Here is a 913,306-nt window from a genome sequence, read left to right as displayed (position 1 = left end):
TGACTCCCGAGCTGTACGCGCAGATCGGCGCCTACGAACAGAACCCTTCCAACCTTGATCGCGGCAACGGCTTCAAGCTCAGCGGCAGCGGCACCCAGGGCGCGGTGATTCCGGTCGAACTGGTGTGGAGCCCGGCGGCCAATGGCCTGAAAGGGGAATATCGCGCCGGTTACTACTACAGTAATGCCAAGGCAAGCGATGTCTACAAGGACAGCAACGATCAACCGGCAGCACTGAGCGGCCAGGCTTACCGCAGCAGTTCGAGCAAGCACGGCTTCTGGCTCGGTGCCCAGCAACAGGTGACGTCGCTGGCATCTGACCATTCGCGTGGTTTGAGCGTATTCGCCAACGCCACGCTGCACGACAAGAAGACCAATGCCATCGACAACTATGTTCAGGCAGGTGTGGTGTACAAGGGGCCCTTCGATGCCCGCGCCAAGGACGACATCGGTTTCGCCCTGGCACGCGTGCACGTCAACCCTGCCTACCGCAAGAACGCCCAGGCCATCAACCAGGCCCGCGACGTCAGCGACTTCAACGACTCCCTGTTCCGTCCGATCCAGGACACCGAATACAGCGCCGAGCTGTACTACGGCATCCACCTGGCCGACTGGCTGACCGTGCGCCCGAACCTGCAATACATCCGCCACCCCGGTGGCGTGAGCCAGGTCGATGACGCGCTGATCGGCGGGATCAAGATCCAGAGCAGTTTCTAACCACCCTTTTCACCTAACGGAGAACACACGATGAGCACTGATGGTGCCTTGAGTAGAACCCGCTGGCTGCCGCGACTGATCGGTGTGCTGTTGTTGCTGATGGGCCTGGCCCTGCTGGCTGGCGGTATCAAACTGAGCCAGCTGGGCGGTTCGCTGTATTACCTGATCGCCGGCATCGGCTTTGCCCTGTCCGGCATCCTCTTGCTGGCCCTGCGCCGCAACGCCCTGGGCCTGTATGGCCTGGTGCTGCTCGGTAGCACGCTGTGGGCCTTGTGGGAAGTCGGCCTGGACTGGTGGCAGCTGGTGCCGCGCCTGGCCCTGTGGTTCGCCCTGGGTGTGGTGTTGCTGCTGCCGTGGGCACGCCGCCCGCTGCTGGGCAACCCGTCCAAGGTCAACAGCGGCCTGCTGAGCCTGGCCGTAGTGCTGTCGGGCGCTACTGCAGTGGCCAGCCAGTTCACCCACCCGGGTGAAATCAAGGGCGAGCTGGGCCGTGAAAGCGCCGAGATGAGCAGCACTGCGCCACAGATGCCGGATGGCGAGTGGCAGGCCTACGGCCGTACCGAATTCGGCGACCGCTACTCGCCGCTGCGCCAGATCACCCCGCAGAACGTGCACAAGCTGCAGGAAGCCTGGCGCATCCGCACTGGCGACCTGCCGACCGACAACGACCCGGTCGAGCTGACCAACCAGAACACCCCGCTGAAGGTCAACGGCAAGCTGTACGCCTGCACCGCCCACAGCAAGGTGCTGGCCCTGGACCCGGACACCGGTGCCGAAATCTGGCGTTTCGACCCGCAGATCAAGAGCCCGGTGGGCTTCAAGGGCTTCGCCCACATGACCTGCCGTGGTGTGTCGTATTACGACGAAAACAACTACGTCAACGTTGACGGCAGCCCGGCGCCGAAAATCAGCGATGCCGGCCAGGCCGTTGCCGTCGCCTGCCCGCGTCGCCTCTACCTGCCGACTGCCGACGCCCGTCTGATCGCCCTCAACGCCGACACCGGCAAGGTCTGTGAAGGTTTCGGCAACCAGGGCGTGATCGACCTGACCACCGGCATCGGCCCGTTCACCGCCGGCGGTTACTACTCCACCTCGCCTGCGGCGATCACCCGCGAACTGGTGATCATCGGCGGCCATGTCACCGACAACGAGTCGACCAACGAGCCGTCCGGGGTGATCCGCGCCTACGACGTGCACGATGGCCGCCTGGTATGGAACTGGGACAGCAACAACCCGGACGACACCGCACCATTGGCGCCGGGCAAGACCTACAGCCGCAACTCGGCGAACATGTGGTCGCTGGCCAGTGTCGACGAGAAACTGGGCATGGTCTTCCTCCCGCTGGGCAACCAGACCCCCGACCAGTGGGGCGCTGATCGCACCCCGGGCGCCGAGAAGTACAGCGCCGGTATCGTTGCGCTGGACCTTGCCAACGGCAAAGTCCGCTGGAACTACCAGTTCACCCACCACGACCTGTGGGACATGGACGTCGGCAGCCAGCCAACCCTGCTCGACCTGAAGACCGCAGACGGCGTCAAACCTGCGCTGATCGCCCCGACCAAGCAGGGCAGCCTGTACGTGCTCGACCGTCGCGACGGTACGCCGATCGTGCCGATCCGCGAAATCCCGGTACCGCAAGGTGCGGTCGAAGGCGATCATACCGCGCCGACCCAGGCCCGTTCGGACCTCAACCTGCTCGGCCCGGACCTGACCGAACAGGCCATGTGGGGCGCCAGCCCGTTCGACCAGATGCTTTGCCGCATCCAGTTCCGCGAACTGCGTTACGAAGGCCAGTACACCCCACCGTCAGTGCAGGGCAGCCTGGTCTACCCGGGTAACGTCGGCGTGTTCAACTGGGGCAGCGTCTCGGTCGACCCGGTCCGCCAGTTGCTGTTCACCAGCCCCAACTACATGGCCTTCGTTTCGAAAATGGTGCCGCGCGCCGAAGTCGCCGCCGGCAGCAAGCGCGAGAGCGAAACCAGCGGTGTGCAGCCGAACACCGGCGCACCCTATGCGGTGATCATGCACCCGTTCATGTCGCCACTGGGCGTACCGTGCCAGGCGCCAGCCTGGGGTTACGTGGCCGGTATCGACCTGACCACCAACCAGGTGGTGTGGAAGCATAAGAACGGCACCAGCCGCGACAGCTCGCCGATCCCGATCGGCCTGCCGATTGGCGTGCCAAGCATGGGCGGCTCGATCGTCACCGCCGGCGGCCTGGGCTTCCTCAGCGGCACCCTGGACCAGTACCTGCGTGCCTATGACAGCAACACCGGCAAGGAGCTGTGGAAATCGCGCCTGCCGGCCGGTGGCCAGGCCACGCCGATGACCTACACCGGTAAGGACGGCAAGCAGTACGTGCTGGTGACCGCCGGTGGTCACGGCTCGCTGGGTACCAAGATGGGCGATTACGTAATCGCTTACAAACTGGCTGAGTAGGCCTGAGCTGCCAGCTACAAGCTTCAAGCTGCAAGCACCGCGCTCCTCACGTGCGGCTTGTAGCTTGAAGCTTGAATCTTTGCTCCACCCGCCCCATCTAAGCACCATAGTCATTGAGCAGGTGCGCCATGAGCGATCAGCAGGATCTACCGGAACGTCCCGAGGAAAACGCCGAAGTCGAGCATCTCGAAGCCGCCGAAAACAGCGGCCATAACCTTGCTTTGCCGGGCCAACAGCTGCCGGACAAGGTCTATATCATCCCGATCCACAACCGCCCGTTCTTCCCCGCGCAAGTATTGCCGGTGATCGTCAACGAAGAACCCTGGGCCGAAACCCTGGACCTGGTCGCCAAGACCCCGCACCACTCCCTGGCTCTGTTCTTCATGGACACGCCGCCGGAAGACCACCGTCATTTCGACACCTCGGCCCTGCCGCTGTACGGCACCCTGGTCAAGGTTCACCACGCCAGCCGCGAGAACGGCAAGTTGCAGTTCGTCGCCCAGGGCCTGACCCGGGTGCGCATCCGTACCTGGCTCAAGCACCATCGCCCGCCTTACCTGGTCGAGGTCGAGTACCCGCATCAACCCAGCGAGCCGACCGACGAGGTCAAGGCCTACGGCATGGCCCTGATCAACGCGATCAAGGAGCTGCTGCCGCTCAACCCGCTTTACAGCGAAGAGCTGAAGAACTACCTCAACCGCTTCAGTCCCAACGATCCGTCGCCGCTGACCGACTTTGCCGCGGCGCTGACCTCGGCCACCGGCAATCAGCTGCAGGAAGTGCTCGACTGCGTACCGATGCTCAAGCGCATGGAAAAAGTCCTGCCGATGCTGCGTAAAGAGGTCGAAGTCGCGCACCTGCAGAACGAGATCTCCGCCGAGGTCAACCGGCAGATCGGCGAGCACCAGCGCGAGTTTTTCCTCAAGGAGCAGCTCAAGGTCATTCAGCAGGAGCTGGGCCTGACCAAAGACGACCGCAGTGCCGACCTCGAACAATTCGAGCAGCGCCTGCAAGGCAAGACCCTGCCCGCAGCCGCACAAAAGCGCATCGACGAAGAGCTGGGCAAGCTGTCGATCCTCGAGACCGGCTCGCCCGAGTACGCCGTCACCCGCAACTACCTGGACTGGGCCACCGCCCTGCCCTGGGGTGTCTACGGCAAGGACAAGCTCGACCTCAAGCACGCGCGCAAGGTGCTCGACCAGCATCACGCCGGCCTCGATGACATCAAGGAACGCATCCTCGAGTTCCTCGCCGTGGGTGCCTACAAAGGCGAGATCAGCGGCTCCATCGTGCTGTTGGTAGGCCCGCCGGGGGTTGGCAAGACCAGCATCGGCAAGTCGATTGCCGAATCCCTGGGCCGACCGTTCTACCGTTTCAGCGTCGGCGGTATGCGCGACGAGGCCGAGATCAAGGGCCATCGCCGCACCTACATCGGCGCCCAGCCGGGCAAACTGGTGCAGGCGCTGAAAGACGTCGAGGTGATGAACCCGGTGATCATGCTCGACGAGATCGACAAGATGGGCCAGAGCTACCAGGGCGACCCGGCCTCGGCGCTGCTGGAAACCCTCGACCCGGAGCAGAACGTCGACTTCCTCGACCATTACCTGGACCTGCGCCTGGACCTGTCCAAGGTGCTGTTCGTGTGCACCGCCAACACCCTCGACTCGATCCCCGGGCCGTTGCTCGACCGCATGGAAGTGATCCGCCTGTCCGGCTATATCACTGAAGAAAAACTGGCCATCGCCAAGCGCCACCTGTGGCCCAAGCAGTTGCAAAAGGCCGGGGTGGCCAAGACCAGCCTGAGCATCAGCGACAGCGCCTTGCGCACGGTGATCGAGGGTTATGCCCGCGAAGCCGGGGTACGCCAGCTGGAAAAACAGCTGGGCAAGCTGGTGCGCAAGGCCGTGGTGCAACTGCTCGAAGATCCCGAGAAAAAGATCAAGATCGGCCCCAAGGACCTCGAAACGTCACTGGGCATGCCGGTGTTTCGCAGCGAACAGGTGCTGACCGGCAAAGGCGTGATCACCGGCCTTGCCTGGACCAGCATGGGCGGCGCCACCCTGCCGATCGAGGCGACGCGCATCCACACCCTCAATCGTGGTTTCAAGCTCACCGGCCAGTTGGGTGAGGTGATGAAAGAGTCCGCTGAAATTGCCTACAGCTACGTCAGCGCCAACCTCAAGCAATATGGCGGTGATCCGAGCTTCTTCAACGAGGCCTTCATTCATCTGCACGTACCCGAAGGCGCCACGCCCAAGGACGGCCCCAGCGCCGGGGTGACCATGGCCAGTGCGCTGCTGTCGCTGGCGCGCGACCAGGCGCCGAAGAAAGGCGTGGCCATGACCGGCGAGCTGACCCTGACCGGCAAGGTCCTGCCGATTGGCGGGGTGCGCGAGAAGGTGATTGCGGCGCGGCGGCAGAAAATTTTCGAGCTGATCCTGCCGGAAGCCAACCGCGGTGATTTCGAAGAATTGCCGGATTACCTCAAGGAGGGTTTGAGCGTGCACTTTGCCAAGCGCTTCAGTGATGTGGCGAAGGTGCTGTTCTAACCCCGGACCATAGATGTGGGAGCGGGCTTGCCCCGCGATCGGGCGCGCAGCGGGCGCAATTCAGGCTTCACCTGGAGTGCTGGCTGTACCGGCCTCATCGCGGGTCAAGCCCGCTCCCACAGACGATGCAGGCCCTTGCCCTGCGATCATCTTCGGTTATGCTGCGCTATCGTCGCCTATCCGGAGCTTTCATGACTGCCGCCCGCCTGCTCGTTCCCCTGGGCCTTGCCCTGCTAGCTGCCTGCGCACAAAAACCTGTGCACAACGTCGAACTGGACAACCAGGCCGACTGCCCGCTGCAACTGCAAAACGGCCAGAACCTCACCCTGACCCTACCGAGCAACCCCAGCACCGGCTATCGCTGGCTGGTGCAGAACCCGGCCGCAGGCATCCTGCGTAGCCTCGGCCCCGAGGTCTACAGCCACCCGGAAGATGCCGGCATCGTCGGTAGCGCCGGGCAATCGGTGTGGCGTTTCCAGGCCCAGGGCGCCGGTGAAGGCCATCTGCTGTTGGTCTACCAGCAACCCTGGGCCCCGGAAGTGCGCCCGGTGCAGACCTTCGACTGCGCAATCACGGTCAAGTAGGCCGCGCTGGTCAGCGGGCCATGCATCCTGGCGCCAGTTTGGCTAAAATGCCGGCCTTTTACCGCCCAACGCCTGGATTGCCCCCGTGAGCAAAGAACCCGACCGCCTTTTCGCCCAGCCCCTTGGCCAGGTGCCCGACTTCGCCTTCAACGAAGACGTGGTGCGGGTGTTCCCGGACATGATCAAGCGTTCGGTGCCCGGTTACCCGACCATTGTCGAGAACCTCGGCGTGCTCGCCGCCCAGTTTGCCCAGCCCAACACCGCCCTGTATGACCTGGGCAGCTCGCTCGGCGCGGTGACCCAGGCGCTGCGCCGGCATGTGCGCAGCGATGGTTGCCGGGTGATTGCCATCGACAACTCGGCGGCCATGGTCGAGCGCTGCCGGCAGTACCTCAATGCCCAGGACTCGATGTTCCAGGAGCTGTTGCCGGTCGAGGTGATCGAAGGCGACATCCTTGCCCTCGAGTTCCAGCCGGCCTCGGTGGTGGCGATGAACTTCACCCTGCAGTTCATCGCCCCCGAACAACGCCTGGAGCTGCTCACACGTATTCGCCAGGCGCTGCTGCCGGGCGGTGCGCTGATCCTTTCGGAGAAGCTGCGCTTCGAAGACGCTGATGAACACGCGCTGCTCACTGACCTGCACGTGGCCTTCAAGCGCGCCAATGGCTACAGCGAACTGGAAATTGCCCAGAAGCGCAGCGCCATCGAGAACGTGATGAAGCCCGACAGCCTCGAAGAACACCGCCAGCGCCTGCTGGCGGCTGGTTTCTCCAAGGTTGTGCCCTGGTTCCAATGCCTTAACTTTGCCTCGTTGATTGCCCTGCCATGATTGATCTGTCCCCCCTGGTCCGCCGCTTGGCGGGCACCCCCCTGGCGCAATGGGCGCAAGGCCTGCAAGCGCAACTCGACGCCAAGATGGCAAAAGGTCATGGCGACCTGGAACGCTGGCAAGCGGCGCTGGATGCCTTGCCAGTGCTGGAACCCACGCGCATCGATCTGCAGAACGGCCTCAACCTCGATTGCGACTGCGACGACGACACCCGCGCGCGCATGCAGCAGGCACTGATGGGCCTGTCGCCGTGGCGCAAGGGGCCGTTCGACCTGTTCGGCGTGCACGTCGACACCGAATGGCGCTCGGACTGGAAGTGGTCGCGCGTCGCCCCGCACCTGGACCTCAAGGGCAAGCGGGTGCTGGATGTCGGTTGCGGTAATGGTTACTACCAGTGGCGCATGCTCGGCGCCGGAGCCGACAGCGTCATCGGCGTCGACCCCAACTGGCTGTTCTTCTGCCAGTTCCAGGCGGTGCAGCGCTACCTGCCGCAGCTGCCGGCCTGGCACCTGCCCTTCGCCCTGGAGGACCTGCCGGCCAACCTCGAAGGTTTCGACACGGTGTTCTCCATGGGCGTGTTCTACCATCGCCGCTCGCCCATCGAGCACCTGCTGGCGCTCAAGGACTGCCTGGTCAAGGGCGGTGAACTGGTGCTGGAAACCCTGGTGATCGAAGGTGACGAAAACCAGGTGCTGGTGCCGGAAGACCGCTACGCGCAAATGCGCAACGTCTGGTTCCTGCCATCGGTACCGGCCCTGGAGCGCTGGTTGCGCCGCGCCGGTTTCAGCGATGTGCGCTGCGTCGATGTCAGCACCACCAGCATCGAAGAACAACGCAGCACCGAGTGGATGCGCTATCAGTCGCTCAGCGACTTCCTCGACCCCGACGACCACAGCCGCACCATCGAAGGCCTGCCAGCGCCGCGCCGCGCCGTACTGGTGGCGCGCAAATAAAACAGGCGCCCGTAACGGGCGCCGAAGATTCACCTTTCCAAAGGAGCTGGGGAGCTTCCAAGGTGAACGGAGCTACTCTTTGGCGACCTGCTTCTGTTTGCTCTCACGCTCGGACTCCGCCACGGCCTGGTCCTTCTTGCCGTGAATCTGCTCCTGGCTGAGGCGGAAGTTTTCCCAGAACTGCCTGGAACGCTCCGCCCCGCCTTCGGCCAGTGCCGCGCTACTGCCCAGGGCCAATACGGCCATCAGCACATACTTGTTCAGGCTCATGTTGCTCACCTCGTGATTGAATTTCAGGACAGTTCAATCTTACGGGGGGCAAGCTAACGCCAAGGTGAGGCGGACATTACAGTGCTGCAAGATTCGCCTTACAGCACGCTCAGCGGATACTCGACAATCAGGCGCACCTCATCGAGGTCCGATTCGAATGCCGTGGCCCGGGTCGTGGCCTGGCGCACGCGCAGCGACAGGTCCTTGAGGCTGCCGGACTGCACCACATACTTCGCCTCGATATCGCGCTCCCAGCGCTTCTGCCCGGTCAGCGGGTTGCCCTCGGCATCGCGGCGCATGTACACGCCGTTGGCATCGGAGTAATCAATGCCGCTGCCGCGCCCGTAGCGGCTCATGAACGACAGGCCCGGCACGCCATAGGCGGCCATGTCGAGGTCGTAACGGAGCATCCACGAGCGCTCTTTCGGCGAGTTGAAGTCGCTGTACTGGATCGAGTTGTCGAGGTAGATCGAGTCGGACTGGCGCAGGTAGTCAAAATCGTTGTCACCCTGGTTGCGCTGGTGCGACAGCGCCAGGGTGTGGGCGCCGTAGCTGACACCGACGCGGGCGCTCCAGATGTCGTTGTCAAACGTGCCGAGCAGTTGCTGGCCCTCGTCCTTGGCCTTGTAGTAGTTGAAGCTGGTAAAGCCGGTGAGGTCGCGGGTGATCGGGTACTTGTAGCTGACTCCGGCGTAGTACTGGTCCCAGGCGTCCTTCAGGCGGCTGCTGTAGAGGCTCAGGCTGAGGTTGTCGGTGGCCTGGTAATCGCCGCCGAAATAGCCCAGCCAGGGCGAATCCACGGGGCCGGCGTAGAAAGTCACGAAACCGTCGCGGTTGTTGCTCGACAGCGGCTGGCTCATGGCATGCAGGCGCCCGCCCTGCACTTTCAGGCCAGCCAGGCTGGTGTTCTCCAGGGTCCAGCCGGTGAAGCTTTCCGGCAACAGCCGCGAGTCGCCGAAATGCACCACCGGGGTGGTCGGGAACACGTCGCCGAACTTGAGCTCGGTGTCGAACAAACGCGCCTTGATCGCGCCACCGAGCTTGCTGAAGTTGCTGGCGGTATCGCCATTGCGGTCCACCGGCAGCATGTCGAACGAACTGCGCCCGCCGCTGCGGCCATCGCCGCTGTCGAGCTTGAGGGCGAGCATGGCGTGGGCATCCAGGCCAAAGCCGACCGTGCCCTCGGTGTAACCTGACTCAAAGCGGGCGATAAAGGCCTGGGCCCAGGCTTCGGCGTAACCGGCCTTGCCGGTAGGCGATTGCTCACCGTTACGGTAGTCGCGGTTGAAATAGAAGTTACGGCTGAGCACCGTCAGGCTGCTGTCTTCGACAAAGCCTCCGCCTGCGGGCTGGCTGACGGCATTGGCGGTCGCACAACTGGCCAGGGCCAGGGCGCCGGTAAAACAGGCTGTGGATTTGTTCCCCATCTTCAACTCCTGATTATTGGCAGAGATACGCAAGGCGCCCGCAATGCGGGCGCCTTGGGTATCCTGACAAGGGCTGAATAACCCGAAGATGAGCGGCGAATTACAGTTTCGTCACCTCGGATGCGACCTCCTGCTCTTCATCCTTGCGGTGCGCCCAGTAATACAACGCCGGCAGTACCAGCAGGGTCAGCGCCGTCGACGAGAGAATGCCGCCGATCACCACAGTGGCCAGCGGTCGCTGCACTTCAGCACCGGTGCCGGTGGCCAGGGCCATGGGAATAAAGCCCAGGGATGCCACCAGGGCAGTCATCAGCACCGGGCGCAAACGCGTCAGTGCGCCTTCGTCGATCGCCTGGTGCAGCGAACGACCTTGCTCGCGCAGGCCGCGGATAAAGGCAATCATCACCAGGCCGTTGAGCACCGCGACCCCAGACAGGGCAATAAAGCCCACGCCCGCCGAGATCGACAGGGGGATATCCCGCAGCCACAGGGCAACCACCCCGCCGGTCAGGGCAAACGGAATGCCGGTGAACACCAGCAGCCCGTCCTTGAGGTTGTTGAACATCATGAACAACAGGCCGAACACCAGCAGCAACGCCACCGGCACCACCACTTGCAGGCGCTGCGCCGCCGACTGCAACTGCTCGAACTGACCGCCCCAGCGGGTCCAGTAACCGGCCGGAATGCTCACCTGGCTGTCGATGCGCGCCGCCGCCTCGTCGACGAACGAGCCGATATCGCGACCGCGCACGTTGGCGCTGACCACCACCAGGCGCTTGCCATCTTCACGGCTGACCTGGTTGGGGCCTTGCACCAGCTCAAGGCTGGCGACATCGCCAAGGGTGATAAAGCCGATCTGGCCGCCACTGCCGCTGCTGGCCGGCACCGGTATCAACAACTGCGACAGGCCGTCGATATCGGTACGCAGGGTGTCGGACAAACGCACCACCATGTCGAAACGCCGATCGCCTTCATACAAGGTCCCGGCCTGGCGGCCGCCGACGGCCACGGCGATGGTGTCCTGCACATCGCCGACGTTGAGGCCATAGCGCGCGGCTTTGTCGCGGTCGACGTCGATGGTCAGCACCGGCAGCCCCGAGGTCTGCTCGACCTTCACTTCCGAGGCGCCCGGCACCGCCTGCAAGGTACTGGCGATCTTCGCCGCAGTGCTGTTGAGCACCGCCATGTCGTCGCCAAACACCTTCACCGCGACATCACTGCGCACCCCGGAAATCAGCTCGTTGAAGCGCAACTGGATCGGCTGCGACAGTTCATAGTTGCTGCCCGGCACCCGCGCGCTGGCACGCTGGATATCGGCGATCAGTTGCTCGCGGCTCTTGCCCGGATCGGGCCATTGCTCTTGTGGCTTGAGCATCACGTAACTATCGGAAATGTTCGGCGGCATCGGGTCCGAGGCGATTTCAGCGGTACCGGTGCGGGCGAACACCCGCTCTACCTCCGGCACCTGGCTGAGCACGCTTTGCTCCAGGCGCTGCTGCAACTGCACCGACTGGCTCAGGCTGGTGCCGGGCACGCGCAGGGCCTGCAGGGCAAAGTCGCCCTCGCTCAGGCTCGGCACGAACTCGCTGCCCATGCGGCTGGCCAGCACACCCGAAAGCAGCACGGTAATCGCGGCAAGGGAGAACGCCAGCGGGCGATGGCTCATGACCCATTTGAGCAGCGGCGCATAGCCACGCTTGGCGCTGCGCATCAGCAGGTTTTCGTCTTCCTTGACCTTGCCGGTGACGAACAGGGCGATGGCCGCCGGCACGAAGGTCACCGACAGCAGCATGGCGCCGAACAAGGCGATGACCACGGTGAAGGCCATCGGGTGGAACATCTTGCCCTCGACCCCGCTCAGGGCAAAGATCGGCAAGTACACCACCATGATGATCAGCTGGCCGAAAATCAGCGGCCGGCGCGCTTCGCGGGCGGCATTGAAGACTTCGTGCAAGCGCTCGGAGCGGGTCAGCAGGCGGCCGTGATGCTGCTGGGCATGAGCCAGGCGCCTGATCGCGTTTTCAACGATCACCACTGCACCATCGACGATGATGCCGAAGTCCAGCGCGCCCAGGCTCATCAGGTTGGCACTGACCTTGTTGCTGAACATGCCGGTGAAGGTGAACAGCATCGACAACGGGATGACCATGGCGGTGATCAGCGCCGCACGGATGTTACCGAGGAACAGGAATAGAATGACGATGACCAGGATCGCGCCTTCGATGAGGTTCTTCTTCACCGTGGCGATGGCCTTGTCGACCAGGTTGGTGCGGTCGTAGACGGTGACCGCACTCACCCCTGGCGGCAGCGAGCGGTTGATCTCCACCAGCTTTTGCGCCACCGCCTGGGACACCGTGCGGCTGTTCTCGCCGATCAGCATGAACACCGTGCCGAGCACCACTTCGCGGCCGTTCTCGGTCGCCGCGCCGCTGCGCAGCTCACGGCCGATACCGACCTCGGCGACATTGCGCACGCGGATCGGCGTGCCGTCGACGTTGGCCAGGACGATATTGGCAATGTCATCGAGACCGGCCAGTTGCCCCGGCGCGCGGATCAGCAACTGCTCGCCACGGCGCTCGATATAGCCGGCGCCAACGTTGGCGTTGTTGCGTTCAAGGGCGGTGAGCAGGTCGCCCAGGGTCAGCTTGTAGGACGCCAGCCGTTTTGGGTCTGGGGCAATCTGGTATTCCTTGGCGAAACCGCCGATGGTGTTGATCTCCGCCACCCCGCGCACGTTGCGCAGTTGCGGCTTGATGATCCAGTCCTGGATCTCGCGCAGGTCGGTCGGCGTGTACGGGCTGCCATCGGCCTTGCGCGCATCGTCAGCCGCTTCGACGGTCCACAGGAAAATCTCGCCAAGGCCGGTGGAGATCGGCCCCATGGCCGCTTCAACGCCTTCGGGCAATTGTTCACGTGCCTGCTGTAGGCGCTCGTTGACCAGTTGCCGGGCAAAGAACAGGTCGGTGCCTTCTTCGAAAATCACCGTCACCTGCGACAGGCCCGAACGCGACAGCGAACGGGTCTGTTCCAGCCCCGGCAAGCCGGCCATGGCGGTTTCGATGGCGAAGGTAATGCGTTGCTCGGTTTCCAGCGGCGAAAAGCCCGCGGCCTGGGTGTTGATCTGCACCTGGACGTTGGTGATGTCCGGCACGGCGTCGATCGGCAGCTTCTGGTAGCTGGCAACCCCAAGCCCAGCCATCAGCAGCACCGCCAGCAGCACCATCAGGCGCTGTTCGATGGCAAATTGTATGAGGCGTTCGAACATGTGAGCTTCCCGGTCAGTGGGCGTGTTCGGCGCTGGCCTTGCCCAGCTCCGACTTGAGGATGAAGCTGCCCTGCGCCGCTACTTGCTGGCCGGCTTGCAGGCCCTTGCGAATCTCGACGAAACCGTTGGCACTGGCGCCCGGCTCAACCGCCTGGGCGATAAAGCCTTCGGCAGTGCGCACGAACACCGTGGGCTTTTCTTCCAGGGTCTGCAGGGCTTGGTCCGGTACGCTGAGGGCGGCGGCATACTGCTCGGTGGGCACCTGCACGGCGACAAACAAGCCGGGGCGCCAGGCCCCTTGCGGGTTGTCGAGGGTGACGCGCACCGCAGCGGTACGGGTCTGTTCGCCGAGCAGGCTGCCGACATGAGTAACCGTGCCACTCACCTGCTGGCCCAGCTCGCTGGCAACGATGGTCACCGGCATGCCGGCGCGCACCTTGGGCAGGTCACGGGGCGCCACGCCGAAAGTCGCCCAGACCCGCGACAGGTCCGAAAGGGTGAAGGCGGCGCTGGTTTCGTTGACCACCTCGCCCGGCACCAAGTGCTTCTCGACGATTTGCCCGGCAAACGGTGCGCGCAACTCGTAGCGGTTGCCGCCGGCCAGCACCACACTGCCGCTCAGGGCGCTGATCTTCTGCCGGGCATTGGCCTGGGCGATTTCTGCCTCTTGCAGGGTCTGGCGCGCCTGCTGGTAATCCTGCTCGGCGGAAATGCCCTCTTGCCACAGGTCCTTCTCGCGTTGGTAGCTGCTGCGCGCCAGTTCCAGGCGGCGCTGGCTGGCGGCCAGTTCACTGCGCTGCTCGGAGATCTGCGGGCTGGCGATCACCGCCAACAGATCGCCGGCCTTGACCTGCTGGCCGAGCACCACGGCGACCGACTCGACCACCCCGGCTGCGCGCGGCACCAGGTGCGCGGTGCGGTCTTCGTCGAAACGGATCTCGCCGGGCAGTGCCAGGCTGCGCTGCAGTTGGCGCGGGGCAACGGCGGCCAGCTCGATACCGGCGAGATCTATCTGCTCCTGGCTTAGGGTCAGCGCGCCCTCCTCTTCATGACCTTCTTCGGCTTGTTCCGCTTGGCCATGCTCCTCTTCTTCATGATCGCCTTCGGCATGGGCGTGGGCCGCGGCAGGGGCGGCGGCAACCGGGCCGCCCTGGCGCGCCAGCAGCACGCCCAGGCCCAGGCCGAGCAGCAGGGCCGCGACCAGCAGCGTGATGGACTTGTTGTTCATGCAGGTTCCTCAGCAAAGTGTCGGGTGATGGTCGCGATCAGCGACTGGCGAGGCTCAGGTCGCCAAAGATCCGTTCCAGGCGCACCCGTGCCTCGCTGCTCTGGGCCTGGGCCTGCAGGTATTGCAGGCGCGCAGCCACCAGGGTGCGTTGGGCGTCGAGTACATCAAGGAAGGCAAACTTGCCGCGCTCAAAGCCGCGGGTGGCGGCATCCAGCGCCTGCTGCGCCGAAGGCAGGATCGAGCGGTCGAAGGTCTGCACCTCGCTGGCCGCCGTGCTCCACTGCGCCAGGGCCTGGACCACTTCGCTGCGCAGGCGCAGTTCGGCGCCATTACGCTGGTCACGGGCCTGGTCGGCGCGCCGGGCAGCGGCCAGCACATTGCCCTGGTTGCGGTCGAACAAAGGAATCGGCACCGACAAGCCGACCACATTGATGCGCTCGCGGTCGGTTTCGCTGTACTGGCTGCCGACACTGACCGTCAGGTCGGGAATACGCTGGCTGCGGGCCAGGCCCAGGGCGGCTTCGCGCTGGTCGATCTGCAGGCGGGCAAGGCGCAAGTCGGCCGTCTGCTCCAGGCGATCGAGCAGCAGTGTGCGGCTGGGGATGTCGTTGTTCGCCTGCAGGCCGCCGTCAACGCGGCTGAACTGCACCCTGGCGGCGCCGGTGACGGCGGCCAGTTGCTGGTAGGCAACGGTCAGCGCCTGCTCGGCGCGGCCCTGCTCCAGGCGCACTTCTGACAGTTGCACCTGGGCGCGGGTAGCCTCGACCGGCGAGGCGCTGCCGGCCCTGACCCGGCCTTGCACCACTTGCAGCGCACGCTCGCTCAGGCGCAGCGACTGCTCGGCCAGTTGCAAGCCTTCCTGGGCTTGGGCAGCGGCCTGGAAGGCAGCAATAACCTCAGCCCGCAGCACGTTGCGCTGGCGCTCCAGTTCCAGCGCCGCCAGCTCGGCATCGCGGCCGGCAACGTCCAGGCGCGCCCCCCGTTTGCCGCCCAGCTCGAACAGCTGGCTGACGCCAACGGTGGTGGTCTGCGAGCCCTTGCGGGTGTCTTCCACTTCCCAGCTCAGTTGCGGGTTGGGCAGTACACCGGCCTGGCGCCGCTCGCCTTCGGCAATGTCGATGCCCCAACGCGCCGCAGCCAGCTCGGGGTTGTTGTCACGGGCCGTCTGCAGCGCCGATTCCAGCGTTAATACGGGCTCCTGCGCCAGGGCCAGCGACGGCAAGGCCAGTAACAACAGGGCCAGCAATAGTCGGCCAGGGCCTGTGCCTGGCCGCTCCAGGGTGCAAAACATGGCGGACTCCTGCGCCGTGATCGGAGCCCGCACTCTAGTAATCGGGGTTTATCGCCAGGATGACTCAAGTATTACAAATCTGTAATCCAGGCAAACCGCAGGCGCGGATGGCTTAGTATCCGCCGCTCAATGCACTCCAGCGCTTGACCTTACAGTTACTACAGGGTTGAGAATCAGCGCCTTTCACTGCCAACGAGTCATCCCATGCGTCTACTGATTGTCGAGGACGAACTGCGCACCGCCGAATACCTGCAACAGGGCCTGCGCGAAAACGGCTACATCGTCGATTGCGCCCACACTGGCGCCGACGGCCTGCACCTGGCGCGCCAGCAGGCCTATGACCTGGTGATTCTCGACGTCAACCTGCCCGAGCTCGATGGCTGGACCGTGCTGCAGCGCCTGCGCGCCGAGTCCAGCACGCGGATCATGATGCTCACCGCCCACGGCCGCCTGGCCGATCGGGTCAAGGGCCTGGACCTGGGCGCCGACGATTACCTGCTCAAGCCCTTCGAGTTCCCCGAACTGCTGGCGCGCATCCGCAGCCTGTTGCGGCGCAACGACCAGGCCCTGCAACCGAATACCCTCAAGGTCGCCGACCTGGAGCTGGACCCCAGCCGCCACCGCGCCTACCGCAGCGGCCAGCGCATCGACCTGACCGCCAAGGAGTTCGCCCTGCTGCACCTGCTGATGCGCCAGAGCGGCGAGGTACTGTCGCGCACACAGATCATTTCGCTGGTCTGGGATATGAATTTCGATTGCGACACCAACGTGGTGGAAGTGTCGATCCGCCGCCTGCGGGCGAAAATCGACGATCCTTTCGACAACAAGCTGATCCACACCCTGCGCGGCGTCGGCTACGTACTTGAGGCCCGCGAATGAAACCTGCGCGCCTGTCGCTGCGCCTGGGCCTGAGCGTCAGCCTGATGGGCGCGGCGCTGGTGCTGCTGCTCGCATGCCTCGCGGTATTTGCCCTCGACCATGAGCTGGACAGCCGTGCACGCAAGCACCTGGCCAACAAGATGGCGCAGATCGAACACAGCCTGACGATTGACCTCAAGGCCGCCGACCTCGGCACGCCGGTGCATCCGTTGCTGGATGTGGTCATGGGCCACGACAACCTGAGCCTGAGCGTCATTGCCCTGACCGGCCGTCACTCAGCCCTGCTCACTCTGGGCCCGGCCCTGGAAGCCAACGCCTTGCTGCAGATCGAAAGCGGCCCGCACCTGGCTTTCAGCCCCTGGCGCGACCAGGACGGCGAACACCTGCTCACCGCCTCGCGGCTTATGCGCCTGCAGGACGGCACCCTGGTGCGGGTGCTGCTGACGGTCAATCGTGCCGACGACCATGCCCTGCTCCAGGCCTACCTGGGCTCGACCCTGTGGGCCTTGCCGCTGCTGCTGGTGCTGATCGGCCTGGGCGCCTGGAAGCTGGTCCAGCGCGGGCTGCTGCCATTGCGCCGTTTTCGCCGGGTGGCCGAACAGGTCTCGGCGCAAACCCTCAGCCACCGCCTGCCGGAAACCGGCCTGCCGCAAGAACTGGGCGATCTGGCCGGTGGTATCAACATCATGCTCGACCGCCTGGACGACGGCGTGCAGCGGTTGTCGCAGTTTTCCGACGACCTTGCCCATGAACTGCGCACGCCCATCGGCAACCTGATGGGCAAGGCCCAGGTCACCCTGACCCGCGAGCGCTCCAACGAGCAATACCGTGAAGCGCTGGAAAACAGCATCGAAGAGCTGACCCGGTTGAATCGCATCATCAACGACATGCTGTTCCTCGCCCAGGTCAGCCAGCCGCAGGCGCAGGTGCCGCTCAAGCCGGTGGTGCTGGCCGACGAGGTGCAGCGGGTTTGCGAACTGTTCGAATGCAACGCCGAGCAAAAAGGTATTGCCCTGCGCGTACAGGGCTGGGGCACGGTGCTGGGTGATCGCTTGATGGTGCAGCGGGCGCTGTCGAATCTGCTCAGCAATGCGATTCGCCATGGCGATGAGGGCCAGCCGATCAACATCGCGATTGAACGCCGCGACGGCTCGGTGTGGGTATCAGTGGAAAATCGCGGTCCCGGTATTGCCGCGATGCATTTGCCGCACCTGTTCGAGCGCTTTTACCGCGTGGGCTCGGGGCGCTCGCGCCTGGAAGGCGGTACCGGGCTGGGGCTGGCAATCGTGCGCTCGATCATGCAGGTGCATGGCGGGCGGGTTGAGGTGCAGAGCGAGCTGCAGGGGGTGACGCGGTTTAGCCTGGTGTTTGCCGATCAGGTTGGCTGATCGGGCCGGCTCCCACAGGGTTGCTTACTTTGTGGGAGCTGGCCTTGCCGGCGATGGGCTGCAAAGCAGCCCCGGACAATCTCAGTGCCGGCTGGCCGCCAGAATCAGCGCCTTCATCTCCGCTACCGCCGACTTGAAGCCAACGAACAGCGCATGGGCCACCAGCGCATGGCCGATGTTCAGTTCGTTGATGCCCTTGATCGCCGCCACCGCTTCAACGTTGTGGTAATGCAGGCCGTGACCGGCATTGACGATCAGGCCCTGGCCGAGCCCAAAGGCTACGCCGTCGGCCACGCGCTTGAGCTCTTCAGCCACTTCGCTCGGGGTTTGCGCATCGGCATAACGGCCGGTGTGCAGCTCGATGGCCGGCGCACCGACACGGCGCGAGGCTTCGATCTGGCGCTCGTCAGCATCGATGAACAAGGACACTTCCGCGCCCAGACGCGACAGGCGCTCAACCGCAGCCTTGATCCGTGCTTCCTGGCCGGCGACGTCCAGGCCGCCTTCGGTGGTCAGCTCCTGACGGGTTTCCGGAACCAGGCAGATGTGCGCCGGGCGAATGCGCTCGGCAAACACCATCATTTCTTCGGTGACGCCCATTTCGAAGTTCATGCGCGTCTGCAACACATCCTTGAGCAGCAGCACGTCACGCTCCTGGATGTGCCGGCGGTCTTCGCGCAAGTGCACGGTAATGCCATCGGCACCGGCTTCTTCGGCGTCCAGCGCGGCTTTGACCGGGTCCGGGTAGCGGGTACCACGCGCCTGGCGCAGGGTCGCCACGTGGTCGATGTTCACGCCGAGCAGCATGCGGTTGCTTTGAGTCACGAAGAGGCTCTCCTGAAGATTGAGCCCCACAGCATACGACGTTGTTCAGCGCTTGCGAAACAGTTCGCGACTGACCAGCGGCCGACCGCCCAGGTGTACGGCCAGGGCCTGGCGCATCAGGCGCTTGGCGGCGCCCAGAGCACCGGGGATTTCCCAGGCGGCTTCAGCCATGGCCAATAGCTCGGCACCGTTGAACAGCCCCGGCTGCAACAGGTAGACGCGCTCGAGCCCGGCATCGACCTGCAAGCGGTACAGGCCATCGACCGCAAGGGGATCGCCGTTGACATCGTGATCGAGAGCGAAGGCATAACCCAGTTCGTCCAGCAGGCGCCACTCGAACGCCCTCAGCAGCGGCTCCAGCGGGCGACCGGCGGCCAGCGCCTGCAAGGTCGCCGCATAGTGCTCGAATACCACCGGATGCGGGTCTTCAGCCGGCAGCAGGCGAATCAGCAGCTCGTTGAGGTACAGCCCGCTGAACAGCGCATCGCCGTGCAGCCAGGCAGCGACACCGACGCTGTCCAGACGGCCGACGTTCTTCAGCTCGCCGCGGCCGCGAAACTCGACTTCAAGCGGGACGAACGGCCGCACCTGGCTGCCGCCTTTGCCACGGGCACGGCGCATGACCGCGCGCAGGCGTCCTTGCGGGGTGAGGAAATCCACCAGCGCGCTGGTTTCACGGTAGGCCCGGCTGTGCAGCACGTAGGCCGGTTGGCCAACTGGCAGTTCCATGAGCGGCGCTTCAGAAAAGGTTCGACCCGGCAGCGGACGCTACCGGGCCTGGAGCGATCAGAGGTCGCCGTAGCCCAGCGAACGCAGGGCGCGCTCGTCGTCGGACCAGCCACCCTTGACCTTGACCCAGAGGTTGAGCATGACCTTGGCGTCGAACAGCACTTCCATGTCCTTGCGCGCCTCGGAGCCGATGCGTTTGATCCGCTCGCCCTTGTCGCCAATGATGATCTTCTTCTGGCCGTCACGCTCGACCAGGATCAGCGCATGGATGTGCAGGATCTTGCCCTGCTGCTTGAACTCTTCGATCTCGACGGTGATCTGGTACGGCAGCTCGGCGCCGAGCTGGCGCATGATCTTCTCGCGCACCAGTTCCGCGGCCAGGAAGCGGCTGCTGCGGTCGGTGATCTGGTCTTCCGGGAAGAAGTGCTCGTTTTCCGGCAGGTGTTTGGCGATCAGCCCTTCCAGTGCTTCGAGGTTGTGCCCCTGCTGGGCCGAGATCGGCACGATTTCGGCGTTCGGCAGTTGCTCCTGCAGCCATTGCAGGTGCGGGATCAGGTCGGCTTTCTCTTCGATCCGGTCGGTCTTGTTGATCGCCAGGATCACCGGGCCCTGCACGTACTGCACGCGCTCGAGCACCAATTGGTCTTCGTCGGTCCACTTGGTGCGGTCAACCACGAAGATCACCACGTCGACGTCCTTGAGGGCGGCCGAAGCGGTCTTGTTCATGTAACGGTTGAGCGCCTTTTCGTTGCTCTTGTGCATGCCCGGGGTATCGACGTAGATCGCCTGCACATCACCTTCGGTCTTGATCCCGAGCATGTTGTGGCGGGTGGTCTGCGGCTTGCGCGAGGTGATTGCGAGCTTTTGCCCGAGGATGTGGTTGAGCAGGGTCGACTTGCCGACGTTCGGGCGGCCGACAATGGCGACATAGCCGCAGCGGGTAGTGTTGGTATCAGTCATTGCCATTCTCCACGCCCAGGGCGATCAGTGCTGCGGCGGCCGCGACTTGCTCGGCGATACGCCGGCTGACGCCTTGCCCTCGGCTTTTTTCAGTCAAAAGGGTCACTTCGCATTCGACGAAAAACGTCCGGCAATGGGGTTCACCTTGAATATCCACCACTTCGTAGCGCGGCAGTTCGCAGGCCCGCGACTGCAGGAATTCCTGCAGACGGGTTTTCGGGTCCTTGTTGGTATCGACCAGGGTCAGGCTTTCGAATTCACCCGCCAGCCATGCCAGTACCCGCTCGCGAGCGGTCTGCATGTCCGAATCCAGGTAGATGGCGCCAATCAGCGCCTCCAGGGCATCGGCCAGGATCGACTCGCGGCGAAAACCGCCGCTTTTCAGCTCGCCCGAACCCAGGCGCAGGTATTCGCCCAGGTCAAAGCCCCGGGCCAGTACCGCCAGGGTCTCGCCCTTGACCAGCCGCGCACGCAGGCGCGACAGCTGGCCTTCGCGGGCCTGGGGGAAGCGCTCGAACAGCGCTTCACCGGCGACGAAGTTGAGGATCGCATCGCCGAGGAACTCGAGGCGTTCGTTGTTGCGCCCGGCAAAACTGCGGTGCGTCAGGGCCAGCAGCATCAGCTCCTGGTTCTTGAAGGTGTAGCCGAGCTGGCGCTCGAGGCGGCTCAAGGAAACGCTCACAGTGTACCCACGCGCAGTTCGTGGCCGAAATTCAGCCCGCACGCCTGGGCGCGGGGCTCACACTTTGCAACTCGGTACGCCGCCATCGGGGCTACCGTCGGATTTAACGCATTGTTCAAATCAACATCCTGAAAGACTGTTTGGCTCATGCTCGCTGGCCGGGGTGATCGGTTGCATCCAGGCTTCCCTGAACACAGCCTATGCCAGAAACGCATTCGGCGCTGTCCCAGGACAGCGCCGTTGTAGTGTTACTTGATCAGGCCGACCCGCGACAGGTTCGGGAAGTGGCTCAGTTTAGGCTCTGGCCAGCTCATCCAGACCGCAAAGGCCTTGCCGACGATGTTCTGGTCCGGGACCATGCCGTGCAGTTCCTTGGGAATGTTGGGATCATCCCAGTAACGGCTGTCGTTGGAGTTGTCGCGGTTGTCGCCCATCATGAAGTAATGGCCGGCCGGGACTGTCCATTGCTGGTCAGGCGGCATGCGGTAGCGGCTCATTTCCTTGCGGATCAGGTGCTCGGCTTCACCGAGCTTTTCCTTGTACAGCTCGGCGCTGCCCAGGGTACCCGGCTCGGTGCCGACCAGCTGCTCGGCGATCGCCTGACCGTTGACGAACAGCTTCTTGTCGCTGGTGTAGCGAATCTGATCGCCCGGCAGGCCAACCACACGCTTGATGTAGTTGACGTTCGGGTCGCTCGGGTAGCGGAACACCATGACATCGCCGCGCTGCGGATCACCCACCTCGATGACCTTCTTGTCGATCACCGGCAGGCGGATCCCGTAAGAGAACTTGTTCACCAGGATGAAGTCGCCCACTTCCAGGGTCGGCTTCATCGACCCCGAAGGGATCTGGAACGGCTCGATCAGGAACGAGCGCAGCACCAGGACAATGAACAGCACCGGGAAGAACGATTTACCGTACTCGACCAGCAACGGTTCCTTGTTCAGGCGCTCGACCACTGCCATTTCTGGCTGGCTGACGCTGCCCTGATAGTTGGCGATCGCCGAACGCCGGCGCGGGGCCAGGAACAGCAGGTCGACCAGGGCCAACAGACCGCAGACGGCGACGGCGATGACAAGCAACAGCGGGAAATTTAGCGACATAGGACCTAACTATCCAACCTGAGCACGGCGAGGAAGGCTTCTTGTGGGATTTCCACGTTACCGACCTGTTTCATGCGTTTCTTACCGGCCTTCTGCTTCTCCAACAGCTTGCGCTTACGGCTAACGTCACCACCGTAGCATTTGGCCAGTACGTTCTTTCTGAGCGCCTTGACAGTCGTACGCGCAACAATCTGCCCGCCAATGGCGGCCTGGATTGCCACATCGAACATCTGCCGAGGAATCAGTTCCTTCATCTTCTCGGTCAATGCGCGGCCCTTGTAGTGCGCATTGTCGCGGTGCACGATCAGCGCCAGGGCGTCGACCTTGTCACCGTTGATCAGTACATCGAGCTTGACCAGGTTAGCCGACTGGTAGCGGTCGAAATGATAGTCCAGCGAGGCGTAGCCGCGGCTTGTGGACTTCAGGCGGTCGAAGAAGTCCAGTACCACTTCGTTCATCGGCAGGTCGTAGCGTACTTGCACCTGCGAGCCGAGGAACTGCATGTCGCGCTGTACGCCACGCTTCTCGATGCACAGGGTAATGACGTTGCCCAGGTGCTCCTGCGGCACCAGGATGGTGGCCGATACGATCGGCTCACGGAAGTCTTCGACCGAGGACACGTCCGGCAGCTTCGACGGGTTGTCGACGTAGATGGTTTCGCCGGTCTTGAGCTTGACCTCGAAGATTACGCTCGGCGCGGTGGTGATCAGGTCCAGGTCGTACTCGCGCTCCAGGCGCTCCTGGATGATCTCCATGTGCAGCATGCCGAGGAAGCCGCAACGGAAGCCGAAGCCCAGGGCGTCGGAGCTTTCCGGCAGGTACTGCAGCGACGAGTCGTTCAGGGTCAGTTTCTGCAATGCATCACGAAAATCTTCGAAATCATCGGAACTGACCGGGAACAGACCGGCATACACCTGCGGTTGAATACGTTTGAAGCCTGGCAGCACCTCGACCTCGGGGGTCGTGCTCAGGGTCAGGGTGTCACCCACCGGCGCGCCGTGAATGTCCTTGATGCTGGCGATGATGAAGCCTACTTCGCCGGCCTTGAGATCAGCGGTCTGGGTGTGCTTGGGGGTGAACACACCGACGCTGTCGACCAGGTGGACCTTGCCGGTGGACTTGACCAGGATCTTGTCGCCCTTCTTCACCCGGCCGTGACGGACACGCACCAGGGAGACAACGCCCAGGTAGTTGTCGAACCAGGAGTCGATGATCAGCGCCTGCAGCGGCGCCTCGATGTCACCGGTAGGCGCCGGGATGGTGTGCACCAGGCGCTCGAGCACCTCGTCGACGCCCATGCCGCTCTTGGCACTGCAGGCCACGGCGTCGGTGGCGTCGATACCGATGATCTTCTCGATCTCGTCCTTGACCTTGTCCGGGTCGGCCTGGGGCAGGTCCATCTTGTTCAGTACCGGCATGACCTCAAGGCCCTGCTCGATGGCGGTGTAGCAGTTGGCGACCGACTGGGCTTCTACACCCTGGCCGGCGTCGACCACCAGCAAGGCACCTTCACAGGCCGCCAGCGAGCGGCTGACTTCGTAGGTGAAGTCAACGTGGCCGGGGGTGTCGATGAAGTTCAGCTGATAGGTTTTGCCGTCTTGCGCCTTGTAGTGCAGGGTGACGCTGTGGGCTTTGATGGTGATACCGCGTTCACGCTCCAGGTCCATGGAATCGAGTACCTGGGCCTCCATTTCACGCGCAGTCAGGCCACCGCACATCTGAATGAAGCGGTCGGCCAGGGTCGACTTGCCATGGTCAATGTGGGCGATGATGGAGAAATTGCGGATATGACTCAAATCACTCACGGGTCAACACTCAAAAAGGCTGCGGGCCGGACGCCCACCGAAAAATAGCCGGGAATTGTACCTGAAGCTTGACGTTGGCGTCACGTGAACTGTGGGTACCGCGATTGTGGGAAATCGGTGCATGCCCCGGGAAACCTGCGCGGCGCCCAGAAAAAAGGGCAGCCGAGGCTGCCCTTTTCTGCTCAAGCCGGCTTATTCAGCCAGTTTGAAGGTGATGAAGCTGGCGCGGCCCTGACGCAGGACGCGCATCGACACCGAACGGTTCTTCGGCAGCTCTTTGGCGATTTCGGTGAACTGCTTGGCCGAAAGGATCGCCTGGTTGTTCAGATGACTGATGACGTCGCCCGGACGCAGGCCGATCAGCGCTGCCGGACCGTCCTGGACTTCCTTGATGACCACGCCGCCCTTGAGCTCGAGGGACTTCTTCTGCTCGGCGGTCAGGTCGGCCACCGACACACCCAGGCGGTTGCTGCTGCGCTCGACGCCGCCATTGGCGTTGGTGGTGATGTCGGCATCTTCATCCGGCAGTGCGCCGATGGTGATGTCCAGCGACTGGCGTTTGCCATTGCGGATGATGTCGAGCTTGGCCTTGGCGCCATCCTTGAGGCCACCGACCAGGTGCGGCAGGTCGGCAGACATGACGATCGGCTGACCGTTCATGCTCAGGATCACGTCACCGACCTGCAGGCCACCCTTGGCGGCCGGGCCATCTTCCAGCACCTGGGCGACCAGGGCACCGGCCGGCTTGTCGAGACCGAAGGACTCAGCCAGGTCCTTGTTGACCTCCTGAATCACCACGCCCAGCCAGCCGCGGCTGACCTTGCCGTCTTTCTTCAGCTGATTGGAAACATCCAGCGCGACATCGATCGGGATGGCGAACGACAGGCCCATGAAGCCACCGGAACGGGTGAAGATCTGCGAGTTGATACCCACCACTTCGCCGTTCATGTTGAACAGCGGGCCACCGGAGTTACCCGGGTTGATCGCCACGTCGGTCTGGATGAATGGCACGTAGGTGTCGTTGGGCAGGGTGCGGCCCTTGGCACTGACGATACCTTTGGTCACCGAATGGTCGAAGCCGAACGGCGAACCGATGGCCAGCACCCACTCACCGACCTTGAGCTTCTCGGAGTCACCCAGCTTGACGGTCGGCAGGTCCTTGCCTTCGACCTTGAGCAGGGCCACGTCGGTGCGCGGGTCGGTGCCGACCAGCTTGGCCTGCAGCTCGCTGCGGTCCGACAGGCGGACGATGATCTCATCGGCGTCGGCGACCACATGGTTGTTGGTCAGCACGTAACCGTCGCTGGAGATGATGAAGCCCGAACCCAGCGATTGCGCTTCACGCTGGCGGTCACCGCGCGGCGAACGCGGCGTCTGCGGCATGTTGCGCTCGAAGAATTCGCGGAACATCGGCGGCAGGCCTTCAAGATCAGGCATCTGCCCGGCGGCGTACTTGCGGTCCGGCAGTTTCTGCTTGGTACTGATGTTCACCACCGCAGGCGAGGCCTGCTCGACCAGGGTGGTGAAGTCCGGCAGGGCTTCGGCCTGGGCGGTGAGCACCTGACCGAGCATGAACACGGCGGCGACCATCGATAGGTAGGTTTTCAAGCGTGGTATTGACATACGGCTCCCGTCACAACGAGCGTGGTTAGCAGTAGGGACCTGCAGAAGCAGGAAAGGCCAGCCCCCGAAAGGACTGACCTATAGAAAAATTCTGGAGTTTTTGCAAACTGCAAAGCTTGCCAATCATGTCAGCCAAGCAATCCTCGACCTGTCAGCCTCATTGCCTGCGCCTCATTTTTTAGCCTGGGCATCCTGGGCGCGCATGGACAGCGCAATGCGTTCGGCGGTGCCGATAGGGATCTCGCCCACCACAGTCACCATCATTTCGCCCTGGGGCGTGGTCAGGCGCCGCGAGACGGCGACCGTCGGGCCCAGCTGCGTGCGGATATCGGCGGCCGAGCCTTTGTCGAGGGCTTCGACGAACACCGAAAAGCGCGCCAGGCCGTCGTCGTACATCAGGCTGCTGACGGCATTCTTGCTTTGCGGGTCCTTGCGCACGGAGCTGGTGATCAGCTCGAATCCAGGTGGCAACCAGTCCGATCGCCAGCCGGTGACAGGCTGTGCAGCCTGCGCGGTCAGTTGGGCAACCGGCTTGCAGATGCCACTGGCCTTGAGCTGTTCATCGCTTGGTGCGACGGCGGTATTCAGGCGAGTGAACTGGAAACGCTCGAGCAATCGCCCACCGTCGTCGAGCATCAACGACTTGAGCGGCAGCCCGGTGTCTTTATCCAGGTGCAGCTCGAAGGCATAGCGGTGTTGATCACGCGGGGTAAGGGTGACGATTACCGCTTCACGGTCGGCCACCCGCGATTTGCCGGCGACCCCGAGGTCGTACCAGCTCATCAGTTTCAGAGGATCAAGCACTCGCGCCGCAGACTCCGGCGTGTTGGCCACTCCCGGTACCAGGGCCCCGCTTACGCACTGGGTCTGCCCGTCGACACGCACGACTTCCTGGGCCGAGCCATCGAGCTGCAACAGCCGCTCGCTGACTTTGCCGCTCTGGACGCGATGCCAGATGTCGTGGGTGGAGAAGCTACCGTTACGCTCGTAAACGAAAGTACCCTGATAACTCTGCTGTTGCTCGGCCTGGGCCAGACGCTTGAGCCAGTCACCTGCCTGCGCAGAGGAGTTGGCGGCAAGGGCCGGTAGCGTCAACCAGCCACCCAGCAGCAGCGGTATGAGAGGTAGCGCGCGCATGATCCTCCTTACTTAGCGATTTTCCAGGCTGGCTGCACGTGCATACGGCAGAGCGCTCTCGGTACCCTTGAGGGCTGCTTCCTGAGCATGCTGACGCAGGTAGCCAGGCAGACGCTGGTCGTGCCAGCCGGTTTGCCCCTGCAGCACGCCATTGGCCATCGGGCCTGGCTGTTCTGCACTTTCACTATAGCCTGCCAATACGGCCGGGCCCTGTGCTTGTGGCAAGCTCAGGCCTTGCTGCGCCGGTTGTTGGGCAGCCAGCTGGGCACCGCTGATTTCGTCCTGGTTGTACAGGCGTACACCGGCCAGTACCGCGACAGTCACCGAAGCGGCAACGGCCAGGCGGCCCAGGCTGCGCCAGGGTCCACGGGAGACCTTGGCGGGAGCGGCTTCATCGGCCAGGGCTGCGGATACGGCCGAGGCGATATCCAGCTGTGGCAGTACCAGCTCTTTGTGCATGGCTGCACGGGCTACCTGGTAACGCGACCAGGTGGCACGGGTTTCGGGATCATCGACGGCATTCAACACCCGTCGTAATTCCAGTTCGTCCGCTTCGTTATCCATCACCGCGGACAGCGATTCCTGCAAAGCTTCACGACTCATGGCGGTTCCTCTCTTGGCTGTCGCCGCTGTCTCAGGTTTCCTGCAACAACGGCTGCAGGGCTTTGTCTATGGCCTCCCGAGCGCGGAAGATTCGAGAGCGCACGGTACCCACCGGACACTGCATGACGCTCGCAATGTCCTCGTAACTCAGACCATCGAATTCACGTAAAGTTAACGCCGTACGCAAATCTTCTGGCAGTTGCTGGATGGTCCGATGGACGGTGCCTTCGATCTCATCTCGCAACAACGCGCGCTCGGGGGACTCCAGATCCTTGAGGCCATGATCGCCGTCGTAAAATTCCGCATCCTCGGAACTTACATCGCTGTCTGGTGGCCGCCGACCGCGGGACACCAGATAGTTTTTTGCCGTGTTGATGGCAATGCGGTACAGCCAGGTATAAAAGGCGCTGTCCCCGCGAAAATTACCAAGCGCCCGGTAAGCCTTGATGAAAGCTTCCTGCGCCACATCCTGGGCTTCATGGGTGTCGTGGACAAAACGCACGATCAACCCGAGAATCTTGTGCTGATACTTCAGCACCAACAGATCGAACGCTCGCCTGTCGCCACGCTGCACGCGCTCGACAAGCTGCTGATCCTCTTCCTGGGTTAGCATGAACACTCCTCAGTGAACTCGAAGGAGCGTTGCACCTGCCATCGTTCAGGCTTGCAACCATAGACTCGGGCTTTGCGCAAAAGTTCTCCCCTCCAAGCAAGTTTCCTGCGGCCCTTGGTCGGCTCGCACGAAAAACGCAGCGCGGTCACGGCCGGCTGCGTCGATAATCGGGTCTCGAATACGCAAACAGTGCCTTCAAGGGGCGCCTGCCATGCGTCGCCGCGGCATTGTGGCGTGCGGGCATCCTTCTATGGATATCCGTACATCACGGAAAGTTCCCACAAAAGGCTCCCTGGACTGCACAAGCGCCATTGGAAATCAGGGCCTTGGGGCTGCTATAAAGGCAGCCGGTCCAGATTCACGATAGTTTCACAATGCCATAAGCGCCTGACTATTGTGCCGATCCCCCCCTTCAGATACTAGTGTCCTGACATGAGCCAACAATTCCAACATGATGTTCTCGTGATCGGCAGCGGCGCCGCCGGCCTCAGCCTGGCCCTGACCCTCCCCGGTCACCTGCGCGTCGCCGTGCTCAGCAAGGGCGACCTCGCCAATGGCTCGACCTTCTGGGCCCAGGGCGGCGTGGCCGCGGTGCTGGACGACACCGACACGGTGCAGTCCCACGTCGAAGACACCCTCAATGCCGGTGGCGGCCTGTGTCACGAAGACGCCGTGCGCTTCACCGTTGAGCATAGCCGCGAAGCGATCCAGTGGCTGATTGACCAGGGCGTGCCCTTTACCCGCGACGAACACGCCGGCGATGAAGAAAGCGGCTTCGAGTTCCACCTGACCCGCGAAGGCGGCCACAGCCATCGGCGCATCATCCACGCCGCTGATGCCACCGGCGCGGCGATCTTCACCACCCTGCTGGCGCAAGCGCGGCTGCGGCCGAACATCGAGCTGCTGGAACAGCGAGTAGCGGTCGACCTGATTACCGAACGGCGCCTGGGCCTGGACGGCGATCGCTGCCTGGGGGCGTATGTGCTGGACCGCACCAGCGGCGAAGTCGACACCTTCGGCGCGCGCTTTACCGTGCTCGCCACCGGCGGCGCAGCCAAGGTCTACCTCTACACCAGCAACCCCGACGGCGCCTGTGGCGACGGCATTGCCATGGCCTGGCGCGCCGGTTGCCGGGTGGCCAACCTTGAGTTCAACCAGTTCCACCCGACTTGCCTGTACCACCCGCAGGCCAAGAGCTTTTTGATCACCGAAGCCCTGCGCGGCGAAGGCGGCCTGCTCAAGCTGCCCAATGGCGAGCGTTTCATGCCGCGCTTCGACCCGCGCGAAGAACTGGCCCCGCGCGACATCGTCGCCCGCGCCATCGACCATGAAATGAAGCGCCTGGGGGTGGACTGCGTCTACCTGGACATCAGCCACAAGCCGGCCGAATTCGTCAAAAGCCACTTCCCCACCGTTTACGAGCGCTGCCTGGGCTTTGGCATCGATATCACCCGCCAGCCGATCCCGGTAGTACCGGCCGCCCATTACACCTGCGGCGGGGTGATGGTCGATGAACAAGGCCTGACCGACGTGCCGGGCCTGTACGCCATCGGCGAAACCAGTTTTACCGGCCTGCACGGCGCCAACCGCATGGCCAGCAACTCGCTGCTCGAATGTTTCGTCTACGGGCGTTCAGCGGCCAACGACATCGTCGCTCGCCTGGACCAGACCGCAATGCCCCGGGCGCTGCCGTGCTGGGATGCCAGCCAGGTGACCGATTCGGACGAAGACGTGATCATCGCGCACAACTGGGACGAACTGCGGCGCTTCATGTGGGACTACGTCGGTATCGTGCGCACCAACAAGCGCCTGCAGCGCGCCGAACACCGGGTGCGTCTGCTGCTCGATGAGATCGACGAGTTTTACAGCAACTACAAAGTCAGCCGCGACCTGATTGAGTTGAGGAACCTTGCCCAGGTCGCCGAACTGATGATCCGCTCGGCCATGCAACGCAAGGAAAGCCGCGGCCTGCACTACACCCTGGATTACCCGGGCATGCTCACAGAGGCCCGCGACACTATCCTGCAGCCGCCCACCTACGCCGACTAAATTTCAGGCGCAAACGCAGGCGCCGGTGCTGCACCGGCTCCAGCGCGTCGAAGGCGATGCACTGGCCCTCGTTGAAACGCCGCCCGGCCCGGCGAAAGCGCAATACCACGCATCCGGGCAAGGCCAGGCTGTCGGGCTTGAGCTGCACCGCCTGCCAGCCCTGGGCGCGGCTGAACAACTGCCAGCCGTGGGCATCGCGGCGCAGGGCGGTAATGGCGTTGGGGTGGGTCAGCAGGATGCACCGGGGAATGACCCAGGCGCCATGCAGCAGGCACAAGGCAATGGCCGCCAGGCGCAACCACAGGGGCACCTGCAGCAGGCTCAGGGCCAGCAAGGCCAGCAGCAGGCTGGCCAGGTATGCCGCCAACAGTGCCCTTGAGCCCTGCCAGCGACATTCGAAACGCTCACTTGGGCTGGACACGGTCCAGGATGATGCGAACCATGCGTTGCAGCTCCGGGTCTTCGGACTCGCTGCGCTCCATGAACCAGCCGAACATGTCCTGGTCTTCGCAGCCGAGCAAGCGCCAGTACAGTTCCCGGTCTTCCGGGCTCAGGGTTGGAAAAACGTCCTGGCTGAAAGGAACCAGCAACACGTCCAGCTCGAGCATGCCACGGCGGCTGTGCCAAAAGAGCTTGTTGAGTTCAATTTGTTCGACCATGAAGCCCTCCAAAAATAGGCCGCCAGTATACAGAGCCAGCGCCCGAGGGACACGCGACGTTGGTCCGGACATGTGAGCAAATAATGACAGAGGCCTGTACTCAACTACCTATTTTGCCGACAGCGCTCTATCATGGGCCCCAGTCCTATCACCTTGCGATAAACCATGGCCGATTCCGCTTTTTTCTGCACCCTTTCCCACGAAGGCGTTCTCGCCGTCCGCGGCTCGGACGCCGGCAAGTTCCTGCAAGGCCAGCTGACCTGCAACATCAGTTACCTCAACGAGCATACCGCCAGCCTCGGCGCCCGCTGCATGGTCAAGGGCCGCATGCAGTCGAGCTTTCGCATCCTCTCCGAGGGCGATGGCTACTTGCTGGCGATGACCCGCGAACTGCTCGAACCGCAACTGGCCGACCTTAAAAAGTACGCAGTGTTCTCCAAGGCCAAGCTGACCGACGACAGCGCTGCCTGGGTGCGTTTCGGCCTGCACGACGGTGCAGCCGCGCTGCCGGCCCTGGGCCTGGAAGTGCCGGTGCAGACTGACGCGGTCACCCGTCAAAACGGCTTGGTCGCCATTGCCGTATCGGCTGGGCGCATCGAGTTGTGGGTACCTGCCGAGCAGGCCCCGGCGGTGCAAGCGCAACTGGCGGCGCAGTTGGCCGAGGCCGGGCTCAACGACTGGCTGCTCGGACAGATCCGCGCCGGTATCGGCCAGGTCATGCTGCAAACCCGCGAGCTGTTCATTCCGCAGATGATCAACCTGCAGGCCGTGGGTGGCGTGAGCTTCAAGAAAGGCTGCTACACCGGCCAGGAAATCGTCGCGCGCATGCAGTACCTGGGCAAGCTCAAGCGTCGCCAATACCGCCTGGCCCTAGCCGAGGGCGACCTGCCGCAGCCCGGTACCGAAGTGTTCTCGCCCACCCACAACTCCTCCGTTGGTGAAGTGGTACTGGCGGCCCGCAGTGAACAGGGCTGCGAACTGCTGGCCGTGCTGACCGCCGACGCGGTTGCCGACAACAACCTGCACCTGGGCAGCGCCGAAGGTCCGCGCCTGGAGCTGCTGACGCTTCCTTACGAACTGGACCGCGATCGCGAAATCCAGCGCTGAGCCTGCGCCCGCCCTGCACGGGCGGGGCACTCGTCAATTGCGGTAGAGAATCACCATGAACAAGATGGCCGAGATGATCCAGGCCCACCTGCTGAGCGCCATCGACAACGATGACCTGGTGCTGCCGACCCTGCCGGAAGTGGCCTTGAGCATTCGCGAAGCCGCCGAAGACAGCGAGATCAGCGTCAGTACCCTAAGCAAGGTGATCGGTCGCGATGCAGCGTTGTCGGCGCGCCTGATCAAGGTGGTCAACAGCCCCTTGCTGCGCGCCGCCACCGAGGTCACCGACCTGCAAACGGCCATCACCCGCCTGGGCATCAACTACAGCTGCAACCTGGCGATCGGCCTGGTGATCGAGCAGATCTTCCATGCCCGCTCGGATGTGGTTGAGCAAAAAATGCGCGAGATCTGGTCAAAAAGCCTCGAAGTGGCTGGCATCAGCTATGAGCTGTGCCTGCGATTCACCCAGCTCAAGCCGGACCAGGCAGCCCTCGCTGGCCTGGTTCATCAGATTGGCGCGCTGCCGATCCTGCTGTATGCCGAAGAGCACAACGAGCTGCTCTCCGACCCGGTCAGCCTGAACTATGTAATCGAACAGATTCACCCGGCACTGGGCGACAAGATCCTCAGCGTCTGGGAGTTCCCCGAGCAACTGGTGCACCTGCCCGGGCTGATCCAGGACCTGGATCGCGGCACCGACAAGGTCGACTACGTCGATATTGTGCAGATCGCCCAGGTACTCAGCAGCAACAGCAAGGAGCGACCGCTGGCCGCCCTGCCCGCCTACCGCCACCTTGGCCTGCCCACCGGCACTGAGCTGCAGGCCAGCGACCTGCTAAATGCCAAGGCGATGTTCCGCTAGTCAGCGCTGAAGCTGACCCGCACCTTCAAGCCGCCACGCTCACCATCGTGCAGGCTGATCTGCGCCAGGTGCGCGCGGCAGATCTCGCCGACAATCGCCAGGCCCAGGCCAGTGCCCTGGGCGCCGCGCCGGTAGAAGCGCTCGAAGACCTTTTCGCGCTCGCTTTCAGGAATCCCCGGGCCGTCGTCTTCGACTTCGAGAATGCCCGGCTCAACCACGCGCAGAATCACATCGCCGCCCTTGGGCGTATACGCCATGGCGTTATCGACCAGGTTGCTCAGCAGCTCATTGAGCAGCGTCGGCTCGCCGCGCACCCACACCGGCCCCTCGGTCTCCAGCGCCAGGGCGACGCCACGCGCATGGGCCAGCGGCGCCATGGCCATGCCCAGCTCACGGGCCAATTGGCTGAGGTCGAGCAATTGCGCGCCGCCTTCGGCAATCGCCCGGGCGCCGTTTTCGACCCGCGCCAGCGACAGCAACTGGTTGGCCAGGTGGGTCAGGCGATCGGTGCCTTGCGCGGCGGCCTCAAGGGTTTCGCGCCAGACTTGCGGCTCGGTGGAGCGCAAGCCCAGTTCGACCCGCGCCTTTAGCGCTGCCAGCGGCGTGCGCAGTTCATGGGCGGCCTCGGCGATAAACTGTGCCTGGCGCTCGAACTGGCCGCGCAAGCGTTCGGTAAAGTGGTTCAGGGCGCGCACCAGCGGGCTCAGCTCGCGCTGCACCTGGACCACCGGCAAGGCCCGCAGGTCATCGGGCTGGCGCTCCTCCACAGCGCTGCGCAAGCGCTCTAGCGGGCGCAGGGCGGCGCTGACGGCAAACCACACCAGCATCAGCGCGCCGAGGGCGAGCATGCCCAGGCGCAGCAGGGTATCGGCCATCAGGCTGCGGGCCATGCGCACCCGCGCCTCTTCGGTTTCGGCCACGCGGATTTCGGCCATGCCGTTCATGTTCGGCTCGCTAACCGCCTTGAGCAGGCTGACCACGCGCACGTCCTGACCCAGATAACGGGCGTTGTAAAAGCGCGCCAGGGCCGGGTAATCGTCGGTGCGCGGAGTATTGGGCGGCGGCGCCGGGAGGTTTTCGTAGCCGGAGATCAAGCGCTGGTGAATATCGTTGACCTGGTAGTAGATGCGCCCGGCGCTGTCGTAGGCGAAAGTGTCCAGGGCCACGTAGGGCACATCGGCGCTGAGGGTGCCGTCGCGTTGCGACAGGCCCGCGGCGATGGTCCGTGCCGAGGCCAGCAAGGTACGGTCGTAGGCGGTGTCGGCGGCTTCACGGCCGTTCCAGTAAGCGCTCAGGCCGCTGGCCAGCATCAGCACCACCAGCAGGATTGCCAGGTTCCATAGCAGTCGCCCGCGCAGGCTGTCGCTGTTACGCATCTTTGTGCTCGAGCAGGTAGCCGAGCCCCCTGAAGGTGACGATCGCCACGGCATGGCCGTCGAGCTTCTTGCGCAAGCGGTGCACGTAGATTTCGATAGCATCGGCGCTGGCTTCTTCGTCCAGGCCGAACACCTGGGCGGCCAGTTGCTCCTTGCTCATCACCCGCCCGGGCCGCGCAATCAGTGCTTCGAGCACCGCCTGCTCGCGGGAGGTCAGGGTCAGCAGTTCTTCGCCGAGGGTGAAGCGCCGGGTATCGAGGTCGTAAACCAGTGGCCCGCAGCGCTGCTGGCGCTCTCCACCGAGCACGCTACGGCGCAGCAGGGCCTTGACCCGCGCCTCAAGCTCGGTCAGCTCGAACGGCTTGGCCAGGTAATCGTCGGCGCCCAGGTTCAGGCCATGGACCCGGTCCTTGACGTCGCTGCGCGCGGTCAGCATCAGCACCGGCACGGTCTTGCCGCGGGCCCGCAGGCGCGCCAGCACCTCGAATCCGTCCATCCGCGGCAGGCCGACATCGAGCACCGCCACGGCGTATTCCTCGCTGGCCAGGGCCAGGTCGGCGGCCACGCCATCATGCAGCACATCCACGGTCAGGCCGGTGCTTTTCAGGGCCTGGGCCACGCTTTCGGCCAGTTGCAGATGGTCTTCGACGAGCAGCACACGCATCGATTTCTCCCCTTTGCGTCGCGTTCAATGGCGCGGAGTGTACAGCCGACAGCCCGCCTGTGAAGCCTTCGGCGCAATCAAAAGCTGCTGAAAGGTTAGCGAAAGGTTCACGCCCTAGCATCCTCTCACGGCTCACTCTGCTTGCCGTAAAACCGGACCCAAGGTCCGAACTAATAAGAACAATAACGGAGTCACTCCACGATGCTGTCCATGCAGCCGCAGGCGTACGCGCCTACCCGACGTCTACCTTCCCGCCAGACCGCAGTTGCCAGCGCCCTCGCCCTTGCCGGCGTCGCCCCGTTGAGCCAGGCCGCCTTCTTCGATGACAGCAAGGCGAGCTTCGAAACCCGCAACATGTACTTCAACCGCGACTTTCGCGATGGCACCAGCGCCCAGCAATCCAAGCGTGACGAATGGGCCCAGGGCTTCATGCTCAATTTCGAGTCAGGTTATACCGACGGCACTGTAGGCTTCGGCCTGGATGCCCTGGGGATGCTCGGTATAAAGCTCGACTCAAGCCCCGACCGCACCGGCACCGGCCTGCTGCCAACCCACGACGATGGCCGCGCCGCCGACGAGTATTCCAAACTCGGCCTGACCGGCAAGGTGAAGATTTCCGCGACCGAACTCAAGATCGGCACGCTGATCCCGGAGCTGCCGACCCTGCAGCCCAACGACGGGCGCATCCTGCCGCAGACCTTCGAGGGCGGCCTGCTGACCTCGGGCGAGATCAAAAACCTGACATTTACCGGCGGGCGCCTGGAAAAAGCCCGCGACCGCGACAGCACCAACAACGAGGACATCGCCCTCAACAACAAGAACAGCCGATTTCTTGGCACCGTCGCCGGCAACCATTTCGACATGGCCGGCCTGGACTACAGGTTCACCGACAAGATTACCGGCAGCTACCACTGGGCCCAGCTCGATGACGTCTACCGCCAGCACTTCGTCGGCCTGATCGCCTCCCAGCCGTGGGGCCCGGGCACCTTCGGCGCCGACCTGCGCATGGCCTTCAGTGACGACCAGGGCCAGGCCCGCGGTGGCAACATCGACAACACCGCGCTCAACGGCATGCTCAGCTACGGCCTGAACGGCCACAAGCTCAGCGCCGGCTACCAGCACCTGTCCGGCGACACCGCCTTCCCCTATGTCGATGGCGCCGACCCGTACCTGGTCAACTTCGTACAGATCAACGACTTCGCCGGCGCCGACGAGCGCTCCTGGCAAGCCCGTTACGACTACGACTTCAGCAAGCTCGGCATCCCCGGCCTGACCTTCATGAGCCGCTACATCAGCGGCGATAATGTCAGCCTGGCCGATGGTGGCGAGGGCAAGGAGTGGGAACGCAACACCGAGTTCAAGTACGTGGTGCAAAGTGGCGCCCTGAAAAACGTCGCCGTGCGCCTGCGCAACGCCACCTTCCGCTCCAACTTCGCCCGCGATGCCGACGAAGTGCGACTGCTGGTGAGTTACAGCCTTGCGCTGTGGTAATCCCTGATAACAATAACGTTCACGGAGAGACACGATGACTTTTTCACTGCGCCGCATTGCCCTCGCCACCGGTTGCCTGCTGCTGGCCGGCAACGTTCTGGCGGGCGAACCGAAACGCCCTGAATGCATCGCCCCGGCTTCGCCCGGCGGCGGTTTCGACCTGACCTGCAAACTGGTGCAAAGCGCCCTGGTCAACGAAAAGATCCTCAGCAAACCGATGCGCGTCACCTACATGCCCGGCGGTGTCGGCGCGGTGGCCTATAACGCGGTGGTCGCCCAGCGTCCGGCCGATGCCGGCACCCTGGTGGCCTGGTCCAGTGGTTCGTTGCTGAACCTGGCCCAGGGCAAGTTCGGCCGTTTCGATGAAAACGCCGTGCGCTGGCTGGCGGCGGTAGGCACCAGCTATGGTGCCATTGCCGTGAAAAGCGATTCGCCCTACAAGACCCTCGACGACCTGGTCGCGGCGCTGAAAAAAGACCCGAGCAAGGTGGTGATCGGCTCCGGCGGCACCGTCGGCAGCCAGGACTGGATGCAGACCGCGCTGATCGCCAAGGCCGCCGGGATCAACCCGCGCGACCTGCGCTACGTGGCCCTGGAAGGCGGCGGCGAAATCGCCACGGCGCTGCTCGGCGGGCACATTCAGGTCGGCAGTACCGACATCTCCGACTCCATGCCGCACATCCAGAGCGGTGACATGCGCCTGCTTGCGGTGTTCGCCGAAACCCGCCTGGACGAGCCGGAAATGAAGGACATCCCCACCGCCAAGGAACAAGGCTACGACATCGTCTGGCCGGTGGTGCGCGGTTTCTACCTCGGGCCGAAAGTCACCGATGAAGAGTACGACTGGTGGAAAGCCTCGTTCGACAAGCTGCTGGCCTCCGAAGAGTTCGCCAAGCTGCGCGATCAGCGCGAGCTGTTCCCCTTCGCCATGACCGGTGTCGAACTGGACACCTACGTCAAGAAGCAGGTGGCTGACTACAAGGCCCTGGCCAAGGAATTTGGCTTGATTCAATAAGCCTCTCCCCTTTCGAACGCATCGCGGGGCAAGCCCGCTCCCACTTGCCCCGCGAAAAGAGGATTCCGCAATGATCCTGCAACGTCTCTTCGCCCTGTTTTTGCTGGCGCTGTGCGCCGCCCTGGCCGTCATGGCCTGGCCCTACCAGGCAGCCTTTTCCTACGAACCGGTCGGGCCACGTGCCTATCCCTTGCTGATGCTCGGCCTGATGGCCGCCGGCCTGCTGTACCTGGCCTTTCGTCCCACGCCGATCGTGCACAAGGACGACGAACCCGAACTGGACCGCGAAACCCTGAACAAGATCGGCCTCTGCGTCGCCTTGCTGCTGGTCTTTGCCGCCACCTTCGAGCCACTGGGCTTCATTGTCAGCAGCATCCTCATCGGCGTGCCGATGGCGCGCCTGTATGGCGGGCGCTGGTTGCCCAGCGTGGTGATCATCGGCCTGATGAGCATCGCCCTGTACTGGCTGTTCGACCGTGTGATGGATGTGCCCCTGCCCCTCGGCCTGCTCGACGTTCTGGAGAACTGACATGGATACGCTTGGTTATCTCGGCCAGGGCTTCGGCGTCGCCCTGAGCCCCTACAACCTGGTTACCGCCCTCGCCGGCACTCTGATCGGCACCGTGGTCGGCCTGCTGCCGGGCCTGGGCCCGATCAACGGCGTGGCGCTGCTGATCCCGATTGCCTTCGCTCTCGGCCTGCCGCCGGAGTCGGCGTTGATTTTGCTGGCAGCGGTGTACCTGGGGTGCGAATACGGCGGGCGGATCAGCTCGATCCTGCTCAATATCCCCGGTGAAGCGTCGACGGTCATGACTACCCTCGACGGCTACCCCATGGCCCGCCAGGGCCTGGCCGGGGTGGCGCTGTCGCTGTCGGCCTGGAGTTCGTTCATCGGCGCCTTTATCGCTACCTGCGGCATGGTGCTGTTCGCGCCGCTATTGGCGAAATGGGCGATCGCCTTCGGCCCGGCGGAGTATTTCGTGCTGATGGTGTTCGCCATTGTCTGCCTGGGTGGCATGGCCGGCGACCGGCCGTTGAAGACCTTCATCGCCGCGCTGATCGGGCTGTTTCTTTCCAGTGTCGGCATCGACGCCAACAGCGGCGTGTACCGCTTCACCGGTGACAGCGTGCACCTGGCCGATGGCATTCAGTTCGTGGTGCTGGTGCTGGGGCTGTTCTCCATCAGCGAGATTCTCCTGCTGCTGGAAAAAACCCACCATGGCCACGAAGCGGTGAAAGCCACCGGGCGCATGCTGTTCAACTTCAAGGAAGCGGCCTCGGTATTCGTCGTCAACATTCGCTGCGGCCTGCTCGGTTTCATCATGGGCGTGCTGCCCGGTGCCGGCGCAACCCTGGCCAGCGCCGTGGCCTACATGACCGAAAAGCGCATCGCCGGTGCCAGCGGCACCTTCGGCAAGGGCGACAAGCGCGGCCTGGCCGCACCGGAAACCGCCATCGGCGCCTCCTGCTGCGGCGCCCTGGTGCCAATGCTGACCCTCGGCGTACCCGGCTCGGGCACCACCGCCGTGATGATCGGCGCCCTGACTCTGTACAACATCACCCCGGGGCCGATGCTGTTCGCCCAGCAACCGGACATCGTCTGGGGCCTGATCGCGTCGTTGTTCATCGCCAACATCATGCTGGTGATCCTCAACATCCCGATGATCCGCATCTTCACCCGCATCCTCGCCGTGCCGAACTGGGCGCTGGTGCCGGTGATCGCGATCATCACCGCGATCGGCGTGTACGCGGTGCATGCCACCACCTTCGACCTGTTCCTGATGATCGGCATCGGTATCTTCGGCTACATCCTGCGCAAGCTGGACTTCCCGCTGTCGCCAATCTTGCTGGGCTTCATCCTCGGCGGGTTGATGGAGCAGAACCTGCGCCGGGCGCTGTCGATTTCCAATGGTGCCCTGGACATCCTCTGGTCGAGCCCGATCAGCATGAGCGTGTGGGCCCTGACCATCGCCATGATGCTTTTGCCGCTGCTGCGCATCTGGCGCAAGCGCAGCCTTCAGCGTCGTGCCCTGGCCGATGTCTGATGGCCGCTTGAAACTGTACTGGGCCACCGGCCTGGTCGGCCTGGCCGGCGGTTACCTCGCCAGCAGGGTCGGCTGGCCGCTGCCGTGGATGGTCGGCTCGTTGCTGGCGATCATCCTCGTGCGTTGCCTGACGCCCTGGCAATTGAGCGAGATCCCCGGCGGGCGCAAATGCGGGCAGTGGATCATCGGTATCGGGATCGGCCTGCACTTCACCCCGGCGGTGGTCGAGCAGGTGGCGAGCAACTTCGGCCTGATTTTCTGCGGGGCGCTGATCACCAGTGTTTCCAGTGTGGTCGGGGTGTGGTTGCTGCGCCGTACTGGCGAAGACCGGGCCACAGCGTTCTTTTCCAGCATGCCCGGTGGCTCCGGGGAGATGGTCAACCTCGGCGCCCGTAACGGTGCGGTGCTCAGCCAGGTGGCGGCAGCGCAGAGTTTGCGGGTGCTGGCGGTGGTGCTGTGTGTGCCGGCGCTGTTCAAGTTTTTGCTCGGCAATGGCGTGCCGCTGACCCACGCCGGGAGCGTGCACTGGGGCTGGCTGGTTGTGATCTGCCCGCTGGGGGTGTTGCTGGCCCTGGGCTGGCAGCGTTTGAAACAACCCAACCCGTGGCTGTTCGGGCCGTTGCTGGTGGCGGCGGTGGCCAGTGTCAGCGCCAACCTGCAGGTGGCCCTGCCCGATGGCGCCAGCCAGATCGGCCAATGGCTGATCGGCAGCGGTCTGGGTTGTCACTTCAACCGCGCGTTCTTTCGCCGGGCACCGTCGTTTCTCGGCCGCACCTTGATTGCCACGGCGCTGACCATGTTGATCGCAGGCCTTGCGGCGGGTGTGCTCAGTGTCATGACCAACCTCGACCTGCGCTCGCTGACCCTGGGCATGATGCCCGGCGGCATCGCCGAAATGAGCCTGACCGCCGAAACCCTGCAACTGTCGGTGCCACTGGTCACGGCGCTACAGGTGATGCGTTTGCTGTTCGTGCTGTTTCTGGCCGAACCGTTATTCAGGCACTGGGACAAACGCTGCGACTGAAACAAAAAAAGAGGAAGCCAAGGCGTCCTCTTTTCAGTTACGCGCTTACCAGGTGAAACGCACGCCGACGTTGGCACCGAACGGCTTTTCGATCTTGTCGCCGTTGCTGTAATCGATATCGGCATGCAACTGCAGGCGCTCGGACAGCGACACGGCAATACCGGCACCGACCTCGGCACGCGAGCCGGACAGGTCGTTGTTGAACACGTTGTCGTTGACCTTGACCTGGTTGTTCTTGGCGAACTCGTGCACCGCGGCAGCGCGCAGGTACGGCTGGGCAAAGCGCCCCTCGCCAAGATCAAAGTTGCGACCTACCGTGGCACCGGCCTTGCCGAGTACCGACATGGTGCGGTCACCTTCAGCCTTCAGGCCGCTGTCCAGGTCGTAGGATGCACCCTGGATGCTCACTGCCGACACTTGGGCGAAAGGTTCAACGAAGTAGCCGTCATCGAGCTTGATGTGACGACCGAACTCGGCCGACGCACCGACGCCGTTGGTCTTGTAGTTGCCCTTGGCCTGGCTGCCGTCGCTCATGGCCACCTTGGACTTGTTGTCGAAGCGGTTGACCTTGGCCACCGCGTCAAAGTAGTAACCGCTGTCCTGGTCCAGCCAGGTGGTGTAGGCACCGGCGTAGTAGCTGTCGACCGTACCGGTAGTACCGCGGCTCAGGTCCAGGTCGGACTTGCTATGACCGGCCAGCACACCCACCAGCCACTGGCTGTCGCCCACCTGGGCATCGGCACCCAGGGTGAAGCCCTGCTGGGTTTGCTTGTAGGCGGTGCCAGACGACTCGGCAACGTTGTACTTGCTGCCATAGGCACGGCCCCAGGCGCCGCTTTTACCTTCGTTGTAGCGCAACTCGCCCATGCGGGTGCGCAGCGACGACAGCTCGCCATACCACACGGTCGGTGCGGTATTGAACAGCGCCAGGACCGAACGGGTGCCGGGGCTGATGACTTTCTTCTCGGTGTCCAGGTGCCAGTCGTTGCCTTCCTTGGTCAGGTCATAGGAAAACGCGCCCAGGTCGACAGGACCGTTCACCAGGCTGAACTCGGCATCGCCGCCGCCGGTAGTGACCACGGTGATCCGCTCGACAGCGGCCGGGTCGTGACCACTGGCACTGATGGCGAGGGTGTGCTGACCGTTGGCCTGACCGCTGACATTGAGCAGGTCGCCTTCGCCAGTGGCGAAGTCAGCCGACATATGAAAGGTGCCGTTGCCAGACAGCTCTCCCAGGTCCAGGCGATAGAACTGGCCAGGCTCGCCAAACTGCACATGGCCGCCCTGCAGGCTCAATTGTTCAACCTGGCTGTCACCCACCAGCGCCCAGGTACTGTCGCCGTTGAGCGCCAGTGCGTCGACGTTTTCCAGGCGCCCCTTGAACAGCGATTGATCGTTCAGGGTCAGTTGCGCAGTGCTGCCATCGCCTACCTGAATATTGCCGACCAGGTCGCTGCGGCCAATCTGCATCTCTGCCGAACCACCGTTCTTGAGCTCAAGCAGGGTGCCATTGGCGCCTTCCAGGCTCGAACCATTGAGTACGTCGATACGGGCGGTGGTTGCAGAATCCACCACCAGGGCCGGCCCTGCTTCCCCGATCACTTTGCTGTTGTCCAGCAGCAAAGTCGGCGCCTGCTCGTTGGCTTCAGAGCCATAGTATTCATGAGACAAACGCACACCGCTCTCGGCGCCCTTGATCACGCTGTTGTGCGCCTGGGCCTGGCCGCCGATCATCAACAGACCATCAGCCGTAGCACCGGTCAGGCTCGAGTCTTTGAGCGACAAATTGCTATAGGCGCTGAGGGTTGCACCGAATCGGCCACCGTTGATTTCGCTGCTCTGGACCTGGACCTCGGACCCGGTCGCCGAACCATCGAGCAATCGGCCAACCGTCAGGCCGTTGCCCTGGGCGCTATCGATACGTGCGTTGGCGATACGGGCGGTACTGCTCACCAGGGCAACAGCGTTGTTCGAGCCGACGGCAGTGACGGTGCCACCCTCGATGTTCAGTTGGCCCTTGCGCACTTGAATGTGCTCGGTCCGCGCACCCTGGACATTCAGAGTGGCATTTTCCAATACGCCATAGTTGTAGGACGGCGTCCCCGAGGTAGCGGTAAAGGTCTGGTTGCTTTCGACAACCTTGGTGATAGCCAGGGCCTGAGCCGATGCCATCACCAAAGGTGCGACAAGGGCTGCCTGCAAGGCGCACGAAAGCGCCGAGGGTTTGAAGATGCTTGGTTTGGTCATGAGATTCTACTCCGCAGCATTGAGACTATTCAGTTCCGGATTAAACAGAGCCAACTAGTTCAAGCCCCGTTTGTTCGGAGCGCAGAATAGAAACTTCTGACAGAATCTTATGTAGGAATATTCCTCATAAGAAGTAGGCGTAATCAACAGGCAGTGTCGCGCCCATATAGATAAAATGAAGCCGAGCATTGCTCGGCCTCATTCATTATCAAACACTCAGCTTATGGCCTTCCTGGGCAAAGCCCGGTCCCCTGTTCTCCAAAGTAGTAGTAAGACTTCACTGGAGAACGGCCAATATCCTCGCCACCACGTTCCTGAATCCAATACAGCTCGACAAAACCGCTGCGCAGCGGCTCCATGCAAGGAATCCATGGGATCGTAAGATTTACCCCGGTGTCCACTTCGTTTTGATTGAGCACTTCCCGTGGGAAAGATGAACGCGTTTCTTCGACAGGCTGCGAATTGGTAAAACCTTCAAGGCCCAGCCAGTGCAAAGTAACGATGTCGCCCACTTGAAGATTTTGAGCATCAACAACCCTGGCATTAACGCCTCGCCATGGAAAATCGGAACAACTGATACCCGCTTGGGTTTCGAGCAAATTCAACTCAGGCGCGTTGACCTCTGCCAATGGAATGGCCCTGACATCCACCAATTGACTGCCCGACGACTGGAAGTTGGTGGTGGTCGCATTGGCAAAAATTTTATAGAACAGCGGAATGTCCGTTCCATTGCCGACTTTGACAATATCGTCCCAGCTGATTTGCAACTCGATCGGGTCACCGGGATTGTCTGTGCTCTGCACTGTATAGGTGGCCACCAACAGGTTTTCCGGGCCATAGTAAAGCCGAATAACCTCCCCGGTTTGCGCAGGATCATAGAGGGTAAAACTGACGTCGGCAGGCTGGCCTGCATCCTCTGGGCGCAAAAGATTCAGCTCCCCCGTCGACGAGGTCAGGAGTGGAACATCAAGCGCCGGGTTGACCGGATCGGGTTCGCCCGGGTTAGGTGGCCCAATCAACTCCAGGTCTACTTCCACGTCCAGTACTGGGGAGGGATAGGCCTTGCTACGGATGACTTCATAGCGCACCTGGGCCATATGCGCAGTCCCTTCGACGCCACTGGAGATGACTGCCCATGGTGCGGTAAACGGTAAAGGCCAGTTAGGCGTGGGCGGCAGGAAGACCCGATCCACATAAATATCATTCCAGTAAACGCGCACTTCGTCACCCGACGCCGCATTGGTATACTCATCCACCTCGATCAGCACGCCCTCACGTGCTTCGACAATGTCAATGGGCGCAGCGTCAACCCTGGGCGCCAGCAAGTCGATAGGTGTTGGCTCAAGGATAACGAACACTTGCTGGCGGTATGCCAGCTTGGTCGGATTGCCGGCCCGGTCTTCCAGTATATAGGTCACCTGCTTGGTGCCAGGCCCGGCAAGGAGCAGCTCGTCCTTTGTCAGCACTACATTGATAGGCCTTTCGCTAACCAGCCCGCCTTTATTCGGCTGGGACTGCTCATCACCAAAGAGAATCGCCCAGTAGTCACCCACTTGCGGGTCAAGGTAATCTGGAATCTGCAACACCAGCTCATCGTCGTGCGCTTCCAGATACTCCGGCGTCACCGTGGCATCCGGCAGGTCCTCCGGAAGAATGATGGCCGTTGGGAAAGCACCAAGATTGGGATCAAGCCTGTCGACTGTTACCGTAAGATTCTGCGAAACTCCATCATTGGGATTTATCGAGTTGACGACGTCAAAATAAACAACTTTCTCACCATGCGACTCAAGCACTGGGTCTTGCAGCGTCACCGGAATGGGAAATGTGATCACATGAGGGACCGGCAACTCAACGCTGTGAACCGGCCTTTCGTTAATATAAACGGTTACCGTATCGATTGTGCCGGGCGGCCCCACTGTAGTGAAAGCCGGAATTTCCACCTCGAGTCCTTCCGGGATTTTCGGTGTACGCAGCAGATTAATCTGTCCCCCGGGAATATTTTGCTCAGTATTAATAGGCACCGGTGGATTAAACAAGTTTCTAAAACTTCTAGGCTGTGGGGCCCGTGTTTTGGCTTTTTCGGCTGACGCCTTGGTTGTCGCTTCAAACTTGGTCATCTTGGTATCTCCTGCAAATAGAAATAGGCTTGGAACACCATCAGCACCTCAGTCGACCCAGCCGCCGTCCTGCCAAGCAACGGCATTGCGGGGGCGAAGCCAAACCTTTTTTCAGAGCAAAACGTCGTCTTGTTTATCGCAACTGCGCAATCACTTCAGCGTATTGAGTCAACATCCTTGAACACAGTATTCACGCCTCTAGATCACAATACAGGCCCGTACTCAGATCGATGACTGACAACCTCGCACGGGCCAACCCCGACTCCCCCACACCACTACCGTCGCCTTTCTCCAGCCGATAACGGACATTACCGCCCCCCCACCCGGCGCACTTCGAGCCGCCAACTTGATCAGCGGGTCGTAGGGCAATACGGTGAACCTGTAGCCATGCTCGGCTTCGAGGTCTTCGCGGGTCAGAACATGCTCGAAACGTCCCTGGGTTCCAGGGATCGGGTTATTGCCCGATTGGTTGTAGTCGCCCTCCCAAAGCAGGATGAGCTTGTCATCCACCTGCAGTTGCGGGTCTTTGGGGATCTCTACCCGAACGCCCAACCATGGCTGTTCTTCGCAACGTATCCATTGATTGGTCTTGGCATCTGGAAAGGTGGCGGGCGCCAGGCCTTCGATGACTCGCACCTCGACACGCACGGATGTTACGGGTGACCGCTGCCGGTTAACCCCATTGAACGTGGTGTACTGCATCGGCAAGGCAGGTGAATTGCCGACACTATGGATAATCGCCCAAGGAACCCTCAGCACGATCAATTGCCCGCCAACATCCTCAGCCTTCACCTCGTAGCGATCCACCGCCTGCGGATGACTGCCCCAGAACAACTCCAGCACTTGACCGAATTGCGAGTTGTCATACAGAAGGATCTCGACGCGCGCGTCCTGCCCGGCATCGGCGCCTGTGAGCACATTATCGGCTGTCGTGCCCTTGACTACAGCCGGTAGCAACAAGGGGTTGACCGGATCCGGACCGGGAGGCGGACCGGCCACCGTCAGGTCGATGTCTACCCATAAGGTCGAAGAGGTGAGCGAAGCCCCACCGCGTCGCCAGGTGTAGTGCACCCGATCAACAAAAGGTGCAGCAAAGCCTCCCGCCGCTAGAATTGCCCAACTGACCGGGGCCCTCAAAGGCCATTGCTGGTTCTCGGCAATGGTGATGAGGCGAAGCGCCAGCCCGCGCCAGTAGACCTGAACCTGATCGCCTTGCAGTGCGTCGCTGATGACGTCGATGTGAACCTCGACACCTGCACGGGCATCTTCCAGGTCAATCAGCCCATCGACATCGAACCTGGGCACCCGAGGGTCAGGCAGGTCGCCCGGCAATTCATCCAGCACTACCTCAATTGGCTGGACCTCGGACGTTGGCCCGCGATTACCGGTTCGATCTTCCAGGCGATAGTAGGCGTTATGCGGGCCTGAACCGCTCTCTCGGACCAGCATCGCATCGTATTGCACAATGATCGGCGCATTGACATCGGTGATGTGCAACTCACCGGCATAGGGCAGTTCGCGTGGTTGCTCATCCGTATCGATAACGGGCAACTTTTCCCAGTAGTAGGTCAGCAGGTCGCCCACCCTGATATCTGGCCAAGGCTCGACCCGGGCATCGACCGTGTCGTGCCGGCTGAGATAATCCTCTGTAACGCCGCTGATCAGGACTTCCTGGTCAAACTGCAGGGGTGTACCTTCTTCGTCGCCATTGGGCGCCTGTTTATCGATGAACAGGTGCGTTGCGTGCGAAGTGGACGGGTTCACCGATACCGTAACGCGGTACTCGACCCGGGCGGGGCCAGGCGCCGCCATGTACTCCGAGGGCATCTTGCAGACAACCGGGATCACATCATCCGGGATCACTGGCTGAGAAAAGGTAAATGTTTCAACTACATCGCCTCGCCAGAGAAATTCGACTGTCGTATCGAGGCCCGGAGGAGCGGCATTGTAATCCGCCCAGATCTCCCTGATGCTGATTTCCAATGGGCGTAACTGGTCTTCCCTGCGGACCAAATGCCCCAGCACGTCATCTTCTGTCAACTCCATAGCGGCCGGAACGAACGGCGCGGCGTAGCGCTCCCGGGGATTTACCGGTTCATCAGTAGCATCAGAATCGTCCGAACCCATGGCGACAGTTCCTTCCAGCGAAGAAGACCGTGGCAGCGAGCCTGTAGCTGACTGCCGTGGAAAACCTGGAAGTATTAGATGCCTATTTCAAATCGGCCGAAACTGACAAAAATGCTAGGTACCCGGCGTTAAACCGGCGGCAAACGCCAGTCGATCGGGGTCAACCCGCGCTGCTCGAGGAAACGGTTGGTCTGGCTGAAATGGCCGCAACCGAGAAAGCCCCGGTAGGCCGACAACGGCGATGGATGCACCGACTTGAGCACCAGGTGCTTGGTGGCATCGATCAGTTTCTGCTTGCTCTGGGCATGGGCGCCCCAGAGCAGGAACACGCTGTTGGGCTGGTGTTCGCTGACCACCTCGATGATGCGGTCGGTGAAGAACTGCCAGCCTTTGTTGGCATGAGACGCGGCATTGGCGCGCTCGACGGTCATGGTGGTGTTGAGCAGCAACACGCCCTGCTCGGCCCAGGACTGCAGGCAGCCGTGCTTGGGGATCTCGATGTTCAGATCACGCTGCAACTCTTTGTAGATGTTCACCAGCGACGGCGGCGTCGCTACCCCCGGTTGCACCGAAAAGCACAGGCCATGGGCCTGGCCGGGGCCGTGGTATGGGTCCTGACCGAGGATCACCACCTTGACCTGGTCCAGCGGTGTAGAGTTGAGGGCGTTGAAAATCAGCGGGCCCGGCGGGTAGATCTCTTTGCCGGCAGCGTGCTCTTCGCGCAGGAACTCGCGCAACTGGTGCATGTAGGGCTGGTCGAATTCGGCGCGCAGGGCCTCTTTCCAGCTCGGTTCAAGTTTGATGCGATCGTCGTCAGTCATGGTCGGGTCCGTAAAACAATGGCGCGACACTAGGAAAGCCGCCTGCGCTTGTCAATCGATCCGACCGGCGACCGCCGAAATCGCCAGCAGCGGCCATACTTGTGCGGATCAACCAAGAGGTCGCCCATGGCTGCAGTACAGTGCGAAGAACTCACCGGCGTCGACGGCGCGCGCATCGGCGTCGCCACCCTCAATACGCCGCAAACCCTCAATGCCTTGTCGCTGCCGATGATCGAGGTGCTCGACGAACAGCTCAAGGCCTGGGCCGATGACCCGGATGTGGTCTGCGTGCTGCTGCGCGGCGAAGGCGCCAAGGCCTTCTGCGCCGGTGGCGAGGTGCGCAGCCTGGCCCAGGCCTGCCTTGACCATCCCGGCCGGGTACCGCCCCTGGCGGCGCAGTTCTTTGCCGCCGAATACCGCTTCGACTACCGCCTGCATACCTACCCCAAGCCGCTGATCTGCTGGGGCCACGGCCATGTGCTGGGTGGCGGCATGGGTTTGTTGCAGGGGGCCAATGTACGCGTGGTCACTCCCAGCAGCCGCCTGGCCATGCCGGAGATCAGCATCGGCCTGTATCCGGATGTCGGCGGCAGTTGGTTCTTGTCGCGCCTGCCCGGCAAACTGGGCTTGTTCCTCGGCCTTACCGGCGCGCCGATCAACGCCAGCGATGCCCTCGACCTGGGCCTGGCCGACCGTCTGCTGGGCGAAAGCCAGCAGGAAGAGTTGCTCGATGACCTGCTGCAATTGAACTGGCAGGAGCAGACCGCCCTGCAGCTCAACAGCCTGCTCAAGGCCCAGCAGAACGGCGCCCAGGCGCAAAGGCCAGAAGCCCAGTGGCTGCCCAGGCGCCAGCAGATCGACGCGTTGCTCGATGTCGCCGACCCGGTGTGCGCCTGGCGTGCCATCGCCCAGCTGCGCAACCACGCCGACCCGTTGCTGGCCAAGGCCGCGCAGACCATGCTCGAAGGCTGCCCGCTGACCGCGCACCTGGTCTGGGAGCAAATCCAGCGTGCCAAGTACCTGTCGCTGGCCCAGGTGTTCCAGATGGAATACACCCTGAGCCTCAATTGCTGCCAGCATCCGGAGTTCAGCGAAGGGGTGCGCGCGCGGCTGATCGACAAGGACCAGAAACCGCGCTGGCACTGGGCAGATATCGCCCAGGTGCCAACGGCGGTGGTTGAAGCGCATTTCAGCAAGGCGTGGGAAGGTCGTCACCCCTTGGCGGACCTGGCCTGAATGGCGCCTCAGCGGCGCCAGTTGCGATCCGGCCAGCCGTCACGGCTGCGCTCGTGACGTGACGATCCTTGGCGGTAGCGGTCATGGCCGCGCCCCGGGTAAGGCTTGTAGTAGTTATGCGGCGTTTCCCGGTAATAGCCGTGGGGCGCCGGACGGTAGTAATGCGGTGGCGGCGCGTAGTAACGCGGCGGTGGTGCCACGTAGTAGCGCGGCTGCGGCGCTACGTAATAGCCGCGGCTGTAGGGATACGACGGCCGGTAGTAACCCGGATAGCCATAGCGATCGGCGGTGTAGACCTCGGTGCGGTAGTAACCGTTACCTCCATAGGGGACACAGGCGGTGGTCAGCAAACCCAACACTGCAAGCAGCAAAAGTCGGCGATACATGGCGGCCTCCCGGACCGCGAAACTGCCCATCCCAGCGGCGCTGGTCGGCGTCGATCGGCAAGTGTTCATCGACATTGAATAAGACTGTCAAAACCAGGTCCGGTGCCATTGCTGCAATAAATTGATACAAGGCCGATACCCTTAAAAATCGTAAAGTTATTTTTCTGCCACACCACTAGAATGAAGGCCATTGGCCTACAGACCGGGAATGTCATGCCGCCTCGTTCCGCCCTGTTTTCGCAGCGCTCGCTGATCCTGACATTACTGCTGTTGCTCGCCTGCGGCTTCTTGGCGACCTCCCTGCTCAGCTACTTCGCCTCACGCAGCTCGATTCGCGACAACATCGTCAACACCGAGCTGCCGCTGACCTCCGATACGGTCTATTCGGAAATCCAGAAAGACCTGGTACGTCCGATCCTGATCTCGTCGATGATGGCTCACGACACTTTCTTGCGCGACTGGGCCCTGGGCGGCGAGCGCGACACCGCCCAGGTCACCCGTTACCTGGACGAAATCATGCGCCAGCACCACGCCTATACGGCGTTCTTCGTCTCCAGCAACAACGGTATCTATTACCAGACCAAAGGCGTTCTGAAGAAAATCGACCCGCAAGAACCCCGTGATGCCTGGTACCAGCGGGTACTGAAAATGAACACGCCCTACGAGATCAACGTCGACCTCGACATGGCCAACCAGGACCGCCTCACGGTGTTCATCAACTACCGGGTGTTCGATTACGACGGCAAGTTCATCGGCGTTGCCGGCATCGGCCTGACGGTCGAGGCGGTGATCCGCCTGATCGACGATTACCAGCAGCGCTACCAGCGCCAGGTGTTCTTCGTCGATCCGCAGGGGCGTATCGTACTTACCGGCTCCAATGGCGGTCCCCATGGCGCCAGGACCGGGCAGCCGCTGGTCGAACTGGACGGGCTCGGGCAAATGCCACAACCGGTCAGCGGCAGCCATGAATACAACAGCAGCGATGGCCATAGTCATTTCCTCAACGTGCGCCTGGTGCCGGAGCTGAACTGGTACCTGTTCGTCGACAAGCGCGAAGACGGCGCCATGGATGCCATTCGCCAGTCGCTGTACCTGAACCTGGCGATCTGCGCGATGATCACCCTGGTGGTGTTGTCGCTGCTCAATGCCATGGTCAAGCGCCATCAGGACAACATCGAAGCCCTGGCCACCCTCGACAGCCTCACCGGCCTGCCCAACCGCCGTGGCTTCGACCTGCTGGCCGCGCAAGCGCTGCAAGAAGCCCAGCGCGAACCCAAGCCGCTGATCGCCCTGCTGATCGACCTCGACCACTTCAAGGCGCTCAACGACACCCATGGCCACCTGGCCGGCGACGAAGTGCTACGCCAGTTCGCCCAGGTGCTGGAGGAATGCCTGCGCCATGCTGATATCATCTGCCGCTGGGGTGGTGAGGAATTCATCGTGCTGCTCAAGGACACCGACAGCCAGAACGCCGCGGCGGTGGCCGAAAAAATTCGCAGCAAGACCGAGGCCCTGGCCTTTACCTATGCCGAGCAGCCGATCCACCTGACCGCCAGCATCGGCTTGAGCAACCTGCAGGCCGACGATACCCTGCACAGCCTGATCGCCCGCGCCGACCGTGCCCTGTACCGGGCCAAACAAAGTGGGCGCAACCGTGTCTGCAGCGAGATACCCCGAACCGACCATGAACAGCCCCGATCATGAATGACAGCCGCCGCTGCCCCGCCTGCGGCGCCAGCAACGATTGCAGCCTGGCCAACCCGCGCACGGCCGCCCAGGCCTGCTGGTGCTACGGCGTGAGCATCGACCCCAAGGTACTCGAAGCCCTGCCCGCCGAACTGCGCAACCAGGCCTGCCTGTGCCCGCGCTGCGCCGAGGTCGAGGCGCAATTGCAGGCAGCCAAGGCCACGCCAGCCGGTTAAACTGTCGCGCCCTGCACCTGGTTTTGTATGCGTCTCGATCGCTTCCTCAGCAACCTGCCCTGCTTCAGCCGTCAGCACGTGCGTTTGCTGCTGGTCGAACGGCGCGTGCGCGTGGATGGCCAGCAGGTCAGCGATCCACGCTTCGAGGTGCGCGAATTCAGCCGCATCGAGGTCGACGAGCAACTGCTGCAGGCCGGGCGCCCATTGCGCTACCTGATGCTGCACAAGCCCCAGGGCTGCGTCAGCGCCACCCAGGACCCGCAGCACCCCACGGTGATCGAGTTGATCGACCAAGCCGACACCGAAGATTTGCACATCGCCGGGCGCCTGGACTTCAACACCACCGGGCTGATGCTGCTGACCAACGATGGCCTGTGGTCGCGGCGCCTGACCCAGCCGCAGACCAAGCTGCCCAAGGTTTACTACGTCGAGACCGAGCAGGAGATCGGCGAGCACTACATCGAGAAATTCCGCCAGGGTTTCTACTTCGCCTTTGAAGACCTCACCACCCTGCCTGCCGAATTGACCTTGCTCGGCCCACGCAGCGCGCGCCTGAGCATCGTCGAAGGCCGCTACCACCAGGTCAAGCGCATGTTCGGCCACTTCGACAACAAGGTCGTGCGCCTGCACCGCGAACGCATGGGCCCGTTGCAGCTGGACCCCGACCTGCAGCCCGGTCAGTACCGCGCGCTCTACCCTGAAGAAATCCGGGCAATCTGAGCCTGCGACCGCCTGGCGGAAAATTTTCGTCAATTGCCCGAAAGGCACTTGCGGGTTGGCCGGGTGCCTGCTTGAATCCAATCGTCGGTCTGCATGTGACCAGCCAGTCACGATCGTAGTCCAAGACACCTTTTTGCCAGCGACCAGTGCCTCGAAGCCCCGGCGTCCGGCAGATTGCCCTCCTAGAACAATACCGGTCGACCAACGTGCCACATGGATCGACCAGGGCCCTCAGCTTCTCTTCAAGGCGTATGCCTACCTGTCATAAAGAACGCGCATCCTTGCATGTGCGAACACCCTTTTTGCGCCAGGAGTCGACGACATGAGGCCAGAAATCGCTGTGCTTGATATACAAGGTCAGTATCGGGTTTACACGGAGTTCTATCGCGCAGATGCCGCTGAGAAGACGATCATCCTGATCAATGGCTCGCTGGCCACGACGGCCTCGTTTGCCCAGACGGTGCGCAACCTGCACCCGCAATTCAACGTGGTGCTTTATGACCAGCCCTACGCCGGCAAGTCCAAGGCGCACAACCGCAACGAACACTTGCTGACCAAGGAAACCGAAGGGCAGATCCTCCTGGAGCTGATCGACCACTTTGGCGCCGATCATGTCATGTCCTTCTCCTGGGGCGGCGCCTGCACCCTGCTGGCCCTGGCGCACAAGCCGCGGCGCATCGAAAAGGCGGTGGTCAGCTCGTTCTCGCCGGTAATCAACGAACCGATGCGCGACTACCTCGAACGCGGCTGCCAGTACCTGAGCGCTTGCGATCGTTACCGGGTCGGCAACCTGGTCAACGACACCATCGGCAAGCACCTGCCGTCGCTGTTCAAGCGCTTCAACTACCGCCACGTCAGCAGCCTGGACAACCACGAATACGCGCAGATGCACTTTCACATCAACCAGGTGCTCGACCACGACCTGGGCAATGCCCTGCGGGCGGCACGGGTGATCGACATTCCGGTGCTGTTCATGAATGGCGAGTGGGACGAATACACCACCACCGAAGATGCCCGCCAGTTCGGCCAACACGTGCGCAACAGCCACTTTCGCGAGATCCGCGCCACCGGCCACTTCCTCGACATGGAACACAAGGCCGCCTGCCGCGATACCCGCGAAGCCCTGCTGGGTTTTCTCAAACCTGCCCTGAAGGAATCGCGCCCGCGTTACAGCTACACCCAGGAGCATCATGCACTGGCTATCTGAGCGACACGGTCGCCGGTAGCGCAGCCTCCTGCATCAACGGCCCAAAAGGCCAAACAGAAGATGCACGACCTCGCGCTACTGGCCACCGGCAGATGACGCTTAAGCAACATAGGGCTTCAAATCGCGACGAAGTTCTGGTACAAAGTCAGCCCTGAAAGCGGGTGTCGTATAATGGCATTACTCCAGCTTCCCAAGCTGATAACGAGGGTTCGATTCCCTTCACCCGCTCCAGCTTCCTTCAGGTTTCAGCGCCGCTGAGGCCTTGGCCACCGCCCTGGTGGCTGTTTCGCTAGATCCCCTTCGCTTCGGCTGCTGCCAGCACCAGTATTCCCTGGGCCAGGTCGCGATCCGTTGCGCCTGGCGCACGCCCTTCGCTACGCAACCAGTTCAACGCCGATTCCAGATAGACACCCCGGTAAGCCCCGTCGCTGGCAATGAACGCCGCAGCATCGTCGCGAGCCTGCGCCATCACGCGTTTGCCATCTTTGCCGGAACTGGCCTCAGAGGCCATGGTGGGTCCATAAGTGGTTGCGCCAGTGAGCATGAAGGGCAGATAAAACGTGGCTCCAAGGGTCAACATGCCATCGACGTCGCCGCCGCTACCAAAGATGTCGCCCTGGCCCTGGGCGCTACAGCACCAGGCCAGGCTCAGCAACATTGCGCGCTTTTTCCAGCGATTGATCCTGCGTTCCATCGGTATCCATTCACTGTCCCTGTAATCGGCCGGCATTCTCCACGGCTTGAGCCAGACTTAACAGCAGTGTTTTTGACTTGGCGCCCTGCCCAGGCGCCGCGCGCTGCGCTTTAATAGCCCACCGCGAAACACTCGAAAGGATCCGTGCATGTTTCTCTCCCGCTGGCTGCCTGGCCTGGCCAATCTGTTGCAGTACCGCCGCGAATGGTTTCGTCATGACCTGCAGGCCGGCCTGTCGGTGGCGGCGATCCAGATTCCCATCGCCATCGCCTATGCGCAGATCGTCGGCCTGCCACCGCAGTACGGGCTGTACGCGTGCATCCTGCCGATGATGGTCTATGCGCTGATCGGCAGTTCGCGGCAGTTGATGGTCGGCCCGGATGCCGCCACCTGCGCCATGGTCGCCGGGGCCATTGCGCCACTGGCCATGGGCGACCCGGCGCGGCTGGCGCAGTTGTCGGTGATTGTCACCATCCTCGTTGGCCTGATGCTGATCGGTGCCGGGCTGGCGCGAGCCGGGTTCATTGCCAGTTTCTTCTCGCGACCGATCCTTATCGGTTACCTCAACGGTATCGGCCTGAGCCTGCTGGCCGGGCAACTGGGCAAGGTGCTGGGCTTTCAGATCGAGGGCAACGGCTTTGTCCTCAGCCTGATCAACCTGCTGCAGCGCCTGGGCGAAATCCACTGGCTGACCCTGGTGATCGGCGTTGCCGGGCTGGGTTTGCTGATCTGGTTGCCGCGCCGCTACCCGCGCCTGCCGGCGGCGTTGGTCACCGTGGCAGTGGCCACCCTGGTAGTCGGGCTGTTTGGCCTCGACCGCTTTGGCGTGGCGATCCTCGGCCCGGTGCCGGCCGGCATGCCGGAACTGGCCTGGCCGCAAACCAATCTGGAAGAAATGAAAAGCCTGTTGCGCGACGCCCTGGGTATCGCCACCGTGAGCTTTTGCAGCGCCATGCTGACTGCCCGCAGCTTTGCTGCCCGCCATGGCTATGCGATCAACGCCAACCATGAGTTCCTTGCTCTCGGGGTCACCAATATCGCCGCTGGGGTTTCCCAAGGCTTTGCCATCAGCGGCGCCGACTCGCGCACCGCGGTCAACGACATGGTCGGCGGCAAAAGCCAGTTGGTCGGCATTATTGCCGCCCTGGTCATCGCCCTGATCCTGCTGGCCTTCACCACGCCCATGGCCTGGATTCCCCAGGCTGCCCTCGGTGCGGTTTTGCTGATGGCCGGCTGGGGGCTGATCGATGTGCAGTCGCTGAAAAAAATCTACCGCCTCAGCCGCTTCGAGTTCTGGCTGTGCGTGCTGACTACCGTCGGCGTGCTCGGCGTCGGTGTGCTGCCGGGCATCATCATCGCTGTGACCCTGGCGATCCTGCGTTTGCTCTACAGCATCTACCAGCCTACCGATGCGGTGCTCGGCTGGGTGCCGGGCATCGAGGGCCAGGTCGACATCCGCCGCCACCAGGATGCGCGCACGGTGCAGGGGCTGGTGGTGTATCGCTTTGACGATGCGATCCTGTTCTTCAATGCCGACTACTTCAAGATGCGTTTGCTCGAGGCGGTGCAGCGCGAGGAGCAGCCGCGCGCGGTGCTGTTCGATGCCGAAGCGGTCAGTTCCATCGATGTCAGCGGCATTGCTGCCCTGCGCGAAGTGCGCGATACCCTGACAGCCCGCGGCATCTACTTCGGTATCGCCCGGGCACGCGGGCGCTTCTTGCGCATGCTGGTGCGCTCGGGGATCGCCCGGGAGATGGAGAACGGCTTGTTGTTTGGCTCGGTACGCTCGGGGATCCGGGCGTATCGGTTGTGGCGCAATCGCAGTCGTAAGGAAGAGAACAAATGAAGATCCGTCCCACATCTTTTCAGGATGCACGCCTCTGACGTGTCCGACCTGGAGCTATTAGCCTTGGGGCTCCTGGTGAACGCTGAAACACGACGGTATCGAAAGATGAAGTCATAGCTACGGGTCATCTACTACCACTTTGTTTCGGCGTCACAAATTGCAATGCTGTTCATCTACTCCAAGAACGAACAACAGGACCTCGACCCGAACCAACGAAAAGCACTGAAGGCCGTTATCGAGAACTGGAGGTAAGCGTGAGTGCATTCTTTGACGAACTGATGGAGAGCGTAAAGCAGATGGACGAAATCGTCCGCGGCGAACGCCAGCCGTCACGCGAGTTCTCTATCGATGCTGTTCAGGTCAAAACCATCCGCAAGGCAACCGGCCTGTCGCAGGCCAAGTTTGCCGCCATGATCGACGTCCAAGTTGGCACGTTGCGCAATTGGGAACAGGGCCGCAGGGAGCCCACAGGTCCGGCCAAAGCCTTGCTGAGGGCGATACACAACGACCCTGAACATGTTCTTGAGGCGCTTTCTCGCTGAGCCCCGCCGTCAGCCTGGCTGACAGGCTTTCGGCAACTGCTGCACCTCGCCGATCAAGCTGATCAAGCCACACGGCAGGCTGCCCCGCCACTGCAAATAATCATGCCCGGCCGGGTACTCGACCTGCTCCACCGCATACCCCTTGGCCAGCAGCACGTCACGCAGATGGCGGTTGGTGTCGAGGATTTTCGGCCCTTCGAACAGGCCCGACTGCAGGTAAAAGCGCAGCGCTTGCCTGGGCGCCTTGACGTATTCGCGGGTGAGCCAGCCCGGCTCTTCGCCCTCACGTCCCCACCAGTAGGAACCGGACATGCTCAAGACATTGCCGAACAGCTGCGGGTGCTTGAGACCCAGGTAGGCCGACGCCAGGCCGCCGTAGCTGGAACCGGCCACCACCGTGCGTTCTGACGCTGCCGCAAGACCTTGCCGGCGCGCCCAGGGCATCAGTTCTTCAGCCATGAAGCGGGCGAACTGCGGGTTGGGCGGCAGTTCCTGCTGGCGGCTGAGGTCACTGGGGTTGGCGATGATCAACGCCGCGGTCGGCGCGATCAGGCCATCGGCGATCAGGTTGTCGAGAATCGTCGGGGTCGGCACCTGGCGGGTATAGGCGTGGGCATCGAACAGCACCAGCAAACCCTGGCCCTTGGCGCCCGGCTGCCACTGCGCCGGGCGGTACAGGTAAACGTCACGCTCGTTGCCGAGCAATTTACTGCTCAACACCTTGCGTTCCAGGCTGCCCCGAGCAATGCCGGGACGCTCGGCAACCCAGGGTTGCGCAGGCGCTGCCGCCAATTCCAGGCGTGAGCGCGAGAGGAACGGGTCGCCGCTGCCATCGGCAAAGCCGTTGGGGTTGAGTGGATCGCGGCGGGTGCTGGCGAGGATCATCCGCCGATCATCCGAGGCCGGCACGTCCGGGGCCATCTGGTAGCTCAAGCGCGCAGACGCCGGCAGCAGATAGCTGCGAAACCACACGTCGCTGTCGCCCAGGCGTTGCAGTTCATCATGATTGCCCGAGGGCGCGCCGAACACTCGCACGTTGTCCCGCGCACCGCGCCAGAGGAAGGTCACCAGGGCCATGCCGGGCTGGTCTGCCACGCTTTCGACCATCGGCGTGCCCTGCTGCTGACGGGCCTGCCAGAAGGCTTCGGTACTCGCGCCCTGAGCCAGCTGTTGCTGCAACTCGCGCAGGGTCGGGCTTGGCAACGGGGCGGCCGTGCGCTTCTGCTCGCTGGCCGCGATTACTTGCTTCAGGGTCAGTGCATAAGTGGCTTGCGCGCGGCTGGCCAGCGCCTCGGCGCGCAGGCCATAAGCGCCATCGCGCTCGGCGATGAAAATGAACTCGCGCGGCTGGTCCTGGCCATCGATGAGCAGCCGTACAGGTTGGCCCTGGGCATCGAGCAGGCGCAGGCTGGCATCGCCCAGCAGCCGCCCCTGAACCAGGTCGCCGGCTTTGAGCTGCAAGGTCCAGACCGATTGCTGGCCCTGGGCAAAGCTGGCGCTGACGGTTTGCCCAGGTTGCAGAAGGTTGCCGCTACTGGCCATCGCGCTGCCACTCATGCACAGGGCCAGCGCCAGGGCGCAGCGCCATTGATTGAACATTTGCATGGTCACCTCAGAAATCGATGCTGGCGGAGAGTTTCAGCGTGCGCGGCTCGCTGACCGTGGCGTAACCGTCGTTGAACACTCCGGCCCAGTAGGCGCGGTTCTCGACGTTCTCCAGGCTTGCGCGCAGTACCACGTCCTTGCTGAGGATACGCGTGCTGTAGCGACCGCCGAGGTCATAGCGGGTCCATTGCGGGATCTTCAGGTCGTTGGCGCTATCGAGGTATTGCGAGCTGCTGTGGATGCCCAGCGCGGTCAGGGTCAGGCCCTCGATCCAGGGGGTGTCCCACTCGGCGCCGAGGTTGGCCGACCAGGCCGGCACGCCACGGGCGGTGTTGCCGTCAAAGCTGCCGCCAGCGGTGCGGGTCAGTTCGGCGCGGGTGTAGGTGACGCCACCGAGCAGGCGCACACTCGGGGTCAGCGAGCCGAACAGGTTCCATTCCACGCCACGGTTACGCTGCTCGCCATCGTCGGTGTAACGGTTGCTGGCGCGGTCCAGAAGCATGCTCGGCTTCTCGATCTGGAACACGCTGAGGGTGTGGGTGAAGTCGCCCAGGTCCCACTTGACCCCGGCCTCCATCTGCTTGGCCTTGTACGGGGCGAACTGCTCGCCGTAGTTGGCAGCGGCAAGGTCGGTGACCATGCCGCCCTGGGTCAGGCCTTCGATGTAGTTGGCGTACAGCGACACCGGCGCGTCCCAGGGCTTGAGCACCAGGCCCAGGGCCGGGGTCAGGGCGCGTTCGTCGTAGGCCGGGTTGCTCATCTTCTGCCGCACCCGTTGCGAGCGCACGCCCAGGGTCAGCAGCACCTTGTCATCGATAAAGCCCAGGGTGTCGGCGACGGCGAAGCTGGACAGGGTGTTGTCGCCGGTCTTGTCGCTGGAGCCGATATCGCCGGCAATGATCGGCTTGCCCGGGTGGTAGATGTTGGTCACGTATTTCTTGCTGGTGACGGTGGCGGCGCGGCCGATGTCCTGGTGCAGCAAAGTGGTGCTCAACACCACCTGGTGGTTCACCGGGCCGGTGACGAAGTTGCCACGTACCCCGGCTTCGGTGGACAGGCTGTGGGTGTAGCCGGCCTGGTTGTAGGTCTCGCCGCTGGCATCGCCGTTGGCGCCGGTGACGATCACCCGGGTGCCATTGAGAAAGCCCTTGTAGCGGGTGCGGGCGCTGCCGACGCTGGCGTAGGCGGTCCAGTCATCGTTGAGGTCGTATTCGCCGCGCAGCACCACGGCCTTGCTGACTTGCTTGGCGTAGATGCCGTCGAGGATGTTGGTGTCCGGTTTCGGCGCCTTGGTGACATGCCCCAGCTTGCTGAAGCCGGCCATCATCGGGCTGCCGTCTTCGAGCTTTTCATGGCTTTCGTAAGCGTCCAGCTCGAGCTTCCAGCCATCGCCGCGATAGTCCATGCCCAGCGACGCCAGGGTGCGGTCCTTGGACTGCTGGTCGACACCGGTTTCGCCGCTGCCGTAGACGCCGTTGAAGCGGATGCCGAAACGCTGCTCATCGCCCAGGCGCCGGCCCAGGTCGATATGGTTGGCGATATAACCGTCGGACATGTAGCTGCTGGTCAGGCGCGTCAGCGGTGCTTCGCCGGCGCGCTTGGGCACCAGGTTGATCACCCCGCCGACACCGCCGTTGGGCGCCATGCCGTTGAGCAAGGCGCCGGGCCCCTTGAGCACCTCGACACGTTCCAGAAACTCGGTCGCAACGTGGCCGTCCGGGGCCAGGCCGTACAGGCCGTTCAGCGCAAGCTCGGTGGAATCGAGGGAGTAGCCACGAATCATGAAGTTCTCGTAGGCGTGGCCTTCGCCGGTACTGAAGCGGATCGACGGGTCGTTGCGCAGCACCGCGCCAACCGTGCCGCTTTGCTGGTTTTCCATGTGCTGGGCGGTGTAGGCGGTGACGTTGAACGGCGTCTCCATCACCTCGCGATTGCCCAGCATGCCCAGCCGCGCGCCACGGGCGACCTGGCCACCGCTGTAGGCCTCGGGGATGCCGTTGGCGTTGCTGTTGGCGTTGATGTTCAGCTCGCCAAGGGTCAGGGCGCCATCGCTGTCGAGGCTGCGCAGAATGATCACGCCGTTCTCTTCGCTGGCCACCAGGCCACTGTTGGCCAGCAAGCGCTGCAAGGCCTGCTGCAAGGTGAACCGACCCTGCAAGGCCGGGGCACTACGGCCAGCCAGCAACTGGCTGTCGGCGGCGATGGCCACCCCGGCTTCGCGGGCCAGGGCATGCACCGCGGCTTCCAGGGACTGGCCCGGCAGGTTCAGGCTCAAGGCCTGCGCATCGGCGGCCAGAGCGCCGGCATGGGCCGCGCTCAACGGCAACAGGCTGGCGCTGCCCAGGGCACAGGCCAGCGCCAATCGACGCAGGGTGCCGGGAAAAGCCACAGGGTGTGCCGGGCGGGCATGGGGAAGCGACATGATCTGTCCTTGCAGAGGTGGGTTCAGCGATGAAGACGGGCCACCTCGGCGTTACCCCTCAAAATTATTTTCAGCGCCGTTGCAGGGTGCGCTGCTGCCCCTGGTTGACCAGGCTCACCGGGAGGATTTTCGGCAGCGCCTGCAGGAGCATTTCCGGCTGGTTGCTGGGGAAGCTACCGGTCAGGTGCAACTGGGCGGCGCTAGCCGCGAGGGTCACCGGTTGCAGGGCATAGGCGTTGACCTCGGCGATTACCTCGGCCAGCGGCGTATCGGTAAACGACCACCAGCCCCGCTGCCAATGCTCAAGACTCGCTGCAGCATGCGCATCAGCCCTGCGCGCGAGCAGGCGCCCGTATGCGTCGAGGTTGATGCGCTCACCCGCCTGCAACACCTGCGAGCCCTCACGCAGGCCACGCACCTCGACCCGCCCGCGAGCCACCGCGACCTGAATCTCGCCACCGCGATCGCTGACGCTGAAGGCCGTGCCCAGCACTTCCACCTCGCCCAGGCGGGTGCTGATCAGAAACGGTCGCAAGCGCTCGCGCGCCACATCGAAATAGACATTGCCCTGCAGCAGGCGCACCTGGCGCAAGCCGTTGCTGTACTCGATGCGCAAGCTGGTTTCGGCCGCCAGCAACAATTGGCTGCCATCGGGCAGAATCTCCTGCCGCGGCGGCTCGGCATGCACGGTTTGCAGCAGGCGATCGAACTGCGGCGCACGCCGCCACAACCAGCCCAGCCAACTGGCCCCGGCCACCGCCACCAGCAAGCCGCCGCCCTGGCGCAGCAGACGCCGACGACTGAGATTAACCGGCTCCGGGGTTACTGCCGTGCGCAGTTGCGGGGTCAGCCGATGCACCAGTTGCCAGCGTTGTTCGGCCTCTTGCCAGGCCCGTTCGTGCTCACTGCTTTTGCCGCGCCAACGCTCCAGCTGGCCACGTGTCTGCTGCACCCGCTGCGGGTCGTCGCTGTTCAGCGCGGCCAGGTAGGTCAGGGCTTGCTGCACCTTGCGTGGAGAAACCGGCGACGACTCAGACATGCCGTGCCGCCAGGCTCAGCTCGGACAAATCGAACACCGCCCGGGCGATGTGCAGCTCTACGGCCTTGGCCGACAGCTCAAGTTCAGCACATACCTGGCGATGGGGCTGGCCGTGCAGACGCACACGGACGAACACCTCGCGGCGCAGGCGCGGCATGCGCTCGATACGCTCGATCAATTGCTGCAGCTGCTCGCGGGCGATGATGATGTCTTCGACGCTGGGGCTCAGCACATCGACGCGGGTCAGCCAGTCTTCCAGCGCCGCCAGCTCGTTGCTGCGCCGCCGGTACTGATCAATGCACAGATTGCGCGCGGCCTGGAACAGTAACGCCCGGGCGTTGACCACTGGCGCGTTCAGAGCATGGGCGTAAGCCTGGGCAAAGCTTGACTGGGCAATGTCGGCGGCATCATCCGGGTTGCGCAGACGGCCGCACAGGTAACGGCGCAGGTCGCTGTAATTGGCCAGCAGATCGTCGACGACCGCCTGCAGGGCCGGAGCAGCGGCGGTCCAGGGCATGGAGAGCGAAGTCATGAAGGTCCGGCGTGGAAGATGAACATGAATAGGAATTCATATCATTCTCACATACCTGTGCGGCCTTCTGCCAGCCCTCAGCTGTTGCGCGGCAGCAGCCCCGGCAAGGCGTGGGCCAGGGCATTGACGGCAAAGCCAATGAACATCACCCCGCAGGCGCGGGTGATCCACAGCTCGTAGCGGGTGTACAGGGTGCGCACATGACGGGCACCGACCACGCCGATCAGAATCAGGTAGGCCAGCAAGCCGCCAACAAAGCTCAGGGCGATCAAGGCTGGCAGCATCGACCAGTCCAGCGCTTCGGCGCGGCTCGAGAGCAAGGCGGTGAACGTCGCCACCGCCACCGGGTAGGCCTTGGGGTTGGTCAGGCCAAATACCACGCCATGCCAGAACGGCTTGCGCACCGGCCCCTGCTCGCCGTCGCCACTGCCCGGGCGGCTGCGCAAGGCGCGCATGCCCAGCCAGAACAGGTACAGGCCGCTGATCACACCGAGGATGTCGAACACCGAACTGCCGATTTGCCGGGCACCGACGATCGCCACCAATGCGGTACTGCACCACAGCACATCGCCGAGCAAGTGCCCGCAAAGAAACCCCGCGCCGGCGCGGCGCCCGCGGGTGGCGCCAATGCCGAGCACCGCCAGCACGCCGGGGCCCGGGGTAATACCGTAGATAAAACCGGAAGCGATTACCGCGAGCAGCAGCGAAAAGGTCATCGGGGCAGTATCCTGAAAGTCCGTGCAAGGCGCGAAGTCTACGGCAGCCGCGCGGCGCCAGCCAGCCTCTCAGTAGCCCTCGGCACGCAGGATCTGCGCCTCGCTGCGGGCACTGGGGCGGCCCAGATAGCGCAGCAGCTGGCCGCTGCGGTTGCTGAAGATGCCGTCCACACCCGCCTCCAGCACCTGGCGAAAATCCACCGGTTCATCGACGGTGTACACGTGCACCAGCAGGCCCTTGTCGTGGCTGAGCTGGTTCATCCACGGCTGCACCAGGTCGGCGTAACTCTGCGCGCCGCCCCCGGCCAGCGCCGCCGAAGGTCCGGTGCCGATGGCGCCGGCGGCCTTGGCGTAATCCAGCCAGCGCACGAACTCGGCCTTGTCCCGGGGTTGCTGACGGGCATAGAAGGCGGCCTTGTCGGTTTCACCGGATTCGGCGAAGGTCTGCTGCGAGGCGGGCTCGATGCTGCCCTTGCCGATCCACAGCAACAGCACCTTGGGCACCTGGGGCATGTGCTGGTGCAGCAGCGCCAGGCTGTTGCGGTCAAAGCTCTGCAGCACCACCCTGCCCGGCCGCTCGAGCCAGCCACGGGCCTGCAGGGCTTTGTTCAGGTCGGCTTCGATACCGGGAAACAGGTTCGGCACCTTGGTTTCGATGTACAAGCCGGGCTGGCGCTGCGGATTGGCCGCGGCGATGCCCATGACTTCATCGAGGGTCTGGATTTTCAAACCCTTGAAGCTTGCCCGGGCACGTTCGGGGTAGGCCTTGTTGAACCAGCTGCCGACGTCCAGGGATTTCAGCTCGGCCAGGGTGAAGGCACTCACCGGCTGGTCCTGGCGTTCGGGAAAGCGCTCGGCCACGTCGCTGGTGCGCAGCAGGTTATCGTCATGCACAGCAACCAGCACGCCGTCGCTGGAGCGTTGCAGGTCCAGCTCCAGGTAATCGGCGCCCAGCTCCCGTGCCAGCCGGTAGGCCGGCGCCGTGGACTCCGGTGCATCATACGAGGCGCCGCGATGGGCGATCACCGCCGGGTAGGCAATGCCCTGCGCCCTGGCCAATTCAGTGCCCGGCCCGGCCTCGGCCAGCGCCGCCAGCGGCAATAGCGCCAGGCAACATACATGTTTAACGGTTTTGAACATCTTCAGGCTTCCTTTGCTGCGCAGCGAATCCAGCATAGTCGCCAACGCTGATGACAGACCGGTTGCATGCTAAAGTCGCCGGCGATTGCCTGCCCTGCCACAGAGATGCCCGATGCCCCACGCCGACCTCGACGCCAGCCTCAACCACTGGCCAGACCTGAACGCCAGTCACCCCTGCAGCGGCCTGCTGCTGGGCAATGGCGCCAGCCGTGCACTGTGGCGGCCGTTCAGCTACTTCTCGCTGTTCGAGGAGGCCCAGCGGGTGCGGCACAAGCCCCTGAACCTGAGCGATCAGGCGCTGTTCAAGTCGCTGGGCAGCGAGCTGTTCGAACCGGTGCTCAGTGCCCTGAACACCACGGTGCGGATCAACGCCGCGCTGGCGATCAGTTCCTCGGCGCCGCTGAACCGCTACTACGCGATCAAGGAAGCGCTGATCCACGCCATCCGCAGCGTGCACATCCCCTGGCGCATGCTGCCAAGCCAGACCTTGCAACAGATCAACCGCGAGCTGGGCAACTACCAGAGCGTCTACTCCAGCAACTACGACCTGATCTGCCATTGGGCCGCCAGCCAGAAGCCGGAAGGTTTCCAGCAGTTGTTCGACGAAGACGGCAACTTCGATATCCGCCGCACTCGCGGCCCGGGCACGCGCCTGCTGTACCTGCACGGCGGCCTGCACCTGCTCAAGCAGCAGGACGGCAGCACCCGCCAGCGCAGCGCCAGCGACGGCCAGTTGCTCGACGGCTTTGCCGTCAACACCCCCGGTGATGTGCCGCTGTTCGTCAACGAAAGCAGCAGCGACGACAAGCTCAAGGCCATCCGCAGTTCCGATTACTTAAGCTGGGCGCTTGGTGAACTGGCCGGCCATCAAGGCGGCCTGTGCATTTTCGGCCAGCACCTGGACAGCACCGACCGCCACCTGCTGGAGGCGATCAAGCAAGCACGCCCGGCGCACCTGACCATCGCCATCCGGCCGTTAAGCGCAGCCTCGATCATCAGCCAGAAGCAGCACTACGTGCAGCGCTTTGCCGATATGCCCACGCTGCAATTGCACTTCTTCGATGCCAGCAGCCACCCGCTGGGAGCGCCCGGGCTGGAAGTGCCGGTGCCGGTGCCGATCCGCAAGCGGCATTGAGCGGCGACAAAAACAGGCATGGTAAATAACAATTATTCTCGATACCATTCGCAACCTTTCTCTCCGGTCCGTCCTGGAAAGCTTGCATGCCGCGCCCCAAACCCGACCCTTTTGCCCACGACACCTGCCGCGGGTTCTATGCCGACATCCTGCATTTTTTGCGCAAGCGCATGGACAATGCCAACGATGCGGCAGACATGACCCAGGACGTGTTCACCCAGTGGCTGGGCTATCGCGACCGGGCGCGGGTCGAGCAACCACGGGCGTTTCTGTTCCAGATGGCGCGCAACCTGCTCAGCGATCACTGGCGTCGGCAGAAGGTGCGCCACAGCGTGCTCGACGAGGATGCCCAGGCCAGCGAACAGACACCGGCCGGCACCGCCAGCGACCCGCTCAAGCATGCCCAGCAGCAACAACGCCTGGAACAATTGAAACTTGTCCTCGCCGAACTCTCGCCGCGCCGCCGCGAAGCCCTTATGCTGCACCGCTTCGAAGGTTTGACGCAGGCGCAGATCAGCACGCGCATGGGCATTTCCGTAAGCATGGTGGAAAAGCACATCGCCGCGGCCCTGCTGCATTGCAAGCATCGCCTGGACAGTGACAACGGCATGGAGCAGCCAGAATGACCCCCACTCCTGAAATCGATAAGCGCAGCATCGATGCCCAGGCGGCCAGCTGGTTTACCCGTAACCGCAACGACAACTCGCGCACAGCCCGCAAGGCCTTCGCCCAGTGGCTGCAAAACCCCGAGCATGCCCGCGCCTATGCCCAGTTCGAACAGCTCTGGGACGACCTGGCTGCGCTCAAGAGCCTGAACAAACCGGTCGCCCTGCCCAGCCGCCAACCGTTGCGCTGGCGCCCGGCCCTGGCCATCGCCGCCGGGCTGGTGTGTGCGCTGCTGGCGGCCAACCTGGGCCTGCCGAACCGCCATCACCAGCAACAACTGGCCGCGCAGAGCGAACGCCCACAACACCTGGCCCTGCCCGATGGCAGCCAGCTGGACGTCAACGCCCGCACCCGGCTGAGCCTGAGTTTTGACAACGAACGCCGGCTGATTCGCCTCGACCAGGGCCAGCTGTACATCGAAGTGGCGCCCGACAAGGAGCGGCCGCTGTTCGTCGATGCCGGCAACGCCCGGGTACGCGTGGTGGGTACCGGTTTCGACCTGCGCCGCGGCCAGCAGGAGCTGGTGCTCAGCGTCGCCCACGGCCAGGTAGCGCTGGAAACCCCCGGCGAGAATCGCCCGCCGCTGCTACTGAGCGCCGGCCAGCGAGCGGTTTATGACCTGGCCCGCGGCAGCCTCAACGTGCACAACCTGAGCGCAGCAGAAATCGCCGACTGGCGCAGCGGCCACGTGAGTTTTCGCAACCGCGAACTGGCCAGCCTGATCGACGAACTGTCGCTTTACCGTACGGCACCGGTGCTGCTCGCCGATCCCTCGTTGGGCCGCTACAAGGTCTCGGGCAATCTCGACGTCAACGACCCTGACGCCCTGCTCACTGCGCTGCCAGTGCTGCTGCCGATCAAGGCGGTGAACCTTGCCGACGGTCGGGTGCGGATCGAACGCAAACAATAATTTGAGAATATTTTTCATTCGCATGTGAGGGTTTTCCGCAGCCCTGCGTCTTCCTCCCGTCTGCGTAATCACTGCAGGCCTTTTCTGGCCTTTGTTGCCGTATTGGGGGTTTTATCTTGCGTGCGTTTGCTCCTTTCAAGCCGTTGTCTGTTCGTCCTTCGCTGCTGGCCGCGTGCCTGGCCCTGAGCCTGCAGGCCCAGGCCGCACCGGTGCAACTGAACCTGCCGGCGCAGCCGCTGGCGACGTCGCTGAGCCAGCTGGCGCAGCAGGCCAAGCTGCAGCTGCTGTTTGACGAATCCTTGCTCAACAGCGTCCAGGCCCCGGCGCTGCAAGGTGCTTACGAACCGCTCGAAGCAATCAGCCAGTTGCTGCACAACAGCCGCTTTGCCCTGGTCAAGGTCGGCAACACCTATGTGGTGCGCCTGCGTGAAGACAACGATGCTACCGCCGACAACAGCATCCAGCTTGGCGCGGTGAGCGTGGTGGGTAACGGCCAGCAGGTCGACCCGAGCACCGTCGGCCGCTCGACCCTGACCCAGGAAGACATCGACCGCTATCAGCCGAGCAACATCCCCAGCGTGCTCGCGACCCTGCCCGGGGTGAACATGGGCGGTTCGGCCAAGCCCGGCGGCCAGACCATCAACATCTGGGGCCTGGGCGATGCCGAAGACGTGCCGATGACCGTCGACGGCGCGACCAAGAGCGGCTTTGAGCGCTATCAGCAAGGCACCATCTTCATCGAGCCGGAGCTGATCAAGAACATCGAAGTAGAAAAGGGCCCGCACTCGATCTACACCGGCAACGGCGGCTTCGGCGGCAGCGTCAACATGACCACCAAGGACGCCCCCGACCTGCTCCAGGAAGGTCGCAACAGCGGCGCCATGCTCAAGTATGGTTATGCCAGCAACGACCATCAGCAGGTCTACAGCTCGGCATTGTTCGGTCGCACCGACGATGGCCGCATGGACGCCCTGGTGTACCTGACCAAGCGCGACGGCGATGACATGAAACTGGCCGGTACCCTGCCCGACCCCGAGGGCCGCTACCCGATCAACCCCCAGCGCCTGCCCAACAGTGCCCTGGACCTGGACGGCGCGCTGCTCAAGGCCAACATGCACTTTACCGACGAGCACAGCCTGGGCTTCTCCTGGTCGCGCTCGGAAAGTGAGCGCTGGGCGCCGTTCTCTTCCACCGCCTACCCGACGCCGCCGACCCAGTCGGACATCAACAGGTTCGGCTACAAGGATGCCCTCAAGCGCTTCCTGGCCAATCGCACGACCACCGACACCACCTGGTCGACCACCTACAAGTACCAGCCGGTGAACAACCCGCTGATCGACCTGCAGGTCAAATACTCCGAGTCCGACACCAAGCAGACCGACGAGCGCGATGCCACGGCGTTCTTCCAGCCGTCCACCGGCGGGCGCAAGATGGACACCGAATACCAGGACCAGATGCTCGATGTGCGCAACACCAGCCTGTTTACCACCGGCCCGCTGGAGCACGCCTTCACCAGCGGCTTTCAGATCCGCCACCACGACCGTGACACACAGATGTGGATGCCCGGCAAAAGCTACGAGATTCCCAAGTACAACAACGGCCACTACCAGCCGTACTTCATGCCCAGCGGCACCGTCGACAGCCAGGGCTATTTCATCCAGGACGCCATCACCCTCGGTGACGTGACCATCACCCCGTCGCTGCGCTACGACCATGTTGCCAACAAGGGCAAGCCGAACCAGGCGCCGTACTACAACGTTGCCGAGAATGGCCACGACTACAGCGAAAAAACCTACACCGGTTGGTCGCCACGCCTGTCAGTGTTCTGGAAAGCCACCGCCAACACCGCCTTCTTTGCCGACTACAGCAAGACCTGGCGCGCTCCGGTGCTTGATGAGCAATACGAAGTCCAGGGCATCGGCAGCCGCACCGCCAGCAGCCGCAACCTCGACCCGGAACGCATCACCGCCCTGCGTGCCGGTAACGTCACCGACTTTGCCAACGTCTTCACCGCTGACGACAGCATGCAGATCCGCACCACGCTGTTTCGTAACGAGATCAAGGACGAGATCTTCAAGGCCACCGGCATCGGCTGCGAAGCACAGCTGGCCAAGGGCGAAAGCATCTCCGACGCCTGCGGTAAAGGCCTGATGTCCAACTACCGCAACCTCAAGGGTGTGACCATCAAGGGCTTCGAGGTCGAAAGCTTCTACGACTCGACCTACCTGTTCGGTTCGGTGTCCTACTCGTGGATGACCGGCCGCCATGAAGGCGCCTACACCAACCCTTGGGGGCCGGACGTCTGGGCCAAGGACATTCCGGCACCGAAATGGATCACCACCCTGGGTGTGAAGATCCCCAGCTGGGACGCCAAGGTCGGCTGGCAGGCGCAGTTCGTGCGCAAGACCGACCGCCTGCCGAGCGACAACTACCGCGAAGGCCCGGCCAGCGCCCTGGGTGATCGCTATTACGACCACTATGCCAACGACGACTATCAGATCCATGGCCTGTTCGCCAACTGGAAGCCGCAGCAGCCTTACCTGAAAGGCACCGAGGTGAACCTGACGGTGGACAACCTGTTCAACAAGGACTACCGCTCCGAGCTCAGTGGCGAGTACGCCTACAGCCAGGGCCGGAACGCCAAGGTCAGCATCACCCGCTTCTTCTGAGGCAACTGTACGGATGAACTTGTCAGCAACTGTAACAAGATCATCCGTCCGCCCTGTGGCTCAATGAAAGCACTTATCTGCCACAGGCGCTCCGTATGTCCAGCCGCGAAAACACCGGGATGGCCCTTGGCCTTCTCGGTGTGATTATTTTCAGCCTGACCCTGCCCATGACGCGCATCGTCGTACAGGAGCTACACCCCTTGCTCAACGGCCTGGGGCGGGCCTTGCTGGCGGCGATCCCGGCTGCGGCGCTGCTGCTCTGGCGCCGGGAAAAATGGCCAACCTGGGCGCAGATCAAGGGCCTGAGCCTGGTGGCGCTGGGGGTGATCCTCGGCTTTCCGGTGTTCTCGGCCTGGGCCATGCAAAGCGTGCCGGCGTCCCACGGAGCACTGGTCAACGGCCTGCAGCCTTTATGCGTGGCGGTGTACGCCGCCTGGTTGTCCCATGAGCGGCCATCGAAAGCCTTCTGGGCCTGCGCCGCGCTGGGCAGTGCGCTGGTGCTGGCCTACGCGATGATCATGGGCGCCGGGCAGATCCAGGCCGGCGACCTGCTGATGCTCGCGGCGATTGCCGTGGGCGGCCTGGGGTATGCCGAAGGCGGCCGGCTGGCGCGGGAAATGGGCGGTTGGCAGGTGATCTGCTGGGCGCTGGTGCTGTCGGCGCCGCTGTTGCTCGGACCGGTGATCTACCTGGCCCTGCAGCACCAGGGGCCGGTAAGTGCCAAGGCCTGGTGGGCGTTCGGCTATGTGTCGCTGTTCTCGCAGTTCATCGGCTTCTTTGCCTGGTACGCCGGGCTGGCCTTGGGCGGCATTGCCCGGGTAAGCCAGATCCAGCTGCTGCAGATCTTCTTCACCATCGCCTTTTCGGCGCTGTTCTTTGGCGAGCAGGTCGAGCCGATTACCTGGCTGTTTGCCGCCGGGGTGATTGCCACGGTGGTGCTGGGGCGCAAGACCCGGGTGCAGCCTGCGCCTGTGCGGGGCCTGGGCTGACGCCTCGACTTGCCCCGCGATGATTCAGGCAGGAATCAAGCCATCGGCGCGCAACAAGGTCTCCAGGCAATGCTCCTTGACCCCGTAGAAGTCCTTGAGCTGCTGGATCTTCTCCAACAATGCTGAAGCCTCAACCGGTGCCTGGCGCTTGACCGCCAGGATCATCTTGTTCTTGTTGGTGTGCTCCAGGGAAATGAACTCGAAAACCTTGGTTTCGTAACCGCAGGCTTCCAGGTACAAGGCGCGCAAGCTGTCGGTGAGCATCTCGGCCTGCTGGCCCAGGTGCAATCCGTACTGCAGCATCGGCTTGAGCAAGCCTGGGCTGTGCAGTTGCGGGCGGATCTGCTTGTGGCAGCACGGCGAGCACATGATGATCGCCGCGCCGCAACGAATGCCGGTATGAATCGCGTAATCGGTGGCGATATCGCAGGCATGCAAGGCGATCATCACCTCGATGGCGCTGGGCACCACACTGCGCACGTCACCGCATTCGAACACCAGGCCCGGGTGCTCCAGGCGCGAGGCCGCGGCGTTGCACAGCTCGACCATGTCCGCGCGCAGTTCGACGCCGGTAACCTGCGCCTCGCGCTGCAGGGTATTGCGCAGGTAATCGTGGATGGCGAAAGTCAGGTAGCCCTTGCCCGAGCCGAAGTCGGCCACCCGCAGCGTCTGGTCGGCGGCCAGCGGCGCCGAATTCAGGGCATGGGAAAACACTTCGATGAACTTGTTGATCTGCTTCCACTTGCGCGACATCGCCGGGATCAGCGCCTGCTGCTTGTCGGTCACGCCCAGGTCGTGCAAGAACGGCCGGCTCAGCTCCAGGTAGCGCTTTTTCTCGCGGTCATGCTCCCCGGCCGGCGCCTGGCGCGCCTGCTGCACGGCGCTGCGATGGAGCATCGGCTTGCCCTTCTTGCTGAATTCCAGCTGCGCTTCGTCGCTGAGGCTGAGCAGATGGGCGTTGCGAAACGACGCCGGCAGCAGCTCATCGACCAGCGCCAGGGCTTCATCGTTGCCCAGGTTGCGGGTGATGTCGCGGGTCTTGTAGCGGTAGACGAACGACACGCAAGCCTGGCCCTTGACTGTCAGCGGCTTGGCGATGATGCGCTGCAGGGTTTCTTCGTTGCCGACATGGCGCGCCAGCACCAGCTTGATCAGGGCGTTCTGTTCCAGGCTGGTGGCGAGCAGGCTCAGAAACTGCGCACGCGCATCCGGCGCGGCCTGGGCGGTGGGGGAATCGGACATCGGGAAAGGGTGCCTCGGGTTGCGGAGGGGGCGCAGGGATGCGCAGTGCCGGGAATTTTACGTGGATGCGCTTTCCCTGCACAGCTTTTGTCGACCGATGCCGCCGCGGCTAACCGAGCACCACCAGGCGGTTGGGCAGCTCGTTGCGCTCGTGAGTCTGCGGCACATGGGTGCGCAGCAGCTCGCCGCAGGCCTCGATGCAACTGACGAACCCCTGCAGCGTCTGGCCCTGGCGCACCTGTGCGGTAAAGCGCTTGACGATCGCGTCCCAGACCTTGTTGTCCAGGTGCCGGGAGATGCCTTCATCGACGAGAATCTCGACATAGCGCTCGGCCTCGCTGACAAAGATCAGCATGCCGGTGCCACCCACGGTGTGGTGCAGGTTCTGTTCGAGAAACTGCCGGCGGGCCAGGTTCGCCGCGCGCCAGTGGCGCACCGAGCGCGGAATCAGGCGGGTGGTCAGCGACGGGATGCGAAACAGCAGGCACAAGGCAATAAAGGTCAGCCACTGCACGATCAGCAAACTGTGCACGCTCATCCAGCCGCTGAGGTAATGGACGACGCCCGGCACCACCAGGGCCAGCAGGCTGGCCCACAGCAAGGGGATATAGGCATAGTCGTCGGCGCGGCTGGCCAGCACCGTGACCAGTTCGGCATCGGTATGCCGCTCGACCCGGGCAATGGCTTCAGCGACCTGGCGCTGTTGTTGTTCAGTGAGCAAAGTCATGCGCTGCGCTACCCGTTGTTGTTCATTTACCAGCCCCCCGACGACCCACCGCCGCCGAAGCTGCCCCCGCCACCGCTGAAGCCCCCTCCGCCACCGCCGCCGCCAAAACCACCGCCGCCGTAGCCACCGCCGAAACCGCCGCCCATGCCGCCGCGCCCGCTGCCGCCAAGGCCCAGCGACTGCAGGGCGAACACCACCAGGATCAGCAGGATGAACAAACCGATGCCCCAGGCCGGCGCACCGTCCTGGCCATCGTTGCCCAGCGCCCGCGAAGGCTCGGCCAAGGGGTTGCCGCCCAGCACCTGGAGTATCGCCGCCGTGCCCTGGACGATGCCCTGACTGTACTCGCCACGACGAAACGCCGGGGTGATGATGCGGTTGATGATCACCGACGACTGCGCATCGGTCAGGCGCTCTTCCAGGCCATAGCCGACTTCGATGCGCAGCTTGCGCTCCTGGGGGGCGACGATCAACAGCGCGCCGTTGTCCTTGCCTTTCTGGCCAATGCCCCAGTGACGGCCGAGCTGGTAGCCGTAGTCTTCGATGCTCTGCCCCTGCAGGTCGGCCAGGGTCACCACCACGACCTGTTCGCCGGTGCCCTGCTCATGGGCCTTGAGCATGTTGTCGAGCTGGCTGCGGCTGGCACCGTCGAGCAGGCCGGCGTTGTCCACCACCCGCCCGCTCAGCGCCGGGAAGCTGAGCTCGGCGCGCAGCGGCGTAGCGATCAGCAGCGCTAGCAGCAGCGCAAGCTTGAACAGGCGCATCAGAATTTCACTTCAGGCGCTTTTTCGGCATCGGCGCTGGTGGCCTCGAAGTTCTCGCGGATCGGCAGGTCGCTGTACATTACGCTGTGCCAGAGGCGCCCGGGAAAGGTGCGAATCTCGGTGTTGTAGCGCTGCACGGCGGCGATGAAATCCTTGCGCGCCACGGCGATGCGGTTCTCGGTGCCTTCCAGTTGCGACTGCAAGGCCAGGAAGTTCTGGTTCGACTTGAGGTCCGGGTAACGCTCGGACACCACCATCAAGCGGCTCAAGGCCCCGGTCAGCTGCGACTGCGCCTGCTGAAATTGTTGCAACTTTTGTGGATCGTCCAGCGTACTGGCATCGACCTGGATCGAGGTCGCCTTGGCCCGGGCTTCTATGACCGCGGTCAGGGTTTCCTGCTCCTGCCTGGCGTAGCCTTTGACCGTTTCGACCAGGTTGGGAATCAGGTCGGCGCGGCGCTGGTACTGGTTCTGCACCTGAGCCCAGGCGGCCTTTACCTGCTCGTCGTAGTTGGGGATGTTGTTGATCCCGCAACCGGCCAGCAGGCTGCCAAGCATCAGCAGCAGCCACAGGCGTACGCCCTTGAATTGAATTACCTGCATGTCGCTACGCTCCTTGATCGCCGTGATTCACCGGACTTGAGGCATAATCCGTCATCGCCGCTGGATCGGGATCGCCCAATCGGCTAAAAGATGCCCCAGCAAACTACAACAATAGCCGCTTCCCCAACTTCGGCTGGGCAGTATCACCGTGAATACTGCCGCAAGCCTTGAGAACAGAATTCATGAACAAGCTGTGTTTGCTGGGTCTGGTTGTCAGCCTGGCCAGTCAATCGGCCTTTGCCGACACCTCTGCCGCCCCGCTGCAGGACAAACAGGCGTTCATCGCCAACCTGATCAAGCAGATGACCCTGGATGAAAAGATCGGCCAGTTGCGCCTGATCAGCATCGGCCCGGAAATGCCCCGCGAGATGATCCGCAAGGAAATCGCTGCCGGCCGCATCGGCGGTACCTTCAACTCGATCACCCGCGCAGAAAACCGGCCGATGCAGGATGCCGCCGCCAAGAGCCGGCTGAAGATCCCGATGTTCTTCGCCTACGACGTGATCCACGGCCACCGCACGATCTTCCCGATCAGCCTGGGCCTGGCCGCCAGCTGGGACATGGAAGCGATCGCCAAGGTTGGCCGGGTGTCCGCCGCCGAGGCCGCCTCCGACGGCATCGACATGACCTTCGCACCGATGGTCGACATCGCCCGCGACCCGCGCTGGGGCCGTACCAGTGAAGGCTTCGGCGAAGACACCTACCTGGTCTCGCGCATCTCCAAGGTGATGGTCGAATCCTTCCAGGGCCCGAGCCCGGCGGCGGCAACCAGCCTGATGGCCGCGGTCAAGCACTTCGCCCTGTACGGCGCGGTGGAAGGCGGGCGCGACTACAACACGGTCGACATGAGCCCGACCAAGATGTTCAACGACTACCTGCCACCCTACCGCGCCGCCATCGATGCCGGCGCCGGTGGGGTCATGGTGGCGCTGAACTCGATCAACGGCGTACCGGCGACCTCCAACACCTGGTTGATGAACGACCTGCTGCGCAAGGACTGGGGCTTCAAAGGCGTGACCGTCAGCGACCACGGGGCGATCACCGAACTGGTGCGTCACGGTGTCGCCCGCGATGGCCGCGAAGCCGCCAAGCTGGCGATCAAGGCCGGCATCGACCTGAGCATGAACGACTCGCTGTACGGCGAAGAGCTGGCCAGCCTGCTCAAGGCCGGTGAAATCCAGCAGGCCGATATCGACAACGCCGTGCGCGAAGTGCTCGGTGCCAAGTACGACATGGGCCTGTTCGAAGACCCCTACCGGCGCATCGGCAAGGCCAGCGACGACCCGGCCGACACCTATGCCGACAGCCGCCTGCACCGCGCCGAGGCCCGTGACGTCGCGCGCCGCAGCCTGGTCTTGCTGGAAAACCGCCAGCAGACCCTGCCGCTGGCAAAAGCCGGCACCATCGCCCTGGTCGGCCCGCTGGCCGATGCCCCGATCGACATGATGGGCAGCTGGGCCGCCGCCGGCCGCCCGCAGCAATCGATCACTGTGCGCGAAGGCATGCGCCAGGCGCTCGGTGACAAGGCCAAGGTGATCTACGCCAAAGGCTCCAACATCACCCACGACAAGGCCATCCTCGACTACCTGAACTTCCTCAACTTCGATGCCCCGGAAATCATCGACGATCCGCGCCCTGCCGCGGTGCTGATCGATGAAGCGGTCAAGACTGCCAGGCAGTCCGACGTGGTGGTGGCGGTGGTGGGCGAGTCCCGTGGCATGTCCCACGAATCGTCCAGCCGCACCACCCTGGAAATCCCCGCCGCCCAGCGCGAGCTGATCAAGGCCCTGAAAGCCACCGGCAAACCGCTGGTGCTGGTGCTGATGAACGGCCGGCCGCTGTCGCTGGCCTGGGAACGCGAGCAGGCCGATGCGATTCTGGAAACCTGGTTCAGCGGCACCGAAGGCGGCAACGCCATTGCCGACGTGCTGTTCGGCGACTACAACCCGTCGGGCAAGCTGGCGATCACCTTCCCGCGCTCGGTCGGGCAGATCCCGATGTACTACAACCACCTGAGCATCGGCCGCCCGTTCACCCCAGGCAAGCCAGGCAACTACACCTCGCAGTACTTTGAAGAGCCAAACGGCCCGCTGTACCCCTTCGGCTACGGCCTGAGCTACAGCGACTTCAGCCTGGCGAACCTGAAGCTTTCGAGCAAGACGGTCAAACAGGGCCAGGACCTGGAAGCCAGCATCGTGGTCAAGAACACCGGCAAGCGTGATGGCGAAACCGTGGTGCAGCTGTACCTGCAGGACGTCACCGCGTCCATGAGCCGCCCGGTCAAGGAGCTGAAGAACTTCCAGAAAGTCATGCTCAAGGCTGGCGAAGAACGCACCCTGCGCTTCACCATCAAAGCCGACGACCTGAAGTTCTACAACGGCCAGCTGCAATGGGCGGCGGAACCGGGCGAGTTCCGGGTCCAGGTCGGCCTCGATTCGCAGGCCGTGCAACAACAGAGCTTCGAGCTGCTGTAACAACGTTGCCATGCTCCAAGGGAAGGCCAGGAGGCCTTCCCCACTGCCGGGACTTGCACCATGCCTTCTTCCTTTCGCGCCCTGCGTCTGGGCCTGATTCTGTTCTTCATCCTTGCCGGTACCCTGCTGACCGCAGGCTGGGCCATGCACCATGCCAAGCGCCAGTCGATGGTCGAGGATGCCCGCCGGGCCAATGAGCAACTGGGGCTGTATGCCACGTCGCTGCACACCCTGATCGAGCGCTACCGCGCCTTGCCCGCCGTGCTGGCACTCGACCCGGAACTGATCAGCGCCTTGCGCGGGCCAGTCGCAGGCCCGGTGCAGGACGCCCTGAACCGCAAACTGGAACGCATCAACGGCGCGGCCAATTCCTCGACCCTGGAACTGCTCGACCGCACCGGCCTGGCCGTGGCCGCCAGCAACTGGCGCCTGCCCAGCACCTATGTCGGCTCCAACTATGGCTTTCGCCCGTACTTCAAGCAGACCCGCAGCCAGGGCAGCGGCCGCTTCTATGCGGTGGGCGTGACCAGCGGCGTGCCGGGGTATTTCTTGTCCAGTGCCGTGCATGATGAAAACAGCCGCTTTCTCGGCGCCATGGTGGTCAAGCTGGAGTTCCCCGAGCTTGAGCGCGAATGGCGCCAGGGCAGCGATATCCTCCTGGTCAGCGACGCCCGCGGGATCATCTTCATCGCCAACCAGGACGGCTGGCGCTACCGCGAACTGCAACCATTGAGCAGCGCCGACCGCGCGGAACTGGCCGCTACCCGCCAGTACGACAAGCAACCGCTGGTGCCATTGCAGCACCATATCCTCAGCAGCTTCGACGCCAACAGCCACCTGATGCGCGTGCAGGGCCCCGAGGGCAGCACCGATTACCTGTGGGAAAGCCTGCCGCTGGAGGCCGAAGGCTGGACCCTGCACCTGCTGCGCAAGCCGCAGGTCAGCGATGACGGGCGCAACGCCGCGCTGGCCGCCGCTGCCGTGTGGCTAAGCCTGGTGTTCGCCCTGTTGTTCATCAGCCAGCGCCTGCGCCTGGCGCGCTTGCGCCAACGCAGCCGCGAAGAGCTCGAACGCCTGGTCGAGGCCCGCACCCGCGACCTGCGCACCGCCCAGGAAGGCCTGGTGCAATCGGCCAAACTGGCGGCGCTGGGGCAGATGTCGGCGGCCCTGGCCCACGAAATCAACCAACCCTTGACCACCCAGCGCATGCAACTGGCAACCCTGCGCCTGCTGCTCGACAACCAGCGCCTGGACGAAGCGCGCCAGGCCCTGGAGCCGCTGGAGCAGATGCTGACGCGCATGGCGGCGCTCACCGGGCACCTGAAGACCTTCGCCCGCAACAGCCCCAGCGGCCTGCGCGAACGCCTGGACCTGGCCACCGTGGTCGACCAGGCGCTGCAGTTGCTCGATGCGCGGATCCGCGCCGAAGACGTCAGCGTCGCCCTGTACCTGGCCCGCCCGGCCTGGGTGCGCGGCGATGCGATCCGCCTTGAGCAGGTGCTGATCAACCTGCTGCGTAACGCCCTGGATGCCATGGCCGAAAAGAGCTACAAACGCCTTGAGGTGCGCATCGATGCCGAGCAGGAGCACTGGCGCCTGAGCGTGCTCGACAGCGGTGGCGGTATCCCCGCCGAACACCTGGGCAGTGTCTTCGACCCGTTCTTCACCACCAAGCCGGTGGGCGAAGGATTGGGCCTGGGCCTGGCGATTTCCTATGGCATCATTCACGAAGCCGGTGGCCGCCTGCAGGTTGAAAACCAGCCCGGCGGCGCCCGTTTCAGCCTGACCCTGCCTATGGACCCGGAACCTGCATGTTGAACTCAGTAATGGTCGTCGACGATGAAGCCAGCATCCGCACCGCCGTAGAGCAGTGGCTGAGCCTGTCGGGCTTCAACGTGCAACTGTTCAGCCGCGCCGAAGACTGCCTTGAGCAACTGCCCGGGCACTTCCCCGGGGTGATCCTCAGTGACGTGCGCATGCCAGGGATGGACGGCCTGCAGTTGCTTGGAAAGCTGCAGGCCAGCGATGCCGACCTGCCGGTGATTCTGCTCACCGGGCACGGCGATGTGCCGATGGCGGTCGAGGCCATGCGCAACGGCGCCTACGACTTTCTGGAAAAACCCTTCAGCCCCGAAGCCCTGCTCGGCAGCCTGCGCCGCGCCCTGGAAAAACGCCAGCTGGTGCTGGAGAACCGCCGCCTGCATGAGCAGGCCGATTTCAAGGTGCGCCTGGAGGCGAACCTGCTGGGTGTGTCCCTGGGCATGCAGCAGTTGCGCAAGCAGGTGCTGGACCTCGCCAGCCTGCCGGTCAATGTGCTGATTCGCGGCGAAACCGGCAGCGGCAAGGAGCAGGTCGCACGCTGCCTGCACGACTTCGGCCCGCGCGCCGGCAAGCCTTTCGTTGCCCTCAACTGCGCGGCAATCCCAGAGCAACTGTTCGAGGCCGAGCTGTTCGGCCATGAAAGCGGCGCCTTCACCGGCGCCCAGGGCAAGCGCATCGGCAAGCTTGAATACGCCAACGGCGGCACGGTGTTCCTCGACGAAATCGAAAGCATGCCGCTGGCCCAGCAGGCCAAGCTGCTGCGCGTGCTGCAGGAGCAGAAGCTCGAACGCCTGGGCGCCAACCAGAGCATCAGCGTCGACCTGCGGATCATCGCCGCAACCAAGCCCGACCTGCTTGAAGAAGCCCGCGCCGGACGCTTTCGCGAAGACCTCGCGTACCGCCTGAACGTCGCCGAATTGCGCCTGGCGCCGTTGCGCGAGCGCCGTGAAGACATTCCGCTGCTGTTCAACCACTTTGCCCGTCTGGCCGCCGAGCGCGTTGGCCGCAACGCGCCGCTACTCAGTGGCGCGCACCTGGGCAAGCTGCTGGGGCACGACTGGCCGGGCAACGTCCGTGAACTGGCCAACGCCGCCGAACGCCATGCCCTGGGCCTGGGCGAGCCGGCAGCGGCGCCCATCGAAGCCGGGCAGTCGCTGGCCGCCCAGCAGGAGGCCTTCGAGGCCCAGTGCCTGCGCGCCGCCTTGAGCCGGCACAAGGGCGAGATCAAGGCGGTCATGGAAGAGCTGCAACTGCCGCGGCGCACCCTCAACGAGAAGATGCAACGCCACGGCCTGTTGCGTGAAGATTTTCTCGGCCCTGCTTGATCGAAACGCCGATCAACATAAGCGGATTTTCGCCGACCCACCCGTTTGAATAGGCGGATTTCCGCTCACCACATCCATACAACCCTTCTAGACCGGGCTTCCAGCACCTGGCACAGCTTCTGCTATAGCCCTGGCAGGCTGCGTTTCGGCGCGCTCCACAAAAACAACTATGAAGGTCCCTTCGATGGATAACTCCACCACCCTGCCCGCCGGGGCGGCCGTTGCGCCCGCCGCGGAAAAAACCACCCGAAGCCGACTCAAGTCGATTTTCAGCGGTTCGATCGGCAACATGGTCGAATGGTACGACTGGTACGTTTACGCCGCGTTTTCCCTGTACTTCGCCAAAGCCTTCTTCCCTGCTGGCGACACCACTGCCCAGTTGCTCAACACCGCTGCGATCTTCGCCGTGGGCTTTTTGATGCGCCCGATCGGCGGCTGGCTGATGGGTATCTACGCCGACCGCAAGGGCCGCAAGGCCGCACTGATGGCCTCGGTACTGCTGATGTGCGCAGGCTCGCTGGTCATCGCCCTGACCCCGGGCTATGAAACCATCGGCGTCGCCGCACCGGTACTGCTGGTCATCGCCCGCCTGATGCAAGGCCTGTCGGTAGGCGGTGAGTACGGCACCTCCGCCACCTACCTCAGCGAGATGGCCACCAAGGAACGCCGTGGCTTCTTCTCCAGCTTCCAGTACGTGACGCTGATTTCCGGCCAGCTCATCGCCCTGGCGGTGCTGATCATCTTGCAGCAGACCCTGACCACCGAGCAGCTGTATGCCTGGGGCTGGCGCGTACCCTTCGTGATCGGCGCACTGTGCGCGGTGGTTGCCCTGTACCTGCGTCGCGGCATGGAAGAAACCGCCTCCTTCACCAAGAAGGAAAAGTCCAAGGAAAGCCTGATGCGCACCCTGATGCGCCATCCGAAAGAGCTGGCTACCGTGGTCGGCCTGACCATGGGCGGCACCCTGGCCTTCTACACCTACACCACCTACATGCAGAAGTACCTGGTGAACACGGTGGGCATGAGCATCTCCGACTCGACCACCATTTCGGCGGCCACCCTGTTCCTGTTCATGTGCCTGCAGCCGGTCATCGGCAGCCTCTCCGACAAGATCGGCCGACGCCCGATCCTGATCGCCTTCGGCGTGCTCGGCACCCTGTGCACGGTCCCGATCCTGACCACCCTGCACACCATCGAAACCTGGTGGGGCGCGTTCTTCCTGATCATGGCGGCGCTGATCATCGTCAGCGGCTACACATCGATCAACGCCGTGGTCAAAGCCGAGCTGTTCCCGACCGAAATCCGCGCCCTGGGCGTTGGCCTGCCGTACGCCCTGACCGTGTCGATCTTCGGCGGTACCGCTGAATACGTCGCGCTGTGGTTCAAGAGCATCGGCATGGAGACCGGCTACTACTGGTATGTGACCGCCTGTATCGCCTGCTCGTTGCTGGTGTATGTATTCATGAAGGACACCCGCAAGCATTCGCGGATCACCACTGACTGACAGCCAACTTTGCGCTGTAAATGAAAAGGGGCGTCCAGCAATGGACGCCCCTTTTTTGCATGACCCGGTTCAGGACAACTCGGCCAGTGCCTGGCGCTGATTGCGATTGTTGTAGTAATAGGCCAGGCCGATCATCGCCAGCAAGATACCGCCCAATACCGCCGATGAGCCTACCGTGCCGAAGTCCAGGCCGCCCTTTTCATGGGGTTTGGTGAGGAAGTCGCCCAAAGTCGCACCAAAGGGCCGGGTCAGCACGAAGGCGATCCAGAACAACACCACGCCGGACAGCCGGGTCCAGTACCGGGCCAGCACCACCAAACCGATGGCACTGCCGATCAGCAAGGCGCCACCGGCAAAGCCCAGGCCCGAATCGTCTGCCAGGTAGTCGCCCAGCGCCGTGCCCAGGGTGTTGGAGAACAGGATCGCCACCCAGTAAAACAGCTCGCCCTTGCGCGTCTTGATGTGATTGACGTTGAGCGGATTGCCGCTAAGGCGCCAGAGGGCAAAGGTCAGCAACAGAATGCCGATCAGGATCGCCGAGCCGGTGGCGTAGCCCAGGCCCAGCGTGCGGTCCATGAAGTCGGACATGGTCGTGCCGGCGGTGCTGGTAGAAAGGATTACCAGCCAGTACAGCACTGGGTGGTAGGCCCTGGAAAACAGTTGGGTGACCAGGGTGGCGAGAAACACGCTGATCAGGATCAGCGAGCTCATGGCGTAGCCCACGTTCAATGTCATTGAAAGCAGGTCGCCGGCGGTCTCGCCGAGGGTGGTGGCGCAGATCTTCATGACCCAGAAGGCCAAGGTGATCTGGGGGAGTTTATTCATCGGGTAGCGCTCCAGTGTCAGGTGCGGCAGAGACTGCGCAAGCGCCGATGAAAAATCGGTAGTGGGCTGATGAAAAAAGTGTTTTGGCCGGTTTAACGACTGATTAATCCTGGGGGGGCATTGTTCACCCATGGGAGATCGGGTTGCCTGCATCGCGGGTCAAGCCCGCTCCCACAGGTGCGCGATAAAGGCGGGACTGTCGCCAAACACATCTAGTTATTCGATTTTTATACGCTATTTTTTGCGCTTTTTAATCAATTTAATCGGCGTAGCATTAAACCCATAGAAACAAACAACCCCTCACCACCTCGGAGCAACGACCATGAAAAGCAAACTGATCCTGACCCTGGCCTTCTCGGTACTGGCTGCCAATGCATTCGCCGAAGACGGCTTCGACCGCACCAACGGCCACAACTTCAGCGCCATGCAAAGCCAGTCGGCCACTTATGCAGAAGATGGTTTTGATCGCACTGGCGCGGCCAAATTTGCCGAAGACGGCTTCGATCGCACTGGCGGCGCCAAATTCGCTGAAGACGGTTTCGATCGCACCCAGGCCCACCGCATCAGCTAACCCCTGCTGCGACGCAGTCAGCCCGGCTTCGGCCGGGCTTAGTCATTTTCAGCAAGGCCAAGCCTTGGCACACTAGAGGCTTACTCACAGGGAAGGCCTTCGGGCCAGCGCAGATGTATTACTACGAACCGGCAAAAGGCCACGGCCTGCCCCACGATCCGTTCAATGCCATCGTCGGCCCCCGCCCGATTGGCTGGATTTCCTCCCAGGACGCCGAAGGTCGCCTGAACCTTGCGCCCTACAGCTTCTTCAACGCCTTCAACTACATTCCGCCGATCATTGGTTTTTCCAGCGTCGGGCGTAAAGACAGCTTGAACAACATCGAGCAGACCGGCGAGTTCGCCTGGAACCTGGCCACCCTGCCGCTGGCCGAGGCCATGAACCAGAGCTGCGCTGCGGTTGCGCCGCAGATCGACGAATTCGCCCTGAGCGGGCTGACGCCCGTCGCATCAAAGGTGATTGCGGTGCCGCGGGTGCAAGAAAGCCCGGTGTCGTTCGAGTGCAAGGTGACCCAGATTATCCAGCTGCAAAGTGCCGACCAGGCACTGGTGCCTAGCTGGCTGGTGCTGGGTGAAGTGGTGGCGGTGCATATCGCCGAGCACCTGCTCAAGGACGGTATCTACGATACCGCTGCGGGCCAGCCGATCCTGCGTGGCGGTGGCCCGGCGGATTACTTCGAGCTGGGCAACCTGTTCAAAATGGCCCGCCCGCAGGTCAACAGCTGAGTTGCCAGAGCAGCTCGGCGTCGTCATCGACGCCCTGCAGGCGTTCAAGTTCGGCGCAGGCTGCTTCATCAGCGGCCAATGCGGTCTTGAAGGTCTGCTCCAGCAAGACCTTGTGAAAGCGCGGCGCCCCGGAGGCGCCCAGGCCTTTGACGGCGATGGCGGCGTGGTAACCGTCGTCGCCGCGTACGGCTGCCGATACTGCTTCGAACTGCGAAAACTCTTTACGTGCCATGTGCCTTGAATCCACATCAATTGCCGAAAGCCGCCATTCTAACCTGCAGATGGTTCGCCGAAGGTATGCAGGTCGAGGCTGTCGACCACCCGCGCCTGTACCAACTCACCGAACAGCTCGAGGGTCGGTGAAGCGAAGTAGCCACTCATCGATTGCTGATCGCGCCAGAAGCCGCTGAGCAGCCACAGGTCGGCGTCGGCCTGGGAGCGTTGCAGGCTGAATTTCAGGCAGCCGGGGGCCTGGCGCGAGGGTTCCAGCAGATCACGCAGGCGCTCGCCCAGTTCGTCTGAACGACCACTGCTGGCGCGGATAAAAGCAAGGTGGGTGACCGATTGTGCCGAGGTCATGAGCGTTTCTCCATGTGCAGCCAGATGAAATTGCCAGGCTGCACAGGTTAGGCCACGCGCCTGCGCGGCGGTTAGGCGATTCCTGTCGAGCGCTTGCCTGATCCTGCGCGCCTTGCAGGATCAGGCAAGCAGGCGGCAGCTTTCGACTAGCGCCGTGGCTTGCACAAACCTATCCTGCAGTCGTTCTCCGAGGAGTCGCTCCCATGTCCGCTACCGACCCCAACCGCTTGATCCTCGACCCTGCCCTGGAGCGCCAGCGCCAGGAGCTGGCGGATCTCATCCAGCGCCATGCACCACGCCAGGCTGGCGTCGAGTCGGCGGTTGAAGACCTGTTTCTGGTGCGCTACGAAGAAAGCGTGCGCTCCATGCCGGCCCTGGCGGAACCTGCGCTGTGCATCCTGGCCCATGGCAGCAAGGAGGTGTGCCTGGGCGACGAGCGCTATATGTACGACCCGTTGCATTACATGGTGGTGTCGGTGGCACTACCGATCAGCGGCGTGCTGCTCGAGGCCAGCCCGGAAAACCCCAGCCTGGGCGTGCGCCTGAACATCGACCCGGCGCAGATCAACAACCTGCTGGCCGATGCCGGCCCGCTGGGCGTACCGAGCTTGCCATCGGGGCGCGGGCTGTATGTGGAACGGACCGATCCGCTGTTGCTCGATGCGTTGCTGCGGCTGATTCGTTTGCTCGATTCACCCAAGGACATCCCGATCCTCGCACCGCTGATCCAGCGCGAGATTCTCTATCGGCTGCTCCGAGGCCCGCAGGGTTACCGGCTGTATGAAATTGCCATGGCCAACAGCCAGACCCACCGGGTGTGCCAGGCCATCGAATGGCTCAACCAGCACTTTGATCGGCCATTGCGCATCGACGAGCTGGCGCGCGAGGTCAACCTCAGTACTTCGACCCTGCATCACCGGTTCAAGGCGGTGACGTCCATGAGCCCGCTGCAGTACCAGAAGCAGTTGCGCCTGCAGGAAGCGCGGCGGCTGATGCTTAATGACGGGCTGGAGGCGGCAGTGGCGGGTTATCGGGTGGGCTATGAAAGCCCCTCGCAGTTCAGCCGCGAGTACAGCCGCTTGTATGGGGCGCCGCCGGTGCGCGACCTGGCAAGGTTGCGCAGCGCGCTCTAGATAGCTATCGCGGGTCAAGTCGGATCGCCGCACCGCCGCTCCCACTCAGGGCATAGCACCCAACCTGTGGGAGCGGCGGTGCGACGACTCGACTTGACCCGCGATGAAGTCTACACCGCCCTGACTACGTGCTTGATCTCCTGAAACGCACTCAAGCCCCAAGGCCCCAGCTCCCGTCCCAGGCTGCTCTGCTTGTAGCCACCCCAGGCCGTCTGCGGGAAGATCACCTGCGGCGCGTTGATCCACACCAGCCCGGCCTGCAAGGCATTGGCAACCCGCTCGGCAGCCTGCAAGTCACGGCTGAGCACGCTGGCCACCAAGCCGAACTCGGTGTCGTTGGCCAGCGCCAGCGCCTCGGCTTCGGTGGCAAACGAACGCACACACAGCACCGGACCGAAGATTTCCTCTCGCCACAAGGCGCTGTCCACTGGCACCTCGGTGAACACCGTCGGGCTGACAAAATAGCCGCAAGGCAGCTGCGCCGGCCGTGAGCCGCCACACAGCAACTGCGCCCCTGCTTGCAGGCCTGCGGCGATATGCGCCTGCACCCTTTGGTACTGGGCCTGGTTGACCAGCGGCCCCATTTCGCTGTCGCCGCTGAACGGCTCGCCGACGCGAATCCCTTCGGCGCGGGCCTTCAGGGCATCGATAAATGCCGGGTACAGGGCTTCGGCCACCAACACCCGGCTGGTCGCCGAACACATCTGCCCGGCATTGAAGAAGCCACCCAGGCAAGCCAGCTCCACTGCCAGTTCGAGGTCGGCGTCCTCGAGCACCAGCAACGGCGACTTGCCGCCCAGCTCAAGGCTCACGCCCTTGACCGTTTCCGCCGCTCGCTGCATGACCTGCACACCCACCGCATTGCTGCCGGTGAAGGAAATCTTGGCAACACGCGGATCGGCCGCCAGCGGCGCGCCCACTGCAAGGCCAGTACCACAGACCAGGTTGAACACCCCGTGCGGTAGCCCCGCTTCGGCGATGATTGCCGCCAGTTCCAGCTCGGCCAGCGGCGTGACTTCCGACGGTTTGAGCACCACGCAGCAGCCGGCCGCCAGGGCTGGCGCGAGCTTCCAGGCGGTAGTGACCATGGGGAAGTTCCACGGCACGATCAAGCCGACCACGCCGCACGGTTCACGGCGCACCCGGGCGACAAAGTCTTCGCTGGGCAGCGCCACCGAGCGGTCACGCCCGAGGTTATCGGCAAGCTCCGCGTAATAGCGGAAAGTGGCGACGACATCATCGACATCGATATGGGCTTCAGCCAGCGGCTTGCCGTTGTTGCTGGCTTGCAACTGCACCAGGCGCTCGCGGCGCGCTTCGACGCCCTCGGCAATGGCCCGCAAGATCGCCGCACGGGTCGGCCCGCTGGAGGTGGACCACTCAACAAACGCAGCCTGGGCAGCCAGCGTTGCCCGTTCGACGGCTTCAGTGTCACCCCCGGCAACTTCCGCCAGCACCTGCTCGTTGCTCGGGTTGATTACCGCCAGCGCTTGCGGGCCATGCTGCCAGACGCCTTCGATATAGATGCCAGGCAGCTTGATCATGCGGGCACCGCCTGCATCCAGGTGGCCTGGTCGATTTCGATCAGGCTCGGGCCTTTGCGATCGCAAGCCTGGCGCAAGGCTTCACGCAACCGGGCAAGGTCACCCACCGATTCGGCGCTGCAGCCCAGGGCCTTGGCCACGCCAATAAAGTCAGGGGTGTAGATGTCGACACCGACCGGTTCGATGGCGCGGTTGACCATGTAGCGCTTGATCTCTTCGTAGCCCTGGTTGTTCCACAACAGCACGATCAGCGGCACCTGCGCCTCACGGGCACTGGCCAGCTCCGGCAGGGTGAACTGCAAGCCACCGTCACCGATCAGGCACACCACCGGCGCGCGCTCGGCCGCCACTTCAGCGCTACCCAGCCAGGCGCCCATGGCTGCCGGCAGGGCGTAACCGAGGGTACCGTAGCCGGTCGAGGCGTTGAACCAACGCCGCGGTTGGTCCATGTCCAGGGTCAGGTTGCCGGTGTACACCGGCTGTGTCGAATCGCCGACCAGCACTGCGCCGGGCAGGGTTTCGAGGAGGGTTGTGAGCATGCGCGTCTGGCTGCGCATCGGCAGGTCGCGCTCGGCTTGCAGCACCTCACGCAGGTGCGCGGCACGGGCCGCACCCCATTCGGCGCCGCGCACCGGGGCCGGTTGCTCGGCCAGGGCGACCAGCAGGGCCTGGGTGGCGATGGTCGAATCGGCGACCAAAGCGACCTTCGGCGGGTAGTTGCGCACGGTCTGGTCGGGGTCGATGTCGATGCGCAGCAGCTCACCGGGGATCTCGAAACCGCCCTTGAAGGTCACGTCGTAGTCGGTCTCGGCAAGCTCGGTACCGATCGCCAGCACCACATCGGCCTCGGCGACCAGGGCGCGGGTGGCCACCAGCGACTGGGTCGAGCCGATCTGCAGCGGGTGGCTGGCCGGCAGTACGCCCTTGGCGTTGATGGTCAGCGCTACCGGGGCCTGCAGGTATTCAGCCAGGCGAGTCAGCGCGGCGCTGGCGTCAATGGCGCCACCTCCGGCGAGAATCAGTGGCCGCCGGGCGGCAGCGAGCATGGCGGCCATTTGCGCAACCGGCGCAGGCGCGGCGCCAGCACGGGCGATGCGCACCGGGGCACAGGCCAGCAGGTGATCGGCGTCTTCGACCAGTACATCCAGCGGAATCTCGATATGCACCGGGCGTGGCCGGGCGCCATCGAACACGGCAAAGGCACGGGCCAGCACCGACGGCAGGTCATCGGCGCTCATCAGCGTGTGGGAAAACGCCGCCACACCGGCCACCAGGTTGCCCTGCGCCGGCAACTCGTGCAGCTTGCCGCGCCCACCACCCAGCTGGTCGCGCGACTGCACGCTGGAGATCACCAGCATCGGGATCGAATCGGCATAGGCCTGGCCCATGGCGGTGGTGATGTTGGTCATGCCCGGGCCGGTGATGATGAAGCACACACCCGGCTTGCCACGGGTACGGGCATAGCCGTCAGCCATGAAACCGGCGCCTTGCTCGTGGCGCGGAGTGATGTGGCGGATGCTCGAGCCTGCCAGCCCGCGATAGAGTTCCACGGTATGCACGCCGGGAATTCCAAAGACATGGTCTACGCCATAGCCTTCAAGGAGTTTGACCAGTACTTCGCCGCAAGTCGCCATGATCGTGTGCCTGTAATTGTTCGGGAAACAGCCTGTATTGGACCGCCCGACGGCTACCTGCACAATGCAAAAAAGCTCATACTAGCCATGTTCCCAAGTCATGGCTCAAGCTGATGAAACGCCTGCCTCCATTGCCTGCGCTGCACACCTTTCTGGTCACCGCCCAGTGCTGCAACTTCACCCGCGCCGCGCAATTGCTGCACATCACCCAGGGTGCGGTGAGCCGGCAGATTGCCGGCCTTGAAGAGCACCTGGGTTATCCGCTGTTCCTGCGTCAGGCCCGCGGCCTGAGCCTGACCCGCGAAGGCCAGGACTGGCTGCCGCGGGTGCAGCAGGTGTTCGCCCTGATCGAGGAAGGCGTGCAGCAGGTCGGGGCGCGCAGTACCACCTTGCAGCTCAAAGCCCCGACCTGCGTGATGCGCTGGCTGCTGCCACGGCTGATGGAATGGCAGGCGCTGCGCCCGGACGTGCCGGTGGAGCTGACCACCACGGTGCAGCACGGGGTGGATTTTCGTCGGGAAGTGTTCGATGCGGGGGTGGTCTATGGCGCCCGGCCCAACCATGGCCTACAGACCCAGAAGCTCTTTGATGAACAACTGACGCCGGTGTGCGCGCCGCAACTGCTGAGCGGCGCCCTGCCCTTGCAACAGGTCGCCGACCTTGATCAGCACATGCTCCTGCACCCGACCCGCGACCAGCGCGACTGGAATGCCTGGCTCGATGCCGCCGGGGCGAACCTGCCCCGGCAGGGCAAGGGCCAGCATTTCGAAACCCTGGACATGGCCATGTCCATGGCCTCTCAGGGCACCGGGGTGGCCATCGGCGACTGGTCGCTGATCGGTGATGACCTCAAGTGCGGACGGCTGGTGATGCCGTTCCCGCTCAAGGTCAGCACTGGCCAGGCCTATTACCTGGTGCGACCGCAAGGGTCGGCTTCAGCGGCTTTGCTGGAGCTGCTCGCCTGGTTGTGCGAGCAGGCCCAGGTGCCTCAGTAACCGACGGTGAAGCGCTGGCGCGAGTGTGCCGGTTTCTCTACTTCATCGAGCATGGCGATAGCGTAGTCGGCAAAGCTGATCCAGCTCTTGCCGTCGGCGCCGATCAGCAGGTGATCCTTGCCCAGTTTGTAAGCGCCGCGGCGCTCACCTTCGACGAACTCGGCCGAAGGCGAGAGGAAGCTCCAGTCCAGTTCCTGTTCCTGACGCAGAGTGTCAAGGTAGTGGCCGCCGGCGGTGGCTTCAGCCTTGTAGGCCTCGGGAAAGTCCGGGCTGTCTATGACCTTGTGCCCCGACGGCAGCAACAGGCTGCCGGCCCCGCCTACTACCAGCAGGCGCTTGACCCCGGCGCGCTTGACCGGCTCGATGATGGCCTGCGGCTTGATGCTGGAAAAGTGTGCGGCGCTCAGTACCACGTCGTGGCCAGCGACTGCCTGTTCAAGGGCGGCGGCATCGCTGACGTCCAGCGCCACGCTTTTCACCCTCTCACGCCCCTGCAGTTTCGACGGGTCTCGGGCAATGGCGGTAACGCTGTGGCCGCGGCGCAGGGCCTCTTCCAGCAACTGGGTGCCAGCACGGCCGGTAGCCCCAATGATTGCGATCTTGCTCATGGACATTCTCCAGTCAGGATTGAACAACGCTTACCACTTCATCTCGCCCTTGGCGACCTTGGCGCCGAGCTCCAGCGAGCTCTCTTCGCCCAGGTCCGGGTAACGTTTTTTCATCGCCGCGATCAGTTCGGCGGCGTTGCCAGCCTTGGCGGTTTCTTCGTCGAAGGCCCGGATATAGTCCGCAGTGAACTGCACCGCCTTGAGCGAACGGCTGCTCTGGCCCAGGTAGTGGCCAGGAATCACGGTGTCGGGCTTGAGCTGCTCGATACGCTTGAGGGTCGCCAGCCAGTCCTTGTGCGATTGCGCCGACTGCGTGTCGGCCATCCACACGTGCAGGTTCTCGGCGACTACCACGCCACCGACCACCGCCTTGATCGACGGAATCCACACGAAACTGCGGTCCGGTTGCGGGCCGTCGAGGCCAACCACTTGCAGGCGCTGGCCTTCAAGCTTGAGCTCGGTACCTTGCAGCACTTGCGGCACGATCAGCTTCGCCGGCTTGTCGGCGCCCATCTGCGGGCCCCAGTAGGCCAGCTTGCCATCCATGGTCTGCTTGATATGGGCGACGGTCGCCGCCGAGGCCACGACTTTGGCCTTGGGGTAGGCGTCGGTCAGGGTCGGCAGGCCGAAGTAGTAGTCCGGGTCACCGTGGCTGATATAGATAGTGGTCAGTTGCTTGCCGCTCGCTTGCAGCTTGGCCAGTACCTGTTCGGCCTGGGCCTTGCCGAACTGGGCGTCAACGAGGATGGCGTCATGCTTGCCGCTGACGATCACCGAACTGACCGGAAACAGGGCATTGCTACCCGGATTGTAGACATCCAGGTTCAGCGGCTCGGCGGCCGAAGCCTGGGCCATGACCCCAAGGGTGGCAAAGGCGAGCAACAAGCGGCGCAGGGAGAACGAACGAGGCATCAAGGTGATTCCTGTGAAGTGGGCAATGAGCAACAGCTTAGTTGCACGATCCGTCACAAAAAATGCGATGCTTAGGATTAGTTTGTTTCTGAAAGCGGGCAAATCATGGATCGTCTGACAGCAATGCGGGTCTTCGTCAGCGTGGTCGACCTGGGCAGCCAATCGGCTGCCGCCGACCACCTGGAACTCTCCCGGCCGGTGGTTTCCCGCTACCTGGCCGAGCTTGAGGACTGGGTCGGCGCGCGCCTGATGCAGCGCACCACCAGGCGCCTGAGCCTGACCGCCGCCGGCCAGGAAACCCTGCCGCGCTGCCGGCAGATGCTCGAGCTTGCCGGCGACCTGCAGGCCGCGGTCAGTACCCCCAACGATGCGCCGCGCGGCGAGTTGCGCATCAGCGTCAGCACCTCGTTCGGCCAGGCACAGTTGATGGACGCCGTAGCCGACTACGTCAAACGCTATCCCGGGGTAAAGATCGACCTGCAGATGCTCGACCGCACGGTGAACCTGGTGGATGAGCGCATCGACCTGGCGATCCGCACCAGCAACGACCTGGACCCGAACCTGATCGCCCGGCGCCTGAGCGTATGCCGCTCGGTGATCTGCGCCTCGCCCGCCTACCTGCGCCAGCACCCGGCGCCGCAGCAGGTGCAGGAGCTCAGCCAGCACAACTGCCTGACCCATTCTTACTTCGGTCGCAGCCTGTGGCATTTCGACGTGGCTGGCGAGGTGGTGTCGGTACCGGTGCAAGGCAACATCAGCGCCAACGAAGCCATGACCCTGCAACGGGCGGCGCTGGCTGGCGCCGGTGTGGCCATGCTGCCGACCTACCAGGCTGCCGGCGCCCTGCGCAGTGGCGAGCTGGTTCGCCTGCTGCCCCGGGCCAAGCCGCGCGAGCTGAACCTCAACGCTGTGTACACCTCGCGCAAGCACATGCCGGCGACCCTGCGCAGCATGCTCGACTTTCTCGCCGAGCGCTTTACCGCCGAGCCTATCTGGGACCAGGACCTGCTCTAGACGGGCACACCCGGCCAAGCTGACCTATGCTTTGAATAGCACCTGTAGGTGGTTGGCAGGAGGTGAGCATCATGGGCGTCAAATCCAGAAAATGCGCCGTTATCTGTGCCATGGCCGCTGTGGTCGGCTTGTATGCCACCGCCGCCTGGCGGGTTGAACAGATCCGCAATCAGCCCTACTCCGCCGCCAGTTGCAGCCTGGCGCACTGCGTGCCGCACACCGCGACGCTGAGCGCACTCAAGTAGGTGATTGCCCGGGCTGGTGACGAAAGTCACTGGGCGCCTTGCCGGTCAGGCGGCGGAAGAACCGCGAGAAATACGCAGGGTCGGCAAAGCCCAGGCTGTCGGCCAGTTGCTTGATGCTCAGGCTGGTGTAGATCAGCTCGCGCTTGGCTTCAAGCAACAGGCGTTGATGGATGATCTGCAAGGCCGACTGCCCGGCCAGTTCGCGGCAGATGCTGTTCAGGTGCGCCACCGAAATCCCCACCTCATGGGCCAGCGCCTCGACGCTCGGCTGCTGACGAAACTGCTGCTCGACCAGCGCGTTGAAGCGCTCCAGATACTCACGTCCGCGTGCCACCGCCAGGCCTTGGCCATGACGCTGCAAACATTGGCGACTGATCCACACCACCAACAGGTTTATCAATGAGCGCAACTGCAAATCGCGCCCGGGCAGGTCCCGCTGGTACTCCTGCTGCAAGGCGCTGAACAGGCTGTAGAGATAGTTGCGATCGTCGCCTGCCAGGTAGGTGCCGGCCTGGGCCAGGGCCGCTGGTGCGCCGGCCAGTTGCGTGTGCAGCAGGTTGACCAGCGGCGCCGCCAGCGTCACCACGTAGCCGTCGACATCGCTGGAAAAACGAAAGCCGTGCACGCACAGCGCCGGTACCACCTGGATCGCCGCCTGCTCCAGACGCCGCACCTGGCCTTCGACTTCGATCTCGGCCTGGCCGGCATAAAGGAACAGCAGTTGGCACAGATCGGCGTGCCGATGGGGCTCGATTTCCCAGTCGTGCAAGCGGCTGCGCGCCGGGATCGACTCGCAGTGCAGCAGGTCCGGGGTCGGCCACTGCAACTGTTCGCCATACAGTTTGAATACCGGTATCGACGCCTTGCTCATTGATCAACTGGCTCCAGGGCAATGCCCGATAATCGCACTGATTAGTGAAAAGTCCTGCTTCCTGCGGTTTTTATCCCTTCTTCGCCCGTCTTTCCAAGCGAAAAATGCAAGCACAACAATCATAAGCTGCTTTCGGCCCTGCGCTGAAGCTTGCCTGGGATAACAACCATGAAGACTCAAGTCGCCATTATCGGTGCCGGCCCTGCCGGACTGCTGCTCGGCCAGTTGCTGCACAAGGCCGGGATTGCCAACGTCATCGTCGAGCGCCAGAGCGCCGACTACGTGCTCGGGCGCATCCGTGCCGGGGTGCTGGAACAAGGCATGGTCCAATTGCTGCGCGAAGCCGGCGTCGGTGCGCGCATGGACGCCGAAGGCCTGCCCCACAGCGGTTTTGAACTGGCCTTCGACGGGCGCCGCGAACACATCGACCTCAAGGGCCTGACCGGCGGCAAAGGGGTGATGATCTACGGCCAGACCGAAGTCACCCGTGACCTGATGCAAGCGCGCCAGGCCTGCGGCGCCGTGACGGTCTATCAAGCCGACAACGTCCGGCCCCATGATCTGAAGTCCGAGCACCCTTACCTGACCTTCGAAAAAAACGGCGAAGTGCTTCGCCTGGACTGCGACTACATTGCTGGCTGCGACGGCTACCACGGCATCGCCCGGCAATCGATTCCCGCCGAGGCGCTGAAGATTTTCGAGCGGGTCTACCCGTTCGGCTGGCTCGGCGTGCTGGCCGATACCCCGCCGGTCAGCGACGAACTGGTGTACGCCCGCCACGAGCGCGGCTTCGCCCTGTGCAGCATGCGCTCACCGACACGCACTCGCTATTACGTGCAGGTGGCGGCTGAAGAAAAGGTCGAGGACTGGTCCGATGAGCGCTTCTGGACTGAACTGAAATCGCGCCTGCCCACGGATCTTGCCGAGCGCCTGGTGACCGGCCCGTCAATCGAGAAAAGCATCGCGCCGCTGCGCAGCTTCGTCGTCGAACCCATGCAGTACGGCAAGCTGTTCCTGCTCGGAGACGCCGCGCACATCGTCCCGCCCACCGGCGCCAAGGGCCTGAACCTGGCGGCCAGCGATGTCAGCACCTTGTACAACATCCTGCGCAAGGTCTACGGCGAAGGTCGCACCGATCTGCTCGAGCGCTACTCGCAGATCTGCCTGCGGCGGATCTGGAAAGCCGAACGGTTTTCCTGGTGGATGACCTCCATGCTGCATCGATTCCCGGACAGCGACGCCTTCAGCCAGCGTATCCAGCAAACCGAGCTTGAGTATTACGTGAGCTCCGCAGCCGGTCGCACAACACTGGCAGAAAACTACGTCGGCCTGCCCTACGAGCCAATCGAAGAAGACGCTTAGCAAGCTATCGAGTAGACTGGTCAGCACCTGTTCCCGCAGCGTAACGGCTGCGGGCTTCACCTGCCCCCGAGCTGGCCCGTGACTCAACTGAACACTCCGCAACCGGTGCTGCGCAGCGTGCTCGTCGCGCTGATGCTGGCGATCTTCCTCGGCGCCCTCGACCAGACCATCGTCGCCGTGTCGATGCCGGCGATTTCGGCGCAATTCAACGACGTCGGCCTGCTCGCCTGGGTGATTTCCGGCTACATGGTGGCCATGACCGTAGCGGTGCCGATCTACGGCAAGCTCGGCGACTTGTACGGCCGGCGGCGGATGATTCTTACCGGCACTGCGCTGTTTACCCTGGCGTCGATCTTCTGCGCACTGGCGCAGAACATGGAGCAACTGGTGCTGGCGCGGGTGCTGCAGGGTATCGGCGCCGGCGGCATGGTCTCGGTCAGCCAGGCGATCATCGGCGACTTCGTGCCGCCGCGCGAACGCGGCCGTTACCAGGGCTATTTCAGCAGCATGTACGCCCTGGCCAGTGTCGCCGGGCCGGTGCTGGGCGGAATACTCACCGAATACCTGTCGTGGCGCTGGGTGTTCTGGCTCAACCTGCCGCTGGGCCTGACCGCCTGGTGGGTGACCCGCCGAGCCCTGCGCAGCCTGCAGGTGCCTACACGCAAGGCGCAGGTCGATTACCTCGGCGCCGCGCTGCTGATTCTTGGCCTGGGCAGCCTGCTGCTGGGCATCACCCTGATCGGCCAGGGCCAGCCCTGGGATTCTGCGCAAGTGGCCAGCCTGCTCGGCTGTGCGCTGATCGGCCTGCTGCTGTTCGTACTGCATGAACAGCGAACCGCCGAACCGCTGCTGCCGCTCAAGCTGTTCGCCAATCGCATCGCCACCCTGTGCTGGTGCACGATTTTCTTTACCAGCTTCCAGGCCATCTCGCTGACCATGCTGATGCCGCTGCGCTACCAGAGCATCACCGGTGCCGGCGCCGACAGCGCCGCGTTGCACCTGCTGCCGCTGGCCATCGGCTTGCCCATCGGCGCTTATTGTGGCGGCCGCATGACTTCGCACACAGGGCGCTACAAACCGCAGATTCTCGGCGGCGCACTGCTGATGCCGTTTGCCATCGTCGGCATGGCCTTCAGCCCGCCGCAGGCAGCCTGGTTCAGTGGCGTGTTCATGTTGTTGACCGGCATTGCCTCGGGCCTGCAGTTCCCCACCTCGCTGGTGGCAACCCAGAGTGCGGTAGAACCGCGAGATATCGGCGTGGCCACCAGTACCACCAACCTGTTCCGCTCACTGGGCGGGGCCATGGGCGTGGCTATCATGTCCACCCTGTTGCTGGCGATGCTGGCCCGGGGCGGCTTGAGCCTGGCCGGCGATGCCCTGCTTGGCAGCCTGCAGGCCGGCGAACCGACCGCGGCAATGCAGGCTGAATTGCTGCTGACCTTTCGCAACCTGCTGCTCGGCAGCGCGGCAGTTTCACTGCTGGGGCTGACGGCGGCGCTGGCCTTGCCTGACAGACAATTGCGCGGCCGCCCGTAAGACCTTATAACTGACGTGGAAACAAATGATCACAAAGCTTCACAAAGTCTCATTTGCGCAAGGCGGGGCTCAAGCGCAGCATATCCAGCCCGGTATCGATCCACTGCTCGGCCTGGTTGAGCAGGTCGAAGCTGTCGGGCAGCAGTAGCCAGCGGCGAATCAGTCCGTCTATATAGGCATAGATGGCCAGCGCTGCGCGCTCTGGGTCCACGTCGGCGGGCAGTTGCCCGCGCTTGACTGCATTGCCCAGCGACAACGCAATATGGGCATGACATTCGATCGTCGAGGCCTGCCGTTGCTGGCGGATCTCGCACATATCATCGGTGAACTCGCATTTGTGATGCAGAATTTCATTGATTCGCCGGGTCTTCGGATCGAGCACCATCTGGTGCATCAAGCGTACCAGCAGCTTGCGCATGCAGCCGAGCGGGTCGAGTTCATCCTCGCTTTCGCTGGCCCGGGCCAGGGCGTCCAGCGGCTCGTGCAGGCTGTCGAGCATGGCCTGCACCAGTTCGGCCTTGTCGTTGAAGTGCCAGTAGATAGCACCGCGGGTCACACCCGCCTCCTTGGCGATATCGGCCAGGGTGGTACGCGCTACCCCGCGCTTGTAGAAGGCCTTTTCCGCAGCTTCGAGAATCTGGGCGCGGGTTTCCTGGGCTTCTTCTTTGGTTCGACGGACCATGGCAGTACAACCTCATCAGGCCCGGGCACGCACGCAGGGTGCCTGGGAGTCGGGCCGGGTCAGCCTCTGCAGGCTGTTACCGGCTGTATTAATTTGGGGGCTCGCATTGGCTGAGCACGTCGCCTGCGAGGTATTTACAAACAACCATGAATGTAAGTATATTCCTTAGCAAGCTATTTATCCACTCGACAGCATTTTTTATAGCGCACCCTTTCCATTATTCTTGAGCGTCTTCAGCTCTTGCGACCCGAGGATCTTCATGCAATTCAAGCCAGCTGTTACCGCTCTGGTTTCCGCCGTCGCCCTGGCAACACTGCTCAGCGGCTGTAAAAAGGAAGAGGCGGCGCCTGCGGCGCAAGCTCCTCAGGTCGGCGTCGTAACCCTGCAAACCCAGGCCTATACCCTGACATCCGACCTCCCCGGCCGTACCACTGCGTACCGCATCGCCGAGGTTCGCCCACAGGTCAACGGCATCATTCTCAAACGTCTGTTCAAGGAAGGCAGCGAGGTCAAAGACGGCCAGCAGCTGTACCAGATCGACCCGTCGGTGTACGAGGCGACCCTGAACAGCGCCCAGGCCAACCTGCAATCGACCCGTTCGCTGTCCGAGCGTTACAAGCAGCTGGTCAACGAACAGGCTGTCAGCCGCCAGGAATACGACGACGCCCAAGCCAAACGTTTGCAGGCTGAAGCCTCGCTGCGCAGTGCCCAGATCGACCTGCGCTACACCAAGGTCCTGGCGCCTATCAGCGGCCGTATCGGCCGCTCTTCGGTAACCGAAGGCGCGCTGGTCAACAACGGCCAGGCCGAAGCCATGGCCGTTATCCAGCAGCTCGACCCGATCTATGTCGACGTCACCCAGTCCTCGGCCGAGCTGCTCAAACTGCGCCGCGAGCTGGAAAGCGGCCAGTTGCAGAAGGTCGGCGACAACGCCGCCAAGGTCACCCTGACCCTGGAAGACGGCAGCACCTACGCCAAGGAAGGTCGCCTGGAGTTCTCCGAAGTCTCGGTTGACCAGACCACCGGCTCCGTGACCCTGCGCGCCGTGTTCCCCAACCCCGAGCACAACCTGCTGCCGGGCATGTTCGTGCATGCGCGCCTGGCTGCCGGGGTCAACAGCGCCGCCATCCTCGCGCCACAGCAAGGCGTGACCCGCGACCTCAAGGGCCAGCCGACCGCGTTGATCGTCAACAAGGACAACAAGGTCGAGCTGCGTCAGCTCAAGGCCAGCCGTACCGTCGGTAGCGACTGGCTGATCGAGGAAGGCCTGAACCCGGGCGACCGCCTGATCACCGAAGGCCTGCAGTTCGTCAAGCCGGGCGTCGAGGTCAAGGTCAGCGAAGCCACCAACGTCAAGCCTGCCCAGCCAACCCAGGCCAATGCAACGACTGCAGGGGCCAAAGGGGAGTAAACCATGTCGAGATTCTTTATCGATCGCCCGATCTTTGCCTGGGTGATCGCCTTGGTGATCATGCTGGTCGGCGCCTTGTCGATCCTCAAGTTGCCGATCAACCAGTACCCGAGCATCGCGCCGCCGGCCATCGCCATCGCCGTGACCTACCCGGGCGCTTCGGCGCAGACCGTGCAGGACACCGTGGTGCAGGTGATCGAGCAGCAGCTCAACGGTATCGACAACCTGCGTTATGTGTCGTCGGAAAGTAACTCCGACGGCAGCATGACCATTACCGCGACCTTCGAGCAGGGTACCAACCCCGATACCGCGCAGGTCCAGGTGCAGAACAAGCTCAACCTGGCCACCCCGCTGCTGCCGCAAGAAGTGCAGCAACAGGGTATCCGCGTGACCAAGGCGGTGAAGAACTTCCTGCTGGTGATCGGCCTGGTGTCCGAAGACGGCAGCATGTCCAAGGACGACCTGGCCAACTACATCGTCTCCAACATGCAGGACCCGATCTCGCGCACTGCCGGTGTCGGTGACTTCCAGGTATTCGGTGCGCAGTACGCCATGCGCATCTGGCTCGATCCGGCCAAGCTGAACAAGTATCAGCTGACTCCGGTCGATGTGCGTACCGCCGTGGCCGCGCAGAACGTCCAGGTGTCCTCCGGCCAGCTCGGCGGCCTGCCTGCCCTGCCGGGTACCCAGCTGAACGCCACGATCATCGGCAAGACCCGCCTGCAGACCGCCGAGCAGTTCGAGAAGATCCTGCTCAAGGTCAACCGTGACGGCTCCCAGGTGCGCCTGAGCGATGTCGCCGAGGTCGGCCTGGGTGGTGAAAACTACGCAATCAGCGCCCAGTTCAACGGCAAGCCGGCCTCTGGCCTTGCGGTGAAACTGGCCACCGGCGCCAACGCCCTGGATACCGCCAAGGCCCTGCGCCAGACCATCACCGACCTGGAACCGTTCTTCCCGGAAGGCATGAAGGCGGTGTTCCCGTATGACACCACGCCAGTGGTGACCGAGTCGATCAGCGGGGTAATCCACACCCTGATCGAAGCGATCGTGCTGGTGTTCCTGGTGATGTACCTGTTCCTGCAGAACTTCCGCGCCACCATCATCACCACCATGACCGTACCGGTGGTATTGCTGGGTACGTTCGGGATTCTTGCGGCGTTCGATTTCAGCATCAACACCCTGACCATGTTCGGCATGGTACTGGCCATCGGCTTGCTGGTGGACGATGCCATCGTCGTGGTGGAGAACGTCGAGCGGGTAATGTCCGAAGAAGGGCTGTCACCCAAGGAAGCGACCAAGAAGTCCATGGGCCAGATCCAGGGCGCCCTGGTCGGTATCGCCCTGGTGCTGTCGGCGGTACTGCTGCCCATGGCCTTCTTCGGCGGCTCCACCGGTGTGATTTATAAACAGTTCTCCATCACTATCGTCTCGGCCATGGCCCTGTCGGTACTGGTGGCACTGATCTTCACCCCGGCACTGTGCGCGACCATGCTCAAGCCGATTGCCAAGGGCGAGCACCACGTTGCCAAGCGCGGCTTCTTCGGCTGGTTCAACCGCAACTTCGACCGCAGCGTGCGCAGCTACGAGCGCGGCGTCGGCAACATGCTGCGGCACAAGGCCCCGTACCTGCTGGCCTACCTGCTGATCGTGGTCGGCATGATCTGGCTGTTCACCCGCATTCCGACGGCGTTCCTGCCTGAAGAAGACCAGGGCGTACTGTTTGCCCAGGTGCAGACCCCGGCCGGTTCCAGCGCCGAGCGCACCCAGGTGGTGATCGACGAGATGCGCAGCTACCTGCTCGACAAGGAAGCCGATACCGTTGCCTCGGTGTTCACCGTCAACGGCTTCAACTTCGCCGGTCGCGGCCAGAGCTCGGGCATGGCCTTCATCATGCTCAAGCCATGGGGCGAACGTTCGGCCGAGAACAACGTGTTCAACCTGGCCAACCGTGCCCAGCAGCATTTCTTCAGCTTCCGCGACGCGATGGTGTTCGCCTTTGCCCCGCCTGCAGTACTGGAGCTGGGTAACGCCACCGGTTTCGACGTGTTCCTGCAAGACCGTGCCGGTGTCGGCCACGAAAAACTGATGCAAGCGCGTAACCAGTTCCTCGGCATGGCTGCGCAAAGCAAGATCCTCTCGGCAGTGCGCCCGAACGGCCTGAACGATGAACCGCAGTACCAGCTGACCGTCGACGACGAGCGCGCCAGTGCCCTGGGCGTGACCATCGCCGACATCAACAACACCCTGTCGATTGCCCTGGGTGCCAGCTACGTCAACGACTTCATCGACCGCGGCCGGGTCAAGAAGGTCTACATCCAGGGTGAAGCCGGTGCACGGATGAGCCCGGAAGACCTGCAGAAGTGGTTCGTGCGCAACGCCGCCGGCGAGATGGTGCCGTTCTCCTCCTTCGCCAAGGGCGAGTGGATCTACGGTGCACCGAAGCTGTCGCGTTACAACGGTGTCGAAGCCATGGAAATCCTCGGTGCACCAGCCCCTGGCTACAGTACCGGTGAAGCCATGCTTGAGGTCGAGCGCCTGGCCGCGCAACTGCCGGCGGGTATCGGTTACTCATGGACGGGCCTGTCGTACGAGGAGCGGCTGTCCGGCTCCCAGGCGCCAGCGCTGTACGCCCTGTCGCTGCTGATGGTGTTCCTCTGTCTGGCAGCGCTGTATGAAAGCTGGTCGATCCCGATCGCGGTCATGCTCGTGGTACCGCTGGGGATCATCGGTGCGCTGCTGGCCACCAGCCTGCGCGGGTTGTCCAACGACGTGTATTTCCAGGTGGGTCTGTTGACCACCATCGGCCTGGCGGCGAAGAACGCGATCCTGATCGTCGAATTCGCCAAAGAGCTGCACGAGCAGGGCCGCAGCCTGATCGACGCGGCCATCGAAGCCTGCCGGATGCGTCTGCGGCCGATCATCATGACCTCGCTGGCGTTCATCCTCGGCGTGGTACCGTTGGCCATTTCCAGCGGTGCAGGCTCGGGTAGCCAGCATGCGATCGGTACCGGGGTGATCGGCGGCATGATCACCGCCACGGTACTGGCGATCTTCTGGGTGCCATTGTTCTTCGTAAGTGTGTCGTCGCTGTTCGGTAGCAAGAAGCCCGAAGAGGACGCCACCCCTGAAACTCCACGCTATGAGGCCGGGCAATGAGTAAGTCCCTGTTGTCCCTGGCAGTAACCGCTTTCATTCTTGGCGGCTGCTCGCTGATCCCTGACTACCAGACCCCGGAATCGCCGGTGGCCGCGCAGTGGCCGCAAGGCCCTGCCTACTCGCCGACCGAGTCGGCCGAGGTGGCCGCCGCCGAACAGGGCTGGCGTCAGTTCTTCCATGACCCGGCGCTGCAGCAATTGATCCAGACCGCGCTGGTCAACAACCGCGACCTCAAGGTCGCGGCGCTGAACATCGATGCCTACCGTGCGCAATACCGCATCCAGCGTGCCGACCTGTTCCCGGCGGTTTCGGCCAATGGCAGCGGCAGCCGCCAGCGGATGCCGGCGAACATGTCGCAAACCGGCGAATCGGGCATCACCAGCCAGTACTCGGCGACCCTCGGGGTCAGCGCCTATGAGCTGGACCTGTTCGGCCGGGTGCGCAGCCTGACCGAACAACAGCTGGAGAACTACCTGTCCAGCGAAGAAGCCCGGCGCTCGACGCAGATCAGCCTGGTGGCCAGTGTGGCCAACGCCTACTTCACCTGGCAGGCCGACCAGGCACTGCTCAAGCTGACCGAAGACACCCTCAAGACCTACGAGGAAAGCTATCAGCTGACCGCGCGTAGCAATGAAGTGGGGGTGGCCTCGGCTCTGGACCTGAGCCAGGCACGCACCTCGGTTGAGGGCGCGCGGGTCAAGCTGGCGCAGTTCCAGCGCCAGGTTGCTCAGGACCTCAACAGCCTGACCGTGCTGCTCGGCACCGGCGTGCCGGCCAACCTGCCGACCGCGCAGAAGCTCGACAGCGACCTGCTGGCCGAAGTGCCGGCGGGCCTGCCGTCCGACCTGCTGCAACGCCGGCCGGACATCCAGGAAGCCGAACACCTGCTCAAGGCCGCCAATGCCAACATTGGCGCCGCCCGCGCAGCGTTCTTCCCGAGCATCAGCCTGACCGCCAATGCCGGCACCCTGAGCCCGGACATGGGCGGCCTGTTCAAGGGTGGTTCGGGCACCTGGCTGTTCCAGCCGCAGATCAACCTGCCGATCTTCAACGCCGGTGCCCTGCGCGCCAGCCTCGACTACTCGAAGATCCAGAAGGACATCAACGTCGCGAAATACGAGAAAACCATCCAGACCGCCTTCCAGGAAGTCTCCGATGGCCTCGCCGCGCGCCAGACCTTCAACCAGCAGTTGCAGGCCCAGCGTGATCTGGTTGCCGCCAACCAGGACTACTACCGCCTGGCCGAGCGTCGCTACCGCATCGGTATCGACAGCAACCTGACCTTCCTCGACGCCCAGCGTCAGCTGTTCAACACCCAGCAGTCGTTGATCAGCGATCGCCTGTCGCAGCTGGTCAGCGAGGTCAACCTGTACAAGGCCCTCGGTGGCGGCTGGTACGAGCAGACCGGTCAGGCGCAGCAGCAGGCAGCGGTCCAGACGCCGAAAGGCTGAGTCCCTGTGCTGTAGAAGAGCCCACCCTTGGCGGTGGGCTTTTTATTATGGTTATTTGGGGAGTTCCGGGTGTAGGGTTTAGATGTGGGTTTGCGAGCTTATCCATTCGTTGTGGCGCTGCTGCTTGCCCCTTCCGCCTTTACGGCGGCCTACTTTTCTCTTGGGAAGAAGTAGGCAAAACCGCTTGCTCCTGCATACGGCCCTACGCTGCGCTTCGGGTCCCCTCGCTACGGCACCTTCCGGGGCATCGCGGCCTACGACTTGCTGCGCCAAGTCTACATCTCGCGTCTTCGGCTGCCGCCGAAGGTGCTGCGCACCGCCCCTACAGGCACCTACGCTCGGCCTCCTGAAGTCGCTTTTCGCGGCGCCTGGAAGTACGTGCATGAAGATCAAGACCAAAACCAAAACCAAGCAAGTCGTTCCTAGCTTTGGCTTCAGTATGACCGCGCCAGAATCTGATTTCGCAGATACGCCAGTGCAGGCACCGCCCGTAACTTCGCGACTTCAGGAGGCTGAGCGTAGGTGTCTGGAGGGGGCTGGTGCGCAGCACCCTTCGGCCTGAGCCGAAGTCGCGAGACGTAGACTTGGCGCAGCAAGTCGTAGGCCGCGATGCCCCTGGAAGGCACCGTAGCGAAGGAACCCGGAGCGCAGCGTAGGGCCGTATGCTGGAGCGAGCGGTTTTGGTTCCTTTTGCCAAGAACAAAAGGGACCCGCCGTAAGGGCGGAAGGGGCCGGCAGCCGCGCCACATCAAATGGATAAGCTTGCAAACCCAACCACAAAAATCATAGATCTCAGGATTGCATGAAGAGCCTTTTGTAACCCCGGGCCAAGGAATTAACCAAACAGTTACCGTTCGATTATCGCCCAATTCCGCCCGTAACGAATTGATTCATCCCCGCCCGCCGCCGCACCATCGCTTCGCAGCTTTTCCAAAGCGTACTCCCAAAGATCGTAGCCCGGCCTGTGACCTCCAAGCGTCGCAGCGGATGGCTTCGGCTTACATAAAAACAAGAGACAACTGACGATGACCACACCCGCACGACACCTGCTTCCCGGCTTGCTGGCCATGACTTGCGCCCTGCCCGCCCTCGCGGCCGAAGGCGGCTTTGTCGAGGACGCCAAGGCCAGCCTCAACCTGCGCAACTTTTACATCAACCGCAACTTCGTCGACCCGGCCAACCCCCAGGGCAAGGGCGAGGAATGGACCCAGAGTTTCATCCTCGACGCCCGCTCCGGCTTTACTCAGGGCCTGGTCGGTTTTGGCGTGGATGTATTGGGCCTGTACTCGGTCAAGCTCGATGGCGGCAAGGGCACGGCGGGTACCCACCTGCTGCCGGTGCACGATGATGGCCGCCCGGCCGACGACTTCGGCCGCCTGGGGGTGGCGCTGAAGGCGAAGATCTCCAACACTGAGCTTAAGGTTGGCGAATGGATGCCGGTGCTGCCGATCCTGCGCTCCGACGACGGCCGCTCGCTGCCGCAGACCTTCCGTGGCGGCCAGCTCACCTCGCAGGAAATCGCCGGCCTGACCCTGTATGCCGGGCAGTTTCGCGGCAACAGCCCGCGTAACGATGCGAGCATGGAAGACATGTCGATGAACGGCCGCGCGGCCTTCACCTCCGACCGTTTCAACTTTGCCGGTGGCGAATACAGCTTCAACGACAAGCGCACGATGATCGGTTTGTGGAACGCCGAGCTCAAGGACATCTACAACCAGCAGTACCTCAACCTGGTGCACAGCCAGCCGCTGGGCGACTGGACCCTGGGCGCCAACCTCGGCTACTTCATCGGCAAGGAAGACGGCGCCGAACGCGCAGGCAAACTGGACAACCGCACTGCCTCGGCAATGCTCTCGGCCAAGTACGGCGCCAGTACCTTCTATGTCGGCCTGCAGAAAGTCAGCGGCGACGATGCCTGGATGCGGGTAAATGGCACCAGTGGTGGCACCCTGGCCAACGACAGCTACAACTCAAGCTTCGACAACGCCCAGGAGCGCTCCTGGCAGTTGCGTCACGACTACAACTTCGCCGCCCTCGGCGTGCCCGGGCTGACCCTGATGAACCGCTACATCAGCGGCGACAACGTGCATACCGGCGCCATCACCGATGGCAAGGAATGGGCGCGGGAATCGGAGCTGGCTTATGTAATCCAGTCCGGGACCTTGAAGAGCCTGTCGCTGAAATGGCGCAACTCGACCATGCGCCGGGACTACAGCACCAACGCCTTTGACGAGAACCGGCTGATCATCAGTTATCCGATCGGTATTCTCTGAATCTGCTGCTACGCCAGTTCCCACAGGTATTTGGGACACCTGTGGGAGCGGCGGTGCGACGACTCGACTTGACCCGCGATGGCTTCAAGCCCCGCGAGTCGTGCGGCTGCGCTGCCCGGCAACCCCCACCGGCACATCGCCCTGCAAAGTCACCCGGCGCACCACCCGGCCCTGGGTGCCATAGTCGTCCACTGCGTAATGCTGGGTCGCGCGGTTGTCCCAGATCGCTACGTCACCGGCCTGCCAGCGCCAGCGTACGGTGTTTTCCAACCGGGTGACATGGCTTTGCAGCAGGTTGAACAAGTGCGCGGAGTCGCTCTGCGAGTAGCCCTTGATGCGTTTGACGAAGTGCCCCAGCAGCAGGTTTTTCTCGCCGCTGACCGGGTGCACGCGCACTACTGGATGCTCGGTTTCGTACACCGTCGAGGTGAAGACCTTGCGGTAGTTTTCCAGCTGCTCAAGGCTCACGTTGGGTTTGGCGGCGGCGTAGTCGTACTCGTTGCTGTGCACCGCCCAGAGCTGGTCCGCCAAGGCCTGCAGCTCAGCGGAAAGGTCCTGGTAAGCCGTGGCGGTGTTAGCCCAGACGGTATCGCCGCCGGATTCAGGTGCCACCACCGAGCGCAGGATCGACGCCTTGGGGTAGGCATCGACGAAAGTCACGTCGGTGTGCCAGGAATTGGCCCGGCGCCCTTCGCCACCATCAAGCTCAAGCAGGTAGCGGGTGCCTTCGCGCACCGGCACGGTCGGGTGGGCGATCGGCTCGCCGAGCAGGTGCGCGAAGGCCTCCTGCCCCTGGTCATCAAGGTGGGTCTGGGCGCGGAAGAACACCACCTTGTACTGCACCAGCGCAGCCTGGATGGCCTCGATCACGGCCGGTTCAAGGTCGGCGCTCAACTGGACGCCACGAATCTCGGCACCGATGCGCCCGGCCACCGGGTGAATCTCCAGGGTATGGGTGACAGGTACTACGGCGCGTGCGGCATTGCTCATGGTTTGACCCTCATCTGGCTAGGTTGCGCTAAGTGCCGATGAAAGCTCTGCTCTATTGATATGCAAATAAGCTCTAACAAATAAGCAGATGCTTCATTGACGGAATAAGAGCTTGCATTTAAAACCTGAGCCTGCGCGGCGGCAAATACCTTCGCCGTATTTTTGGAATGCCGGGAAAGCATATGGATCTTCGCCAACTGCGTTACTTCATCGCCCTCACCGAACACCGCAGTTTTGTCCGCGCCGCCGATGCCATGGGCATCACCCAGCCGGCTTTCAGCCGCAGTATCCAGGGGCTGGAACAAGAGTTTGGCTGCGTGCTGATCGATCGCGGCAACAAGGACCTGCGCCCCACCCCCGAAGGCCAGGTGGTGCTGCAACACGCCCTGCGCCTGGTGCAAGGCGCAGCGCAGCTCAACAGCGAGGTGCAGCAGATGACCAAGCTCGATGCCGGCGAGCTGCGCTTTGGCTGCGGCCCGGCGCCGGCAGTGCACCTGGTGCCGCAGGCGGTGGCGCGCTTTCTCGCCGCCCACCCTAAGGTGCGCACCTGCTTCGACGTGGATAACTGGGAAAAACTCAGCCGCGCGCTAAACCGTGAAGAGATCGAATTCTTCGTCGCCGATATCCGCCACTTCGAGGCCGACCCGAACTTCCAGACCCAAGCGCTGAGCCCGCGCCGCGGCCTGTTCTTCTGCCGCCCGGGGCACCCGCTGCTGGCCAAGGACAGCCTGTCGACCAACGACATGTTCGACTACCCGCTGGCCACCACCCTGATCCCGCCGGGGGTGCGCAAGCTGCTGGCCAACCTCAGCGGCAAGACCGACTTCGCCCCACAGGTGCAAACCGAGCACCTGCCGACCCTGGTGAAAATCGTGCTGGGTACCGATGCCATTGGCATCGGCACCGAAGAAGCCTTTGCCGAGGACATCGACCACGGCCGCCTGGTGCGCCTGCACTGGCGCAACCTGCCGGCCAACCTTGATAGCCTCAACGCCCGCTGCGGCATCGTCAGCCGCAGCGGATACCGCCTCTCGCCCGCCGCCCGGGCAATGATCGAAACCCTGGTCAGCCTCGATCGGCAGCCAGAGGTGCAGGTGCTGGCCGGATAGCCTGCGGTGCCAGCCACTGATCGACCTTGAACCCTTTGCGGATCAGCCGCTGCTCGGCGGCCAGGTCCACTGACGCCTGCAATTTGCTCAGGAAGTCGGCATCCAGGGTCGAGGGGAAGATCTTGCTCAGTTGCTCATCCTGCAAGTCTTGCTGGAGGATCGCCGGCGGGTAGCTGGCCAGCCCCGAAACCAGCTGGATATAAGCGTCCTTGTTGTCGTCCTGGGTCAGCCAGTGCACGGCCTGCTGCTGGGCGGCCAGCAGTTTTTCCACCAGCTCGGGATGCTCGTCGACAAAGCGCCCGGAGCCCACCAGCACCGCCTGGACATTGCCGGCGCCGCCCAGGTCGCGGGTATTCAACGGCAGCTCGGCCAGGCCGCGTTGCTTGAGGGCGCTGATGCCGGTCGAGCCCCAAGTGGCGTCGATCTGCCTGGCGGCCAGGGCGGCAATCGCCGCGTTGAAATCCAGGTTGATGACCTTCAGGTCCTTCTCGCTCAGGCCCTGGCTGGCCAGGGCGGCGTCGAACGACAGCTGGGTGGCGGTGCCGCGGAACACCGCCACGCGCTTGCCCTTGAGGTCTTGCAGGGTCTTGATGTTGCTGCCCGGCGCCACCCCCAGGTAGTGCTTGATGCCGCGCCCGGTGGCGGCCAGCAGGCGGGTGTCGAGGCCATTGGCCTTGCCGATGATCGCCGCCAGGTCGCCAAGGTAGGCGAAGTCGACCTGGCCGTTGGCAAAGGCCTCGTTGATCACCGGGCCGGCGCCCTTGAAGTAGTTCCATTGAATGTGGATGCCATCGGCGGCGAAGGCTTTTTCCAGCAGTTGCTGGTCGCGCAGCACGTCGGTCACACCGCCACCGGAATGCTGGGTGCCGGCGCTCAGGTCAGGCACGGCAATGCGGATTTCCTTGACCTCGCCAGCCAGGGCCAGCGGCGGCAGCCAGCCGACCACCGCGGCCAGGGCGGGAACGGCAAACAGGTTAAACACACGGTTGATCGACAGGTTCATGGCACGCGACTCCTGGTAATGGTGCGCCCACGCTACCGACAACCCAAACCATTAAATAAATACTAATAAATTACATTTTAATAACCTGTAAGCATAAATACCGCAGCACGTGCCTTGCAGCGTGCCATGCATCAGACACAAAAAAAATATGCTTCGAATGCATTGGCTACGGGTTATGGCAGCGGCTTTAAATGCAGGTTCTTATCACCTAAACGCATTGAAACTCACCGAATAATTCAATTTAAGAATAAGCAAATAGCCAATGTGCGGAGGTTTTCCATGGCCCGAGCTTCACTTTCCAGCCTGCCACTGGCAAGCCCCCCAGGCCGGACGCGACGGTTCGGCGGCCTGCCCCTGCGCCGCCTGCAAGCCTGGTATCTGCCGCTGTCATTGGCCGCCCTGTGGTGGCTGGCCAGTCGCAACCAGTGGATGAGCGAACAGATACTGCCAGCGCCGAGCCTGGTCTGGCAGAGCGGCCTGGAACTGGCCCAGGGCGAGCTGTGGACACACCTGGCGATCAGCCTGCAACGCCTGGCCCTGGGCCTGCTGCTGGGGGTTGCCAGCGGCGCCTTGCTCGGCGCCTGGCTGGGGTTCAGCCGTCGCGCCGAACGCCTGGTGCTGCCGACCTTCAATGCCCTGGCGCAGATCCCGACCCTGGCCTGGGTGCCGCTGTTCATGGTGCTGTTCGGTATCGGCGAGGTGCTCAAGCTGGTGGTGCTGGTCAAGGCGATCATCGTCCCGGTGACCCTGCACACCCTGGTCGGCGTGCGCGATGCCCAGCCACGCCTGCGCGAAGCGGCGACGGTACTGCGCCTGCCGCCGCGCCTGTTGATCAGCCGGCTGATTTTTCCGGCGGCCCTGCCGGCCTTTCTCGCCGGCGTGCGCCTGGCCCTGGCCACAGGCTGGACTTCATTGCTGGCGGTAGAGCTGCTGGCCTCCAGTGAAGGCATCGGCTACCTGATGGTCTGGGCCCGGCAGCTGTTCATGCTCGATATCGTCTTCGTCTGCATCCTGGTCATCGGCCTGCTGGGTTTTGTCATGGACCGTGGCTTGGCTTGGCTCGACCGGCGCCTGGTGCACTGGCCGCACCCGCCCAGCGCCGAGCTGCGGGTGTCGCGCTTGCAAGGTGGCCAGCGCCTGCAGGCGTTGCTGCTACCGTTGGCGCTGCTGGTGCTGTGGCAACTGGCCAATCAGCTGGACTGGGTCGACACGCAGATCCTGGTCGCCCCGCTGCAGGTCTTGCAGACCACCTGGGACGGCCTGCTTGACGGCTCGCTCAGCGGCGCACTGGCCATCAGTGTCGGCCGGGCACTGGGCGGTTTGCTGCTCGGCGGTGGCCTGGGCTTCGCCCTGGGCCTGTGGCTGGGGCTGTCGACGCCTGCCGAACGCCTGCTCGGGCCCAGCCTGGCCGGCTTGCGGCAGATCGCAATCTTCGCCTGGGTGCCGCTGCTGACCGCCTGGTTCGGCCTTGGTGAACTGGCCAAGTGGGTGTTCGTTGGCCTGGCGGCGTTCTTCCCGCTGTTCATTGCCACCCAGCGGGCGGTGGCCAGCCGTTCGCCACAGCTGGAGGAAGCCGCCCGCGTACTGCACCTCGATCTGCCCCAGCGCTTGCGCCGGCTGGTGCTGCCGGGCGCGGCGCCGGGGATTTTCGCCGGCCTGCGTATCAGCCTGATCTACGCCTGGCTGGGCACCATCGGCGCCGAGTACTTCATGCCTTCGGGCGGCGGTATCGGCAGCTTGATGATCGGCGCCCAGCAACTGCTGCGCATGGACATCATCATGGCCGGGATGCTCCTGGTCGGCCTCACCGGCGCCCTGCTGGGCGCCCTCGGACAACACCTCGAATTGCGCGCCACGCGCTGGAGACGAGCATGAACGCCATCGCCCCTGCCCTGGTCAGTTTCAATCAGGTCGGCAAACACTTCGCCGTTGCTGGCGGCGAACTGGAAGCCATCCGCGACTTCAACCTGCAGATCGCCGACGGTGAATTCGTCGCCATCGTCGGCGCCAGCGGCTGCGGCAAATCCACCCTGCTGCGCCTGCTGATCGGCCTGGACAACGACTACCAGGGGCAGATTCTGATCGATGGCAAGCCGCTCGATGGCATCGGCAGCGAACGCGGCATCGTCTTTCAGGAGCACCGGCTGTTCCCCTGGCTAACCGTTTCGCAAAACATCGCCCTGGGCCTGGTCAACGACCCCTTGAACAACGAGCAGCGCCAGCAACGCATCAACCAGTACATCGCCCTGGTGGGCCTTGAGGACTTCAGCCAGGCCTACCCGCACCAGCTTTCCGGTGGCATGGCCCAGCGCGTGGCGATTGCCCGCGGCCTGGTGGCCAGCCCGCGCATTCTTCTGCTCGATGAACCCTTCGGCGCCCTCGACGCGCTGACCCGCCAGCAGATGCAGGACGAGCTGCTGGCGATTCGCGAGCGCGCGCGCATCACCACCCTGCTGGTGACCCACGATGTCGAGGAAGCGCTGTTTCTCGCCGACCGCGTGGTGGTGCTGGAGCCGCGCCCGGGGCGGATCAAGCGCATCGTCGAGATCGACCTGGCGCACCCGCGCCAACGCGCAAGCCTGGCCTTCCACCGCCTGCGCGAAGACCTGCTGCACGAACTGACCGCCGACGCGCGCTACCTGCCACCGGCGCAGGAACAGATCCGCGACCTGCCCTTGACCTACCTTGCCTACTGAGAACCGACCATGAGCCAACGCCCCAACTTTCTGGTCATCGTTGCCGACGACCTGGGTTTCTCCGATATCGGCGCCTTCGGCGGCGAAATCGCCACGCCGAACCTCGACGCGCTGGCCACCGCCGGCCTGCGCCTGACCGACTTTCATACCGCGCCGACCTGCTCGCCCACCCGCTCGATGCTGCTCACCGGCACCGATCACCATATCGCCGGCATCGGCACCATGGCCGAGGCGCTGACCCCGGAGCTGATCGGCAAGCCGGGCTACGAAGGCTACCTCAACGACCGCGTGGTGGCCTTGCCGGAGCTGCTGCGCGATGCCGGATACCAGACCCTGATGAGCGGCAAATGGCACCTGGGCCTGACCGCCGAGCTGGCGCCCCAGGCCCGCGGCTTCGAGCGCTCCTTCGCCCTGCTGCCGGGCGCGGCCAACCACTATGGCTTTGAACCGACCTACGACGAACACACCCCGGGCCTGCTCAAATCAACGCCGGCGTTGTACATCGAAGACCAGACCTTCATCGACGAACTGCCCAAGGATTTCTATTCTTCCGACGCCTTCGGCGACAAGCTGCTGCAGTACCTGAAGGAGCGCGACCAGAGCCGGCCGTTCTTCGCCTACCTGCCGTTCTCGGCGCCGCACTGGCCGTTGCAGGCGCCGGCCGAAGTGGTGGCGCGCTACCAGGGCCGCTACGACGCCGGCCCCGAAGTGCTGCGCCAGGAGCGCCTGGAAAAACTGCGCACGCTCGGCCTGATCGCCGCCGACACCCAGGCCCACCCGGTCGACAACCACTGGCACAGCCTCAGCGACGAGCAACGCCAGCGCTCGGCGCGGGCCATGGAGGTGTACGCGGCGATGGTCGAGCGCATGGACTGGAACATCGGCCGGGTGCTCGACTACCTGCGCAACCAGGGCCTGCTCGACAACACCCTGGTGCTGTTCATGTCCGACAACGGCGCCGAAGGTGCGCTGCTCGAAGCCTTCCCCAAGTTCGGCCCGCAACTGGCCAGCTACCTCGACCAACATTATGACAACAGCCTGGACAACATCGGCCGGGCCAACTCCTATGTTTGGTATGGCCCGCACTGGGCCCAGGCGGCCACCGCACCGTCGCGGCTGTACAAGGCCTTTACCAGCGAAGGCGGGATTCGCGTACCGGCGCTGGTGCATTACCCGGCATTGGCACGCCAGGGTCAGATCAGCCAGCAGTTCAGCACGGTGATGGACATCACCCCGACCCTGCTCGATCTTGCCGGCGTGCGCCACCCCGGCAAGCGCTGGCGCGGCCGTGAGGTAGCGCCGCTGCGCGGTAAATCCTGGCTGGGTTACCTGTCGGGCGAGACCGAGCAAGTGCACGACGAAAACACCGTCACCGGCTGGGAGCTGTTCGGCCGCCGGGCCATTCGCCAGGGCCATTGGAAAGCGCTGTACATTCCCGGCCCGGTCGGCCCGGCCACCTGGCAGTTGTACGACCTGGCCAGCGACCCGGGCGAAATCAACGACCTGGCCGCAGTACAACCGGCGAAGCTGCAGGCGCTGCTGGGCGAATGGCAGAAGTATGTCGAGGAGACCGGAGTGATCCTCAGTCAGTCGCCGTTCCAGCCGGACTAGCCAGGGCCTGCAGGCGTGCCGGGTCGAGGATCTCGATCTCGCCATAGCCCAGGCGCAAGGCGCCTTCCTGCTGCAGCGACTTGAGGATCTGGTTGGTGGTCTGGCGCGACAGCGAGAGCATCAGCGCCAGTTGCTCCTGGGACAGTTGCAGCACGCGCCGGCTGCCAAGCAACTCGCCATAGCCGGCGGCGATCTGCAACAGCCTGTGGGCCACCCTCGGTGCGGCGGCCAGCAGGCTCTGCTGCTCCAGCGCAACAAACACCACGCGCAGTTTATGGCTCATCAACAAGGCCACGTCGCGCCAGTGCCGGGGCTGTTGATCGAGCAACTTCAACAGCGGCGCCTGGGGGATCCACAGCAACTGGGTCAGTCCTTCGGCCTGGGCGTCGTGGGTGCGCGGCTGGCCGTCGAACAGGCTGATCTCGCCGAACCAGTGCGGCGCTTCGATCAGGGTCAGCAGCGCCTCCTTGCCATCGGTGGCCACCGCGCCCACGCGCATCGCCCCGTCGAGCACCGCATACAGCCCGCACGGCGCATCGCCGCGCTGGAACAGGTATTGCCCGGCCGCCAGCTGACGCGGCCGGGCCAGTGCCAGCAGGCTATCCTGAAAGCTGGGAGGCAATGCCTGGAACCAGTGACCTTGCAGCAGGGTTTCGCGCATAGCGCCTCAAAGCTGAACTCTGTCGGCTAGCCGACAGACAGGTGGATATCTGTAGGACATGCTCACGTTACCTACAGGAGGAACAACAATGAAAAACCTGGTCGAACACCTGAGTCAATACGCCGCCTACCACCGCGACCCGCGCAACATCGCCACCCACTTCATCGGCATACCGCTGATCGTGCTGGCGGTAACGGTTTTGCTGTCACGCCCGGGCACCGAACTAGCTGGCGTCTGGCTGTCGCCAGCACTGCTGGTGGCGCTGGTTACCGGCTGGTTCTACCTGCGCCTGGACCAACGCCTGGGCCTGCTGATGGCGTTGTTGCTGGGCTTGTGCCTGTGGGCCGGGCAGGCGCTGGCGGTGCAAAGCACCCTGGTCTGGCTGAGTGCCGGGCTGGCGTTGTTCGTGATCGGCTGGGTGATCCAGTTTGTCGGCCACCACTATGAAGGCCGCAAACCGGCGTTTGTCGATGATCTGATGGGCTTGATCATCGGGCCGTTGTTCGTGGTGGTGGAGCTGGGGTTCTTGCTGGGGCTGCGCCCGGAGCTGAAGAAGGTCATCGAGGAGAATGTCGGGCCGGTGGCGGTTCGGCAGAAGAAGGCAGCGGTCTGAGCGGGGCTGCTTTGCAGCCCTGCGCTTACACCAAACCTGTGGGAGCGGGCTTGCCCCGCGATGAGGCCCTGAGGGTCAGCCCCTGGACTCAACCCCCAACTCATCCCACACCGACTCGGCCAGGTGGAAGGTGGCATTGGCCGCCGGAATGCCGCAGTAGATCGCGCTCTGCATCAGCACTTCCTTGATCTCCTCACGGGTCACGCCATTGTTGGCCGCCGCGCGCAGGTGCAACTTCAGCTCCTCGTTGCGGTTCATGCCAATCAGCATGGCGATGGTGATCAGGCTGCGGGTATGCCGCGGCAGGCCCGGGCGGGTCCAGATGTCACCCCAGGCGTGGCGGGTGATCATCTCCTGGAACTCGCTGTTGAACTCGCTCAGGTTGCTCAGGCTACGGTCGACATGGGCATCGCCGAGCACCGCGCGGCGCACTTGCATGCCGGCGTCATAACGTTGTTTCTCGTCCATGGTCAGCCCTCTCGGCCCAGCAGAAAATCAATTACCCGGCGGCTGAACGGCGCACCGACTTCGACGTTGGAAAGGTGCGCAGCGTGGAATTCGGCGTACTGCGCGCCCGCCACGTTCTCCTGGATGAAACGCCCACCGGCCGGCGGCGTCACTGCGTCGTGGCTGCCGGAGATCACCAGCAGCGGCACCTTGATCTGGCCCAGTTGCTCACGAAAATCAGCATCGCGCACCGCCCCGCAGTTGGCCGCATAGCCTTCAGGCGAGGTGGCGGCGAGCATATCGGTAATCCGCTTGGCCTGGTCGGGATTGCCCTCGGCATAGGTTTTGGTGAACCAGCGCTCGATCGAGGCATCACGCAAGCCGACCATCGCGTCTTGACGATCACGCAATACCAGCTCGATGCGCGGGTTCCAGGTGTCCGGCGCGCCGATCTTGGCCGCGGTGTTGCACACGATCAGGCGGTTCAGCCGCTCGCCGGCGTTGATCCCCAGCCACTGGCCGATCAGCCCGCCCATCGACAGACCGCAGAAATGCGCCTGTTCGATATGCAAGGCATCGAGCAACGCCACTACATCCTGCCCCAGTTGTTCGATGCTGTACGGCCCCGGGGTCACCAGCGAACCGCCATGGCCGCGGGTGTCGTAGCGCAGCACGCGAAAATGCGCAGTCAAAGCCGGCACCTGGGTGTCCCACATGTGCAGGTCAGTACCCAGAGAATTGGACAGCACCAGCACCGGCAGGTGTTCCGGGCCTTCGAGTTGATAGTTGAGTACGCCATCGGTGAGTTGTACCTGTGCCACTGCAGCCTCCTTCAGGCATTGACGCGGTGATGTTCAGCCAGCGCCCGCTCGACCCAGGCACGAGCCTGGCCGAGGTAGTGGGCTGGGTCGAGCAGACGATCGAGCTCGTCTGGCGAAAGTTCGGCACTGACCTGCGGCTCGTCGCCCAGCACGGCGCGCAGATGGCGCTGCTCGGCCACGGCCCGCTTGCAGCAGGTTTCCAGCAGATGGTGGGCATGGTCACGGCCCAGGCGCTGGGCCAGGACGATACTCACCGCTTCCGCCAGCACCAGGCCCTGGGTCAGGTCGAGGTTGCGGCGCATGCGCTCGGCGTCCACTTCCAGGCCATCGGCGATGATCTGTGCCTGGCGCAGCGCCCCGGAGACCAGGCAGCAGATCTCCGGCAGGGTTTCCCATTCGGCATGCCACAGGCCGAGGCTGCGCTCGTGCTCCTGGGGCATGGCGGCATACAGCGTGGCCAGCAGGCCCGGGACCCGGGTGGCGGCGCCGATCAGCACCGCAGCGCCGACCGGGTTGCGCTTGTGCGGCATGGTCGAGGAACCGCCCTTGCCCGGCGCCGAAGGCTCGAACACCTCAGCCGCTTCAGTCTGCATCAGCAGGCTGACGTCACGGCCGAGCTTGCCAAGGCTGCCGGCAATCATGCCGAGCACCGCCGCGAACTCCACCAGACGGTCGCGCTGGGTGTGCCAGGGTTGTTCAGGCAGCGTCAGCTGCAAATCTGCGGCCAAGGCTTCGGCGACCGGCAAGGCCTTGTCGCCCAACGCCGCCAGGGTCCCGGAGGCGCCGCCAAACTGCAGGGTCAGCAGGCGCGGCTTGAGTTCCTGCAGGCGCTGGCGATGGCGATTCAAGGCGCCCAGCCAGCTGGCAATCTTCATGCCCAAGGTGACCGGCGTAGCATGTTGCAGCCAGGTGCGCCCGGCCAGGGGCGTCTCGGCGTGAATCTCGGCCTGGCGCGCCAGGGCGTTGGTCAGTTGCGCCAGGTCGGCCTCGATCAAGGCCAGCGCCGCCCGCAGTTGCAACACCAGGCCGGTGTCCATGGCATCCTGGCTGGTGGCGCCCAGGTGCACATAACGCTCGGCCTCCGGTACGCCACTGGCAATCACCTTGCCCAGCGCCTTGACCAGCGGGATCGCCGAGTTGCCGGCCACGGCAATCGCCTCGGCCAGCGCGGCAAAGTCGTAGCGCTCGGCATGGCAGGCGGTTTCGATCGCCGCCACCGCCACCTGGGGGATCACCCCGGTGGCCGCTTCGGCACGAGCCAGGGCCGCTTCGAAATCAAGCATGCCCTGCACCCGGCCACGGTCAGAGAAAATCTCGCGCATTCCCTGCGCGGTGAAATAGGCATCGAACAGCTGATTGCCCGGACGCGGGTTCATTGGCAGGTCCTTGAACAGGTCAATGGTCGTGGTGCAGGTACGCAGCCTGCTTCGGCAAGCGCAGGCTGAACAGGAAGGCAATCGCCATCATCGCCGTAACGTACCAGTAAAAGGTGTTTTCCATGCCCATGGATTTCAGCCCCAAGGCGACGTACTCGGCCGAGCCGCCAAACAGCGCGTTGGCCACCGCATACGCCAGGCCGACGCCCAGGGCGCGTACCTGCGGCGGGAACATTTCGGCTTTGACCAGACCGCTGATCGAGGTGTAGAAGCTGACGATGCACAGCGCCAGGGTAATCAGCACGAAGGCCAGGAACGGGCTGGTGACGGTTTTCAGCGCCAGCAGGATCGGCACGGTGAACAGCGTGCCCAACGCGCCGAACAGCAGCATCGAATTACGCCGGCCGATACGGTCCGAGAGCATGCCGAACAACGGCTGCATGCACATGTACAAAAACAATGCGCCGGTCATGATGAAGCTTGCGGTCTTGGCGCTCATGCCGGCGGTGTTGACCAGGTACTTCTGCATGTAAGTGGTGAAGGTGTAGAAGATCAGCGAGCCGCCGGCGGTGTAGCCGAGCACGGTGATGAACGCCGCCTTGTGGTTGCGAAACAGCCCGGCGATGCTGCCGGCGTCCTTGTCGTTGCGGGTTTCGGCGCTGCTGGTTTCTTCCAGCGAGCGGCGCAGAAACAACGAGATCAGCGCAGCAATCGCACCGACCACAAACGGGATGCGCCAGCCCCAGGCGCGCAGTTCGTCTTCACTGAGCAACTGCTGGAGGATCACCACCACCAGCACCGCCAGCAACTGCCCGCCGATCAGGGTCACGTACTGGAACGAGGCAAAAAAACCGCGCTGGCCGCGCAGCGCCACTTCACTCATGTAGGTGGCGGTAGTGCCATATTCACCGCCCACCGACAGGCCCTGGAACAGCCGCGCCAGCAACAGCAGCGCCGGCGCCCAGGCGCCGATCGAGGCATAGGTGGGCAGGCAGGCGATGACCAGCGATCCGGCGCACATCATCAGCACCGAGATCATCATCGAATTCTTGCGGCCATGACGGTCGGCGACGCGGCCGAACAGCCAGCCGCCAATCGGTCGCATCAGAAAGCCGGCGGCGAACACTCCGGCGGTGTTGAGCAACTGTACCGTCGGATCGTCGGAGGGGAAAAAGGCCGGGGCGAAATAGATGGCGCAGAAGGCATAGACGTAAAAGTCGAACCATTCGACCAGGTTGCCCGAGGACGCACCGACAATGGCAAAGATGCGTTTACTACGCTCCTCACCGGTGTAATAGGCTGAAGTCATGGCTGCTTACTCTTGGTGGGTTCTGAGAGTCTAGACACACTCAGTAACACTCACGTTCCACAGAACAATCACGCCGGCCGCGCCGCCTTGCGTGGAGGCGGCGCGGCCGGGCCATTGGTTTACACCCGCTCGATGGCCAGGGCCAGGCCCTGGCCGACGCCGACACACATGGTCGCCAGGCCTTTGCGTCCGCCGGATTTCTCCAGGTGGTGCAAAGCGGTAAGGACCAGGCGCGCGCCGCTCATACCCAGCGGATGGCCAAGGGCAATGGCGCCGCCGTTGGGATTGACCTGCGGCGCATCGTCGGCCAGGCCGAGTTCGCGCAGCACGGCCAGGCCCTGGCTGGCAAAGGCTTCGTTGAGTTCGATGACATCAAAATCAGCCACCGCCACGCCCAGGCGCTCGGTCAGTTTGCGCACCGCCGGCACCGGGCCGATGCCCATTACCCGCGGCGCCACACCGGCACTGGCCATGCCAAGCACCCGCGCCCGCGGGGTCAGGCCATGCTTTTTCACTGCGTCTGCCGAGGCCAGGATCAGCGCCGCAGCACCGTCGTTGACCCCCGAGGCATTGCCGGCGGTGACGGTCTTGTCCGCGCCGTTGACTGGCTTGAGCCGGGCCAGGGCTTCGAGGGTGGTGTCGGCGCGCGGGTGCTCGTCGTGCTCAACGACCGTCTCGCCCTTTTTATGGGCGATGCGCACCGGCACGATCTCTTCGGCAAAGAAGCCCGCAGCCTGGGCGGCAGCCGTGCGTTGCTGGCTGCGCAGGGCAAAGGCGTCCTGGTCGGCACGCGAGACCTGGTAATCGTCGGCAACGTTGTCGGCGGTCTGCGGCATGGCATCGACGCCGTACTGGGCCTTCACCAGCGGGTTGATGAAGCGCCAGCCGATGGTGGTGTCTTCCAGCTTCATGTTGCGCGAGTAGGCGTTGTCGGCCTTGCCCATGACGAACGGCGCCCGGGACATCGACTCGACGCCGCCGGCAATCGCCAGCTCCATCTCGCCGCTGGCGATGGCGCGAAAGGCCGTGCCCACCGCGTCCATGCCCGAGGCGCAGAGGCGGTTGAGGGTCACCCCCGGCACGCTGTCCGGCAAGCCGGCCAGCAGCAGCGCCATGCGCGCGACGTTACGGTTGTCTTCACCGGCCTGGTTGGCGCAGCCGAGGAACACCTCGTCGAGCTGATCCCACTGTACCTGCGGGTTACGCTCGATCAATGCCTTGAGCGGCACTGCCGCCAGGTCGTCGGCGCGCACGCTGGCCAGGGCGCCGCCAAAGCGGCCAATGGGGGTGCGAATGGCATCGCAGATAAATACGTCACGCATCAGGCTTCTCCTGGCGCTTGGCCGTGGGCGGCGGCGGTGCGCGCTTCAAGGTCGCGCAGGGCGTTGAGCTCGACATCGCTCGGTGCGACGGTGGTTTGCACGTTGTCGGCAAAACGGATGGCCCAGCCGGTGGCAGCGATGATCTGCTCGCGGGTCACACCCGGGTGGATCGAGGTCACCACGAACTCATGAGTACCGGCTTCCGGCTCCATGATGCACAGGTCGGTAATAATGCCTACCGGCCCCTCGCCTGGCAGGCCCAGGCGCTTGCGTGAATCACCGCCTTCGCCGTGGCCGACCGAGGTAATGAAGTCGAGCTTGTCGACAAAGGCACGGTTCGACTGCTTGAGGATGATCAGCACCTGCTTGGCGGAACCGGCGATCTCCGGCGCGCCACCGGCACCTGGCAGGCGAACTTTGGGCTGGTGATAGTCACCGACCACGGTGGTGTTGATGTTGCCGAAGCGGTCGACCTGGGCCGCGCCGAGAAAGCCCACATCGATGCGCCCGCCCTGCAGCCAGTAGCGAAAGATCTCGCCGGTCGGCACCACGGTGTCGGCGGTTTCCGCTAGCTCACCGTCACCGATCGACAGCGGCAGCACGCTTGGCTTGGCGCCGATCGGGCCGGACTCGTAAATCAGCACGACATCGGGCGACGAGGTCAGGCGCGCCAGGTTGGCGGCCTTGGACGGCAGGCCGATGCCGACGAAGCAGACGGCGCCATTGCGCAGGCGACGGGCTGCGGCAACGGTCATCATTTCATTGGTGGAGTAGCTCATTGTGCAGCCTCCGCGCTGGCCAGTTTTGCCTTGAATTCAGTGAAGTCGGCGGTGCCGCGAATGTACTGGTCGACCCACGCCGTGAAGCTTTCGCGGCTGCGGGCAATCGGGTCCCAGGCCTGGTAGAAGCGATTGTCCCGCTCGTAGTAACCATGGGCGTAGGACGGATGCGCGCCGCCCGGCACCAGGCACACCGCAGACAGCGCCCAGGTCGGCAGCACGCAGGCGTTCATCGGCGCCTGGAGGTCGTCGACAATTTCCTCGACGGTGACGATGCAGCGCTTGGCCGCCAGGGCTGCTTCCTTCTGCACACCGAGAATGCCCCAGAGCAGCACGTTGCCCTTGCGGTCGGCCTTTTGCGCGTGAATCACGGTGACGTCCGGGCGTACCGAAGGCACGGCGGCGAGGACTTCACCGGTGAACGGGCAAGTCACGCTCTTGATCAGTGGGTTGACCTTCGGCAGGTCGGAACCTGCGTAGGCACGCAGCACCGCGAAGGGCAGGCCCGAGGCGCCGGCGACGTAGGCGTTGGCCAGGTCGGCGTGGCTGTGTTCTTCGATCTCGATAGCGTGCGGCCAGTGTTTTTCAACCGCGTCGCGCAGGCGATGGAGGGAACCGACACCCGGGTTGCCGCCCCAGGAGAAAATCAGCTTGCGGGCGCAACCGGCGCCGATCAGCTGGTCGTAGATCAGGTCAGGCGTCATGCGTACCAGGGTCAGATCTTTCTTGCCCTGACGAATGATTTCATGCCCGGCGGCAGTCGGAATCAAGTGCGTGAAGCCTTCGAGGGCGACGCTGTCTCCGTCGTTGACGAACTGCTTCACGGCGTCGTGGAGCGAGAGGATTTCAGCCATTGCAGACTCCTGGATATGCTGAGTCGGGGTCGGTTTCAAGGCGCCTCGGGCGGCGCCGGTCATGGGTTCAGATTAAGATGGGCTGGGGGGCTGTTCAATCCGATAATCGACTAACCGTTCGATTATCGAACTGATTGTTACCTTGCTAACAACACGTGCGAGGGCTGTCAGGTCGCATCTGCGTGACTGACCATGCCCTTGATAATCACCGCCGTGGTGGCCAGTGCCGCCGGGATCACCAGCGCGGTCAGCACCTGTTCGAAATTCCAGCCCAGGCCCAACAGGGTTGCGCCCATCCACGCCCCGAGAATCGCCCCGAAACGGCCGATACCGAGCATCCACGACACCCCGGTGGCGCGCCCCTGGGTCGGGTAGAAGCGGGCCGCCAGCGACGGCATCGCCGACTGCGCACCGTTGACGCACATACCGGCAATCAGCACCAGGGTCGCGAGAAGGGTGATGTTGCCCAGGCTCTGCCCTACCGCGTAGGCAAACACCCCGGCCAGCAAGTAGAAGGTGCCGATAACCTTGTGCGGGTTGTAACGGTCCATGGCCCAGCCCACCGCCACGGCGCTGAGCACCCCGCCAAACTGGAACAGCGCACCGATGAAGGCGGCCTGCTCCATGCTCGCGCCACTGTCGCGCATCAGGGTTGGCAGCCAGCTGGTCAGCAGGTAGACGATCACCAGGCCCATGAAATAGGTCAGCCACAAGAGCAGAGTGCCGACGCTGTAAGTCCCGGAGAAGATCACCGCAAACACGTTGCGGGCTTTGACTGTCTTTTGCTCCGGCACGCTGAAGCTCGATGCCTGGCCGACGATGGCCGGCTCGATCGGCGCCAGGGTCTTGCGTACCTTGTCGGTGCCGCGGTTGCGCACTACCAGGTAACGCGCCGACTCCGGCAGCCAGAACACCAGCACCACCGCCAGCACCAGTGGCAGAACCCCGCCGATCAGCAGCAGGCTGTGCCAGCCGAACGCCGGGATCAGCTTGGCAGAAATGAAGCCACCCCCGGCCATGCCCAGGTTGAAGCCGCAGAACATGCTGGTCACCAGCAGCGACTTGTGCCGCTCCGGGGTGTATTCGGACAGCAGCGTCGTGGCATTGGGCATGCCCGCGCCCAGGCCCAGCCCGGTGAGAAAACGCAGCACCAGCAACTGGTCAACATTGGTGCTGTAGGCCGACGCCAGGCTGAACGCGCCGAACAGCAGCACTGCCCCCACCAGTACGACTTTGCGCCCGAAACGATCGGCCAGCGGCCCGGACCCCAGCGCACCGAAGACCATGCCGATCAACGCAGCGCTCATCACCGGGCCGAGGCTGGCCCGGTCAATGCCCCAGTCCTGGGACAGGGCCGGGGCGATAAAGCCCATGGCCGCCGTATCGAGGCCGTCGAGGAAGACGATCAGAAAGCACAGGATCACCACCCGCCATTGGTAGCGCGACAGCGGTTGGCTATTGATAAAGGACTGCACATCAAGGCAGTTTCCGACAGCAGCTTGAGGACTATTCATTATTTTTATCCAGAAGAAGCGCGCGCGTGTGCGGGTGCGCGCGTGAACGGCACGGACGAACAGGTACGGGATCGAAAAACTGGATCAGCTGCCGCGCAGTCCCGCGTAGGACAGGTGCAAACCGTGCAGGGACAGGAAGTCGGTCATGGGGCGTTTGCCTCTCGCTCATTATTATGGGCGGTCAGGGCAGGCTGACCGCTGCGAGGGACATTAATAAGCAGGCGGGCGCGGCGCAATTCGATAAACGCATCTCTGTGCGTTTATCGAACAGGAACGTTCAGGCGAACAATTGCGCGCTGAGGTCACGACTGGCGGCAAGCATGATCGGCAGGAAGCGCTGTTCAAGCTCGGTGCGGCTGACCCGTCCGGCATGGGTACTGACGTTGAGCGCCGCCAGCACCTGGCCGGAGGCGTCGTAGACCGGTACGGCAATCGAGCGCAAGCCCTGCTCCAGCTCCTGGTCGACCACGCACCAGCCCTGCTGGCGAACCAGCTGCAGGCACTCGAGCAAGGCCACCGGGTCATGGAGGGTGCGGCTGGTCTTGGCCTGCAGGTCGGCGTGCTCGAGGTATTCGTGCAGGGTTGCGTCGTCCAGCGCCGCCAACAGGATACGGCCCATGGAGGTGCAATAAGCCGGCAGGCGCCCGCCAACCGACAGGTCGACCGAAATCAGGCGCTGCACCGTGGCCGAGCGGGCGATATAGAGAATGTCGTCGCCCTCCAGGGTGGCCATGTTGCAAGCCTCGTGCAACTGGTCGCTCATGCGGTCCAGATAAGGCTGCGCTGATACCGCCAGCGGCGTCGACGACAAGTAGGCGTGACCCAGGGTCAGCACCTTGGGCAGCAGCGAATAGGTGCGCCCGTCGGTGGTGGCGTAACCGAGCTTGATCAGCGTATGCAGGCAGCGGCGTACCGCGGCGCGGGGGATTTCCGTGCGGTGGCTGATCTGGGCGATGGTCAGGTGGCGCTTGCGCTCCTGGAACGCCTGAACTACCGCCAGGCCCCGGGCCAGCGAGGTCATGAAATCGGGGTCACCGGTAAAGGCCTGGATACGCTTGGCCGGCGAGGCAACGATAGGCGGCGCCAGGGACGCAAACGAGCTACGCACGTTGTCGTTCAATCCTGGCCCTTTGGGCGTGGTTTCTTCTGTCATGGCTAGCCTCGGCAACACGGTCACTGGGGCGATTATCGAACCATCGACCGATAATCGCAATTGACCGCTACCCTCAATTGCTTATACCTTTCTCCCGCCACCATGTGGCTTCTTGGAGAGACTGGTCAGGTACCCACCGTAGAAGTCCCAGGCACGGCCTTGCCCACGAAGCGAGGCCGTTTTTCCTTCCTCCGTAAAAGACGGGGTCGGTGGCCAGAGAACTTTTTCTCGGCGCCCGGTTCAAATTTCATACTCGGCGGACTGAGCGCATTCATAACTTGGTAACAAAACCGCCGCTCTATTGTTCTTATCAACAATAGAGAGTACTAGTGTCAGACAATCTGCTTGCTATAATAAAACTTCGTATCCACGCCCTTGGGCGGGGATAGTGCGGATCCAATCCGCTGCTGCCCCCAGGCAGACACAACCGGATCGCTGCAAGTGCCATTAACGTGAACACCTCGATGTTCACTTTCGCTTGCACCACCACAACCTACTGTTGCTGCGACAGTTATGCCGCTCTGGCCGCGTAGCCGTGTGCATGTTGTGCCCCGCGCACTCAATTGCCCGCGTAAACGCCAGGGTTTATATCCATACAGGTAATACTGTGACCAAAGATGAACTGCGCGCCGAACTAGAGCGCCAGGAACAACGTTACAAGGACGTCTATGGCGGTGAAGTCACCACTTATGCCGCGCAACCCGACCCGGAACGCAAGCCATGGCGCAAACGCGCAAGCGTGCTAGACCAGGCCTTCGCCCAGGAACTGGAAAAAATCGAGAAAGAACTCAAGGACCCGGCGCCCTGAGCCACGCCTGATGGCGATCGCAACACGCCGCGCCACGGCGTGCGGGGATGCTTTTAGCTGAGCACGATGCAGCTGATTTTTGCGCCGTCATACGCATGCGGTAACGGAATTTCACAAATTTCATACGGCCGTTTGATTTTTTTCTGACACACATGAAATCATGCAAATGTTTAATTTTTCTCGATTTTTTTCGATTTTAGCCGACGATCACCGAAGCATCGCCGACTCAGCGGCTTGGGCAATGGGGTAGAAAAGTCGTCGAGCGGTCCGTCGCAGGGGCATCGATTACCGGGGATTTCTGGCATAATCGCGCCCCCTTATGACCGGGTCAGAATTCCTTCATGATCGATTTATTCAGCGGACTTGATGCCTGGGTACTGGTGAGCTTGCTGCTCGCTCTGACCTTCGTACTCGCCTTCGAGTTCATCAATGGCTTTCATGACACCGCTAACGCGGTAGCTACAGTCATCTATACCAAAGCCATGCCGCCGCACCTGGCCGTGTTCTTCTCCGGCGTGTTCAACTTCCTCGGGGTTCTGCTCGGCGGTGTCGGCGTGGCGTATGCCATCGTTCACCTGCTGCCGGTCGAACTGCTGATCAACGTGAACACCGGCCACGGCCTGGCGATGGTCTTCTCTCTATTGGCTGCCGCCATCACCTGGAACCTGGGTACCTGGTACTTCGGGATCCCGGCGTCCAGTTCGCACACGTTGATCGGCTCGATCCTCGGCGTGGGCCTGGCCAACGCCCTGATCAGCGACATTCCGCTGGGTGACGGGGTCAACTGGCAGAAGGCAATCGATATCGGCATGTCGCTGGTACTGTCGCCGATGGCCGGTTTCGCTGTCGCCGCGCTGGTGCTGCTCGGCCTGAAATGGTGGCGACCACTGTCGAAGATGCACAAGACGCCGGAACAGCGCCGCAAACTCGACGACAAGAAGCACCCGCCATTCTGGAACCGCCTGGTGCTGGTAATTTCGGCGATGGGTGTGAGCTTCGTGCACGGTTCCAACGACGGTCAGAAAGGTATCGGCCTGATCATGCTGGTACTGATCGGTATCGTTCCATCGGCGTTCGTTCTCGACCTCAACAGCACCACCTACCAGATCGAGCGGACCCGCGACGCCACGCTGCACCTGAACCAGTTCTACCAGCGCAACGAAGCGACCCTGGGCGAATTCCTGGCCCTGGGCAAAGCCAAAGAAGGCGACCTGCCAGAACAGTTCAGTTGCAACCCGCAGCAGACCGAGCCGACCATCAATGCCTTGCTCGATTCGCTCAAAGGCGTGGCCGACTACCGTTCGCTGACGCCGGAAAAACGCATTGAAGTACGTCGTTACCTGCTCTGCCTGGACGACACGGCCAAGAAGGTCGGCAAGCTGCCAGGCCTGCAGGCACGCGAGAAGGCGGACCTGGACAAACTGCGCAAGGACCTCACCGCCACCACCGAGTACGCACCGTTCTGGGTGATTCTCGCGGTCGCCCTGGCCCTGGGCCTGGGTACCATGGTCGGCTGGAAACGCGTAGTGCTGACCATCGGCGAGAAGATCGGCAAGCAGGGCATGACCTATGCCCAGGGCATGTCGGCGCAGATCACCGCAGCCTGCGCCATCGGCATGGCCAACATCTTCAGCCTGCCGGTCTCGACCACCCACGTACTGTCCTCGGGTGTGGCCGGTACCATGGTGGCGAACAAGAGCGGCCTGCAAGGTGGCACCGTGCGCACCATCCTGCTGGCCTGGGTACTGACCCTTCCGGCTACCGTGGGCTTGTCGGCAGCTTTGTTCTGGCTGGCGACCAAAGCCATCGGCTAACCCCCCCGCAGTAAAAAGGCGCCCCGAGGGGCGCCTTTTTTATGCCTGATGCAATCAGCGGCGCTTGCTGCCGCCGAGCAACGAACCCATCAGGCCCCGTACCAACTGGCGCCCGAACTGGTTGGCCGCCTGGCGTACCGCCGACTTGATCGCCTGCCCTGCTGCGCTTTGCAGGAACTCGCCGGCTTTGTCGGCCAAGCTCTCTTCAGCCGCAGCCGGCGCCTGCTCAGGCTCAGCGGCGCCGCCTTTACGGGCATTGAGCATTTCATAGGCCGATTCACGGTCGATCGGTTTGTCATAACGCCCGACCAAGGGCGAAGCGGCAATCAGCGCTGCCCGTTCGGCGGCGCTCAGCGGCCCGATGCGCGACTGCGGCGGGGCAATCAGTACACGCTGGACCATACCCGGCGTGCCCTTTTCCTGCAGGGTACCGACCAGGGCCTCACCGATGCCCAGCTCGGTTAGCACGCTCAAGGTGTCGAATTGCGGGTTGGGGCGGAAACCATCGGCCACGGCCTTGAGGGATTTCTGCTCCTTGGCGGTGAATGCCCGCAGGCCGTGCTGGACGCGCAGGCCCAACTGCGCGAGGACATCATCCGGCAGATCGCCCGGCGACTGGGTGACAAAGTACACACCTACGCCCTTGGAACGGATCAGCCGCACCACCTGCTCCAGCCGGTCCTGCAGGGCCTTGGGGGTGCCATTGAACAGCAAGTGGGCCTCATCAAAGAACAGGGCCAGCAACGGTTTTTCGGCATCGCCACGCTCGGGCAATTGCTCGAACAGTTCGGCCAACAGCCACAGCAGGAAGGTCGCATAGACCTTCGGCGCCTCATGCACCAGGCGGCTGGCGTCGAGCAGGTGAATGCGTCCGCGACCATCGACATCCGGCTGCAGAATGTCTTCCAGTTGCAAGGCCGGCTCGCCAAACAGCGCCTCAGCGCCCTGCTGCTCGAGGGTTGCCAGGCGCCGCAACAGGGCCTGGCTGGAGCCGGTGGTCATCAGCGCACTGTCTTCACCGAGCAGTTGCGGGTTGTCCTTCAGGTGCGCCAGCAGCGCCTTGAGGTCCTTGATGTCGAGTAGCAACAGGCCTTCGCGGTCGGCGACCTTGAACGCGGCATACAACGCCGCCTGCTGGCTGTCGGTCAGCTCCAGCAAATTGCCCAACAACAACGGGCCCATTTCGCTGAGGGTAGTGCGCAGCGGGTGACCAGACTGACCGTGAATATCCCACAAGCTGACCGGATAAGCCTGAGGCCGATGGTTAAGCCAGGGCATGCCGGCAATGCGCTCGGCCACCTTGCCCTGGGGGTTGCCCGCCGCGCCCAGGCCGCACAGATCGCCTTTGACATCAGCGGCAAACACCGCCACGCCAGCGTCGCTGAAGGCTTCGGCCATGTGTTGCAGGGTTACGGTCTTGCCGGTACCGGTCGCCCCGGCCACCAGGCCGTGACGGTTGGCCAGGCGCATGGCCTGGGCCACCGGCTGCCCGGCGAGGTCGGCGCCGAGCACGAATTGCGAAGAGTCAGGCATGTTTTTTCACCCTCTGTTTAAAGCTTTGGCTTGAAACGGCCGATATTAAATAGCGATAGACCACCAGGAAGACAGGAATAGCCCGACAAGGAATTGGGACCTGCACTGCTTTCACGCTGTTCTTTGTGCGAACGACCCGGATAACAAGACCTTAGCGGACCGACACGTTATGAACAAAAGCCTCCGATTCAGCCACAAGATCCTATTGGCCGCCTCGCTGATCGTCATGATCGCCTTTACCCTGTTTACCTTGTACAACGATTTCTTGCAGCGTAATGCCATTCGCGAGGATCTGGAAAACTATCTTGAAGAAATGGGCGAAACCACTTCGACCAATATCAAGAACCTGTTTGACGGTCGTATTCTGCTGGTACAAAACGTTGCACAAAACATTGCCGCGTTTCCCGAGGCTGACAAAGTCGGCACGCTGCTCGGCCAACAAGCGCTGGTCTCAAGTTTCCTGACCATTTACCTGGGTGACGTCAATGGCGGTTTCACCATCCGCCCACAGACCAAGATGCCCGACGGCTACGACCCGCGCGTACGCCCCTGGTATAAAGACGGCATGGCCGCCAACGGGCCGATCCTGACCGAACCTTATATTGATGTCAGCACCGGCAAGATGGTCATTTCGGTGGTGGCGACCGCTGCGCGCAACGTTGGCGTGGTCGGTGGCGACCTGGCCCTCGACGGCCTGACCGAGATCATCAACTCGCTGAACTTCGGCGGCATGGGCTACGCCTTCCTGATCAACGATCAAGGCAAGATCCTCGTGCACCCGGATAAAAACCTGGTGATGAAGTCGCTGTCGGACCTGTTCCCACAGAACACCCCGCGCATCAGCAAGGAACCGAGCGAGGTCGAACTTGACGGCAAGACCCGGATCCTCAGCTTCGCCCCGGTCAAGGGCCTGCCTTCGGCTAACTGGTACATCGGCCTGTCGGTAGACAAGGACGAGGCCTACTCGATGCTGAGCAAGTTCCGCACCTCGGCGGTGATTGCCACCCTGGTCGCCGTGGTCATCATCATTGCCCTGCTCGGCCTGCTGATCCGCGTACTGATGCAACCGCTGCACACCATGACCCGGGCCATGGAGGACATCGCCGAAGGTGAGGGCGACCTGACCAAGCGTCTGGCGATCCATAACCACGACGAATTCGGCATCCTCGGCACCGCCTTCAACCGCTTCGTCGAGCGCATCCACGGCTCGATCCGCGAAGTGTCCTCGGCCACCGAGCAGGTCAACGAAGTGGCCCTGCGGGTAGTCAGCGCCTCCAACTCGTCGATGGTCAACTCCGACGAGCAGTCCAACCGCACCAACAGCGTTGCCGCGGCGATCAACCAGTTGGGCGCCGCCGCCCAGGAAATCGCCCACAACGCCGCGCAAGCCTCGCAACAGGCAAGCTCGGCACGGCATCTGGCTGAAGAAGGCCAGCAGGTGGTCGATCGCAGCATCCAGGCGATGAACCGTCTGTCGGACCTGATCTGCACTTCCAGCGCACACATCGAGACGCTCAACAGCAAAACGGTGAACATCGGCCAGATCCTCGAAGTGATCACCAGCATCTCGCAGCAGACCAACCTGCTGGCGCTCAACGCCGCCATCGAGGCGGCACGCGCAGGGGAAGCCGGTCGCGGTTTTGCTGTGGTCGCCGATGAAGTACGCAACCTGGCGCACCGCACCCAGGAGTCGGCGCAGCAAGTGCAGAACATGATCGAAGAGCTGCAGGTCGGCGCCCGTGAATCGGTCGACACCATGGGCCAAAGCCAGCGCCACAGCCAGGACAGCGTCGAGATCGCCAACCAGGCCGGTGAGCGCCTGGGCAGCGTAACCCTGCGCATCGGCGAGATCGACGGCATGAACCAGTCGGTGGCCACCGCCACCGAGGAACAGACCGCCGTGGTCGATTCGATCAACATGGACATCAACGAAATCAACATGCTCAACCAGGAAGGGGTCGAGAACCTGCAGTCGACCCTGCGCGCCTGCGCCGACCTGGAGCAACAAGCCAGCCGCCTGAAACAACTGGTGGGCAGCTTCCGTATTTGAGCTTGAGCGGCAAGCTACAAGCTGTAAGGTGCAAGAAGAAACAGAGCCTAGTGCGCTCTGCTTTTTCTTGCAGCTTGTAGCTTACCGCTAGCCGCTACCGAACCCAATCGAACAAACTATCCTTCATAGAGGTCAACCTTAGGGCGCGTCTCCAGCGGCGAAAAGCCGCCTGGTGACACACTCTGGAGACGATCTCGGAGGGATGCTGATCGTGCACATCGCTGACATCACCATGTTCTACGCGCCCGCCAGCGGCGGCGTGCGTACCTATCTTGATGCCAAACACCGCCGCCTGGGCCTTACTCCCGGTGTTCGTCACAGCCTGTTGATTCCCGGCGCCAGCGCCAGCCACGATAACGGCATCTACAAGGTGCCGGCCCCGGCCCTGCCATTCGGCAACGGCTATCGCTTCCCCCTGCGCCTGGCACCTTGGCGCAATGTCCTGCACGATCTTCAGCCGGACCTGATCGAGGTCGGTGACCCCTACCTGACCGCCTGGGCGGCGCTGGATGCCCGGCGCCAGCTGGATGTGCCGGTGATCGGCTTCTATCACTCCGACCTGCCGTTGCTGGTGAGCAACCGCATGGGCAACTGGTTCACGCCCAACGTCGAAGCCTATGTCAGCAAACTCTATGGCAATTTCGACCGGGTGCTGGCGCCGAGCCAGGTAATGGCCGACAAGTTGCGCGGCCTGGGTATCGACAATGTCCATGTGCAGCGCCTGGGCGTCGACCTGGCAACCTTCCACCCGCAGCACCGTGACCTGTCGCTGCGCCGGCAACTGGGTCTCGCCGATACCACGCGCCTGCTGGTGTTCGCCGGACGCGGCTCGCGGGAGAAGAACCTGCCGGTACTGCTCGACTGCATGAAACGTCTGGGCAAGCACTATCACCTGCTGCTGGTGGGCTCGCACATGCCGGCCACCGTGCCGGCCAACGTCAGCGTCATCGATCACTTCTGCCCGGCCGCTGAAGTCGCCCGCCTGCTGGCCAGCGCCGATGCCCTGCTGCACGCAGGCGACCAGGAGACCTTCGGCCTGGTGATTCTCGAAGCCATGGCCAGTGCCATTCCGGTCATTGCCGTGGCCGCCGGGGCCTTCAGCGAAATCGTCAACGAGCACTGCGGGCGCCTGTGCCCGCCCAACGATGGCCAGGCCATGGCCCGCACGGTGCGCGAGGTGTTCGAGGCCGGTGCCCGGCAAATGGGCCTGCAGGCCCGCGCCCATGTCGAGCAGCACTACGGATGGGACAGCGTAGTCAATGGCCTGCTCGAGCATTACCGGGCGGTGCTCGGCCACCCGATGCCGGTACGCGCTCATGCCTGAGCCTGCCGATCGCCCGAGCCTGCTGCTGGTGCTGCATGATGTCGCGCCGGAAACCTGGCCGGACTACCAACCCTTCGTCGAAGCCATCGACGCTCTGGGCAACATTCCCATGACCTGGCTGGTGGTGCCGGACTTTCACAAGCGCAATGCCCTGGAGCAGGCCCCCGGATTTCGCCTGATGCTCGACCGGCGCTTGCAGCGTGGCGACGAAATGGCCCTGCATGGCTACTTTCATGCCGATGACAGCCCGCCACCGCGCTCGCCGCGGGACTACTTCATGCGCCGCATCTATACCTGGGAAGGCGAGTTCTACAGCCTCGACCAGCCCCAGGCGCGGCAACGCCTTGAAGCCGGTATCGACCTGTTCCGCCGCTATGACTGGCCCCTGGCGGGTTTTGTCGCCCCGGCCTGGCTGATGAGCGACGGCACCCGCCAGGCCTTGCGCCAACTCCCGCTGCGTTACACCAGCGACCCGCAGCACATCTTTCAATTGCCCGACTTCAGCCCGATCGCGGCCCCCGGCCTGGTCTGGAGCGCCCGCAGCCGTTGGCGCCGCGGGCTGTCGAAAGTGTTGTGCGACGTACGTGAGGCGCGCCTGCGCCAAGCGCCGGTGATCCGCCTGGGCCTGCACCCGGTGGACATGCGCCATGGCTTTTCCCGCCGCTACTGGCTGCAAACGGTCCAGCGCTTGCTGCGCCAGGGCCGCGAGCCGATGACCAAATCCGCCTGGCTGGCCAGCAGGCACCCTCGGTGAACCGCCTGCCCTGGCTGCTGATGGCGCTGATCGGGGCGCTGCTGGTGCCAGCCCTGCTCGGAGGCAGCGAGCTGTTGCCGCGCCTGCGTGGTTTTGCCCCGCAACTGCTGCTGGGCCTGTTCGCCATGATTGTAGTGTGCTGGATCATCAACGCCATGCGCCTGCGTCTGCTGCTCGGCAGCCAGGGCGCGGCGCTGGGGCGCTTGCGCAGCCTGGGGGTGATCATGGCCACCGAGTTTGCCATCTGTACAACGCCGGGCGGCAGCGGCGGGCCGCTGGCACTGATGGCCTTGCTGGCCCGCGATCGCATCGGGCCGGCGCGCAGCAGCGCGGTATTTGCTGCCGACCAGCTCAATGATCTGCTGTTCTTTTTCTGCGCCATGCTGGGGATCGCCGGCTACGCGCTGTTCCACAGTCTCAACCGCAGCCTGGAGGGCCTGCTGCTCAGCAGCGCGCTGTTGATGTTCACCGCCTTCGCCACCCTGCTCGGCTTGCTGCGATACCGTCGCGCGCTACTGCGCCTCAATGGCCGGTTGCTGCACAGGCTCAAGGTGTCCGCCCGCAGGCGCCGACGCTGGACGCGCAAGCTGCTGCACTTCTTTCGCGCCCTGGGCGAAACCTGGCGGCTACCCAAACGCACCCTGGCGCTGGTGTTTGCCCTGACCTGCGTGCACTGGGGGCTGCGCTACAGCGTGCTGTACCTGGCGTTGCGCGGGCTTGGGGTCGATCTGCAGTGGATACCGAGCTTCCTGGTGCAGATGCTGTCGCTCAGCGCCGGGCAATTCAGCCTGCTGCCGGGCGGTGCAGGCGCGGCTGAAATGACCTCGGCCGCATTGCTTTCGCCTTTGGTGGGCACATCGACCGCGGCGGCGGCCATCCTGATCTGGCGGCTGGTGACCTACTATTTCTACCTGGTCGCCGGTGGCCCGGTGTTCCTCTGCCTGCTGGGTCGGCCGCTGCTGGAGCGCTGGCGGCTCAGTCAGGCGCGGGTTCGTCGCTAGCCGGCTTGAGCTGCTCCCAGAGCTCGGCGGCACCGGGAAAATCGGTGCCGTCTTCGCTGTCCAGCGCATCCGGGTCGTAGCGGCTCAGGCAGCCCTCGCCGAGGGTCGGCGGGGCCTTGGAGGTAGCCTTGTCGAGTGGATCGGCCATTGGCCAACCTCCGGCACTGAGGCTTAGTTGAACACCACGGTCTTGTTGCCGTGGACCAGCACGCGGTCTTCCAGGTGATAACGCAGGCCGCGGGCCAGGACCATTTTCTCGACGTCACGGCCGAAACGCACCATGTCTTCGATGCTGTCGCTATGGCTGACGCGAACCACGTCCTGCTCGATGATCGGGCCGGCATCGAGTTCTTCGGTGACGTAGTGGCAGGTCGCGCCGATCAGCTTGACGCCGCGCAGCGACGCCTGGTGGTACGGTTTGGCGCCGACGAACGAAGGCAGGAAGCTGTGGTGGATGTTGATCACCTGCTGGGCGTATTCCTGGCACAGTTGCGGCGGCAGGATCTGCATGTAGCGCGCCAGTACCACCACGTCGGCACCGTGCTCCTTGACCAAGCGCGAGACTTCGGCAAAGGCCGGCTGCTTGTTCTGCGGATCGACCGGCACATGGAAGAACGGGATGCCGTGCCACTCGACCATGCTGCGCAGGTCGTTGTGGTTGGAAATCACACAGGGAATGTCGCAGTCCAGTTCCTTGGCATGCCAGCGGTGCAGCAGGTCGGCCAGGCAGTGGGACTCGCGGCTGGCCATCAATACTACGCGCTTCTTCTGGTCGGTATCGGTGATGCGCCAGACCATCGAGAACTCTTCGGCGATCGGTGCGAAGGCTTCACGAAATTCCTCGATACCGAACGGCAGGGTTTCGGCGCGGATTTCGTGGCGCATGAAGAACCAGCCGCTCTGCTCGTCGGAGTGGTGGTTGGCTTCGTTGATCCAGCCGTTATAGGACGCCAGGAAATTACTGACTTTGGCGACGATGCCAACGCGGTCGGGGCAGGCAATCACCAGCCGGTAGGTGCGCATGAAATGGACTCCAGAAACTTTCGCAAAGGCGCACATTCTAGCGAGTGCCCGGCAAAACTGCAGTACTCATTGCACGCGCCCTGTCGCCTGCCCGGGTGGCGCGGTAGAGGGCACTGCCGTGTAGCGCTGCGGGCTGGCGATCAAGTTAACTATTGGAAAAACCACTTAGTTTGTAAATTTTTCTTAACCTAATCCCTCAAGGTGTTTAAGCATTCATTGAGCTAATTGCCTGCTTAAATGTTTACTTGGGGGTACTGTCTGATTATTATTGCCGCACTGTCTGTCCAAAATCCTTCATTTCCAAGGAACGCCTCATGTCCCTGATCAACGAATATCGCGCTACCGAAGAAGCCATCAAAGAACTGCAAGCGCGTCTGCAGAACCTGTCGCAAGACGACAAGCTGCAAACCGAGCTGGAATTCGAAGGCAAACTGCGTGCACTGATGGGCGAATATTCGAAGTCCCTGCGTGACATCATTGCGCTGCTGGATCCAGAAGCCAAACTGAACAAAGCCCCGCGCGGCGCGGTTAAAACCACCGGCACCAAACGTGCGCGCAAGGTCAAGCAATACAAAAACCCGCACAACGGTGAAGTCATCGAAACCAAAGGCGGCAACCACAAAACCCTGAAAGAATGGAAAGCCAAATGGGGTGGTGACGTGGTTGAAGGCTGGGCAACCCTGCTGGGTTAATAAGCCCGCTGGTAACCTTGTGTTACTCGCTAAAAACGCCAGCCTTGCTGGCGTTTTTTATTTTCAACGTTTGCTTACATTCCCAATTGCAACTTAAGCGCCTGCACATGGTTACGCCACTGGCCGAGCAACAGTTGTTGCTGGGCGTCGGCGTCCAGCCAGCATTCCTGCAGGGCCCGCTCGAAATCCCCAAGGGTATTGGGCGCGCCCATCAACGGGTCGCTCAGGCGTTGCTGGCAGAAGGTTTGCCAACGCTGGCGTTCCTCGGCATTCAAGGTTTCGCTGAAATTGCGTGCGCGATAACGAAACAACAATTCTGGCAAACGTTCATCATCGAACATCCACTGCCCCTGCCCTAGTTGCTGCGGATCGACACTGCGCACTTGCTCGCACAAACGCCGATCACGATCGCCAAGAAAGCCATCATACAACTGCTGTTCCGGGTCTTCGCTGGGAGCAAACTCCTCGGCGCTATAAACCAGCGGCAATTTCTCCTGCCATTGCCCGGCGGCGGCAATCAGACTCGCCGCGCGCGCCTGATAAACAGCCATATCCAGTTGCAAACGCTGCTGATCTTCGCCACGCAATACACTCAACGGGGCGACCACCGGGCAGCGATTGATATGGATTAATTTCAACGGCACCGGCAATTGTCCGTCAGGCATTTCCTCACGACGAGTGTATAAACGCTGACGCAGTGAATCAGCATCCTCATCTATCAAGGGCTGAACATCCAGGTGCAGGTCACAGACAATCAAGGCATTGCGATTGCGCGGGTGCCAGGCCAGAGGTAATACCACCCCCAGATAATTGCGTGCCGCAGAGAAACGGCCAGAGATATGCACCATCGGTTGTAATAATCGAATCTGGTCGAGGACTTTCTGCTTGCTGCGCAGTTGAAACAACCAGTCATAAAGCTTGGGCTGTTTCTGTCGGATCAATCGCGCAAGTGCAATGGTGGCGCGCACGTCAGACAACGCTTCATGGGCCTGGCCATGGTCGATGCCATTGGCGGCAGTGAGCAACTCCAGGCGCAAACTGGTGCGCCCGTCCTGTTGTGGCCACTCGATACCGTCCGGGCGCAGGGCATAAGCAGTGCGTACGATGTCGATCAAGTCCCAGCGGCTGTTGCCGCCCTGCCACTCGCGGGCATAGGGATCAAAAAAGTTGCGATACAGGCTGTAGCGGGTGACTTCGTCGTCGAACCGCAAGCTGTTGTAGCCGGCGCCACAGGTGCCGGGGCGGGCCAGTTCGGCATGCACCCGGGTCATGAACTCGGCTTCGCTCAAGCCGTTGGCGGCCAGTTGCTGCGGAGTGATGCCGGTGACCAGGCAAGCCTTGGGATGCGGCAGGATATCGGCGCTGGGCTGGCAATAGAAGTTGATCGGCGCCTCGATCTCGTTGAGGTCAAGGTCGGTGCGCACCCCGGCGACCTGCAAGGGCCGGTCGTTGCGCGGGTTGATACCGGTGGTTTCGTAGTCGTGCCAGAAAATGCTGGAGCTCACGGGGTCGTCCTGAACAGAAGGTCGCCCAGAGTCTAGGGCCAGCAGCCCGTCACGGCCAGCGTCAGGCCGAAGCGTTCAACGGATGGAAGCTGAAATAGTTGCGCAGGGCACGCACCAGTTGCTCGTAGTCACGTGGCGCCTGCAGCAGCATGAAACCCGAGTCGTAATGCCCGGGCGTCTGGTCTTCATGGCTCCACAGGCAACTGGCGGTGAGGTTGATCAGGTGCACTGCGCCATCGCGGCCCGGGACTTTGAGCTGCAACTCGAAATCCGGGCCGACCAGCATCGGCAGCTGGCTGATCAGCATCAGGCCGTCTTCGGACACATTTCCCAGGTAGCCGATGGGCTGGTCGGTGAAGCGGTTGAAGACTTTGAGAAAATAAGGGAGCTGGTGACGCTCGATGCGGCGCTCGTCAAACATGGTCGGGATCGCTGTCGAAGACCCTTTTAGCAGGGCCGCGCTAGGGCTGCTGTTTTTCATTCATTTCAGCAACAAGATTAGCGCACCCTGACCCGCGCGTCACAATCAGACCTGCTGACTTTAGTATTAACGCCAAGGCGTGGTGGTTGCCGGGCGGGCAATCGCCGCTTCGCCGCTGCGGTAGTGGCCCAGTTGTTCGAGGGTCTGCAGCCGGGCACGGGCACGGAACGCGTACTCGCTCTGCGGGTAGCGCTGAAGAATGAACTGGTAGGTCTGCGCCGCATCGACGAACAATTTCTGCCGTTCCAGGCACTGGCCACGCAGCAGCGACACTTCCGGCTGGATGAACGGTCGGGCACGGCTGGTGCGCTCGACCTGGGACAGCTCGAGCATGACCTTCTCGCAGTTGCCCCGGTCATAGGCGCGGTAGGCGTTGTTCAAATGATGGTCCATCGACCAGCGGGTGCAACCGACGACGCTGGTGGCCAGGGCTAAAACGATCAAGGCTCGCATGGGGGATCTCCTGTATTGAGCAGTGTATCGGCTTTGTGCGGAAAATCTGTAGACATGGCTGGCTGCACTGGCCTCATCGCGGGTCAAGCCCGCTCCCACACCAGCGGCGCTCGGGCCCTGTAGCCGTTCAAACGCCACCCGCGCTAACCGCCAGGTAGTGCAAAGGAACAATGACTACAGCGATTTTCCGGAGTAGCCTTTCGCTGCGCTTCACTATAGGAGTCTGTGCATGACCATCCGCCGTACCAAAATCGTCGCCACCCTTGGCCCCGCCAGCAACTCGCCGGAAGTGATCGAGCAACTGATCCTCGCCGGCCTGGATGTCGCTCGCCTGAACTTCTCCCACGGCACGCCTGACGAGCACAAGGCTCGCGCGCGCCTGATCCGCGATATCGCTGCCCGCCTGGGCCGCCACGTGGCGCTGCTCGGTGACCTGCAAGGGCCGAAGATCCGTATCGCCAAGTTCAGCAACAAGCGTATCGAACTCAAGGTCGGTGACCGCTTCACCTTCTCCACCGCCCATCCGCTGACCGAAGGCACCCAGGATATCGTCGGCATCGACTATCCGGACCTGGTCAAGGACTGCGGCGTCGGCGATGAGCTGCTGCTCGACGACGGCCGCGTGGTCATGCGCGTAACCAGCGCCACCGCCGACGCCCTGCACTGCGAAGTGCTGATCGGCGGCCCGCTGTCCGACCATAAAGGCATCAACCGTCGCGGCGGCGGCCTGACAGCTCCGGCGCTGACCGAAAAAGACAAGGCCGACATCAAGCTGGCAGCCGAAATGGACCTGGACTACCTGGCCGTTTCCTTCCCGCGCGACGCCTCCGACATGGAATACGCCCGTCGCCTGCGCGACGAAGCCGGCGGTAGCGCCTGGCTGGTGGCCAAGATCGAGCGCGCCGAAGCGGTCGCCGATGACGAGACCCTCGACGGCCTGATCGCCGCCAGTGACGCGGTCATGGTGGCCCGTGGCGACCTGGGCGTGGAAATCGGCGATGCCGAGCTGATCGCGATCCAGAAGAAGATCATCCAGCACGCCCGCCGCAACAACAAGGCGGTGATCGTGGCGACCCAGATGATGGAGTCGATGATCCAGAACCCGATGCCGACCCGCGCCGAAGTGTCCGACGTGGCCAACGCCGTGCTGGACAACACCGATGCGGTGATGCTCTCGGCCGAAAGCGCCGCCGGCGCCTACCCGATCGAAGCGGTACAGGCCATGGCGCGCATCTGCCTGGGCGCGGAAAAGCACCCGACCAGCCAGAAGTCCAGCCACCGTCTGCACACCCGCTTCGAGCGCTGCGACGAAAGCATCGCCCTGGCGGCCATGTACACCGCCAACCACTTCCCCGGCGTCAAGGCAATCATCGCCCTCACCGAAAGTGGCTACACCCCGCTGATCATGTCGCGCCTGCGTTCCTCGGTGCCGATCTACGCGTTCTCGCCGCACCGCGCCACCCTGGCTCGCGCTGCGATGTTCCGTGGCGTGTACCCGGTGGCTTTCGATCCGGCAGCCCTGCCGGCGGAGAAAGTCAGCCAGGCGGCAGTCGACGAGTTGCTGCAGCGCGGCGCGGTCGAGCCAGGTGACTGGGCGATCCTGACCAAAGGCGACAGCTACCACACCATCGGTGGTACCAACGGCATGAAGATCCTGCACGTCGGTGATTCGCTGGTCTGATGCTCAGCCCCTGCTGAACAAAGCCCCGTAGCCTGTGCTGCGGGGCTTTTTTTTGCCTGCTGGAATCAGGCATGACCGGTGAACACATCGGCAAGCAACTGATTGCGCGGCAGGCCGGCGAGAAACATGCGCCGGGCAAACTGCTCGACACTGGCCGCCGAGCCACAGGCCAGGGTCACGGTCTGGCGTGACGGCAGGCGTAGCGCCGCCAGAGCCTGGGGCAACTGCTGCGGGGTCAGCAGCTCGACCTGCAATTGCGGATGCTGGCTGGCAAGCGCCGTCAGTGCGGGCGCCAGGTAATGTTCCTGCGGGTCATGGGCCAGGTGCAGCAGGCGAATCGGGCCGTGGTGTTCCTGGCGCAAGGCTTCGCGCACAATCCCCCATAACGGCGCCAGGCCAGTGCCGGCGGCCAGCAGCCACAACGGGCGCTCCTGCCAGTCCGGATCGTAATGCAAGGCGCCGCCGCGCAACTCGCCCAAGCGCAACGTCGAACCGATAGTCAGTTGCCGGGCGGCATCGCAGAAGGCACCGGGTTGCCGGCAATCGAGGTGAAACTCGAGAAAGCCGTCCTCCCCCGGCAGGCTCGCCAGCGAATAAGGCCGGGCGACCCCGTTCGGGCTCCACAACACCAGGTGCTGGCCGGCCTGGTAGCGTAGTGCCCTTTGCGGCTCAAGCCGCAGGCGCAGCACCGTCGGGCTCAGCCAGTCGAGGCCGCTGACTTCGGCCGGCAGGCCATCTGCGAGCGGGTCGAACAAGGCCACCTGCAAATCTTCTTCGACACTGCACTGGCACGCCAGGCGCCAACCTTGCTGGCGTTTGTCCGCCGCCAGGGCATCGGGCCGGGCATCTGCGGGCTGGCCTTGCAGGCAGCGCACCAGGCAGGCGTGGCAACTGCCGGCACGGCAACTGTAGGGCACCGCCAGCCCGACATCATTAAGGGCATCGAGCAGGTTGCTGCCCGCGGCCACCTGCCATTGTCGCTCAGCGACCCGCAACTCAGGCATCGACGGCCTCCCAGGCGGCCAGGCAGCGGTTGCGCCCACAGTGTTTGGCCCGGTACAAGGCCTGATCGGCACGTTGCAAGGCGTCATCGAGATCATCGCCAGGCGCCAACAGGGTCAGCCCGGCCGACAGGCTTAACGGTTCGACGCGCAAGCCGACCGCTGGCGGCTGGGCCAGGGCAAAGGCCTTGCGCAAGCGTTCACAACAGCTGAACAGCTGCGCTTGGCTGCAATCGGGCAGCAACAGCACGAACTCTTCGCCACCGTAACGGGCCAGCACCGCAGTGTCGCCCAGGCAATCGCTGGCGATCGAGGCGAAGGCTTGCAGCACCTGGTCGCCGGCGGCATGCCCATAGACATCGTTGATGCGCTTGAAATGATCGAGGTCGATCAACGCCAGGCCGTGGCTGCTGTCTGCGCGCATGTGCGCAAGCTCGCGGCTGGCCAGACTGAGAAAATGCCGACGGTTGAACAGCCCGGTCAGTTCGTCGGTGGCCACCAGGTCTTCAAGCTGGCGCATCATGCCGCGCAAGGTGTCCTGATGGGCTTGCAAGGCATAGCGGCGTTGGCGCATGCGCTGGCGAGCGGCCTGCACATAGCGGGCATACAGGCACAACCAGCACAGCACCACCAGCAAGGCACTGGCCTGCAACGCCAGCAGCGAACCGGCGAAATGCGGCACCTGCCAGGCCTCCCAGGCAATCAGGCCGAAGAAGCTGCACAGCACCAGCAGCGCGCAGCGCACGAACACCCGCCCCCTCAGGTGAAACAGGCCGAACATCAGAATCAACGGATAAAACATCAGAAAAGTACCGCGGCCCTGGTCAAGCTGGGCCAGCAGCCAGGTTTGCCAGGCAATCGCCAGCAACACCTGGAATTCGGTCAGGCTCGGGTCGCCAAAGCGCAGGTTGCGGCCACTGGCAAACACCCAGCCGAGCAGCAACTGGCTCATCAGCAACAAGCCGCTGCCCAGCAACAAGACATCCAGGGAGGCTTGCAGATGGCCATTCAACAGCGCAACCCAGACCAGCGCCAGCACCAACAGATAGGTGCCGGCCGCCATGAGAAAACGTTTGAGGAGAAGCTTCTGCAGCGCTGTTTCGGTCACAGGTGGCTCACCGTGCTCTGGCCAGGGCAGAGGAATAAGGCATGGCCAACCGCCACTTTAGGGTGTGTGAAGAATAATTGCCATGTTTCCACATATCGGCCCTGGCAGGCATTCAGGCAAGAACAGTGCCCGGCCACTGCCGACCTTGGTGGGGACCTTTGGTACGTGTGCCAACCGCGGATGCGCGCTATACTGCCGCGCCTTTTTTGCGCCGACAGCCTTGCGTTGGCGCCTGTTGAAGGTCGTTTCGACACCTCGGCCAGTCCGCGTCGGAATACCTTAATGAATGTTCCCGTCTTTAAGAGGAGCGCGCTGCATGACCGTGATCAAGCAAGACGACCTGATTCAGAGCGTTGCCGACGCCCTGCAGTTCATTTCGTACTACCACCCCGTTGATTTCATCCAGGCCATGCATGAGGCCTATCTGCGTGAAGAGTCGCCGGCTGCGCGCGATTCCATCGCCCAGATCCTGATCAACTCGCGCATGTGCGCCACCGGCCACCGGCCGATCTGCCAGGACACCGGTATCGTTACCGTGTTCGTGCGCGTCGGTATGGATGTGCGCTGGGACGGCGCGACCATGAGCCTGGACGACATGATCAACGAAGGCGTGCGCCGCGCCTATAACCTGCCGGAAAACGTCCTGCGTGCATCCATCCTGGCCGACCCGGCCGGCGCGCGTAAGAACACCAAGGACAACACCCCGGCGGTCATCCACTACTCCATCGTCCCGGGCAACACCGTGGAAGTGGACGTAGCGGCCAAGGGCGGCGGCTCCGAGAACAAGTCGAAGATGGCCATGCTCAACCCGTCCGACTCGATTGTCGACTGGGTACTCAAGACCGTTCCGACCATGGGTGCCGGCTGGTGCCCACCGGGCATGCTCGGTATCGGCATCGGCGGTACCGCCGAGAAAGCCGCGGTGATGGCCAAGGAAGTCTTGATGGAGTCCATCGACATCCACGAGCTCAAGGCCCGTGGCCCGCAGAACCGCATCGAAGAGATCCGCCTGGAACTGTTCGACAAGGTCAACCAGCTGGGTATCGGCGCCCAGGGCCTGGGCGGCCTGACCACCGTGCTCGACGTCAAGATCATGGATTACCCGACCCACGCCGCCTCGTTGCCGGTGTGCATGATCCCCAACTGCGCCGCCACCCGTCACGCCCATTTCGTGCTCGACGGTTCCGGCCCGGCCGACCTGGAAGCGCCATCGCTGGACGCCTACCCGGAGATCGTCTGGGAAGCCGGCCCATCGGCCCGCCGCGTCAACCTCGACACCCTGACCCCGGAAGACGTGCAGAGCTGGAAGCCGGGCGAGACCATCCTGCTCAACGGCAAGATGCTCACCGGTCGCGACGCTGCGCACAAGCGCATGGTCGAGATGCTCAACAAGGGCGAAGAATTGCCGGTCGACCTCAAGGGTCGCTTCATCTACTACGTCGGCCCGGTTGATCCGGTCGGTGACGAAGTGGTTGGCCCGGCCGGCCCGACCACCGCAACGCGGATGGACAAGTTCACCCGGCAGATCCTCGAGCAGACCGGCCTGTTGGGCATGATCGGCAAATCCGAGCGCGGCCCGACCGCCATCGAAGCGATCAAGGACAACAAGGCCGTGTACCTGATGGCCGTCGGCGGCGCTGCCTACCTGGTGGCCCAGGCGATCAAGAAGTCCAAGGTCCTGGCCTTTGCCGAACTGGGCATGGAAGCGATCTACGAGTTCGAGGTCAAGGACATGCCGGTCACCGTCGCGGTCGACAGCAACGGCGAGTCGGTACACATCACCGGCCCTGCGATCTGGCAGCACAAGATCGCTGAAAGCCTGGCGGTGGAAGTGAAGTAAGCCTCAGGGTTTGCTGGTACAAGAAAGCGGCAGGTGGATTATTCCCCTGCCGCTTTTTTATTGCCTGTACGGGCCTCATCGCTGGCGAACAAGGACACCATAGACCGCCAACCGGCCTCAGGCTCAATCGCGCCGATCGAGCAGGTTGACCACCAGCCGGTCGAGCCAGCCCCACAAGCGTTGCTGCACCCGCTTCCACAACGGTCGCGCATGCCAGTGGGCAAGGTCCACGGCCAGGCTCTGGGCAAAGTCGCGCTCAAAGCTCGCCGCCACGTCGGCGGTCAGGGGTGGGTCGATGGCTTCGACGTTGGCTTCGAGGTTGAAGCGCAGGTTCCAGTGGTCGAAGTTGCACGAGCCGATGCTCACCCAGTCATCCACCAGCACCATCTTCAGGTGCAGGAAGCACGGCTGGTACTCGAAGATCTTCACCCCGGCGCGCAACAGCCGCGGGTAATAGCGATGGCCGGCATAGCGCACCGACGGGTGATCGGTACGCGGCCCGGTCAGCAGCAAACGCACATCGACGCCGCGGGAAGCAGCACGGCGCAGGGAACGGCGCACTTTCCAGGTCGGCAAGAAGTACGGCGTGGCCAGCCAGATGCGCCGCTGGCCGCTGTTCAGCGCACGCACCAGCGACTGCAGAATGTCCCGGTGCTGGCGGGCGTCGGCATAGGCCACGCGGCCCAGGCCGGCGCCACTGAGCGGGATCGGCGGCAAACGCGGCAGGCCGAAGTGGGTTGGCGGCCGCCAGGCGGTGCGGCGCAGGTTGGCCCGCCACTGACGGTCGAAGAGCATCTGCCAGTCGGCCACCAGCGGGCCTTGCATCTGCACCATCACTTCGTGCCACTCGCTGACGTCTTCAGTGGGCGTCCAGAACTGGTCGGTAACGCCGGTGCCACCCACCACCGCCCAATGCTGGTCGACCAGCAGCAGCTTGCGGTGATCGCGATACAGGTTGCGCAAGCCCCGGCGCCAGCGCAGGCGGTTGTACCAGCGCAGCTCGACACCAGCGGCCAGCAAGCGCTGGCGCAGGCTCAGGGTAAAAGCCAGCGAGCCGTAGTCATCGAACAGGCAACGCACTTGCACACCGCGCTCGGCGGCCTGCACCAGGGCCTGGACCATGGTTTCGGCGCAGGCGCCCGCCTCCACCAGGTACAGCTCTAGGTCCACCTGGTGCTCGGCGCGCACGATCGCGGTAAGCATGCGCGGGAAAAACTCGGGACCGTCGATCAATAGCTCGAACTGATTGCCATCGCGCCAGGGAAAGACCGGTCCGGCCATCTCAGCGCGCCGTAAAAATCAGCACCGCAGCCACCGGCACCGACGGGCTGATGGACTTGAGCCCGGCCAGCTTGCGCAGGGTGGCAAGGCCTGGGAGCAGATCGAAATCATCGGCGCGCAGCATCAACGGCTCCAGGGTGACCACCTGAAAGCGCCGCTCATCCAGGCGGGTCGCCAGCAACAGGGCGCTGTAGCTGTGCTGCTTGCCATGCAGGCTGACCGTCACCGGCAGGCGCAGTTCGACCTGGGCGCCATTGGCCAGGTCGTTGATCGGACGCAGGTCGATCTGTGCGTTGACCTTGGCCTCGGGGAATTTGCTGAACTCGAACAGCTCCTTGCGCATGCGCTCGTCACGCAGCGGTACGCTGCTGCTGTTGGAGTCCATCTCGATCAGCAGCTCGGCGGCGCCCTTGCGATCGACCTTGCCATGCAGGACGAGGAAGCGATGCACCTCGGCGGTGTCGCCATTCTTGCTGGAGACGAACGACAGGCGCGACGATTCGCCGTCCAGGTGCCAGTTGGCCTGGGCAGGGAGACTCAAGACGACCAGCAGGGCAAGCAGAAGACGCGGCAGACTGAACATGTGAAATCCTGTAACACAATGGTCGTCAACCTTACCCGGCTGCCTTCACGGCAGCAAGCGACAGCCCTCGCGCGGCCCCAGCCACTGCGCATGATTCTCCACCCCCAGGCCGGCAGCGCTGATCAGCCGCTGCTGCGCGTCTTCGTCCAGGCGGCTGAGCGGCAGGTACTGCTGCACGTAGCTGCGACAGTACTGCGGATCGAAACCCATGACATAACGGCACGAGCAGTACTCCTTGGCCGAGTAGGCACTGAGAATGCCTGGGAAATCCATCAGTGCCTGGCGCTCATACCAGGCCCAGGCGCCAGCCAGCAGCACCAGCACCAGCAACACGCGCTTCATGGCCGCACCTCATCGACCGCAGGCAGTACCCGCTTGAGCAGTTCGTTGTGGGCGTAACTGGCATCGCGATCATCGGCGTAGCGCACGATCACCAGCTTCTGCGCCGGCAGCACATACAGCGCCTGCCCCCAGTGCCCGAGGGCTGCGTAGGTATCGGCCGGCGCATCCGGCCAGGGTCGCGGACTGCCGGGCAGCGGCTGGTTGAGCCACCAGTGCCCACCCGGGTTGGCTTCACCCGGCTGGGCGGTGACCGGCAGGAATGGCTGGCGATTGAACGCCACCCAGTCGCTGGACAGTAGCTGGCGCGACTGCCAGCGGCCTTCGCGCAGCATCAACAGGCCGATACGGGCCAGGTCGCGGGCGCTCATGTACAGGTAGGAGGAACCCACAAGGGTGTTTTTAGCGTCACGCTCCCAGACCGCACTGCTGATGCCCAGGGGCTCGAACAAGGCGTGCCAGGGATAATTCGCATAGTCAGCTTCGCCGAGCATGCCGCGCAAGGCCGCCGCCAGCACATTGCTGTCGCCACTGGAGTAAAGAAAACGCTGCCCGGCGCTGGCCGCTTCGGGTCTGGCTGCGGTGTAGCCGGCCATGTCGCCGCGCCCGCGGGTGTAGAGCATTGCCACCACCGAGGACTTGAGCGGCGCGTACTCGTAGTCTTCCTGCCAGTCCAGGCCGCTGGCCCAGTGCAGCAGGTCTTCGATGCGCACCTGGGGATGGGCGCGCATCGGCGGGTAGAAACGCGCCAGCGGATCGTGCAGGTCAAAGCGGCCTTCGCCGTGGGCGACGCCGAGCAGGGTCGCCAGCACGCTCTTGCTGATCGACCAGGTCAGGTGCGCGGTTGCAGCGCTGCTGGGCGCGGCATAGCGTTCATAGACAATGCGCCCGTCGGCGATCACCAGCAGCGCGTCGGTGCGTACGCCCTGGCGCTGCTGATCATCGCGAGGGGCGAAGGCATAACGCTCCACCGCCTGCCAGGCGCTACGGTTGGCCACGGGCGCAACGGTCCAGTCAGGTACAGGCCACAACTCCTGCGCTGGCACGGCCTTGCTCAAGGCCAACAGCGCCAGCATCCACCACGCCACGTTGCTCATGCCGCTTACTCAAGGCCAGGGTTTGCCCAGCCTGCCAGCGTTTCATGACAGTCCGGCGGCAGCCCAGGCCTTGGCCAAACGCTTGGCCCGGGCGGCGCTGGCGATTTCCAGCAGGCCCTGGTCGCGCTGCCACAGGCTTGCCCATTCACCAGGGCTGGCCAGCAGCGCCTGGTTGATCTCCTCCTTCATGGCGTTGAACTGCGCGAACAGGCCGCCCAGCAATAAATGGCTGGCTGAAGCCTCCGCGCATTGGCGGGTGCTTTCGGCACAGGCGCCGAGCAAGCCGATCAGGCGCAGTTGCAGGTTTTGCGCCCAGCCCGATTCCTGGCCGACGCCATACAGCCAGGCGCACAGGGCACTGAGCACGTAGAGGTCTTCCAAGGAGCGGAAGGGTTTGACGTAGGCATCCCAACCATCGCCCGCCAGCCGTTCGCACAACGCCCCTTGCAGGTGCAGGCGGGCATGGCCGACCTCCGGCATCAATGGCAAGGCCGGCAGCGGTTCGAGGCGCACCCCGGGCTCGCCGGCATAAACCACCGCCAGGCTCAGCTCAGGCGCCTGCCCTTGTGGCTCGCAGCGCGCCGCCACCAGCAGCCATTCGGCATCCAGCCCGGCGGTGACGAAGTCCTTGCTGCCGCTCAGGCGCAGGTCATCCAGGCGCACCTGCATGTCGGCCGGACGCACGCTGCGCCGCTCGCTGGCGCACAGGGCGCCGAGGCTCGGCGGCGCGCTCGGCCACAGTACCCGCAGGGCCGCCTGGTAGCCGAGCAGAAACGCCAGGCCCGGGGTGGCCATGGCGCGTGCGCCGAGCACCGCCAGCTCGAACGGGCTGACCGTGCCCAGGCGTGCCAGCAAGGTGGAATAGGTATCGGCCAGCGTGGCCGCCTGGGGGTGTCGCTGTCGGTCGTTGAGTCGTTGCAGCCAGGCCATCGAAGCGCTCCTTGGGGGCTGTCATACAAGCATCACCAATTGTTCACGGGGGTGACACCGCATCTACCTAGGCTGACTTTGCACAACAAAGTCGACCGGCCGCAACCCCATGGCTGGCTTATGGAGACACGCAATGACTCGGATCGCTCGCTCTGGCGACAACAGCACTGAACGCCGTCTGCAAGCCGAACGCCTGGTCGGCCCGGCAGCCCTGCAGGAAGCCCAGGCCCTGAGGTTCAGCGTATTCAGCGGTGAATTCAAGGCCAAGCTCAAAGGCGCCGAACTGGGCCTGGACATGGATGACTACGACATTCATTGCCGCCACATCGGCGTGCGCGACTTGACCAGCGGGCGCCTGGTCGCCACCACCCGCCTGCTCGACCATCAGGCTGCCAGCAGCCTGGGGCGCTTCTACAGCGAAGAGGAATTCAGCCTGCACGGCCTCGGCCACCTGCAAGGGCCAATCCTCGAACTGGGGCGCACCTGCGTCGACCCGGCCTACCGCAACGGCGGCACCATCGCCGTGCTCTGGGCGGAACTCGCCGAAGTGCTCAACGAGGGCCGCTACAGCTACCTCATGGGTTGCGCCAGCATCCCCATGCAGGATGGCGGCGTGCAGGCCCATGCGATCATGCAACGCCTGCGCGAACGTTACCTGTGCACCGAGCACCTGCGCGCCGAACCGAAAAACCCGCTGCCAAGCCTGGCCCTGCCGGGTAACGTCATCGCCGAGATGCCGCCGCTGCTCAAGGCGTATATGCGCCTGGGGGCGAAGATCTGCGGCGAGCCGTGCTGGGACGAAGACTTCCAGGTCGCCGACGTGTTCATCCTGCTCAAGCGCGACGAGCTGTGCCCGCGCTATGCCCGGCACTTCAAGGCGGCGGTCTGATGCAGCGCCTGCGCGTCTATGGGCGCGTGGTCCGGGTGCTGCTGGTGGTGCTGTTCGGCCTGGCCATGGCCGCGCTGTTCACCCTCTACGAGCGCCTGCGCGTACCGGCCTCGACCGAGCGTCGGCAGCGCTGGTCGCAGCTGTTCATGGGCAGGCTGAGCAACGCCCTGCCGTTCAAGGTGCGGGTGGTGGGCCAGGTGCCGCAGCAACCGATGCTGTGGGTCAGCAACCATGTGTCCTGGACCGACATCCCGTTGCTGGGCATGCTTGCGCCGCTGTCGTTCCTGTCCAAGGCCGAAGTGCGCACCTGGCCGATTGCCGGCTGGCTGGCGCTCAAGGCCGGCACTCTATTTATCCGCCGCGGTGGTAACGACAGCCAGCTGCTGCGCCAGCAGATCAGCCAGCACCTGCAACAAGGCAGTGCATTGTTGATTTTCCCCGAAGGCACCACCACCGACGGGCGCAGCCTGCGCACCTTTCATGGGCGCCTGCTGGCCAGTGCCATCGATACACAAACCCCGTTGCAGCCGGTCGCCCTGCGCTACCTGCGCAACGGCCAGAGCGATGCGATCGCACCGTTTATCGGTAATGACGATTTGCTCTCGCACCTGTTCCGGCTGTTTGCCAATGATTGCGCCGAGGTCGAGATCCATCTGCTCGCGCCAATTGCCAGCGCCGGCGAAGAACGCGCCGCCCTGGCGTTCAAGGCGCAGCAGGTAATCCAGCAGGCACTGTTCGGCAGCGAACCGGTTGCCCAGCCACAACGCCGGGCCAGGGCCGCCTAGGTATTGGCCCTGGCAAAGCGCTGAAGCTCTGGGTAGAAATTGCGAAAGTCATTCAGCAATGGCTGGTACAGCGCCGTCACCTCCTCTATCGCACCGTCCATGCCTTCGGGCCGTGACAGGCGCCGGGCAATGCCGCGAAACACTTGTTCGAGCACCGCGAATTCGCGGTAAGACCCCAGCCAGTCATCGGCGGCCATGTACGGCGCGATTTGCGCCAGGCGCCCGGGCAAGGCCGGCTCGGCGGCGAGGACCTGGTACACGCGGTCGGTGAACTGGCCCAATGGCTGCTCAGCGTAGTCCTGCCAGTGCAAGGCCAGGCAGTGGTCGAAAAACACATCGAGGATGATCCCGGCATAACGCCGCCGCTGCCGCGGAAAACGCGCCAGCGCCGCCAGCACCAGTGGATGGCTGTCGGTGTAGACGTCGATCTGCCGGTGCAAACGAATCGCCGCTTCCAGCGACGGGGCAAAGCGCCCCTGCAACGGCCCTTTGACGAAATCGCCATAGAGGCTGCCGAGCAATTGCTCGGGCTGCTGACCGCCGAGGTGAAGGTGTGCGAGGTAGTTCATGGACTGGGATTCTAGCACCCCGGCATCTATATCGTTATAACCCGATATAGCGATTTACGCTGAACTCAGAACCACATCATATTTGTATATCGCGAAATACCGATTTATATTTCGCCACATCGCGATATACCGCTACACAACCACGAGCCCAACCATGCCTCTCGATCTCGACGAAATAATAAAAGCCCTGGCCCACCCAGTACGGCGAGAAATCCTCAACTGGCTGAAGGACCCCGACGCGCAGTTCCCCGACCAGCACCACAGCACCGAACACGGTGTGTGTGCCGGGCAGATCGATCAACGCTGCGGCCTGTCGCAGTCGACCGTTTCTGCCCACCTGGCGACCCTGCAGCGCGCGGGCCTGATCAGCAGCCAGAAGATTGGCCAGTGGCATTTTTTCAAACGCAACGAGGAAACCATCCAGGCCTTCCTCCAGCAGATGAGCCAAGAGCTCTGACAAGGACCTTGCAATGCCCCTTTCGCTGATAATCCTGGCGCTCAGCGCCTTCGCCATCGGTACCACCGAGTTCGTCATCATGGGTCTGCTGCCCGACGTGGCGGCAGACCTGGGTGTGTCGATTCCCGGGGCCGGCTGGCTGGTCACCGGTTACGCCCTGGGCGTGGCCATCGGTGCGCCGTTCATGGCTCTGGCCACCTCGCGCCTGCCGCGTAAAGCGGCGCTGATTGCGCTGATGGGCGTGTTCATCGTCGGCAACCTGCTGTGTGCGGTGGCCAGCGACTACAACCTGCTGATGTTCGCCCGGGTGGTGACCGCCCTGTGCCACGGTGCCTTCTTCGGAATCGGCTCGGTGGTCGCGGCCAGCCTGGTGCCGGCCAACCGCCGCGCCTCGGCCGTGGCCTTGATGTTCACCGGCCTGACCCTGGCCAACGTGCTGGGTGTGCCGCTGGGCACCGCGCTGGGCCAGGAATACGGCTGGCGCTCGACTTTCTGGGCGGTAACCGTGATCGGCGTGATTGCCTTGATCGGCCTGATCCGCTTCCTGCCGTTTCGCCATGACGAAGAAAAACTCGACATGCGCGCCGAACTGGCTGCGCTCAAAGGCGCCGGCATCTGGCTGTCGCTGTCGATGACCGTACTGTTCTCAGCCTCGATGTTCGCCTTGTTCACCTATGTCGCGCCGCTGCTTGGCGACGTCACCGGCGTTTCGCCACGGGGCGTGACCTGGACCCTGCTGCTGATCGGCGTCGGCCTGACCCTGGGCAATATCGTCGGCGGCAAGCTGGCCGACAAGCGCCTGGGCGCCACCCTGGTCGGCGTGTTCGCCAGCATGGCGGTGGTCTCCACCGTGCTGAGCTGGACCAGCGTCGCGCTGATTCCGGCCGAAATCACCCTGTTCCTCTGGGCCACCGCCGCCTTTGCCGCCGTGCCTGCCCTGCAAGTCAACGTGGTGACCTTCGGCAAGGCCGCGCCGAACCTGGTCTCGACCCTGAACATCGGCGCCTTCAACCTGGGCAACGCCCTTGGCGCCTGGGTCGGCGGCACCGTCATCGCCCAGGGCCTGGGCCTGACCCGCGTGCCCCTGGCCGCCGCAGCGCTGGCGGTACTGGCGCTGATCGTCACCCTGATCACCTTCAGCCAGAGCGGCAAAAAAGCCGAACTGGCACCTGCCACTCACTGATAAGCCTTGAGGTATTTATGACGACGCTTTTTGATCCGATCACCCTCGGCGACCTCGTGCTGCCGAACCGCATCATCATGGCCCCACTGACCCGCTGCCGCGCCGATGAAGGCCGGGTGCCCAACGCACTGATGGCCGAGTACTACGTGCAGCGCGCCAGCGCCGGGCTGATTCTCAGCGAAGCGACCTCGGTGACGCCCATGGGCGTCGGCTACCCGGACACCCCGGGCATCTGGTCCAACGACCAGGTGCGCGGCTGGACCAACGTGACCAAGGCCGTGCATGGCGCCGGCGGGCGGATTTTCCTGCAGCTGTGGCACGTAGGGCGGATCTCCCACCCCAGCTACCTCAATGGTGAAACCCCGGTCGCGCCGAGCGCCATCCAGCCCAAAGGCCATGTCAGCCTGGTGCGCCCACTGGCCGATTACCCGACCCCGCGGGCACTGGAAACCGCAGAAATCGCCGACATTGTCGAGGCTTACCGTACCGGCGCCGAGAATGCCAAGGCGGCCGGTTTCGATGGCGTTGAAGTGCACGCGGCCAACGGCTACCTGATCGACCAGTTCCTGCAGAGCAGCACCAACCAGCGCGATGACCAGTACGGCGGTTCGCTGGAGAACCGTGCTCGGCTGTTGCTGGAAGTGACTGACGCGGTGAGCGAAGTCTGGGGCGCGCAACGGGTGGGTGTACACCTGGCACCGCGCGCCGACTCCCATGACATGGGCGACGCCAACCGCGCCGAGACTTTCACTTATGTGGCGCGCGAACTGGGCAAGCGCGGCATCGCCTTCATCTGCTCGCGGGAGAAGGAAGCCGACGACAGCATCGGCGCACTGATCAAAGAAGCCTTTGGCGGCCCGTATATCGTCAACGAGCGCTTCACCAAGGCCAGCGCCAACACAGCGCTGGCCAGCGGTAAAGCCGATGCGGTGGCCTTCGGCATTCCGTTCATTGCCAACCCGGACCTGCCGGCGCGGCTGGCGGCGGATGCGCCACTGAACGAAGCGCATCCGGAGACCTTCTATGGCAAGGGGCCAGTGGGTTACATCGATTATCCGCGGCTGTAGGTGCTGAACGCGATGAGGCCCTCAAGGCCGGGCGTTGATCTGCTGTTGCAGGTTCTGCACCTGGCTTTGCAGGGTATTGATATTGCGCGTCACCTGGCCACGAAACGCATCAAACTCCGCCGTCGAGGCACCGCTGCTGGCCGCCGGCGCCGGGCGGTTCTCCTGCTCGCTCTTGAGCACGATCAGGTCCTGCTCCAGGCGCTGAATCGCCGCTGAAGGGTTGCCCTGCTTCTTCAAGGCTGCCACATCAGCGTTCAGGCTCTTGAGCTCACCTTCAAGCTTGCCGCCATCCACCTGGGCCGTCTTCAATGCGGCCAGCTCCTCGTTCACACGCTTGAGCTGGGCCTGCAACTGCTCCTGCAATTTGGCATTGGCCGCTTGCTGTTCGCTGGCCTGCGCCAGCACTTGCTCCAGGCGTTTACCCAGGTCACCGGTCTGCCCGGCTACACCCTGCTGTTGCTTGCCCTGCTCGGTCAGGCTCGCCTGCAACTGCCTGATCTGCAGCTTCAGGGCTTCGCTGTCGGTGCTGACACTGCTCTCGCTGGCCGCCACCTTGCCGCTGATCGCCTGCAGGCGCCCCGCCGCTTCTTCACTGATGCGGGCAAAGCTCTCCTGGGTGGCAACCAGTTGCTGCTCCATCAGCGAAATCTGCTGAAAGCTCCACCAACCAAGGCCCGCCAGGGCAATGAACGAGGCGCCGAGCAACGCCCACAACGGGCCGCTGCTGGCCACCTTGGGCTGGGCATGCGCGGCCGCCGCACCGCCACGACGCACGCCGGCAACCGGGACAACATCATCGTCGTCACGGCTACCGGCACTCAAGGTCGGTACGTTATCGAAATCATCTGGGGCATTGTTACGCATGGGATCCCTTCAACCACGGTGATAGCAAATGGTCATTAGTATAAAGCCTGATCTGCGCACTGATCGACCGCAAAGCCGTGATCGGGTTCAGTGCTGGCCGGACGCAAGGTCCTGGGCTTTCCACCAGCCGCAGAACTCATCCAGTGCCGACCACAGGCTGACGCTGGGGCGGTAATCAAGAAACTGCCGGGCGCGGCTGATGTCGAGGGTGAAGTCCTTGCTCATCACCTGCATCCCCAAGCGTGACAGGGTCGGCTGCGGGCGGCCCGGCCAGAGCAGGCAGGCGCCTTCGTTCAAGGCTGCAAGGCTGTAGGCCAGGCCGTAGGAACGGTAGCGGGTGACTTGCGGCAGGTGCATTTGCCGCATCACATAATTGACCACATCCCACAGCGGCAAGGGATGACCGTTGCTGATGTTGTAGGCCTGGCCAAGCGCCGCGTTATCGGCGAGCAAGGCACTGATCAGCGCTTCGTTGAGGTTCTGCACGCTGGTGAAGTCGACCTTGTTCAGGCCATTGCCGATGATCGCCAGGCGCCGCTTGCGTTGCATCTGCAGCAAGCGCGGGAAGATGCTCACATCACCCGCGCCGGTGACAAAGCGCGGACGCAGGGCCAGCACTTCGAGGCCAAACTCCTGGGCGCCGAAGACCTTCTGTTCGGCCAGGTGCTTGGTGGCCCCGTAATGGTCATGAAAGCGCCGTGGCACCTGGTCTTCAGTAATGCCCAGCTGCGAGCGGCCATTGAAATAGATCGACGGCGAAGACAGGTGCACCAAGCGCCGTACATGCTCCTTCAGGCAAGCCTCGACAACGTTTTCAGTGACCACCACGTTGCCTTGGTAAAAGTCCTGGTAACGCCCCCAGTTGCCCACCGCACCGGCGCAATGCACCACCGCCTCGACGCCCTGGCACAGGCGTCGGGCCAGGTCCGGATCGCCAAGGTCACCCGGGATGAACTGCGCGCCGCGTCGCACCAGGTGCTCGACGCCTTCGGCGCGGCGGCCGTTGACCCGAACGTCAAAGCCCTGCTCCAGGGCAAAGCGCGCAAAGCGCCCGCCTATGAAGCCGCTCGCGCCGGTGACCAGAATTTGCATGTAGCACTCCGCCTAAAACAGGTTTTTCAGATACTGCTGACGCCGCCAATGCCTACAAGGGCACCAGCCACTGCCCGGCCGTCAGGCGCAGGTGATCCGTCAGTTGGCCGAGCAACTGCCCACCATTGCGCCAATGATGCCAGTACAAGGGCACGTCGATGGGTTTATCCGCGGATATTTCTACCAGGCGCCCGCTGGCCAGCTGATCGCGCACCTGCAGTTCCGGCACCAGGCCCCAGCCCAGGCCCGCTTCGGTCATGCGCAAGAAGCCTTCGGATGACGGGCACAGGTGATGGAGGAAACCGTCCTGAATACCTAACGAGGCCAGGTAACGGTGCTGAAGAAAGTCATCCGGCCCGAACACCAGCGCCGGCGTGCGCGACAGCCGCGCGGCAGCGAAACCGGCTGGAAAGTAGCGGGCCATGAACGCCGGGCTGGCCAGCGCCCGGTAGCGCATGGCGCCGAGCAACAGGCTGCGTGCGCCGGCCACCGGCCGCTCGCTGCCGCACAGGCAGGCTGCCACTTCGCCGGCACGCATGCGTTTGAGGCCGACTTCCTGGTCTTCGACCACCAGGTCGAGCAACACCTGCTGATCGGCACAGAATTCGCCCACAGCGCCTGCCCACCAGGTCGCCAGGCTGTCGGCATTGAGGGCGATGCGCAGGCGCTCGGGCATGCCCTCTGCATCCAGCGCTGGCACCTGGCTCTGCAGATCGCGCTCAAGCAGGCGCACCTGTTGCACATGGTTGAGCAGGCGCCGGCCGACATCGGTGGGGCTCGGCGGATTGGCGCGCACCAGCACCGGCTGGCCAACGCGCGCCTCGAGCAACTTGATGCGCTGGGAAATCGCCGACTGCGACAAGCCCAGCACCTGGGCGGCGCGCTCGAAACCGGCCTGTTCAATCACGGCGGCGAGGGCAGACAACAGTTTGTAATCGAACATTATTTTTCCTAATGCCAGATCAGCTTTATTTGTTTTTCTTATACAGAGGAAATCCCCACAATGGCCAGCATCTTCTTTGTATTTGCGCCCGCGCCCTGCGGGTGTCTTGTGGAGTTCCTCTTATGTGGCAAAGCTACCTGAACGGCCTGTTGGTCGCCTTCGGCCTGATCATGGCGATCGGCACGCAAAACGCCTTTGTCCTGGCACAGAGCCTGCGCCGCGAACATCACCTGCCGGTGGCGGCGCTGTGCGTGGTCTGCGATGCCATCCTGGTGGCGGCGGGCGTGTTCGGCCTGGCCACGGTGCTGGCGCAAAACCCGACCCTGCTGGCGGTGGCGCGCTGGGGTGGCGCGGTGTTTCTGATCTGGTACGGCGGCAAGGCGCTGCTGCGCGCCTGCTCGCAACAAAGCCTGCAACAGGGCGAAGGCCAGGGCTTGCGTTCGCGTCGGGCGGTGCTGCTCAGCGCCCTGGCGGTGACCCTGCTCAACCCCCACGTATACCTCGACACGGTATTGCTGATCGGCTCGCTGGGCGCCCAGCAGACCGTGCCCGGCGCTTACGTGGCCGGCGCCGCCAGCGCCTCGCTGCTGTGGTTTTTCACCCTCGCCCTGGGCGCCGCCTGGCTGGCCCCGTGGCTGGCGCGCCCAGGCACCTGGCGGCTGCTCGACCTGATGGTGGCGGTGATGATGTTTGCCGTGGCGGCGCAGCTGATCTTTACCTGAGGCGCCGCTCGTCCGACACCGGCAAAGGCTCTGGAACCTCTTTCCCGTACACTTGTTGCGTGGTTATGCACCGGGCCCGGTGCTATGATCCAGCCCTTGCGTCGCAAAGAGTACAAACTCGCCGACGCACACCGGCCGCCCGTGATCGGCCTTGCGCTCACCGCAACAGACCTGATTAGGAGAATCACCATGGCTTTTGAATTGCCGCCGCTGCCTTACGCCCACGACGCCCTGCAGCCGCACATTTCCAAGGAAACCCTGGAATACCACCACGACAAGCACCACAACACCTATGTCGTGAACCTGAACAACCTGGTGCCAGGCACCGAGTTCGAAGGCAAGACCCTGGAAGAGATCGTCAAGACTTCCTCGGGCGGTATCTTCAACAACGCCGCTCAGGTCTGGAACCACACCTTCTACTGGAACTGCCTGGCGCCAAACGCCGGCGGCCAACCAACCGGCGCCCTGGCTGAAGCCATCAACGCCGCGTTCGGTTCGTTCGACAAGTTCAAGGAAGAGTTCACCAAGACTTCGGTCGGCACCTTCGGTTCCGGTTGGGGCTGGCTGGTGAAAAAATCCGACGGTTCCCTGGCCCTGGCCAGCACCATCGGCGCCGGCAACCCGCTGACCAACGGCGACACCCCGCTGCTGACCTGCGACGTCTGGGAACACGCCTACTACATCGACTACCGTAACGTGCGTCCGAAGTACGTCGAGGCGTTCTGGAACCTGGTCAACTGGAAGTTCGTCGCCGAGCAGTTCGAAGGCAAAACCTTCACTGCCTGAGCCGGCTGCTGAGCAATACCTTGCACAAGGTATTGAGCGCGCGAAAAGCCCACCCTAGCGGTGGGCTTTTTTATGCGCGTCTGCGCTGCAACATTTTTCATCCTATTCAGGCGCCGTGCATCTTGCCGCGCACGCAGAGCACGCTAACATCAAACGTTGGGAAACTCGTTGCCACGGATTAAAGTCGCGAGGCCGGGCAACCGATACAGTGACGGCAGGCAGCCAACCTGCTCCTGGTGCAAAATGCACCGTCAAGGAGCTGGAGAAGTCCTGTTGACGGCCGATAGTGGATTGCCAAGTTTGATGGCAAAATGATGCCATGCGCATGGATTAAGGAAACCCCATTGAAGCTGGAACTCAAGAACAGCTTATCGGTCAAGTTGCTCAGGGTAGTACTGCTCTCGGCGTTGGTCGTCGGTGTAGTTCTCAGTTGTGCGCAGATCGTCTTTGATGCCTACAAGACCCGCCAGGCCGTCGCCAATGACGCCCAACGGATCCTCGACATGTTCCGCGACCCTTCGACCCAGGCGGTGTACAGCCTGGACAAGGAAATGGGCATGCAGGTCATGGAGGGCTTGTTCCAGGACGAGTCCGTGCGCATGGCCTCCATCGGCCATCCCAACGAGACCATGCTGGCGGAAAAATCCCGCCCGCTGCAGGAGGTTTCCAGCCGCTGGCTGACCGACCTGATTCTCGGCCAGGAGCGCAACTTCACCACCCAGCTGGTCGGCCGTGGCCCCTATAGCGAATATTACGGCGACCTGAGCATCACCCTCGACACCGCCTCCTACGGCGAGGGCTTCCTGGTCAGTTCAGTGATCATCTTCATTTCCGGCGTGCTGCGCGCCCTGGCCATGGGCCTGGTGCTGTACCTGGTCTATCACTGGATGCTGACCAAGCCGCTGTCGAAGATCATCGAGCACCTCACCCAGATCAACCCCGACCGTCCCAGCCAGCACCAGTTGCCGCTGATCAAGGGCCACGAAAAGAACGAGCTGGGCCTGAGGGTCAATACCGCCAACCAGTTGCTGGCCTCGATCGAGCGCAATACCCACCTGCGCCATGAAGCCGAGAACAGCCTGTTGCGCATGGCCCAGTACGACTTTCTCACCGGCCTGCCGAACCGCCAGCAACTGCAGCAGCAACTGGACAAGATCCTCGTCGACGCCGGGCGCCTGCAACGCCGGGTGGCGGTACTGTGCGTGGGCCTTGACGACTTCAAGGGCATCAACGAGCAGTTCAGCTACCAGGCCGGCGACCAGTTGCTGCTGGCCCTGGCCGACCGCCTGCGCGCCCACAGTGGCCGCCTCGGTGCCCTGGCCCGCCTGGGCGGCGACCAGTTCGCCCTGGTCCAGGCCGATATCGAGCAGCCCTACGAAGCGGCGGAGCTGGCCCAGAGCATTCTCGATGACCTCGAAGCACCGTTCGCCCTCGACCATCAGGAAATCCGCCTGCGCGCGACCATCGGCATCACCCTGTTCCCCGAAGACGGCGACAGCACCGAGAAGCTGCTGCAAAAGGCCGAGCAGACCATGACCCTGGCCAAGGCCCGCTCGCGCAACCGCTACCAGTTCTACATCGCCAGTGTCGACAGCGAGATGCGCCGGCGCCGCGAGCTGGAAAAAGACCTGCGCGAAGCGCTGCCGCGCAACCAGCTGTTCCTGGTCTACCAGCCACAGATCAGCTACCGCGACCATCGCGTGGTCGGTGTCGAGGCGCTGCTGCGCTGGCAGCATCCGGAACTGGGCATGGTCCCGCCGGACCAGTTCATCCCCCTGGCCGAGCAGAACGGCAACATCATCAGCATCGGCGAATGGGTGCTCGACCAGGCTTGCCGGCAACTACGCGACTGGCACGATCAGGGCTTCAGCGAACTGCGCATGGCGGTCAACCTGTCGACCGTGCAACTGCACCACAACGAGTTGCCGCGAGTGGTCAACAACCTGCTGCAGATCTACCGCCTGCCGCCGCGCAGCCTGGAGCTGGAAGTCACCGAGACCGGCCTGATGGAAGACATCAGCACCGCTGCCCAGCACCTGCTGAGCCTGCGCCGATCCGGGGCGCTGATTGCCATTGACGACTTCGGCACCGGCTACTCGTCGCTCAGCTACCTGAAGTCGCTGCCGCTGGACAAGATCAAGATCGACAAGAGCTTCGTCCAGGACCTGCTCGATGACGACGACGATGCCACCATCGTCCGCGCCATCATCCAGCTGGGCAAGAGCCTGGGCATGCAAGTCATTGCCGAAGGGGTCGAGACGGCGGAACAGGAAGCCTACATCATCGCCCAGGGTTGCCATGAAGGTCAGGGCTACCACTACAGCAAACCCTTGCCGGCCCGGGAGCTGACTGCGTTCCTCAAACAGGCCCAGCGCAACCAGGTTTCGATTCTCTAACCCCTGTACGCATTGCTCGAAGCGGTCAACCCACGCATTTGAATATTTACGTGACTGCCCCTTTACACAAAATGCAAATCTTTCGCATTATGTTGCAGTTTTGCGTGCCCCCGGTACGCCTGTCCAACCTCTCGACGCAGGAATTCGCCATGATTCGTATGCCTCTGGCCACCGCCAGTCTGTTGGCCATTGCCATCTCTCTCGCCGGTTGCGGCGACAGCAAGGACAAGGACAAAGCCGCCGCACCGCAAGCCCCGGCCACCACCTCGGCTACCGCCCCTGCTGCCGCTGGCGCCGTCGACGAGGCAGCGGCCAAGGCCGTGGTCAAGCATTACGCCGACATGGTCCACGCCGTCTACAGCGACTCGCTGAGCACCGCCAAGACCCTGCAAACCGCGATCGACGCCTTCCTTGCCAAGCCCAGCGACGAAACCCTGAACGCTGCCAAAGCCGCCTGGGTCGCTGCCCGTGTGCCATACCTGCAGAGCGAAGTGTTCCGCTTCGGCAACACCATCATCGACGACTGGGAAGGCCAGGTGAATGCCTGGCCGCTGGACGAAGGCCTGATCGACTATGTCGACAAGAGCTACGAGCATGCTCTGGGCAACCCTGGCGCGACCGCCAACATCATCGCCAATACCCAGGTTCAGGTCGGCGAAGACAAGGTTGACGTCAAGGACATCACCCCGGAGAAGCTCGCCAGCCTGAACGAGCTGGGCGGCTCCGAAGCCAACGTTGCCACCGGTTACCACGCCATCGAATTCCTGCTCTGGGGCCAGGACCTCAACGGCACCGGCCCGGGCGCCGGCGCCCGTCCTGCCTCCGACTACCTGGAAGGCCAGGGCGCTACCGGCGGCCACAACGAGCGCCGCCGTGCCTACCTCAAAGCCGTGACCCAACTGCTGGTCAACGACCTCGAGGAAATGGTCGGCAACTGGGCACCGAACGTTGCCACCAACTACCGTGCCACCCTCGAAGCCGAGCCAGTGGCCGACGGCCTGCGCAAGATGCTGTTCGGCATGGGCAGCCTGTCGCTGGGCGAACTGGCTGGCGAGCGCATGAAGGTTTCCCTGGAAGCCAATTCGCCTGAAGACGAGCAGGACTGCTTCAGCGACAACACCCACAACTCGCACTTCTATGACGCCAAGGGCATCCGCAACGTCTACCTGGGCGAGTACACCCGCACCGACGGCACCAAGCTGAGCGGCCCGAGCCTGTCGTCGCTGGTGGCCAAGATCGACGCCGCCACCGACACCACCCTCAAGGCCGACCTGCAAGCAACCGAAGCCAAGATTCAGGTGATGGTCGACCATGCCGCCAAAGGCGAGCACTACGACCAGCTGATCGCGGCCGACAACGCTGCCGGCAACCAGATCGTGCGTGACGCCATCGCCGCCCTGGTCAAGCAGACCGGTGCGATCGAACAGGCCGCAAGCAAACTGGGCATCGCCAACCTGGCACCGGACACCGCTGATCACGAGTTCTGATTCAGCGGCGGCTTGATAGAGGCGACCTTCGGGTCGCCTTCTTTATGCGCATCATCGCGGGTCGAGCCCGCTCCCACAGGATTGGTGCAGGCAGGTCCACTGGAGGAGCCGGCTTGCCCCGCGATAGATTTCATCGAGCAAACGCAAATCCCTCTTATTCAATTACCCCGAGCCTGCTAAGCTTGCACGCCGGTTTTTTGCCCAAGCCCCAGGATTATTGATGTCCTCGTTGCTTCCCCGTCTCAGCCCCCTGCTTCTGGTCGCCGTTCTGGCCGGTTGCGACGACGCCCCGCGATTCACCCAGGCCGAGCCCGGTGAAGCGCTGGCCGGTGGCAAGGCGACGGTGAACAAGCGCGACCAGAACGCCTATTCCATGCCTTCGGCCAACCTGCCGCCGAGCCGGCGCCTGGACTTCAGTGTCGGCAACAGCTTTTTCCGCAGCCCCTGGGTGATTGCCCCGTCGACCACCACCGCCCGCGACGGCCTGGGCCCGCTGTTCAATACCAATGCCTGCCAGAACTGCCACATCAAGGACGGCCGCGGCCACCCGCCCGGGCCCAACGCCGCCAACGCGGTGTCGATGCTGGTGCGCCTGTCGATCCCCGATCTGCCGCAGTACGCCAAGGTTATCGAGCAACTGGGCATCGTCCCGGAGCCGGTGTATGGCGGTCAGTTGCAGGACATGGCGGTGCCGGGTGTCGCCCCCGAAGGCAAGGTGCGGGTTGAGTACGATACGCAACAGGTCACCTTCAAGGACGGCACCCAGGTCGAGCTGCGCAAGCCGCGCCTGCAGATCACCCAGCTGGGCTACGGGCCGATGCACCCCGATACGCGCTTCTCGGCCCGGGTCGCCCCGCCGATGATCGGCCTGGGTCTGCTCGAGGCCATCCCCGAGGCGGCGCTGCTGGCTAATGCCGACCCTGACGACCGCAACGGCGATGGCATCCGCGGCCGCGCCAACCGGGTCTGGGACGATGCCCAGGGCAAGACCGTGGTCGGCCGCTTCGGCTGGAAGGCCGGGCAGCCGAACCTCAATCAGCAGAACGTCCATGCGTTTTCCGGTGACATGGGCCTGACCACCAGCCTGCGGCCAATGGACGACTGCACCCCGGCGCAGACCGACTGCCTCAACGCCGCCAACGGCAACGGTGCCAACGGCGAGCAGGAAGTCAGCGACAACATCCTGCGCCTGGTGCTGTTCTATACCCGCAACCTGGCAGTGCCGGTGCGCAAGGACGTCGATTCGCCCCAGGTGCTGGCCGGCAAGAACCTGTTCCACCAGGCCGGCTGCCAAGGCTGCCACACGCCACAGTTCACCACCGCCAGCGACGCCGCCGAGCCGGAGCTGGCCAACCAGCTGATCCGCCCCTACAGCGACCTGCTGCTGCATGACATGGGCCCGGGCCTGGCCGACAACCGCAGCGAGTTCGCCGCCAGCGGCCAGGACTGGCGCACCGCGCCGCTGTGGGGTATCGGCCTGAACGAGACCGTCAGCGGTCACACCCAGTTTCTTCACGATGGCCGCGCCCGCAACCTGCTCGAAGCTGTGCTCTGGCACGGTGGCGAAGCCGAAGCGGCCAAACAGTACGTCTTGAGCTTCAACGCCGGGCAACGCACCGCGTTGCTGGCTTTCCTGAATTCACTTTAAGCAAAGGAGCCGGGCATGTTCCGTCCCAAACTGTTGTTCACCAGCCTTGCCGCCCTCGCCCTCGGCGCCTGCTCGCCGCAAGACCCGCAAGCGGTGACCTCGGCGGCGATCGCCAAACAGGTAATCCTGCCGACCTACAGCCGCTGGGTCGAAGCCGACCGCCAGCTGGCCGTCAGCGCCCTGGCCTTCTGTGAAGGCAAGGCGGACCTGGCCACTGCCCGCGCCGATTTTCTCCATGCGCAAAAAGCCTGGGCCGAGTTGCAGCCCCTGTTGATCGGCCCGCTGGCCGAAGGCAACCGTGCCTGGCAGGTGCAGTTCTGGCCCGACAAGAAGAACCTGGTCGGCCGTCAGGTCGAGCAACTGGTCAACGGTGACAAGCCACTCGACGCCGAAACCCTGGGCAAATCCAGTGTCGTCGTGCGCGGCCTGTCGGCCTACGAGTACATCCTCTTCGATAGCAAGCCGGATGCCGCCAACGCCGAACAGAAAGCCCGCTACTGCCCGCTGCTGGTGGCCATCGGCGAGCACCAGAAGGCCCTGGCCGAGGAAATCCTCAAAGGCTGGAACAGCACCGACGGCATGCTCGCGCAGATGACCAAGTTCCCCAACCAGCGCTACGCCGATTCCCACGAGGCCATCGCCGACCTGCTGCGGGCCCAGGTTACCGCCCTGGATACCCTGAAGAAGAAACTCGGCGCGCCCATGGGCCGCCTGAGCAAGGGTATCCCGCAGCCGCTGCAGGCCGAGGCCTGGCGCAGCCACTCCTCGCTGAAAAGCCTGGAAGCCAGCCTCAATGCTGCCCAGACCGTCTGGGTCGGGGTCGACAACAAAGGCCTGCGCGGCCTGCTGGGCAAAGACCAGCAAGCCTTGGCGGACAAGATCGACGCCGCCTACGCCAACGCCTCCAAGCTGCTGGCCGGCAACCAGAAAACCCTCGGCGAGTTGCTCGACGACGAAGCCGGCCGCCAGCAGCTGAACACTATTTACGACAGCCTCAACGCCGTTCACCGCCTGCACGAAGGCGAGCTGGCCAAGGCGCTGGGCATCCAGCTGGGCTTCAACGCCAACGACGGTGACTGATCATGTTGCGACGCCAGGCTCTCAAACTCGGTAGCGTTGTGCTCAGCGCCCTCACCCTCGGCGGCTGGACCCTGTTTCGCAACAAGGCCGGCACGCCGCTGCTGCTCTCGGCGCGTGACGATGGCGACGGCAAGCACTACGCCGTCGGCTACCGCCTGGACGGCACCCAGGTGTTCGCCACCGAGGTGGGCCAGCGTTGCCATGACATCATCAACCATCCCGAACAGCCAATTGCCCTGTTCGTCGCCCGCCGCCCCGGCACCGAGAGCTACCTGATCGACCTGCGCGATGGCCGCTTGCTGCAGACCATCACCTCGCAGCCGAACCGGCATTTCTACGGCCATGCGGTGATCCACAAGAGCGGCGAATGGCTCTACGCCACCGAGAACGACACCACCGACCCTGGCCGTGGCGTACTCGGTGTCTACCGTTTCGACGGCGAGCGCCTGAGCCATGCTGGCGAAATCTCGACCCACGGCATCGGCCCGCACCAGGTGTCGTGGATGCCCGATGGCGAAACCCTGGTGGTGGCCAACGGCGGCATTCGCACCGAGGCCGAAAGCCGGGTGGAGATGAACCTCGATGCCATGCAGCCGAGCCTGGTGCTGATGCAGCGCGACGGCACACTGCTGAGCAAAGAAGTGCTCAGCCAGCAGATGAACAGCGTGCGCCATTTGGCGATTGCCGCCGACGGCACCATCGTCGCCGGCCAGCAGTTCATGGGCGCCAGCCACGAGACTGCCGAGCTGCTGGCGATCAAGCGCCCGGGCCAGGCCTTTGAAGCCTTCCCGGTGCCCGAGCAGCAATTGCAGTCCATGGCCCACTACACCGCCAGCGTCGCCATTCACAACGAGCTGCGCCTGGTGGCCCTGACCGCGCCACGGGCCAACCGGCTGTTTATCTGGGACCTGGACAGCGCTCAGGTACGCCTTGACGCACCGATGCCCGATTGCGCCGGTGTCGGCGCGGTGGCCGACGGTTTTGTCGTGACCTCAGGCCAAGGCCGTTGCCGCCTGTACGATTGCCGCAAGCCCGAACTGATCGGCCAGCCCCTGCAATTGCCGTCCGGGCTCTGGGACAACCACCTGCACCTGGCCTGAAAATAGCCGGGAACACAGGCTTCCCAGGCCCGGTCAACAGAGTAATATTCGGCTACATCGCACGTGGGCAGGATCGCCCGTCGTCGTGCCAAGCGAACAACAATTCGTCTCCAAGGAACTGGACTATGCTGCGCCGCCGCATGCTGATCATGTTGGGTGTTGTCTTGCTGCTCGTGCTGATCCTGGGGGGCTACAAGGCCTTTGCCATCTATCAGCAGATCCAGATGTTCTCGGCCCCCAAGCCGCCGATCAGCGTGGCGGCGACCGAGGCCAGCGAACGTGCCTGGCAGAACCGCCTGCCGGCCGTGGGCAGCCTCAAGGCGCTGCAAGGGGTCGACCTGAGCCTGGAGATCGCCGGCACGGTCAAGGCCCTGCAGTTCGAGTCCGGGCAGAAAGTCAGCAAGGGCCAGTTGTTGTTGCAACTGGACAGCGATGTCGAAACCGCATTGCTGGGGACCGCCCTCGCCGACCTGGGCCTGGCCCAGGTCGACTACAACCGCGGCAGCCAGCTGGTCGGCAGCCAGGCGATTTCCAAGGGTGAGTTCGATCGCTTGAGCGCCCAGTTCAAGCGCAACAAGGCAGTGGTCGATCAACTCAAGGCGGCGCTGGCAAAAAAGAGCATCAATGCGCCCTTCAGCGGCACCATCGGCATCCGCCAGGTGGACGTTGGCGACTACCTGGCCAGCGGCACGGTGATCGCCACCTTGCAAGACCTGAGCAGCCTCTACGTCGATTTCTTCGTCCCCGAGCAATCGATTCCCAAGCTGAGCATTGGCCAGCAAGTGCTGGTCAGCGTCGCCGCCTACCCGCAAGAGCACTTCCCCGGCAGCATCAGCGCGATCAACCCCAAGGTCGAGGACAGCACCCGCAACGTGCAGGTCCGCGCCACCCTGGCCAACCCCGACGGCAAGCTGCTGCCCGGCATGTTCACCAGCCTGCAGGTTTTGCTGCCCGACCCGCAGCCACAGGTGGTGGTGCCGGAAAGCGCGGTGACCTACACCCTGTATGGCAACTCGGTGTATGTCGCCACGGCGAAAAAGCCTGAAGACGGCAAAGTGCCAGACAACGCCGACGCCCAGCCAACCCTGATTGCCGAACGCCGCTTCGTCGAGACCGGCGAGCGCCGCGATGGCCTGGTGATCATCAGCAAGGGGCTCAAGGCCGGCGAAACGGTAGTCACCGCCGGCCAGTTGAAACTCACCCACGGCGCGCCGATCAGCATCAGCCCGGACAAAGCCCTGCAAGCCCCCGACAGCCCGCCGCGCAGCAACTGATCAAGGAACCGTCATGGCCTTTACCGATCCGTTCATCCGCCGCCCGGTGCTGGCCAGCGTGGTCAGCCTGCTGATCGTGCTGCTGGGCTTCCAGGCCTGGAGCAAGTTGCCGATCCGCCAATACCCGCAAATGGAAAACGCCCTGATCACGGTGACCACCGCCTACCCCGGGGCCAACGCCGAAACCATCCAGGGCTACATCACCCAGCCGCTGCAGCAAAGCCTGGCCAGCGCCGAAGGCATCGACTACATGACCTCGGTGAGCCGGCAGAACTTCTCGGTGATTTCGATCTATGCGCGCATCGGCTCGGACAGCGACCGGCTGTTCACCGAGTTGCTGGCCAAGGCCAACGAGGTCAAGAACAAGCTGCCCCAGGACGCCGAAGACCCGGTGCTGAGCAAGGAGGCCGCCGACGCCTCGGCGCTGATGTACGTAAGCTTCTACAGCAGCGAGTTGAGCAACCCGCAGATCACCGATTACCTGTCGCGGGTCATCCAGCCCAAGCTTGCGACCCTGCCGGGCATGGCCGAAGCCGAGATCCTCGGCAACCAGCTGTTCGCCATGCGCCTGTGGATCGACCCGGTAAAGCTTGCCGGCTACGGCCTGAGCGCCAACGACGTGACCCAGGCGGTGCGCGGCTACAACTTCCTTTCGGCGGCCGGCGAGCTCAAGGGCGAGTACATCGTCACCAGTATCAACGCCACCACCGAACTGAAGAGCGCCGAAGCCTTCGCCAATATCCCGCTCAAGACCAGTGGTGACAGCCGGGTGCTGCTCGGCGACGTGGCGCGGGTTGAAATGGGCGCCGAGAACTACGACACCGTGAGCTCCTTCGACGGCACGCCGTCGGTGTACATCGGCATCAAGGCCACCCCCGGGGCCAACCCGCTGGAAGTGATCAAGGAGGTGCGCAAGCTCATGCCCGAGCTTGAAAGCCAGCTACCGCCGAACCTGAAATCCTCGATCGCCTACGACGCCACGCTGTTCATCCAGGCCTCGATCGACGAAGTGGTCAAGACCCTGGTCGAAGCGGTGCTGATCGTCATCGTCGTGGTCTTCCTGTTCCTCGGCGCCTTGCGCTCGGTGCTGATCCCGGTCATTACCATCCCGCTGTCGATGATCGGCGTGCTGTTTTTCATGCAGTTGATGGGCTATTCGCTGAACTTGCTCACCTTGTTGGCCATGGTCCTGGCCATCGGCCTGGTGGTCGATGACGCTATCGTCGTGGTGGAAAACATCCACCGTCATATCGAAGAAGGTAAATCGCCCTACGACGCGGCCCTGGAAGGCGCTCGCGAAATTGCCATGCCGGTGGTGTCGATGACCATCACCCTGGCGGCGGTGTACGCCCCTATCGGCTTTCTGCAGGGGCTCACCGGCGCGCTGTTCAAGGAGTTCGCCCTGACCCTGGCCGGCGCCGTGGTGATTTCCGGGATCGTCGCCCTGACCCTGTCACCGATGATGTGCGCCCTGCTGTTGCGGCACGAGCAGAACCCCAGCGGCCTGGCCCACCGTCTGGATGTACTCTTCGAACGGCTCAAACTGCGCTACCAGAAAACCCTCCATGGCACCCTCAACACCCGGCCGGTGGTGCTGGTGTTCGCGCTGATCGTGCTGTGCCTGATTCCGGTGTTTCTGATGTTCACCAAGAACGAGCTGGCGCCCGATGAAGACCAGGGCATCATCTTCATGATGGCCACCGCCCCACAGCCAACCAACCTCGATTACCTGAACAGCTACACCGACGAGTTCATCAAGATCTTCAAGGACTTCCCCGAGTACTATTCGTCGTTCCAGATCAACGGCTTCAACGGCGTGCAATCGGGCATCGGCGGCTTTTTGCTCAAGCCGTGGAACGAACGCGAGCGCACCCAGATGCAGCTGCTGCCATTGGTACAGGCCAAGCTCGAAGGCATCAGCGGCCTGCAGATCTTCGGCTTCAACCTGCCCTCGCTACCGGGCACCGGTGAAGGCTTGCCGTTCGCCTTCGTGATCAACACCGCCAACGACTACGCCTCGTTGCTGGAGGTGGCCGAACGGGTCAAGGCGCGTGCCCAGGCGTCGGGCAAGTTCGCCTTCCTCGACATCGACCTGGCCTTCGACAAGCCCGAGGTGGTGGTCGATATCGACCGCGCCAAGGCGGCGCAGATGGGCGTGTCCATGGACGCCCTGGGCGGCACCCTGGCGACCCTGCTAGGCGAGGCGGAGATCAACCGCTTCACTATCGACGGGCGCAGCTACAAGGTCATTGCCCAGGTCGAGCGGCCCTACCGCGACAACCCCGACTGGCTGAACAACTACTACGTGAAGAACCAGCAGGGGCAGATGCTGGCGCTGTCGACCCTGATCAGCATCAGCGACCGCGCCCGCCCGCGTCAGCTCAACCAGTTCCAGCAACTGAACTCGGCGATCATCCAGGGCTTCCCGATGGTCAGCATGGGCGAGGCGCTGGATACCGTGCGCACGATTGCCCGTGAGGAAGCGCCGGAGGGCTACGGCTTTGACTATGGCGGCGCGGCGCGTCAGTTCGTTCAGGAAGGCAGCGCCCTGTGGGTAACCTTCGGCCTGGCGCTGGCGATCATCTTCCTGGTACTGGCGGCGCAATTCGAAAGCTTGCGCGACCCGCTGGTGATCCTGGTGACTGTGCCGCTGTCGATCTGCGGGGCGTTGATTCCCCTGTTCCTGGGGATCTCGAGCATGAACATCTATACCCAGGTGGGCCTGGTGACCCTGATCGGGCTGATCAGCAAGCACGGCATCCTGATCGTCGAGTTCGCCAACCAGTTGCGCCAGCAAAAAGGCCTGAGCGCCCGCGAAGCGGTGGAAGAAGCCGCAGCCATCCGCCTGCGCCCGGTGCTGATGACCACTGCGGCGATGGTATTTGGCATGGTGCCGCTGATCCTTGCCACCGGCGCCGGCGCGGTCAGCCGCTTCGACATCGGCACGGTGATCGCCACCGGCATGTCGGTGGGCACCTTGTTCACCCTGTTCGTGCTGCCGTGCATCTATACCTTGCTGGCCAAGGCCGATGCGCCGCAAGCCGCCACGCAAACGGTATGAAATGCAAAGGCCTCGTCGATGACGAGGCCTTTGCCCGAACGCCTTGCAAGGTTTCAGCCGCTGGCGCGTACGCCCTGGCTCAACCCGAACAGCAACAACAGCAGATCGTGATCGGGTTTGGCATCGACCTGGGGCTTGACCACCCGGGGCAACGGACATTGCGCACCGGCGTCGACCTTGCTGACTATTTGCGGGCGTGGCTCTTCCCACGCGGCCACGGCGACAGTTGCCACGCCCAGCGCCATCAGCAGGAACACACCTCGAGCTATTTCTAGTTTCATTACTCTAAACCTTTGACAGCGCTGCCAAACGCCATCTGGTAAAAATAGAGCAGTTTTTGCCACTCTGCGTCAGTGAAAGACGAATGGCGGCGCAATTGTTTAAGGTCATTGGCGGCAGCGCGCTGGCAACTGATGCGCCGGCGGCATTTTTCCAGGTCCAGCAATGCCACCTCGGCCCTGGCTTCGGCGCCCTCGCCGACGACCTTGACGAACACGTGCTTGCCATACAGGCAACCATGCTGCCAGTGACCACGGTGCATACGCACCAGGTTCTGCGCCAGGTCCAGCAGGACCCGCTCGTGCAATGCCGGGTGATAGCGCTCACGGGCGCCGGCAGCGAACCAGCTGTCGATGTCCTCGAAACCTTCCAGCGCCTCGCTGACCAGCAACGCGCGCCACTGGTGCTCGGCATCGCGCTCGACGCCGCAATAGACGATATGCGGCACCCGCACGCCAAGCTGCTCGAAACTGTTCAGGGCCTCGTACTCACGGAGCACGGTGGGCCGGCCGAAGGGGTGCAAAAGGCTGCGGTAGATATGGCCGATCTGACGCTTGGCATAGAACGTATGGCCCGTGTCGTCGCTCAGGCGTTGTACACCACTCTCGCCGCCGCGACGCTGATTGGGCTCCTCGACCCATTCACCCTGCTGCTGCCAGAAATGATCGAACTGATCCTTGTTCGTCGTTGCTGCTGCTGTGCGCTCAAACCCCATGCCCCGCTCACCCCTTACGCAATAGATAGACTCGCCACATGGCATAGAACGGCAAGAAGTCCAATCGTTCCTGAATGCGGAACCCTGCGGCTTCGAATTCTTCTTCAACCGTAGCAGCTGGTAACACAAAACGATTCTGGTAACTGCCCTGCCCGCTTTCGGCGTAACGCCGTTGCTCGAGCTTTTTGCGCCGCCAGGCTTTGAAGTTGCCATCCACCCACAGCGAAACGATCACGCTGTCGCGGGTAACTCGTTGAAATTCCGAGAGTAATGTCTTGCGATGGGCGGCTTCACCGATGTGATGCATCAGCCGCATGCAAAAAATACTGTCGACCGAGTTATCCGGTAAATCGATGGCGAAGGCAGATGTCTGCAAGGTACGTACCCGTTCCACCACATGGGCCGGCTGCGAGGCGCGTGCAGTTTCGAGCATGGCTTCGGAGTTGTCGGCGCCGATGATCACCCGGTTGGGTTTTTCTGCCAGCAACGGCCAGAAACGCCCGGCGCCGCACGGCAGGTCGAGGACCAGCCCGGGCTCGCCAGCCAGCGCCAGGGCGCGACGGGCCAGTTGCTCGTCACGCTGGTGGGACATCCGCCGCGCCAGGCCATCCTGGTGCTTGAGGAAGTATTCCTGGGCGTGCTGCTGGTCGTACTTTTCCGAAAACTCGAGTTTGATAGGGCTACGCATTGTGCATCTCCTGACTCCAATGCACTCACCTTAGGCAGGCAAGCGTTGGCGTCAGGTCATGCTGGTGTGAAAAATTTGTTAGTTTTCACGGTAAAGGTTTCAACAAATTACAAACTTTCACACCGGCCAATGCCCTGTTACCCCTCGAGCGGCCGCTCGGGTGCCAGGCTCAGGTCGACATGGAAGCGGCAGCCATGGGGCACCATAGCGCTAAGGCTGACCGACCAGCCCTGATCGTCACAGATCCGCTGCACCAGCGACAAACCCAGGCCCAGGCCTTCGCCACGCCGTTCGTCGCCGCGCACGAACGGCCGGAACATGGCTTCGCGCTGCTCTTCGGGAATCCCCACGCCACTGTCCTCGACCAGAAACCCGGCAGGCTCCAGGGTCAGGCGGATAAAGCCTTGGTCGGTGTAGTGCGCGGCGTTGCGCAGCAGGTTGCCCATCACCGCCTGCAGAAAGGTGGCGTTGTACAAGGTCGAGGTTGCGGCCTTGGGGTCGTACAGCAAGGTCAGGCCTTTCTGCTCGATGGTGTCGCGCCAGACGCCAATCAGGTCATCGGCGACTTCCTTCATGGTTGCCTGCGAGGCCACTGCGCCTTCGTCGCGCTGGGCACGGGCAAGCATCAGGAAGGTTTTCACCAGTTCCTGCATCTCTTCAGTGGCGCGGGCGATACGTTCGACCTGGGAGCGCGCCCGGGGCTCCATGTTGGGGTTGACCAGCAATAGCTCGCAGGAGCTGGCCAGCACCATCAGCGGCGTACGCAGCTCGTGGCTGACGTCGCTGGTAAACAGGCGTTCACGGGTCAGGGCATCGCGCAGACGCCCAAGGGTGTCGTCGAAGGCCACCGCCAGCTGGCCGACTTCATCCGCGGCGTAATCTGGTGCCAAAGGTGGTGCCAGGCCGAGCAACTGGTCGCGGTGACGAACCTGGCGCGCCAGGCGGATCACCGGCGCCATAACCCGGCGGGCCAGGACCCAGCCGAGGAACACTGCCAGCGCCAGGCTCAACACGAAGCCGACCACCACGACGGCGAACAGCACCCGCTCGCGTTCTTCGAAATCGCTCTGGTCCTGGAGCAGGACATAGCGCCGGCCATCAACGATTTCGACCATCGCGTGGTAGGACAAGTCTTCGCGAAACACTTCGTGAAAGCCTCGTTCGAGATGGCGCAAATCCTTGGGCAGTTCGAATTCGTCGCGCCCGCCGCTGAAATAGAACAGTTGGTCCGGCCGTGGCCGGTGGCTCCAGTCGCCGACGCTGTCCATGCGCAGCAAGCGCTGCAGATCGCCGCCCAGTACCGCGGAAATCAGCCGCTCTTCGACCAGGTGCACGGTGGCAACAATGCCAAAGGCAAACGCCCCGGCCACCAGTGCGCTCATCAGGGCAAAAGCAATGATGATGCGCTGGGCAAGGCTCTGTCTAAACTCCATCACGGCCCTCGGCCAGACGATAGCCGACGCCGTGGACGGTATGCAGCAGGGGTTTTTCGAAGGGTTTGTCGATCACCTGGCGCAACTGGTGAACATGGCTGCGCAGGCTGTCGCTGTCCGGGCAGTCATCGCCCCACAGCGCCTCTTCGAGCACTTCGCGGCGCAGTACGTGCGGGCTCTTCTGCATCAGCACAGCCAGCAGCTTGAGGCCCACCGGGTTGAGTTTGAGCAGCTTGCCTTCGCGGGTCACTTCCAGGGTGTCCAGGTCGTAGATCAGGTCGCTGATCTGCAAGGTCCGGCGACCGCCGCCCTGGGCCCGGCGCAGTACTGCCTCGATGCGCGCGGCCAGCTCCGACAGCGCGAACGGCTTGAGCAGGTAATCGTCAGCGCCAGAACGAAAACCCTGCAAGCGGTCATCGAGCTGGTCTCGGGCGGTGAGCATGATCACCGGGGTATCACGCCGGGCATCTTCGCGCAGACGCTTGCACAGGGTGTAGCCGTCGATGCCGGGCAGCATGATGTCGAGCACGATCAGGTCGTAGTGCTCGGTAGCGGCCAGGTGCAGGCCGGACAGGCCATCCTGGGCACAATCCACCGTGTAGCCCTTCAGGCCCAGGTAGTCGGCCAGGTTGGCCAGGATATCGCGGTTGTCTTCAACCAGTAGAATTCGCATTGGGGTGTCTCCGGTCCGACGCTTTTGCCTGCTTGGCAGGCGCAGCTTAAGGCCATCAGCGCCGCCAGGCTAGGTCGGCGCGACTTTATTGCAGGTTAACGTTTTTTTCACCGAGCCTTCACGGACAGGTGATGGCGGCTGCCCGAGAATTGCCGGTCGGACTCCCCTTTGACCTGCCTGGACTTGCCATGTCACTACCCGCCTACTCCCGTCCGCTGAATTTCTGGATCGCCCTGGGCATTCCCGCCATTACCGCAATCATATTGATCCTGCTGGAACTGACCTCGCTGGACATGGACCTGGCCAAGATGGCGTTCGATCCGGTAGCCGGGCAGTTCATCGGCCGGCACAGCTATTTTCTCGAAGATATCCTGCACGACCGGGCCAAACAGGCGGTAATCGCCCTCGGTTTGCTGGCGATTGTCGCCTTCGCCGTGAGTTTCTTCTGGTCGCGGCTGTTCAGCTGGCGGCGGGAACTGGGTTGCCTGGTGCTGGCCATGGGTTTGTCGACCAGCTTTGTCACCCCGGTCAAGGCAGTAACTGCGGTGCAGTGCCCGTGGAGCCTGAGCGAGTTTGGTGGCAAGGAAACCTACAGCGAGCTGCTCAGCCCGCGCCCGGCTACCGACAAGCCCGGACGCTGCTGGCCAGGCGGCCATGCGGCAACCGGTTTTACCCTGTTTGCACTGTTTTTTGTTTTGCGTGATCGGCGCCCGCGCCTGGCCAGGGCCGCGCTGGTATTCGCCTTTGGCCTGGGTACGCTGTTTTCGGTGGGGCGCATGCTGCAGGGCGCGCACTTCTTTTCGCACAACGTATGGACGGCGGTGTTTTGCTGGCTGATCAGCCTTGGCTGTTACTACTGGGTGCTGTACCGCCGGCCGGTTGAGGTCAAGCAGGACGCGCTGGTTGCTGCAAAGTAAAAACGCAAGCATAAAAAAGCCCCGCACAAGGCGGGGCTTTTTATCGAGCGGGTAAGGCTGGCTTACATCATGCCGCCCATGCCACCCATACCACCCATGCCGCCCATGTCTGGCATGCCGCCGCCAGCACCAGCTTCCACTGGAGCGTCAGCAACCATGGCTTCGGTGGTGATCATCAGACCGCCAATCGAAGCTGCAGCTTGCAGGGCCGAACGGGTTACTTTGGCAGGGTCGAGGATACCCATCTCGATCATGTCGCCGTACTCGCCGGTCGCAGCGTTGTAACCGAAGTTGCCGGAACCTTGCTTGACCTTGTCGACAACCACGCTTGGCTCGTCGCCGGCGTTGGCAACGATCTGACGCAGTGGCGCTTCAACAGCGCGACGCAGCAGCTGAATACCGACGTTCTGGTCTTCGTTGTCGCCTTTGAGCTCGGAGATAGCTTGCAGCGAGCGAACCAGGGCAACACCACCGCCAGGCACCACGCCTTCTTCGACGGCTGCACGGGTAGCGTGCAGGGCGTCTTCAACGCGGGCTTTCTTCTCTTTCATTTCGACTTCGGTGCCAGCACCGACCTTGATCACGGCAACACCGCCAGCCAGCTTGGCCAGACGCTCTTGCAGTTTTTCACGGTCGTAGTCCGAGGAAGTCTCGGCAACCTGAGCGCGGATCTGGGTGATGCGCGCTTCGATATCGCCTTGAACACCAGCGCCGTCGACGATGATGGTGTTTTCCTTGGACAGGGTCACACGCTTGGCGTTACCCAGGTGCTCCAGGGTAGCGGATTCCAGGCTCAGGCCGATTTCTTCGGAGATCACGGTACCGCCGGTCAGGACGGCGATGTCCTGCAGCATGGCCTTGCGGCGGTCGCCGAAGCCAGGGGCCTTGACTGCAGCAACCTTGACGATGCCGCGCATGTTGTTGACCACCAGGGTGGCCAGCGCTTCGCCTTCGACGTCTTCAGCCACGATCAGCAGCGGACGGCCGGCCTTGGCAACGGCTTCCAGAACTGGCAGCAGTTCGCGGATGTTGGAGATTTTCTTGTCAACCAGCAGCAGCAGCGGGCCATCCAGCTCGGCGACCATGGTGTCTGGCTTGTTGACGAAGTAAGGGGACAGGTAGCCGCGGTCGAACTGCATGCCTTCTACGACCGACAGTTCGTTTTCCAGGCCCGAGCCTTCTTCGACGGTAATCACGCCTTCTTTACCGACTTTTTCCATGGCTTCGGCGATGATGTCACCGATGGAGTTGTCGGAGTTGGCCGAGATGGTGCCGACCTGAGCGATGGCCTTGGAGTCGGCGCATGGCTTGGACAGGGACTTCAGCTCTTTGACGATGGCGATGGTGGCTTTGTCGATACCACGCTTGAGGTCCATCGGGTTCATGCCGGCAGCAACGGCTTTCAGGCCTTCGCTGACAATGGCCTGAGCCAGAACGGTAGCGGTGGTGGTGCCGTCACCAGCTTCGTCGTTGGCCTTGGAGGCAACGTCTTTCAGCAGCTGGGCGCCCATGTTTTCAAAGGCGTCTTTGAGCTCGATTTCTTTGGCAACCGACACACCGTCTTTGGTGATGGTTGGAGCGCCGAAGCTCTTGGCCAGAACAACGTTACGGCCTTTCGGGCCCAGGGTGGCTTTTACAGCGTCAGCCAGAACGTTGACACCAACGAGCATTTTCTTACGGGCGGAGTCGCCGAATTTTACGTCTTTAGCAGCCATGATCGTTTAATCCTTGAATACTTTGGAGTAACGGGAAACCAGCGGAATCAGCCTTCGATGACAGCGAGAATTTCGTTCTCAGCCATCACCAGCAGGTCTTCGCCGTCAACTTTCACAGTGTTGCTGCCCGAGTAAGGGCCGAAAACCACCTTGTCACCCACTTTCACGGCCAGCGCACGCACTTCACCGTTGTCCAGGATGCGACCGGTACCTACAGCGACGACTTCGCCACGGTTAGGTTTTTCAGCGGCCGAACCTGGCAGAACGATACCGCCAGCGGTTTTCGATTCTTCTTCGCTGCGACGGATAACGACGCGGTCATGCAGAGGACGAAGCTTCATTGTCGATCTCTCCTAATTGTGGTTTTCATCGGCCGGTATCGACACCGGCGGGTTGATGCTTGCGGCGTAGCCGCTCGTAGCCCGCGGGGCGGACCACACATGTAATGTCTGGTGCAAATCACCAGAAACCTTGCGGTGACCCATACATGAGGTCGCCAAGAGCAATTACAAGGCTTGGCTGTGAAAATTTTTAGCGATCGGCGCTGCACAAAGCAAAACGGCCCCGATAGGGGCCGTTGGCAAAGCACAGGTAACCTTTACAAGTCCCGTGGATTGCGCAGGTTAGGCTGAGCAGGATCTTCACGACCGACCACTTCACCTTCGATCACCGTTGGCTGGTGGCCACCGGGCTGGCCCGGCCGCGCCATGAACGGATCATCGCCAAAGGCGCGCTGGCGCATGGCCTGGGCCTCGGCGCGCTCGCGCATCTTGCGCCCGAGCAGGCGACGGGTGAACGGCAGCAGGCAGACCAGGCCGATCACGTCACTGATGAAGCCGGGCAACAGCAGCAGGCCGCCACCGAGCGCCAGCATCAGGCCGTGGAACATGTCCTCGGCCGGCAGCTCGCCGCGCTGCAGGCTCTCGCGGGCACGCAGGGCGGTGGCCAGGCCCGCCACCCGCACCACCAGCACGCCCAGGGCGGAGCCGGCGATGATCAGCAGCAGCGCGGGAAAGAAGCCGATCGCGGTGCTGACCTTGAAAAACACATACAGCTCCAGCACCGGAAAAATCAGAAACAGCAATAGAAAAGCACGCATCAACGGTTCCTCTGCGCAAGATGTCCTTGCAGTAGACCTTTAATGGATGCGATCCCTCGCCATTTCAAGCCTCGGCGGCTTGCCGTTGAGGCCATTGATCGGCGCGGGCCAGAAAAACCAGGGCTTCGCGCACTTGTATCGGCGTATTGCAAGGCGCTGCGAACGGCAACCAGTGCAGGGCCTGGCCAATGCGCAGGTGCATGCCCTCGCTGTCGATGCCGACCATCTGCGCCGCCGCGCCCTGGGGCAGGCCGCTGAGCTGGACGTAGTGCTCGATGGCGTTGGCGTGATCGCTGTTCATGTGCTCGATCATGCTCTGTTCGGCCTTGCCGGCAAAGGGGTTGGCCAGGTTCAGGTGATCGATCCAGTGGATTGCGCCGAAGCCGCCGATGTAGCGATGGCGCACCGGCTTGAGCACCCAGAAGTCGAAATCGTGGGCTTTATGGTAGTTGGCCGATTCGGGGAAGTAACGGTAATAGCGCTCGGCAGCGGCTTCGACTGCCTCGGTCTCGACCAGCTGTTGCGCCTCGGCCAGCACGGTCAGGCGGCCCACCGCCTGGACGTCCTCGGCGTCGCGCTCGCCCACCAGCAACGAGCACTTGGGGTCTTTTTGCAGGTTGTGGGTGTGCTGGGCAATGCGGCTGATCAGGATCAGCGGATTGCCGTCGGCATCCAGGCAATAGGGCACCACCGATCCGAACGGAAAGCCCGGCATCGATTTGGAATGGGTCGACAGCACCCCGCGGTATTCCTTGAGCAGCAGCTCCCGTGCCTGTGTTGCGGCTTTAGCGCTCACTGTATGACTCCCCGCTCGATAATCGTCGTAATGCCGAGCGTGCATGCGCGCACGCCCAGGCTAGTTAACCGACAAAATAATCATTATCGCTCGGTGTTGCCAGCGTGCTTACCAGGCCACACCGAAACCTGCGGTATAGCGGGTCTTGTCCAGGTCGCTGTCGCGGGTGCCGCTGATGATGTCTTTCTCGGCCTTGAGGTTGAGCGAGGCCCACTCGGTAACCTTGTAGCGCAGGCCGACCTCGGCATCCAGAGCGTACTCGGCGACGCCGCCCAGCGGTTTGCCGACTTCGCCGTTGGTGAAGAACTCGACGCGCTTGCCAATCAGGTAGCGGTTGTAGTCCCACTTCATGGCCAGCGAGTAGAAGTTGTCCTTGCCGCCGTCGGCGTATTCATAGTCGGTACGGTTGACCAGCGAACCGAGCGAGAACGCGCCCAGTTCGTCATCCCAGAACTGGTAGCCCGGGCCGGTACCCACGGTGCGCTGGCGAGCGAGGTCTTCGATGTGGTCACGCTTGTATTCCAGACGGCCCTGCCAGAACCACTTCTCGGTGATGAAGCGGTCCAGCGCGTATTCGGCGCTCCAGTTGTTGGTGGTGGTGACCTCGTCCTTGCTTTCGCGGTTGTATTCGCCTTCGGCCTGATGGCGCCAGCGGCCGTGACGGGCGGTGGTCTTGAAGTCGATGTCGTAGTCGTCGCTGTCGGTTTCGGCGCGCTTATAGTCCATGGCCAGGTCGACATTGCCCTTCCACGACAGGTCCTCGACCACAGGCTTTGGCTTCATGATCTGCTGGATGCTGGCCAGTTCGACAGTCTTGGGGGCCTCGCCGTTGGCCAGAACGACCTTGCCGTCTTCGGCAGCCTGCAGCGACTTGGCTTTTTCGCCGCTGTAGGCGTCTTGCTTGACCAGCAACTCCTGATCGCTTTCCAGGGTCTGCACCTGCTTCCAGTCCAGGGCGATGGAGCCGCCATAAGGCGTTTCGAGCAACAGTTTGCCGCCATCGAAAACCTTGATCTTGCCGCTCAGCTTGTCACCGTTTTTCATCCACACGGTGTCGGCAAGGGCGGGGGAACAGGCAGCAGCGAGGGCAACGCACAACAAGGCTCTAGGAAACATAAGCGGCAACGGACTCGGGTTCGCGAAAAAAGTCGGGCATTATCCAGATACCCGCCATCAGAGCAAGGACTGACCTGCCCCATGTCGATGAGTTCAATTCTTATTTGCTCGAACAAACCTGCGCGTGCAGCGCGCAATAAGCGAATCCCGCGATGAACGGGATTCCCGGCGATCCGACCGAAAGCGCCGAAGCCCGACGAATGGCACTCTACCTGGTGCTTGGCCAGGTGCCCGCGGGCAAGGTGATCAGCTACGGCGAACTGGCGCAACTGGCAGGTTTAGGCCGTGCGGCGCGCTGGGTCGGGCGTACCCTCAGCCAGTTGCCCAGCGATACCCAGTTGCCCTGGCACCGGGTGCTGGGCGCCGGCGGACGCCTGAGCCTGGCCCTGGGCACCCCTTCAGGCGATGAACAGCGGGCCCGGCTGCGCGCAGAAGGCATCACCTTGCACAATAATCGTGTGGATATGTTGCGCCATGGCTGGCGCCCGATGGAGCACAGCGGTTAGAGTGCGCGCTTTGTTTTCGTAAACTTGAGGCAGATGTTGGCCCATGCCCCGTAAAACCTGGCGCGCTGCGCTCGCTGCCTATGCCAGCCCGTCGACACTGGTGCTGTTGTTGCTCGGCTTTGCCGCCGGCCTGCCTTACATGCTGGTGTTTTCGACCCTGTCGGTATGGCTGCGCGAGGCCGGCGTGGCCCGTGAAACCATCGGCTATGCCAGCCTGATCGGCCTGGCCTATGCCTTCAAATGGGTGTGGTCGCCGCTGCTCGACCAATGGCGCCTGCCGTTGCTCGGCAAACTCGGGCGCCGCCGCTCCTGGCTGGTGCTGTCGCAAATCCTGGTGGTTATCGGCCTGATCGGCATGGGCTTTTGCGACCCGCAAAAGCACCTGTCCTGGCTGATTGCCCTGGCGGTGCTGGTGGCCTTTGCCTCGGCCACCCAGGACATTGCTGTCGACGCCTACCGCCTGGAAATCGCCGATGACCAGCGCCAGGCCGCGCTGGCCGCCAGCTACATGGCCGGCTACCGGGTTGCCGCGCTGCTGGCTACCGCCGGTGCCTTGTTCTTCGCCGAAGGCTTCGGCTCAACCGGCTTCAGCTACCTGCACAAGGCCTGGACCGGCACCTACGTGCTGTTCGGCGTGATGATGCTGCCGGCGCTGATCACCACCCTGCTGATGCGCGAACCGCCGGTGCCACTGCGCACCCAGCTGTCGGCGGCGCGCTACGGCCTGGCCCACCAGCTGGTGTCGGTGTTCGTGCTGATCATCCTGCTGGTGTCGGTACCGGCTACCTTCACCCAGCTGTACAACACCGATTTCGCCAGCGTGCTGTTCGAAGGCGTGAGCCTGCTCGACTTGCTGCTCGAAGACCGCGCCTTCCTGCGCGCAATCCTCTATATCACCCTCACCGCCCTGTGCCTGTCGTCCATGGGCCGCCGCGGCCTGGCACCGGTGCTGACGCCGGTCAACGACTTCATCACCCGCTATCGCTGGCAGGCCCTGCTGCTGCTCGGGTTGATCGCCACCTACCGGATGTCCGACACGGTGATGGGCGTGATGGCCAACGTGTTCTATATCGACCAGGGCTTCACCAAGGACCAGATCGCCAGCGTCAGCAAGATCTTCGGCCTGATCATGACCCTGGTGGGTGCCGGTTTCGGCGGCTTGCTGATTGTGCGCTTCGGCATCTTGCCGATCCTGTTCATCGGCGGCGTGGCGTCGGCGGCGACCAACATCCTGTTCCTGATGCTCGCCGACATGGGCGCCAACCTGCAGATGCTGATCGTCACCATCTCGCTGGACAACTTCAGCTCGGGCCTGGCCACCTCGGCGTTTGTCGCCTACCTGTCGAGCCTGACCAACCTCAAGTTCTCGGCAACCCAATATGCCCTGCTCAGCTCGATCATGCTGCTGTTGCCGCGGCTGATCGGCGGTTACTCGGGGGTCATGGTCGAGAAATTCGGCTATCACGACTTCTTCCTGATCACCGCCCTGCTTGGCGTGCCGACCCTGATCCTGATCGCCCTGCAATGGCGTCAGGAGCGCGGCAAGCCAGAGCCGGTCGAGCACCAGGTTGCAGAACGCCCCTGAACCGCGCTGAGGCTATCGCCGGGATTACTCCGGGATAGCCTCTGGCAGGTTGCTGGAAGCGCTCAGAACGACCCTCAGCGGCCATAGCGCAAGAATCCCTGCAGCGCCCGCCGCCAGGGCGAAGTGCACCAGGCTGGCGCCAGCACCGAGCATCGCCAGCAACGCCCCGCCAAGGCCCAGCAGGGCAATGGTGATCATCCCCAGCATCGCCGACACCAGGCCCTTGCTCTGCTCGCTGGAAAACAGCGTCATGCGGTACAGCACCGCGTTGGCGATGCCCAGGCCCAGAGCATACACCGACAGGCCGGCCACCAGGCTCAGCACCGAAGGCAGCAGCCAGGTGCCGAGCATCATGCCCAGCAAACCGATCAGAAACGGCCACAGCGCCCGCCGTACCAGGGTAGTCAGCGCGTAGCGATCGGCGATGCGGTTGATGATCAGGTTGCCGAGGATCAACCCGCCGAACACTGGCAATTGCCACAGGGCGTAATCCAGGGTGCTCAGGCCCTCGTCATGGATCAGCAGCACCGGCGACAGGCCGATCCAGCCGATCAGCGGCAAGCCGACCAGGCCCAGAGCGGCACTGCCGGCGACAAAGCGGCGGTTGGCCAATAGTTGCCCGTAGCCGGCCAGCAACGGCAACAAGTGGATCGGCTGGAACGCCAGGCGCGAGCCGTCGCGGCGCTCGACGCCAAGGGTTTCCGGCATGAGCCGATACAGGGCAAACCAGGCCAGCACCGCCGCCGCGCCGAACAGCACGAACAGCCAGCGCCAGGACACCCACTCCAGCAGCAGGGTGCCGACCAATGGCCCGAGCAGCGGCGAGAGCAAGGCAATATTGGCCAGCAAGGCCATCATCCGCACCGCGTCGGCCTCGCTGAACGCCTCGTTGAGCGCCGGGTAGCTGACGGTCACGACAAAGCCCAGGCCGATGCCCTGCAGCAGGCGCAGCAGGTTGAACAACTCGATGCCCTGCACCCAGAAGGTAGCGATGCAGGCCAGGCAGAAGAACGCGCAGCCACCCAGCAGCAGCGGTCGCCGCCCGTAACGGTCGGCCAGCGGGCCGATCAGCCATTGCAGGACAACGCCGCCAAGCAGGTAGAGGTTCAGCGCGTGGGGAATGAATTCGGGGCTGGCGTTCAGGTCACCGACCACCACCGGCATCGCCGGCATTACCACGTCACTGGCGAGGTAAGTGAGCAGTTCGAACAGCGCCAGGGTCATGGCGAAACAAAACGCCCGCAACGGCGTGATGTTGATCAGGGGGGTAAGCATGATAAGACCGGGCAAACAAAAGTAAGCGAGCCTATATGCCAGAAAGCACCGGGCGCAGGTAGCGCGAAGACGTGAACAAGTGTAATGACTGCTGAAAGCATCGCGGGGCAAGCCCGCTCCTGCAGCATTGTGCAGGAGCGGGCTTGCCCCGCGATGGCGTCGGTCGTTACTGCACCGCCGCTTCCTGCACCACGCGGATTACCCGCTGCGGAAAGGGAATGTCGATGCCTTCGGCCTTGAGGCGGTCACGGGCATGCTCGTTGAGCATGAACAGCACGTCCCAGTAGTCGGCGGTGTTGACCCAGATGCGCAGCGATACCGTGATCGAGCTGTCGCCCAGGGTCGAAATCACTGCCTGTGGCGCCGGGTCCTGGTGCACCCGCGGGTCCTGGGCCAGTTCCAGCAGCACGTTGCGGGCCTTTTGCAGGTCGGCGTCGTAGTCCACGCCCACATCGAACACCACCTTGCGCGTCGGCTGGCGGTTGGTGTTGGTGATGATGCCGTTGGACAGGCTGCCATTAGGCAGGATCACGGTCTTGTTGTCGCCGGTGCGCAGCACGGTGTGGAAGATCTGGATGCTGTCGACGGTACCCGCAACCCCCTGGGCTTCGATCCAGTCACCGATGCGGAACGGGCGGAACAGCAAAATCAATACGCCACCGGCGAAGTTGGCCAGGCTGCCCTGCAGCGCCAGGCCGATGGCCAGGCCTGCGGCACCGATGGCGGCGACGAAGGAGGTGGTTTCGATGCCGATCATCGAGGCCACGCTGACAATCAGCAGGATCTTCAGGATGATGTTGGCCAGGCTGCTGATGAAGCCTTGCAGGGCCTGGTCGGCATTGCGCAGGGCCAGCAGTTTGCCCAGGCGGAAAGTGACTTTGTTGATCAGCCACCAGCCGATGGCCAGGGTCAGCAGCGCCAGCAACAGGCGGCTGCCGTATTCCATGATCAGCGGAAGCCAGGTTTGCGAAGCCTTGACCAGCTGGTCGACCTCAGCGTTGAAATCCATCGTATGTTCTCCTGATGCCGAGCGGCAAAGAGCTGAAAAAGACCTGCCGCAAACGTTTCAGCGGCACCTCGGCCCTCGGACGCCAAAAAGGCGCCAAGGTTCCGGGCTCCGCGACTTCAGTCGCGGAAATTGTTGAACTGCAGGGGCATGCCGAACTCTTTGGCGCGCAGGGCGGCGATCGCTTCTTGCAGGTCGTCGCGCTTCTTGCCGGTGACGCGCACCTGCTCGCCCTGGATGGCGGCCTGGACCTTGAGCTTGGCGTCCTTGATGTGGGCGACGATCTTCTTCGCCAGTTCTTTATCGATACCCTCTTTGAGCACCGCTTCCTGCTTCATGACCTTGCCCGAAGCGAAGGCGTCCTTCACTTCCAGGCACTGCACGTCGATCTTGCGCTTGACCAGGGCCAGCTTGAGGATCTCGATCATCGCTTCGAGCTGGAACTCGGCCTCGGCGGTCAGGTTGACGGTCAGTTCCTTTTCCTTGAACTCGAAGCTGCCCTTGCCCTTGAGGTCATAGCGACGGTCCAGGTCCTTGACCGCGTTTTCCACGGCGTTGGTGACTTCGTGCTTGTCCAGTTCCGATACCACGTCGAACGACGGCATACCTTTTCTCCAAAAAATAAAGGCACCCTCGCGGCTCTGCTGAAAGAGCGCGATGGAGCGCGCAGGGTTTGACGGTTAAAATACCGGATCATTATAACGGTTGCGAAACGCTGATGAGCAGCACCTGGCATATTCTCGGCGCCGGCAGTCTGGGCAGCCTCTGGGCCTGCCGGCTGGCCCGCGCCGGCAAACCGGTCCGGCTGATCCTGCGCGACAAGGCGCGGCTGCAGGCCTATGAAGCCGCAGGCGGCCTGACCCTGGTCGAACAGGACAAGGCGCAACTGCAGGCGATCCCCGCACAACTGGCCGACGACCACACGCCGATCCACCGCTTGCTGGTGGCCTGCAAGGCCTACGACGCCGAACAGGCGGTGGCGCAACTGGCGCCGCGCCTGGCTAAAGATGCCGAGCTGATCCTGCTGCAGAACGGTCTGGGCAGCCAGGAAGCTGTGGCCAACCGCGTACCCCACGCCCGCTGCGTGTCCGCCTCGAGCACCGAAGGCGCGTTCCGCGAGCAGGACTGGCAGGTTAATTTCGCCGGGCACGGCTTCAACTGGCTAGGCGATCCGGCCAACCCCGGCGCCCCGGACTGGCTCGATGACCTGAGCGAAGCCGGCATTCCCCACCAGTGGACCCCGGACATCCTCACCCGCCTGTGGCGCAAACTGGCGCTCAATTGTGCGATCAACCCGCTGACCGTGCTGCATGACTGTCGCAATGGCGGCCTGCAGGCGCATCAGTGCGAAGTCGCGACCCTGTGCGCCGAACTTGCCGAGCTGCTGCAATACTGCGGCCAGCCGCAAGCGGCCGAGGGCCTGGTCGATGAAGTGGAACGGGTGATCCATGCCACGGCGGCCAACTACTCTTCCATGTACCAGGATGTTCGCCACGGCCGGCGCACCGAAATCCACTACCTGCTCGGCCATGCCTGCCGCACCGCCAGCCGCCACGGCCGGCAGCTGCCGCACCTGGAACGGCTGTACCGGCGCCTGGTCGAACACCTGAACACGCGCGGATTGCCCAGCGACTGAGCACGGCGCTACCCTGCCCCTTCACCTACAGACCGGGACTACGCCTTTCACATGACTTTGCGCGAACGCCTGGAGAACCTGCCGGTCGGCCAGAAGTTGCTGGCCGCCCTGCTGGTGCTGCTGATCACTATCCTGCTGGTGGCCAACCTGACTTTTATCAGCGCCGCCTACTGGATTTCCCAGGAGAGCATGGCCCCGCAAGCCCTGCAGACCATTGGCCGGCTGGTGTCCAACCCGCAACTGGCGCAACAGGCCAGCGATTCGCCGGAGGCCGCCAAGGCCCTGCTCAAGGAACTCGACAGCTACACCCCGCTGCGCGCCGCCGCCCTGTACGGCAGCGACGGCAAGATGCTTGCGCAATTGCAGCACGGCGAAGCCCTGCCGTTGCCCAAGCGCTACCGCAACATCGACAACTGGCGCCTGACCGAATTTCGCAGCACGCAACTGGTGAGCCTGCCGCGCGCGGGCGGCCCGCCCGGCCATCTGCTGCTGGTGGCCAGCAGCGAGCTGCCGATGGCCTTCTACACCGGCACCCTGACCGCCAGCCTGGGCATCCTGGTGTTCAGCATCCTGCTGTGGATGATCATCGCCCGGCAGATCAAACGCCTGATCACCCAGCCGATCTACCAGCTCGAAGAACTCTCGCGCCAGGTCACCCGCGAAGAAAACTACGCCCTGCGCGCCAAGCGCGGCAACGATGACGAGATCGGCAGCCTGGCCGACGCCTTCAACACCATGCTCTCGCGCATCGAAGCCCGCGAGCAGCAGCTCAAGCGCACCCGCGACGAATTCCAGGACGCCTACGACCAGGCCCAGGGCCTGGCCGAAGAAACCCGTCATACCAACCGCAAGCTGGAGCTGGAAGTCCAGGTGCGCAGCAAGATCGAGAAAAAACTCACCGGTTTTCAGAACTATCTCAACAGCATCATCGACTCCATGCCCTCGGCGCTGATCGCCCTCGATGAGCAGCTCTATGTCACCCAGTGGAACCAGGAAGCCAGTGCGCTCTCTGGAACGCCGCTAGACGAAGCGCTGAACCAGCCGATCTTCCTTGCCTTCGAACCCCTCAAGCCGTTTTTGCCGCAGCTCAAGGAGAGCGTCGAGAAGCACCGGGTGGCGAAGATCGAGCGGGTAACCTGGACCAAGGACGACGACGCCCGCCACTATGCCCTGACCTTTTACCCGCTGATGGGCGGTGGCGGCCGCGGCGTGGTGATCCGCATCGACGACATCACCCAGCGCCTGTCGCTGGAAGAGATGATGGTGCAGTCGGAGAAGATGCTCTCGGTCGGCGGCCTGGCGGCGGGCATGGCCCACGAGATCAACAACCCGCTGGGCGCCATCCTGCACAACGTGCAGAACATTCGCCGGCGGCTATCGCCGGACCTTGCCAGGAACCTCGAACAGGCCGACGAGATCGGCATCGACCTGCCGACCGTCAACCGCTACCTGCAAAGCCGCGAAGTGCCGCAGTTGCTCGACGGCATCCAGCAGGCCGGCGCCCGCGCGGCAAAAATAGTGACCCACATGCTCAGCTTCAGCCGGCGCAGCAACCGCCAGTTGGCGCCTTGCGATTTGCCAGCGCTGATCGACCAGGCGGTGGAAATTGCCGGCAACGACTTTGACCTGACCATCGGCTTCGACTTCAAGGGCCAGGCCATCGTCCGCCAGTTCGACCCCAACCTGGGCCCGGTGCCGTGCACCGCCAACGAACTGGAACAGGTGTTGCTCAACCTGCTGAAAAACGCCGCCCAGGCCATTCACCTGCGCCACGACGACAGTGAGCCCGGGCGCATCACCCTGCGCACCCGGCTCAACCCGCCGTGGGCGGAGATCCAGGTCGAAGACAACGGCATCGGCATGCCCGAAGCGGTGCGCAAACGCACCTTCGAGCCGTTCTTCACCACCAAGGAAATCGGCCAGGGCACGGGCCTGGGCCTGTCGGTGTCGTATTTCATCATCACCAACAATCACAAGGGGCAGATGGAAGTGCAATCGGCACCGGGCCAGGGTACTTGCTTCACCTTGCGCCTGCCGCTTGCCCCAAGCAAAACGGAGTCTTGAGCATGGGTTTTCGTTTGTCGAAGATTTACACCCGCACCGGCGACAAAGGTGAAACCGGGCTGGGCGATGGCCGCCGCGTGCCAAAGGACCATCCGCGAATCGAAGCGATTGGCGAGGTCGACAGCCTCAACAGCCAGTTGGGCCTGTTGCTGGCCGGGTTGGCCGAACAGCGGCTGGATGAGCTCACTGAGGTACTCGCACCTTGTCAGCACCGGCTGTTCGATCTGGGCGGGGAACTGGCGATGCCAGCGTATCAAGCACTGAACAGCGCTGAAGTGGAGCGCCTGGAGGCGGCGATCGACCGCTGGAACGAAGAGCTGGGGCCGCTGGAGAACTTCATTCTGCCCAGTGGTTCGGCGCTGATCGCCCAGGCCCACGTGTGCCGCAGCCTGGCCCGCAGTGCCGAGCGGCGCTGCCAGCAGTTGAACAGCATCGAGCCGCTGGCCGGGGTGGGCCTGGCGTATATCAATCGGTTGTCGGATTTGCTGTTTGTCGCGGCACGCTTGATAGCACGGCGTCAGGGAGTGGCCGAGGTGTTGTGGCAGGCTGCGGCCAAACCCTGAGGGCCTCATCGCGGGTCAAGCCCGCTCCTACAGGTGGCGATCCTGTAGGAGCGGACTTGCCCCGCGATCAATTCAGAGCTCAGGCCAGAACGCGCGGATCCCCGCCACACCCTGAGCGCCATGCTGCCAGGCCTTTTCCTGCTCGGCAGCGCCCACGCCACCAAGCAGATACACAGGCTTGCTGAAGCCTTCGATCAGTTGCTGCGCCTGGTCCCAGCCCAGTGGCACGGCATCCGGATGGGTCTGGGTCGCCTGCACCGGTGACAGGGTGACGAAATCCACGCCCATCTGCTCGGCCAGTGCCAGTTCTTCAGCGTTATGACACGACGCCGCCAGCCAGCGCTGCCTGGGGAACGGCCGGCCTTTGCTGGCGTACTTGCGCAGCTGCTCAGAGGTCAGGTGCCAACCGGCCGCCGGGAAGTCGCCCAGCCATTCCAGCGGGCCCTTGAGCATCAACTGCGCCTTGCCCGCGCACAGACCGACCGCATCTACCGCGACATCGCGGTATTTGGGGTCGTACATGTTCGGCGCACGTAGTTGTACCAGCTTGATTCCGTCGGCAATGGCCTTCTGGATGCCTCGCAACATCTGCGGGACTTCCAGCCCCTCGGGAGTAATCAGGTATTGCCCCGGCAAACGCGCGGCGGCAACGATTGGCTGGTTGGCTTCAGGGAAGTCGTAGTCCGGCAACTCCCGCGCAGTCACCCAGGCCAGCGGCTGGCCTTCGGCGCCATGGGGTTCGCCGCTAAAGCCGTTAACGTCCCAGACATCCAGCAGTACCTGTTTGTCCGGGTAATCGTGCTTGACCTTGATCAGCGGCCGCGCCGCAGTGACAACGATGCCCAGCTCTTCATGAAGCTCACGAGCCAGGGCCACTTCGACCGCTTCGCCGTCTTCGACCTTGCCACCGGGAAATTCCCACAGGCCGCCCTGGTGCTGGCTGTCAGCGCGGCGGGCAATCAGGATGCGTCCGTCGGTGCCGCGGATGACCGCGGCGGCTACATGCACACGTTTCACCCTTCACGCTCCGCCAGGCCAGCTTGTTGCCAGGCCTGGAAGGCTGGCCACTGGTAGATGGTCTCGATATAGGCCGCCGCATCTGCCGGCACTTCGACCCGGTAGGTGCGCAGGCGCACGGCGATCGGGGCAAAGAAGGCGTCGGCCAGGCTCAGGCTGCCGAACAGGTAAGGGCCAGCCTCTTTGGCTGCCAGGCGGCATTCGGACCACAGCGCGACGATGCGGTCGATATCGACCTGCACGTCCAGCGGCATGCTTTCCAGCGCTTGATCGCGAGACAGGTCGAACGGCATGTTGCCACGCAGGGCGAAGAAGCCGCTGTGCATCTGTGCGCAAGCCGAACGGGCCTGGGCACGGGCAGCGACGTCGGTAGGCCAGAGGTTGGCTTGCGGGTGACGCTCGGCCAGGTATTCGGCAATCGCCAGGGAGTCGGCAATCACCCCGTGCTCGCTTTTGAGCAGCGGTACCTTGGCAGTGGGCGAATGCTCGAGCAGGCGCTGGCGGGTGTCAGGCTGGTTGAGCTTGATCAGGGTTTCATCGTAAGTAGCACCGGCCAGCTCAAGGGCCAGGGCGGCGCGCAGCGACCAGGAGGAGTACAGCTTGTCGCCGATGATCAGGTGGTAGCTCATGGTTCGGCTCCATCAGGGGCTTTTCGCGGGTCAAGCCCGCTCCTACAGGTTTGGTAGGAGCGGGCTTGCCCGGCGATGAGGTTAAGTACGGTATTCAGCGTTGATTTTCACGTACTCGTGGGACAGGTCGGTGGTCCAGATGGTTTCGCTGCACTGGCCACGGCCCAGCTCGATACGGATGGTGATTTCTTCACGGGCCATGACTGCCGAGCCCTGGGCTTCGGTGTAGCTGGCGCTGCGCCCGCCCTGGCTGGCGATGCACACATCACCCAGGTAGACGTCGATCAGGCTGACGTCCAGGTCCGGTACACCGGCCCGGCCGACCGCGGCGAGGATCCGGCCCCAGTTCGGGTCGGAGGCGAACAGTGCGGTCTTGATCAGCGGCGAGTGGGCCACGGCATAGCCGACGTCCAGGCACTCCTGATGGTTGCCGCCGCCGTTGACTTCAACAGTGACGAATTTGGTCGCACCTTCGCCGTCGCGGACGATGGCCTGGGCGACTTCCATGCACACTTCGAACACGGCTTTTTTCAGCGCTTCGAACAGCGGGCCACTGGCTTCGCTGACTTCGGCGACATCGGCCTTGCCGGTGGCAATCAGCATGCAGCAGTCGTTGGTGGAGGTATCGCCGTCGATGGTAATTCGGTTGAACGACTTGTTGGCGCCGTCGAGGATCAGGTCCTTGAGCACCGCCGGGGCCACCTTGGCGTCGGTGGCGATGTAACCGAGCATGGTCGCCATGTTCGGGCGGATCATGCCCGCGCCTTTGCTGATGCCGGTGACGGTGATGGTCACGCCGTCATGCTGGAACTGGCGGCTGGCGCCTTTAGGCAGGGTGTCGGTGGTCATGATGCCGGTGGCGGCAGCGGCCCAGTTGTTTTCCGACAAGTCATCGATGGCTGCCTGCAGGGCGCCTTCGATCTTCTCGACCGGCAGCGGCTCGCCGATCACGCCGGTGGAGAATGGCAGCACGGCACTGGCGTCGACGCCAGTCAGCTCGGCCAGCTTGGCGCAGGTGCGCTCGGCCGCAGCCAGGCCTGGCGCGCCGGTGCCGGCGTTGGCGTTGCCGGTGTTGGTCAGCAGGTAGCGCACGGTACCCTGTACGCGCTGTTTGGCGAGGATCACCGGGGCGGCGCAAAAGGCGTTCAGGGTAAACACGCCGGCGACGCTGGAGCCTTCGGCGCAGCGCATTACCACCACGTCCTTGCGCCCGGGGCGCTTGATGCCCGCAGAGGCGATGCCGAGTTCGAAACCTGGAACCGGGTGCAACGTTGGCAAAGGACCAAGACCAACAGCCATGAAAGCGCTCCTAGAAAAAAGGCACCGGGACGAGATTACCGGCGCTTGAGATGGAACAACGCCGCGACGGTCAGGACCAGTCGCGGCGCGGTGTTCAGATGTCAGCGAGGTACTACGGCGTGATGATCAGTCGATCTTGCCGTGGCACTGCTTGAACTTCTTGCCCGAACCGCACCAGCATGGCTCGTTGCGGCCTAGCTTCTGCTCGTTGCGCACAGGCGCGGCGGCCACGGCAACGTCAGCACCGTCTTCCTGCGGTTCAGCTTCAAGGCCCGGGGCCTCGGCGTGCTGGAACTGCATGCGCGCAGCCAGCTCTTCGGCTTCGCGGCGCAGACGGGCCTCTTCCTCGACCGGATCTTCGCGGCGCACCTGAACGTGCGAGAGCACGCGGATGGTGTCGCGCTTGATCGAATCGAGCAGCTCCTGGAACAGGTTGAACGACTCGCGCTTGTACTCCTGCTTCGGGTTCTTCTGCGCATAGCCGCGCAGGTGGATACCGTGGCGCAGATGGTCCATGGTCGACAGGTGGTCTTTCCACAGGTCGTCGAGCACACGCAGCAGGATCTGCTTCTCGAAGGTACGCAGGGCTTCGGCGCTGGCCTGCTCTTCCTTCTCGTTGTAGGCCGCCAGCAGCTCGGTCATGAGCTTGGCACGCAGGGTTTCTTCGTACAGGTGGTCGTCTTCGTCGAGCCATTGCTGAATCGGCAGCTTGACCCCGAAATCGCTGGCCAGGGCCGCTTCCAGGCCGGCCACGTCCCACTGCTCGGGCAGCGATTGCGGCGGAATGTGCTGGGCGACGGTGACGTCGAGCACTTCCTGGCGGAAGTCGGCGATGGTGTCGCCAATGTTGTCGGCTGCCAGCAGGCTGTTACGCATGTGGTAGATGACTTTACGCTGTTCGTTGGCGACGTCGTCGAACTCGAGCAACTGCTTGCGAATGTCGAAGTTGCGGCCTTCGACCTTGCGCTGGGCTTTTTCGATGGCGTTGGTGACCATGCGGTGTTCGATGGCTTCACCGGACTGCATGCCCAGGGCCTTCATGAAGTTCTTCACCCGGTCAGAGGCGAAGATACGCATCAGGCTGTCTTCCAGCGACAGGTAGAAACGGCTCGAACCCGGGTCGCCCTGACGACCGGAACGGCCACGCAGCTGGTTGTCGATACGGCGCGATTCGTGACGCTCGGAAGCAATCACGTGCAGGCCACCGGACTCGATCACCTGCTGGTGACGCTTCTGCCAGTCGGCCTTGATCTGCGCGACCTGCTCGGCGGTCGGGCTGTCCATGGCGGCGACTTCGACTTCCCAGTTACCGCCCAGGAGGATGTCGGTACCGCGACCGGCCATGTTGGTGGCGATGGTCAGCGCACCCGGGCGACCGGCCTGGGCAATGATCTCGGCTTCTTTTTCGTGGTACTTGGCGTTCAGGACCTTGTGATCGATGCCTTCCTTCTGCAGCAGGTTGGACATGTGCTCGGAGGTTTCGATGGTCGCGGTGCCCACCAGGACCGGACGGCCCTGGGTCATGCTTTCCTTGATGTCGGCGATGATAGCCTGGTACTTCTCGTCGGCGGTCAGGTACACCAGGTCGTTGAAGTCCTTACGGGCCAACGGCTTGTTCGGCGGGATCACCATCACGTTGAGGCCGTAGATCGACTGGAACTCGAACGCTTCGGTGTCGGCGGTACCGGTCATGCCCGACAGTTTGTTGTACAGGCGGAAGTAGTTCTGGAAGGTGGTCGAGGCCAGGGTCTGGCTCTCGGCCTGAATGTTCAGGTTCTCTTTCGCTTCGATCGCCTGGTGCAGGCCTTCGGACAGACGACGGCCCGGCATGGTACGCCCGGTGTGTTCGTCGATCAGCAGGATCTGGCCGTCCTGGACGATGTACTCGATGTTGCGATGGAACAGCTTGTGCGCGCGCAGGCCGGCGTAGACGTGGGTCAGCAGGCCCAGGTTGTGCGCCGAGTAGAGGCTCTCGCCCTCGGCCAGCAGGCCGACCTGGGTGAGCATCTCTTCGATGAACTGGTGGCCGGCTTCGTTGAGTTCAACCTGACGGCTCTTCTCGTCGATGCTGTAGTGGCCTTCCTGGGTAACCTGGCCCTCGACTTCCTCGATGTGCTGCTTGAGGCGCGGGATCAGCTTGTTGATCTCGATGTACAGCTTGGAGCTGTCTTCGGCCTGGCCGGAGATGATCAGCGGGGTACGGGCTTCATCGATGAGGATGGAGTCGACTTCGTCGATCACGGCGAAATTCAGCTCGCGCTGGAATTTCTCTTCCATGCTGAAGGCCATGTTGTCGCGCAGGTAGTCGAAACCGAATTCGTTGTTGGTGCCGTAGGTGATGTCGGCGGCATAGGCAATGCGCTTCTCTTCCGGCGGCTGGAACGGTGTGACGACACCGACGGTCAGGCCGAGGAATTCGTACAGCGGACGCATCCAGTTGGCGTCGCGGCGGGCCAGGTAGTCGTTCACCGTGACCACGTGCACGCCTTTGCCCGACAAGGCATTGAGGTACACGCCCAGGGTTGCGACCAAGGTCTTGCCTTCACCGGTACGCATTTCTGCGATCATGCCTTCGTGCAAGGTCATGCCGCCGATCAGCTGCACATCGAAGTGACGCATGCCCATGACCCGCTTGCCCGCTTCACGGGCGACCGCGAAGGCTTCAGGCAACAGCTGGTCGAGGGTCTCGCCTTTGGCCAGGCGCTCTTTGAACGCTGCGGTCTTGGCGCGCAGCTGCTCGTCCGAGAGGGCCACCATCTGCTCTTCGAAGGCATTGACGATCTGTACCGTCTTGAGCATGCGTTTGACTTCACGCTCGTTCTTGCTTCCAAAAAGTTTTTTTAACAAAGGCGCAAACATATCGGCAGGATCTTCCACACGTGGGGATGGAGGGCGGCCCCGTAAGTCGCCCGTGCAGCCCTAATGGCCGCATGCGAACGAGCATTCTACCCGGAAACGATGGTGAGGAAAGTGGCGGATTTCCACGATGCTGGCACAGCGCTTTGACGGGGCATGGTTAAAATAAGGCCTTTTTCGCCAACTTCAAGCCATTGCAACATGAAGTTTTACCCTCGCAGCGCAAACAGGGCCTGCCTGTGGCGATCTGCTAAGATGGCAGCTCTGTAACTTCAGGTGTCCCTTCATGGCTTTTCGCCCCTCGCCAGCCCGCGCTCCCGCTGTCCTTCTGCGCGAAGCCCGGCCGCTCAAAGCCCTGTTCAGCCAGGCCCAGCGCCTGGCGCAACTGCAGAAGCTGCTCGACAGCCAGCTGCAGCCGGCGGCCCGCGAACATTGCCACCTCGCTTCCTGGCGCGAGGGCACGCTGTTGTTGATCGTCACCGACGGCCACTGGGCCACCCGCCTGCGTTACCAGCAAAAACGCCTGCAACGCCAGTTGCAGACCCTGGAAGCCTTTGCCAGCCTGACGCGGATTGTGTTCAAGGTACAGCCACCGACCACCCAGAGCCGCGCGGCCGGGCACACCGCCGACCTGTCGAGCCGGGCGGCCGAAAGTATTCAGGCGACGGCTGAAGGCATCAGCGATCCGAAGCTGCGGGCGGCGCTGGAGCGGTTGGCCAGCCATGCGCGGGATAAGGATGCGGCGGACTCTTGAGGGTATGACTCGACTTGCCCCCGATGCGCCTGCTATCGCGGGGCATGCCCGCTCCTACAGGGGCTTCAGGCATAAAAAAGGCCACCCGAAGGTGGCCGAAAAAAACTAAAGAAGAGAGTGTTCGTACTTACACTGCCGCAACCGGACGCATGTAAGAGATCGGTGCCGTGCTGGCATCTTCGAAAGTCACCACTTCCCAGGCGTCTGTTTCCTCGATCAGCTTGCGCAGCAGCTGGTTGTTCAGCGCGTGTCCGGACTTGTAGCCCTTGAACTCGCCGATCAGGCTGTTGCCCAGCAGGTAGAGGTCGCCGATGGCGTCGAGGATCTTGTGCTTGACGAATTCGTCTTCGTAGCGAAGACCGTCTTCGTTGAGCACGCCGTCCTTGTCGACCACGATGGCGTTTTCCACACTGCCACCGAGTGCGAGGTTGTGCTTGCGCAGGTACTCGATGTCACTCATGAACCCGAAGGTACGGGCGCGGCTGACTTCCTTCACAAACGAGGTGCTGGAAAAGTCCACGCTGGCGCTTTGGGTCCGGTTGCGGAACACCGGGTGATCGAAATCGATCTCGAAACTCACCTTGAACCCGTCGAATGGCAGGAAAGTAGCGCGCTTGTCGCCGTCTTCCACTGTCACCTCGCGCAGGATGCGGATGAACTTCTTGGCTGCGTCCTGTTCTTCCAGGCCGGCAGATTGAATCAGGAATACAAAGGGCCCAGCGCTACCGTCCATGATCGGCACTTCGGACGCGGAGAGCTCGACGTAGGCGTTATCGATGCCCAGGCCAGCCATGGCCGAGAGCAAGTGCTCAACCGTGTCTACCTTGGTATCGCCGTTGACCAGTGTCGTCGACATGGTGGTCTCGCCGACGTTGGCCGCGCGGGCGGGAATTTCCACCACGGGGTCGAGGTCGGCACGGCGAAATACGATGCCGGTATCCACAGGTGCAGGTTTGAGGGTCAGGTAAACCTTTTCCCCGGAGTGCAGGCCGACACCTGTGGCACGGATAATATTCTTCAGGGTGCGTTGTTTAATCATGGCATTGGCCGCTTCAGCGCAAATTGCGAACTGGTATCAACAAAGGCTGAGGATAATACCAGACCCGGCCTTTGCTGAACACCAATCACCCTTATACCCCTGATAAATTTCATTAATCGGCCTGACGACGCAGGAATGCCGGGATGTCCAGGTAGTCCAGATCGTCTTGCGGATTAAGTTTTGCAGCAGCCGCAGCACCGGCGTGGGCCTGGTTGCGCATCACGGTCGGACGCTCCAGGTCACGGTAGTTAACCGACGACTCGTTGCGTACAGGGGCCGGAGCCGGGGTCTGCGCCGCAGCGGTCTGCATGGTGTTGTCGATAACCTTGACCGGCTTCTCGATTTTCGCACCCAGGCCAGTGGCAACCACGGTAACGTGCAGCTCGTCGCGCATGTCCGGATCGATAACGGTACCGACCTTGACCATGGCGTGATCGGATGCGAAGGCCTCGATGATGCTACCGACGTCCGAGTACTCACCCAGCGACAGGTCAGGACCTGCGGTGATGTTCACCAGGATGCCGCGAGCGCCCTGCAGGTTGACGTCTTCGAGCAGCGGGTTGCGGATGGCTGCCTCGGTCGCTTCACGTGCACGGTTAGGACCGCTGGCACAGCCGGTACCCATCATGGCCATGCCCATCTCGCTCATCACGGTACGCACGTCGGCGAAGTCGACGTTGATCATGCCCGGGCGCTTGATGATGTCGGAGATACCGCGAACGGCACCGGCCAGTACGTCGTCAGCCTTGGCAAACGCCGACAGCAGGCTGGCGTCCTTGCCGAGGATGGTCAGCAGCTTCTCGTTGGGGATGGTGATCAGCGAGTCGACGCTGTCAGCCAGTGCACGGATGCCCTCGTCGGCAATCTGCATGCGCTTGCGGCCTTCGAACGGGAACGGCCGGGTCACCACGGCAACGGTGAGGATGCCCAGTTCCTTGGCCACTTCGGCGATGATTGGCGCCGCACCGGTACCGGTACCGCCGCCCATGCCGGTGGTGATGAACACCATGTTGGTGCCTTGCAGCACTTCAGCGATGCGCTCACGGTCTTCCAGCGCGGCCTGGCGGCCGACTTCCGGATTGGCCCCGGCACCCAGGCCCTTGGTCACGCCGGTACCCAGTTGCAGGATGGTGCGCGCGCCGATGTTTTTCAGCGCTTGAGCATCGGTGTTGGCGCAGATGAATTCGACGCCTTCGATGTTGCTCTTGACCATGTGATTGACGGCGTTGCCACCGCCGCCACCGACGCCGATCACTTTGATGACCGGACTTTGCGGGACGTTGTCTACGAGCTCGAACATTTTCCCTCTCCTTACAGTTCTCTAGTTTTTGCGCCTACTACTACTGCTTTGAAACTTTAAAAGTTGCCCTGGACCCAGCGTTTGAAGCGTTCGAACGCTGGAGCCTTCGGTTCATCGCCATAGCCGTTGTTGCTGCTGCTGATACCGGTCAGGGTCAAGCCGTCGGACTGCTTCTGCAGGCCGTAGGTCAAAAGGCCCACACCGGTGGAATAAATCGGGTTGCGCACCACATCGCTAAGGCCGCGAACACTGTGCGGCACGCCCAGGCGTACCGGCATGTGGAAGATTTCCTCGGCAAGTTCTACCGCGCCTTCCATTTTCGAGGTACCGCCGGTCAGGACGATGCCCGCCGGTACCAGGTCTTCGTAGCCGCTGCGACGCAGTTCGGCCTGGATCAGGGTAAAGAGCTCGTCGTAACGCGGCTCGACCACTTCGGCCAGGGCCTGGCGCGACAGTTCGCGCGGCGGACGGTCGCCGACGCTCGGCACCTTGATGGTTTCACCGGCGCCGGCCAGCTTGGCCAGGGCGCAGGCGTAACGGATCTTGATCTCTTCGGCGTATTGGGTCGGGGTACGCAGGGCCATGGCGATGTCGTTGGTCACCTGGTCGCCGGCAATCGGGATCACCGCGGTGTGACGGATTGCGCCTTCAGTGAAGATGGCGATGTCGGTGGTGCCGCCACCGATGTCGACCAGGCACACGCCGAGCTCTTTCTCGTCATCGGTCAGCACCGAGTAGGCCGAGGCCAGTTGCTCGAGGATGATGTCGTCGATTTCCAGGCCGCAGCGACGCACGCACTTTTCGATGTTCTGCGCGGCATTGACGGCGCAGGTGACCACGTGGACCTTGGCTTCCAGACGCACGCCGGACATGCCCAGTGGCTCGCGCACGCCTTCCTGGTTGTCGATCACGTAGTCCTGCGGCAGGGTGTGCAGGACCCGCTGGTCGGCCGGAATGGCCACGGCCTGGGCGGCGTCGAGCACGCGCTCAAGGTCGGCGGCGCTGACTTCACGGTCGCGGATGGCGACGATGCCGTGGGAGTTCAGGCTGCGGATGTGATTGCCGGCAACACCGACGAACGCCGAGTGGATCCGGCAGCCAGCCATCAGCTGGGCCTCTTCGACCGCACGCTGGATCGACTGCACGGTGGACTCGATATTGACCACCACGCCCTTCTTCAGCCCGCGCGATGGGTGGGTGCCGATACCGACGATTTCCAGGGTGCCGTCGGCGGCGACTTCGCCCACCAGTGCCACGACCTTGGAGGTGCCGATATCCAGCCCGACGATCATTTTGCCGCTATGCGCATTTGCCATGGGTCCTGCCTCTCTCTAATTCTTCGCAACGGCGGGTTGGGCCGTCGTCGGTGCATTCGGTTCCCGCCAGCCAACAGCCAGGCCATTGGCATAACGCAGATCGATGCGGGCGATGTTCGTGATCTGTTCTTTGAGTGTCTTGTCGTAAATGGCAATGAAGCGGCGCATCTTTTCCACCAGATGATCGCGTCCCAGCAGCAGTTCGATACCTGGCCCGGCGCTACCGGCACCGGTGGTCAGGAACCAGCTGCCGCGCTCGCGCAACTCCAGCCGGGCAATCGAAAAGCCCATCGGCCGCAACATCTGGCTCAGGACCTGATATTGCTGCATTACTTTTTGCTGCGCCCGCTGCGGCCCGAACAGCTGCGGCAGGTGCTCGTAGTTGGCCAGTTCACGCGGGGTAAAGGCCTGGCCCTGGTTATTGAGCAAGGCTTCGTCACCCCAGCGCGCGACCGGCAACTGTTCTTCCAGGCGGATCACCACTTCATCCGGCCACACCCGGCGCACTTCGGCGTGGGCGATCCAGGGCATCTGCTCCAGTTCCGCGCGCATGCTCGCCAGGTCGACGGTGAAGAAGCTCGCCGCTACGTAGGGGGCGATCCGCTGCTGCACCGCCTGCTGGCTGATGTAGCTGAGGTCGCCCTGTACGGCGATCTTGGTAATCGGCCGATCGGCGTACGGCATCAGGCGCTGGGCACCTTCGTAGGCGCCAAAACCTGCGACGACCAGCAGCACCGGCCACAGCAGGCGCTTGAACACGCTGAAGTTGGCCTTGGGCAGGCGCGCCGACAGTGGCTCCTTGGCCACCATCCGGCTGGCACCACGCGGCACCGGCTTGTTACGGCCGGGGGCGGGTTGCTGATGACGTAACATCGCGCCTTGCATGGGCTTAACCTCGCGCCGGGGCGCTTGCCGCCAGGATCGCCAGCACCAACTGCTGGAAGTCCAGGCCGGCCGCGCGTGCCGCCATCGGGACCAGGCTGTGATCAGTCATGCCTGGTGCGGTGTTGACCTCGAGCAGCCAGAAACGCCCCTGCTCGTCCTGCATCACGTCCAGGCGGCCCCAGCCGGCGATGCCGATGGCGTCGCAGGCACGGGCAGTCAGGTCGATCAGCTCTTGTTCCTTGGCCGCGTCCAGGCCGCACGGGATGCGGTACTGGGTATCGTTGGCAATGTACTTGGCGTCGTAGTCATAGAAGGTGTGCGGCGTGCCCAGGGCAATCGGCGGCAACACCTGGCCACGCAGGGTCGCGACGGTGAACTCCGGACCATGAATCCATTGTTCGACCAACACTTGCGAATCGTAGGTAGCGGCGTCCTTCCAGGCGGCGATCAATTCGTCGACACCCTGCACTTTCGCCATACCGATACTGGAACCTTCATGGGCCGGTTTGACGATCAAAGGGAAGCCCAGTTCCGCACCTGCAGAAATACAGTCGGCTTCGCTGCTCAGCACCGCGTGGCGCGGGGTCGGAATCCCCAGGCTGTGCCAGACCTGCTTGGTCCGCAGCTTGTCCATGGCCAGTGCCGACGCGAGGATGCCGCTGCCGGTATAAGGGATGCCCAGGCACTCCAGCAGGCCCTGCATGCTGCCGTCTTCACCGCCACGGCCGTGGAGGATGATGAAGGCGCGGTCGATCTTCTCGCTCAGCAGGCGCTGCAGCAGATCGTCACCGACATCGATGGCGACCACGTCGACACCGGCGCTGGTCAGCGCCTGGATGACTGCGGCGCCGGATTTCAGCGAAACCTCGCGCTCGGCGCTCTTGCCGCCGTACAGCACGGCAACGCGGCCGAAGGCTTTCGGGTCGATGGTCGAGTGCAAAGTGGCGTATGCGTTATCAGTCATTTCGACTTCCCCTGACTGGCAACAGCACCAGCGAACAACGGACTCTTGAGTAATTGCGGGGCCAGGCCACCGATGTCACCGGCGCCCTGGCACAGCAGGATGTCGCCAGCGCGCAGCAGCGGCTTGACCAGCGGCGCCAGCTCGATGCCGCGCTCGATGTAGATCGGGTCGAGCTGGCCGCGCTGGCGGATGCTGTGGCACAGCTGACGGCTGTCGGCACCGGGGATCGGCTCTTCGCCGGCCGGATAGACTTCCATCAGCAACAGTACGTTGGCGTCGGCCAGGACCTGGACGAAATCGTCGTAGAGGTCGCGGGTGCGGCTGTAACGGTGCGGCTGGTAAACCATCACCAGGCGCCGCTCAGGCCAGCCACCGCGCACGGCCTTGATCACCGCCGCGACTTCGGTCGGGTGGTGGCCGTAGTCGTCGACCAGCATCACGCTGCCGCCCTCTACCGGCAGTTCGCCGTAGACCTGGAAGCGCCGCCCTACCCCCTGGAACCCCGAAAGGCCCTGGACAATGGCTTCATCGCTGATGCCCTCGTCGGTGGCAATGGCGATGGTCGCCAGGGCGTTGAGCACGTTGTGATTGCCCGGCATGTTGACCGACACGTCCAGCGGCTCGCGATCGCGGCGCAGCACGGTGAAGTGGGTCTGCATGCCCGACTGGCGGACATTGATCGCGCGCACGTCGGCTTCTTCGCTGAAGCCATAGGTGACCGCCGGCCGCTTGACCTGCGGGAGGATCTCGCGCACCACCGGATCGTCCAGGCACATCACCGCCAGCCCGTAGAACGGCAGGTTGTGGAGGAACTCGACGAAGGTTTTCTTCAGTTTGTTGAAGTCGCCTTCGTAGGTCGCCATATGGTCGGCGTCGATGTTGGTGACCACCGCCACCAGCGGCTGCAGGTGCAGGAAGCTGGCGTCGCTTTCATCGGCTTCGGCGATCAGGTAGCGGCTGGTGCCGAGCTGGGCATTGGTGCCGGCTGCATTGAGGCGGCCACCGATGACGAAGGTCGGGTCCAGGCCACCGGCGGCGAACACCGAGGCCAGCAGGCTGGTGGTGGTGGTCTTGCCATGGGTACCGGCAACGGCGATGCCGTGGCGGTAGCGCATCAGCTCGGCGAGCATCTCGGCCCGCGGCACCACCGGAATGCGCCGCTCAAGGGCGGTGGCGACTTCCGGGTTGGCGGTGTTGATGGCGCTCGAGACCACCAGCACATCGGCGCTGGCGGCGTTCTCGGCACGGTGACCGATGAAGATCTGCGCACCGAAGGATTCCAGACGCTCGGTGACCGGCGAGGTCTTGAGGTCGGAGCCCGACACCTGGTAACCCAGGTTCAGCAGCACTTCGGCAATACCGCACATGCCCACGCCGCCGATACCGACGAAGTGGATGCGACGGATACGGCGCATTTCCGGTTGTGGCATGGCTTTTTGATTCTCAACCATGGGCCACCTCCAGACAGATATCGACCACGGTGCGGGTGGCAGCGGGCTTGGCCAGGCGCCGGGCAGTGGCGGCCATGGTGGTGAGTTTTTCCGGTTGCATCAGCACCTCGTTCAGGCGTTCAGCGAGTTGCGCTGCGCCAGTTGTCGCTTGTGGCATCAGGAAGGCAGCGCCTTCACGGGCCAGATAATGGGCGTTGTGGGTCTGGTGGTCGTCGATGGCATGGGGCAAGGGCACCAGCATCGAGGGCAAGCCGGCCGCAGCCAGCTCGCTGACAGTCAGCGCACCCGCGCGGCAGACCACCAGATCAGCCCAGCCATAGGCATGGGCCATGTCCTTGATGAACGGCTCTACCTGAGCCTCGACACCCGCCTGGCGATAACGCTCGGCGGTAATCTGGTCGTGCTGCTTGCCAGCCTGGTGGAACACCTCGGGACGAATCTCCTGAGGCACCTGGGCCAGGGCCTGGGGCAGCAGCTTGTTCAGCGGTTCGGCACCCAGGCTTCCGCCGAGTACCAGCAAGCGAGGCCTGCGCGCGCCCAGGGGCTCGCGCAGGGTTTCCATGAACAGTTCGCTGCGCACCGGGTTACCGGTGGTGCGCAGTTTGTCCGACGCCGCGAAGGTGTCGGGGAAAGCTTCGCAGACTCGGCCAGCCAAGGGCACCAGCAGCCGATTGGCGGTACCGGCGCGGGCGTTCTGCTCGTGAATCACCACCGGCACGCCGCAGAGCTTGGCGGCTACGCCACCGGGGCCGGTCACGTAGCCACCGAAGCCGACCACGCACACCGGCTTGAGCTGACGAATGATCCGCCGCGCCTGCAGCACCGCCTTGACCAGGGTGAACGGCGCCTTGAGCAACGACAGCTTGCTCTTGCCGCGCAGGCCGGTGACCTGGATCAGGTGCAATTGCAGGCCTGCCTGGGGCACCAGTTCATTCTCGATACCGCGAGGGGTGCCCAGCCAGTGCACGCTGAAGCCGCGCGCCTGGAACTCACGGGCGCAGGCCAGCGCCGGGAACACGTGGCCCCCGGTGCCGCCGGCCATGATCAATACGTTCTTGCCGTTAGCGGCCATGATTCGGCTCCTCGGCAAAATCGCTTTCATCGAATTCGTGTTCTTCACTGCCCAGGTGCGTGCGGCTCTCCCACTCGATCCGTAGCAGCAAACCGACGCAGGCGCAGCAGATCACCAGCGAGCTACCGCCGTAACTGAGGAACGGCAGGGTCAGGCCCTTGGTCGGCAGCAGGCCGACGTTCACGCCGATGTTGATCAGGAACTGACCAATCCACAGAAAGGCCAGGCCGAAAGCCATGTAGGCGGCAAAGAACTGCTTGGCTTTTTCAGCCCACAGGCCGATGTACAGCGCGCGCACAGTGACAAACACAAACAGCGCCACGGTGACCAGCGAGCCGACCACGCCCAGTTCTTCGGCAAGCACCGAGAAGACGAAGTCGGTGTGCGCTTCGGGCAGGTAGAACTGCTTCTGCACGCTGTTGCCCAGGCCGACACCCAGCCACTCGCCGCGACCGAAGGCGATCAGCGCCTGGGTCAGCTGGTAGCCGGAGCCGAACTGATCCGACCAGGGGTCGGTAAAGGTAATCAAACGTGCCATCCGGTAGGGCTGGGCCTGGACCAGGATGAACACCGCCGCCACCGCCAGCACCACCATCAAGCTGAAACGGAACAGACCGACGCCACCAAGGAACAGCATCGCTGCCGCCGCGCCCATCATGACCACCGTGGCACCGAAGTCCGGCTCCATCAGCAGCAGGCCGGCCATTGGCAACAGCACGATGAACGGCTTGAAGAAGCCCATCCAGCTTTCGCGCACTTCCTGCTGGCGACGCACCAGGTAACCGGCCAGGTAAATGACCACGAAGACCTTGGCGATTTCCGAGGGCTGGACGTTGAAGAAGCTGAAGCCGATCCAGCGCATCGAGCCGTTCACTTCGCGGCCGATGCCCGGCACCAGTACCAGCACCAGCAGGCCGAAGGCGCCGACCAGCATGGTGAAGCCCATCTTCTGCCAGGTGGCGATCGGCACCATCATGGTGACGATGCAGGCAAAGACGCCGATGGCCACGTACACCAGGTGGCGAAACATGTGATACAGCGGGTTGCCCGACTGCGCCGCGGCGACTTCCGAGGACGCCGAGGTGATCATCACCAGGCCGAGGCCGAGCAGCGCCAGGCAACCGGCGAGCATGGCGAAATCGAGGTCGATGCCGCGACCGCTGATCAGCGGCGATGGATAAGGCTTGATGATGCCGAAGATCATGCCAGCCCTCCTGCGGCCTGGGCGAACAGGCGCCCACGCTCTTCGAAGTTTTTGAACATGTCCAGGCTCGCGCAGGCCGGCGACAACAGCACGGCATCGCCAGGCTGGGCCAGTTCGGCGCATTGCTGCACGGCTTCATCGAGGGTGTTCACCCGGATCTGCGGCACGTCGTCGCCCAGGGCTTGCGCCAGGCGCTCGGCATCGCGGCCAAGCAGCACAACGGCGCGGCAGTTGGCTGCAACCGGTGCGCGCAGGGCGCTGAAGTCGGCACCTTTGCCATCGCCGCCGGCGACCAGCACCAGCTTGCCGTCGATATCGGCGCCCAGGCCTTCGATCGCCGCCAGGGCGGCACCGACGTTGGTCGCCTTGGAGTCGTCATACCAGTTCACGCCGTTACGCTCGCGGATCCACTGGCAACGGTGGGCAAGGCCTGCGAAGGTGCGCAGGCTGGAGAGCATGGCGTCCATCGGCAAACCGACCGCATGGCCCAGGGCCAGGGCCGCCAGGGCGTTGGACTGGTTGTGGGCGCCGCGAATCTTCAGCTCGCGCACCGGCATCAGATTCTGGAATTCGAACGCCAGGTACTTCTCGCCGCTCTCTTCGCGCAGACCGAAGGCTTTGAAGTCGGGGGCGTTCAGACCAAAGGTCCATACCGGTTGGCCTTCAGACAACAGAGGCCGGCTCAGGGCATCCTGGCGGTTGACCACCACCTGGCGCGCACCACGGAAGATCCGGTGCTTGGCCAGATGATAGGCCGGCAGGCCGCTGTAGCGGTCCATGTGGTCTTCGCTGACGTTGAGCACGGTGGCCACTTCGGCGTTGAGCTGGTCGGTGGTCTCCAACTGAAAGCTCGACAGCTCCATCACGTACAGCTCGACGTCGTCGCTGAGCAAATCCAGCGCCGGGGTACCGAGGTTGCCGCCGACCGCCACACGTTTGCCTGCCGCGGCGGCCATTTCGCCAACCAGGGTGGTGACGGTGCTTTTGGCGTTGGAGCCGCTGATGGCAATGATCGGCGCCTTGGCGTTGCGGGCGAACAGTTCGATATCGCCCGACAGCTTCACGCCACGGGCAGCGGCCTGTTGCAGGGCCGGGGTGGCCAGGGCCAGGCCGGGGCTGACATACAGCTCGTCGGCGCGGCAGAGAAACTCGACGTCCAGCTCGCCACAGCGCACTTCCACCTGCGGGAAATCACGGCGCAGGGTGTCCAGTTCCGGCGGGTTGTCACGGGTGTCGGCAACCGCAAAGGCAATGCCCCGGTTCGCCAGGAAGCGAACCAGGGACATGCCGCTCTTGCCGAGGCCGACAACGATGCGGAAGTGGTCAGAAGCGATCAAGGACACGCGTTTCTACCTCAGTTTCAGGGTGGCAAGGCCGATCAGCACCAGAATCACGGTGATGATCCAGAAGCGGACGATCACCCGAGGCTCGGGCCAACCCTTGAGTTCAAAGTGGTGGTGGATCGGCGCCATGCGGAACACGCGCTTGCCGGTCAACTTGAAGGAGGCCACCTGGATCACCACCGACAGGGTCTCCATGACGAACACACCGCCCATGATGAACAGGACGATTTCCTGGCGCACGATCACCGCGATCGTGCCCAGTGCGGCGCCCAGTGCCAGGGCACCGACGTCGCCCATGAACACCTGGGCCGGATAGGTGTTGAACCACAAAAAGCCCAGGCCGGCACCGATCAGCGCGCCACAGAACACGATCAGTTCGCCTGCGCCCGGTACATAAGGGATCAGCAGGTATTCAGCGAATTTCACGTTACCCGACAGGTAGCAGAAGATGCCCAGGGCGCCGCCGACCATGACTGTTGGCATGATCGCCAGGCCATCGAGGCCGTCGGTGAGGTTCACCGCGTTGCTCGAGCCAACGATGACGAAGTAGGTCAGGACGACGAAACCGATACCCAACGGGATGGTGACATCCTTGAGCATCGGCACGATCAGGGTGGTTTCGACGCTGGTCGGCGCGGTCATGTAAAGGAAGATCGCCGCGCCCAGGCCGAACACCGACTGCCAGAAATACTTCCAGCGACTCGGCAGGCCGCGCGAGTTCTTCTCGATCACCTTGCGGTAGTCATCGACCCAGCCGATAGCGCCGAACAGCAGGGTGACGATCAACACCACCCAGACATAACGGTTGGTCAGGTCGGCCCACAGCAGGGTGCTGATGCCGATGGCCGACAGGATCAGTGCGCCACCCATGGTCGGGGTGCCGGATTTGGACAGGTGCGATTGCGGGCCGTCGTTACGAACGGCTTGACCGATCTGGCGAATCTGCAGGGTACGAATCATCCATGGGCCCAGCCACAGGGCCAGCGACAACGCGGTCAGTACACCCAGAATCCCGCGCAGGGACAGGTACTGAAAGACCGCGAAGCCTTTGTAGAACTGTTGCAGATACTCAGCCAGCAGCAGCAGCATTAATGTTTCTCCCCGCTGGAACCGCACAAAGCCGCCACGACGTTCTCCATCGCAGCGCTGCGCGAACCCTTGATCAAAATAGTGGTGTTGGTGGCCTGCTCGGCGGCGCGAACGGCGTCGATCAGGTCAGCTTGATTAGCGAAATGTCGGGCATTGGTACCGAACGCAGCTACCGCGTGGGCCATGTTGGTGCCCACCGCATAGAGTGCCGAAACCTTGTCTTTGGCGTACTCGCCTACCTGCCGATGCCCTTCCTCAGCCCACTGGCCCAATTCGCCGATATCCCCGAGCACCAGGACGGTGCGGCCGGAAAAGCCGGCGAGTATATCAACGGCAGCGCACATCGAGGTGGGGTTTGCGTTGTAAGTGTCATCAATCACCCGCACACCGTTGGCCGTCATCTGCACCACAGTGCGGCCCTTGACCGGTTGCACGGCATTGAGGCCCTGGACGATACCGTCCAGGGTCAGACCAAAGGCATGCGCGGCAGCCGCGGCCGCCAGTGCGTTGGCCACGTTGTGAGTGCCCAGCAGGTTGAGCTGGACCCGCGCCACGCCCAGCGGGCTGTGCAGGTCGAACGACGGGCAACCGCGCGGGTCGTGGGCGATGTTGGCAGCGTGGAAATCGGCGTCGGCGTTGTTCAGGGCGAAGGTCAGCAGCGGGCGATTGCCGGCGCGCTTTTTCCAGATGGCGAAGGCCTTGTCATCAAGGTTCAATACGGCCACGCCATCCTGACCCAGACCTTCGAGGATCTCGCCCTTGGCTTCGACAATCTTCTCTGGCCCGCCGAACTCGCCGACATGAGCAGTTCCGGCATTGTTGATCAACGCGACCTGTGGCTTGGTCAGGCCGACGGTGTAGGCAATTTCGCCGATGCGCGAGGCGCCCAGCTCGATCACCGCCGCGGTGTGTTCCGGAGCCAGTTCGAGCAGGGTCAGCGGTGCGCCAAAATCGTTGTTGAGGTTGCCACGGGTGGCCAGCACCGGGCCACGGGTGCGCAGGATGCTGGCAAGCATCTCCTTGACCGTGGTCTTGCCGCTGGAGCCGGTAATGGCGGCGACCGGCTTGTCGAAAGCGGCGCGGTTCAACGCGCCGAGCTGGCCCAGGGCCAGGCGGGTATCGGCAACCACCAACTGCGCCAGGCTGCTGCCCGGCACTTCGCGCTGCACCAGGGCGGCGACCGCGCCTTTGCCAGCAACGTCGTTCAAGTAATCATGGCCGTCAAAACGCGGCCCGGCCAGGGCAACGAAAAGCTGCCCGGCGGTGATGGCACGGCTGTCGATGCTGACGCCATTGAAGGTTGCATCCTGACCGTGCAGGCGGCCGTTGAGCGGCGCCGTCAGTTGGCTGAGGGACAATGGCTTAAGCATGGGCAGCCTCCCACACGGCCAGGGCCTTCTCAGCTTCAACCAGGTCGGAGAAGTCGTGGCGCTCGCCGTTGATTTCCTGATAGTCCTCATGCCCCTTGCCGGCCAGGACGATGACATCGTCAACGCCGGCGCTGGCAATCAGCTGAGCGATGGCGGCACCGCGGCCGGCAACGAATTCGACCGCATCGGCCTGGGCAAAACCCGGGCGGATGTCGGCGAAGATCTGCTGCGGGTCTTCAGTGCGCGGGTTGTCGTCGGTAACCAGCACGCGGTCAGCCAGGCGCTCGGCAACTTCGGCCATCAGCGGCCGCTTGCCGCGATCGCGATCGCCGCCGCAACCGAACAAGCACAGCAACTGGCCCTTGGCGTGCGGGCGCAACGCTTGCAGCACCTGCTCCAGGGCATCGGGGGTATGCGCGTAATCGACCACCACCAGCGGCTTGCTGCCGCCGCCCAGGCGCTGCATGCGCCCGACCGGGCCTTCCAGCGCCGGGGTAACCTTGAGAATTTCGTCCAGCGGGAAATCCAGCGCCAGCAAGGTGCCGACCGCCGCGAGCATGTTGCTCAGGTTGAAGCGCCCGAGCAGGCGGCTGCGCAGCGCGTGCTCACCCTGGGCGGTGACGATCACGGCGCGCACGCCATCATCATCGAAATGCGCTTCGCGGCAGTACAGCGACGCGGCCGGATCCTTGAGGCTGTAGCTGATCAGGCGCGACTCGCCCTGCCCGGCTGCCAGGCGCCGGCCAAAATCGTCATCGAGGTTGACCACCCGGCAACGCAGGTTCGGCCAGGCGAACAGGCGCGCCTTGGCGTCTTCGTAAGCCTGCATGCTGCCGTGGTAGTCGAGGTGATCACGGGACAGGTTGGTCATCACCGCAATATCGAATGCCAGAGCCGCGACCCGGCCCTGGTCCAGGGCATGGGAAGAGACTTCCATGGCCACGGCCTTGGCCCCGGCCTTTTTCAGGTCACTCAGGGTTGCCTGCACGGCGATCGGGTCCGGCGTGGTCAGGCGACCGCTTTGCAGGGCGCCATAGAAACCGGTCCCGAGGGTGCCGATCAGGCCACAGTGCTGGCCGAGCTGGTCCAGCGCCTGGGCTACCAGCTGGGTGACGCTGGTCTTGCCGTTGGTGCCGGTGACGCCGACCAGGTCGAGCAGGCGGCTCGGCTCGCCGTAGAAACGCCCGGCGATGTCCGACAGTTGCGCGGCCAGGCCCTTGACCGGGATCAACGGCACCTCGGCGATCGGCAGCACGGTAGCGCCTTCGGCTTCATAGGCGACCGCCGCCGCACCGCGCTTGAGCGCGTCGGCAATGTGTTCACGGCCATCCATGCGCGTACCCGGCACCGCCAGGAACAGGTCGCCCGGGCGCACGTTGCGGCTGTCCAGGGTCAGTTCGCGGATCGACGGATCGCGGCTGGCCTGGGTAAAAAGCTTGCTCAATGGCATTGTCATCAACCGCGTCCTCCCTTGACCGGTGCAGCGTTGACTTGCTGCGTAGGTGTTGCCGGCGGCAGGTTGTCCGGCGGAATGTTCATCAGGCGCAGGGTGCCGGACATGACTTTGCTGAACACCGGCGCCGATACCAGGCCACCGAAGTAGCCGCCCTTGCTCGGCTCATCGATGACCACGACCACGGCATAGCGCGGGTCGCTCATCGGCCCGAAGCCGGCGAACAGCGAACGGTACGAATTCTCGGTGTAACCCTTGGAACCGATAGTGGCTTTACGCGCGGTGCCCGACTTGCCACCCACGTGGTAGAACGGCACCTGGGCGCGGAACACCCCGCGCGGCGCCTCGATAACCTGCTGGACCATGCCCTGGATGGTCTCGGCGACTTCCTTGGGCACGACCTGGGTAGACTCCGGCGCCTTGTCGACCTTGAGGATGCTCAGCGGCACCATCTTGCCGTCGTTGGCCAGCGCGGCGTAGGCATGCACCAGTTGCAGCGCGGTCACCGACAGGCCGTAGCCGTAGGACAGGGTCGCGGTCTCGGCCTTGCGCCACTCGCGGTGGTTGGGCAGGTTGCCGACGCGCTCGCCCGGGAAGCCCAGGCCGGTGTACTGGCCAAGCCCCAGCTGGGACATGACCCGGTAGATCGATTCGCCACCGATATCGAAGGCGATCTTGCTCATGCCGACGTTACTGGAGTTGATCAGGATGCCGGTCAGGTCAAGGATCGGCCCTTCGCTGCGCGATACGTCGCGAATGGTGTAGCGGCCCAGTTGCAGGGTGCCCGGGTAGACCTCGACCTTGTCGGTCGGCTTCCAGCGCCCGCTCTGCAGGGCCGCGCTCATGGACAGCGGCTTGACCGTCGAACCTGGCTCGAACACGTCGATGATCGCCCGGTTACGCATGGCCGCCGGGAACATGCTGCGACGGTTGTTGGGGTTGTAGGTCGGCTGGTTGACCATGGCCAGCACTTCGCCGGTCTTGACGTCGAGGATCACCAGGCTGCCGGCCTTGGCTTCCTGTTCGGCAATGGCGTTGCGCAACTCGCGGGTGGCCAGGTATTGCAGGCGCAGGTCGATCGACAACGCCAAGGTCTTTCCGGCCTTGGCGTTTTTGGTTACCTGGATGTCCTTGATCAGCCGGCCGCGCCGGTCCTTGATCACCTGTCGCTTGCCGGGCACGCCGGCCAGCCATTCATCGTAGGCCAGCTCCACGCCTTCGCGGCCATGGTCGTCGAGGTCGGTAAAGCCGACCATGTGCGCGGCGACATCGCCGGCCGGGTAGAAACGACGGAATTCCTCGATGCCATAGACACCGGGGACTTTAAGATCGAGCACCACCTGGCCCTGCTCCGGGGTCAGGCCGCGGACCAGGTAGATGAACTCCTTGCTGGCCTGCTGTTCCAGGCGCGCTGCCAGTTGCTGCGGGTTCTGCTTGAGCGCGGCAGCCAGGGCCGGCCAGCGGTCCTTGGCAGCCTGCATTTCTTTCGGGTTGGCCCACAGGGTGGTCACCGGGGTACTGACGGCCAGCGGCTCGCCATTACGGTCGGTGATCAGCCCGCGGTGCGCAGGAATAGGAATATGTCGCAGGCTGCGGGCATCGCCCTGGCCCTTGAGGAAGTCACGGTCGACCACCTGCAGGTCGATGATGCGCCAGGCAATCGCGCCGACCATCAGTGCCAGCAGGGCGATGACCACGCGGAACCGCCATGGGTAGAGTGCGCCTTCAAGTTTCATCATGGCGCCACCATCCGTACTTCGTCAGCGGCCGGAATACGCATTTTCAGCTGTTCGCTGGCAAGGTTCTCGATACGGCTGTGGGCCGTCCAGGTGCTCTGCTCGAGAATCAGTCGGCCCCACTCGGCCTGGGCCTTGTCGCGCTCGCTGAGTTCGCCGTACAGGGTGTTGAGCAACTGACGGTTCCAGTGCGCGCTGTAGGACACCGCCACCGAAGAAACGAGCACGCCAATGAACAGCAGAAGCATCAGGAAGCTTCCGCCTGGCAAAGGCTTGGCGAACAAACGGCTCACCGCAGTTTCTCGGCGACGCGCATGACCGCGCTACGCGAACGTGGGTTGGCCTTGAGCTCGGCTTCGGAAGCGAACTGGGCCTTGCCGTGGACCTTGATCTTCGGCTCGAAGTGCTTGTGCTGGACCGGCAGGTTGCGCGGCAGGTTGTCGGCCTCACCCTTGACCAGCTTGCGCATGAACAGTTTGACGATGCGGTCTTCCAGCGAATGGAAGCTGATCACCACCAGGCGCCCGCCGACTTCCAGCGCTTCGAGCGCAGCCTCAAGGCCGGCCTCAAGGTCACCGAGTTCGTTGTTGACGTGGATGCGCAGGCCCTGGAAGGCACGGGTTGCCGGGTTCTTGCCCTTTTCCCAGGCCGGGTTGGCAACCTTGAGCACTTCGGCAAGGTCGGCGGTGCGGGTAAACGGAGTTTCTTCACGGCGCAGCACCACGGCACGGGCCATGCGCTTGGCAAAGCGCTCTTCGCCGTATTCCTTGAACACCCGGGCGATTTCTTCTTCCGGCGCAGTGGCGATGAACTCTGCAGCGCTGACGCCGCGAGTCGGGTCCATGCGCATGTCCAGCGGGCCGTCGTTGAGGAAGCTGAAGCCGCGCTCAGGGTCGTCCAGCTGTGGCGACGAGACGCCCAGGTCGAGCAGGATGCCGCTGACCTTGCCGGCCAGGCCGCGCTCGGCAACTTCGGCGCCCAGCTCGGCAAAACTGCGCTGCACAATGACAAAGCGGCCGTCTTCGGCCGCCAGCGCTTGCCCGGTGGCAATCGCTTGTGGGTCCTTGTCAAAACCCAGCAGCCGGCCCTGCGGCCCGAGCTTGCTGAGGACTAGCCGGCTATGCCCGCCGCGCCCGAAGGTGCCATCCAGATAGCAGCCATCGGCGCGTACGGCGAGAGCCTCGACGGCTTCGTCAAGCAGTACGGTGATGTGGTTAAAGCCGCTATCTATAGTCACAGGATCAAATCACGCAGTTCATCAGGCATGGCGCCCGGTTGTTGGATAGCTGCGAGGTCGGCTGCCGAAACCGCGTTCCAGGCATCCTCGTCCCACAGCTGAAATTTGTTCAGTTGCCCCACCAGCATTGCCTTCTTGTCGAGCTTGGCGTACTCGCGCAAACGCGGCGGCACCAGGAAACGCCCACTGCCATCAAGCTCAAGATCCACCGCATTGCCGATCAGCAAACGCTGCAGGCGGCGGTTCTCTTCACGCAATGACGGCAAGGCGCGCAACTTGGCTTCAATCAGCTCCCACTCATCGAGCGGGTACACACATAAACAGGGATCAACCGCATCGATGGTCACGATCAACTGCCCGGAACTACGCGAATCGAGCTCGTCACGGTACCGGCTCGGCATTGCGAGACGGCCCTTTGCGTCGAGGTTGATGGCGTTGGCTCCGCGGAACACGGCTGCGATTCCCCACAATGTTAGCGTTTTTGTGTCAGAAAACCCACTTCATGCCACTTTCTGCCACTTGCGCACACTATAGGAATCCGCCTACCACACCGTCAAGGCACGCTTATAAGGAAATCCCTTACAGATCGGAGATTTAGCGCGCACAGAGAAGATAGAAGGACAATTCGGAAGGGATTTTGACGAAAAAACTCAAACCCACTCAGATGGATAGAGAGCGAAGTTAAAGTAATTTATTAAGAGTAAGATTTTTTCGGTATTACCAGCACGCATCTGCTATCGATTCAAGCAGGAGGGGAAGAGGTGGAGAGTCGATCTGTAAGCCGGGTTCTGTCGAGGACAGTCATTCCTCTACGACGGCCATCACTGGACGCCTTTAGCAACCTACCCGGTTCCAACGCGGGCCGCGCCATATGGAACCCTATTTGGTCTTGCTCCGAGTGGGGTTTACCTAGCCATGAACTGTTGCCAGTCATGCGGTGCGCTCTTACCGCACCTTTTCACCCTTACCGGCACCGAAGTGCTTAGGCGGTTATTTTCTGTGGCACTTTCCGTAGGCTCGCGCCCCCCAGGCATTACCTGGCACTCTGCCCTATGGAGCCCGGACTTTCCTCCCCCCTCTATTGCGGAACAATAGAAGGCAGCGACTGTCCAATCGACTCTCCGCCGCAAAGGTTAACGGTAGCGGGCGCCAAGAACAAGCGATAAAACTGATAATAGCACTATAACATCAGTGGGCTTTCTGTTTTTCCAGTGCCGCCTGGTACAGCAGGTTCTTGCGCACCCCGGTGATTTCCGCCGCCAGCGCAGCGGCGCGCTTGAGCGGCATTTCCGCCAGCAGCAGGTCGAGAATACGCATTGCCTCGCTGCTGACCGCCTGCTCATCTTCCGGCGCGGTATAGCCCGCCACCAGCACCACACACTCGCCACGCTGCTGATTGCTGTCAGCCTCGACGAAGGCGCGCAGCTCGGCCAGCGGCAAACCCTTGAGGGTCTCGAAGGTTTTGGTCAGCTCGCGGGCCAGCAACGCCGGGCGCTCGCCACCGAATACCTCTTCCATGTCCTGCAAGCACTCGAGAATCCGGTGCGGTGCTTCGTAGAAGATCAGCGTACGCGGCTCTTCCTTTACCTGACTCAGGCGCGCGCGACGTCCTACAGCCTTGGCTGGCAGGAAGCCTTCGAAGATGAACCGGTCCGACGGCAGGCCAGCGGCCGACAGCGCCGCGATCAGCGCGCAGGCACCGGGCACCGGCACCACTGCGATGCCGGCGGCGCGGGCCTGGCGTACCAGGTGATAGCCAGGATCGGAAATCAGCGGCGTACCGGCGTCGGAAATCAGCGCGACGTTGTCGCCCGCCAGCAAACGGGTGATAAAACGACTGCCCTCATCACGCTCGTTGTGCTCGTGGCAGGCAGCCAGCGGCGTGTTGATACCAAAGTGTTGCATCAGACGAATGGAGTGACGTGTGTCTTCGGCGGCGATCAGCGCCACATCACCGAGTATTTTCAGTGCCCGGGCACTCATGTCATCCAGGTTGCCGATCGGCGTGGCCACCACGTAAAGCGTGCCCGAAGTGGATTGGGAAGCCCCTGGAACATCAGTCACTGCACACACCTGTCGTCATGATCAAAGCGCCATTGTAGCCCGAGACTCGGCAACATTGGGCAATCAGGATTGCCGCAAAGCGGCGTTCCAGCACCTATATTGAAGGATTAACGCCAGCAAGATCGCGCCCCGGCCAGCGCTTGGGTACAATTGCCAGTTAATTTGATCGAGTAACAGGACCCTTACATGATCGCTTGCCTGCGGCTGTTCACAGCCCTTTGCCTCGCCGCCCTGCTGGCAGCCTGCGCCAGCTCGCCCTCGTCGAGCCTCGGCGAACTGCCGCGCACACCGGATGCCAGCATCGAGCAACTGCTTGAACAGGCCACCACCAGCAAGACGCCGGAGCAAGCTGCACTGTTGCGCCTGAGCGCCGCCGACCTGGCCTACAAGCAAAAGGACAATGCCCGCGCCGCGCGCATCCTCGAGCAGGTGCCGCTGGAGCAGCTCAAACCGGCCCAGCAGATCTTCGCCAGCACCCTGGCGGCAGAACTGGCCATGAGCCGCAACCAGCCGAAAATGGCCCTGACCGCCTTGAGCCACCCAAGCCTGGCGCGCCTCAACGAGCTGCCGGAAGATCAACAGATCCGTACCCGCAGCGTGCATGCCGCAGTGCTGGAAGCCAACGGCCAGCCACTGGCCGCCGCCCAGGAGCGCGCGCAATTGACGCCGCTGCTCAAGGGCGATGCTGCCAACGCCAACAACGACGCGATCTGGAACCTGGTAGCCGCCACCCCGCGCGATCAGCTCAATAACCTCAGCAGCGGCACCGACACCATGGCCGGCTGGGCCAGCCTGGCCCTGGCGGTAAAAGGCGCCGGCACCGTCGAGCAGCAACAAGCCGCCATCGACGCCTGGCGCGCCCAGCACGCCGATCACCCGGCCGCCGCCCAGCTGCCACCGTCGCTGATCAAGCTGATGGAGCTGACCAGCCAGCCGCTGACCAAAATCGCCCTGCTGCTGCCACAGGAAGGCCAGCTGGCCGGCGTTGCCCGCGCCCTGCGTGACGGTTTCATGGCCGCGCACTTCCAGGCCCAGCAAGCCGGCCAGAAGCCGCCGACCATCGAAGTCTTCGACAGCTCGCGACTGACCTCGCTGGACGACTTCTACCGCCAGGCCCAGGCCTCTGGCGTGCAACTGGTGGTTGGCCCGCTGGAAAAACCGCTGGTGAAAAAGCTCGCCGCCTACCCGCAATTGCCGATCACCACCCTCGCCCTGAACTACAGCGACGCCGGCCAGAAAGGCCCGGAGCAGCTGTATCAGTTCGGCCTCGCCGCCGAAGACGAAGCCCGTGAAGTGTCGCGCCGCGCCCGCGCCGACGGCATGGTGCGCGCCGTCGCCCTGGTGCCGAAAGGCGAATGGGGCGACCGCGTGCTCAAGGCCTTCCGCCAGGACTGGGAAGCCAACGGTGGCAGCCTGCTGGCTGCCCAGCACATCGACCAGCCGGTAGCCCTGGCCCAGCAGATCGCCGAGCTGTTCCAGCTGCGCCAGAGCGAAGGCCGCGCCAAGAGCCTGCAAAGCACCGTCGGTGGCGCCGTATCGGCCCAGCCGTCGCGCCGCCAGGACATCGACTTCATCTTCCTTGCCGCCACCCCGCAGCAAGGCCAGCAGATCAAGCCGACCCTGAACTTCCAGTACGCTGGCGACGTACCGGTGTATGCCACCTCGCACGTTTACAGCGCCAGCGGCGACGTCAACCAGTACCGCGACCTCACCGGCGTGCGCTTTTGCGATACTCCATGGCTGCTCGACAGCGGCAACCCGTTGCGCCAGCAGGTAGAACGTCAGTGGCCACAAGCGGCCGGCAGCCTCGGCCGCCTGTACGCCATGGGCATCGACGCCTTCAGCCTGGCACCACGCCTGGGCCAGCTGCGCGCGCTGCCGGAAAACCGCATTGACGGCCTGTCCGGCAGCCTGAGCATGAACGAGAACCAGCGCATCGAGCGGCAACTGCCGTGGGCCGAGTTCACCGGCGGCCAAATCAAACGCCTGCCCGACACCCCACGCTGATGCCCGACAGTTCGCGCCAACAGGCCGGCCAGGCCGCCGAACGGCAAGCTCTTGAATACCTTCAAGGGCAAGGCCTGCGGCTGCTGGCGCAGAACTGGCGATGCAAACGCGGCGAGCTTGATCTGGTCATGCTCGACAGCGATACAGTAGTATTCGTCGAAGTCCGCTACCGGCTGCACGCGGATTTTGGCGGTGCGCTCGCCAGTATCGACGGGCGCAAGCAGGACAAACTGGTGCTAGCCGCCGAGTCTTTTCTGCAAAAGGAAACACGCTGGGCCAACCACCCCTGCCGTTTCGATGTCATCGCCTTGCAAGGCAGAGGCCATTCGGGCCCACCGCTGGACTGGCTGAAAAATGCCTTCGAGTGCTGAACCCGCCACTGCCCTGCGCCATTACCCCTACAACTTTTTTGCTCTTTGCTTCACGGGCTGCACAGTCATGTGCCGGGACCTTTTTTGTATACTCCCGACGCGCCCGGCCAGCCGCCCTACTTAAGGTCACACTGATGGACATGCAATCCCGAATTCGCCAGCTTTTTCAGGCCAGCATCAACACCAAGCAACAGGCGATGGAAGTCCTTGCACCACACATCGAGCAAGCCAGTCAGGTCATGGTCAATGCGCTGCTCAACGAGGGCAAGATGCTTGCCTGCGGCAACGGCGGCTCGGCCGGCGATGCCCAGCACTTTTCTTCCGAACTGCTCAACCGCTTCGAGCGTGAGCGCCCGAGCCTGCCGGCCATCGCCCTGACCACCGACAGCTCGACCATCACCTCGATCGCCAACGACTACAGCTACAACGAAATATTCTCCAAGCAGATCCGCGCCCTGGGCCAGCCCGGCGATGTGCTGCTGGCGATTTCGACCAGCGGTAACTCGGCGAACATTATTCAGGCGATCCAGGCCGCACATGATCGCGAAATGATTGTCGTAGCTCTGACCGGGCGCGATGGCGGCGGCATGGCCTCGCTGCTGCTGCCTGAAGACGTCGAGATTCGCGTACCGGCCAACGTCACCGCACGTATCCAGGAAGTCCACCTGCTGGCGATCCACTGCCTCTGCGACCTGATCGACAGCCAACTGTTCGGGAGTGAAGAATGACCCCTAACCGCCTCGGCCTGATGGCCCTGACCCTGTGCCTGAGCCTCACCGGTTGCAGCTCGGTGCTCACCGCCACCCGCGACAAGCCGATCGAGGACGACCGCGGCACCCGCACCTTCGGCAGCAAGATCGATGACTCGCTGATCGAAACCAAAGTCGCGGTGAACGTCGCCAAGGCCAGCCCTGACCTGGACAAGAACTCGCACATTGTCGTCAGCAGCTTCAACGGCATCGTCCTGCTCGCCGGGCAAACCCCGCGCGTCGACCTCAAGGGCCTGGCCGAACAGGCTGCCGGCCAGGTCCAGCGGGTGAAAAAGGTGCATAACGAGCTGCAGGTGCTGCCGCCCTCCTCGATCCTGGCGCGCAACAACGACGCCTGGCTGACCACCAAGATCAAGACCCAGATGCTCACCGACAGCAACATTCCCGGTTCGCGCATCAAGGTCATCACCGAAAACGGCATCGTCTACATGCTCGGCCTGCTGACCCAGCAGGAAGCCTCGCGCGCCACCAACCTGGTGCAGGGCGTGTCGGGCGTGCAGAAGATCGTCAAGCTGTTCGAATACATCGACTGATAAACCCATCGCGGGGCAAGCGCCCCGCGATCCAACCATCCTTAGGAAGTCCCCATGAAAAACGGCCTGCTGCCAACCTTGCTGATTGGCGCCTTCGCCACCCTGGCCGGCTGCTCCACCCCAACCCAGATCACCCTCAACGACGGCCGCGAATTCCAGGCAGTCGACGCGCCGCACTACGACCGCGCAGCCGGCTTCTACGAGTTCAAGCAGCTCGATGGCAAGGTGATCAAGGTCAACAAGGACCAGGTCCGCACCATCACCGACCTGTAATCCAGGCCGGCAGACACAAAAAAGGCGATCCATGCGGATCGCCTTTTTTGTTACTTGACCACCTTCAAGCTCGGACGCCCGCTTGGCCGCGGCGGCTGGCCGCCGGCAGGCGGACCGTCGTCATCCGGCTCGACGCTGTCGTCTTCTTCATCTTCATCATCGAGCAGCGGCGGCTCGAGTTCGAAGACCATACCCTGGCCGTTTTCCCGGGCATAAATACCGAGGATGGCACCGGCAGGCACGAACAGGGTGTGAGCAACGCCGCCAAAGCGGCCCTCGAAGCTCACAGCCTCGTTATCCATGTGCAGGTGACGTACGGCACTGGGTGAGATGTTGAGGACGATCTGGCCGTCACTGGCGAAGCTCTGGGGTACCTGGACGGCCGGGTATTCGGCGTTGACCAGCATATGCGGTGTGCAGTCGTTGTCCACGATCCACTCATAGAGTGCACGTACCAAATAGGGGCGACTGGAGTTCATCGACAGCTCCTTAAAACCTAGCGCATTTCACGTTCAGCAGCGGACAGGCTTGCCTGGAAGGCTTCGCGGGCAAACTGTCGCTCCATGTAGTCGAGCAACGGCTTGGCCGGCCGCGGCAGTTCGATACCCAACACCGGCAAACGCCAGAGTATGGGCAATAGACAACAATCGACCAGACTTTGCTCCTCACTCAAGAAACAAGGCTTGTCGGCAAACAACGGCGACACTCCGGTCAGGCTCTCGCGCAGCTCCTTGCGCGCCTGTACCCGTGCCGGCTCCTTGCTGCGCGGGTCGAGTATCAGGTCGACCAGCGCACACCAGTCGCGCTGGATACGGTGGATCAGCAGGCGACTGTTGGCCCGCGCCACCGGATACACCGGCAACAATGGCGGGTGCGGGTAACGTTCATCGAGGTATTCCATCACCACGGTCGACTCGTACAACGCCAGGTCGCGATCGACCAGGGTTGGCACGCTGCCATAGGGGTTCACTTCAACCAGCTTGGGCGGAAGGCGACCAGGATCGACGTTGATGATCTCGACACTGACACCCTTCTCGGCGAGAACGATGCGCACCCGATGAGAATAATGGTCAGCGGGGTCGGAGTAGCAGGCTAACCGGTTGGTCACGCCCATAGTGGTCCTCCTCGCGTATGAATTTATAAATGCTGCAAATGCAAACGCGCCCTGCGAGCGCCCCTGTGATTCCAGAGGCGCCCCAGGGCGCGTTCAACTACCAGAAACTACTGCGTGATCAGTGCACGTCCTTCCAGTATTCGCGCTTGAGCAGATAAGCGAATACGAAGAAGAAGGCCAGATACAGCAGCACATAGGTACCGATGCGCTGGCTTTCCAGTTTGACCGGGTTAGCCGAGTAGGCCAGGAAGGTCACCAGGTTCTTGACCTTCTCGTCGAACTGCTCTGGCGTCAGGGTACCGGATTTCGGCTCCACGGTCAGCTGGTCGCATGCTTCATGAGTCAAAGGCGAGCCGGTCAGCGGGTCGTATTGCTTCTTGCCATCGACCACGGTCTGCACTTGCTTGCAGCCAATCACCTGGTTGCCCTGCAGGCCAACCAGCACGTTAGGCATGCCGACGTTGGGGAAAACCTTGTTGTTCACCCCGTACGGACGCGACTTGTCCTCATAGAAACTACGCAGGTAGCTGTACAGCCAGTCGGTACCACGGACCCGGGCAACCAGGGTCAGGTCAGGCGGCGCAGCACCGAACCAGGTCTTGGCATCTTCAGGCTTCATGCCGATCTTCATGTGGTCGCCAATCTTGGCGCCGGTGAACACCAGCTTCTCGAGCATCAGCTCGTGAGGAATGCCCAGGTCGTCAGCCACGCGCTCGTAACGCTGGAACTTGGCGCTATGGCAACCCATGCAATAGTTGGCGAAGGTGCGTGCGCCGTCCTGCATGGCGGCCTTGTCGGTTAGGTCGATATCGACCTTGTCCAGCTCCAGGCCGTGTTCGGCGGCGAAGGTGAACGCGGGCATCACTGCCAGAATCAATACTGCAAATAGCTTTTTCATCAGCCAGTCACCCTTTCCGGAACCGGTTTGGTCTTCTCGAGCCGGGTGTAGAACGGCATCAGAAGGAAGTAGGCGAAATACAGGAAGGTGCATACCTGCGACAGCAGCGTACGGCCCGGGGTAGGCGCCAGAACGCCGAGCACACCGAGGATCACGAACGAGATGCAGAACACCAGCAGCCAGACCTTGCTCATCCAGCCCTTGTAGCGCATGGACTTGACCGGGCTGCGATCCAGCCACGGCAGGACGAACAGCACGGCGATCGCGGCGCCCATGGCTATTACACCGAGCAGCTTGTCCGGAACGGCGCGCAAGATCGCGTAGAACGGAGTGAAGTACCAGACCGGGGCAATGTGCTCAGGGGTCTTGAAGGCGTTGGCCTGTTCGAAGTTCGGTTTTTCCAGGAAGTAACCGCCCATTTCCGGGAAGAAAAACACGATGGCGCAGAACACGAAGAGGAACACGACGACGCCGACGATATCCTTCACGGTGTAGTAAGGGTGGAACGCGATACCGTCCAGCGGCACGCCGTTCTCGTCCTTGTGCTTCTTGATGTCGACACCGTCAGGGTTGTTCGAACCGACTTCGTGCAGCGCCAGGATATGCAGCACCACCAGGCCGAGAATGACGATCGGCAGGGCCACCACGTGCAGGGCGAAGAAGCGGTTCAGGGTGATGCCGGAGATCAGGTAGTCACCGCGGATCCACTGGGTCAGGTCGTCGCCGATCACCGGAATGGCGCCGAACAGCGAGATGATCACCTGGGCACCCCAGTAGGACATCTGGCCCCATGGCAGCAGGTAGCCCATGAACGCTTCGGCCATCAGCGCCAGGTAGATCAGCATGCCGAACACCCAGACCAGTTCGCGAGGCTTCTGGTACGAGCCGTACAGCAGGCCGCGGAACATGTGCAGGTAGACGACGATGAAGAACGCCGAGGCGCCGGTGGAGTGCAGGTAGCGCAGGATCCAGCCGTATTCGACGTCACGCATGATGTATTCGACCGAGGCGAACGCCTCTTCGGCCGAAGGGGTGAAGCTCATGGTCAGCCACACGCCGGTGACGATCTGGTTGACCAGGACCAGCAGGGCCAGGGAGCCGAAGAAATAGAAGAAGTTGAAGTTCTTCGGTGCGTAATACTTGCTGAGATGGTCTTCCCACATCTTGGTCGCGGGGAAGCGGGCGTCAACCCAATCCATGAACTTACTCATCACGCGTTCTCCTGATCGACGCCGACGACAATGATGTCGTCCGACTCATAAGAGTGCGGCGGCACTGGCAGATTGAGCGGCGCCGGCTGGGATTTGTAGACGCGGCCAGCCAGGTCGTAGTGGGAGCCGTGGCACGGGCAGAAGTAGCCACCGACCCACTTCGGACCCAGGTCGACAGGTGCCACTTCCGGACGGAAGGTCGGCGAGCAGCCCAGGTGGGTGCACAGGCCGACCAGCACGAGGATTTCCGGCTTGATCGAGCGGTTCGACGGATCGACGTAAGTGGGTTGAACCGAAGCCTTGGACTCTGGGTCGGAGAGGTCGCCGGTGATCTTCTTGAGGTTACCGAGGATCTCCTCGGTACGACGGACGATGAACACCGGTTGGCCGCGCCACTCAGCAATCATCTGCTGACCAGGCTCTACCTTGGCGATATTGACCTTCACCGGTGCACCCGCGGCTTTCGCCTTGGCACTGGGGAACCATGACCCTACGAACGGGACCGCAGCCCCCACCGCTCCTGCAGCACCCACCACGGACGTGGCTGCTACGAGGAAGCGACGCCGGCCTGCATTGACGCCGTCATTGCTCATTCAGTCCTCTCCCATCAGCTTTATGGCCTGTTGCAACAGGCATCTACTAAGTAATTTCTGAACTGCTAAAAATTTGCCGCATGGTAATGAAAAGACCCTTCTCTGACAAGGTGATTAGCCTTGTGCCACCCCGCTATCCCTTGTAACTCTTGACTTGCGTCTATGCGGCAAGTTGTCACAGTAAACAACAGCATAGTTATTCAAGACATAAAAAAAGCCCGGTTCCACCAGGAACCGGGCTTTTTTTGAACGCCGAAGCGAAATTAACGCTTGGAGTACTGAGGACGCTTACGTGCTTTACGCAGACCCACTTTCTTACGCTCGACTTCACGGGCGTCGCGGGTGACGTAGCCAGCTTTGCGCAGAGCGCCACGCAGGGTTTCGTCGTAGTCCATCAGTGCACGGGTGATACCGTGACGGATTGCACCGGCCTGGCCGCTGACACCACCACCGATAACGGTGACGTAGATGTCGAACTTTTCGGTGGTCTCGGTCAGTTCCAGCGGCTGGCGTACTACCATGCGCGCGGTTTCACGACCGAAGAACACGTCCAGAGAACGGTTGTTGATGGAGATGTTACCGGTACCTGGACGCAGGAAAACGCGAGCGGTTGCGGTCTTGCGACGGCCAGTGCCGTAATTTTGAGTCGCCGACATAATGAACTATTCCGTTAAATCTTCAGTTCTTGGGGCTGCTGAGCAGTATGAGGGTGAGTAGCGCCCGCATAGACTTTCAGCTTACGGTACATGTCGCGACCCAGTGGGTTCTTAGGCAGCATGCCTTTAACCGCGGTCTCGATCACGCGCTCTGGGGCCTTGGCGATCAACTTCTCGAAGTTGATTTCCTTGATACCGCCCGGGAAGCCGGAGTGGGAGTAGTACATTTTGTCCGAAGTCTTGGCACCAGTGACACGAACCTGCTCGGCGTTGATGACGACGATGTAGTCGCCGGTGTCAACGTGAGGAGTGTACTCTGGCTTGTGCTTGCCACGCAGACGGCTCGCGATCTCAGTGGCCAGACGACCCAGGGTCTTGCCAGCAGCGTCAACGACGAACCAGTCGCGCTTTACTGTTTCCGGTTTAGCAGTAAAAGTTTTCATTCTTTATAGCCTCAGGGGCCGCCCAGCGAAAATAAGACGGCAGATCTTACTGGATAGTGCGCACCTTGACAAGTCAAGGACACAGCCGCACACGGACGCTATCGGGGGCTCGGGTCAGCGCGTCCAATATTCGGCAGGGTTCTTCTATGGAGCGGGGCATCACTCCCGCTGCACGGAGAGGGGCTGAATTATCCAGATTGCGAAAAAAAATTCAACCTGCTTTTATGCTTCTTTTAGACAGGAAGCAGTCGAATGGACTATCGCCAGCTGGGCCGAACCGACCTCAACGTCAGCGCCCTGTGCCTTGGCAGCATGACCTGGGGCGAGCAGAACGACCAGACCCAGGCCTTCGCCCAGATCGAACGGGCCAAGGCCGCCGGGATCAATTTCATCGATACCGCCGAGATGTACCCCGTCCCTCCCCGCCCGGAAACCTACGCCGCCACCGAGCGCATGATCGGTAACGGGTTCAAGCAGCGCGGCGATCGCGCCCAGTGGATCCTGGCCAGCAAGGTGGCCGGCCCCGGCAACGGCATCAACCATATCCGCGACGGCCTGCTCAAGCACAACCGCCAGCACATCGTCGCCGCCCTGGACGACAGCCTCAAGCGCCTGCAGACCGACTGGATCGACCTCTACCAGTTGCACTGGCCAGAGCGCAGCACCAACTTCTTCGGCAAGCTGGGTTACCAGCATGCGCCGCAAGACCTGTTCACCCCGCTGGAAGAAACCCTCGAAGTGCTCGACGAGCAGGTCAAGGCCGGCAAGATCCGCCACATCGGCCTGTCCAACGAAACCCCGTGGGGCACCATGAAGTTCCTGCAGCTGGCCGAAAGCCGCGGCTGGAGCCGCGCGGTGTCGATCCAGAACCCCTACAACCTGCTCAACCGCAGCTTCGAAGTGGGCCTGGCGGAAATCGCCATCCGCGAACAGTGCGGCCTGCTGGCCTACTCGCCCCTGGCTTTCGGCATGCTCTCGGGCAAGTACGAAAACGGCGCACGCCCGGCCGCGGGCCGCCTGACCCTGTTCAGCCGCTTCTCGCGCTACTCCAACCCGCAAACCGTGGCTGCCTGCAGCCGCTACGTGAAGCTGGCCCGCGACCATGGCCTGGACCCGGCGCAAATGGCCCTGGCCTTCGTCACCCGCCAGCCGTTCGTGACCAGCAACATCATCGGTGCCACCACCCTCGAGCAACTGGACAGCAACCTGGCAAGCGCCGACCTCAAGCTCAGCGACGAGCTGCTGGCGGCCATCGAGGCCATCCATCAGGACCAGCCCAACCCCGCGCCCTGAGACGCAATCCCGGTTCCCATCAACAAGGTGGGAACCGAGGGTAGACACAATCGCCAAAAAATAAGACGATCCAGCCGGTGATTGACCACTCTACCCTATAAGAATAAAGAAAATGATGTTTACCCAACCCACGGCGTCCTTGCGGCGCGTCAGTATCCTGGCCATCGACAATGTCTTCGCATCGACCCTGATGCAGGCCAAGGATTTCTTCCATCTCGCCAGCCTGCGCTACAGCAAGCAGTTGGGCCTGGGCCTGCAGCCGATGTTCGAAACCCGCCTGGTGAGCCCTGACGGCCAGCCTGTGCGCAGCTTCAGCGAAGTGATGCTGCCGGTCGACAGCGGCCTGGAGCAGGCCGACATCATCATCCTGCCGGCGTTCTGGGACGATTTCGATGCCCTCTGCCAGCGCTACCCGCAAGTATTGCCCTGGCTACGCGAGCAACACGCCCGCGGCGCCGTGCTCTGCGGCGAGGCCAGCGGCGTGTTCTGGCTGGCCGAAGCCGGGTTGCTCGACGGCAAGGAGGCGACCACCTACTGGCGCTTCTTCAGCCAGTTCGAAGAGCGCTTCCCCAAGGTCGGCCTCAACCAGGACAAGCACCTGACCGACGCCGACAACCTCTATTGCGCCGGCGGCACCACCTCGGCCTGCGACCTGTACATCTACCTGATCGAGCGTTTCTGCGGGGCAAACGTCGCGCAAGCGGTGGCCCGTGACATCCTCTACGAAGTACAGCGCAACTACACCCCGGGGCGCATGGGCTTTGGCGGGCAGAAACTGCACCAGGACCTGATCATCCTGCAGATCCAGCACTGGCTCGAAGAGCATTTCGCCGACAAGTTCCGCTTCGAGGACGTGGCCCGCAACCACGGCATGAGCATCCGCAACTTCATGCGCCGCTTCCAGAGCGCCACCGGCGACAAGCCGCTGCACTACCTGCAACGGCTGCGGATCGAAACGGCCAAGGGCTTGCTGTCGGGCACACGCAAAAGCATCAAGACCATCAGCTATGAAGTTGGTTATGACGATGCGAGTTTCTTTGCCCGGTTGTTCAGGCAGCACACAGAGTTGTCGCCGAATCAGTATCGGCAGCAGTTTATGCAGGAGGCCTGAAAGGCCTCCTCAGCTTCAAGCCTCAAGCTTCAAGCGGCAAGCAAGAGCAAGAGCAGGATCAAAAGCAGCACGCGGTCGGCTCTTGATCCTGCTTGCAGCTTGAAGCTTGAAACTTGCAGCTGCTTTTAAGGCTTATGCGCCCGCGACAGGAATTCGTGGGACTGCATTTCCAGCAGGCGGCTCAGGGTGCGCTGGAACTCGAAGGTCAGCCGACCACCGGTGTACAGGTCCTTGAGTTCAACCTCGGCCGAGATGATCAGCTTGACGTTGCGGTCATAGAACTCGTCGACCATGTTGATGAAGCGTCGGGCGATGTCGTCGGTGGCGACGCTCATCTGCTCGACGCCGCTGAGCAGCACGGCATGGAAGATCTTGCCCAGTTCGATGTAGTCGTTCTGGCTGCGCGGGCCGTCGCACAGTTCGCGGAATTCGAACCAGGCCACGTCGTCACAGGTACGCAGGGCGCGGATTTCGCGGTTCTCGATCACCAGCACATCGTTCTCGACCGCCTGGGTGCACTCCGGGGTCAGTGCCTTGAAGCTTTTGCGCAGGCTTTCGTGGGCCGCTTCGTCGAGCGGGAAGTGGAACAGCTCGGCTTGTTCCAGGTGCCGCAGGCGATAGTCGACGCCGCTGTCGACGTTGACGATCTCGGTGTTCTGCTTGATCAGGGCAATCGCCGGCAGGAAGCGTGCGCGCTGCAGGCCGTCCTTGTACAGGCCGTCAGGGACGATGTTGGAGGTGGCCACCAGGGTCACGCCGTTCTTGAACAGCTCCTCCATCAGGGTGCCGAGGATCATCGCATCGGTAATGTCGGAGACGAAGAACTCGTCGAAGCAGATCACCCGGGCCTCGTCGGAGAAGCGCTTGGCGATGATGGTCAGCGGGTTCTTCTCGCCCTTGAGGGTTTTCATTTCCTCGTGGACGCGCTTCATGAAGCGGTGGAAGTGCGTGCGCACCTTCTGCTTGAACGGCAGCGCTTCAAAGAAGGTATCGACCAGGTAGGTCTTGCCGCGGCCTACCCCACCCCAGAAGTACAAGCCCTTGACCGGTGCCTGGTCCTTCTTGCCGAACAACTTGCCGAACACACCCGGCTTGTTGTTCTGCGCCGCGATCAGATCGTCGTACAGGCGCTGCAGATGACGCACTGCAGTTTCCTGCGCCGCGTCATGGAAGAATTCGGGACGTTTCAGATCTGCTTGATATCGTTCTAGGGGCGTCATAATTCGTTAGCAAGGTAACAAAAACGGGCCGTCACTGTAGCGACGGCCCGGGATAATGGCAATCAGACTTCCGATAAGCCGTTCAGTCCTGCTGGGGCACCAGGGCCGCGCGCAGGGTTTCGATGGCGCTGTCGCGGGCGGCGCCGTCGGCAAACTGCGGGCCGTCGCCAACGCACTCACCTTCCAGCCACAGGCTGAAGCCCAGGCCTTCGTGGCGCACGTCAAGCTCGCCGCCCTGTTGCAATTGCTTGCTCACAGCACCTGCGGTCTTGCCGTCGGCGAAGTTGCGCGACAACAGCAGTTGCTCGCCATCGGCCGCCAGCAGGCGGAAGCGGAAGCTGCCGTCGTCTTCGCGGAAGCTGACAAAGCGCGCGGTCTTGGCCGCCTTCTTCTTGACCTGGGCAGTGGCCTGCTCGACGTTACGGAACGAGCGCAGGCCGACCGCTTCGCGCAGCTCCTCAAGGAACGGCGTGGCCACCTTGCGGGCTTTTTGCGCGCCGGCCAGGAGGATGTCCTCAAGGTCGGCCGGGCGGCTGATCAACTGGTGATAACGCTCGCGCGGCTCGCTCAGCTGGCCATCGAGCAACTGGAACAGGCGCTGCTTGGCTTCGCCCCAACCCAGGCCCTGGAGCAGTTCGCTGCGAAACTCATCGGCCTGGGAGGCAGTGGCGAAGGCCTGGAACAGGGTGAACAGGTGCGCGTTGTCCGGATCCTTGGCTTCGCCCGGGGCGCGGGAGTCGGTGACGATGCGCGAGATGGCATCCTTCATGTCCTTGGCGCTGGTGAACAACGGGATGGTGTTGTCGTAGCTCTTGGACATCTTGCGCCCGTCCAGGCCCGGCAGGGTGGCGACGCTTTCTTCGATCAGCGCTTCGGGCATGGCGAAGAATTCCTTGCCCTGGCCGAACAGGTGGTTGAAGCGCTGGCCGATGTCGCGGGCCATTTCCACGTGCTGGATCTGGTCACGGCCGACTGGCACCTTGTTGGCGTTGAACATCAGGATGTCGGCGGCCATCAGTACCGGGTAGCTGTACAGGCCCATGCTGATGCCGGCATCCGGGTCTTCGCCGTTCTCGACGTTCTTGTCCACCGACGCCTTGTAGGCGTGCGCGCGGTTGAGCAGGCCCTTGGCCGCAACGCAGGTCAGCAGCCAGGTCAGCTCGGGAATCTCGGGGATGTCGGACTGACGATAGAAAGTCACTCGCTCCGGGTCCAGGCCACCGGCCAGCCAGGTCGCGGCGATTTCCAGGCGCGAGCGCTGGATGCGCTGCGGGTCGTCGCATTTGATCAGGGCGTGGTAGTCGGCCAGAAAATAGAACGAGTCGACACCCGGCTCACGGCTGGCGAGGATCGCCGGGCGGATGGCACCGGCGTAGTTGCCCAGGTGAGGCGTGCCCGTGGTGGTGATACCGGTAAGGATGCGCGTAGTCATGGGTAATCGCTTATCAGGCTTGTATCAGTTCGAAAGGCGTGGCAGCACCAGTTCCTTGAGGTCGGTGAGCTTGCCATGGAAAAAGTGTCCGCATTCTGCCACTTTCAGCAGCTCATGGGGGCGTGGCAGTGCGCCGGACCAAGCGTAGACGATCTGCGGATCGATCACTTCGTCGGTTTGCGGCTGGATCACGCTCAGCGCGCAGCCTTGTGGCAAGGTGTCGTGATCCTGCAGGCGCATCACCGCTGGCGCAACCATGAACAGGTGCTTCAATTCGATACCGTTTGCTTCCAGACGCCCGCCGAGGCTGGCCGCAACAAAGCCGCCGAATGAAAAACCCATCAGGGTCAGGGGCAGCTGTGGATGTTGTTCCAGCAGCCAGGTCGCCGCCGCCTGAGCATCGTCCACTTCGCCGCTGCCCATGTCATGGTTACCGGCGCTGGCACCGACACCACGGTAGTTGAATCGCAAGGTGATGTAACCGGCATCGCGGGCGGTGCGCTGCAGCATCGACACCACCTTGTTGGTCATGGTCCCGCCCTGCACCGGGTTAGGGTGACACAGCAACACCACGCCACGGGCGTCGGCAACATCAAGGTACAAGGCTTCCAGTTGGCCGACCGGGCCATCGATGAATACGGGGGTTTCGCGGATAAGCAAGGATAAACTCCGTGACCTCGGAAAGGGTCGACTCGTCTAGCTGAATGATTCTGTCTGAGATATTTGCGATCGTTCGCGGTATACAGCGCAGGTCCGAGCCGTTAACGTAAAGCAAAGCCGTTTATAGAGGAAGGACTCGTGGAACTCTCGCTCTTAGTTTGGTTGTTGCCGACCCTGGCCCTCGTCGTGGGTGTCGTCGTTGGTTTCCTGGTCGCCCGCCTGCTGCCCAATGCCGCACCGAGCAGCACCCAGCGTCAGCTGGATGATATCCAGGAACGTTTCGACAGCTACCAGAATGAGGTGGTTACTCACTTCAACAGTACGGCTGCGCTGGTCAAAAAGCTGACCCAAAGTTACCAGGACGTCCAGGATCACCTGGCCGAGGGCGCCAACCGCCTGGCCCTCGACGAACTCACCCGCCAGCGCCTGCTGGCCGCCCTGCACTCCGAAGCCGTGCAGCCTGCGCGTGATCGCCTGACCCCGCCGAAGGACACCGAGGTGCCGCGCGACTACGCACCGAAAGCGCCCAACGCACCGGGCATGCTCGATGAGCATTACGGGCTCAAGCGTTAAAAATACAAACCCCGCCAACTGGCGGGGTTTTTTATTATGGCTGCTGTTGCAGCCTGCAGGAGCGGGCTTGCCCCGTGATGAGCCTCAGCAATACCAAGGCGCCTCCCCCTCCCGGTAGCCGTACTTCTCCCGCGCCTCATCCAGCACCCGCCGCTCAACTCCACCCTGGCGCACCAGGCTGTGCAGGCTTGCCAGAACGATACTGAAGCGATCGACCTCGAAGAAGCGCCGCAGCTGCTGGCGGGTATCGCTTCGGCCAAAGCCATCAGTGCCAAGCGTCACATAAGGTGCCTGTACATATTCAGCAATCAATTGTGGCCAGGCCCGCACGTAATCGGTTGCGGCAATCACCGGCGCGTCACCGTCCAGGCAGCGCTGCACATGGCTCAGATCAGCACTGCCCTGCCCCAACCGGCCGGCGCGATCTACATCCCGCGCCTCACGCGCCAGCTCGCTGAAGCTGGTGACACTGAACACTTCACTGGCAACCTGCCAGTCGCTGGCCAGCAGTTCACTGGCAGCAATCACCTCGCGCAGAATCGCCCCGGAGCCCAGCAGGCGCACCCGCCCCTGGGCAGCCGGCAGCTGCTGTTCGACATAACGGTACATGCCGCGCAAAACCTCTTCATGCACCTGCGCCGGCAGGGACGGCTGTGGATAGTTTTCGTTCATCACCGCGACATAATGAAATTCATCGCACTGTTCAGTGAGCATGCGCCGCGCCGCGTACTCGAGGATCACCGCCAGCTCGCCAGCAAAGCACGGCTCCCAGGCCCGGCAGTTGGGCACCATCGAGGCCATCACCAGGCTTGAACCGTCCTGGTGCTGCAGCCCCTCTCCGCCCAACGTGGTGCGCCCGGCAGTGGCGCCCAGCAGCAGGCCACGGGCGCGCTGGTCGGCGGCGGCCCAGATCAGGTCACCGACGCGTTGAAAGCCGAACATCGAGTAATAGATGTACACCGGCAGCATCGGTTCGCCATGCACCGCGTAGGACGTTGCCGCCGCCACCCAGGAAGAAATCGCCCCGGCTTCGGTAATACCTTCCTCCAGCAACTGGCCATCGCGCGCTTCCTTGTAGGACAGCAACGACCCTGCGTCTTCCGGCTCGTAGCATTGCCCCTGGGGCGAGTAGATGCCGATCTGCCGGAACAGGCTGGCCATGCCGAAGGTGCGCGCCTCGTCGGCGACTATCGGCACCACCCGCGGCCCCAGCTGTGGCGCCTTGAGCCAGGCGCTGAGCATGCGCACGGCGGCCATGGTGGTGGACATTTCCTTGCCGTCGGCCTGCAGGGCGAAGCCGCCCATGGCTTCCAGCGCTGGCACCGGCACCGGGCGTACGTCGCTGCGCCGAGCAGGCAGCGGCCCACCCAGAGCTTCCCGCCGCTCGCGCAGGTAGCGCATTTCTGCGCTGTCTTGGTCCGGTCGATAGAACTGCAACTGTTCGACCTGCGCGTCCGACAGCGGCAAATGAAAACGATCACGAAAGGCTAGCAAGGCCTGCACGTCGAGCTTCTTGGCCTGGTGCGCGGTCATTCGCGATTCACCGGCGGCGCTCATGCCGTAGCCCTTCTTGGTCTTGGCCAGAATAACCGTTGGCCGGCCCTTGCAGGCCTTGGCGGCGGCGAAGGCGGCGTACAGTTTGCGAAAATCGTGGCCACCGCGTTTCAACGCATTGATCTCGGCCGAGCTCATGTGCTCCACCAGCTTTTGCAAGGCCGGTTGCTGGTTGAAAAAGTGCTCGAGGTTGTAGGCGCCATCTTTGGCCCCAAGGTTCTGGAACTGCCCGTCCGGGGTCGCCGCCAACTGGCGCAACAGCACGTGCTCGGTGTCACGAGCGAACAATGCGTCCCACTCCGAGCCCCAGAGCACCTTGATCACGTTCCAGCCGGCGCCACTGAACAGCGCCTCCAGTTCCTGGATGATCTGGCCGTTGCCGCGCACCGGGCCGTCCAGGCGCTGCAGGTTGCAGTTGACCACGAAGGTCAGGTTGTCCAGTTGCTCGCGGGCGGCCAGGGTCAGGCCGGCAATCGACTCCGGCTCGTCCATCTCGCCATCGCCAAACACCCCCCAGACGTGCCGGGCACTGGTATCGAGCAACTGGCGGTTGTGCAGGTAGCGCATGAACCGCGCCTGGTAGATCGCGTTGAGTGGGCCGATGCCCATGGATCCTGTCGGAAACTGCCAGAAGTCCGGCATCAGCCACGGATGTGGGTAGGAGCACAGGCCCTTGCCAGCCACTTCCTGGCGATAGCTGGCCAGTTGCTCTTCGCTCAAACGTCCTTCAAGGAAGGCCCGGGCATAAATGCCCGGCGCCGAATGCGGCTGGAAGAACACCAGGTCAGCGCTGCGTTGCTCGCCACCGGCCTCACCGCGAAAAAAGTGCTGGAAACCGACTTCGAAAATCTCTGCGGCCGAGGCATAACTGGCGATGTGCCCGCCGAGGTCGCCATAAGCGTGGTTGGCCCGCATGACCATGGCCAGGGCGTTCCAGCGCAGGATGCTGGTGATGCGCTCATCGAGCTCCAGATCACCCGGATAGACGCCCTGCTGCTCCACCGACAAGCTATTGCGATAGGCCGAAAAGGCCTGGGCCCCGCGCTCCAGGCCCAACTCGCGGGCATGGGTTTGCAGTTGCTGCAGCAGAAACCGCGCACGCTCCGGGCCGCAGTGCAGCAGGGTCGAATCCAGTGCGTCCAGCCATTCGGCGGTTTCCCCCGGATCGCTGTCCTGCTGTGGATCGCCCGGGCGCCGCGGCACACCTTCGCCAGGCACAAGGTTCATCATTGCCACCATTGCATTGACCTCGTCCGTGAAAGGTTAGGCGCAGGCCTTGAGCGCTTGTTGAATATCCGCCAGCAGGTCGTCGATGTCCTCCAGGCCCACCGACAGGCGTACCAGCCCTTCGGAAATGCCGTACTGCGCACGCTCCTCTGGGGTATAGCTGGAGTGGGTCATGCTTGCCGGGTGTTGGGCCAGCGATTCGGCATCGCCAAGGCTGACGGCACGGCTGAACAACTGCAGGGCATTCATGAAACGCCTGCCGGCAGTGATGCCGCCCTTGAGTTCAAAGGCGATCATGCCGCCCGGCAAACGCATCTGCCGCTGGGCCAGCTCATATTGAGCAAAGCCGGGCAGGCCGGGGTAATTGAGCATTTCAACTTCCGGCTGTTGCTCGAGGTATTCGGCAATGGCCTGGGCATTGCTGCAGTGGCGCTCCATGCGCAAGTTCAGGGTTTTCATCCCGCGCATCAGCAAGGCGGCGTCATGGGGCGACATCACTGCACCGGTCATGTCCTTCAAGCCTTCCAGGCGAATCCTGTCCACCAGCGCCTTGCGCCCCACCACCAGGCCGGCAGTGATATCGCCATGGCCACTGAGGTACTTGGTCGCCGAATGCACCACCAGGTCGGCGCCCAGCTCCAGGGGTCGCTGCAGGTACGGCGTGCAGTAGGTGTTGTCGACCACCACGCTGATATCGTGCTGGTGCGCAAGCGCGGCCACGGCAGCGATATCGGTCATCTGCATATTGGGGTTGGCCGGGGTTTCGAAATAAATAACCCGGGTATTGCCGTTAATCGCCGCGGCGACAGCCTGCAGGTCGCTCATGTCGACATGCCGGACCTTGACCCCGAACTCGCCGATACCATGGTGTAAAAAGGCAAAGGTGCAGCCGTACAGGGTGCGCCCCACCAGCACCTCGTCGCCGGGGCGCAGCAGGGTCCACAGGGTCGCGGTAATCGCGCCCATCCCCGAGGCCAGCGCCAGGCCAGCTTCGCCGCCTTCGAGCGAGGCCATGCGTTGTTCCAGCAAGGCCAGGGTAGGGTTGGAAATCCGGCTGTAGAAATGTCCGGCCTGTTCACCGGCGAAGCAGGCAGCGCCGTACTCGACGGTCGGAAAAGCAAAGGTCGCGGTCTGGTAGATCGGTGGCACCAGGGCACCACTGTGTTCCAGTGGATCGTAACCGTGGTGAATGGCGCGGGTGGCAAAACCTGAATTGTTATTGGAGCCGCTCATGGCAAACAGCCTCTAGTGGTTTGTTATAAGCTTATGCCACTGAGGTGCTGATTTTTTTCCAAATGTAGCCGTCCTTGCGGAAGGTTATTGACATAAAAACAACGATTTCAGACCACGGAGGGTAAAACATGCCTACAACCATCGATCGCACCGATCGAGCGTTGCTCGCGGCCTTGCAAGACAACGCGCGCTTGACGGTTTCCGAGCTGGCCGACCAGGTCGCACTGACCACCTCGCCGTGCTGGCGACGGATCAAGCTACTGGAAGAAGCCGGCTACATCATCGGCTACCAGGCCATCCTCTCGCCCAAGTCGCTGGGCTTTGGCGTAACCGCTTTCGTCAGCATCATGATGGACTCGCACAGCAAGGAAATGGCCCGCGCCTTCGAGCAGCGACTGATGGAAATCCCCGAAATCGTCGCCTGCCACAACATCTCCGGGCGTTATGACTTCCTGCTGGAAATCCTTGCCCGCGACCTTGAGTCATTCGGTGAGTTTGCCCGCGAAGTGCTGCAGACCTTGCCCGGGGTGAAAGAGATTTACTCGAGCTTCTCGTTCAAGGCAGTGAAGGAGAAGCGGGTGATTCCGGTGTCGGAAAAGCACATCTGAATTCAAATCCCGTTCCTACAATGTGGGAGCGGGCTTGCCCCGCGATTTTCCCACTGCATCGCCCTGTAGGAAGCAAATTTCTCGCTGCTCAGAAAATCCTGACTCCAACTCCCACCCCGCGCGCCATTTTCAGAAACGGTCAAGAATCGCCGTTCTTATGAAATGCGCCATATCGTACCAACGAGCGAGGGCGGTGCACTGTATGACCTGGACAACCTGCCGGGGCCGCTGGCACCGAGCTCTATCAGGACACCTTGCTTGAGCACTTCATCGCAGTGACGCAACATCCAGAGGGCTCGGACCTGATTTTTTACCCGGCTGGCGATCAGGAACCAACGCCGCAGAAGATTATGAAGCAGATCCTGGAGTGGCGAGTAGCCAACGGCAGGCCTGGACTGAAGGTGGGCTGAATGAGGGCCCATCGCGGGGCAAGCCCGCTCCTACCGTGCGGTGAATTCGACCAACAAAAAGCCCCACCGAAGTGGGGCTTCTTGTTCAGCGCCAGCGCTTAGATCGCGCCACGCTTGCGCAGCAGCTCCAGCACCTGCTTGACGCCGTCTTCCAGGCTGACGTTCTGGGTGTCGATCACCAGGTCCGCATCCAGCGGTACGTCATACGGGAAGCTCTCGCCCGGGATGTTGTCGCCGCCGGCGGCATACAGGCCCTGCGGGTCACGCTCGCGGCACGCCAGAGGCGAAGCCTGGACGTAGACCGTGAGCAGGCGTTCCTTGCCGATCAGCGCCTTGGCCTGTTCGCGGCCTTCGGCGTCCGGGGCGACGAAGGCGGCCAGGGTCAGCAGGCCGGCTTCGTTGAACTGACGCGCAACGTGCGCGGCACGGCGCCAGTTCTCGGTGCGCCCGGCGCGGTCCTGCGGCAAGCCTTTGTTCAGGTCGTGGCGCAGGTTCTGGCCATCGAGCACATACACCGCACGGCCCATGTCGAACAGCTTGCGCTCCACGGCATAGGCCAGGGTGCTCTTGCCCGCGCCCGAGAGGCCGCTGAACAGCACGGTGGCTGGCTGCTGACCGAAACGCAGGGCACGTTCTGCGGTGTCCACGTGGGCCAGTTTGCCGTGCTGGCCAACGCTGCCATGGGGCACAACCGGTGGCGCGATGATCATGCCGGCGCCAACGGTGCCGTTGGTCAGGCGGTCGATGACAATAAAGGCACCGGTGGTGCGGTTGCTGTCATAGCCGTCCAGCGCGATCGGCGCATCGAGGCTGACCTTGACCTTGCCGATCTCGTTGAGCTGCAGGGCACTGGCGGCGCCCTGCTCCAGGGTGTTGACATCGACCTTGTGGGCGATGCTGGCAATCGAGCCCGGCACATAGCTGGTGGCGCGCTTGATGTCGTATTTTTTGCCCGGCAGCATCGGCTCTTCAGCCATCCATACCAGCATGGCGTCGAACTGGTCGGTCACCGGCGGGACGTTGTCGGCATGCACCAGCAGGTCGCCACGGGAGATGTCGATCTCGTCTTCCATGGTCAGGGTCACGGCCTGGCCGGGGCCGGCGTTTTCCAGCTCGCCTTCGAAGGTGACGATGGACTTGACCCGGCTGCTCTTGCCCGACGGCAGCACGACGATTTCATCGCCCTTGTGCACCACGCCGCTGGCCAGGGTACCGGCGAAGCCGCGGAAGTTCAGGTTCGGCCGGTTGACGTACTGCACCGGGAAGCGCAGGTCGGTGAAGTTGCGGTCGGCCGCGACTTCGACGGTTTCGAGGATTTCCATTAACGCCGGGCCCGTGTACCACGGCGAACGCTCGCTGCGGTTGACCACGTTGTCGCCCTTGAGCGCTGACATCGGCACGAAATGCAGGCTGCTCGGGCTCATGTTGATGGCATCGGCGAACTTCAGGTAGTCGGCCTTGATGCTCTCGAACACGCCCTCGTCAAAGCCTTTGAGGTCCATCTTGTTGACCGCGACGACGATGTGCTTGATGCCCAGCAACGAGGCAATGTAGCTGTGCCGGCGGGTCTGGGTCTGCACACCGTAGCGGGCATCGACCAGGATGATCGCCAGGTCGCAAGTCGACGCACCGGTGGCCATGTTGCGGGTGTACTGCTCGTGGCCCGGGGTGTCGGCGATGATGAACTTACGCTTGGCGGTCGAGAAGTAGCGGTAGGCCACATCGATGGTGATGCCTTGCTCGCGCTCGGCCTGCAGGCCGTCGACCAGCAGCGCCAGGTCGATGTCGTCACCGGTGGTGCCGACTTTCTTCGAGTCGCGGGTGATGGCTTCCAGATGGTCTTCGTAGATCATCTTCGAGTCGTGCAGCAGGCGCCCGATCAGCGTGCTCTTGCCGTCGTCGACGTTACCGCAGGTAAGGAAGCGCAGCAGCTCTTTACGTTCGTGCTGGGCCAGGTAAGCGAGGATGTCCTCGCTGATCAGATCAGATTGGTGGCTCATTACATTCAAGCTCCAAGCTGTAAGCTTCAAGCGGCAAGCTTGTCGGCATACAACTAGTCAGAAATTTTGTTGATCAACCCGCTCAGCATTCTTGAAAGCTCACGAGTCTCTGTAATCCACTCATTCGACAAAGGCTTTGGCAGATAGCCTACCTCTCCCCCGATGATGATCTGCGTACGCAACTCACCGCAGGACGCCTTGGCAATACACAGATAGCGAACCTTTTCTTTTGCCGTTCTGCGCTCCATGCCTTCGGCGATATTCGACGGAACGGAAAGTGCCGCCCGGGTGATCTGATCCTTGAATCCAAGATCCCGGCACACCCTCTGCTGCGTGTAAATCGCTACCGCCAAATCTTTGCTTCTCTGCCAAACAGCAAGCTTCTCAAAGTCCATTGTTAAGCACTCTCACGCACCCACAATGGGGCGGCAGCCGACAAAACCCAGAAGCTACGCACTTTGCTTCTAACTTGCAGCTTGCCGCTTGTAACTTGAAGCTTAGAAGTACCCTTGACGTTTTTTGTCTTCCATGGAGCCGGCGCCATCGTGGTCGATGACCCGGCCCTGGCGCTCGGAAGTGCGCGTCAGGAGCATTTCCTGAATGATGTCGGTGAGGCTTTCGGCCTCCGACTCCACCGCGCCCGTCAACGGGTAGCAGCCAAGGGTACGGAAACGCACCTTCTTCTTGACGATACGGGCCTTTTCTTCCTCCGAGAGGTGCTCGAGGATGCGCGCGTCGTCGATCATGATCAGGGTGCCGTTCTTCTCGATCACTTCACGCTCGGCGGCGAAGTACAGCGGCACGATCGGGATGCCTTCGAGGTAGATGTACTGCCAGATGTCCAGCTCGGTCCAGTTCGACAGCGGGAACACGCGAATCGACTCGCCCTTGTTGACCTTGCCGTTGTAGACGTTCCACAGCTCCGGACGCTGGTTCTTCGGGTCCCAGCGGTGCTTGCTGTCACGGAACGAGTAGACCCGCTCCTTGGCCCGCGACTTCTCTTCGTCGCGGCGCGCGCCACCGAAGGCGGCATCGAAGCCGTACTTGTCGAGCGCCTGCTTGAGGCCCTCGGTCTTCATGATGTCGGTGTGCTTGGCACTGCCGTGGGTGAACGGGTTGATGCCCTGGGCGACGCCGTCCGGGTTGACGTGGGTGATCAGCTCCAGGCCCATTTCCTCGACCATCTTGTCGCGGAAGCTGTACATCTCCTGGAATTTCCACTGGGTGTCGACGTGCATCACCGGAAACGGCAGCTTGCCCGGGAAGAAGGCCTTGCGCGCCAGGTGCAGCATCACGGCCGAGTCCTTGCCAATCGAGTACAGCATCACCGGGTTATCGAACTCGGCGGCCACCTCACGAATGATGTGGATGCTTTCCGCCTCCAACTGTTTCAAATGCGTCAGTTTGTCGACCATGGCTACTCACGGAAATACGATCTTATGGACGGCCAGCGGGCCGTGTTCGAGCGGGCCACTTTATCACAGCGCCCGATTCTATTTAGGCAGCCAACTAGAACGAAACAGTATAAGAATATGCCCTGCCGTTTTAGCTTTATATAGGGTTCGGGCAGTCGATGAACAGGTGTTCCAGGGCAAACCGTCGGGCCAGGTAATCGCCCAGCGCCTGCACGCCGTAACGCTCGGTGGCGTGGTGGCCGGCGGCGATGAAGCTGATGCCGTTCTCGCGGGCGCTGTGGAAGGTCTGCTCGGAGGCTTCGCCGCTCAGGTACAGGTCGACACCGGCAGCAATCGCCTGGTCGATATAGCCCTGGCCGCCGCCGGTACACCAGCCGACCCGGCGGATGATCTGCTCGCCTTCGATCAACAGCGGCTCACGGCCCATCACCTCCTGCACCTTGCGGGCAAAATCGCGCGCCGACATGGGTTCGGCGAGCGAGCCGACCAATCCGACAATGCGCGGGTTCTGCGGGTCCAGCGGGCCTTCGACAGTGATGTCGAGCTGGCGCGCCAGCTGCACGTTGTTGCCCACTTCCGCGTGCAGGTCCAGCGGCAGGTGGTAGGACAACAGGCTCAGGTCGTTTTTCAGCAGGGTTTTCAGCCGGCGCTGCTTCATGCCGGTGATGCACGGATTCTCGCCCTTCCAGAAATAGCCGTGGTGCACCAGTACCAGGTCGGCGTCGGCTTCGACTGCAGCGTCGAGCAACGCCTGGCTTGCGGTCACGCCACTGACGATGCGGGTCACTTGCGGGCGGCCCTCGACCTGCAGGCCGTTGGGGCAGTAGTCCTGGATTTTGGCGCTACCGAGGTAGCGTTCGGCTTCCTCGACCAGGGTACTCAAGGCAACAGCCATGGAAAGACTCCTCAATTTCGCAGTTCAGCGCGGCCCAAGGCCCCGTATAATGAGCGGCATTATGGGCCGTCGCCGGGTTTGGGGAAACCGACGGCAGTTGCCTGGGGGCTGGCATTGTTGGTTTTCGTGACGATTTAACAGTTCCTGCACAAGCCGCAGCGCAGTATGATCGCGCGCGTTTACGCTCCCAGCTGTCATCGGCCCTCTGCCAACTCCCAGGATTCGTTCAATGTTCAAGGCTTTGCGTTACTTTGGCTGGCCGCTGCTGGTCGGCGTGCTGATCGCCCTGTTGGTCATCCAGCGCTTTCCGCAGTGGGTCGGCCTGCCCAGCCAGGACGTCAACCTGCAGCAAGCCCCGCAAACCACGCGGATCATGCAGGGGCCGGTGTCCTACGCCGACGCCGTGAGCATCGCCGCCCCCGCGGTGGCCAACCTGTACACCACCAAGGTGGTCAACAAGACCGCCCACCCGCTGTTCGAAGACCCGCAGTTCCGCCGCTTCTTTGGCGACAACCTGCCCAAGCAGCGCCGCTGGGAGTCGAGCCTGGGGTCGGCAGTGATCATGAGCCCGGAAGGCTACCTGCTGACCAACAACCACGTGACCTCCGGTGCCGACCAGATCGTGGTGGCGCTCAAGGACGGCCGCGAAACCCTGGCACGGGTGATCGGCAGCGACCCGGAAACCGACCTCGCGGTGCTGAAGATCGACCTGAAGAACCTGCCGTCGATCACCATCGGCCGCTCCGACAACATCCATATCGGCGACGTCGCCCTGGCCATCGGCAACCCCTTCGGTGTCGGCCAGACCGTGACCATGGGCATCATCAGCGCCACCGGCCGCAACCAGCTGGGCCTGAACAACTACGAAGACTTCATCCAGACCGACGCCGCAATCAACCCGGGCAACTCCGGTGGCGCGCTGGTCGACGCCAACGGCAACCTCACCGGCATCAACACGGCGATCTTCTCCAAGTCCGGCGGCTCGCAAGGCATCGGCTTTGCCATCCCGACCAAGCTGGCTCTGGAGGTGATGAAGTCGATCATCGAGCACGGCCAGGTGATTCGGGGCTGGCTGGGGATCGAGGTGCAGCCGCTGAGCCAGGAACTGGCCGAGTCGTTCGGCATGCAGGGACGCCCGGGCATTGTCGTGGCAGGGATTTTCCGTGATGGCCCGGCACAGAAGGCCGGCCTGGAGCTGGGTGACGTGATCCTCAGCATCAACGGCGAACCGGCCGGCGATGGCCGCCGCTCGATGAACCAGGTGGCGCGGATCAAGCCCAATGACAAGGTGGCGATCCAGGTCATGCGCAACGGCAAGGAGCTCAAGCTGACCGCCGAGATCGGCTTGCGTCCACCGCCGGCACCGGCAGCCAAAGAAGAAAACTGATGGGTTAACATCATCGCGGGGCAAGCCCGCTCCCACAGGTTTTGTGGTTTACCTGTGGGAGCGGGCTTGCCCCGCGATGGGGTCAGTGCAGAATCTGGCTCAAGAACAGCTTGGTCCGCTCATTCTGCGGCCGGTCGAAGAAATCGTCCGGCGCCGCCTGCTCTACAATCTCGCCTTTATCCATGAAGATCACCCGGTTCGCCACGGTGCGGGCAAAGCCCATTTCGTGGGTCACGCAGAGCATGGTCATGCCGTCTTCGGCAAGGCCAACCATGGTATCGAGCACTTCCTTGACCATCTCAGGGTCGAGCGCCGAGGTCGGTTCGTCGAACAGCATGATCTTCGGCTTCATGCACAGCGCCCGGGCAATCGCTACCCGTTGTTGCTGGCCACCCGATAGCTGCCCGGGAAACTTGTTGGCCTGCTCCGGAATTCGCACCCGCTCCAGATAGTGCATGGCAATTTCCTCGGCCTTGCGCTTGGGCATCTTGCGCACCCACATCGGCGCCAGGGTGCAGTTCTGCAGGATGGTCAGGTGCGGGAACAGGTTGAAGTGCTGGAACACCATGCCGACTTCGCGGCGGATCGCTTCGATCTGCTTGAGGTCGTTGGTCAGCTCCACGCCATCGACGACGATGCGCCCTTGCTGGTGCTCCTCAAGACGGTTGAGGCAGCGGATGGTGGTCGACTTGCCCGAGCCCGACGGCCCGCACAGCACGATACGCTCGCCCTGGCGCACGTTCAGGTTGATGTCCTTGAGCACGTGGAACTGGCCGTACCACTTGTTCACGCCCTGCATCTGAATAATGCCTTCAGGGCTCACAGGCTGTTTGATCGCTTCACTCATGGGAACACTCCTAACGCTTGTGGCCTGTGTCCAGCTTGCGCTCCAGATGCATGGAGTAGCGGGACATACCGAAACAGAAAATCCAGAAAACCAGGGCGGCAAATACATAGCCCTCGGTCGCCATGCCCAGCCAGGTCGGGTCGGCAGCTGCCTGCTTGACGCTGTTGAGCAGGTCGAAGAGGCCGATGATGATTACAAGGCTGGTGTCCTTGAACAGGGCAATGAAGGTGTTGACGATGCCGGGGATTACCAGCTTCAGGGCTTGCGGCAGAATCACCAGGCCCATCGAGCGCCAGTAGCCCAGGCCCATCGCCGCAGCGGCTTCGTACTGGCCCTTGGGAATAGCCTGCAGGCCGCCACGTACCACTTCGGCGATATACGCCGACTGGAACAGGATCACCCCGATCATGGCCCGCAGCAGCTTGTCGAAGCTCATGCCCTCAGGCAGGAACAACGGCAGCATCACCGAGGACATGAACAGCACGGTAATCAGCGGCACGCCGCGCCAGAACTCGATGAAGGCCACGCAGACCACCTTCACCGCCGGCATGTTCGAACGCCGCCCCAGCGCCAGCAGGATGCCCAGCGGCAAGGCCCCGACGATGCCCACGGTGGCGATCACCAGGGTCAGCATCAGCCCGCCCCACTGGTTGGTCGGTACCGTGGCCAGGCCCAGGTAGCCGCCGTGCAGCAGGGTGTAGGCGATGATCGGGTACAGCACCAGAAAGCCCAGGCCGTAAACCGCCTTGCGCGGGAAGCGCGAGATGAACAACGGCGCGGCGCCGATTACCGCCAGCCAGACGGTCAAATCGACACGCCAGCGCAGCTCGCTCGGGTAGTAACCGTACATGAACTGGCCGAAGCGCTGCTGGATGAACACCCAGCAGGCGCCCTCCTTGGTGCAGTCGGCGCGGGTGGTGCCCACCCAGTTGGCGTCGAAGATCGACCACTGCAGCAGCGGCGGCACGATCAGCCACACCAGGTACACGGCAAACAGCGTCAGCAGGGTGTTGAGCCAGCTGGAGAACAGGTTGGCGCGCATCCAGGCCATTACGCCGACGGCTTTGACCGGTGGCGGCATATCAGGTTTGAAAACATGGGTACTCATGCGCTTGTCCTCACCGCTCGATCAGCGCAATGCGCTTGTTGTACCAGTTCATCAGCAGGGAAATGCTGATGCTGATGGCCAGATAGACGCTCATGGTGATGGCGATCACCTCGATGGCCTGGCCGGTCTGGTTAAGCACGGTACCGGCGAACAGCGAGACCATTTCCGGGTAGCCGATACCGGCCGCCAGCGAAGAGTTCTTCGCCAGGTTCAGGTACTGGCTGGTCAGCGGCGGGATGATCACCCGCAGCGCCTGGGGAATGATCACCTTGCGCAGCGTCGGCCCTTCGCGCAGGCCCAGGGAGCGAGCCGCCTCGGTCTGGCCGTAGCTCACCGAACGGATGCCGGAACGCACGATTTCGGCGATGAACGCTGCGGTATAGATGGTCAGTGCCAGGGTCAGCGCCAGCAGTTCCGGGATCAATACCCAGCCGCCGACGAAGTTGAAGCCCTTGAGCTGCGGCATCTCCCAGTGCACCGGCGCGCCGAACAGCAGCACGCACAACGCCGGAATGCCGAAGAACAGGAACAGGCCGACCCAGAATTTGTGGAACGGCTCGCCGGTGGCCTCAAAGCGCCGGTTGGCCAGGCGCACCATTACCACAATGGCAAGGATTGCCAGTGCGACGGCGACGACGAATGGCCAGAATCCATCGGCCATGGCAGCACCGGGCATGTTCAGGCCCCGGTTGCTGATGAAGAAGGTGTCGTTGAGATTGATGCTACCCCGCGGTCCCGGCAGGGTCAGGAACACCGCGAAGTACCAGAACAGGATCTGCAGCAGCGGTGGGATGTTACGGAAAGTCTCGACATACACAGTGGCCAGCTTGCTGATCATCCAGTTCGGTGACAGTCGTGCCACACCGATGATGAAGCCCAGCAGGGTCGCGAGAATGATGCCGATGAAGGTTACCAGCAGGGTGTTGAGCAGGCCGATAACGAACACCCGCGCATAACTGTCCTGTTCGGTATAGGGGATCAGGTGCTGGGCGATGCCGAAACCGGCACTGCGTTCGAGAAAGTCGAAGCCCGAAGTGATCCCGCGGTGTTGCAGGTTGGTCTGGGTATTGTGAAACAGGTACCAGCCCAGACCGACCACCGCGACCACGATGATAATCTGGAACAGCCACGCACGCACACGTGGATCGCTCAGGGATAGTCCCTTGGGTGCGCCGATATTATTTTGCATGTAATGCCCCGCAAGGAAGGGAACCGAACAGCCTGCGGCGGCCGGATGCCGCCGCAGGCCGCAACCGTCAGCGCACCGGTGGCGCGTACTGGATGCCGCCGTTGTTCCACAGGGCGTTCAGACCGCGGTCGATTTGCAGTGGGGTTTCCTTGCCCAGGTTTTTCTCGAAGACTTCGCCGTAGTTGCCGACCTGCTTGACGATCTGCACTACCCAGTCCTTCGGCAGTTTCAGGTCTTTGCCGTACTCGCCGTCGGCGCCGAGCATGCGGGCCACGTCAGGGTTCTTGGTGGCCTTGGCTTCGGCTTCGACGTTTTTCGAGCTGATGCCCATCTCTTCGGCGTTGAGCATGGCGAACAGGGTCCACTTGACGATGCTGAACCACTCTTCATCGCCTTTGCGCACCACCGGGCCCAGCGGCTCCTTGGAGATGGTCTCTGGCAGCACCACGTAATCGGCCGGGGCGGCCAGCTTGGAGCGTTGTGCGTAGAGCTGCGATTTGTCCGAGGTGAGCACGTCGCAACGGCCGGATTCCAGCGACTTGGCGCTCTCGTCGGAGGTGTCGAAGGTGATCGGGGTGTATTTCAGGCCGTTGGCGCGGAAGTAGTCGGAGACGTTGAGTTCGGTGGTGGTACCGGCCTGGATGCAGATGGTTGCACCGTCCAGTTCCTTGGCGCTGGAAACGCCGAGCTTCTTGTTGACCAGAAAACCGATGCCGTCGTAGTAGGTAACACCGGCGAACACCAGGCCCATGCCGGCGTCGCGCGAGCTGGTCCAGGTGGTATTGCGCGACAGCACGTCGACTTCGCCCGATTGCAGCGCGGTGAAGCGCTCCTTGGCGTTGAGCTGGCTGAACTTGACCTTCTTGGCGTCGCCGAACACCGCAGCGGCGACCGCGCGGCAGACGTCGGCGTCGATACCGACGATGTTGCCCTTGGCATCCGGTACCGAGAAGCCCGGCAAGCCGTCACTGACGCCACATTGAACGAATCCCTTCTTCTGTACTGCGTCCAGGGTCGCACCTGCCTGTGCGAAACCGCTGATACCCAACGCGGTAGCAGCGGTAACCACTGCCAGTGTGGATTTCAACATCTTCATTCAAACCTCCAGTTTTGCTCTTGTTGTGTGAGCCGGGATTGCACCGCACCCTTATGAGGCGCATCCGACCCGTGTTGGCTTGTTTTTGGGTCAATTGGCGCAATGCGCTGTTCTGTGACAGCCTTGGGGACCGCTAACGGGTGTTACCGTCCAAAACGTGTAACCTCGCATCTGGAGTTTCATAGCAAAGCGCGTACCACACTGAAGGGCTAAAGCGTTTCAGTTAACGTCAATAGGAAAACTTGCAACCTTGCGACAGGTTTTTCCCGGATTTACCCGACGCGCCTTCATTTCATGCACGCAAACAAGAGCGCGCGCACACTTTCGGAGCAGTCATGACCCACCCGCTGATTCTCGAACCACAAAAAACCGCAGACGCCTGTGTGATCTGGTTGCACGGCCTGGGGGCCGATCGTTACGACTTCATGCCGGTGGCTGAGGCCCTGCAGGAAGTTCTGCTGACCACCCGCTTCGTCATGCCCCAGGCACCCACCCGTCCGGTGACCATCAACGGCGGCTATGCAATGCCCAGCTGGTACGACATCAAGGCCATGAGCCCGGCGCGGGCCATCGATGAAGACCAGTTGCACGAATCGGCGGAACAGGTGATCGAACTGATCAAGGCCGAGCAGGCCAAGGGTGTGGCCCTGTCGCGGATCATCCTCGCCGGCTTTTCCCAGGGCGGCGCCGTGGTGCTGCACACTGCCTATATAAAGTGGCAAGAAGCCCTGGGCGGCGTACTGGCGCTTTCGACCTATGCCCCGACTTTCACCGAGGCACGCGAACTGAGCGCCTGCCAGCAACGCACCCCGGCCCTGTGCCTGCACGGTGTGTACGACCCGGTTGTGCTACCGGCCATGGGGCGCAGCGCCTACGAGCACCTGAAGAATTGGGGCGTCAGCGCCAAGTGGGCCGAGTACCCGATGGAGCACGAAGTGCTGCAGGAAGAAATTCGCGATATCGCCGACTGGCTGGCCGAGCGCCTGCGCTAAAAGAAGCGTTCCCTGTAGTTGTCAGTGCAATCCACTACGCCGCGCCCGATTCTTGCATTACACTGCCCGGCGTACATTCCTTAACCAATTGATGAGATGACCGTGCTCAAAGCACTCAAGAAGATGTTCGGCAAGAGCGAGGTTGAGCAACTCGCCACCGAAACCGCTGCCCCCGTGAAGCAGCCGCCCGCAGCACCCCAGGCCCCTGCCCCGTCGGCACCGCTCAAGACCGAAGCCGTGGACCCTGCCCCGGCACGCGCCGAAAAACCGGCCGAGGCCAAGCCGCGCCGTGAGCGCAAGCCAAAGCCCGCCGCCTCCACCTGGAAGCTCGAAGACTTCGCCGTCGAGCCGCAGGAAGGCAAGACCCGCTTCCATGACTTCAAGCTCTCGCCCGAGCTGATGCATGCGATCCACGACCTAGGGTTCCCGTACTGCACGCCAATCCAGGCCCAGGTGCTGGGCTACACCCTGCGTGGCAAAGACGCCATTGGCCGGGCCCAGACCGGTACCGGCAAGACCGCAGCCTTCCTGATTTCGATCATCACCCAGCTGCAGCAGACCCCGCCGCCGAAAGAGCGCTACATGGGCGAGCCACGGGCGCTGATCATCGCCCCGACCCGCGAGCTGGTGGTGCAGATCGCCAAGGACGCCGCGGCGCTGACCAAATACACCGGCCTCAACGTCATGACCTTCGTCGGCGGCATGGACTTCGACAAGCAGCTCAAGGCCCTCGAAGCCCGCCACTGCGACATCCTGGTCGCCACCCCGGGCCGCCTGCTGGACTTCAACCAGCGCGGCGAAGCACACCTGGACATGGTCGAGGTGCTGGTACTGGACGAAGCCGACCGCATGCTCGACATGGGCTTCATCCCCCAGGTGCGGCAGATCATCCGCCAGACCCCGCCCAAGAGCGAGCGCCAGACCCTGCTGTTCTCGGCAACCTTCACCGAAGACGTGATGAACCTGGCCAAGCAGTGGACCACCGACCCTGCCATCGTCGAGATCGAGCCGGAGAACGTCGCCAGCGAGACCGTCGAGCAGCACGTCTATGCCGTGGCCGGCAGCGACAAGTACAAGCTGCTGTACAACCTGGTGACCGAGAACAAGTGGGAACGGGTGATGGTCTTTGCCAACCGCAAGGACGAAGTACGACGCATCGAAGAGCGCCTGGTGCGCGATGGCGTCAACGCCGCCCAGCTGTCGGGCGACGTGCCGCAGCACAAGCGGATCAAGACCCTCGAGAGTTTTCGCGAAGGGCGCATCACCGTGCTGGTAGCCACTGACGTGGCTGGCCGCGGTATCCACATCGACGGCATCAGCCACGTGATCAACTTCACCCTGCCGGAAGACCCGGACGACTACGTGCACCGCATTGGTCGTACCGGTCGTGCCGGCACCAGCGGCGTGTCGATCAGCTTCGCCGGTGAGGATGACTCCTACCAGCTGCCAGCCATCGAAGAACTGCTGGGGCGCAAGATCAGCTGCGAGATGCCACCGACCGAGTTGCTCAAGCCGGTACCGCGCAAGCATCACTGAGTGCAGTAACACCAATCGCGGGGCAAGCCCGCTCCTACACCACCCTGTAGGAGCGGGCTTGCCCCGCGATGCTTTTTACACCTCGGCATATTGCCCAAATAAACTAAAAGTCCATAATAGACTAAATAGTTCATTTGGAGCTTCGCATGTCTGCGCCTCTCGTCATCGATCAACAGCACGCTCGCCAACTGCTCGCCCAGGTGGATGTTCCGCAGATCCTGCGCAACCTGTTCCGTGACCTGGCGGCCGGGCAAGCGGTGCAACCGCCCCAGCAACTGGTGGAATTCCCGGCCGGCAAAGGCGACTTCATCAACTACGGTGGCGTGCTGGCCGAACAGCGCGTGTACGGGGTCAAGACCTCGCCCTATATCGTCCGCGAGCAGGGACCGCTGGTCACCGCCTGGACCCTGCTGATGTCCATGGACAGCGGCCAGCCGCTGCTGCTGTGCGATGCCGGTGAACTGACTACCGCGCGCACCGCCGCCACTACCGCCGTTGCCGTCGATGCCCTGGCAGCCAGCGAGGCCCGGCGCCTGACCATCATCGGCAGCGGCCCGATTGCCCGCGCCCACCTGCATTACGCCCGCAGCCTGCGTCCATGGCAGGACATCCGCCTGTACTCGCCAAGCCTGGGCCGGCAATCGACCGAACAGCGTCAGGCCCTGAGTAATCTCGACCCGCGCCTGGTGCTCAGCGAAAGTCTGGAGCAGGCGGTGCTGGATGCCGACGTGATCATGCTCTGCACCTCATGCGCCACGCCGGTGCTCGACCCGCGCCAATTGAGCAAGCCCGCGCTGATCACCTCCATCAGCACCAATGCGGTGCGTGCCCACGAAGTGCCACCAGCGACCTTAAGCGAGATGGACGTTTACTGCGACTACCGCGTAACCACCCCGGGCAGCGCCGGCGAGATGCGCATCGCCGCCGAACAACATGGCTGGCAAGCCGATGCGATCGTCGGCGATCTGGCGCAATTGATCAGTGGTGCGGCGCACAAGCCGGGCTACCAGCGCCACGCTTTTTTCCGCTCCATCGGCCTGGGCCTGGAAGACATCGCCCTGGCCAACGCCCTGTACCGCCTGCAACGCGCCGACTGAGGAAACCTTCATGCAACAGGCTGATTTCATCATCATCGGCGCCGGTATTGCCGGTGCCTCCACCGGTTTCTGGCTGGCCGGCCACGGCCGGGTACTGCTGCTTGAGCGCGAGTCGCAGCCGGGCTACCACTCCACCGGCCGCTCGGCAGCGCTGTACACCGCCGCCTATGGCACCCCGCAAGTGCGCGCACTGACCCTGGCCAGCCGGGCGTTTTTCGACCAGCCGCCAGCGGGTTTTACCGAGCACCCGCTGCTCAGCCCGCGCGGGGAAATGACCGTCGATCTCAATGGCGACCCTGAAGAGCTGCAGCGTCAGTACCAGAGCGCCAAGGCCTGCGTGCCAGAGGTCGAGCTGCTCAGCGCCGAGCAAGCCTGCGCGCGCCTGCCGGTGCTGCGCCGCGACAAGGTGCATGGCGCCCTGTACGACCCGAGTGCCAGCGACATCGACACCGACGCCCTGCACCAGGGTTACCTGCGCGGCATTCGTCGCCAGCAGGGTGAAGTGCACAGCGACTGCGAAGTACAACACCTGAGCCGCGACGCCGACGGCCTCTGGCACGTGCAGACCAGCCGCGGCACCTTCACCGCCCCGGTGCTGATCAACGCTGCCGGTGCCTGGGCCGACAAAGTCGGCGAACTGGCCGGCGCCCAACCCCTGGGCCTGCAGCCAAAGCGCCGCGCCGCGTTCATCTTCGCCGGCCCCGAAGGCATCGACAGCCATGCCTGGCCGATGCTGGTCAGCCTCGATGAGTCGTTCTACATGAAGCCTGACGCCGGCATGCTGCTCGGCTCACCGGCCAATGCCGACCCGGTCGAGCCCCACGACGTGCAGGCCGAAGAGCTGGACATCGCCATGGGCATCTACCAGATCGAAGAAGCCACCACCCTGAGCATTCGTCGCCCGACCCGTACCTGGGCCGGCTTGCGCAGCTTCGTCGCTGACGGCGACCTGGTGGCCGGCTTCGATCCGCAGGTGCCCGGGCTGTTCTGGGTGGCCGCGCAAGGCGGCTATGGTATCCAGACCTCGCCGGCCATGGGCCAGGCCAGCGCCGCCCTGGTGCGCGGTGAAGACTTGCCTGACACCCTCAAGGGCTTTGGCCTCAACGCTGCGATGCTGTCGCCGCGCCGCCTGCAAGGGTGACGCCCGGCCGCGATTGCGGCACACTCCCAGCGCCCTGTCGCAAGGGCGCTGACACCGCCTGGAGCCCGTCCGAATGCCCACACCCCAAGCCGATCCCGTCCTGCACAACTACCGGGCCATCGCCGACGCCATCGCCACCCTGTTCTTCCCCCACGCCGAAGTGGTGCTGCACGATTTGCGCAGCCAGAAGATCGACTACATTGCCAACAACCTGTCCAAGCGCGAGATTGGCGATGATGCGGCGCTGGAGGACATGTTCGAGGAAGGTACTGACGAGACCAACATCGGACCGTACGAAAAGCTCAACTGGGACGGTCAGAAGATCCGCTCGCTGAGCACCGTACTGCGCGACCCGGCCGGCAAGCCGCTGGCGGTGCTGTGCATCAACCTGAATATTTCCCTGTTCGAAAACGCCAAGGCGGCGCTCGACCTGTTCTTGTCGCCGAGCAAGCTGATCCCGCAGCCCGATGCGCTGTTTCGCGATGACTGGCAGGAGCGCATCAACACCTTCCTCAACAGCTGGCTGCGCCAACGTCAACTGAGCCTCAACCTGCTCAGCCGCGACCATAAGCGCGAACTGGTACTGGCCCTGCACGCCGAGGGCGCGTTCAAGGGCAAGAGTGCCGCCAACTATGTGGCCAATGTGCTGGGGATGGGACGGGCGACGGTGTACAAGCACCTGAAGGAACTCAAGGCCTGATCACGCTCAGGCCTTGAGTAAAGCGACGATCAGTCGCCGTAGATATCAGACTTGAAGTACTTGGCCTGGATCTTCTGGTATTCGCCGTTGGCGCGAATGGCGTCGATGGCCTGGTTCAGCTCGGTCACCAGTTGTGTGTTGCCCTTGCGCACCGCGATACCCGCGCCTTCACCCACATAGCTCGGGTCTTTCAGCTCTGGGCCGACGAAAGCGTAGCCTTTGCCCTTCTCGGTATTCAGAAAACCCTGCTCCAGCGGAATGGTGTCGGCGAAAACGCCGTCCAGACGCCCGGAAACCAGGTCCATGAAGATCTCTTCGTTACTGGTGTAGCGCACCACCTCGATACCCTTGGGGGCCAGCACCTCGGTGACGTAACGGTCAGTGGTAGTTGCCCGCTGCACACCGATGCGCTTGCCCTTGAGGCTGACGAACTGGTCGTCGACCTGGCTGCCTTCCTTCATCGCCAGGCGCGCGGAGGTGAAGTAGTACTTGTGGGTGAAGTCCACCGAGCGCTTGCGCTCTTCGGTGATGGTGATCGACGACAGCGCCGCATCGATCTTCTTGACCTTCAGCGACGGGATCAAGCCGTCATACTCCTGCTCGGTCCACTGGCATTTGACCTGCATCTGCGCGCACAGGGCATTGCCGATGTCGTAGTCGAAGCCGCTGATATTGCCGTCAGGGGTCTTGAATGCGAACGGCGGGTACGCGGCTTCGATGCCAATGCGCAATGTCTTCTCGGCGGCAAACAGACTGCTGCTGGCCATCAGGCTCAGGGCCAGGCCGCTGATCAGGGTGAACTTGTTCATGACGGGGCTCTCTCGCTCGTTGTTGGAGGTGTGGTGCCAGACAGAGGGAAAGGGGCAGGCGCGGGTCGGCCTGGAATTATTTTGTACTTATAATTCCATACTGGACTTTTTGGTATGAAAATTCAACAAGCAAAAGCATCGCGGGACAAGCCCGCTCCTACCTTGATCCCTGTAGGAGCGGGCTTGCCCCGCGATCAGATTTACCAGCGCCCGGCAGCCTCTTCATCACTCTGCTTGCCCTCGACCCAGCGCGGGCCGTCGCCGGTCTGTTCCTTCTTCCAGAACGGCGCGCGGGTTTTCAGGTAGTCCATGATGAAATTGCAGGCATCGAATGCGGCCTGACGATGGGCACTGGCAACACCGACAAAAACGATCGGCTCACCGGGCTCCAGGCCGCCGATGCGGTGCAGCACCTCGACCTTGAGCAACGGCCAGCGCTGCTGGGCTTCAACCACGATCTTGGCCAGGGCCTTTTCGGTCATGCCCGGATAATGCTCGAGGAACATCCCTGCTACGTCCTGGCCATCATTGAAGTCGCGCACGTAGCCGATAAAACCGACCACCGCCCCGACACCGACGTTGGCCGCGTGCATCGCATTGACTTCAGCCCCCGGGTCAAAGGGCTCGCTCTGGACTCGAACGCTCATGCTCAGCCTCCAGTCACGGGCGGAAAGAACGCCACTTCGTCACCGTCTTCAAGCGGCTCGTCCAGCTTGCACAGCTCTTCATTGCGCGCGCACATCAGGTTCTGTTCGCGCAGCACATCATGCTTGTCACCTTTTGCAACCAGCGCCTTGCGTACGTCATCCAGGGTAGCGAACGAACCCTCGAGCTTTTCGGCATCAACCCCCAGTAACTCCCGGTAACGGGCGAAATACATCACCTTGATTTTCATTTCACTTCATCCGCCTGGTAATGGCCGCTCTTGCCGCCGAGCTTTTCCAGCACGCGCACGCCGTCGATGATCATGCCGCGGTCGACCGCCTTGCACATGTCATAGATGGTCAGGGCCGCGACGCTGGCAGCGGTCAGCGCTTCCATTTCTACCCCGGTCTGCCCGGCCAGCTTGCAACGGGCGACGATATAGACAGTGTCGTTGCCTTCGGCGCTGAGCTCGACCTTGACGCTGGTCAGCAGCAACGGGTGGCACAACGGAATCAGGTCACTGGTCTTCTTCGCCGCCTGGATACCGGCAATGCGCGCCACGGCAAACACGTCACCCTTGGGGTGTTCGCCTTCGACGATCATCTGCAGGGTTTGCGGGAGCATGCGCACCCGCGCTTCGGCCACCGCCTCACGCGACGTCACGGCTTTATCGGTGACGTCGACCATGTTGGCGCGACCTTGGGAATCGAGATGGGTCAGCACAGCTTTCCTCCTATTCAGGAGCAAAGAGTGTAAACCCTGGGGTCAGGTCTTCGAAGCGAAAAATAGCCTGGGCCGGCGTCAAGGCGCTTTATTGGGGTGTATGGCTGAATATAGGTTTTACAGTGCAAAAACTAGAAAGCTCCATACTCATGATCATTTGAAACCATTCAGCCTGAAGACAAAGTAATACACCAAAATTCATTAGACCAATAAACACCAAACCCACGAATATTCTTACAGCATTATAAGACCCCCCTTACCCGCATTAGCCTTGACATTGCCCAGAGCAAAATTACCCTCACACATCAAGCCTAAGAACTTCACCAGCCACAATGAAAAACCCTTGTTGAAGATAGTCATGCCGCGCCAAATTAATAAACCACCGAACAACACCTATCGACCGACCGAATGCCAAACAGAGACTTTTGCACCAAACACAAAACAATAACATTTGTGATAAACAATACAACGCACATCAAGCCAGGAGACCGTTGAAGTGCAACAGATCAGCACCAAGAACTACTTCTCTCTGTGTGGAATCCGGTTCTGCAGCTCTGTTGTACTATGGCTCGACTTCATACTCATTTTTTCGACGCTAACTTTCATTTTCGATGCCTCGGCACAAACGCTAGCATTAGCAGCTTCCTTGTATGGGATTCCGGCGCTTCTCTTTGGCCCTTATCTAGGATCATTGGCAGACCGATTCAACCCCTGCATAATAATCTCGGTCAGTTTCTGTATTCGTTTCATTGCATCTTGCGCTCTGTTTGCAGCCCCTTCCGTTGAGTTGTTTTTGGCATTTACAATGCTAAAGGGCTTATCTAACCTTGGCTCAACAGCGGCCGAAGTCGTTCTCACAAGAAACTTGCTGACCGCACCGCAGATTATCCGAAACACTTCATTAATTATGATAATAGATCAAACCGTAAAAATCGTATCCCCCCTTGCAGCTGGGATTCTCACAGGATTGAGTTTTAAGTCAGCCGGTTTTTTACTTTCCGCTTTTGTGTGTTTGTGTGGTTTACTATTCGTAACTTTATTATCTGCAAGGATCATGAGAAGCGAGGCCACATGTCCTTTAATTCCAAAAACCAGCAACCGACAAATCTATAGTTTTTTCAAAAAACAATTGACCGCACGTATTTTTTTAATGTGCATACTTTCCCAGTCAGCCGCCTTGGGTCTATACGACTCCCTATTGAGCTTGCTGTTGAAGGGGAACGGACAAAGTGCAACGTCTTTCGGCGTTATCGTCAGTGCAACTGCACTGGGCGGCATTTTTGCAGGCTTCTTGTTTCCACGCCTTTATCGTAGTGGTTCGCGTATCTGCTCCACAATAGCGTCGATGTGTTTTGGTCTCGCAGTACTCGCAGTCGGATCTCTCAGCTTTTTTCCTGCGTATTTCGAGCTTAATCTCTTGTCGCTACTTTTTCTTCTCGCCGGATTCGCCTATGGTCTGACAACTCAGGGCCTCACAACCACTTTGCAACTCACTTGCCCCCCTAACAAATTGGGTACGACATTTGCGACTGTGCGCACTCTATCCATCGCTCTGTTCATCAGTTTCCCCATACTGGGTGGTTGGCTAGCGGAATTGGCCAACATCGCCAGCGTTCTCTTAGCAGCAGGTATCTCCACCACCTTGATCGCTTGTACGCTACATGTTACCCATCGGACGAATCATTCAGAAAGCACCAGCATACGAGATAGCGCAACCATAGACTGAAACACTGCAAGCCTGCGAAAGCGCAGGCTTGCAGTTAAAGGTTTGCGGGAGCATGCGCACCCGCGCTTCGGCCACCGCCTCACGCGACGTCACGGCTTTATCGGTGACGTCGACCATGTTGGCGCGACCTTGGGAATCGAGATGGGTCAGCACAGCGTTACTCCTGTTTCAGGACAGTCGATTGTAAACCCTTGAGTCAGACCTTAGCGACAAGCGCGGACACTGCCTGGGGCTTTAAACATGCGATATCCATCTACTACACACTGATGCGTCTGCAGGTAGAAGCTGCCAATGCAACAACCTTGCACGCACCCTAACCTGATGCCAGGAGGCACCGATATGGTCATGAACGCGAAAGACTACGAAAAAATGCAACCCGTCTTTGCTCCCTACATTGGCAAGACATTCAGCAAGGAGTTAGCCGACGAGATCTGCAAAAATGCGGGTGGAGGTGAAGTCAGCGAGATTCGGCCGGGAGTCATTGGTTATACCGGGCAGAGCCCTTACCTGCTGATTCTCGACAAGGACGACAGCATAGTGAGCGTAATTTTCACCGGTTGGGGTGCTTTTGGCCGCGGTTGGAAATGAAATTACCAGCAATGAAAAAGCCCGCATCGGCTGATGCGGGCTTTTTGCAACCTCCGTACCGGGTTACAGGTGCGATTCGGCGTATTCGGCCAGAATCGAGCGCGGTACGCCCTGCAGGGTGATGTGCACGCCGTTGGGGAAGTCCTTGAAGCGCTCGGTCAGGTAGGTCAGGCCGGAGCTGGTGGCGGACAGGTAAGGGGTGTCGATCTGCGCCAGGTTGCCCAGGCAGATCACTTTGGAACCGGCGCCGGCACGGGTGATGATGGTTTTCATCTGGTGCGGGGTGAGGTTCTGGCATTCATCGATCAGGATCAGGCTCTGCTGGAAGCTGCGACCGCGAATGTAGTTCAGCGATTTGAACTGCAGCGGCACCCGCTCAAGGATGTACTCGACGCTGCCATGGGTGTTTTCGTCATCCATGTGCAGGGCTTCGAGGTTGTCGGTGATTGCCCCGAGCCAGGGCTCCATTTTTTCTGCTTCAGTGCCCGGCAGGAAGCCGATCTCCTGGTCCAGCCCCTGCACGCTTCGGGTGGCGATGATGCGCCGGTAGCGCTTGCTGACCATGGTCTGCTCGATGGCGGCGGCCAGGGCCAGGATGGTCTTGCCGGAACCGGCCGCGCCGGTCAGGTTGACCAGGTGAATGTCCGGGTCGAGCAAGGCGAACAGCGCCAGGCTCTGGTGGATGTCACGCGGCTTGAGGCCCCAGGCTTCCTGGTGCAGCAGCGGCTCCTGGTGCAGGTCGAGCAGCACCAGCTCGCCATCCTTGATGCCCTTGATCCAGCCGACGAAGCCCTGCTCGTCAATGATGAACTCGTTGATGTGCACGGCCGGCAGGTTGTCGATCATCTGCACCCGGTGCCAGGTGCGGCCATGGTCCTGGCGGGTCTCGACCTTGCTGACGCGGTCCCAGAACGAGCCGGTGACGCTGTGGTAACCCTTGGACAGCAGGGAGACGTCGTCCACCAGCTGGTCGGTGCTGTAGTCCTCGGCCGCGATCCCGCAGGCGCGGGCCTTGAGGCGCATGTTGATGTCTTTGGTCACCAGCACCACGTCCAGTTCCTTGCGCCGGCTACGCAGCTCGAGCAACTGGTTGATGATGATGTTGTCGTTGAGGTTCTCCGGCAGCAGGCGGTTGGGCTCGTTGCGCGGGCTCATGAGAATCGACAGGAAGCCCTTGGGGCCACTCTTGCCGCGCTGGATCGGCACGCCCTGCTCGACATCGGCCGGCGAGGCATCGCCCAGGGTCTGGTCGATCAGGCGGATGGCCTGGCGACATTCGGCGGCAATCGTATGTTTGCCCGTCTTGAGTTTGTCGAGCTCCTCCAGCACCGTCATCGGGATGGCGACGTGGTGCTCCTCGAAGTTGAGCAAAGCGTTGGGATCGTGAATCAGTACATTGGTATCGAGCACATAAAGGATTGGCTGGTTGGAGGAAGTGCTGCGTCCTTGATCATCCATACTCGGTCACCTTTGTGGGAGCCAGACGACGCAATACCTGAGCGGTGCTGCGCCGCGAAGTGGCCGCCGGTTCTCCCCTGGTCCGCGTCGTTACGGGTAGGGAGCTGCGAACAAAGAATGGGCCGTAGGACGCCACCTGTGCTGCAGGGTTCGGCGGTCTGTCTTCGTAATACCGCAAAACCCATGACCGGAAAAAGCGTTTTTACGTTTTTTTGAAGTTTATTTTTCGATCGGCCAATTAGCCCTTGGCGCAGGGGCAAAGCACCGCTACAGTCATAAATCCAGTCATGTGAAATGCCTGCGATCTTTCCTTCCCGCCTCTTAGCGAAACTTTACACTTTCAACGCTTTTCGCCGAAATTACGGCAATCTTCCCAGCCAATTCCACTCTGAGCCGTTTGCTTGAGCAACCAGGCCACTGCCTCCTGCGCCTTGGGCTGGGCGTCGTGAAACTGGATCAGCCCCTTGCGCCACAGCAACATCAAGGTCAGCACCCGCTGGGCCGCCTGTTCGCTGTTCAACGCGCCCTGATCCTGGGCGTCGATATCCCACAACACCACCTGCAAATGCTGGCCGGCGAAGAATGCCTGGCTGTCGGCACGGCGCTGGCCATAAGGCGGCCGGAACAACGGCACATACTGCTGCGGCAAGTCGCCCTGCACCCGCGCCTGGCTGCGCAGCACCGAGTCCTGCCAGCCCTGCCACTGCCCGTGGGAGCGGTACTGCCAGCCTTGCAAGCCCACGCACTGGCCCTGGTAGAGCGCCCGCAGATCGCTAAGCGAGGTCTTGTCGCGCCGGTTCTGCAGGCTGTTACCCAGCACAAAAAAGGTCGCAGACAGCCGTTGCCGGCGCAGGAACTCGGCCAGGCCGTCGGTACTGCCGCCCGCCAAGGATGGGCCGCCATCGAAGGTCAGCATGAATAGCCGGTCGTTGAGCTCGTCGCCATTGCGCTCAAGGTCGGAGAAGCGCTCGATTTCGCTGGCGGTCTGCGGGAACAGCGCGGCCTTGCGCAGCAGCTCGTCCAGGTAGCGCTCGTGAAAGGCCCGGCTGGGCTCGGCCCAGCTCGCGTAGAACGAGTCGGCGGCGACTTCGAAGGTTGCCGTCTGCTTGCGAAAATCGCCCAGGTCGTCGATGGCATAACAGAACGAGGCATCCTGCTCGCAGCTCTTCTGCGCCAGGTCGTAGTTGCGCCATAAGCGCTGCCACAGGCGCTGGCGCAGCGTGTTGATCGACAGCAGATTGACCTGGCGCAGGTTCAGCCGCGCCGCCAGGGCGTTCTGATCAAGCATTTCGCTTTCAGCCAGCACCCGGGCAAACCCGAGGATTTCGGCGCGCGAGGCGACATCGAACAGCGCCGGGCTGTCGAGCTGCTCTGGCCAGTGGCTGCGGTCGAAAGTGGCGACCGGGGCTGGCGCGGCCTGGGCCGTGAAGCTGAACAGGCCAGCCAGTAAAACAAGGGCAATGCGCACGATCGGGCTCTCCGTTTTCCTCGCCGCGCACTATAGCGCCAAGTGTCGGGATGGTCTGTGGCTATTGCCTTGATAGCTGGAGATCGCCGCCCCCGCCCCGTAGAATCGGCGCCACGAATAAAGGAGCCGACCTGATGCTGACGGTGATTTCCCCCGCCAAGACCCTCGACTACGACACCCCGCCGGTAACCCAGCGCTACACCCAGCCGCAGTACCTGGATGATTCCCAGGAACTGATCGTGCAGTTGCGCGAGCTGTCGCCGGCGCAGATCAGCGAGCTGATGCACCTCTCCGACAAGCTCGCCGGGCTCAACGCCGCGCGCTTCGGCAGCTGGACGCCAGCCTTCACCCCGGACAACGCCAAGCAGGCGCTGCTGGCGTTCAAGGGCGACGTGTATACCGGGCTCGACGCGCAAAGCCTCAGCGAAGACGACTTCAGCTACGCCCAGGAGCACCTGCGCATGCTCTCCGGGCTGTACGGCCTGCTGCGCCCGCTGGACCTGATGCAACCGTACCGTCTGGAGATGGGCACCAAGCTTGCCAACGCCCGCGGCAAGGACCTGTATGCCTTCTGGGGCACGCGCATCAGCGAGTGGCTGAACCAGGCCCTGGCCGAGCAAGGCGACGACCTGCTGCTGAACCTGGCCAGCAACGAGTACTTCAGCGCGGTCAAGCGCAATGCCCTCAAAGCGCGGGTGATCAACACCGAGTTCCGCGACTTCAAGAACGGCCAGTACAAGATCATCAGCTTCTACGCCAAAAAGGCCCGCGGCATGATGAGCCGCTTCGTGATCCAGGAACGCATCAACGATCCCGAGCAGCTCAAGCAGTTCGATGTGCAGGGCTACTACTACAGTGCCGAGCTGTCGAAGGCCGACAACCTGGTGTTTCTGCGCGATCACGCGGACGAGTAAAAGCTTTCGCGGGGCAAGTCGGGCCGCCGCATCGCCGCTCCTACCCGTCGGAGTGGGAGCGGCGATGCGGCCCGACTTGTCCCGCGATAAATACGCCACAATCCTGGCGCCAAAAAACCACCCTTCTAGCTTTATCGCAAAACGCCATAAGACCGTTCGTAATTTTTTGACGAATTTTGAAAAAAAAATTTCCGGTACTGGCATAAAAACATCCCACCTCGAGTTCGTCCTTTATATACAGGGACGAAACTGACAAGTGCTATCAAAGTGAAAGTATGGCCATCAGATAAAATATTAAAAAATCTTTCACGGCCCCTGAACCGCCCCCGGAACTTATCCCTTCAGCCATCGCTCATACCACCCGTAACGATTCTCGAGCATTATGTGAGAGATGACCTACAGCATTGATTGGAGTGCACAGTCATTGTGCATCCAGACAACTTTGACTTGAGTGTCGGTCACCCGACCCACAGTTGAACCCAGGAGAAACGCGCCCCTAAAAATCGTCCTTGTGGTTGATTTCAAAGGATTTTATTCACTTGAAAGAACAAGCACTGCAGTTTCGGGTAACCGATCTGCAATAAAGACGGCTGCATAACAGGGCACGCCCATAATTATTGGCCTTTGGCTGCCAACTTTAAGTGCAACGACTTTTGCACTTGATATTTATATGCCTGCACACGGTGAAGTGACATCTTTCTGCCACGCCTCCGTGTGCCCGATAACTGCTGGTTAATCAACCCGGTCTGGCTCTATTTATTGAGCCGGCGTGATAAACACATGAGGTGAATGCGATGCGTATCAGCATCTTTGGTTTGGGTTATGTGGGTGCAGTCTGTGCTGGCTGCCTGTCGGCACGTGGCCATGAAGTGATTGGCGTCGATGTATCCACCACCAAGATCGACCTGATCAACCAAGGCAAATCGCCGATTGTCGAACCGGGGCTCGAAGCCCTGTTGCAACAGGGTATCGACAATGGCCGCCTGCGTGGCACCACCGATTTTGCCGCGGCAATTCGCGACAGCGACCTGTCGATGATCTGCGTCGGCACGCCAAGCAAGAAGAACGGCGACCTGGGCCTGGAATACATCGAGTCGGTGTGCCGCGAAATCGGCTTCGTACTGCGGGAAAAATCCAGCCGCCACACCATCGTGGTACGCAGCACCGTGCTGCCGGGCACGGTGAAGAACGTGGTGATCCCGATCCTCGAAGACTGCTCGGGGAAAAAAGCCGGCGTCGACTTCGGCGTAGCGGTCAACCCGGAATTCCTGCGCGAAAGCACCGCGATCAAGGACTACGACCAGCCACCCATGACCGTCATCGGCGAACTGGACAAGACCAGTGGCGACCTTCTGCAATCGCTGTACGAAGAACTCGACGCGCCGATCATCCGCAAGGACATCGAAGTGGCCGAGATGATCAAGTACACCTGCAACGTCTGGCACGCCACCAAAGTTACCTTCGCCAACGAGATCGGCAACATTGCCAAGGCGGTCGGCGTCGATGGTCGTGACGTGATGGATGTGGTCTGCCAGGACAAGGCCCTGAACCTTTCGCAGTACTACATGCGCCCGGGCTTTGCCTTCGGCGGTTCGTGCCTGCCCAAGGACGTGCGCGCGCTGACCTATCGCGCCGGCAGCCTGGACGTCAAGGCGCCACTGCTCAACTCGCTGATGACCAGCAACGAGTCGCAGGTACAGAACGCCTTCGACATCATCGAAAGCCACGACAAGCGCAAGGTCGCCCTGCTCGGCCTGAGCTTCAAGGCCGGTACCGACGACCTGCGCGAAAGCCCGCTGGTGGAGCTTGCCGAACGCCTGATCGGCAAGGGCTACGAGCTGAACATCTACGACAGCAACGTCGAGTATGCGCGGGTCAACGGCGCCAACAAGGAATACATCGAGTCGAAAATCCCTCACGTGTCGTCGCTGCTCAATGCTGACTTCGAGCAGGTGATCAACCACGCCGACGTCATCGTGCTGGGCAACCGCGACGAGAAGTTTCGCGCCCTGGCCCAGCAGGCGCCCGCCGGCAAGCAGGTCATCGACCTGGTCGGTTTCATGAGCAAGGCCTCCTGCCCGAGCAGCCGTACCGAAGGTATCTGCTGGTAACCCGCAGGTTGCGCGGGGCCGCCCGGCCCCGCGCGCCATCAACGCCCCTTCCATTCGATACGGATGCAGAACATGCACAGGCTCAAGCACGGCCTGCTACAGGTCGCCGGTTGGCTGTTCTACGTGAGCCTGCTCATGTTGATCGCCCTGGCCTTGCCCAACTCCATTTTCGACCCCGACTCGAAGGACTTCATTTTCCTGGTCGGCGCCGTCGGCATCTGGCGCTATTCCATGGGTGCCACGCACTTTGTCCGCGGCATGCTGTTTCTCTACGTGGTCTACCCCTACCTGCGGCGCAAGGTGCGCAAGCTCGGTAGCGCGGCCGACCCATCTCATGTGTACCTGATGGTCACCAGTTTTCGCATCGATGCCCTGACCACCGCCCAGGTCTACAGCTCGGTGATCCGCGAAGCGATCGACTGCGGCTACCCGACCACTGTGGTCTGTTCGCTGGTGGAAATGTCCGACGAACTGCTGGTGAAAAGCCTGTGGGAGAAATACAACCCGCCGCAGCGCGTGACCCTCGATTTCGTGCGCATTGCCGGTACCGGCAAGCGCGACGGCCTGGCCTACGGCTTTCGGGCCATCTCCCGCCACCTGCCGGATGAAAACGCCGTGGTCGCGGTGATCGATGGCGACACCGTGCTCGGCGAAGGCGTGGTGCGCAAGACCGTGCCCTGGTTCAAGCTGTTCAGCAATGTCGGCGGCCTGACCACCAACGAATTCTGTGAAGTACGTGGCGGCTACATCATGAGCGAGTGGCACAAGCTGCGCTTCGCCCAGCGCCACATCAACATGTGCTCGATGGCCCTGTCCAAGCGCGTGCTGACCATGACCGGACGCATGTCGGTGTTCCGCGCCGCCGTGGTGACCAACCCCGAGTTCATCGCCGACGTCGAGAACGACTCGCTGCAGCACTGGCGCCTGGGCCGCTTCAAGTTCCTCACCGGCGACGACAAGTCGAGCTGGTTCAGCCTCATGCGCCTGGGCTACGACACCTTCTACGTGCCGGACGCGGCGATCAACACGGTCGAGCACCCGCCGGAAAAGAGCTTCATCAAGGCCAGCCGCAAACTGATGTACCGCTGGTACGGCAACAACCTGCGGCAGAACTCCCGCGCCCTGGGCCTGGGCATCCGCCGCCTGGGCCTGTTCACCAGCGTGGTGCTGTTCGACCAGCGCGTGTCGATGTGGACCAGCCTGCTGGGCCTGACCGTCGCGGTGATCGCCAGCCTCAAGTTCGGCCCGGCGTTCCTGCTGGTGTACCTGCTGTGGATCGGCATCACCCGGCTGATCCTGACCCTGATGCTGTTGTGCTCGGGCCACAACATCGGCCCGGCCTACCCGCTGATTCTTTATTACAACCAGATCGTCGGCGCGATCATGAAGATCTACGTGTTCTTCCGCCTCGACAAGCAGTCCTGGACCCGCCAGCCCACTGCCCTCAAGCGCGACCTCGCCAGCTTTCAACAATGGTTCAACACCTGGTCCTCCCGGACCATGACCTTCTCGGCGGCCAGCATCTTCATTGCTGTGCTGTTCATGGTCGTGTGAGCCGGAACCCGATTGGATTAAACAGGAACAAATCGCCATGAATACCGCCGTGAACGTCAATGTCGTGCATGAGTCCGAAGCCCAGCGCCAGCACGCCCGGGTACGCATCCCGGCCAAGCTGCGCTACCTGGGGGAGAACCGCGAAACCCTCGAAGTGAAGGTCGACGACCTTTCCGCCGGCGGCCTGAGCTTCCATGCCAAGCACCCGTTGAAAGTCGGCGAAGTGCTGCGCGGGCGCTTGCAGTTCACCGTCGACAAGCTCGGCCTGGCGATGGACATCGAGTTCCAGGTGCGCTCCTTCGACCCCTCCAGCGGCCGCGCCGGCGTGCAGTTCCAGAACCTCGAACCCCGCGACATCGCCACCCTGCGCCACATCATCACCTCGCACCTGTCGGGCGAACTGATCACCATCGGCGACGTACTCAGTACCCTGCAGCGCGACAACTTCACCAAGGCGCGCAAACAGAAAGACGCCAGCGGCGGCATGAGCGCCTTCGGCCGCTTGCGGGCGGTGACCTTCAGCCTCGGCGTGTTCGTGGTTGGCGTTGCCGCCTTCGGCTTTATCGCCAAGTCGGTATACGGCCTGTACTTCGTCAGCCATGCCCAGGCCGGGGTGGTCAGCGTGCCGACCAGCAACGTCACCATGCCCCGCGACGGTACCGTGCAGGGCCTGGTGGAGAGCGGCGGCCAGGTGGTCAAGGGCGCGCCATTGGCCTCGTTCAGCACCAGCATGCTGGACATGCTCAAGGGCCACCTGGATGACCAGCAACTGGAGCCGGCCAAGGTCGAGGAGCTGTTCGGCAAACAGATGAGCGGCACCCTGACCAGCCCCTGCGATTGCGTGGTCGCCCGCCAGCTGGTGGATGACGGCCAGTATGCAAGCAAGGGCCAGGTGATCTTCCAGCTGGTCCCGCGCACCACCATTCCCACGGTCGAAGCGCGCTTCAGCTACCGCCAGTTCGACGACGTCAAACCAGGCTCGCGCGTGCACTTCACCGTCGCTGGCGAAGAGCAGACCCGTACCGGGCAGATCGTCAGCAGTAGCAGCCTGAACAGCGAAGACCTGTCCTCGGACATCCGCGTGCAGATCAAGCCGGACGAATCGCTGCCCAGCGAACTGGCCGGCCGCCCGGTGGCGGTAGACAGCAATCGAGGCCCGTCGCTGGACTGGCTGATCGATAAAGCCGTGGCCCGTGGGCTCTAAGAGGATCTGCCCATGAATATGCTCAACACCCCAACTGTGGGAGCGGGCTTGCCCCGCGATGAAGCCCCTCAATTCCCCAAAGCGTTGTGCTCGATCGCGGGGCAAGCCCGCTCCCACAGTGGCACCCTTCTCGGCCTGGCCCTGGCCATCAGCCTGGCCGGTTGTGCCGGCCTGCCCGACCAGCGCCTGGCCAATGAAGCGCTCAAGCGCGGCGACACCGCCCTGGCCGAACAGAACTACCGCCAGCTCGCCGACCTCGGTTACAGCGAAGCCCAGGTGGGCCTCGCCGATATCCAGGTGGAAACCCGCGACCCGGCCAAGCTCAAGGAGGCCGAAGCCACCTACCGCGCCGCCGCTGATATCTCGCCGCGCGCCCAGGCCCGCCTCGGCCGTTTGCTGGCGGCCAAGCCGGACGCCAGCGAAGCCGAGCGCCAGGAAGCCGAAACCCTATTGAAAAAAGCCTTCGCCAATGGCGAGGGCAACACCCTGATCCCGCTGGCGATGCTCTACCTGCAATACCCGCAGAGCTTCCCCGGCACCAACGCCCAGCAGCAGATCGACACGTGGCGCAGCGCCGGCTACGCCGAAGCCGGCCTGGCCCAGATCCTGCTGTACCGCACCCAGGACAGCTACGACCAGCACCTGGACGAGGTCGAGCGCATCTGCAAAGCGGCGCTGAGCAGCACTGACATCTGCTACGTGGAACTGGCCACCGTCTACCAGAAGCGCGCCCAGCCCGAGCAGCAAGCGGCGCTGCTCGAGCAAGTCAAAAGCGCCTACCAGCGCGGTGCAATCCCGGCCACCCGGGTCGACAGCGTGGCCCGCGTCCTGGCCGACCGCAGCCTCGGCCAGACTGACGAGAAAACCGCCCAGGCCCTGCTTGAGCAGGTGGCGCCGGTCAACCCCGGTTCCTGGGTCAGCCTGGCGCAGTTGCTCAACGACTTCCCGGAGCTTGGCGACACCGACAAGCTGATGGAATACATCGACAAGGGCCGCGCCGCCGAACAACCGCGCGCCGAACTGCTGCTAGGCCGCCTGTACTACGAAGGCAAGACCGTGCCGGCCGATGCGCAGCAGGCCGAAACTCATTTGCTCAGCGCCGCCAACGCCGGCGAAGTCAGCGCCCATTACTACCTGGGCCAGCTGTATCGCCGCGGTTACCTGGGCAGCGTTGACCCGCAAAAGGCCGTCGATCATCTGCTCAGCGCTGCCCGCGGCGGCCAGCTCAGCGCCGACTACGCCCTGGCCCAGTTGTTCAGCGAAGGCCACGGCATTCGCCAGGACCTGGTCAACGCCTGGGTGTTCAGCCAACTGGCGCAAGCCAACCCCAGCGATCAGTCGCGCGAGCTGGCCGCCCAGCTTGACCAGCAACTCACTCCCGCGCAAAAAGCCCAGGCCGAGCGCCTGCTGCAGCAAGAGCGCCAGGCCCGTGGCGCCATGGGCCCGGGTGCCGATGCCCTGGCCCTGCAGGCCCAAGCGCAACCCGAACAAGGCGAGGACTCCCTATGACACTCAATCCGTGGATGAAAGCAGGCGTAGGCCTGGGCTTCGCCCTGCTCTGGTCGTGCCCGACCCTGGCGGCAATGACCGCTGAAAAGAACTTCGGCCTGGACGTGAAGATCACCGGCCAGTCCGAAGACGACCGCGACCTGGGTACCCGCTCCGGCGGCGACGTCAACGGCCTGGGCCTGGACCTGCGCCCCTGGGTGTACGGCGAGCGCGGCAACTGGAGCGCCTTTGCCATGGGCCAGGCGGTGGCCGCCAGCGACATCATCGAGACCGACACCCTGCGCCAGTCCGGCGATGAGGCCGAGTCCGACAGCGGCCGCGCCCATGGCCGCGAAGCCGATAAAAGCTACCTGGCCATGCGCGAGTTCTGGGTCGGCTACAGCGGCCTGACCGCCTACCCCGGCGAGCAACTGCGTTTTGGCCGCCAACGCCTGCGCAACGACGACGGCATGTGGCGCGACACCAACATCGAAGCGCTGAACTGGACCTTCGACACCACCCTGCTGCGCGCCAACCTGGGCGTGGCCGAGCGCTTCAGCGAGTACCGTACCGACCTCACCGAGCTGGCGCCGGAAGACAAGGACCGCCTGCACATTTACGGCGACGTTGCCACGCAGTGGACGCCCGGGCACTGGGTCGGCCTGCGCGCCCACCACACCCACGACGACGGCAAGCTGAAAAATCCCGGCGAAACCGTCGACGCCCTGGACAAGACCCGCACCGGCGACCTCACCTGGCTGGGACTGGAAGCCAACAGCGACGCCTATAACTGGCGCAACCAGAACCGCGTCAACTACTGGGGCAGCCTGACCTGGCTGAGCGGCGATCGCGACAGCCTCAACACCACCACGGTCAACGGCGAGCAAGTGGCCAGCGGTAAGCAGAGCGGCGACGTCAATGCCTGGGCCACCGACCTCGGTATCCGCCTGCGCCTCGATCCCAACTGGCAGGTCGGCGCCGCTTATGCCCGCGGCAGCGGCGGCGGTGGTAGCGACGGTTCAGGCAACTACGAGCAGACCGGCCTTGAGAGCAACCGCTCCAACTTCACCGGCACCCGCTCGCGCGTACACCGCTTCGGCGAGGCCTTCCGTGGCGAACTGGGCAATGTCCAGGCGGCGACCCTGTTCACCTCCTGGCAACTGCGCGACGACTACGACGCCAGCCTGATCTACCACAAGTTCTGGCGCGTCGATGGCGACCAGAACATCGGCAGCAGCGGCATCAACGCCGTGGTCGAGGACAACGGCATCAACCGGCCGCTGATCCAGGGCGAGAAAGACCTCGGCCAGGAGATGGACCTGGTGGTCACCAAGTACTTCAAGCAGGGCCTGTTGCCCGCCGCGCTGAGCCAGTCGATCGACGAGCCGTCGGCACTGGTGCGCTTTCGTGGCGGCGTGTTCAAGCCCGGTGATGCCTATGGCAAGGAAGCGGACTCCTACATGCACCGCGCTTTCGTCGACGTGATCTGGCGCTTCTGACGCCTGGGGTGCAATCAAATGAGCCATCAACCGAACAAGCTCCACGCCTTATTGGCCGGCACCCTGCTGCTGGCCAGCAGCATCGCCCTGGCCAACGGCCAGGCGCCGACGCCGGTGGCCAAGGAGCTGCAGCAGGCCAAGACCTACACGGTCAGCAGCGCGCCGATCGAGCCGCTGCAGATCCCGGCGCCGACCCTGCCCGACCTGTCCGGCTATAGCGCGCAAGCGGTGCAGAAAAAGATCGACCGCTCGCACAAGGGCAAGGTCTCGGTGCGGCGCATGCTCCAGGAAAACAGCCTCAAGGAGTTCATCGGCGGCGACAACAAGATGGCCGAATGGGTGGCGCGCCAGCATGGCATTCCCCAGGCGATCTTCATCGACGACGGCCATGTGAACTTCACCGAGCTGAGCAAGCAGGTGCCCGCCCAGTACCTGCGCGAAACCGCGCCGGGCGTGTACCTGGCGCGCCTGCCGATCGTGGTCGGGCAAAAAGGCGTGCTCGAGATCGACGCCAAGGTCAAGGAACTGCGCCTGTCCCAGGAGGGTGGCGCGTTCATCGTCAACGACGGCAAATTGTTCGTCAGCGACACCCGGGTGACTGGCTGGCGCGAGAAAGACAACGGCCCGGCGACCTTCCGCTCGCCGAAGGAATTCCGCCCGTTCCTGCTGTCGTGGGGCGGCACCGAGACCTACATCGTCAACAGCAAGATGGCCAGCTTCGGCTATGCCAAGAGCAAGTCCTACGGCGTGAGCATTTCTCAGTACACGCCGAACATGGCCAAGCAGATGGGCCGCCCGGAACCCACCGGCTGGATCATCGGCTCCGAGTTCAGCGACATGTGGTACGGCTTCTACTGCTACGAAACCAGCGACTTCGTGGTCAAGGACAGCACCTACCGCGACAACATCGTCTACGGCATCGACCCCCACGACCGCTCGCACCGATTGATCATCGCCGGCAACACCGTGTACGGGACCAAGAAGAAGCACGGCATCATCGTTTCACGCGAGGTCAACGACAGCTGGATCATCAACAACAAGAGCTACGACAACAAGCTCTCGGGCGTGGTCATCGACCGTAACAGCGTCAACAACCTGATCGCCTACAACGAGATCTACCGCAACCACACCGACGGCATCACCCTGTACGAGAGCGGTGACAACCTGATCTGGGGCAACAAGCTGATCAGTAACCGCCGCCACGGCATTCGCGTGCGCAACAGCGTCAACATCCGCCTGTACGAGAACGTCGCCATGGCCAACGGCCTGGTAGGCGTCTACGGGCACATCAAGGACTTGTCCGAGACCGACCGCGACATCGCCCTCGACCCGTTCGACACCAAGGTCTCGCTAATCGTCGTCGGCGGTGAGCTGGCGGCCAACGGCAGCGGCCCGCTGTCGATCGATTCGCCGCTGAGCGTGGAGCTGTACCGGGTGTCGATGCTGGCGCCGAGCAAGGCCAGCGGCATCAGTTTTTCCGGAGTACTGGGCGATCGCCAGGACGAGATTCTCGACCTGATGGTGCGCCAGGGCAAAGCCGTGCTGATCGATCCGGTCGAGCGCCAGACCGAAATGCTGGACTGAGGAAGCCAATCCTATGCAACCACAACTGACCAAGCTGCTGAGCCTTTGCGGCCTCGCCACTGCCCTGCTGGCCATCAGCGCCGGCGCCTCGGCCGAACAGGTCCAGGCACCGGACTTCACCGCCGAGCCGTGCTGCCAACTGTGCCCGCAGGCCCACGACGCCAGCCGCTACACCACCCGCTACCAGCAGAACTTCACCACCCTGGTGCAAGCCCAGGGCGACTGGCTGTTTCGCACCCGCGAAGACCTGCGCACCGAATTCGACACCTCCCCGGCCGGCTACCGGCGCCTGCAGCAGTTGCACGATGCGTTCAAGGCCAAGGGCGTGGAACTGGTGATCGTCTACCAGCCGACCCGCGGCCTGGTGAACCGCAACATGCTCAAGCCGGCCGAAAAGGCCGCGTTCAATTACGCCAAGGCGCTGCACAACTACCAGGCCATGCTCGGGCGCTTCAGCCAGATGGGCTACACCGTGCCCGACCTGTCGCCGCTGACCAACGAACAACTGGCTGCGGCCGACCAGGGCAAGGACTTCTACTTCCGTGGCGACCAGCACTGGACCCCGTACGGCGCCGAGCGCGCGGCAAAAATCGTCGCCGACAGCGTGCACAAGATGCCGGCCTTCGCCGACGTACCCAAGCGTGAGTTCGAGAGCCACAAGTCCGGGCGCATGGGCAAGACCGGCACCCTGCACAACGTCGCCGGGCAGCTGTGCGGCACCAGCTATGCGGTGCAGTACATGGACCAGTTCGTCACCGAGCCCAAGGGCGAGAGCGGCAGCGACGACCTGTTCGGCGACTCCGGCAACCCGCAGATCACCCTGGTCGGCACCAGCCACAGCGGCAAGAACTACAACTTCTCGGGCTTCCTTGAGCAGTACATCGGCGCCGACGTGCTCAACGTCGCCTTCCCCGGCGGCGGCCTGGAAGGCTCGATGATCCAGTACCTGGGTAGCGAAGACTTCCAGAACAACCCGCCGAAGATCCTCATCTGGGAATTCTCGCCGCTGTACCGCCTCGACCAGGAAACCATCTGGCGACAGATGCTCGCCCTGGTCGACAACGGCTGCGAAGGCAAGCCTGCGCAGATGAGCGCCAGCACCGCGCTCAAGCCGGGCAAGAACGAGCTGATGGTCAACGGCCGTAACGGCGTGATCAAGGACCTGACCAATGGCCGCCACCAATTGGATATCCAGTTCGAAGACAAGTCGGTCAAGACCCTGCAAGCCACCCTCTGGTACATGAACGGCCGCCACGAAGACCTGAAGATCGAGAAGCCGGAAACCGCCGACACCGATGGCCGCTTTGCCTTCGAGCTGCGCGAGGATGAGGACTGGGCCGCCCAGACCCTGCTCGCCGTCGAAATCCAGGGGCCGGAAAGCGGCAGCCAGAAAGTCGAAGCCACGCTGTGCAAACGAAAGTGAGGCGCCTATGAAAAATTTCAGCACATCCCCTGTAGCAGCGCTCGCACTGGCGCTGGCCCTGTACGGCCCGGCCGCGCACGCCGCCGGGCTGGTCCCTCCCCAGGGCTATTACGCCGGGATCGAAAAACTCAAGACCGGCGACAGTGACTTCAAATGCGCAGCCATCCCCACGCCCTACACCGACAAGCTGCAGTTTCGCAGCAAGTACGAAGGCTCGGACAAGGCCCGCGCAACCCTGAACAAAGCCTCGGAAAAGGCCTTCCGCGACTCCACCGCGAGCATCACCACCCTCGAGCGCGGGGTCAGTAAACAGGTCATGCAGTACATGCGCGATGGCCGCCCGCAACAGCTCGATTGCACCCTGGAGTGGCTGAGCAGTTGGGCCAGCGCCAATGCGCTGATGTCCACCGACTACAACCACACCGGCAAGTCGATGCGCAAATGGGCGCTGGGCAGCCTCAGCTCGGCCTGGCTGCGCCTGAAGTTCTCCAACTCCCAGCCGCTGGCGGCGCACCAACAACAGGCCGAACTGATCGAGAAATGGTTCGGGCGCCTGGCCGACCAGGTGATCAAGGACTGGAGCGACCTGCCGCTGGAGAAGATCAACAACCACTCCTACTGGGCGGCCTGGTCGGTGATGGCCACCGCCGTCGCCACCGACCGCCGCGACCTGTTCGACTGGTCGATCAAGGAATACCGCGTGGCCGCCAACCAGGTCGACGCCCAGGGCTTCTTGCCCAACGAGCTCAAGCGCAAGCAGCGCGCCCTGGCCTACCACAACTACGCCCTGCCGCCGCTGGCGATGATCGCAAGCTTCGCCCAGGCCAATGGTGTCGATGTGCGCCCGGAAAACAACGGCGCGCTCAAGCGCCTGGGTGAGCGGGTGCTGTCGGGCTCGAAAGACCCGAGCCCGTTCAAGGCAAAGAACGGCGAGAAACAGGACATGGACGACCTCAAGATCGACAGCAAATACGCCTGGCTCGAGCCCTGGTGCAGCCTCTACAGCTGCAACAGCGACGTGCTCGGGCGCAAGCACGACATGCAGCCGTTCAAGAGCTTCCGCCTGGGCGGCGACCTGACCCGGGTCTATGACCCGCAGGCCGAACAGAAAAAATGAGCTAGGACCTATCGCGGGTCAAGCCCGCTCCCACAGGAGCGCGGCGAACCCGCAATGCTTTAAACACTGCCCCCCGCGTTCCGACATGGGGGGGTTGGGGGGCTGCTGCCCCGGTTGCTAACGACAAGGAGAGATCGGGATGGTGTTTTCATCCAACGTGTTTCTGTTCCTGTTCCTGCCGATCTTTCTCGGCTTGTACTACCTGAGCGGGCAACGCTATCGCAACGCCCTGTTGCTGCTGGCCAGCTACGTGTTCTATGCCTGGTGGCGGGTGGACTTCCTGGCGCTGTTTGCCGGGGTCACCCTGTGGAACTACTGGATCGGCCTGAAAGTCGGCGCCGCCGGCGTGCGCAGCAAGCCGGCCCAGCGCTGGCTGCTGCTGGGGGTTGCGGTCGACCTGGGCATCCTCGGCTACTTCAAGTACGCCAACTTCGGCGTCGACAGCATCAACGCGATCATGACCTCGTTCGGCCTTGAGCCGTTCATCCTCACCCATGTGCTGCTGCCGATCGGTATCTCGTTCTACATCTTCGAGTCGATCAGCTACATCATCGACGTGTACCGCGGCGACACCCCGGCGACCCGCAACCTGATCGACTTCGCCGCCTTCGTGGCGATATTCCCGCACCTGATCGCCGGCCCTGTGCTGCGCTTCAAGGACCTGGCCGACCAGTTCAACCACCGCACCCACACCCTCGACAAGTTCTCCGAAGGCTGCACGCGCTTCATGCAGGGCTTCATCAAGAAGGTGTTCATCGCCGACACCCTGGCGGTGGTCGCCGACCATTGCTTCGCCCTGCAGAACCCGAGCACCGGCGACGCCTGGCTCGGCGCCCTGGCCTACACCGCGCAGCTGTACTTCGACTTCTCCGGCTACAGCGACATGGCCATCGGCCTGGGCCTGATGATGGGCTTTCGCTTCATGGAGAACTTCAAGCAGCCGTACATCAGCCAGTCGATCACCGAGTTCTGGCGGCGCTGGCATATCAGCCTGTCGACCTGGCTGCGCGACTACCTGTACATCACCCTGGGCGGCAACCGCGGCGGCACCTTCGCCACCTACCGCAACCTGTTCCTGACCATGTTGCTGGGCGGCCTGTGGCACGGCGCCAACTTCACCTACATCGTCTGGGGTGCCTGGCATGGCATGTGGCTGGCGATCGAGCGGGCCCTGGGCATCAACGCCGCGCCGCAGCGATTCAACCTGGTGCGCTGGGCCTTCACCTTCCTGCTGGTGGTGATGGGCTGGGTGATCTTCCGCGCCGAAAACCTGCACGTCGCCGCACGCATGTACGGCGCCATGTTCAGCTTCGGTGACTGGCAACTGTCGGAGCTCAACCGCGCCAGCCTCACCGGCCTGCAAGTGGCAACCCTGGTGCTGGCCTACGTGACTCTGGCGTACTTCGGCCTGCGCGACTTCTATCGCAACGCCAGGCCCGCGCCCAAGACCAGCCCGGTGGCCGTGCATGCCGACGGCAGCCTGAGCCTGGACTGGGGCCTGTACGCCACCCGCGCGTTGGTGCTGCTGCTGTTCGTGGCCTCGATCCTCAAGCTCTCGGCGCAAAGCTACTCGCCGTTCCTCTACTTCCAGTTCTGAGCGAGCCGACCATGACCCGACATTTACGCAAACTCTACGCCCTGCTGTTCCTCGCCCTGTTGCTGGGCCTGGGCCTGTGGTCGCTGGGCGGCCTGGGCAGCTTCCAGCGCACTGCGCAGATGAGCGCCCTCGACGGCAAACTGGCCAAGGCCGCCGAAACCCACTACGACGAGCAGTTCCCGCTCAAGCGCATCGGCACCAACCTGTGGGCGGCGCTGGACTTCAAACTGTTCAACGAAGGCCGCCCGGGCGTGGTGCTGGGCCGCGAGCACTGGCTGTTCAGTGACGAGGAGTTCAAGCCGGTGGCCAACAGCGACCAGTACGAACAAGAGAACCTGGCGCTGATCCGCGGTGTGCGCGACACCCTGCAGCAACACGGCGTGCAACTGGTGCTGGCGATTGTGCCGGCCAAGGCGCGGCTGTATCCGGAGTATGTCGGCGAACAGACCCCGGCCAGCCTGCACACCGACCTGTACAACGAGTTCCACGCCCAGGCCCGCCAGGCCGGCGTGTTCGCCCCCGACCTGCTGGCGCCGCTGCAAGAGGCCAAAGCCCGTGGCCAGGTGTTCCTGCGCACCGACACCCACTGGACGCCGATGGGCGCCGAAGTGGTTGCCCAGCACCTGGCCGCCGCCGTGGCGCGCCAGACCCTGCTCAACGGCGAGCCCCAGCAGTTCGTCACCGAACAACGCCAGAGCGCGCCATACAAGGGCGATTTGACCAACTTCCTGCCGCTCGACCCGCTGTTCAGCAACCTGCTGCCGCCGCCGGACAGCCTGCAAAAACGCAGCACCCGCCCGGCCGAGGCTGAAGGTGAAAGCGGCGATGCATTGTTCGCCGACAGTGAAATCCCGGTGGCGCTGATCGGCACCAGCTACAGCGCCAACCCCAACTGGAACTTCCTCGGAGCCCTGCAGCAAGCGCTGCGCAGCGACGTGGTCAATTACGCCGAAGACGGCCATGGCCCACTGCTGCCGATGCTCAAGTACCTGCAAACCGACGCCTTCAAGAACAGCGCGCCGCAAGTGCTGATCTGGGAGTTCCCGGAACGTTATCTGCCAATGAAAAACGACCTCAGCGCATTCGATCCGCAGTGGATCGCGCAGCTGAAAAAAACCCGCAATGCCAATCAAGACCTGGCCCTGTCGTCCCATCGGACGGAAAACTGAAGAGGAAACGCACATGACCTTGCATACCCAAAAGCTGCGCATCGCCAAAGCCTGCGCCCTGGCCGCCGGCCTCAGCCTGCTCTCGCTGCAAGCCCTGGCCGGCGCCGACGCCGCGCTGTATGGCCCGACCGCGCCGAAAGGCTCGACCTTCGTGCGCATCTACAACGCCGGCGCCCAGCCAGTGAGCGCCAGCGTCGGCAACACCCAGATCAGCGAAGTGGCGGCCCAGGGCAGCAGTGACTTCAGCTTCATGCCCCAGGGCGATTACAGCGCCAAGGTCGGCAGCCAGAGCCTGCCGGTCAAGCTCGCCGCCGATCACTACTACACCCTGGTCAACAACGCCTCGGGCCAGCCGCAACTGGTCGAGGAGCCACCGTTCAAGAACAAGCAGAAATCCCTGGTGCGGGTACAGAACCTCAGTAGCCAGGCCCTGACCCTGAAGACCGCCGACGGCAAGACCGAAGTGGTCAAGCCGGTGGCCGCCAAGGCCCGTGGCGAGCGCGAGATCAACCCGGTCAAGGTCAGCCTGGCGCTGTATGAAGGCGATAAAAAAGTCAGCGATCTGAAGCCTGTGGCTCTGGAGCGCGGCGAAGCGGCGGTGCTGTATGTCACCGGTTCCGGCAGCAGCCTGTCGCCGGTCTGGGTCAAGCGCCCGGTATCCACCCGTTAACCACCTGCCTATTTCTATTTTTGGAGAACACCCATGATTCCAGTCATTCTGTCCGGTGGTAGCGGTTCGCGTCTGTGGCCGCTGTCGCGCAAGCAGTTTCCCAAGCAGTTCCTGGCCCTGACCGGTGAACACACCCTGTTCCAGCAAACCCTCTCGCGCCTGGTGTTCGACGGCATGGACGCGCCCATCGTGGTCTGCAACAAAGACCACAAGTTCATCGTCAGCGAGCAGCTGCAAAGCCTCAAACTTCAAACCCAGGGCATCCTCATGGAGCCCTTCGGCCGCAACACCGCGCCGGCAGTGGCACTGACCGCGATGAAGCTGGTTAACGAAGGCCGTGACGAGCTGATGCTGGTGCTCCCGGCCGATCATGTGATCGACGACCAGAAAGCCCTGCAACGGGCCCTGGCCCTGGCCACCGTGGCCGCCGAGCGCGGCGAGATGGTGCTGTTCGGGGTGCCGGCGACCAAGCCGGAAACCGGCTACGGCTACATCAAGTCGAGCCAGGACGTGCTGCTGCCCGAAGGCGTCAGCCGGGTGGCGCAGTTCGTCGAGAAACCGGATGAAAAACGCGCCGCCGAGTTCGTCCGGGCCGGTGGCTACTTCTGGAACAGCGGCATGTTCCTGTTCCGCGCCAGCCGCTTCCTCGAAGAGCTGAAAAAGCACGACGCCGATATCTACGACACCTGTCTGCTGACCCTGGAGCGCAGCGAGGAAGACGGCGATAACCTGAGCATCGACGAAGCCACCTTCGCCTGCTGCCCGGACAACTCCATCGACTACGCGGTGATGGAAAAGACCCAGCGCGCCTGCGTGGTGCCGCTGTCGGCGGGCTGGAGCGATGTCGGCTGCTGGTCGTCGCTGTGGGATGTGCATGAAAAAGACCACAACGGCAACGTCACCAAGGGCGACGTGGTGGTCCAGGACAGCCACAACTGCATGATCCACGGCAACGGCAAGCTGGTATCGGTGATCGGCCTTGAGAACATCGTCGTGGTCGAGACCAAGGACGCCATGATGATTGCCCACAAGGACAAGGTCCAGGGCGTCAAGCAACTGGTCAACACCCTCAACGAACAAGGCCGCAGCGAAACCCAGAACCACTGCGAGGTGTACCGACCGTGGGGCTCGTACGACTCGGTGGACATGGGCGGGCGTTTCCAGGTCAAGCACATCACCGTCAAGCCCGGTGCCAGCCTGTCGCTGCAGATGCACCACCACCGCGCCGAGCACTGGATCGTGGTGTCCGGCACTGCCGAGGTGACCTGCGACGAGAACGTGTTCCTGCTCACCGAAAACCAGTCCACCTACATCCCGATCGCTTCGGTGCACCGCCTGCGTAACCCGGGCAAGATCCCCCTGGAGATCATCGAAGTGCAGTCGGGCAGCTACCTGGGCGAGGACGATATCGAGCGCTTTGAAGATATCTACGGACGCTCGACGCCGATCGAGCGCGGGATCTCGATCAAGACCATCGCGCAGTAAAACCCCAATCGCGGGGCAAGCCCGCTCCTACACATTGTGGGAGCGGGCTTGCCCCGCGATGCTTTTTGGTTAGGATGAAAGCACCCCCACCCACAAGGTTCGCTCCATGTTCATCGGCGCCCTGCTCATCCTCACCTGGCTGGTCCTGCTGCTGCGCTACCCGGCCAAAGCCCTGCCGATTTCGCTGGCGGCACTGTTCGGCCTGGGCCTGGTGGCGTTGTGGGTGGTCTGGCTGGACAACCGCGAAGCCAGGCAACTGGCCCACCTGGAGCTGCGCCTGACCTACGCCCCGGAGCAATGCCCGGCCGATCGCCCGCTGCAGGTGCACATCAACAACGGCAACCCGGTGCCACTGGTGGAGCTGCGCTGGCGGGTCGCGGCCTATGCCCCGGGCGATACTGTCAACCTCGCTGAGAACACCTACGCCGCCCCGCGCTACCGCGGCCCCGGCGAGCTGCAGCCCGGCGCCAGCTGGCAGGAGTGCCTGCCGTTGCCGCCACTGCGTTCCGGCTACCGGCCACAGAGCGTCGACTACCGCGCCGAGCACCTGCAAGGCAGCTTCGCCGACTGAGCACCTGGTATTTTTGCCAGGTTACCCAAGCGGCAAAATCCTGTTGAATGACTCCGCGTACTTCACTGCCTAGCGGAGTAAGGTCATGGTCGATACATCGCCAGCGGTTCAGGACCAGTTCAAGCAACTGTTCGAACGGATCAATCATCATCAACCGCTGGCCAGGCCCGTGGTGATCCTGGTGTATTCGGACACCTGCCCGGCATGTGCCGATGCCAAGCGCAACGTGACAACCCTGGCCGATAACGGCTATCGGGACCGGGTTGACTTCTACCAGCTGACATTCGCTGCCTTTCAAACGTTGTCCCTCGACACCCAGGTCACCCACGTGCCCACTCAACTGCTGTATGACAGGGCAAGCCAACGCCAGCTCTGGACCGGCATTTGCACCGATCGGTTGGAAAATGCATTGAAAACGCTGATTGCTGAACTATGATCCAGTACCCCCACTGCTCAAGGACAGCAGCTCATGCCCAGCGTGTTGATCACCGGATGCTCCAGCGGTATCGGTCTGGCTTTGGCCGAGACCTTCAAGAATGCCGGTTTCGAGGTCTGGGCCACGGCGCGCAAGGCCGAGGACGTAGACCGCCTGGCCGCCAGCGGCTTCAATGCCCGCCAACTGGACGTCAATGACCAGCAGGCGCTGACGCAGCTGGCCGGTGAACTGGAACAGCACGGCCAGGGCCTCGATGTACTGATCAACAACGCCGGCTACGGCGCCATGGGGCCGCTGCTCGATGGCGGCGCCGAGGCGATGCGCCGGCAATTCGAAACCAATGTGTTCGCCGTGGTCGGGGTCACCCGCGCATTGTTCCCGGCGCTACGCCGCAACAAAGGCCTGGTGGTGAATATCGGTAGTGTTTCCGGGGTACTGGTCACGCCGTTCGCCGGCGCCTACTGCGCCTCCAAGGCGGCCGTGCACGCCCTGAGCGAAGCCTTGCGCCTGGAAGTGGCGCCCTTTGGCATACGGGTCATGGAAGTACAGCCTGGCGCAATTGCCTCGCAATTCGCCAGCAACGCCGGGCACGAAGCCGAACAACTGATCGGTGAACAATCGCCGTGGTGGCCGCTGCGCGAAGGCATCCGTGCCCGCTCACGCGCCTCCCAGGACAAACCGACCCCAGCGGCCGACTTCGCCCGCGATGTCCTCAAGGCCGTGCGCCAGCCAGAGCCGGCGGCGCTGGTACGCCTGGGCAATGGCAGCCGCGCCTTGCCGCTGCTGCAAAACTGGCTGCCGCGGGGCTTGCTGCAGCGCGTGCTGAAAAAACGCTTCGGCCTGGACCGCGCGCTCTAGGCGATCGAGCGCAGCACGCCGGGTGCATGACCGCGCAACGATCACCCCTGGGCGGCGGTCTGCAACGGCTCGCTGAACGGCTGCCATCCACCGCCCAGCGACTTGTACAAGCCAACCAGGGCCTGGGACACCGCCGCCGAACTTTCGACCCACTGCTCCTGGCTGGCCAGCAAGGCGCCCTGCACGCTGAGTACATTGAGAAAGTCCACGGCGCCCTCGACATACTGCTGCTGCGCGGTCTGCAGGGCGATGCGGTTCTGGCGCACGGCCTCTTCGAGCAGGTCACGACGCAACTGGCTGGCGTTGTACAGGCGCAGCACATCGTCGATTTCGTGCCAGGCGCGCAGTACCACCTGCTGGTAGCGCAGAGCCGCTTCCTGCTGCTGGGCTTCGCGCAACTTGAGCACGCCGCGCAGGCGCCCGCCTTCGAAAATCGGCAAGTTCAGTTGCGGGCCGATGGCGAATCGACGCGCATCCCAGCTGCCGGAATCCGACAACTGCAGTGACTGCAGACCGACATTGCCCGACAAGCGGATGCTCGGATAAAAATCCGCCTTGGCCACCCCGATACTGGCGGTGGCGGCATGCAGCTGGGCCTCGGCCTGAAGAATGTCCGGGCGCCGCTCGGCCAGCTCCGACGGCACGCCGATGGCAAAGCGTTGCTGCGGCGTCGGCATCGCGCCTGGCTCCAGCAATTCGGCCTGCAGGCTGCGTGGCGGCTCGGCCAGCAACAGGCCGAGGGCGTTGATCAATTGTGCCTGGCGCTCTTCCAGGGTCGGCAGGCGGGCCTCGACCGAGGCGACCTGGGCACTGGCCTGGGCCACATCGAGGGCGGTGGCTACCCCGTCGCGCAGGCGCATTTGCGACAGGCGCAGGCTGTGCCGCGAAACCTCAAGGTTCTCCCGGGTGACGGCCAGGGTGCTCTGCACCGCTCGCAGCTGGATGTAGTTGCCGGCGGTCTCGGCCAGCAGCGACAACAGCACGCCACGGCGGTCGTTCTCGGCGACTTCGACCACCGCGTCGGCGGCTTCGACCTGGCGGCGTACGCGGCCCCAGAGGTCAAGCTCCCAACTGGCGGTAAAGTCGCCCTGCCAGAGGCTGAAGGCCGACTTGCCGCCGTTGCCGGACGGGTCGTTGAGGCCTTCGGCACTGTTGCGCGCCCGGCTGTATCCGCCGCCCAGATCAACCGACGGGGTTTGCTCGGAAGCGATGCTCATGCGCAGCGCGCGGCTTTGCAGCAAGCGCGCGCTGGCGATCTGCAGGTCGAGGTTGCGCTGGCTGGCGCGCTCGATCAGGGCACTGAGCTTGGGGTCGTGAAAGCTTTCCCACCAGCGCTGCTCCAGCGGTGTGGCCTGGGCCTGACTGGCGGCGGGGGTTTCCTGCAGCGCCGGCCATGCGGCCGGGGCATGGCTGTCAGGCGCGCTGAAATCCGGGCCCAGGCTGCAGCCGGCCAGCAGGCTCAGCAGCAGCGGGCAAAGGGCGAATGCAGGTTTCATCGGGCGCTGACCTCTTTACCGGTACTCAGGCTCGCGCCGGTATCGATCGTGGCCACCACCGACATGCCGACCCGCAGGCGATCCAGCAATGGCTGGTTGGCGTCGAAGACAATTTTCACCGGAATGCGCTGCACCACCTTGGTGAAGTTGCCGGTGGCGTTGTCCGGCTTGACCGCCGCGAAGGTGACACCGGTAGCCGGGGCGATGCTCTCGACCCGCCCGTGCAGGTATTCATCGGCGAAGGTGTCCACGCGGATCTGCACCGGCTGCCCGGGTTGCACGTGGGTCAGTTGGGTTTCCTGGAAGTTGCCGAGCACATAGGCGTGCTCCAGCGGCACCACCGACAGCAACCGCGCCCCCGGGTTGACGTAGGCGCCAACGCGCAGCGCGCGCTCGCCGACCATGCCGTCGATGGGTGCGACGATGCGCGTGTACGACAGGTCCAGTTGCGCCCGCTCAAGGCTTGCCTGGGCATGCTTGAGGCCACCTTCAGCGCTGTCGACCTGGGCGCTGAGGATATCCACCTGCTTGCGCGCCGCCGCCAGCGCCGCCTGCGAGTTGGCCAGCCGCGCCCGCGCCTGATCAACCCGGCTGCGCGCCTGCTGGGCGTTCTGCACGGTACCGGCGCCCTGCTCGGCCAGGCGGCTGTGGCGGGTCAGTTCGTGATTGGCGAAGGCCAGCTCAGCCTGGTCGGCACTGACCGCGGCCTGGGCCTGGTCGATCAGCGAGGCCTGGCGCTCGAGGGTCGCCCGGGCGTTGTGGCTTTGCGCGCTGGACACCAGCAGTTGCGCCTGCGCCGCCGCCAGCGCCGCCTGGTAGTCGCGGTCGTCGATCTGCGCCAGCAACTGGCCGGCCTTGACCTGCTGGTTGTCCTCCACCAGTACCTGCTTGATAAAGCCGGCCACCTTCGGTGCGATCACCGTGTAGTCGGCAGACACGTAGGCGTCGTTGGTGCTCTGCGCGCTGTCGTGGCCCAGCAGCATCGGGCCGAACACGCCGGCAATCCCTGCCACCACCAGGGCGGCGACGATCAAGGCGGTTTTTCGGTGAGTTGTTGTCGTGGTCATGTCTTTCTCTCAAATCCGCAAACCTAGGCCACCGCGCGCGGTGGGTAGATCCGGGTAGGCACAAAAGGAATCAGTACAATCAGCGCCGCAGCCAGCAGTGCCATGCACAGGTAAAGATCGGCCGAGGTCAGCACCAGGGCTTGTTCATGGATGCGCCTGGCCAGGCCCGGGGCGCTGCTGTCGGCCAGCGGCGAATTGCCCAGGCTGTCGACCAGCGCATTGGAGTGAAAATGCCGGCGCACGGTGGTCAGCGCCTCGATCAAGCCGGCCGCAACCACCGAAGCCAGGCCCTTGACCGTGTTGAACCAGGCCGAGGCAAACGGCCCGTCCTGTGGGGTCATGCCGCCGGTGGCCAGCATCAGCAAGGGGATCACCGACATCGGCTGGCCGAAGATGTGCAGCAGTTGCAGCAGGTAGAAGTTGTCGCGAATCCACACGCTGGTGAGCTGGCTGCCCAGCGCGCACGACAGCGACAACATGCCCAGCCCCGCCGCCAGCACCCAGCGGCAATCCACTGCGCGAATGTTGCACAGCGCCGCCACCAGCGGCAGCGCCAGCAACTGCGGCAAGGCCACCAGCAGCATCAGCGGGCCGGTCTGCGCCGGGCGGTAACCCTGGATCTGCGCCAGGTAGCTGGAGGGGATGATGATCACTGCCGTCAGCACGATCAGCACGCCGAACAGGGTCACCAGGGCGTGGGTCAGGTTGCGCACCTTGAGCATCTGCAGCTTGAAGAACGGCAGCGGCTCGGACCACTCGTTGCACAGGAACAGCACCAGCAGCACCAGGCCGCCGCCGAGCAGCCAGCAGATCAGCGGTGAATCGAACCAGCCCATGCGATCCCCCAGGGTCAGGCCGATCACCAGCGTGCAGATGGCCGGCAGGCCGAGCAGCAGCCCGCGCCAGTCGAACTGCCTGAAACGCTCCAGGCGCAGCGGGTCCTGGGGCAGGCCCCAGGCAACACAGGCCATTGCCAGCAATGACGGCAGAATGATCTGCCAGAACGCCCACTGCCAGCCGACATATTCAGTCCACAACCCGGCCAGCGGCGTGCCCAGGTTGGGCCCGAAGGTCGCGGTCAAGGCATAGCCGGCCAGGCCGTAGACCTTGATCCCCGGCGGCAGGAAACGCAGGGCGACGCTCATCAGCATCGGCGGCAACGCCCCCGATGCCAGGCCCTGCAAGGTGCGCAGCAGCATCAGGCTGGACAGGTTGGGCGCATACGGCTGCACCAGCCCGAGCAGGGCAAACACGGCAATGGCGCACAGGGTAAAACGGCGCAGGGAAAAGGTCGCCGCCAGCCACGGCGAAAAGGCCATGGCCGAGACCGACGCCGCCGAATACACCGCGATCAGCCAGGCGCCCTCATCGGCGCCGATGAACATGCCACCACGGATATCGGCCAGCGAGGCTTTGGTGACCATCTCGTTGAGGCCGGCGCAGAGCACCGCCAGCAGTACCCCGAGCAGGCCGACCAGAATGCGCGTGCCAAAAGCTGCCGGCGCTGCCGTAGCGGCAACCGGTCGGGGCAGCACAGGTAAAGGAGTCGCGGTCAGCGAACTCATCACAGACATCTCCGGACAAACAAAAGAACCGGCGCAAGTCTATGAAGGGGCAATGCTTACGAAAACTGACATATTGGCAGTTTACTAGTGCAGCAAACGCAATCGACTGGTTCAGCGTTGCTCGCTGCAGCACGCCTTGAGGGTCTGGCGCAGCCAGCGGTGGGCCGGGTCGTTGTCAAAACGCGGGTGCCAGGCCTGCATCACCGTCACCCGCTCGAGTGGCAACGGGATGTGGAACGAGCGCAGCGGCAGGCCGAGCTTGGTCACGCTGCTGAGGATATTGGCCGGCATCGGCAGCAACAGGTCAGAGTCAGGCAAGGAGAACATCGCCGAATGAAAGCTCGGGGTGATCAGCGCCACCCGCCGCTGCACCTTGTAGTTGGCCAGTTCGACATCGATCGGGCCGTTGGCGCGGCCGCGGCGCGAGACGCTGATCTGCGGGTAGGCGGCAAAGCGCTGGGGGGTGATTTCGGCCTCGAAGATCGGGTGATCCTGGCGCGCCAGGCCGACGTAGATGGTGTTGAACAGGCTCTGCATCTTGATCTCGGGGCCCAGGTCGATGGTCGAGCTGACGATCAGGTCAGTGCCGCCGTCGCGCAGCACCGCATCATCGTCACCACCGCCTTCCGGGACAAAACGCAGCACGGTGTGCGGCGCCTGCTCGTGCATCATCTGCAGCAGTTGCGCGCCATACAGGGCGATGAACAGGTCGTTGGTGCGGATGTTGAAGGCCCGGTCGAGGGTTGCCAGGTCGACTTCTTCGCGGCTGCGAAACACCAGCCCGGCCTGCTCGACCAGGGCCCGCACCTGCTCGTGCAGGGCCAGCGCCCGCGGCGTCGGCACCAGGCCACGGCCGGCGCGGACCAGGATCGGGTCGCCGATGGCCTCGCGGATTCGCCCCAGGGTCCGGCTCATGGCCGCCGGGCTGAGGTTCATGCGCCGCGCTGCGCCGACCACGCTGCCCTCATCAAGCAGGGCATCGAGAGCGACCAACAGGTTCATATCCGGGATCTGCATTGCCAGGCATCCATGACGGGTAAACAAGGGCCGATCTTAACAGCTCGGCAGCGGCCATCGGGTTGCGCGTCACGCAACTACACAGTGCATGCCAGGCCATTTATCCGCAGGCCGCCGATCCTCAACAATAGCCGGCTCGACTGCCGCCCAGAGAAGCCGCCCATGCTCAGCCCCGTATTGATTGCCATCGATGGATCGCCCGCCTCCCAGGGCCTGGTCGAGCTCGCGCAACAGTACTGTTTGCCCAACTGCCATCGCCTGCAGGTGGTGCTGGCCATCGACAGCGCCTTCGCCCTGAGCGACGGCCCGGGGGCGATCAGCCTGTACGAGCAGCAGGAATACCCGGCGGCCACCGATGAGCAGCGCCATGCCGTCCAGGCCGTGCGCCAGGCCCTGGAGAACCTGCGGGCGCTGGGCTTCGAGAGCGAAGGCAGGCTGGTGCCGGGCGAGCCGGTGGCGGCCATCGTCGCTGCCGCCCGCGCGCTTGAGTGCGAGCTGATCATCATCGGCCACCGACATTTGAACCGCCTCGGGCGGTTGCTCGATCCGTCGATCAGCAACAAGGTGATCGATCAGGTCAGTTGCCCGGTGCTGGTGGATTCGCGCCAGGCTTGAGGCGCTTTTAGCCTTCTTTCCGAGCCGGCTTGACCACCACTGTGCAGGTGGTCCCCGCCGCCAGCAAAAAGCCTTCCGGCACTTCATCGATGTGAATCCGCACCGGCACCCGCTGGGCCAGGCGCACCCAGTTGAAGGTCGGGTTGACGTCGGCGATCAGTTCGCGGCTTTCAGGGTTGTCGCGGTCATAGATACCGCGCGAGATGCTCTCGACGTGGCCCTTGAGCCGCTCGCCGCTCATCATCTGCAGCTCGGCCTGGTCACCCACGCGCACGTGCGGCAGCTTGGTTTCTTCGAAAAAGCCATAAACCCAGAACGAGTCCTTGTCGACCACCGCCATCTTCGCCTCGCCGGTGCGCGCGTAATCGCCGCGATGAACGTTGAGGTTGGTGACATAGCCATCGACCGTGGCGAGGATCCGGGTTCGCTTGAGGTCCAGCTCGGCCGCCGCCAGCTGGGCCTGGGCCTGCTGGTAATCGGCCAGCGCCGAGTTGGCGATGTTGCTGGCATCGTCACGGTTCTCCCGCGAGATCACCAGGTTGTCCATGTCGGCGCGGCGATGGGCGTTGACCTTGCGCATCTCCCAGGTGGCCTTGCGCGAGGCGACCAGCGCCTGGGCCTGGCGGACCGCTACCTGGTAGTGCTCGGGGTCGATCTGCAGCAGCACGTCGCCCTTCTTCACCAACTGGTTGTCGCGCACCGGCACATCGACCACATAACCCGGCACGTCGGCGGCGACGTTGATGATATCGGCGCGCACCCGCCCGTCGCGGGTCCAGGGCGTGTTCATGTAATGCACCCAGAGCTGGCGACCGATCACCACGGCAGCGGCCAGCACGAGCAAGGTGGCGATCAGGCTGAAAAACTTTTTCATCAACAGGGGTCTCAACGGTAGAGAGTCAGGGCCATGGATCCGAACAGGCAGATAAACAGGCACAGGCGCAGCAGCGCCGGGTGCCAGAAAAAGCGGTAGCCGTCGTGGCTGGCGATGAACCGGTCCAGCCCCCAGGCAAGCCCGGCGGCGAACAGGAACATCAAGGTCATGGTTGGCATGTAGACGCCATGGAAGGCGATTTCACGAGGCATGGGGCAGTCCTTTGGCCGGGGCCAGTTCGGCCAGCGGCGACTGAGGGTCGAGCAACGAAGTACGGATGAAGTGCAGGTAGCTCTGCACCCGGCGCAGGGCCGAGGTGTCGAAGTGGCGGGCGAACGGCTCGTCGGTGGCCTGTACGCGGCTGATGGCGTGATCCACCGCCACCAGGGCGCGCTCGTGGTTGCTGGCGCTCGGTTGCATGAACAGCCGCGCCAACGCCCGGCCCATGACCCGGATGGCCTGGCGCCAGGGCTGCGATTCGGCATAGCACGGGTGCACTGGCAAGATTGCCTGTTCCTTGCGCAGCTCGATGATCGCGTGGCCAACCTCAAGCACCACGAACATCCAGCGCAGCAGCTTGCTCTGCACCAACGGCTGGCCGACCGCCAGGCCATAGGCCTGGTGCAGCAGGTCGCGGGTGCGGCTTTCGAAGCTCGAACCCAGGCCGCGCAGGCGCCCGGTAATTGCATACAGCACCTGGGCGCGCAGGTCCTGCTCCAGGCGGCTCCACAACCAGCGGCTGTTGGGCGGCAGGATGATCGCCCCGGCAGCGGCGCAGACCAGCATGCCGATGACCATGGCGATGTAGTCGTTGATGAAGTTGTAGGGGTTGTAGATGGTCAGGTTGTCGGGCACGGAACCGGTGGCAAAAAAGATCAGCAGGCCCAGGCCATAACCGGCATAGGCCGGGCGCGAGGCGAGGAACGCACCGAACACGAACACCGGCGCCAGCACCAGGCACAGCAACGGGAAACCGTCGATCCAGGGGAACACGAAGAAGGTTTCGAAGAAGCCGACAAAGGCGCCGAACAAAGTGCCGCAGGCCATCTGGAACGACATGCGCTTGGGGTTCGGCGTCGCCGCCGAGAGGCCGACGGTGGCGGCGGCGATCAATGTCATCATCGCCCCGCTCGGCCAGGCGGTAAGAATCCAGAAACTGCCCAGCACCAGCAAAATGAACGAAGCGCGCACACCGGCGGCCAGCGAAGCCATCCAGTTGGTCTGCGCGACATAGGGCTCATCCCACTGCTCGCGGGCATGGTTGTGTTCGGTCAGCGAGGCGTGGGTCTGGGCGTAGCTGTGCATGTCGTCGACGAAGCGGTACAGCAGCTCATAGGCGGTGTGAAAATCCAGCAGGTCGGCGTCGCTCGGGCCGCTTTCGACATAGGCCGCGCGCAGCGTGCGCACGCGCTCCGGCAAGCCTTCCTTGTAGGCCGCCAGTTGCTCGGCCAGGCGCGCCGCATCGCGCTCGGTGAGGCCGCGCCCGGCATAACCGTCGAGCAGCTCGGCCAGGGCGGTGAGCCCGGGTTCGATGGCGGTGACGATCTGCAGCGGCCCACGCAAACGCAAGCGCTCAAGCAACTGGTGCAAGGCGTTGAAGCGCGTGGTGATGGCCATGAATTCGCTGTTCATCCGCCCCAGGCGACCGTTACGCCGGCGCATGTGCGGGTCTTCGAAGGCGGTAACGCTGCGCAGGCTCTCCAGGCCCACGGCCTCGGCGATAAAACGCACGTTGCTGCTTTCGAAGCGGTCGCGCTGGCTGTCGCCGCGCAGGCCCTCGGCAACGAAACCGGCGAACACGCCGAAGCGCTGGTACAGGGCGTTGCGCATCGAAGCACTGGCCGACTGCGGCAGAATCGCGGCGCTGACCAGGGTCGAGACCAGAATCCCCAGGGAGATCTCCAGCACCCGCCACACGGCGGCCATGAACGCGCCGTCGGGGTGCTGCAGGGCCGGCAAGCCGACCATCGCCGCGGTATAACCGGCGAGCACGAAACCATAGGCGCGGAAGGTGCGGTAGCGCATGGCACCGGCCGAACACAGGCCGACCCAGATCGCCAGGCTCGGCAGGAACAGCTCGGTGTTTTGCGGAAACAAGGCGATCAGCGCGACCATCATCGAAGAGCCGGCCAGGGTGCCGAGCAGCCGGTAGAAGCTCTTGGCGAACACATGGCCGCTCTGCGGCTGCATGACGATGAACACGGTGATCATCGCCGTGCGCGGTTGCGGCAACTCCAGGCGCATGGCCAGCCACAGGGTCAGGAAGGCGGCGCTGAGGACCTTGAAGATGTACACCCAGGTCACCCCGTCGGTGCGCAGCCATTCAAAGAACCCGCGACGCCACTCCAGGGTGGCCAGCCAGCGAAACGGCAGGGTCAGCGCGCTCATTGGGCGTGAACCGGCTTATCGAAAATCGCCAGGGTCGCCGGGGTCTTCGGCGCCTGCTGACGGTCTTCGCCGGGCACATCGCTACCCGCGCCCAGGCCGCCGCCCAGGGCCGTAACCAGCTCGGCATGGGCACTCAGGCGCGCAGCCTGGACCTGCTGCTGGATCTGCTGCTGGCGGAACAACTGGGTTTGCGCGTTGAGCACATTGAGGTAATCGGTCAGGCCGCGCTGAAAAGCGATCATGGCGATGTCGTAGGTTTTTTGCGCCGAAGCCACCGACTCGGCGGCAAAGTGCTGCTGCTCGTTCATCGACTCACGGCGAATCAGCTGGTCGGAAATGCCCTTGAGCGCCTCGACCACGGTCTGGTTGTAGTGCGCCACGGCGATGTCGTAACCGGCCGAGGCAACCCCCAGTTGCGAGCGCAGGCGGCCGCCGTCGAACACCGGCAGGCTGATCGCCGGGCCGACGTTGTAGTTGAATTTGCGCCCGGTCAGAAACTCCAGCGCGCCGCCACCGGTGGCCATGAAGCCGAGGCCACCGACCAGGTCGACATTGGGGAAGAAACCGGCATGGGCGACATCGATACCACGGGCTTGAGCCGCCACCTGCCAGCGGCTGGCGACCACGTCCGGGCGCTGGCCGACCAGTTCGGCGGGCAACGCCGAGGGCAGCTTCAACGCGGTACCCAGGGCCAGTTGCGGACGCTGCAACTGCGCGCCCTGCCCCGGCCCTTTGCCGGCCAACGCCGCCAGTTGATTACGCGCCAGGGCGATTTCTTCATTCAGGGCATCGAGCTGGCGGTGGGTTTCCGGCAGCGGCGTCTGCGCCTGGCTGACTTCGAAATGGGTGCCGATACCGCCGGCCAGGCGCCGTTCGGCCAGGGCCAGGATCTGCTCCTGCTGCTCAAGCTCGGCCTTGACGATATCGCGCTGGGCAAAGTGCAGCGACAGCTGGATATAGACCTTGATGATGTTGTTCTGCAGCTCGAGCTGGGCCTGACGGGCCTGGGCCACGCTCATGTGGGCCATGTCCACGGCCTGCTCGCTGGCATTACGCTCGCGGCCCCAGAGGTCGAGGGCATAACTGAAGCCCAATGCCGCATTGTTGTCCCAGGTGTTGGAACCCGACAGTGCGCCAGGGCCATAGAACTGGTCTTCCGGCCAGTTGTGGCGCTTGAGCGTCGACTGGCCGTTGACCTGCAGTTTCTCCGCCGACTCGACCACCCCGGCCATGGCCCTGGCTTCGCGCACACGGGCGGCGGCCATGGCCATGCTGGGGCTGTCGTGTACGGCCAGGGCGATCCAGCGATCGAGTTGCGGGTCGCCGTAGGCCCGCCACCATTGCTGCTCGGGCCAGTGGGCGTCGAGGGCGGCTTCACGGATGGCCGCGTCGGTGGTCAGGGTATTGGCTTGCAGCGTCTTGCTTTGCGGGGCAATGCCCCAGGTTCCGATACAGCCGCTCAAGGTCAAGCTAAAGGCACAGGCACTGAGCGCATTGAGCGCTCTGATAATGCGACGCGGCACAGCTGCGAATTCCCGACGTAGAAGGTGGATGACGCTTGGAGAGGCAATTCTAGGGGGCCGCCGCACTGGCGATAAGCGTGCATTACTGCGAATCTTTGTTACGAAAACAGCGATAATCCGGCTTTAGTCTGAAGACCGCCCCGGTTACTTCATGTCACAATTTGTCGTCTACTTTGAGAGCGACCCATGGACACCCTGCAAAACATGCGTGCTTTTAGTTGCGTCGCGCAAGTCGGCAGCTTCACTGCCGCGGCCGTGCAACTGGATACGACCACCGCCAACGTATCGCGGGCGGTCTCCAATCTTGAAGCCCATCTGCAAACCCGCCTGCTCAACCGCACCACCCGGCGCATTGCCCTGACCGAAGCCGGCAAGCGCTACCTGATGCGCTGCGAACAGATTCTTACCTACGTCGAAGAAGCCGAAGCCGAAGCCAGCGACGCCCATGCGCGCCCGGCCGGGCAGCTCAAGGTGCATTCAATGACCGGGGTCGGCCAGCATTTCGTCATCGATGCCATCGCCCGCTACCGCGAAACCCACCCGGACGTAACCTTCGACCTGACCATGGCCAACCGCGTGCCGGACCTGCTCGACGAGGGCTACGACGTGTCGATCGTGCTGGCCAGCGAGCTGCCGGACTCGGGCTTCGTCTCCCAGCGCCTGGGCATTACCTACAGCATCGTCTGCGCATCGCCCGAATACGTGAAGCGCCACGGCATCGCCCACAAGCCCAGTGACCTGCTCAACCACGCCTGCCTGCGCATGGTCAGCCCGGTGATCCCGCTGGAAAAATGGCTGTTCGACGGCCCCGAAGGCCAGGAAGTGGTGAACATTACCCAGGCGCCGTTCCAGGTGAACTCCGCCGATGCGATGAAAACCGCGATCCGCAGCGGCATGGGCGTTGGCGTGCTGCCGATCTACTCGGCCATAGAGGGCCTGCGCGATGGCTCGCTGGTGCGGGTAATGCCCGAGTACCGCCTGCAGGAGCTGAACCTGTACGCGATCTACCCGTCGCGCCAGTACCTGGATGCCAAGATCAAGACCTGGGTCGAGTACCTGCGCAACTCGCTGCCGGAAATTCTCGCCGCCCATGAAGCGGACCTGAAAACCCACGAACTGCGCATCGCCACCTGAAATCTTGCTGCACAGCGGTGGTGGAGAATGATAGCGTGCTACCCATTCTCCACCGCCCGCAGAGATTTCGCCGATGAAAAAGACCGTCCTTGCCTTCAGCCGCATCACCCCGGCGATGGTCGAACGCCTGCAGCAAGACTTCAACGTGATCGTGCCGAACCCCAAGCTCGGCGACATCAGCGCCCAGTTCAACCAAGCCCTGCCCCAAGCGCATGGCCTGATCGGCGTCGGCCGCAAACTCGGCCAGGCGCAGCTGGAAAACGCCAGCAAGCTGGAAGTGGTCGCCAGCGTCTCGGTGGGCTATGACAACTATGACCTGGCCTACTTCAACCAGCGCGGCATCGCCCTGACCAACACCCCCGACGTGCTTACCGAAAGTACTGCCGACCTCGGTTTTGCCCTGCTCATGGGTGCGGCGCGGCGGGTCGCCGAGCTGGATGCCTGGACCAAGGCCGGGCAATGGCAAGCCACCGTCGGCCCGGCGCAGTTTGGCAGCGACGTGCACGGCAAGACCCTGGGCATCGTCGGCCTGGGCAATATCGGCGCGGCCATCGCCCGGCGCGGGCGCTTCGGTTTCAACATGCCGGTGATCTACAGCGGCAACAGCCGCAAGCCAGCGCTGGAGCAGGAACTCGGCGCGCAGTACCGCAGCCTTGATGAACTGCTGGCTGAAGCTGATTTCGTCTGCCTGGTGGTGCCACTGGGCGCGCAGACCAAACACCTGATCAGCAGTCGCGAGCTGCAGTTAATGAAACCCAGCGCGTTTCTGATCAACGTCTCCCGTGGGCCGGTGGTCGATGAAGCGGCGCTGGTCGAAGCCTTGCAGGCCGGCACTATTCGCGGCGCCGGGCTGGATGTCTACGAGAAGGAGCCGCTGGCCGAATCACCGCTGTTCCAGCTGAAAAACGCCCTGACCTTGCCGCATGTAGGTTCGGCTACCGCTGAAACCCGCGAGGCCATGGCCAATCGGGCGATTGATAACCTGCGCAGCGCCTTGCTCGGTGAACGGCCACGGGATCTGGTCAATCCGCAGGTGTGGAAGTCGGCCTAATCAACCACCCTTACCGTTACCAGTGGTGAAATCTGCGACGGCAGGCTGAGCACCGAGAGATCGAAAAACAGCACACCAGTACCGCCCAGCGCGCTTTGCAAATAGCGCCTGGGCAGTACGAAGTCGTGCCCTCGGTAATCTTCCCAACGCTCGATCGCAAGCGAGTCACCGTAGGTTTCCGGCGCCCCTCCCGGTGGAAAGCCAATCCAGCCAAGCAGCAAGGTTGCCCCTTGAGAGCCCTGCAAGCCTGGCAAGGCGTAACCACTGAGCGTCAGCCCCGCCTCGTCCACCTGGGAAAGGCTGACCGTCCAGCTCGCATCTTTGAGCGTGGGCGGCGCGACCAACGGTTTATTGGACTTACCCATCATCACTTCCATGACCGTTGCCTCGAACGCGGCGGATATGTTGTGCAAGCTACGCCTTTGGCACGCCCTTGAAACCTGGCATTTTTGCCAGGTACCGCTAATCAGCTGCAACGGCTACATCGCTGTAACGAACCTGAAATTTCAGACTCCATAAGCGTGTTTAGCCTAAGGTCACCAACAGCATGGAAACCTTCTCGACTCACGGATTGATCCGCCTCGGCAAAATACTGCTCACAGCGTTCATCGGGATCTTCGGTGCGCTAGTGGTATTCGGCAACCTCACCGACTACGCCAGCAACTTTGTCTTCGTCCAACACACCTTGAGCATGGACACGACCTTCCCGGGCAATGCCCTGCTCTACCGCTCAATCACCTCGCCGCCTCTGCACCACCTGTTCTACTGGTTGATCATTGCCGCCCAGGTCCTCTGTACCTTGTGCTTCGTAGTCGGTGCCTGGCAGATGTTCAAACACCGATGTGCCGACGCCCGACACTTTCACAAGGCCAAGCGCTTCGCCGTTGCCGGTTGCCTGCTGGGGCTGCTGATCTGGTACCTGTTCTTCCAGGTGGTAGGCGGTGAATGGTTTGCCATGTGGCAATCCACGCAGTGGAACGCCCTGGCCACTGCGGGGCGGATCGTCGACTTTCTGTTCGCCACGCTGATTTTCATCAGCCTCAAAATAGATGATTGAGGCCGGTTGCCAACAATGCTCCTGCTTGAGCCGGCTCCTGTGGGCTGGCTATACCGGCCTCATCGCGGGTCAAGCCCGCTCCCACAGGTTCGGTGCGATAGCTACCGCAAGGCCACCACCGGCTCGACCACCTTGGGCCGGGGTTTGCGAAACACCAGCACATTGCCCAGCATCACCAGCACCAGGCCTGCCAGCGCCGGTGCCGTCCATTGATAACCCTCATAGAACGCCGAGACGTTCAGCGCCACCAGCGGGAACAACACCGTGCAGTAAGCGGCCCGCTCCGGGCCCATGCGCCCGACCAGAGTCAGGTAGGCGGTAAAGCCGATCACCGAGCCCGGAATCACCAGGTACATCAGCGAACCGATGTAGCGCGTGTTCCATTCCATGGCGAACGGAATACCGCTGACCAGGCAATACAGGCCAAGCATGCTGGCGCCATAGAGCATGCCCCAGGCATTGGTGGTCAGCGGGCGCAAACCGGCTTTTTGTTGCAGGCTGGAGAGCATGTTGCCGGCCGAAAAGCACAGGGTTCCCAGCAGCGCCAGGCCCAGGCCGATGATGGTTTCACGGCTGGCGGCATGCCCGGACAGCTCGGGCCAGAACAACAGGCCCAGCCCGGCCAAGCCGAGGGCGCCACCGGCCAGCACATTGGCGGCCACCTTCTGGCCGAAGAACACCCGCGCATTCAGCGCGTTCCACAAGGTCGCGGTAGAGAACACCACGGCGATCAGGCCGCTGGGAATCCACTGGCTGGCGGTCAGAAAGCACATGAAGTTGACGCAGAACAGGCACAAGCCCTGAGCCAGGCAGATCATGTGACCGCGACGGTTCATCGGTTGCAGGCGGCGGCTGAGCAGCAGAATGACAAACAGCACCAGCGCCGCCAGGGCAAAGCGGTAGACGATCGACACCGGGATGGCGACCACCCCCAGTTGCAGCTTCAAGGCAATCCAGGTGGTGCCCCAGATCAGCACAGTGAGCAGGTATAACGACAGGTTCATGGCGGCACTCCTCAATTCCAGGCCACCAGTGTGCAGCCGTCCCCGCCAGTGGCACTTGCACATTCTTGCGCTTTTGCGCAGGCAGCAGCTGTCAGCCCGGACGTGGCGGAGTAGGATGGCCAACAGAGGTAGCGACCATGACGCCGTTGGACCAGCTGCAAGTTTTCAAAGCCATGCACGACTCACCCCATGCCCGCCTGGAACACAGCGCGCACCTGGGGGACGGCCTGGCGGCAGCCCTGTGGAACAACCGCCACGACGCCCGCGACTACGAAGCGCCCAGCCATCACACCCTGTCGTGCTACATCGCCGACGGCACCGGCACCTTTCGCCGCGACCGCCCCGGCCACACCGGCTCGCCCGACAAACTGTGCATCATGCCCGCCGGTTCCGCCTCGCACTGGGTGGTCAACGGCTCGATCCGCCTGGCGCACCTGTACATCAGCCAGGAGCAGTTCGCCCTCGGCTGCGTCAGCCTGCTGGACCGCGAACCGCGCGAGCTGCAATTGCAGGAAGCGACCTTTCTCGACGATCCCGAGCAGGCCCGGCGCTTTCGTCAGTTGATTGCCCTGGACTGGGACGAGCCCGCCGAACGCCTGCTGACCAGCAGCCTGGCTCACGAGATTCTCGACCACGCCTTGCTCAGCCAGGTCGGCCTGCGCCAGGGCCTGCGCCTGAAGGGCGGGCTGGCCGCGCACCAGCGCCGGCAACTGAGTGAATATGTCGAAGGCCACCTGGATCAGCCGCTGAGCCTTGGTGAGCTGGCGACGCTGTGCAACCTTTCCGAGTACCACTTCGCGCGAATGTTTCGTCAAAGCTTCGGCCTGCCGCCGCACCAGTACCTGCTGGCCCGACGCCTGGCCAAAGCGCGGCAATTGCTCCGCCATGGCCAACTGCCGCTGGGCGAAGTGGCGCTGCTGTGCGGCTTTGCCAGCGCCAGCCATTTCAGCAACCGCTTCCGCCAGGCCCTGGGAGCAACGCCCGGCGCCTACCGGACGGCCTTCAACAGTTAAAATTCGAGGGTGCTGGACAGGCTGACCTGGCGCGCATCGCCCACCGAGACAAAGTTGCGGTTCACCGCCGAGCTGTAATAGGTGCGGTCGAACACGTTCTTGACGTTCAATTGCAAGCGCACCTTGTGTTCGTCCAGGCGGGTTTCGTAACTGGCGAAGGCATCGGCGACGGTGTAGCCCGGCAGCTCGAAATCGTTCTCGGCGTTGCCGGCCCGCTCGCCGACATAGCGCGCCCCGGCGCCCAGGCGCAGGCGGTCGCCACCGAACAGGCTGCCGGCGTCATACACCGCCGACAGCGAGCCGCTGTGGCGCGCCACGTTCTGCAGGCGATTGCCTTCAAGCGTCGGGTCCTGGGTGACCTCGGCGTCGGTGAAGGCATAGTTGCCGATCAGGCTCCAGCGCTCGCTCAACTGCCCGGTCAGGTCCAGCTCAATGCCGCGCGAGCGCACCTCGCCGGCGTTGCTGTAGAGCGTGTCGCCGGTAGCGGAATCGAAGTTGGCCACCAGCACGTTGCGCTTGCGGATGTCGAACAGCGCCAGGGTGCCGGTCAGCGCCCCCGGCATGTCGAGCTTGGCGCCCAGTTCCCAGGATTTACCCTCCTCCGGTTCGATCCCCGAATCCAGAACCAGGCCGCCGGTCAGCGGGGCGATGCTGGAGTTGGGCTTGAACGATTCGCTGTAGCTGCCGTACAACGACAGCTGCTCGTCAACCTTGTACACCAGCCCCACCCGCGGCACCCAGGCCTGTCCGTTGGTGTTGGTATTGGCCTTGAACGGCCGCCCGCGCCCGGCGAGCTGGTCGTACATCTGGTAGCGCGCACCGGCGACCAGAATCCAGTGTTCATCGAGGTGGATAGAATCCTGGAAGAACAACGAGTCGCTGCGCAGCTTGTCGGTCTGTGCGCTGTCGCTGTCGCGCACGCTGGTGCCCTCAACTTCGCGGCTATACACCGGGTCGAGGTAACTGAAAGTGCTGAGGCTGCCCTGGCGGATCAGGTCGGCGCGGTAGACTTTGCGGTACTCATTGTCGAGGCCGAGCAGCAGGTCATGCTGCATGCCCGCCAGTTGCACCTTGCCCTCCAGGCTTGCGGTGGCGAAACGGTCGCTGCTGAGCGCGCCACGGGTGCCGTCCATGCTTCGGCTCAGGGTGCCGCGGGCGGCGTTGACGGCGGTTACCCGCACCTGGCTGGCGTCGTAGGTTTCGCGGTTGTAGCTGAAGCCGAAGTGGGCTTTCCAGTCGTCCGCAAGCTGATGATCGACCTCCAGGCGGTAAAGGTCCGAGCGCCCTTGCATGTCGTTGAACGGCTCGTCCAGGCGCCGGGTGCTGGGGATGTCCAGCGGGTGGTTGGTGCGCGGGTCGATGGCCGTGCCGCGGTCGAACGGGTAGAGAAACTCGCGGTGCTCGTAGGCCAGCAGCACCTGGGTGTCTTCGCCGAACCAGGCCAGCGACGGCGCCACCAGCGATTCACGGTGGGTACCAAAGTTGCGCCAGTAGTCTTCGTCTTCATGGTCGAGCACCAGGCGGTAGGCGAAGTTGCTCTGGCCCAGGGCACCCGTGCTGTCCAGGCCGCCACCGATGCCGTTCTTGCCGCTGCCATAGGTCGAGCCGCGCAGGTTCAGGGCGTTGTATTGCTGCAGTTGCGGGCGCTTGCTGACCACGTTGATCACCCCGCCCGGGTCCTGGATGCCATACAGCAACGAAGCCGGGCCCTTGAGCACTTCGACCCGCTCAGTGCTGGCATTGAGGCTGCGGCCCTGCACGATCGGCATGCCGTCACGCATGATCGAGCCGTCACGGTTGTCGCCAAAGCCGCGCTTCATCACCGTGTCCTGGGTGCCGCCGAAGTTGTTGCCCTGGGTCACGCCGCTGACATTGGCCAGGGCGTCGTCGAGGTTGCGCGGGGTCTGGTCCTTGAGCACCTGGGCCGGCACCACGTTGATCGCCTGGGGCGTCTGCATGATCAAAGCCTGGCTGCGCATCACCGAGCTGCTGGCTGGCGGCTGGTAGCTGTAGTCGGCATCGGCTTGCGAGTTCACCGTGGTCGCCTCGAGCTTGAGCGCAGCGCCGACATCGAGTGGTTCGAGGGTCAGGGTGCGGGCATCGACCCGGCGTGCGGCAAAACCGGAATTGCCCAGCAGTTGCTGCAGGGCCTGCTCGGCGCTGAGGCTGCCGTGCAGGGCCGGGGCGTTGAGCGCCGGCAGGTCGGTGGTATAGATCACGCTTTGCCCGGTCAGCCGGCTGAAGTCATTGAGTGCCTGCACCAGCGGCTTGCTCGGCTGGGCAAACACATAGACCTGCTGCGCGGCCACCGCGCCCAGGGGGAATGCGCCCGCTGTGGCCAGGGCCGAGACACTGAGCCAGATTGAAAAGCTGCGCGCTGCCGAGGGGGTGAACTTCATGACCGGTAACCTATGAAGGAGTGACGTTTATGCGAATGAATCGCACTTTCACTCACTACACGGTTGTCGCGCGAACTTACCTCATCAGTTTTCTGAAAATATTTTTCAGCGGATCAGCGTCACCCGCTCCAGCAGGGTATTGCGCTTGAAGCCCAGCACCGCGCCGAGCGAATCCAGCGCCGCCAGCGGCTGGCTGGCCGGGAAGCTGCCGCTGACCTTGCGTTTGCCCAGTTCGCTGTCGAGCACGATGATGCGCCCTGGATAGTAGCGGGCCAGGTCGTCGATCACCGTGCTCAGCGGCACCTGGTAGTAATTGAGCCAGCCTTGGCGCCAGGCCAGGCGCGATTCGCTGTCCACCGCTTCGACGGCGCTGGCGGTGCCGTGGCGGTAGGCCACCTGCTGGCCGCCGCTCAGCTGTTGCTGCAAGCGCCCGGGCTCGGCGGTCACCGCCACCCGGCCATCGAGCACGGTGACCCGCGCGCCGCCATTGTGCTTGCGCACCTCGAAGCGGGTGCCGAGTACCCGCGTCTCGCCCTTTGCCGCCTCGACCACGAACGGCGCGCCGGTGTGGGTGACATGAAAGAACGCCGCGCCACGGCGGATCGTCACCTGGCGCTGACCCTCGCTGAAATCTACCGACACGGCGCTGCCAGCATCCAGAGTCATGTGCGAGTTGTCGGCCAGCACCACTTCCTCGACTTGCCCCGGCGCCGTGACGTAATCCGCCTGCAGGTCATCCAGCCAGTAGGCCGGATGCCAGCCGGCAGCGGTGCCCAGCGCCAACACCAGGCAGGCAGCGGCAGCCAAGGTGGCGACACGGCGCCAGGTGCGCCCCGCTGGCGGTTGCTGCATGGCGCGCAAATAGCCTTGCAAGGCCGGGTCGTCCTCGGCTGCCAACAGGCTCGCCGGCGCTTCGCTCAGGCGCCACAACGCCTGGGCCTGGGCATAGGCGCGGCCATGGGCCGGATGGGCGAGCAACCAGCGCTTGAACTCGGCGCGCTCGGCCAGTTGCGGTTGCTCGTTGATCCGGCTCAGCCAGCCCAGTGCGGCCTGGTGCTGCGCGGCGGTGATGTCAGTCATGGTGCTTTCCCTGGCTTGCGGGTGCTGGCCGGCGGCAGCTCGATACTCGCCTTGCACGCCTCCAGTGCGCGCATCATATGTTTTTCCACCGCACTCTGGGACAGGCCCATGGCCTTGGCGATCTCGGCGTACTTGCGCCCGTGAATGCGGTTGAGCAAGAAGATCTGCCGGGTACGCTCGGGCAGCAGGCGCAGCGCCGCCTCGATGCGCTGCAGGTCGCTGTTTACCTCCAGGGCCACTTGCGGTGCGCTGACATGCTCGTCGGCCACCTCCAGTTGCAGGCTGTCGTTGACCCGCTCGCGGGCACCTTCGCTGCGCAGGTGATCGATGGCGATATTGCCGGCGCAGCGCAGCAGGTAGGTATCGAGCGCCTCGACCTTGACCTGCGGCCGGCGCCAGAAGCGCAGGAACAACTCCTGGATCAAGTCCGAGGCGGTGGCCCGGCAGCCGATGCGGCGGCTGACCAGGGCTTCCATCTGCGCCCGTTGGGCGAGAAACACCTGCACAAATCGCGCGCGCCCGCTGGCCCCGTCGGTGTCGTTGCCACCTTCGGCGGGTAGGTCGAGCGGCTCGTTGACCAAGCTACAGCGACGCCAGGGCAGTCAATGGCGCCAGCACCACGCTGGCCGCCGCCAGGCCCAGCAGCAGGCGCGGCTGGTAAGGCAGGAGGAACACCCACAGGGTGACGCCGGCCATCAGCACCGCGAACAGCTCGACCAGGCCCATGGCCCAGCCGCTGTGGCGCACCGCCAACAACAGCGCCAGGGCCAGCAGCGCCCAGCCCGCCACCCGCAGCGCCGCACGCCGCGCATTGCTCGGTGGCTGTCCGAGCAGGTCCTTGTAGTGCTTGTCCATGGCCAGGCACAGGGCGGCGAAGCCGGCAAAACCAAACAGGGCAATGGCCAGCATCAGTTCACCTCGCTTTCAATCAACGTGCCAGGCGCGGCCTTGGGCTTGCGCTTGGGCGCGACTAGCGGCGCCCGCCACATCTTGCTGGCAGCCCAGGCCAGGAACAGGCCGCTGGCCAAGGCGGTCAGGTCGAAACCAGCCATGGCCCAGTCGCCGACGGCGAGCGAGTGGTTCAGGCCCTGGCCGGTGGTCAGGCCGTTGAGCAGCGGCAAGCCCGCCCACATCAGCGCGCCGAGGCCCAGTTGCTCGGCCCAGGCTCGGCGGCCGCGGCGCAGCATGGCGTGCACCAGTGACAAAGCCCAGAGCAGGAAGAAGCAGTTGGTCTCCCAGTCGGCACGGCCTTCAAGGTCGATCGGCAACAAGCGGTTGGCCCAGAAGAACGCCGCCACACCCAGCAGCAAGCCGCTCATGCTGGCGATGTTGAGCACCTCGACCAGGCGCAGCTCGAACGGCTGGGTGCCGCTCTTGGCATGCTTGAGCTGGCGCTTGCCCAGCCACATGACCAGGCCGGTGCCGATCACTGCGGTGCCGGCCAGGCCAAAGAAGAAGTACAGCCAGCGCAGCCACGGCCCGGCGAAAATGCCCATGTGCAGGCCGTACATGCCGCCGGAAATCAGCACCGGCGTGGCCTCGATCTGGCTGCCGCCCTCAAGCGTGCCGTTAACCCCGTCAAACAGCCAGCCACCGCCGCGCTGGTGAGCAATGCGGTCACCGGCATGGCGGGCGAACCGGACCCGGGCGTTCTGGTCACCGGGGTTCTGTACCTCGACCCAGGCAAGATTGGCCCCGGGCGCCTGCTCCTGGACCTTGGCGTACAGCTGCGGCAAGGGCAGCAACGGCGCCGCGGTGCCGGCGGCCTGGACCTGGCTCTGGCCGCCGAACAGGTCGTTGAAAAAGCCACGGGTGTTGTCGCCATAGCTGGCGATGATGCTGGCCGGCATGACCATGGCCATGAAGATCACCAGGCTGCTGTAGCTGATCATCAGGTGAAACGGCAGCACCAATACGCCGATGGCGTTATGCCCGTCGAGCCAGGAACGCTGGCCCTTGCCCGGGCGGAAGGTGAAGAACTCCTTGAAGATCTTCTTGTGGGTAATGATCCCGGTCACCAGGCCCAGGAGCATGATGAACGCGGCAAAGGTCGACAGCCAGCGGCCCCAGGGGTGAGGCATCTCCAGCTGGAAATGGAAACGGTAGAAAAAATTGCCGCCACGGGTCTCGCGCGCCTGCAATTCGGCGCCGGTGGCAGGGTCGAGGGTTTTGGAAGTGAAGTCGCGGCGCCCGCCTCCAGCCTTGGGCCAGCTCACGCTCAGCGCCGATTCGCGAGCGTTGGGCAACTCGATGAACCAGCTGCCCGCAGTCGGCGCATGCTCTTGCAGGTAGCGTTGGGCCAGGTCCAGGCTGGCCGCCGGATCCAGCGCCCGGCTGGGTACTTCCGGCTGGGTCCAGTGGCTGATTTCTTCCTTGAAGTAGGACATGGTCCCGGTCAGGAAAATCGCAAACAGCAACCAGCCGAAGATCAGCCCGGTCCAGGTATGCAGCCAGGCCATGGCCTGGCGAAAGCCCTCTTTCATGGGTTTTTCATCCAGTAGGCCAGGCCGCTGATCATCGCCAGCACCAGGCTCGGCACCAGTACTCCCAGCCAGGCCTGCCAGGCACTACGACAGGCGAAGCACCAGAGAAAAGCCACCAGGTAGAACAGGAACGACAGCATCATGCCGCTGATCACCGCCTCGGCACGCGGAACCGGCAACAGCAGGGTGATACAGACGCTGGCCATGGCCGCCAGCAGGTAGCCACCGAACACGGCAGCCAGGCTGCGGGAAGTCACGGCCAGGCGATAGCTGATGGGCAGCCCGGCGGCTTTGCTTTTCATGGCATCGGTCCATTACGAGAAGCGCACAATAATAATGATTTATATTCTCATAAGCAAAACCGCAGGCCGGCCGATCAGAACGACAGGTCGACGCCCATGGTGTAGCGGCGGCCGTCCAGCACGGTCTGGTAGTTGTCGTAGTCCACTTCCTTGTTGAAGACGTTGTACATACCGGCCAGCAGCTTGACGTTCTTGGTCACCCGGTAGGTGCCGCCGAAGTCGACGAAGGTGTACGACGGCGTGCCGTCGGACATGGTGGTGCGGCCCAGGTAGTCCGAGGTCTTGCCGCGATAGTTCAGGCGCGCCCAGGTGCCCAGCTGGTCGGTGGCCTGCCAGTCGAGGGTGGCGTTGAACATGTGCCGCGGCATCTGGTTCAGGGCCTTGCCTTTCTGCGGGCCGCTCTTCTGCTCGGAGGCGGTGAAGGTGTAGTTGGTGGCCAGCGACACGGTCTGGGTGATGTCCCAGTCCAGGGTCGCTTCGATGCCGCGCATCTGCGCCTCGTCAACGTTGACCCGGTCACTGATGAACTTGTACGAGGTACCGCCGATCTGGCACTGGCCCGAGGCATTGCCGGTGCTGTCGGTGCAGCGGCGGGTCTCGGTGATCTTGTCTTTGAAGTCGGTGTTGAACAGGGTCAGGCCGGTGGAGAATCCTTCGAGGTTGTCCCAGATAAAGCCGATTTCCTGGCTCAGGCTCTTCTCCGGCTTGAGGCTGGAGTTGCCGACGATGATCGCCGGGTCGCCACCGCCACCGGTGATCTGGCCCCAGTCATCGACGGCGGCGCGGATGTCCGGCGAGCGGTAGCCGCTGGATACACCCCCCTTGATGGTCCACTGCTCGGTCGGGTGGTAGACCCCGTACAGGCGTGGCGACCAGTGCGTGCCGTAGTTTTCGTCGCGGTCCATGCGCAGGCCACCGGTCAGGGCGAAGGCTTCGGTCAGGCGCCATTCGTCTTCGGCAAACAGGGCCCACGACCAGCGGGTCAGCTGGTTGACGCTGGCCGCCGAGGCCAGTTGGTTGCCTTCGTCGCTGAGGTCCTCGTACTTGTACTGGCCACCGAAGGTGGTGATGTGCGAATCGCTGAAGAACGACACCTGCGAATTAAGCACAGTGTTTTCCAGCTCCATGCGCCGACCCGGGTTCTCGATCTTTTCGCGCTGCAGGTAGCTTTCGCTGGTTAGGCTGTCCCAGCGCCCGGAATGGGTGATGGAAAAGTTGGTACGGTCGTAGTCGTTACGGCTGGCGGAACGACTGGCCGAACGGCCGACGTGGGAGTTGCGCTCCTGCTCGGACTTGCCCGCTTCGAGGGTGATGTCGTTGTGTTCATCCGGGGTGAACGACAGCTTGGCCGTAGCGCTGTCGGTGCTCTGCTCGTTGAAGCCGTTGACGATATGGTCTTCGTCGCGGCGCGAGCGCTGGCCGTACAGCTGCAGGCCGACCAGGTTGTCGACCAGGGGCCCGGAGATGAAGGCGTTGGTGCTGTTGTAGTTGCCCGAGTCGGAGCGGTCCTGGAAGGTTGCTTCGGTGCGCACGCCGCCGTACCACTGCGGGGTGACCTTGCGGGTGATGATGTTGATCACCCCACCCATGGCGTCGGAGCCATACAGCGAAGACATCGGCCCGCGCACCACTTCGATGCGCTCGATGGCTTCCAGCGGCGGCATCCAGCCCTGTTCGATACCGGCGCCGTCACTGTTCGGGCGGGTGGCACGCGAGTCCTGGCGTTTGCCGTCGACCAACATCAGGGTGTACTTGGAGGCCATGCCGCGAATGCTGATGTCGCTGGAGCTGGCGCCACCGGTGACCACCACGCCCGGCACATCGCGCAGGGCATCGGTGACGTCACGGTAGGACTTGTTCTCGATCTGCTCGCGGGTAATCACCGAAATCGATGCCGGCGCATCCTTGATCTGCTGGGAGAAACCCGACGCAGTCACCACCATGTTGTCCAGCTCCAGCGGCTGGTTCTGAGCTGTGGCTTGCGCGGTGTAGAGCGAGCAGAGGGTAAGCGCGAGGCAGGATTTACTGAAAGTCGGGGACACGAGGACCTCTCCCTGAGAAATGTAAAGGTTGCGTAAATTCATCTAGGGAGCGAATGCTATTCATTCTCAAATGTGAGTAAAGCGTATTTACGTTTTTTACATTTCCCCGATCCTCTGCTACGCCCGTCAGTCAGGCACCGATTGCCGAGTAGTGGCACCTTTCACTACAATGCGAACAATTCTTATTCTGTTGCGCATCCCGGCGCCGGAGTGTTCACGGTGCCCAGCGCTCCCCCTTCCTCGCTCGAAGGCCTCTACCTCGACCATCACAACTGGCTCACTGGCTGGTTGCGCCGGCGTCTGGGCTGCCCCGACAGCGCCGCCGACCTGGCCCAGGACACCTTCATGCGCCTGCTCCAGGGCCGCGAAACGCCGCTGCTCAACGAGCCGCGGGCGTTCCTCACCACCGTCGCCAAACGCGTGCTGTGCAACCATTACCGCCGCCAGGACCTGGAGCGCGCCTACCTCCAGGCGCTGGCGCAGTTGCCCGAGGCACTGGCACCGTCGGAAGAACACCGGGCAATCATTTTCGAAACCCTGCTGGAGCTCGACCGCCTGCTCGACGGCTTGCCACTGGTGGTCAAGCGCGCTTTCCTGATGGCCCAGGTCGACGGCCTGAGTTACGCCGAGATCGGCGCGCAACTGGGCATCTCCCTGGCCACGGTCAAGCGCTACCTGAACAAGGCGGCCATGCGCTGTTACTTCGCCCTGTGAACGGCCATCAGGAGTTTTCCCCGCAGGTGGCCGAACAGGCCGTGCACTGGCTGATCGAGCTGCAGGGCGGCGCCCTCGATGCGCGTCAGCAACAGGCCCTGCAGCAATGGTTGCAGGCCGACGACAACCACCAACGCGCCTGGGAGCACATCCAGCGGGTCAACCAGCGTTTGCGCGGCTTATCCTCGCCCCTGGCCCACGCCGCGTTGCAGGCGCCACGTTCGGCCAGCCGCCGCCGGGCGCTGAAAACCCTGCTGATCCTCGGGGTCGGCAGCGCCAGTGGCCTGGCCTTGCAGCAGCACACCCCGTTGCCGACATTGCTCGCCGATTACCGCAGCCCGGTCGGCGAACGCCGGCGCCTGGCTCTGGACGACGGCAGCCTGCTGCAGCTCAACACCCGCAGCGCCGCCGACGTGCGTTTCGATGCCAGCCAGCGCCTGGTGCACCTGCTCGAAGGTGAACTGCAACTGACCGTGGCCGGCGATAGCCGACCGCTGCAACTGCGCAGCGAACACGGCCTGCTGAACCTGGGCAACGGCCGCTACAACCTGCGCCAGTTCGCCGGCTACAGCCAGTTGGCGGTGTTCGAAGGCAGCGCCAGCCTGGCCGGCAATCGCCTGGGGGCGGGCCAGCAAGCGCGCTTCAACGGCCCGCATTGGCAGGCCAGCCAGGCCCTGGACAGCAACCTCGGGGCCTGGGTCGACGGCATGCTGGTGGCTGCGCACATGCCCCTTGGCGCGTTTCTCGACGAGCTCGGCCGCTACCGCCGCGGCCAGCTCAACTGTGCACCCGAGGTGGCCAGTTTGCTGATCTCCGGCAGTTATCCGCTGGCCGACAGCGAACGCATTCTCGACCTGCTCGAGGTGGCACTGCCGGTGCGCGTGCGGCGCTTTACCCGCTACTGGGTGACGGTCGAAGCGCGGGCCTGAAGGTTTTTTCCACTGACCTGAGCCGTTTTCACCTCTCGCGTGACAGAGAAGGCAGAACCCTTTGCTTCGACCTTCTCAAGGATCTTCTGCATGCCCCTTCGACCGAGTCCACTTGCCCAGGCCCTGCGCACCCTGCTGCTGGGTGCCAGCCTGAGTTTCAGCGCCGTTGCCGTCCAGGCAGCCGAGGCCCCGGCGCGCACTTACCAGATCGCCCCGAGCACGCTGGAAAACGCCCTGAACCAGTTCGGCCGTGAAAGCGGCGTGCTGATCTCGTTTGGCTCGCAGCTCACTCGCGGTGTGCATAGCCCCGGCCTGCAGGGCCAGTACAGCCCGCAGCAGGGTCTCGATGCATTGCTGCAAGGCACCGGCCTGCACGCCCGCGCCGAAGGTGACAACGCCTTCAGCCTGCAACCGCTCGCGGCCGCCAGCGCGCCGGTCGAGCTCGGCGCCTCTACCGTGGTCGGCGACTGGCTGGGCGCGGCGCAGCAAGACAACGTCTTCGAACATGCCGGTGCCCGCGATGTAATCCGCCGCGAAGAATTCGAGCGCAGCGGCGCTACCACCGCGCGCGAAGTGCTCAACCGCATCCCCGGGGTCAACGCCCCGGAAAACAACGGCACCGGCAGCCACGACATGGCGCTGAACTTCGGCATTCGCGGGCTCAACCCGCGCCTGGCCTCGCGCTCGACGGTGCTGATGGACGGCATTCCGGTGCCGTTCGCACCCTATGGCCAGCCACAGCTGTCGTTCGCTCCGATCAGCATGGGCAACATGGACGCGGTGGACGTCGTGCGCGGCGGCGGCGCGGTGCGCTACGGCCCGCAGAACGTCGGCGGCATCGTCAACTTCGTGACCCGGGCGATCCCCGACGAGCCGACGGTGAAAGCCGGTTTCCAGACCCAGACCAGCCCGTCGTCCAGCCACGACGGCTTCAAGACCAGCGCCAACCTGCTCGCCGGCGGCACCAACGCCAACGGCCTGGGCGGCGCCCTGCTGTACTCCGGCAGCCGTGGCGGTGACTGGCGCGAGCACAGCGACACGCAGATCGACGACCTGATCCTCAAGGGCAAATACCAGCTCGACGAGGCCAACAGCCTGCACGCCATGGCCCAGTACTACGAAGGCGAAGCGCAGATGCCCGGCGGCCTGAGCGTTGCCGACTACGATGCCGACCCGTACCAGTCGACCCGCCTGCAGGACAAGTTCTGGGGCCGGCGAACGATGTTCAACTTCGGCTATGACTACAAGGAAGACGCCCGCCAGTTCAGCGTCAACAGCTTCTTCACCAAGACCCTGCGCAGCGGCTATCTGGACCAGGGCAGCTTCGTCTCGCTGTCGCCGCGCGAGTACTGGGTACGCGGCATCGAAACACGCTTCTCCCAGGGCTTTGCCCTCGGCGAGAGCTGGCATGAAGTGGGCGTCGGTTACCGTTACGTCAACGAAGCCGGCCACGAGCTGCGCTACCGCGAGCCGATCGCTGCCAACCAGTTGCCGACCAGCGCCAGCCGCAACGACCGCGACACCCGTGGCAGCACCGAAGCCCACGCGCTGTTCCTCGATGACCGCATCGACATCGGCCAGTGGACCATCACCCCGGGCATCCGCTACGAAATGATCGATTCCGAGCAGTCGAACAAACTCAACGGCCAGCGCTACCAGGGCGACTACAACACCGCGCTGCCGGCGCTCAATGTCATGTACCACCTGACTGACAGCTGGAACCTGTACGCCAACACTGAAGGCTCGTTCGGCAGCGTGCAATACAGCCAGATGCCCAACCGGGTCAGCAGTGGCGAAGTGAAACCGGAAAAAGCCCGCACCTGGGAACTGGGAACCCGCTACGACAACGGCAACCTGCAGGCCGAGATCGGCGCCTTCCTGATCAACTTCGACAACCAGTACGAAAGCAACCAGACCAACGATTCGGTGATCGCCCGCGGCGAAACCCGACACCAGGGCATCGAGACCAGCGTCAAGTACGCCCTCAAAGGCCTCAACCCGGCGCTGGCAGGTTTCGACGTGTATGCCACCTACGCCTTCGTCGACGCTAAAATCCGCGAAGACGGGCCGAACAAGGGCAATCGTGTGCCCTTCTCCTCGCGCCACAAAGGCACCTTGGGCATCGGTTATACCGAAGGCCAGTGGCGGCTCAACCTCGACAGCAGCTACCAGAGCGACCAGTTCGCCGACAACGCCAATACCGCGGCCGAAAGCGCTGACGGCAGCACCGGGCGCATCCCCGGCTACATGCTGTTCAGTAGCCGCGCGGCCTACGATTTCGGCCCGCAACTGTCGAACCTCAACGTCGCCGTGGGGGTGAAAAACATCTTCAATCACCAGTACTACACCCGCTCGTTCGACGACAACAACAAGGGCAAGTACGTGGGTGAACCCCGTACGGTATACCTGCAGACCTCCGTCGCGTTCTGATCCAGCGCATGCAAAAGCCCGGCCTGTGCCGGGCTATTTGCTACAAGATATTTTTATTTCAAAAGGGCTTGAATTGTTTGGCCAAGTGCCTGACCTTGTAGTCAAGAGGCGATGGTTGTCACAGGCCGCCAAGGCCCCATCGATTCTCTTGCGAGCTAGCTGAATAAGGGATTGAACTATGCAAATCCAGGTCAATAGCGACAACCATATTCAAGGCAACATCCGGCTGGAAGAGTGGGTCCGCAGCACGGTAGAAAGCACGCTCGAACGATATGACGAAGACCTCACCCGCATCGAGGTCCACCTGCGCGACGAGAACGGCGACAAGCCAGGTCCGCACGACAAACGCTGCCAGATGGAGGCACGCCCAAAAGGCCATCAACCGATTTCCGTAAGCCACAAGTCCGCATCCCTCGACCAGGCTGTCGAAGGCGCCGCAATCAAACTGAACCACGCCCTGGAGCATTTCTACGGCAAACTGCGCAGCAAACGCGCAGTCACCCAGCAAAGCGACAGCGGTGCCCAGAATGATGGGCTGATGCAGCAAGAGTTTCTGGAGAACGAGCAAGCTCGCAGCAACGGATAATCAGCAACGCAGACGGTAAAAAGGCGAGCCCATGGGGCTCGCTTTTTTTATGCTCAGGTTTTTGAAAGCTTGATCAGGCCTACACCGATAAACAGCCATGCCGAGCCAATGATGATCAGCCAGGAAGCAATCAACAAGCGTCGGCGAAGCCGTGGCGGAAAGTTGCGCAAGTCCTCTGCATCCATCATTCCCAGGCGGATGCAAAGCTTTGGATAAAGCATTGCACCGCAAATCGTGCTGAGCAAATAGCAGCGTGATTTCAACCTTGTGGTCCCCCAGAACGGTATCTGCTGCTTGAGCCAGAGGCTGTTTGGAAGGCTGGCAATGATGAGGTCGAAGTCACGGCTTCGGGCGATGTGGGTTTCCATGGCTACGCCAGATAAGAGGATGCCAAAGGGTGCAAAACCGAAAGCGATCGCAACGCTCGGCGGCCAAGTGTTTATGTCAATCATGGTTCACCTGATAAATCTTGTCTCCTAGCCATTCTCCGATGGTGTTGAAGTCGCGGCTGCAGGCGATATGCGCGCCTATCGCCACGCCGGAAAGACTGAACACGAAAGGAGTCAGCATGAAAGTAAATGCCCACCAGGAGCTCCAAAATCCCGTCATGAATTGACCTTTTTATAAATGAATTCCCTGAGCCATTCGCCACCTGCTTCAACTCCTGGCCCGCCCGCAAGCGACCCACCAGAAAAGCTTCCGGCCTCAGCAAATCGAATCTTTTTACACCCATCCGTCTCCTCTGCCCTGCAAACTTCCAAGGCGAGCCCATGGGGCTCGCTTTGGAATGCTCAGGTTGCTGAAAGTTTGAGAAGGCATACACTTAGGAGCATTCCTATGCACCCCAAAATCGTGAGCCAGAACGATGCGATCAACCACCGTCGAAGGTAAGGTGGAAAGTTACGTAAGTCTTCTGCATTCAGCCTCCCGGTGCGAACACTGAAGCTCGGGAACACAAGAAAGCCCGAGATACCGGCAACCAGATTGACTCGAGCCGTCGGAAGGATCAGCCCTCCCTTTAATATCTGCTGCTCTGGCCAACGACTGTTCTTAAGGGCTGCAAGCATGACGTTCAAGTGTCGACTACTGGCCACGTATCGGTTGATAAATACGCCTGTCACACCAGTTACAATGGGGGTGAGCAGGAATGAAATCTGGATATCAGAATGCCAAGTGTAGTAATCAAATGTCATGGTTCCATCCGGTTGTAAAGTGCTTCTCCCATAGACTCCCCGCCCGTTTCTCCCGCTAATCCGAATGCAACGGACCCTCCTCCGACTAATACGATGCCGCAAACGGCACCGCCTGCCCCGGCTGTCACGGCACCAACAGCACCACAAGCAAAACCAGCCAGCAGACGTCCGGCCAACGCTCCTACAGCACCACCCGCCAACCCCCCAGAAAAACTCCCAGCCTCAGTAAATCGAATCTTCTTACACTCCTCCGTCTCCCCCGCTCTACACACTTCCTGCACTTTGAGAACCGACGCGCCACCCCCCAGGGCAATACCGACATACCCACCGTGCTTAAGGTATTTCGCGGTCCGGGATACCTGCTCAAGGTGTGTGGCATAACCCGGGATCTCTCCCGGCGCACCGGCACGGCTCCAGTGGTGAACCAGGCTTTTGGTCGAGATGCCGAGGTCTCGACGCAGGCTGTCGTAACTGCCCAGGTTCAATGGCTTGTTGAGAAACGCCGTCTTCAACTGGGCATCCAGCTGGCGGTACAGCTGTTGGCGGGAGGCGAAAAACTGCGGGCTGTTCAGATGCCCGTAGGTGCTGAACGAGCGCTGATGCAGCTGTTCAAGCGCGCGCAGGCTGTTTTCAACCTGGCTCAAACCATGACCGAGCATGTCTTTGCCGACGCCCATCGACTGGCTGGCGCCGCTGAACAAGCCGGCGATTTCACCCTGGTAGCGGACCATGAAGTTGGCCTCTTCCTCGGTCAGCGGCGCCAGTGCCTCGCGCACCTGGGCGGCAGCGGCCATCAATTGCGCTTCCTCGCGGGTGCAACTCATGCCGTTGTCGGGGTCGCCGAGAACGAACAGCTCGCCTGCCTTGAATCCTTCGGCGAAGGTGGGGTTAAGCCGCTGCAGCCGGGCGCTGAGGTAGCGGTTTTCGCCGCCAAGCCGGGCCAGCACCTGCTGACCCGACATACTGCGTGGCACCACATAGAAGCCCGGCTCCAGCGCGCCAGGCGCACTGGACATGGCTGAAGCGGGATTAGTCGTGGCGATGGCGGCTGGCCTGGGCGTCGCCGCAGGCGGCTTGAAGGCCTGGCCAGCCGGCGCGGCAAAGCCGCCCGCTACCGGCGCCGCTCTGGCGCCGCTACCATCCAGCGGCGCGACCAGGCGGTTGCTGCCGGCCGGGCAGCCGCAGTCGATCTGCGCACCATCAAAGGCGATCGGCAGCCCGTTGATGGTCCAGTCAGCATACCCTTCGGCAATCTTGCCGGCCTGGCCGCACTCCGGGCATGGCGTGGTGGCATCCCCCAGGCGCAGGCTGCCGACCCCGTTCTGCAGGTGACTGGACTGGCTGCTGAGGCAGGTCGCCCCGCTGGTGGTCGGGTCGCCATGCTGCCCGGCGCCGCGACCATTGAGGCTCAGGCGATAGACCATCGCTCACCTCGCGCTCGTGAGGAAATCGTCCGCCATGGGTACACCTTGCTGCTTGCTGATCAGCACGGTGTTTTGTGGGGTATCGATGATTTCATCACCGTTGCTCAAGGCACTGCCGACCAGGGCAATGGCCTGATCCTGCAGTTGCCCTTGGGCTCCGGCGCCGCTAATGATGTGCGCGCGGCTGCCGTCCGGATACTCGGCATAGTCACCGGTCTGCGCCACGCGCACCACCTGGCCATCGTCCAGGGTGATGGTCAGTGGGGCACTGGCCTGGCGAATGACACCCCCTTGCGCGTGCGGCTGCCTTGGGTTGCCAGACGATAGATGGCTTCGGTAACAGAGGATGAAACGGCTGCGCACTGTTGCGAAGTCAGCGCGTTGGTGAAGGAAGAGGTGGCGGGTTGATTATTCCGTGTCATGTGTAGCTTCCTTGGGCAAATGAAGCCCGGAACCTAGCACGGTAAAGGTGGCCTTCTGCCTGGGCAGAGGCAATTCAGAAGCATCCCACTCGGTCGTAGGATTTAGCTGTCAGATATCGCAAAAGACCGTGAGAAAAATCACCTGAACCAACCCTCCCCCTCCCGGTCAATCACTGCATGTCTTTGCCAGGTGAAGCACCATGATCAACCCTTTCGAACAGATCAACGACGCTTTTGCCCCCGAGTACCGGGTCAACCTGAGTATCGAGCGACTCGACGGCAGCATCATGCTGACCCTCTCCAACGACACCGGCATCGTCGCCAAGCGGCTGATCAGCCCGGCCCAGCGCAACGACCCGCAGCGCCTGCAGCGCTTGATCGAGAGCGTCCAGTTCGGTATCGCCATCGAACAGGGCCACAGCGCCGTGGAAATCCTCGCCGCCATGACCCGCAACGGTGCAAAAGCCGGCCAGGTTACTTGGCTTCCTCGATCTCCTTGCCACTAGCATCGATGGCTTTGGTCGACGGGTAGCGGTACGAGGCGTAGCGCACCACCAGGATCGAGAACGCCAGCAGCAGGATGCCGCCGCACACGTACAGCAAACCGGCGTCCGGCGCCTTGTGGTGCGACACGTCGCCAATCAGCAGGCGGGTCAGCGCGGTGATCGCTACATACAGCAGGAAGCGGATCGGCATGTGGTTGGTCTTGAAGTAGATCCCGACCATGGCGCCGAGCTCGAGGTAGATGAACAGCAGCAGGATGTCGTCGACGCTGACGCCCTTGCCGAGCATCTCGATGAAGGTGACCACGGCCGCGTAGGCGGTGATGCCACCGATGCCGAACAGGGCCAGGTAGTGGAACGCCTCGACGCACAGGTTGCCCAGCGAGTCGGCCGAGCCATGCAGGCTCTTGCGCAGTTTGTCAGCCCAATTGATGCTCACGATACGGTTTCCTTGATACGGCTGGAAGGATGATGCGCCAGGCGCATGACGCTTTGTCTGCATGCAGTAAAAAGGCCAGGCCCCCTGCTTGAGAAGGCGACCGATTGCCGCAAGGCACAGCCATCGCTGGCCGTGCCCCTATCCTTTCAGTTCGCGGTTACCGAAACGTGTTTACTCCAGCGCCGAAGCCGGGCCGAAGAATTCGTAGCGGCTCTGCTGCTCGGGCACGCCCAGGCCCTTGAGGTGGCGCTTGACGCTGGCCATGAAGGCTTTCGGGCCGAGGAAGTAGGCGTCCACATCACGCTCTTGCGGCAACCACTGGCCAAGCTGATCGGCGCTGAGCAAACCCACGGCGTCCGCCGGCTGGCTGACGCCATCGTCCTCGGCATAGCAGTAGAAGCGCTTGACCTGCGGGTGGCGCGCCGCCAGTTCATCGACCCAGTCGCGGAAGGCGTGCACCGCGCCGTTGCGCGCGCAGTGAATGAAGTGCACCAAACGGCCGCTGTCCAGCGCCGCTTCGAGCATCGGCAAGGTCGGGGTGATGCCGACGCCGCCGCTGATCAGCACCAGCGGCTTGTCGCTGGCACTCAAGGTGAACTCGCCCGATGGCGGGAACAGGTTGATGCTGTCGCCTACCGCCAGTTGCTGGTGCAGGTAGTTGGAGACTTTGCCGCCGGCTTCGCGCTTGACGCTGATGCGGTACTGGCCGGCATTGCTCAGGGCCGACAGCGAATAGTTGCGGCGCTGTTCGACGCCGTCGATCAGCAGTTGCAACCCGATGTACTGGCCAGGCTCAGCCTGCAGGATCGCGCCGCCATCAACCGGGGCGAAGTAGAACGAGACGATTTCGCTGCTCTCCTCGACCCGCTCGACCAGCTTGAATGCGCGCGCGCCACGCCAGCCACCAGGGGCCGCAGCTTTTTGTGCATAGACCTCGCCTTCGGCACCGATGAGGATATCGGCCAGTTGCTGATAGGCCGCGCCCCAGGCGGCGATCACTTCAGGGGTGGCGATGTCTTTGCCGAGGACTTCTTCGATGGCGCGCAGCAGGCAGCTACCGACAATCGGGTAATGTTCCGGCAGGATCTGCAAAGCCACATGCTTGTTGATGATCTGCCCGACCAGGCCACCCAGTTGTTCGAGCTGGTCGATGTGCCGGGCGTACATCAGCACGCCATTGGCCAGGGCCCGTGGCTGGTCGCCGCTGGCCTGGTGGGCCTGGTTGAACAGCGGGCGCACTTCGGGGTACTCGCTGAGCATCAGCTTGTAAAAATGGGTGGTCAGCGCTTCACCGCCGCTTTCCAGCAGGGGTACGGTGGCTTTGACGATTGCACGATCCTGGGCATTGAGCATGGATGACTCCTGAGCCTGTGGCTTCTTGATGAATGCCTGAGTTATTACAGCTTTCGTGCCAACTATTTAATTCATATAAATTAATAACTTATAAATTAAAGAGTCATAACGACAACATCTGCGATATAGTCATTTTGACCCACAGGAGTCTTTATGACCGCAAAATCCCTGCTCACCGCCTTGCTGCCGCTGGTCAGCGACCTGTCCCGCGAATTGCCCGAACGCGAGCGCTACCGGCGCCTGCTCCAAGCCATGCGCAGCCTACTGCCGTGCGATGCCGCGGCGCTGTTGCGCCTGGACGGCGAATGGCTGGTGCCCCTGGCGGTGGACGGCTTGAGCACCGATACTCTCGGGCGGCGCTTCAAGGTCGATGAACATCCACGCTTTGCCGCCATCCTCAGCCGCGAAGAGCCCACCCGCTTCGCCAGCGACAGCGACTTGCCCGACCCTTATGACGGCCTGGTCGAAGGCCTGCATCATCAGCTTGAGGTCCACGACTGCATGGGCTGCCCGCTGTTTGTCGACGAACAGCCCTGGGGCCTGATCACCCTCGATGCGCTCGACCCGGAGCAGTTCCAGCAGGTCGAGCTCGATGCCCTGCAGGCCTTTGCCAGCCTGGCCGCGGCTACGGTCAGTGTTGCCGAGCGCATCGAACAACTGGCCTTGCGCGCCGAAGACGAACACCAGCGCGCCGAGGTGTATCGCCAGGCCAGCGGCCAACAGCACAAGGAACTGATCGGCCAGAGCAAGGCGCACAAACGCCTGCTGGAAGAAATCCGCCTGGTCGGCAGCAGCGACCTGACGGTGTTGATCACCGGCGAAACCGGGGTCGGCAAGGAGTTGGTGGCCCAGGCCATCCACCAGGCCTCGAGCCGCGCCGAGCGGCCGATGATCAGCCTCAACTGTGCGGCGCTGCCCGACACTCTGGTCGAGAGCGAGCTGTTCGGCCATGTGCGTGGCGCCTTTACCGGCGCGGTCGGCGAGCGCCGTGGCAAGTTCGAGCTGGCCAATGGCGGCACGTTGTTTCTCGATGAAGTCGGCGAGTTGTCTCTGAGCGTGCAGGCCAAGCTGTTGCGCGTGCTGCAAAGCGGCCAGTTGCAACGCCTGGGCTCGGACCAGGAGCACCGCGTCGATGTGCGCCTGATCGCCGCCACCAACCGCGACCTCGCCGAAGAAGTGCGCGCCGGGCGTTACCGCGCCGATTTCTACCACCGCCTGAGTGTGTATCCGCTGCTGGTACCGTCGCTGCGTGAGCGCGGGCGCGATGTGCTGCTGCTCAGCGGCTACTTTCTGGAACAGAACCGCTCGCGCATGGGCCTCGGTAGCCTGCGCCTGAGCGCCGAAGCCCAGGCCGCACTGCTTGCCTACAGCTGGCCGGGCAACGTGCGCGAGCTGGAGCACCTGATCGGCCGCTCGGCGCTCAAGGCCCTGGGGCAACATGCACAGCGGCCGAAAATCCTCACCCTGGAGGCCGCTGACCTGGACCTGCGCCCGCTCGAGGCGCTGCCGACACAAGCCGAAACACAGCCGCTGGTCGAAGCGCCGCTGCCCGTTGGCGACCTTCGCCAGGCCCTGGATGACTACCAGCGCCAGCTGATCCAGGCCTGCCTGGAGCGCCACCAGCACAACTGGGCCAGCACCGCCCGCGAGCTGGGCCTGGACCGGGCCAATCTCAGTCGCCTGGCGCGGCGCTTGGGTCTACGCTGATTTCACCGAGTGATTAAAGCCACGGGCTGCCGGGTCGATAACCTGGCATCTCCCCCTATTACTCTGCCCTGAAGGTGCCTATGGCGTCGCAAAATGCCCGCGCGGACTCGCTGTCGCTGCTGCTGTTTACCCTGCGCAGCGGCAAGCTGATGGCGATCAACCTGCTCAAGGTCAGTGAAATCATCCCCTGCCCGCCGCTGACCAAGCTGCCGGAGTCGCACCCGCACGTCAAAGGCGTGGCCACCCTGCGCGGCAACTCGCTGTCGGTCATCGACCTGTCCCGGGCCATCGGCGAACGGCCGCTGGCAGACCCGGACGGCGGCTGCCTGATCGTCACCGACATCAGCCGCTCCAAACAGGGCCTGCACGTGCAGGCGGTGAGCAAGATCGTCCATTGCCTGAGCACCGACATCAAGCCGCCGCCCTACGGCTCGGGGAGCAAGTCGTTCATCACCGGCGTGACCCGGGTCGACAACACCCTGGTGCAGGTACTGGATATCGAGAAGGTCATCCACGGCATCGCCCCGCCGCCCCACGAGGTGGCCAGCTCCGAGCTCAATGCAGAAGATGCTGCGGTACTGGCCGCCACCAACATTCTGGTGGTCGATGACAGCCAGGTGGCCCTGCAGCAGTCGGTGCACACCCTGCGCAACCTCGGCATCGAGTGCCACACCGCGCGCAGCGCCAAGGATGCAATCAACACCCTGCTGGAACTGCAAGGCACCGAGCGCGAGATCAACGTAGTGGTATCGGACATCGAGATGTCAGAGATGGACGGCTACGCCTTCACCCGCACCCTGCGCGAAACCCCGGACTTCCAGCACCTCTATGTGCTGCTGCATACCTCGCTGGACAGCGCCATGAACAGCGACAAAGCCAAGGATGCCGGGGCCAACGCGGTGCTGACCAAGTTCTCCTCGCCGGAGCTGACCGACTGCCTGATCGTCGCCGCGCGCACCGTGGCCTTCGAAGAACGCTGACACATACCCGCGAAGCGCTGCGCTTGAATGTGCCTGAGGCTCAGGCACAATTGTGCGCACACCTTTGCGAGTACCCGCCATGAAAGCCCTCCTCTTCACCCTGCTCGGCTGCGCTGTGTTCAGTGCCGGCGCCCAGGCTTCCAGCAGCCAGGCCTGGAGCGAGCATGAACAGCAGGTCCTGAAAAGCTGCATCGCCGCCAGCCAGCTCAAACAGGTCAAGGCCCTGGGCAAGGCCGCCGAGTTCGACGACCGCGTCGGTTACAGCGCCTTGCTGCTCGAAGGCCGCTACCCGCAAAAACACATGAACAACCGCAAAGGCACCGAGCTGTGCCTGTTCGATAAAAAACGCAAGGCGGCTTTCGTCACCGAGTGGGCACCCGGCCAACCGTGAACAGCGCACCTGCCTCCGATATCCGTTTCGACTGCACCGGCTGTGGCAAATGCTGCACCGGGCATCATGTGCCCCTGACCTTGAGCGAAGCCCGCCACTGGGCTGGCTCTGGCGGCCAGGTCATCGTCCTGGTCGAAGCCTTCCTCGCCAACGGCCTGGGCCTGCCGGCCGAGCAGCGCGAGCACGCCATGCGCCGCTCCTGGCCGGTGCCCTGCGGCAGCAGCGAAGCCTGGGTGACCATCACCTTCGCCGCCTTCAATCCCGGCCGCTGCCGCAACCTGAATGACGACAACCGCTGCGGCATCTACGAGATCCGCCCGCTGGTGTGCCGCATCTACCCGATGGAAATCAACCCGCACATCCCGCTGCGCCCCGAAGCCAAGGACTGCCCGGGCGAAGCCTGGCAAAGCGGCCCGGCGCTGATCCACGGCAATCAATTGGTCGATAAGCGCCTGGCGGAGCTGATCGAGCGTTCACGCCAGGCCGACCGCGATGATATCCGTGCCAAGGTTGCCATCTGCCAGGCGCTGGGCATCGATGTCAGCGCGCTCAAGGGCAATGGCTTTACCGCATACCTGCCCGACACTGCCGCGCTTGCCCAGGCCCTGCAACAACCGGCGCTGGAGCAGCCGCTGGCGCCGTGGACGCTGCATGTGGTCGATCCGCAACTGAGCGCCGAGCTTGAAGCCTGCGGCGCGCAGGTGTGCAGCGAACCGGGCTTGTACTACAGCTTCATCGGTTTTTGAATCACCCTACTGGCAGCGCCGCCAGAACTCATCGGCCAGCCGGCGCAGGTCTTGCGCCAGCCCGGCCACGTCGGTGGCGCTCAGGTGGCTCTGCTGGCCGACCTGCACCGTGGCTTCGCTGGCCTGGCGAATGCTGATGATGTTGCGGTTGATGCTCTCGCTGACCTGGCTTTGCTGCTCGACTGCCGCGGCAATCTGCAGGCTCATTTCACTGATCTGGTTGACCCGCAGGCTGATGCCGTCCAGGGCGCTGGCGGCGCGCTGGGCCTGTTCGACACTGTGCCCGGCATGTTCGCTGCTCTGCTGCATGACCTGCACCGCTTCGCGCGCACCATTTTGCAGAGCGCTGATCATCCGCTGGATCTCGTGGGTCGACTGCGCGGTGCGCTGGGCCAGGCCGCGTACTTCGTCGGCAACCACGGCAAAACCACGGCCCTGGTCACCGGCTCGCGCCGCTTCGATGGCAGCGTTGAGGGCCAGTAGGTTGGTCTGCTCGGCGATGCCGCGAATCACCTCGAGCACCCCGGTGATCTCGCTGCTGTGGCTTTCCAGATTGTGGATAACTTCGGTGGCCGAATTCAGCGAGTTGGCCAGGTTCTGGATGGCGCTGCGGTTGAGGTCGACCAGTTGATGCCCGGCCTGGGTTTCCCCTTCGGCCTGGTCGGCAGCCTGCGAGGCTTGCTGGGCGCTGCTGGCAACCTGGGCGACGCTGGCGGCCATCTGGTTGATCGCGGTGGCCACCTGGTCGGCTTCGCTTTGTTGCTCCAGGCTGTTGCTGTGGCTGCTTTGCAGCGACTGGGCAAGGCTGCCGGTATGCCCGGCCAGGCGCCGCGAGGTATCGCCGATACGCCCGACCACCGCACCCAACTGGCCCTTGAGCATGCGCAGGGCGAAGTCGATCTGGCCGATGCCGTCGCGCCGGCCGGTGTACAGCTGCTGGCTCAAGGGGTTGTCGGCAATCGCCTGGGCCTGCACGCGCAGGCGCTCCAGCGGGCGCAGGGCAATGAAGATCATCAACGCCGCCAGGCCGCTGGCCACAATCAGCTCCAGCGCACCTTGCCATGGCAGCACCGGCAGCAGCAGGCGACTGATGGCAAACACCGCCGCCAGCGCCAGGGTCACCCCGCCCCACAACTGCCAGCCCAACCCCAGCACCGGCAGACGCTGCCACCAGCGGTTGCGGCCACTGCGCAGGTGGGCGTAACAACGCTCAGCGGCCTCGACCTGCTCGGCACTGGGCTTGGTCCGCACCGACTGGTACTCCATGGCCTGACCGTTGCTGGAGATGGGCGTAACAAAGGCGCTGACCCAGTAATGGTCGCCGTTCTTGCAACGGTTTTTCACCAGGCCCATCCATGAGCGGCCGCTCTTCAGCGTTTGCCACATCTGCGCAAAGGCCTGGGGCGGCATGTCCGGGTGGCGGACGATATGGTGGGGGTTGCCGATCAACTCTTCGCGGGTAAAGCCACTGATCTTGATGAAATCGTCATTGGCGTAGGTGATCTGGCTGGTCAGGTCAGTGGTGGAAAGGATATTGGCGTCACCGGGATAATCCACATTGCGACCGGTCACAGGCAAATTGCTCTTCATCGGAGGCACTCGTTTTTGTCGGGGAGAATCGGCAGGGCGTACGACTCTAGTGGCAAATTTTTGCGCAATCTTGATCCAGCTCAGGATATTGGCACTTGGCCATTACCGAGCTGAAATACACAGAATCTGCTGTGTTGGCAGGTCGGGCCTCATCGCGGGTCAAGCCCGCTCCCACAAAGGAGCGGTGTACGCCAAACCTGTCAGCGCTGTCAGTTAGCGGTCACGCTGCTGACCTGATTGAGCGGCTATAACGCTACATACCGATCCCTGCGCCCGCGGTGCCCTGCAAGCATGTCAATCAAGCCTCGTTCCGTCGTTATCTGCGCCCTGCTCATCGCCCTGGCAGGCATCGCCCTGTGGCTGGTCAACCGCCCCGGCAAGGAACAATCCACCACCAGTAGCGCCATCCCGGTGCGCGTGGTCAGCGTCAAGCAGCAGGACGTGCCGCGCTTTGTCAGCGGCATCGGTTCGGTGCTGTCGCTGCACAGCGTGGTGATTCGCCCGCAGGTCGAAGGGCTGCTGACGCAGTTGCTGGTCAAGGAAGGCCAGGCGGTCAAGCAAGGCGACCTGCTGGCCACCATCGACGACCGTTCGATCCGCGCCACCCTCGAACAGGCCAAGGCCCAACTGGGCCAGAGCCAGGCGCAGTTGCAGGTGGCCGAGGTCGACCTCAAGCGCTACCGCCTGCTGAGCACCGACAACAGCGTCTCAAAACAGACCCTCGACCAGCAGCAGGCGCTGTTCAACCAGCTCAAGGCCACGGTACTCGGCAACCAGGCCGCGATTGCCGCCGCCCAGGTGCAGCTGTCTTACACGCAGATTCGCTCGCCGGTGACCGGCCGGGTCGGTATTCGCAATGTCGATGAAGGCAACTTCCTGCGCGTGGCCGACACCCAGGGGCTGTTCAGCGTGACCCAGATCGACCCGATCGGTGTCGAATTCTCGCTGCCGCAGCAACAGCTGCCAACCCTGCAGGGCCTGCTCACCGCGCCAACCCCGGCGGTGGTGCAAGCCTACCTGGAAGGCGACGGCGACAGCGGCGGCACGCTGCTGGGCGAGGGCAGGCTTAGCCTGATCGACAACCAGGTGGCGGCCAACACCGGCACCATCCGGGTCAAGGCCGAGTTCGCCAACCCGGATGCGCGGCTGTGGCCCGGGCAACTGGTGACCCTCAAGCTGCAGACCGCGCTGGATCAAAAAGCCCTGGTGGTGCCGCCGCAAGTGGTACAGTGCGGCATCGACGGCCATTACGTGTACCGCCTCAATGGCGACAAGGTCGACAGCGTGCCGGTCAAGGTGCTTTACCAGGACAGCGTGCTGAACATCATTGCCGGGGTCGCAGCTGGCGACCGGTTGGTGTCCGACGGCCAGTCGCGGCTCAAGCCCGGCGCCCATGTCGAAATCGCCCCTGAGGCGCCGCCGCCAGAAGACGTGACCAGCGCCAAGGTGCAGCCATGAACCCGCGCGGCTCGATCAGCGCCTGGTGCATCGACCGCCCGATCGCCACCCTGCTGCTGACCTTCGCCCTGGTGCTGCTCGGGGTCATCGCCTTTCCGCGCCTGCCGGTGGCGCCATTGCCCGAAGCCGATTTCCCGACCATCCAGGTTACCGCGCAACTGCCCGGCGCCAGCCCGGAAACCATGGCCTCGTCGGTGGCCACGCCGCTGGAGGTGCAGTTCAGCGCCATCCCCGGCATGACCCAGATGACCTCCAGCAGCGCCCTGGGCTCGACCAACCTGATCTTGCAGTTCACCCTCGACAAGAGCATCGACACCGCCGCCCAGGAAGTCCAGGCGGCAATCAACACCGCCACCGCGCGCCTGCCCCAGGACATGCCCAGCCCGCCGACCTGGCGCAAGGTCAACCCGGCCGACAGCCCGGTGCTGATTCTTACCGTAAGCTCGGCGCAGATGCCGGCCAACGAGCTCAGTGATTACGCCGAAACCCTGCTGGCCCGCCAGTTGAGCCAGATCGACGGGGTCGGCCTGATCAACATCACCGGGCAGTTGCGCCCGGCCATCCGCGTGCAGGCCCAGCCAGAAAAACTCGCCGCCCTGGGCCTGACCCTGGCCGACCTGCGCCAGGCCATCCAGCAGACCAGCCTGAACCTGGCCAAGGGCGCGCTGTACGGGCAGAACAGCGTGTCGACCATCGCCACCAACGACCAGTTGTTCCACCCCGAGGAATACGCCCAGCTGATCGTCTCGTACCGCGACGGCGCGCCGGTGCACCTGCAGGATGTTGCCAAGGTCATCAATGGCGCCGAAAACGCTTACGTCAAAGCCTGGTCCGGCGAGCAGCAGGGCCTGAACCTGGTGGTGTTCCGCCAGCCCGGGGCGAACATCGTCGATACCGTCGACGGCATCATGGCGGCCTTGCCGGGGCTTGAGCAGATGCTGCCGGCATCCGTGCAGGTGTCGGTGCTCAACGACCGCACCCAGACCATCCGCGCCTCGCTGCACGAGGTGGAGATCACCCTGATGATCGCCGTGCTGCTGGTGATCGGGGTAATGGCGCTGTTCCTGCGCCAATGGTCGGCAACCCTGATCGTGTCGAGCGTGCTCGGTGTGTCGCTGGTGGCCAGCTTCGCCCTGATGTACCTGTTCGGCTTCAGCCTGAACAACCTGACTCTGGTGGCCATCGTCATCTCCGTGGGCTTTGTGGTCGATGACGCGATCGTGGTAGTGGAGAACATCCACCGTCACCTGGAAGCCGGTGACGGCATGCGCGAGGCGGCGATCAAGGGCTCGGGCGAAATCGGCTTTACCGTGGTGTCGATCAGTTTTTCGCTGATTGCCGCGTTCATTCCGCTGCTGTTCATGGGCGGCGTGGTCGGGCGGCTGTTCAAGGAATTCGCCCTCACCGCCACCTCGACCATCCTGATTTCCGTGGTAGTGTCGCTGACCCTGGCGCCGACCCTTTGCGCCCTGTTCATGCGCCGCCCGCAGCACAACGCGCAGGACACCCCGAGCCGCCTGCTCGGCTGGTACGAGCGCGGGCTGGTCAAGGCCCTGGCCCACCAGCGGCTGATGCTGGGCCTGTTCGGCCTGACCTTCGCCCTGACGGTGGTCGGCTACATTGCCATCCCCAAAGGCTTCTTCCCGGTGCAGGACACCGGCTTCGTGCTCGGCACCAGCGAGGCGGCGGCCGATGTCTCCTACCCGGACATGCTCGAAAAACATAAGGCGCTGGCCAGGATCGTCGAGGCCGACCCGGCCGTGCGAGCCTTCTCCCATGCTGTCGGAGTGACCGGCAGCAACCAGACCATCGCCAACGGCCGCTTCTGGATCGCCCTCAAGGACCGCGGCGATCGCGACGTCTCGGCCAGCGAATTCATCGACCGCCTGCGGCCGAAGCTGGCCAAGGTGCCGGGCGTGGTCCTGTACCTGCGCGCCGGCCAGGACATCAACCTCAGCTCCGGGCCAAGCCGCAGCCAGTACCAGTACGTGCTCAAGAGCAACGACGGCCCGGCCCTGAACCTCTGGACCCAGCGCCTGACCGAGCGGCTGAAGGCCAACCCGGCCTTTCGCGACCTGTCCAACGACCTGCAACTGGGCGCCAGCGTTACCCGCATCGACATCGACCGCAAGGCCGCGGCGCGCTTCGGCCTGACCACCACCGACGTCGACCAGGCGCTCTACGATGCCTTCGGCCAGCGGCAGATCAGCGAGTTCCAGACCGAGACCAACCAGTACAAGGTGATCCTCGAACTCGACGCCCGCCAGCGCGGCAAGGCCGAGAGCCTCAACTACTTCTACCTGCGCTCGCCCTTGAGCGGCGAGATGGTGCCGTTGTCGGTGCTGGCCAAGGTCGCGGCGCCGAGCACCGGGCCGTTGTCGATTGCCCATGACGGCCTGTTCCCGGCCGCCAACCTGTCGTTCAACCTGGCCCCCGGCGTCGCCTTGGGCGACGCGGTGCAGATTCTTGAACGCACCCAGCGCGAACTGGGCATGCCCGATTCGATCATCGGCACCTTCCAGGGTGCGGCCCAGGCCTTCCAGAGTTCGCTGTCGAGCCAGCCGTGGCTGATCCTCGCGGCGCTGGTGGCGGTATACATAATCCTCGGCGTGCTCTACGAGAGCTTCGTCCATCCGCTGACCATCATCTCCACCCTGCCCTCGGCCGGGCTCGGCGCCCTGGCGCTGTTGTGGCTGTCGGGCGAGGATTTTTCGATCATGGGCTTGATCGGCATCGTGCTGCTGATTGGCATCGTCAAGAAGAACGGCATCCTGCTCATCGATTTTGCCCTCGACGCCCAGCGCCACCAGGGCCTGAGCGCCGAAGAGGCGATCCACAAGGCCTGCCTGACGCGCTTTCGGCCGATCATGATGACCACCCTCGCCGCCCTGCTTGGCGCCGTGCCGCTGATGTTCGGCATGGGCGCCGGCGCCGAGCTGCGCCAGCCACTGGGCATTGCTGTGGTCGGCGGGCTGCTGGTCAGCCAGGCGCTGACACTGTTCACCACACCGGTCATATACTTGGCCCTGGAACGCCTGTTCCACCGGCGCCAGACGGCCGTGACCATGGCGCAAACCGATGCCAGTTGAGAGCCGACCATGCGTGTGCTGATTATCGAAGACGAACAAAAGACCGCCGACTACCTGCACCGCGGCCTCAGCGAGCAAGGCTTTACCGTGGACCTGGCGCGCGACGGTATCGATGGCCTGCACATGGCCCTGGAAGGCGACTATGCGGTGATCGTCCTCGATGTGATGCTCCCGGGCCTGGACGGCTACGGTGTGCTGCGCGCCCTGCGTGCGCGCAAGCAGACGCCGGTGATCATGCTCACCGCCCGCGAGCGGGTCGAAGACCGCATCCACGGACTGCGCGAAGGCGCCGACGACTACCTTGGCAAGCCGTTCTCGTTCCTCGAACTGGTCGCCCGCCTGCAAGCCCTGACCCGCCGTGGCGGCGGCCATGAGCCGGTGCAGATCCAGGTCGCCGACCTCTGGGTCGACCTGATCAGCCGCAAGGCCAGCCGCGCCGGGCAGCGCCTGGAGCTGACCGCCAAGGAGTTCTCGCTGCTCAGCGTGCTGGCCCGCCGGCATGGCGAAATTCTGTCGAAAACGGCGATTGCCGAGCTGGTCTGGGATATCAATTTCGACAGCGACGCCAACGTCGTCGAGGTAGCGATCAAGCGCCTGCGCGCCAAGCTCGACGGGCCTTTCGAAACCAAACTGCTGCACACCATCCGAGGCATGGGCTATGTTCTGGAAAACCGTGCCGACTAACTCCATCGCCCTGCGCCTGAGCGCGCTGTTCACCCTGGTGGCACTGGGTGTGTTCCTGGTGATCGGTACCGCGCTGTACAAGCAGGTCGACCGCAGCCTCGACCTGCTGCCCACCGCCGAGCTTGAAGCGCGCTTCAGCGTGCTGGAGTCGTCGCTGACCCGCTACGACACCCGCGAGCACTGGCAGAAGATCACCAACAAGCTCAATTTGCTCAGCGAAGAAGACCGGCGCATCCGCTTCTGGGTGGTCAGCGACGGTAGTCCGTTCGAGTATGGCCAGCCAGACGCCAGCATCCGCACCTTTGCCCAGGGCCGGCTGGGCATGCGCGACCTGCACCTGGCCGCCAGCCCCTACCCTTACAAGGTACTGGTCAGCGAACTGCCGGCCATGGGCAAGCGCCCGGCCCTGCGCTTTTTGATCGGCATCGACACCGAGACTTTCTGGCACACCCAGCACACCTTGCTGGTGGCGATCATCAGCCTGTCGGTGCTGGGCGTGGTGCTGGCCTCGTTGCTCGGTTACTGGGTGGCGCGCTATGGCTTGCGGCCGTTGCTGGCACTCTCGGCGGAAGCTCAAAAGCTGGCGCCGCCGCGCCTGAGCGGGCGCCTGCAACTGGCCGACCTGCCCCCGGAGCTGGCGCAGTTCGCCAGCGCCTTCAACTCGACCCTGGAGCGCGTCGACCAGGCCTACAGCCGCCTGGAAGCCTTCAACGCCGACGTCGCCCATGAACTGCGCTCGCCGCTGACCAACCTGATCGGCCAGACCCAGGTCGCCCTGACCCGTGGGCGCAGCGCCGAGCACTACTTCGAGGTGCTGCAATCGAACCTTGAAGAACTCGAGCGCCTGCGCAGCATCATCAACGACATGCTCTTCCTTGCCAGCGCCGACCAGGGCAGCAAAGCCACGGCGCTGACCAGCACCTCGCTGGCCGAAGAAGTGGCGACCACTCTCGACTACCTGGACTACATCCTCGAGGACGCGCGCATCAGTGTGCAGGTCAGCGGCGATGCCCAGGCGCGCATCGAAAAGGCCCAGCTGCGCCGGGCGCTGATCAACCTGCTGAACAACGCGGTGCAGCACACCTTGCCCGAGCAGGTGATCCAGGTGCGCATCGAGGAACAGGACGGCCAGGTGAGCATCGCCGTGAGCAACCCGGGGCCGGCGATTGGCGAGGAACACCTGGCGATGCTGTTCGAGCGCTTCTACCGGGTGGATGCGGCGCGCAGCAACAGCGGCGCCGGCAACCACGGGCTGGGGCTCGCGATCGTCAAGGCGATTGCGTTGATGCATGGCGGCAGCGTGTTCGTGCGCAGCCAGGCGGGGGCCAATACCTTCGGGATCCTGTTGCCGGCCTGAGGGCCTCATCGCGGGTCAAGTCGAGGCGTCGCACCGCCGCTCCTACAGGTCCGGTGTACACAGATCCATTGTGGGAGCGGGCTTGACCCGCGATGACTATTACCTTTGACGCAACAGTGCTTATCCTAAAAGTAACTGTTTCTATCACCCATTTCCGACTAATTTAGTCAAACCTAATCCACACTTGCCAAGCAAGAAGGTTGTTGCAAATGTCCAACAGTATGGGTGTTGCCAGCGTATTCGTCCTGTCGTCCCTGTTGCTGTCGCCACTGGCCATGGCTGAAGAATCCCCGGCCTTTGTTGCCCGTAATGCCGAGCGCGCCGCCGTCGTTCAGGAGGCCATCGCCGCACACAAGGCCGAGCAGGCCAAAGGCCTGGAACAGACCGCTTCCAAGGCTCAAGCGAGTGACGCTTCCGATAGCTGATAGCGCCACGCTCCACTCCTTCGACTCCCTCGATGGCCGTACAGGTGACTTGAGCGCCTGTGCGGTTGTCTTTCAAAGCCGCTGCCGATCAGCGGCTTTTTTTCGTGTGTCGAAAAATGCCAGCGCGCTGGCTCGTTTGTTCATAACAAGACCGTCTTTCACACAATAAAAACTGCCGTACATTCACCCCAAGGAGTCCACACCGGTGAACACTGCTTTACGCTTCACTCCACTGTTCGTTGCATTGGCTGCAACGATGCCCTGCAGCGCCCAGGCCGACGAGGAAAAAGCCGAAGGCTTCATCGAAGGGTCGAGCCTCAATGTGCACGCTCGCAACTACTACCTGAACCGCAACCAGCTGCTGCCAGGCGTGCGTGACAACCGCGAATGGGGCCAGGGTTTTCTCGGCAAATTCGAATCGGGCTACACCCCGGGCACGGTCGGTTTCGGCCTCGATGCCCACGCCATGCTCGGGCTGAAACTCGACGGCGGTGGCGGTACCTCCGGCTCGAGTATTTTGCCCATCAACACCAAGGGCGATGGCGAACCGGGCAAGGCCCACGATTCGTTCTCCACTGCCGGCGCTGCGCTGAAGATGAAAGCCTTCGACACCGAGCTCAAGGCCGGCGACCTGTTCCTCACCAACCCGGTGATCGCCGGCGGCGAGTCGCGCATGCTGCCGCAGACCTTCCGTGGCGTCAGCGTCACCAACAACAGCTTTGACGGGGTGATGCTCGAAGCCGGCCAGGCCAGCTTCACCAAGCCCTACAACCAGAGCGGCCATCGGCGCATCGACACCTTCTACGGCAAGTTGCAGGACGAGCGCGACAGCCGCCACCTGAACTGGGCCGGGGTGGCCTGGAGCGGCGTACCGAACCTGACCTCGAGCGTGTATGCCGCCGAGCTCAAGGACATCTGGAACCAGTACTACTTCGATCTGGACTACACCTGGCAGCTCAACGAGCTGGTCAGCCTCAACCCCGGCCTGCACTTCTACCACACCCAGGACACCGGCCAGGCGCTGCTCGGGCACATCGACAACAACACCTACAGCCTGCATTTCACCGTCAACGTCGGCTACAACAGCCTCACCGCGGTGTACCAGCGGGTCAACGGCAACACCCCGTTCGACTACATCAACCAGGGCGACAGCGTCTTTCTCGACAATTCGCAGATTTACTCGGACTTCAACGGCCCCAACGAGCGCTCGTGGAAGCTCAAGTACGCCTACGACTTCGCCGGTGCCGGCATCCCCGGCCTGACCTCGATTGTGTCCTACTCGCGCGGTGAGCTGGACATGAGCAAGGTCGACCCCAACAGCGTCGGCTACGGCCACTGGTACAACGCCGACGGCGAGAATGCCCAGCACTGGGAACGTGACGTCGACCTGCAGTACGTGTTCCAGCAAGGCCAGCTCAAGGACCTCTCGGTACTGCTGCGCTGGGCCTCGCACCGTGGCACCCAGGGCTACTCGCACATCGACAACGATGTCGACGAGTACCGGGTGATCGTTGACTACCCGCTGAACATTTTCTGATCGAACCTGTAGGCACGAGCTTGACTCGCGATGCGATGGGTCTGACCCGTTGCAATCGCGGGGCAAGCCCGCTCCCACATTCGTCAGAATGTCACCATTAAATCCTTGTCCGACAATCCGCGCGCCCCTAGAATACGGCCGCCGCGCAGTAATACCGCACTTTCCAGACGGTCTTCGGCATCAGTGACCATGACGTTGCCCACCCGATCCCAGCGATCCGCCCTGTACAAGTCTCATCCGGAGCTGATCCTCAACCTGGGCAGTTGCCTCGCGGTGCTCGCCATCGTCGCCATCGTCACCTTCCTGTTGATGCGCGAACGCAGCAGCGTCGAACAGGCTGCCGCACGCTCGGCCAGCAACATAGTGCAGCTGATCGAAAGCGACATCGTGCGCAATGTCGAACTCTATGACCTTTCCCTGCAAGGCCTGATCTGGGCCGTGCAGCGCCCGGAACTGCTCGCCGTGCCGGTCGAGTTGCGCCAGCAGATTCTCTTCAACCAGGCCGTTACCGCACCGGTACGTGGCGATATCCTCTGGCTCGATGCCAAGGGCGACGTGGTTGCAGACTCCACCAGCGCCATCCCGCGCCAGGCCAACTTCGCCGACAGCAAGGACTTCCAGCAGCATCGCGACAACCCTGACCTGGGGCTGGTCATCGGCCAACCGTTCAAGGCGCGGCTGGGCGACCTGGACTGGTGCATCAGCTTCAGCCGGCGCATCTCCGGGCCACACGGCGAGTTTCTCGGCGTGGCTGCCGGGGCCTTGCGCCTGTCGTACTTCAGCACGCTGTTCCAGCGCCTGGACATCGGCACCGACAGCAGCATCAACCTGATGAACACCGACGGCGCCCTGCTGGTACGCCAGCCGGGCAGCCCGGATGAACCAAAAATCGGCCAGAACTACAGCGACCGGCCGAACTTCCAGCGCATGCGCGCCGATGTCAGCGGCACCTTTGCCGGGGTTTCCACCCGCACCGGTAAAGAACGGCTGTTTACCTTCGCCCGGGTTGGCGACTTGCCGCTGATCGTCATCGTCGCCCACTCCGCCGACGAAGTCTTCGAGTCGTGGCGGCGCACCGCCGTGCTGGTCAGCGTCGCCACCGGCGTACTGTGCATCGGCATTCTCTGGCTGACCCTGCTATTGGGTCGCGAATTACGCCGCCGACAGAGCGCCGAACAAGGCCTGGCGGCGCTGGCCGCCACCGACAGCCTGACCGGCCTTGCCAACCGCCGGCGCCTCGACCAGGTGCTGCGCCAGGAATGGGCGCGAAGCCTGCGCAATGCCCGGCCGCTGGCGGTGCTGATGGTCGATGTCGATCACTTCAAGGCCTTCAACGATCGCCATGGCCACCCGGGTGGCGATGCCGCCTTGCGCCAGGTGGCCGCAGCGATTGCCAGCAGCATTCGCCGCCCGGCCGACCTGGCCGCACGCTATGGGGGTGAGGAATTTCTGGTGGTGTTGCCGGAGACTGAACTGCCGGGGGCACTGCTGCTGGCCGAACGCATTCGCGCAGCCGTCGAGGCGTTGCCGCCGTTTGGCGCTGACACAGCGCCGGTGACCGTCAGTATCGGCATCGGTTGCCACACGCCAGGCGCCCAGCAAGATCTCGCGACCTTGCTGGGCGATGCCGACGAGGCGCTTTACCGTGCCAAGGGCAACGGCCGCAACCGGGTCGAGGCTGCGCGTTAAGAGCTGGCGCGAGCCTGGTTGCGCAGGGCCTTGACCTGGTCATGGTTGCGCTGCACACCGTGGTACTGGCGTTCAACCAGGGCGTACACCTCGCTGCTTGGCAGGGTGTTGAGGCGAGCCAGTTTTTCCAGGGCGTCCTTGTAGGCTTTCAGGGCGTGGTCCTCGCCGCGCTCGACTTCGTTGAGCACCGCTTCTTCATCCTTGCCGGTGAGCATCGACTTCAGGTTAACCCAGCCACGGTGCAGGTCACCGCTGACGCTGGTCGAGGTTTCCGGGTCGCCGCCCAGGCTGCGCACTTGCTGTTGCAGTTCGGCGGCGGCGCTACCGCACTCACCGGCACGCTGGATGAAGTAGCTTTTGAGCTGCGGATTTTTCACATCCTCGGCAGAGGTTTTGAAACCCTTTTCGCCATCCTTGCTGAACTCGATCAGTTCGTTGAGAACCGAGACCACTTCTTTGTTGGGGGTAGTCATGACGTTGCTCCTTTGCATGAGGGAAGTGCAATAGATCGGAGCAGGGTTCGTGCCAGCCGGTGAACATAAAAAATATCGTTAACTTTCAATGACTTGTAATTAAATGAACTTATCACTTGCACGCGTTCTGCATGAACTGTCCTTTGGCCTTCATGCAGATTGCATGTATGTTGGCCCACCTCTTCAAAGAACAGCCTTGCCATGAACCCGGAAGCCCTCGTCCTGCTGGTCACCCGCGAAATGCCCTACGGCAAATACCAGGGCCGGCTGATCGCCGACCTGCCTGGTCACTACCTCAACTGGTTCGCCCGCCAGGGCTTTCCCAAGGGCGAGCTGGGTAGCCTGCTGGCACTGATGCACGAGGTCGATCACAACGGCCTGAGCGACCTGCTGGTCCCCCTGCGCAAGAAGTACCCGCGCCCGCGCAACTGATCAGGCCTTGGCCGGCTGCACTGTCAGCTCCACCCCTTCACCACGCTTGAGCACGGCATACACCACTGCCGTCAGCAGGCTGCCGGCGACGATCGCCAGCAAGTACAACAAGGCATGGTTGATCGCATTGGGGATCAGCATGACGAACAGGCCGCCATGGGGCGCCATCAGCTTGCAGCCGAAGTACATCGACAAGGCGCCGGTCAGCGCACCGCCGACGACACTGGCCGGGATCACCCGCAGCGGGTCTTTGGCGGCAAACGGAATCGCCCCCTCGGAAATAAAACACAGGCCCAGCACCAGCGCCGCCTTGCCGGCTTCGCGCTCGCTCTGGGCGAACTTGCGCCGGGCAATGAAGCTGGCGATGCCCAGGCCGATCGGCGGCACCATGCCGGCGGCCATGGTCGCGGCCATCGGTGCATAACTCTGTGACGCCAGCAGCCCGACCGAGAATGCATAGGCCGCCTTGTTGATCGGCCCGCCGAGGTCGACGCACATCATCCCGCCGAGCAGCACGCCGAGCAGAATCGCGTTGGTGGTGCCCATACTGTCGAGAAAATGGGTCAGGCCTTCGAGCATGCCGGCCACCGGCTTGCCGACCACGTAAATCATCACCAGGCCGGTGAACAGGCTGGCCAGCAGCGGGATGATCAGGATCGGCTTGAGCGCCTCAAGGCTGCTGGGCAGGCGCGCCCAGCGGCTGATGGCCTTGGCGCTGTAACCGGCGAGAAAGCCTGCGACGATACCGCCGATAAACCCCGCGCCCAAGGTACTGGCGAGCAAGCCGCCAATCATCCCCGGCGCCAACCCCGGGCGGTCGGCGATCGAATAAGCGATGTAACCGGCCAGCAGCGGCACCATCAGTTTGAACGCCGCGTCACCGCCAATTTGCATCAATGCCGCAGGCAGGGTGCCGGGCTCTTTGTAAGCCTCGATACCGAACACGAACGACAGCGCGATCAGCAAACCGCCGGCCACCACCATCGGCAGCATGAACGACACGCCGGTGAGCAGGTGCTTGTACACCCCGGTTTTTTCGCTGCGCGCAGGCGCTGCGTTTGCACCTTGCACGGCAGCTTCTTCGCGGCCTTCGGCCAGGGCTTTTTTCAGTGTCGCCTGGGCCTGCTTGAGGGCAACGCCGGTGCCGCAGCGGTAGATGCGCTTGCCGGCAAAGCGCGCGGTGGGCACCTCGATATCAGCGGCCAGCAGCACCACGTCGGCGTCGGCAATGGCCGCTGCCGACAAGGGGTTACGCGCGCCCACCGAGCCCTGGGTCTCGACGCTGAGCTGGTAGCCCAGTTGCTGCGCCGCCTGCTGCAAGGCCTCGGCGGCCATGAAGGTATGGGCGACGCCAGTCGGGCAGGCAGTGACCGCGACAATCTTCGCGCCGCGCTCTACCGGCGCTGCAACCGGCTCGGCCTCGGGCTGATAAACCACAGCCTTTTCGGCCGCTTCACGGAGAAAGTTTTCGACATCCGCCAGGGCTTGCGCCGGGGTGCTCTGGTACAGGCGCTTGCCGGCGAAACGGCGCAGCTCCAGCGGGCCGGTGTTGACCACCAGCACCCAGTCGGCGGCAGCGATCGCCGCCGCCGATAACTGCCGCTCGGGTTGCTGCGGGTCGTGCACTTCAACGCTGGTGCTCCAGCCCTGGCGCAGCGCGGCCGCTTCCAGCAGGCGCGCACTGAGCACACTGGAGACCTGGCCATTGGGGCAGGCGGTGACGATGGCAATGTTCATCTGCAAGCCTCTTGTTGTTCTTCTGTCAGCTGCACCTGGCTTTCCAGTTGCGCCAGTTGCGCCCGGTCGTTGATGCCGAAACCGATCTGGGTCACCGCCTGGGCGGCAATCGCCGTGGCCCGGCGCAGGGTTTGCGCCGGCGTGTCGGCGCTCAGCAGGCCATGGACCATGCCTGCCAGCAGCGAATCGCCGGCGCCGACGGTACTGGCTACCGTGACCTTGGGCGGCACGGCGCTGAGGACGCTGCCCTGGCGGAACCAGTTGACGCCCTGCTCGCCCTGGGACACCACCACATGTTCGACACCCTGGCCGATCAACCGGGATGCAGCTTGTTGCTGCTGGGCAACATCATGCACCGCAGTGCCAAGCACTTCGCTCAGCTCATCGGTGTTCGGCTTGACCAGCCACGGCCCGCAGGCAAGCCCGGCCCGCAAGGCTTCACCGCTAGTGTCCAGAGCCACTTTCAGGCCCATGGCCTTGAGCCGGGCCAGGAGCATCTGCAACCACTGCGGGCTGATGCCCTGCGGCAGGCTGCCGGCGACCACCACCGCAGCGTGACCGGGGGCGATCTGCTCCAGGCGGGTCAGCAGTTCCAGACGCGCCTGCTCATCGACCTGCGGGCCGGGGCCGTTGATATCGGTGACCTGGCCGCAGGCTTCGACCAGCTTGATGTTGCAGCGGGTCTCGCCGGCTACCCGCACGAAGCAATCGGCAAAGCCACGGCGGCCGATCAGGGCCTCGAACGGCGCCAGGTTGTCGCGACCGAGAAAGCCGCCCACCGTCACGCTATGGCCAAGATCGGCCAGTACCTGGGCAACGTTCAGGCCCTTGCCGGCGGCATGGCTGTGCTGCGCCTGGCTGCGGTTGACCTGGCCGGCCTGCAGGCTGTCGAGGCGGACGGTAAGGTCCAGCGCTGGGTTCAGGGTCAGGGTCAGTATCTTGGCCATCAACGGGTCTCCAGCAGTGCCCGCACTGCACCGGCACTGCCCTGCAGCAAGGCTTGGCGCGCAAGCTTTTGGGCATGTTCAAAGTTCAGTTCACGTACTTCGGCTTTCACCTCGGCGATGCTGCGCGCAGCAACGCTCAGCTCATCGACGCCAAGGCCGAGCAGCAGCGCCACCGCCTGCGGATCGGCCGCCAGCTCGCCGCACACGCCGACCCATTTGCCATGGGCATGGGCGGCGCGCACGGTGATGTCGATCAGTTGCAGCACCGCCGGGTGCAGGCCGTCGGCTTGCGCCGAAAGGCTCGGGTGGCCGCGGTCGATGGCCAGGGTGTACTGGGTCAGGTCGTTGGTGCCGACGCTGAAAAAGTCCACTTCCTGGGCCAGCACCGGCGCCAGCAAGGCGGCCGATGGCACCTCGATCATGATCCCCAGTTGCAGGTCGCTGACGCTGATTTCCTCGCGCAGGCGCTCGACCATGGCCCGCGCCTGGCGCCACTCTTCGAGCTGGCCGACCATCGGGAACATGATCCGCAGCGGCCGGTCGCCAGCAGCGCGCAGCAAGGCGCGCAGCTGGCTTTCCATCACCTGCGGGCGTTGCAGGGTCAGGCGAATGCCGCGCACGCCGAGGAAGGGGTTTTCTTCCTTGGCGATCGGCCAGTAAGGCAAGGGTTTGTCGCCGCCGACATCGAGGGTGCGCACCACCAGCGGCCGGCCAGCAAGGCCATCGAGCACGCGGCGGTACTCGGCCTCTTGCACGGCTTCGTCGGGGGCTTGCGGGTGAGCCATGAAGATCAGTTCGGTGCGCAGCAGGCCAACGCCTTCGGCGCCCTGATCAACCACCGCTTCGATCCCGGCGCTTTCGCCGATATTGGCGAACACCTCGATGGCATGGCCGTCGCGGGTGATTGCAGGCTCCAGGCGCCGGGCCTTGGCGGCCTGCAGGCGTTGCTCGCGGCGGTCGCGTTCGGCCAGGGCCCGTTCGAGTTGGTCAGCGGCGGGGGCGACGGTCAGGCGCCCGCGTTGGCCGTCAAGCAGCAGCGGCGTACCCGGGGCAATCAGCAGCACGGCATCGCCGGCACCCACCACAGTGGGGATGCCCAGGGCACGAGCGACGATGGCGCTGTGGGCGGTGGCGCCGCCCCGAGCGGTCAGAATTCCGGCTACCCGTTGCGGGTCGAGGCGCGCCACATCGGAGGGGCCGACCTCTTCCATCACCAACACATAGGGTTGCTCCGGCGCCGGCACGTCGGCTTCGCCACACAGTTGGGCCAATACCCGCCGGCCGATATCGCGCAGGTCGGCGGCACGTTCGGCGAGCAACGCATCGTGCAAGGACTCCTGCTGGCGCGCGGCGGCATCGATCACCGCCATCCACGCAGCGGCGGCGCTTTCGCCCTGGCGCAGGCGCTGGTCGACTTCGTCGGTAAGGTCCGGGTCGGCGAGCATTTCCTGGTGGGTGACGAAAATCTCGCGGATGGCCTTGGCCGGGCTGCGCTGGGTCAGCGCTGCGATCTCCTGGTTCACATTGCTAAGCGCTTGCTGCAAGCGCTGGCGTTCAATCGGCAGCGATTCACCGCGCAGCGGGTAGTCGAACTCGCGCAGCACCTGGATATGCGCCGGGCCGCTGGCAATGCCCGGCGCGGCGGCAACGCCGTGGATCAGCGCGCCCGCTGCCGGTGGCACAAGCTCTGGCTCGGCGATCACCTCGATGACCGCCTCGACGACGGGCGCCAGCGCCTCCACCTCTTCGCCCAGGCCCGCTTCAATCGCGGCCAGCAACGCCGGCAAGGCATCGCCGGCAATGGCGGGTTCGGCGATGATTTCCAGCATCTGCCCACGCCGGGCGCCGAGGCTCAGCAGCTTGCTCAGGCTCTTGGCCGACACCGCCGGCTGGCCGCTGTCGACCAGGCGCAGGCGAATCTCGCCATCAAAGTTTTTCGCCAGTTGCGCCAGCTCCTTGGCCGGCCGCGCATGCAGGCCGTGGGCGTTGGCCAGGCCGATACGCGCGCTGGGCCAGTCGGCAGGCAGCTCGCCGCCCAGCACTTCCAGCACGGTGCGGCTGTTGGTGGCGCGGCACAGCTCCTGGCCGCGGCCTTCGATCAACAGCGTGCACAGGCGCTCAAGCAAGGCCTGATGCGCAGCGCCAAGGCTGGCCAGGCAGAACAGGCCCTGCACCGGCTGGCCATTGTGGCGCAGCGGTTGCTGCGGGGTGACGAAGGCCAGGCCCGGCTGGCGCACCGCCTGCTCGCTGTGCAGCCACCACAGGCCCTCGCCCAGCGGCAGCGGGTCGAGCTGCTGCAACACCCCGGCAAAGCCGCCGCCGACACACTGCGCGCGGGTCAGCAGGCGTGCGGCGCGCCATACCAGCTCGTCAAAATCTTCGGCGGGCACGCCCAGGCCGATCATCTGCGCATCCAGCGCCAACTCCTGCGGCGCGCCTTGCAGCAACTTCAGCAATGCCTCGGCAGAGCTGGCACGGCGCAGGGCTTCGGCCAAGTCCGTCTCGCCCAGGGCGCGGGTCAGTAGTTGCAGCAGGCGCAGGTGCTCATCGGAGCGGGCGGCGATGCCAATGGCCAGGTAGACGATCTGGCCATCGCCCCAGTCCACGCCTTCGGGGAACTGCAGCAGGCGCACCCCGGTGGCATGCACCAGCTCGCGGGTTGCGGGGGTGCCATGGGGGATGGCAATACCTTGGCCGAGGAAGGTCGAGCCTTGCGCTTCACGGGCTTGCAGGCCGGCCAGATAGCCTTCGGCAACCAGGCCGTCGCTGACCAGGCGCTCAGCCAACAGGTGCAGCGCCGCCGACTTATCCACAGCCGACTGGCCCATGGATATCTGCTCCACGGTGAGCTCGAGCATGACCTTCTCCTTTGCAGCACCAGGGCGGTGCTGAGGTATTGTTGTGAATTGTTCAGCTAAGGGCCAGTTGCAATGGCCCTGTCCAGGCGAAAGGATCGGCAGTAAATCGCCTGCTGAAACGTTTAATCTAGATTCACGAGCACGTTACTCGATAATGTGGGATGAATGAAGCCCTGCTTGTCGTATTGCTATAGGAGCGGGCTTGCCCTGCGATCGAATGCGAAGCGGTCGTAATGATGTGTGGGCTGTACTTGCCTCATCGCGGGGCAAGCCCGCTCCTACAGGTACTGCGCTCCAACTGTGAACAACATTGCCCATGTTGTAGGACAATTGCGACAATGGTCGTCTGCGCCATCCTTCCAGGATCGGCGACAATACCCGGTCAGGCTTTGCAGCCAGTCTCGGTAATAACAAGGAAAATGCGGTGAAACTCAGCGATATCGCGCGTCTGGCCGGTGTGTCCGTCACCACCGCCAGCTACGTCATCAATGGCAAGGCCGAACAGCAACGCATCAGCAAAAGCACTGTCGAGCGGGTGCAGGCGGTGGTCGAAGCCCACGGCTTTACCCCTAACCCCCAGGCTGCAGGTTTGCGCAGCCGGCACACGCGTACCCTCGGCTTCATCCTCCCCGACCTGGAAAACCCCAGCTACGCGCGTATCGCCAAGCAACTGGAACAACGCGCCCGGGCCCAGGGTTACCAACTGCTGATCGCCAGCAGCGACGACCAGCCCGACAGCGAGCGCCAGCTGCAGCAGCTGTTTCGCGCCCGCCGTTGCGACGCCCTGTTCGTCGCCAGCTGCCTGCCGCCAGAAGACGACAGCTACCGCGAACTGCAAGCCAAGGGCATGCCGATCATCGCCATCGACCGCAGCCTCGACCCCGCGCACTTCTGCTCGATCGTCAGCGACGACCGCAACGCCAGCCAGCAACTGACCCGCAGCCTGCTGGCCACCCAGCCTGCGCACATCGCCCTGATCGGCGCCCGCCCGGAGCTGAGCGTCAGCCAGGCCCGCGCCGGCGGCTTCGACCAGGCCCTGGAAGGCTTCGGCGGTAACGTCAGCCGCCTGCAAGGCGAAGCCTTCAGCCGCGAGTGCGGCCAGCGCCTGATGAACCAGTTGCTCGAAGACCTCGGCCGCTTGCCCGACGCCTTGGTGACCACCTCCTACGTGCTGCTGCAAGGCGTGTTCGACGTACTGCAAGCACGCCCGGCCGACTCGCGCCGCCTGCAACTGGGCACCTTCGGTGACAACCAACTGCTCGACTTCCTGCCGCTGCCGGTCAACGCCATGGCCCAGCAACACGGCCTGATTGCCGAAACCGCGCTCAAGCTGGCCCTCGCCGCCGTTGAACAGAAGCAATACCAACCTGGCGTGCACGCCATCGGTCGAACCTTCAAACAGCGAATCTTCCCGGCCTGAACATGCGCCTGATCGACACCCACACCCACCTGGACTTTCCAGACTTCGACCCCGACCGCCCGGCCCTGCTGGCCAACGCCCGGGCCGGCGGCGTCGAGCGCATGGTGGTGCTGGGGGTGCATCAGGATAATTGGCAGCGGGTCTGGGACCTGGTGCGCAGCGACTCGCAACTTTATGCCGCGTTCGGCCTGCACCCGGTCTACCTAGACCAGCACCGCCCCGAGCACCTTGTCGAATTGGGCGATTGGCTGACCCGCCTGCAAGGCGAGCGTCAGCTGTGCGCCGTCGGTGAATTCGGCCTGGACTACTACCTGCCCGAACTCGACCGCGAGCGTCAGCAAGCGCTGTTCGAAGCCCAGCTGCAACTGGCCGCGGACTGCAACCTGCCCGCCCTGCTGCACGTGCGCCGCAGCCACGCCGTGGTGATCGCCACGCTCAAGCGCTACAAACTCAAGCGCGGCGGCATCATCCACGCCTTCGCCGGCAGCGTCGAAGAAGCCCGCGAGTACCACAAGCTCGGCTTCAAACTCGGCCTCGGCGGCGCCGCGACCTGGCCGCAGGCGCTGCGCTTGCACAAGGTGCTGCCACAGTTACCGCTCGACAGCGTGGTGCTGGAAACCGACGCGCCAGACATGGCCCCGGTGATGTTCCCCGGCGTGCGCAACAGCCCGGAGCACCTACCGCAGATTGCCCAGGCGCTGGCCGCGATCATGGGGATTGAGGTTGAGCGGTTGGCGGAGGTGAGTACGGGTAATGCTTGTGAGTTGTTTGGCTGGGCGTAAATCTTTCAGGCCAAAGCAACAATTTTCGGAAACGACCTACATACCCATCTGCTTATTCGAATCTAGGCTGCGCTCTCTGACTACAGGGAGTAACGCTTATGGCCAATCATGGATACATGACCATCACCGGCAGGCAGCAAGGGTTGATCTCGGCTGGCTGCTCCACCGCAGATTCAATGGGCAACAAGTATCAGTCCGGGCATTGCGACGAGATCATGGTGCTGGCGTACAGTCATAACCTTTCCAACCTCGGCAACACCCAGAACGCTACCCACCGCCCGATTGTCATCACTAAAAACATAGACAAGGCATCACCGTTACTGGCTCAGGCGCTGGCCAATCGAGAGGAGCTGAAGTGCCTGATCAACTTCTTTCGAATCTCTTCCAGCGGCCACCATGAGAAGTACTACACCATAGAACTCAGGGGCGGGATGGTCGTCGATTTGAGAATCGATGTACCCCACGCGGTTCTCCAGCACGACATGAATGCCCAGGAACACCTTGCCATCCGCTATCGCGACATTTTCTGGACTCATCACCTGGCAGGCACCAGCGGTCATGCCTTTTGGGGGGACGAGCAATGGAGCGAATGAAGAAAAAACCTGAACTGCGCTCACACGATCTATGGGAAGTCAGTAGCGCCGCCGCACGCCTGACCAGCTACGCCTGCTCGATCAGTGCCCGACATCTTCAGGATGATGGTGTACGCATGCAATTCAACCGCGAGCTGGCGTACTACGCCAAGCGCGTGGTCGATGATGTCGAGCAGCGACGCTTGAGCCCTGAGGAAGGGCTTAGAGAAATCCAGGAAGAGCAGCGGAGTTTGCTTAGCCAGTCGGGCGAAATTTTCAACAAAGGGTTGGGCCTGGCAGCGGGTACGGCTCAAGTAGCCGCAGGGGGAGGCATTTGCTACGCCTCGGTGGGAACCCTGTGCGTACTATTTGGCGTACCGCTTATGGCCCATGGAGCGAACAACATTTATGAAAACAGTCAAAACTTATTATTGAGCAGAAACGATACGCAGGGGCCGGTCAGAAAAGGGTACCAGCATGCAGCAAAAATGCTGGGCCATCAGAGCCGGGAGGGCAATATAGCTTATGGTAGTGTTGATTTAGGTCTTTCCGTATATGGCCTTAGCCGGTACGTTCTAAAGAAAGACAGCTGGCGATTGTTTCGATACTTGAAATCAGACTATGAGCGCGGATTCAAAAATTTGGGAAGCGTATCACTAGGCACTGAGATTATAAGCGATGTAATTACAGGCACGCGAATCTATGAGGAAATTAAAAAATGATAATTACTGCTTTTTTCGCGTTTGCAACCCTGGGCATTTCATTAGCACTTCTATTAAAGAAGCGCTTCACCGGGGCTGACCTAGGCTGGACAAAGTTCCTTATCTGCTTGACCTGCAATGTCTTTTTCGGCAGTTGCTACCTCTATCTAGTGAACCATGAAAAATACACCTACCTTAGAATTCAAAACTACTCATCGGATGATTACCCGCTCATAGGTTGGCTCTCCATGGCACTAGTACTATTTCATGGATGGGCTTATCCGCGAAAGCTATAAAACCCGAGTACGAGCCCAGCGAGAAATGATCCCACCAGCTTTCATCGGGTTTTCGCTTTCTGCAGGGACTCAGCCACCCCACAAAAGGACATCAGCCAACACACCGCTACCGTGGCCACTTACTCAACCACGCCTTGCCCGCAATCCGCTCCTCATAAACCTGCCGCTTATCCACCACAAAGCGCCGGCTCGGCCTGAGCAGCAGCGCGAACAAGTCATCAAGCCCCAAAGGCGCCGACACTTCACACATATCCTCAGCAGTGCGTCGAATCGCAATAGCGGTAGCCGTTTCACACCAGAAGGACATCGCTTCGGCGGATGAACCATAGGGCGCATCGCCGTTGCGGCTGTGCATGCGCGCCATGATTCATAGCGCATCCTTGCTGAAATACCGACTCGGCGCCGCTCCCAGCACCTTGCGAAACACACTGGTGAACGCACTCGGGCTGCTATAGCCCAGGTCCACCGCCACCCGGGTGATCGGCTCGCCATTGCCCAGGCGCACTACCGCTGCCAACAGGCATGCCTGCTGGCGCCATTCAACATAGCTGATACCGGTTTGCTGACGAAACAGCCGGGTAAACGTACGCCGGCTCCGGCCCACCTGCCGGGCCATGTCATCGATGCTCACCTCAAGCGAGGGTTGCTGCAACAGCCGCTGGCACGCCTGGGCCAGGCGCGGATCATCCGGCAGCGGCGCATTCAGCGACAGCGGCGCCATGCTGGCGATTTCGTGCAGCAGCAAGGCCATCAAATGACCGTCGCGCTGTTCTTGCGCATACAGCGCCGGCACGGCTGCTGCCTGAATCAGCAACTGGCGCAAAAACGCCGACACATCAAACACCTGACACAACCCCGGCAGCGCCAAACGTGCCGCCGCCTCGTTGCTGATATAGGTGTTGAGCATGGTCACCGGCCCGCTCATGACCATCTCATGGGGCACCTGCGCCGGCACCCAGATCGCCCGTTGCGGCGGCACCACCCAGTTGCCCTGGCGGGTGAACACGGTAATCACCCCACAGGCCGCGTAGGCGAACTGCCCGCGCTGGTGGGTATGCAGCGCGAAGTGATGGCCATCGGCATAGTCAACGGCGGTCACCACCGCATCGCGGGGAATGTGTTCAGACGGGTCAATTTCAATCATGGCCCGAATCTACCGATATGCGACCCGATAGCGCAAGCGGGCCAAACTTACATTGCGCATAGTTGCGCCCTGCCCGCCTGTGGATAACAACACCATGCAACCAAAACACTTGCTGCTCGCCGTGCTGGTGACCGCCGTCTGGGGCCTGAACTTCCCCATCAGCAAACTGGCCCTGGCCGAGATCGACCCGCTGTTGCTTACCGCCCTGCGCTTCAGCCTCGCCGCCCTGCCCTGGGTGTTGTTCATCAAACGCCCGCCCGTGGCCCTGGGCTGGCTGGCCGCCTACGGCTTGATTTTCGGCGTGGCGATGTGGGCGCTGATCAACTTAGGGATCAGCCTGGGCGTGCCACCCGGCACCGCTGCCCTGCTGATTCAGTTCAGTGCCTTCTTCACCTTGGGTTGGGGCGTGCTGCTGTTTCGCGAAGGCATGAGCCTTGGCCAGTGCGTTGGCGTGCTACTCGCCGCCCTCGGCTTGCTCTGCATTATCACCAGCAGCCCCGGCCAGGCGACGACCGTTGGGTACAGCGTATTGCTGGTCAGCGCCTTCAGCTGGAGCGTTGGCAACGTCATCATCAAACGCTCGAAAGTGCGTGAGATGTTTGCCTTTGTAGTGTGGGCCAGCCTCTTCCCGCCGATCCCCTTGCTGCTGCTCACCTGGCTCAGCCAGGGCAGCGCGCCGTTCACCGCCCTGGCCAGCCACCTTGAGGGCATCGCCCTGCTATCGCTGGTGTTCCAGGTCTACGCGGCGACGCACTTCTGCTACTGGGGCTGGAACCTGTTGCTGCGCGAATACCCGGTTTCAACCGTTGCGCCGCTGTCGTTGCTGATCCCGATATTCGGCATCGCCGGCTCCATCGTCATGCTCGGCCACCACATCGAGCGCAACGAAGGCATCGCCATTGCCCTGATTCTGGCGGCCCTTGCGGCGGGGCTGATCAAGACCCGCCCGCTGCTGCGCCGAACGGTCTAAAACCAACCGCGATCATCTTCCAGCTCCTGGCGACAGGCCTTGAGCTGGGCGCCATAGACCCGCGACTGCGCCTCCACCTTGCGCGCCACCTGCATCAGCCACGGCTTGCTGCGATAAGTCCCACGACTAAAACCGCCGCGCCCTTCGTGATAGGCCAGGTACTGGTTGTAGGTATCCCACTTGGAAATCCCCAACTGGCGCTGGGTGCCGGCGGTGTACCAGCCGATGAACATCACCGCGTCATCGAAGTTATCGCGCGAGCCGCCATTGCCGGTGCCGGATTTGTACTCACCCCAGACCGGGTCCTGAGCCTGGGCATAACCATAGGCCGAACTCACCCGCCCCCACGGAATTACCCACAGCAAGTAGTCGCGGGGCGGCAGCGCATCGGAGACGAAGCTGCTTTCCTGCTTCATGATCGCCATCGCCACATGTTGCGGCGTGCCGAACTGCTGCTGCATCTTCAGCGAATCTTCGTACCAGTCCGGGTACTGGCGGTAGATATTGCACAGATTGTTCTGATCCCTCGGCGGCGCCGTGGCGCAGCCCGACAAGACCGCAACCATCAACATCAGCGCCCACACTCGCCCTTGTTTCATCCATCGCCCCAGCAGAAAAAGAGGGCTTTCGTTGCCCTTCGTATAAAACGCAGCGCCTGGACAGGCCAGGTTGCGGTGACCTCCTATGATGGCGTGGGTGATGGCAGGGTCACCAGCGTGGAACGTGGATTTGTAACGAATAGTCGCGAGAACGGTACGTTAACGGCGGAAATCTTCAGAATTTCCTGATTCCATGTAGTCCATTTCCCAATCATACTTTTGCCGCGCGTAAACCATTGCGATGGCATTGGCCTCACTCTAGTCTCGACCGGTCGTTGACCTTTAACGACAGGCTTTGACAGGCCTCCAGATCTCTAGAACACGTGCACGCTTTATGGCGGCAGTACGTGGGGCACCTCGTGTGCGCCGAGTTTCTAGAGTCCTCGGTCTGTCAACCCGCGTACCGCTGCCACCTACTTGTTTGACAGCAGGTCTGTAGCAGCCTCGATGACTCTAGAGGTTCGCATGCTCAAAATCGTCCCCGACCCACCGCATCATCCCAACCAATCCCTTGAAGACCTTCTCGTCCAGACTTCCGGATATTTGGTCCGCGCGCTGACTATTGCTCAGCAGACAGTGCTGCTCCATCCCAGGCCGCCTGAGCAAGTACTGACCTTGGCCACCATGCATGAGATCGAACACGCCCGAAGCTTGATTGAAGTGGCTTTGAGCAAGGTTCAGTTGAAGCACTGAGGTCAATTTCAGAAGAGCGCCAGTGTTGCCTGGGCAATGCTGGCTGCCTGCTTTGGGAGGTATTGATGAACGAAGATCGTGCTTCAATTGTGAAAACGATAGGCGTCGGCACCTTCGGCGAAGGCCCGAGCGGGAAGACCACCGAACGACTGTTTCGGGTTGAGCCAGGGCACAGTGTGGAATTTGTGCTGGAGCAGGCAGCTTTGTTGATGGGCTGCGTGAACAAGCTGACTCATCACGTGATGATTGAAGAGAATGAAGCGATGACTTGTGCGGCTCATTTTCTCAGTGGGATGGCGAAGGCATTGATCGAGGATTTGGCGACGGCAAATGAATCGCCTAGTCTCGCAGAAACCTCTTTGCCTTAACATGGTCTACTAACCTGCAGCGCCGTGGCTTGCGTAAATCTGAAACCCACTGAACGAAGTCCAATGAGTATGAATAAATCACCTCTACTGTTCTCTTTGGCGCTGCTGCTGGCCGTGGGCGTGATGCCCGCACAGGCCAAACAGCGAGCCGCACTGAAAACGCCAGAGTCGGGCGTGCTCTGCGACCGTTACGTGTGCGCCAACGACAAAGGCATCTCCCGCGAGCTAACGGAAAAGTACCTAGGCAAGAAAGCAGCGACGACCGACGTATTCACATCGAGTGACGTTGACCTGACCGAATTCACCTTCGCCAACGGGATATTCTGCGACGTGAAAGAGCGGTTATGTCGCGAAGATCGCTACTACGGCGCGAACGGAGAGCGATCCGGAGCCGTCTCCAAAAAATACACCAAGGCGCTGTTTGGCGAATGACCGAAAGGTAGCGGGCGAGGTTGAACGCGTCTGGTTATCCTCGCCAACACCGCCTCCCTGTTGCACTCAGCCTGCCGCTGTTCCCTTTCTCAAGCAAGCCCCTGCCTTCCCGAGTTCGAAAAATCTTCTCAAATTATCAAGAACATCGTACTCGGTTACTTTCTCGTCCCGAACCATGATGGCCTTTTGTTTTGTTAGCCATAGATGGTTTTCCTTGTTCTTATTAGGAACTACAGAAATTTCGAAGCTCATCTTTGAGCTCCCCGGCACGGCGCCTGATACCTTAGCGTGAGTGAAGGTGAACGTGAGTTCATTGTCTTTGCTTGGCGAGGCGTTTTGCACGCTAATAATGGGCATTTCGGCTTTTGCAACTGATGGGAGCTTGGCGGAGTACGACACGCTTCCAGTGTGTACGTGCCTGGTTATTTCTAAAAAATAATTCTTGTTGTCTTCCGCACTTGCCGGAATCGTGCAGTTTTCACCTTCAGTTATGAAGTATGTGCCCTCGAACTCATAAGAGGGTGCTTTCTCACAGGCTACGAGGAACAGCGAAACTGTACCGATTAATACTAACCTCCATTTTTTCACACTGGACACTCCATGAATTCCATTATCCGTAATACTTATCTATGGTACCACCTGAACATCCATACTCAATCCCTGGACCAGCAGAGAGACAACAAGACATCAGAAACAACCAGAAACAACAAAGCCCACACAAGGCAGGATTTGTTGGGTATTTCGTAGAGGCCTCAGACAGCTAGAAATCAGATATCTGGTGCGGAGACAGACGGACGGTTGTTGGCCGTGAGGGCCCGGTTTTCGCGGGGCTGGAATTTGGTGGATTTTTTGATGTACCTCATAGAGTGTCTATAAACAAATCAGCTAGTTATGGCTTTCGGTGGAATCGAAGCGGGAATTGGTGAACACCCAGTAAGAGCTGCGCCTGCCTGCTTCAAATGCGAGGTTGGGAACGACAGAAACGACCCACAGCGGCCTTTAGTAGAAGGCAGAAAACGGCAAAAGTGGCCATTCCCGAGGGACAGCTTTCGACCCCATATAGCTGCCCGTCATTGGAACATCAGTCGGGAAAGGAGACGTTTCGTGCTTTAAATCCTGAGTCGTAACTTTCAGTTTGGTCAGGTGCGGGATCAACTAGGCTCTGTACGAAATCCCGAGAAACCTAATCGTCGCTCCTCCAGCGCTGAGATTTTGTAGAGTCACGCGCCATTAACGGAAAGGAATTCTGTGATGGCAAGGCGCTACGAACTCACGGACGAGGCCTGGGATGTGGTCTCCGATCTCTTCATCGAAACCCATGGCCGGGGCCGGCAGCGACTGAGCGACCGACTGATGCTCGATGGCGTGCTGTGAGTACTTTGCTCGGGGGCTGCATGGCGAGATATGCCTGAGCGCTTCGGCCCATGGTCAACGGTGTATCAACGGTTTCGGGGCTGGCGAAACCAAGGGACTTTCGATCAGATGCTCAAACGTCTGCATCTGAGATTGAATGAGCAGGGCTTGATCGATCTGCAAACCTGGATGATCGACTCTACTGCAGTACGCGCAACCCGAGCCTCATCTGGCGCCGGGGAAAAAGGGGGCCTGACGAGCCTGCCGATCATGCATTAGGCCGCAGTCGCGGCGGCCTGACTACCTAAATCCACATGCTCTGCGACGCCAACGGAACACCGCTGCGCTTTCTCCTCTCTGGCGGTCAAGCCAGTGACATCAGCTACGCACAACCACTGTTGGACGAGGTCAGCATTCCATCGAGCCAACGTGGCCGCCCGCGCAAGCGCTGCAAATGGCTACTCGCCGACAAGGGCTACGACGCGGAAGCGCTACGCCGCTACTGCGACCAATATCGAATGCAACCCGTCATCCCGCTGCGCTCGATGAAGCGCAAGCCCAAGCCTGGCTTACCCAGACTGTTCGACCGGCCCAAATACCGACAGCGCAACATCATCGAACGCATGTTTGGCTGGTTGAAAGAGAACCGCCGAATCGTTACGCGCTTCGACAAGCTCGCAAAAAGTTATGCCGCGATGGTCTCGCTGGCTTGTGTCATGCGGTGTATGCGACGGCTTTTTTCAGACAGAGCCTAGCCGGAATGTTGAAGCGCTTGCCTGCCCCATTCGGATCATCGAACTCCACAAGCAGGCCTCAGCCTTGGCCCTTTTCGTCACGGGTGCGAGTCAATATCGCTAGTCATGAACAAACTGGGCGTGCTTCGCCATCCTCAGAGGCATAGAACACCCTGGGCGGCTTGACGCTTGTGCTACCTGGCTCGACGCAGAGAAAGGCCGCGAGTTTGTTGCAGGCGTCTATGTCAGTGACGCGATCCAGGTAGCGGACCAGGTCGATCAGATCGCCGCCTTTGTCACCCGTGGCAAGGGGCGGCGCGATCATCAGTGCTAGCATTTTCGCAGAGGAAAAGTTATAGGTAAGAAAATCAAGGAGGTTCTCATGCCAGGTATTGTTCAGTTTTTAAGCAAAAACGATTTGTTAGAAGCTCGCCGGAATTGGCGATTGCAGGTCACAGAAGTGCACGTCAAAGCTCACTCGCTGACTTGGAACTATGTTTTGTTCGCTGAGAATGGACGTTTTGTTTGCGCTGCGAAAGTTTTGAGCGTTACTGAATACCCTAATCACGATGAACGCCGTTGGACGCTTGAGTTTTCCAGCTTCAAAAACGATCCTAGACTTAGTTTTTCGGCAGAAGGATACGGAGGTCGGACGGAGTGGCTCGACTCTGATAAGGATGATGAGGTTCTTGCTATTTTCGAACAATCCGAAAACATTCGTACGAAAGAAGATCCCAAACTGAATATTTCAATCGATGAAGCGGTCGAGGCGCTAAGTCTCAGATATGACATTGATAGAGACAATATTAAAATCTCGCTTCACAACTAGCATGTAAATATACTCGTTTAATCTACACTTTCACAAACCGCCTCCGGGCGGTTTTTATTGCCCAGCGGAAAGCAAAGCGTCAGAGGATGCTGGGCTTCGTATACCGTCTGTACTCAACTTGAGAACGAGAAATGCACAGGAACATGCAAGCGGTAGCCGCCACCGCACCTATTACAGGCTGCACCAGTAAGCCCATTGACTCGACCAAAGCAAGGGCGATACCGCATCAACGGCTCTACTCCCACTAGGTCGAGTTTGAGCCTGGCGCAAAACCGGTCATTACCAGGTAGAGCGGCTACTGGGCATCTGGCGGATGTATCGCCCAAGTGCTCATTGATGGCAAGAAAGCGGCCCGGATGGCGACCGGAGAGGTCGCAACGTTTGAGGTCAAGCCTGGTCGGCATTTAATAGGTATATATGGTGACGATTAGCGGCAAGTATCAGGGGCGCCCGGTGGATGAAGAGCTGCACAAGCGGGTCAAGGAGCTGCTAGGCGCTGGCATTGGTATCAGGGCAACTGCCCGCCACGCGCAGTGCTCTACAACCACTGTGCTTTGAATCAAAGAAACGCTCAACTAGAACGAGACTTGCTTACCATGATCTGCTGCTCCATTTCTTGAGCTTGCTTCAGAGCTGCGTCGCTGAAGCTTTTTCCTGTAAGGAGGGTGTCGATTGCCTTAAACAACAGAATGTCGAATTGCCCACTGAGCCACTGGTATCGCCCTACCTGCAGGGTCATGAATTCCGCCAAACCTTCAGTACCAAATGCGGACCCAACCAGCCGCTGGATGTTGGAATCCTCATGCCAAGCGAGCTTCGACGGCTCATCCTTTCCTTTTTTTATCAAGTAAATAGATCTCCCTAAAACCGCTCTGTAGGTCACATAAAGCGCCCAGGTGTACTCACCTAAATGGGGGCGCATCAACTGAACCGAGTCGAAACCGGCTTGGAAGAAATCGTACTCATTAATGCGATCCATTTTCTCTGAATACTTGCTCATCCTCGGATCGGAATAGAACAGCTTCATCTCCTCATCTGTAAAAATGTCGGTAATAGAGACTTCACTCGGGAAGGCCTCGCGAGACTCGATAATGCCCCGCCACAGAGCATCCACCGCATCGATTTTTTTGGCGATCGTAGCCTTCTGCACCTCGGAGAATGAGGCGGATGCAATCCGTAGCTTATCTGCCTGGCGATCCAGTTCTGATTTCATCGAAGTCAGGTGAGCATCTGACTGCGCCTTCAGTTCAACCCTGATTATCTCCAGTCGGGCATCATACTCATGCTTGATGCTGGCGCGCAGACGCTCGCTTATCCAATTCCTTAATAGCCACCCTAAAGCCGCGAGCAAAACAGCAGAAGCACCAGCAGTAGAGATTGTGGTGAGTACAAAGCTCTTAAAATCAAACTTAGCGCGCAGGGTGTTCAACTGCCAGAACTGAAAACGGCAACTTAACGGCATAGAATTGCGGGACTACCGCCGAGCCTGGCTTTCTGGTTTCAGAGGCAGGCCAACAAAGGGATGGCAGTCCGACGAAGGCAGCAACCTAGATTAGGACCTCCACAAAATGATCGCCGTGCTTTGGATAATGAGTACTATAGAAAGGCCAGCCTGCAGGGCGCTGCTTCCACTTCCCTGACCACCCAGTGTCGTAATTAAATATAATTTCCGGACTTCGGCCATTTGCAACGAGACGCTCTATCAACTCATGGTCGGGGTGCTTGTGCGATTTCCCATTGGTACTGATCAAAAAACGTTTGCACCCTATTAGCGCTAACAGATTCATGTGAGTATTTCCTTTACTGCCATGATGAGAAACCTTCAAAAGGTCGAAGTTCTCGACGCTCGGACCATTCAGTTGAAGACCCGCCGTCACCACGTCTGCAAATGCGTCCCCGGCGAGAAGCACATGCTTACTATCAAAGGTTATATGTAAGGCAATGCTGCTCTGGTTTGATACTGAGCGATCTGACGTAAACAAGTGAACGCGTGTTGCAGAAAATTCACCCGGCGGCCATGAGTCGTCACGGCCGAGAACATCTCTTGGCATATCTTCTGGCTCGGGAGGCGGTATCGCCGGATTTTTCCAAACCCTGTTAAGTGCAGACAGCCCGCTCTGATCAGGCGACAGAACCCGGATTTCGAGCCCGCCTGGCAGATTGACGGCATCTGAATTTTGCATAACAGCTCGACCTACATTATCGGCCCCGCCCTTTTTAAAGTACTTGTTCCATGGCAACCCAAGGTTGCGTATGAGGGCGGACAACGCATCCCCCTCTTTTGCCCCTAAAGCGTCTGAGGCGCCCAGGTGATGGTAACCGTTGAACCAAACATCTTCGATTTGCAGCCACGGAGGTAGTTTTTCAAGCAATTCAATCACGCCCTGAATGTGGTCAAGATCATAATGAGTGACCACTAATGCTTCTAGCTTCAAGATACCGTCCACGCATGCTTTTTCTAGCACGCTCAACAATGTCTTGCTTGATTCGGATGGCCCACCGTCGACGAGCAGGTGGCGCGGATGTTCAGCCGTGCCATAGCTCACCAATAGCGCGTCTCCATGTTCAACTTGTATTGCCCGAACTCTAAACATTCTAGCCTCTTCTAATCATCCCTTACCGAGCACCACGTCTGCATCACCAAATGCTACTACCGCCAAGCCAAGAGCCAAGCCATCGGCGAGCAGTTTTCTGCGGATGCCACTCATGATATTGCCTACATAGGAGGAAGTAGGTGCGTGAGCCGCATCGCGCAAGGCCGCTGACAGGTCTCTTGCTACCCGGTTAGCATGGCGGCCCAGCACAGTTGTCATTGCCGCAATTACTACACGAGCTCCGTTTCTCTGGAGGATTGCTGGCAAGCTCCCGCCACGCGCGTCCCCTAGCCCGGTTGAACAACCAATGGCAATGACGACCTGCGCATCGCGAATATGTCTGTGATCGATCGCGCCTTGGTTAAGGTCGGAGTTCGCCCCCACATAAAGAACCTTATCTTCGACGTGGACCAGTAGCAGTAACAGCTCAGGTGAGGGTTGGGAGGCGTCGAGATGGGCTTTCCAAACCTTCCAGTCTGTAATGCTATTAACTCCCAAAGCAGCCTCAATGCCTGCAATTCTTACTACCTCATGAGGCAACACGTCTTTATCTTCGAATTCGTCCGCCCGATTACTGGCTGCGAATGCAATATTCGACAAATCCTTGATTCGGTGCCGCTCGAATTGCTGTCCTCCTGATGTCCGCCATACTCGCGCAGCCCGCCCTAGCTGCCAACTATGGCGCTCGATAACTGCAGATACGCCCAAAAAACCCATAGGGCATAACGCTTCGCCAGACGCGCGAATAATACAATCTGAAATCGCCTGACCTGAATTCAAGCACCCGGCTCGCTTTGCGCATAGCGGGGCCTGAGAAGAATCCGGCAAAGTACCCTCGAACAAGTATTCGATGGGAAAGAAAGCATCGCTCTGAGTGACTAACTGCACTCTATCTAGATTATTGGGCAGCTGGGAAATGACTTCTCGCAACCCATCCATTATAATCTTTCCACGGTTTGCCAACTTGACCATCAGCGGGGCAAGTGGCGCGTTCGGGTTGGCCACAGCTTCGTCGAGCACGTTTAGCAACTGCTGTCTCGCTGTTGTCAGATCGTACTCTTCGAGCGCGATATGCACAGCCCTTCCATCCGCGGTTATAGCGGTCAGGCTTGGCTGCTTTCCTAGGCTGTCGTTCACAAGCAGTGCAACGTCAAATCCTGTTTTTTCTCGGTCCAGCGGAGTTACGATCGCTTCGATAAAGAAGCTGATAGTCCCCCCCCGCTGCGCTTGAAGCCGGGCTGTTTGAAGAAGTTGGGCCCCGTCGCTAATGATAAAGCGCACATCTATTTCATCAACGTCGACGTCATGGCTGAAGGTTATAACTTCGGAACTTCCTACTCTGGGCAGTAGCAGCGTTTTACTAACCGGCTTCTGCCCCAATTCAAACATATGAACCTGAAGAAGCTTACTCTCTCCTTGCCACTCAATTCGGTCTTCGGGAAATGCTGGGCTGCCCGCATGCAGTGGTGTTTTCAGCTCAATACCCACGTTGATATCTACTGGGCCGCTTGTTGGCCATGACTGTAACTGTCGGGCGCCTTGGACAACGGTAGCGGTCAATATTCGTTCGGTTGGAGGCGCAGACAGCGGAAGCACCTCAGGTGGAACATCTACTTCATAGTCCTTGAGAAACATACGACGGCCTGAATAGCCGACGTATTCTGTCTGGATTTTGAAGCGAGCGTAAGATCCGCTTGCGCTGTCTATGAATGACTGGGTAGACGATAGAACCAATGTCTTCAAGCCCAGATTATCGCTAGCGGCCCGTAGAGCGTACCGCAGAGGAACTCCCAGGGAGACCCACAGCCCGACGACTTCTTGCAACCAAACCGCAGCGTGTTCTCCGTCCGCCTGTACGTGAACGACACTTTGCGCGTATAAGTTTCGGCGCAGCACACTTACTTTGGCGAACGCATCTTGGGCGGGCTGACCGTAGATAATGATCAACTTCGCCGCCCTGATTTGCTGAACTGCCTCGACGGAACCGGCGATGACGATGTCTACCGCCTGGCCGTTATCGCTCCACTCAACATCCTCATCCTCTTTTAAACCGAAGGCTTCACGGCCAAGAGTAGGGCTGGTTATCACGCATCGTCCCGTCGACGATGCCCTTTGCTCAGGAAAGCGCGGCCGCGCCCTGCTTTCCCATTCCGGGAACACTTGCTGTGATCCTAGTAACTTGGACAGTTCCAAAACTGCAGCGTGCACCGCCCCACTTCCGCCAGGCCAGCTCCACACGGATCTGGCCACCTTGATGGTTAGATTACGCCTGCGTTTCAGACTTTCAAAAGCTCGGGCCAGCGCTAGAGCCCGCAGCGGATCGACCCATTGATCAGCATCCAACAGACTGGCATCGCCGCCCCACACAGAGGGCCTGTACCGAGGCGCTGCGTCATTGAGACAATCGAATGTCTTGGATGGGTCATGCCACCATGCCCAATCCCTTGTCTCCAATAAAATCCCCAATGCTGCCCGGGCTGCCGGTCCCAGGTGTGCATCCTCTTCGCCCAGCCACTGGATGTCCTTTTCCTGCTTGCTCATCTCGAGTTTCCTACTACGTGGCCAGCCTAGTGATACGTGGCAACTGGCATCAGGTATATATCGGTGAGCACCCCAGTGGCCGCATCACCAGTCCCGGGCAAAATGCTTCGTAATCAATGCTCTTGGTGCCCCCTCTCTATTTTAAGGCTTGCTACGATGTGTTGTCTGCCATGAGGCAGGTTCTTTGCTCAACATCAGAGGGTATTGTCATACGTCGGTGGTCCTCGATCACAGGCCTTCTTCAAAACTCCATTAGCCCCGATCACATCCCCTGATTGATTCATCTGAAAAAGCCTACGCTCAACGTCGACTACCCGAGCGGTTGGTAAATCGTCTCGAGCGATGTGACCAAGACGATCGCAGCATAGCTCCTAAGCATTCAAGTTAATGATGCTTGTAGGAATACTGATGGAGTCGTCTTTGGTTTCACCTAGCACCTTATCGTTTTGAACTCGATGCGTTTGCATGATTTGTCGACCCCGTGTCGCTGAGCGGACTGGGTCGAGACACATGCGAATCTTGCTTACAGACGATACTTTTGAAAACTAAGGCAGCTTCAAGTCAGCATTTCGTATAGTGCTGGCCGCTGGTTTTGTGCAAAAAACGCCAAAGCCTCGTTAAGCTGTGCTGCGGTGAGATCAGCCCAGAAGCGATTCACCATAGAGGCGGACGCCCCCGTATTAGCCTAATGACATAGTAATCGTTCAGGCAATCAATCGGGAGTGAGCCGTTAAATCGAAACGGATCAGAGCAAAGAACAGCAGTACAAAAAAGTTAAATCGATAAGTTATCAGCACAAAGACAGCGACTTCACGACCATCTTCTTCAAGCGTTAGGTGAGGAGCGGGACAAATCGGTCAATAGCGTGCAAAATCCGCTAACAACAACCACGTCGTGTCAAACTAACCAACCCCAACCACCTAGCAGGCCTCAGTTCTTCGCCCCCAAAAGTAATGCAGCCAAGAGTTTACCACCACAAACTGAAACACCAGAATCAAATTTAAATTCATAAACCACTAGAGAACTTGAGAGATTATGCCCGCAACTGTTTTCCGAACATCTTTACCCAACCTGCCCAAGTCACTCTCAACCAGAGAAAGGTAACGTCCCCCTCCATGTGACTTATTTACACACTCCAGGATTTTAGCGACATCACTGCATCGATACGCCGTCAAAGCAAGATCTCCAGGTCTCCAGGATGACGAAATAAAAGCTTCAACTAATTCACGGCGGGCAGCTTTGCAGCGGTCCCAGTCGAAAAAAGGGACAAATTTTAGAAGCTCGGGCACATCATCGGAGCTCGCCAACTCGTTATACAGTGGAGGAAATAAGGCCGCGATTATGGGAGATACCGGAAGGTGCCGCGCCTTAAGTAGCGATGGCATCAACACCCCAGCAGCTATCAGTAGAGCTTGTCGAGATTTTTTTTCTGCATCCGACATGATTTTTGCACATGCATCAACAGCCATCTCATCTAGATCAATTGCATCACGTGAATTTAAGGCAAATGCGACTTCATCTACAGCGCCAATAATGCACTCTCTCGCTGGAGAGGGAGCCATATTGAAAGCAATTAGATTTCGACTTGCGACATCTGAATCGACCCACCGTCTAAGTCCCGCACTAACAGCTCCGACAGCATTAAGCCTCATGCCAATTACCTCAAGCAACATGAGCAGAAATTTGTTTTCATCACCTTCGAAGCGGCTGCGCAAGCACCGCATTAATGCTCGACTAGCGATCTCGAATTTCTGCGATTCACTGACCCTTGGAATCAGAGAGCAAACAACCTTGACTTGAAGGTTGATTGGCAGGTCATCCTGTATGGCAATTCGCACCAACATCTCAATAGAGTCTTTCGGCAAGCACGTTAAAATGCACTCGCTTATTTCGCTGTCTGAAATAAGCTGCGCAAACTGATCTTCGCTTGCCTGTTCAAGCACGCCGATGAGAAGCTTTGAGAAAGTAGTTCTGGTCAGTCGCTTTTCACCCAACAACCAAAGCACATCAGCCTTGGTAGGCTCAATTGACTGTGCTATCAGCGAGTTACGTTGCGCAGAAGCCTCTGACAAAACTAGCACCTCACGGATATTGGGTAACCCGCCTACCTTACGTGCTCGGTCTACCAGCAGTGTGTTCAGACGCTTAGCTTTAAACCCATTTACCTTTCCTAACCAGCTGAATTCCTCAGCCAACGCCGAGGAATCCATTCTATTGACTATCGGTTTAGCAACAGGCAATTGCCGATCATCAGTAAGATATGGAAGCAGAATCTTTCCTGCCCTATCTGCCAGCTGCGGATCGACGCTGCTTAGAGCTTTCCCCATCCGCTCAATGAGCATATCGTCGTTGACAACACGGCGGCCAAGATCACCATCTTGCGCCACAAGACCCGCGAGAATCTCCTTAGGTGCGTCGTAAAGCGCCTGCTCGACGACAGGATCAGCCCCTTTTGCGAGACCAGCTGCGATGCTCGGGATTAAGCCTACAATAGCCCCATTATGATCTGACTGGAGCAGAAAACTAACCGCGCCCAAAGGTGCACGCTCTGCAAGTTGCTCAGCAAGGTGTTGTGCTGCTGCCTTGCCAGCAGGCATTATCTGGCCTTGCATCTTTCTCGTGAGCGCACCTACGAAGTCCCATGCATCTTTATTGGATAAGGTGCTGGCTGCCCGACTAATTGCCTCGGCCAATAGTGGCTGAAGGGAATTGATGGCTACGGCGTTGCTTACCATGCCTGAGTTAGCAATATCCAGTAGCCCTAGAACTGCGGTAGGCGACTGCTTCAGTTTGACCAGCAGCTCGTCCCAAAGCAATGCGATACGGAGAGCTGCGGCACTATTCGCATCACGGTCTCCTAGCAAACTGATTTCTCGTTCTGATAATAGCCTCGGCAGAGGATCTTCAAAGACACGCTTCACAATCGCCCCAGTCCATCTGTGCCGATCGCTTTGTAGAGATCTGCCATCTACACGGCGGCCTGGCCAGTCGCTAAATTTTGCCTTGGCGGTCATCGGAGCAAAGACAAGATCGAGGTCGCGCCCACCTATCTTTCTCGGCGAAAGTGCAAACGTGGAAAGCGCAAAGCGCCGCCGTATATCTGGCCATAACGCGGTAAGTAGACGTAAGGCAATGAGCTCGGGATCCGGGGCGTCAAACACTACTACCGGCTTCGCATCTTCGAGGAAAAGCGCTTCGAGCATCTCACTGGCACTGAAGGATGGGGCGGAGGGCAATCTGTCTTCAGTGCACTCGTTCAGGTCGGTCCGAACTGCATGCTGCTCACTAGGAAGCTCAGTCAGCTTGAGTAGATTAAGCAGAGGTATAAGTGGCGCCTCGGTTGCCCAAACTTTGACATCAATCAGAACGCTCATCGTTCGAACGCAGCCCGCCCTAGCAACAGTGTGATCCTGCCATGTCCTAGCAATGACGTAGTAACTACCGCTCGGTAACGGATAGGCTGATAGATAAGGCGCAAACTTTTCCTTAGGACGAAGCGGCCCCGCTACATCCGAGAGGCGGTCAACAACCGCTTGATCCTCTTTGGACAGCACAGTCGAAGAGGCGATTAGTTGGTGCCCCTTGCGATAGCCGTGGATTTGAATTTCCGCAGTAATCACCGATTCATAGCCCCACAGCCCAGGCAATTGGGAGAGTGATATCGGAGTCTCTCCTCCACCCATCCTGATCCTTTAATACAACCCATCCCTTACCATTAGGGCCTGCCTCAAGAAATTCTTTCCGGTAAGCTGCGTCATTTTTTAGATCGCCACCTAAGCTACTGAGGCCAAATATCTGGATATCAAGCCCCTCTAAATCCATCAGTTTTCCTGCGACCAGAGGATACTCAGCCTCCAAGTATACAAAGGGGCCCTGTTGGAGTTTTTGAGAGTCAACCAGATCCCAGGCGGTGACGACCACAGACAACCGCGGACGGCTACCATCCTCACGACGGGCAAGTGAAAGCTCTAAAAAACGGATTAACTCGCAGAGCATGACCTGCGTGGGGAGAGCAGTCTCTCCATCATCCCCCAATCGCTCTAGTAACGTACGCGACGTTACCCAATCGAGTGGCCGTACATCTTGATCAGAACCAACCCTCACGAATAGCAAAGCGCCATCTGACCGCTCCAGCTCCTCCATCCAGTCGGAATCAATCTCGCTATTAATGACTGCGTTGCGCCAAAGCTCCCCCGATACATCCGGCACAATGATCCTGGCTTGTGGCCCACCTTTCGTCGCAGCGACCGCCACCTCAAAGTCTCGCCGTGCATCGCTATGCTCAGAACGTGGAGCGAACTCTCCAGCAAAAATGTGCGCAGTGATGTCGAGTACAAAATTGATATCATCAGGCTGCTCGGCAGCATGCAGCGCCCCACCCTCAGCATCGAGCGCTTGCCATAGAGGGCCAATGTAGTTGGTCTTCCCAGAGTCAGGACCACCCAGCAACACAATTGAACGGCTCATTAGTCCCTCCTGTATTTTAGATACGCACGACTACCCTCGGCAGGCTCGGTCGAACGCCAGAAGGTTGGCCGATCAGGTAAAGCGCCAATGGTTAAATTGATTAGCTCCGCCAGACCAAATCCTGCAGGCACACTTTTCGGATTATCAGAAAACGGGGCCACACCTACAATCTCAATCTCGGCATCCCGTCTGATGAACTCGGCTCTCAGACGTTGAGCCAACTGGTCATCAAGGACATGCACATCGTGGTGGGTAACTACGACCACCAAACGAGGTTTGCGGCCCTCCAACATGGTTTTCAACCGAGCGGCAAGCTGTCCTACACGGGCAATAAGCCCGTTTCGCTTCTCGATATCCGCGAGAGAACGCCCGTCGAGAACGACCCAAATTACTTCCGCTGATTTCAGGAAGTCCAGCCGATCCGCTCTTGCTGAGCTGACGAGTTCCTGGGTCCATTCCCCAGGTATGTCCGGTAGGGCTAGATCGACACGCCTCCCGTCCTCGGGGCGCACAAGCCGAAGGTGCAAAAAACCAGGGCGACGATCATCCGCCATCTCGGTATGCACCGTCATTTGCTCTGGAGCCCGACCTTCGTTCCAGTCCCTTGCACCACGTGCGATATCTTCGAAGCCTGCGAGACTTCTGCTATCAGCAAAACACCAGCCGTTCAATTTAGCGTGCGAGATCAGCAGATACAGGCTCGCCAGACATGCTGTCTTACCGGACTCTGGGTCGCCCAGAATGCCCACTACATTAACGTATCGCTTCCCCATCATCATGTTCAGCTCATCCAGCCCAAGCGTACGACTGGAGGGGAATGAGCGAGTTCGGGCGGGCTGAACAAGTACAGCGGCGCCAAGCCGATCGCTAAGTGGGGATGAGACTTCGGAGTCGCCCTGACCGTCGTCCACTGGCTGACTACCAACCTGGACTGGGGATCGGTTGGAGCACGTTGCCGGATCGCGCTCAAGTGCACATACCCCTGTCTCGTCAACAGTACACCCTTCAAATCCGCACGATCCACTCATAGCTTAGCCGGACCATTCAGTATTAGATTAAGTAAACCTGCCTCCAACAGTGCGCGCTCACCCCACTCCGATGCACGCCGCTTAACGGCTGCGCCGACGACATCCGCCTCTCCAGTTACCAATGCATGCAAAAGCGGAAAGACGGAAGGATGATCGGCGACCCAATTTTTATCGACTGCGCTACCGAGTTTTTCCCTGTCATCCTCAAGTGCCGCTAGCAGCTCTACTAGATCAAGTTCTGGATCATCCTCCACTGTTCGGAGAACGATCTCACGGTGCACCTCGCAAGGAAGACGACGAAGCATTTTTGAGCCTTCTATACCGGCAGTGACCACCCGTGTCGGCTCATTTATCGCGGAGGGTAGCCTTTTAAGTAAGCGACTACGACCAGCTTGCGCCCACCAAAGGAAATCTAACTCCTCTCTATCCAAGGCGGCGTTACGGCGTAAAGCCTCAACTGTTTTGGCCATGGATTCGACTGTGTTATAGGTAATCTCGCTTTCGGCAGAGATGGTGATTTTGGCAATGGAGGGGTCAGGAACAGCCCCTCGCTCCCTCGCTGCCTCAGCACCCTTCGAGCTCCAGTCAGCAGCGGCCTTGAGAACCTCGCAACGCAGGCTTTCTCTCCGAGTTGCCTCCAAGGCCGGTTGAAATGCCAGCGAAGACCAAAGCGCCGCAGCATATACATCAGTGGTCGACCACCCTCCCGACCCAACGTTTGTGCCGAGCATGGAGACCATCGCCATACCCGCGCAAACACTGACGTCTAGCGGCCGCTCCTTGTGTAAGTACGAGGAAGACTTCTTCTGAATTGCTGCCTGAACCTCACTCCCTAGCGTCTCGGGAGGAACCCCGTCACCACCAAGTGCACCGGCGACATCAGATGCCCTAGAGATGATCTTTTCTACGTTCCTTTCCTTAACCCAACTGCTTGCAAGGCTGGTCGCAGCCGAGCGCCGGGAGTTCACATCATCGTCAGTTACACTGACGCTGCAAACCCGCATATGAGCCGCAAAATTCTCCATTACTGCATTCCATCCTTTCGCTCGCGAATCAACCGATCAATCATGTGCTCGACCTGCTCCAGCTTGCCCTCTCGTGCAAGCCACTCCAATAGCTTGCGCTCTAGCCCCTGCGACATTGGCTCATCAAGATCTTCCGGAACTGCATCCAACTCAACGAGGATGCGCAAACGCTCCCCCTCCAGCAGATCACGGAAAAACCGGAGGCGGACGACCTCATAGCCTTCTAAAGGAGGTGGCATGAGCTTTAGCTCCTCGACCGAGGATGCCATTGGAACCATTTCAATAGTCGGCCCCGCCGAGCATGAGGCTTGCTCTCCTGGAGGCATACTACTGGTGTGCTGTACCGAAGGCACATCAGGCCGCTTTGCTTTGCGGAACGAAGGGCATCCCAGCCGATAGTTAGGATTTGCTCCACCCAGGCGTTGATCGTCCGCTTCAAACTGCGTTCGCTCTGGATTCCATGCTCTAGGATGAATGGTCACCGACAGGCTATCTGTCTCTGCATCCCAGTCGAACTCAATGACGTTGTAGGTGAAGGTGTATTCCGCATTAGATTTGAAAGGGACAGTCGCGCCGGCAGCCAGCATCATCAGGTCACAGCCCGGCTCAACACTGTCGACCGACACCTTGGGGTCGTGTTCATGGCCGGAGATGAAGACGCGTGCCCGGTTTCGTACGTATGTTTGTACTTGCTCTCTGTCTTTGTACCAACCCAGAGGGTGGTGAACGAGGATGATGTTCTCTACGCCATCCTCACGAGGTATGGTGAACTGCCTAGCACCTATCATCAACTCAGGATGCTCATCTCTCTCTTTGCCATGGCATAGCAGGGATGAGTTGAGCCTGATGAAGCGGATCGCACGTCCAGGTGCGAGAGTGACCACCATCTCAGAAGCATAAACTCCATCGTTATTGAGCGGACAGTTGTAGCCGAAGCTGAAGCTCCCATAATCCTTGAATCGAGCGAAGAGCGCTTCCCGAATCGACGCGTCATTTAGGAACTCCCCAAACTCTGCGGCTCCCCCGTCCCTAATCCGATCCAGAATCAATCTAACGCCCGCAGTAAGCTTTGACCTATCAAGATCATGGTTGCCCGGCACCATCTGTACGCAGTCGATCCCTACCCCTATGCTACCTGCCAGCTCATCCAGCCATTTCGCGGCTTCATCGTACTCGGCCTTCACACCAGACTGAGCAATGTCACCAGTCACCAAAATTCCATGAGCGGCACCACCTGGAATTTTTGAGACTACTTCTTTGGCATCTAGGATCAATTGCTGCTTTACATCGCCATGAATCTGGACACGGTCATCCTTTTCTTGGCCGAAGTGGATGTCGGACACATGAACAAATACTGCAGACATTCGCTCTCCCTTCTCTGTGGCCAGCTTGAACGCCTAAATTACTAACATTTTCAGCTAAGCTTTGCGATGGCTCATCGGCAAAATGCCATCAGTCTCTCAGCGCCTATCCATACCTATGGAGGCTAGGGGCTAGCTGTGGAATCCCCACCCATCCTTGACCTATGCCTAGAGCGTAGAAGGAAAAATAAAAGCGCCCATCGGTTTCCTGAGGCGGAATGCGTCAATTTCGTTTGGTATTGGTTCCATCCCGCCCCACCTGCTCATGATATAAATTCTCATTTGCACTTTGAGTTCTCAACCTTCTGCTCACTTGCTGTCAATCTCAACTATCTACATGAAATCCTTGCTAAAGGTTGAACACCCATCTTTTCTGTAGCCGGCGAGAGAGCAGCCGTACAGTCAGCAAATAGTAATACCGAGTTGCCTCGCTGCGTCGATCTAGGCGATGCTCAAGAAACCAAGCCACATGCTTCCTCTGCCAAGACCAAGGCGTCTCTCGCTGCCAGCGTTCAGTGATTTCGGCTTGGATGATTTTCGCCTGCCGCAAATGACGTTGCCTCGTGACGTGCGATCCGGTCAACACGCCAGCCAAGAACAATTCCATATCGAATGGCTTACTCATGTGCGCCCTCCAATGTAGGTGGCGACCACATCGATCCGACCGTGCCCCAGCTCATAGCTGATTCGCCTCCGGGCCTCACGATCAAGATGCCTGTCTACCTGGCAACATTGGCCACCGTTAATAGGCGCACGGTGCAGGGTGATGTGCTCATAGCGCTCACATGCATACGCCGCTCGTAGCTCATGGAAGCCTTTGAGGTTGTGTGCATGCAGGGTGTCCCGTGCAGAGCGGCTGATTTCCTGCAGAACATTGAGGTAGTTTTCGTCTGGCGCAATTAGGTTGCGGCTACCCGTAGGCGAAACCTGCCGCGCAAACCCAAGTGCACCTCGGACATGGTCGTCCACCAAAATCCAGCGTGGTGCCGAGGCGCCGGCGCGGCCACCTTTGGTGCCATCCTGAATGTTAATCCTGCCTAGCTCTTTAGCCTCGCGGCTTAGCCGTGGCAGGTCAGCCAAGATTGCCTCACGCAAGCGCATGCCGGTGGCTCGCGCCAGCAGGATGATCGCTGCGACCCGTCCCTGGTCAAGGCTGCAAAGCGCATCGACGATCTGATTAACCTCTTCGCGGTCTTGGCCCTGCGGCACCGACTGACGTACCCCGCTGCGCTGCATACCCAATGCCTTGCTCGGGCTTGGCAACTTCACGTACTGATCACCGCGAAGCGCCGCCATGGCCCTGTTAACGCTGGAGAGCCGATTTTGTGCGGTGCTGACAGCGAGATCACCGCGCCTAACCATGTCGCACAGATACGCCGCATAGTCGGCCAGCACCTCCCGATCAATCAGCCGCGCATCATTGATACCGGGCCCTAGTTCGGAGCGGCACCACTTCACGAATGCCTGCCACCGATTACAGTGTGCCCTCACCGTGCCGTAGTGACCGCCGCCGAACATGTCTTTGAGCGCCTGCGGACCTGCGTAGCTCAATTGCCTGCCGTAGCCGAAATTACGGCCATCGCGTCTACCCACCAATGCCATGTCGGTCACCTCATCGTCCCGCTCTTCGATCCTCGCCCCACGTCATCCCGCCAAGAATGCTGAGTGTTATCAGGGATCAAGGCCCCTGCGACCTGTGGGGAATGTCCACTACGCGGAACTGGCGGCTCCTTACGTCCGGGAGCAAGGGCATCTCATGATCTGGCCTCCTGAGCACCGTTACCGGTGGGCGGGTGGAGGCTGCATTGGCTGACGAGACCAGTGCCGCGAGATCCTGAGCCAGGTGCAAGCAGCAATGCGATGACCGGGGAATACCTGACTGTCAGTCAGGTGCAGTCCATTCCCTGGTCTGCGGCACCATCATCTACATGGCTGTTGCTGGTGACATCGGCGTTTGTCACGCCGATTGTCACGAGGAGAGTTGTCGCAAAGCCAAGTGCGATGGGGGCTGCAGCAGTGTTAGAAGCGCCCGTCTCTTTCCAGAGAAAGAGACGGGCACAGGTTGGCGCAATAGTCGGCCAAGCGGATAGGTTGCTGCAGGGCAGCACAGTACGGTGTAGCTGGCGCACGAGGGCCATGAGATTAGATAGCATCCATCACCGGGAAGGTGACCGGGCGAGCTGCCGGATGCGAATCGCCCTTGGGGAGAACCACCGCGGGAGCGGCGTGACCTTGAAGGTTCGGGTCACCTGGGGTGCTGTCATCGACAGCGCTTGCATGGCCAGTTCTACGCCTGTGGATAAACCCGGTCAAGGGCCGAAACTCAGCGTTCTTGGGGACCTGAAAAGCGGTCATCCATCGGTGGAATTCCGTGGTAAACCCCGGACAACGTAGTGGCTTTTAGCTCTTCAAAGTGAGGTCCATCCAAACAGGGCGGCTTTGCAGCCCTGTTTGGATGGACCCGTGTGAAAGAGCAGCCAGCGCCGATCTTGCAGGCTCACCCGCGATTGAATGCGCCATGGCCATTTGGCAAGGCGGTGACGTTATCGCCTACCGGGTGGGCAAACTCATGCGGGGTCACATGCCCCGATCTGTTGGCATCGATATAATTGCTCCACCACGCCATGATCAACCGACGCTGCTCCAGAAACTGGGCCTTGTGGATATACGCGGCGCGCACGCGGTTACGCTCCTGATGGCTCATCTGCCGCTCAATCGCCGCGTCCGTCCATAGCCCTGATTCGAGCAAGGCACTACAAGCCATGGTCCTGAAACCATGCCCGCACACGTCCTTGGTGGTGTCGTAGCCCATATTGCGCAGCACCTGGTTAACCGTATTCTCCGACAAGGGTTTCCAATACCTGTGGTCACCGGGCAAAACCAGTTCAGAGAAGCGATTCAAGCTGCGTAGCCGCTCAAGGATCTCGATGACTTGAGGCGACAGCGGCACTATCTGAATGTCCCCACTCATCTTGGTCCCGCGCGTGGAATAGCGGACGCCTTCAATCGGCCTACGGGTATCGGGGATTTCCCACATCGCCCGTTGCAGGTCGAATTCATCCCACCGCGCAAAGCGCAGTTCGCTGGAGCGCACGAACACATGCAGCGTCAGCAGCACTGCGAGCCGGGTCAGCTCGCGACCGGTGTAGTTGTCGATCCGATCCAACAGTTCAGGAAGGCGGTTCAGCGAGAGCGCAGGACGGTGCACGGTACGTGGCGCTTGAATCGAACCCGCCAGATCGAGCGCCGGATTCTGAGTGATCTGTCGCGCCCGCTTCGCACCCCGCATGATCGTGGATAGATAGTTCTGCACACGCAGCGCTACATCCATGGTGCCGCGATCCTTGATCCGCTGAGTGACCTCAAGCAGATCGTGGGTGTCGAGTTCAGCGATAGGCCGCTGGCCAATCAGTGGAAAGACATGGGTGCGCAACCTGCTCAGCACCGTCTTGGCGTGGCCCTCGGTCCAGCGCCGGGACATTTCGACGTGCCACTCCAGGGCAACGGTTTCAAAGAGAAGACTCGCCCGCTGGGCAGCGATCTTAGCCTTCTGCTTTTCTTCCATCGGATCAAGGTTATCGAGCAACAGAGCCTTGGCCTCATCACGCTTGGTCCTCGCGACGGCCAACGAAACGATGGGGTACTTGCCTATGATCAGCGTGCCTTCCTTGCCGTTGGGTTTGAAATACCGCAGCCGCCAAGTCTTCGAGCCACAGGGCGTGACGTAAAGATACATACCCCCGCCGTCGAACAGTTTGTAGGCGCGATCACGCGGTTTCGCCGTGCGACATTTCAGGTCGCTGAGCGGAATGGCTAGACGTGGCATAGGGGTACGTTCTCCATTCAGGAAAGACGCTGTACCCCAAAAATACCCCCGGTTATTGGGGATTTTATTGGTTCCCGACGGAGGGTCGTGGAAACAAAAAAACGGCCAAAAGGCCGTTTTAGAGGGCTTCCAAAGCATTCAGCGGAATGCAGTGGAGCTGGATGTGGTGCCGGAGACAGGAATCGAACCTGCGACCTTCGCGTTACGAGTGCGCTGCTCTACCGACTGAGCTACACCGGCGTGGCGATAACGCTACCACTGCCGGATCGCTTACGCAAATCACTGTTTATTAACAGCAATTGCGTCTGTTTCAGAGGGCTTTGCAGCCTGCCGGGGCGAGGTCTTCGTTGAGGGTGCTGGTGCAGGCCCAGCCGCTTGCGGCGCGGGTCAGGGTGATGGTTTTGTCGGTGGCGATGGCCGGGGCGTCGATCAGGGTGCAGACGATGCTGCCCACGCCCGTGGCCGCGGTGCCGCTGGCGGCAATGGCGCAGTGGGCGGTGCGCTCCTGGCCGCCCAGGGCGGCGACGTTGGCGATGTCTTTGCCTTCGTTCAGGCGCAGGTCGAAGGCGGTCTTGAGCGCAGAAATTTCTACCAGGGCCGCCGTGGCTTTGGTGCGTACCTGGCTGTTGGTGTAAATCGGTAAGGCGATGGTCGCCAGAATGCCGATGATCGCCACCACGATCATCAGTTCGATCAAGGTAATACCGCGTTGCCCTTTCATGGACACTCTCCCTCACAAAATCAGTTCATGCCGGCCGCAGTGGTGCGGCGCCAGCAGGCGCGCCAGTAGGCCCGAACAGACACCTTTTGTCACCCTGTGACGGTCATTCGGTCGCTCTGGCTCGACTACTCTAGTGGGCGGCGGGCAACCCTGCTCGCCACTCGGGGCCTGGAGCTGTTACCAGGCTTGTGCAAGGCAGCGCAACAAGGATGTGGCGATGACCGAAAGCAACCGGATGTACAGCTGGCAAGGCACCAACGCCCAGGGTGCCTTGATCAGCGGCCAGAGTGCGGCGCGCAGCCCGGCGTTGATCAGGGCGCAGTTGCGCCAGCGCGGGATTCGCCCGGGGCGTATCGCCAGTGTGCGCCCGCCGTTGTGGCAATGGCGGCGGCCACTGGATGGCAAGGCGTTGAGCCAGTTCAGCCGCCAGCTGGCCACCCTGGTCAAGGCCGGGGTGGCGCTGTTGCAGGCGCTGGATGTAGTGGCCCAGAGCAGCACTAACCCGGCGCTGGCCAGCCTGCTGGGGGCGATCAAGGCCGATATCGCCGCCGGCAGCAGCCTGGCCACTGCCCTGCGCAGCCACCCGCAGTACTTCGATCGGCTGTACTGCAACCTGGTGGACGCCGGTGAGCAGTCCGGCAGCCTGGAGACGGTGCTGGCCCAGGTGGCGGCGCTGCAGGAGCAACGCCAGGCCCTGCGCATGCGGCTGAAAAAGGCCATGACCTATCCTCTGCTGGTGTTGCTGGTGGGCTTTGGGGTGTCGGCGTTGTTATTGCTGGAGGTGGTGCCGCGCTTTCAGTCGTTGTTCGGCGGTTTTGGTGCCGAGCTGCCGGCCTTTACTCAACAGGTGATTGGCTTGTCGCAGTGGTTGGGCGCGCACCTTGGGTGGCTGTTGATAACGTTTGGCGGCGCTTGTAGTGCGCTGGTTTGGGCTTATCGGCACAAGCCTGGGGTGCGTTTGTGGCTGGTGCGCGTGGCGCTGCGCTTGCCGGTGCTTGGCAGCCTGCTCCGGCATGCCGCCCTCGCCCGCTTTGCCCGCACCCTGTCGACCTCGTTTGCCGCCGGGGTGCCGCTGGTGGAGGCGCTGGGGCCGGTTGCCGGGGCCTGCGGCAATCCGTTGTATGAGCAGGCGGTGCACAAGGTGCGCGACGACCTTGCCAGTGGCCTGGCCTTGAACGTGGCGTTGCGTACCAGCGGGCTGTTCCCGGCGCTGGTGGTGCAGATGTGCGCCATTGGCGAGACAGCCGGCACGCTGGACGATATGCTCGCCAGGATCGCCAGCCACTATGAACAGGCCATCGACCACCTGCTCGACACCCTCACGGCCCTGATTGAGCCGTTGATCGTGCTGATCCTGGGGTTGCTGGTGGGCAGCCTGGTGATCGCCATGTACCTGCCAATCTTCCAGCTGGGCAATGTGATCTGACCATGAACCTGTTGAACACCCTGGCCAGCCAGCCACTGATGTACCTGAGCTTCGCCCTGTTGCTCGGGCTGATTGTCGGCAGCTTTCTCAATGTGCTGGTGCATCGCCTGCCGATCATGCTCGAACGCCAATGGCAGGCCGAGGCCCGTGAGGTACTGGCGTTGCCCAGCGAGGCACAAGCGCCGCGCTTCGACCTGTTTTTACCGCCCTCGCAATGCCCGCATTGCGCCCACCGCATTCGCCCGTGGGAAAACATACCGGTGGTGAGTTACCTGGCCTTGCGCGGGCGCTGTTCCGCTTGCCAGGCGCGCATCAGCCCGCGCTACCCGCTGGTGGAAATTGCCTGCGGGGCGCTGACGCTGTTTGCCGCCTGGCATCTGGGTTTTACCGTCGCGGCCCTGGCGTTGATGGTGCTGAGTTGGGGCCTGCTGGCCATGAGCTTGATCGATATCGAGCACCATCTGCTGCCCGATGCCCTGGTGCTGCCGTTGTTGTGGCTGGGGCTGATCGCCAATGCCTTTGAACTGTTCGTCCCGCTGGAGGATGCCTTGTGGGGCACGGTGGCCGGTTACCTGAGCCTGTGGTCGGTGTTCTGGGTGTTCAAGCTGGTCACCGGCAAAGAGGGCATGGGCTATGGCGATTTCAAGTTGCTGGCCATGCTCGGCGCCTGGGGCGGCTGGCAGATTTTGCCGCTGACCTTGCTGTTGTCGTCGCTGCTGGGGGCGGTGATCGGCCTGGTTATGCTGCGCCTGCAGCGCAAGCAGGCGAGCACGCCGATCCCCTTTGGTCCCTATCTGGCCATTGCGGGCTGGATCGCGCTGCTCTGGGGTGGTCAAATAACCACTTCCTATCTGAAATATTCCGGATTCTGATGACCACCGCTGCTTTCACCCCCTGGATTCTCGGCCTTACCGGCGGCATCGGCAGTGGCAAGAGCGCCGCCGCGCAGCGCTTTGTCGAGCTGGGTGTGCACCTGGTCGACGCCGACCAGGCCGCGCGCTGGGTGGTCGAGCCGGGCCGCCCGGCGCTGGCGAGTATCGTCGAGCGTTTCGGCCCGGGGGTGCTGCTCGAAGACGGCCAGCTCAACCGCGCGGCCCTGCGCGAGCTGATCTTCGCCGACCCGCAGCAACGGCTGTGGCTCGAAGCGCTGCTGCATCCCTTGATCGGCCAGGAGATCTTCAGCTACCTGGCCAAGGCCGAGTCGCCCTATGCGGTGTTTGTTTCGCCGTTGATGGTCGAGTCTGGCCAGTACAAACGCACCGACCGCCTGCTGGTGATCGATGCGCCGCAGGCACTGCAGGTGCAACGCACCCTGCTGCGCGACCAGACCAGCACTGAGCAGGTGCAGGCCATCCTCAAGGCCCAGGCCAGCCGTGAACAACGCCTTAGCCACGCCCACGACGTGATCGTCAACGACCGCGACCTGGCCTGGCTGCATTCGGAGGTCGACCGCCTGCACCACTTTTACCTGACTTTGCGAGGAGGCCAAGCATGAGCCAACCAACGACCGTAGATTGCCCGACCTGTGGCGCCCCTGTGGAATGGAGCGCGGCCAGCGCGTTTAGGCCGTTCTGTTCCGACCGCTGCAAGCTGATCGACCTGGGTGCCTGGGCCTCGGAAGAGCACAAGATTCCGGTCGCTCCGGATGCCGAAGACGAGCTGTTCTCCGGCGAGCTCGACCCGCGTCACTGAGGCCTCAGCGCTCGGGGTCGTCATCCTTCCACGGGGCCTGCAGGTAGCGGGTCCGGTTGAAGGTCTCCAGCCACTCCGGGCAGAACACCACCAGGGCGCTGACCACCATGCCGTTGATGAAGGCTTCGGGGAAGATGATCAGCCACAGGTAGCCGATAAAGTCCTCGATCCACTCCGGCATGACGAACCGCCCGTCCATCCACAGCAACCCCAGCCCACCGAGCAGGCACAAGAGTGCCGACAGCGCCGCGGCAAAAAAGCCTGAACAGAAGATATAGACGAACAGGTTGCGCGGCTGGGCTCGCTCCACCAGGATCGCGCACACCTCGGTAACCAGCACCGGCAGGCCGATCAGCAGCAGGCCATTGACCCCCATCGCCGCCAGGTCCTGACGCCCCAGCGCCAGCAGGCCGAGCTGCGCCAGCAAGCCACCGACAATCGCCAGCGGCCAGTCCAGCAGCAGGGTGACGGCGGTCATGCCGATAAAGTGATACGACACCCCGGTGTCGAAGTCGCGGCGCACCAGCCACAGGGCAAACAAGGCGAACACCGTGCCAAACAGCAAGTGCTGGCGCCGGCTGTCAGCGAACAGTTCCAGCCAGCGGGTACGCGCCACCGCCCAGATCAGCACGGGTACGTAGGCGACCCAGGCGATGGTCAGGGTCTGGCTGGAAAGTACGGCGGCACTGATCACGGCAAATAACCCTTGTGCGAGTAAGGCAATAGACCTGGGGGCAGTCTACACCTCGGGGCTGGCTTGATCAGCCTCCGCCGGTGCTTTGGGTGCCTCGAACAGGCGGAACACTGCGCCTTCAACCAGCCAGTCTGCTGGCTGGCAACTCGGGTTGCGCTGCAGCTCGACCACGCTGACGGTGGTCGCCGACACCTGCACATCGGCCCAGGCGCCGTAGCAAGCGAACTCGTTCAGGGTCAGACGCAAGCGGTAATCGCCGGGCATGACGCTGAGCACCTTGGGGTTGAACTCGGCGTAGCTGCGCACGATTTCATCTTCTGCGCCGCGATGGTCGATGAGTTTGACGCTGTAGGGCGCTGAATCGCCCTCCTTGAGCACTATATAGCGGCCATCCGGGGTGTCGTAGGGCACGGTAGGCGTCCAGAACAAAAAGCCCACGCCGTACACCACCAGGGCACAAACCACCGTGCCGGAACCGAATATGCCGCCCATCTTCACTACGCTCATGTTTCTTCCCTGATATTCACTGAGCCCACAACGGGTGCGCAGTCTAGGCGCTGGCCCGGCGTTGCAGCAATGGCTTGCAGACATTTCCTGCAAAGCTCAATTGAACGCTAAGCTTGTGCCCATGGACGACTCAGACTACTTGCGCCTGCTCACCATTCAGGCCGAACAAGCCAATGCGTTTCTATCCAATGCCCGTAAATGGGAACGTGAGCGTTGGGTCTGCCAGCGCCTGCTGCAAGGCCTGAATATTCCTTACCGCAGCGAAGATTTTGCTGCCGCCGGGCAAGAGCCGCCTGACGTGCTGTTTCGCGATGCCGCCTTCGAGGTGTTTTTTGTCCTCGATGAGGGCCGGCGCCTGAACGACGAGTGGCGCGAAGAGCTGCAGCGCCGGCGCAGTGCTTTCTCCTTGAGCCAGCTGGTGCGCCGCGAAGCCCGGCCACGGCGGATCAGCGCCCAGGAGCTGCTGCAGCGCCTGGCGCCTACCCTGCGGAAAAAATCGCACAACTATCAGGAGCGCGGCCTCGACCTGAGCGAGCTGGACATCATTGCCTTCGCCAGCCTCAAGCGCGAAGTGCTCGACCTCAATAGCCACTTCCCGCCACCCACCGAATACCTGCGCCAGGGCTGGCGCTCGTTGTCGCTGGTGGGCCCGACCTTCGCCCGGGTGTTGTTTGCCCACCCCGATGCACCGGACTTCTTGCGTGGCAATCTGGGCCGCAGCATCGTTTTTGATGTCGGAATCAGCCTCTGAGCTGGCCCCCTGCCAAAGCCCGATGGCATAAATTCTGCGCCGGTGATACAAAGCGCAATCATTCGTTATAAAGACAGCCAAGTGACTGAAAGATGGGCGACCTTCGAGCAACTACAGTGAACACTGTAGCTTTCCCACAGTCACAAGCGTCTATCTGACGAGGCCCTCATGACCAGCCGCCTGAATCCCGATGACCAGCGTCGTGTCGATGAATACCTGCAAGCCCCTCAGCACCAAGTCGAGCGCAAGCCTTTCCGGCCCTGGCTGCTCCTTGTGCTGGTGGTGGCCGTAACGGTTGCGCTCGGCTTGTTGAGCCGCCTCTTGAGTCAACTGGTGCTATGAGCTGCCTTGCGCTCGCCCACAACGCCCGCCCCGTGCGGCCTACCACTCAAGACCCGAATTCCGTAAACCTTATGAGATATCTCCATGACTCACCGTATAGTGATTGTCGGCGGCGGCGCCGGCGGCCTGGAACTGGCGACCCGCCTGGGTAAGACCCTGGGCAAAAAGGGTAGCGCCAGCATCACCCTGGTCGACGCCAACCTGACGCACATCTGGAAGCCGCTGCTGCACGAAGTGGCGGCCGGCTCGCTCAACTCTTCCGAAGACGAACTGAACTACGTGGCCCAGGCCAAGTGGAATCACTTTCAGTTCCAGCTCGGGCGCATGAGCGGCCTGGACCGCGAAACCAAGCAGATCCAGCTGGCCGCGACCCTCGATGAGGACGGTCGCGAGCTGCTGCCTGCGCGCACCCTGGGCTATGACACCCTGGTGATCGCGGTGGGCAGCAACACCAACGACTTCGGCACCCTGGGCGCGGCGCAGCATTGCCTGTTCCTCGACACCCGCAAGCAGGCCGAGCGTTTCCACCAGCAACTGCTCAACCATTACCTGCGTGCCCACGCAGGTGATCAGGCCCATGAAAAAATCAGCGTGGCCATCGTTGGTGCCGGTGCCACCGGTGTCGAGCTTGCCGCCGAGCTGCATCACGCGGCCCACGAGCTGGCGGCGTATGGCCTGGATCGTATCCAGCCAAAAGACATGCACATCACCCTGATCGAAGCCGGCCCGCGGGTGCTGCCAGCCCTGCCGGAGCGCATCAGCGTGCCGGTGCACAAGACCCTGGAAAAACTCGGGGTAACGGTGATGACCAACGCGGCGGTCAGTGAAGTGACGGCCGATGAGCTGCGCACCAGCAATGGCGAGGTGATTCAGGCCAGCCTCAAGGTGTGGGCGGCGGGTATTCGGGCGCCGGGGTTCCTCAAAGACATCGACGGCCTGGAAACCAACCGCATCAACCAGCTAGTGGTACGCCCTACCCTGCAGACTACTCTGGACGACAACATTTTCGCCTTTGGCGACTGTGCTGCCTGCCCGCAACCGGGTAGCGACCGTAACGTGCCGCCACGGGCACAGGCTGCGCATCAGCAGGCGTCGTTGCTGGCCAAGGGGCTCAAGGCGCGCCTGGAAGGCAAGCCGTTGCCGACTTATGCGTACCGGGATTACGGCTCGCTGGTGTCGCTGTCGCGCTTCTCGGCGGTGGGTAACCTGATGGGCAACCTGACCGGTAGCGTGATGCTCGAGGGCTGGTTGGCGCGGATGTTCTATGTGTCGCTGTATCGCATGCACCAGATGGCGCTGTATGGGACTTTCCGTACGCTGATGCTGATGCTCGGCAGCCGGATTGGTCGCGGGACTGAGCCGCGGTTGAAGCTGCACTGATTTTGTATTGGCTTTGAGGGCCTCATCGCGGGTCAAGTCGAGGCGTCGCACCGCCGCTCCCACAGGTATGGCGGTGTTTCTGTGGGAGCGGCGGTGCGGCGACCCGACTTGACCCGCGATGGCGTCGGCATTGTTTATTTCAGTACCCGATAAGTACTCTGCACAAAGCCGCTTTCAAAGGTGGTGCTGCGCATATGCTGCAGCGTCACGTCCTTCGCCAGGGCCCCGAACAGCGGGATGCCGCTGCCCAGCAACACCGGTATGCGGGTGATGGTCAGTTCATCCAGCCGGCCTTCGCGCAAAAAGCTCTGAATCACCTGCCCGCCATCGAGGTACAGGCCCTTGGCGCCTGTTTCATTCAGGTGCTCGACCAGGTCGGCGACCGGCCCCGGGTGCACTTCAACGCCATGCTGCATATCGGCCTGCTGCAAGGTGCTGCTCAGCACCACCACGCGCTTGTGCGGATACGGCCACTCGCCAAAGGTCAGGACCTTCTCGAAGGTGTTGCGGCCCATGACCAGAGTGTCGATGGTGGCCATGTACGCCGCATAGCCGTGATCGTCACTGGAGCTGGTGGCAACCATCAGCCAGTCCAGCTCACCGCTCTCACGGGCGATGAAGCCATCGAGGCTGGTGGCGATGTACACGGAGGTTTTCAGGGGCACGGCGCAACTCCTTTGCAGGAAATAACCGGATAGTATCAGCCAGGGCGCAGAAACGAAAAAAGGGCACCTTTTGCAAGGTGCCCTTCTTTCTGAAGATGGTCGGGGTAAGGGGATTCGAACTCCTGACATCCTGCTCCCAAAGCAGGCGCGCTACCGGACTGCGCTATACCCCGGTAAAAAAAAAGGCTCCGATTAAGGTGCCTTTTTTTATGGCTGGCTGCTAATGGCAAACCAACCTTTTAAGATTTGAACCCAGCGTACCGGATTCAAAAATGGTGGGTCGTGTAGGATTCGAACCTACGACCAATTGGTTAAAAGCCAACTGCTCTACCAACTGAGCTAACGACCCTAAGATGGTCGGGGTAAGGGGATTCGAACTCCTGACATCCTGCTCCCAAAGCAGGCGCGCTACCGGACTGCGCTATACCCCGGCTTGAAATTTGGCTCCGCGACCAGGACTCGAACCTGGGACCCAATGATTAACAGTCATTTGCTCTACCGACTGAGCTATCGCGGAACTATCAATTTCAATTACAACAGTGCTGCAATTTCGAGTGCTGTATCACTACCGCTTCGAACTCTTCGACCTTGTGCATCGCTGCGTTCATGTCTCTGAGGCGCGCTATTCTACAACCTTCAAAACCCTTGTCAACCCCTAATTTGCATTCAACTTACTGATTTGCAACTTTTTTTCAGATTCCCAATTTTGCCGGGAAGCTGCGGGGCGACATACAGCGGGGCGCACTTTACAAGCACTCGAGAAAAAATGCAAAGAAAAAAGGCCTCGAAATTCGAGGCCTTAGCGTAACCCGCCGAAAACTCAGGCGAAGACGATCTCTTCGCCCTCGACCTTCGCCGTGATGGCGCTGCCTGGCAGGAACTGGCCCGACAGGATCAGCTGCGCCAACGGGTTCTCGATCCAGCGCTGGATCGCCCGTTTCAGCGGCCGTGCGCCATAGACCGGGTCGTAACCGACGGCGATCAGTTTATCCAGCGCCTCGGGGCTCAGCTCAAGGCTCAGCTCACGTTCGGCCAGACGGCTGCGCAGGCGGCCGAGCTGGATCTGGGTGATGCCGGCAATCTGCTCGCGACCCAGCGGTTCGAACACCACCACTTCGTCGATCCGGTTGATGAACTCCGGCCGGAAGTGCGAACCCACGGCATCCATCACCGCCGCACGCTGCGCTTCACGATCACCCACCAGCTCCTGGATCTGCGAAGAGCCCAGGTTGGAGGTCATGACGATCACGGTATTGCGGAAATCCACCGTCCGCCCGTGGCTGTCAGTCAGGCGACCGTCTTCCAGCACCTGCAGCAACACGTTGAACACATCCGGGTGGGCCTTCTCGACCTCGTCCAGCAGCACCACCGCATAAGGTTTGCGCCGCACGGCTTCGGTCAGGTAGCCGCCCTCTTCATACCCTACGTAGCCTGGTGGAGCACCGATCAGGCGAGCCACGGAGTGTTTCTCCATGAACTCGGACATGTCGATGCGCACCATGGCCTCTTCAGTGTCGAAGAGAAATTCCGCCAGCGCCTTGCACAGCTCGGTTTTACCGACACCGGTCGGGCCGAGGAACAGGAACGAGCCGCTCGGGCGGTTCGGGTCCGAAAGGCCGGCACGCGAACGGCGCACGGCGTTGGACACTGCCACCACGGCTTCTTCCTGGCCGATCACCCGCTCGTGCAGCAGGCTTTCCATCTTCAGCAGTTTTTCCCGCTCGCCTTCGAGCATCTTCGACACCGGGATGCCGGTCCACTTCGACACGACTTCGGCGATCTCTTCTTCAGTCACCTTGTTACGCAGCAGCTGGTTTTCCGCCTTGCCGTGCTGGTCGACCATCTGCAGGCTGCGCTCCAGGTCCGGGATCACCCCGTACTGCAGCTCGGCCATACGGCTGAGGTCGCCCTTGCGCCGGGCCGCTTCGAGCTCCTGACGCGATTGCTCGATTTTCTGCTGGATCTGCGCCGAGCCCTGTACTTCGGCTTTTTCCGAAGTCCAGATCTCTTCCAGGTCAGCGTACTCGCGCTCGAGCCGGGCGATCTCTTCGGTGAGTTTCTCCAGGCGTTTAAGCGCGGCCTCGTCGTCCTCTTTCTTCAGCGCCTGGGACTCAACCTTCAGTTGAATCAGGCGGCGCTCCAGGCGGTCGAGCACTTCCGGCTTGGAGTCGATCTCCATGCGGATGCGACTGGCCGCTTCGTCGATCAAGTCGATGGCCTTGTCCGGCAGCTGCCGGTCAGTGATGTAGCGATGGCTGAGCTTGGCCGCGGCGATGATCGCGCCGTCGGTGATCGCCACCTTGTGGTGCACCTCGTAACGTTCTTTGAGGCCACGCAGGATGGCGATGGTGTCTTCTTCGCTCGGCTCTTCTACCAGCACCTTCTGGAAACGCCGCTCAAGCGCTGCGTCTTTTTCAATGTACTGGCGGTACTCGTTCAGCGTAGTGGCGCCGACGCAGTGCAGTTCACCACGGGCCAGGGCCGGCTTGAGCATGTTGCCGGCGTCCATCGAGCCTTCGCCTTTACCGGCGCCGACCATGGTGTGCAGCTCGTCGATGAACAGGATGATCTGCCCTTCCTGCTTGGACAGTTCGTTGAGCAAGCCTTTGAGGCGCTCTTCGAACTCACCGCGGAACTTGGCACCGGCGATCAGCGCGCCCATGTCCAGCGACAGCAGGCGCTTGCCTTTAAGGCCGTCCGGCACTTCACCATTAATGATGCGCTGGGCCAGGCCTTCGGCGATGGCGGTCTTACCGACGCCAGGCTCACCGATCAGCACCGGGTTGTTCTTGGTCCGGCGTTGCAGCACCTGGATGGTCCGGCGGATTTCATCGTCACGGCCGATCACCGGGTCAAGCTTGCCGTCTTCGGCGCGCTTGGTCAGGTCGACGGTGTATTTGTCCAGGGCCTGGCGCGACTCTTCGGCGTTGGGGTCATTGACCGCCTCGCCGCCGCGCAGGTTGCTGATGGCATTTTCCAGGGCCTTTTTGCTCACGCCCTGGCTGAGCAGCAACTTGCCAAGCTTGCTGTTCTCGTCCATGGCCGCCAGCAGCACAAGCTCGCTGGAGATGAACTGGTCGCCCTTCTGCTGGGCCAGGCGGTCGGCCTGGTTGAGCAGACGCGCCAGGTCCTGGGACATGTTGACGTCGCCGGTCGGGTTCTGGATTTTCGGCAGCTGGTCGAGCTCTTTGCTCAACGCCTTGCGCAGGCTGTTGACGTCAAAGCCGACCTGCATCAGCAACGGCTTGATCGAACCGCCCTGCTGATCGATCAGGGCCTGCACCAGGTGCGCAGGCTCGATGGCCGGATGGTCCATACCCACGGCCAGGGATTGGGAATCGGATAATGCTAATTGCAGCTTGCTGGTCAAACGGTCTATTCGCATGGGTTACCTTCCTTTATGGGCAGGTCGGAGCGATGGACACACCTGATGAAGAAAAACCTGCCAGAGATACCACTGTAGATAAGGGTGATTCTGGAAGATTCAAGCTAGGCGGGCTTGATCCAGGTCAGCGCGCTGCCAGCCAGACCAGCGAAGCGAAGCGGCCACCCTGCGGGGTGCGCCGATAAGAATAGAAGCGCGGGTCGCTGACGGTGCACAAGCCACCACCATAGACGGCATTGACGCCGCGCGCTGCAAGGCGAAGGCGGGCCAGCTGGTAGATATCGGCCATCAGCTTGCCGGGCTGGGCACCGGGCACGAAGGCCTGGGCAGTTTCCGGATGAACGGTCGTGAACGCGTCACGCACCTCAAGGCCGACTTCAAAGGCTTGCGGGCCAATCGCCGGGCCCAGCCACACCAGCACCTCTTCGGGCGGCAGTGCCAAGCGCTTCAGGGTCGCCTCCAGCACACCGTTGGCCAGCCCGCGCCAGCCCGCATGGGCGGCGGCTACGCGGGTGCCGGCGCGGTCGCAGAACAGCACCGGCAAGCAGTCGGCGGTCATGACCGTGCAGGCAATGCCGGGGGTATCGCTGTAGCTGGCATCAGCCTCGGCAATAACGCCAGGGTCGGCATCGGCTACAACTACGCCATGCACCTGCTTGAGCCAGGCTGGCTGGATGCCGAACTCGGCGGTCAGGCGCCGGCGGTTCTCGGCCACCGCTGCTGGCGCATCGCCAACATGGTCACCGAGGTTGAAACTTTCATAGGGCGGCAGGCTGACCCCGCCGCTGCGCGTAGTGACGCAGGCGCGCACCCCGGCTGGCGCAGGCCAGTCCGGGAACAGCAGCACTTGCGTCAGCTCGCTCATCCGACGAACGCCTCGCGGTCCTGCTTGAGCAGCGACAGCAGCCAGACGAAGTCGTCCGGCAGCGCCGATTCCCAACCCATGCGCTCGCCCGTCACCGGGTGATCGAGCTCCAGGAAGCGTGCATGCAGGGCCTGGCGCGGGAAGGTCTTGAGCGCGTCGACCATGGTCAGGCTGGCCGCTGGCGGAATGCGGAAGCGCCCGCCGTAGACCGGGTCGCCGACCAACGGGAAGTTGACGTGGGCCATGTGCACGCGGATCTGGTGGGTACGCCCGGTTTCGAGCTTGACCCGCACGTGGGTGTGCGAGCGGAAGCGCTCCAGTACGCGATAGTGGCTGACCGCAGGCTTGCCGCCTTCGGTGACCGCCATGCGCTGGCGCTGACCGCCGTGGCGACCGATCGGCGCGTTGATCTTGCCGCCGGCCGTGACCACACCGATCACGATGCATTCATAGATGCGGCTGACGCTGCGGCTTTGCAACTGGGCAACCAGCTGGGTCTGCGCCTGGATGGTCTTGGCCACCACCATCAGACCGGTGGTGTCCTTGTCCAGGCGGTGGACGATACCGGCGCGCGGCACGTTGATGATGTCCGGCACGTGGTGCAGCAGGGCATTGAGCAGGGTGCCATCGGCGTGGCCCGCAGCCGGGTGGACCACAAGCCCGGCAGGCTTGTTGATCACCAGGATGTGGTCGTCTTCATAGACGATATCCAGCTCGATGTCCTGGGCCACCCACTCGCCCTGGGCTTCCTGCTCGGCATCGAGCGCCAGCAGCGCACCGCCGTGGACGATATCGCGCGGACGCAGGACAGCGCCATCGACCGTCAGGCGCCCCTCCTTGATCCAGGTGGACAGGCGCGAGCGCGAGTGCTCAGCGAACAATTGGGCGGCGACTTGGTCGAGGCGTTGCCCGCCCAATTCGGACGGCACCTCTGCGCGAAGTTGAATGATCTCGGACATGCTCGAATCAGCGGGCGGCACAGCCTTTGGTTTCGACTGCGCGCTTGTGGTTAAATACGACGTCTTTTGCCCCGAGGGTTGCATCGGGGTGCTCATCATAACAGGACGGCCACGCCCAAGACAGCGGCCGTCATAGGGACGCAAGCCGCCATGCAAGTGAAACACCTGCTGCTGATCGCCATCCTCGGACTGACCGCTGCTTGTTCTTCGAAGGAAGTCGTCGACGAAAACCTGAGCGAAGCCGAGCTGTACCAGCAGGCGCAGGCCGACCTGGACAACCACAGCTATACCAGCGCCACAAGCAAGCTGAAGGCTCTGGAATCGCGCTATCCGTTCGGCCGCTACGCCGACCAGGCCCAGCTCGAGCTGATCTACGCGAACTATAAAAACGCCGAACCGGAGGCTGCCAAGTCTGCCGCCGAGCGCTTCATTCGCTTGCATCCGCAGCATCCGAACGTCGACTACGCCTACTACCTCAAGGGTCTGACCTCGTTCGACCAGGACCGCGGCCTGCTGGCGCGCTTCCTGCCGCTGGACATGACCAAGCGTGACCCGGGCGCTGCCCGCGACTCGTACAACGAATTCGCCCAGCTGACCAGCCGCTTCCCCAACAGCCGCTATTCGCCTGACGCCAAGCAGCGCATGATCTACCTGCGCAACCTGCTGGCTTCCTACGAAATCCACGTGGCCGACTACTACCTGACCCGTCAGGCCTATGTCGCTGCCGCCAACCGTGGCCGCTATGTAGTAGAGAACTTCCAGGAAACCCCATCGGTCGGCGACGGCCTGGCGGTGATGACCGAAGCCTACATGCGCCTGCACCTGGACGAACTGGCGGCCACCAGCCTGGAAACCCTCAAGCTCAACTACCCGGACCACCCGAGCCTGGTCGATGGCCAGTTCGTGCCGCAGCAGAACGAAGCCGACAACCGCTCGTGGCTGTCCAAGGCCACCCTGGGCCTGATCAATACCGCCCCGCCGCTGCCGCCGGGTGAAACCCGTGCCAACCAGGACGTGGTGAAGCAGTACCAGGACGCCAAGGACGCGATCCCGCAAGAGCTGCTGCCTAAAGATGCCAACGGTGACATCATCGAAGAAGAAAACCACGAAGCGGAAGGTAACAACGAAGACCGCTCCTGGTTCAGCTACATGACCTTCGGTGTGTTCGACTGAGCCATCGTGTAAAAGATAAAGGGAGGCCAAGGCCTCCCTTTTTTCATGCCCGAGCCCTAGACTGAAGGCTCTTCACTGACAAAGCTGGACACCATGGTTCGCCTACTTTTCTGGATTGCCCTGATTGCTGCTGCCTTCTGGCTGTGGCGCAAGTTCAAGGCCAGCAATGCTGCTGGGCAAAACAACAGCCTCGAAGACCCGCTGAAGATGGTCCGCTGCGCCCATTGCGGCGTGCATTTGCCCAGTGACCGGGCGCTGCATCGCGGGGCGCAGTGGTATTGCAGTCAGGCGCATCTGGAGCAGGGGCCTGGGGCGCAGCGCTGATTGCGCGGCGCCTGCGTCGCGGGGCAAGCCCGCCCCTACCAGATTGTAGGAGCGGGCTTGCCCCGCGATGAGCCCTAAAGAGCAGCCACCCGCCCAGCCGGTGCATATGGCGCCGGATCAATGATTGGCTCACGCCCCAGCAACAAATCCGCAAACAACTGGCAGGACGCCGGCGCCAGCACCAGGCCATTGCGGTAATGCCCGCAGTTCAGCCACAGTCCGGCATAGCCTGGCACCTCGCCGATGTACGGAATGCCCTCAGGCGAACCCGGCCGCAGCCCCGCCCAATGGGCCACCGGGGTGGCGTCGGCCAGCGCCGGCAGCAACTCCACCGCCGATGCCTTGAGGCTTTCCAGCGCTTCGTCGGTTGGGGTCTTGTCGTAACCGGCATGCTCCAGGGTACTGCCCACCAGAATATGCCCGTCGCGCCGCGGGATCGCATAACGCCCCTTGGCCAGCACCATGCTCGGCAAAAAGTCTTCGGCGCACTTGTACAGGATCATCTGCCCTTTCACCGGCTCCACCGGCAGCTCCAGGCCCAATGGCCGCAGCAAGTCGCCGCTCCAGGCGCCAGCCGTCAGCACCACGCGATCGGCCGGAATCGGCCCGGTTGCAGTCTCGACCCCGGTGATGCGCTCGCCCTCACGGCTGAAGCCGGTGATTTCGCACTGCTCGCGAATGCTCACGTTCGGCAGCGCCAGCAAGGCGGCCTTGAGTGATTTGACCAGGCGTGGGTTACGCACGTTGGCAACCCCGGCCATGTAGATGGCGCGGCGGAAACCGCCACCCAGCACCGGCACCGCGTCATAGGCCGCCGAGATATCCACAGCACTTAGCGGCCGTCCTTCGCGCTTGGCCCAGGCCAGGGCTTCGGCTTCGTCGTCGAGGTCCAGCCAGTACAGGCCGGTGGTGTGCACTTCAGGGTCAACCCCGGTGCTGGCGAACAGGCGCTCGCCCAGCTGTGGATAAAAATCCTGCGACCAATGCGCCAGGGCCGTTACCGCCGGGCTATAGCGCCACGGGTACAGCGGCGAGACGATGCCGCCGCCAGCCCAGGAAGACTCCTGGCCGAGCGCGCCACGGTCACACAGCACCACCTGCTCGACCTCGGCCGCCAGGTTGAACGCTGTCAGCAGGCCGATTACCCCGCCACCGACAATCACTACTTGCTTGGTCATGTATTGATCCAACGTCTGAAGTAAACCTCAGCCACCCCAACAGCCGCGGCCGCCATCAACGGCGCCGGGATTGCGGCGCACACCGGCCTGGTCGAGTTCGAAATCGGCGCAGCGGTCACTGTTCATCAAACCACCGCCAATGCGCCGGGCGGTAAGGGTGAATGACGTCGAAAGACGAACGGCCTGCAGCCGGTAGTGCTCGGTCCCGGGCGCCAATGGGGTGACCAGGGCTTCGCTGTCGGCGTACTGGCCGCTGCGGGCATAGTGACGTTCGAGCAGTTGCGCGCTTTCGAACAGCAACCCGGCGATTTCCGTGCGTGCGGCCTTGCGGACCTGTTCGCTGTAGCTGGGATAGGCAATGCCCGCCAGAATGCCGACCACGGCGACGACAAGCAACAGTTCAATCAGGCTCAAACCTTTCTGCAGGGTGGACATAAGTCGAACTCCTAGTGAAGCTGGCGCCAGAGAATGCGCCTGGGTGGCTGGGCGCCCTCTTCTACAGCCTGTGCATAAACGCTTTCGAGCACGCTGCGCCCTACCCAGGCGTGGCTGACGGCGGTGATCCGGTACAAGGTAACGGACAGGTTGGCAGGCCAGTGCGCGGCGTGGGTACTCTGGCCAAGGTTCTGTACCAGGTGGAAGCCGCTGGCGCCGCCTTGCCAGCTCAGGCCGGAGGTCGGCCCTTCGCCGCGGTAGACGCCAGGCGCCCGCACCCGTGCAGCTTCCGGCGGCGGTAAACAGTACGAGCATGGCAGCACGCCGACGACGGTCGACTCTCCCAGCAGCAAGGCCTGCTCCGCCTGCTCGAGGCCGTGCAAGGCTGCTTGCAGGTTGCCGGCCATGCGCCTCTGCAAGGTGGCACTGACCATCGCCGAGACGCCGAGCAAAGCCAACAGCCCCAGCAGCACCAGGCTGACCAGCAGGACCACCCCACGCTGGCTGCCGGGCCTAGCCATTGCGCAGGGCCACTGTCAGTTGATACTGCTGCGGCCTTACCCGCGCCAGCGGGTCAAGCAAGGTCAGGCTCAGGCGCAGTCCGGCGATGCGGGTGGCACTCCGGCTGATAATGTCGACGCGCAGCTCACCGAGGTTGTCGATCAGCGGCGCATAACTGGCGCCGCTGCCGAGCATCAGGCTGGTGCCATCAACGCGATAGGTCTGGCGTCGTATCGGTATCGCGAAGTGCCCGGCCGGCGCCGCCTGGACATCGAGATAGACCCGCGCCTGGCTTATGCAATCGGTGACCAGCGTCCAGTTCGGCCGCCCACCGGCGCCAGCGACTTCGGCGCTGATCAGGCTCAATTGCTGCAATTGGCCGTCCGCTGCGCGGATTACCTCCAGCGGTTGGGCAAACGCCTGTGCCGAGGACGGGTTCACATGGCTGATTGCATCCGCACGCAAGCAGCCGAACATGCCGCTCATGCGAATATCCTGGGCCATGCGCTGCAACGCCAGGCGCGCGTCTTCCTGCAGTTGTGCCGCGATGCCCTGAGCCTGCCAGTTCGAAGTGGCCGCCAGAAACAAGCGGCTGACACCGAGCAGCAGCACCAAGCCGAGGCTGAGGGCCAGCAACACTTCGACCAGGGCGACGCCGGCTTGCCGGGTCATCGGCCTGGCCCTGCGTTGATGCGCGCTTGTTCGAGCGCGCCATGCTGCAGATACGCCGCCTGAGTACTGTGCAAGGCACTGTCGGTGGCCTGCAGCGCCCGCACTTGCGCAGCCGCTGCAGCAAACACACCCAGCCCCAGCACCAGCATGGCCAGCAGCACCTCGAGCAAGCTCATTCCTTGTTGCCGTCCGCCATCCATGGCGCCATCCCTCCTGCGACTTTTCCCCAGCACTTTGCCAACCCGCCCGACTGGACGCTGCGGTGCGCCGGCCTGACTCTATAGAAGCACTTCCAGGGAGGAATGCACGGTGAAGCAACAGGGCGTAACACTGATACAAATGATGTTCGCGCTAGCGCTGGTGGGGATGCTCACGCACATCAGCCTGCCGGCCTACAACACCATGAGCAGCGGGCTACAACAGCACGCCGCCGCCAAGGACCTGGCCCAGGCCCTGCGCACCGCACGCAGCGAGGCCTTGCTGCGCAACCAGGTGGTTCGCCTGCAGGCGCGGGAAGACAACTGGAGCAATGGCTGGCGCATGGTCGTCGAGCAGGATGGCCTACAGTTGCTGTACGAGCAGCGGCTTGAGCGGGCAAGCATCGTCGGCAATCAACCGGTGGCCCGGCAGGTGCGCTTCAGTGGGCTGGGGGTGCCGTTGCACGCGGGGGGAGCGTTTCAGGCCGGGACGCTGTTCATTTGCCAGCGCCCCGAGCCCTTCAGCCAGTACCGGGTGGTACTGGCACACACAGGCCGGGTCAGCCTGCGCGAAGAGCCCGGCGAGCAGCCGCTGTGCGCGGCCGGCGGGTCAGATCAGTGAACGTACGCGCAACTCCTTGGGCATCGAGAAGGTGATGTTCTCTTCGCGGCCATCAAGCTCTTCGGCGCCCGTGGCACCCCAGGCACGCAGTTGTTCGATCACGCCACGCACCAGCACCTCGGGGGCCGAAGCACCGGCGGTGATACCAATGCGCTCAACGCCATCGAACCAGCTTTTTTGCAGGTCTTCGGCGCCGTCGATCAGGTAGGCCGGGGTCGACATGCGCTCGGCCAGTTCACGCAGGCGGTTGGAGTTGGAGCTGTTCGGGCTGCCGACCACCAGGACCACGTCGCATTCGTTGGCCAGTTGCTTGACCGCGTCCTGACGGTTCTGGGTGGCGTAGCAGATGTCGTCCTTGCGCGGCCCGCCGATATTCGGGAAGCGCGCGCGCAGGGCATCGATCACCCGGCTGGTGTCGTCCATCGACAGCGTGGTCTGGGTGACGAAGGCCAGTTTGTCCGGGTCGTTGACCTGCAGGCTGGCAACATCGTCCTCGTCTTCGACCAGGTAGATGGCGCCACCGTTGCTGGTGTCGTACTGGCCCATGGTGCCTTCGACTTCCGGGTGGCCTTCGTGGCCAATCAGGATGCACTCGCGGCCGTCACGGCTGTAGCGCGCCACCTCGATATGCACCTTGGTGACCAGTGGGCAGGTCGCGTCGAATACCTTCAGGCCGCGCCCCGCCGCTTCCTGGCGCACGGCCTGGGAAACACCGTGGGCGCTGAAGATGACGATGACGTCGTCCGGCACCTGGTCGAGTTCTTCGACAAAAATCGCCCCGCGCGCGCGCAGGTCTTCGACCACGAACTTGTTGTGCACCACTTCGTGACGCACGTAGATCGGCGGGCCAAACACTTCGAGGGCACGATTGACGATCTCGATCGCCCGGTCCACACCGGCACAGAAGCCACGGGGGTTGGCGAGTTTGATTTGCATGGCAGGCTCCAGGCTCACAGGGCCTTGACCGCGAGGATTTCCACCTCGAAGTTCAGGGTCTTGCCGGCCAGTGGATGGTTGAAGTCGATGGTCACCTGGGCATCATCGAAGGCTTTCACCACACCGGGCAATTCGGCGTTGGCGGCGTCGTTGAAGATCACCAGCAGGCCCTCGGACAACTCCATGTCCTGGAACTGCGAACGCGGCATGACCTGCACGTTCTGTGGGTTTGGCTGGCCGAAGGCGTTTTCCGGGTTGACGGTCACGGTGCGCTTGTCGCCGCTCTTGAAGCCGAACAGCGCCGCTTCGAAGCCCGGCAGCAGGTTGCCGTCGCCGACCTTGAACACCGCTGGCGCCTTGTCGAAAGTGCTGTCGACGGTGTCGCCGTTTTCCAGGTGCAGTGCGAAGTGCAGGGTCACTTCGGTGTTCTGGCCGATACGGGTCTCAGTCATGGACGGGTTCTCCGGACTTTTTGCTCTTGAACATATCCAGCGCCAGCATCACCGCACCCACGGTAATGGCGCTGTCGGCCAGGTTGAAGGCCGGGAAGTACCAGCGGTTCTGCCAGTGCACGAGGATGAAGTCGACTACGTGGCCGAGCACGATGCGGTCGTACAGGTTGCCCAGCGCACCACCCAGCACCAGTGCCAGGGCGACGGCCAGCCAGGTCTCGTTGCGCCCCAGGCGCTTGAGCCAGACCACCAGCACGGCACTGACCACTATGGCGATCAGGGCGAACAGCCAGCGCTGCCAGCCGGAGCTGTCAGCCAGGAAGCTGAAGGCGGCACCGGTGTTGTAGGCCAGGGTCCAGCTGAAGTAGTCGGGAATGACCACGATCTGCTGGTACAGGCTCAGCGCGCCCTCGAAGTAGAACTTGCTGGCCTGGTCGAGGACCAGGACCAGCACGCTCAGCCACAGCCAGCTGAGGCGCCCGAAGCGCCCCACACCAGGGTTAGGCATAGTGGCGCACCTCGCCTTTGCCGCCGATGTTGTCGGCGCAACGGGCGCAGATTTCCGGGTGCTCCGGGTTCGCGCCGACGTCCGCGCGGAAGTGCCAGCAACGACCGCACTTGGCGTGGCCGGACTTGACCACTTTCAGCTTCAGGCCCGGGACTTCGGTCTCGACCGCATCGGCTGGCGCCTGGGCGAATGGCGCAACGCTGGCCGCCGAGGTGATCAGCACGAAGCGCAGCTCGTCGCCCAGCTTGTTCAGGTCGGCGCTCAGGGCGTCGTCGGCGAACAGGGTGACTTCGGCTTGCAGGTTGCCACCGATGGCCTTGGCCGCACGCTGGTTTTCCAGTTCCTTGTTGACCGCGGTTTTGGCGGCCATGATCCGCTCCCAGTAGGCCCGACCCAGCTCGAAGCCTTCCGGCAGCTCGCTCAGGCCTTCATACCAGGTGTTGAGCATCACCGACTCGTTGCGCTCGCCCGGCAGGTACTGCCACAGCTCGTCGGCGGTGAACGCCAGGATCGGCGCGATCCAGCGCACCAGCGCTTCGCTGATGTGGTACAGCGCGGTCTGGCAGGAACGACGGGCAACACTGTTGGCGCCAGTGGTGTACTGACGGTCCTTGATGATGTCCAGGTAGAAGCCGCCCAGCTCCTGCACGCAGAAGTTGTGGATCTTCGAGTAGACGTTCCAGAAGCGGTATTCGCCGTAGTGCTCTTCCAGCTCGCGCTGCAGCAGCAGGGTACGGTCGACCGCCCAGCGGTCCAGCGCCAGCATGTCTTCGGCCGGCAACAGGTCGCGGGCCGGGTCGAAGCCGGACAGGTTGGAGAGCAGGAAGCGCGCGGTGTTGCGGATACGCCGGTAGGCGTCGGCGCTGCGCTGCAGGATCTGCTCGGAAACCGCCATCTCGCCGGAGTAGTCGGTGGCCGAAACCCACAGGCGCAGGATGTCGGCACCCAGGGTGTCGTTGACCTTCTGCGGCTCGATGGTGTTACCCAGCGACTTGGACATCTTGCGACCGTTCTCGTCGACGGTGAAGCCGTGCGTCAGCAGCTCGCGGTACGGTGCGTGGTTGTCGATGGCACAACCGGTCAGCAGCGAGGAATGGAACCAGCCGCGGTGCTGGTCGGAACCTTCCAGGTACAGGTCGGCGCGCGGGCCGGTTTCGTGGCCGATGCTGTGCGAGCCACGCAGCACGTGCCAGTGGGTGGTACCGGAGTCGAACCAGACGTCGAGGGTGTCGGCGATCTTGTCGTACTGGCCGGCCTCGTCACCGAGCAGTTCGGCGGCGTCGAGCTTGAACCAGGCTTCGATGCCTTCTTTCTCGACACGCTTGGCCACTTCTTCCATCAGCTCGACGGTGCGCGGGTGCAGCTCGCCGGACTGCTTGTCGAGGAAGAACGGGATCGGTACGCCCCAGTTGCGCTGACGCGAGATGCACCAGTCCGGACGGTTGGCGATCATCGAGTGCAGGCGCGCCTGGCCCCAGGCCGGGACGAACTTGGTCTCTTCGATGGCCTTGACCGCACGCTTGCGCAGGGTGTCGCCGTTGTCGGGCTGCTTGTCCATGCCGACGAACCATTGCGCGGTGGCGCGATAGATCAACGGGGTCTTGTGGCGCCAGCAGTGCATGTAGCTGTGGCTGATGGTTTCGGTGTGCATCAGCGCACCGACTTCCGAGAGTTTTTCGACGATGGCCGGGTTGGCCTTCCAGATGAACTGGCCGCCGAAGAATTCCAGCGACGGCACGTACACGCCGTTGCTCTGCACCGGGGTGAGGATGTCGTCGTTGACCATGCCGTAGCGTTTGCAGGTGACGAAGTCGTCTTCACCGTAGGCTGGCGCGGAGTGCACCACACCGGTACCGGCGCCCAGCTCGACGTAGTCGGCCAGGTATACCGGCGACAGGCGATCGTAGAACGGGTGACGGAAGTTGATCAGCTCAAGCGCCGAGCCTGGCGCGGTGGCGATCACCGAACCTTCCAGCGCATAACGCTTCAGGCACGACTCGACCAGCTCTTCGGCCAGCACCAGCAGCTTGTCGCCGGTATCGACCAGGGCGTACTTGAACTCCGGGTGGACGTTCAGCGCCTGGTTGGCCGGGATGGTCCACGGCGTGGTGGTCCAGATCACGATCGAGGCAGGCTTGGCCAGCGAAGCCAGGCCGAACGCGGCGGCCAGCTTGGCCTCATCGACCACCGGGAAGGCGACGTCGATGGTCTGCGATTTTTTATCGGCGTACTCGACCTCGGCTTCGGCCAGGGCCGAACCGCAATCGAAACACCAGTTGACCGGTTTCAGGCCCTTGAACACGAAGCCGTGCTTGACCATTTCGGCCAGCGCGCGGATTTCACCGGCTTCGTTGGCGAAGTTCATGGTCTTGTATGGGTTGTCCCAGTCGCCCAGCACACCCAGGCGGATGAACTCGGTCTTCTGCCCTTCGATCTGCTCGGCGGCGTAGGCGCGGCACAGCTCGCGGGTCTGGTCGGCGCTCAGGTGCTTGCCGTGGGTCACTTCGACCTTGTGCTCGATCGGCAGGCCATGGCAGTCCCAGCCCGGGACGTACGGGGCGTCGAAACCGGACAGGGTCTTGGAGCGGACAATCATGTCCTTGAGAATCTTGTTCAGCGCATGACCGATGTGGATCTTGCCGTTGGCGTAGGGCGGGCCGTCGTGCAGCACGAACTTCGGACGATCCTTGCCAATTTCGCGCAGCTTCTGGTACAGGCCAATGCTGTCCCAGCGCTGCAGGATCTGCGGTTCGCGCTGTGGCAGGCCGGCCTTCATCGGGAAGGCGGTGTCCGGAAGGTTTAGCGTGGCTTTATAGTCGGTCATTTCAGGCTCTTCGTTAGCGGTTGACCGTGCCAATGGGCACGTGCGGCGGCGATATCCGCATCGATCGCCGACTTCAGCGCCTCCAGGGAGGCGAATCGCTGCTCTTCACGCAGCTTGTGGTGGAATTCCACCGTCAGACGCCGGCCATAGAGATCGCCGGCAAAATCCAGAAGATGTACTTCCAGGTGGGCTTTGCCATCACCTGAAACGGTGGGCCGTACACCAATGTTGGCGACGCCCGGCCAGTTCTTGCCATCGACCTCGACGCTGACCAGGTAAACCCCGGTAAGCGGTACCCGATGGCGCTTGAGCTGGATGTTGGCTGTCGGGGTACCCAGCTGGCGTGCCAGCTTCTGCCCGTGCAGCACGCGCCCGCGGATGCGGAACGGCCGCCCCAGCAAACGCTCGGCCAGGGCGAAATCGGCATTGGCCAGGGCATCGCGCACTTGCGTGCTGCTGACCCGCAGGCCATCGAGTTCGACGGTTTGCGCCGCTTCGACGGTAAAGCCCTGAAGGATACCGGCCTGCTCGAGGAAGTCGAAGTCGCCAACCCGGTCGCAGCCAAAGCGGAAATCGTCGCCCACTTCCAGGTGCTTCACGCCCAGGCCATCGACCAGGATGGTGTCGACGAACTCGGCGGCGCTGAGCTTGCTCAGGCGCTGGTTGAACGCCAGGCACAGCACCCGGTCGACACCGGCGGCGGCCAGCAGGGCGACCTTGTCGCGCAGGCGCGCCAGGCGTGCGGGCGCAGTGTCGGGGGCAAAGTATTCACGCGGCTGTGGCTCGAAAATCACCACGCAGCTGGGCACGCCCAACTCGTCCGCTCGCTCACGCAGGCGCGCCAGGATTGCCTGGTGGCCGCGGTGAACACCGTCGAAGTTGCCAATAGTGGCGACACAGCCCCGGTGCTGGGGGCGCAGGTTGTGGAGGCCTCGAACCAGCTGCATAACGCGCTTCTTGCTCATAAAGTGGTCGATTATAACCACACCCGGGCGCTGACGACAGGCAGCAGCGTCACCCCGTGGCGTGGAATGTGTAAAACCGACGTCTGACCGCCGTTACGCCTTAATGCAACGCCTTGCGGGCGAAGTCACGCGGGCGGAATCCGAACAGCAGCAGACAGCCGAAATAGGTCACGACTCCGGCCAGGATCAGCGCGCCAAGGCGCAGAAAGCGCTCAAGCATCTGCCCTTCGGCCCAGGCCGGCATGTAGTGCATGCCCACCAGCAACACCGCCGACATCAGCAGCACTGCCACCACCAACTTGGCGAGGAACTTGGCCCAGCCCGGTTGTGGCTGGAACAACTGCTGCTGGCGTAGCTTCCAGTACAGCAGGCCGGCGTTCAGGCAGGCGCCGAGGCTGATGGCCAGGGCCAGGCCGGCGTGCTGCAGGTGGCTGATGAAGGCCAGGTTGAACAGCTGGGTGCAGACCAGGGTGAAGATGGCGATCTTCACTGGAGTACGAATGTTCTGCTGGGCGTAGAAGCCAGGGGCCAGGACCTTGACCAGGATAATCGCCAGCAGCCCGAGGGAATAGGCAATCAGCGCACGCTGGGTCATGGCCGCGTCGAAGGCGCTGAATTTACCGTACTGGAACAACGCCACGGTCAGCGGCTCGGCCAGGATCGCCATGGCCAGGGTGCACGGCAGCACCAGCAAAAAGCACAGGCGCAGGCCCCAGTCGAGGATCCGCGAGTATTCGTGCCGGTCGCGGTTGGCGTAGGTCTTGGCCAGGGTGGGCAGCAGGATAGTACCCAGGGCTACACCCAGCACTCCGGAAGGCAGCTCCATCAGGCGGTCGGCGTAGTACATCCACGACACCGAACCTGCGACCAGGAACGAGGCGAAGATGGTGTTGATGATCAGCGAGATCTGGCTTACCGAAACCCCGAGGATCGCCGGCAGCATCTGCTTGAGCACTCGCCATACACCGCTGTCGCGCAGGTTCAGGCGCGGCAGCACGAGCATGCCGATCTTCTTCAGGTGCGGCAGCTGGTACAGAAGCTGCGCCAGGCCGCCAGCCAGCACGCCCCAGGCCAGGGCCATGATCGGCGGGTCGAAATATGGCGTGAGGAACAGGGTAAAGCCGATCATCGCCACGTTGAGCAGGGTCGGCACGAAGGCCGGCACCGAAAAGCGGTTCCAGGTATTGAGGATGGCGCCGGCCAGCGATGACAGCGAGATCAGCAATATATAAGGAAAGGTCACCCGCAGCAGGTCGGTGGTCAGCTGGTATTTTTCTGTGCTGTCGACAAAGCCTGGGGCGGTGACCCACACCACCCAGGGCGCGGCGAGGATACCCAGGGCGGTGACCAGGGCCAGCACCAGGGTCAGCAGGCCACTGACATAGGCGATGAAGGTGCGGGTCGCCTCCTCGCCTTGCTGGGTCTTGTATTCGGCCAGAATCGGCACGAACGCCTGGGAAAACGCGCCTTCGGCAAAGATGCGCCGCAGCAGGTTGGGCAGCTTGAAGGCAATGAAGAAGGCGTCTGTGGCCACGCCGGCACCGAATACCCGCGCCAGGATGGTGTCGCGGACAAAGCCCAGCACCCGCGAGATCATGGTGATGGAGCTGACCGCGGCCAGGGATTTAAGAAGATTCATCGAAAGTTTTTCACGCCTGAGGATAAAGGGCTGTGCCGCAACGCGCCCAGTTGTGCGATACTCCGCGCCGCAACGCAAGCAGAGCAAAAGCTCCCGAGTTTACAGGTCGTACCGCAGAAGGGAATCACTCCCTTGTACAGAACGACCACTCAGCGGAACCATGCAAGTGCCCTTGACAACCGATCAACTCATCGGCATGATTCGCGGCCTATTTTGTTTGCTATTTACCAAGTCTTTCGAGGAGCTCGACGGTGGCCAACTCACCTTCCGCCAAAAAACGTGCAAAACAGGCTGAGAAGCGTCGCAGCCACAACGCCAGCCTGCGTTCCATGGTTCGTACCTACATCAAGAATGTAGTAAAAGCCATCGACGCAAAAGACGCCGAAAAAGCGCAAGCTGCTTACACTCTGGCTGTTCCAGTTATCGACCGTATGGCCGATAAAGGTATCATCCACAAGAACAAGGCTGCTCGCCATAAAGGCCGTCTGAATGGCCACATCAAGGCGCTGAAAGAAGCTGCAGCTGCCTAAGCGACATGCTTGTTGAAAAACCGACCCTAGGGTCGGTTTTTTATTGCCTGTGATTTGGGTTGCGGGCAGAAAAGCATCGCGGGTCAAGCCCGCTCCTACAGGTTTGTGTAGGAGCGGGCTTGACCCTCGATGGCTAGCGACTACTTACCAATCTGAATCTTCGGTGCCCACTGCAGCCATTCATCCTCGGCCTTGTCGAACAGGGCGAAGGTCTGCTGCGGCCGCGCCGGATTGCCCATCTTCTCGCCGTCTGGCGTGGCGAAGGCGATGCCGCCCTCTATCAGGGTCTCCAGCGACTCGGTACGCACCGTCGCGCCCTTGAACAGGCCGATATCGAAGCCGAAGCCGCTGCTGTTCCAGAAACGGCTACCGCCACGCACCAGCGCTGCATACCTGGGCTCGATCAGGATATGGATCAGTACCCGGTCGGCGGTCTGGCCCAATTCGAAGCCGGTGACCTTGCCGACCGGAATCTCGCGGTAGGTAACCGGTACGCCCGGCTTGATCGAACCCCGCCGCGCAGCACTGAGCACCAGCGACAGGCCAGCTTCGCGCTCAGAGAAATCCGGCGCCTGAGGCAAGGCATTGAAGTTGAGCTGCGGCCCGGTGCTTCTGACTGCCGGCTGCACTTCCAGGTACTGGCCGGTGACCAGGGTTTCCAGGTTGGCGGTCTTGACGATGCCCAGGGCCGGCTTGACCACCCAGAACTGCGTACCTTCGCGGGCAATGCGCTCCGGCACTTCGGTAATCCGCGCCTTGAGCAGCACCGCCTGCAAATCATTGGTCAGGTCGACCTGTTCGATTTTGCCGACATCCAGACCCTTGAAGCGAACAGGCGTGCCAACCTTGAGGCCGTCTGCGCGATCGACGCGGATGGTCACCGTGGTACCGCTGCGGTTGGCCGCTTCCTGGCTTTCATTGAGGCGGAAGAACGGAATGCGGCGCTTGAGCTTCACATTCGGGATAGGTGTGTCGAAAGCGATACCGCCAGCCATCAGGCTCTGCAGCGATTCACTCTTGATCTGGATGCCCGACAGGCCGCCACTCAGGGTAATGCCGCTAGCATTCCAGAAGCGCGTCGAACCGTTGACCAGGCCGGCGTACTCTTTCTCGATGTGCACACCGATCAGCAGGCGCTTGCTCTTCTTCGAGAACTGGTAGCTCTGCACCGTACCGACCTTGACCTGGCGGTAGAGGATCGGGCTGCCGACTTCCAGCGAGCCAAGGTTGTCGCTGTACAGCACCAGGTGCAGGCCGGGCGCCTTGAGGTCCAGTGGCGGTGCCTTGGCTCGCGCCTCGAACTCGCGCTGCGGCGTCGCGCCCTTGTCGCCCGGGCGGATGGCAATGTAGTTACCCTTGACCAGCGCTTCCAGGCCGGTAATACCGGCGAGGGAGATCGATGGCTTGACCACCCAGAACTGCGTACCGTCGACCAGGTAGTCTTCGGCCAGCGGATCGAGGGTCAGCTCGGCCATGGCACTGGCCAGGTCGGGATCAACCTTGAGGGTCTTCAGCGAGCCGACCTGGATGCCTTTGTACATCACCGGGGTACGCCCGGCCTGCAGGCCCTCGAAGTCGCTCAGCTTGACCTTGACGCGAATCCCGGCCTGGGCCGCATCAAAGTCTTCGTACAAGCGAAACGGCAGGTTCGGATCAGTGGGCGGGCTGTCCTTGCGGTGCTCGGGGGTGGCGAAGGCAATACCGCCGGCGACGATGCTGGCCAGCGACTCGCTGCGTACCTTCACCCCGGAGAGGTTGGCGTCGATGCTGATGCCGCTGGCATTCCAGAAGCGCGTATGTTTGCGCACCAGGTCGGCGTAGGCCGGCTCGATGAACACCTTGATCTCGACCGTGCCCTGGTCTTCGGCGAGGCGATAGCTCTTCACCCGGCCAACCTGGATCTGCTTGTAGAACACCGGGCTGTCGCGGTTGAGCGAACCCAGGCGGTCGGCCTTGAGGGTCAGGTGCAGGCCCGGCTCGCTGTCGGACAACGGCGGCGCTTCATCCAGTGCCTTGAAGCGCTTGGTCGGCTCGCCCTGCCCCGGGCTGACGGCAATGTAGTTGCCCGATACCAAGGTTTCCAGGCCGGTGATCCCGGCCAGGCTAACGCTCGGTTTGACCAGCCAGAAGCGCGTACCGGTGTTCAGGTGCGGCTCGGCCTCCTTGTTCATTTCGATGGTGGCGATGACCCCGGTATTGCTGCCCTTGGCATCCAGCACCAGCTCTTTCACCTTACCGACCGACATGCCCTTGAAGACCACTTCGGTCTTGTTGGCGACGATACCTTCACCGCTCTCAAAGCGGACCTGGATGTTCACACCTGACTCGCGATAGGCCTGCCAGCCAAGCCAGCCACCAATCACCAGGGCGATCAGGGGCAATATCCATATGGCCGACCAGTTCGAAGCTGGGCGGGTTTTAGCCGTAGGCAAATCACTCATGGTCGTCATCCGACTCCGTGTTATCCCAAATCAGTCGGGGATCGAAGGTTACTGCAGCGAGCATCGTCAGAATCACCACACTGGCGAAGGCGACGGCGCCCAGATTGGCTTCGACACTGGCGATCCTGCCGAAATTCACCACCGCCACCAGAATGGCGATCACGAAAATATCCAGCATCGACCAGCGTCCGATGAATTCGATGAAGCGGTACATCAGGATCCGTTGCCGGGCCGACAACGGTTGGTGGCGCTGCACCGAATAGAGCAGCAGGGCAATGCCGACCAGCTTGAAAGTCGGCACCAGAATACTGGCGATGAACACTACCGCGGCGATCGGCAGCATGCCGTGCTTCATCAGGGTGATGACGCCGGACATTATTGTGTCCGGGCTACCCTGCCCCAGAGCGCTGACGGTCATGATCGGCAACACGTTGGCCGGGATGTACAAGATTGCCGAAGTAATCAGCAACGCCCAGGTTCGCACCAGGCTGTTTGGCCGCCGGGCGTGCACCACTGCACCACAGCGGGTGCAGGTTTGCGCGTCACTGTCCGGCTCCTGGCGATTCAGTTCATGGCATTCGCCACAAACCAGAATCCCGGCATCAATCGCACGCATGCAGGTCTTCCCCCGATAAAGCACTCCATATCTGGTGGGGCGACATCACCACCTCCAGCCACACCTGCACCAACAACAAACTGATAAAGCAGGCCAGGCCCAGGCCGAGGCTGAGCTCAGCCAGGTCGACCAGCTTGACCATCGCCACCAGCACGCCCATGAAATAGACCTCGAGCATGCCCCAATCGCGTAGATGGTGATAAATCCGATAAAGCAATAAACCGTAACTGCGACCAACGTTCAGGCGAATGCTCAATAGCACTGCCAGCTGGCACAACAGTTTGAGCAAGGGAATCGCCATGCTGCAGAGAAACACCACCACCGCTACGCCGCGCATACCGGTGTTGTACAGCCCGACCACGCCGCTCCAGACCGTATCGTTGGAGGTTTGCCCCAGCAGGTGCAGTTGCATGATCGGCAGGAAGTTGGCCGGTACGTATAGCAGCAAGGCGGCCAGCACCAGGGCCAGGCTGCGCTGGACCACATTGTGTCGATGGGCGTAGAGCTCGTAGCCACAGCGCGGGCAGTGGGCCTTTTCGTCTTGCTTGAGCACAGGCTTGCGCATCAGCAGGTCGCATTCGTGACAGGCCACCAGGTCTTCCAGGGGCAGGTCGGCGAGCTGATGGGGGTCGGCAGGTTCTGACATAGTGAACTTCTGAGTCAACGCGAGGGCGCTATTCTAACCGATGTAGGAGCGGGCTTGCCCCGCGATACCCTTCTGTCAACCACATCGCATCGCGGGGCAAGTCGAGGCGTCGCACCGCCGTTCGCACAGACGCCAGAAAGACAAAACCCCTACCTGCATATGCAGATAGGGGTTTCGGAATTTAATCTTGACGATGACCTACTCTCACATGGGGAAACCCCACACTACCATCGGCGATGCATCGTTTCACTGCTGAGTTCGGGATGGGATCAGGTGGTTCCAATGCTCTATGGTCGTCAAGAAATTCTGTTGCCAGAAGGTCTTGTTCAGACACTCCAGCGAATCGGGTATGTGATGTTTGTGAGTTACAAATCTTCGGCTGTGCAGTCTTCACAACACCGCAATCTGGCTTTCGCTCAAATTGCTTGGGTGTTATATGGTCAAGCCTCACGGGCAATTAGTATTGGTTAGCTCAACGCCTCACAGCGCTTACACACCCAACCTATCAACGTCGTAGTCTTCGACGGCCCTTCAGGGAGCTCAAGGCTCCAGTGAGATCTCATCTTGAGGCAAGTTTCCCGCTTAGATGCTTTCAGCGGTTATCTCTTCCGAACATAGCTACCCGGCAATGCCACTGGCGTGACAACCGGAACACCAGAGGTTCGTCCACTCCGGTCCTCTCGTACTAGGAGCAGCCCCTCTCAAATCTCAAACGTCCACGGCAGATAGGGACCGAACTGTCTCACGACGTTCTAAACCCAGCTCGCGTACCACTTTAAATGGCGAACAGCCATACCCTTGGGACCGGCTTCAGCCCCAGGATGTGATGAGCCGACATCGAGGTGCCAAACACCGCCGTCGATATGAACTCTTGGGCGGTATCAGCCTGTTATCCCCGGAGTACCTTTTATCCGTTGAGCGATGGCCCTTCCATACAGAACCACCGGATCACTAAGACCTACTTTCGTACCTGCTCGACGTGTCTGTCTCGCAGTCAAGCGCGCTTTTGCCTTTATACTCTACGACCGATTTCCGACCGGTCTGAGCGCACCTTCGTACTCCTCCGTTACTCTTTAGGAGGAGACCGCCCCAGTCAAACTACCCACCATACACTGTCCTCGATCCGGATAACGGACCTGAGTTAGAACCTCAAAGTTGCCAGGGTGGTATTTCAAGGATGGCTCCACGCGAACTGGCGTCCACGCTTCAAAGCCTCCCACCTATCCTACACAAGCAAATTCAAAGTCCAGTGCAAAGCTATAGTAAAGGTTCACGGGGTCTTTCCGTCTAGCCGCGGATACACTGCATCTTCACAGCGATTTCAATTTCACTGAGTCTCGGGTGGAGACAGCGCCGCCATCGTTACGCCATTCGTGCAGGTCGGAACTTACCCGACAAGGAATTTCGCTACCTTAGGACCGTTATAGTTACGGCCGCCGTTTACCGGGGCTTCGATCAAGAGCTTCGCGTTAGCTAACCCCATCAATTAACCTTCCGGCACCGGGCAGGCGTCACACCCTATACGTCCACTTTCGTGTTTGCAGAGTGCTGTGTTTTTAATAAACAGTCGCAGCGGCCTGGTATCTTCGACCGGCATGGGCTTACGGAGCAAGTCCTTCACCCTCACCGGCGCACCTTCTCCCGAAGTTACGGTGCCATTTTGCCTAGTTCCTTCACCCGAGTTCTCTCAAGCGCCTTGGTATTCTCTACCCAACCACCTGTGTCGGTTTGGGGTACGGTTCCTGGTTATCTGAAGCTTAGAAGCTTTTCTTGGAAGCATGGCATCAACCACTTCGTCGCCTAATGGCAACTCGTCATCAGCTCTCGGCCTTAAGATCCCGGATTTACCTAAGATCTCAGCCTACCACCTTAAACTTGGACAACCAACGCCAAGCTGGCCTAGCCTTCTCCGTCCCTCCATCGCAATAACCAGAAGTACAGGAATATTAACCTGTTTTCCATCGACTACGCTTTTCAGCCTCGCCTTAGGGACCGACTAACCCTGCGTCGATTAACGTTGCGCAGGAAACCTTGGTCTTTCGGCGTGGGAGTTTTTCACTCCCATTGTCGTTACTCATGTCAGCATTCGCACTTCTGATACCTCCAGCAAGCTTCTCAACTCACCTTCACAGGCTTACAGAACGCTCCTCTACCGCATCACCTAAGTGATACCCGTAGCTTCGGTGTATGGTTTGAGCCCCGTTACATCTTCCGCGCAGGCCGACTCGACTAGTGAGCTATTACGCTTTCTTTAAAGGGTGGCTGCTTCTAAGCCAACCTCCTAGCTGTCTAAGCCTTCCCACATCGTTTCCCACTTAACCATAACTTTGGGACCTTAGCTGACGGTCTGGGTTGTTTCCCTTTTCACGACGGACGTTAGCACCCGCCGTGTGTCTCCCATGCTCGGCACTTGTAGGTATTCGGAGTTTGCATCGGTTTGGTAAGTCGGGATGACCCCCTAGCCGAAACAGTGCTCTACCCCCTACAGTGATACATGAGGCGCTACCTAAATAGCTTTCGAGGAGAACCAGCTATCTCCGAGCTTGATTAGCCTTTCACTCCGATCCACAGGTCATCCGCTAACTTTTCAACGGTAGTCGGTTCGGTCCTCCAGTCAGTGTTACCTAACCTTCAACCTGCCCATGGATAGATCGCCCGGTTTCGGGTCTATACCCAGCGACTAAACGCCCTATTAAGACTCGCTTTCGCTACGCCTCCCCTATTCGGTTAAGCTCGCCACTGAATATAAGTCGCTGACCCATTATACAAAAGGTACGCAGTCACCTAACAAGTAGGCTCCCACTGCTTGTACGCATACGGTTTCAGGATCTATTTCACTCCCCTCTCCGGGGTTCTTTTCGCCTTTCCCTCACGGTACTGGTTCACTATCGGTCAGTCAGTAGTATTTAGCCTTGGAGGATGGTCCCCCCATATTCAGACAAAGTTTCTCGTGCTCCGTCCTACTCGATTTCATGACTAAGAGATTTTCGCGTACAGGGCTATCACCCACTATGGCCGCACTTTCCAGAGCGTTCCGCTAATCTCAAAGCCACTTAAGGGCTAGTCCCCGTTCGCTCGCCACTACTAAGGGAATCTCGGTTGATTTCTTTTCCTCAGGGTACTTAGATGTTTCAGTTCCCCTGGTTCGCCTCTTGCACCTATGTATTCAGTACAAGATACTCAGCTTATGCTGAGTGGGTTCCCCCATTCAGAGATCTCCGGATCAAAGTCTGTTTGCCGACTCCCCGAAGCTTATCGCAGGCTACCACGTCTTTCATCGCCTCTGACTGCCAAGGCATCCACCGTATGCGCTTCTTCACTTGACCATATAACCCCAAGCAATCTGGTTATACTGTGAAGACAACATTCGCCGAAAACTTGTAATTACTCACAAATTTTACCTTAGCCTGAACACACACCAGTGAAAGTGCTGTCCAGTCTATCTTTCTATCACATACCCAAATTTTTAAAGAACGATTCTGAAAAAGTTCAGAAATCAATATTCGATACGAATATTCATTTCTAAGCTTTACGAAGCAGTATTAATGGTGGAGCCAAGCGGGATCGAACCGCTGACCTCCTGCGTGCAAGGCAGGCGCTCTCCCAGCTGAGCTATGGCCCCATAACAAAATTGGTGGGTCTGGGCAGATTCGAACTGCCGACCTCACCCTTATCAGGGGTGCGCTCTAACCAACTGAGCTACAGACCCAATTTCGAGCGCGTAACTGTTAGCTTGGAGCTATCAGCTTGGAGCTTAAAGCTGCTTCTATCGTCTTCTTCAATGAATCAAGCAATTCGTGTGGGAGCTCATAAGACAGCTGATGTCTGTCGATTAAGGAGGTGATCCAGCCGCAGGTTCCCCTACGGCTACCTTGTTACGACTTCACCCCAGTCATGAATCACACCGTGGTAACCGTCCTCCCGAAGGTTAGACTAGCTACTTCTGGTGCAACCCACTCCCATGGTGTGACGGGCGGTGTGTACAAGGCCCGGGAACGTATTCACCGCGACATTCTGATTCGCGATTACTAGCGATTCCGACTTCACGCAGTCGAGTTGCAGACTGCGATCCGGACTACGATCGGTTTTGTGAGATTAGCTCCACCTCGCGGCTTGGCAACCCTCTGTACCGACCATTGTAGCACGTGTGTAGCCCAGGCCGTAAGGGCCATGATGACTTGACGTCATCCCCACCTTCCTCCGGTTTGTCACCGGCAGTCTCCTTAGAGTGCCCACCATAACGTGCTGGTAACTAAGGACAAGGGTTGCGCTCGTTACGGGACTTAACCCAACATCTCACGACACGAGCTGACGACAGCCATGCAGCACCTGTGTCAGAGTTCCCGAAGGCACCAATCCATCTCTGGAAAGTTCTCTGCATGTCAAGGCCTGGTAAGGTTCTTCGCGTTGCTTCGAATTAAACCACATGCTCCACCGCTTGTGCGGGCCCCCGTCAATTCATTTGAGTTTTAACCTTGCGGCCGTACTCCCCAGGCGGTCAACTTAATGCGTTAGCTGCGCCACTAAAATCTCAAGGATTCCAACGGCTAGTTGACATCGTTTACGGCGTGGACTACCAGGGTATCTAATCCTGTTTGCTCCCCACGCTTTCGCACCTCAGTGTCAGTATGAGCCCAGGTGGTCGCCTTCGCCACTGGTGTTCCTTCCTATATCTACGCATTTCACCGCTACACAGGAAATTCCACCACCCTCTGCCCTACTCTAGCTTGCCAGTTTTGGATGCAGTTCCCAGGTTGAGCCCGGGGATTTCACATCCAACTTAACAAACCACCTACGCGCGCTTTACGCCCAGTAATTCCGATTAACGCTTGCACCCTCTGTATTACCGCGGCTGCTGGCACAGAGTTAGCCGGTGCTTATTCTGTCGGTAACGTCAAAATACTCACGTATTAGGTAAGTACCCTTCCTCCCAACTTAAAGTGCTTTACAATCCGAAGACCTTCTTCACACACGCGGCATGGCTGGATCAGGCTTTCGCCCATTGTCCAATATTCCCCACTGCTGCCTCCCGTAGGAGTCTGGACCGTGTCTCAGTTCCAGTGTGACTGATCATCCTCTCAGACCAGTTACGGATCGTCGCCTTGGTGAGCCATTACCTCACCAACTAGCTAATCCGACCTAGGCTCATCTGATAGCGCAAGGCCCGAAGGTCCCCTGCTTTCTCCCGTAGGACGTATGCGGTATTAGCGTTCCTTTCGAAACGTTGTCCCCCACTACCAGGCAGATTCCTAGGTATTACTCACCCGTCCGCCGCTGAATCGAAGAGCAAGCTCTTCTCATCCGCTCGACTTGCATGTGTTAGGCCTGCCGCCAGCGTTCAATCTGAGCCATGATCAAACTCTTCAGTTCAATACTGCTTGGGTTTTGAGAAAACCCTAAACTTGGCTCAGCAATCTCAAATGACTTACTTTCAAATCTTTCGATTTTCGTGTAGCCACTTGTGATGCTGATAATCTTTTTGACTATCAGTCTGAACTCACAAGCACCCACACGAATTGCTTGATTCAGTTGTTAAAGAGCGGTTGGTTAAGAGCTTTTCGTCTCAACCGAGGCGCGCATTCTACGCTTTCCTCAGAGCCTGTCAAGCGTTTATTTTGAAGTTTTTCGTTTCACTTCAAACACTTGACTCGCTGCGATCTCTCGTAGCGGGAGGCGAATTCTACAGCGTTTCAAACCGCTGTCAACCGCCTTTTTCACCGCTGCCGATCTTTCGATCGAAGCACCTCCGGATGACCCTGGAACCGCTAACTCTTTGAAACTCAAGGAGTTTTCAGTTCCGACTGCGCCGGAAGTGGGGCGAATTATAGAGAGATCTGCGGGGGCGTCAAGGACTTATTTCAACTTTGTTTCAAAGGCGGTGTTTTACGCGTTACCAACCGCGGAATTCGCCGCTCAAGCGCGGGAATGCGCAGGGCCAGCAGGAACAAACCAATAACGGCGTATATGGACCACTCTTTAAGATCAGCCCGCACCACCCAGAGAAAGTGCAGCAAGCCCAACCCGAGGATGACATACACCAGCTTGTGCAACTTCTTCCAGCGAGCACCCAGGCGACGCTGGCTGTAGCGGTTGGATGTCACCGCCAATATCAGCAAACCGACAAATCCCAGCATGCCGACAATAATGTAGGGACGCTTGCTCAGCTCTACGCCCAACTGCCCCCAGTCCAGGCCAAGCACGAAGAACATGTAGGCACTCAGGTGCAGCACTATATAAGCAAAGCACCACAACCCCAGCTGGCGCCGCGAGACGATCCAGCCCGACCACCCGGTAAGGCGCTGCAAGGGCGTCATGCTCAGGGTTATCAACAGGAAGATCAAAGCCCCTAGCCCCAGGCGATCAACGAGGATCTTGCCCGGGTCCGGCCCAAGGGCCTCCATGGCCGCTTCATATAACCACCACAGCGGCCAGATACTGGCCAGGATAAAGATGCCAAGCCTGAACAGGGGATAGCGCATCAGTAGTTCTTCCGCAGGTCGAGGCCGCTGTAAAGCCCTGCCACTTCTTCGGCATAGCCATTGAACATCTGCGTGGGCCGCACATTGGGGCTGAACAAGCCGCTGGGCAGGCGCCGCTCACGAGCCTGGGTCCAGCGCGGGTGATCGACCTCGGGGTTGACGTTGGCATAGAAGCCATATTCATCCGGGGCAATCGCCTGCCAGGTGGTACGTGGCTGTTCTTCGACCAGGCTGATGCGCACGATCGACTTGATGCTCTTGAACCCATACTTCCATGGCACCACCAAACGCAACGGCGCGCCGTTCTGGTTGGGCAGTTCGCGCCCGTACATGCCGACGGCGAGAATGGCCAGCGGGTTCATCGCCTCATCCAGGCGCAAGCCTTCTATATAAGGCCAGTCGATCAGGGCAAAGCTTGAGCGCTGACCAGGCATGCTCTTCGGGTCCTGCAACGTTTCGAAGCGAATGTAGCGGGCCTTGGAGGTTGGCTCGACCTGCTTGAGCAGTGCCGAAATCGGAAAGCCCAACCAGGGGATGACCATCGACCAGGCCTCCACGCAGCGCAGACGATAGATGCGCTCCTCCAGCTGGTAGGGCTTCATGAAGTCTTCGAGGGCATAACGCCCGGGCTTGCCGACCTCGCCATCCACCACCACGGTCCAGGGTTCGGTTTTCAGGCTGCCGGCATTGGCCGCCGGATCACCCTTGTCGGTACCGAACTCATAGAAATTGTTGTAGTGGGTGGCGTCCTTGAAAGGCGTGGTCGCCTCCCCCGGCGCGGTTACGGCTTGCCACTGGGTAGCGGCGAGCTTGTCGTTGAACCAGCCTGGCGCCCTGCCCGCCTCGACATCGATATAGCGCGATGGATCGGCAGCACTGGCCCAGCGTGGCAGCGCGGTTGCCGCCAGGGCAGCCAGCGACCCACCAAGCATGGCGCGGCGAGAGACATAGAGAGATTCGGGGGTGACGTCCGATTCTTTGCAATCGGAGGCTTTGGGCAGCTTGATGAGCATGATGGCTCCGTAGAACTGGAGGACTGATGCACCAGTAGACTACGGAGCCCTAGCGAAATTACATCACTCGATGTTTTTCCGCCGACGCATGCGCAACAGGTATTGCACAGGACCGGAGGCCGCATAGCCGAGGAACACCAGCAGCAGGATGCGCGGCGGGTCACTGAAGACTACCGCGAACACCAGCACCACGGCGAGGATCGCTACGAACGGCACGCGCCCCTTGAGGTCCAGCTCCTTGAAGCTGTTGTACTTGATGTTGCTGACCATCAGCATACCGGCCGCCGCCACCAGCAGCGCCACCAGGAACGACAGCTTCGAGCCCTGGATGCCGTAGTCGCTGAAAGCCCAGACGGTACCGGCCACCACGCCGGCTGCCGCCGGGCTGGCCAGGCCGATGAAGTAACGCTTGTCGGCCTTGCCGACCTGGGTGTTGAAGCGCGCCAGACGCAGCGCGGCGCCAGCGACATAGATGAAGGCAACCATCCAGCCGACCTTGCCCATGTCACCCAAGGCCCAGCCGAAGGCCAGCAATGCCGGGGCGACACCGAAGGCAACCATGTCCGACAGCGAGTCGTACTCGGCACCGAAGGCGCTCTGGGTGTTGGTCATGCGTGCCACGCGGCCGTCCAGGCCATCAAGGACCATGGCGACAAAAATGGCGATGGCGGCGAAGGCGAAATACTTGCTCGCCTCGCGTGGATCACCCGCACTGAGGGCCGCCTGGGCACTCATAGAGTTGATGATCGAATAGAAACCGGCGAACAGGTTCGCAGTGGTGAACAGGTTGGGCAGCAGATAGATGCCGCGATGCCGAACCTTGCGTCCTTCGGCGTCATGCCCTTCTTCAACATGCTCATCGATCGGTAGCAGGCTTTCGGCGTCAGAGGCCTTGTTCGGCTCTTCGGGACGTTCGCTCATGGACATTACCTTGCAACGGTGTGGAAAGTTTCGACAGACGTCTGCGACGAGGGTTCGCCGACAAACGATGAAGCTTTATACCAGAAGCTGACCGCCTAAACGAAAAAACGCGGCCGAAGCCGCGTTTTCATCGCATCAGGACAAGATCAGTTCTTGGCCTTGTCGACGATTTTGTTCGCTGCGATCCAAGGCATCATCGAGCGCAGTTGCTCGCCGATGACTTCGATGCCGTGGGCAGCGTTGTTACGACGCTTGGCGGTCATCGAAGGGTAGCCGGTGGCGCCTTCGCTGATGAACATCTTGGCGTATTCGCCGTCCTGGATGCGCTTCAGAGCGTTGCGCATGGCCTGGCGGGATTCGGCGTTGATGACTTCTGGGCCGGTCACGTACTCGCCGTACTCGGCGTTGTTGGAGATCGAGTAGTTCATGTTGGCGATACCGCCTTCGTACATGAGGTCAACGATCAGCTTCAGTTCGTGCAGGCACTCGAAGTAGGCCATTTCTGGCGCGTAGCCCGCTTCAACCAGGGTTTCGAAACCGGCTTTGACCAGCTCGACGGTACCGCCGCAGAGAACGGCTTGTTCACCGAACAGGTCGGTTTCAGTCTCGTCCTTGAAGGTGGTTTCGATGATGCCGGTACGGCCGCCACCGACGCCCGCGGCGTACGACAGGGCAACGTTTTTGGCATTGCCGGAAGCGTCCTGGTAGATCGCGATCAGGTCAGGGATGCCGCCGCCTTTGACGAACTCGGAACGTACGGTGTGACCTGGCGCTTTTGGCGCGATCATGATCACGTCCAGGTCGGCGCGTGGAACGACCTGGTTGTAGTGGATGGCGAAACCGTGGGAGAAGGCCAGGGTGGCGCCTTTCTTGATGTTCGGCTCGACTTCGTTCTTGTACAGCTGGGACTGGAACTCGTCCGGGGTCAGGATCATGACCAGGTCGGCACCGGCAACAGCGGTCGCTACATCGGCAACTTTCAGGCCGTGAGCTTCGGCTTTGGCAACGGTGTTCGAACCTTTACGCAGACCGACAGTGACGTCCACACCGGAGTCCTTCAGGTTGCACGCCTGAGCGTGGCCCTGGGAGCCGTAACCGATGATGGCAACTTTCTTGCCCTGGATGATGGAAAGGTCACAGTCTTTGTCGTAATAAACTTTCATGAAAATACCCCTGTTATCTCGGCCCATAGGGCCATCGCTAATTTTTTGAGTTAGATGCTGAGCACTTTGTCGCCACGGGCAATGCCGGTAACGCCGCTGCGCACTGTTTCGAGAATGGACGCGGTACCGATGGCCTGAATGAAGCTGTCAAGCTTGTCGCTGGCGCCAGTCAGCTGAACGGTATAGACGCTGCTGCTGACGTCGACGATCTGCCCACGATAGATATCGGTGGTGCGTTTGATCTCCGCGCGCTGGGCGCCCGTGGCCTTGATCTTGACCAGCATCAGTTCACGTTCGATGTGCGCGCTTTCCGAGAGGTCGACCAGCTTGACGACTTCAACCAGCTTGTTCAGGTTTTTGGTGATCTGCTCGATCACCTCATCATGACCGACCGTGGTCAACGTCAGACGCGACAGGGTCGGGTCTTCGGTTGGCGCCACCGTCAGGCTTTCGATGTTGTAGTTACGCTGCGAGAACAGACCGACCACGCGAGACAAGGCACCGGGTTCGTTTTCCAACAGCAGGGAAATAATGTGCCGCATGATTAGGTACGCTCCGTCTTGCTCAGCCACATGTCGCGCATGGAGCCGTCTTTGATCTGCATCGGGTAGACGTGCTCGCTGTTGTCGACCTGGATATCGATGAACACCAGGCGGTCTTTCATGGCGAACGCTTCCTCGAGCTTGGGCTTGAGGTCTTTCAGGCTGGTGATGCGGATACCCACGTGACCATAGGCCTCGGCCAGCTTGACGAAATCAGGCAGCGATTCCATGTAGGAGTGCGAGTGACGGCTGTTGTAGGCCATGTCCTGCCATTGGCGGACCATGCCCAAGACGCCGTTGTTCAGGTTGACGATCTTCACCGGCAGGTCGTACTGCAGGCAGGTCGACAGCTCCTGGATGTTCATCTGGATGCTGCCCTCGCCGGTAACGCAGGCAACGTCCTGGTCCGGGAAGTTCAACTTCACGCCCATGGCCGCCGGGAAACCGAAGCCCATGGTGCCCAGGCCGCCGGAGTTGATCCAGCGATTGGGTTTGTTGAAGCGGTAGTACTGCGCCGCGAACATCTGGTGCTGACCCACGTCGGAGGTAACAAAGGCATCGCCCTTGGTCACTTCGCAGAGGGTCTCGATCACGGTCTGCGGCTTGATCACGCTGCCGTCGCCCTTGTCGTAAGGGAACATGTCGCGATCGCCACGCCATTCTTCGATCTGCTTCCACCAGGCGTCCATGGCGGCTTTGTCTGGCTGCTCGCCGATTTCGCGCAAGGTCGCGACCATTTCGCTCAGCACGCTCTCGACCGGGCCAACAATCGGCACGTCGGCCTTGATGGTCTTGGAGATCGACGCCGGGTCGATGTCGATGTGGATAACCTTGGCGTTCGGGCAGAACTTGGCCGGGCCGTTGACCACGCGGTCGTCAAAGCGCGCACCGACAGCGAAAATCACGTCAGCGTGGTGCATGGCCAGGTTGGCGGTGTAGCTGCCGTGCATGCCGAGCATGCCGAGGAACTGGCGATCGGTACCCGGATAGCCGCCCAGGCCCATCAAGGTATTGGTGACCGGCAGGTTGAGCATCTGCGCAACTTCGGTCAGGGCTGCAGAGCCGCCGCCGAGGATCACGCCGCCACCGGCATAGACCACTGGACGCTTGGCAGCCAGCAACATCTCGGCAGCCTTGCGGATCTGCCCCGAGTGGCCACGAACAGCCGGGCTGTAGGAACGCATCTTGACCTTTTTGGGGTAGACGTATTCGAACTTTTCCGCAGGGTTGGTCATGTCTTTGGGGATATCGACCACGACCGGGCCCGGGCGACCGGATTGCGCCAGATAGAAAGCTTTTTTCAGGACTTCAGGGATTTCCGAGGCGTGTTTGATCATGAAGCTGTGCTTCACGATCGGCCGGGAAATACCGATCATGTCGGTTTCCTGGAAGGCATCGGTACCGACCATGGTGCTGGGCACCTGACCGGAGAGGATGACCATCGGAATGGAGTCCATGTACGCGGTGGCAATACCGGTGATGGCATTGGTCGCGCCAGGGCCCGAGGTCACCAGTACCACGCCGGCCTTGCCGGTGGCACGGGCGTAACCGTCCGCCATATGGGTTGCGGCCTGCTCGTGACGAACCAGGATGTGGCTTACTTCCGGTTCTTTGAACAGGGCATCGTAAACATGAAGGAGAGCACCACCAGGGTACCCGTAGATGTGCTTAACGCCTTCGTCACGCAAAAAGCGGACGACCATCTCAGCGCCAGATAAAAGCTCCACGTTGTTCACCTCTAAAACGCCAGAATACCGTCCACGGTGGACGGGTCTTAATAGGTTTACTGCCAAGCAGAGCATGAGCGACGAAATCGCCGACTACGTCAGCACTGACTGAGCAAGTATTGGGAGCGCCCCAAAGTGTTGCGGGGTTTTCCCACCCAGCGCGAGGTAACGCGTTGCGGGGTGTAACAGGTCGGCGCGGGTGTGCGCCTCATGATCTGCTTAGCGGGTCTGCTTCTGGCAGTCCCTCTACAGCGGAATCTGGATTCTTCTTTTTCGGCGCGCGCAAGTCAAGAAAAATTATTGCCAATTTCGCCCAAGGACTATCTACAGCCACCACTAATACCAGTGACAGCAGCAGAAATACTAACAATACAAACAAAAAGAGCCACAATCTGTGGCTCCAAGGGTGAAAAGAGGGAAATTCAGGCAGAAGGACTGATCAATTGGTCAAACTCTGCTAGCAGCCTGCGTAGCTCGCGGCTTTGCTCCGGGCGGTCGACGTATACCGTTTCAGCCATGACCAGGATCCCGGAGGCATTTGGCAGCGCCAGTCCGTTCTCGAGAATCACTTTCATTCTTGGCAGGAAAATCCACTGCAGCCACTGATCGAAGTTCATGCTGTCGACCGCAAAGGGCACTGTGCTTGCCAGCGCCTCGGGGCTTGGCGGCTGCTCGCTCCACCAGCCCTGGACGTGCAGCTCGCGCTCGATCAACAGCAGGTGATCGGCGATATCGAGGATGCGTTGATCCATTACAGGTTGACCTGGGCTTTCTGCCGGGCCAGCGCTGCACCGGCCGAGTCACCCTGCTTCTCGCGCGACTGGGCAATGATGTTCCACAGCCCGGCCTGCAGGTCGGGGCGACCGTTGGCGTAGGTCAGCGCGCGGCGCGCCAGTTGCTCGGACTGCGCAGCATCGCCCTGGGCCAGGCGTACCTGGGCCAGACGGTAAAGCACCTGCGGCTCACGCGGGGCAATGCGCTGGGCACGCTCCAGGCTCGACGAAGCGCCGTTGTAGTCGCCGCCGCTCTGCTGTTGCTGGGCGGTGGTCAGCAGCGCCAGTACCGGGCCGTCGAGCTGTTCGTCAGCCGACAGGCCACCGCTGGCAGCGCTGGAGCGCGGAATGCCGCTCGGCGCACTCGGCGCGCTGGTGCTCGGCATGGTGTAGCTGCCGGCGTTGGTCGAGCTGCTGTCGAACGGCGTCGAACTGCTCGGGCCCGGAGTAATGGGGCCGGTGCTGATCGGCGCGGCGCCGGTGGCCGCCGGGAAGGTCTGGATCGGTGCGGCGCCGGAACCCTGCGGGACCATGACCATCACCCCGGAGTCTTGGGGCACGGCTTGCGCCTGGCGCGTACCGTTATTGACCTGCGCCGGCGCGCCACGGTTGGCCGTAACCCGCTCGCTGTTGGAGACCCGGGTACTGGAGTCGACCACGGGAATGGAGCCGCGCGGATTGCTGGCGCAGCCATTGAGCAAAGCCAGCGCCGTCAAGGCTGGAAACCACCACTTGTTCACTGCACACCCTCTCTAGGCTAATGCTTAATTCATCCAACCCTTGACCCAGTCCATGACGGACTCGGCAGGATCCGGCTCACCACCACAGGCGGCTCCGGCCGGCGGTTCACTTCCGCGAATATACGGCATCTGCACGGCGCCCGGGCAACTGGCGTCCGAGCCCTGGCCGCTATGCGGATCGATCCAGGCCTGCACCACGTTGTCGGGCAGCGGCATGTCCAGTGGCAGCGGGTCGGCCTTGCGCATGAAACTGGTCCAGACCTGCAGCGCACCGGTGGCTCCGGTAAATGGCGTTTTACCGTTGTCGTCACGCCCCAGCCACACCACTGCCAGCAAATCCTGGCTGAAGCCTGCGAACCAGCTGTCACGGGAATCGTTACTGGTACCGGTCTTGCCCGCCAGGTTCAACGAGCTTGGCAGCACACTGTAGACCGAACGCCCGGTACCTTCGCGCATCACCCGCTGCATGGCGTTCTGCACCAGATAAATGGCGCCCGGATCGAAGGTTTGCTGGATCTGGAACGGATAGCGCTTGAGCGGCTCGCCTTCGGCAGTCAGCACGCTGCGAATACCGCGCATCGGCGTGTTGAAGCCGCCATTGGCCAGGGTCTGGTACATGGTTGCGACTTGCATCGGCGACATGCCGCCGGCGCCGAGCATCATCGACGGGAACGCCGGCCAGTCGACGTTGACGCCCAGCCGGCCGATGGTTTTCAGTACGTTCGGTACGCCCAGTTCCAGGCCGAGCTTGGCGGTCGACAGGTTGTAGGAGTTGGCCAGGCCCTGATACAGATAAATGGTGCCGTGGGAACGACGGTCGTAGTTCTGCGGCTTCCACACCTGGCCATCGGCGCCTTTGACCGAGAACGGCTCGTCCTGTACCCACGTGGTCAGGGTGTATTTGCTCGGTTTTTCCAGGGCGGTCAAGTACACCGCCGGCTTGACCAGCGAGCCGATCGGCCGTACCGCGTCGATCGCGCGGTTGAAGCCAGCAAAACCTGCCTGGCGGCTACCGATCAGGGCCTGGACTTCGCCGGTCTCCGGGTTGGTTACAACCATCGCCGCTTCGACTTCATCGGCGCCCTTGCGCCCGGCCAGACGCTTGAAGGTCTCGGCCATGGCCGCTTCGGATTTCATCTGCAGGATCGGATCGAAGCTGGTGAAGATGCGCAGGCCTTCTTCGGTCAAGTCTTCGTCGCGATAGTCCTGGCGCAGCTGGCGTTTGACCAGGTCGAGGAAGCCCGGGTAGGAGCTGTCGGCCAGGCTGCCGCGCTTGGTCACACCCAGTGGCATTTTCTTCGCTGCTTCCACCGCTTCCGGGGTGGCCACGCCCTGTTCGGCCAGCAGGTCGAGCACCAGGTTACGCCGCACCGTCGCCCGCTCCGGGTAGCGCCGCGGGTTGTAATAGGAAGGGCCCTTGACCATGCCGACCAGCAAGGCGATCTGGTGCAGCTTGAGCTCCGACAGCGGCTGGCTGAAGAAGAACTGGCTGGCCAGGCCGAAGCCGTGCACCGCACGCTGGCCGTCCTGACCAACGAACACTTCGTTGAGGTAGGCCTCGAGGATTTCGCGCTTGTCGTAATGCAGCTCAAGCAGCAGGGCCATCATCGCCTCATTGAGCTTGCGGCTGAGGCTGCGTTCGTTGGTCAGGTAGAAGTTCTTCACCAACTGCTGGGTCAGGGTACTGCCGCCCTGGCGCATGGCGCCGGACGAGGTGTTGACCCACACTGCCCGGGCAATGGACTTGGGCGACACGCCGAAGTGGTGATAGAAGTCGCGATCTTCCACGGCCACCAGGGTTTCCAGCAGGTACGGCGGCACCTGGTCGATCTTGATCAGGATCCGGTCTTCGAGGTTTTTCGGGTACAGGCCGCCGATCAGCAGCGGCTCAAGGCGCACCACGTCGAGTTTCGAGCCGTTGGCGCCACTGAGCCCGGCAACATAGTCGCCAGAGAAGCGCACGCGCACCGCTTGTGCGCTTTCCATGCCTTCATAGAACTGAAAGCCACGGGTATTGAGATCGACGGTATTGCCGTTGACTGCCGCCGCACCCGGGCCATTGGCGACGCTTTCGCGGCGATAGCCGAGGGCATCGAGCTCGATGAGGAAGTCGGCCTTGCTCAGCTTCTGGCCGACGAACAGCTCCAGCGGCCGGGCATACACCTTGGCCGGGATGGTCCAGCGCTTGCCGGAGAATTTCTCCTGGACCACAGCATCGAGGTAAATGGCATAGCCCGCCACCAGCACAAGGCCGACCAGGCTGAGCTTCAAGGCCCAGCCCAGCCAGGCACGCGAGCGGCCAGACGGGCGTTTTTTAGCGGTACGGGGGGATCGGGATCGAGTCATGGCGGCGGATTATACGCACTTTATCAATCATCGACAGGCGCCCTCCGGCGGTTTGCACCAGCCCCGCTTGCGGCCATAATGGCCGATTCGAATCTCCGACCCAGAAGGATCGCCCGTGAGCCAAGCCTTGATCACAGCCCTGCAGAATCCCGCCCTGTTCCCTCACCCGGTGAAGGCATTTCAGGTCATCGAGACGCATATCTCCTGGGTGCTGCTCACCGGTGACTATGCCTACAAGATCAAGAAGCCGATGAACTTCGGTTTCCTCGATTTTACCGAGCTGTCCCAGCGTGCCCACTTCTGCGCCGAAGAGCTGCGCCTGAACCAGCGCCTGACCGACGACCTGTACCTGGAAGTACTGCCGATCACCGGCAGCGCCGAAGCGCCCCAACTGGGCGGCGAAGGCGAGCCGATCGAATACGCGCTGAAAATGCGCCAGTTCCCCCAGAGCCAGATGCTCAGCACCCTGCAGGCCAACAGCGAACTGACCGCCGCGCACATCGACCAGATGGCCGAGCAGATCGCCCGCTTCCACCTGGCCGCGCCAAAAGTTGCCGTCGAGCATCCGCTGGGCACGCCGGACAGCGTCATGGCCCCGGTCGAGCAGAACTTCGAGCAGATTCGCCCGTTCCTTTCCGACAAGGCCGACCTGCAGCAGCTCGATGCCCTGCAAGCCTGGGCCCAGGACAGCTTCAAGCGCCTGCATGGCCTGCTCGAGCAGCGCAAGGCCGAAGGTTTCATTCGCGAATGCCACGGTGACATCCATCTGGGCAACGCCACCCTGATCGATGGCAAGGTGGTGATTTTCGACTGCATTGAATTCAACGAGCCGTTCCGCCTGACCGACGTCTACGCCGATGCCGCGTTCCTGGCCATGGACCTCGAAGACCGCGGGCTGAAATCGCTGTCGCGCCGCTTCGTCAGCCAGTACCTGGAACTCACCGGTGACTACGCCGGCCTGGAACTGCTGAACTTCTACAAGGCCTACCGTGCCCTGGTGCGGGCCAAGGTCGCCCTGTTCAGCATGCCGGCCAACGCCGATGCCGTGCAGCGCGCCACTACCCTGCGCACCTACCGCAACTATGCCAACCTGGCGGAAAGCTACAGCGCCATCCCTTCGCGCTTTTTGGCCATCACCCATGGTGTGTCTGCAGTCGGCAAGAGCCACGTGGCCATGCGCCTGGTCGACGCCCTGGGCGCCATTCGCCTGCGTTCGGACGTCGAGCGCAAGCGCATGTTCGGTGAGCAAGCCAGCGCCAATGCCGGTCAGTTGCAAGCCGGCATCTATAGCGAAGACGCCAGCCAGGCCACCTACCAGCGTCTGCACCAGCTGGCCGAAACCATCCTGCGTGCTGGCTTCCCGGTAGTTATCGACGCCACCTACCTCAAGCACGAGCAGCGCCAGGCCGCCGCCGGCGTTGCCAGCGAAACCGGCGTGCCGTTCCTGATCCTCGACTGCAACGCCCCGGATGCGGTGATCGCTAGCTGGCTGGCCCAGCGTCAGGCCGATCAGAACGATCCGTCGGATGCCACCCTGGACGTGGTCAAGGCGCAACAGGCCAGCCGTGATCCGCTCAGCGCCGAAGAGCTGCTGCAAAGCAAGCGCGTGGAAACCAACGAAAGTGGCAGCCTCGACCTGTTGGTCAAGCAGATCCGCCAGCGCCTGCCCGGGCTCTGATACCACCCAGGACGTGAAGCAGTCGACAGTTCACGCCTGATTCCGGGCGCCCCCGTGGTGATGGCACTATAGTGTCACCACAAGTGCAAACAAGGAGGCGCCTCATGAATCAGCCACGGCAACTGGACAGCGCGCTGTATGCGCTGGTGCATGACGAACAGATCGCCAGTTTCAATCGCGAGAAACCCAAGGATGGCACCGTCGACTTTCGTGGCGGCGATTTTCGCGGGCTCGACCTGCGCGAGCTGGACACCACCGGCATCGACTTCACCGATGCTTACTTTCGCGCCTCCGACCTGCGCGGCCTGGACCTGCGTCACAACGGCCTGGAAGGCGCAAGCCTGGCCCATGCACAGATTTCCGGCACCTACTTTCCCAGCGAACTGAGCGCCGACGAGATTCTCATGTCGGTCAACTTCGGCACCCGCCTGCGCTACCGCACACGCTGACAGCAACCTTCGAAACCCCCGCCGGCCGTGGCCTGGCGGGGGCTTTCGGCTACCCGTCGGCACATGGATGGCAAAACGCCGCGTATTTCCCAAGTGCCGCTACACTGCTCATTGACCTGCCGCGATTACTAAATCAAGACCCGTTCAGCCGTCGCAAGGAGGCTTGATGAACGATGAACTCCAGCATCTGAAAAACCTTGGCAAGACTTCTGCGCAGTGGCTGCATGCGGTCGGCATCCACAGTGCTTCGGATCTACGCCGGCTGGGTGCGGTCAACGCCTACAAGGCCGTCCGTACTCGGGGTTTCCGGGCCTCGAAGGTGCTGCTGTACGCGATTGAAGGCGCCTTGCTTGATGTGCACTGGAACGATATTCCGGCTGAACGCAAGGAAGCCCTGAACCAGCAACTCGACGGCAAAATTGCCGTACAGAAAAATAATCGGGAATTTTGAATCACGACGCTTGACTACGAAATGAGAATCGTTATGATTATCACAACTGGTCGCGAGACTGGTTGGGTAACCTGAAAGCCCCTGGTTCGGACTCTCAGATTATCTCCTCATCAGGCTAATCACGGTTATTGACCCGGCACTTTGCCGGGTCTTTTTTTGCCTGGGCTTTTTACTCGCCCTTACGCATCTGCGCGCAGTAGTCCTGCTCCGGTAAGGCCGGGGTGTACCAGACATAATCAGCCATCTGCGCATCAACCCCCTGCCCCACTTCGGCGAGCATCAACACCTGCGTGCCGGCTTCGGCGCCCAGGTCGGCCAAATGCAAGGGCACGCCGATGTCCTTGCGCACGTGATAGCCACCGGCTAACAGCAACGCTGGCTGTGGCGCGGCCAGCAGGCGCTCGGCCATACGCCGGTCGCGCTGTTGCTGAACCGCCAGCATCGCCGGCAACTGGCTTTCGGGCAGCAGGCCGCAATGGGACTCCCGGACTTGCTCCAGCAGCACGGCCCGGACCTTGGCGGCGGTCGAGCGCTCACCTTTCAATGGTGGCGGCTGGCGATAGAGGCTGCGCACCTCCTCGGTGTCGAGGTTGGCGGCCAGCAACGGGTAAGGCTGGCCCAGGGCCTCGCGGACGATCGGTCCGTACAGGGCCCAATCCCAGCCTTGCTGCCAGCCAAGCGCCAGCGGCAGATCGGCCGGCAAGGCCTGCTGCTTCAGCGCATCGACCTTGGCTTGCTGCACCGGCTGCAGCATCTCCAGCAGCAGGCTGCCCTGCGGCCGTTGCCCCTGCAGGGCGCGCAGCAGCCACAACTGCAGGGCATGGTGGTCGGGGTTGTCGTGTTTCTCGCCTACCAGCAGCCGCGGCGCCTGCGCCAGCCGCTCCAGCAGTTGCGCGGGCGTCAACAGGCGCCCGCTGCTCAGCTCACGAATCTGCCCAAGCTCGGCATGCTCGCGGCCTTCGGGGCTTTGCCAGGCGGGCAATGGCGGTACTTCGGCCCGGGACTGGCAGCCGGCGAGCCCCCAGACCAGCAACAGCAACAATGCGGGCAAGCGGGGACAACGCATGGGCGGTACTCCTAACGGGCGATGATCAGCGGGTGCCCCCGCTCGGGGTGAGGCTGGACCAGCACATCGATGCCGAACACCGCCTTGAGCGAATCGGGGCGCAATACCTGCTGCGGGGTATCCAGGGCATGGCTGCGACCCTGTTCGAGCAAGAGGATACGATCACAGTAGCGTGCCGCCAGGTTCAGGTCATGAAGGATGACCATCACCGCGGCGCCGCGATCGGCGAATTCGCGCACCGCTTGCAAGGTGGTGTGCTGGTGCAGCGGGTCGAGCATCGAGGTCGGCTCGTCGAGCAGCAGGATGCGCCCGTCTTCGCCTGGCCACAGCTGCGCCAGTACCCGCGCCAGGTGCACGCGCTGACGCTCGCCACCAGAGAGCGCCAGATAGCTGCGCCCTAGCAGGTGGCCGGCATCGGCCGCCTGTAGGGCCGCGTCGATGATCTGCTGGTCGCGCTCAAGACCGGTTTTATGCGGCAAGCGACCCATGCCGACCACTTCTTCGACCTTGAAGGCAAAGCCCAGACTGGACACCTGCGGCAGCACCGCCAGGCGCTGGGCCCGCTGCTGCCCGGGCCAGTCGCACAGCCCGCGGTCATCCAGGCTCACCCGTCCGTGGCTGGGATTCAACTCACCGCACATCACCCCGAGCAGGCTGCTTTTACCGGCACCGTTGGGGCCCAGCACGCCCAGTACCTGGCCGGGCTGCAGGGCCAGGCTGATATCGCTGAGGACCTGGTTTTCGCCACGGCGCAGCGACAGGTTTTCGACACGCAGCATCAGGCACGCCCCCGCAACAGCAGATAGAGGAAGAACGGCGCACCGATGAACGCGGTAACGATACCGATCGGCAGCTCCGCAGGTGCCAGCGCCAAGCGCGCGATCAGGTCGGCGAACAGCAACAGCGAGGCCCCGGCCAACAAAGATGCCGGCAGCAATACGCGGTGGTCCGGCCCGGCCAGCAAACGCACCAGGTGCGGCACCACCAGGCCGATAAAGCCGATCAGCCCCGCCGCCGCCACTGCCGCGCCCACCCCCAGCGCCGTGCAGAACACCAGTTCGCGCTTGAGCTTCTCGACCTCGATGCCCAGGTGACGGGCTTCGGACTCGCCCAGCAACAAGGCATTCAAGGCCTGGGCCCGGCGTGGCAGCCACAGCGAGACCCCCACGGTCACCAGCACCAGCGGCCACAGGCGCTGATAACTGGCGCCATTGAGGCTGCCCAGGTTCCAGAACGTCAGGGTGCGCAAGGTGGCGTCATCGGCCAGGTAAGTGAACAGCCCTACCGCCGCGCCGGCAAGGGCGGTCAAGGCGATGCCGGCAAGGAGCATGGTCGCCACATTGGTCTGGCCATCGCGCCGGCCCAGGCGATACACCAGCGCCGTCACCCCCAGGCCACCAAGAAATGCACACAGCGATAACAGATAAGGGCCGAAGGCCTCGGGAATACCGCCCATCCACGAGCCGCCGACAATCGCCACTGCCGCACCGAGCGCGGCCCCCGCAGACACCCCGACCAGGCCGGGGTCGGCCAGCGGGTTGCGAAACAGCCCCTGCATCGCCACCCCGGACAGCGCCAGCACGGCACCCACGGCCAACCCCAGCAGGGTCCGTGGCAAGCGGATCTGGCCGAGGATCAGCTCGGCCTGCTCCAGCCCGTCGCCGGCCACCGGCAGCCCGATCAACCGGGCTCCGGCGCGCAGGGTATCGAACAACGGCAGGCTGACCGGCCCCAGCGCCAGCGACAACCAGATCGCCAACAGGCACAGCAGCGTCAGGGTGACGAACAGCGTGCGCGGCTTGACCAGCCGGTTCATTGCGCGGTCGGGTAAAAGGCGTGGGAAAGGTTCTGCAAGGTAACCGGCAGACGCGGGCCGAGCCCCCCCACCAGCAAAGTCGGGTCCAGTTCGATCAGGCGTTTGTTACGGGCGGCGCGCGAAGCATTCAGGGCCGGGTTTTCCTTGAGCAGCGCCTGCAAGGCCTGCTCACCGCTGAGGCTGCGGTCGGCGAACACCAGCACATCCGGGTCAAGGGCTGCCAAGGCCTCGACAGAGAAGTTCTTGTAGCCTTCGTTATCTGCCAGGTTGCGCGCACCGGCCTGTTTGAGCAACCAGTCGCCAGCGGTGCCTTTGCCGGCGATCATCGGTTTGGAGCCGGCATGACCGACCAGCAGAATCACTCCGGGAGCGGCCTGGGTGGTTTGCAGTTGCTTGATCTTGCCCTGCAGCTCATCGAGTTGCCGGCGGTAGTCGGCGAACAGTTGCCGGGCTTGTTGCTCATTGCCGAGCAAGCGCCCCAGTTGCTGCAAGTTGCTTTCCACCGCACCCAGGTCGGCCTTGCTCGACAGCAGTTCGACCTTGACCCCGGCGCCGCGGATTTGCGCGAGCACCGGCGGCGGGCCCATTTCTTCGGTTCCCACCAGCACATCCGGACGCAGGCTCAGCACCCCTTCGGCGGACAGCTGGCGCTGATAACCGATACTCGGCAAGGCCTTGAGTGATTGCGGATGCTGACTGGTGGTATCGACCCCGACCAGCTTCTGCTCACCGCCCAGCGCCGCCACCCACTCGCTCAGTGCCCCACCGGCGCTGACCCAGCGCTGCGGCAAGGTGTCGGCCTGGACCAGGGTGTTGAACACAAGACCGGCACACAGGGCGATCAGGCGGGCACGTGGGCGCATAACAGGCTTCCTTGAATGAGGAGGAGCGGCAATCCGGGTGGATAATGCCGGGGACGCACGGTATAAAGCGTCCGATACGGCTGATGCAGGCAATTTGATAATTATTTGCATTTGCACGTCAAGCCGTCACTGTGACTACGAGTAACCCTCACCATGCATTTTCTTTGTCATTCCGAGCACCTGGGCGAAGGCCAGAGCCGAGGCTTCAGTGTCAATGACCTGGGGATTTTCGCGGTCCGGCGTGCGGGCACAGTCTACCTGTACCGCAATCACTGCCCTCATCGTGGCATCCCCCTGAATTGGGAACCTGACGCCTTTCTCGACAGCAGCGCCAGCCTGATTGCCTGCGGGCGCCACGGCGCGCTGTTTCTGATCGAGTCCGGCGAATGCGTGGCCGGCCCTTGCGAGGGCGAGCAATTGACGGCCCTGAACTGTCGCGAAGACAGCCAGGGCATCTGGCTTATCGACTGAGCAACACCGGCAAAGGCCGATCGATATAAACCTGTTCGCCATCGATCCGCGTGCCGTAGGCAAGCACTTCGACGCCATCGGCCACCGCTGCGCGCAGGGCATCGGCATAGGCGCTGTCGATCTCGTCGGCAGGGCGTACGGCTTCGACCCCGCTGAGGTTCACACAATATAGCTGCACCGCGCGCACACCCTGGCGGGCCAGGGTCGCCAGCTCGCGCAGGTGCTTGGCACCGCGCTGGGTGACGGCGTCAGGGAAGGCGGCGACTGCCGAGTCGTCAAAGCCCAGGGTGACGCTCTTGACCTCGACATAGGCCGGCCCTTCGGCAAACTCCAGGCGAAAATCCACCCGGCTGCTCTCCTCGCCGTAAGCCACTTCGCGCTTGAGCCCGGTAAACCCGGCCAGTTCGCTGATGACGCCAGCACGCAAGGCTTCTTCCACCAGCGCGTTGGCGCGCCCGGTGTTGACACAGGCCAGGCGCCCCTGCGGGGTTTCACTGATTTCCCAGGTGCCGGGCAGCTTGCGCTTAGGGTCGTTGGAGCGGCTGAACCAGACCTGGCCGCCCTCGACCATGCAATTGAACATCGAGCCGGTATTGGGGCAATGGATGGTCATTTGCTCGCCGCTGGCCAGCTCGATGTCAGCCAGGAAGCGCTTGTAGCGGCGCAGCAAACGTGCGGTTTCAAGGGGTGGAGAAAAGCGCATCAGCCTTGCCAGCTCCGTAGTCCGCGGGCAATCCGCTCGACCGCCTCCTGCAGGCGCGGCAAGCTCTGGGTGTAGGCAAAGCGCACATGGTGCCCGGCCTGGTGGCGACCGAAGTCCAGGCCCGGGGTGAAGGCCACGTGCTCGGTTTCGAGGAAGTGCCGGCAGAAGGCAAAGGCATCGCCGCCAAAGGCGCTGATGTCGGCGTACAGATAAAAGGCACCCTGTGGCTCTACGGCTATCTTGAAGCCCAGCTCACGCAAGGCCGGCAAGAGGAAATCGCGGCGGCGGGCGAACTCGGCCCGACGTTCTTCGAGAATCGCCAGGGTGCCAGGCTGGAAACACGCCAGGGCGGCATGCTGGGCCATGCTCGGGGCACTGATGTAGAGGTTCTGCGCCAGCTTTTCGAGGTCAGCCACCGCAGCCGGTGGCGCCACCAGCCAGCCCAGGCGCCAGCCGGTCATGCCGAAATACTTGGAAAAACTATTCAGGACGAAGGCTTCGTCGTCGACTTCCAGCACGCTCGGTGCATCCATGCCGTAGGTCAGGCCGTGGTAGATCTCGTCCACCACCAAATGGCCGTTACGCGCGCGGGTGGCGGCCGAGAGGCTTGCCAGCTCATCGCGATCGAGCACCGTGCCGGTGGGGTTGGCAGGTGACGCCACCAGGGCGCCGACGGTGTCCTGGTCCCAGTAGCGCTCGACCAGGTCGGCGGTGAGTTGGTAATTGGCCTCGGGGCCGACCGGCACCAGTTGTGCGGCGCCTTCGACCAGGCGCAAAAAATGCCGGTTGCACGGGTAGCCCGGGTCGGCCAGCAGCCAGTGCTTGCCCGGGTCGACCAACAGGCTGGCGGCCAGCAGCAAGGCGCCGGAACCGCCCGGGGTGATGAGGATGCGCTGCGGGTCGATGCTCAGCCCGTAGCGCTGCTGGTAGAACCCGGCAATCGCTTCGCGCAGCGCCGGCAGCCCGCGGGCAGCGGTATAACGGGTATGCCCCTGGGCCAGTGCGGCCTGGCCGGCCTCGATGATCGGCGCGGCGGTGGTGAAATCCGGTTCGCCGATTTCCAGGTGGATCACGTCGCAGCCGCTCGCTTGCAGCTCGTTGGCGCGGGCCAGCAGGGCCATCACGTGGAAAGGTTCGATGGCGCGGCTGCGCGCACTGTAGGGCTGGGCCATTAGCCTTCTCTCAAAAGGGTCTAGAATAATGATTCTACCCACGCGCGGGGTCGAACGTGTGGCAAAAGCTGCGGTCCACTGCAAAGATCATCAAGGCCAGGTAGCGTTGCCCTGGCCTTGACAACCGGGAGTAGCGCACCCCGATTCGATCTGGTAAGTTCGGCGGCTCGCAGTCGCAGGGCCGGCGGGCGCCGGAGATGGAGCAGCCTGCGCAATGGATTAGAAAAGTGAGAGGCGGTCTATTCATGTCCACCCTAGAAAAGCAAAAAACTCAGACCATGTACGGTGTCGAGCCCTATCAGGTAACCAAGGGTGAAGAGTACATGGGCGATCCCATGCGCAAGCACTTCGTCAAACTCCTGGGTGCCTGGAAGCAGGAGCTGATGACCAGTGTGGACCGGACTGTGGACCACATGAAGGACGAGGCGGCCAATTTCCCGGACCCCGCCGACCGCGCCAGCCAGGAAGAAGAATTTGCCCTTGAACTGCGCAACCGCGATCGCGAGCGCAAGCTGATCAAGAAAATCGACAAAACCCTGCAGAAGATCCAGGACGAAGAATACGGCTGGTGCGACGCCTGCGGCGTTGAAATCGGTCTTCGCCGACTGGAAGCCCGCCCTACCGCGGACCTGTGCTTTGACTGCAAGGAAATCGCGGAGAAGAAAGAAAAAACGGTCGGCAAAGGCTGATCCTTCTCCCATCCGAACGGGGCGCATCAGGCGCCCCGTTTCATTTTCATACCTGCTCGCCATGAACGACTCCCGCTACATCGGACGCTTCGCCCCCACGCCCAGTGGATTTCTGCACTTTGGTTCGCTGGTCGCGGCCCTGGCCTCGTGGCTGGATGCCCGGGCAGTCGGCGGCACCTGGCTGGTGCGCATGGAAGACATCGACCCGCCCCGCGAAGCTCCCGGCGCCCAGGCCGCCATTCTGCAAACCCTGGAAAGCTACGGCCTGGAATGGGACGGCGAGGTGGTCTACCAAAGCCAGCGCCACGCGGCCTATGCCGAAGTGCTCGAGCGCCTGTTCCGCCAGGGCCTGGCCTACGCCTGCACCTGCTCGCGCAAGCAACTCGAAGGCTACAACGGCGTTTACCCGGGCCTGTGCCGCAATGCCGCGCATGCCTGCGAAGGCGCCGCCATCCGCGTGCGGGTGCCGGAGCTGGCCTACCATTTCGATGACCGCGTGCAGGGCCGTTTCGAACAGCACCTGGGCCGTGAGGTGGGTGACTTTGTCATTCGCCGTCGCGATGGCCTGTACGCTTATCAACTGGCGGTGGTGCTTGATGATGCCTGGCAGGGTGTGACCGATATCGTGCGCGGCGCCGACCTGCTGGATAACACCCCGCGCCAGCTGTACCTGCAGGAACTGCTGGGCCTGTCGCAGCCGCGTTACCTGCACGTGCCGCTGATCGTGCAGCCTGACGGGCACAAGCTGGGCAAGTCCTACCGCTCGCCACCACTGGCCGCCGACCAGGCCACGCCCCTGCTGCTGCGCGCACTGCGCGCACTGGGGCAAAAGACCGAAGCAGGCATGGAGTACGGTACCCCGGGCGAAGTGCTGGCGCATGCCGCATTGCACTGGAACCCCGACGCCCTGCCCCGGTGCCTGAGCGTGCCCGAGGCCGATCTGCACTGATCCCTGGGGGGCCCGGCCCCACAGAAAGCCCAGTAAATTCAATTCTTTGGCAAAAACCCACAAGCCCGTTACCATCGCCGCAGCCATTTGCGCCAATAATAAGTCCAAGCCGCAGCGCCCTAACCTTTGAGGCCAGCATGTATATCTATCGTTTGGTCCTGCTTCTGGTCGTGGGGATCTACCTGTTCTCCCCGGCCATCATGGACTGGTGGATCGAGCCAACCGGAGCCTGGTATCGCCCTTACCTGCTCTGGCTGATCCTGATCGTCGTGACCTTTATCCTGCAGAGCCAACGTGATGCCGATGAGCTTTAGCCTGACCCAGATGATCCTGATCAGCGCCGCCTACCTGCTGGTGCTGTTCGGCGTGGCCTGGGTCAGCGAACGCGGGATGATCCCGCGCTCGATCATCCGCCACCCGCTGACCTACACCCTGTCGCTGGGCGTCTATGCCAGTGCCTGGGCCTTTTATGGCTCGGTGGGCCTGGCCTACCAATACGGCTACGGCTTTCTCGCCTGTTACCTGGGGGTGTCCGGGGCCTTTCTGCTGGCACCGGTGCTGCTGTACCCGATCCTGAAGATCACCCGCACTTACCAATTGTCGTCGCTGGCCGACCTGATCGCCTTCCGCTTTCGCAGTACCTGGGCCGGGGCGCTGACCACCATCTTCATGTTGATCGGCGTGCTGCCGCTGCTGGCCCTGCAGATCCAGGCGGTGGCCGACTCGATCAGCATTCTGACCGGCGAACCGGTCAAGGCGCGGGTCGCCTTTGCCTTTTGCGCATTGATCACCCTGTTCACCATTTTCTTCGGTTCGCGGCACATCGCTACCCGGGAGAAACACGAGGGCCTGGTGTTCGCCATTGCCTTCGAATCGGTGATCAAGCTGCTGGCCCTCGGCGGCATTGGCCTGTATGCGCTGTACGGCGTGTTTGGCGGCCCGCATGAGCTGGAAGTCTGGCTGCTGCAGAACCAGACCGCCCTCGCCGCCCTGCACACCCCCTTGCAGGAAGGCCCATGGCGCACGCTGCTGCTGGTGTTCTTCGCCTCGGCCATCGTCATGCCGCACATGTACCACATGGCCTTTACCGAAAACCTCAACCCGCGCTCGCTGGTCAGCGCCAGTTGGGGCCTGCCGCTGTTCCTGCTGCTGATGAGCCTGGCGGTGCCATTGATTCTCTGGGCCGGCCTGAAAATGGGCGCCAGCACCAGCCCGGAATACTTCACCCTGGGCCTGGGCATCGCCGCCAACAACCAGGCACTGGCGCTATTGGCCTATATCGGTGGGCTCTCGGCCTCCAGCGGGCTGATCATCGTCACCACCCTGGCGCTTTCGGGCATGGCCCTCAACCACCTGGTGCTGCCGCTGTACCAGCCACCGGCCGAGGGCAACATCTACCGCTGGCTGAAATGGACCCGGCGGGCGCTGATCGTCGCCATCATCGCCGCCGGTTTCGGCTTCTACCTGACCCTGGGCAGCCAGCAGGACCTGGCCAACCTCGGCATCGTCGCCTTCGTCGCCACCTTGCAGTTCCTGCCGGGCGTGCTCTCGGTGCTGTACTGGCCGACCGCCAACCGCCGCGGCTTCATTGCCGGCCTGCTGGCGGGGATCCTGGTGTGGATGGTGACCATGCTGTTGCCGCTGGTGGGCAACCTGCAAGGCTTCTACATCCCGCTGCTGAACATGATCTATGTGCTCGACGACACCAGTTGGCACATGGCTGCGATCGCCTCGCTGGCCGCCAACGTGCTGCTGTTTACCCTGATCTCGCTGTTCACCAACGCCAGCAGTGAAGAAGTCAGCGCCGCCGAGGCCTGCGCGGTGGATAACGTGCGCCGCCCGCAGCGCCGTGAGCTGCACGCGGCCTCGCCGCAGGAATTCGCCACGCAACTGGCCAAGCCGCTAGGTGCCAAGGCTGCGCAGAAGGAAGTGGAACAGGCCCTGCGCGACCTCTACCTGCCTTTCGACGAGCGCCGCCCGTATGCCCTGCGCCGCCTGCGCGACCGCATCGAGGCCAACCTGTCGGGGCTGATGGGCCCGAGTGTGGCCCAGGACATGGTCGAGACCTTCCTGCCCTACAAGTCCGGTAACGAAAACTACGTGACCGAAGACATCCACTTCATCGAAAGCCGCCTGGAAGACTACCACTCGCGCCTGACCGGCCTTGCCGCCGAGCTCGATGCCCTGCGCCGTTACCACCGCCAGACCCTGCAGGAGTTGCCGATGGGCGTCTGCTCGCTGGCCAAGGACCAGGAGATCCTGATGTGGAACAAGGCCATGGAAGAGCTCACCGGCATCCCCGCCAAGCGCGTGGTCGGCTCGCGCCTGACCACCATTGCCGACCCCTGGCGCGGCCTGCTTTTGGGCTTCATCAACGTGCCCGACGAACACTTGCACAAACAACGCCTGGGCCTCGATGGCCAGACCCGCTGGCTGAACCTGCACAAGGCGGCCATCGACGAGCCACTGGCACCGGGTAACAGCGGCCTGGTGCTGCTGGTTGAAGACCTCACCGAGACCCAGGCCCTGGAAGACAAGCTGGTGCACTCCGAGCGCCTGGCCAGCATCGGCCGCCTGGCTGCCGGGGTGGCCCACGAGATCGGCAACCCGGTCACCGGTATCGCCTGCCTTGCGCAGAACCTGCGCGAAGAGCGCGAAGAGGACGGCGAGATCACCGAGCTGAGCAGCCAGATCCTGGAGCAGACCAAACGCATCTCGCGCATCGTCCAGTCGCTGATGAGCTTTGCCCATGCCGGCAGCCACCAGCACAGCGACGAGCCGGTGTGCCTGGCCGAAGTGGCCCAGGACGCCATCGGTCTGCTGGCCTTGAACCGGCGCAATTTCGAAGTACAGTTCTTCAACCTGTGCGACCCGGACCACTGGGTCGAGGGCGACCCGCAACGCCTGGCCCAGGTGCTGATCAACCTGCTGTCCAACGCCCGCGACGCCTCCCCGCCCGGCAGTGCCGTGCGGGTCAAGAGCGAAGCCAGCGAGCATACCGTCGACCTGATCGTCGAGGACGAAGGCAGCGGCATCCCGAAAAACATCATGGATCGTCTGTTCGAACCCTTCTTCACCACCAAGGACCCGGGCGAAGGCACCGGACTGGGGCTTGCTCTGGTCTATTCCATCGTGGAAGAGCATTATGGACAAATCACCATCGACAGCCCGGCCGATAGCCAGAGCCAACGCGGCACCCGGATCCGAGTGACCCTGCCGCGCCATGTCGTAGCGACGTCCGCTGTGAACTGAGACCGTCGAGAGAATTGAATCAATGCCGCATATTCTGATCGTCGAAGACGAAACCATCATCCGCTCGGCGTTGCGCCGACTGCTCGAGCGCAACCAGTACCAGGTCAGCGAGGCCGGCTCGGTGCAGGAAGCCCAGGAACGCTTCAGCATTGCGACCTTCGACCTGATTGTCAGCGACCTGCGCCTGCCCGGCGCACCGGGCACCGAACTGATCAAGCTCGGCCAGGGCACGCCGGTGCTGATCATGACCAGCTACGCCAGCCTGCGCTCTGCCGTCGACTCGATGAAAATGGGCGCGGTGGACTACATCGCCAAGCCGTTCGATCACGACGAAATGCTCCAGGCCGTGGCGCGCATCCTGCGTGACCGGCAGAACGCGCCGGCCGCCCCGGCCGAGCGCGGCAACGGCAAGGCGGTGCCCGGCGACAAGGCGGCCAGCACTGCAGCCAACGGCGAGATCGGCATCATCGGTTCCTGCCCGCCGATGCAGGACCTGTACGGCAAGATCCGCAAGGTTGCGCCAACCGATTCCAATGTATTGATCCAGGGCGAGTCGGGTACCGGTAAAGAGCTGGTGGCCCGCGCCCTGCACAACCTCTCGCGGCGCGCCAAGGCGCCGATGATCTCGGTGAACTGCGCGGCGATTCCCGAGACCCTGATCGAATCGGAACTGTTCGGCCACGAGAAAGGCGCCTTTACCGGTGCCAGCGCCGGTCGTGCCGGCCTGGTCGAAGCCGCCGATGGCGGTACGCTGTTCCTCGACGAAATCGGCGAACTACCGCTCGAAGCCCAGGCCCGCCTGTTGCGCGTGCTGCAGGAAGGCGAGATTCGCCGGGTCGGCTCGGTGCAATCGCAAAAGGTCGATGTGCGCCTGATTGCCGCGACCCACCGCGACCTTAAGAACCTGGCCAAGGTCGGCCAGTTCCGCGAAGACCTTTACTACCGCCTGCACGTCATCGCCCTCAAGTTGCCCGCCCTGCGCGAGCGGGGCGCCGACGTCAACGAGATCGCCAATGCCTTCCTCGCTCGCCAGAGTGCGCGCGTGGGGCGTAACGACCTGCGCTTTGGCCACGACGCCGAGCAGGCGATCCGGCATTACTCCTGGCCAGGTAACGTGCGCGAGCTGGAAAACGCCGTGGAGCGTGCGGTAATCCTCTGCGAGAGCCCGGAAATTTCCGCCGACCTGCTGGGCATCGACATCGAACTGAGCGATCTGGAAGACGACGATCCGTTTGCCAGCCTGCCGGGTACCGGCAGCAATGCCAGCAACACCAGCCACGAGCCGACTGAAGACCTGTCGCTGGAGGACTACTTCCAGCATTTCGTCCTCGAGCACCAGGACCACATGACCGAGACCGAGCTTGCACGCAAACTCGGAGTCAGTCGCAAGTGCCTGTGGGAACGTCGTCAGCGCCTGGGTATCCCGCGGCGCAAGAGCGGGGCCACCAGCGAAGGCTGAGGCGTTTCAGCAGTTTTCGACGGTGGGCGGCGGTAACACTGTCACCTTGCGACAAACTGTTACCGCAGCACGAAGTCGTAACAAAAACCGGGGCTTACGGTAACGAAGCCCCGGTTTTTTTTCGCCCCGCGAACCCCGCAAAACCGCTCCAAGCCCTTGTTTTACTGGGCTTTGCAAAAGTTGGCACGGCACCTGCTATATGTTTGGTACAAGAACAATAACAAGCACTGCAAAAGACAATAAAAATAAGACGAATCGGCTCACGCACAATAAGAACAAGACGGCGGAGGCGCAGCTAACTGATTCTTTTGGAGAGGAGTTGTATTTGGGGCTTGCCCCACAACCAGGCAGAGAACAATAAAAACTGCACTCAAGCAGGGCCTGAACTGGTTGGATCGCATGATCATTGCAACCTCAGCGACCAAAGCAATCCGTTTGCTCTTGATCCCGGTTAGGGAGACCGCCCACAGCTTTTTTTGTGGGCAGGGCACTCAACAAAAACAAGAAGCCCGGCAAAAAAACAATAAGAGCACGCAACTACTTCTTGGGGAGCTTCGGCTCCCCTTGTAGTTTCTGCCGCCCCAGCCTGCCCGCGCGTCGTCCGACGCGACCGCCTACACCATCCACCGAGTAAATGCTAGAATCCCCGCCCATCATGCGGCCATTCTTCGTTTTTGGCCGAACATTCCTTCAAACAGTGCATCCCATGCTGAAGAAGCTGTTCCAGTCATTCCGTCCTACCGTGCGTGGCCAGCACCATATCCGCACCACGCCCGAAGTGATCAATAGTGGTCAACATTCGCTGCAACGTGGCCAGTTCAGCCGCCACGCGGTGAACATCGTCGAGCGCCTGCAAAACGCTGGCTACCAGGCCTACCTGGTCGGTGGCTGCGTACGCGACCAGCTCCTGGGCATCACCCCCAAGGACTTCGACGTCGCCACCAGCGCCACCCCTGAACAGGTCCGCGGCGAATTTCGTAACGCCCGTATCATCGGTCGCCGTTTCAAGCTGGTTCACATCCATTTCGGCCGTGAAATCATCGAAGTCGCCACCTTCCGCGCCAACCACCCGGAAAGCGAAGAAGAGAACAGCCACACCTCGTCGCGTAACGAGAGTGGGCGAATTTTGCGCGACAACGTCTACGGCACCCTGGAAGAAGACGCCCAACGCCGCGACTTCACCATCAACGCCCTGTATTACGATCCGGTCAGCGAGCGCATCCTCGACTACGCCAACGGCGTACACGACATCCGCAACCGCCTGATTCGCCTGATCGGCGACCCGACCCAGCGCTACCAGGAAGACCCGGTGCGCATGCTGCGTGCTGTGCGTTTCGCCGCCAAGCTCAACTTCGGTATCGAGAAGCACACCGTGCAGCCGATTCGCCAACTGGCACCGATGCTGCGCGAGATCCCGGCGGCGCGCCTGTTCGAAGAATCGCTCAAGCTGTTCCTCTCCGGGCAGGCTGCCGACACCTTTGAAATGCTCGTCGACCTGGAGTTGTTCAACCCGCTGTTCCCGGCCAGTGCCGAAGCGCTCGAAGAACACCCGACCTACACCCACACCCTGATCAGCCAGGCTTTGATCAACACCGACCTGCGTGTCAAGCAGGGCAAGCCGGTGACTCCGGCCTTCCTGTTCGCCGCGATGCTCTGGCCAGCCCTGCCGGGTCGCGCCCTGCGCCTGCAGAGCCGCGGCATGCCGCCGATCCCGGCGATGAACGAAGCCGCCCACGAGCTGATCGCCGAACAATGCCAGCGCATTGCGATCCCCAAGCGCTTCACCATGCCGATCCGCGAGATCTGGGACATGCAGGAGCGCCTGCCACGGCGCAGCGGCAAGCGTGCCGACCTGTTGCTCGACAACCCGCGTTTCCGCGCCGGTTACGACTTCCTGCTGCTGCGTGAAAGCGCGGGCGAAGAAACCGATGGCCTCGGCCAATGGTGGACTGACTACCAGGACTGCAACGACAGCGAGCGCCGCGACATGATTCGTGAGCTCGGCAGCCGTGACGAAGGCGCCGGTGCCGGCCCGCGCAAACGCAAGCGCAGCCCGAGCAAACGCAAGCGCGCCGACGGCGCTGCAGGCGAGTAACCGATGGTCCGCGCCTTCATTGGCCTGGGCAGCAACCTGGCCGATCCCGAGCAGCAATTGCGCAGCGCCGTCGAGGCGCTGGGGCAGTTGCATGAAAGCGCCCTGGCCGGGGTTTCGGCTTTCTACAGCAGCGAATCGCTATCGCCCGGGCAGCCGCGCTACACCAACGCCGTGGCAGCGCTGGATACCGCCCTCGCGCCGCTTGAGCTGCTCGATGCGCTGCAGGCCATTGAGGCCGATCAGGGCCGCGAGCGCAAAGAGCGCTGGGGCCCGCGCACCCTCGACCTGGATATCCTGCTGTACGGCGACCAGGTCATCGATGTGCCACGCCTGAAAGTGCCGCATTACCACATGCAGGCGCGACCGTTCGTCCTCTACCCGCTGGCCGAGCTGGTACCCGAAGACTTCTGCCTGGCCGATCAAAGGCCCCTGTCCCAATTACTGGCAGATTGCCCGTTCGTCGGCCTCGAGCGCCTGTAGCCGGGCGCTCCCCCAGCCGGTAACGCCCGTAACAGCGCATTAGTAACAATGCGGTAACAGGGTAATTGACTTCAGCCCCCTCGCTCACGACTATAGGCGTCCCGTGGCGCCCCGAGCGTCGCAAAAAGGCGTATATAGGCCTGGAACAGGTCGTAATTCAAACACCACGATCGATGATGTGCTGTTCCAGAAGATGAATACACGCGTTGTACGCAGTCGTTTTTCACAGCGCCTGAACGAGGATTCCTTTTCATGCCAGAAGTAACCCTGACCACCCTGCAGAGCCTCAAGGCCAAGGGTGAGAAAATAACCATGCTGACCTGCTACGACGCGACCTTTGCCCAGGCCGCCAGCCGTGCCGGCGTGGAAGTATTGCTGGTGGGTGACTCCCTGGGCATGGTCCTCCAGGGCCATGACAGCACCTTGCCAGTAACCAATGCCGAGATGGCCTATCACACTGCCTGCGTCAAACGCGGCAACGAAGGTGCGCTGATTCTTGCCGACCTGCCGTTCATGGCCTGCGCCACCACCGAGCAGGCATTCGCCAACAGCGGCGCGCTGATGCAAGCCGGCGCGCACATGGTCAAGGTCGAAGGCGCCGCCTGGCTGGCGGAGACCATCCGCCTGCTGGCCGAACGTGGCGTGCCGGTGTGCGCGCACATGGGCCTGACCCCGCAAACCGTGAACATCCTCGGTGGCTACAAGGTCCAGGGCCGCCAGGAAAACCAGGCCCGGCAGATGCGTGCCGACGCCATCGCCCTGGAGCAAGCCGGCGCGGCCATGTTGCTGCTCGAGTGCGTGCCGACCGAACTTGCCGCCGAAATCACCCAGGCGGTGAGCATTCCGGTCATCGGTATTGGTGCCGGTAGCGCCACCGACGGCCAGGTCCTGGTGCTGCACGACATGCTCGGCCTGTCGCTGACCGGCCGGGTACCGAAGTTCGTGAAGAACTTCATGGCCGGCCAGAGCGACATTCAAGGTGCGCTCAAGGCTTATGTAACCGCCGTCAAGGAAGTCAGCTTCCCCGCCAGCGAACACGGGTTCAGTGCATGAATACAGTCAAGACCGTCCTCGAACTGCGCGCCGCCGTGGCGCGGGCGCGCAGTGAGGGCAAACGCATCGGCTTCGTGCCGACCATGGGCAACCTGCACAGCGGCCATGCCGCGCTGGTGACCAAGGCCGCGCAACGGGTCGACTTCGTCGTCGCCAGCATCTTCGTCAACCCGCTGCAGTTCGGCCCCAGCGAAGACCTCGACAAGTACCCGCGGACCCTCGCCGCCGACCAGGAGAAACTGCTCCAGGCCGGCTGCCACCTGCTGTTCGCCCCCACTGTCGAAGAAATATACCCCGACGGCATGGCCGGGCAGACCCGGGTCAGCGTCCCGCAGCTGTCCGACGGGCTCTGTGGTGCCAGCCGTCCGGGCCATTTCGAAGGCGTGGCGACGGTGGTCAGCAAGCTGTTCAACATGGTCCAGCCGGACCTGGCGGTATTTGGCCAGAAAGACTTCCAGCAACTGGCGGTAATCCGCGCGCTGGTGCGCGACCTGAACATGCCGATCCAGATCATCGGCGAGCCGACCGTGCGCGCCGAAGACGGCCTGGCGCTGTCGTCGCGCAACGGCTACCTGAGCGACGAGCAGCGCGCCACGGCGCCAGCGCTGTATCGCCTGCTGAGCCAGATGGCCGCCGCCATCGAGCAAGGCGAACGCGACTACCCGGCGCTTATCGCCAACGGCCAGCAGCAACTGGCTGCAGCAGGCTTTCGCCCGGACTACCTGGAAGTCCGCCAGGCCCTGAGCCTGCGCCCGGCGACGCCTGAAGACCGCGATCTGGTGATCCTGGTAGCCGCCTTCCTCGGAGCTACCCGCCTGATCGACAACCTGCACCTGAACCTTGACGACAAGTAACCCGGTCGCCCGCTGAGCTGCCTCTCCCTGTAACGCAGGCTGCATGCCTATAATTGGCATCAGCCTGCAAACGGGGCGCTGTTTTCAGTGTCCAAGGCAGTTCACGCAATAAGGAAACCTGCAGCGATGGCGTATTACCGCACCCCTCATGATGTTACCGCCCTGCCCGCCTGGCAGGCGCTCCAGCAACACCGCGAAGCCATGCAGGACTTCAGCATGCGCGACGCATTCACTGCCGAGCCAAAGCGCTTCGAAGAATTCTCCCTGAGCACCTGCGGGCTGTTCCTCGACTACTCGAAAAACCTGATCAACGCCCAGACCCGCGAGCTGCTGGTGGGCCTGGCCAACGAGGTCGGTCTGCAAGAGGCCATCAAGGGCCTGTTCGCCGGCGAGATCCTTAACGCCTCCGAAGGCCGCCCGGCGCTACATACCGCCCTGCGCCGCCCGGTGGGCGACAAGCTGAGCGTCAACGGCGTCAACGTGATGCCCGAGGTGCACAAGGTCCTCAACCAGGTGACCGAGCTGGTTGGCCGCATCCATGATGGCCTGTGGCGCGGCTACAGCGAGAAGCCGATCACCGACGTGGTCAACATCGGCATCGGTGGCTCGTTCCTCGGCCCCGAGCTGGTCTCCGAAGCCCTGCTGCCTTACGCCCAGCGCGGCGTGCGCTGCCATTACCTGGCAAACATCGACGGCAGCGAGTTCCACGAGCTGTCGGCCAAGCTGCGCGCCGAAACCACGCTGTTCATCGTTTCGTCCAAGTCGTTCAACACCCTCGAAACACTGAAGAACGCCCAGACCGCCCGCGCCTGGTACCTGGCCCAGGGTGGCTCGGAAGCCGAGCTGTACAAGCACTTCATCGCTGTTTCCAGCAACAAGGCCGCCGCCGTGGCCTTCGGCATCCGTGAAGAAAACATTTTCCCGATGTGGGACTGGGTCGGCGGGCGTTACTCGCTGTGGTCAGCCATCGGCTTGCCGATTGCGCTGGCCATCGGTACCGCCAACTTCAAGGAACTGCTGTCCGGTGCCTACACCATGGACCAGCACTTCCAGAACGCGCCGTTCGAACAGAACATGCCGGTGCTGCTGGCCTTGCTCGGCGTGTGGTACGGCAACTTCTGGGGCGCGCAAAGCCACGCGATCCTGCCGTACGACCACTACCTGCGTAACATCACCAAGCACCTGCAACAGCTGGACATGGAATCCAACGGCAAGAGCGTCCGCCAGGACGGCACGCCGGTCAACCACGACACCGGCCCGGTCATCTGGGGCGGCGTGGGTTGCAACGGCCAGCATGCCTACCACCAGTTGCTGCACCAGGGCACCCAGCTGATTCCGGCCGACTTCATCGTCCCGGTGGTCAGCTTCAACCCGGTCGCCGACCATCACCAGTGGCTGTACGCCAACTGCCTGTCGCAGAGCCAGGCACTGATGCTGGGCAAGACCCGCAGCGAAGCCGAAGCCGAGCTGCGTGACAAAGGCATGGCCGAAGCCGAGATCCAGAAGCTGGCACCGCACAAGGTGATTCCGGGCAACCGCCCGAGCAATACCCTGGTGGTCGAGCGCATCAGCCCACGGCGTCTTGGCGCACTGGTGGCGATGTACGAGCACAAGGTATTCGTGCAAAGCGTCATCTGGGGTATCAACGCCTTCGACCAGTGGGGCGTGGAGCTGGGCAAGGAGCTCGGCAAGGGCGTCTACCAGCGCCTGACCGGCGGCATTGAAGAGCCTGCCGAAGACGCCTCGACCCAGGGCCTGATCAACTTCTTCCGCAGCCGTCACCGCGGTTGACCGCCCGCGCTGCCCCTGGCCGAACGAACACGGCCGGGGGCAGCGGCTACACTGTCCTGACAAAAACAATCCGTCAGAACAGGACCCCGCCATGTTCGATATCAGCGACTTTCCCCAAGCCGATGCCGTCAGCAGAGCGGCGCAACTGAGCCAGGCCGACTACCAGCGCCTGTACCGCCAGTCCATCGACGACCCGGATACCTTCTGGTGCGAACAGGCCAAGGCCCTGGACTGGATCAAGCCCTGGAGCCAGGTCCAGCAGAGCGACATGAAGACCGGCCAGGCCGCCTGGTTCAAGGGCGCGCAACTCAATGTCAGCTACAACTGCATCGATCGTCACCTGGCCACCCGGGGCGATCGACCGGCGATCATTCGCGAAGGCGACAACCCTGCCGACTCCAGCGTCATCACCTACCGCGAACTGCACCAGCAGGTCTGCCGCCTGGCCAACGTACTCAAGCAGCGCGGGGTGAAAAAAGGCGACCGGGTGTGCATCTACATGCCCATGGTCCCGGAGGCGGCCTACGCCATGCTCGCCTGCAGCCGTATTGGCGCCATTCACTCGGTGGTGTTCGGTGGCTTTTCGCCGGATGCCCTGCGTGACCGGATTCTCGACGCCGACTGTCGCACGCTGATCACCGCCGATGAAGGCGTGCGCGGCGGCAAGAGCGTGGCGCTGAAGCACAACGTCGACAAGGCCCTGCTCAGTTGCCCGGATGTCAGTACGGTGGTGGTGATCAAGCGTACTGGCGGCAAGATCGACTGGAGCGAAGGCCGCGATCTCTGGTACCACGAAGCGATCAAGCAGGTCAGCGATAACTGCCCACCCGAGCCGATGGACGCCGAAGACCCGCTGTTCATCCTCTATACCTCCGGCAGCACCGGCAAACCCAAGGGCGTACTGCACACCACCGCCGGCTACCTGCTGCAGGCAGCGCTGACCTTCAAGACCGTGTTCGATTACCGCGAGGGCGAGGTGTTCTGGTGCACCGCCGATGTCGGCTGGGTGACCGGCCACAGCTATATCGTCTACGGGCCGCTGGCCAACGGTGCAATTACCCTGATGTTCGAAGGCGTGCCCAACTACCCCGATGCCTCGCGCTTCTGGCAGGTGGTCGACAAGCACCAGGTCAATATCTTCTACACCGCGCCCACCGCCCTGCGCGCGCTGATGCGCGAAGGCCAGGGCCCGTTGGCGGGCACCTCGCGCAAGAGCCTGCGCCTGCTCGGCAGCGTCGGAGAGCCAATCAACCCGGAAGCCTGGGAATGGTACTTCGAGGCCGTAGGCGAAAAGCGCTGCCCGATCGTCGACACCTGGTGGCAGACCGAAACCGGCGGCATCATGATCAGCCCGCTGGTGGGCACCCGGCGAATCAAGCCCGGGTGCGCCACCCAGCCGCTGTTCGGCGTGCAACCGGTGTTGCTGGACGAAAAAGGCAAGCTGATCGAAGGCCCCGGCAGCGGCATGCTGGCGATCAAGGCCAGCTGGCCTGGGCAGATCCGCGGCGTGTACGGCGATCCCCAGCGGATGATCGATACCTACTTCAAGCCGCTGCCGGGCTATTACTTCACCGGCGACGGTGCGCGCCGCGACGCAGACGGCGACCTGTGGATAACCGGGCGCATCGATGACGTGATCAACGTCTCCGGGCACCGGATCGGCACCGCCGAGGTGGAAAGCGCTCTGGTACTGCACGACAGCATCGCCGAAGCGGCCGTTGTCGGGTACCCTCACGATCTCAAGGGCCAAGGCATCTATGCCTTTGTCACGCCCATGAACGGTGTGACCCCGGACGACAGCCTCAAGCAGCAGCTGCTGGCCCTGGTCAGCAAAGAGATTGGCAGCTTCGCCAAACCCGAGCTGATCCAGTGGGCGCCGGCACTGCCCAAGACCCGTTCGGGCAAGATCATGCGGCGTATCCTGCGCAAGATCGCCTGCAACGAGCTCGACAGCCTCGGCGATACCTCGACCCTGGCCGACCCGAGCGTGGTCCAGGGCCTGATCGACAAACGCCTGAACACTTAAGCGGCAGCGCTGATCGGCTGCCTTGAACACAAGGTAACCATGGAAGCGATTCGCCGCCGTATCGAAACCCAGGTAATGAGCCTGACCGGCTTGTCCCTGGGTCAGCTCGACCTGGAAAACCCCAAGGGCGACCCCGGCCTGTTCGGCCCGGACAGCCTCAGCTGGCGTGTGCACGGCGACTTCCCGAGCATGCTGATCGGCGGCATCAGTGCCCTGCTCCTGCAGTTGCTGCACCCGCTGGCGCTGGCTGGCGTATGGGATCATTCCAACTTTCGCCAGGACCTGCTCGGCCGCTTGCGCCGCACCAGCCAGTTCATCTCCGGCACCACCTTTGGTTCGAGCCGGGATGCCAACTGGCTGATCGAAAAAGTGCGCACCATTCACCTGCAGGTGGTCGGCAGCGCTGCCGATGGCCGGCCCTATGCCGCCAGCGACCCGGACCTGCTGACCTGGGTGCATGTGGCCGAGGTCAGCAGCTTTCTTGCCGCCCACATGCGCTACCGCAACCCGCAGATGCCGGTCACCGAACAGGACGCCTACTACGCCGAGATCGCCCTGATCGCCGAGCGCCTGGGCGCACGCAACGTGCCGCGCTCACGCCAGCAAATTGCCGACTACCTGCAGGCCATGCGCCCGCAACTGCTGTGCGACGCGCGCAGCCATGAAGTGGTGCAGGTGCTGCTCGACGCGCCGGCGCCCAGCCGCTTGGCGCAACCGGTCGGCGCCTTGATGCTGCGCGCCGGTATCGACCTGCTGCCGGAATGGGCCAGCGCGATGCTCGAGCTGGGCCAGAACCCGCTGCAACGCCGATTGATTCGCCTGGGCATCCACAGCACTGCTCCGGTGCTGCGCTGGGCCATGCGCGACGGCTCGGCCCATCGCGCCCGGCGACGTATGGGAATCGCCTGAGCGGTACGCCAATAGCCCTCGCCCGCTCATCTATGCCACCATGCCGGTCTATCCAGGCCCTGGGGCCTGAACCGTTCTGACGCCAAATCCAATAAGAGTGAGGACCCGCGCCATGCAAGATGTCGTAATCGTTGCCGCCACCCGTACTGCTGTCGGGAGCTACCAGGGGGCGCTGGCCAACATTCCTGCCGTCGACCTCGGCGCTGCGGTGATCCGCCAGTTGCTGACCCAGACCGGCATCGATGCCGAACTGGTCGATGAAGTCATCCTCGGCCAGGTACTGACCGCCGGTGCCGGGCAGAACCCGGCGCGTCAGGCCGCGATCAAGGCCGGCCTGCCCCACGCGGTACCGGCCATGACCCTGAACAAGGTCTGCGGCTCGGGCCTCAAGGCCCTGCACCTGGCGACCCAGGCAATTCGCTGCGGCGATGCCGAGGTGATCATCGCCGGCGGCCAGGAAAACATGAGCCTGGCCAACTACGTCATGCCGGGTGCCCGTACCGGCCTACGCATGGGCCACAGCACACTGATCGACAGCATGATCAGCGACGGCCTGTGGGATGCGTTCAACGACTACCACATGGGCATCACCGCCGAGAACCTGGTGGAAAAATACGGCATCAGCCGGGAAGAACAGGACGCCTTCGCCGCCGCCTCGCAGCAGAAAGCCGCCGCAGCCATCGAAGCCCGGCGCTTCGTCGACGAAATCACCCCGATCCTGATTCCGCAGCGCAAGGGCGAGCCGGTAGCCTTCGCCACCGACGAGCAACCCCGCGCCGGCACTACCGCCGAGTCGCTGGGCAAGCTCAAGCCGGCGTTCAAGAAAGACGGCACGGTAACAGCCGGTAACGCCTCGTCGCTCAACGACGGTGCGGCAGCGGTACTGCTGATGAGTGCGGCCAAGGCGCAACAGCTGGGCCTGCCGATCCTGGCGCGGATCAAGGCCTACGCCAACGCCGGGGTTGATCCGGCGATCATGGGCATCGGCCCGGTCAGCGCCACCCGCCGCTGCCTGGACAAGGCCGGCTGGCAGTTGAGCGACCTCGATCTGATCGAGGCCAACGAAGCCTTTGCCGCCCAGGCCCTGTCGGTGGGCAAGGAGCTGGGCTGGGACGCCAGCAAGGTCAACGTCAATGGCGGCGCGATTGCCCTGGGGCACCCGATTGGCGCCTCGGGTTGCCGGGTGCTGGTAACTTTGCTGCACGAAATGATCAAGCGTGACGTCAGCAAAGGCCTGGCGACCCTGTGCATCGGCGGTGGTCAGGGCGTGGCCCTGGCGATCGAGCGCTGATCACTGCGGGAGGGGCTGCAACGGCCCCTCCCCTGGCCTGAACTGATAAACTGCACGTCCGCAAACCAAGGCCACGTGCATGTCCCTCTTGAATCAGGCGCTGCGCGCCGCCCTCGACGCCCGCCAGGGCCTTCTCGCCGAACTGCATGCCCAGGGCACCGACTGCTATCGCCTGTTCCATGGCAGCCAGGAAGGCGCCAGCGGCCTGACCATCGACCGCTACGGCCCGCAGTTGCTGGTGCAAAGCTTCCACCAAAGCCTTGAGACCGGCGCCTTGCTGGAGCTGCACGCGGCGGTGCAAGCGCACCTGGGCCTGGAACTGCTGTTGGTCTACAACGACCGCTCCCAGGGCAACAGCCGCATCGATCGTCGCGACCCGGTGTATCAGGCGAGCGAGGCCGCGCTGGCCGATCATGTCGGTCACGAATGGGGCCTGAACTACCGGGTACGTGGCCGCCATGCCGGGCAGGATCCGCTACTGTTCCTCGACCTGCGCAATGCCCGTGGCTGGGTCAAGCAGCACAGTGCCGGCAAAAGCGTGCTCAACCTCTTTGCCTATACCTGCGGCGTCGGCCTCAGCGCCGCAGCGGGCGGCGCGCGCGAGGTGTGCAACCTGGACTTCGCCGAAGGCAACCTGGCGGTCGGCAAGGAGAACGGCGCACTCAACCCGCAACTGTTGCCGATGAGCTTTATCCAGTCCGATTACTTTCCGGCGATCCGCCAGTTCGCCGGCTTGCCGGTCAGCCAGCGTCGCGGCCACAAGCTGCCGCCGTATCCGCGCCTGGAGCAGCGCCAGTTCGACCTGGTGTTCCTCGACCCGCCGGCCTGGGCCAAGAGCGCCTTCGGCACCGTCGACCTGCTGCGCGACTACCAGAGCCTGCTCAAGCCGGCCCTGTTGAGCACCGCCGACGACGGCGTACTGATTTGCTGTAACAACCTGGCCAAGGTCAGCCTCGACGACTGGCGCGAGCAAGTGCTGCGCTGCGCCGAGAAAGCCGGGCGCCCGGTACGCGACTGGCAAGTGCTCAAACCTGCCGGCGACTTTCCGTCGCAGGATGGCCAGCCGCCACTGAAGACCTTGATTCTTCAGCTCTGAAACAAAATTTCGTTAATTTTCGGAGTAGCTTCGGAACCGTTTTTACGTGCCATACTCCAAGCACTCCCGTTCGAGACAGACGACGCCACACATGCCCAAAGGATTGAAACGCGCCCTCGGCGCCATGCTGGCCGCAGTGGCCTTGTACAGCCTGCTAGGCTTTCTGATTCTCCCAGGGGTTGCCCTGCGTATCGCCAACCAGCAACTGGCCAGTTACGCCACGGTGCCGGCGCACCTGCAGCGGATCGAGCTCAACCCGTTCAGCCTCGAACTGACCCTCTGGGGCCTGCAGATCGGCGAGCCGGGCAAAGAGCAGGTCGGCTTCGAACGCCTGTACGCCAACCTGCAAATCAACAGCCTGTGGAGCGGTGCCCTGCACCTGGACAGTGTCGAGCTGGACAAGGCGCGTACCGAGCTGCTGTTCGCCAAGGACGGCAGCCTCAACCTGACGCAACTGTTCAAGCTGCCGCCGAGCGAGCCCAAGCCGCAAGAACCCGCCGGCGATCCGTTCCCGCTGCGCATCGGCAGTATCAAGCTCAGCGAAGGCTACCTGCATTTCCAGGACCTGCGCCCGAGCGAGCCGATCGAGTTTCTCTACGACTCGATGAACCTGGAACTGAAGAACCTCAGCACCCTGCCCGAAGACAGTACCGAAATGACCCTGGTGGCCAATGGTCCGGCGGGCGGGCGCATCGACTGGGCCGGCAACTTCAGCCTGGTACCGATCGCCTCCGAAGGCACCCTGAAGGTCACCGACGGCAAAATGAAAGCTTTCTGGCCTTATGTGCGCGATGCCGTGCCGCTGGTGCTGGAAGAAGGCGTGGTCAGCCTCGATACCCACTACAAGCTGAACCTGTCCAAGGAAACCGAGCTGCTGCTGGACAACACCTCGGTGAGCATCGCACCCTTTGCCATCAAGGCACCGGATGGCCGCCCGCTGGCACGCCTGGCGCGCCTGGATGTCAGCGAAACCTCGATTGACCTGGCCAAGCAGCGGGTCACCGTTGGCAAGATCCGCAGCGAAAAGCTCGAAACCTGGGCGGCAGTAGAGTCCGATGGCCAGCTCGACTGGCAGAAGCTGTTCGCCAGCCAGCCGGCCAAAGCCACGGCCAAAGAGAAAGCCGAACCTGCCGCCGCCGAGCCGGATGCCAAGGAAAAGGCCGCCGCCGAGGCACCGAGCAAGCCATGGCAAGTGCTGCTCAAGGACGTGCAACTGCGCAATTACCAGGTACACCTGGCCGACCGCTCGCAGAAACAACCGGTCGCCCTCGAGGTTGGCCCGCTGAACCTCGACCTGCAGAATTTCGACAGCCTCAACCAGTCGCCCTTCACCCTCAAGCTCGACACCGGTGTCGGCAAGCAAGGCAAGCTGCAGGCGGCCGGTGAGGTCAACCTGGCGCCGATGAGCGCCAAGCTCAAGGTCAACACCCAGGACATCGACCTGCGTGTCGCCCAGGCCTACATCAGCCCGTACATCCGCCTGGAACTGCGCAGCGGCATGCTCGGCAGCGACCTCAACGTCGACCTCAAGAGCACCGAGCCGCTGGCCTTCAGCATTGACGGCAAGGCCCAGGTCAACCAGCTGCACACCCTGGACACCATCAAGGATCGCGACTTCGTCAAATGGCAGCAGCTGAACCTCGACGGTCTGTCGTACCGCCACGGTGACGCCCTGAGCATCGGTAAAGTGACCCTCAAGCAGCCCTACGCGCGCTTCATGATCAACGAAGACCGCACCACCAACGTCGATGACCTGCTGATCCCGCAACCGGCTACCGCGCAGTCCAAGGCGCCGGCCAAAGCCAAGGCGCCTGCGGAAAAACCACTGGGCATCCGTATCGGTGAAATCGATATTAATGACGGTTCGGCCAACTTTGCCGACTTCAGCCTGACCCCGAACTTCGCCACCGCCATCCAGCAGCTCAACGGCCAGATCGGCACCATCGACAACCGTCAGCCAAAACCGGCCAAGGTCGATATCAAGGGCAAGGTCGATCGCTATGCACCGGTGACCATCAAAGGCTCGCTGAACCCCTTCGACCCGATGGCCGCCCTGGACATCGCCACCAGCTTCAAACGCGTCGAGCTGACCACCCTGACGCCTTACTCGGGCAAGTTCGCCGGTTTTCGCATTCGTAAGGGCCGGCTGAACATCGACCTGCACTACGTGATCACCCAAGGCAAGCTCAAGGCTGAGAACAAGGTAGTGGTCGAGCAACTGCAGCTGGGTGAGAAGGTCGACAGCCCGGATGCGGTGGACCTGCCGATTCGCCTGGCAGTGGCCTTGCTCAAGGACACCGATGGCAAGATCTCCATCGAGCTACCAGTGACTGGCGACCTCAATGACCCGCAGTTCAGCGTCATGCCGATTGTCTGGCAGACCCTGCGCAACCTGGTGCTGCGCGCGGCCCAGGCGCCCTTCAAGTTCATCGGCGGGCTGGTCAGCGGCGGCGATTCCCAGGACCTGGGCAACGTTGCCTTTGCCGCTGGCTCCAGCGACCTGGGCCCGGATGCGCAAAGCGCCCTGGACAAGCTGGCGACGGCGCTCAAAGAGCGCCCTGCCTTGCGCCTGGAGATCGAAGGCACCAGCGCCCAGAGCAGCGACGGACCGTTGATTGCCCAGCAGCGCCTGGAGCGTGAGTACCAGAGTACCTACTACAAGATCCTCCAGCGCCGCGGCGACAAGGTGCCAGCCCAGGCCTCCGAGCTGAAGGTGCCGGATGGCGACAAGCCGGCGATGCTTGAAGGCATCTACCGTACCCGCATGAAGAAACAGCCTCCAGCGGAGTGGGAACAACTCGATCGCGAACAGCGCACCACCCAGTTGCGCGATGCCGTGCTCAAGTCCTGGGGCGAAAGCGCCCTGCTGCTGCGTCAGTTGGGTCAGGCCCGGGCCAGCAGTATCAAGGACTACCTGGTAGATAAAGGCCAGCTGGCGGATGACCGGGTGTACTTCGTCGATGCCAGCCTGGGCCAGGCCGAGGCGGATGGCCGAGTGATCTCGCCGCTGCATCTGGACGCGGAATAACCACCTCTTCTTCCCCTCCTTTCCCCCAAAAAAGAAGCCCCGGCAACCAGTGCCGGGGCTTTGAGTGACCAAGTCCTTTTGGTCTTTCGCATGAACCTGTAAGGGTCAGCGAGTCGGGACAAACGCCTTAGTTGCTTTTCAGGCCATCAGCCGAGACGGCTTGAACGCCTTTGATTTTTTTGGCGATAGCGACCGCCATGTCTTTCTGCGAATCGGTCACGGCAACCTCGGAAGACAGGGAGACCACGCCTTTGTTGGTTTCGACCTTGATGTCGCTACCCGGAATGCCTTTCTCGGTCATCAGGTCAGCTTTGACCTTGGTGGTGATCCAGGTGTCGGAGGTCGCTTCTTTTGCTTTGGTAACTTCACCAGCAGCAACGGTCAGCGGAGCCTGGGAAGGCTGTTGGGCAAACGCCGCGTTAGCCAGGGTCAGGGTCAGGGCGGTGGCAGTAGCGGCAGCAATAGCGAACTTCTTCATACGAGACACTCCTGTTTTTCGAAAAGTCTGCGCCGTAAGTCCTGGCAGCAGGGGTATGAATACTATTGCAGGGCCTGTGCCAGCTTTTGTGAATAATTTTCTCCTTATAAAACAGTAGCTTATCTAATCAAGCAAAAAACTGGATCGTGCATTTTGCAAGCAGTGGCAAAATCCTGCATGCAAGATGCAAGTCCGCAAGACAATTTCTGCAGGCATAAAAAAAGGACCCCGAAGGGTCCTTTTTCTTAAGCGGCGATCTTAGACGCCCGATGCCTTGGCAGCGGCAACGTCCTTGATCGACAGCTTGATACGGCCGCGGTTGTCCACGTCCAGTACCAGTACTTCAACTTCCTGGCCTTCTTTGAGGATGTCGGTCACTTTCTCGACGCGAGCATCGCTCAGCATCGAGATGTGAACCAGACCGTCCTTGCCAGGCAAGATGTTGACGAAGGCACCGAAGTCGACGATGCGCTCAACCTTACCGACGTAGATCTTGCCGATCTCGGCCTCGGCAGTGATGCTCAGAACGCGCTGGCGAGCAGCTTCAGCGGCGTCTTTGGTCTCACCGAAGATCTTGATCGAACCGTCGTCTTCGATGTCGATCGAAGCCTTGGTTTCTTCGCAGATGGCACGGATGGTCGCGCCGCCTTTACCGATGACGTCACGGATCTTGTCGGTGTCGATCTTCATGGCGATCATGGTCGGAGCGTTTTCCGACAGTTCGCTACGGGACTGACCAATGATCTGGTTCATCTGGCCGAGGATGTTCAGGCGCGCTTCCAGGGCCTGGCCCAGGGCGATTTCCATGATCTCTTCGGTGATGCCGTTGATCTTGATGTCCATCTGCAGCGCGGTAACACCTTTGGCGGTACCGGCTACCTTGAAGTCCATGTCGCCCAGGTGGTCTTCGTCACCGAGGATGTCGGTCAGAATGGCGAATTTCTCGCCTTCTTTAACCAGGCCCATGGCGATACCGGCAACCGGCGCCTTCATCGGCACACCAGCGTCCATCAGTGCCAGGGATGCACCACAGACCGAAGCCATCGAGCTGGAACCGTTGGATTCGGTGATTTCCGAAACAACGCGGATGGTGTACGGGAACACGTCGGCAGCAGGCAGCATGGCCTGGACCGAACGGCGGGCCAGACGGCCGTGACCGATTTCGCGACGGCCAGCACCGCCCATGCGACCACACTCGCCGACCGAGAACGGCGGGAAGTTGTAGTGCAGCATGAAGGGATCTTTCTTCTCGCCTTCGAGGGTATCCAGCAGCTGGGCGTCACGGGCAGTACCCAGGGTCGCAACGACCAGGGCCTGGGTTTCGCCACGGGTGAACAGCGCCGAACCGTGGGTCTTTGGCAGTACGCCGACTTCGATGTTCAGCGGACGTACGGTCTTGGTGTCGCGGCCGTCGATACGTGGCTTGCCGTTGACGATGTTTTCGCGAACGGTGCGGTATTCGATTTCGCCGAAGATTTCTTTGACTTCGGAAGCCGAAGGTTGGCCTTCTTCACCGGAGAACTGGGCGATCACTTGCTCGCGCAGTTCGCCCAGGCGAGCGTAACGGTCAGCCTTGACGGTGATGGTGTAGGCGTCGGAAACCGCAGCACCGAATTCGCCACGGATGGCGCTCAGCAGAGGGGTGTTCTCGGCCTTGGCAGTCCAGTCCCAGGTCGGCTTGGCAGCTTCGGCGGCCAGCTCTTTGACAGCCTGGATCACAGCCTGGAATTCGTCGTGGGCGAACAGTACGGCGCCCAGCATCTGGTCTTCGGTCAGCTCTTTGGCTTCCGATTCAACCATCAGTACGGCGTCGGAGGTACCGGCAACGACCATGTCCAGGCTCGAGGCAGCCAGTTGCTCGTAGGTCGGGTTCAGCAGGTAGCCGGTGCTTTCGTGGAAAGCAACGCGAGCGGCGCCGATCGGGCCTTCGAACGGAATGCCGGAGATGGCCAGGGCAGCCGAGGTACCGATCATCGCAGCGATGTCCGGATCGGTCTTCTTGCTGGTGGAAACGACGGTGCAGACAACCTGCACTTCGTTCATGAAGCCTTCCGGGAACAGCGGACGGATCGGACGGTCGATCAGACGCGAGGTCAGGGTCTCTTTCTCGGAAGGACGGCCTTCACGCTTGAAGAAACCACCAGGGATCTTGCCGGCGGCGTAGGTCTTTTCCTGATAGTGAACGGACAGGGGGAAGAAGCCTTTGCCTGGATCGGCCTGTTTGGCACCGACCACGGTCACCAGTACGGTGACATCGTTGTCGACGGTGACCAATACGGCGCCGGACGCTTGACGAGCAATACGGCCCGTCTCGAGGGTAACGGTCGATTGACCGAACTGGAATTTCTTGATTACCGGGTTCACGGTTTCCTACCTTTTTCAGTGGCTCTGGGGGAACGGGTTCTTGCGAATTCTTGGGCAGAACAGGGAATCGGCCCTGTTGGCGGTCCAGATAAAACTAGAGGTTGGGAGCCTGCCCTGCCCTCGCGGTAAACCGCTCAGGCGAGACAGACAGCCAACCTCATAGATAGGCAAGGCGTGCTCACCGACACGGGGGCCAAAGGCTCCGTGCGGTGACTGCAGCACGCCGTGCACACCACTGGCCAGGCCGCTATTAGCGACGCAGACCCAGACGACCGATCAGGGCGCTGTAACGGGTGGTGTCCTTGCCTTTCAGGTAGTCCAGCAGCTTGCGACGCTGGTTAACCATGCGGATCAGACCACGACGGGAGTGGTGGTCTTTGCCGTTGGCCTTGAAGTGGCCTTGCAGCTTGTTGATGTTGGCGGTCAGCAGAGCAACCTGTACTTCCGGGCTACCGGTGTCACCGGCGGCTTGCTGGTATTCGCCAACGATCTTTGCTTTTTCTTCAACGCTGAGTGCCATCTGGCTTCTCCAAATCAAGGGAAACCGAACAAACGGCTTCCAATAGGCCAGGGACTGCTCCCTGTATTCATAAAGTGAGGCGTGACCGTGCCTATTAACAGCCATCCTCTTTACCACCAGTGCCAGGCCTGGGCCTGACACTGAAGGTTTCGATCATTCTGACCGAATCAAGCGACGCGGCGCGATGCGCCCGTCTTCGCTCACTTCACCGATGCCGATGAAGCGACCGTTGTGATCCTGTACCCGGACCATGCCGAACTTCGGCGCGTCGGGGGCTCTGACCGGCTGACCATTGAGCCAGTAGAACGCACTGTGCTCGGAGAACTGCAACAGTGGCCAGTCCAGCAGACCGCTGTCCGATGGCATCAGGAAACGATCGACCGCTTCGTTGCCACCTTCGGCGTGGACCGCTTCGAGTTCTTCGAGGGTCACGGTCTGGGCCAGCTCGAAAGGACCGGCGTGCGTACGACGCAGTTCAGCGACATAGGCTCCGCAACCGAGCACCTCGCCGATATCCTCGACCAGGGTGCGGATGTAGGTGCCTTTGCTGCAGCCGACCGACAACCGGACACGGGTGCCTTCGCACTCGAGCAATTCCAAGCGGTTAATAGTAACAGAACGCGCCTCGCGCTCCACTACTTCACCTGCACGGGCAAGCTTGTACAGCGGCTGGCCGTCACGCTTGAGGGCCGAGTACATCGGCGGTATCTGACTGATTTGACCACGAAATTGTGGCAAAACCGCTTCGATATCGGCGCGACCAACGGTCACCTCACGGGTTTTCAGCACTTCACCTTCGGCGTCGCCCGTGGTGGTGGTCTGACCCAGTTGCATGACCGTCTCGTAGCCCTTGTCGGAATCGAGCAGGTATTGCGAGAACTTGGTCGCCTCACCGAAGCACAGCGGCAGCACGCCGCTGGCCAGTGGATCGAGGCTGCCGGTGTGCCCGGCCTTTTCGGCATTGAGCAGCCAGCGGACCTTCTGCAGGGCAGCGTTGGAGGTGAACCCCAACGGCTTGTCGAGCAGGATGATGCCGCTGACGTTACGACGGATACGCTTGACCTGAGCCACCGCTTACTCCTTGGTGTCCAGGGGCGTGTCGGCAGCCTGGTGCAGCTTGTCTTCGGCGACGGCGCGCTCGATCAGGGCCGACAGGTGGGCACCGCGACTGATGCTTTCGTCATAGTGGAAATGCAGTTGCGGCACACTGCGCAGTTGCATTTCCTTGCCCAGGTGCACGCGCAGGAAACTGGCCGCGCCGTTGAGCACCTTGAGGGTCTGCTTGATGTCTTCCGCGCCTTCCTGGCCCATCGAGGTGATGAACACCTTGGCATGGCCGACATCGCGGCTGACATCCACAGCGGTAATGGTGACCACGCCGACGCGCGGGTCCTTGACTTCACGACGGATCAACTGGGCCAGCTCGCGCTGGATCTGATCGCCGATGCGTTGGGTACGGCTATATTCTTTTGCCATTTTTGCTACCTGTAACTAAAGCGGCAAACGCCCGGCCAGGCTAGAGCCGGACCGGGCGTTGCGTTCAGAGCCGCCAAGCGGCGCCCTGGGGCGGGCGATTGGCGGTTCCCATGCTCGCGGCTTAGAGCGTACGAGCCACTTGGACTTTCTCGAAGACTTCGATCTTGTCGCCGACCTTGACGTCGTTGTAGCTCTTGACGCCGATACCGCATTCCATGCCGGCACGTACTTCGGACGCATCGTCCTTGAAGCGACGCAGCGATTCCAGCTCGCCTTCGAAGATCACCACGTCCTCGCGCAGTACGCGGATCGGACGGTTGCGGTAGACCACACCCTCGACGACCATGCAGCCGGCGATGGCGCCGAACTTCGGCGAACGGAACACGTCACGCACTTCGGCGATACCCAGGATGTTCTCGCGAACATCGCTGCCGAGCATGCCGGTCAGGGCTTTCTTGACGTCTTCAATGATGTCGTAGATCACGTTGTAGTAACGCATATCCAGACCTTCCTGCTCGACGATCTTGCGCGCGCCGGCATCGGCACGCACGTTGAATCCGAACAGTACTGCATTGGACGCCAGGGCCAGGTTGGCATCGCTCTCGGTGATACCACCGACACCGCCGCCAATCACGCGAACCTGTACTTCGTCGTTGCCCAGGCCGCTCAGGGAGCCCTGCAGGGCCTCGAGAGAACCACGAACATCGGACTTGAGCACGATGTTGAGAGTCTTCTTCTCTTCCTGGCCCATGTTCTCGAAGATGTTCTCGAGTTTGCCAGCGTGAGCGCGAGCCAGTTTGACCTCGCGGAACTTGCCTTGACGGAACAGGGCAACTTCACGGGCTTTCTTCTCGTCAGCCACTACCGACAGCTCGTCACCGGCGTCCGGAGTGCCATCCAGGCCGAGGATCTCGACCGGGATCGACGGGCCGGCTTCCTTAACAGGCTTGCCGTTCTCGTCGAGCATGGCCCGTACGCGACCGTAGTTCGAACCGCACAGGACCATGTCGCCCTGACGCAGGGTACCGTCCTGAACCAGTACGGTAGCCACCGGGCCACGGCCCTTGTCCAGACGCGATTCAACTACCACACCACGACCTGGAGCCGATGGAGTGGCCTTGAGTTCGAGGATCTCGGCTTGCAGCAGGACCGCTTCGAGCAGTTCGTCGACACCGGTACCCATCTTCGCCGACACCTTGACGAACGGAGTATCTCCACCCCAGTCCTCGGAAGTGACGCCTTCGACGGCCAGTTCGTTACGGATACGATCGAGGTCGGCACCTGGCTTGTCGATCTTGTTCACCGCAACCACCAGCGGAACACCGGCAGCCTTGGCGTGCTGGACCGCTTCGCGGGTTTGCGGCATCACGCCGTCGTCCGCCGCAACCACCAGGATCACGATGTCGGTCGCCTTGGCACCACGGGCACGCATGGCGGTAAACGCGGCGTGGCCAGGGGTGTCGAGGAAGGTGACCATGCCGCGGTCGGTTTCCACGTGGTACGCACCGATGTGCTGGGTAATACCACCGGCTTCGCCAGCAGCAACCTTGGCACGACGGATGTAGTCGAGCAGCGAGGTCTTACCGTGGTCAACGTGGCCCATTACGGTCACGACTGGTGCACGGGAGAAGGTCTCGCCTTCGAACTTCAACGACTCGGCCAGGGAATCTTCCAGGGCGGTGTCGCTGACCAGGGTGACCTTGTGGCCCAGCTCTTCGGCGATCAGCTGAGCTGTCTCCTGGTCGAGCACCTGGTTGATGGTCACCGGAGTGCCCAGTTTGAACATGAACTTGACCACTTCAGCGCCCTTGACGGACATCTGGTTGGCCAGGTCGGAAACCGTGATGGTCTCGCCGATCTGCACGTCGCGGATAACCGGACCGGTCGGGTTCTGGAAACCGTGGGCGTTGCGCTTCTTCGGCTTGCCCTTGCCACGGCCACCACGACGGAAGCCATCGCTTTCTTCGTCGGTGGTACGCGGAGCGGCACGCGGGGTAGGCGCCTTTTCCTTTTCCTTGACCTTGACCGAAACACGCGGCGCTTCGTTACGGCGCTCGCCGCCACGGCGCTCGTCGTCACGCGACTTGTCGCTGCGACGCACGTCGTCTTTCTTGCGCTCGGCAACCGGTGCCGGAGCATCGGCGGCTGCGGCTTCGATTACAGGCGCTGGAGCCGGCGCAGCGGCAGCAGCCGGTGCGGCGTTGGCAGCGGCTGGCTGGCGACGGGACTCTTCCTCGGCACGCTGACGTGCGTCGGCATCGGCCTTTTCGCGGGCAGCGTTTTCCGCTGCACGGCGCTCTTCCAGCTCGCGCTTCTGCTCGGCCTGGATTTCTTCCGGACTGCGCTGAACGAATACTTTCTTCTTGCGTACTTCTACGCTGATGCTCTTGCTACCGGCGACACGCAGGGTGCTGGTGGTTTTGCGCTGCAAGGTGATCTTGCGCGGCTCTTCCACTTTTGCCTTGTGGCTGCTCTTCAAATGAGCCAGCAATGCCTGCTTCTCATTGTCGGTCACTACCTGACCGGCGTCGGTGTGCGGCAGACCTGCCTCACGCATCTGCTGCAGCAGGCGCTCTACCGGTGCAGCGACCTCTTGGGCCAATTCTTTCACCGTGACTTGCGTCATGCACTTCTCTCCTCAGGCCGCGCCTAATTACTCGAACCAGTGGGCTCGGGCGGCCATGATCAACTTGCCGGCACGCTCTTGGTCGATGCCGTCGATGTCGAGCAGGTCATCAATCGACTGCTCGGCCAGGTCTTCGCGGGTAACTACGCCGCGCACCGCCAGTTCCATCGCCAAATCCTTGTCCATACCCTCAAGCGAGAGCAGGTCTTCGGCCGGATGGGCGTCTGCCAGCTTTTCCTCAGTAGCGATGGCTTTGGTCAACAGGCGATCCTTGGCGCGAGCACGAAGCTCGTTGACGATGTCTTCGTCAAAGCCGTCGATGTTGAGCATTTCTTCCAGCGGTACGTAGGCAATCTCTTCCAGGCTGGTGAAGCCTTCATCGACCAGCACCTGTGCCAGCTCTTCGTCGACTTCCAGCTCGTCGATGAAGTTGCGCAGGATGTCACCGGTTTCAGCTTGCTGCTTGGCCTGGATGTCCGATTCGGTCATCACGTTCAGGGTCCAGCCGGTCAACTGACTGGCCAGGCGCACGTTCTGGCCACCACGGCCAATCGCCTGGGCCAGGTTGTCGGCACCCACGGCGATGTCCATGGCGTGGGCGTCTTCATCGACGATGATCGCCGCGACTTCAGCCGGCGACATGGCGTTGATGACGAACTGTGCAGGGTTGTCGTCCCAGAGGACGATGTCCACACGCTCGCCACCCAGTTCACCGGACACCGCCTGGACACGCGAACCGCGCATGCCGATACAGGCACCTTGCGGGTCGATGCGTTTGTCCTTGGAGCGCACGGCGATCTTGGCGCGCGAACCCGGATCACGGGACGCGGCCATGACTTCGATCAGGCCCTCGGCGATTTCCGGCACTTCGATGCGGAACAGTTCGATCAGCATCTGTGGCGCGGTACGCGACAGGATCAACTGCGGGCCGCGGTTCTCGGTGCGGATTTCCTTGAGCAGTGCACGCAGGCGCACACCGACACGGAAAGTCTCGCGGGAGATGATGTCTTCACGGGCCAGCAACGCTTCGGCGTTGTTGCCCAGGTCAACGATGACGTTGTCACGGGTGACCTTCTTGACGGTGCCGGAGATGATCTCGCCCAGACGCTCGCGGTAGGCATCTACCACTTGAGCGCGCTCGGCTTCACGGACCTTCTGGACGATGACTTGCTTGGCGGTCTGGGCGGCAATGCGGCCGAACTCGATCGACTCGATCTTCTCTTCGATCACGTCACCGACCTTGGCTTCAGGATGGGTGTCCTGAATCTTCGCTGGCCACACTTCGATCGCCGGATCGTCCAGATCCTTTTCTTCGACGACAGTCCAGCGACGGAAGGTTTCGTAGCTACCGGTGTGGCGGTTGATTTCCACACGCAGGTCGACTTCGTCGTCAAAACGTTTTTTGGTTGCAGTGGCCAGGGCCACTTCCAGCGCTTCAAAAATTACGCCGGCCGGTACGCCCTTTTCGTTGGATACCGACTCAACAACCAGCAGTACTTCTTTGCTCATCGTACGCCTCGCCTTTCGCAAGCCATTGGATCCGCGCGGTCCGCGGGATCCGGCACGTCTCAGTCAAAACTGGGAATAATGTTGGCCTTGTCGATCGAGTCGATCGGCAACAGGAATTCGTTGTTATCCACCTGGACCACAACATCCTGCTCCTCCACGCCACGGAGAAGGCCCTGAAAGTTACGACGACCTTCAAAGGGCGTACGCAGCTTGATCTTCACTTGTTCACCGGCATGCGAAGCGAACTGTTCCAAGGTGAACAGTGGGCGTTCCATGCCAGGAGAGGACACTTCAAGGGTGTACTCGGAACTGATCGGATCTTCGACATCGAGAACACCGCTGATTTGACGACTGACAATCGCGCAGTCATCAACCAGGATTCCATCCTCTTTATCGATATAGATACGCAGTACCGAATGTTTGCCTTGAGAGATGAATTCGATCCCCCAGCATTGATAGCCAAGAGCCTCGACCACCGGGGCCAACAAGGCCTGCAACTGTTCTAGCTTGCTCGACACCTGAACCCCCTCGTGCATGCTATGCAAATAAAAAATGGGCAAAGCGCCCATCCCTGATACGCCGTTGAATACCGGCGTTATGACTGTTCAGCCAAGAAAAAGCCCCTGCAAAAGGGGCTCCGCTGAAACTGGTTGCGGGGGCTGGATTTGAACCAACGACCTTCGGGTTATGAGCCCGACGAGCTACCAGACTGCTCCACCCCGCGACAAAGCTGGGGCGAAAGTATACGACCGAACCCCGACAGGGTCAATCTAACCTCCACCTACAAGAAAGCCCGCTGTAGCGGGCTGTCTTGTTTCAATTGGTACCGAGAAGGGGACTCGAACCCCTACACCCTATGGGCACAACCACCTCAAGGTTGCGTGTCTACCAATTCCACCACCTCGGCAATACTACTTTGAAACCCGTTACTTCTGCTCTTGAGCGGGAGGAACATCGCCAGTGTTAGTGGCTTCGCTCTTCTGCTCCTGGAGCACCGGTACATCATCTGTTGCCGGCTTTTGCTGCTTCACTTCCAAGACCGCTGGATCTGGCAACCCTACTTGAGTCAGCTCGTGAGCTTTCTCCTTAGCAAAGTATCCTAACCCAAGAGCAGTTAAGAAGAAAGAGGCAGCTAGTATAGCAGTAAACTTACTCAGAAAGGTAGCAGAACCTTGGCTTCCGAACACAGTATTTGAAGCACCTGCGCCGAAAGATGCACCCGCTTCCGCACCTTTACCCTGTTGCAGCAACACCAGCACTACCAAACCCAGCGCGCCCAACAGATGCAAAACAACGATCACTGTTTCCAGCATTTTTCAGTTTCCTGCGGCGCGACAAATTGCACCGAATTCGTCTGCGTTCAGGGAAGCCCCACCAATCAGGCCCCCATCGATATCCGGCATGCCGAACAGTTCAGCCGCATTGGCCGCCTTCACGCTGCCGCCGTATAGAAGCCGCACATTCGCCGCGACTTCCGGGTTCTTTGCCGCCAGCTGCTCGCGAATGGCTTTATGCACATCCTGAGCCTGCTGTGGCGAGGCCGTCAGCCCTGTACCGATGGCCCATACAGGCTCATAGGCAATCACCGCACTGGCGAAGACTTCGACACCGAACGCTTCGATGACGCTGTCCAGCTGACGCCCGACAATCTCAAGCGTTTTACCCGCTTCGCGCTCTTCGAGGGTTTCCCCTACACAGAGCACCGGCTTCAAACCGCAAGCCTGTGCCGCAGCGAACTTGCGATTGAGGACTTCGTCGTTCTCGCCAATGATCTGGCGGCGTTCGGAGTGCCCAATCAGTACCAGCTCGCAACCTGCCTCGGCCAGTTGACTCGGTGCAATCTCACCGGTCAGTGCGCCTTGCTCAGGCTGTACCGCAGAATTCTGAGCGCCGACGGCGATCGCCTTGCCTTGTACGCCATCAATTACCTGATTGATGTACAGGGCGGGGGGAAACACCGCGACCTCGACACCGCTCGGCAGGGCGAGATTACTCAAGCCCTTGATCAGCTCAGCGACGCTGGCGCGGGTACCGTGCATCTTCCAGTTACCAGCTACCATAGGGCGACGCATGCTGTACCTCGTCGGTCAAAGAGGGCGCAGATGTTACCCAACCCGATCACCTCTGGCAAGCCTATTTCAAACGCAAACTTCACTTACCAGTTTTGCCAGGGCTTCGGCGTGGCCGCGCACCTGACTTTCGTCCTCGCCTTCGACCATTACCCGCACCAGAGGCTCTGTCCCGGACTTGCGCAGCAGCACACGGCCACGACCGGCCAGGGCCTCGGTAACCTTGGCACTGGCTTCCTGAACGGCCGGATGCTCAAGCGGGTCGACCTTGCTCGCGCCGAAGCGCACATTGATCAGTACCTGCGGGCATTTGCGCAGGGCCTGGCGAGCCTGGGCGAGGGTTTCCTCACGGCGTTTGAGGGCCATCAGCACCTGCAGCGCGGCGATGATCGCATCACCGGTGGTGGTGTGGTTGCAGCACACCACGTGCCCGGAGTTCTCGCCACCGATCACCCAATCGCGCTCCAGCAGCTCGGCCATCACGTAGCGGTCACCGACCTTGGCGCGCACGAACGGAATGTCTAGGTCCTTCAGGGCCAGCTCCAGGCCCAGATTACTCATCAGGGTACCCACCACCCCGCCCTGCAGCTTGCCGCGCTCGTGCAGGTCACGGGCGATGATGAACAGCAGTTCGTCACCATCGACGATGGTGCCCGTGTGGTCCACCATCAGCACCCGATCGCCGTCGCCATCGAAGGCAATACCCAGATCGGCATGACCAACCAGCACCGCCGCCTGCAGCGACTCGATATGGGTCGAGCCGCAGTTCTCGTTGATGTTCAGGCCGTCAGGCTGCGCCGATAGCACGGTGACATCAGCACCCAGCTCGCGGAACACGCTGGGCGCAACCTTGTAGGTAGCGCCATGGGCGCAGTCGACCACCAGCTTGAGGCCGGCGAAATCGGTGCTGCTCGGCACGCTGCTCTTGCAGAACTCGATGTAGCGACCGGCCGCATCGTTGATGCGCGAGACCTTGCCCAGCTTGCTCGATTCGACCACGGTCATCGGCTGGTCGAGCAACTCCTCGATCATCAGCTCGACTTCATCCGGCAGCTTGGTGCCTTGGCCGGAGAAGAACTTGATGCCGTTGTCGTCATGGGGGTTGTGCGAGGCACTGATGACGATGCCCGCTTCGGCATGGAAGGTACGGGTCAGGTAGGCGATGGCCGGGGTCGGCATCGGCCCCAGCAGCATCACATCGGCGCCGGCGGCGGAAAGGCCTGCTTCCAGAGCCGACTCGAACATGTAGCCGGAAATGCGCGTGTCTTTACCCACCAACACCCGGCAGGCACCCTGCTTGCGAAAGGCCATGCCAGCCGCCCAGCCGAGCTTGAGCATGAAGTCAGGGGTGATGGGGTATTCGCCGACACGGCCACGAATACCGTCGGTACCAAAATATTTTCTGCTCATAGATGCTCCATCACTCTTATTCGGCGGCTTGCACCGCAGCAATCATCCGCACTACATCGGCGGTTTCGGCGACATCGTGAACGCGCAGTATGCTCGCGCCCTGGGTCATCGCCAGCGCAGCCAGGGCCAGGCTGCCATAGAGCCGCTCACCGACCGGACGGCCCAGGGCCAGGCCGATCATGCTCTTGCGTGAAACGCCCACCAGCAACGGACGCCCCAATCGATAGAGCGCCTGCATGTGCTTGAACAGGCTGAGGTTGTGCCCGAGGGTCTTGGCAAAGCCGAAACCCGGATCAAGGATGATCCGTTCGGCCTCGATGCCCACGGCCGCACACGCAGCCATTCGCTCTTCAAGATAGCTCGCCACCTCGGCGGTGACATCCTGGTATTGAGGATCGTCCTGCATGTCGCCGGGCTCACCGCGCATGTGCATCAGGCACACCGGCAAACCAGTGGCTGCCGCAGCATCCAGGGCGCCATCACGACTGAGCGAGCGCACATCGTTGATCAACCCGGCACCAAGCCTGGCCGACTCGCGGATTACGGCTGGCGTCGAGGTATCGACCGAGATGATCACATCGAGTTCGCGATTGATCGCTTCGACGATAGGCGCGACACGCTCCAGCTCTTCCAGTGCCGACACCGCGCGAGCGCCTGGGCGAGTGGACTCGCCACCGACATCGACCAGGGTTGCGCCGGCATCCACCATCGCCTCGGCGTGGCGCAAGGCCGCATCACGCTGGGTGAAGCGACCGCCATCGGAGAAGGAATCGGGGGTGATATTGAGGATACCCATGACATGGGTACGGGACAAATCAAGAACCCGGTTGCCGCAAGGCAACCGGGTCGGGTACTGCTGTGAGGTCATATATGCCCTTAGACTTGCGCCGCTGGACCGCCGATCGGCGACTCTGGGCGTGGAGCCGAGGCATCTGGAGTGCCTGATCCACCCTCCCAGTCACGCGGCTCGCGTGGCTCGCGACCGGCCATGATGTCGTCGATCTGATCGGCATCGATGGTCTCGTACTTCATCAGCGCGTCGGCCATGGCGTCGAGCTTGTCGCGGTTCTCGGTGAGGATCTGCTTGGCCGTGGCATAGCACTGGTCAATGATGCTGCGCACTTCGGAGTCGATCAGCTTGGCGGTTTCACCGGAGACGCTGGCGTGCTGGGAACCGGCGCTGCGACCGAGGAACACCTCGCCCTCTTCTTCGGCATACATCAAAGGACCCAGTTTTTCCGATAGCCCCCACTTGGTGACCATGTTGCGAGCAATCTGGCTGGCCCGCATGATGTCGTTGGAGGCACCGGTGGTGACACCATCGAAGCCCAGGGTCATCTCTTCGGCGATACGGCCGCCGTACAGCGAGCAGATCTGGCTGATCAGCGCGCGCTTGGACAGGCTGTAACGGTCTTCCTCAGGCAGGAACATGGTTACACCCAGTGCCCGGCCGCGAGGGATGATCGACACTTTGTAGACCGGATCGTGCTCGGGCACGACGCGACCGACAATGGCATGGCCAGCTTCGTGATACGCGGTGTTCTGCTTCTCTTTCTCGGACATGACCATGGTCTTGCGCTCGGCGCCCATCATGATCTTGTCTTTGGCCAGCTCGAACTCTTTCATCTCGACCACGCGCTTGCCGCCACGGGCAGCGAACAACGAGGCTTCGTTGACCAGGTTGGCAAGGTCGGCACCGGAGAAGCCCGGGGTACCACGGGCAATAACGGCTGGATTGACGTTGTCGCCAATCGGCACCTTGCGCATGTGCACCTTGAGGATCTGCTCACGACCGCGGATATCCGGCAGGCCAACGACAACCTGGCGGTCGAAACGGCCTGGACGCAGCAGCGCCGGGTCGAGTACGTCCGGACGGTTGGTCGCGGCGATGACGATGATGCCGTCGTTCATTTCGAAGCCGTCCATCTCTACCAGCAACTGGTTGAGGGTCTGCTCGCGCTCGTCGTGACCGCCACCCATGCCGGCGCCACGATGGCGACCGACGGCGTCGATTTCGTCGATGAAGATGATGCACGGTGCGTGCTTCTTGGCCTGCTCGAACATGTCGCGAACACGGCTGGCACCGACACCAACAAACATCTCGACGAAGTCGGAACCGGAGATGGTGAAGAACGGCACCTTGGCTTCACCGGCAATGGCCTTGGCCAGCAGGGTTTTACCGGTACCTGGCGGGCCGACCATCAGCACGCCGCGCGGAATACGACCGCCCAGGCGCTGGAATTTGCCCGGATCGCGCAGGAACTCAACCAGCTCGCCGACTTCTTCTTTAGCTTCGTCGCAACCGGCAACGTCGGCCAGGGTAGTTTTTACCTGGTCTTCGGAGAGCAGGCGCGCCTTGCTCTTGCCGAAGCTCATCGGCCCGCCCTTGCCACCGGCGCCGCCCTGCATCTGGCGCATGAAGAACATGAATACGGCAATGATGACCAGGATCGGGAAGCTGGCGACCAGCAGTTGGGTCCAGATGCTCTGTTGCTCTGGCTGCTTGCCTTCAACCACGACGTGGTTGTCGACCAGATCACCGATCAGGCCGTTGTCCTGAATGGCCGGACGGATGGTCTTGAAGCTGTCGCCATCGGTGCGTTTACCGGTAATGACGTAGCCGTCGACCGCAACGCGCTCGACCTTGCCATCCTTGACCTGCTGAATGAAGTCGGAATAGTTGAGGGTCTGCGGCTCATTCGGGCTGGAGAAGTTGTTCATCACCGTCACCAGGACAGCCGCGATGATCAACCACAGGATCAAGTTCTTTGCCATATCGTTCAATTAGCTACCCTCTGAAGCCGGCTGACGGCGCAGCCGTGCCTCGCATGATATTCACCGGCTTAACTTACTACATAACCTACACATCTGCAGGCGCCGTCTGTAACCCTTTGTGAAACCTAGACTACACGAAGTACATCCAGGTCAGGCAGGAGAGCCGATTGGAAAAAACTATCGGATACCCTGGAAGCCGCCGGCCTGACGCCCCTACTCGCCGCGATACCCCCGCGCCAGCAAGTACTGCTCGCGGGAGCGGTCCCGCGAAGAATCAGGCTTGAGCATCTGGACCTTGTCGAATTTCTGACGAGCGTCCTTGAGGTATACGTCAAACCCTTCGCCCTGGAAAATCTTGATCAAAAAATCACCACCCGGCTTGAGTACCCGGGTCGCCAGATCAAGGGCCAGCTCACAGAGAAACATGGCCTTGGGAATATCCACGGCAGGCGTACCACTCATATTGGGGGCCATATCGGAAATCACAAGGTCTACGTGTGAATTACCCACTGCTTCGAGAATCTGCGCCAGCACTTCGTCCTGGGTAAAGTCGCCCTGGATGAAGGTAACGTCGGGAATGCTGTCCATTTCGAGGATATCGGAGGCGATCAAACGGCCCTGACCGCCGATCAGACGACTGGTCACCTGCGACCAGCCACCCGGTGCCGCGCCAAGATCGACGACGCTCATGCCGGGGCGGATAATCCGGTACTTTTCCTGGATTTCCAGCAATTTATAGCTCGCACGCGAGCGATAACCATCCTTTTGCGCTTTTTTAACGTAAGGATCGTTGAAGTGTTCTTTCAGCCAGCCAAGGCTTGTCTTGGAACGCGCCATTGGGCACCTCGATGATAAGGGTCGTGATTAACTGGGCGGATCCACGGGCCCTCGGGTAAAATGGCCGCCATTTTTACAGAATCAGACAAAGGGTCAGATTATGCCGCTCAATAACGAGCAGAAGAAACAGTACAAATCCATTGGCCACGATCTGAAACCAGTTCTGATTGTGGCAGGCAATGGGCTGACTGAAGGGGTTATCGCCGAACTCGAACGCGCCCTGGCCGATCACGAGCTGATCAAGGTCGAAATTCGCTCCGAAGACCGCGAAGAACGTGCCGCCGCAATCGCCGCCCTGTGCAAGGCCGGCCGCGCCGAACTGGTACAGACCATCGGCAAGAAGGCGCTGATCTATCGCCGCAATCCACAGCCGAACAAACAGCTGTCGAACATCCACCGTTACAAGTGATGTTCGCCGCGGTCAGTGGCGCGCCTTGCGCGCCCTGCCCGGCACGGGTTGCATGACCAGCAGCAGGCCGGTCAGGCCCAGCACCAGGTAGCAGAACAGCTGCCAGCGCAACTCCTCCGGCATGCCCACGCGCAAGGCGAAATACACCACGCACGCCAGCATCGCCATCGACAGCAATTGCCCCCGCATATCCCGCCACAGACTGGCCAGGCCCTGAGCCTGCATCAGCACCAATGCCTGCACGCCTGCGCAAAACGCCGCAAACGCGACCAGCAACGATGCCATCAGGCTGCCGATATCCTCGATCAGCAGCGGCGCCAGGCCAATCTTGCCCAACGCCGGCAGCAAACCGAAATGCAACATCCACAGGCCGCCAACCCAGAACACCTGGGTCAGTTGCCAGATCACCGCGGCCGCGGCAAAGCCGCGGCGTCGGTCAGATGTGTTTGACTTCGACAATCTCGTACTCGACCGTACCGCTTGGCGTCTTGATCACCACGGTATCGCCCTCTTCCTTGCCGATGATGGCGCGGGCGATCGGCGCACCGACCGAGAGCTTGCCGTTCTTGACGTCCGCCTCGTCCTCGCCAACGATCTGGTAGGTCACCTCTTCGTCGGTTTCGGTGTTGGCCAACACTACGGTGGTGCCGAAAATCACTTTGCCGGTATGGGCAATGGTGGTGACGTCGATCACCACCGAGTTCTGCAGACGGCCTTCGATATCGCGGATACGCGCCTCGACCATACCCTGCTCTTCACGGGCAGCGTGGTACTCGGCGTTTTCCTTGAGGTCGCCCAGCTCACGGGCCTCACCAATGGCCTGGCTCAGGCGCGGACGCTCGGTCTTGCTCAGGAACAGGTGCTCTTCCTCCAGGGCGCGAGCGCCCTGGACGGTCATCGGGTACTTGGTAATGCTCATGCTTTGAGTCCTGCATGCAGATCCTGCAAGCGGCGAACGGTCTTTTCCGGACCAAATTTCAGCGCTTCGCAGATGGCTTCACCGGCCGCAATGGTGGTGGTGCAGTAGATCTTGTGCTGCAACGCATTGCGACGAATCGAGTAGGAGTCGGCGATCGACTGACGACCTTCGGTGGTGTTGATGATCAGCGACACTTCGTCGTTCTTGATCATGTCGACCACGTGCGGACGACCTTCGGTCACCTTGTTCACGCGACGCACTTTCAGGCCAGCCGCTTCGATGACCTTGGCGGTACCGACGGTGGCAACCACTTCGAAGCCCAGGGCGATCAGGTCGCGGGCAACGCCGGCCACTTGTGGCTTGTCGTCGTCACGCACGCTGATGAACGCGGTACCGCCAGTCGGCAGCACTTCGCTGGCACCCATCTGGGCCTTGGCGAAGGCTTCACCGAAGCTGTCGCCGACACCCATGACTTCACCGGTGGATTTCATCTCAGGGCCGAGGATCGGGTCAACACCCGGGAACTTGGCAAACGGGAACACCGCTTCCTTGACGCTGTAGAAGTTAGGAATGATTTCCTTGGTGAAGCCGATTTCCTTCAGCGATTTACCAGCCATGACGCGCGCGGCAATCATCGCCAGCGAGGTGCCGATGCACTTGGAGACGAATGGTACGGTACGCGAGGCGCGCGGGTTGACTTCGATCACGTAGATCTTGTCGCCCTGCAGGGCCAGCTGCACGTTCATCAGGCCGACAACGCCCAGCTCCAGGGCCATTTTCTTGACCTGTTCGCGGACTTCGTCCTGCACATGGGCCGGCAGCGAGTACGGTGGCAGCGAGCACGCCGAGTCACCAGAGTGAACACCGGCTTGTTCGATGTGCTGCATGATCGCGCCGATCACCACATCGGTGCCGTCGCAGACCGCATCCACGTCCATCTCGATAGCGCAGTTGAGGAAGTGGTCGAGCAGCACCGGGCTGTCGTTGGACACTTGCACCGCTTCACGCAGGTAGCGCTTGAGCTCGTCCAGCTCGTAGACGATCTCCATGGCGCGGCCGCCCAGTACGTAGGACGGGCGCACCACCAGCGGGTAACCGATCACGCCGGCAGCGCGAATCGCTTCGTCTTCGCTGCGCACGGTGGCGTTTGGCGGCTGCAGCAGGTTCAGGCGCTGAACCATCTGTTGGAAACGCTCGCGGTCTTCGGCGCGGTCGATGGCGTCCGGGCTGGTACCGATGATCGGCACGCCGGCTTCTTCCAGGGCGCGGGCCAGTTTCAGCGGGGTCTGGCCGCCGTAGTGGACGATCACGCCTTTGGGCTTCTCGACGCGAACAACTTCCAGCACGTCTTCCAGGGTCAGCGGCTCGAAGTACAGGCGGTCGGAAGTGTCGTAGTCGGTGGAGACGGTTTCCGGGTTGCAGTTGACCATGATGGTCTCGTAACCGTCTTCACGCAGGGCCAGTGCTGCGTGCACGCAGCAGTAGTCGAACTCGATACCCTGGCCGATACGGTTAGGACCGCCACCGAGGATCATGATCTTGTCACGGGTCGACGGCTTGGCCTCGCACTCTTCCTCATAGGTCGAGTACAGGTAGGCGGTGTCGGTGGCGAACTCGGCGGCGCAGGTGTCGACGCGCTTGTAGACCGGGAACACTTCCAGCTTGTGGCGGTGACGACGCAGGTTCTTGTCGGTGATACCCAGCAGCTTGGCCAGACGCTGGTCGGAGAAGCCCTTGCGCTTCAGGCGCAGCATCAGGTCCTTGTCGATCGCCGACAGGGCCAGGGTCTTGACCTTCTCTTCTTCCTTGATCAGGTCTTCCATCTGCACCAGGAACCAGTGATCGATACCGGTCAGGGCGAAGATTTCGTCGCAGGTCATGCCCGAACGCATGGCGTCGGCGACGTACCAGATGCGCTCGGCGCCCGGCACGGTCAGCTCGCGCTTGAGGATGCTGGCAGCGTCAGGGCTGGCCAGGTCGACTTTCGGGTCCAGGCCGCAAACGCCAACTTCCAGGCCACGCAGGGCTTTCTGCAGCGATTCCTGGAAGGTCCGGCCGATGGCCATGACTTCACCCACGGATTTCATCTGGGTGGTCAGGCGGGCGTCGGCTTTCGGGAATTTCTCGAAGGCGAAACGTGGCAGCTTGGTGACGACGTAGTCGATCGACGGCTCGAAGGACGCCGGGGTACGGCCGCCGGTGATGTCGTTCTGCAGCTCGTCGAGGGTGTAACCGACGGCCAGCTTGGCAGCGATCTTGGCGATCGGGAAGCCGGTGGCTTTCGAGGCCAGCGCCGAGGAACGGGAAACCCGCGGGTTCATCTCGATCACGACCATGCGGCCGGTGTCCGGGCAGATACCGAACTGCACGTTGGAACCGCCGGTCTCGACACCGATTTCACGCAGCACCGCCAGCGAGGCGTTGCGCATGATCTGGTATTCCTTGTCGGTCAGGGTCTGTGCTGGCGCCACGGTGATCGAGTCACCGGTGTGCACGCCCATCGGGTCGAAGTTCTCGATCGAGCAGACGATGATGCAGTTGTCCTTTTTGTCGCGGACCACTTCCATCTCGTACTCTTTCCAGCCGATCAGCGATTCGTCGATCAGCAGCTCTTTGGTTGGCGACAGGTCCAGACCACGGGCGCAGATTTCTTCGAATTCTTCACGGTTGTAGGCGATGCCGCCACCGGTGCCGCCCATGGTGAAGGACGGACGGATGATGCACGGGAAGCCGAGCTTCTCGAGCACCGCGTTGGCCTCTTCCATGCTGTGGGCGATGCCGGAGCGCGGGCACTCAAGGCCAATGGCCTTCATGGCGGTGTCGAAGCGCGAACGGTCTTCAGCCTTGTCGATGGTGTCGGCGTTGGCGCCGATCATCTCTACGCCGAACTTTTCCAGAACGCCTTCGCGCTCCAGGTCCAGGGCGCAGTTCAGGGCAGTCTGGCCACCCATGGTCGGCAGCAGCGCGTCAGGACGCTCCTTCTCGATGATCTTGGCAACGGTCTGCCACTTGATCGGCTCGATGTAGGTGGCGTCGGCCATGGCCGGGTCGGTCATGATGGTGGCCGGGTTGGAGTTCACCAGGATGACGCGGTAGCCCTCTTCGCGCAGGGCTTTACAGGCCTGGGCGCCGGAGTAGTCGAATTCGCAGGCCTGGCCGATCACGATCGGGCCAGCGCCGAGAATCAGGATGCTTTTGATGTCTGTACGTTTTGGCATGGGTTGTCACTCAATTCCGCAGGTCAGTCGGCAAGCCGCATTGAACAATCTTGGGGGCGGCACCTGAACGCGGCTTGCACCGGTCCAGGGCCTTCTCGCCAGATGCTCAGCGGCGCTTGGCCATGGCATCGATGAAACGGTCGAACAGTGGCGCGACGTCGGTCGGGCCCGGGCTGGCTTCAGGGTGGCCCTGGAAGCTGAACGCGCTCTTGTCGGTGCGCTCGATACCCTGCAGGGTACCGTCGAACAGCGACTTGTGGATGGCGCGCACGTTGCCCGGCAGGGTCGCTTCGTCAACCGCAAAGCCGTGGTTCTGGCTGGTGATCATGACCACGCCGGTGTCCAGGTCCTGGACCGGGTGGTTGGCGCCGTGGTGACCATGACCCATTTTCACGGTCTTGGCACCGGAGGCCAGGGCCAGCAACTGGTGGCCCAGGCAGATGCCGAATACCGGGATCTCGGTTTCGAGGATGTCCTTGATCGCCTGGATCGCGTAGTCGCAAGGCTCCGGATCGCCAGGGCCGTTGGACAGGAACACGCCATCAGGGTTGAGTGCCAGAACTTCGCTGGCCGGGGTTTGCGCCGGCACTACGGTCAGGCGGCAACCGCGGGCAACCAGCATGCGCAGGATGTTCAGCTTGACGCCGAAGTCGTAGGCAACCACGTGGTAAGGCAGCTCGGACGCCTCGATTGTGGCGTGGCTGTCGGTCTTCAGCTCCCAGACGCTGGAGCGCCATTCGTAGCTGCTCTTGGTGCTGACGACTTTCGCCAGGTCCATGCCCTTCAGGCCCGGAAAACCGCGAGCGGCGGCGATTGCAGCCTCTTCGCTGATGTTGTCGCCGGCGAGGATGCAGCCGTTCTGCGCGCCCTTCTCACGCAGGATGCGGGTCAGGCGACGGGTGTCGATACCTGCGATCGCCACTACGTTGTTGGCCTTGAGGTAGTCAGGCAGGGATTGCTTGTTGCGCCAGTTGCTCGCGATCAGAGGCAGGTCGCGAATCACCAGGCCCGCCGACCAGACGCGGTCGGACTCGGCGTCTTCCGGCGTGGTGCCGGTGTTGCCGATGTGCGGGTAAGTCAGGGTAACGATTTGCTGCGCATAGGAAGGGTCAGTCAGGATTTCCTGATAGCCGGTCATTGCGGTGTTAAACACCACCTCACCAACGGTTTGTCCGTCGGCTCCAATGGCTTCACCGCGAAAAATGCTGCCATCGGCAAGGGCGAGTATGGCTGGCTTAGTCAAGAAGACCTCCCGTAAATCAAGCCTGAAGGGGCGATCGCAGGTTGCAAAAAAGCGGAATGACGTATAGACACGTCACCCCGCTTTCTTCGTCGAATTATCTGCGCGCTTTTAGTGGACACACTAAAGCTGTAGCTTACAGAAAAACGCTTTTTTGGTCTACCACTGATGTGCCTGAAAGGCGCAGGAATGCGACAGGGCGCACTGGGAGGGTCTTGTGGGAGCGGGCTTGACCCGCGATTGCGGCGTGACAGACAAACCGCAATCGCGGGTCAAGCCCGCTCCCACAGGGGATACAGCGCAGGTCAACGCAGGTCGAGCACGTCCTGCATGTCGTACAAGCCAGGCTCGCGCCCGTCCAGCCACAGCGCGGCACGTACCGCACCCTTGGCGAAGGTCATGCGACTGGAGGCCTTGTGGGTGATCTCCAGGCGCTCACCTTCGGCAGCGAACAGCACGGTGTGATCACCGACCACATCGCCAGCGCGCACAGTGGCAAAACCGATGGTCTTGCGATCACGGGCGCCGGTCTGGCCTTCACGGCCATACACCGCCACTTCCTGCAGGTCACGGCCCAGGGCATTGGCAACCACTTCACCCATGCGCAGCGCGGTACCCGACGGCGCATCGACCTTGTGCCGGTGGTGCGCCTCGATGATCTCGATATCGACATCATCGCCCAGCACCCGCGCCGCCATGTCCAGCAACTTGAGGCTGAGGTTGACGCCAACGCTGAAGTTGGCGGCGAAGACGATAGGAATGTCCTTGCCCGCCTCGGCCAGCAGTTGCTTTTCTTCGACCGAGAAACCGGTGGTGCCGATGATCATCGCCTTGCCTGCCTTGCGGCAGAACGCCAGGTTCTTCAGGGTCACCGAGGGGTGAGTGAAGTCGATCAGCACGTCGAACTCGTCGGCAACCTTGGCCAGGTCGTCCGACAGCAACACACCGATTCGGCCCAGAGCCGCCAGCTCACCGGCATCAGCGCCGACCAGCGAACTGTCCGGGCGATCGATCGCTGCGGTCAGCCCGGCACCCGGGGTTTGCTGCACCGCTTCGATCAGGGTCTTGCCCATGCGCCCTGCAGCGCCCATTACCGCTATACGTCGCATGCCCTATTCCTTCTTACAGATCGCCGAAGAAGCGTTTCACGCCTTCGAACCAGCCATTGGCTTTCGGCGAGTGGGAACTGTCGCCCTCCAGCGAATCACGCAGCTCTTCGAGCAGCTCACGCTGGCGACGGCTGAGGTTGACCGGGGTTTCCACCGCGACCCGGCACATCAGGTCACCGGCACCACCACCGCGAACCGGTGCCACACCTTTGCCGCGCAGACGGAACTGCTTGCCGGTCTGGGTGCCTTCCGGGATCTTCAGCTTGACCCGGCCATCGAGGGTCGGCACTTCCAGCTCGCCACCCAGGGCAGCGTCGGTGTAGCTGATCGGCACTTCACAATACAGGTGCTTGCCGTCGCGCTGGAAAATCGGGTGCTCACGCACGTTGATGACAACGTACAGGTCGCCAGTCGGGCCGCCGTGCGAACCGGCTTCACCTTCACCAGACAGACGAATACGGTCGCCGGTATCAACGCCAGCCGGGACCTTGACCGACAGTGTCTTGTACTCTTCGATGCGCCCTTCGCCGTGGCACGAGTCGCACGGGTCGGTGATGATCTTGCCCTGGCCGTGGCAGCGCGGGCAGGTCTGCTGGACCGAGAAGAAGCCCTGCTGCATGCGCACCTGGCCGATACCGCCGCAGGTCGGGCAGGTCGACGGCGACGAGCCTTTCTTGGCCCCGGAACCGTCGCACGGCTTGCAGTTGACCAGCGTCGGCACACGGATATTGACCGTGGTGCCGCGCACGGCTTCTTCCAGGTTCAGTTCCAGGGTGTAGCGCAGGTCGCTGCCACGCTGGGCGCCACCGCGCGAACCACCACGGCCACCGCCGAAGAAATCGCTGAACACATCGCCGAAGATATCCGAGAAGTTCGCGCCGCCGAAACCGGCACCGCCGCCACCCATGCTCGGATCCACGCCGGCATGACCATACTGGTCATAGGCCGCACGCTTGCTGGCATCGGAGAGCACTTCGTAAGCCTCGTTGGCTTCCTTGAATTTCTCTTCCGAGTCCTTGTCATCAGGATTACGGTCCGGGTGATGCTTCATCGCCAGGCGGCGATAGGCCTTCTTCAGGTCCGCTTCACTGGAGCCGCGCTCAACTCCCAGAACTTCGTAATAGTCACGCTTTGCCATAAGTCTTTGCACTCTTGAGGACGTTCGGCAAACCTCTGCGCATTCCGCGCTGTGCCGCCAGCACCCGCCTCACCTGCCCCACGGGCGGCTGACAGATGCTGTAAAAATTCGGGTATTGCAGACACGCCAACGCGGGAGCAAGCCCCCGCGCGGCGACATCCTACCAGCCAACCATCAATAAACAGTCAACTGGCCGACAACCTGTAGCAATTACTTGTTGTCTTTGACTTCTTCAAACTCGGCATCGACGACGTCGTCGTGCTTGGCTTCCGGCTCAGCTTGCTGGGCGCCACCCTGAGGCTGTTCAGCCGACTGCTCGGCGTACATCTTCTGGGCAACCGGAGCCGAGACCTTCGACAGCTCTTCGACTTTAGCGTCGATGGCAGCCTTGTCGTCGCCCTTGATGGCGGCTTCCAGGGCAACCACGGCCGCTTCGATCGCGGTTTTCTCGTCAGCAGTGACCTTGTCACCAGCATCAACGACCATCTTGCGAGTCGAGTGAACCAGTGCATCGCCCTGGTTACGGGCAGCGGCCAGCTCTTCGAACTTGCGGTCTTCTTCCGAGTTCGCTTCAGCGTCGCGGATCATCTGCTGAATTTCTTCATCAGACAGGCCGGAATTGGCCTTGATCACGATCGACTGGGTCTTGCCAGTGGCCTTGTCTTTGGCGCCGACGTGCAGGATGCCGTTGGCGTCGATGTCGAAGGTCACTTCGATTTGTGGCACACCACGTGGAGCAGGTGGAATGTCGGCCAGGTCGAACTTGCCCAGGGACTTGTTCTGAGCAGCCTGCTTACGCTCACCTTGCAGCACGTGAATGGTCACGGCGCCCTGGTTGTCATCGGCAGTCGAGAACACTTGCGACTTCTTGGTCGGAATAGTGGTGTTCTTCTCGATCAGCGCGGTCATCACGCCGCCCATGGTTTCGATACCCAGGGTCAGCGGGCTGACGTCCAGCAGCAATACGTCCTTGACGTCACCGGCCAGTACCGCACCCTGGATGGCAGCACCCATGGCAACCGCTTCGTCCGGGTTGACGTCTTTACGCGCTTCTTTGCCGAAGAAGTCGGTAACCGCTTTTTGCACCAGCGGCATACGGGTCTGACCGCCGACCAGGATCACGTCGTCGATCTTGCTGACGTCGATACCGGCGTCTTTCATGGCGATGCGGCATGGCTCGATGGTGCGCTGAACCAGGTCTTCTACCAGCGATTCCAGCTTGGCGCGGGAGATCTTCACGTTCAGGTGCTTAGGACCGGTGGCGTCTGCAGTGATGTACGGCAGGTTGACGTCGGTCATCTGGCTCGAAGACAGCTCGATCTTGGCCTTTTCAGCGGCTTCTTTCAGGCGCTGCATAGCCAGCGGGTCACCCTTGAGGTTCATGCCGCTTTCTTTCTTGAACTCGTCGACGAGGTAGTCGATCAGGCGGATGTCGAAGTCTTCACCACCGAGGAAAGTGTCACCGTTGGTGGCCAGAACTTCGAACTGGTGCTCGCCATCGACTTCGGCGATTTCGATTACCGAAACGTCGAAGGTACCGCCACCCAGGTCATAAACGATCACGGTGTGATCGCCCTTGGCCTTGTCCATGCCATAGGCCAGCGCAGCCGCGGTCGGCTCGTTGATGATCCGCTTGACGTCCAGACCGGCGATACGGCCGGCGTCTTTGGTGGCCTGGCGCTGGCTGTCGTTGAAGTAGGCCGGAACGGTGATCACCGCTTCGGTCACTGGCTCGCCGAGGTAGTCTTCGGCGGTCTTCTTCATTTTTTTCAGGATTTCAGCCGAGATTTGTGGCGGCGCCATTTTCTGGCCGTTCACTTCAACCCAGGCGTCGTTGTTGTCAGCTTTGACAATTTTGTACGGAACCATCTGGATGTCTTTCTGCACCACTTCTTCTTCGAAGCGACGACCGATCAGACGTTTTACCGCGTACAGGGTGTTGTGCGGGTTGGTGACCGCCTGGCGCTTGGCCGACTGGCCAACCAGGATTTCGCCGTCGTTGGCGTAGGCGATGATCGACGGCGTGGTACGAGCGCCTTCGGCGTTCTCGATGACCTTGACGTTGCCGTTTTCCAGAATGGAGACACAGGAGTTGGTGGTCCCCAGGTCGATACCGATGATTTTACCCATGTTAACTCTCCCGAAACTTGAATTTGGTTGCCGCAGCAGTGGTGGCTAACTGCGGTAATACTTGAATGCTTGACACCTAGATGGGGGCGCCGAAAACGATTTCAAGCCTGCTCGTCAATCGACGGCGAAACCGCTGCCGGGGCCTTGCTGACCACGACCATGGCCGGGCGCAGCAGGCGACCGTTGAGCTGGTAGCCCTTCTGGAACACCTTGAGCACGCTGTTGGGCTCGACCTCGGCGCTTTCCTGCATGGCCATCGCCTGATGGTGCTCGGCATTGAACGGTTCGCCGTGCGGGTCGATGGCCTCGAGGTTGTAGCGCTTGAGGGTGTCGTGGAACATCTTCAGGGTCAGCTCGATACCTTCGCGCATCGGGCGAATGCTCTCGTCGTCGGGGCTGGACAGTTCCAGGCCGCGCTCGAGGCTGTCGATGACCGGCAGCAGGTCACCGGCGAATTTTTCCAGGGCGAACTTGTGCGCCTTTTCTACGTCCTGCTCGGCGCGGCGGCGCACGTTCTGCAGGTCGGCGGCGGTGCGCAGGGATTGATCCTGGGCCGCCGCCAGCTGCTCTTCGAGCACCTGCACGCGGGCGCTCAGCTCTTGGTCGCCAGTCGCTTCGGCGTTCAGATTCTGTTCATCCAGCTGTTCGTCAGCCATAAAATCTCTCCTCTCGAATAAGGTCTGCGAGCATTACTCGCGCGTCTGCCGGCTATATGGGGTCGCAAAACCCAGGTTCAAGGGCCGGCAACACAGCTTGTACACATTCGCTCATAACCCAGCGCAATCAGAACCGCGCCGCGATTACCAAATTGAACTAAACATCAGCATTGTCAGCGGATTTGAAAACACTGTATAAATAACCAGACCTAACGCCTGGGAGCCGCCCCAATGCTGGTGCACCTGTCCGTACACAACTACGCCATCGTCGAACACCTGGACCTCGAGCTCGCCCGCGGGATGAGCGTCATCACCGGTGAAACCGGGGCCGGCAAATCGATCATGCTCGACGCCCTGGGCCTGACCCTGGGCGATCGCGCCGACAGTGGCGTGGTGCGCCCAGGGGCCGACAAGGCCGACATCCTTGCCACCTTCGACCTGGTCGACATCCCCGAGGCGCGCAGCTGGCTCGCCGAACGCGACCTCGACAGCGACGGCCCGTGCATCCTGCGCCGGGTGATCACCGCCGAAGGCCGTAGCCGTGGCTATATCAACGGCACGCCCTGCCCGCTCGGCGACCTCAAGGCCCTGGGCGAGCTGCTGATCGATATCCACAGCCAGCACGAACACCAGTCACTGCTGAAAACCGACACGCATCGGCGCCTGCTCGATGAATACGCCGGCGCCACCGACCTCGCCCGCCAGGTCCAGCTTGCCGCCCAGCGCTGGCGCCAGACCCGCCAGGAGCTGGAGCGGCTGTCCAATTCCGGCGACGAGCAGCGCGCGCAGCACCAGTTGCTCAGCTACCAGCTCGAAGAACTCGACAACCTTGGCCTGGGCGAGAACGAGCTGGAACTGCTGGAGCAGGAACACAAGAACCTGACCAACGCCGAAGCACTGTTCGGCATCTGCCGCCAGGTCATCGACCACTGCAGCGAGAACGACTCGGGCAACGTGCTCAATGCCCTGACCGCCAGCCTTAACCGCCTGACCGCCGTGCACAACGCGCCCAAGGCCCTGGGCGAGGCAGCCAGCATGATCGCCAGTGCGCAGATCCAGGTAGAAGAAGCGGTTGGCGAGCTGAACCGCTTCCTCGACAACTTCGACGCCGACCCGGCGCGCCTGCAACAGCTCGAAGAGCGCCTCGACACCATCTATACCCTCGCCCGCAAACACCGGGTGCACCCCACTGAGCTGGCTGGCCTGCAGCAACGCCTGATGGAAGAGCTGGAGAACCTCAACGCCAACGACGAATCGATCGAGCGCCTGGGTGAAGAACTGGCCGCCTATGCCCGCCACTACCAGGACAAGGCCGGCGAACTGAGCGCCCTGCGCCTGCAAGCCGCCAGCCAGCTGGCCAGTGCAGTGGAGCAGGAAATCCAGCGCCTGGGCATGCCGGGCGGGCGTTTCAGCATCGAGCTGCGGCCCAACAGCAGCGACGAACTGCAACCCCAGGGCCTGGAGCAGGTCGAGCTACTGGTCAGCGCCAACCCCGGGCAGCCGCTCAAGGCCCTGGCCAAGGTGGCTTCCGGTGGCGAGCTGTCGCGGATCAGTCTGGCGATCCAGGTGATTACTGCACAGACCTCGCGCATCCCGACCCTGGTGTTCGACGAAGTCGACGTCGGCATCGGTGGGCCAACGGCAGAGATCGTCGGCCAGCTGCTGCGCCGCCTGGGTGAACGCGGCCAGGTGCTGACCGTCACTCACTTGCCTCAAGTAGCAGCCCAGGGCCATCACCACCTGTTCGTGCACAAAGTGCGCGACAGCGATGCCACCCACACCGCAGTGGCCAACCTGGGCAAGCGCGAGCGCGTTGAAGAGGTTGCACGCATGCTCGGCGGCATCGACCTGACCAAAGAGTCCCTGGCCCACGCCCGCAAGATGGTGGTCACCAGCAAGGCCTGAAACGCGCAGCTATAAAAAGCTGCCAGCCAGAAAGCACGAAGGCGACCCCAGGGTCGCCTTCAGTACATATGCAGCAATGTAATAATTGCTTACTTTTTCTTGCGTACGTACAGGACCAGATTGTGGTCCACCAGCTCGAAACCGTGCTCTTCCACGATTTGCTTCTGGCGCTTCTCGATTTCACTGTCGAAGAACTCGATGACTTCGCCGGAATCGACGTTGACCATGTGGTCGTGGTGACCACCGTCAGCCAGCTCGAACACGGCGTGGCCGCCATCGAAGTTGTGGCGCACGACCAGGCCTGCGGCTTCGAACTGGGTCAGAACACGGTAAACCGTGGCCAGACCGACGTCCTCGCCTGCCTCCATCAGCGCTTTGTAGACATCCTCAGCACTCATGTGACGCTGCTCGGTAGAGTCGAGCATCTGTAGAATTTTCACTCGAGGCAGTGTCACCTTGAGACCGGCTTTGCGCAGTTCGCTATTTTCAACCATGGTCAGCTTTCTCGCCGATGCTGCTTCGCAGCTTCTCTGAATACGGGTATGATCGGGGTTTACGTTGTCCAGCCAAGATAGTGGAAGTCGCCCACCGATGCAAAACACCAAGCTCTTGCTAACCAGCCTCACCTTCGTGGGACTGCTCGCACTCGCCGGTTGCTCGTTCCCCGGGGTTTACAAAATCGACATCCAGCAGGGCAATGTCGTCACGCAAGACATGATAGACCAATTGCGCCCCGGAATGACCCGTCGGCAAGTACGGTTTATCATGGGCAACCCGCTGATCCAGGATACCTTCCACACCAATCGCTGGGATTACCTGTACAGCCTGCAGCCTGGCGGCGGTGAGCGCCAACAGGAACGCATGAGCATCTTCTTCAACGAGAACGATCAGCTCAGCAGCCTGTCCGGCGACTTCATGCCGGGTGTCAGCCGCGACCAGGAAATCCTCGGTGGCAGCGGCGATACGACTGTCAGCCCGACCGGCAGCACCGAACCCGCTGCGCAGGAAAAACCTGCCAAGCCAGGCTCGCTGGAAGACACCATCCAGAAAGACGTGGATACCATTGAGGTCATCCCGGTGCCGGTGCCAGAGCCGCTGGATACCTCGCCGCAGTGATGAAAGACAGAGAGAGCTGGAAGGTGTCTTCCAGCTCTCTTGCCATACGCCCTACAGTGGTTTCAGTACGCAGACTTGTCGCGCTAGAGCTCAGTTAACCTCAGATTATCCATCGAAAAATCATTTCCTGTCGCTGAAGCCACATGGCAATGAAGCTGGACGTGCATATAATCCCTAGTTGCAGTGAAGTTACCCTTCAATTGCCGCCAACTCGTGCCAGCAACTATCGTCCTAGAAATAACAGGCATATTATCGGCAGTAACCGAAACCTGCGGAATAGGTGCAATATTGTCATATTGTCGAATATTCATCATAAACGTATATACCCTACCGACTTCCAAGCCGTAGAACTCTTTCTGCAAAAATATCCCCGTCAAGTAGAGCGAGTGGGTATTATTGTACAGCGTCGCATTACTCCCCTCATACCTAATACTCATGTCATTCGCTTGTGCAGCCGGCCCTTTCACCCATCCATTCCAGCTTCCACCGTCAAAGGTAGTAATATTTTCGTACTGCGAGCGCAGCAGCAATGTTAAAGATGGAAACTCCAAAGCTGCACTTTCTTGCGAACTCCGATCCGGAGTAACCCTGCAGGTGAATCTCAAGTTACTCAGAGACTTCAGTACGACCAAGTGCTGCCGTCGCAATACAATTTTTAACCCTTGAGTAACCTGCGCCTGTGTTACTGAGTGATTCAAAAGTACGTCAAAATTGTAATTTGTACCATCCTGCCTCGTGCCGTGCCCACGCAGCCAAACTCTTTGCCCAGGCAAAATAAACCACCATGCCGCCAGATTTAATTCTGCATGCCCGTAAAAATTGCGTAATTCCAAAGAACCTTGAGTCGCCTGGCGTACAGACATAAACGGAAAACGCACAGGCCAAGTGACGAACAAGTTCAGGACCCCTGAAACCTGTATCTTTTGATCACGAGAAACTGTGTAGCTGATCTTCACAGTTTTACCGCTAGCCACAATCACCGCTTCACGCGGCACAAAAAAGTCGACGTAACCCGATCCAGGATTGCCAGGCTTGGCAGTGATCGGTAAACAACTTCCGTCCCCACGCCGCCAGCACGGCTGGATACTGTGCTGCGAGCTCATACGCTCGTAGCGAACCCGCAACGTCACGCCATCCCGACCGTTGTACACCGTCAAGGTGTTGCCAACCGCTTGCACAACCTGCGGCGCGGGCAGCTGCAAATCGGCTTGTACAACTTGCAGTGACAGCAGCGGAAACTCCCTGGCTGTGGACCTGTCGACTTTTCCATCAAAATTGACCGCGAAGTGCAGCTGTAAATGACTGTAATCCGCCAGTTGCTCAAGCTCATTTCGCGCCAGCAGTGTACTTACGCCATTCGCCAGCCATTCTGCCGGCAATGGCATGCCTTCCAATACCTGGAAAGTGTGCTCACCCCCGCTCTCGAGTTGCCCTGTCACGGTCAACCAACACGCCTGGCCAACCTCGACAAAATCCCATGGTTCAACCGTGGCAACCGCATCACCGGGGAAGGTATTGAGGTCCAGCCAGCGGCCTGTGGACTGCTCTACAGCCGGGGTCGGCAACACATCGATGTCGAGTATCTGGATCTCAAGCTGCGGCGACTCCCAAGCCCCACCTTCACGCCAGACTGAGTAAGCTGCGAAGACCCTACCGTTGAAGTTTGCGCTTATTGCTTGAGGAGGAATCCGAAAATTGACAACCTGCGAATCACCGACAATCTGGCACTCAAGCTCTGGCGTCCCCGCACCCGGCGCCCCCTGCCAGGTGGCACACACCCGGTCATTGCAGCACATGTTTTCGTAGGCCACCTGGAGGGTCGCACCCTCGACGGCATTGGCTGGGTTGAGAACAAAATTACCTGAACCACAGTCTGTTGCTTCGACAACAGCAGGAGGCGAGAGGCTTAGATGAGGCTCCGTCAGGATAGTAACGGTTTTAAGCGGGAAGAGTTGATGCGCACTGGACACGCCAGGATTGAGTTGAATCATTAATTGCAAAAATACCAACTCGCCATGAGCAAATTGCCGAAGCTTGTCCAGCGGCAGCTTCCTACTCCAGCCACCCGCCACATCAGCGGCTGTAATTAGATCCCCCTCATACAGCATGAACTGCGCAGAAGGCCCCATTAGCGCCAAGCGCGTCACTCGCTGGCCAACTTTGACAAAAGGCCAAGGCTCAATATAAACATCGGGGTCTTCACAGCACAACAACGAAAGATCCAGCTTCCCTTCCGCAGTCATTTGCAGCACTGTGGTTTCCGGCAGATCTTCGGACCGCAGGCTGATTGAGTATTCGCTGACCGGCGAAGTGAACGTCTCATCATCACGAACAACTTCACAATAGATACGCGCCGTCGCTGCGATTCGCAAGCCCAGTAGATAGTGAGATACCTGGAACAGTGCACAACCCTGTTCCTCTACCCAAACCTCGATAGATTGATATTCATCATCAACTGTTTGCCAATAAACACGAATAGTGTCATCAGCCGTAAGCCCCTCATAACAGACTTTGACCGTCGCGGCATTACCCTGCTGATGTTTCATCGGGTAATAGGTTGTGCCTTCGGCGCCGACAAGTTCAACGACCGGTTCAATTTTTATTGATGCGGACATGGTGAAGTCCCATTCAAGTGTATGTGACTACTCAAGGCCATACCTTCAGCCTTTCACGTCACAGCTAACCTCAATTAGAAATCACCGACTACTGGTAAAAATGCTAGGTCAACTCGACGTCAGCAAGCAAGATTGCTCAGCGCTTGGCTTTCTTGAAGACCCGAGCAACCTTGGCCGCGCGCTGTTTGCGCACCTCTTTCGGGTCCGCCAGCAAAGGCCGATAAAGCTCGATGCGATCACCCACCTCAACCTTGTGCGCTTCAGGATTGGCGATCACCCGGCCAAAGACCCCGACCGGGCAGGCCTGAATATCGGCCTCGGGAAAATGCGCGGCGATCCCCGACAGTTTTACTGCTTCATTGATAGTCGCACCCGCCGGCACCTCAACACTGAGCAGCACCTGCCGCTCAGCCACGGCATACACCACCTCGACGGTCAGCAAGGCTTCAGACATGGAGCTGCTTGGCACGCTGGCAGAAAGCATCGACAAGAGTGTTGGCGGCCTGGTTGAACAACGGCCCCAAGGTGGCACGCACCAATGGCCCGGCGTAATCGAACGACAGGTCGAGGCTGATCTTGCAGGCTTTCTCGCCCAACGGCTTGAACACCCAGACACCATGCAGCTGGGAAAATGGCCCTTCTTCAAGGTTCATTTCGATGGACTGGCCCGGCACCAGCACATTGCTGGTTACAAACTGCTGGCTCATCCCGCCCTTGGCTACCTCAAGGCGTGCGCGCATGTGCGTGTCGCTTTCTTCGATCACGGTGCTGGACGAACACCAGGGCAGGAACTCCGGGTAGCGCGCGACATCATTGACCAGGTCGTACAGGGCCTGGGCGGGATATGGCAGCAGGGCCGAACGTTGAATATGGGTAGTCATCCAGGGGTCGATTCCAAAGCTGAGCGGCAAACGCAACCCGAATGCCGATGGGCGCCATTGAGCGCATCAAGTGCGCGCATTGTCCGGGATTCACGGCAATGGCTCAAGCGCACCGCTACCCATAGCCGACAGCGCGGCGACTGCCTATAATGCCGCCCCTATGGCTAAACAAAAGAAACATCCGACAGGGACTATCGCGCAGAATAAAAAGGCGCGTCACGATTACTTCATCGAGCACAAGTTCGAGGCCGGATTGGTCCTGTCCGGTTGGGAAGTAAAAAGTCTGCGTGCCGGCAAGGCGCACCTGACCGACAGTTACGTGGTGCTCAAGGATGGCGAGGCCTGGCTGATGGGCAGCCACATCACGCCGCTGACAGCCGCCAGTACTCACGTCATCGCCGACCCGACACGTACCCGCAAACTGCTGCTCAACCGTCGAGAGCTGGAACGCCTGCACGCGGCTGTCCAGCAGAAGGGCTACACCTGCGTGGCCTTGTCGATCTATTGGAGCAAGCACTTGATCAAGTGCGAAATCGCACTGGGCAAGGGCAAGAAGGAATACGACAAGCGCGATACCCAGCGCGAGCGCGATTCCGACCGCGAGTTGCAGCGCGCGGTACGCAACAAGGGCAAGGAAGACTGATTCCAGCCTGAAGCGCCCTCATCGCGGGGCAAGCCCGCTCCTACAGGGGCGAGTTTGCCCCGCGATTGCTAGCGCCCGCTGCGCCGCTCCGCCCGCGCCACCCGCTGGACTTCCTGACGCACTTCATCGAGCACCTCCTGCACATACGTGATGTGCCGGCTGGAGACTTCGCGTGCATCTTCGGCACGCCCTTCGACAATCGCCAGGTACAGCTCGCGGTGCTGGCTGATGAGCATGTCGCGGGTTTCGCTGCGCTGTTTGTACATGCCGCCGATGTTGGTCACCACGTTGCGCTTGAGCAGGTCGAACAGGCCACGAATGGTGTGCAACAACACCGCGTTATGACTGGCTTCGGCGATTGCCAGATGAAAACGCGCATCGGCCGCGCCCTCTTCGGCCCGGTCGACTTCATCAGCGCGGGCATAGCAATCCTGCAAGGTGTCGAAGGCTGCCTTGAGCCGCAGGCGGTCAGGCTCGGTGGCACGGATCGCTGCATAATAGGCACAGGATGCCTCCAGGGTATGCCGAAATTCTAGCAAGTCGCGCTGCGCTTCAGGGTTGCTTTCGAGCAACTGCAGCAGCGGGTCACTGAAGGTCGAGCCGAGCGATTCGGCCACATAGTTACCACCGCCCTGGCGGCTGACCAACAAGCCCTTGGCCACCAGCTTCTGGATCGCTTCGCGCAACGACGGTCGTGACACGCCGAACTGCTCGGCCAGCGCCCGCTCGGCAGGCAGGCGCTGACCGGCCGTCAAGGTGCCTTCGAGAATCATCCCTTCCAGCCGTTCGACGATATCGTCGGACAAACGGCGTTGGCGGACCTGATCAAAAACCATCACATGCTCTCCACAATCCCGAGTGCGTTCGGGGCTGTCTATTCTGGCGCATCCGCGACCCGCCGACACTAATCAGTTGGCAAATTTCCCTGCCGTTCAGGCCCGCTCCCCTTCAACCATCCCAAGAAAAGTTTCCTGGGACAAATTGACACAGCCACTTCGAGGCTTTTAACCTAGCGCCTCGACATTGTAAATTGGTCTTACCAATTATCCAATGCCAGTGCCTGACCAACAACAATTAGGGGCCACCCCATATGCAAACCTGGCAACAGCTTTACAGTCCGCTTGGTAGTCTTGGCCTGTCCGCGCTCGCGGCAGTCATCCCGATCGTGTTCTTTTTCCTCGCGCTGGCGGTGTTCCGCCTCAAGGGTCACGTGGCTGGCAGCATCACGCTGGGCCTGTCGATCCTGGTGGCGATCTTTGCTTTCCAGATGCCTGCCGACATGGCCCTTGCCGCCGCCGGATACGGCTTTGCCTATGGCCTGTGGCCGATTGCCTGGATCATTGTCGCCGCAGTGTTCCTGTACAAGCTGACGGTCAAGAGCGGCCAGTTCGAAGTGATCCGCAGCTCGGTGCTGTCGATTACCGACGACCAGCGCCTGCAGGTGCTGTTGATCGGTTTCTGCTTCGGCGCCTTCCTTGAAGGTGCGGCAGGCTTCGGCGCCCCGGTGGCGATCACCGCCGCCCTGCTCGTGGGCCTGGGCTTCAACCCGCTGTACGCCGCCGGCCTGTGCCTGATCGCCAACACCGCGCCTGTGGCCTTCGGCGCCCTGGGCATCCCGATCATCGTGGCCGGCCAGGTCACCGGTATCGATGCGTTCAAGATCGGCGCCATGACCGGCCGCCAGCTGCCCTTGCTGTCGCTATTCGTACCGTTCTGGCTGGTGTTCATGATGGACGGCCTGCGCGGCGTCAAAGAGACCTGGCCAGCCGCCCTGGTGGCCGGCCTGAGCTTTGCCGTGACCCAGTACTTCACCTCGAACTTCATTGGCCCGGAACTGCCGGACATCACCTCGGCCCTGGCCAGCCTGATTTCCCTGACCCTGTTCCTCAAGGTCTGGCAGCCCAAGCGTTCGTTCGCCGCCGCCCCCGGTAGTGTTGGCGCCGCTGTGGTACAGAGCGGTGGCAGCCAGCCTTCGCCGTACAGCTTCGGCGAGATCTTCAAAGCCTGGTCGCCGTTCCTGATCCTCACCGTGCTGGTCACCATCTGGACCCTCAAGCCGTTCAAGGCCGCTTTCGCCGCCGGTGGCTCGATGTACAGCTGGGTATTCAACTTCGCCATCCCGCACCTTGACCAACTGGTGATCAAGACCGCACCGATCGTCGCCACCCCGACGGCGATCCCGGCGGTGTTCAAGCTCGACCCGATTTCTGCCACCGGTACCGCGATTTTCTTCTCGGCGCTGATCTCGATGCTGGTGCTGAAGATCAATTTCAAAACTGGTCTGACCACTTTGAAAGAGACCTTCTTCGAACTGCGCTGGCCGATCCTGTCGATCGGCATGGTCCTGGCCTTTGCCTTCGTCACCAACTACTCGGGCATGTCGTCGACCATGGCCCTGGTACTGGCCGGCACTGGCGCGGCGTTCCCGTTCTTCTCGCCGTTCCTCGGCTGGCTGGGCGTGTTTCTGACCGGTTCCGATACTTCGTCGAACGCCCTGTTCAGCTCGCTGCAGGCCACCACCGCGCACCAGATCGGGGTCAACGACACCCTGCTGGTGGCCGCCAACACCAGCGGCGGCGTGACCGGCAAAATGATTTCGCCGCAGTCGATCGCCGTGGCCTGCGCCGCTACCGGCCTGGTCGGCAAAGAGTCGGACCTGTTCCGCTTCACCCTCAAGCACAGCTTGTTCTTCGCCACTATCGTTGGCCTGATCACCTTGATCCAGGCTTATTGGCTGACCGGCATGCTGGTTCACTAAAGTGTCAGGGGCCGGGCGCGTTGTGGTGCGCCCGGCAGCTCCCCTTCACCCAACGCTGCGAGACCCCATGATCATTTCTGCCGCTACCGATTACCGCGCAGCAGCCCAACGCAAGCTGCCGCCATTCCTGTTCCACTACGCCGACGGCGGTGCCTACGCCGAGCACACGCTGCGCCACAACGTCGAAGACCTGGCCGGCATCGCCCTGCGCCAGCGCGTATTGAAGAACATGTCCGAGCTGAGCCTCGAGACCCAACTGTTCAACGAAACCCTGAGCATGCCGGTGGCCCTGGCCCCGGTCGGCCTGACCGGCATGTACGCACGCCGCGGCGAAGTCCAGGCGGCGCGGGCGGCAGCGGCCAAAGGCATTCCGTTCACCCTGTCGACGGTGTCGGTGTGCCCGATCGAAGAAGTGGCGCCGGCCATTGACCGGCCGATGTGGTTCCAGCTCTATGTGCTCAAGGATCGCGGCTTCATGCGCAACGCCCTGGAGCGCGCCAAGGCCGCTGGCGTTACCACCCTGGTGTTCACCGTGGACATGCCGGTGCCCGGCGCCCGCTACCGCGATGCGCACTCCGGCATGAGCGGCCCGAACGCGCCGCTGCGCCGCGTCTGGCAGGCCATGACCCACCCGCAGTGGGCCGTGGATGTCGGCCTGCTGGGCAAACCCCATGACCTGGGCAACATCTCCGCCTACCGCGGCAGCCCCACGGGGCTGGCCGATTACATCGGCTGGCTGGGCGCCAATTTCGACCCGTCGATTTCCTGGAAAGACCTTGAGTGGATCCGCGAATTCTGGGAAGGCCCGATGGTGATCAAGGGCATCCTCGACCCGCAAGATGCCAAGGACGCCGTGAAGTTCGGCGCCGACGGCATCGTCGTCTCCAACCACGGCGGCCGCCAGCTCGATGGCGTGCTGTCGAGTGCCCGCGCCCTGCCGGCGATTGCCGACGCGGTCAAAGGCGATCTGAAGATTCTCGCCGACTCCGGCATCCGCAGCGGCCTGGACGTGGTGCGCATGATTGCCCTGGGCGCCGACACCGTGTTGATCGGCCGTGCATTCCTCTACGCCTTGGCCACCGCCGGTGAAGCCGGGGTGAAGAACCTGCTGGAGCTGTTCGAAAAAGAAATGCGCGTGGCCATGGTGCTGACAGGCGCCAAATCGATCAGCGAAATCACCCGCGACTCGCTGGTCCGCGAACTGGGTGCCTGATAGCCGCGCCTTCGAATCACCGCCTGATTGACCGGGGCACGCGGCGCACCAGACGCCACGACCCCGCGAGGAGATTGCATGAGTCTGCCCGCCGCGTTTCTCGACTCGGTAGCACGCCTGATACCCGCCGAGCGCCGTTTCGACGACCCGCTGTCGACCCTGGCTTTCGGCACCGATGCCAGCTTCTACCGGCTGATTCCCAAACTGGTGATACGGGTCGAATCCGAAGATGAAGTGGTCGCCCTGCTCAAGCTGGCCCAGCGCGAGCGCGTGCCGGTCACCTTCCGCGCCGCCGGCACCAGCCTGTCCGGCCAGGCCATCAGCGATTCGGTGCTGATCGTGCTCGGCGATAACTGGAACGGCCGCGAGATTCGCCACCAGGGCCAGCAGATCCGTCTGCAACCGGGCGTGATCGGCGCCCAGGCCAATGCCTGGCTGGCCCCGTTCGGGCGCAAGATCGGCCCGGACCCTGCCTCGATCAACGCCTGCAAGATTGGCGGTATCGTCGCCAACAATGCCAGCGGCATGTGCTGCGGCACCGCGCAGAACACCTATCACACCCTGGCCGGCATGCGCCTGGTGCTGGCCGACGGCACGCGCCTGGACAGCGAAGACCCGGCCAGCGTCGCCGCCTTCGAACAGAGCCACGCCGACCTGCTCGATAAGCTCGCGCGCCTGGCCCGGGACACCCGCGCCAACACTGAGCTAGCCGCCAGAATTCGCCACAAGTACCGCCTGAAGAACACCACCGGCCTGTCGCTCAATGCCCTGATCGACTATGACCAGCCGCTGGATATCCTCAGCCACCTGCTGGTCGGCTCCGAGGGCACCCTGGGCTTTATCAGTGCCGTGACCTACGACACGGTGATCGATCACCCGAACAAAGCCTCGGCACTGATCGTCTTCCCGGATGTAGAAACCTGCTGCAACGCCGTTACCGTACTCAAGAGCCAACCGGTATCGGCGGTGGAACTGCTCGACCGACGCAGCCTGCGCTCGGTGCAGGACAAGCCCGGGATGCCGGCCTTCGTCCAGCAACTGTCCGATGGCGCCTGCGCACTTTTGATCGAATCCCGCGCAGCAACCCAGGCGCTGCTGCACGAGCAACTGGCGCAAATCATGGCCTCGCTGGCCAGCTTCCCGGTGGAAAAGCAGGTCAACTTTACCGAAGACGCCAAGGAGAACGCCAAGCTCTGGGCCATCCGCAAGGACACCTTCCCGGCCGTTGGCGCGGTGCGCAAGACCGGCACCACGGTGATCATCGAAGACGTGACCTTCCCGGTCGAGCAACTGGCCATCGGCGTCAATCGCCTGATTGCGCTGTTCGACAAACATCACTATGACGAGGCGATCCTGTTCGGCCATGCCCTGGAAGGCAACCTGCACTTCGTCTTCACCCAGGGCTTCAACAGCGCCGAAGAGGTCGCGCGTTACCAGGCCTTCATGGACGACGTGGCGCAACTGGTGGCGGTCGAATTCGGCGGCTCGCTCAAGGCCGAACACGGCACCGGGCGCAACATGGCACCCTTTGTTGAGCTGGAATGGGGCAGCGATGCCTACCAGTTGATGTGGCAGCTCAAGCGCCTGCTCGACCCCAATGGCATTCTCAACCCGGACGTGGTGCTCAGCGAAGACCCGCAAATCCATCTGAAAAACCTCAAGCCGCTACCGGCGGCTGACGAGATCGTCGACAAGTGCATCGAATGCGGCTTCTGCGAGCCGGTCTGCCCGTCCAAGGGGCTGACCCTGAGCCCGCGCCAGCGCATCGTCATGTGGCGCGATATCCAGGCGAAAAAACGCGCTGGCAGCGATACCCGCGAGCTGGAACGCAACTACCAGTACCAGGGCATCGACACCTGCGCCGCCACCGGCCTGTGCGCCCAACGCTGCCCGGTGGGTATCAATACCGGTGAGCTGGTGAAAAAGCTGCGCGGCCAGGCTGCCGAACACGTGAAGACTGCCGATTGGCTGGCTGACAATTTCCATACCGCCCTCAGTGGCGCGCGCCTTACCTTGCAAGCCGCCAACGGCGCCCGTCGCCTGCTTGGCGCGCCGCGCCTGAGTCGCCTGAGCGCCAGCCTCAGTAAGCTCAGCCACGGCCGAGTACCACAGTGGACGCCGGCCATGCCACAACCGCTAAAAGCGGTGCAGCTCAGCCCGGCCAGCAACGATGCGCGGCCCCGAGTCGTCTATCTGGCCGCCTGTGTTTCAAGGGTGATGGGTCCGGCGGCGGCGGATCGCGAGCAAACCTCGTTGCTGGACAAGACCCGCGCCCTGCTGGAAAAGGCCGGCTATCAAGTGGTATTCCCGGACAACCAGGACAACCTGTGCTGTGGCCAGCCGTTTGCTTCCAAGGGCTATGCCGAGCAGGCCGAGCACAAGCGCCAGGAGCTGATCAACGCCCTGCTGCACGCCAGCCGCGGCGGCCTTGACCCGATCTACTGCGATACCAGCCCGTGCACCTTGCGCCTGGTCCAGGATCTCGCCGAAACGCGCCTGGACCTGTATGACCCGGTGCGCTTCATCCGCACCCACCTGGTCGACAAGCTGGAGTTCACCCCCCAGGACGAGCCGATCGCCGTACACGTGACCTGCAGCACCCAGCACCTGGGTGAAAGCCAGGCGCTGATCGACCTGGCGCGGCGTTGCAGCAAACAGGTGGTGATTCCCGAAGGCATCCATTGCTGCGGTTTTGCCGGTGACAAGGGCTTTACCACCCCGCAGCTCAATGCCCATTCGCTGCGCAGCCTCAAGGATGCGGTGCAGTACTGCAGCGAAGGCATCTCTACCAGCCGCACCTGCGAGATCGGCCTGTCGAACCATGGCGGGATCGATTATCACGGGCTGGTGTACCTGGTGGACCGGGTAACACGGGCGCGGGCTATCTGAACCTTTGTGAGAGCGGAGCAGTCCATCAAATTAGGCCCCCCTTTCCCGAGGCCTTCCCAGCCAAGGAGATTCACATGAAGCGTACTGCGATTTCCGGACTGTTCATTGCCGCCGCACTGCTTGCCTCCCCTGTGTTTGCGGAAGAAGACCTGTGCGCCCTAAACCTGCAGAAGATTGAAGATGCCACGGCTACCGCCGGAGCTACCTCCGAAGGTATGGACAACGCCGTGGCCGAGCATGTCAAGGACGCCAAGGCTGCCCAGGCAGCGGGTAACACGAAAGACTGCATTGCTATTACCAGCAAGACTCTGGAGCGCCTGGAGAAAACCGAGAAAGGCAGCAACGGCCAATAACCCGTCTGCCGGGCGATGTCAGACCAGCAGTCGACGTCGCCCGACCGATGGCGTATACTGGACCTCGAGCGTTGAAAAACGCTTACAGCTAGAGCGCAACACATGGGGCCGATTAGGATTCGACGCCGGTAGTGAAACTCTAGGTGCATGCCGAGTTGGTAACAGAACTCGTAAATCCACTGTTGCAACTTTCTATAGTTGCCAATGACGAAAACTACGAGGGTTACGCTCTCGCTGCGTAAGCAGCCGAGCCCGCTCTCCTGGTAGCTTCGGCTCCAGCAATCACTAGGGGATGCCTGTAAACCCGAAGTGATTGTCATACAGAACAGGATCGCCGTGCAGTACGTTGTGGACGAAGCGGCTAAAACTTACACAACTCGTCCAAAGCACCCTGCCCGTCGGGCGGCTGCGGATTAACTCAATAGACACGGCTAAGCATGTAGTACCGACAGCGGATCACTGGCGGACGGGGGTTCAAATCCCCCCGGTTCCACCAAATACGCAAAACGAAAAAGGCATCTGGCGCTTGCGCCGATGCCTTTTTTGTTGCCCGGAGAACCCTGACTGAACCCGCCTGTCGGCCATCGACACGCTGCGGACAAAACCGTGCTCATCCTATTGGCGCAGCGGTCGATAAACACCTGGAAGGACCGCCCCGTCTCGTATCCTTGTCGACTCCGGGGGGCCGCAACCACCACAGAACAGGAGCAGGCATGAAAGTCTGTATGACCCACCGCGAGACCTTCTACCACGTTCTCAAGGCAGTGTTTGACGCCTGCAATAAAAAGCCGGTCATCGCCGAGCTTGGCGTCTTGCGCGGGCAAAATGCGCTGAACCTCTATAACGCCCTCAGCCCTGAACAGATGGTCTTGATCGACAGCTGGAGCCCCTCGGCCACCGAAGCCTACAGCCCGTTCGACCAGCTGCCACCTTGGGTTGACCCTGTAGATAGCTATGATTACTACTATGGCGGCTCGCTTTATGACATGGCCACCTGGGACAACCTGTATGAAGAATGCCAGGGCAAATTCGCCGACAAGCCCAACGTCACCCTCATTCGCGCCGAGACGATCGACGCCATTCCTGAGATCCAGCCAAGAACCGGTATCGAGAAATTCGACCTGATCTACATTGATGCCAACCATCAATACGAGTACATCCTGCGCGACATGATGTACTACCAGGACCTGCTGGCCGATGATGGCTTCATGCTTCTCAACGATTGCTGCCATAGCCTGCAAGGCACCAAGCAGAACCTGGGTGTACTGGAAGCCCTCAGCAGCTTCCTCAAGCGTTCCGACTTCGTGCCTGTGGCCGTGACCAACACTGACTGGTCGGATGTCATCCTGGTCAAAAAGAACTCGATGATGCTGCAACTTGTGGACATCGCCATCACCAACTCGGATATCCCGTTCGTCGAAATCCCGCATCAACTGATGTCCGCCGCCCGGGTTGTTTACGGCAAGCAGCGCACCAACATCAGCTTTGCCTGATCCGGCGTACTTCAAGGACGAAGCCATTGCGCCCATTGATTATCCTGACCCTGCTCCTGCTGTGCGGGTCGCTGCAGGCCGCACCTAAGTGCGAGGACTTCCTCGGCACATTGGGCGCGTACCCCAAGGGCATCCAGTACCAGGGCTGCCATCAGGACATCGAAGGACAGACGGCGCCCTTGATCGCGACCTACAAGGTCAGGGGCACCGAAGCAGCGGTGGCCGAGGCCCACCTGCAGCAAACCTATGGCATGGGCCGCCTGCAGTTTTTCTGCTGCATGTGGGACTCGCTGCGCCACTTCCACCGCGACCCACACAGCGGCATCACTTACCAAGTCCTCATGGCCTCCGAAGAGACGCTGGCCAACCAGCGCTCGCAGTGGGCACAGATCGAGTTCTTCTACATCACCGTCAGCGTCGATACCCTCGAACCCTGAGCGGCCATCAGCCCTTGGCGAACTGCAGCAGCACCTCCAGCGGATGACGCAACTGGCGCTCAGCCATGCGCTTGACCTGGCTGCGGCAGGAATAACCGGTGGCCAATGCTTCCCCCGGTTTATCCAGCTTGCCGGCCCAGGATTGCTCGAAGATGGTCCGCGAGGTGTCCTGGTTGCGCGCTTCGTGGCCATAGGTACCCGACATGCCACAGCAGCCAGTGGCTTCGGTAACCAGTTTCAGCCCCAGGCGGGCGAATACCTGTTCCCACTGACGGGTGCTGGCCGGCACGTTGGTTTTTTCGGTGCAGTGGGCCAGCAGGCGGAAGGTTTCGCTGGCGCCCGCAGCCTGTTCAGGCAGCACGTCGATCAACCATTCCTGCGGCAGCAGCACCTTCGGGCAATCGCTCAGGCTTTCGACCTTCTGGTATTCCTGGCGATACACCAGGGTCATGGCCGGATCGAGGCCGACCAGCGGCACGCCGCAATCGGCCAGGGCCTTGAGCTGGGTGGCGTTGCGAATCGCCGCTTTGCCAAAGGCTGCGAGGAAGCCCTGGACATGCAAGGGTTTGCCGTTGGCGCTGTAGGGCGCGAGGAACACCTTGTGACCCAGCCGATGGGCCAGTTCGATGAACGACGCCAGCAACGGTGTTTCGAAGTAGCGGGTGAAGGCATCCTGAACCAGAACGATGCTGCGCTCGCGCTGGGCAGGGGTCAGCTCGCGCAGCGCGGGTACGCTGGCCGCGCGCACGTTGCAGCGGGTCAAGGTGTTCTGCAGGTTGTAGCGGCTGATCAGCGGGCTGTCGAGCATGCCGACATGGCGCTCAAGCAGGCGGCTGACCCACTTCGAACCCATCACCGCGTTGTACAAGCCTGGCGCATAAGCCATGTAAGGAATGCTGAACTCCAGCGAACCGATCAGGTAGTCACGCAGCGGACGCTGATAGCGGCCGTGGTACAGCTCCAGAAAGCGTGAACGAAACTCCGGCACGTTGACCTTGATCGGACACTGCCCCGCGCAGGATTTGCACGCCAGGCAGCCGGCCATGGCTTCGTAGACTTCGTGGGAAAAGTCAGCCTCGCCACGGGAGCGGGCCTGGTTGTTGCGCAGGCGCTTGGGCAGCTCCTTGAGCCAGGAGGTCTTGTTCTTTGCCGCCGCCAGCACATCGATACTGGCCGCACCCTGCAGGCGCAACCATTCGCGGATCAGCGAGGCACGGCCCTTGGGCGAATGCTGGCGTTCGCGGGTGGCTTTCCACGATGGGCACATGGCGTCGTTGGGGTCGAAGTTGTAGCAGGCGCCGTTGCCGTTGCAGTGCACGGCGCTGCCAAAGCTCTGCCACACCCGCTCATCAATCTGCCGGTCAAAGTCGCCGCGCATCGGTGCTTCGTTGACCTTTATCAGACCCTGTTCGCTGTCCGGCGGGGTGCAGATCTTGCCGGGGTTGAGCTGATTGTAGGGGTCGAAGGCGCCCTTGAGCGATTGCAGCGCCGGGTACAGGGCGCCGAAGAAATCCGGCACGTATTCCGAACGCAGGCCCTTGCCGTGTTCGCCCCAGAGCAGGCCGCCGTAGCGATGGGTCAGCGCCGCCACGGCATCGGAAATCGGCTTGACCAGCGCCGCCTGGGCCGGATCTTTCATGTCCAGCGCCGGGCGCACGTGGAGCACGCCGGCATCGACGTGGCCGAACATGCCGTAGGCCAGGCCGTAGCTGTCGAGCAAGGCACGGAAATCGGCAATGTAGTCGGCCAGTTGCTCGGGCGGTACGGCGGTGTCTTCCACGAACGGCTGCGGGCGCACTTCGCCTTCAACGTTGCCAAGCAGGCCCACCGAGCGCTTGCGCATGGTGTAGACGCGGGTCACCGCTTCGGCGCCTTCAGCCAGGGTGTGGCCCAGGCGCTCGACGCCGGTATCGGCCTGCAGGTGGGCGACGAAGGCTTGCACCCGCGCGTTCACTTCTGCCGGATCATCACCGCAGAACTCCACCAGGTTGATACCGAGGGTCGGGCGCTCGGCTTCGGCGGGGAAGTACTCGGCGACGCTGTGCCAGACGATGTCCTTCATCGCCAGCATCAGCACCTTGGAGTCCACCGTCTCGATCGACAGTGGCTTGTGCGCCATCAGCGCATTGGCATCGCGCAGGGCATCCATGAAGCTGCTGTAGCGTACGTTGACCAGCACGGCGTACTTGGGAATCGGCAGCACATTGAGCTTGGCCTCGACCAGGTAACCCAACGAGCCTTCGGCACCGCACAGCACGCTGTTGAGGTTGAAGCGGCCCTGCTCGTCGCGCAGGTGCGCGAGGTCGTAGCCGGTCAGGCAGCGGTTGAGCTTGGGGAAGATGGTCTCGATCAGTTCGGCCTGGGTTTCCTGAATCTGCCGGGCCATGCGGTACACCTCACCGCTGCGGCCTTCTTGTGCACAAGCCTGCTCCAGCGCCTGATCATCAATCGGCAGGCTGTGCAGGCGCTCGCCGCCGAGCAGCACACTGTGCAGTTCGAGCACGTGGTCGCGGGTCTTGCCGTAGGTGCAACTGCCCTGGCCGCTGGCATCGGTGTTGATCATGCCGCCGACGGTGGCGCGGTTGGAGGTCGACAGCTCCGGGGCGAAGAACAGCCCGTGGGGCTTGAGCGCTGCGTTGAGCTGGTCCTTGACCACCCCGGCCTGTACCCGCACCCAACGCTCCTCGACGTTGATCTCGAGAATGTTGTTCATGTGCCGCGACAGGTCGACGACGATGCCGTCGGTCAGCGACTGGCCGTTGGTGCCGGTGCCACCGCCGCGCGGGGTGAGCTTGATCTGGCGAAAGCGCGGTTCGGCCATCAGCGTAGCGACGTGGGCAACATCCTCGGCATCCAGCGGAAACACCGCCGCTTGCGGCAGGCGCTGGTAGATCGAGTTGTCGGTGGCGAGCACCGTGCGGGTGGCATAGTCGGCGCTGAACTGGCCACGGAAACCGCTGGCGCGCAGGGCGGCGAGAAAATCGGCATAGTCGCCAGCGGGGGCGCTGGTCGGCAACTGGGCGATCATCAAAGGATGGCCTCTTTAATTTGGCTAATCACGGGAATATCGGAACACTTGCTGGCTGAGCATAATTAGGTCAGCCTCAAGACACTGATATGCCAATGATCCCGGAGCGCGACGCTGCGGACAACTGGATATTTCTGCCGCTATCGATGACTTTTACGAATGAATTACCGCCATCTCACACCGTCCATGTCATTGCTGCTGGCGTTCGAAGCCGCCGCCCGGCATGAAAGCTATACCCGCGCCGCCACCGAGCTGTCGCTGACCCAAAGCGCGGTGAGCCGCCAGGTGCAGGCGCTGGAGCAGCAACTGGGCCTGACCCTGTTCCGCCGCGAAGGCCGCCAGGTGCGCCTGACCGATGTCGGCCGGCTGTATCAACGGGAGATGAGCGAAGCCCTTGGGCGCATTCGCAGCGCCACCTTGCAGGCCATGGCCTATCAGTCCGGCGAAGGCAGCCTGCGCCTGGCCACCCTGCCGACCTTCGGTTCCAAGTGGCTACTGCCGCGCCTGCATGAATTCTACAAATTGCACCCGGGCATGCTGGTGCACATCAATTCGCGCATCGAAGCCATCGATTTCGAAACCAGCGGCATCGACGCCGCCATTGTCGTCGGCAATGCCGATGTGCCCGGGCTGGTCTGTCATCACCTGCATGCCGAAGAGTTGCTGGTGATTCTGTCGCCGGAGACTGCCGCCAGCCAGGCCGACTGGTCGCCGCCGCGCCTGCCTGAGCAATTGCTGCTCAACGTGGCCAACAACCCCAACGCCTGGGGCGAGTGGTTTTCCCATCATGGCCTGGCGCACCGCAGCATGCGCCTGGGGCCAAGCTTCGAGCTGACCTCGCACCTGATCCAGGCGGTGCGCGCCGGCATCGGTATCGGCCTGGTGCCGCGCATCCTGGTGGCCGACGAGCTGGCCAGCGGGGAGCTGGTCAGCGTCGGCGCGCCGTTTGCCAGCCAGCGCAGCTATTACCTGATCTACCCGCCGCGCAACCAGTCGCTGCCGTCATTGGCGGCATTTCGCGGCTGGTTGCTGGGGCAGATCTGAGGCGCTGGCTCAGATGCTCAGGCAGATCTTGCCGAAGTGCTGGTTGCTTTCCTGGTAACGGAAGGCCTCGACGATCTGTTCCAGCTCGAAGGTCTTGTCGATCACCGGGCGCAGGCCATTGGCATCGATGGCGCGGACCATCGCCTGCTGCTGGGCGCGGCTGCCAACCAGCACACCCTGCAGGCGGATCTGCCGCACCAGCGCCTGGACCAGCGGCAGGTTGCCCGCCACGCCGGTAAGAATGCCGATCAGCGACACATGCCCGCCGATACGCGCGGCGATCATCGACTGCTCCAGGGTCGCCGGACCACCGACCTCGATCACGTGATCGACACCGCGGTTGGCGGTGAGCTGGCGTACTTTCTCGCCCCAGGCCGGGGTTTTGCGGTAGTTGATCAGGTGGTCGGCGCCCAGGGCCTTGAGGCGTTCGAGCTTGTCGTCGCTGGAGGACGTGGCGATCACCGTGGCGCCCGCCAGCTTGGCGAACTGCAGGGCGAAAATCGACACGCCACCGGTGCCTTGCACCAGCACGGTATCGCCCGGCTTGAGCGAGTCGTCGGCCATCAGCGCACGCCAGGCAGTCAGGCCGGCGGTAGTCAGGGTCGCCGCTTGCGCGTGGCTGTAGCCCTTGGGTGCATGAGTAAAGGACGTCGCGCGAGCGGTGGCCTGTTCGCGGGCGTAACCATCGATGCCGTCGCCCGGAACGCTGGCGAAACCTTCGACCAACGGTTGGCCGTCCAGCCAGTCCGGGAAGAACGTACTGACCACCGAATCACCGACAGCGAACTCGTTGACGCCAGTGCCCACTGCGGTCACCACGCCAGCGCCATCGGCCATGGGAATACGCGGCGCAGTCGGCCCCCACATGCCGCTGACCACGGCGAAGTCGTGATAGTTGAGCGAGTTGGCATGCAGGCGCACGCTGATTTCGCCGGCTTGCGGGGCGGCTGCCTCGCGGGTGCCTACCTGCACCTTGTCGTAACCACCGCCGGTCTGGACGATAATGGCCCTGCTGGTCATGGAAACCTCCTGAGTCGATTCGGCAAATAGCTGACCAGTCTTCGCCCGACCCTGCCCCAGGTCAAGCACGAGCGCTTGCATAGTGCGCCAGCAAACCACAATAATGCGACTAATTATCAATTACTCGATATTGCCCCGCCATGCCCGCTCCCGATCATGCTGCCCTGCACGCGCTCTACAGCGAACATAACGGTTGGTTGAAAAACTGGCTGCGTACCCGCCTGGGCAATGCCGCCGATGCCGCCGACCTTGCCCAGGACACCTTTATCCGGGTATTGAATGCACGCAATGCAGACACCATTCGCGAGCCGCGCAGCTACCTGGGCGCCATCGCCCATGCGCTGATGATCGACAAGTTTCGCCGCAAGGCGCTTGAACAGGCCTATCTGGACGAACTGGCGCTGCGCCCGGAGCGGGTCGCCGAATCACCGGAAAGCCGCTTGCTGATCCTCGAAACCCTGCTGGCGGTGGACCAGATGCTCGATGGCCTGGGCGAGCGCACGCGCTCTATCTTCCTGGCCGTGCAACTCGAAGGCCTGAGCTATGTGGCTACCGCCGAACGCCTGGGGATATCGGTGACCACGGTGAAAAAACACCTGATCCGCGCCATGACCCACTGCCTGCTGCTCACGGACGACTGACATGGCCCAGCCGCTGGACTATCGCACCCTCGAAGCTGCCGCCACCTGGTACGTGCAGCTCAACGCCGCGCCGCCCAGCGCTGCGCAGTTGCAGGCCTGGCAAGACTGGTTGGGCAAGAACCAGGCCCATGCCCAGGCCTGGGCGCGGGTCGAAAAGCTGCAGCGCCAACTGGGCCGGCTGCCCGCTGATGTCGCCCTGCCGACGCTTGCCGGCGTGCGCGCCCGGCGCCGCGCCGTGCTCAAGACCCTGGCGCTGCTCGTGGCCGTTGGCGCAACCGGCTGGGCGGTACAACAAAGTACCCCGGGCCAGGCGTGGATGGCCGAGCTGCGCACCGGCAAGGGCCAGCGCCGCCAGGTGCGCCTGGACGATGGCAGCCAGCTTGAACTGAACACCGACAGTGCCGTGGATATCCGCTACGACAGCCAGCAACGCCTGCTGCGCCTGTACAGTGGTGAGATCATGGTGCAAACCGCCCCTGACAGCGCGGCGCGCCCGTTCATGGTCGAAACCGCCGAAGGCCGGGTGCGCGCCCTCGGCACGCGCTTCAACGTGCGTAGCGACAATGGCCTGAGCCGGGTCAGCGTGCTCGAACATGCGGTGCAGGTGCGCCCGCTCGACCAGCCGCTGCTGATGCTGCGCCTGGAGGCCGGGCAAAGCGTCAGCTTCAACCGCACGCAGATTGCTGCCGCCAGCACCGCCCTGCCCGGCACCGGCGCCTGGACCCAGGGCATGCTGACCGTGATCGAATGGCGCCTGGCCGATTTCATCAGCGAACTGCGCCGCTACCGCCCCGGCGTGCTGCGCTGCGCCGAGGGCATCGCTGACCTGCGCCTGTCAGGTGCGTTTCGCATCGACGACACCGACACGATTCTGGAAAACCTCGGCGTGTCGTTGCCGGTCAGGGTGCGTTACATGACTCGCTACTGGGTCAGCATTGAAGCTGTCTGAAGAAATTTCGTACAAAGGGTTGCCGATTTTCATTCTCATTCGGCTACGCAGTTAAAGCGGCAAATTTCGACCGCCCCTCTGCCCAGCCAATCGAAGGAAATCCTGCATGACCCCGACTTGTCCGCGCGCCCCTCGCCCGCTGGTTCGCGCTGTCCACCTGGCGCTGTTCGGCCTGACCCTGGCACCGTTGCCGCTGCTCGCGCTGCTGCCGGCCCAGGCCATGGCGCAAAGCGCCAGCACCCAGTTCCAGATCGCCCCGGGCCCGCTGGGCACTACCCTGAGCCTGTTCGCCACCCGCGCCAACATCACCCTGTCGTTCGATGCGCGCCAGACTCAAGGCCAGCAGTCGGCCGGCCTGCACGGCACCTACTCGGTCGAGGAAGGCCTGGCGCGCCTGCTCAGCGGCACCGGCCTGCAGGCCCAGCGTCAGTCCAACGGCGGCTACGTGCTGGTGCCCGCCAATACTGGCGCGGCGATGGAACTGGGCGCCACCAGCATCAATGCTCAAGGCCTGGGTGAAACCACCGAGGGTACGCATTCCTACACTACCGCAGCGACCCGTACTGCGACCAAGCTGCCGTTGTCGATCCGCGAGACGCCACAAACCATCACCGTGGTTACCCGCCAGCAGATGGACGATCAGGGCGCCCAGAGTATTTCCGATGTGCTGCGCAATACCCCCGGCGTCTCGGCGCAAACCTATGACAGCGACCGCACCGAGTTCACCAGCCGCGGCCTGGTGATCACCAACTACCAGTACGACGGCGTCAACACCGTGTATGACGGGGTGTACGGCGAAGGTACCGCGCATGTCGACATGTCGATCTATGACCGTGTGGAGGTGCTCAAGGGCGCCACCGGCCTGATGACCGGCTCCGGCGACCCGTCGGCCACGGTCAACCTGATCCGCAAGAAACCGACCGCGCAGTTCCAGGGCTCGCTCACCGGCAGTGCCGGCAGCTGGGACAACTACCGCGGCGAAGTCGATGTCTCCGGCCCGATCAACAGCAGCGGTAGCGTGCGTGGGCGTTTCGTCAGCGCCCAGCAGGACAAGAAGGGCTACCAGGACCATTACCAGCAGAACAAAGAGGTGTACTACGGCATCCTCGAGGCCGACATCACCCCGGATACCCTGCTGACCGTCGGTATCGACCAGCAGACCACCACCCCGCGCGGCAGCTCCTGGACCGGCAACCCGGTGTACTACACCGACGGCGGTCGCACTGACTTCTCCCGCTCGTTCAACCCGGGCGCCGACTGGAGCCGCCGCGACTTCCAGAACCGCACCTACTTCGCCTCGCTGGAACAGGCGCTGGCCAACGACTGGTCGCTCAAGCTCAGCGTCAACCAGTTGCAGAGCGATCACGACACCCGCCTGGCCTCGGCCAGCGGTGGCGCGCCGGATCGCAATGGTGACGGCATGTACTTTTTCTGGGGCCGCTGGGAAGGCCACCGGGTGCAGAACAGTGCCGACCTGAATATCTCCGGCCCGTTCACCCTGTTCGGCCGCCAGCACGACCTGGTCGTCGGCCTTGACACCAACCATTCGCGCCAGACCGGCGCCACCTGGGACACCGGCGAATTTGGCACGGTGCCCGGCAGCATCTTTGACTGGGACGGTCACATCGGCGTGCCGGACTTCCCGAAAAACGGCAAGTACGAACAGAAGAAGAGCCAGAACGGCGCCTACATCGCCACCCGCCTGCACCCGACCGATGACTTTTCAGTCATCCTCGGCACCCGGGTCAGCACCTTCAAGTACAGCGACAATTACGACTACGACGGCCTGAACCCGAACTTTGCCGACAGCCAGGCCAGCTACAAGCAACACGGCGTGGTCACGCCCTACGCCGGAGTGGTCTATGACCTGAACGACACCTACTCGGTGTACGCCAGCTACACCTCGATCTACCAGCCACAGAGCAACAAAGACAGCAACGGTGCCACCCTCGACCCGGTCGAAGGCGACAGCTACGAAACCGGCCTGAAAGCGGCCTACTTCGACGGCAAGCTCAACGCCAGCCTGGCGCTGTTTCGCATCGAGCAGGACAACGTCGCCGAGTCGATCGGCACCAACCCTGCGACCAATGAGGGCATCTACAAGGCGACCAGTGGCGCCACCACACAGGGCATCGAGCTGGAAGTGGCTGGTGAGCTGCAGGAAGGCTGGAACCTCTCGGCCGGCTATACCTACGCGCGTTCACGCGATGCCGACGAGCAGCGTATCTATGGCTTCCCGATGAGCACCAGCAAACCTGAACACCTGGTGCGGCTGTTCACCACCTACCGCCTGCCGGGGGTGCTGGACAAGGTGACAGTGGGGGGTGGAATCAACTGGCAGAGCGCGTTCTACGGCAAGATCTACAACCGCTCGATCGAGGATTACAGCTTCATCAAGCAAGGCGGCTATACCCTGGTCGATCTGATGACCCGTTATCAATACAACGAGCAGCTGAGCTTCACGGTCAATGCCAACAACGTCTTCGACAAGCGCTACCTGACCGGGCTGGGCAACTTCGACACCACCTACTACGGTGATCCGCGCAATGTGATGCTGACGACGCGCTGGGAGTTCTGAGGCCCCATCGCGGGGCAAGCCCGCTCCTGCACACCGAATGTAGGAGCGGTCTTGCCCCGCGATGAATTCAACTCAATTGTCGAGCATCACCTGCAACGCCCGGCAATCCGCTGCATGCCAGTCGGCCAGCTCTGGCCAGGGGTTATCCGGCAGGTTCACCAGAATCGTCCGCGCCCCCGCCGCCCGGCCGCAGTCCAGGTCAAAGCGGTAGTCGCCGACCATGACCATCTCGCTCGGCGCCACCGCCCAGGCGTCGGCCAGCTTCAGCAAGCCGCCAGGGTGTGGCTTGGGCGGTGCTTCATCACGCCCGACCACGTGCTCGACGGCAAAGCAGTCGGCCAGGCCGATTGCCTCAAGGGTGATATGCGCAAGCTCCCGGGCATTGCGGGTAAGGATACCCAGCTGGCAACCGCGCGCCGCCAGCTCGCGGACCAGCTCCACGGCACCGGTAGCCGGGCGTGAACCAATCGCCAGCTCACGTTCATGCTCCAGCAACCAGGCGTGCTTGGCTGCGGCTTCATCGGCCGGCAGGGCCGCCAGGTGGGTGAGGATGTCGTGGGTCTGGGGAATTTCCAGCGCCACCTTGATCGCGGCAAAATCATGCACGGCAACGGTCAGGGTGCCGTCCATGTCGAACACCCAGTGGCGAATCTGCTGCAGGCTCATTGCCAGTCCTGGCGATGACGAATCAGGCCTTCCTGGCACGACGAAGCCACCAGTTGCCCGGCCTGGTTGTAGATGTTGCCGCGGGCAAAACCACGGGCATTGCCGGCCCACGGGCTGTCCATGGCGTACAGCAGCCACTGGTCGGCGCGCAGGTTGCCGTGGAACCACAGCGCGTGGTCGAGGCTGGCGATCTGCATGTCCTTGTGCCACACCGATTTGCCATGGGGCAGCAGCGAGGTGGTCAACAGGCCAAAATCCGAGGCATAAGCGAGCATGTACTTGTGCAGCGCCGGCACGTCCGGCAGGTTGCCGTCAGCACGGAACCAGACGTACTTGACCGGCTCGCCGGGCTTGGGGTTGAACGGATCCTCGGCAGTTACCGGACGCATTTCAATCGGCTTGGCGCAGAGCATCTTGTCGCGAATGGCTTCAGGCAGGCGATCGGCCATGCGCTTGGCCAGCTCGACTTCCGACGGCAGGTTCTCCGGGCCGACCACCTTGGGCATCTGGCTCTGGTGCTCGAAGCCTTCCTCGTCGTACTGGAACGAGGCGCTGCAGGTGAAGATGGTCTTGCCCTTCTGGATCGCCGTCACCCGCCGGGTGCTGAAACTGCCACCATCGCGTACGCGGTCGACCGAATAGACCACCGGCATGCTGGCGTCGCCCGGGCGCAGGAAGTAGCCGTGCAGCGAGTGCACGTGGCGCGCCTCCTCGACCGTCTGGCTGGCCGCCGACAGCGACTGGCCCAGTACCTGCCCACCGTACAACTGACGAAAGCCCAGGTCCTGGCTTCGCCCGCGGAACAGGTTTTCCTCGGTCGATTCCAGGCTCAACAGGTCAACCAGATCGTCCAACACGTGGCTCATTCAAGATTCTCCAAGGCAATGCGCAACTGCGGCAAATAATACAGGGTTTGTCATTGCCGGCCCGTATGTTGTGCAATTCAGCCGCGCAGGGTGGCCTGCCACTGGGCGCGGTCGATGCGGTACAACACGTGCGCTCGCAAAGGGTCGCCAGGCTCTAGCCTGGGGTGTTCGAAGCTGCCGGCCAGGTCCTGCTGCATGCCGATGGCCTGCATGACTTTTTGCGATGGCAGGTTGCTCTCGGTGGTGAACGACACCACCTGCTCCAGGCCCAGTTGAGCGAAGGCGCAGCGCAGGCTGGTCCAGGCCGCTTCACTGGCAAAACCCAGCCCCCAGTGGCGCCGGGCCAGGCGCCAGCCGATCTCCACCGCCGGGGTAAAATCGGCGGCAAAACTCACGTTGAGCAGGCCGGTCATGCCGATAAAGGCGCCGGTGTCCTTGCGCTCCAGGGCCCACAGGCCAAAGCCGTATTCATTGAAGTGGCCGCGAATCCGGCCGATCAGCGCAGCGCTCTCGACCCGGGTCAAGGGTGCAGGAAAGTAACGCATGACCTGCGGGTCGGCGCACATCGCGGCGAACTCCCTGAGGTCGTCATCCTGCCATTGGCGCAACAGCAACCGTGCGCTTTCCAGTTGCAATATCGGGGTCATGCTCGGCTCCTTATCCACAGCCTGCTGTTTATAGCGTAGGTAACAACCTCAGCTCCAAGCTATTTTTCACATCCCTTTCACTGGTTCTGAACCTGACCTTTTCTACAGTGCGTTCACTCTTGAACCTGCCTGAAGTGGTCCTATGTCATCTTCCCACCTGACGCCTGCGCTTACCGCCAGCACTGCCACCCAGCGACGACGCGGCGCTCCCTGGCGCCAACCGCTGACCGGGCTGGGCCTCCTGCTCGCCCTGGTCATCCTTGCACTGTGGTGGACATCGAGGACACCGATCGTGGACCTGGGCAGCGACAATCAGATGCACAACAGTGGTGTTTACAGCGAATGGGCCAAGGGCGCGGTCATCGTCCTGATCCGCCATGCCGAACGTTGCGACCGTTCGCACAACCGCTGCCTGGGCGACCCCAGCGGCATTACCCTCGAGGGTAGCCAGGCGGCCAGCGACGTCGGTAACGGCATCCAGCGCCTGGGCCTGAACAACGCTCAGGTGCTGAGCAGCCCGGAGGTGCGCACCCAGCAAACTGCGCACTTCATGTTCGGCAAGGCGATCGCCAGCGAGGACTGGCTCAAGCAATGCGACAAGGGTTTTGCCGATGCCGCCTTCAAGCACAAGCGCGCCTACCATAACCTGGTGCTGGTCACCCACAGTGGTTGCATCGATCATCTTGAGCGGCAGTTGAATGTGCCCGGTGGTGAACGCTCCAGCGCCTATGCCAGTGCCTTGTTCGTGTCCATGGGCAGCAACGGCAAGGCGCGGATTCTCGGGCAGATGAACGCCAATGAATGGCGCAAACTTGTCGCCAGCGCAGGAATGTAAAGCATGCCGGGCCCCTCTCGCCGCGACTTCTATCTGACCAACCTGGGTTTGCCGCTGCTGCTGGCTGCCGTGGTTTTTTTGCTGTTCGACCTCACCAGCCTCGACCGGCTGATCAGCAACCTGCTGCTCGACCCGGCCAGCGGCCAGTTCCCGCTGCTGCACAACCAATGGTTCGAGAAAGTGACCCACAAGTGGCCGCGCATCTTGCCGAACTGGACCGGCGAGCTGGCAGTCATCGGCTCGCTGTTGTCGTTTATCTGGCCACGCTTTGCCGCTTATCCACAGTCCACTGCCAGCCGCATGTTGAACACCTGGCGTATCGCTGCGGTGCTGCGCTTGACCACCCGCTACCGTCGCGACTTGCTGTTCGTGGTGGTGGCCTTTGCCCTGAGCACCACGGTCATCCATTACCTGAAAAGCCACACCAGCGTGTACTGCCCGGTGGAGACCACCCTGTACGGCGGCAGCGAGCTGCGCCAGGAATGGTTCGAGAACTTCAGCTGGCTGGACAAGGCCGGTGCCGGGCGTTGCTGGCCGGGTGGCCACGCCTCCAGCGGCTTTACCTTGCTGGCGCTGTACTTCGTTGCCCGACGCCATCGCTGGGCGCATGCGCGCAAACTGCTGGTGGCGGTGTTGTTGCTGGGGCTGGTGTTTGGCACCACGCGCGTGCTGCAGGGCTGGCACTATATGTCGCACACCTTCTGGGCAGGGATTTTCGTCTGGCTGACGACATGGCTGACAGCACTGTTCTTTTACGGCCGGCTGGCATTACAGGCTCCCGCGCGGGTGGCGACCAGAGCACGCACGCCGGCGTTGATCAACGCCACGCCAGCATCACTACGCCCAGAGTGACCAGGCTGATGCCGGCCCACTGGCGCAAGTCAAGCCGCTCGCCCAACAGGGTTACGCCAAGTACCGCCACCAGCACCACGCTGAGTTTATCCACAGGCGCCACCTGTGACGCCTGGCCCAACTGCAGGGCTCGGAAGTAACAGATCCACGAGGCGCCGGTGGCCAGCCCCGACAACACCAGAAACAGATAGCTGCGGGCCGGGATCGAACTCAGCGACTGGTACTGGCCGGTGGCATACAGAATCAGCGTCAGGCTGATCAGCACCACCACCGTACGCAGCAAGGTGGCGAAGTCGGAGTTGATGCCGCTGATGCCGACCTTGGCGAAGATCGCGGTCAACGCGGCGAACACGGCGGATAACACCGCCCAGAAAGTCCATGAAGCCAACACCATAAGTACGCCTGTGCAAGGAATTGCTACTCATTGTAGAAGCTGGCGTAACGGCCTTGGTAACTGGCAAGATCAGCTTCTGTCTCGCTCAAGACCCTGCCATGCCGCTGCCGCTGATCTACCACGACGACTACAGCCCGGAGTTTCCCGCCGAGCACCGCTTTCCGATGGACAAGTTCCGCCTGTTGCGCGACCACCTGGTCGCCAGCGGCCTGACTACCGACGCGGCGTTGCTACGCCCCGAGGTTTGCCCCAACGACATCCTCGCCCTGGCCCATGACCGCACCTATATCGAGCGCTACATGAACGGCGAGCTGTCGCGTGAAGACCAGCGCCGCCTTGGCTTGCCCTGGAGCGAAGCCCTGGCGCGGCGCACCGTGCGCGCGGTTGGCGGCTCGCTGCTGGCAGCCGAGCAGGCGCTGGAGCATGGCATCGCCTGTCACCTGGCCGGTGGCACCCATCACGCCCATTACGATCACCCGGCCGGCTTTTGCATCTTCAATGACCTGGCGGTGATCAGCCATTACCTGCTCGCCGCCGGGCGGGTGCACAAGGTGCTGATCTTCGATTGCGACGTGCACCAGGGCGACGGTACCGCGCGCATCCTCCATGACACCCCGGACGCGATCACCGTATCGCTGCATTGCGAGCAGAACTTCCCCGCGCGCAAGGCCGAAAGCGACTGGGACATCCCTCTACCGCGCGGCATGGGCGACCAGGCGTACCTGAAGGTGGTCGATGACGCGCTCAACTACCTGTTGCCGCTGTACCGCCCGGACCTGGTGCTGTACGACGCCGGGGTCGATGTGCACAAGGACGACGCCCTGGGTTATCTGCAACTGACCGATGAAGGCGTCGCCGCCCGTGACCAAAGCGTGCTGCGCCACTGCCTGGGCCGGGACATTCCGGTGGTTGGGGTGATTGGTGGTGGCTACAGCAAGGACCGCGAAGCCCTCGCCCGCCGCCACGGCATACTGCACCACAGCGCCAGCCGTGTGCTGGGTTACTCACAATGACTGTGGAACCGCCTGTGGATAACCTGCGGGAAAGCCCCTCAAGGCCTTTAACCACGGGGCCTTGAGGCCGATGTACGTTTTTTGATCAGTGATTCCGGGCGCCGCGCTAAGGTAGAATGCCGGCTCTTTTTTCCAGCTTGCAGCCGACCATGACCGACACTTGCACCACCGACCGCCCACACGTTGCCATTATCGGAGGCGGGCCGGCCGGGTTGATGGCCGCCGAAGTGCTGAGCCAGGCCGGGGTCGCCGTCGAGCTGTACGACGCCATGCCCTCGGTGGGGCGCAAGTTTCTCCTGGCCGGGGTCGGTGGCATGAACATCACCCACTCCGAGCCTTACCCGGCATTCATCGCCCGTTATGCCGAGCGCACGCAAGACGTTGCCCGCCTGCTCGAAGGCTTCGATGCCGATGTGCTGCGCCAGTGGATTCACGACCTGGGCATCGAAACCTTCGTCGGCAGTTCCGGCCGGGTGTTCCCCCGCGACATGAAAGCCGCGCCACTTTTGCGCGCCTGGCTCAAGCGCCTGCGCGATGCCGGGGTCGTTATCCACACCCGCCATCGCTGGTTGGGCTGGAATGCCGATGGCAGTTTGCGAATCGCTTATCCACAGGGCGAGCTGACACTAAAGCCGACCGCCACCGTGCTGGCGCTGGGCGGCGGCAGCTGGGCACGCCTGGGCTCCGATGCGGCCTGGCTGCCCTGGCTGCAAGCGCAAGGCGTGCAGATCGCGCCATTGCAGGCGGCCAACAGCGGCTTCGAGGTCGAAGGCTGGAGCGCGCTGCTCAAGGACAAGTTTGCCGGCGCGCCGCTGAAGAACATCGCCCTGAGCCTTGCCGGCCAGGCGCCGCGCCTGGGCGAATGCGTGCTCACTGCCCAAGGCCTGGAGGGCAGCCTGGTGTACGCCTGGTCGGCGCAGATCCGCGAAGCGATCAACCGCGATGGCAGCGCCAGGGTGCTGGTCGACCTGCTGCCCAACCGGCCTGTGGATAAAATCCAGCAGGCCCTGGCCAAGCCGCGAGGTTCGCGCTCAATGGCCAAGCACCTGCACAGTCAACTGGGGCTGGACGGGGTCAAGGCGGCGTTGTTGCGAGAGCAGACCGATCAACCGACCTTTGCTGACCCGGCCTTGCTGGCGCAGGCGATCAAGGCCTTGCCGATCACCCTGGTGCGCCCTCGCCCGCTGGACGAAGCGATCAGCAGCGCGGGCGGGGTGACCTTTGAAGCACTGGATCAGCGCTTGATGCTCAAGCAACTGCCCGGCGTGTTCTGTGCCGGTGAAATGCTCGACTGGGAAGCGCCAACCGGCGGCTATCTGTTGACTGCCTGTTTTGCCAGTGGGCGCAAGGCCGGGTTGGGTCTGCTGGAGTGGCTTAACGGCTGAATAATCGCGGGTCAAGGCTTGCGCTTGCGCGGCCCGGTATTGAAGGCCGGCACCTTGCGTACCGGCTTGGCCTGCGGCGCTGCCGCTGGCGCTTCAGCGCTGTCCATCCAGCGCCCGAGGCTGCGCTTGCTGCTGCTTTCCTTGGGCTTCTTCGGCTTTTTCGGCTTCTTCAGCACCTGGCCGCTGGCATCGGTCATCGGCACCTTGTGGTCCGGAATGAAATCCGGCTCTTCGTGGCGTGGCAAGGTCTTGCGGGTCAGGGTTTCAATCGCCGACAGCAGCTGCACTTCGTCGGCGCACACCAGCGAAATCGCCTCACCGCTATTGCCTTTGCGCCCGGTACGACCGATGCGGTGAATGTAGTCCTCGGCGACGATCGGCAGGTCGAAGTTGACCACCAGCGGCAGGTCGTCGATATCCAGCCCGCGCGCCGCCACATCGGTGGCGACCAGGATCTGGATCTCGCGGGCCTTGAAGCTGTCCAGGGCACGCTGGCGGGTTGCCTGGGGCTTGTCGCCATGAATGCCGTCGGCATTGACGCCCTGGCCACGCAGGCGCTCGACCAACTGGTCAACGCCATTGCGGGTCTTGGCGAACACCAGCACCTGCTTCCAGCGCTGCTTGCGCATCAGGTGGCTGAACAGCTCCGGCTTGCGCTTCTTGTCCACCGGCACGATCCACTGTTTGACCGTACTGGCGGTGACATTGCGCGGGCTGACTTCGATGCTCAGCGGGTCATTGAGGGTCTGCGCGGCCAGTTGGCGGATCTCGTCAGAGAACGTCGCTGAGAACAGCAGGGTTTGCCGGCGTGCCGGCAGGGCGGCGTACACCGCGCGCAGCTCTTCGGCAAAACCCAGGTCGAGCATGCGGTCGGCTTCATCGAGCACCAGCGCCTGCAACTGGTTGAACTTGACTGCGTTCTGGCGGAACAGGTCGAGCAGCCGGCCCGGGGTGGCCACCAGCAGGTCGATGCCCTTGCGCAGCTTCATCATCTGCGGGTTGATGCTGACCCCGCCGTACACCGCATAGGTGCTCAGCGGCAGGTGCTCGGCGTACTCACGAATGTTGGCGTGAACCTGTTCGGCCAGTTCACGGGTCGGCACCAGCACCAGGGCGCGCACCGAGTTGCTGGCGACCTTGGCCCCTTCCAGGGTCAGGCGTTGCAGCAGCGGCAGGGCAAAACCTGCGGTCTTGCCGGTGCCGGTCTGGGCGGCGGCCATCAGGTCGCGGCCGGCCAGTACGGCAGGAATGGCCTGGGCCTGGACCGGTGTCGGGGTGTTGTAGTCCAGGCGCTCGAGCGCGCGCAGCAAGGGTTCGATCAGGCCGAGTTTGGCGAAAGTCATGGCAATACCGTCAGGGGAATTCAGCAATGGCGGCAGTTTACCTTGTTCAGGCCCGGCGCGTGCCGCCATCGCTATCAGCCTTGCGGTGCAAAGCGTACCTTGAGCAGGCGATCGAGCCCTTCACCCAGGTAGAACGAAAACGGCCTGCCGCTCTGGTAGGCAATCGCACGACATGCCGCGAATGCTTCGGGATCGCTGCGGATGAAAAACAGGTAAGGCTGATCCCTGACAGTGCCAATTTTGCCGAACTCGAACACCAACCGGTCGATAGTCTCCGGGCGCTGGATACGCACCCGCATATCGCCCATTTCCAGGCGCTCAAGCAATCGCTGCTCATCGAACGACAATTGCGCCGGCGCCCGCAGTTGTAAACCGCTGGGCATGCGCAGTTTCATCTCGCCGCGCAGATCGGCGCCACTGACATTGAAGTCGGTGACTTCGAAGGGCAAGGCGCCATTCAGCCTGGCGCTAGCCTCGCAGATCATATCGGCTTGCGGCTTTTGCGCAGTCGCCTGCTCGTTGCGCCGCAGTTGCACATCGATTTGCGAAGGAAAGCTGAAGTGCAGCGCCAGCGACATCTCGCCAAGCGCGACGACTTCAGCGGGCGCCGGGCCAAAATCGTAAACACCCAGGCCCACCTGACGCGCCTGACGCATGTCGACCAGCAGCCGGCCTGTGGGCCGGACCTCTTCCCGAGCGGGCTCGAATGACTCGAACAGCGCCCGCAGTTGCTGACGCTGCCCGGCGTCCAGGGCATCCTTGGCAAAACGCACCTGCAACGCTTGCCGGTTGCCGGGCTCAAGACGCAGTTCGAGCTTGCCCGCCGGGATCGGCCAGGGGGCCATGGCTTGGCGCACGGCCTGCAAATAGGCGGCCTCGATTTCGAAACTGTTTTCCAGAGAGATGGGTTCCTGGAAATACAGGGTCATGAAGGTTTGCTTACCGTCATACAGCATCACCACGCCCATTACGAGCAAGGCCACACAAGCAAAAATCTTCACTGCCTTCCTGGCAAAACGTCCTTTCATTTACACAGTTCACCTTCCACTTCGCCAACAGTTTTGGCTTTTTCCACTGCCGGCCGGCGCCACTGCGGCACACCGATCAGCACAACGGCGCCAATGATAACCGCCATTGCCACGCATTCCTCGAAACCAATTTGCTCGCCGGCAAAAACAATCCCCAGCAACACCGCCACCGCCGGGTTGACATAGGCATAACTGGTGGCCGCGGCCGGGCGCACATGCTTGAGCAGGTACATGTAGGCGCTGAAGGCCAGGATCGAGCCGAAGAACACCAGATAGGCCAGCGCCCCCCAGCCAGCGGCGGTAGGCATCTGGGTCATGCGTTCGCCACTCAGGGCGCTGCCGAGCAGCAAGACCACGCCACCGACAAGCATTTCTGCGGCGCTGGCCATCGGCCCGGCGGGCAGCGGCAGGCTTTTGCTCCAGACCGAACCGAAGGCCCAGGAGGCGGCGGCAAACAGGATCAGCGCAGCGCCGACCGGGCTGGCCTGCAGGTTGGAGCCGAGGTTGAGCAAGGCGATGCCGACCAGGCCGAGGACAATCCCGGCCCATTCCAGACGGGTGTTGCGATGGCCCCAGAGCAGGCCGAACATCAAGGTGAACAGCGGCACTGTAGCCACCGCCAGCGCTGCCACGCCTGAAGCTACACCGGCATGTTCAGCCAGGGTTACGCCGCCGTTGCCGCAACTGAGCAGCAATACGCCGATGACACTCGCCGCCCGCCATTGCGGCCAGGTCGGCGCCGGCACGCCGCGCCAGCGCAAAAAGCCGTAGAGCAAGGAGCCGGCAATGACGAAACGCACCCCGGCCATCAGCAACGGCGGCCAGGATTCGACGCCGATGCGAATCACCAGGTAAGTCGAGCCCCAGACCAGGTACAAGGCGAGAAAGGCACCGATCAAGACTAACGGGAAGCGACGGGAGGCAGGCATGGGGGGCTCGAATTATGGGTGTCGGGCAGTTAGTTTAGAAAGGCAGCGCAGTAAACATAAGTTACAAAACCTGTTTAAACGAACCGTACACTTTTGAAACAACGGATCTTTTGGCCTTGCGCCTTGGAATCAACAACCCGCCCCTGGAAACCCATGGACAAATACGATCGCATGCTCCTCAGCGCCCTGCTGGACAACGGCCGCGCCTCCTTCGCCGAGCTCGCGCGCAAGGTCAATCTCTCCGCTCCGGCGGTGGCCGAGCGGGTGGCCAAGCTTGAGGCCAGCGGGGTGATTACCGGCTACCAGGCCAAGGTCGACCTGGAGAAGATCGGCCTGCCGATCCAGTGCGTGATCGAACTGCGCCTGGCCAGCCATGGCAACCAGCAAACCTACGAAGAACTCACGCAGATTCCGCAACTGACCGAGTGCCACCGGGTGACCGGCGACCCCTGCGTGATCATGCAGGCGGCAGTGGGTTCGATGCCGGAACTCGAAGAGCTGATCAACCGGGTCGCCCGGTTCGGCTTCAGCAAGACCTCGATCATTCTCTCCAGCGCCGTGGAGCGGCGCTTGCCGCTGGGCCACCTGGAACACAACGGCAAGAAGGCCTAGCGATAGGTTTTCAGCGCTTCGCCGATCTTCGCCGCGGGGACTTTCTGCAGGCTGCAGAACAATTGGTGGGAAACGCCGTTGACGCCCTGCTGACGCAGTTGTCCGGCCAGGTGCTGGGCGAGGTTGGCGGCCATTTCGGCATCGGCCATGGCCCGGTGCGCGGTGCCGGTGTCAGGCAGGCCGGCCCAGCGGGTCAGGGTGCCCAGCTTGTGGTTTGGCGCCGAGGGCATCAGGCGCCGCGCCAGCAACATCGAGCAGGCGAAACGCTGACTACGGCTACGGCCGATCTGCGCCAGCTCGTAGTCCCAGAACTTCTGGTCGAACGAGGCGTTGTGGGCGAGCATCGGCGTATCGCCAACGAACTCGGCTACTTCGTTCATCACCCGGGCAATTGGCGGCGCGCTGCGCAGCATGGCGGTGGTGATACCGGTCAGGCCGGCGACAAACGCCGGTACCGGTACCCCGGCATTCATCAGGCTTTGGTAGCGCTCGACGATGCGCCCGCGTTCCAGCATGACCACCGCCACTTCGGTGGCGCGGCAACCGGCGCCGGGTGAAATGCCAGTGGTTTCAAAGTCGATGACAGCGATACGTTCCAAAACGACAACCTCAAAAATCTTAATGCTTGAGCAGCAGGCTGCCCTCGATGGGCACATATCGGCTAGCAGCGCGAATCAGTGAGTTGGCGGTCAGCCCCGGCACGCCATAGGCAACGGCCTGAATGCCGTGACGGCTGATGACCCGTTCCAGCAGCAGGTCGAAATCGCCGTCGCCGGAGGCCAGCACCACCTCATCGACCCGCGCGGCGGCATCGATCACATCGAGGGTGATGCCCACGTCCCAGTCGCCCTTGGCCGAGCCGTCGCTGCGCTGGATGTAGGGTTTGAGTTTGACCGTGAAACCGAGGTTGCGCAGGATCTGTTGAAACTGCTGCTGCTTGCTGTCGCCGCGGTCGATGGCGTAAGCCACCGCCTCGACGATCTGCCCGTGCTGGCTGATATCGGCCCACAGCGCCGCGTAGTTGAAGTGGCAACCGTAGGCCTGGCGCACGGTGTAATAGAGGTTTTGCACATCGGCGAATACCGCGATCTTCTTCACCGCTTTTCCTCATGGCGCCACGGCGCTGTTGCCGGCCGCCGCACACCGGGGCCGTTTCGGCGCCCAGTATGCCAGCCCGCGGGCCATGCGGGTAAGCGCGGTCAGACGAAGCTGTCGTCGTCGCCGCCGAAGAAGCCGCCATCATCGCTGCCGTAGTCGGTGTCGATGAAGCCGCCCTGGTCGTTGCCATAGCCGCCGTTGTCGGCGGTCAGGCGCTGCTCGTCGTTGCTGCCCCAGCCGCCGCTATCGCTGGCGGGTGCTGGTTCTTCCTTGATCACTTCGACCACCTCTTCAGGCTGCGAGTGATGATTGAACAGGCTGCTGATGCCCTGGGCCAGCATCACCCCGCCGGCCACGCCTGCAGCAGTTTGCAGCGCGCCACCAAGGAAGCTGCTGGCACCGCCGCGGGCCGGGGCCTGGGCGGGAGCTGCGTTGAAGCCCTGCTGCTGGGCAGGCGGGTTGAACGAGGGGCGCGACGGTTCGCGCCAGCCGCCACCACTGGCAGGAGCGCTGGCCGCCGGCTGGTTTTGCACCGGCTGCGGGTCGCGGGTGCCGCTGCCGAAGATGCTCGACAAGAAGCCGCCACTGCTGCTCGGCGCGGTAGCGGCCACCTGGGCCTTGGCCTGTTTGAGCTCGGCCTGCAGTTGCTTGTTCTGTTCATCCAGGCGCTTGAGCGCCGCTTCCTGCACCAGGATCGCCTGGGCCATGTAGTAAGGCGCCGCCGGTTGCTGCTGCAGGTGCTCGCCAATGCGCGCCTGGGCCTGGGCATCACGCGGCACGGCCGGATCTTCGGCCTGCTTGAGCCGACCGAACAGGCCGTCGATCAGGGTTTGTTCTTCACTGTTCATGGGCAACCTCACTGCAAAAGCGGAAAAACGGGTACCGGTAAAATGGGGTGCCGAGGCGCCAGATTCAACACAAGCCGGGATTAAACTTTCTTCAGGTTGGCCAGCGCCTGGGCTAAAGTGACGCCCTGCTTTTATTCAATGCGATATCGACCGATGAATCCGCTTAGTGTTCTGCGCGACTCCCTGTATTTCTTCCGCCGTCACCTGCTGAGCATTGCCCAGTTGTGCCTGCCGCTGGTGGTGCTCGAAGCCCTGTGCGCCCAGTTGCTGTACCAGCAACTGGGCAAGGACGCCTCGCCAGGCTACGGCATGCTGGTCAGCCTGCTGTTCTACCCGCTGTACAGCGCCGCGCTGATCCTCTACCTCGACAGCCGCAGCAACGGCTACGCCCCGCTCAAGCGCAACCTGCTGGCCATGGCCTTGCGCCTGTGGCCGTCGTTTGCGCTGATGGTGATGCTCAGCTCGTTGCTGATCATGGCCGGCGCCGCGCTGTTCATCATTCCTGGTATCTGGGTGATGATCCACCTGGTGTTTGCCGAATACGCCCTGGTATTGCGCGGCCAGCCACCGATCGAAGCCATGCGTACCAGTTTCCAGATGACCACCGGCAACTTCTGGCGCATCTTCAGTTGCGTCCTCGGCGTAATGGCAGTGCTGTGGCTGATCGACGGCCTGAGCATGATGCTGGTGCCCGAGCCTTCGCCGCTGGCGCAACTGGCTCTGGATAGCGGCAACGGCTTTTTGCAGCTGTTCAGCACCGTAGTGATGTTCCGCCTGTACATGCTGGTCAGCGAACCGGCGACAGAGCCACCGCTGTCCTGACTGGTTAGCCGATGACCCGACTACTGCGCAACGCCCTGCTGACCCTGCTTGTTGTGATCGCCCTGCTGTGGCTGCTGGCCAGCCAGCTGAGCTGGCAACCTGAACCGCGCGAGAGCCTGGCGGTCAGTTGCCGGGCCAGCACGGCGGCACTGGTACCCGGCCAGGTACTCAAGGTGATGACCTGGAACGTGCAGTACCTGGCCGGCAAGCGCTACGTATTCTGGTACGACCAGGGCCGCGGCGACGACACCCGCCCTACCCCTGAAGACCTCGCCTTCAACCTTGATGAAGTGGCGCGGGTAATCCGCGCTGAGCAGCCGGACATCGTCCTGCTCCAGGAACTGGACAACAACGCCAAGGCCAGCGGCTACCAAGACCAACTGGCACTGCTGCGCGAACGGCTGGTGGATATTTACCCCTGCGCGGTGCAGGCCTACGACTGGAAAGCCGATTTCGTCCCCGACTGGCACATCTTCGGCAGTGTCGGCCGCAGCCTGGCGACCCTGAGCCGCTACCCGATCAAGCAGGCCGAGCGCCTGCAATTGCCGGTCGACGCCAGCAATGCCTGGCGGCGCTTGCTGCAACCTCAGCAGGCGATTGTTGCCAGCTACCTGCCGCTGCGCGATGGCGGCCAGCTGGCGGTGCTCAACACCCGCCTGGCGACCTTCGAAGCCGGCAGCGATATCCAGCGCCAGCAGGTGCAACAGGTGACGCGCCTGCTCGACAAGCTGGAAAGCCAAGGCACGCCATGGTTGATCGGCGGCGACTTCAACCTGCTGCCGCTCGGCCAGTACCGCCGCCTGCCGGCCGAACTGCGCGGCCAGTACGGTGCCGACAGCGACCTGCATCTGCTCTGGGACAAATACCCGATGATCCCCAGCAACGCCGAAGCCAGCGGCGCCGACCGCGCGGCCTGGCTGACCCACTACCCCAACGACCGCAACCTGCAAGGCCCGGACCGCACCCTCGACTACCTGTTCCACAGCCCCAAACTGCAGCGTCTGGGGGCACAGGTAATTCAGCAGGACACCCTGGAGATTTCCGATCACCTGCCAGTGACGGCGCGCCTGCTGTTGCCGGCGCAGCCGTGACTACTTGCGCGGCTTGGCCCGCGCCGTGGCTTCGGCCACCAACGGATCATCCGGCCAATAGTGCTTGGGGTAGCGCCCTTTGAGGTCTTTCTTCACTTCGGCATAGGTACTGCGCCAGAAGTTGGCCAGATCCTGGGTCACCTGTACCGGCCTGCGCGCGGGCGACAGCAAATGCAGCAGGACTTGCTGACGGCCCTGGGCGATGCGCGGAGTTTCGGCCAGGCCGAACAGTTCCTGCAGACGCACGGCGAGAATCGGCGGGGTTTCGCTGTAGTCCAGGCGAATGTTCGAACCCGAGGGCACACTCAGGTGCACCGGCGCCTGCTCATCCAGGCGCTGGGGCAGCGGCCAGGGCAGCAGGTTGCGCAAGATCGACGCGAGGTCGAGCTGGGCAAAATGGCTCAGGCGGGTGACCTTGCCCAGGTAGGGTTGCAACCACTCGGACAGGTTCGCCAGCAGCGCGGCATCCCCCAGGTCCGGCCACTCGCTTTCACCACGGCTTGCCAGGTCGAGCTGGCGCAACAGCGCCACCCGTGCCTGCCACTGGCGCAGCTCGGGCGTCCACGACAGCAACTCCAGACCCTTGCGCCGCACCAGTTCCAGCAAGGCCCGGGCGCGGGCGTCTTCATCCAGGCCGGTCAAAGGCTCGCGGCTGAGCACCAGCTCGCCGACCTTGCGCTGACGCTCGGCACGCAAAACGTTCTCGCGTTCGTCCCAGTCAAGGATATCCAGGCTGCGCACCTGTTCGGCCAGCACCCCGTCGAACAGTGCCGGGTCGAAATCGGCGGCCAGGTAAATGCGCTCCTCGCGCTGGCCCTGACGGCTGCCCAGATCGGCGATCACCAGCCACGAATGTTTCATCAAGGCATCGGCTTCGCCAAACAACGCAGCGCGACCGTTGGCCAGGCGATATTCCGCACCGCCGGCACGCCGCTGCTGCGCAACGCGGTCGGGATAAGCCAGTGCCAGCAGGGCGCCGAGCCAGCGCGAATGCTCGGGGTCGGCGACGGCTGCAGTGGCGTTGCCACGCAGGTAACCGCGGTACTGGCGGGCCAGTTGCCGGGCGCGCTGCACACCGCCCTGCGCGCCTTTGGCCGCGCGGGTTTCGCCGCTGAGCAGGGCCAGGCGGCTATGCAGGTCGGCACCGCCGCCGCGCAGAATGTCGCGCTCACCGAGCAAGGCGGCGACATCGCAGGCCATGTCGGCCAGGCCCAGGTCCTGGCCGCGCAACAGCAGGTGGGCGATGCGCGGATGCGCCGGCAGTTCGGCCATGGCCTGGCCGTGGGCGCTGAGGCTGTCCGGGCTGTCGGCCTTGAATGCGCCCAGGCGCTGCAACAGCTCCAGCGCCTGGCCATAGGCGGCCGCAGGTGGCTGATCGAGCCAGCGCAGTTGTTCGGGGGTAACGCCCCAGCGCGACAGTTGCAGGGCCAATCCAGCCAGGTCAGCCTGGAGAATTTCGGCCGCGCCATAGGCCGCCAGTTGCTCGTGCTGGGCTTCGGACCACAAGCGATAACACACGCCGGGCTCCAGGCGCCCAGCGCGGCCAGCACGCTGGGTGGCGCTGGCGCGGGAGATGCGCTGGGTGTCCAGGCGGGTCATGCCGCTGCCAGGATCAAAGCGCGGCACCCGCGCCAGGCCCGCATCGACCACCACGCGCACACCGTCGATGGTCAGGCTGGTCTCGGCGATGTTGGTCGCCAGCACCACTTTGCGCAGGCCGGCGGCTGGCGTGTCGATGGCGGCGCGCTGGGCATTGAGATCGAGCTCGCCATGCAGCGGGCACAGGAGGATATCGCGGCGCTCGCCCAGGGCCTCCTGCAGTGACTGATGCACGCGGCGAATCTCCGCCTGCCCCGGCAGGAACACCAGCACGCTGCCCGACTCGTCGCTGATGGCCTGCAGCACCGTATCGACCACCCGCGGCTCGATGAACTCGCCCGCCTGGAACGGCCGGCTCCAGCGAATATCCACCGGGTACATGCGCCCTTCGCTACTGACCACCGGAGCATCGTCGAGCAGGCTCGACAGGCGCTCGCCCTCAAGGGTCGCCGACATCAGCAGGATTTTCAGCGGCGGGTCGTCACGCAACAGTTCGCGACCATTGAGGCTCAGGGCCAGGGCCAGGTCAGCATCGAGGCTGCGCTCGTGGAATTCGTCGAAGATCAGCAGGCCCACTCCGTCCAGCGCCGGATCGGCCTGCAGGCGGCGGGTGAGAATCCCTTCGGTGACCACCTCGATGCGCGTGTTCGGCCCGACCTTGCTGTCCAGGCGAATGCGGTAACCGACCGTTTGCCCAACCTGCTCACCCAGCTCGCTGGCCAGCCGTTCGGCCGCCGCCCGCGCCGCCAGGCGCCGAGGTTCGAGCATGAGGATGCGCTGCCCGGCCAGCCACGGCTCATCGAGCAGCGCCAGCGGTACGCGGGTGGTCTTGCCGGCGCCAGGGGGCGCTTCGAGCACCGCTTCGTGGCGCTGGCTCAAGGCGGCGCGCAAGGCTGGCAGTGCGGCATCGATCGGTAATGATTTCATGGTGGCCCTCAAACAATCCGCCGAGTATAACGGCGAACCGAGCCTGCCTTATCATGGTCTTAGCTGTAGATACAGGCTCTTTGCCTGTATCTTTGTCGCCTTCATTCCGGAGACTTCCATGCGTATTCCCTCCCGTGTCATTGGCGGCGTCGTGATCGCCACCCTGCTGAGCCAACTGACCGCCTGCGGCACCCTGTTCTTCCCCGACCGGCGCGGCCAGATCGAAGGCAAGATCGACCCGGTGGTTGCTGCCCTCGACGCCATCGGCATTCTTTTCTATGTGATCCCGGGCCTGATCGCTTTCGGCATCGACTTCGCCACCGGCGCCATCTACCTGCCCGGCGGCACCACCGCCCAGGTCGCGCCTGAAAAACTCAATGAAGCCATCAGCGCCGACGGCAAGGTCGACAACAGCAAGCTGCAGGCTATTCTCGAAAGCGAACTGGGCCAGCGCCTGCCGCTCAACGACCCGCGCCTGATCCAGCACAAGGGTAGTGTCGAGCAACTGGCCATGTACGGCCTCAAGCCCGCTGCTTGAACTCTGACAGGAAGCCACTTTAGGCATGACTCCCTCGGCTGAACACCAACGCCTGCTGCGCCTGGCCACCCGCGCATCGCTGGCGGTGGCCAGTATCCTGATCCTGACCAAGGCGCTGGCCTGGTGGCTCAGTGGTTCGGTCAGCCTGCTGGCCGGGTTGACCGACTCGGCCCTCGATGGAGTCGCCTCGTTCCTCAACCTGCTGGCGGTGCACTACGCCCTGCGCCCGGCCGATGACGACCACCGTTACGGCCACGGCAAGGCCGAGGCCATGGCCGGCATGGCCCAGGCGCTGTTCATCGGCGTCAGCGCGGTGCTGATCGGCGTGCAGGCGGTTGAGCGGCTGCAGAATCCGCAGCCTCTGGGTGACACCGGCATCGGCATTGCGGTGATGCTGTTGTCGCTGGTGCTGACCATTGCCTTGCTGATGCTGCAGGGCAAGGTGATCCGCATCACCGGCTCGACCGCGGTGCGCGCCGATTCACTGCACTATCGCTCCGACCTGCTGCTCAACGGCAGCATCCTCGTTGCCCTAGTGCTGGCGCGCTTTGGTTGGCCACAGCTGGATGCAATCTTCGGCCTGGGCATTGCCCTGTACATCCTCTGGAGCGCCCTGCAGATTGCCCGCGAGAGCAGCTCGATCCTGATGGATCAGGAGCTGCCCGGCGACATCAGCGATCAGATGCTGGCGCTGGCCTGCAGTGTGCCGGGGGTGCGCGGCGCCCACGACTTGCGTACGCGGGTGTCGGGTAGCCACTGGTTCGTGCAATTGCACCTGGAGTTGCCCGGGGACCTGCCGCTGACCCAGGCCCATGCCTTGTGTGACCAGGCAGCGGCGGCGATCAACAGCAAGTACCCCAAGGCTGAAGTGCTGGTGCATGCAGATCCGGTGATGTGAGGCAGTTGGCAAGGCTGCTCTTTGCCAGCGAGGGGCTGCGCAGCAGCCCTGGGTCAATTGACGCTATAACCTCGCCCGCTCAAACAAGCACCCTGCGCCCGCCGATAGTTATCGGCCACCTGCGCCGACGGCGCGTAGCTGGCCGCAGCCGGGTCAAAACCGGTCTGCTGCACCGCCCAGCGATGGCATTCGTAGCGGTCGCGATCAAGCTGCTGCGGGCTCTGGCCCTGCGCGGGATAAGCAATCACGTCATAACCTGGGCCGCTTCGGGCCGGCGTACTGGCCGCCGGCGGGTTGACCACCACATACTCGCGGCTGTCTTCCAGGTACTGGTAATACGTCCCTGCCGCCAGAAAGAACAGCGCACTGCCTATCCACACTTGCTGGGCATAGTCGGGCAGGTAGTTGACCCGCACGCCATAGGGCGGAGTCACCACTACATAGCGCGGGCCTTGCGGGCGATACCAGTAACCGCCGGAATAGAAGTAGTCATGCCCGCGATAGGGTACTTTCCAGTACTGCTCGGGGAAGTGTTCGATGGTTTGCCCCGGGCGGTATTGCGGCCCCGGCCCCCAGCCATTGCCGTGGCCATTCCCATGCCCGCCGCCACCGGCGTGGTAATAGCGGTTGTCGTTGCGCCGCGGGATATCCTGGTAATAGCCGGTGCGTGGCTCCTGGGTCTGGCGCACTTCATCGGGCCGCGACTGCAGGGGTGAAGCTCCCTGCCCCTCAGCCAGCAGCGGCAGATTGACACTCATGCACAGCACACCCACACCCGCCATACGCCAGACACGCGACTTCATACTTTCCTCTCGGACCGATAACAAGGGGCCTGTGATTACTCTATCAGGCCGTCTGCCAGGGGTTATCGGCCGCCAGATGAAATTTGAGTAATAAAAAAGGGAGACCCTGGGGTCTCCCTTTGAGAATTTTGTCCGTGCTCGGCGCTTGTGACACCGGCTCACCTCACGCCGTCTTGTGGACAATGTGTAGCCCGGGGGCCGAGCACAACCTGGTGGGGTTGCTGGCCGCAGCTGGCCTGATTCGGCCCGCCGCACTGGACTGATGTCCGGGCAGTGATTCTGGTGATAAGAATACGGCGATGGCAGCGGCAGAGGATTGCGAAGATTGCTCATTTAAATATCACTTGCGCAATTTTTGCCTACAGATTGATAATTCGACGCAATCGAAACAGAAAAGGCCAATCCCATGAGCAAGCTCGACCGTTATGACCTGAGCATTCTTGCCGAATTGCAGCGCGACGCGCGTATCTCCAACCAGGAACTGGCCGAACGCATCGGCCTGTCACCTTCGCCCTGCTCGCGTCGGGTCAAGCAACTGGAAGACGACGGTTATATTGCCCGCCAGGTCGCCCTGCTCGACCGCAAGAAGCTCGGCCTGAGCCTGACCGCCTATGTGCTGATCGGCATGGACCGGCACACTCCCGAGCGTTTCGAGACCTTCGAGGCGGCGATCCGCAGCCTGCCGCAGGTGCTCGAGTGCAGCCTGGTGACCGGAATGGATGCCGACTACCAACTGAAAGTCGTGGTGCCCGACATGGACCATTACCAGCAGTTGCTGCTCGGCCACCTGACCCGTATCGAAGGCGTGACCAGCGTGCGCTCCAGCTTTGTTCTCAACCAGGTACTGGCCAGCACCGAACTGCCGCTCACGCACCTGCGTTAGTCAGGTTGGCAACGGCGGCGTATAATCGCGCGCCTCAACCTGCCGGAGAGTATCGATGGATCCTGCGTTGTTCGAAGAATGGATGATGACCATCCTGGTCACCATCCTGATTGGTTTCATGGGTTTTATCGTCTGGGACCTGGCGAAAAAATCCAAGGCCGGCAAGTTCGGCACCTTCATCCTGTTTTTCGTGCTGGGCCTGGGCATCCTCGCCTTCATCATCAAAAGCGTGGTGATCGGCTTCATCGAAGGCGTCTAAAGCCTGGCCGGGACTTCCCGCCACTGGCCCTGATCGAGGCCATCCAGGCTCCAGTCGCCGATCCGCACGCGCACCAGGCGCAGGGTCGGCAAGCCGACGGCAGCGGTCATGCGCCGCACCTGACGGTTGCGCCCTTCCTTGATGACCAGCTCCAGCCAGCTTGTCGGTACGCTTTTGCGAAAGCGTACCGGCGGGTTGCGTGGCCACAGTTCGGGCTCGTCGAGCTGACGGGCCTGGGCCGGCAAGGTCGGGCCGTCGTTGAGCTCGACGCCATCGCGCAAACGCTGCAGTTGCTCCTCGCTCGGCTCCCCTTCTACCTGTACCCAATAGGTTTTCGCCAGCTTGTGCCTGGGGTCGGCGATCCGCGCCTGCAACTGGCCGTCGTTGGTCAACAGCAGCAGGCCCTCGCTGTCACGGTCCAGGCGCCCAGCCGGGTAGATGCCGGGGATGGCGATGAAGTCCTTGAGGGTCGCGCGCCCTTCGCCGTCGCTGAACTGGGTCAGCACGTCAAAGGGCTTGTTGAACAGGATCAACCGCGGCTCGGCCGGCGGCGCCTTGGCGTGGCGACGCGGGCCGGCGGGTTTGGCCGCGGGGCGCCGCGGCTTGGAGCGTGGGGGTAACGACATGGGGCCTCAGCGGAACGGCGGCTCGTCAAAACTGCGCAGTTTACGCGAGTGCAGCGAGTTGAGCTCGGTACGCAGCAGGTCGAGGGCAGCGATGCCGATCTTCAAGTGCTGGCTGACCGCCCGGTTGTAGAAGGCGTTGGCAGCCCCCGGCAGTTTGATCTCGCTGTGCAGCGGCTTGTCGGAAACGCACAGCAAAGTGCCGTACGGTACCCGCAGACGATAGCCCTGGGCGGCGATGGTGCCACTCTCCATGTCTACCGCCACGGCCCGCGACAGGTTGATCAACGGCCGCTCCTGCGCCCAGCGCAACTCCCAGTTACGGTCGTCGTAGGTCAGCACGGTGCCGGTGCGCAGGCGCTTTTTCAGCTCGTCGCCCCGCTCGCCGGTCACTTGCGCCGCCGCTTCCTGCAAGGCCAGTTGCACTTCGGCCAGGGCCGGAATCGGAATGTTCGGCGGCACTACCCGGTCGAGAATCCCGTCGCGGCGCATGTAGGCGTGGGCCAGCACGTAGTCGCCGATGGTCTGCGATTGGCGCAGGCCGCCACAGTGGCCGATCATCAGCCAGCAATGCGGGCGCAGTACCGCCAGGTGGTCGGTGATGTTCTTGGCATTGGACGGGCCGACGCCGATGTTGACCAGGGTGATGCCGTCGCCATCAGCGGCGATCAGGTGGTAGGCCGGCATCTGGTAGCGGTGCCACACCACTCCGGCAACCAGGGCCTGCGCTTCGCCGTTGTCCATGGCCTTTTCGATGATCACGTTGCCCGGCAGGACCATGCGTACGAAACGCGGGTCGTCACGCAACCGCTCAAGGCCGTGGCTGATGAACTGGTCGACATAGCGGTGGTAGTTGGTCAGCAGGATCCACGGCTGCACATGGCGCCAGTCGCTGCCGGTGTAATGCACCAGGCGGCGCAGGGAAAAATCCACCCGCGCGGCGTCGAACAGCGCCAGCGGCAACGGGTCGACGTTGGCCCAGTCGTACAGGCCGTCAGCGATGCCGTCGGTGGCGGCAGAAAGATCGGTGCTGGGGAACACCCGCGCCAGCGCCGCAGCCGTAATGCCCGTACCGGCCAGCTCATCGCCCTGCTCGACCACATAGGGGTAAGGAATGTTCTGCTGGCTGACGCCCACTTCAACCGTGACGGTGAAGTCGCGCATCAGCGGCTTCAATTGCTCCAGCAGGTAACCCCGGAACGCCGCCGGCTGGGTCACGGTCACGCTGTAGGTGCCCGGCAACTGGACCTTGGCATAGGCGCGGGTGATCGCCGGCACTTCGCCATGGTACTGGTAGGTCAGGCGCAGCTCGGGGTAGCGGAACAGTGCGCGCTCCTCGGCATCCGGCTCGGTACGGTCCTTGAGGTAGCGCTTGAGCGCCTGGCTCAGGGCCGCGGTGGCTTGTTCGTGCAGGGCGGCGAGGCGATCGACGGCCTGCTCGGCGGTTTCTACGACAACGAAGGCTTCATCAGTACGGCTCACAATGTACTTCCTGTCTGACATGCATACGCCCATCTTGCCTATATCCGGCGGCAAAGGCACGCACGTTAGAGCGGCCAGTTCGGGGTCGAGCGTTGCACCAGCGCGGCGACGTCGACACCACGGGGCAGTACGCCATACACCCGGCCATTGCCGCCCAGGCGGCTGGCAATAAAGGCATCGCTGACCGCGGCGTTACCGGCTTCGAGCAGCAGCTTGGCCTGCAGGCCGACGGCGATGTCTTCGGTGAGCTGGCGGGCGCGGTACTGGATGTCCGCGGTGTCGGCAAAGGCCGCCTTGAGGTTACCGATATGTGCGGCCAGGCGCGGGTCGCCGTGGCCATCACCGAGCTCGGCGAACAACGTGTCGAGCACACCTGGCTCCTTGGACAGTGCCCGCAACACGTCCAGACACTGGACATTGCCCGAACCTTCCCAGGTCGAGTTGACCGGCGCTTCGCGGTACAGCCGCGGCAGGATGCTGTCTTCGACATAACCGGCGCCGCCCATGCATTCGGCCGCTTCGTTGATCATTGCCGGCGCACGCTTGCAGATCCAGTACTTGCCCACGGCGGTAATCAAGCGGGCAAAACGCGCCTGGTGCGGATCATCCGGCTGGTCGAGGGCACGGCCCATGCGCAGGCTCAGGGCCAGCGCCGCTTCGCTTTCCAGGGCCAGATCGGCCAACACGTTCTGCATCAATGGCTGCTCGGCCAGCAAGCGCCCGCCGACCTGGCGATGGGCACAATGATGGGCAGCCTGGGTCAGGGCCTGACGCATCAGGGCGCTGGAGCCGACCATGCAGTCGAAGCGGGTCATGGCCACCATCTCGATGATGGTCGGCACGCCGCGGCCTTCTTCGCCGATCATCCAGGCCAGGGCACCACGGAACTCGACCTCGCTGGAGGCGTTGGAGCAGTTGCCGAGCTTGTTCTTCAGGCGCTGGATATAGAACTGGTTGCGGCTGTCATCCGGGCGGTGGCGCGGCAGCAGGAAGCAGCTCAAGCCCTTGTCAGTCTGCGCCAGGGTCAGGAAGGCATCACACATCGGCGCCGAACAGAACCATTTATGCCCGACCAGCTCATAGGCCTGGCCCGGGCCGGGTGCTCCCACCGGATAGGCGCGGGTGGTGTTGGCACGCACATCGGTGCCGCCCTGCTTCTCGGTCATGGCCATGCCCAGGGTCACGCCGGCCTTGTGGCGATCGCCGACATTGCGCGGGTCGTATTTGGTGGCCAGCACTTTCGGCAGCCAGTACTCGGCCAGCTCAGGTTGCAGCTTGAGCGCCGGCACCGCGGCAAAGGTCATGGTTAGCGGGCAACCACTGCCGGCTTCGGCCTGGCTGTGCAGGTAGGTCATCGAGGCGCGGGCGACATGCGCGCCTTCACGCGGGTCGGTCCACGGCAAGGACGGCAGGCCATGCTCGATGGCCGTGCGCATCAGTTCATGATAGGCCGGATGGAACTCCACCAGGTCGATGCGATGGCCATAACGGTCATGGCTGCTGAACTGCGGCTTGTTCTGGTTGGCCAGAAAGCCTGCGGCCATCAGCGGCCCGCCGGCCAGGGCACCGTACGCGTCGATGCGCTCCTGCGCCCAACCCGCCCCGTAGCGCCGCGACCATTCCTGCAGTGGCAGGTCGATGCGGTACAGGTTGGCCCCGTCCAGGGACGGTGGCTGGTTGGTGACCTCATGGGTTTCAGCGTACTGGTGCAGGTTCATCGAGGGGCCTCCTGGATCCTGGCGTGACTGAATTTTCAGTGAATCACGCCCTGCCCCCCTGTCAAAGTGACAAAAACGCCTAACTAGCCGTGGTTTAACCCTGGCCGAGGCATGCCCAACTGCGCCTGGGGCGGGCTCAAGGGCACGCTCAGGTTCAGCTCGAAACGGCTGCCCAGGCCCGGGTTGGATTCGTGCTGCAGGCGTGCACCGATCAACTCGACCAGCTGCCGGCAAATCGCCAGGCCAATGCCCAAGCCGCCGTATTCACGGGTCATCGAACCGTCGACCTGGAAGAAGCGCTGGTACAGCGTGGCTTCGTCCAGGCAGTCAAAACCGATGCCGCTGTCGCTGACACTGATGCTCAGGCCCAACAGGTCCGGCCCCAGCCGTGTGCCGCGGGCCTGCAACATGACTCCACCCTGGTGGGTGAATTTGATGCCGTTGTCCATCAGGTAACCCAGGCACATGGCCAGCTTGTGTCGATCGCCGATCAGTACGTCAGGCAGCTCCGCCGGGATATCCAGGCTCAGGTACAAGCCCTTGGCCATGGCCGGCGCGGCGTATTCGGCACGCACTTCCTGCAGCAGCGAGCGCAGGCTGAACGGTGCATTTTGCGCGCTGAGGCGGCCGGCCTGCAGTTCGGTGAGGATGAGGATGTCATCGACCATGCCCATCATGTCCTGGGCCGCGGAGCTTGCGGTGTGCTGGTACTGGGCCAGCTCGCCGTCCAGCGACATGGTCTGCATCAGTTCCAGCGAACCGATCACACCGTTCATCGGCGTGCGCAGTTCGTGGGTGACGGTAGCCAGGAACTGGTCCTTGAGACGGTTGCTGTTGGCCAGCTCGATGTTCAGCTGTTCCAGGGTACGGCCGGTTTCGCGCAGGGTCCGGGCCTGCTCGTCGCGCATGCTGTTGATGCGGTCGGCCAGGGCCAGGGACAACAGGCCGACCTCCAGCGCCGAACCGATCTGGCTGGCATACATGGTCAGGAACACGTTCGGCAGGTAACCCAGCACCATCAGGGTGTTGACCAGGCCGCCGAGCAAGAATGCCGACCAGGCGATGATGAAGTAGCGGGCCACGCGCAAACCACGGCGCCAGGCGAAAATCCCGGCGGCGAAAATGCACACGGTAAACAGCAGGGCCAAGGCGGTGGCCAGGCGCAGGGCAACACCGTAGCTGCTGGTCAGCGACAACAGCATGACCAGCGCGCCGCAGCCCATCAGCACCTTGAGCACTGCATCGAAGACACGGCTGTGATTGCTCAATTGCAGGAAACTGCGGGCAAACTGGCAACCGAACAAACCTGCCGCGCCGATGAACATCGGCGTGGCGGCGTTCGCCCACCAGGGACTGTCCGGCCAGAAATACGCCACGCCAGCGCCGTTGACTGACACCTGGTACAGGCCGAACGAGGCGATGTAGAGGATGTAATACAGGTAACTGGTGTCGCGTACGCTCAGGTAGATGAACAGGTTGTACACCAGCATCCCCAGCAATACGCCGTAGATCAGGCCCAACACGTACAAGCGGGTGGGCTGTGCTTCGAGGTAAGCCTGGGCCGACCACAGGGTCAGCGGCGCTTGCACCGAACCTTCGCTGTGCAGGCGCAAATAAGCGGTGGTGGTCTGGCCGGGGGTGAACGGTAATTCGAACAGGTAGTTGTTCTGTTTGATCTGCCGGCTGGCATAGGGCAAGGCGTCGCCGGTGCGCTGGGCCAGGTGGAAGGTGCCGCTGGCGTCGGCCAGGTAGAGTTCCAGGTGATCGAGCGGCGGGTAGGCCAGTTCCAGCAACCAAGCGCGGGGCGCAGCCGAGGGCAAGGCGGTGTAGCGCAGCTGGACTTTCAGCCAGAACACCGAGGTGGAGTAACCGGCGTTGAGGACCTCGGCCCGGTGCGGGCGAAAATGCTCGGCGAACGAGGGCGCACTGACCTGCGCAATGCTGGCATTGCCATCGCGGTCTTCGAACACTTGCATCACTTGCCCCAGCGGCAAGCTGCGGGTGGAGTCGTCGAAATCGACCGCCGGGGCCAGTAACGGCAACCAGCCCAGCACAACAATCAGCAAATAGCGCATACAGCCCCAGCATGGCCTGTCCCGGTCGCGTCGCGTAGCCTCCTGTCCGTTTGAGGCGATGCAATCCGGCAGTAACCGTTATCGGTTTATTCGAGCACTCTAGCATAGCTTTCCGAGCCTGCCAGATGCCACTGAAAACTTTACGCCGAAGGCTCTAGAACGCCACTTTCAGCGATTTCACAAGTACAGTTCAAACGCCCGTTGAAAAATCCCCGGCGCCGGGGCGGACCCAGCAAAAGCGTTTGGTGATAAGCTCGCGCACCATGAATACCTACAGCTCCCGCCCCGTTGTCCTCTGTCTCTCCGGCCACGACCCCAGTGGCGGTGCCGGCTTGCAGGCAGATATCGAAGCCCTGATTGCGCAAGGCTGTCATGCCGCTCCGGCCGTGACCGCCCTGACCGTTCAGGATACCGTCAATGTCACTGACTTCCGTGTCCTCGACCGCGAGTGGGTACTGGCCCAGGCCAATGCCGTGCTTGCCGATTCGACCGTAGCGGCGGTCAAGCTGGGCATGCTCGGCTCGACCGAAATGGTCGATACCGTGGTCGAACTGCTCAGTGCCCACCCGCACCTGCCGCTGGTCTGCGACCCGGTCCTGCGCGCTGGCGGCGGTGGCCGCCTGGGCAAGGATGAAGTCGGCTACGCCATGCGCGAACGCCTGCTGCCGCTGGCAACCATTGCTACCCCCAACCTTCCCGAAGCGCGCATCCTGGCCGAGCTGCCCGACGGCAGCGCCGATGAATGCGCCGAAAAACTCCTGCCGTTTGTCAGACACCTGCTGATCACCGGCGGTCACGGTGACGAACACGAAATCCACAACCGCCTGTACAGCCGCGACGGCCAGCGTCATACCTGGACCTGCCAGCGCCTGCCCGGCAGCTACCACGGTTCCGGCTGCACCCTGGCCAGCGCCCTGGCCGGCCGCCTGGCCCTTGGCGAGCAACTGCAAAGCGCGGTGCGTTCGGCCCTGGACTACACCTGGCGGACCCTGCGCGACGCCGAGCAACTGGGCAAAGGCCAGTACGTGCCGCGCCGCCTGCCCCTGGATTTCTGTTCCTGATCTTCGCTTGAGGTCTACACCATGAAGTTACGCGGCCTGTATGCCATCACTGACAGCCAGTTGCTGGCCGGCAAGTTCCTGCCCTATGTCGAAGCGGCGCTTGAAGGCGGCGTGACCTTGCTGCAGTACCGTGACAAAAGCCAGGACGAGTCCCGTCGGCTGCGCGAAGCCGAAGCCCTGGCCGAGCTTTGCGCACGCTACAAGACCCAACTGATCATCAACGACGATGCCGAGCTGGCCGCGCGCCTGGGTGTCGGTGTGCACCTGGGCCAGACCGATGGCCCGCTGACGCCAGCGCGCACCCTGCTCGGCCGCGAAGCGATCATCGGCTCGACCTGCCATGCCCAGCTTGAGCTGGCCGAACAGGCCGCCCGCGAAGGCGCCAGCTACGTCGCCTTTGGCCGCTTCTTCAACTCGGTGACCAAGCCGGGCGTGCCCGCCGCCGACATCGCCTTGCTGGAACAAGCGCGCACCCGCATCAAGCTGCCGATCTGCGTGATCGGCGGCATCACCCTCGACAACGCCGCCCCGCTGGTCGCCCACGGCGCCGACCTGCTGGCGGTGATTCACGGCCTGTTCGGCGCCGACAGCACGCAGGAAGTCACCCGCCGTGCACGCGCCTTCAACGCCCTGTTCGCTTCTGCCTGATTGAGAGAGCCCATCATGTCTCGTTCCGAAACCCTGTTTGCCAACGCCCAGAAACACATCCCCGGTGGCGTCAACTCGCCGGTGCGGGCGTTCAAGAGCGTTGGCGGCACGCCACTGTTCTTCAAGCATGCCGCTGGCGCCTATGTCACCGATGAAGATGACAAACGCTACGTCGACTACGTTGGTTCCTGGGGCCCGATGATCCTTGGCCACAGCCACCCGGACGTGCTCGACTCGGTGCGCAAGCAGCTGGAACACGGCTTGTCTTACGGCGCGCCAACCGCCATGGAAACCGAAATGGCTGACCTGGTCTGCTCGATCGTGCCCTCGATGGAAATGGTCCGCATGGTCAGCTCCGGCACCGAAGCGACCATGAGCGCCATCCGTCTGGCCCGTGGCTACACCGGCCGCGACAGCATCATCAAGTTCGAAGGCTGCTACCACGGCCACTCCGACAGCCTGCTGGTCAAAGCCGGCTCCGGCCTGTTGACCCAGGGCGTGCCAAGCTCGGCCGGCGTGCCGGCAGCCTTCGCCAAACACACCCTGACCTTGCCGTTCAACGACATCGACGCGGTCGAGAAGATGCTCGCCGAAGTCGGCCAGGAGGTCGCCTGCATCATCGTCGAGCCGGTAGCCGGCAACATGAACTGCGTGCCACCGGCGCCGGGCTTCCTCGAAGGCCTGCGTACGCTGTGTGACAAGCATGGCGTGGTGTTGATTTTCGACGAAGTGATGACCGGTTTTCGCGTCGCCCTGGGTGGCGCCCAGGCGCACTATGGTGTTACTCCGGACCTGTCGACCTTCGGCAAGATCGTCGGCGGCGGCATGCCGGTCGGTTGCTTCGGCGGCAAGCGCAAGATCATGGAACAGATCGCGCCGCTGGGCCCGGTCTACCAGGCCGGCACCCTGTCGGGCAACCCGCTGGCCATGGCCGCCGGCCTGACCACCCTCAAGCTGATCAGTCGCCCGGGCTTTCATGACGAGCTGAGCGCCTTCACCAGCCGCCTGCTCGATGGCCTGCAACAGCGCGCCGATGCTGCTGGCATCCCGTTCGTCACCACCCAGGCCGGTGGCATGTTCGGCCTGTACTTCAGTGGCGCCGACGATATCGTTACTTTCGATGACGTCATGGCCAGCGATGCCGAGCGCTTCAAGCGCTTCTTCCACCTGATGCTCGAAGGTGGCGTGTACCTGGCGCCAAGCGCCTTCGAAGCCGGCTTTACCTCGATCGCCCACGGTGACACCGAGCTGCAGATCACCCTGGATGCGGCTGAGAAGGCGTTTGCCAAGCTGTAATTCAGTGGACCATCGCGGGGCAATCGTGCGCCTGCAGGCGCACGATTGCCCCGCGATGGGGCCTTGCAAAGCAGAAAATCGAGTAAAGACTTTGTAAGGTAGGCGCTGCTTATCCCATAATGTGCCACCAGACACTTTGGCCGCAGCTTTGCAGAGGTATGTCGATCCCCATGAACCGCACCGGCCGCGCCCTCGCCCTGGGCTGCCTGTTGCTTCTTCAGCCCCTGCTGGCCACGGCAGGCGGTAACTCGTTGCTGATTCCGGCAACGGGCCGCTGCACCCTCGATTCCCAGCCCGAAGACCTGCCGCAAGCCCTCGCCGCCTGCCAGGACGCGGCAAAGTCCGGGGATGCCCAGGCCCAGTACGAGTTGGGTGAGTTCTACTACGAGGGCACCAACACCCCGCGCGACCTCAACCAGGCCCTGAGCTACTTCGAGCAAGCCTCGCTGCAAGGCCACGCCGAGGCGCAATACCGCCTGGGCAGCATGTTCTACAAGGGTGAAGGTGTGGCGGCCAACAATGTGCAGGCCTACATCGTGCTGAAGATGGCGGCGGTCAACGGCGCCGAAGATGCCCTGGACATGGCCGACGAGGTGTCTGCGAAGATGCCCCGCGATGAACTGGAAGTCGCCACCCAGGTGCTGGGGCAGATTTTCCGCAAGTACCTGCTGGAGCTGCAGACCGCCGAAGGCCGCACGCCCTTCTCGCCGCTGCCCTGATCCCCGCTTACTTTTCCGGCATTGGCATCGGGAATGGCATTACATTGCCAGTACCGCGTGCTTCGCTGATCTTCGGCGTGCCCAGACGCTCCACCTCGTCGATACGCACGATCGAATGCATCGGCACAAAGCTGCGCACCACGCCTTCGAACTGGGCCTTGAGCTTTTCTTCGCTCGGGTCGACCACCACCTGGGTGCGCTCGCCAAAGACAAACTCCTCGACCTCAAGGAAGCCCCACAGATCGCTTTGGTAGATCTGTTTGGCGTACATCTCGTACACCTGGCCCTGGTTGAGAAAGATCACTTTGTAGATCGGAGCTTCGCGTTTGGTCATTTTGGGCGGGGACAATCAAGGGTGGTAAAGAAGTCGCAAACTATAACATAGGCACCGGGCCGACAACGCTAGGATCCACGGCGCCGGCCCCTTATAATGTGCGGTTCTTCGAATTACCAGATGATCTCCCATGGCCAAGAAGCTTTACATCGAAACCCACGGTTGCCAGATGAACGAGTACGACAGCTCGCGCATGGTCGATCTGCTGGGTGAACATCAAGCCCTTGAAGTCACGGCCCGCGCCGAAGACGCCGACGTCATCCTGCTCAACACCTGCTCGATCCGCGAGCGTGCCCAGGACCGGGTGTACTCCCAGCTGGGCCGCTGGCGTGAACTCAAGGACCTCAAACCGGACATGGTCATCGCCGTCGGCGGCTGCGTGGCCAGCCAGGAAGGCGAGTCGATCCGCAAGCGCGCGCCCTATGTCGACGTGGTCTTCGGCCCGCAGACCCTGCACCGCCTGCCGGAGATGATCGACGCCGCACGCACCACGCGCCTGCCGCAGGTCGATGTGTCGTTCCCGGAGATCGAAAAATTCGACCACCTGCCCGAGCCACGCATCGACGGCCCCACCGCCTATGTCTCAGTGATGGAAGGCTGCAGCAAGTACTGCACCTTCTGCGTGGTGCCCTACACCCGCGGCGAGGAAGTCAGCCGGCCGTTCGACGACGTGCTGGCCGAGGTCATCCACCTGGCCGAGAACGGCGTGCGTGAAGTCACCCTGTTGGGGCAGAACGTCAACGGCTACCGCGGCCAGACCCACGACGGCCGCCTTGCCGACCTTGCCGAGCTGATCCGCGTGGTCGCCGCCGTCGATGGCATCGAGCGCATCCGCTACACCACCTCGCACCCGCTGGAATTTTCCGACAGCCTGATCCAGGCCCACGCCGAGGTGCCGGAGCTGGTCAAGCACCTGCACCTGCCGGTGCAATCGGGCTCCGACCGGGTGCTGGCGGCGATGAAGCGCAACCACACCGTCCTCGAGTACAAGTCCAAGCTGCGCAAGCTCAAGGCGGCGGTACCGGGCATCTGCATCAGCTCGGACTTCATTGTCGGCTTCCCCGGCGAAACCGAGAAAGACTTCGAGCAGACCATGAAGCTGGTGGCCGACGTCGGTTTCGATTTTTCCTACTCGTTCGTCTACAGCCAGCGCCCGGGCACCCCGGCCTCGGACTTGCCGGACGAAACCCCGGAAGAACTGAAAAAAGAGCGCCTCAAGGCCCTGCAGCACCGCCTCGACACCCAGGGCTTCGAGATCAGCCGACAAATGGTCGGTACGGTCCAGCGCATTCTGGTCACCGACTACTCGCGCCGCGATCCTGGCCAGTTGCAGGGGCGTACCGAGAATAATCGTATCGTCAACTTTCGCTGCGACAATCCCAAGCTGATCGGCCAGTTCGTCGATATCCATATCGACGACGCGCGCCCACACTCGCTGTTCGGCTCGCTGGCCCACTGAGCTGTCCTGCCGGGCCTGGTTACAGGCCCGGCGACCCTTGATCGTTTCAGCGCTTTCGCCCTGCAGCGGCTAGGGTTATCCTTGAGACCATATCCTTTGCCGTTGGGCGGCTGAAAAACGACCTTGAACGCACCTATCGAACCACATCGTTTCATCCTCGAGCCTTTCGAGGCCCATCGCTTCGCCAACCTGTGCGGGCAGTTCGACGAGCATTTGCGCCTGATCGAACAGCGCCTGGCCATCGAAATCCGCAACCGCGGCAATCAGTTCGAACTGATCGGCGAACCCAAGCACACCTCCTCTGCCGAGCAACTGCTGCGCCGCCTCTATCGCGAGGCCAAGGCCACCGAGCTGTCGCCGGAAATGGTCCACCTGTACCTGCAGGAATCGGCCGTCGAAGAGCTGGAGAACCCGGCCGTCAACGAAGTCAGTGTTTCCTTGCGCACGCGCAAGGGCATGATTCGTCCGCGCGGGCTGAACCAGCAGCGCTACGTGAAGGAAATCCTCGGCAACGACATCAACTTCGGCATCGGCCCGGCCGGTACCGGCAAGACCTACCTGGCCGTGGCCTGCGCGGTTGATGCCCTGGAGCGTGAACAGGTGCGACGCATCCTGCTGGTGCGTCCGGCGGTCGAAGCGGGTGAAAAACTCGGCTTCCTGCCCGGCGACCTGGCACAGAAGATCGACCCGTACCTGCGCCCGCTGTATGACGCGCTGTACGAGATGCTCGGCTTTGAACACGTGGCCAAGCTGATCGAACGCCAGGTGATCGAGATCGCGCCGCTGGCCTACATGCGCGGGCGCACCCTGAACAACAGCTTCATCATCCTCGACGAAAGCCAGAACACCACGGTCGAGCAGATGAAGATGTTCCTCACCCGCATTGGTTTCGGTTCCACCGCGGTGATCACCGGTGACATCACCCAGGTCGACCTGCCGCGTGGCACCAAGTCGGGCCTGGCCCACGTCATCGAGGTGCTCAAGGGCGTGCCAGGCATCAGCTTTACGCACTTCCAGCCCAAGGACGTGGTCCGCCACCCGTTGGTGCAGCGCATTGTCGAGGCCTACGAGCGCTTCGACAGCCAGCAGCAGAACCCGACCGAAGGCAAACACCGCGATGCTTGAGCTCGATCTGCAGCTGGCAAGCGATGCGAACCACCCGACCGAAGATCAATTCCGCCAATGGTGCGAGCTGGCCCTGCGCCAGCGCACGGCCGGCTCGGAAATGACCATCCGCCTGGTCGATGAAGCCGAAGGCCGCGAACTGAATCACACCTGGCGGGGCAAGGACTACGCCACCAACGTGCTGTCGTTCCCGGCCGATGTGCCTGACGAGTTGCTCGACATTCCGCTGCTCGGCGACCTGGTGATCTGCATCGCCGTGGTCGAACGCGAGGCTGTCGAACAGGGCAAGGCGCTCGAGGCCCACTGGGCGCACCTGGTCATCCATGGCTGCCTGCACCTGCTGGGCTACGACCACATCGACGACGATGAGGCCGAGGAAATGGAAGCACTGGAACGAACGTTGCTTGCTGAACTGGGTCATCCGGACCCGTACGCCGACGACGAACACGACGACAATTCAACACTGATATCTGCAAAGGATCACGAGTAACCGCCATGAGCGAAGATCGATCGAGCAACGGGCAAAAGTCCTGGCTGGGCAAACTGACCCAGGCTTTTGCCCACGAGCCGAAAAACCGTCAGGAGCTGCTTGAGCTGCTGCGCGAAGCCCATCAGAACAAGCTGCTCGACAGCGAGGCGCTGACCATTGTCGAGGGCGCCATCCAGGTCGCCGACCTGCAGGTACGCGACATCATGGTGCCGCGCTCGCAGATGATGAGCATCAAGGCGACCCAGTCGCCGCGTGAGTTCCTGCCGGCGGTGATCGACGCCGCCCACTCGCGCTACCCGGTGGTCGGCGAAAGCCACGATGACGTGCTCGGCGTGCTGCTGGCCAAAGACCTGCTGCCGTTGATCCTCAAGGAGAACGGCGACAGCTTCAACATCAAGGACCTGCTGCGCCCGGCCACCTTCGTGCCCGAGTCCAAGCGCCTGAACGTGCTGCTGCGCGAGTTTCGCGCCAACCACAACCACATGGCCATCGTCATCGACGAGTACGGCGGCGTGGCGGGCCTGGTGACCATCGAAGACGTCCTCGAGCAAATCGTCGGCGACATCGAAGACGAGCATGACGTCGAGGAAGACAGCTACATCAAGCCGCTGCCCAGCGGCGACTTCCTGATCAAGGCGCTGACGCCGATCGAGAACTTCAACGAGTTCTTCGACAGCCAGTTCTCCGACGACGAGTTCGACACCGTCGGCGGCCTGGTGATGAGCGCCTTCGGCCACCTGCCCAAGCGTAACGAGACCACCGAGATCGGCCCGTACCGTTTCCGTATTCTCAACGCCGACAGCCGCCGGATTCACCTGCTGCGTCTGACCCCTATCACCCGTTAAGGACAACCATGCGCTGGATCACCCGCCCCGGCTGGCCCGGTAACCTGCTGGCCGTGGCGGCCGGTGCAATCACCACCCTGGCCCTGGCGCCGTTCGACATCTGGCCGCTGGCATTGCTTGCGGCCGGCCTGTTCTACCTCGGCCTGCGCGAGCTCAGCCCGCGCCAGGCCCTGGGCCGCGGCTGGTGCTTCGGCTTTGGCCTGTACGCCGCCGGCACCAGCTGGATCTACGTCAGCATCAATACCTACGGCGGCGCCACGCCGCTGCTGGCCACCGGGCTGTTGCTGGCGTTCTTTGCCGCCATTGCCTGGTTCTTCGCCCTGCCCGCCTGGCTCTGGGCGCGCTGGCTACGGCGCAACGAGGCGCCGTTGGCCGATGCTCTGTGCTTCGCCGCCTTATGGGTCGGCCAGGAGGCGTTCCGCGGCTGGTTCCTTACCGGTTTCCCCTGGCTGTACTCCGGTTACAGCCAGCTCGACGGCCCGCTGTCGGGCCTGGCGCCGCTGGGCGGCATGTGGCTGATCTCGTTCTGCCTGGCGCTGTGCGCGGCGCTGCTGTGCAACCTGCCACGCCTGCGCGCGCGCACGTCGTTTCTGGCAGTGGCCGTGGTCTTGCTGCTGGCGCCCTGGGCCATCGGCCTGGCGCTGAAAAACCATGCCTGGACCAGCCCGGCGGGCAAGCCGCTGACCGTTGCTGCGCTGCAAGGCAACGTCGAGCAGGAAATGAAGTGGAACCCCGAACACGTCAACGCTCAACTGGCCCTGTACCGCGACATGAGCTTCAGTTCCAAGCCGGTCGACCTGCTGGTGTGGCCGGAAACCGCGGTGCCGATCCTCAAGGACCAGGCCCAGGGCTACCTGGACATGATGGGCAACTTCGCCGCCGAGCGTAATACCGCCTTGATCACCGGGGTTCCGGTACGTGAAGTGGTGCACGAGCAACGCCGCTATTACAACGGCATCACTGTCACCGGCGAAGGCGATGGCACCTACCTCAAGCAGAAACTGGTGCCATTTGGCGAGTACGTGCCGCTGCAGGACATGCTCCGTGGCCTGATCGCCTTCTTTGACCTGCCAATGTCGGACTTCGCCCGTGGCCCGGCCGATCAGCCACTGTTGCAGGCCAAGGGCTATCAAATCGCGCCGTACATCTGCTACGAAGTGGTTTATCCGGAGTTTGCCGCAAGCCTGGCGGCCCGCAGCGATATCCTCCTGACCATCAGCAACGACACCTGGTTCGGCACCTCGATCGGCCCCCTGCAGCATCTGCAGATGGCGCAGATGCGTGCCCTGGAAGCCGGCCGCTGGATGATCCGCGCCACCAACAACGGTGTCACCGGCCTGATCGACCCGTTCGGGCGCATCACCGCACAGATCCCGCAGTTCGAGCGCGGCATCCTCTATGGCGAAGTGGTGCCGATGCAGCAACTCACCCCTTACCTGCAGTGGCGCTCCTGGCCACTGGTGATTCTCTGCGCGTTGCTGCTGGGCTGGGCCCTGCTGGCCAGCCGGATCGCCAAGACCGTCTAGTAGACCAGCTTGTAGCCGAGCAGGCCGACTGCCTCATTGAGCAGTTGGCCGCTCTGCCACAACGACTTGCCTTCCGGCAGCCAGCCACCGAAGGGTCGGGCATGGTCACGACCCAGAAAGCCCACCGGTGCCGGCACCACGACAAACCCCGCCTGCTCGAAGCTCCAGCGTGAACGCTGCATGTGCCAGGCCTGGGTCACCACCACTACGCGCTTGATCCCCAGAGGCTGCAACAACTCGGCACTCATCTGCGCGTTTTCCCAGGTGGTACGGCTGCGTTCTTCCTTCCAGCGTACGCTCACGCCCAGATCGCGTTGCAACGAGTCGGCCATCAGCTGTGCTTCGCTGGGCGGCGTACCGTAATGCAGACCGCCGCTGGTCAATACTGGCAACCCCGAGGCCTTGGCCAGCTGCGCGGCGTAACGCATGCGCTCCATGGCCACGCCCGTGGGCTGGTCCTGCGAGTCCCAGGCAGGGTCGCCGCGCTCGCGCCCGGCCCCGAGGATGACGATGGCATCGGCCTGTTGCGCAAGCCCCACCCACTGGCTGCGGGCCAGTGCCGGCTCGCTTTCCAGTTGCCGGGCAGCCTGCTCCACCACGATCGGCAGGCTCATCAGCCACAAGCCGCCCAGGCCCAGGACAAAGCACAGGGTCGACAGCCGCGGCCAGGAATTGCGTAGCCACCAGGCAGCAATCAGCAAAAGAAACAGGATGCCAGGCGGCATGATCATTTGTTTGATGAGATAGCGAATGGGCACAGGACACCTCCTTGGAGGTGCGCAGCCTAAGAGGAACGGCACCTGGCAACAATAGTCAGGTGCCGCTCCGGGAAGTTTTTGCTGCAGTGGCGCACTCCGCCTTGCGCCGGAAAAACCCGAACAGCTACTTGAAATGCAGCGTCCTGGACTTCGCTGTGGTAGCGGAGCGCTTGTCCTTGAGCCAGACAACTCTGGCCGCAGGTGGCGTCTCCACGTGTGGCAATGCGCCGACGCGTCCATGCCCGCCCTCCGGAAGGGATTCCAGATAGGCCTTGATCACTTCGAATTCAGCGCGGCTCAAACCACGCAACTCCAATTCAGCAGGCACTTCATCGCGTAATCGAACGGAGGTTCTGGCGACCTCGAGGGCCAGGCCCAGACGATCGATCAGCCGTTCGTAAAGCTCCGGTTTGGTTACTTGTTGCTGCGACTCTCCCATCCGTTCACCTCATTGAAGATAAATATATCTCCCCCCACACATGAGCTTAGCGTTACTCGCAAAAGCAGCCGGACGCCGCGACCAACGGCCCGCCGCGCCAAAGGCGGTGCAATCAGGGTTTCCCTCGGTGGACAGGGGTCATGTATGCTAGGGCGTTCACCATACTTGACACCGGATTGCCGATGCAGCGGTTTGATCGCTGCCTGGATAAGGTCTCCCATTTCTCAGCGCAAAGTAGCCATGCACGAACTCTATCAGCCCCGCGAAATCGAAGCCGCCGCCCAGTCTTACTGGGATGAGCGAAAGTCTTTTGAAGTCAGTGAACAGCCAGGCAAGGACACGTACTACTGCCTATCGATGTTCCCGTACCCAAGCGGCAAGCTACATATGGGCCACGTGCGCAACTACACCATCGGTGACGTGATCGCCCGTTACCAGCGCATGCTCGGCAAGAACGTCCTGCAGCCAATGGGCTGGGACGCCTTCGGCATGCCGGCGGAAAACGCCGCGATGAAGAACAACGTCGCCCCGGCCAAGTGGACCTACGAAAACATCGACTACATGAAGACCCAGCTCAAGAGCCTGGGCCTGGCATTCGACTGGTCGCGTGAAGTCACCACTTGCAAGCCGGACTACTACCGCTGGGAACAGTGGCTGTTCACCCGCCTGTTCGAAAAAGGCGTGATCTACCGCAAGAACGGTACCGTGAACTGGGACCCGGCCGACCAGACCGTGCTCGCCAACGAGCAGGTCATCGACGGTCGCGGCTGGCGTTCGGGCGCGCTGATCGAGAAGCGCGAAATCCCGATGTACTACTTCAAGATCACCGACTACGCCGACGAGCTGCTGGAAAGCCTCGACGAGTTGCCGGGCTGGCCTGAGCAGGTCAAGACCATGCAGCGCAACTGGATCGGCAAGTCCCGCGGCATGGAAGTGCAGTTCCCCTACGACCAGGCCAGCATCGGCCACGCCGGGGTGCTGAAAGTCTTCACCACCCGTCCGGACACCCTGATGGGCGCCACCTACGTGGCCGTTGCCGCCGAGCACCCGCTGGCCACCCAGGCCGCCCAGGGCAACCCCGAGCTGCAAGCCTTCATCGATGAATGCAAGAGCGGCAGCGTCGCTGAAGCCGACATCGCCACCCAGGAGAAAAAGGGCCTGGCCACCTCGCTGTTCGTCGAGCACCCGCTGACCGGCGAGAAGTTGCCGGTGTGGGTCGCCAACTACGTGCTGATGCACTACGGCGATGGCGCAGTAATGGCGGTACCGGCACACGACGAGCGCGATTTCGAGTTCGCCCACAAGTACAACCTGCCAGTGAAGGCCGTGGTGCGCACCAGTGCCGGCGATGAAGTCGGCAACGAGTGGCTGGCCGCCTATGGCGAGCACGGCCAGCTGATCAATTCCGGCGAATTCGACGGCCTGGACTTCGCCGGCGCGTTCGACGCCATCGAAGTGGCGCTGATCAAGAAAGAGCTGGGCAAATCCCGCACCCAGTTCCGCCTGCGCGACTGGGGCATCAGCCGCCAGCGCTACTGGGGCTGCCCGATCCCGATTATCCACTGCCCGTCCTGTGGCGATGTGCCGGTACCGGAAGAGCAACTGCCGGTCATCCTGCCAGAAAACGTCGTGCCCGATGGCGCCGGCTCGCCGCTGGCGCGCATGCCCGAGTTCTACGAGTGCAGCTGCCCGAAATGCGGCACCGCGGCCAAGCGTGAAACCGACACCATGGACACCTTCGTCGAGTCGTCGTGGTACTTCGCCCGCTACGCCTCGCCTAACTACGAAGGCGGCATGGTCGACCCGAAAGCGGCCAACCATTGGCTGCCGGTCGACCAGTACATCGGCGGTATCGAACACGCGATCCTGCACCTGCTGTACGCGCGCTTCTTCCACAAGCTGATGCGCGACGAAGGCCTGGTCACCTCCAACGAGCCGTTCAAGAACCTGCTGACCCAGGGCATGGTCGTTGCCGAAACCTACTACCGCGTTGCCAGCAACGGCGGCAAGGACTGGTTCAACCCGGCCGACGTCGAGATCGAGCGCGACGCAAAGGCCAAGATCATCGGCGCCACGCTGAAAACCGACGGCCTGCCGGTCGAGATCGGCGGCACCGAGAAGATGTCCAAGTCCAAGAACAACGGCGTTGACCCGCAGGCGATGATCGAAGCCTACGGCGCCGACACCTGCCGCCTGTTCATGATGTTCGCCTCGCCGCCGGACATGAGCCTGGAATGGTCCGACTCCGGTGTCGAAGGTGCCAACCGCTTCCTGCGCCGCGTCTGGCGCCTGGCCCAGGCCCACGTGGCCCAGGGCCTGCCGGGCAAGCTGGATGTCGCCAGCCTCGATGACGGGCAAAAAGTGATCCGCCGCGCCATCCACGCAGCCATCAAGCAGGCCAGCACCGATGTCGGCCAGCACCACAAGTTCAACACCGCCATCGCCCAGGTGATGACCGTGATGAACGTACTGGAGAAAGCCCCGCAAGCCAGCGAACAGGACCGCGCCCTGCTGCAGGAAGGCCTGGAAGCTGTAACCTTGCTGCTGGCACCGATTACCCCGCACATCAGCCACGAGCTGTGGCAGCGCCTGGGCCACCAGGACGCAGTGATCGATGCGGCCTGGCCGGTACTGGACGAGGGCGCCCTGGTCCAGGACAGCATCGTCCTGGTCATCCAGGTCAACGGCAAGCTGCGTGGCCAGATCGAAATGCCGGCCGCGGCCAGCCGTGAAGAAGTCGAAGCCGCCGCGCGCAGCAACGAGAACGTGCTGCGCTTCACCGAAGGCCTGAGCATCCGCAAGGTCATCGTGGTACCGGGCAAGCTGGTCAACATCGTCGCCAACTGACAGGAAACGCCGGCCCGCCACAGCGCGGGCCGGCGCACAGAATCGGCCCACAAGGGAGCTACAACATGATCAAACGCAATCTGCTGGTAATGGGCCTGGCCGTGATGCTCAGCGCCTGCGGTTTCCAGCTGCGCGGTACCGGCAACACGGAACTGGCGATCAAGGAACTGGACCTGAGCGCGCGTAACGCCTACGGCGATACCGTGCTGCAGTTGCGCCAGGCATTGCAAAGCAACGGCGTCAATGTCCACGCCGGCGCGCCTTACAAGCTGGTGCTGACCAACGAACAAGAGTCCCAGCGTGCGGCAACCTACGCCGGTTCCGGGCGCTCGGCCGAGTACGAACTGACCACCGTGCTGAGCTACAGTATCGAAGGTCACAACGACACCAACCTGCTCAACGACAAGCTCGAAGTGCGCAAGGTCTACGTGCATGACGGCAACAACATCACCGGTTCCGACCAGGAAGCCAACCAGACCCGCAAGGAAATGCGCCGCGACCTGGTGCAGAACATGCTCGTACGCCTGCAACTGCTGACCCCGAGCCAGCTTGAAGGCCTGCAACAAAAGGCTGACGAACGTGCGCAAGCCGAAGCCGACGCCCTGGAAGCTGCCCGCCGTGCCCAGGACGAAACGCCTCAGCAGTCGCCGCTGCAACTGCCGCGCAACTGAGACTGAACGGGGCACTTCGGTGCCCCGTCTGCCATCATGAAACTCACTCCCGCCCAGCTCAACAAACACCTGCAAGGCAGCCTCGCGCCGGTTTACGTGATCAGCGGCGATGACCCGCTGCTGTGCCAGGAAGCGGCCGACGCCGTGCGTGCCGCGGCGCGCCAGCAAGGCTTCGATGAGCGCCAGGTGTTCAGCGCCGACGCCAACTTCGACTGGGGCACCCTGCTCCAGGCCGGGGCCAGCCTGTCGCTGTTCGCCCAGCGCCGCCTGCTCGAGCTGCGCCTGCCCTCCGGCAAGCCTGGCGACAAGGGCGCGGCAGCACTGATCGAGTACTGCGCCAAGCCTGCCGAAGACACCCTGCTGCTGATCAGCCTGCCCAAGCTCGATGGCAGTGCGCAGAAGACCAAGTGGGGCAAGGCGCTGATCGAAGGCCAGCACGTCCAGTTCGTGCAGATTTGGCCGGTAGACAGCCACCAGTTGCCGCAATGGATCAGCCAGCGCCTGTCCCAGGCCGGGCTGAGCGCCCAGCGCGACGCGGTTGACCTGATCGCCGCCCGGGTTGAAGGCAACCTGCTGGCAGCAGCCCAGGAGATCGAGAAGCTCAAGCTGCTGGCCGAAGGCAATCAGATCACGGTTGAAACGGTCCAGGCGGCAGTAGCCGACAGTGCCCGTTTCGATGTGTTCGGCCTGGTCGATGCGATCCTCAATGGCGAGGCAGCCCATGCTTTGCGCATGCTTGAGGGCTTGCGCGGCGAAGGGGTCGAGCCACCGGTGATTCTCTGGGCCCTGGCCCGGGAACTGCGCCTGCTGGCCGGGCTTGCCCAGCAGTTCAGCCAGGGCGTGCCGCTGGACAAGGCCTTCAGCCAGGCCCGGCCGCCGGTCTGGGACAAGCGCAAGCCGCTGATGAGCAAAGCCCTGCAACGCCATTCGGCGCAGCGCTGGAGCCAGTTGCTGCAGGATGCCCAGCGCATCGATGCGCAGATCAAGGGCCAGGCCCAGGGTTCGCCGTGGACCAGCCTGGCGCGCTTGTCGTTGTTGATGGCGGGGCAGCGCCTGGCTTTGCCGGCGGAGTGAAATGTATCGCGGGGCAAGCCCGCTCCTACCGATTTGTGTGGAAGCGGGCTTGCCCCGCGATAACTTCACACCTATATTGCGCCCCACACCCACCCTGCAGGACTCCCTGTCATGAGCAAAAAACCCGCAAAGCCCGGGCCCAACAAGGCCAAATCCATCGTCGCCCAGCCCTTGTTCCGCAGCCGCCAGGAACGCGCCGGCAAAGGCAAAGGCAGCTACCGCCGCGAAGCCTTCCAATCGAGAGATTGGGAGGCTTCTTACTTTTTGGCCGCATAAAGGCAAGAATCCGGCAGGCATGGTATGGTCGGCACCTGACCTGAAATACCTGGACCTGTGCATGCCCCTTTGTCTTTCCCGTCGCTGGCAACCTCGCCAGCTGATTGCCGCCTCCAGCCTCATCCTGCTTGTCGCCTGCGCGGAGAAACCCACCGCCGCCGATGCGCTGCCGCTGGCCCCTGCCCAACCGGCTCCAGTCGTCACCCTGCCCACCCCTGCCGTCGACACGCTCAGCGAGATCCAGCCGCTGCAAAGCTTCGCCCAATGGCAGGCGGGATTCCGCCAGCAAGCCCTGCAAGCGGGTATCAATGCCAGCACCTTCGACCGCGCATTCCTCGGTGTCACACCCGACATGGACGTGATCAAGGCCGACCGCAGCCAGCCTGAGTTTACCCGGCCGGTATGGGAGTACCTCGATGGTGCGCTGTCGCCACTGCGGGTACGCAACGGCAAAGGCCTGCTGGAAAAACATGCCGAGTTGCTGAGCCAGATCGAACAACGCTACGGCGTCGACCGCAATGTGCTGGTGTCGGTGTGGGGAATGGAGAGCAACTTTGGCCAGTTCCAGGGCAACAAATCGGTTATCCGCTCTCTCGCCACCCTGGCCTATGAAGGCCGCCGCCCGGCATTCGCCCAGGCGCAGTTGATCGCGGCGCTGCAAATCCTGCAAAACGGTGATATCCAGCCCGACGCCATGAAGGGCTCGTGGGCCGGGGCCATGGGCCAGACCCAGTTCATCCCCACCACCTACAACACCCATGCCGTGGATTTTGACGGCGACGGCCGCCGGGATATCTGGAACAGCTCGGCTGACGCCCTGGCCTCGACTGCGCATTACCTGCAGAGCTCCGGCTGGAAACGCGGCGAACCCTGGGGTTTTGAGGTGCAGCTGGCGCCTGGCTTCGACTACTGGCTGGCCGATGGCAGCCAGCGCAAGCCGGTATCGGAATGGCTGCAGATGGGCCTGAAACTGCCCGCCGGCGTACGTTTGCCAGCCGGCAGCGAGCAGCTGTCCGCCGCCCTGCTGTTGCCGGCCGGTTATCGCGGCCCGGCATTCCTGGTACTGGACAACTTCCGCGCGATCCTCAAGTACAACAACTCGTCGTCCTACGCCATGGCCGTCGGCCTGCTCGGCCAGCGCTTCGATGGCTCGGGCTACATTGCCGGCTCATGGCCCAAGGATGACCTGCCACTGAGCCGCAGCGAGCGTGTCGAGCTGCAGACCCTGCTCAGTGCCCGCAACTACGACGCCGGCGCCGCCGACGGCATCATCGGCGCCAACACCCGCAAGGCCATCCGCAGCGCCCAGCAGGCGCTGGGCTGGCCGGCTGATGGCTATCCGACGCACAAGCTGCTCGATAGCTTGCGTCAGCGCTGAAGCACCTCGCGGGGCAGGTCACTCTGGCCTGCCCCGCGATGGCGCTCAAACAAATCCTGCTCCAGTCGCAAACACTTGCCATCGGCATCCAGGCACACCCTGGCCCCCATCGGCAACGTCAGGTTCGGGTCGCAATGACCACTGCGCCAGCCGGCCAGCACCGGCACCTGCAGCGGTGCAAAGAACTGGCGCAGCAAGGGCGCCAGCGCCTCTAGTGCAATCCCGGCGAAATCCCCGACCAGCACGCCACGAATCCCTTCGAGCTTGCCCGCCAGACGCAATTGCGTCAGCAGGCGGTCGACCCGGTACAGCGGCTCGTTGACGTCTTCGATAAACAGAATACCGCCATCACAGTGGAGTTCTGCCGGGGTGCCCAGGGTCGCGCACAACAACGACAGATTACCCCCCAGTAAAGGCCCGCTGGCAGTGCCTGGCAGGATGGTGGTCAATGGCCAGGCCTGAGGGTGCTCAAGACGGTCACCGGCGCCCAGCTGGCCGCGCAGCTGCTCGAACAACGAAGAGAGTGTCGGCTCCTGCTTGTTGCCCAGCAGCTCCGACTTGAGCATGGCACCATGGAAAGACACAAACCCGGCATGACGGGCAATCGCCGTGTGCAGCGCGGTAATGTCGCTGTAGCCGACCAACGGCTTGGGATGCCGGCGCAGCAAGTCGAAATCGATGTTTTCCAGCAGGCGCATGCTGCCGTAGCCACCGCGCAGGCAGATGATGGCATCGACATCCTTAGCGGCAAATGCACTGTGCAGGTCTTGCAGGCGCTGCGCATCGCTACCGGCCAGATAACCCTCGGCGGCGGTTACTCCCGGGTAGATCCGGCAGCGATAGCCGCGCGCCTCGAACCACTGGTTGACCTTGAGCGTATCGACCTGAGCGGGACCTGCCGGGGCGATGATTGCGATCAGCCCGCCAGCGGGCAAGGCCATGGGCAACGGCTGGGCGTGAGACAGCACATCGGCCTGATGGGTGAAGGGAAGGTTCATCCAGACGACTCCTTGTGTGGACAGGTCGGCAAACAAAAATGCCGATGTCGCTTTGCAGCAGACATCGGCATCGAGACAACCAGGCTGTCGATCAGAGCTTGATCTTGGCCTCATGCGCCTGCTGGTCGGCATGGTACGAAGAACGCACCAGCGGACCGGAAGCAACGTTCTTGAAGCCCATCTTGTAACCTTCTTCGGCGAACCAGGCAAAGGTGTCCGGGTGCACGAAACGCTGCACCGGCAAGTGGCTGCGCGACGGCTGCAGGTACTGGCCGAGGGTCAGCATGTCGATGTTGTGCTCGCGCATGCGATGCATCACTTCGATCACTTCTTCATCGGTTTCGCCAAGGCCCAGCATCAGCCCGGACTTGGTCGGTACGTGCGGCACCAGTTCCTTGAACTTCTGCAGCAAGGTCAGCGACCACTGGTAGTCCGAACCCGGACGCGCGGCCTTGTACAGGCGCGGTACGGTTTCGAGGTTGTGGTTGAACACATCCGGCGGGGTTTCGGCGGTAATCGCCAGGGCTACATCCATGCGCCCGCGGTAGTCCGGCACCAGGGTCTCGAGCTGCACACCCGGCGACAGCGCGCGGATCTCACGGATACAGTCGGCAAAATGCTGGGCACCACCGTCGCGCAGGTCGTCGCGGTCCACCGAGGTGATCACCACGTACTTCAGGCGCAGGTCGGCAATGGCCACGGCGAGGTTCTTCGGCTCGTCGACGTCCAAGGGCTTCGGCCGGCCATGGCCGACGTCGCAGAACGGGCAGCGACGGGTGCAGATGTCACCCATGATCATGAAGGTCGCGGTGCCGCCCGAGAAGCACTCGCCCAGGTTCGGGCAGGAGGCTTCTTCGCAGACGCTGTGCAGCTTGTGCTTGCGCAGCAGTTGCTTGATGCGGTCGACTTCCGGCGAAACCGGGATACGCACGCGAATCCAGTCAGGCTTCTTTGGCAGCTCGTCAGTGGGGATGATCTTTACCGGGATACGCGCGACTTTTTCCGCGCCACGCAGTTTGACACCCGCCTCGACCTTCGGCCGAGGCGCTGGCGTCACGCTTTGCACTGGTTCTTGCACAACAGTAGTCATATTCAGAAGATTCCGCCCGTAAGGGTCGTCTGCTCAGCATAGTCGAGGTGCTTGACCAGCTGCCCGCGCAGCCTTGCCCTTACCTCAGAGAGTTCGATCGAGCCTGCCTGGTCGCGCAGCTGGGTCATGGCCAGCCCCGCATACCCGCAGGGGTTAATCCGGCGGAATGGCGCCAGGTCCATGTCCACGTTCAAGGCAAGGCCGTGGAACGAACAGCCATTGCGAATCCGCAGGCCGAGCGAGGCGATCTTCGCCCCGTCGACATAAACGCCTGGGGCATCGGCCTTGGCCGCCGCCTCGACGTTGTAACTGGCCAGCAACTCGATCAGGCAGCGCTCGATGCGGCTGACCAGATCGCGCACGCCAAAACCCAGGCGGCGTACATCCAGCAGCAAGTACGCCACCAGCTGACCCGGGCCGTGATAGGTCACCTGGCCGCCGCGATCGGTCTGCACCACCGGGATGTCACCCGGTACCAGCAGATGCTCGGCCTTGCCGGCCTGGCCCTGGGTGAACACCGCCGGGTGTTCAACCAGCCATACCTCATCCGCGGTACCCGGGCCACGCTGGTCGGTAAACCGACGCATGGCCTCCAGCACCGGCTCGTAAGGCAGCAGGCCGAGGTCGCGAAAGCCGAGACACGCGGGCATCAGAGCACCATTTTCACGATTCCGGTCGCGCGCAGGGCGCTGTTGATATCGTGCAGCTGGTCTTCACCCGTGGCGATGATGTGCAGTTGCACCGTGGTGTACTTGCCTTCCTTGCTCTGACGTTCAGCCAGGGTACTCATGTCGACCGTGGCGTACTTCTTGAGGATCTCGATCACCGTGTCCTTGAAATTGACCACGGTGTCGCCGATGACCTTGATCGGGTAATCGGCGCAGGGGAATTCGATTTTGTGCGACTTGTCAGCTTCGGTCATAGCAGTAACGGCCTCGTAAGCCGTGGCAACAACAACGCCCCCGCATGAGTGGCGGGGGCGTGGCAGGTCACGATATCAGTTGAACAACCCGTAGAAGAATAGCCGAATGCTATCCCACACACGACGGAAGAAACCACCTTCCTCAACGCCATCCAGCGCGATCAGGTCGGCACTGTGGACAACCTTGTCATCCAGTTTGACTTCCACTTTACCGATCACGTCACCTTTGTTGATCGGAGCGATCAATTGCGGGTTCATGGTCATGCTTGCGGCCAGCTTTTTCAATTGGCCTTTAGGCAAAGTCATGGTCAGGTCTTCGGCGAGACCGGCTTTGACCTGATTGGTTGCGCCCTTCCAGACCGGTGCCTGGGCAAGCTCGGTACCCTTCTGGTAGAAGGTCTGGGTTTCGAAGAAGCGGAAGCCGTAGGTCAGCAGCTTCTGGGTTTCGGCCGCACGCGATTGCTCGCTGTTGGTACCGAAGACCACGGCGATCAGGCGCATGCCGTCACGTACTGCCGAAGACACCATGCAGTAGCCGGCTTCGTCGGTGTGGCCGGTTTTCAGGCCGTCGACGGTCTTGTCGCGCCACAGCAGCAGGTTGCGGTTAGGCTGCTTGATGTTGTTCCAGAAGAACTCTTTCTGCGAGTAGATCGCATAGTGAGCCGGGTCTTCGTGGATGATCGCGCGCGCCAGCACTGCCATGTCGTGGGCCGACGAGTAGTGCTCGGGGTTCGGCAGGCCGGTCGGGTTCATGAAGTGGCTGTTGCTCATGCCCAGGTCGCCGGCGGTCTTGTTCATCATGTCGGCGAAGGCGTCTTCGCTGCCGGCGATGTGCTCGGCGAGGGCGACGCTGGCGTCGTTACCCGACTGGATGATGATGCCGTGCAGCAGGTCGCTGACGCTGACCTGGGTGCCGACCTTGATGAACATCCGCGAACCGCCGGTGCGCCAGGCGTTTTCGCTGACGGTGACCGGGTCGTTTTCGCCGATCTGCCCGCGACGGATATCCAGGGTCGCGATGTAGGCGGTCATCAGCTTGGTCAGGCTCGCCGGAGGCAGACGCTGGTCACCATTGTTCTCGACCAGGATGTTGCCGCTGGAGGCTTCCATGAGCACGTAGGACTTGGCAGCCAGTTGCGGCGGCGACGGCATCATTTGCTCTGCCGCGAAGGCGGCAGGGGCAATCATCAGCGGTACAAGCAGGCAAAGGCGTTTGGCAAAGCTGGTTATGTTCATCCGTCTCTCGAAATGGCTAATGGGCTCATGCCCTCATGGGCAAAACGTTTACAGGCGCATGGCCTGACGGGCAAAACCGCCATTGTACATGGCGGCTGCGCCCGGCTGCATGACAAACCGATCAGTCCCCCCGATCAGTCTGCCGTGACGACTTTGGGCTGCCCCAGATTGGCCAGGCGCACGCTGTCCTGCATCTGCTGGGCTTCACCCTGGCTGTTGATCGGCCCCAGGCGGACCCGGTGCAGGGTCTGCTGGTTGCGCACGATCGAACTGATGAACACCGGTGCGCTGACCATGCTGCTGAGCTTGGAGCGCAGCAGTTCGGCGGCATCGGGGTTGGCAAAAGCGCCGACCTGCAAGTAAAGACCATTGCTGGCCATCGTGTTGTTGCTGGCGACTTGCAGGGGTACGACCGCAGCGGCGTGCTGCTGCGGCGGTGGCGTCCATTGCTCGACCGTGCCGGTGCTGGCCGGCAGCGCCTGGGTCTGGGCCACTTGCGGCTGGTCGAGGACCATCGGCGCCGGCTGGCCGCGCTGGGCCCACCATTGTTTCGGGTCGATGCCTTCGACGCGCACCCGCGCGGTGCCGGTCTCGGCATAGCCGAGCTTCTTCGCCGCCGCGTACGACAGGTCGATGATGCGGTCGGAATAGAACGGCCCGCGGTCGTTGACCCGCAGGATCACGCTGCGCTGGTTGTCGAGGTTGGTAACCTTGACGTAGGCCGGCAGCGGCAGGGTCTTGTGCGCCGCGCTCATACCGTAGAGGTCATAGACCTCGCCGTTGGCGGTGTTCTGGCCGTGGAACTTGGTGCCGTACCAGGATGCCGTGCCCTCGGCGCGGTAGTTGCGCGAGTCGGGGATCGGGAAGTAGGTCTTGCCCAGCACGGTGTAGGGGTTGGCCTTGTAGTTGCCGGTGTGCACAGTCGGGGTCGCGTCGGGGATCTTCGAGACGTCGACGTCCCACCAGGGCGCGCCGTCCTTGTGGGCCCGGTTGATGTCCAGGCCGGGCTTGGCCCGCACGACATTGGCATTACCCTGGGTGGAGGTGCTCGGGCGGCTGCTCGAACAGCTCACCAGCACCAGGCCCAGGGCCGCGCAACCCAGCAGTTTCAGCGATGTAGCGGAGAACATTACGCGCATTACTTGGCGCCCCGTGCTTGAACCAGCAGGTCCGAGAGCTGATGCACTGCCATGGCATACATCACGCTGCGGTTATAGCGAGTGATCGCGTAGAAGTTTTTCAGGCCCAGCCAGTATTCCGGGCCGTTGTCACCTTCGAGCCGGAAGGCGGTGACCGGCAGATCATCGCGCAGCGCATCATGACTCGACCAGCCCAGTGCCCGCAACTCCCCGACCGTCTTGACCGCGTCGATGCCCGGGCTCAGGCCTTCGTCGACGCGTTCGCCACGCACCGTGGCGCGGCTGACCACCTGTTCGCCGGCTACCCAGCCATGACGCTTGAAGTAGCTGGCAACGCTGCCGATGGCATCGTCCGGGTTGTTCCAGATATTGATGTGGCCGTCGCCGTCAAAATCCACGGCGTAGGCGCGAAAGCTGCTCGGCATGAACTGCGGCAAGCCCATGGCCCCGGCGTAGGAGCCCTTGAGGGTCAGTGGGTCAACCTGCTCTTCACGGGCCAGCAACAGGTACTCGCGCAGCTCCTTGCGGAAGAATTCGGCACGCGGCGGATAATCGAAGCCCAGGGTCGACAGCGCATCAATCACCCGGTAATTGCCGGTGTTGCGGCCAAAGAAGGTTTCGACGCCGATGATCGAGACGATCACCTGGGCCGGCACGCCGTATTCCTGTTCGGCGCGGGCCAGGGTGGCCTCATGCTGGCGCCAGAAGTCGACGCCGCGGGCGACGCGGGCGTCGGTGAGGAACATCGGCCGGTAGTCTTTCCAGGGTTTTACCCGTTCAGCCGGGCGCGAGATCGCGTCAAGGATCGACTGCTTGCGCTGAACCTCGCGAAACACCCCCATTAGTTGCTCACCGGCAAAACCGTAGTCGCGGGTCATTTCGCCGACGAACTCGGCTACCTGGGGCGAGCCGTCGTAGTCGCCGGCAGCAGCGCCTTGCGCTCCGCCGAGCAAACCTACAAAGCCGACCCAGGGCGCACAACGAGCCGCCCAGCCACGCATTGCTTGCATGTAATTCTTCACCTTATTCAAACCTGCGCAATCCATTTGCGATGCGTATGGATCGACATTAAAACCCCAAACGCTGACAGCAGCGTCACCAACGAAGTTCCGCCATAACTAATGAAGGGCAGCGGCACCCCCACCACGGGCAACAAGCCGCTGACCATACCGATATTGACGAACACATAAACAAAGAAGGTCATGGTCAGGCTGCCGGCCAGCAACTTGCCGTAGAGCGTCTGGGCCTGGGCGGTAATCACCAGGCCGCGGCCGATCAGCAGCAGGTAGATCAAAAGCAGCGCGCAGATGCCGACCAGGCCGAACTCCTCGCCAAGCACGGCGATGATGAAGTCGGTGTGGCTTTCCGGGAGAAAGTCCAGGTGCGACTGGGTGCCCAGCAGCCAGCCCTTGCCGAACACCCCGCCCGAGCCGATCGCCGCTTTCGACTGGATGATGTTCCAGCCGGTGCCCAGCGGATCGCTTTCCGGGTCGAGAAAGGTCAGTACCCGCTGTTTCTGGTAGTCGTGCATGACGAAGAACCACATCGCCACCGCCACCGGCACTGCCGCCGCCACCACGCTGAGGATCCAGCGCCAGCGCAGGCCGCCCATGAACAGCACGAAGGCGCCGGAGGCGAGGATCAGCAAGGCGGTACCCAGGTCTGGCTGGCGCACGATGAGGATGAACGGCAGGCCGATCAGGATCAGGCTGATCACCACGTGCTTCAAATGCGGCGGCAGCGAGCGCTTGGCCAGGTACCAGGCGATGGTCGCCGGCATGATGATCTTCATGAACTCCGAGGGCTGGAAGCGGATCACCCCGGGAATGTTGATCCAGCGCGTGGCGCCCATGGCGTTGTGGCCCATGACGTCAACCACCACCAGCAGGATCACCCCGACCACATAGGCAAGGGGCACCCAGCGCGCCATGAAACGTGGTTCGAGCTGGGCAATGACGAACATCGACACCAGGCCGATGCCGAACGAACTGGCTTGCTTGAGCAGCAGGTCCCAGTTCTTGCCGCTGGCCGAATAGAGCACGAACAGGCTGCCGGCAGCCAGGGTCAGCAGCAGGATCAGCAACGGGCCGTCGACATGGATGCGCTGCAGGAAGCTTGCGCGACGACGCATTACGTCCTCGCTGGAAAGCATGCGATCGAAATTGTTCTTCACTGGGCCGATTCCTGAACGACGGTGGCGGGAGCGAACTCGGATTTGAGCCGGCCATGCTCGTCGAGCAACCAGGCGTCCATTACCTGACGCATCACCGGCGCCGCGACGCGGCCACCCGCTTCGCCGTTTTCGATCATCACCGAAACCACGATCTTCGGGTTCTCTGCCGGGGCGAAGCCGACGAACAGGGCGTGGTCGCGGTGGCGTTCCTGAACCTTGTTGCGGTCGTACTTCTCGCCCTGCTTGATCGCTACCACCTGGGCGGTACCACTCTTGCCGGCAATCCGGTACTGGGCACCGGCGGCGGCGGCGCGGGCGGTACCGCGGGCGTTGTGCATCACCTGCTCCATGCCATGGGTGACCCTGGCCCAGTCGGACTTGTCACGCAAGACGATGTCTTCCATCGGGTTCTCGTCCACCGGTGGCTGGCCTTCGATGGTCTTGGCCAGGTGCGGACGGTTCCACTTGCCCTTGCTGGCGATCAGGGCGATGGCCTGGGCCATCTGCAGCGGCGTGGTCTGCATGTAGCCCTGGCCGATACCGAGGATCAGCGTCTCGCCCGGGAACCAGGCCTGGCGGCGGGTGGCGCGCTTCCATTCGCGAGTCGGCATCAGGCCGGCGGACTCCTCGAACATGTCGAGGGAGACTTTCTGCCCGAGGCCGAACTTGTTCATGTAGCTGGACAGACGGTCGATGCCCATCTTGTGCGCCAGGTCGTAGAAGTAGGTGTCGTTGGAGCGCATGATCGCCAGGTCGAGGTCGACCCAGCCGTCGCCGCTGCGGTTCCAGTTGCGGTACTTGTGGTCATAGTTGGGCAGTTGGTAGAAGCCCGGGTCGAACACCCGGCTGCTGGCGGTGACCACGCCACTGTCGAGGCCGGCGATGGCCACTGCCGGCTTGATGGTCGAACCCGGCGGGTACAGGCCGCGCAGCACGCGGTTGAACAGCGGCCGGTCGATCGAATCGCGCAGCTCGGCATAGGCCTTGAAGCTGATGCCGGTGACGAACGGGTTGGGGTCAAAGCTTGGCTGGCTGACCATCGCCAGTACTTCGCCGGTATTTGGGTCGAGTGCGACAATGGCGCCGCGGCGCCCGCCCAGCGCGGCCTCGGCAGCTTCCTGCAGCTTGATGTCGAGGCTCAGGACGATGTCTTTGCCGGGGATCGGGTCGGTACGCTTGAGCACCCGCAATACCCGGCCACGGGCGTTGGTCTCAACCTCTTCGTAACCCACCTGGCCGTGCAGTTCCGGCTCGTAGAAGCGCTCGATGCCGGTCTTGCCGATATGGTGGGTGCCGCTGTAGTTGACCGGGTCGAGGGTCTTCAGCTCTTTCTCGTTGATCCGCCCGACATAACCGACCGAGTGAGCAAAGTGCGCTCCCTGCGGGTAATGGCGCACCAGCTGCGCGACCACCTCGACGCCGGGCAGGCGGAACTGGTTCACCGCAACCCGGGCGATCTGTTCTTCGGTCAGCTCGAACAGGATCGGCACCGGCTCGAACGGCCGGCGGCCCTGGCGCATGCGCTTTTCAAACAGGGTGCGGTCGTCCGGGGTCAGCTCGAGCACCTCGACGATCACATCGAGTACCTGCTGCCAGTCGCCGGAGCGCTCACGGGTCATGGTCAGGCTGAAGCTTGGCCGGTTATCGGCGACGATCACCCCGTTGCGGTCGAAGATCAGCCCGCGAGTCGGCGGAATCGGCTGCACATGCACCCGGTTATTTTCCGACAGGGTCGAGTGATAGTCGTACTGGATCACCTGCAGGTAATACAGGCGGGCGATCAACACGCAAATCAGCAGGACGATCGCCACTGCACCGACCACGACGCGGCTACGCACCAGACGGGCGTCTTTCTCGTGATCCTTGAGGCGAATCGGCTGCGACATTGAAAAGGCTTAAGGCTTATTTGTGGTAGGGGTGCCCGGACAATACGGTCCAGGCGCGGTACAGCTGTTCGCCGATCAGTATCCTTACCAACGGGTGGGGCAGTGTCAGCGGCGACAGCGACCAGCGCTGCTCGGCCCGCGCACAGACTTCCGGCGCCAGCCCTTCGGGGCCGCCGACCATGAAGTTGACGGTACGCGAATCCAGCCGCCAGCGGTCCAGCTCGACCGCCAGTTGCTCGGTACTCCAGGGCTTGCCATGGACCTCCAGGGTGACAATCCGTTCCCCTGGCTGGACCTTGGCAAGCATGGCCTCACCCTCCTGACGGATCAGGCGGGCGACGTCGGCATTCTTGCCCCGGGTATTGAGCGGTATTTCCACCAGCTCCAGCGACAGCTCCGCGGGCAGGCGCTTGGCATATTCATGCCAACCGTCCTCGACCCACTTGGGCATGCGCGAGCCGACCGCGATCAGACGCAGACGCACGAGCCTTCCTTATTCCCGATCTTTCAGCTTGTCTGCAAAGTCGTGGGTGTTTTCCGGGCTGTGGTGCTTGCCATCGGCGGCACGGCTCTGCTCGGCACCCATCCACAGACGCTCAAGGTCGTAGAACTGACGGGCAGCGGCAGTCATCATGTGGACGATGACATCATTCAGGTCCAGCAGTACCCAGTCGCTGTCGCCCTTGCCTTCTTCGCCCAGTGGCTGCACGCCCTTGGCCTTGACCTGCTCACGGACCTTTTCCAGCATCGCGCTGATCTGGCGGTTGGAGGTACCGGTGGCGATGATCATGTAGTCGGTCAGGCTGTGCTTTTCTTTTACGTCGATAACCTGGATGTCCTGGGCCTTGACGTCTTCCAGGGCGGACTTGGTCAGTTCGACCAGCTCTTCGGCGCTGACGTTGTGTTTTTGCTTGGTCATATAAAACTCATTCAACTCAATAGTATGAGGCGCTTCTCAGCACCCTCAGTTCGGCGCACGGTAAAGGTTGTGCGCATCGATGTAGGCCAGTACTGCGTCCGGCACCAGAAACCGCACCGACTTGCCGCTGGCCAGCAGCTGTCGGATCTGCGTGGCTGACACCGCAAGCGGCGTCTGCCAGACGAATGCAATATTCCCGGCAGGCCCTTCAAGGGCCTGCGGATCACTGACCGAACGTGCGGCCAGCAGGTTGCGCAAGGCATCCGGCGGCTCGACGTCGGCATCCGGGCGTTGCAGCACCAGGATGTGACAGTGTTGCAGCAATTCTTCCCAACGGTGCCAACTGGGCAGGCCGCAGAACGCGTCCCAGCCCAGCAGCAGAAACAGTTGCTCCGAGGCGGCCATTTCAGCACGCATCAGTTCCAGCGTTTCGATGGTGTACGACGGCTTGTCACGGGCCAGTTCGCGGGCATCGACCGACAGCGTAGGCACGCCCTGAACCGCGCACTGGACCATCGCCAGCCGGTCCTGGGCCGACACTTGCGGCGTATCACGGTGCGGCGGGCGGGCGTTGGGCATCAGCCGCAGCTCGTCGAGCGCCAGCACTTCGGCGACCTCCAGCGCACTGCGCAGGTGTCCGATGTGCACCGGGTCGAAAGTCCCGCCGAGCACGCCGATGCGCCGGGCGGGCGACATCGTCGAGACTGGGGCGAGCGGTTTGCGCTCGGCCAAGTCAGAGCGACTCCTGTCCGCGCAGCTGACCGTCGCCGATCACCACGTATTTTTCGCAGGTCAGGCCTTCCAGGCCAACCGGGCCTCGGGCGTGCAGCTTGTCGGTGGAAATCCCGATCTCCGCGCCCAGACCGTACTCGAAACCGTCGGCAAAGCAGGTCGGGGTGTTGATCATTACCGACGACGAATCGACCTCGGCCATGAACTGGCGAGCCTGCGCCTGGTGTTCGGTGACGATCGAATCGGTATGGTGCGAGCCATAGCGATTGATGTGTTCGATGGCCTGGTCCAGACCGTCCACTACGCGGATCGACAGAATCGCCGTGAGGTATTCGGTGTTCCAGTCCGTTTCGGTCGCCGGCAGCGCCTCGATGATTTTCAGCGTGCGCTCACAACCGCGCAATTCGACGCCTTTTTCCCGAAATTGTCGGGCCATTTCCGGCAGGAACTCGGCCGCGACCGACTGATCGACCAGCAGGGTTTCCATCGCCCCGCAGATGCCGTAGCGGTAGGTCTTGGCGTTGAAGGCGATGCGCCGGGCCTTGTCCAGCTCGGCGTGCTCAGCCACATAGACGTGGCAGATACCATCGAGGTGCTTGATCACCGGCACGCGCGCGTCGCGGCTGATGCGCTCGATCAGGCCCTTGCCGCCACGCGGCACGATGACGTCGACGAACTCCGGCATGCTGATCAATGCGCCAACCGCCTCGCGATCGGTGGTTTCGACCACTTGCACCACCGCCGCCGGCAAGCCGGCCTCGGCCAGGCCGCGCTGGATGCAGGCGGCAATGGCACGGTTGGAATGGATGGCTTCGGAGCCGCCGCGCAGGATGGTGGCGTTGCCCGACTTCAGGCACAGGCTGGCAGCGTCGATGGTCACGTTCGGACGCGACTCGTAAATGATGCCGATCACCCCCAGCGGCACGCGCATCTTGCCGACCTGAATACCCGATGGCCGGTAGCTCATGTCGCGGATCGCGCCGACCGGGTCCGGCAGGCTGGCCACCTGGCGCAGGCCGACGATCATGCCGTCGATGCGTGCCGGGGTCAGCGCCAGGCGCTCGAGCATGGCCGCTTCCAGGCCATTGGCGCGGCCAGCAGCGAGGTCCAGTTCGTTGGCGGCGGTCAGCTCGGCGCGGGCAGCGTCCAGGGCGTTGGCGGCGGCTTGCAGGGCGCGGTTCTTTTGCGCAGTGCTGGCACGGCCGATCACGCGCGACGCCGCGCGGGCAGCGCGACCCAGGCGGGTCATGTAGTCAAGAACGGACTCAGTCATGGGCTCAGTGGTCTTGGCGAAGGGGAAAATCGGATGATTATAACTGTCGTGTGGCCCCACGCCCAGCGGTGACAGGCGGATGGTCGAAAAGAGTGCCGGCCCCTCGCTTCATAATGGCCATTCAGGGTTGGTTAAGACAGAAATTGCTATCATCGCCCACCTGTCCACCCGCGAACCTGCCCGCATGCCAGACTCCGCCCCCTGCCCGCCCAAGGCCCTGCCCGACAGCTTCTTCGACCGCGACGCTGGCGAATTGGCCAGGGCCCTGCTGGGCAAGGTCATCCGCCACCGCTACGGCCCGTACTGGCTGGCGGCACGGATTATCGAGACCGAGGCCTACTACCTCAGCGACAAGGGCAGCCACGCTTCGCTCGGCTACACCGAAAAACGCCGGGCGCTGTTCCTCGACGGCGGGCACATCTACATGTATTACGCCCGCGGCGGCGACTCGCTGAACTTCAGCGCCCACGGGCCGGGCAATGCGGTGTTGATCAAATCGGCCTACCCCTTCGTCGATGCCTTGTCGGATGACAACAGCCTGGCACAGATGCAACTGAACAACCCTGACGCCAGCGGCCAGGCGCGCCCGCCCGAACGCCTGTGCGCCGGCCAGACCCTGCTGTGCAAGGCCCTGGGCCTGAAAGTGCCGCACTGGGACGGCAAACGCTTTGATGCCGAGCAGCTGTTTGTCGAGGACTGCGGTATCAAAGTGAAACAAATTATCCAGACCACCCGCTTGGGGATTCCCCACGGCCGCGATGAACATCTGCCCTACCGTTTCGTCGACGCCGACTTTGCCCGCCATTGCACACGGAACCCGCTGCGCCGGGGCCAAGTCGAAGGCCGGGACTACTTTTTACTGACACAAGGAAACTGACACGATGGGCCCATGGCTCGACAGCCTGACCACTTGGCTCAGCGCCAACCCGCAGTGGCTGGGATTAGCGATTTTTCTGGTGGCCTGCGTGGAATGCCTGGCGATTGCCGGGATTATCGTCCCCGGCACCGTTTTGCTGTTCGCCGTCGCGGTACTGGCCGGCAGCGGTGCGTTGAGCCTGGGCGAAACCCTGTTGCTGGGCTTTGCCGGTGGTTTGCTCGGCGACGCGATCTCCTACACCTTAGGCCGGCGCTTTCATCAGAACATCCGCCGCTTGCCGCTGCTGCGCCACCATCCGGAATGGATCGGCAGCGCCGAAACCTACTTTCAGCGCTATGGTATCGCCAGCCTGCTAGTCGGGCGCTTCATCGGCCCGCTGCGGCCGATGCTGCCCATGGTCGCCGGCATGTTCGACATGCCGCTGCCGCGTTTTATCGCCGTCAGCCTGCTGGCCGGGGCCGGTTGGGCAGTGGCTTACCTGCTGCCGGGCTGGGCAACCGGCGCGGCCATGCGCCTGCCGTTGCCGGAAGGCTTCTGGCCACAGGCTGGGGTAGTGATGGGCGGCCTGGCGGTGCTGGTCGGCCTGAGCATCAACAGCAGCCTGCGCAGCATGCGCCGCGGCACCCGGCTGATTGCCGGGATGAGCTTGCTGGCCCTGACCGGGCTGTTTCTCGGCTGGCCATACCTGACCCAGTTCGACCAGGGCCTGATGACCCTGATCCAGGAGAACCGCAGCCGCGCCATCGACGGCACGGTGGTGCTGATCACCCGCCTCGGCGATTTCCGAACCCAGTTCTTCCTCGGCGGCCTGCTCACCGGCCTGTTATTGCTGGCCCGCCAGTGGCGCCCGGCGATTTTCGCCGGCAGCACCCTGATCGGCACGGCCCTGGCCAATGGCAGCCTCAAGTGGCTGTTTGCCCGGGCGCGCCCGGAGGTACTCACTGATCCGCTGACCACCTACAGCATGCCCAGCGGGCACAGCTCGGCGTCGTTTGCGTTCTTCCTGGTACTGGCGGTGCTGGCCGGGCGCGGGCAGCCGCCGCGCATGCGCCTGACCTGGATCATGCTGGGTTGCATTCCGGCACTGGCGATCGCGCTGTCACGGGTGTACCTGGGGGCGCACTGGCCGACCGACATCCTCGCCGGCGCCATGCTCGCCTGCTGCGTGTGCGCTACCAGCCTGACCCTGACCCAATACCGGCAACCGCTCACCGCCCTGCCGCTACGGGTCTGGTGGCTGATCCTGCCGGCCTGCGTCGCCCTGCTGGCGTTCTTCGCCCTGCACTCGCTGCCGCACGCCTTGCTGCGCTACCAGTACTGAGGCATCAGGCGAACAGCTCGCCTTGCAGCCGGTCAAGCAGCGCCTGGATAGCCTCCAGGCGCTTGTGCGGTGAGTCGATGGCCAGCAGGTCGAGTTTATCTTCTTCAACGAACGGCAGCAGGTAGGCGAGCTGGTTGGCCAGGGCCTGCTGGCCCTGGACCGTCACCGGCATGCCCAGCGCCTCGACCATCGGGTGCTCGCCCAGGGCTTGCAGCAGCGCCAGCAAGTCGTGATGGTCATCTTCCAGCGGCTCGTCGGCAAGCTCCGGCAGCCACGACACATCAGCGACCAGCAACTGGTCCTTCTGCACCTCGAACGGCCCGACACGAAAGCGCCGGGTGCCTTCGACCCGAATCCCCAGCAGGCCGTTGTCCTGCTGCTGAAAATCGCGAATCAGCGCCTCGCAGCCAACCTGCGAGAAACCGCTGGGCGCAGCGCCAACCTGCTCGCCCTCAAGGATGCACACCACGCCAAAACCGCCGCCCTGCTTCATGATGCGACCAATCATGTCCAGGTAACGCGCCTCGAATATCTGCAGATCGAGAAAGCAGCCCGGGAACAGCACGGTATTGAGCGGAAACAGGGGTAACGTCATTGCAACTCCTCAAGCAACCAGGCTAACCGCCAGTGGCAGGAATACCGCCGTGGCAACCCCCATCAGGCTCATCGCCAGGGCCGCGAAGGCCCCGCATTCTTCACTTTCCTGCAGCGCTACCGAAGTACCAACCGCATGCGCAGTCACGCCTAAAGCCATGCCGCGCGCTTCAGGGCTGTGCACACCACAACGCGACAGCAGCGCCGGGCCGAAAATCGCCCCGATCACCCCGGTGATCAACACGAACACCGCCGCCAGCGCGGCCACGCCGCCAATCTGCTCGGCCACCAGCATGGCAATCGGCGAGGTCACCGATTTTGGCGCCATGGTCATCAGGATCATGTGCTCGGCGCCAAACCACCAGCCCAGCAACAGGCAGGCGCCGGTGGCGAACACCCCTCCGATTACCAGCGTAGTAAAGGTCGGCCAGAACAGCTGGCGAATGCGCCGCAGGTTGAGATAGAGCGGCACCGCCAGGGCCACGGTCGCCGGGCCCAGGAGGATGTTCATGATCTCGGTGCTTTTGCGATATTCGCTGTAAGTCAGGCCACAGCCCAGCAGTACGCCAATGACTACCAGCATCGACACCAGCACCGGCTGCAGGAAGATCCAGCGGGTTTTCTCGTAGGCCGCCAGCACCAGCTGGTAGGCGCCCAGGGTGATGCCGATGCCAAACAGCGGATGGTGAATGACGGCGTTGACGGCGCCGCTCCAGTCCAGGCTCATGGCTGCTCCTCATGGCTGCCCTGGCGGGCCATCAGCTTGTGCATCAGCACGCCGACGAACACCAGGGTGAGCAGCGCCGACAGCACCAGGGCGCCGACGATGGCCCAGAAGTCGGCGGCGATATCCGCGGCATAGACCATTACCCCCACCGCCGGCGGCACCAGCAGCAGTGGCAAGTAGCGCAGCAGGCTGTTGGCCGCCTCGCTCAGGGGCGCGCCCACCTCGCCACGCAGCATCAGGTACACCAGCAGCAACAGCAGGCCGATGATCGGCCCGGGGAGGATCGGCACCACCAGGTGATTGATCGCCGTTCCGAGCAACTGGAACAGCACCAGCCAGGTCAAACCACGCAACAGCATAAGCATCTCCTTGAGGCCTGGCGGCCATTATAAGCACGCTAACGACCGGGCTATAAGCCGATCTTCGCCGACTTGACCACTTCCTGCAGGCGTGCTGATCTTAGACTTTCGAATCTGCCGAAGTCATAACAAAACCAAAGACAATCTGGAGAGTCACAATGCCCTATGTACCTGTTGCAGAGCTTTCGCAGTACGTTGGAAAGGAACTGGGACGTTCCGAATGGCTGACCATCGATCAACAGCGCATCAACCTGTTTGCCGAGGCGACCGGCGACTTTCAGTTCATCCATGTCGACCCGGACAAGGCGGCAAAAACGCCATTTGGCAGCACCATCGCTCACGGTTTTCTCACCCTGTCGCTGATCCCCAAGTTGATGGAAGGCATTCTGGTTGTGCCTGAAGGCCTGAAAATGGCCGTCAACTATGGCCTGGACAGCGTGCGTTTCATCCAGCCGGTGAAAGTCGACAGCAAGGTGCGGCTCAAGGTCGATCTGGCCGAGGTGACCGAGAAGAAACCCGGACAGTGGCTGCTCAAGGTCACCGCCACCCTGGAAATCGAAGGCCAGGAAAAACCTGCCTACATCGCCGAACCGCTGTCGCTCTGCTTCATCTGAGCCAGGCACTGGGTGAAACCGTCCTGGCGACTGTTTCACCCCCCGCGTTCTACGGCATACTCGGGGCCTCACTTGTCCGGACCCCGCCATGCGCCCACTCGTTCCCCTTGCCCTGACCCTGCTACTGGCCGCTTGCGGTGACGGCGAACCCCTGTCGCCGCCCGATGCGCGCCTGCCCGATGGCGGCCGCTATCGGGGCGAGGTGGTCGACGGCCTGCTGCAAGGTGCCGGGCGCATCGACTACCCCAACGGCAGTTGGTACAAGGGCAACTTCCTCAATGGCCAGTGGCATGGCCAGGGTGAATGGCATGGTAGCAATGGCGAGGTCTACCGCGGCGGGTTCCAGCAGGGCCTGTTCCACGGCCTGGGCACCCTGAAAACACCGGGCAGCAGCTACACCGGTGGGTTCAAGCTCGGCCGCCGCGACGGCGAAGGCACCCTCAAGGAACCCGGCCTGCTTTACCGTGGCCAGTTCAAGGACGACCAGTACCACGGCGCCGGCCATCTCGAACTGGCTGACGGCAGCCAGTACCAGGGCCTGTTCGCCCGCGGCAAACCCAATGGCGAAGGCATCCGCAGCGACGCCAGCGGCAACCAGTTCAGCGGCCGTTTCGTCAACGGCCAGCTCGAAGGCAGCGGTACCTTCAACAGCGCCGAAGGCGACCAGTACATCGGTGCCTTCCATGACAACCGCCTGGAAGGCCGCGGCCGTTACGAAAACACCGATGGTGACGTGTGGATCGGCCAGTTCAAGGACGGCTCGCTCAGCGGCAAGGGCGAGCTGATCGGCAGCGACGGCAGCCACTACAAGGGTTATTTTCGCGACTGGCGGTTTTCCGGTAACGGGCGCCTGCAGTTGCCGGACGGCAGTGTCTATGTCGGCGGCTTCGAGAACGACACCTACCAGGGCAACGGCCGCCTGACCCTGCTCGACGGGCGCAATGAAAGCGGCCAGTGGCTCAATGGCCAGCGCGTGCGCGACGAGCACGGCAAACTGCTGCCCGACCCGCTGGAACTGGCGCTGCTCAACCAGGGCGGCCTGCTCGACCAAGCGCTGGCCAAGGTGCCGGCCTCGACCCCGGACATCGAACTCTACAGCCTGGCCCTGGGGGGCGATGGCAAACAGAGCGTGTTCCTGCGCGAGGCCGATTACGTCAGCAACATGCTCAAGAGCCGCTTTGGCGCGGTCGGCCAGATCAGCCTGGTCAACCACCGCGACCACCTCAGCGACCGGCCCATGGCCACCCGCGAGAACCTTGCCCGCGCCGTGCGCACCCTGGCCGAACGCAGCGGCCCGGAAGACCTGGTGTTCATCTACCTGACCAGCCACGGCAGCCACGAGCACGAACTGGTACTCGACCAGCCGCGCCTGCAACTGGCAGACCTGCCCGCCGATGCCCTGGCCACGACCCTGGCGCCCTTGAAAGACCGCGACAAGATCATTGTCATCTCGGCCTGTTATTCAGGTGGCTATATCGCCCCGCTCAAAGACGAGCGGACCCTGATCATGACCGCCTCGCGCGCCGACCGGGTGTCGTTCGGCTGCTCCGAAGAAGCCGACTTCACCTACTTTGGCGACGCCCTGTTCGCCCAGGCCCTGAACCAGACCGACGACCTGCAGCAGGCCTTCGAGCGGGCCAGCGCCAGCGTCTCCGAGCGCGAGGCCATTGAAGGCTTCGATGCCTCCGAGCCTCAGATCTGGGCACCCAAGGGCGTACTCGATCACTGGCAGCGCCTGCGCCAGCAACAAGCGCGCAAAGCCTTGCAAAGTGATGCGGGCAAGCAACAGGCCGAGCATGCAAAAAATGCTGGCAACCACTAAGCTGACTGTATCAAGGGAGAGACATCATGTACTTGACGCCTCAGCACATCCTGCTTGCCGGAGCCACCGGTCTTACCGGTGAACACTTACTTGATCGGCTGCTCAACGAGCCCACCGTCAGCCGCGTATTGGCCCCCACCCGTCGCCCACTGGCCGAACACCCGCACCTGGAAAACCCGGTGGGTGACCCGGCGGTGTTCCTCCCGCAACTGGCAGGTCGCGTCGACATCGCCTTCTGCTGCCTGGGCACCACGATCAAGCAGGCAGGGTCCGAGCCGGCCTTTCGCGCGGTCGACCTGGACATGGTCGTCGCCTTCGGCAAGCGCGCCCGGGAGATGGGCGCGCGGCACCTGCTGGTGGTCAGCGCCCTGGGCGCCGACCGCAGATCGCCGATCTTCTACAACCGGGTCAAAGGCGAAATGGAGGCCGCATTGAAGGCCCAGGACTGGCCGCAACTGACCATCGCCCGGCCTTCGCTGCTGCTGGGTGACCGCATCGAACCGCGGATGTCGGAACGCTTGGCCGGGCCGCTGTCGAAGCTGATCCCGGGCAAGTACCGGGGCATCGAGGCCTGCCAACTGGCCAGGGCGCTGTGGCGTTTGGCGCTGGAAGAGCAGGACGGGATCCGGATTGTCGAGTCGGATGAATTGCGCCGGTTGGGCAAGTAGCAATCGCGGGGCAACCCCCTCCCACAGAGTGTGTGGGAGCGGGCTTGCCCCGCGATCAGGCCAGCCGCTACAACCCGCCCGTCGCCTGAAAGCCAATTCCCAGCGCGGTCAATACCGACAGCGGTAGCAGCACGGTATCAAGCAAGGCACTGCCCGGCAGGTCCAGCCCGGGATACTTCGGCGCCTCGGCGCCAAAGCGGTCAATGGCGCAACAACCGCCCTGCAACGCATACAGATCCAGGCGCGTACCGGCATATACCACCGGCGCCCCCGGTTTGGCCGCGTCCAGGGTGCGCACACTGGCGCAACCGCTAGCCATCACGCACAGCAGCATCACGCCCAGCAGGCGCTTCATTCATCCGCGCCCAGATGATGCTCGCCCCAACGCGGCAGCATGTCCTGGGGAATGTTCAGCAGGTTGAGGATCCGTGCGACAACAAAGTCGATCAGGTCGTCGATGGTCTGCGGCTGATGATAAAAGCCCGGCGCCGCCGGCAGGATCACCGCGCCCATGTTCGACAGCTTGAGCATGTTCTCCAGGTGGATGGTCGAGAACGGTGCCTCACGCGGCACCAGGATCAACTGCCGACGCTCCTTCAGGGTCACGTCTGCAGCCCGCTCGATCAGATTGTTGCAGGCGCCGGTGGCAATCGCCGACAAGGTCCCGGTCGAGCACGGCACCACCACCATCGCCGCCGGCGCGCCAGAGCCCGAGGCGACCGGCGACATCCAGTCTTCCTTGCCATACACGCGGATCTGCCCGGCGGCAGCGCCGGTGTACTCGGTGAGGAAGGCCTGCATGGCTTGCGGTTTGGCCGGCAGCAACACATCAGTCTCGGTGGCCATCACCAGTTGCGCGGCCTTGGAGATCAGAAAATGCACCTCGCGGTCTTCGCGCACCAGGCAATCGAGCAGGCGCAGCCCATACTGCGCCCCCGAAGCCCCGGTCATGGCCAGGGTGATGCGTTCCGGCCCGCTCATTTCAGCGCCTCGGCCAACTTGCCGTGCAGGCCGCCGAAGCCGCCATTGCTCATGATCACCACCTGGGTGCCGGGCTTGGCCTGGCTCTTGACCCGTTCGATGATCGCTTCAAGGCTGTCGGCCACCACAGCCGGCACCTTGCATTCGGCGGCGGTGGCGGCCAGGTCCCAGCCCAGGTTCGGCGGTGCGTACCAGATCACCTGGTCGGCATCGTTGACGCTCTCGGGCAGGCCATCACGGTGGGCGCCGAGCTTCATCGAGTTGGAGCGCGGCTCGATCACGGCAATCAGCGGAGCATCGCCGATGCGTTTGCGCAAGCCATCGAGGGTGGTGGCGATAGCGGTCGGGTGGTGAGCGAAGTCGTCATAGATGGTCACTCCCTGTACTTCAGCGACCTTTTCCATCCGCCGCTTGACGCTCTTGAACGCGCTCAATGCGGCAATACCCATGGCCGGCACCACGCCGACATGACGTGCAGCCGCCAAAGTAGCCAGGGCGTTGGCGACGTTGTGCTGCCCGGTCAGCTCCCACTCGACCACGCCCTGGATTTCGCCTTCGAAGCTGACTTCGAAACGCGAACCGTCGGCGCAGAGCAGTTTGACCCGCCACTGCCCGCCTTCACCGGTGGTCTGCACCGGCGTCCAGCAGCCCATCTTGATCACGCGCTCAAGGGCCGGCTCGGTGGTCGGATGGATCACCAGGCCTTCGCTTGGAATGGTTCGCACCAAGTGGTGGAACTGTCGCTCGATGGCGGCCAGGTCTGGGAAGATATCCGCATGATCGAACTCAAGGTTATTGAGGATCGCGGTACGGGGACGGTAGTGCACGAACTTCGAGCGCTTGTCGAAGAAGGCGCTGTCATATTCGTCGGCCTCGACCACGAAGAACGGCGTGCCGCCCAGGCGCGCCGAGACCGAGAAATTCTGCGGCACGCCGCCGATCAGGAAGCCCGGGCTCATGCCGGCGTGCTCCAGCACCCAGGCAAGCATGCTGCTGGTGGTGGTCTTGCCATGGGTGCCGGCAACCGCCAGCACCCAGCGGCCTTGCAGCACGTGGTCGGCCAGCCACTGCGGGCCCGACACGTAGGGCAGGCCCTTGTTCAGTACGTACTCGACTGCCGGGTTGCCCCGCGACAGGGCGTTGCCGATCACCACCAGGTCGGGCGCCGGGTCCAGTTGGGCGGCGTCATAGCCCTGGGTCAGTTCGATGCCCTGGGCTTCAAGCTGGGTGCTCATCGGTGGGTAGACGTTGGCATCGGAGCCGGTGACCCGATGGCCAAGCTCCTTGGCCAGCACGGCCAGCGAACCCATGAAAGTGCCGCAAATACCGAGAATATGAATGTGCATGATCGACCTCGCAAAACGTCGAGGCAGGGTAGCCTAGGGCGCGACAAATCGCATCCTGTGTTTCGCTCAGGCGTCCCGGGCGATGCCGTGTTTGCGAAGTTTTCGATACAAGGTATTACGGCTAACCCCCAACTGCGCGGCGACATGGGTCATGTGCCAGCGCTGCTGCTCCAGCACTGCCAGCAAGGCGTTGCGCTCGGCGCTGTCCAGCAGCGGCGCGGGGTTATCCACAGGTGAGGAGCTTTTGATAAGTGCCGGCGGCTGGCGAACTACCGCCGGCAGGTCGGCAAACTCGATGTGCCCCTCTTCGCTCAGCGCCACCAAGGTACGCAGGACGTTGCGCAGCTGGCGCACGTTGCCCGGCCAGGCGAAGTCGAGCAACGCCCGGCGCGCCGCAGGGTCCAGGCTTACGCTTTGCTCACCGGCCTCTTCGGCCAGGATGAAGTCGAGCAACTGCGACTTGTCGCTGCGCTCGCGCAAGGCCGGCAGATCGATTTCCAGGCCGTTGAGACGGTAATAAAGGTCTTCGCGGAAACTGCCATCTTCGACCCGCTCAAGCAAGTTGCGGTGGCTGGCGCTGATGATGCGCACGTTGACGGCCTGCGGTTCGCCACCGATGGGCACCACCATGCGGTCTTCGAGCACGCGTAAAAGACGGGTTTGCAGGGCCAGCGGCATGTCGCCAATTTCGTCCAGCAATAGCGTGCCACCGTCGGCCTGCTGCAGCTTGCCGCGCATGCCCTCCTTGCGCGCCCCGGTAAAACTGCCGCCGCGATAGCCGAACAGCTCGCTCTCGATCAGGCTCTCGGGGATCGACGCACAGTTGAGGGCAACAAACGCCTTGCTGCTGCGTTGGCTGGCCTGGTGTACGGCTTTGGCGAAGGCCTCCTTGCCGCAACCGGTCTCGCCGCGCAGCAGCAATGGCACATCGCGTTCGAACACACGAACGGCCCGGCGAAAATCGTTCTGCAGGGCCGGATCGACCAGACAGATGCCACCGGGCTGCGAGGTTTTCGCCGGGGCAACAAACGGCGCCGCTGCCGGCGCCAGCGAACGCACCTGGCCGCGCAGACTGGCGAACAGTACCCGGCCGTCGCGGGTGCGTAGCGGCCAACTGGTGTTGGCCTGGGCAGTGGCGCGGCTGAACAACTCATCCTGCGCACAATCGAAGAACATATCCACAGGCTTGCCGAGCACACCGCCACGGATGGTGCCCAGCAGGTTCAAGGCGCTCTGGTTGACCGCGCAGATCCGCCCGTCGCCATCAAAGGCCAGCAGCCCTTCGCTGAACATCCCTACCGATTCGGCCTGCAGATGAAAGCGCAGGAGGAACTGGTTATCGAAATAGCGCAAAAAGTAGCTGCTCTCGATCATCTTCGCCGAGAGGTTGACCAGCGCCATGGTGTGAAACTGGCTCTGGCGCGAAACATCAGCGCGGGCAGACGAGACATCGAGCACCGCCAGCAACTCGCCGTGCGGGTCGAACACCGGGCTGGCCGAGCAGGTCAGGCCGGTATGACGGCCACGAAAGTGCTCATCCTGGTGGATGGTTACCGCCTGGCGCTCGACCAGGCAGGTGCCGATGCCGTTGGTACCTTCACGTGCCTCGCTCCAGTCGGCACCCAGCCACAGCCCGGCGCGCTCGAAGATGCGCCGTTCGGTAGGCGCGGTGACGCAATTTAGGATGACCCCGCGGGCATCGGTGAGCAGCACCGCATGGCCGGCACCGGACAGCTGCTGGTGCAGGCTGTTCATCTCGTTGCCGGCGATCTGCAGTACCTGCTGCAAGCGCTCGCGGCTTTCCAGCACGCGGCCGTGCTCGAGCACGGTCGGGGCCATGCTCTGGGCCGGATCCAGGTGATAGTCCTCAAGGCAACGCAGCCAGGAACGGGCAATCGACGGATCGCTGCCGGGGCCCTGTGCCAGGGCCTTGCCCTGGGTCACGGTGAGGACTTGCCGGGCATGCCGGCTAAGGTGATTGCTCTGCACTTTTTATTGTTCTCCGCAGACGAGATAAGCCCAGCATCCTCCACCCGTCGGCGCAATGCAATGCTGGCTTGACCGCTGGGTCACGCTTTGTGTCAGCAACGGTACAAAGTGTCACCCAGGCTGTACCGGCGCTGCTACAGCGCCCTTCCTGCACCTGCGTAAAAACCTGCCAAGCCCTTGATTTAACTGGGGTCGGCCACACTGGCCCAACCCTTGCTCTATGCTTTACATCCTCCCCAACAAGCACAATAGCCAGGAGAAACATCATGCGTTATGCACATCCCGGTACCGAAGGCGCCAAGGTTTCCTTCAAGAGCCGTTACGGGAACTACATCGGTGGCGAGTTCGTTGCCCCAGTCAAAGGCCAGTACTTCGAAAACACCTCGCCGGTGAACGGCCAGCTGATCGCCGAATTCCCCCGCTCGACTGCCGAAGACATCGAAAAAGCCCTGGATGCCGCCCACGCCGCCGCTGATGCCTGGGGCACAACCTCGGTGCAGGCACGTTCGCTGATCCTGCTGAAAATCGCCGACCGTATCGAACAGAACCTCGAACTGCTGGCCATCACCGAAACCTGGGACAACGGCAAGGCCATCCGCGAAACCCTCAACGCTGACATCCCGCTGGCTGCCGACCATTTCCGCTACTTCGCCGGTTGCCTGCGCGCCCAGGAAGGCAGCGCCGCCGAAATCGACGGCAACACCGTTGCCTACCACATCCATGAACCATTGGGTGTGGTTGGCCAGATCATCCCGTGGAACTTCCCGATCCTGATGGCCGCGTGGAAACTCGCCCCGGCCCTGGCCGCCGGCAACTGCGTGGTACTCAAGCCGGCCGAGCAAACCCCGCTGGGCATCAGCGTACTGCTGGAGGTGGTCGGCGACCTGCTGCCGCCTGGCGTGCTCAACGTGGTGCAAGGCTATGGCCGCGAAGCCGGTGAAGCCCTGGCCACCAGCAAGCGCATCGCCAAGATCGCCTTTACCGGCTCTACCCCGGTCGGTTCGCACATCATGAAATGCGCCGCCGAAAACATTATTCCGTCGACCGTCGAACTGGGCGGCAAGTCGCCGAACATCTTCTTCGAAGACATCATGCAGGCCGAGCAGAGCTTCATCGAGAAAGCCGCCGAAGGCCTGGTGCTGGCATTCTTCAACCAGGGCGAAGTGTGCACCTGCCCATCGCGAGCACTGGTGCAGGAGTCGATCTACCCGGCGTTCATGCAAGAGGTGATGAAGAAGATCAAGCAGATCAAGCGCGGCGACCCGCTGGACACCGACACCATGGTCGGCGCCCAGGCCTCCGAGCAACAGTTCGACAAGATCCTCTCGTACCTGGAAATCGCCGAGAAGGAAGGCGCCGAACTGCTCACCGGCGGCAAGGTGGAAAAACTCGAAGGCAGCCTGTCGACCGGCTATTACATCCAGCCGACCCTGCTCAAGGGCACCAACCAGATGCGCGTGTTCCAGGAAGAAATCTTTGGCCCGGTGGTGAGCATCACCACCTTCAAGGACGAAGCCGAAGCCCTGGCGATTGCCAACGACACCGAGTTCGGCCTCGGCGCCGGAGTCTGGACCCGCGACATCAACCGCGCCTACCGCATGGGCCGCGGCATCAAGGCCGGTCGCGTCTGGACCAACTGCTACCACCTGTACCCGGCCCACGCCGCGTTCGGTGGCTACAAAAAGTCCGGCGTCGGCCGTGAAACCCACAAGATGATGCTCGATCACTACCAGCAAACCAAAAACCTGCTGGTCAGCTACGACATCAACCCGCTGGGCTTCTTCTAAACGAGATACAGCGCGGCTTCGAACCGGGGCCGCGCTGGCTCGCTTCCTGCAAGACCATCACCAGACAAACCGGCACCCGCCGGTATTGATAAAAACAACAGGTGAATCCTATGCCAAGCGATCATACCGGCAGCGTGCCGGCAGGCTCTTCTGTCGACTTCGAAAAAGTCGGCTCCGACTATTTCCAACAACGTGAACTGAAAAAGGGCGCCGCCGGCTGGGTATTGCTGGTGGGCCTGGGCGTCGCCTACGTGATTTCCGGCGACTATGCCGGCTGGAACTTCGGCCTGGCCCAGGGTGGCTGGGGCGGCATGTTCCTCGCCACCTTGCTGATGGCGACCATGTACCTGTGCATGTGCTTCTCGCTGGCCGAGCTGTCGTCGATGATCCCTACCGCCGGTGGTGGTTACGGTTTTGCCCGCAGCGCCTTCGGGCCCTGGGGCGGGTTTCTCACCGGCACGGCGATCCTCATCGAATACGCGATTGCCCCGGCGGCCATTGCCGTGTTCATCGGCGCCTACTGCCAGTCGCTGTTCGGCATCGGCGGCTGGATGATCTACCTGGCCTTCTACATCATCTTCATCGGCATCCACATTTTTGGGGTCGGTGAAGCGCTCAAGCTGATGTTCATCATCACCGCCGTGGCCGCCATTGCCCTGGGCGTGTTCCTGGTGGCGATGGTGCCGCACTTCGACGTCAACAACCTGTTCGATATAGCCCAGACCGACGCCGTCGGCGCCAGCAGCTTCCTGCCGTTCGGCTATGTCGGGGTATGGGCGGCGATCCCTTACGCGATCTGGTTCTTCCTCGCCGTCGAAGGTGTGCCGCTGGCTGCCGAAGAAACCAAGAACCCCAAGCGCGACCTGCCCCGCGGCCTGATCGGCGCCATGCTGGTGTTGCTGGCCTTTGCCCTGCTGATCCTGGTGGTCGGCCCGGGTGGTGCCGGTGCCGAGGCGCTCAAAGCCTCCGGTAACCCGTTGGTGGAGGCGCTGTCGAAAGCCTACGGTGGTTCGACCTGGATGGGCGGTTTCGTCAACCTGGTGGGCCTGGCCGGCCTGATCGCCAGCTTTTTCTCGATTATCTACGCCTATTCGCGGCAGATTTTTGCTTTGTCGCGTGCCGGCTACTTGCCACGCAAGCTCTCGGAAACCAACAAGAGCAAAGCGCCGGTACTGGCCCTGGTGATCCCCGGGATCATCGGCTTTGGCCTGTCGCTGACCGGCCAGGGCGACCTGCTGATCCTGGTCGCGGTGTTCGGCGCTACGCTGTCTTATGTACTGATGATGGCCGCGCACATCACCCTGCGCATCCGTCGGCCAAAAATGGAGCGGCCGTATCGCACCCCGGGCGGCATCTTCACTTCGGGCGTGGCCCTGGTGCTGGCCTGCATCGCGGTGGTGGCGGGCTTTCTGGTCGACCCACGGGTAGTGATTGGCGCCGCGGCGATTTATGCGGTATTGATTGCCTACTTTGCTTTCTACAGCCGGCACCACCTGGTCGCCGGGACCCCGGAAGAAGAACTCGCCGCGATCCAGAAGGCCGAAGAGGCCCTGCACTGATCAACGCCACCTACGCCGCAGGCCAGCCCTGCGGCGTTCTGGAGAGTCTGTATGGCAAGTTTTGTTCACACGGCAGGCAACCAGACCTACCGTTTCGACAGCCTCAAGGAAGTCATGGCCAAGGCCAGCCCGGCGCGTTCGGGTGACTTTCTCGCCGGTGTCGCCGCCAGCAACGACGGCGAACGGGTGGCGGCGCAGATGGCCCTGGCCGAAATCCCGCTCAAGCATTTTCTGACTGAAGCGCTGATCCCCTACGAAGACGATGAAGTCACCCGGCTGATCATCGACACCCATGATGCCAATGCCTTTGCCGCCGTCAGCCACCTGACCGTCGGCGGGCTGCGTGACTGGCTACTCAGCGAAGCCGCCGATGAAGACAGCCTGCGTGCCCTGGCCCCGGGGCTGACCCCGGAAATGGCTGCGGCCGTGTCGAAAATCATGCGCGTGCAGGACCTGGTGCTGGTGGCGCAGAAGATCCGCGTGGTCACCCGCTTTCGCGGCACCATGGGCCTGCGCGGGCGCCTGTCGACCCGCCTGCAGCCCAACCACCCGACCGACGAGCCGGCCGGGATTGCCGCGAGCATTCTCGACGGCCTGCTCTACGGCAATGGCGATGCGATGATCGGCATCAACCCGGCCACCGACAGCATTGCCTCGATCTGCGCCCTGCTGGAGATGCTCGACGCCATCATCCAGCGCTATGACATCCCCACCCAGGCCTGTGTGCTGACCCACGTGACCACCTCGATCGAGGCGATCAACCGCGGCGTGCCGCTGGACCTGGTGTTCCAGTCGATTGCCGGCACCGAAGCGGCCAACGCCAGCTTCGGCATCAACCTCAATGTGCTCAAGGAGGGTTACGACGCAGGTCTGAGCCTCAACCGCGGCACCCTCGGGCAGAACCTGATGTACTTCGAGACCGGCCAGGGCAGCGCCCTCTCGGCCAACGCCCACCATGGCGTCGACCAGCAGACCTGCGAAACCCGCGCCTACGCCGTGGCCCGTCACTTCAAGCCGTTTCTGGTCAACACCGTGGTCGGCTTCATCGGCCCGGAGTACCTGTACAACGGCAAGCAGATCATTCGCGCCGGGCTTGAAGACCACTTCTGCGGCAAGTTGCTGGGCGTGCCCATGGGCTGCGACATCTGCTACACCAACCATGCCGAAGCCGACCAGGACGACATGGACATGCTCCTGACCCTGCTGGGTGTGGCCGGTATCAACTTCATCATGGGCATCCCCGGCTCCGACGACATCATGCTCAACTACCAGACCACTTCATTCCATGATGCGCTCTACGCCCGCCAGACCCTGGGCCTCAAGCCTGCGCCGGAGTTCGAAAGCTGGCTGGCGCGCATGGGTATCTTCACCCAGGCCGACGGCCGGGTGCGTTTCGGTGACAACCTGCCACCGGCCTTCCGCCAGGCCCTGGCGCAACTGGGATAAGCGAGTCGACTATGGCCAATACTCCCCAACACGACAACAGCGCCAATCCCTGGCTGGAACTGCGCCGCCTGACCCCGGCGCGCATCGCCCTGGGCCGCACCGGCACCAGCCTGCCGACCGGCGCCCAGCTGGACTTTCAGTTCGCCCACGCCCAGGCCCGCGACGCCGTGCACCTGGCCTTCGACCATGCCGGCCTGCGCCAGCAATTGAGCGAGCGCGGACGTGAAAGCCTGCTGCTGCACAGCGCCGCCGCCGATCGTCACAGCTACCTGCAACGCCCCGATCTGGGGCGCCGCCTGCACGAAGATTCAGCACAACGGCTGCGCGAACACGCCCAGGCCAACCCCGGCGGCGTCGATTTGGCCATCGTCGTTGCCGACGGCCTCTCGGCCCTGGCCGTGCATCGCCATACCCTGCCGTTTCTCGCCCGCCTGGAAGAACAGAGCGCCGCCGACGGCTGGTCGACCTCTCCGGTGGTGTTGGTCGAACAAGGCCGGGTGGCGGTGGCCGATGAAGTGGGCGAGCTGCTCGGGGCGAAAATGACCGTGATCCTGATCGGCGAACGCCCGGGCTTGAGCTCGCCGGACAGCCTCGGGCTGTACTTCACCTACAACCCCAAGGTCGGCCTCACCGACGCCTACCGCAACTGCATCTCCAACGTGCGCCTGGAAGGCCTGAGCTACGGCATGGCCGCCCACCGCCTGCTGTACCTGATGCGCGAGGCCTGTCGGCGGCAGTTGTCGGGGGTCAATCTGAAGGATGAAGCCCAGGTGCAAACCCTTGAGTCAGACACCGATACGCCGAAAAGCGGAAATTTCCTGTTGAGTAAACCTTGAGATCGTAGATTGCGCTTTCTAATTGCTTTCAGGCAGCATCTGCCAAGGCTGCCGGCGATTCGCCGCAAACTCCCATGGACCCTGAGGCCTGCTTATGCGAATCATCAAAGCAACCCTGGAACATCTGGACCTGCTTGCCCCGCTGTTCGTCAAATACCGCGAGTTCTACGGCCAGCTGCCCTACCCGGATTCCTCGCGCTCGTTCCTGAAAAAACGCCTGGAACGTGGCGAGTCGACCATCTACCTGGCCCTGCCGGACGATGACGACAGCAAACTGATGGGCTTTTGCCAGCTCTACCCGAGCTTCTCGTCGCTGTCGCTCAAGCGCGTGTGGATCCTCAACGACATCTACGTCGCCGAAGACTCCCGGCGCATGCTGGTGGCCGACCACCTGATGCGCGAAGCCAAGAAGCTGGCCAAGGAAACCAACGCCGTGCGCCTGCGGGTATCGACCAGCAGCGACAACGAAGTGGCGATGAAAACCTACGAATCCATCGGTTTTCACGAAGACACCGAGTTCAAGAGCTACATCCTGCCTATCAACTCGGACTGATCCGGGCGCAACGGCAGGCGCGACGCCTGCCGTTCACATTCATTCGACATCCGCCGCTACAAACTGCGCAGGCACAATCTGTTCGTGGCCGTATAATGCGCCTCTTCATTGTGTGTGAAACTTTACCCATCTTCCGGGTAGCGACCGTCCGCATTCGCACTGCCAGTCATCGCAAGCCCGTCGCCCGGGTCAAGAACACAAGGTGCTGTACATGGATTTCAACCCGCTGGACCTTATTCTGCATCTCGACGCTTACCTGGACCTGTTGGTCAACAACTACGGCCCGTGGATCTACGCGATCCTGTTCCTGGTGATCTTTTGCGAGACCGGTCTGGTGGTCATGCCGTTCCTGCCGGGTGACTCCCTGCTGTTCATCGCCGGCGCCGTGGCCGCAGGCGGCGGTATGGACCCGGTGCTGCTCGGCGGCCTGCTGATGGCGGCGGCAATCCTGGGCGACAGCACCAATTACGTGATTGGCCGAACAGCAGGCGAACGCTTGTTCCGCAACCCCAACTCGAAGATCTTCCGCCGCGACTACCTGCAGCAGACCCACGACTTTTATGAGCGTCATGGCGGCAAGACCGTGACCCTGGCGCGCTTCCTGCCGATCCTGCGCACCTTTGCGCCGTTCGTCGCCGGCATCGCCAAAATGCACTACCCGCGTTTCCTCGGTTTCAGCGTCGCCGGCACCGTGCTCTGGGTAGGCGGCCTGGTCACCCTCGGCTACTTCTTCGGCAACGTGCCGTTCATCAAGCAGAACCTGTCGCTGATGATCGTCGCCATCATCCTGCTGTCGCTGGTGCCGATGATCATCGGCATCGTGCGCAGCCGCATGGGCCGCAACGAAGCCAAGGTTCACTAAGCCCGGTTTATGTGGTCGCTGAGCGCCTGGCGCCGTCGCCGCACCCTGGCCCGACACCCGCTCGACCCGCAGCGCTGGCAGCGGGTGCGCGAGCGCCTGCCGATGCTCGATGGCCTGAGCGAAGAAGAAGACCAATGGCTGCGTGAAGCCTGCGTATTGTTCCTCGATCACAAGCACCTGACCGCCCTGCCCGGGGTAGAGCTGGACGGCGAGCAGCGGCTGTTTCTTGCCGCCCAGGCGCAACTGCCGCTGCTGCACCTGGGCGAGCTGAACTGGTACCAGGGTTTTCACGAAATCATCCTCTACCCCGACGACTTCGTAAGCCCCCAGCGCCATCGCGACGCCAGCGGCATCGAACACGAATGGGACGGCGAGCACAGCGGCGAAGCCTGGCAGCAGGGCCCGGTGATCCTGGCCTGGCCTGGCGTGCTGGCCAGTGGCGGCTGGGAAGGCTACAACCTGGTGATCCACGAACTGGCGCACAAGCTCGACATGCTCAATGGCGATGCCAACGGCCTGCCGCCGCTGCACAGTGACCTGCGCGTCAGCGACTGGGCCCAGGTCATGCAAGCGGCCTTTGACGACCTCAACGCCCAGCTCGACCGCAACCCCGACGCCGAAACCGCCATCGACCCCTATGCCGCGGAAAACCCGGCAGAATTCTTCGCCGTCACCTGCGAATACTTCTTCAGCGCCCCGGACCTGCTCAACGACGCCTACCCCGCGGTGTACCAGCAATTGCGCGGCTTCTACCGCCAGGACCCGCTGGCCCGCCTGCAGCAGTTGCAGCGCCACCACCCGCATTACCAGGACGCGCAGGACTGAGCCTGCCGGACATCCGCCCGGGCGTGGCAAGCACGCTGGAATGTGCCTATAATCGCGACCAATTTTTGGCCAAACATGGGGGCACTGCCCAATGAGCTACAGCAAGATTCCGGCTGGCAAAGACCTGCCGAACGACATCTACGTCGCCATCGAGATTCCAGCCAACCACGCGCCGATCAAATACGAGATCGACAAGGACAGCGACTGCCTGTTCGTTGACCGTTTCATGGCTACCCCGATGTTCTACCCGGCCAACTACGGCTACATCCCCAACACCCTGGCCGACGACGGTGACCCCCTCGACGTGCTGGTTGTTACCCCGTACCCGGTAGCGCCAGGCTCGGTAATCCGCGCCCGTCCGGTCGGCATCCTGAACATGACCGACGACGGCGGCGGCGACGCCAAAGTCATCGCCGTACCGCACGACAAACTGTCGCAACTGTACGTCGACGTCAAAGAATACACCGACCTGCCAGCCCTGCTGATCCAGCAGATCGAGCACTTCTTCGCGAACTACAAAGATCTCGAGAAAGGCAAGTGGGTCAAGATCGAAGGCTGGGATGGCGCTGACGCCGCCCGCGCTGCGATCACCAAGTCGGTTGCCGCTTACAAAGGCTAAGCAAGCGCTTGAGCAAAAAGCCCCGCACACGCGGGGTTTTTTTATGTCTGGCTGAAAAATTTCCTACAGCATCCTAAGCCAACGCCTGTAAACCGATCACATTCCCCGGCAAAAGAAGAACTTTGCGTTTATTTCCCGCAGCCGATAAGCCCACTAAACTCGGGCCTCATGAATACATCCGGTGATCGTCTCAAAGCGCTCCTGAGCGAGTGCAACCTGTCCCCTTCCGACTTTGCCGCGCAGCGCAAGGTTACGCCGCAGCACGTCAACAACTGGTTCAAGCGCGGCGTGCCCCTGGCCCGGCTGGATGAAATCGCCGAACTGCTGTGCGTGCGCAGCCGCTGGCTGCGCAACGGCGAAGGCCCCAAGCACCCCAACCCCTTGCCGCGCCTCAACAGCCAGGCCGCCCGCCCAGGCGTTGAAGGCCCCGATGCCAGCGCGCTGGCGGCACACAGCTACAACGACATCCAGGTGCCGTTCTACAGCATCCAGACCCGCCAGCTAAAACCGGTCGAAGACCGTTACCTGCGCCTGCCGCTGCGTGCCCTCGACGCCGTCGGCGTCGACCCGGGCGATGCCCTGTGCCTGAGCATGCCCGGGCACAACATGAGCCCGCTGCTGCCACGCGGCACCACCCTGGCCGTCGACCGCAGCCTGACCCGGGTGGTCGAAGGCGAAATCTATGCCTTGCTGCACAACGGCCGCCTGCGCATCAACAGCCTCAGCCGCCGCGCCAACGGCGCCTTGCGCCTGCACAGCCAGGACAGCGACGAATACCCCACCGAAACCTACAGCCCGGCACAACTGAAAACCCAGCGTCTGGAAGTACTGGGCTGGGTATTCTGGTGGGGCCACCTGCGCGACAGCCGCCCGGGCTGAGCACCGGCCAGTGATTTTTTGCTGGGCATCGCCGGCCAATCCCAGTATGCTACGCCGCACATTTAGCCCGACGGCCCAGCCCGTCCGCGGCCCTGGCGCGGCACTCCACAGCTTGCCCGCCACCTCCCGGCCCCAGCGCCGGAGCAACGATTTTAAGGCGGTTGCGGCTTACCAAAAATTAGCCAAGCCCGTCCCCGGAAGCCGGCCACAAGCCGGCTTTTTAATTGTCCGAAATAATCCTATCCCATCCGAAAATCCTGCCGATAGCCTAGCTATCATGCGCGTTTCAGGCGCTCCCGTGTCCGATGGTGTTCAACGCCATTTGACCTCATCCGACGATGAAGTGGGGGGCCCGATGGGGGGACGAGGGACGACAGGGGAAATCCAATGGGTAAGCTGAATCCTAAACAAGTCGAAAACCTTACCGAACCCGGCACCTATGAAGATGGTGATGGGCTTCGCTTGGTCGTCAAACCTACCGGGCGTAAATCTTGGTTGCTTCGCTACCAACTGGCAGGTCGGCGAAGGGAGATGGGATTGGGCTCATTTCCTGAGGTAAGTCTCAAGAAAGCTAGGCTTGAAACCAGTGCCAAGCGCAGCCTACTAAGCAACGGAATAGATCCGCTAGCTGCCCGTGATATCGAACGAGCAGCACAGCGCGAAGCTCAGAAAGCCAGTGAGGCGAAACAGCTAAAATTTGAGGCCATCGCGAAAGACTACTGCGATGCACACAGCGCCTCTTGGTCGGATAAGTGGCGCAAAGGCTGGTTACGCAAGCTTGAGCTGTATGCGTTTGAGCACATTGGTAGGCTTCCTGCTGATGAAATTGACACACCTCAAGTACTTAAGGTCCTTCAACCTATCTGGCAGACCAAAACCCGCACAGCCGATGAAGTGCGCGGTCAGATTGAGCAGATTCTAGACGCGGCAAAAGCACGCGGCCTACGCCAGGGAGAAAATCCAGCTCGCTGGCGGGGACACTTGGACAATCTGCTCAGCCGTGCTGAAAAGAAAAAAGCCCGAAAACGAGAGCACTTTGAAGCTCTGCGCTGGCAGGATGTCCCTGCCCTAATGGCCAAACTCAGAGCAAGCACCGCGCCAGCGTCGTTGGCCGCTCAGCTCCTGATAATGACAGGCGCACGCGCTCACATGGTGAGATTCGCACGTTGGGACGAGTTCGACCTTAATGCAGCCACCTGGTCTCTTCCTGAAGAGCGCATGAAAATGCGGGTGGCCTTTGTAATCCCACTACCCGATCAAGTCGTGGAGCTAGTTCAAAGAATTCCGAGAGAATCAGGATCCCCCTTTATTTTCCCTGGCCAAGGCAAGACAGGGGTAATGCACGCCAATGCCATACGCACTCTGCTACATGGCATGGATTACAAACATATCACCCGACACGGCTTTCGATCCTCATTTCGTGACTGGGCAGGCGAATGCACAAATTATCCTCGCGAAGTATGCGAAATGGCGCTTGCTCACGACGAACGCGGCCAAACCGAAGGGGCATACTCTCGCTCCGATTTTCTCGACAAGCGACGCGCACTGATGATCGAATGGGCCAATTTCCTAATTAAAACTCAGGCTCAGCCAGCAGTGAAAAGAGAGGAATAAATGCTTTTTAAGGATTTGTCCAAAACTTCACCAGAGGTAATTATTTCAAGAACTTGGGAGTCTCTTCGTGACACGCACGAAAACCTATTTGAAAACTCCCGATTCGATGAATTCATCCTAGCACTAAGGGAGAGCATAAAAAACGGCGATATTACCGAGGCCTTGCTTGACGACCTGAGGCTGCAACATATCGCTGCCAATAAAATGAGCGCAGAGTATCCTTTCCTTTACGCTTGCATTCTCAACGAATTGGCACAGCAGGCTATTAGCTCTGGAGATCATAATCGAAGCTGGCCTTTAATTACTCATGCTAGCGCAAGCGCAGAAGGTGCTGCTACCCATGCGTTCTATAGCACGGTAATAGACACCACAGCAGCTCTAAATCATCGTAGAGCGATGGCAGGTGCAAATGCCCGCAATGCTAAATTCCAAAAAGTGAAAGACTACGCTTTAACTCTCATGATAGAGAAACGTCCCAAACACGGCTGGGACGACTTCATGCACGCGGCGGAATCAATCAAAAATGAACTAGGTAATTTTATCGACATGAAGAAAATCGGCCTAAGAAAAGAGCTAATTACAAAGACCCTACGGAGATGGCGCAAAGATGATGAGATCTTTCGGAGAGCCATCGCCGAAATTATTCCCTCGCTCAAACAGTAGAAACACCACTCTCAGATGCGGGCGACTGCCTAGGGCGCCCCATCTTCTTACTATCTCTTTTAGGCATTTCACCACGACCAAATGTCCGAGCCTGCCCCTCAGTTGCAATCCGTATGTAATACTCTATCTTCGTAAGGTAAAGCGCCGCTTTTTGTAGATTTTTACGCATGCCTTTATCAGTGTGCTCAATCATGCCAATCCCACAGGCGCGATAATTACCCTTTGCACGATTACAGTTATAATACACCCCCTTCCCGCCTGTAGCTCTTTCAGCCCAAAGCTCACCAATAGTTCTTGCCCAAGCGACATCTTCACGCAATTTTGAGCCATCCAAAAAAAACATACAGTGATAATGATAAGACTTAGACAACCCAAACTCCAATTTCCACGCGTGGCCTAGAAAAGTTTTAGCTGGTAGCTTACGCCGCAACAATCTTAATAATTTTTCGCGATGCTTTTTTACCTCATCAAAACTTAGATCTTGTCGAAAACCTCTTTGAACCAGTGGCTTTGAGTAACCCAAGTCAACTCTCAAGACTAGCACTCGCGACCGCTTCTCGAAAATAGCCTCGATATAATTAAGCAAACCTTTGTAGTTTTTATTTGAAAGCCGACGATGTGCATTTTGCTCAGACTTAAATGCACCCCCTCTCACGATGGATCTTATACGCTCAACCACGTTATTCAGAGACTCTATAACCGCCGAAGGACTACCATCAAAAAGTCTAAGACTCCTGCGATAATAGAAAGCCCTGGCATACTCCTTAGTACACTCAAAAAAAACCCTTACGCCTGGAGTGAAGTCATGGATTGGATAGTAACGCTCTATTTCCTCCCATGCCCACACATTCATTAATAATCGCTTCCCAGGCTTTGTCAAATCAGCCCTAGCCACCCCATGACTGATTTTTTCATAGAAATGGACTTCATCACTAGCAGATATTTCCTTTACCAACCTTTCTATATCTTTGATTTTTAGTACAGCGTTTCTCTCACCACCAACAGCCATAACGTTAGCATTGTAGGTATCGAAATACGTAATTGTACTTTCCAACAAAGCCGCTTCAACAGACAGAAAATCTTTCTTCTTCATGCTTTAATCTTTATCCGATTCCTTAAATGCCTGTGCTCGATACGCCCAGGCTTATGCCCATTCTCCATCGACCAATAAAGCGACAGCAACCATGATACTCACCGCAGCAGAATAACACCTCCTGTCTCACAGGCATTGACACAACAACCAATCGCTAACACCCAATTAACACCTAACAACCTAATAACAAATAATCCAGAACCCCTGAGCTAAACGCACCACGACAAAACTAAGCCACCCACTCCATAAGTCAAAGCAAAGCCGTTAGATTAATAGACAATTAAAACAATAACTCTCTGTCGAGTTAGTGCAAATCTAATCATTCAGTATTTCCGCGATGTGCCCCATCCATCTTTGATCGAATCCAGTCATTGACGCTCTCCTCCAACCAACCGACAGCTGAACACCCAATTTTCATAGGCTTAGGAAACGTACTGTCGTAACGAGGAGAGTCAACATTCATCCGGTCATAAATAGTGGATCGCGATAAACCAATACGCTCCTGCACTTGTCTTAGCCTAAGCACCCTCATAGGTGCGTGAGCTTTTGCATCCATCATCAACCTCCAGCCAGCCGAATTAGCTATGGGGCAGACTGTAAGCGATCACCCAAGGCGCGTGCAGAAAGGTGCTTACGTAAAAAAATACGCTAAGCAAATTACCTCAACAATTCCTGACATAAGAACTAACCCGACTACAACCCAACCTCACAAAAGAACCAACCAGTACAGTGATTAGAGAACCAACCCGACCACATTCAAGCTTCAATATCCAGCACACCAAACAAATTGAAATCAGTGACAGGCCTGCATAAAACCATATTTAAAAATATTTCAAATACTAACTATTCAAAGCGAACCACCGCACTTCTCAATCACTACAAACACTTAAACAAATTAGGGAAACCACATGTACAACTTATGCCCAAATTGCAACTCCAGTCGTATAGCAACAAAGAATCTCGGAAAACAAACAGGGGGATTAATTGGTGCAGCGGGCGGTGCTGCTAGTGGTGCCGCTGGCGCTATGTCCGGCGCAGAAGTCGGTGCGGTGCTAGGCGTGGTCGGTGGCCCAGTAGGGATAGCAATTGGCAGTATTGCTGGCGCTCTTGTCGGTGGACTGCTTGGCGGAGTAGCTGGCGGCATAACTGGTGCCACGATTGGCGAACAGGTTGATGAAAAGATTCTCAACAACTATCAATGCCTGCATTGTGGTTACAGCTTTAGCATCAAGAGTTAAGTTTTTGGGAGCAGCCGTCGCTTTTGGTGAAACGGCCTTATTTCCGCTCATTCGTCAGGGACATCTCACATGGCTCATTTCATTGAACAAATGGCTTACATTGGCGTAACCCCGTGGCATGGCCTGGGAAGACGCCTTTCCCCGAAACAACCAATCGAAGTATGGCAGCGTGAAGCTGGCATGGACTGGAAGATCCAAGACAGCCCGGTACATTTCAAGTCCAACAGCATCGGTGCTCTGGGATCAATTTATACCTTCCCTGAACAGAAGGTACTTTACCGATCCGACACCAAGGCTCCATTGTCAGTAGTCTCCAGCCGGTATCAGGTGGTGCAGCCCCGTGAAGTACTGGAGTTCTACCGGGACCTCACTGAAGTCTCGGGGTATGAACTGGAAACAGCCGGGGTGCTGAAGGGGGGGCGCAAGTTCTGGGCTTTGGCCCGTACCGGGCAAAGCACAGTGCTGAAGGACAACGACCAAGTGGATAGCTACCTTCTGCTAGCTACTTCCTGCGACGGCACCTTAGCTACTACCGCCACTCCAACTACCGTACGTGTAGTCTGCAATAACACGCTGGCCATCGCCTTGGATGGGAGCAATCGTGCGATCAAGGTTCCACATAACACCCGCTTCGATTCGCAGGCAGTGAAAAAGCAGTTAGGCATTGCCGTCTCGCAATGGGACGAGTTCATGTACCGCATGCGAGCACTGACTGAACGCAAGGTGCAGTGGCATGAAGCAATGAGCTTTTTCATGAACGTGCTGTGTGATGTAGCTCCTGATGACAAACTGCCCGAAGCCCTTCCAAACGAGCGGGCATTGCGCAGAGTCCAGGGGCTGTACGAAGGCGGAGGTCGGGGAGCTTTACTAAAGTCCGCCCAGGGGACTGCATGGGGCTTGCTCAACGCTGTGACAGAGTATGTCGATCACGAACGTCGAGCGCGCAGCATTGAGTACCGCATGGATTCCGCCTGGTTCGGACATGGTGCGCAGATTAAGCAAAGGGCGTTGGACGCGGCGCTAAGACTCGCTGCTTGATATCAGGCCTCTGGCTATCCAGCCAGTCAATTACCCGAACGATCAACCTCAGAGCCCGGCTTCGGCCAGAAGCACTGAAGGCTTCCGATCAAGGGCGTTCGCAATTCGAAGGATGTTAAGAAAGGTGACGTTTCGCTCGCCGCGTTCGATTTTCCCCATGTGGGAACGATCGATTTCAGCTGCATCGGCCAGCGCCTCCTGCGACAGGCCAAGAGCGACGCGGTGAGCGCGCACTACAGCCCCCAGACGGACCAAATCGCGATTTTTATCATGACTAACGGAGACTCTTCCCATGCATTGAATCGTCACGCTATGATGCGTTTACGACCACGGCATTTACGACCCATTTTTACAAATCTGTCGCCTCTGAGATCTCCGGGGCGTCCTTGAATCCAAGCTAGCCCACCCACCACCAATAAAGGAATAATTGTGGAAACCTTCGCTAAGACTGCACTCGCAGCAACCATTTTCTTTGCAACGCAAGCCTACGCAAACGGACATCCAGAGTTCGACCAATACCAAACTTCTGACGTAATTCTTTGTGAAAGCACTGGCCGAGTGATGTATGGATTTCCACTTACTCTCTGCTTAGAAGAGAGCCGTCCTGGCAAACACGTAGTGCGCTACCAGAACCGTGAGACGGGTGAAGTAACCATGAAAGAAGAGGAGACATTCGAGTACTTACGTTGCTCAAAAGCACAAGACAAGTGCACTGACAGCGATAAAAACTACAGGGGTAAGTTTACCGCTCCTAAAGATGCATTCTACGCAGTATTTAAAGACTTTTATGTGTACCCAGGCACAGACGGCAAAGATTATGCTTATAAAACTGGGACAGGCCCTTTGTTTGGTGGTTACGCTGCTGGCGGAGGTGCAGAAAAGTCGCCCCCCAGACAACTAACCGCTACCCCAACAGCAAATGGGACTTATGATGTATGGTGCGATCCACAGGGTGACTCCTGTTCGATAACCATTGATGGGGGTGACGACATGGTAAGTCGTGAACGCCTACCAGTATATGTACCAATGGCAACAGCGGCGAACAATTGCACATTAGAATTCTGCTACAACTCCAATCAGGACGTAATCGGTCTCAACCCTGAGTATCATCTCTGGAAAAAGTAAGAGATTGAAATAGGGAGCCCAACACGCAGCCATACATTATCCTGGCTCGGTATTAAGGGGCCAGGATAATGTAAAATCGGCGAAAGTCTACTTTAATAGAAGAATAGGAGACGAACGAGGGGATGGCACCCCGGGATAAGAGGCGAAGCATACTTTTTGCCCTTTTTCAGGGCCATGCATTCCATAAAAACTAGTTAAATGGAAAAAGCGGCTTTCATTATCTACATCCCGAATAAACCCAGCAGTAGCTGTTCCTCCTCCGGCATAAGACATTGGATATTGGGTGATATATCCTAACTTTCTAGCACCGCTGGCATATGTTAGAGAGTTGAAAGCGCCAAGCAAATCTTTTGCTGTAGGCCGATCAGCAGGATCAACAGCTAGGCACTTAGTTATGATATCCCAGAGGTTACCCTCAAGATCACGGGTGTCAGGATATTTTCCAAACCAAACAGGCTTAGTAAGTTTGAACGTCCCGGCTTGATATTTTGCGACATTCATAATCGCATTTCGTCCCGTACCAAAGGGAGGCGCGCCATTAAGTAAGTGATAGATAACACTACCAAGCGCCCAAACATCCATTGGCATGCCTGCACTCTTCCAGTCGTCCCAGCACTCTGGCGCCATATAAGGGACAGCGCCCAACAATGTGTTAGACGTAACAAGAGTAGACTCGTCCTCAGCAAAAAGCTCCATCTCTGCCGCGATTTCGGACTCTGCTAATTTAGCGATCCCAAAGTCTGTCAACTTAATTGACTCAATTGATGGATCAGGCGACGTCATGATGTTACTTGGTTTCAGATCGCGGTGACATATACCTACGCCGTGAGCTTCGTGAAGAGCTTTGGCAACATGGTGCGCTACATGAGCACACAGATACGGATCTAAAAAGTGAAACTCGTTGGCAAGCCGCTGCCCCAAATCTAGTCCAGGAATAAACTCTTCTACCAAGAATGTTAACGAATCATCCTCGTAGTAATCTAGCGTGGCTGCAATATTAGGGTGATTGACTCGCGCGCCCATCTCAGCACCACGACGGAAGCGACGGTCTTTAACACCGGCTTTCGGAATCTTTAGCGCAGCATGCCGCTCCAGAGTTTGATCGAAGCAATAATAAACCTCTTGCATCCCGCCAGCCGCATGATAATTTAAAATTTGGTAGCGACCAACCAACACTTCTCCGGCGTTAAGACGATGCTGAATCACAGGATAACCTCAGGATGCGAAGATGAAAAAGTGACCCATGAACGTTGAGACTTTCGTTCAGGCTTACCAAAGGTCAGAACACAAGCTTCGTGCAACTCCATACCAGGGACCGCATCCCTATTATTAACGTAGACATCCCCTGCCACACCAGTAATCTCAAAGCTGACACCGGTATAAGCGACACTCAGCTCACCTACGCCTGATATTTTCATAGTTACATTTCTGTTTCCTTTGTGAAGCAGGTAAACCTTACTACCGTACACAAAGGTGCCCCTATGTTCATCCCGTACCAAATGCTTGTGGATCACATCACAAACCTGTTGTGCAGATGGACGACGACGTGGATCTACAGCCAAACATGCGTCAATTACGTCAACGACCTCTTGCGCCAGTCCCCCTCCCATAGCTGAGTTTATTGAGGGTGCGTCCGCTGTTTGTTGCGGAGGAGTCTCACGTAATACCTTAGGCAGCTTAGCGGTAGCCAGTGCCCAGGCACATACGCCTAAAGCATAGACATCCATTTCTTTGGTTATACAAGCTCCTGGCACGAAAAGCTCTGGCGCAGCATAAACTAATGTGCCACGATTCAAAACAGTGTGGTAGTTATCCCCATCAACCGAAATACCGAAGTCAAATAGTTTTACAATACCAGAAGATGAGCCCTTAATATTATCCAGCTTCAAGTCTCTATGCACGATCCCCGAGCCGTGCAGGACAGATAAAGCTTGTGCGATTTGATAAACCACCCTCAGATATTCGGTAGGGTTAGCAAGCGCTTCGAGATGGAAGTCATCAAAGGACCGACCTTTCAAGTGTTCAATTATAATACCTTGAACCTTACCATCATCCCCCTTGATAACGTCGTAGATCTCAACAATATGCTTAGACCGAACTTTAGCTAGCATTTGTATCTCATTCCGAAGCTGCGCATCATCGTTTCCCGAATGCAGAAACTTGAATAACACGTCGCGACCAAGAAATGTATCTCGGACTGGTTGAACGCTTCCGAATCCACCGCTAATCAAAGTCTGAGTAAGCGGCACATATCTGCTGGTTAAGTTTATCATCTGATTCCGTTCAGCTATCTGATTCTTTTTTTGGTGTTGGCTCGATGGAAATTTCTAAATCTGCTCGCGGATCTTTCTTTCTGGGTGACGGCGCATCTTCTACAATTTTGAAGTCTAATTGCTCCGGTGTTTTTGGCTCGCCTTTAGCTTTAACATATTTTTTTCTCAGAGCCCTTCGTATATCTGCCTTCATAACTGGCTTATCTTTCACCTCAGGAATAGAGTATCTTCCAGGTGAGGAAAAAGAAGAATCAACTAACACCAGCTTTGTATTGCCAATCCAAACACTAACCTTTGGCGAAGTAATCGAGAAATCATAGGCCACACTAAGTGTCGCGCTTATCCGCTCCACTGCAATCAACGACGCGTTATCAATGCCACCGCTCCAATTTGCTACTGACAAAGCCCTGGTTACTACGTTAGCAGCAGTTGGCGCCTTTTTTACTACAGCATTAAACCCGTCTTCCGCCCCCTTCCAGGCTCCGTCGGTCGCAAGTACGGCACCATCAGGAAAGAGCTCTCTCCCCAGCAACTTAATACGAAGATCATCACTAGTACGCCCAGTCTCTCCTATAGCCTGGGAGAGACTTCCTCCTAACCCTCTCAGTCGCAGAGCCGAAGGATCTTTGAGCGCAAACTCTGACAACTCATTTTCCAAGGTGTCATCTCTGCTAACCTGCATGAGTTTATCTTTTTGAGGCGACCATGCATAAATACGACTATCACCTACATTAGTAGCAATAATATCGCCATCCCCGGCAGCAACTAGCACACTTAACGTAGTAGCACCGCGCCCTTGCAAAATATCTCTAACTCGGTCATCAACCCGCCTAACCAATCTAGGGACTAGAACCTCTAATGGCTGCCTGATGCTCGTATAAACCAACTCATCTAGAAATACCGCTAACGCTATTGACGCAGCGACATCCCCCATATCAGAGCCACCTACCCCATCGCAAACCAGCGTGACGAAGTATTCAGTACCATTAGCTCCATGGACTTTAGCAATAGCAACCCGGTCTTCATTTCTCTGCCTAACAGACCCGATTGAAGTACCAATAGCCACAGATAGTTCAGGTATAGAGAGAGGTGACATTGTGCTCCACGATGCACGCGCAATCTCGGAGTACAGCTCCTGCCCGATTTGAGAAGAAGAAACTTTATGGATATCTAAGGGATAATTCATGTATTCACTGACTTAGGCCAAAGTCCCGACGGGTAGATTCATAGGCCGCGCTACTGCACGACTTACTAACCATGCAGAACCGGGTTAACTGTGGCTTGGCGATGAGTTCAGACGACTCGAACTCGAGGCCAATATGATCCGATCTCTTGCTTACAGAAGAAAATGGCGGAGGTCTTTGAATTATTACGCTCAAGCTCACATCCTTATGTCTACTGGGTGGGGCCAATCCTACCTTTAGCATTGGGGCATCTCAGTTCAAGATTGTGCGTCGTTACGCTATTGGAAAAGACAACCCACCATTTGAGCCCTCTTGGCCAACCGATAGGGTTGACAGCTTAGCAAATTCCCAGTACATGGCAATTTATTCTCGGTCACATTTTGAGTCGCACCGGCGATCAGGTCGGGGCGTGCAGTGGTCAATTTTGCCCGGTCCTCAGCTAAAATCTACTCTCGGTAGACTCCTCGATAGGTTCTCTAAAGCGCCGCTGAAGGGCAGAAGGCCGATGCAGCCAGGCGCGACTACCAGCTTCGTCTACGCACCATTAGCCCGCCAAACTACCTTTAGTATCGAGAATCTAACCTACTCAAGCGCCGCTGCAATCGCTTGGTCTTCCCTCGAAGGTGAAGGCAGCCAAGGAAACCTCTCATGGTCTGAGCTGTTACCTCGCAGCTGGCATTAGCAGGTAAACTGCACCTGAGAGAAGGGTGAGCAACTGCGCCCCATCGCGCCGCCTAAGTGGGGGGACAAATGGAGGGACAAAGCTGTAATCACAAATTAAGTCCAGCAAAATCAGCCATTTACGGCGTAATCGCGCCGGCCACAAGCCGGCTTTTTAATGCCTGAAACATTCCCCTGCGCGCACCTGACCTGCCAAGCCCACACTTCGAACCACACCGGGAAAAACTCGACTACTTTTACTCGGTCGTAACCTGTTCTCACTGGAGTGGTCATGAAACTCATCGGCATGCTCGATTCCCCCTACGTGCGCCGCGTCGCGGTATCGCTGGAGCTGTACGGCATCAGCTTCGAACACCAGGCGCTGTCAGTGTTTCGCAATTTTGCCGAGTTCGCCGCGATCAATCCGGTGGTCAAGGCGCCGAGCCTGGTGCTGGACGACGGCACGCTGCTGATGGATTCGACGCTGATTCTGGATTACTTCGAAGCCCTGGCCGTACCCGCCAAAAAGTTATTGCCACAAGACCCGCTGGCCCGCGCCAGCGATTTGCAGGTGATCGGCCTGGCGCTGGCGGCCAGTGAGAAGTCGGTGCAGATCTACTACGAGCACAACCTGCGCCCGCAAGAGAAGCTGCACACGCCCTGGCTGGAGCGGGTGACCGGGCAGTTGCAGGCGGCGTATGCGCGGCTCGACGGCTTGCTCGCCGAACAGCCGAGCAAGTGCCCCACCCTGCCCTTGAGCCAGGCAGAAATCACCACGGCGGTGGCCTGGTCGTTCACCCAGTACGTATGCGCCGAGGTGGTTGCGGCCAGCGACTATGCGCATGTGCAGCGTCTGGCGCAGAAGATCGAAGGGCATCCGGCGATGCTCAAGTACCCGATCGAATAGCGTCCGGCGCCAACCCCTCGCGCAGCATCTGCACGAAGGCATCCCGGGCCGGATGCCTTGCTGCCTGGGCATGCCAGTAGAAGGCGTTGCTGATGGCCTTGAGTTCGGCGAACTCATGGCCGCTCCAGCCGGCGCCCTTGCGGTATTGCTCGAAGATGCCCCTGGGCACCAGCGACACTCCGGCGCCAGCACTGACGCAACTGACGATGGCGCCATAGCTGGCAATGCCGACAATCGGCAGTCTTTGCCCCTGTTCGAGCAACCAGTGCTCCAGAGCCGCGCGGTATGGGCAACCTTCCGGCCACATGAAGATAGCCTTGCCCTGCAGGTCTTCAGCGCTGCGAATCGGCCCCAGCGATTCAGGCGCGATCAGCACCAGGTCTTCCTGGTACATGGGCGTGCGCTTGAGCAACGGCCGCTCGACCTCCACTGCGACAATCGCCCCGTCGAGGCGATGGTTGAGCACGTCATCGAGCAGTTGCGACCAGGTGCCCGTGCTCAATTCCAGTGATACCTGCGGGAAGCGCGCATGGTATTCGGCCAGTAGCCGCGGAAGCCGGCCACTGGCCGAGGACTCGATGGCGCCGATACGCAGGCGCCCGCTGGGCATGGCTTGCGGGCTCAGAGCGGCCTTCGAGGCTTCGACCAGGGCGAGCATCTGGGTGGCGTATTCAAGGAAGGTTTCGCCTGCCGGGCTGATCTTCAAACCGCGACCATGGCGAAAGAACAGCGCCACGCCCAGCTCTTGTTCAAGCGCCTTGATCCGCGCAGTGATGTTCGACGGCACGTAGTGCAACACCTCGGCCGCACGGGCGATGCTGCCGGTGTCGTAGACCGTCTTGAACATGCGAATCTGCATCAGCTCCATACATCACCCAAAGTGAACGATACGCTCAGTATAAGTCGATTGTGGTGAGCATAGGCCTTTCTGATACTGAAGCTCCCAGCCCCCCGGAGCCTCTTGCGATGCCACGCGCCCAATCCCTGAAAATCGTCCTGGCGACCCTGTTCGTGGTGCTGTGCTGGGCCTACTCACCCACGGGCATCCATATCGCCCTGCAAGGCTACGAACCGGGCCATCTGGCCTTGGCGCGGTTTATCGTGGCGTCGGTATTCATGGCCTTTGTCGCACTGTGGCGAGGGATCAGCCTGCCCCGGCTCAAGGACTTGCCGCTGTTGATGCTGCTCGGTTTTTTCGCAGTGTTTGCCCACCATGTGGCGATCAACTTCGGCCAGCGCGGGATCAGTGCCGGGGCATCCAGTGTGCTGGCGCAATCCACACCGTTGTTCAGCCTGTTGATCGGCTGTTTTGTTCTGCGTCAGAAGGCCAGCGCCTGGCACTGGGGCTGCCTGGTGCTGGGCATGCTTGGCGCGGCGATGGTGGTTGCCGGGGATCACGGGCCAGGCGCATTGAACGCCCACGGCCTGCTGGTGCTGTTGGCCGCGCTGTCGTGGAGTATCTACTTCACCCTGCAGAAACTTCATGGCCATCGGTACGACGGCCTGACCATGGTCTGCTACACCATCTGGGCCGGCACCGCCTTGCTGCTGATGTATCTGCCGGGCCTGGCCGGCGCCGTGAAGGCCGCTCCACTGCAGGCAGACCTGGCGGTGTTGATGCTGGGCGTATTTCCCAGCGCCCTGGCCTACCTGGGCTGGGCCTTTGTACTGAGCCACACGCAGGTCAGCCGGGCAACCATGGCGCTGTACCTGATCCCGCCCTGCGCCATGCTGATCGCGGCCTCGCTGCTCGGCGAGCAGCCTTCGCTGATGGTGATAGTCGCAGCGGTGGTCGTGTTGATCAGTGTGCTGGCCTTGAACATTCCATCACGGCGGCGCATTCAACGGCCTGAACAGTTGCACCAATAGCCGGCCAAGTATGTAGAGCAGTGGTACCGCGAACAGCAGGCTGAACAGCACGATGTTCATCGCTTCACCGGCAATGACCTGCGGATCGCAACTGATCGGCCCGCTATTACCGCGCCCAAGGCGGATACACCCGGACTTGGGGTGGGCCGTCCAGTACGCCGCCGCGATGCACAAGCCGACCATCACTGAAAGCAGCAGCATCACCACCTGATCGCTGCCGCTTATCTGCAACCGTTGCCAGCGTTCTCTCACGCGCAGCTTCAGCATGCCGCGCTCTGAATCACGTCCTTGTTCATGCTCAACTCCTTTGCGTAACGGCGCACCGTCAGGCCGCCTCGGCAAATTTCACCTTGAAGTAATCCAGCAGGGTTTTGCCCCGGTAAAAAACCTCGCGTACCTCGGCACTTTCTTTAAGCAGCGCCTCACTGGGGAGCGCATGCTGATCTGCCGGCAAGGGCCGGGACCACTCCTGCACCGCTTTGGGGAACAGGGCCCTGGGGCGATTGTTGACCCAGTTGGAGATATGGCACGGCAAGGTCCAGCCACCGAACGCCTGGACGAACAGAAAGCCGAACACGTACTGCAGCCACGGGAAATTTTCCCGATAGCCGAGGCGGGCCATGTGGAAAAACGCCACCGTGCCCTCTTCGAATTCTTCTGACGGTGGCGCCGGCAAGGCTGCCGGGCCCTCTTCCATGTAGGCGCGAATCGCCTCCCACTCGGCCACTGCAGCGCGCAGGCTGCCGCAGGCCACAGTCAGCCAGAGGACGTTACCGCTGGCGGCGTCACGCAGGCCGATCATCAGTTTGAACTCGGGCAGCACCGCGTATTCGGTGACCAGTTTGCCGGCCGAGACACAGGCGATAACCTCTTCCCACGGCACATAATGGGGGGCTGCACCTTTCTTCGGCACCATCGCCACTTCGCGTCGCTGGCGGTTGAAACGGATCGGCGGCTGGACTCTGAGCTCGCGCACGGTCTTGCAGAAAATGAACACGTACATCAGCGCCAACGCGCCGATAAAGCCCCAGATCGGCGGCGAGGCGAGAAAGTCGAGAACACCCGACCAGAACGGCTCGTACTTGCGCCGTGCCCAGCCCGCGAGCAGCGCCGTCATCACAAAGCTGGTGATCACGCCCATGACCGCGGCAATGCCGCAGCGGGCCATGAACTCGAAGTTGCCCCGGCCGATGCCGAAGTCCAGGTAGACCTCGTTGGCATCACGGTGCAGGAGCTGGTAGCTGTAGGCCTCGACGCCCGTGGGCAAGGGTTTGGGCGACAGGTAGACAATCTCGGTGCCAGAGACTTGCTCGAAGTCTCCGGCATGGGGCAGGCGTTGGTACTTACTGTCAGGCATGAAAACGGTCCGAGTCCTTTCGACAAGGAAGGCACGCCAAGGCGCGCCTCCTATGAGTAACGCCGCACAGTATCGCGCAAATAGTCATCTAGCTGTTGCGTATCACCGCGCAGCCGCGGCAAGGCTGGTGAAGTTTCTGCACGCAGCAGCTCACTGTCGATGAACTGCTGCAGCACCACCCGTCGCGGCCCGTAATCGGCCTCGACCGCCTGGCGCTTGATGCGCAGCAATTCATCGATCTCGGCAAGCATCTGTGGCTCGTTCAAGGTGCCTGCCAAGAGGTCGGCAAAGGCCGTCGGCGGCATGCCCAGACCCAGGTCGATCCAGCGCACCGCCAACAGCGAACGCAGCACGTAAAGGTACTTCTTGAAGCGCACCTGCTCGCCCTGGAGAAAGTCGCGGTGGTTCTTTTTCGCCATCGACAAGTAGTGATGCCGCGCCGCCCGGGCGCTGTAGAAGTTCAGCGCCAGCGCCCGCAGCGACTCGACCGCACCGGGCTCGGCGCGATACACCAGCGGCGAGCCGAGCCATTCGAGCAGGGTCGGGTTGGAGTTGCGCAGCAGCTTCAGGGTCTTGCGCAACTCCCAACCGCTGATGTCCAGCTCGTCGGTCAGCGGCCGTTCGATCACGTCGCGCGGCTCGTCGACACGCAGGTACCAGTCCTGGCGCGGGACGTAGATGAAGCGCACGTCGAAATCGCTGTCGGTGGAGGCAAAGCCCCAGGCACGGCTGCCGGATTCGCAGGCGTAGAGCACGCGCACATCGTGTTCAAGCTCGACCCGGCGCAATTCTTCAAGCACCCACTCGCGCATGGCGCCCGGCAGTGGGTGACGGTCTTCCTTGTTCATGGTGTATCCCTTCCTATCCCTTTACGCACACCACCTGACGCAGGGTGTGCACTACTTCCACCAGTTCGCGCTGGGCCTGCATCACCGCGTCGATGTCCTTGTAGGCCATGGGGATCTCGTCGATCACGTCCTTGTCCTTGCGGCATTCGACATGGGCAGTGGCGCGGCGCTGATCCTCAACGGTGAACGCCTGCTTGGCCCGGGTACGGCTCATCACCCGCCCGGCGCCATGGCTGCAGGAGCAGAACGCCTCTTCGTTGCCCAGGCCACGAACGATGAAACTCTTGGCGCCCATGGAGCCGGGAATAATCCCCAGCTCGCCCTTTTGCGCCGACACTGCGCCCTTGCGGGTGACCAGCACGTCGTGGCCAAAGTGATGCTCGCGCTGCACATAGTTGTGGTGGCAGTTGACCGCTTCGAGGTTGGCCTCAAAGGGTTTGCCGAGCACCTTGCGTGTAGCGGCGATCACCGCGTGCATCATCAGCGCACGGTTCTGCCGGGCGAAATCCTGAGCCCACTCCACCGCCTCGACGTAGTCGGCAAAGTGCCGGCTGCCTTCTTCGAAATAGGCCAGGTTGCGGTCCGGCAGGTTGGCGATGTGCTGGCGCATGTCGGCCTGGGCCAGTTCAATGAACAGGTTGCCGATGGCATTGCCGACCCCGCGTGAACCGCTGTGCAACATGAACCAGACGCGGTTGGCTTCATCCAGGCAAACCTCGATGAAATGATTGCCGCCGCCGAGGGTGCCCAGGTGCTGGCGGTTGTTGGTTTTCTCAAGCTTCGGGTACTTGTCGGTGATCGCCTTGAAGCGCGCCGCCAGGTCGTGCCAGGCACGGTCGGCCATGGCCGGCACGCTGTCCCAGGCGCCCTGGTCGCGGCGGCCGAAGGTCTTGCCGTGGGGCACAGCCTTTTCGATCGCCGAGCGCAGGCCGTGCAGGTTGTCCGGCAGGTCGCTGGCGGTCAGCGAGGTGCGCGCGGCAATCATGCCGCAGCCGATGTCGACGCCAACCGCCGCCGGGATGATCGCGCCCAGGGTCGGGATCACGCTGCCGATGGTCGAGCCCTTGCCCAGGTGCACATCGGGCATCACCGCCAGGTGCTTGAAGATGAACGGCATCTTCGCGGTGTTCAGCAGTTGCTCACGGGCGCCCTCGTCCACCGGGACGCCGTCGGTCCAGAGCTTGATCGGCTTGCCGCCGGCCACTTCGAGTATGTTCATGTCGGTACTTCCATTTTTATCTGTTGCTGCCGGGCTGCTTGAGCCCGGCAACGCTCATCCGGCCTTGATGCTGACCAGTCCATTCAACACCTGATCCAGGCCGCCGAACACCGAAATCCGGTCGATGCGCTCGGCCACCCGCTCCAGGGTCTCCAGTTCCTTCAGGCGCAGGGCCGTCGGGTTGTCTTCCATGACTTTGGCGGTGTTGAGCAGCGATCGGGTCGCCGAGGTCTCTTCACGGCGGCGGATGACGTTGGCTTGCGCCGCTTTCTCTGCCTCCACCACCTGCGCCAGCAGGGTTTTCATCTCGCCTGGGAGGATAATGTCGCGCACCCCCAGGCCGCTGACTTCGATGCCGCTGCCAGCGAGTTTTTCCTGCAGGTACTGGCTGACCGAATCGTCGATCAACTGCTTGTTTTCCAACAGTTCATCGAGGGTGCGGGTACCCACCGCCGCCCGCAGGCCGAACTGCACCTCGCGGTACAGATGCTCCAGCGGTTTGCTCAACTGCGCGAACGCACCGAGCACATCGCTGTAGCGCCAGTTGGCAGCAAGATTCAGGCGCAGGCTGACCTTGTCGCGGGTGAGAATTTCCTGCCCGCTGATTTCCATGGCCTGGATCCGCATGTCGACCAACTCGACACTCACCTGACGGTTGAAGCGCCAGAAGCCGTACTGCCCGGCACCCAGCAACTCTTCCACCACGCCATCGACCTTCAATACACCGACATGGAACGCCGGCACCGCCGCCAGCAACACCGCATCCAGCCCGGCCAGGCTGCGACCGCGCAGTTTAGGCTGGTTGAGCTGGGCTACCAGGGCGCTATCCAGGCGATAGGTCTGGCTCAGGTCGATGCGCTGCAGGGTCTGCGCGCTCTGGCCCTTCCAGTACAGCTGGCGGCTGCCCGGAGCCAGCAATTCGACCAGGGCACCGTCCTCAAAACGCAGGCCGGCTTCGTTTTCCGCCAGGTCCATGCGCTCGAAATACTGCTCGACCAAGGCCGGCTCGCTCTGACGCAGGTAGCCCGCCAGGCGATGTTCGAACAGCGAAGTATTGAGGCTGAAGGTTTCTACCGTCAGCCGGTTGTGCAGGTCGAAACGCTTGTGCACGCCAGGTTCGAGGATCGACACAAAGTCGCCTTCGCAGAACAGCAGGCCGCGTTCGTTCTTTTTCACGATAAAGCGTTTCAACAGTTTCATCTTGATCATCCTGTGCAATTAAGTCCTTGGTGCCGGTGTTGCCAAAGCGCCGAGCGTTGCGGGCGTGGCCCGGAGGAGGCCGTTGTCGGGACTTCCTGTCCACTGACCGCATCCTGCGGTGCGGCAACTGCCTTGCTCCGGGCCCGGCCGGCAAGCCGGGCAAATCGGCGGTGGGCGTGTGCGCTCCGTGCGCACCTTGCAGCCTTGCCTGGCTACGCCCCACCGGCGGGTACAACATTCGAATACCTTGGAGGGTATGTAAGGTTCGAGTCAGGCCTCGAGACCAGCGTCTCCGTGAGGAGCCACGCTATCGACTGCACGTTGCGGCGGCGGCATGCACGACACCTACACCAGGGGTGGGCTCGTGCACCGGCGGGGACATAAACCCCGTCCCGTTGGCCAGCTTGGCGATGCGGTCGGGGAAGATATTGCGAGGGGCGTGCCAGGTTTTGAATAAGGTCCAAAATTAACTCTTATCATATTGATTTATAAGGTTTTTATTTTTACCAACAAAAAACCATGAGTTTTCTCAGCCCACACCAGACAAGATTTTTATATATTATGAGATACACATTTATCTCTTGAGCTAAACAGCAATGAGCAAGCGCAGCGTCGCCATCGGCTTTCTCGGCACCACCCTGGATCGCAACGGCAAAGGCGCGGCGCGCTGGCAGCGCTGGCGGCCGACCATCAGCCTGTGCCAGCAGGCACAAACCCCCATCGACCGCCTGGAGCTGATCCACGGCACCAGCGCTCGCGACCTGGGCCTGGCCGAGCGCATTCGCGAAGATATCCAGAGCATCTCGCCGCACACCGAGGTGCGTTTGCAGCCGATGGTTCTGCGTAACCCCTGGGACTTCGAGGAGGTCTATGGCGCGCTGCACGACTTTTCCAGCGCCTACCCCTTCGATACCGAGCACGAGGACTACCTGGTGCATATCACCACCGGTACCCACGTGGCGCAGATCTGCTGGTTCCTGCTGACCGAGGCGCGCTACCTGCCGGCGCGGCTGATCCAGACCTCGCCAGCGCGCGGCAAGGAAGACATCGCCGACCCGGCCGGCACCAGCACGCTGATTGACCTCGACCTGTCGCGCTATGACCACATCGCATCGCGCTTTCAGCGCGAGCAGGCCGACAGCCTGAATTTTCTCAAGGCCGGCATCGCCACCCGCAACGCCGCCTTCAACCGCTCCATCGAGCAGATCGAGCGGGTGGCGCTGCGCTCACGGGCACCGATGCTGCTGGTCGGCCCGACCGGCGCTGGCAAGTCGTTCCTGGCCCGGCGCATCTATGAGCTCAAGCGCGGCCGCCATCAGCTGGAGGGACGCTTCGTTGAAGTGAACTGCGCCACCCTGCGCGGCGACGGCGCCATGTCGACACTGTTTGGCCATAGCAAAGGCGCCTTCACCGGCGCCCAGAACGCCCGCGAAGGTCTACTGCGCGCCGCCGATGGCGGCATGTTGTTCCTTGATGAAATCGGCGAACTGGGCGCTGATGAACAAGCCATGCTGCTCAAGGCCATCGAAGAAAAACGCTTCTTCCCGCTGGGCTCGGACCGTGAGGTAGAGAGCGACTTCCAGCTGATCGCCGGCACCCACCGCGACCTGCGCAGCCGGGTCGCCGAAGGGCTGTTTCGCGAAGACCTGTACGCGCGCATCAACCTCTGGACCTTCGCCCTGCCAGGCCTGGCAGGGCGCCGCGAAGACATCGAGCCGAACATCGATTTCGAACTGCAGCGCCATGCCCGCGAACAGAACCGCCAGGTGCGCTTCAACCTCGAAGCCAAGCGCCGCTACCTGGCCTTTGCCAACTCGCCGCAAGCGCGCTGGACCGGTAACTTTCGCGAGCTGTCGGCGTCGATCACGCGCATGGCCACCCTCGCCGACAGCGGCCGTATCGACGAGCCGCTGGTACTGGAAGAAATCGAGCGCCTGCAACACGCCTGGGGCCTGGAGCAAGGTGCCGACCCACTCGACGCCTTGCTCGGCGACCAGGCCCTTGACCAGTTCGACCGTCTGCAACTGCAGGCGGTACTCAAGGTGTGCGGCAACGCCCGCACACTGTCCGAGGCCGGGCGCCAGTTGTTCGATGTCTCGCGCCTGGAAAAAGAAAAGCCCAATGACGCCGACCGTTTGCGCAAATACCTGGCACGCTTTGGCCTGGACTGGAATCAACTCAAGGGCTGAACAGGGTGCTAGAATCCGCGCCCTCTTCGGCCGCACCTGGCCGAGCACTACCGAAAAAGGACTCTCGGCCATGTCATTGCTGACAGCGACCCGCCTGCACCTCTGCTCCTTCGGCCTGCTGGCCGGCCTCAGCCTCACCGCAACCACTGCTTTCGCCGACGAGGCCACCGACCAGGCCCTGCACAAAGGCCGCTGGCAAGGCATGGCCGCCATGGCCAACCTGTACCTCAACAACGCCACCCCGGCCGAGTTCATGGATGCCGGTGACAAAGAGAAGAGCGAGCACGACAACTATGCCGGCGCCCTGGCCTTCTACCTGACCGCCGCCCGCCTCGACCCGAAGAACGCCTTCGCCGCGTACCAGGCCGCTGCCGCGCTGTCGTCCATGGACAGCCCGGAACTGGCCGCGCAATACCTCGACGAGGCCCGCGAGCGCGGCTTCTGGCAAGCGGTGATCCTCAAGGAAGACGACGAACTGGAGCCGATGAAAAACGACCCGGCCTACCAGAAGCTGCTGCAAGCGGCCGAGAAGAACTACCCGACCCAGGCCAAGGACGCCGGCCTCGCCGCCTTCAGCATCCCTGAAGGCAAGGCCCCGGCTGGCGGCTGGCCGGTGGTGGTGTGGCTGGCAGGCTTTGGCACCGAAGGCGTCAAGGGCACCAACATGCGCGCCGACCTGGTCGGCGACAAGGCCGTGCTGGTGGCCCTGAACGGTACCCTCAAGCGCGACGAGCATCAGTTCATGTGGCAGCAACAGTCGGTCGAGCCGACCGAACAAGCGGTGGCCGCAGCGCTGAAGAAGCTGGAAAAAGACACCCGCATCGACCGCTCGAAAGTCGCCCTGATCGGCTTCTCCCAGGGTGCTGAACACGCCGCCCACCTGATCGCCCAGTACCCGCAGAACTACAGCGGCGCGGTGCTGCTGTCGCCGGGCGGCTTCAAGATCCCGTTCACCGTGCAGAAGGCCAAGGACAAGCGCCTGGTCGTGGTCCACGGCGCCCAGGAGCATGAAAGCAACCTGCAACTGACCGCCACCACCGAAAAAGCCTTCGCCAGCAACAACAAGGTGCAGAGCCACGAACACCCTGAAGGCCACACCTTCCAGGACGACTGGCGCAAGGCCTACCCAGGCTACCTGGACTACGCCCTGGGCCTTTGAGTGCGCGCCAGGCAGCCCCGGAAAGCACCTGAGAAATAATCTGTTCGAGAAAATTTACAGCCCCGCACACAGCTACTAAGGTGAATGCAGAGGAATGAACCGCGACTGATTCAAGGCAGTCGCATCGTGCTGAGCGGGGGCGGTTGCACGCCCCCGGGTTTGCCTCTGTTAAGGGGCGGGAAGACGACTTCATGGGGCGCCGCAAGCCAACCCTGAGTCGTCCCCGCCTCTACTTTTTTCTGCCCTACTTCAAGCCCAGCTGGTTGCGCAAAAACTCGTGCAGGCCGGCCGCGCTTTTCTTGTAGCCATCAGCCGTCAGGTGCACCAGATCACCACGGGCCAGGCCCGACGCCTGCCAGCCGACAATCGAGCACTGCCCGCCCATGTACGCCTGCCAGTCCCAGAACAGCGCATTGGCCTGCTTGGCCGCCTGGCGCTGGATGCGGATCACCTGGGCCAGTTGCTGCGGCTGGCGCGCACTGCAGCTACGAGCCTTGCGCTGCTTGATCGAGTCCGGCGGGCCGACCAGCAATATCACCGCGCGCGGCAGATCCTGGCGCAGGCGCTTGAGGGTGTTGCGCAGTTGCGTCTGGTACAGGCCAAGATCGAGGGTGTCATCGAAGGCTTCATTGGTGCCGTAGGCGAGAATCACCAGGTCGGGGCGCAGGGTCTTGAGGTTGTCCTGCCAGCCGGCCTGCCATTTGTCCTGCACTTCCAGGCGAGCGCCATTGATGCCCAGCGCCGAGTAGATCACCCCGGCATTCTTCTGGCCCTGGATATACCAGCCACCCAGCAGCGTGCCGGGGCGGTTGCTGACGCTCAGGTCCAGCGGCAGAGCCAGGTTGCTGACTTGCGGGCCGAAGCGCCACTGCCCGCCGGTGGCCGCCAGCAGGCGCTGGTTGCGCCCACGGCCATCGCGCAGCACCAGGGTGCTGTTTTCCCGCGCCTGGTACAGCGCCTGCACCCGATAGCGTTGCGCCGTAGGCTCGCGGGCTTCGATGCGCACGCTGGGGTTGGCCGCCATCGGCACCGACAGGTAACCGCCAAGCGGGAATTGCGTGCTCTGCTGGTTGCGCGCCGACACCAGCTCCCACTGGCGCTTGGCGGTTTTCAGGATCACCTGGTCGTAGCGGGTGCCGGGCACCGGCGTGGCGGCAATCAGGCCGATACCGCCATCGCCATAACGCGCCTGCAGCAGGCGGCGCATCTCGCCGCTGAAGAGGTCGGCAGCGGTGTGCGAATCGCCGAACTGGATGATGTTGACCGGTGCGCGGTTGGCGTTTTTGAACTTGCCCGCCAGTACCGCCAGGTTGCCGTCGACGCGGCTGGCCGGGGCCTTGGCCGCCGTATTGGCAGGCTTGGCCGAGGTGTTGACCGCCGCCACCGGGCTACAGCCCGGCAACGCGCAGATCAGCAGGGCCAACCCCAGAATGTTGTGCAGTCGAGGCATCAGTGTCCCGTTACAGTGAGGCCGGGAAAGGCGATCAACGAGAGAATCCGTTCCGAGATCAGCTTCTGTCCGGTGGTAGTGAAATGGATGCCGTCATCGACCCGGGTCTTGATCCGTTTGCCCTGAGCGTTCTGCAAGGTATAGGAGAAACTGTCGTCGTTGTAACCCAGGACCGGGTTGGCCGAAACGTAATGCTGCTGATACAGGCCGGTCTGTTGCTCGTACAGCCCGCTCAGGTAAGCCATGGCCGTAGACAGCTTGGGCTTTTGCATGTTCGGCGGCCCGACCCAGATCACCTGCACATTGTGCTCACGGGCCTGGTCGAGGATCGAGTCGATACGCTGGCGATAGGTGACTTCCCACTCCGGCGACTTGAAGCGCAAAAACGGCTTGCCCTTGCCCTGGGGCATGTCCCAGGGGTCGTTGGGGCCGAGGAAGATCACCATCAGGCGGATGTTCGGCTCGCTTTCCAGGGTCTTGGCCACGGTCTGCGGCCAGTTGAAGAAACCGGGATAGGCAAGGCCGGTGCTCTGCTTGCTGAGGTTGACGCTCTTGATCTGGTAACGCTTGCGCAGGCTGTTGGCCAGGTGCGGAGCGACGCCCTGCATCAGTGAGTCGCCGACCAGGAAGACTTCGTCACCCGCCGCCAGGGACACCACGGTGCCGGCTTGCAAAGGTGCCTGGGCAACTTGCGCTGCGGGTTGCGGCACTGGCGTAGCCACTGTTGCCGGCACAGGCGCAGACGTTGTCGCAACCTTGACTGGCACCGGGTGAGCCGGAACGGGCGGCTTGTCCAGGTGCACCGGGACCACAGGAATCGGCGCTGGCAGCTCCACGGTGTCGTTGGTCTCAACCTTGGCCACCAGCACCTGCTCGCTACGTTTTTCCAGGCTGTCGATAAAGCTGTCGCGAGCATCGCCCAGGGTATGAGTGAGGTTACCGCCCATGCGCCAGGCCGGGCTCTGGCCAAGTACCGGCAGCTCGCAGCTCTGGTGATACTTCTGCTGGCAATACAGGCTGATCGAATCCTGGTTCAGCCAGAACAGCAACAGCGTGGTGATGACAACGGCGTAGAAAGCCTTGGCCGCGCCCAGTTGCGACGACAGCAAACGACCGGCATTAGAAGCTTGCATAGATGAACCCCGGTACGCCCGATTGCGAAGCAAAAATGACCAAGGAAATGAACAACCCCAGCGGTATTGGATACAGCTGCCAGGGCAAGCGCGTGGTGGTAGCAAAGAACTGGCGCAGCAGCACCAGCAACTGCGGGTAGACGGCGACATACAACACGCTCGCCAGCAACAGCAGGCCGGTACTGGAGAACAATCCATCCAGGCTCAAGCCGCCGATACCGGCGAGCATGTCCATGGCTTCATCAAGGCTGGCGCTACGGAAGAAGATCCAGGCGAAGGCCACGTAGTGGAAGGTCAGCAGGCGCGCCGCCAGGCCGGCGCCCGGCCAGCGCATCGGCTGCGGCAGGATGTAGGTCGAAGCCTTGTACAGCGCCAGGCCAATACCATGCAGCGCCCCCCAGATGATGAAGTTGATGCTCGCCCCGTGCCACAGGCCGGAAATCAGCATCGCCAGCAGCATGTTCAGGTTGCCGCGCCACACCCCCTGGCGATTGCCGCCCAGCGGAATGTAGACATAGTCGCGAATGAACAGCGACAGGCTGATGTGCCAGCGGCCCCAGAACTCCTTGAGGTTGTGCGCGGCATAAGGCGCATTGAAGTTGTCGGGCAGGCGAAAGCCCAGCAGCAAGGCAATGCCGGTGACCAGGTTGGTGTAACCGCTGAAGTTGAAATAAATCAGAAAGCTGTAGCCATACACGCTCAGCAGTATCTGCTCGGGCGAATAGCTGCCCGGCGTCTCGAACACCGGGTCAACCCACTCACTGGCCAGCCAGGCACTGCAGAAGAACAGCTTGACCACCGCCAGGGCAATCAACCCCAGGGCCCGTTGCGGCTCCAGCACTTCACGGATAGTACTCGTGCGAATCTGCGGCAGCATGTGGCTGGCGCGGTTGACCGGGCCGGCGATCAGACTGGGGAAGAACGCCAGGTACAGGGCCAGGTCGAACGGCGAAGCCGAGGGCATCTCGCGGCGGTTGATCGACACCAGGTAGCTGACCGAGTGAAAGGCGTAGAACGACAGGCCGATCGGCACCAGCACTTCCAGCACCGGCAGCGACACGTCCAGCCCGGCACTGGCCAGGGCGCCCTGCACGCCGCCGACAAAGAACTCCTGGTACTTGAACAGGTAGAAACAGCCCAGCACCAGCAGCAACACCAACAAATAGCTGAAGCGCCGCCCGGGATAACGCTCACCGACCAGGCCGAGCAGATACACCAGGGCGCTGTAGCCCAGCAGGATGTACAGGGAGTTGAAGCTGAAACTGGCCACCAGGCCGTAACTGGCGGCCAGCAGCAGGACGTTCTGCAAGCGAACGCTCCAGCACAGGCTCCAGTAAACGATGAAAAACAGTGTGAAGCAGAGGCCGAACTCGATCGAAAGGAAGCTCACAACGTAGTCCATTACGTGACAACAGAAATAGGAGGCGTTACCGCCGCAGAGCCGCGGGGCAAAGCGGGCGCGATTATGGCAGAGAGCCACAAGCCCTCACAATGCGAGCCCTGTAGAAAAATCAAGACTTCACCGTGGGCCTTTGTGCAACAGAATGCGACGAAAGATCGACCCTATCGATTTGCTCCCCCCGCCCCGCTCTGCTAGTGTCGCGCCGTTTATACTGCCACCGAGACAGCCGCCATGGCCCGAAAAAAAGCCTCCATTGATTTCGAGCAATCCCTCGCCGACCTGCAGGTCCTGGTCGAGCGCCTGGAGAACGGCGAGCTGTCGCTGGAAGACTCGCTGACTGCCTTCGAGCAAGGCATCAGCCTGACCCGCGACTGCCAGAGCGCGCTGGCCCAGGCCGAACAGAAGGTCCAGGTGCTGCTCGAGCGCGATGGCGAACTGGCGGCCGAGCCTTTCGATGCGGAACAGCCGGAATGATCGCCGCCTACCAGGCCAGTTGCCAGGCGCGGGTCGACGCCGCCCTCGAACACCTGTTCATCGCCCCCTCGGTTGAGCTCAGCCGCCTCTATGAGGCCATGCGCTACAGCGTCATGAATGGCGGCAAACGGGTACGCCCGCTGCTCGCCTATGCCGCCTGCCAGGCCCTCGGTGCTGCACCGGAGCAGGCCAACGGCGCGGCCTGCGCGGTCGAATTGATTCACGCCTACTCGCTGGTGCACGACGACCTGCCGGCGATGGACGATGACGACCTGCGCCGCGGCCAGCCGACCACTCACAAGGCTTTCGATGAAGCCTGCGCGATCCTCGCTGGCGACGGTTTGCAGAGCCTGGCCTTCAGCGCCCTGCTCGACCCGCAATTGAGCCCGCAGCAAGACAGCATCCGCCTGGCCATGGTCCAGACCCTGGCGCTGGCTGCAGGGCCTGCCGGCATGGTCGGCGGCCAGGCCATCGACCTGGGCTCGGTGGGCCTCAAGCTCGACCAGACGGCGCTGGAGTTCATGCACCGGCACAAGACCGGCGCGCTGATCGAAGCCAGCGTCAAGCTCGGCGCCCTGGCCAGCGCCCGCGCCGACCAGACCCAGCTCAAGGCCCTGCAAACCTATGCACAGGCCATCGGCCTGGCCTTCCAGGTTCAGGACGATATCCTCGACGTCGAGAGCGACACCGCCACCCTGGGCAAGCGCCAGGGCGCCGACATCGCCCGCGACAAGCCGACCTACCCGGCCCTGCTCGGCCTCGAGGCAGCCAAGGCCTACGCCCTGGAACTGCGCGACCAGGCCCTGCATGCCCTGCGTCCGTTTGACGCGGCAGCCGAGCCGCTGCGCGAACTTGCGCGGTACATCGTCGAGCGCCGTAACTAAGCAGCGCGGGTATCGCGGGGCAAGCCCGCTCCCACAGCGATCACTGTAGGAGCGGGCTTGCCCCGCGATTAGCTCAAATGGGCAGCCAACACCGCAATAAGGTAAACTGCCGCCACTTCATATCTATAACGATTCGCCTGATGCCCACGACGTTTCAAGAGATCCCCCGCGAACGCCCGGTCACGCCGCTGCTTGACCGTGCCGATACGCCTGCCGGCCTGCGCCGCCTGGCTGAAGCCGACCTGGAGAACCTGGCCGACGAGTTGCGCCAGGAATTGCTCTATACCGTTGGTCAGACCGGCGGGCATTTCGGTGCCGGCCTGGGCGTCATCGAGCTGACGATCGCCCTGCACTACGTCTTCGACACCCCGGACGACCGTCTGGTGTGGGACGTCGGTCATCAGGCCTATCCGCACAAGATCCTCACCGGTCGCCGCCAGCGCATGCACACCCTGCGCCAGAAGGACGGCCTGGCCGCCTTCCCGCGCCGCGCCGAGAGCGAGTACGACACCTTTGGCGTCGGTCACTCCAGCACCTCGATCAGTGCGGCCCTGGGCATGGCCATCGCCGCCCGTCTGCAGAACGATCCGCGCAAGTCGATTGCCGTGATCGGTGACGGCGCGCTGACCGCCGGCATGGCCTTCGAGGCGTTGAACCACGCCCAGGAAGTCGACGCCGACATGCTGGTGATCCTCAACGACAACGACATGTCGATTTCGCGCAATGTCGGCGGCCTGTCCAACTACCTGGCCAAGATTCTTTCCAGCCGCACCTACTCGAGCATGCGCGAGGGCAGCAAGAAGGTCCTCTCGCGCCTGCCCGGCGCCTGGGAAATCGCCCGCCGCACCGAAGAGTACGCCAAGGGCATGCTGGTACCCGGCACCCTGTTCGAAGAGCTGGGCTGGAACTACATCGGCCCGATCGATGGCCACGACCTGCCGACCCTGGTCACCACCCTGCGCAACATGCGTGACCTCAAGGGCCCGCAGTTCCTGCACGTGGTCACCAAAAAGGGCAAGGGTTTCGCCCCGGCCGAAGTCGACCCGATCGGCTACCACGCGATCACCAAGCTTGAGCCTGTGGACAAACCCGCCGCCGCGCCGAAACAGGCTGCCGGACCGAAGTACTCCGCAGTGTTCGGCCAATGGCTGTGCGACATGGCGGCTGCTGACCAGCGCCTGGTCGGCATTACCCCGGCCATGAAGGAAGGCTCCGACCTGGTGGCCTTCAGCGAGCGCTATCCGGATCGCTACTTCGATGTCGCCATCGCCGAGCAGCACGCGGTCACCCTGGCTGCGGGCATGGCCTGCGAAGGCGCCAAGCCGGTGGTGGCGATCTATTCGACCTTCCTTCAGCGCGCCTACGACCAGTTGATCCATGACGTCGCGGTGCAGAATCTCGACGTGCTGTTCGCCATCGACCGCGCCGGCCTGGTCGGCGAAGACGGCCCGACCCACGCGGGCAGCTTCGACCTGTCGTTCCTGCGCTGCATCCCCGGCATGCTGGTGATGACCCCGAGCGACGAGAACGAACTGCGCAAGATGCTCAGCACCGGCCACCTGTACAACGGCCCGGCCGCCGTGCGTTACCCACGTGGCAGCGGCCCGAACGCAACCATCGAGAGCAACCTTGAGCCACTGGAAATCGGCAAGGGCATCGTCCGCCGCCAGGGCAGCAAGGTCGCCTTGCTGGTATTCGGCGTGCAGCTGAGCGAAGCCCTCAAGGTTGCCGAGCAGATCGATGCCACCGTGGTCGACATGCGTTTCGTCAAACCGCTGGATGAAGCCCTGGTGCGCGAGATTGCCGGTAGCCACGAACTGCTGGTGACCATCGAAGAAAACGCCATCATGGGCGGCGCCGGTGCGGCAGTGAGCGAGTTCCTCGCCCGCGAAGCGGTGCTCAAGCCAGTGCTGCACCTGGGCCTGCCGGATGTGTATGTCGAGCATGCCAAGCCTGCGCAGATGCTCGCCGAGTGCGGCCTGGATGCCGCCGGCATCGAGGCTTCGGTGCGTCAGCGGATGCAACTGCTCGGTCTTTGAGACCGCATCGCGGGTCAAGCCCGCTCCTACAGGTTTTGTGGGAGCGGGCTTGACCCGCGATAGCAATGGAACTGCCCATGAAACCCCTGCGTCTTGCCCCCCTCCTGCTATTGCCAACCACCCTGCTGGCCGACCCGATCGACCGCGAAAGCGCCCTGAAACTGCCCAACACACTGATCAGTGCCAACCGCCAGGTTGAAGACCGCACGCAAACCAGCGCCGCCAATACGGTGTTCACCCGCGACGACATCGACCGCCTGCAGCCTTCCAGCGTTACTGATCTGCTGACTCGGGTGCCGGGTGTTCAGGTCTCGCGCACCGGCGGGCGTGGCAGCTTGCCTGGCATTTTCATTCGCGGCACCAAGTCGGCCCAGAGCCTGGTGCTGGTCGATGGCGTACGTATTGCCAACACCTCGTCCGGCGACAGCGGCCTGCAGTTTCTCAACATTGATCAGATCGAGCGGGTCGAAGTGTTGCGCGGTTCGCGCTCGGCGATCTATGGCAGCGATGCGATTGGCGGGGTGATCCAGATCTTCACCCGCCGCGCCAGCAAGCCCGGCCTGCAACCACGCCTGCACTTGGCCGGTGGCAGCAACAAGACCTGGCAGCGAGATGTCGGCCTGTCCGCAGGTGACGAGCGCACTCGTTTCAACCTCGCCGCAGGTCTGGACGAAACCGACGGCATCAACGCTACCCGCGAGTCATTCCCGGCCAACGGCGATCATGATGCCTACAGAAACAAGAGCCTGAGCCTGAACCTCAGCCATGTTGCCAGCGACTCCCTGGAACTGGGCCTGAATCTGCTCGACAGCCGCGGACGCAGCGAATACGACAACCTGTTTGGCGACCACAGCCAGCCCTACACCGATTTCACCGTCAGTAGCCTCGGCACCTATGCCGACGCACAGCTCAGTGAGATGTGGCATTCACGCCTGGAGCTGGGCCACAGCGAGAACCGCGATACCAAGCGCGACTCGCTGCAGCCGGGCGGTAGCGAGTTCAACACTTACCGCGACTCGATCAACTGGCAGAATGACCTTAGCTTCGACGAGCGCAACAACCTGTTGCTCGGTGGCGACTGGTATCAGGATCGCCTGCATGGCAGCACGACCTTTGACGAAGACAGCCGCTGGAACCGCGCCGCTTTTGTCCAGCATCGCTACAAAGGCGACAGCTTCAACACCGAAATCGGCGTGCGCCGCGACCAGAACCAGCAATTCGGCAGCCAGAACAGCTGGAGCGCCAGTCTCGGCGTGCCGCTCAACGTCGACAACGACCTGCTTCTGTCCTACAGCGAAGGCTTTCGCGCACCGACGTTCAACGACCTTTACTACCCGGATTTCAGCAACCCCGACCTCAAGCCCGAGCGCTCGAAGAGCTACGAGCTGCAATGGCGCAGCCAACTGACCGAAAGCACCAGGCTGGAGGCCTCGCTGTACCGCACTGACCTGCGCAATGCGATCACCCCGGACCTCAACTATATTCCGTACAACGTTGACTCGGCACGCATCAATGGTTTCGAAGCCAGCCTTAATCAGGAGTGGTTTGGCTGGCAGAGCAGCCTGGGCCTGGCACTGATCGACCCGCGTGATCGCGATTCCGGACACACCCTCGAACGTCGCGCCCGCCGCACCCTGAGCCTGGACCTGGATCGCCAGTTCGATCGCCTCGGCCTGGGTGCCAGCTGGCAGGCAGTCAGCAGCAGTTACGCCGACGCCGACAACAAGCGCTCACTCAGCGGCTACGGTCTGCTCGGTTTGCGCAGCAGCTGGAACCTGAGCCGCGAGGTTCGTCTGGAGCTCAAAGCCGAAAACCTGCTGGATAAAACCTACAGCCGTGCGCAGTACAGCTACGGCACAGGCTATGCCGATTACCGCGAAGAAGGCCGCACCTGGCTATTGGGCGTCACCTGGACACCGGCGCTTTAGCCTGCAGCAGTTCGCACAGCTTGGCCGTCGCTTCGATCATCTGCCCGCTGGGGCGCTCCAGGCCTTTGTCCGGCACCTGCAGCAACAGGCCATCACGCACGGCAGCGACGTGCGGCCAGGCCTTCCAGGCCTCGAGCTGGAGCTGATCAGGGGCAAGGATCACCTGCGGGTTGCGCGCCAGCACGGTCTCCAGGTTAACCTGCGGCGCCGGCTGGGGGAGGTCGGCAAACACATTGCGCGCGCCGCAGACACTCAGCGCATCGGAGATGATCTGGTAACCACCAACCGTATACAGCGGCTTGTCCCAGACCTGGTAGAACACCGTCAGCGCCTGCTCGCGATGGTACTGCTGGCGCAACGCGGCAAGGCGCTGGCGCAAGGCTGTGGATAACTGCCCGCCCTGCGCCTTGCGCCCGATCCGCAGGCCAATTTCGTCCACCTGCGACACCAGGTCATCCAGCTCGTGCACATCGACGCTGTATAGCGGGATACCCAGGCGTTCGAGCTGGTCGCGCTGGGCCGCCGGCACGCTGCCCGGCCAGTACAGCACCAGGTCCGGGCGCACGCTGAGCAGGCGCTCCATGTCCAGTTGGCCATAACGGCCCACCAACGGTACGGTGCTTAACTGCGTCGGCCGTTCGTGCCACTCGGCCATGCCCACCAGCAGGTCGCCGGCTTGCAGCTCGAGGATGATTTCAGTGATCGAGGGCGCCAGGCTGACCACCCGCGGCGCCGCGGCCAGCGGCATACCGAAGGCCAGCAGCAACAGCCACAGGTAGCGACGCATCAGCCGAGCTGGCGAGGAATGCGATAGAGGTAGAGCAGGACCACGCTGGAGATTGCCAGGAGGATCTGCGGCACCGCCTCAAGGCCAACGAATACCGACAACGCGGCGACCCAGGCCGGCAGGCAGGCGAACAACATGCCCAGGCGGCGGATACGTGCCAGCTCGATCCAGGCCGCAGGTTCATCGTCGCTGTTCAGGGCTTTCTGGGTGGCGATCAGCCCGTGCTTGTAGGCGCCAAAGCGCGGCAGGCTGAGAAACATCGAGGCCACGCCGGCGATAAACATCGGCATGGCCAGGATCGGAATCAACGCCTGCACGCCACCGAAGGCCCAGGCAAACACCAGCAACGGCGCCAGCGCCACCGCCAGGTACTGCCACCAGGCCAGCTCCAGGCGACGGCGAACCTGGGCGCGGGTCACGCCCGACCGGCCTCGCCCTGGTGCTCGTTGCCCATCATGTGGCCGAGCTTGCCGGCTTTGGTCGCCAGGTAGTGTTTGTTATGCGGGTTGTGGCCGGTGTGCAGCGGCACCCGCTCGGCAACCGGAATGCCCATGCCGGTCAGTGCCTTGACCTTGCGCGGATTGTTGGTCATCAGCCGCAGCGACTTGACACCCAGGTGCTCGAGCATCGGCTGGCACATGCCGTAGTCACGCTGGTCGGCGGCAAAGCCCAGGCGTTCGTTGGCTTCGACGGTGTCGGCGCCGCCATCTTGCAGCTCGTAGGCGCGGATCTTGTTCAACAGGCCAATGCCACGGCCTTCCTGACGCAGGTACAGCAGCACGCCGCGGCCTTCGCGGGCGATCGCCTGCAGGGCCGCTTCGAGTTGCGAACCGCAGTCGCAGCGCTGGCTGAACAAGGCGTCGCCGGTCAGGCATTCGGAATGCAGGCGCCCCAGCACCGGCTGCCCATCGGCCACATCACCCAGGCTGAGCACGACGTGCTCGCGGCCGGTGGCTTCATCGAGAAAACCATGCATGGTGAAGGTCGCAAACGGGGTAGGCAGCTTGGAAGCGGCAACAAAAACGACGGGCACGTTGTGCTCCTGATCAGTAACTTGAAAATTGACGTGGGCCGATTGTATCAGCAGCGTGGCGCCGCTGCTTAGGCTGAATTATTGGGCAAACAGATCGACAAGTTCGATATCAGCTACGGCCGCTTGCCCTCGCCGTCGAACGGATAGGGCTGCTTCCAGTGCTCGAAGATCGCCCGCAACTCGCCACTGGCCACCAGCTTGTCCATGCGCTGGTCGAACAGCGCGCGCAACGCCTTGCCCTCGGCGGTGCGGCCAAAGGCCAGGTACAGCGGCAGCTCCGCCAGGTGGCTGCGGCGAAACAGCTTGGGATCGGGGGCCTGGCCGAGCACATAGTCGACTTCGGTCAGGGCATCGATGTAGTAGTCGACGCGATCATGTTCAAGCATCGGCAAGATCCCCTCGCGGCGCTGGATTTCGCGAAAGTGACCGACATTGGGCAGATAGCTTTTGTAGTCATAGCCGCGCACCCAGGCCAGGCGATACTGGCCGAGGGTCTGCTGGGTCGGCACAGGGCTGGTGGCCAGGCCCAGGGCATAGATATGGTCCATATCGAAATGCCAGCGCGGATAGAGGTTGTCGGCGTTCTCTTCGTGATAGGAACCGACCCAGGCATCGGCCTCACCGCGTTTGACCAGGCCTACCGCGCGGCTGTACGGCGCACTCTGGGTGCGAACCTTGACGCCGGCCGGCTCGAACACCTTGCGCAGCACGTCCCAGGCCAGGCCGCTGCCGTCGGCGTTGGTGTAGTCGAGCCACTCTTCACTGACCAGACGAACCTGGCCAGGTGTCGCCGACGGCGCGTCCGCCGCCTTGACCACACCTGCCGCCAGGACCAGCAACACCAGCAACAGCCGCCATCCCGTCATCGCCCCGCTCCTTAGGTGAAACTCCATACCAGAACCTGCATGCCCAGCCAGGCAAACACCCCGGCCAGAACATCGTCGAGCATGATCCCGACCCCGCCATGCACATGACGATCAATCCAGCGGATCGGCCAGGGCTTGAGGATGTCGAAGAAACGGAACATCAAAAAGCCCGCCAGCAGCCACATCCAGCCCTCCGGCACCAGCCACAGGGTTATCCACATGCCGACCATTTCGTCCCAGACGATGCCCTCATGGTCGTGGACCTTGAGGTCATCCGCGACCTTGCCGCACAGCCAGAAGCCGAACAGCATGGTCAACCCGAGCATCAGCCAGTAGCCCCAATCGGGCAGCATCTGCCACAACGGGATAAACGGTAGAGCCACCAGCGAGCCCCAGGTTCCCGGCGCCTTGGGCAGGGTTCCGGAGCCAAAGCCGAATGCCAGGAAATGCCAGGGATTGCGCCAGACCGACGGCGGAACGAACTCCGCAGGCACCTGTTTGGGGTGATCGGTCACGGTGTCTCCTTAAAATGTTGATAGCCCCGGGTGTGCGGGGTGATGTCCTGGCCACTGCCATCAAGCAGGCGCACGCCGCTGCCGGCACTCACCCGCCCGACCACATGGACCGGCCAGCCGGCCGCCAGCAACGGTGCAAGCTCAGCTTCGGGCAAGGTGAAGGCCAGGACGTAATCGTCGCCGCCGGCCAATGCCGCCTGTTGCGCGCCTGCGCGACCGAAAAAGGCCAGCAGCGCCGCCGACAACGGTAGCCGCTCCAGCTCGACCTGCAATGCCACCTGCGACGCCTTGGCGATATGTCCGCAATCGGCGAGCAGGCCGTCGGAGATATCCAGCGCCGAGGTTGCCTTGCCGCGCAGCACCTGGCCCAGCGCCAGTTGCGGTTGCGGCGACCAGTAATGGGCCAGCAATGGTTCGGCCTGGGCCGCCTCGGCCATGCGCTCGCCGAGCACCAGCGGCAAGGCGCCGGCGGCATTGCCCAGTTCGCCGCCGACGCACAGCAGGTCGCCGGCGCGGGCACCGCTGCGGGTCAGGGCCTGGCCGCCGGGTACGCGGCCGAACACGGTCATGGTCAGGCTCAGCGGGCCACGGGTGGTGTCGCCGCCGATCAAGCTCAGCTGGCAGCTTTCGGCCATCTGGTTCAAACCGCGGGCATAAGCCTGCAGCCAGTCGGCGCGAACCTCGGGCAGGGTCAGGGCAAGGGTAAAGCCGATGGGCGTGGCGCCCATGGCAGCCAGGTCACTGGCAGCGACGGCCAGCGAACGCTGACCGAGCAGAAAAGGGTCGCAGACAGCCGGGAAATGCACCCCGGCCACCAGCGTATCGGTAGAGATCGCCAGCTGTTCGCCGGCTGGCACGCTGAGCAAGGCGCAATCATCGCCAATGCCCAGGGCCACACCTTCGCCGCCTTGCGCACAGGACGCGGCGGCGAAGTAATGACGGATCAGCTCGAACTCACCCATTGGCACAGAGCGCCGGAATCAGCGCTTGAACGCCTTGACTTCGGCTTCACGCAGGCGTGGTGCCAGCTTGTCGAGCACGCCGTTGACGAACTTGTGGCCGTCGGTCGAACCGAACACCTTGGCCAGTTCGATACCTTCGTTGATCACAACGCGGTACGGAACATCAACGCGCATCATGAACTCCCAGGTGGACAGGCGCAGCACCGCCAGTTCAACCGGATCGAGCTCTTCAATAGTCAGGTCAAGGCACGGCTTGAGTGCTTCGTCGATTTCGACTTTCTTCGCCGGAACCCCATGGAGGATTTCGCGGAAGTAGGCACCGTCGACATCGGTGAAATCGTTATCGACCCGGAACTGCGCTTCGATCTCGTTCAGCGACTGCTTGGCCATATGCCATTGGTACAGGGCCTGGGTCGCGAGCTGACGGGCTTCGCGACGCTTGGCGCTTTTCGATGGCTTGCCAGCATCCGCAGGTTTTGGATCGCGCGGGTTGAAACGATCGCTTTCGTCGCTAATCACTTGGCCTCCAACTGCGCCAGCAGGCTGACCATTTCCAGAGCGGACAGGGCAGCTTCGGCGCCCTTGTTGCCGGCCTTGGTGCCGGAACGCTCAATGGCCTGTTCGATCGAATCGACGGTCAGGACACCGAAGGAGACCGGCACGCCGAACTCCATGGACACCTGGGCCAGGCCCTTGGTGCATTCGCCCGCAACGTATTCGAAGTGCGGGGTACCGCCACGGATCACGGCGCCCAGGGCGATGATCGCGGCATATTCGCTTTGCTGGGCGACTTTCTGCGCCACCAGCGGGATTTCGAAGGCACCCGGGGCACGGATGATGGTGATGTCGCTTTCGTTCACACCGTGGCGAACCAGGGCATCAACGGCACCGCTCACCAGGCTTTCGACGACGAAGCTGTTGAAGCGGCCAACCACCAAAGCATAGCGACCTTTGGGGGCAATGAAGGTACCTTCGATGGTCTTCAGGGTCATTGCGGAGTTCTCATCTTAAAGAGCCAGGCCGCAAACAGGCGGCCTGTGGGTGTTTGGGACACGAATGGCAGCGCGAAAAACCGCCTGCTTTATTCGGAGGGCACGTATTCTACAACTTCCAGATCGAATCCGGATATCGCATTGAACTTCATTGGCGAACTCATCAGGCGCATTTTGCGCACGCCCAGGTCGCGCAGGATCTGCGAACCGGCACCGACGGTGCTGTAGGTGGTCGGGGTTTTCGCCTGGACGCCAGCGTCGGCGCTTTCGCGAATGTGCGCCAGCAGCACGTCGCCATCGAGCGGGTGGCCGAGCAGCAGCACCACGCCGCTGCCGGCGTCTGCAACGGCGCTCATGGCCGCGCGCAGGCTCCAGCGGCCCGGTTGCTTGACCATCAGCAGGTCGCGCAGCGGGTCCATGTTGTGCACCCGCACCAGGGTCGGTTCTTCGGCGCAAATGTTACCCAGGGTCAGCGCCATGTGCACATCGCCTTCGACCGAATCACGGTAGGTGACCAGGTTGAAATGGCCCAGCTCGCTGTCCAGCGGCTGCTCGGAAACCCGCTGAACGGTACGTTCGTGGATCATCCGGTAGTGGATCAGGTCGGCAATGGTGCCGATCTTGATGTTGTGTTCGGCGGCAAAAGTCTCGAGTTCGGCGCGACGCGACATGGTGCCGTCGTCGTTCATCACCTCGCAAATCACCCCGCTCGGCTCGAAACCGGCCATGCGCGCCAGGTCGCAGGCAGCTTCGGTGTGGCCGGCACGGGCCAGGGTACCGCCAGGCTGGGCCATCAGCGGGAAAATGTGACCGGGGCTGACAATGTCTTCGGCCTTGGCATCACGGGCGGCGGCAGCCTGCACGGTGCGCGCGCGGTCGGCGGCGGAAATGCCGGTGGTGACGCCGGTGGCGGCTTCGATCGACACGGTGAACTTGGTGCCGAAACCCGAGCCATTGCGTGGCGCCATCAGCGGCAGCTTGAGCGTTTCGCAGCGCTCGCGCGACATCGGCATGCAGATCAGGCCGCGGGCGTGCTTGGCCATGAAGTTGATGTGCTCGGCCTTGCAGCACTCGGCGGCCATGATCAGGTCGCCTTCGTTCTCGCGGTCTTCGTCATCCATGAGGATGACCATTTTGCCTTGGCGGATGTCTTCGACCAGTTCTTCGATGCTGTTGAGCGCCACTCGGCACCCCCTTTCAAATCAGGATTTCAGGTAGCCGTTGGCGGCCAGGAAACTTTCGGTGATGCCGCTGCCTTTGCTTGGCTCGGCGGCCTTGTCACCCAGCAGCAGACGCTCCAGGTAACGTGCCAGCAGGTCGACCTCAAGGTTCACCCGACGACCTGGACGGTAGTCGGCCATGATGGTTTCGGCCAGGGTGTGCGGGACGATGGTCAGCTCGAACTCGGCGCCATCGACGACGTTCACCGTCAGGCTGGTGCCGTCGACGGTGATCGAGCCCTTGTGGGCAATGTACTTGGCCAGCTCCTTGGGTGCACGGATGCGGAACTGGATGGCGCGGGCGTTATCGCTGCGCGAGACCACTTCGCCGACGCCGTCGACATGGCCGCTGACCAGGTGACCGCCCAGGCGGGTGGTCGGCGTCAGGGCTTTTTCGAGGTTGACCCGGCTGCCGCTTTTGAGCTCGTTGAAGGCGGTGCAGTCGAGGGTTTCGCGGCTGACGTCGGCCCAGAAGCCATCGCCAGGCAGCTCGACCGCGGTCAGGCACACGCCGTTGACGGCGATGCTGTCGCCCAGCTTGACGTCGCCCAGGTCGAGCTTGCCGGTTTCGACATACACCCGCACGTCACCGCCTTTTGGGGTCAGGGAACGGATGCTGCCAATCGATTCGATGATGCCGGTGAACATGAAGTCCTCCTCGAGAACAGGGCTGCGCATGGCGCTAGCCGCAAATTATACGCCGGGCGCAGGCTTGGGTACTGCAGTGACTCGCCAGTCATCGCCTACTGCGCGCATTTCGGTGATCTGCAAATGGGGCGCCTGGCTCATTTTATCCAGGGGCCAGTCGAGCAACGGCCGGGCACTGGAGCCAAGGATGCGTCCGGCGACAAAAATCTGGTACTCGTCGATCAGTCCCTGCCGGGCAAAGGCGCCGACCAGGCCGGCACCGGCTTCGACCAGCACTTCGTTGACGCCACGCGCGGCCAGCTCAAGCATCAGCGCCGGCAGGTCGACGCGGCCAGCACTGCCGGGCAGGCTCAGCAGCTCATGACCGGCCTGGGCATAACGTGCGTCGGCTTCAGCGGCGGTGACCACCAGGGCCGGGCCGGCGGTAAAGAACGGCGCATCGAGCGGCACACGCAAGCGACCATCGATCAACACCCGCAAGGGCGGACGCGCCAGGGCCAGCGCGGTGGTTGCCGGGTCCAGGCCCAGTTCTTCGGCGCGCACGGTCATCCGCGCGTTGTCGGCCAATACGCTTTCGGCACTGGTCAGCACCACGCTGGAGCGGGCGCGCAAACGCTGCACTGCCGAGCGCGCCGCCGGGCCGGTAATCCACTGGCTCTCGCCGCTGGCCATGGCCGTGCGGCCGTCCAGGCTCATCGCCAGCTTGGCCCGGACGAACGGCAGGCCGTGTTCCATACGCTTGAGAAAGCCCGGGTTCAGGGCGCGGGCCTCGGCCTCCAGCACACCGCTGGCAACCTCGATACCCGCATCGGCCAGGCGCTTGAGGCCGTTGCCGGCGACTTGCGGATTGGGGTCCTGCATGGCCGCGACCACCCGCGCCACACCGGCCTTGACCAGCGCCTCGGCACACGGCGGCGTGCGCCCATGGTGGCTGCACGGCTCAAGGGTGACGTAGGCGCAAGCGCCGCGGGCCAGCTCGCCGGCCTGGCGCAAGGCATGCACCTCGGCATGCGGCTCGCCGGCGCGCACGTGCCAGCCTTCGCCGACCACCTGGCCGTCGCGGACGATCACGCAGCCCACGCGCGGGTTCGGGTGGGTGGAGTACAAGCCTTTGCGGGCTAGCTCGATGGCCCGGGCCATGTAGTGCGCATCAAGCACCGCGCGTTCGCTGGACATGCTCACTCTTTAGCCGGCACACGGGCCAGGCGGTCGATTTCTTCACGGAACTCGTTGAGGTCCTGGAAACGCCGGTACACCGAGGCGAAGCGGATATAGGCGACTTCATCGAGCTTTTGCAGCTCGGCCATCACCAGCTCGCCGACCACCAGCGACTTGATCTCGCGCTCACCGGTAGCCCGCAGCTTGTGCTTGATATGCGCCAGCGCCGCTTCCAGGCGCTCGACGCTGACCGGACGTTTTTCCAGAGCACGCTGCATACCGGCACGCAGTTTTTCTTCGTCGAAAGGCTGGCGGCTGCCGTCCTGCTTGATCAGCCGGGGCAGAACCAGTTCGGCGGTTTCGAAGGTGGTGAAGCGCTCACCGCAGGCTACGCATTCGCGCCGACGGCGCACTTGCTCGCCCTCGGCAACCAGTCGCGAGTCGATGACCTTGGTGTCGTTGGCACCGCAGAAGGGACAGTGCATGGTGGCAGGCAACAAAAAAAGGGAGGGCCATGGTAGCGCATCCCACTGGCAAGACAAGCCAAAGGGGTTACCATCCAGTGAGGAAATACGCCGCGAAGGAATTCCCCATGCCATCAAGAGCGCTTGTCGTGCTCAGTTTTGCTGCCGTGCTGAGCGCGTGCAGCAGCGATAAACCCCAGCCTGTGCCGGCGCCCAAAGCCCCGGTAGCCAGCAAACCGGCCAAGGAGCTCGGGCCGCTGCCGGCCTATCAACGCGAATTGAGCGGCACCTTGCAGAACATTCCGGCCGGCGCCGAAGTCGAACTGGCCCTGCTAGTGATCGATGAACGCGGGCGGCCGCAAGGCTTGCTAGCCAGCAGCACGTTCAGCGGCAATGGCCTGGACCTGCCGTTTCGCCTGCGCTTCAACCCCGAGGCCTTTCCCGCCGGGGCGCGGGTCGAGCTGCGCGGTCGCGCGAGCAAGTCCGGCCAGTTGATCCTGCACCTGCCGCCCCTGCGCATCGCCCAGGCGCAAACCCAGGCCACCGGCCCGCTGCGCTTCGAAAAGGCGCCATGATGGCGCCCGCTCCACTGCAACAGGCCTTGAGCGAGTTGCTTGGGGATGCGCAACTGGTGGTCAGCGACCTGCCCGAGTGCGCGCTCAAGTTGTGGCTGATCGATGCGCAGAACATGGACCGCGCCTTCAGCTCCGAAGAAACCCGGCGCATCCTTCACGAGCCGCCGTACTGGAGTTTCTGCTGGGCCAGCGGCCTGGCCATGGCCCGCTACCTGGATGAGCATCGGCATTGGGTCGAAGGCAAGCGCGTGCTGGACTTTGGCGCAGGCTCCGGGATTGCCGGTATCGCGGCAGCCAAGGCCGGCGCGCTGGAAGTGGTGGCTTGCGACCTTGACCCGCTGGCGCTGCAGGCCTGCCGGGCGAATGCCGAGCTCAATGAGGTGGAACTGAGTTATTCCAGCGATTTTTTCCAGGAGGCCGACCGTTTCGACCTGATCCTGGTCGCCGACGTGCTCTACGACCGCGCCAACCTACCGTTGCTGGACGAGTTTCTCAGCCGTGGCCAGCAGGCCCTGGTCGCCGATTCGCGGGTACGGGATTTCAGCCACCCGTTGTACCGGTCGCTGGGCGTGCTGGATGCCCTGACCCTGCCGGACCTGGCCGAGCCCCACGAATTCCGCCGGGTCAGCCTGTACCACGCCAGCCGCCAGCCTTTATAGTGATGCCATTCACGGATTTTCGAGAGTCGCGATGAACCCTGCTACCCCGTACATTTTCGATGCCACTGGCGCCGACTTCGATCAGTTGGTGATCCAGAACTCTTTCCATAAACCGGTACTGGTCGACTTCTGGGCCGAGTGGTGCGCGCCGTGCAAGGCACTGATGCCGCTGCTGGCGCAGATCACCGAGAGCTATCAGGGCGAACTGCTGCTGGCCAAGGTCAACTGCGATATCGAGCAGGACATCGTCGCCCGCTTCGGCATCCGCAGCCTGCCCACCGTAGTGCTGTTCAAGGATGGCCAGCCGGTCGACGGCTTTGCCGGTGCCCAACCCGAGTCGGCGATTCGCGCCCTGCTCGAACCCCATGTACAACTGCCGCCACCGGCTGCCGCCGACCCGCTGGAGCAAGCCCAGGCGCTGTTTGCCGAAGGCCGTTTCAGCGAAGCCGAAAGCACCCTCAAGGCGCTGCTCAGCGAAGACAACAGCAATGCCGGCGCGCTGATCCTCTACGCCCGCTGCCTGGCTGAGCGCGGCGAACTGGGTGAAGCCCAGACCGTGCTCGACGCGGTCAAGAGCGACGAGCACAAGGCTGCCCTAGCCGGTGCCAAGGCGCAGCTGACCTTTCTCGGCCTGGCCGCCAGCCTGCCGGAAGTCGCCGACCTTAAAGCGCGCCTGGCGCAGAATGCTGAAGATGACGAGGCCGCGTACCAGCTGTGCATCCAGCAGTTGTCGCGTCAGCAGTACGAAGCGGCGCTGGAAGGCTTGCTCAAGCTGTTCAAGCGCAATCGCAGCTATGACGGCGGGGTGGCACACAAGACCTTGCTGCAGGTGTTTGACCTGCTGGGCAACGACCATCCGCTGGTCGGCAGCTACCGTCGCAAGTTGTTTGCTGCCTTGTATTGAATTGATCGCGGGGCAAGCCCGCTCCTACTGATCTTGTAGGAGCGGGCTTGCCCCGCGATACCCTCATTACCCCACCCAGTGATAAACCGGCGCATCCGCCCCGCTTTGCACCTTCACCTCGGCACTGTGGCGCAGGCGCACCAGCAGTCGCTTGCCCGCCGCGGTATTGCCCGCCAGCCCTTCCAAGTGTTCAAGCAACTCCGGCCCGTTGAGCTGCCCGGCCTTGCGCAGTACCTCGCGCGCCGCCTGCCAGAGCGCATCATCCGGTCGCACCGCCGCAACCGCACTCGCCGCTGCTGCAGGCGCTGGCGTCACAGCGGCCAGCTGGCCGCCCAGTTGCGCCCATTCCGCCGGGTCCAGTTCCAGGGTCAGGTCTACCGGCCAGTCGCCGATGTGTCCGCGAATTCGCATGGGGGTGTCCTTGTGCGCAGTCAATGGGCCCATGCTCCCACGCCAACGCTTCATCGCCAAGCACACTGGCGCACGCCGAACAAGTTGTTATAACATTACCAAATCATTCCAGTGCCTCCGCGGAGTCAGCCCATGCGTCGTCTGTTGCTCGCCTTGCCGTTTGCCTTGTTGCCCCTGGCCGTCGCCCACGCCCATGAAGGCCACGACCACGATCATGACCACGCCCATGGCAGCCTCGGCGCCCATGAACACGGCGTCGCGCGCTTGAATGTGGTGCTCGACGACAAGTCCCTGGAACTGGAACTGGACAGCCCGGCGATGAACCTGGTCGGCTTCGAACACCCGGCCACCAGCGCCGCCGACAAAGCCAAGGTTGCTGCCGTGCGTTCACAATTGGAAAAACCATTGGCGCTGTTCGGCCTGGCCAAGGCGGCCAACTGCAGCGAAAGTGACCAGGAGCTGGAAAGCCCGCTGTTCGGCGACAAGCCGGCAGTCGATGATGACGGCGACGAGCACGAAGGCCATGAGCACAGTGAGGTCCATGCCCATTACCGGCTGACCTGCGACAAGCCCGCTGAGCTCAAGAGCCTCGACCTGACTCCGTTGTTCAAGGCCTTCCCCGCCACCCAGAAAATTACCCTGCAACTGATCGGGCCCAACGGCCAGCAAGGTGTCGAAGCGACCCCGGCCAAGGCCACGATCAACTTCTGATAGCCCTTTTGCAGCGAAACGCCCGGGGTAACCCGGGCGTTCATTTATGAGCCAGGCACTGATTGAACTGACCGACCTGGGCTTCGCCTGGCCGGGCCAAGCCCCCCTGCTGGAGATTCCCGCCCTGCGCCTGGAAGCCGGCGAATCGTTGTTTCTCAAAGGCCCCAGCGGCAGCGGCAAGACCACCCTGCTGGGCCTTTTGGGCGGAGTGCAAAAGCCCGATCGCGGCAGCATCCGCCTGCTCGGCCAGGACTTGAGCGAACTGAAGCTGGCCGCCCGCGACCGTTTTCGCGTCGATCACACCGGCTACATCTTCCAGCAGTTCAACCTGCTGCCGTTTCTCTCGGTACGGGAGAACGTCGAACTGCCCTGCCGCTTCTCGCGCAGCCGCGCGCAACGCGCCGCCGAGCGCCATGGCAGCATCGACCAGGCCGCCGCCAGCCTGCTCGCCCACCTGGGCCTGAAAGACCCGGCGTTGCTTTCCCGCCGCGCGGGCAGCCTGTCGATCGGCCAGCAACAGCGCGTTGCCGCCGCCCGGGCCTTGATCGGCCAGCCGGAGCTGGTAATCGCCGACGAGCCAACATCAGCCCTCGACGCCGACACCCGCGAAGCCTTCATCCGCCTGTTGTTCGCCGAATGCCGTGCGGCCGGCTCGAGCCTGCTGTTCGTCAGCCACGACCAGAGCCTGGCACCGTTGTTTGACCGCCAGCTGTCCCTTGCCGAACTCAACCGCGCGGCCCGCCCGGCCAACGACCTGGAGGCCTGATGTACCTGCTCCGCCTTGCCCTGGCCAGCCTGGCCAACCGCCGCTTTACTGCATTTTTGACCGCCTTCGCCATCGCCCTGTCGGTGTGCCTGCTGCTGGCGGTCGAGCGGGTGCGCACCGAAGCCCGCGCCAGCTTTGCCAGCACCATCAGCGGCACCGACCTGATCGTCGGCGCCCGCTCGGGCTCGGTGAACCTGCTGCTGTACTCGGTGTTTCGCATCGGCAACGCCACCAACAACATCCGCTGGGAGAGCTTCGAACACTACGCCAGCGACAAACGGGTGAAATGGGCCATTCCCATCTCCCTGGGCGATTCCCATCGCGGCTACCGGGTGATGGGCACCGACGCGCGCTATTTCGAGCACTACCAGTACGGCCGCAAGCAGAACCTGCAACTGGCCGAGGGCCGCGCTTTCGCCACCGACCCGTTCGAGGTGGTGCTTGGTGCCGAGGTGGCCGATGCCCTGCACTACAAGCTGGGCGACAAGCTGGTGCTGGCCCATGGCGTGGCGGCCATCAGCCTGGTCAAACACGATGACAAACCGTTCACCGTGGTCGGCGTGCTGCAACGCACCGGCACCCCGGTCGACCGCACCCTGCACATCAGCCTGGGCGGTATGGAAGCCATCCACATCGACTGGCACAACGGTATGCCGGCCCGCGGCGCCGGGCGTATCAGCGCCGATCAGGCGCGCAACATGGACCTCAAGCCCGCCGCCATCACCGCCTTCATGCTCGGCCTGAACAACAAGGTGGCCACCTTCAGCCTGCAACGGGAGATCAACGAGTACCGCAACGAGCCGCTGCTGGCGATCCTCCCGGGCGTGGCCCTGCAAGAGCTCTGGAGCCTGATGGGCACGGCCGAGCAGGCGCTGTTCGTGGTCTCGCTGTTCGTGGTGCTGACCGGCCTGATTGGCATGCTCACGGCGATCCTCACCAGCCTCAACGAACGGCGCCGGGAAATGGCCATCCTGCGCTCGGTCGGCGCGCGTCCCTGGCACATTGCCGGGCTGCTGGTGCTCGAAGCACTGGCCCTGGCGGTGGCCGGCATCATCGCCGGGGTGGCTTTGTTGTACGCCTGCATCGCCCTGGCCCAGGGTTACGTGCAGGCCAATTACGGCCTGTTGCTGCCGCTGGCCTGGCCCAGCGCCCATGAATGGACCCTGCTGGGCATCATCCTTGGCGCCGCCTTGCTGATGGGCAGCGTGCCGGCCTGGCGCGCCTATCGCCAGTCGCTGGCCGACGGCCTGTCCATTCACCTGTGAGTAACTCGATGAACCGCGCCTTGCTGCTGTTGCTGCTGTTGATTGCCTCGCCCCTGTGGGCCGCTGAACCGCGCACCCTGGAGTGGCAGCAACTGATCCCGGCCGGGGCGCCGGTGATCCAGCCGCAACTGGCGCCGCTGCACGACCTTTCGCAACTGAGCGACGCCCTGGCTGCCGAATCGGCACCCGCTGCGCGGCAAACCGCACCCAATGCCCCGGTGGTCAAGGCCCTGGATGGCCAGCAGGTCAAACTGCCGGGGTATATCGTGCCGCTGGAGGTCAGCGAAGAAGGCCGCACCACCGAGTTCCTGCTGGTGCCTTACTACGGCGCCTGCATTCATGTACCGCCACCGCCGTCGAACCAGATCGTTCACATCTTCAGCGAGATCGGCGTCAAGGTCGAAGACCTCTACCAACCGTACTGGATTGAAGGCCAGATGCAGGTCAAAGCCTCCAGCAGCGAGCTGGCCGATGCCGGATATCAAATGGAAGCCGAGAAAATCTACGCATACGAGCTAGAATGAATGGCCGCTTGTCAGCCTTTGACGATTTCATTGAGCTGCGTCAAAAGTCGCCGTCCGTCAGCTCCTTACCATTGGACTCATTAAATTCTAAACGTCCTTTGGGAGCTTCCATGAACAAGTCCTTGCTTGGCGCCTCGCTCGTTGCTCTGGCGCTTGCAGCCCCTGTTGCCCACGCCCACCAGGCTGGCGACTTCATCCTGCGTGCCGGTGCGATCACTACCGCTCCCAACGAGAACAGCGGCGACATCAAGCTCGACGGCACCAAGATGTCCGGCACCAAGGCTACTCTGGACAGCGACACCCAGCTGGGCCTGGCGTTTGCCTACATGCTGACCGACCACATCGGCCTCGAGCTGCTGGCCGCCACTCCGTTCCAGCACACCGTGGGCGTCAAGGGCCTGGGCGCTGGCCTGGATGGCAAGCTGGGCGACATCAAGCAACTGCCACCGACCCTGTCGCTGCAGTACTACCCGATGGAAGCTTCGTCGAAGTTCCAGCCTTACGCCGGTATCGGTCTGAACTACACCATGTTCTTTGACGAAGACCTGAGCAGCAACCGCAAGGCTCAAGGCTTCAGCAACATGAAGTTGAAGGATTCGGTCGGCCTGGCCGGTCAGTTGGGCATGGACTACATGATCAACGACAACTTCCTGATCAACGCCGCGGTCTGGTACGTCGACATCGACACCAAGGCCACCATCGACGGCCCGAGCGCCCTGGGCGTTGGCAAGACCAAGGTCGACGTCGATGTCGATCCATGGGTCTACATGGTTGGCGTGGGTTACAAGTTCTAAGCGTCTTCAAACGCACATCGCGGGGCAAGCCCGCTCCTACAACGTGATGTAGGAGCGGGCTTGCCCCGCGCTGCTTTTCAGCGTCCTAAAAGTCGCGCCAGCCCCACCACCAGCGGCGTCGGCTCAGGGAAATCAAAACGCGCCAGCAAGCGCTGGTTGTTCGCCCGCGAATGGCGGATATCGCCCGAGCGCGCCGGCCCATGGCTGATCGCCGGCAAATCGCCAACCACCGACTTCAATGCCGCCAGCAACTGGTTCAGCGAAGTGGCCTGGTTCAGGCCGATGTTCACCGCGCCCTCCTCGACCTGTGCCAACTCCAGCGCCTGGACCATTACCGTGACCAGATCGCCAACATAGAGAAAATCGCGGGTCTGCTCACCGTCGCCAAACAGGGTGATCGGCGTGCCGTTCAGGGCGCGCTCGCAGAAGATGCTGATAACCCCGGAATACGGCGAGGAAGGATCCTGGCGCGGGCCGAAGATATTGAAAAAGCGGAACACCACCGGCTCCAGGCCATGCTGGCGGCGGTAGAAGTCCAGGTACTGCTCGCTGGCCAGTTTATCCACCGCGTAAGGCGTCAACGGCGCCTTGGGCGTGTCTTCGACAATCGACTGGCCTTCGCCATTGTTGCCGTACACCGCCGCGCTGGAGGCAAACAGCACGCGCTTGATGCCGTTCAGGCGCATGGCCTCGCACACGTTGAGGGTGCCGATGAAGTTGCTCTGGTGGGTTTTCACCGGGTCGTCCACCGAGGCCTGTACCGAGGCGACTGCGGCCAGGTGCACCACCGCCTGGCAACCGGCCGCGGCGCGCTTGACCAGTTCGGCGTCGGCGACATCACCTTCGACCAGTTGCAGCCGGGGGTTGTCGATCTGCAGGTTGCTGCGCTTGCCCGTCGACAGGTCGTCGAGGATACGCACGCTATAGCCTTTTTCCAGCAACGCATCGCTGAGGTGGGAACCGATGAAGCCGGCGCCACCGGTGATCAGAATAGGGGCATCAGCCATGACGATAGAAGCGATCCAGTAAGGGCGGCAAACCGGCGCGCCAGGCGCGGGGCTTGATGCCGAAGGTGTGGAGGATTTTCTTGCAGGCCAGCACCGCATGCTGCGGTTCTTCGCTGGCGTCCGGGCGCGCGGCGTGGGCCTGCGCGGTCGGGGCCTGTACCGCCAGCTTATGCAACTGGGCCGCTTCCGTGAGGATAGCCTGCCCCAGCGCCAGCGGCGTGGTCGCCTCGTTCCCGGCGTAGTGATAGGTGCCCCACAGGGGCGCGGCGCAATCGAGCTGCTTGAGCACCGAGAGGATTACCCGCGCAGCGTCGTCCACCGGCGTCGGGTTGCCGCGCCGGTCATCGGCCAGCAGCAGTTCCTGCGGTTGCTCGGCGCGGGTCAGGAAGCGGCCGAGGACGCCATCGATACTCTCGTCGAGCACCCAGCCAAAGCGCAGCAACACATGCTGCGGGCAGGTGGCGCGCACGCTCTGCTCGATGCGCCACAGGGCCTGGCCACGCAGGCCCAGCGGCACTGGCTCGTCCTTTTCGCTGTAGGCGGTCGCCCGCGAGCCATCGAAGACCCGGTAGCTGGACGGCTGGACAAGAATGATGTTGTGGTGCTGACACAGCTCGGCCAGGCGCTCGACGGCGCGCTCCTGCTGGGCCAGGCGCTGCTCGCTGACCGCTTCGGCCTGGAACCAGTCGAAGTAGTAAGCCAGGTTGATCAGCGCATCAGGGCGGGTGTCGTCGAGCAACTGGGTCAGGCTCGCCGGATCCCAACCGCTGTCCGGCGGGCGCGGTGCCAGAAAGCCGATATCTTCCTCGGCCCCGAGTCGAATCAGCGCTTGCCCGAGGGCACTTCCACCACCCAACAGCATCAGGCGCATTCGCATAGAGTCAGCAGGTCCGATCAGATTATTGGAAGAAAGCCTTCATTTTGCGGTTTCCGGCAGGGGAAGTCCAACACAGGGGCGCCCGTCCTGCCCGGCGCGGCGCTGAAGGCAAGGTTTTTCCTGTGCTTACACAAATCCGGAAACTGCCTATACTGCGCCCGGAATGAGCTGACTCGCCTGAATGGATTAACCAGGAGAATAGTTAGCTTATTCGTTCGCCGGGGCGCAGCAGCACTTTCTGCACCCTGGCCGGCACGGATTGCCAGATAAAACCAATAACAAAGGAATGTTTCCCATGCAGGATTCGGAAGTCGCGTACCTGAGTTTCGACCAGGACCAGGCCCGTACGCTGGCAGCTGCCAGCCAGCACCTCGCCGAACTCGGCGGCCCTCAGGCCCGCGGAGTCGCCAACCAGGCGCGCCAGTGGGCACAACGCCTGCACCCTACCCTCGACGCCAGCCAGAAGGCCGTGTTGCAACGCTTTGCCGATGGCCAGTTGTCGGCCCTGATGTGCTCGCAGATGGCCTGCCTCGGCAGCGATCCGCTGCCCGAGCATCTGCCTGAGCTGGCCACCCTGGCTCAGAGCGAGCGCTGCCTTTACCTGGCCTCACGCAACCAGTTGCTGCTGGAGCTGGTGAACTACCGGGCCTTTGCCTTCGATATCGACAACGAAGGCCAGATCATGCGGCTGGTCGGCAACTTCAAAGGCGGCGGCAGAGTGCCCCGCCCCGACGAACACCAGCACACCGAAGTCGAACTCAGCTCTCACGCCGGGTTGCGCCTGGGCCCGCATACCGAAGCGCCCTACAACTGTTCGGTTGCCGCCAGCGAGGGCCGCTCACCTGCGCCGTCAGCGCTGATCCTTTCCGCGCGCTGGAACCCGGCGGGCGAACCGACCCGGATCATCCCGCTGCGCGCCATCATCGAGCAACTGGGCAGCCTGCATGCGCTGGCGTTGACCTCGGCCTCCTTCGACTTCACCCGCAGCGAGTGCTTTGTCGCCGGTCAAGGCGAGGCCGGCCAGGCCACGTCGATGCTGCAGTTCGATCCCGACGGCGGTTTCAGCCTGCGCTACAACTCGTATCGTTTCTCGTTGAACGATCACGCCAGCGACGCCGCAGCCCGTGCCTTCGACGCCTTCCAGGCGCTGGTCCGGGACGCCCAGCCCTTGCCGTTCGTGCTCCAACCCGATAGCGCCTTGCTGATCAATAACTGCCGCGCCCTGCATGGGCGCGACATTCTCCAGGACAACCGGCGCCTGCTGGTGCGCCTGTTCGGCTACTCGCGATTCGCGCGCCCGATAGTCCTCAACGATGACCCGCTGCTGGTACGTGGCTGAACAAGGGAACCCCCCGATGATGGAAATTGATATCACCCTGCTGCTGACCCTGGCGTCGGTAGCGCTGATGGCCGGATTTTTCGATGCCATCGCCGGCGGCGGCGGGCTGATCACCCTGCCGGTGCTGTTCGTTGCCGGCATCGACCCGCTGGCAGCGATCGCCACCAACAAGTTCCAGGCCGCCTCGGCGACGGTCTCGGCCACCTTTGCCTTTGCCCGCAAGGGCATGATCGACTGGAAGCGCGGCCTGCCCATGGCGGCCATGGCTTTTGCCGGTGGCGCCCTCGGGGCGCTGTCGGTGAGCCTGGTGCCCAAGAGTTTCCTCCAGGCCTGCGTACCGGTGCTGCTGATCCTGGTGGCCGCCTACTTTGCCTTCAGCCCCAAGCCGGACGAGCAGCAGCGCAAGGCGAGGATCTCGATCAGCCTGTTCTGCCTGGCGGTGGCGCCGGTGATCGGCTTCTACGACGGGGTGTTCGGCCCCGGCGTTGGCTCGTTCTACATGGTGGCGTGCGTGGTTCTGCTCGGCCAGCCGATGCTGCGCGCGGTGTGCAACAGCAAACTGCTCAACGCCGCCTGCAACCTCGGGGCGCTGTCGGTGTTTTCCCTGAGCGGCGCGATCGTCTGGCCGCTGGCCCTGGCGATGGCTTGCGCGGCCTTCGTCGGCGCGCAACTGGGGGCTCGCTGCGCGGTGCATTTCGGTCCTAAACTGATCAAGCCGCTGCTGGTCTGCGTGTGCTGCATCATGGCCCTCAAGCTGCTGCTCAGCGCCGGCAACCCCCTTGGCGAATGGCTGCAACATCAGTTTCTATAGGCGGTGTCCATGCACCTGGAAGCAATTTCGACCCAACGTTCCACCTGGCAGTACGACGAACCCGCGCCGGCTACCGAGCGCTTCATCAGCGAAACCTTCGACGGTTTCCAGCAACAGGCGCGGCTGCTTATACCTGACCAGGAGCGCGCTGCGCCGATGTTCGTGATCGGTGGCGCGCGCTCGGACTTCACTCGCCTCAACCCGCTGCTGTATCGCCTGCAGCAGCAGGGGATCGGCTCGCTGACCGGCAACCTCTCCGGCCACAGCCTGGCCGCCGAGCCCGGCGCGCCGCAGCCGTCGCTGACCACCAACCTGGAAGAAGCGCAGCGCTTTCACCGGCATATCGCCGAGCGCTGCCAGACCCTGCTCGGCCACAGCCTGGGCGGCGCCATCGCGTTGAAACTGGCAGCGCAAACGCCGGCCATCGACAAACTGGTGCTGATCTGCCCGGCGGTTTACCCGGACGCCGCCCACCAGGCGCCGTTCGGCCCGGCCTTCAGCGCAGCGATCCGCCAGCCCTACGGCTTTCTCGACTGCGACAGCTACGAGTTTCTGCGCTCGTTTGCGGGCCGGGTGCTGCTGGTGATCGGCGAATTCGACGGGCTCAACTCCAAAGCCTACGGGCAAGCCGAAGGCACCTCGGCCGGCACCTTGTGGCTGGCCGGCGCCCAGCGCTATAGCCCGATCCCTGAAGAAGTCACCCAGGCCCTGCTGCGCGCCGTGCCGGCACCGCACCTGGAATGCCTGCTGCTGACCGACTGCGATCACGGCATTGCCGCACACCTGCGCGACAAGCCGGCGGTGGCCAATCAGGTGGCGCAGGTGGTGGCCGAGTTCATTCTCGGCTAAGCGGGTTATTCAATCTCGAACAGGCCGTTGCGGATCGGCCCGGCGCTCAGGCGTTCACGCACGTCGTCGTCGATCCGTGGATCGTCCGGGCGGTACAGCTTGACCTGGCGGTAGGCGCTGATGCGGTTGATCTCGGTGCCGAGGAACTCCCACACCACCCGGGTGCAGGCCGGGGTACGCCGGTCACCACTGGAAACCCCGGTCTTGAGACCGTTGAGGCGGGTGATGCGGCTCTTGAAGCTGGGAATGAGGATGGTCTGGCTCATCTCGTTGACCGTCAACGACTCGTAATCGAGCAGAAACAGGCGGTCCTGCAACTGGAACGCCGCGCCCAGGTAACGGCAGCGCACCCAGTCTTCGGCCTGCACATCGGTACTGCTGGAGCGCTCCTGACGCTCCTGGCGCTCGAACAGAAAACTGCCGCGCTCTTCGCGCAGGTGCACCAGCGACAGCAGGATGGAGCCGGGTACCGACATGCAGTTGGAGTATTCGAAGTAGTAACCGCAATAGCGCGACAGGTTGCCGGCGTGTTCGCGCAACGGCCGCAGCAGCTCGGCCAGCGGATCGTTGTGGCTGAGCGCCTGGTTGGCGGTACTGCGCGCACCAATCAGGCGCGCGAACTGCTCCGGCGGCAAACCCAGTTCGTAATCCTCGACACCGAAGAAATCGCCGATGCGCTTGAGGTTGTACGCCGTCGGCTGGCTTTGCCCGCTCAGGTACTTGTTGAACTGTGCACGATTGATCGACAGCTGCCGGCAAACTTCCGAGATAGAGCGGTAGTGGCTGCAGGCGAGCTTGAGATTGGCGCCGAGATGTTCGCTCATGTGAGCTGTTCCAGGTGATGCGACAGGCGCCAGTTTAGCATCAAGTCGCATCAACTGAGAGCAACCCGCGAAATTGTAACCAGTCTTGTCATGACCAACCATGCGCCCCACGGACACGGCGCATCGACGCCGGCCTGTCGTCTTTCATGCGAAGAATAAGAATCGAGGTCATTTCATGCTCGAAGCGCTCAACGATTTCCTCTCGGGGAAACTCCTCATCGTGCTTATCGTCGGACTCGGCAGCTACTTCACCCTGCGCTCCCGTTTCGTCCAGTTCCGCCATTTCGGCCACATGTTCAGCGTCTTCAAGGAATCCCTGCGCGGCCAGGCAGGCCAGCTGAGCTCGTTCCAGGCGCTGATGCTGAGCCTGGCCGGCCGCGTCGGTGCCGGTAACATCGCCGGTGTCGGCATCGCCGTGACCCTCGGCGGCCCGGGTGCGGTGTTCTGGATGTGGGTGACCGCGCTGGTGGGCATGTCCAGCAGCTTTTTCGAGTGCACCCTGGCCCAGGTCTACAAACGTAGCGACGGCGACGGCCTGTACCGTGGCGGCCCGGCCTACTACATCCAGCACGGCCTGAAGCTGCGCTGGATGGCGATGGTGTTCGCGATTCTGCTGCTGGTGACCTACGGCTTTACCTTCAATGGCCTGCAGTCCTACACCGTGACCCACTCGCTGCAGAACGCCTTCGGCTTCGAGCCGAAATACACCGGTATCGCCCTCGCCGCCCTGCTCGGCCTGGTGTTCATCGGCGGTATCAAGCGTATCGCCTCGGTGTCCGACCTGCTGGTCCCGGTCAAGACCCTGGCCTACATCGGCGTGACCCTGTACGTGATCTTCACCCAGATCGAACACGTGCCGGCCATGCTCGAAACCATCGTCAAGAGCGCTTTCGGCCTTGATCCGGCCTTTGCCGGCCTGCTCGGCAGCGCTATCGTCATGGGCGTCAAACGTGGCGTGTTCGCCAACGAAGCCGGCCTTGGCAGTGCACCGAACGTCGCCGCCGTGGCCGCGGTGAAACACCCGGCCGCCCAAGGTGTGGTCCAGGCGTTCAGCGTGTTCCTCGACACCTTCGTGATCTGCACCTGCACCGCACTGCTGATCCTGCTGTCGGGCTTCTACACCCCAGGCTTTGAAGGTGACGGCATCGCCCTGACCCAGAACTCCCTGGCTGCGGTAGTCGGTGACTGGGGACGGATTTTCGTCAGTGTCGCGCTGTCGCTGTTCGTCTTCACCTGCATCCTCTACAACTACTACCTGGGCGAAACCAGCCTGCAGTTCTTCACCCGCAACCGCCTGGTGCTGCTGGGCTACCGCGGCCTGGTACTGCTGCTGATTCTCTGGGGTTCGGTGCAAAACCTGTCGACCGTGTTCGCTTTCGCCGACATCACCATGACCTGCCTGGCGTTCGTCAACCTGGTAGCCCTGGCCCTGCTGTTCAAGGTCGGCCTGCGGGTGATGCGCGACTACGACGAACAGCGCCGCGCCGGTATCGCCCAGCCAGTGTTCGACGCGTCGAAGTTTTCCGACCTGGACCTGGACCCGGCTGCCTGGCCAGTGAATCCGCAGGTCGAGACCCGGACCGACGTCAACGTCGCCAACGCACAGACGCAGAGCTGACATGCGCGCCGTCAACAACCTTCTGGTGCTGTACACCGGCGGCACCATCGGCATGCTGCAAACCCCGCAGGGCCTGGCGCCTGCCGGCGGCTTTGAAGCGCGTATGCGCGAGCACCTGGAGCAAATGGCCGATGCACCGCTACTGAGTTGGCGGCTGCGCGAACTGCGGCCATTGATCGACAGCGCCAACATGCAGCAAAGCAACTGGCTGGCCATGCGCGAGGCGATTGTCGAGGCGGTGGAGCGCGATGGCCACGACGGTATCCTGCTGCTGCACGGCACCGACACCCTGGCCTACACCGCAGCGGCGCTGTCGTTTTTGCTGCTCGGCCTGCCAGTACCGGTACTGCTGACCGGCTCGATGTTGCCGGCCGGCACCGCCGACAGCGACGCCTGGGACAACCTTTGCGGCGCCCTGCGGGTGATGGCATCCGGTATCGACAATGGCGTGCAGCTGTATTTCCACGGCCAGCTGCTGCACGGCGCGCGCACGTCGAAGCTGCGCAGCGAAGCCTTCGATGCCTTCGCCGCGCTGCCGCGTGAGCGCGATGGACAACGCGCCGAGTCGCTCCCGGCCTGCCTGGATTACCGCCAGCCACGCCAACCGGTAAACCTGATGGTGCTGCCGGTGTTCCCCGGGCTGCAGGTCGGCCATCTGCGCGGCCTGCTCTCTAGCGGCGTGCAGGGCTTGCTGCTGGAGTGCTACGGCAGCGGCACCGGGCCATCGGACGATCAGGACCTGCTCGATGCGCTGCACGACGCCCGCCAAGGCGGGGTGTTGATTGCGGCCATCAGCCAGTGTCCGGAAGGCGCGGTGCACTTCGACACCTATGCGGCCGGCAGCCGCCTGCGCGATACCGGCCTGGTCAGCGCCGGCGGCATGACCCGCGAAGCGGCGCTGGGCAAGATGTTCGCTTTGCTCGGTGCCGGGCTCGATGTGCAAGCGGCGGAACACTGGTTCGCCCAGGACCTGTGCGGCGAGCGCGCCCAGTAGAAATGGCGGAAGGCAGCGGGAGTCGAACCTGCCCGGGAACGGCTGCCGTCCCCAACCGGGTTTGAAGCCCGGCCGCGCCACCGGGCGCGATTGCCTTCCTTGAACGGGTTACTGCCCCGGCGCCTGGGCCAGGGCATTGTCGGCGCGAACCTGGCGTCGGTCACCGACACGCCGGGTCAGGCCGATGCGGTCGAAGTACTCGAGTATCTGCACACTGCGCTTGCGCCCGATCCCCAGCACATCGCGAAACGCCGCCACCTGCACCACCGGATCGTCGCTGGCCAGCTGCAAGAGCATAGCCGCCATTTGCCGGATCGTGGCCTCAGGATAGAACAGATCGCGCACCACCTGGTGCACCTGGCCCAAACGCCCAAGCTTGCGCAGCAACAGGCGCACCTCGGCTTCATCGACTTGTAGCGACCTGGCCAGGTCGCGTACCCAGGGCGGGTCGAACAGCCCCTCGACCAGCAATGGCTGCACCTGGCTCCACAGCTGCGAGTCAGCATCGCTCAAGCGTATCTGGTGCTCGGGCAGGTGCAGCCAGTGCCCGCTGCTGACCAACCTGCCGCTGGCGAGCAGTTCATCCACCAGGCTGATGAAGGCCGGGCGCTCAAGGGTCAGGCCAACAAAGCGGCGCAAGCGATCACGATCAGGACCGAGCTGGTCCGGCTCCTGTTCATGAAACCGCGCCAGCCCCTCCAGCAACGCCGTTTGCAATGTTTGCCAATGCTCATCGGTGAACAGCAGCGGGCCTTGGCGAGTGGCGATTACCTGGACATTGGCCGGCAGTTGCCAGCGGCTGCGCAGGCGATTGAACTGGCGCTCCAGGCGTTGCGGGTCGAGGCCCAGGTCATCACTGGCCAGCAGCGCCGGCAAGGCCTGCTCAAGGCTGTCGGCGCCAGCCAGGGCCTGCAACTGGGCAATGCGCGCCTCGCTGCGGCGCTGGCGCGCAGGTGCAAAGGGATCGAGCACCCGGCCGCCACCGAGGGTACGTTGCGCACGCTGGTCACGCAGCACCAGGCGATCACCGTGCACCGCCTGTACCGGTGCATTGGTGAGCAGTTGGGCGAACATGCGCTTGCCCGGTAGCACATGCTCGCCCTGCAACAACGCTACCCGGGCGGTGACATCCTGGGTGCCCAGGTGCACATGCACCGGGCTGAAGTGCTCGAAGGCGCGCAGTTCGCTGGCCAGCAGTTGCAGCTCGATGTCCACGCGCTGGGTCGGCGCATGCAGCCACTCGGCAAGCAGCCAGTCACCGCGGTGAATCTGCTCAAGGGCCAGGCGCTCGGCACTGATGTTCAAGGCCACCCGCTGCCCAGCTTGGGCCTCGACGGCGGCCTGGTTCTGCGCATGCAGGCCACGCACCCGCACCGGCTTACCGGCTTTGCCGAGCAGCAGGCTGTCGCCCAGTTGCACACGCCCTTCCAGCGCCGTGCCGGTGACCACGATGCCGGCACCGGCAACCGCAAAAGCGCGGTCAATGGCCAGGCGAAAACCGCCCTGGCTGCTGCGCTGGCTAACCTCAGCCTGAGCCGCCAGCAAGGCCTGGCGCAGCGCCTCGATGCCCTCGCCAGTGACGCTGGAAACTGCAAACTGCACTGCCCCCGCATACGGCCCGGCAGCCAGCAGCACGCTGACCTGGGCTTGCACTTCCTGCAGCCGCTGCGGCTCGACCCGGTCGCATTTGCTGATCACCACCAAGGCCTGGGGAATGCCCAGCAGCTCGACAATCGCCAGGTGCTCGCGGGTCTGCGGCATCACCCCGTCATCGGCGGCCACGACCAGCAGCACCAGGTCGATGCCCTGGGCACCAGCGAGCATGTTGTGGATAAACCGCTCGTGACCGGGCACGTCGATAAAGCCGGTTAGAGCTGCGCCAGGGCTGAGGGCGGCATAACGATAACCGAGGTCGATGGTCATGCCGCGCTCGCGCTCTTCCCGGCGCTGGTCGCCCGCCTGGCCGGTCAGGGCCTCGAGCAAAGCGGTCTTGCCGTGGTCGATATGCCCGGCGGTACCGATAATCACGCCTGCACCTGCGCCAGTTGCGCCAGCCACGCGGCTTCATCATCGAGCTGGCGCAGGTCCAGCCACAGCGCATCGTCATCGATGCGCCCGAGCACTGGAATCGGCAAGGCCCGCAGCGCGCGTTCCAGGCCATGCAAGGCGCGACCGCGCAGGCGCTTGGACACCTGCGGGCGCACACACAAGGCCGCACTGGGCAAGCGCGCCACCGGCTGGCTGCCACTGCCGATCATGCCCAATGCAAGCTCTGCGCTGACCGTCCACTGCTCGCCCAGCTGTTGCGCCAACGCTGGCTGCAAGCGCTCGGCCTGCTGGAGAATCTCGGCCTGCGGCCGGGTCAGCAGGCGCAGGCTGGGCAGGCGCTCGGCCAGTTGATCAGGATTACGGTACAAGCCCAGCACCGCCTCAAGCGCTGCGAGGGTGAGCTTGTCGACCCGCAAGGCGCGCTTGAGCGGGTTCTTTTTGATCCGCGCGATCAAGTCCTTGCGCCCGACAATGATGCCAGCCTGTGGCCCGCCCAACAGCTTGTCGCCGCTGAAGGTGACAAGATCGGCGCCATCGGCCAGGGCCTGGCGCACAGTGGGCTCGGCCGGCAGGCCCCAGCGGCTCAAGTCGAGCAGGCTGCCGCTGCCGAGGTCTTCGAGCAGGGGCAAATCATGGCGATGAGCCAAGCGCGCCAGTTCTGCGGTCGGCACCTGGGTGGTGAAGCCCTGAATGCTGTAATTGCTGCAATGCACGCGCATCAACAGGCCGCTGCGCGGGCCGATGGCCGCCTCGTAATCGCGGGCATGGGTGCGATTGGTGGTGCCCACCTCATGCAGCTTGACCCCGGCGCGGGCCATGATGTCGGGAATGCGAAAAGCGCCACCAATCTCGATCAACTCACCGCGCGAGATGATCCCCTCTTTGCGCGCACCGAGGCTGTTGAGCGCCAGCAGCACGGCCGCGGCGTTGTTGTTGACCACGGTGACGGCTTCGGCGCCGGTGAGTTCGCGGATCAAGCCTTCGATCAGGTCATCGCGATCGCCGCGCTTGCCGCTGGCCAGGTCGAACTCGAGGTTGAGCGGATAGCGGGCCGCCAGTTGCACGGCGTCGATGGCTTCCTCGGGCAGCAAGGCCCGGCCCAGGTTGGTGTGCAGCACCGTGCCGGTGAGGTTGAAGACCCGCCGCACCTGGCTGCGGTGGCGAACCACCAGGCGCTCGCCGGCGCGGCCGAGCAGCACCGGCGCGGCCAGTTCAGCGGCGTCCAGTTGGCCGAGCCGGGCGTCCTCGCGCAGGTCGTCGAGCAACTGGCGCAAGATCGCCAGCAGCGCGTCGCGGCCATAGCGCTCGGTCAGCGGCTGGCTGGCGGGGTGACGCAACAGAGTGTCGATGGAGGGCAGGCGGATCGGGAGCTTGGCGAGGTTGGACGGCATTCAGACGGTTCTCAACTTCAGTGGGCGCTGGCCATGGGCAAAACCTCAGTGTAGACCCGATCTCACTCCCCTCCCGGCGCCAGCAAAAGGTTCGGCGCCAGGCGCTTGAAGCCTTCCTGATCCAGGCGCAGGTCCAGCGCCAGGCTGGCAAGGTCGGCCGACAGTGCTTCGGCATCGGCGTCGTTTTCCAGGTAGATATGCTTGAGGTAGGTGTTGCAGCCCGGGCAGCATTCGGCCTGCAGCGGCGCCTTGGCGCTGGCGTAACGGTCATCCTCGAAGCTGAAGTACTTGAGGCCCTTGCTCTGTTCGCAGTACACGCATTTGACCCGCACTACATGCCATTCGCAGGCACACAGCGAACACACCAGGTAACGTAGGCCGTTGTACTTGCCGCGATGGCGGATGACCCCGGCCATGGCCGGCGAGCCACAGGCCGGGCATTGGCAGAGGCTGTCCGCCGCTTTCAGTTCGACCCCCTGCAGGCTCAGCAGCCAATGGCTCCAGGCCGCCTGCAGTGCAGCGCCCAGGAACGGCACCAGCGCCGCCGGCACCAGGCTGTACGAACCTGTGAGCAAGGCGATGGCCCACAGCTTGCGCTGCTCATCGGCGGCGCATTGCAGCACAGACACGGCATCGGCCACGGCGCCACTCGAAGCCGGATAGCGCTGCAACAACGCCTGTAGATAAGCCAGCCAGTGTCCGTCGCGCACCAGGCTGTCGGCAGCCAGCGGCGGCAAGCCATGCTCGACACACAGGCGCTGGCGTTCGCTGTCGCTGGGAGCTGCGGCAGGGGGCTGGTCGAGCAGGCTCTGTTGCACATGGCAGAGGCCGGCCAGCAGACGCAGGTAATCCGCCAGCGGGTTGCCCTCGGCCAGTTGCTCCAGGCGCTGCGCACGCAGGGCGAACAGGTTCTTCGGCGGCAGGTAGAGAAACGGCGGCGTGCTGGCCGCCGCTTCGATCTGCCCGGGTTCCAGAAGAGTACTCAAGCGCTCATCCTTTTTTATTGATCGGCGGTGGCGGCTGTTTGTCGCCGGTCACTTCCCGATACCACAGCTCATGGTGTTTTTTCGCCCAGGCGCGGCTGACCCAGCCATGCAGCATGGCGCTGACCGAACCCTTGATCCAGATCCCGGCGTAAATATGGACGATGATGCTCAGCACCAGCACGAACGCCGCCAGGGCGTGCGCCAGGGTCGCCAGGCGAATCGAACCGATACCGAAATAACTGCTGAAGTAGGCCCGCCAGATCACCACGCCGCTGATCAACAGCACCAGCATGCACAGCAGCAAGGTCCAGAACAGCAGCTTCTGCCCGGGGTTGTACTTGCCGATTGGCGGTACGCCCTCCTCTTCGTTGCGCATCACCCGGTCGATACGCTTGAGCCATAGGCGGTCGTTGGCGATGAAGTAGTTCGCCCGCCAGAAACGCAGCACCAGGCCAACAAAAAACACGAACATCAACACGCCCATGAACGGATGCAAAATCCGTGTCCACGGCCCGCCGCCGAACAGATGGCTGAGCCAGAACAGTGCCGGGTGAAACAGTGCCAGCCCCGACAACCCGGCCATGATGAACAGGATCGCCACCAGCCAGTGATTGGTCCGTTCGTTGGCGTTGTAGCGCAGGATAGGTTTGTCGTTCATGGTCGTTCCTCCCCTTGCCCGCCCGGCCGGTTCGGGTCATAGACATGCACCGCCGGGTCGACCACCTGCACACTGGTATCCGCAGGGCTCGGGTGCTCGTCCTCTTCGACCCGCTGCGGGCCGACGCGCACATAGTGGAAGAACCCGGCGAGCACCGCCGCGCCCATGGCCAGCAGCGCCAGCGGCTTGGTCACGCCTTTCCACAGGCCTACCAGCGGGCTGATGATCGGCTGGTCCGGCAGGCCCGCGTACAAACGCGGGGTATCGGCATGGTGCAGCACGTACATCACGTGGGTACCGCCGACACCATCGGGATCGTACAGGCCGGCGTTGTCGAAACCCCGCGACTTGAGGTCGACGATGCGCTCGGCGGCGTGCTCCTTCATGTCCTGCTTGCTGCCGAAGACAATGGCGCCGGTCGGACAGGTTTTCACACAGGCCGGCTCCAGCCCCACCGACACCCGGTCGGAACACAGGGTGCACTTGTAGGCCTTGTGGTCCTTCTGCGAGATTCGCGGGATGTTGAACGGGCAGCCGGTGATGCAGTAGCCGCAGCCAATGCAGTGGTCCTGGTTGAAATCGACGATGCCGTTGGCATGCTTGATGATTGCCCCCGGGCTCGGACAGGCCTTCAGGCAACCGGGATCGGCGCAGTGCATGCAACCGTCCTTGCGGATCAGCCACTCCAGGTTGCCGTCGCCGGTTTCGTGCTCGGTAAAGCGCATCAGCGTCCAGGTTTCGGCGCTCAGGTCCTGGGGGTTGTCGTAGGTGCCATGGTTGTGACCGACCTCGTCTCGCAGCTCGTTCCACTCCGAACAGGCCACCTGGCAGGCCTTGCAACCGATGCACTTAGTGGTGTCGATCAGCTTGGCCACCTCCTCCAGCTGGCGGATCGACGAGGGCGGCGTGGTGGTGGCCGAACGGGCGATGATGTCTTGGCTAGCCATCAGATTTTCTCCACGTTGACCAGGAACGACTTCGATTCCGGCGTCTGCGTATTACCATCACCGAGGAACGGCACCAGGGTGTTGGTCAGGTAGCCGTGGCGGGTACTGCCGGTGAAGCCCCAGTGCAGCGGGATGCCGATCTGGTGCACGGTCTGGTTGTTGACCTGCAACGGCCGGATGCGCTTGGTGACCACCGCTACCGCCTCGATATGCCCGCGCTTGCAAGTGACCCGCACGCGGTCGCCGGCGACGATGCCCTTCTCTTGCGCCAGCACTTCGCCGATCTCGACAAACTGCTCGGGCTGGGCAATGGCGTTGAGCTTGCAGTGCTTGCTCCAGAAGTGGAAGTGCTCGGTCAGCCGGTAACTGGTCGCCGCGTAAGGGAAATCCTTGGCCTGGCCAAGGGTGTCCCACACCGAATCGAAGATGCGCCCGGCCGGGTTGCTGGTCGCCTGCTTGTTGTTCGGGTGCAGCGGGTTGATGCCGATCGGCGTTTCGAAAGGCTCGTAATGCTCGGGGAACGGGCCTTCGTTCATCTTGTCGACGGCAAAGAAGCGCGCCACCCCTTCAGGGTTCATGATGAACGGGTTCATGCCGTCCTCTGGCGGCACGTCTGCCTTGTAGTCCGGGGTATCGGTGCCGCCCCAGGCTTTGCCGTTCCACCACACCAGGCGCTTGTTCGGGTCCCACGGCTTGCCTTGCGGGTCGGCCGAGGCGCGGTTGTAGAGGATCCGCCGGTTGGCCGGCCAGGCCCAGGCCCAGCCGAGGTTCTGCTTCATGCCGAATGGGTCGCTGTTGTCGCGCCGGGCCATCTGGTTACCCTGCTCGGTCCAGCTGCCGCAGAAGATCCAGCAGCCAGAAGCAGTACTGCCGTCATCCTTGAGCTGGGCAAAACCGGACAACTGCTGGCCGGCCTTGAGGGTGGCGCCAGTGGCATCGGTAAGGTCGCTGACGGCGTTACCGTTGAGCTCCCTGGCCAGTTCTTCGGGCGACGGTTCATCGGCTACCTTGTAGGGCCAGCTGAGGTTCAACAGCGGCTCGGCAAAGGCGCCGCCTTCGGTCTGGTAGCGTTTGCGCAGGCGCAGGAACAGCTCACTCATGATGCGCACGTCGGTGCGGGTTTCCCCCGGGCCGTCGGCGCCCTTCCAGTGCCATTGCAACCAGCGGCTGCTGTTGACCAGCGAGCCGTCCTCTTCGGCAAAGCAGGTGGTGGGCAGGCGGATGACTTCGGTCTGGATAGCCTCGCTCTGCACGTCGTTATAGGGCCCGACGTTGCGCCAGAACTCCGAGGTTTCGGTGGCCAGCGGGTCCATCACCACCAGCCACTTGAGCTTGCTCAGGGCCGCAGTCACGCGGTTTTTGTCCGGCAACGCGGCAATCGGGTTGAAGCCCTGGCACATGTAGCCGTTGACCTTGCCCTGGCCCATCAGGTCGAACATCTTCAGCACGTCGTAACCGGGAATATCCAGCTTCGGCAGCCAGTCGTAGCCCCAATGGTTCTCGGCGCTGGCATTGGCGCCATACCAGGCCTTCATCAGGCTGACGTGGAACTTGCCGTAGTTCTGCCAGTACGACAGCTGCCCCGGCCGCAACGGTTTGAGCGCCCGCTTGGCGATGTAGGCGTCGTAGTCCTGCTCGGCATCGCCCGGCAGGGTCAAGTAGCCCGGCAGCGAGTTGGACAGCAGGCCGAGGTCGGTCAGGCCCTGGATGTTGGAGTGCCCGCGCAGGGCATTGACGCCGCCACCGGGCATGCCGACGTTACCCAGCAGCAGTTGCACCATCGCCGCACTGCGAATGATCTGCGCACCGATCGAGTGCTGGGTCCAGCCCAGGGCATAGAGGATCGTCATGGTCTTGTCCGGTTGCGAGCAAGTGGCGATCTCTTCCCAGATCTTCAGCATGCGGTCTTGCGGCATGCCGCAGGTCATGCTCGCCAGTTCCGCGGTGTAGCGGCTGTAGTGCAGCTTCATCAGCTGGTAGACGCAGCGCGGGTCCTGCAGGGTCGGGTCGACCTTGGCAAAGCCGTCCTCGCCCAGCTCGTAACCCCAGCCGGACTTGTCGGTGTAGCTGCGCTTGGCCGCGTCATAGCCACTGAACAGGCCATCCTCGAAGCCAAAGCCGGCTTTGACGATAAACGACACGTCGGTGTAGTTGCGCACGTACTCGTGCTGGATCTTGTCGTTACTCAGCAGGTAATTGATCAGGCCCCCCATGAAGGCGATATCGCTACCGGTGCGAATCGGCGCGTAGTAATCGGCCACCGACGCGGTACGGGTAAACCGCGGGTCGACCACGATCAGCCGGGCCTTGTTATGGGCCTTGGCTTCGGTCACCCATTTGAAGCCGCACGGGTGCGCTTCTGCAGCGTTGCCGCCCATCACCAGGATCAGATTCGCGTTGGCGATATCGGTCCAGTGGTTGGTCATGGCACCACGGCCGTACGTCGGGGCAAGACTTGCCACCGTCGGGCCATGTCAGACACGCGCTTGGTTATCGAACCCCAGCATGCCCAGGCTGCGAATGACCTTGTGGGTCAGGTAACCGGCTTCGCTGGACGCCGCCGATGCTGCCAAAAAACCCGTGGTCAGCCAACGGTTGACCGTCTGCCCCTGGGCGTTCTTCTCGATGAAGTTGGCGTCGCGGTCGGTCTTGACCAGATCGGCGATACGGTCCAGCGCCTCATCCCAGGACACCCGCGTCCACTCGCTGCTGCCGGGCTTGCGCACTTGCGGGTACTGCAGGCGGCTGGGGCTGTGGATAAAGTCGAGCAGGCCGGCGCCTTTCGGGCACAGCGTACCGCGGTTCACCGGATGGTCGGCGTCGCCTTCGATATGGATGATGTTCTGCGCAACGTTCTTGCCGCCGTCCCCCTGGCTGTACAGGATCAGGCCACAGCCGACCGAGCAATAGGGGCAGGTGTTGCGCGTTTCCTTAGTGTGCGCCAGCTTGAAGTGGCGCACCTGCTCGGCGAAGGCAGGTGTGGGGGCCATGCCCAACGCTGCCAGGCTCGAGCCTCCAAGGCCAACTGCTGCGACCTTGAAGAACTGCCGACGGTTGAGATCCATCGTGCACTCCTGATCAGGTGGTGGACGCGCGGGACGTTGCCGGCGTCTCTTGAAACGATCACGGTGGCGGCAGATTGATGGCCGCCAACTGTCACTCTAGTCAAGATTCCCGGGAGCGGGATGAAAACGGATTGTCGGTCGACAAAAAGCAAAACGCCCGATGCGATGCACCGGGCGTTTTGAGGGTATTGCGGTCAGCGTGGCGAATCAGAACGGAATATCGTCATCGAAGCTGTCGAAGTCCGGAGCCGGCTGCGGTGCGGCCTGCTGAGGCGCCGGGCGCTGTTGCGGCGCGGACTGCTGTGGACGCGGAGCCTGTTGGCGTGGCGCCTGGTTGTAGTTGTTGCCGCCTTGCGGGGCGCCGTCCTGGTTCTGCGGGCGGCCACCGAGCAGTTGCATGGTGCCCTGCATGTCGACGACGATTTCGGTGGTGTAACGCTTGATGCCGTCCTTTTCCCACTCGCGGGTCTGCAGCTTGCCTTCGATGTAGACTTGCGAGCCTTTGCGCAGGTATTCACCGGCGATTTCGGCAACTTTGCCGAACATCGATACGCGGTGCCATTCGGTGCGCTCGACCTTCTGGCCGGTCTGCTTGTCGGTCCACTGCTCGCTGGTAGCCAGGCTCAGGTTGGTCACGGCGTTACCGTTGGGCAGGTAGCGGACTTCGGGATCCTGGCCGCAGGTACCGACCAGAATGACTTTGTTAACCCCACGGGCCATAACGTTCTCCTAGGCTTCGCACGCGGAGGAAGCCGGGTTTACCAGGCGTTCCAGGGTCGTGCGATCCAAAATTTGTGTATCAAGTTTGATATAGATGGCGGCTTCATCGGCCACCACCACTGCGTCGGTCACACCCGGGACGGCCATCAGCCGCTCGGTCAGCCCCGCTTCCCGTACCGCCTCGGCCGATAACGGCATGCGCAGGCTGGTCACGTACGGCGGTTCACGCATGCTCAGCGCCACGACCCACCACAGGGCACACAACGCTGCGCAGCCAAGGAACACCGTGCTCAGGCCACCGTGCTGGAACAACCAGCCACCGAGAATTCCTCCCAACGCGGCACCAAGGAACTGGCTGGTGGAATATACCCCCATGGCCGTGCCCTTGCCGCCGGCGGGCGACACCTTGCTTACCAGTGAAGGCAAGGATGCCTCCAGCAGGTTGAAGGCGGTGAAGAATATCACGGTGCCGATCACCAGTTCGTGCAAGTTGTCTGCTGACAGCCAGAAGAATAGCTCGGTGAGCATCAACACACTGACCGCGCCCAGCAGGACACGTTTCATCTTGCGCTTTTTTTCGCCGTAGATGATGAACGGGATCATTGCAAAGAATGAAATCAGCAAGGCGGTCAGGTACACCCACCAGTGCTCTTCTTTCGGCAGGCCGCCGCGCTCGACGAAAGCCAGCGGCAAAGCGATGAAACTGGCCATCAGAATGGCATGCAAGACGAAGATGCCCACGTCCAGGCGCAGCAGGTCCGGGTGGCGCAGGGTCGGCATTAGCGCCTGCTTGGCGACCCCGGACTCACGATGCTGCAACGCGCCGTGGGACGGCGGCACGACAAAGGCAATGATCGCAATACCGACTACGGCCATGGCCGCGGTGGCCAGGAACAACCCCGAGAGGCCAAAGGCACGGGTGACCAGCGGGCCGACGACCATGGCCACGGCAAACGACAGGCCGATGCTCATGCCGATCATGGCCATGGCCTTGGTGCGGTGCTGTTCGCGGGTCAGGTCCGAGAGCAAGGCCATGACCGCGGCAGAAATCGCCCCGGCGCCTTGCAGGATGCGTCCGGCAATCACCCCCCAGATCGAGTCGGCCTGGGCCGCCAGCACGCTGCCCAGGGCAAAGATCACCAGGCCCAGGTAAATCACCGGGCGACGGCCGATGCGATCGGAAATCACCCCGAACGGGATCTGCAGGAAAGCCTGGGTCAGGCCGTAGGCACCAATGGCCAGGCCGATCAGTGCCGGGGTGGCACCGGCCAGGTCCATGCCATAGGTCGCCAGTACCGGCAGGACCATGAACATGCCCAGCATACGGAAGGCGAACACCAGGGCCAGGCCGCCTGCGGCGCGGGTCTCGCTGCCACTCATGCGTTCGCTGTGGGGATCGTGCATGGATAAACCTCGTGTGAACCGGCGGCGATTCTACCAGTCCCATCGCATAACGGCATATACGCGACGCTTTGCCGCGTAATGGCATGGAGCCGTATACTCAACCGTTTATGCCCGCCGAGCGAGGCCGCAGTGGACAAGATCCTGATTCGTGGGGCACGTACCCACAACCTGAAGAACATCGACCTGACCCTGCCCCGGGACAAGTTGATCGTCATCACCGGCCTGTCCGGTTCCGGCAAGTCGTCCCTGGCCTTCGATACCCTGTACGCCGAAGGCCAGCGCCGTTATGTCGAATCCCTGTCGGCGTACGCCCGGCAGTTCCTGTCGATGATGGAAAAGCCCGACGTCGATACCATCGAAGGCCTGTCGCCAGCGATCTCCATCGAGCAAAAGTCGACCTCGCACAACCCGCGTTCGACCGTCGGCACCATCACCGAAATCTACGACTACCTGCGCCTGCTCTACGCCCGCGTCGGTACCCCGCGCTGCCCGGACCACGACATCCCGCTGGAAGCGCAGACCGTCAGCCAGATGGTCGACCTGGTCCTGGCCCAGCCCGAAGGCAGCAAGCTGATGCTGCTGGCGCCGGTGATTCGCGAGCGCAAGGGTGAACACCTGGCGGTATTCGAAGAGCTGCGCGCCCAGGGCTTCGTCCGCGCGCGGGTCAACGGCAAGCTGTTCGAGCTCGATGAACTGCCCAAGCTCGACAAGCAGAAAAAGCACACCATCGAAGTAGTCGTCGACCGCTTCAAGGTGCGTGATGACCTGCAGCAGCGCCTGGCCGAGTCGTTCGAAACCGCGCTGAAACTGGCCGACGGCATCGCCCTGGTTGCTTCGATGGACGACCAACCGTTCGAAGAAATGATCTTCTCCGCCCGCTTCGCCTGCCCGATCTGCGGCCATGCGATCAGCGAGCTGGAGCCCAAGCTGTTCTCCTTCAACAACCCGGCCGGCGCCTGCCCGACCTGCGACGGCCTGGGGGTCAAGCAGTTCTTCGACATCAAGCGCCTGGTCAATAGCGAGCTGACCCTGGCTGAAGGTGCGATTCGCGGCTGGGACCGGCGCAACGTCTATTACTTCCAGATGCTCGGCTCGCTGGCCGCGCATTATGACTTCAGCCTCGAGATCCCCTTCGGCGAACTACCGGCCGAGCAGCAGAAAGTCATCCTCCACGGCAGCGGCAAGCAGAACGTTGATTTCAAATACCTCAACGACCGCGGCGACATCGTCAAGCGCTCGCACCCGTTCGAAGGCATCGTGCCGAACCTGGAACGCCGCTACCGCGAGACCGAGTCGGCGACCGTGCGCGAAGAGCTGGCCAAGTTCCTCAGCACCCAGCCCTGCCCGGATTGCCGTGGCACGCGCCTGCGCCGTGAAGCGCGGCACGTGTGGGTCGGCGAGAAGACCCTGCCGGCAGTCACTTGCCTGCCGATCGGCGATGCCAGCGGTTACTTCGGTGGCCTCAAGCTGACCGGTCGCCGGGGCGAAATTGCCGACAAGATCCTCAAGGAAATCTGCGAGCGCCTGCAGTTTCTGGTCAACGTCGGTCTCGACTACCTGACCCTCGATCGCAGCGCCGATACCCTCTCCGGCGGTGAAGCCCAGCGTATCCGCCTGGCCAGCCAGATCGGCGCCGGCCTGGTCGGGGTCATGTACATCCTCGACGAGCCGTCCATCGGCCTGCACCAGCGCGACAACGACCGCTTGCTCGGCACCCTCAATCACCTGCGCGACATCGGCAACACGGTGATCGTGGTCGAGCATGACGAGGACGCCATTCGCCTGGCCGACTACGTCGTCGACATTGGCCCGGGCGCCGGCGTGCATGGCGGCCAGATCGTCGCCGAAGGCACCCCGGCCGAGGTCATGGCCCATCCCGACTCGCTGACCGGCAAGTACTTGTCTGGCCGAGTGAAGATTGCCGTACCGGCCAAGCGTACGCCGCGTAACAAGAAGCTCTCGATCAAGCTCAAGGGCGCGCGCGGCAACAACCTGCAGAACGTCGACCTGGAAATCCCGATCGGCCTGCTGACGTGCGTGACTGGCGTGTCCGGCTCCGGCAAATCGACCCTGATCAACAACACCTTGTTCCCGCTCAGCGCCACCGCCCTCAACGGTGCCAGCACCCTGGAAGCGGCGCCGCACGAAAGCTGCGATGGCCTGCAGCACCTGGACAAGGTGGTCGACATCGACCAGAGCCCGATCGGCCGTACCCCGCGCTCGAACCCGGCGACCTACACCGGACTGTTCACGCCAATTCGCGAGCTGTTCTCCGGCGTGCCGGAGTCGCGCTCGCGCGGCTACGGCCCGGGTCGTTTCTCGTTCAACGTCAAGGGCGGGCGCTGCGAAGCGTGCCAGGGCGACGGCCTGATCAAGGTCGAGATGCACTTTTTGCCGGACATCTACGTGCCGTGCGATGTGTGCAAGAGCAAGCGCTACAACCGCGAAACCCTGGAGATCAAGTACAAGGGCAAGAACATCCACGAGGTCCTGGAAATGACCATCGAGGAAGCCCGCGAGTTCTTCGACGCGGTACCGGCGCTGGCGCGCAAGCTGCAGACACTGATGGATGTCGGTCTGTCCTACATCAAGCTCGGCCAGTCGGCGACCACCCTCTCCGGTGGCGAAGCGCAGCGGGTCAAGCTGTCACGCGAGCTGTCCAAGCGTGACACCGGCAAGACCCTGTACATCCTCGACGAACCGACTACCGGCCTGCACTTTGCCGATATCCAGCAGTTGCTCGATGTGCTGCACCGCCTGCGCGATCACGGCAACACCGTAGTGGTGATCGAGCACAACCTGGACGTGATCAAGACTGCCGACTGGATCGTCGACCTCGGCCCCGAGGGCGGTTCCAAAGGCGGACAGATCATCGGCTTCGGTACACCGGAACAAGTGGCCGAGATGAAGCAGTCGTATACCGGCTACTACCTCAAGCCGCTGCTGGAACGTGACCGCGCCTGATTCGGCCCGCTCGCACATGAAAAAGCCCCGCACTGGCGGGGCTTTTTTTGCTCCGGAAAATTACATCTGCGATTGCAGGTAGTTCTCCAGACCGATCGACTTGATCAGGCCCTGCTGTTTTTCCAGCCAGTAGGTGTGATCTTCTTCGGTATCGGCCAGCTGCAGGCGCAGGATGTCGCGGCTGATGTAGTCCTTGTGCAGTTCGCACAGCTCGATGCCTTTGCACAGTGCGGCGCGCACCTTGTACTCCAGGCGCAGGTCGGCGGCGATCATGTCCGGCACGGTGGTGCCGACGTCCAGGTCATCAGGACGCATGCGCGGGGTGCCTTCGAGCATGAGGATACGACGCATCAGGGCATCGGCGTGTTGCGCCTCTTCTTCCATTTCGTGGTTGATACGCTCGTAGAGCTTGCTCAAGCCCCAGTCCTCGTACATCCGCGAGTGGATGAAATATTGGTCACGTGCCGCCAGTTCGCCCGTCAGCAACGTGTTGAGATAATCGATTACGTCCGGGTGACCTTGCATCGCCCTGCCTCTCCCTGTGTGAAAGTCATAGTTTGAACCAGGATGACCGGAAGGTCACTGAGAATTGGGCAAAAAAGTGCAAAAAAGCGGGTAAACGGTAGTGATATTCATTGAAAAACCGCCCAAATGAGGGCGGTTCTTCTTATCACTTCGACTTAGGCGAGATTTATGCCCAAAGCCTTGGCAATCCCTTCGCCATAGGCCGGATCGGCCTTGAAGAAGTGCTGCAACTGACGCTGGACCACCTCTTCAGAAACTCCGCCCATGGCGCCGGCGATGTTGCTGATCAGCAGCGCCTTCTGCTCCGGGTTCATCAGGCGGAACAGCGCACCGGCATGGCTGTAGTAGTCGGTGTCTTCGCGGTGATCGTAACGATCGGCGACACCGTTGAGCGCCAGTGGCGGCTCAGCATACTGCGGCGCTTGCTTGGGCGCATTGGCGTAGCTGTTCGGCTCATAGTTCGGCGCCGCACCACCGTTGCTGCCAAACGCCATAGAACCATCACGCTGGTAGCTGTTTACCGGGCTGCGTGGGGCGTTTACCGGCAGTTGCTGGTGGTTGGTACCGACGCGGTAGCGATGGGCGTCTGCGTAAGCGAACACGCGCCCCTGCAGCATGCGGTCTGGCGACAGGCCGACACCGGGCACCATGTTGCTCGGGCCAAACGCGGCTTGCTCGACTTCGGCAAAGTAGTTCAGCGGGTTGCGGTTGAGTTCCAGTTCGCCGATCTCGATGAGCGGGTAGTCCTTCTGCGACCAGGTCTTGGTCACGTCGAACGGGTTCTCGTCGCGGCTGGCCGCTTCTTCTTCGCTCATGACCTGGATGCACACGGCCCATTTCGGGAAGTCACCGCGCTCGATCGCTTCGAACAGGTCGCGTTGGGCGTAATCCGGATCGGTACCGGCAAGGCGAGCAGCCTCGGCAGGTGCCAGGTTCTTGATGCCCTGTTTGGTCTTGAAGTGCCATTTGACCCAGGTGCGCTGCCCCTGAGCGTTGATCAGGCTGTAAGTATGGCTGCCAAAACCATGCATGTGCCGGTAGCCGTCCGGAATGCCGCGGTCGGAGAACAGGATGGTGACCTGATGCAACGCTTCGGGCGAATGCGACCAGAAGTCCCACATCATCTGTGCGCTCTTCAGGTTGCTTTGCGGCAGGCGTTTCTGGGTGTGGATGAAGTCGGGGAATTTCAGCGGATCACGGATGAAGAACACCGGGGTGTTGTTGCCAACGATGTCCCAGTTGCCTTCCTCGGTGTAGAACTTCAGGGCGAAACCACGCGGGTCGCGCTCGGTGTCGGCCGACCCTCGCTCGCCACCGACAGTGGAGAAACGCAGGAAGGTCTCGGTCTGCTTGCCAACATTGCTGAACAGCTTGGCGCAGCTGTACTGGGTGATATCACGGGTAACGGTGAAGGTGCCATAGGCACCCGAGCCTTTGGCGTGTACGCGGCGTTCAGGGATGTTCTCGCGGTTGAAATGCGCGAGCTTCTCGATGAGATGGAAGTCATCCAGCAACAGCGGGCCGCGTGGGCCTGCCGAACGCGAATTCTGGTTGTCGGCTACCGGGGCGCCGCTGGCGGTGGTCAGTATTTTGTTCTGGCTCATGCTCTCTCTCCCTATCGGTCTTGAACGGCCGGCTAATCGGCTTGGGAGGAGTATCGACCACAACTATGACAACAACAAATTCATTGCCTGACTCAGATCAATAGATTATTACAATACACATAGACACAAAAAACCGGGCACTAGGCCCGGTTTCTTGTTACAGACTGTTCGCCTTACTCAGCAGCTTCAACCGAGCCACCAACAGGACGATCAACCAGCTCGACGTACGCCATAGGTGCGTTATCGCCAGCGCGGAAGCCGCACTTGAGGATACGCAGGTAGCCGCCCTGACGGGTGGCATAGCGCTTGCCCAGATCGTTGAACAGCTTGCCGACGATTTCTTTCGAACGGGTACGGTCGAAAGCCAGACGACGGTTAGCAACGCTGTCTTCCTTGGCCAGGGTGATCAGCGGCTCGGCAACGCGGCGCAGTTCCTTGGCTTTTGGCAGAGTAGTTTTGATCAGCTCGTGCTCGAACAGCGACACCGCCATGTTCTGGAACATGGCCTTACGGTGAGAGCTAGTACGGCTCAGGTGACGTCCACTTTTACGATGACGCATGGGTTCATTCCTTACCAAACACTACGTTCGGTGATTACGACGATCAGGCAGTCGCCTTGTCGTCCTTCTTAAGACTTGCAGGCGGCCAGTTGTCGAGGCGCATGCCGAGGGACAGACCACGGGAGGCCAGAACGTCCTTGATTTCGGTCAAGGATTTCTTGCCCAGGTTCGGAGTCTTCAACAGTTCTACTTCGGTGCGCTGAATCAGGTCGCCGATGTAGTAAATGTTCTCCGCCTTAAGGCAGTTGGCCGAACGCACGGTCAATTCCAGATCGTCAACCGGACGAAGCAGGATCGGATCGATCTCGTCTTCCTGTTCGACTACCACTGGTTCACTGTCACCTTTGAGGTCGACGAACGCAGCCAGCTGCTGTTGCAGGATGGTTGCGGCACGACGGATGGCCTCTTCAGGATCCAGGGTACCGTTGGTTTCCAGATCAATTACCAGCTTGTCCAGGTTGGTACGCTGCTCGACACGGGCGTTTTCCACCACGTATGCGATACGGCGAACCGGGCTGAACGAAGAGTCGAGCTGCAAGCGACCAATGCTGCGGCTTTCGTCTTCATCGCTCTGACGCGAATCGGCCGGCTCATAACCACGACCACGAGCTACAGTGAGCTTCATGTTCAAGGCGCCATTCGACGCCAGGTTAGCGATTACGTGATCGGGGTTAACGATCTCGACATCATGATCCAGCTGAATATCGGCAGCGGTAACCACCCCCGAACCCTTCTTCGACAAGGTCAGCGTAACTTCGTCACGACCGTGCAGTTTGATAGCCAGGCCTTTCAGGTTCAACAGGATTTCAATGACATCTTCCTGTACACCTTCGATTGCCGAGTACTCGTGGAGTACACCGTCAATCTCGGCCTCGACTACTGCACAGCCAGGCATGGAGGACAACAGGATGCGGCGCAGCGCGTTGCCCAGGGTATGGCCAAAGCCACGCTCGAGAGGCTCGAGCGTGATTTTAGCGCGGGTTGGACTGACGACCTGCACATCGATGTGGCGGGGCGTCAGGAACTCATTTACCGAAATCTGCATGGATGCACCTATTTTCTAGCCCTTACTTGGAGTAGAGCTCGACAATCAGGCTTTCGTTGATGTCGGCGGACAGGTCGCTGCGAGCAGGAACGTTCTTGAAAACGCCCGACTTCTTGGCAGCATCCACATCTACCCACTCAACGCGGCCACGCTGGGCGCACAGTTCAAGGGCTTGAACAATGCGCAGCTGGTTCAGCGACTTCTCGCGAACCGCGACCACGTCACCCGGACGAACTTGGTAGGACGGAACGTTTACAGTCTTGCCGTTTACGCTGATCGCTTTGTGCGAAACCAGCTGACGGGATTCGGCACGAGTAGCGCCAAAGCCCATACGATAAACGACGTTATCCAGACGGCACTCGAGCAGTTGCAGCAGGTTCTCACCAGTAGCGCCCTTCTTGGAGGCCGCTTGCTTGTAGTAACCGCTGAATTGACGCTCAAGTACGCCGTAGATACGACGGACTTTTTGTTTCTCACGCAGCTGGGTGCCGTAGTCGGACTGACGACCGCGGCGCTGACCGTGGATACCTGGGGCTGCTTCGATGTTGCACTTCGATTCCAGAGCGCGAACGCCGCTCTTCAGGAACAGATCGGTGCCTTCACGACGAGACAGTTTGCATTTTGGACCAATGTAACGTGCCATTTATCTGTCTCCTGATTACACGCGGCGCTTCTTCGGCGGACGGCACCCGTTATGCGGGATTGGCGTCACGTCGGTGATGCTGGCGATCTTATAGCCACAGCCGTTCAGAGCACGAACAGCGGACTCACGACCTGGACCTGGACCCTTGACGTTGACGTCGAGGTTCTTCAGACCATATTCCAGCGCAGCTTGACCAGCACGTTCAGCAGCTACCTGAGCAGCGAACGGGGTGGACTTGCGGGAACCGCGGAAACCCGAACCGCCGGAGGTAGCCCAGGACAGAGCGTTACCTTGACGATCGGTGATGGTCACGATGGTGTTGTTAAAAGAGGCATGGATGTGGGCGATGCCATCAACCACTGTCTTTTTGACTTTTTTACGAGGACGAGCAGCAGGTTTTGCCATTTCTAAATTCCTGTCGATTCGCTGGTGCGATTACTTGCGGATCGGCTTACGCGGGCCCTTACGGGTACGCGCGTTGGTCTTGGTACGCTGACCGCGTACTGGCAGACCCCGACGATGACGCAGGCCGCGGTAGCAACCCAGGTCCATCAACCGCTTGATTTTCATGTTGATGTCACGGCGCAGATCACCTTCGGTGATGTACTTCGCGACTTCAGTACGCAGCGATTCAACCTGCTCGTCGCTCAGATCCTTGATCTTTGCGGCTGGGTTGACCCCAGTCTCTGCACAGATTTTCTGTGCAGTAGTGCGACCAACACCATAGATGTAGGTCAGCGAGATAACAGTGTGCTTGTTATCTGGAATGTTGACGCCTGCAATACGGGCCATTCAGTGGGACTCCAATTGACAGCTACCTACGCCCCGGAAGCCAAGAAATAGGGCGCGAGATAATATCGCTGTAGAAACAAATAATCAACCCAGCAGCGCACTAGCTGCTGGGTTTGTAGCGCAGATCACAATCAGCCTTGGCGCTGCTTGTGACGTGGTTCCGCACTGCAAATTACTCGAACGACACCTTCGCGGCGAATAATTTTGCAGTTACGGCACAGCTTTTTCACCGATGCACGAACTTTCATCACCAACTCCTCGAACCTTAAGGGTCAATCAGCGCAGCAGACCGCTGCCACCGTAGCCTTTCAGGTTGGCTTTCTTCATCAGGGATTCGTACTGGTGCGAAACGAGGTGCGATTGTACTTGGGACATGAAGTCCATCACAACCACTACCACAATCAGCAACGAGGTCCCGCCAAGGTAGAACGGAACGTTTGCCGCGACCACCAGGAACTGGGGAAGCAGACACACGGCCGTCATATAAAGAGCACCGAACATGGTCAAGCGGGTCAGAACGCCATCAATGTAGCGCGCCGACTGCTCACCTGGACGGATGCCCGGAATAAAGGCACCGGACTTCTTCAGGTTTTCCGCTACGTCTTTCGGATTGAACATCAACGCCGTATAGAAGAAGCAGAAGAAAATAATCCCTGCACTAAACAGCAGAATATTCAACGGCTGACCAGGAGCGATCGACTGCGAGATGTCCTGCAACCAGCCCATACCTTCGGACTGACCGAACCAGGCACCCAGCGAAGCCGGGAACAGCAAGATGCTGCTCGCGAAAATGGCAGGGATTACACCCGCCATGTTCACTTTCAACGGCAAGTGGCTGGTCTGCGCAGCGAAGACCTTGCGGCCCTGCTGACGCTTGGCGTAGTGAACGGCGATACGACGCTGACCACGCTCAATGAACACCACGAAACCGATAATCGCTACTGCCAGCAAACCGATAGCGACCAGGGCGAAAATGTTGATATCGCCTGTGCGTGCAGACTCGAAAGACTGCCCGATTGCTCTCGGAAGACCGGCGACGATACCTGCGAAAATCAACATCGAGATACCGTTGCCTACACCGCGCTCGGTGATCTGCTCGCCCAGCCACATCATGAACATCGCGCCGGCCACGAACGTGGACACCGCAACGAAATGGAAGCCAAAGTCAGCAGAAAACGCCACGCCCTGACCGGCCAGGCCAATGGACATGCCAATGGCCTGGACCAGCGCCAGGATAACGGTGCCGTAGCGGGTGTACTGGCTGATCTTGCGACGGCCAGCTTCACCTTCCTTCTTCAACTGCTCCAACTGCGGGCTGACGGCGGTCATCAATTGCATGATGATCGATGCCGAAATGTACGGCATGATCCCCAGCGCAAAGATGCTCATCCGTTCCAGCGCGCCGCCGGAAAACATGTTGAACAAGCTAAGAATGGTCCCCTCATTCTGTCGAAACAGTTCCGCCAGCCGGTCCGGGTTGATACCTGGAACTGGGATGTGTGCGCCTATCCGGTAGACGATGATCGCCAGGAACAGAAAACGCAGACGAGCCCAGAGTTCAGACATCCCGCCTTTGCCGAGCGAAGAGAGAGCACCTTGCTTAGCCATTTATTCCTCGAACTTGCCGCCAGCTGCTTCGATAGCCGCACGCGCACCTTTGGTGGCTGCGATACCCTTGATGGTGACCGCGCGAGTAACTTCGCCGGACAGCATGATTTTCACACGCTGTACGTTTTGGTTAATCACGTTGGCATCCTTCAGGGATTGCACGGTGACAACGTCGCCTTCCACTTTGGCCAGCTCGGACAGACGCACTTCTGCGCGGTCCATGGCTTTCAGGGAAACGAAGCCGAATTTCGGCAGACGACGGTGCAGCGGCTGTTGACCGCCTTCAAAGCCTGGAGCAATGGTGCCACCGGAACGGGAGGTCTGACCTTTGTGGCCGCGGCCACCAGTCTTACCCAAACCGCTACCGATACCACGGCCCGGACGATGCTTCTCGCGACGGGAACCCGGCGCTGGACTCAGATCATTGAGTTTCATCGATTAACCCTCGACGCGCAGCATGTAGTAAGCCTTGTTGATCATCCCGCGATTCTCGGGAGTATCCAGGACTTCTACAGTGTGACCGATGCGGCGCAGACCCAGACCCTTAACACACAGTTTGTGGTTAGGGAGACGGCCGGCGGTGCTTTTGATCAGCGTTACTTTAACGGTAGCCATGATCAGCGGATCTCCTCAACGCTCTTGCCGCGCTTGGCAGCAATGGACTCAGGAGATTGCATAGCCTTCAGACCCTTGAAAGTGGCATGAACCACGTTCACTGGGTTGGTCGAGCCGTAGCACTTGGCCAGGACGTTCTGAACGCCAGCAACTTCCAGGACGGCACGCATTGCGCCACCGGCGATGATACCGGTACCTTCCGAGGCAGGCTGCATGTACACCTTCGACGCGCCATGGGCGGACTTGGTGGCGTACTGCAGAGTAGTGCCGTTCAGGTCTACCTGAATCATGTTGCGACGGGCAGCTTCCATGGCTTTCTGGATCGCAGCAGGTACTTCGCGCGATTTGCCACGGCCGAAGCCAACACGACCTTTACCATCACCCACCACGGTCAACGCGGTGAAAGTGAAGATACGGCCGCCTTTGACGGTTTTAGCAACGCGGTTAACTTGAACCAGCTTCTCGATGTAGCCTTCGTCGCGCTTTTGATCGTTATTTGCCATAACTTAGAACTCCAGCCCGCCTTCACGAGCAGCATCAGCCAGCGCTTTGACGCGGCCATGGTACTTGAAGCCGGAACGGTCAAAGGCAACTTGAGATACACCGGCGGCTTTCGCGCGCTCAGCTACCAGCTTGCCAACCTTAGTGGCCGCGTCGATGTTGCCGGTGGCACCATCACGCAGTTCTTTGTCCAAGGTCGAGGCACTGGCCAGAACCTTGCTGCCGTCGGCCGAAATGACCTGGGCGTAGATGTGCTGCGAGGAGCGGAACACGCAGAGACGCACGACTTCGAGTTCGTGCATTTTCAGGCGTGCTTTGCGAGCGCGACGCAGTCGAGTAACTTTTTTGTCGGTCATTTGCTAGGCCCTACTTCTTCTTGGCTTCTTTACGACGGACGACTTCGTCCGCGTAACGCACACCCTTGCCTTTGTACGGCTCTGGTGGACGGAAGTCGCGGATTTCAGCGGCCACCTGACCTACCAGCTGCTTGTCGATACCCTTGATCAGGATATCGGTCTGGCTTGGGGTCTCTGCGGTGATACCGGCCGGCAGTTCGTAATCCACTGGATGCGAGAAGCCGAGTGCCAGGTTCAGCACGGTGCCTTTGGCTTGTGCTTTGTAACCAACACCGACCAGCTGGAGCTTACGCTCGAAGCCTTGGCTTACGCCCTGGACCATGTTGTTCACCAGGGCGCGGGTAGTACCGGCCATAGCGCGAGTTTGTTGATCGCCATTGCGAGCAGCGAAACGCAGCTCACCAGCTTCTTCAACGATTTCAACCGACGAGTGAACGTTCAGTTCGAGAGTGCCCTTGGCACCCTTCACCGAAAGCTGTTGGCCGACGAATTTGACTTCGACACCGGCTGGCAGCTTAACGGGGTTCTTAGCGACGCGAGACATGCTTATCCCCCCTTAGAACACTGTGCAGAGAACTTCGCCGCCGACACCGGCAGCGCGCGCAGCACGATCAGTCATCACACCTTTGTTGGTGGAGACGATAGACACGCCCAGACCGCCACGTACTTTCGGCAGTTCTTCGACGGACTTGTACTGACGCAGGCCTGGACGACTTACGCGCTTGACTTCCTCGATGACCGGACGGCCTTCGAAGTATTTCAGCTCGATGGAAAGCGATGGTTTTACTTCGCTGCTGACTTGGTAGCCAGCGATGTAACCTTCATCTTTCAGAACTTTGGCTACCGCAACCTTCAGAGTCGACGAAGGCATGCTTACGACGGACTTTTCAGCCATCTGGGCATTACGGATGCGAGTTAGCATGTCCGCTAACGGGTCCTGCATACTCATGGGCTAGACGCTCCTGATACAAGAAAAATTAGCCTCTCGGCTACTACAGTCCCCTGAAATCGCCGGGCGTAAAAACCCGGGCTCAGGAGAGCCGGTCATTCTAGACAGTTCCCAGAAACGAAACAAGCCCCAGAAGGGGCTTGTTTCGTTGCAAGGTCACCGGTGGTCGGAAGATTGCTCCCCCGCCACCTGGACGCTGCCGGTACGTCTTACCAGCTGGCTTTAACCAGACCTGGAACGTCACCGCGCATTGCTGCTTCACGCAGCTTGTTACGGCCGAGGCCGAACTTGCGGTAAACGCCGTGTGGACGACCGGTGATGCGGCAACGGTTACGCAGGCGCGAGGCGCTGGCGTCACGTGGTTGCTTCTGCAGAGCTACGACAGCGGCAAAACGCTCTTCTGGAGTTGCTTCCAGGTTGACGATGGTCGCTTTCAGCTCGGCACGCTTCTTGGCGTACTTGGCAACAGTGAGCTGACGCTTCAGCTCACGGTTTTTCATGCTCTTCTTGGCCATTTTCCTACTCCAATCAGTTGCGGAACGGGAATTTGAAAGCACGCATCAGAGCGCGGCCTTCGTCATCGTTCTTGGCAGTGGTGGTCAGGGTAATGTCCAGACCGCGCAGAGCATCGATCTTGTCGTAGTCGATTTCCGGGAAGATGATCTGCTCTTTCACGCCCATGCTGTAGTTGCCACGACCGTCGAAGGACTTGGCATTCAGGCCGCGGAAGTCGCGAACCCGAGGCAGGGAGATCGCCAGCAGGCGGTCCAGGAATTCGTACATACGATCACGGCGCAGGGTAACTTTAACGCCGATCGGCCAGCCCTCACGGACTTTGAAGCCCGCGATGGATTTCCGAGCGAAAGTCACAACGGCTTTCTGACCGGTGATCTTCTCCAGGTCAGCAACAGCGTGTTCGATGACTTTTTTGTCGCCGACAGCTTCGCCCAGACCCATGTTCAGGGTGATCTTGGTAACGCGCGGAACTTCCATCACGTTCGCCAGCTTAAGTTCTTCCTTAAGCTTGGGAGCAATCTCGTTCCGGTAAATCTCTTTCAGTCGTGCCATGGTCTTCTACCTAGCAGTGTTCAAGCATCAACCGCTTTTTGGGTCGACTTGAAGACACGAATTTTTTTGCCGTCTTCTACTTTGAAACCAACGCGGTCAGCCTTGTTGGTTTCGCCGTTGAAAATGGCGACGTTGGAAGCGTGCAGTGGCGCTTCTTTCTCGACGATACCGCCCTGTACGCCCGACATCGGGTTAGGCTTGGTATGACGCTTCACCAGGTTGATCCCACCAACGACCAGACGGTCGTCAGCGAGAACCTTGAGCACCTTACCGCGCTTACCTTTGTCTTTGCCGGCGATCACGATGATCTCGTCGTCACGACGAATCTTTTGCATGTCGGATCTCCTTACAGCACTTCTGGGGCGAGCGAGACGATCTTCATGAACTTCTCAGTACGAAGTTCACGGGTCACTGGCCCAAAGATACGGGTGCCGATCGGCTCTTGCTTGTTGTTCAACAGAACAGCAGCATTGCCATCAAAGCGGATGATGGAGCCGTCAGCACGACGGACACCGTGGCGAGTGCGGACTACAACAGCAGTCATCACTTGGCCTTTCTTCACTTTACCGCGAGGAATTGCTTCCTTGACGGTTACCTTGATGATGTCACCGATGCCGGCGTAACGGCGGTGCGAACCGCCGAGAACCTTGATGCACATGACGCGACGAGCGCCGCTGTTATCGGCCACATCGAGCATGGATTGAGTCTGAATCATAAAATTTCTCCGACCCTTAGCCCTTAGACTTCAACAGCGCGTTCGAGAACTTCAACCAGTGCCCAGGACTTGGTCTTGGCCAGCGGACGGGTCTCACGGATGGAGACCTTGTCGCCGATATGGCACTGGTTGGTTTCGTCGTGCGCGTGCAGCTTAGTCGAACGCTTAACGTATTTACCGTAGATCGGGTGCTTTACGCGACGCTCGATCAGTACGGTGATGGTTTTGTCCATCTTGTCGCTGACGACACGGCCAGTCAGCGTACGGACGGTTTTTTCAGCTTCAGCCATGATCACTTACCTGCCTGCTGGTTGAGCACAGTTTTCACGCGAGCGATGTCACGCTTAACTTGCGAGAGCAGGTGCGACTGCCCCAACTGGCCAGTTGCTTTCTGCATACGCAGATTGAACTGGTCGCGCAGCAAGCCGAGCAGTTGCTCGTTCAGCTGCTGTGCTGATTTTTCACGAAGTTCATTCGCTTTCATCACATCACCGTCCGCTTAACAAAGGAGGTGGCGAGAGGCAGCTTTGCAGCCGCCAGGGCGAAAGCCTCACGCGCCAGCTCTTCAGAAACACCCTCGATCTCGTACAGGACTTTGCCTGGCTGGATCTGGGCAACCCAGTACTCCACGGAACCTTTACCTTTACCCATCCGCACTTCGAGAGGCTTCTTGGAGATCGGCTTGTCCGGGAACACACGGATCCAGATTTTACCGCCACGTTTTACGTGACGGGTCAGAGCACGACGTGCCGACTCAATCTGGCGGGCGGTGAGACGACCGCGAGCAACAGCTTTCAGAGCAAACTCGCCGAAGCTGACTTTGCTACCGCGCAGTGCCAGACCACGGTTGTGGCCAGTCATCTGCTTGCGGAATTTTGTACGCTTTGGTTGCAACATTTGGCGTACCCCTTACTTAGCAGCTTTTTTACGAGGCGCTGGTGCTTGTGGTTTCAGTTCTTCTTGGCGACCACCAATTACTTCGCCTTTGAAAATCCAAACCTTCACACCGATCACACCGTAAGTGGTGTGAGCTTCGTAGGTGGCATAGTCGATATCGGCACGCAGGGTGTGCAGCGGCACACGACCTTCGCGATACCATTCAGTACGTGCGATTTCAGCACCGCCGAGACGACCGCTCACTTGGATCTTGATGCCTTTGGCACCAATGCGCATGGCGTTCTGTACGGCGCGCTTCATGGCGCGACGGAACATCACACGACGCTCCAGCTGCTGAGCTACGCTCTGAGCTACCAGCATACCGTCGAGTTCCGGCTTGCGGATCTCTTCGATGTTGATGTGCACAGGCACACCCATTTGCTTGGTCAGGTCCTGACGCAGTTTCTCAACATCTTCACCTTTCTTCCCGATAACGATACCTGGACGAGCGGTGTGGATGGTGATGCGTGCAGTTTGGGCCGGACGATGGATATCGATACGGCTAACGGACGCGCTTTTTAGTTTGTCTTGGAGGTACTCACGCACATTCAGATCTGCGAGCAAATAGTCCGCATAAGTCCGACCGTCTGCGTACCAGACGGAGGTGTGCTCCTTGACGATTCCCAGGCGAATGCCAGTGGGATGTACTTTCTGACCCATCTGATCGACTCCGTTACTTGTCCGCAACCTTGACAGTGATATGGCAAGACCGCTTGACGATGCGATCAGCGCGGCCTTTGGCACGCGGCATGATGCGCTTCAGCGAACGCCCTTCGTTGACGAAAACGGTGGAGACCTTCAGGTCATCAACGTCTGCGCCTTCGTTATGCTCGGCGTTGGCTACGGCCGACTCGAGGACTTTCTTCATGATTTCAGCGGCTTTTTTGCTGCTGAAAGCCAACAGGTTGAGCGCTTCGCCCACCTTCTTCCCGCGGATCTGGTCGGCGACCAAGCGGGCTTTCTGGGCGGAGATTCGAGCGCCCGACAACTTAGCGGCTACTTCCATTTCCTTACCCCTTAACGCTTGGCTTTCTTGTCAGCCACGTGCCCACGATAAGTGCGGGTACCGGCAAACTCGCCCAGTTTATGGCCGACCATGTCTTCGTTCACGAGAACTGGGACGTGTTGGCGACCGTTGTGTACCGCGATGGTCAGACCGACCATTTGTGGCAGGATCATGGAACGGCGCGACCAGGTCTTAACTGGTTTGCGATCGTTCTTTTCCGCCGCCACTTCGATCTTCTTCAGTAGGTGAAGATCGATAAAAGGACCTTTTTTCAGAGAACGTGGCACTGTCGTATCCCTCTATTTACTTGCGACGACGGACGATCATGTTGTCGGTACGCTTATTACCACGAGTCTTCGCGCCCTTAGTCGGGAAGCCCCATGGCGATACCGGATGACGACCACCGGAGGTACGACCTTCACCACCACCATGTGGGTGGTCAACCGGGTTCATGGCAACACCACGAACGGTTGGGCGAACGCCACGCCAGCGTTTGGCACCAGCTTTACCCAGCGAACGCAGGCTGTGCTCGGAGTTCGAGACTTCACCCAGGGTCGCACGGCATTCAGCCAGGACTTTACGCATTTCACCAGAGCGCAGACGCAGGGTCACATAGACACCTTCGCGAGCGATCAGCTGAGCCGAAGCACCAGCGGAACGAGCGATCTGTGCACCTTTGCCCGGCTTCAGTTCGATGCCGTGAATGGTGCTACCCACTGGGATGTTGCGCAGTTGCAGGGAGTTGCCTGGCTTGATTGGAGCCAGAGCGCCTGCGATCAGCTGGTCGCCAGCAGCAACGCCTTTAGGGGCGATGATGTAGCGGCGCTCGCCGTCTGCGTAGCACAGCAGTGCGATGTGAGCAGTACGGTTTGGATCGTATTCGATACGCTCGACAGTGGCGACGATGCCATCTTTGTCGTTGCGACGGAAATCGACCATACGGTAATGCTGCTTATGACCACCACCTACGTGACGAGTAGTGATACGGCCATTGTTGTTACGACCACCAGACTTCGATTTCTTCTCGAGCAGCGGTGCGTGAGGAGCGCCTTTATGCAGCTCCTTGTTGACCACCTTGACCACGAAACGGCGGCCAGGGGAAGTCGGTTTGCATTTAACGATTGCCATGATGCACCCCTTCCTTACTCAGCACTGCTGCTGAAATCGAGATCTTGGCCTGGCTGAAGCGAAACGATCGCTTTCTTCCAGTCATTGCGCTTGCCCAGACCACGTGCGGTACGCTTGGTTTTACCCAGAACGTTTACAGTCGACACGTTTTCGACTTTTACGCCGAACAGGCCTTCGACAGCTTTCTTGATTTCCAGCTTGGTTGCGTCAGTAGCAACCTTGAATACGAACTGGCCTTTTTTCTCAGCCAGAACGGTAGCCTTCTCGGAAACATGCGGGCCAAGGAGGACTTTAAATACGCGTTCCTGGTTCATCCCAGCAGCTCCTCGAATTTCTTCACGGCCGACACAGTGATCAACACTTTGTCGTATGCGATCAGACTGACCGGATCGGAACCCTGTACGTCACGTACGTCGACGTGCGGCAGGTTACGAGCAGCCAGGTACAGGTTCTGATCAACAGCGTCCGAAACGATCAGAACGTCGCTCAGACCCATGCCGTTCAGCTTGTTCAGCAGGTCTTTGGTTTTCGGTGCTTCAACAGCGAAGTCCTGAACCACGACCAGACGGTCGGTACGCACCAGCTCAGCGAGGATGGAACGCATTGCTGCGCGGTACATCTTCTTGTTGAGCTTCTGCGAGTGATCCTGAGGACGAGCTGCGAAAGTGGTACCGCCGCCACGCCAGATTGGGCTACGGATAGTACCGGCACGAGCACGGCCAGTGCCTTTCTGACGCCATGGGCGCTTACCGCCACCAGCAACGTCGGAACGGGTTTTCTGCTGCTTGGTGCCCTGACGGCCGCCGGCCATGTAGGCCACGACTGCTTGGTGTACCAGCGTCTCGTTGAATTCGCCGCCGAAAGTCAGTTCGGAAACTTCGATCGCTTGAGCGTCATTTACATTTAGTTGCATGTCAGCTTCCCCTTAACCGCGAGCCTTGGCAGCCGGACGCACAACCAGATCGCTGCCAGTTGCGCCTGGAACGGCACCCTTGACCAGCAACAGATTGCGTTCAGCGTCGACGCGCACTACTTCGAGGGACTGAACGGTCACGCGCTCGGCGCCCATGTGACCGGACATTTTTTTGCCCTTGAATACACGACCAGGAGTCTGGCACTGGCCGATAGAGCCCGGGACGCGGTGGGAGACGGAGTTACCGTGGGTGTTATCTTGACCGCGGAAATTCCAGCGCTTGATGGTACCGGCAAAGCCTTTACCCTTGGACTGGCCGGTAACGTCTACCAGCTGACCTGCAGCGAAGATTTCAGCGTTGATCGAATCACCGGCCTGGAACTCACCTTCTTCAAGGCGGAATTCCCAGACACCGCGACCCGCGGCAACGTTCGCCTTGGCGAAGTGACCTGCTTGAGCAGCAGTCACGCGCGAAGCGCGACGCTCACCGACAGTGACTTGCACTGCACGATAGCCATCGGTTTCTTCAGTTTTGAACTGGGTGACGCGATTCGGCTCGATCTCAATGACCGTGACCGGAATGGAGACACCTTCTTCGGTGAAAATACGGGTCATACCGCATTTACGACCGACTACACCAATAGTCATGTTGTAAACCTCATGAGTGTACGGGGCTTTCACCCGCTATGGCCGCCCATTTCAGAGCGTTACACGACTAAGACCGTGTCTTAGCCGAGGCTGATCTGCACTTCCACACCGGCCGCAAGATCAAGCTTCATAAGAGCATCAACGGTTTTATCCGTTGGCTGGACGATGTCCAGTACGCGCTTATGAGTACGGATCTCGTACTGGTCACGCGCGTCTTTGTTGACGTGCGGGGAGACCAGAACGGTGAACCGCTCTTTACGGGTAGGCAGTGGAATTGGACCACGCACTTGAGCACCAGTACGTTTCGCGGTTTCCACGATTTCCTGGGTGGATTGGTCGATCAGGCGATGGTCAAAAGCCTTCAACCTGATACGGATTTGCTGATTTTGCATTGGATTTCAGACTCCAGGCTGCTATTCCCACCGGGCGCACTACGCCCGTTAAAAGGAGGCGTGATTCTATAGAGGGCCCCACTGAGTGTCAACCCAATAAAAAAGCCCCCGCTGAGCGGGGGCCTTTTTAAGCGATCAACGATTACTCGATGATTTTGGCTACGACGCCGGCGCCGACGGTACGACCGCCTTCACGGATAGCGAAACGCAGACCATCTTCCATCGCGATGGTTTTGATCAGGGTAACAGTCATCTGAATGTTGTCACCTGGCATTACCATTTCAACGCCTTCTGGCAGCTCGCAGTTACCAGTCACGTCAGTAGTACGGAAGTAGAACTGTGGACGGTAGCCTTTGAAGAACGGAGTGTGACGACCGCCTTCTTCTTTGCTCAGAACGTAAACTTCTGCGGTGAACTTGGTGTGCGGCTTGACCGAACCTGGCTTGACCAGAACCTGGCCACGCTCAACGTCGTCACGCTTGGTGCCGCGCAGCAGCACGCCGCAGTTCTCGCCAGCACGACCTTCGTCCAGCAGCTTGCGGAACATCTCAACACCGGTGCAGGTGGTGGTGGTGGTGTCACGCAGACCAACGATTTCCAGGGCGTCTTGAACGCGGACGATACCACGCTCGATACGACCGGTAACAACGGTACCACGACCCGAGATCGAGAATACGTCTTCGATTGGCATCAGGAACGGCTTGTCGATAGCGCGCTCAGGCTCTGGGATGTAGCTGTCCAGAGTCTCAACCAGCTTCTTGACAGCGGTGGTGCCCATTTCGTTGTCGTCTTTGCCTTCCAGCGCCATACGAGCCGAACCGATGATGATCGGGGTGTCGTCGCCTGGGAAGTCATAGGTGGACAGCAGGTCGCGAACTTCCATCTCGACCAGTTCCAGCAGCTCAGCGTCGTCTACCAGGTCAGCCTTGTTCAGGAAGACCACGATGTACGGAACGCCAACCTGACGGGACAGCAGGATGTGCTCACGGGTTTGTGGCATCGGACCATCGGCGGCCGAGCAAACCAGGATCGCGCCGTCCATCTGGGCAGCACCGGTGATCATGTTCTTCACGTAGTCAGCGTGACCTGGGCAGTCGACGTGAGCGTAGTGACGAATGTTCGAGTTGTACTCGACGTGTGCGGTGTTGATGGTGATACCGCGAGCTTTCTCTTCTGGAGCGCTGTCGATCTTGTCGAATTCGACGACGGCCGAACCGAAAACTTCGGAGCAGACGCGAGTCAGAGCTGCGGTCAGAGTGGTTTTACCGTGGTCAACGTGACCGATGGTGCCAACGTTGACGTGCGGAAGGGAACGATCAAATTTTTCTTTAGCCACGACAGTGAACCTCTTGCCTAAAGGGCTGGATTAGCCTTGTTTTTTAACGAGTGCTTCGACGATATTCGACGGAGCTTCGGCGTATTTGGAGAATTCCATGGAGTAGCTCGCGCGACCCTGAGACATGGAACGAACGTCGGTCGCATAACCGAACATTTCTCCGAGCGGAACTTCAGCACGGACAACCTTGCCGGACACCGAATCTTCCATACCCTGGATCAGACCACGACGACGGTTCAGGTCACCCATCACGTCACCCATGTAGTCCTCAGGGGTCACAACTTCTACCTTCATGATCGGCTCAAGCACTTTACCGCCGCCTTTGGCTGCGAGTTGCTTGGTCGCCATGGAGGCCGCCACCTTGAACGCCATCTCGTTGGAGTCGACGTCGTGGTAGGAACCATCAAACACGGTAGCCTTCAGGCCGATCAGCGGATAGCCGGCAACGATGCCGTTCTTCATCTGCTCTTCGATACCCTTCTGGATCGCCGGGATGTATTCCTTAGGAACCACACCACCTACAACCTCGTTGGTGAATTCCAGGCCTTCGGTGATGTTGCCTTGTGCGTCCACTGTTGGCTGCGAGAAGCGAATCCAGCAGTGACCGAACTGACCGCGACCACCGGACTGACGAACGAACTTACCTTCGATCTCGACGTTGTCCTTGGTGATCTGCTCGCGGTACGAAACCTGTGGCTTACCAATGTTGGCTTCGACGTTGAACTCGCGCTTCATGCGGTCAACGAGGATGTCCAGGTGAAGCTCACCCATACCGGAGATGATGGTCTGGCCGGTTTCTTCGTCGGTTTTGACGCGGAACGACGGGTCTTCCTGAGCCAGCTTGCCCAGTGCGATACCCATCTTTTCCTGGTCTTGCTTGGTCTTCGGCTCAACAGCTACCGAGATCACAGGCTCCGGGAAGTCCATACGCTCGAGGATGATCGGCTTGTCGGCGTTGCACAGGGTGTCACCGGTGGTGACGTCCTTCATGCCGATCAGAGCAGCGATGTCGCCTGCCAGTACTTCTTTGATTTCTTCACGCTGGTTGGCGTGCATCTGCACCATACGACCAACGCGCTCTTTCTTGCCCTTGACCGAGTTGATCACGGAGTCGCCGGACTGCAGCATACCCGAGTAAACGCGGACGAAGGTCAGAGTACCCACGAACGGGTCGGTGGCAATCTTGAACGCCAGAGCCGAGAACGGCTCGTTGTCGTCGGCATGACGCTCGTCGTAGTCGGCGTCAACCAGCTCTTCTTTCGGCTTCTCGATCAGATCAGGGTGGATACCCTTGATCGCCGGGATTTCGGTCGGAGCAGGCAGGAAGTCGATAACGGCGTCGAGAACCAGGGGAACGCCCTTGTTCTTGAACGACGAACCGCAGACAGCCGGAACGATCTCGCTGGCCAGGGTGCGCGCGCGCAGACCGGCTTTGATTTCTTCGACGGTCAGCTCACCTTCTTCAAGGTACTTGTTCATCAGCTCTTCGTTAGCTTCGGCAGCGGCTTCGACCATATTGGCGCGCCACTCTTCAGCCAGCTCCAGCATATCGGCAGGAATTTCTTCCTCGCGATAAGTGGTGCCTTTGTCGTCGTCGTTCCAGTAGATAGCCTTCATCTTGATCAGGTCGACCTGACCCTGGAAGTTATCTTCCGAACCGATGGCCAGCTGAACAGGAACCGGGGTGTGACCCAGACGGTTCTTGATCTGACCTACGACGCGCAGGAAGTTGGCACCGGCACGGTCCATCTTGTTCACGTAAACAACACGTGGAACGCCGTACTTGTTGGCTTGACGCCATACGGTTTCGGACTGTGGCTCAACGCCGGAAGTGCCGCAGAACACAACGACCGCGCCGTCGAGTACGCGCAGCGAACGTTCTACTTCAATGGTGAAGTCAACGTGGCCGGGGGTATCGATGACGTTTACGCGGTAGTTGTCATACTGGCCACGGGAACCCTGCCAGAAGGTGGTAACAGCAGCGGAGGTAATGGTAATACCCCGCTCCTGCTCCTGCACCATCCAGTCGGTGGTCGCGGCGCCGTCATGCACCTCGCCCATCTTGTGGCTCAGGCCTGTGTAGAACAGGATCCGCTCGGTAGTGGTAGTTTTGCCCGCGTCAACGTGCGCGCAAATACCGATGTTACGGTAGCGGTTGATTGGTGTAGTACGAGCCATAGAGCCCTCGCAAAAATAGTGATGCCAGAATTAGAAGCGGTAGTGCGAGAACGCTTTGTTGGCTTCGGCCATACGGTGTACGTCTTCACGCTTCTTGACTGCAGCACCTTTGCCTTCAGCAGCATCCAGCAGCTCGCCAGCCAGGCGCAGAGCCATGGACTTCTCGCCACGCTTGCGGGCGTAGTCTACCAACCAGCGCATTGCCAGGGCGTTACGACGGGATGGACGAACTTCAACAGGAACCTGGTAAGTGGCACCGCCAACACGGCGCGACTTAACTTCGACCAGCGGAGCGATGGCGTCGAGAGCTTTCTCGAAGATTTCCAGGGGATCGCTGTTCTTGCGTTCTTTAACCTTGTCCAGTGCACCGTAAACGATACGCTCGGCAACGGCTTTTTTGCCGCTTTCCATTACGTGGTTCATGAACTTGGCGAGGATCTGGCTTCCGTATTTTGGATCGTCCAGAATCTCACGCTTGGCTGCTACACGACGTCTTGGCATTGATAAGCCCTCAAACGGTCTTCAGGTTAGCCCGGGACAGTGCCCCTTAAGGGTGCGTGCCCGACCTTACTCTTATCGACTCAATAAAATTGATAACTGCAAACTGCGACAAACGGCCGATTACTTCGGACGCTTGGTACCGTACTTCGAACGACCTTGGTTACGACCTTTGACGCCGGAGGTATCCAGGGAGCCGCGAACGGTGTGGTAACGAACACCTGGCAAGTCTTTTACACGACCGCCACGGATCAGTACGACGCTGTGCTCTTGCAGGTTGTGGCCTTCACCGCCGATGTACGAGGAAACCTCGAAACCGTTGGTCAGACGCACACGGCAAACTTTACGCAGTGCCGAGTTAGGTTTTTTCGGCGTGGTGGTGTACACACGGGTGCACACGCCACGACGTTGCGGGCAGTTCTGCAGCGCAGGAACGTCGGATTTCTCGACGATACGCTTACGCGGCTGACGTACCAGCTGGTTGATAGTTGCCATCTACTAGCTCCACTGTTGTCTTGCGACGCTATTGTCTTGCAAGAAAAGCAAAAATTGGCAGGACGGAGTCCCACCAAATTTAGGGGTACAAGAGTCTAAAGAGGATCTTGCCCCCAGTCAAGACAAGGCCCCGGCCCTCCCCTTCCAGTCATCGGCAACAAATTATGTCGCCGATGGCCAAAACAGGTTTGCCGGGGCCCTATCCTACTTTCAGTTACCGCTGGAATTCAGCGCTTCGGTCAGTGCGGCTTCCACCTCACTGGCACTTACGCGCAGCGGTTTGTCGGCATCACGGCGACGCTTGCGCTCGCTGTGGTAGGCCAGACCGGTACCGGCCGGGATCAGACGACCCACGACCACGTTTTCTTTCAGGCCGCGCAGGTAATCGCGCTTGCCTGTTACCGCCGCTTCGGTCAGTACGCGGGTGGTTTCCTGGAAGGAAGCCGCCGAGATGAACGATTCGGTGGACAGCGAGGCCTTGGTGATACCCAGCAGTACGCGCGAGAACTTGGAGATGAACTTGTCATCTGCGCCGAGACGCTCGTTCTCTACCAGTACCTGGGTCAGTTCCATCTGGTCGCCCTTGATGAAGCTGGAATCGCCGGACTCGGTGATCTCAACTTTACGCAGCATCTGACGCAGGATGGTCTCGATGTGCTTGTCGTTGATCTTCACGCCTTGCAGACGGTAAACGTCCTGAATCTCGTTGACGATGTACTTGGCCAGCGCGCTTACACCCAGCAGACGCAGGATGTCGTGCGGATCGCTTGGACCGTCGGAGATAACTTCGCCGCGGTTAACCTGTTCGCCCTCGAAGACGTTCAGGTGACGCCACTTCGGAATCAGCTCTTCGTACGGATCGCTGCCATCGTTCGGGGTGATGACCAGACGGCGCTTGCCCTTGGTCTCTTTACCGAAGGCGATGGTGCCGCTGACTTCAGCCAGAATCGAGGCTTCTTTCGGACGACGGGCTTCGAACAAGTCGGCAACCCGTGGCAGACCACCGGTGATGTCACGGGTCTTCGACGTTTCTTGCGGGATACGCGCGATAACGTCACCGACGCCGATCTGGGCACCGTCAGCCACACCAACCAGGGCGTTCGCCGGCAGGAAGTACTGAGCCGGTACGTCGGTACCTGGCAGCAGCAGATCCTTGCCATTGGCGTCGACCATCTTGATTGCAGGGCGGATTTCCTTACCTGCAGCCGGACGGTCTTTGACGTCCAGAACCTCAATGTTGGTCAAACCAGTCAATTCGTCAGTCTGACGCTTGATGGTGATGCCTTCTTCCATGCCCACGAAGGTCACGGTACCTTTCATTTCGGTAACGATCGGGTGGGTGTGCGGGTCCCACTTGGCGACGATTGCGCCAGCGTCGACCTTGTCGCCTTCCTTCACGGAAATGACCGCACCGTAAGGCAGCTTGTAACGCTCACGCTCACGACCGAATTCGTCGGCAATCGCCAACTCACCGGAACGCGATACGGCAACCAGGTTACCGTCGGCACGCTCAACCTGTTTCAGGTTGTGCAGGCGAACCATACCGCCGTTCTTCACCTGGACGCTGTCGGCAGCCGAGGTCCGGCTTGCAGCACCACCGATGTGGAACGTACGCATGGTCAGCTGGGTACCCGGCTCACCGATCGACTGGGCAGCGATAACGCCGACAGCTTCACCGATGTTCACCTGGTGACCGCGAGCCAGGTCGCGACCGTAGCACTTGGCGCAGATGCCGTAGCGGGTTTCGCAGCTGATCGGCGAACGCACGATCACTTCGTCGATGCTGTTCAGCTCGATGAATTCGACCCACTTCTCGTCGACCAGGGTACCAGCCGGAACGATAACGTCGTCGGTGCCTGGCTTGAACACGTCACGGGCGATAACACGACCCAGTACACGCTCACCCAGTGGCTCTACAACGTCGCCGCCTTCAATGTGCGGCGTCATCAGCAGGCCTTGCTCGGTGCCGCAGTCGATCTCGGTAACCACCAGATCCTGGGCAACGTCTACCAGACGACGAGTCAGGTAACCGGAGTTCGCGGTTTTCAGCGCGGTATCCGCCAGACCCTTACGAGCACCGTGAGTCGAGATGAAGTACTGGAGTACGCTCAGACCTTCACGGAAGTTCGCGGTGATCGGCGTCTCGATGATCGAGCCGTCCGGCTTGGCCATCAGACCACGCATACCGGCCAGCTGACGAATCTGAGCTGCCGAACCCCGGGCACCGGAGTCAGCCATCATGTACATCGAGTTGAAGGACTCTTGCTCGACTTCGTCGCCGTTGCGGTCGATGACTTTCTCTTTCGAGAGGTTGGCCATCATCGCTTTGGAAACTTCGTCGTTCGCCTTGGACCACAAGTCGATGACTTTGTTGTACTTCTCGCCCTGGGTTACCAGGCCGGAGGCGTACTGGCTCTCGATCTCTTTCACTTCGTCGGTAGCGGTACCGATGATGCGGGCTTTTTCATCCGGGATAACGAAGTCGTTAACACCGATGGAAACGCCGGAGATGGTCGAGTAGGCAAAACCGGTGTACATCAGCTGGTCAGCGAAGATCACGGTCTCTTTCAGACCAACCACGCGGTAGCACTGGTTGATCAGCTTGGAGATCGCCTTTTTCTTCATTGGCTGGTTGACCACGTCGTACGACAGACCTGGCGGTACAACCTGGAACAGCAGCGCACGGCCGACAGTAGTGTCGACGATACGGGTGTTCTTGACGCTGCCGCCATCACGATCGTTTACGGTTTCGTTGATACGAACCTTGATCTTGGCGTGCAGGGCAGCTTCGCCGGCGCGGAATACGCGGTCGACTTCCTGCAGGTCGGCGAACACGCGACCTTCGCCCTTGGCGTTGATGGCTTCACGGGTCATGTAGTACAGACCCAGTACAACGTCCTGCGACGGAACGATGATTGGCTCACCGTTGGCTGGCGACAGAATGTTGTTGGTCGACATCATCAGCGCGCGCGCTTCGAGCTGGGCTTCCAGCGTCAGCGGCACGTGAACGGCCATTTGGTCACCGTCGAAGTCGGCGTTGTACGCAGCACAGACCAGCGGGTGCAGCTGGATAGCCTTACCTTCGATCAGTACCGGTTCAAAGGCCTGGATACCCAGACGGTGAAGGGTCGGCGCACGGTTGAGCAGTACGGGGTGTTCGCGAATCACTTCGGCGAGAACGTCCCAGACCTCTGGCAGCTCGCGCTCGACCATCTTCTTGGCGGCCTTGATGGTGGTCGCCAGACCACGCATTTCCAGCTTGCCGAAAATGAACGGCTTGAACAGCTCGAGAGCCATTTTCTTCGGCAGACCGCACTGGTGCAGACGCAGGGTCGGACCTACGGTAATTACCGAACGGCCGGAGTAGTCAACGCGCTTACCGAGCAAGTTCTGACGGAAACGACCTTGCTTACCCTTGATCATGTCGGCCAGGGATTTCAGAGGACGCTTGTTCGAGCCGGTGATGGCACGACCGCGACGGCCGTTATCCAGCAAGGCGTCGACCGCTTCCTGCAGCATGCGCTTTTCGTTGCGCACGATGATGTCCGGCGCGGACAGGTCGAGCAGGCGCTTCAGACGGTTGTTACGGTTGATCACCCGACGATACAGGTCGTTCAGGTCGGAAGTCGCGAAGCGACCGCCATCCAGCGGAACCAGTGGACGCAGGTCTGGCGGCAGAACCGGCAGAACGGTCAGGACCATCCACTCAGGCAGGTTGCCCGAGCCCTGGAAGGCTTCCATCAGTTTCAGACGCTTGGACAGCTTCTTGATCTTGGTTTCCGAGTTGGTCTGCGGAATCTCTTCGCGCAGGCGACCGATCTCGTGCTCCAGGTCGATAGCGTGCAGCAGCTCGCGGACAGCCTCGGCACCCATGCGGGCGTCGAAGTCGTCACCGAACTCTTCCAGCGCTTCGAAGTACTGCTCGTCGTTGAGCAGCTGGCCTTTTTCCAGGGTGGTCATGCCCGGGTCGATAACGACATAGCTCTCGAAGTAGAGAACGCGCTCGATATCACGCAGGGTCATGTCCATCAGCAGGCCGATACGGGACGGCAGCGACTTCAGGAACCAGATGTGGGCAACCGGCGAAGCCAGTTCGATGTGCGCCATGCGCTCACGACGAACCTTGGCCAGGGCGACTTCAACGCCGCACTTCTCGCAGATCACGCCGCGGTGTTTCAGGCGCTTGTACTTACCGCACAGGCACTCGTAGTCCTTGACTGGGCCAAAGATCTTGGCGCAGAACAGGCCGTCACGCTCGGGTTTGAACGTACGGTAGTTGATGGTTTCCGGCTTTTTAACTTCACCGAACGACCACGAACGGATCATCTCAGGCGAGGCCAATCCGATACGGATGGCGTCGAACTCTTCGACTTGACCCTGGTTTTTCAGCAAATTCAGTAGGTCTTTCAAGGCCTTTCCTCCTGGCGGAGCAGGGAGCGGGCTTTTCAGCCACGCTCCCGATTCGCGTCACGTGTTATTCGGTTTCCAGATCGATATCGATACCGAGCGAACGAATCTCTTTGATCAACACGTTGAAGGACTCGGGCATGCCCGGCTCCATACGGTGATCGCCGTCCACGATGTTTTTGTACATCTTGGTCCGACCGTTCACGTCGTCCGACTTCACTGTGAGCATTTCTTGCAGGGTGTATGCCGCGCCGTATGCTTCCAGCGCCCACACTTCCATCTCCCCGAAACGCTGACCACCGAACTGCGCCTTACCACCCAGCGGCTGCTGGGTAACCAGGCTGTAAGAACCAGTGGAACGCGCGTGCATCTTGTCGTCCACCAAGTGGTTCAGCTTGAGCATGTACATGTAACCAACGGTCACATGACGCTCGAACTTGTTGCCGGTACGACCGTCGAACAGCTGCATCTGACCGCTTTCTGGCATGTCTGCCAGCTTCAGCATGGCCTTGATCTCGCTTTCCTTGGCACCGTCGAAGACTGGAGTGGCCATTGGCACACCGCCTTTGAGGTTCTTCGCCAGGTCCAGGATTTCCTGGTCGGAGAAGGTCTCCAGTTGTTCCTGACGACCACCGATCTCGTTGTAGATCTCGGTGAGGAACTTGCGCAGCTCGATGACCTTGCGCTGCTCTTCGAGCATGCGGTTGATCTTCTCGCCCAGACCTTTGGCCGCCAGGCCCAGGTGGGTTTCGAGGATCTGACCGACGTTCATACGCGATGGTACGCCCAACGGGTTGAGGACCACGTCGACCGGAGTACCGTTGGCGTCGTGCGGCATGTCTTCGACCGGCATGATCACCGAGACCACACCTTTGTTACCGTGACGGCCGGCCATCTTGTCGCCCGGCTGGATGCGGCGACGGATTGCCAGGTAGACCTTGACGATCTTCAGTACGCCCGGTGCCAGGTCATCGCCCTGCTGCAGCTTGCGCTTCTTGTCTTCGAACTTGTCGTCCAGCAGACGGCGACGATCAACGATGTAGGCCTGGGCCTTCTCGAGCTGCTCGTTCAGCGCGTCTTCGGCCATGCGCAGTTTGAACCACTGGCCGTGCTCCAGACCGTCCAGGACTTCGTTGGTGATCACAGTGCCTTTCTTCAGGCCTGCACCACCGTCGACAACCTGGCCGTTCAGGGCCGAACGCAGACGTTCGAAGGTTGCGCCTTCGACGATGCGGAACTCTTCGTTGAGGTCCTTGCGGATCTCGTCCAGCTGCATCTTCTCGATGGACAGCGCACGACTGTCGCGCTCGACGCCATCACGGGTGAAGACCTGCACGTCGATGACAGTACCTTTGGTGCCGGTAGGCACGCGCAGGGAGGTGTCTTTAACGTCGCTGGCTTTCTCACCGAAGATTGCGCGTAGCAGTTTTTCTTCCGGAGTCAGCTGGGTTTCGCCTTTTGGCGTGACCTTGCCGACCAGGATGTCGCCAGCGCCAACTTCAGCACCAACATAAACGATACCGGCTTCGTCCAGCTTGTTCAGCGCAGCTTCACCGACGTTCGGGATGTCCGCGGTGATTTCCTCTGGGCCAAGCTTGGTGTCACGGGCCACACAGGTCAGTTCCTGGATGTGGATCGTGGTGAAGCGGTCTTCCTGAACAACACGCTCGGACAGGCAGATGGAGTCTTCGAAGTTGAAGCCGTTCCACGCCATGAACGCGATGCGCATGTTCTGACCCAGCGCCAGTTCACCCATGTCGGTGGACGGGCCGTCGGCCATGATGTCGCCACGCTGAACCGCGTCACCCTTGTTAACCAGCGGACGCTGGTTGATGCAGGTGTTCTGGTTCGAACGGGTGTATTTGGTCAGGTTGTAGATGTCGACACCGGCTTCACCGGTTTCAACTTCGTCATCGGCAACGCGAACAACGATACGGCTGGCATCGACAGAGTCGATCACGCCGCCACGACGGGCCACGACGCAAACGCCGGAGTCACGGGCAACGTTGCGCTCCATGCCGGTACCGACCAGCGGCTTGTCGGCGCGCAGGGTTGGTACAGCCTGACGCTGCATGTTCGAACCCATCAACGCACGGTTGGCGTCGTCGTGCTCGAGGAACGGAATCAGCGACGCTGCAACCGAAACTACCTGCTTCGGCGAAACGTCCATCAGGGTGACGTCTTCCGGCGCCTTGACGGTGAATTCGTTCAGGTGACGAACAGCTACGAGCTCATCGATCAGGTGCTTCTTCTCGTTCATCGTGGCCGAAGCCTGGGCGATGACGTGATCAGCTTCTTCGATCGCCGACAGGAACACGATGTCGTCGGTAACCACGCCCTCTTTCACCACGCGGTACGGGCTTTCCAGGAAGCCGTACTGGTTGGTGCGAGCGTATGCCGCCAGGGAGTTGATCAGACCGATGTTCGGACCTTCAGGGGTCTCGATCGGGCACACGCGGCCGTAGTGGGTCGGGTGTACGTCACGGACTTCGAAGCCTGCGCGCTCACGGGTCAGACCACCAGGGCCGAGTGCAGAGACACGACGCTTGTGGGTGATCTCGGACAGCGGGTTGTTCTGGTCCATGAACTGCGAGAGCTGGCTGGAGCCGAAGAACTCTTTCACCGCCGCCGCAACCGGCTTGGCGTTGATCAGGTCCTGAGGCATCAGGCCTTCGCTTTCTGCCATCGACAGACGCTCTTTGACCGCGCGCTCTACACGCACCAGGCCAACGCGGAACTGGTTCTCGGCCATCTCGCCGACACAGCGGACGCGACGGTTACCGAGGTGGTCGATGTCGTCGACGATGCCTTTGCCGTTACGGATGTCGACCAGGGTCTTGAGGACCTCGACGATATCTTCCTTGCTCAGCACGCCCGAACCTTCGATCTCGGTGCGACCGATACGACGGTTGAACTTCATGCGGCCTACGGCCGACAGGTCGTAACGCTCGGCGCTGAAGAACAGGTTGTTGAACAGGGTCTCGGCGGCATCCTTGGTTGGCGGCTCGCCAGGACGCATCATGCGATAGATCTCGACCAGCGCTTCCAGTTGGTTGCTGGTGGAGTCGATCTTCAGGGTATCCGAGATGAACGGACCGCAGTCGATGTCGTTGGTGTACAGGGTCTCGATGCGAACAACCTGGGCCTTGGCGATTTTCACCAGGACGTCGGTGCTCAGCTCGGTGTTGCACTCAGCCAGGATCTCGCCGGTAGCCGGGTGCACGATCGCCTTGGCGGTAGTGCGGCCCAGGACGTATTCCAGCGGCACGTCCAGCTGCTTGACGCCAGCTTTTTCCAGCTGGTTGATGTGGCGAGCAGTGATACGACGACCTTGCTCGACAATGACCTTGCCGGTTTCGTCATGGATGTCCATGACCGCAACTTCACCACGCAGGCGCTGAGGCACCAGCTCCAGGCTGAGCTTCTCGCCCGACACGTGGAAAACGTTGGTGGTGTAGAAAGCGTCCAGCACTTCTTCAGTGCTGTAGCCCAGCGCGCGCAGCAGAACCGACGCAGGCAGTTTGCGACGACGGTCGATACGGACGAATACACAGTCTTTCGGATCGAATTCGAAGTCCAGCCACGAGCCGCGGTAAGGAATGATCCGCGCCGAGTACAGCAGTTTGCCAGAGCTGTGCGTCTTGCCGCGGTCGTGATCGAAGAACACGCCCGGCGAACGGTGCAGCTGGGAAACGATAACACGCTCGGTACCGTTGATTACGAAGGTACCGTTTTCAGTCATCAGGGGGATTTCACCCATGTAGACTTCTTGCTCTTTGATGTCCTTGATCGCTTTGTTCGACGATTCTTTGTCGAAAATGATCAGGCGGACTTTTACCCGCAGCGGCACCGCGTAGGTCACGCCACGCAATACGCATTCTTTGACATCAAAAGCCGGTTCGCCCAGACGATAGCCAACGTACTCCAGGGCAGCATTGCCGGAGTAGCTGATGATCGGGAAAACCGATTTGAAGGCCGCATGCAGGCCCACGTCGCGGAACTGATCTTTGGTCGCTCCCGCTTGCAAGAATTCACGATACGAATCCAGCTGGATGGCCAGGAGGTAAGGCACATCCATGACGTCCGGCAACTTGCTAAAGTCCTTGCGGATACGTTTTTTCTCAGTGTATGAGTAAGCCATCAGCGTTCCCCAGCTTGGTCACCTGCTTGTTTGGCTTCTCCCGACGGGAGCAGCCAGAAAATCGTGCAAACCCCTTGGTTTGCGCCACCATCATTGGTGGTTGCAGCTCGTTATCAGCGCCGACCTGGTCAGCTGCCAATAACGGAAAAAGGCCGGTGGCAAGAGCCACCAGCCATCAGCCTTTCGCTTGTCGCTCGGGCTGGAGACGCACAGTCGAAATTATTTCAGTTCGACGGTAGCGCCTGCTGCTTCCAGGTCAGCTTTAGCTTTGTCAGCGGCTTCTTTCGAAACGCCTTCAGCAACAACCTGAGGAGCGGTATCAACCTTTTCCTTGGCTTCTTTCAGGCCCAGGCCGGTCAGTTCGCGAACAGCCTTGATCACGTTTACTTTCTTGTCGCCAGCGGCAACCAGAACAACGTTGAACTCGGTTTGTTCTTCAACAACGGCAGCGGCAGCAGCTGGGCCAGCAGCGGCAACAGCAGCGGTAACGCCGAAGGTTTCTTCCATTGCTTTGATCAGCTCAACAACTTCCAGAACGGTTTTCTGGCCGATTGCTTCGATGATTTGCTCGTTAGTCAGAGACATGACTTAAATCCTGTATTGGGGTGACAGCCTACGCAGCCATCAAATTAAACGTATGATTTCGAAAGTGCTTTCTGCGCCTTAGGCTGCAGCAGCTTCTTTCTGGTCGCGAACGGCTGCCAGAGTACGAGCCAGCTTGCTGGTAGCGCCTTGGATCACGCTCATCAGCTTTGCAATAGCTTCGTCGCGGGTCGGCAGCGAAGCCAACACGTCGATCTGGTTTGCGGCAAGGAACTTGCCGTCGAACGCAGCTGCCTTGATCTCGAACTTGCTCTGACCCTTGGCGAATTCTGCGAACAGACGGGCAGCAGCGCCCGGGTGTTCGTTGGAGAACGCGATCAGGGTAGGGCCGGTGAAGGCGTCGTTGAGGACACTGAATTCAGTGTCAGCAACAGCGCGCTTGAGCAGGGTGTTACGTACAACACGTACGTAAACGCCAGCTTCACGAGCCTCTTTACGGAGTCCGGTCATTGCGCCTACAGTCACGCCACGGGCATCAGCCACGACAGCAGACAGAGCGACTTTGGCAGCCTCGTTGACTTCAGCGACGATGGCCTTCTTGTCTTCGAGTTTAATTGCCACGGGTAAAACTCCTGCTTGTTACCGTTTCATCCAGCCGGGGCCGGATGTCGTTTTGGTGTCTGATTCGGTAAGGAACCAGGGGCACCATCTGCGTAGGCTTGTGGTTTAAGACTTGCGTCGCCTACGGTCTTGGATAGCCCCCGCCAGGCAGGGACCCCAATTTTTCAACCTGGTGCGATCACTCGCACCGGGTTTTGTCTTACGCGTTCAGCGAGCTCTGGTCGATGACCAGACCTGGGCCCATGGTGGTGCTCAGGGTAACGCGCTTGACGTAGATACCTTTCGAGGAAGCTGGCTTGATACGCTTCAGATCAGCGATCAGGGCTTCAACGTTTTCCTTCAGCTTGCCAGCTTCAAAGCCGATTTTGCCAACGGAGGTGTGGATGATGCCGTTTTTGTCGGTGCGATAACGAACCTGACCAGCCTTGGCGTTTTTAACCGCGGTGGCTACGTCTGGAGTTACGGTACCGACTTTCGGGTTAGGCATCAGGCCGCGAGGACCCAGAACCTGACCCAGCTGACCTACAACACGCATTGCGTCCGGGGAAGCAATAACGACGTCATAGTTCAGGTCGCCGCCTTTCATTTCGGCAGCCAGATCGTCCATACCAACGCGGTCAGCGCCGGCAGCCAGAGCGGCCTCGGCAGCAGGACCCTGGGTGAAGACAGCTACACGTACGGTCTTGCCAGTGCCGTGTGGCAGCACGGTAGCGCTACGTACGACCTGGTCGGATTTACGTGGGTCAACACCGAGGTTGACAGCAACGTCGAAGGATTCGCTGAACTTCACGGTGGACAGTTCGGCCAGCAGCACTGCTGCTTCTTCGAAGTTGTAGACTTTGCCTGCTTCGATTTTCGAAGCAATGGCCTTTTGGCGCTTGGTCAGCTTAGCCATTACACACCCTCCACGTTGAGGCCCATGCTGCGAGCGGAACCGGCGATGGTACGCACGGCCGCATCCATGTCAGCAGCGGTCAGATCAGCATTTTTGGTTTTTGCGATCTCTTCCAGCTGAGCACGGGTCACAGTACCGACTTTAACGGTGTTCGGACGTGCAGAACCGCTGGTCAGGCCAGCTGCTTTCTTCAGCAGAACCGAAGCAGGGGTGCTTTTGGTTTCGAAGGTGAAGCTGCGGTCACTGTAAACAGTGATGATCACAGGAGTCGGCAGGCCGGCTTCTTGACCCTGGGTACGGGCGTTGAAGGCCTTGCAGAATTCCATGATGTTCACACCGTGTTGACCCAGTGCTGGACCAACGGGTGGGCTTGGGTTGGCCTGGCCGGCCTTTACTTGCAGCTTGATGTAAGCCTGAATCTTCTTAGCCATGAGCTACTCCAATATCGGGTACGAACGCCAGATGGCTCCCCGGATGACTTGCGTTTTATCCCAGTGACGACAAAACCCCGCAGCACATAGGGCTGCGGGGTATGGGATGCTTTGTTCGGCTAGACCTTCTCGACCTGGCTGAACTCGAGCTCTACCGGGGTAGAGCGACCGAAAATAAGCACGGCCACTTGGATCCGGCTCTTCTCGTAGTTAACCTCTTCAACGGTACCGTTGAAATCAGCAAACGGACCATCGATAACACGGACCACTTCGCCCGGCTCGAACAGAGTCTTCGGCTTCGGCTTGTCGCTGCCATCGGCAACGCGACGCAGAATGGCCTCGGCTTCCTTGTCGGTGATCGGTGCAGGCTTGTCTGCAGTACCACCGATGAAGCCCATGACGCGAGGGGTGTCCTTGACCAAGTGCCAAGTCCCTTCGTTCATGTCCATTTGGACCAGCACATAACCTGGGAAGAACTTACGCTCGCTTTTGCGCTTCTGGCCATTGCGCATCTCAACCACTTCTTCAGTGGGGACCAGAATTTCGCCGAAGCCATCTTCCATGCCAGCCAGCTTTACGCGCTCGATCAGCGAGCGCATGACATGCTTCTCGTAACCCGAGTAAGCATGCACAACGTACCAACGCTTAGCCACGGGACACCCTTAGCCAACAATCAAGGAAATCAACCAACCCAGCAGGGAGTCGAGACCCCACAGCAGCAACGCCATCACCAGGACAACCGCCACTACGATGAGCGTGGTCTGCGTGGTTTCTTGGCGGGTTGGCCATACGACTTTACGAATCTCGGTGCGAGCTTCCTTTGCCAGCGCAAAGAACGACTTGCCTTTGGCGGTCTGCAGGGCAACAAAGCCAGCTACAGCAGCAAGGGCAAGCAGTGCAAGTACGCGGTACAGAATCGGCGAAGCAGAGTAATACTGGTTACCCACAACACCAACGACTACCAAAGCGACAACAGCCAGCCACTTGAGCAGATCAAAACGAGAGTCTTGGGCTTCAGCCTTGGGAGTCATCTAGGAAGATCCTGTGAAAAGAAAGCCAGACACACGAGGTGAATCTGGCAGGTCAGGAGGGAATCGAACCCCCAACCTACGGTTTTGGAGACCGTCGCTCTGCCAATTGAGCTACTGACCTAAAAGCTTATCAGGCCGACCATTATGCCGGCCTGATCGAGAGAAATCAACTACTTATTCGATAATCTTCGCTACTACGCCAGCGCCGACGGTACGACCGCCTTCACGGATAGCGAAACGCAGGCCGTCTTCCATCGCGATGGTTTTGATCAGGGTAACAGTCATCTGAATGTTGTCACCTGGCATTACCATTTCAACGCCTTCTGGCAGCTCGCAGTTACCAGTCACGTCAGTAGTACGGAAGTAGAACTGTGGACGGTAGCCTTTGAAGAACGGAGTGTGGCGACCGCCTTCTTCTTTGCTCAGAACGTAAACTTCTGCGGTGAACTTGGTGTGCGGCTTGACCGAACCTGGCTTGACCAGAACCTGGCCACGCTCAACGTCGTCACGCTTGGTGCCGCGCAGCAGCACGCCGCAGTTCTCGCCAGCACGACCTTCGTCCAGCAGCTTGCGGAACATCTCAACACCGGTGCAGGTGGTGGTGGTGGTGTCACGCAGACCAACGATTTCCAGGGCGTCTTGAACGCGGACGATACCACGCTCGATACGACCGGTAACAACAGTACCACGACCCGAGATCGAGAATACGTCTTCGATTGGCATCAGGAACGGCTTGTCGATAGCGCGCTCAGGCTCTGGGATGTAGCTGTCCAGAGTCTCAACCAGCTTCTTGACAGCGGTGGTGCCCATTTCGTTGTCGTCTTTGCCTTCCAGCGCCATACGAGCCGAACCGATGATGATCGGGGTGTCGTCGCCTGGGAAGTCATAGGTGGACAGCAGGTCGCGAACTTCCATCTCGACCAGTTCCAGCAGCTCAGCGTCGTCTACCAGGTCAGCCTTGTTCAGGAAGACCACGATGTACGGAACGCCAACCTGACGGGACAGCAGGATGTGCTCACGGGTTTGTGGCATCGGACCATCGGCGGCCGAGCAAACCAGGATCGCGCCGTCCATCTGGGCAGCACCGGTGATCATGTTCTTCACGTAGTCAGCGTGACCTGGGCAGTCGACGTGAGCGTAGTGACGAATGTTCGAGTTGTACTCGACGTGTGCGGTGTTAATGGTGATACCGCGAGCTTTCTCTTCTGGAGCGCTGTCGATCTTGTCGAATTCAACGACGGCCGAACCGAAAACTTCGGAGCAGACGCGGGTCAGTGCCGCAGTCAGCGTGGTCTTGCCATGGTCAACGTGACCAATGGTGCCGACGTTTACGTGCGGCAGACTACGATCGAACTTTTCCTTAGCCATCGAGACAATCCTCAGCAATAAGAAACAAGCAAGTCAATATGACCATTAAAACAAAGGCAGATATTTTCATATCTGCCTTGTTATATGGAGCTCTTGAGCGGATTTGAACCGCTGACCTCACCCTTACCAAGGGTGTGCTCTACCAACTGAGCTACAAGAGCGTAACACTGTGCAACAACAGCAAACCTGGAGCGGGTAGCGGGAATCGAACCCGCATCATCAGCTTGGAAGGCTGAGGTTCTACCACTAAACTATACCCGCGGAGCTTGCGGCTCTCGCTAAAACTGGTGGAGGGAGAAGGATTCGAACCTTCGAAGCTCTCGCAACGGATTTACAGTCCGTCCCCTTTGACCGCTCGGGAATCCCTCCAGAATTGGCCGGCATTCTATTCAGATACCGATCAAGTGTCAAGCGTTTTTTCAAATTTTTTCAATCAAATCTGAAACTTAGCTGCTTTGACACCGCTTCCAGCTCTACCACCTCAGTGGTGTTCCCTGTGAAGCGGGCGCCATTCTATCAAGCTATTCGCCAGTTGCAATACCCTCGCACAACATTATTTTATGTTTTAAGTCTTTGAAATCATGGGAAAGTGTCCCGAGCACGGTTTGGTCCAGCAAACGCTGGCTCTGGGGCGCAATCTGCAACCACAAACCCGTGCTGTCCCCCAGGCGGCCGGTCACTGGAGCAGCAGCGATATCCAGGGTCAGCAAGCGCTGACGCAGCGCTTTTAGCTGATCCTGGCCCACCAAGCCACCTACATAGAGGCACTCCTGGCCACGCTCGGGCGCAGTTTTACCCTTGCTCGACTCGCTCAGCAGACGAATATCCTGCTGATTTCCCTTGTACAGCGACAACGGCGCCACTTCCTTGGCCTTCAACGGCGCTTCCTGCTGGTGCCAGACGTAATAAAAGACGTTGAGCACCACCAACAACAGAAACAACCAACGCATAGGCACCTCAATCCAGGGGACAAGCCATGGCCAGGCCAACAAATACCAGGTCCGGAACCACCCGGGCCTGTGGAGCGGCCTTTTGCACCAGGAGCGCATCGCCCCCGGTCAGCAACACAGTGAAATCATCACCCCACAACTCATGGGCATGCTCAAGCTGCGAGCGGACAAAGCCCTGAAGCATGTGCACGCAGCCACGCTCTACCGCCTCGACGGTAGAACGCCCAGGGGCAAGGCTCGACAGTGCGCGCTCAGCGGAGGCATCGTCATAGCGGATGCGTCGGGTGTGGGTACGCAGCTGGCTACGCATCAACGGCATGCCCGGGCAGATGAAGCCACCCAGGTGCTCGCCGTCGGCCGAAACGAAGTCAGCCTTGGCCGCCGTACCGAAATCCATCACCAGACACGCGCCACGGGCCAAGTGAAAGCCGCCCAGCACCGCAAGCCAGCGATCCAGGCCGAGGCGCTGGTAATCTTCGTAGCCATTGCGTACGCCAGCGACCTCCCTGGCAGGCTGAGCCACCACGACGCTCAAGCCAAAATGCTGGGCGAGCAGCGCCGAAAGGCCAGCGGTCTCCTCCTCACTTCTGACACTGACCAGGCGGCAGCGCCGGGGCGCTGCAGGGAGCGCCGTGACGGCAGCCACCAGGGCCTGATCGGAGTCCACAATGCCGCCGGCAACAACGGCGCCCTCAGTAGCGCTGATGACTCGCCACTTGATAAAGCTGTTGCCACAATCGAGCTCAAGAATCATCACGCAACCTCAAACTGAGCTCACCACCGCTAAAGCTCTTTTCAACACCATCGACCTCGAGGCGCAGCGCCCCTTGCCGGTCAATGCCTAGAACAATTCCGTCAATCCGGTTGACTCCGGCAATCAAGGACACCGCAGCCCCCTGCCACAGATGGGATTGTTCCCACTCGGCCTGGAACGCGGCGAATCCGGATTGCCGATGGCGCTGCAGATCCTGCTGCAGGTTCTGACTGAGCGCAGCCACCAGTTTATTACGATCGACTGCCACCCCTGTCTCACGACGCACTGACGTCCACAACTGATCGATCTGCTCGTTGACCTGCATGTTGACGTTGATACCAATCCCCAGCACGACGTGACAGACGTCCGCAGGATCTCCGACCAGTTCCAGGAGGATACCGGCGATCTTCTGATTGTTTACCAGAACATCATTCGGCCATTTCAGTCCCGAGCCGGCAACACCAAAGGCCTGCAGCGTACGCATTACCGCCAGGCCAACCACCAGGCTCAGACCTTCCAGCTGGCGCATGCCGCCTTCAATACGCAGCACCAGGCTGTAATAGAGGTTTTCCGCGAATGGGCTGACCCACTGACGACCGCGTCGGCCGCGCCCCGCCGCCTGACGCTCAGCCAGCACCAGGAACGGCGCAGCCTGGCCTTCGCTGATTGAGCGCAGGGCCTGGGCATTGGTCGAGTCGATGGATTCGAATATCAATACTGGCCATTGTTCGCCCTGGGAAAGCTCGGCTATGGCCGATTCTTCCAGCAACGACAACGGCGTGGCCAACTGGTAGCCGCGGCCACGGACTTTATGAATGGGCAGGTTCAGCTCAGCCTCAAGAAGCTGTAATTGCTTCCAGACAGCGGCGCGACTGACGCCCAAGGCTGCGCCCAGGTCTTGCCCGGAATGGAACCGGCCATCCTTGAGGAGCTTCAACAACTTCAGCATGCCAATCTCGACTCACAATGAGGAGGGCATGATAGCCATGCAGGTGGGGATTGCATAGAAAACTGAGCTGTAGGAATGGCCCTCTGTGGTCACCGCCCGCAGAGGAAACAGCCAGAAAGACAAAACCCCTACCTGCATATGCAGATAGGGGTTTCGGGATTTAATCTTGACGATGACCTACTCTCACATGGGGAAACCCCACACTACCATCGGCGATGCATCGTTTCACTGCTGAGTTCGGGATGGGATCAGGTGGTTCCAATGCTCTATGGTCGTCAAGAAATTCTGTTGCCAGAAGGTCTTGTTCAGACACTCCAGCGAATCGGGTATGTGATGTTTGTGAGTTACAAATCTTCGGCTGTGCAGTCTTCACAACACCGCAATCTGGCTTTCGCTCAAATTGCTTGGGTGTTATATGGTCAAGCCTCACGGGCAATTAGTATTGGTTAGCTCAACGCCTCACAGCGCTTACACACCCAACCTATCAACGTCGTAGTCTTCGACGGCCCTTCAGGGAGCTCAAGGCTCCAGTGAGATCTCATCTTGAGGCAAGTTTCCCGCTTAGATGCTTTCAGCGGTTATCTCTTCCGAACATAGCTACCCGGCAATGCCACTGGCGTGACAACCGGAACACCAGAGGTTCGTCCACTCCGGTCCTCTCGTACTAGGAGCAGCCCCTCTCAAATCTCAAACGTCCACGGCAGATAGGGACCGAACTGTCTCACGACGTTCTAAACCCAGCTCGCGTACCACTTTAAATGGCGAACAGCCATACCCTTGGGACCGGCTTCAGCCCCAGGATGTGATGAGCCGACATCGAGGTGCCAAACACCGCCGTCGATATGAACTCTTGGGCGGTATCAGCCTGTTATCCCCGGAGTACCTTTTATCCGTTGAGCGATGGCCCTTCCATACAGAACCACCGGATCACTAAGACCTACTTTCGTACCTGCTCGACGTGTCTGTCTCGCAGTCAAGCGCGCTTTTGCCTTTATACTCTACGACCGATTTCCGACCGGTCTGAGCGCACCTTCGTACTCCTCCGTTACTCTTTAGGAGGAGACCGCCCCAGTCAAACTACCCACCATACACTGTCCTCGATCCGGATAACGGACCTGAGTTAGAACCTCAAAGTTGCCAGGGTGGTATTTCAAGGATGGCTCCACGCGAACTGGCGTCCACGCTTCAAAGCCTCCCACCTATCCTACACAAGCAAATTCAAAGTCCAGTGCAAAGCTATAGTAAAGGTTCACGGGGTCTTTCCGTCTAGCCGCGGATACACTGCATCTTCACAGCGATTTCAATTTCACTGAGTCTCGGGTGGAGACAGCGCCGCCATCGTTACGCCATTCGTGCAGGTCGGAACTTACCCGACAAGGAATTTCGCTACCTTAGGACCGTTATAGTTACGGCCGCCGTTTACCGGGGCTTCGATCAAGAGCTTCGCGTTAGCTAACCCCATCAATTAACCTTCCGGCACCGGGCAGGCGTCACACCCTATACGTCCACTTTCGTGTTTGCAGAGTGCTGTGTTTTTAATAAACAGTCGCAGCGGCCTGGTATCTTCGACCGGCATGGGCTTACGGAGCAAGTCCTTCACCCTCACCGGCGCACCTTCTCCCGAAGTTACGGTGCCATTTTGCCTAGTTCCTTCACCCGAGTTCTCTCAAGCGCCTTGGTATTCTCTACCCAACCACCTGTGTCGGTTTGGGGTACGGTTCCTGGTTATCTGAAGCTTAGAAGCTTTTCTTGGAAGCATGGCATCAACCACTTCGTCGCCTAATGGCAACTCGTCATCAGCTCTCGGCCTTAAGATCCCGGATTTACCTAAGATCTCAGCCTACCACCTTAAACTTGGACAACCAACGCCAAGCTGGCCTAGCCTTCTCCGTCCCTCCATCGCAATAACCAGAAGTACAGGAATATTAACCTGTTTTCCATCGACTACGCTTTTCAGCCTCGCCTTAGGGACCGACTAACCCTGCGTCGATTAACGTTGCGCAGGAAACCTTGGTCTTTCGGCGTGGGAGTTTTTCACTCCCATTGTCGTTACTCATGTCAGCATTCGCACTTCTGATACCTCCAGCAAGCTTCTCAACTCACCTTCACAGGCTTACAGAACGCTCCTCTACCGCATCACCTAAGTGATACCCGTAGCTTCGGTGTATGGTTTGAGCCCCGTTACATCTTCCGCGCAGGCCGACTCGACTAGTGAGCTATTACGCTTTCTTTAAAGGGTGGCTGCTTCTAAGCCAACCTCCTAGCTGTCTAAGCCTTCCCACATCGTTTCCCACTTAACCATAACTTTGGGACCTTAGCTGACGGTCTGGGTTGTTTCCCTTTTCACGACGGACGTTAGCACCCGCCGTGTGTCTCCCATGCTCGGCACTTGTAGGTATTCGGAGTTTGCATCGGTTTGGTAAGTCGGGATGACCCCCTAGCCGAAACAGTGCTCTACCCCCTACAGTGATACATGAGGCGCTACCTAAATAGCTTTCGAGGAGAACCAGCTATCTCCGAGCTTGATTAGCCTTTCACTCCGATCCACAGGTCATCCGCTAACTTTTCAACGGTAGTCGGTTCGGTCCTCCAGTCAGTGTTACCTAACCTTCAACCTGCCCATGGATAGATCGCCCGGTTTCGGGTCTATACCCAGCGACTAAACGCCCTATTAAGACTCGCTTTCGCTACGCCTCCCCTATTCGGTTAAGCTCGCCACTGAATATAAGTCGCTGACCCATTATACAAAAGGTACGCAGTCACCTAACAAGTAGGCTCCCACTGCTTGTACGCATACGGTTTCAGGATCTATTTCACTCCCCTCTCCGGGGTTCTTTTCGCCTTTCCCTCACGGTACTGGTTCACTATCGGTCAGTCAGTAGTATTTAGCCTTGGAGGATGGTCCCCCCATATTCAGACAAAGTTTCTCGTGCTCCGTCCTACTCGATTTCATGACTAAGAGATTTTCGCGTACAGGGCTATCACCCACTATGGCCGCACTTTCCAGAGCGTTCCGCTAATCTCAAAGCCACTTAAGGGCTAGTCCCCGTTCGCTCGCCACTACTAAGGGAATCTCGGTTGATTTCTTTTCCTCAGGGTACTTAGATGTTTCAGTTCCCCTGGTTCGCCTCTTGCACCTATGTATTCAGTACAAGATACTCAGCTTATGCTGAGTGGGTTCCCCCATTCAGAGATCTCCGGATCAAAGTCTGTTTGCCGACTCCCCGAAGCTTATCGCAGGCTACCACGTCTTTCATCGCCTCTGACTGCCAAGGCATCCACCGTATGCGCTTCTTCACTTGACCATATAACCCCAAGCAATCTGGTTATACTGTGAAGACAACATTCGCCGAAAACTTGTAATTACTCACAAATTTTACCTTAGCCTGAACACACACCAGTGAAAGTGCTGTCCAGTCTATCTTTCTATCACATACCCAAATTTTTAAAGAACGATTCTGAAAAAGTTCAGAAATCAATATTCGAGGCGAATATTCATTTCTAAGCTTTGACACGGTAGCAAGGGGTGGTGGAGCCAAGCGGGATCGAACCGCTGACCTCCTGCGTGCAAGGCAGGCGCTCTCCCAGCTGAGCTATGGCCCCAACAAGAAACTGGTGGGTCTGGGCAGATTCGAACTGCCGACCTCACCCTTATCAGGGGTGCGCTCTAACCAACTGAGCTACAGACCCAGTTAAGAGCTGTTACCGATATCGTCTTCTTCAATGAATCAAGCAATTCGTGTGGGAGCTCATAAGACAGCTGATGTCTGTCGATTAAGGAGGTGATCCAGCCGCAGGTTCCCCTACGGCTACCTTGTTACGACTTCACCCCAGTCATGAATCACACCGTGGTAACCGTCCTCCCGAAGGTTAGACTAGCTACTTCTGGTGCAACCCACTCCCATGGTGTGACGGGCGGTGTGTACAAGGCCCGGGAACGTATTCACCGCGACATTCTGATTCGCGATTACTAGCGATTCCGACTTCACGCAGTCGAGTTGCAGACTGCGATCCGGACTACGATCGGTTTTGTGAGATTAGCTCCACCTCGCGGCTTGGCAACCCTCTGTACCGACCATTGTAGCACGTGTGTAGCCCAGGCCGTAAGGGCCATGATGACTTGACGTCATCCCCACCTTCCTCCGGTTTGTCACCGGCAGTCTCCTTAGAGTGCCCACCATAACGTGCTGGTAACTAAGGACAAGGGTTGCGCTCGTTACGGGACTTAACCCAACATCTCACGACACGAGCTGACGACAGCCATGCAGCACCTGTGTCAGAGTTCCCGAAGGCACCAATCCATCTCTGGAAAGTTCTCTGCATGTCAAGGCCTGGTAAGGTTCTTCGCGTTGCTTCGAATTAAACCACATGCTCCACCGCTTGTGCGGGCCCCCGTCAATTCATTTGAGTTTTAACCTTGCGGCCGTACTCCCCAGGCGGTCAACTTAATGCGTTAGCTGCGCCACTAAAATCTCAAGGATTCCAACGGCTAGTTGACATCGTTTACGGCGTGGACTACCAGGGTATCTAATCCTGTTTGCTCCCCACGCTTTCGCACCTCAGTGTCAGTATGAGCCCAGGTGGTCGCCTTCGCCACTGGTGTTCCTTCCTATATCTACGCATTTCACCGCTACACAGGAAATTCCACCACCCTCTGCCCTACTCTAGCTTGCCAGTTTTGGATGCAGTTCCCAGGTTGAGCCCGGGGATTTCACATCCAACTTAACAAACCACCTACGCGCGCTTTACGCCCAGTAATTCCGATTAACGCTTGCACCCTCTGTATTACCGCGGCTGCTGGCACAGAGTTAGCCGGTGCTTATTCTGTCGGTAACGTCAAAATACTCACGTATTATGTAAGTACCCTTCCTCCCAACTTAAAGTGCTTTACAATCCGAAGACCTTCTTCACACACGCGGCATGGCTGGATCAGGCTTTCGCCCATTGTCCAATATTCCCCACTGCTGCCTCCCGTAGGAGTCTGGACCGTGTCTCAGTTCCAGTGTGACTGATCATCCTCTCAGACCAGTTACGGATCGTCGCCTTGGTGAGCCATTACCTCACCAACTAGCTAATCCGACCTAGGCTCATCTGATAGCGCAAGGCCCGAAGGTCCCCTGCTTTCTCCCGTAGGACGTATGCGGTATTAGCGTTCCTTTCGAAACGTTGTCCCCCACTACCAGGCAGATTCCTAGGTATTACTCACCCGTCCGCCGCTGAATCGAAGAGCAAGCTCTTCTCATCCGCTCGACTTGCATGTGTTAGGCCTGCCGCCAGCGTTCAATCTGAGCCATGATCAAACTCTTCAGTTCAATACTGCTTGGGTTTTGAGAAAACCCTAAACTTGGCTCAGCAATCTCAAATGACTTACTTTCAAATCTTTCGATTTTCGTGTAGCCACTTGTGATGCTGATAATCTTTTTGACTATCAGTCTGAACTCACAAGCACCCACACGAATTGCTTGATTCAGTTGTTAAAGAGCGGTTGGTTAAGAGCTTTTCGTCTCAACCGAGGCGCGCATTCTACGCTTTCCTCAGAGCCTGTCAAGCGTTTATTTTGAAGTTTTTCGTTTCACTTCAAACACTTGACTCGCTGCGATCTCTCGTAGCGGGAGGCGAATTCTACAGCGTTTCAAACCGCTGTCAACCGCCTTTTTCACCGCTGCCGATCTTTCGATCGAAGCACCTCCGGATGACCCTGGAACCGCTAACTCTTTGAAACTCAAGGAGTTTTCAGTTCCGACTGCGCCGGAAGTGGGGCGAATTATAGAGAGATCTGCGGGAGCGTCAAGGACTTATTTCAACTTTGTTTCAGCGGGGGCGTTTTGGCTATAAGTAGCAAGCTTCAAGCTGCAAGTAAAAGCAGAGGCACCGCGCTCAACTTGTAGCTTGCAGCTTATAGCTTGCCGCTACCGCCTACTCAGCCTTGAGGGTAACCCGGGCAAATGCCTTCTTGCCCGCCTGGCATACATGGGTCGCGCCAAGTGCAAACATGAAATCACGATCAACCACAGCACCGTCGACTTTTACCGCGCCGCCATTGAGCAGATCCCGCGCCATCGCCGAGTTCTTCACCAGACCCGCGCGGTTCAACACGGCAGCGATCGGCAAGCCTTCAGCCGCAGAGACCTCAACCTCAGGCAGATCCTCCGGCAACTCGCCCTCTTTCATACGGTTACCTGCCGCGCGGTGAGCATTGGCGGCAGCCTCCTCGCCATGGAAGCGGGCAACGATCTCTTCCGCCAGCTTGATCTTGATGTCACGCGGGTTTGCGCCATTGGCGACATCGGCACGCAACTGCTCGATCTCTTCCATGGAACGGAAGCTCAGCAGCTCGAAGTAACGCCACATCAGGGTGTCAGGAATCGACACGAGCTTGCTGTACATCACCCCGGGGGCTTCCTGGATGCCGACATAATTGCCCAGGGACTTGGACATCTTCTTCACGCCGTCGAGCCCTTCGAGCAGCGGCATGGTCACGATGTTCTGTGCTTCCTGGCCGTAAGCACGTTGCAGCTCGCGCCCCATCAGCAGGTTGAACTTCTGGTCGGTACCGCCGAGCTCGACGTCGCACTTGAGTGCCACCGAGTCATAACCCTGCACCAGCGGATAGAGGAACTCATGGATCGCGATCGGCTGGTTGGTGGTGTAGCGCTTGTCGAAGTCGTCGCGCTCGAGCATGCGCGCCACGGTGTACTGCGACGCCAGGCGAATGAAGTCGGCCGGGGTGAGCTTGTCCATCCAGGTGGAGTTGAACGCGACTTCGGTCTTGGCCGGGTCGAGAATCTTGAAGACCTGCTGTTTATAGGTCTCGGCGTTATCCAGTACCTGCTCGCGGGTCAGCGGCGGACGGGTAGCGCTCTTGCCGCTCGGGTCACCGATCATGCCGGTGAAGTCGCCAATCAGGAAGATCACCTGGTGACCCAGGTCCTGGAACTGGCGCAGCTTGTTGATCAGGACGGTATGCCCCAGGTGCAGGTCAGGCGCAGTCGGGTCAAAACCCGCCTTGATCCGCAGCGGCTGCCCGCGCTTGAGCTTCTCGACCAACTCGGACTCGACCAGTACCTCTTCCGCTCCACGCTTGATCAGCGCTAGCTGCTCTTCAACCGACTTCATAACAGACCCGTAAGGCTCAGATTCAAAGGGACCCAACCATACAAGATCAGCCATCAAATACAAGTTTTTGCCCCGAGTGTGACCTCGAAGCCGACTGATGACGTCTGCGCGCTTGCGCTGAAGGGGATTTGGTTATATTTTATACAGTTATTTCATCTTCATCATGTCATTCATCTTTTCCACTTCATCTATTTCAAAGTCAATTCATCTATGACCAACGAACCGCCTAAAGCGCCCCCGCTTTATCCGAAGAGCCACCTGTTGGCCGCCAGCGGCATCGCCGCCTTACTCAGCCTGGCCTTGCTGGTGTTCCCATCCAGCGAGGTCGAAGCCAAGAAAACCACCCTGAACCTGGAGCTGGAAAGCCCGGCAGAGCAACTCAAGCAGGAACAGGACGCCCCACTTACCCAGAACACCGACGCCGCCCCCTCGCCGTTTGCGCAGATCGACAACAGCGCCGCAGCAACCGAGGAAACCGCCAAGACCGAGCCTGCGCCCGCCGCTGCCGAAGCCGCGCCAGCCAAGGACCCAAGCCACCGCGAAGTCACCGTAAGCCGCGGCGATACCCTGTCGACCCTGTTCGCCAAGGTCGGCCTGCCGGCTACCGCTGTGCATGAAGTGCTGGCCAGTAACAAGCAGGCCAAGCAGTTCAGCCAGCTCAAGCATGGCCAGGTACTGCAGATCGAACTGGACAAGGACGGCCAGCTGGCCAGCCTGCACAGCAAGCTCAGCGACCTGGAAACCATTCGCCTGACCAAGAGCGCAAACGGTTACGCGTTCAACCGTGAAATCAGCAAGCCCGTGGTGCGCTCGGCCTATGTACATGGCGTGATCAAGAGTTCGCTGTCGGCCTCGGCCCAGCGTGCCGGCCTGAATCACAACCTGACCATGGATATGGCGCGCATCTTCGGGTATGACATCGACTTCGCCCAGGATATCCGCCAGGGCGACGAGTTCGACGTGATCTATGAACAGAAGGTCATGAACGGCAAGGTCGTCGGTACCGGCAATATCCTCTCTGCCCGCTTCACCAACCGCGGCAAGAGTTTCACCGCAGTGCGCTACACCAACAAGCAGGGCAACACCAACTACTACACCGCCGACGGCAACAGTATGCGCAAGGCTTTCATCCGCACTCCGGTTGATTTCGCCCGCATCAGCTCGCGCTTCTCGGCTGGCCGCAAGCACCCGATCCTGAACAAGATCCGCGCGCACAAAGGTGTCGACTACGCAGCACCACGCGGCACACCGATCAAGGCGGCCGGTGACGGTAAAGTGCTGCTGGCAGGCCGCCGCGGCGGCTACGGCAACACCGTGATCATCCAGCACGGTAACCGCTACCAGACCCTGTACGGGCACATGCAGGGCTTCGCCAAGGGCGTGAAGACCGGCGGCACCGTCAAGCAAGGGCAAATCATCGGCTACATTGGCACCACCGGCCTGTCTACCGGCCCGCACCTGCACTACGAGTTCCAGGTCAACGGCGTCCACGTCGACCCGCTCGGGCAGAAGTTGCCAATGGCTGACCCGATCGCCAAGGCCGAGCGCCAGCGTTTCCTGCAGCAAAGCCAGCCACTGGTCGCGCGCATGGACCAGGAAAAGGCCACCCTGCTTGCTTCGAGCAAGCGTTAAGCAATGCCGCTCTATCTGGGTGTGATGTCCGGGACCAGCCTCGATGGCCTGGACATCGCCTTGATCGAACAGGAGCAGCAACTCACGCTGCTCGCCACCCATTACATCCCCATGCCCGCCGACCTGCGCCAGGACCTGCTGGCCCTGTGCGCCAGCGGGCCGGACGAGATTGCCCGCGCCGCCCTGGCCGAAAACCGCTGGGTGCAGCTTGCCGCCGAAGGTATCCAGCACCTGCTGGCCGCGCGCAACCTCACGCCCGAGGCCATTCGCGCCATCGGCAGCCACGGCCAGACCATCCGCCACGAACCGGCGCGCGGCTTTACCGTACAGATCGGCAACCCGGCGCTGCTGGCTGAGCTTACCGGCATCAGCGTGGTCAGCGACTTCCGTCGCCGTGACGTTGCCGCCGGCGGCCAGGGCGCTCCCCTGGTACCGGCCTTTCACGAAGCCCTGTTCGCCCATCAGGGCCAACGCCTGGCGGTGCTCAATGTCGGTGGCTTCAGCAATCTGAGCCTGATCGAACAGGACAAACCAGTCAGCGGCTTCGACTGCGGGCCGGGTAACGTGCTGCTCGATGCCTGGATTCAGCAGAAACAAGGGCACAGCTATGACACCAATGGTGCCTGGGCGGGCACCGGCCAGGTTATCCCAGGCCTGCTCGCCTCGCTGCTGAGCGATCCGTTCTTCGCAGGCAGCGGCCCGAAAAGTACCGGCCGCGAAGTGTTCAACCTGCCTTGGCTCAATCAGCACCTGGCCCCTCAGCCAAGCCTTCGGGATGAAGACGTGCAGGCCACCCTGCTGGAACTGACCGCCCGTAGCATCGTCAGCTCGCTGCAAGCGGCACAGGATGATACCCAGGCACTGCTGGTCTGCGGCGGCGGCGCCCACAACAGCGTGCTGATGCAGCGCCTGGCAGACCTGTTGCCCAATGCCCGGGTCAGCAGCACTGCCGCTTGCGGGATCGACCCTGACTGGGTTGAGGCCATGGCCTTTGCCTGGCTGGCCCACTGCTGCCTGCAGCGCATCCCCGCCAACCGCCCCAGCGTCACCGCTGCCCGTGGCCTGCGGGTACTGGGCGCGATCTACCCGGCATAACTCGCAGACAGCAAAACGCCGCGCATCAGCGCGGCGTTTGCGGTACTGCCCTGGCGATCAGATCGAGAACGAAGAGCCGCAACCACAGGTCGTGGTGGCGTTCGGGTTCTTGATAACGAAACGCGAGCCTTCCAGGCCTTCCTGGTAATCCACCTCGGCTCCTGCCAGATACTGGAAACTCATCGGATCGACAACCAGAGCCACGCCTTCGCGCTCGACGATGGTGTCGTCTTCGGCAACGTCTTCATCGAAAGTGAAACCGTACTGAAAACCCGAGCAACCGCCGCCGGTCACGAAAACTCGCAACTTCAGGCGATCATTGCCTTCTTCATCGACCAGGGTCTTCACCTTGTGCGCTGCACCCTCAGTGAACTGCAATGCCACAGGGGTGAAGGATTCGACGCTCATGCTGACTATCTCCCGGCGCTATGCCGCCATAATGCGTGATGACGCGCATTATCCGCTTCTCCGAGAAAAGCGGTCAACAATACAAAAGCTGCAAGAGGTGCGCCGCAAGCTATAAGCGGATCGCATGCACCTTTTACTTGCAGCTTGAAAGCTGGCGTTTACGGAAGCAGACCGGCGTGGGAAAGCCCCATGCGCTCGTCCAGGCCAAAGAGGATGTTGAGGTTCTGTACCGCCTGCCCCGACGCGCCCTTGACCAGGTTGTCGATCACCGACAACACCACCACCAGGTCGCCGCCTTGTGGACGGTGCACGGCAATTCGGCAGACGTTGGCACCGCGCACGCTGCGGGTTTCCGGGTGGCTGCCGGCCGGCATTACGTCGACGAACGGTTCATCGGCGTAGCGTTTTTCAAACAGCGCCTGCAGATCGACCGAGGTATCGGCGACGGTTGCATACAGGGTCGAATGGATACCGCGGATCATCGGGGTCAGGTGCGGCACGAAGGTCAGTCCGACATCACCACCCACCGCCCGGCGCAGGCCCTGGGTGATTTCCGGCAGGTGACGGTGCCCCTTGACCGCATATGCCTTCATGCTTTCGCCCGCCTCACAGAACAGCGAGCCCACCGCCGCGCCACGGCCGGCGCCGCTGACCCCGGATTTGCAGTCGGCGATCAGCCGCGAGGCGTCGGCGATACCGGCTTCGAGCAGCGGCAGGAAGCCAAGCTGGGTAGCGGTTGGGTAGCAACCCGGTACGGCGATCAGGCGTGCCTGGCGAATTTGCTCGCGATTGACTTCAGGCAGGCCGTAGACCGCGTCCTTGAGCAGCTCGGGCGCGCCGTGCGGCTGGCCGTACCACTTGGCCCACTCATCGGCGTCCTGCAGGCGGAAGTCGGCGGACAGGTCGATGACCTTGGTGCCCGCGGCCAGCAGCTCGCCGGCCAGGGCGTGGGCGACACCGTGCGGGGTGGCAAAGAACACTACGTCGCAGGCGGCCAGGGTCTTCACGTCCGGTACGCTGAAGGCCAGGCCGTCGTAGTGGCCACGCAGGTTCGGGTACATATCGGCAACCGCCAGACCAGCTTCGGAACGCGAGGTGATCACTGCCACCTCGGCCTGTGGATGCTGTGCCAACAGACGCAGCAGCTCGACCCCGGTGTAACCCGTGCCGCCAACGATACCGACCTTGACCATAACGCGTGCCCCTTATCAACGAACCATCAGGAAAGCCCACGATAATAGGGGCGCTGAAACACGCCCACAACTGTTGCGATGGCTCGCCGGGCCCCTTGCCTCTACTATCTGACCACCGTGAACCCTGAAGGAACTCAACCCCATGCTTTTTCTCTGGATCAAAGCGCTGCATATCGTCAGCGTGGTCTGCTGGTTTGCCGGCCTGTTCTACCTGCCGCGCCTGTTCGTCTATCACGCACAAAGCCAGGACAGCATCAGCCAGGAACGCTTCGTGATCATGGAGCGCAAGCTCTACCGCGGCATCATGCTGCCGGCGATGATCGCCAGCCTGGTCTTCGGCATCTGGCTGCTGAGCCTGACCCCGGGCTTCATGAGCCAGGGCTGGATGCACGCCAAGCTCACCCTGGTGGTGCTGCTGATCGGTTACCACCATATGTGCGGCGCACAGCTCAAGCGCTTCGCCCGCGGCGAAAACACCCGCAGCCACGTGTTCTACCGCTGGTTCAATGAAGTGCCGGTGCTGGTCCTGCTGGCCGTGGTAATTCTGGTGGTGGTCAAACCGTTCTAACCTAAACCCATACTCAGCCTCGGGAAACCTGCCATGTCATTGCCTGCCCTGCTCGAACAACGCTTGCGCCTGCCGGTGGTAGCGGCGCCGATGTTTCTGATCTCCAATCCGCAACTGGTACTGGCCTGTTGTGCCAACGGGGTGGTCGGCAGTTTCCCGGCCCTGAACCAGCGCGACAGCGCAGGCTTCAAGGCTTGGCTGGAAGAGATCGAAACGGGCCTGGCGGCCCTCGACAAACCTGCACCCTATGCCGTCAACCTGATCGTGCACCAGAGCAACCCGCGCCTGCAGGCAGACCTGGCGTTGTGCGTCGAGCACAAGGTGCCGATCGTCATCACCAGCCTCGGGGCGGTGAAGGAACTGGTCGATGCCGTGCACAGCTATGGCGGCCTGGTGTTCCATGACGTGACCACCCGCCGGCATGCCGAGAAAGCCGCCGAGGCCGGTGTCGACGGTCTGATTGCCGTAGCCGCGGGCGCCGGCGGCCACGCTGGCACCTGGAGCCCGTTCGCCCTGATCGCCGAGATTCGCCAGTTCTTCGACAAGACCTTGCTGCTGGCCGGTTGCATAAACCGTGGCCAGGAAATCCTCGCCGCGCAGTTGCTGGGCGCTGACCTCGCCTACCTGGGTACGCGCTTTATCGCCACCCACGAGAGCCAGGCGCCGGGGCCTTACAAAGAAATGATGCTTGAAGCCAAGGCAGCCGATATCATCCACACCGCTGCGGTTTCCGGGGTGCCTGCCAGCTTCATGCGCCAGAGCCTGGAAAACGCCGGTTTCGACATGGCCGCCCTGCGCAGCCACACCGAGACCAAGCTCAAACCCATCGACGACGAGGCCAAGGCCTGGAAGACCGTCTGGTCTGCCGGACAAGGTGTCGGTGCCATCGACCAGCTCTGCTCGGTCGAGCAACTGATTACCCGCCTGGATACCGAATACCGCCAGGCGCACGCCTCGGCCACAGCCCTTGGCCATCGCTGGCCGGGCTGACTCACGCTTTATCACGGCAAAGGAAGCCCGCATGTATGACACCCTGACTCTCGCCAACTCGAGCAAACCCAAGGTCATGAGCCTGGAAGGGCGAATTGGCCGCGTGCGCCTGCTGGCCTGGAGCCTGGTCTTGTTCGCTGCGACCATCGGCGGCATTTTCCTGGTGGCCTTGCTGTCCAGTTCAATGTCGCTGGACCTCGGCGGCCTGATGATGATCGGCCTGTTGTCGGCACGGATCCTGAGCATGCTGTTCATTGTCCAGCGCCTGCACGACCTGAACTGGAGCGGCTGGTTCTGCTGGCTGTCGATCCTTCCATGGGTCGGCAACTTCTTCATCCTGGTGCTGGTACTGATGCCCGGCACGCGTGGCAGCAACCGCTTCGGTGCGCCGCCAGCGCCCAACAACAACGCAGTGGTGATCCTGGCCTGGCTGTGGCTGGTCCTGGTTGCCGGGCTTGCATACGTCACCGTCACCCGCCCCGGCATCTAGACACGCCACGGGTAGCAGCACTCCGGGCCCAGCACCTGTAAACTGCGCACTTTGGCCACCCTTCCCGACTGGAGAACTGCATGACCCGTTACGCCATGATCACCGGTGCCTCCAGCGGCTTGGGCCTGGCACTGGCCGAGGCGCTGGCACGTCGGGGACGCAATTTGATCCTGGTGGCCCGACAGCGCGACCCGCTGGAAAGCATCGCCATCGAGCTGACCCAGCGGTTTGGCGTCGAAGTGCTGTTTCGTGCCTGCGACCTGGGCGAGCCGTTGCGGTTGTCGGGGTTCCTGCTGGAGCTGGAAGAAAGCGAGCGGCACATCGACTTGCTGGTCAACTGCGCCGGCATTCGCTCCTACGGGCACTTTCTGGCCCAGGAATGGAGCGATGAGCAGGACCTGATCGAGGTGAACATCCTCGCCCTGACCCGCCTCTGCCACGCCCTTGGCAATGCCATGGCGGTTCAGGGCGGCGGGCAGATACTCAACGTCGCTTCGCTTGCCGCCTTCGCGCCCGGCCCGTGGATGAGCAGCTACGCGGCAAGCAAAGCCTATGTGCTGCACTTTTCCGAAGGCCTGCGCGAAGAGCTCAAACGCACCGGCATCAAGGTTTCGGTGCTGTGCCCAGGCCCGGTGCGTTCGCCGTTGCGACGTATCCCGCGGCTGGAAAACGGCCAACGCAGCCTGAGCCCGGAAGAAGTCGCGCTGTATACCGTACGCGCCCTGGACAAGAACCGCGCATTGATCATCCCCGGCCGGCGCAACCGCTGGCTGGCCTTCAGCCCGCGCTGGCTATCGCGCTGGCTGGCACGCAAGCTGGCCGGCGCCATCAACCAGGCCTATTGCCCGCGCTAGTTGTACAGGGCTGGGCGCAAGCGTCTGGCCTGCGTACACTCAAGTCCGATCACCCTCATGGAGCAGCCGTAGTGGATACTCTGTTTACCAAGATCATCAACCGGGAAATCCCGGCCAAGATCATCTACGAGGACGACCAGGTTCTGGCCTTCCACGATATCGCCCCGCAGGCACCGGTACATTTTCTGGTCATCCCGAAAAAACCGATCCGCACCCTCAACGATCTGACCGAAGAAGACAAGGGCCTGGCCGGGCACATCCTGTTCACCGCCCAGCGGCTGGCCAAGGAACTGGGCTGCGAAGACGGCTTTCGCGTGGTCATGAACTGCAATGAGCTGGGTGGGCAGACCGTCTACCACATTCATATGCACGTGCTTGGCCAGCGTCAGATGCACTGGCCACCGGGCTGATCCAGGGCAAGCCCCGGCATCGCGATTGGGGTAAACTGTCGGGCACATTCTTGCGGAGGTGCCCGATGGCTACCGAACGTCACTATTCCCCGCTCGACCGCTTGTTGCTGCAGGCCGACACCGCCATGCGCACCTTGCTGCCCTTCAGCGGCCAGCCTTCCCGGCCGTCGCCGGCGATCATCCAGCCGGATGTCACCCTCGACGAAACCCAGACCCGCCATGTGGCCGGGCTCATGCGTATCAACCATACCGGTGAAGTCTGTGCCCAGGCGCTGTACCAGGGCCAGGCCCTGACCGCCAAGCTGCCCCAGGTTCGCAAGGCCATGGAACACGCCGCCGAAGAAGAAATCGACCACCTGGCCTGGTGCGAACAACGCATTCGCCAGCTCGGCAGCCACCCCAGCGTGCTCAACCCGCTGTTCTACGGTATGTCCTTCGGCATCGGCGCCCTCGCTGGCCTGGTCAGCGACAAGGTCAGCCTGGGTTTTGTCGCCGCCACCGAGCATCAGGTGTGCAAGCACCTGGACGAACACCTGGAGCAAATCCCGGCCGAGGATGAGAAATCCCGGGCGATTCTTGAGCAGATGCGCATCGACGAAGAGCAACATGCCGAATCGGCCCTGGATGCTGGCGGCTTCCGCTTCCCGGCACCGGTCAAGTTCGGCATGAGCCTGATGGCCAAGGTCATGACCAAAAGCACTTATCGTATCTAGGACCACCGATGACGGAACGCTTCGACGCCAAGGACCTGGCCCGCGCAGTCAGCGCCGGCGTTCTGAACCCGGGCCAGGATCAGGCCCTGCTTGAATTTCTCAAGCGCCAGCCGCAAACCCAGGCCAGTTTCCAGCTGGCCCACGTGGCGTTTTACTTCGGCGCCCTGCTGATCATGGCCGCCATGGGCTGGCTGCTCAGTGAAGCCTGGATGCGCGTCGGTGACAGCGCCCTGCTGCTGGTCTCACTGATTTATATCGGCGTACTGACCCTGGGCGCCTTGCTAATGCAACGCCGCGGCCAGGTCATCCCTGCTGGCGTACTTGCTGCGGTGGCAGTGAGCATCGTACCGCTGGCAGTGTTTGCGGCGCAGCGACTCAGCGGTTTCTGGCTACTGGACAACGCCCAGGGCAACTACCACAACTACTACACCTACGTGCAGGACGGTTGGCTGCTGATGGAGGCGGCGACGATACTGGCCGGCTTGTTGATGCTGCGCCTGATCCCGTTTCCGTTCATCGTCATGCCGATTGCCGTGGCCTTGTGGTTCATGTCCATGGACCTGAGCGAATGGTTCTATGGCGAGGCCTTCGACTGGAATCAGCGGCGTACGGTGTCACTGTGGTTTGGCCTGGCGACATTGCTGGTGTTCCTGGTGATCGACGGTCGCACCCGCCAGGACTATGCCTTCTGGGGCTATCTGGCCGGATTGCTGGCCTTCTGGCTCGGCTTGCCGCTGCTGGATACCGACAGTGAATGGGACAAAGCGCTTTATGGTCTGATCAATCTTGGCCTGATGGGCATAGCACTGTTGCTGCGCCGTCCGCTGTTCATGGTCTTTGGTGGCATGGGCGTGGCGATGTACCTGGGTTACCTGTCTTACGAGGTGTTTGCCGAGTCGCTGCTGTTCCCGGTGGTGCTGACCCTGATCGGGTTGGGCGTGATTGGCTTGGGGCTTTTCTATCAGAAGCACCGCGAGGCTTTGAGCAGCCGTTTGCAGGCGCGATTGCCGCAAGGCTTGCTGAAGCTGCTGCCGGGGTTGCGCCACTGATGATCCGGTTATTTTGCCTTCGCTTGCTGCAAAGCCTGGGGCTGGTGCTGGTGGCTTATCTGTTCGTGTGCCTGCTGACCGCCGGCATGAGCGGGGAACCCTTTAGCCTGAAACTGCCTGACATCTCCCAACCTGATGGCAACAGTGCCGTCGACCTGTGGGTGTTCTCACTGCCCGGGCAACTGCTGTTGCTGCTGGCCGGCTGCTTCATTCACAGGCAGCGCCTGCTTGCCTTGGCCTTTGTGCTATCGGCCGCGCTGACGGCCTGGCTGCAGTGCCTGATATTTGCCGACGCCTTTGGCAATACCTGGAGTAGCGCAGAAATCGTCGGTTTGCTCGTCTTCAACCTGCACTGGTTGGTGGTGGCGCTGGTTCCGGGGCTGGCCTGGCTGATCGGGCTGGAGCGCCTGCGCCGTTAGCCCGCCCCCACAGGAGCGGGCTTGCTGGTAATCAACCGAGCTCGACAATCTCGTAGCTGTGGGTGATCTCAACACCGGCCCGGCCGAGCATGATCGAGGCCGAGCAATACTTCTCTGCCGACAGCTCGACCGCACGCTTGACCTGGGCTTCTTTCAGGCCACGGCCCTTGACCACGAAATTCAGGTGGATTTTGGTGAATACCTTCGGGTCTTCGCTGGCGCGCTCGGCTTCAAGGAAAGCTTCGCAGCTCTCTACTGCCTGGCGGGATTTCTTCAGGATGCTGACCACATCGAAGTTGCTGCAGCCACCCAGGCCCAATAGCAGCATTTCCATGGGCCGTACACCCAGGTTGCGGCCACCGGCCTCGGGCGGGCCATCCATCACGACCACATGGCCACTGCCCGATTCGCCCAGAAACATGGCTTCACCTGCCCACTGGATACGCGCCTTCATTACCTGGACTCCCTTGATTGAAAAAAGGCTGCCAGCTTAGACCCTGCGAGCCCGGCGGAAAAGCTCAAGCGCATGAGTAAATCTGCCGATAGAAGGACAAGTGTCTGATAAGCTGACGCCAAATCACTGGCGCTTATCGCCAGACTATCTATAAAAGAAATTGAAGCGTCGCCTCCTGACCGGGATCCAGCCATGGTTGCATCAGCCCTTCCAGCCAAGATCAAGAACATCGACAAGCTGCTGGTCCATTGCCAGCGCCGCCGCTATGCGGCCAAGAGCAACATCATCTGCGCCGGTGACAAGGCCGAAACCCTGTCCTTTATCGTCAAGGGCTCGGTGACCATCCTTATCGAGGATGACAACGGCCACGAAATGATCATCGCCTACCTCAACAGTGGCGACTTTTTCGGCGAGCTGGGGCTGTTTGAACCAGCCGGCCAGGAACACCAGCGCAGCGCCTGGGTGCGGGCCAAAAGCGAATGTGAAGTTGCAGAAATCAGCTACGAAAAATTCCGTGAACTGGCGCGTCACGACCCGGACATTCTCTATGCCCTGGGCAGCCAGATGGCCCAACGCCTGCGCAACACCACGCGCAAGGTCGGCGACCTGGCCTTCTTCGACGTCACCGGCCGGGTAGCCCGCTGCCTGCTGGAGTTGTGCAAGCAGCCAGACGCCATGACCCACCCCGACGGCATGCAGATCAAGATCACCCGCCAGGAAATCGGCCGCATCGTCGGTTGTTCGCGGGAGATGGTTGGCCGCGTCCTCAAGGATCTCGAAGAGCGCAGCCTGGTACACGTCAAGGGCAAGACCATGGTGGTCTTCGGTACCCGTTAATCGCGGGCGATGCCTTTGATCACTTCGGCATAGGCCTGGCCAAGGCGCTCGAGCAGTGGCGCCTCGGGTACCACCTCGTGCAAAGCGATGTGGCTGTCGGCCAGGCAGCGCTGCTCCAGCTCGCAGCATTCGTTGAAGCGGTTGACCGCCGCCACCATCGACTCGCGCTCGTTATCCAGCAGCAACGCACCATGAACCAACACCACCGGGCGCTTGCCACCCAGGCCCTGGCGCCAGCGCTGGGCAGTGCCGACCAGTTTGCGACCGTTAAGGTTGACGTTGTAGCGGCCATCGCAGAACGCCCCTTCGATTTCCCCCACCGATGCCATCCCGCCCCATTCGCGCAGCACATCACACAGCGGCAGGCACAGGCGCTCGTAGGCGTTTTCGATACGGCCGTGATCACCTTCGCTTTTTGGTGCGACGTAAACCAGGGCGATGTTGAGCACCGCCGGCGACTGCGGCACTGGCTCACCACCGGTTTCGCGCAGCAGCACCGGCCAACCGGCAATCGCAAGCTCGGCGCAGGCCGCCTCGAAGCCTTCGAGGCGGCTCATGCGCCGGGGCATGACCAGGGCATGATCGGTCGGTCGCCAGAACAACAGGCCATGATCCTTTTCGCCCTTGCATACCGCCGCCAGCAGCTCCTGTTCGGCGTGCAGCCCGGCCTCGACAGTGACATCAAGCACTTGATCAGTCATCGCATTAACCTTGTAGAGACAAAAAAGCCGGCATCGCCGGCTTCAGAGTTGAATCAGTCCAGGCCTTGCACCGGGTTCTGCACCACACGCTCCGGGAAGAACAGGCGCTGCAGCTCCAGCCCCGGGTGCTCGGCGCGCATGAACGCTTCGCCGACCAGGAAGGAGTAGACCTCGTTGATTTCCATCAGCTCGACGTCGGCGCGGTTGAGGATGCCGCTCTCGGTGATGGCCAGGCGATCACGGGGGATGCGCGGCAGCAGGTCGAGGGTGGTTTCCAGGCTGACTTCAAAGGTGTGCAGGTTGCGGTTGTTGACGCCCACCAGCGGCGTGTCGAGAGTCTTCAGCGCCCGCTCCAGCTCGTCGCCGTCGTGCACTTCGACCAGCACATCAAGGCCCACGCCTTTTGCCGTCGCGGCCAATTCGGCCATCTTCACGTCATCCAGCGCGGCAACGATCAACAGCACACAGTCGGCGCCCAGGGCCCGGGCTTCGACGATCTGATAAGGATCGATCATGAAGTCCTTGCGAATCACCGGCAGCTTGCACGCGGCGCGCGCCTGTTGCAGGTAGATGTCGCCGCCCTGGAAGTAATCGACGTCGGTCAGCACCGACAGGCAGGTTGCCCCGCCCTTCTCGTAACTGACGGCAATGTCGGCCGGAATGAAGTTTTCGCGGATCACGCCCTTGCTTGGCGAGGCTTTCTTGATTTCGGCAATGACTGCAGGCTGCTTGCGCTTGGCCTGTTCGATAAGGGCCTTGGCAAAACCGCGTGGCGCATCGGCAGCGGCCGCCAGGCGTTCAAGCTCGGCAAGGCTGACACGGGCGCTGCGCTCGGCGACTTCTTCGACCTTGCGCGCCAGAATGTTTTCCAGAACCGTCGGCACACTCATCCTTCATTCTCCTGCTTGAATACCGCGGTAAAGGCACCGAGCTCTTCGAGTTTTTCCCGGGCAAGGCCAGTGTGCAATGCGTCGTGAGCCAGCTCCACGCCCTGCTTGAGGCTCATGGCGTGGTCGGCGGCGTACAGTGCGGCGCCGGCGTTGAGCACAATCATTTCCGCAGCCTTCTGGCCGTTCTCGGTCTTGCGCCGGCCCAGGGCATCGCGGATCAGCTCCAGCGACTTGGCCGGGCTCTCCACGGCCAGGCCATGCAGGCTCTGGCTTTTCATGCCGAGGTCTTCGGGCTCGACCCAGTACTCGCTGATCTGGTCGTTCTTGAGTTCAGCAACGAAGGTTGGCGCCGACAGGCTGAATTCGTCCAGGCCATCTTTCGAATGCACCACCAGCACATGCTTGCTGCCCAGGCGTTGCAGCACTTCAGCCAGTGGGCGGCACAGTGCCTGGGTGAACACGCCGACGACCTGGTGCTTGACCCCGGCCGGATTCGTAAGCGGGCCGAGCATGTTGAACAGGGTACGCAAGCCCAGGTCACGACGCGGGCCGGCGGCGTATTTCATCGCCTTGTGGTGGGTCTGGGCAAACATGAAGCCAATGCCGACGCTGTCGATGCAGCGTGCAACCTGCACCGGCGTCAGGTTCAGGTAGATGCCAGCGGCTTCCAGCAGGTCGGCGCTGCCACTCTTGCCCGAGACCGCACGGTTACCGTGCTTGGCCACGGTGCAACCGGCGGCGGCGACGACGAAGGCCGATGCGGTGGATACGTTGAAGATGTTGGCGCCATCACCGCCAGTGCCGACCACGTCGACCACCTGGTCGAGGGTGTTGAGCTCGACTTTGTCGGCCAGCTCGCGCATCACCGACACGGCACCGACAATTTCATCGATGCTCTCGCTCTTCATGCGCATGCCCATCATGAAGGCGCCGATCTGCGCCTCGGTGCATTGGCCGGTCATGATTTCGCGCATGACATCGCGCATTTCTTCGGTGCTCAGGTCCAGGTGGCCGACGATGCGGCTCAGCGCGCTCTTGATATCCATGTTCGATCCTTAACGGCGGCCGCCGGTCTGCTTGAGGAAATTGGCGAACAGCTCGTGGCCCTGCTCGGTGAGGATCGATTCGGGGTGGAACTGCACCCCTTCGATGTTCAGCTCTTTATGGCGCAGGCCCATGATCTCGTCCACCGAGCCGTCTTCAAGGGCGGTCCAGGCGGTCAGTTCCAGGCAATCGGGCAGGGTTTCGCGCTTGACCACCAGCGAGTGGTAACGGGTGACGGTCAGCGGGTTGTTGAGGCCGGCAAACACGCCCTGGTCCTTGTGCAGCACCGGGCTGGTCTTGCCATGCATCACCTGGCGGGCGCGCACGACTTCACCGCCGAAGGCCTGGCCGATGGACTGGTGGCCCAGGCATACCCCGAGGATCGGCAGCTTGCCGGCAAAATGCTTGATGGCCTCCAGCGACACACCGGCTTCGGTCGGGGTGCAGGGGCCAGGGGAAACGACAATGCGCTCGGGGTTAAGGGCTTCGATCTGGGCGATGGTCAGTTCGTCATTGCGAATGACCTTGACCTCTGCACCCAGCTCGCCGAGGTATTGCACGACGTTGTAGGTAAAGGAGTCGTAGTTGTCGATCATCAGTAACATCTGGGTTCAACCTCTTGCATCTACTGACTTTGAATACATGCCTTTCGATGTGCCTGTGCTCGGTGCTACAGGTGCGAGCTTCCCGGTGCACACCAGCAAGCGCCGGTTACAGCAGGTAAAGCATTCAGAAAGGCAAAGCGGTACAGGGCCGGCTAACCGGCAAGAGATAAAGTCAGGCGCGCCAACGCCAACGGGCGTGGGCCTTGATAACGCGCATCAAGAGTTTGCTGACGATCAACACGGGGTAGGTCTCGTTCATACGTTCCCGCACAGTAGCCTACCGGCGCGGTCCACGCAATATGACGGTGGCATGCCGAAACGCTTTAGCGATGGAAGACGCGCGGAATGTTTTGCTAACGTCGTAAGGCGTCATCCGATAACAACAACGAAAAAGGATCTTTGCGATGTTGAACGCGCGCTCCCTGTTGCCTTGTGCATTCTCGCTGCTGGCCCTGGCCTGCTCCAGCGTCCATGCCGCCCCCTCCCCTTACTCAACTCTGATCGTCTTCGGCGACAGCCTTGCCGATGCCGGGCAGTTCCCCGACAGCAATGGCCCGGCGGGCTCCACCCAGCGCTTTACCAACCGGGTCGGGCCAACATATGCCAACGGCGAAGCCTTCGGCGCGGTTTCGCCCATGCTGCTCGGTGCCCAGCTGGGTGTTGCTGCGGCCGACCTGGGCGCTTCGACCTCGCCAGTCAATGCCGCGCTGGGTCGCCCGGACGGCAACAACTGGGCAGTGGGTGGTTACCGTACCGACCAGATTCTCGACTCGATCACCGGTACTTCCGACGTGATCATTCCACCGGGCAACCCCGGCGCCGGCACCGTGCTGCGCGAACGCCCGGGCTATCTGGCCGGTGGTCTGCGCGCCGACCCCAACGCGCTTTACTACCTGACCGGTGGCGGCAACGACTTCCTCCAGGGCCAGATCACCAGCCCGGCAACCGCCGCAGCTGCCGCCAATCGCCTGGCCGCCAGCGCCCAGGCCCTGCAACAGGGTGGCGCGCAGTACATCATGGTCTGGCTGCTGCCCGACCTGGGCCTGACTCCGGCCATCAACGGCACGCCGATGCAGGGCCCGGCTTCGCAGTTAAGCAGTATCTTCAACCAGCAACTGGTCGGCCAGCTGAGCCAGATTGATGCACAGGTTATTCCGCTCAATGTGCCGTTGCTGCTCCAGGAAGCCCTGGCTGCTCCGACGCAGTTCGGCCTGGCCAGCGGGCAGAACCTGGTCGGTACCTGTTTCAGCGGCAATGGCTGTGTGCAGAACGCAACCTACGGCATCAACGGTGCCACGCCCGACCCGAGCAAGCTGCTGTTCAACGATTCGGTCCACCCCACCAGTGCTGGGCAGGAGCTGATCGCCGACTACGCGTTTTCGATTCTTTCCGCCCCTTGGGAGCTGACGCTGTTACCAGAAATGGCCCACGCTAGCCTGCGCGCGCACCAGGATGAACTGCGCAACCAATGGCAAGGCCGCTGGCAGCCGGTTGGCCAATGGCAGGCCATCGTAGCCGCCGGGGGGCTGAACCTGGATATCGACAGCCAGCGCAGTTCGGCCAGCGCCGACGGCCATGGCTATAACCTGACCCTGGGCGGCAGCTATCGTCTGGACGAGGCCTGGCGTATTGGCGTGGCCACAGGCGTGTACCAGCAGAAGCTCGAAGCCGGCGAGCAAGACTCCGACTACAAGCTCGACAGCTACCTGGCAACCGCTTTCGTGCAGTTCCAGCAGAACCAGTGGTGGGCCGATGCCGCGCTGACCGGCGGGCACCTGGACTACAGTGACTTGAAGCGCACCTTCGCCCTGGGGGTAAATGATCGCAGCGAGAAAGGTGATACCGATGGCGAACTGTGGGCCTTCGCCGCACGCCTGGGTTATGACCTGGCAGCGCCCGGCAGCCAGTGGAGCCTTTCGCCGTTTGTCAGCGCCGATTATGCGCGGGTGAAAGTCGATGGCTATTCGGAGAAAGGCAGCCGCGCCACTGCCCTGAGCTTTGACGATCAGGACCGCGAATCACGACGCCTGGGCCTGGGCTTGCAGGGCAAGTACCAGGCCGGGCCCAGCACCTTGCTGTTCGCCGAAGTCGCTCACGAGCACGAGTTCGAGGACGACCAGCAGGACCTGACCCTCCACCTCAACAGCCTGCCGGGCAACGACTTCACCCTGACCGGCTACACCCCGCAGAGCAATCTGAACCGGGCAACCCTGGGTCTGAGCCAGAGCTTGGCACCGGGCCTGGCCCTGCGCGGCAGCTACAACTGGCGCAAGAGCGACGAGCTGACCCAACAGGGGGTCAGCCTGGCATTGAGTCTGGAGTTCTAGGGAAGGGAACAGCGCCTGCTACCAACAGGCGCCGTGGATCAGGCTCAGTTGCGTGGCGTCTGCTCGGCCAGCGCCACCGCACGGAACATCGCCCGGCGCTTGTTGATGGTTTCTTCCCACTCAAGCGCTGGCACCGAGTCGGCAACAATGCCGCCACCGGCCTGCACGTGCAGCTCGCCGTCCTTGATCACCGCGGTACGGATGGCAATTGCGGTATCCATGTTGCCGTTCCAGGCAAAATACCCCACCGCACCACCGTAGACGCCGCGTTTGACCGGCTCCAGCTCGTCGATGATTTCCATGGCGCGGATTTTCGGCGCGCCGGACAAGGTGCCCGCCGGCAGGATGGCACGCAGGGCATCCATGGCGCTCAAGCCCTGCTTCAGCTCGCCGGTGACGTTGGACACAATGTGCATGACGTTGGAATAACGCTCGATCACCATCTTCTCGGTGACTTTGACCGAGCCGGTTTCCGACACCCGGCCAGCGTCGTTGCGGCCCAGATCGATGAGCATCAGGTGCTCGGCGATTTCCTTGTCGTCAGACAGCAAGTCTTCTTCCAGCGCGCGATCAGCCTCTTCGGTGGCGCCGCGTGGGCGGGTACCGGCGATCGGGCGCACGGTGACCAGGTTGTCTTCGACCCGTACCAGCACTTCCGGAGAGCTGCCTACTACGTGGAAGTCGCCGAAGTTGAAGAAGTACATGTATGGCGTCGGGTTGAAGCAGCGCAGCGCCCGGTACAGGTCGATCGGCGCGGCCTTGAAGTCGATGGACATACGCTGCGACGGCACCACCTGCATGCAGTCGCCAGCGAGGATGTATTCCTTGATGGTATCGACCGCACGTTCGTAGTCGCTCTGGGTAAAGCTTGAGCGGAACTCAGGTTCTGCCGGCAACGGCCCACCCAGATCGAGGCCGCGACGCGGGGCGATAGGCTGGCGCAGTTGCTCAAGCAGGCCTTCGAGCCGGGCCAGGCCGTTTTCGTAAGCGTCTTGTTCAGCCGGATCGGCGAGGACAATGGCGTGCATCTTGCCGGCCAGGTTGTCGAACACCACCACGGCATCGGAGACCATCAGCAAGATGTCCGGCACGCCCAGCGGATCAGGGTTCGGGCACTTGCCCAGGCGCCGCTCGACATAACGCACGCAGTCATAACCGAAGTAGCCGACCAGGCCGCCGTTGAAGCGCGGCAGGCCGGCGATGGTCGGCACCTGGTAGCGCTCCTTGAAAGCTTCGACGAAGGCCAGCGGATCTTCCACTTCATGCTGCTCGATCAATTCACCATCATGGGTGATCCGCACCTGGTGATCGTGCACACGCAACACGGTGCGGCACGGCAGGCCGATGATCGAGTAACGCCCCCACTTCTCGCCGCCCTGCACCGATTCGAGCAGGTAGGAGTTGGCGTGGTCAGCCAGTTTCAGGTAGATCGACAGCGGCGTGTCGAAGTCGGCCAGGGTCTCGCAGGCCAGGGGAATGCGGTTGTAGCCGGCAGCGGCCAGGCGCAGGAATTCTTCGCGGGTCATGATAGCCTCGTGGCAAGCAGCAGATGGGTCAGGCAGGCAAGCAGGCCGGCGCGGGCCGGCGGATAGCAGTCAGGCGCGCCAACGCCAGCGGGCCAGGGCCTTGATGACTTTCATCCAGAGTTTGCCGATAACCGCCACGATGGAATCTCGATCTGAGGGGGATTGAACGTCCGCCAACGTTATCCCAGTGGCCGGATCTAAGCAACCAGGCAACAGCGCGCGCAGGTCGTCGATGACCAGGCACGGCGCCTCTTCGCTGATCGGCCGGCCATGGTTGTAGCCATAGGTCAGGCCAACGCATTTGACCCCGGCAGCCTTGGCCGCCAGCACGTCGCTGCGCGAGTCGCCAACGAACAGCGCCTGCTCGGGCTCGACGCTGGCCATTTTCATCACGAACAGCAAGGCAGCCGGATCGGGCTTTTTCTGCGGCAGGGTGTCGCCGCCGATGATCCAGCGGAAATAACGGCCGATTTTCATCTGGTCAAGCAAAGGTGCAACGAAGCGCTCGGGCTTGTTGGTGATCAGAGCCATTTCCACGCCCTGCTTGTGCAACCACTTGAGGGTGTCGCGCACGCCGGGGTAGACCACCGTCAGCTCATGGCTTTCGGCGTAGGCCTGCATGAACAGCTCCAGGCCCCGTTCGGCTTCGTCGTCATCCACTGCGCCATGCTCGATGCCACCGGCCAGCGCGCGGCGCACCAGCACCGGCGCACCATTGCCGACCCAGTGGCGTACCGCCTCAAGGCCAGCGGGCGGGCGGCCCATTGCGAGCAGCATGTTATCCACCGCCGCTGCCAGGTCCGGTACCGAATCGATCAGGGTACCGTCCAGATCAAACATCACCAGTTTGGGCAGGGCGCCGGGGAACAGCTGCTCGAAGCCACTCATGGGCGGGCCAGGGCCAGTTCGGCGTGCATCTTGGCAATCACCTCACGGTAGTCCGGGGTGTTGAAGATCGCCGAACCGGCGACGAAGGTGTCGGCGCCAGCAGCAGCGATTTCACGGATGTTGCCGACGTTGACGCCACCGTCGATTTCCAGGCGGATATCACGGCCGCTGGCGTCGATCAGCGCGCGGGCTTCGCGCAGCTTGTCGAGGGTGCCGGGGATGAATTTCTGGCCACCAAAGCCTGGGTTGACGCTCATCAACAGGATCATGTCGACCTTGTCCATCACGTACTTGAGGGTGTCTAACGGAGTCGCCGGGTTGAATACCAGGCCGGCCTTGCAACCGCCGTCGCGAATCAACTGTAGCGAACGATCGATGTGCAGGGTGGCTTCCGGATGGAAGGTAATGTAGCTGGCGCCGGCTTCGATGAAGTCACCGATAATGCGGTCGACCGGGCTGACCATCAAATGCACGTCGATCGGTGCAGTGATGCCGTACTTGCGCAGGGCGGTGCAGACCATCGGGCCGATGGTCAGGTTGGGCACGTAATGGTTGTCCATTACATCGAAGTGAACGATGTCGGCACCCGCGGCCAGGACATTGTCGACTTCCTCGCCGAGGCGGGCGAAGTCGGCAGAAAGAATCGAGGGGGCAATAGCGTAGGGCTGCATGGCGCACCTGTAGGCAGAATCACAGTGGCGCGCATTGTACCTCAGGCAAACGCTCAGGGGCTGACCGGTATCAAGGCGGTCGACGGGTGCTCATCGCGGGGCCAGTCGACTCGACTCGCCCCGCGAACGATCTCAACCCGGCTGCTGGGTACGCAGCTTCTCGCTGCGCCCACGCAACCACTCCAGGGTCAGCAACAGCACCACCGAGAAGGCAATCAGCAAGGTTGCAGCGGCGGCGATGGTCGGGCTGAGGTTCTCGCGGATGCCGCTGAACATCTGCCGTGGCAGGGTCGCCTGCTCGGGGCCGGCGAGGAACAGGGTGACCACCACCTCGTCAAAAGACGTGGCAAAAGCGAACAGCGCCCCGGAGATCACCCCCGGCGCAATCAGCGGCAGGGTAACCCGCCGGAAGGTGGTCAGCGGCGAGGCGCCCAGGCTGGCGGCGGCACGCACCAGGTTATGGTTGAAGCCCTGCAGGGTCGCCGAAACGGTGATGATGACGAACGGCACGCCCAACACCGCATGCACCAGGATCAACGAGATAAAGCTGTTGCCCATGCCCAGCGGAGCAAAGAACAGGTAGCTGGCCACACCGATGATCACCACCGGCACCACCATGGGCGAAATCACCAGGGCCATGATCAGCGACTTGCCGGGGAAATCACCGCGGGTCAGGCCGATCGAAGCCAGGGTGCCGAAGATCATCGCCAGCACCGTGGCCGCCGGGGCGACGATGATGCTGTTCTTCAGCGCGCGCATCCACTCGGCGGAGGCGAAGAAGTCGTGGTACCACTGCAGCGAAAAGCCCTGCAGCGGGTAGACCAGGAAGCTGCCGGAGTTGAACGACAGCGGAATGATCACCAGCACCGGCAACACCAGGAACAACAGGATCAGCCCGCAAAGGATGCGCAAGCTGTAGAACCAGACCCGCTCGACGGGCGACATGTAGGGGCTCAGCATGACAACGCTCCTCAGCTCAGGCGCAGGCGGCTGGCGCCGACCAGCCAGCTATAGATCAGGTAAAGCAGCACGGTGGCCAGCAACAGCAGGCCGCCCAGCGCGGTCGCCATGCCCCAGTTGATGCTGGTGTTGGTGTAGAAGGCCACGAAGTAGCTGACCATCTGGTCGTTGGGGCTGCCGAGCAGCGCCGGGGTGATGTAGTAGCCGATGGCGAGGATGAACACCAACAGGCAGCCCGCGCCTACGCCGGCGTAGGTTTGCGGGAAGTACACCCGCCAGAAGCTGGCAAACGGATGACAGCCCAGGGATATCGCCGCACGCATGTAGGTGGGCGAGATGCCCTTCATCACGCTGTAGATCGGCAGGATCATGAACGGCAGCAGAATGTGCACCATGGAGATGTACACCCCGGTGCGGTTAAACACCAGTTCCAGCGGTTTGTCGATGATGCCCATGGCCATCAGCGCGCTGTTGATCAGCCCGCCCGATTGCAGCAGCACGATCCAGGCCGCGACCCGCACCAGAATCGAGGTCCAGAACGGCAGCAGCACCAGAATCATCAGCAGGTTGCTCTGCCGGGTCGGCAGGTTGGCCAGCAGGTAGGCCAGCGGATAGGCCAGCACCAGGCAGATGGCGGTGATGACGAAGCCCATCCACAGGGTACGGGTGAAGATGTCCAGGTAAATGGCCTGGTCCGGGGTGGCCTTGGCCAGCTCGCCGAGGTCATCGATACGATGGTCCAGGGCCGCCAGCAGGTAGAACGGGGTGACGCTACTGGTGTTACGGCGGATCGCCTGCCAGTAGGCCGGATCGCCCCAGCGCTCGTCCAGTTCCTGCAGGGCTTCTTTATAGGAAGCCGGCTCGGTCTTGAACGGCAACGCCCGCGCGGTCTTGGCCAGCAGGCTGCGATAGCCGGCCAGCTCCATGTTCAGACGCTTGGAGGTATCGCCCAGGGTCTGGTTCTTGCGTGCTTGCGCGAGGTCTTCGCTTAGCGCCTTATATACCGCCTCCCCTGGCAGGCCCTTGCCGTCCCACTCGGCCACAGCCGTCACAGTCAGCGGCAAGCCGCCGACCACTTCCGGGTTGCCCACGCTCTTGTACAACAGCGCGGCAATCGGCACGAGGAACACCAGCAGCAGAAACAGCGCCAGCGGTGCGATCAGCGCTTGCGCCTTCCAGCGGTTGACCCGCTCGGCACGCTTGAGACGCTGCTTGAGGTTGGAACCGGCGCCTTCATTCAGGGGCACTGCGATGGCCATAGCGAACTCCGAAATCTTGAGAACAAGGAGCGCCGGCGGCAAGCCGGCGCCCCATCAGCAGCCCTTACTTGGCAGCCCAGGCGTTGAAGCGTTGCTCCAGCTGCTCGCTGTTGTCGGCCCAGAACGCCACGTCGATCTGCACCTGGTTGGCGATGTTTTCCGGGGTGGTCGGCATGTCTTTCTTGATCTCGTCGGACAGCAGCGCGACGGCCTTGGAGTTGGCCGGGCCGTAGGCGATGTTCTCGGAGTAGGTCTTCTGCTGTTCAGGCTGGACCGAATAGGCGATGAATTTCTTTGCCTCTTCAACATCCTTGGCGCCTTTGGGGATGGCCCAGGCGTCGAAGTCGTAGATACCGCCGTTCCATACGACTTTCAGGTTGCTCTCTTTTTGCACCGCGGCAATCCGGCCGTTGTAGGCCGAGCTCATGACCACGTCACCCGAGGCCAGGTACTGCGGCGGCTGGGCACCGGCTTCCCACCACTGGATGCTCGGCTTGAGCTCGTCGAGTTTCTTGAAGGCGCGGTCCTGGCCTTCTTTGGTGCCAAGCACCTTGTAGACGTCCTTGGGCGCAACGCCGTCGGCCATCAGGGCAAACTCCAGGGTGTACTTGGCGCCTTTGCGCAGGCCGCGCTTGCCCGGGAACTGCTTGGTGTCCCAGAAGTCGGCCCAGCTGGTCGGCGCGGTCTTCAGTTTGTCGGCGTTGTAGGCCATGACTGTGGACCAGACGAAGAAGCCGACACCGCACGGCTGGATAGCGCCCTTCACATAGTCGCTTTCGTTGCCGAACAGTGCAGGATCGAGCTCTTCGAACATGCCTTCATCACACCCACGGGCCAGCTCCGGCGACTCGACTTCCACCAGGTTCCACGACACGCTCTTGGTGTCGACCATGGCTTTGACCTTGGCCATTTCACCGTTGTACTCGCCAGCGACGATCTTGCCCTTGCCCGCCTTCTCCCATGGCTCGTAGAACGCCTTGACCTGGGCCGCCTTGTTGGCGCCGCCGAAGGAAATCACGGTCAGGTCGGCCGCCATGGCCTGGCTTGCCGCAAACAGGCCCAGGGTCAGGGCGGTCAACTTCAAGTGCTTGAGCATTATTATTCTCTCCACAGAACAGGGTTGGTGAAGCAAACCTTCAATTGGCTTCCAGCAGAGGATCGAGCGCGCGGGCGTGCTCCACCTGCCAGCCAAGCGGTACCACATCGCCCACGGCCAGGGCCGGGTCGAGTTCGGCAATCGGCTGCTTCACGAAGAAATCGGCCTTGCCGCAGACTTCCAGGCGTACCCGCACGTGGTCGCCCAGGTAGATGAATTCGGCCACGCGCCCGGAGAAACGGTTGACGCAGCTTTCGCTGTGGCCGTTGAGGCGCACGCGCTCGGGGCGGATCGACAGGGTTACCGGCTCGCCGGCCTGGCCGACATTGACCGCCAGCGCCTCGACCTTCTCGCCGCGCGGCAGCAGCACCTGGCAACGCTCGCCATCGTGGCTGAGCAAGCGGCCATTGATGCGGTTGTTTTCGCCGATGAAGTTGGCGACGAAGGTGTTTTTCGGCTCTTCATACAGGGTGCGCGGGTCGGCGATCTGCTGGATCTCGCCCTGGTGGAATACCGCGACGCGGTCGGACATGGTCAGCGCTTCGCCCTGGTCGTGGGTCACGTAGACCACAGTGACGCCCAAGCGCTGGTGCAGGTGCTTGATCTCCATCTGCATGTGTTCGCGCAGTTGCTTGTCCAGAGCGCCCAGCGGTTCATCCATCAGTACCAGCTGCGGCTCGAACACCAGCGCCCGGGCCAAGGCCACCCGTTGCTGCTGGCCACCGGAAAGCTGGCCGGGGTAACGCTGGGCGAAAGCGTCGAGCTGGACCATGTTGAGCACGCGTTTGACCCGCTCGCTGATGTCGGTCTTGCTCAGGTTGCGCACGCTCAAAGGGAAGGCCAGGTTCTCGGCCACGGTCATGTGCGGAAACAGTGCGTAGTTCTGGAACACCATGCCGATGTCGCGCTTGTGCGGCGGCACGTTGTTAATGGAACGGCCAGCCAGCTGGATCTCGCCTGCAGTCGGCGTTTCGAAGCCGGCGAGCATCATCAGGCTGGTGGTTTTGCCGGAACCGGACGGGCCGAGCAAGGTGAGAAACTCACCCTTGCGGATATCCAGGTTGAGGTCTTTGACGATCAGCGATTCGCCGTCGTAGCTCTTCTGCACACCACGGAAGCTGACCAGCACTTCGCCGGTTGCAGCGCTCGAATTCACCTCACTCATACCCGCACCTTTTTGTTGGATGACTGCTGTATCCAAAGCCTAGTGAAGGCGGCAAGCGGCGCAAATCGGCGGTGGAGAGAGATTGATATCAGCAGGATGGAAGGCTTGGGGTAGGGATTGCCCTACAAGAGTGACGTTTTTGGATATGTGCATGGCAGGTTCAATGCTATCGCGGGTCAAGCCCGCTCCCACGGTACCGCCCCCTGTGGGAGCGGGCTTGACCCGCGATGAGCTCAGCGCAATGTCGCTTCTGGAACACTCACAACAACTTGTGCTCCATCGCGTACTTCACCAGTTCCGCCAGCGAGGTGACGTTGAGCTTCTGCATCAGCCGCGCCTTGTGGGTGCTGATGGTCTTGTTGCTCAGCGCCAGTTGCTGGGCAATATCGTTGACGTTAGCGCCCTGGGCCAGGCGCTCGAACACCGAGAATTCGCGCTCAGACAGCAATGAATGCAGCGGCCGGGCATCGGTGAGGCCGACCTCGAAGACCATGCGGTCAGCCAGGTCCGGGTCGATGTAACGCCCGCCACCGGCGACCCGACGAATCGCGGTGAGCAGCAATGCAGGATCACTGTCCTTGGTGGCGTAGCCGGCAGCGCCGACTTTCAGCGCCCGCGCTGCCATCTGCGCTTCGTCGTGCATCGACAGCACCAGGATCGCCGGTGGGTTGTTCAAGGCGCGAATCCGCGGGATCGCCTCCAGGCCATTGACCCCGGGCATGGAAATATCCAGCAGCACCACCTCACACTCGGTATGGCGCAAGGTTTCCAGCAGCTGTTCGCCATTGCCGGCCTCCCCCGCTACCTGCATGTCCTTGGCCAGGCCGATCAACTGCTTGATGCCTTCACGGACAATGGTGTGGTCTTCGGCAACCAGTACTCGAATCACGCAATGCTCCTAATCCAGGGGGATGGCCACGCTCAGGCTGGTGCCCTCGCCCGGCTCGCTTTCCAGGGTCATGCTGCCACCGAGCATCAGCACCCGCTCACGCATACCGACCAGGCCAAAGGACGTTGGCCGACTTTGCTCGAGGACAAACCCTACGCCATCATCGATCACCGTCAGGCGCAGGGTCTGGCCATCGAGACTCAGGCTGATCTGCACAGTATGCGCCTGGGCATGGCGCATGACATTGGTCAGCGCCTCTTGCAGGATGCGGAACAGGCCAATGGCCTTGGCATCACTCAAGGGTGGCAGATTCTCCGGTACCTGCACCAGGCAGGGGATCTGCGTGCGCGCCTCGAAACGCCGGGCCTGCCACTCGATGGCCGAAGCAATGCCGGCATCGAGGATCGGCGGGCGCAAGGCGGTGGCCACATCGCGCACCAGCTGGAACAGCTGGGCGATCAGGCGCTTCATGCTGCCCAGGCGCTCGTTGAGGCCGGGGTCCAGTTCGGCGTAGGCCAGTTCGCACATGGATGTTTCAAGCTTGAGCACCGTGAGCATCTGTCCCAGCTCATCGTGCACTTCCCGGGCAATACGGGCTTTTTCTTCCTCGCGAACGCTTTCCAGGTGCGCCGACAGTTCGCGCAGTTGCTCCTGTGAACGGGCAAGCTCGAGTTCGACCCGCTTGCTCTGGCTGATGTCCCAGACCACTCCGTCCCAGACCACCCGGCCATCCGCCAGGGTGCGGGTACTGGCCTTGATGTCGGCCCAGCGCTGCTCGCCCTGGCGGGTCAGGATCCGCCCTTGCCAGGACCAGTCGCTGTCAGTGGCCAGGGCCAGGTCCTGGACCCGGTGGTAATCGGCGCGGTCGTCAGGGTGCACCAGGTTGCGCAGGCCCATGTCCGGATGCTGCAACGCCGCAGGCGCATAGCCCACCAGGGCTTCACTGCCTTCACTGATGTAGGGGAACTCCAGCTCGCCTTCGGCCGGGTTGCGTTCAAGGCGAAACACCAGGCCGGGTACGTTGCCGGCAATACCCTTGAGCCGTGCCTCGCTCTCGCGCAGCGCCGCCAGGGCGCGCCTGCGTTCGGTGACATCGGCAAGAAACACCACCAGGTATTCGGCATCACGAAAGCGCAGAAAGCTCAGCGACACATCCACCGGCAGCAGGCTGCGATCGGCACGCAGGCACCGGGTTTCAAAATGCTGCGGGGCTTCATCGCTGGCACGGGCACGCTTCCACAGATCGAGCCAGCGGTCCATGTGCAGGTTCGGCTCGAAATCAATCAGCGGCCGATCGATCAGCGCCCCCGAGGGGTATCCGAGCATGCTTTCGGCGGCCCGGTTAGCATAGCGCACATGGCTGTCCCAGTTGACCCAGAGAATGCCCACGGTGCTCTGGTCGATGGAAAACTGGCTCAGGCGCAAGGCTTCTTCGCGGGCCTGGCGCTGGGCCAGGGTGTCGCGGGTGGCCAATAGACTGTGCTCGAGCTGCTGTAGTTGCCGACGCTGCCAAATGACGATGGCCACGCAACTGAGCAGCAGCGCCGCCAGTAACAGACCCAGGTTCTGCCAAAAGCCCGGGGATTCGCTCAGGCGCGGGTATTTAGGCTCCAGCCAGCGCTGGTGGAGTTGCTCCAGGTCCTTGGCCGGAACGGCCTGCAGGCCGCGCTCAAGAATCTCGGCCAGCTCCGGCCAGTCCCGGCGCGAGCCGACCCGCAGCAACTGCGGCAGGCCGATATCACCGACCACCACCAGCTCGCTGAATTCACTTTCCCGAGACAGACGGCTCAACTGCGCTTCATCTACCACGGCAAACCGCGCCTGTTCGCTGAGCACCAGCTGCAACGCCTGGCGTTCCTGAGGCACGCCTTGCAGGTTGAGGTTGGTGTAGGTGGCACGCAGGTAGTCGGCGACAGTGCTGGGCATGCGCACGGCGACCCGATCGGTACTGGCGAGCTTCTCCAGATCAACCGCCACCGCGCCAGTACGCGGGCCGACAATCAATTGCGGCACGCGCATGTAGGGATCGCTGAACAACCACAGGCGCAGGCTGGCAGGTGTCTGGGTCAGACCTGGGGCCAGATCGACTTCGCCGGCCTGCAGCGCATGCTCAAGGGCAGCCTGATCGGTAAAGTTGCGCCAGGTAAGGTCCAGCCCCAGCGAACGGCCAAGCCAGTTCATCAGCTCGACGTTGACCCCATAGAGTTGCTGCAGGCGCCGGTCGAACTGGGCAAAAGGTGCCTGCAACACCAGCCCGACGCGCAGGCTGCGGTGTTGCTCAAGCCATTGCTGCTGGGCCGGCTCCAGCACAACCTGCGCAGGCGCGGCAGGCGAAGCTGCCCCTGTGATCAAGGGCAGGCAAAAACAGCCGATAAGCAACAGGCAGCGCAAAAGCTTCATCTGCACTCTCATCAAGGGTAGGTCGGCCACCGAGCATGGCCGTCCCGAGCAAATACTATTAGGCTGCCGGTATTAATCTGGCCTGGATCGATCCATGTTCGCACTTTATCGCACGACGCTGCCGGCGTTATGCCTGTCACTGATACTACCTTGTACCGCACAAGCAGCCGCTGGCGAAACGCCAGAAGCGGCTGCCGACAGCAAACCTGCCGCAGTCGAACGCCAACCGCTGGCCGAACGCAGCCAGGAAGACGCCCAGGCCCTGGAACGCCAGGTTCCTGCAGCCGAACAGCAAACCCTGCAGGCTGGCAGCGACAGCTTCCTGGCCCTGTGGAAACCGGCCAACACTGCCGAACCCGAAGGCGCCCTGATCATTCTTGCCGGTGCTGGCGAAAATGCCGACTGGCCGAAAACCGTCGGCCCGCTGCGGCGCAAGTTTCCCGATGCCGGTTGGCACAGCCTGAGCCTGGCCCAGCCGGATTTGCTTGCCAGCGCCCCGCAGGCGCGCGTCGAAGTGCCCCCGGCAATCGAAAAAAAGGCCGAGCCAGGCGAAAGCGCACCGGCCAAGGACACCCCGGCCAATGCCAACGCCAGTATCGAGCAAGCCACGGCAGCCGAAAGCGAGAACAGCGAAAGTATCGAACAAGCGAAGGCGCCGGTCGACGATGACAAGGCCGATGCCGAACGCATCTTCGCCCGCCTCGATGCGGCCGTTGCTTATGCCCAGCAACAGAATGCCCGCAGCATTGTCCTGCTCGGTAACGGCAGCGGCGCCTACTGGGCAGCGCGTTACTTGAGCGAACGGCAACCGGCCCAGGTGCAGAAGCTGGTAATGGTCGCCGCGCAGACACCAGCCCAGGCCGAACAGAGCCTGGACAGCCTGGCGCCGAACCTCAAGGTAGCCACCGCAGACTTCTTCTACGCCACCCTGCCCCAGGCCAGGCGCGCCGCCGAGCAGCGCCTGCAAGCCAGTAAACGCTTGAAGGACGCCAACTACCGCCAGGTCAGCCTGACCGCCATGCCAGGCAACAGCGCGGCGGAACAGGAGCAATTGTTCCGCCGCATCCGCGGCTGGCTCAGCCCGGAAAAACTCGACTAGAAGCCACGGCGTTTACGGATGACGGCGTAGGCCTGATGCAGTTCGCGGGTTCGTTCGGTGGCCTCGCGAACCTGCGCGGGGCTTGCGCCATTGCCCACCAGCTTGTCCGGATGATGACGGCTGAGCAGGCGCCGGTAGGCTTGTTTGATCTGCCCGGCTTCGCTGTCGGCGCTGACCCCAAGCATGCGCAAGGCTTGTGGATAACCCAGCGTGCCGTCGGCCAGTGCGGCCTTTTGCGGCTCATAGTCCAGCGCCAGGGCCTGGACCTTGGCTGCCGACCAGCCAAGGGCCTGGCCCCACGCCAGCAGCAGCTCGCGTTCATGCCGGCCAGCCTGGCCATCAGCCCAGACCATGCGCCAGCATGCGCGCAACATGCCTTCGGCGGCATGCGGCTGTTGCTTGAGGCGGCGCAGATGAACACCCAGGCGCTCCTTGCCAGCCTTGCCACGATTGAACGCGGCGATGGCGCGGCGCCTGGCCGGTTCGCTCATTTCCAGGCGCTGCATCTCCACCCGTGCCTGCTGGATATGGCCATCGACCACCCGTCCGTCGCTCTTGGCCAGGCGCCCAAGCAGGACGAACAGTACCTCGTCGTCACGCAGCACCGGCCGCCCACCCAGGCGTTCACGCAGATGCGCCCAACTGTGCAACTGCAAACGGCGGTCCATCGCCTGGCCCAGCAACGCCCCCAGCAACGCCCCGGGAATACTGGCGATGGCGAAGCCTGCTCCGGCACCTATCACTGTGCTCGGCCACAACATGTCAGCGGCGCTCAGCGAGCAGTTGCTCGACTTCGGCCAGCCGCTCCAGGGTGCCGACATCCACCCAGTGTCCGCTGAAATGCTCACCACTGACCTGCCCGGCCGTCATCGCCTGGCGCAGCAGCGGCGCCAGCTTGAAGGCGCCGGCCTGGCAGTCGGCAAACAGCTCCGGGGCGAGCACGGCGATTCCGCTGTAGGTCAGGGTGTCGGCATCGGCGTTGGCATCGCTGACCTGGCCTTTATCCAGACAGAAGTCACCCTTGCCATGATGACCAGGGTTATCCACCAGCACCAGGTGGGCCAGGCCGTCGAGGTGCTTCGGCAGGCGGGCGAAATCGTACTCGGTCCAGATATCGCCGTTGACCAACACAAAAGGCTCATCCCCCAGCAAAGGCAGGGCTTTGAAGATGCCGCCGCCGGTCTCCAGCGGTTCACCTTCGGGCGAGTAACTGATATTCAGGCCCCAGCGCGAACCATCGCCCAGGTGATCTTCGATCTGCTGCCCGAGCCAGGCGTGATTGATTACCACATCCTTGAAGCCGGCCGCTGCCAACGCATGCAGGTGGTACTCGATCAGCGGCATACCGGCCACCGGCACCAACGGCTTGGGGGTGTGCAGGGTCAGCGGGCGCATGCGCTCGCCTTTGCCCGCGGCAAGAATCATCGCTTTCATGGACGCGCTCCGGCGGCGGCCTGCAGGCTCTCGATCAGTTCATCGAGTTCGGCCAGCTCCGGCCTGCGCGCGATCACTTCATCTATATAGGCAAAGAAGCGCGGTACATCGGCCAGGTAACGCGGCTTGCCGTCGCGGTGGCAGATGCGCGCGAAGATGCCGATGACCTTGAGGTGACGCTGCACTCCCATCAGGTCGCTGGCGCGGTGGAATTCCTCGAAATCGGCCTGCACCGGGATGCCCTTGGCCTGGGCGCGCTGCCAGTAATCCTTGAGCCAGCCCTGCACGCGTGCCTGCGGCCAGCTCAGGAAGGCATCCTTGAACAGGCAGGTGATGTCATAGGTGACCGGCCCGTACACCGCGTCCTGGAAGTCCAGCACGCCAGGGTTCGGCTCGCTGTGCATCAGGTTGCGTGGCATATAGTCGCGGTGCACCAGCACCTTTGGCTGGGCCAGGGCGCTGTCGATCAGCAGGTTGCTGATGCGCTGCCAGGCAGCCAGTTGCGCATCGGTAAAGCCCAGGCCCAGTTCACGGCCGACGTACCACTCCGGGAACAGCTCAAGCTCGCGGCGCAACAGGGCCACGTCGTAGCTTGGCAGCGGCGCGTTCATCGGCAACTGCTGGAAGGCTAGCAGCGCATCAATGGCGTCGTTGAACAGACCATCGGCGTTCTCGGCGTTGATCACATCGAGGTAGGTCTGGGTGCCCAGGTCGCTGAGCAACAGGAAACCACGTTCAAGGTCCTGGGCATGAATGACCGGAACATTGACCTCGGCCGTGGCCAGCAAGTGGGCAATATCAACGAATGGCCGGCAGTTTTCCTGCGGCGGTGGCGCATCCATGACAATAAAGCTGTGGCCTTCGGCCTGCCAGCGGAAGTAGCGGCGAAAGCTCGCATCGCTGCTGGCGGCGGTCAGGCTACCCGCGGGAACCGTGCCCCAGCCCTGTTTATGGAACAGATTTGCCAGCTGCTCGGCGAGCCAGACATTCAGGTGTTGCAAGCGTACATCGTGATCGGGCATTACAAGGGTCTCCGACGGCCCTAGCCGTCAAGCGGGTCATGCTTTATTATCCAGCATCTTTTTCAGACCATCGAGAGGCGTGCGGCCCCACACGCGGGCAGATGGCACGCAGGAAGCCCGGACTAATAAGATGGCATTGAAATCCCCCGCGTTTCGTAAAAAATTCCCGTTGCTGGTCACCGGCGGTTTGCTGGCGATGCAACCTCTGGCCACCCCATACGTGGTTGCCGCAGAGCAGTTCGACTGCCAAGTGTCTGCTGCCGGAGGCTGGGACTGCAAGCCCAAAACCCCTGCCGCCGCACTGCCGCCGCGCCCGGTGCACGCCGGAGCGGCCGCCAGCTCGTCCGGTGAAACGCCAGCCGGCTCCGGCGAGGTCGCCCAGGAGCAAGCTCAAGGTCCGGTGCTGGTCACCGAAGCCAAAGGCCGCGTGCTGAAATCCCGTAGCCCCGATGCCAGCCACCTGGATTGGGTCCCTCGTGACCAGCTCACCCCAGCCCAGCTCGCCGAAACCGGGCCTTACTGCGCCGGTGCCTACATCGAGCCGACCCGTCCGGGCATGACCGACACCACGCCCAAAGACGAGTCGCCGACCTTCATCGGTGCCAAGGTTTCGCGCTACCAGCAGGAGCAGCAGATCGCCACCCTCGCCGGTGACGTGGTCATGCGCCAGGGCAGCATGCAGGTCGAGGCCGACGAGGCCAACCTGTACCAGGCCGAGAACCGTGGTGAGCTGAGCGGCAATGTGAAGATTCGCGACAACGGTTCGCTGGTGGTCGGCGATCACGCCGACATCCAGCTCGACACCGGTGAAGCCAAGGTCGATAACGCCGAATACGTGATGCACAAATCGCGCATCCGCGGCAGCGCCCTATACGCCAAGCGTGCTGAAAACGCCATCATCCGCCTCAAGGACGGTACTTACACCACCTGTGAGCCGAACAGCAACGCCTGGCAGCTCAAAGGCAACAACATTACCCTGAACCCGGCCACCGGCTTCGGTACCGCGACCAACGTCACCCTGCGGGTCAAGGATTTCCCGGTGTTCTACACACCGTACATCTACTTCCCGATCGATGACCGCCGCCAGTCCGGTTTCCTGCCGCCGTCGTTCAGCACCAGCAGCGATACCGGCTTCATGCTGGTCACGCCGTACTATTTCAACCTGGCGCCAAACTACGACGCCACCTTGTATCCACGCTACATGGCCAAGCGCGGCATGTTGATGGAAGGCGAGTTCCGCTACCTGACCAAGTCCAGCGAAGGACAGTTCGGTGGTGCTTACCTGAATGACAAGGATGATGACCGCAAGCTGCAGACGGACTACAAAGATCAGCGCTGGATGGTCAACTGGCAGCACAAGGGCGGCCTCGACGAGCGCCTGATGACTGAAGTCGACTACACCGACTTCAGCGACCCGTTCTACTTCCAGGACCTGGAATCGGATCAGATCGGTGTCGAAAGCCGGGACTTCGTCAATCAGCAAGGTGCGTTGACCTATCGCGGCGATACCTACACCGCGCGGCTGAACGTGCAGGCTTTCGAGCTGGCGACCATTTCGCAGATCACCCCGTATGACCGCCTGCCGCAGGTCACTTTCAACGGCATGCTGCCTTACCACCCGGGCGGGATGAACTTCACCTACGAATCCGAGGCTGTACGCTTCGAGCGTGATCTGAAGAACGGCACTGTCTTCGACAAGGACGGCAAGCTCGATACCAGCGTTCGCGCTGACGGTGGCCGCATCGACCAGAACATCACCGGCCTGGCCCGAGCCAACGGCACTCGCCTGCACCTGGCGCCGACCATCAGCCTGCCGATGGAAGCAAGCTATGGTTATGTACGGCCATCGCTGAAGTACGCCTACACCCACTACGACCTTGACCTCGACAGTCAGGGCAAGGCCCAGGCGCCAGGCCAGCCGCGCGAATTCGGCCGGTTCAACTCTTCGCAGGATCGCGATGTTCCGATCGTCAGCGTCGACAGCGGGCTGTACTTCGACCGCAGCACCCAGTGGTTCGGCAAGAACTACACCCAGACCCTGGAACCACGTCTGTACTACCTGTACGTCCCGTACAAGAACCAGATGGACATCCCGGTCTTCGATACCAGCGAGTACACCTTCAACTACGCCTCGCTGTTTCGCGACAACCGTTTCAGTGGCAACGACCGTATCGGCGACGAGAACAAGCTGTCGCTGGGCGTGACCAACCGCTGGATCGAAGAGAACGGCTTTGAACGTCAGCGCCTTAGCGTTGGCCAGGCCCTGTACTTCAAGGACCGCAAGGTTCAGTTGCCTGGCATTGCCTACAAGGACCGTCAGGACGCCCAGTCGGACGTTTCCCCGTACGCACTGGAATACGAATACCGCTTCAACCGCGACTGGCGCTTCAATTCCGATTTCAACTGGGATCCGGACAGCCGCAGCACCCGTTCGGGCAGCGCGATGTTCCATTACCAGCCTGAAGACAACGTCAACAAGGTGGTCAACCTCGGTTACCGCTACCGCAACGACATGGTCATCTACAACAGCGCCACTGGTCGCTGGCAGGTAGGTGGTGGCGACTATGGCCAGCCGGGTGACGCGAACTACATCAAGGACTACTACAAGATCCAGCAGCATGACTTCTCAGTCATGTGGCCGATCGTTCCGCAGTGGACCGCGATCGCGCGCTGGCAGCATGACTACAACCGCAACCGCACGCTGGAAGCCTTCGGTGGTTTCGAATATGACAACTGCTGCTGGAAGCTGCGTCTGATCAACCGTTACTGGATCGATTACGACGATTACAGCCAGGCAATTCCGCAAAACGAAAAAGGCGACCACGGCGTCTTCCTGCAGATTGTGCTGAAAGGCCTCGGCGGCGTAGTGGGCAACAAGGTCGAGTCTTTCCTCGACCAGGGCATTCAAGGTTATCGTACTCGTGAAGACCAAGCTTACTGATTGTCTGCGCCCGCTGTTGCTGGGCGCGGTATTGCTGACCGGCACGGCGCACGCCGCCGTGCAACCCCTGGACAGCGTTGTGGCCATCGTCGACAACGACGTGGTGATGAAAAGCCAGCTGGACAGCCGCGTACGCGAAGTCCAGCAGACCATCGCCAAGCGTGGCGGCCAGGTGCCGCCCGCCGGTGTCCTGGACCAACAGGTGCTCGAGCGCCTGATCGTCGAGAACCTGCAACTGCAGATCGGCGATCGCTCGGGCATCCGCATCACCGACGAAGAACTGAACCAGGCCATCGGCACCATTGCCCAGCGCAATGGCATGAACCTGGAGCAGTTCCGCGCCGCTTTGGCCCATGACGGCCTGTCGTACGAAGATGCCCGCGAGCAGGTTCGTCGCGAGATGATCATCAGCCGCGTGCGTCAGCGCCGGGTTGCCGAGCGCATCCAGGTCTCGGAGCAGGAAGTGAAAAACTTCCTCGCCTCGGAGCAAGGCCAGATGCAACTGTCGGAAGAATGGCGCCTGGCCAATATCCTGATCCCGACCCCGGAAAGCGCCAACTCGGCGCAGATCCAGGCGGCCGCGCAAAAGGCTGGTGAGGTCTACTCGCGCCTGAAAAGCGGTGCCGACTTCGGCCAGATGGCAATCGCCAGCTCCGCCAGCGAAAACGCCCTGGAAGGCGGCGAAATGGGCTGGCGTAAAGCCGGTCAGCTGCCGCCGGAGCTCGCCAAGCTGCTCAGCAGCCTGAGCGTTGGTGACGTGACTCAGCCACTGCGTATTCCTACCGGTTTCCTCATCATCAAGATGCAGGAAAAACGCGGCGGCGGTGGTGCCACCATGCGCGACGAAGTGCATGTCCGCCACATCCTGATCAAGCCAAGCGAGATTCGCAGCGAAGCGGCGACCAAGGAACTGGCGCAACGGCTGTATGACCGCATCCAGAACGGCGAAGATTTCGCCACGCTGGCCAAGAGCTTCTCCGAAGACCCTGGCTCGGCACTCAATGGCGGCGATCTCAACTGGATCGATCCAAGCGCCCTGGTGCCAGAGTTCCGCGAAGAAATGGCCAACGCCCAACAGGGCCAGGTGACCAAGCCATTCAAGACCCAGTATGGCTGGCACGTGCTCGAAGTGCTGGGCCGCCGCGCCACCGACAGCACCGAACAGGCCCGCGAGCAACAAGCGATGAACGTACTGCGCAACCGCAAGTACGATGAAGAACTGCAGACCTGGCTGCGTCAGATCCGTGACGAAGCCTACGTCGAAATCAAGCTTCCTGGCGCCGATCAGGCCGCGCAGTGAAACCGCAGCGCTTCGCCCTCACACCCGGCGAGCCGGCCGGCATAGGTCCTGACCTGTGCCTGCTGCTCGCCACGCAAGCCCAGCCGCACCCCCTGATTGCCATTACCAGCCGTGACCTGCTCGCCGAGCGGGCCACGCAGCTGGGCGTGGCCGTCACGCTGCTGCCGGTGAGCCTCGACGCCCTCCCCGACCAGCCCGCTCCGGCAGGCAGCCTGTATGTCTGGGACACGCCGCTGCAAAACCCGGTGGTTGCCGGCCAGCTGGACAAAGCCAACGCCGCATTCGTCCTGCAAACCCTCACCCGCGCCGCGCAAGGCTGCCTGGACGGGCATTTCGCCGGGATGATCACCGCACCGGTGCACAAGGGCGTGATCAACGAAAGCGGTATCGCCTTTTCCGGGCACACCGAGTTTCTCGCCGACCTGACCAACACCGCGCAAGTGGTGATGATGCTGGCGACCCGCGGCCTGCGCGTGGCCCTGGTGACCACGCACCTGCCGCTGCGCGAGGTTGCCGACGCCATCACCAGCGAGCGCCTGGAGCGCGTCACGCGGATCCTGCATGCTGACCTGCAACACAAGTTCGGCATAGCCAACCCGCGCATCCTGGTCTGCGGCCTCAACCCGCATGCCGGCGAGGGTGGCCACCTGGGCCACGAAGAAATAGACACCATCGAACCGACATTGGCGCGCCTGCGCAGCGAAGGCATGGACCTTCGCGGCCCGTTGCCCGCCGACACCCTGTTTACCCCCAAATATCTGGAGCACTGCGATGCAGTGCTGGCGATGTACCACGACCAGGGCCTGCCCGTGCTCAAGTACAAAGGCTTCGGCGCTGCGGTCAACGTGACCCTGGGCCTGCCGATCATCCGCACCTCGGTCGACCACGGCACCGCCCTGGACCTGGCCGGCAGCGGCAAGATCGACACCGGCAGCCTGCAGGTCGCCCTGGAAACCGCCTACCAGATGGCCGAGACCCGAAAATGACCGAGCAATACCAACACAAGGCGCGCAAGCGCTTTGGCCAGAACTTCCTGCACGACGCCGGGGTCATCGACCGCATCCTGCGCTCGATCCACGCCAAGGCCGGCGAGCGCATGCTGGAAATCGGCCCGGGCCAGGGCGCCCTGACCTCCGGCCTGCTGGCCAGCGGCGCGCAGCTGGACGTGGTCGAGCTGGACAAAGACCTGGTACCGATCCTCAACCAGCAGTTCGCTAACCGCGACAACTTTCGCCTGCACCAGGGCGATGCACTGAAGTTCGACTTCACCACCCTCGGCGCTGCCCCCCACAGCCTGCGCGTGGTTGGCAACCTGCCGTATAACATCTCGACGCCACTGATCTTCCACCTGCTGGCCAACGCCGAGCTGATCCGCGACATGCATTTCATGCTGCAGAAGGAAGTGGTCGAGCGCCTGGCCGCAGGCCCTGGCGGTGGTGACTGGGGCCGTCTGTCGATCATGGTGCAGTACCACTGCCGGGTCGAACACCTGTTCAACGTCGGTCCCGGCGCGTTCAACCCGCCGCCCAAGGTCGATTCAGCGATCGTGCGCCTGGTGCCACACGAAACCCTGCCGTTCCCGGCCAAGGACCATCGCCTGCTCGAACGCATCGTTCGCGAAGCCTTCAACCAGCGCCGCAAAACCCTGCGCAACACCCTCAAGGCCCTGCTCAGCAGCGACGCCATTGAAGCTGCCGGCGTCGATGGCAGCCTGCGCCCCGAGCAACTCGACCTCGCCGCCTTCGTGCGCCTGGCCGACAAGCTGGCCGAGCAACAGGGCGCCGCGTAACCTGCGCCATAGGCCAGTCATGCCCGCATGACTGGCCGGCTACCCCGCCGATAGCCTAGACTGACGCCATCGCCGTATCCGCGTCTGTTGCCAAGGCCCCTTGCATGTCTGATCCCCGTTACCAGATCGACGTCAGCGTCGTGACCCGCTTTCTCAAAGAACAATCCGACCCCGAAAACGACCGTTTCGCCTTCGCCTATACCATTACGGTGAAGAACAATGGCTCTGTGACCGCCAAGCTGATGTCACGACACTGGCTGATCACCAACGGTGATGGCCATGTCGAAGAGGTCAAGGGCGCCGGTGTGATCGGCCAGCAACCGGCCATTGAGCCCGGGCAAAGCCACACCTACAGCAGCGGCGCGGTGATCAGCACCAAAGTCGGCACCATGCAGGGCAGCTATCAGATGTTTGCCGAGGACGGTAAGCGTTTCGACGCCGTCATTGCCCCATTCCGCCTCGCCGTCCCCGGAGCCCTGCACTGATGGCGGTATACGCAGTCGGAGACCTGCAAGGCTGCCTGCAGCCGCTCAAGTGCCTGCTCGAACGGGTGAGATTCGATCCAAAGGTCGACCGCCTGTGGCTGGTCGGTGACCTGGTCAACCGCGGCCCGGAATCGCTGGAAACCTTGCGCTTCCTTTATTCCATCCGCGAATCGCTGGTGTGCGTACTGGGCAACCATGACCTGCACCTGCTGGCCGCCTGGCACAACATCGAGCGCCTGAAAAAAAGCGACACCCTGCGCGAAATTCTCGATGCGCCAGATGCTGGCGAACTGCTCGACTGGCTGCGCCGGCAAAAGCTGCTGCATTACGACGAGCAGCGCGGCGTAGTGCTGGTGCACGCCGGCATCCCGCCGCAGTGGACCCTGGGCAAGGCCCTGGAGCTGGCAGGCGAAGTTGAGGAAGCGCTGCGCGACGACAATCGCTTCAAGCCCTACCTCGATGGCATGTACGGCAACGAGCCGAACAAGTGGAGCAAGGACCTGAGCGGCGTCACCCGCCTGCGGGTGATCACCAACTACTTCACCCGCATGCGCTTTTGCACCAGCGAAGGCAAGCTCGACCTCAAGGGCAAGGAAGGCGCCGACACCGCCCCGCCCGGCTACAAGCCCTGGTTCGCCCACAAGGGCCGCCGCTCACGGCATGTGAAGATCATCTTCGGCCATTGGGCCGCCCTTGAAGGGCGCTGCAAGGAGCCCGGGGTGATCGCCCTGGACACCGGCTGCGTCTGGGGTGGCGCGATGACCCTGTACAACGTCGATACCGGCGCATTGCAGCGCTGTGAATGCACCGAGCAAGGCACCCCGCGCACGCAGCCTGCGTCCGCACAACCGGCTAGAATGAACGACCAGTCCTGAAGGAAACCGTACCCATGAGCGAATTCAAACGCATCCCTCCCGAGCAGGCCCAGGCGCTGCGCGAGCAAGGTGCGGTCGTGGTCGATATTCGCGACCCGCAAGCCTTTGCCGCCGGCCACATTACCGGCGCAAGCCACCTGGACAATCACTCGGTAGCGGACTTCATCCGCACTGCCGATCTCGATGCCCCCACCGTAGTGGTCTGCTATCACGGTAACTCCAGCCAGAGCGCTGCCGCCTACCTGATCAGCCAGGGCTTTTCCGACGTCTACAGCCTCGACGGCGGCTTCGAGCTGTGGCGTGGCACCTACCCTGCAGAAACCGCCCAAGGCACTGCCGAATAATTTTTTTCATCTCTCGCAGCCCGCGTCCTGTGCGGGCTCGCGCCTGGCCAGACGAACGGTCATGGCGAACTTCATGTACAACCGCCCTTGACCTCCCCGATAACGAACTATCCTTAAGCGCAGGCCATCCAAAAAGGGGAGAGCCGGTACACCGGCGTGCGGGTCATCGGTAGCGAGTTCTAGGTGTTCTGGGGGGTATACAGCAATCGGCGGTGTCGATTGCATGCCAGCATCAGCTGACTGATCCGGCGTCGGCTCCACGTATCGAGCGAGGTGACGTCATGAGTATTTTTAGCCACTTCCAACAACGTTTCGAGTCCACCCGTCAGGAAGAACTTTCGCTGCAAGAGTACCTTGAGCTCTGCAAAAGCGATCGCAGCGCTTATGCGTCGGCGGCCGAACGCCTGTTGATGGCTATCGGCGAGCCGGAACTGGTCGACACCTCGAACAACTCAAGGCTGTCGCGCATTTTCTCCAACAAGGTGATCCGCCGTTATCCGGCCTTTGAAGACTTCCATGGCATGGAAGAATGCATCGACCAGATCGTGTCGTATTTCCGCCATGCCGCCCAAGGCCTGGAAGAGAAGAAACAGATCCTTTACCTGCTGGGCCCGGTGGGCGGTGGTAAATCGTCCCTGGCCGAAAAGCTCAAACAATTGATGGAGAAGGTGCCCTTCTATGCCATCAAGGGCTCGCCGGTATTCGAATCGCCCCTGGGGCTGTTCAACGCCGCTGAAGACGGCGCCATTCTCGAAGAAGACTTCGGCATTCCACGACGCTACCTGAACACCATCATGTCGCCCTGGGCGACCAAGCGACTGGCCGAGTTCGGGGGCGACATCAGCCAGTTCAAAGTGGTCAAACTCTACCCGTCGATCCTCAACCAGATTGCCGTGGCCAAAACCGAACCGGGTGATGAAAACAACCAGGACATTTCCGCCCTGGTCGGCAAGGTCGACATCCGCAAACTCGAGGAATACCCGCAGAACGACGCCGACGCCTACAGCTACTCGGGCGCGCTGTGCCGGGCCAACCAGGGCCTGATGGAATTCGTCGAGATGTTCAAGGCGCCAATCAAGGTTCTGCACCCGCTGCTCACGGCAACCCAGGAAGGTAACTACAACAGTACCGAAGGCCTTGGGGCGATCCCCTACTCCGGGATCCTGCTGGCTCACTCCAACGAATCGGAATGGCACAGTTTCCGCAACAACAAGAACAACGAAGCCTTCATCGACCGTATCTACATCGTCAAGGTGCCGTACTGCCTGCGGGTCAGCGACGAGATCAAGATCTACGACAAGCTGCTGTTCAACAGCTCGCTGGCCAAGGCCCATTGCGCGCCAGACACCCTGAAGATGCTCGCCCAGTTCACCGTGCTGTCACGGCTCAAAGAGCCGGAAAACTCGAACATCTACTCGAAAATGCGGGTGTACGACGGCGAAAACCTCAAGGACACCGATCCCAAGGCCAAGTCGATCCAGGAGTACCGCGACGCCGCTGGAGTGGACGAAGGCATGAACGGCCTGTCGACCCGCTTCGCCTTCAAGATCCTCTCCAAGGTGTTCAACTTCGACCCTCACGAAATTGCCGCCAACCCGGTGCACCTGCTGTATGTGCTGGAGCAGCAAATCGAACAGGAACAGTTCCCGGCCGAAGTGCGCGAACGCTACCTGCGCTACCTCAAAGAGTACCTGGCACCGCGCTACATCGAGTTCATCGGCAAGGAAATCCAGACCGCTTACCTGGAGTCCTACAGCGAGTACGGGCAAAACATCTTCGACCGTTACGTGCTGTATGCCGACTTCTGGATTCAGGACCAGGAGTATCGCGACCCGGAAACCGGCGAGATCCTCAACCGCATCGCCCTCAACGAAGAGCTGGAGAAGATCGAGAAGCCGGCCGGCATCAGCAATCCGAAGGATTTCCGCAACGAAATCGTCAACTTCGTGTTGCGCGCCCGGGCCAACAACAACGGCAAGAACCCGACCTGGCTCAGCTACGAAAAACTGCGGGTGGTGATCGAGAAGAAAATGTTCTCCAACACCGAGGACCTGCTGCCGGTCATCAGCTTCAACGCCAAGGCCAGCAAAGAGGATCAACAAAAGCACAACGACTTCGTCACCCGAATGGTGGAACGCGGTTACACAGACAAGCAAGTTCGGCTGCTCTCGGAATGGTACCTGCGAGTCAGAAAATCGCAATAAGCGCCAAGCTGCAAGCTGTCAGCTGCAAGTCGCGCACGTAGGTCAAATACGTGTCGGCTTGCGGGGGCAGCGGTGATCCAACTTGAAGCTTGAAGCTTACAGCTTGCAGCTACCGCCTACTCCCGGAGGGGCCTATGAGCTATGTGATCGACCGACGCCTGAACGGCAAGAACAAGAGCACGGTCAACCGCCAGCGCTTTTTGCGGCGTTACCGTGACCATATCAAGAAGGCCGTCGAGGAGGCCGTGAGCCGCCGCTCCATCACCGATATGGAGCATGGCGAGCAGATCAGCATTCCCGGTCGCGACATCGACGAGCCGGTGCTGCACCATGGCCGCGGCGGCAAGCAGACCGTGGTGCACCCTGGCAACAAGGAATTCACCGCGGGCGAGCATATCGCCCGTCCGCAAGGAGGCGGCGGGGGCGGCGGCCGCGGCAAGGCCGGCAACTCTGGCGAAGGCATGGACGAGTTCGTCTTCCAGATTACCCAGGAAGAATTCCTCGAGTTCATGTTCGAAGACCTCGAACTGCCCAACCTGGTCAAACGTCACCTGACCGGCACCGACACCTTCAAGACCGTGCGCGCCGGTATCAGCAACGAAGGCAACCCGTCACGCATCAACATCATCCGCACCCTGCGTTCAGCCCATGCCCGGCGTATCGCCCTGTCCGGCAGCAGCCGGGCAAAACTGCGTGAGGCGCAAGAAGAACTGGCGCGCCTGAAGCGCGAAGAACCGGACAACTTCGGCGATATTCAGGAAATTGAAGCGGAAATCGAGCGATTGAGCGCGCGCATCCACCGCGTGCCGTTCCTCGACACCTTCGACCTCAAGTACAACCTGCTGGTCAAGCAACCCAACCCCAGTTCCAAGGCGGTGATGTTCTGCCTGATGGACGTTTCCGGCTCCATGACCCAGGCCACCAAGGACATCGCCAAGCGCTTCTTCATCCTTTTGTACCTGTTCCTCAAGCGCAACTACGACAAGATCGAAGTCGTGTTCATCCGCCATCACACCAGCGCCCGCGAAGTAGACGAAGAGGAGTTTTTCTACTCTCGGGAAACCGGCGGCACCATCGTCTCCAGCGCCCTGAAGCTGATGCAGGAAATCATGGCCGAGCGCTATCCGGCCAATGAATGGAACATCTACGCCGCCCAGGCTTCAGACGGCGACAACTGGAACGACGACTCGCCGATCTGCCGCGAGATTCTTACCAAGCAGATCATGCCGTTCGTCCAGTACTACACTTACGTTGAGATCACCCCTCGCGAACATCAGGCATTGTGGTACGAGTATGAGCGTATCGGCGAAGCCTTTGCCGATACGTTCGCCCAGCAGCAGCTGGTGTCGGCCGGCGATATCTATCCGGTCTTCCGTGAACTCTTCCAGCGCAGGTTAGTGACATGACCGCTAGAGAGCAGAAGCGCCACCCTATTTCTACCGGGTCCGAATGGACATTCGAACTGATCCAGGCCTATGACCGGGAAATCAGCCGCCTGGCCGAGCGCTACGCCCTGGACACCTACCCCAACCAGATCGAGGTGATCACTGCCGAGCAAATGATGGACGCCTACGCCTCCGTCGGCATGCCGCTGGGCTATCACCACTGGTCCTACGGCAAACACTTTCTTAGCACTGAAAAGTCCTATAGCCGCGGTCAGATGGGCCTGGCCTACGAGATCGTGATCAACTCCGACCCCTGCATCGCCTACCTGATGGAAGAAAACACCATCTGCATGCAGGCCCTGGTGGTTGCCCACGCCTGCTACGGGCACAACAGCTTCTTCAAGGGCAACTACCTGTTCCGCACCTGGACCGACGCCAGCTCGATCATCGACTACCTGGTGTTTGCCAAGCAGTACATCACCCAGTGCGAAGAACGCCATGGCATCGATGCCGTCGAAGACCTGCTCGACTCCTGCCACGCGCTGATGAACTACGGTGTCGACCGCTACAAGCGGCCCTACCCGATCTCCGCCGAAGAAGAGCGGCGCCGCCAGAAGGAACGCGAAGAGCACCTGCAAAAACAGATCAACGACCTGTGGCGCACCATTCCCAAGGGCGCCGACAAGAACAGCGACCGCGACAACGCGCGCTTCCCGGCCGAACCCCAGGAGAACATCCTCTACTTCATCGAGAAACACGCGCCGCTGCTCGAACCCTGGCAGCGTGAAATCGTGCGTATCGTGCGCAAGATCGCCCAGTACTTCTACCCACAGCGCCAGACCCAGGTGATGAACGAAGGCTGGGCAACCTTCTGGCACTACACCCTGATGAACGACCTGTATGACGAAGGCCTGGTGACCGAAGGCTTCATGATGGAGTTCCTGCAGTCGCACACCAGCGTGGTGTTCCAGCCAGGCTTCGACAGCCCCTATTACAGCGGCATCAACCCTTATGCCCTGGGCTTTGCGATGTACCGCGACATCCGCCGCATGTGCGAACACCCTACCGAAGAGGACCGCCGCTGGTTCCCCGACATCGCCGGCAGTGACTGGCTGTCGACCATCAAGTTCGCCATGAGCAGCTTCAAGGACGAAAGCTTCATTCTCCAGTACCTGTCGCCGACGGTAATCCGCGACCTAAAGCTGTTCAGCATCCTCGATGACGATCAGCGCGAAGACCTGCTGGTACCGGCCATCCACGACGAAAGTGGCTACCGGATCATCCGCGAGACCCTGGCCGCCCAGTACAACCTCGGCAACCGTGAACCCAACGTGCAGATCTGGAGCATCGACCGTCGCGGCGACCGCTCGCTGACCCTGCGCCACCAGCAACACGACCGCAAACCCCTGGGCGACTCAACCGAGGAGGTTCTCAAGCACCTGCACCGCCTCTGGGGCTTTGACATCCACCTGGAGACCCTGCAGGGCGAGCAGGTGATGAAAACCCACCATGTGCCGCCCAAAGGCGAGCACGGCGAAGCTGACTATGGTCGCCTGGACCTGGCGGTAGTGCACCTCTAGCACGCCCTCCGTTGCTGCCAGACAGGTTATCCTGTGGCATCAACGGAGGTTCTACATGCAGATCTACAAAGTCGGCGGCGCCGTACGCGACCGCCTGCTCGGCAGGCCGGTCAGTGATATCGACTGGGTCGTGGTCGGCGCCACGGCGGAACAAATGCAAGCCCTGGGCTATCGCCCGGTCGGGGCGGATTTCCCGGTGTTCCTGCACCCCAAAAGCGGTGAGGAATACGCCTTGGCGCGCACCGAGCGCAAGAGCGGACGCGGCTATGGCGGCTTCACCTTCCACGCCAGCCCCGAGGTTACCCTCGAGCAGGACCTGATCCGCCGCGACCTGACCATCAATGCCATGGCCGAGGACGACGAGGGTAATATCTGCGACCCGTATAACGGCCAGAAAGACCTAGAAGCCCGAATTTTGCGTCATGTTTCCCCGGCATTCGCCGAAGATCCCTTGCGCGTGCTGCGCGTCGCCCGCTTTGCCGCGCGCTATGCCGGCATGGGCTTTAGCGTGGCCCCGGAAACCATCGAGCTGATGCGCGAACTGGGAGATTCAGGCGAACTGCAAGCCCTGACTGCCGAGCGCAGCTGGAAGGAAATCGCCCGGGCGCTGATGGAGGACCAACCCCAGGTATTCATCCAGGTGCTGCGCGATTGTGGCGCCCTCAAGCAACTGATGCCCGAGCTCGATGCGCTGTTCGGGGTGCCGCAGCCTGAGGCCCATCACCCGGAGATCGACAGCGGCATCCATACCCTCTCGGTGCTCGAGCAAGCCGCCCTGCACCAGCAGCCCCTGAGCGTGCGCTGGGCCTGTTTGCTGCACGACCTGGGCAAGGGCCTTACCCCAGAGGAAGAATGGCCACGGCACATCGCTCACGAGCAACGCGGGCTGAAGTTGATCAAGGCGGTGAACCAGCGCTTCAAGGCGCCCCGTGAATGCCAGGAACTGGCCCTGCTGGTCGGGGAATATCACACCCACTGCCACCGGGCCCTGGAACTGCGCGCCTCGACCTTGCTGGAGCTACTGCAAAGCTTCGATGTGTACCGCCGGCCGCAGCGTTTCGAGGAGTTTATCGTCGCCTGCGAGATGGACGCCCGGGGCCGCAAGGGCCTGGAGCAACGTGATTATCCACAGGCTGATTACCTGCGCGGCGCAGCGGCGGCGGCGCGTGCAGTGCAGGTGCAACCGCTGGTGCAACGAGGGCTGACCGGGCAGGCGCTGGGCGAGGCGCTCAAGGGCGAGCGGCTGAAGGCGTTGAAGGCGTACAAGGAAGGTCTCGGGCGCTGAACCTATCGCGGGGCAAGCCCGCTCCTACAATCCTGTGGGAGCGGGCTTGCCCCGCGATCGAAGCTAAAGACCGGTCAACTGCTGCCCACGCCACTCGAACGGCACCGGCGCCAGCACTTGCTCGATTTGCGCCTCGGCCCACAGCTGGCCCATGGTTTTGCCCGCACCCGGGTGCTTAAGCGCTGGCGCAATCAACGCCAGCGGCCACAACACGAATGCGTTCTTGAGAATCTCTGCCCGCGGCAATACCAGCCCGTCGAAACTGCCATGCAGGTCGTTGTACATCAGCACGTCGATATCCAGCGGCAGACCTTTGCGCTCGGGGGCGTAGCGGCCATTGTCGGCCTCGATGAACTTGAGCCGGCGATCCAGTTCCATCAGCGGCAGCTCGGTCAAACCGCTGACCACCAGGTTGAAGAACGGTCCGCTCTTGATGCCCACCGCCTGGCTTTCGAACACCGCCGAACAGTGCATGTCGGTGAGCATTTCGGCCAGGGCATCGAGCCCGGCGGTCAAGTGCCGCTCGCGCTCGATATTACTGCCCAGCCCGAGGTAAACCCTGTTCAGAGACATCCGCGCTCGATCTCCACGCCGACCCCAGTGGCGGCCGGTACCGCGCCAGGCTTGGTCAGTTTCAGGCGCAACCAGGGAATCTGGAACTCGCTCATCAGCACCGCCGCCAGGCGCTCGGCGAAGGTTTCCACCAACTGGAACTCGGACTGCTCGGCAAACGCCTGGATGCGCGCCGACACGCTGGCGTAGTCCAGGGCCTTGGTCAGGTCGTCTCCGGCTGCGGCCGGGCGGTTATCCCAGGCAAAGCTCAGGTCCAGGCGCAGGCACTGGCGGATTCCGCGCTCCCAGTCATAGGCGCCGATCACGGTATCGACTTCCAGCCCCTCGATGAACACTCTGTCCAAGCACTTCTCTCCACAGCACGACAAGGGCGCGTTGCGCCGTTAGAATCAGGGCGTCCTCGCCCGGAATGGTTAGCATGTTTTGGTTACTGGCGCTGTGCGCCTACCTGCTTGGCTCTCTGTCCTTTGCCATCGTCCTCAGCCGCCTCAATGGCAGCCCGGACCCGCGCATGAGCGGTTCAGGCAATGCCGGTGCAACCAACATGCTGCGCCTGGCCGGCCGCAAACTGGCGGTCCTGACCCTGCTTGGCGACCTGTGCAAGGGCCTGCTGCCCGTGCTGGTCGCCAATCTTGCTGGCCTCGACCTGCAGCAACAGGCCTGGATCGGCGTGTGCGCGGTGATTGGCCATCTGTTTCCGGTGTACTTCCGCTTTCGCGGCGGCAAAGGTGTCGCCACCGCCGCCGGCATGCTGCTGGGGCTTTACCCGCCAGCCGCCTTGCTGGCCATCAGCGCCTGGCTGCTGACCTTCTACCTGACCCGTACCAGCTCGCTGGCGGCGCTGGTGGCAACGCCACTGACCCTGCCACTACTGGCCTGGCGTGAGCCGGAAGCGTTGCTGCCAATCAGCGTGCTGACCGTGCTGATCGTCTGGCGTCACCGCGGCAATCTACGCGACCTTTTCGCCGGACGCGAACGGCATTTCTGAATCCAGCGCATGAGCAACGCTCAGCTTCACAGCGGCGCCAGTTGCTCCATTGGCCAGCGCGCCTGCACGCTGATCGCCAGGCTTTCCTGCTGCCCGGCGGCCAGACGCTGGCAGCCGGCGTAGGCAATCATGGCGCCGTTATCGGTGCAAAACTGCGGCCGGGCGTAGTACACATTACCCTTGATGCCAGCCAGCATGTCTTCCAGCGAAGCGCGCAAGGCCTTGTTGGCACTGACGCCGCCAGCGATCACCAGGCGCTTGAGGCCGGTCTGCTTGAGGGCTCGCTTGCACTTGATGGTCAAAGTCTCCACCACCGCCTGCTGGAAGGCCAGCGACACGTCGCAACGGGTTTGCTCACCGTCGTCCCCAGCACTCTGGCACTGCTGCCAGGTATTGAGGGCAAAGGTTTTCAGGCCGCTGAAGCTGAAATCCAGCCCCGGGCGGTCGGTCATCGGCCGCGGGAAGACAAAGCGCCCGGGCACGCCCTGGGTTGCCAGGCGAGCGATCTCCGGGCCACCCGGGTACGGCAGGCCGATCAGCTTGGCGGTCTTGTCGAAGGCTTCGCCGGCGGCGTCATCGAGGGTCTCGCCGAGCAACTCGTACTGACCGATACCGTCGACGCGCACCAACTGGGTATGCCCGCCCGACACCAGCAAGGCGACGAACGGGAACTCGGGTGGCTGCTCTTCGAGCATCGGCGCCAGCAGGTGACCTTCCATGTGATGCACGCCAAGCGCCGGAATCCCCCAGGCAAAGGCCAGGGCCTGGGCGCAGGAAGCGCCCACCAGGAGTGCGCCGACCAGGCCGGGGCCTGCGGTATAGGCGATGGCGTCGATCTCGGTGGCGACGCAGTCGGCTTCGGCCAGCACCTGGCGGATCAACGGCAGCATGCGCTTGACGTGATCACGCGAGGCCAGCTCCGGCACTACCCCGCCATAGACGCGGTGCAGGTCGATCTGACTGAACAATGCATCGGCCAAAAGGCCGCGTTCACTGTCGTATAATGCGACGCCGGTTTCGTCGCAGGATGTTTCCAATCCCAGTACTAGCATGGGTCCGTGCCTTGTTGAGGCTGAATTCGAAGGCGCGCATGATAGTCCCCGCTCCCGACGCCGACCAGCGGTTTTCGATCAGAGGCTTTGCATTCCGGTCGGCTAAGGGTTAACATCCGCAACCCTTAAAAACCGACGTTCTCCAGCGCACATTTTTGCCACGAGTTCGTTGACCCCGGTAATGAATGAAGGTAGCTCTGGATGCCAGCCGTCAAAGTTAAAGAGAATGAACCCTTCGACGTAGCTCTGCGTCGTTTCAAGCGCTCCTGCGAAAAAGCCGGTGTTCTGGCTGAAGTTCGTAGCCGCGAATTTTACGAGAAGCCGACTTCTGAGCGTAAGCGCAAAGCAGCAGCCGCTGTTAAACGTCACGCCAAGAAAGTTCAGCGCGAACAGCGCCGCGCCGTTCGTCTGTACTAATACAGACGTCCGTCGCAAGCTTCTGCCTCGCCCGGCCCACAGCCGGGCTGCCGGCAGTTGTTGCTTGATCCTTTGGCCTTCGGGCCCAAGGCGTCCTGTTGCCCTGCAGCATGGACAACCTGCCTGAATCGTCAGAACTGGCCGCAACGCCAGCTGTGCACGTCCTTCCTGACGAGCCTTCACCGGCTGCAGACGAGCACGTCTTTCCGTATTTTGTGTTACGCCATTCGACATCGCTCGAACGCGCAGCCGTTCCCGCCGCATTAGCGATTACACTTGCTTATCGCCTGATGATGAGAGTGCCATGGCCGGGCTGATTCCCCAGAGTTTTATCGACGACCTGCTCAACCGTACCGACATCGTCGATGTGGTGAGTTCGCGCGTGCAGCTGAAAAAAGCTGGCAAGAACCTCACGGCCTGCTGCCCGTTCCACAAGGAAAAGACCCCGTCCTTCAGCGTCAGCCCCGACAAACAGTTCTATTACTGCTTTGGCTGCGGCGCGGGCGGCAACGCCCTTGGCTTCATCATGGACCACGACAACCTGGATTTCCCCCAGGCCGTCGAGGAACTGGCCAAGGCCGCCGGCATGGAGATCCCCCGCGAAGAAAGCGGGCGTGGTCACAAACCCCGGCAACCAGTCGATTCACCGCTGTACCCGCTGCTTGAAGCCGCCGCCGAATTTTATCGCCAGGCGCTGCGCAGCCATCCGACGCGCAAATCCGCGGTCGACTACCTCAAGGGCCGCGGCCTGTCCGGCGAGATCGCCCGCGACTTCGGCCTGGGCTTTGCCCCGCCCGGCTGGGACAACCTGTTCAAACACTTGAGCAGCGATACCTTGCAGCAAAAGGCCATGATCGATGCCGGCCTGCTGATCGAGAACGCCGAGTCCGGCAAGCGCTACGACCGCTTCCGTGACCGGGTGATGTTTCCGATCCGCGACAGCCGTGGCCGGGTCATCGCCTTCGGCGGCCGGGTTCTGGGCGACGACAAGCCCAAGTACCTCAACTCCCCGGAAACCCCGGTGTTCCACAAGGGCCAGGAGCTGTACGGGCTGTACGAGGCGCGCAAGTTCAACCGCAACCTCGACGAGATCATCGTGGTCGAAGGCTACATGGACGTCATCGCCCTCGCGCAGCAAGGCTTGCGCAACGCGGTGGCAACCCTGGGCACGGCCACCAGCGAAGAGCACCTCAAGCGTCTGTTTCGCGTGGTGCCGAGCGTGCTGTTCTGTTTTGACGGCGACCAGGCCGGCCGCAATGCTGCCTGGCGCGCCCTGGAAGCAACGCTTTCGAGCCTGCAGGACGGGCGCAAGGCGCGCTTTCTGTTTTTGCCCGAAGGCGAAGACCCCGACACCCTGGTACGCGCCGAAGGCACCGATGCCTTCCGCGCGCGCATCAATCAGCATGCGCAGCCGCTGGCCGATTATTTTTTCCAGCAGTTGACCGAGGAAGCTGACCCGCGCTCGCTCGAGGGCAAGGCACACATGGCCACCCTCGCTGCACCGTTGATCGAAAAAGTGCCCGGGGCGAATCTTCGCGCCTTGATGCGCAACCGCCTCAAGGAAATCACCGGCCTGGACAACCAGCAGGTCGAACAACTGGCGCACACTGCACCGGCGGAAGCTCCACCCAGTTACGACCCGGGCATCGATTACGACGCGATTCCCGACTACACACCGGATTACGCTGATTTTCACCAGCCCGAGTACGCCGCGCCACAACAGCAGTGGACACCGAACAAGGGCGGCAAGAAAAAGTGGGACGGCAAACCCTGGGACAAGAAGGGCAAGCCCTGGGAGCGCAATGGCCAGCGCCAGGATGCGCCACCACGGGTGCCGACCTCGGTAGAACCGCCGACCTTGAGCGCCCTGCGCACCTTGCTGCATCACCCGCAACTGGCGAAAAAGGTCGAAGATGCCAGCCAGCTGGCGGCCGAAGAACACGTCTATGCCCAGCTGCTGGTAGCCCTGCTCGAGGCGTTGCAAAAGAATCCTGAGCTACGCTCACTACAGCTGATCGCCCGCTGGCATGGCACTGAACAGGGCCGCCTGCTAAGGGCATTGGCAGAAAAGGAATGGCTGATCGATGCCGATAACCTTGAACAACAGTTTTTCGACACCATAACTAGCTTGTCCGCTCGCCAACGCGAGCGCAGCCTGGAACATCTGCTCAGGAAAGCACGTCAAAGTGACTTGAGCGCAGAGGAAAAAAATCAGCTGCGTGACCTGTTAAGCCGTAATGTTCCCGCACAAACCCCGACCTCAACTGGCGCGTGAGGTCCTAGCTCGGGTATAATCCTCGGCTTGTTTTTTGCCCGCCAAGACCTTCAGTGGATAGGGTGTTATGTCCGGAAAAGCGCAACAGCAGTCTCGCATCAAAGAGTTGATCACCCGCGGTCGTGAGCAGGGCTACCTGACTTACGCGGAGGTCAACGACCACCTGCCAGAGGATATTTCAGATCCGGAGCAGGTGGAAGACATCATCCGCATGATCAACGACATGGGGATCAACGTATTCGAGAGTGCTCCGGATGCGGATGCCCTTTTGTTGGCCGAAGCCGACACCGACGAAGCCGCAGCTGAAGAAGCCGCCGCAGCGTTGGCGGCTGTGGAAACCGATATTGGTCGCACGACTGACCCGGTGCGCATGTACATGCGTGAAATGGGTACCGTCGAGCTTCTGACCCGCGAAGGCGAAATCGAAATCGCCAAGCGGATCGAAGAAGGTATTCGTGAAGTCATGGGTGCTATCGCCCACTTCCCGGGTACGGTCGAGCACATCCTCTCCGAGTACGATCGCGTCACCACCGAAGGTGGCCGCCTGTCCGACGTTCTCAGCGGTTACATCGACCCGGACGACGGCATCGCGCCGCCGGCCGAAGTGCCGCCGCCGATCGACCCGAAAGCCCCGGCCAAGGCCGATGCTGACGACGACGAGGAAGAGAAAGAGGAAAGCAGCGACGAAGAGGAAGAAGTCGAAAGCGGTCCGGATCCGGTCGTCGCGCAACAGCGCTTCGGTGCCGTCCAGGATCAGCTCAACGCTACCCTCAAGGTGCTGAAGAAGAACGGCCGCAGCCACAAGGACAGCCTCAAGGCGATGCTTGATCTGGCCGAGCTGTTCATGCCGATCAAGCTGGTACCGAAGCAGTTCGAAGCCCTGGTTGAGCGCGTTCGTAGCGCCCTGGACCGCCTGCGTCAGCAAGAACGCGCCATCATGCAACTGTGCGTCCGTGACGCGCGCATGCCACGTGCCGACTTCCTGCGCCTGTTCCCGAGCAACGAAATCGACCAGACCTGGGCCAGCGACCTGGCCAAGCGCAGCACCAAATGGGCGGCTGCCCTGGGTGAGAAAAGCGACGCCATCGTGGCCTGCCAGCAGAAGCTGATCGACCTCGAAAGCGAAACCGGCCTGACCATCGCCGAGATCAAGGACATCAACCGTCGCATGTCGATCGGTGAAGCCAAGGCTCGTCGCGCCAAGAAAGAAATGGTCGAGGCCAACCTGCGTCTGGTTATCTCGATCGCCAAGAAGTACACCAACCGCGGCCTGCAGTTCCTCGACCTGATCCAGGAAGGCAACATCGGCCTGATGAAGGCGGTGGACAAGTTCGAATACCGTCGTGGTTACAAGTTCTCGACCTATGCCACCTGGTGGATTCGCCAGGCGATCACCCGTTCGATCGCCGACCAGGCCCGCACCATCCGTATTCCGGTGCACATGATCGAGACGATCAACAAGCTCAACCGTATTTCCCGGCAGATGTTGCAGGAAATGGGTCGCGAACCGACCCCGGAAGAGCTGGGTGAGCGCATGGAAATGCCTGAGGACAAGATCCGCAAGGTATTGAAGATCGCCAAAGAGCCGATCTCCATGGAAACCCCGATCGGTGACGACGAAGATTCGCACCTGGGTGACTTCATCGAAGACTCGACCATGCAGTCGCCAATCGATGTGGCCACGGTCGAAAGCCTCAAGGAAGCGACCCGTGACGTGCTCTCCGGTCTGACCGCACGCGAAGCCAAGGTGCTGCGCATGCGTTTCGGTATCGACATGAACACCGATCACACCCTCGAAGAGGTCGGCAAACAATTCGACGTGACCCGCGAGCGGATCCGTCAGATTGAAGCCAAGGCGCTGCGCAAGCTGCGCCATCCGACGCGAAGCGAGCATCTGCGCTCCTTCCTCGACGAGTGATGACAAACCCCGGCCCAGGCCGGGGTTTTTCTTTTCCGGCGAATGGCGCTTTTCAGTCTTTGCCCACTACCCCGCCGCTGAAATGCCCGTCTACACTCGAATCAATCCACCTGTGTGACGAGGCCGTTATGCCCCGAATGCCGGCCCTTCTGTTGGCTCTCCTGCTCGTCTGGAGTGCAACTGCCGGCGCCTTGACCCTGACTGAGGAAGAACAAGCCTGGCTCAGCGCACACCCGCAGCTGCGCCTGGGCGTCGATGCATCCTGGCCACCTTTTGAATACCGGGACCAGGACGGTCGCTACCAGGGATTGGCCGCCGACTACATTGCCCTTATCCAGGACCGCCTGGACGTGCAGTTCAAGCCGATCGAGCCGATCAGCTGGACTGCCGTGCTCGAGCAGGCCCGGCAGAACAAGCTCGATCTGCTGCCCGGTATCATGTCGACCCCAGAGCGCCAGAGCTTTCTGGCCTTCACCCGCCCGTACCTGGATTTTCCGATCGTCATCCTCGCCCATGATGGCGGGCCGCAACCACGAACCATCAAGGACCTCTACGGCCTGAAGATCGCCGTGGTGGAAAACTACGCGCCCCACGAGCTGTTGCGCACCCACCACCCGGACCTCAACCTGGTGGCCCTGCCCAATGTCAGCTCGGCGCTGCAGGCCCTGGCCACCGATGAAGTGGATGCCGTGGTGGGCGACCTTGCCTCGAGCATCTGGAGCCTGCGCCAGCTCAAGCTCGAAGGCCTCTACGTCAGCGGCGAAACGCCCTACCGCTATCAGCTGGCCATGGCAGTGCCACGGGAACAGAAGATCCTCGTCGGCATTCTCGACAAGGTCATGGCCGACATGAGCCCCGGCGAAATCAGCAATATCCAGGAGCGCTGGGTCGGCAAAGTGCTTGACCACCGCACGCTGTGGTACGACCTGCTGATCTACGGCCTGCCCGCCCTGCTGCTGATGATCGCCATCCTTGCTGCGGTGATCCGCGTCAACCGCCGCCTGAGCTCGGAGATTTCCCGGCGCATCGCCCTTGAGCAGGAACTGCGCAGCAGTGAATACCACTACCGCGGCCTGGTCGAAAGCCTTTCGGCCATTGCCTGGGAAGCCGACGCCAACGACTTCACCTACAGCTACGTCTCGCCCCATGCCGAAGACCTGCTCGGCTACCCGTTGAACCAGTGGCTGCGCCCGGGCTTCTGGCGCAGCATCATCCACCCCGACGACGCCCTCTGGGCCCAGGCCTATTGCGACAGCGAAACCGCCGCCGGCCGCGATCACAGCCTTGATTACCGCGTAATCCGCGCCGACGGCCGCAGCCTGTGGGTGCGCGATATCGTCAGCCTCATCGAACACGGGCACAAACCAGTGATGCGTGGGCTGATGATCGACATCAGCGAAACCAAGAACGCCGAAGAAGCCCTGCGCCTGTCGGAGCAGAAGTTCGCCTCGGTGTTTCAGCAGTGCCCGGATATCCTGGTCATCGCCCGGATGAGCGACGGCTGCCTGCTGGAAGTCAATGAGGCCTTTGAAGAACAGATCGGCCTGAGTCCGGCGCAAGTGCTGGGCCGCACCGCCACCGAGCTGAACATCTGGGGCATCGACGGCGTTGGCCCGGACCTGCTCAAGCGCTTGCAGGCAGGCAGCATCCGCAACCTGGAAATGCTCTTCCGGCGCAGCAACGGCCAGCTGTTCACCGGCCTGACCTCCGCCGAGACCTTCCAGCTCGACAGCACGCCGGCGCTGGTAGTGGCAGTACGCGACATCAGCCAGCTGAAAGAAACCCAGGAGCAGCTGCAGACCTCCGAAGAGAAGTTCGCCAAGGCCTTCCACGCCTCCCCCGACGGCCTGTTGCTGTCGCGCCAGAGTGACGGTTTGCTGATCGAAGTAAACGAAGGCTTCTGCCGCCTGACCGGCTACGACACCCACATGTCGCTGGACCACACCTCCCTGGACCTGGGTATCTGGGTCGACCTCAACGAGCGCCGGCGGCTGCTGGACATGCTCCAGCGCGACGGCTTCGTGCGTGATTTCAGCTGCCATATCCGCCGCAGCGACGGCCAGATCCGCCTCTGCGAACTGTCAGCCAGGCCGCTGCCGATTGCCGGGGTCGATTGCATGCTGACCATCGCCCGCGACATCACCGAGCGCCACCTGATGCAGGAAAAACTGCAACTGGCCGCCACCGTATTCGAGAACACCGCCGAAGGCGTGTTGATCACCGACATCGACCAGCGCATCAGTGCGGTCAACCGCGCCTTCAGCGAAATCACCGGCTACAGCGAGTTTGAAGCGCTGGGTCAGACCCCACGGCTGCTCGCCTCCGGCCAGCACGATAGCGCCTTCTATGTGGCCATGTGGCACCAACTGACGGCCGAGGGCCATTGGCAGGGCGAAATCCACAACCGGCGCAAGAACGGCGAGGTTTACCCCAGTTGGCTGACCATCAGCGCGGTGCGCAACAGCGAGCGCGCCATCACCCACTTTGTCGCGGTGTTCGCCGATATCTCCAGCCTCAAGCACGCCCAGGCCAAGCTCGATTACCAGGCCCATCACGACCCGCTGACCGGCCTGCCCAATCGCACCCTGTTCGAAAGCCGCCTGCAGGCCGCGCTCAACTGTTCCCAGGCCTCCAAGCGCCAGGGCGCGGTGCTGTTTCTCGATCTCGATCGCTTCAAGCACATCAACGACAGCCTCGGCCATCCGGTCGGCGACCTGTTGCTTAAAGGCATCGCCCAGCGGCTCAAGGAACAGGTGCGCGACATCGATACCGTCGCACGCCTGGGCGGCGACGAGTTCATCATCCTGCTGCCCGGCCTGCACCAGCCCAGTGATGCCGAGCACATCGCGCACAAACTGCTGGCCTGCTTCGGCGCACCGTTCCAGGCTGGCGAACATGAGTTCTTCACCAGCGCCAGCATCGGCACCAGCCTTTATCCACAGGACGGCACCGACGTCGCCTCGCTGATCCGCAACGCCGACGCCGCCATGTACCGCTCGAAGGCCAAGGGGCGCAACCGGGTCGAGTCCTACACCCGCGACCTCACCGCCCAGGCCAGCGAGCGCATCGCTCTGGAGCACGAACTGCGCCGGGCCATCGAGCGCAATGAACTGAGCCTGTGCTACCAGCCCAAGTTCAGCCTCAAGACCCAGAGCCTGGTCGGCGCCGAAGCGCTGATCCGCTGGACCAACCCGACGTTCGGCGACGTCCCGCCGGAGCACTTCATTGCACTGGCCGAAGAGAACGGCATGATCCTGCAACTGGGCGACTGGGTACTGGAACAAGCCTGCCGGCAAATGCAGGTCTGGAAGCATAACTACCTGGCGTTCGGCCCGCTGTCGGTCAACCTCGCCGGCGCTCAGTTGCGCCAGCCAAGCCTGGTCAAACGCATCGAACAACTGCTCAAGACCCACCAGCTCATGGCCGGTGACCTGCAGTTGGAAATCACCGAGAACTTCATCATGAGCCAGGCCGAAGAAGCCCTGGCCATCCTCCATCAACTCAAGCACCTGGGCGTGCAACTGGCGATCGACGACTTCGGCACCGGCTACTCGTCGCTGAGCTACCTCAAGCGCCTGCCGCTGGATATCCTCAAGATCGACCAGTCGTTCATCCGCGGCCTGCCCGACGACCCTCATGATGCGGCTATTGCCCGCGCCATCATCGCCCTGGGCCGCAGCATGCAACTGACCATCATCGCCGAAGGAGTGGAAAGCCAGGCTCAGCAGCAGTTCCTCGCTGCCGAAGGCTGCGAGCAGATCCAGGGCTACATCGTCAGCCTGCCGCTGCCGCCCGAAGAATTTGCCGCGAGTTTCCTTCGCATAGCACTTTCAGATCTTTCGGATAGCACAGCCCGGAAACCCTCGTTATAATCCGCGTCCACTGGGGCCTATAGCTCAGTTGGTTAGAGCAGGGGACTCATAATCCCTTGGTCGCAGGTTCGAGTCCTGCTGGGCCCACCAAACAAAAAACCGCGCATGGCGCGGTTTTTTTGTGCCCGCTGTCAGCTGCGCAATTCTGCCGCCCACAAGCCCGGGGTCTTGCCGTAGTGGCGCTGGAACAAGGCGATGAACGCCGACACCGAGTCGTAGCCCAGCTCATTGGCCAGCGCCGTGACGCTCATGCCTTGCGCCAGCAACGGCAAGGCCGCCAACAGGCGCAAGCGTTGGCGCCATTCCCTGAACGACAACTGCGTCTGGGCCTGGAACAACCGCACCAGGGTGCGCCGCGAAGCCCCCACCTGCTGCGCCCAGTCTTCAATGCTGCGGTTGTCGGCCGGGTTGGCCTGCAAGGCTTCGCTGATTCGGCGCAGGCGCGGATCACTGGGCAGCGGCAGGCCGAACGGCGCTTCGGGCAGTTCGCGCAACTCATCGACCAGCACCTGCAACAGCCGCGCCTGGGCGCCTTGGGCAGGGTATTGCGGTGCAAAGCTGTTGGCCTTGGCGATCAGCTCGCGTACCAGCGGCGTGACTTGCACCACACCGCAAGGACGCTGGTAGCCATTGAGCAGCGAGTCATCCAGGTACAGCCCGCGAAACTCGATGGTCTGGTCGCTGTAGGCGGTGTGCTCGACCCCCGCCGGTATCCACAACGCACATTGCGGCGGCAGCAGGTAGCTGTGCTGCTCGGTGACCACTTGCATGATCCCGGCGCTGGCGTAGGTGAACTGCACCCAGGGGTGTCTGTGCAATTGCACGCGATGGCCGGCCGGAATGGCAAACATGCGCCGATAAACCGGCCCCGGCAGTTGCTGGAAGTCCGGCAACGGCGGTACTTCACTGCTTTGTCTCATTGGCGGCAATGCCTGTCTCCTTTGCTCAAGTGAGCCGACGAAGGCCAATGGTAGCCTGCGCCCGGCTTCGTTGAACAACCCAAGGAGAGACCGATGAGCAGCCATGTGCGTGAAAACCGTTTGAGCGTGCCCGCCATCCAGCAACGCAAGGGCGCTGGCAACCTGGTGGTGCTGACCGCCTACAGCATGCCGATGGCGCGTTGGGTAGATGCCGAAGCCGACGTGATTATCGTCGGCGACTCGGTGGGCATGGTGCTGTATGGCCTGCCCAGCACTTTGGGAGTCAGCCTGGAGATGATGATTGCCCATGGCCAGGCAGTGATGCGCGGCTCCCAGCGCGCTTGCGTGGTCATCGACCTGCCCTTTGGCAGCTATCAGGCCTCACCCGAACAGGCCTTCCTCAGCGCCGCCCGGCTGCTGCGCGAGACAGGTGCCCAGGGCGTCAAGCTTGAGGGCGGTGAAGAGCTGGCCGAGACCGTGGAATTCCTCACCCGCCGTGGGATTCCGGTCATGGCCCATGTCGGCCTGATGCCGCAACAGGTCAACTGCCTGGGAGGTTTCAAGGCCCAGGGCCGCGACGACCAGGGCGCCGCCAAAGTGCGCCAGGACGCCCTGGCCATGCAGGCCGCCGGTGCCTTTTCGGTAGTGCTCGAAGGCATCGCCGAACCCCTGGCACGCCGCGTGAGCGAAGAGCTGACAATCCCCACCATCGGCATCGGCGCTTCGCCTGCCTGCGATGGCCAGGTGCTGGTCACCGAGGACCTGCTGGGTTTGTTCGGTGAATACCAACCGCGCTTCGTCAAACGCTTTGCCGACCTTCAGCCGCAGATTGCCCAGGCATTGGCCGCCTATGCCCGGGAAGTACGCGACGGCAGCTTCCCCCAGGCCGAGCACTGCTTCAAGGCGCGCTGAGCACAGACGCCTTGCCCCAGGGTGAGGGCAATGGATAGGCTATCGCGCTTATTCCATGAGCCGCGCAAAGCGGCTCTTGCCAGAGAGTGCCCATGTCCGACAGCCGCCCCGTCGCCCTCGACGAAATCGATCGCCAGCTGATCTCGCTGCTGCAAATCAACGCCCGTGAAAGCGTCGCTACGCTCGCCCGGCAACTGGGTATCGCGCGCACCACGGTAACCTCGCGCCTGGCCCGCCTGGAAAAGACCAAGGTCATCAGCGGCTACGGCGTGCGCCTGGGTCAGCGCCTGATCGATGGTGGCCTGCAGGCCTATGTCGGGATCAAGGTACAACCGCGTTCGGGCAAGGACGTGGTGCGGCGCCTGAGCGCCATGGGCCAGGTGCAGCAGTTGTGCGCGGTCAGCGGCGAATTCGACTACGTCGCCTGGCTGCGCAGCGACTCGCCCGAGCAACTGGACCAGTTGCTCGACCAGATCGGCAGCGTTGAAGGCGTGGAAAAAACCACCACCTCGATCATCCTCAGCAGCAAGGTGGATCGCGGGCAGCCGGTTTGAAGCCGGCGCCCACAGAAGTCAATATGAATGACAGATACGTCATATCGACCAACAAGCCGACCAAACGACGACACTCTGCATCTTAATTACGTAACCCCCGCCCCCTAAAATGACCGCCAGTGTTTTTTCTATACTCAAGCTCCGCACCCCGCGCAGCGCCTGGCAAGGTCACTTATGAACAAGAACAATCGTCACCCCGCCGACGGCAAGAAACCCATCACCATTTTCGGCCCGGATTTTCCTTTTGCCTTTGACGACTGGATCGAGCACCCGGCCGGCTTGGGTAGCATCCCGGCGGCGCGCCATGGAGAGGAAGTGGCGATTGTCGGTGCCGGTATCGCCGGGCTGGTGGCGGCCTACGAGTTGATGAAGCTGGGCCTCAAGCCTGTGGTCTACGAAGCTTCGAAAATGGGTGGGCGCCTGCGCTCGCAAGCCTTCGAAGGCAGTGACGGGATCATCGCCGAGCTGGGTGGCATGCGCTTTCCGGTGTCGTCGACGGCGTTCTACCACTATGTCGACAAGCTCGGCCTTGAAACCAAGCCCTTCCCCAACCCGCTGACCCCGGCCTCGGGCAGCACAGTGATCGACCTCGAAGGCCAGACCCACTACGCGGAAAAACTCTCCGATTTGCCCAAGTTGTTCCAGGAGGTTGCCGACGCCTGGGCCGATGCCCTGGAAGACGGCGCCCGCTTCGGCGACATCCAGCAAGCCATCCGCGACCGCGATGTGCCGCGCCTCAAGGAGCTGTGGAACACCCTGGTACCGCTGTGGGACGACCGCACCTTCTACGACTTCGTCGCCACCTCAAAAGCCTTCGCCAAGCTCAGCTTCCTGCACCGCGAGGTGTTCGGCCAGGTCGGTTTCGGCACCGGTGGCTGGGACTCGGACTTCCCCAATTCGATGCTGGAAATCTTCCGCGTGGTGATGACCAACTGCGACGATCACCAGCACCTGGTAGTTGGCGGCGTCGAGCAAGTGCCGCTGGGCATCTGGCGCCATGTGCCGGAGCGTTGCGCGCACTGGCCGGCCGGCACCAGCCTCAGCTCGCTACACCGCGGCGCGCCACGTGCCGGGGTGAAAAGCATTGCCCGCGACAGCGACGGGCGCCTGGCGGTAACCGACACCTGGGGCGACACCCGCCACTACGCCGCGGTGCTGACCACCTGCCAGAGCTGGCTGCTGACCACCCAGATCGAGTGCGAAGAATCGCTGTTCTCGCAGAAGATGTGGATGGCCCTGGACCGTACCCGCTACATGCAGTCGTCGAAGACCTTCGTCATGGTCGACCGGCCGTTCTGGAAGGACAAGGATCCAGATACCGGCCGCGACCTGATGAGCATGACCCTGACCGACCGCCTGACCCGCGGTACCTACCTGTTCGACAACGGCGACGACAAGCCGGGGGTGATCTGCCTGTCGTACTCGTGGATGAGCGATGCGCTGAAAATGCTCCCGCACCCAGTGGAAAAGCGCGTCAAGCTGGCCCTCGATGCGCTGAAGAAGATCTACCCGAAAGTCGATATCGCCGGGCACATCATCGGCGACCCGATCACCGTGTCGTGGGAAGCCGACCCGCACTTCCTCGGCGCCTTCAAGGGCGCCCTGCCCGGCCATTACCGCTACAACCAGCGCATGTACGCGCACTTCATGCAGCAGGACATGCCGGCCGAGCAGCGCGGCATCTTCATTGCCGGTGACGATGTGTCGTGGACCCCGGCCTGGGTCGAAGGCGCGGTGCAAACGTCGCTCAATGCGGTGTGGGGTATCATCAATCACTTCGGTGGCCAGACCCACCCGGACAACCCAGGCCCGGGCGACGTGTTCAATGAAATCGGCCCGATCGCCCTGGCCGACTGACGGGAGAATCGCCATGCGCATCGCCCTGTTCCAAGGCGAACCGCAACCGCTGGACCTGTCCGGCAACCTCGAGCGCCTGCACCAGCAGGCGCAACTGGCCGCTGCCCGCGGCGCCGAACTGCTGGTATGCCCGGAGATGTTCCTGAGCGGCTACAACATCGGCAGCGAAGCCGTCGCGCGCCTGGCCGAAGCCGAAGACGGCCCCTCGGCCATGGCCGTGGTGGAGATCGCCCAGAGCAACCGCATCGCCATTGCCTACGGCTACCCGGAGCTGGCCGAGGACGGGCAGATCTTCAACAGCGTGCAGTTGATCGACGCCCACGGCAGCAGCCTGTGCAACTACCGCAAGACCCACCTGTTCGGTGGCCTCGACCGGGCGATGTTCAGCCCGGGGCCCGATCACTTTCCGGTGGTCGAGCTCAACGGCTGGCGCCTGGGCTTTTTGATCTGCTACGACATCGAGTTCCCGGAAAACGCCCGGCGCCTGGCCCTGGCCGGTGCCGAACTGATCCTGGTGCCGACGGCGAACATGGTGCCCTTCGACTTCATTGCCCAGGTCACCGTGCGCGCCCGCGCCTACGAGAACCAGTGCTACCTGGCGTACGCCAACTACTGCGGCAGCGAAGGCGAAATCCACTACTGCGGGCAGAGCAGCATCGTCGGCCCGGATGGCAGCATCCTGGCCATGGCCGGTCGTGACAGCGCGCTGCTGAGCGCCGACCTCGACCTGCAGCGAGTGCAGCAAGGGCGGGCCAACAACCCTTACCTGCACGACCTGCGCCCCGAGCTCTACAGCACGCCGCGGCAATAATCCGCTAGCATGACGGTTCGCCTGTACCCGGAGTCGTCATGCCCAGCGCCCTGCACAACCTGACCCTCGCCAATGGCCTGCAGGTCACCCTGCGCCATGCACCGCAGCTAAAACGCTGCGCGGCGGCTGTGCGGGTAGCGGCCGGCAGCCATGACGCGCCACCGGCGTGGCCGGGGCTGGCACACTTTCTCGAGCATCTGTTCTTCCTCGGCAATCAACGCTTCGCCCTGGACGACGGCCTGATGCGCTATGTGCAGCACCACGGCGGGCAGGTCAACGCCAGCACCCGTGAACGCAGCACCGAGTTCTTTTTCGAAGTACCGCCCGCGGCTTTTGCCGGGGGGCTTGAGCGACTGTGCCAGATGCTCGCACAGCCGCAGTTCGACCTTGAGCGGCAAGTGCGCGAACGGGAAGTGATCCATGCCGAGTTCATTGCCTGGTCGCGCAATCCACAAGCGCAGCACCAGTTTGCCTTGCTTCAGGCTGCGGGCAGCGAACATCCGCTGAGCGCGTTCCAGGCTGGCAACCGCTACAGCCTGCAGGTTCAAAATCCGGCGTTCCAGGCGGCGTTGCGCGGCTTTCACCAGTGCTTCTACCAGGCCGGGCAAATCACCTTGAGCCTGAGCGGGCCACAAAGCCTCGACGAACTGCGGGCGTTGGCGAATCGCTTCGGCCAGGTGTTCAGTCGCGGGGCAAAAGTGCAGCAATCGCTACCACCGAGCTTCTATAGCCGGGCTGCGCTGTTGATGCACAACGAACGGCAACTGGATGTGCTGTACCCGTGCGAGCAACTCCCCACAGGTTTTGAGCAGGCAGTCGATTTTCTCGCTACCTGGCTGAGCGACACCCGGCCCGGCGGCTTGCCGGCGACCTTGCGCGAGCGGGGCTGGCTGGCGCACTTCGCGTTTTCCTCGCTGTACAGCTTTGCCGGCCAGACGCTGCTGCATGCGGGCTTCAAGCTCAACGACGCGGCTGATGCCGCGCAGGTCCAGGCGCTGTTGACTGATTGGCTGGCGTTTTTCCGCACGGAGGACCTGAGCAGCATCAATCAGGAATACGCCCGCTTGCAGCGTTGTCGCGAACTTGCCGCCAGCGCGCTGGAGCTGGCACGCCAGGACAGCACCGGGCAACGCTTCGACGCGCTGGACGCGCAAGGCTTGGCTGCGCTTGAACAGTTGCTCGAAACAATGCTCGCCGGCCAGGTAAAACCGCCTACCCACGCCTGGCAGTTGCCCGCTGCAAATCCGTTGCTGAGCGTGAAGGCGCAGACCCTCTCGGTCAGCGCCGTTCCCGAAGGCCTGACTGTCTCTCCCCTGCTACCGCCGTCGCGCGAGCATGGTGTGGTCTACCTGCGCTGGCAGCTCACCTCAGCCTTGCGTGGGCGCCTGTGGCAGGTACTTGATCGGGCGCTGCAAGCCCTGAGTGAACAGGCTGCGCAGGCTGGGGTGCAAGTGCAATTGAGCGCCTGCGACAAATACTGGCAGTTGCGCTGCGCCGGCAATGGCACCGTGGTGGGCGCAGTGATTGAACAGGCATTGGCCATCCTGCGGCAGCCGCCCAGCCAGAGCTGGACAACTGGCGCTGCCGAGCGGCCTGATACCATGCCGATCCGCGCGCTGCTCAGGCAGTTGCCGGAGCAACTACTAGGCCGCCGCGTCGACGAGCCCTTGCCGGCCTGCATAATCAGCCAGAGCGATCTGGATGCGTTGTGGGAGCATTCAACCTGGACTGGACTTTCGACCGGCTTCAGTGCCAGCCAGCAATCGGCGCTGAACCAGGCCCTAAGCGCAATGCCAGGGTGCGCTGGCAGGCATCTGCCGACCACAATCGAACCTGTGCGGCGCTGGCAAACGCTACCGCCAGCGGCCAGTGAACAGGCCTTGCTGCTGTTCTGCCCGATCGAGGACCAAGCCGCAGGCCGGCTGTTTGCCCAGCAGCTACAAGGGCCTTTCTATCAGCGCCTGCGGGTCGAACTGAACCTGGGCTACGCGGTATTCAGCGCCTTCCGACAGATCGAGGGCTGCAACGGCCTGTTGCTTGGCGTGCAGTCGCCATCGGCCAGCCATACCGAGATCATCGGGCACATCCAGGCATTGCTCGATAACCTGCCCGCCACACTGAGCTGCAACCCTGCAGATAAACAGGCCCTCGCCGCCCAGCTCGACGAAGCGGCGATGACCAACAACGAGGTGGCCGAATGGGCCTGGCAGGCGCATCTGGCCGGCCATCGCCAGCCGCAGTTGAGCGATCTGCAAGCGGCGATCCTGGCGGTCGAAACGCCGCAACTGCAGCACCTGACCCGCCAGGTAAGCCAGGCCGAACACGGCTGGCTGTGCCTGGTCAACGGCCCGGTGCCCAGCGAAAACTGGCACTGATGCAGGCGATTCTTACCGTCCCGGTAATGGCGTTTATCTCAGATTTAACCATTCGGTTCGTATTTTTTTAGTAAGATAGCGCAATCTTGGCTATGGAACCCCTCACCTGGAGGGTGGACTAAATAAGTAGCTGACAACCCCCAGACCTATCCGGAAGGAGTAATCCCATGTGGACCAAACCTGCTTACACTGACCTGCGTATCGGCTTTGAAGTGACCATGTATTTCGCAAGCCGCTGAACCTGCTTGCGGTACAACGCCTCGGCCCGCCGGGGCGTTTTTATTTCAGGACGCGGCAGGAGTGGCCATGTACATCCAGATTCTAGGTTCCGCCGCCGGTGGCGGTTTTCCCCAGTGGAACTGCAACTGCGCCAACTGCAAAGGCTTTCGCGACGGCAGCCTGCGCGCCACGGCGCGCACCCAGTCATCGATTGCCCTGTCTGACGACGGCATCCACTGGGTGCTGTGCAACGCCTCGCCGGACATCCGCGCACAGCTGCAAAGCTTTGCCCCGATGCAGCCGGCCCGCGCCCTGCGCGACACCGGCATCAATGCCATCGTCCTGCTCGACAGCCAGATCGACCACACCACCGGCCTGCTCAGCCTGCGCGAAGGCTGCCCGCACCAGGTCTGGTGCACCGACATGGTCCATCAGGACCTGAGCACTGGTTTCCCGCTGTTCACCATGCTCAGCCACTGGAACGGTGGCCTGCAGTGGCAGCGCATCGAGCTCGAAGGCAGCTTCGTCATCGATGCCTGCCCGAACCTGCGCTTCACCCCCTTCCCGCTGCGTAGCGCCGCACCGCCCTACTCTCCGCACCGCTTCGACCCACACCCGGGTGACAACCTCGGGCTGATGGTCGAAGACCTGCGCACCGGCGGCAAGCTGTTCTACGCCCCGGGCCTGGGCCAGGTCGACGGCAAATTGTTGCAGATGATGAGCGACGCCGACTGCCTGCTGGTCGACGGCACCCTCTGGGAGGATGATGAAATGCAGCGCCGCGGTGTCGGCACCCGCACCGGCCGCGAGATGGGCCACCTGGCGCAGAACGGCCCGGGCGGCATGCTCGAGGTACTGGAAGGCTTCCCGCGTCAGCGCAAGGTGCTTATCCACATCAACAACACCAACCCGATTCTCGATGAGGATTCGGCCGAACGCGCCGAATGCGTACGCCGCGGCGTCGAAGTGGCCTTCGACGGCATGAGCATCACCCTCTAGGAGCCGACATGAGCGACGCCAAACCGCTGTCCCCCGCCGAATTCGAACAGGCCCTGCGCGCCAAGGGCGCCTATTACCACATTCATCACCCCTACCATGTGGCGATGTATGAAGGCCGCGCGAGCCGCGAGCAGATCCAGGGCTGGGTGGCCAACCGTTTCTATTACCAGGTCAACATCCCGATGAAAGACGCCGCGATCCTGGCCAACTGCCCGGACCGCGAAATCCGCCGCGAGTGGATTCAGCGCCTGCTCGACCATGACGGCGCCCCTGGCGAAGACGGCGGCATCGAAGCCTGGCTGCGCCTGGGCCAGGCGGTCGGCCTCGATCCGCAGCAGCTGCGTTCCCAGGAACTGGTGCTGCCCGGCGTGCGTTTTGCCGTGGATGCCTACGTCAACTTCGCCCGCCGCGCCAGTTGGCAAGAGGCCGCCAGCAGCTCGCTGACCGAGCTGTTCGCCCCGCAGATCCATCAGTCGCGGCTCGACAGCTGGCCGCAGCACTACCCATGGATCGACCCGGCCGGCTATGAGTACTTCCGCACCCGCCTGGGCCAGGCCCGGCGTGACGTCGAGCATGGGCTGGCGATTACCCTGCAGCACTACACTACAGTTGAAGGCCAGCAGCGCATGCTGGAGATCCTGCAGTTCAAGCTGGACATCCTCTGGAGCATGCTCGATGCCATGAGCATGGCTTACGAACTCAACCGCCCGCCCTATCACAGTGTCACCAGCGATAGGGTCTGGCACAAAGGAATCGCCCTATGAGTTTTAATCGCGCGCAAGTTCCGGCCTGGCGCCCGGGCTATCGCTTCCAGTACGAGCCGGCGCAAAAGGGCCATGTGCTGTTGTACCCGGAAGGGATGATCAAGCTCAACGACAGCGCTGCGCTGATCGGCGGGCTGATCGACGGCCAGCGCGATGTCGCTGCGATCATCGCCGAGCTGGACAAGCAGTTCCCTGGCGTACCTGAACTTGGTGACGACATCGAGCAGTTCATGGAGGTGGCCCGTGCCGAACACTGGATCAGCCTTGCCTGAATTGCCGGCAAAACCTGACGTCGGCCTGCCGCTGTGGCTGCTCGCCGAGCTGACCTACCGTTGCCCGCTGCAGTGCCCGTACTGCTCCAACCCCCTGGACTTCGCCGCCCAGGGCCAGGAGCTGAGCACCGCGCAGTGGTTCAAGGTGATGGCCGAAGCGCGGGAGATGGGCGCCGCGCAACTGGGCTTTTCCGGCGGTGAGCCGCTGGTGCGCCAGGACCTGGCCGAACTGATCGGCGAGGGCCGGCGCCTGGGTTACTACACCAACCTGATCACCTCCGGCATCGGCCTCACCGAACAGAAGATCGCCACCTTCAAAGAGGCCGGGCTGGACCATATCCAGATCAGCTTCCAGGCCAGCGACGAGCAAGTGAACAACCTGCTGGCCGGCTCGAAGAAGGCCTTCGCGCAAAAGCTGGAAATGGCCCGCGCGGTAAAAGCCCATGGCTACCCGATGGTGCTGAACTTCGTCACCCATCGGCACAATATCGACAAGATCGACCGCATCATCGAGCTGTGCGTGGCCCTGGAAGCCGACTTCGTTGAACTGGCCACTTGTCAGTTCTATGGCTGGGCGCACCTGAACCGCGTCGGCCTGCTGCCGACCCGCGCCCAGCTCGAACGCGCCGAGCGCATCACCAACGAGTACCGGGCCAAACTGCAAGCCGCCGGCAACCCGTGCAAGCTGATCTTCGTCACCCCGGACTATTACGAAGAGCGCCCCAAGGCCTGCATGAACGGCTGGGGCAGCGTGTTCCTCACCGTCACCCCGGACGGCACCGCCCTGCCCTGCCATGGCGCCCGGCAGTTACCGGTGCAGTTTCCCAATGTGCGCGAGCAAAGCATGCAGCACATCTGGTACGACTCGTTCGGGTTCAATCGCTTTCGCGGTTATGACTGGATGCCCGAGCCGTGCCGTTCCTGCGACGAAAAGGAGAAAGACTTCGGCGGCTGCCGCTGCCAGGCCTTCATGCTCACCGGCGACGCCAGCAATGCCGACCCGGTTTGCGCCAAGTCGGCCGAGCACGGCATCATCCTCAAGGCGCGTGAAGACGCCGAGCATGCCCATCAGACCATCGACGAGCTGACCTTCCGTAATGAGCGAAACTCCCGTGTCATTGTCCGCGGCTGAGCGCTTCAGCGCCGAACAGGCGGTCGCCGCCGGTACCGACTTTGCCGAGCTGCGGGTTGCCGCCCAGGGCCTGTTCTGGAACGAGTTTCGCCCCAGCGACGGCGCCTGCCGGATCTGGCTCTGGCGCGATGGCCAGGCCCGCTGCCTGACGCCCAATGGCTTCAGCGTGCGCAGCCGGGTGTATGAATACGGTGGCGGCAGCTTCTGCCTGAGCGACGATGGCCTGGTGTTCGTCAACGAGGCCGACCAGCAGCTCTATTGCCAGGACCTTGACGGCGGGTTGCCACAACCACTGACCGAGGGTCTGAAGCGTTACGGCGACCTGCGCTGGGCCAATGGCCAGGTGCTGGCAGTGGAAGAAAGCCATGGCCCGGGGGCGGTCGAGCATCGCCTGGTGACCATCGCCAAGGGCAGCCGTGAAGTACTGGCCGAAGGCGCCGACTTCTACGCCGCGCCCACCCTCAGCGCCGATGGCTCGCGCCTGGCCTGGATAGAATGGAGCCGCCCCGAGCAACCATGGACCGCAACCCGGTTGCTGTGTTGCCAGCGCCAGGCCAATGGCCGCTGGAGCACACCGCGCTGTATCGCCGGTGAACAAGGCCCGCAACAGTCCCTGCAGCAACCACATTTTGATGCCGGCGGCCGCTTGTATTGCCTGTCCGACCGCAACGGTTATTGGCAACCCTGGGGCGAAACCGCCGCAGGCTGGAGCGCATTGCCGGCCGCCGCTGCCGACCATGCCGGCGCGCCCTGGCAACTGGGCGCCAGCACCTGGCTGGCGCTGGGTCAGCAACACTACCTGGCCAGCTGGTTCGAAAACGGCTTCAGTCGTTTAGGCATCTGTCATGCCGACGGTTCGGTAGAAGACTACAGCGCGAACTACAACCGCTTCCGCTGCCTAGACCTCGACGAGCAGCACATCTATGCCATTGCCGCGTCGGCCATCAGCCCACCTGCGGTTATCGCCATCAACCGCCAGAATCATCAGGTGCAGGTGTTGGCAGGCGGTGCCTTGCCGCTGCCGGCCGAACGCATCAGCCGCCCGCAGGCCCTGCGCTACCCCAGTGGCGATGGTTTCGCTCATGGTTTCTTCTACCCGGCCATGAACGGTGAGGCGCAGCCGCCACTGCTGGTGTTCATCCATGGCGGGCCGACCTCGGCCTGCTACCCGGTGCTCGACCCGCGCATCCAGTACTGGGCCCAGCGCGGTTTTGCCGTGGCCGACCTCAATTACCGAGGCAGCAGCAGCTATGGCCGCGACTATCGCCAGGCCCTGCACCTGCGCTGGGGCGAGATTGACGTCGAAGATGCCTGCGCCGTGGTCAGGCACCTGGCCGAACGCAAGCTGATCGACCCGCAGCGCGCGTTCATCCGTGGCGGCAGCGCTGGCGGCTACACCACCCTCTGCGCCCTGGCGTTCCATGATGTATTCCGCGCCGGTGCCAGCCTCTACGGCGTCAGCGACCCGCAGGCGCTGGCCCGCGCCACGCACAAATTCGAAGGCGATTACCTGGACTGGCTGATCGGCGACCCGGTAGCCGACGCCGAACGTTACCAGCAGCGCACGCCGTTGCTGCACGCCGCCAACATCAAGGTGCCGGTGATCTTCTTCCAGGGTGAGCTGGATGCCGTGGTGGTGCCGGAACAGACCCGTTCGATGCTGGATGCATTGAAAGCCAACGGCATTCGCGCCGAAGGGCATTTCTACCCATCGGAGCGTCACGGTTTTCGTACCGCGAGCAACCTGGCGCATGCGCTGGAAGAGGAATGGAAGTTCTATCGGCGGGTGCTGGAGGGCAGTTAGATCGCTATCGCGACCCGACTTGACCCGCGATTGGCCTCACCGCTTGGCGATGATATACACCGCATGCACGATGCCCGGAATGTACCCCAGCAACGTCAGCAGGATGTTCAGCCAGAAGGCGCCGCCGAAGCCGACCTGCAGGAACACGCCCAGCGGCGGCAGGAGAATGGCGATGATGATGCGAATAAAATCCATTGGGCAGCTCCCTTCAAAGATGTACTAGAACTGACTCTAGCGCGGCACCAGGGTTCCACTCGTTGGCAGCAGACAAAAAAACGCCCCAAGCCAAAAACAACAGGCCCGGGGCGATGCGCAGGAACGCGAGACGGTTCGGAAAATTCGTTAACGCGATGTATTGATCAGGCCGTGGCCTCGCGTCGCTGGTTCTGCTGCGCGGCATGCACGCGGGCAAAGGCCCGGGCCAGGCGCAACAGCATTTCGTCGATGTTGCCCTTGCTCACCGTCAGTGCCGGCGAAAAGCGCAACACGTCGGCTTGCGGGGCATTGAGCAGCAGGCCTTCGTGCAAGGCAGCCTGGACCAGCTCGCCCGCATTGTCTTCACTCAGTTGCAGCGCCCAGAGCAGCCCCTGGCCACGCACCTCGACCTGGCCATAGCGGCCGGCCAACCGGCTCAGGCCATCGCGCAGGTGCCGCCCGGAATCCTGCACATGCTCGAAGAAGCCCGCCTCCAGCACGGTCTGCAGTACCGCCAGACCTGCCGCAGTCATCAGTGCATTGCCATGGTGGCTGCCCTCCAGCTCGCCGGGTGCGGCGCAGCAGGCACTGCCACGGGCCAGCAGGGCCGCCAAGGGCACGCCGCCACCCAGGCCCTTGCCGAGGGTGAGGATATCGGCACGTACGCCGTACAGCTGTTCGGCGAGCATCGCCCCGCAGCGGCCGACGCCGGTCTGCACTTCATCGAGAATCAGCAGGATGCCGAGTTCGCGGCACAGCCGCTCGACGCCCTGCAGGTACGCCTGGGTCGCCGGAATCACCCCGGCTTCGCCCTGGATCGGTTCGAGCATGATCGCCACGGTGCGCGAGTCGACCGCCGCGTGCAGCGCTTCAAGGTCGTTGAACGGCACCTTGCTGAAGCCCGGCAACCCCGGCTCGCAGCGATTGCACGGCGACGGGTCGGAAGCCGACAGCGCGCCCAGGCTGCGGCCATGGCAGCTCTGGCTGGCGGTGATGATGTGGAAGGCGCCGTTGCGATGCAGCTGGCCCCATTTGCGCGCCAGCTTGATCGCCCCTTCACAGGCTTCGGCGCCGCTGTTGAGAAGATAGGCCTGATCGCTGCCGGTGCTTTCGCACAGTTGGTTGACCAGATTCAACAGGCCGCGGTTATGAAAACCGGCACCCGGATTGATCAGCGCCTGGGCCTGGCTGCCCAAGGCTTTGACCAGCACACTGGGGCTGTGGCCGAGGCTGTTGACTGCACAGCCCTGGGTGAAGTCCAGGTAAGCGTGGCCTTCACTGTCCCATAACCACGAACCCTGGCCGCGAACGAACACCTGGGGCGCTCGCGCTACCGCCGGCATCAGGCATTCCCGCGACAGATCTTCTACCGGTTGCGCAGCGAGCTTGCGCTCGGCCACGGCCGGAGCCGGGCGGCGCAGGTTGAACAGGTTCATGCGCGCAGCCCCTCGAGCGGCAGACCAAGCAAACGCGCGCTCCAGTCTTCGACCTGACCGGTGCGCATGCGCTTGATGGCGATATCGCGCCAGCGAGACGAGAGGGCCGGACAATCCACCAGCTTTTTCAAACCTGCATGCTCCAGAGGTTCACGGTAAAAAGTGCGTAGCGCCCAGGCCACGGTCAGGCCCGGATAACTGCGTTGAATCAGTTCAAAAGGCTCGTCGGCGCTGACGAAACCAGGCCTGAGCACCCGGTAGAACCAGCCACAGCGGCCACTGTCCTGGGCCTGTTGCGGCAGGTTCGGCAAACCCCAGCGATGGCTCAGGCGATAGCACGGTGAACGCGGCTGGCTGATCTGCAGCAGCGCCCCGCCCCAGCGGAACATGTCGCCCAGGCAGACCTGATGTTCATCCAGGCCGTGGGTCGAGAGGTTTTCGCCAAAACCCGGGGCGCGCCAGTCGATCTGTGGATAACGTTGCCGCCACCAGGCGTAATGCTCGGCCGGGTAGTGGTGCAAGGCCCGTTCGGGGCCGGTATGAAAGCGTGGGTCGCCGTGTTCGTCGTTACCCAACCCTTGCGGCCATAACCACAAGCGTCTTGCAACCTCCTGCTTATCGATATCAGTCAACAAGCCATGCCCGAGGTTTTTTGCCTTGCCTATGTAAACGCCATCCACATACACGGTATTCATCGCGCCTTCTGGCCCTGTAAACCTTGTGAATACGGGATAGACTAGGCTTCTTGGCGGCTAACGGCCATTTGGTTTTTCGAGCATTTTTGATAAGTATCAGTTATGGATTTTCGCCAACTGCGTTATTTCGTCGCGGTGTATGAAGAGGGCCACGTCGGCCGGGCCGCCGAGCGCCTGTCGCTGTCGCAACCGGCGCTGTCACAGCAGATCCGCCAGCTTGAACAGAACCTCGATGTCAGCCTGTTCGAGCGCGGCAACAAGCGCCTGCTGCCGACCCTGGCCGCGCACACCCTGTACAACCACGCCCTGCCCTTGCTCGATGGCCTGCAGCGGGCCCGTGAGGCCCTGCGCAATTTCAAGGGCCAGTCGTTGCGCACCTTGGCCATCGGCGTGCTGCAAACCGTGCGACCAAGCCTGGTGCCGCAACTGCTAGACCGGGTGCGCAAGGCGCAGCCGCACCTGGTGGTGCAGATCTATGAGCTGTCGGGGCTGGAGATCGAGCGGCGCCTGCTCAATGGCAGCCTGGACATCGGCATCAGCTACCTGCCGCCGCGCCAGCCCGGCCTGCATGGGCTGTTACTGTACGAAGACGAGCTGCAACTGGTCATCCCCAACACCCACCCCTTGCGCGAATTCAAGAAGGTATCGCTCAAGCAGGCCGCCGAATTGCCGATGCTGCTGCTCGGCGAAGAATTTCAGGTGCGGCAGATCTGGCAGTCGCAACTGGCCAACCTCGGCCGGCGCCCGCAAGTGCAGGCGGAAATGAACAACATGGGCGGGATTCTCGACAGCCTCGCGCACACCTCGCTGGCAACGGTACTGCCCGGGCGCGCCAAGGAAGTGGTCGAAGATGACCAGGACTTGTTGTGGAAGCCATTGAGCGAACCACGGGTGCCGCTGAAGATCGGCCTGGTGTTTCGCGATGCGCAGCGCCAGCAAGCCTCGGTGGAGTTGCTGCGCAACCTGCTGGAAGAAGAAGCCGACCCGCGCCAGATCGGCGTGTCGCCGCTGGATGTACTGGGCTGAGGTCAAATCGCAGGCAAAAGAAAACCCCGCCGAAGCGGGGCTTTGCAGACTGTTTCCCTGACATCCTTTTCGCCCCGCCATCCTGGCAGGAATCCTTCGTGTCCGTGTTCTGTACTTTGCGCTTCCTGCGCTACGTCCATGTGAGAAGATTAACTGTGGATCCAATCTTCCGATAGAGGCGAAAAGTCACCACGTCATGTAAGAGAATGCTTACAAACAACTATTACGCTTAAAACTGCGCCGCATCCAGCAGGTACAGCGACTCGCTACCGGCTTTGACCGAAGCGCTCAGCGAGTGAATCCGCGGCAGCAGACGGGCGAAATAGAAGCGTGCGGTGCCCAGCTTGCTGGCGTAAAAATCGTCCTCGCCTTGCTTGGCCAGGGCGGTCCGGGCCATCAACGCCCACATGTAGGCATAAGCGGTATAGCCAAACGCCTGCAGGTATTCAACAGACGCCGCGCCGATTTCATTCGGGTTGCTCTTGGCCCGGTCGAGTACCCAGGCGGTCAGGTCGTCGAGGTTGTCGAGGGCGGCATTCAGCGGTTTGACGAATTCGCCCAGCTCGCTGCCAGCACTGGCGGTGAAGTGGCGGATCTCGTCGGCGAACAACTTGTACAGCGCGCCGCCGCTACCAACCACCTTACGCCCCATCAGGTCGAGGGCCTGGATGCCGTTGGTGCCTTCGTAGATCTGGGTGATGCGCACATCGCGCACCAGTTGCTCCTGGCCCCACTCACGAATGTAACCATGGCCACCGAACACTTGCTGGCCATGCACCGCCGACTCCAGGCCGAGGTCGGTGAGAAATGCCTTGGCCACCGGCGTCAGCAAGGCCACCAGGTCTTCACCGCGCTTGCGGGTCTGGGCGTCTTCGCTGAACTTGGCGGTATCGAGCTGCATCGCCACATAGGTGGAGAACGCACGACCCCCTTCGTTGAGGGCCTTCATGGTCAGCAGCATGCGCCGCACATCAGGGTGGACGATGATCGGGTCGGCGACCTTGTCCTTGGCTTGCGGGCCGGTTGGCGAGCGGCTCTGCAGGCGGTCGCGGGCATATTCGATGGCGTTCTGGTAGGAGCGCTCGGCCGAGGCCAGGCCCTGGATACCAACGCCCAGGCGCTCGTAGTTCATCATGGTGAACATCGCCGCCAGGCCCTTGTTCGGCTCGCCGACCAGGTAACCGACCGCTTCATCGAAGTTCATCACACAGGTGGCCGAGGCCTGGATGCCCATCTTGTGCTCGATCGAGCCGCAAGTGGCCGGGTTGCGCGCGCCCAGGCTGCCATCGGCATTGACCAGGACCTTCGGTACCAGGAACAGGGAAATGCCCTTCGGCCCGGCAGGGGCGTCCGGCAGCTTGGCCAGCACCAGGTGGATGATGTTCTCGGTGAGGTCGTGCTCGCCACCGGTGATGAAGATCTTCGTGCCGCTGACCTTGTAGCTGCCGTCCGCCTGAGGCTCGGCCTTGGTGCGGATGATGCCCAGGTCGGTGCCGGCGTGCGGCTCGGTCAGGCACATGGAGCCGGCCCAGATACCGGCGTACATGTTCGGCAGGTACTTTTCCTTGAGCTCTTCACTGGCGTGGGCGTTGATCGACAGGCAGGCACCGGCAGTCAGCATCGGGTACAGGCCGAACGCCAGGCTGGACGAGTTGACCATCTCCTCGACCTGGGCCGAGATCACCTTGGGCATGCCCATGCCGCCGTAGGCCGGGTCGCCACCGACGCCCACCCAGCCGCCTTCGGCGTAGGTCTGGTAGGCCTCGATGAAACCGGCCGGGGTGCTCACCGCACCGTTGTCCCAGTGGCAGCCTTCTTCATCGGCGCTGCGGCTCAGCGGCGCGATGGTCTTGCTGGTGACCTTGCCGGCTTCTTCGAGCACTGCCAGCGCGGTTTCTTCGTCGACCACTTCGGCCAGGCCCGGCAACTGCGCCCAAAGCTTGGACACCTCGAAGACTTCATTGAGGACGAAGCGCATATCGCGCAGGGGCGCTTTATAGTCAGCCATGGCTACCTCTCACACTAGAGTCGGGGACGGCCCGCAGGCCGCATCACTGTTATGCAAGCAGTGTAACCGAACAACTTTTGTGACACATAGGGTCATCTGGCGACTGTATAGTCTATTTCGGTCACGCCATGCGTACGGCACCACGCTTGGCCTGTACACCGTAGGCGACGACACAGTTACGCCCGGCACCTTTGGCGCTGTACAAGGCCTGGTCGGCGGACTTGAGCACTTCGTCGGGTGAGCGATGATCGGCCAGACGCTCGCTGACGCCGATACTGATGGTCACCGAAACGCTTGAGGCCGCCGACGCACCACGGCGCTGGCGCCCTTGCTGGTCGTCCTGGGGGCGGCTGTCCTGATTGCGCAACTGGATGTTGTAGTTAGCGATCACCTCGCGCACGGCCTCAAGGTGCGGCATGCACTCCTCGATGCTCTTGCCGGCGAACACCACGGCAAATTCCTCACCGCCATAGCGATAGGCCCGACCACCGCCGGTAACTTTGGACAGCTTGCTGGCCACCAGGCGCAACACCTGGTCACCGACGTCGTGGCCATGGGTGTCGTTGAATTTCTTGAAGTGGTCGACGTCGGTCATCGCCAGCACATAGTTGCGCCCCAGGCGCTGCATGCGTTCGTTGAGCGCGCGGCGGCCGGGCAAGCCGGTCAGCTCATCGCGGAAGGCCATCTGATAAGCCTCGTGGGACACCGCTGCGGCAATCATCAGCATCACCTGGCTGCACATGATGTTCAGGGTGAACGGCAGGATGAAAGTCTTGGGCAGCATCCAGAAGATACCGATCAGGCCGATCAACTGCGCGGCATGCAACGGCCGTGGCTGGCGCAGGTACTGCACCACCAGCAGGATGAAGGCGCAGAAGAACACCGGGTAGGCCAGCTGGATCAGGCTCATCCACTGGCCGTGCAGCGATGGCCAGCGGATCTCCGCCAACCAGCTCAGCAGTGCCTGCGGGAAACTCTGCTCCAGGCCCAGAGCGACGCTGCCCACGGCCAGCAGTACGGCGAAGCGCGCGACCATGTCCTGGAACAGGTGGGTACGCTCCTGCCAGGCGCCATACAGGGCAAACATCAGCGGCAACAGCAGGCAAACCAGGTGGAACACCACCGCTGCGTCTTCGCGCACGCGACCGTTGTCGCGGTAGAAGTCGGTCTGGGTGTCGAGGAGAAAGTAGGCGATGTACACCGTGAGCATCAGAAACAGTTCGCGCTGACGACGGTACACGGCGCAATAGGCGCCGCCGAGCAACAGGACCAGAGTAGGCAGGACATTGAACAGTGAGGTGAAAAAGACGCTGAGGTCTCTCACATAAGCGGCCGCGAGCCCCGACACCAGCAAACAGACTGATGGCAGGAAGTGGCTCAGGCGTACAGCGGATAAACGAAACAAGGGTAATCTCCGACCCGGCAGATCAATAATGGCATTGTGCCTTAATGTATCGGCAGCGCACATGAATAGATGAATGCGCTTGGTCGGTGGGAGCGGGCTTGCCCCGCGATAGCATTCTGTCAGCTACCTCACATCGCGGGGCAAGCCCGCTCCCACAGAAAACAAAAGGCAAAAAAAACGCCTGCCGGTGAGGGCAGGCGTTTTTCCTTACAGCCTTTGAATCAGTACGAGAGACCGAAGTGCTCTTCGTTCATGTCCATCAGGTTGTTGGCGCCCGACAGCATGGTTGCGACATGCGTGCGGGTACGCGGCAGAATGCGCTGGAAGTAGAAACGCGCGGTCTGCAGCTTGGCGGTGTAGAAGGCTTCTTCAGTGGTGCCGGCAGCCAGCTTCTCGGTAGCCAGGCGCGCCATGTCGGCCCAGAAGTAGGCAAGGCAGGCGTAACCGGAGTACATCAGGTAGTCCACCGAAGCGGCGCCGACTTCTTCGCGGTCTTTCATTGCAGCCATACCGACCTTCATGGTCAGCTCGCCCCACTCTTTGTTCAGCTGGGCCAGCGGTGCGACGAACTCGCTGATCGCCTCGTTGCCTTCGTTGCCCTGGCAGAACTTGTGCACGATCTTGGTGAAGCCCTTGAGCGCTTCGCCCTGGGTCATCAGTACTTTACGGCCGAGCAGGTCCAGGGCCTGGATGCCGGTGGTGCCTTCGTACAGCATCGAGATGCGGCTGTCGCGAACGTTCTGCTCCATGCCCCACTCGGCGATGAAGCCGTGGCCGCCGTAGATCTGTACGCCGTGGTTGGCTGCTTCGAAGCCGACTTCAGTCATGAACGCCTTGGCGATCGGCGTCATGAAGGCCAGCAGTGCGTCGGCTTTCTTCTTCTCTTCTTCGTCCTGGCTGTACTTGACGATGTCCACCTGCTTGGCGGTGAAGTAGACCATGGCGCGGTTGCCTTCGGCGAACGCCTTCATGGTCAGCAGCATGCGACGTACGTCCGGGTGGACGATGATCGGGTCAGCGGCTTTGTCCGGCGCTTTCGGGCCAGTCAGCGAGCGCATTTGCAGGCGGTCGCGAGCGTATTTCAGGCCGCCCTGGAACGCCACTTCAGCGTGGGCCAGGCCTTGCAGCGCGGTACCCAGGCGAGCAGTGTTCATGAAGGTGAACATGCAGTTCAGGCCTTTGTTGGCCGGGCCGATCAGGTAGCCGGTAGCGGCGTCGAAGTTCATCACGCAGGTGGCGTTGCCGTGGATGCCCATCTTGTGTTCGATCGAGCCACAGGAAACGGCGTTGCGCTCACCGACAGTGCCTTCGGCGGTCGGCAGGAACTTCGGCACGATGAACAGCGAAATGCCTTTGGTGCCAGCAGGAGCATCGGGCAGGCGGGCCAGGACGATGTGGACGATGTTGTCGGCCATGTCGTGCTCACCGGCCGAGATGAAGATCTTGGTGCCGGTAACTTTGTAGGAACCATCAGCCTGAGGTTCGGCCTTGGTGCGCAGCATGCCCAGGTCGGTACCGCAGTGTGGCTCGGTCAGGCACATGGTGCCGGTCCATTCGCCGGATACCAGCTTGGTCAGGTAGGTCTCCTGCTGCTCGGCGGTGCCGTGCTCGGAGATGGTGTTCATCGCGCCGTGGGACAGGCCAGGGTACATGCCCCACGACCAGTTCGACTCGCCAACCATTTCGCTGACCGCCAGGCCCAGCGACTCAGGCAGGCCCTGACCGCCGTGCTCGACGTCATGGGCCAGGCTCGGCCAGCCACCTTCGACGAACTGCTTGTAGGCTTCCTTGAAGCCGGATGGGGTTTTTACGCCCGACTCGCTCCAGGTGCAGCCTTCAAGGTCACCGACACGGTTCAGCGGGGCCAGTACCTGTTCACAAAACTTGGCGCCTTCCTCGAGGATGGCGTCAACCATGTCCGGGGTGGCGTCCTGGCAAGCCGGCAGGCTCTGATAATGCGCTTCGTAGCCGAGCAGCTCGTCACGAACGAAGCGAATATCACGCAAGGGGGCTTTGTAATCAGGCATAGCGATGAACCTCTGCTGATGAATCCTGGATAGGGAGACCGCGATATACCGACCAGCTCTAGGCGGCTTTCGGTCAAACAGTTGTTTGAAACATACGTTTACGCCGAAAACTTGTCAAGCATCAAGCAGAGGGCAGTTCGGCCATGCCAGACTGCGCGATTGCCCTGGCAAAATACCCCGCAAACGCGCAGCCGAGCGCCGGCCTGCAAGGCCAAGGCGCTGATACATAAAGACTAGTTGAAGGCGCGCAGAGGGCGAGCCGCAGGGGGTCAGGCGTAGGTATCGATCAGGGTGCCGAGCATTTCGTCCGATGCTTTGGCCACTTTGACACCAAGTTCGACCTGATGCTTGCCCAGCGCCATCTCGACGCTGCTGGTGGCCAGGTCCATCTGCTGGCTGCGATCGACCGCACGCAGGCGCTCGGCCTGATAGTCGCTGGACTGGCTGGTGGCGGCACGCTCGACGGTGGTGTTGGCGATCTGGCTGGCGGCCTGATCGACGCGATTCTGCCCGGCCTGAATGGCGCCGAGCCCTGCGTAGTAGACTGAGTTGCCCGAGATTTCCATGTCGAAACTCCATGACGCTGAAGGCGAACAGCCTCTATTGAAGCAGACTTGCCAACAAAAGGCCCGTTGAAAACACTAATGGCACTGTGCCTTACGATAGACGAGCGTCAGTCCAGCAGGTCCAGTTGCAAGTGCGCGGCCACCGCTTCAGCGCTGACCTGCTTGAGCTTCGGCACCCGCCCGAGGCACGGCGCCGGTAAACGTTCGGCGAGGCTGGCGAGGTTTTCCTCCAGGCGCGAGGTGCGCGGGTCGACAATGTTGGCCACCCAGCCAGCCAGTTGCAGGCCGTCGCGGGCAATGGCTTCAGCCGTCAGCAAGGCGTGGTTGATGCAGCCCAGACGTACGCCGACCACAAGGATCACCGGCAGCTTCAGGGCCACGGCCAGGTCCGACAGATTGGCCTGGTCGGACAGCGGCACTCGCCAGCCGCCAGCACCTTCGATCAGGGTGAAATCAGCGCCTTGGGCCAGTACCTCGCGCATCGGCGTCAACAAGGCCTGCACGCTCAGGGCGATACCGGCCTCACGCGCCGCCAGGTGCGGGGCAATGGCCGGCGCGAAGGCGAACGGGTTGACCTGCTCGTAGGGCAGCTTGAGCGAACTTTCGGCGATCAGCGCCATGGCATCGGCGTTGCGCAGGCCCTGGCTGCTGGCCTCGCAACCGGACGCCACCGGCTTGGCACCGAGGGTGCTCAGGCCGGCCAGGTGCGCGGCGTGCAGCAGGCCGGCGGCGATGGTGGTCTTGCCGACGTCGGTGTCGGTCCCTGCAATGAAATAGGCCGGGTTCATCTCAATCCCCTTCTACCGGCGGCTTTTGCAGTACACCGTAGACCACCTGGTAGGTCGCCGGTAGTCCTTGCGGCTGGCGGAAGCGCTCATAGGCCTGCAATAGCCCCTGCATGCGCGCGCGTCCGGTCAGGCCTGCCGGACGGCCGGGGTTGAGGTTGTGGGCGCCGAGGGCCTTGAGTTCGTGGGTCAGGCTGCGTACATCCGGGTAGTGCAACACATGGGGCCGGGCCTGCAGGCTCAGCACCTGCAGCTCACTTTCGCCGCACAGGCGCTGATAGTCCTCAAGGCGCCGGAAGCGATTGACGTGCACCAGGCCATCGACCGCCTGCCAGCTTTCGCGCAGTTCATGCAGGGTGCCGACGCAGAGGCTGGCGAACGCCAGTACGCCACCCGGTTGCAGCACGCGCCGGGCCTCGCTGAGCACGGCACGAAAATCGCCGCACCATTGCACCGCCAGGCTGGTGAAAATCAACTCGACACTGGCGTCGCGCAGCGGCAAGCGCTCGGCATCGCCAGCTACATAATGATGCGCCCCGCCCTGCTCGCGGGCGTGCTCGAGCATGCCTTCGGCGATGTCCACGGCGATACCGGCGGCTTGGGGAAAACGGCTGTTCAGGGCGCGACTGAAGTAGCCGGTGCCACTGCCCAGGTCCAGCCAGCCTTGCGGTTCGAGTGCACCCGGCAACTGCTCAAGCAGCGCAGTACCTACCGCGCGCTGCAGTTCGGCGACGCTGTCGTAGCTGGCGGCGGCGCGGGAGAACGACGCAGCAACCTGGCGTTTATCGGGCAAGGCGCCGGGCAGGCCCGGCAGGGAAAGATCAGTCATCGCCACTCTCATGTACAAAGGCCTTGATTGCTGCCGCCAACTCATGAGGTGTTTCCATCACAAAACCATGAGCACTGTCTTCCAGCAGCCCGACTTCCACGTCGGGCAGAATCTCCAGCAACTCGCCGGCGACCTCCGCCGGCACCAGCTCGTCACGCCCGGCAAACAGGTGCAACTGCGGGCCGCCATAAGCTTGCACAGCCTTCCGGGTATCGAGCTGGCCGAGCACCTGCAACCCCGCCACCAGTTCCTCGGGGGCCGGCGCGGGCATGCAGGCGCTGAGCAACCGGGCCAGGCTGCGCGGCTCTTGCGCGCCCTGGCTGCACAGCGAAACAAAACGCTTAAGGGTGACCTGGGTGTGATAACGGCAGCCCTCGAGGAAGGTCTGGAAGGTATCCACCGCCATACCGTGCGGCCAGCCTGGGCGCGAAACAAAACTGAGGTTGCTGCCCAGGGTGATCAAGCCATGGCAGTCATCGCCTCGGCGAGCAGCGAGCTCTGCGGCGAGCATGCCGCCCAGCGACCAGCCACCCAGCCAGGCATGGCGTGGCAGTTGCCGGTCGAGCTTGTCGAGCCAGTCTTCGGGGTTGCTCGACACTTGGCTGGGCAAGGCCTGGATCTCGACCCGCAAACCGGGGTCGATGGCCCGTAGGGTCGCCACCAGCGGTTGCAAGGCGGAGCTGCCCAGGCCCCAGCCCGGCAACAGGATCAGATGATTACGCATCAGCAGGCTCCAGCAGCGGATAACAGTCAGCCAATGCATTCAACAATAGCTGCACCTGCGCCGCGCTGTGCGCCGCACTCAGGGTCACGCGCAGCCGCGCACTGCCGGTAGGCACCGTGGGTGGGCGGATCGCGGTCACCAGCAGGCCGCGCTCGCGCAGCAGCTGCGACAGGCGCAAAGCGCGCGCGCTGTCGCCGATCAGGATCGGCTGGATTGGCGTGAAGCTGTCCATCAACTGCAGGCCAATCTGCTCGGCGCCGCGGCGAAACTGCTGGATCAACGCCGCCAGGTGCTCACGTCGCCAGTGTTCGCTGCGCAGCAGTTCCAGGCTGCGCAGGGTGGCGCAGGCCAGCGCCGGTGGCTGGCTGGTGGTATAGATGTAGGGCCGGGCGAACTGGATCAGGCATTCGATCAGCTCTTCGCTACCCGCCACGAAAGCACCCGCGGTACCGCAAGCCTTGCCGAGCGTGCCGATCAGCACCGGCACCTGCGCCAGTGTCAGGCCGAAATGCTCGACGATGCCGCCGCCGTTGCGTCCCAAGGTACCCAGGCCATGGGCGTCGTCGACCATCAGCCAGGCGTCGCGGGCATTGGCCGCTGCAGCCAGGGCGGGCAGATCGGCCAGGTCGCCGTCCATGCTGAACACCCCGTCAGTCACCACCAGGGTGTTGCCGACGGCCTTGTCCAGGCGGCTGGCCAGGCTCTGGGCATCGTTGTGCAGGTAGCGGTTGAAGCGCGCGCCGCTGAGCAGCCCGGCATCGAGCAGCGAGGCGTGATTGAGGCGGTCTTGCAGCACCGTATCGCCCTGCCCGACCAACGCGGTCAGAGCACCGAGGTTGGCCATGTAGCCGGTGGTAAACAGCAGTGCTCGCGGCCGCCCGGTAAGTTCGGCCAGGGCTTCTTCGACCGCGTGATGCGGACTGCTGTGGCCGATCACCAAGTGCGAAGCGCCGCCGCCGACACCCCAGCGCTCGGCACCGGCACGCCAGGCGGCGATCACTTCCGGGTGATTGGCCAGGCCCAGGTAGTCATTGCTGCAGAACGCCAGCAACGGCTGGCCGTCGACCACCACTTCAGGGCCCTGCGGGCTTTGCAGCAGCGGGCGCTGACGGTACAGGTCAGCCGCGCGGCGTTGCTCGAGCCGCGCGCGAAGATCAAAAGCCATGCGCGCCTCAGGCCGAGGCAGCGTTGTAGAACAGCTCGCTGCTCTTGTGCTCGACCAAGGCCTGCTCGATGGCCGCTTGATGGACTTCGTCGGCGTGTTCTTCACCGGCTTCGGGCTGGATGCCCAGGCGCGCGAACAGTTGCATGTCCTTGTCGGCTTGCGGGTTGGCGGTGGTCAGCAGTTTCTCGCCGTAGAAGATCGAGTTGGCACCGGCAAAGAAGGCCAGGGCCTGCATCTGCTCGTTCATCGCTTCGCGGCCGGCGGACAGCCGCACGTGGGATTTGGGCATGAGGATGCGGGCCACGGCGAGCATGCGGATGAAATCGAACGGGTCAACGTCTTCGGCGTTTTCCAGCGGAGTGCCGGCGACCTTTACCAACATGTTGATCGGGACCGACTCCGGGTGCTCCGGCAGGTTGGCCAGCTGGATCAGCAACCCGGCGCGGTCGTCCAGCGACTCGCCCATGCCGAGGATGCCACCCGAACAGATTTTCATCCCGGCGTCGCGCACATAGGCCAGGGTCTGCAGGCGATCGCTGTAGGTGCGGGTGGTGATGATGCTGGCGTAAAACTCCGGCGAGGTGTCGAGGTTGTGGTTGTAGTAGTCCAGCCCGGCCTCGGCCAGCGCCTGGGTTTGCTCAAGGTCGAGCTTGCCGAGGGTCATGCAGGTTTCCAGGCCCATGGCCTTGACCCCTTTGACCATCTGCAGCACGTAGGGCATGTCCTTGGCCGACGGATGCTTCCAGGCCGCGCCCATGCAGAAGCGGGTCGAACCAATGGCTTTGGCGCGGGCGGCCTCTTCGAGGACCTTCTGCACTTCCATCAGCTTCTGTTTTTCCAGCCCGGTGTTGTAGTGGCCGGACTGCGGACAATATTTGCAATCTTCCGGGCAGGCGCCGGTCTTGATCGACAACAGGGTCGAGACCTGCACGCGGTTGGCGTCGAAATGCGCGCGGTGCACGGTTTGCGCCTGGAACAGCAAGTCATTGAACGGCTGCTGGAACAGGGCTTTGACCTCGGCCAGGGACCAGTCGTGACGTGTTGTTGCAGTTGTGCTGGCGCTCATCGGCGGTTCCTTGTTTAGGCTTGTACAAGCGCCGGCACAGGAAACCCCGCCAGCGCATCACGGATAGCTCGCATAGTTAAGGAAGGCTGATGCACTGTCAACCACAAGTCAAAAACAAGGTTTACAACTGGCTATTTAATAACCATACCTGTCTGCTCTGCAATGAAGCGGCCGAGCAGCCCTACCCTTTGTGTGTCGCCTGCGAAAGCGAACTGCCCTGGCTCGATGAGCATTGCCAGGTCTGTGCCCTGCCGCTGCCCATGCACGGTCTGGTTTGCGGCCAGTGCAGCCGGCGCCCGCCGGCTTTCTATCGGGTCGAGGCGCCCTGGCACTACGGCTTTCCGGTCGATGCGCTGGTCACCCGCTTCAAGCACAACAGCCAGTGGCCGCTGGGCCGCCTGCTGGCGCAACTGCTCGGGCGCTGGTTGATCCATCGCTTTGAAGAAGGGCTGCCGCGCCCGGCCTTGTTGCTGCCGGTGCCGTTGGCAAAGCGGCGTTTGCGCCAACGTGGCTACAACCAGGCGGGCATGCTCGGTCACTGGCTGGCGCAGCAACTGGGCATAAGCTGCAGCGAACAGGTGCTTATCCGCACCCTCGATACCCCGGCCCAGCAAGGTCTCAAGGCGCAGGCGCGCAAACGCAACCTGCGCCAGGCCTTCGCCATCCACGACAGCAAGCTGATTGCCGGGCGTCATGTGGCACTGGTGGATGACGTGCTGACCACTGGCGCTACTGCCCAGGCCTTGGCCAGCCTGCTGCTCAAGGCGGGTGCCCGGCGGGTCGATGTCTACTGCCTGGCACGCACCGCCAAGCCCGGCAGCGCTTGACTTGCACGCGGGGTGCGGGCACTTTCGGGCTGTTTCCTTTCAGGTGCCCGTTACCGCTTATGTCTCTGCCTGCCCTGCTCACCCAGCACATCGTCCGCCGTCCGCAGCGTATTGCCTTGCTGCAACACATTGCCGAACAAGGCTCGATCACCCGTGCGGCAAAAAGCGCCGGCATGAGTTACAAGGCCGCCTGGGATGCCATCGACGAGCTCAACAACCTGGCGGCCAGCCCGCTGGTCGAGCGCAGTGTCGGCGGCCGTGGCGGCGGTGGGGCCAAACTGTCCACCGAAGGCCAACGGGTGCTGCGCCTGTACCAGCGTTTGCAGGCGCTGCAGGCGCAGATCCTCGAAGCCGCCGAAGACGCCAGCGATCTCGACCTGCTCGGCCGCCTGATGCTGCGCACCAGCGCGCGCAACCAACTGCACGGGCGTATCAGTTCGATCGAGACCCAGGGCCGCTATGACCGCATCAGCCTGACCCTGGCGGGTGATCTGCGCATCGACGCCGAGATCACCCACGACAGCACCGCTCGCCTGGAACTGAGCCCCGGTACCGCCGTCGTCGCCCTGATCAAGGCCGGCTGGCTGGAGTTGCTCGGCCTCGATGAACAACCTGCGCAGGGCTACAACTGCTTGCCGGTCAAGGTCGATGCCTTGCTTGACGACGCCGAGGGCCCCACCGAAGTGCGCCTGGCCCTGGCCAGCGGGCAAACCCTGTGTGCCTTTGCCGAAGCTCACTGGCTTAAGGGTCACCGGGTCGTTGTAGGTAGCGACCTGCAGGTGCAGTTCCAGCCTTCCTACGTACTTCTCGGAACGCCGCTGTAAAACTGCCACAAAACCGTCATGCGCCCTGACTAAGGTGACTGCCAAACCCGCAGGAAGCCTGTCATGCACCTATTAGAAGAACACCAGCCAACCGACCTCGAACAGCTCACCCGTCTCAGCCGCCGGCGCTTTATCGGTGCCGGGGCCCTGTGCGGCGCAGCGTTGTTTCTCGGTGGCAATCTGCTCAGCCGCAGCGTTCTGGCCGCCAGCGTCAGCGCCGGCAACAGCAGCCTGCTGGGCTTTGCCAGCATTCCCGCCGCCAGCGCCGACAGCATCAGCCTGCCACCAGGCTACAAGGCCCGGGTGCTGATCAGCTGGGGCCAGCCGCTGCACGCCGACGCGCCAGCCTTTGACCCTTCCGGCAATGGCAGTGCCCAGGCCCAGGAACTGCAGTTCGGTGACCACAACGACGGCATGAGCCTGTTCCCCTTCCCCGGCGACGACAACCGCGCGCTGATGGCGATCAACAACGAGTACACCAACTACCGCTACCTGTTCAGCCACGGCGGCAAACCGGCCTCTGCCGAAGAGGTGCACAAGGCCCAGGCCGCTGAAGGGGTGTCGGTAATCGAAGTGCGACGCGCCGACGGCCAGTGGCAATTCATCCAGGATTCGCCCTACAACCGACGCATCCATGGCAACACGCCCATCAGCCTCAGCGGCCCCGCCGCCGGCGATGCCCTGCTCAGAACCGCGGCCGACAACAGCGGGCGCAAGGTGCTGGGTACCTTCCAGAACTGCGCCAACGGCAAAACCCCGTGGGGCACCTACCTGACCTGCGAAGAGAACTTCACCGACTGTTTCGGCAGCAGCGATCCGGCCCAGGCCTTCGATACCGCGCAGAAGCGTTATGGCGCTTCGGTCAGCGGCAAGGACGTCGACTGGCACCCGCACGACCCGCGCTTTGACCTGGCGAAAAACCCCAACGAACTCAACCGCCATGGCTGGGTGGTCGAGATCGACCCGTTCGATCCGCAATCAACACCGCTCAAGCGCACCGCCCTGGGCCGCTTCAAGCACGAAAATGCCGCCCTCGCCGAGACCGCCGACGGCCGCGCCGTGGTGTACATGGGCGACGACGAGCGAGGCGAGTTCATCTACAAGTTCATCAGCCGCGAGCGCATCGACCACAAGAACGCCAGCGCCAACCGCAACCTGCTGGACCACGGCACCTTGTATGTGGCGCGCTTCGACGATGGCGACCGTACCCCTGACCATCCGCGCGGCAAAGGCCAATGGCTGGAGCTGACCCACGGCAAGCACGGCCTCAACGCCGCCAACGGTTTTGCCAGCCAGGCCCAGGTGCTGATCCATGCACGCCTGGCCGCCAGCCACCTGCAGGCCACGCGCATGGACCGCCCGGAGTGGATCGTGGTCAGCCCCACGGACGGCCAGGTCTATTGCACCCTGACCAATAACGTCAAACGCGGTGAAGACGGCCAGCCGGTCGGCGGCCCCAACCCGCGCGAGAAGAATGTCTACGGGCAGATCCTGCGCTGGCGCGAAAGCGCCGATGACCATGGCGCGATGAGCTTCGACTGGGACCTGTTCGTGGTGGCCGGCAATCCATCCGTGCATGCCGGTGATGCCAAGGCAGGTTCCGCCAACATCACCCCGCAAAACATGTTCAATAGCCCCGATGGCCTGGGCTTCGATGCCGATGGCCGCTTGTGGATACTGACTGACGGCGACTACAGCAACAGCGGTGACTTCGCCGGCATGGGCAACAACCAGATGCTCTGTGCAGATCCTGCCAGTGGCGAGATCCGCCGCTTCATGGTCGGCCCGGTGGCCTGCGAAGTGACCGGCATCGCCTTTGCCCCGGACCAGCGCACGCTGTTCGTCGGTATCCAGCATCCGGGCGAAACCGGCGGTTCGACCTTCCCCGAGCACCTGCCCAATGGCAAGCCGCGCTCGTCGGTGATGGCAATCAGCAGGGAGGATGGTGGGATCGTTGGCGCCCATCTGTAGGAGCGGCGGTGCGACAACTCGACTTGACCCGCGATGACGCCAGTGCAGACGGCACATCAGTTGGTGTCTGCATCGCGGGGCAAGCCCGCTCCCACACGAGCCGGCGATGTGCGATACCATGCAGGAACCTTGCGGCCACCTGCCGCATAGCAGGAGCGAGCATGTCCCACCCCTTTGAAACACTCACCCCCGACCTGGTCCTGGACGCCGTGGAAAGCATTGGCTTTCTCAGCGACGCCCGGGTGCTGGCACTCAACAGCTACGAGAACCGGGTCTACCAGGTGGGCATCGAAGGGGCTGAACCACTGATCGCCAAGTTCTACCGCCCGGACCGCTGGAGCGACGCGGCGATCCTCGAAGAACACAGCTTTACCGCGGAACTCGCCGAATGCGAAGTGCCGGTGGTGGCGCCACTGGTGCACAACGGCGAGACCCTGTTCGAGCACAGCGGCTTTCGCTTCACCCTGTTCCCGCGCCGCGGTGGTCGCGCGCCGGAGCCAGGCAATCTTGATCAGCTGTATCGCCTCGGGCAATTGCTCGGCCGCCTGCACGGGGTTGGCGCTACCCGCCCGTTCGAGCACCGCGAAGCGCTGGCGGTGGATAACTTCGGCCACGCCTCGCTGAACACCCTGCTCGAAGGCAACTTCATCCCTAAAAGCCTGCTGCCGGCTTTCGAATCGGTAGCCCGCGACCTGCTCAAGCGGGTCGAAGCGATCTACGCCAGCACTCCGCACCAGGTCATCCGCCTGCACGGCGACTGCCACCCGGGCAACATGATGTGCCGCGACGAAGTGTTCCACATCGTCGATCTCGACGACTGCCGCACCGGCCCGGCCGTGCAGGACCTGTGGATGATGCTTGCCGGCGAACGCCACGAGCGTCTTGGCCAACTCGCCGAGCTGATGGATGGCTACAACGAGTTCCACGATTTCGACCCGCGCGAGCTGGCGCTGATCGAGCCTCTGCGCGCCCTGCGCCTGTTGCATTACAGTGCCTGGCTGGCCCGGCGCTGGGACGATCCGGCGTTCCCGCGCAGCTTCCCCTGGTTCGGCCAGGAGCGCTACTGGGGCGACCAGATCCTCGCCCTGCGCGAACAAATGGCGGCGCTGGATGAAGAACCGCTGAAATTGTTCTGAAGCGCGTGCGAGTCTGTCTACAATAGCCCCCTGCTTTTAGATAGCTGCCTAAGCAAGGAATCTGCATGCACGCCGCCAACCCGCGCCGCGGGTACATCCTGGGCCTGAGCGCCTACATCATCTGGGGTTTGTTCCCGCTCTACTTCAAAGCGCTGCAAAGCGTCCCCGCGGTAGAAATCATCGTCCACCGGGTGCTCTGGTCGGCGCTGTTCGGCTCGTTGCTGCTGCTGGTCTGGAAACATCCGGGCTGGTTACGCGAACTGCGCGAAAACCCCAAGCGCCTGGCGATCCTGGCCCTGAGCGGCTCGCTGATCGCCGGCAACTGGCTGACTTACGTGTGGTCGGTGAACAACGGGCGCATGCTTGAAGCCAGCCTGGGCTACTACATCAACCCGCTGGTCAACGTGCTGCTGGGCATGCTTTTACTCGGTGAACGCCTGCGCCGTTTGCAGTGGGTCGCAGTAGGGCTGGCCGCGCTTGGGGTAGCGCAACAAGTTTGGCAGGTCGGTAGCCTGCCCTGGGTATCCCTGGTACTGGCGCTGAGCTTTGGTTTCTATGGCTTGATCCGCAAACAGGCGCCGGTCGCCGCCTTGCCCGGGCTGGTGGTGGAAACCTGGATGCTGGTGCCGCTGGCCATCGGCTGGATGCTGCTCAACCCCATGGCTCACAGCGCCCAGGCCAGTTTCTATACCAGTAGCGAAGCCTTGTGGCTGATAGCCGCAGGTCCGGTCACCCTGGTGCCGCTGGTGTGCTTCAACGCCGCCGCCCGGCACCTGCCCTACACCACCCTGGGCTTCTTACAGTACCTGGCGCCAACCCTGGTCCTGCTGCAGGCGGTGTGGCTGTTCGGCGAGCACCTGTCGAGCAGCACCTTGGTGGCCTTCATGTTCATCTGGGCGGGCCTGGCGCTGTACAGCGTCGACGCCTGGCTGAGCCTGCGCCGGCGCAGCTGATCAAAAAACACACAACCACCTGCAGGCCACGCCAATCGTGGCCTGCAGCGACATCTCCCAAGCTTATCCACAGGCGCATCCCCGATAACCGGGATAACTAATCCTCGGGGCGCAGGTTCAATTCGACCATCAGGTCGTCGGCCAATGCCTCCAGCTTGCCCTGCAACACCTCCAGCGACAGCGTCAGCGGCACCGCCAGCAAGGCATCGGCATGGAACAGCGGTTCGCTGCTCATCGGCGCCGGTCGCACCTCGGTGGTCAGGCGCTCGACGTTGACGCCCTGCTCGGCCAGCAGCCGGGTAATGTCGCGAACGATACCCGGGCGGTCATTGCCCACCAGCTCCATGGCGATCGGCTTCCAGGTGCAGGACGGCTCAATGCCGCTCTCGGCGATCAGCACACGAATGTCGTGCTTGATCAGGGCCTTCAGCGCCTCGACCAGTTCATCGTAGGACTCGGCCGGCACCGCTACCTTGAGAATGCCGGCAAATTGCCCGGCCATGCGCGACATGCGGCTCTCCAACCAGTTACCGTTATGCTCGGCAATGCATTGAGCGATCCGCTCGACCTGCCCGGCCTTGTCGGGGGCGATCACTGTCAATACGAGATGATCCACGCGCTAACCCTCTGCTTTTGACGTTCAGCCCCCGAAATCAAAGGGCGCGCAGAAAGTATAGGCAAGGCGCGGCAACCTGCCGCAGGAGCAGCGATTGACTAATCGTGTACTATTTCAAGATTTATCTGGAACAATCTGCCGCTTTTTTGAGAACATACGCACTCCCAGCGTGACCCTATGCGACCAATTGGTCGCAGAACGACGTATTTAGTCTGATTTTCACAACCGCAGCGCATCATGTAGTATGCCGCAGCGTGGACTACAAAACGTTGGATCGATGTCTGCCAAGGCGCCTGTGAAAATACGCCAACGCCTGCCAGCCTGTCTGGCAGGCCGCACCCAGCCGCCCACAAGGGCATGTTCTGGTGCCGTGTTTAGAGAAGCGCGCAAGGCTTAAATAGAAGAGCTGAATAGCTGAGCAGAGTGAGGCAAGCAATGACTGAACACGTTCAAGTCGGTGGCCTTCAGGTCGCCAAAGTCCTGTTCGACTTCGTGAACAACGAAGCCATTCCCGGAACCGGCGTCAACGCCGAACAATTCTGGGTGGGTGCGGAAAAGATCATCAACGACCTCGCTCCAAAGAACAAAGCACTGCTGGCCAAACGTGACGCACTGCAGGCGCAGATTGACGCCTGGCACCAGGCGCGCAAAGGCCAGGCTCACGATGCCGTGGCTTACAAGGCCTTCCTTCAGGACATCGGTTACCTGCTGCCAGAAGCTGCAGACTTCCAGGCCTCGACCCAGAACGTCGACGACGAAATCGCCCGCATGGCCGGCCCTCAGCTGGTCGTGCCGGTCATGAATGCCCGCTTTGCCCTGAACGCCTCCAACGCCCGTTGGGGTTCGCTGTACGACGCGCTGTATGGCACTGATGCCATCAGCGAAGCCGGCGGCGCAGAAAAAGGCAAAGGCTACAACAAGGTTCGCGGCGACAAGGTGATTGCCTTCGCCCGCGCCTTCCTCGACGAATCGGCGCCACTGGCTGCCGGCTCCCATGTCGACTCCACTGCCTACCGCATTGAAGGCGGCAAGCTGGTGGTCGCCCTCAAGGGTGGCAGCAACAGCGGCCTGCGCGACGATGCCCAGCTGATCGGCTATCAGGGCGACGCTTCGGCGCCGACTGCGATCCTGCTCAAGCACAACGGCCTGCACTTCGAAATCCAGATCGACGCCAGCACCCCGGTCGGCCAGACCGACGCCGCCGGGGTCAAGGACGTGCTGATGGAAGCCGCCCTGACCACCATCATGGACTGCGAAGACTCGGTTGCCGCCGTCGATGCCGACGATAAAGTGGTGATCTACCGCAACTGGCTGGGCCTGATGAAAGGCGACCTGGCCGAAAGCGTCAGCAAAGCTGGCCAGACCTTCACCCGGACCATGAACCCGGACCGCGAATACACCGCGCCTAACGGTGGTTCGGTCAGCCTGCACGGCCGTTCGCTGCTGTTCGTGCGTAACGTCGGGCACCTGATGACCATCGACGCCATCCTCGACAAGGACGGCAACGAAGTGCCGGAAGGCATCCTCGATGGCCTGGTTACCAGCCTCGCCTCGATGCACAACCTCAATGGCAACACCAGCCGCAAGAACAGCCGCACCGGCTCCATGTACATCGTCAAACCGAAGATGCATGGCCCGGAAGAAGCTGCGTTCACCAACGAGCTGTTCGGCCGCATCGAAGATGCCCTGGGCCTCAAGCGCAACACCCTGAAAGTCGGGATCATGGACGAGGAGCGCCGCACCACGGTCAACCTCAAGGCCTGTATCCAGGCGGCCAGCGAGCGCGTGGTGTTCATCAACACCGGCTTCCTCGACCGTACCGGTGACGAAATCCACACCTCCATGGAAGCCGGCGCCGTGGTGCGCAAAGGCGCCATGAAGACCCAGAAGTGGATCGGCGCCTACGAAAACTCCAACGTCGATATCGGCCTGGCCACCGGCCTGCAAGGCCGCGCCCAGATCGGTAAAGGCATGTGGGCCATGCCGGACCTGATGGCCGACATGCTCGAGCAGAAGATCGCCCACCCGCTGGCCGGTGCCAACACCGCCTGGGTACCGTCGCCGACTGCTGCGGCCCTGCACGCCCTGCACTACCACAAGGTTGATGTGTTCGCCCGTCAGGCGGAACTGGCCAAGCGTACACCGGCTTCGGTCGATGACATCCTGACCATCCCGCTGGCGACCGATACCAACTGGTCGGACGAAGAAAAGCGCAACGAACTGGACAACAACGCTCAGGGCATCCTCGGTTACGTGGTGCGCTGGATCGACCAGGGTGTCGGTTGTTCGAAGGTGCCGGACATCAACGATGTCGGCCTGATGGAAGACCGCGCCACCCTGCGGATTTCCGCACAGTTGCTGGCCAACTGGCTGCGTCACGGCGTGGTCAGCGAAGCGCAGGTTCTGGAGAGCCTCAAGCGCATGGCGCCGGTGGTCGACAAGCAGAACGCCAACGACCCGCTGTACCGCCCGCTGGCTCCGGACTTCGACAACAACATCGCCTTCCAGGCGGCGGTCGAGCTGGTCGTCGAAGGCAGCAAGCAACCGAATGGTTACACCGAGCCGGTGCTGCATCGTCGTCGTCGCGAGTTCAAGGCCCGGAACGGCCTGTAATCGCGTTGTCTTCATCGCGGGTCAAGTCGGAGCGGCGGTGCGCCGATCCGACTTGACCCGTGATGGCTTCAGCCTATCCCCAGTTCCCTGCGCACCAACCCCACCAGCTTGTCCAGATCGATCGGCTTGAGCAGAAAGTCGACGACGCTCAAGTGCATCGCCTCGATGGCGTCTTTCACATCCGCAGCCCCTGAGACGATGATGATCGGCATCGCCGCGCGCTCCGATTCGCGAATCTGACGTATCAACTCAAGCCCACCGAACGAGCCCATGCGCAGGTCGGTAATCACCAGACCGATACCGCGCTCCTTGGCCAGGCACTCCAGCGCCTGCTTGCCGCTGTTGGCGGTCAGGCATTTGATGCGTTTTGAACTCAGGTACCTGGCCAGGGCATCGCGGGCCACACGGTTGTCGTCGACGATCAAAACCTTGGGCGGCGCAGCCTCAGGCGCAATCACCGATGCCAGGGCTTTGCGCTCGGCTTCGCTCAGTATGTCTTCGTGGTCGGACATGGCTGTCTCATCATCAATGACCTGCAAAATGTCCTGTGAATCAAGTTCAGACCGCATTGAGATTACTTGCAAACTGCCTTTCGTCGGCAAATTGACACATGACGCAACGCTTCAACAGCCTGACGCAGTTTATAGACTTACGTCCAATGGGCACTGAGCAGCCCGCGGCCGACCATGAACAACGAAAACAACAAGGTCGATGGTCACAGCTCGACACAAAGACGCGGTAATGCTCATGAGCAAAAAGGACGCCTTCGCCCAGGCAGGAAAGACTGCAGTCATGCAGAACATCCAGGGGACCATGCAGTTTCTGCAACGCTTTCCACCCTTCAATCAGATGGAGAACGCCCACCTGGCGTTTCTCGTCGAACAGTGCCAACTGCGCTTCTATGCGGCCAATGACAGCATCATCAAGCCCAGCGACGGCCCGGTCGAGCACTTCTACATCGTCAAGCAGGGCCGGGTGGTCGGTGAGCGTCAGCACGTAAGCCGCCCGGGCACCGAAACCACCTTCGAGATCACCAGCGGCGAGTGCTTCCCGCTCGCCGCCCTGCTCGGCGAACGGGCGACCCGTACCGAACACCTGGCCGGCGAAGATACCTTTTGCCTGCAATTGAACAAGGCCGCGTTCATCCGCCTGTTCACCCTGTCCGAAGCCTTCCGCGACTTCGCCCTGCGCGGGGTCAGCAGCCTGCTCGACCAGGTCAACCAGCAGGTCCAGCGCCGCGCGGTGGAAACCCTCGGCAACCAGTATTCACTGAACACCCGCCTGGGCGAGCTGGCCATGCGTCACCCGGTAGTCTGCGACCCGGCCACGCCGTTGCGTGAAGCGGTGCGGCTGATGCACGAGCAACAGGTCGGCAGCATTGTCATCGTCGACGAGCAGCGCTTTCCCATCGGCATCTTCACCCTGCGCGACCTGCGCCAGGTGGTGGCCGATGCCAGCGCCGACTTCGCTCAGCCAATCAGCCGGCACATGACCGCCGCGCCGTTCTACCTGAGCCCGCAAGCCAGCGCCTTCGACGCCGCCATCGCCATGACCGAGCGGCATATCGCCCACGTCTGCCTAGTCGAAGAACGGCGCTTGTGCGGCGTGGTGTCCGAGCGGGACCTGTTCTCCCTGCAACGGGTCGACCTGGTGCACCTGGCGCGCACCATCCGCCACGCCAGCCGGGTCGAAAACCTGGTATCGCTACGCGGCGAAATCAGCCAGCTGGTTGAACGCATGCTCGCCCATGGCGCGTCTTCGACGCAGATCACCCAGATCATCACCCTGCTCAACGACCACACCGTGTGCCGGGTGATCGAGCTGGCCATCGAAGACAAGGGCGACCCGGGCGTGCCCTTCAGCTGGCTGTGCTTCGGCAGCGAAGGCCGCCGCGAACAGACCCTGCACACCGATCAGGACAACGGCATCCTCTTCGAAGCCCGCGATGCCGCCCATGCCGCCGAACTACGCGGGCGCCTGTTGCCGCTGGCCCAGCACATCAATCAGGGCCTGGCGCAATGCGGCTTCAACCTGTGCAAGGGCAACATCATGGCCGGCAACCCCGAGCTGTGCCTGTCCCGCGCCGAATGGGCACGGCGCTTTGCCGCTTTCATTCGCGAAGCCACGCCCCAAAACCTGCTGGCGTCGAGCATTTACTTCGACCTGCGGGTGGTCTGGGGCGACGAACAGGCCTGTGAGCAACTGCGCCAGAGCATCCTCGAGCAGGTAGCCGACAACCGCCTGTTCCAGCGCATGATGGCCGATAATGCCCTGCGCCAGCGCCCGCCGGTGGGACGTTTCCGGGAGTTCGTGCTGACCCGCCAGGGTAACGACAAGGCCGCCACTCTCGACCTCAAGGTCCAGGGCCTGACGCCGTTCGTCGATGGCGCACGGTTACTGGCCCTGGCCAACGGCATCGGCGCCAACAACACCCTGGAGCGCCTGCGCCAACTGGTGGCCAGGCAAGTGATCGACCCGCTCGACGGCGCCGCCTATGAAGAGGCCTACCACTTCATTCAGCAAACCCGCATGCAGCAACATCAATTGCAAAGCCGGCAGAACCTGCCCTACTCCAACCGGGTCGACCCCGACAGCCTCAACCACCTGGACCGGCGCATCCTGCGCGAGTCGCTGCGCCAGGCCCAGCGCCTGCAAAGCAGCCTGGCCCTGCGGTACCAGCTATGAGCCTGTTTGCCTGGCTGCGCCCCAGCCAACCGCGGCTCGACGAGCACCTGCGCCAGCGCGTGGAGCAACTGACAGCCCCCGCGCCGCTGGCCGAACACAGCCTGCGCCAGCAGCGCTGGGTGGTGCTCGACCTGGAAACCAGCGGCCTGAACCTCAACCGCGACCAGGTGCTGTCGATTGGCGCGGTGGTGATCGAAGACGGTGCCATCGACTTCAGCCAGCAGTTCGAACGCACCCTGCACCAGCGGGACCACAAGCTCACCTCCAGTGTGCTGATCCACGGCCTGGGCCCCAGCGCCATCGCCGCTGGCAGTGATCCAGCCCAGGCGCTGCTGGAGCTGATGGACTTTATCGGCGACAGCCCGCTGCTGGCGTTTCATGCACCGTTCGATCAACGCATGCTTAGCCGAGCGCTGAAGGACCACCTGGGCTATCGCCTGCAGCATCCGTTCTTCGATGTCGCCGAGCTGGCACCGCTGCTCAACCCGCAGATCACCCTGCGTGAAGCCGGGCTGGATGACTGGACCGCCTACTTTGGCCTTGAGGCCGCCGAACGGCACAACGCCAGCGCCGATGCCATGGTCACCGCCGAGCTGGCGCTGATTCTGTTCAGCCAGGCCCGCCGCCAGCAGCTGGACAGCCCGGCCTTGCTCGACCAGCAGTTGCACCGCCTGCGCAGGCGGCGGCAACAAAGTCATGGCTTTTAAGCATCATCCGATGAGCGTGAATTGCGTCTAATGGGGAGCTTCTGCGACAATCGCGAATAATTCTCGTTAGTTAACGCATCTTTTCGGGGAACGCCTTGTCGTCTGTGCAAAGCCCACACACTGAGCTGGTCGGTACGCTTTACCGCGACCATCGCAGTTGGCTGCTCGCCTGGCTGCGGCGCAACATCGCCTGCGCCGAGCGCGCCGAAGACCTGAGCCAGGACACCTTCGTGCGCCTGCTCGGGCGCGAGCAATTGCCGGCGCCACGCGAACCCCGGGCGTTCCTCCTGGCCATTGCCAAGGGCCTGCTGTTCGACCACTTTCGCCGCGCGGCACTGGAACAGGCGTACCTGGCCGAACTGATGCTCATCCCCGAAGCCGAACAGCCCTCTGCGGAAGAACAGCACCTGATCCTCGAAGACCTCAAGGCCATCGACCGCCTGCTCGGCAAGCTGTCGAGCAAAGCCCGGGCGGCGTTCCTGTACAACCGCCTGGACGGCCTGGGCCATGGCGAGATCGCCGAGCGTCTGGGGGTTTCCGTGTCGCGGGTGCGCCAGTACCTGGCCCAGGGCATGCGCCAGTGCTACGTGGCGCTGTACGGTGAGCCGACATGAACAGCAAGCCGGTTTCGGCGCGGGTACTGGATGCCGCGATCGCCTGGCAGCTGTGCCTGGACTCGGGCAGCGGCAGCGGCAGCGCCGATGAGCGCGCCGAGTTCGCCCGCTGGCACGCCGCCAGCGAAGAGCACGCCCGTGCCTGGCTGCAACTGGGCATGCTCGACCAGCGCTTCAGCGCCGCTGCCGGCCCTGCGCGCCAGGCCCTGCTGCAATCACGCGCCGGCCTGCGCCAGCGGGTGCGCAAGCTGGGCAGCGGCCTGGCCAGCCTGGTGCTGGTGGTCGGCCTGCTGAGCTGGGTCAGTGCCCATCAATCGCTGGGCTATTGGTTGGCCGACCAGCGCACCGGCACCGGCGAGCAGCGTACCTTGCGCCTCACCGACGGCACCCTGATCAGCCTCAACACCCATTCGGCGGTGGATATCCGCTTCGACGAGAAACAGCGCCTGATCGTCCTGCACGAAGGCGAAATCTCCATCGAGACCGGCCACAAGGACGATCGTCCGTTTGTAGTCACCACCGAAGACGGTCGCCTGCGTGCCCTGGGAACGCGCTTCCTGGTCAAGCTCGAAGATCAGGGCACACGCCTGAGCGTGCTGCAGTCGGCAGTAGCGGCGCGCCCGCAAGACAGCGGCGACGAGCAGATTTTCAAGGAAGGCCAGCAGGTGCTGATGAACCACGACCGCCTGGGCCGCGCCGACGGCCTGGCCGCCGGAGCCGATGCCTGGACCCGCGGCATGCTGGTGGTCGACAACGTGCGCCTGGCCGATCTGGTCGAGGAGCTGGGGCGTTACCGCAGCGGGCACCTGGGGGTTGCTACGGATGTGGCCGACCTGCGCATTACCGGCAGCTTCCCGCTCAATGATATCGACCTGGCACTGACCTCGTTGCTACCGACCTTGCCGGTGCAGATCGAGCAGCGCACGCCGTGGTGGGTGACGGTGGTGGCTAAAAGCGATACGCCGGCGAGCAGCGTGAAATAAAAATCAAAATTATTTTCACTAACCCCTGACACTTTTTCCAACTCACTCGGCAAGGAAGCTAGTTAGCACTTACTTCCGTCGAGGAGCCGCTGTATGTCCCGCGCTTTTGAGAACTTCCTGCGTCCCGGTCTGCTGGCCGTGGCCATTGCCCTGACAGCACCTCTGGCGAGCAGCCCGCTGATCGCTGCCGTGCAATCGGCCACCCTGCGCAGCTACAACCTGCCTGCCGCGCCGCTGTCGACCACGCTCAACCAGATCGCCAGCCAGGCTGGCATCGCCCTGGCCCTGGACCCGAGCCTGGCCAGCGGCCGCACCTCGGCGCCGGTCAACGGCCAGTACGATGGCGTCGGCGCCCTGCAAGCGGCCCTGCGCGGCACCGGCCTGCAACTGCAGCAGAGCAGCGCCGGCACCTACAGCCTGATCGCCACCCCCGAGGGTACCCTGGCGCTGCCGGAAACCAGCGTCAACGCGCGCAGCGACTACGAAAGCGCCTGGGGCCCGGCCACCGGTTTTACCGCCACGCGCACCGCCGCTGGTACCAAAACCGACACCCCGATCGTTGAAGCACCCCGCTCGATGAGCGTGATCACCCGTGAACAACTGGACGACCGCCAGGTTCTCAACCTCAACGACGCGCTGCGCTACACCGCTGGCGTACAAAGCAGCGGCTATGGCTCCGACACCCGCGCCGACTGGCTGCGGGTACGCGGTTTCGACCCGACCCAGTTCCTCGACGGCCTGCCTTTGCCCAAAGGCTCGTTCGCCAACCCGAAGGTCGAGCCGTGGAACCTTGAGCGCATTGCCGTGCTGCGCGGCCCGGCCTCGTCGGTGTATGGCCAGACCCCGCCCGGCGGCATGCTCGACATGGTCAGCCGTCGCCCCCAGGCTGAAAGCGCCCACCAGGTCGAAGCCCAGGTTGGCAGCAACAACCACCGCCAGATCAACTTCGACAGCACCGGCAAGATCGATGACGACGGCCAGTTCCTGTATCGCGTCAGCGGCGTGGTACGCGACAGCGGCGCACCGACCGACCACGTTCCAGACAAGCGCTACAACCTCGCGCCCAGCCTGACCTGGAACATGGATGAAGACACCAGCCTGACCTTCATCACCCAGTTCACCCGTGACGATACCGGTATCAGCGGCCAGTTCCTGCCGCTGCAGGGCACCAAGCTGGGCTCGCCGGCTGGCGACATCTCCCACCACAAGAACCTCGGTGACCCGGACTGGGAGTTCTACGATCGCACCTACTACGCCCTGGGCTATGCCTTCGAGCACCGTCTGAACGATGTCTGGCAGTTCCGTCAGAACCTGCGCTATACCAAGAGCGACCTGTCGTTCCAGGGCATCAACGTCGCGACCATGAACAACGATACCTCCACCCCAGGCGGCAGCGTCGAAGCAGACGGCAGCGTCCCGCGTGAAACCGGCATCGTCAACGAAGACATCAGCCAGTTCGCCGTCGACAACAACTTCCAGGCCGACTTCCAGACCGGCGCCCTGAGCCACACCCTGCTGATCGGCCTCGATCACCAGCGCTCGAACACCAATTACCGCTGGGACTACGGCCTGGCCTTCAGCGTGCCGCCAGGCAACGTGATCAACCCGCCGTACGGCCAGGACTTCTCCAAGGTGTCGTACTTCACCATGTACGACTACGGCCAGAAAACCCGCCAGACCGGCTTCTACATTCAGGACCAGATCGCCCTCGACAACTGGCGCCTGACCCTGGGCGGGCGTGAAGACTGGGTGCACACCGGCACCACCTTCCACAACCAGAACGATGCCACCAGCACCGAGCGCGACAAGGCCTTCACCGGCAACATCGGCCTGAGCTACGTGTTCGACAATGGCGTAACCCCGTACATCTCCTACACCGAGTCGTTCCAGCCGACCACCGGCGCCGCCGTCGCCTCCACTGACTCGTTCAAACCCACCGAAGGCCGCCAGTACGAAGTCGGCATCAAGTACCAGCCGGTGGGCAGCAAGAACCTCTACACCGCTGCCGTGTATGACTTGCGCCAGGACAACGTGAAAGTTACCGAAGGCAACATTACCCAGCAGGTTGGCCAGTTGCAGGTCCGCGGCCTGGAACTGGAAGCCACCACCCAGGTGACAGAGAACCTCAAGGTGATCGGTTCCTACAGCTACACCGATACCGAGATCCTCAAGGGTGCGGCCAACGAGCAAGGCAACCGCATGGCCCTGATCCCGCGCAACCAGGCGACCCTGTGGGCCGACTACACCTGGCACAACGGCCTGCTCGACGGCTTCGGCGTCGGCGGTGGCGTGCGCTATGTCGGTGACAACTACGGCAACACCACCAACACCGATCTGGGCTATGTCGGCTCCTACACCGTCTACGACGCCTCGGTGCACTACGACCTGGGCCGCAAGGTCAGCACGCTCAAAGGCATGACCGTCGCCGTCGAGGCCAAGAACCTGTTCAACAAGGACTACCTGGCCAACTGCGACGGTTACTGGTGCTACTACGGTGACGAGCGCAACGTGGTTGCCAGCGTCAACTACAAGTTCTAAGGCCGCGGATGAACAGCCGAACCATCCGCCGCTGGTCCTTCGTGCATACCTGGACCAGCCTGATCTGCACCCTGTTCCTGCTGATGCTGGCAGTCACTGGCTTGCCGCTGATCTTTCATCACGAGATCGACCACCTGCTGGGCGATGCCCCCGAGCTCAAGGAGATGCCGGCCGACACGCCCAGGCTCGACTTGCAGGAACTGGTGCTCAAGGCCCAGGCCCATCGCCCCGGTGAAGTGATGCAATACTTCGGCTGGGATGAAGACGACCGCAACGGCGTGGTCGCGATCATGGCCGCTACCGCAGGTACCGAGCCGAACTCGTCGCACACCTTCATGCTCGATGCACGCAGCGGCGAAGCGGTGGAAATGCCTTCGGCCAACGGCGGTTTCATGATGACCATGCTGCGCCTGCACGTGGACATGTTTGCCGGCCTGCCCGGCAAACTGCTGCTGGCGTTCATGGGGCTGTTGTTCGTGGTGGCGATCATCTCTGGCGTGGTGCTCTATGCGCCGTTCATGCGCCGGCTGAAGTTCGCTACGGTGCGCAACGACAAATCCACGCGTCTGCGCTGGCTCGACCTGCACAACCTGATCGGCATCGTCACCCTGACCTGGGCGCTGGTGGTGGGCGTCACCGGGGTGATCAGCGCGCTGTCGGACCTGGTCATCGCCGCCTGGCGCAACGACAGCCTGACGGCGATGGTTGCGCCCTACCGCGATGCACCGCCGCTGACCGAACTGGCACCGGTCAGCCGTGTGCTGGATATCGCCGCCGACGCCGCACCGGGCATGCAGCCGGACTTCATCGCCTTCCCCGGTACGCGTTTCTCCAGCGAGCACCACTATGCGGTGTTCATGAAAGGCAGCACCCACCTGACCGCGCACCTGCTGACGCCGGTGCTGATCGACGCGAGCAACCTGCAAGTCACCGCCATCGGCGACCGCCCCTGGTACATGGACGCCATGGGCCTGTCGCAGCCGCTGCACTTTGGTGACTACGGCGGCCGGCCAATGCAGATCCTCTGGGCAGTGCTGGATGTGCTGACCATCATCGTCCTGGGTAGCGGCGTGTACCTTTGGGTGGTGCGCCGGCGGGCCAGCAAGCCGCTGGTTGCGGCGCAGATGGAGACGCTGCAATGAAGCGCAAGACGTCAGGTTTCTGGAGCGTATTCGCCATACCGACAGTCATTGCCCTGCTGGGCGCGCTAGGGCTGTTTGCTGCCCTGCTCGGCGATGGCTGGTGGGATGCACTGGCCTGGGTAGGGCTGGGGCTGCCGGCTCTTTACAGTTTGCGAGGCTTGGCGAGATAGCTATCGCGGGTCAAGCCCGCTCCCACAGCATGGGTCCTGTAGGAGCGGCGGTGCGACGACTCGACTTGACCCGCGAAGCGCTTGATTAGCTCACCAGCTTCGGCAGGCACTCATCCAGCCGCTTGTACAGCGCACTGCCAGCGGGCCAGTTACGCAACAGCCGCGCGCGGTCGCGGGCGAAGGCCTGGGCGAAGCTCCTCTGGGTGGCGTGCTGGCACATGGCATCGAGGTCGATCAGCGACCATTGGCCGTCCTGCCAGAACAGGTTGTGGCCTTTCATGTCGCCATGGCTGATGCGCTCGTGGATCAGTTGCCCAAGCAGCTGTTGCAGGGCCTGCAACTGCTCCTCTGGCACCTCGCCAGACTCGACATAAGGCGCAAAACAGGCCAGCAAGTCCGGGCCATCGGCATACTCGGTAACCAGGTAGGCGCGGCTGCGCAAGCCCATGAAGCGCAGCTCCTGCACCGCCAGCGGCTTGGGCGTGGCAATGCCGAGAAACTCCAGGCGATGCCCTTCGATCCACGAATGCCAGGCCCGGCTCGGACGCCAGAAGCGCTTGAACCAGTGGGCGGTGTTCTTGATGTTGTAGCGCTTGAGCACCAGCGGCCGGCCATCGACCTCGACTTTCGCGACACTGGCAGCGCCGCCGGTCTTGTACAGGTGGCCCTGGTCGATCAGCGCATCGGCCTGCTCCAGCACTGGCAGCATGGCGGCCACTTCAGTGCGGCGGATCGAACGCAGGCCCGACGGGCCGCGCTCGACGCTGAACAGCGTGCACTCGCGCCCGGCCTTGTCGAGGTAGTCCTTCAGGCGCCAGCTGCGCACCTTGTCGATCTGCTTTTGCAGTGCTTCGAGCGGCAAGGCGTGCTCGGCGTTGGCCAGCAGGTAATGCACCAGCAGCTCTTCGATAAAAGGCTCCAGGCGCTTGGGCAACTGGGCGAACAGCACCCCGAGGTTGTGTAGCACTTGTTGGCGCGACAGGGGCTGGCCGAGGGTTTCGGCCTTGATCCCGGCGCCATCGATCAGATACAGCTGGCCGTCGTGACGCAGCAGGTTGTCCAGGTGCAGGTCGTCCTGCCACAGGCCCTTGGCGTGCATCTGCGCCACGGCGGTCAGCGCTTCGCCAAGTACCAGGTGCTGTTCATCGGCCAGCGGCGGCAGGGCTTCGACCTGCGCCCAGGCATCGGCCAGGCTTTGCGCGTTTTCGAGAAACTCGAACAGCAGCCAGCCACCCTCGCCTTCGCGCAAGCCATCGGCCAGCAGCAACGGCGTGGTCAGGCCCTGCGCGGCCAGCAGCCGTGCGCCGTCCAGCTCGCGTTGAAAATGCCGGGCGGCGCTGCTGCCAACCAGCAACTTGGCCAAAACCGGCTTGCCGCGCCAGATTCCGGCGCCGACGTAACGCTGGCCGGGCAACACCCGCAACAGGCTGAGCAATTGCAGCTCGGCGCTGCCAGCGGCGTCGGCCAGGCTGATGTTCAGCGGCAGGTCCGGGCTGCGCCCGGCATCCTTGAGTTCAGACAAACGCATCAGCGAGCCTCTTTCTCACGGCGGCGGCGCGTCAGGCGCTGCAGCCAGGTATCGACCAACGGGCTGTCGCTGGGCTGGTCCAGGTAGGACGAGAGCATCACCCGCACTTCGGCCTCACTCCAGATCGGCGCCCGGCGTAACAGCGGCTCAAGGTCTTTGAGGCGGTCGCGCATGCCCAGCAGCAACGGCCGGGTTTTCTCCAGGTCGATCAGTTGCGCCAACCAGCCGTCGCTGCGGGTGCGCAGGAAGATATGCTTGGGATAAAAGCAGCCATGCACCTGGTTGGCCGCGTGCAGGGTGCGCGCCAGCTGCCCGCAGGCGCGCAGGATGCCCTGGCGCTGGCCGATGTCCAGTTGTGGCCACTGCTCCAGCAGGCTGTCGAGGTCGCTCCACTCATCCAGGGCGCGGGTCATGAGGATCGCCCGGCGCTCGCCTTCAACCTTGCGCTCGCCGTAATACACCGCCTGCAATGCGGGAATGCCGAGCTTCTGGTAGCGGCTGATATTGCGAAACTCGCGGGCGAAGGTCGGCTCGCCAAACGGCTTGTGCAACGTGCGGGTCAGGTAGTCGCTCTGGCGCTTGAGGTAGTAGCCCTTGCCTTCAAGTTCCAGGCGATAGACGCTGCTCCAGCCGCCACGGCCGGTGTTGGGCTCATCCACCGCATCGAGCTGCAGGGCCCAGAGCTGGTCGAAGCCGTTGAGGCCATGGCGCTCAAGCAGTGCCTTATCGGCACCGGCAAGAAAATCAGTCATTCGCGTCCCTCGAAAAACGTCACCACATGACGAATGCGGCGCTTGTCCGATTCATTCAGACGCTCGCGCCCGCGGTACTGCAGGTAAAAGCGCAGGCGCTGGGTGTTGGACAAGTGATACTTGGCCACTTTGTCCAGGCACGCCAGGTCTTTGGTGATGCGGTAACGCAGCATGAAGCCCCACCAGAAATCGCCGGTCGGGCAGTCGATGAAGAATAGCGTGGCCTGGTCGTCCACCAGCAGGTTGCGCCACTTCAGGTCGTTATGGGTGAAGTGATGGTCATGCATGATCCGCGTATGGCGGGCCAGCTGACGGCTGATGTGATCGACCCAGGCGCGATCGGCCAGGCGCGCATCGTTGCGCTCGGCCAGGGCCGAAAGGTCTTCGGTGCGCGGCAGCTCGCGGGTGATCATCGCCCCGCGGCCGAACGCCAGGCCATTGCGCTCATGACCGAAGGCGACCACTTCGGCGGTGGGAATGTCCCACTTGGCGAACTGCTTGAGGTTCTGCCATTCAGCCTTGATCCGCGGCCGCCCGAGGTAGCGGCGCAAGCCTTTGCCGGCGCCGGTATAGCGTTTGACGTAATAGTTGACCCCGTCGCGCTCGACCCGGATCACTTCGCTCAGCGGGTCGTGGGTCAGGCGCTCGCCCTTGAGGGCGAATACCGCGTCGATACTGCCAAAATCCGTCGCCAGGGCCTGATACGCAGGCTCCAGTTTCCAACCCGCCATCAGAGCGCGTCTCCGTACCGTTGTTTACGCTCGTAGAGCTTGCGCGCCTTGCCTTCCAGCCAGGCCAGCAGCCCCGCTTCTTCGGCCAGGATCTGGCGTAGCGGCTGCTGGAAGTAGCCCCGCAAGAAGCGCAACTTGTCGCGCCGGGTCAGGCCGATGTCCAGCGCCGAGAAATACAGCGCGGCCAGGTCCTTGTCACGCCAGCGGCGAGAGATTTTCGCCCGGGTCTGGGCGCGGTGCAGGTCGATGACCGACAACTTGAAGTCATCGGCCGTCACCGGCCGGTCGGTGTGCAGCAAGAAGTGGCAGATGTAGCAGTCGCGGTGGTTGACCCCGGCGCGGTGCATCATGCCGGTCATGCGCGCCACTTCAGCGATCAGCGCACGCTTGAGGCGTGGCTGCGGCGGTTGCTTGAGCCAGTCGATGCTGAAGTCTTCAAGGCTGACGGTCGGTGCCAGCTCTTCAGTGACGATAAACGAATGCTGGGTCGCCGGGTTGTCGCCACGTTCGCCATAGGCAACCGCGGTCATGGTCGGCACGCCCACCTGGTGCAGGCGCTGGATAGCCTGCCATTCCTGGCCGGCACCGAGCACCGGCAGCTTGGCGGTGAACAGGTTCTTGAAGATCTCGCCCCAGCCGATGCCGCGGTGAATCTTGACGAAATAGCCACGGCCTTCGACCTCGGTGCGCAGGGTACGGCGGCCTTCCAGCTCGCGGTACACCTCGCCCTGCAAGGCCTCGACGGCCTCGAAGGCATCGCGCCCGGCCCACAGGCGCTTGAACGGCTCAGCCAATATCAGTTTCATGCGCGCTCCTGCGCCAGGATCACGTCGGCGGCATGCTCGGGCATGCTGTAGAGGTCGGCGGTATCGGCAAATGCCAGGCCATTGCGCGCCCAGTCGACGCGGGCCGAGCCGTCTTCGAGCATGCGTTGCAGGTAGCGATTGAGCTGCTCCTGCGCGAACGGCTCATCGAGCACCAGGCCGCTGTCGGCCTCGGCGATGTAATGGGCATAGCCGCACACGGCCGAGACCAGCACCGGCAGCCCGGCGACCAGTGCTTCAAGCAGCACGGTGCCGGTGTTTTCGTTGTAGGCCGGGTGAATCAGCAGGTCGGCGCCGAGCAGGAATCGCGGAATATCGCTGCGGCCCTTGAGGAACTGCACCTGCTCGGTCAGGCCGAGGGTCGCGCTTTGCAACTGGAACACCTTGGGGTCGTCCTGGCCGATGACCATCAGCCGCGTGCGCTTGCGCAAGGCCGACGGCAAGGCGGCCAGGGCCTTGAGGCTGCGGTCGACGCCCTTGGTCTTGAAGCCCGAACCGATCTGCACCAGCAGCAGCTGATCGTCTTTCAGGTCGAATTCGCGGCGGAACTCGGCGCGGATCTCGGCGGCATTGGCCGGCGCCCGGCGATCCTGGCTGATGCCGGGTGGCAGCAGGTGGAAGCGCTCGATCGGCGTGTCGTAGTGTTTGATGAACAGCGGCTGCTGGACTTCGGAGATCATCAGGATCTCGGTCTTGGCGTCCTTGGCGAACACCGCCCGCTCGTATTCAGCGAAATGCCGGTAACGGCCCCAACGCCGATACAGCGAATTACGCAGGGTCTGCGCCTTGTCTTCGAAGCAGCCGTCAGCAGCAAAGTAGACATCCAGCCCGGGCATCTTGTTGAAGCCGATCAGGCGATCGACCGGGCGCTTGGCCAGATCCGCTTGCATCCAGGCACTGAGCTTCTCGTTACGCCGGTGGTTGAACAGCGCCTTGACCGGTGCCACCAGCACCTCGAAGCCCTCGGGCACGTCACCTTCCCAGATCAGCGTATAGACGCGGATCTGATGACCGCGCCGCTGGCACTCCAGGGCAATGCGCATGAAGTCGCGCTGCAGGCCACCGAAGGGGAAATACTTGTACAGAACAAAAGCCAGTTGCATCAACGAACATCCTCAGCCAGCAGCAACGCGCGCAATTGGCTCGCCACACGCTCGGGATTCAGGCGAGTGAAGCACAGCGGCCACTCGCGTTTGAGATCGAACCGGCGCTGGTCATCAGCGCTCGGCTTGTAGGTACATTTTTTCTGCAGGCACGGCGCGCAGGCAAAATCGCTGGCGATGTGCACCTGGGACTTGCCATAGGCCCCGGTCAGCCCCGGGTTGGTCGGCCCGAACAGCGACAGGGTCGGCACATCCAGCGCCGCCGCCAGGTGACCAAGGCCGGTGTCCACGGCAATGCAGGCCTTGGCCGCCGCCAGCACCCGGGCAACACCCACCAGGTTGAGCTTGGGCAGTACCTGACAGTTGGCCAGGCCCTGGGCGATGCGCTCGGCACGCGCCTGTTCGGCCGGGTTGCCCCACGGCAAGCGTACCTGCAGGCCTTGCTGGCCAAGGCGTTCGGCCAACTGGCGCCAGTAGGCTTCCGGCCAGTGCTTGGTTGCCCAGGTGGTGCCGTGCAGGAACACCACGAACGGCGCCGCCGGCGGCAACTGCAGGCGGTTCAGGTCCAGGCCGTAATCACCCAGGCCTGCTGGCAGGTTGTAGCCCAGCGCCAGGGCAAACAACTGGCGTACCCGCTCTACCGCATGCTGGCCGCGCTCGACCGACAAACGCCGGTCGTAGAAGCGGCTGGACAGCCCTTCACGGGCCGAGTAACGGTCCATGCCGGCCACCGGCGCCTTGACGTAACGGGTCAGCCAGGCCGACTTGACCAGGCCTTGGGCGTCGATCACCAAATCGTACTTGCGCTCGCGCAGACGCTGCTTGAACTGGCGCCATTCGCCGCTCTTGAAGGTCTGCCAGAGGTTCTTGCGCCAGCGACGGATGGCCACCGGGATGATCGTGTCGACTGCCGGGTGCCAGCTGGGGATCTCGGCGAAGCCTTCTTCCACCACCCAGTCGAAGCGGATGCCGGGGATCGCCCGGGCAGCGTCGGTCAGCGCCGGCAGCGCGTGGATCACATCGCCCAGGGACGAGGTCTTGATCAGCAGTACCCGCACTTAGTCGACCTCGGCCATGACGTCGATCAGGCTCGGGCCGTTCAGGCGCTGCAACGCAGCTTCCACGGCTTCCGGTTCCAGCTGACGCAAGCAGTTGTAATGGCCGAAGCGACAGGTACGGTCGAAGCATGGGCTGCACTCCAGGCCCAGGCGCACCACCTCGACCTGATCGGCCAAAGGTGGGGTAAAGCCCGGCGAAGTAGAGCCGTAGACCGCCACCAGCGGGCGGTTCAGCGCCGCCGCCACGTGCATCAGCCCGGAATCGTTGGACACCACCGCATCGCTGCACGACAGCAGGTCGATGGCCTCGGCCAGCGAGGTTTCGCCGCTGAGGTTGGTTGCTTCTTCACGCAGGCCCGGGATCAGCCGCGCACGAATGGCCTCGCCGACCGCGTGGTCGTTCTTCGAGCCGAACAACCAGACCTGCCAGCCTTCGCGGATCTTGGTCTCGGCGACCTTGGCGTAATGCTCCGACGGCCAGCGCTTGGCTTCGCCGAACTCGGCACCGGGGCACAGTGCCAACACCGGGCGATCCAGGCTCAGGCCGAACTTGGCCAGGGCGGCGTCGCGGCTCGGCGCTTCGATCTGCAGGCTCGGGCGCGGGTACGGCTGCGGCAACTCGGCGCCGGCCGGGTAGGCCAGGGCCATGAAGCGCTCGATCATCAGCGGGTACTTGGCCTTGTCGAGCTTGCGCACGTCGTTGAGCAGGCCGAAACGCAGCTCGCCGCGCCAGCCGGTACGCTTGGGGATGCCGGCAAAGAACGGCACCAGCGCCGATTTCAGCGAGTTGGGCAGCAGGATCGCCTGGTCGTACTGGCCAGCCAGGGACTTGCCGATACGCCGGCGCGTGGCAAGCTCCAGCGCGCCGTGGCCGAGCGGGAAGCTCAAGGCCTGGCGCACTTCAGGCATGCGCTCGAGGATCGGCCGGCTCCACTCGGGCGCCAGCACATCGATCACACATTCCGGGTGACGCTGCTTCAGGCACTGGAACAGGGTCTGCGCCATTACCATGTCGCCCACCCAGCTGGGGCCAATGATCAAAATTCTCATGCTTTATCCAGAAACGATCAGGGAGGCTGCAAACTGTTCGCAAACAGCCTGGCCTCCCCTCTTTATATTCAGGCTATATGTCGACCAGTGTACGCCACTCGGGCTGTACTGTGGTCGTGGCAGGCGTCCTGGTGCCTGAACCGCCTGGCCGATGGCTCAACTCAAACCCAGCTGCGACCAGATCCGCCGCACCTCCTGGCGCTCCTGGACGAACTGCCCGGCATCGATTACCCCGGCCTGCTTTTGCAGGGCCTGGCGGTGCGCGGCGGAACGGAACGCCTTGTACACCTCGCGCAGCAGCACGGCATCGCTGGCGGGCATCAGCCCGGCCTGCTCAAGCTCTTCGAGGATGCGGATGTTGTCGGTCCAGCGCAGCAGTGCCGGATGGTCGTGAGACCAGGCCAAAGCGGCGTATTGCACCATAAATTCGATATCGACGATACCACCGGCATCCTGCTTGATATCGAAGGGCACGCCGGCCTCGAAAGCATTGGCCGCAGTCCCGGCGGCGCTGAGCTTGGTGCCGAGGTTGTCGCGCATCTTGGCGCGCATCTCGCTGACCTCGGCCTGCAGCTTGGGCAGGTCGCGGGCCTGGCCAAGGATGCGCGCGCGCACCGCCTCGAACGCCGTGCCCACCTGCGGGCAACCGACCAGCACCCGGGCGCGGACCAGGGCTTGGTGCTCCCAGGTCCAGGCTTCGTTCTGCTGGTAACGCTCGAAGGCGCCCAGGGAGCTGACCAGCAACCCCGACGCACCCGAAGGTCGCAGGCGCATGTCCACGTCGTAGAGCTGCCCGGAGTTGGTCTGGGTGGTCAGCAGGTGAATGATGCGCTGGCCCAGGCGGGTAAAGAACTGCGCGCTGTCGATCGGCTTGGCGCCATCGGTTTCGGCCTGCGGGTCGCCGTCGTGGATGAACACCAGGTCCAGGTCCGAGCCGTGGCCCAGCTCGATGCCGCCAACCTTGCCGTAGCCGACAATAATGAAGCCCGGGTCGCACAGGCTGCCGTCGCTGCGCTTGGGCTGGCCGTGACGGCTGACCGTCTGGCGCCAGGCCAGGGCCAGCACCTGGTTGAGAATCGCCTCGGCCAGCCAGGTCAGGTAGTCGCTGACTTTCATCAACGGCAGGTTGCCGGCGATTTCTGAAGCGGCCACGCGCAGGCTGTGGGCCAGTTTGAAGTGGCGCAAGGCCTCCATTTGCTGCTCGAGATCGTCCTCGGGGATGCGCGTCAGCCGCTCGCGCAGCTCGGCGGCCAGTTCCGGGGCCTGCGGCGGGCTGAACAGGCGGCCTTCGTTAAGCAGTTCATCGAGCAGCAGCGGGAAGCGGGTGATCTGCTCGGCGATCCATGGGCTGGCGGCGCACAGGGTCAGCAGGCGGCGCAGGGCGCCGGGGTTTTCGGTGAGCAGCACCAGGTAGGCCGAACGCCGGGCTACCGCTTCGACCAGCGGCAACACCCGTTCCAGCACCAGGTCCGGGTCGGCGTGCTCCACCGCCTGGGCCAGCAGGCGCGGAATAAAGGCATCCAGACGTTCACGCCCCAGGCGCTGCATGGCCCGCAACTGCGGGCTGACACGCAAGCCGGCGAGTTGCTTGAGGGCTTTTTGCGGGTCGGCAAAACCGGCGTCCTGCAACTGACGGCAGGCGGCCTCTTCATTCTGAGCTTCTTCCCACAGCGGCAGCCATTCGCCGCCGACAATCACTTCGCCTTCTTCATTCTCGTCTTCGTCCGGGTCGGCAATCACCTGGCGAAAGTGCCAGTCGATGCGCCCACGCCAGTGCATCAGTTGGGCATGGAAGCTCGGCCAGTCGGCAAAGCCAAGCATGAAGGCGATGCGCGCGCGGTCCAGCTCATCGTCCGGGAGCATCTGGGTCTGGCGGTCGGCAATCGCCTGGATCGCGTGTTCGGTATAGCGCAGGAATTCATAGCCTTCGCGCAGCTCGGCAATCACCGCCGGCGGCAGGTAACCCTGGCCTTCGAGGGTCGACAGCACTTTGAGCAACGGCCGCTGCTGCAGGCTCAGGTCGCGCCCGCCGTGAATCAACTGGAAGGCCTGGGCAATAAATTCGACTTCGCGGATGCCGCCGGCACCCAGCTTGATATTCTCGGCCATGCCCTTGCGCCGCACTTCCTGCTGGATCAGCTGCTTCATGGTGCGCAGCGCTTCGATCGCCGAGAAATCCAGGTAACGCCGGTAAACGAAGGGCCGCAGCAGGTCCAACAACTGCGCGCCGGCCACTTGGTCACCGGCCACCACCCGCGCCTTGATCATCGCGTAGCGTTCCCAGTCGCGGCCCTGGTCCTGGTAGTACTGCTCCAGAGCATTGAAGCTGAGCACCAAAGCGCCGGCCGAGCCATACGGGCGCAGGCGCATGTCGACCCGAAATACAAAGCCGTCGACAGTGATCGGGTCGAGGGCCTTGATCAGCCGCTGGCCCAGGCGGGTGAAGAACTCCTGGTTGTCCAGCGAGCGCTTGACCCCTTCGGTCTCGCCACCTTCGGGAAAGGCGAAAATCAGGTCGATGTCCGACGACAGGTTCAGCTCCACCGCGCCGAGCTTGCCCATGCCCAGCACCACCATGTGCTGCGGCTCACCGCTGCGATGGCCGATCGGCGTGCCGAACTGCTGGCAATGGCGCGGGTACAGCCAGTTGTAGGCCTGGTCTATACAGGCGTCGGCAAGGTCGGACAGGTCGCGGCAGGTCTGCACCAGGTCGGCCTGGCGAGTCAGGTCGCGCCAGATAATCCGCACCTGCTGGCGGCTGCGCTGGCGGCGCAGGTTGCGCGCCAGTTCGTCCTCGCTCTCGGCGGTCTGGCTGGCGGCAGCGATCTGCGCGCACAACTGGCCCGCGGCAAAGGCCCGGTCGAGTTCGCCACTGGCGGCCAGATCGACCAGCATCGCCGGGTCGCGCAGCACCTGTTCAAGGGCAAAATCACTGGCCGCAGTCACCCGGGCGAACTGCGCCCAGCGTTCGGCGTTCCAGTCAGCAACAGACAGTTCTGGCTGCAGGGCGACAGCCGCACGAAACGATTGCTCGTTACGGCTGACCAAGGCAGTGAGGGTGGCCGGCAGTTCGGCCAGCAAAGGCAGGCTCATGGTCTATCCTTGATCGGCGAGATTGGGTTGGCAGCGAGCGGACCGGGGAACCCTGACCACGGTTGGACTGTCGTACAAAAGTTAGAAATAGCTGTAAAAACTGATTTTCTGGCAGAAACCATCGCAGCAAACCTTTTCTTAACTTGTTTTTAACCACCGGTATCGATTTTTCCCACAACCCGAACTGCGGCCACGAGCCATTTTTGTGTAGTTTTACTACTGCCCGATCACTTCAAAAGCATGAAATGGTGATTCATTTGTAGTAAAACTACACAACGCCGGTACACTCTCCGGTAATCCAAGAATTTTATGTCGTCTGCCCAAAAGGCCAGTCGCAAACTCAGGCAACCGATTCTGGAAGCCTTTCCGCCCTGGAGCAAGCCATGCAAGACCTCGATCCCGTCGAAACCCAGGAATGGCTGGACGCCCTGGAGTCGGTTCTCGACAAAGAAGGCGAAGACCGCGCTCACTACCTGATGACCCGTATGGGCGAGCTGGCCACCCGTAGTGGCTCTCAGCTGCCATATGCCATCACCACGCCATACCGCAACACCATCCCCGTTACCCACGAAGCACGCATGCCTGGCGACCTGTTCATGGAACGCCGCATTCGCTCGTTGGTCCGTTGGAACGCGCTGGCCATGGTGATGCGCACCAACCTGAAAGACTCGGACTTGGGCGGCCACATTTCGAGCTTCGCCTCCAGTGCCACCCTGTACGACATCGGCTTCAACTACTTCTTCCAGGCTCCGACCGAAGAACACGGCGGCGACCTGATCTTCTTCCAGGGCCACGCCTCGCCTGGCGTCTACGCCCGCGCCTTCATGGAAGGCCGCATCAGCGAAGACCAGATGAACAACTTCCGCCAGGAAGTCGATGGCAAGGGCCTGTCTTCGTACCCGCACCCATGGCTGATGCCTGACTTCTGGCAGTTCCCGACCGTTTCCATGGGTCTGGGCCCGATCCAGGCGATCTACCAGGCACGCTTCATGAAGTACCTGGAAAGCCGCGGCTACATCCCTGCAGGCAAGCAGAAAGTCTGGTGCTTCATGGGCGACGGCGAGTGCGACGAGCCGGAATCCCTGGGCGCAATCTCGCTGGCTGGCCGCGAGAAGCTCGACAACCTGATCTTCGTCATCAACTGCAACCTGCAGCGCCTCGACGGCCCGGTTCGCGGCAACGGCAAGATCATCCAGGAACTCGAAGGCGTGTTCCGTGGTGGTGGCTGGAACGTCAACAAAGTGGTCTGGGGCCGTTTCTGGGACCCACTGCTGGCCAAGGACGTCGACGGTATCCTGCAGCGTCGCATGGACGAAGTCATCGACGGCGAGTACCAGAACTACAAGGCCAAGGACGGCGCGTTCGTCCGTGAGCACTTCTTCAACACCCCAGAACTCAAGGCCATGGTCGCCGACCTGTCCGACGACGAGATCTGGAAGCTCAACCGTGGCGGCCACGACCCGTACAAGGTCTATGCGGCCTACCACCAGGCGGTCAACCACAAAGAGCAACCGACCGTCATCCTGGCCAAGACCATCAAGGGTTACGGCACCGGTGCTGGCGAAGCCAAGAACACCGCGCACAACACCAAGAAGGTCGACGTCGACAGCCTGCGTCACTTCCGCGATCGTTTCGACATCCCGGTCAAGGACGAAGAGCTGGAAAACCTGCCGTTCTTCAAGCCTGAAGAAGGCAGCGCCGAAGCCCGTTACCTGGCCGAGCGCCGCAGCGCCCTGGGTGGCTTCGTGCCGCAGCGCCGCGCCAAGAGCTTCAGCATCCCGACCCCGCCACTGGAAACCCTGAAGGCGATCCTCGACGGCTCGGGCGACCGTGAAATCTCCACCACCATGGCCTTCGTGCGGATCCTCGCGCAACTGGTCAAGGACAAGGAAATCGGCCAGCGCATCGTCCCGATCATCCCGGACGAAGCCCGTACCTTCGGTATGGAAGGCATGTTCCGCCAGCTGGGCATCTACTCCTCCGTCGGCCAGCTCTACGAGCCAGTCGATAAAGACCAGGTGATGTTCTACCGCGAAGACAAAAAGGGCCAGATCCTCGAAGAAGGCATCAACGAAGCAGGCGCCATGTCCTCCTTCATCGCTGCCGGTACTTCGTACTCGAACCACAACCAGCCGATGCTGCCGTTCTACATCTTCTACTCGATGTTCGGCTTCCAGCGTATCGGCGACCTGGCCTGGGCCGCTGGCGACAGCCGCACCCGTGGCTTCCTGATCGGCGGTACCGCCGGCCGTACCACCCTCAACGGTGAAGGCCTGCAGCACGAAGACGGTCACAGCCACATGCTGGCCGCGACCATCCCGAACTGCCGCACCTATGATCCGACCTACGGCTACGAGCTGGCGGTGATCATCCAGGACGGCATGAAGAAGATGACCGAAGAGCAACAGGACGTCTTCTACTACATCACCGTGATGAACGAGTCCTACCAGCAGCCAGCCATCCCGGCCGGTGTCGAGGAAGGCATCATCAAGGGCATGTACCTGCTCGAGGAAGACACCCGCGAAGCGGCGCACCACGTTCAGTTGCTGGGCTCCGGCACCATCCTGCGTGAAGTTCGCGAAGCGGCGAAGATCCTGCGTGAAGAGTTCAACGTTGGCGCCGACGTCTGGAGCGTTACCAGCTTCAACGAACTGCGTCGCGACGGCCTGGCCGTAGAGCGCAGCAACCGCCTCAAGCCTGGTCAGAAACCTCAGGTTACCTACGTCGAAGAGTGCCTGGCTGGCCGTAAGGGCCCGGTCATTGCCTCCACCGACTACATGAAGCTGTTCGCCGAGCAGATTCGCCAGTGGGTTCCGAGCAAAGAGTTCAAAGTCCTGGGTACCGATGGCTTCGGTCGCAGCGACAGCCGCAAGAAGCTGCGTCACTTCTTCGAAGTCGACCGCCACTTCGTGGTGCTGGCTGCCCTGGAAGCCTTGGCTGACCGTGGCGATATCGAACCGAAGGTCGTGGCTGAAGCCATCACCAAGTTCGGCATCGACCCGGACAAACGCAACCCACTGGACTGCTGAGGAGTATTTTTAAGTGAGCGAACTCATTCGCGTACCTGACATCGGCAGCGGTGAAGGTGAAGTCATCGAGCTGTTCGTCAAAGTTGGCGACCGTATCGAAGCCGACCAGAGCATCCTGACCCTGGAATCGGACAAGGCGAGCATGGAAATCCCTGCTCCCAAGGCCGGCGTGGTCAAGAGCCTGAAGGTCAAGCTGGGCGACCGTCTGAAAGAAGGCGACGAACTGCTGGAGCTGGAAGTCGAGGGCGCCGCTGCTGCGGCCCCAGCGGCTGCCGCCCCTGCCGCAGCGCCTGCTGGCGAAGAAAAACCTGCTGCTGCCCCGGCCCCGGCGGCCCCGGCCGCAGCACCGGCTGCCGCAACCGTCCAGGACATTCATGTTCCGGACATCGGCTCCTCGGGCAAGGCCAAGATCATCGAGCTGCTGGTCAAGGTCGGCGACAGCGTCGAAGCCGACCAGTCGCTGATCACCCTGGAATCGGACAAAGCCTCGATGGAAATCCCGTCGCCGGCTGCCGGCGTGGTGGAAAGCATCGGCGTCAAGCTTGAAGACGAAGTCGGCACTGGCGACTTCATCCTCAAGCTCAAGGTCCAGGGCGCTGCTGCCCCGGCGCCAGCGCCTGCCGCTGCTGCCCCGGCCGCCAAGGCTGAAGCCGCACCTGCTGCTGCACCTGCTCCGGCTGCCAAAGCCGAGGCCGCAGCGGCGCCTGCCGCTGCCCCTGCACCAAGCGGTGCCAAGGTTCACGCCGGCCCTGCCGTGCGTCAGCTGGCCCGTGAGTTCGGCGTCGAACTGAGCGCGGTTGCCGCCAGCGGCCCGCACGGTCGTGTGCTCAAGGAAGACGTGCAGGTTTACGTCAAGGCCATGATGCAGAAGGCCAAGGAAGCTCCAGCCGCCGGTGCCACCGGTGGTGCAGGCATCCCGCCGATCCCGGAAGTCGATTTCAGCCGCTTCGGCGAAATCGAAGAAGTGCCGATGACCCGCCTGATGCAAGTTGGTGCCACCAACCTGCACCGCAGCTGGCTGAACGTGCCACACGTGACCCAGTTCGACAGCGCCGACATCACCGAGCTGGAAGCTTTCCGCGTAGCCCAGAAGGCCGTGGCCGAGAAGGCTGGCGTCAAGCTGACCGTGCTGCCACTGCTGCTCAAGGCGTGCGCGCACCTGCTCAAGGAACTGCCGGACTTCAACAGCTCGCTGGCCCCGAGCGGCAAGGCGATCATCCGCAAGAAGTACGTCAACGTCGGCTTCGCGGTGGATACCCCGGACGGCCTGCTGGTCCCTGTGATCAAGAACGTCGACCAGAAGAGCCTGCTGCAACTGGCTGGCGAAGCGGCGGCCCTGGCAGAAAAAGCCCGGACCAAGAAGCTTTCGGCCGACGACATGCAAGGCGCCTGCTTCACCATTTCCAGCCTCGGCCACATTGGCGGCACCGGCTTTACGCCGATCGTCAACGCGCCGGAAGTGGCGATCCTCGGTGTCTCCAAGGCAACCATCCAGCCAGTCTGGGACGGTAAAGCCTTCCAGCCGAAGCTGATGCTGCCGCTGTCGCTGTCCTACGATCACCGCGTGATCAACGGTGCTGCTGCTGCGCGCTTCACCAAGCGCCTGGGCGACCTGCTGACCGACATCCGCACCATGCTGTTGTAATTGCTGTTTCCTGTCTCCCCTGCCGGGGGAGACAGGCTCCCTTTTCGAGCTGCCACGCTCGTACCTCAACCCCGTCATTTTGGCGGGGCTTTTTTTATCTGCTGGAAAGGTCCTGTGGAAGTGGGCTGAGCCCGCGATGCGCTGTGTCCGACTTAAGATTCCTACGCCAATGCCGACACAGTTAGTACGGAGGTCTCTGTATCGCTTGTCAGCCTCAAGCGCATGATGCAACCTTGCCGACACGCGTAGTAGCAGATTGCTCTATTTGCGCGAACAGCCTTCTTGAAGCGAGCTCTCGATGAAAAGCCAACCTGATGCCGCCAGCCGTATGGTGGCCGAGGTCGTGACGCAGTTGCCCGTGCCCTCGCGGCTCGGGATGCTGCGTTTCGAGCGGCTGAACGAGGCGAGCTGGGCGCTGCTCTATCTGGACCCTGGTTGCGAACGGCAATTTGGCCTGGCCGCCGTCGAACTCTGCGCCCTGGTCGGCTCGCCCTACGCCAGCCTGATGGAGCCCGAAGCGCGCTACAAACTGCACGACGCCATCCAGCTGCAACTGGCCCAGCGCCCGCATTACCTGGTGCGCTACACCCTGCACACCGGCCAGGGCCCGCTGCACCTGCTGGAGCTGGGCGAAGCCTACAAGCAGCACAACCGCCAGCTGCTGCGCGGTTACCTGATGGTCCTCGACAGCCAGCCGGGAGATACCCCGGACCTGTCGGCCGCCGACCTCGAAACCCGCAACAGTCGCCTGCAGATCGCCCTGCAGCTCAACCAGCGGGCCCAGCAGGAACAGCTCGAGCACCTGGAGCGGGTGCGCGCCCAGCAGGACCTGATCCTGCACCTGGCGCGCCATCGCTACAGCGCCAGCAACTCGCTGCTCGAAGCCGCCGAGCTGATCACCCGCAGTGCCTGCGAGATCTACAAGATCGACTGCGCAAGCATCTGGTACCTGGAAGAGCAGCAACTGCAGCCGATTTCGGCGTTCTACCGTTCGACCCAGGAATACCGCCTGCCCGAGCCCATCGACGCCAGCCGTTTTCCCGACTACCTTGAAGCGCTGCACACCAGCCGCGCCATCGACGCCCACAACGCCACCCACGACCCGCGCACCCGCGACATGGCCGAGAGCCTGCGCCCACGCGATATCAACGCCATGCTCGATGCCAGTATCCGCATCGATGGCCAGGTGGTCGGGGTGCTGTGCCTGGAGCAGACCGGCTCGGCGCGGGCCTGGCAAACCGATGAGATCGCCTTTGCTGGCGAGCTGGCCGACCAGTTCGCCCAGGTCATCAACAACCACAACCGGCGCACCGCGACCAATGCCCTGCACCTGTTCCAGCGCGCCGTCGAGCAAAGCGCCAACGCCTTCTTGCTGGTCAACCGCGACGGTGTGGTCGAGTACGTCAACCCAAGCTTTACCGCCATCACCCAGTACAGCACCGATGAAGTCCACGGCCACCGCCTGTCGGAGCTGCCGGCGCTGGAAAACCTCAGCGAGCTGCTGTTCGACGCGCCGTCGAGCCTGGCCATGGGCAACAGCTGGCAAGGCGAGTTCAAGAGCCGGCGCAAGAACCTCGAGCCCTACTGGGGCCAGCTGTCGATTTCCAAGGTGTTCGGCGACAATCGCGAACTGACCCACTATATCGGCATCTACGAAGACATCACCCAGAGCAAGCTGGCCCAGCAGCGCATCGAGCGCCTGGCCTACACCGACAACCTGACCAGCCTGGGCAACCGCCCGGCGTTCATCCGCAACCTCGACGAGCGCTTCGCCCGTGACAGCGACAGCCCAATCAGCCTGCTGCTGGTGGACATCGACAACTTCAAGCGGATCAACGACAGCCTCGGCCACCAGACCGGCGACAAGCTGCTGATCAGCCTGGCCCGGCGCCTGCGCAACAGCCTGAGCCCCGGCGGCAGTCTGGCGCGCTTTGCCAGTAACGAATTCGCCGTGCTGCTCGAAGACACCGACCTTGAAAGCGGCCAGCAGGTGGCCCAGCAACTGCTGCGCACCCTCGACAAACCGATGTTCGTCGACAACCAGCTGATCAACGTCACCGGCTCCGTGGGCCTGGCCTGCGCGCCGCTGCACGGGCGCGACCCGCAGACGCTGATGAAGAACGCAGGCCTTGCCCTGCACAAGGCCAAAGCCAACGGCAAGCACCAGGTCCAGGTGTTCACCGAAGCGCTCAATGCCGAGGCCAGCTACAAGCTGTTCGTCGAGAACAACCTTCGCCGCGCCCTGACCCAGAACGAGCTGGACGTGTTCTACCAGCCCAAGCTGTGCCTGCGCAGCGGCCGCCTGCTGGGCCTGGAAGCGCTGCTGCGCTGGAACCACCCGGAAAAGGGCATGATTCGCCCCGACCAGTTCATCAGCGTCGCCGAAGAGACCGGGCTGATCATCCCCATCGGCAAGTGGATCGCCCGCCAGGCCTGCCGCATGAGCCAGACGCTGCGCCTGGAGGGCCTGGGCAACCTGCAGGTGGCGATCAACCTCTCGCCCAAGCAGTTTTCCGACCCGGACCTGGTCGCCTCGATCGCCAATATCCTCAAGGAAGAAGCCCTGCCCCCGCACCTGCTGGAGCTGGAGCTGACCGAGGGCCTGCTGCTGGAAGCCACCGAAGACACTCACCGCCAGCTCGACCAGCTCAAGCAACTGGGCCTGACCCTGGCCATGGACGACTTCGGCACCGGCTATTCGTCGTTGAGCTACCTGAAGAAATTCCCGATCGACATCATCAAGATCGATCGCAGCTTCATCCACGAAATCCCCGACAACCAGGACGACATGGAGATTACCTCGGCGGTGGTGGCCATGGCCCACAATCTCAAGCTCAAGGTGGTGGCCGAAGGCATCGAGACCGCCGAGCAGCTGGCCTTCCTGCGTCGCCACCGCTGCGATGTCGGCCAGGGCTACCTGTTCGACCGGCCGATTCCGGGCAGCGAGCTGATCACCAAACTCAAACGCTATCCGCGTGGCCCTATCGCCTGACAGCGGCGCTTGTCTCGGGCAATATAGGTTCATTCGGGTCCCATCGCGGGTCAAGCCCGCTCCCACAGTGGGAGCGGGCTTGACCCGCGATGGGGCCAGCCTTGCCTACCCCAATCAGCAGAGGAACGATCATGGTCCTGCGCTCGGAGATTCTGGTGAACAAAAACGTCCTGCCCACTGCCGAACAGGCCTTGCCTGGCCGCGAAACCCCGATGACCCTGCCCGAGAAGCATTTTGTCTTCAAGGACACCCCGCTGCTCGGCCCGTTCTTCGAAGGCGCCATCGACTTCGCAATCTTTGGCCTGGGCTGCTTCTGGGGGGCCGAGCGGCGCTTCTGGCAGCGTGAAGGCGTGGTCAGCACCGTGGTCGGCTATGCCGGCGGTTTCACCCCCAACCCGACCTACGAAGAAGTCTGCTCGGGCCTGACCGGCCACACCGAAGTGGTGCTGGTGGTGTTCGACAAGGACAAGGTCAGCTACCAAGAGCTGCTGGCGATGTTCTGGGAACTGCACAACCCGACCCAGGGCATGCGCCAGGGCAACGACATCGGCACCCAGTACCGCTCGGTAATCTACTGCACCAGCCCCCAGCAACTGGACGAGGCACTGGCCAGCAAGCAGGCCTACCAGGCCGAACTGAGCAAAGCCGGTTTCGGCGAGATCACCACCGAGATCGAGCAGGCGCCGACCGTGTACTTTGCCGAGGCCTACCACCAGCAGTACCTGGCCAAGAACCCCGACGGCTACTGCGGCATCGGCGGTACCGGTGTCTGCCTGCCACCGAGCCTGCAGGGCAACTGAGGGATCGACATGTCCGCACCAAGCATGACCCTGTTCCATTCGCCGGCCTCGCCGTTCGTGCGCAAGGTCCTGGTGGTGCTGCACGAAACCGGGCAAACCGACCGGGTGGCGCTGCAGACCGTCAACCTCACCCCGGTCGATCCGGTGGCCGAGCTCAACCAGGGCAACCCGGCCGGCAAGATCCCGGCCCTGCGCCTGGCTGACGGCAGCGTGCTGCACGACAGCCGGGTGATCTGCGAATACCTCGACCTGCAGCATGTCGGCAACCCGCTGATCCCCCGTGACGGCTGGCCGCGCTGGCATCGCCTGACCCTGGCGTCGCTGGCCGATGCGATCATGGATGCCGCGGTGCTGACCCGTTACGAAACCTTCCTGCGGCCCAAGGACAAGCAATGGGACAGCTGGATCGAGGCGCAACAGGACAAGATTCGTCGTGGCCTGAGCAACCTTGAGCAGCAGCATTTCGCCGACCTTGCCTCAGGCTTCGACATCGCCGCCATCGGTGTGGCCTGCGCCCTGGGTTACCTCGACCTGCGCTTCCCCGACTTCGGCTGGCGTGAGCAACAGCCGCAGCTGGCGGGGTGGTATGCGCAGGTTTGCCTGCGTGAATCGATGCGCGCGACTGACCCTTCGATTGTCTGAGCCGGCCTTATCGCGGGGCAAGCCCGCTCCTACGTGCGTGGTAGGAGCGGGCTTGCCCCGCGATGCTGACTTCTGCCTCCCAGCGCACGAACAGCCTGGCGATTTTCATCGCCAGCACTGCCCCCAGATACCTCTCCTCGCGCAAGCCGCTCACGACAGCTTCACCTGGCCAACCCCATACCAGTCCAGGCGACGGGTCAGGACCATGAACACACCCAGCAGCGCGAACAGCAGCAGCGAACCCATCAGCAAAGCGTAATCCTCGGCCGTCAGCAGACCGTAGAGCATGCCGTAGAGCATCGCCAGGCCCAGGGCAAAGCCCATGCCGCGCAACACGCTGTGCAGCACGTGGCACAGGTAGAAGCCGATCAGCAACACACAACCGCTCGCCGACAAGGCATAGGCCATGGCAAAGCCCAGGTGTTCGGACAACGACAGCAACAGCAGATAGAAGAATGCCAGGGCCACGCCCACCAGGCCGTACTGGATCGGGTGCACGCTCAGGCCCTTGAGCACTTCGAAGAGGAAGAAGCCGGCAAAGGTCAGGGCGATGAACAGCAGCGCATATTTGATTGCCCGCTCGCTCTTGAGGTACTGGTCCACCGGGTCGATGAAGCTGACCCCGAAAGCGCGACCGTTGAAGGCATTGCACTTGTCATTGACCACGCACTGGGTCAGGGCGTCTTCGAGGTTGGTGGAGAAGAACGAGGTCTGCCAGCGCGCCGAGAAACCACCGGCATCGATCTTGCGGCTGACCGGCAGGTAGTTGCCGTCAAAGCTCGGATGCGGCCAGTTGGCGGCCATGGCCACGCTGGTGCTACGCCCTACCGGCACCACCTGCAGCTGTTCGGTGCCTTGCAGGCTGAGGTCGAAGGCATAGTTGAGCACGCTGGCGACCTTGCCATCGACACCGGGCAACAGTGCGTGCACACCACCACTCATCCAGCCCAGCTTGGTGCCGGCGGCAAAGTCCAGGCGCTGGTCGTTGAGCTGCAGTTGCAGGCCTTTTTCGATGCCGCGGATGTCGCTGATACCGACGACCAGGAACGCAGGTTCGAAGCGGTAATCCTCGAAGTCCTCGGTAATGCCCCAGTTGGCCGGGATCTCGAAATGGCCGTTGATGTGGCTATTGGCGTGAAACAGGCGCGCTTCGTAGATACCGCGCGAACGCAGCTCGGTGTCGATGCTGGCGTTGAGGTCGAAGGTTTCCGGGAGGAAATACAAATGACCGTTGACCTGGCTGATTTCCTGGAAGCTCTTGCCCTCTTCGGTCTTCCAGCGCCGTTCAATCTTGCGGTACGGCACCACCAGCATCGGCCCGGTAATCTGCTGGGCGAAGCTTGAGCTTTCGGCAATGTCGCGCACCACGCGATCGCGTTGGTACTGACGGTCCTGGATCAAGCCGCCGATCATGAACAACGGGATCAGCAGCAATACGATCAAAAAGCCGATCACGGCCAGTTTGTAACTCAGTTTGCGGTGCATGGACAGGACTCCGGTTTCGATGGGCAGAGTCTGCGCAAACGAAATGGAGCCCTTGCGGACTTATGTGGAGCCTGTGTGCAGACTCTGTGAAGTTTTCAGCCCAGGCGCTTGGCCGGCAGCCACAACCGTACGCGCACGCCGTCCTCGACGTTGGCCACTTCCAGCGCGCCACCATGCAGCTGCATCACCTCTTCGACGAAATTCAGCCCCAGGCCGGTGCTCTTGCGCCCACTGAACGGTCGTGGCAGCGAATAGAAGCGCTCGCTGAGCCGGCCCAGGGCGTAGTCCGGAATCGACTCGCCCTGGTTGAACAGGCTCAAGGCCACGCGGCCATCGCCGTGCTCCAGCTCGAACACCAGCAAACCGCCTGGAGGGGTGAAGTCCAGGGCGTTGTCGAGCAGATTGGCGATGGCCTGGCGCATCAGGAACGGGTCACACAGCAGGCGCGCGGCCGCGGGCAGACGCTGACGCACCTGCAGCTCGGCGCTTTCGATCCGCGCGCCCTGGGCCAGCAGCAACTCGTCGACCAATGCTGCCAGCGGCACCTGTTGCTGTTCTTCCAGCGCTTGCATCTGCTCGACCTGAGCCAGGTTGAGCAGGCGTTCGATCAATTGCTGCATACGTGCGCTTTCGCTTTCGATATTGCCGGCAAAACGCTGGCGCTGTTCGTCGCTCATCGGCCCCTGGAGCAGCTCGCTGGCGCCGCGAATCGCCGCCAACGGGCTTTTCAGCTCGTGGGTCAGGGTGTGCACATAGCGCTCGACGTAATCCTTGCCTTCAAGCTGGGTGCGCATGCGCTCCACCGCCGCCGCCAGTTGCCACAACTCACCACCGCGATAATGCGGCAGCGCCGTGCGCTCGCCTTCACTGACCGCCTGGGCGTAGCGCGTCAGGCGGCGCAGCGAGCGCGCCAGCCACCACGACAATGCCGCGCCCACCAGCAGGCCAAGGCCGATCAGGCCCAGGCCGAGGTACAGCAGGCGCCGCTCGGAGCGGTCGATATAGGGTTGCAGCGATTTGTTCGGCTTGGCCACGGTGATCACGCCGATGATCTTGCCGTCATCGAGGATCGGCGCCGCCACGTGCATCACCGACGAATCCGGATCGTCCGGGTTGCTGCGAGTCGAGCGTGCACCGTATTGGCCGCGCAGGGTCAGGTAGACGTCGTTCCAGCGCGAATAGTCCTCGCCTACCGCCACGCCGGCCGAGTCGAGCAGCACTTTGCCCTGGGCATCGGTGACATAGATGCGGTGGTTGACCTGGTTCTTCGACAAGCCCCAGATATCGGCCTTGGGCTGGCGCTGGCCGTAGGCGCGCAGCAGCACCGGCAAACGGCTCTGGCCAAGGGTGCCGGCCTTGACGTCGTCGTGGAGGATTTCCGCCAGCAGGTTGGCGGTGTCGACCAGGGTTTCTTCGGTGGACTGACGCACACCGGGGCGGATCTGCTCGCGCACAGTGCTGAGGATGAAGTAGCCGGTCAGCCCGACGAACAGGAAGTACACCAGGAAAATCCGGATCCCCAGGCGCATCAGCTATGGCTCGGGCTGTAGCTGTAGCCCAGGCCGCGGTGGGTCTGGATCGGCTCGGCGTCGGCAGCCACCGCACGCAGCTTGGCGCGCAGGCTCTTGATATGGCTGTCGATGCTGCGCTCGTAGCCGGCATCGGCGGCGACCCCGACGGCATCGAGCAGTTGCTCGCGGCTGAACACCCGCTCCGGTTGCTCCAGCAGGCTTTGCAGCAGGCGAAACTCGTGGCGGGTCAGGCTCAGGGCCTGGCCACGGTAGTGGATCTGCATGCGCAGGGTATCGACCTGGAACAGCTCGGCGGCGCTCACCACAGGTTCCGCGCGCGGCGCCATGCGCTTGAGGATCGCCCGCACCCGGGCCGCCACTTCGCGAGGGCTGAAGGGTTTGACCACGTAATCGTCGGCGCCGATTTCCAGGCCCACCACCCGATCGATTTCGCCATCGCGAGCGCTGAGGAACATCACCGGCACCTCGCTGAAACGGCGCAGTTGCCGGCAGGTTTCAAAACCGCTGATGTCCGGCAGGCCAATGTCGAGGATGATCAGGTCGGCCGGGCGCTGGCGTTGCTGCTCCAGCGCGGCGCTGCCCAGGGTCACCCACTCGGTGCTGTGACCGTCGCCTTGCAGGGCGAAAATCAGCGTATCGGCGATGGCCGCTTCGTCTTCGACAATTAAAATGTGGGGCATCTGGAGCGGCAAGCCTCAAGCGACAAGCTTCAAGAAGAAGCGGATCGCGTGAAGTTACACTGAACCGCTTTTTCTTGCAGCTTGTCGCTTAAAGCTTGCAGCTAGTGAGCTGCTCAGCAGCTCGGCTTGTCTGCGGTAAAGCGCCGCGCCGGGTTTACCGCCGCCTTGAACTCGCGCAGCGCCTTGGCACCGATCAGCAACGGGTAGTTGAAACTGCTGCGGTCGGTCAGGTTGACCTCGACGGTGCGTTTCACGTCGCCCAGGCACAGCTCCAGGTCGACCACCGGGCGCTTGCTGATCTCGGCGCCCTCGCCGTCTTCGTCTTCATCGGCGCGGTTCTTGATCTTGCTGATGCGCGCCAGCTTGTGTTCATAGACCTTGCCGTCGGCGTCCTTGGTGGCGACCCGAAAGCGCACCCACTCTTCGCCGTCACGGGTGAAGGTTTCGATGTCCTTGGCCGACAGCGAAGCGGTCAGCGCGCCGGTGTCCATCTTGGCCTTGAAGGTCTGGCCACCGACTTCCGGCAGTTTGATGTATTCGTAGCGGCCATACAGGGTCGGCTCGGCGGCCAGGGCCGGCAGGGCTAACAGGGACAGCAGTGCAAGTACCGATTTCACAGGATCCGCTTCCTTGAGATAAGACAGTGTTTAGACTGCGAAGGCAGGATAGGTTCGCGCCAATAGCTTATTCAACACAATGTGAAACATTTGTCCGGAGGGAGCAGACCGGAGCATTTGGCGTACGCCGACCGGGTGCTTATCATTGTCGACCGCTTACTTGAATATAAGAGCTTTCTTATGCGCCGCTTGCTGACGGGCATTCTTGTGACCTTGCTGTTGCTGCTCAACACCCTGGTCCTGATCGGCCCGCTGATGGTCTTTGCCCTGCTCAAACTGGTCCTGCCCGGCCGTTACCGCGACTATGCCTCGTGGGCGGTGATGTGGATCGCCGAAACCTGGGCCGAAATCGACAAACTGATCTTCCGCCTGTGCATCCCGACCATCTGGGACGTGCGCGGCGCCGCCGACCTGCGTATCGACACCTCGTACCTGGCGGTCAGCAACCACCAGAGCTGGGTGGATATCCCGGCGCTGATCCAGGTGCTCAACCGGCGCATTCCGTTCTTCAAGTTCTTCCTGAAAAAGGAACTGATCTGGGTACCCTTGCTGGGCCTGGCCTGGTGGGCCCTGGACTACCCGTTCATGAAGCGCTACAGCAAGGCCTTCCTCGACAAGCACCCCGAGCTCAAGGGCCAGGACCTGGAAATCACCAAGGCCGCCTGCGAGCTGTTCAAGCGCCAGCCGGTGACCGTGGTCAACTACCTCGAAGGCACGCGGTTCACCGAGGCCAAGCGCGCCGCCCAACAGTCACCCTTCAAGCATCTGCTCAAGCCCAAGGCCGGCGGCGTGGCCTTCGTGCTGGCGGCGCTGGGCGAACAGCTCGACGCCCTGCTGGATGTCACCATCGTCTACCCCGGCGACAAGGCCCCAGGGTTCTGGGACCTGCTCAGCGGCAATTTGCCCAAGGTGATCATCGACATCCAGGTACATGAGCTGGACCCGGCACTGTGGAGCGGCGACTACGAGAACGACCCGGTGTTTCGCCAGACCGTGCAGGACTGGGTCAACCAGCTCTGGCACGCCAAGGACGCCCGCATCGAGGCCTTGCGCGCCGAGCTGCGCTGATCAGTCGATGATCGCGTGGGGCAGAAAGCGGCTGCTGTCCTTGGTGATCAGCGAGTTGTCTTCGCGAATGCCGATGCCCGCCGGCAGGTCGCCGACCACCCAGCTGCCGATCACCGTGTAGCTGTCGCCAAAGCGCGGCAGCGCCTGGAACTGCTGGATGATGCTCGGCCCGCCGCCATACGGGCCATCTTCGACCACCCGCTTGCCGCTGGCGGTGTGGATCTCGATGTTGGCGCCTTCGCGCGAGAAGAACGGCTTGCGCACCCAGCCCTTGTCGAGGGGCGCGCCCGGGGTTTGCTCGATGAACGCCGGCAGCAGGTTCGGGTGGCCCTGGTGGCGTTCCCACAGCAGCGCCAGCATGCCCTTGTTGGAAAGGATCGCCTTCCACGGCGGCTCGACGAACAAGGTACCGCTGGTGGCGATCGCCGGGCCGTAGGGGTCATGGAAGATGTCTTCCCAGGGGTAGAGTTTGAACAGGCTCGGGATCGGTGCGCCAACATCATCGACAAATCGCCCGCCGCGGCTCAGGCCGATGTCTTCCATGTCTACCAGGCGCGCATCGAGCCCGGCGCCGAGGGCGATATCGCGCAGGTATTCGACGGTGCCGCGGTCTTCGATCGAGTCTTTCACCGAAGAAAAGTAGAACGGCGTGGCAAAGGTATTGGCACCCATCACCTGGGTGAGTTTGTCTTCCAGGCTGTTGAACTGGTCGGCGTCGGCCGGCAGCATGCCGCGCTGCATCTGCTGCTCCAGCCACAGGTACTGGAAGAAACTGGCTTCGTAGAGTGACGTCGGCGTGTCGTAGTTGGCCTCCAGCAGCTTGGCCGGGCCCTTGCCGTCGTAACACAGGTCCATGCGCCCGTAGAAATGCGGGTGGCCGTCGCGCCACGAGCGGCGGATCAAATCGAAGTACGGTGCCGGGATCGCCAGGCGCTCGAGCAGCTCTTCACTGTCGACCACCTCGGCCACCAGCGCCATGCACAGCTCATGCAGTTCGCGGGTGGGCTCTTCAAGATCGTCTTCGATCTGCCGCAGGCTGAACTGGTAATAGGCCGACTCGTCCCAGTAGGGCTCGTCGCCGAAGGTGTGGAAATTGAAACCGAACTGCTCGGCGGTGGCACGCCAGTCCGGGCGCGGGGCGATGGAAATTCGCTTCATCTGCAATCCTCAGGTGCTGTAGCCGCGTAGCGACGAGCGGCTGTTGAACCCGTTGCTATCCAGGGTCAACCAACGCGTCGAGCCATAGCTGTTACCGCCGAAAACACGCAATTGGGCAGGCGCCACGTCAGCTCTGCCCTGTTCACTCAATGCACTGCTGACAAACGCCTCGCGGCCCTTGCGCGCCCGGTACACAGGCTCCGCCAGGTAACGCGGTGCGGCATCGACATAGCGCAGGCTGGTCCAGTGCGCCTGGTCGATCGGCACCCCGTCGTCATAGACCTGGCGCTCGGTGGTCAGGTTGAAACCGTCCATGGCCGGCAGAAAAAAGCCGTTGCCCTCGACCTGCTGGCAGCGCTCAAAGCGCAGCTGGCAGGCGTTGAGGTCGTCAAAGCGCGGCGCGTGGGCATAGTGCAGCTGCTGCGCGACATCCCGTGCCTCATTGCACGCTTCAGCGCGGGTGCCACTGCCAATGCACTGCTGCACCCCTTGATGGTGACGCACCTCGCTATACGGCTTGATTGCCGCCACCTGGTTGTCGCAGGCACTGAGTACCAGCGGCAGGCTACCCAAGGCCAGCAGGCGCAGGGATTTGCTGCGTTTCATCGGCTGACCTCGTTCAGGAAGCGAAGCCGCCACGCCCCGAAGCACGCGAGACAAAACCGTTGTGGGTACCCACCGCGAACGGCCGGGCCGAGCTGATCAGCTTGTTAGTCTGGGCCATGGGGATAATCGCCGGATGGGCGCTGCCCACGTGCGCCGGGTCGCTGCCGGCAACGGCGCTACCGCCGCCACTCGCCGCCGCATGCTGCGCGGCTTCGCTGAACGGCTGCGAGGCCGGGTGCGAGGTGTCCAGGCCGGCGTAGTAATTGTGATTTGCCACTTGCTCGGTCAGGGTGCTGACCTTGAACGCATTGCGCCCGTCGCGCTCGTGATAGATCGCCTCGGTCGAATAGCGCGCATCGGTGTCGGTGTACTCGTAATAGCGACGACCGCCGCCGGAGCCGCCGCTCGACGATGAGCTGTTGGTCGACGAACTGCTGCTGTTGTCCTCATCGTCGGCGTACACCTGGCGTTCGGTGGTCAGGGCAAAGCCTTCCATCGGCGGCACGTAGTTGTTGGCGTAACGGCGAAAATCGCACTTGAAATAGACTGCCTCACAGGCCTCGGCGGTCAAAAAGCGCGGGACGTTGGCGGCATGGTGGTTCTGCGCGGCGACCCAGGCTTGCTGGCACACCTGGCGCGGCTTGCCGTCCATGACGCAATAGTCGACGTCCTGGTAGCGCTTGGTTTCGCTGATGATTTTGGTCGGCCGGTCGCCACAGGCGGACAGCACCAGCGGCAGGCTGCCGAGGGCGACCAGGCGAATGGTTTTGCTGCGTTTCATTGTCGATCGTCCCTGATCAGGCGGCGGGGGTCATGCAGGCGGCGTTGAGCAGGCCAATACCAATGGACACGGCGGCCAGCAAAATGGCCGAGGCGGTTTCCTGGCGGGCAACCCGTTCAGCCATGCCTTTGACGCAGCGGTTGACCACCACGAACGCCAGCAACTGCACCACTGCGGCAATCAGCGCCCAGAGCAGGAAGTCGAGCAGCGAAATCGAATGGGAAATGGCACTGGCCACCGGAATCGCAAAACCGATCAAGGCACCGGCCAGGGCAATGGCGGCGGCATTGTTGCCTTCGCGGATCAAGCGCAATTCGTTGTAGGGGGTCAGGCGGGTGTAGATGAATGCGTAGAGGCCGAACAGCACGGCGGCGCCGAGCATGTAGACCACAAAGCCGAGCACGGCGTCGGCAGGCAAAGACATCTTCAGGGCGTCCATGAACATGGCGAATCACACTTCCTTGTAAAACGGGGCGGGACATATAGCACACCGCCCCGCCCGCGCAAATAGCTGGCTTACACGGAAGGCACGCCCGCCCCTGTGCCCCACAGGCTGCCCAGGCTCTGCAACAGCGAGCCGCCGACGCCTTGCTGGCCCAAGTACTGCAGGATCAACGGCGCGAACTGGCCGATCATGCCGGTGTCCATGCCCAGCGCGCTGAAGGCGTTGTTGAGGTCATTGGTGTCTTTGACATTACCCAGGGCATTGCTCAGGGCCGAGGACTTGTCGCTCTTGCCCAGCAGCGTGCCCAGACCGTTCAAACCGCCCAGGGCCTTCTCGCCGGAAAGCAGGTCAAGGCCGGGCACGGCTTTGCTCAGTTGCTCGTAATCGCCGCTGTTGAGCTGGTTCTTGGCCAGGCCCAGCAATGCGCCGGTGCCGCCGATGGCTTGTTCGGGGGTGACTTTCAGTTCGCTGCCGAGGGTATTGAGCAGGTTCGCCGAAGCAGCGGGGGCCTGTACCGCGGCATCGCCGCTGTTGCCCTTGGCGGCGTTGTAGACATTGGCCGCGTCATTGAGGCTGAAGCCTGCGAATACCGGAGTGGCAGCCAGGGCCACCAGGGTGACCAGTGCGAAACGTTTCATCGAAATACCTCGTCAGCCGTTAAGGCAGGGAAAACGAGGTTTCGACCTTGTGGGCGGGGGATTGTTCCCTTGTAACCGGTGGGAGCGGGCTTGCCCCGCGATGCGATGTGACTGACAGACCTCTATCGCGGGGCAAGCCCGCTCCCACAGGCACAGTGGGAGCGGGTTTGCCCCGCGATGTGTTTAGGCAGCGCTGAACAGCTTGTGCGGGTCGATGACGAATTTCTTCGGCACGCCGGCATCGAACTCGCCATAGCCTTCAGGTGCCTGGTCGAGGCTGATCACCTGCACACCCACCACTTCGGCAATGTTGATGCGGTCCCACATGATCGCCTGCATCAGTTGGCGGTTGTATTTCATCACCGGGGTCTGCCCGGTGTGGAAGCTGTGCGACTTGGCCCAGCCAAGACCAAAACGGATGCTCAGGCTGCCGATCTTCGCCGCGGCATCCACCGCGCCCGGGTCTTCGGTGACGTACAGGCCAGGGATACCGATCTTGCCGGCAACCCGCACCACGCCCATCAGCGAGTTGAGCACGGTGGCCGGCGCTTCGTGCTTGGCACCGGCATGGCCGTGGCCACGGGCTTCGAAGCCCACGGCATCGACCGCGCAGTCGACTTCCGGCTCGCCCAGCAGGTTGGCGATCTGCTCGTGCAGCGGGGTGTCCTGGGACAGGTCGGCAATTTCGAAACCCTGGGCCTTGGCGTGGGCCAGGCGCACCGGGTTGACGTCGCCGACGATCACCACCGCAGCGCCCAGCAGGCGCGCCGACGCCGCTGCAGCCAGGCCCACCGGGCCGGCACCGGCGATGTACACCGAGCTGCCCGGGCCAACCCCAGCCGTCACCGCGCCGTGATAGCCGGTAGGGAGGATGTCCGACAGGCAGGTCAGGTCGCGGATCTTCTCCATGGCCTTGTCGCGGTTCGGCAGTTTCAGCAGGTTGAAGTCGGCGTAAGGCACCAGCACGTATTCGGCCTGGCCACCGGTCCAGTCGCCCATGTCGACATAGCCATAGGCACCGCCGGCGCGGGCCGGGTTGACGGTGAGGCAGACGCCGGTGTGCTGCTCTTTGCACGAGCGGCAGCGGCCGCAGGCGACGTTGAAGGGTACCGAAACCAGGTCACCGATCTGCAGGTTTTCGACGTCCCTGCCCTTCTCGATGACTTCGCCGGTGATTTCATGGCCCAGCACCAGGCCGACCTGGGCCGTGGTACGGCCACGGACCATGTGCTGATCGGAGCCACAGATATTGGTGGAGACCACCCGCAGGATCACCCCGTGCTCGATCTTGCGACCGCGCGGGTCCTGCATTTTCGGGTAGTCAATCTTCTGCACCTCGACCTTGCCAGCGCCGAGATACACCACACCACGATTACCAGACATGCTTTCACCTCGCTAAAGTTTGTTGTTATGTAGCGGTGCAAAGTGCGCTGCCCGTAGGCGGCGCTGTGTTACTGGAATCTGTTTTTGCCTTGAAGGCCTCATCGCGGGGCAAGCCCGCTCCTACCGGTGTGGGAGCGGGCTTGCCCCGCGATGGCGGCCGTCAGAGCACTACCGTTCTGTTGGCGTTGAGGAACACCCGCCGCTCGATGTGATAGCCCACCGCCCGCGCCAGGGTCAGGCACTCGATATCACGGCCCTTGGCGATCAGGTCTTCGGGGTAATGGCTGTGGTCGACCGCCTCGACGCCCTGGGCGATGATCGGCCCTTCGTCGAGGTCGTTGTTGATGTAGTGCGCGGTGGCACCGACCAGTTTCACGCCCTTGTTGTAGGCCTGGTGGTAGGGCTTGGCGCCCTTGAAGCCGGGCAGCAGCGAGTGATGGATGTTGATCGCCCAGCCGTCGAGCTTGCGGCACAACTCGGGCGACAGCACCTGCATGTAGCGGGCAAGGATTACCAGCTCGGCGCCGGACTCTTCGATCACCTGCAGCACCTTGCGCTCCTGCGCCGGTTTGTCATGGGGGTCGAGGGCGAAGTGGTAATAGGGAATGCGGTGCCAGTGGGCCAGGGGCTCTAGGTCCGGATGGTTGGAAACCACTGCCACCACGTCCATGCTCAACTGGCCGATGCGCTGGCGATAGAGCAGATCGTTGAGACAGTGATCGGCCTTGGAGACCATGATCACCACTTTCGGTCGGTGCTTGGGCGCGGTCAGCTCGAACAGCATGCCAAACGCCGCGCCGCGCTCGGCCAGGCCTGCGCGAAAGCTGGCCTCGTCGAAATCATCCGGCTGGCGGAATTCCACGCGAATGAAAAAGCGCCCGGACAGCCGGTCATCGAACGAGTGGTGCTCGGTAACGTAGCAGTGCTGCTCGAACAGGTAACGCGTCACCGCATCCACCGTGCCGAGCAGGCTCGGGCAGTCGGCGGTGAGAATCCAGGTGTCCGGTGCACGACTCATGGCATTGCTCCTTAAGCCTGAATGCTCAGGCCGTATTCGGCGGAAGCGTCCTGCAGCCACAGCCACCAGTAGTCGGAGAAACTGCGGCGGATCAGCAGCTCCCAGGTTTCTTCACCGGTGCGGCGGATCACCAGTTGCGACTTGGCGAACACCGTGCCGACGGCCTTGCCCACCGGAAAGTTGTTTGGATGTACATCGTAGCTGGTGGATTTCATCAGCACGTCGCGCACGTTGGGGCCGCTCAGTTCCAGCACGGTTTGCCCGCCACTGACGTTGACGATCTGAACGTGCAGGCCATCGAGGGCGTCGCGCAGCTTTTGCTCGACGGCAAATTCCTCACCGCCGGGGACGATCAGCAGCCATTCATCCGGGCCCAGCCACTGCAGCGACATCTCGCCGTTGGCGACCACGGTCAGGGCCACCGGCAGCTCCAGGCCCAGGGCCTTGAACACACCGCCGGCAAAGGCCGGGTCCTTGCCATCGCCTCGCAGGGTCAGGTGGCCGAGGAGTTTTTTCTCGCGCAGGGTTACCCCGGCGTTTTTGCGACCCTTGCCGATCAGGCTCGGCAGGTCGGCGTGGTGCAGCGGCGTTTCAGCCTTGGCGTCGTTGCCGGGGCGTTGCTGGTAGACGTTGATCGTGCTCATTACACACCTGCCTTGAATTCTGTGGACCTGGTAACGCGATCCCTGTGGGAGCTACATCACGCCGGCGTTAGATGTTCTGCCGTTCACCCTTCGGATCGAAGAACACCGAAGAACAGATCTCGGCCTCGATCACGCTGCCATCGGCCTGGGGCGAGTAGACCCGTTCGCCGATGCGTTTGAGCCCGCCCTTGACCACACCCATGGCAAACGAATAGCCCAGGGAGTTGCTGGCGTAGCTGGAGGTGACGTGACCGACCATGTCCATCGGGATCGCTTGTTTCGGGTCGAACACCAGTTGCGCGCCTTCCGGCAGCCACTTGTTGGGGTCGAGCGGCTTGAGCCCGACCAGCTGCTTGCGGTTCTCGCGCACGCAGTCTTCACGGTTCATCCCGCGCCAGCCGATCCACGAAAACGGCTTGGTGCGGCCAACACACCAGCCCATGTTGAGGTCGTCCGGGGTCATCGAGCCGTCGGTGTCCTGGCCGACGATGATGAAGCCCTTCTCGGCGCGCAGTACGTGCATGGTTTCGGTACCGTACGGGGTCAGGTTGTATTGCTTGCCGGCAGCGACGATCTTCTCCAGCACGCCCATGGCGTAGTTGGCCTGGACGTTGACTTCATACGACAGCTCGCCGGTGAACGAGATACGGAACACCCGCGCCGGCACACCGCCGACCAGGCCCTCCTTCCAGGTCATGAACGGGAAGGCGTCCTTGTCCAGGTCGATATCGCTGACTTCGCTGAGCAGCTTGCGGCTGTTGGGGCCCGACAGGGTCAGGGTCGCCCAGTGGTCGGTGACCGAGGTGAAGTACACTTTCAGGTCCGGCCATTCGGTCTGCTGGTAGATCTCCAGCCACTGCAGCACCCGCGCCGCGCCACCTGTGGTGGTGGTCATGATGAAGTGGTTGTCGCCGACACAGGCGGTGACGCCGTCGTCGAAGACCATGCCATCTTCTTTGCACATGAGGCCGTAGCGGGCCTTGCCAACATCGAGCTTGGTCCAGGCGTTGGTGTAGATGCGGTTGAGGAATTCGCGCGCGTCCGGGCCCTGGATGTCGATCTTGCCCAGGGTCGAGGCGTCGAGCAGGCCGACGCTGTCACGCACCGCCTTGCACTCGCGAGCCACGGCGGCATGAATGTCCTCGCCGTTGCGCGGGAAGTACCAGGGGCGCTTCCACTGGCCGACGTCTTCGAATTCGGCGCCGTTCTTCACATGCCAGGCATGCAGGGCAGTAAAGCGTACCGGCTCGAACAGGTGCCCGCAGTGCCGGCCCGCCACCGCGCCGAAGGTGATCGGCGTGTAGTTGGGGCGGAACATGGTGGTGCCCATTTCCGGGATGGTGATGCCCATCGAACGGGCGGCAATCGCCAGGCCGTTGATGTTGCCCAGCTTGCCCTGATCGGTACCAAAGCCCAGCGCGGTGTAGCGCTTGACGTGCTCGACCGACTCGAAGCCTTCGCGGGTAGCCAGTTCGATGGCGGCGGCGGTGACGTCGTTCTGCTGGTCGACGAACTGCTTCGGCGCCCGTGCAGTGTTCTTGTCGTGGGGCACCTGGAACAGCGCCACGGTTGGTTCCTCCTGGCGTGCCAGGACTTTCGGAATCACCCCCAGCACCGCCTTGAAACCGGCTTCGGTGGCGGCGCGCACGCCGCCTTCAAAACCATCGGCGAGGGTGTCGGCAAGGGCGAACACACCGTTGATGCCACCCACGCACACGCGTTTTTGCGGTGCTTCACCGGGTACGAAACCGAGAATGTCTTCACGCCAGACCGGTTTGCCGCCCAGGTGCGAAGCCAGGTGCACCACCGGGCTGTAGCCGCCGGAGGTGGCTACCAGGTCGCAATCCAGCCACTCGCCGGGGCTGCTGACCTTATGCGCCTTGACGTCGATGGCGGCAACCCGGGCTGCAGTCACGTGCTTGCTGCCGCGCGTCTCGATCACCGCACTGGAGGTGAGGATGCGAATGCCCTTGGCCCGCGCCTCTTCCACCAACGAACCGCGCGGGTTGTGGCGGGCATCGGCGACGGCGACCACGTTCAGGCCGGCGTCGTGCCAGTCCAGGGCTACGCGATAGGCGTGGTCATTGTTGGTCGACAGCACCAACTTGCGCCCCGGCGCCACGCCATAGCGGCGCACGTAGGTCGAGACCGCACCGGCGAGCATGTTGCCCGGCACATCGTTGTTGCCGTACACCAAAGGCCGCTCGTGGGCGCCAGTCGCCAGCACCACACGCTTGGCGCGTACCCGGTGCATGCGCTGGCGCACCTGGCCGATCGGCGCGCGATCGCCCAGATGGTCGGTCAGGCGCTCGTGAATGGTGAGGAAGTTGTGATCGTGGTAGCCGTTGACCGTGGCCCGTGGCAACAGGGTGACTTCCGGCAGTGCCTTGAGCTCGGCCACCACTGCCGCAACCCAGTCGGCGGCCGGCTTGCCGTCGAGAGTTTCACGGCTGTCGAGCAGGCTGCCGCCGAACTCTTCCTGTTCATCGGCGAGGATCACCCGCGCGCCGCTGCGGCCAGCCGCCAGGGCTGCGGCCAGGCCGGCGGGGCCGGCGCCGACCACCAGCACGTCGCAGTGGTGGTTCATGTAGTCGTAGCTGTCCGGGTCGTTCTGCAGCGGCGCACGGCCAAGGCCGGCGGCTTTGCGGATGTACTTCTCGTAGGTCATCCAGAACGACTGCGGGTACATGAACGTCTTGTAGTAGAAACCCGGCGGCATCAGCTTGCCGCCGACCTTGCCGAGGATGCCCATGACGTCGTTGTTCACATTCGGCCAGCCGTTGGTGCTGGTGGCCACAAGGCCGGCGTACAGCGCCTGCTGGGTGGCGCGCACGTTGGGCACCTGGGTGGCTTCGGTGGCGCCGATCTGCAGGATGGCGTTGGGCTCCTCGCTACCTGCGGCGATGATCCCGCGGGGGCGCGAGTACTTGAAGCTGCGCCCGACGATGTCGACGCCGTTGGCCAGCAGCGCGGCGGCCAGGGTGTCACCGGCAAAGCCCTGGTAGGTCTGGCCGTTGAAGGTGAAGTTCAAGACTTTGCTGCGATCGATACGACCGCCGTTGGACAGGCGATAGACCTGGCTCATACCTTTTCTCCCTGACCACTGACTGCCAACTGCGGGCTGGTGTTCTTGCCGGTGACCTGCGGCTTGGCGCCGATCGGATAGGTTTCGAGAATTTCGTAGGTCAGCGTGTCACGCGTGGCGTTGAAATACTGGCGGCAACCAGCGGCGTGAATCCACAGCTCGTGGTGCAGGCCACGGGGGTTATCGCGAAAGAACATGTAGTCGCCCCACTCCTCGTCGGAGCAGGCGTTGGGGTCCAGCGGCCGGGGAATGTGCGCCTGGCCTGCGGCGTGGAACTCCTCTTCGGAGCGCAGCTCGCCGCAGTGGGGACAGAAGATATGCAACATGGGGATTTCTCCTGTTAGTGGGCGACAGCGGCGGCGCCGTGTTCGTCGATCAGTGCACCGTTGTGGAAACGGTCGATGGAAAAGGGTTTGGCCAGCGGGTGCATTTCGCCCTTGGCCAGGCTTGCGGCAAAGACGTTGCCCGAGCCTGGGGTGGCCTTGAAGCCGCCGGTGCCCCAGCCGCAGTTGAAGAACATGTTCTTCACCGGGGTCTTGGAGATGATCGGGCAGGCGTCCGGGGTGGTATCGACGATGCCGCCCCACTGGCGGTTCATGCGCACCCGCGAGAGGATCGGGAACATTTCGACGATGGCCTGCAGGGTGTGCTCGATCACCGGGTACGAACCGCGCTGGCCGTAACCGACCCAGCCGTCGATGCCGGCGCCGATGACCAGGTCGCCCTTGTCCGACTGGCTGATGTAGCCGTGCACGGCGTTGGACATGATCACGCTGTCGATGATCGGCTTGAGCGGCTCGGACACCAGTGCTTGCAGCGGGTGCGATTCGATCGGCAGGCGGAAACCTGCGAGCTTGGCCATGTGCCCGGAGTTACCGGCGGTGACCACGCCGACGCGCTTGGCGCCGATAAAGCCTTTGTTGGTCTCGACGCCGATGACCACGCCGTTTTCCTTGCGAAAACCGATCACTTCGGTTTGCTGAATCAGGTCGACGCCCAGGGCGTCGGCGGCGCGGGCAAAGCCCCAGGCCACGGCGTCGTGGCGGGCAACACCACCGCGGCGCTGCACGGTGGCGCCGATGATCGGGTAGCGGGTGTTCTTCGAGCAGTCCAGGTAAGGGATTTCTTCAGCTACTTGTTGAGCATTGAGCAGCTCGCCGTCGACGCCATTGAGGCGGTTGGCACTGACCCGACGCTCGGAATCACGCATGTCCTGCAAGGTATGACAGAGGTTGTAGACGCCGCGCTGGGAGAACATCACGTTGTAGTTGATGTCTTGTGACAGCCCTTCCCAGAGCTTCATCGCGTGTTCATACAGGTGCGCCGATTCGTCCCACAAGTAGTTGGAGCGAACGATGGTGGTGTTGCGCGCGGTGTTGCCGCCACCCAGCCAGCCTTTCTCGACCACTGCCACGTTGGTGATGCCGTGTTCCTTGGCCAGGTAGTAGGCGGTGGCCAGGCCATGCCCGCCACCACCGACGATGACCACGTCGTAGACTTTTTTCGGGGTGGGCGTGCGCCACATGCGCTGCCAGTTTTCGTGGTGGCTGAGCGAGTGCTTGAAGAGGCCGAAGCCTGAGTAACGTTGCATAGTCTTTACTCCTGGACCACTCAGCGATAAACCGGAAAATCTGCACAGAGTGCCGACACGTTCTTCGCAACATCGGCCTCGACGTCGACATCGCCGAGGTTATCGAGGATGTCGCAGATCCAGCCGGCCAGCTCCACGCACTGGCTGACCTTGAAGCCGCGGCTGGTGACCGCCGGAGTGCCGATGCGCAGGCCGGAGGTGACGAACGGCGACTGTGGGTCGTTGGGCACGGCGTTCTTGTTGACGGTGATGTGCGCACGGCCGAGGGCGGCGTCGGCCTCTTTGCCGGTCAGGCCCTGGCGGATCAGGCTGACCAGGAACAGGTGGTTGTCGGTGCCGCCGGAAACCACGTCATAACCGCGTTTGATGAACACTTCGGCCATGGCCTGGGCGTTGTCGATCACCTGCTGTTGATAGGTCTTGAAGCCAGGCTCCAGCGCCTCCTTGAAGCACACCGCCTTGGCGGCGATCACGTGCATCAGCGGGCCGCCCTGGGCACCGGGGAACACCGCGGCGTTGAGCTTCTTCTCGATCTCTTCGTTGCTGCGCGCCAAAATCAGGCCGCCACGCGGGCCGCGCAGGGTCTTGTGGGTGGTGGTGGTGACCACGTCAGCGTAAGGCAGCGGGTTCGGGTACAGGCCAGCGGCGACCAGGCCGGCAACGTGGGCCATGTCGACAAACAGATAAGCACCGACCTTGTCGGCGATCTGACGAAAGCGTGGGAAATCGAGGGTTTTTGAGTAGGCCGAGAACCCGGCGACGATCATCTTCGGCTTGTTCTCCAGCGCCAGGCGCTCGACTTCGTCGTAGTCGATCAGCCCGGTGTTGGTGTCGATGCCGTACTGCACGGCGTTGTACAGCTTGCCCGAGGACGACACCTTGGCGCCGTGGGTCAGGTGACCGCCGTGGGCCAGGCTCATGCCCAGGATGGTATCGCCGGCCTGCAGCAGGGCCAGGTATACGGCGCTGTTGGCCGAGGAACCGGAATGCGGCTGGACGTTGGCGTAATCGGCGCCGAACAGCTGCTTGGCGCGGTCAATGGCCAGTTGCTCGACTTTATCCACATGCTCGCAACCGCCGTAATAGCGCTTGCCCGGGTAGCCTTCGGCGTATTTGTTGGTCAGGCCGCTGCCCTGGGCCTGCATGACACGCTTGCTGGTGTAGTTTTCCGAGGCGATCAGCTCGATGTGATCTTCCTGGCGTTGCTCTTCGGCATTGATCGCCGCCAGCAGTGCATCGTCATAACCCTGGATCTGGTCTTGCTTGCTGAACATCGCAGTCTCTCCCGGCAGCGGCATCGGTTCTTGTCGGGCAATTGCCCTTTTGCAGCGATGGTATGACCGACGCAGACAGCCCAGATGCCTACGGACGCCACGCAAAGGTGCGTTTACGACATGTAGCCTCATCGCGGGGCAAGCCCGCTTCCACGGGGGCAATGCTTTGTATAGGCGACGCCGCAATTCTTGGTTTAGAGTGCTCGTCTGCGTCGTTCACAGGACAGTGTCATGCCAGATAAAAGCCAGCAATTCGCCAGCGACAACTACTCAGGTATCTGCCCCGAAGCCTGGGCCGCCATGGAAAAGGCCAACCAGGGCCACGAGCGCGCCTACGGCGACGACCAATGGACGGCACGTGCCTCGGAATACTTCCGCAAATTGTTCGAAACCGACTGCGAAGTGTTCTTCGCCTTCAACGGCACCGCCGCCAACTCGCTGGCGCTGTCGTCGCTGTGCCAGAGCTATCACAGCGTGATCTGCTCGGAGACCGCCCACGTCGAGACCGACGAATGCGGCGCCCCGGAGTTCTTCTCCAACGGCTCCAAGCTGCTCACCGCGCGCAGCGAAGCCGGCAAGCTGACCCCCGAGTCGATCCGCGAAGTGGCGCTCAAGCGCCAGGACATCCACTACCCCAAGCCACGGGTGGTGACCATCACCCAGGCCACCGAGGTCGGCAGCGTCTACCGCCCGGACGAGCTCAAGGCCATCAGCGCCACCTGCAAGGAGCTGGGCCTGAACCTGCACATGGACGGCGCCCGCTTCAGCAACGCCTGCGCGTTCCTTGGCTGCAGCCCGGCGGAGCTAACCTGGAAGGCCGGTGTCGATGTGCTGTGCTTTGGCGGCACCAAGAACGGCATGGCGGTGGGTGAAGCGATCCTGTTCTTCAACCGCGAGCTGGCCGAAGACTTCGACTACCGCTGCAAGCAGGCCGGGCAACTGGCGTCGAAGATGCGCTTTTTGTCGGCACCCTGGGTCGGTTTGCTGGAAGACGGCGCCTGGCAGCGCCACGCTGTGCATGCCAACCACTGCGCGCAGTTGCTCAGCGAACTGGTTCGCGATGTGCCGGGGGTTGAGCTGATGTTCCCGGTGGAGGCCAACGGGGTGTTCCTGCAGATGTCGGAACCGGCGCTGGAAGCCTTGCGCAACAAGGGCTGGCGCTTTTACACCTTCATCGGCAGCGGCGGCGCACGCTTCATGTGCTCGTGGGATACCGAAGAGGCGCGGGTGCGTGAGCTGGCGGCGGATATCCGGGCGGTGATGGGGGCTTGAGGGCCTTATCGCGGGGCAAGCCCGCTCCCACCGAAGATCAATGAAATCCGGTGGGAGCGGGCTTGCCCCGCGATAATTTCAAAGGCGAAACCCACCCATCTGCCGCGCCAGGTCATCGGCCAGCCCGCGCAGCGCCTGGCACTCCTCCCGGCACCCCTGCACATCCACCGCCGTTTCCCGCGCCAGGTCGGAAATCCCCTGCACCGTGCGGTTGATCTCCTCGGTCACCGCCGACTGCTCTTCAGTCGCTGTCGCCACCTGATGGTTCATGTCACTGATGTGCTCGACCTGCTCGGTGATGGTCCCCAGCGAAGCACCGGTCTGCTGGCTCGACTCCACGCCCGTACCGGTTGCCGCCTGCCCGGCCTGCATCGACGCCACCGCACTGCCGGCACCCTGCTTGAGGCGCAGGATCATTTGCTGCACTTCATCGGTGGACACCTGGGTGCGCCGCGCCAGGGTTCGTACTTCATCGGCGACCACGGCAAAGCCGCGGCCCATTTCGCCGGCCCGCGCCGCTTCGATGGCAGCGTTGAGCGCCAGCAGGTTGGTCTGCTCGGAGATGCTGCGGATCACCGCCAGCACTTCGTCGATCGACGCCACCTCCGTAGCCAGCTCCCCCACTGCACTGGCCGCCTGGCCAATCTCCTCGGACATGCCCTCGATATGGGCAATCGAGCGGCGCACTACGTCGCGGGCCTGTAGCGCTTCGCTGCGCGCGGTTTGCGAGGCGTGCGCGGCATTGCCGGCATTCTGGGCAATGTCCTGCACGGTCAGGCCCATCTCATGCACGGCGGTGGCGACCATCTCGGTCATTTCCTGTTGGCGGCCGGAACGCTCGGCGGTGTTGTCCACCACTTGCGTGACTTGCGCCACCGAGGCCCGCAGGCGCTCACTGGTGCTCAGCACTTCGCCGATCAGGTCACGCTGGCTGTCGAGAAAGCGGTTGAAGCCACGGGCCAGGTCGCCGAGTTCGTCTGCACGGTTCTCGTCCAGGCGCTGGGTCAGGTCGCCGCCGCCATTGCCGATGGCCATCAGGGCAGCGGTCACGCGGCGGATCGGCCGGACGATACCGCGTGCCAGCAGTACCACCAGCAACAGCGACACCAACGCCACTGCGCCGCCAATCAGGCTGGTCAGCCAGACGGTCTCGCGTACCTGGGCGTAGATCTGCGCTTCTGGCACTTCGGCAACCAGCGTCCAGTTGAGGTCACGCAGCGGCAGGCTGAGGGCCAGGTAGCCCTCGCCATCGCGCTCGAAGCGGCTGCTGTGCAGGCCCTGCTCACGGCTCAAGACAACTTTGGCAGCCTCGCCACCAATCTGTTCGGCCAACTGCCGCTTGCCGCTGAACTGCGCCTGCGGATGCACCTGGATCAAACCGTCGCCGCGCACCAGCATGACTCGCCCGTGCTCGCCAAAACTGAAGTTGTGAATCAGCTCGGACAGTTCGGTCATGCGCAGGCCAAGCCCGGCGATGCCCACCAGTTGCCCGGCTTTTTCCACCCGATAATCGATGAACAGCGCCAGTTCGCCGGTGCTGCCATCGGTGTCGATGTTCAGCAGCCGCGGGTTGCCGCTGTCGATGAAGCCGAAGAACCATTTGTCCGCCGGGTTGCTGCGGCTGAGGGTGCGGTCCAGGCCTTTCTCGTTGTAGTAGTGGTTGCTCGCGGTCGCGGCAAACAGCGCGGTAAAGGCCTGGTTGTGCTTGCGCAGGGCTTCGAGGTACTCGATGAATTGCGGCGCCTGGGCACTGTCTTCGCCCGCCGCCAGCCAGTCGCGCAGCAGGGTGTTGTTGGCGATGTCCGCCGCCGCCGTCAGCGGCCGGCCAAGCATGCGCTCGATGTCGTTACGAATCGCCTCAATGCTCGCCGGCAAGGCAGTGTCGACCAGGTAACGCTCGGTCAGCCGATTGACCGCCACGCTGTAGATGCCGACCACCACCAGAATGCTCAGCAACAGCGCTGCGCCCATGCTTGCGATCAATTGCCACTGGATACTGCGCCGCCAGAACTGCATGTATTTCCCCTGGGTAAATAAGCCCTGTAGTGCAAGAGACAGGCCAATTGTATACAACAGGAAATACAATAATGACAGTGATCCACAGCAATGCCGGCCCACCCTCCCGAAGGCGGTGAGCTGGCAAAAAGGTTTAGCTTGGGGCTTTGGAGGCGATCAGCTGTTGCTGATGGTCCGCGCAATCACATCGACCGTGGCGTTGACTTGCTCTTGGTAACGGTCGAGGGCCTGCTGGTGCTGCTGTTGCAGTTCGATCTGCTGCGAGCACAGGTTGAGGGCTGCCAGTACCAGCAGCTTGTCACCGATCAGAGTCGGGTATTTACGCTTGGTATCGGCCAATGAGGCATTGAGCATCTGCACCGCTTGCGCCAGCGCCTGCTCCTGGCCTTCGGGGGCCTTGATCGAATAATCGCTGCCGAGGATCGACACGACATTGATCGGCTGCGCTGAGGTTTTCATGCGTTCACGGCACCAACGCTGGCACGCTCAACCAGGGCCTGGATGCGTGCGGCGGTAGCGCCCTGCTTTTCTTCCTGCTCCAGCAGGCTCAATTGCAAGCTGTCGTTTTCATCTTTGGCCTGGGCCAGTTCGGCACTGATTTGCGCGTTGCGCTCGGTCAGTTCCTGATTCTTCTGCACCAGGTCGCTGACCAGTTGCTCCAGTTGACTAAGGGAAGTTTCCAACATGATTGCCTTCTCGGGGTGTTTCAGGGGGCGCACACGATAAAGAAAAGTCCGCGTGCTAGCCAGGGATATCGGGTTTAGACGCTTCGGCCTGGTGCAGATTGACCCGCCGATCCGGGTCCGGTTCCCCGTTTTGCCTACCACCGGTCAGGAAAAAAGATAGCTGCCTCACAATTTCATCTTCGCCCGCTCAAGTCTTTACCCCGCCGACCGATAGGCATGGCAGTCCTGACTCCTGCGCACGGTTCGCGTGCCCTTTTCCCTCCTGGATACCACCATGTCCCTACGCAACATGAATATCGCCCCGCGCGCGCTTCTGGGCTTTGCTCTGATCGGTGCGCTGATGCTGGCCCTGGGTCTGTTCGCCCTGAACCAGATGAGCAAGATTCGCCAGGCCGGCGAAACCATCGAGACCTCGACGGTGCCAAGCCTGACCAACCTCGACCAACTGACCCAGCTGACCCTGCGCCTGCGCACTCTGTCGTACCGCCTGCTGCTCAACCGCGAAGCCGACACCCTGCAGGCCACCCTCAAGCTGATCGACCAGCGCAACCAGCAGATCGACGACGCGCGCCGCAACTACGAACCGTTGATCTTCGGCAACCAGGAACGCTCGGCCTACAACCAGTACGTGCAGTTGCTGGGCCAGTACCGCCAACTGGAAAACCGCATGCGCCTGGCCTCGCAGAACAATGACCTGGACACCCTGCGCAACCTGATCAACCGCGACATGCTCGACAGCTCCGAGCAGATCAACAGCGTCATGGATCAACTGGTCAGCATCAACACCGAACAAACCAGCGAGATCAACCGCACCGCCGCCGAACAATATTCCAATGCCGTGACTCTGGTGATCGGCCTGCTGCTGGCCGCCACCGCCCTGACCCTGATCTGCGCCCTGCTGCTGACCCGCAGCATCGTCAAGCCGATCGACGAAGCCCTGCAGGCCGCCGAGCGGATTGCCGAAGGCGACCTGACCCGCAGCATCCACGCCGAAGGCCAGGACGAAGCAGCGCGTCTGCTCAAGGCCATGGCCAAGATGCAGAACAAGCTGCGCGACACCCTGCAGCAGATTTCCGGCTCGGCCACCCAGCTGGCATCGGCGGCCGAAGAGCTCAACAGCGTCACCGACGAAAGCGCCCGTGGCCTGCAGCAACAGAACAACGAAATCGAACAGGCCGCCACGGCCGTCACCGAGATGACCAGCGCCGTCGAAGAAGTCGCGCGCAATGCCGTGAGCACCTCGGAAGCCTCCAAGGAAGCCACCCGTTCGGCCGGTGACGGCCGTGACCTGGTCATGGAAACCGTCAGCGCCATCGAGCGCATGAGCACCGACGTGCAAGGCACTGCCGAACTGATCGGCAACCTGGCGGAAGAGTCGCGTGATATTGGCAAGGTGCTCGATGTGATTCGCGGCCTGGCCGACCAGACCAACCTGCTGGCACTCAACGCCGCCATCGAAGCGGCGCGTGCCGGGGAAGCCGGCCGCGGCTTTGCCGTAGTGGCTGATGAAGTGCGCGCCCTGGCCCACCGCACCCAGCAGTCGACCAGCGAAATCGAACGGATGATCGGCAGTATCCAGGGCGGCACCGAGCAGGCGGTCAACTCCATGCGCAACAGCACCGAACGCGCCGAGTCGACCCTGAACATCGCCCGTGGCGCCGGCCTGGCGCTGGAAACCATCACCGGCGCGGTGGCCGAGATCAACGAACGCAACCTGGTGATCGCCAGCGCCGCCGAAGAGCAGGCCCAGGTTGCCCGCGAAGTCGACCGCAACCTGGTCAACATCAACGATCTTTCGGTGCAGTCGGCCACCGGCGCCCACCAGACCAGCGCCGCCAGTGCCGAGCTGTCGCGCCTGGCGGTGGACCTGAGCGGGCTGGTGTCGCGCTTTAGCGTTTGACCTGCAGATCGGCCAGCGCAGCCGGCTTGAGGGGGTCCCACTGCGCAATGGGACCGCCCTCGGGGCTGAAGCCGTTGTTGTAGCGCGTGGCCAGTTTGTCCACGGCATTAAGTGCCGTGGTCACCGCCCCTTCAGCCCAACCGCCGGTCCAGGACACATCGTCGCCGGCCAGGATGAAGCCATCCACTGCGCTACCGTCACTGCCCTCCTTGAACTGGCTGAACAACAGCCGCTGGTACTCGTACTGGCCCGGCAGGTTCATCTTGAAAGCCCCAAGATAGAAAGGCTCGTTCTCCCAGTTGATCTCGACAAAGGGGTCTGCCGCAGGGAAATGCGAAGCCAGGTCCAGGCCGGGATAAACCTGATCGAGCAAGGCGGTGCACAACTCGCCATGCTGCGGCAGGTCGCCCTGACGGTCACCGAGAAACTTCAGGCTGTCGTCGTTCCAGGTATATGACAAGAAAACCCCACTACCTTTGTAGGCTCCCGGGTTTCGGCTGTAGTCCACCAGGTAGGTGCCACGGGTCAGGCGGTCAGACAGGGTAATACTCATCAGTTGCTTGCCGTCCGGCCCGCGCTGGGTCCAGAACGGCTCGCGGGTAGCGGCAAATACCTTGGCCGACTGCATGTAGTGGGTATACATCACTGCTTCCCATTGCTGCTGCGTCAGCAGCGAACGGCTGGCCTCAAGGCCTTCGGCGCCGTTCATGTAGCGGAACTTGTCGAGTATCCGCACATGCGGGGTGTAGACCACACTGGCGTAGCGCAGGCGTTGGTCGCGTCCGCTCTGCAGGTCATGGCAGAGCACTTCGAAACCGCCACCTTCGCCCGCTGTCAGGCGCTTGATCTGCCGAACTTCCTGGCGCAGCGGGTCGCCCGGAAACGCGCTCGCCAGTTCTTCCAGGGTCATGTTCTGCGGCCAGAACACGCTGTCATCACCAAAGGCCGCTGCAGGTTGCTGCCAAAGCCGTAGGGGCAACCGGTCGGCACCGTCGCGCATCAACAGGTGGTTGATATCCAGCCCGGTATACAGCACCCGCAGTACTTCCAGAAAGCAATTGGGAAAGTCGGTGTTCCAGCCACCCGTACCAAAGCCGATCTGGCCGAACAGGTTAATCTCGTCGGCAGGCCAACGCGCCTGCTCGACCATCGCGGCATGAAAGCTGAGGTTGTCCCAGCCTTCGCGCAAAATTGCATTCCACAACAGTTTGATTTTCGCCTGGTCTATTGTCCCGGCAGACATGGCGTGTTCCATTTCCTTGAAATGGATAGGCGCCTGCTCGAGAAACTCATCGAAGAACTTGATTTCAATGTTCTCGAACGCCGGCGGCCGGGGAAAGTTGTCATTGCCGACTTCGTAGTAATATTTTTCGTCGGCATAATCAACGACGGTACTAACGGCGGCGGCACTTCCGGGATTGGGAAAGTCTTCAGTGTTATCCCGCATGCGCACTTTGCTGAAGTAATGCATCAGCGCCTGGCCCGACAACGGAAAGCGCATGGCACCGCGCTCAAACGGCACGCTATCGTTGACCGCGGTCGAATACAGGCGCCCGCCTATGCGTCCGCTGGCCTCCACCAAAACCGGATGCAGGCCCATGCGCATTGCTTCATAGGCGGCAACCAGCCCGGCCACGCTGGCCCCCACCACCAGCACTTGCTGGCCATGATGCTGTGGCTGGATTCGGCCAAGCGGTGCCGGCCCCTTGTCCGCCAGGTACTGCCCATAGTCAAAAGGAAAGTCTGGAATCAGCGCCCGAACCTGATTATCCAGCACACGCTTGGCGGAAAGAATTCGTGAAGGGATCGAGGACATATCAGGCTCCGCCTGAAGGCAGTGATGAACTCACAGCATAGAGCCGGGGGTCTTCAATAGTTATATTGATTGGCAATCAAAAACACGGAACTTGAACTAGCAAAAATGCCAGTTGACGCTAACTATTTTATATCGCCTGATCATTATTTTCAGGAGAGCACACATGAACACATCATCACTGCCGCTGCGCATTGCTTGCGCCCAAGTTGCACCGAAAGTTGCCGATGTAATCCATAACCGCGAAGTTTCCAATGCAGCGATCATCGAGGCCGCCCGGGAAGGCGCGGAACTGGTCGTGCTGCCGGAGCTTATGCAGAGCGGCTACGTGTTTGAAGACCGCGACGAAGCCTTGAGCGTTGCCGAGGGTTTATACGACGCCACGGTCAAGGGTTGGTTCGCCCTCGCCCGGCAACACGAGATCATGGTGGTGGCCGGCCTGTGCGAACGCCTGTCGGCAACCGAAGTCGCCAACAGCGTAGTGCTGATCGAGCCTCAGGGCTGGATCACCTGCTATCGCAAGGTGCACCTGTGGGACCGGGAAAAACTCATCTTCACACCGGGCGAACAACCGCCACCCGTTGTGCGAACGGCCAAAGGGCGAATAGCACTGATGATCTGTTATGACCTGGAGCTCCCGGAGTGGGTACGCCTGGCTGCGCTGAGTGGTGCACAGTTGTTGTGTGCGCCCGCCAACTGGCCAGAATTCCCCCGCCCTCCCGAGGAGCGCCCGGCAGAAATCGTCCGGGTTCAGGCGGGGGCAGCAGTGAATCGCATGTTCATCGCGGTTTGTGATCGCCATGGCAGCGAACGCGGGGTCGACTGGGTGGGCGGTTCAACCATTGTCGATGCCGACGGCTTTCCCCTGGCTGGCGCCAGCAGCCTGCCCGAAGCGCAACTGCTGCTGGCCGACCTGGACCTGAGCGACGCCGACTACAAGTGGATCAGCGACCACAACCATGTCCATGAAGATCGCCAGCCGCAGCTTTACGGCGGTGTCTGCAACACTAGTACTCAATCCGTACGTCACCCTTCGGCACACTGCAGCAGGACAAAATATAACCCTCCGCCACATCGTCATCAGTGATGCCACCGTTGTGTTCCATCTCCACTTCGCCGCCCAGCTTGAGCACCTTGCAGGTGCCGCAGATGCCCATGCCGCAGGCCTTGGGGATCATCAGCCCGAGCTTGGCCGCCGCCGCGTGCACGGTCTCGCCCGGGGCGACGCGGATGCTCTTGCCGGTGGCGGTGAATTCGACTTGGTGCAGGTCGCCGGCGTCCACCTCGGCAGCTTCGGCGGCTTGTTCGGCGTGTTCCACGGCATCGGCCTTGACCTCGGCCGGGGTCGCGCCGAACGACTCTTCATGGTAGCGGCTCATGTCGTAGCCGCTACTTTCCAGCAGGCGCTTGACCGCGTTCATGTAGGGCGTCGGGCCGCAGCAGAAAATCTCCCGTTCCAGGTAGTCCGGGGCGATCAACTCCATCAGCTTCTGGTTCAGGTAGCCGCGATAGCCCGCCCAGGGCTCGCCCAAGCCGTGCTTCTCGCAAATGATATGAAGGCTGAAGTTGTCGATTCGCGACGCCATATGTTCCAGCTCGCGGTGATAGATGATGTCTTTCGGTGAGCGCGCGCTATGAACGAAAACCATGTCGACATTGCCGTTGGTGTCATAGAACCAGCGGGCCATGGACATCACCGGGGTGATACCGACGCCGCCGCTGAGGTACAGCACCTTGGGGCTGGGGAAATCCATGGCGTTGAACAGCCCGACCGGGCCGTGCACCGCCAGCTCCTGGCCTTCGTGCAATGTGTCGTGCAGCCAGTTGGAGACCTTGCCGCCGGGCACGCGCTTGATGGTCACCGAGAAACTGTAGGGCACCGACGGCGAGCTTGAGATGGTGTACGAGCGCATGATCGGCTCGCCATCGATCTCAAGCTCCAGGGTGACGAACTGCCCGGGCTTGAAGAAGAACATGATCGGCTGGTCGGCCATGAAACAGAAGGTGCGCACGTCCCAGGTTTCCTGGATCACCTTGACGCAACGGACGATGTGGCGGCCGTTGGCCCAGGTCTGGGTGCTGACCGGATTGAGGAAGCTGTTGGACATGCTCGTCTCCACGGCCGACTGCGGCCTGATGGCTGCGATTCTGCTTAAGCCGCGCAGGCGACACTTACCTATCCGCGACATTGGCGTGCTTATCGCGACCAGCCCCCAGCCAAGGGGGCTTACGCGTCGGAAACGGATCTGATCATGTCGTCCATGGATATGGTTCCTGCGCCCTTCGAACGCACACTCCAACGCACATGATCCTGCTGTACTTGAGCCTTGCGTCGCCATAACAACGATTAGCCACTTTCACCGGCCACAAGCACTGGCCATGAGGACCTACACGATGGACGTCACCGCAACTTTGAGTCTGGGCGATCCACTGGAACCTGCACGCAAGGCCACCGCCGAGATGCTGCAGAGCCGCGAGCGGACCTTCTCGCTGCCACAGCCGTTCTACTGCGACGAGCGCCTGTTCCAGATCGACATGGAAGAAATCTTCCAGAAGGAATGGCTGATCGCCGGGATGACCTGTGAAATCCCGACCAAGGGCAACTTCATCACCCTGCAGATCGGCAAGAACCCGATCCTGGTGGTGCGCGGTACCGAAGGCCAGGTGCACGCCTTCCACAACGTCTGCCGCCATCGCGGTTCACGCCTGTGCACCAGCGACAAGGGCAAGGTCGCCAAGCTGGTCTGCCATTACCACCAGTGGACCTACGAGCTGGACGGCCGCCTGCTGTTTGCCGGCACCGAAATGGGCGCCGATTTCGACATGAAGCAGTACGGCCTCAAGCCTGTGAACGTCAAGACCGCCGGTGGCTACATCTTCATCAGCCTGGCCGAGAACCCGCCGGCGATTGACGACTTCCTCGCCACCCTGACCCACTACATGGAACCCTACGACATGGAGAACACCAAGGTGGCGGTGCAAACCACCTTGATGGAGAAGGCCAACTGGAAGCTGGTGCTGGAAAACAACCGCGAGTGCTACCACTGCAGCGGCTCGCACCCTGAACTGCTGAAAACCCTGCTGGAATGGGACGACGTCACCGACCCACGCGCCGACCAGGCGTTCAAGGACCACGTCGCCACCTCGGCTGCCGCCTGGGATGCCGAGAAGATCCCCTACGCCCACGCAAGCTTCGGCCTGCGTAACCGTATCGTGCGCATGCCGCTGCTCAAGGGCACGGTGTCGATGACCCTGGATGGCAAGCAGGGCTGCCAGAAGCTCATGGGCCGGATCAAGAACCCGGATCTCGGCTCGATGCGCATCCTGCACCTGCCGCACTCGTGGAACCACTGCATGGGCGATCACATCATCGTCTTCACTGTGTGGCCGATCAGCGCCCAGGAGACCATGGTCACCACCAAGTGGCTGGTGCACAAGGATGCGGTTGAAGGTGTGGACTACGACCCGGCGCGCATGCGCCAGGTGTGGGACGCCACCAACGACCAGGACCGGCGCCTGGCTGAAGAGAACCAGCGTGGGATCAACTCCACGGCGTATCAGCCCGGGCCTTATTCGAAGACCTATGAGTTTGGCGTGGTTAATTTCGTCGATTGGTACAGCGAGCGGATGCTGAGCAACCTGGGGGCGGCGCCGGCGCCTTATCTGAAGGGTGTGGCTGCGCAGTAACCTTATCGCGGGGCAAGTCGAGGCGTCGCACCGCCGCTCCCACCGGATTTGTAGGTAGCTGTGAATCCTGTGGGAGCTGATCAAATTTTGACCATACCCCGCAACACCCCGGCCTTACTGGGGCCCTCGATAGAACAAACACTTTATCCACAGGACAGCCCACAGCTAATGTGGGCAAGTCGTTGTTTTTCCCACTAAATTTTATTGATCAATATTTGATCAAATCTCTGAACGCCTTTAAATACAAGGCTCACAGCGGAAGGCGAACACCTTATCCACAGAGACGCCAACAGACTTTGTGTGCAAAAGTCGCAGCGGTGAAAAAGCGTTGTGAATAACGCCCTGAACAACTGAAAAAACGGGCGTGGGCAGGCATAAACACGGCAATTGGCTAGTTTTTGATCAACCGTGCGCAGCCCTTGCCACACGGGCCTCTCAGCCATGGGCGAACATATTATCCACAGACCCGCCAACAGCGATTGTGGGCAAACTCAGCCGAGCCAGAGGGAGAAAACCTCGAAAAATCCACAACTTAGCTTGATCATTTTTTGACCATAACGCCGAAGGGCACGCAATGCGTGCCCTGCAGCCATACACGAACACTTTATCCACAGATCGGCCAACAGACTTTGTGAGCAACTGTCAGCGTAATACGCCCTCTTCCACCAGCAGCTTGAGGATGGCTTGCGCGCCGTCTGCGGGGCAGAGGTCCTTGAGTACTTGCCCACCACCGCCACTGGCCTTGGCGGTAGCAGCTTTCATGCGGTCGGCGCCGCTCTTGGCCTTGATCACTTTCAGGCGCTTGGGCCGTGGCTTGGCCGGCTGCAGCTCGGCGCTTGTGAATAACTCGTCTTCGACAACATCCACCTGGCGCGCTGCCAACACCCCCCGCCGGGCCGGGCCAAAAGCGCTCTGGCGCGGCTTGGGCGCGGCGTTATCCACAGTCGCCAGCAGCGGCAGGCGTACCTTCAGACGCCGCCGCTGGCCCCGTGGCAGGGCCTGCAGCACCTGGGCGACACCATTGTGGATAGATTCAACTTCGGCCAGGCCCACCACCAGCGGCCAGCCCAGACGCTCGGCCAGCAGGAACGGCAGCATGCCCGAACCTTCGCCGGTTTCCGCCTGGCTGCCGGTCAGCACCAATTGAGCGCCAGCGTCGCGCAGGTAATCGCCGAGTACGCCCAGGGCATCGGCGCCATGTGGCTGTTCGAGCACGTCGATGTGCTCCAGGCCCATACCCAGGTAAGCGCGCAAGGCTGGCTCCTGCGGGTCGCCGGCGTGCAGCACCTGCAAGTTATCCCCAGCCAGCTGCAGGCCCAGCTCTACCGCCCGGGCATCCTGCTCGGCACGTCGAGTGCGGCCAGAGCTTGGGTGGGCACCGATTGAAACCAGACTGATGACCTTGGTGTGCATAGTTATCCCCTGCCCTCAAGCCGCATCGCGCTTGACGTCGTTGCGGTAGTTTTCCACAACCTCGATCAGCGCCTGGAGAATCGCCGCGCTGTCGCCGATCACCGACAGGTCGGCACGCTTGATCATGTCGCAGCCCGGGTCCATGTTGATCGCCACTACTTTGTCGCAGGCGCCGATGCCCTGCAGGTGCTGGATCGCCCCGGAGATACCCACAGCCAGGTACACCCGCGCGGTCACCCAGGTGCCGGTGGCACCGACCTGACGATTGCGTGGCATAAAGCCGTCGTCCACTGCCACCCGCGAGGCGCCTTCGGTAGCGCCGAGGGCCACGGTGGCGCGGTGGAACAGTTCCCAATCCTTGACGCCGTTACCGCCCGAGACAATGAACTCGGCCTCGGCCATGGCGATGGCTGCCGGGTCGACGGCGACCGGGCCCAGGTCCTCGATGCGCGACAAGCTGCGCACAGCACTTGTGGATAACTGCACCGGCAAGGCTTCATGACGAGTTTCACTGACCGGTTCCGCACATTCGGCGGCTGCCAGAATCAAGCGCGGCAAGCCGCGGACCAGGTCTTGCTGGCCAGCGCCGGCACGGCCGCTGCACTGCCCGTCCTTGACCTGCCAGACCCGAGTCGCCGGGCGTTCGCCAATGGCCGCAGCAAAGCGCCGGCCCAGCTCGCCGCCACCCGTGCGGCTGTCTGGCAGCAGCCAATGGTGTGGGCTGTACTGGTTATCCACAGCGCGCAGGCCCTGCACCAACTGCTCCGGTGCGTAACCTGCGAACTCGTCACCTTCGATGACCAGCAGGCGATCGACACCGGCTGTGGAAAAGTTGCTTTCCTTGTGTTCGCCAAACACCACTGCCAGCACCGCGCCGTCGCTACCGGCCAGGCTGTGGGCCAGGCCCAGCAGGTCGCGGTCGTGGCTGCCCAGGCGACCGCCGACCATGTCTGGAACCACGGCGATGTAGAACGCCGGCTGTGCCACCTGGTGCAGCGGTAATTGCACCACGGCCGCAGCCGTGCGCTTGCTGCTGCCACCCTGCTGGGCGCCGCTGCGGTCGATGCGCTTGAGGCCATTGGGGCCGATGAAGCCAACCCCGTGCGGGTTCTTGCGAATGATGCCGTTGGGCCCCATCCAGCTGTGTTGCTGGCCCTGCTGCATGGCCGCATGCAGCGGGTGCAAGCGGTTGCGGGCGATCCACTCGGCGCGCGGATCACGGCGAATAATGTCGCTCATCAGTGCACCTCCGCAGGTTCACGCTGTGCCGGAGCGGGTTTGCTCGGCGCCGCCGGTTCTTCGAGAATGGCGTCGGCAACCAGCTCCGCCAGGTCTTTGATCAGCGGACGCGGTTCGACCACGCCCTCGAGCATCGCCGTGCACTGTGGACAACCCACGGCCACCAGCTCGGCGGCGGTTTCGCGGATGTCATCCATACGCATGTCGGGGATCCGTTGTTTGCCCGGAATATCGGTAATCGGCGCTCCGCCGCCACCGCCGCAGCAGCGCGAACGCAAGCCCGACCGCTGCATCTCCCTGACCTCGATGCCGAGAGCGCGCAATACCTCGCGCGGCGCCTCGTACTCACCGTTGTAGCGGCCCAGGTAGCACGGGTCGTGGTAGGTCACGCTGCCGCCCTTGTGCTGGCCCAGGTTGAGCGCGCCTGCGCCAATCAGCTCGGCGATGTAAGTGCTGTGGTGCTGCACCAGGTAGTTGCCGCCGAAGGCCCCGTATTCGTTCTTGAGCACGTGGAAGCTGTGCGGATCGCAGGTGACGATGCGCTTGAAGCTGTACTTGGCCAGGGTCTGGATATTGCGCCGGGCCAGTTGCTGGAAGGTCGCTTCATCGCCCAGGCGCCGGGCCACGTCACCGCTGTCGCGCTCTTCCAGGCCGAGCACGGCGAAGTCCACTTGCGCGGCTTTGAGCACTTTGACGAAAGCGCGCAGGGTGCGCTGGTTGCGCATGTCGAAGGCACCATCGCCGACCCAGAACAGCACCTCGGCGGTCTTGATGTCGCCGAGCAGGTTGAGGTTGAGGTCCGCCGCCCAGTTCATCCGCCCGCCCGGGGCGAAGCCGCCGGGGTTGTCGGTGGCGATCAGGTTGTCCAGCACCTCGGCGCCCTTGTTCGGTGTCGCGCCTTTTTCCAGGGTCAGGTGGCGGCGCATGTCGACGATGGCATCGACGTGCTCGATCATCATCGGGCATTCCTCGACGCAGGCGCGGCAGGTGGTGCACGACCACAGGGTCTCGGCATCGACCAGGCCGTTGACGATCGGCTGGTGCGGGTTGCCGCCATGCTCGCCAATGGCTTTGCCAGGATAGGGGCTGCCGGCAAACTTGGCATCGGTACCACCGGCCAGGCCAACGACCATGTCCTGGATGAGTTTTTTCGGGTTCAGCGGCTGGCCGGCGGCAAACGCCGGGCACACGGCCTCGCACTTGCCGCACTGCACGCAGGCGTCAAAACCGAGCAATTGGTTCCAGGTGAAATCCTTGGGCTTTTCTACCCCCAGCAACGCTTGCGGGTCTTCCAGGTCGATGGGCTTGAGCCCGGTCGAACGGCCACCGCCAAAGCGCTCGGCACGCCGGTGCCAGGCCAGGTGCAGGGCACCGGCGAAGGCATGCTTCATCGGCCCGCCCCAGGTCATGCCGAAGAACAGCTCGGACACGCCCCACAACACGCCAAGCCCCAGCAGCGCCACCAGCAGCCAGCCGCCGAAGCCTTCGGGGAGGATCCCGGCGACCGGCAAGGTGGCGATGAAGAAGCTTGCGGCGAACACCAGCAGGCTTTTCGGCAAGCGCATCCATGGGCCTTTGGACAGCCGCGACGGCGGATTGAGCCGGCGTTTGTAAACGAACAGCGCACCGGCAAACATCAGCACAGTAGCGAACAGCAAGGCGTAGCCGAGAATCTTGTTATGCAGACCGAAGCCATGCACCAGGATCGCCAGCACCGCCGCCAGGACAAAGCCGCCAGCGGTGGCCACGTGGGTGTTGGCCATGTACTTGTCGCGGGCGACCACGTGGTGCAGGTCAACCATATAGCGCCGGGGCATGGCCAGCAGGCCGCCGAGCAGATCGACCTTCGAAGGCCGACCCTGGCGCCACATCCGCACGCGCCGCAGCGCGCCCAGGACAGCAAGGCCCAGGGCGGCGAACAGGAGGATGGGGATAAGGGTGTTCAACATTTAGAGGCACCTTTCAGGTGCAAGCCTCAAGCCTCAAGCCGCAAGCCAGGGCAACACCGCGCTGCTCTTGCTTACCGCTTGAAGCTTGCCGCTTGCAGCTGCCTTAGAAATCCTTACAAAGCCGGAGTGCATCGTAGATAGCGGCATGGGTATTGCGCTGCGCCACGCAGTCGCCGATGCGATACAGCAAGTAGCCTTCGCCCGGCTGGCTGAGAATCGGCTGCGGCTTGATCGCGAACAGCGCTTCGATGTCGATCTGGCCCTTGTTGCGCGAGCCTTCCTTGAGGCCGTAGTACAGCGCCTCGTCCGGCCGTACGCCGTTCTCGATCACCACCTGGTCGACCACCCGCTCCTCTTTGGCGCCGGTGTATTCGTTCTCCAGCACCGCCACCAGTTTGTCACCCTCGCGGTAGACCTTTTCCAGCATCAGGTCGCCAGTCATGATCACTTCTTTGGGATACATGCTGCGGTAGTAGGTCGGGAACGACGTGCCACCAATGGCCACGCCCGGCTTGATGTCGTCGGTGACGATCTCGACCTGGCTGCCCTTGTCAGCGATGTAGTCGGCCACCGACATGCCGGTGAATTCGCAGATGGTGTCGTACACCAGCACGTTCTTGCCCGGCGCCACCTTGCCGTCGAGCACGTCCCAGCTGCTGACCACCAGCCCTTCGGCGGCGCCCCAGTGTTCGTTCTGCTCGATGAATGGATGGCCGCCCACCGCCAGCACGATGATGTCCGGGCGCAGGTCTTGAATGGTGTCGATATCGGCGGCAGTACCCAGGCGCAAGTCGACCTTCAGGCGCGCCAGCTCCAGCTGGTACCAGCGGGTGATACCGGCGATCTGGTCGCGCTGCGGCGCCTTGGCGGCAATGCTGATCTGCCCGCCGATGGCGTCCTTCTTCTCGAACAGGGTGACGTCATGGCCGCGCTCTGCTGCCACGCGCGCGGCTTCCATGCCCGCAGGCCCGGCGCCAACCACCACCACCTTGCGCTTGGGTCCGGTGCTTTTCTCGATGATGTGCGGCACGCCCATGTATTCACGGGAGGTCGCGGCGTTCTGGATGCACAGCACGTCCAGGCCCTGGTACTGGCGGTCGATGCAGTAGTTGGCACCCACGCACTGCTTGATCTGGTCGATCTGGCCCATCTTGATCTTGGCGATCAGGTGCGGGTCGGCGATGTGCGCACGGGTCATGCCGACCATGTCGACATAACCGCCTTCGAGAATGCGCGTAGCCTGGTTCGGGTCCTTGATGTTCTGCGCGTGCAGCACCGGCACCTTGACCACTTCCTTGATGCCGGCTGCCAGGTGCAGGAACGGCTCGGGCGGGAAGCTCATGTTGGGAATGACGTTGGCCAGGGTGTTGTGGGTGTCGCAGCCCGAACCGATCACGCCGAAAAAATCCAGCATGCCGGTGGCGTCGTAGTACTTGGCGATTTCCTTCATGTCCTCATGACTGAGGCCATCGGGGTGGAACTCGTCACCGCAGATGCGCATGCCCACGCAAAAGTCCGGGCCCACTTCGGCACGCACGGCCTTGAGCACTTCCAGGCCGAACTTCATCCGCCCTTCAAAGGTGCCGCCCCATTCGTCGGTGCGCTTGTTGACCCGCGGGCTCCAGAACTGGTCGATCATGTGCTGGTGCACCGCCGACAGCTCGACGCCGTCCAGGCCACCTTCCTTGGCCCGGCGCGCGGCCTGCGCGTAGTTGCCGATCACCCGCCAGATTTCTTCTGGCTCGATGGTCTTGCAGGTGGCCCGGTGCACCGGCTCGCGCACCCCCGATGGCGACATCAGGGTCGGCCAGTTGAAGCCGTCCCAGCGCGAGCGACGGCCCATGTGGGTAATCTGGATCATGATCTTGGCGCCATGCTTGTGCATGGCGTCGGCCAGGTTCTGGAAGTGCGGGATGATGCGGTCGGTCGAGAGGTTCACCGACGCCCACCATTCCTGCGGGCTGTCGATGGCCACCACCGAGGAGCCGCCGCAAATCGCCAGGCCGATGCCGCCCTTGGCTTTCTCTTCGTAGTACTTCACGTAGCGCTCGGTGGTCATGCCGCCATCGGTAGCGTAGACCTCGGCGTGCGCAGTGCTCAGTACCCGGTTGCGGATGGTCAGTTTGCCGATCTGGATCGGCTGGAACATTGCTTCGAAAGCCATGGCGGGATCCTCGACTTACAACGGCTTGACGATGAACAGGCCGTCGTCGTGGCCTTCTTGCGAACCGCCGTAGACCTGCTCGGCGACCGTGCGAATGTTGCTGCCGCGGGCGGCCAGGATCTGGTCCATGGCCCCGGCGAACCAGCCGGTGAACATGTAGTCGACCTTGCGCCCGACCTTGCCGTACACATACACGAACGCCGAATGCTCGAGCTTGACGCTGGCGGTGCCCTTGTCGAGGTCGATGTCCTGGATCTTGAACAGGCCCCAGCCGCGCTGGGACAGGCGCTTCATGTAGTGCTCGAACACCGCCACGCCTTGCAGGCCGTGGCATTCGGCCTCTTTCTCGCACCAGTGCCAGGCAGACTTGTAGCCGGCCTTGTAGAGGATCTCGGCATAGGCCTCGGCGCCCAGTACTTCCTCGATGCCCATGTGGTTGTTGACGAAGAAATGCCGCGGCACGTACAGCATCGGCAGGGCGTCGCTGGTCCAGACACCGGTTTCGCTGTCGACTTCGATAGGCAATTGCGGGGCAATCTTGGCCATGGAAACTGAACTCCAGAAATGTGGTATTCACGATGCAAAGCCGCTTTGGCTTTGCTCTTCAATAAACAGCCGCTGTGAATGCCTTTGGAGCCGTAGCGAGCACGTCGAGAGCAAGGAAGGACCGGAGCGAAAGGCGAGACAGTACCGAGGTACGGCGAGCTTTTCGCGAGGACCTGACGCAGCTATCGGCGAGCGGAGTAGGCTCCAGAGGTATTCACTCGCCCCAGACGTCCTTTAGAACGTTGACCCAGTTCTCGCCCATGATCTTGCGCACCACTCGCTCGGAGTGGCCGCGTTTGAGCAGGGTCTCGGTGAGGTTGGGGAACTCGCCCACGGTGCGGATGCCCAGCGGGTTGATGATCTTGCCGAAGTTGGTCAGGCGCCGGGCGTAGCCCTTGTCGTGGGTCAGGTACTCGAAAAAATCCTGGCCGTGGCCTTGGGTGAAGTCGGTACCGATGCCGATGGAGTCTTCACCGACAATGTTCATGGTGTATTCGATGGCTTCGGCGTAGTCGTCGATGGTCGAATCGATACCCTTGGCCAAGAACGGCGCGAACATGGTAACGCCGACGAAACCGCCGCGATCGGCAATGAACTTGAGCTCTTCATCGGACTTGTTGCGCGGGTGCTCCTTGAGCCCGGAAGGCAGGCAGTGGGAGTAGCACACCGGCTTTTTCGATTCGAGGATGACTTCTTCGGAGGTCTTGGAACCGACATGGGACAGGTCGCACATGACCCCGACGCGGTTCATCTCGGCGACGATCTCGCGGCCAAAGCCCGACAGCCCGCCGTCACGCTCGTAGCAACCGGTACCGACCAGGTTCTGGGTGTTGTAGCACATCTGCACGATGCCCACGCCCAGCTGCTTGAACACCTCGACGTAGCCGATCTGGTCTTCGAAGGCATGGGCGTTCTGGAAGCCGAAGAGGATGCCGGTCTTGCCCAACTCCTTGGCCTTGCGGATGTCGGCGGTGGTGCGCACCGGCATCACCAGGTCGCTGTTGTCGCGAATCAGCTTCTGGCTGGCGGCGATGTTGTTGACCGTGGCCTGGAAGCCTTCCCAGACCGACACTGTGCAGTTGGCTGCGGTCAGGCCGCCCTTGCGCATGTCCTCGAACAGCTCGCGGTTCCATTTGGCAATGATCAGCCCGTCGATAACGATGCTGTCTGCGTGTAATTCGGCTGGGCTCATCAGGCTGTCCCCTTTATTGGTAAAACCTGCGCCGAATCGTCTGCCGGCGCTTTGGAGCCAGCATATGCCTAGGGGGAATGTCGCCCAGATGCAAAAACGACAGGGGAATTGCCGAAAGCGTCAACGCCTGCTGAAGGGGGGCAGTTTGTGCCGCGGCGAACCCTGGGAATAGAAGCGCGTCCCTCTGGGTTGCAGCAGTGGTCGCTCTATCATTGCTCGACCAGCCAGGAGGCTGGCGCCCTTTACAGGAGTAACGACATGCTGCAATCGGATCAACTTGACTTCATCAGTTCCCTTGAGTTGCCTGCCCGCAAACCCGTCATCGCCACTCGCGCGGCGTTTGCGGCAGCACCCACCCTCCCGGGAGTCGCCTTCGACGAAAACACCGACAATGGCGTCGTCGTCGGTGAAAGTGCCATCGGCCTCACTGACTCGCTGTCGGAACAAAACAGTATTGATGTAATGAACTGCATCTCCCTCATGCAACAAGGGGCAGACAAGAAGTTCGACAAGGAAACCCAGCGCAAGCAGTGGTATGAGTTCTACACCAAAGGCCTGGCGACATTGGGATGGAACACCACCAACAACGCCTCTCAGCTTTACACCCCACGCGCCAGTGAGTTTTCCATGGACCAGATTGCCCTGGAAATCATTGGCGCGGTGTCCGGGGGCGGTGCATTCAGGAGCATTGCGGAAAAAACCCTGAATGGCCTGCAAAAAGACCAGGGCGCACTGAACCTGCTGGAAAACAACAGCGCCTCGGAATCCTTCGGCACCTTCCAGATTCTTCCGTGCCTCGAGTCCAGCAAGGGTCAGGTAGCGATGGTGCTCAATTGCCTGGAGTTCAAGAAACAGGTCAGGACCAAGCGCGTGCTGTTTTTCAAATTCAAGAAAACCAATGTGACCATCTATCGGGCTGCTAGCCAGGTTCAGTTGAACACCAATCTGTATGCCCGCATCCGTTCTGCGGTAGAAGACAAACTGGCCGGTGGTGCAGAAAACTTTCTTGAGCAATTCGAGATTTGATACTTCGCGTGCCGATGCCCGGCATCGGCACTGCCCATCGCAAGGAGTGCCAACATGCCCAATGCTTTCGAGAATTATATCAACGCTGCGCAGATTGCCTGTTTATCCACGCACCTGCCTGTGAGCACCAAGGAAGACATATTGAGATCGAGCCTGCTCGCGCAAATGTCTGCCGACAAACAGCCGTACCATTCTATCCAGGCGTGGCACTCGCACTACAGTAAGGCGCTCGGTAAGTTAGGCTGGGTTTTCACCACCGAGCAGTTGACCGAATACACCTCAAGCTTGGGAAGCACAATCACGCTAATGGAACTGCTTCAGCAGGTTGCCAGTCCCTATGCGATTCCAGCGCAGGTGTGGACTGCATTGAACGAGCCGGGTCAGCCCGACCAAAAAAAAACTGTTCTGCGCCAATCTGCTTTTAAACCGCTGCCTGGCCAGGACCGCCTGTTGATCACTATTGAAGTGCTGATTGCGCGTTCGTTAACGGCGATCAAGAAGATCAGTCTGGCCCTGGAGACTAAACCCTTTAACGTCACCGATGACTGGCTAAAGCATTCGTTTGCCTGTCAGGACATTCTGTGCCCAATCCAGATCCGCCACAGTGATGCCAGTCTCAAAGCAAGCTACAGCAGCCTGAGGAGCACCGTGACCACCAAACTGGGTAGTCACATTCAGCAACTCACCTTCGAACTTCCCCACCCGTGAATCGCTGGCTATTCCACTGATACTGTCGCACTGGTCAATCCTGGCAATGCGGCAGTATCCGAGCCCCTCGCCATGAACACCTCTATGGATTCAAACCCGATAGCTATTCCACCGGCACTAACGCCGGCAACTCGCAGCCTGGTCAACTATCACAATAACACTCTATCGGGTGCAGTGAATGCTGCGGTGGCAGCGGATAGTGTCCTCAGTTTCAGTGACCGACTGACAGATACGCGGCGCAAGAGCGTGTTGAACAGCACACTTTTTGCGCAACTGTTGGCTCAACAACAAACGCCCCCGGGTCAGGACTGGTTTGCCAGCTACTGTGCGATCCTGGCAACCCTGGGCTGGCGCTTCACCGGCGTCTGGAAAAAACAGCTCGAGCTGCATCACCTGTATTGGACATTGCTCGAACTGGCGTTCTCTACCGTTGCACAGAACTCGCCCGTACTGGACCTCACGCAAGTTCAGCAGGTCGACAGAACGTTCAGGGCGCTCCTGCAATCCACAGCTGCCCGGGAAGTGTTCAGAATCGGCAATGACCACCATGCGTTCAACAGCTTTCAGTTCATCCCTGTCAACGAGCGGGCCAACGGTCTATTGGATGTCCAGTTGCACAGGCTGGAGCTTTCGTCTGCTGTGCCAGTGACAAGCCTCCTTGACCGTCAGCGGCTTGAATCCAGAGCCATGGTAAAACTGGAAATTCACCAGGTGCAGTTTCATCCCCCGGGAAATTACGCCATACAGCAAATGATCCAGGAGCGTCTTGGCCAGATGGCCGAAACATTCATCGTCGGCCTGATGATCTGAACTGCCCTGGGTAGAGGACTCGACACTTCGCGCCTCAGGCGGTTTTGGCCTGGGCCTGGTGAGTGGACAGGCGCAACGGCTACCCTGTTCTTTGCTGCGGCGCTGAGCGAGAATCGGCGCCCATGTTCGCGCAAGCTTTCGGAGGATGTCGCAGATGAGAACGATGGTAGGCCTGGCCCTGGTATTGCTGGCATTCGGCGCCCATGCCGAGGACGACGAAAGCACCCCGTGCGACAACGTCGACACCGACCAGCAAAGCTATGCGTGCGCCCAATACAGCCGCACTACCGCCGAACGCGAACTCAATGCCGCTTTCGATGACCTGCTGCAGCGCATTGGCGAGCAGTACGGCGGCCAGCAAGCCAAGGTCGACGAGCTGAGCAAGCGCCTGCGTGAGGCCCAAGCCATCTGGAAGCAACTGCGCGACGCCGATTGCAAGGTCGAGACCTATGACCAGCAACCCGGCAAGGCTTTCGACGCGGCCTTGAACACCTGCATTGCCCAACGTAGCGATGATCGCTCCGAATACTTGCAGTCCCTGGGGCTGCAGAACTCCGATTGAGACCAGCATGAAAATCTGCGGAATTGAAATCAAAGGCAGCGAAGCGCTGCTTGCCGTTGCCACCCTGGACGGCGCCAGCCCTGTGCACCTTGCCGTGGCGACGAAAAAAATCGCCCTGGCAGACGACGAACTGGCAGATAGCGTCAAAGCCTTTGCCCGCCAGGCCCAGGCCTTTATCGCCGAGCAGGGCATCAGCCACCTGGCGATCAAAAAGCGCAGCAAGAAAGGCGATTTCGCCGGCGGCCCGACCACCTTCAAGATCGAGGGCGTGCTGCAGTTGCTGGACAATTGCGAGGTCGAGCTGGTGTCACCGCAGACCGTCAGCGCCCAAGCGAAGAAACACGACCTTGAACTGCCGGCGTCGCTGAACAAGTACCAGCACGAAGCCTACAAAAGCGCCTGCGCGCTGTTGCTCAAGCGCCGCTGAGGCTGGCCGCCGCGGCCTTGCGGTCTTCGCGCGGGCAACGCTGGAAGCGCCCGCGGTAACAACGGGTGAAATACGACGCCGACTCGAACCCGCAAGCGATGCCCACCTCCAGCACGCTGAGGTCGGTCTGGCGCAGCAACTGCCGGGCCTTGTCCAGGCGCAGGCGCAGGTAGAAGCCGCTGGGGGTGTCGTGCAGGTAAAGCTTGAACAGGCGCTCCAGCTGGCGTCGGGTGACCTGCACCGACTCGGCGAGCACCAAGGTGTTGAGCGGTTGCTCGGTGTTGCGCTCCATCTCACCGATCACCTGCACCAGCTTCTTGTTGCTGATGCCGTAGCGTGAGGCGATCTGCATGCGCTGGTGATCCTGGCGCGGGCGAATCCGGCCGAGCACGAACTGCTCCGACATCTGGATCGCCAGCTCCGGGCCATGGGCCTGGGCGATCAGGTCGAGCATCAGGTCGATCGAGGCAGTGCCTCCCGCTGAGGTAATGCGCCGGCGATCGACTTCGAACAGCTCCTGGGTCGCCTGCAACTGCGGGTAACTTTCCTTGAAGGCCTCCAGCGCTTCCCAGTGCAGGGTCACCCGGTAACCCTCAAGCAAACCGGCCTCGGCCAGCACCACGCTGCCGGTATCGATGCCGCCCAATACCACGCCTTCGTGATCAAGCTTGCGCAACCAGTGCTGCAGGGCCGGGCCGAAACTGCGCAGCGGCTCGAAACCGGCCACCACCAGCAGGGTAGCGCCCTTGCCCAACGGCTGCAGCGCGGCGTCGGCATTCACCGACATGCCGTTGCTGGCCTGCACCGCGCCGCCATCTATGCTCAGCACCTGCCAGCGGTACAGCTCGCCGCGAAAGCGGTTGGCCACCCGCAGCGGCTCTACCGCAGATATAAAACCGATCGCGGAGAAACCCGGCAACAGCAAGAAATGGAAATCCTGGGGCATAGCGACGACTCGACGGCCACGGATGCAGGGTTAATAGCGCGCTGGTCGCCACTGTGCAAGTGCCGGTCGCCACAGTGCGATTTTTACCCACGGCAGCCGCGTAGTTTGATCACACGGCACGCAGAGGCCGCCCCCTATAACAATTAGAACTGCCGTTGGAGGAGCCACCATGAACAGAATGATCAGCCGTAGCCTGCTGATGCTCGTCGGTACCGCAATCCTCAGCACCAACGTGATGGCCGCAGAACCGGCCGCCTGCAAGAACGTGCGCCTCGGCGTGGTGAACTGGACCGACGTGATGGCCACCAGCGCCATGACCCAGGTGCTGCTCGATGGCCTGGGCTACAAGACCAAGCAGACCAGCGCCTCGCAACAGATCATTTTCGCCGGCATTCGCGACCAGCGCCTGGACATGTTCCTTGGCTACTGGAACCCGATCATGACCCAGACCATCACCCCGTTCATCGACGCCAAGCAGGTCAAGGTCCTCGACCAGCCGAGCCTCGACGACGCCCGCGCCACCCTCGCGGTGCCCAGCTACCTGGCCGACAAGGGCCTGAAAACCTTCGCCGACATTGCCAGGTTCGAGAAGGAGCTGGGCGGCAAGATCTACGGCATCGAGCCGGGCTCCGGCGCCAACACCCAGATCAAGGCGATGATCAGCAAGAACCAGTTCGGCCTGGGCAAGTTCCAACTGGTCGAGTCCAGCGAGGCCGGCATGCTCGCCGCCGTCGACCGCGCGGTACGGCGCAAGGAGGCGGTGGTGTTCTTCGGCTGGGCGCCGCACCCGATGAACGTCAACATCGACATGGCCTACCTCAGCGGCAGCGAAGACGCCCTGGGCCCGGACGAAGGCCGCGCCACGGTGTGGACCGTTACCGCCCCCGACTACGCCCAGCGCTGCCCGAACGCCCATCGCCTGCTGAGCAACCTGAAATTCACCGCCGAAGACGAGAGCCGCATGATGCAGCCGCTGCTCGAGCACAAGGATGCGCTGGAGTCCGCCCGCCAGTGGCTCAAGGATCACCCGCAAGACCAGAAGCGCTGGCTTGAAGGGGTGACCACGTTTGACGGCAAACCGGCCGCCGAAAACCTGCAACTGACCGCTAACTGACAGACCCTGTGGGAGCGGGCTTGACCCGCGATGGCCCAACTCGCCCGAAGGAAACCGCACATGAACCACGACGTCATCATCACCTGCGCCCTGACCGGCGCCGGCGACACCGCCAGCAAAAGCCACCTGGTCCCGGTCACCCCGAAACAGATCGCCGCAGCCGCCGTAGAAGCCGCCAAAGCCGGTGCCACGGTGGTCCACTGCCACGTTCGCGATCCGCAAACCGGCCGTTTCAGCCGCGACGTCAACTTGTACCGCGAGGTGATGGAGCGCATCCGCGAATCCGACGTCGACATCATCGTCAACCTCACCGCCGGCATGGGTGGCGACCTGGAGATCGGCCCGGGCGAAACTCCGCTGGAGTTCGGCGCCGGCACCGACCTGATCGGCCCGCTGGAGCGCCTGGCCCACGTCGAGGCGCTGCTGCCGGAAATCTGCACCCTGGACTGCGGCACCCTCAACTTTGGCGACGGCAACAGCATCTACGTCTCGACCCCGGCGCAACTGCGCGCTGGGGCCAGGCGCATCACTGAACTGGGCGTCAAAGCGGAGCTGGAAATCTTCGACACCGGCCACCTGTGGTTCGCCAAGCATATGATCAAGGAAGGCCTGCTCGACGACCCGTTGTTCCAGCTGTGCCTGGGCATCCCCTGGGGCGCGCCGGCCGACACCGCCACCATGAAAGCCATGGTCGACAACCTGCCGCCAGGCGTGACCTGGGCCGGCTTCGGCATCGGCCGCATGCAGATGCCGATGGCGGCGCAGGCGGTGCTGCTGGGCGGCAACGTGCGGGTCGGCCTGGAAGACAACCTGTACCTGGACAAAGGCGTGCTGGCCAGCAACGGCCAACTGGTGGAACGCGCCAGCGAGATTCTCAGCCGCCTTGGCGCACGGGTACTCAGCCCTGCCGAGGGCCGCGCCAAAATGAACCTGACCCGTCGCTGATTGCTGGAGAAACCGATGAGCTTTATCACCGAGATCAAGACTTTTGCAGCCCTGGGCAGCGGCGTAATCGGCAGCGGCTGGGTGGCCCGCGCCCTGGCCCATGGCCTGGATGTAGTCGCCTGGGACCCGGCGCCGGGAGCAGAGGCGGCCTTGCGCAAGCGCATCGCCAATGCCTGGCCGGCCCTGGAGCAACAAGGCCTGACGCCCGGCGCCTCGCAGCAGCGCCTGCGCTTTGTGGCGACTATCGAGGAATGCGTGCGCGATGCCGATTTCATCCAGGAAAGCGCCCCCGAGCGCCTCGACCTCAAGCTCGACCTGCACAGCAAGATCAGCGCCGCAGCCAAGCCCAATGCGCTGATCGGCTCCAGTACTTCAGGGCTATTGCCCAGCGAGTTCTACGAGTCTTCGACCCACCCCGAACGCTGCGTGGTCGGCCATCCGTTCAACCCGGTGTACCTGCTGCCGCTGGTAGAAATCGTCGGCAGCAACAAAACCGCGCCCGAGGCCATCGAAGCGGCAAAAACCGTCTACACCAACCTCGGCATGCGCCCGCTGCATGTGCGCAAGGAAGTGCCCGGTTTTATCGCCGACCGCCTGCTCGAAGCGCTGTGGCGCGAGGCTCTGCACCTGGTCAACGATGGCGTGGCGACCACCGGTGAGATCGACGACGCAATCCGCTTTGGCGCCGGTTTGCGCTGGTCGTTCATGGGCACCTTCCTCACCTATACCCTGGCCGGAGGCGACGCCGGCATGCGCCACTTCATGGCCCAGTTCGGCCCGGCGTTGCAACTGCCCTGGACCTACCTGCCCGCGCCCGAGCTGACCGACGGCCTGATCGACGCCGTGGTCGAAGGCACCGGCGAACAACTGGGCGAGCGCAGCATCAGCGCGCTGGAGCGCTATCGTGATGATTGCCTGCTGGCCGTGCTGGCTGCGGTAAAAACCACCAAGGCCAAGCACGGCATGGCCTTCAGCGACTGACCGGAGTGCAGCGATGCCCGCATTGATCACCTACCAGACCCAGGTTCCGGCAGACTGGGTCGACTACAACGGGCATCTGCGCGATGCCTTCTACCTGCTGATCTTCAGCTATGCCACCGATGCCTTTATGGACCGCATCGGCCTGGACAGCGACAACCGCAGCGCCAGCGGCCACTCGCTGTTCACCCTGGAGTGCCACCTGAACTACCTGCATGAGGTAAAGCTCGGCACCCAGGTGTGGGTGCAGAGCCAGGTTATCGGTTTTGACCACAAGCGCCTGCACCTGTACCACAGCCTGCATCGCGAGGGGTTTGATGAAGCGCTGGCGGCCAGTGAACAGATGCTGTTGCATGTCGACCTTGCCGGACCGAGGTCAGCACCGTTTGCACCAGCGGTGCTTGAGCGCTTGCAGGGGGTCGTGAATGAGCAGGTTGATCTGCCGGCGGCCGAGTTTGTTGGCCGGGTGATCGGGTTGCCCCGCGCGCAGTGACAAAAAACAGCCCCGCAGCGGTGACGCAAACGGGGCTGAAGCGGACGGTGACCAAACCTTCCGTTGCTGTGCATGGCCCCAGTGTGCAGCCTCCCTCCCCCGCCGATTTACCCGAAAACGACCTGTGCTTAGGTAAAGCGGCCATTGCGACAATCTGCCCTTGCCGCAGTGCGCCCGGGCCCACAGAATCGACTGACGATCACACCTGCAAACAAGGACAACAACCATGATGCATGCGGATTTGATTGATCAGGACGACCTGCTGGGCCAGCTGCGCGCGCTGGGTTTCGAGACGCCGGCCGGGGCCAGTGCCGAGCAAGCCTGCGAGTGTGCGGTACGCGGTTTGAGTGAGCCGCGGGCCAAAGCCTTGAAGGTCATGGTCGAGCAGATGTACACCAGTAGTGCGACTATTCTGCCGGACGTTCGTAAAGCCATCGACAAACAGCTGTTGCCGGCATTGGCACAATTCCAGAATCGCTAAAAGCATCGCGGGTCAAGCCCGCTCTCACAGAGATCACCTAACTCCTGTGGGAGCGGGCTTGACCCGCGATGAATTCAGCTCGGAATCAGAGCCTCACACTGGCAAAAGTCGACTCATTGCGCGCCTGGCTCAACGCCGACATCGGCCCGGCCAGCGGCGACAGCACCAGCGCCTGCGGGATCGGCATCATCGCCACCTGCTGGGCAGTATTAGAGCCCACGCGCTCGTCACGCGGCGGAATGCCAAAGTACTCGCGATAGCACTTGGAGAAATGCGGGGTCGAGACAAAGCCGCACACCGAAGCCACTTCGATGATCGACATCGGCGTCTGCTTGAGCAGTTGCCGGGCGCGGATCAGCCGCAGCTTCAGGTAGTAGCGTGACGGCGAGCAGTGCAGGTACTTCTGGAACAGGCGCTCAAGCTGGCGCCGCGACACCGACACATAAACGGCCAGTTCATCCAGGTCGATCGGCTCTTCGAGGTTGGCTTCCATCAACGCGACGATTTCCTGCAGTTTCGGCTGGTTGGTGCCGAGCATGTGCTTGAGCGGCACGCGCTGGTGGTCCTGTTCGTTGCGGATGCGCTCGTAGACAAACATCTCCGAGATCGCCGCCGACAGCTCGCGACCATGATCACGGCTGATCAGGTGCAGCATCATGTCCAGCGGCGCAGTGCCGCCGGAGCTGGTGAAGCGGTTGCGGTCGAGGGTGAATAAACGGGTGCTCATGCTCACCCGCGGGAAGGCTTCCTGCATCGCCGCCAGGCATTCCCAGTGCACGCTGCAGTCAAAACCATCGAGCAGGCCGGCACAGGCCAGGGCCCAGCTGCCGGTGCACACCGCACCCAGCCGTCGCGACTGGCGCGCCTGGCTCTGCAGCCAGGTGACGTGCTCGCGGGTAACGGTGCGCTGGATACCAATACCGCCACAGACAATCACGGTGTCCATAGCCGGTGCCTTGTGCATTGCCGCATCGGGAGTGATCTGCAAGCCGTCGCTGGCCCACACCTGGCCGCCATCCACGCTCAGGGTGCTCCAGCGGTACAGCTCGCGGCCGGACAGCTGGTTGGCCATGCGCAGCGGCTCAACAGCGGAAGCCAGGGAAATCAGCGTGAAATTGTCCAGCAGCAGAAAGCCGATGGATTGGGGCGTGCGGTTCTGGGTTGGGGTCCCGGAGTTGTACGACGTCATCGCGGTATCTCCTCACACAATGCAGGTTGTGCCTCAGGCAGGCACGGGCTTTTTTGTCACGGCCCCGATTCGGATGCAGGGGCTTTGCCAATCACAACGCAAATGCCATGCCTGAAATTGAATGGCCATTCAACAAAACCCAAAAACGACGTCGCGCAGCGTCTATATGGCCCTTGTTGCCGGGCGCGGTTATAAACGCAAACCAGCGGCCTAGCGCCGGTCTGTAGGACGCATGAGCAATTCGGTAGCACTTGTGTGAAGGATGCCCAGAAACGACATCGGCAACTGTCACCCAAGGCGCCAGGCACGGGGGTGACAGCGGATTGTTCGAGGCGGGAAAGGCCTGCGCGCCAAAAGGCGGCGCGCAGGCCGAAGGTGGGCGAAAACGGCGCAGGGCGCGTCAGCGTTTCAACATTCGATGGCGCTGACCGCCAGGCCACCGCGCGAGGTTTCCTTGTACTTGTCGTGCATGTCGGCGCCGGTGTCACGCATGGTGCGGATCACCCGGTCGAGGGAGATGAAGTGCTCGCCGTCGCCGCGCAAGGCCATCTGCGCGGCATTGATGGCCTTGACCGCGGCAATCGCGTTGCGCTCGATGCAGGGCACCTGGACCAGCCCGCCAACCGGGTCGCAGGTCAGCCCCAGGTTGTGCTCAAGGCCGATCTCGGCGGCGTTTTCCAGTTGCCCGGGGGTAGCCCCGAGCACCTCGGCAAGGCCGGCGGCGGCCATGGCGCAGGCCGAACCGACTTCACCCTGGCAACCGACTTCAGCACCGGAGATCGAAGCATTCTTCTTGCACAAAATGCCCACTGCGGCGGCGCCGAGGAAGAAGTCGACGACGTTGGCTTCGCTGACTTCGTCGCTAAAGCGCATGTAGTAGTGCAGCACCGCAGGGATGATCCCTGCCGCGCCATTAGTCGGTGCGGTGACCATGCGCCCGCCAGCGGCATTCTCTTCGTTGACCGCCAGGGCATAGAGGTTGACCCATTCCATGGCGCTCAGGGTCGAGCCGATGACATTGGGCTTGTTCAGTTCCTGCAGGCTGCGGTGCAGCTTGGCTGCGCGACGTTTGACATTGAGCCCGCCAGGCAGGATGCCTTCGTATTTGAGGCCGTTTTCGACACAGGCCTGCATGGCGTGCCACAACTTCAGCAGCCCGGCACGAATTTCTGCTTCACTGCGCCAGACCTTTTCGTTTTCCATCATCAATTGCGACACGCGCAGGTCGTTTTGCTTGCACAGTTCGAGCAACTCCACGGCACTGTCGAAATCGTAGGGCAGCACCGTGTTGTCGGCGTCCAGCACGCCGCTGGCAGCCTGTGCCGCATCAACGACAAAGCCGCCGCCCACCGAATAATAGGTGTCGCGGTGCAGCTCGCCTGCGGCGCCTTCAGCGATGAGGGTCATGGCGTTGGGGTGGTACGGCAGGTTCTCGTCGAGCAGCAGCATGTCGCGGGCCCAGACGAAGCCGACGTGCAGCCGGCCATCGAGCAGCAAGGTGTCTGTTTCGCGCAGTGCAGCGATGCGCGGACCGATTTGCGCGGGGTCGATGGCGTCCGGCCATTCGCCCATCAGGCCCATGATCACTGCGTTGTCGCTGCCGTGGCCGATACCGGTGGCCGACAGCGAGCCGTACAGGCGCACTTCGACGCGCCGCACCTGTTCAAGCTCGCCGCGCTCGCGCAGGCCCTGGACGAACAATGCTGCGGCGCGCATGGGCCCGACGGTATGGGAGCTGGATGGGCCAACGCCGATCTTGAACAGGTCGAACACACTGATGGCCATGCCACCTACCTCCTGAATGTACAGCCTGAATGTGCAGCCCCGCAGCCCAAGCCAAGGGCGTCGCAACTGCTACGCTGAATAGGCGGCAATCCGCCGATTCCGCGCATCATCAGGCTTTTGCCAGGACCTCTGACGTCTGCAACCGACGCGTTCTTGCCCAGCAACGCCGCCAGCTGTCAGCCGCGCTTGTGCGCCGTTTTTTTTGCGGTGCACAAGTGCCGAAACTGCGTTTACAGGGCCGGATAAATCTGTAAACGACCTCATCGACACTGGATGCGACCCTGTCTGTACTGGATACGACGCACCCTGTAGGCGTTTGATTTTCGCTGTTAGATGATCGGTATCGACTCGATTGCACGGCAGCCGTCCCGCTATCGCCCGATAGTCAGGCCCGACCGAATGCAAACCATAAAGCACGGCGGTCCCGTGGGACATCCGAGAAAAAAACCCAGGAGTCCATCGAATGAAAGGTTCACCCTCGCTATTGCTGGCCGCAGTGCTGAGTCTGCCGGTGCTGGCCCAGGCCGCAGAGCCCGAGCAATGTCACACCGTCAACTTCTCCGATGTCGGCTGGACCGACATCACCGTGACCACCGCGGTCACCAGCGTCGTGCTCCAGTCGCTGGGCTACAAGACCAAGACCACGATGATTTCGGTACCGGTGACCTACAAGTCGCTGGCCGATGGCAAGAACATGGACGTGTTCCTCGGAAACTGGATGCCGACCATGGAAAACGACATCAAGCAGTACCGCGATGCCGGCACCGTGGAAACCGTTCGGGCCAACCTTGAGAACGCCAAGTACACCCTGGCGGTGCCCCAGGCGCTGTACGACAAGGGCCTGAAAAACTTCGCCGACATTGCCAAGTTCAAGAAGGAGCTGGACGGCAAGATCTACGGCATCGAGCCGGGCAACGACGGCAACCGCACCATCCAGAGCATGATCGACAAGAACGCCTTCGGCCTCAAGGACGCCGGTTTCAAGGTGGTCGAGTCCAGCGAGGCCGGCATGCTCTCGCAAGTCGAACGTGCCCAGCGCCGTGACACCGCCGTGGTGTTCCTGGGCTGGGAACCGCACCCGATGAACACCCGCTTCAAGATGAAATACCTGGACGGCGGCGATGACTTCTTCGGCCCCGACTACGGCAAGGCCACCGTCCTCACCAACACCCGCAAGGGCTATGTTCAGGAATGTAGCAACGTCGGCCAGTTGCTGAAGAACCTGTCCTTTACCCTCGACATGGAAAGCAAGCTGATGGGCAACGTCCTGGACGACAAGATGAAACCCGACGCCGCAGCCAAGGCCTGGCTGAAAAACAACCCGCAGGTGCTCGACACCTGGCTGGCCGGGGTCACCACCGTTGACGGCAAGCCTGGCCTGGAGGCAGCCAAAGCCAAACTCACGCAGTAAGCACTGACTGCGGCGGGCTGGCCCCGCCGCAGGCTGTCTTCAAACTTTTGCAGGTGGACGCTCGCTATCATGCTGATCGATGAAAAACTCCCTTTGGGCCAGTACATCGCAGGCTTCGTTGAATGGTTGACGCAACACGGCGCCAATTACTTCGATGCCTTCGCGGCAGCACTGGAATACATGATTCATGGCGTGACCGGGGCACTGACCTGGTTCAATCCTTTCGTCCTGATCGGCCTGATTGCAGTAATCGCGCACCTGATCCAGCGCAAATGGGCGCTGACCGCATTCTGCGTACTGTCATTTTTGCTGATCCTCAACCTCGGTTACTGGCAGGAGACCATGGAGACCCTGGCCCAGGTGCTGTTCGCCACCCTGGTCTGCGTGGCCATCGGCGTGCCGCTGGGCATCCTCGCCGCACACAAGCCGATGTTCTACACCGCCATGCGCCCGGTCCTCGACCTGATGCAGACGGTACCTACCTTCGTTTACCTGATCCCGACCCTGACCCTGTTCGGCCTGGGGGTGGTCCCCGGGTTGATCTCGACGGTGGTGTTCGCCATCGCCGCACCGATTCGCCTGACCTACCTGGGTATCTGTGACGTGCCCCAGGAACTGCTCGACGCCGGCAAGGCCTTCGGCTGCTCACGCCGCCAGCTGCTGTCGCGCATCGAGCTGCCCCACGCCATGCCGAGCATCGCCGCCGGCGTTACCCAATGCATCATGCTGTCGCTGTCGATGGTGGTGATTGCCGCGCTGGTGGGTGCCGACGGCCTGGGCAAACCTGTGGTCAACGCATTGAACACCGCCGATATCGCCCTGGGTTTTGAAGCGGGCCTGGCGATCGTGTTGCTGGCGATCATGCTCGACCGTATCTGCAAACAACCCGACGCGCCGGTAAGGAGTGAAGCATGAGCATTATTCGCTTCGAAGACGTAGACGTTATCTTCTCCAGCCGACCGCGCGAGGCCCTGAGCCTGCTCGACCAGGGCATGACCCGCGAACAGATCCTGAAGAAGACCGGCCTGGTGGTCGGTGTCGAGAAAGCCAACCTGGACATCAACAAGGGCGAGATCTGCGTGTTGATGGGCTTGTCCGGCTCAGGCAAGTCGAGCCTGCTGCGCTGTATCAACGGCCTCAACACCGTCAGCCGCGGCAAGCTGTTCGTCGAGCACGAAGGCTCGCATATCGACATCGCCCACTGCACCCCGGCGGAACTGAAGATGATGCGCACCAAGCGCATCGCCATGGTGTTCCAGAAGTTCGCCCTGATGCCCTGGCTGACGGTGCGCGAGAACATCAGCTTCGGCCTGGAAATGCAGGGCCGCCCGGAGAAGGAACGGCGCAAGCTGGTCGATGAAAAACTCGAACTGGTGGGCCTGACCCAATGGCGCAACAAGAAGCCCGATGAACTCTCGGGCGGCATGCAGCAGCGCGTCGGCCTGGCCCGGGCACTGGCAATGGACGCCGACATCCTGCTGATGGACGAACCCTTCTCGGCCCTCGACCCGCTGATCCGCCAGGGCCTGCAGGACGAGCTGCTGGAGCTGCAACGCAAGCTGAACAAGACCATCGTCTTCGTCAGCCACGACCTGGACGAAGCCCTGAAGCTGGGCAGCCGTATTGCGATCATGAAAGACGGGCGGATCATCCAGTACAGCAAGCCGGAAGAAATCGTCCTCAACCCCGCCGACGACTACGTGCGCACCTTCGTCGCCCACACCAACCCGCTCAACGTGCTGTGCGGCCGCAGCCTGATGCGCACCCTGGACAAGTGCAAACGCATCAACGGCTCGGTGTGCCTCGACCCGGGTGGCGACTCCTGGCTGGACCTGGCCGAAGGCAACACCATCAAGGGTGCGCGCCAGGGCGCCAACGGCATGGACCTGCAAAACTGGGCACCGGGCGAAGCGGTGGAAGGCCTGGGGCGCAAACCGACCCTGGTGAATGCCAACATCGGCATGCGCGAAGCCCTGCAGATCCGCTACCAGACTGGCAACAAGCTGGTGCTTCAAGAGGGCAACAAAGTGGTGGGGATTCTTGGCGACAGCGAGCTGTATCACGCGCTGCTGGGCAAGAACCTGGGCTGAAAGCTATCGCGGGGCAAGTCGGGTCGCCGCACCGCCGCTCCCACCAGGATCACCTAAATCCCGGTGGGAGCGGCGGTGCGACGCCTCGACTTACCCCGCGATAGAGGACCGTCAGCGAACGACGATACCCTGCTTGGCCATGAACGCCTTGGCCTCGGGTACGGTGTACTCACCGAAATGGAAGATGCTCGCCGCCAGCACTGCGCTGGCATGACCTTCGATAATCCCGTCGGCCAGGTGCTGCAGGTTGCCGACACCACCGGAGGCAATCACCGGAATGCCCAGGGCGTCGCTGATGGCGCGGGTCACGCCCAGGTCAAAACCGTTCTTCATGCCGTCCTGGTCCATGCTGGTCAGGAGGATCTCGCCGGCCCCCAGGCCTTCCATCTTCTTCGCCCACTCCACCGCGTCCAGGCCGGTCGGCTTGCGCCCGCCGTGGGTGAAAATCTCCCAGCGCGGGGTTTCGCCCGGGCCCGAGACCTTCTTGGCATCGATGGCCACCACAATGCACTGCGAGCCGAAGTGCGCGGCAGCTTCGCCGACGAACTCCGGGTTGAACACCGCGGCGGTGTTGATCGACACCTTGTCGGCACCGGCGTTGAGCAGGTTGCGGATGTCCTGCACGGTGCGCACGCCGCCGCCCACGGTCAGCGGGATGAACACCTGGCTGGCCATACGCTCGACGGTATGCAGGGTGGTGTCACGGCCATCGACGCTGGCGGTGATGTCGAGGAAGGTGATCTCGTCAGCGCCCTGTTCATCGTAGCGCCGGGCGATTTCCACCGGGTCGCCGGCATCGCGGATGTTCTCGAACTTGACGCCCTTGACCACCCGGCCGTTGTCGACGTCGAGGCAGGGAATTATGCGTTTGGCTAAAGCCATAGGTAGACCTCGAGTTGCAAGCTTCAAGCTTCAAGCTGCAAGAAAGAGCGACTCGGTCGCGCTTTTGACTTGCAGCTTGCAGCTTACGACTTGGAGCTAGCCGAATAGGCGTCACAGAAGGCTTGCGCCTCGGCGACATCCAGGGTGCCTTCGTAGATGGCGCGGCCGGTGATCGCACCGATGATGCCTGGCGCCTTGGCGTCGAGCAGGGCCTTGATGTCACCGAGGTTGTGGATACCGCCGGAGGCGATCACCGGGATCTTGGTGGCAGCGGCCAGGGCGGCGGTGAAGGGCACGTTGCAGCCCTGCATCATGCCGTCTTTGGCGATGTCGGTGTAGACGATAGCCGAGACGCCGTCGGCTTCGAAACGCTTGGCCAGGTCAATGACCTGCACCGAGCTGACTTCTGCCCAGCCGTCGGTGGCGACGAAACCGTCCTTGGCATCCAGGCCGACGATCACTTTGCCCGGGAAGGCGCGGCAGGCTTCGGCGACGAACTCCGGCTCTTTCACCGCCTTGGTGCCGATGATCACGTAGCTGACGCCGGCCTTGACGTAGTGCTCGATGGTTTCCAGCGAACGGATACCGCCACCGATCTGGATCGGCAGGTTCGGGTAGCGCTTGGCAATCGCGGTGACTACTTCACCGTTGACCGGCTGGCCTTCGAAGGCGCCATTGAGGTCAACCAGATGCAGGCGGCGGCAGCCCCCTTCAACCCATTTGGCGGCCATACTCACCGGGTCGTCGGAGAATACCGTGGAGTCTTCCATGCGGCCCTGGCGCAGGCGTACGCAAGCACCGTCCTTGAGATCGATAGCGGGGATAATCAGCATGCTTTTTTCCTTCGTAAAAAAGAGCTGCAAGTTGCTAGCTACAAGCTGCAAGCATGCGCGTCTGTTCTCTTGCAGCTTGTCGCTTTCAGCTGCCTTTCTCTAGCGACCAGAGGTCGCTCTCGATACTCTCGAACCGTTCCTTGAGGTGGTTCTGCACATCGAAAATCGCCCTGTTGTAGTAGTGCGGGGCAATCTCTTTGGTGAACAGTTCCAGGACCTCGGCCACCTCGAACGACCCCAGCTGCAGCTCGAAACGGTCTTCGAGAAAGCGCTTGAGGGTATCGAGCGCTTCACGCTCCTGTTCCGGCGCCAGCGTGAGGATCGGCGGCTTGGCCCTGGACTTGCCCATTACCAGCGCCCGTCCCAGGCGGCGAAGTTCTGCAGCAGCTGCAGGCCATGGGTATGGCTCTTCTCCGGGTGGAACTGCACGGCAAAGCGCGAGCCTTCGGCCAGCGCTGCGGCGAAGTCGACGCCGTAATGGCCGCTACCGACCACCTGGCCCGGCTTGCCGGCGGTGATGTAGTAGCTGTGCACGAAGTAGAAGCGCGCACGCTCGGGGATGTTGTGCCACAGCGGGTGGTCGGTGCTCTGGGCAACTTCGTTCCAGCCCATGTGCGGCACCTTGAGGTGCTCGCCGTCTTCGTGCAGGTCTTTGCCGAAAAAGCGCACATTGCCCGGGAACAGGCCGATGCAGTCGACGCCGTCGTTCTCTTCGCTGTGATCGAGCAAGGCTTGCATGCCCACACAGATGCCGAGGAACGGCCTGTCCTGGCTGACTTCGCGCACCAGGCTGTCGAAGCCCAGGCGGCGGATTTCGGCCATGCAGTCGCGGATCGCGCCAACACCGGGGAACACCACGCGGTCGGCTTCGCGAATCACCTCGGCGTCGCTGGTGATCAGAACCTTGCCGGCGCCCACGTGCTCGAGGGCCTTGGCCACCGAGTGCAGGTTACCCATGCCATAGTCGATAACGGCAACCGTCTGCATTACAGGCAACCCTTGGTCGATGGCATCTGCCCGGCCATGCGCTCGTCCAGCTCGATGGCCATGCGCAGCGCGCGGCCGAAGGCCTTGAACACGGTCTCGATCTGGTGGTGGGTGTTGTGCCCACGCAGGTTGTCGATGTGCAGGGTGACGTTGGCGTGGTTGACGAAGCCCTGGAAGAACTCCTGGAACAGGTCGACATCAAAGCCGCCCACCGAAGCGCGGGTATACGGTACGTGCATCTGCAGGCCGGGGCGGCCGGAGAAGTCGATGACCACCCGCGACAGCGCTTCGTCCAGCGGCACGTAGGCATGGCCGTAGCGGCGGATGCCCTTTTTGTCGCCGATGGCCTGGTTGAAGGCCTGGCCGAGGGTGATACCGACGTCTTCGACAGTATGGTGATCGTCGATATGCAGGTCGCCCTTGCACTCGATATCGAGGTCGATCAGCCCATGTCGGGCGATCTGGTCGAGCATATGTTCAAGGAAAGGCACACCGATATCGAATCGGGCCTTGCCGCTGCCATCCAGGTTGATCGAGGCCTTGATCTGGGTCTCCAGAGTATTGCGCTCGACGGAAGCCTTACGTTCGACCATCACCAGCTCCGCAAAATCATTGGGCGAAAAAGGTGACCATTATAGGCCCAGAAGCACGCGGCTTGAAACGCAGATGACGCGTGGCAGGGAATTTACCTGCGATCCGGCAATTTTCAGCTACTTCTGTAGGAGCGGGCTTGCCCCGCGATCGAATGCGGGTTCATCGCGGGGCAAGCCCGCTCCTACAGGGCAGACCTAATTGAACAACACCGCAGTCTTCTGCAACGTCACCCAGATCCCCCAGGCCAGCGGCACCCCGACCACCAGCCAGGCCGCCAGCACCAAAGGCTTGCTGGCCGGGTCGGCCTTCCACTCCAGTACGCGCTCGCTGGCGCTGCCCTGGTCGTGGCTCAGGGCCCGTTCGGCGGCAAGCTCGGCATCGGTCATGAAGTACTTGTCGGCCACCGGCCGCACCAGCGCATTGCAGACAAAGCCCAGCACCAGCAGCCCGGCGAGGATGTACAGAGTGATGTCATAGGCCGCCGCCCGTGGCACGCCCAGCGCCAGCTGGTACTCGCGCAGGTAGGTGATCAGCACCGGGCCCAGCACCCCGGCTGCGGCCCAGGCGGTCAGCAGGCGACCGTGAATGGCACCGACCATCTGCGTGCCGAACAGGTCGGCCAGGTACGCCGGCACCGTGGCAAAACCGCCGCCGTACATCGACAGGATGATGCAGAACGCCGCCACGAACAGGGCGATGTTGCCCAGGTGGCCCATGTTCGGCACCAGCGCATACAGAGCCACGCCCAGGGCGAAGAAGGCGAAATAGGTGTTTTTGCGCCCGATATAGTCGGAGAACGACGCCCAGAAGAAGCGCCCGCCGATATTGAACAGGCTGAGCAAACCGGTAAAACCGGCGGCAATCGCGGCGATCTGGCCCAATTGCGCGGCGTTGAGCTGGCTGAAGCTCAGGTCATTGCCCAGCAGCTTGCCGGCAAAAACCTCCTGCAGCAGCGGCGAAGCCATGCCGAGAATGCCGATACCTGCCGAAACGTTCAGGCACAAAACCAGCCAGATCAACACAAACTGCGGGGTTTTCCACGCCACACTGACATGCACATGGCGATGGGTGATCATCGCGTTGCCGACTTTTTTCAGCGGCGCAGTCCAGCCTTCAGGCTTCCAGCCGGTAGGCGGTACGCGATAGGCCAGGGCGCCGCCGAGCATGAACACGAAGTAGATCACCGCCATGACCACGAAGCTCTGCCAGACCCCAACGTCGCCGGGCGTAGCGAAGTGGTTCATCAGCGCTGCTGCCAGCGGCGCGCCGACCATGGCGCCGCCGCCAAAACCCATGATCGCCATGCCGGTGGCCATTCCGCGTTTATCCGGGAACCACTTGATCAGGGTCGAGACCGGGGAAATATAGCCAAGCCCCAGGCCAATACCGCCGATCACCCCGGAGCCCAGCCACATCAGCCACAGTTGGTGGGTATAGACGCCAAAGGCGGAAATCAGCAGGCCGCCGCACCAGCACAGGGTCGAGACCACCCCGGCCTTGCGCGGCCCGGCGTGCTCCAGCCAGCCGCCCCAGATGGCCGCCGAGCACCCCAGGAAGACAAAGAACAGCGTGTAGATCCAGCTGAGCATCGAGATCGGCCAGTCGCACTCGGTGGTGAACATGCGCATCAGGAAGTGGGTCTGTTCCGAGCAGACAAGCGGCGCACTGATGCCGATGGCCTGCGACAGCGGCAACCAGAACACCGAAAAACCGTAGGCCATGCCGATGCACAGGTGGATGGCCAGGGCCGCTGGCGGTACCAGCCAGCGGTTGAAGCCCGGACGGGCGATGATCCGCTCCTTGGACAGGAAGCCGGGCGCGCTGGCGACGGTTCCGGCCGTGATGCTGCTGCTCATTGTTGTGTTCCCCTCGTAGGAATGAAGCGCTCACCGCCCGCGACCTTGGCGCTTTGGCAACTGGTCGTTGTTATTGGCGAACGGCCCCGTTTGCGCGACAAATGGCCGCAGCAGGGCCTGAGAGCGGCGAGAGAGTAGCATTTGCCGTGGTCACTTAGCGCTAACTGATACCGTCGTTTGTTCTGCAACTGATCCCCCCGGCAAGGAACTGTCATGCCATGTGTTGTCGAATCCGACACTTATGCAGGACTAAACCTTCGCCCCATATCACCCAGCGGTGATAACCGCAGCGCTATACTCTGCGGCTGAATTTAGAAATCGGACTACAAGGACTCGCCCATGAAAGCGTTCGGCAAAATCCTGGGGCTGGTGCTTCTCGGGTTGTTGCTGATCATTGTGGCTCTGGGCTTCGCCCTGACCCACCTCTTCGATCCCAACGACTACAAAGACGAGATTCGCCAGCTGGCACGCGACAAGGCCCACGTCGAGCTGACGCTCAATGGCGACATTGGCTGGAGCCTGTTCCCGTGGCTGGGCCTTGAGCTGCATGAAGCCAGCATCGCCACCCTGAACAACCCGAAAGTGCCGTTTGCCGACCTGCAGATGCTTGGCCTGTCGGTACGCGTGCTGCCGTTGCTTCGCCGTGAAGTGCAAATGAGCGATGTGCGCGTCGAGGGCCTGAACCTGACCCTGAGCCGTGACGAAAATGGCCACGGCAACTGGGAAGACATCGGCAAGCCACTGCCCGCTGCCACCCCGGCCCCGGCCCCGGCCGAAAGCGCCGGCACTGCCCCGGCCCAGGCTAGCAGCGACAGCGCCAGCGAGCGCCCGGTCAAGCTCGATATCGACAGCCTGACCGTCAACAACGCCCGCGTGCAGTACAACGATGCCCGCAGCGGCCAGAGCTTCGGCGCCGAAAGCATCCAGCTGAGCACCGGCGCGGTGCATGAAGGGGTGAACATCCCGCTGAAGATGACCGCCTTCCTCAGTTCCGGCCAGCCAGTGGTCAAAGCGCGCACCGAGCTTAACGGCGAGCTGCGCTTCGATCGCCGGCTCAAGCGCTACCAGTTCGAAGACATGAAACTCAGCGGCGAAGCCTCGGGAGAGCCGCTGCAAGGCAAGACCATGACCTTCGCCGCCCAGGGCCAGTTGCTGGTCGATCTGGCGGCCAACGTCGCCGAATGGAACGGCCTCAAGCTCTCGGCCAACCAGCTGCGCGCCCTCGGCGAGCTGAACCTGCGCGACCTCGACAAAACCCCGCAACTGAGCGGCGGCCTGTCGATTGCCCAATTCGACCTGCGCAACTTCCTCGACAGCATCGGCCACCCGCTGCCGGCCTCGGCCGACGCCAGCACCCTGGGCAAGGTCGAGCTGGTCACCCGCCTGCAAGGCACGCCGAACAGCCTGGCCCTGGAAGACCTGGCGATCAAGCTCGACGACAGCACCTTCAGCGGCCGCCTGGCCATTGAAGACTTCGCCAAGCAGGCCCTGCGCGTGCAGCTCAAGGCCGACAAGTTCGACGCCGACCGCTACCTGCTGGCCAAGAGCGAGGCAGCCCAGGGCGCCAAGGCCGCACGCCAGGCCGAAGTGCAGAGCAAAGAGGCCGGTGCCCTCGCCGGTGCCGGTACCACGCCGCTGCCCGACGCGCCGACCCAGGTGGCCTGGAGCAACGACAAGCTGCTGCCGGTTGACCGCCTGCGCAAGGTCGACCTGCAGGCCGACCTGACATTTGGCCAGCTGACTCTGGACAAGCTGCCGATCGAAAACGCCCACCTCAAGGCCCAGGGCCAAGGCGGCCTGATCACCCTGGAAACCCTGCGCGGCGGCTTGTACAACGGCGACTTCGAAAGCAAGGGCACCCTCGATGTACGCCCAGCCGTGCCGCAGATTGGTCTTAACACCCGCATCAACCGGGTGCCGGTCGAGCACTTCATCAAGAGCGAAACCGGCACGCCACCGGTCAAGGGTCTGTTGACCCTCAACAGCGACCTGACCGCCACTGGCAACAGCCAGAAAGCCCTGGTCGACACCCTCAACGGCAACGCCAGCTTCGTCATCAACGACGGTATCCTGGTCAACGCCAACCTCGAACAGCAACTGTGCCAGGCCATCGCCACCCTCAACCGCAAGGCCCTGAGTGGCGAGCCACGCGGCAAGGACACGCCGTTCCAGGAGCTCAAGGGCAGCCTGGTAATGCGTAACGGCGTGGCCAGCAACCCTGACCTCAAGGCACGCATTCCCGGCCTGACCGTCAACGGCCATGGCGACCTCGACCTGCGCGTGCTGGGCATGGACTACCGCATTGGCGTGATCGTCGAGGGCGACAAGCGCGATATGCCCGACCCAGCCTGCCAGGTCGGCGAGCGCTATGTCGGCCTCGAACTGCCGCTGCGCTGCCGTGGCCCGCTGGAGCTGGGCGCCAAGGCTTGCCGCCTGGATAAAGACGGCCTGGGCAAGGTCGCGGCCAAGCTGGCTGGCGACAAGGTCAGCGAAAAGCTCAGCGAGAAGATCGACGAGAAGCTCGGTGACAAGGTCAGCCCGGAACTCAAGGACGCGCTCAAGGGGTTGTTCAAGCGATGAGCCCTGAGCAGTTTTCCAGCGCCGTGCTGGATTGGTACGACCGTAACGGCCGCCACGACCTGCCCTGGCAACAGGGCATCACTCCGTACCGGGTGTGGGTCTCGGAGATCATGTTGCAGCAGACCCAGGTGAGCACCGTGCTCAACTACTTCGACCGCTTCATGCAGGCGCTGCCGACGGTCCAGGCCCTGGCCGAAGCGCCCGAGGATGAGGTGCTGCACCTGTGGACGGGCCTGGGTTACTACACCCGGGCGCGCAACCTGCAAAAGACCGCGAAGATCGTTGTCGAGCAATATGGCGGAGAATTCCCCCGCGATGTCGAGAAACTCACCGACCTGCCCGGCATTGGCCTGTCCACTGCCGGCGCTATTGCCAGCATCAGCATGGGCCTGCGTGCGCCGATCCTCGACGGCAACGTCAAGCGCGTGCTGGCCCGCTACACCGCGCAAGAGGGCTACCCCGGCGAGCCGAAAGTGGCCAAGGCGCTGTGGGCCAATGCCGAGCGCTATACCCCGCACAGCCGGGTGAACCACTACACCCAGGCGATGATGGACCTGGGCGCGACCTTGTGTACCCGCAGCAAGCCCAGTTGCCTGCTGTGCCCGCTCAAGGTCGGTTGCGAGGCGCACATGCTCGGCCAGGAAATCCGCTACCCAGTGCCCAAGCCGCGCAAGGAGCTGCCACAAAAGCGCACGCTGATGCCACTGCTGGCCAACCACCAAGGCGCCATCCTGCTTTACCGGCGGCCTTCCACGGGCCTGTGGGGCGGGTTGTGGAGCCTGCCGGAACTGGACAATCTCGCGCAGATCGACGAGCTGGCCGACCAGCACGGCCTGAGCCTGGCCGGCAGCCAGGCGCTGGACGGCCTGACCCACACCTTCAGCCACTTCCAGCTGGCCATCGAGCCCTGGCTGGTGCGCGTCAATGCCACCAGCGACCACGTGGCCGAGGCCGACTGGCTCTGGTATAACCTCGCCACCCCGCCGCGCCTGGGCCTTGCCGCCCCGGTGAAAAAACTGCTTAAACGCGCGGCCGACGTATTGCTTACAGGAGAGTCGCGATGACCCGCACCGTAATGTGCCGCAAGTACAAAGAACAATTGCCAGGCCTCGAGCGTCCACCCTACCCGGGCGCCAAGGGCCAGGACATCTTCGAGAACATCTCGCAGCAAGCCTGGGCCGACTGGCAGAAAGAGCAGACCATGCTGATCAACGAGAAGCGCCTGAACATGATGAACGCCGAGGACCGCAAATTTCTCCAGGGCGAGATGGACAAGTTCTTCTCCGGCCAGGATTACGAGAAGGCCGAAGGCTACGTTCCACCTAGCGAATAACCCCGGAAAATCGTAAGCGACGGAATTAATTTAAAAAATTTTCAAAAAGTCGTTGACGTAAATCCGAAAAACCCTTTTAATGCGCCCCGTTGCCCAGATAGCTCAGTCGGTAGAGCAGGGGATTGAAAATCCCCGTGTCGGCGGTTCGATTCCGTCTCTGGGCACCACTAATACCGAAAAGCCCCAAGCGAAGTGATTCCTTGGGGCTTTTTTCATGCCTGCGATTTATCAACGAACGCAGGCCTGCTCGCGCACGGAAATGCCGCGAGCTTGTCGGAGCCAGGGATGAAATCGATTGCCGTCGCCGTCGCCATGCTGCTGAGCCTGACCGGCTGTGTCGGCGCCACCGTGGTGCTGCCGCACAAAGACACCTACCCCACCGCGGCCCATCGCATCCTGCGCCTGAAGAACATCACCCCCAAGGTCAGCAAATCGGAGAAATCCGACGTCACCCGCGAATGGTGCGGCGTCACCCTCTGGGCTGTGGTCGTGCCGGTGCCTTTACTACTGCCGGTGTGCAGGACCTACAGTGAAGTGGCCTATGGCCCGGACATCGATGGCGACCAGGTCGTGCTGTTCAACGCCAGGCAGACCATCAGCTCGCCCATGTACGCCTGTGGCCCGATGATGATCCTGGCGCCGATCATCCATGGTTACGAAGGCAATCAGATCTGCGGGATGCTGCGATAGGCCAGCGCAGCCACTATCAACCGCGCCGCTTCGAACAGCGGCACCTGCACCCCGCCGACCTGCGACGCAACAATCAACCCCTCGCCCAGCAAAAACAGCTGCTGCGCAGCGCCCTGCTTGCACCCCGCCTGCTGGCAGGCCTGCTCAAGTGCGGCCATGACCTTGTCCTTGTGCAACCTGGCCAGCACATGGGGTGGCTCGGCCGGCCCGGCATACTCGGCCGAGGCGTTGATGAAGGCGCAGCCGTAGAAGTCTTCAGAGCGCGCCCAGGCCTCGATGAAATCGATATAGGCCAGCGGCCGCGCTTTTGCCTCAACGGCCGCCAGAGCGCTTTGCAGGCGCGCCATGAAATCGTGATCGCGACGTTCCAGCGCCGCCTCGATCAACAGCTCCTTGCTGGGGAAATGCCGGTACAGGGTTTTCTTGGTCACCCCGGCCTCCTGGCTCAATTGCTCGACGCCGGTGCCGTGGTAACCCTGGCGGTAGAACAACTGCAGCGCCGACTCGGCGATTTTCTCGGACGTGCTCATGCCACACCTTCGATCAGGACAGTTGCCAACAGTGTATACCGATCGGTTGACCTGCAGGTAAACCGATCGGTATCCTCGGCGCAAATCGCCCACCCGGAGAACTGTACCCATGCCATTCAAATCCAAGGCGCCCGCCGCCCCTTCCCTGCATTTCAGCCTGCTGTCACTGATCGGCGCGGCCCTGGCGATCGGCGCCACCGGCTGGCTCAGCCAGGTGTCCGGCGCGCTGTGGCTGATGGCCCCGTTTGGCGCCAGCTGCGTGCTGGCCTTCGGCATGCCCGACTCGCCGCTGGCGCAGCCGCGCAACATCATCGGCGGCCACGTAATTGCCACCCTGGTGGGCCTGGCAGTGCTGCATACCCTCGGCGACAGTTGGTGGAGCGCAGCCCTGGCCGTCGGCCTGGCCCTGGCTGCCATGCAGCAAACCCGCACCCTGCACGCACCAGCCGGGGCCAACCCGCTGGTGGTGATCGCCAGCCACGCACCACTGAGCTTCGTGATTACCCCGGTACTGGCCGGCTCGCTGGTGATCGTCGCCGTGGCCTGGTGCCTGAACAATGCGCGCCAGGCCAACAGCTACCCGAAATACTGGTACTGATGGCGCTATGCCAAGGGCTGTTGACCACCGTCAATATGCCCTTGGCCGGCGTCGATAAAATGCTCTGAGGATATTAGAAGGAACCAACAGGCCTCCCCATGAGCGAAGAATCCACTGCCCTGCCCCTGCCCTCGCCTGCCGCTGAAACACCTGCGAGCCCCAGCCCAAGCCCGGCACGCAAAGCTGCCACCCCCCGTCCACGGCGTCCACGCACGCCGCGCAAGCCTGCTGTCAGCGCCGCTGCCGAAAGCGAAATCAGCGCCATCAGCCAGCAACCGGCGGCCCTGAAAGTCGCCTCGGCGCCGCGCGGCTCCAACGAGGACAGCGCCTCGGCCAAGCTGCCGGCCAGCTACCCGTACAGCAACCGCATGCGCCGCGCCGAGTACGAAAAGGCCAAGCACGAACTGCAGATCGAACTGCTCAAGGTGCAAAGCTGGGTCAAGGAAACCGGTCAGCGCATCGTCGTGCTGTTCGAAGGCCGCGACGCCGCCGGCAAGGGTGGCACCATCAAGCGCTTCATGGAGCACCTCAACCCGCGTGGTGCGCGGATTGTCGCCCTGGAGAAGCCTTCCGAGCAGGAGAAGGGCCAGTGGTACTTTCAGCGCTACGTCCAGCACCTGCCCACGTCCGGTGAAATGGTCTTCTTCGACCGCTCCTGGTACAACCGCGCCGGGGTCGAGCGGGTCATGGATTTTTGCTCGCCGCTGCAATACCTGGAGTTCATGCGCCAGGCGCCGGAGCTCGAACGCATGCTGTGCAACAGCGGCATCCTGCTGTTCAAGTACTGGTTCTCGGTGAACCGCGAAGAGCAGCTGCGCCGCTTCATCTCCCGCCGTGACGACCCGCTCAAGCACTGGAAGCTGTCGCCGATCGACATCAAGTCGCTGGACAAGTGGGACGAATACACCGCTGCCAAGGAGGCAATGTTCTTCCACACCGACACCGCCGATGCACCGTGGACGGTAATCAAATCCGACGACAAAAAACGCGCGCGGATCAACTGCATCCGCCACTTCCTGCACTCGCTGGACTACCCCGGCAAGGATTTGAGTGTCGCCCACCAGCCTGACCCGCTGCTGGTGGACCGCGCCGCGCGCGTGCTCGAAGAGGAAGACCGCGGCGAGCTGGCGCAACCAGCCTGAGCTTGCTCCAGGCCGTCGGCGGCACTTGGGTTTCCCGGCCAACTGCGATTCAATACGCAGAATTTATCCGGCTCAGCACAAGGGTTCACCGATGGCCTCCAGCAGCAAACAACAGAAACGCGCCAAGCGCGCCGCCAACAAGGCCCGCGAAAACCGCATGGTGCGTAGCGGCCAAGCGGTCAAGAGCTCGGGCGAAAGCTCCAGCGCCAGCGTCGAGCAGGTCTTCAACAAGGCCATGGAATCGGGCAGCTATACCGCCCTGTTCGAAAAAATGAAGCAAGCCCAGGAAACCGGCCTGGTCGCGCTGATTTCGGTGTTCCTGGTCGACCCGCTGCTGACCCTGGTGCTCAAGGGCCACAAGGAAGAACACGCCACCGACTACATCGTCATGGTCTTCACTGCCTACCGCAAGTGGCTGGACGGCGCCGACGAAGCCACAACCATGGCCTGGCTCGAGAGCGACGAGTTCCAGGAAGCCTACATCAGCGCGTCCGAGGCGGTGGCCAAGCAGCAGAAGAAGTTTGGCTGACAGCTTGCCTGGCTCCTGATTCCTCGGGGGCCAGATCCTCTCAAAGAAAAATCCTACATCGACCACAGGTCCCTGGCCGATTGACCATCGCCTCGACGCCACCTAACCTTTGTTGACCGTTTACAACGTATACAAAGTCAGGAGCGTAGACATGGCTTCCCCGGTTCTGTCGTTTCGCGTCGAAGCATCCCTCGCCGAAAAGCTCGATCAACTGGCAGCCGCCACCGATCGAGATCGCCAATATCACCTCAAGCGCGCTTTGCTGCGCTATGTCGAAGCCGAGTCATGGCACGTGCAGGCGATTGCTGCCGGCATCAGCGATGCCGACACTGGCAACCTGACCGACCTCTCTGAGGTCAAGGCAAAGTGGGTGAAACGCGAAGATGATTGCACTGACGGCGAAGGCTGAAAGCGACCTGGATTCGATTTTCGAGCACCATCAGCTCAAGGCAGGCAGCAAAACGGCCTTTGCAATGGTTCAGGGCATATTGAGCAGCCTGGAAATACTCGAACACTTCCCAGGTGCAGGCCGCCCCTCGCCAGTGCCGGATGTGCGTGAGCTGGTGCTCGCCCACATCCCCTTTATTGCCCCGTACCGCTTGCTCGACGGACGGGTCCAGGTATTGCGATTTCTGCATCAGCGCAGTGAGCGACCTGAGCACTGGTAAAGCCCACCGCGTGAGCCGCGATGAGCCCGCCACGGCCAAAACAAAAAGGCCGCGATCCTCACAGATCGCGGCCTTTGTCATTGCATCCGCATCACATCAGTTGTTCAGCACCGCCCGCCCGGCCGCCTCGGCCTTGCGCTTGCGCGCCACCAGCAAGCCGGCGGCGACCACGGCAATCGACAACAAGCCGGTCGCGACGATTTCAATACGATGGTCCGGACGGATCAGCATCACCGTCAGGATGCCGACGATGAAGGCAATGGTCGCCCAGGTCAGGCCCGGGAACAGCCACATCTTGAAGGCGATCTTCTCGCCGCGCTGCATACGCTGACGACGCATGCGCAGTTGCGACACGGCGATCACCAGGTACACCAGCAAGGCAATGGCGCCGGAGCTCGCCAGCAGGAACTCGAATACCTGGGCAGGTGCCAGGTAGTTGGCGATCACGGTGAGGAACGCCGCCGCAGTCGACAGCACCACCGCCACGTACGGTGTGCCGCTGGAGGTGGTGCGCTGGGCCATGGCCGGCGCATCGCCACGCTTGCTCAGGGAGAAGAGCATGCGCGAGGAGGTGTACAGCGCCGAGTTCAGGCAACTGGTCACGGCGATCAGCACAACGATGTCGACGATCAGCTTGGCGTTGGGGATGCCCATCAGGTTGAGCACGGTCTGGTACGAACCGACTTCGGCCAGGTCACTGTTGGTCCACGGCACCAGGGCCACGACCACAAAGATCGACACCAGGTAGAACAGGAAGATCCGCCAGATCACCGAGTTGGTGGCCTTGGTGATCTGCTTGCCCGGGTCTTTCGACTCGGCGGCAGCGATGGTGACGATTTCAGTCCCCATGAACGAGAACATGGTGGTCAGCATCGCCGCCAGCACCGCGCCCATGCCGTTGGGCATGAAGCCCTGGGTGTCGAACAGGTGGCTGACGCCGCTGACCTGGCTGTTGGGCAGCAGGCCGAAAATCGCAGCCACACCAAGGATGATGAAGCCAATGATCGCCACTACCTTGTGCAACGCGAACCAGAACTCGAATTCACCGTAGTTCTTCACACTGAACAGGTTGGTCGCGGTCAGCAGCAAGGTGATCACCAGGGTAAACACCCAGATGCCGATATCGGGGAACCAGGCATGCAGAATGGTTGCGGCGGCGTTGGCCTCCAGCGGAATCACCAGAACCCAGAACCACCAGTACAGCCAGCCGATAGTAAAACCGGCCCAGTGGCCGATGGCTTTGTCGGCATACGTCGAAAACGAACCGGTATCCGGCGAGGCAACGGCCATTTCGGCCAGCATGCGCATCACCAGCACCACCAGGGTCCCGGCCGCGGCATAGGCCAGCAAGACCGCAGGGCCGGCTTCGGCGATGGCGTGGCCGGAGCCGACGAACAGCCCGGCGCCGATGACACCGGCAATCGACAGCATGGTCACATGCCGCTGCTTGAGCCCCTGAGCGAGGTCATTGGAATTGTGCGTACCGCTCATAAAACTACCTTTGCGAGAAATGGCGTTTTGATCCTGCTACTCGAGTCGCGCTCTTCAAAAAGAGTGCTACATCCTGTTGCCGATCGATAACGCAATTACCGCGCCAGGCCGATGACCGTTCGTTCGAAAATTTTCACAGCCCCGCTTAACAAGGCTTACAGGTCTTTCGGCCAAGACTTGACCGAAAGACCCTGAAAAACCGACGGAATAGACCAATTACTGAAATACCCACTTACAAATGCCCCGGGTGCACCACACTTCGTCACCGGTAACACCTCATGCACTTCCTACGACCAAAAAGGTACAACCCAAAGGTACAACCAAAGCCGTAGATAAAGGCCCGAACCTGTGCACAAGGTCAGAAACGACTTCCCAGAAACGGCCAAAACTGGCAACATCGCGCCTTTTTTCATCAAGGCTCCGGCCCTGGAAACGAGGGTAGGCGGACATCTGCGCGACAGTCCACTGCAGCGATGCGACACCCGCCCTCCCACCAACCGATTGCCTCTCCCGACGTTATTGGCTGTCTTCGGACCGCTATGCTAGCTTGGCGCCTCGCCAGGAAGGCCGCTAACAGCAGGAGCGCACCAGAACACATGAGGACCGCACATGGCTGAGGCCACGCCCGCGCTGGAAATCCGCAACCTGCACAAACGCTACGGCGACCAGGAAATCCTCAAGGGAATTTCGCTGACCGCGCGTGATGGCGACGTGATCTCGATCCTGGGATCCTCCGGCTCCGGCAAGTCCACTCTGCTGCGCTGCATCAACCTGCTGGAAAACCCGCACCAGGGCCAGATCCTGGTGGCCGGCGAAGAGCTGCGGCTCAAGGCGGCAAAAAACGGTGAACTGGTGGCCGCCGACAACAAGCAGATCAATCGCCTGCGCAGCGAGATCGGCTTTGTCTTCCAGAATTTCAACCTGTGGCCGCACATGAGCATCCTCGACAACATCATCGAGGCGCCGCGCCGGGTGCTCGGCCAGAGCAAGGCCGAGGCCACCGAGCATGCCGAAGCGCTGCTGAACAAGGTTGGCATCCACAACAAGCGTCACAGCTACCCGGCCGAGCTGTCCGGTGGCCAGCAACAGCGTGCGGCCATTGCCCGCACCCTGGCAATGAAGCCCAAGGTTATCCTGTTCGACGAGCCGACCTCGGCCCTGGACCCGGAAATGGTCCAGGAAGTGCTCAACGTTATCCGTGCCCTCGCCGAAGAAGGCCGTACCATGCTACTGGTTACCCACGAAATGGGCTTTGCCCGCCAGGTGTCCAGCGAAGTCGTCTTCCTGCACCAGGGGCTGGTCGAAGAGCAAGGAACGCCGCAGCAGGTTTTCGAAAACCCGACCTCGGCGCGTTGTAAACAATTCATGTCCAGCAACCGCTAACGGAGCAACACGCATGCAGACCTATAAGAAATTCCTCCTGGCCGCTGCCGCCACGCTGGTGTTCTCGGCCAATGCCATGGCTGCCGAGAAACTGAAGATGGGCATCGAGGCGGCCTACCCGCCGTTCAACAACAAGGACGCCAGTGGCCAGGTCGTCGGTTTCGACAAAGACATCGGCGACGCCCTGTGCGCGAAGATGAAGGTCGAGTGTGAAGTGGTGGTTTCTGACTGGGACGGCATCATTCCCGCCCTGAACGCGAAGAAGTCCGACTTCATCATCTCCTCGCTGTCGATCACCGACGAGCGCAAGCAGGCGGTGGACTTCACCGACCCGTACTACTCGAACAAGCAGCAGTTCATCGCCCCGAAAAACGTCGACTTCAAGACTGATCCCAAGTCGCTCGAAGGCAAGACCCTCGGCACTCAACGCGCCACCCAGGCAGCTATCTGGCTGGACGATAACGGCGGCATGGACAACAAGTTCAAGGTCAGCCTGTACGACACCCAGGAAAACGCCTACCTGGACCTGACCTCGGGCCGCGTCGACGCCCTGCTGGCTGACAAATACGCCAACTACGACTGGCTCAAGTCCGACGCCGGTAAAAACTACGAGTTCAAAGGCGATCCGGTGAACGAAAGCGACAAGGTTGGTATCGCTGTGCGCAAAGGTGACAACGAACTGCGCAACAAGCTCAACGCCGCCCTGAAAGAAATCGTTGCCGACGGCACCTACGAGAAGATCAACAACAAGTACTTCCCGTTCAGCATCTATTGATTCGCCCCGACCGGCATTGCCCTGCAGGCAATGCCGGTCCCTTGAACAAACCTGCCCATGAATATTGATCTTTACGGATTCGGTCCGGCCCTGATGGCCGGGACGCTGATGACCGTCAAACTCGCATTGTCGGCCCTGCTCCTGGGGCTGGTACTGGGACTGCTTGGCGCCCTGGCCAAGACCTCACCCTACAAACCCCTGCAATGGCTGGGTGGTTTCTACTCCACACTGGTTCGCGGCGTGCCGGAACTGCTCTGGGTGCTGTTGATCTACTTTGGCACCGTCAGCCTGATGAACCGGCTGGGCGAGCTTCTGAATATTCCCGGCCTTGAGCTCAATGCCTTTGCCGCAGGCGTGATTGCCCTGGGCCTGTGCTTCGGCGCCTATGCCACGGAAGTGTTCCGTGGTGCGCTGCTGGCGATCCCCAAGGGCCACCGTGAAGCCGGCCTGGCGCTCGGTCTGTCCAAGGGGCGGATCTTCTCCAGGCTGGTGCTGCCGCAAATGTGGCGCATCGCCCTGCCGGGGCTGGGCAATCTGTTCATGATCCTGATGAAAGACACCGCGCTGGTCTCGGTAATCGGCCTGGAAGAAATCATGCGTCATTCGCAAATCGCCGTGACCGTGAGCAAGCAACCCTTCACCTTCTACATGGTCGCCGCCATCATTTACCTGGGCCTTACCGTCCTGGCCATGACCGGCATGCACTTCATGGAAAAACGCGCCGGTCGCGGCTTCGCGAGGGCCAACCAATGAACTGGGAAGTCATCATCAAGTGGCTGCCACGCCTGGCCCAGGGCGCCACGCTGACGCTCGAGCTGGTCGCCATCGCGGTCATCGCCGGGCTGATCCTCGCCATTCCACTGGGTATCGCCCGCTCTTCGCGGCTCTGGTACGTACGGGCCCTGCCTTACGGCTACATTTTCTTCTTCCGCGGTACGCCGCTGCTGGTGCAGCTGTTTTTGGTGTATTACGGGCTGGCCCAGTTCGATGCCGTGCGCAACAGCGCCTTGTGGCCGTACCTGCGCGATCCGTTCTGGTGCACGGTGCTGACCATGACCCTGCACACTGCCGCCTACATCGCAGAAATCCTGCGTGGCGCGCTGCAGGCCATCCCCCGTGGCGAGATCGAAGCGGCGCGGGCCCTGGGCATGTCCCGGGCCAAGGCAATGCTCTACATCATGCTGCCGCGTGCCGCCCGCATCGGCCTGCCGGCCTACAGCAACGAAGTGATCCTGATGCTCAAGGCCAGTGCCCTGGCGAGTACCGTTACCCTGCTGGAGCTGACCGGCATGGCACGGACGATCATCGCCCGGACCTACCTGCCGGTGGAGATCTTCTTCGCGGCGGGACTGTTCTACCTGCTGATCTCCTTCTTGCTGGTGCAAGCCTTCAAGCAGCTGGAACGCTGGCTGCGCGTCGACGCCTGCCAGGGTCGATAAACCTGTATAACGGGGCTGATCTCAGCCCCGTTTTCGTATCCGCTCATGACCACTGCCCTCCCCCTCTGCGCCGACCAACTGCTCAGCCGCTTCCAGGCGCTGGACGACTTTCTGCGCGAGCATCAGGCGCTGTGGCGGCCACGGCCTTTCACCCAGTTGCAACTGCCGTGGGAAACCGAATACCGCGCCCTGGCCGACTGGTTGCGCCAGCGCTCGTTGAGCGAGGCGGAAGCGGCGCACAATCACCCCGAGCAACTCGCTGCACCGGCGCCTTTTCCTCAGCTGGCACGCCGGGCGGCAGCGCTGTCTGCCATCGGCGAGTTATCCACCGTTGCCCTGCCCCCTGCTGGCCCTCGCCTGAATGTCGACGTGCCGGGGCGCAAATGGCAGCAGATCGAAGCCTTCGCCAGCCACCTGGGTTTTATCCACAGCCCACGGCACTGGCTGGACTGGTGCGCCGGCAAAGGTCATCTGGGCCGGCGCTTGCTGCAGCCTCATAGTCAGCAACTGACCTGCCTGGAATACGACCCGGCGCTGGTCGAAGCCGGCAGCGCCCTCAGCCAGCATCACCAACTGCCCGCCGAGCACCGCCTGCAGGATGTACTGGCCGATAGCGCCGCCCAGCAACTGAGCGCCGAGCACACCGCAGTGGCCCTGCACGCCTGTGGCGACCTGCATGTACGCCTGATGCAACTGGCAAGCCTCAAGGGTTGCCGCCAACTGGCCATCGCGCCGTGCTGCTACAACCGCATCCAGGCGCCGCAGTACCAGCCGTTATCCACAGCCGCCAAGGCATCTGGCCTGCAGTTGTCGATTGATGATCTTGGCTTGCCGCTCAGCGAAACCGTTACCGCAGGTGCGCGGGTACGCCGCCAGCGTGACGAGTCCATGGCCAGGCGCCTGGGTTTCGATCTGTGGCAACGGCAGTTGCGTGGGGTAGATGAGTACCTGCCGACGCCTTCGCTGCCGGTCAGTTGGCTGCACAAGCCGTTCGCCGACTACTGCCGGGGCCTTGCCGAACTCAAGGAATTGCAGCCAGGTGCCGAGCCTGATTGGCCAGCATTGGAAGCGGCCGGCTGGCAGCGCCTGGCCCAGGTGCGCAACCTGGAATTGCTGCGCAATCTGTTCCGCCGCCCGCTGGAATTATGGCTGGTGCTGGATCGCGCACTGTTCCTGGAGGAACAGTCCTACCAGGTACAGCTCGGGGTGTTTTGCGAACAGCCTCTCACCCCGCGCAACCTGCTGCTGTTGGCCGAACGCCGGTAACGGCGCTCAGCCTGTGGATAAGTCTGTGCGCAACCTTGCGCCGAACCCCAGCAAATTCGTGGATCCAAGCGCTTTCACAGGCTGGTCATTTTTTGTTCACTGATTAATCGCCAGCAAAAACAGCCATTTGCGCAAAGACCAACGGCGGGCGTTGCTCCGATGCAATGCGCACCTGTTTGGCATGCGGCTTGTGCATAAGCCTTCGCGCGAATAGCACTAAGCAGGTTGAATCAGGCCAGTTTCAGCAGGCTCATGCCCACCAGCAACAGCGCCAGGCCCAACCAGCCGCGGCCTACCAGGCGCTGACCGAACAGTGCCCAACCCATGGCCACGGTGGCGAGGATGCCGAAGCCACCCCAGATGGCGTAAGCCAGCGACAGTTCGATATCTCGCACAGCCTGGGCTAGTGCGGTAAAGGCGGCCAGCACACAGAGAATCGAAGCAATGCCCAGGCCGCGCTTTTTAAAACCGTCGGAATACTTGAGCAGCAGGTTGGCGATCACTTCCAGCACGATCGCCAGGCCCAGCCAGGCGAAGGGAATCCAGTTCATGCTCAGCATGGCAGGGCCTCCATATTGCGCGGGGCAGGTGCGGCGCGGGTACCCGACTTGATCAGCAGGATACCGGCGATCATCACGCCCAGGCCGGCGGCTTTGAGCAGGCCCAGGCTCTCGCCCAGCCAGGTGACGCTGATCAGGGTGATCAACACGATGCCGATGCCTTCCCACAGGGCGTAGGCCACGCCCACCGGTACGCGTTTTACCGCCAGTGCCAGGAAAAAGTACGACAGGCCGATCATCAGGTACATCAACCCGTGACCAAGAATGGGGAAATGACTGGCGGCGAATTTCATCGACGCGGTGCCGACCACCTCGGCGGTGATGGCGATAAACAGATAGATCCAGGAACGCATGATGCCCTCCCACGGGCGACACAAACCGAGCGAAATCGCGCTGACGGCTACAGACAAAGAGAAGAAAAAGGCTGTTTGTCGGGGGAGGCGCTAGAGGTCGCCGGTCCAGTGACGTTCACGGGAAACCAGGCGGGAGGTGAGGAGCGGAAACGCTTTAGTGTTCAACATAATGAACAACAAATTAGCTCAAGGCATCGCTAAAGTCAAATCGATAGAAAATGACTAATTAATTTTCGCGTCTTTCAGTCCGTATTTAGGTGAAAGCCCTTAAAGGTTGCAGAAAGGTTCGTAAATTATATTACCCGGCCTGATAAAGGCATCGCGGGGCAAGCCCGCTCCCACCCTGTAGGAGCGGGCTTGCCCCGCGATCCCCCGTAAGATCCCACCTCACCCTCGTGTCAAAACGCCGCACCTTCGGCAAAATCACAATTAATTATTGTAATACGATAATTTTTCACAAATAATGCACCCCGCTCAACTAGCACGGAGGGAAACCATGAACAGTAAGACAGTGGCTTACGCGAGATCGCGTCTGCGAGTGATCGGTGCATTCGCCGCGGTACTCGCCTGGGGTACAGGGATCGTCGAGTTCGGCGGCAACGTACTATTGTGGGTGTTCGAAAAAGCCCAGGTGCAAGGCGCCTACCTGCAAAGCTTCGGTGAAAACATGCCGCTGCTGCTGGCCCCGGATTACCAGCCTTCGTACCTGGCCCTGGGCCTGGTGATCGGCCTGGAACTGATCCCCGCCAGCCTCTCGGCCTTTGCCTTGTACCTGACCGGCTTGTTCTTCCTGCGCCTGTCCCGGGGTGAAACCTGGACGACGCAAAACATCAAGATGCTCTGGTGGGTGGGCTTGCTGTGCATCGGCTTGCCGATGGTCTGGCCGATGATCGGCACCTTGCAGGGCCTGGCGTTCTCCATCGACCTGCCCAAAGGCGAGAGAAGCTTCAGCGTATCGATCGGTGTATCATCCCAGGCGGTTTACGAGATCATGAAAGGCATTTTCCTCTGCGCCTTCTCACTCCTCATGCGTGACGCCAAAACCATCAGCGATGAACACAACTGTTATGTCTAGCCTGCCCCTATGCCGATAATTATTCGACTCGATGTAGTCATGGCCAAGAACAAGATCCGCTCCAAGGATCTGGCCGAGATTATCGGTATTACGGAGGCGAACCTGTCGTTGCTGAAAAACGGCAAGATCAAGGGTTTCAAGATGGAAACCCTCGAGAAGCTCTGTCGCGCGTTGAACTGCCAGCCAGGTGACCTGCTGGAGTTCAGCGAGGAATGAACAAGGAACTGGCAACTCGTGAGCAATTCACTCAAATGGCGCGCTGCGCTAGTGCTGGCCGTCGGCCTGCTCGGCGGCTGCGGCCCCAGCTATACCTATAGATACTCCCCACCGCCCAGCATGGCGGGCATGAACTGCATCAACTCCTGCTCGATGGAACGCAACCACTGCAAACAGATGGCGCGCCTGCAGGAAAACAGCGACCACGCCCTGTACCAGGCCAACTACAGAAACTACCAGCTGTGCCAGGCCGGCAAGAGCAAAAAAGAAGCGCGCAAAAGCTGCTACTACCCCAGCTACCCGTTCAACAGCGGCTCCAGCTACTCGTGCGGCAGCGACTACGACAGCTGCTACCAATCTTGCGGCGGCACCATCCAGCGCATCCTCAACAAAGACTGACGCCTCGAATAAACGGAATTGACTGTGGATATCATCAGATCCATCGCCCTGCTTGCGTTCGCGTTTTACCTCAGCGGCTGCGCCTTCATGTCCGACTGGCAAGTCCCGCCACCCCGGTCCGACTGGCAAGTGCCGCCCATGCAGATGTACGGCAACCAGAGCTTCCCCGGGCCGGACTTCAGCAGAGACCGCCACGCCATCCAGCACTACCTCGACACACACAAACACTGACACTTCGACCAAACGGAATTGCCTGTGGCCATTATCAGATCCTTCCTCCTGCTGGCGTGCGCGCTCTACCTGAGCGGCTGCACCAGCGGCGACTACACCCCGATGTCTGGCTGGGAAATCCCGCAGATGCAGATATACGGCGACAAGGGCTACACCGGCCCGGCCTACAGCTGCAAGAAAAAGCACGGCTGCCGAGAGCACTGTAAAAAGCATGATTGCCGCTACAAACCGCTGATATTCGACCCCACCAAAGCCGAACCCAGCGCCACCACAATGCACCGCGGCTGGTAACAAAACACCCCGCGATGCCCGCTGAAACCGGGTATCGCGAGGAATGTTGCAGAAGTGGTTTACAGACGCAAACTGATCGCTATAATGACGCCCCTGTGCCGGTATAGCTCAGATGGTAGAGCAACTGACTTGTAATCAGTAGGTCCCGGGTTCGATTCCTGGTGCCGGCACCATACACAGTAAAAAAAGGCTCACCGCAAGGTGGGCCTTTTTTGTTTGCGTGGGCACACCCGCCGGTTGGGAGCAGGCTTGCCCGCAATGAGCTGCTGAAGGCGGCGTCTAAATCGCAACCGCTGTGCGCTTGATCACCTCCGCTGATCAACCCAGTTTGTCACATTCGCCACTGCACCTACCCCCTAAGAACTTGGCCCGATCTGGTGTCAACGCCGATGCCCCAAGCCAGAGTCTTATTTCTGAGTAGTGCAGAAATAAATAGCACCCTCAAAAAAACATAATCACTCATAGAATCGGGATTCTTCCTATGTGCAGCCAAAGCCATACGAACTAATCTCTCATTGCACCTGTTAAAAAGTGCACACTTAAATCAAATAAAAAAGGATATCCCCATGGGTATGTGGTGTTGCATGTATATCAACGAATTCAAAGTCGACCAACCCACTGACGACGAAGTAGAATCTGTCAAAGCAGAAGAAGATTTCACCCCGGAAGAGCTCTCCATACTGGCTGAGTAACGAAAATGAATGAGGCGATTTTTTCGCCTCATTTTTTGGCTTATATGGAAACTTCCTGACTATGAAAACAATTGCCCCAGAGCGTACGTTATCGCTGGACGATGCAGAAAGCGCAATCGATCAGCACTTTTCCAGCGAAGGAATTCATTTAACCCTACGTCGTTACGGTAGTCCGCTGTCCAGCACTGTTGCCACCCTTCACCTCCCCTATGACAGTAGCGGCATAGAATGTGTCGGTTGTGGCAAAGGCTATGAAGCAGAGGCTCGTGTGGGTGCGAAGTTCGAGGCTTATGAGCATTACATGGGCCCCTTTCAGCTACGAAAGCATAGCGCACTGCATTGTTTTGATTCGGTTGTTTCTCAACCGTCCTTGCAAAACATACTGCCGATGCAAATGCTTCGCCACGCCGGCGCATCACAGATGGCTGTACTTTCCTTCGAGGCGCATGAAGCATCCGCAGGCGTTGAGTTACTCTATCCGTCATTTCTGATCAACCATCAGTATGCCAACGAGTTGCTTCCCGGTGATGATACCGACTATAGCGCTGCGCGCCGATACTCCTGTGGCACCGGTGTGGCAGCGGGTGTGGGATTTACGGAAGCGGCAATTCATGCCGCGAGCGAGGTCATAGAGCGCCATGGCATTGGGCGCTTTATTGCTCAACATTTCTTCTATGATTCAAAAGAGCCGATAAGAAAGATTGTTGAGGATTCAATGCCAGAGTATCTGTTAAACACCTTGCGTGATGCAGAAACTGCCATAGGTGCTTCAATCGAGGTATTTGACGCCTCTAGTCAAATAGACTATCCCGTTTTTATTGCCTACTGCCCGGAGAAGACGATCGCTGATATTCATGTCGTTGGTGGCGGCTGTTCACTTTACCCGAGCCATGCCGCAGCACGTGCGATCAAGGAGCTGGTGCAGCAATACAAAGTCGCTGAAGGTGTGCAGCACGTCACACAAGAGTGGACCAGTTCAAAAAACAACCTGGCCAAAAAACCAAAGTTGCTGCGCTGCTTACGCATGGCGTTTGGGGCTACCCAGCGTGCCAAAACAGTACCTTACCCGATGCCTCAAGACCCGGAAAAAATTCCACTGGCGCTACACTTGTCCCATTTAAAAATGAGTGTTTTAAAGCCAATCATCCCCTTTGGATAAAAGAACTACATTCCAGCCCCAACCAGGTTAGCCTGGCCTGTGCGGTCATGCCAAAAATGGAAAGATTTTCGATTGTCTCACTGGGCGGAAAAGTTGTCCCCTGCTATCAATACGAGTAAACAGCAAAGCCGTCGTGGCCATGACGGCCTGGTCATTGTCAAACGAGCTTTAAATCTCGTCATACGCCCCTCTGACGTAACCATTGCCGTCAAAGCGTCTCTCATTACCTTTCGGAACCAGGCCTTTCATGAGCCCAGCAGAAAAAAAGTGCCCACGCGAACTACCATGCCGTGACTATTTTCTTTCTCCTTCTTTAGGTATCGCTACCCAGGCGATCCATTTAGGGCAACATGAGAATGGCCTGAGTCAGTTTCCAGTTCCAGCGCTCATTTGTAACTCTGCAACACTCCTGAATTCAATTGAAGAAGGCAGAGAGATGCTAGGCAATGCAGAGCAGGAGAATTTTGCCTACCAACGTTATGCAAATCCTACCGTTTCAATTTTAGAAGCGAAATTTCGAGCCATTGAACACTGCTCCTATAGCCTCGCGGTCAATAGCGGAATGACCGCCTGCCTGCTTGCTTTTCGCGCCCTGTTGAGCGCAGGCGATCATGTCATCGTGCCCCACAGTGTATTTTACGAAATCATTGAGCAGCTTAATTATGAAGTCAACCATCGCGGGATTGAAATGTCGCTTATCGACAAATACCAAGCGGCGACATTTGAGTGCGCGATCCAAGCCAACACGAAAATGATCTTTATCGAAGCCCCCACCAACCCAGCATTTTTAGATATCAACATTCCTGACTTGGCAGAGCTTTGCAACAAGCGTGGCATTCTTCTTGTTGTTGATAACACCTTTCTTACACCTGCCTGCCAAAAGCCACTTTCCCTGGGGGCTGCAGTAACATTATATTCCATCACCAAACACATCAACGGTCACGGCGATGTGATGGGCGGCATGCTCAGTACCAATGAACCGGACCTGTTCAAGGCATTGAAGTATCACAGGGACAGTGCAGGGCTCATAGTAGATCCGTTCTCGGCCTGGCTCACTATACGAGGACTAAGGACACTGCCACTGCGATTAAAAAAACATACCGATAATGCACATGCGGTGATCGCCATGCTGCGCGAGGAGTTTCCGAAGCTGGAGTGGCGTGCAGTCTGGTCGACTAAAAGTGCGCAAACCAACGGAATTTCTCCGTCATTGCATACAGGCCTTATCGCCATTGTTTTTCCATCGCGAGAAACGGCTACAAGCTTTGTTCGTCATCTGCAGCTTATCCGAATAGGTACAACCTTCGGCAATATTGAGTCCTTATGTTATCACTACGGTAGTTTTAGCAGGGAGGGCAGCACCGACCTGGAAAAAATAGGCGTGCCGGACGGCTTGGTGCGAATCTCTGTTGGCCTGGAAGATAGCGATGATATTAATGCAGACATCCGACGTGCACTGCGCCTTGCAATGCAAATCAGAACCACTGCGCGAGGGTGAAGCGCAAGTCCGTCAGCGGTCGAGTATGAGATTCTGCCAAGCCCCCACCTTGTAATCCTCTCCCCCATCCGTTATAGCTAAAAAGGCATCCATAACCAAAAAGAGGCAGAATCAGCCCGCCATGTACGAGACCACACGTATCTTTCGCCCTTCAGGCCCGTTTGCCGCGCTGTTCGGCAAGCCTTACGGGCCCAACGCTGTCGCTAGCCCTTCGCTGACCAGCTCCCACCTCTCGACGCTGTTCCACACCTTGTCGATTCCACCTCGCGACGTTTTGCTCGCGCACAAGCGCAAGCGCCCTGTCCCTCCACCTGCCAGCTGACACCTGAAGTTTCCGCTTCCCCTCGCCCTCGGTTCTGCCGTTCAGGGCTGGAGATGCTTTGCATTTTTTTCAGTGTTTTCTGTCAGGAAATCTTATGACTATTCGTGTTGCCATTATCGGCGCAGGCCCGTCCGGCCTGGCGCAGTTACGTGCCTTTCAATCCGCTCATGCCCAGGGTGCCGAGATGCCCGAGGTGGTGTGCTTCGAGAAACAGGCCGACTGGGGCGGGATGTGGAACTACACCTGGCGCACCGGCCTGGACGAGCATGGCGAGCCGGTGCACGGCAGTATGTACCGCTACCTGTGGTCAAACGGGCCGAAGGAATGCCTGGAGTTCGCCGACTACAGCTTTGATGAACATTTCGGGCGGCCGATTTCGTCTTATCCACCGCGCGAGGTGCTCTGGGATTACATCCAGGGCCGGGTAAAAAAGGCCGGTGTGCGGGATTACATTCGCTTCAATACCGCCGTCAAGGCGGTACGCTTTGATCAGGCCAGCCGCACCTTTACCGTCAGTGCCTATGACTACGGCACCGGCCAGGGCATCGAGCAGGTGTTCGACTTCGTGGTGGTCGCCAGCGGGCATTTTTCTACCCCGCATGTGCCGGAATTCGACGGCTTCGAGCGCTTCTCCGGGCGCATCCTTCACGCTCATGATTTCCGTGAGGCGGTGGAGTTCAAGGGCAAGGATGTGCTGATTGTCGGCAGCAGCTATTCGGCCGAAGACATCGGCTCGCAATGCTTCAAGTACGGTGCGCGCTCGATCACCAGTGCCTACCGCACCCAGCCCATGGGCTACAAATGGCCCAAAGGCTGGGAAGAGCGCCCGCAGTTGCTGCGGGTCGAGGGCGAGATGGCGTTCTTTGCCGACGGTTCGAGCAAGCGCGTAGATGCCATCATCCTCTGCACCGGCTACCAGCATCACTTCCCGTTCCTGCCCGACGAGCTGACGCTCAAGACCAGCAACCGCCTGTGGCCTGCCGGGCTGTACCAAGGGGTTGTCTGGGAGCACAACCCGCAGCTGATCTACCTCGGCATGCAAGACCTCTGGTACAGCTTCAACCTGTTCGACGCTCAGGCCTGGTTTGCCCGCGACTACATGCTCGGGCGCATCAAGCTGCCGCAGCCGGCGGCAATGGCTGCCGACAGCGCACAGTGGCGGGCCGAGGAACTGGCGCTGGAGTCGACCGCCTCGATGTACGAGTTCCAGGGCCGCTATATCAAGCACCTGATCGAGCAGACCGATTACCCGAGCTTCGATATCGACGCAGTGAACCGGATTTTCCTCAAATGGAAGTCGGACAAAAAGCAAGACATCATGGGTTACCGCGACAAGTCCTACCGCTCGGTGATCACCGGTACCGCTGCCGTGCCGCACCATACCCGCTGGCTCAACGCGCTAGATGACTCACTGCAGGAGTACCTGCGCGAGACCTCGGGCAAGGGCGACCTGAAGACCTTGCGCCAGCACTGACTACGGCGTGCGCTGCAACCAGTCGCAGTAACGCGCCACACCCTGCTCCACCGTCAGCGTTGGCTGCTCATAGCCAACGCTGCGCAAGCGCTCAAGGTCGGCGCAGGTGTAGCACTGGTACTTGCCGCGCAGGTGCTCGGGAAATTCGCTGTATTCAAGAATGCCCTCCAGCAGGGCCATCTCCAGCGACAGCGGCGGCTGGTCCTGCTGCTCGCGCAGGCGGTTGATCACTGCCAAGGCCACGTCATTGAAAGGCTGGGCGCGGCCGCTGCCGACGTTGAAGAGGCCGCTCAGCTGCGGCCGGTCGAGGAAGAACAGGTTGACCTTGACCACATCCTCGACCGCCACGAAATCGCGCAGGTGGCCGCCGCTGGGATAGTCGCCATAGCTGCCGAACAGGCTGACCTTGCCGTTGGCCTGGTACTGGTTGAAGCAGTGCAGGGCCACCGAGGCCATGGCGCCCTTGTGCTGCTCGTGGGGGCCGTAGACGTTGAAGTAACGCAGGCCGACGATCTGGCTGCGCGCCTGGGGCAGTTGCCGGCGCACGCGCTGGTCGAAGAGGAATTTCGAGTAGCCATATACGTTCAATGGCCGCTCGCACTCGCGCTGTTCGCGAAAGTCGCGCCCGGCGCCATACACCGCCGCCGACGAGGCATACAGCAGCGGCACCTGCAGGCCTTGAGCGGCGTCGAGCAGGTCGCGGCTGTAGCGGTAGTTGTTGTCCATCATCAAGCGCCCGTCGCCTTCGACGGTGCTCGAGCAAGCGCCTTGGTGCAGCACGGCGCGCACCTTGCCAAACTGGCCGCGGCCAAAGCGCTGAAGAAAGTCGTCCTTGTCCAGGTAGTCGGCGATTTCGCTGTCAGCCAGGTTTCGAAACTTGTCGCCATCGCTCAAGTCATCGACCACGATGATCTCGGTTTCGCCGCGTTGGTTGAGGGCCTGAACCAGGTTGCTACCGATAAAACCGGCGGCGCCGGTGACGATAATGGTCATGCCATGTCCCCCTTTGAGGGTGCAGAGTCCTCAGTTTAGGGGGTGGCGATTGAGCAAATATTAACCAGGGTCAATGGTTTTGCCGATTGCCGGCATGCATGGCTTTGAGCAAATTAATACGCGATTTGCGGATCGCCACCAGACGACTGCGCATTTCTCGCTGGCGTTGGCTGTTAAGCAGATAGAGCCCAGAAAGGGACAGAACCGTGATAATCAGAAACAGCAGATTGCTAGAGCGCGGCCCATAGCTAACGAGCAACGCCAACAGATTAACCAGCAACAATGCAACAACCACCCAGACACCCCAGGGGCGCCCACGGACAACAAGCATATTGCCGATACTAAGCACCAAGGACGCGGTCATAACCAGTATTACGGTGTAGTTAGCCTGCTCTCTCACAGTGGAAAAACGGCCTTCGACCACGACTATCGCTGTCAACGCGCAGGAAAAGCAGGCCAATAAGAATGCGCAGATGAAAGTCGCAAAGTAACGGCGAAGAAACCCTGGTACGTCATGGAGGTGGAGCATTCGGGATTTCCCTTTCAACGACGTTCCTTGATTGCCCGAGCTTCGTCCCGTTGCTTGACACGCTCCTTTCGCATCTCCGCCAGATAGGCACGCATTTCCCTGTGCAGTTTGCTGTTCAGAATTAATAAGCCGATGAGCGGGAATAGCAGGCCGGTGCTATAGACAAACATATGTGGCCGGTATCCGTAACTGGGCAGCACGGTCACCAGGCAAGCCACGAACAAACCGACAACGACCCAGACCGCCCAAGCACGACCCCGTACCATCAGAAAATGGCTCACAAAGACCACCACAGAAAGCGCCAGCAGAACCATCGAGGTTTTGAACACTCGATCTTCAATACCTTTGAAATAGGTATTGGAGGCAAGCGCCACGGTACAGGAAGCCGAGAAGCACACCATGAAGAAGGCAACGATGAAGGCTGGAAAGTACTTTGCCAGAAACACTTTCAAGCTCGGTGGCTGCTTCATGGCTTGAACTCCTCATACAGCCCTACTGCGATCGTCTGCACCCTGCTGCTGCCCACAAACCCGGCACCCGCACCCAGGGAGTCTTTGATCAGGGTTCGGGTTGCATGCTTGAACTCGGTCGGTGTGTGGCGCTTGGGAAGTTGACCAGTACTCTGTTTGAGCCGTAGTTGCTTGGCTGTCAGCGAAGGATGCTTGAGCGAAAGCAATTCATCGGTCAGCGCTTTGCGCTGCTGACGGCTCAGTTTTCTGGAAAGCTCAGACCAACTGCTTCCGGTAGCCGCTTTGCGCACTTGCAGATATTTGAAGGTCGTAAGCCCAGAGGCCCCTACCCCCATCAACGACACAGCATCCAGTGCTGACGACATGTTCTGGTACCACTCGTAAGAGTCCAGCTCATCGTTATCCGCAGGGTTCACCACTTCGTTGAAAGTTCTGTACCCGCCGAAAATACACTGGGTGGTACTGGCCGCTGCAGCTGCGGCGCCCATTGTAGTGAGCACCAGGCTGGTGCCGGCAGTGAACGGCACCGCAACTGTGCCGCTAAACACTACGATCCATCCCAGAACTGCCCCGGTACAGGAAAGCGTTGCGTTCAGTGCTTCTTTAACCACTCGCGACTCACGCGGACTGGTCTTGAGCTCTTCGATGAACTGCGCAGGCGCCAGATACTTCTTCGCCTCACGCAAAATCACCCGCTTGGGTAGCACACTGCATATCGGCTGAAACTCACGCAGCGTCACCACGTTGTAATCCGCATCGATATACACCACCCCAGCACCGACAATGCCCGGATCGGCATCGATGGCGGCAAAGAGTTTCGGCAGGTTGATGCTGCTTTCGATGCGCTGCCTTGCGAAAAATTGCGACGGATTGTTATCCAGTCGGTTGAGTAACTCACTCATGAACGGTCTTCCTTGAAACGGCGCACAGGTCGCCCGGCCTTATGGCACCGAGCCGGGCGGCGCTGTGGCTCAAGCCTTACACGTTAGGGCAAGGCACCGGTGCCCAGTCACCCATGTCCGGGTTCTTGCACATGTTGTTGACCTGGCTCTGGCCGGCGCTGGCAACCTTCTGGCTTTCAGCCTTCTTGGCGTTGGCGTCCTGCAGGGTCTTCTCGGTGGCGACGGCTTCCTTCGGTACCTCTGGCAGCTTTTTCTTCGCCGGTGGCGGGGTCTTGGTCTTGCCGGTATTGGTCTTCTTGGCGTTACCGGTGGCCAGCACCGGCGCCTGGGCTTCGGCGACGATCACCACATCGTTGCGCGGTACGCCGACCTGCTTGAGGTCTTGCTCGTAAGCCTGGGTGTAGTTGTTGAGGTTCTCACCCAGACGGCCGTTGACCGCGGTGATCAGGTTGTTCGACTCCTGCAGGCCGGCGATGATTTCCGCCAGGCGCTTGCGGCCTTCGCCATCGCTGATCTTGTTGCTCTTGCGGCCATCCATCAGGTTGGCGAACTCACGCTGGTAGCACGCCTGGGAGGCTTTGGCGTAAGCGGTGCTGCGGTCCATGTCGGCCGCGCTTTTGTTGATGTCGGTGGCGTAGGAGCCGATGCGCTGGTTGTCGTCGCTGATCTGCTTCTGGCGCTCGGTGTAGTAACCGGCTGCACCGCCGACCAGAGCACCACCGGCAGCACCGATGGCAGCATTGCGGCCACGGTTGTCGGAGTTGCCGGTCAGGGCGCCGGTCAGCGCGCCGCCGACGGCTCCGATCAGGGCACCGGTGGCGACCGACTTGGTCATGTCCGAATCGGTGGCGCGCAGGTGCTGCACCGGCTCGTAGCAGCTCGGGTAGTACTCGACCTTGGTCGTCGCACCGACCTTGGACGCCGGCGAGCTGGCGCAGCCAGTCAGCAGGACGGTGCTGAAACCGGCCGCCAGCAGCAGCGCGGCCCGGCCGTTGGAAGCAGTGAAGAAGGGCTTGCGAGTTGAAAGCATGGTCAGGTTCTCTCTTTGTTTAAACACGCCCGGGACAACCTCATGTCGCCCCGGTCACTCCGATGCTCGCTCGACAGCCGCTCAAGGTTGCGGGGCGGCTGATGCGAGCAGTTCTTTCAAAATCGTCGCCGGGTCGGCGCGCCGTTGCTGGCGATAGTCCCCGACATGACGGACGAACAGGGTCGCGCGGCTGAGCAGGCTCTTGCCCAGCACCGGCTTGCGATTGAGCTCTTCCTTGACCCGCTGGAACTGCGCCTGGATCACCGCGTCGGTGTAGCGCGTGCCAGTGGCAAGGTTGTCGATGTAGATCGCCACGGCGCCGTCGAGGGCGCTGCGGCCGTTGTTGATGGCAGCGGCAAACAGCTTGGCGCTGGTCTCGTCACCAGAAGCCTTGGCCTGCTGCTGGGTTTTCTGCAGGTTGGTCAGGCGGATGTTGTAGTTATTGATGGTTTCGGCCACCAGCGCCGCCGACTGGATCAGGTTGCCGGCGGCTTCTTCGCGCTGCTGGGCGATCAGCGAGACGTTGCGCTTGAGCTCTTCGTTGACCAGGCCAAGCTCGGCTTGCAGGCGCGGGTCGACGCTGGCGGCGATGATGCTGTCCAGGCGCTTGGTCGGGTCCTGGGCGTCGTCGATGGCGTCGGTCAGCGCGGCCAGGCGGCCCTCTTTCTGCCATTGTTCGAACAGTTCCTCATAACGCGAACGCGGCGCCGACAGCGCGCCGATGGCGACACGAAAACCTGTGGTCTCGTTGCTTTGCTCGGTACCATCGCCGCCGAACAGCGGGTACTCGCGGCGCATGCCGGTAAACAGCGTGCCCTCGCCTTCAAGGTAGTTACCGCCCTTGACCACAAACCCGCCATAAGCGCCCTGGCGCCGCCCGGCGTGCACCAGCTGGAACGATTCCTGGACCATCTCTGCGGCGTTGCCGAGTACGTCGAACATACCCAGCGGGTTGGGCAGCTTGGTGCCGATCGGGGTCAGGCGCGCGGCCTGGCCGGTGCCGCCGGCGACCTGGTTGAACACCGCCCAGTCGGCCAGCGGGCCGTCGCTTTCGCTGCCCTCGAGGCGGCGCGGGAACAGCCGCCCTTCCAGCTCCTGGCGGCTGACGGCGGAGCCGCCACGGGCAGCGAACTCCCACTCCACTTCGGTGGGCAGGCGCACAAAGCCTACACCGCCGTCTTCGGCCTTGTTGCCACGGCCACTGACCGGCAGCAGGTCACGATGGTTCTTCATCAACCAGGCGCTGTACACCGCGGAAAAACGCTCGGCCTCAAAGCGCGACAGTTTGACCTTGGGCAAACGCCCGGCCATGCCACTCGGTGCTTCACAGGCCGGCGCCGGTTCGCCGCTGGCCAGCGACTGGGCCTGGGCCATCACCTGAGCGTACTGGCGGGCGGTGACTTCGTACTTGCCGATGAAGTACATCATCGGCTTCAGCGGGCTGCCGGCGTCGGTCCTCGGCAGACTCGGGCTAATGCGTTTTTTCCAGTCGGCAGACAGGTCCTGGAGGCTGAACTGGCCGTTGATAAAGTCACGGCGATAGCCGGAAATGAACGACTGCTTGTAGCCCGCTTCGCCTTCGCTGAAGGGGTAGCCAAGGTTCACCTCACGGTCGTCCAGGCTGCCCTGGGCCAGCACGTAGACGTGGCGGAAGACCATCTCGCCGTCGCACGGCAGCGGCAGGCTGATGTCGTCGGCCAGTGGCTTGGGATTGTCCAGTTTATTGCTGGCAGGCTTGCTGTCGTCCTCGGCCTGGGCGCAGGACACCAGGCTCAGGGCGGCGACGATCAGCGCCAGGACGGGTAAGCGGCGGTCAAACATCTCGAATTCCTTCACAAGCGTCTATTCGCGCCACGCGCCAGCCCCCCAGGGCGGCAGCGGCCGCGCTGGCCAGCAGCACAGCGAGCAAGGCAACGAGGTAATGCGACGGGAGCAGATGGCTGGCGTACTCGCCGGGCATCTGCATGAACAACTGGTTGAGGCCACTTTCGGCCAGGGCGTACAGCGCCGCGCCGATGACAGCGGCAAACACCCCGCTGTACAACGCCTGCAGCACGACAAATGCAAGCAAGGCAGCGGTGCTGAAACCGAGCAGGCGCAACACCGACAGCTCGCGGCGCTTGCGCTCGACCGCCGCCAGGGCGCCGGCGCAGATCGCCGCAAACGCGCCAGCAACCGCCAGCGCGGCAATGATCCAGAACACCAGGGTCAGGTTGCGGCTCAGCGACTGCACCTGGGCAATCGCCGGGGCCTGGGTCGAGACCAGCAACTGGCGATCGGCAAAAAAGCGCCGCAGCGGCTCGACATCGGTGAGGTTGCGCGCGTACAGCCGGAAGGCCGGATAAACCCGTTGCACCTCACCGGTATGGCGCTCACCTTCCCAGCCGAAAGCGGGCACGGCGCGACCATCACGGTAGTCTTCGGCGGCTTCCAGCAGCGCCAGCGGTGCAAACAAGGCATCGCGCTCGAAGGCTTCCAGCGGCAGCACAGCCACGACCTTCAAGGTGGTGCGCTGGGCCTGGATCTGCCCGGCAAGCTGGCGGCTGAACGAAGCATCGAGCTGATCACCCGCCTTCGCGCCAAGCTTTTCTGCCGCCGTACGGCTGAGGACGATCTGGTCGACCGTACCGGGGACGGCCAGCCCTTGCAGCAACGGATCGTTAAGCGCCGTGGGGATCATCTCGACATTGACCACGACCTTGCGCGCAGCCAGCACCAGGTCGGCGGTCGCGGCAATCTGCCGGGTACGCGGCAAGGCGAAGGCGACGTCGTTACGCGCCGCCAGTTCAGCGACGAAGTCGGCACTGAAACGACCGCCACCCAAGGGGATGACTTCCCGCACGGCCGGGTCGCGCTGCAAACGCTCGGTAAGGCTGCTGACCAGGCCGAATTTCAGACCGAACAGCACCAGCAACGGCGCAATCACCGCCACCAGGGCCAGCACGCTGCAAACGGACAGGCGCGCATCGTTGCGGTAGTCGCGCCAGGCCAGGCTTGCGATCAGCATCGGGCGCATTACGGCTGGCCCTCCAACGTGGCGGTGACACCACCGTCGGCATCGCGGCGGCAGACCATGCGCAACACCTGCAAGCCGGCATCACGGGCCAGCGCCTCGTCGTGGGTGGCGACCAGGCAGGTCACCTGCCGTGCTTGCGCCTGGCGCAGCAGCAGTTGCATTACCCGTTGGGCATTGAGCGGGTCCAGGGCCGCGGTCGGCTCATCGGCCAGGAGCAAATCAGGGTTGTGCGCCAGGGCACGGGCGCAGCTGACCCGCTGGCGCTGGCCGACCGACAAGGCGCCTGGCTGCTTGTCGAGCTGATCGTCAATCTCCAGTTGTTCGGCCAGGCGCTGCACGCTGCCGTCATTGCCCAGGCCAAGCACCCGGCGCGGCAGGGCGATGTTGCTGCGCACATCGAGAAAGCCGAGCAAGCCCCCCGCTTGCAGCACATAGCCCAGATGCCGGCGGCGCAGGTGCGCCAGGTGCTCCTGGCGTTGTTCACGCCACAGCTGCTGAACGTCGTAGGTGTGCGAGTCGGTGCTGAACACAAAGCGCTCGGCCTGATCGGGCTGCAGCACCAAGGCCAGCAGGTCGAGCAAGGTGCTCTTGCCGCAGCCACTGGGGCCGACCAGCGCCAGCTGCTGACCGGCGCGCAGTTCCAGGCGCTCGATCTCCAGGCTGTAGCGCTGGTTGCCGAGGCCGCGGGTTTTGCGCAGCGCGTGCAGGTTGATCATCATGGCAGCGTCGACAACGGCACACGGTACAAGGCGTCACCGGGCTCGGCATTGCCGAAGCGCACCCAGTTGGCCATGTCGTTGTGGAAGGTTTCGTACAGGCGGATCTTCGAATCGAGCTCGTCGATGAAGTCTTCCTGTTCGCCAACGCTGAGCGACAACCACAGGTCCTGGGTCATGCTCAGGGACTTGCTGCGGTACGGCAGGCCCTCCAGGTATTCGCCCAGCACACCGCCTTCGGCGAGGTTGGCGCCCTTGCGCAGGGCGGCCGGGTCGCGGCTCATGTAGGCACTGGCGCTAGCGATTTCCTGGAAGAAATCCTTGGGCGAAGTGCGGGTCTTGCGCGCGGCATCGACGATCAGCTTCAGCGACTGCTGCAGGTCGTTGAGTTGCAGCTTGGTGAGCATCACGCAGACCTGCAGGGTCGGCAGCGCCGGGTTGGTCAGGTCGCGATCTGAGGTCCAGGCGCTGACCAGTTGCGGGGCCTGGCTGGCGCTCTTGCGGCCAAGAAAATCCATGTGCATGGCATAGCCGATGGCGGCGGATTTGTCGGCGATGCTCGGCGAAGCCGCCAGCAGCGGCGCCGGTTGCGCGGTGTTGCTGCGCACCTGGTGGACCAGATCGGCGAAGGTCGAACCGATCTCGCGCACCCGCTCGCCAAACTTGTGCACATCGCCACCGGGGACCGATACATACAGGTCGCCGATCTGCGGGTTGGCATCGGCCGTAAGCACCCGATACTGCTGCTCGGCGTAGGCGTGGTTCTTCTTGCCGGCCTCGGTGCGCAGGTGCAGGGCGTAGATCTTGATCTGCTTGCTCAAGGCCGCCTGGCGCACTTCGGCTTCGTTCATCTGGGTGCTGCTGTAGCGGTCGTTCTTGCGCAGGGAGCCGGCGTCACTGACCAGCAGGATCAGGCGCCCGCCGTAGCCGGACCAGTCCATGCCGTCGACCGCCTGCATGATCCCGGCAAAAGCGTCTTCGTTGAACGAATGGCTGGAGACGTTGGTGGCTTTCACCTGCTCGGCCAGCTTCAAAAAACGCTCGGGATCGCGGCCTTCATCGAGTGTTACCAGGGTCTTGGTCAGGTACTCCAGGGCAGGCGTGCGCGTGGTGTTGTTGCGAAAGCCGACCAGGCCGAAGCTGACGTTGTCCAGCTCGCCACGGCGCGAAATCTGCCCGTGCAGCTCGTGCACCACCTGGCGGACCTGATCGATATAAGGTTGCATCGATACCGAGGTATCCACCACCAGCACCACGGCGGTACGGAAGGCGTCGCCTGAGGTGGCCATGCCGGCGGCTTTCGCTTCGCCGGCGGGTGCGCTGTTGCCCGGGTCGATGGAGGCGACATTGAGCAGCTGCAGCGGCTGGCCGTTTTCGTCGAAGCTCTCGCGCGCCTCGAAGATCGGCATCAGGTAGAACTGCTCTTGGGGCACGGCGCTGGCGCTGGGTTCCAGGGCCATCACTTGCGGCACTTCGTCGGGGTTGTTCTGCGCCTTGAGCAGCTCGGCACGGGCGGCCGAAGTGTCGCCAAGCAAACGCTCAAGCTCATCGGCCTGGCGCAGGAACATCACCGGCGCACGCCCCGAGCGTTCGGTGAACTTCAATACCAGGCTCTGCTTCCAGTCGCTGACCTGGGAGGCCGGCAACCAGCCGTCGCGACGACCGTCACTGGCGGTGCCGACCTCAAGCCAGGGGCTGCCGTTGACGTCCTGGCGCTGGTAGACATAGAGCACGGTAAAGGCCGGCAAGGTATCGCTGGGCGTGGCGCCCGGCTGCTTGACGACCTGCGCGCCCGGCCGGCTCAGCACGCGCTGGAACAGGGTTTTCTTGCCGGCCATCAGCAATGGCCGGTCACTGTCGTTGCTCGCGGTTGCAACGGTGGACGCTATTGGCTCGCGGGCTTGTACCGGCTGCGCCTCCACTACCTGTTCGTCGCCACTGATGGCCCAGTAGCCAATCCCGCCCAGGCCCAGCGCGGCAGCAACGGCGATGGCGAGCAAGGCCGGTGTCGGGCGCTTGCGCGCAGCTGCAGGTGGCGAGGCCTTGGTGACCGGTTCTGGTTGCGGCGCTGGCGGTGCTGGCTCTACGGCTAGGGGTGGCACCGGCGCTGCAATCGGCAGCGGCTGGATCAGGGTGCTTTCGGTGTCTTGCACGGGTAGCCGGTCGAGCGCCGCCAGCAAGGTCTCGGCATCGGCAAAGCGCTCGGCCGGGTCCTTGGCCAGCAGGCCACGGAGAATGTCCTGATAGCGGCCGTGCTCGATCGGCAGCTCCGGCAACGGCTCGGTCAAATGCGCCAAGGCCGTCGACAGCGCGTCGTTGCCGCTGTAGGGCAGTTTGCCAACCAGCATCTCGTAAAACACCACGCCCAGGGCATAGAGGTCGGCGCGGCCGTCGATTTCCTGGCCGCGCGCCTGCTCCGGGCTCATGTAGCTGGGAGTGCCGACGGCAAACCCGGCCTGGGTGAACTGGGTGCGGTCATCCAGCGACTTGGCGATGCCGAAGTCCGACAGCACCGCAGTGCCGTCAGCGCGAAAAAGAATGTTGGCCGGTTTCACATCCCGGTGCACCAGGCCCTGGGCATGGGCATAACCCAGCGCCGAAGCGATCTGGCGGATGTACAGCAGGCCCTGCTCCGGCGTGACCCCGGCGGCGATACGCTCCTTGAGCGTACCGTTGGGCAGGTACTCCATGGCCATGTAGTACAGCTCGCCGACATTGCCGATGTCGTGGATGGTCACCGTGTGCGGGTGCGACAAGCGCGCCAGTGTGCGGCCTTCACGCAGGAAGCGCTCGCAGAAGGTCGGGTCGGCAGCCAGCGCCGCCGCCATGACCTTCAAGGCCACCTTGCGCTCCAGCGAGCGCTGGGTGGCGAGGTAGACGGTGGCCATGGCGCCTTCGCCAATCTCGCCGTCGATGTCGTATCCGGGGATCACTTTGTCCATGTGCTTGGTCTTCAACCGGCCTTGATGACGACGGCGGTAATGTTATCGGGGGCGCCCCGGGTCAGGCCGAGGTGCACCAGGCTGCGGACCACCTGGTAGGGGTCGCTGTGGCCCAGCACTTCGCGAATTTCATGGTCTTCGGCGGTCTTGTTCAGACCATCGCTGCACAGCAGATAGGTATCGCCTGGGAGGACCTGCAGGTGCACGGCCTCAAGTTCGAGCTCGGGCTCGACGCCAATTGCCCGGGTGACGATGTTGGCCCGCGGGTGCACCCGCGCTTCGGCCTCGCTGAGCAGGCCGCTGTCCTGCAGTTCCTGCACGTAGCTGTGATCGCGCGAGATACCTTCCAGGCGCCCGTCGCGCAGGCGATACAGGCGGCTGTCCCCGGCCCACAGGCAGATACCCTGGTCAGCGCGCACCGCCAGCAGCACCAGGGTGCTGCCCATCATCGCCACGCCACGCCGGGCGCTTTCTTCGCGCACTGCCGCGTTGACCGCCGACAGCCGCTGGCGCAGCACTTGGGCGAAGTCATTGAGGGACGCCGTGGTCGGCAACTGGCGCAAAGTATCGACGATCAGGCAACTGACGTAGTCGCCCGCCGCATGCCCGCCCATGCCATCGGCAACTGCCCACAGGCCTTCGCTGGCAAGGTCCAGGCAAGCGTCTTCATTGATGCTGCGCACCAGGCCGACATGGCTGTAGCTGGCTGCGGTGTAATGCAAAGCCGTCATCTAGCGCGCCGCCTCACTACCCAAAAGAAAACTGGCGAAATCCTCGCTGTGCGGCAGGCCCGCACAGCGCAGCATTCCCGCCTCGATATGCTCCGAGCCGCGCCCCCACCACAGGCTCATGCCGGCGCAGGCGCTTTCGGCCAGGGCTGCGTTGCGAGCCTGCGGGGTCACCGCTGCAAAGCGTTGCAACCCGCCCACAACCGGGCTTGAATCAACAGCACTACGAGGGGCATCAATGCCCTGCACTGCTGCATCGAACGCCTCAAAAGCGGCTTGCGGCTCGAGGGTTGCCAGTAACTGGGCTTCACACTGCTCGAACCAGTTATCCGGGCCACTCACCACTGCCGCCAGCGACTCATCCGGCGCCAGAACCTGGGCCAGGATAAGAGGGAAATAGCGCCCTACCCGGTCAATGCTGGGCATCAACACCCCCACTACAGCGTCGGGCCCGCATACTCCCGGGGCCAGGGCGAAGCGCCACAAGGGGCTGACCAGATAGGCCGGCAACCAGCGCTCGGCCAGTTGCTGCTGGCTGGCCACAAGCCCGGCCGCCAGCCACTGGTCCCAGGGCTGGATAAAACTCTGCGGCAAACCGCGACTGACAAAGTCGCCGCGGCTGGCCAGCTTGCCGTAGAAGCCGACGCCCGCCATCACAACCGCTCCGGCAGGCTGAAGCCGCTGAGCACGCGGCTCTTGAACGGGTTGAAGGCGCTGTTGGCGCGCAGCTCGTACGACACGCTGGCGCCATCGACGCGCAGGCGCAGGCTGAAGCGATCCGGGCCGTTGCCGGCCACCAGGTCGGATTGATCGAGCAAGCGGAACCAGGCCCACGGCCCTTCCAGGGTCAGCCCGGAACGACCGCTGGCCGATGGCGGCATGATCGACAGGCGCACCACGCCGATGCTGTTGGGGTTTGGCCACTGCATCGCAACCGGGCGGCTCGGGCCGTGGTCATAGCTGATCTGCTGGCCATCGAGGTCGAGCAAGAACTGGGTGACCGAGGCGTCCATGGCCACCGGTTTGAGCTCGAAGCGCACGGTCGGCTGCATGCCGCCCGAGCGGAAGAACGCATCGCGAATCGCCGCCGAACGCTGAAAGGTGTGCAACACGCCAGAGCCAATGCCGAGCTTCTGCGCCGCGCCCGGCTGCCAGCGCCAAGGGTTGGCCGAGGTATCGACATACGGCTGCAGGTACTTGCGAAAATAACTGTCCATCACCCCGCCGACGCCGAAGAACTGGCCGAAATCGTCCAGCGTGGCATCCCGCGAGCTGCCCGCTGCCAGCGGATAACGACCGCTCAGCGACTGGCGATAAACGTTGACCACTTCGCTGGTCCAGGCGGCGTTCAGTTGATTGCGCACGCCGCCCATCATGGTGTTGGTGGTCGAGTTGACCACCGACTTGACCAGGCCCTGAACTATCGGCGGCTGGCGCTGCGCGGTGAGGCTGACGCGGTTGGCGGCGGCCGTGGCCTGGTTCTTGGCCTCGCCGAGCAGGGCGTCGCCACTGGCACCGACCATGGCACTGACCTGCACGTACAAGGCGTTCATGTCGGTGAGCAGGCCGTCGATGGCGGCCGGCTCGCCCTCGCCCTTGCTGACCAGGCTGGCGAGGTCGGCAAAGTGCGCGGTGACCGGGTCCTGGTCTTGCTGCGCCTGGCGGCTATCGGCCGGAGCATCCTGGCCCAGCAAGTTACCCAGGCGCTGCTTGAGCTGGTCGACACCAGCCTCGCTGGCTTTGGCCTGGGCCGCGGCAAGCGGGTCCTGCTGTTGCAGGTTGGTTTCCTTGGCCACGGCGCTCAGCAGCTTTTTCAGCGGCGAGGTCGGCCCGGAAATCACCCGCAGAACATCGGCGGCCTGGGCCACGCTGGTGATCGGCACAAAGTCGATATCGGCCAGCAGCGCGTCCCAGTGGCGGATGTAGTCGGCGAAATACAAACGGCGCACGTCGGCGGCCAGGCTAGTCACATCACCTTCATCGGCTTGCTCGCGGCCCAGCACCCAACGCTCTTCAGCCAGGGTATTGCTGTGTTGCAGGCTGGTGGCAAGAAACGCCTTGCGATAGCCATCGAGGGTAAACAGCCCGCTCAAGGGTTCACCCAAAGGCTTGCCGCTCTTGCGGCTGAACACCAGCGCGGCGTCGCGGCCAGCCGCTTCGCTCAGGCGAAAATCGCTGACGCCCTTGGGCAACTGCTGGCGTTTGACCCGGTCATAGACGCGCTGGGCCACCGGCAACTGCTGCAATTGGCGACGCAGGTCTTCGATCAGGTTGGCATCCAGGCGCGCATTCGGCGGACGCTTTTCAAACAGCGCCTGCAGATGCTCGCCCAATGCCGCACGCTGCTCCGGGGCCAGGTCGCGAGGCAGGCTCTGCTCCCAGTCGAGGCTGACCCAGGCCTTGATGAAGTCCGGGTCGTAATGCTCGCCGTCAGCCAGCATCAGGTAGGCCTTGAGGCCTTCGTAGAGAAAGTCCGAACCACCGCCGCTGTGCAGTTGCTCTTCGATACGGGTGACCAGGCGCGGAGCGAACACGGCAATCAGCAACTTGCGGTAGACGCTGGCCGACTCGGCTTCGAGCATGTCGCCCTGGTACAGCCCCAACCCCTCGGCCCAACTGGGCGGATCCTCGGCCAGATGGCGCACGGCATTGAGTAACGGCAGTACCGCCAGTACATCGCGCTGGGCCGGGCTCAAGGTTTGCAGGACTGGCCCCAGCGGCGCGAGCTTACGCTCGACCTGGGCGATGTAAGCCTGGTTTGCGCGATAGCTCAGCGCCCACACGCTGCCGACCAGCACTACCAGGGCAACGCTGGCGGCGAGTGCAGCACGGGCCAACCATTTGCGCCGGCGCTCGACTTGCGGGTCGACCCCGACCAGCCCGCGCTCGGCAAACGCCACGGCGCTGAACAGTTTTTCAATGAAGTAGCTGCGCCCGGTGCCGCTCTGGCGTGCCAGATGCTGACGGTCCAGGCCCATGCTCTGGGCCATGGCGCCGATCAGGCGATCGATCGGGCTGCCTTCCTGGGTGCCGCTGGTGAAGTACACGCCGCGCAACAGGGCGCGTTCTTCATAGGCATTGGGCTTGAACACGCCGTCGAGAAAGCCCTGCAGGTTGGAGCGCAAGGCAGCGAACTGCTGGACAAAGCCGTAAACCAGATCGCGCCGCGCCGGGTCGCGCTCCTGCTGCAGGCGCTCGACCAGGCGCTCGTTGAGGCGTTGCTCAAGGCCGGCGAACTCGCTGTGGAACTGCGCCAGCGGCCCTTCGACCGACTTGTCGTCGTCCAGGGCAAAGGTCATACCCCACACTTGAGCGCGCTCTTCCTTGCTCAGGGTGTCGAAGAACTCCATGAAACCCGGCACCAGGTCGAGCTTGGTCAGCATCAGGTAAATCGGAAAACGCACGCCCAGCTGGCTGTACAACTCCTGGATACGCGAGCGGATGGCCGCAGCATGGGCAGCACGTTCGGCGTCGCTGCCCAGCAATAGGTCGGACAGGCTGATGGCAATGAAAGCGCCATCGATCGGCCGGCGCGCGCGCTGCTTTTTCAGCAGATCGAGAAAGCCCAGCCAGGCCGCCTTGTCGACCTGGGCGTGGCTGTCCTGGGTGGTATAGCGGCCAGCGGTGTCGAGCAACACGGCCTGGTCGGTAAACCACCAGTCGCAGTTGCGCGTGCCGCCGACGCCGCGAATCGCCCCGGCGCCAAGCTGCGCCGCCAGCGGAAAGTGCAGGCCGGAATTGACCAGCGCCGTGGTCTTGCCCGAGCCCGGCGGGCCGATGATCACGTACCACGGCAGCTCGTACAGGTTGCGCCGCTCATCGCCACCCAGGCGCGCCTTTTTCAGCAGGGCCAGGGCCTCGTCCATGCGCTGGCGCAGGGTTGTCAGTTCTTCGGCGGTGGCCACGCTGGCAGGGTCAGGAGCTGTTTCTGCAGCCAGGCTGCGCATGACTTCTGCCGCCTGGCGGCGGGCCTCGATGAAGCGCCACAGGCGATAGCCGAGCCACACTGCAAACAGCAGGGCAATCAGCGCCCAGCGCCGCCCTGCCGGGATCAGCATGTCCCACAGCGGGCCGACGAACCAGATGATCAGACTCAGGGCGATCAGGCCCAGCAGCGGAATGACCCAGCGAATGACAAATCCGAAAAACGCCTTCACTCGACCCCCTCCGCCAATACAGTGATTTCAACCCGGCGGTTCTTTGCCCGGCCTTCGGTCGTGTTGTTCGCTGCCAGTGGTTCGGTGTCGCTCAGGCCCTGCGCGGTAAAGCGCGCGGGCTGGCCGGTCTTGGCGGCCAGGATCTGCAGCACCTGCTCGGCGCGGGCCTGGGACAGCGCCCAGTTGGACGGGAAGCGCAAGGTCGCGATCGGCCGGTTGTCGCTGTGGCCGGTGATGCGCACCTGGCCCTTGACCTGGCCGATGGCGTCAGCAATGCGCAGCATCAGTGGCTGCAGGCTGTCGTTGATGCTGGTGCTGGCCGAGGCGAACAATTCGTCGCCACGGATGGTCACCACCGAGCGGTCGACGGCGTCTTCGACGCTGACCCGCCCGGCCTTGATATCGCTGGCCAGAAAACCCGCCAGGCGTGGGCGTTCCACCGGCTTGGGCTGGGTCACCGGACGGTCGATGGCCTGCACCGGGATTTCGCCCAGGGCATGAATGTTCTTGAACACAGGCTCCGCGTCGGCGGCGAGCATCATGCGCAGGGCAAACAGCAGAGCCACAAGCAACGCCAGGGCGATGGCCAGGCCCACCCAGGGCGGGATGAACTGCGACAGCCGATCTCGGCTGACGCTGACCCCGCGCCAGTGCGGCGACAGTTCGCGCTCGAACTCACCCCGGGCGCTGCGGATAGCGGCAGCAGTGCGTTCGCGCAAGGCTTCGAGCTGGGCGCGGCCACCGTTGATAACCCGGTAACGGCCCTCGAAGCCCAGGCACATGCACAGGTACAGCAACTCCAGCAGGTACAGGCGTTCGCGCGGGCTCTGCAGGCAGTGCTCGAGCAGCTGGAATACCTTCTCGCCCCCCCAGGCTTCGTTGTGCACAGTGATCAGCAGGCTCTGCTTGCCCCAGTCACTGCTGCTGCCCCACGGCGTGCTGAGCACCGCTTCATCGAGCGCAGTGCACAGCGCGTAACGGGCCAGCATGACTTCGTTACGGGCCACACCGGCGGCTTCGGCGCGCTCTTCGAACTGACGCAGATAAGCCAGCAACTGCGCACGCAGGCTGGACGGGGCCGGATGGGCGATGGTGCTGCGCAAGCGGGTCAGCAAGGCCAACAATGGCCCGGCGGCGCTTTCCAGCGGGTTGAGGCCCAGCGCCTGGCCGGCGGGCAGCGGCTGCGCCGGCATCGACGGCGCCGCCACAGGCTCCGGCGTACCGGCCTGCGGGCCGCGGCCACCGGGGCGCGGCATGAACTGGGTGCGGTCGTTGGCCGGTGGCGCCGACGGGTCGTTAGGCTGCATTGCGGCTTATCCTCGGATGGCCCAGAAGGCCAGGTTCAGCCCCGGGAACTCGCCTGCGACGTAGAAGGCAAAGCCGCCGGCGTTCTGCAGTTGCTGCCAGTGCTCGCTGCCGCGATCGAGCTCGTAGTAGGTGGAGCCGGCATGGAACGGGATCTGCCGTGGTGCCACCGGCAGCGGCAACAGACCGATGCCCGGCAGTTGCAGGTTGACCAGGTCACGGATGTGCTCGACCGCGCCGATCTTGCTTTGCTGGGCGAAGCGCCCGCGCAGGGTTTCGCTCGGCACGTCGGCACGCACCACGAGAATGAAACTGGCATTGTCGAGCAGGCTGCGGTCGGCAAGCATGGCGACATGAATGCCATAGGCCTTCTCGACAATCGGGATCGGCGTGGCCTTGCTGTCGATCAGCATCGACAGGGCTTCGCGCAGCGCCTGCATGACCGGGGCGAAGCTCGCCGCCAGGTCGTCATGCTGGTACACCGGGAACTCACCCGGGCGGCGGTTGCTGGCACAGAAGGTGGCAAACTCACCGGCCAGGCTGACCAGCTCGCTGTACAGCCGCTCCGGGTGCAACGGGCTCAACTGGCTCAGGTGCTCGACCAGCGGTTGCGCGCGATTGACCAGTTGCAGGAGCATGAAGTCGGCGATCTCCGAAGCACCACCGGCACCGGAGGCCACCACCCGCCCGGCCAGTGCTTCACCGCGTTGATGCAAAAGGCCCAGCAGTTCGCTGCGAAATGCCGACAGGCTTTTGCTCGCCGATACATCCAGCACCGGCGCGATATAGCTGTCATCCAGCACCAGGGCGCGGTCAGCGCGTTTTTCCTTGATACGTACCAGGCCCAGCGCGGCATAGTCGCTCAGGCCTTCTTCGGCGGTGATCAAGCGCAGCGCACGGGAGCCAAGGGCGACCGGGGCGCGGTTCTCGAACGGCGCGTTGTCGTCACGCACTTCGGCCACCCGGCTGACATAACGCGCGCCACCTGCGGCTTCGCCTTCGTCCACGGTATCGCGGGCACCGGCGCGCTTGAGCGGCAAGGCCAGGTACACCAGGCCATCACGCAGGTTGTCGTCGATGTTCAGCGGGCTGGGCGCCAGGTCATCGTGGGGGATGTTGAACGGCGTGCCATCGGGCAGCAGCCCGCGGGCAGAAACGATGGCCAGCTTGCCCTGGGCCAGCAGGCCCTGGTCGACCAGCAGCTCGGAGAAGCCCCAGGCGCCCGCCGACAGCGGCCGGCTGCGGGCATCGATAAGGTTCTCGAGATAACGGTCATGTTGTTGAAAGTGCTGGGTTCCGAGGAACATGCCTTCCGACCAGACCACACGATTGTTCCAGGACATGGCTTCTCCGATCGCCTATTGGGCGGTGCTGGTTGGGGAGGTATGGGCAACGCTGCGCACAGCGCGAACATCGAGGCTGATCTGGTAGTCCAGCGGCGGCACTGGCAGCAGGCTGCGCCATTGCGCCTGGTCGATTTCGCGGTAGCCGACCACCAGGCCGATCTGGCGCGTCAGCGGGTTCAACGGCCGGTCGATGCGCACTTGCTCACCGGGCTGCACCAGCACTTCGTCCTGATCTAGCAGGTCGGCGCCCAGGGTCGCCGGGCCGCGTTCGGCCAGGGCAAAATAATCGGCGCGGCTGAAACCTGCGCTGTTCTTCAGTTCGAGAATGCGCACGCGCACAGGCGCGGCCTGGCCGTTGGCGCCCGGGTTGAGCCCGGCGGCGGCACTGAAATACAAGGTGACGCTGGTAGGCCCCGCCACCTCGGGCTGGACCGGTGCTGCGACTTCATCCTTGCTACAACCACTGAGCAGCAGTGTGGTTACCGCTGCCATCAGCATTGTTCGAATCATCCTGCGTCCTCAATGACGTGGCACTTTCCGTTTGTTTCAGGAGCGCTGCAGACGCGCGCTGTGCTCCTCGTAGGCGCGACTGAATTCGCGCCCGAACAGGTCCTGGAAGTCGTCTTCGGCTTCCCGGGAAATCTTGCTGTACAGCTCGGTGAACTGCTGCCAGTACTGCGCCTGGCGCGAACCTGCGAACAGCTTCGACAGCCCTGCCGGTTCGCCGAGCCGCGATTCCAGCTGCGCCGGCTCGAAGCGCCCGAGCAGGTGCTTGATCGCCGCTTCAACACCGGCCATCACTGCCAGCTGATGCGCGCGCAAGTCGTCGAAACTGTCGCGTACCGCCTGGTCCGGCGCCATGAACGCGTGGTTGCCATGGCGCAGCAGCAACAGCAGCGCTTCATCGGCATTGGGCGCGAACTTGAGCGGGTTGTTTTCTGCCGGGCGGATCATCGTCTGCTGCATGCGGAACTCGCCCTTGAGGCTGCTGCGCGCACGCAACACATCGATCAGGCCCTCGACCATCAAGCGATAACTGCGGCCAAGGGCTTCCATCTGCGCCTCGACCTGGGCGCTGTCGATACGCAGATGTTCAAGGCCCGCACCGCGCAGGAACGCCTGGGCCAGCACACTGGAGTCGCCAGCCTGCGCCGAGGCCTCGACAGGCGCGGGCATGGGTGCGGGCATGGCTGGTTCGACAGCTACAACGACAGGCGCGGGCGCCGCCGGCATCGGTTCGGCGAACAGGTCCCAGTCTTCGGGAATCACTCCAGGGCTTGCCGGTACCGGCTCAGGCGTCGACGCTACGGGCGTTGGCGGGCGAAAATCATGCTGCTGGGCAGGCACGTGATCGGCGCGGGTCACCGGCGCAATGCTCGCCGGTGCAAGAAAATCGAACAGGTCCGGCAAGGTGGCATTGCTCGACGCGCCCTGGATCAACGCTGGCGCAACAGCATTTTGGGGGGTCGCAGCGGCACCGGCCTGGTTGGCCATCAGCGCCTCGAAGCTGTTGGCGGCGTCAGCACCGTGCGGGTTGCCATCGGCAATCTTGAAGCTTGAATCGATCCGTGCCTGGATTTCGTACTCGCCGATACGGATGACTTCGCCATCCATCAACGGCTCACTGTTACCGCGACGCAAGCGAATACCGGCGTGAATTAATTCGACACCATTAGTGCTGTTATCGGTCAGGTAATAACGGCCGTCTTTATATTGAATTACACAATGTTGCGAAGAAACCAGACGCTCCGGATCGGGCAGCACCCAATCATTATCGGGGCCGCGACCAATACTGATGGCACCTGACTCGATGAACTTTTCAGGACATTGGCCAGGGGTAATCTTGTGATAACTGGTAATAGTAAGACTCAGCGACATCACGCCTCCTTAGCAACATCCCGAATCGCCTGTGGGCCCGCTGGAGGCCTGCCACACTTGCCACGATTCGCTTCCAATCCCTGAAAAAGTCTACTGAATGTCCGAATTTCGTTCACTTTTCGCTGATGTTCATCAGTTTCAAATGACATCCACCGCTACCCTGACCAACAAGTCAATAAACCTGTACGGCCCAGTATGCAGGTCACGATGGGCCGCTAGCTTACCTTGACAGCCAATTGGAAATAAACCAAAAATGCGCAACTTGCTGAACAGGCGTGATATCACTCTGATATCAACTAAGGACAACTCAGCAAATTATGTGCGCTATGTCACAAAACCAACTAGCACACATTAGCCACCCCCACCACGGGACGATACGGAGATCGATATCTGGTGAACTCAGCGCATTTGCTCGCTGCCGTTTCGGAAAACTTTCCTTGCGGCGACGACCTTGAATACGACCCGGACTTCCTGCAATTGGAGCGTGATGCCCAAGGCCGGCCCGAGCGTGTCATGGGCGATGCCATCCAGCCTGCCGAAGCTCCGCAGTGGCGGCAGATCGAACAGTCCTGCACCGCCCTGCTGCAACGCAGCAAAGACCTTCGCGTCACTCATTTCCTGTTGCAAAGTGCCCTCGCCCTGCACGGCATTGCCGGCCTGGCCAACACTCTGCAACTGATCAACGAGCTGTTGCGCCAGTACTGGCCGCAGGTCCATCCGCAGCTCGACGCCGATGACGACAACGACCCGACAGTGCGTATCAACGCCCTCGCCGGCCTGGTCTGCGAGACCAACATAGCCCTGCTGCGCGAAAGCCTGCTGACCCGCTCCCGCGCCTTCGGCCCGGTCAGCCTGCGCGCAGCCCTGCACGCCAGCGGTTTGCAGCACTTTGCCAGCGAGACGCTCAACGCCGACGAACTCGGCGGCGCCCTGCGCGACAGCGATGGCGAGCAACTGCAGGCCACCCGCGAGGCGCTACAGCAAGCCCGCGAAGCCGCCGAGGCAATCGAGCAATACGTCAACGAGCAGGTCGGATCGGCCAGCGGAGTTGATCTGAGCGCGCTCAAGCAGCCACTGCGCCAGGCCGCGCAGATTCTTGCCGAACATGCGCCAGCCAGCGAACAGGCCGCCAACGACGCCAGCGAAACCAGCAGCGCTGCCGACAGCTCGACGCCGGTTGCCGAGGCCGCCCCCGCGCCCGCCATCGCCCGCGCTTCGGCCGATATCGCCAGCCGCGACGAAGTGCTGCGCAGCCTTGACCGAATTCTCAAGTACTACGCCCGCCACGAGCCCTCGAGCCCGCTGCCGGTGCTGCTCAACCGCGCGAAAAATCTGGTCAACGCCGATTTTGCCGCGATCGTCCGCGACTTGATCCCCGATGGGCTGTCGCAGTTCGAAACCCTGCGCGGACCCGAAGCTGACTGAGGCCTGCGGGCCTAACCTAACGCACATACGCAACACCGTTACCGGCAACGATCGATGACGCCAATACCGTCGCACCTGCGACCAGGAGGAACAACGTGGCGAACCCCAGTTCTCAGAAATTCATTGCGCGCAATCGCGCGCCGCGGGTGCAGATCGAGTATGACGTCGAGCTCTACGGCGCCGAAAAGAAGGTCCAGCTGCCTTTCGTCATGGGCGTCATGGCCGACCTCGCGGGCAAGCCTGCCGAGCCGCTGGCCCCGGTCGCCGAGCGCAAGTTCCTGGAAATCGACGTCGACAACTTCGACTCGCGCCTCAAGGCCATGCAGCCACGGGTGGCGTTCCACGTACCCAACGAGCTGACCGGCGAAGGCAACCTGAGCCTGGATATCACCTTCGAGAGCATGGACGACTTCAGCCCTGCCGCCGTGGCGCGCAAGGTCGATTCGCTGAACCAGCTGCTCGAAGCGCGGACCCAGCTGGCCAACCTGCTGACCTACATGGACGGCAAGACCGGCGCCGAAGAAATCATCATGAAAGCCATCAAGGATCCGGCCCTGCTCCAGGCCTTGGCCAGCGCGCCAAAGCCCCAGGATGCCGAGCCGAACGCTTAATCAGGACAAAGCCTCATGACCGATCCGATGCGTGATACCCAGGCCCAGCCAGCGGCCACCGAGCAAGCCAGCGAGTTCGCTTCGCTGCTGCTGCAAGAATTCAAACCCAAGACCGAGCGCGCCCGCGAGGCCGTCGAAACTGCGGTGCGCACCCTGGCCGAACAGGCCCTGGCGCAAACCGACCTGGTGTCCAATGACGCGATCAAGTCGATCGAATCGATCATTGCCGCCATCGACGCCAAGCTCACCGCCCAGGTCAACCAGGTGATCCACCACCCCGAGTTCCAGAAGCTGGAAAGCGCCTGGCGGGGCCTGCACTACCTGGTCAACAACACCGAGAGCGACGAGCAGCTGAAAATCCGCGTGCTCAACATCTCCAAGCCCGACCTGCACAAGACCCTGAAGAAATTCAAGGGCACAGCCTGGGACCAGAGCCCGCTGTTCAAGAAGATGTACGAAGAAGAGTACGGCCAGTTCGGCGGCGAGCCGTATGGTTGCCTGGTCGGCGACTACTACTTCGACCAGTCGCCACCGGACGTCGAGCTGCTCGGCGAGCTGTCCAAGGTGTGTGCCGCCATGCACTCGCCGTTCATCGCTGCGGCCTCGCCGACCGTGATGGGCATGGGCTCGTGGCAGGAGCTGTCGAACCCGCGCGACCTGACCAAAATCTTCACCACCCCCGAGTACGCCGGCTGGCGCTCGCTGCGTGAATCGGAAGATTCGCGCTACATCGGCCTGACCATGCCGCGCTTCCTGGCGCGCCTGCCATATGGCGCCAAGACCGACCCGGTAGAAGCCTTCGCCTTCGAAGAAGACACCGACGGCGCCGACAGCGCCAAGTACACCTGGGCCAACGCCGCCTACGCGATGGCGGTGAACATCAACCGCTCGTTCAAGTACTACGGCTGGTGCTCGCGGATTCGCGGCGTCGAGTCCGGTGGCGAAGTGCAGAACCTGCCGGCGCACACCTTCCCTACCGATGACGGTGGCGTGGACATGAAGTGCCCGACTGAAATCGCCATCTCCGACCGCCGTGAAGCGGAACTGGCGAAGAACGGTTTCATGCCGCTGTTGCACAAGAAGAACACCGACTTCGCCGCCTTCATTGGCGCCCAGTCGCTGCAAAAACCTGCCGAGTATGACGACCCGGACGCCACCGCCAACGCCAACCTAGCCGCGCGCCTGCCGTACCTGTTCGCCACCTGCCGCTTCGCTCACTACCTGAAGTGCATCGTGCGCGACAAGATCGGCTCGTTCAAAGAGAAGGACGAGATGCAGCGCTGGCTGCAGGACTGGATCCTCAACTACGTCGATGGCGATCCGGCCCACTCCACCGAAACCACCAAGGCCCAGCACCCACTGGCAGCTGCCGAAGTGGTGGTCGAAGAAGTCGAAGGCAACCCGGGTTACTACAACTCGCGTTTCTACCTGCGCCCGCACTACCAGCTCGAAGGGCTGACCGTGTCGCTGCGCCTGGTATCGAAGTTGCCGTCGGCCAAGGGCGCCTGAGCCCAGGCTCGCTAGAACGCCCCGTGCTGCGGGGCGTGCACTGAAAAAATAATGTGGTAGATGCCACACTCTGGAGACAACATGGCAGTTGATATTTTCATCAAGATTGGCGACATCAAGGGCGAGTCCATGGACAAGGCCCACAAGGACGAAATCGATGTGCTGAACTGGAGCTGGGGCATGGCCCAGTCCGGCAACATGCACATGGGTGGTGGCGGCGGCGCCGGCAAGGTCAACATCCAGGACCTGTCGCTGACCAAGTACGTCGACAAATCCAGCCCCAACCTGATGATGCACTGCTCCAGCGGCAAGCACATCGACAAGGTCAAGCTGACCGTGCGCAAGGCCGGTGGCGAGAGCCAGGTCGAGTACCTGATCATCAACCTCGAAGAAGTGCTGATCAGCTCGCTGAGCACCGGTGGCTCGGGCGGCGATGACCGCCTGACCGAAAACGTCACCCTGAACTTCGGCAAAGTCACGGTCGATTACCAGCCGCAGAAAGCTGACGGCACCAAAGACGGCGGCCCGGTCAAGTACGGCTGGAACGTGCGCCAGAACGTCAAGATCTGATGCGTTTCGCCCTCTTCGCGGGGCAAACCCGCTCCCACCCTGTAGGAGCGGGCTTGCCCCGCGATAGGGATAACGCACTCACGCATATCACCACCGGAGCCGCCCCTTGGTAGCCGAAATCGCTGCACGTGACCGTCTGCAGCCTTCGCTGCTCGATCGTCTGACCGACGACGAGCCCGGCAACCTGCAAGAAGCCAACGACAAGCGCGTGCTTTCGCTGAGCCAGCTCAAGGCCTCGGTACTGCGCGACCTCACCTGGCTGCTCAACACCACTTCACTGCTCGATGCGGCCGCCACCCTCAACACCCCGGCCGGCACTTCGGTGGTCAACTACGGCCTGCCGGCACTGGCCGGTAACAGCGCCTCGAACATTGATATCAGCGCACTGGAGAGCATCATTTACCAGGCCATCGCCACCTTCGAACCACGCATCCTGCGCAGCAGCCTGCGGGTGCGCGCCCAGGTCGCACCGGGGGAGATGAACAACAACGCCCTGAGTTTCGAGATCGAAGGCGACCTGTGGGCCCAGCCGGCGGCACTGCCGTTGCTGCTGCGCACCGACCTTGACCTGGAATCCGGGCATGTCCGGGTGGCCCCGGCCGAGCGCCGGAGACGTCCATGAACCCGCGCCTGCTCGAGCTGTACAACCAGGAACTGCAACACATCCGCGAAAGCGCGGCAGAATTTTCCAGGGAATACCCAAAGATCGCCGGGCGCCTGACCCTGTCCGGTATCGATTGCGCCGACCCCTATGTCGAGCGCCTGCTTGAAGGTTTTGCCTACCTGACCGCACGGGTGCAACTCAAGCTCGATGCCGAGTACCCGACCTTCACCCACAACCTGCTGGAGATCGCCTACCCGCACTACCTGGCGCCGACGCCGTCGATGACGGTGGTGCAGATGCAGGCCGATCCAGATGAAGGTTCGCTAAGTGCCGGCTTCACCCTGCCGCGTGGCAGCGTGCTGCGCGCCACCCTTGGTCGCGATTCGCAAACGCCTTGCGAGTTTCGTAGTGCCCATCCCGTTACCCTGTGGCCGCTGCAAGTCGCCCAGGCGGAATACTTCGGCAACCCGGCAGCCCGCCTCGGGCGCCTGGCCGCCAGCGAACCGAAGGCCCGCGCCGGCTTGCGCATTACCTTGCGTACCGGCGCCGACCTGCCGTTCAACGCCCTCGACCTCAGCAGCCTGCCGCTGTACCTGAACGGCGCCGACGAACTGCCGTTTCGCCTGTACGAACAGCTGCTGGGCAACGCCTGTGCGGTGTTCGCGCGCCAGCCTGGCAGCGACTGGGTCGAGCGCATCCCGACCTCGGCCCTGCGCCCTTGCGGCTTCGATGACCGCGAGGCGGCGCTACCGGTGGTGCCGCAGGCATTCCAGGGTTACCGCCTGCTGCAGGAGTACTTCGCCCTACCGCAGCGTTTTCTGTTCGTAGAATTTGCCGAACTGGATCGCGCAGTAAAGCGTTGCGATGGTCAGGAGCTGGAGCTGATCGTGCTGTTCGAGCGCTACGACCAGAGCCTGGAAGGCAGCGTCGGCGCCGAGCAGTTCGTGCCCTTCTGCACACCGGCGATCAACCTGTTCCCGCGCCGGGTCGACCGCATCCACCTGAATGACCGGGTCAACGAACATCATGTGATTGCCGACCGCACCCGGCCAACGGATTTCGAGATCCACTCGTTGAGCAGCGTTACCGGCCACGGCACCGGCCCCGACCAGGCTTTCCTGCCCTTCTATGCCGTACGCGACCCGTCGCGCTACGGCCGTGACCAGGCCTATTACATCGTCCGCCGCGAGCCGCGCATGCTTTCCAGCGAGCAGCGCCGCAACGGTACCCGCTCGACCTACATGGGCAGCGAAACCTTCATCAGCCTGGTCGATGGCCAACAGGCGCCTTACCGCCACGACCTGCGACAACTGGGGGTCAGTGCCCTGTGCACCAATCGCGACCTGGCGCTGTTCATGAACGTCGGCGATGGCCGCAGCGATTTCACCCTGGCCGACAGCGCGCCGGTGGCCGCCATTCGCTGCCTGGCCGGGCCAAGCCGGCCACGGGCCAGCCATGCCCATGACAACAAGGCCTGGCGTCTGATCAGCCAGTTGTCGCTGAACTACCTGTCGCTGACCGAGCAAGGCCAGGGCGCCGCCGCCCTGCGCGAGTTGCTGCGCCTGTACGGCGACAGCCACGACGCCGCCCTGCAGCTGCAGATCGACGGCCTGCGCGAGGTCAGCAGCAAGGCCTGCACGCGACGCCTGCCGATGCCGGGGCCGATCGTCTTTGGCCGTGGCCTGGAGATCACCCTGGAATTCGACGAAAACGCCTTTCGCGGCACTGGCGTGTTCCTGCTCGGTGCGGTGTTCGAGCGCTTCCTGGCACGTTACGTGTCGATCAACAGCTTTACCGAGACGGTGCTCCGTACCACCGAACGCGGCGAGATCATGCGATGGAAAGCCAAGCCCGGACGCCGTCCGACCCTGTGAACATCCTCAGCGAAATGCAGGCCGAACCCTGGAACTACGATTTCTTCCAGGCCCTGCGCCGGCTGCAATGCGAGTCGCCGCAGCTGCCACGCTTCGGCCATTCGCTGCGCCTGGCCGATGATCCGGTGCGCCTTGGCCAGCAGCTCGACTGTGCGTTTGCGCCGGCCACCCTGGCGGCGCTGACGCCTGCCAGCGATCAGGGCCCGGCGCGCCTGGAGCAGTTCTTCTTTGGCCTAGGCGGCCCCAACGGCCCCTTACCGCTGCACCTGACCGAGTACATGCGCGAGCGCCAGCGCAACAACGCCGACAGCACCAGCAAGCGCTTTCTCGATGTCTTTCATCACCGTCTGCTGAGCCTGTTCTACCGGGCCTGGGCCGAAGCGCGGCCGACGGTCAGCCATGACCGGCCCAATGACGACTACTGGGCCGCCCGACTGGCCGCCCTGAGCGGGCGCGGCACCCCGGCGCTGCGTGATCAGGGCCCGTTGCCGGATACCGCCAAGTTGCACTACAGCGGCCACCTAGCCGCCCAGACCCGCTATCCGGATGGCCTGCGCGGCATTCTCGGGGCCTACTTCGGTGTGCCGGTAAGCATCGAGGAATACGTTGGCCAGTGGCTGCAACTGCCTGAACGCAGCCGCCTGGGCGCGAGCGCCAATCAGCTGGGCATGGATGTGTGCCTGGGCAGCCATGTCTGGGACCGCCAGCACAAGTTCCGCATCTGCCTGGGGCCGCTGAGCCTGGAGCAATACCTGTCGCTATTGCCCGATGGCAGTGCCTTCGCCGAGCTGGTGGCCTGGGTCGCCGAGCACCAGGGGCACGAGCTGGACTGGGACCTTCAACTGATTCTGCAGCAGGACGAAATACCCGTACTGCAACTCAACACTGGCCGACGCCTGGGTTTCGATACCTGGCTCGGCCGCCCGCAACACGATGCCAGCGACCTGACACTGGCTCGGTACTACGCCGAGACGCGCGCATCGCAATCCACAAGGAGTCCGGAACATGGGTGAAATCAGCCGCGCCGCGCTGTTCGGCAAGCTCAACAGCGTCGCTTACAAGGCCATCGAGGCCGCCACGGTGTTCTGCAAACTGCGGGGCAACCCCTATGTGGAACTGGCTCACTGGTTTCATCAGTTGCTGCAACTGCAGGACTCGGACCTGCACCGCATCATTCGCCAGTTCAACCTGGAGCCAGCACGCCTGGCCCGCGAACTGACCGAGGCCCTGGACCGCCTGCCGCGCGGCTCGACCTCGATCACCGACCTGTCGTCCCACGTCGAAGAGGCGGTGGAGCGTGGCTGGGTGTATGGCAGCCTGATGTTCGGCGAAAGCCAGGTGCGCACCGGTTACCTGGTGCTCGGCATCCTCAAGACTCCGAGCCTGCGCAATGCCCTGCTCGGCCTGTCGTCGGAGTTTGCCAAGATCAAGGTCGAAGCCCTCAGCGAGCGCTTTGACGAGTACGTCGGCGACTCACCGGAAAACGCCCTGGGCGCCAGCGACGGTTTCAATGCCGGCGCCGTGCCGGGCGAAGCCAGCGGCGCCATGGCCCCCAGCGCCCTGGGCAAGCAGGAAGCGCTCAAGCGCTTTACCGTCGACCTCACCGAGCAGGCGCGCAGCGGCAAGCTCGACCCGATCGTTGGTCGCGACGAAGAGATTCGCCAACTGGTGGATATCCTCATGCGTCGCCGGCAGAACAACCCGATCCTCACCGGTGAAGCCGGGGTGGGCAAAACCGCGGTGGTTGAAGGCTTTGCCCTGCGCATCGTTGCCGGCGATGTTCCGCCATCGCTCAAGGACGTCGAATTGCGCAGCCTGGATGTCGGCCTGCTACAGGCCGGGGCGAGCATGAAAGGCGAGTTCGAACAGCGCCTGCGCCAGGTCATCGAGGACGTGCAGGCCTCGCCCAGACCGATCATCCTGTTCATCGACGAAGCCCACACCCTGGTCGGTGCCGGTGGTGCCGCCGGCACCGGCGATGCTGCCAACCTGCTCAAGCCCGCGCTGGCCCGTGGCAGCTTGCGCACCGTGGCCGCCACCACCTGGGCCGAGTACAAGAAGCACATCGAGAAAGACCCGGCCCTGACCCGGCGTTTTCAGGTGGTGCAGGTCGCCGAGCCGAGCGAAGACAAGGCACTGCTGATGATGCGCGGCGTGGCCTCGACCATGGAGCAGCACCATCAGGTGCAGATCCTCGATGAAGCCCTGGAAGCCTCGGTCAAGCTCTCCCACCGCTACATCCCGGCGCGCCAGTTGCCAGACAAGTCCGTCAGCCTGCTCGACACCGCCTGCGCCCGTGTCGCCATCAGCCTGCATGCGGTACCGGCCGAGGTCGACGACAGCCGTCGACGCATCGAGGCACTGCAAACCGAGCTGCAGATCATCGCCCGCGAGCAGGCCATCGGTATCGCCATCGGCAACCGCCAGCAACAGTCTGAAACCTTGCTGGCTACCGAGCGCGAGCGCCTGGCCGAACTGGAAAGCCGTTGGGCCGAAGAGAAGGCCCTGGTCGACGAGCTGCTGGCCACCCGCGCGCAGCTGCGCGAAAACGTTGGGGTGGTCGACCGCGACACCGGCAGCGAACAGAGCCATGAGCTGCGCGAAAAACTCATCGAGCTGCAGCAGCGCCTGAGCGCCCTGCAAGGTGAAACCCCGCTGATCCTGCCAACCGTCGACTATCAGGCGGTGGCCTCGGTGGTTGCCGACTGGACCGGCATCCCGGTCGGACGCATGGCCCGCAACGAGCTCGAGACCGTGCTCAAGCTCGACCAGCACCTGGCCAAGCGCATCATTGGCCAGGACCATGCGCTGCAGATGATCGCCAAGCGTATCCAGACCTCCCGCGCCGGCCTCGACAACCCCAACAAACCAATCGGCGTGTTCATGCTCGCCGGCACCTCCGGGGTAGGCAAGACCGAAACCGCCCTGGCCCTGGCCGAAGCCATGTACGGCGGTGAGCAGAACGTCATCACCATCAACATGAGCGAGTTCCAGGAAGCCCATACCGTCTCGACCCTCAAGGGCGCCCCGCCCGGCTATGTCGGTTATGGCGAAGGCGGCGTGCTGACCGAAGCGGTGCGGCGCAAGCCCTACAGCGTGGTGCTGCTCGACGAGGTGGAAAAAGCCCACCCGGACGTGCACGAAATTTTCTTCCAGGTGTTCGACAAGGGCGTGATGGAAGACGGCGAAGGCCGGGTGATCGACTTCAAGAACACCTTGATCCTGCTCACCACCAACGCCGGTACCGAGCTGATTTCCCGGGTGTGCAAAGACCCGCAGAACACCCCTGAACCCGAGGCCATCGCCAGCGCCCTGCGCCAACCGCTGCTGGAAATCTTCCCGCCGGCGCTGCTCGGCCGCCTGGTGACCATCCCCTACTACCCGCTCAGCGACGAGATGCTCAAGGCCATCACCCGCCTGCAGCTCGAGCGCATCCGCAAGCGCGTGCAAGGCACCCACAAAGTGGCCTTCGACTACGACGACGAAGTGGTCGACTTGATCGTTTCGCGCTGCAGCGAGACCGAGAGCGGCGGGCGGATGATCGACGCGATCCTGACCAACAGCCTGCTGCCGGACATGAGCCGCGAGTTCCTCACCCGCATGCTCGAAGGCAAGGCCCTGGCCGGGGTGCGCATCAGCCGCCGCGACAACGACCTGCACTACCACTTCAGCGACGCGCCGTGATGGCGCGTTTGACGAGATAAGCGATGCTATTCAAGCAATTCACCCGACTGGCGCAGATCAACAGCCCGCTGGGCCCGGATGCGCTGATCCTGGCGGAAATGGGCGGCGGCGAAGAGCTGGGGCGGCTGTTCGACTACGAGTTGCAACTGACCTCGGACAACTCGGCCATCGACCTCAACCAGTTGCTCGGCAAGCCCATGAGCCTCAGCCTGCAACTGGAGCTGGGCCGCTCGCGGTATTTTCACGGCATCGTTTCGCGCTGCAGCCAGAGCATCGACCGCGGCCAGTTCGCCAGTTACCGGGTGACGCTGCGGCCTTGGCTGTGGCTGCTGAGCAAGACCTCCGATTGCCGCATCTTCCAGAACCAGAGCACCCCGCAGATCATCAAGCAGGTATTTCGCGACCTGGGGTTTTCCGACTTCGAAGACAGCTTGAGCCGCCCCTATCGCGAGTGGGAGTACTGCGTGCAGTACCGCGAGACCAGCTTCGACTTCGTCAGCCGCTTGATGGAACAGGAAGGTATCTACTACTACTTCCGCCACGAAAAGGACCGCCACGTGCTGGTGCTGGCCGATGCCTATGGCGCCCACCAGGTGGTGCCGGGCTACGAGTCGGTGCCGTACTTTCCACCTGATGGTCAGCACCGCGAGCGTGACCACCTCAACGACTGGCACCTGGCCCAGGAGGTGCAGTCCGGCTCGCTGGAGCTTAACGACTACGACTTCCAGCGCCCCAGCGCGCGCATCGACGTGCGCTCGCAAATGCCGCGCCCGCACAGCGCCGGCGACTACCCGCTGTACGACTACCCCGGCACCTATGTGCAGAGTGAGGACGGCGAGCATTACGCCCGTACCCGTATCGAAGCGCTGCAAAGCCTGCATGAACGCATCGAACTGCGCGGCAATGCCCGCGGCCTGGCGGCAGGCAACCTGTTCAGCATGAGCGGCTTCAGCCGCCAGGACCAGAATCGCGAATACCTGATCGTCGGTGCCCGCTATTACATCGTCCAGGAGCGCCTGGAAACCGGCGCCGGCGGCGGCAATGCACAGTTCGAAAGCAACCTCAGCTGCATCGATGCGCAGCAGAGCTTCCGCCCCCTGGCCAGCACCCTGCGCCCGCAGGTCAAGGGCCCGCAGACCGCCATCGTGGTTGGCCCGGCCGGGGAAGAGATCTGGACCGACCAGTATGGCCGGGTCAAGGTGCACTTCTACTGGGACCGCCATGACCAGTCCAACGAGAACAGCTCGTGCTGGATTCGCGTGTCCCAGGCCTGGGCCGGCAAGAACTGGGGTTCGATGCAGATCCCGCGGATCGGTCAGGAAGTGATCGTCAGCTTTCTTGAAGGCGACCCCGACCGGCCGATCATCACCGGCCGGGTCTACAACGCCGAGCAGACGGTGCCCTACGACCTGCCGGCCAATGCGACCCAGAGCGGAATGAAAAGCCGTTCGAGCAAAGGCGGCACGCCGGCGAACTTCAACGAAATCCGCATGGAGGACAAGAAGGGCGCCGAGCAGTTGTACATCCACGCCGAGCGCAACCAGGACATCGAAGTCGAGAACGACGAGAGCCACTGGGTGGGCCACAACCGCAACAAGGTGGTGGACTTCAGCGAAGTGGCGACCATCGGCGAAGACCGCATTCGCGCGGTCAAGCGCGATGACATTTTGCTGGTGGGCTCGACCAAGACCGACAGCATCAGCCGCAGCTACCTGATCGAGGTTGGCGAAAACCTGCGCCTGGTGTGCGGCAAGAGCGTGCTCGAACTCAACGCCAGCGGCCAGATCAACCTCACCGGCGTGCAGTTCAACTTCAACGCCGAAGGCAATGCCCAGTTCAACACCGGCGGCACCCTGGACCTGAACATCGGCGGCGCCCCCGGCGCCACTGCGGACGGGCAAGGCGTCAAAGGCACCATCGATGGCGCCGTGGAAGCGATCTTCCCCAAGCCCAAAGCCAGCCAATAAAGAGATTTGTGCGTCATGACTTATCGCCTCAACGAATTCCAGCTCGCCCTGCCCGATGCCGAAATGCAGGACACCAGCATCAACATCCTGCGCTTTGCCAAGCTCGGCACCTCGCTGATCATCAGCCGCAGCTTGCTGGCCGACGGCGAAACCCTGCAAAGCAACTTCGACGGCCAGCTCGAGCGCCTGCAACAACAGGTCAAGGACCTGCGCTTCCAGCCGCGCCAGGCCGTGCGCCTGGGCGCCGAGCAGACGGTGGAAGGCATCGAGCTGGGCAGCCAGTTCAGCAAGGGCAACGAAAAGGTCTTCCAGTACCAACTGGCTCTGGTACTGCCCGGCACGCGCAAGATGTTCGCCCTGAGTTACGTCAAAGCCCAACCGCTGGGTGATGCCGAGGCTGCGCACTGGGCAGCGATCAAGCAATCACTGAACTTCGACACCCTGGCCTGATGAGCACCTTGCATGTCTGACGCTCTTTGGGCCGCCCGCCAGGGCGATGCGCTGATGCACACCTCGATGATGGCCGACATCGTCGGCGGTGTGCTGGAAGTGGCCGCCAACGTCGCCATCGGCATGTTGGCCACCGCGGCGGTGACTGCGGCGCTTGGGCTTACCGTGGTCACCGGCGGCCTCGGCTGCTTCGTGCTCGGCGCGGTGGTCGGTATCGTGGTCGGCGTGGCCATGAGCAAGACCGGGGCCGACAAGGGTTTAAGCAGTTTATGCGAGGGTATCGGCAATTTTCTGTTCCCGCCTTCGGTGCAGGCCAACATCCTCACTGGCTCGAAGAACACCCACACCAATGGCAAACCGGCCGCCCGCGCTGCTGGCGTCATCGTCGCCGCGGCGGCGCCCGCTGGCAGTGATGCCGCCCAGCCACCTGCCGAAGAGGAAGAAGAAAGCTTCCTCGACATGGCCAAGGGCTTTTTCTCGCAGATGTGGCGGCCCACGGTCGCCAGCCCCGCACCAAACACCGAGCCTGCCGACGACGACAAGATCCTCTGCAGCAAGCACCCGCCAATGCCGCCGCAGTACCTGGCCGAAGGTTCGAGCAAGGTCACCATCAACGGCCATCCGGCTTGCCGCAGCGGCGATCGCAGCACCTGCGAGGCGGTGATCGTCGACGCCGGGCTGATCTCCAGTAACGTGCGCATTGGCGGCGGCTCGATCGTGGTCCGCGAGATTCGCAGTGGCAAGACCCCGGGCATCGGCCTGGCGATTACCGCTTTGATGCTGCTGCGCGGGCGTGGCGGCAAGTTCTACAGCGAACTGGGCTGTATGGTAATTGGCGGCGTTGCTACCTACCTGACCGAGCAGGTAGCAGGTGCGTTGACATCCGCTCTAGCCGGCTCTGCGCATCCGGTCCATAGCCCCACCGGGGCCAAGGTTCTTGCTGACGACGATGATCTGGACTTCAGCTTGCCCGGCTTGATCCCGCTGGAGTGGCAGCGCTTCTACAGCAGCCGTGACACCCGCCACGATGGTCTTTTCGGTGCGGGCTGGAGCGTCGATTACGAGGTATTTGTCAGGATCGAACTACACCCGCAAGGCGGCGAGCGAGTGCTGTTTACCGACGATCAGGCGCGTATTATCGACATGGGCCACATACCCCGGGGCGATGCCGTCTTCAGCGCAGGTGAAGGCCTGAGTGTACGCCGCGAGCATAACGGTGAACTGCTGATCGAGCGTACCGACGGATTGTATCGCCTGTTCCAGCCGACTCCGAACGACCCACTGCACCTGCGCCTGGCGCAATTGGGTGACCGCAACGATAACCGCATCTATCTTGATTACGACGCCAATGGTCGTTTGACCGGGCTGCGCGATACCTTCGACTTGATCCAGGTACAACTGCATTACAGCACTCAATGGCCAGGGCGGATCAGTTCTCTCGAGCGCCTGTATAGCGACGGCGCAACCGAACTGTTGGTCAGTTATGGTTATGACGACAACGGCGACCTGGCCCAGGTGCGCGACGCCAATGGCCAGTTGCAACGCAGCTTCAGCTACGACCAGGGCCGACGCATGGTCGAGCACCAGTTGCCCAGCGGCCTGCGCTGCTTCTACGAATGGACTCGCGCTGCCGACGACTGGCGCGTCGCTCGGCACTGGACCGATGATGGCGACGAGTATCGTTTCGACTACGACATCGAGGCCGGCATCACCCGGATCACCGACAGCCTGCAACGGGTCAGCAGCCGCCACTGGAACCCGCAGTACCAGATCACCCAATACACCGACGCCCTCGGCCACACCTGGTGCTTCGAGTGGAACGACGAGCGCCAGTTGCTCGCTGCCACCGACCCGCAAGGTGGGCAATGGCAATACCTGTACGATGAGTCCGGCAACCTGTGCGAAAGCATCGACCCACTCGGGCGCAGCGAGTCAACCCTATGGCTGGAGCATTGGTCTCTACCCCGAGTAGAGACCGACTACGCAGGCAATCGGCGAAGCTATCGCTACGATCAGCGCGGCAACTGCAGCAGTGAAACCGACCCACAAGGCAACATAACTCGCTATCGCTACGACGAACGAGGCCAAGTGGTAGAGGTGATCGACGCTACAGGCAAGCGCCAACACTTGCGCTGGAATGATTACGGCCTGCTCAGTGAGCAGGTTGACTGTTCGGGCTATCCCACCCGTATGAACTATGACCGTCGTGGCCATCTACAATCTGTCACCGACGCCCTCGGCGAACGTACCGAATATGAATACGACGCACGAGGCCGCTTGCAACTGCGACAGTTACCGGATGGGCGCAGCGACCTTTACCAGTATCACTGCAACGGTCAGCTCAGTACCCATACCGACCCGGCCGGGCACACCACCCAGTTCCTCTATACCCGTCGCGGTCAGCTGCACCTGCGCATCGATCCGCACGGGCGCAAAGTTCAGTACGGCTATGACGCCTACGGCCGCTTGCACACGCTGACCAACGAAAATGGTGAGCGTTATCGCTTCGCCTGGGATCAAGGAGATCGCTTGACCCAGCAGCAGTATCTGGATTCAAGCACCCGCTGTTATCACTATGATGCGCTGAACAACGTTACGGCTCAGACCTATGTCCCGGCGCCCGATGACAACGAGCCGACACTCAAACCGATCTGTCACCACTACCAACTGGATGCAGCCGGCCGGGTAATCCAAAAACGCACTGACGATGGACTAACCGAGTACAGCTACGACGCACTTGATCACCTGATCGCCATCTGTTTCACCGATACCAGCGGCAACAGCGAACAATTGGAATTCGGCTATGACGAACTCGGACAGCTTGTTGAGGACTGCAGTCAGGCCGGCTTACTGCAGCACTGCTACGATGAACTTGGCAACTTGACCCAGACCCGACTGGACGACGGCCGCTGGCTAAATCGTCTTTACTATGGCAGTGGCCATCTGCACCAGCTCAATCTCGATGGCCAGGTGATCTGCGACTTCGAGCGCGACCGCCTGCATCGAGAAGTGTTTCGCTCCCAGGGACAGCTCTGCACCCGCAGCGAGTACGACCGTAGCGGCCGCCTGCGCTCCCGGCTGCGTCGTTCACTCCAGCAGCCGCCACAGCTACCAGCGCCCGTTCAACAACGCTTTGACTTCGATCCTGCCGACAATTTGATCGGTCGTTTCAATCAGGATCTTGCAGGCCAGCACCAGCAACTGCTGCATTACGATGCCAGCGCTCGCATCATGGCCAGCCAGAACACAGGTCAGGGCCAGAGCGAAGTCTTTGCCTATGATGCCGCGGCTAATCTGCTCGACGGTTCAGAGCTCGGAAAGGGCCTTGTCCGCCATAATCGTTTGCTTTCTTACCAAGACAAGCGGTATCGCTACGACGCCTTTGGTCGGATGATCGAAAAACGTAGCAGCCGCCACGGCGTGCAACGGTTCAGCTACGACGCAGAACACCGCTTGATCCAGGTCCGCAGCCATATCGGCGGCCGAGAACGGGTGCTGAACATGCGTTATGACCCATTGGGTCGACGCGTCGAAAAAAGCCAGCACGACGATGCTGGCAATCTGCTGGAAAAGACCCGTTTTACCTGGGATGGACTGCGCCTTTTGCTGGAGCAGCAGCATGGCCGAACCAGTCTCTATCTCTATGATCAGGACAGCCATGAGCCTCTGGCGCGGGTCGACGGCGCTGGCGCACAACAACACGTGCGCTACTACCACAACGACCTTAACGGCTTGCCAGAGCAATTGACCGAATTCAAGGGTGACGTTCTCTGGCAGGCGAGCTATCTGGTATGGGGCAACACCCTGCAGGAAACCCGCGAAGGATATTACCTCGAAGAGCAGAATCTCAGGTTCCAAGGGCAGTACCTGGATCGGGAAAGCGGACTGCACTACAACACGTTTCGCTTCTATGATCCTGATATCGGACGCTTCACCACACCCGATCCCATCGGCCTGCTGGGGGGCATCAACCTTTATCAATACGCACCGAATCCGCTCGGTTGGATCGACCCGCTAGGTTGGAAGAAGAAATGCAGCTTCCGAAAACCCCGACGGGTAAAAAGCAAATCAACGGGGCGCACCAGACCCCGGAACCGCAACGAAGAGTTCGCTCTGGATCATGTCAAGAAACATCCGGAAAACGGGATAGAGATCATCAAGCCCGACCAGATCGGAGACCCTCACTTCAAAGGCAAGGGCTGGTCAAAAATGGAGCGTAAAGTAAACGGGGTCAACGTCCACTACATGGCCAAGCTCGATCCTAAAGGGAAAATGACCCACGTCACTGACTTCAAGATAAAGGACTGAAGATGAACTACACCCATCGAAACAGCAAAAATCAGAAGAGCCACTGGGAACAGTGCGAGCGGCAGCAGGCGCCCTACATAGAGATCAGCGACATCAATGAAACGTACAAGAATGTTTTCTACGACATTACCAATCTGTCAGGGGACCTCGAAGAAATTTCCGAAGCAGTGAAAGCGATCTACACAAGTTATGTTGCGTTCTACCTTGTGCCTCAGATCGATATCGAGCCTCTGTTCGAGCAATATTATTTTTTTAACCTGATCGTCAAATCTGCACACGCAGAGATCATTGCAGAGCAGCTGCATTGCTACCTGAGCGCACAACTCAACGGCCAATGAACCCCAGGCACATTACTGCGGCAGATTCCGCAATGGCCCTTGCTGACGTATCATCCGCACCCTGCTCAACCTCACATGGATGTCCGATGAAAGCCGCCGCGCGCTTGCTTCCTGCTGCCCTGTTCGCTGCCTGCCTGCACAGCCCCGCGACCCTTGCCGCAGGCTTTGACTGCAGCAAGGCCAGCACCCTGCTGGAAACCGCGATCTGCACCACACCGTCGCTGTCGGCCAAGGACGACACGCTCAACGAGCGCTACAAGCCGCTCAAGGACCGCAAGATCTTCCGCGAGCTGGAAAACTTCTGGCTGCGCGAGGTGCGTAACCGCTGCGAGACTGCCGCCTGCCTGGAAGTCGCCTACGACCAGCAGATCAAACTGCTGACGCCAGTACCGGCACTCTCCCAGGTTGATCCCAAAAGCCTGCAGCCCCTGCCCCGCGACCAGCGTTATACCCAGGTCGAGGATGAGCCGTGGCAGCGCTTTCCCCTGGCCACCGTTGCCGACATGAGCGAAGACAGTTTTGCCTATCTGGTGGACGTTGCCACCCTCGATGGCGTGCTGAACGTGGTGCTGTTCGTTGCCGAAAAGCAGGATGACGAAGGCAGCAACCCCGGCAATATCTATGACAGCCGCCCGATCGGCACCCTCTACGAATACTCCGACGCACGCCCTGGCCTGCACCCGTTCGCGCGCAATGTGCGCTTTGATGGCTGGAACAGTATCACCGCCAACGATCAGGGCCGGCGCTATGCCGGGATCATTGACGGGGTGTTCTACTACCGGCAGAAAATGAGCGGCGAGGCGCAGCAAAGCATGGCCTACACACTGGGTTCCAAGGCCACGCCGCAGCCTTCAACGCAACTGTACGCGGCCGAGTCCAACAGCAAGCGTTTCGCCAAGGCGCAGATCAGCGGCGACCTCAACCACGATAACTCCGGCCTGCTGATCTATTACCCGCACCTTACCGGCGACAGCAACCCCTACGACCGGGTGATGGACAAGGATGCCGGCGGCTGGAGCCTGGTCAACCCGACCTGGAGCCCGACCCGGCCGGTCCTGTACTTCGACAACAACGGCGGCTTCGCCTGCATCTGGAGGGTCGACCTGGTGACCAAGCGCCTGGAGAAGATCGTCCCCGAGCATGAGGCAGTTGCCGCTCGCCCGGTGGATGTCATCGGCCGCGAGGCGATCGTTTACCTGGAAGCCGACCAGTTAATGTTTGCCATCGCCCCGGACCAGTAACGCCTGCGCAACG

General features: G+C 62.1%; 832 protein-coding genes, 20 tRNA genes, 6 rRNA genes, 2 other RNA genes and 10 pseudogenes (2 of these 870 only partly in view). 376 read left to right on the top strand and 494 right to left on the bottom strand.

Features of this window, described 5'->3' with window-relative positions; all coding sequences use genetic code 11:
- From BLR26_RS09100 to cmoB, 6 genes are all read left to right on the top strand, one after another.
- Positions 1-716 carry the 3' portion of a carbohydrate porin gene (locus BLR26_RS09100; RefSeq protein WP_093380072.1) on the top strand. Its footprint begins 643 nt before the window's first position, so 716 of the gene's 1,359 nt are visible here — the last part of the coding sequence; the start codon falls outside the window, past its left edge; the stop codon is at positions 714-716.
- A gap of 30 nt (positions 717-746) precedes the next feature.
- Positions 747-3,155 carry a glucose/quinate/shikimate family membrane-bound PQQ-dependent dehydrogenase gene (locus BLR26_RS09095; protein WP_045197663.1) on the top strand — a complete coding sequence of 803 codons (2,409 nt, stop codon included), beginning with the start codon at positions 747-749 and terminating at the stop codon, positions 3,153-3,155.
- Between the two features lie 128 nt (positions 3,156-3,283).
- Positions 3,284-5,704, top strand: a complete 2,421-nt coding sequence (gene lon / locus BLR26_RS09090) for an endopeptidase La (RefSeq protein ID WP_045197662.1) — start codon at positions 3,284-3,286, stop codon at positions 5,702-5,704.
- 191 nt (positions 5,705-5,895) lie between these two features.
- Complete coding sequence (locus BLR26_RS09085; protein WP_045197660.1) at positions 5,896-6,288, top strand: protease inhibitor I42 family protein; 393 nt, start codon at positions 5,896-5,898, stop codon at positions 6,286-6,288.
- A gap of 85 nt (positions 6,289-6,373) precedes the next feature.
- Positions 6,374-7,117 carry a carboxy-S-adenosyl-L-methionine synthase CmoA gene (gene cmoA / locus BLR26_RS09080; RefSeq protein WP_093380069.1) on the top strand — a complete coding sequence of 248 codons (744 nt, stop codon included), beginning with the start codon at positions 6,374-6,376 and terminating at the stop codon, positions 7,115-7,117.
- Positions 7,114-8,070, top strand: coding sequence for a tRNA 5-methoxyuridine(34)/uridine 5-oxyacetic acid(34) synthase CmoB (cmoB, locus tag BLR26_RS09075; RefSeq protein WP_093380066.1), 957 nt, complete (start codon positions 7,114-7,116; stop codon positions 8,068-8,070). The genes cmoA and cmoB overlap by 4 nt, the downstream gene beginning before the upstream one ends.
- Positions 8,071-8,142: 72 nt before the next feature.
- Here cmoB and BLR26_RS09070 read toward each other — a convergent pair whose 3' ends face one another.
- The 5 genes from BLR26_RS09070 to BLR26_RS09050 all read right to left on the bottom strand — a co-directional run bounded on the left by BLR26_RS09070 (position 8,143) and on the right by BLR26_RS09050 (position 15,551).
- Entirely contained in the window at positions 8,143-8,340 is a 198-nt protein-coding gene (locus BLR26_RS09070; protein WP_045197655.1) for a hypothetical protein, read from the bottom strand.
- A gap of 98 nt (positions 8,341-8,438) precedes the next feature.
- Positions 8,439-9,767, bottom strand: a complete 1,329-nt coding sequence (locus tag BLR26_RS09065; RefSeq protein ID WP_093380064.1) for an OprD family porin — start codon at positions 9,765-9,767, stop codon at positions 8,439-8,441.
- 100 nt (positions 9,768-9,867) lie between these two features.
- Positions 9,868-13,032 carry a CusA/CzcA family heavy metal efflux RND transporter gene (locus BLR26_RS09060; RefSeq protein WP_093380061.1) on the bottom strand — a complete coding sequence of 1,055 codons (3,165 nt, stop codon included), beginning with the start codon at positions 13,030-13,032 and terminating at the stop codon, positions 9,868-9,870.
- Between the two features lie 13 nt (positions 13,033-13,045).
- Positions 13,046-14,260 carry an efflux RND transporter periplasmic adaptor subunit gene (locus BLR26_RS09055; protein WP_093380059.1) on the bottom strand — a complete coding sequence of 405 codons (1,215 nt, stop codon included), beginning with the start codon at positions 14,258-14,260 and terminating at the stop codon, positions 13,046-13,048.
- 37 nt (positions 14,261-14,297) lie between these two features.
- A complete protein-coding gene (locus BLR26_RS09050; protein ID WP_093380056.1) occupies positions 14,298-15,551 on the bottom strand; it encodes a TolC family protein in 1,254 nt (417 codons plus the stop codon).
- A 204-nt stretch (positions 15,552-15,755) separates the two neighbouring features.
- On the opposite strand from BLR26_RS09050, the gene BLR26_RS09045 reads away from it, so the two are divergent.
- Positions 15,756-16,430 carry a heavy metal response regulator transcription factor gene (locus BLR26_RS09045; protein ID WP_045197646.1) on the top strand — a complete coding sequence of 225 codons (675 nt, stop codon included), beginning with the start codon at positions 15,756-15,758 and terminating at the stop codon, positions 16,428-16,430.
- Complete coding sequence (locus BLR26_RS09040; protein ID WP_045197643.1) at positions 16,427-17,818, top strand: heavy metal sensor histidine kinase; 1,392 nt, start codon at positions 16,427-16,429, stop codon at positions 17,816-17,818. The genes BLR26_RS09045 and BLR26_RS09040 overlap by 4 nt, the downstream gene beginning before the upstream one ends.
- 81 nt (positions 17,819-17,899) lie before the next feature.
- On the opposite strand, the gene pdxJ is transcribed toward BLR26_RS09040, so the two are convergent.
- The 10 genes from pdxJ to rpoE all read right to left on the bottom strand — a co-directional run bounded on the left by pdxJ (position 17,900) and on the right by rpoE (position 27,898).
- Positions 17,900-18,625 carry a pyridoxine 5'-phosphate synthase gene (gene pdxJ, locus BLR26_RS09035; RefSeq protein ID WP_267954166.1) on the bottom strand — a complete coding sequence of 242 codons (726 nt, stop codon included), beginning with the start codon at positions 18,623-18,625 and terminating at the stop codon, positions 17,900-17,902.
- Between the two features lie 63 nt (positions 18,626-18,688).
- A complete protein-coding gene (gene recO, locus BLR26_RS09030; RefSeq protein WP_045197638.1) occupies positions 18,689-19,372 on the bottom strand; it encodes a DNA repair protein RecO in 684 nt (227 codons plus the stop codon).
- A 57-nt stretch (positions 19,373-19,429) separates the two neighbouring features.
- Positions 19,430-20,332 (bottom strand): GTPase Era, encoded by a 903-nt coding sequence (gene era, locus BLR26_RS09025; RefSeq protein WP_045197636.1) that lies wholly within the window; start codon positions 20,330-20,332, stop codon positions 19,430-19,432.
- Entirely contained in the window at positions 20,325-21,014 is a 690-nt protein-coding gene (gene rnc / locus BLR26_RS09020; RefSeq protein WP_010220977.1) for a ribonuclease III, read from the bottom strand. Before rnc ends, era begins: the two co-directional genes overlap by 8 nt.
- Before the next feature lie 248 nt (positions 21,015-21,262).
- Positions 21,263-22,117: a signal peptidase I gene (lepB, locus tag BLR26_RS09015; RefSeq protein ID WP_045197633.1), complete on the bottom strand. Its 855-nt coding sequence runs from the start codon at positions 22,115-22,117 to the stop codon at positions 21,263-21,265.
- A 5-nt stretch (positions 22,118-22,122) separates the two neighbouring features.
- Positions 22,123-23,922 carry a translation elongation factor 4 gene (lepA, locus tag BLR26_RS09010; protein ID WP_045197631.1) on the bottom strand — a complete coding sequence of 600 codons (1,800 nt, stop codon included), beginning with the start codon at positions 23,920-23,922 and terminating at the stop codon, positions 22,123-22,125.
- 192 nt (positions 23,923-24,114) lie between these two features.
- Complete coding sequence (locus BLR26_RS09005) at positions 24,115-25,512, bottom strand: DegQ family serine endoprotease (protein ID WP_176794323.1); 1,398 nt, start codon at positions 25,510-25,512, stop codon at positions 24,115-24,117.
- 204 nt (positions 25,513-25,716) lie between these two features.
- On the bottom strand, positions 25,717-26,682 hold the full coding sequence (locus BLR26_RS09000) for a MucB/RseB C-terminal domain-containing protein (protein WP_045197627.1): 966 nt from the start codon (positions 26,680-26,682) through the stop codon (positions 25,717-25,719).
- 12 nt (positions 26,683-26,694) lie between these two features.
- Complete coding sequence (locus BLR26_RS08995) at positions 26,695-27,285, bottom strand: RseA family anti-sigma factor (RefSeq protein WP_038999040.1); 591 nt, start codon at positions 27,283-27,285, stop codon at positions 26,695-26,697.
- A 31-nt stretch (positions 27,286-27,316) separates the two neighbouring features.
- On the bottom strand, positions 27,317-27,898 hold the full coding sequence (gene rpoE / locus BLR26_RS08990; RefSeq protein ID WP_010220971.1) for an RNA polymerase sigma factor RpoE/AlgU: 582 nt from the start codon (positions 27,896-27,898) through the stop codon (positions 27,317-27,319).
- Between the two features lie 432 nt (positions 27,899-28,330).
- Between rpoE and nadB the strand changes: the two genes are divergently transcribed.
- A complete protein-coding gene (nadB, locus tag BLR26_RS08985; protein ID WP_045197623.1) occupies positions 28,331-29,947 on the top strand; it encodes an L-aspartate oxidase in 1,617 nt (538 codons plus the stop codon).
- Here nadB and BLR26_RS08980 read toward each other — a convergent pair.
- Positions 29,916-30,368, bottom strand: coding sequence for a protein YgfX (locus tag BLR26_RS08980; RefSeq protein ID WP_093380053.1), 453 nt, complete (start codon positions 30,366-30,368; stop codon positions 29,916-29,918). The genes nadB and BLR26_RS08980 overlap by 32 nt on opposite strands.
- The gene (locus tag BLR26_RS08975) at positions 30,352-30,606 is read right to left on the bottom strand and encodes an FAD assembly factor SdhE (RefSeq protein ID WP_045185642.1); all 255 of its coding nucleotides are present in this window, start codon (positions 30,604-30,606) and stop codon (positions 30,352-30,354) included. The genes BLR26_RS08980 and BLR26_RS08975 overlap by 17 nt, the downstream gene beginning before the upstream one ends.
- 165 nt (positions 30,607-30,771) lie before the next feature.
- On the opposite strand from BLR26_RS08975, the gene BLR26_RS08970 reads away from it, so the two are divergent.
- Both BLR26_RS08970 and BLR26_RS08965 read left to right on the top strand, forming a co-directional pair.
- A complete protein-coding gene (locus BLR26_RS08970) occupies positions 30,772-31,713 on the top strand; it encodes a CAF17-like 4Fe-4S cluster assembly/insertion protein YgfZ (RefSeq protein ID WP_093380050.1) in 942 nt (313 codons plus the stop codon).
- Positions 31,714-31,768: 55 nt separating this feature from the next.
- Positions 31,769-32,575, top strand: a complete 807-nt coding sequence (locus BLR26_RS08965) for an HDOD domain-containing protein (RefSeq protein ID WP_045197617.1) — start codon at positions 31,769-31,771, stop codon at positions 32,573-32,575.
- Here BLR26_RS08965 and BLR26_RS08960 read toward each other — a convergent pair.
- Positions 32,572-33,951, bottom strand: a complete 1,380-nt coding sequence (locus BLR26_RS08960) for a sensor histidine kinase (protein ID WP_093380047.1) — start codon at positions 33,949-33,951, stop codon at positions 32,572-32,574. The genes BLR26_RS08965 and BLR26_RS08960 overlap by 4 nt on opposite strands.
- The gene (locus BLR26_RS08955) at positions 33,944-34,615 is read right to left on the bottom strand and encodes a response regulator (RefSeq protein WP_045197613.1); all 672 of its coding nucleotides are present in this window, start codon (positions 34,613-34,615) and stop codon (positions 33,944-33,946) included. Before BLR26_RS08955 ends, BLR26_RS08960 begins: the two co-directional genes overlap by 8 nt.
- A gap of 201 nt (positions 34,616-34,816) precedes the next feature.
- Between BLR26_RS08955 and BLR26_RS08950 the strand changes: the two genes are divergently transcribed.
- From BLR26_RS08950 to BLR26_RS08930, 5 genes are all read left to right on the top strand, one after another.
- Entirely contained in the window at positions 34,817-36,106 is a 1,290-nt protein-coding gene (locus tag BLR26_RS08950) for an OprD family porin (RefSeq protein ID WP_045197611.1), read from the top strand.
- Between the two features lie 34 nt (positions 36,107-36,140).
- On the top strand, positions 36,141-37,121 hold the full coding sequence (locus tag BLR26_RS08945; RefSeq protein WP_045197609.1) for a Bug family tripartite tricarboxylate transporter substrate binding protein: 981 nt from the start codon (positions 36,141-36,143) through the stop codon (positions 37,119-37,121).
- A gap of 70 nt (positions 37,122-37,191) precedes the next feature.
- Positions 37,192-37,650: a tripartite tricarboxylate transporter TctB family protein gene (locus BLR26_RS08940; RefSeq protein ID WP_045197606.1), complete on the top strand. Its 459-nt coding sequence runs from the start codon at positions 37,192-37,194 to the stop codon at positions 37,648-37,650.
- Between the two features lies 1 nt (position 37,651).
- Positions 37,652-39,166 carry a tripartite tricarboxylate transporter permease gene (locus BLR26_RS08935; RefSeq protein WP_093380045.1) on the top strand — a complete coding sequence of 505 codons (1,515 nt, stop codon included), beginning with the start codon at positions 37,652-37,654 and terminating at the stop codon, positions 39,164-39,166.
- Positions 39,159-40,190: an AbrB family transcriptional regulator gene (locus BLR26_RS08930; RefSeq protein ID WP_093380044.1), complete on the top strand. Its 1,032-nt coding sequence runs from the start codon at positions 39,159-39,161 to the stop codon at positions 40,188-40,190. Before BLR26_RS08935 ends, BLR26_RS08930 begins: the two co-directional genes overlap by 8 nt.
- 45 nt (positions 40,191-40,235) lie before the next feature.
- Here the strand turns inward: BLR26_RS08930 and BLR26_RS08925 are convergent, their stop codons facing one another.
- The 4 genes from BLR26_RS08925 to ung all read right to left on the bottom strand — a co-directional run bounded on the left by BLR26_RS08925 (position 40,236) and on the right by ung (position 47,502).
- A complete protein-coding gene (locus BLR26_RS08925; protein WP_093380042.1) occupies positions 40,236-42,437 on the bottom strand; it encodes an autotransporter outer membrane beta-barrel domain-containing protein in 2,202 nt (733 codons plus the stop codon).
- Between the two features lie 221 nt (positions 42,438-42,658).
- Positions 42,659-44,554 (bottom strand): hypothetical protein, encoded by a 1,896-nt coding sequence (locus tag BLR26_RS08920; RefSeq protein ID WP_143013263.1) that lies wholly within the window; start codon positions 44,552-44,554, stop codon positions 42,659-42,661.
- Positions 44,555-44,776: 222 nt separating this feature from the next.
- Positions 44,777-46,681 carry a hypothetical protein gene (locus BLR26_RS08915; RefSeq protein WP_093380037.1) on the bottom strand — a complete coding sequence of 635 codons (1,905 nt, stop codon included), beginning with the start codon at positions 46,679-46,681 and terminating at the stop codon, positions 44,777-44,779.
- Positions 46,682-46,809: 128 nt separating this feature from the next.
- The gene (gene ung / locus BLR26_RS08910; protein WP_093380034.1) at positions 46,810-47,502 is read right to left on the bottom strand and encodes a uracil-DNA glycosylase; all 693 of its coding nucleotides are present in this window, start codon (positions 47,500-47,502) and stop codon (positions 46,810-46,812) included.
- A 126-nt stretch (positions 47,503-47,628) separates the two neighbouring features.
- Between ung and BLR26_RS08905 the strand changes: the two genes are divergently transcribed.
- On the top strand, positions 47,629-48,738 hold the full coding sequence (locus BLR26_RS08905; RefSeq protein WP_093380031.1) for an enoyl-CoA hydratase/isomerase family protein: 1,110 nt from the start codon (positions 47,629-47,631) through the stop codon (positions 48,736-48,738).
- A gap of 8 nt (positions 48,739-48,746) precedes the next feature.
- On the opposite strand, the gene BLR26_RS08900 is transcribed toward BLR26_RS08905, so the two are convergent.
- On the bottom strand, positions 48,747-49,124 hold the full coding sequence (locus tag BLR26_RS08900) for a hypothetical protein (RefSeq protein ID WP_045197905.1): 378 nt from the start codon (positions 49,122-49,124) through the stop codon (positions 48,747-48,749).
- Positions 49,125-49,337: 213 nt separating this feature from the next.
- Between BLR26_RS08900 and BLR26_RS08895 the strand changes: the two genes are divergently transcribed.
- The 5 genes from BLR26_RS08895 to BLR26_RS08875 all read left to right on the top strand — a co-directional run bounded on the left by BLR26_RS08895 (position 49,338) and on the right by BLR26_RS08875 (position 53,204).
- Positions 49,338-50,828 carry a sensor domain-containing diguanylate cyclase gene (locus tag BLR26_RS08895; RefSeq protein ID WP_093380028.1) on the top strand — a complete coding sequence of 497 codons (1,491 nt, stop codon included), beginning with the start codon at positions 49,338-49,340 and terminating at the stop codon, positions 50,826-50,828.
- A complete protein-coding gene (locus tag BLR26_RS08890) occupies positions 50,825-51,046 on the top strand; it encodes a cysteine-rich CWC family protein (RefSeq protein WP_093380025.1) in 222 nt (73 codons plus the stop codon). Before BLR26_RS08895 ends, BLR26_RS08890 begins: the two co-directional genes overlap by 4 nt.
- 27 nt (positions 51,047-51,073) lie before the next feature.
- Positions 51,074-51,766, top strand: coding sequence for a pseudouridine synthase (locus BLR26_RS08885; protein WP_093380022.1), 693 nt, complete (start codon positions 51,074-51,076; stop codon positions 51,764-51,766).
- 322 nt (positions 51,767-52,088) lie between these two features.
- A complete protein-coding gene (locus BLR26_RS08880; protein WP_045197581.1) occupies positions 52,089-52,973 on the top strand; it encodes an alpha/beta fold hydrolase in 885 nt (294 codons plus the stop codon).
- A 157-nt stretch (positions 52,974-53,130) separates the two neighbouring features.
- A tRNA-Gly gene (locus BLR26_RS08875) sits at positions 53,131-53,204 on the top strand.
- A 58-nt stretch (positions 53,205-53,262) separates the two neighbouring features.
- Here the strand turns inward: BLR26_RS08875 and BLR26_RS08870 are convergent.
- Entirely contained in the window at positions 53,263-53,667 is a 405-nt protein-coding gene (locus BLR26_RS08870; RefSeq protein WP_176794224.1) for a DUF2388 domain-containing protein, read from the bottom strand.
- A 148-nt stretch (positions 53,668-53,815) separates the two neighbouring features.
- Here BLR26_RS08870 and BLR26_RS08865 point away from each other — a divergent pair, with 148 nt between their 5' ends.
- From BLR26_RS08865 to nadS, 3 genes and pseudogenes are all read left to right on the top strand, one after another.
- On the top strand, positions 53,816-55,513 hold the full coding sequence (locus BLR26_RS08865) for a SulP family inorganic anion transporter (RefSeq protein ID WP_093380016.1): 1,698 nt from the start codon (positions 53,816-53,818) through the stop codon (positions 55,511-55,513).
- 120 nt (positions 55,514-55,633) lie between these two features.
- Positions 55,634-55,765 (top strand): annotated as a pseudogene (locus BLR26_RS27445) (type II toxin-antitoxin system RelE/ParE family toxin); the annotation flags it as partial.
- 2 nt (positions 55,766-55,767) lie between these two features.
- Positions 55,768-56,055, top strand: a complete 288-nt coding sequence (gene nadS, locus BLR26_RS08860) for a NadS family protein (RefSeq protein WP_093380013.1) — start codon at positions 55,768-55,770, stop codon at positions 56,053-56,055.
- A 9-nt stretch (positions 56,056-56,064) separates the two neighbouring features.
- On the opposite strand, the gene BLR26_RS08855 is transcribed toward nadS, so the two are convergent.
- The 6 genes from BLR26_RS08855 to BLR26_RS08830 form a co-directional block, all read right to left on the bottom strand.
- Positions 56,065-57,654, bottom strand: a complete 1,590-nt coding sequence (locus tag BLR26_RS08855) for an alpha/beta hydrolase-fold protein (protein ID WP_256326707.1) — start codon at positions 57,652-57,654, stop codon at positions 56,065-56,067.
- Between the two features lie 13 nt (positions 57,655-57,667).
- Entirely contained in the window at positions 57,668-60,082 is a 2,415-nt protein-coding gene (locus BLR26_RS08850; RefSeq protein ID WP_093380010.1) for a TonB-dependent receptor, read from the bottom strand.
- Between the two features lie 70 nt (positions 60,083-60,152).
- Complete coding sequence (locus tag BLR26_RS08845) at positions 60,153-61,121, bottom strand: FecR family protein (RefSeq protein WP_093380007.1); 969 nt, start codon at positions 61,119-61,121, stop codon at positions 60,153-60,155.
- The gene (locus tag BLR26_RS08840) at positions 61,114-61,653 is read right to left on the bottom strand and encodes an RNA polymerase sigma factor (protein ID WP_093380004.1); all 540 of its coding nucleotides are present in this window, start codon (positions 61,651-61,653) and stop codon (positions 61,114-61,116) included. Before BLR26_RS08840 ends, BLR26_RS08845 begins: the two co-directional genes overlap by 8 nt.
- A gap of 77 nt (positions 61,654-61,730) precedes the next feature.
- Positions 61,731-62,369 (bottom strand): LysE family translocator, encoded by a 639-nt coding sequence (locus BLR26_RS08835; RefSeq protein ID WP_045197570.1) that lies wholly within the window; start codon positions 62,367-62,369, stop codon positions 61,731-61,733.
- A gap of 69 nt (positions 62,370-62,438) precedes the next feature.
- The gene (locus BLR26_RS08830; protein WP_093387320.1) at positions 62,439-63,509 is read right to left on the bottom strand and encodes a glycerophosphodiester phosphodiesterase; all 1,071 of its coding nucleotides are present in this window, start codon (positions 63,507-63,509) and stop codon (positions 62,439-62,441) included.
- Between the two features lie 112 nt (positions 63,510-63,621).
- Between BLR26_RS08830 and BLR26_RS08825 the strand changes: the two genes are divergently transcribed.
- The 5 genes from BLR26_RS08825 to BLR26_RS08805 all read left to right on the top strand — a co-directional run bounded on the left by BLR26_RS08825 (position 63,622) and on the right by BLR26_RS08805 (position 69,878).
- A complete protein-coding gene (locus BLR26_RS08825; RefSeq protein ID WP_093380001.1) occupies positions 63,622-64,644 on the top strand; it encodes a DUF4917 family protein in 1,023 nt (340 codons plus the stop codon).
- Between the two features lie 86 nt (positions 64,645-64,730).
- On the top strand, positions 64,731-65,270 hold the full coding sequence (locus BLR26_RS08820; RefSeq protein WP_093379999.1) for an RNA polymerase sigma factor: 540 nt from the start codon (positions 64,731-64,733) through the stop codon (positions 65,268-65,270).
- Positions 65,267-66,220, top strand: a complete 954-nt coding sequence (locus tag BLR26_RS08815; RefSeq protein ID WP_093379996.1) for a FecR family protein — start codon at positions 65,267-65,269, stop codon at positions 66,218-66,220. The genes BLR26_RS08820 and BLR26_RS08815 overlap by 4 nt, the downstream gene beginning before the upstream one ends.
- A 113-nt stretch (positions 66,221-66,333) precedes the next feature.
- Positions 66,334-68,889 carry a TonB-dependent receptor gene (locus BLR26_RS08810; RefSeq protein WP_371128669.1) on the top strand — a complete coding sequence of 852 codons (2,556 nt, stop codon included), beginning with the start codon at positions 66,334-66,336 and terminating at the stop codon, positions 68,887-68,889.
- A 95-nt stretch (positions 68,890-68,984) separates the two neighbouring features.
- Positions 68,985-69,878, top strand: coding sequence for a DMT family transporter (locus BLR26_RS08805; protein WP_045197562.1), 894 nt, complete (start codon positions 68,985-68,987; stop codon positions 69,876-69,878).
- 24 nt (positions 69,879-69,902) lie between these two features.
- On the opposite strand, the gene BLR26_RS08800 is transcribed toward BLR26_RS08805, so the two are convergent.
- The 4 genes from BLR26_RS08800 to BLR26_RS08785 form a co-directional block, all read right to left on the bottom strand.
- Positions 69,903-71,120 carry a class I SAM-dependent methyltransferase gene (locus BLR26_RS08800; RefSeq protein WP_093379993.1) on the bottom strand — a complete coding sequence of 406 codons (1,218 nt, stop codon included), beginning with the start codon at positions 71,118-71,120 and terminating at the stop codon, positions 69,903-69,905.
- Positions 71,121-71,229: 109 nt separating this feature from the next.
- Positions 71,230-71,847, bottom strand: a complete 618-nt coding sequence (locus BLR26_RS08795; RefSeq protein ID WP_093379990.1) for a TPM domain-containing protein — start codon at positions 71,845-71,847, stop codon at positions 71,230-71,232.
- 26 nt (positions 71,848-71,873) lie between these two features.
- Positions 71,874-72,611 carry a TPM domain-containing protein gene (locus tag BLR26_RS08790; RefSeq protein WP_093379987.1) on the bottom strand — a complete coding sequence of 246 codons (738 nt, stop codon included), beginning with the start codon at positions 72,609-72,611 and terminating at the stop codon, positions 71,874-71,876.
- Positions 72,611-73,213 carry a LemA family protein gene (locus BLR26_RS08785; protein WP_045197554.1) on the bottom strand — a complete coding sequence of 201 codons (603 nt, stop codon included), beginning with the start codon at positions 73,211-73,213 and terminating at the stop codon, positions 72,611-72,613. Before BLR26_RS08785 ends, BLR26_RS08790 begins: the two co-directional genes overlap by 1 nt.
- Positions 73,214-73,395: 182 nt before the next feature.
- Here BLR26_RS08785 and bglX point away from each other — a divergent pair, with 182 nt between their 5' ends.
- From bglX to BLR26_RS08765, 4 genes are all read left to right on the top strand, one after another.
- Positions 73,396-75,687: a beta-glucosidase BglX gene (gene bglX / locus BLR26_RS08780; protein WP_093379984.1), complete on the top strand. Its 2,292-nt coding sequence runs from the start codon at positions 73,396-73,398 to the stop codon at positions 75,685-75,687.
- Between the two features lie 60 nt (positions 75,688-75,747).
- Positions 75,748-77,505, top strand: a complete 1,758-nt coding sequence (locus tag BLR26_RS08775; RefSeq protein ID WP_093379981.1) for a sensor histidine kinase — start codon at positions 75,748-75,750, stop codon at positions 77,503-77,505.
- On the top strand, positions 77,499-78,833 hold the full coding sequence (locus BLR26_RS08770; protein WP_093379978.1) for a sigma-54-dependent transcriptional regulator: 1,335 nt from the start codon (positions 77,499-77,501) through the stop codon (positions 78,831-78,833). The genes BLR26_RS08775 and BLR26_RS08770 overlap by 7 nt, the downstream gene beginning before the upstream one ends.
- A 184-nt stretch (positions 78,834-79,017) precedes the next feature.
- Positions 79,018-80,337, top strand: a complete 1,320-nt coding sequence (locus tag BLR26_RS08765) for an MFS transporter (protein ID WP_045197546.1) — start codon at positions 79,018-79,020, stop codon at positions 80,335-80,337.
- A gap of 69 nt (positions 80,338-80,406) precedes the next feature.
- Here the strand turns inward: BLR26_RS08765 and BLR26_RS08760 are convergent, their stop codons facing one another.
- Positions 80,407-81,162: a COG4705 family protein gene (locus BLR26_RS08760; protein WP_045197544.1), complete on the bottom strand. Its 756-nt coding sequence runs from the start codon at positions 81,160-81,162 to the stop codon at positions 80,407-80,409.
- Positions 81,163-81,484: 322 nt separating this feature from the next.
- On the opposite strand from BLR26_RS08760, the pseudogene BLR26_RS08755 reads away from it, so the two are divergent.
- Both BLR26_RS08755 and BLR26_RS08750 read left to right on the top strand, forming a co-directional pair.
- A pseudogene (locus tag BLR26_RS08755) lies at positions 81,485-81,730 on the top strand (hypothetical protein); the annotation flags it as partial.
- Positions 81,731-81,846: 116 nt separating this feature from the next.
- Positions 81,847-82,458: a flavin reductase family protein gene (locus BLR26_RS08750; protein WP_045197540.1), complete on the top strand. Its 612-nt coding sequence runs from the start codon at positions 81,847-81,849 to the stop codon at positions 82,456-82,458.
- On the opposite strand, the gene BLR26_RS08745 is transcribed toward BLR26_RS08750, so the two are convergent.
- Both BLR26_RS08745 and BLR26_RS08740 read right to left on the bottom strand, forming a co-directional pair.
- Positions 82,448-82,690 carry a hypothetical protein gene (locus tag BLR26_RS08745; protein ID WP_045197538.1) on the bottom strand — a complete coding sequence of 81 codons (243 nt, stop codon included), beginning with the start codon at positions 82,688-82,690 and terminating at the stop codon, positions 82,448-82,450. The two genes, BLR26_RS08750 and BLR26_RS08745, sit on opposite strands and share 11 nt — an antisense overlap.
- 38 nt (positions 82,691-82,728) lie before the next feature.
- Complete coding sequence (locus tag BLR26_RS08740; RefSeq protein WP_045197535.1) at positions 82,729-83,037, bottom strand: antibiotic biosynthesis monooxygenase family protein; 309 nt, start codon at positions 83,035-83,037, stop codon at positions 82,729-82,731.
- A 203-nt stretch (positions 83,038-83,240) separates the two neighbouring features.
- On the opposite strand from BLR26_RS08740, the gene BLR26_RS08735 reads away from it, so the two are divergent.
- Positions 83,241-84,170: an AraC family transcriptional regulator gene (locus BLR26_RS08735; RefSeq protein ID WP_045197533.1), complete on the top strand. Its 930-nt coding sequence runs from the start codon at positions 83,241-83,243 to the stop codon at positions 84,168-84,170.
- A gap of 110 nt (positions 84,171-84,280) precedes the next feature.
- Here BLR26_RS08735 and BLR26_RS08730 read toward each other — a convergent pair whose 3' ends face one another.
- Together BLR26_RS08730 and BLR26_RS08725 are read right to left on the bottom strand one after the other, a co-directional pair.
- Positions 84,281-85,714, bottom strand: a complete 1,434-nt coding sequence (locus BLR26_RS08730; RefSeq protein WP_093379972.1) for an aldehyde dehydrogenase family protein — start codon at positions 85,712-85,714, stop codon at positions 84,281-84,283.
- A complete protein-coding gene (locus tag BLR26_RS08725) occupies positions 85,711-87,348 on the bottom strand; it encodes a 5-guanidino-2-oxopentanoate decarboxylase (protein ID WP_093379969.1) in 1,638 nt (545 codons plus the stop codon). Before BLR26_RS08725 ends, BLR26_RS08730 begins: the two co-directional genes overlap by 4 nt.
- A gap of 113 nt (positions 87,349-87,461) precedes the next feature.
- Here BLR26_RS08725 and BLR26_RS08720 point away from each other — a divergent pair, with 113 nt between their 5' ends.
- Entirely contained in the window at positions 87,462-88,343 is an 882-nt protein-coding gene (locus BLR26_RS08720; protein ID WP_093379966.1) for a LysR substrate-binding domain-containing protein, read from the top strand.
- Here the strand turns inward: BLR26_RS08720 and BLR26_RS08715 are convergent.
- Together BLR26_RS08715 and BLR26_RS08710 are read right to left on the bottom strand one after the other, a co-directional pair.
- The gene (locus BLR26_RS08715) at positions 88,337-88,951 is read right to left on the bottom strand and encodes an NAD(P)-dependent oxidoreductase (protein ID WP_093379963.1); all 615 of its coding nucleotides are present in this window, start codon (positions 88,949-88,951) and stop codon (positions 88,337-88,339) included. The genes BLR26_RS08720 and BLR26_RS08715 overlap by 7 nt on opposite strands.
- Positions 88,952-88,981: 30 nt before the next feature.
- Positions 88,982-89,863: an MBL fold metallo-hydrolase gene (locus BLR26_RS08710; protein WP_093379960.1), complete on the bottom strand. Its 882-nt coding sequence runs from the start codon at positions 89,861-89,863 to the stop codon at positions 88,982-88,984.
- 105 nt (positions 89,864-89,968) lie between these two features.
- Between BLR26_RS08710 and BLR26_RS08705 the strand changes: the two genes are divergently transcribed.
- The gene (locus BLR26_RS08705; RefSeq protein WP_045197516.1) at positions 89,969-90,877 is read left to right on the top strand and encodes a LysR family transcriptional regulator; all 909 of its coding nucleotides are present in this window, start codon (positions 89,969-89,971) and stop codon (positions 90,875-90,877) included.
- Positions 90,878-90,948: 71 nt separating this feature from the next.
- Complete coding sequence (locus tag BLR26_RS27290) at positions 90,949-91,122, top strand: hypothetical protein (RefSeq protein WP_176794223.1); 174 nt, start codon at positions 90,949-90,951, stop codon at positions 91,120-91,122.
- On the opposite strand, the gene BLR26_RS08700 is transcribed toward BLR26_RS27290, so the two are convergent.
- The gene (locus tag BLR26_RS08700) at positions 91,115-91,993 is read right to left on the bottom strand and encodes a helix-turn-helix domain-containing protein (protein WP_093379957.1); all 879 of its coding nucleotides are present in this window, start codon (positions 91,991-91,993) and stop codon (positions 91,115-91,117) included. The two genes, BLR26_RS27290 and BLR26_RS08700, sit on opposite strands and share 8 nt — an antisense overlap.
- 168 nt (positions 91,994-92,161) lie before the next feature.
- On the opposite strand from BLR26_RS08700, the gene pobA reads away from it, so the two are divergent.
- On the top strand, positions 92,162-93,355 hold the full coding sequence (gene pobA / locus BLR26_RS08695) for a 4-hydroxybenzoate 3-monooxygenase (protein ID WP_093379954.1): 1,194 nt from the start codon (positions 92,162-92,164) through the stop codon (positions 93,353-93,355).
- Between the two features lie 78 nt (positions 93,356-93,433).
- A complete protein-coding gene (locus BLR26_RS08690) occupies positions 93,434-94,891 on the top strand; it encodes an MDR family MFS transporter (protein WP_371128637.1) in 1,458 nt (485 codons plus the stop codon).
- Between the two features lie 49 nt (positions 94,892-94,940).
- On the opposite strand, the gene BLR26_RS08685 is transcribed toward BLR26_RS08690, so the two are convergent.
- The gene (locus tag BLR26_RS08685) at positions 94,941-95,573 is read right to left on the bottom strand and encodes a TetR family transcriptional regulator (RefSeq protein ID WP_045197509.1); all 633 of its coding nucleotides are present in this window, start codon (positions 95,571-95,573) and stop codon (positions 94,941-94,943) included.
- Positions 95,574-95,832: 259 nt separating this feature from the next.
- Here BLR26_RS08685 and BLR26_RS08680 point away from each other — a divergent pair, with 259 nt between their 5' ends.
- The 4 genes from BLR26_RS08680 to BLR26_RS08665 all read left to right on the top strand — a co-directional run bounded on the left by BLR26_RS08680 (position 95,833) and on the right by BLR26_RS08665 (position 103,864).
- The gene (locus BLR26_RS08680; protein WP_093379951.1) at positions 95,833-96,984 is read left to right on the top strand and encodes an efflux RND transporter periplasmic adaptor subunit; all 1,152 of its coding nucleotides are present in this window, start codon (positions 95,833-95,835) and stop codon (positions 96,982-96,984) included.
- 3 nt (positions 96,985-96,987) lie between these two features.
- Positions 96,988-100,140: an efflux RND transporter permease subunit gene (locus BLR26_RS08675; RefSeq protein WP_093379949.1), complete on the top strand. Its 3,153-nt coding sequence runs from the start codon at positions 96,988-96,990 to the stop codon at positions 100,138-100,140.
- The gene (locus BLR26_RS08670) at positions 100,137-101,591 is read left to right on the top strand and encodes an AdeC/AdeK/OprM family multidrug efflux complex outer membrane factor (RefSeq protein ID WP_045197503.1); all 1,455 of its coding nucleotides are present in this window, start codon (positions 100,137-100,139) and stop codon (positions 101,589-101,591) included. Before BLR26_RS08675 ends, BLR26_RS08670 begins: the two co-directional genes overlap by 4 nt.
- A 1,025-nt stretch (positions 101,592-102,616) precedes the next feature.
- Entirely contained in the window at positions 102,617-103,864 is a 1,248-nt protein-coding gene (locus BLR26_RS08665; RefSeq protein ID WP_371128636.1) for an OprD family porin, read from the top strand.
- 84 nt (positions 103,865-103,948) lie between these two features.
- On the opposite strand, the gene BLR26_RS08660 is transcribed toward BLR26_RS08665, so the two are convergent.
- Positions 103,949-104,854 carry a TauD/TfdA dioxygenase family protein gene (locus BLR26_RS08660; RefSeq protein ID WP_093379944.1) on the bottom strand — a complete coding sequence of 302 codons (906 nt, stop codon included), beginning with the start codon at positions 104,852-104,854 and terminating at the stop codon, positions 103,949-103,951.
- A 182-nt stretch (positions 104,855-105,036) separates the two neighbouring features.
- On the opposite strand from BLR26_RS08660, the gene BLR26_RS08655 reads away from it, so the two are divergent.
- Positions 105,037-105,963 (top strand): LysR family transcriptional regulator, encoded by a 927-nt coding sequence (locus tag BLR26_RS08655; RefSeq protein ID WP_093379941.1) that lies wholly within the window; start codon positions 105,037-105,039, stop codon positions 105,961-105,963.
- Here BLR26_RS08655 and BLR26_RS08650 read toward each other — a convergent pair.
- A complete protein-coding gene (locus BLR26_RS08650; RefSeq protein WP_093379938.1) occupies positions 105,920-106,966 on the bottom strand; it encodes an ABC transporter substrate-binding protein in 1,047 nt (348 codons plus the stop codon). The genes BLR26_RS08655 and BLR26_RS08650 overlap by 44 nt on opposite strands.
- Before the next feature lie 279 nt (positions 106,967-107,245).
- On the opposite strand from BLR26_RS08650, the gene BLR26_RS08645 reads away from it, so the two are divergent.
- From BLR26_RS08645 to BLR26_RS08635, 3 genes are read left to right on the top strand one after another with little or no spacing between them, the layout of a single operon-like run.
- Entirely contained in the window at positions 107,246-108,841 is a 1,596-nt protein-coding gene (locus BLR26_RS08645) for an ABC transporter permease (protein ID WP_093379935.1), read from the top strand.
- Entirely contained in the window at positions 108,838-109,662 is an 825-nt protein-coding gene (locus BLR26_RS08640) for an ABC transporter ATP-binding protein (protein WP_045197491.1), read from the top strand. Before BLR26_RS08645 ends, BLR26_RS08640 begins: the two co-directional genes overlap by 4 nt.
- Positions 109,663-109,671: 9 nt before the next feature.
- Complete coding sequence (locus tag BLR26_RS08635) at positions 109,672-111,273, top strand: arylsulfatase (protein WP_045197488.1); 1,602 nt, start codon at positions 109,672-109,674, stop codon at positions 111,271-111,273.
- Here BLR26_RS08635 and BLR26_RS08630 read toward each other — a convergent pair.
- Complete coding sequence (locus BLR26_RS08630) at positions 111,245-111,934, bottom strand: Crp/Fnr family transcriptional regulator (RefSeq protein ID WP_045197486.1); 690 nt, start codon at positions 111,932-111,934, stop codon at positions 111,245-111,247. The two genes, BLR26_RS08635 and BLR26_RS08630, sit on opposite strands and share 29 nt — an antisense overlap.
- An 88-nt stretch (positions 111,935-112,022) precedes the next feature.
- Between BLR26_RS08630 and BLR26_RS08625 the strand changes: the two genes are divergently transcribed.
- Positions 112,023-112,547, top strand: a complete 525-nt coding sequence (locus BLR26_RS08625; protein WP_093379932.1) for an Mpo1 family 2-hydroxy fatty acid dioxygenase — start codon at positions 112,023-112,025, stop codon at positions 112,545-112,547.
- A 75-nt stretch (positions 112,548-112,622) separates the two neighbouring features.
- Here the strand turns inward: BLR26_RS08625 and pcaC are convergent, their stop codons facing one another.
- The 9 genes from pcaC to pcaR all read right to left on the bottom strand — a co-directional run bounded on the left by pcaC (position 112,623) and on the right by pcaR (position 122,122).
- Positions 112,623-113,015, bottom strand: a complete 393-nt coding sequence (gene pcaC / locus BLR26_RS08620) for a 4-carboxymuconolactone decarboxylase (RefSeq protein WP_045197482.1) — start codon at positions 113,013-113,015, stop codon at positions 112,623-112,625.
- Between the two features lie 2 nt (positions 113,016-113,017).
- On the bottom strand, positions 113,018-113,815 hold the full coding sequence (gene pcaD, locus BLR26_RS08615) for a 3-oxoadipate enol-lactonase (protein WP_045197479.1): 798 nt from the start codon (positions 113,813-113,815) through the stop codon (positions 113,018-113,020).
- Positions 113,816-113,826: 11 nt separating this feature from the next.
- Positions 113,827-115,191 carry a 3-carboxy-cis,cis-muconate cycloisomerase gene (locus BLR26_RS08610; protein ID WP_045197477.1) on the bottom strand — a complete coding sequence of 455 codons (1,365 nt, stop codon included), beginning with the start codon at positions 115,189-115,191 and terminating at the stop codon, positions 113,827-113,829.
- Between the two features lie 19 nt (positions 115,192-115,210).
- Entirely contained in the window at positions 115,211-116,500 is a 1,290-nt protein-coding gene (locus BLR26_RS08605) for an MFS family transporter (RefSeq protein ID WP_045197475.1), read from the bottom strand.
- A 119-nt stretch (positions 116,501-116,619) separates the two neighbouring features.
- Positions 116,620-117,825: a 3-oxoadipyl-CoA thiolase gene (pcaF, locus tag BLR26_RS08600; protein ID WP_176794321.1), complete on the bottom strand. Its 1,206-nt coding sequence runs from the start codon at positions 117,823-117,825 to the stop codon at positions 116,620-116,622.
- The gene (locus tag BLR26_RS08595; protein WP_045197471.1) at positions 117,822-118,601 is read right to left on the bottom strand and encodes a CoA-transferase subunit beta; all 780 of its coding nucleotides are present in this window, start codon (positions 118,599-118,601) and stop codon (positions 117,822-117,824) included. The genes pcaF and BLR26_RS08595 overlap by 4 nt, the downstream gene beginning before the upstream one ends.
- On the bottom strand, positions 118,598-119,455 hold the full coding sequence (locus BLR26_RS08590; protein ID WP_045197469.1) for a CoA transferase subunit A: 858 nt from the start codon (positions 119,453-119,455) through the stop codon (positions 118,598-118,600). Before BLR26_RS08590 ends, BLR26_RS08595 begins: the two co-directional genes overlap by 4 nt.
- Before the next feature lie 167 nt (positions 119,456-119,622).
- Complete coding sequence (locus tag BLR26_RS08585) at positions 119,623-120,969, bottom strand: 4-hydroxybenzoate transporter PcaK (protein ID WP_093379926.1); 1,347 nt, start codon at positions 120,967-120,969, stop codon at positions 119,623-119,625.
- A gap of 277 nt (positions 120,970-121,246) precedes the next feature.
- Entirely contained in the window at positions 121,247-122,122 is an 876-nt protein-coding gene (gene pcaR, locus BLR26_RS08580; protein WP_176794222.1) for a pca regulon transcriptional regulator PcaR, read from the bottom strand.
- Between the two features lie 607 nt (positions 122,123-122,729).
- Between pcaR and BLR26_RS08575 the strand changes: the two genes are divergently transcribed.
- Positions 122,730-122,930 carry a hypothetical protein gene (locus BLR26_RS08575; protein ID WP_093379923.1) on the top strand — a complete coding sequence of 67 codons (201 nt, stop codon included), beginning with the start codon at positions 122,730-122,732 and terminating at the stop codon, positions 122,928-122,930.
- Between the two features lie 341 nt (positions 122,931-123,271).
- Positions 123,272-124,744, top strand: a complete 1,473-nt coding sequence (locus tag BLR26_RS08570; protein WP_045197461.1) for an inorganic phosphate transporter — start codon at positions 123,272-123,274, stop codon at positions 124,742-124,744.
- Between the two features lie 54 nt (positions 124,745-124,798).
- Here BLR26_RS08570 and BLR26_RS08565 read toward each other — a convergent pair whose 3' ends face one another.
- A complete protein-coding gene (locus BLR26_RS08565) occupies positions 124,799-126,277 on the bottom strand; it encodes a helicase HerA-like domain-containing protein (RefSeq protein WP_093379920.1) in 1,479 nt (492 codons plus the stop codon).
- Positions 126,278-126,446: 169 nt separating this feature from the next.
- Between BLR26_RS08565 and BLR26_RS27675 the strand changes: the two are divergent.
- From BLR26_RS27675 to BLR26_RS08545, 5 genes and pseudogenes are all read left to right on the top strand, one after another.
- Positions 126,447-127,469: pseudogene (locus tag BLR26_RS27675) on the top strand (cache domain-containing protein); the annotation flags it as partial.
- Positions 127,470-127,562: 93 nt separating this feature from the next.
- Positions 127,563-128,327 carry a methyl-accepting chemotaxis protein gene (locus BLR26_RS27670; RefSeq protein WP_371128668.1) on the top strand — a complete coding sequence of 255 codons (765 nt, stop codon included), beginning with the start codon at positions 127,563-127,565 and terminating at the stop codon, positions 128,325-128,327.
- Between the two features lie 202 nt (positions 128,328-128,529).
- Positions 128,530-129,651 carry an N-acetylglucosaminyl phosphatidylglycerol synthase gene (locus BLR26_RS08555; RefSeq protein WP_093379917.1) on the top strand — a complete coding sequence of 374 codons (1,122 nt, stop codon included), beginning with the start codon at positions 128,530-128,532 and terminating at the stop codon, positions 129,649-129,651.
- On the top strand, positions 129,644-130,405 hold the full coding sequence (locus BLR26_RS08550) for an N-acetylglucosaminyl phosphatidylglycerol deacetylase (protein WP_045197453.1): 762 nt from the start codon (positions 129,644-129,646) through the stop codon (positions 130,403-130,405). The genes BLR26_RS08555 and BLR26_RS08550 overlap by 8 nt, the downstream gene beginning before the upstream one ends.
- Complete coding sequence (locus BLR26_RS08545; RefSeq protein WP_093379914.1) at positions 130,402-131,406, top strand: glucosaminyl phosphatidylglycerol flippase; 1,005 nt, start codon at positions 130,402-130,404, stop codon at positions 131,404-131,406. Before BLR26_RS08550 ends, BLR26_RS08545 begins: the two co-directional genes overlap by 4 nt.
- Here the strand turns inward: BLR26_RS08545 and BLR26_RS27285 are convergent.
- Both BLR26_RS27285 and purU (BLR26_RS08540) read right to left on the bottom strand, forming a co-directional pair.
- Entirely contained in the window at positions 131,381-131,554 is a 174-nt protein-coding gene (locus BLR26_RS27285) for a hypothetical protein (RefSeq protein WP_176794221.1), read from the bottom strand. The two genes, BLR26_RS08545 and BLR26_RS27285, sit on opposite strands and share 26 nt — an antisense overlap.
- 23 nt (positions 131,555-131,577) lie before the next feature.
- On the bottom strand, positions 131,578-132,429 hold the full coding sequence (gene purU / locus BLR26_RS08540) for a formyltetrahydrofolate deformylase (RefSeq protein WP_045197450.1): 852 nt from the start codon (positions 132,427-132,429) through the stop codon (positions 131,578-131,580).
- Between the two features lie 314 nt (positions 132,430-132,743).
- Here purU (BLR26_RS08540) and mvaT point away from each other — a divergent pair, with 314 nt between their 5' ends.
- Positions 132,744-133,121, top strand: coding sequence for a histone-like nucleoid-structuring protein MvaT (mvaT, locus tag BLR26_RS08535; RefSeq protein ID WP_045197447.1), 378 nt, complete (start codon positions 132,744-132,746; stop codon positions 133,119-133,121).
- Positions 133,122-133,195: 74 nt separating this feature from the next.
- Here mvaT and sbcB read toward each other — a convergent pair whose 3' ends face one another.
- The 3 genes from sbcB to BLR26_RS08520 all read right to left on the bottom strand — a co-directional run bounded on the left by sbcB (position 133,196) and on the right by BLR26_RS08520 (position 135,560).
- On the bottom strand, positions 133,196-134,626 hold the full coding sequence (sbcB, locus tag BLR26_RS08530; protein WP_045197445.1) for an exodeoxyribonuclease I: 1,431 nt from the start codon (positions 134,624-134,626) through the stop codon (positions 133,196-133,198).
- A 61-nt stretch (positions 134,627-134,687) separates the two neighbouring features.
- Positions 134,688-135,047 (bottom strand): PilZ domain-containing protein, encoded by a 360-nt coding sequence (locus tag BLR26_RS08525; protein ID WP_045197442.1) that lies wholly within the window; start codon positions 135,045-135,047, stop codon positions 134,688-134,690.
- A 126-nt stretch (positions 135,048-135,173) separates the two neighbouring features.
- The gene (locus BLR26_RS08520; protein ID WP_045197440.1) at positions 135,174-135,560 is read right to left on the bottom strand and encodes a tetratricopeptide repeat protein; all 387 of its coding nucleotides are present in this window, start codon (positions 135,558-135,560) and stop codon (positions 135,174-135,176) included.
- Positions 135,561-135,789: 229 nt separating this feature from the next.
- On the opposite strand from BLR26_RS08520, the gene pyk reads away from it, so the two are divergent.
- On the top strand, positions 135,790-137,241 hold the full coding sequence (gene pyk, locus BLR26_RS08515) for a pyruvate kinase (protein ID WP_093379909.1): 1,452 nt from the start codon (positions 135,790-135,792) through the stop codon (positions 137,239-137,241).
- Between the two features lie 65 nt (positions 137,242-137,306).
- Here pyk and BLR26_RS08510 read toward each other — a convergent pair whose 3' ends face one another.
- Positions 137,307-138,245, bottom strand: coding sequence for an iron-sulfur-binding ferredoxin reductase (locus tag BLR26_RS08510; RefSeq protein ID WP_093379905.1), 939 nt, complete (start codon positions 138,243-138,245; stop codon positions 137,307-137,309).
- Positions 138,238-139,350: a GGDEF domain-containing protein gene (locus BLR26_RS08505; protein WP_045197434.1), complete on the bottom strand. Its 1,113-nt coding sequence runs from the start codon at positions 139,348-139,350 to the stop codon at positions 138,238-138,240. The genes BLR26_RS08510 and BLR26_RS08505 overlap by 8 nt, the downstream gene beginning before the upstream one ends.
- A gap of 316 nt (positions 139,351-139,666) precedes the next feature.
- Between BLR26_RS08505 and BLR26_RS08500 the strand changes: the two genes are divergently transcribed.
- Entirely contained in the window at positions 139,667-141,190 is a 1,524-nt protein-coding gene (locus BLR26_RS08500; protein WP_045197431.1) for a fumarate hydratase, read from the top strand.
- 123 nt (positions 141,191-141,313) lie between these two features.
- Here the strand turns inward: BLR26_RS08500 and BLR26_RS08495 are convergent, their stop codons facing one another.
- The 5 genes from BLR26_RS08495 to BLR26_RS08475 all read right to left on the bottom strand — a co-directional run bounded on the left by BLR26_RS08495 (position 141,314) and on the right by BLR26_RS08475 (position 145,420).
- Complete coding sequence (locus tag BLR26_RS08495; RefSeq protein WP_093379901.1) at positions 141,314-142,471, bottom strand: phospholipase D-like domain-containing protein; 1,158 nt, start codon at positions 142,469-142,471, stop codon at positions 141,314-141,316.
- A 1-nt stretch (position 142,472) separates the two neighbouring features.
- The gene (locus BLR26_RS08490; protein ID WP_045197427.1) at positions 142,473-143,054 is read right to left on the bottom strand and encodes a YceI family protein; all 582 of its coding nucleotides are present in this window, start codon (positions 143,052-143,054) and stop codon (positions 142,473-142,475) included.
- 45 nt (positions 143,055-143,099) lie between these two features.
- A complete protein-coding gene (locus BLR26_RS08485) occupies positions 143,100-143,396 on the bottom strand; it encodes a hypothetical protein (protein WP_045197425.1) in 297 nt (98 codons plus the stop codon).
- On the bottom strand, positions 143,393-144,469 hold the full coding sequence (locus tag BLR26_RS08480) for a serine hydrolase domain-containing protein (RefSeq protein ID WP_093387306.1): 1,077 nt from the start codon (positions 144,467-144,469) through the stop codon (positions 143,393-143,395). The genes BLR26_RS08485 and BLR26_RS08480 overlap by 4 nt, the downstream gene beginning before the upstream one ends.
- Positions 144,470-144,532: 63 nt before the next feature.
- On the bottom strand, positions 144,533-145,420 hold the full coding sequence (locus BLR26_RS08475) for an acyl-CoA dehydrogenase middle domain-containing protein (RefSeq protein WP_093379897.1): 888 nt from the start codon (positions 145,418-145,420) through the stop codon (positions 144,533-144,535).
- 133 nt (positions 145,421-145,553) lie between these two features.
- Here BLR26_RS08475 and olsB point away from each other — a divergent pair, with 133 nt between their 5' ends.
- On the top strand, positions 145,554-146,309 hold the full coding sequence (gene olsB, locus BLR26_RS08470; RefSeq protein WP_093379894.1) for an L-ornithine N(alpha)-acyltransferase: 756 nt from the start codon (positions 145,554-145,556) through the stop codon (positions 146,307-146,309).
- Positions 146,309-147,094 carry a lysophospholipid acyltransferase family protein gene (locus tag BLR26_RS08465; protein ID WP_093379890.1) on the top strand — a complete coding sequence of 262 codons (786 nt, stop codon included), beginning with the start codon at positions 146,309-146,311 and terminating at the stop codon, positions 147,092-147,094. The genes olsB and BLR26_RS08465 overlap by 1 nt, the downstream gene beginning before the upstream one ends.
- Here BLR26_RS08465 and BLR26_RS08460 read toward each other — a convergent pair.
- Positions 147,091-147,663 (bottom strand): acyl carrier protein phosphodiesterase, encoded by a 573-nt coding sequence (locus BLR26_RS08460; protein WP_093379886.1) that lies wholly within the window; start codon positions 147,661-147,663, stop codon positions 147,091-147,093. The two genes, BLR26_RS08465 and BLR26_RS08460, sit on opposite strands and share 4 nt — an antisense overlap.
- A gap of 154 nt (positions 147,664-147,817) precedes the next feature.
- On the opposite strand from BLR26_RS08460, the gene BLR26_RS08455 reads away from it, so the two are divergent.
- The 3 genes from BLR26_RS08455 to BLR26_RS08445 are packed head-to-tail and all read left to right on the top strand — an operon-like array spanning position 147,818 to position 150,370.
- Positions 147,818-148,120 (top strand): ArsR/SmtB family transcription factor, encoded by a 303-nt coding sequence (locus BLR26_RS08455; RefSeq protein ID WP_038998919.1) that lies wholly within the window; start codon positions 147,818-147,820, stop codon positions 148,118-148,120.
- A 13-nt stretch (positions 148,121-148,133) separates the two neighbouring features.
- Positions 148,134-149,303, top strand: a complete 1,170-nt coding sequence (locus BLR26_RS08450) for an MFS transporter (protein ID WP_093379882.1) — start codon at positions 148,134-148,136, stop codon at positions 149,301-149,303.
- A gap of 17 nt (positions 149,304-149,320) precedes the next feature.
- On the top strand, positions 149,321-150,370 hold the full coding sequence (locus BLR26_RS08445) for an alkene reductase (protein ID WP_093379878.1): 1,050 nt from the start codon (positions 149,321-149,323) through the stop codon (positions 150,368-150,370).
- 21 nt (positions 150,371-150,391) lie between these two features.
- Here the strand turns inward: BLR26_RS08445 and BLR26_RS08440 are convergent, their stop codons facing one another.
- The 3 genes from BLR26_RS08440 to BLR26_RS08430 all read right to left on the bottom strand — a co-directional run bounded on the left by BLR26_RS08440 (position 150,392) and on the right by BLR26_RS08430 (position 153,269).
- On the bottom strand, positions 150,392-151,234 hold the full coding sequence (locus tag BLR26_RS08440) for a hypothetical protein (RefSeq protein ID WP_045197411.1): 843 nt from the start codon (positions 151,232-151,234) through the stop codon (positions 150,392-150,394).
- An 87-nt stretch (positions 151,235-151,321) separates the two neighbouring features.
- A complete protein-coding gene (locus BLR26_RS08435; RefSeq protein ID WP_045197409.1) occupies positions 151,322-152,326 on the bottom strand; it encodes an NAD-dependent epimerase/dehydratase family protein in 1,005 nt (334 codons plus the stop codon).
- A 52-nt stretch (positions 152,327-152,378) separates the two neighbouring features.
- The gene (locus BLR26_RS08430) at positions 152,379-153,269 is read right to left on the bottom strand and encodes a LysR family transcriptional regulator ArgP (RefSeq protein ID WP_045197407.1); all 891 of its coding nucleotides are present in this window, start codon (positions 153,267-153,269) and stop codon (positions 152,379-152,381) included.
- 122 nt (positions 153,270-153,391) lie between these two features.
- Between BLR26_RS08430 and BLR26_RS08425 the strand changes: the two genes are divergently transcribed.
- The 9 genes from BLR26_RS08425 (at position 153,392) to BLR26_RS08385 (ending at position 166,823) form a co-directional block, all read left to right on the top strand.
- Positions 153,392-153,991 carry a LysE/ArgO family amino acid transporter gene (locus BLR26_RS08425; RefSeq protein ID WP_093379874.1) on the top strand — a complete coding sequence of 200 codons (600 nt, stop codon included), beginning with the start codon at positions 153,392-153,394 and terminating at the stop codon, positions 153,989-153,991.
- 189 nt (positions 153,992-154,180) lie between these two features.
- Entirely contained in the window at positions 154,181-154,777 is a 597-nt protein-coding gene (locus BLR26_RS08420; RefSeq protein ID WP_045197403.1) for a superoxide dismutase, read from the top strand.
- A 344-nt stretch (positions 154,778-155,121) separates the two neighbouring features.
- Positions 155,122-157,173 (top strand): putative bifunctional diguanylate cyclase/phosphodiesterase, encoded by a 2,052-nt coding sequence (locus BLR26_RS08415; RefSeq protein ID WP_093379870.1) that lies wholly within the window; start codon positions 155,122-155,124, stop codon positions 157,171-157,173.
- A gap of 149 nt (positions 157,174-157,322) precedes the next feature.
- Entirely contained in the window at positions 157,323-158,660 is a 1,338-nt protein-coding gene (locus BLR26_RS08410) for an imelysin family protein (protein WP_093387302.1), read from the top strand.
- 220 nt (positions 158,661-158,880) lie between these two features.
- Entirely contained in the window at positions 158,881-160,308 is a 1,428-nt protein-coding gene (locus BLR26_RS08405; RefSeq protein WP_093379867.1) for a di-heme oxidoreductase family protein, read from the top strand.
- A gap of 15 nt (positions 160,309-160,323) precedes the next feature.
- Positions 160,324-161,388: an imelysin family protein gene (locus BLR26_RS08400; RefSeq protein ID WP_045197396.1), complete on the top strand. Its 1,065-nt coding sequence runs from the start codon at positions 160,324-160,326 to the stop codon at positions 161,386-161,388.
- Between the two features lie 2 nt (positions 161,389-161,390).
- On the top strand, positions 161,391-162,488 hold the full coding sequence (locus BLR26_RS08395) for a DUF1513 domain-containing protein (RefSeq protein WP_045197394.1): 1,098 nt from the start codon (positions 161,391-161,393) through the stop codon (positions 162,486-162,488).
- 125 nt (positions 162,489-162,613) lie between these two features.
- On the top strand, positions 162,614-163,762 hold the full coding sequence (locus BLR26_RS08390) for an efflux RND transporter periplasmic adaptor subunit (protein WP_093379863.1): 1,149 nt from the start codon (positions 162,614-162,616) through the stop codon (positions 163,760-163,762).
- A gap of 13 nt (positions 163,763-163,775) precedes the next feature.
- Positions 163,776-166,823, top strand: coding sequence for a multidrug efflux RND transporter permease subunit (locus tag BLR26_RS08385; protein ID WP_093379860.1), 3,048 nt, complete (start codon positions 163,776-163,778; stop codon positions 166,821-166,823).
- A gap of 53 nt (positions 166,824-166,876) precedes the next feature.
- Here BLR26_RS08385 and BLR26_RS08380 read toward each other — a convergent pair whose 3' ends face one another.
- The 5 genes from BLR26_RS08380 to colR all read right to left on the bottom strand — a co-directional run bounded on the left by BLR26_RS08380 (position 166,877) and on the right by colR (position 170,611).
- Entirely contained in the window at positions 166,877-167,104 is a 228-nt protein-coding gene (locus BLR26_RS08380) for a hypothetical protein (protein ID WP_045197388.1), read from the bottom strand.
- Positions 167,104-167,817 carry a lipopolysaccharide kinase InaA family protein gene (locus tag BLR26_RS08375; protein ID WP_093379857.1) on the bottom strand — a complete coding sequence of 238 codons (714 nt, stop codon included), beginning with the start codon at positions 167,815-167,817 and terminating at the stop codon, positions 167,104-167,106. Before BLR26_RS08375 ends, BLR26_RS08380 begins: the two co-directional genes overlap by 1 nt.
- A gap of 7 nt (positions 167,818-167,824) precedes the next feature.
- Complete coding sequence (locus BLR26_RS08370; RefSeq protein ID WP_045197385.1) at positions 167,825-168,505, bottom strand: class I SAM-dependent methyltransferase; 681 nt, start codon at positions 168,503-168,505, stop codon at positions 167,825-167,827.
- A 137-nt stretch (positions 168,506-168,642) separates the two neighbouring features.
- Entirely contained in the window at positions 168,643-169,938 is a 1,296-nt protein-coding gene (locus BLR26_RS08365; protein WP_045197383.1) for a sensor histidine kinase, read from the bottom strand.
- Positions 169,928-170,611, bottom strand: coding sequence for a two-component system response regulator ColR (gene colR / locus BLR26_RS08360; RefSeq protein ID WP_045197381.1), 684 nt, complete (start codon positions 170,609-170,611; stop codon positions 169,928-169,930). Before colR ends, BLR26_RS08365 begins: the two co-directional genes overlap by 11 nt.
- Positions 170,612-170,799: 188 nt before the next feature.
- Between colR and BLR26_RS08355 the strand changes: the two genes are divergently transcribed.
- The gene (locus BLR26_RS08355) at positions 170,800-171,528 is read left to right on the top strand and encodes a phosphatase PAP2 family protein (protein ID WP_093379853.1); all 729 of its coding nucleotides are present in this window, start codon (positions 170,800-170,802) and stop codon (positions 171,526-171,528) included.
- Positions 171,529-171,590: 62 nt separating this feature from the next.
- Here BLR26_RS08355 and groL read toward each other — a convergent pair whose 3' ends face one another.
- The 5 genes from groL to BLR26_RS08330 all read right to left on the bottom strand — a co-directional run bounded on the left by groL (position 171,591) and on the right by BLR26_RS08330 (position 176,254).
- On the bottom strand, positions 171,591-173,243 hold the full coding sequence (gene groL, locus BLR26_RS08350) for a chaperonin GroEL (protein WP_045197377.1): 1,653 nt from the start codon (positions 173,241-173,243) through the stop codon (positions 171,591-171,593).
- Positions 173,244-173,290: 47 nt separating this feature from the next.
- On the bottom strand, positions 173,291-173,584 hold the full coding sequence (locus BLR26_RS08345; protein ID WP_003260750.1) for a co-chaperone GroES: 294 nt from the start codon (positions 173,582-173,584) through the stop codon (positions 173,291-173,293).
- Positions 173,585-173,841: 257 nt separating this feature from the next.
- Positions 173,842-174,342 (bottom strand): FxsA family protein, encoded by a 501-nt coding sequence (locus BLR26_RS08340; RefSeq protein ID WP_045197374.1) that lies wholly within the window; start codon positions 174,340-174,342, stop codon positions 173,842-173,844.
- A 64-nt stretch (positions 174,343-174,406) separates the two neighbouring features.
- Positions 174,407-175,138 carry a HugZ family pyridoxamine 5'-phosphate oxidase gene (locus tag BLR26_RS08335; RefSeq protein WP_093379850.1) on the bottom strand — a complete coding sequence of 244 codons (732 nt, stop codon included), beginning with the start codon at positions 175,136-175,138 and terminating at the stop codon, positions 174,407-174,409.
- Positions 175,139-175,246: 108 nt separating this feature from the next.
- A complete protein-coding gene (locus BLR26_RS08330; RefSeq protein ID WP_045197889.1) occupies positions 175,247-176,254 on the bottom strand; it encodes a DUF481 domain-containing protein in 1,008 nt (335 codons plus the stop codon).
- A 152-nt stretch (positions 176,255-176,406) separates the two neighbouring features.
- Here BLR26_RS08330 and BLR26_RS08325 point away from each other — a divergent pair, with 152 nt between their 5' ends.
- Together BLR26_RS08325 and BLR26_RS08320 are read left to right on the top strand one after the other, a co-directional pair.
- On the top strand, positions 176,407-176,760 hold the full coding sequence (locus BLR26_RS08325; RefSeq protein WP_045197370.1) for an MGMT family protein: 354 nt from the start codon (positions 176,407-176,409) through the stop codon (positions 176,758-176,760).
- A 43-nt stretch (positions 176,761-176,803) separates the two neighbouring features.
- Positions 176,804-178,345, top strand: coding sequence for an AmpG family muropeptide MFS transporter (locus BLR26_RS08320; RefSeq protein WP_045197368.1), 1,542 nt, complete (start codon positions 176,804-176,806; stop codon positions 178,343-178,345).
- A gap of 24 nt (positions 178,346-178,369) precedes the next feature.
- Here BLR26_RS08320 and BLR26_RS08315 read toward each other — a convergent pair whose 3' ends face one another.
- From BLR26_RS08315 to BLR26_RS08305, 3 genes are all read right to left on the bottom strand, one after another.
- Positions 178,370-179,620: an MFS transporter gene (locus BLR26_RS08315; protein ID WP_093379845.1), complete on the bottom strand. Its 1,251-nt coding sequence runs from the start codon at positions 179,618-179,620 to the stop codon at positions 178,370-178,372.
- Positions 179,621-179,786: 166 nt separating this feature from the next.
- Positions 179,787-180,629, bottom strand: coding sequence for a mechanosensitive ion channel family protein (locus BLR26_RS08310; RefSeq protein ID WP_045197365.1), 843 nt, complete (start codon positions 180,627-180,629; stop codon positions 179,787-179,789).
- 116 nt (positions 180,630-180,745) lie between these two features.
- A complete protein-coding gene (locus tag BLR26_RS08305; RefSeq protein WP_045197363.1) occupies positions 180,746-181,231 on the bottom strand; it encodes a YajQ family cyclic di-GMP-binding protein in 486 nt (161 codons plus the stop codon).
- A 113-nt stretch (positions 181,232-181,344) separates the two neighbouring features.
- On the opposite strand from BLR26_RS08305, the gene BLR26_RS08300 reads away from it, so the two are divergent.
- The 3 genes from BLR26_RS08300 to BLR26_RS08290 are packed head-to-tail and all read left to right on the top strand — an operon-like array spanning position 181,345 to position 184,889.
- The gene (locus BLR26_RS08300; protein ID WP_045197361.1) at positions 181,345-182,262 is read left to right on the top strand and encodes a putative 2-dehydropantoate 2-reductase; all 918 of its coding nucleotides are present in this window, start codon (positions 181,345-181,347) and stop codon (positions 182,260-182,262) included.
- Between the two features lie 51 nt (positions 182,263-182,313).
- Positions 182,314-184,326: a sensor histidine kinase gene (locus tag BLR26_RS08295; RefSeq protein WP_045197359.1), complete on the top strand. Its 2,013-nt coding sequence runs from the start codon at positions 182,314-182,316 to the stop codon at positions 184,324-184,326.
- Between the two features lie 2 nt (positions 184,327-184,328).
- The gene (locus BLR26_RS08290) at positions 184,329-184,889 is read left to right on the top strand and encodes a cob(I)yrinic acid a,c-diamide adenosyltransferase (protein WP_093379841.1); all 561 of its coding nucleotides are present in this window, start codon (positions 184,329-184,331) and stop codon (positions 184,887-184,889) included.
- Positions 184,890-184,961: 72 nt separating this feature from the next.
- Here BLR26_RS08290 and BLR26_RS08285 read toward each other — a convergent pair whose 3' ends face one another.
- The 4 genes from BLR26_RS08285 to secA all read right to left on the bottom strand — a co-directional run bounded on the left by BLR26_RS08285 (position 184,962) and on the right by secA (position 190,693).
- A complete protein-coding gene (locus BLR26_RS08285; RefSeq protein WP_045197354.1) occupies positions 184,962-185,906 on the bottom strand; it encodes a Nudix family hydrolase in 945 nt (314 codons plus the stop codon).
- Entirely contained in the window at positions 185,903-186,535 is a 633-nt protein-coding gene (locus BLR26_RS08280) for a glutathione S-transferase (RefSeq protein WP_093379836.1), read from the bottom strand. The genes BLR26_RS08285 and BLR26_RS08280 overlap by 4 nt, the downstream gene beginning before the upstream one ends.
- Before the next feature lie 81 nt (positions 186,536-186,616).
- Positions 186,617-187,834: a bifunctional glutamate N-acetyltransferase/amino-acid acetyltransferase ArgJ gene (gene argJ / locus BLR26_RS08275; protein WP_045197349.1), complete on the bottom strand. Its 1,218-nt coding sequence runs from the start codon at positions 187,832-187,834 to the stop codon at positions 186,617-186,619.
- A gap of 126 nt (positions 187,835-187,960) precedes the next feature.
- Positions 187,961-190,693 carry a preprotein translocase subunit SecA gene (secA, locus tag BLR26_RS08270; RefSeq protein WP_045197346.1) on the bottom strand — a complete coding sequence of 911 codons (2,733 nt, stop codon included), beginning with the start codon at positions 190,691-190,693 and terminating at the stop codon, positions 187,961-187,963.
- Between the two features lie 283 nt (positions 190,694-190,976).
- On the opposite strand from secA, the gene BLR26_RS08265 reads away from it, so the two are divergent.
- Positions 190,977-191,444 (top strand): DUF721 domain-containing protein, encoded by a 468-nt coding sequence (locus BLR26_RS08265; RefSeq protein ID WP_093379832.1) that lies wholly within the window; start codon positions 190,977-190,979, stop codon positions 191,442-191,444.
- 127 nt (positions 191,445-191,571) lie between these two features.
- On the opposite strand, the gene lpxC is transcribed toward BLR26_RS08265, so the two are convergent.
- The 18 genes from lpxC to rsmI form a co-directional block, all read right to left on the bottom strand.
- On the bottom strand, positions 191,572-192,483 hold the full coding sequence (gene lpxC / locus BLR26_RS08260; protein WP_028943297.1) for a UDP-3-O-acyl-N-acetylglucosamine deacetylase: 912 nt from the start codon (positions 192,481-192,483) through the stop codon (positions 191,572-191,574).
- Positions 192,484-192,595: 112 nt separating this feature from the next.
- Complete coding sequence (ftsZ, locus tag BLR26_RS08255; protein ID WP_045197340.1) at positions 192,596-193,783, bottom strand: cell division protein FtsZ; 1,188 nt, start codon at positions 193,781-193,783, stop codon at positions 192,596-192,598.
- A gap of 56 nt (positions 193,784-193,839) precedes the next feature.
- On the bottom strand, positions 193,840-195,099 hold the full coding sequence (ftsA, locus tag BLR26_RS08250) for a cell division protein FtsA (RefSeq protein ID WP_010220793.1): 1,260 nt from the start codon (positions 195,097-195,099) through the stop codon (positions 193,840-193,842).
- 15 nt (positions 195,100-195,114) lie between these two features.
- On the bottom strand, positions 195,115-195,984 hold the full coding sequence (locus tag BLR26_RS08245; protein ID WP_038998876.1) for a cell division protein FtsQ/DivIB: 870 nt from the start codon (positions 195,982-195,984) through the stop codon (positions 195,115-195,117).
- A gap of 4 nt (positions 195,985-195,988) precedes the next feature.
- Positions 195,989-196,948: a D-alanine--D-alanine ligase gene (locus tag BLR26_RS08240; RefSeq protein WP_093379827.1), complete on the bottom strand. Its 960-nt coding sequence runs from the start codon at positions 196,946-196,948 to the stop codon at positions 195,989-195,991.
- Complete coding sequence (gene murC, locus BLR26_RS08235; protein ID WP_045197336.1) at positions 196,945-198,399, bottom strand: UDP-N-acetylmuramate--L-alanine ligase; 1,455 nt, start codon at positions 198,397-198,399, stop codon at positions 196,945-196,947. Before murC ends, BLR26_RS08240 begins: the two co-directional genes overlap by 4 nt.
- Positions 198,392-199,471, bottom strand: coding sequence for an undecaprenyldiphospho-muramoylpentapeptide beta-N-acetylglucosaminyltransferase (gene murG / locus BLR26_RS08230; protein WP_093379822.1), 1,080 nt, complete (start codon positions 199,469-199,471; stop codon positions 198,392-198,394). Before murG ends, murC begins: the two co-directional genes overlap by 8 nt.
- Entirely contained in the window at positions 199,461-200,675 is a 1,215-nt protein-coding gene (ftsW, locus tag BLR26_RS08225; RefSeq protein ID WP_045197333.1) for a putative lipid II flippase FtsW, read from the bottom strand. The genes murG and ftsW overlap by 11 nt, the downstream gene beginning before the upstream one ends.
- Positions 200,672-202,018, bottom strand: a complete 1,347-nt coding sequence (murD, locus tag BLR26_RS08220) for a UDP-N-acetylmuramoyl-L-alanine--D-glutamate ligase (protein WP_045197331.1) — start codon at positions 202,016-202,018, stop codon at positions 200,672-200,674. Before murD ends, ftsW begins: the two co-directional genes overlap by 4 nt.
- A gap of 6 nt (positions 202,019-202,024) precedes the next feature.
- On the bottom strand, positions 202,025-203,107 hold the full coding sequence (mraY, locus tag BLR26_RS08215) for a phospho-N-acetylmuramoyl-pentapeptide-transferase (RefSeq protein ID WP_036996790.1): 1,083 nt from the start codon (positions 203,105-203,107) through the stop codon (positions 202,025-202,027).
- The gene (gene murF / locus BLR26_RS08210) at positions 203,107-204,477 is read right to left on the bottom strand and encodes a UDP-N-acetylmuramoyl-tripeptide--D-alanyl-D-alanine ligase (protein WP_093379818.1); all 1,371 of its coding nucleotides are present in this window, start codon (positions 204,475-204,477) and stop codon (positions 203,107-203,109) included. The genes mraY and murF overlap by 1 nt, the downstream gene beginning before the upstream one ends.
- Positions 204,470-205,933 carry a UDP-N-acetylmuramoyl-L-alanyl-D-glutamate--2,6-diaminopimelate ligase gene (locus BLR26_RS08205; RefSeq protein WP_093379813.1) on the bottom strand — a complete coding sequence of 488 codons (1,464 nt, stop codon included), beginning with the start codon at positions 205,931-205,933 and terminating at the stop codon, positions 204,470-204,472. The genes murF and BLR26_RS08205 overlap by 8 nt, the downstream gene beginning before the upstream one ends.
- Entirely contained in the window at positions 205,933-207,666 is a 1,734-nt protein-coding gene (locus BLR26_RS08200; protein ID WP_176794319.1) for a peptidoglycan D,D-transpeptidase FtsI family protein, read from the bottom strand. Before BLR26_RS08200 ends, BLR26_RS08205 begins: the two co-directional genes overlap by 1 nt.
- Positions 207,666-207,959, bottom strand: a complete 294-nt coding sequence (ftsL, locus tag BLR26_RS08195) for a cell division protein FtsL (RefSeq protein ID WP_045197313.1) — start codon at positions 207,957-207,959, stop codon at positions 207,666-207,668. The genes BLR26_RS08200 and ftsL overlap by 1 nt, the downstream gene beginning before the upstream one ends.
- On the bottom strand, positions 207,956-208,903 hold the full coding sequence (gene rsmH, locus BLR26_RS08190) for a 16S rRNA (cytosine(1402)-N(4))-methyltransferase RsmH (protein ID WP_371128635.1): 948 nt from the start codon (positions 208,901-208,903) through the stop codon (positions 207,956-207,958). Before rsmH ends, ftsL begins: the two co-directional genes overlap by 4 nt.
- The gene (gene mraZ, locus BLR26_RS08185) at positions 208,900-209,355 is read right to left on the bottom strand and encodes a division/cell wall cluster transcriptional repressor MraZ (RefSeq protein ID WP_010220775.1); all 456 of its coding nucleotides are present in this window, start codon (positions 209,353-209,355) and stop codon (positions 208,900-208,902) included. Before mraZ ends, rsmH begins: the two co-directional genes overlap by 4 nt.
- 309 nt (positions 209,356-209,664) lie before the next feature.
- Positions 209,665-210,024, bottom strand: an RNA gene (gene rnpB, locus BLR26_RS08180) — RNase P RNA component class A.
- A gap of 67 nt (positions 210,025-210,091) precedes the next feature.
- Complete coding sequence (gene rsmI / locus BLR26_RS08175; RefSeq protein WP_045197308.1) at positions 210,092-210,967, bottom strand: 16S rRNA (cytidine(1402)-2'-O)-methyltransferase; 876 nt, start codon at positions 210,965-210,967, stop codon at positions 210,092-210,094.
- A gap of 186 nt (positions 210,968-211,153) precedes the next feature.
- Here rsmI and BLR26_RS08170 point away from each other — a divergent pair, with 186 nt between their 5' ends.
- The 5 genes from BLR26_RS08170 to BLR26_RS08150 all read left to right on the top strand — a co-directional run bounded on the left by BLR26_RS08170 (position 211,154) and on the right by BLR26_RS08150 (position 214,921).
- Positions 211,154-212,974 carry a penicillin-binding protein activator gene (locus tag BLR26_RS08170; RefSeq protein ID WP_093379809.1) on the top strand — a complete coding sequence of 607 codons (1,821 nt, stop codon included), beginning with the start codon at positions 211,154-211,156 and terminating at the stop codon, positions 212,972-212,974.
- Positions 212,974-213,345 carry a YraN family protein gene (locus tag BLR26_RS08165; RefSeq protein ID WP_045197304.1) on the top strand — a complete coding sequence of 124 codons (372 nt, stop codon included), beginning with the start codon at positions 212,974-212,976 and terminating at the stop codon, positions 213,343-213,345. The genes BLR26_RS08170 and BLR26_RS08165 overlap by 1 nt, the downstream gene beginning before the upstream one ends.
- A gap of 134 nt (positions 213,346-213,479) precedes the next feature.
- Positions 213,480-214,073 carry a phosphoheptose isomerase gene (locus tag BLR26_RS08160; protein ID WP_026001179.1) on the top strand — a complete coding sequence of 198 codons (594 nt, stop codon included), beginning with the start codon at positions 213,480-213,482 and terminating at the stop codon, positions 214,071-214,073.
- On the top strand, positions 214,070-214,648 hold the full coding sequence (locus BLR26_RS08155) for a BON domain-containing protein (RefSeq protein ID WP_093379804.1): 579 nt from the start codon (positions 214,070-214,072) through the stop codon (positions 214,646-214,648). The genes BLR26_RS08160 and BLR26_RS08155 overlap by 4 nt, the downstream gene beginning before the upstream one ends.
- 54 nt (positions 214,649-214,702) lie before the next feature.
- Entirely contained in the window at positions 214,703-214,921 is a 219-nt protein-coding gene (locus tag BLR26_RS08150) for a YgdI/YgdR family lipoprotein (RefSeq protein WP_045197295.1), read from the top strand.
- Positions 214,922-214,971: 50 nt separating this feature from the next.
- On the opposite strand, the gene BLR26_RS08145 is transcribed toward BLR26_RS08150, so the two are convergent.
- The 7 genes from BLR26_RS08145 to rplM all read right to left on the bottom strand — a co-directional run bounded on the left by BLR26_RS08145 (position 214,972) and on the right by rplM (position 219,836).
- Positions 214,972-215,400, bottom strand: coding sequence for a ClpXP protease specificity-enhancing factor (locus BLR26_RS08145; protein ID WP_045197293.1), 429 nt, complete (start codon positions 215,398-215,400; stop codon positions 214,972-214,974).
- A 17-nt stretch (positions 215,401-215,417) separates the two neighbouring features.
- Positions 215,418-216,035, bottom strand: coding sequence for a glutathione S-transferase N-terminal domain-containing protein (locus BLR26_RS08140; RefSeq protein WP_010220766.1), 618 nt, complete (start codon positions 216,033-216,035; stop codon positions 215,418-215,420).
- A gap of 118 nt (positions 216,036-216,153) precedes the next feature.
- Complete coding sequence (locus tag BLR26_RS08135; RefSeq protein ID WP_010220765.1) at positions 216,154-216,933, bottom strand: cytochrome c1; 780 nt, start codon at positions 216,931-216,933, stop codon at positions 216,154-216,156.
- On the bottom strand, positions 216,933-218,144 hold the full coding sequence (locus BLR26_RS08130) for a cytochrome b (protein WP_045197292.1): 1,212 nt from the start codon (positions 218,142-218,144) through the stop codon (positions 216,933-216,935). The genes BLR26_RS08135 and BLR26_RS08130 overlap by 1 nt, the downstream gene beginning before the upstream one ends.
- Positions 218,144-218,737: a ubiquinol-cytochrome c reductase iron-sulfur subunit gene (gene petA / locus BLR26_RS08125; RefSeq protein WP_010220763.1), complete on the bottom strand. Its 594-nt coding sequence runs from the start codon at positions 218,735-218,737 to the stop codon at positions 218,144-218,146. Before petA ends, BLR26_RS08130 begins: the two co-directional genes overlap by 1 nt.
- 263 nt (positions 218,738-219,000) lie before the next feature.
- Positions 219,001-219,393, bottom strand: coding sequence for a 30S ribosomal protein S9 (rpsI, locus tag BLR26_RS08120; protein ID WP_038998850.1), 393 nt, complete (start codon positions 219,391-219,393; stop codon positions 219,001-219,003).
- Between the two features lie 14 nt (positions 219,394-219,407).
- Entirely contained in the window at positions 219,408-219,836 is a 429-nt protein-coding gene (gene rplM / locus BLR26_RS08115) for a 50S ribosomal protein L13 (RefSeq protein WP_010220758.1), read from the bottom strand.
- 252 nt (positions 219,837-220,088) lie between these two features.
- On the opposite strand from rplM, the gene BLR26_RS08110 reads away from it, so the two are divergent.
- Together BLR26_RS08110 and BLR26_RS08105 are read left to right on the top strand one after the other, a co-directional pair.
- The gene (locus BLR26_RS08110) at positions 220,089-221,129 is read left to right on the top strand and encodes an NADP(H)-dependent aldo-keto reductase (protein ID WP_045197290.1); all 1,041 of its coding nucleotides are present in this window, start codon (positions 220,089-220,091) and stop codon (positions 221,127-221,129) included.
- A 190-nt stretch (positions 221,130-221,319) separates the two neighbouring features.
- On the top strand, positions 221,320-222,240 hold the full coding sequence (locus BLR26_RS08105; RefSeq protein WP_176794318.1) for a GlxA family transcriptional regulator: 921 nt from the start codon (positions 221,320-221,322) through the stop codon (positions 222,238-222,240).
- A gap of 125 nt (positions 222,241-222,365) precedes the next feature.
- Here BLR26_RS08105 and zapE read toward each other — a convergent pair whose 3' ends face one another.
- From zapE to BLR26_RS08090, 3 genes are all read right to left on the bottom strand, one after another.
- The gene (gene zapE / locus BLR26_RS08100; RefSeq protein WP_045197288.1) at positions 222,366-223,460 is read right to left on the bottom strand and encodes a cell division protein ZapE; all 1,095 of its coding nucleotides are present in this window, start codon (positions 223,458-223,460) and stop codon (positions 222,366-222,368) included.
- A gap of 82 nt (positions 223,461-223,542) precedes the next feature.
- Positions 223,543-224,892 (bottom strand): tryptophan--tRNA ligase, encoded by a 1,350-nt coding sequence (locus tag BLR26_RS08095; RefSeq protein ID WP_045197286.1) that lies wholly within the window; start codon positions 224,890-224,892, stop codon positions 223,543-223,545.
- Between the two features lie 24 nt (positions 224,893-224,916).
- Positions 224,917-225,552, bottom strand: coding sequence for an alpha/beta hydrolase (locus tag BLR26_RS08090; protein WP_093379795.1), 636 nt, complete (start codon positions 225,550-225,552; stop codon positions 224,917-224,919).
- A gap of 138 nt (positions 225,553-225,690) precedes the next feature.
- Between BLR26_RS08090 and BLR26_RS08085 the strand changes: the two genes are divergently transcribed.
- On the top strand, positions 225,691-226,125 hold the full coding sequence (locus BLR26_RS08085) for a Z-ring associated ZapG family protein (RefSeq protein ID WP_038998843.1): 435 nt from the start codon (positions 225,691-225,693) through the stop codon (positions 226,123-226,125).
- A gap of 84 nt (positions 226,126-226,209) precedes the next feature.
- On the opposite strand, the gene mdeB is transcribed toward BLR26_RS08085, so the two are convergent.
- Together mdeB and BLR26_RS08075 are read right to left on the bottom strand one after the other, a co-directional pair.
- On the bottom strand, positions 226,210-228,906 hold the full coding sequence (gene mdeB, locus BLR26_RS08080; RefSeq protein WP_176794219.1) for an alpha-ketoglutarate dehydrogenase: 2,697 nt from the start codon (positions 228,904-228,906) through the stop codon (positions 226,210-226,212).
- A gap of 36 nt (positions 228,907-228,942) precedes the next feature.
- On the bottom strand, positions 228,943-230,139 hold the full coding sequence (locus tag BLR26_RS08075; RefSeq protein ID WP_045197282.1) for a methionine gamma-lyase: 1,197 nt from the start codon (positions 230,137-230,139) through the stop codon (positions 228,943-228,945).
- Positions 230,140-230,267: 128 nt separating this feature from the next.
- On the opposite strand from BLR26_RS08075, the gene BLR26_RS08070 reads away from it, so the two are divergent.
- Positions 230,268-230,747: an Lrp/AsnC family transcriptional regulator gene (locus BLR26_RS08070; RefSeq protein WP_045197280.1), complete on the top strand. Its 480-nt coding sequence runs from the start codon at positions 230,268-230,270 to the stop codon at positions 230,745-230,747.
- 242 nt (positions 230,748-230,989) lie between these two features.
- A pseudogene (locus BLR26_RS27665) lies at positions 230,990-231,157 on the top strand (bacteriocin immunity protein); the annotation flags it as partial.
- Positions 231,158-231,255: 98 nt separating this feature from the next.
- On the opposite strand, the gene cysN reads toward BLR26_RS27665, so the two are convergent.
- The 4 genes from cysN to BLR26_RS08045 all read right to left on the bottom strand — a co-directional run bounded on the left by cysN (position 231,256) and on the right by BLR26_RS08045 (position 235,467).
- Positions 231,256-233,157, bottom strand: coding sequence for a sulfate adenylyltransferase subunit CysN (cysN, locus tag BLR26_RS08060; RefSeq protein WP_093379781.1), 1,902 nt, complete (start codon positions 233,155-233,157; stop codon positions 231,256-231,258).
- A 53-nt stretch (positions 233,158-233,210) separates the two neighbouring features.
- Positions 233,211-233,552, bottom strand: coding sequence for a four helix bundle protein (locus BLR26_RS08055; RefSeq protein WP_093379777.1), 342 nt, complete (start codon positions 233,550-233,552; stop codon positions 233,211-233,213).
- A 102-nt stretch (positions 233,553-233,654) separates the two neighbouring features.
- The gene (gene cysD, locus BLR26_RS08050; protein ID WP_038998836.1) at positions 233,655-234,572 is read right to left on the bottom strand and encodes a sulfate adenylyltransferase subunit CysD; all 918 of its coding nucleotides are present in this window, start codon (positions 234,570-234,572) and stop codon (positions 233,655-233,657) included.
- Between the two features lie 136 nt (positions 234,573-234,708).
- Complete coding sequence (locus tag BLR26_RS08045; RefSeq protein ID WP_093379772.1) at positions 234,709-235,467, bottom strand: Nif3-like dinuclear metal center hexameric protein; 759 nt, start codon at positions 235,465-235,467, stop codon at positions 234,709-234,711.
- A 229-nt stretch (positions 235,468-235,696) separates the two neighbouring features.
- Here BLR26_RS08045 and algW point away from each other — a divergent pair, with 229 nt between their 5' ends.
- Positions 235,697-236,854 carry a Do family serine endopeptidase AlgW gene (gene algW, locus BLR26_RS08040; protein ID WP_010220741.1) on the top strand — a complete coding sequence of 386 codons (1,158 nt, stop codon included), beginning with the start codon at positions 235,697-235,699 and terminating at the stop codon, positions 236,852-236,854.
- A gap of 82 nt (positions 236,855-236,936) precedes the next feature.
- On the opposite strand, the gene BLR26_RS08035 is transcribed toward algW, so the two are convergent.
- The 4 genes from BLR26_RS08035 to BLR26_RS08020 all read right to left on the bottom strand — a co-directional run bounded on the left by BLR26_RS08035 (position 236,937) and on the right by BLR26_RS08020 (position 241,094).
- A complete protein-coding gene (locus BLR26_RS08035) occupies positions 236,937-237,701 on the bottom strand; it encodes an amino acid ABC transporter ATP-binding protein (RefSeq protein ID WP_010220739.1) in 765 nt (254 codons plus the stop codon).
- A gap of 10 nt (positions 237,702-237,711) precedes the next feature.
- Complete coding sequence (locus BLR26_RS08030; RefSeq protein ID WP_093379767.1) at positions 237,712-238,809, bottom strand: amino acid ABC transporter permease; 1,098 nt, start codon at positions 238,807-238,809, stop codon at positions 237,712-237,714.
- Between the two features lie 10 nt (positions 238,810-238,819).
- A complete protein-coding gene (locus BLR26_RS08025; RefSeq protein ID WP_093379763.1) occupies positions 238,820-239,998 on the bottom strand; it encodes an amino acid ABC transporter permease in 1,179 nt (392 codons plus the stop codon).
- Positions 239,999-240,065: 67 nt separating this feature from the next.
- Positions 240,066-241,094, bottom strand: coding sequence for an amino acid ABC transporter substrate-binding protein (locus BLR26_RS08020; protein ID WP_038998832.1), 1,029 nt, complete (start codon positions 241,092-241,094; stop codon positions 240,066-240,068).
- Between the two features lie 335 nt (positions 241,095-241,429).
- Between BLR26_RS08020 and BLR26_RS08015 the strand changes: the two genes are divergently transcribed.
- The 5 genes from BLR26_RS08015 (at position 241,430) to BLR26_RS07995 (ending at position 246,560) form a co-directional block, all read left to right on the top strand.
- On the top strand, positions 241,430-242,086 hold the full coding sequence (locus BLR26_RS08015; protein ID WP_045197265.1) for an alpha/beta hydrolase: 657 nt from the start codon (positions 241,430-241,432) through the stop codon (positions 242,084-242,086).
- Between the two features lie 102 nt (positions 242,087-242,188).
- Positions 242,189-243,622: an ATP-dependent RNA helicase RhlB gene (gene rhlB, locus BLR26_RS08010; protein ID WP_045197884.1), complete on the top strand. Its 1,434-nt coding sequence runs from the start codon at positions 242,189-242,191 to the stop codon at positions 243,620-243,622.
- A 146-nt stretch (positions 243,623-243,768) separates the two neighbouring features.
- Complete coding sequence (locus BLR26_RS08005; RefSeq protein ID WP_045197264.1) at positions 243,769-244,719, top strand: ornithine cyclodeaminase family protein; 951 nt, start codon at positions 243,769-243,771, stop codon at positions 244,717-244,719.
- Positions 244,720-244,729: 10 nt separating this feature from the next.
- Positions 244,730-245,860, top strand: coding sequence for an NAD(P)/FAD-dependent oxidoreductase (locus tag BLR26_RS08000; RefSeq protein ID WP_093379754.1), 1,131 nt, complete (start codon positions 244,730-244,732; stop codon positions 245,858-245,860).
- Between the two features lie 73 nt (positions 245,861-245,933).
- A complete protein-coding gene (locus tag BLR26_RS07995) occupies positions 245,934-246,560 on the top strand; it encodes a helix-turn-helix transcriptional regulator (RefSeq protein ID WP_045197259.1) in 627 nt (208 codons plus the stop codon).
- Between the two features lie 29 nt (positions 246,561-246,589).
- Here BLR26_RS07995 and BLR26_RS07990 read toward each other — a convergent pair whose 3' ends face one another.
- The 4 genes from BLR26_RS07990 to moaC (BLR26_RS07975) all read right to left on the bottom strand — a co-directional run bounded on the left by BLR26_RS07990 (position 246,590) and on the right by moaC (BLR26_RS07975) (position 248,737).
- Positions 246,590-247,369, bottom strand: coding sequence for an ABC transporter substrate-binding protein (locus BLR26_RS07990; RefSeq protein ID WP_045197257.1), 780 nt, complete (start codon positions 247,367-247,369; stop codon positions 246,590-246,592).
- A 200-nt stretch (positions 247,370-247,569) separates the two neighbouring features.
- Entirely contained in the window at positions 247,570-248,016 is a 447-nt protein-coding gene (moaE, locus tag BLR26_RS07985; protein ID WP_093379749.1) for a molybdopterin synthase catalytic subunit MoaE, read from the bottom strand.
- Positions 248,017-248,018: 2 nt separating this feature from the next.
- Positions 248,019-248,264 (bottom strand): molybdopterin converting factor subunit 1, encoded by a 246-nt coding sequence (gene moaD / locus BLR26_RS07980; RefSeq protein WP_093379745.1) that lies wholly within the window; start codon positions 248,262-248,264, stop codon positions 248,019-248,021.
- Positions 248,261-248,737, bottom strand: a complete 477-nt coding sequence (gene moaC / locus BLR26_RS07975) for a cyclic pyranopterin monophosphate synthase MoaC (protein ID WP_010220726.1) — start codon at positions 248,735-248,737, stop codon at positions 248,261-248,263. The genes moaD and moaC (BLR26_RS07975) overlap by 4 nt, the downstream gene beginning before the upstream one ends.
- A gap of 496 nt (positions 248,738-249,233) precedes the next feature.
- Here moaC (BLR26_RS07975) and BLR26_RS07970 point away from each other — a divergent pair, with 496 nt between their 5' ends.
- On the top strand, positions 249,234-250,463 hold the full coding sequence (locus BLR26_RS07970; protein ID WP_176794218.1) for an MFS transporter: 1,230 nt from the start codon (positions 249,234-249,236) through the stop codon (positions 250,461-250,463).
- 39 nt (positions 250,464-250,502) lie between these two features.
- Here the strand turns inward: BLR26_RS07970 and moaC (BLR26_RS07965) are convergent.
- Positions 250,503-250,616 (bottom strand): annotated as a pseudogene (gene moaC, locus BLR26_RS07965) (cyclic pyranopterin monophosphate synthase MoaC); the annotation flags it as partial.
- Between the two features lie 186 nt (positions 250,617-250,802).
- On the opposite strand from moaC (BLR26_RS07965), the gene BLR26_RS07960 reads away from it, so the two are divergent.
- Entirely contained in the window at positions 250,803-251,051 is a 249-nt protein-coding gene (locus tag BLR26_RS07960) for a hypothetical protein (RefSeq protein ID WP_093379737.1), read from the top strand.
- 63 nt (positions 251,052-251,114) lie between these two features.
- On the opposite strand, the gene BLR26_RS07955 is transcribed toward BLR26_RS07960, so the two are convergent.
- Both BLR26_RS07955 and BLR26_RS07950 read right to left on the bottom strand, forming a co-directional pair.
- Positions 251,115-252,509 carry a PhoH family protein gene (locus BLR26_RS07955; RefSeq protein ID WP_045197246.1) on the bottom strand — a complete coding sequence of 465 codons (1,395 nt, stop codon included), beginning with the start codon at positions 252,507-252,509 and terminating at the stop codon, positions 251,115-251,117.
- A 340-nt stretch (positions 252,510-252,849) separates the two neighbouring features.
- Entirely contained in the window at positions 252,850-253,977 is a 1,128-nt protein-coding gene (locus BLR26_RS07950; RefSeq protein WP_093379732.1) for a polysaccharide deacetylase family protein, read from the bottom strand.
- Positions 253,978-254,111: 134 nt separating this feature from the next.
- On the opposite strand from BLR26_RS07950, the gene yaaA reads away from it, so the two are divergent.
- The 16 genes from yaaA to BLR26_RS07870 all read left to right on the top strand — a co-directional run bounded on the left by yaaA (position 254,112) and on the right by BLR26_RS07870 (position 273,657).
- Positions 254,112-254,891 (top strand): peroxide stress protein YaaA, encoded by a 780-nt coding sequence (yaaA, locus tag BLR26_RS07945; RefSeq protein WP_045197242.1) that lies wholly within the window; start codon positions 254,112-254,114, stop codon positions 254,889-254,891.
- 794 nt (positions 254,892-255,685) lie between these two features.
- A complete protein-coding gene (locus BLR26_RS07940; RefSeq protein ID WP_045197240.1) occupies positions 255,686-257,002 on the top strand; it encodes a nucleotide sugar dehydrogenase in 1,317 nt (438 codons plus the stop codon).
- A 63-nt stretch (positions 257,003-257,065) separates the two neighbouring features.
- The gene (alg8, locus tag BLR26_RS07935; RefSeq protein WP_176794217.1) at positions 257,066-258,556 is read left to right on the top strand and encodes a mannuronan synthase; all 1,491 of its coding nucleotides are present in this window, start codon (positions 257,066-257,068) and stop codon (positions 258,554-258,556) included.
- Between the two features lie 37 nt (positions 258,557-258,593).
- Positions 258,594-259,760 (top strand): alginate biosynthesis protein Alg44, encoded by a 1,167-nt coding sequence (locus BLR26_RS07930; RefSeq protein WP_093379721.1) that lies wholly within the window; start codon positions 258,594-258,596, stop codon positions 259,758-259,760.
- Between the two features lie 12 nt (positions 259,761-259,772).
- Complete coding sequence (algK, locus tag BLR26_RS07925) at positions 259,773-261,269, top strand: alginate biosynthesis TPR repeat lipoprotein AlgK (protein ID WP_256326706.1); 1,497 nt, start codon at positions 259,773-259,775, stop codon at positions 261,267-261,269.
- A complete protein-coding gene (locus BLR26_RS07920) occupies positions 261,266-262,747 on the top strand; it encodes an alginate export family protein (RefSeq protein ID WP_093379717.1) in 1,482 nt (493 codons plus the stop codon). The genes algK and BLR26_RS07920 overlap by 4 nt, the downstream gene beginning before the upstream one ends.
- An 18-nt stretch (positions 262,748-262,765) precedes the next feature.
- Positions 262,766-264,331: a mannuronan 5-epimerase AlgG gene (gene algG / locus BLR26_RS07915; RefSeq protein WP_093379712.1), complete on the top strand. Its 1,566-nt coding sequence runs from the start codon at positions 262,766-262,768 to the stop codon at positions 264,329-264,331.
- A gap of 13 nt (positions 264,332-264,344) precedes the next feature.
- Positions 264,345-265,754 (top strand): alginate O-acetyltransferase, encoded by a 1,410-nt coding sequence (locus tag BLR26_RS07910; RefSeq protein WP_093379709.1) that lies wholly within the window; start codon positions 264,345-264,347, stop codon positions 265,752-265,754.
- Between the two features lie 7 nt (positions 265,755-265,761).
- The gene (locus BLR26_RS07905; protein ID WP_093379706.1) at positions 265,762-266,871 is read left to right on the top strand and encodes a mannuronate-specific alginate lyase; all 1,110 of its coding nucleotides are present in this window, start codon (positions 265,762-265,764) and stop codon (positions 266,869-266,871) included.
- Between the two features lie 139 nt (positions 266,872-267,010).
- A complete protein-coding gene (locus tag BLR26_RS07900; protein WP_093379701.1) occupies positions 267,011-268,468 on the top strand; it encodes an MBOAT family O-acyltransferase in 1,458 nt (485 codons plus the stop codon).
- Positions 268,469-268,479: 11 nt separating this feature from the next.
- Complete coding sequence (locus tag BLR26_RS07895) at positions 268,480-269,637, top strand: alginate O-acetyltransferase (protein ID WP_093379696.1); 1,158 nt, start codon at positions 268,480-268,482, stop codon at positions 269,635-269,637.
- Between the two features lie 13 nt (positions 269,638-269,650).
- Positions 269,651-270,307, top strand: coding sequence for an alginate O-acetyltransferase AlgF (locus BLR26_RS07890; protein ID WP_045197222.1), 657 nt, complete (start codon positions 269,651-269,653; stop codon positions 270,305-270,307).
- A gap of 33 nt (positions 270,308-270,340) precedes the next feature.
- A complete protein-coding gene (locus BLR26_RS07885; RefSeq protein WP_045197221.1) occupies positions 270,341-271,792 on the top strand; it encodes a mannose-1-phosphate guanylyltransferase/mannose-6-phosphate isomerase in 1,452 nt (483 codons plus the stop codon).
- Between the two features lie 106 nt (positions 271,793-271,898).
- On the top strand, positions 271,899-272,363 hold the full coding sequence (locus BLR26_RS07880; RefSeq protein ID WP_045197219.1) for a hypothetical protein: 465 nt from the start codon (positions 271,899-271,901) through the stop codon (positions 272,361-272,363).
- Positions 272,364-272,448: 85 nt separating this feature from the next.
- Positions 272,449-272,799, top strand: a complete 351-nt coding sequence (locus BLR26_RS07875; protein WP_093379691.1) for a thioredoxin domain-containing protein — start codon at positions 272,449-272,451, stop codon at positions 272,797-272,799.
- A 33-nt stretch (positions 272,800-272,832) separates the two neighbouring features.
- Positions 272,833-273,657 carry an SDR family oxidoreductase gene (locus tag BLR26_RS07870; RefSeq protein ID WP_093379686.1) on the top strand — a complete coding sequence of 275 codons (825 nt, stop codon included), beginning with the start codon at positions 272,833-272,835 and terminating at the stop codon, positions 273,655-273,657.
- Positions 273,658-273,698: 41 nt separating this feature from the next.
- Here BLR26_RS07870 and BLR26_RS07865 read toward each other — a convergent pair whose 3' ends face one another.
- The 4 genes from BLR26_RS07865 to BLR26_RS07850 form a co-directional block, all read right to left on the bottom strand.
- Positions 273,699-275,153, bottom strand: a complete 1,455-nt coding sequence (locus BLR26_RS07865; RefSeq protein WP_093379682.1) for an efflux transporter outer membrane subunit — start codon at positions 275,151-275,153, stop codon at positions 273,699-273,701.
- Positions 275,150-276,220 carry an HlyD family secretion protein gene (locus tag BLR26_RS07860; protein ID WP_093379678.1) on the bottom strand — a complete coding sequence of 357 codons (1,071 nt, stop codon included), beginning with the start codon at positions 276,218-276,220 and terminating at the stop codon, positions 275,150-275,152. The genes BLR26_RS07865 and BLR26_RS07860 overlap by 4 nt, the downstream gene beginning before the upstream one ends.
- 23 nt (positions 276,221-276,243) lie before the next feature.
- Positions 276,244-277,785, bottom strand: coding sequence for an MFS transporter (locus tag BLR26_RS07855; RefSeq protein ID WP_093379674.1), 1,542 nt, complete (start codon positions 277,783-277,785; stop codon positions 276,244-276,246).
- A 111-nt stretch (positions 277,786-277,896) separates the two neighbouring features.
- Positions 277,897-278,802: a LysR family transcriptional regulator gene (locus BLR26_RS07850; protein WP_045197211.1), complete on the bottom strand. Its 906-nt coding sequence runs from the start codon at positions 278,800-278,802 to the stop codon at positions 277,897-277,899.
- 162 nt (positions 278,803-278,964) lie between these two features.
- Between BLR26_RS07850 and BLR26_RS07845 the strand changes: the two genes are divergently transcribed.
- Complete coding sequence (locus BLR26_RS07845) at positions 278,965-279,417, top strand: universal stress protein (protein WP_093379669.1); 453 nt, start codon at positions 278,965-278,967, stop codon at positions 279,415-279,417.
- 7 nt (positions 279,418-279,424) lie between these two features.
- On the opposite strand, the gene BLR26_RS07840 is transcribed toward BLR26_RS07845, so the two are convergent.
- The 4 genes from BLR26_RS07840 to BLR26_RS07825 are packed head-to-tail and all read right to left on the bottom strand — an operon-like array spanning position 279,425 to position 284,202.
- The gene (locus BLR26_RS07840) at positions 279,425-280,291 is read right to left on the bottom strand and encodes an efflux RND transporter periplasmic adaptor subunit (protein WP_093379665.1); all 867 of its coding nucleotides are present in this window, start codon (positions 280,289-280,291) and stop codon (positions 279,425-279,427) included.
- Positions 280,292-280,302: 11 nt separating this feature from the next.
- Positions 280,303-280,503 carry a DUF1656 domain-containing protein gene (locus tag BLR26_RS07835; RefSeq protein WP_028943216.1) on the bottom strand — a complete coding sequence of 67 codons (201 nt, stop codon included), beginning with the start codon at positions 280,501-280,503 and terminating at the stop codon, positions 280,303-280,305.
- On the bottom strand, positions 280,493-282,679 hold the full coding sequence (locus BLR26_RS07830; RefSeq protein WP_045197206.1) for an FUSC family protein: 2,187 nt from the start codon (positions 282,677-282,679) through the stop codon (positions 280,493-280,495). The genes BLR26_RS07835 and BLR26_RS07830 overlap by 11 nt, the downstream gene beginning before the upstream one ends.
- Positions 282,676-284,202 carry an efflux transporter outer membrane subunit gene (locus BLR26_RS07825; protein WP_093379660.1) on the bottom strand — a complete coding sequence of 509 codons (1,527 nt, stop codon included), beginning with the start codon at positions 284,200-284,202 and terminating at the stop codon, positions 282,676-282,678. The genes BLR26_RS07830 and BLR26_RS07825 overlap by 4 nt, the downstream gene beginning before the upstream one ends.
- A gap of 186 nt (positions 284,203-284,388) precedes the next feature.
- On the opposite strand from BLR26_RS07825, the gene BLR26_RS07820 reads away from it, so the two are divergent.
- Together BLR26_RS07820 and BLR26_RS07815 are read left to right on the top strand one after the other, a co-directional pair.
- Positions 284,389-285,336 carry a LysR family transcriptional regulator gene (locus BLR26_RS07820; protein ID WP_045197201.1) on the top strand — a complete coding sequence of 316 codons (948 nt, stop codon included), beginning with the start codon at positions 284,389-284,391 and terminating at the stop codon, positions 285,334-285,336.
- Positions 285,337-285,409: 73 nt separating this feature from the next.
- On the top strand, positions 285,410-286,387 hold the full coding sequence (locus BLR26_RS07815; protein WP_045197199.1) for a 2-hydroxyacid dehydrogenase: 978 nt from the start codon (positions 285,410-285,412) through the stop codon (positions 286,385-286,387).
- On the opposite strand, the gene BLR26_RS07810 is transcribed toward BLR26_RS07815, so the two are convergent.
- Positions 286,384-286,764: a hypothetical protein gene (locus BLR26_RS07810; protein WP_143013262.1), complete on the bottom strand. Its 381-nt coding sequence runs from the start codon at positions 286,762-286,764 to the stop codon at positions 286,384-286,386. The two genes, BLR26_RS07815 and BLR26_RS07810, sit on opposite strands and share 4 nt — an antisense overlap.
- A 170-nt stretch (positions 286,765-286,934) precedes the next feature.
- On the opposite strand from BLR26_RS07810, the gene BLR26_RS07805 reads away from it, so the two are divergent.
- The gene (locus BLR26_RS07805) at positions 286,935-287,444 is read left to right on the top strand and encodes a DUF2165 family protein (protein ID WP_093379651.1); all 510 of its coding nucleotides are present in this window, start codon (positions 286,935-286,937) and stop codon (positions 287,442-287,444) included.
- A gap of 101 nt (positions 287,445-287,545) precedes the next feature.
- Here BLR26_RS07805 and BLR26_RS07800 read toward each other — a convergent pair whose 3' ends face one another.
- A complete protein-coding gene (locus BLR26_RS07800) occupies positions 287,546-288,448 on the bottom strand; it encodes a DMT family transporter (protein WP_093379647.1) in 903 nt (300 codons plus the stop codon).
- Positions 288,449-288,585: 137 nt separating this feature from the next.
- On the opposite strand from BLR26_RS07800, the gene BLR26_RS07795 reads away from it, so the two are divergent.
- Positions 288,586-289,461 carry an AraC family transcriptional regulator gene (locus BLR26_RS07795; protein WP_093379642.1) on the top strand — a complete coding sequence of 292 codons (876 nt, stop codon included), beginning with the start codon at positions 288,586-288,588 and terminating at the stop codon, positions 289,459-289,461.
- Here the strand turns inward: BLR26_RS07795 and BLR26_RS07790 are convergent.
- From BLR26_RS07790 to BLR26_RS07760, 7 genes are all read right to left on the bottom strand, one after another.
- Positions 289,458-291,860 (bottom strand): TonB-dependent siderophore receptor, encoded by a 2,403-nt coding sequence (locus BLR26_RS07790; protein ID WP_093379637.1) that lies wholly within the window; start codon positions 291,858-291,860, stop codon positions 289,458-289,460. The two genes, BLR26_RS07795 and BLR26_RS07790, sit on opposite strands and share 4 nt — an antisense overlap.
- A gap of 105 nt (positions 291,861-291,965) precedes the next feature.
- Positions 291,966-292,940 (bottom strand): FecR family protein, encoded by a 975-nt coding sequence (locus BLR26_RS07785; protein ID WP_045197189.1) that lies wholly within the window; start codon positions 292,938-292,940, stop codon positions 291,966-291,968.
- On the bottom strand, positions 292,937-293,521 hold the full coding sequence (locus BLR26_RS07780; RefSeq protein WP_045197187.1) for an RNA polymerase sigma factor: 585 nt from the start codon (positions 293,519-293,521) through the stop codon (positions 292,937-292,939). The genes BLR26_RS07785 and BLR26_RS07780 overlap by 4 nt, the downstream gene beginning before the upstream one ends.
- 1 nt (position 293,522) lies before the next feature.
- Positions 293,523-293,849 carry a DUF3325 domain-containing protein gene (locus tag BLR26_RS07775; RefSeq protein ID WP_093379632.1) on the bottom strand — a complete coding sequence of 109 codons (327 nt, stop codon included), beginning with the start codon at positions 293,847-293,849 and terminating at the stop codon, positions 293,523-293,525.
- The gene (locus BLR26_RS07770; protein ID WP_093379628.1) at positions 293,849-295,423 is read right to left on the bottom strand and encodes a PepSY-associated TM helix domain-containing protein; all 1,575 of its coding nucleotides are present in this window, start codon (positions 295,421-295,423) and stop codon (positions 293,849-293,851) included. The genes BLR26_RS07775 and BLR26_RS07770 overlap by 1 nt, the downstream gene beginning before the upstream one ends.
- Positions 295,420-295,725 (bottom strand): DUF3649 domain-containing protein, encoded by a 306-nt coding sequence (locus tag BLR26_RS07765; protein WP_045197184.1) that lies wholly within the window; start codon positions 295,723-295,725, stop codon positions 295,420-295,422. Before BLR26_RS07765 ends, BLR26_RS07770 begins: the two co-directional genes overlap by 4 nt.
- A gap of 74 nt (positions 295,726-295,799) precedes the next feature.
- The gene (locus BLR26_RS07760) at positions 295,800-297,767 is read right to left on the bottom strand and encodes a ligand-gated channel protein (RefSeq protein WP_093379623.1); all 1,968 of its coding nucleotides are present in this window, start codon (positions 297,765-297,767) and stop codon (positions 295,800-295,802) included.
- 219 nt (positions 297,768-297,986) lie between these two features.
- Between BLR26_RS07760 and BLR26_RS07755 the strand changes: the two genes are divergently transcribed.
- The 4 genes from BLR26_RS07755 (at position 297,987) to BLR26_RS07740 (ending at position 302,426) form a co-directional block, all read left to right on the top strand.
- Positions 297,987-298,481: a sigma-70 family RNA polymerase sigma factor gene (locus BLR26_RS07755; protein WP_045197879.1), complete on the top strand. Its 495-nt coding sequence runs from the start codon at positions 297,987-297,989 to the stop codon at positions 298,479-298,481.
- A complete protein-coding gene (locus BLR26_RS07750; protein WP_093379618.1) occupies positions 298,478-299,410 on the top strand; it encodes a FecR domain-containing protein in 933 nt (310 codons plus the stop codon). Before BLR26_RS07755 ends, BLR26_RS07750 begins: the two co-directional genes overlap by 4 nt.
- Positions 299,411-299,500: 90 nt before the next feature.
- Positions 299,501-301,840 carry a TonB-dependent Fe(3+) dicitrate receptor FecA gene (gene fecA, locus BLR26_RS07745; protein WP_176794216.1) on the top strand — a complete coding sequence of 780 codons (2,340 nt, stop codon included), beginning with the start codon at positions 299,501-299,503 and terminating at the stop codon, positions 301,838-301,840.
- 178 nt (positions 301,841-302,018) lie between these two features.
- Entirely contained in the window at positions 302,019-302,426 is a 408-nt protein-coding gene (locus BLR26_RS07740) for an HPF/RaiA family ribosome-associated protein (RefSeq protein WP_093379612.1), read from the top strand.
- A gap of 53 nt (positions 302,427-302,479) precedes the next feature.
- On the opposite strand, the gene BLR26_RS07735 is transcribed toward BLR26_RS07740, so the two are convergent.
- From BLR26_RS07735 to BLR26_RS27085, 4 genes are all read right to left on the bottom strand, one after another.
- A complete protein-coding gene (locus BLR26_RS07735) occupies positions 302,480-302,878 on the bottom strand; it encodes a hypothetical protein (protein ID WP_093379608.1) in 399 nt (132 codons plus the stop codon).
- Positions 302,871-303,035, bottom strand: coding sequence for a hypothetical protein (locus tag BLR26_RS27280; RefSeq protein WP_176794215.1), 165 nt, complete (start codon positions 303,033-303,035; stop codon positions 302,871-302,873). The genes BLR26_RS07735 and BLR26_RS27280 overlap by 8 nt, the downstream gene beginning before the upstream one ends.
- 580 nt (positions 303,036-303,615) lie before the next feature.
- Positions 303,616-305,043 (bottom strand): PAAR domain-containing protein, encoded by a 1,428-nt coding sequence (locus BLR26_RS07730; protein WP_093379603.1) that lies wholly within the window; start codon positions 305,041-305,043, stop codon positions 303,616-303,618.
- A gap of 3 nt (positions 305,044-305,046) precedes the next feature.
- Complete coding sequence (locus tag BLR26_RS27085; protein ID WP_143013261.1) at positions 305,047-305,406, bottom strand: hypothetical protein; 360 nt, start codon at positions 305,404-305,406, stop codon at positions 305,047-305,049.
- A gap of 259 nt (positions 305,407-305,665) precedes the next feature.
- Here BLR26_RS27085 and BLR26_RS07720 point away from each other — a divergent pair, with 259 nt between their 5' ends.
- Positions 305,666-305,971, top strand: a complete 306-nt coding sequence (locus BLR26_RS07720; protein WP_093379594.1) for a DUF3509 domain-containing protein — start codon at positions 305,666-305,668, stop codon at positions 305,969-305,971.
- Here the strand turns inward: BLR26_RS07720 and BLR26_RS07715 are convergent.
- Together BLR26_RS07715 and hmpA are read right to left on the bottom strand one after the other, a co-directional pair.
- A complete protein-coding gene (locus tag BLR26_RS07715) occupies positions 305,940-306,407 on the bottom strand; it encodes a phosphate-starvation-inducible protein PsiE (protein ID WP_093379589.1) in 468 nt (155 codons plus the stop codon). The genes BLR26_RS07720 and BLR26_RS07715 overlap by 32 nt on opposite strands.
- A 171-nt stretch (positions 306,408-306,578) precedes the next feature.
- On the bottom strand, positions 306,579-307,760 hold the full coding sequence (gene hmpA / locus BLR26_RS07710) for an NO-inducible flavohemoprotein (RefSeq protein WP_093379584.1): 1,182 nt from the start codon (positions 307,758-307,760) through the stop codon (positions 306,579-306,581).
- A 153-nt stretch (positions 307,761-307,913) separates the two neighbouring features.
- On the opposite strand from hmpA, the gene norR reads away from it, so the two are divergent.
- From norR to BLR26_RS07690, 4 genes are all read left to right on the top strand, one after another.
- On the top strand, positions 307,914-309,467 hold the full coding sequence (norR, locus tag BLR26_RS07705; protein ID WP_093379579.1) for a nitric oxide reductase transcriptional regulator NorR: 1,554 nt from the start codon (positions 307,914-307,916) through the stop codon (positions 309,465-309,467).
- An 80-nt stretch (positions 309,468-309,547) separates the two neighbouring features.
- Positions 309,548-310,447, top strand: coding sequence for a chemotaxis protein (locus BLR26_RS07700; RefSeq protein WP_045197161.1), 900 nt, complete (start codon positions 309,548-309,550; stop codon positions 310,445-310,447).
- 79 nt (positions 310,448-310,526) lie between these two features.
- On the top strand, positions 310,527-310,838 hold the full coding sequence (locus tag BLR26_RS07695) for a hypothetical protein (RefSeq protein ID WP_093379574.1): 312 nt from the start codon (positions 310,527-310,529) through the stop codon (positions 310,836-310,838).
- On the top strand, positions 310,835-311,584 hold the full coding sequence (locus BLR26_RS07690; protein ID WP_256326705.1) for a YkgJ family cysteine cluster protein: 750 nt from the start codon (positions 310,835-310,837) through the stop codon (positions 311,582-311,584). Before BLR26_RS07695 ends, BLR26_RS07690 begins: the two co-directional genes overlap by 4 nt.
- A gap of 6 nt (positions 311,585-311,590) precedes the next feature.
- Here the strand turns inward: BLR26_RS07690 and BLR26_RS07685 are convergent, their stop codons facing one another.
- Entirely contained in the window at positions 311,591-312,676 is a 1,086-nt protein-coding gene (locus tag BLR26_RS07685; protein WP_371128667.1) for a methyl-accepting chemotaxis protein, read from the bottom strand.
- 216 nt (positions 312,677-312,892) lie between these two features.
- A pseudogene (locus BLR26_RS27660) lies at positions 312,893-313,174 on the bottom strand (PAS domain-containing protein); the annotation flags it as partial.
- Between the two features lie 291 nt (positions 313,175-313,465).
- On the opposite strand from BLR26_RS27660, the gene BLR26_RS07680 reads away from it, so the two are divergent.
- The 7 genes from BLR26_RS07680 to BLR26_RS07650 all read left to right on the top strand — a co-directional run bounded on the left by BLR26_RS07680 (position 313,466) and on the right by BLR26_RS07650 (position 323,413).
- Positions 313,466-314,632, top strand: a complete 1,167-nt coding sequence (locus BLR26_RS07680) for an efflux RND transporter periplasmic adaptor subunit (RefSeq protein WP_093379560.1) — start codon at positions 313,466-313,468, stop codon at positions 314,630-314,632.
- Positions 314,629-317,721: a multidrug efflux RND transporter permease subunit gene (locus tag BLR26_RS07675; RefSeq protein WP_093379555.1), complete on the top strand. Its 3,093-nt coding sequence runs from the start codon at positions 314,629-314,631 to the stop codon at positions 317,719-317,721. The genes BLR26_RS07680 and BLR26_RS07675 overlap by 4 nt, the downstream gene beginning before the upstream one ends.
- Positions 317,722-317,730: 9 nt before the next feature.
- A complete protein-coding gene (locus tag BLR26_RS07670) occupies positions 317,731-318,405 on the top strand; it encodes a heavy metal response regulator transcription factor (protein ID WP_045197149.1) in 675 nt (224 codons plus the stop codon).
- Complete coding sequence (locus tag BLR26_RS07665) at positions 318,380-319,762, top strand: heavy metal sensor histidine kinase (protein ID WP_093379550.1); 1,383 nt, start codon at positions 318,380-318,382, stop codon at positions 319,760-319,762. Before BLR26_RS07670 ends, BLR26_RS07665 begins: the two co-directional genes overlap by 26 nt.
- A gap of 209 nt (positions 319,763-319,971) precedes the next feature.
- Entirely contained in the window at positions 319,972-320,187 is a 216-nt protein-coding gene (locus BLR26_RS07660; RefSeq protein WP_093379544.1) for a hypothetical protein, read from the top strand.
- Between the two features lie 205 nt (positions 320,188-320,392).
- Positions 320,393-321,724 carry an OprD family porin gene (locus tag BLR26_RS07655; RefSeq protein WP_093379538.1) on the top strand — a complete coding sequence of 444 codons (1,332 nt, stop codon included), beginning with the start codon at positions 320,393-320,395 and terminating at the stop codon, positions 321,722-321,724.
- A gap of 195 nt (positions 321,725-321,919) precedes the next feature.
- Positions 321,920-323,413 carry a GGDEF domain-containing protein gene (locus tag BLR26_RS07650; RefSeq protein WP_093387284.1) on the top strand — a complete coding sequence of 498 codons (1,494 nt, stop codon included), beginning with the start codon at positions 321,920-321,922 and terminating at the stop codon, positions 323,411-323,413.
- Here the strand turns inward: BLR26_RS07650 and BLR26_RS07645 are convergent.
- Positions 323,410-323,886, bottom strand: coding sequence for a PA2169 family four-helix-bundle protein (locus BLR26_RS07645; protein ID WP_045197145.1), 477 nt, complete (start codon positions 323,884-323,886; stop codon positions 323,410-323,412). The genes BLR26_RS07650 and BLR26_RS07645 overlap by 4 nt on opposite strands.
- Before the next feature lie 201 nt (positions 323,887-324,087).
- On the opposite strand from BLR26_RS07645, the gene BLR26_RS07640 reads away from it, so the two are divergent.
- A complete protein-coding gene (locus tag BLR26_RS07640) occupies positions 324,088-324,318 on the top strand; it encodes a DUF3820 family protein (protein WP_093379533.1) in 231 nt (76 codons plus the stop codon).
- On the opposite strand, the gene BLR26_RS07635 is transcribed toward BLR26_RS07640, so the two are convergent.
- The 3 genes from BLR26_RS07635 to ptsP are packed head-to-tail and all read right to left on the bottom strand — an operon-like array spanning position 324,319 to position 329,860.
- A complete protein-coding gene (locus BLR26_RS07635) occupies positions 324,319-326,055 on the bottom strand; it encodes a PTS fructose-like transporter subunit IIB (RefSeq protein ID WP_093379528.1) in 1,737 nt (578 codons plus the stop codon).
- Positions 326,052-327,002 (bottom strand): 1-phosphofructokinase, encoded by a 951-nt coding sequence (gene pfkB, locus BLR26_RS07630; RefSeq protein WP_093379524.1) that lies wholly within the window; start codon positions 327,000-327,002, stop codon positions 326,052-326,054. The genes BLR26_RS07635 and pfkB overlap by 4 nt, the downstream gene beginning before the upstream one ends.
- The gene (ptsP, locus tag BLR26_RS07625) at positions 327,002-329,860 is read right to left on the bottom strand and encodes a phosphoenolpyruvate--protein phosphotransferase (RefSeq protein WP_093379520.1); all 2,859 of its coding nucleotides are present in this window, start codon (positions 329,858-329,860) and stop codon (positions 327,002-327,004) included. Before ptsP ends, pfkB begins: the two co-directional genes overlap by 1 nt.
- Positions 329,861-330,284: 424 nt before the next feature.
- Between ptsP and cra the strand changes: the two genes are divergently transcribed.
- The 4 genes from cra (at position 330,285) to BLR26_RS07605 (ending at position 333,356) form a co-directional block, all read left to right on the top strand.
- Positions 330,285-331,280, top strand: a complete 996-nt coding sequence (gene cra, locus BLR26_RS07620) for a catabolite repressor/activator (RefSeq protein ID WP_093379517.1) — start codon at positions 330,285-330,287, stop codon at positions 331,278-331,280.
- 2 nt (positions 331,281-331,282) lie between these two features.
- Positions 331,283-332,062, top strand: a complete 780-nt coding sequence (locus BLR26_RS07615) for a TatD family hydrolase (RefSeq protein ID WP_093379513.1) — start codon at positions 331,283-331,285, stop codon at positions 332,060-332,062.
- Between the two features lie 98 nt (positions 332,063-332,160).
- Entirely contained in the window at positions 332,161-332,655 is a 495-nt protein-coding gene (locus BLR26_RS07610) for an Hcp family type VI secretion system effector (protein WP_093379509.1), read from the top strand.
- Entirely contained in the window at positions 332,643-333,356 is a 714-nt protein-coding gene (locus BLR26_RS07605) for a DUF4225 domain-containing protein (protein WP_256326704.1), read from the top strand. Before BLR26_RS07610 ends, BLR26_RS07605 begins: the two co-directional genes overlap by 13 nt.
- 381 nt (positions 333,357-333,737) lie before the next feature.
- Here BLR26_RS07605 and BLR26_RS07595 read toward each other — a convergent pair whose 3' ends face one another.
- Positions 333,738-333,995, bottom strand: a complete 258-nt coding sequence (locus BLR26_RS07595) for a nucleotidyltransferase family protein (protein WP_093379494.1) — start codon at positions 333,993-333,995, stop codon at positions 333,738-333,740.
- Positions 333,996-333,998: 3 nt separating this feature from the next.
- Positions 333,999-334,775 carry an AraC family transcriptional regulator gene (locus BLR26_RS07590; RefSeq protein ID WP_093379491.1) on the bottom strand — a complete coding sequence of 259 codons (777 nt, stop codon included), beginning with the start codon at positions 334,773-334,775 and terminating at the stop codon, positions 333,999-334,001.
- 94 nt (positions 334,776-334,869) lie between these two features.
- Here BLR26_RS07590 and BLR26_RS07585 point away from each other — a divergent pair, with 94 nt between their 5' ends.
- The gene (locus BLR26_RS07585; RefSeq protein WP_093379488.1) at positions 334,870-335,745 is read left to right on the top strand and encodes an EamA family transporter; all 876 of its coding nucleotides are present in this window, start codon (positions 334,870-334,872) and stop codon (positions 335,743-335,745) included.
- On the opposite strand, the gene BLR26_RS07580 is transcribed toward BLR26_RS07585, so the two are convergent.
- Positions 335,742-336,344: a transglycosylase SLT domain-containing protein gene (locus BLR26_RS07580; protein WP_045197126.1), complete on the bottom strand. Its 603-nt coding sequence runs from the start codon at positions 336,342-336,344 to the stop codon at positions 335,742-335,744. The genes BLR26_RS07585 and BLR26_RS07580 overlap by 4 nt on opposite strands.
- A gap of 465 nt (positions 336,345-336,809) precedes the next feature.
- On the opposite strand from BLR26_RS07580, the gene BLR26_RS07575 reads away from it, so the two are divergent.
- The 3 genes from BLR26_RS07575 to BLR26_RS07565 all read left to right on the top strand — a co-directional run bounded on the left by BLR26_RS07575 (position 336,810) and on the right by BLR26_RS07565 (position 337,837).
- Positions 336,810-337,037 carry a hypothetical protein gene (locus BLR26_RS07575; RefSeq protein ID WP_045197124.1) on the top strand — a complete coding sequence of 76 codons (228 nt, stop codon included), beginning with the start codon at positions 336,810-336,812 and terminating at the stop codon, positions 337,035-337,037.
- A 65-nt stretch (positions 337,038-337,102) separates the two neighbouring features.
- The gene (locus BLR26_RS07570) at positions 337,103-337,405 is read left to right on the top strand and encodes a DUF3077 domain-containing protein (RefSeq protein ID WP_093379485.1); all 303 of its coding nucleotides are present in this window, start codon (positions 337,103-337,105) and stop codon (positions 337,403-337,405) included.
- A gap of 63 nt (positions 337,406-337,468) precedes the next feature.
- Positions 337,469-337,837 (top strand): YcgJ family protein, encoded by a 369-nt coding sequence (locus tag BLR26_RS07565; RefSeq protein WP_256326703.1) that lies wholly within the window; start codon positions 337,469-337,471, stop codon positions 337,835-337,837.
- Between the two features lie 66 nt (positions 337,838-337,903).
- On the opposite strand, the gene BLR26_RS07560 is transcribed toward BLR26_RS07565, so the two are convergent.
- Complete coding sequence (locus tag BLR26_RS07560) at positions 337,904-338,434, bottom strand: hypothetical protein (RefSeq protein ID WP_256326702.1); 531 nt, start codon at positions 338,432-338,434, stop codon at positions 337,904-337,906.
- Positions 338,435-339,088: 654 nt separating this feature from the next.
- Here BLR26_RS07560 and BLR26_RS07555 point away from each other — a divergent pair.
- The 3 genes and pseudogenes from BLR26_RS07555 to BLR26_RS27435 form a co-directional block, all read left to right on the top strand.
- Positions 339,089-339,945, top strand: a pseudogene (locus BLR26_RS07555) (IS5 family transposase).
- Positions 339,946-340,306: 361 nt separating this feature from the next.
- Entirely contained in the window at positions 340,307-340,753 is a 447-nt protein-coding gene (locus BLR26_RS07545) for a hypothetical protein (protein WP_093379474.1), read from the top strand.
- Between the two features lie 429 nt (positions 340,754-341,182).
- A pseudogene (locus tag BLR26_RS27435) lies at positions 341,183-341,311 on the top strand (serine recombinase); the annotation flags it as partial.
- 13 nt (positions 341,312-341,324) lie between these two features.
- Here BLR26_RS27435 and BLR26_RS07535 read toward each other — a convergent pair.
- The 13 genes from BLR26_RS07535 to BLR26_RS07475 form a co-directional block, all read right to left on the bottom strand.
- Positions 341,325-342,182, bottom strand: a complete 858-nt coding sequence (locus tag BLR26_RS07535) for a hypothetical protein (protein WP_256326701.1) — start codon at positions 342,180-342,182, stop codon at positions 341,325-341,327.
- A gap of 118 nt (positions 342,183-342,300) precedes the next feature.
- Positions 342,301-343,299, bottom strand: coding sequence for a ComEC/Rec2 family competence protein (locus BLR26_RS27075; RefSeq protein ID WP_176794214.1), 999 nt, complete (start codon positions 343,297-343,299; stop codon positions 342,301-342,303).
- 63 nt (positions 343,300-343,362) lie between these two features.
- Positions 343,363-345,888, bottom strand: a complete 2,526-nt coding sequence (locus BLR26_RS07530; RefSeq protein ID WP_093379469.1) for a hypothetical protein — start codon at positions 345,886-345,888, stop codon at positions 343,363-343,365.
- 1,016 nt (positions 345,889-346,904) lie between these two features.
- Positions 346,905-349,571, bottom strand: coding sequence for a GAP1-N1 domain-containing protein (locus BLR26_RS07525; protein ID WP_256326700.1), 2,667 nt, complete (start codon positions 349,569-349,571; stop codon positions 346,905-346,907).
- The gene (locus BLR26_RS07520; protein ID WP_076402536.1) at positions 349,513-350,355 is read right to left on the bottom strand and encodes a TRAFAC clade GTPase domain-containing protein; all 843 of its coding nucleotides are present in this window, start codon (positions 350,353-350,355) and stop codon (positions 349,513-349,515) included. Before BLR26_RS07520 ends, BLR26_RS07525 begins: the two co-directional genes overlap by 59 nt.
- A complete protein-coding gene (locus BLR26_RS07515) occupies positions 350,355-351,134 on the bottom strand; it encodes a TRAFAC clade GTPase domain-containing protein (protein ID WP_256326699.1) in 780 nt (259 codons plus the stop codon). Before BLR26_RS07515 ends, BLR26_RS07520 begins: the two co-directional genes overlap by 1 nt.
- 245 nt (positions 351,135-351,379) lie before the next feature.
- On the bottom strand, positions 351,380-352,408 hold the full coding sequence (locus BLR26_RS07510; RefSeq protein WP_093379460.1) for a GTPase-associated system all-helical protein GASH: 1,029 nt from the start codon (positions 352,406-352,408) through the stop codon (positions 351,380-351,382).
- Positions 352,408-353,772, bottom strand: a complete 1,365-nt coding sequence (locus BLR26_RS07505; protein WP_093379455.1) for a metallophosphoesterase — start codon at positions 353,770-353,772, stop codon at positions 352,408-352,410. The genes BLR26_RS07510 and BLR26_RS07505 overlap by 1 nt, the downstream gene beginning before the upstream one ends.
- 346 nt (positions 353,773-354,118) lie before the next feature.
- The gene (locus tag BLR26_RS27430; RefSeq protein ID WP_076402532.1) at positions 354,119-354,394 is read right to left on the bottom strand and encodes a hypothetical protein; all 276 of its coding nucleotides are present in this window, start codon (positions 354,392-354,394) and stop codon (positions 354,119-354,121) included.
- Positions 354,391-355,371: an integrase domain-containing protein gene (locus BLR26_RS07495; RefSeq protein WP_093379450.1), complete on the bottom strand. Its 981-nt coding sequence runs from the start codon at positions 355,369-355,371 to the stop codon at positions 354,391-354,393. Before BLR26_RS07495 ends, BLR26_RS27430 begins: the two co-directional genes overlap by 4 nt.
- Positions 355,372-356,266: 895 nt before the next feature.
- Positions 356,267-357,595, bottom strand: coding sequence for a tyrosine-type recombinase/integrase (locus BLR26_RS07485; protein WP_093379445.1), 1,329 nt, complete (start codon positions 357,593-357,595; stop codon positions 356,267-356,269).
- A 164-nt stretch (positions 357,596-357,759) separates the two neighbouring features.
- A tRNA-Thr gene (locus tag BLR26_RS07480) sits at positions 357,760-357,835 on the bottom strand.
- Positions 357,836-357,905: 70 nt separating this feature from the next.
- Positions 357,906-358,316 carry a pilin gene (locus tag BLR26_RS07475; protein WP_093379440.1) on the bottom strand — a complete coding sequence of 137 codons (411 nt, stop codon included), beginning with the start codon at positions 358,314-358,316 and terminating at the stop codon, positions 357,906-357,908.
- Between the two features lie 217 nt (positions 358,317-358,533).
- On the opposite strand from BLR26_RS07475, the gene BLR26_RS07470 reads away from it, so the two are divergent.
- The 4 genes from BLR26_RS07470 to yacG are packed head-to-tail and all read left to right on the top strand — an operon-like array spanning position 358,534 to position 361,434.
- A complete protein-coding gene (locus tag BLR26_RS07470) occupies positions 358,534-359,742 on the top strand; it encodes a type II secretion system F family protein (RefSeq protein WP_093379435.1) in 1,209 nt (402 codons plus the stop codon).
- A 2-nt stretch (positions 359,743-359,744) separates the two neighbouring features.
- A complete protein-coding gene (locus tag BLR26_RS07465) occupies positions 359,745-360,614 on the top strand; it encodes a prepilin peptidase (RefSeq protein WP_045200829.1) in 870 nt (289 codons plus the stop codon).
- A complete protein-coding gene (gene coaE, locus BLR26_RS07460) occupies positions 360,614-361,237 on the top strand; it encodes a dephospho-CoA kinase (protein WP_045200827.1) in 624 nt (207 codons plus the stop codon). The genes BLR26_RS07465 and coaE overlap by 1 nt, the downstream gene beginning before the upstream one ends.
- The gene (gene yacG, locus BLR26_RS07455; protein WP_045200825.1) at positions 361,234-361,434 is read left to right on the top strand and encodes a DNA gyrase inhibitor YacG; all 201 of its coding nucleotides are present in this window, start codon (positions 361,234-361,236) and stop codon (positions 361,432-361,434) included. Before coaE ends, yacG begins: the two co-directional genes overlap by 4 nt.
- Before the next feature lie 4 nt (positions 361,435-361,438).
- On the opposite strand, the gene BLR26_RS07450 is transcribed toward yacG, so the two are convergent.
- Complete coding sequence (locus tag BLR26_RS07450) at positions 361,439-362,128, bottom strand: energy-coupling factor ABC transporter permease (RefSeq protein WP_045200823.1); 690 nt, start codon at positions 362,126-362,128, stop codon at positions 361,439-361,441.
- Positions 362,129-362,173: 45 nt separating this feature from the next.
- Positions 362,174-362,635, bottom strand: coding sequence for a hypothetical protein (locus BLR26_RS07445; protein WP_143013259.1), 462 nt, complete (start codon positions 362,633-362,635; stop codon positions 362,174-362,176).
- 121 nt (positions 362,636-362,756) lie between these two features.
- Here BLR26_RS07445 and BLR26_RS07440 point away from each other — a divergent pair, with 121 nt between their 5' ends.
- The 3 genes from BLR26_RS07440 (at position 362,757) to BLR26_RS07430 (ending at position 365,108) form a co-directional block, all read left to right on the top strand.
- Positions 362,757-363,386 carry a DUF1780 domain-containing protein gene (locus BLR26_RS07440; protein ID WP_010220617.1) on the top strand — a complete coding sequence of 210 codons (630 nt, stop codon included), beginning with the start codon at positions 362,757-362,759 and terminating at the stop codon, positions 363,384-363,386.
- Positions 363,387-363,554: 168 nt separating this feature from the next.
- On the top strand, positions 363,555-363,728 hold the full coding sequence (locus tag BLR26_RS07435; RefSeq protein ID WP_045200819.1) for a DUF3094 family protein: 174 nt from the start codon (positions 363,555-363,557) through the stop codon (positions 363,726-363,728).
- 84 nt (positions 363,729-363,812) lie between these two features.
- Positions 363,813-365,108 carry an NAD(P)/FAD-dependent oxidoreductase gene (locus tag BLR26_RS07430; protein WP_045200816.1) on the top strand — a complete coding sequence of 432 codons (1,296 nt, stop codon included), beginning with the start codon at positions 363,813-363,815 and terminating at the stop codon, positions 365,106-365,108.
- A 134-nt stretch (positions 365,109-365,242) separates the two neighbouring features.
- On the opposite strand, the gene BLR26_RS07425 is transcribed toward BLR26_RS07430, so the two are convergent.
- From BLR26_RS07425 to rluD, 8 genes are all read right to left on the bottom strand, one after another.
- A complete protein-coding gene (locus BLR26_RS07425) occupies positions 365,243-365,773 on the bottom strand; it encodes a dihydrofolate reductase family protein (RefSeq protein WP_093379425.1) in 531 nt (176 codons plus the stop codon).
- A 96-nt stretch (positions 365,774-365,869) separates the two neighbouring features.
- Positions 365,870-365,946: transfer RNA gene (locus BLR26_RS07420), tRNA-Pro, on the bottom strand.
- Positions 365,947-366,046: 100 nt separating this feature from the next.
- Positions 366,047-366,122: transfer RNA gene (locus tag BLR26_RS07415), tRNA-Lys, on the bottom strand.
- A gap of 5 nt (positions 366,123-366,127) precedes the next feature.
- A tRNA-Pro gene (locus BLR26_RS07410) sits at positions 366,128-366,204 on the bottom strand.
- Between the two features lie 10 nt (positions 366,205-366,214).
- Positions 366,215-366,290: transfer RNA gene (locus tag BLR26_RS07405), tRNA-Asn, on the bottom strand.
- A 303-nt stretch (positions 366,291-366,593) separates the two neighbouring features.
- A complete protein-coding gene (clpB, locus tag BLR26_RS07400; RefSeq protein WP_045200814.1) occupies positions 366,594-369,158 on the bottom strand; it encodes an ATP-dependent chaperone ClpB in 2,565 nt (854 codons plus the stop codon).
- A gap of 124 nt (positions 369,159-369,282) precedes the next feature.
- Complete coding sequence (pgeF, locus tag BLR26_RS07395; protein WP_093379420.1) at positions 369,283-370,023, bottom strand: peptidoglycan editing factor PgeF; 741 nt, start codon at positions 370,021-370,023, stop codon at positions 369,283-369,285.
- Positions 370,020-370,982 carry a 23S rRNA pseudouridine(1911/1915/1917) synthase RluD gene (gene rluD, locus BLR26_RS07390; protein ID WP_038998723.1) on the bottom strand — a complete coding sequence of 321 codons (963 nt, stop codon included), beginning with the start codon at positions 370,980-370,982 and terminating at the stop codon, positions 370,020-370,022. Before rluD ends, pgeF begins: the two co-directional genes overlap by 4 nt.
- A 150-nt stretch (positions 370,983-371,132) precedes the next feature.
- Here rluD and BLR26_RS07385 point away from each other — a divergent pair, with 150 nt between their 5' ends.
- Positions 371,133-372,155: an outer membrane protein assembly factor BamD gene (locus BLR26_RS07385; RefSeq protein ID WP_093379415.1), complete on the top strand. Its 1,023-nt coding sequence runs from the start codon at positions 371,133-371,135 to the stop codon at positions 372,153-372,155.
- Positions 372,156-372,248: 93 nt separating this feature from the next.
- Positions 372,249-372,479 carry a PP0621 family protein gene (locus BLR26_RS07380; RefSeq protein ID WP_038998721.1) on the top strand — a complete coding sequence of 77 codons (231 nt, stop codon included), beginning with the start codon at positions 372,249-372,251 and terminating at the stop codon, positions 372,477-372,479.
- 74 nt (positions 372,480-372,553) lie between these two features.
- Here the strand turns inward: BLR26_RS07380 and thiO are convergent, their stop codons facing one another.
- From thiO to BLR26_RS07355, 5 genes are read right to left on the bottom strand one after another with little or no spacing between them, the layout of a single operon-like run.
- The gene (gene thiO / locus BLR26_RS07375; protein ID WP_093379411.1) at positions 372,554-373,657 is read right to left on the bottom strand and encodes a glycine oxidase ThiO; all 1,104 of its coding nucleotides are present in this window, start codon (positions 373,655-373,657) and stop codon (positions 372,554-372,556) included.
- Positions 373,658-373,684: 27 nt separating this feature from the next.
- Entirely contained in the window at positions 373,685-374,083 is a 399-nt protein-coding gene (locus BLR26_RS07370) for a type IV pilin protein (RefSeq protein ID WP_093387269.1), read from the bottom strand.
- Between the two features lie 20 nt (positions 374,084-374,103).
- Positions 374,104-374,613 carry a PilX N-terminal domain-containing pilus assembly protein gene (locus BLR26_RS07365; RefSeq protein ID WP_093379407.1) on the bottom strand — a complete coding sequence of 170 codons (510 nt, stop codon included), beginning with the start codon at positions 374,611-374,613 and terminating at the stop codon, positions 374,104-374,106.
- Complete coding sequence (locus tag BLR26_RS07360; RefSeq protein WP_093379402.1) at positions 374,606-375,265, bottom strand: PilW family protein; 660 nt, start codon at positions 375,263-375,265, stop codon at positions 374,606-374,608. The genes BLR26_RS07365 and BLR26_RS07360 overlap by 8 nt, the downstream gene beginning before the upstream one ends.
- On the bottom strand, positions 375,262-375,465 hold the full coding sequence (locus BLR26_RS07355; RefSeq protein WP_045200800.1) for a type IV pilus modification PilV family protein: 204 nt from the start codon (positions 375,463-375,465) through the stop codon (positions 375,262-375,264). The genes BLR26_RS07360 and BLR26_RS07355 overlap by 4 nt, the downstream gene beginning before the upstream one ends.
- 142 nt (positions 375,466-375,607) lie before the next feature.
- Here BLR26_RS07355 and BLR26_RS07350 point away from each other — a divergent pair, with 142 nt between their 5' ends.
- The gene (locus tag BLR26_RS07350) at positions 375,608-376,084 is read left to right on the top strand and encodes a GspH/FimT family pseudopilin (RefSeq protein WP_256326698.1); all 477 of its coding nucleotides are present in this window, start codon (positions 375,608-375,610) and stop codon (positions 376,082-376,084) included.
- Here the strand turns inward: BLR26_RS07350 and ispH are convergent.
- The 6 genes from ispH to murJ all read right to left on the bottom strand — a co-directional run bounded on the left by ispH (position 376,073) and on the right by murJ (position 383,408).
- The gene (ispH, locus tag BLR26_RS07345; RefSeq protein WP_093379392.1) at positions 376,073-377,020 is read right to left on the bottom strand and encodes a 4-hydroxy-3-methylbut-2-enyl diphosphate reductase; all 948 of its coding nucleotides are present in this window, start codon (positions 377,018-377,020) and stop codon (positions 376,073-376,075) included. The two genes, BLR26_RS07350 and ispH, sit on opposite strands and share 12 nt — an antisense overlap.
- Before the next feature lie 14 nt (positions 377,021-377,034).
- Entirely contained in the window at positions 377,035-377,472 is a 438-nt protein-coding gene (fkpB, locus tag BLR26_RS07340; RefSeq protein ID WP_045200794.1) for an FKBP-type peptidyl-prolyl cis-trans isomerase, read from the bottom strand.
- The gene (lspA, locus tag BLR26_RS07335; RefSeq protein ID WP_045200792.1) at positions 377,465-377,980 is read right to left on the bottom strand and encodes a signal peptidase II; all 516 of its coding nucleotides are present in this window, start codon (positions 377,978-377,980) and stop codon (positions 377,465-377,467) included. Before lspA ends, fkpB begins: the two co-directional genes overlap by 8 nt.
- Positions 377,973-380,804: an isoleucine--tRNA ligase gene (gene ileS, locus BLR26_RS07330; protein ID WP_093379387.1), complete on the bottom strand. Its 2,832-nt coding sequence runs from the start codon at positions 380,802-380,804 to the stop codon at positions 377,973-377,975. The genes lspA and ileS overlap by 8 nt, the downstream gene beginning before the upstream one ends.
- Positions 380,801-381,751: a bifunctional riboflavin kinase/FAD synthetase gene (gene ribF / locus BLR26_RS07325; protein WP_045200788.1), complete on the bottom strand. Its 951-nt coding sequence runs from the start codon at positions 381,749-381,751 to the stop codon at positions 380,801-380,803. The genes ileS and ribF overlap by 4 nt, the downstream gene beginning before the upstream one ends.
- 118 nt (positions 381,752-381,869) lie before the next feature.
- Positions 381,870-383,408, bottom strand: a complete 1,539-nt coding sequence (gene murJ / locus BLR26_RS07320) for a murein biosynthesis integral membrane protein MurJ (protein WP_045200785.1) — start codon at positions 383,406-383,408, stop codon at positions 381,870-381,872.
- Between the two features lie 251 nt (positions 383,409-383,659).
- Here murJ and rpsT point away from each other — a divergent pair, with 251 nt between their 5' ends.
- On the top strand, positions 383,660-383,938 hold the full coding sequence (gene rpsT / locus BLR26_RS07310) for a 30S ribosomal protein S20 (RefSeq protein ID WP_010220592.1): 279 nt from the start codon (positions 383,660-383,662) through the stop codon (positions 383,936-383,938).
- A gap of 140 nt (positions 383,939-384,078) precedes the next feature.
- Here rpsT and BLR26_RS07305 read toward each other — a convergent pair whose 3' ends face one another.
- The 17 genes from BLR26_RS07305 to mrcB form a co-directional block, all read right to left on the bottom strand.
- Positions 384,079-386,379 (bottom strand): PqiB family protein, encoded by a 2,301-nt coding sequence (locus tag BLR26_RS07305; protein WP_093379382.1) that lies wholly within the window; start codon positions 386,377-386,379, stop codon positions 384,079-384,081.
- Positions 386,372-386,995 (bottom strand): paraquat-inducible protein A, encoded by a 624-nt coding sequence (locus tag BLR26_RS07300; RefSeq protein WP_010220589.1) that lies wholly within the window; start codon positions 386,993-386,995, stop codon positions 386,372-386,374. Before BLR26_RS07300 ends, BLR26_RS07305 begins: the two co-directional genes overlap by 8 nt.
- A complete protein-coding gene (locus BLR26_RS07295) occupies positions 386,982-387,641 on the bottom strand; it encodes a paraquat-inducible protein A (RefSeq protein WP_045200780.1) in 660 nt (219 codons plus the stop codon). The genes BLR26_RS07300 and BLR26_RS07295 overlap by 14 nt, the downstream gene beginning before the upstream one ends.
- A 185-nt stretch (positions 387,642-387,826) precedes the next feature.
- Positions 387,827-387,942: ribosomal RNA gene (rrf, locus tag BLR26_RS07290) — 5S ribosomal RNA — on the bottom strand.
- 135 nt (positions 387,943-388,077) lie between these two features.
- A 23S ribosomal RNA gene (locus BLR26_RS07285) occupies positions 388,078-390,967 on the bottom strand.
- 220 nt (positions 390,968-391,187) lie between these two features.
- Positions 391,188-391,263, bottom strand: a tRNA-Ala gene (locus BLR26_RS07280).
- A 10-nt stretch (positions 391,264-391,273) separates the two neighbouring features.
- Positions 391,274-391,350: transfer RNA gene (locus tag BLR26_RS07275), tRNA-Ile, on the bottom strand.
- Positions 391,351-391,474: 124 nt separating this feature from the next.
- A 16S ribosomal RNA gene (locus BLR26_RS07270) occupies positions 391,475-393,011 on the bottom strand.
- Together the 16S, 23S and 5S rRNA genes with 2 tRNA genes alongside form the textbook arrangement of a ribosomal RNA operon.
- Positions 393,012-393,499: 488 nt before the next feature.
- A complete protein-coding gene (msrQ, locus tag BLR26_RS07260; protein WP_045199663.1) occupies positions 393,500-394,120 on the bottom strand; it encodes a protein-methionine-sulfoxide reductase heme-binding subunit MsrQ in 621 nt (206 codons plus the stop codon).
- Positions 394,120-395,133 carry a protein-methionine-sulfoxide reductase catalytic subunit MsrP gene (msrP, locus tag BLR26_RS07255; protein ID WP_093379377.1) on the bottom strand — a complete coding sequence of 338 codons (1,014 nt, stop codon included), beginning with the start codon at positions 395,131-395,133 and terminating at the stop codon, positions 394,120-394,122. Before msrP ends, msrQ begins: the two co-directional genes overlap by 1 nt.
- Before the next feature lie 63 nt (positions 395,134-395,196).
- The gene (gene pssA / locus BLR26_RS07250) at positions 395,197-396,054 is read right to left on the bottom strand and encodes a CDP-diacylglycerol--serine O-phosphatidyltransferase (protein ID WP_010223018.1); all 858 of its coding nucleotides are present in this window, start codon (positions 396,052-396,054) and stop codon (positions 395,197-395,199) included.
- A 146-nt stretch (positions 396,055-396,200) separates the two neighbouring features.
- Entirely contained in the window at positions 396,201-397,217 is a 1,017-nt protein-coding gene (gene ilvC / locus BLR26_RS07245) for a ketol-acid reductoisomerase (RefSeq protein ID WP_045199667.1), read from the bottom strand.
- 50 nt (positions 397,218-397,267) lie between these two features.
- Positions 397,268-397,759: an acetolactate synthase small subunit gene (gene ilvN, locus BLR26_RS07240; protein ID WP_010223016.1), complete on the bottom strand. Its 492-nt coding sequence runs from the start codon at positions 397,757-397,759 to the stop codon at positions 397,268-397,270.
- A gap of 2 nt (positions 397,760-397,761) precedes the next feature.
- Positions 397,762-399,486 (bottom strand): acetolactate synthase 3 large subunit, encoded by a 1,725-nt coding sequence (locus tag BLR26_RS07235; protein WP_045200042.1) that lies wholly within the window; start codon positions 399,484-399,486, stop codon positions 397,762-397,764.
- 422 nt (positions 399,487-399,908) lie between these two features.
- Positions 399,909-400,238, bottom strand: a complete 330-nt coding sequence (locus BLR26_RS07230) for a YqcC family protein (protein WP_045199670.1) — start codon at positions 400,236-400,238, stop codon at positions 399,909-399,911.
- Positions 400,238-400,999: a tetratricopeptide repeat protein gene (locus tag BLR26_RS07225; protein WP_093379370.1), complete on the bottom strand. Its 762-nt coding sequence runs from the start codon at positions 400,997-400,999 to the stop codon at positions 400,238-400,240. The genes BLR26_RS07230 and BLR26_RS07225 overlap by 1 nt, the downstream gene beginning before the upstream one ends.
- Positions 401,000-401,023: 24 nt before the next feature.
- On the bottom strand, positions 401,024-403,345 hold the full coding sequence (gene mrcB, locus BLR26_RS07220; RefSeq protein WP_093379365.1) for a penicillin-binding protein 1B: 2,322 nt from the start codon (positions 403,343-403,345) through the stop codon (positions 401,024-401,026).
- Between the two features lie 115 nt (positions 403,346-403,460).
- Between mrcB and BLR26_RS07215 the strand changes: the two genes are divergently transcribed.
- From BLR26_RS07215 to BLR26_RS07205, 3 genes are all read left to right on the top strand, one after another.
- The gene (locus BLR26_RS07215; protein WP_045199676.1) at positions 403,461-405,023 is read left to right on the top strand and encodes a bifunctional aminoglycoside phosphotransferase/ATP-binding protein; all 1,563 of its coding nucleotides are present in this window, start codon (positions 403,461-403,463) and stop codon (positions 405,021-405,023) included.
- 104 nt (positions 405,024-405,127) lie between these two features.
- Positions 405,128-405,472: a pentapeptide repeat-containing protein gene (locus tag BLR26_RS07210; RefSeq protein WP_045199678.1), complete on the top strand. Its 345-nt coding sequence runs from the start codon at positions 405,128-405,130 to the stop codon at positions 405,470-405,472.
- Between the two features lie 166 nt (positions 405,473-405,638).
- A complete protein-coding gene (locus BLR26_RS07205; RefSeq protein WP_045199681.1) occupies positions 405,639-405,923 on the top strand; it encodes a TfoX/Sxy family protein in 285 nt (94 codons plus the stop codon).
- Positions 405,924-406,092: 169 nt separating this feature from the next.
- On the opposite strand, the gene BLR26_RS07200 is transcribed toward BLR26_RS07205, so the two are convergent.
- From BLR26_RS07200 to BLR26_RS07185, 4 genes are read right to left on the bottom strand one after another with little or no spacing between them, the layout of a single operon-like run.
- A complete protein-coding gene (locus BLR26_RS07200; RefSeq protein WP_093379360.1) occupies positions 406,093-406,989 on the bottom strand; it encodes a ChaN family lipoprotein in 897 nt (298 codons plus the stop codon).
- An 11-nt stretch (positions 406,990-407,000) separates the two neighbouring features.
- A complete protein-coding gene (locus tag BLR26_RS07195; protein WP_093379355.1) occupies positions 407,001-407,768 on the bottom strand; it encodes a heme ABC transporter ATP-binding protein in 768 nt (255 codons plus the stop codon).
- Positions 407,768-408,751, bottom strand: a complete 984-nt coding sequence (locus BLR26_RS07190) for a FecCD family ABC transporter permease (protein ID WP_176794317.1) — start codon at positions 408,749-408,751, stop codon at positions 407,768-407,770. Before BLR26_RS07190 ends, BLR26_RS07195 begins: the two co-directional genes overlap by 1 nt.
- Before the next feature lie 50 nt (positions 408,752-408,801).
- Positions 408,802-409,668 carry a heme/hemin ABC transporter substrate-binding protein gene (locus BLR26_RS07185; protein ID WP_093379350.1) on the bottom strand — a complete coding sequence of 289 codons (867 nt, stop codon included), beginning with the start codon at positions 409,666-409,668 and terminating at the stop codon, positions 408,802-408,804.
- A gap of 153 nt (positions 409,669-409,821) precedes the next feature.
- Here BLR26_RS07185 and BLR26_RS07180 point away from each other — a divergent pair, with 153 nt between their 5' ends.
- Positions 409,822-410,139: a Rieske (2Fe-2S) protein gene (locus BLR26_RS07180; protein ID WP_045199691.1), complete on the top strand. Its 318-nt coding sequence runs from the start codon at positions 409,822-409,824 to the stop codon at positions 410,137-410,139.
- Here the strand turns inward: BLR26_RS07180 and sfsA are convergent.
- The gene (gene sfsA / locus BLR26_RS07175) at positions 410,129-410,842 is read right to left on the bottom strand and encodes a DNA/RNA nuclease SfsA (protein WP_045199693.1); all 714 of its coding nucleotides are present in this window, start codon (positions 410,840-410,842) and stop codon (positions 410,129-410,131) included. The genes BLR26_RS07180 and sfsA overlap by 11 nt on opposite strands.
- Positions 410,842-412,014, bottom strand: coding sequence for a pyridoxal phosphate-dependent aminotransferase (locus BLR26_RS07170; protein ID WP_045199695.1), 1,173 nt, complete (start codon positions 412,012-412,014; stop codon positions 410,842-410,844). Before BLR26_RS07170 ends, sfsA begins: the two co-directional genes overlap by 1 nt.
- 245 nt (positions 412,015-412,259) lie before the next feature.
- On the opposite strand from BLR26_RS07170, the gene dksA reads away from it, so the two are divergent.
- From dksA to BLR26_RS07095, 15 genes are all read left to right on the top strand, one after another.
- Positions 412,260-412,703 (top strand): RNA polymerase-binding protein DksA, encoded by a 444-nt coding sequence (gene dksA / locus BLR26_RS07165; RefSeq protein WP_045199697.1) that lies wholly within the window; start codon positions 412,260-412,262, stop codon positions 412,701-412,703.
- Between the two features lie 61 nt (positions 412,704-412,764).
- Positions 412,765-413,652, top strand: coding sequence for a tRNA glutamyl-Q(34) synthetase GluQRS (gene gluQRS / locus BLR26_RS07160; RefSeq protein WP_093379345.1), 888 nt, complete (start codon positions 412,765-412,767; stop codon positions 413,650-413,652).
- A 137-nt stretch (positions 413,653-413,789) separates the two neighbouring features.
- Entirely contained in the window at positions 413,790-413,966 is a 177-nt protein-coding gene (locus tag BLR26_RS07155; protein ID WP_003250005.1) for a hypothetical protein, read from the top strand.
- Entirely contained in the window at positions 413,950-416,904 is a 2,955-nt protein-coding gene (locus tag BLR26_RS07150; protein ID WP_176794212.1) for a sensor histidine kinase, read from the top strand. The genes BLR26_RS07155 and BLR26_RS07150 overlap by 17 nt, the downstream gene beginning before the upstream one ends.
- Positions 416,905-416,926: 22 nt before the next feature.
- Positions 416,927-418,363 carry a sigma-54-dependent transcriptional regulator gene (locus tag BLR26_RS07145; protein ID WP_045199702.1) on the top strand — a complete coding sequence of 479 codons (1,437 nt, stop codon included), beginning with the start codon at positions 416,927-416,929 and terminating at the stop codon, positions 418,361-418,363.
- A gap of 706 nt (positions 418,364-419,069) precedes the next feature.
- Complete coding sequence (locus BLR26_RS07140; RefSeq protein WP_045199703.1) at positions 419,070-420,458, top strand: polynucleotide adenylyltransferase PcnB; 1,389 nt, start codon at positions 419,070-419,072, stop codon at positions 420,456-420,458.
- A gap of 3 nt (positions 420,459-420,461) precedes the next feature.
- Positions 420,462-420,938: a 2-amino-4-hydroxy-6-hydroxymethyldihydropteridine diphosphokinase gene (gene folK, locus BLR26_RS07135; protein ID WP_093379337.1), complete on the top strand. Its 477-nt coding sequence runs from the start codon at positions 420,462-420,464 to the stop codon at positions 420,936-420,938.
- Positions 420,939-421,190: 252 nt separating this feature from the next.
- Positions 421,191-421,991, top strand: coding sequence for a 3-methyl-2-oxobutanoate hydroxymethyltransferase (gene panB / locus BLR26_RS07130; protein WP_045199705.1), 801 nt, complete (start codon positions 421,191-421,193; stop codon positions 421,989-421,991).
- On the top strand, positions 421,988-422,845 hold the full coding sequence (panC, locus tag BLR26_RS07125) for a pantoate--beta-alanine ligase (protein ID WP_093379332.1): 858 nt from the start codon (positions 421,988-421,990) through the stop codon (positions 422,843-422,845). Before panB (BLR26_RS07130) ends, panC begins: the two co-directional genes overlap by 4 nt.
- Positions 422,846-422,971: 126 nt before the next feature.
- Complete coding sequence (pgi, locus tag BLR26_RS07120; protein ID WP_093379327.1) at positions 422,972-424,636, top strand: glucose-6-phosphate isomerase; 1,665 nt, start codon at positions 422,972-422,974, stop codon at positions 424,634-424,636.
- Between the two features lie 91 nt (positions 424,637-424,727).
- The gene (acs, locus tag BLR26_RS07115) at positions 424,728-426,662 is read left to right on the top strand and encodes an acetate--CoA ligase (protein WP_093379323.1); all 1,935 of its coding nucleotides are present in this window, start codon (positions 424,728-424,730) and stop codon (positions 426,660-426,662) included.
- Positions 426,663-426,701: 39 nt separating this feature from the next.
- On the top strand, positions 426,702-427,571 hold the full coding sequence (locus BLR26_RS07110) for an oxygenase MpaB family protein (RefSeq protein ID WP_045199709.1): 870 nt from the start codon (positions 426,702-426,704) through the stop codon (positions 427,569-427,571).
- Positions 427,572-427,683: 112 nt separating this feature from the next.
- Positions 427,684-428,862 carry an acetyl-CoA C-acetyltransferase gene (locus BLR26_RS07105; RefSeq protein WP_093379319.1) on the top strand — a complete coding sequence of 393 codons (1,179 nt, stop codon included), beginning with the start codon at positions 427,684-427,686 and terminating at the stop codon, positions 428,860-428,862.
- A 79-nt stretch (positions 428,863-428,941) separates the two neighbouring features.
- Entirely contained in the window at positions 428,942-429,958 is a 1,017-nt protein-coding gene (locus BLR26_RS07100) for a class I SAM-dependent rRNA methyltransferase (RefSeq protein WP_045199711.1), read from the top strand.
- Positions 429,959-430,049: 91 nt separating this feature from the next.
- Positions 430,050-432,986 carry a DUF748 domain-containing protein gene (locus BLR26_RS07095; protein WP_093379316.1) on the top strand — a complete coding sequence of 979 codons (2,937 nt, stop codon included), beginning with the start codon at positions 430,050-430,052 and terminating at the stop codon, positions 432,984-432,986.
- A gap of 127 nt (positions 432,987-433,113) precedes the next feature.
- Here the strand turns inward: BLR26_RS07095 and BLR26_RS07090 are convergent, their stop codons facing one another.
- The 16 genes from BLR26_RS07090 to rlmE form a co-directional block, all read right to left on the bottom strand.
- Positions 433,114-433,464, bottom strand: coding sequence for a BON domain-containing protein (locus BLR26_RS07090; protein ID WP_093379313.1), 351 nt, complete (start codon positions 433,462-433,464; stop codon positions 433,114-433,116).
- A 258-nt stretch (positions 433,465-433,722) separates the two neighbouring features.
- Entirely contained in the window at positions 433,723-435,828 is a 2,106-nt protein-coding gene (pnp, locus tag BLR26_RS07085) for a polyribonucleotide nucleotidyltransferase (protein WP_093379310.1), read from the bottom strand.
- A 250-nt stretch (positions 435,829-436,078) separates the two neighbouring features.
- Positions 436,079-436,348 carry a 30S ribosomal protein S15 gene (gene rpsO, locus BLR26_RS07080; RefSeq protein WP_010222985.1) on the bottom strand — a complete coding sequence of 90 codons (270 nt, stop codon included), beginning with the start codon at positions 436,346-436,348 and terminating at the stop codon, positions 436,079-436,081.
- Positions 436,349-436,501: 153 nt separating this feature from the next.
- Positions 436,502-437,419: a tRNA pseudouridine(55) synthase TruB gene (gene truB / locus BLR26_RS07075; protein WP_093379306.1), complete on the bottom strand. Its 918-nt coding sequence runs from the start codon at positions 437,417-437,419 to the stop codon at positions 436,502-436,504.
- A 3-nt stretch (positions 437,420-437,422) separates the two neighbouring features.
- The gene (rbfA, locus tag BLR26_RS07070; RefSeq protein WP_045199718.1) at positions 437,423-437,824 is read right to left on the bottom strand and encodes a 30S ribosome-binding factor RbfA; all 402 of its coding nucleotides are present in this window, start codon (positions 437,822-437,824) and stop codon (positions 437,423-437,425) included.
- A 121-nt stretch (positions 437,825-437,945) separates the two neighbouring features.
- Positions 437,946-440,450, bottom strand: coding sequence for a translation initiation factor IF-2 (infB, locus tag BLR26_RS07065; protein WP_093379303.1), 2,505 nt, complete (start codon positions 440,448-440,450; stop codon positions 437,946-437,948).
- 27 nt (positions 440,451-440,477) lie between these two features.
- A complete protein-coding gene (gene nusA, locus BLR26_RS07060) occupies positions 440,478-441,959 on the bottom strand; it encodes a transcription termination factor NusA (protein ID WP_010222981.1) in 1,482 nt (493 codons plus the stop codon).
- A gap of 59 nt (positions 441,960-442,018) precedes the next feature.
- Positions 442,019-442,477, bottom strand: coding sequence for a ribosome maturation factor RimP (rimP, locus tag BLR26_RS07055; protein ID WP_045200046.1), 459 nt, complete (start codon positions 442,475-442,477; stop codon positions 442,019-442,021).
- A gap of 129 nt (positions 442,478-442,606) precedes the next feature.
- Positions 442,607-442,683 (bottom strand) — tRNA-Met (locus BLR26_RS07050).
- Between the two features lie 97 nt (positions 442,684-442,780).
- Positions 442,781-442,866: transfer RNA gene (locus BLR26_RS07045), tRNA-Leu, on the bottom strand.
- Positions 442,867-442,885: 19 nt separating this feature from the next.
- Positions 442,886-443,272, bottom strand: a complete 387-nt coding sequence (secG, locus tag BLR26_RS07040; protein ID WP_038998663.1) for a preprotein translocase subunit SecG — start codon at positions 443,270-443,272, stop codon at positions 442,886-442,888.
- A gap of 3 nt (positions 443,273-443,275) precedes the next feature.
- Entirely contained in the window at positions 443,276-444,031 is a 756-nt protein-coding gene (gene tpiA / locus BLR26_RS07035; RefSeq protein ID WP_045199723.1) for a triose-phosphate isomerase, read from the bottom strand.
- Positions 444,032-444,097: 66 nt separating this feature from the next.
- Positions 444,098-445,438, bottom strand: coding sequence for a phosphoglucosamine mutase (gene glmM, locus BLR26_RS07030; RefSeq protein ID WP_045199725.1), 1,341 nt, complete (start codon positions 445,436-445,438; stop codon positions 444,098-444,100).
- A 16-nt stretch (positions 445,439-445,454) separates the two neighbouring features.
- Positions 445,455-446,306, bottom strand: a complete 852-nt coding sequence (folP, locus tag BLR26_RS07025; protein WP_093379300.1) for a dihydropteroate synthase — start codon at positions 446,304-446,306, stop codon at positions 445,455-445,457.
- An 8-nt stretch (positions 446,307-446,314) separates the two neighbouring features.
- Positions 446,315-448,213, bottom strand: coding sequence for an ATP-dependent zinc metalloprotease FtsH (gene ftsH, locus BLR26_RS07020; RefSeq protein WP_038998658.1), 1,899 nt, complete (start codon positions 448,211-448,213; stop codon positions 446,315-446,317).
- A gap of 213 nt (positions 448,214-448,426) precedes the next feature.
- On the bottom strand, positions 448,427-449,050 hold the full coding sequence (gene rlmE / locus BLR26_RS07015) for a 23S rRNA (uridine(2552)-2'-O)-methyltransferase RlmE (protein ID WP_010222974.1): 624 nt from the start codon (positions 449,048-449,050) through the stop codon (positions 448,427-448,429).
- Positions 449,051-449,150: 100 nt separating this feature from the next.
- Between rlmE and yhbY the strand changes: the two genes are divergently transcribed.
- Positions 449,151-449,459 (top strand): ribosome assembly RNA-binding protein YhbY, encoded by a 309-nt coding sequence (gene yhbY, locus BLR26_RS07010; protein ID WP_038606752.1) that lies wholly within the window; start codon positions 449,151-449,153, stop codon positions 449,457-449,459.
- A gap of 12 nt (positions 449,460-449,471) precedes the next feature.
- Here the strand turns inward: yhbY and BLR26_RS07005 are convergent, their stop codons facing one another.
- The 8 genes from BLR26_RS07005 to grpE all read right to left on the bottom strand — a co-directional run bounded on the left by BLR26_RS07005 (position 449,472) and on the right by grpE (position 459,869).
- Entirely contained in the window at positions 449,472-449,867 is a 396-nt protein-coding gene (locus tag BLR26_RS07005; protein WP_045199737.1) for a hypothetical protein, read from the bottom strand.
- Positions 449,868-449,895: 28 nt separating this feature from the next.
- Entirely contained in the window at positions 449,896-450,378 is a 483-nt protein-coding gene (gene greA / locus BLR26_RS07000; RefSeq protein WP_176794211.1) for a transcription elongation factor GreA, read from the bottom strand.
- Positions 450,375-453,596: a carbamoyl-phosphate synthase large subunit gene (carB, locus tag BLR26_RS06995; RefSeq protein ID WP_045199739.1), complete on the bottom strand. Its 3,222-nt coding sequence runs from the start codon at positions 453,594-453,596 to the stop codon at positions 450,375-450,377. Before carB ends, greA begins: the two co-directional genes overlap by 4 nt.
- A gap of 106 nt (positions 453,597-453,702) precedes the next feature.
- Entirely contained in the window at positions 453,703-454,839 is a 1,137-nt protein-coding gene (gene carA, locus BLR26_RS06990) for a glutamine-hydrolyzing carbamoyl-phosphate synthase small subunit (protein ID WP_045199740.1), read from the bottom strand.
- Positions 454,840-455,141: 302 nt separating this feature from the next.
- Positions 455,142-455,945, bottom strand: a complete 804-nt coding sequence (dapB, locus tag BLR26_RS06985) for a 4-hydroxy-tetrahydrodipicolinate reductase (protein WP_038998653.1) — start codon at positions 455,943-455,945, stop codon at positions 455,142-455,144.
- Positions 455,946-455,958: 13 nt separating this feature from the next.
- Positions 455,959-457,083 (bottom strand): molecular chaperone DnaJ, encoded by a 1,125-nt coding sequence (gene dnaJ / locus BLR26_RS06980; protein WP_045199742.1) that lies wholly within the window; start codon positions 457,081-457,083, stop codon positions 455,959-455,961.
- A 210-nt stretch (positions 457,084-457,293) separates the two neighbouring features.
- A complete protein-coding gene (gene dnaK, locus BLR26_RS06975) occupies positions 457,294-459,213 on the bottom strand; it encodes a molecular chaperone DnaK (RefSeq protein WP_038998651.1) in 1,920 nt (639 codons plus the stop codon).
- 101 nt (positions 459,214-459,314) lie between these two features.
- A complete protein-coding gene (gene grpE / locus BLR26_RS06970; protein ID WP_045199745.1) occupies positions 459,315-459,869 on the bottom strand; it encodes a nucleotide exchange factor GrpE in 555 nt (184 codons plus the stop codon).
- Between the two features lie 231 nt (positions 459,870-460,100).
- Here grpE and recN point away from each other — a divergent pair, with 231 nt between their 5' ends.
- Complete coding sequence (gene recN / locus BLR26_RS06965; protein ID WP_093379297.1) at positions 460,101-461,774, top strand: DNA repair protein RecN; 1,674 nt, start codon at positions 460,101-460,103, stop codon at positions 461,772-461,774.
- A gap of 89 nt (positions 461,775-461,863) precedes the next feature.
- Here the strand turns inward: recN and fur are convergent, their stop codons facing one another.
- The gene (gene fur, locus BLR26_RS06960) at positions 461,864-462,268 is read right to left on the bottom strand and encodes a ferric iron uptake transcriptional regulator (RefSeq protein ID WP_045199750.1); all 405 of its coding nucleotides are present in this window, start codon (positions 462,266-462,268) and stop codon (positions 461,864-461,866) included.
- A 97-nt stretch (positions 462,269-462,365) separates the two neighbouring features.
- Here fur and BLR26_RS06955 point away from each other — a divergent pair, with 97 nt between their 5' ends.
- A complete protein-coding gene (locus tag BLR26_RS06955) occupies positions 462,366-462,890 on the top strand; it encodes an outer membrane protein assembly factor BamE (RefSeq protein WP_045199752.1) in 525 nt (174 codons plus the stop codon).
- A gap of 83 nt (positions 462,891-462,973) precedes the next feature.
- On the opposite strand, the gene BLR26_RS06950 is transcribed toward BLR26_RS06955, so the two are convergent.
- The 3 genes from BLR26_RS06950 to BLR26_RS06940 all read right to left on the bottom strand — a co-directional run bounded on the left by BLR26_RS06950 (position 462,974) and on the right by BLR26_RS06940 (position 466,386).
- Positions 462,974-465,505 carry a carbohydrate binding domain-containing protein gene (locus BLR26_RS06950; RefSeq protein ID WP_093379293.1) on the bottom strand — a complete coding sequence of 844 codons (2,532 nt, stop codon included), beginning with the start codon at positions 465,503-465,505 and terminating at the stop codon, positions 462,974-462,976.
- A gap of 136 nt (positions 465,506-465,641) precedes the next feature.
- Positions 465,642-465,959, bottom strand: a complete 318-nt coding sequence (locus BLR26_RS06945) for an RnfH family protein (RefSeq protein ID WP_093379289.1) — start codon at positions 465,957-465,959, stop codon at positions 465,642-465,644.
- Complete coding sequence (locus tag BLR26_RS06940) at positions 465,952-466,386, bottom strand: type II toxin-antitoxin system RatA family toxin (RefSeq protein ID WP_045199756.1); 435 nt, start codon at positions 466,384-466,386, stop codon at positions 465,952-465,954. Before BLR26_RS06940 ends, BLR26_RS06945 begins: the two co-directional genes overlap by 8 nt.
- A gap of 160 nt (positions 466,387-466,546) precedes the next feature.
- Between BLR26_RS06940 and smpB the strand changes: the two genes are divergently transcribed.
- The gene (smpB, locus tag BLR26_RS06935; RefSeq protein ID WP_028944546.1) at positions 466,547-467,029 is read left to right on the top strand and encodes an SsrA-binding protein SmpB; all 483 of its coding nucleotides are present in this window, start codon (positions 466,547-466,549) and stop codon (positions 467,027-467,029) included.
- Positions 467,030-467,097: 68 nt separating this feature from the next.
- Here the strand turns inward: smpB and BLR26_RS06930 are convergent, their stop codons facing one another.
- On the bottom strand, positions 467,098-467,865 hold the full coding sequence (locus BLR26_RS06930) for a GntR family transcriptional regulator (protein ID WP_045199761.1): 768 nt from the start codon (positions 467,863-467,865) through the stop codon (positions 467,098-467,100).
- A gap of 254 nt (positions 467,866-468,119) precedes the next feature.
- On the opposite strand from BLR26_RS06930, the gene BLR26_RS06925 reads away from it, so the two are divergent.
- The 7 genes from BLR26_RS06925 (at position 468,120) to BLR26_RS06895 (ending at position 476,172) form a co-directional block, all read left to right on the top strand.
- Positions 468,120-469,787: a lactate permease LctP family transporter gene (locus tag BLR26_RS06925; RefSeq protein ID WP_093379286.1), complete on the top strand. Its 1,668-nt coding sequence runs from the start codon at positions 468,120-468,122 to the stop codon at positions 469,785-469,787.
- Between the two features lie 67 nt (positions 469,788-469,854).
- Positions 469,855-471,000 (top strand): FMN-dependent L-lactate dehydrogenase LldD, encoded by a 1,146-nt coding sequence (gene lldD / locus BLR26_RS06920; RefSeq protein ID WP_045199765.1) that lies wholly within the window; start codon positions 469,855-469,857, stop codon positions 470,998-471,000.
- A gap of 78 nt (positions 471,001-471,078) precedes the next feature.
- Positions 471,079-473,889 (top strand): FAD-binding and (Fe-S)-binding domain-containing protein, encoded by a 2,811-nt coding sequence (locus tag BLR26_RS06915; protein WP_093379281.1) that lies wholly within the window; start codon positions 471,079-471,081, stop codon positions 473,887-473,889.
- A 74-nt stretch (positions 473,890-473,963) separates the two neighbouring features.
- Positions 473,964-474,242 carry a hypothetical protein gene (locus BLR26_RS06910; protein ID WP_045199770.1) on the top strand — a complete coding sequence of 93 codons (279 nt, stop codon included), beginning with the start codon at positions 473,964-473,966 and terminating at the stop codon, positions 474,240-474,242.
- A gap of 104 nt (positions 474,243-474,346) precedes the next feature.
- Positions 474,347-474,738: a transfer-messenger RNA gene (gene ssrA / locus BLR26_RS06905) on the top strand.
- Between the two features lie 217 nt (positions 474,739-474,955).
- Positions 474,956-475,735, top strand: coding sequence for a class I SAM-dependent methyltransferase (locus tag BLR26_RS06900; RefSeq protein ID WP_045199772.1), 780 nt, complete (start codon positions 474,956-474,958; stop codon positions 475,733-475,735).
- Positions 475,736-475,761: 26 nt separating this feature from the next.
- Positions 475,762-476,172, top strand: a complete 411-nt coding sequence (locus BLR26_RS06895) for a DUF4952 domain-containing protein (protein ID WP_176794210.1) — start codon at positions 475,762-475,764, stop codon at positions 476,170-476,172.
- Between the two features lie 7 nt (positions 476,173-476,179).
- Here the strand turns inward: BLR26_RS06895 and BLR26_RS06890 are convergent, their stop codons facing one another.
- Positions 476,180-479,200, bottom strand: coding sequence for a D-2-hydroxyglutarate dehydrogenase YdiJ (locus BLR26_RS06890; protein ID WP_093379274.1), 3,021 nt, complete (start codon positions 479,198-479,200; stop codon positions 476,180-476,182).
- A 159-nt stretch (positions 479,201-479,359) separates the two neighbouring features.
- On the opposite strand from BLR26_RS06890, the gene BLR26_RS06885 reads away from it, so the two are divergent.
- Positions 479,360-480,244 (top strand): LysR substrate-binding domain-containing protein, encoded by an 885-nt coding sequence (locus tag BLR26_RS06885; RefSeq protein WP_093379271.1) that lies wholly within the window; start codon positions 479,360-479,362, stop codon positions 480,242-480,244.
- 9 nt (positions 480,245-480,253) lie between these two features.
- Here BLR26_RS06885 and BLR26_RS06880 read toward each other — a convergent pair whose 3' ends face one another.
- Complete coding sequence (locus BLR26_RS06880) at positions 480,254-481,264, bottom strand: zinc-dependent alcohol dehydrogenase family protein (protein WP_093379267.1); 1,011 nt, start codon at positions 481,262-481,264, stop codon at positions 480,254-480,256.
- A 140-nt stretch (positions 481,265-481,404) separates the two neighbouring features.
- Between BLR26_RS06880 and BLR26_RS06875 the strand changes: the two genes are divergently transcribed.
- The 3 genes from BLR26_RS06875 (at position 481,405) to BLR26_RS06865 (ending at position 485,432) form a co-directional block, all read left to right on the top strand.
- Complete coding sequence (locus BLR26_RS06875) at positions 481,405-481,905, top strand: sigma-70 family RNA polymerase sigma factor (protein WP_045199783.1); 501 nt, start codon at positions 481,405-481,407, stop codon at positions 481,903-481,905.
- A 1-nt stretch (position 481,906) separates the two neighbouring features.
- Positions 481,907-482,854 carry a FecR domain-containing protein gene (locus BLR26_RS06870; protein ID WP_093379264.1) on the top strand — a complete coding sequence of 316 codons (948 nt, stop codon included), beginning with the start codon at positions 481,907-481,909 and terminating at the stop codon, positions 482,852-482,854.
- A 106-nt stretch (positions 482,855-482,960) separates the two neighbouring features.
- Positions 482,961-485,432, top strand: coding sequence for a TonB-dependent siderophore receptor (locus tag BLR26_RS06865; protein ID WP_093379261.1), 2,472 nt, complete (start codon positions 482,961-482,963; stop codon positions 485,430-485,432).
- Between the two features lie 72 nt (positions 485,433-485,504).
- Here the strand turns inward: BLR26_RS06865 and BLR26_RS06860 are convergent, their stop codons facing one another.
- From BLR26_RS06860 to BLR26_RS06850, 3 genes are all read right to left on the bottom strand, one after another.
- Entirely contained in the window at positions 485,505-486,098 is a 594-nt protein-coding gene (locus tag BLR26_RS06860) for an HAD family hydrolase (protein ID WP_093379258.1), read from the bottom strand.
- Positions 486,095-486,964, bottom strand: coding sequence for an acyl-CoA thioesterase II (tesB, locus tag BLR26_RS06855; protein WP_093379256.1), 870 nt, complete (start codon positions 486,962-486,964; stop codon positions 486,095-486,097). The genes BLR26_RS06860 and tesB overlap by 4 nt, the downstream gene beginning before the upstream one ends.
- A 77-nt stretch (positions 486,965-487,041) precedes the next feature.
- The gene (locus tag BLR26_RS06850) at positions 487,042-487,611 is read right to left on the bottom strand and encodes a GNAT family N-acetyltransferase (protein ID WP_093379253.1); all 570 of its coding nucleotides are present in this window, start codon (positions 487,609-487,611) and stop codon (positions 487,042-487,044) included.
- Between the two features lie 142 nt (positions 487,612-487,753).
- On the opposite strand from BLR26_RS06850, the gene BLR26_RS06845 reads away from it, so the two are divergent.
- Both BLR26_RS06845 and BLR26_RS06840 read left to right on the top strand, forming a co-directional pair.
- A complete protein-coding gene (locus tag BLR26_RS06845; RefSeq protein ID WP_093379250.1) occupies positions 487,754-488,446 on the top strand; it encodes a lipopolysaccharide core heptose(II)-phosphate phosphatase PmrG in 693 nt (230 codons plus the stop codon).
- A gap of 3 nt (positions 488,447-488,449) precedes the next feature.
- The gene (locus tag BLR26_RS06840) at positions 488,450-489,298 is read left to right on the top strand and encodes a phosphatase PAP2 family protein (protein ID WP_093379246.1); all 849 of its coding nucleotides are present in this window, start codon (positions 488,450-488,452) and stop codon (positions 489,296-489,298) included.
- Here BLR26_RS06840 and BLR26_RS06835 read toward each other — a convergent pair.
- On the bottom strand, positions 489,264-489,692 hold the full coding sequence (locus BLR26_RS06835; RefSeq protein ID WP_093379243.1) for an EamA family transporter: 429 nt from the start codon (positions 489,690-489,692) through the stop codon (positions 489,264-489,266). The two genes, BLR26_RS06840 and BLR26_RS06835, sit on opposite strands and share 35 nt — an antisense overlap.
- A 98-nt stretch (positions 489,693-489,790) precedes the next feature.
- On the opposite strand from BLR26_RS06835, the gene BLR26_RS06830 reads away from it, so the two are divergent.
- Together BLR26_RS06830 and BLR26_RS06825 are read left to right on the top strand one after the other, a co-directional pair.
- On the top strand, positions 489,791-490,705 hold the full coding sequence (locus BLR26_RS06830; protein WP_093379240.1) for a histone deacetylase family protein: 915 nt from the start codon (positions 489,791-489,793) through the stop codon (positions 490,703-490,705).
- Positions 490,706-490,854: 149 nt separating this feature from the next.
- Positions 490,855-492,090: a TIGR03862 family flavoprotein gene (locus BLR26_RS06825; RefSeq protein ID WP_176794209.1), complete on the top strand. Its 1,236-nt coding sequence runs from the start codon at positions 490,855-490,857 to the stop codon at positions 492,088-492,090.
- Positions 492,091-492,101: 11 nt separating this feature from the next.
- Here BLR26_RS06825 and BLR26_RS06820 read toward each other — a convergent pair whose 3' ends face one another.
- The 3 genes from BLR26_RS06820 to yedA all read right to left on the bottom strand — a co-directional run bounded on the left by BLR26_RS06820 (position 492,102) and on the right by yedA (position 495,390).
- Positions 492,102-493,433: an RNA helicase RhlE1 gene (locus BLR26_RS06820; protein WP_045200051.1), complete on the bottom strand. Its 1,332-nt coding sequence runs from the start codon at positions 493,431-493,433 to the stop codon at positions 492,102-492,104.
- 74 nt (positions 493,434-493,507) lie between these two features.
- Positions 493,508-494,416, bottom strand: a complete 909-nt coding sequence (locus BLR26_RS06815) for a hypothetical protein (protein ID WP_143013258.1) — start codon at positions 494,414-494,416, stop codon at positions 493,508-493,510.
- Between the two features lie 41 nt (positions 494,417-494,457).
- Complete coding sequence (gene yedA / locus BLR26_RS06810) at positions 494,458-495,390, bottom strand: drug/metabolite exporter YedA (protein ID WP_045199804.1); 933 nt, start codon at positions 495,388-495,390, stop codon at positions 494,458-494,460.
- Positions 495,391-495,543: 153 nt separating this feature from the next.
- On the opposite strand from yedA, the gene BLR26_RS06805 reads away from it, so the two are divergent.
- Positions 495,544-496,002, top strand: coding sequence for an Lrp/AsnC family transcriptional regulator (locus BLR26_RS06805; RefSeq protein WP_045199806.1), 459 nt, complete (start codon positions 495,544-495,546; stop codon positions 496,000-496,002).
- On the opposite strand, the gene BLR26_RS06800 is transcribed toward BLR26_RS06805, so the two are convergent.
- The 3 genes from BLR26_RS06800 to BLR26_RS06790 form a co-directional block, all read right to left on the bottom strand.
- Entirely contained in the window at positions 495,999-496,601 is a 603-nt protein-coding gene (locus BLR26_RS06800) for a 3'-5' exonuclease (RefSeq protein ID WP_045199808.1), read from the bottom strand. The genes BLR26_RS06805 and BLR26_RS06800 overlap by 4 nt on opposite strands.
- Positions 496,602-496,620: 19 nt before the next feature.
- Positions 496,621-497,100 (bottom strand): LabA-like NYN domain-containing protein, encoded by a 480-nt coding sequence (locus tag BLR26_RS06795; RefSeq protein ID WP_036996945.1) that lies wholly within the window; start codon positions 497,098-497,100, stop codon positions 496,621-496,623.
- Between the two features lie 101 nt (positions 497,101-497,201).
- A complete protein-coding gene (locus BLR26_RS06790) occupies positions 497,202-497,948 on the bottom strand; it encodes a DUF2076 domain-containing protein (RefSeq protein ID WP_093379231.1) in 747 nt (248 codons plus the stop codon).
- Between the two features lie 153 nt (positions 497,949-498,101).
- Here BLR26_RS06790 and BLR26_RS06785 point away from each other — a divergent pair, with 153 nt between their 5' ends.
- Both BLR26_RS06785 and BLR26_RS06780 read left to right on the top strand, forming a co-directional pair.
- Positions 498,102-498,770: a DUF7847 domain-containing protein gene (locus BLR26_RS06785; RefSeq protein ID WP_045199812.1), complete on the top strand. Its 669-nt coding sequence runs from the start codon at positions 498,102-498,104 to the stop codon at positions 498,768-498,770.
- 11 nt (positions 498,771-498,781) lie between these two features.
- Positions 498,782-499,861 carry an endonuclease/exonuclease/phosphatase family protein gene (locus BLR26_RS06780; protein ID WP_093379228.1) on the top strand — a complete coding sequence of 360 codons (1,080 nt, stop codon included), beginning with the start codon at positions 498,782-498,784 and terminating at the stop codon, positions 499,859-499,861.
- On the opposite strand, the gene hrpB is transcribed toward BLR26_RS06780, so the two are convergent.
- Positions 499,862-502,387, bottom strand: a complete 2,526-nt coding sequence (hrpB, locus tag BLR26_RS06775; RefSeq protein ID WP_093379225.1) for an ATP-dependent helicase HrpB — start codon at positions 502,385-502,387, stop codon at positions 499,862-499,864. It abuts the gene before it with no gap.
- Between the two features lie 118 nt (positions 502,388-502,505).
- On the opposite strand from hrpB, the gene BLR26_RS06770 reads away from it, so the two are divergent.
- Positions 502,506-502,925, top strand: coding sequence for a polyribonucleotide nucleotidyltransferase (locus tag BLR26_RS06770; protein WP_093379221.1), 420 nt, complete (start codon positions 502,506-502,508; stop codon positions 502,923-502,925).
- Positions 502,926-502,950: 25 nt separating this feature from the next.
- A complete protein-coding gene (locus BLR26_RS06765) occupies positions 502,951-503,823 on the top strand; it encodes a cation diffusion facilitator family transporter (RefSeq protein WP_093379218.1) in 873 nt (290 codons plus the stop codon).
- A 53-nt stretch (positions 503,824-503,876) separates the two neighbouring features.
- Here the strand turns inward: BLR26_RS06765 and BLR26_RS06760 are convergent, their stop codons facing one another.
- The gene (locus BLR26_RS06760; RefSeq protein ID WP_093379215.1) at positions 503,877-504,626 is read right to left on the bottom strand and encodes a DUF6515 family protein; all 750 of its coding nucleotides are present in this window, start codon (positions 504,624-504,626) and stop codon (positions 503,877-503,879) included.
- 406 nt (positions 504,627-505,032) lie between these two features.
- On the opposite strand from BLR26_RS06760, the gene BLR26_RS06755 reads away from it, so the two are divergent.
- Together BLR26_RS06755 and BLR26_RS06750 are read left to right on the top strand one after the other, a co-directional pair.
- Positions 505,033-505,509 (top strand): Lrp/AsnC family transcriptional regulator, encoded by a 477-nt coding sequence (locus BLR26_RS06755; protein ID WP_010222927.1) that lies wholly within the window; start codon positions 505,033-505,035, stop codon positions 505,507-505,509.
- 55 nt (positions 505,510-505,564) lie between these two features.
- Entirely contained in the window at positions 505,565-505,768 is a 204-nt protein-coding gene (locus BLR26_RS06750) for a DUF2788 domain-containing protein (RefSeq protein WP_010222926.1), read from the top strand.
- On the opposite strand, the gene BLR26_RS06745 is transcribed toward BLR26_RS06750, so the two are convergent.
- The 4 genes from BLR26_RS06745 to BLR26_RS06730 form a co-directional block, all read right to left on the bottom strand.
- A complete protein-coding gene (locus BLR26_RS06745) occupies positions 505,765-506,394 on the bottom strand; it encodes a pseudouridine synthase (RefSeq protein ID WP_045199823.1) in 630 nt (209 codons plus the stop codon). The two genes, BLR26_RS06750 and BLR26_RS06745, sit on opposite strands and share 4 nt — an antisense overlap.
- 6 nt (positions 506,395-506,400) lie before the next feature.
- Positions 506,401-507,906, bottom strand: a complete 1,506-nt coding sequence (amn, locus tag BLR26_RS06740) for an AMP nucleosidase (protein WP_371128634.1) — start codon at positions 507,904-507,906, stop codon at positions 506,401-506,403.
- A 32-nt stretch (positions 507,907-507,938) separates the two neighbouring features.
- The gene (locus BLR26_RS06735) at positions 507,939-509,591 is read right to left on the bottom strand and encodes an acyl-CoA dehydrogenase family protein (protein ID WP_093379208.1); all 1,653 of its coding nucleotides are present in this window, start codon (positions 509,589-509,591) and stop codon (positions 507,939-507,941) included.
- Positions 509,592-509,674: 83 nt separating this feature from the next.
- The gene (locus tag BLR26_RS06730; protein WP_045199830.1) at positions 509,675-511,666 is read right to left on the bottom strand and encodes a sensor histidine kinase; all 1,992 of its coding nucleotides are present in this window, start codon (positions 511,664-511,666) and stop codon (positions 509,675-509,677) included.
- Positions 511,667-511,929: 263 nt separating this feature from the next.
- Between BLR26_RS06730 and BLR26_RS06725 the strand changes: the two genes are divergently transcribed.
- From BLR26_RS06725 to BLR26_RS06710, 4 genes are all read left to right on the top strand, one after another.
- Entirely contained in the window at positions 511,930-512,727 is a 798-nt protein-coding gene (locus BLR26_RS06725; protein ID WP_045199832.1) for a hydroxymethylpyrimidine/phosphomethylpyrimidine kinase, read from the top strand.
- A gap of 21 nt (positions 512,728-512,748) precedes the next feature.
- Positions 512,749-513,375, top strand: coding sequence for a thiamine phosphate synthase (gene thiE / locus BLR26_RS06720; protein ID WP_093379204.1), 627 nt, complete (start codon positions 512,749-512,751; stop codon positions 513,373-513,375).
- A 15-nt stretch (positions 513,376-513,390) separates the two neighbouring features.
- Positions 513,391-514,671, top strand: coding sequence for a glutamate-1-semialdehyde 2,1-aminomutase (gene hemL / locus BLR26_RS06715; protein ID WP_045199836.1), 1,281 nt, complete (start codon positions 513,391-513,393; stop codon positions 514,669-514,671).
- Positions 514,672-514,841: 170 nt separating this feature from the next.
- Positions 514,842-515,390 carry a tetratricopeptide repeat protein gene (locus BLR26_RS06710; protein ID WP_045199838.1) on the top strand — a complete coding sequence of 183 codons (549 nt, stop codon included), beginning with the start codon at positions 514,842-514,844 and terminating at the stop codon, positions 515,388-515,390.
- 7 nt (positions 515,391-515,397) lie between these two features.
- Here the strand turns inward: BLR26_RS06710 and BLR26_RS06705 are convergent, their stop codons facing one another.
- Entirely contained in the window at positions 515,398-515,724 is a 327-nt protein-coding gene (locus tag BLR26_RS06705) for a DUF1820 family protein (protein ID WP_010222917.1), read from the bottom strand.
- A 130-nt stretch (positions 515,725-515,854) separates the two neighbouring features.
- Between BLR26_RS06705 and miaB the strand changes: the two genes are divergently transcribed.
- The 5 genes from miaB (at position 515,855) to lnt (ending at position 521,169) form a co-directional block, all read left to right on the top strand.
- A complete protein-coding gene (gene miaB, locus BLR26_RS06700; RefSeq protein ID WP_045199840.1) occupies positions 515,855-517,183 on the top strand; it encodes a tRNA (N6-isopentenyl adenosine(37)-C2)-methylthiotransferase MiaB in 1,329 nt (442 codons plus the stop codon).
- A 123-nt stretch (positions 517,184-517,306) separates the two neighbouring features.
- Positions 517,307-518,308: a PhoH family protein gene (locus tag BLR26_RS06695; protein ID WP_045199842.1), complete on the top strand. Its 1,002-nt coding sequence runs from the start codon at positions 517,307-517,309 to the stop codon at positions 518,306-518,308.
- Positions 518,301-518,798 carry an rRNA maturation RNase YbeY gene (gene ybeY / locus BLR26_RS06690; RefSeq protein WP_093379201.1) on the top strand — a complete coding sequence of 166 codons (498 nt, stop codon included), beginning with the start codon at positions 518,301-518,303 and terminating at the stop codon, positions 518,796-518,798. The genes BLR26_RS06695 and ybeY overlap by 8 nt, the downstream gene beginning before the upstream one ends.
- A gap of 5 nt (positions 518,799-518,803) precedes the next feature.
- A complete protein-coding gene (locus BLR26_RS06685) occupies positions 518,804-519,643 on the top strand; it encodes an HlyC/CorC family transporter (RefSeq protein WP_010222913.1) in 840 nt (279 codons plus the stop codon).
- An 8-nt stretch (positions 519,644-519,651) separates the two neighbouring features.
- On the top strand, positions 519,652-521,169 hold the full coding sequence (lnt, locus tag BLR26_RS06680; protein ID WP_045199845.1) for an apolipoprotein N-acyltransferase: 1,518 nt from the start codon (positions 519,652-519,654) through the stop codon (positions 521,167-521,169).
- Here the strand turns inward: lnt and BLR26_RS06675 are convergent.
- Together BLR26_RS06675 and BLR26_RS06670 are read right to left on the bottom strand one after the other, a co-directional pair.
- Positions 521,166-521,927 (bottom strand): YdcF family protein, encoded by a 762-nt coding sequence (locus BLR26_RS06675; protein ID WP_093379198.1) that lies wholly within the window; start codon positions 521,925-521,927, stop codon positions 521,166-521,168. The genes lnt and BLR26_RS06675 overlap by 4 nt on opposite strands.
- Positions 521,928-522,051: 124 nt before the next feature.
- Positions 522,052-522,366, bottom strand: a complete 315-nt coding sequence (locus tag BLR26_RS06670) for a hypothetical protein (RefSeq protein WP_045199850.1) — start codon at positions 522,364-522,366, stop codon at positions 522,052-522,054.
- Between the two features lie 240 nt (positions 522,367-522,606).
- On the opposite strand from BLR26_RS06670, the gene leuS reads away from it, so the two are divergent.
- The 5 genes from leuS (at position 522,607) to BLR26_RS06645 (ending at position 528,612) form a co-directional block, all read left to right on the top strand.
- Entirely contained in the window at positions 522,607-525,213 is a 2,607-nt protein-coding gene (leuS, locus tag BLR26_RS06665) for a leucine--tRNA ligase (RefSeq protein ID WP_093379194.1), read from the top strand.
- Between the two features lie 65 nt (positions 525,214-525,278).
- Complete coding sequence (lptE, locus tag BLR26_RS06660; protein WP_093379191.1) at positions 525,279-525,884, top strand: LPS-assembly lipoprotein LptE; 606 nt, start codon at positions 525,279-525,281, stop codon at positions 525,882-525,884.
- 36 nt (positions 525,885-525,920) lie between these two features.
- The gene (gene holA, locus BLR26_RS06655; protein ID WP_045199856.1) at positions 525,921-526,958 is read left to right on the top strand and encodes a DNA polymerase III subunit delta; all 1,038 of its coding nucleotides are present in this window, start codon (positions 525,921-525,923) and stop codon (positions 526,956-526,958) included.
- 111 nt (positions 526,959-527,069) lie between these two features.
- Positions 527,070-527,234 carry an alternative ribosome rescue factor ArfA gene (arfA, locus tag BLR26_RS06650; protein ID WP_045199858.1) on the top strand — a complete coding sequence of 55 codons (165 nt, stop codon included), beginning with the start codon at positions 527,070-527,072 and terminating at the stop codon, positions 527,232-527,234.
- A 61-nt stretch (positions 527,235-527,295) separates the two neighbouring features.
- Positions 527,296-528,612 (top strand): lytic murein transglycosylase, encoded by a 1,317-nt coding sequence (locus BLR26_RS06645; protein WP_045200053.1) that lies wholly within the window; start codon positions 527,296-527,298, stop codon positions 528,610-528,612.
- Here BLR26_RS06645 and BLR26_RS06640 read toward each other — a convergent pair.
- From BLR26_RS06640 to BLR26_RS06580, 13 genes are all read right to left on the bottom strand, one after another.
- Positions 528,603-529,610: a S66 peptidase family protein gene (locus tag BLR26_RS06640; RefSeq protein WP_093379188.1), complete on the bottom strand. Its 1,008-nt coding sequence runs from the start codon at positions 529,608-529,610 to the stop codon at positions 528,603-528,605. The genes BLR26_RS06645 and BLR26_RS06640 overlap by 10 nt on opposite strands.
- A gap of 91 nt (positions 529,611-529,701) precedes the next feature.
- Positions 529,702-530,700 (bottom strand): lipoyl synthase, encoded by a 999-nt coding sequence (gene lipA / locus BLR26_RS06635; RefSeq protein WP_010222903.1) that lies wholly within the window; start codon positions 530,698-530,700, stop codon positions 529,702-529,704.
- Positions 530,701-530,702: 2 nt separating this feature from the next.
- Positions 530,703-531,350 carry a lipoyl(octanoyl) transferase LipB gene (gene lipB, locus BLR26_RS06630; protein ID WP_045199863.1) on the bottom strand — a complete coding sequence of 216 codons (648 nt, stop codon included), beginning with the start codon at positions 531,348-531,350 and terminating at the stop codon, positions 530,703-530,705.
- Positions 531,350-531,622, bottom strand: coding sequence for a DUF493 domain-containing protein (locus BLR26_RS06625; protein ID WP_045199865.1), 273 nt, complete (start codon positions 531,620-531,622; stop codon positions 531,350-531,352). Before BLR26_RS06625 ends, lipB begins: the two co-directional genes overlap by 1 nt.
- Before the next feature lie 75 nt (positions 531,623-531,697).
- A complete protein-coding gene (locus BLR26_RS06620) occupies positions 531,698-532,858 on the bottom strand; it encodes a D-alanyl-D-alanine carboxypeptidase family protein (protein WP_045199868.1) in 1,161 nt (386 codons plus the stop codon).
- Between the two features lie 134 nt (positions 532,859-532,992).
- Positions 532,993-533,997 (bottom strand): septal ring lytic transglycosylase RlpA family protein, encoded by a 1,005-nt coding sequence (locus BLR26_RS06615; RefSeq protein ID WP_045199870.1) that lies wholly within the window; start codon positions 533,995-533,997, stop codon positions 532,993-532,995.
- On the bottom strand, positions 533,997-535,007 hold the full coding sequence (gene mltB / locus BLR26_RS06610) for a lytic murein transglycosylase B (RefSeq protein WP_045200056.1): 1,011 nt from the start codon (positions 535,005-535,007) through the stop codon (positions 533,997-533,999). Before mltB ends, BLR26_RS06615 begins: the two co-directional genes overlap by 1 nt.
- A gap of 17 nt (positions 535,008-535,024) precedes the next feature.
- Positions 535,025-536,128: a rod shape-determining protein RodA gene (gene rodA / locus BLR26_RS06605; RefSeq protein WP_045200058.1), complete on the bottom strand. Its 1,104-nt coding sequence runs from the start codon at positions 536,126-536,128 to the stop codon at positions 535,025-535,027.
- A 38-nt stretch (positions 536,129-536,166) separates the two neighbouring features.
- Complete coding sequence (gene mrdA, locus BLR26_RS06600; RefSeq protein WP_045199872.1) at positions 536,167-538,056, bottom strand: penicillin-binding protein 2; 1,890 nt, start codon at positions 538,054-538,056, stop codon at positions 536,167-536,169.
- Positions 538,057-538,072: 16 nt separating this feature from the next.
- Positions 538,073-538,540 carry a 23S rRNA (pseudouridine(1915)-N(3))-methyltransferase RlmH gene (rlmH, locus tag BLR26_RS06595; protein WP_045199875.1) on the bottom strand — a complete coding sequence of 156 codons (468 nt, stop codon included), beginning with the start codon at positions 538,538-538,540 and terminating at the stop codon, positions 538,073-538,075.
- A 9-nt stretch (positions 538,541-538,549) separates the two neighbouring features.
- Entirely contained in the window at positions 538,550-538,975 is a 426-nt protein-coding gene (rsfS, locus tag BLR26_RS06590; protein WP_045199877.1) for a ribosome silencing factor, read from the bottom strand.
- 45 nt (positions 538,976-539,020) lie between these two features.
- Positions 539,021-539,671 (bottom strand): nicotinate-nucleotide adenylyltransferase, encoded by a 651-nt coding sequence (gene nadD, locus BLR26_RS06585; protein ID WP_050990013.1) that lies wholly within the window; start codon positions 539,669-539,671, stop codon positions 539,021-539,023.
- A 37-nt stretch (positions 539,672-539,708) separates the two neighbouring features.
- The gene (locus BLR26_RS06580; protein WP_093379178.1) at positions 539,709-540,980 is read right to left on the bottom strand and encodes a glutamate-5-semialdehyde dehydrogenase; all 1,272 of its coding nucleotides are present in this window, start codon (positions 540,978-540,980) and stop codon (positions 539,709-539,711) included.
- A 184-nt stretch (positions 540,981-541,164) separates the two neighbouring features.
- Here BLR26_RS06580 and BLR26_RS06575 point away from each other — a divergent pair, with 184 nt between their 5' ends.
- Together BLR26_RS06575 and BLR26_RS06570 are read left to right on the top strand one after the other, a co-directional pair.
- Positions 541,165-541,857, top strand: a complete 693-nt coding sequence (locus BLR26_RS06575) for a DNA-3-methyladenine glycosylase (protein ID WP_045200060.1) — start codon at positions 541,165-541,167, stop codon at positions 541,855-541,857.
- Positions 541,858-541,861: 4 nt separating this feature from the next.
- Positions 541,862-543,178: a bifunctional DedA family/phosphatase PAP2 family protein gene (locus BLR26_RS06570; RefSeq protein ID WP_045199883.1), complete on the top strand. Its 1,317-nt coding sequence runs from the start codon at positions 541,862-541,864 to the stop codon at positions 543,176-543,178.
- Between the two features lie 4 nt (positions 543,179-543,182).
- On the opposite strand, the gene BLR26_RS06565 is transcribed toward BLR26_RS06570, so the two are convergent.
- Genes BLR26_RS06565 through BLR26_RS06555 form a run of 3 tightly spaced genes read right to left on the bottom strand, consistent with a single transcriptional unit; the run spans position 543,183 to position 544,858 of the window.
- Positions 543,183-543,773, bottom strand: a complete 591-nt coding sequence (locus BLR26_RS06565; RefSeq protein ID WP_093379175.1) for an LON peptidase substrate-binding domain-containing protein — start codon at positions 543,771-543,773, stop codon at positions 543,183-543,185.
- Between the two features lie 9 nt (positions 543,774-543,782).
- Positions 543,783-544,499: an LrgB family protein gene (locus BLR26_RS06560; protein WP_045199887.1), complete on the bottom strand. Its 717-nt coding sequence runs from the start codon at positions 544,497-544,499 to the stop codon at positions 543,783-543,785.
- Entirely contained in the window at positions 544,496-544,858 is a 363-nt protein-coding gene (locus tag BLR26_RS06555; RefSeq protein WP_045199889.1) for a CidA/LrgA family protein, read from the bottom strand. Before BLR26_RS06555 ends, BLR26_RS06560 begins: the two co-directional genes overlap by 4 nt.
- Positions 544,859-545,016: 158 nt before the next feature.
- Between BLR26_RS06555 and BLR26_RS06550 the strand changes: the two genes are divergently transcribed.
- From BLR26_RS06550 to BLR26_RS06540, 3 genes are all read left to right on the top strand, one after another.
- Positions 545,017-545,472, top strand: a complete 456-nt coding sequence (locus BLR26_RS06550; RefSeq protein ID WP_045199890.1) for a MaoC family dehydratase — start codon at positions 545,017-545,019, stop codon at positions 545,470-545,472.
- 88 nt (positions 545,473-545,560) lie between these two features.
- Positions 545,561-547,294, top strand: a complete 1,734-nt coding sequence (locus tag BLR26_RS06545; protein ID WP_093379172.1) for a C13 family peptidase — start codon at positions 545,561-545,563, stop codon at positions 547,292-547,294.
- Between the two features lie 26 nt (positions 547,295-547,320).
- On the top strand, positions 547,321-547,962 hold the full coding sequence (locus BLR26_RS06540) for an oxidoreductase (RefSeq protein ID WP_045199893.1): 642 nt from the start codon (positions 547,321-547,323) through the stop codon (positions 547,960-547,962).
- A 67-nt stretch (positions 547,963-548,029) separates the two neighbouring features.
- On the opposite strand, the gene BLR26_RS06535 is transcribed toward BLR26_RS06540, so the two are convergent.
- The 4 genes from BLR26_RS06535 to BLR26_RS06520 all read right to left on the bottom strand — a co-directional run bounded on the left by BLR26_RS06535 (position 548,030) and on the right by BLR26_RS06520 (position 552,278).
- A complete protein-coding gene (locus tag BLR26_RS06535; protein WP_093379169.1) occupies positions 548,030-548,317 on the bottom strand; it encodes a YceK/YidQ family lipoprotein in 288 nt (95 codons plus the stop codon).
- On the bottom strand, positions 548,314-548,943 hold the full coding sequence (gene ubiX, locus BLR26_RS06530; RefSeq protein WP_045199899.1) for a flavin prenyltransferase UbiX: 630 nt from the start codon (positions 548,941-548,943) through the stop codon (positions 548,314-548,316). The genes BLR26_RS06535 and ubiX overlap by 4 nt, the downstream gene beginning before the upstream one ends.
- A complete protein-coding gene (mpl, locus tag BLR26_RS06525) occupies positions 548,940-550,289 on the bottom strand; it encodes a UDP-N-acetylmuramate:L-alanyl-gamma-D-glutamyl-meso-diaminopimelate ligase (protein ID WP_093379166.1) in 1,350 nt (449 codons plus the stop codon). Before mpl ends, ubiX begins: the two co-directional genes overlap by 4 nt.
- Before the next feature lie 66 nt (positions 550,290-550,355).
- Positions 550,356-552,278 (bottom strand): sigma-54-dependent Fis family transcriptional regulator, encoded by a 1,923-nt coding sequence (locus BLR26_RS06520; protein ID WP_093379163.1) that lies wholly within the window; start codon positions 552,276-552,278, stop codon positions 550,356-550,358.
- Between the two features lie 266 nt (positions 552,279-552,544).
- Here BLR26_RS06520 and BLR26_RS06515 point away from each other — a divergent pair, with 266 nt between their 5' ends.
- From BLR26_RS06515 to BLR26_RS06465, 11 genes are all read left to right on the top strand, one after another.
- Positions 552,545-554,065, top strand: coding sequence for an acetaldehyde dehydrogenase ExaC (locus tag BLR26_RS06515; RefSeq protein ID WP_093379160.1), 1,521 nt, complete (start codon positions 552,545-552,547; stop codon positions 554,063-554,065).
- Between the two features lie 110 nt (positions 554,066-554,175).
- Positions 554,176-555,624 (top strand): ethanolamine permease, encoded by a 1,449-nt coding sequence (eat, locus tag BLR26_RS06510; RefSeq protein WP_093379157.1) that lies wholly within the window; start codon positions 554,176-554,178, stop codon positions 555,622-555,624.
- 51 nt (positions 555,625-555,675) lie between these two features.
- A complete protein-coding gene (locus BLR26_RS06505; RefSeq protein WP_093379152.1) occupies positions 555,676-557,070 on the top strand; it encodes an ethanolamine ammonia-lyase subunit EutB in 1,395 nt (464 codons plus the stop codon).
- Between the two features lie 11 nt (positions 557,071-557,081).
- Positions 557,082-557,906, top strand: coding sequence for an ethanolamine ammonia-lyase subunit EutC (eutC, locus tag BLR26_RS06500; RefSeq protein WP_093379147.1), 825 nt, complete (start codon positions 557,082-557,084; stop codon positions 557,904-557,906).
- Between the two features lie 94 nt (positions 557,907-558,000).
- Positions 558,001-558,459: a GNAT family N-acetyltransferase gene (locus BLR26_RS06495; RefSeq protein WP_093379143.1), complete on the top strand. Its 459-nt coding sequence runs from the start codon at positions 558,001-558,003 to the stop codon at positions 558,457-558,459.
- A gap of 211 nt (positions 558,460-558,670) precedes the next feature.
- Positions 558,671-559,321 carry a DedA family protein gene (locus BLR26_RS06490; protein ID WP_038998563.1) on the top strand — a complete coding sequence of 217 codons (651 nt, stop codon included), beginning with the start codon at positions 558,671-558,673 and terminating at the stop codon, positions 559,319-559,321.
- Between the two features lie 9 nt (positions 559,322-559,330).
- The gene (locus BLR26_RS06485) at positions 559,331-560,146 is read left to right on the top strand and encodes a M90 family metallopeptidase (protein WP_093379141.1); all 816 of its coding nucleotides are present in this window, start codon (positions 559,331-559,333) and stop codon (positions 560,144-560,146) included.
- Positions 560,147-560,237: 91 nt separating this feature from the next.
- The gene (gene ppa / locus BLR26_RS06480; RefSeq protein ID WP_007933577.1) at positions 560,238-560,765 is read left to right on the top strand and encodes an inorganic diphosphatase; all 528 of its coding nucleotides are present in this window, start codon (positions 560,238-560,240) and stop codon (positions 560,763-560,765) included.
- A 168-nt stretch (positions 560,766-560,933) separates the two neighbouring features.
- On the top strand, positions 560,934-561,644 hold the full coding sequence (locus BLR26_RS06475) for a LexA family transcriptional regulator (protein ID WP_093379139.1): 711 nt from the start codon (positions 560,934-560,936) through the stop codon (positions 561,642-561,644).
- 387 nt (positions 561,645-562,031) lie between these two features.
- On the top strand, positions 562,032-563,258 hold the full coding sequence (locus BLR26_RS06470; protein WP_093379137.1) for a tyrosine-type recombinase/integrase: 1,227 nt from the start codon (positions 562,032-562,034) through the stop codon (positions 563,256-563,258).
- A complete protein-coding gene (locus tag BLR26_RS06465) occupies positions 563,259-563,921 on the top strand; it encodes a hypothetical protein (RefSeq protein WP_093379135.1) in 663 nt (220 codons plus the stop codon).
- On the opposite strand, the gene BLR26_RS06460 is transcribed toward BLR26_RS06465, so the two are convergent.
- Together BLR26_RS06460 and BLR26_RS06455 are read right to left on the bottom strand one after the other, a co-directional pair.
- Positions 563,911-565,014, bottom strand: a complete 1,104-nt coding sequence (locus BLR26_RS06460) for a YagK/YfjJ domain-containing protein (protein ID WP_093379132.1) — start codon at positions 565,012-565,014, stop codon at positions 563,911-563,913. The two genes, BLR26_RS06465 and BLR26_RS06460, sit on opposite strands and share 11 nt — an antisense overlap.
- A 319-nt stretch (positions 565,015-565,333) precedes the next feature.
- Positions 565,334-565,546 (bottom strand): helix-turn-helix transcriptional regulator, encoded by a 213-nt coding sequence (locus BLR26_RS06455; RefSeq protein WP_256326768.1) that lies wholly within the window; start codon positions 565,544-565,546, stop codon positions 565,334-565,336.
- A gap of 376 nt (positions 565,547-565,922) precedes the next feature.
- Here BLR26_RS06455 and BLR26_RS06450 point away from each other — a divergent pair, with 376 nt between their 5' ends.
- Entirely contained in the window at positions 565,923-566,252 is a 330-nt protein-coding gene (locus BLR26_RS06450) for a hypothetical protein (RefSeq protein ID WP_093379126.1), read from the top strand.
- 69 nt (positions 566,253-566,321) lie between these two features.
- Positions 566,322-567,290, top strand: a complete 969-nt coding sequence (locus BLR26_RS06445) for a DUF932 domain-containing protein (protein WP_093379122.1) — start codon at positions 566,322-566,324, stop codon at positions 567,288-567,290.
- A gap of 48 nt (positions 567,291-567,338) precedes the next feature.
- Here BLR26_RS06445 and BLR26_RS06440 read toward each other — a convergent pair whose 3' ends face one another.
- A complete protein-coding gene (locus BLR26_RS06440; RefSeq protein WP_028699128.1) occupies positions 567,339-567,584 on the bottom strand; it encodes a helix-turn-helix domain-containing protein in 246 nt (81 codons plus the stop codon).
- A gap of 135 nt (positions 567,585-567,719) precedes the next feature.
- On the opposite strand from BLR26_RS06440, the gene BLR26_RS27070 reads away from it, so the two are divergent.
- Positions 567,720-568,415 carry a hypothetical protein gene (locus tag BLR26_RS27070; protein WP_143013257.1) on the top strand — a complete coding sequence of 232 codons (696 nt, stop codon included), beginning with the start codon at positions 567,720-567,722 and terminating at the stop codon, positions 568,413-568,415.
- Positions 568,416-568,502: 87 nt separating this feature from the next.
- Here BLR26_RS27070 and BLR26_RS06435 read toward each other — a convergent pair whose 3' ends face one another.
- From BLR26_RS06435 to BLR26_RS06425, 3 genes are read right to left on the bottom strand one after another with little or no spacing between them, the layout of a single operon-like run.
- Positions 568,503-569,621 carry a serine/threonine-protein kinase gene (locus BLR26_RS06435; protein ID WP_256326697.1) on the bottom strand — a complete coding sequence of 373 codons (1,119 nt, stop codon included), beginning with the start codon at positions 569,619-569,621 and terminating at the stop codon, positions 568,503-568,505.
- Positions 569,618-570,688, bottom strand: a complete 1,071-nt coding sequence (locus BLR26_RS06430) for a serine/threonine-protein kinase (protein ID WP_093379112.1) — start codon at positions 570,686-570,688, stop codon at positions 569,618-569,620. The genes BLR26_RS06435 and BLR26_RS06430 overlap by 4 nt, the downstream gene beginning before the upstream one ends.
- A 10-nt stretch (positions 570,689-570,698) precedes the next feature.
- Positions 570,699-571,874, bottom strand: a complete 1,176-nt coding sequence (locus BLR26_RS06425) for a PP2C family protein-serine/threonine phosphatase (RefSeq protein WP_093379107.1) — start codon at positions 571,872-571,874, stop codon at positions 570,699-570,701.
- 950 nt (positions 571,875-572,824) lie between these two features.
- Between BLR26_RS06425 and BLR26_RS06420 the strand changes: the two genes are divergently transcribed.
- Entirely contained in the window at positions 572,825-573,439 is a 615-nt protein-coding gene (locus tag BLR26_RS06420) for a glutathione S-transferase family protein (RefSeq protein WP_093379102.1), read from the top strand.
- On the opposite strand, the gene BLR26_RS06415 is transcribed toward BLR26_RS06420, so the two are convergent.
- Complete coding sequence (locus BLR26_RS06415; RefSeq protein ID WP_093379097.1) at positions 573,420-574,307, bottom strand: LysR family transcriptional regulator; 888 nt, start codon at positions 574,305-574,307, stop codon at positions 573,420-573,422. The genes BLR26_RS06420 and BLR26_RS06415 overlap by 20 nt on opposite strands.
- Positions 574,308-574,405: 98 nt before the next feature.
- Here BLR26_RS06415 and BLR26_RS06410 point away from each other — a divergent pair, with 98 nt between their 5' ends.
- Complete coding sequence (locus tag BLR26_RS06410) at positions 574,406-575,308, top strand: DMT family transporter (RefSeq protein ID WP_093379094.1); 903 nt, start codon at positions 574,406-574,408, stop codon at positions 575,306-575,308.
- On the opposite strand, the gene BLR26_RS06405 is transcribed toward BLR26_RS06410, so the two are convergent.
- The 5 genes from BLR26_RS06405 to BLR26_RS06385 are packed head-to-tail and all read right to left on the bottom strand — an operon-like array spanning position 575,267 to position 579,932.
- Positions 575,267-575,575: a hypothetical protein gene (locus BLR26_RS06405; RefSeq protein WP_093379091.1), complete on the bottom strand. Its 309-nt coding sequence runs from the start codon at positions 575,573-575,575 to the stop codon at positions 575,267-575,269. The genes BLR26_RS06410 and BLR26_RS06405 overlap by 42 nt on opposite strands.
- Before the next feature lie 58 nt (positions 575,576-575,633).
- Complete coding sequence (locus BLR26_RS27425) at positions 575,634-576,665, bottom strand: hypothetical protein (protein WP_093379088.1); 1,032 nt, start codon at positions 576,663-576,665, stop codon at positions 575,634-575,636.
- A 50-nt stretch (positions 576,666-576,715) separates the two neighbouring features.
- The gene (locus tag BLR26_RS06395; protein ID WP_093379085.1) at positions 576,716-577,513 is read right to left on the bottom strand and encodes a nucleotidyltransferase domain-containing protein; all 798 of its coding nucleotides are present in this window, start codon (positions 577,511-577,513) and stop codon (positions 576,716-576,718) included.
- Positions 577,514-577,526: 13 nt separating this feature from the next.
- Complete coding sequence (locus BLR26_RS06390; protein WP_093379082.1) at positions 577,527-578,732, bottom strand: RtcB family protein; 1,206 nt, start codon at positions 578,730-578,732, stop codon at positions 577,527-577,529.
- A 54-nt stretch (positions 578,733-578,786) separates the two neighbouring features.
- On the bottom strand, positions 578,787-579,932 hold the full coding sequence (locus BLR26_RS06385; RefSeq protein WP_093387259.1) for a slipin family protein: 1,146 nt from the start codon (positions 579,930-579,932) through the stop codon (positions 578,787-578,789).
- 596 nt (positions 579,933-580,528) lie between these two features.
- Between BLR26_RS06385 and rtcR the strand changes: the two genes are divergently transcribed.
- Positions 580,529-582,121 (top strand): RNA repair transcriptional activator RtcR, encoded by a 1,593-nt coding sequence (gene rtcR, locus BLR26_RS06380; RefSeq protein ID WP_093379079.1) that lies wholly within the window; start codon positions 580,529-580,531, stop codon positions 582,119-582,121.
- A gap of 70 nt (positions 582,122-582,191) precedes the next feature.
- Positions 582,192-583,280, top strand: a complete 1,089-nt coding sequence (locus BLR26_RS06375; protein ID WP_093379076.1) for an alpha/beta hydrolase — start codon at positions 582,192-582,194, stop codon at positions 583,278-583,280.
- A gap of 244 nt (positions 583,281-583,524) precedes the next feature.
- On the opposite strand, the gene BLR26_RS06370 is transcribed toward BLR26_RS06375, so the two are convergent.
- Genes BLR26_RS06370 through BLR26_RS06360 form a run of 3 tightly spaced genes read right to left on the bottom strand, consistent with a single transcriptional unit; the run spans position 583,525 to position 587,253 of the window.
- Positions 583,525-584,730 carry an SGNH/GDSL hydrolase family protein gene (locus BLR26_RS06370; RefSeq protein WP_093379073.1) on the bottom strand — a complete coding sequence of 402 codons (1,206 nt, stop codon included), beginning with the start codon at positions 584,728-584,730 and terminating at the stop codon, positions 583,525-583,527.
- Entirely contained in the window at positions 584,730-585,863 is a 1,134-nt protein-coding gene (locus tag BLR26_RS06365; RefSeq protein ID WP_093379070.1) for an SGNH/GDSL hydrolase family protein, read from the bottom strand. Before BLR26_RS06365 ends, BLR26_RS06370 begins: the two co-directional genes overlap by 1 nt.
- Positions 585,850-587,253 (bottom strand): MBOAT family O-acyltransferase, encoded by a 1,404-nt coding sequence (locus BLR26_RS06360; RefSeq protein ID WP_045199950.1) that lies wholly within the window; start codon positions 587,251-587,253, stop codon positions 585,850-585,852. The genes BLR26_RS06365 and BLR26_RS06360 overlap by 14 nt, the downstream gene beginning before the upstream one ends.
- Positions 587,254-587,496: 243 nt before the next feature.
- Between BLR26_RS06360 and BLR26_RS06355 the strand changes: the two genes are divergently transcribed.
- The 4 genes from BLR26_RS06355 (at position 587,497) to BLR26_RS06340 (ending at position 592,590) form a co-directional block, all read left to right on the top strand.
- Positions 587,497-587,739, top strand: a complete 243-nt coding sequence (locus tag BLR26_RS06355; RefSeq protein WP_045199952.1) for an exodeoxyribonuclease VII small subunit — start codon at positions 587,497-587,499, stop codon at positions 587,737-587,739.
- Positions 587,736-588,623: a (2E,6E)-farnesyl diphosphate synthase gene (gene ispA, locus BLR26_RS06350; RefSeq protein ID WP_093379067.1), complete on the top strand. Its 888-nt coding sequence runs from the start codon at positions 587,736-587,738 to the stop codon at positions 588,621-588,623. Before BLR26_RS06355 ends, ispA begins: the two co-directional genes overlap by 4 nt.
- Positions 588,624-588,763: 140 nt before the next feature.
- Positions 588,764-590,662: a 1-deoxy-D-xylulose-5-phosphate synthase gene (dxs, locus tag BLR26_RS06345; RefSeq protein ID WP_093379064.1), complete on the top strand. Its 1,899-nt coding sequence runs from the start codon at positions 588,764-588,766 to the stop codon at positions 590,660-590,662.
- Between the two features lie 77 nt (positions 590,663-590,739).
- On the top strand, positions 590,740-592,590 hold the full coding sequence (locus tag BLR26_RS06340; protein WP_093379061.1) for a TonB-dependent receptor domain-containing protein: 1,851 nt from the start codon (positions 590,740-590,742) through the stop codon (positions 592,588-592,590).
- Here BLR26_RS06340 and BLR26_RS06335 read toward each other — a convergent pair.
- The 12 genes from BLR26_RS06335 to nrdR all read right to left on the bottom strand — a co-directional run bounded on the left by BLR26_RS06335 (position 592,568) and on the right by nrdR (position 601,256).
- On the bottom strand, positions 592,568-593,377 hold the full coding sequence (locus BLR26_RS06335; protein ID WP_093379058.1) for a cobalamin-binding protein: 810 nt from the start codon (positions 593,375-593,377) through the stop codon (positions 592,568-592,570). The two genes, BLR26_RS06340 and BLR26_RS06335, sit on opposite strands and share 23 nt — an antisense overlap.
- Positions 593,377-593,796, bottom strand: a complete 420-nt coding sequence (locus BLR26_RS06330; RefSeq protein ID WP_045199962.1) for a hypothetical protein — start codon at positions 593,794-593,796, stop codon at positions 593,377-593,379. The genes BLR26_RS06335 and BLR26_RS06330 overlap by 1 nt, the downstream gene beginning before the upstream one ends.
- Positions 593,793-594,410: a GTP cyclohydrolase II gene (ribA, locus tag BLR26_RS06325; RefSeq protein WP_010222848.1), complete on the bottom strand. Its 618-nt coding sequence runs from the start codon at positions 594,408-594,410 to the stop codon at positions 593,793-593,795. Before ribA ends, BLR26_RS06330 begins: the two co-directional genes overlap by 4 nt.
- 113 nt (positions 594,411-594,523) lie before the next feature.
- Positions 594,524-595,276 carry a substrate-binding periplasmic protein gene (locus tag BLR26_RS06320; RefSeq protein ID WP_045199964.1) on the bottom strand — a complete coding sequence of 251 codons (753 nt, stop codon included), beginning with the start codon at positions 595,274-595,276 and terminating at the stop codon, positions 594,524-594,526.
- A gap of 11 nt (positions 595,277-595,287) precedes the next feature.
- The gene (locus BLR26_RS06315; protein WP_045199966.1) at positions 595,288-595,791 is read right to left on the bottom strand and encodes a phosphatidylglycerophosphatase A family protein; all 504 of its coding nucleotides are present in this window, start codon (positions 595,789-595,791) and stop codon (positions 595,288-595,290) included.
- Positions 595,788-596,753 (bottom strand): thiamine-phosphate kinase, encoded by a 966-nt coding sequence (gene thiL / locus BLR26_RS06310; RefSeq protein WP_093379055.1) that lies wholly within the window; start codon positions 596,751-596,753, stop codon positions 595,788-595,790. The genes BLR26_RS06315 and thiL overlap by 4 nt, the downstream gene beginning before the upstream one ends.
- 18 nt (positions 596,754-596,771) lie before the next feature.
- On the bottom strand, positions 596,772-597,272 hold the full coding sequence (nusB, locus tag BLR26_RS06305; protein ID WP_093379052.1) for a transcription antitermination factor NusB: 501 nt from the start codon (positions 597,270-597,272) through the stop codon (positions 596,772-596,774).
- Positions 597,269-597,745, bottom strand: coding sequence for a 6,7-dimethyl-8-ribityllumazine synthase (gene ribE, locus BLR26_RS06300; RefSeq protein ID WP_010222842.1), 477 nt, complete (start codon positions 597,743-597,745; stop codon positions 597,269-597,271). Before ribE ends, nusB begins: the two co-directional genes overlap by 4 nt.
- An 89-nt stretch (positions 597,746-597,834) precedes the next feature.
- Positions 597,835-598,929 (bottom strand): bifunctional 3,4-dihydroxy-2-butanone-4-phosphate synthase/GTP cyclohydrolase II, encoded by a 1,095-nt coding sequence (gene ribBA, locus BLR26_RS06295; RefSeq protein WP_093379049.1) that lies wholly within the window; start codon positions 598,927-598,929, stop codon positions 597,835-597,837.
- A gap of 18 nt (positions 598,930-598,947) precedes the next feature.
- Positions 598,948-599,613 (bottom strand): riboflavin synthase, encoded by a 666-nt coding sequence (locus BLR26_RS06290; protein WP_010222840.1) that lies wholly within the window; start codon positions 599,611-599,613, stop codon positions 598,948-598,950.
- A 45-nt stretch (positions 599,614-599,658) separates the two neighbouring features.
- Positions 599,659-600,789 carry a bifunctional diaminohydroxyphosphoribosylaminopyrimidine deaminase/5-amino-6-(5-phosphoribosylamino)uracil reductase RibD gene (gene ribD / locus BLR26_RS06285; RefSeq protein WP_093379045.1) on the bottom strand — a complete coding sequence of 377 codons (1,131 nt, stop codon included), beginning with the start codon at positions 600,787-600,789 and terminating at the stop codon, positions 599,659-599,661.
- Between the two features lie 2 nt (positions 600,790-600,791).
- Entirely contained in the window at positions 600,792-601,256 is a 465-nt protein-coding gene (gene nrdR / locus BLR26_RS06280; protein WP_010222838.1) for a transcriptional regulator NrdR, read from the bottom strand.
- A 107-nt stretch (positions 601,257-601,363) separates the two neighbouring features.
- Here nrdR and BLR26_RS06275 point away from each other — a divergent pair, with 107 nt between their 5' ends.
- From BLR26_RS06275 to trxA, 3 genes are read left to right on the top strand one after another with little or no spacing between them, the layout of a single operon-like run.
- Positions 601,364-601,810, top strand: a complete 447-nt coding sequence (locus tag BLR26_RS06275; protein WP_093379042.1) for a YbaY family lipoprotein — start codon at positions 601,364-601,366, stop codon at positions 601,808-601,810.
- On the top strand, positions 601,810-602,469 hold the full coding sequence (locus BLR26_RS06270) for a class I SAM-dependent methyltransferase (RefSeq protein ID WP_093379039.1): 660 nt from the start codon (positions 601,810-601,812) through the stop codon (positions 602,467-602,469). The genes BLR26_RS06275 and BLR26_RS06270 overlap by 1 nt, the downstream gene beginning before the upstream one ends.
- A 31-nt stretch (positions 602,470-602,500) precedes the next feature.
- Positions 602,501-603,373, top strand: coding sequence for a thioredoxin (gene trxA / locus BLR26_RS06265; RefSeq protein ID WP_093379036.1), 873 nt, complete (start codon positions 602,501-602,503; stop codon positions 603,371-603,373).
- 66 nt (positions 603,374-603,439) lie between these two features.
- Here the strand turns inward: trxA and BLR26_RS06260 are convergent, their stop codons facing one another.
- Positions 603,440-603,784, bottom strand: coding sequence for a hypothetical protein (locus tag BLR26_RS06260; protein WP_045199981.1), 345 nt, complete (start codon positions 603,782-603,784; stop codon positions 603,440-603,442).
- A gap of 132 nt (positions 603,785-603,916) precedes the next feature.
- Here BLR26_RS06260 and BLR26_RS06255 point away from each other — a divergent pair, with 132 nt between their 5' ends.
- The 5 genes from BLR26_RS06255 (at position 603,917) to BLR26_RS06235 (ending at position 607,844) form a co-directional block, all read left to right on the top strand.
- On the top strand, positions 603,917-604,495 hold the full coding sequence (locus tag BLR26_RS06255; protein WP_045199983.1) for a DUF2796 domain-containing protein: 579 nt from the start codon (positions 603,917-603,919) through the stop codon (positions 604,493-604,495).
- Between the two features lie 46 nt (positions 604,496-604,541).
- Entirely contained in the window at positions 604,542-605,261 is a 720-nt protein-coding gene (locus BLR26_RS06250; RefSeq protein WP_093379032.1) for an ABC transporter ATP-binding protein, read from the top strand.
- Positions 605,261-606,526 (top strand): ABC transporter permease, encoded by a 1,266-nt coding sequence (locus BLR26_RS06245; RefSeq protein ID WP_093379029.1) that lies wholly within the window; start codon positions 605,261-605,263, stop codon positions 606,524-606,526. The genes BLR26_RS06250 and BLR26_RS06245 overlap by 1 nt, the downstream gene beginning before the upstream one ends.
- 8 nt (positions 606,527-606,534) lie before the next feature.
- Positions 606,535-607,050, top strand: a complete 516-nt coding sequence (locus BLR26_RS06240) for a DUF3299 domain-containing protein (RefSeq protein WP_093379026.1) — start codon at positions 606,535-606,537, stop codon at positions 607,048-607,050.
- Positions 607,051-607,160: 110 nt separating this feature from the next.
- Positions 607,161-607,844 (top strand): OmpW/AlkL family protein, encoded by a 684-nt coding sequence (locus BLR26_RS06235; protein ID WP_038998518.1) that lies wholly within the window; start codon positions 607,161-607,163, stop codon positions 607,842-607,844.
- A gap of 77 nt (positions 607,845-607,921) precedes the next feature.
- On the opposite strand, the gene BLR26_RS06230 is transcribed toward BLR26_RS06235, so the two are convergent.
- Together BLR26_RS06230 and BLR26_RS06225 are read right to left on the bottom strand one after the other, a co-directional pair.
- Entirely contained in the window at positions 607,922-608,851 is a 930-nt protein-coding gene (locus BLR26_RS06230; protein WP_045199989.1) for an NAD-dependent epimerase/dehydratase family protein, read from the bottom strand.
- A complete protein-coding gene (locus tag BLR26_RS06225; protein ID WP_045199991.1) occupies positions 608,844-609,728 on the bottom strand; it encodes a sugar nucleotide-binding protein in 885 nt (294 codons plus the stop codon). The genes BLR26_RS06230 and BLR26_RS06225 overlap by 8 nt, the downstream gene beginning before the upstream one ends.
- Positions 609,729-610,023: 295 nt before the next feature.
- On the opposite strand from BLR26_RS06225, the gene BLR26_RS06220 reads away from it, so the two are divergent.
- Genes BLR26_RS06220 through BLR26_RS06210 form a run of 3 tightly spaced genes read left to right on the top strand, consistent with a single transcriptional unit; the run spans position 610,024 to position 612,727 of the window.
- The gene (locus BLR26_RS06220; protein WP_093379023.1) at positions 610,024-611,067 is read left to right on the top strand and encodes a TauD/TfdA family dioxygenase; all 1,044 of its coding nucleotides are present in this window, start codon (positions 610,024-610,026) and stop codon (positions 611,065-611,067) included.
- A gap of 16 nt (positions 611,068-611,083) precedes the next feature.
- On the top strand, positions 611,084-611,878 hold the full coding sequence (locus tag BLR26_RS06215) for a TSUP family transporter (RefSeq protein WP_045199995.1): 795 nt from the start codon (positions 611,084-611,086) through the stop codon (positions 611,876-611,878).
- 9 nt (positions 611,879-611,887) lie between these two features.
- The gene (locus tag BLR26_RS06210) at positions 611,888-612,727 is read left to right on the top strand and encodes an alpha/beta hydrolase (protein WP_093379020.1); all 840 of its coding nucleotides are present in this window, start codon (positions 611,888-611,890) and stop codon (positions 612,725-612,727) included.
- 5 nt (positions 612,728-612,732) lie between these two features.
- On the opposite strand, the gene BLR26_RS06205 is transcribed toward BLR26_RS06210, so the two are convergent.
- Entirely contained in the window at positions 612,733-613,551 is an 819-nt protein-coding gene (locus tag BLR26_RS06205; RefSeq protein WP_045199998.1) for a helix-turn-helix domain-containing protein, read from the bottom strand.
- Between the two features lie 175 nt (positions 613,552-613,726).
- Here BLR26_RS06205 and BLR26_RS06200 point away from each other — a divergent pair, with 175 nt between their 5' ends.
- Positions 613,727-615,169: an alanine/glycine:cation symporter family protein gene (locus BLR26_RS06200; RefSeq protein WP_045200000.1), complete on the top strand. Its 1,443-nt coding sequence runs from the start codon at positions 613,727-613,729 to the stop codon at positions 615,167-615,169.
- Between the two features lies 1 nt (position 615,170).
- Entirely contained in the window at positions 615,171-616,163 is a 993-nt protein-coding gene (locus BLR26_RS06195) for an asparaginase (protein WP_093379017.1), read from the top strand.
- A 3-nt stretch (positions 616,164-616,166) separates the two neighbouring features.
- Here BLR26_RS06195 and BLR26_RS06190 read toward each other — a convergent pair.
- The 9 genes from BLR26_RS06190 to BLR26_RS06145 all read right to left on the bottom strand — a co-directional run bounded on the left by BLR26_RS06190 (position 616,167) and on the right by BLR26_RS06145 (position 627,383).
- Positions 616,167-616,262: transfer RNA gene (locus tag BLR26_RS06190), tRNA-Sec, on the bottom strand.
- Positions 616,263-616,271: 9 nt separating this feature from the next.
- Positions 616,272-618,191 (bottom strand): selenocysteine-specific translation elongation factor, encoded by a 1,920-nt coding sequence (gene selB / locus BLR26_RS06185; protein ID WP_093379014.1) that lies wholly within the window; start codon positions 618,189-618,191, stop codon positions 616,272-616,274.
- A complete protein-coding gene (gene selA, locus BLR26_RS06180; RefSeq protein ID WP_093379011.1) occupies positions 618,188-619,603 on the bottom strand; it encodes an L-seryl-tRNA(Sec) selenium transferase in 1,416 nt (471 codons plus the stop codon). Before selA ends, selB begins: the two co-directional genes overlap by 4 nt.
- 62 nt (positions 619,604-619,665) lie before the next feature.
- Entirely contained in the window at positions 619,666-620,589 is a 924-nt protein-coding gene (gene fdhE / locus BLR26_RS06175) for a formate dehydrogenase accessory protein FdhE (RefSeq protein WP_093379008.1), read from the bottom strand.
- A gap of 4 nt (positions 620,590-620,593) precedes the next feature.
- A complete protein-coding gene (locus tag BLR26_RS06170) occupies positions 620,594-621,247 on the bottom strand; it encodes a formate dehydrogenase subunit gamma (protein WP_045200010.1) in 654 nt (217 codons plus the stop codon).
- Positions 621,244-622,194 (bottom strand): formate dehydrogenase subunit beta, encoded by a 951-nt coding sequence (gene fdxH / locus BLR26_RS06165; protein ID WP_045200013.1) that lies wholly within the window; start codon positions 622,192-622,194, stop codon positions 621,244-621,246. Before fdxH ends, BLR26_RS06170 begins: the two co-directional genes overlap by 4 nt.
- Positions 622,194-625,259 carry a formate dehydrogenase-N subunit alpha gene (gene fdnG / locus BLR26_RS06160; RefSeq protein ID WP_143013256.1) on the bottom strand — a complete coding sequence of 1,022 codons (3,066 nt, stop codon included), beginning with the start codon at positions 625,257-625,259 and terminating at the stop codon, positions 622,194-622,196. Before fdnG ends, fdxH begins: the two co-directional genes overlap by 1 nt.
- Positions 625,260-625,466: 207 nt before the next feature.
- Entirely contained in the window at positions 625,467-625,979 is a 513-nt protein-coding gene (locus BLR26_RS06150) for a single-stranded DNA-binding protein (protein WP_045200019.1), read from the bottom strand.
- Between the two features lie 9 nt (positions 625,980-625,988).
- Positions 625,989-627,383 (bottom strand): MFS transporter, encoded by a 1,395-nt coding sequence (locus BLR26_RS06145; RefSeq protein WP_045200021.1) that lies wholly within the window; start codon positions 627,381-627,383, stop codon positions 625,989-625,991.
- A gap of 129 nt (positions 627,384-627,512) precedes the next feature.
- Between BLR26_RS06145 and uvrA the strand changes: the two genes are divergently transcribed.
- Positions 627,513-630,347 (top strand): excinuclease ABC subunit UvrA, encoded by a 2,835-nt coding sequence (gene uvrA / locus BLR26_RS06140; RefSeq protein WP_093379002.1) that lies wholly within the window; start codon positions 627,513-627,515, stop codon positions 630,345-630,347.
- 60 nt (positions 630,348-630,407) lie between these two features.
- Here the strand turns inward: uvrA and bfr are convergent, their stop codons facing one another.
- The 56 genes from bfr to tyrS all read right to left on the bottom strand — a co-directional run bounded on the left by bfr (position 630,408) and on the right by tyrS (position 674,064).
- Positions 630,408-630,872, bottom strand: coding sequence for a bacterioferritin (gene bfr / locus BLR26_RS06135; RefSeq protein ID WP_045200027.1), 465 nt, complete (start codon positions 630,870-630,872; stop codon positions 630,408-630,410).
- A gap of 155 nt (positions 630,873-631,027) precedes the next feature.
- Positions 631,028-632,476, bottom strand: a complete 1,449-nt coding sequence (locus tag BLR26_RS06130; protein ID WP_045200029.1) for a catalase — start codon at positions 632,474-632,476, stop codon at positions 631,028-631,030.
- A gap of 173 nt (positions 632,477-632,649) precedes the next feature.
- Positions 632,650-633,036, bottom strand: a complete 387-nt coding sequence (gene rplQ / locus BLR26_RS06125; RefSeq protein ID WP_002555463.1) for a 50S ribosomal protein L17 — start codon at positions 633,034-633,036, stop codon at positions 632,650-632,652.
- Between the two features lie 43 nt (positions 633,037-633,079).
- A complete protein-coding gene (gene rpoA, locus BLR26_RS06120; protein WP_003186012.1) occupies positions 633,080-634,081 on the bottom strand; it encodes a DNA-directed RNA polymerase subunit alpha in 1,002 nt (333 codons plus the stop codon).
- Between the two features lie 22 nt (positions 634,082-634,103).
- The gene (gene rpsD / locus BLR26_RS06115) at positions 634,104-634,724 is read right to left on the bottom strand and encodes a 30S ribosomal protein S4 (protein WP_010220321.1); all 621 of its coding nucleotides are present in this window, start codon (positions 634,722-634,724) and stop codon (positions 634,104-634,106) included.
- Between the two features lie 15 nt (positions 634,725-634,739).
- Positions 634,740-635,129, bottom strand: a complete 390-nt coding sequence (gene rpsK / locus BLR26_RS06110; RefSeq protein ID WP_002555466.1) for a 30S ribosomal protein S11 — start codon at positions 635,127-635,129, stop codon at positions 634,740-634,742.
- 30 nt (positions 635,130-635,159) lie between these two features.
- Positions 635,160-635,516: a 30S ribosomal protein S13 gene (gene rpsM / locus BLR26_RS06105; RefSeq protein WP_010220320.1), complete on the bottom strand. Its 357-nt coding sequence runs from the start codon at positions 635,514-635,516 to the stop codon at positions 635,160-635,162.
- 131 nt (positions 635,517-635,647) lie between these two features.
- Entirely contained in the window at positions 635,648-635,764 is a 117-nt protein-coding gene (rpmJ, locus tag BLR26_RS06100) for a 50S ribosomal protein L36 (protein WP_002555468.1), read from the bottom strand.
- Positions 635,765-635,792: 28 nt separating this feature from the next.
- Positions 635,793-637,124, bottom strand: a complete 1,332-nt coding sequence (gene secY / locus BLR26_RS06095) for a preprotein translocase subunit SecY (RefSeq protein WP_010220319.1) — start codon at positions 637,122-637,124, stop codon at positions 635,793-635,795.
- Positions 637,125-637,559 carry a 50S ribosomal protein L15 gene (gene rplO / locus BLR26_RS06090; protein ID WP_010220318.1) on the bottom strand — a complete coding sequence of 145 codons (435 nt, stop codon included), beginning with the start codon at positions 637,557-637,559 and terminating at the stop codon, positions 637,125-637,127.
- A gap of 3 nt (positions 637,560-637,562) precedes the next feature.
- Positions 637,563-637,739 (bottom strand): 50S ribosomal protein L30, encoded by a 177-nt coding sequence (gene rpmD, locus BLR26_RS06085; RefSeq protein WP_010220317.1) that lies wholly within the window; start codon positions 637,737-637,739, stop codon positions 637,563-637,565.
- Between the two features lie 2 nt (positions 637,740-637,741).
- Entirely contained in the window at positions 637,742-638,242 is a 501-nt protein-coding gene (gene rpsE / locus BLR26_RS06080; protein ID WP_010220316.1) for a 30S ribosomal protein S5, read from the bottom strand.
- Positions 638,243-638,245: 3 nt separating this feature from the next.
- Complete coding sequence (gene rplR / locus BLR26_RS06075; protein WP_009397496.1) at positions 638,246-638,596, bottom strand: 50S ribosomal protein L18; 351 nt, start codon at positions 638,594-638,596, stop codon at positions 638,246-638,248.
- Positions 638,597-638,606: 10 nt separating this feature from the next.
- Complete coding sequence (gene rplF, locus BLR26_RS06070) at positions 638,607-639,140, bottom strand: 50S ribosomal protein L6 (RefSeq protein ID WP_010220314.1); 534 nt, start codon at positions 639,138-639,140, stop codon at positions 638,607-638,609.
- A gap of 12 nt (positions 639,141-639,152) precedes the next feature.
- On the bottom strand, positions 639,153-639,545 hold the full coding sequence (gene rpsH, locus BLR26_RS06065) for a 30S ribosomal protein S8 (RefSeq protein ID WP_010220313.1): 393 nt from the start codon (positions 639,543-639,545) through the stop codon (positions 639,153-639,155).
- A 209-nt stretch (positions 639,546-639,754) separates the two neighbouring features.
- Complete coding sequence (gene rpsN, locus BLR26_RS06060; protein WP_010220312.1) at positions 639,755-640,060, bottom strand: 30S ribosomal protein S14; 306 nt, start codon at positions 640,058-640,060, stop codon at positions 639,755-639,757.
- 13 nt (positions 640,061-640,073) lie between these two features.
- Positions 640,074-640,613, bottom strand: coding sequence for a 50S ribosomal protein L5 (rplE, locus tag BLR26_RS06055; protein ID WP_010220311.1), 540 nt, complete (start codon positions 640,611-640,613; stop codon positions 640,074-640,076).
- A gap of 20 nt (positions 640,614-640,633) precedes the next feature.
- Positions 640,634-640,948 carry a 50S ribosomal protein L24 gene (rplX, locus tag BLR26_RS06050; protein WP_009397501.1) on the bottom strand — a complete coding sequence of 105 codons (315 nt, stop codon included), beginning with the start codon at positions 640,946-640,948 and terminating at the stop codon, positions 640,634-640,636.
- Between the two features lie 11 nt (positions 640,949-640,959).
- On the bottom strand, positions 640,960-641,328 hold the full coding sequence (rplN, locus tag BLR26_RS06045) for a 50S ribosomal protein L14 (protein ID WP_002555479.1): 369 nt from the start codon (positions 641,326-641,328) through the stop codon (positions 640,960-640,962).
- Between the two features lie 23 nt (positions 641,329-641,351).
- Complete coding sequence (gene rpsQ / locus BLR26_RS06040) at positions 641,352-641,618, bottom strand: 30S ribosomal protein S17 (protein WP_008374160.1); 267 nt, start codon at positions 641,616-641,618, stop codon at positions 641,352-641,354.
- Between the two features lie 2 nt (positions 641,619-641,620).
- The gene (gene rpmC, locus BLR26_RS06035) at positions 641,621-641,812 is read right to left on the bottom strand and encodes a 50S ribosomal protein L29 (protein ID WP_002555481.1); all 192 of its coding nucleotides are present in this window, start codon (positions 641,810-641,812) and stop codon (positions 641,621-641,623) included.
- Positions 641,812-642,225, bottom strand: coding sequence for a 50S ribosomal protein L16 (gene rplP / locus BLR26_RS06030; RefSeq protein ID WP_003255479.1), 414 nt, complete (start codon positions 642,223-642,225; stop codon positions 641,812-641,814). Before rplP ends, rpmC begins: the two co-directional genes overlap by 1 nt.
- A 12-nt stretch (positions 642,226-642,237) precedes the next feature.
- Positions 642,238-642,924, bottom strand: a complete 687-nt coding sequence (gene rpsC, locus BLR26_RS06025) for a 30S ribosomal protein S3 (RefSeq protein ID WP_010220308.1) — start codon at positions 642,922-642,924, stop codon at positions 642,238-642,240.
- 13 nt (positions 642,925-642,937) lie between these two features.
- The gene (gene rplV / locus BLR26_RS06020) at positions 642,938-643,270 is read right to left on the bottom strand and encodes a 50S ribosomal protein L22 (protein ID WP_003103908.1); all 333 of its coding nucleotides are present in this window, start codon (positions 643,268-643,270) and stop codon (positions 642,938-642,940) included.
- Positions 643,271-643,281: 11 nt separating this feature from the next.
- A complete protein-coding gene (gene rpsS, locus BLR26_RS06015) occupies positions 643,282-643,557 on the bottom strand; it encodes a 30S ribosomal protein S19 (protein ID WP_002555486.1) in 276 nt (91 codons plus the stop codon).
- 16 nt (positions 643,558-643,573) lie between these two features.
- Positions 643,574-644,398, bottom strand: coding sequence for a 50S ribosomal protein L2 (rplB, locus tag BLR26_RS06010; RefSeq protein ID WP_038606161.1), 825 nt, complete (start codon positions 644,396-644,398; stop codon positions 643,574-643,576).
- A gap of 14 nt (positions 644,399-644,412) precedes the next feature.
- Positions 644,413-644,712 carry a 50S ribosomal protein L23 gene (gene rplW, locus BLR26_RS06005; protein WP_010220306.1) on the bottom strand — a complete coding sequence of 100 codons (300 nt, stop codon included), beginning with the start codon at positions 644,710-644,712 and terminating at the stop codon, positions 644,413-644,415.
- Complete coding sequence (gene rplD, locus BLR26_RS06000; protein WP_010220305.1) at positions 644,709-645,311, bottom strand: 50S ribosomal protein L4; 603 nt, start codon at positions 645,309-645,311, stop codon at positions 644,709-644,711. Before rplD ends, rplW begins: the two co-directional genes overlap by 4 nt.
- A 12-nt stretch (positions 645,312-645,323) precedes the next feature.
- Positions 645,324-645,959 carry a 50S ribosomal protein L3 gene (gene rplC, locus BLR26_RS05995; RefSeq protein WP_010220304.1) on the bottom strand — a complete coding sequence of 212 codons (636 nt, stop codon included), beginning with the start codon at positions 645,957-645,959 and terminating at the stop codon, positions 645,324-645,326.
- An 80-nt stretch (positions 645,960-646,039) separates the two neighbouring features.
- Positions 646,040-646,351: a 30S ribosomal protein S10 gene (gene rpsJ / locus BLR26_RS05990; RefSeq protein ID WP_003186070.1), complete on the bottom strand. Its 312-nt coding sequence runs from the start codon at positions 646,349-646,351 to the stop codon at positions 646,040-646,042.
- Positions 646,352-646,493: 142 nt separating this feature from the next.
- Complete coding sequence (gene tuf, locus BLR26_RS05985) at positions 646,494-647,687, bottom strand: elongation factor Tu (RefSeq protein WP_010220303.1); 1,194 nt, start codon at positions 647,685-647,687, stop codon at positions 646,494-646,496.
- Positions 647,688-647,717: 30 nt separating this feature from the next.
- A complete protein-coding gene (fusA, locus tag BLR26_RS05980; protein WP_045202252.1) occupies positions 647,718-649,865 on the bottom strand; it encodes an elongation factor G in 2,148 nt (715 codons plus the stop codon).
- A 30-nt stretch (positions 649,866-649,895) separates the two neighbouring features.
- Complete coding sequence (rpsG, locus tag BLR26_RS05975) at positions 649,896-650,366, bottom strand: 30S ribosomal protein S7 (RefSeq protein ID WP_008089143.1); 471 nt, start codon at positions 650,364-650,366, stop codon at positions 649,896-649,898.
- 120 nt (positions 650,367-650,486) lie between these two features.
- The gene (rpsL, locus tag BLR26_RS05970) at positions 650,487-650,858 is read right to left on the bottom strand and encodes a 30S ribosomal protein S12 (protein WP_003186084.1); all 372 of its coding nucleotides are present in this window, start codon (positions 650,856-650,858) and stop codon (positions 650,487-650,489) included.
- 210 nt (positions 650,859-651,068) lie between these two features.
- Positions 651,069-655,268, bottom strand: a complete 4,200-nt coding sequence (rpoC, locus tag BLR26_RS05965) for a DNA-directed RNA polymerase subunit beta' (RefSeq protein WP_045202248.1) — start codon at positions 655,266-655,268, stop codon at positions 651,069-651,071.
- Between the two features lie 64 nt (positions 655,269-655,332).
- Complete coding sequence (gene rpoB / locus BLR26_RS05960; RefSeq protein WP_045202245.1) at positions 655,333-659,406, bottom strand: DNA-directed RNA polymerase subunit beta; 4,074 nt, start codon at positions 659,404-659,406, stop codon at positions 655,333-655,335.
- A 219-nt stretch (positions 659,407-659,625) separates the two neighbouring features.
- Positions 659,626-659,991: a 50S ribosomal protein L7/L12 gene (rplL, locus tag BLR26_RS05955; RefSeq protein WP_043861936.1), complete on the bottom strand. Its 366-nt coding sequence runs from the start codon at positions 659,989-659,991 to the stop codon at positions 659,626-659,628.
- A gap of 78 nt (positions 659,992-660,069) precedes the next feature.
- Positions 660,070-660,570, bottom strand: coding sequence for a 50S ribosomal protein L10 (gene rplJ, locus BLR26_RS05950; RefSeq protein ID WP_045190247.1), 501 nt, complete (start codon positions 660,568-660,570; stop codon positions 660,070-660,072).
- A 199-nt stretch (positions 660,571-660,769) separates the two neighbouring features.
- A complete protein-coding gene (gene rplA, locus BLR26_RS05945; protein ID WP_045202241.1) occupies positions 660,770-661,465 on the bottom strand; it encodes a 50S ribosomal protein L1 in 696 nt (231 codons plus the stop codon).
- The gene (rplK, locus tag BLR26_RS05940; protein WP_010220295.1) at positions 661,465-661,896 is read right to left on the bottom strand and encodes a 50S ribosomal protein L11; all 432 of its coding nucleotides are present in this window, start codon (positions 661,894-661,896) and stop codon (positions 661,465-661,467) included. Before rplK ends, rplA begins: the two co-directional genes overlap by 1 nt.
- 119 nt (positions 661,897-662,015) lie before the next feature.
- Positions 662,016-662,549, bottom strand: coding sequence for a transcription termination/antitermination protein NusG (nusG, locus tag BLR26_RS05935; protein WP_010220294.1), 534 nt, complete (start codon positions 662,547-662,549; stop codon positions 662,016-662,018).
- Positions 662,550-662,558: 9 nt separating this feature from the next.
- On the bottom strand, positions 662,559-662,927 hold the full coding sequence (gene secE, locus BLR26_RS05930; RefSeq protein WP_045202238.1) for a preprotein translocase subunit SecE: 369 nt from the start codon (positions 662,925-662,927) through the stop codon (positions 662,559-662,561).
- A gap of 45 nt (positions 662,928-662,972) precedes the next feature.
- Positions 662,973-663,048, bottom strand: a tRNA-Trp gene (locus tag BLR26_RS05925).
- Between the two features lie 53 nt (positions 663,049-663,101).
- A complete protein-coding gene (gene tuf / locus BLR26_RS05920) occupies positions 663,102-664,295 on the bottom strand; it encodes an elongation factor Tu (protein ID WP_010220303.1) in 1,194 nt (397 codons plus the stop codon).
- 85 nt (positions 664,296-664,380) lie between these two features.
- Positions 664,381-664,456 (bottom strand) — tRNA-Thr (locus tag BLR26_RS05915).
- A 26-nt stretch (positions 664,457-664,482) separates the two neighbouring features.
- Positions 664,483-664,556 (bottom strand) — tRNA-Gly (locus BLR26_RS05910).
- A 24-nt stretch (positions 664,557-664,580) separates the two neighbouring features.
- Positions 664,581-664,664 (bottom strand) — tRNA-Tyr (locus BLR26_RS05905).
- Between the two features lie 152 nt (positions 664,665-664,816).
- Positions 664,817-665,245 carry a hypothetical protein gene (locus tag BLR26_RS05900; RefSeq protein WP_045202405.1) on the bottom strand — a complete coding sequence of 143 codons (429 nt, stop codon included), beginning with the start codon at positions 665,243-665,245 and terminating at the stop codon, positions 664,817-664,819.
- 7 nt (positions 665,246-665,252) lie between these two features.
- Entirely contained in the window at positions 665,253-665,999 is a 747-nt protein-coding gene (locus BLR26_RS05895; protein WP_045202403.1) for a pantothenate kinase, read from the bottom strand.
- Positions 665,989-666,948, bottom strand: coding sequence for a bifunctional biotin--[acetyl-CoA-carboxylase] ligase/biotin operon repressor BirA (gene birA / locus BLR26_RS05890; RefSeq protein WP_045202402.1), 960 nt, complete (start codon positions 666,946-666,948; stop codon positions 665,989-665,991). Before birA ends, BLR26_RS05895 begins: the two co-directional genes overlap by 11 nt.
- Before the next feature lie 164 nt (positions 666,949-667,112).
- Positions 667,113-667,228: ribosomal RNA gene (gene rrf, locus BLR26_RS05885) — 5S ribosomal RNA — on the bottom strand.
- 135 nt (positions 667,229-667,363) lie between these two features.
- Positions 667,364-670,253 (bottom strand): 23S ribosomal RNA (locus BLR26_RS05880).
- Between the two features lie 222 nt (positions 670,254-670,475).
- Positions 670,476-670,551, bottom strand: a tRNA-Ala gene (locus tag BLR26_RS05875).
- A gap of 10 nt (positions 670,552-670,561) precedes the next feature.
- Positions 670,562-670,638 (bottom strand) — tRNA-Ile (locus BLR26_RS05870).
- Between the two features lie 85 nt (positions 670,639-670,723).
- Positions 670,724-672,260 (bottom strand): 16S ribosomal RNA (locus tag BLR26_RS05865).
- Between the two features lie 604 nt (positions 672,261-672,864).
- On the bottom strand, positions 672,865-674,064 hold the full coding sequence (gene tyrS, locus BLR26_RS05855; protein WP_045199348.1) for a tyrosine--tRNA ligase: 1,200 nt from the start codon (positions 674,062-674,064) through the stop codon (positions 672,865-672,867).
- A 210-nt stretch (positions 674,065-674,274) separates the two neighbouring features.
- Between tyrS and BLR26_RS05850 the strand changes: the two genes are divergently transcribed.
- Together BLR26_RS05850 and BLR26_RS05845 are read left to right on the top strand one after the other, a co-directional pair.
- Positions 674,275-675,696, top strand: a complete 1,422-nt coding sequence (locus tag BLR26_RS05850) for a peptidoglycan DD-metalloendopeptidase family protein (RefSeq protein WP_045199347.1) — start codon at positions 674,275-674,277, stop codon at positions 675,694-675,696.
- Between the two features lie 3 nt (positions 675,697-675,699).
- Entirely contained in the window at positions 675,700-676,791 is a 1,092-nt protein-coding gene (locus tag BLR26_RS05845; RefSeq protein ID WP_045199345.1) for an anhydro-N-acetylmuramic acid kinase, read from the top strand.
- Positions 676,792-676,848: 57 nt separating this feature from the next.
- On the opposite strand, the gene erpA is transcribed toward BLR26_RS05845, so the two are convergent.
- Together erpA and argC are read right to left on the bottom strand one after the other, a co-directional pair.
- The gene (erpA, locus tag BLR26_RS05840; RefSeq protein ID WP_010221479.1) at positions 676,849-677,199 is read right to left on the bottom strand and encodes an iron-sulfur cluster insertion protein ErpA; all 351 of its coding nucleotides are present in this window, start codon (positions 677,197-677,199) and stop codon (positions 676,849-676,851) included.
- Between the two features lie 158 nt (positions 677,200-677,357).
- Complete coding sequence (argC, locus tag BLR26_RS05835; RefSeq protein WP_093378999.1) at positions 677,358-678,392, bottom strand: N-acetyl-gamma-glutamyl-phosphate reductase; 1,035 nt, start codon at positions 678,390-678,392, stop codon at positions 677,358-677,360.
- A gap of 142 nt (positions 678,393-678,534) precedes the next feature.
- Here argC and hemJ point away from each other — a divergent pair, with 142 nt between their 5' ends.
- The 8 genes from hemJ to BLR26_RS05795 all read left to right on the top strand — a co-directional run bounded on the left by hemJ (position 678,535) and on the right by BLR26_RS05795 (position 683,885).
- Positions 678,535-678,960, top strand: a complete 426-nt coding sequence (gene hemJ, locus BLR26_RS05830) for a protoporphyrinogen oxidase HemJ (RefSeq protein WP_045199341.1) — start codon at positions 678,535-678,537, stop codon at positions 678,958-678,960.
- 33 nt (positions 678,961-678,993) lie between these two features.
- Complete coding sequence (locus BLR26_RS05825) at positions 678,994-679,950, top strand: NAD(P)H-dependent flavin oxidoreductase (RefSeq protein ID WP_093378996.1); 957 nt, start codon at positions 678,994-678,996, stop codon at positions 679,948-679,950.
- Positions 679,951-679,981: 31 nt separating this feature from the next.
- On the top strand, positions 679,982-680,440 hold the full coding sequence (locus BLR26_RS05820; protein WP_093378993.1) for a DUF805 domain-containing protein: 459 nt from the start codon (positions 679,982-679,984) through the stop codon (positions 680,438-680,440).
- A gap of 80 nt (positions 680,441-680,520) precedes the next feature.
- Positions 680,521-681,294, top strand: coding sequence for an SDR family NAD(P)-dependent oxidoreductase (locus BLR26_RS05815; protein ID WP_045199338.1), 774 nt, complete (start codon positions 680,521-680,523; stop codon positions 681,292-681,294).
- Positions 681,295-681,365: 71 nt separating this feature from the next.
- A complete protein-coding gene (locus tag BLR26_RS05810; protein ID WP_045199336.1) occupies positions 681,366-681,704 on the top strand; it encodes a histidine triad nucleotide-binding protein in 339 nt (112 codons plus the stop codon).
- 65 nt (positions 681,705-681,769) lie between these two features.
- The gene (gene coq7 / locus BLR26_RS05805) at positions 681,770-682,417 is read left to right on the top strand and encodes a 2-polyprenyl-3-methyl-6-methoxy-1,4-benzoquinone monooxygenase (protein ID WP_045199333.1); all 648 of its coding nucleotides are present in this window, start codon (positions 681,770-681,772) and stop codon (positions 682,415-682,417) included.
- Positions 682,418-682,425: 8 nt separating this feature from the next.
- Positions 682,426-683,466, top strand: coding sequence for a hypothetical protein (locus BLR26_RS05800; protein ID WP_045199331.1), 1,041 nt, complete (start codon positions 682,426-682,428; stop codon positions 683,464-683,466).
- Positions 683,466-683,885 carry a hypothetical protein gene (locus BLR26_RS05795; protein ID WP_052676536.1) on the top strand — a complete coding sequence of 140 codons (420 nt, stop codon included), beginning with the start codon at positions 683,466-683,468 and terminating at the stop codon, positions 683,883-683,885. Before BLR26_RS05800 ends, BLR26_RS05795 begins: the two co-directional genes overlap by 1 nt.
- A 31-nt stretch (positions 683,886-683,916) precedes the next feature.
- Here the strand turns inward: BLR26_RS05795 and BLR26_RS05790 are convergent, their stop codons facing one another.
- On the bottom strand, positions 683,917-684,339 hold the full coding sequence (locus BLR26_RS05790; RefSeq protein ID WP_010221469.1) for an OsmC family protein: 423 nt from the start codon (positions 684,337-684,339) through the stop codon (positions 683,917-683,919).
- Between the two features lie 192 nt (positions 684,340-684,531).
- Between BLR26_RS05790 and crp the strand changes: the two genes are divergently transcribed.
- Positions 684,532-685,176: a cAMP-activated global transcriptional regulator CRP gene (crp, locus tag BLR26_RS05785; protein WP_045199329.1), complete on the top strand. Its 645-nt coding sequence runs from the start codon at positions 684,532-684,534 to the stop codon at positions 685,174-685,176.
- Here crp and BLR26_RS05780 read toward each other — a convergent pair.
- The 4 genes from BLR26_RS05780 to BLR26_RS05765 are packed head-to-tail and all read right to left on the bottom strand — an operon-like array spanning position 685,173 to position 688,416.
- A complete protein-coding gene (locus BLR26_RS05780) occupies positions 685,173-685,877 on the bottom strand; it encodes a lipoate--protein ligase family protein (RefSeq protein ID WP_093378989.1) in 705 nt (234 codons plus the stop codon). The genes crp and BLR26_RS05780 overlap by 4 nt on opposite strands.
- Before the next feature lie 53 nt (positions 685,878-685,930).
- Positions 685,931-686,767, bottom strand: coding sequence for an indole-3-glycerol phosphate synthase TrpC (trpC, locus tag BLR26_RS05775; RefSeq protein ID WP_093378986.1), 837 nt, complete (start codon positions 686,765-686,767; stop codon positions 685,931-685,933).
- Complete coding sequence (gene trpD / locus BLR26_RS05770; protein WP_093378983.1) at positions 686,764-687,813, bottom strand: anthranilate phosphoribosyltransferase; 1,050 nt, start codon at positions 687,811-687,813, stop codon at positions 686,764-686,766. The genes trpC and trpD overlap by 4 nt, the downstream gene beginning before the upstream one ends.
- A 9-nt stretch (positions 687,814-687,822) precedes the next feature.
- Positions 687,823-688,416 carry an aminodeoxychorismate/anthranilate synthase component II gene (locus tag BLR26_RS05765; RefSeq protein WP_045199321.1) on the bottom strand — a complete coding sequence of 198 codons (594 nt, stop codon included), beginning with the start codon at positions 688,414-688,416 and terminating at the stop codon, positions 687,823-687,825.
- A 404-nt stretch (positions 688,417-688,820) separates the two neighbouring features.
- On the opposite strand from BLR26_RS05765, the gene estP reads away from it, so the two are divergent.
- The gene (gene estP / locus BLR26_RS05760; protein ID WP_093378980.1) at positions 688,821-690,743 is read left to right on the top strand and encodes an esterase EstP; all 1,923 of its coding nucleotides are present in this window, start codon (positions 688,821-688,823) and stop codon (positions 690,741-690,743) included.
- Positions 690,744-690,787: 44 nt separating this feature from the next.
- Here estP and trpE read toward each other — a convergent pair whose 3' ends face one another.
- The 9 genes from trpE to BLR26_RS05715 all read right to left on the bottom strand — a co-directional run bounded on the left by trpE (position 690,788) and on the right by BLR26_RS05715 (position 701,597).
- Complete coding sequence (gene trpE, locus BLR26_RS05755) at positions 690,788-692,269, bottom strand: anthranilate synthase component I (protein WP_093378977.1); 1,482 nt, start codon at positions 692,267-692,269, stop codon at positions 690,788-690,790.
- A gap of 69 nt (positions 692,270-692,338) precedes the next feature.
- Positions 692,339-693,157 carry a phosphoglycolate phosphatase gene (locus BLR26_RS05750; protein ID WP_045199315.1) on the bottom strand — a complete coding sequence of 273 codons (819 nt, stop codon included), beginning with the start codon at positions 693,155-693,157 and terminating at the stop codon, positions 692,339-692,341.
- Positions 693,154-693,828: a ribulose-phosphate 3-epimerase gene (gene rpe / locus BLR26_RS05745; RefSeq protein WP_045199313.1), complete on the bottom strand. Its 675-nt coding sequence runs from the start codon at positions 693,826-693,828 to the stop codon at positions 693,154-693,156. The genes BLR26_RS05750 and rpe overlap by 4 nt, the downstream gene beginning before the upstream one ends.
- 132 nt (positions 693,829-693,960) lie before the next feature.
- A complete protein-coding gene (locus BLR26_RS05740; protein WP_045199311.1) occupies positions 693,961-694,788 on the bottom strand; it encodes an ABC transporter permease in 828 nt (275 codons plus the stop codon).
- Between the two features lie 11 nt (positions 694,789-694,799).
- Complete coding sequence (locus BLR26_RS05735; protein WP_045199309.1) at positions 694,800-696,047, bottom strand: ABC transporter permease; 1,248 nt, start codon at positions 696,045-696,047, stop codon at positions 694,800-694,802.
- Positions 696,048-696,111: 64 nt separating this feature from the next.
- Positions 696,112-697,143 carry an ABC transporter substrate-binding protein gene (locus BLR26_RS05730; protein ID WP_093378974.1) on the bottom strand — a complete coding sequence of 344 codons (1,032 nt, stop codon included), beginning with the start codon at positions 697,141-697,143 and terminating at the stop codon, positions 696,112-696,114.
- A 40-nt stretch (positions 697,144-697,183) separates the two neighbouring features.
- Positions 697,184-698,308: an ABC transporter ATP-binding protein gene (locus BLR26_RS05725; RefSeq protein WP_038998451.1), complete on the bottom strand. Its 1,125-nt coding sequence runs from the start codon at positions 698,306-698,308 to the stop codon at positions 697,184-697,186.
- Between the two features lie 259 nt (positions 698,309-698,567).
- Positions 698,568-699,197, bottom strand: coding sequence for a response regulator (locus tag BLR26_RS05720; protein ID WP_093378971.1), 630 nt, complete (start codon positions 699,195-699,197; stop codon positions 698,568-698,570).
- A 9-nt stretch (positions 699,198-699,206) separates the two neighbouring features.
- Positions 699,207-701,597 carry a PAS domain-containing sensor histidine kinase gene (locus tag BLR26_RS05715; protein WP_093378968.1) on the bottom strand — a complete coding sequence of 797 codons (2,391 nt, stop codon included), beginning with the start codon at positions 701,595-701,597 and terminating at the stop codon, positions 699,207-699,209.
- 94 nt (positions 701,598-701,691) lie between these two features.
- On the opposite strand from BLR26_RS05715, the gene BLR26_RS05710 reads away from it, so the two are divergent.
- Positions 701,692-702,696 (top strand): alpha/beta hydrolase family protein, encoded by a 1,005-nt coding sequence (locus BLR26_RS05710; protein WP_093378965.1) that lies wholly within the window; start codon positions 701,692-701,694, stop codon positions 702,694-702,696.
- Here BLR26_RS05710 and BLR26_RS05705 read toward each other — a convergent pair.
- From BLR26_RS05705 to BLR26_RS05695, 3 genes are read right to left on the bottom strand one after another with little or no spacing between them, the layout of a single operon-like run.
- A complete protein-coding gene (locus BLR26_RS05705) occupies positions 702,693-703,457 on the bottom strand; it encodes a DnaJ domain-containing protein (RefSeq protein WP_093378962.1) in 765 nt (254 codons plus the stop codon). The genes BLR26_RS05710 and BLR26_RS05705 overlap by 4 nt on opposite strands.
- A gap of 1 nt (position 703,458) precedes the next feature.
- Positions 703,459-704,130, bottom strand: coding sequence for an N-acetylmuramate alpha-1-phosphate uridylyltransferase MurU (gene murU, locus BLR26_RS05700; RefSeq protein ID WP_093378959.1), 672 nt, complete (start codon positions 704,128-704,130; stop codon positions 703,459-703,461).
- Positions 704,127-705,152: an aminoglycoside phosphotransferase family protein gene (locus BLR26_RS05695; protein ID WP_093378956.1), complete on the bottom strand. Its 1,026-nt coding sequence runs from the start codon at positions 705,150-705,152 to the stop codon at positions 704,127-704,129. Before BLR26_RS05695 ends, murU begins: the two co-directional genes overlap by 4 nt.
- Before the next feature lie 130 nt (positions 705,153-705,282).
- On the opposite strand from BLR26_RS05695, the gene BLR26_RS05690 reads away from it, so the two are divergent.
- The 11 genes from BLR26_RS05690 (at position 705,283) to BLR26_RS05640 (ending at position 719,340) form a co-directional block, all read left to right on the top strand.
- Complete coding sequence (locus tag BLR26_RS05690; protein WP_093378953.1) at positions 705,283-708,093, top strand: LPS-assembly protein LptD; 2,811 nt, start codon at positions 705,283-705,285, stop codon at positions 708,091-708,093.
- Complete coding sequence (locus tag BLR26_RS05685) at positions 708,074-709,393, top strand: peptidylprolyl isomerase (RefSeq protein ID WP_045199291.1); 1,320 nt, start codon at positions 708,074-708,076, stop codon at positions 709,391-709,393. Before BLR26_RS05690 ends, BLR26_RS05685 begins: the two co-directional genes overlap by 20 nt.
- The gene (pdxA, locus tag BLR26_RS05680; RefSeq protein WP_093378950.1) at positions 709,390-710,379 is read left to right on the top strand and encodes a 4-hydroxythreonine-4-phosphate dehydrogenase PdxA; all 990 of its coding nucleotides are present in this window, start codon (positions 709,390-709,392) and stop codon (positions 710,377-710,379) included. Before BLR26_RS05685 ends, pdxA begins: the two co-directional genes overlap by 4 nt.
- Positions 710,376-711,182 carry a 16S rRNA (adenine(1518)-N(6)/adenine(1519)-N(6))-dimethyltransferase RsmA gene (gene rsmA, locus BLR26_RS05675; RefSeq protein WP_045199287.1) on the top strand — a complete coding sequence of 269 codons (807 nt, stop codon included), beginning with the start codon at positions 710,376-710,378 and terminating at the stop codon, positions 711,180-711,182. The genes pdxA and rsmA overlap by 4 nt, the downstream gene beginning before the upstream one ends.
- Before the next feature lie 104 nt (positions 711,183-711,286).
- On the top strand, positions 711,287-711,667 hold the full coding sequence (gene apaG / locus BLR26_RS05670) for a Co2+/Mg2+ efflux protein ApaG (protein WP_045199285.1): 381 nt from the start codon (positions 711,287-711,289) through the stop codon (positions 711,665-711,667).
- Complete coding sequence (locus BLR26_RS05665; RefSeq protein WP_045199283.1) at positions 711,667-712,542, top strand: symmetrical bis(5'-nucleosyl)-tetraphosphatase; 876 nt, start codon at positions 711,667-711,669, stop codon at positions 712,540-712,542. The genes apaG and BLR26_RS05665 overlap by 1 nt, the downstream gene beginning before the upstream one ends.
- 14 nt (positions 712,543-712,556) lie before the next feature.
- Positions 712,557-712,886 (top strand): thiosulfate sulfurtransferase GlpE, encoded by a 330-nt coding sequence (glpE, locus tag BLR26_RS05660; RefSeq protein ID WP_045199281.1) that lies wholly within the window; start codon positions 712,557-712,559, stop codon positions 712,884-712,886.
- Positions 712,887-713,167: 281 nt separating this feature from the next.
- Entirely contained in the window at positions 713,168-715,090 is a 1,923-nt protein-coding gene (locus tag BLR26_RS05655) for a PrkA family serine protein kinase (RefSeq protein ID WP_010221441.1), read from the top strand.
- Between the two features lie 134 nt (positions 715,091-715,224).
- On the top strand, positions 715,225-716,496 hold the full coding sequence (locus BLR26_RS05650) for a YeaH/YhbH family protein (RefSeq protein ID WP_045199279.1): 1,272 nt from the start codon (positions 715,225-715,227) through the stop codon (positions 716,494-716,496).
- Positions 716,493-718,055, top strand: coding sequence for a SpoVR family protein (locus BLR26_RS05645; protein WP_045199277.1), 1,563 nt, complete (start codon positions 716,493-716,495; stop codon positions 718,053-718,055). Before BLR26_RS05650 ends, BLR26_RS05645 begins: the two co-directional genes overlap by 4 nt.
- Before the next feature lie 55 nt (positions 718,056-718,110).
- The gene (locus tag BLR26_RS05640) at positions 718,111-719,340 is read left to right on the top strand and encodes a multifunctional CCA addition/repair protein (RefSeq protein ID WP_093378946.1); all 1,230 of its coding nucleotides are present in this window, start codon (positions 718,111-718,113) and stop codon (positions 719,338-719,340) included.
- A gap of 63 nt (positions 719,341-719,403) precedes the next feature.
- On the opposite strand, the gene folK (BLR26_RS05635) is transcribed toward BLR26_RS05640, so the two are convergent.
- Both folK (BLR26_RS05635) and folB read right to left on the bottom strand, forming a co-directional pair.
- Positions 719,404-719,913 carry a 2-amino-4-hydroxy-6-hydroxymethyldihydropteridine diphosphokinase gene (gene folK, locus BLR26_RS05635; protein WP_093378943.1) on the bottom strand — a complete coding sequence of 170 codons (510 nt, stop codon included), beginning with the start codon at positions 719,911-719,913 and terminating at the stop codon, positions 719,404-719,406.
- Positions 719,904-720,257, bottom strand: coding sequence for a dihydroneopterin aldolase (gene folB / locus BLR26_RS05630; RefSeq protein ID WP_045199271.1), 354 nt, complete (start codon positions 720,255-720,257; stop codon positions 719,904-719,906). Before folB ends, folK (BLR26_RS05635) begins: the two co-directional genes overlap by 10 nt.
- A gap of 74 nt (positions 720,258-720,331) precedes the next feature.
- Here folB and plsY point away from each other — a divergent pair, with 74 nt between their 5' ends.
- Positions 720,332-720,901 (top strand): glycerol-3-phosphate 1-O-acyltransferase PlsY, encoded by a 570-nt coding sequence (gene plsY, locus BLR26_RS05625; protein WP_045199269.1) that lies wholly within the window; start codon positions 720,332-720,334, stop codon positions 720,899-720,901.
- Positions 720,902-720,927: 26 nt separating this feature from the next.
- Here plsY and tsaD read toward each other — a convergent pair whose 3' ends face one another.
- Positions 720,928-721,953, bottom strand: a complete 1,026-nt coding sequence (gene tsaD / locus BLR26_RS05620) for a tRNA (adenosine(37)-N6)-threonylcarbamoyltransferase complex transferase subunit TsaD (RefSeq protein WP_038998431.1) — start codon at positions 721,951-721,953, stop codon at positions 720,928-720,930.
- 201 nt (positions 721,954-722,154) lie between these two features.
- Between tsaD and rpsU the strand changes: the two genes are divergently transcribed.
- The 5 genes from rpsU (at position 722,155) to BLR26_RS05595 (ending at position 730,525) form a co-directional block, all read left to right on the top strand.
- Entirely contained in the window at positions 722,155-722,370 is a 216-nt protein-coding gene (rpsU, locus tag BLR26_RS05615; RefSeq protein WP_002551877.1) for a 30S ribosomal protein S21, read from the top strand.
- Positions 722,371-722,674: 304 nt separating this feature from the next.
- Positions 722,675-724,645: a DNA primase gene (dnaG, locus tag BLR26_RS05610; RefSeq protein ID WP_093378936.1), complete on the top strand. Its 1,971-nt coding sequence runs from the start codon at positions 722,675-722,677 to the stop codon at positions 724,643-724,645.
- A gap of 67 nt (positions 724,646-724,712) precedes the next feature.
- The gene (rpoD, locus tag BLR26_RS05605) at positions 724,713-726,563 is read left to right on the top strand and encodes an RNA polymerase sigma factor RpoD (RefSeq protein ID WP_045199259.1); all 1,851 of its coding nucleotides are present in this window, start codon (positions 724,713-724,715) and stop codon (positions 726,561-726,563) included.
- A gap of 128 nt (positions 726,564-726,691) precedes the next feature.
- Positions 726,692-730,435, top strand: coding sequence for an EAL domain-containing protein (locus BLR26_RS05600; RefSeq protein ID WP_093378932.1), 3,744 nt, complete (start codon positions 726,692-726,694; stop codon positions 730,433-730,435).
- Positions 730,436-730,448: 13 nt separating this feature from the next.
- Positions 730,449-730,525 (top strand) — tRNA-Ile (locus BLR26_RS05595).
- Between the two features lie 41 nt (positions 730,526-730,566).
- Here BLR26_RS05595 and BLR26_RS05590 read toward each other — a convergent pair.
- Positions 730,567-731,355 (bottom strand): AraC family transcriptional regulator, encoded by a 789-nt coding sequence (locus BLR26_RS05590; protein ID WP_176794208.1) that lies wholly within the window; start codon positions 731,353-731,355, stop codon positions 730,567-730,569.
- Positions 731,356-731,448: 93 nt separating this feature from the next.
- Here BLR26_RS05590 and panB (BLR26_RS05585) point away from each other — a divergent pair, with 93 nt between their 5' ends.
- The 11 genes from panB (BLR26_RS05585) (at position 731,449) to BLR26_RS05535 (ending at position 743,054) form a co-directional block, all read left to right on the top strand.
- A complete protein-coding gene (gene panB / locus BLR26_RS05585) occupies positions 731,449-732,267 on the top strand; it encodes a 3-methyl-2-oxobutanoate hydroxymethyltransferase (protein ID WP_045199252.1) in 819 nt (272 codons plus the stop codon).
- Between the two features lie 92 nt (positions 732,268-732,359).
- A complete protein-coding gene (locus BLR26_RS05580) occupies positions 732,360-732,821 on the top strand; it encodes an Lrp/AsnC family transcriptional regulator (RefSeq protein ID WP_038998420.1) in 462 nt (153 codons plus the stop codon).
- Positions 732,822-732,995: 174 nt separating this feature from the next.
- On the top strand, positions 732,996-734,678 hold the full coding sequence (locus BLR26_RS05575; protein WP_045199243.1) for a flavin monoamine oxidase family protein: 1,683 nt from the start codon (positions 732,996-732,998) through the stop codon (positions 734,676-734,678).
- Positions 734,679-734,691: 13 nt separating this feature from the next.
- Positions 734,692-735,489 carry a carbon-nitrogen hydrolase family protein gene (locus tag BLR26_RS05570; protein ID WP_093378922.1) on the top strand — a complete coding sequence of 266 codons (798 nt, stop codon included), beginning with the start codon at positions 734,692-734,694 and terminating at the stop codon, positions 735,487-735,489.
- Between the two features lie 38 nt (positions 735,490-735,527).
- Positions 735,528-737,864 (top strand): pyrroloquinoline quinone biosynthesis protein PqqF, encoded by a 2,337-nt coding sequence (gene pqqF / locus BLR26_RS05565; protein WP_093378917.1) that lies wholly within the window; start codon positions 735,528-735,530, stop codon positions 737,862-737,864.
- Positions 737,865-738,031: 167 nt separating this feature from the next.
- Positions 738,032-738,103, top strand: a complete 72-nt coding sequence (pqqA, locus tag BLR26_RS05560) for a pyrroloquinoline quinone precursor peptide PqqA (RefSeq protein WP_008365141.1) — start codon at positions 738,032-738,034, stop codon at positions 738,101-738,103.
- Positions 738,104-738,170: 67 nt separating this feature from the next.
- Entirely contained in the window at positions 738,171-739,082 is a 912-nt protein-coding gene (gene pqqB, locus BLR26_RS05555) for a pyrroloquinoline quinone biosynthesis protein PqqB (protein ID WP_045199237.1), read from the top strand.
- Between the two features lie 8 nt (positions 739,083-739,090).
- On the top strand, positions 739,091-739,846 hold the full coding sequence (gene pqqC / locus BLR26_RS05550) for a pyrroloquinoline-quinone synthase PqqC (protein WP_093378912.1): 756 nt from the start codon (positions 739,091-739,093) through the stop codon (positions 739,844-739,846).
- The gene (gene pqqD, locus BLR26_RS05545; protein ID WP_045199234.1) at positions 739,843-740,118 is read left to right on the top strand and encodes a pyrroloquinoline quinone biosynthesis peptide chaperone PqqD; all 276 of its coding nucleotides are present in this window, start codon (positions 739,843-739,845) and stop codon (positions 740,116-740,118) included. The genes pqqC and pqqD overlap by 4 nt, the downstream gene beginning before the upstream one ends.
- On the top strand, positions 740,090-741,250 hold the full coding sequence (pqqE, locus tag BLR26_RS05540) for a pyrroloquinoline quinone biosynthesis protein PqqE (protein ID WP_093378907.1): 1,161 nt from the start codon (positions 740,090-740,092) through the stop codon (positions 741,248-741,250). Before pqqD ends, pqqE begins: the two co-directional genes overlap by 29 nt.
- The gene (locus BLR26_RS05535) at positions 741,216-743,054 is read left to right on the top strand and encodes a S9 family peptidase (RefSeq protein WP_093378902.1); all 1,839 of its coding nucleotides are present in this window, start codon (positions 741,216-741,218) and stop codon (positions 743,052-743,054) included. Before pqqE ends, BLR26_RS05535 begins: the two co-directional genes overlap by 35 nt.
- 36 nt (positions 743,055-743,090) lie before the next feature.
- Here the strand turns inward: BLR26_RS05535 and BLR26_RS05530 are convergent, their stop codons facing one another.
- The 3 genes from BLR26_RS05530 to BLR26_RS05520 all read right to left on the bottom strand — a co-directional run bounded on the left by BLR26_RS05530 (position 743,091) and on the right by BLR26_RS05520 (position 745,380).
- On the bottom strand, positions 743,091-743,249 hold the full coding sequence (locus tag BLR26_RS05530) for a YqaE/Pmp3 family membrane protein (protein ID WP_003177654.1): 159 nt from the start codon (positions 743,247-743,249) through the stop codon (positions 743,091-743,093).
- Positions 743,250-743,413: 164 nt separating this feature from the next.
- Positions 743,414-744,685 (bottom strand): aspartate aminotransferase family protein, encoded by a 1,272-nt coding sequence (locus BLR26_RS05525; RefSeq protein WP_093378897.1) that lies wholly within the window; start codon positions 744,683-744,685, stop codon positions 743,414-743,416.
- Positions 744,682-745,380 carry an MOSC domain-containing protein gene (locus tag BLR26_RS05520; protein WP_093378892.1) on the bottom strand — a complete coding sequence of 233 codons (699 nt, stop codon included), beginning with the start codon at positions 745,378-745,380 and terminating at the stop codon, positions 744,682-744,684. The genes BLR26_RS05525 and BLR26_RS05520 overlap by 4 nt, the downstream gene beginning before the upstream one ends.
- A gap of 102 nt (positions 745,381-745,482) precedes the next feature.
- Between BLR26_RS05520 and BLR26_RS05515 the strand changes: the two genes are divergently transcribed.
- Complete coding sequence (locus BLR26_RS05515; RefSeq protein ID WP_045199221.1) at positions 745,483-746,406, top strand: LysR family transcriptional regulator; 924 nt, start codon at positions 745,483-745,485, stop codon at positions 746,404-746,406.
- 229 nt (positions 746,407-746,635) lie between these two features.
- Here the strand turns inward: BLR26_RS05515 and BLR26_RS05510 are convergent, their stop codons facing one another.
- The 9 genes from BLR26_RS05510 to bioB all read right to left on the bottom strand — a co-directional run bounded on the left by BLR26_RS05510 (position 746,636) and on the right by bioB (position 756,981).
- Complete coding sequence (locus BLR26_RS05510; RefSeq protein WP_093378888.1) at positions 746,636-748,414, bottom strand: acyl-CoA dehydrogenase C-terminal domain-containing protein; 1,779 nt, start codon at positions 748,412-748,414, stop codon at positions 746,636-746,638.
- A 121-nt stretch (positions 748,415-748,535) separates the two neighbouring features.
- Positions 748,536-749,819 (bottom strand): GGDEF domain-containing protein, encoded by a 1,284-nt coding sequence (locus BLR26_RS05505; protein ID WP_045199217.1) that lies wholly within the window; start codon positions 749,817-749,819, stop codon positions 748,536-748,538.
- A gap of 221 nt (positions 749,820-750,040) precedes the next feature.
- A complete protein-coding gene (locus tag BLR26_RS05500) occupies positions 750,041-751,846 on the bottom strand; it encodes a phenylacyl-CoA dehydrogenase (protein ID WP_093378885.1) in 1,806 nt (601 codons plus the stop codon).
- 269 nt (positions 751,847-752,115) lie between these two features.
- Positions 752,116-752,412 carry a hypothetical protein gene (locus tag BLR26_RS05495; RefSeq protein ID WP_045199215.1) on the bottom strand — a complete coding sequence of 99 codons (297 nt, stop codon included), beginning with the start codon at positions 752,410-752,412 and terminating at the stop codon, positions 752,116-752,118.
- A gap of 107 nt (positions 752,413-752,519) precedes the next feature.
- On the bottom strand, positions 752,520-753,200 hold the full coding sequence (gene bioD, locus BLR26_RS05490) for a dethiobiotin synthase (protein ID WP_093378882.1): 681 nt from the start codon (positions 753,198-753,200) through the stop codon (positions 752,520-752,522).
- Position 753,201: 1 nt separating this feature from the next.
- Positions 753,202-754,026 (bottom strand): malonyl-ACP O-methyltransferase BioC, encoded by an 825-nt coding sequence (gene bioC, locus BLR26_RS05485; RefSeq protein WP_093378879.1) that lies wholly within the window; start codon positions 754,024-754,026, stop codon positions 753,202-753,204.
- Positions 754,019-754,750: an alpha/beta fold hydrolase gene (locus BLR26_RS05480; protein ID WP_093378876.1), complete on the bottom strand. Its 732-nt coding sequence runs from the start codon at positions 754,748-754,750 to the stop codon at positions 754,019-754,021. Before BLR26_RS05480 ends, bioC begins: the two co-directional genes overlap by 8 nt.
- Entirely contained in the window at positions 754,743-755,915 is a 1,173-nt protein-coding gene (bioF, locus tag BLR26_RS05475; RefSeq protein WP_093378874.1) for an 8-amino-7-oxononanoate synthase, read from the bottom strand. The genes BLR26_RS05480 and bioF overlap by 8 nt, the downstream gene beginning before the upstream one ends.
- Positions 755,916-755,922: 7 nt before the next feature.
- A complete protein-coding gene (gene bioB / locus BLR26_RS05470; protein WP_045199206.1) occupies positions 755,923-756,981 on the bottom strand; it encodes a biotin synthase BioB in 1,059 nt (352 codons plus the stop codon).
- Between the two features lie 89 nt (positions 756,982-757,070).
- Between bioB and BLR26_RS05465 the strand changes: the two genes are divergently transcribed.
- The 5 genes from BLR26_RS05465 to rarD all read left to right on the top strand — a co-directional run bounded on the left by BLR26_RS05465 (position 757,071) and on the right by rarD (position 762,692).
- Positions 757,071-757,808 (top strand): ComF family protein, encoded by a 738-nt coding sequence (locus BLR26_RS05465; protein ID WP_093378871.1) that lies wholly within the window; start codon positions 757,071-757,073, stop codon positions 757,806-757,808.
- 59 nt (positions 757,809-757,867) lie between these two features.
- Positions 757,868-758,632 (top strand): TOBE domain-containing protein, encoded by a 765-nt coding sequence (locus tag BLR26_RS05460; protein WP_093378862.1) that lies wholly within the window; start codon positions 757,868-757,870, stop codon positions 758,630-758,632.
- A 63-nt stretch (positions 758,633-758,695) separates the two neighbouring features.
- Positions 758,696-760,603, top strand: coding sequence for a PhoX family protein (locus BLR26_RS05455; protein ID WP_093378859.1), 1,908 nt, complete (start codon positions 758,696-758,698; stop codon positions 760,601-760,603).
- Between the two features lie 161 nt (positions 760,604-760,764).
- A complete protein-coding gene (locus tag BLR26_RS05450) occupies positions 760,765-761,739 on the top strand; it encodes a serine/threonine protein kinase (protein WP_093378854.1) in 975 nt (324 codons plus the stop codon).
- A 65-nt stretch (positions 761,740-761,804) separates the two neighbouring features.
- Positions 761,805-762,692, top strand: a complete 888-nt coding sequence (gene rarD / locus BLR26_RS05445; protein WP_045199195.1) for an EamA family transporter RarD — start codon at positions 761,805-761,807, stop codon at positions 762,690-762,692.
- A gap of 97 nt (positions 762,693-762,789) precedes the next feature.
- Here the strand turns inward: rarD and BLR26_RS05440 are convergent, their stop codons facing one another.
- On the bottom strand, positions 762,790-763,308 hold the full coding sequence (locus tag BLR26_RS05440; protein WP_045199194.1) for a glycine cleavage system transcriptional repressor: 519 nt from the start codon (positions 763,306-763,308) through the stop codon (positions 762,790-762,792).
- Between the two features lie 435 nt (positions 763,309-763,743).
- Between BLR26_RS05440 and BLR26_RS05435 the strand changes: the two genes are divergently transcribed.
- The gene (locus BLR26_RS05435; RefSeq protein ID WP_093378849.1) at positions 763,744-765,921 is read left to right on the top strand and encodes a malate synthase G; all 2,178 of its coding nucleotides are present in this window, start codon (positions 763,744-763,746) and stop codon (positions 765,919-765,921) included.
- Between the two features lie 68 nt (positions 765,922-765,989).
- Here BLR26_RS05435 and BLR26_RS05430 read toward each other — a convergent pair whose 3' ends face one another.
- Complete coding sequence (locus tag BLR26_RS05430) at positions 765,990-766,433, bottom strand: response regulator (protein ID WP_093378845.1); 444 nt, start codon at positions 766,431-766,433, stop codon at positions 765,990-765,992.
- Between the two features lie 235 nt (positions 766,434-766,668).
- Here BLR26_RS05430 and BLR26_RS05425 point away from each other — a divergent pair, with 235 nt between their 5' ends.
- The 7 genes from BLR26_RS05425 to BLR26_RS27270 all read left to right on the top strand — a co-directional run bounded on the left by BLR26_RS05425 (position 766,669) and on the right by BLR26_RS27270 (position 774,760).
- The gene (locus tag BLR26_RS05425) at positions 766,669-768,606 is read left to right on the top strand and encodes a DUF294 nucleotidyltransferase-like domain-containing protein (protein WP_093387254.1); all 1,938 of its coding nucleotides are present in this window, start codon (positions 766,669-766,671) and stop codon (positions 768,604-768,606) included.
- Complete coding sequence (locus BLR26_RS05420; protein WP_093378840.1) at positions 768,603-769,313, top strand: 3'-5' exonuclease; 711 nt, start codon at positions 768,603-768,605, stop codon at positions 769,311-769,313. Before BLR26_RS05425 ends, BLR26_RS05420 begins: the two co-directional genes overlap by 4 nt.
- Before the next feature lie 95 nt (positions 769,314-769,408).
- The gene (locus tag BLR26_RS05415; RefSeq protein WP_093378835.1) at positions 769,409-769,927 is read left to right on the top strand and encodes an RNA polymerase sigma factor; all 519 of its coding nucleotides are present in this window, start codon (positions 769,409-769,411) and stop codon (positions 769,925-769,927) included.
- Complete coding sequence (locus tag BLR26_RS05410) at positions 769,924-770,910, top strand: FecR family protein (RefSeq protein ID WP_093378830.1); 987 nt, start codon at positions 769,924-769,926, stop codon at positions 770,908-770,910. Before BLR26_RS05415 ends, BLR26_RS05410 begins: the two co-directional genes overlap by 4 nt.
- Positions 770,911-771,003: 93 nt before the next feature.
- Positions 771,004-773,448 carry a TonB-dependent siderophore receptor gene (locus BLR26_RS05405; protein WP_093378825.1) on the top strand — a complete coding sequence of 815 codons (2,445 nt, stop codon included), beginning with the start codon at positions 771,004-771,006 and terminating at the stop codon, positions 773,446-773,448.
- Between the two features lie 8 nt (positions 773,449-773,456).
- Complete coding sequence (locus BLR26_RS05400; RefSeq protein ID WP_045199179.1) at positions 773,457-774,590, top strand: PepSY-associated TM helix domain-containing protein; 1,134 nt, start codon at positions 773,457-773,459, stop codon at positions 774,588-774,590.
- Positions 774,587-774,760, top strand: coding sequence for a hypothetical protein (locus BLR26_RS27270; protein ID WP_176794207.1), 174 nt, complete (start codon positions 774,587-774,589; stop codon positions 774,758-774,760). Before BLR26_RS05400 ends, BLR26_RS27270 begins: the two co-directional genes overlap by 4 nt.
- Before the next feature lie 85 nt (positions 774,761-774,845).
- Here BLR26_RS27270 and BLR26_RS05395 read toward each other — a convergent pair whose 3' ends face one another.
- The 8 genes from BLR26_RS05395 to glnE all read right to left on the bottom strand — a co-directional run bounded on the left by BLR26_RS05395 (position 774,846) and on the right by glnE (position 784,899).
- Positions 774,846-776,288, bottom strand: coding sequence for a lipopolysaccharide kinase InaA family protein (locus BLR26_RS05395; protein WP_093378820.1), 1,443 nt, complete (start codon positions 776,286-776,288; stop codon positions 774,846-774,848).
- Positions 776,288-777,040, bottom strand: coding sequence for a lipopolysaccharide kinase InaA family protein (locus BLR26_RS05390; RefSeq protein ID WP_093378815.1), 753 nt, complete (start codon positions 777,038-777,040; stop codon positions 776,288-776,290). The genes BLR26_RS05395 and BLR26_RS05390 overlap by 1 nt, the downstream gene beginning before the upstream one ends.
- Entirely contained in the window at positions 777,037-777,771 is a 735-nt protein-coding gene (locus tag BLR26_RS05385; protein WP_045199173.1) for a lipopolysaccharide kinase InaA family protein, read from the bottom strand. The genes BLR26_RS05390 and BLR26_RS05385 overlap by 4 nt, the downstream gene beginning before the upstream one ends.
- Entirely contained in the window at positions 777,771-778,577 is an 807-nt protein-coding gene (gene rfaP, locus BLR26_RS05380; RefSeq protein ID WP_045199171.1) for a lipopolysaccharide core heptose(I) kinase RfaP, read from the bottom strand. Before rfaP ends, BLR26_RS05385 begins: the two co-directional genes overlap by 1 nt.
- Complete coding sequence (locus BLR26_RS05375; RefSeq protein WP_093378810.1) at positions 778,574-779,698, bottom strand: glycosyltransferase family 4 protein; 1,125 nt, start codon at positions 779,696-779,698, stop codon at positions 778,574-778,576. The genes rfaP and BLR26_RS05375 overlap by 4 nt, the downstream gene beginning before the upstream one ends.
- Entirely contained in the window at positions 779,698-780,756 is a 1,059-nt protein-coding gene (gene waaC / locus BLR26_RS05370; protein ID WP_093378805.1) for a lipopolysaccharide heptosyltransferase I, read from the bottom strand. The genes BLR26_RS05375 and waaC overlap by 1 nt, the downstream gene beginning before the upstream one ends.
- Positions 780,757-781,806, bottom strand: coding sequence for a lipopolysaccharide heptosyltransferase II (waaF, locus tag BLR26_RS05365; RefSeq protein WP_045199166.1), 1,050 nt, complete (start codon positions 781,804-781,806; stop codon positions 780,757-780,759).
- A 156-nt stretch (positions 781,807-781,962) separates the two neighbouring features.
- Positions 781,963-784,899 (bottom strand): bifunctional [glutamate--ammonia ligase]-adenylyl-L-tyrosine phosphorylase/[glutamate--ammonia-ligase] adenylyltransferase, encoded by a 2,937-nt coding sequence (glnE, locus tag BLR26_RS05360; protein WP_093378799.1) that lies wholly within the window; start codon positions 784,897-784,899, stop codon positions 781,963-781,965.
- Positions 784,900-785,282: 383 nt separating this feature from the next.
- Between glnE and aceE the strand changes: the two genes are divergently transcribed.
- The 5 genes from aceE (at position 785,283) to BLR26_RS05335 (ending at position 794,007) form a co-directional block, all read left to right on the top strand.
- Positions 785,283-787,928: a pyruvate dehydrogenase (acetyl-transferring), homodimeric type gene (gene aceE / locus BLR26_RS05355; RefSeq protein WP_045199161.1), complete on the top strand. Its 2,646-nt coding sequence runs from the start codon at positions 785,283-785,285 to the stop codon at positions 787,926-787,928.
- 13 nt (positions 787,929-787,941) lie between these two features.
- Positions 787,942-789,573: a dihydrolipoyllysine-residue acetyltransferase gene (gene aceF / locus BLR26_RS05350; protein WP_093378794.1), complete on the top strand. Its 1,632-nt coding sequence runs from the start codon at positions 787,942-787,944 to the stop codon at positions 789,571-789,573.
- Between the two features lie 298 nt (positions 789,574-789,871).
- On the top strand, positions 789,872-792,565 hold the full coding sequence (locus BLR26_RS05345; RefSeq protein ID WP_045199157.1) for a putative bifunctional diguanylate cyclase/phosphodiesterase: 2,694 nt from the start codon (positions 789,872-789,874) through the stop codon (positions 792,563-792,565).
- 131 nt (positions 792,566-792,696) lie between these two features.
- A complete protein-coding gene (gene msrA / locus BLR26_RS05340; RefSeq protein WP_093378790.1) occupies positions 792,697-793,365 on the top strand; it encodes a peptide-methionine (S)-S-oxide reductase MsrA in 669 nt (222 codons plus the stop codon).
- A 9-nt stretch (positions 793,366-793,374) separates the two neighbouring features.
- On the top strand, positions 793,375-794,007 hold the full coding sequence (locus BLR26_RS05335; protein WP_045199153.1) for a glutathione S-transferase: 633 nt from the start codon (positions 793,375-793,377) through the stop codon (positions 794,005-794,007).
- Positions 794,008-794,157: 150 nt separating this feature from the next.
- On the opposite strand, the gene creD is transcribed toward BLR26_RS05335, so the two are convergent.
- The 4 genes from creD to BLR26_RS05315 form a co-directional block, all read right to left on the bottom strand.
- Positions 794,158-795,492, bottom strand: coding sequence for a cell envelope integrity protein CreD (creD, locus tag BLR26_RS05330; protein ID WP_045199151.1), 1,335 nt, complete (start codon positions 795,490-795,492; stop codon positions 794,158-794,160).
- Positions 795,493-795,587: 95 nt separating this feature from the next.
- Complete coding sequence (gene creC, locus BLR26_RS05325) at positions 795,588-797,021, bottom strand: two-component system sensor histidine kinase CreC (protein WP_093378787.1); 1,434 nt, start codon at positions 797,019-797,021, stop codon at positions 795,588-795,590.
- Positions 797,021-797,704: a two-component system response regulator CreB gene (creB, locus tag BLR26_RS05320; RefSeq protein ID WP_045199148.1), complete on the bottom strand. Its 684-nt coding sequence runs from the start codon at positions 797,702-797,704 to the stop codon at positions 797,021-797,023. Before creB ends, creC begins: the two co-directional genes overlap by 1 nt.
- Positions 797,705-797,817: 113 nt before the next feature.
- Positions 797,818-798,321 carry a retropepsin-like aspartic peptidase RloA2 gene (locus BLR26_RS05315; protein ID WP_093378784.1) on the bottom strand — a complete coding sequence of 168 codons (504 nt, stop codon included), beginning with the start codon at positions 798,319-798,321 and terminating at the stop codon, positions 797,818-797,820.
- 180 nt (positions 798,322-798,501) lie between these two features.
- Between BLR26_RS05315 and BLR26_RS05310 the strand changes: the two genes are divergently transcribed.
- The gene (locus BLR26_RS05310; protein WP_093378780.1) at positions 798,502-799,389 is read left to right on the top strand and encodes an acyltransferase; all 888 of its coding nucleotides are present in this window, start codon (positions 798,502-798,504) and stop codon (positions 799,387-799,389) included.
- Here BLR26_RS05310 and BLR26_RS05305 read toward each other — a convergent pair whose 3' ends face one another.
- The 12 genes from BLR26_RS05305 to glyA form a co-directional block, all read right to left on the bottom strand.
- A complete protein-coding gene (locus BLR26_RS05305; RefSeq protein ID WP_093378777.1) occupies positions 799,390-800,547 on the bottom strand; it encodes a glutathionylspermidine synthase family protein in 1,158 nt (385 codons plus the stop codon).
- 9 nt (positions 800,548-800,556) lie between these two features.
- Positions 800,557-801,153, bottom strand: a complete 597-nt coding sequence (locus tag BLR26_RS05300) for a DUF1190 domain-containing protein (protein ID WP_093378773.1) — start codon at positions 801,151-801,153, stop codon at positions 800,557-800,559.
- Between the two features lie 13 nt (positions 801,154-801,166).
- Complete coding sequence (locus BLR26_RS05295) at positions 801,167-801,934, bottom strand: DUF1190 domain-containing protein (RefSeq protein ID WP_045199141.1); 768 nt, start codon at positions 801,932-801,934, stop codon at positions 801,167-801,169.
- A gap of 16 nt (positions 801,935-801,950) precedes the next feature.
- The gene (locus BLR26_RS05290; protein ID WP_093378770.1) at positions 801,951-802,379 is read right to left on the bottom strand and encodes a DUF350 domain-containing protein; all 429 of its coding nucleotides are present in this window, start codon (positions 802,377-802,379) and stop codon (positions 801,951-801,953) included.
- Positions 802,380-802,450: 71 nt separating this feature from the next.
- Positions 802,451-803,017 carry a DUF2780 domain-containing protein gene (locus BLR26_RS05285; RefSeq protein WP_045199137.1) on the bottom strand — a complete coding sequence of 189 codons (567 nt, stop codon included), beginning with the start codon at positions 803,015-803,017 and terminating at the stop codon, positions 802,451-802,453.
- A gap of 183 nt (positions 803,018-803,200) precedes the next feature.
- Positions 803,201-804,400 carry a formaldehyde dehydrogenase, glutathione-independent gene (gene fdhA / locus BLR26_RS05280; protein ID WP_045199135.1) on the bottom strand — a complete coding sequence of 400 codons (1,200 nt, stop codon included), beginning with the start codon at positions 804,398-804,400 and terminating at the stop codon, positions 803,201-803,203.
- 160 nt (positions 804,401-804,560) lie between these two features.
- Complete coding sequence (gene purU / locus BLR26_RS05275) at positions 804,561-805,418, bottom strand: formyltetrahydrofolate deformylase (RefSeq protein WP_093378767.1); 858 nt, start codon at positions 805,416-805,418, stop codon at positions 804,561-804,563.
- Positions 805,419-805,429: 11 nt separating this feature from the next.
- Complete coding sequence (locus tag BLR26_RS05270) at positions 805,430-806,062, bottom strand: sarcosine oxidase subunit gamma (RefSeq protein WP_093378763.1); 633 nt, start codon at positions 806,060-806,062, stop codon at positions 805,430-805,432.
- A 67-nt stretch (positions 806,063-806,129) separates the two neighbouring features.
- Positions 806,130-809,147, bottom strand: coding sequence for a sarcosine oxidase subunit alpha (locus BLR26_RS05265; RefSeq protein WP_093378759.1), 3,018 nt, complete (start codon positions 809,145-809,147; stop codon positions 806,130-806,132).
- Positions 809,144-809,473: a sarcosine oxidase subunit delta gene (locus BLR26_RS05260; RefSeq protein ID WP_045199126.1), complete on the bottom strand. Its 330-nt coding sequence runs from the start codon at positions 809,471-809,473 to the stop codon at positions 809,144-809,146. The genes BLR26_RS05265 and BLR26_RS05260 overlap by 4 nt, the downstream gene beginning before the upstream one ends.
- Before the next feature lie 14 nt (positions 809,474-809,487).
- On the bottom strand, positions 809,488-810,738 hold the full coding sequence (locus BLR26_RS05255) for a sarcosine oxidase subunit beta family protein (protein ID WP_038998326.1): 1,251 nt from the start codon (positions 810,736-810,738) through the stop codon (positions 809,488-809,490).
- Positions 810,739-810,758: 20 nt separating this feature from the next.
- Positions 810,759-812,012 (bottom strand): serine hydroxymethyltransferase, encoded by a 1,254-nt coding sequence (glyA, locus tag BLR26_RS05250; RefSeq protein ID WP_093378755.1) that lies wholly within the window; start codon positions 812,010-812,012, stop codon positions 810,759-810,761.
- Between the two features lie 231 nt (positions 812,013-812,243).
- On the opposite strand from glyA, the gene BLR26_RS05245 reads away from it, so the two are divergent.
- The gene (locus BLR26_RS05245; protein WP_093378747.1) at positions 812,244-813,284 is read left to right on the top strand and encodes a threonine aldolase family protein; all 1,041 of its coding nucleotides are present in this window, start codon (positions 812,244-812,246) and stop codon (positions 813,282-813,284) included.
- A 78-nt stretch (positions 813,285-813,362) separates the two neighbouring features.
- Here BLR26_RS05245 and BLR26_RS27655 read toward each other — a convergent pair whose 3' ends face one another.
- The 4 genes and pseudogenes from BLR26_RS27655 to BLR26_RS05230 all read right to left on the bottom strand — a co-directional run bounded on the left by BLR26_RS27655 (position 813,363) and on the right by BLR26_RS05230 (position 815,986).
- On the bottom strand, positions 813,363-814,091 hold the full coding sequence (locus BLR26_RS27655; RefSeq protein ID WP_371128666.1) for a methyl-accepting chemotaxis protein: 729 nt from the start codon (positions 814,089-814,091) through the stop codon (positions 813,363-813,365).
- 132 nt (positions 814,092-814,223) lie between these two features.
- Positions 814,224-815,255: pseudogene (locus BLR26_RS27650) on the bottom strand (cache domain-containing protein); the annotation flags it as partial.
- Positions 815,256-815,456: 201 nt separating this feature from the next.
- Positions 815,457-815,759, bottom strand: coding sequence for a cell division protein ZapA (locus BLR26_RS05235; protein ID WP_038998322.1), 303 nt, complete (start codon positions 815,757-815,759; stop codon positions 815,457-815,459).
- Positions 815,756-815,986, bottom strand: a complete 231-nt coding sequence (locus tag BLR26_RS05230) for a hypothetical protein (protein ID WP_045202365.1) — start codon at positions 815,984-815,986, stop codon at positions 815,756-815,758. The genes BLR26_RS05235 and BLR26_RS05230 overlap by 4 nt, the downstream gene beginning before the upstream one ends.
- A gap of 274 nt (positions 815,987-816,260) precedes the next feature.
- Between BLR26_RS05230 and BLR26_RS27645 the strand changes: the two are divergent.
- A pseudogene (locus tag BLR26_RS27645) lies at positions 816,261-817,031 on the top strand (MCP four helix bundle domain-containing protein); the annotation flags it as partial.
- Entirely contained in the window at positions 817,014-817,886 is an 873-nt protein-coding gene (locus BLR26_RS27640; protein ID WP_371128665.1) for a methyl-accepting chemotaxis protein, read from the top strand. The pseudogene BLR26_RS27645 and the gene BLR26_RS27640, both read left to right, overlap by 18 nt.
- On the opposite strand, the gene BLR26_RS05220 is transcribed toward BLR26_RS27640, so the two are convergent.
- Entirely contained in the window at positions 817,876-819,702 is a 1,827-nt protein-coding gene (locus BLR26_RS05220) for a flavin monoamine oxidase family protein (RefSeq protein ID WP_093378732.1), read from the bottom strand. The two genes, BLR26_RS27640 and BLR26_RS05220, sit on opposite strands and share 11 nt — an antisense overlap.
- A gap of 163 nt (positions 819,703-819,865) precedes the next feature.
- On the opposite strand from BLR26_RS05220, the gene BLR26_RS05215 reads away from it, so the two are divergent.
- The gene (locus BLR26_RS05215; protein ID WP_093378727.1) at positions 819,866-820,786 is read left to right on the top strand and encodes a nitrilase-related carbon-nitrogen hydrolase; all 921 of its coding nucleotides are present in this window, start codon (positions 819,866-819,868) and stop codon (positions 820,784-820,786) included.
- On the opposite strand, the gene gbcB is transcribed toward BLR26_RS05215, so the two are convergent.
- The gene (gene gbcB / locus BLR26_RS05210) at positions 820,707-821,807 is read right to left on the bottom strand and encodes a glycine-betaine demethylase subunit GbcB (protein ID WP_093378723.1); all 1,101 of its coding nucleotides are present in this window, start codon (positions 821,805-821,807) and stop codon (positions 820,707-820,709) included. The two genes, BLR26_RS05215 and gbcB, sit on opposite strands and share 80 nt — an antisense overlap.
- Positions 821,808-822,093: 286 nt before the next feature.
- Between gbcB and gbcA the strand changes: the two genes are divergently transcribed.
- Positions 822,094-823,386, top strand: coding sequence for a glycine-betaine demethylase subunit GbcA (gene gbcA / locus BLR26_RS05200; RefSeq protein ID WP_093378719.1), 1,293 nt, complete (start codon positions 822,094-822,096; stop codon positions 823,384-823,386).
- Between the two features lie 642 nt (positions 823,387-824,028).
- Here gbcA and BLR26_RS05195 read toward each other — a convergent pair.
- The 6 genes from BLR26_RS05195 to BLR26_RS05170 form a co-directional block, all read right to left on the bottom strand.
- Positions 824,029-824,799, bottom strand: a complete 771-nt coding sequence (locus BLR26_RS05195) for an electron transfer flavoprotein subunit beta (protein ID WP_045202289.1) — start codon at positions 824,797-824,799, stop codon at positions 824,029-824,031.
- Between the two features lie 15 nt (positions 824,800-824,814).
- The gene (locus tag BLR26_RS05190; RefSeq protein WP_093378715.1) at positions 824,815-826,038 is read right to left on the bottom strand and encodes an electron transfer flavoprotein subunit alpha; all 1,224 of its coding nucleotides are present in this window, start codon (positions 826,036-826,038) and stop codon (positions 824,815-824,817) included.
- Positions 826,038-827,987, bottom strand: coding sequence for a dimethylglycine demethylation protein DgcB (dgcB, locus tag BLR26_RS05185; RefSeq protein WP_093378711.1), 1,950 nt, complete (start codon positions 827,985-827,987; stop codon positions 826,038-826,040). The genes BLR26_RS05190 and dgcB overlap by 1 nt, the downstream gene beginning before the upstream one ends.
- 103 nt (positions 827,988-828,090) lie before the next feature.
- The gene (dgcA, locus tag BLR26_RS05180; protein ID WP_093378706.1) at positions 828,091-830,151 is read right to left on the bottom strand and encodes a dimethylglycine demethylation protein DgcA; all 2,061 of its coding nucleotides are present in this window, start codon (positions 830,149-830,151) and stop codon (positions 828,091-828,093) included.
- Positions 830,152-830,166: 15 nt separating this feature from the next.
- Positions 830,167-830,697: a 4-vinyl reductase gene (locus BLR26_RS05175; RefSeq protein WP_045202287.1), complete on the bottom strand. Its 531-nt coding sequence runs from the start codon at positions 830,695-830,697 to the stop codon at positions 830,167-830,169.
- Between the two features lie 214 nt (positions 830,698-830,911).
- Entirely contained in the window at positions 830,912-831,889 is a 978-nt protein-coding gene (locus BLR26_RS05170; RefSeq protein WP_093378702.1) for a dipeptidase, read from the bottom strand.
- A gap of 258 nt (positions 831,890-832,147) precedes the next feature.
- Between BLR26_RS05170 and BLR26_RS05165 the strand changes: the two genes are divergently transcribed.
- The 5 genes from BLR26_RS05165 to BLR26_RS05145 all read left to right on the top strand — a co-directional run bounded on the left by BLR26_RS05165 (position 832,148) and on the right by BLR26_RS05145 (position 835,422).
- Positions 832,148-832,915 carry a hypothetical protein gene (locus BLR26_RS05165; protein WP_093378697.1) on the top strand — a complete coding sequence of 256 codons (768 nt, stop codon included), beginning with the start codon at positions 832,148-832,150 and terminating at the stop codon, positions 832,913-832,915.
- A gap of 54 nt (positions 832,916-832,969) precedes the next feature.
- Positions 832,970-833,623 carry a hypothetical protein gene (locus BLR26_RS05160; protein ID WP_093378692.1) on the top strand — a complete coding sequence of 218 codons (654 nt, stop codon included), beginning with the start codon at positions 832,970-832,972 and terminating at the stop codon, positions 833,621-833,623.
- Between the two features lie 72 nt (positions 833,624-833,695).
- A complete protein-coding gene (locus BLR26_RS05155) occupies positions 833,696-834,433 on the top strand; it encodes a hypothetical protein (RefSeq protein WP_143013255.1) in 738 nt (245 codons plus the stop codon).
- A 154-nt stretch (positions 834,434-834,587) separates the two neighbouring features.
- Positions 834,588-834,995 (top strand): lysozyme inhibitor LprI family protein, encoded by a 408-nt coding sequence (locus BLR26_RS05150; RefSeq protein WP_093378685.1) that lies wholly within the window; start codon positions 834,588-834,590, stop codon positions 834,993-834,995.
- A 7-nt stretch (positions 834,996-835,002) separates the two neighbouring features.
- Positions 835,003-835,422 carry a DUF3010 family protein gene (locus tag BLR26_RS05145; RefSeq protein WP_093378682.1) on the top strand — a complete coding sequence of 140 codons (420 nt, stop codon included), beginning with the start codon at positions 835,003-835,005 and terminating at the stop codon, positions 835,420-835,422.
- On the opposite strand, the gene BLR26_RS05140 is transcribed toward BLR26_RS05145, so the two are convergent.
- A complete protein-coding gene (locus BLR26_RS05140) occupies positions 835,409-836,368 on the bottom strand; it encodes a GlxA family transcriptional regulator (protein WP_093378679.1) in 960 nt (319 codons plus the stop codon). The genes BLR26_RS05145 and BLR26_RS05140 overlap by 14 nt on opposite strands.
- A gap of 169 nt (positions 836,369-836,537) precedes the next feature.
- Between BLR26_RS05140 and BLR26_RS05135 the strand changes: the two genes are divergently transcribed.
- The 5 genes from BLR26_RS05135 (at position 836,538) to BLR26_RS05115 (ending at position 840,379) form a co-directional block, all read left to right on the top strand.
- Positions 836,538-837,482, top strand: coding sequence for a choline ABC transporter substrate-binding protein (locus BLR26_RS05135; RefSeq protein ID WP_093378675.1), 945 nt, complete (start codon positions 836,538-836,540; stop codon positions 837,480-837,482).
- 60 nt (positions 837,483-837,542) lie between these two features.
- The gene (locus BLR26_RS05130) at positions 837,543-838,427 is read left to right on the top strand and encodes a 3-dehydrocarnitine:acetyl-CoA trimethylamine transferase CdhC (protein WP_093378672.1); all 885 of its coding nucleotides are present in this window, start codon (positions 837,543-837,545) and stop codon (positions 838,425-838,427) included.
- A gap of 15 nt (positions 838,428-838,442) precedes the next feature.
- A complete protein-coding gene (locus BLR26_RS05125; protein ID WP_093378669.1) occupies positions 838,443-839,408 on the top strand; it encodes an L-carnitine dehydrogenase in 966 nt (321 codons plus the stop codon).
- A gap of 13 nt (positions 839,409-839,421) precedes the next feature.
- Positions 839,422-839,898, top strand: coding sequence for a thioesterase family protein (locus tag BLR26_RS05120; RefSeq protein WP_093378664.1), 477 nt, complete (start codon positions 839,422-839,424; stop codon positions 839,896-839,898).
- 226 nt (positions 839,899-840,124) lie between these two features.
- Positions 840,125-840,379 (top strand): hypothetical protein, encoded by a 255-nt coding sequence (locus tag BLR26_RS05115; RefSeq protein ID WP_093378659.1) that lies wholly within the window; start codon positions 840,125-840,127, stop codon positions 840,377-840,379.
- Positions 840,380-840,464: 85 nt separating this feature from the next.
- Here BLR26_RS05115 and BLR26_RS05110 read toward each other — a convergent pair whose 3' ends face one another.
- Together BLR26_RS05110 and BLR26_RS05105 are read right to left on the bottom strand one after the other, a co-directional pair.
- On the bottom strand, positions 840,465-841,568 hold the full coding sequence (locus tag BLR26_RS05110) for a choline metabolism transcriptional regulator GbdR (RefSeq protein WP_093378649.1): 1,104 nt from the start codon (positions 841,566-841,568) through the stop codon (positions 840,465-840,467).
- Between the two features lie 408 nt (positions 841,569-841,976).
- Positions 841,977-843,353 carry an L-serine ammonia-lyase gene (locus BLR26_RS05105; protein WP_093378645.1) on the bottom strand — a complete coding sequence of 459 codons (1,377 nt, stop codon included), beginning with the start codon at positions 843,351-843,353 and terminating at the stop codon, positions 841,977-841,979.
- Positions 843,354-843,816: 463 nt separating this feature from the next.
- On the opposite strand from BLR26_RS05105, the gene BLR26_RS05100 reads away from it, so the two are divergent.
- From BLR26_RS05100 to choV, 3 genes are all read left to right on the top strand, one after another.
- A complete protein-coding gene (locus BLR26_RS05100) occupies positions 843,817-844,764 on the top strand; it encodes a choline ABC transporter substrate-binding protein (RefSeq protein WP_093378641.1) in 948 nt (315 codons plus the stop codon).
- Between the two features lie 66 nt (positions 844,765-844,830).
- Positions 844,831-845,679 carry a choline ABC transporter permease subunit gene (choW, locus tag BLR26_RS05095; RefSeq protein ID WP_176794313.1) on the top strand — a complete coding sequence of 283 codons (849 nt, stop codon included), beginning with the start codon at positions 844,831-844,833 and terminating at the stop codon, positions 845,677-845,679.
- On the top strand, positions 845,676-846,854 hold the full coding sequence (gene choV, locus BLR26_RS05090; RefSeq protein ID WP_093378632.1) for a choline ABC transporter ATP-binding protein: 1,179 nt from the start codon (positions 845,676-845,678) through the stop codon (positions 846,852-846,854). Before choW ends, choV begins: the two co-directional genes overlap by 4 nt.
- 111 nt (positions 846,855-846,965) lie before the next feature.
- Here the strand turns inward: choV and hisF are convergent, their stop codons facing one another.
- The 6 genes from hisF to BLR26_RS05060 form a co-directional block, all read right to left on the bottom strand.
- Positions 846,966-847,736 (bottom strand): imidazole glycerol phosphate synthase subunit HisF, encoded by a 771-nt coding sequence (gene hisF / locus BLR26_RS05085; RefSeq protein WP_010221324.1) that lies wholly within the window; start codon positions 847,734-847,736, stop codon positions 846,966-846,968.
- A gap of 83 nt (positions 847,737-847,819) precedes the next feature.
- On the bottom strand, positions 847,820-848,569 hold the full coding sequence (gene hisA, locus BLR26_RS05080; protein WP_093378627.1) for a 1-(5-phosphoribosyl)-5-[(5-phosphoribosylamino)methylideneamino]imidazole-4-carboxamide isomerase: 750 nt from the start codon (positions 848,567-848,569) through the stop codon (positions 847,820-847,822).
- An 85-nt stretch (positions 848,570-848,654) separates the two neighbouring features.
- Positions 848,655-848,918 carry a DUF2164 domain-containing protein gene (locus tag BLR26_RS05075; protein ID WP_036995008.1) on the bottom strand — a complete coding sequence of 88 codons (264 nt, stop codon included), beginning with the start codon at positions 848,916-848,918 and terminating at the stop codon, positions 848,655-848,657.
- Positions 848,918-849,556 carry an imidazole glycerol phosphate synthase subunit HisH gene (gene hisH, locus BLR26_RS05070; protein WP_093378623.1) on the bottom strand — a complete coding sequence of 213 codons (639 nt, stop codon included), beginning with the start codon at positions 849,554-849,556 and terminating at the stop codon, positions 848,918-848,920. The genes BLR26_RS05075 and hisH overlap by 1 nt, the downstream gene beginning before the upstream one ends.
- Positions 849,556-850,149 carry an imidazoleglycerol-phosphate dehydratase HisB gene (gene hisB, locus BLR26_RS05065; protein ID WP_028942262.1) on the bottom strand — a complete coding sequence of 198 codons (594 nt, stop codon included), beginning with the start codon at positions 850,147-850,149 and terminating at the stop codon, positions 849,556-849,558. The genes hisH and hisB overlap by 1 nt, the downstream gene beginning before the upstream one ends.
- A 195-nt stretch (positions 850,150-850,344) precedes the next feature.
- Positions 850,345-852,006, bottom strand: a complete 1,662-nt coding sequence (locus BLR26_RS05060; RefSeq protein ID WP_093378619.1) for an OFA family MFS transporter — start codon at positions 852,004-852,006, stop codon at positions 850,345-850,347.
- Positions 852,007-852,345: 339 nt separating this feature from the next.
- On the opposite strand from BLR26_RS05060, the gene BLR26_RS05055 reads away from it, so the two are divergent.
- The 5 genes from BLR26_RS05055 (at position 852,346) to BLR26_RS05035 (ending at position 856,609) form a co-directional block, all read left to right on the top strand.
- On the top strand, positions 852,346-854,586 hold the full coding sequence (locus tag BLR26_RS05055) for an AsmA family protein (protein ID WP_093378616.1): 2,241 nt from the start codon (positions 852,346-852,348) through the stop codon (positions 854,584-854,586).
- Positions 854,583-855,650, top strand: a complete 1,068-nt coding sequence (gene mutY, locus BLR26_RS05050; protein ID WP_093378613.1) for an A/G-specific adenine glycosylase — start codon at positions 854,583-854,585, stop codon at positions 855,648-855,650. Before BLR26_RS05055 ends, mutY begins: the two co-directional genes overlap by 4 nt.
- Positions 855,647-855,919 (top strand): oxidative damage protection protein, encoded by a 273-nt coding sequence (locus BLR26_RS05045; RefSeq protein WP_045202346.1) that lies wholly within the window; start codon positions 855,647-855,649, stop codon positions 855,917-855,919. The genes mutY and BLR26_RS05045 overlap by 4 nt, the downstream gene beginning before the upstream one ends.
- A 91-nt stretch (positions 855,920-856,010) precedes the next feature.
- Positions 856,011-856,086, top strand: a tRNA-Phe gene (locus BLR26_RS05040).
- Between the two features lie 118 nt (positions 856,087-856,204).
- Positions 856,205-856,609 carry a hypothetical protein gene (locus tag BLR26_RS05035; RefSeq protein ID WP_045202348.1) on the top strand — a complete coding sequence of 135 codons (405 nt, stop codon included), beginning with the start codon at positions 856,205-856,207 and terminating at the stop codon, positions 856,607-856,609.
- Here BLR26_RS05035 and BLR26_RS05030 read toward each other — a convergent pair.
- Positions 856,585-857,139, bottom strand: a complete 555-nt coding sequence (locus tag BLR26_RS05030; RefSeq protein ID WP_093378611.1) for a TetR/AcrR family transcriptional regulator — start codon at positions 857,137-857,139, stop codon at positions 856,585-856,587. The two genes, BLR26_RS05035 and BLR26_RS05030, sit on opposite strands and share 25 nt — an antisense overlap.
- Positions 857,140-857,248: 109 nt before the next feature.
- Here BLR26_RS05030 and BLR26_RS05025 point away from each other — a divergent pair, with 109 nt between their 5' ends.
- The 5 genes from BLR26_RS05025 (at position 857,249) to BLR26_RS05005 (ending at position 860,076) form a co-directional block, all read left to right on the top strand.
- Positions 857,249-857,737 (top strand): HPP family protein, encoded by a 489-nt coding sequence (locus BLR26_RS05025; protein WP_093378607.1) that lies wholly within the window; start codon positions 857,249-857,251, stop codon positions 857,735-857,737.
- 98 nt (positions 857,738-857,835) lie between these two features.
- Positions 857,836-858,879: a polyphosphate kinase 2 gene (ppk2, locus tag BLR26_RS05020; protein ID WP_045202354.1), complete on the top strand. Its 1,044-nt coding sequence runs from the start codon at positions 857,836-857,838 to the stop codon at positions 858,877-858,879.
- A gap of 91 nt (positions 858,880-858,970) precedes the next feature.
- Positions 858,971-859,408: a hypothetical protein gene (locus BLR26_RS05015; RefSeq protein WP_045202356.1), complete on the top strand. Its 438-nt coding sequence runs from the start codon at positions 858,971-858,973 to the stop codon at positions 859,406-859,408.
- A 151-nt stretch (positions 859,409-859,559) separates the two neighbouring features.
- Complete coding sequence (locus BLR26_RS05010; protein WP_045202358.1) at positions 859,560-859,817, top strand: CopG family ribbon-helix-helix protein; 258 nt, start codon at positions 859,560-859,562, stop codon at positions 859,815-859,817.
- Entirely contained in the window at positions 859,792-860,076 is a 285-nt protein-coding gene (locus BLR26_RS05005) for a type II toxin-antitoxin system RelE/ParE family toxin (protein WP_093378604.1), read from the top strand. Before BLR26_RS05010 ends, BLR26_RS05005 begins: the two co-directional genes overlap by 26 nt.
- A 96-nt stretch (positions 860,077-860,172) precedes the next feature.
- Here BLR26_RS05005 and gabP read toward each other — a convergent pair whose 3' ends face one another.
- Positions 860,173-861,567 (bottom strand): GABA permease, encoded by a 1,395-nt coding sequence (gabP, locus tag BLR26_RS05000; protein ID WP_093378601.1) that lies wholly within the window; start codon positions 861,565-861,567, stop codon positions 860,173-860,175.
- Positions 861,568-862,176: 609 nt separating this feature from the next.
- Here gabP and BLR26_RS04995 point away from each other — a divergent pair.
- From BLR26_RS04995 to BLR26_RS04975, 5 genes are read left to right on the top strand one after another with little or no spacing between them, the layout of a single operon-like run.
- Positions 862,177-862,950, top strand: a complete 774-nt coding sequence (locus tag BLR26_RS04995; protein WP_093378597.1) for an ABC transporter ATP-binding protein — start codon at positions 862,177-862,179, stop codon at positions 862,948-862,950.
- Between the two features lie 13 nt (positions 862,951-862,963).
- Positions 862,964-863,725, top strand: coding sequence for an ABC transporter substrate-binding protein (locus tag BLR26_RS04990; protein WP_093378594.1), 762 nt, complete (start codon positions 862,964-862,966; stop codon positions 863,723-863,725).
- A gap of 57 nt (positions 863,726-863,782) precedes the next feature.
- Complete coding sequence (locus BLR26_RS04985; protein ID WP_045202307.1) at positions 863,783-864,478, top strand: ABC transporter permease; 696 nt, start codon at positions 863,783-863,785, stop codon at positions 864,476-864,478.
- Positions 864,475-865,164 (top strand): ABC transporter permease, encoded by a 690-nt coding sequence (locus BLR26_RS04980; RefSeq protein ID WP_093378590.1) that lies wholly within the window; start codon positions 864,475-864,477, stop codon positions 865,162-865,164. Before BLR26_RS04985 ends, BLR26_RS04980 begins: the two co-directional genes overlap by 4 nt.
- A 45-nt stretch (positions 865,165-865,209) precedes the next feature.
- Entirely contained in the window at positions 865,210-866,430 is a 1,221-nt protein-coding gene (locus BLR26_RS04975) for a methyltransferase (protein WP_093378587.1), read from the top strand.
- 230 nt (positions 866,431-866,660) lie between these two features.
- Here BLR26_RS04975 and mdtI read toward each other — a convergent pair whose 3' ends face one another.
- Both mdtI and BLR26_RS04965 read right to left on the bottom strand, forming a co-directional pair.
- Positions 866,661-866,990, bottom strand: coding sequence for a multidrug/spermidine efflux SMR transporter subunit MdtI (gene mdtI, locus BLR26_RS04970; RefSeq protein ID WP_038998274.1), 330 nt, complete (start codon positions 866,988-866,990; stop codon positions 866,661-866,663).
- A complete protein-coding gene (locus BLR26_RS04965; protein ID WP_093378584.1) occupies positions 866,984-867,343 on the bottom strand; it encodes a multidrug/spermidine efflux SMR transporter subunit MdtJ in 360 nt (119 codons plus the stop codon). The genes mdtI and BLR26_RS04965 overlap by 7 nt, the downstream gene beginning before the upstream one ends.
- A 496-nt stretch (positions 867,344-867,839) precedes the next feature.
- Between BLR26_RS04965 and BLR26_RS04960 the strand changes: the two genes are divergently transcribed.
- The 9 genes from BLR26_RS04960 to BLR26_RS04920 all read left to right on the top strand — a co-directional run bounded on the left by BLR26_RS04960 (position 867,840) and on the right by BLR26_RS04920 (position 874,700).
- Positions 867,840-868,418 (top strand): hypothetical protein, encoded by a 579-nt coding sequence (locus BLR26_RS04960; RefSeq protein ID WP_093378581.1) that lies wholly within the window; start codon positions 867,840-867,842, stop codon positions 868,416-868,418.
- A gap of 9 nt (positions 868,419-868,427) precedes the next feature.
- Complete coding sequence (locus tag BLR26_RS04955; protein WP_010221299.1) at positions 868,428-868,634, top strand: helix-turn-helix domain-containing protein; 207 nt, start codon at positions 868,428-868,430, stop codon at positions 868,632-868,634.
- An 18-nt stretch (positions 868,635-868,652) separates the two neighbouring features.
- On the top strand, positions 868,653-869,033 hold the full coding sequence (locus BLR26_RS04950) for a hypothetical protein (protein ID WP_093378578.1): 381 nt from the start codon (positions 868,653-868,655) through the stop codon (positions 869,031-869,033).
- A gap of 24 nt (positions 869,034-869,057) precedes the next feature.
- Positions 869,058-869,264, top strand: a complete 207-nt coding sequence (locus tag BLR26_RS04945) for a hypothetical protein (RefSeq protein WP_093378575.1) — start codon at positions 869,058-869,060, stop codon at positions 869,262-869,264.
- A 24-nt stretch (positions 869,265-869,288) separates the two neighbouring features.
- Positions 869,289-869,555: a hypothetical protein gene (locus tag BLR26_RS04940; RefSeq protein WP_093378572.1), complete on the top strand. Its 267-nt coding sequence runs from the start codon at positions 869,289-869,291 to the stop codon at positions 869,553-869,555.
- A gap of 97 nt (positions 869,556-869,652) precedes the next feature.
- Positions 869,653-869,728, top strand: a tRNA-Thr gene (locus tag BLR26_RS04935).
- Between the two features lie 580 nt (positions 869,729-870,308).
- Positions 870,309-871,406 carry a YcaO-like family protein gene (locus BLR26_RS04930; RefSeq protein WP_093378569.1) on the top strand — a complete coding sequence of 366 codons (1,098 nt, stop codon included), beginning with the start codon at positions 870,309-870,311 and terminating at the stop codon, positions 871,404-871,406.
- A gap of 247 nt (positions 871,407-871,653) precedes the next feature.
- On the top strand, positions 871,654-872,904 hold the full coding sequence (locus BLR26_RS04925; RefSeq protein WP_093378566.1) for a trans-sulfuration enzyme family protein: 1,251 nt from the start codon (positions 871,654-871,656) through the stop codon (positions 872,902-872,904).
- A 416-nt stretch (positions 872,905-873,320) separates the two neighbouring features.
- Positions 873,321-874,700, top strand: coding sequence for an NAD(P)-binding domain-containing protein (locus BLR26_RS04920; RefSeq protein WP_093378563.1), 1,380 nt, complete (start codon positions 873,321-873,323; stop codon positions 874,698-874,700).
- Here BLR26_RS04920 and rfaD read toward each other — a convergent pair whose 3' ends face one another.
- The 16 genes from rfaD to tagH all read right to left on the bottom strand — a co-directional run bounded on the left by rfaD (position 874,701) and on the right by tagH (position 894,712).
- Positions 874,701-875,693 carry an ADP-glyceromanno-heptose 6-epimerase gene (gene rfaD / locus BLR26_RS04915; protein WP_093378560.1) on the bottom strand — a complete coding sequence of 331 codons (993 nt, stop codon included), beginning with the start codon at positions 875,691-875,693 and terminating at the stop codon, positions 874,701-874,703.
- Between the two features lie 70 nt (positions 875,694-875,763).
- Positions 875,764-876,222: a hypothetical protein gene (locus BLR26_RS04910; RefSeq protein WP_093378557.1), complete on the bottom strand. Its 459-nt coding sequence runs from the start codon at positions 876,220-876,222 to the stop codon at positions 875,764-875,766.
- A 14-nt stretch (positions 876,223-876,236) separates the two neighbouring features.
- Positions 876,237-876,692, bottom strand: coding sequence for a hypothetical protein (locus tag BLR26_RS04905; protein WP_093378552.1), 456 nt, complete (start codon positions 876,690-876,692; stop codon positions 876,237-876,239).
- Positions 876,689-877,594, bottom strand: coding sequence for an Ssp4 family T6SS effector (locus BLR26_RS04900; RefSeq protein WP_093378547.1), 906 nt, complete (start codon positions 877,592-877,594; stop codon positions 876,689-876,691). The genes BLR26_RS04905 and BLR26_RS04900 overlap by 4 nt, the downstream gene beginning before the upstream one ends.
- 76 nt (positions 877,595-877,670) lie before the next feature.
- Positions 877,671-878,624, bottom strand: a complete 954-nt coding sequence (gene tagQ, locus BLR26_RS04895; protein WP_093378542.1) for a type VI secretion system-associated lipoprotein TagQ — start codon at positions 878,622-878,624, stop codon at positions 877,671-877,673.
- A gap of 81 nt (positions 878,625-878,705) precedes the next feature.
- Positions 878,706-880,445 (bottom strand): formylglycine-generating enzyme family protein, encoded by a 1,740-nt coding sequence (locus BLR26_RS04890; RefSeq protein WP_093378537.1) that lies wholly within the window; start codon positions 880,443-880,445, stop codon positions 878,706-878,708.
- On the bottom strand, positions 880,438-881,640 hold the full coding sequence (locus tag BLR26_RS04885; protein WP_093378534.1) for an FtsX-like permease family protein: 1,203 nt from the start codon (positions 881,638-881,640) through the stop codon (positions 880,438-880,440). Before BLR26_RS04885 ends, BLR26_RS04890 begins: the two co-directional genes overlap by 8 nt.
- Positions 881,640-882,356 (bottom strand): ABC transporter ATP-binding protein, encoded by a 717-nt coding sequence (locus BLR26_RS04880; protein ID WP_093387249.1) that lies wholly within the window; start codon positions 882,354-882,356, stop codon positions 881,640-881,642. Before BLR26_RS04880 ends, BLR26_RS04885 begins: the two co-directional genes overlap by 1 nt.
- Positions 882,356-885,298 (bottom strand): serine/threonine-protein kinase, encoded by a 2,943-nt coding sequence (locus tag BLR26_RS04875; RefSeq protein ID WP_093387244.1) that lies wholly within the window; start codon positions 885,296-885,298, stop codon positions 882,356-882,358. The genes BLR26_RS04880 and BLR26_RS04875 overlap by 1 nt, the downstream gene beginning before the upstream one ends.
- Before the next feature lie 11 nt (positions 885,299-885,309).
- Positions 885,310-886,029, bottom strand: a complete 720-nt coding sequence (locus tag BLR26_RS04870; RefSeq protein WP_093378531.1) for a PP2C family protein-serine/threonine phosphatase — start codon at positions 886,027-886,029, stop codon at positions 885,310-885,312.
- The gene (gene tagF / locus BLR26_RS04865) at positions 886,030-886,680 is read right to left on the bottom strand and encodes a type VI secretion system-associated protein TagF (protein WP_093378527.1); all 651 of its coding nucleotides are present in this window, start codon (positions 886,678-886,680) and stop codon (positions 886,030-886,032) included. It lies immediately after the preceding gene.
- Complete coding sequence (gene tssM / locus BLR26_RS04860) at positions 886,680-890,183, bottom strand: type VI secretion system membrane subunit TssM (RefSeq protein WP_093378522.1); 3,504 nt, start codon at positions 890,181-890,183, stop codon at positions 886,680-886,682. The genes tagF and tssM overlap by 1 nt, the downstream gene beginning before the upstream one ends.
- Positions 890,180-891,490 (bottom strand): DotU family type VI secretion system protein, encoded by a 1,311-nt coding sequence (locus BLR26_RS04855; protein ID WP_093378517.1) that lies wholly within the window; start codon positions 891,488-891,490, stop codon positions 890,180-890,182. Before BLR26_RS04855 ends, tssM begins: the two co-directional genes overlap by 4 nt.
- Before the next feature lie 6 nt (positions 891,491-891,496).
- The gene (gene tssK / locus BLR26_RS04850; RefSeq protein ID WP_093378512.1) at positions 891,497-892,831 is read right to left on the bottom strand and encodes a type VI secretion system baseplate subunit TssK; all 1,335 of its coding nucleotides are present in this window, start codon (positions 892,829-892,831) and stop codon (positions 891,497-891,499) included.
- Between the two features lie 15 nt (positions 892,832-892,846).
- Positions 892,847-893,344, bottom strand: coding sequence for a type VI secretion system lipoprotein TssJ (gene tssJ / locus BLR26_RS04845; protein ID WP_093378507.1), 498 nt, complete (start codon positions 893,342-893,344; stop codon positions 892,847-892,849).
- A 36-nt stretch (positions 893,345-893,380) separates the two neighbouring features.
- Positions 893,381-894,712: a type VI secretion system-associated FHA domain protein TagH gene (gene tagH, locus BLR26_RS04840; protein WP_093378503.1), complete on the bottom strand. Its 1,332-nt coding sequence runs from the start codon at positions 894,710-894,712 to the stop codon at positions 893,381-893,383.
- A 393-nt stretch (positions 894,713-895,105) separates the two neighbouring features.
- On the opposite strand from tagH, the gene tssA reads away from it, so the two are divergent.
- From tssA to BLR26_RS04775, 13 genes are all read left to right on the top strand, one after another.
- Entirely contained in the window at positions 895,106-896,137 is a 1,032-nt protein-coding gene (gene tssA, locus BLR26_RS04835; RefSeq protein ID WP_093378498.1) for a type VI secretion system protein TssA, read from the top strand.
- 95 nt (positions 896,138-896,232) lie between these two features.
- Positions 896,233-896,748: a type VI secretion system contractile sheath small subunit gene (gene tssB, locus BLR26_RS04830; RefSeq protein WP_010221277.1), complete on the top strand. Its 516-nt coding sequence runs from the start codon at positions 896,233-896,235 to the stop codon at positions 896,746-896,748.
- 15 nt (positions 896,749-896,763) lie between these two features.
- Positions 896,764-898,257 (top strand): type VI secretion system contractile sheath large subunit, encoded by a 1,494-nt coding sequence (gene tssC / locus BLR26_RS04825; RefSeq protein ID WP_010221276.1) that lies wholly within the window; start codon positions 896,764-896,766, stop codon positions 898,255-898,257.
- An 81-nt stretch (positions 898,258-898,338) separates the two neighbouring features.
- Positions 898,339-898,827: an Hcp family type VI secretion system effector gene (locus BLR26_RS04820; RefSeq protein WP_038998241.1), complete on the top strand. Its 489-nt coding sequence runs from the start codon at positions 898,339-898,341 to the stop codon at positions 898,825-898,827.
- 106 nt (positions 898,828-898,933) lie between these two features.
- Positions 898,934-899,449: a type VI secretion system baseplate subunit TssE gene (gene tssE, locus BLR26_RS04815; protein WP_093378493.1), complete on the top strand. Its 516-nt coding sequence runs from the start codon at positions 898,934-898,936 to the stop codon at positions 899,447-899,449.
- The gene (gene tssF, locus BLR26_RS04810; protein WP_093378488.1) at positions 899,446-901,305 is read left to right on the top strand and encodes a type VI secretion system baseplate subunit TssF; all 1,860 of its coding nucleotides are present in this window, start codon (positions 899,446-899,448) and stop codon (positions 901,303-901,305) included. The genes tssE and tssF overlap by 4 nt, the downstream gene beginning before the upstream one ends.
- Complete coding sequence (gene tssG, locus BLR26_RS04805; RefSeq protein WP_093378484.1) at positions 901,269-902,318, top strand: type VI secretion system baseplate subunit TssG; 1,050 nt, start codon at positions 901,269-901,271, stop codon at positions 902,316-902,318. The genes tssF and tssG overlap by 37 nt, the downstream gene beginning before the upstream one ends.
- Positions 902,311-904,989, top strand: a complete 2,679-nt coding sequence (tssH, locus tag BLR26_RS04800) for a type VI secretion system ATPase TssH (protein ID WP_093378479.1) — start codon at positions 902,311-902,313, stop codon at positions 904,987-904,989. The genes tssG and tssH overlap by 8 nt, the downstream gene beginning before the upstream one ends.
- Positions 904,990-905,012: 23 nt before the next feature.
- On the top strand, positions 905,013-906,956 hold the full coding sequence (locus BLR26_RS04795) for a type VI secretion system Vgr family protein (RefSeq protein WP_093378474.1): 1,944 nt from the start codon (positions 905,013-905,015) through the stop codon (positions 906,954-906,956).
- Positions 906,957-906,971: 15 nt separating this feature from the next.
- Complete coding sequence (locus BLR26_RS04790) at positions 906,972-907,406, top strand: DcrB-related protein (RefSeq protein ID WP_093378471.1); 435 nt, start codon at positions 906,972-906,974, stop codon at positions 907,404-907,406.
- Positions 907,407-907,418: 12 nt separating this feature from the next.
- On the top strand, positions 907,419-911,714 hold the full coding sequence (locus tag BLR26_RS04785) for an RHS repeat-associated core domain-containing protein (protein ID WP_256326696.1): 4,296 nt from the start codon (positions 907,419-907,421) through the stop codon (positions 911,712-911,714).
- A gap of 2 nt (positions 911,715-911,716) precedes the next feature.
- A complete protein-coding gene (locus BLR26_RS04780; RefSeq protein ID WP_093378468.1) occupies positions 911,717-912,052 on the top strand; it encodes a hypothetical protein in 336 nt (111 codons plus the stop codon).
- Positions 912,053-912,138: 86 nt separating this feature from the next.
- On the top strand, positions 912,139-913,293 hold the full coding sequence (locus BLR26_RS04775; RefSeq protein ID WP_045201195.1) for a lysozyme inhibitor LprI family protein: 1,155 nt from the start codon (positions 912,139-912,141) through the stop codon (positions 913,291-913,293).
- Here BLR26_RS04775 and BLR26_RS04770 read toward each other — a convergent pair.
- Positions 913,264-913,306, bottom strand: the 3' end of a protein-coding gene (locus BLR26_RS04770; protein WP_093378464.1) for an MFS transporter. It continues 1,172 nt past the right edge of the window; the window shows 43 of its 1,215 coding nt (coding positions 1,173-1,215); its start codon lies off the right edge, out of view; the stop codon is at positions 913,264-913,266. The two genes, BLR26_RS04775 and BLR26_RS04770, sit on opposite strands and share 30 nt — an antisense overlap.

The organism is Pseudomonas sp. UC 17F4 (assembly GCF_900101695.1).
Lineage (GTDB): Bacteria > Pseudomonadota > Gammaproteobacteria > Pseudomonadales > Pseudomonadaceae > Aquipseudomonas.
This window is presented reverse-complemented; position numbering and strand designations above follow the sequence as displayed.

Bases quoted from the DNA above. Each gene is read 5' to 3' on its own strand.
- rpmJ (WP_002555468.1), bottom strand. From the start codon at position 635,764: ATGAAAGTTCGTGCATCGGTGAAAAAGCTGTGCCGTAACTGCAAAATT.
- BLR26_RS08550 (WP_045197453.1), top strand. From the start codon at position 129,644: ATGCCTGAGCCTGCCGATCGCCCGAGCCTGCTGCTGGTGCTGCATGAT.
- BLR26_RS08280 (WP_093379836.1), bottom strand. From the start codon at position 186,535: ATGAGCTACCACCTGATCATCGGCGACAAGCTGTACTCCTCCTGGTCG.
- BLR26_RS08840 (WP_093380004.1), bottom strand. From the start codon at position 61,653: ATGACTTCGCTCTCCATGCCCTGGACCGCCGCTGCTCCGGCCCTGCAG.
- BLR26_RS06865 (WP_093379261.1), top strand. From the start codon at position 482,961: ATGACCCCGACTTGTCCGCGCGCCCCTCGCCCGCTGGTTCGCGCTGTC.
- BLR26_RS05510 (WP_093378888.1), bottom strand. From the start codon at position 748,414: ATGGCTGACTATAAAGCGCCCCTGCGCGATATGCGCTTCGTCCTCAAT.
- BLR26_RS07385 (WP_093379415.1), top strand. From the start codon at position 371,133: ATGCAAGTGAAACACCTGCTGCTGATCGCCATCCTCGGACTGACCGCT.
- BLR26_RS07695 (WP_093379574.1), top strand. From the start codon at position 310,527: ATGAAAGCCCTCCTCTTCACCCTGCTCGGCTGCGCTGTGTTCAGTGCC.
- BLR26_RS07605 (WP_256326704.1), top strand. From the start codon at position 332,643: ATGGAGCGAATGAAGAAAAAACCTGAACTGCGCTCACACGATCTATGG.
- BLR26_RS05730 (WP_093378974.1), bottom strand. From the start codon at position 697,143: ATGCTCAAGCACTTGAAGTTGACCGCCCTGACCCTGGGCCTGTTTGCG.
- BLR26_RS04870 (WP_093378531.1), bottom strand. From the start codon at position 886,029: ATGACGGCTTTGCATTACACCGCAGCCAGCTACAGCCATGTCGGCCTG.
- alg8 (WP_176794217.1), top strand. From the start codon at position 257,066: ATGCAGAACATGCACAGGCTCAAGCACGGCCTGCTACAGGTCGCCGGT.
- BLR26_RS07885 (WP_045197221.1), top strand. From the start codon at position 270,341: ATGATTCCAGTCATTCTGTCCGGTGGTAGCGGTTCGCGTCTGTGGCCG.
- BLR26_RS04875 (WP_093387244.1), bottom strand. From the start codon at position 885,298: ATGGACAAAGTGATCCCCGGATACGACATCGACGGCGAGATTGGCGAA.
- BLR26_RS08625 (WP_093379932.1), top strand. From the start codon at position 112,023: ATGAAAAACCTGGTCGAACACCTGAGTCAATACGCCGCCTACCACCGC.
- BLR26_RS05005 (WP_093378604.1), top strand. From the start codon at position 859,792: ATGATTGCACTGACGGCGAAGGCTGAAAGCGACCTGGATTCGATTTTC.
- BLR26_RS08135 (WP_010220765.1), bottom strand. From the start codon at position 216,933: ATGAAAAAGCTATTTGCAGTATTGATTCTGGCAGTGATGCCCGCGTTC.
- rpsG (WP_008089143.1), bottom strand. From the start codon at position 650,366: ATGCCAAGACGTCGTGTAGCAGCCAAGCGTGAGATTCTGGACGATCCA.
- BLR26_RS08145 (WP_045197293.1), bottom strand. From the start codon at position 215,400: ATGAACTCCAGTCGCCCCTATTTGGTACGTGCACTCTATGAGTGGATC.
- estP (WP_093378980.1), top strand. From the start codon at position 688,821: ATGTTGAACGCGCGCTCCCTGTTGCCTTGTGCATTCTCGCTGCTGGCC.
- olsB (WP_093379894.1), top strand. From the start codon at position 145,554: ATGACTCGGATCGCTCGCTCTGGCGACAACAGCACTGAACGCCGTCTG.
- BLR26_RS04905 (WP_093378552.1), bottom strand. From the start codon at position 876,692: ATGAAGCAGCCACCGAGCTTGAAAGTGTTTCTGGCAAAGTACTTTCCA.
- BLR26_RS05580 (WP_038998420.1), top strand. From the start codon at position 732,360: ATGTCCGACAGCCGCCCCGTCGCCCTCGACGAAATCGATCGCCAGCTG.
- secE (WP_045202238.1), bottom strand. From the start codon at position 662,927: ATGACTCCCAAGGCTGAAGCCCAAGACTCTCGTTTTGATCTGCTCAAG.
- BLR26_RS06930 (WP_045199761.1), bottom strand. From the start codon at position 467,865: ATGGTTTTTGATCAGGTCCGCCAACGCCGTTTGTCCGACGATATCGTC.
- BLR26_RS08395 (WP_045197394.1), top strand. From the start codon at position 161,391: ATGTTGCGACGCCAGGCTCTCAAACTCGGTAGCGTTGTGCTCAGCGCC.
- BLR26_RS08305 (WP_045197363.1), bottom strand. From the start codon at position 181,231: ATGCCGTCGTTCGACGTGGTATCGGAACTGGACAAGCACGAAGTCACC.
- argC (WP_093378999.1), bottom strand. From the start codon at position 678,392: ATGGTCAAGGTCGGTATCGTTGGCGGCACGGGTTACACCGGGGTCGAG.
- BLR26_RS09070 (WP_045197655.1), bottom strand. From the start codon at position 8,340: ATGAGCCTGAACAAGTATGTGCTGATGGCCGTATTGGCCCTGGGCAGT.
- recO (WP_045197638.1), bottom strand. From the start codon at position 19,372: ATGGAACTGCCAGTTGGCCAACCGGCCTACGTGCTGCACAGCCGGGCC.
- BLR26_RS07720 (WP_093379594.1), top strand. From the start codon at position 305,666: ATGATCAACCCTTTCGAACAGATCAACGACGCTTTTGCCCCCGAGTAC.
- BLR26_RS05430 (WP_093378845.1), bottom strand. From the start codon at position 766,433: ATGTCCGACCACGAAGACATACTGAGCGAAGCCGAGCGCAAAGCCCTG.
- BLR26_RS05460 (WP_093378862.1), top strand. From the start codon at position 757,868: ATGTCTCTGCCTGCCCTGCTCACCCAGCACATCGTCCGCCGTCCGCAG.
- BLR26_RS06450 (WP_093379126.1), top strand. From the start codon at position 565,923: ATGTACAACTTATGCCCAAATTGCAACTCCAGTCGTATAGCAACAAAG.
- BLR26_RS08920 (WP_143013263.1), bottom strand. From the start codon at position 44,554: ATGACCAAGTTTGAAGCGACAACCAAGGCGTCAGCCGAAAAAGCCAAA.
- BLR26_RS07095 (WP_093379316.1), top strand. From the start codon at position 430,050: ATGCCCAAAGGATTGAAACGCGCCCTCGGCGCCATGCTGGCCGCAGTG.
- fdxH (WP_045200013.1), bottom strand. From the start codon at position 622,194: ATGGCTAGCCAAGACATCATCGCCCGTTCGGCCACCACCACGCCGCCC.
- BLR26_RS08760 (WP_045197544.1), bottom strand. From the start codon at position 81,162: ATGAATAAACTCCCCCAGATCACCTTGGCCTTCTGGGTCATGAAGATC.
- purU (WP_045197450.1), bottom strand. From the start codon at position 132,429: ATGCGCACCTACCGGCTGGTGATTGCCTGCCCCGACCGCGTTGGCATC.
- BLR26_RS05015 (WP_045202356.1), top strand. From the start codon at position 858,971: ATGGCCTCCAGCAGCAAACAACAGAAACGCGCCAAGCGCGCCGCCAAC.
- BLR26_RS08640 (WP_045197491.1), top strand. From the start codon at position 108,838: ATGAACGCCATCGCCCCTGCCCTGGTCAGTTTCAATCAGGTCGGCAAA.
- folP (WP_093379300.1), bottom strand. From the start codon at position 446,306: ATGACCTCACAGCAGTACCCGACCCGGTTGCCTTGCGGCAACCGGGTT.
- BLR26_RS06465 (WP_093379135.1), top strand. From the start codon at position 563,259: ATGCTTTTTAAGGATTTGTCCAAAACTTCACCAGAGGTAATTATTTCA.
- BLR26_RS09055 (WP_093380059.1), bottom strand. From the start codon at position 14,260: ATGAACAACAAGTCCATCACGCTGCTGGTCGCGGCCCTGCTGCTCGGC.
- BLR26_RS06620 (WP_045199868.1), bottom strand. From the start codon at position 532,858: ATGAACATAACCAGCTTTGCCAAACGCCTTTGCCTGCTTGTACCGCTG.
- BLR26_RS06245 (WP_093379029.1), top strand. From the start codon at position 605,261: ATGTACCTGCTCCGCCTTGCCCTGGCCAGCCTGGCCAACCGCCGCTTT.
- gbcA (WP_093378719.1), top strand. From the start codon at position 822,094: ATGGACGTCACCGCAACTTTGAGTCTGGGCGATCCACTGGAACCTGCA.
- dksA (WP_045199697.1), top strand. From the start codon at position 412,260: ATGTCCACCCTAGAAAAGCAAAAAACTCAGACCATGTACGGTGTCGAG.
- BLR26_RS07495 (WP_093379450.1), bottom strand. From the start codon at position 355,371: ATGGCATTGGTGGGTAGACGCGATGGCCGTAATTTCGGCTACGGCAGG.
- BLR26_RS08045 (WP_093379772.1), bottom strand. From the start codon at position 235,467: ATGGCTGTTGCCTTGAGTACCCTGGTCGAGGAAGCCGAACGCTACCTC.
- ybeY (WP_093379201.1), top strand. From the start codon at position 518,301: ATGCTTGAGCTCGATCTGCAGCTGGCAAGCGATGCGAACCACCCGACC.
- BLR26_RS05705 (WP_093378962.1), bottom strand. From the start codon at position 703,457: ATGTTGTGGCCGAGCACAGTGATAGGTGCCGGAGCAGGCTTCGCCATC.
- pfkB (WP_093379524.1), bottom strand. From the start codon at position 327,002: ATGGCCAAGATACTGACCCTGACCCTGAACCCAGCGCTGGACCTTACC.
- BLR26_RS05450 (WP_093378854.1), top strand. From the start codon at position 760,765: ATGTCCCACCCCTTTGAAACACTCACCCCCGACCTGGTCCTGGACGCC.
- BLR26_RS05845 (WP_045199345.1), top strand. From the start codon at position 675,700: ATGCCGCTCTATCTGGGTGTGATGTCCGGGACCAGCCTCGATGGCCTG.
- BLR26_RS07880 (WP_045197219.1), top strand. From the start codon at position 271,899: ATGTTCATCGGCGCCCTGCTCATCCTCACCTGGCTGGTCCTGCTGCTG.
- BLR26_RS09000 (WP_045197627.1), bottom strand. From the start codon at position 26,682: ATGCGCGCGCTACCTCTCATACCGCTGCTGCTGGGTGGCTGGTTGACG.
- BLR26_RS08430 (WP_045197407.1), bottom strand. From the start codon at position 153,269: ATGTTCGATTACAAACTGTTGTCTGCCCTCGCCGCCGTGATTGAACAG.
- BLR26_RS05650 (WP_045199279.1), top strand. From the start codon at position 715,225: ATGAGCTATGTGATCGACCGACGCCTGAACGGCAAGAACAAGAGCACG.
- BLR26_RS06475 (WP_093379139.1), top strand. From the start codon at position 560,934: ATGAATACATCCGGTGATCGTCTCAAAGCGCTCCTGAGCGAGTGCAAC.
- BLR26_RS06365 (WP_093379070.1), bottom strand. From the start codon at position 585,863: ATGCAAGCTTCTAATGCCGGTCGTTTGCTGTCGTCGCAACTGGGCGCG.
- BLR26_RS04925 (WP_093378566.1), top strand. From the start codon at position 871,654: ATGAGCCCAGCAGAAAAAAAGTGCCCACGCGAACTACCATGCCGTGAC.
- BLR26_RS06410 (WP_093379094.1), top strand. From the start codon at position 574,406: ATGCCACGCGCCCAATCCCTGAAAATCGTCCTGGCGACCCTGTTCGTG.
- greA (WP_176794211.1), bottom strand. From the start codon at position 450,378: ATGAGCATTACCAAGTACCCGATGACCGTCCAGGGCGCTCGCGCCCTG.
- BLR26_RS07910 (WP_093379709.1), top strand. From the start codon at position 264,345: ATGCAACCACAACTGACCAAGCTGCTGAGCCTTTGCGGCCTCGCCACT.
- BLR26_RS09005 (WP_176794323.1), bottom strand. From the start codon at position 25,512: ATGGTCGCCGCCGTGTTCATGCTCGGTCAGGTGCTCACCGCCCAGGCC.
- BLR26_RS08785 (WP_045197554.1), bottom strand. From the start codon at position 73,213: ATGCAGGTAATTCAATTCAAGGGCGTACGCCTGTGGCTGCTGCTGATG.
- BLR26_RS05155 (WP_143013255.1), top strand. From the start codon at position 833,696: ATGAACACCTCTATGGATTCAAACCCGATAGCTATTCCACCGGCACTA.
- BLR26_RS08660 (WP_093379944.1), bottom strand. From the start codon at position 104,854: ATGAGCAATGCCGCACGCGCCGTAGTACCTGTCACCCATACCCTGGAG.
- BLR26_RS08740 (WP_045197535.1), bottom strand. From the start codon at position 83,037: ATGACCTCGGCACAATCGGTCACCCACCTTGCTTTTATCCGCGCCAGC.
- BLR26_RS06250 (WP_093379032.1), top strand. From the start codon at position 604,542: ATGAGCCAGGCACTGATTGAACTGACCGACCTGGGCTTCGCCTGGCCG.
- lldD (WP_045199765.1), top strand. From the start codon at position 469,855: ATGATCATTTCTGCCGCTACCGATTACCGCGCAGCAGCCCAACGCAAG.
- BLR26_RS06545 (WP_093379172.1), top strand. From the start codon at position 545,561: ATGCGCCCACTCGTTCCCCTTGCCCTGACCCTGCTACTGGCCGCTTGC.
- BLR26_RS08245 (WP_038998876.1), bottom strand. From the start codon at position 195,984: ATGCAAGGCGCGATGTTACGTCATCAGCAACCCGCCCCCGGCCGTAAC.
- purU (WP_093378767.1), bottom strand. From the start codon at position 805,418: ATGAGTCGTGCACCGGACACCTGGATTCTCACCGCCGACTGCCCGAGC.
- BLR26_RS08590 (WP_045197469.1), bottom strand. From the start codon at position 119,455: ATGGCTGAAATCCTCTCGCTCCACGACGCCGTGAAGCAGTTCGTCAAC.
- BLR26_RS05750 (WP_045199315.1), bottom strand. From the start codon at position 693,157: ATGAGTGGCTTCGAGCAGCTGTTCCCCGGCGCCCTGCCCAAACTGGTG.
- rfaD (WP_093378560.1), bottom strand. From the start codon at position 875,693: ATGACCATTATCGTCACCGGCGCCGCCGGTTTTATCGGTAGCAACCTG.
- thiL (WP_093379055.1), bottom strand. From the start codon at position 596,753: ATGGGTGAGTTCGAGCTGATCCGTCATTACTTCGCCGCCGCGTCCTGT.
- tssF (WP_093378488.1), top strand. From the start codon at position 899,446: ATGAACCCGCGCCTGCTCGAGCTGTACAACCAGGAACTGCAACACATC.
- BLR26_RS05055 (WP_093378616.1), top strand. From the start codon at position 852,346: ATGAAAGCGTTCGGCAAAATCCTGGGGCTGGTGCTTCTCGGGTTGTTG.
- rpoE (WP_010220971.1), bottom strand. From the start codon at position 27,898: ATGCTAACCCAGGAAGAGGATCAGCAGCTTGTCGAGCGCGTGCAGCGT.
- BLR26_RS08525 (WP_045197442.1), bottom strand. From the start codon at position 135,047: ATGTTTGACGAGCGCCGCATCGAGCGTCACCAGCTCCCTTATTTTCTC.
- BLR26_RS07430 (WP_045200816.1), top strand. From the start codon at position 363,813: ATGACTCACCGTATAGTGATTGTCGGCGGCGGCGCCGGCGGCCTGGAA.
- tssK (WP_093378512.1), bottom strand. From the start codon at position 892,831: ATGTCCTGGAACAATCGTGTGGTCTGGTCGGAAGGCATGTTCCTCGGA.
- rpoA (WP_003186012.1), bottom strand. From the start codon at position 634,081: ATGCAGATTTCGGTAAATGAGTTCCTGACGCCCCGCCACATCGATGTG.
- BLR26_RS05795 (WP_052676536.1), top strand. From the start codon at position 683,466: ATGATCCGGTTATTTTGCCTTCGCTTGCTGCAAAGCCTGGGGCTGGTG.
- coq7 (WP_045199333.1), top strand. From the start codon at position 681,770: ATGGCTACCGAACGTCACTATTCCCCGCTCGACCGCTTGTTGCTGCAG.
- BLR26_RS08655 (WP_093379941.1), top strand. From the start codon at position 105,037: ATGGATCTTCGCCAACTGCGTTACTTCATCGCCCTCACCGAACACCGC.
- BLR26_RS08325 (WP_045197370.1), top strand. From the start codon at position 176,407: ATGAACGGGATTCCCGGCGATCCGACCGAAAGCGCCGAAGCCCGACGA.
- rpsU (WP_002551877.1), top strand. From the start codon at position 722,155: ATGCCAGCCGTCAAAGTTAAAGAGAATGAACCCTTCGACGTAGCTCTG.
- BLR26_RS05435 (WP_093378849.1), top strand. From the start codon at position 763,744: ATGACTGAACACGTTCAAGTCGGTGGCCTTCAGGTCGCCAAAGTCCTG.
- BLR26_RS07440 (WP_010220617.1), top strand. From the start codon at position 362,757: ATGGACGACTCAGACTACTTGCGCCTGCTCACCATTCAGGCCGAACAA.
- BLR26_RS05495 (WP_045199215.1), bottom strand. From the start codon at position 752,412: ATGGAAATCTCGGGCAACTCAGTCTACTACGCAGGGCTCGGCGCCATT.
- leuS (WP_093379194.1), top strand. From the start codon at position 522,607: ATGCACGAACTCTATCAGCCCCGCGAAATCGAAGCCGCCGCCCAGTCT.
- BLR26_RS06415 (WP_093379097.1), bottom strand. From the start codon at position 574,307: ATGGAGCTGATGCAGATTCGCATGTTCAAGACGGTCTACGACACCGGC.
- pdxJ (WP_267954166.1), bottom strand. From the start codon at position 18,625: ATGCTGCTCGGCGTGAACATCGACCACGTGGCGACCCTGCGCCAGGCG.
- BLR26_RS07360 (WP_093379402.1), bottom strand. From the start codon at position 375,265: ATGACCCGGCAAGCCGGCGTCGCCCTGGTCGAAGTGTTGCTGGCCCTC.
- BLR26_RS06565 (WP_093379175.1), bottom strand. From the start codon at position 543,773: ATGACGTTACCCCTGTTTCCGCTCAATACCGTGCTGTTCCCGGGCTGC.
- rpsC (WP_010220308.1), bottom strand. From the start codon at position 642,924: ATGGGTCAGAAAGTACATCCCACTGGCATTCGCCTGGGAATCGTCAAG.
- gluQRS (WP_093379345.1), top strand. From the start codon at position 412,765: ATGAACGACTCCCGCTACATCGGACGCTTCGCCCCCACGCCCAGTGGA.
- BLR26_RS07465 (WP_045200829.1), top strand. From the start codon at position 359,745: ATGAACCTGTTGAACACCCTGGCCAGCCAGCCACTGATGTACCTGAGC.
- rfaP (WP_045199171.1), bottom strand. From the start codon at position 778,577: ATGAAACTGATATTGGCTGAGCCGTTCAAGCGCCTGTGGGCCGGGCGC.
- ileS (WP_093379387.1), bottom strand. From the start codon at position 380,804: ATGACCGACTATAAAGCCACGCTAAACCTTCCGGACACCGCCTTCCCG.
- bioD (WP_093378882.1), bottom strand. From the start codon at position 753,200: ATGAACCCGGCCTATTTCATTGCAGGGACCGACACCGACGTCGGCAAG.
- BLR26_RS07855 (WP_093379674.1), bottom strand. From the start codon at position 277,785: ATGAGTTCGCTGACCGCGACTCCTTTACCTGTGCTGCCCCGACCGGTT.
- BLR26_RS08715 (WP_093379963.1), bottom strand. From the start codon at position 88,951: ATGAGCAAGATCGCAATCATTGGGGCTACCGGCCGTGCTGGCACCCAG.
- BLR26_RS07660 (WP_093379544.1), top strand. From the start codon at position 319,972: ATGTCCAACAGTATGGGTGTTGCCAGCGTATTCGTCCTGTCGTCCCTG.
- BLR26_RS06825 (WP_176794209.1), top strand. From the start codon at position 490,855: ATGACCGACACTTGCACCACCGACCGCCCACACGTTGCCATTATCGGA.
- BLR26_RS05130 (WP_093378672.1), top strand. From the start codon at position 837,543: ATGAACCACGACGTCATCATCACCTGCGCCCTGACCGGCGCCGGCGAC.
- eat (WP_093379157.1), top strand. From the start codon at position 554,176: ATGCCAAGCGATCATACCGGCAGCGTGCCGGCAGGCTCTTCTGTCGAC.
- rpoB (WP_045202245.1), bottom strand. From the start codon at position 659,406: ATGGCTTACTCATACACTGAGAAAAAACGTATCCGCAAGGACTTTAGC.
- BLR26_RS04985 (WP_045202307.1), top strand. From the start codon at position 863,783: ATGAATATTGATCTTTACGGATTCGGTCCGGCCCTGATGGCCGGGACG.
- BLR26_RS04920 (WP_093378563.1), top strand. From the start codon at position 873,321: ATGACTATTCGTGTTGCCATTATCGGCGCAGGCCCGTCCGGCCTGGCG.
- BLR26_RS07815 (WP_045197199.1), top strand. From the start codon at position 285,410: ATGAAAAAGACCGTCCTTGCCTTCAGCCGCATCACCCCGGCGATGGTC.
- trpC (WP_093378986.1), bottom strand. From the start codon at position 686,767: ATGAGTGTGCCGACGGTTCTGGAAAACATTCTGGCGCGCAAGGTCGAA.
- waaF (WP_045199166.1), bottom strand. From the start codon at position 781,806: ATGAGAATTTTGATCATTGGCCCCAGCTGGGTGGGCGACATGGTAATG.
- BLR26_RS27270 (WP_176794207.1), top strand. From the start codon at position 774,587: ATGAAGCGCAAGACGTCAGGTTTCTGGAGCGTATTCGCCATACCGACA.
- amn (WP_371128634.1), bottom strand. From the start codon at position 507,906: ATGGGCGTATGCATGTCAGACAGGAAGTACATTGTGAGCCGTACTGAT.
- BLR26_RS08370 (WP_045197385.1), bottom strand. From the start codon at position 168,505: ATGCGTAGCCCTATCAAACTCGAGTTTTCGGAAAAGTACGACCAGCAG.
- BLR26_RS08460 (WP_093379886.1), bottom strand. From the start codon at position 147,663: ATGAACTACCTCGCACACCTTCACCTCGGCGGTCAGCAGCCCGAGCAA.
- BLR26_RS05245 (WP_093378747.1), top strand. From the start codon at position 812,244: ATGCCAGATAAAAGCCAGCAATTCGCCAGCGACAACTACTCAGGTATC.
- BLR26_RS05570 (WP_093378922.1), top strand. From the start codon at position 734,692: ATGCGCATCGCCCTGTTCCAAGGCGAACCGCAACCGCTGGACCTGTCC.
- rarD (WP_045199195.1), top strand. From the start codon at position 761,805: ATGCACGCCGCCAACCCGCGCCGCGGGTACATCCTGGGCCTGAGCGCC.
- BLR26_RS05405 (WP_093378825.1), top strand. From the start codon at position 771,004: ATGTCCCGCGCTTTTGAGAACTTCCTGCGTCCCGGTCTGCTGGCCGTG.
- hisF (WP_010221324.1), bottom strand. From the start codon at position 847,736: ATGGCTTTAGCCAAACGCATAATTCCCTGCCTCGACGTCGACAACGGC.
- BLR26_RS05140 (WP_093378679.1), bottom strand. From the start codon at position 836,368: ATGCCCCAGGATTTCCATTTCTTGCTGTTGCCGGGTTTCTCCGCGATC.
- BLR26_RS07445 (WP_143013259.1), bottom strand. From the start codon at position 362,635: ATGAGCGTAGTGAAGATGGGCGGCATATTCGGTTCCGGCACGGTGGTT.
- rplA (WP_045202241.1), bottom strand. From the start codon at position 661,465: ATGGCTAAGCTGACCAAGCGCCAAAAGGCCATTGCTTCGAAAATCGAA.
- BLR26_RS06900 (WP_045199772.1), top strand. From the start codon at position 474,956: ATGAAAGTCTGTATGACCCACCGCGAGACCTTCTACCACGTTCTCAAG.
- BLR26_RS07730 (WP_093379603.1), bottom strand. From the start codon at position 305,043: ATGGTCTATCGCCTGAGCCTCAATGGTCGCGGCGCCGGGCAGCATGGC.
- hisB (WP_028942262.1), bottom strand. From the start codon at position 850,149: ATGGTCGAACGTAAGGCTTCCGTCGAGCGCAATACTCTGGAGACCCAG.
- BLR26_RS07635 (WP_093379528.1), bottom strand. From the start codon at position 326,055: ATGAACATTGCCATCGTCACCGCCTGCCCCAATGGCCAGGTCTCCAGT.
- BLR26_RS05425 (WP_093387254.1), top strand. From the start codon at position 766,669: ATGAGCAAAAAGGACGCCTTCGCCCAGGCAGGAAAGACTGCAGTCATG.
- ubiX (WP_045199899.1), bottom strand. From the start codon at position 548,943: ATGAGCGGGCCGGAACGCATCACCCTGGCCATGACCGGGGCTTCGGGG.
- BLR26_RS05735 (WP_045199309.1), bottom strand. From the start codon at position 696,047: ATGGCCATCGCAGTGCCCCTGAATGAAGGCGCCGGTTCCAACCTCAAG.
- BLR26_RS07700 (WP_045197161.1), top strand. From the start codon at position 309,548: ATGGCGTCGCAAAATGCCCGCGCGGACTCGCTGTCGCTGCTGCTGTTT.
- BLR26_RS05395 (WP_093378820.1), bottom strand. From the start codon at position 776,288: ATGCGTTTGTCTGAACTCAAGGATGCCGGGCGCAGCCCGGACCTGCCG.
- BLR26_RS06615 (WP_045199870.1), bottom strand. From the start codon at position 533,997: ATGCGCGTAATGTTCTCCGCTACATCGCTGAAACTGCTGGGTTGCGCG.
- BLR26_RS08105 (WP_176794318.1), top strand. From the start codon at position 221,320: ATGCAGGCCAAGGATTTCTTCCATCTCGCCAGCCTGCGCTACAGCAAG.
- BLR26_RS08020 (WP_038998832.1), bottom strand. From the start codon at position 241,094: ATGAAGATGTTGAAATCCACACTGGCAGTGGTTACCGCTGCTACCGCG.
- infB (WP_093379303.1), bottom strand. From the start codon at position 440,450: ATGACGCAAGTCACGGTGAAAGAATTGGCCCAAGAGGTCGCTGCACCG.
- ppa (WP_007933577.1), top strand. From the start codon at position 560,238: ATGAGCTACAGCAAGATTCCGGCTGGCAAAGACCTGCCGAACGACATC.
- BLR26_RS08750 (WP_045197540.1), top strand. From the start codon at position 81,847: ATGTATTACTACGAACCGGCAAAAGGCCACGGCCTGCCCCACGATCCG.
- BLR26_RS06885 (WP_093379271.1), top strand. From the start codon at position 479,360: ATGAATTACCGCCATCTCACACCGTCCATGTCATTGCTGCTGGCGTTC.
- BLR26_RS07470 (WP_093379435.1), top strand. From the start codon at position 358,534: ATGACCGAAAGCAACCGGATGTACAGCTGGCAAGGCACCAACGCCCAG.
- BLR26_RS07765 (WP_045197184.1), bottom strand. From the start codon at position 295,725: ATGAAAAGCAAAGCCGCCGGGCTGCCCATCAGCTATCGCCTGGCCGTG.
- rsfS (WP_045199877.1), bottom strand. From the start codon at position 538,975: ATGACCAAGCAAAAACACAACGTCAGCGCCGAAGAGCTGGTCGAACTG.
- BLR26_RS27285 (WP_176794221.1), bottom strand. From the start codon at position 131,554: ATGGCCGATCCACTCGACAAGGCTACCTCCAAGGCCCCGCCGACCCTC.
- BLR26_RS06215 (WP_045199995.1), top strand. From the start codon at position 611,084: ATGATGGAAATTGATATCACCCTGCTGCTGACCCTGGCGTCGGTAGCG.
- creC (WP_093378787.1), bottom strand. From the start codon at position 797,021: ATGCGCCTGGGGATCCGGATTTTCCTGGTGTACTTCCTGTTCGTCGGG.
- selA (WP_093379011.1), bottom strand. From the start codon at position 619,603: ATGCCGTCCAACCTCGCCAAGCTCCCGATCCGCCTGCCCTCCATCGAC.
- BLR26_RS08410 (WP_093387302.1), top strand. From the start codon at position 157,323: ATGATTCGTATGCCTCTGGCCACCGCCAGTCTGTTGGCCATTGCCATC.
- hmpA (WP_093379584.1), bottom strand. From the start codon at position 307,760: ATGCTCAATGCCCAGGATCGTGCAATCGTCAAAGCCACCGTACCCCTG.
- ftsW (WP_045197333.1), bottom strand. From the start codon at position 200,675: ATGATCTTCGGCATCATCAAGCCTTATCCATCGCCGCTGATCAGCGGT.
- pyk (WP_093379909.1), top strand. From the start codon at position 135,790: ATGACCATCCGCCGTACCAAAATCGTCGCCACCCTTGGCCCCGCCAGC.
- rplC (WP_010220304.1), bottom strand. From the start codon at position 645,959: ATGACTATTGGTGTAGTCGGTCGTAAATGCGGTATGACCCGTATTTTC.
- BLR26_RS06255 (WP_045199983.1), top strand. From the start codon at position 603,917: ATGCGTCGTCTGTTGCTCGCCTTGCCGTTTGCCTTGTTGCCCCTGGCC.
- BLR26_RS07305 (WP_093379382.1), bottom strand. From the start codon at position 386,379: ATGAGTGATTTGCCTACGGCTAAAACCCGCCCAGCTTCGAACTGGTCG.
- BLR26_RS08930 (WP_093380044.1), top strand. From the start codon at position 39,159: ATGTCTGATGGCCGCTTGAAACTGTACTGGGCCACCGGCCTGGTCGGC.
- BLR26_RS05895 (WP_045202403.1), bottom strand. From the start codon at position 665,999: ATGATTCTTGAGCTCGATTGTGGCAACAGCTTTATCAAGTGGCGAGTC.
- murU (WP_093378959.1), bottom strand. From the start codon at position 704,130: ATGAAAGCGATGATTCTTGCCGCGGGCAAAGGCGAGCGCATGCGCCCG.
- BLR26_RS08440 (WP_045197411.1), bottom strand. From the start codon at position 151,234: ATGCGTAACAATGCCCCAGATGATTTCGATAACGTACCGACCTTGAGT.
- BLR26_RS06760 (WP_093379215.1), bottom strand. From the start codon at position 504,626: ATGAAGTCGCGTGTCTGGCGTATGGCGGGTGTGGGTGTGCTGTGCATG.
- pgeF (WP_093379420.1), bottom strand. From the start codon at position 370,023: ATGAGCGAGCTGACGCAAGTGCTGCTGTTCCCGGACTGGCCTGCGCCA.
- BLR26_RS06870 (WP_093379264.1), top strand. From the start codon at position 481,907: ATGGCCCAGCCGCTGGACTATCGCACCCTCGAAGCTGCCGCCACCTGG.
- BLR26_RS07790 (WP_093379637.1), bottom strand. From the start codon at position 291,860: ATGAAGTTCACCCCCTCGGCAGCGCGCAGCTTTTCAATCTGGCTCAGT.
- panB (WP_045199705.1), top strand. From the start codon at position 421,191: ATGCCAGAAGTAACCCTGACCACCCTGCAGAGCCTCAAGGCCAAGGGT.
- BLR26_RS06840 (WP_093379246.1), top strand. From the start codon at position 488,450: ATGCCGGGCCCCTCTCGCCGCGACTTCTATCTGACCAACCTGGGTTTG.
- trpD (WP_093378983.1), bottom strand. From the start codon at position 687,813: ATGGATATCAAGAGCGCGCTGAGCCGCATCGTCGGCCACCTGGACCTG.
- lptE (WP_093379191.1), top strand. From the start codon at position 525,279: ATGATCAAACGCAATCTGCTGGTAATGGGCCTGGCCGTGATGCTCAGC.
- BLR26_RS08345 (WP_003260750.1), bottom strand. From the start codon at position 173,584: ATGAAGCTTCGTCCTCTGCATGACCGCGTCGTTATCCGTCGCAGCGAA.
- BLR26_RS05500 (WP_093378885.1), bottom strand. From the start codon at position 751,846: ATGCCTGATTACAAAGCCCCCTTGCGTGATATTCGCTTCGTTCGTGAC.
- BLR26_RS07515 (WP_256326699.1), bottom strand. From the start codon at position 351,134: ATGATGATGGGGAAGCGATACGTTAATGTAGTGGGCATTCTGGGCGAC.
- cysN (WP_093379781.1), bottom strand. From the start codon at position 233,157: ATGAGCCACCAATCTGATCTGATCAGCGAGGACATCCTCGCTTACCTG.
- miaB (WP_045199840.1), top strand. From the start codon at position 515,855: ATGGCCAAGAAGCTTTACATCGAAACCCACGGTTGCCAGATGAACGAG.
- colR (WP_045197381.1), bottom strand. From the start codon at position 170,611: ATGCGAATTCTACTGGTTGAAGACAACCGCGATATCCTGGCCAACCTG.
- BLR26_RS07585 (WP_093379488.1), top strand. From the start codon at position 334,870: ATGCAACCAAAACACTTGCTGCTCGCCGTGCTGGTGACCGCCGTCTGG.
- BLR26_RS06725 (WP_045199832.1), top strand. From the start codon at position 511,930: ATGAATACCTACAGCTCCCGCCCCGTTGTCCTCTGTCTCTCCGGCCAC.
- BLR26_RS04790 (WP_093378471.1), top strand. From the start codon at position 906,972: ATGACTTATCGCCTCAACGAATTCCAGCTCGCCCTGCCCGATGCCGAA.
- BLR26_RS05075 (WP_036995008.1), bottom strand. From the start codon at position 848,918: ATGGGCAAGTCCAGGGCCAAGCCGCCGATCCTCACGCTGGCGCCGGAA.
- BLR26_RS06355 (WP_045199952.1), top strand. From the start codon at position 587,497: ATGGCCCGAAAAAAAGCCTCCATTGATTTCGAGCAATCCCTCGCCGAC.
- BLR26_RS08900 (WP_045197905.1), bottom strand. From the start codon at position 49,124: ATGTATCGCCGACTTTTGCTGCTTGCAGTGTTGGGTTTGCTGACCACC.
- BLR26_RS05265 (WP_093378759.1), bottom strand. From the start codon at position 809,147: ATGAGCCAGGTCTATCGCCTGTCCAACGGCGGTCGTATCGATCGCAGC.
- glpE (WP_045199281.1), top strand. From the start codon at position 712,557: ATGAGCGAATTCAAACGCATCCCTCCCGAGCAGGCCCAGGCGCTGCGC.
- BLR26_RS05850 (WP_045199347.1), top strand. From the start codon at position 674,275: ATGACCAACGAACCGCCTAAAGCGCCCCCGCTTTATCCGAAGAGCCAC.
- creD (WP_045199151.1), bottom strand. From the start codon at position 795,492: ATGCACCGCAAACTGAGTTACAAACTGGCCGTGATCGGCTTTTTGATC.
- BLR26_RS05710 (WP_093378965.1), top strand. From the start codon at position 701,692: ATGTTCGCACTTTATCGCACGACGCTGCCGGCGTTATGCCTGTCACTG.
- rplK (WP_010220295.1), bottom strand. From the start codon at position 661,896: ATGGCTAAGAAGATTCAGGCTTACATCAAGCTGCAAGTAAAGGCCGGC.
- BLR26_RS06785 (WP_045199812.1), top strand. From the start codon at position 498,102: ATGAATCCGCTTAGTGTTCTGCGCGACTCCCTGTATTTCTTCCGCCGT.
- yaaA (WP_045197242.1), top strand. From the start codon at position 254,112: ATGCTGACGGTGATTTCCCCCGCCAAGACCCTCGACTACGACACCCCG.
- nusA (WP_010222981.1), bottom strand. From the start codon at position 441,959: ATGAGCAAAGAAGTACTGCTGGTTGTTGAGTCGGTATCCAACGAAAAG.
- BLR26_RS07380 (WP_038998721.1), top strand. From the start codon at position 372,249: ATGGTTCGCCTACTTTTCTGGATTGCCCTGATTGCTGCTGCCTTCTGG.
- BLR26_RS07860 (WP_093379678.1), bottom strand. From the start codon at position 276,220: ATGACCACGACAACAACTCACCGAAAAACCGCCTTGATCGTCGCCGCC.
- BLR26_RS07665 (WP_093379550.1), top strand. From the start codon at position 318,380: ATGTTCTGGAAAACCGTGCCGACTAACTCCATCGCCCTGCGCCTGAGC.
- msrP (WP_093379377.1), bottom strand. From the start codon at position 395,133: ATGCTCATCAAGCTGCCCAAAGCCTCCGATTGCAAAGAATCGGACGTC.
- BLR26_RS08555 (WP_093379917.1), top strand. From the start codon at position 128,530: ATGCTGATCGTGCACATCGCTGACATCACCATGTTCTACGCGCCCGCC.
- BLR26_RS07230 (WP_045199670.1), bottom strand. From the start codon at position 400,238: ATGGATCAACGCATCCTCGATATCGCCGATCACCTGCTGTTGATCGAG.
- smpB (WP_028944546.1), top strand. From the start codon at position 466,547: ATGGCTAAACAAAAGAAACATCCGACAGGGACTATCGCGCAGAATAAA.
- BLR26_RS09060 (WP_093380061.1), bottom strand. From the start codon at position 13,032: ATGTTCGAACGCCTCATACAATTTGCCATCGAACAGCGCCTGATGGTG.
- BLR26_RS06170 (WP_045200010.1), bottom strand. From the start codon at position 621,247: ATGAACGACAAACCTATCCTGCGCTACAACGCCAACGAACGGACCAAT.
- BLR26_RS06230 (WP_045199989.1), bottom strand. From the start codon at position 608,851: ATGGCTGATGCCCCTATTCTGATCACCGGTGGCGCCGGCTTCATCGGT.
- BLR26_RS07570 (WP_093379485.1), top strand. From the start codon at position 337,103: ATGAACGAAGATCGTGCTTCAATTGTGAAAACGATAGGCGTCGGCACC.
- bioC (WP_093378879.1), bottom strand. From the start codon at position 754,026: ATGACTGATCTTTCCCTGCCGGGCCTGCCCGGCGCCTTGCCCGATAAA.
- BLR26_RS07900 (WP_093379701.1), top strand. From the start codon at position 267,011: ATGGTGTTTTCATCCAACGTGTTTCTGTTCCTGTTCCTGCCGATCTTT.
- rpsI (WP_038998850.1), bottom strand. From the start codon at position 219,393: ATGTCGGCGACTCAAAATTACGGCACTGGCCGTCGCAAGACCGCAACC.
- panB (WP_045199252.1), top strand. From the start codon at position 731,449: ATGAGCAGCCATGTGCGTGAAAACCGTTTGAGCGTGCCCGCCATCCAG.
- rplX (WP_009397501.1), bottom strand. From the start codon at position 640,948: ATGCAAAAGATTCGTCGTGACGACGAGATCATCGTGATCGCCGGCAAA.
- BLR26_RS06505 (WP_093379152.1), top strand. From the start codon at position 555,676: ATGGCAAGTTTTGTTCACACGGCAGGCAACCAGACCTACCGTTTCGAC.
- cysD (WP_038998836.1), bottom strand. From the start codon at position 234,572: ATGGTCGACAAACTGACGCATTTGAAACAGTTGGAGGCGGAAAGCATC.
- BLR26_RS07205 (WP_045199681.1), top strand. From the start codon at position 405,639: ATGAACGATGAACTCCAGCATCTGAAAAACCTTGGCAAGACTTCTGCG.
- BLR26_RS06205 (WP_045199998.1), bottom strand. From the start codon at position 613,551: ATGAGCGAACATCTCGGCGCCAATCTCAAGCTCGCCTGCAGCCACTAC.
- BLR26_RS08140 (WP_010220766.1), bottom strand. From the start codon at position 216,035: ATGGGCGTGACCAACCGGTTAGCCTGCTACTCCGACCCCGCTGACCAT.
- BLR26_RS08855 (WP_256326707.1), bottom strand. From the start codon at position 57,654: ATGTTCAATCAATGGCGCTGCGCCCTGGCGCTGGCCCTGTGCATGAGT.
- msrQ (WP_045199663.1), bottom strand. From the start codon at position 394,120: ATGCGCTATCCCCTGTTCAGGCTTGGCATCTTTATCCTGGCCAGTATC.
- BLR26_RS08095 (WP_045197286.1), bottom strand. From the start codon at position 224,892: ATGACTACGCGCATCCTTACCGGTATCACCACCACGGGCACGCCTCAC.
- thiO (WP_093379411.1), bottom strand. From the start codon at position 373,657: ATGACCAAGCAAGTAGTGATTGTCGGTGGCGGGGTAATCGGCCTGCTG.
- pqqC (WP_093378912.1), top strand. From the start codon at position 739,091: ATGAGCGACGCCAAACCGCTGTCCCCCGCCGAATTCGAACAGGCCCTG.
- fusA (WP_045202252.1), bottom strand. From the start codon at position 649,865: ATGGCTCGTACTACACCAATCAACCGCTACCGTAACATCGGTATTTGC.
- BLR26_RS07960 (WP_093379737.1), top strand. From the start codon at position 250,803: ATGGTCATGAACGCGAAAGACTACGAAAAAATGCAACCCGTCTTTGCT.
- BLR26_RS08680 (WP_093379951.1), top strand. From the start codon at position 95,833: ATGCAATTCAAGCCAGCTGTTACCGCTCTGGTTTCCGCCGTCGCCCTG.
- BLR26_RS07595 (WP_093379494.1), bottom strand. From the start codon at position 333,995: ATGGCGCGCATGCACAGCCGCAACGGCGATGCGCCCTATGGTTCATCC.
- BLR26_RS06320 (WP_045199964.1), bottom strand. From the start codon at position 595,276: ATGACGGGATGGCGGCTGTTGCTGGTGTTGCTGGTCCTGGCGGCAGGT.
- BLR26_RS08200 (WP_176794319.1), bottom strand. From the start codon at position 207,666: ATGAAACTTGAAGGCGCACTCTACCCATGGCGGTTCCGCGTGGTCATC.
- BLR26_RS06735 (WP_093379208.1), bottom strand. From the start codon at position 509,591: ATGAACCTGCACCAGTACGCTGAAACCCATGAGGTCACCAACCAGCCA.
- BLR26_RS06625 (WP_045199865.1), bottom strand. From the start codon at position 531,622: ATGACCGAAGCTGACAAGTCGCACAAAATCGAATTCCCCTGCGCCGAT.
- BLR26_RS07185 (WP_093379350.1), bottom strand. From the start codon at position 409,668: ATGCGCCCACGTGCCCGCCTGATCGCCCTGTGTGCCGGTCTTGTGTTC.
- BLR26_RS05410 (WP_093378830.1), top strand. From the start codon at position 769,924: ATGAACAGCAAGCCGGTTTCGGCGCGGGTACTGGATGCCGCGATCGCC.
- BLR26_RS05695 (WP_093378956.1), bottom strand. From the start codon at position 705,152: ATGCCCGATCACGATGTACGCTTGCAACACCTGAATGTCTGGCTCGCC.
- era (WP_045197636.1), bottom strand. From the start codon at position 20,332: ATGACTGATACCAACACTACCCGCTGCGGCTATGTCGCCATTGTCGGC.
- BLR26_RS08465 (WP_093379890.1), top strand. From the start codon at position 146,309: ATGCAGCGCCTGCGCGTCTATGGGCGCGTGGTCCGGGTGCTGCTGGTG.
- BLR26_RS06955 (WP_045199752.1), top strand. From the start codon at position 462,366: ATGCAAAACACCAAGCTCTTGCTAACCAGCCTCACCTTCGTGGGACTG.
- BLR26_RS07110 (WP_045199709.1), top strand. From the start codon at position 426,702: ATGGAAGCGATTCGCCGCCGTATCGAAACCCAGGTAATGAGCCTGACC.
- nadB (WP_045197623.1), top strand. From the start codon at position 28,331: ATGAGCCAACAATTCCAACATGATGTTCTCGTGATCGGCAGCGGCGCC.
- rpoD (WP_045199259.1), top strand. From the start codon at position 724,713: ATGTCCGGAAAAGCGCAACAGCAGTCTCGCATCAAAGAGTTGATCACC.
- BLR26_RS08950 (WP_045197611.1), top strand. From the start codon at position 34,817: ATGCTGTCCATGCAGCCGCAGGCGTACGCGCCTACCCGACGTCTACCT.
- yhbY (WP_038606752.1), top strand. From the start codon at position 449,151: ATGCCGCTCAATAACGAGCAGAAGAAACAGTACAAATCCATTGGCCAC.
- BLR26_RS07210 (WP_045199678.1), top strand. From the start codon at position 405,128: ATGAATCAGCCACGGCAACTGGACAGCGCGCTGTATGCGCTGGTGCAT.
- BLR26_RS06555 (WP_045199889.1), bottom strand. From the start codon at position 544,858: ATGCTGTTGCGTGGTTTGACCTGGCTGGTGCTGTTCCAGTTGCTCGGA.
- mdtI (WP_038998274.1), bottom strand. From the start codon at position 866,990: ATGCTGAGCATGAACTGGATTCCCTTCGCCTGGCTGGGCCTGGCGATC.
- secG (WP_038998663.1), bottom strand. From the start codon at position 443,272: ATGCTGGAAACAGTGATCGTTGTTTTGCATCTGTTGGGCGCGCTGGGT.
- trpE (WP_093378977.1), bottom strand. From the start codon at position 692,269: ATGACCCGCGAAGAATTCCTGCGCCTGGCCGCTGCCGGCTACAACCGC.
- BLR26_RS05160 (WP_093378692.1), top strand. From the start codon at position 832,970: ATGCCCAATGCTTTCGAGAATTATATCAACGCTGCGCAGATTGCCTGT.
- BLR26_RS06710 (WP_045199838.1), top strand. From the start codon at position 514,842: ATGAACCGCACCGGCCGCGCCCTCGCCCTGGGCTGCCTGTTGCTTCTT.
- BLR26_RS08880 (WP_045197581.1), top strand. From the start codon at position 52,089: ATGAGGCCAGAAATCGCTGTGCTTGATATACAAGGTCAGTATCGGGTT.
- BLR26_RS07170 (WP_045199695.1), bottom strand. From the start codon at position 412,014: ATGGCCCAGCCCTACAGTGCGCGCAGCCGCGCCATCGAACCTTTCCAC.
- yedA (WP_045199804.1), bottom strand. From the start codon at position 495,390: ATGCCTGCCTCCCGTCGCTTCCCGTTAGTCTTGATCGGTGCCTTTCTC.
- BLR26_RS08700 (WP_093379957.1), bottom strand. From the start codon at position 91,993: ATGAGCAAGGCGTCGATACCGGTATTCAAACTGTATGGCGAACAGTTG.
- rplQ (WP_002555463.1), bottom strand. From the start codon at position 633,036: ATGCGTCATCGTAAAAGTGGACGTCACCTGAGCCGTACTAGCTCTCAC.
- BLR26_RS07920 (WP_093379717.1), top strand. From the start codon at position 261,266: ATGACACTCAATCCGTGGATGAAAGCAGGCGTAGGCCTGGGCTTCGCC.
- murF (WP_093379818.1), bottom strand. From the start codon at position 204,477: ATGCTTAAGCCATTGTCCCTCAGCCAACTGACGGCGCCGCTCAACGGC.
- BLR26_RS06335 (WP_093379058.1), bottom strand. From the start codon at position 593,377: ATGCGTCGCTACCTGTGGCTGTTGCTGCTGGCCTTCGGTATGCCGCTG.
- BLR26_RS08800 (WP_093379993.1), bottom strand. From the start codon at position 71,120: ATGTCCGATTCCCCCACCGCCCAGGCCGCGCCGGATGCGCGTGCGCAG.
- BLR26_RS06430 (WP_093379112.1), bottom strand. From the start codon at position 570,688: ATGATAAACTTAACCAGCAGATATGTGCCGCTTACTCAGACTTTGATT.
- norR (WP_093379579.1), top strand. From the start codon at position 307,914: ATGACCGCAAAATCCCTGCTCACCGCCTTGCTGCCGCTGGTCAGCGAC.
- mutY (WP_093378613.1), top strand. From the start codon at position 854,583: ATGAGCCCTGAGCAGTTTTCCAGCGCCGTGCTGGATTGGTACGACCGT.
- BLR26_RS08455 (WP_038998919.1), top strand. From the start codon at position 147,818: ATGCCTCTCGATCTCGACGAAATAATAAAAGCCCTGGCCCACCCAGTA.
- BLR26_RS07610 (WP_093379509.1), top strand. From the start codon at position 332,161: ATGGCCAATCATGGATACATGACCATCACCGGCAGGCAGCAAGGGTTG.
- nadD (WP_050990013.1), bottom strand. From the start codon at position 539,671: ATGTCGCCCGCCCGGCGCATCGGCGTGCTCGGCGGGACTTTCGACCCG.
- rpsE (WP_010220316.1), bottom strand. From the start codon at position 638,242: ATGGCAAATAACGATCAAAAGCGCGACGAAGGCTACATCGAGAAGCTG.
- BLR26_RS06535 (WP_093379169.1), bottom strand. From the start codon at position 548,317: ATGAAGCGCCTGCTGGGCGTGATGCTGCTGTGCGTGATGGCTAGCGGT.
- gbcB (WP_093378723.1), bottom strand. From the start codon at position 821,807: ATGTCCAACAGCTTCCTCAATCCGGTCAGCACCCAGACCTGGGCCAAC.
- BLR26_RS05310 (WP_093378780.1), top strand. From the start codon at position 798,502: ATGCGCCGCTTGCTGACGGGCATTCTTGTGACCTTGCTGTTGCTGCTC.
- rpsQ (WP_008374160.1), bottom strand. From the start codon at position 641,618: ATGGCTGAAGCTGAAAAAACCGTCCGTACGCTGACTGGCCGTGTCGTC.
- BLR26_RS04775 (WP_045201195.1), top strand. From the start codon at position 912,139: ATGAAAGCCGCCGCGCGCTTGCTTCCTGCTGCCCTGTTCGCTGCCTGC.
- BLR26_RS06490 (WP_038998563.1), top strand. From the start codon at position 558,671: ATGGATTTCAACCCGCTGGACCTTATTCTGCATCTCGACGCTTACCTG.
- BLR26_RS07350 (WP_256326698.1), top strand. From the start codon at position 375,608: ATGTTCGCGCTAGCGCTGGTGGGGATGCTCACGCACATCAGCCTGCCG.
- BLR26_RS05740 (WP_045199311.1), bottom strand. From the start codon at position 694,788: ATGCTGAGCCCCTACATGTCGCCCGTCGAGCGGGTCTGGTTCTACAGC.
- BLR26_RS08500 (WP_045197431.1), top strand. From the start codon at position 139,667: ATGACCGTGATCAAGCAAGACGACCTGATTCAGAGCGTTGCCGACGCC.
- BLR26_RS07990 (WP_045197257.1), bottom strand. From the start codon at position 247,369: ATGAACAAGTTCACCCTGATCAGCGGCCTGGCCCTGAGCCTGATGGCC.
- BLR26_RS08030 (WP_093379767.1), bottom strand. From the start codon at position 238,809: ATGAGTACCCATGTTTTCAAACCTGATATGCCGCCACCGGTCAAAGCC.
- BLR26_RS27655 (WP_371128666.1), bottom strand. From the start codon at position 814,091: ATGGTCGCCACCGCCGTGCATGAGATGGGCCTGACCGTGCAGGACATT.
- BLR26_RS08960 (WP_093380047.1), bottom strand. From the start codon at position 33,951: ATGCGTAACAGCGACAGCCTGCGCGGGCGACTGCTATGGAACCTGGCA.
- BLR26_RS07675 (WP_093379555.1), top strand. From the start codon at position 314,629: ATGAACCCGCGCGGCTCGATCAGCGCCTGGTGCATCGACCGCCCGATC.
- folK (WP_093378943.1), bottom strand. From the start codon at position 719,913: ATGTCTCTGAACAGGGTTTACCTCGGGCTGGGCAGTAATATCGAGCGC.
- BLR26_RS05135 (WP_093378675.1), top strand. From the start codon at position 836,538: ATGAACAGAATGATCAGCCGTAGCCTGCTGATGCTCGTCGGTACCGCA.
- BLR26_RS05220 (WP_093378732.1), bottom strand. From the start codon at position 819,702: ATGTCCTCGATCCCTTCACGAATTCTTTCCGCCAAGCGTGTGCTGGAT.
- plsY (WP_045199269.1), top strand. From the start codon at position 720,332: ATGTTTTGGTTACTGGCGCTGTGCGCCTACCTGCTTGGCTCTCTGTCC.
- rpe (WP_045199313.1), bottom strand. From the start codon at position 693,828: ATGCAGCCCTACGCTATTGCCCCCTCGATTCTTTCTGCCGACTTCGCC.
- BLR26_RS09085 (WP_045197660.1), top strand. From the start codon at position 5,896: ATGACTGCCGCCCGCCTGCTCGTTCCCCTGGGCCTTGCCCTGCTAGCT.
- BLR26_RS06485 (WP_093379141.1), top strand. From the start codon at position 559,331: ATGTGGTCGCTGAGCGCCTGGCGCCGTCGCCGCACCCTGGCCCGACAC.
- BLR26_RS07520 (WP_076402536.1), bottom strand. From the start codon at position 350,355: ATGAGCCGTTCAATTGTGTTGCTGGGTGGTCCTGACTCTGGGAAGACC.
- BLR26_RS05150 (WP_093378685.1), top strand. From the start codon at position 834,588: ATGAGAACGATGGTAGGCCTGGCCCTGGTATTGCTGGCATTCGGCGCC.
- BLR26_RS07590 (WP_093379491.1), bottom strand. From the start codon at position 334,775: ATGATTGAAATTGACCCGTCTGAACACATTCCCCGCGATGCGGTGGTG.
- rtcR (WP_093379079.1), top strand. From the start codon at position 580,529: ATGAGCAAGCGCAGCGTCGCCATCGGCTTTCTCGGCACCACCCTGGAT.
- BLR26_RS07510 (WP_093379460.1), bottom strand. From the start codon at position 352,408: ATGGAGAATTTTGCGGCTCATATGCGGGTTTGCAGCGTCAGTGTAACT.
- dxs (WP_093379064.1), top strand. From the start codon at position 588,764: ATGCCCACGACGTTTCAAGAGATCCCCCGCGAACGCCCGGTCACGCCG.
- BLR26_RS05230 (WP_045202365.1), bottom strand. From the start codon at position 815,986: ATGTTGGAAACTTCCCTTAGTCAACTGGAGCAACTGGTCAGCGACCTG.
- BLR26_RS07140 (WP_045199703.1), top strand. From the start codon at position 419,070: ATGCTGAAGAAGCTGTTCCAGTCATTCCGTCCTACCGTGCGTGGCCAG.
- BLR26_RS06560 (WP_045199887.1), bottom strand. From the start codon at position 544,499: ATGAGCCTGGACTGGAGCGGCGCCGTCAACGCCGTCATTCACCATCCG.
- BLR26_RS06780 (WP_093379228.1), top strand. From the start codon at position 498,782: ATGACCCGACTACTGCGCAACGCCCTGCTGACCCTGCTTGTTGTGATC.
- BLR26_RS06225 (WP_045199991.1), bottom strand. From the start codon at position 609,728: ATGCGAATGCGCCTGATGCTGTTGGGTGGTGGAAGTGCCCTCGGGCAA.
- thiE (WP_093379204.1), top strand. From the start codon at position 512,749: ATGAAGTTACGCGGCCTGTATGCCATCACTGACAGCCAGTTGCTGGCC.
- BLR26_RS05665 (WP_045199283.1), top strand. From the start codon at position 711,667: ATGGCGGTATACGCAGTCGGAGACCTGCAAGGCTGCCTGCAGCCGCTC.
- pgi (WP_093379327.1), top strand. From the start codon at position 422,972: ATGGCGTATTACCGCACCCCTCATGATGTTACCGCCCTGCCCGCCTGG.
- BLR26_RS08885 (WP_093380022.1), top strand. From the start codon at position 51,074: ATGCGTCTCGATCGCTTCCTCAGCAACCTGCCCTGCTTCAGCCGTCAG.
- BLR26_RS08850 (WP_093380010.1), bottom strand. From the start codon at position 60,082: ATGTCGCTTCCCCATGCCCGCCCGGCACACCCTGTGGCTTTTCCCGGC.
- BLR26_RS07890 (WP_045197222.1), top strand. From the start codon at position 269,651: ATGACCTTGCATACCCAAAAGCTGCGCATCGCCAAAGCCTGCGCCCTG.
- BLR26_RS08485 (WP_045197425.1), bottom strand. From the start codon at position 143,396: ATGAAGCGCGTGTTGCTGGTGCTGGTGCTGCTGGCTGGCGCCTGGGCC.
- BLR26_RS06945 (WP_093379289.1), bottom strand. From the start codon at position 465,959: ATGTCTGAAGCCTTGCTGACCGTCGAGGTGGTGTATGCCGTGGCTGAG.
- BLR26_RS06705 (WP_010222917.1), bottom strand. From the start codon at position 515,724: ATGACCAAACGCGAAGCTCCGATCTACAAAGTGATCTTTCTCAACCAG.
- BLR26_RS06755 (WP_010222927.1), top strand. From the start codon at position 505,033: ATGAGCAAGCTCGACCGTTATGACCTGAGCATTCTTGCCGAATTGCAG.
- BLR26_RS07785 (WP_045197189.1), bottom strand. From the start codon at position 292,940: ATGACTGACATCACCGCCGCGCAGCACCAGGCCGCACTGGGCTGGCTG.
- BLR26_RS06290 (WP_010222840.1), bottom strand. From the start codon at position 599,613: ATGTTCACCGGCATCATCGAATCGATTGGCAGCATCCGTTCCCTGACC.
- BLR26_RS08205 (WP_093379813.1), bottom strand. From the start codon at position 205,933: ATGACAATGCCATTGAGCAAGCTTTTTACCCAGGCCAGCCGCGATCCG.
- BLR26_RS07640 (WP_093379533.1), top strand. From the start codon at position 324,088: ATGAACCCGGAAGCCCTCGTCCTGCTGGTCACCCGCGAAATGCCCTAC.
- ilvC (WP_045199667.1), bottom strand. From the start codon at position 397,217: ATGAAAGTTTATTACGACAAAGACTGTGACCTTTCCATCATCCAGGGC.
- BLR26_RS08365 (WP_045197383.1), bottom strand. From the start codon at position 169,938: ATGGAGTTTAGACAGAGCCTTGCCCAGCGCATCATCATTGCTTTTGCC.
- BLR26_RS08775 (WP_093379981.1), top strand. From the start codon at position 75,748: ATGCCTTCTTCCTTTCGCGCCCTGCGTCTGGGCCTGATTCTGTTCTTC.
- BLR26_RS07670 (WP_045197149.1), top strand. From the start codon at position 317,731: ATGCGTGTGCTGATTATCGAAGACGAACAAAAGACCGCCGACTACCTG.
- murG (WP_093379822.1), bottom strand. From the start codon at position 199,471: ATGGCCGCTAACGGCAAGAACGTATTGATCATGGCCGGCGGCACCGGG.
- BLR26_RS07865 (WP_093379682.1), bottom strand. From the start codon at position 275,153: ATGAAACCTGCATTCGCCCTTTGCCCGCTGCTGCTGAGCCTGCTGGCC.
- rplO (WP_010220318.1), bottom strand. From the start codon at position 637,559: ATGAAACTCAATGATCTGAGTCCAGCGCCGGGTTCCCGTCGCGAGAAG.
- BLR26_RS07200 (WP_093379360.1), bottom strand. From the start codon at position 406,989: ATGCGTTGTCCCCGCTTGCCCGCATTGTTGCTGTTGCTGGTCTGGGGG.
- BLR26_RS04965 (WP_093378584.1), bottom strand. From the start codon at position 867,343: ATGCGTTCCTGGATCTATCTGTTTATCGCCATCACCGCCGAGGTGGTC.
- aceE (WP_045199161.1), top strand. From the start codon at position 785,283: ATGCAAGACCTCGATCCCGTCGAAACCCAGGAATGGCTGGACGCCCTG.
- pqqD (WP_045199234.1), top strand. From the start codon at position 739,843: ATGAGTTTTAATCGCGCGCAAGTTCCGGCCTGGCGCCCGGGCTATCGC.
- BLR26_RS07995 (WP_045197259.1), top strand. From the start codon at position 245,934: ATGCCCACACCCCAAGCCGATCCCGTCCTGCACAACTACCGGGCCATC.
- BLR26_RS08770 (WP_093379978.1), top strand. From the start codon at position 77,499: ATGTTGAACTCAGTAATGGTCGTCGACGATGAAGCCAGCATCCGCACC.
- BLR26_RS08015 (WP_045197265.1), top strand. From the start codon at position 241,430: ATGACCCACCCGCTGATTCTCGAACCACAAAAAACCGCAGACGCCTGT.
- BLR26_RS07735 (WP_093379608.1), bottom strand. From the start codon at position 302,878: ATGATTGACATAAACACTTGGCCGCCGAGCGTTGCGATCGCTTTCGGT.
- BLR26_RS08815 (WP_093379996.1), top strand. From the start codon at position 65,267: ATGACCCCCACTCCTGAAATCGATAAGCGCAGCATCGATGCCCAGGCG.
- BLR26_RS05170 (WP_093378702.1), bottom strand. From the start codon at position 831,889: ATGAGCCCAGCCGAATTACACGCAGACAGCATCGTTATCGACGGGCTG.
- BLR26_RS07295 (WP_045200780.1), bottom strand. From the start codon at position 387,641: ATGTCAGAACCTGCCGACCCCCATCAGCTCGCCGACCTGCCCCTGGAA.
- BLR26_RS06460 (WP_093379132.1), bottom strand. From the start codon at position 565,014: ATGAAGAAGAAAGATTTTCTGTCTGTTGAAGCGGCTTTGTTGGAAAGT.
- BLR26_RS08685 (WP_045197509.1), bottom strand. From the start codon at position 95,573: ATGGTCCGTCGAACCAAAGAAGAAGCCCAGGAAACCCGCGCCCAGATT.
- rpsH (WP_010220313.1), bottom strand. From the start codon at position 639,545: ATGAGTATGCAGGACCCGTTAGCGGACATGCTAACTCGCATCCGTAAT.
- BLR26_RS07940 (WP_045197240.1), top strand. From the start codon at position 255,686: ATGCGTATCAGCATCTTTGGTTTGGGTTATGTGGGTGCAGTCTGTGCT.
- BLR26_RS06445 (WP_093379122.1), top strand. From the start codon at position 566,322: ATGGCTCATTTCATTGAACAAATGGCTTACATTGGCGTAACCCCGTGG.
- rplE (WP_010220311.1), bottom strand. From the start codon at position 640,613: ATGGCACGACTGAAAGAGATTTACCGGAACGAGATTGCTCCCAAGCTT.
- BLR26_RS08645 (WP_093379935.1), top strand. From the start codon at position 107,246: ATGGCCCGAGCTTCACTTTCCAGCCTGCCACTGGCAAGCCCCCCAGGC.
- BLR26_RS08725 (WP_093379969.1), bottom strand. From the start codon at position 87,348: ATGGCGACTTGCGGCGAAGTACTGGTCAAACTCCTTGAAGGCTATGGC.
- BLR26_RS06860 (WP_093379258.1), bottom strand. From the start codon at position 486,098: ATGAGCCTGCAGCAGATTCGCCACTGGGTGTTCGACATGGACGGCACC.
- BLR26_RS08830 (WP_093387320.1), bottom strand. From the start codon at position 63,509: ATGTTCAAAACCGTTAAACATGTATGTTGCCTGGCGCTATTGCCGCTG.
- BLR26_RS05115 (WP_093378659.1), top strand. From the start codon at position 840,125: ATGATGCATGCGGATTTGATTGATCAGGACGACCTGCTGGGCCAGCTG.
- BLR26_RS06370 (WP_093379073.1), bottom strand. From the start codon at position 584,730: ATGCCTCGACTGCACAACATTCTGGGGTTGGCCCTGCTGATCTGCGCG.
- BLR26_RS05640 (WP_093378946.1), top strand. From the start codon at position 718,111: ATGCAGATCTACAAAGTCGGCGGCGCCGTACGCGACCGCCTGCTCGGC.
- BLR26_RS08130 (WP_045197292.1), bottom strand. From the start codon at position 218,144: ATGAGTAAGTTCATGGATTGGGTTGACGCCCGCTTCCCCGCGACCAAG.
- BLR26_RS06375 (WP_093379076.1), top strand. From the start codon at position 582,192: ATGTCATTGCTGACAGCGACCCGCCTGCACCTCTGCTCCTTCGGCCTG.
- yacG (WP_045200825.1), top strand. From the start codon at position 361,234: ATGAGCCAACCAACGACCGTAGATTGCCCGACCTGTGGCGCCCCTGTG.
- rluD (WP_038998723.1), bottom strand. From the start codon at position 370,982: ATGTCCGAGATCATTCAACTTCGCGCAGAGGTGCCGTCCGAATTGGGC.
- BLR26_RS05010 (WP_045202358.1), top strand. From the start codon at position 859,560: ATGGCTTCCCCGGTTCTGTCGTTTCGCGTCGAAGCATCCCTCGCCGAA.
- pqqB (WP_045199237.1), top strand. From the start codon at position 738,171: ATGTACATCCAGATTCTAGGTTCCGCCGCCGGTGGCGGTTTTCCCCAG.
- BLR26_RS05400 (WP_045199179.1), top strand. From the start codon at position 773,457: ATGAACAGCCGAACCATCCGCCGCTGGTCCTTCGTGCATACCTGGACC.
- BLR26_RS08940 (WP_045197606.1), top strand. From the start codon at position 37,192: ATGATCCTGCAACGTCTCTTCGCCCTGTTTTTGCTGGCGCTGTGCGCC.
- lnt (WP_045199845.1), top strand. From the start codon at position 519,652: ATGCGCTGGATCACCCGCCCCGGCTGGCCCGGTAACCTGCTGGCCGTG.
- crp (WP_045199329.1), top strand. From the start codon at position 684,532: ATGGTTGCATCAGCCCTTCCAGCCAAGATCAAGAACATCGACAAGCTG.
- rplR (WP_009397496.1), bottom strand. From the start codon at position 638,596: ATGACCGACAAAAAAGTTACTCGACTGCGTCGCGCTCGCAAAGCACGC.
- BLR26_RS05270 (WP_093378763.1), bottom strand. From the start codon at position 806,062: ATGAGCACGATCAACGTCTACCAGCAACGCCCCGGCAACGACGCCAAG.
- BLR26_RS06420 (WP_093379102.1), top strand. From the start codon at position 572,825: ATGAAACTCATCGGCATGCTCGATTCCCCCTACGTGCGCCGCGTCGCG.
- ribD (WP_093379045.1), bottom strand. From the start codon at position 600,789: ATGTCCAGCGAACGCGCGGTGCTTGATGCGCACTACATGGCCCGGGCC.
- BLR26_RS06440 (WP_028699128.1), bottom strand. From the start codon at position 567,584: ATGGGAAGAGTCTCCGTTAGTCATGATAAAAATCGCGATTTGGTCCGT.
- rbfA (WP_045199718.1), bottom strand. From the start codon at position 437,824: ATGGCAAAAGAATATAGCCGTACCCAACGCATCGGCGATCAGATCCAG.
- rplW (WP_010220306.1), bottom strand. From the start codon at position 644,712: ATGAACCAGGAACGCGTATTTAAAGTCCTCCTTGGCCCGCATGTTTCC.
- BLR26_RS08075 (WP_045197282.1), bottom strand. From the start codon at position 230,139: ATGAGCGGCTCCAATAACAATTCAGGTTTTGCCACCCGCGCCATTCAC.
- BLR26_RS08570 (WP_045197461.1), top strand. From the start codon at position 123,272: ATGATCGATTTATTCAGCGGACTTGATGCCTGGGTACTGGTGAGCTTG.
- pcaR (WP_176794222.1), bottom strand. From the start codon at position 122,122: ATGACAGAAGAAACCACGCCCAAAGGGCCAGGATTGAACGACAACGTG.
- BLR26_RS05255 (WP_038998326.1), bottom strand. From the start codon at position 810,738: ATGCAACGTTACTCAGGCTTCGGCCTCTTCAAGCACTCGCTCAGCCAC.
- BLR26_RS05390 (WP_093378815.1), bottom strand. From the start codon at position 777,040: ATGACTGATTTTCTTGCCGGTGCCGATAAGGCACTGCTTGAGCGCCAT.
- BLR26_RS04975 (WP_093378587.1), top strand. From the start codon at position 865,210: ATGACCACTGCCCTCCCCCTCTGCGCCGACCAACTGCTCAGCCGCTTC.
- rpsM (WP_010220320.1), bottom strand. From the start codon at position 635,516: ATGGCCCGTATTGCAGGCGTCAACATTCCAGATAACAAGCACACTGTT.
- BLR26_RS05645 (WP_045199277.1), top strand. From the start codon at position 716,493: ATGACCGCTAGAGAGCAGAAGCGCCACCCTATTTCTACCGGGTCCGAA.
- BLR26_RS05035 (WP_045202348.1), top strand. From the start codon at position 856,205: ATGAAATCGATTGCCGTCGCCGTCGCCATGCTGCTGAGCCTGACCGGC.
- BLR26_RS08765 (WP_045197546.1), top strand. From the start codon at position 79,018: ATGGATAACTCCACCACCCTGCCCGCCGGGGCGGCCGTTGCGCCCGCC.
- BLR26_RS27430 (WP_076402532.1), bottom strand. From the start codon at position 354,394: ATGAGTAAGCCATTCGATATGGAATTGTTCTTGGCTGGCGTGTTGACC.
- BLR26_RS04910 (WP_093378557.1), bottom strand. From the start codon at position 876,222: ATGCTCCACCTCCATGACGTACCAGGGTTTCTTCGCCGTTACTTTGCG.
- BLR26_RS07545 (WP_093379474.1), top strand. From the start codon at position 340,307: ATGCCAGGTATTGTTCAGTTTTTAAGCAAAAACGATTTGTTAGAAGCT.
- lon (WP_045197662.1), top strand. From the start codon at position 3,284: ATGAGCGATCAGCAGGATCTACCGGAACGTCCCGAGGAAAACGCCGAA.
- BLR26_RS05120 (WP_093378664.1), top strand. From the start codon at position 839,422: ATGCCCGCATTGATCACCTACCAGACCCAGGTTCCGGCAGACTGGGTC.
- birA (WP_045202402.1), bottom strand. From the start codon at position 666,948: ATGCTGAAGTTGTTGAAGCTCCTCAAGGATGGCCGGTTCCATTCCGGG.
- BLR26_RS08945 (WP_045197609.1), top strand. From the start codon at position 36,141: ATGACTTTTTCACTGCGCCGCATTGCCCTCGCCACCGGTTGCCTGCTG.
- BLR26_RS05780 (WP_093378989.1), bottom strand. From the start codon at position 685,877: ATGACTGATCAAGTGCTTGATGTCACTGTCGAGGCCGGGCTGCACGCC.
- cmoB (WP_093380066.1), top strand. From the start codon at position 7,114: ATGATTGATCTGTCCCCCCTGGTCCGCCGCTTGGCGGGCACCCCCCTG.
- BLR26_RS08155 (WP_093379804.1), top strand. From the start codon at position 214,070: ATGACCCCTAACCGCCTCGGCCTGATGGCCCTGACCCTGTGCCTGAGC.
- algK (WP_256326706.1), top strand. From the start codon at position 259,773: ATGAATATGCTCAACACCCCAACTGTGGGAGCGGGCTTGCCCCGCGAT.
- BLR26_RS08720 (WP_093379966.1), top strand. From the start codon at position 87,462: ATGAAACGCCTGCCTCCATTGCCTGCGCTGCACACCTTTCTGGTCACC.
- BLR26_RS06950 (WP_093379293.1), bottom strand. From the start codon at position 465,505: ATGTCCGCATCAATAAAAATTGAACCGGTCGTTGAACTTGTCGGCGCC.
- BLR26_RS05725 (WP_038998451.1), bottom strand. From the start codon at position 698,308: ATGAGTGAGGTGAATTCGAGCGCTGCAACCGGCGAAGTGCTGGTCAGC.
- rplN (WP_002555479.1), bottom strand. From the start codon at position 641,328: ATGATTCAGACTCAATCCATGCTCGATGTGGCCGATAACAGCGGCGCT.
- BLR26_RS06195 (WP_093379017.1), top strand. From the start codon at position 615,171: ATGCGCGCCGTCAACAACCTTCTGGTGCTGTACACCGGCGGCACCATC.
- BLR26_RS06470 (WP_093379137.1), top strand. From the start codon at position 562,032: ATGGGTAAGCTGAATCCTAAACAAGTCGAAAACCTTACCGAACCCGGC.
- BLR26_RS06575 (WP_045200060.1), top strand. From the start codon at position 541,165: ATGCCAGACTCCGCCCCCTGCCCGCCCAAGGCCCTGCCCGACAGCTTC.
- BLR26_RS08705 (WP_045197516.1), top strand. From the start codon at position 89,969: ATGGATCGTCTGACAGCAATGCGGGTCTTCGTCAGCGTGGTCGACCTG.
- BLR26_RS04785 (WP_256326696.1), top strand. From the start codon at position 907,419: ATGTCTGACGCTCTTTGGGCCGCCCGCCAGGGCGATGCGCTGATGCAC.
- BLR26_RS05100 (WP_093378641.1), top strand. From the start codon at position 843,817: ATGAAAGGTTCACCCTCGCTATTGCTGGCCGCAGTGCTGAGTCTGCCG.
- BLR26_RS27640 (WP_371128665.1), top strand. From the start codon at position 817,014: ATGGCCAAGATGCAGAACAAGCTGCGCGACACCCTGCAGCAGATTTCC.
- BLR26_RS05530 (WP_003177654.1), bottom strand. From the start codon at position 743,249: ATGGATTTTATTCGCATCATCATCGCCATTCTCCTGCCGCCGCTGGGC.
- ribF (WP_045200788.1), bottom strand. From the start codon at position 381,751: ATGCAGCTGGTTCGAGGCCTCCACAACCTGCGCCCCCAGCACCGGGGC.
- BLR26_RS08385 (WP_093379860.1), top strand. From the start codon at position 163,776: ATGGCCTTTACCGATCCGTTCATCCGCCGCCCGGTGCTGGCCAGCGTG.
- BLR26_RS07680 (WP_093379560.1), top strand. From the start codon at position 313,466: ATGTCAATCAAGCCTCGTTCCGTCGTTATCTGCGCCCTGCTCATCGCC.
- BLR26_RS06685 (WP_010222913.1), top strand. From the start codon at position 518,804: ATGAGCGAAGATCGATCGAGCAACGGGCAAAAGTCCTGGCTGGGCAAA.
- BLR26_RS05125 (WP_093378669.1), top strand. From the start codon at position 838,443: ATGAGCTTTATCACCGAGATCAAGACTTTTGCAGCCCTGGGCAGCGGC.
- BLR26_RS08795 (WP_093379990.1), bottom strand. From the start codon at position 71,847: ATGACTTTGCTCACTGAACAACAACAGCGCCAGGTCGCTGAAGCCATT.
- dnaG (WP_093378936.1), top strand. From the start codon at position 722,675: ATGGCCGGGCTGATTCCCCAGAGTTTTATCGACGACCTGCTCAACCGT.
- BLR26_RS05455 (WP_093378859.1), top strand. From the start codon at position 758,696: ATGCACCTATTAGAAGAACACCAGCCAACCGACCTCGAACAGCTCACC.
- BLR26_RS08970 (WP_093380050.1), top strand. From the start codon at position 30,772: ATGGCCGATTCCGCTTTTTTCTGCACCCTTTCCCACGAAGGCGTTCTC.
- eutC (WP_093379147.1), top strand. From the start codon at position 557,082: ATGGCCAATACTCCCCAACACGACAACAGCGCCAATCCCTGGCTGGAA.
- BLR26_RS08845 (WP_093380007.1), bottom strand. From the start codon at position 61,121: ATGTCTGAGTCGTCGCCGGTTTCTCCACGCAAGGTGCAGCAAGCCCTG.
- BLR26_RS08735 (WP_045197533.1), top strand. From the start codon at position 83,241: ATGTCCGCTACCGACCCCAACCGCTTGATCCTCGACCCTGCCCTGGAG.
- fkpB (WP_045200794.1), bottom strand. From the start codon at position 377,472: ATGACTGAGACCCGTATCGGCCAGAACACCGAAGTGACCCTGCACTTC.
- BLR26_RS07835 (WP_028943216.1), bottom strand. From the start codon at position 280,503: ATGCCTCGTGAAATCGCCTTCCATGGCGTCTACATGCCAACCATGACC.
- carB (WP_045199739.1), bottom strand. From the start codon at position 453,596: ATGCCAAAACGTACAGACATCAAAAGCATCCTGATTCTCGGCGCTGGC.
- BLR26_RS06880 (WP_093379267.1), bottom strand. From the start codon at position 481,264: ATGACCAGCAGGGCCATTATCGTCCAGACCGGCGGTGGTTACGACAAG.
- BLR26_RS06580 (WP_093379178.1), bottom strand. From the start codon at position 540,980: ATGACTGAGTCCGTTCTTGACTACATGACCCGCCTGGGTCGCGCTGCC.
- BLR26_RS05145 (WP_093378682.1), top strand. From the start codon at position 835,003: ATGAAAATCTGCGGAATTGAAATCAAAGGCAGCGAAGCGCTGCTTGCC.
- BLR26_RS07645 (WP_045197145.1), bottom strand. From the start codon at position 323,886: ATGACTACCCCCAACAAAGAAGTGGTCTCGGTTCTCAACGAACTGATC.
- BLR26_RS07485 (WP_093379445.1), bottom strand. From the start codon at position 357,595: ATGCCACGTCTAGCCATTCCGCTCAGCGACCTGAAATGTCGCACGGCG.
- BLR26_RS07845 (WP_093379669.1), top strand. From the start codon at position 278,965: ATGCTCAGCCCCGTATTGATTGCCATCGATGGATCGCCCGCCTCCCAG.
- bfr (WP_045200027.1), bottom strand. From the start codon at position 630,872: ATGCAAGGTCACCCGGACGTAATCGATTATCTCAACACGTTGCTGACG.
- BLR26_RS08355 (WP_093379853.1), top strand. From the start codon at position 170,800: ATGTCACTACCCGCCTACTCCCGTCCGCTGAATTTCTGGATCGCCCTG.
- bioF (WP_093378874.1), bottom strand. From the start codon at position 755,915: ATGGCTTTTGATCTTCGCGCGCGGCTCGAGCAACGCCGCGCGGCTGAC.
- BLR26_RS08610 (WP_045197477.1), bottom strand. From the start codon at position 115,191: ATGAACCCGCGTCCGGGCAATCAGCTGTTCGATGCCTATTTCACCGCG.
- BLR26_RS05800 (WP_045199331.1), top strand. From the start codon at position 682,426: ATGACGGAACGCTTCGACGCCAAGGACCTGGCCCGCGCAGTCAGCGCC.
- BLR26_RS06550 (WP_045199890.1), top strand. From the start codon at position 545,017: ATGCCCTATGTACCTGTTGCAGAGCTTTCGCAGTACGTTGGAAAGGAA.
- tuf (WP_010220303.1), bottom strand. From the start codon at position 664,295: ATGGCTAAGGAAAAGTTCGATCGTAGTCTGCCGCACGTAAACGTCGGC.
- BLR26_RS06495 (WP_093379143.1), top strand. From the start codon at position 558,001: ATGCGAATCATCAAAGCAACCCTGGAACATCTGGACCTGCTTGCCCCG.
- BLR26_RS06270 (WP_093379039.1), top strand. From the start codon at position 601,810: ATGGCGCCCGCTCCACTGCAACAGGCCTTGAGCGAGTTGCTTGGGGAT.
- dnaK (WP_038998651.1), bottom strand. From the start codon at position 459,213: ATGGGTAAAATCATCGGTATCGACCTGGGGACCACCAACTCCTGTGTC.
- BLR26_RS06835 (WP_093379243.1), bottom strand. From the start codon at position 489,692: ATGGTGTTGGCTTCATGGACTTTCTGGGCGGTGTTATCCGCCGTGTTC.
- bglX (WP_093379984.1), top strand. From the start codon at position 73,396: ATGAACAAGCTGTGTTTGCTGGGTCTGGTTGTCAGCCTGGCCAGTCAA.
- BLR26_RS07300 (WP_010220589.1), bottom strand. From the start codon at position 386,995: ATGCGTGCGATTGATGCCGGGATTCTGGTTTGTGGCGAATGCCATGAA.
- BLR26_RS08630 (WP_045197486.1), bottom strand. From the start codon at position 111,934: ATGCGCGAAACCCTGCTGCAAGGTCACTGGTTCCAGGCATTGCCTCCC.
- BLR26_RS07795 (WP_093379642.1), top strand. From the start codon at position 288,586: ATGACGCCGTTGGACCAGCTGCAAGTTTTCAAAGCCATGCACGACTCA.
- BLR26_RS08110 (WP_045197290.1), top strand. From the start codon at position 220,089: ATGGACTATCGCCAGCTGGGCCGAACCGACCTCAACGTCAGCGCCCTG.
- BLR26_RS08380 (WP_045197388.1), bottom strand. From the start codon at position 167,104: ATGAAACTAGAAATAGCTCGAGGTGTGTTCCTGCTGATGGCGCTGGGC.
- BLR26_RS06640 (WP_093379188.1), bottom strand. From the start codon at position 529,610: ATGAACCTTCCCTTCACCCATCAGGCCGATGTGCTGTCTCACGCCCAG.
- murJ (WP_045200785.1), bottom strand. From the start codon at position 383,408: ATGAATCTTCTTAAATCCCTGGCCGCGGTCAGCTCCATCACCATGATC.
- BLR26_RS07870 (WP_093379686.1), top strand. From the start codon at position 272,833: ATGCCCAGCGTGTTGATCACCGGATGCTCCAGCGGTATCGGTCTGGCT.
- BLR26_RS05335 (WP_045199153.1), top strand. From the start codon at position 793,375: ATGTCCGCACCAAGCATGACCCTGTTCCATTCGCCGGCCTCGCCGTTC.
- ribE (WP_010222842.1), bottom strand. From the start codon at position 597,745: ATGACCCTGAAGACCATCGAAGGTACCTTCATTGCCCCCAAAGGTCGC.
- BLR26_RS07930 (WP_093379721.1), top strand. From the start codon at position 258,594: ATGAATACCGCCGTGAACGTCAATGTCGTGCATGAGTCCGAAGCCCAG.
- BLR26_RS08510 (WP_093379905.1), bottom strand. From the start codon at position 138,245: ATGCCTGAGTTGCGGGTCGCTGAGCGACAATGGCAGGTGGCCGCGGGC.
- pcaC (WP_045197482.1), bottom strand. From the start codon at position 113,015: ATGGACGAGAAACAACGTTATGACGCCGGCATGCAAGTGCGCCGCGCG.
- moaE (WP_093379749.1), bottom strand. From the start codon at position 248,016: ATGAGCGTTCGAGTCCAGAGCGAGCCCTTTGACCCGGGGGCTGAAGTC.
- BLR26_RS08790 (WP_093379987.1), bottom strand. From the start codon at position 72,611: ATGCGCCTGTTCAAGCTTGCGCTGCTGCTAGCGCTGCTGATCGCTACG.
- BLR26_RS06405 (WP_093379091.1), bottom strand. From the start codon at position 575,575: ATGCTGAAGCTGCGCGTGAGAGAACGCTGGCAACGGTTGCAGATAAGC.
- BLR26_RS06670 (WP_045199850.1), bottom strand. From the start codon at position 522,366: ATGGGAGAGTCGCAGCAACAAGTAACCAAACCGGAGCTTTACGAACGG.
- BLR26_RS08450 (WP_093379882.1), top strand. From the start codon at position 148,134: ATGCCCCTTTCGCTGATAATCCTGGCGCTCAGCGCCTTCGCCATCGGT.
- BLR26_RS07525 (WP_256326700.1), bottom strand. From the start codon at position 349,571: ATGGGTGGAGGAGAGACTCCGATATCACTCTCCCAATTGCCTGGGCTG.
- ung (WP_093380034.1), bottom strand. From the start codon at position 47,502: ATGACTGACGACGATCGCATCAAACTTGAACCGAGCTGGAAAGAGGCC.
- ppk2 (WP_045202354.1), top strand. From the start codon at position 857,836: ATGAGCGAAGAATCCACTGCCCTGCCCCTGCCCTCGCCTGCCGCTGAA.
- BLR26_RS04880 (WP_093387249.1), bottom strand. From the start codon at position 882,356: ATGATCAACCTGCACGCGCTGCGCAAAACCCGCGGCCTCGGCAACCAG.
- BLR26_RS04995 (WP_093378597.1), top strand. From the start codon at position 862,177: ATGGCTGAGGCCACGCCCGCGCTGGAAATCCGCAACCTGCACAAACGC.
- BLR26_RS08160 (WP_026001179.1), top strand. From the start codon at position 213,480: ATGGACATGCAATCCCGAATTCGCCAGCTTTTTCAGGCCAGCATCAAC.
- BLR26_RS07820 (WP_045197201.1), top strand. From the start codon at position 284,389: ATGGACACCCTGCAAAACATGCGTGCTTTTAGTTGCGTCGCGCAAGTC.
- BLR26_RS08445 (WP_093379878.1), top strand. From the start codon at position 149,321: ATGACGACGCTTTTTGATCCGATCACCCTCGGCGACCTCGTGCTGCCG.
- bioB (WP_045199206.1), bottom strand. From the start codon at position 756,981: ATGAGCGCCAGCACAACTGCAACAACACGTCACGACTGGTCCCTGGCC.
- BLR26_RS08905 (WP_093380031.1), top strand. From the start codon at position 47,629: ATGGCTGCAGTACAGTGCGAAGAACTCACCGGCGTCGACGGCGCGCGC.
- rplP (WP_003255479.1), bottom strand. From the start codon at position 642,225: ATGTTGCAACCAAAGCGTACAAAATTCCGCAAGCAGATGACTGGCCAC.
- coaE (WP_045200827.1), top strand. From the start codon at position 360,614: ATGACCACCGCTGCTTTCACCCCCTGGATTCTCGGCCTTACCGGCGGC.
- BLR26_RS08330 (WP_045197889.1), bottom strand. From the start codon at position 176,254: ATGTTTCCTAGAGCCTTGTTGTGCGTTGCCCTCGCTGCTGCCTGTTCC.
- mdeB (WP_176794219.1), bottom strand. From the start codon at position 228,906: ATGAACCTTGTGCCTGGCGAAGGTGTGCCGCGGCGCCCGGGCGATCCA.
- BLR26_RS06210 (WP_093379020.1), top strand. From the start codon at position 611,888: ATGCACCTGGAAGCAATTTCGACCCAACGTTCCACCTGGCAGTACGAC.
- rplD (WP_010220305.1), bottom strand. From the start codon at position 645,311: ATGCAACTAAATGTAAATGACGCTCAAGCGATCGAAGTTTCCGAACTG.
- BLR26_RS07180 (WP_045199691.1), top strand. From the start codon at position 409,822: ATGCATTTTCTTTGTCATTCCGAGCACCTGGGCGAAGGCCAGAGCCGA.
- BLR26_RS09050 (WP_093380056.1), bottom strand. From the start codon at position 15,551: ATGTTTTGCACCCTGGAGCGGCCAGGCACAGGCCCTGGCCGACTATTG.
- BLR26_RS06790 (WP_093379231.1), bottom strand. From the start codon at position 497,948: ATGAACAGTGAAGAACAAACCCTGATCGACGGCCTGTTCGGTCGGCTC.
- BLR26_RS05900 (WP_045202405.1), bottom strand. From the start codon at position 665,245: ATGCGTTGGTTGTTTCTGTTGTTGGTGGTGCTCAACGTCTTTTATTAC.
- dgcA (WP_093378706.1), bottom strand. From the start codon at position 830,151: ATGGCTTTCGAAGCAATGTTCCAGCCGATCCAGATCGGCAAACTGACC.
- BLR26_RS04955 (WP_010221299.1), top strand. From the start codon at position 868,428: ATGCCGATAATTATTCGACTCGATGTAGTCATGGCCAAGAACAAGATC.
- BLR26_RS05235 (WP_038998322.1), bottom strand. From the start codon at position 815,759: ATGAAAACCTCAGCGCAGCCGATCAATGTCGTGTCGATCCTCGGCAGC.
- BLR26_RS09095 (WP_045197663.1), top strand. From the start codon at position 747: ATGAGCACTGATGGTGCCTTGAGTAGAACCCGCTGGCTGCCGCGACTG.
- BLR26_RS08975 (WP_045185642.1), bottom strand. From the start codon at position 30,606: ATGGTCGAACAAATTGAACTCAACAAGCTCTTTTGGCACAGCCGCCGT.
- BLR26_RS09045 (WP_045197646.1), top strand. From the start codon at position 15,756: ATGCGTCTACTGATTGTCGAGGACGAACTGCGCACCGCCGAATACCTG.
- glmM (WP_045199725.1), bottom strand. From the start codon at position 445,438: ATGAGCAGAAAATATTTTGGTACCGACGGTATTCGTGGCCGTGTCGGC.
- BLR26_RS06745 (WP_045199823.1), bottom strand. From the start codon at position 506,394: ATGTCGTTACCCCCACGCTCCAAGCCGCGGCGCCCCGCGGCCAAACCC.
- BLR26_RS06940 (WP_045199756.1), bottom strand. From the start codon at position 466,386: ATGACTACCCATATTCAACGTTCGGCCCTGCTGCCATATCCCGCCCAG.
- BLR26_RS08745 (WP_045197538.1), bottom strand. From the start codon at position 82,690: ATGGCACGTAAAGAGTTTTCGCAGTTCGAAGCAGTATCGGCAGCCGTA.
- BLR26_RS06765 (WP_093379218.1), top strand. From the start codon at position 502,951: ATGACTCCCTCGGCTGAACACCAACGCCTGCTGCGCCTGGCCACCCGC.
- mrdA (WP_045199872.1), bottom strand. From the start codon at position 538,056: ATGTCGCAGCCGATTCGCCTCAAGGATCACGAGAAAGACGCCCGTCTG.
- BLR26_RS08405 (WP_093379867.1), top strand. From the start codon at position 158,881: ATGTCCTCGTTGCTTCCCCGTCTCAGCCCCCTGCTTCTGGTCGCCGTT.
- ftsZ (WP_045197340.1), bottom strand. From the start codon at position 193,783: ATGTTCGAGCTCGTAGACAACGTCCCGCAAAGTCCGGTCATCAAAGTG.
- clpB (WP_045200814.1), bottom strand. From the start codon at position 369,158: ATGCGAATAGACCGTTTGACCAGCAAGCTGCAATTAGCATTATCCGAT.
- BLR26_RS08315 (WP_093379845.1), bottom strand. From the start codon at position 179,620: ATGCTTACCCCCCTGATCAACATCACGCCGTTGCGGGCGTTTTGTTTC.
- BLR26_RS04960 (WP_093378581.1), top strand. From the start codon at position 867,840: ATGAACAGTAAGACAGTGGCTTACGCGAGATCGCGTCTGCGAGTGATC.
- creB (WP_045199148.1), bottom strand. From the start codon at position 797,704: ATGCCCCACATTTTAATTGTCGAAGACGAAGCGGCCATCGCCGATACG.
- hisA (WP_093378627.1), bottom strand. From the start codon at position 848,569: ATGCTGATTATCCCCGCTATCGATCTCAAGGACGGTGCTTGCGTACGC.
- rpsO (WP_010222985.1), bottom strand. From the start codon at position 436,348: ATGGCACTCAGCGTTGAAGAAAAAGCAAAGATCGTTGGCGAATACCAG.
- rsmA (WP_045199287.1), top strand. From the start codon at position 710,376: ATGACCGAGCAATACCAACACAAGGCGCGCAAGCGCTTTGGCCAGAAC.
- BLR26_RS08650 (WP_093379938.1), bottom strand. From the start codon at position 106,966: ATGAACCTGTCGATCAACCGTGTGTTTAACCTGTTTGCCGTTCCCGCC.
- BLR26_RS08170 (WP_093379809.1), top strand. From the start codon at position 211,154: ATGATCGCTTGCCTGCGGCTGTTCACAGCCCTTTGCCTCGCCGCCCTG.
- BLR26_RS07770 (WP_093379628.1), bottom strand. From the start codon at position 295,423: ATGAAAGAGGGCTTTCGCCAGGCCATGGCCTGGCTGCATACCTGGACC.
- BLR26_RS06425 (WP_093379107.1), bottom strand. From the start codon at position 571,874: ATGAATTATCCCTTAGATATCCATAAAGTTTCTTCTTCTCAAATCGGG.
- tssC (WP_010221276.1), top strand. From the start codon at position 896,764: ATGACCGATCCGATGCGTGATACCCAGGCCCAGCCAGCGGCCACCGAG.
- fecA (WP_176794216.1), top strand. From the start codon at position 299,501: ATGCCCCTTCGACCGAGTCCACTTGCCCAGGCCCTGCGCACCCTGCTG.
- dapB (WP_038998653.1), bottom strand. From the start codon at position 455,945: ATGCGACGTATAGCGGTAATGGGCGCTGCAGGGCGCATGGGCAAGACC.
- BLR26_RS06395 (WP_093379085.1), bottom strand. From the start codon at position 577,513: ATGAACAAGGAAGACCGTCACCCACTGCCGGGCGCCATGCGCGAGTGG.
- BLR26_RS05465 (WP_093378871.1), top strand. From the start codon at position 757,071: ATGCACTGTCAACCACAAGTCAAAAACAAGGTTTACAACTGGCTATTT.
- BLR26_RS07955 (WP_045197246.1), bottom strand. From the start codon at position 252,509: ATGGATGATCAAGGACGCAGCACTTCCTCCAACCAGCCAATCCTTTAT.
- pobA (WP_093379954.1), top strand. From the start codon at position 92,162: ATGAAGACTCAAGTCGCCATTATCGGTGCCGGCCCTGCCGGACTGCTG.
- BLR26_RS08495 (WP_093379901.1), bottom strand. From the start codon at position 142,471: ATGGCCGGACCGGTCTTTCCCTGGCGCGATGGCAATCAGTTCGAGCTA.
- BLR26_RS04820 (WP_038998241.1), top strand. From the start codon at position 898,339: ATGGCAGTTGATATTTTCATCAAGATTGGCGACATCAAGGGCGAGTCC.
- BLR26_RS08425 (WP_093379874.1), top strand. From the start codon at position 153,392: ATGTGGCAAAGCTACCTGAACGGCCTGTTGGTCGCCTTCGGCCTGATC.
- BLR26_RS05175 (WP_045202287.1), bottom strand. From the start codon at position 830,697: ATGGCCAAGATTGCCCCGCAATTGCCTATCGAAGTCGACAGCGAAACC.
- tssG (WP_093378484.1), top strand. From the start codon at position 901,269: ATGGAAAGCCAAGCCCGGACGCCGTCCGACCCTGTGAACATCCTCAGC.
- ftsH (WP_038998658.1), bottom strand. From the start codon at position 448,213: ATGGCAAAGAACTTGATCCTGTGGTTGATCATCGCGGCTGTCCTGGTG.
- BLR26_RS06570 (WP_045199883.1), top strand. From the start codon at position 541,862: ATGGGCCCATGGCTCGACAGCCTGACCACTTGGCTCAGCGCCAACCCG.
- BLR26_RS07145 (WP_045199702.1), top strand. From the start codon at position 416,927: ATGCCGCATATTCTGATCGTCGAAGACGAAACCATCATCCGCTCGGCG.
- BLR26_RS08025 (WP_093379763.1), bottom strand. From the start codon at position 239,998: ATGCAAAATAATATCGGCGCACCCAAGGGACTATCCCTGAGCGATCCA.
- BLR26_RS04795 (WP_093378474.1), top strand. From the start codon at position 905,013: ATGCTATTCAAGCAATTCACCCGACTGGCGCAGATCAACAGCCCGCTG.
- msrA (WP_093378790.1), top strand. From the start codon at position 792,697: ATGGTCCTGCGCTCGGAGATTCTGGTGAACAAAAACGTCCTGCCCACT.
- acs (WP_093379323.1), top strand. From the start codon at position 424,728: ATGTTCGATATCAGCGACTTTCCCCAAGCCGATGCCGTCAGCAGAGCG.
- BLR26_RS05030 (WP_093378611.1), bottom strand. From the start codon at position 857,139: ATGAGCACGTCCGAGAAAATCGCCGAGTCGGCGCTGCAGTTGTTCTAC.
- panC (WP_093379332.1), top strand. From the start codon at position 421,988: ATGAATACAGTCAAGACCGTCCTCGAACTGCGCGCCGCCGTGGCGCGG.
- rplL (WP_043861936.1), bottom strand. From the start codon at position 659,991: ATGTCTCTGACTAACGAGCAAATCATCGAAGCAATCGGCCAGAAAACC.
- BLR26_RS07800 (WP_093379647.1), bottom strand. From the start codon at position 288,448: ATGAACCTGTCGTTATACCTGCTCACTGTGCTGATCTGGGGCACCACC.
- BLR26_RS05025 (WP_093378607.1), top strand. From the start codon at position 857,249: ATGCCATTCAAATCCAAGGCGCCCGCCGCCCCTTCCCTGCATTTCAGC.
- rplB (WP_038606161.1), bottom strand. From the start codon at position 644,398: ATGGCAATCGTTAAATGCAAACCGACTTCCCCTGGCCGCCGTTTCGTG.
- BLR26_RS08665 (WP_371128636.1), top strand. From the start codon at position 102,617: ATGACCACACCCGCACGACACCTGCTTCCCGGCTTGCTGGCCATGACT.
- glyA (WP_093378755.1), bottom strand. From the start codon at position 812,012: ATGTTCAGCAAGCAAGACCAGATCCAGGGTTATGACGATGCACTGCTG.
- grpE (WP_045199745.1), bottom strand. From the start codon at position 459,869: ATGGCTGACGAACAGCTGGATGAACAGAATCTGAACGCCGAAGCGACT.
- BLR26_RS07155 (WP_003250005.1), top strand. From the start codon at position 413,790: ATGTATATCTATCGTTTGGTCCTGCTTCTGGTCGTGGGGATCTACCTG.
- lpxC (WP_028943297.1), bottom strand. From the start codon at position 192,483: ATGATTAAACAACGCACCCTGAAGAATATTATCCGTGCCACAGGTGTC.
- BLR26_RS05165 (WP_093378697.1), top strand. From the start codon at position 832,148: ATGCTGCAATCGGATCAACTTGACTTCATCAGTTCCCTTGAGTTGCCT.
- BLR26_RS08390 (WP_093379863.1), top strand. From the start codon at position 162,614: ATGCTGCGCCGCCGCATGCTGATCATGTTGGGTGTTGTCTTGCTGCTC.
- BLR26_RS05520 (WP_093378892.1), bottom strand. From the start codon at position 745,380: ATGAATACCGTGTATGTGGATGGCGTTTACATAGGCAAGGCAAAAAAC.
- BLR26_RS06890 (WP_093379274.1), bottom strand. From the start codon at position 479,200: ATGATCGCCCAGTTGCCGACCAGCGCCCCCGCTGGCGACTATGCCGAT.
- secA (WP_045197346.1), bottom strand. From the start codon at position 190,693: ATGTTTGCGCCTTTGTTAAAAAAACTTTTTGGAAGCAAGAACGAGCGT.
- hemL (WP_045199836.1), top strand. From the start codon at position 513,391: ATGTCTCGTTCCGAAACCCTGTTTGCCAACGCCCAGAAACACATCCCC.
- BLR26_RS08290 (WP_093379841.1), top strand. From the start codon at position 184,329: ATGGGTTTTCGTTTGTCGAAGATTTACACCCGCACCGGCGACAAAGGT.
- BLR26_RS08400 (WP_045197396.1), top strand. From the start codon at position 160,324: ATGTTCCGTCCCAAACTGTTGTTCACCAGCCTTGCCGCCCTCGCCCTC.
- rpsL (WP_003186084.1), bottom strand. From the start codon at position 650,858: ATGGCAACTATCAACCAGCTGGTACGTCAGCCGCGTAAGCGTATCGTC.
- BLR26_RS08070 (WP_045197280.1), top strand. From the start codon at position 230,268: ATGCCTACAACCATCGATCGCACCGATCGAGCGTTGCTCGCGGCCTTG.
- BLR26_RS07905 (WP_093379706.1), top strand. From the start codon at position 265,762: ATGAAAAATTTCAGCACATCCCCTGTAGCAGCGCTCGCACTGGCGCTG.
- algW (WP_010220741.1), top strand. From the start codon at position 235,697: ATGTTCAAGGCTTTGCGTTACTTTGGCTGGCCGCTGCTGGTCGGCGTG.
- BLR26_RS08475 (WP_093379897.1), bottom strand. From the start codon at position 145,420: ATGGCCTGGCTGCAACGACTCAACGACCGACAGCGACACCCCCAGGCG.
- arfA (WP_045199858.1), top strand. From the start codon at position 527,070: ATGAGCAAAAAACCCGCAAAGCCCGGGCCCAACAAGGCCAAATCCATC.
- rpsK (WP_002555466.1), bottom strand. From the start codon at position 635,129: ATGGCAAAACCTGCTGCTCGTCCTCGTAAAAAAGTCAAAAAGACAGTG.
- rpsN (WP_010220312.1), bottom strand. From the start codon at position 640,060: ATGGCCAAGAAGAGCATGAAAAACCGTGAGCTGAAGCGTCAGCTCACT.
- BLR26_RS08825 (WP_093380001.1), top strand. From the start codon at position 63,622: ATGCCCCACGCCGACCTCGACGCCAGCCTCAACCACTGGCCAGACCTG.
- BLR26_RS06145 (WP_045200021.1), bottom strand. From the start codon at position 627,383: ATGCACGATCCCCACAGCGAACGCATGAGTGGCAGCGAGACCCGCGCC.
- BLR26_RS05295 (WP_045199141.1), bottom strand. From the start codon at position 801,934: ATGAAACGCAGCAAAACCATTCGCCTGGTCGCCCTCGGCAGCCTGCCG.
- lipB (WP_045199863.1), bottom strand. From the start codon at position 531,350: ATGCCCGCGTGTCTCGGCTTTCGCGACCTCGGCCTGCTGCCTTACGAG.
- BLR26_RS07740 (WP_093379612.1), top strand. From the start codon at position 302,019: ATGCAAATCCAGGTCAATAGCGACAACCATATTCAAGGCAACATCCGG.
- BLR26_RS07615 (WP_093379513.1), top strand. From the start codon at position 331,283: ATGCGCCTGATCGACACCCACACCCACCTGGACTTTCCAGACTTCGAC.
- BLR26_RS04780 (WP_093378468.1), top strand. From the start codon at position 911,717: ATGAACTACACCCATCGAAACAGCAAAAATCAGAAGAGCCACTGGGAA.
- BLR26_RS07505 (WP_093379455.1), bottom strand. From the start codon at position 353,772: ATGTCTGCAGTATTTGTTCATGTGTCCGACATCCACTTCGGCCAAGAA.
- lspA (WP_045200792.1), bottom strand. From the start codon at position 377,980: ATGCCTAACCCTGGTGTGGGGCGCTTCGGGCGCCTCAGCTGGCTGTGG.
- choV (WP_093378632.1), top strand. From the start codon at position 845,676: ATGAGCATTATTCGCTTCGAAGACGTAGACGTTATCTTCTCCAGCCGA.
- rpmD (WP_010220317.1), bottom strand. From the start codon at position 637,739: ATGGCTACCGTTAAAGTAACGCTGATCAAAAGCACCGCCGGCCGTCTC.
- BLR26_RS07775 (WP_093379632.1), bottom strand. From the start codon at position 293,849: ATGCTGGCCATTGCCCTGTTTGGTTTTGCCGGCTTCGCCGCCCTGTGC.
- BLR26_RS05300 (WP_093378773.1), bottom strand. From the start codon at position 801,153: ATGAAACGCAGCAAATCCCTGCGCCTGCTGGCCTTGGGTAGCCTGCCG.
- ilvN (WP_010223016.1), bottom strand. From the start codon at position 397,759: ATGCGGCACATTATTTCCCTGCTGTTGGAAAACGAACCCGGTGCCTTG.
- BLR26_RS05060 (WP_093378619.1), bottom strand. From the start codon at position 852,006: ATGAGCAGCAGCATCACGGCCGGAACCGTCGCCAGCGCGCCCGGCTTC.
- ftsA (WP_010220793.1), bottom strand. From the start codon at position 195,099: ATGGCAAATGCGCATAGCGGCAAAATGATCGTCGGGCTGGATATCGGC.
- pssA (WP_010223018.1), bottom strand. From the start codon at position 396,054: ATGAGCGAACGTCCCGAAGAGCCGAACAAGGCCTCTGACGCCGAAAGC.
- BLR26_RS05375 (WP_093378810.1), bottom strand. From the start codon at position 779,698: ATGCAACTGGCTTTTGTTCTGTACAAGTATTTCCCCTTCGGTGGCCTG.
- tpiA (WP_045199723.1), bottom strand. From the start codon at position 444,031: ATGCGTCGCCCTATGGTAGCTGGTAACTGGAAGATGCACGGTACCCGC.
- secY (WP_010220319.1), bottom strand. From the start codon at position 637,124: ATGGCTAAGCAAGGTGCTCTCTCTTCGCTCGGCAAAGGCGGGATGTCT.
- fdhA (WP_045199135.1), bottom strand. From the start codon at position 804,400: ATGTCTGGTAATCGTGGTGTGGTGTATCTCGGCGCTGGCAAGGTCGAG.
- tagH (WP_093378503.1), bottom strand. From the start codon at position 894,712: ATGTCGCTGAGTCTTACTATTACCAGTTATCACAAGATTACCCCTGGC.
- BLR26_RS05715 (WP_093378968.1), bottom strand. From the start codon at position 701,597: ATGAAGCTTTTGCGCTGCCTGTTGCTTATCGGCTGTTTTTGCCTGCCC.
- murC (WP_045197336.1), bottom strand. From the start codon at position 198,399: ATGGTTGAGAATCAAAAAGCCATGCCACAACCGGAAATGCGCCGTATC.
- BLR26_RS06385 (WP_093387259.1), bottom strand. From the start codon at position 579,932: ATGAAACTGTTGAAACGCTTTATCGTGAAAAAGAACGAACGCGGCCTG.
- BLR26_RS08265 (WP_093379832.1), top strand. From the start codon at position 190,977: ATGGCTTTTCGCCCCTCGCCAGCCCGCGCTCCCGCTGTCCTTCTGCGC.
- BLR26_RS06850 (WP_093379253.1), bottom strand. From the start codon at position 487,611: ATGACCCCGATATTGCAACTGGAAAGCGCACGGTTGCTGTTGCGCCAA.
- BLR26_RS08865 (WP_093380016.1), top strand. From the start codon at position 53,816: ATGTTTCTCTCCCGCTGGCTGCCTGGCCTGGCCAATCTGTTGCAGTAC.
- BLR26_RS08435 (WP_045197409.1), bottom strand. From the start codon at position 152,326: ATGCAAATTCTGGTCACCGGCGCGAGCGGCTTCATAGGCGGGCGCTTT.
- BLR26_RS07355 (WP_045200800.1), bottom strand. From the start codon at position 375,465: ATGGATGGCGGACGGCAACAAGGAATGAGCTTGCTCGAGGTGCTGCTG.
- BLR26_RS08935 (WP_093380045.1), top strand. From the start codon at position 37,652: ATGGATACGCTTGGTTATCTCGGCCAGGGCTTCGGCGTCGCCCTGAGC.
- BLR26_RS07530 (WP_093379469.1), bottom strand. From the start codon at position 345,888: ATGAGCAAGCAGGAAAAGGACATCCAGTGGCTGGGCGAAGAGGATGCA.
- BLR26_RS07805 (WP_093379651.1), top strand. From the start codon at position 286,935: ATGGAAACCTTCTCGACTCACGGATTGATCCGCCTCGGCAAAATACTG.
- BLR26_RS07435 (WP_045200819.1), top strand. From the start codon at position 363,555: ATGACCAGCCGCCTGAATCCCGATGACCAGCGTCGTGTCGATGAATAC.
- BLR26_RS06455 (WP_256326768.1), bottom strand. From the start codon at position 565,546: ATGAGGGTGCTTAGGCTAAGACAAGTGCAGGAGCGTATTGGTTTATCG.
- moaD (WP_093379745.1), bottom strand. From the start codon at position 248,264: ATGAAAATCAAGGTGATGTATTTCGCCCGTTACCGGGAGTTACTGGGG.
- mraY (WP_036996790.1), bottom strand. From the start codon at position 203,107: ATGCTGCTGCTGCTGGCTGAGTATCTGCAACAGTTCTACAAAGGCTTC.
- fur (WP_045199750.1), bottom strand. From the start codon at position 462,268: ATGGTTGAAAATAGCGAACTGCGCAAAGCCGGTCTCAAGGTGACACTG.
- petA (WP_010220763.1), bottom strand. From the start codon at position 218,737: ATGAGCAATGACGGCGTCAATGCAGGCCGGCGTCGCTTCCTCGTAGCA.
- BLR26_RS05420 (WP_093378840.1), top strand. From the start codon at position 768,603: ATGAGCCTGTTTGCCTGGCTGCGCCCCAGCCAACCGCGGCTCGACGAG.
- BLR26_RS07850 (WP_045197211.1), bottom strand. From the start codon at position 278,802: ATGCAGATCCCGGATATGAACCTGTTGGTCGCTCTCGATGCCCTGCTT.
- hemJ (WP_045199341.1), top strand. From the start codon at position 678,535: ATGCTTTTTCTCTGGATCAAAGCGCTGCATATCGTCAGCGTGGTCTGC.
- BLR26_RS08915 (WP_093380037.1), bottom strand. From the start codon at position 46,681: ATGGGTTCGGACGATTCTGATGCTACTGATGAACCGGTAAATCCCCGG.
- BLR26_RS06805 (WP_045199806.1), top strand. From the start codon at position 495,544: ATGGACAAATACGATCGCATGCTCCTCAGCGCCCTGCTGGACAACGGC.
- apaG (WP_045199285.1), top strand. From the start codon at position 711,287: ATGTCTGATCCCCGTTACCAGATCGACGTCAGCGTCGTGACCCGCTTT.
- BLR26_RS08585 (WP_093379926.1), bottom strand. From the start codon at position 120,969: ATGAATAGTCCTCAAGCTGCTGTCGGAAACTGCCTTGATGTGCAGTCC.
- BLR26_RS08730 (WP_093379972.1), bottom strand. From the start codon at position 85,714: ATGATCAAGCTGCCTGGCATCTATATCGAAGGCGTCTGGCAGCATGGC.
- ispH (WP_093379392.1), bottom strand. From the start codon at position 377,020: ATGCAAATCAAACTCGCCAACCCCCGTGGCTTCTGTGCCGGTGTGGAC.
- BLR26_RS27670 (WP_371128668.1), top strand. From the start codon at position 127,563: ATGGTCAACTCCGACGAGCAGTCCAACCGCACCAACAGCGTTGCCGCG.
- BLR26_RS05290 (WP_093378770.1), bottom strand. From the start codon at position 802,379: ATGTTCATGGACGCCCTGAAGATGTCTTTGCCTGCCGACGCCGTGCTC.
- BLR26_RS05045 (WP_045202346.1), top strand. From the start codon at position 855,647: ATGACCCGCACCGTAATGTGCCGCAAGTACAAAGAACAATTGCCAGGC.
- BLR26_RS07565 (WP_256326703.1), top strand. From the start codon at position 337,469: ATGAGTATGAATAAATCACCTCTACTGTTCTCTTTGGCGCTGCTGCTG.
- BLR26_RS06770 (WP_093379221.1), top strand. From the start codon at position 502,506: ATGCGTATTCCCTCCCGTGTCATTGGCGGCGTCGTGATCGCCACCCTG.
- BLR26_RS08670 (WP_045197503.1), top strand. From the start codon at position 100,137: ATGAGTAAGTCCCTGTTGTCCCTGGCAGTAACCGCTTTCATTCTTGGC.
- BLR26_RS08995 (WP_038999040.1), bottom strand. From the start codon at position 27,285: ATGAGTCGTGAAGCTTTGCAGGAATCGCTGTCCGCGGTGATGGATAAC.
- BLR26_RS06240 (WP_093379026.1), top strand. From the start codon at position 606,535: ATGAACCGCGCCTTGCTGCTGTTGCTGCTGTTGATTGCCTCGCCCCTG.
- rplM (WP_010220758.1), bottom strand. From the start codon at position 219,836: ATGAAAACTTTTACTGCTAAACCGGAAACAGTAAAGCGCGACTGGTTC.
- BLR26_RS06830 (WP_093379240.1), top strand. From the start codon at position 489,791: ATGCCGCTGCCGCTGATCTACCACGACGACTACAGCCCGGAGTTTCCC.
- BLR26_RS05825 (WP_093378996.1), top strand. From the start codon at position 678,994: ATGTCATTGCCTGCCCTGCTCGAACAACGCTTGCGCCTGCCGGTGGTA.
- BLR26_RS06130 (WP_045200029.1), bottom strand. From the start codon at position 632,476: ATGAGCCAGAACAAAATACTGACCACCGCCAGCGGCGCCCCGGTAGCC.
- rplF (WP_010220314.1), bottom strand. From the start codon at position 639,140: ATGTCTCGCGTCGCTAAGAACCCCGTTAAGCTGCCAGCCGGTGTCGAA.
- BLR26_RS04900 (WP_093378547.1), bottom strand. From the start codon at position 877,594: ATGAGTGAGTTACTCAACCGACTGGATAACAATCCGTCGCAATTTTTC.
- BLR26_RS05215 (WP_093378727.1), top strand. From the start codon at position 819,866: ATGAACACATCATCACTGCCGCTGCGCATTGCTTGCGCCCAAGTTGCA.
- BLR26_RS08955 (WP_045197613.1), bottom strand. From the start codon at position 34,615: ATGCGTGTGCTGCTCGTCGAAGACCATCTGCAACTGGCCGAAAGCGTG.
- BLR26_RS05820 (WP_093378993.1), top strand. From the start codon at position 679,982: ATGTATGACACCCTGACTCTCGCCAACTCGAGCAAACCCAAGGTCATG.
- BLR26_RS04990 (WP_093378594.1), top strand. From the start codon at position 862,964: ATGCAGACCTATAAGAAATTCCTCCTGGCCGCTGCCGCCACGCTGGTG.
- nrdR (WP_010222838.1), bottom strand. From the start codon at position 601,256: ATGCACTGTCCCTTCTGCGGTGCCAACGACACCAAGGTCATCGACTCG.
- mpl (WP_093379166.1), bottom strand. From the start codon at position 550,289: ATGCACATTCATATTCTCGGTATTTGCGGCACTTTCATGGGTTCGCTG.
- BLR26_RS07105 (WP_093379319.1), top strand. From the start codon at position 427,684: ATGCAAGATGTCGTAATCGTTGCCGCCACCCGTACTGCTGTCGGGAGC.
- BLR26_RS06340 (WP_093379061.1), top strand. From the start codon at position 590,740: ATGAAACCCCTGCGTCTTGCCCCCCTCCTGCTATTGCCAACCACCCTG.
- BLR26_RS08565 (WP_093379920.1), bottom strand. From the start codon at position 126,277: ATGCCTGACTCTTCGCAATTCGTGCTCGGCGCCGACCTCGCCGGGCAG.
- BLR26_RS06220 (WP_093379023.1), top strand. From the start codon at position 610,024: ATGCAGGATTCGGAAGTCGCGTACCTGAGTTTCGACCAGGACCAGGCC.
- BLR26_RS08340 (WP_045197374.1), bottom strand. From the start codon at position 174,342: ATGCGTGCTTTTCTATTGCTGTTTCTGATTTTTCCGGTGCTGGAGCTG.
- rpsD (WP_010220321.1), bottom strand. From the start codon at position 634,724: ATGGCACGTTACATTGGTCCAAAATGCAAACTGTCTCGTCGTGAAGGC.
- BLR26_RS04885 (WP_093378534.1), bottom strand. From the start codon at position 881,640: ATGCGCCCGATGCTGATCGCAAGCCTGGCCTGGCGCGACTACCGCAAC.
- glnE (WP_093378799.1), bottom strand. From the start codon at position 784,899: ATGAGCCTGCCTTTGCTGGCCGAACTGCCGGCCACCCTCACTGCCTTG.
- BLR26_RS05790 (WP_010221469.1), bottom strand. From the start codon at position 684,339: ATGAAGGCGCGTATCCAGTGGGCAGGTGAAGCCATGTTTCTGGGCGAA.
- hrpB (WP_093379225.1), bottom strand. From the start codon at position 502,387: ATGAAATCATTACCGATCGATGCCGCACTGCCAGCCTTGCGCGCCGCC.
- BLR26_RS05105 (WP_093378645.1), bottom strand. From the start codon at position 843,353: ATGGCCATCAGTGTGTTCGACCTGTTCAAGATCGGCGTTGGCCCATCC.
- BLR26_RS07475 (WP_093379440.1), bottom strand. From the start codon at position 358,316: ATGAAAGGGCAACGCGGTATTACCTTGATCGAACTGATGATCGTGGTG.
- BLR26_RS05190 (WP_093378715.1), bottom strand. From the start codon at position 826,038: ATGAGCGACATTATTCGCCGTGATCCGCGCGCCGAGTGGATCGCCCGC.
- erpA (WP_010221479.1), bottom strand. From the start codon at position 677,199: ATGAGCGTCGAATCCTTCACCCCTGTGGCATTGCAGTTCACTGAGGGT.
- BLR26_RS08895 (WP_093380028.1), top strand. From the start codon at position 49,338: ATGCCGCCTCGTTCCGCCCTGTTTTCGCAGCGCTCGCTGATCCTGACA.
- dnaJ (WP_045199742.1), bottom strand. From the start codon at position 457,083: ATGGCAAAGCGTGACTATTACGAAGTTCTGGGAGTTGAGCGCGGCTCC.
- BLR26_RS05345 (WP_045199157.1), top strand. From the start codon at position 789,872: ATGAAAAGCCAACCTGATGCCGCCAGCCGTATGGTGGCCGAGGTCGTG.
- BLR26_RS06925 (WP_093379286.1), top strand. From the start codon at position 468,120: ATGCAAACCTGGCAACAGCTTTACAGTCCGCTTGGTAGTCTTGGCCTG.
- tssJ (WP_093378507.1), bottom strand. From the start codon at position 893,344: ATGATTCGAACAATGCTGATGGCAGCGGTAACCACACTGCTGCTCAGT.
- BLR26_RS07100 (WP_045199711.1), top strand. From the start codon at position 428,942: ATGTCCCTCTTGAATCAGGCGCTGCGCGCCGCCCTCGACGCCCGCCAG.
- BLR26_RS08635 (WP_045197488.1), top strand. From the start codon at position 109,672: ATGAGCCAACGCCCCAACTTTCTGGTCATCGTTGCCGACGACCTGGGT.
- BLR26_RS08295 (WP_045197359.1), top strand. From the start codon at position 182,314: ATGACTTTGCGCGAACGCCTGGAGAACCTGCCGGTCGGCCAGAAGTTG.
- BLR26_RS08805 (WP_045197562.1), top strand. From the start codon at position 68,985: ATGTCCAGCCGCGAAAACACCGGGATGGCCCTTGGCCTTCTCGGTGTG.
- BLR26_RS08240 (WP_093379827.1), bottom strand. From the start codon at position 196,948: ATGACTGATAACGCATACGCCACTTTGCACTCGACCATCGACCCGAAA.
- BLR26_RS07895 (WP_093379696.1), top strand. From the start codon at position 268,480: ATGACCCGACATTTACGCAAACTCTACGCCCTGCTGTTCCTCGCCCTG.
- BLR26_RS05815 (WP_045199338.1), top strand. From the start codon at position 680,521: ATGACCCGTTACGCCATGATCACCGGTGCCTCCAGCGGCTTGGGCCTG.
- BLR26_RS08165 (WP_045197304.1), top strand. From the start codon at position 212,974: ATGCCCGACAGTTCGCGCCAACAGGCCGGCCAGGCCGCCGAACGGCAA.
- rpmC (WP_002555481.1), bottom strand. From the start codon at position 641,812: ATGAAAGCGAATGAACTTCGTGAAAAATCAGCACAGCAGCTGAACGAG.
- BLR26_RS06820 (WP_045200051.1), bottom strand. From the start codon at position 493,433: ATGACTTTCGCCAAACTCGGCCTGATCGAACCCTTGCTGCGCGCGCTC.
- BLR26_RS08375 (WP_093379857.1), bottom strand. From the start codon at position 167,817: ATGGGGTTTGAGCGCACAGCAGCAGCAACGACGAACAAGGATCAGTTC.
- BLR26_RS06515 (WP_093379160.1), top strand. From the start codon at position 552,545: ATGCGTTATGCACATCCCGGTACCGAAGGCGCCAAGGTTTCCTTCAAG.
- ptsP (WP_093379520.1), bottom strand. From the start codon at position 329,860: ATGCTCGAGCTCACCGTGGAGCAGATATCCATGGGCCAGTCGGCTGTG.
- BLR26_RS08675 (WP_093379949.1), top strand. From the start codon at position 96,988: ATGTCGAGATTCTTTATCGATCGCCCGATCTTTGCCTGGGTGATCGCC.
- BLR26_RS05690 (WP_093378953.1), top strand. From the start codon at position 705,283: ATGGCATTGAAATCCCCCGCGTTTCGTAAAAAATTCCCGTTGCTGGTC.
- BLR26_RS07840 (WP_093379665.1), bottom strand. From the start codon at position 280,291: ATGAAAAAGTTTTTCAGCCTGATCGCCACCTTGCTCGTGCTGGCCGCT.
- BLR26_RS04855 (WP_093378517.1), bottom strand. From the start codon at position 891,490: ATGCAGCCTAACGACCCGTCGGCGCCACCGGCCAACGACCGCACCCAG.
- BLR26_RS27280 (WP_176794215.1), bottom strand. From the start codon at position 303,035: ATGACGGGATTTTGGAGCTCCTGGTGGGCATTTACTTTCATGCTGACT.
- BLR26_RS08520 (WP_045197440.1), bottom strand. From the start codon at position 135,560: ATGCGAGCCTTGATCGTTTTAGCCCTGGCCACCAGCGTCGTCGGTTGC.
- BLR26_RS04930 (WP_093378569.1), top strand. From the start codon at position 870,309: ATGAAAACAATTGCCCCAGAGCGTACGTTATCGCTGGACGATGCAGAA.
- BLR26_RS08320 (WP_045197368.1), top strand. From the start codon at position 176,804: ATGCCCCGTAAAACCTGGCGCGCTGCGCTCGCTGCCTATGCCAGCCCG.
- BLR26_RS05655 (WP_010221441.1), top strand. From the start codon at position 713,168: ATGAGTATTTTTAGCCACTTCCAACAACGTTTCGAGTCCACCCGTCAG.
- rplV (WP_003103908.1), bottom strand. From the start codon at position 643,270: ATGGAAGTAGCCGCTAAGTTGTCGGGCGCTCGAATCTCCGCCCAGAAA.
- BLR26_RS06235 (WP_038998518.1), top strand. From the start codon at position 607,161: ATGAACAAGTCCTTGCTTGGCGCCTCGCTCGTTGCTCTGGCGCTTGCA.
- tssH (WP_093378479.1), top strand. From the start codon at position 902,311: ATGGGTGAAATCAGCCGCGCCGCGCTGTTCGGCAAGCTCAACAGCGTC.
- BLR26_RS06275 (WP_093379042.1), top strand. From the start codon at position 601,364: ATGCCATCAAGAGCGCTTGTCGTGCTCAGTTTTGCTGCCGTGCTGAGC.
- argJ (WP_045197349.1), bottom strand. From the start codon at position 187,834: ATGGCTGTTGGTCTTGGTCCTTTGCCAACGTTGCACCCGGTTCCAGGT.
- BLR26_RS08820 (WP_093379999.1), top strand. From the start codon at position 64,731: ATGCCGCGCCCCAAACCCGACCCTTTTGCCCACGACACCTGCCGCGGG.
- BLR26_RS08150 (WP_045197295.1), top strand. From the start codon at position 214,703: ATGAAAAACGGCCTGCTGCCAACCTTGCTGATTGGCGCCTTCGCCACC.
- trxA (WP_093379036.1), top strand. From the start codon at position 602,501: ATGAACCCTGCTACCCCGTACATTTTCGATGCCACTGGCGCCGACTTC.
- tyrS (WP_045199348.1), bottom strand. From the start codon at position 674,064: ATGAAGTCGGTTGAAGAGCAGCTAGCGCTGATCAAGCGTGGAGCGGAA.
- BLR26_RS08300 (WP_045197361.1), top strand. From the start codon at position 181,345: ATGAGCAGCACCTGGCATATTCTCGGCGCCGGCAGTCTGGGCAGCCTC.
- tagF (WP_093378527.1), bottom strand. From the start codon at position 886,680: ATGGCGGGCGTCGGCTTCTACGGCAAGCTGGCCAGCCGCGGCGACTTT.
- folK (WP_093379337.1), top strand. From the start codon at position 420,462: ATGGTCCGCGCCTTCATTGGCCTGGGCAGCAACCTGGCCGATCCCGAG.
- BLR26_RS06845 (WP_093379250.1), top strand. From the start codon at position 487,754: ATGTCATCTTCCCACCTGACGCCTGCGCTTACCGCCAGCACTGCCACC.
- groL (WP_045197377.1), bottom strand. From the start codon at position 173,243: ATGGCTGCTAAAGACGTAAAATTCGGCGACTCCGCCCGTAAGAAAATG.
- BLR26_RS07575 (WP_045197124.1), top strand. From the start codon at position 336,810: ATGCTCAAAATCGTCCCCGACCCACCGCATCATCCCAACCAATCCCTT.
- BLR26_RS08595 (WP_045197471.1), bottom strand. From the start codon at position 118,601: ATGAGCTACTCCACCAATGAAATGATGACCGTTGCCGCAGCCCGTCGC.
- BLR26_RS06910 (WP_045199770.1), top strand. From the start codon at position 473,964: ATGAAGCGTACTGCGATTTCCGGACTGTTCATTGCCGCCGCACTGCTT.
- tagQ (WP_093378542.1), bottom strand. From the start codon at position 878,624: ATGCTTTCAACTCGCAAGCCCTTCTTCACTGCTTCCAACGGCCGGGCC.
- BLR26_RS08835 (WP_045197570.1), bottom strand. From the start codon at position 62,369: ATGACCTTTTCGCTGCTGCTCGCGGTAATCGCTTCCGGTTTTATCTAC.
- BLR26_RS08310 (WP_045197365.1), bottom strand. From the start codon at position 180,629: ATGGATTTCAACGCTGAGGTCGACCAGCTGGTCAAGGCTTCGCAAACC.
- BLR26_RS08870 (WP_176794224.1), bottom strand. From the start codon at position 53,667: ATGGAACGCAGGATCAATCGCTGGAAAAAGCGCGCAATGTTGCTGAGC.
- BLR26_RS05515 (WP_045199221.1), top strand. From the start codon at position 745,483: ATGGATTTTCGCCAACTGCGTTATTTCGTCGCGGTGTATGAAGAGGGC.
- mvaT (WP_045197447.1), top strand. From the start codon at position 132,744: ATGTCCCTGATCAACGAATATCGCGCTACCGAAGAAGCCATCAAAGAA.
- BLR26_RS07365 (WP_093379407.1), bottom strand. From the start codon at position 374,613: ATGGCTAGGCCCGGCAGCCAGCGTGGGGTGGTCCTGCTGGTCAGCCTG.
- BLR26_RS06730 (WP_045199830.1), bottom strand. From the start codon at position 511,666: ATGCGCTATTTGCTGATTGTTGTGCTGGGCTGGTTGCCGTTACTGGCC.
- BLR26_RS05575 (WP_045199243.1), top strand. From the start codon at position 732,996: ATGAACAAGAACAATCGTCACCCCGCCGACGGCAAGAAACCCATCACC.
- BLR26_RS27290 (WP_176794223.1), top strand. From the start codon at position 90,949: ATGGGCGTCAAATCCAGAAAATGCGCCGTTATCTGTGCCATGGCCGCT.
- BLR26_RS07875 (WP_093379691.1), top strand. From the start codon at position 272,449: ATGGTCGATACATCGCCAGCGGTTCAGGACCAGTTCAAGCAACTGTTC.
- BLR26_RS05480 (WP_093378876.1), bottom strand. From the start codon at position 754,750: ATGCGTAATCATCTGATCCTGTTGCCGGGCTGGGGCCTGGGCAGCTCC.
- zapE (WP_045197288.1), bottom strand. From the start codon at position 223,460: ATGACGCCCCTAGAACGATATCAAGCAGATCTGAAACGTCCCGAATTC.
- tsaD (WP_038998431.1), bottom strand. From the start codon at position 721,953: ATGCTAGTACTGGGATTGGAAACATCCTGCGACGAAACCGGCGTCGCA.
- lipA (WP_010222903.1), bottom strand. From the start codon at position 530,700: ATGACTACTGTTGTGCAAGAACCAGTGCAAAGCGTGACGCCAGCGCCT.
- BLR26_RS27425 (WP_093379088.1), bottom strand. From the start codon at position 576,665: ATGCCTGACAGTAAGTACCAACGCCTGCCCCATGCCGGAGACTTCGAG.
- BLR26_RS05260 (WP_045199126.1), bottom strand. From the start codon at position 809,473: ATGTTGCATATCTTCTGTCCCCACTGCGGCGAGCTGCGCTCCGAAGAG.
- BLR26_RS04890 (WP_093378537.1), bottom strand. From the start codon at position 880,445: ATGTTTGACCGCCGCTTACCCGTCCTGGCGCTGATCGTCGCCGCCCTG.
- rlmE (WP_010222974.1), bottom strand. From the start codon at position 449,050: ATGGCGCGTTCCAAGACAAGCCTTGGCTGGCTGAAAGAACACTTCAAC.
- BLR26_RS06540 (WP_045199893.1), top strand. From the start codon at position 547,321: ATGTACTTGACGCCTCAGCACATCCTGCTTGCCGGAGCCACCGGTCTT.
- BLR26_RS05285 (WP_045199137.1), bottom strand. From the start codon at position 803,017: ATGAAACGTTTCGCACTGGTCACCCTGGTGGCCCTGGCTGCCACTCCG.
- BLR26_RS08925 (WP_093380042.1), bottom strand. From the start codon at position 42,437: ATGACCAAACCAAGCATCTTCAAACCCTCGGCGCTTTCGTGCGCCTTG.
- BLR26_RS07830 (WP_045197206.1), bottom strand. From the start codon at position 282,679: ATGAGCGCGCTGACCCTGCCGTTTCGCTGGCTGGCCACCCTGGAGTGG.
- pqqF (WP_093378917.1), top strand. From the start codon at position 735,528: ATGCCCAGCGCCCTGCACAACCTGACCCTCGCCAATGGCCTGCAGGTC.
- BLR26_RS06150 (WP_045200019.1), bottom strand. From the start codon at position 625,979: ATGGCCCGTGGGGTTAACAAAGTCATTCTGGTCGGTACCTGCGGCCAG.
- BLR26_RS08490 (WP_045197427.1), bottom strand. From the start codon at position 143,054: ATGTTCAGTCTGCCGCGTCTTCTGCTTGCCCTGCTGGTCGTCTTGAGT.
- BLR26_RS05765 (WP_045199321.1), bottom strand. From the start codon at position 688,416: ATGTTACTGATGATCGACAACTACGACTCCTTTACCTACAACGTCGTG.
- BLR26_RS08605 (WP_045197475.1), bottom strand. From the start codon at position 116,500: ATGACTTCAGCCTATTACACCGGTGAGGAGCGTAGTAAACGCATCTTT.
- BLR26_RS09040 (WP_045197643.1), top strand. From the start codon at position 16,427: ATGAAACCTGCGCGCCTGTCGCTGCGCCTGGGCCTGAGCGTCAGCCTG.
- BLR26_RS06750 (WP_010222926.1), top strand. From the start codon at position 505,565: ATGGATCCTGCGTTGTTCGAAGAATGGATGATGACCATCCTGGTCACC.
- mltB (WP_045200056.1), bottom strand. From the start codon at position 535,007: ATGCAAGCAATGCGTGGCTGGGCGGCTCGTTGTGCGCCCTGGGTCGGC.
- mrcB (WP_093379365.1), bottom strand. From the start codon at position 403,345: ATGACTCGATCCCGATCCCCCCGTACCGCTAAAAAACGCCCGTCTGGC.
- BLR26_RS05600 (WP_093378932.1), top strand. From the start codon at position 726,692: ATGCCCCGAATGCCGGCCCTTCTGTTGGCTCTCCTGCTCGTCTGGAGT.
- BLR26_RS08890 (WP_093380025.1), top strand. From the start codon at position 50,825: ATGAATGACAGCCGCCGCTGCCCCGCCTGCGGCGCCAGCAACGATTGC.
- BLR26_RS06875 (WP_045199783.1), top strand. From the start codon at position 481,405: ATGCCCGCTCCCGATCATGCTGCCCTGCACGCGCTCTACAGCGAACAT.
- BLR26_RS07195 (WP_093379355.1), bottom strand. From the start codon at position 407,768: ATGCTGCGTGTCGAAAACCTGTCGCTGCGCCGTGGCGAAAACCAGGTC.
- BLR26_RS09065 (WP_093380064.1), bottom strand. From the start codon at position 9,767: ATGGGGAACAAATCCACAGCCTGTTTTACCGGCGCCCTGGCCCTGGCC.
- BLR26_RS06260 (WP_045199981.1), bottom strand. From the start codon at position 603,784: ATGCGAATTCGCGGACACATCGGCGACTGGCCGGTAGACCTGACCCTG.
- BLR26_RS04980 (WP_093378590.1), top strand. From the start codon at position 864,475: ATGAACTGGGAAGTCATCATCAAGTGGCTGCCACGCCTGGCCCAGGGC.
- BLR26_RS06645 (WP_045200053.1), top strand. From the start codon at position 527,296: ATGCCCCTTTGTCTTTCCCGTCGCTGGCAACCTCGCCAGCTGATTGCC.
- sfsA (WP_045199693.1), bottom strand. From the start codon at position 410,842: ATGCGCTTTTCTCCACCCCTTGAAACCGCACGTTTGCTGCGCCGCTAC.
- BLR26_RS05195 (WP_045202289.1), bottom strand. From the start codon at position 824,799: ATGCACACCAAGGTCATCAGTCTGGTTTCAATCGGTGCCCACCCAAGC.
- BLR26_RS08965 (WP_045197617.1), top strand. From the start codon at position 31,769: ATGAACAAGATGGCCGAGATGATCCAGGCCCACCTGCTGAGCGCCATC.
- algG (WP_093379712.1), top strand. From the start codon at position 262,766: ATGAGCCATCAACCGAACAAGCTCCACGCCTTATTGGCCGGCACCCTG.
- rodA (WP_045200058.1), bottom strand. From the start codon at position 536,128: ATGCGTCGTCGCGCAAGCTTCCTGCAGCGCATCCATGTCGACGGCCCG.
- lepB (WP_045197633.1), bottom strand. From the start codon at position 22,117: ATGTCGCTAAATTTCCCGCTGTTGCTTGTCATCGCCGTCGCCGTCTGC.
- BLR26_RS06915 (WP_093379281.1), top strand. From the start codon at position 471,079: ATGAGTCTGCCCGCCGCGTTTCTCGACTCGGTAGCACGCCTGATACCC.
- tesB (WP_093379256.1), bottom strand. From the start codon at position 486,964: ATGAGCCACGTGTTGGACGATCTGGTTGACCTGTTGAGCCTGGAATCG.
- BLR26_RS08420 (WP_045197403.1), top strand. From the start codon at position 154,181: ATGGCTTTTGAATTGCCGCCGCTGCCTTACGCCCACGACGCCCTGCAG.
- ispA (WP_093379067.1), top strand. From the start codon at position 587,736: ATGATCGCCGCCTACCAGGCCAGTTGCCAGGCGCGGGTCGACGCCGCC.
- holA (WP_045199856.1), top strand. From the start codon at position 525,921: ATGAAACTCACTCCCGCCCAGCTCAACAAACACCTGCAAGGCAGCCTC.
- BLR26_RS08005 (WP_045197264.1), top strand. From the start codon at position 243,769: ATGTCTGCGCCTCTCGTCATCGATCAACAGCACGCTCGCCAACTGCTC.
- rpsJ (WP_003186070.1), bottom strand. From the start codon at position 646,351: ATGCAAAATCAGCAAATCCGTATCAGGTTGAAGGCTTTTGACCATCGC.
- BLR26_RS07810 (WP_143013262.1), bottom strand. From the start codon at position 286,764: ATGGAAGTGATGATGGGTAAGTCCAATAAACCGTTGGTCGCGCCGCCC.
- BLR26_RS08480 (WP_093387306.1), bottom strand. From the start codon at position 144,469: ATGCTGGCGCTGTTGGCCTTGAGCAAGGCCGTGCCAGCGCAGGAGTTG.
- BLR26_RS07580 (WP_045197126.1), bottom strand. From the start codon at position 336,344: ATGAAACAAGGGCGAGTGTGGGCGCTGATGTTGATGGTTGCGGTCTTG.
- gabP (WP_093378601.1), bottom strand. From the start codon at position 861,567: ATGAGCGGTACGCACAATTCCAATGACCTCGCTCAGGGGCTCAAGCAG.
- BLR26_RS08000 (WP_093379754.1), top strand. From the start codon at position 244,730: ATGCAACAGGCTGATTTCATCATCATCGGCGCCGGTATTGCCGGTGCC.
- BLR26_RS05305 (WP_093378777.1), bottom strand. From the start codon at position 800,547: ATGAAGCGAATTTCCATCGCCCCGCGCCCGGACTGGCGTGCCACCGCC.
- hisH (WP_093378623.1), bottom strand. From the start codon at position 849,556: ATGCAGACGGTTGCCGTTATCGACTATGGCATGGGTAACCTGCACTCG.
- dgcB (WP_093378711.1), bottom strand. From the start codon at position 827,987: ATGTTGAACACCCTTATCCCCATCCTCCTGTTCGCCGCCCTGGGCCTT.
- BLR26_RS05525 (WP_093378897.1), bottom strand. From the start codon at position 744,685: ATGAACCTGTTCAACCTGCGCCGCCCGGCTCCGGCCGTGGCCGAGCGC.
- BLR26_RS08055 (WP_093379777.1), bottom strand. From the start codon at position 233,552: ATGGACTTTGAGAAGCTTGCTGTTTGGCAGAGAAGCAAAGATTTGGCG.
- BLR26_RS05110 (WP_093378649.1), bottom strand. From the start codon at position 841,568: ATGACGTCGTACAACTCCGGGACCCCAACCCAGAACCGCACGCCCCAA.
- BLR26_RS08035 (WP_010220739.1), bottom strand. From the start codon at position 237,701: ATGAGTGAAGCGATCAAACAGCCTGTGAGCCCTGAAGGCATTATTCAG.
- BLR26_RS06200 (WP_045200000.1), top strand. From the start codon at position 613,727: ATGCTCGAAGCGCTCAACGATTTCCTCTCGGGGAAACTCCTCATCGTG.
- BLR26_RS06390 (WP_093379082.1), bottom strand. From the start codon at position 578,732: ATGAACATACTCGAAGTGGCCGGCGGCAAGCCGATCAAGCTCTGGACC.
- BLR26_RS07150 (WP_176794212.1), top strand. From the start codon at position 413,950: ATGCCGATGAGCTTTAGCCTGACCCAGATGATCCTGATCAGCGCCGCC.
- recN (WP_093379297.1), top strand. From the start codon at position 460,101: ATGCTGGTGCACCTGTCCGTACACAACTACGCCATCGTCGAACACCTG.
- BLR26_RS07090 (WP_093379313.1), bottom strand. From the start codon at position 433,464: ATGAAGAAGTTCGCTATTGCTGCCGCTACTGCCACCGCCCTGACCCTG.
- BLR26_RS05590 (WP_176794208.1), bottom strand. From the start codon at position 731,355: ATGAGACAAAGCAGTGAAGTACCGCCGTTGCCGGACTTCCAGCAACTG.
- BLR26_RS05385 (WP_045199173.1), bottom strand. From the start codon at position 777,771: ATGGCGGGTTGGAAACTGGAGCCTGCGTATCAGGCCCTGGCGACGGAT.
- BLR26_RS08710 (WP_093379960.1), bottom strand. From the start codon at position 89,863: ATGCCTCGTTCGTTCTCCCTGCGCCGCTTGTTGCTCGCCTTTGCCACC.
- BLR26_RS05535 (WP_093378902.1), top strand. From the start codon at position 741,216: ATGAGCGAAACTCCCGTGTCATTGTCCGCGGCTGAGCGCTTCAGCGCC.